Below are 922,746 nucleotides of genomic sequence, written 5' to 3' on the forward strand. Positions count from 1 at the left end.
GTCAGCAGTTTGGGCAATGGGGGCAGCGGTGCGTTCAATCCGGCGGGTGCGGGTGATTGTCTCCACCCCGTCAGGACCAACCGTCGTCACGGCGTCGGGCGCTGCATAGTAGCTGGTGCTTGCCCGCTGGGGCAGGGCAGGTGCTGTGCGCAGATCAGAGGGAAGTGCGCGCACGTCCTGGCTGCCCATCGGTTGGATTTCCGGCAGGGCAGGCAGAGCGTCTTGCGCGCTTGCAGTTGTTGGAAGCGCAAGGCTGGCCGCGATAAGGCCAAGGCTGGTGAGTTGGGTGCGTGTCATCGGTGTTCCCTTCCTGCACCGCCTTCAGCTTCGTTGCGCCCGGACGTTCCGGGCACGACTCGCGGTGTGGCGGCTTGCAAATATGCTTAGCAAATTATTACCACCGCGCAGCGCGTCCCTCCAAACTGGCAGATGCCCCATGTCTCGAAACGGGGCGACTTTGGACGCGTTTGTAAGCCTAGTGCCTCAAATGCGGGAAGAAAGCAGCTTTGCCAGCGCCTCAATTCCAGCGGCATCCTCATCATCAAAACGCGCCGTGCGCGGGCTATCGAGGTCAATTACGGCAATAACCGCGCCATTGCGGACGATCGGCACGACCAGCTCGGATTGGCTGGCTGCGTCGCAGGCGATGTGGCCGGGAAAACTGTGCACGTCTTCGATACACTGCGTTTCACCCGATTGGACTGCCACGCCGCACACGCCTTTGCCCAGAGGAATGCGGATACAGGCCGGGCGGCCATGAAAAGGGCCAAGCACCAGCTCATCTGCGCCAGAAACGCCCGTGCCCATGCGGTAAAAGCCCGCCCAATTGAGGTCCGGCAGGAATTCCCACATGAGGCTTGCAACATTGGCCATATTGGCGATCCCATCGGGCTCGCCAGTGGTGAGAGCATCGGCGGCTTCAAGCAATTGTTGATACACTTCTGCTTTTGAAGCCGTCGCATCGGGTTTGAAATCGAACATCACTTTTCCTCGTGCGGTGCGCTTTGAGCCCTCTTGCACTCAATGGTTGCGGGGGGCTGCGCCCTGCCTTATCTCGCCCGATATGAGCATCTTTCGAAAAGTCGCAATCGCTTTGGTCGTTTTTCTCCTGATTGCAGGAGCAGGCCTGTTCTTTCTCACGCGCGGTGACACCGCCGATGTGGATTTCGCCTCAGTCACGGGCCCCGATCCTGTGCTGCAAGAACCCAATGAAGAGAGTTTTCCAACGGTCCAGATTGCCAAGCCTGTAGGCTGGGACGAAGGCGAAGCGCCTGAAGCGCCAGAGGGTTTCACCGTTGGGCGTTTTGCTGAGGGGCTCGATCATCCGCGTGTTCTTTACACTCTGCCCAATGGTGATGTGCTGGTAACCCTGACCCGTGCGCCAGAGCGGCCTTCTGATGCAGAAGATGAAGGGCTCTTCGACAGCATTTACAACTGGATTGCGGACAAGCTTTTTGCCGCTGCTGGTGCGGCTGGTGCATCGGCGAACGAAGTGGTGCTTCTGCGCGACCGCGACGGTGATGGAGTGGCCGATATTCAGGAGGTGCTGCTCGACGCAGAGGCGGGTATGGATTCGCCATCAGGCATCGCTTGGCATGACGGCACGCTTTATATTGCCAATCACAATGCGGTGCTGGCTTTCGATTATGAGCTTGGTTCTGCCACAGTCAGCAGCGAGGCGCGCAAGCTGATGGACTTGCCGCCCGGCGGCGGCCACTGGATGCGCAATATCGAAGTCCATCCCGATGGTGACCGGATGTACATTGCTGTGGGCTCTGTCTCCAATATTGGCGAACAAGGCATGGAGATTGAAGAAGGCCGCGCGATGATCCACGAGCTTTCGCTCACCAGCCTTGAGGCGCGTCCCTATGGCGTAGGACTCAGAAACCCGAACGGCCTTGATTTCAGTCCATGGTCAGGCGAGCTTTGGACCACAGTCAACGAGCGCGATATGCTGGGTTCTGACCTTGTGCCTGATTACCTCACCAATGTGCCGGTTGGTGTGAATTATGGCTGGCCCTGGGTGTATTACAAAGACACCGTCGACCGCCGCGTGACTGCGCCGCGCCCGCGTTTCCTGATCGAGTACACACGTTATCCCGAATTCGCGCTGGGCCCGCACGTTGCAGCTTTGGGGCTTGTGTTCACCAAAGAAGGCCATCGCATGGGTGATGCGTTCGCAAGCGGGGCGTTTGTTGCACAGCATGGATCGTGGAATCGCAAGCCGCCTTCTGGCTATAACGTTGTCTATGTCGACTTTGACGAATTCGGAAATCCGGTGGGCAAGCCTGTGCCACTGCTGACTGGCTTCCTCAATGAAGATGGCACCACCAAAGGCCGCCCGACATGGGTTGAATGGGCAAATGACGGTGCGCTTCTGGTTTCGGACGATACGGCAGGCATAATCTGGCGCGTGATCAATCCGGCAAGCGAACCGGGCGCTGGCATCGATGAGATTGAAGGCGAGCCCCTCCCGCCGAGCCGCGAACTGGTCGACCCACGAAGAGCGCTTGAGGAAGACTATCTGCGGACCCAAGCGGCCCAATAATCCTCTATTAAAGCGCGAGGCCAGCAGCCCCGGCAACCTCGCAGGCGTATTGATAGGCGGTGCGCCCCGACCTGTTGCCGCGCGCGATTGCAAATGCGTTCGCTTCCTCTGCGACAATTTCCAGCCCTAGCGGCTCTATATAGCTGCGAACTATCTCCAGATAGGTAGCCTGATCGCATGGATGGAACGCGAGCGTCAGGCCGAAACGGTCTGCAAGCGCAAGAGCGTTGTCGCGTTCATCGCGTTCGTGAAGATCTGATGGACGGACCGCTGCGCTTTGCACGATAGCGCGTCGGTTGGATGTGACCGCGACCCGGATATTCGCAGGGCGCCCCAACGCGCCGCCATCAAGCAGACTGCGCAATGCCAGATTGCCCTGCAAATCCCCCTCGTCAAAGCCAAGATCATCAATGAACAGGACAAAGGCGCGAGGGCGTTTTGCCAGCGCTTCAATCAATTGGGAAATGCGCGCAAAACCGCTGGCATTAACTTGCACAAGTGCGATTTCGCCTCCGTTTTGCTGAAGGTTGCCGGTGCAGGCGCGTATGAGGGCGGACTTGCCCATGCCGCGTGCGCCCCATAGCAACATATCGTGTGAGGCCGCGCCCGAGCTTAGCCGCTCAAGGTTGCGATGGACCGCTTGTTTTTGCGCGTCGATCCCGCAAAGGCGCTCAACCGGAAGGGCGTCCAGCTCCTCTAAAGCGTGAGCGCCTTCATCTGACCAGACATAGGCGGGGTGATCGAGCCAGTTGACAGGGGGCGCAGGCTCAGGGGCGAGCCGTTCCAGCGCCGCTGCAATGCGCACCAAGACCTCGCCGTAATCGCTCATCCCGGCTTTCCTTAGCCGACAAGGGCTTCGGGTGACAGCGCGTAAAGCCCTTCAGAGCCAGCGGTCGCGCTTGCTTTAAGGCCTGCGGCTTCTGGCACGATACGGTCGAGGAAAAAGCGAGCGGTTACGGGTTTTGTCTCAGCCAAAGCCGGGCTTGCGCCGCCCGCCACCGCCTGCGCCTGCTTCATCAACTGCCATCCAGCAACAGCGACGGCGAACATGGTGGTGAAGGGGACGCTCCCTGCAAGCCTGTCATCAAGGCTTGCCTCGTCACGCATCCACTGCGCAATCGCGGTGCAATCTTTTGCAAGGCTCGCGAGCGCAGGCTCATCAGAGGCATCGCGGGCAATATCAGCAAGAAGGCCAAGCAGCGCCTCACCCCCTTCAAGGCCAAGCTTGCGTGTGACAAGGTCAGCGGCCTGAATACCGTTGGTTCCCTCGTAAATCGGGGCAATCCGCGAATCGCGCCAGTGCTGCGCTGCCCCCGTTTCTTCGACGAAGCCCATCCCGCCGTGGATTTGAACGCCAAGGCCAGCGACTTCGACGCCGACATCGGTGCCCCACGCTTTCAAAAGCGGCACAAGCACTTCGGCCCTCGCAGCCGCGCCTTTATCGCCCAAGGTGCCGCGGTCGACTTGACCAGAGCAGTAATAAAGCAGCGCCCGTGCGCCTTCGGTGAGGGCTTTCATGCGAAGGATCATGCGGCGCACATCGGGGTGTTCGACAATTGCAACAGGGCTCTTGTCGGGCGACCCTGCGCGCGCCGATTGCACCCGCTCCATCGCGTAAGCAATTGCTTGCTGCGTAGCGCGCTCACCGATCTGCACGCCCTGATTGCCGACATTGATCCGCGCATTGTTCATCATCGTGAACATACAGGCGAGGCCTTTATTCTCCGCGCCGACCAGTTCACCGATACACTCATCATTGTCGCCATAGGACATGACGCAAGTGGGTGAGGCGTTGATGCCAAGCTTGTGTTCAAGGCTCACCGGGCGAAGGTCGTTGTGGGGGCCAAGCGACCCGTCCGCGTTCACATGATACTTCGGCACTACAAAAAGCGAGATCCCGCGCGATCCTTCGGGCGCGCCAGGGAGCCGGGCGAGCACGAGGTGGATGATGTTTTCTGCGAGGCTGTGATCGCCCCAGGTGATGTAGATCTTCTGGCCCTTGATCTTGTATTTGCCCGCGTGCTCCCCTTCGGTGATCGGTTCAGCGGTCGAACGCAGCGCGCCGACATCGCTGCCCGCAGCAGGTTCGGTGAGGTTCATCGTGCCTGACCATTTCCCGCTCACAAGGTCGGGCAGGTAGAGCGCTTTTTGCGCATCGGTCCCATGGTGTTCGAGCGCTTCAATCGCGCCCACTGACAGCATCGGCAGGAGGCTGAAAGCCATATTGGCCGCACCAAGATTTTCGAGCACATTGCACGACAGAGTAAAGGGAAGGCCCTGTCCGCCAAAATCGGTTGAGCTGCTGATCGAGTTCCATCCTTGCTCAACATATCCTTGGTACGCTTCCTTGAACCCATCGGGCAGGCGCACCACGCCGTTCTCAAGTTTTGCACCTTCAAGATCGCCAATGCGATTGAGCGGCGCGAATTCGCCTGCTGCAAACTGACCCACGCCTTCAACGATTGCTTCAACCAGATCGCTTTCGGCAGCTGCGAATGTCTCAGTCTTAGCGAGGTCTTCGATGCCTGCGTTCACACGAATGGCGAGCAATTGGTCCTGAGTGGGCGGGGTGTATGGGGTCACGCGAAATCGTCCTGATTATGAAAGTGTGCTTGGCAAGGTTGCGCATCAGATATAGCGCGATTGCATGGCTCGCAAGAACGTTACGCAACAGCTAGCGCCCACGGATGAAGGGTTCGCCCACGCGGTTGCGATTCTGACCGAGGGCGGCCTTGTCGCTGTGCCAACCGAAACGGTTTATGGGCTTGCCGCGCGTGCCGATAGCGCAGAGGCGGTAGCGGCTATCTATGCCGCCAAAGGCCGACCAAGCTTCAATCCACTGATTGTTCATGTGAAGGATCTTGAGCAGGCGGAGCGCTTTGCCCACTTCGACAATCGGGCACGCGATGTGGCGAGGCGATTTTGGCCGGGGCCTTTGACGCTTGTTCTGCCGATGCGAGAGGAGGCGGGACTTGCAAAGGCGGTGAGCGCTGGCCTTGCGACCATCGCATTAAGAGCCCCTGCGCATCCGGTGATGCAGCACCTTCTGGAGCGCCTTCCATTCCCACTCGCCGCCCCATCCGCCAATCGCAGCGAAGAGGTGAGCCCTACGCGGCCCGAACACGTGATCGCCTCGCTTGAAGGGCGGTGCCCAGCGGTGATTGACGGCGGCCCAACGCATGATGGGCTTGAATCGACCATCATTGCGCTACGAGAGGGGGGCAGATGGAATCTGCTGCGCCCCGGCCCGATCACCACCAAAGCGCTTGAAGAGGTGCTCGGCCCCCAAACCGTGCAAGAAAAAGCCAAAATCGAAGCCCCAGGGCAAACCGCGCGTCATTATTCGCCCGGCAAACCCCTGAGGCGAAATGCCCAAGAAGTTGCGCCAGACGAGTTTTTCATCGGCTTTGGCGCGGTTCGTGGGGACTGCAATTTGTCGGACAAGGGCGATTTGGCGAGGGCGGCAGCCAATCTGTACGAATGTCTTCATCAGGCCGCCGCATCGGACAAGCCGCGCATTGCCATTGCTCCGATTCCCGACGATGGCATCGGTCTGGCGATCAATGACCGATTGCGGCGCGCAGCTACTGCATCCTAACGCGGTTCATAAGGGACTTGCGGCAAAAGCTCGTCGATTTCCTCAGCGGTTTTGCGCGCTTCGTCACAGGCGCGTCGATCACCGTCGTAGCAATCCTCGCGCTGCTGTTCATATTCACGCTCCAACCTGCCCAGGCGTTCTTCGCGGCGACGGATCTCGCGCCCGCGCTTTTCATCGGCCTCCGACTGGCTGGTGGTTGCAAGGTCCACCGCTTTCGCACCCACCCGCACGGGCGCAGTGACCACATTGGCAGCCGTTCGGGCAAGACAGCCAGAGAGGGTGAGCGAGATACCGGCAAGGGCCAGGGCCAGGAATGGAGTCATGCGCATGGGCCAAAGTGTCTCGCAAGACGAGCGATCATGCAAGCAGGACTATTCCTGACTGCGGGCGTACGAGCTTCTTCAAGAGGAGGTTTTCGTACCATCGGGACAGTTGAGCGAACCCGATCCCATCGCGCTTTCGGTGCAGGTTGCGCTGCCTTCGACATTGACGCTGCCCGAACCCATGATCGAGGCTTCCACTGCGCCATCGGATTGCACGTTCACGCTGCCTGATCCGGCAATTGCGACTTCGACATCGTTCGCTTTGAGTTGATCAAGCCGCGCGCCGCCCGAACCGCCGAGGTTAATATCGAGCCTTTCAGCCGTGCCTGATGCCGTAACCGAGCCAGAGCCGCCGATGCTGATTTCAAGAGAGGAAGCGGTGAGCGTGCCCAAAGCCGCGCTTCCTGACCCGGCCAGGTTTACATCAAGCGCGTCCAGCGTCGCCTCGCCGCCTGTAAACTCACCCGAACCAAGGACCGAAACCTGTGCGGTTTTGGCAAGGCTTTGTGTCTCAATGCTTCCACTGCCGGTGATCACAAGCTCTTCAGGAGCAGCTGGCAAGGTCACGCGAATGGTCGCCTGATCGCTTTGATCCCAAAGGCTTTCATCGCGCGAAATGCCCAAGAGATCACCATCAAGCACAAATCGCAGCGCCGCTTTTGCATCTTCGCTGCCTTCAACGGTGATCGCGAAAGCATCACCTTGCGAAATGATGACCTTGTCGGACCCTGCCAAAACCACTTCAACCGGGGCGGCGGCGCTCTGGTCGATTTCGCTCAAGGGCACACCTTCCTCACCATTGATCGTGACATCAGCGCCAAAACAGGCGGTAAGGCCAAGGGTCAGAGGGAGCGAGGCAAGAAGAGCAAGGGGTTTACGGGGCGAGAAAGGCATCAAATAACTCCACCAGTGGCATTGCGTATTACTCAGGTAATACACCATTCATTCTCTGGCAAGAGGGCTTGTGGACGCGCACATGAAAAGGGCCGCTCCATCGGAACGGCCCTTTCAAAGGATTATAAATCTGCGCGAGATCAGCTCTCTTCAGTGTTCTCGTAATATTGCGGCGCGTGTTCGCGCAACACGTCGAGGATCTTTTCAAGCGCAGTTGCCTCGTCGGTTTCTTCCATCGCAGCGAGTTCGCGCGCGAGGCGGCTGGAGGCCGCTTCGAAGATTTGACGTTCGGAATAGCTTTGCTCAGGCTGATCGTCCGGGCGGAAAAGGTCGCGGGTAACTTCCGCGATCAGGACGATTTCGCCTGAATTGATTTTCGCTTCGTACTCTTGCGCCCGGCGTGACCACATGGTGCGCTTGACCTTGGGTTTGCCTTTGAGCGTTTCCATCGCTTCCTTGAGAGTCTTGTCGCTGGAAAGCTTGCGCATACCGATCGATTCAACCTTATTGGTCGGCACACGAAGCGTCATGCGCTCTTTTTCAAAGCGCAGGACATACAGCTCAAGCTGCATTCCGGCGATTTCCTGATTTTCAAGTTCGATGACACGGCCAACGCCGTGCTTTGGGTAAACAACATAATCGCCAACAGTGAAGGCGGGCGCATTGCTTGCCATGCGTATTCCTTTCTTGTGGCCGCCAGCGGTTACCTAACCCGAGCTGATTGAGAGCCGTGCTTCGCCCCACGTATTTCCCTTCGATTGAAGCGAAATCCGCCAGAGAAAGCTGTCTCAAACTGTCGTTGCTGGTGTGTGGCCTTTCTAATTCGCACAAGCCGACGCCGGGCTCATCGGGGGACAAGTCAGCGCGGTTGATTGATTATATAGCACACTCGTAACAAAATTGCGAATCAAGAACCATTCGGTCCCGATTGCGCACTTAAGTCACGCGCCCAATGCGTATTGTCTGGAAGCGAATCACCCTTCGGCAACGCTGACTGGCGCTTAATCACCTTCTCCGGGCGCTTCGCTGAAGTACTTCTCGAACTTGCCTTCTTGACCCTTGAACTCGTCCGCATCGGCAGGCGGCTCTTTCTGGCTCGTGATATTGGGCCATTCAGCGGAGAATTTGGTGTTGAGCTCCAGCCATTTTTCAAGCCCATCCTCGGTGTCAGGCAGGATCGCTTCAGCGGGGCATTCGGGCTCGCACACGCCACAATCGATGCATTCAGCCGGGTTGATGACCAGCATATTTTCACCCTCGTAGAAGCAGTCCACCGGGCACACTTCCACACAATCGGTGTATTTGCATCGAATGCAGTCATCGGTGACGACGTAAGTCATGTTCCAAAAGGTCTTTCTCTATGTCGAGCTCGCAAAAAGGCGAAACTTGACAGGAATCACAAGTTCCGCGCTGCTAGTGGCAAGAGGGGTGAATGGTCAAGGTCGCGATGTGTTCCCGGCGCTGGCTAATGCATCGCTGCCGCGTCCATATTCGCTGTAACAGCTTTTGGCTAGGGTTGCCGACAATCGCTTTGCTGGAAGCGTGGTAATCTCGACGATCCTTACCTCACCCCCCACCACCAAAGTGAGCACATCGCCAACAGCAACACATTCGCTCGCGCGGCTCACGTGTTTCCTGTTGCGGCGTAAGGATCGCCCTTCGATCATGGCGCGTGCCGCAGAGCGCGTCCGGGCAAAACGCAGGTAAACGAGCAGACGGTCGAGCCTAAGGGTTTCCCTTGCCTCACTCGCGCCAGCGCCCGCCTCCACCATCAGCGCCTCATGGTTTCAGAAGGTCCGCGAGCTTGTCAAAAGCGCCGCCTGCGCGTGCTGGCCCAAAATCGGGCTTTTTGGGCCGTTGGTTGCGGTTGTTTGCGCCACGCTTGGGACCAGAGCCGTGGCCTTTGCCTTTGGGCTTGCCGCCTTTCGCGCCTTTGCCGTGCTGTGGCTTGCCGCCTTTGCCCGGACCCTTTCCTTTGCCGTGGGGCCTGCGGCGGTTGTCCCGGCGATCATCCGCGCGCTTGGGACGCCAGCTCCAGCTGTCTGGTTGAAGTGGGCCTTGTTCGCCCTCGGCCAGCGGCTTGGGGCGCTGAACCCGGAAACCCGCACTCCCAAGGAGCCGCCGCGCATTTTCTTCCTCAAGCCCGATGGAAACCGGAAGCGCAAGATCAAGCGCGAACTTTGCGTTTCTGGGATTGGGGCGCTGTTTCGCTGTCTGTTTGGTGGCTTGGGACTCCGGCGCTTTTCCGGGCGCTTTCTCAGGCGCAGCCTCCGCCGCTGCTTCTTTAGGAGCCTCAGCCTCGCACGGTTCTTCCTTCGCAGTCTCTGGTCCTGGCGCAGGTTCCGAAGCCGCAGCTTGCACCTCGCCCGCCTTGGCGCGGGTGTCGAAGGCCGCGCGCAGGATTTTCTCGGCCAGATCGACGCGGATCACCTGAGTGCCCGCCATACGATAACCGGCTGGCACCTGTTTGGTATCGCTCAAAACCGGGAGCATCGCCTCTTGCAAGGGGCGCTCGTCAAGGCCGAGCGCGTGAAGCAGCTGGCGCGGCGCAGGTTTCAGCAAATCGCGCGCAAAAATATCGAGCGCGCCAAAAGTGACGCCAAGCTTGCGCAGGAACGGGCGCATTTCCTTAGGGAGGTGCTCAAGACCCGCTTTTTCACGCGCCACAACACCGCGCGCGTCGATCAAGGTGACAAGAAGAGCGCGCGCCTGACTGCCTGCATTGGGATCACTCGCCGCTTCAGAGAGCTTACGCAAGGGTTCAAGAGGGACGAGCTTCTCTTGCAGCCAGCTCAAAAGCCCTGCTTCCAATTTCTCACGTGCCTGATCCGGCACAGCGGAAATTTCGCGCGGGAAAGTGAGGCGCGGCGTCCCGAGATCATCGGGAATTTCGATCTCGGCAAGCACCATGCCCTGCCACTGGATCTTGCCCGCCTTGATCTCAAGGTCGTCGAGGCCAGCTGCCAGCAATTGCTCGGCGCGCTGCGACAAAATGCCGGGAAGCGCCTTTTCGCCTGCCGACAAAAGCATTTTCCGGTCCGCAAGCGCTGCCTGCGGGTCCACGGTGAAGCGAAAACCGTCGAGCCTGCCGATGGTTTCGCCCTCGACACTTACCCGGCCATCGGGTTCGAGCGTTACGGGTAGCGATGCGCCATCTTGCCCCAGAGATTTCATCAAAATTGCAGTCCTTCGGTTCACAAATCGTTCAGTGAGGCGCGCGTGTAGCGCATCCGATAGCCTTGCTTCCACCCCCCTTGCGCGCGCGGCCATTTCATCGCGGGCCAGCACCCAGTCAGGACGCTGGCAAATATAGGCCCAGGACCGGATCGCGGCGATGCGCCCTTGCAGCGTGTCGATGTCGCCGCCCGTGCGGTCGAGTTCGGCGATGCGCGCGGCGACAAAATCAGCTCCCAGATAGCCCTCGCGCAAATCCTGCCAAAGCCTCGCGACAAAGCGAGAGTGCGGGTCGACGCCCAGTTGGCGGAAATCCGGGAGAGAACACGCCTCCCAAAAACGCCGCACGCTACCGTGGCCTTTGACGGTGTCAGCAATGGGCTCGCTTGCAAGGCGCTTGAGCACAGCGAGGTCAATCGCCTCTGGGGCTGCTTTCAAGACATCATCTTGAGGCTTTGCTTCAAGATCGCCGATCAGCACATCAAGCGTTGCAAAACGCGGCTCGGCCTCGCGCCAGAAGAGCTTGGTGAGAGGCGCAAATTTGTGCTCCTCAATCGCGTAGATCTCTTCCTCGGTAAACTCGAGCGGCGCGCCTGAGCGGCTGCCTCCACCCGTCAGCACGCCGAATGTGCCATCAGTCTGGTGGCGGCCTGCGCGCCCGGCGATCTGCGCCATTTCAGACGGGGTCAGACGACGTTTTCTTTGCCCGTCAAACTTGGTGAGCGCGGCAAAAGCCACATGGTGAAGATCGAGGTTGAGCCCCATGCCGATTGCGTCTGTCGCAACGATGTAATCAACCTCGCCGTTCTGGAAGAGCTCAACCTGTTTGTTGCGCGTTTCAGGCGACAGAGCGCCCATGACGACCGCCGCACCCCCACGAAAGCGCCTCAATGCCTCGGCCATGGCGTAAACCTGCTCGGTCGAGAAGGCGACCACCGCACTTCGAGGGGGCAGGCGCGAGAGCTTACATTCGCCTGCGTGGCTCAAGGTGGAAAAACGCGGGCGTTCGACCATTTCTGCGCCGGGGATCAGCCTTTTGACGATCGGTTCGAGCGTGGCTGAACCCAGGATCATCGTCTCCTCGCGCCCGCGTGCGTGCATCAGCCGGTCGGTGAAGATGTGGCCGCGTTCCGGGTCTGCGCCGATCTGCGCTTCGTCGATGGCGACAAAGGCGTGGGGGCCATCCTTGCCCATGCCCAAGCGCTCCATAGCCTCCATCGTACAGCAGAAATAGCGCGCGCCCGCAGGCTCGATCCGCTGCTCGCCGGTGATAAGCGCCACTGCATCGTCACCCTTGATCGCGCGCACCCGGTCATAGACTTCGCGCGCAAGCAAGCGCAGCGGAAAGCCCATCATGCCGGAGGAATGCGCGCACATCCGCTCAATTGCGAGATGCGTCTTGCCCGTATTGGTGGGGCCCAGAACGGCGCGCACGCGGCTGTCGGTGACGGGTCTTGAGGGGATTTGCGAGGTCACAAGGTGAATCTGTGTCAAACGATAGGCCAAGGGGCAATGCCTGATAGTGGATTCACACCCAACAAAGTCTGGCGAGCCTAAGGGAAACGCCTTAACGCAGCCGCACAACCTTTGGCCGCGTGTTAAGTTTACATTTACCATGTTTCGCCATGGAAGAAGAGCACCGGTCCAATGTGTTGATGGGGATGGGTGCAAAGGAAGAGTTGATTTGGATCACACAAGCGACATTCCTTCAGGTGCGCCAGACGATGGCTCGCCCGACGACGAGCGCGGCGTTGACGATTCCAGCGCTGGCTCTGGCGCGCGCAGGCACGCCTCTTTTCCCAAGCAAATAGACGAACAAACCGCCCGCGAGTTTGCCCCTTATCTTGTCAATTCCATGAAGGCCGCGCCGCCCAAGGGTACGCGCAAGGTCAAACGACAGGTGCTTTCGCGCGTGCACGGCTGGGGTGCGCGCTACGACGAATGGAAGCTGAGTGTCAGCAATCGTCTTGCCGATTATGACCTCGTGCCCGATCTGGCCGAGGATATCGGTTCGCGCCGGTGGCTTCGGGGCTTTGCGACAATGGTGGTTCTTGGTGCCCTTGCGCTTGCCTTTTGGCCCAGTTTTACGCCGCTGCAAGCCCGTTCAGCCATCCCAGAGGGTGAGGAAATCCGCGACGAGTTTCGCAGCCAGATGATCCTGCCCCTGGCGCTTGGCGCAGACAGCGGTCGGCGCATGGGGCCAACATCTGCTGTCATCCCGCTCGAAAGCGCGCCTGAACGCCCGCAAATCGAGCTGGTCGCAACTTTGGCCACAGGCGACAGTTTCGACTCCATGCTGCGCCGTGCCGGAGTTTCAGCCACCGACATCGGCAGGGTCAGCGCTCTGATCGGTGATGCCATGCCTTTGTCCGAGATAGAGCCGGGCACAAAGATGGACATTGTTCTGGGAAGGCGTCCGGCAGAAGGTGCAGCTCGCCCGCTTGATGCACTTTCTTTTCGCGCGCGCTTTGATCTGGAGCTTGCGATCAAGCGCGCAGGGTCCGATCTGGAAACCGCACAGCCGGGCGATCTGACGCTGGTGCGCAATTTTATTCGGGTCGACGACACCCCCTTGCGCGTACGCGGCAAGGTCGGCTCAAGCCTTTACCGCTCAATGCGCTCGGCCGGCGTTCCAGCGAGCGCTGCGCAGGACTATCTCAAGGCACTTGGCGATCATGTCGAACTTGAACGCGAAGTGCGTTCTTCAGACGAATTCGACATCATCATAGCCTATCGCCGCGCTGCCACGGGCGAACGTCAAGCGGGCAAACTGCTCTATGCCGGGATTGACCGGGGCGGCGAGCCCAAGACGCAGCTTATGCGTTGGGGCAGCGAGGGGCGCTTTTACGAAGCATCAGGCGTTGGTGAACAGCGCCGCGGGCTTGTCTCGCCTGTGCCGGGTGCCGTTTCCTCGCGGTTTGGAATGCGCCGCCACCCGATTTTGGGCATCAGACGCCTTCACGCAGGACAGGATTATCGCGCAAGCTACGGCACACCGATTGTTGCCGTGACCGACGGCACAGTCGTTTCGGCCGGGCGCGCTGGCGGCTGTGGCAACACGGTGAAGCTGCGCCATGGTGGCGGGCTTGAGACGCGCTATTGTCATATGAGCCGCATGGCCGTGCGCCGGGGTCAACAGGTGCGGCGGGGTCAGGTGATCGGCTATGTCGGATCAACCGGCCTGTCGACTGGCCCGCACCTTCACTATGAAATGTATCGCAATGGCCGCGTAATTAACCCGGCCAGCGTCAATTATGTGACGCGAGCGGTTTTGGAGGGCACAGAGCTTCTCGATTTCAAACGGCAATTGATCGAGCTTAAGAACATCGAACCCGGTGCGGCTTTGGCTGATCTTGAACCCTTGCCCAGCGAGATTGAAGAGCCCACCCGCGAAATTGAGAAGATCGCCGCGCCCATGACCGCCGACTAGCCGCAGCTTGACACAAGCTATTGTCAGTCTGCGTTGATTGCTCTGGCGATTTGGGGCACACCCGCTTCATGACAGCCAGCTATCCCAACACTCGCCTTCGTCGCACTCGTGCAAGCGGATGGAGCCGCGCGCTTCATCGCGAAACATTGATCACGCCCGCTGATCTGATCTGGCCGATGTTTGTGACTGAGGGAGAGGGGGTTGAAGATCCGATCCAATCACTTCCCGGCGTGTCGCGCTGGTCGGTCGATGGCATCGTCAAACAGGCGAAAGAGGCAGTGTCGCTGGGCATTCCGGTGGTCGCGCTGTTTCCCAATACGCAGGCCGACCGCCGGTCGGATGACGGGGCCGAAGCGCACAATCCCGACAACCTCATGTGCCGCGCTATCCGCGCGATCAAGGATGCGTGCGGGGAGGACATCGGCGTTCTCACCGACGTCGCTCTCGACCCCTACACCAGCCACGGACAGGATGGGCTGCTCGATGACAAGGGCTATGTCACCAATGATGACACTGTGGCCGCTCTGGTCGATCAGGCATTGAATCAGGCGGCAGCAGGCGCAGACATCATCGCGCCATCGGATATGATGGACGGACGCGTCCACGCGATCCGCATGGCGCTTGAAATGAACGGCCATCCCAATATCCAGATCATGAGCTATGCCGCCAAATATGCGAGCGCCTTTTACGGACCTTTCCGCGATGCGGTGGGGTCAAGCGGCGTGCTGAAAGGCGACAAGAAAACCTATCAGATGGACCCGGCCAACGGTGATGAGGCCTTGCGCGAAGTCGAATTGGACATTGCCGAAGGCGCAGACAGCGTGATGGTGAAGCCCGGCCTTGCCTATCTCGACATCATCTACCGCGTGCGTCAGGCATTCGGTGTGCCCGTATTCGCCTATCAGGTGAGCGGCGAATACGCGATGCTTGAGGCTGCGCAGAGCGTGGGCGCGGGCGACCGCGATGCCTTGTTGATGGAAAAGCTGATGGCTTTCAAACGCGCCGGGGTGAGCGGGGTTTTGACCTATCACGCGCCAGTGGCTGCGCGCATCCTCAATGGCTGAGCCTTTCTCTCACGAAACCGACCGTCTGATCCTTCGCGATTGGCGCGAAGAGGATTGGGCGCCTTTCTGGGAGGCCACCAACACGCCTGCGGTCATGCGTTGGCTTGGCGGGGTATTGGATGAGGAAGGGATGAAGGGTGCACGCTCGCGCCTCGAAACTTACGCGCGAGAGCACGGCCACACCTTTTGGGTGGTGGAGCGCAAGGAAGTTGGCGAAATCCTCGGTTTTTGCGGCCTTAAACGTTCCAATCAAGCCGGCGGACCCATGGGCGAATATGAAGTCGGCTGGCGACTTCGCGAAAGCGCATGGGGCAAAGGCTTTGCAAAAGAGGCAGCCATCGCGAGCCTCAGTATCGGGTTCGAACAGTTCGACGCGCCTCAAATCCTTGCCTTCACGGTTGAGCCAAACACGGCAAGCTGGGGTTTGATGAAACGCTTGGGGATGCAGCGGCGTGAATCCCTCGATTTTGAAAACAGCGATTTTGGTGCCGATAGGATTATCGTTTATGGCATAACCCGCGAGCAATGGGCGGCTTCGCTTGCCTGATATCGTTCTGGAAACTGACCGCCTTATCCTTCGCACCATTGATGAAGGTGATGTGAGGCTTCAGCACGAAACGCTGAACACCCCTGCGGTGATGGAGCATTTGGGCGGCGTCAAAGAACTGCACGAGATCGAAGCCAAACACGCCAAGAACATGGCGCTTTATGCGCAAGAAGGCTTTTCCTTCCTTTTCGGCATCGAAAAAGCCACTGGTGAACTTGTCGCGCATACTGGCATCAAACGAGTTGACCTCGAAGGTGCGCCTAATACTGGCGACCATGAGATCGGCTGGCTTATTCGCGAGGACCGCTGGCGCCGCGGCTATGCGATGGAGGCGGTGAGTGCGGTGATCGATTGGGCCTTTGGTGGCCGCGTTGGCGCTCCCCATGTGGTTGCAATCACTAGCCCGTCTAATGTCGGCAGTTGGAAACTGATGGAGAAGCTGGCTATGGAGCGGCGCGAGGACCTCGACTTTGTCGGGCCGAATGCCGAGATTGATGGCGGCAAAATCATCCAATATTCGCTTACAAAAACACAGTGGGAGCGATCACAATGAGCAGTTATCCGGGCGTGAACATCATTCCGATGCACGGCAAGACACCCAAGATCCACGAAACCGCCTTTATCGCGCCCGGTTGCACGATCATCGGCGATGTTGAAATCGGGGCAGAAAGCTCAATCTGGTACAACTGCGTCCTTCGCGCCGATGTTTTCAAAATCCGCATTGGAGAGCGCACCAATGTGCAGGACGGCTCTGTTCTCCATTGTGACCCACCGCGACCCGGAGATGATGAAGGCTCACCGCTAATTATCGGCAATGACGTGCTGATCGGTCATATGGCGATGGTTCATGGCTGCATCATCCATGACCGCGGCTTCGTTGGCCTCGGCGCGATTGCGATGAACAAATCGGTGATCGGCTCAGACGCCATGCTGGGCGCAGGAGCCATGCTGACCGAGCGCAAGGTCATGGGCGAGCGCGAGCTTTGGGCAGGGCGTCCTGCGAAAAAGCTCAAAGACCTCGACGACGCGGCGATTGCCGGGATGCGCATGGGCGTTGCGCATTACGCAGAAAATGCAAAACACCATGCGGAGGCGGTCGATAAGGCGCTCGGCTAAGCCAGCTTAATCGCGGATCAGCGATTGCAGCGTTTCCAATCGGTCGGCCTCATGCACCGGCTTGTCCCAGCGGATGCGGTGGATGCGCGGGAAACGCATGGCGAGGCCGGACTTATGGCGCTTGCTTGAGTGCACGCTGTCGAAGGCAACTTCGAAAACCAGAGTGCGCTCAACTTCGCGCACGGGGCCAAAGCGGTTGAGGGTCGTTTGTCGCACGAGTTTATCGAGTTTCTTCAATTCTGCATCGGTGAAGCCGGAATAGGCCTTTCCTACGGGCAAAAGCTCTGCGCCTGCATCGGGATCACCATTCCAGCATCCGAAAGTGTAGTCCGAATAGAAGCTTGACCGTTTACCGCTGCCGCGCTGCGCATACATCAGAACACAATCGATCAGCAGCGGATCGCGCTTCCATTTGTACCAAAGGCCGACCTTGCGGCCTGCGATGTACGCGCTGTCGCGGCGTTTGAGCATCAATCCCTCAATCGCATCTTCTCGTGCGCCTTCGCGGATTTCAGCAAGGTGATCGAAATCGCGCGCCTCAACGATGCTTGAGAGGTCAAAATGGGAAGAGGGCAGACGCTCCATCAGCGATTCCAAGGATTGGCGGCGCTGTTCCCATGGATTTTCGCGCAGATCTTCGCCTTCAACGATCAAAGCGTCGTAGAGGCGGACAAAAGCAGGCGCTTGGCTGAGCATTTTCTTGGAGACTGTTTTACGACCCAAACGCTGTTGCAGCGCGTTGAAACTTGCAGCGCCCCCTTCTTCGCCGCCCTGAACCGAGCCGCGAACCATCAATTCGCCGTCCAGCACCGCATCCATTGGCAAAACGTCGAGCAATTCGGGGAAAGAGGCCGAAATATCATCGCCAGAGCGTGAATAGAGCCGCGTTTCATCCGCAACGCGCACCAATTGCACGCGGATACCGTCCCACTTCCATTCGGCTGCGTAATCTTTGAGATCGACGCGAAGCTCCTCAAGCGGGTGAGCGAGCATAAAGGGTCTGAACATCGGGCGATTGGAAACGTCGGGCGGGTCCGCGCCCTGGGCTGCCCATTGGAACAGCTCGGTATAGGGCGGTGCAAGCGCGTGCCAATATTCTTCGACCTCTTCCACATTGACGTCAAACGCCAGCGCGAAGGCGGTCTTCGCAAGCCTCGCCGATACGCCAACGCGCATCCCGCCCGTCGCCAATTTGATGAGGGCAAACCGCCCGTTGGCGTCAAGACGGTCCAATAGTTTTGGTAGTTCTTTGGGCGCAGTATTGCGATTGAAGCTGGACAGAAGCCCGACCACTTCATCAACGCTCGGCGGGTTCTCATCCGGTTCGACACCTTGAGGCCAAAGCAGGCTCGCTGTCTCTGCGGTGTCTCCTACAAAATCGCGGCTAAGGGTCCACAAAACCGGGTCCACGCGGTCTTTCATCAAATTGCGAATGGTCGACGCTTTGACGCCAGAAAAATCCAGTTCGCCCGTGAGTGCGCCCAACGCCCAGCCGCGATCCGGATCAGGTGTCTCACGCAGATAATCCGCGATGAGCGCCAGCTTGCGGTTGCGGCTGGTCGTGTAAACGAGACGGTCGAGGAGAGTGGAGAAAGCCTTCATCCCTCGTCCTCTTCCTCGCGCCCCACCATGGCCAGCGCGCGTGCGCGGCGTTGGTTGAGTTCGCACCACCTCAGCAGCGCTTCCTCGCGCCCGTGGGTGATCCAGGTTTCATAGGGGTTCACCTGCTGGATCGTATCGGTCAGTTCATTCCAGTCGGCGTGATCTGAAATGATAAGAGGGAGTTCGACCCCGCGCTGCCGCGCACGTCCGCGCACACGCATCCAGCCGCTTGCCATCGCCGTGATCGGATTGGGGAGCCGCCGAGACCAACGGTCGTTCAGAGCGCTAGGCGGGGCGATGATGATAGAGCCGGCCATGTCGTCCTTGGTGTGGTCGCTCACAAGCCTCAATTCGCCCAGATCGACGCCGTGTTCTTCGTAAAGGCGGCACATCTTCTCCATCGCGCCGTGGAGAAAGATGGGGGCATCATGCCCTGCCGCGCGCAGTTCGGCGATTACGCGCTGCGCTTTTCCCAGAGCATAGGCACCGACCAGAACGCTGCCATCGTGATTGCCTTCAAGCGCCGAAAGCAGTTTTCCCATTTCCTCCGCAATCGGCGGGTGGGTGAAGAGCGGCAGGCCAAAGGTCGCCTCGGTGATGAAAATATCGCATGGAGTGACTTCAAACGGGGCGCAGGTCGGGTCGGCGCGGCGTTTGTAATCGCCAGTGATCACCACCCGTTCGCCCGCGTGCTCCAAAAGGATTTGCGCCGAGCCCAGCACATGGCCCGCTGGAATGTAGGTTGCGTCAACACCGCCGGGGAGTTTGATCGTTTCGCCATATTCCACTGGCACAGCCTTGTGCGGGATTTCTCCCGCATCATCTGCCGCGCCCGTGCGATAGCGCAGCTCCATTATGGCGAGCGTTTCCGGGGTGGCGAAAGTTTCGCCGTGCCCGCCGCGCGCGTGATCGGCATGGCCGTGGGTGACGAGCGCCTTATCGACGGGACGGGCAGGGTCGATAAAAGCGCCCGCAGGCACAACTTCGACCCCCCAGGGGTGCGGCTTGATCCAGGAAAAGGGCGCGCTCATAGTAGCTTATACCAGTGAGCGCGCCGCAAGGTTCCGCTTATTCCGCCTCTTTGTCTGTCCGGTACTTATCAAACCACGCTATGACACTGTTGGTGCGAGCGACCTGTTGGCTTGGGCTTTGCGAGAGGTTGTTGTGGCTTGAATCGGGGGTGACGACCAGCGCGGTGTCCACGCCCACGAGCTTCAATGCTGCGTAGAATTGTTCGGCCTCGCTGCGCGGCGTGCGGTAATCCTCCGCTCCCACAAGAACGAGAGTTGGCGTCACCACATTTGCCATGTTCGAAAGCGGTCCACGCTCCCAATATTCCTCGGGCTTTTCCCATGGAAGGCCGCCCATCCAATAGCGCGGGATAAGGGTGGGGAGGTCCGACATCAGCCCCTGGCTCACCCAGTTGATAACCGGCTTGTGCGCCGCAGCCGCCTTAAAGCGGTCGGTTTTGCCCACGAGGTATGCTGTGAGGATACCCCCGCCAGAGCCGCCGGTGACAAACAGGTTTTCAGGATCGGCAAAGCCTTGCGCAACGGCGGCATCGACGACTTTCATTAGCTCGGGGAAATTGCTGATAGGATAATTGTCCTCGATCCGGTCGGCAAATTCCTCACCATAGCCGGTTGAGCCTCCCGGGTTGGAGAAGATCACGGCATAGCCTGCTGCGCCGTAAAGCTGATAATCAACCGAGAATTCAGGGCCATAGGCGGCATAGGGTCCGCCGTGCATTTCGAGAATGGCAGGCACCCTGTCGCCAGCCTCATAGCCGGGGGGCAGCATGATCCACGCAGGGATCACTGTGCCATCGTCCATGGTGACGGAAAGCTCGCGCGTTTCGCCCATTTCCTTGCCAGCAAGGCTGACACCATTAAGTGAAGTGAGTGTGCGGACACCGCGCCGGGTTTCGACGCCCACATCGGGCGGGGCGACCGCGCTTCTGGTGGTGAAGGCAAGCGCGCCGTTGTCCGACACCGACCACTCGCCGCCTGTGTAGGGTAGCGCGTAATAGGTGCTGCCGATACGAGCGTTGAGGGGTGAGGGCGCGGCTGCATTAAGGCCAATACGCGCAACGCGGTGTTCGCCATCGTCCTCATAACTTGCGAAGAGGCCAGCGTCGGTCCATTCGATTCCGTCAAAGCCCCGGTCAAATCCGGGCACCAATTCCCGCGAGCCCGACCCGTCGGCGTTCATTACATACAGTTTCGTCTGGTCGAAAGCATTGCCGTTATCGTCGCGGCCCAGATAAGCAATTTTTGAGCCATCGGGTGAAACCTGCGGCGCTCCATCCGGCCCATTGCGGGTCGTGAGCGCGGTAATATCGCCGCTTGCGATGTCGAGCGCGTAAATTTCGCTGCCGTAAATCTCAAGCTCCCAATCCTCGCGCCGGTTGGCGGAGAAATAGAGCTTTGCGCCATCGGGCGACCATTCAACGCTGCCGCCGTTGGAATATTCACCAAAGGTCAGCTGGCGCGGTGCGCCTCCGGTGGCGCTGACCACGAAAAGTTGCGCCGTGCCCGGTTTCACATAGGAGCCACCGTCGCGGCGATAGACGAGGCGGTCGATCACTTGCAGCGACTTGCCCCATTCAGCGCCCTCAGGCTTGGCGGGAGGCGTGCCCAGCGTCAGCCCCTTGCCCGGAACGCGCGCGGTGTAGGCGATTTGAGTGCCATCGGGCGACCACGCGATCCCGCGCGGGCCCTCAGCAAGGGCCGTGATGTTGGCGCTTTCGCCCGTGTCCATCCAGCGCACGTGCAGCTCTGGTCCGCCGCCGCTTTCGGTTGAGATATAGGCGAGGCGATCCCCATCAGGCGACCAGCGCGGGGAGACGTGTGTGCCAGCGCCCGTCACCAGTGGCGTTTCGTCGCCGGTGCTCACATCGATCAGCCAGATCGAGGATACGGCCCGGTCAGTCATAATATCATTGGTGCGCCGGACATAGGCTATTTGCGAACCATCGGGGCTGATCTGCGGATCTGCGGCGACCGAGAGGCCGAAGATGTCCTCTGCGGTGAAGTGCTTTTCCGGGCCGGCCATTTCCTCGCCCGTGTCCATTTCATGATCATCGGCGGCAAGCGGCGCTGCAAGAGCAAAAGCGCTGGCGGTGAAAAGGGCTTTGAGGGCAAAGCTGCGTGCAAACATAAACGGCTCCAGACCTGTAAAATCTGGAGCCGATCAATGCCTATATCTCGCCGCTTGTCCAGCGGTGCGAGTTAGCTTTCTTTGTCAGAGCCCGACTCTTCGGGCTTTTGATCATCGGTTTTGGGCGGGGCTTTCTTCGCCGCGGGCTTTCGCTTGGGCTTGGGCTTCGACTTCGGAGCTGCCGGAGTGAGTTCGAAGGAGGGTTTGCCATCCTTCATCGTCACCGACACCTCGCCGCCATCGGCCAGCTTGCCAAACAACAGCTCTTCAGCAAGCGGCTGCTTGATCTTGTCCTGAATGAGACGGCCCATCGGGCGTGCACCGTAAAGCTTGTCATAGCCCTTGTCCGCCAGCCACGCGCGCGCATCGCTGTCGAATTGGATGTGCACGTTTTGCTCTGCCAGTTGCAGTTCAAGCTGGAGGATGAATTTGTCCACGACGCGCGCCACCGTGCTTTTGCCGAGATAGGCAAACGGCACGATCGCATCCAAACGGTTGCGGAATTCAGGGGTGAACATCTTGTTCACGGCCTCTGTCCCTGCATCCGCTTTTGACACATCGCCAAAGCCTATGCCGCTTTTCGCCATGTCGGACGCGCCGGCATTGGTGGTCATAATCAGCACCACATTGCGGAAATCGACCGTTTTGCCGTGGTGATCGGTGAGGCGCCCATTGTCCATGACTTGAAGCAAGATGTTGAAGAGGTCCGGGTGAGCCTTTTCAATCTCGTCGAGCAGCAGAACGCAATGCGGGTTCTGATCCACGGCATCGGTCAAGAGGCCGCCTTGATCATAGCCAACATAGCCCGGAGGCGCACCGATCAGGCGGCTGACCGAATGACGCTCCATATATTCGGACATATCGAAGCGCTTGAGTTCAATACCCATGATCGAGGAAAGCTGGCGCGCAACCTCTGTTTTACCGACACCCGTGGGGCCGGAGAAGAGGAAGGAGCCGATGGGCTTGTCCGGATCGCGAAGACCAGCGCGCGACAACTTCATCGCGGTGGCAAGGCGCGTGATCGCCTCGTCCTGACCAAAGACCACGTGTTTCAAATCGCGGTCGAGGTTTTCGAGCGCCTTCTTGTCGTCTTTCGACACAGATTTCGGCGGGATGCGCGCCATTGTCGCAATGACTTGCTCAATCTCGCGCGCAGTGATTTTTTTCTTACGGCGGCTGGGCGGCACCAGCATTTGCATCGCGCCCACTTCGTCGATCACGTCGATCGCCTTGTCGGGCAATTTGCGGTCATTGATATAACGCGACGACAACTCCACCGCCGTTTTCAAAGCATCGGGTGTGTATTTGACGCCGTGGTGATCTTCGAATGCTGATCGCAGGCCTTTGAGGATCTTTACAGTGTCCTCAATCGTCGGCTCATTCACGTCGATCTTCTGGAAACGGCGCAGAAGTGCGCGGTCTTTTTCGAAGTGATTGCGGAATTCTTTGTAAGTGGTCGAACCGATGCAGCGGATCGTCCCGCCGGAAAGCGCAGGCTTCAAAAGGTTCGAGGCATCCATCGCCCCGCCGCTTGTCGCACCAGCACCGATAACGGTGTGGATTTCATCGATGAAGAGGATCGCATCAGGCATCCCTTCAAGCTCTGTCACGACCTGTTTCAAGCGCTCTTCAAAGTCGCCGCGATAGCGTGTGCCAGCCAGAAGCGCGCCCATGTCGAGCGAGTAGATCACCGCAGGTTCAAGCACCTCAGGAACGTCACCTTCGACGATCTTGCGCGCCAAACCTTCTGCGATGGCGGTCTTACCAACGCCGGGGTCGCCGACGTAGAGCGGGTTGTTTTTCGACCGGCGACAAAGGATTTGCACCGTGCGATCAACCTCCGGCCCGCGTCCGATCAGCGGGTCGACCTTGCCATCCTCAGCCTTCTTGTTGAGGTTGACGGTGAACTGGTCGAGCGCGGTTTCTTTCTTGCTTCCGCCATCCTTGGCCGCATCGGCTTCATTGGGGGCCGCATCTTCATTTGCGCCGCTCGCATTGTTCGCCTCAATCTGGCGGCCGCCTTTGCCGATGCCGTGGCTGATATAGCTCACCGCATCGAGGCGGCTCATGTCCTGTTGTTGCAGGAAATAGACCGCATAAGAATCGCGCTCAGAGAACAGGGCCACGAGCACATTTGCGCCCGTCACCGTGTCTTTGCCCGATGATTGCACGTGCAAAATCGCGCGCTGGATCACCCGCTGGAAGCCGGCGGTGGGCTGAGGGTCGGCATTGTCTTCTGTCTTGAGAGACTGGTACTCCTGATCGAGATATTGCTTCACCACCTCGCCCAGTTCGGCAAGGTCCACCCCGCAAGCACCCATCACCGCTGCGCCATCCTCATCGTCGATAAGCGCGAGCAGCAGGTGCTCCAGCGTTGCATATTCATGGCGACGCTCTGAGGCGTGAGCCAAAGCGTTGTGAAGGGTGCGTTCCAGGTTCTGGGCAAAACTAGGCATGGGCGATCTCGATCAGGGGGACAAAAGAGGAGGAGGCGAGAGTGTAAGCTTAATATGGGAGGCCTTTTGATAAATACGACTCTGAATTGTGATTGGCCGTCTTAACCATCATGCGCCCGAACTCTTAAAGAGTGCATCGGCGGCCGCACGGTGTTTTGCGGCACGGCTGCTATGAGCCTCAACCCGTTCGATTTCAGCCTTGAGCAAAGCCACGCGATTTTCCAGCTCGTCCTGGCTATAGGGTGAGAGGTCTTCTCCGGCCAATTGGCTGGCGGCATCACCTCTGGGGCGAGGGAGGGCATCGTCTTCCATTGTTTACATTCATCGCGCGGCTGCCCGCTTGCTGTCAATGCGTATGGAGACTATTTGCGCCAATAGACGAGATGTGGCGCTTTTGTGCCATACATGGACGCAAAATGCTGTTAAGGGGCCGCGGGTCAAACAGCTTGGGGACTAGCGACGGGAAATGTCTGAATTACCAGAAAATATGCGGGCAATCGGATTTGATGCGCCGGGCGCGCCCGATGTTTTGCGAGTGGAAGATGTTGCTTTGCCTCAAGTGGGCGCGGGCGATGTTCTGATTAAGGTCGCCTATGCCGGGGTTAATCGCCCTGATTGCATTCAACGCGCCGGCAATTACCCCGCACCTCCGGGAGCCTCGCCCATTCTTGGCCTCGAAGTGTCTGGCGAAATTGTTGCGGCGGGCGATGATGTTCCCCAAGAAATGGTGGGCTCCCTGGTCGCGGCGCTGACGCCGGGCGGGGGCTATGCCGAATACTGCACCGCGCCCTGGCAGCACTGTCTCCCGGTGCCCGAAGGCATGGATTTAAAACACGCAGCCGCTCTTCCCGAGACACTTTTTACCGTGTGGCACAATGTGTTTGAGCGCGGAATGGCAAGGGAGGGGGAAACGCTTCTCGTCCACGGCGGCACCAGCGGGATTGGCACGATGGCGATCATGCTGGCCAAGGCATTCGATATGAAGGTCATCACCACTTGCGGTGACGAAGCCAAATGCGAGGCTGCGCGCACACTTGGCGCTGATCTGGCGATCAATTACCGCGAGGCGGACTTTGTTGATGCGGTCAAGGAATACACTGAGGGCAAAGGGGTCGACGTCGTGCTCGACATGGTGTCGGGCGATTATGTGCCGCGCAACTTGCAATGTTTGGCCGAGGACGGTCGCCATGTGACCATCGCCGTGCTTGGCGGGGCCAAGGCGGACCTGTTCATGCCTATGGTGATGATGCGCCGTCTGACGCTCACCGGTTCAACCCTGCGCCCGCGCTCCGACGCGTTCAAAGCCGCGCTCGCTGATGAGATTGCGAAGAACGCTTGGCCCCTGTTTACCGGCGGCGATTTGTCGCCTGTGATGGACCAGACGTTCCCTCTGCACGAAGCAGCAGCGGCGCACGCCCGGATGGAATCGAGCGTGCATATCGGGAAGATCATGCTTGAGGTTGCGGGCGGCTGAGCCCTCTCCACAAGACTTCAGCCTTCGATCCGTGTGGGCAAAGCGAACCCAAGGGTTTATCCCTATGTCTTGAGGCGGGTTCGCAACAAATCCGTCACAACCACTCTCAAATTTCTCTGAACCGTCACGCCAATGTGAATCAGGCGTAACAATCAGCGTCCATGACAAAGGCCAGTCACAAAGGAATGCGTGAGGCCTTTTATGACCGATCTTTCGTCCGTTGCGCTGCCCAAGAGCATCGCTAACGTCGCCAACTTTCCTATCACAGAGCCCAAAACGCCGGAGCCTTCGGGCGAGGCTGGGCGCACCAAATATCGCACCATCTGGATCAGCGACATTCACTTGGGCACCAGAGGCTGCAACGCCGAGATGTTGATCGATTTTCTCGATTCCACCGATTCGCAGACGATGTATCTGGTCGGTGACATCATCGACGGCTGGCGGTTGAAGAAGAAGTTCTACTGGCCCTCTGCACACAACGACATCGTCTGGCGGCTGTTGAAGCGTGCCAAGCGCGGGACGCGGATCGTCTATATCCCGGGCAATCACGATGAGATGTTTCGCCAGTTCACCGGCCTCAATTTTGGCGGGATCGAAATCCGCCGTGCCGCTTTTCACGACACCGCTGATGGCAGACGCTTGATGGTGCTGCATGGCGATGAATTTGATGCAGTCATGCTTTCCCAGCGCTGGCTCGCCTTTGTGGGGGACTGGGCCTATCACGCGGCCATGCGGCTGAATGTTGCGGTCAACGCTGTGCGAAGGGCGCTGGGCAAGCCGTATTGGTCGCTGTCCAAGGCGGCAAAGCACCGGGTTAAGAACGCGGTCGAGTTTATCGGCAAATACGAAGAAATCGTCGCGCGTGCGGCTGGAGAGCGCGGGGTCGACGGGGTTGTGTGCGGGCACATCCATACCGCAGAAGCGCGCGAGTTCACCTTTGATGGCGAGCGCATCGAGTATTGGAACGATGGTGACTGGGTTGAGGGCTGCAATGCCTTGGTCGAGCATCACGATGGCCGGATGGAAATCCTCAACTGGGCCGAAGTCATGGCTGCGCGCGAGGTTGAGGAGCCAGACGCAGCCGAGACACAAATCGAAGGCGAAGGGCGGCAAGCTGCATGAACGCCCCCGTCCCCATTGAGGCCGAGCAGGCACAGGTGTTTTTGCCCGCCACCTCTCGCACAATCGTCATCGTAACCGACGCATGGCACCCACAGGTCAATGGCGTGGTGCGCACACTGTCCAAAACCTGCGAAGTCCTGCGCGGCTGGGGTCATGAGGTGTCAGTCATTTCGCCTGATCAATATCGCAATTTCCCCGCGCCCTCTTATCCGGAAATTCGCCTCGCTCTGACGGCTCCGGGAGCGGTGGGCAGACGGCTCAAAGAGTTGAACCCTGACGCCGTGCATATCGCAACAGAAGGTCCGCTGGGATTTGCGGCGAGGCGGTACTGCGTCAATCAGGATGTGCCCTTCACCACTGCCTATCACACGCAATTTCCCGATTATCTCGCGCGGCGCACGCACCTGCCAGCTGATCTGTTCTGGCCTTACATCCGCTGGTTCCACCGGCCTTCGCAAAACATCATGGTGGCAACCGAGACAATTCGCGCTCAGCTGCGTGCGCAAAAGCTGACGCATCTCGTCCATTGGAGTCGCGGGGTCGATTTATCGTGCTTTTCGCCCAAGGCCCCGCGTCCTGTTGAATATGATGGGCTGGAAGGTCCGATCCTGCTTTATGTCGGGCGCGTTGCGGTCGAGAAGAACATCGAGGCCTTCCTCACCTGCGATTATCCCGGAACCAAGGTGGTGGTTGGCGATGGCCCGGCGCGCGCGAGCCTTGAGGCGCGGTTTCCCGATGCAAAATTCATGGGAAAACACATGGGCGAGGAGCTTGCAGGCTTTTACGCTCATGCTGATGTCTTTGTGTTTCCCAGCAAAACCGACACTTTCGGTCTTGTTATGATCGAGGCGCTTGCCTGTGGTACTCCGGTCGCAGCGTACCCCGTACCCGGCCCGCTTGACATTATTGAAGAGAGCGTGGGCGCATTAAGCGACAATCTTGCCCGGGCCATCGATGCGGCGCGGTATTGCGAGCGTGGTGAATGTGCCAGATTTGGTGCGCGATACTCCTGGGAAGCGGCGAGCGAGCAGTTCCTGAACGGTCTGGCCGAGCTCGATTCTCCCTCAAATCGCACTTGATTCCCCCTAGGGCGCAAGCAATTCCTTGCCCCGCAGCGTTCAATCGCCTATCTACAGACGCGCAATGGCCGCTCCGGGAAGGGGCGGCCCTTATTATTTCTGATGGAGTTTTTCCCAAATGGCACAAAAGGAACAGCCAAAGCCGCTGATGCCTCACGCCACTGCCACCTGGCTGGTGGATCACACCGGCCTTGCGTTTGAGCAGATTGCCGAATTTTGCGGGCTGCACATCCTTGAAGTGCAGGCCATGGCCGATGACCTGGCAGGCAGCAAATACACAGGCCGCGATCCGGTGCACGCTGGCGAGCTGACATTGGAAGAGATCAAAAAGGGTGAAGAAAACCCCGAATACGCTCTGAAAATGCACAAGGCGCCGGTTGAGGTGACCCGCACCAAGGGCCCTCGTTATACTCCTGTGTCCAAGCGTCAGGACAAACCCGATGGCATCGCCTGGATCCTGCGCAATCACCCTGAGATTTCCGATGCCCAAATCGGCAAGCTCATCGGCACAACGCGCAACACCATTGGCGCTATTCGTGAGCGTTCGCACTGGAACATTCAGAACATCCAACCCAAGGATCCCGTGACTTTGGGCCTGTGTTCGCAGCGCGAGCTTGATGCGGTCGTCGCTAAAGCTGCCAAGCGTGTTGGTACGAGTGAAGACGGCGAAGAGGTCGCGGTTGAAGAGGGTGTTGTTGATACCCGCTCTGACAAGGACAGGCTGATCGAAGAGCTGCGCGCTGAACGCGCGGCCAACGCCAAGGCTGCTGCAGAAGCTGCGCAAGAGGCCGAAGCTGAAGCGTGGCTTGCCGACAAGCGCGCCGCAGAAGAGGCCAGCGCTCAAGAGACGGTCGATGCCGAAGCTGCATTCGCATCGCCTGTTGATGAGAAGGAAGAAGTCGCTGCTGACGACGACGGCGAGGAACCGCAAGCCAGCTCCGGCAACTGACCCCCGGCATAAGACATTCTAAAGGGCGGCCCGCTAGACCAGCGCGGCCGCCCTTTTTGTTTGGCACTTGCCGAACGCCGGTTTTGCGACCAACCGAGCCCCTTACAGCGGCATTATCCCTTGCGCTTGCGGGCGCGATCTCTAAGGCTGCTTACATGAATGTTAATAGCGCCAAATATCACCACCCCACCCCCTGGGATGCGGAGTTGGAACCGCTGACGCTTCCCGCCATGCTCGAACGCACGGTGACCTATAACCCACAGGCACCTTTCCTGCATTTCATGGGGCGCACATTTTCCTATCGTGCGATCCATTCCGAGGCGTTGAAGTTTGCTTGCGGCTTGATTGAAATGGGCGTCAAACCGGGCGAGCGCGTGGGGCTCTTCCTTCCCAATGTCCCGATTTACGCAAGCGCCTATTACGGCGCGATGATGGCAGGCGCGGTGGTGGTGAATTTCTCGCCGCTCTATTCGGTCGAGGAACTCAGCTGGCAGGTCGCCGACAGTGGCACGCGCGTTCTGGTGACGGCAGATGTGCCGGAGCTCTATGACACTGCGGCTGAGGTGCTTGCAGCCTCTGAGCTTGAGACGTTGGTTGTAGGATCACTTGGCTCCATGCTCCCGCTTGGCAAAAGCATCGCCTTCAACATTTTCAAGCGCAGTCAGATTGCCGCGGTGAAATGGGGCGAGAACACTCTTCGATGGTCCGACGTGCTCAGCGATGCGGCCGTCAATCTGCCTGAGATCACGCCCGATACACTCGCACTCTTGCAATATACAGGCGGGACGACCGGACGGCCCAAGGGCGCAATGCTGGGCCACAGCCAGTTGTCGCAAAACGCACAGCAAGTTGCTGCGATCAATCCGTGGGACAATCCGCGCGACGAGATCTTGATGGGAGCGCTCCCATTCTTCCATGTTTTCGCCAACACCTCGCTTTTGAACCATGCAATGGTGGCAGGCGCTTCGATTGCCATGGTGCCGCGCTTTGAGGCGGGGCAGGTGCTTGAGACGATCGAGACGCTCGGCTGCACCGGCTTTCCCGGCGTGCCCACCATGTTTCAGGCTTTGCTTGACCATCCCAATCTCACCAAGACCGATCTTTCCAGCCTCAAAGTGTGCATCTCCGGCGGCGCGCCTATGCCCGCTCAGGTGCATGAGCGGTTCGAGGAGGTAACCGGCGTGCGCTTGGTCGAAGGCTATGGCCTGACCGAAAGCTCCGGCGTTGTCTCTGCCAACCCGTATGAAGGCACGCGCAAAAAGGGCACCATTGGCCAGCCCGTTGCGCGCACCGAGATCATATTTCTGGATAAGGAAGACCCCACCAAGCTTGCCAAAGAGGGTGAGCCGGGAGAGCTTGCCTTTCACGGGCCGCAAATGATGCGCGGCTATTGGAACCGCCCGGAAACCGATGCCGATGTCTTTGTTGAGCGTGACGGTAAGCGCTATCTTCGCACTGGCGATGTAGCGGTGATGGATGAAGATGGCTTTCTTTCCATCGTTGACCGCATCAAGGACATGATTGCGGTTGCCGGGTTCAAGGTTTTCCCAAGCGTCGTCGAAGATGCCATTCGCAAGCATGAGGCCGTCAAGGAAGTGCTCGTGATCGGTGTGCCTGATGATTACAAAGGCGAAGTGCCACGCGCTTTCGTGGTGCTCGAAAAGGGCTCCGATGCAAGCGGTGAGGCGATCAAAGAGTGGCTAAACGACCATATCGGCAAGCATGAACGCGTCGATCAGGTGGTGATCCGCGATGAATTGCCCAAGACGATCATTGGCAAGCTAGACCGCAAAGCCCTTCGCGCAGAAGTGCTCTGAGCGAACAGCCATATATTTGACGCGCGAAAGGCGCGCCTTAGCTCGCGATCAGCGGCTCGGCGCCTTTTTTGACGGGCTCTGCCGGCACTGCTGCTGGCTTGGCTACAGGCTTGCTCGCATTGGGGGCAAAGCGGCCATCAACCTGTGCGCCTTGTTCGATGGTGAGCGCATCGTAATGCACATCGCCGTCGACCCGCGCACTCTTTAAGACCACGAGTTCTTTGGCAGTGATCGAACCATTGACCTTGCCTGCCATGCGCGCGCTCTCTGCGACCACCGCGCCTTTGATGACAGAGCTTTCACCCTGCACCAGCGACGCGCATTTGATGTCGCCTTCGATCGTGCCGTCGACGTGAAGATCGGCTGAGGCGGAAATGTCGCCTTTGATCGTCACATCCGAACCGATGACCGAGAAGGTGGAGTTGGAACCTGCCATACCGCGTCCTTTGGATTTAGTGTCGGGGGTGGGCGGCAGCGAGGGCGCTTGACCCGCGGGCTTCTTTGAGAACATCGGGGGCTGTCTCCAGGAAGGGGCGCGGGTTGACCGCACGCCCGTTGATACGAACTTCGAAATGCAGGTGCGGGCCGGTCGAGCGACCCGAGCTGCCAAGGCCACCCAGCGTTGCCCCGGCATCAACCGCTTCACCCACGTTCACACTGATCCGGGCAAGGTGTGCGTAGCGGGTCATTATGCCATTGGGATGGGTGATTTCCACGGTGCGGCCATATCCGCCTTTCCAACCAGCGAAAGTCACCTGACCGCCAGCTGCTGCGTAGATGTCGGAATTGTAAGGGCCTTTGAAATCGATGCCATTGTGCATCGCGCCGCTGCGGTTGAACGGGTCGCGGCGATAGCCAAAACCCGATGTCACACGCGTAACAGCGGCAGGCACAACGCGCGGCACACCTTCAAGCGCAAGTTCGAGCGCCGACATCCGCGCAAGGCTCAAACCAAGGCGTTCAAAGCGCGGATCAAGCGAGCCATCAGCAGCAGACGAAAGCACTTGAAGCGGACCACCCATAGCCACTTGCGCTTCGGCGCGCGCCGCTTTTTCCATCGCGCGCGGATCAAGATTGAGCTTGCGCAGCGCCTCTTCGGCTTTCTTCGCACGCCAATCGGCAAAGCGGGTCATGTTCTCGACATATGCAAGCTGACGCGCTTCGATTTCGGCGAGGCCGCGAGCCTGCGGGAAGAAGGCGCCGACCTGTTCAACCGTCTTTGCCGTTTCATCCGAGCTGTCTGTGACGTTGGAATCGACGGCTTTGATGTCGTCGGGCAACATTTGCGACATCGCTTCAAGCGCTTCCTGACGCGCTTCGAGGTCGGCGACGACGTTTTCGATGTCACCACCATAAGCCTCAAGCCGTTGCTGCGCGCTTGCCACTTGCGCCTTCTCGTGTTGGAAAGATGCAAGCGTCGCTTCGGCGGAATATTTGTTCCACGCCATCACTCCCATCGAACCCGCCCATCCCAGCGCGAGAACGATAGCAGCCGTTGCTGCACCTTTTTGCAGTCCCGATGAGACTTTGATGAAACGCACCTGTCCTTGTGAGCGCATGAAAAACTCGCGGTCGGGGAACCAGCCCTCGAGCCTTTCTGCGAACGTGCGCTTTGGAGTGTTGTTTGACAAAAGCCTGACCCGTCCGATTTTGTTTTTTTGACCCACGAAAACGCTAGCGCCGGATGTGCAAATAAGCGAATCCTCAACCCTACTGAAAAGTTGAATCGAAGGCTTAGCGCGGTGAAGCGTTCATCCTACAGCAATCCCCTTAGAACGCTGGTTATGACACGGTAATCGATACTGCGGGCAGGCCCCTAGTGGTTGTCCCATAGGGGCACAGTTTGGCGTACCGATTCGCATAGCGATTCGCTCAAAAAATCGTGGCAAAAAGCCGGTTTGGTGCCGGTTTTTCTGGTGCTTGGGGTGCGCTTGATACGCCCTTTTTTCCAAGGTCGCTGACAGTTGGGCGCGCGGCTGCTAATGGCGGCGTTATGAATAAAATCTCGACCCTATCCCATCCCGAAGTGGAATCTCCTCAGGCTGTGATTGACGAGCTCGCCAAAGCAGGCCGGCTTGCGCAAAGCACGCTGGCCCAAATGCCAGGCGAAAGGCGCGCTGATGCCCTTAAGCTCGCAGCCAGGCACATCCGATCAGCAGGCAGCGACATTCTCGCCGCCAATGCAAAGGACGTGGAAGCTGGCAAGGCAAGCGGCCTTTCGGGCGCGATGTTGGACCGGCTCACCCTTGATGATGCGCGGCTCGAAGGGATTGCTGCCGGCCTCGAAGCGGTTGCCAATTTGCCCGATCCCGTGGGTGAGATCATCGACGAAACGCAGCCGCCCAACGGCCTCAATTTATCGCGCGTTCGCGTGCCGATTGGACTGATCGGGGTGATTTACGAAAGTCGCCCCAATGTGACCGCTGATACAGCGGCTCTGTGCGTTCGCTCCGGAAACGCAGTGCTCCTTCGCGGTGGCAGCGAGGCGGTGCATTCCAATCGCGCCATTCATAAAGCGCTTGTCGCAGGGCTGATCGAGGGCGGTGTGCCCGAAGCTTCAGCGCAATTGGTGCCGACCCAAGACCGCGCAGCTGTGGGCGCTATGCTGACGGCAAGCGGGCTCATTGACATGATCATCCCGCGCGGTGGGCGCAGCCTTGTCGAGCGGGTCCAAAACGATGCGCGCGTCCCAGTGCTCGCGCATCTGGACGGCATTTGCCACACTTACGTACATAGCGCTGCCGACCCTCAAATGGCGCAGACCATCGTCGTCAATGCAAAGATGCGCCGCACCGGAATTTGCGGGGCGATGGAAACGCTTCTTATCGACAGTGAGTTTAGCGACGCTGCATCACTTGTCGGGGCATTGATAGATGCAGGCTGCGAAGTGCGCGGGTGTGAGCGTATTCAAGCTCTCGATGCGCGCGTCGTTCCCGCCAGCGATAGCGATTGGGGCACGGAATTTCTCGATAGCATTGCTGCGGTTGCGATGGTCGATGGATTGGATGAAGCGGCCGCGCATATCGCCACCCATTCCTCAGGCCACACCGATGCAATCATCACTGATGATAAGGCCGTGGCGGAACAATTTTTAACCCGCGTGGATAGCGCGATTGTCATGCACAATGCTTCCTCGCAATTTGCCGATGGCGGCGAATTTGGCCTTGGCGCAGAAATCGGGATCGCCACTGGGCGCCTTCATGCACGCGGGCCGGTCGCATTAGAGGGGCTCACCACTTACAAATGGTTGGTGCGCGGGGCTGGGCAGGCCAGACCCTAAGCGATGCTCACCGGACTTCTTGGGGGCAGTTTCAATCCCGCCCATGGCGGCCATCGGCGCATTACGCGCTTTACCATTGATGCGCTGAGCCTTGATGAAGCGTGGTGGCTGGTATCCCCTGGCAACCCGTTGAAACCCAAGGCCGGAATGGCGCCGTTAACGGCGAGACTGCGCTCTGCACATGAGCAGGCGAAACGCGCGCCTATCATTCCCACAACAATCGAAAGCGAGCTGCGCACGCGCTACACTGTGGATACGCTGCGTGCGCTTCAAAACCGCTATAAAAAGCGGCAATTTGTGTGGCTTATGGGCTCTGACAATCTGGCGCAATTTCACCGTTGGAAAGATTGGCGCACCATCGCGAGGATGATGCCGATTGCAGTTATCGCAAGGCCGGGTTATACAAATGAGGCTATGACGAGCCCCGCCATGGCCTGGCTCAGGCGCTATACGGTGCCTGTGGCAGCTTTCCGAAAACAGGGGCGAAACCGCTTGGGGAGAGCGCCGGCACTGGTGTTACTCACGTTTGATCCGGACCATCGCAGCGCGACGGCAATACGCCGAGGCAATGCCGATTGGGCAAACCGTTTCAGTGATACATCAAGCGCAGCTATCCGCGACAGGCTAACCTTCCGACATATTGAGGAAGCGCGTATATGAAGGCGCTTGATAGCTCCTTCGCAATGCTCCTCACTTGCCATTCGCGCAAAGCCACCCCACATTTCGGCCCTTATAAAGGAGACTTACCGTAGCCTATGACACAGGCACATACTGCCCCGCGTTCGGGGGACACATCGCCCAAGCTTCAGGCGGTATCCGCTATGACTAAATCTCACGCGGTTGACGAACTCTATGCTCTGATCATGGCCCAATTGGACGATGATCAGGCGCAGGAAATCGTCTCCATCCCGCTTGAAGGCAAAAGCTCGGTTGCCGATCACATGGTGGTCGCAAGCGGTCGCTCGACCCGGCAAGTGGCGGCGATGGCGCAAAAACTCGGCGAAAAGGTCAAGCAAGCCGGCTTTGGTCCGGTGCGGATCGAAGGCCTGCCTCAGGCTGACTGGGTGCTGATCGATTGCGGCGACGTTGTCGTGCACCTGTTCCGCCCCGAAGTGCGCAGCTTTTACAACCTTGAGCGGATGTGGTCCTTCGAGGGCGGCGAAGCGCAACAGGGCCGGGCGTAACGCTTTTGTTGGCGCACCCGCATCCGCGGGCGCGTCCTCGCTAGACGTCCTCCGCTCCGCTGCGGACCCGCTGCGGGCGGGCGGTCGCCCTTGCGGTCCCTTCGGGACCGTTTGTCTGACCGTTCTGTAAGGTCTCTTGTATGCTCCTCCATATCATAGCTCGCGGGAAGATCGCACGCTCGCCTGAGGCGGAGCTTGTTACGCGTTATGAAAAGCGGCTGAAATGGCCGGTAAAGCTCACCGAATTGCCGGAAACTGGGGGAAAAGTGCCGCTCCCCCAAAGCCCCCACAAAACCGTTCTTCTGGATGAGCGCGGCAAGGCGCTTGCTTCTGAAAAACTCGCCTCCACGCTTGAAAACTGGCGCGATACAGGGACGCGCGAGGTCCGTTTTGTGCTGGGGGCCGCCGATGGTCACTCGGATGAGGAGCGTGCAGAGGCGGACCTCCTCTACGCCTTTGGTCCCGCCACCTGGCCGCATTTAATGGCGCGCGCGATGTTGATGGAGCAGCTCTACCGGGCAACAAGCATCCTTGCAGGCCATCCCTATCATCGTGCAGGGTAACGCTCGTGAAAAAAACGCTCGCCTTGACCGCCATAGCCGCAGCGACCGCCATTATGGTGGCGGTGCCGCAAGGGCTGGCGCAGCGCGATGTACAATTGCTTGAACCCGAAGAAGCTCAAGCCGAACTCACAAGAGCAACCCGCGAAAGCCAACGAGCCGAAGCGCGCGCTGAACGATTTGCGGCTGCATCGCAAGCGGCTGAGGAGGCTGCTGAAAAAACAGCGCGCGAAGCCGCCGCGCTGGCCGCGCAAATTCAGGCCGCTGAAGCCAGAATTGCCGTAGCCCGCGCCCGCTATTCCTTGGCGCAAAATGATAGAGCGAAGCTGGATAAACGCCTTGCCGACCGAAGGGAACCTTTGGTGCGTTTGACCGGAGCTTTGCAGACCACCGCCCGTCGCCCTTTGACCTTATCTGCGCTTCAGCCGGGCTCGCTCAAAGACCTCGTTTATGTGCGCGCCGTCCTTGCCTCTGCGGTCCCCGAAATCCGCACGCGCACGGCTGCTTTGCGCGGAGAACTTGAAAAAGGCCGCGCGCTTGAACGCCGAGCCGCACGCGCCTTGGAGAATTTGCGCATTTCCGAACAGGAATTGCAATCGCGCCGGACGCAGCTCGCCGCGCTCGAAGCCGAGCAACGCCTCGCCTCGCGCGAGGCGCGCAGCAATGCGGTGCGCGAAAGCGAGCGGGCGCTTGCTCTGGCCGAAGAAGCGCGCGATCTTGATGGGCTGGTCGAAACACTTGGCGAAGCAGCGAAATTGCGCGCGGAATTGGCGGCGTTGCCAGGGCCCATCGCTCGGCCCGATGACCTGTCCGCAAGCATCGTTGACGCATCGCCCGTAGCTGACGCTGCTCCGACCAAGGCTGTGCGCCCTCCCGGTTTTCAGCTTCCCGTGCAAGGCCGCACGCTTGCAGGCTTTGGTGAAATGCGCGCCAGTGGCCTTCGCTCTAAAGGCATCAGTCTGGCGCCCGCTCCCAATGCACAAGTCGTCGCGCCCAGCGCGGGCCGCGTCGCATTTGCAGGACCGTACCGGGGCTTTGGGCGAATCATCATAATCGAGCACCCCGGCGGCTGGACATCGCTGGTCACCGGCCTCGCGCGGACCGAGGTGGAAGTGGGCGATGAGATCATCGGCGGTGCACCTTTGGGTGTTGCCAGCGGCGGTGATGAGCCTATTGCGCTTGAGTTGAGACGCGATGGAGAGCCCGTTAACCCGCTCAATTACCTTGGATAATCTTGTAGCAGCGTTTACATCTCCAACGCCTAGATGCCCCGCTAAGGGACGGTACTAGTGCCCCTTAGGCTATCATCTGGCGTTCACCTCCCTAATTCTATACACATACAGGCACATAACAGGAGCCAATCGCCGATATGAAATTCGCCTCCCTCCTTCGCAGCGCTGCACTCGTTACGGCTGTCGCGCTCATCCCTGCCACCACCGCCACCATGGCGCAGGTCGACGGGAGAGCGGGCCCCGAACTCGCCAAGATTTTCGCAATCATGCAGCGGGTTCAGGCGAATTATGTCGAAGAAGTCGATGACGAAGTGCTTGTGCGCGGCGCGATTGACGGGATGATGAGCGCGCTCGACCCGCACAGCGCCTATCTTGATGGCGGCGATCTGGAGCGGCTCAACCAGTTGATCGATGGCAATTATTCAGGCCTTGGCCTGTCCGTTATTCAGGAAGAGGGCGCGGTTAAAGTGATCTCGCCTTTCAAGGGCAGCCCGGCTGACAAGATGGGCATCAAGGCGGGCGACTTTATCACTCACCTTGAAGGCGAACTGATCGTGGGCGGTGAGCTGGACGATGCGGTTGCACGGATGCGCGGGCCTGCTGGCACGTCGATCAACCTTACCATTTTCCGTCCGGGACGTGATGAGCCGCTTGAGCTGAATGTGACGCGCGGTGTGATCGAGCTGGAGCCGGTTACGCATGAGCTGATGCCAGGCAATATCGGCCATATCTCAGTAAACGAATTTTCCGCTGATGTTGGCAAGGATGTGTACGATGCGTGGAGCGCGCTCCAGACCGAGGCGACGGGCCGTATGGCTGGCCTTGTGCTCGATCTTCGCTCCAACCCCGGCGGCAGCCTGGATGAGGCAGTGGCGCTTACCGATCTGTTTCTTGATAAAGGCGAAATCGTCTCGCAGCGTGGGCGTTCATGGGGCGAAACCTTTGAGTTTCAGGCTGATGACCTCGACTATTACCTGCGCCGACGGATGAGCCGTTCACAGGCGCAGATTTTCATGGGTGAAATCGCGCGCGATGTACCGATGATCGTGCTGATTGATGCAGGCTCTGCTTCGGCTTCCGAGATTGTGGCGGGCGCGCTGCAAGATCATGGCCGTGCGCTTATCATGGGGCAGAGGAGCTTTGGTAAAGGCTCGGTCCAGTCGCTTCTGCCGCTGGGACCGGATTCGGCGCTGAAGCTCACCACGGCGCGCTATTACACGCCTAAGGGCAAATCGGTGCAGGAAGGCGGGATTGCGCCAGACATTCGCGTGCCGCAACTGTCCGATCCTGACTTTGCGCTGCGTGAAAAATACCGCACGCGTGAAAGCGATCTTCGCGGGCACCTTCGCAATGAAATTGGCCTTAAAGACGAGGAAATGGTCGAGGATTCGATTGCCGATCCGCGTTTCCAGCTGACTTCGGAGGAACTTGAGGAACAAGGCATTGAGGATTTCCAATTGCATTATGCATTGGAAACCCTGCGCCGCACTACGGCCAGTTCGGTAGCGCTCAACTCGCGCGGCTGACTTTAAGGGTGGGCAAGCCGCATAAGGCTCCCTAGATCGACGCCATGGATGGTCTTTCAAAAGCGCGCCTGCTCGCAGTTCTGATCCCGGCTGGATTGCTGGGGGGCGCGTATATTTCGCAATATGTTTTTGGCCTTTATCCTTGCGAGATGTGCTGGTGGCAGCGCTATCCGCATTTTGCCGCGATTCCCCTGGCGCTTGCCTCTTACGCCATCCAGCCTGCCCGCGTTTGGGTGGCGCTTGCGGGCCTTGCGATCATCACATCGGGGCTTATTGGCGGCTTTCACGCAGGGGTCGAATATGGCTGGTGGGAAGGGATCACTGGCTGTTCCAAACTGCCAGCGGACATAGATGTTATGGATGTGAGTGCCGCCCCGCTGGTGCGTTGTGATGTGGCGCCATGGGATTTGTTCGGCATCTCGCTTGCGGGTTGGAATTTCCTGATTTCTTGCGCGGGCGGTGCGGCTGTTGTGGCGCTCGCTTCGTATAAGAAGTAGAACCTGCATTCAGTTTCCTTTGGAAGGCTTTGAGAATGGACCGTAGTGAACTCCACCGTATGATCCGCGTCGATCAGGCCGGCGAATTTGGCGCAACGCGCATTTACGAAGGCCAGCTTGCCGTCATGGGTGAGCGTGGGCCCCATTCTGCCGAAATCCGCCACATGGCTGATCAGGAAAAGGTCCACCGCGAGAAATTCGATGCGCTTATGGCTAAGCGCGGCGTTCGCCCGACCGCTTTGCAACCGTTCTGGTCGATGGCCGGTTACGCTCTTGGCGCGGGCACGGCGCTGCTTGGGCCAGAGGCGGCTATGGCCTGCACCGCAGCGGTCGAAACCGAAATCGACAAACACTATTCCGACCAATTGGACCGCCTGGCTGAAACGAATGACGAGCCTGAGCTGGCCGAAATGATCGAGCAATTTCGCGAGGAGGAGCGCGAGCATCGCGATGCGGCATTGGAACATGGCGCTGAAAAAGCGCCCGCTTATCCGCTTTTGTCAGGCGCCATCCGTCTGGGCTGCAAAATCGCGATTAAGGTCAGCGAGCGAGTGTGATACACCGCTTCAGTCGCCATTCAGCGGCTCCGCTTTACTGCACACGCAATATTCGCTCCTGAATTAGGAACCACCATGTCAAAGCTCACCCGTTTAGCCCTTCTCGCACCCTTTGCAGCCCTCACCGCTGTTCCAGCTGCCGCGCAGGATCAGGCGGGCGACCGGGTCAACATGGTCATCGCCTATAGCGAGGATGAATGCCCTGAGCAGACAGCGTCAAACGAGATTGTGGTGTGCCAGATCGTGGTCGAAGCCGAGCGGTTTCGTATTCCGTCAACCCTGCGTCAGAGCGTGACTGCAAGCAATCAGACTCAAGCTCAGCAGTTTGAGAAGGTGCGCTATATCGGCGAATTCGGTGCTTTTTCGTGCAGCCCGGCGGGCGCGGGCGGTTTTACCGGATGCACTCAGCAGTTCATTGATGCCGCTTACGCCGAAAAAGACGCAGCTGAAGGCGTTCGCTTTGCGCAACTGATCGAGCAGGCGCGCCAAGAGCGTTTGTCGACCATCGACGGCGATGCAGCGGCAGAGCAGGAGCGCGTCGAGCAGATCGAGCGCGAATATATGGAGCGGTTGGAGCGTGAACGCGACGCACCGCTGCCCGGCGAGAGAGACGCATCGCTCACCCCACCTCCCCTCAATATGGAAGAGCGTCAAATCCCGGCAGAGCCGCGCGGCCCGGAGCAGTTTGACGATGGCGATGAAGAGCAGGTTGATCTCGATGCGATTCCACCTGCCGAAGCTGGCAGCGGCCTGCGCTAATTACACCCGGTAATAGTCGCGATACCACGCGACGAAGGCTCTGATCCCGTCGCGAACGCTGGTTTGCGGGGCGTATCCGGTGAGCTCTTTCAATAGCGTCGCATCGGCCCATGTTGCGGGTACATCGCCCTTTTGCATCGGCATAAGGTTGCGCACCGCCTCGCGCCCGCATTCTGCCTCAATCGCATCGACAAAATCGGTCAATTTCACCGTCTCGCTATTGCCGATATTGACCACGCGGTAAGGCGCGGCGGGCGAGAGCGAGTCCCATTCAGGAATGTCTTCGGGGCTTTCGGGGCGCTGCGGCACTGCATCAATCAACAGGCGGATCGCGCGCACCAGATCGGTGACATAGGTGAAGTCGCGGTGCATCTCGCCGTGATTGTAAATGTCGATCGGCTCACCGTTCAAAATCCCGCGCGTAAACTTGAACAATGCCATGTCGGGCCGCCCCCACGGGCCATAGACCGTGAAGAAGCGGAACATGGTCGTGGGCAGGTTCCACAAATGCGCATAGGAGTGCCCCATCGCCTCATTCGCCTTTTTCGTGGCGGCGTAGAGGGTGAGTTGGTGATCGCTTTTCTGCTGTTCGTGGAACGGCATATCGGTGTTCGCGCCATAGGCCGAACTCGTCGAAGCCATCAGCAGGTGATCCACTGCCAGCTCGCGCGCACATTCCATGACGTTGAATGTGCCCACAAGATTCGCATCAACATAAGCGCGAGGGTTCTCGAGGCTGTACCGCACCCCCGCCTGCCCAGCGAGGTGAACGATCACATCGGGCTTTTCCTCCATGGCGAGCGCATGGAGCGTATCGAAATCTTCGAGCATTCCCACCTGGCAGGAGAAGTTCGCATTTTGAAGCAGCATTTGATGCCGCCGCTCTTTTAGTGCGACCTCGTAATAATCGGTCATCCCGTCATAGCCGACCACCCGAAACCCCTCATCGAGCAGCAGCTGGGACAGGTGGTAGCCGATGAATCCGGCTGAGCCTGTGACGAGGACCGTTTTCATCAGCTGACCGAAATGTCGGGCGCGTCCACCTGTTTCATACCGACGGTGTGATAGCCGCTATCGACATGGTGAATTTCGCCGGTAACCCCGCTCGACAGGTTGGAGAGGAGATAAAGCCCAGAGCCGCCAACATCTTCCAAAGTGGTCGTGCGGCGCAGAGGCGAATTCACCTCATTCCATTTGAGGATATAGCGGAAATCGCCAATGCCGGACGCAGCCAGCGTCTTTACCGGCCCTGCGCTGATCGCATTCACCCGGATATTGCGCGGACCCAGATCATTGGCGAGATATTTGACGCTGGTTTCCAGAGCCGCCTTTGCGACGCCCATCACATTATAATGCGGCATATATTTCTCAGCGCCATAATAGGTCAGCGTCAGGATCGAGCCACCTTCTTCGGGCATCAATTCCGCCGCCCGCTTAGTCACCGCGACCAGCGAATAGGCCGAGATGTTCATTGTTGTGAGGAAGTTATCAAGGCTGGTGTCGACATATTTGCCGCGAAGCTCGTTCTTGTCGGAAAAGCCGATTGCGTGGACCACAAAATCAAGGCTGCCCCAACGCTCCTTGATCGCATCAAACCCTGCATCAAGCGAGGCCATATCCGACACATCGCACTCAAAGGTAAAATCACTGCCAAGCTTTTCAGCCAGAGGCTTCACCCGCTTGGCCAAAGCATCCCCCTGATAGGAAAACGCAAGCTCAGCGCCCTGCTCTGCCAGCATTTGGGCAATGCCCCAAGCGAGCGACTTGTCATTGGCAAGGCCCATAATAAGGCCGCGTTTGCCTTCCATGAGTTTGGTCATTTTGCGTTATTCCTCTTCGCTTTGTGCAAAGCCTTGCGGATCATTTTCCGGTTCGGCCAGCGCTGCGTTCAATTCTGCTCCGATAACGAGGCCAAGCCCCACTAGCCAGAAAAAGAACAGGGCAATGATAATTCCGGCCATGCTGCCATAGATGAGGTCATAGGTGATAGCACTGCGCATGACCGGCGGCATGATGGTGGTGACGCCGATCCACCACGCGGCGGTGAACAATGGCCCTGGCCATTTTGGGAAGCGCGCGCGGCGATAGCGTGGCGGGGTGAGTGAATAGAACAAAAGATAAAGCGCGACCGTCAGGCCAATTGCCGGAACGATGCGCGAGATCCGCAAATCGGCGACCATCTCTGACAATTGCGGCAGACCGCTCAAAATGACTTGCTGAATGGTCCCGATCATTACGCTTGCAAACAGCGACACCATCAAAAGCACGACCGCGCCGATTATGAGGGCAGCCGAAAAAAGCCGTGCTTTCCAGAATGCGAGAAGCGGCTTTGTGCCATAAGCGCGGCGCAAGATGTCGCGGATCGTCTCGATCAGGTTGGAGGCCGTCCACAGCGCGACGCCAACCCCCAGCCACAAGACCCACCCTTGCGGCACATCGACAATTTCAAGCGCGACAGGGGCAATCGCTCGGCTTACCGTTGGCGGGGTTGCCACGAGCACCGCATTGACCAGTTCAAGGGCAAGCTCGCGCCCGCCGATCAGGTCGAATAATGCTGCGCCGATGATGAAGAAGGGAAAGATTGCCAGCATCGAGAGATAGGCAAGATTGCCTGCATGGATGAAGCCGTCCTGCCATGTTCCCAAAAGCGTGCGGCGCAGGGTTTCAAACACGCGCGTTCCGGGCCCTGTGTAATGGGCGATGCGCGCAAGCAGACCTGCCTGCGGACTGACCTGATGCGTGATGAGGCCCTCACGAGCGGCAAAGCGAACCGGGTTGTTTTGCGCTCTCAATCGCCGCGCTTCGGGCGAAAGCGAGCGAACCTGCAGGCTGAATGAAGGCGTTTCGTGCTCGGTTGCTGCGGGGGCTGAATGTTTCAAAACCAGCTCGCTTTAACAGGCCCTTCTCAAAAAGCCCAATGCCTAAAGCCCGAACTTGGCGCGCGGTTTGGCCGGATCTTTCCAATCACCAAGCTTTTGCGCCAGCGCGTCGAGATCTTCGGGCATTTGAATTTCCAGCGTCACCAGCTGGTCGCCGCGCGCCGGTTTATCGCCAGATGCGCCTTTCTTGGTCCAGCCTTTGCCGCTCAAACGCATGACCGTGCCGCCATTGGCGCCCGGTTTCAGCGTCAGCATCACTGGCCCATCGACCGTCGGGCATTTGACCTTGCCCCCGTGCACCGCTTCATCGAGTGTGATCGGCAAATCCATGCGGATGTTGTCGCCATCGCGTTTGAAGAAAGGGTGAGGGGCCACTTCGACCATGACAATCCCATCGCCAAAGCCGCCGGGGCCCTTATGCCCCTTACCTTTGAGGCGCATTTGCGTGCCATCTTCGACCCCTGCGGGCAGCTTGAGGCTGATCGCCTTGCCATCGGCGAGCGTTATGCGCTGATCCTTGCCCGACGCTGCATCGACGAACGGCACCGCGAGGCGATACTGAATGTCTGCGCCTTTGCGAGGGGGAGGAGCGCCGCGTGCGCCAAAGCCCCCGCCGCCAAAGCCCCCTCTGGGTGGTTCGCTTGCGCGCCTGCGCCCACCGCCGAACAGCCCTTCGAACAAATCGCCCAAATCCATGTCTTCATTGCCAAAGCCCTGAAACTCGGCGTCGCGAAAGCCGCCAGAGCGCGAGGCGCCCGGCCCATAGCCACGTGCCCCAGCGCCCGGTCCGCCTGCTCCCATGCCTGCAAAGGGGTTCGCGGGATTGCCATCGGCGTCGATCTCTCCCCGGTCAAACTGCGCGCGCTTGTTCTTGTCGGAGAGCAGGTCATAGGCCTTGGTCGCATCCGAGAACTTCTCGGCGGCCTTGGGGTTGTCCTTATTGCGGTCAGGGTGAAGCTCTTTGGCGAGCTTACGATACGCGCTCTTGATCTCCTTTTCGGAGGCCGTGCGGGCAATGCCAAGGGTTTTATACGGATCACGCATGGTGTCTTAGCTAGGTGATACGGCTAACAGGTTCAAGCACCCAGTGTGTGTTGGCTGTGCGTTGGCTGGCTAGGGAACATCTTTCCTACCTTGCGGGTTGAGCTTACTCCTACGCCGATGACCGCACCAAACCGCTCAAAATTGCCCGATTTGATGTCTCTCAATGCGGGCTTGGATTTATTGCGCCTTGGACAGTGTCTCAAGTGTCTCAAACTGCACGCTAAGCCGATGATAAGGAATGGAATTGATGATTAATAACTCCAACACGCTCGATGAGGCGCAATTGGCCGATAGCGTCATCCCGTCTGGCAGCGATCCTTACGCGCTGTTCGATGAATGGTTTGCGTTAGCCAAAGAGGCAGAGCTGAACGATCCCAACGCGATGGCGCTGGCGACAGCGACCCCTGATGCGATGCCTTCGGTGCGCATGGTGCTTTTGAAGGGGCACGGTGCCCATGAAAGCGGGAGGGGCGGTTTCACCTTCTTCACCAATGCCGACAGCCGCAAAGGGGGCGAAATCCGTTCCAATATGAAGGCGAGCCTGCTGTTCCATTGGAAGTCCTTGCGCCGTCAAATCCGGATCGAGGGGCCTTTGGAAGAGGTGTCGCCGGAGCGCGCTGACGAATATTTTCACTCGCGCCCCTACAAAAGCCAGGTCGGATCAGCGGCAAGCGATCAATCACGCCCGATGGAAAACCGGCAGGATTACATCGACAAGGTGACGCAAATCTGGGCTAAATATGAGCAGGACGGCAAAGTTCCGCGCCCGCCGCATTGGACGGGCTTTACTCTGCGCCCTGAGCGGATTGAGTTCTGGATTGACCGCGACAATCGCCTCCACGACCGGCGGCAGTTCACCCTTTCGGGCGCGGGCGATGCGCTCAAATGGAGCGATACGCTGCTTTATCCCTAGCGCTCGTATCTATGGATAGAGCGCGAGCACATCCGCGGCTTCTTGCAGCATCGCTCGCCGCTCCTCGCTGGTCGAATGGCCCAGTCGCACCAGCGTTACCTTTTGATCGGGAGAGACAAGCACATACTGACCCATATGGCCGATGAGTGAGAAAAGGCTTTGCGGCGCTCTGTCCGGGAACAGCGGGTGCGGCCATTCGAGGTTCGCATTGGGGCGGTTGAGCCAGATTTGATAGCCATAGTGGGCGCTTGCCGGGCTTGGCCTCAGCATCTTTTCAACCCAGCCGCTTGGCACCAATTGCTCACCCGATGGCGCTTTACCGCCGGCGCGCAGGAATTCGCCAAACTTGGCATAATCGGCAGCGCTGGCGTGCATCAGGCTGCCCCCGATGAGCGTTCCCGAAGCGTCGAATTCGGGCACCATAGAGGTCATGCCAAGGGGAGCGAACAGGCGCTCTTCAAGGTAGTTCGCCACCGCGCGGCGGCGGGTGTCGGGGTTCTTGCTATCGGTCAAAGCATTGGCGGCAATATCGGCAAGGATTACGGTAGTGTTCGAGGAATACTCAAACTTTTCGCCCGGCTCTGCCTCAAGCGGCTGCTCCTTGGCCCATTTGGCCATATCGTCGCGCCCATCGAGGAAAAGCATCCGCACCTCGGAGCTCTCATAAGGCGGATCGCCCGCTTCGGTATGGCGAAGCCCGCTGCGCATTTGCAGGAGATGTTCCAGTGTAATCTCAGCGCGTGGGTCGCCGCTCCTCTGCCAATCGGGAATGGGGGCAGGGCTGTCTTCGTCGAGCAAACCATCTGCAACCAGCATCCCGATCAGGACCGCCGTGACCGTCTTGGCCATCGACCAGCTGATGTGCCGGGTGTCAGCATCATACCCTTCCGCGTATCGCTCGGCTGCGATTTTGCCATCAACCATGAGGAAAACGGCGCGCGTTTCGCCAAGCCCTTCTTTCGTAAACAGCTCGTCGATCTGGCGCGCAAGCTGATCCATCGGCGCGCCCGCGTCATCGGTAACCGCGTCGAGTGCTTCTTGCGGAAGTGGCGGCGGGGCAGGCGGCGGAGCCTCTCCACAAGAGATGAGGGCTGGAAGGATGGCGGCAGCAAGGATAGAGGAACGGCAAATACGCATCATGATGCGCTCAATCGGACAAGGATAAGAGCAAAGCAATGGCAAATACGAGTGGACGCCAAAACGGTTCGATGGGCAAACGGCTCGCAGTGATCGGGCTGCTCATCCTCGTGGCTCTGATTGCGGCTGTGCTCTGGCTCAACCGGGCTCCGATTGCAGGCTATTCAGGCGTTGCAACAAGCTATGCCGCGCGTGTGGCTTGCTCATGCCGCTTTGTCGCGGGCCGTGATCTGGACGATTGCAGCAAGGACAAACTTGGCGGGATGGAAATGGTTTCCCTGAGCGAGGATGCAGAGGCGCAAAGCGTGACCGCAACCATCCCCTTCGTCGAAAGTGTCACCGCAACCAAACGCGAAGGCTATGGTTGCGTGCTGGAGAAGTGGGAGGGGTAGGCCGAAACCGCTTAAGACGCGACCGCTTCGGTCGAATCGATCCATCCGCCGCCAATCACCCGCTCACCCGCATAGATCACCGCAGCCTGCCCCGGAGCAACGCCGAATTCAGGCTCCCCAAAACGGATGCGGGTCGTTGCATCGTCGCCGAGCGGCCCTTCAAGCGTGATCGGTACAGGCTTTGCAAGACTGCGAACCTTTGCGGTGAGCTGCGCACCTTCGGGGATGGCGCCGATACGGTTTGTTTCGATCACCTCGGCGCTTTCCACCGCCAGCATCCGCTTGGGCCCTACGCGAACCTCGCGCGTTTCGGCGTCAAGCTTGATCACATAAAGAGGCTCTGGCTGTCCGCCTATATCAAGCCCTTTGCGCTGGCCCACGGTGTAGTGGACGATGCCCTTGTGCTCGCCCAGAACCTCGCCAGTCGCCGCGTGAACGATATTGCCCGGCACACCGCCTTCGGGACGCAGCTTGGTCACGATCTTGGCGTAGTTCCCGTCGGGCACAAAGCAGATGTCCTGACTATCGGGCTTCATCGCATTGCGCAGGCCAGCCGCCTCGGCAAGCTCGCGCACCTTGGTCTTGGGAAGTCCGCCAAGGGGAAAGCGGATGTAGTCGAGTTGCTCGCGCGTGGTTGCATAGAGGAAGTAGGACTGATCGCGCGTTGCATCATGGGCGCGGTAGAGATGTGGTCCGTCTTCTGCCTCAACGCGGCGAACATAATGCCCAGTCGCCAGGCAATCCGCGCCAAGCTCGCGCGCCATGCGGAACAGGTCAGTAAACTTGGGCCCCATATTACAGCGGATGCACGGCACCGGCGTGCGGCCTGCAAGATATTCGTCAGCGAACTGGTCGACGACTTCTTCTTTAAAGGCGCTTTCATGATCGAAGACATAGTGCGCAATGCCAAGCCGATCGCACACCGCACGCGCATCAGCGATGTCATCGCCCGCACAACACGCGCCCTTGCGGCCTGTGGCAGCGCCATAATCATAAAGCTGCAGCGTGATGCCGATAACCTCTGCGCCTGTATCAGCGGCGAGCGCTGCGACAACGGACGAATCGACCCCGCCGCTCATCGCGACGACGATTCGGCATTCAGACGCAGGGCGCGAAAGGTCGAACAAAGCGGCCGTATCGAGCCCAAAAGTGGGACTAATGGTGGAGGCAAGGGTGCTATTCATACTCGCCGCGCCATATAAGTATGCCCGGGGCAATTGGCCAGCGCAGCTTGGTTTTACATCTCACGAAGCTGATTTTACAGGTGTTTTTGGCGCGTTAACTTGCGCCAACATCGCCTTGCTAAGGATTTGGGCACTATTCCTAAGCGTTGGTAAAGCCCGGTTTTACCACATTTTGACAACCGCGCCTTATACCTTGGGTCATGTTCGAAAAAGCCGACCCATCTGCGTTCGCATCCGCCCATCGCGTTGCTTCTTCCAAAAGCAATGACGAGGCGCTGCACATTTATGCTGCGGATGCCAGCGGTGATGACGCTGACCCTCAGGCTTTGCGCGCCATTGGTTGGGGTGAGCTTACCGCCAGATTCAATGCCGCGCGAGACTTCAGAATGCTCCTTTCAAAGGACAGAAACGCCAAGCTTGGCCTTGCTGAATGTGCCGGTGAGAGCGGGTGTGACGTTCATTTTGCCGAAGCCGCTGCACGTTTTTTTCGAGCGAATGATGAAGACCAACGCGGTGTTAACCATAAGGGTTTAGAGCACCGCAAAACATCGTCTGTCATGTATTCAAATGTAACAGACACACCAAAGACACAAATTCCCCAAGCAGAGCCGACCCCTACGGCTCATTGCGCTCCGGGCGTTGCGAGAGAGAAGTAATGATTGAGAATCAGGATATCCGTCCAGCACAAGTGATCGGCCCGCTCGGCGAGCCGTTGACCTTGGACGATCTTCCTTCGCCATCCACCAAACGGTGGGTCGTGCGTCGCAAGGCCGAAGTGGTTGCCGCTGTAAACGGTGGCCTGCTCACGATTGACGAAGTGCTTGAACGCTATTCGCTCACGCTCGAAGAGTTCGCCTCATGGCAGCGCGCGGTTGATCGTTCTGGTATGCAGGGCCTTCGCGTGACCCGCATTCAGCACTATCGCGACCTTTATGAACGCCAATTGAAATACTGACGCGAGCGAGGTCGCACCGGCATACTCTCTCTTACAAAGACCCATATTTCACTCCCACTCAAAGTGCGCTAATTGAGCGCACGGCCCGTTGTTTGGAACTCTTTTCCAAGCGAAGGGTAACAAGGGTGGAAGGAGAATAAATATGGGTTGGATTGTTGCACTTATCGTAGGCGGTGTCGCCGGCTGGCTGGCCAGCATGGTTATGAACCGCGATGCCTCCATGGGCATTTTCTGGAACATCGTTGTGGGCTGTATCGGCTCGGTTATCGGCAATATGATTGTCGGGCCGCTGCTTGGTATCAGCGGAAGCGTTCAGGAATTTTCACTTATCGGGCTTGGTGTCGCAGTGGTCGGCGCGGTCGTCCTGCTCGGAATTCTGAACCTGATCCAGCGTGGACGCGTTCAAGGCTGAGCTTTGACTGAGGCGAAGCTGCCTTAAAAACATGATAGATTCAAATATTTAAGGGCGATGCTGGCACGACCAGTATCGCCCTTTACTTGCGTGAAAACCCTGATTGACGGGAACCTTGCGGGGATGTCCCTCGTCTAGGCTCAAAGTCACCCGTCGAGGGGCGCATTGCCCTTTCACAGTGCTCAGCTATGAGGGATTGCGAAGGGTGACTTATACCTGTAATACACTGAGCGCGCTTTGCAGCGTGTTTGGCACCGGAGTGCATGAGGGCTCCGTTTAGAAGGCAAATAGCATGAATTACGCGTCCACGATCACAGCCGAAGCGCAGGATGACATCCCTGCCGACGCGCTTGCGCGGTATCAGGAAAAACAGGGTTCTAATCTCATGCGCAACCTTTTGATTGCGGGCGGTATTGTGCTCGCTTTGTTTTTGGCCCTGGGCGCCTATTTCGCGCTTGCCGGCGGAGAGCCGGTCGGGGCTGGCGATGACAATGCTCAGGCGCCTGTCGTCACGGTGATCGCGCCTGGTCAGACTACGGTGAACGGAACCATTACTGCTCCTGGCACGATTGCAGCGCGTCGTCCGATGCCGGTGGGCGTAGTGGGCGAGGGAGGCCAGGTTCTCTCGGTGCGCGTCGATGCTGGTGATTGGGTGCGCCAAGGCGAGGTGCTGGCTGTGATCGACCGTTCGGTTCAAACGCAGCAGGCCGCCGCTCAGGAAGCGCAGATTGCCGTGGCGCAGGCCGATGCCGATCTGGCGCAATCCAATCTCGACCGGGCCCTGCAACTGGTTGAGCGAGGCTTTATCTCCAAGGCGGAAATCGACCGCCTCACCGCAACGCGCGATTCGGCGGTTGCCCGGATCAAGGTCGCGCGGGCCCAGCTTTCAGAGCTTCGTGCACGCAACGCGCGGCTCAACATCGTCGCACCCGCCTCTGGTTATGTGCTTGAGCGCAACGTTGAACCCGGCCAAACGGTGAGCGCGGGATCGGGCGCATTGTTCACCATTGCGCGCGGCGGCGAATTTGAAATGATGGCGCAGGTCAGTGAAAGCCAGCTCGCCTCGCTTTCCACCGGAGTTCAGGCCAGCGTTACGCCAACCGGATCTGAGAAAAGCTTCACTGGACAGGTTTGGCAGCTTTCACCGACCATTGATGCGCAAACCCGTCAGGGCACGGCGCGGATTGCCTTGTCGTACGCGCCAGAGCTTCGTCCCGGAGGTTTTGCCACCGCAACCATCAACAGCGGCAGTGTGACCGCGACTGTCCTTCCTGAAAGCGCGGTTCTTGCCGATGAAGAAGGCAGCTATGTCTATGTGATCGATGCTGAGAACAAGGCAGTGCGCACGCCAGTGGAAACGGGCATGGTGACCCCCCAAGGCATTGCCATCGTCGGCGGGCTTACCGGTAATGAAAGCATCGTTGAAAAAGCGGGCGGGTTCCTCAATCCGGGTGAAACCGTCAATCCCAAGCGCGCTGAACAATAGGCCAACGCCATGAATTTTCGTAATCTTTCCGCTTGGTCGATCCGCAATCCGGTTATCCCGCTGGTGCTTTTCACCGCGCTGTTGTTTGCAGGGCTGGTCAGCTTTTTACGCATGGATGTGACCAACAATCCGGATGTTGAGTTTCCGGGCGTTCAGGTAAACATCTCACAGCCCGGTGCCTCGCCGACAGAGATCGAAAACCAGATTACTCAACGCGTGGAAAGCGCGCTGCGCTCAATCAGCGGGGTCAATTCAATCCAATCCACCGCAAGCGAAGGCAGCTCTTCGACATTTGTCGAATTTGAAGTCGGCACTGACATTATCGAGGCGGTCAATGAGGTCGAAACCGCGGTTGCGTCTGTAAGGGCTAGCCTTCCCGACGGCATTCTTGAGCCGCGCATCAACAAGGTAGATATTGCTGGCGATCCGATTGGCTATATCGCGGTCGAAGCCGACGATATGACCATCGAAGAGCTCAGCTGGTTCATCGACGATACGGTGGCAAAGCGTCTCCTTCAAATCAACGGCATGGCAGAAGTGGGCCGTTTCGGCGGTGTTGACCGCGAGATCGAAGTGATCCTTGACCCTGCGAAAATGCAGGCTTTTGGCGTCACCGCCACGCAGATCAACAATGTGTTGCGCTCATCCAATCTTGATGCGGCAGGCGGTCTTGCCGAGGTTGGTGGCACGCGCCAATCCCTGCGCGTTCTGGGCAATGATGACAGTGCTTACGAACTCTCACAGCGCCAGATTCAGCTGGGTGACGGGCGCACCATTCGCGTGGCTGATGTGGCCACTGTCCGCGACGGTATTGGTGAGCGGACATCGGTCAGCGAAGTGATCGACCGCGAGGTGGTCAATTTCTACATGAACCGGGCGCGCGGTGCGTCTGATTTGGCGGTCTATGATGCCGCGATGGAAGAGCTCGACAAGATTGAGGCGGAAACCGAAGGCGTGCGCTTCATTCGGATGTTCACCTCCACCACATACACTGAAAGCCAGTACAAAAGTTCGATTTCAGCATTGATCGAAGGCGCTGTTCTGGCGGTGATCGTGGTGTTCTTCTTCCTGCGCGATTGGCGAGCGACCTTGATCAGTGCGGTGGCGATCCCGCTCTCAGCCATACCGACCTTCTTCTTCATGGATTTGCTCGGGTTCAACCTCAACTTCCTCTCGCTTCTTGCGCTTGCCCTTGTCGCAGGCGTTCTGGTCGATGACGCGATCGTGGAGATTGAGAATATCGTGCGCCATATGCGCATGGGCAAAACCGCTTATCAGGCGAGTATCGATGCCGCCGACGAAATCGGTCTTCCGGTGGTAGCCACGAGCTTTTGTATCGTTGCGGTGTTCCTGCCCGTTGGCCTCATGCCGGGTGTTACGGGGCAATTCTTCAAGAACTTCGGCCTGACCGTTGTGGTCGCCGTTTTGATGTCGCTCGCCGTTGCGCGGATGGTCACGCCGCTTATGGCCGCCTATTTCCTATCCGCCAAAGGTGCTGGCTCCCACGGCGAAGGGCCATGGATGGACCGCTATATGGCGGTGCTTCGCTGGACACTTGATCGAAACGGCCTGCGGGCCCGGCGTGAAGGGGTCGAGCCACCGCGCAAACGCTGGTTGTATATTCCCGCGCTGCTTCTTGTGACGATCCTGCTCTTGGCGGTAACGGCTGTTGCATTGTTCATGGGCTTTAACGCGATCAGCGGCATTGGCATCCCGGACGCGCTTGCGTCGGCTGTGACCGATGACAAGTTTTCAATGTTGCACTTCCTCATCTCCAAGGCCTTCGAGATCGTGCAATTGCTGCTTGCCTCCTTGCTTGCATTGCTGGCTGGATTGGGCGTGTTCAAGCTGATTGAATTTCTCGGCAATATCGGGCGCAGCAAACCGGGCGCGACCACCTATCTCACGGCTCGTTTTTACGATCATCGGATCTGGATGCTCGCCATCGGTTGGTTCTCGTTCCTCGTGACGATGCTGCTGTTCGGGCAAATCCCGCCGCAGTTCCAGCCAACGATTGACGATGAAAACTCTGCGGTCGAAATCGAGATGGTGCCCGGCACAACGCTCGCCTCGACCAAGGTTGTCTCCGATAAGGTCGACGCCATCTTGCGCGAGCAGCCCGAGGTGGAGCGCACCATGCAGCGCATTCGCATCGGCAATTCGACCATTTTCGTGAAGCTCAAGGAGGACCGCGAACGCACCTCAATCGAGTTTGAGCGTGAGCTCGCGCCGGAACTCGCCAAGATACCCGATGCGCGGGTGCGTTTCCGCTCGCAAAGCGGCGGCTTTGGTTCGGGCCGCGATATGACCATCATGCTCGCAGGGTCCAACCCTGACCTGCTTGAAGAGACGGCTGCGACTTTGGTCGAGCAAATGCGCGGGATCGACAGTCTGGTTGCGCCGCGTGTGGCCGCAGACCTCAATCGTCCAGAGATCATCATTACCCCGCGCGAACAAATCGCCGCTGAGCTGGGCGTGAGCACTATCGCTTTGTCATCTACGATCCGCATCGCCACATTGGGTGAGATTGAACAGAACGCTGCGCGCTTCTCGCTCTCGGACCGTCAAATTCCGATCCGCGTCAAACTCTCTGAAGAATCGCGGAGCAGTCTTACCACGATTGAGAACCTGCCCGTTCCCACCAATCGCGGCGGGACCGTACCACTCAGCCGCGTTGCCGATATTGAGTTTGGTTCTGGCCCGACAGCCATCCAGCGCTATAATCAGAACCGCCGCGTTCTGGTCGGTGCTGATCTTGCAAGTGGTGTCTTGAAAGGCGAGGCGCAGGCCGAGATTGATGCGCTGCCCATTCTTCAAAATCTGCCTACAGGCGTTATCCGCGATGTGGTCGGCGAAGAGGAGTGGCAGCAAGAATTGCAGGCGAACCTCGTCATTGCGATTATCGCAGGCGTCCTGCTGGTGTTTGCTTGCCTGGTCCTCCTCTACAAGCGTTTGATGAGCCCGCTGGTCAATATGACCTCTCTGGCGCTCGCGCCTTTGGGCGGCATTTTGCTGGTCTGGCTGCTTGGTATGCCGCAATCCATGCCGGTTTATATCGGCATCCTCCTGTTGCTTGGCATCGTCTCCAAAAACTCGATCCTGCTTATCGATTTCGCGATTGAGGAGATGGAGAGGGGCACGTCCAAGCTTGAGGCAATCCTCGAAGCGGGCCACAAACGCGCACAGCCGATCGTCATGACTACGGTTGCAATGACCGCTGGCATGGTTCCGGTCGCAATCTCGCTAAGCGGTGATGGTGCGTGGCGTCAGCCTATGGGCGTGGTGGTGATTGGCGGCCTTATCCTCTCTACGCTGCTGACGCTTGTGATCGTCCCCGCAGGGTTCAGCCTTGCCGACGGGTTTGAACGCCGCGTTGGCCCGTGGCTGCGCGAGACATTGCTGACCTACAAACCCGGCGATGACACAAAGCCGATTGAGCCCGAAGGCGGCAGCGCTGGCGCTGAACCGATCCCTGCGCGTCGCCTCCCTCCGGGAGCCGAGCCTGCGGAGTAAGCCGATCAAAAAGCCTCACAAAGACGATGCCTTGGGACTTCCCCAAGGACCGTCTTTGCGGCAGATAGCGCGGCACAATGGCTAGCAGCATTCAAACAGAACCCTCAATGTTCGGCGGAGAACCGCTGAGCGCGGACCGCGCCCGGCGTATGCGCTGGACCGCCACAGGGCTGCTCATTGCCATGGGGGCCTTGTTCTTCACGACCCACGGTCTTGTTCCTGCGCATCCTGCATGGGGCTATGTCAACGCCTTTGCCGAAGCTGCCATGGTTGGCGGGCTTGCCGACTGGTTTGCCGTCACCGCGCTTTTCCGCCATCCTTTGGGCCTGCCCATCCCCCACACCGCGATCATCCCTTCCAACAAAGACCGCATCGCGGACACTATGGCGCAGTTCCTGCAGGAGAACTTCCTCACCCCCACCGTCGTCGCGCGGCGGATGTCGGGCATGAATGTCGCGCGCGCTATCGGTGATTTCCTCGCCGTCAGTCCCGAAGACGACGGCGCCGACAACCGGTCGCGCATCACAGGGGGCGCCGCTGAACTGCTTGCCGAAGTGCTCGAATCGCTTGATCCTGACCGCCTCGGCAATCAGGTGCGCGCAGGGCTGGGCCGGCAATTGAGCAAGCTCGACATTTCGCCTCTGGCGGGACGAATGCTTGAAAACACCATGGCGGATCAACGTCATCTGCCTCTTATCAATGGCTTTGTCCGCTGGGCCGGGCTCACATTGGAAGACAATGAGGAAACCGTGCGCGCTATCATCCATGAAAGGGTGAATGGCGTTTTGCGTTGGGCGGGGCTTGATAAGACTATCTCGTCCAATGTTCTTGATGGCCTTTATAAGCTCCTTGCCGAAGTACTTGTCGATCCCGATCACCCATTGCGAGAGAAAATCGAGGAGGGTCTGCAAAAACTCGCTCACGATCTTCAGCACGATCCTGAAACCCGCAAACGGGTTGAGGAAATGAAGAACGATCTTCTTGAAAATCCGGCCGTGGCGGAATGGTGGATGGGCGTGTGGGAGCGTATTCGCCAATCGCTTATCCGCCGCGCGCGCGATCCCAATAGCGAGCTTGGCAATGATATGCGGGTCGGCCTTGCTGATTTGGGTGAGGCGTTGAAACAGGATGACCGCCTGCAAACGCAGATCAACCGTTTTGCACGGCGCACAGCGGTCGGGATTGCCACCCGTTATGGCAGCGAGATTGTGACGCTGGTGTCGGAAACGGTGAAGCGCTGGGATGCGACCACCATTACCGGCCGGATTGAGAGCGCGGTGGGCCGCGATCTTCAGTTCATTCGCATCAACGGCACGCTGGTGGGCGGGTTGGTCGGTATGACACTGCACTTCATCACGAGCTTCCTTTAGCTCTTTGAGTATACCAACTCCGCGCTCTTCCCTAGCAAAGTGACCGCCCAATGGCCGTCTTAAGCTTTGCCATGAATAACCACGTCCCCGACCCAGTGCCCATGCTGCACACTCTAGCGCTCAAAGCGGGTGAGCAGGCTGTTATCAACGGCGCTCTTGTCACCGCAAAGAGCGATTGCGGCTTCGAAATCTGCCACAGTGCCGCTGTCTTCACAGGCCGAAGGATATCAGCGACGCGGGCGCGCGAGCCGCATATTGAGCTTTATCTGTCGCTCTCGCAGGTAGCGCATAGTGAACTGCGCTTTGCTGATGCGCGCCTGCGTTTATTCGGCTTGCTCTCGCAGATCATCCTTGAGGATGACGCGCCCGAGATAGCGGAAGAAATCCGCAAATGCACGCTCGCCCTGATCGGCGGAAAGCGTGCAGAGGCTAAGCGCAGCGCCGGAGCCATCGCAGCGTCCCAGATCACACAAGTGCTAAACCCACGCGCGAAAACAGCTTGCGCTGCCGATCGCACAGCACCGATGAGCGCTCAGGTACCAGGCCATGGATGGAAAGAGGCATCCTAAGAAAAAGGCCCCGGTGCGAGTACACCGAGGCCTTTCTTTTGGACTCTCTATTTCGCTTAAAGAGCGCTGGTCATTTCCGGCACGGCGTTAAACAGGTCAGCGACAAGACCGATGTCTGCCACTTGGAAGATGGGGGCATCTTCATCCTTGTTGATCGCGATGATGACTTTGGAGTCTTTCATCCCGGCAAGGTGCTGAATAGCGCCAGAGATGCCGATAGCGATGTAAACTTCAGGAGCCACGATCTTACCGGTTTGACCGACTTGATAATCATTGGGCACATAACCAGCGTCAACCGCCGCGCGCGATGCGCCGATAGCGGCACCAAGCTTGTCGGCAAGCGGATTGATGATCTGCTCGAAGGTTTCGCCGTCTTTCAGAGCGCGGCCACCTGAGACGATGACCTTGGCGCTGGTGAGTTCAGGACGGTCGCCGCCATCGGCGACTTCGCGGCTGACAAAGCTGGAGATGCCGGCATCGCCTGCGCCAGATGCGTCTTCGATGGAAGCCGATCCACCTTCAGCAGCCGCCTTTTCAAAGGCCGTGCCGCGAACGGTGATGACGAGCTTAGCATCCGAGCTTTCGACCGTTGCGATAGCGTTGCCTGCGTAGATCGGACGGGTGAAAGTCTTTGGACCTTCGACCGAAAGAATGTCCGAAATTTGCATGACGTCGAGCATGGCGGCAACGCGCGGCGCAATATTCTTGCCCGAGGTGGTCGCAGGGGCGAGCAGCGCGTCATAGTCAGCCATAATGCCAGCCACGAGCGGCGCTACGTTCTCAGCCAGACCCTCGCCATATGCGGCATCGTCGGCTTTCAATACTTTTGAAACGCCAGCGATTTTCGCCGCCGCTTCAGCAGCGCCGCCGCAGTTTGAGCCAGCAACCAGAGCGGTTACGTCGCCAAGTTTGCTAGCCGCAGTGACCACTGCGAGAGTCGCGTCGTTGACCGATGCATTGTCATGTTCGACCAGAACCAGAGTGTTCATATCTGTTTGTCCTTTTCCTTAGCCGGGCCGCTTAAGCGATCCCCAGCTCCTTGATCTTCGCAACGAGAGCGTCGACGTCCTCGACCTTTTCACCCGCCTGGCGAACCGGAGGTTCGGAAACGTTGGTGGTGGTCAGACGCGGTGCGATATCGACGCCAAAGTCCGCAGGGGTCTTGGTGTCGAGTGGCTTCTTCTTCGCTTTCATGATGTTGGGAAGCGAAGCGTAGCGAGGCTCGTTCAGGCGAAGGTCGGTGGTGACAATCGCTGGCATGGTGAGCTTGACCGTTTCAAGACCGCCGTCGATTTCGCGCTTCACAACAACTGCATCGCCGTCGACTTCGACAGTGTTGGCGAAGGTGCCTTGCGGGCGGTTCATAAGCGCGGCGAGCATTTGGCCGGTCTGGTTGCTGTCGTCAGAGATCGACTGCTTGCCCAAAACAACGAGGCCGGGTTGCTCTTCGTCGGCGATGGCTTTGAGGATTTTTGCAACCGCGAGTGGCTCAACTTCTTCATCGGTTTCAACGAGGATCGCGCGGTCTGCACCCATGGCAAGTGCCGTGCGCAGCGTTTCCTGAGCCTTTGCAGGGCCTACAGAAACCGCGATGATTTCTTCTGCCTTGCCCGCTTCCTTGATGCGGATCGCTTCTTCGACAGCGATTTCGTCAAAGGGGTTCATGCTCATTTTCACATTGGCAAGATCAACACCAGTGCCATCGGCTTTGACCCGTGGCTTGACGTTGTAATCAATCACCCGCTTGACGGGGACGAGGATTTTCATGGCTCTACCTTTCCCATTGCGCGGGCCCGATATGGGAATCGGGCGCCCGCGTGAAACCTGTGTGACCGCGCCCTAGCTCGCGTTTACGTAAACGTCAACCTTGGGACGCAATTGGATCCAGCCCCTTGGAGAAGCCGTTTCGCACCACGCCTTGCCAAGTTCATAGCCGTACGTCCATCATCTTTAATGCGAGGGAGGTTGAGTACGGCTCAATATCGGCCAGGCTTTGGCTCCGCTTCGTTTCGCGAAGGTGTCATGCTAACGCGTTTATCAGGAACGCCTTTGATCGATCAGTCAAAGCGAAAAGACATGAGGCAGCGAAATGGACACCCCTTCTTTTGGCTAAGAAATCCCAATCCAGTCAGGAACAATCGGCTGAGGCCGTGGTCGACAAGTTGGGAGAGCTCGGCGCCGAAGATGGAGAGGTCTGCGTTGACCAGGTTGTCGAGACATTCGGCGCGCGTGGCTATGGGCCGATGCTTTTGGTGCCTGCTCTTTTAGGGGCATCGCCCTTGGGAGGCATCCCGACCGTACCGAGTATTCTGGCGCTGATCATCGCACTGATCGCGGGCCAGATGGTAGTGGGACGAACCCATTTCTGGCTGCCGGAATTTTTAAGCCAGCGTTCGGTTTCTGGAGAAAAGCTGCAAAATGCGCGCGATGCGCTGTCAAAGCCGGCGCAGGTCATGGACAAGCTGTTTCACGGACGGCTGGAGTGGGCGACGAGCGATCCGATGCCGCGCATTGCCTCTGCTATTGTGATGGTGCTGTGCGCGGTGATCGTGCCGCTGGAGCTGGTGCCGCTCGCCGCTTTGCTTCCGTTTTCGGCGATTGCCGCCTTTGGCCTTGCTCTGACGGTCCGCGATGGCGCGCTTATGTTGCTCGCCATCGCGATATCCATCGTCAGCCTTTACACAGCCGCCAACTCGCTGCTGTTTTAAAGGGCTGGCTTAAGCCGCCTTCTTCACCTCTGCGACGATTTTCTTGGCGGCATCGCCAAGGTCATCGGCAGGCACGATTGCAAGGCCTGAGTTCGACAGGATTTCCTTACCAGCCTCTACATTGGTGCCCTCAAGGCGGACCACCAATGGCACAGACAGGTCCACTTCCTTAGCGGCCTCGACCACGCCTTGCGCGATGATGTCGCATTTCATGATGCCGCCAAAGATGTTGACGAGGATGCCTTCGACCGCAGGGTCTTTAAGAATGATCTTGAACGCCGCGGTCACTTTTTCAGTGGTCGCGCCGCCGCCAACGTCAAGGAAGTTGGCTGGGAACGCGCCGTTCAATTTGATGATGTCCATCGTCGCCATGGCAAGGCCAGCGCCGTTCACCATGCAGCCGATGTTTCCATCAAGCTTGATGTACGCAAGGTCATATTCCGACGCTTCGACTTCGGCAGGATCTTCCTCTGTCTCGTCGCGCATCTCTTCGATCGCCGGGTGGCGATAGAGCGCATTGCCGTCAAAGCTCATCTTGGTATCGAGCACGAGCAGCGATGCGTTGCCGTCTGCGTCAGGCTTGGTTTCCACCAGCGGGTTGATTTCAAGCATATCGCAATCGCTTGCGGTGAACGCATTGTAGAGCTTCTTGGCAAGCTTTTGACACTGCTTGTTGAGATCGCCTTCAAGGCCAAGCGCAAAAGCTACCGAGCGCGCGTGGTGCGGCATGAAGCCTTGTGCTGGATCAATGGTGATCGTGGTGATTTTTTCAGGCGTTTCGTGGGCAACATCTTCAATGTCCATCCCGCCTTCGGTCGATGCGACCATGGCGACGCGACCAGTTGCGCGGTCCACGAGCATGGCGAGGTAATACTCGCTCTCGATGTCGACGCCGTCGGTGACATAGAGGCGGTTCACCTGCTTGCCTGCTTCGCCAGTCTGGATCGTCACCAGAGTGTTGCCGAGCATTTCCTTGGCGTGTGATTCGACCTCATCAAGGGAAAACGCAAGGCGCACGCCGCCCTTTGCATCTTCGGGAAGCTCTTTGAATTTGCCTTTGCCGCGCCCGCCTGCGTGAATTTGCGCTTTCACAACATAAAGCGGGCCGGGCAGCTTTTTCGCGCCTTCGACGGCTTCTTCGACTGTGAGTGCTGCGTGGCCAGCAGGAATTGCAATGCCGTGTTCCTTGAGGAGTTCCTTGGCCTGATATTCGTGGACATTCATGAGAGGATGATCCCTTCGGTGTTGATCCCGTAACTAAAGCTGTTCGTGAGGCGCCTAAGCATGGATTGGCCCACTTGAAAAGTGTTCAAAGTGTGAGCAGGAGGGCTGAACGCAAGAAAGCCACTCCATGATCGACCAAAACCAGTTTCAAGAGATCGTCCGCGAGGCGGGGCGCATGGCCTATGCGCGCTGGCCGGGCGCGGGGCACGATCTTGATTCGTGGGAGAAAACGCCCGGCGATCCGGTGAGCGAGGCGGACCTCGCAGTCGATAATTTCCTGCGCCGCGAATTAAGCCGCCTTTTGCCTGCGGCTGCATGGCTTTCTGAAGAATCGACCGATGATCCGGTGCGGCTGGGGCAAGACCTTATCTGGCTGGTCGATCCGATTGATGGGACACGCGACTTTGTGAAGGGCAAGGCGGGCTGGTCGGTGTCGGTGGCGCTGGTCAGCGCAGGCAAGCCGCTGATTGGAATGCTTTCAGCGCCAGCGCGCGGCGAAGAATGGTTCTCTGTCGCAGGTCGCGGGGCAACGCTCAATGGCGAGGTGCTTAAAGCGAGTACACGCAGCGATTTTGTCGGTGCGCGGGTGCCGGTTGACCAATTGCCGAGCGCTGATTCGGATCTTGTTGCGGTTGAGAAACCCAATTCCATCGCGCTCAGAATTGCGATGGTCGCGCATGACAAGGCAGACCTTGTGGCGACGCTGCGTTGGGGTTTTGAGTGGGATATTGCGGCCGCTGCGCTGATTGCGCGTGAGGCCGGGGCGCGGGTGACCGACGCTTTCGGTATGCCGCTCGCTTATAACAAGCGCGATCCGCGTGATTTTGGGGTATTGGTAAGCGCGCCTGCCATCCACGCCGAAGCGGTGGGCAGAATTGCCGAAAGGGCGCATGAGCTTCAGAAAATCAAATAAAAAGGCGGCCCGCTGCGCCTGAAATGCGGGCCGCCCTTAGATTTGCGTCAGTTATTGAGCGCGCGCGGCGTTCACATCGTCCTGACTGATTGGAATAATCTTGATCTCAACGCGGCGGTTGAGCGGCTGGTCGACCCCGTCGCCCGTTTTTACGCGCAGGTAATCGTAGCTTTCGCCATAACCGCGCGTCGCGATCCGGCTGCGCGCAACTCCGCGTGCTGCCAGGTAGTTGGCGACCGCATCAGCGCGCTGTTCAGACAAGCGCTGGTTCGTCGCATCCGAGCCGGTCGTATCGGTAAAACCGTAAACGTCGATCAGGCTGTTTGGATATTGGATGAGGCTATCTGCGATCGAATTGAGCGAATCGTAAAAGCCTGGGTTGATGCTGGCTGAGCCGGTTGCGAAGGTCACTCCATCAGGCAAACGCACCAGAATGGCGTCCTGATCGCCGATTTCCTCGACATCAACGCCGGTGCCTTCGAGCGTTTCATCAAGCTCGCGGATCTGGTCATCGAATTGTTTGCCGATGACAGCACCTGCCGAACCGCCGATGCCAGCGCCGATGATGCGCGCCGTATCGCCACCGATCACACCACCCAACAGCGTGCCCAGAACGCCGCCAGCAACCGCGCCGATCGCTGTGCGCGATGCTTTCTGCTCGCCAGTGTTGGGATCAGTCACACAAGCCGTTGTACCCAGCAGTGCGACTGCCGCTGTGCTTGAGACTAAAAGTTTAGAAAATTTCATACCGTCCTCCATTTGTGACTGCACCTGACCTTGCATACTCTCATGCCGGGGATGCGCCAATGTTCTGTTTCGTCTATTTACAACCATCTATACAGAGCCCCGCGACCATCGTTCCAAAAGACTTGCACGAAACTGAACAAAGGCAGCTGTGGCCTTCGCAAAACCATTTGCCCGCTAGCAAAGCGCTTAAATTGTGCTAGCGACGCAAACGTGACACCTTTTCCCTGGACCGAACTTCTCATCATCTTTGGGCTGATTGTGCTCAATGGCGTTTTTGCCATGTCCGAGCTTGCAATCGTGTCAGCCAAGACCAGCAAGCTCAAAGCCAAGGCGGAAGCAGGTTCCACCTCGGCGCAAACAGCAATCAAGCTGGCGGCGGAACCGGGCAAGTTTCTTTCTACCGTCCAGATTGGCATTACGCTCATCGCGATCATCACCGGCGCTTATTCAGGCGCAAGCCTTGAAGCGCCGGTGGGAGAGCGTTTGGCGGCGCTTGGTGTTCCAGAGGAGCTTTCCGGTGAGGCCGCGTTTGTCAGTGTGATCGCTCTCACCACCTATTTGAGCGTGGTTGTGGGTGAGCTTGTGCCAAAGCAATTGGCCCTTCGCGCAGCGGTGCCAGTCGCGACCATCATGGCGCGGCCCATGGCGATCCTTGCGCGCATAGCGGCCCCGCTTGTGTGGCTGCTCGACACCTCTTCTGCGGGCATCATCCGCCTGTTTGGCGTGCGCTCGAAAGGGGGGTCTTCGGTTACAGCCGAAGAACTGCAGATGATCTTTGCCGATGCGACCCGCTCAGGGGTGATTGAGCACGATCAGCACCAAATCCTGACCGGCGTTGTGCGGCTTGCTGAGCGTCCGGTGCGCGAGCTGATGACCCCGCGCACCGAACTTGACTGGATTGATGTGGACGCGGACCCCATGCAAATCCACAAGACTATCCGCGAAAGCCCCCATTCGCTTTTGCCTGTCGCGCAAGGGTCGCCTGACAGTATTCTGGGCGTTGTGAAGGTGCGCGATATTCTTGGTCGCATGGTCGCCGACCGCGGCTTTTCGGTGCGCGAGATGATGCACCGGGCCGAGGTTGTTCCCGATCAGCTTGACGCGATGGACGCGCTGCGCGTGCTGCAATCGGCTGAGATTGCGATGGCGCTGGTCCACGATGAATATGGCCATTTTGAAGGGGTTGTGACACCGGTTGACCTTCTCACTGCGATTGCTGGCAATTTCGCGAGCGATCAGGATGAAGGCGACACCCCCGAGCTTATCGAATGTTCCGACGGCTCCATTCTCGTCGCAGGCGCTTTGTCGGCCAATGGGTTGGCTGACCGGCTTGGCCTCACCTATGGCGAGGATCGAGAATTCGGGACGGCGGCGGGTTATGCGTTGTATGTGCTCAAGCGCTTGCCGGCACCGGGCGACAAATTCACCGACCAAGGGTGGGAGTTCACCATCACCGAGATGGACAATCGCCGGATCGACAAAATTTTGGTGCGGCGGATTGAGGCGGCGGACTGAATTATTTCTGGGCTTAAACGTAACCAAATCCTTTTGGATTACGTAGATTCTTCCTGAGCGCCCCATTCATTCCGGATCAAGCGTGGGGTCGCTATGCGAACAATCCCTTAGGCAACGCCCCCGATGAGACGACAATGACCCTGTTCACCCCTGACCTGTTTCGCAATTTTGCTTTCGGCTTCATCGCCGGAGGGCTGCTGGTTGGCGCAGCGAATGCCGAGCAGTGGACCGGCGTGATTGAAACCCCCGCCAAGGCCGCAGCTCCTCTCGAAGCGCCGATCAGCGACAATGCTTTCGTAATTGCGCCATTGGAGGGCATCCAATGAAGCGGCTTGGTCTTTGGGCTGCCGCAGCGCTAGCGGCTGGAGGTGTTTATGTCGCAGTGCCAAACTCCCCGGCTCATGCGCTTGAAGAGCCGGTCAATGCGCCCGCCGCAAAACGCATAGCGCGTGAAGGTGCAGGGCTTAAAACCGCGATCTTTGCAGGCGGCTGTTTCTGGGGCGTTGAGGGCGTCTTCAGCCATGTCAAAGGCGTGAAAAGCGCCGTTGCAGGCTATCACGGCGGCTCGGCAGCAACAGCTAAATACAGCCGCATTGTTCAGGGCGGCACCGCTCATGCCGAAGCGGTCAAGATCACATACGACCCCTATGTCGTGCGCTATGATGAGCTTTTGCGCATCTTCTTTTCGGTCGTTGCCGATCCCACTTTGAAAAACCGACAGGGCCCCGATGTGGGCGCGCATTACCGCTCTGCTCTTGTTCCCACAAGCGATGAACAGCGCGCGGTTGCCGAGGCGTATCTTGCGCAAATGGAAGCGTCCAACGTGTGGAGCCGCCCCATTGTCACCAAGATAGAAAGCCAGCGCACCTTTTACCGCGCGGAAGGCTATCATCAGGATTTCATGGCGAAAAATCCGAACCACCGCTATATCGTGCGGTGGGATAAGCCCAAGGTGCAAGCGCTCAAAGTGATGTTCCCGCGCGATTTCAAAGCCGAATTCTTGCGCGACAACTAAGCTCAACTTTCAAGAGTGATGGCGCTTGCGTTCAAAGACGCTTATATATGTGTCATGGCTCACGATCATTCCCATTCTCACGCCAATTGCGGGCGCGATGTCGAAGCCTTGAAAGCCAAGGCGCGCGATGCATTGATTGCCGCAGGCGAACAATGGACTGCGATGCGCGAGGCGGTTTTTGTCGAGCTTGCCCGGTATGACAGCCCGGTTTCAGCCTATCAGATTGCTGATGACCTGTCGCAAACGCGCGGGAAACGCGTTGCCCCCAACAGCGTTTATCGCATCCTTGATGTGTTCGTGGCCAAAAACCTCACGGTGAAGATTGAAAGCGCGAATGCTTTCCTTGCCAACTCTCATCCGGGTGAGGAGCACGATTGTGTGTTTCTGGTCTGCGATACCTGCGGCACAGCCTCGCACGTTGATAGTGAGACGGTTGGGCAAAATTTGCGCGATATAGCCAGCTCACAGAATTTTCGCGCTGATCGGCCGATCCTCGAAATTCGGGGCAAGTGTTCAGACTGTCGTTAAAAGAGCGATCCCAAGAAGCATCGGCTTGCACTGCGGCTGATCCTTCCTCGCAAAGAGACAAGTGCCTCCCCCTGCGGTTTGAGCAATAAAGCGTTTATCGACAGACTTAATCTTTCAGTGTAGTGGTTAGCGTTATGAGTCCAACGCTGAACACACCTTTGCTCGACACGGTTCCAACGCCTGACGAGCTCCGCCAGCTCAAGCCTGAGCAATTGCGCCAACTTTCCGATGAACTTCGCGCTGAAATGATCGACGCCGTCAGTGTTTCTGGCGGGCATCTGGGCTCCGGGCTTGGCGTGGTCGAACTGACCGTTGCAATCCACTATGTCTTCAACACGCCCGACGACAAGCTGATCTGGGATGTGGGTCACCAATGCTACCCGCACAAAATCTTGACCGGCAGGCGCGACCGCATTCGCACCATCCGTCAAGGCGGTGGGCTTTCCGGCTTCACCAAGCGCGCTGAGAGCGAATACGATCCGTTTGGCGCGGCGCACTCTTCGACCTCGATTTCGGCAGCTTTGGGCTTTGCGGTGGCGAACAAGCTCAACAACAAGCCGGGCCGCGGGATTGCGGTGATCGGCGATGGCGCGATGAGCGCTGGCATGGCCTATGAGGCGATGAACAACGCAGCGCAGGCGGGCAATCGCCTGGTGGTGATCCTCAACGACAACGATATGTCTATCGCGCCTCCGGTCGGCGGGCTCTCGGCTTATCTTGCGCGCATGGTGTCATCGTCAGAATACCTCGGCCTGCGCAGCCTTGCCTCTAAAGCAGTCAAGAAAATGAGCCGCCGCGTCCACGAAGGGCTTCGCAAGGCAGAGGAATATTCGCGCGGCATGGTGACGGGCGGCACTCTGTTTGAAGAGCTTGGTTTTTATTATGTCGGCCCGATTGACGGCCACAATCTCGATCATCTGATCCCGGTTCTTGAAAATGTGCGCGACACCTCGGAAGGCCCGGTGCTGATCCATGTCGTCACCGAAAAGGGTAAGGGCTACAAACCCGCCGAAGAAAGCGCCGACAAATATCACGGCGTGCCCAAGTTCAACGTGATCACGGGCGAAAAGCAAAAGGGCGCTGGCGGGCCTCCGGCCTATCAGAATGTCTTTGGCGATACGCTGGCTGATCTGGCGGATAAGGATGATCGCATCTGCGCAATCACTGCCGCAATGCCATCGGGCACAGGGGTTGACCGCTTTGCACAGCGTCACCCTGACCGCAGCTTTGATGTGGGCATTGCCGAACAGCACGGCGTGACTTTTGCAGCAGGGCTCGCCGCACAAGGGATGCGTCCCTTTGCCGCGATTTACTCAACCTTCCTGCAACGCGCCTATGACCAGGTGGTCCACGATGTCGCGATCCAGAATTTGCCGGTGCGCTTTGCGATTGACCGGGCTGGTCTTGTGGGCGCGGACGGTTGTACTCACGCAGGCTCGTTCGACATCACCTATCTTGCAACGCTTCCCAACATGGTCGTGATGGCCGCCGCCGATGAGGCAGAGCTTGCGCACATGACCTACACCGCAGCGGAGTATGACGATGGCCCGATTGCCTTCCGCTATCCGCGCGGAAGTGGCGTTGGCGTGCCTTTGCCCGATGTGCCCGAAAAGCTTGAAATCGGAAAAGGCCGTGTCGTTCGCGAAGGCTCCAAGGTCGCAATTCTGTCTCTGGGTGCGCGGCTGGAAGAGGCCAAGAAGGCGGCCGATCAACTGGAAGCAAAGGGGCTGTCGACGACCGTTGCCGATATGCGCTTTGCCAAACCATTGGATGAAGACCTGATCGCCCGCCTCGTGCGCGAACATGAGGTGGTGATTACGTTGGAAGAAGGCGCAATTGGTGGCCTTGGCGCTCATGTCTTGACCTATGCCTCAGACAAGGGGCTCATGGACAATGGCCTCAAGATCCGCACCATGCGTTTGCCCGACATTTATCAGGATCAGGATTCGCCTGAAAAACAATATGATGAGGCAGGGCTCAACGCCCCGCATATTGTTGAGACGGCTTTGAAGGCACTCAAGCACAATTCTTCCGTAGTTGAGGAAGCGAGCGCTTAAGAGTAGTGTTGCCCCTCGAAACCTGTGGGGGGTGTCATGGAAATTATGCAAAACTGGGTGCTGATCGTTTGCGTGCTCGCTTTTACGCTATGCGTTGTGGGCGGCCTTCTTATCCTGTTTGAGCGTTGGACACCCAGCAATCCGCACACGGCCAAATTTCTTGTGACCGGAGTGGTGGCTTCCGCAGTTGCCGCCGTGACACCGGGCGCAGGAAATCTGTTCGCCGCTGAAAAGCCGCCGGTTGCGCCCGGGCCGCTCAATGGCGGCAATTATGATGGCATTGGTAACGGGGGCGCTGGTGGCGGAGATATTACGGCTCCGCTAGAAGCTGAGCCCACATCAACGCCCTCTCCCACGCCGGCCGCTACACCCACGCCGACGCCTTCCCCTTCGCCAACTCCGACGCCCCCGGCCGCTGAGGCAGAGCCGCAATTTTCAGCAGAGGTGCGCAAATGGGCGGAAACCACCCTCCCGCCGCGCCCTTTTCTGGATAAGCCTTTGGGGAGCGCCTATCCCCCCTGCGCCGCGCGGCTGAGAGCGGCGGGGGAGCCCGATGGCCCATCAAGCGAGGCAGACACCTGCTTCAACCAGCTTCAGGCCTACAACTCGCAGGTTTTGATCCCGCATCGGGACCGCCGAGCCAAATATATTCCGCAGCTCCAGCAGCGTTCACGTGATGAACGCAATGAAGAGCGCTGGCGCTATTTGACGGCAGAGCACGCCTCCTTCACCTTTGGCGATGATGCACAAGGTTTTGAAAGGGTCAGCGCAGTGTTCAAATGCGACGAACATTTGATGATCAACTTGCGCAAATATGGTCTTTTAAAAGAGGCCGAGGATTGCCCCCGCAGCCTTAGCGAGGCCGGGTGATTGCTACCGCGCCGGGATTGACCTGCGATGCACCCATGATCGCTGGCGCGTCGCTGGGTTTAACCTTGGGCTCGCCGGGCATTTCGTCCACGGCCTCATCGGTGCCAAGTTCATCAGTGCCAGCCTCATCCAGCTCTTCATCGCCATAGTCGATTTCGCCATCAAGCACTTCGCGAACGATATTGGGCTTGGGCGGAACAGGCTCGCCTTTCAAAAGCGCAATATCGCGCTCGCGCGTCCACAAATAGCTTTCACGGCGCGCGACATAGGGGTCGATGGTGGCATCAATGCGCTGTAATTCCTCGTCCACTTCAAGCCGTTCATCCAGCGAGCTGATGACGAAGAAGGGGATTGTGTATTCAGGCGTATTGAAAGGCTTGCCCACAATGAGGGGCAACGGCAATTGGTTGAAACCATTGCCGATAAGATCGCGCACTGTCGTTGCGCCTGTCACTGGCAGATAGAGATAAGCCCCCGGTTCAGCGCCATAAAATGCAAGAGTGTTGGCAAAGCCATTGCGGCGATGTGGCAGGCCGATGTTCTTCTTGCCAGCAATATCAATCAACCCGCCAAGGCCGATCGAGGAATTGATCGCAAAACGGCCCAGCGTCTCAAACGCCTTGCCAATCTTGCCTTGAAGCAGAAAGTTGATGAAGTTCGTGGGCTCACCCAGATTCTTCACAACATTGCCAAGCCCGTCGCGCAAAGGATCGGGCAGGCCGTCGCGATAAGCGTAGGCAACAGGTTCAAGGAATACGTTATCAAGATCCTGAGTGATGCGGTAGCTGGTCGCGTTGAATTCAGCCGCCGGATCGCGTTCCGAGGGGCCGATTTCACCCTCGACGATGATCACGTCCGGATTTTCCTGCGTCGGGTCGTCGCCAATCCCTTCGTCAGCGCCTTCTTCCGGCGGCCCTTCGCCCTGTTCTTGCGATGCAAGTGACCAGCTGAGCGCCAGCACGGTTTGCGGCGGCTGCTCATAGGGAATTTGTTGCGCGGTCAGACCCGCAATCTCAACCGGGGTGAGCGCTGCTGCTTCCAATGCCGCATTAACCGGCGCCTGCCCCATCAAAAGCGGGCTGGCCAACATCATCATCGAGGCGCTAGGCAATAGGGGTACTCCTGTTTAGGCGGCACGTATCTTGGGCACACTATGTACCACAATTGCGGGGTATACCCCTGTGTACCATGAACTTGCTATGACTTAAGAACACAAAGCAAATCAAAAAGGTTCAAATTACATTATGTCTCTTTTGCAGATCGAACGCGACGGCGCTGTCACGAAACTCACAATTGACCGCGCTGACAGTATGAACCCGCTGGGTGCGCCCGGTGATGGCGATGAATTTGCTCGCGTCTGCTCTGAGATCAACGCCGATATGTCTGTCTCTTGCGTTGTTCTGACCGGGGCAGGGCGTGCATTTTCGGCTGGTGGCGATGTGAAGGCGATGCGTGATAAGACAGGCACTTTCGGGGGCAGTACGCCCGCGATCTCAGACGGCTATCGCAACAACATCCACATGATGCTGCGCGCTTTATATTCGATCCGCGTGCCGGTGATCGCGGCGGTCAATGGTCCTGCCATCGGACTTGGCTGTGATGTCGCGTGTCTGGCTGACATTCGCCTTGCGAGCGACAAGGCCAAGTTTGGGGTGACGTTCTTGAAGCTTGGCATCATTCCGGGCGATGGCGGCACATGGATTTTGCCGCGCGTGATCGGGATGAGCCGGGCGGCTGATCTTTTTTACACCGGCGATGTGATTGATGCAGCCACAGCGAAGGATTGGGGTTTGGTCAGTGAAGTTATCGCGCATGACAGCCTGCTCGATACAGCGATGGAAAAGGCGCGAAAAATCGCAGCCATGCCGCCGCATTCCCTGCGCCAGACCAAGATGCTGCTGCGTCAGGGCCAGCAGGTGAATTACGACACCGCGCTTGAAATGGCGGCAAACACTCAAGCCATGATGCATACGACGAAGGACCACGCAGAAGGCGTTGCCGCCCTGCTCGAAAAGCGCGCAGGCGAATTCACAGGGGAGTAGCCAAGCTGCGGTGATGGTCGAACCTGACAGCACGCACACCTCTCCCGATGGTCGTATTGTCATTCAATACGCCTCGGAAGAGATGCGTATGTCGCTTTGGGTGGACAATCCGCGTGTGATCGAAGCGGCGACCGGTCGCACTATCTTCAAACCCCATTCCAGCCTCGTCAGCGGCGAGCATGAGTGGGGCGAGGACGGGCAGTTTTCGCTTCTCATGCGCGAATATCCCGACGGCACGTTCTGGGTTCGATTGCACTTCGATATTGATGCAGGGACGGTGCGGGTCGATGGGGAAGAGGACGCTCATCCCATAGCCTCGGCTCAGCGTTTGGCGGCTGCCCGGTTCCGGCGCCACAAGATGTCCAACGCCTTGGCAACGCCCAAGGCGATCTTCATGCCTGATGCGGGATCACCTCCGCCACTCTATCACCTCTGGGGGACATTCTGGGGCCGGGTCAATCTTGCCTTTATTGCCGTGCTGATCGCCGTAATGATCGGGATGTATATGGACTGGCTACCGCTTGATATGTGGGTTTCGCGCTGGCTGGACAGTCTAGAGCACTAAAACCAACGCCAGATGCCTGCCGGAATCCCGCCCAATGGCATATGCAGCCAGGTCAGGAATACGAAGAAGATCAGCCCCACCGCCCAAGGCAATGGTCCTGCCTTGGCAAAGCCTGCAAGGCGCGGCCAATAGCTTGTCTTGGCCTCCCATTCTTTCCACGCGTCGCCCATCAGCGCCTCTTTCTTGCGATCCTGCATCCTCGCACCGACCAGCGCGAGAAAGCCCATCGCGGTCGCGGTGATGGTGGTGCGAAGGCTCCAGTGCAGGATGATGTGAGAGGCCGCCCATAGCGCAAATCCCCACATCATCGGGTGACGGGTGATGAGGAAAACGCCCTTGGGCTCAGCGCGCGCTTGAGCGCCGGCCATGGGGGTTGGGAGCGCCGGATTGCCGATGAACGAGCCTGCAAGCAGGATCATAGCCGGCAGTGTGATGAGCGTCGCAATTGCCCAGCCAATCTCGCCCGTGCCCGGCAAATCGGCGGGTGGCGATGCGATAAAGGCGAAATAGACACCAGCAAATGTCGCGAGGCTGATGAGCGAATAGACAATCTGGAAACCCATCGCCCCAAGCGCGCTCACCATCGGCGCGCGCAAGGGATGCGACATCAAGAAATGTGTGCCGACAAAGGCGACATTGGCCGCGATCAGCAAGAGAAGCGCCGTGTCCATGGGGCTAAATGTAACATCGAGAGCGCTCAAAACCTAAGCCGGGTTTGCGCTTATTCCCCCGAAAGCTGCGCGATGGCCGGGAAAGAGCGCTTTAATGCCCTTCTATTCCGAGGAGCTCAACCTTGAAGATGAGTGTCGCCCCGCCCGGAATAGGGCCACGACCGCGCGGGCCATAGGCAAGCGTTGCCGGTGCTGCGAGTTCGATGATCTCACCCACGCGCATTTGCGGGATCGCCATGCCCCAAGCCGGGATCAGCCCTTTCAAGGGGAAGGTCGCCGGGCGGCCTCGCTCATAAGAGCTGTCAAACCCTTCGCCGTCGATAAAAGTGCCAGCATAATGCACCGTCACCGTGTCGCTCGGCTCAGGGCTTTCGCCCGTGCCGCGATATTCAAGGTAGCGCCACTTCAAACCGCCTTCCATCGTGTACCAGCCATCGGCCGCCTGAAGGCCGGAGAGATAGGAGCTTTGCGCGTTGTGATAGGCGCGCTCGGTCATTTCCTCGCTGGAGGACGGGCCTTTGACAGCGCTTGTTTCCGGAGCGTCCTGAGCCTGCGCTGTGCTGGCCAGAACCAGTGCGCCAGCGCCAAGTGCCATCCGCCCCAAATCACCCAATGCGGTCATATCCATTCCCATCGCTGAAGGGGCGCGCCAACAAGCCGTGCGCGCCCCCACTCGTTTTTGTTTAGGCGTTTGTCGCGGTCACCACGGACTCTTCTTCCATGGAACCGTCGTCGACATCGTCGGCGAGCGTGTCGAGGTGCATCAATTTCTTGACCAGCGGGCTGACGATGCAAACCACGATGCCCACGCCTGTCGCCACAAGGCCCATGGCCCAGTAAATCTCAAGCGCAGCATCACGCGTCATCTCGCCGCCTTCGCCTTGGCCCATCAGCGCGCCCATCGCACCTGCGACAAAGTTGCCGCCTGCGGTGCCGAAGAAGAAGGCTGCCATCATAAGGCTCGCCATATGCTTCACCGACAAACGGTTGATCGCTGAGAGGCCCACAGGGCTAAGACACAGCTCACCCGTGGTGGACAGCAGATAGAAGATGAAGATGAACAGGACAGGCGTCAGGAGGACGCCCGCGTCACTGGCATTGCTGAAGTTTTCAGCGCCCCAAACGGTGACGATGAACGCCAAACCCATCTGCGCGATACCAAGGCCCATTTTCGCAGGGGTCGAAGGCTCAATCCCGGTACGCGCCATCCACTGCCACAAGATCGCGAACACCGGACCCAATAGCACGATGTAAATCGCATTTACCGATTGGAAGAAGGTGGTCGGAACCCCGCCGCGATCAACATAGCGGTCGGTGAAGAGGTTCATCGAACCACCAGCCTGTTCAAACAGACCCCAGAACAGCGGCATGAGCAGGATGAAAAAGATCATCGCATAGACCCGCTCGCGTGCCTCTTTATCGAGCTTGAAGCTTTCATAAAGAACATAGCCAAGCAGCGCGATGCCGGAGACGAGCAGAATGCCGCCGACCGCTTCCTGATACTGGATCAGCACCCAGATCAGCGCGACACCGGCAAAACCAACGCCGTAAAGCAGCCATTCGAGATTGAGGCCAGCGACCTTCTGTTTGAGCTTTGCGGGCACTGGCGGTTCGCCATTTCCACGAAGCAAGCTCTTGCCAAGGACAAACACCACAAGGCCAAGCAGCATACCAAATCCGGCAAGCCCGAAGCCAAGCGCCCAGCTCACCGTCTCACCAAGATAGGCGGCGATCAGAACACCGGTGGCAGCGCCAAGGTTAATCCCGACGTAGAAAATTGTGTAAGCCCCGTCGCGGCGCGTATCGGTGCGGCTGTACAATTGGCCCACGAGCACGGAAATGTTGGCCTTGAGGAAGCCCGACCCGACGATGATGAGCGCCAGAGCAAGCCAGAAAACATTGAGCGTTGGATCGTTCGAATATCCCGAACCATCGCCTTCAAACGCCATGAAGAAGTGGCCGAGCGTGAGCAAAATCGCGCCAAAGGCAACCGCTTTGCGCTGACCCAGATATTTGTCCGCGAGCCAGCCGCCAAGCACGGGCGTGATGTAAACAAGGCTGGTATAAGCGCCATAGATCAAATTCGCGCTGCCATCGGAATAGAGCCAGTGCTTGACCAGATAGAGGATCAGAAGAGCGCGCATCCCGTAATAGGAAAAACGCTCCCACATCTCGGCAAAGAAGAGCATATACAGGCCCTTGGGATGGCCCATGACCTCTTCTTGCGGGCGCGTCAGCGCAAATGCGCCCGCAACCAGAAATCCTGCCAGCGTGACAGACGCAATCAATGCCGCCCAGTCGGCATAATTCCACAATGCAATGTCTTTGAGCTCGCCCATGTGCGTACCCGATCCCTCATATCTGTTTTGCTCGCCTCTTTCGCGAGCCCCATTGACCGGGCACACTAGCGCGCATTTACCTTATGTGAAGCTTTTGTTTCGCGCTTGCCAAATAATATTGCGCTCCGGCAGGCAAGCCCCGTCTTGGCGCGAGCTCGGCTTGACGCGCATCGCTGTATTATGGCACTGCTACGCTCAACGAGGCACTTATGACCCAAGAAACATCATGACGCAGGCTAGACCTGTATATCTCAAGCTGCGCGACCAAATCGCGGCGGCCATCATCCAAGGCGATTATGCCGAAGGCGCGATGCTGCCTTCCGTGCGCGCGCTCGCGGCGGAAGAAGGTGCCAATCCGCTGACCGTGGCCAAGGCCTATCAGCAGTTCCAAAATGATGGTCTGGTCGAAGTCCAGCGCGGCGTTGGAATGTATGTCGTGAAAGGCGCCGCCGATGCCCTGCGCAAGCGCGAGCGCGAGCAATTTCTGGCCGATGAATGGCCCGAAATTCGTCAACGTATGAGAAGGCTGGGCATCGACCTTGCTGACCTGGTGGCGCAAAGCTGAACCGGGCTCGTTATGCCCCTATCGCATGGGTCCGTTTTGGTTAAAACTTCGCTGAAGTTTGACTTGCATAAACCTTGCAAATGCTTGGTTTTTCTGACACTGATTTGGGTATCGACCGGTCTTCGGGTGCGGGCCGTTATGCAATCGTGGTGCTATGCGCGCCGCTCTTATCTGGTGTACGCGCAGGTGCTCCATCCAATGCTCGGAGGGCAAAATGATACGATCCGAACTCCTCGCTGAACTTCACAAGGACAATCCCGACCTTCGCGCCGACGAGATTGAGCAGGTCGTCGATATCTTCTTCGATGAAATAACTCAGCGCCTTGCCGAAGGTGGTCGGGTCGAATTGCGCGGTTTTGGGGCTTTTTCCACCCGCGAACGTGAAGCGCGCGTGGGTCGCAACCCTCGCACCGGCGAACAGGTAAACGTGCCCGCAAAGCGCGTGCCTTATTTCAAGGCGGGTAAAGAGATCAAAGCGCGCCTCAACAACGAGTGATGCTTCGCCATCTGTAAGCTGGCCTTGCAAAACGCTTTGCTTTCACAAGCCCGTTGCTCTCGTAAATTTGTCTGCTATTTCGCCCTGACTTGATGCGCTGTGCTTTTCGCAGTGCAAAAGCGGGTGTGGCGGAATGGTAGACGCCGGGGACTTAAAATCCCCTGATCCTATAGATCGTGTGGGTTCGAGTCCCACCACCCGCACCATTCTCTACAAAGGATAAAAACCCCTACGCACAACTGCGGCAGGGGTGCTTAGCACCCTTCTAAACCGAACTCACCTAAATCGCACGTTCGACAAATACCGTCATTGGTGCCTCTTTTCAGGCGCTGTTTTTTGAGGTGAGCGCAATGGAGCATCCAGCCACGAACGCGAATACGGGCAGGAATTTGGCCCACAAGCCAGACCCTGCGCTTCCGGCGAGTTTGGCTTGCGAGCGTGCCTCAATGCTTCGGGTGATCAAACCCCGGGCCGCTCGCCAGAACCTTCTCACGCGCCCGGCGAAGCTAGTGACCGCCACAGGCGAATTTGTCTGCGTCATTCGCAACATCTCAAAAAGCGGGGTCAAGCTTCACCTGTTCCATGATGAGCCCATCGGCAAGATAGACGAATTGCACACCGGATCAGGCCAGATCGCCAGGATGCGGCGCGTGCGGCAAGAGGGCAGCGATGTCGCTTATGAATTTGTCGAGAAGATCGATCTTGATGCATTTGTAAGCGCCGTTTCGCCCTTTCCCAAAAGAGCGCTTCGCCTCGCGCTATCCTTTCCCGTTATCGTCGCATCCAGAGGCAGGAGGTTTGAGGCGACCATTTGCGATCTGTCACAACACGGGGCGCGGATCTGCTGCGAGGGTGATTTTGCGATTGATCAGACGCTTGGCATCGAGGGCGACTGGCCGGGGATTGGCTTTGGTCCGGTGCAGGGCAAAGTGCGCTGGAGGCGCGATAGCTCCTTTGGATTGCGCTTGGAAAAGCCGATGCAGCTTGCTGAATTTGCGAAGCTTGCCGCCCGGCTGCAATGCCCTGCTTTGTTGTCCTGTGACGAATCCTAAACAGATTGGCCCACTCCAATTTCTCCGAAAAGCGGTGTTTTTACGCATTTCGCCCCATTTGTTTACGCCTCGCTAACCAATTTCCTTCACTCCCGGTTTTGAAGCGACCGCAAGGGCGCATGGCCAAAGGTGCAAGCCGCCTTTACTCAAACGGGGACCAAACATGGCGCAAGCGCGCGATCAAAAACCGGGCACGTTCAACTGCGACGTGGCCATTATCGGAGCAGGGCCCGCAGGGCTCACCGCTGGCTATTTGCTGACCAAGCAAGGCAAGTCGGTCGTCATCATCGAGAAAGATGAAACCTATGTTGGCGGCATCAGCCGCACGGTTGAGCACGAAGGTTACCGTTTTGACATTGGTGGGCACCGGTTCTTTTCCAAGAGCCAGGAGGTCGTTGACCTTTGGAATGAGATCCTGCCCGACGACTTTATCCAGCGCCCCCGCATGAGCCGGATTTATTACGAGGGGAAGTTCTACTCCTACCCCTTGCGCGCGTTTGAGGCGCTGTGGAACCTTGGCATTTTGCGCTCCACCGTCTGCATGGCGAGCTATCTCAAATATAAGCTGTTCCCGATCAAGGATGTGAAGAGCTTTGAGGATTGGACGACCAATCAGTTCGGCAAGAAACTCTATTCGATCTTCTTCAAAACCTACACGGAGAAGGTGTGGGGGATGCCGTGTGATGAGATGAGCGCCGATTGGGCAGCGCAGCGCATCAAGGGCTTGTCGCTTTGGGGCGCGGTGATGGACGGGCTCAAGCGCTCGCTTGGCCTCAACAAGAAACCAAACGATGGGCAGGAGGTTAAAACCCTGCTCGAAACCTTCCGCTATCCGCGGCTGGGGCCCGGCATGATGTGGGACGCGGCACGCGATCACATTCTCGCCACCGGTAAAGGTGAAGTCCTCATGGGCCACGCGCTTGAGCGAGTGTCGGACGATGGCAATGGCTGGACCATGACCGCGAAAAGCGAGAATGGCACAGCGCAGATTAACGCCAAACAGGTCATCAGTTCTGCGCCCATGCGCGAGCTTTCCAAGCGCATTCACCCGCTGCCGCAATCAACGCTTCAGGCGGATAATCTGCGCTATCGCGACTTTTTGACCGTTGCCCTGATGGTGAAGAGCGAAGACCTCTTCCCTGACAATTGGATCTATATCCATGATGAGCGCGTGCAGGTGGGCCGCGTCCAAAACTTCCGCAGCTGGTCGCCGGAAATGATTCCGGATGAAAATATGGCCTGTGTTGGACTTGAATATTTCTGTTTCGAAGGGGACGGCCTGTGGTCCTCCTCTGATGAAGACCTGATCGCTCAAGCGACGCGTGAAATGGAAATTCTGGGCCTTTGTGACCCCGCTAGGGTCGTCTCTGGTGCGGTTGTGCGTCAGGAAAAAGCCTACCCCGTCTATGACGACGATTACGAAGCGAATGTCGATGCGATGCGCCGCGAATTGGAAGAAAAGCACCCGAGCCTGCACCTTGTCGGGCGCAACGGGATGCACCGTTACAACAATCAGGACCATGCAATGATGACCGCAATGCTGACGGTGGAGAACATCCTTGCTGGCAAGCGCATTTACGACACGTGGTGCGTCAATGAGGACGCCGAATATCACGAGGCAGGTGACGAGGGTGCGGAAAAGGCGCTGCCCTTGGAAGACACGATGCCTCTCACCGAAGATCAGATCGCCGCGCTCACTTCGATGCGCGCCGTGCCAGAGCGGATTGCAACTCATGAGCCTCAAGAAGAGGTTCGCAAGAGAGCCTGATGCGATACCGTCGCCCCCTGATCTTCAAAATCACGGACATTCGCTTCGTGCGATATCTAGCGGTGAGCGTGGGTGCGCTAGCCGTTGATTTCGGGAGCTTTTTGACGCTTCTGGCGCTTGGGGTTTTGGCAACGCCTGCCGCGGCGCTCGGATATTCATTTGGCATCCTTGCGCATTGGTTCATGTCGAGCAGAGCCGTCTTTCATGATCGGGTGGCGGAGCGCGGCGGAGCCCGTTCACGGCAAAAGGCGCTGTTCGTCATTTCCGCACTTGTCGGCCTTGGCCTTACCACTTTGATCGTGGGTGCGGGCGAATGGAGCGGCATCGATCCGCGCGCTGGCAAGCTTGCCGCGATCGTGATCAGCTTTGGCGTTACCTGGATGATCCGTGCCAAAGTCGTTTTCCGCGAAGAGCCCGCGCCAAGTGTGAGCGCATAGTGCCATGCTCGAAGAGCGCCGCCGAACTGCCTTTCCGCTGAACTTCCTCATCAAAGCAGGCATTGTCTGGGCCTTCGTCAGCGTGCTGATGATTGTGGCCAATTGGAGCGCAATCACCACGCTTCACATGGGCGATCCCGACGACGTGCTGCGGCTTATCCAGGTGCGCGATTTGTTGGCCGGGCAAAGCTGGTTTGATGTGACGCAGTATCGCGTTGATGCACCCGGTGGCGGCGTCGCAATGCATTGGTCCCGGCTGGTCGATGTGCCCCTTGCGATTATCATTCTGGCGCTAAGCCCGATTTTCGGCACGGCTATGGCGGAGACGATCGCGCTGGTCGCAGTGCCGCTTATCACGATGGGCTGTGTAATGCTGCTCGCCTCGCGTATCGCGTGGCGGCTTTGGGGCGATGAGGAAGCAATATTCACGGCGCTTATCATCGTTGTTTCGATCCCCGTCCTGTTTCAATTGTCGCCTTTGCGCATAGATCATCACGGATGGCAGCTGGTCTGTGCGTTGGCGGCAATGAATGGCCTTCTTGCCCGTTCGCCATCACGCGGCGGCTGGATCATCGGTGGCGCCCTTGCTTTCTGGCTGGCGATCTCAATCGAAGGCTTACCGCTCGCCGCGATCACTTTTGCGGTGCTGGGCTTACGGTGGCTTCGCGACCCGGCCTCAAAGGACTGGGCCATCAACGCTATCCAATCTTTGGCAGTCGTCAGCGCATTGCTATTCCTCGCAACGCGCGGGATCGGTGATTTGGCGAGCTATTGCGATGCCATAAGCCCCATGCATCTTGCGATGTTCGCTTGGGGAGTGGTGGTGCTGACACTGCTGGGCCGGGCTTCGAAACCAAGCCTGGGTTTGACCTTGACCGGGTTCGCGGTTGCAGGGGGTGGGGCTCTCACTATCCTGTTCGCCCAAGCGCCTGTTTGCGTCACCGGCGGCGGCTTTGCGCAAGTTGATCCGTTGGTTGCAGAAACTTGGCTCACCAATGTGAAAGAAGGTCGGCCCTTGTGGGAGCAAGCCCTTGCCATCGCGCTCCAATATCTCGCTGCGCCTCTTATCGGAATTTACGCCGCTATTCAGCTTGCCCGCCGCTTCCATGACGGGTTGAAGCCGTTCTGGACCGATTACGCGCTTATCCTGGGCGGGGCTCTTTTGGTTTCGATTTTCGTTTCGCGCACGGGCGCGGTCGCCTGCGTTCTCGCAAGCCCGCTGATCGGGTGGCAGGTGCGCCGTTGGCTCAAAGCGATCCGGAAGATGAACAGTCCCTTGCCGCGCATGGCGGCAATGATCGGTGTCGCTTTCGCGCTTCTGCCAGCGATCCCCGCGCTAATCCTGACCAGCGCCATGCCGCTTCGAGCATCGGTTGGCGGGGCGGAAGATGAACCCGTTCGTGTTGCCGATTGCCGGGTTCAGGATACGCGTGAGGCGTTGGCGAAGCTTCCCAAGGGTGAGATTTACGCGATGATGGATATTGCGCCCGAACTGCTCTTGGTGAGCGATCACACTGTGCTTGCCACCGGGCACCACAGGGGCGATGCTGCGATGAAGGTGCTGATTGAAACGGCGCTTGGAACGCCCGATCAGGCGCGTGAAACGCTGAACGAGCGGGGGACGGGCTATGTGGCCGTATGCCCTGCTCTCAATGAACCGCGTACCTATGCGCAGATGGCGCCCGATGGTTTTGTGGCGCAATTGGCGAGTGGCGACGCGCCGCAGTGGCTAGAGCCCGTTGCGATGCCAGAAGACGCCGGCCTCAAGCTCTGGCGCGTTATGCCGGAATGAAGTCTCCCCGGCTCATGCCGGAATAAAGTCTCCCCGGCTCATGCCGGAATAAAGTCTAACGCAACGCCGTTGATGCAGTGGCGTTTGCCGGTTGGGCGCGGGCCATCGCCAAAAATGTGTCCCAGGTGCCCGCCGCAATCCGCGCAATGCACTTCGGTGCGAGGATAACCGATCTTGTAATCGGTCGACGTGCCCACCGCGCCCTTGTCGATTGCCTGCCAGAAGCTTGGCCAGCCTGTGCCGCTGTCATATTTGTGCGCGCTTGAATAAAGGCGGTTGCCGCATCCAGCGCAAGCGAATGTGCCGCGACGCTTTTCATCGTTGAGGGGCGAGGAATAGGCGCGCTCTGTCCCTTCATCGCGCAGAACGTAATACTCCGAGCGAGTGAGCGCACGCCGCCACTGTGCCTCGGTTTTTGTAACGCGGAAGTTGCCCTTGGCGGTGCGCGCCTGAACTTGCGATCCGCACGCGCCCAGTAACGGGATCGCAGCGGCAAGCGCGCTGGTCCCGAGGAATGTACGGCGGTTGGTCATTGTCTTTGGCATTTGAGCGTCTTTTCCCATCACTGGTTTCACACAGTGAGATACGGATCGAGGGCCCAAATGGTTACATTATCGCGCATGAACAGGGTCAAAACTCGGTGATTTCGACCTCAAGCTTGCGGAAGCCGTGAACGAAATTTGCGCGCACACGCTCAACATCGCCTGCCACATGAACGCGCATCCGGCGCTTATGCATTTCTTCCAAGAGGATGCGCAATTGCAGTTCAGCCAAACGCGCGCCGACGCAGCGGTGGATGCCATAGCCAAAGGCAATATGCCGCTTGGCGTTTTCACGGCGCAGGTCGAGTGTGTGGGGATCAGGAAAGATTTCTTCCTCGTGATTGGCGGCGATGTACCACAGGACGACCTTTTCACCCGCCTTGATGGTCTTGCCAAACACTTCGGTATCCTCGGTGCAGGTGCGGCGCATATGCGCAAGCGGTGTCTGCATCCGCAGCATTTCCTGAACCGCGTTTGGAATGACGCTGGGGTCTTGTTCAAACACTTTGCGCTGATCGGGGAATTTGTCGAGCGCATGAACAAATCCGCTCATCGAATTGCGCGTTGTGTCATTGCCGCCAACGATCAGCAGGACGAGATTGCCCATGAATTCCTCTGGGCGCATCTGGTTCATCGCCTCTGAATGGATCATCATGCTGATCAGATCATCGCCGGGCTCTTTGTCATTTGTGCGCTCAATCCAGAGCGTTTGGAAATAGGCGGCCATTTCATGGAGGAAACTCCAGCGCATTTCATCAAGCTCACGGATCGAGGCAAGCTCTGTGTCGCCCGACCAATCCGACCAGAAGGTGAGCAGGCGCCGGTCATCCCATGGGAAACCAAACAGAATGGCGAGCATCCCGGTGGTGAGCTCGATTGAGACTTTATCGACCCAATCGAAGACTTCGCCGCGCGGCAGAGAATCGAGCAATTCGCCGGTGCGCTGACGGATTTCCGGCTCCATGGCGCTCATGCCCGATGGCGTGAATTTGGGAGCCACAGTGCGGCGTTGTCCGGTGTGCTGAGGGCGATCCATGGCGATGAACATCGGCAATTCGCGCCGCTCGGTTCCCGCTTCTTCAAGCTCTTTATCAGTGGGATTATCAAGAATGGTGATCCCGCCATGCTCCCAGCTTGAGGAGAAAACTTCGGGCAGAGCTTCGATGTGCTGTATCGCCTTGTGCCCGACGACTGCCCAGTGCGGGCCATAGGGGCTGTCATCAATCCAATGGAGAGGCCCTGCGGCCTGCATCTCGGCTACAATCGGCTGCCACTTGTCTTCAAAATAGATGTCGGAGCGGCTTAGATCCCACTTGTGAGGGTGGTGCAGACGGTTTTCCGGATGCTCGGCAAGGTGCTTCGTGATCGCTTCGTAAGCGGTCGGCGAAGTGCGCACTTCTGGCCGGGCCGTGGGATTTTCGGGTGCTACAGTAGCCATGTCTCTCTCCTCTCAGGAGGCGCGACTCTTCCCATTCGCACTCTCCCCTCACGCCGCATCCTGCCCTAACTGACAGCAATGTCAATTGAGTTTTAATTGGCCACTTAAACGCCGCGCAAAGTTTCACGACGCGCGCGAAGCGCGGCGGCGAAAGAGAGCGCGGCGCTTGTTCCTGCCCGCGCCGCCCGATTTCATCACTCGTTTGCGGAACAGAAGCGATCCGCCTTTAACCAGCAACACCACCCAGACCGCTTGCCAGGCAAGCGCTGCGATGTGGGTCCATAATGTCTCTTCCAAAGCTGCGCGTGCGAGCATGGCAAAGGGTGAGGAAAGCGGGAAGGCAATCGCTCCCATTTCCAGCGCCGAGCCGGGTTGAGTGATGGTGTAAGCAGCGACGAAGAACACCATAAGCTGCATCATGGTAACCGGCATGGAGAGGGTCTGCACCTCGCGCACCGTGCTTGCCATCGCCCCGATGGTGAGAAACAGCGCGCCGAGCAGAAGGTAGGCCATCGAGAAATAAAGGACGCCTAGCGTCAGAAACGCGCCCCATCCCACCGCAGGGCCGGGAAGGTTACGATAGTCGGTTTGCGTGACAGTGACGATTGCGTCTTCGGCAATTGCCCAAAAGCCCCATCCAATCGAACCCCACACGGCAATTCCGACAAAGGATACGCCGAGCATCGCGAAAAGCTTGCCCATGAAAACAGCATCCATCGGTATCGCGGCCGCGAGAATTTCGATGACCTTATTGCCCTTCTCCTCTGCTAGATTGGAAAGCACCATTCCAGCGAGCAGCATGGTCAAAAGAAACATCACCATCTGCGCGGCTTGCGCGGTGCGAATGCGGTTGGTGCGTTCCGATGCCGCGCTCGAAGCAACAGTGGTTTTGGTCGAGCTGGGGAAGTTGAGCGGGTTTGCAGCGAGCGCATCTGCCGCCATCAATTTGACCGGGCCGTTCCAACGTTCGACTTGGCTTTCGGTCCCGACGACTTCCGGCGCTTCAAGCGATCCGGTGACGATTGCCGCGTAATTGCCGCGACGTTCTTCCATGAATGCCTTGGCATCAAAGGCAGGATCGTCCTTGGCCTCGCTCACTTCGCGAAGGATCGGTATCGCCCCGCGTAATTCGGGACCGATGCGCTGGCTTGCCGCTATCATGGCAGCATTGTCCTCACCACTCATGGCAAGACCGACTTCAAGCGCGACTGCCTCGCGTGACACTTGCCCGCCAATACTTCCGGCAAGCCCCCCCACGAGGACCGGGAATAGCGGGCCGACGAGGAAGAATAGGAAAGCGCGGCTGAACAGAACGGCGATGAAATCGCGGCGTGCAATGACCCATGCGGCCTCAAGGCGCGAGAGGCGGGAGATATCGTGGCTCATTTTCCCTCTCCTTGACTGTCGGCCTCAAGCTGGCGCGCTGCCGCCTCGCCTGCAATCGCGACAAAGGCATCATGCAGACCGGCGCGCTCAATCGAGAGCGAGAGAATACCAGCATCCCCTTCAATCAGTGTCTTGAGCAGCGGCTCAACGCCTGTTTCGGGAAGCGGGAAGTAGAAAAAATCCCCTTCACGCCGGGTTTCTGCTGGAAGCGCCGAAGTCCACCCGCCTTCGCGTGCGCGCGTCTCAAGACGCACCTGCGCCGGGATGCGATCACGCGCGGTTTCAACGCTTCCCGCATATGGCACTTTGCCGCCTGCGATAATGGCAACACCTTCGCACAATCGCTCTGCATGGTGGATGACGTGGGTTGAGAAGATCACGGTAACGCCATCTTCTGCAAGCGCGCGGATCATGCCCTCAAGCTTGCCCTGATTGATCGCATCGAGGCCAGAGAAAGGTTCATCCAGCACAACCAGACGCGGCCGGTGAACCAGCGTGCCGAGCAGTTGCACGGTCTGAGCCATGCCTTTGGAAAGCTGGCGAATGGTGCGATTTGCGGCGTGGGCGAGATCGTGCCGCTCAAGCAGTTCCATACCGCGCTTGCGCCCTTCTTTCAAAGGCAGTCCGCGAAGCGCGCCCATAAAAGCAATCGCCTCAATCGCTTTCATCGCAGGGTAAAGCCCGCGCTCTTCAGGCAAGTAGCCGATCAACCGGCCAATATCGTGCGGGCGGTCATGGCCAAAGATCATGCGCACGCCTTCGTCGGGGTCAATGATGCCAAGTAGCATCCGCAAGGTCGTCGTCTTGCCAGCACCATTAGGGCCCAGCACGCCGTAAATCGCGCCTTCGGGAACGGAAATGTCGACCCCGTCCACTGCTTTCGTGCCGTCAAAACTTTTGACAAGGCCACGCGCTTCGATGGCGAGCGGGCGGGCGTCAGTGTTGACGTCAGTGTAGCTGCCTGCGGCATTGTCTGGCGTCATTCGATCATCTACCTGCATATACATGAAAGCGGCAGTTAACGAGCGAAACTGAACGGGAGCAACCTCAAGCATGGTTAACGCGCGCGCAACCTCTACCATCACCCACGCTATTGAAGAAAAAGCGCGCGAAATCGGTTTTGCGAGCGTCGGCTTCACTACAGCTGCCGAAGATCCTGTGCGCGCAAGGCGGCTTGAAGAATGGTTGGGTGAGGGACGTCATGGCACGATGGAGTGGATGGAGGCGCGCCTTCACCACCGCCGCTCACCCCAAGGGCTTTGGCCAGATGCGCGTTCTGTCATTGCGCTTGGCATGAGCTATGCGCCTGCGCTTGATCCATTGGCGTTGGAGACGCACGGCGAGCGGGCTCGCATCTCTGTTTATGCGCAAGGGCGCGACTATCATGACGTCGTGAAGAAGCGGCTGAAAGCACTTGCACGCTGGCTGGTGGAGCAAGAGCCTGAGAGCGAGCTTAAGGTCTTCGTCGATACAGCGCCCGTTATGGAAAAGCCTTTGGGCGAGGCGTCGGGGATTGGTTGGCAGGGCAAGCACACCAATTTGGTGAGCGCTCAGCACGGCAGCTGGCTTTTTCTGGGAGCGATTTACACGACGCTGGAGCTTGAGCCATCCGAGCCGCACCGCGATCAATGCGGATCGTGCCGCGCGTGTTTGGACAGCTGCCCTACCAATGCCTTTCCAAGCCCCTACACGCTCGATGCGCGGCGCTGCATTTCTTACCTCACAATTGAGCACAAGGGTCCGATTGCGGAGGAATTTCGAGAGGCCCTTGGAAACCGCATATACGGTTGTGACGACTGTCTGGCAGTGTGCCCTTGGAACAAGTTTGCATCCGAAGCCTATAGGGCGAGCGAGTTTTTACCGCGCGCCGAACTCACCGCTCCGCGATTGGCTGAATTGCTTTCCCTCGATGATGCAGGGTTCAGGCGGCTGTTCTCGGGCTCCCCGATCAAGCGGATCGGGCGGGATCGTTTTGTGCGAAACTGTCTTTATGCGGCTGGAAATAGCGGGGATGCGGCGCTGCTTTCGCAAGTCGAGATGCTGACACAGGACCCTGATCCGGTGGTGGCCGATGCTGCACGTTGGGCCAAGGCGAAGCTGGCTTAACTTTCGTCGTTGTGTTCGCCGAGGCGCGGCGCATGGCCGAGGTCGCCTTGCTGCCAATCACTGAACCGGTTGGGGTCGCGCATCTGGTAAAGCGCGCCTTCGCTGGGATGCTCGCAGCGTTCGAAGAAGCCGGTTTCATTGAGGTGTGGATCGTGGATCACATCGTTCAAATCGACCGCTGGCATACATGGGATATTGGCGGCGCGCAGGATTTCGACGCATTCATCTGTCGTCTTGGTCAGCGTCAATTCGCCGATGCGCGCGTATAACTCGGGCGCAGCGGCGACGATGTTTGCTGGGTCACGCCAGCGTTCGTCCTCGGCCATTGTCTTGTCGCCCAAGAGGCCAACCACCAACGGGAAGTGCGGGAGGATATAAGGCACGATGCTGATCCAACCATCCTTGGTTTCAAACGGCTGACGATTGGGGTCAACCTGTCGCCCGTAAGCGGCATCGCCATTGGGTGGATCAAAGGTTTTGCCGTCCAAATGCTCCTTCATCATGAAGCTTGTAAACGCTTCGAGCATGGGGACTTCGATACGCTGGCCGCGGCCAGTGCGAAGGCGGTGCGTGATCGCAGCCATCACCGCATAGGCGGCATGAAGCCCTGCGACCTTGTCCGCGATAAGCGAGGGGAGATAGCGCGGGCGTGTGTTGCCATCGACGCGCGGCAGAAGTGACGTCGTGCCGCTCGCGGCCTGAATGACGTCATCGTAGGCTTGAAGGCCAGCATAGGGCCCGCCCGAACCAAAGCCGACGCAGTGGACGTAAATGATTTCGGGGTTAAGCGCGCGCACCGCATTATAATCAAAACCGAGCCGCCCAATCGCGTCTTCGCGCACATTGTGAATGAACACATCGGCATCTTGCAGGAGTGTCTGGAGCCGCTCCACATCGCCTGATCGTTTAAGGTCCAGCATCACGGACTTTTTACCGCGATTGAGCGCGATAAATCCGGGGCCCATGCCGGGGGTCTTGGCGGGCTTTGCCCCGTAGCGATAGACATCACCGCCCGGTGCCTCGATCTTGGTGACCTGTGCGCCATAGTCGGCGAGGATCTGGGTCGCATAGGGGCCGAAAACAACACTGGTCAGGTCAATGACCTTGAGCCCTGAAAGCATGGGCTGACCGTCGTTTGGCTCCACTCCCATGCTTTGTCCTTTTTACATCATCTCTTTGATTGGAACGTCTGTGTCTGCGAGAAGCTCTGGATCAATCTTGCCCGGCTCGCTTTCGAGAAGTTTGCGCGCCTGAACGTAGTCCTTCATCGTGCCGACACAGTCAAAGGCGATGGGCCGCCCTTCTTTCATGTAAACCACGGTGAATTTGCGCGTTGCAGGGTCGCCGCGCAGCACGGTTGCATCGTACCCGGTGTTAAGGCCAGCGGTTTGAAGCTTCAGGTCATACTGGTTCGACCAGAACCACGGCAGAGCCTTGTAGGGTTGTTTCTCTCCCGCAATAGCTTTGGCCACGGTGTTCGCCATGTCATTGGCGTTCTGCACGGACTCCAGCCTGATAACAGCGCTATCGGCGTAAGGGTTGGCGTGGGCTGCGCAGTCGCCAATCGCAAACACATCGTCCAGCGTCGTGCGGCAGAACACATCGACATCGACACCGTTTGATCCCGCTGCGCCCGCTGCAATCAATGGAGCGACTGCCGGGATAATGCCAATCCCGACGATCACCATGTCCGCTGGCAAGGTTTCGCCATTGTCGAGGAGCACGCCGGTCACGGCTCCATCCTCGCCAACAATCTCGCTCACCCCTTGGGACAGGCGAATATCGACCCCCTGACGCCGATGTTCCTCGGCGTAAAATTCTGAGACGGGAAGGCCGGCCACGCGTGCGAGCAGGCGGTCCTGCATTTCAACCACAGTGACTTCGCAACCCATTTTGCGAAGCACGGCCGCGGCTTCCAGTCCGATATAGCCGCCACCGATCACGACTGCGCGTTTAGCGCCAGCCTCTAGCGCGGCCATCATGCCATCGGCATCGGCCTTGTCGCGCACGTAGAAAATGCCTTTGAGGTTTGCGCCGGGAATGCTGAGACGCCGAGGGTCCGCACCGCCTGACCAGATAAGCTTGCGATAGCCCACTTTCGCGCCGTCTGAGAGCGTCAACTCATGCCGCATCCAGTCGATTTCAGTGACCCCGGCACCGAGGCGAAGTTCAACCCCTTTATCGGCCCAGAATTTTTCCGGGCGGATCATGATCCGCTCAAACGTCTTGTCGCCTGCAAGGTATTCCTTGGACAAGGGCGGGCGTTCATAAGGGGCAAGCTTCTCGCGCCCGATCATCATGATCGGACCCTCATGCCCTTGTTGCCGCAGGGCAATAGCGGCCTGTGCCGCGCCGTGCCCGGTGCCTACGATTACGACATCGGCTGAGCCGGAAGAAGCTGTTGCATCACTCATGCCGAGGCGCATCACCCAAAAATTGACCTTGCGTCAAGTCACAAGCGCCTAGACAAATAGGCAGCCCAAGGCGCGTTACCGTTCCAAAAGGTTGCGCGCTTGTGCTGCTATCTGGGCAAGCGCGGCGGGTGCGACCGGGGGTGAATTTTGCGCCCGAGCGAGCATTTGGCGGAATTGCGCAATCGCTGGCGCATTGGCCTCAGCCCACTTCGCAATCGCGCTTTGAAGGTCTTTCTTGCCCGCTTTTTTTGCCGTCAAACGGCGCAGGAACTCAATCCGCATATGCTGAAAATCGCGTGCAAGCCCATCGACGAGCAGGCGCTCCCACACGTCTGAAGGCGACATATGCGCCGCCACCCCTTGCGCCCAATCGATGCCAATGCGCTTGCCAATATCGGCAAAGGCATGGGTGAGGGTCGCAGGGTCAAGCTTGGTCTGGAGCGCCAGGTTCGCAATGCCAACCGAACCGTCGAAGTCGAACAGGTCAGCGACCCGTCCGGCCAGATCAATGGGCGCGCCGCTCTCTGCAAATTCAGCGCGAAGCTCGTTCGAACGGTCCAGCGTATTGCCTTGCAAAAGCTCGGCGCGTTGTTCGCGAAGGATAAGCACGCCTGGTTTCAAGGCTTCGACCATTGCGGCCACTTCAACCCGGCCACCCGTCGTGCGCAGCACATCGGACATGAGATTGCCCACTGCTGCTGCGAGCCGTTCAAGTAAGCTCACCCGCGCGGTTTCCGGCATGGGTGTTGCATCGATATCTGCCCACAAGGCTTTCAGATCAAAAAGCCGCTCGACCACCACAAATGCAGCCGCGACATCGCTTAGTGAAACGCCCTCTTCCTCTGGCAATTCAAACGCATGGATAAGCCCCAGGCGGTTGACGATGCGATTGGCAAGGTCGGTTGCGACAAGCTCACGCCGCAATTGGTGATCGCGGATATAAGAGGTGAATTTATCCTGCATGGGTGCAGGGAACATCGCGACGAGATTGCTTTCCAGCACCGGATCATCGGGCAGTCCGCTGGCTTCAATCGCATCTTGGAGCGCGAGCTTGCATGAGGATAACAGCACTGCAAGTTCGGGCCGCGTCAGCCCCTTGCCATCGGCAGCGCGCCGCACATAGGTTTCGCTCGTCCCAAGCCCTTCGGTGCGCCGGTCAAGTGCACCCATGCCTTCCAATTGCTCGATCAAGCGGATGTAGGAGGCGTTGGATGCCGCACCCCCAGCTTCGGCAATCGAAAGGGCCAATGCCTGAAGCCGGTTGTCCTCAAGCACAATCTCGCCCACCTCATCGGTCATCTTGGCGAGCAGCGCATTGCGCGCCTTGGTGGTGATAGCGCCGTCACGTGTTGCTGCAGCAAGAGCGATCTTGATGTTTACCTCATTGTCAGAGCAATCGACTCCTGCCGAATTGTCGATGAAATCGGTGTTGATGCGCCCTTCGTTAAGTGCAAACGCAATCCGCCCGGCCTGCGTAATGCCAAGGTTCGCGCCCTCGCCAATAACTTTGGCGCGCACTTCATCGGCGTTCACGCGAATTGAATCGTTACCGGGATCGCCGACCTCGACATGGTTTTCAGTCGGCGCCTTGATGTAGGTGCCGATTCCTCCAAACCACAAAAGATCAATTTCAGCCTTGAGGATCGCGGAGATTAGCGCATCGGGCCCAATCTCGCGCGCGTCCAGCCCCAGCATATCCGCCGCCTTTTTCGACAGCTTGATGCTTTTCGAACTGCGTGAATAAACCCCGCCGCCTTTCGAAATAAGCTCGGCGTCATAATCTTCCCAGCTCGACCGGGGCAGCTCGAAAAGGCGCTTGCGCTCTTTCCAGCTTGCTGCGGGATCGGGATTGGGGTCGATAAAGATATTGCGGTGGTCAAAGGCCGCAACGAGTTGAATGGCTTTCGACAAAAGCATCCCGTTACCAAACACATCGCCCGACATATCGCCGCAGCCAGCGACGCGGATGGTGTCTTTTTGAACGTCTACGCCTTGTTCAAGGAAATGCCGCTGAACGCTTACCCATGCGCCCCGCGCGGTGATCCCCATCGCCTTGTGATCGTATCCGTTTGAACCACCGCTGGCGAACGCATCATCCAGCCAGAAGCCGGCCTCTTCTGCGAGTGCGTTGGCAGTGTCAGAGAAGGTGGCCGTACCCTTGTCGGCGGCAACCACGAAATAAGGGTCTTCGCCATCGTGCACGCGCACGGCTTTGGGGTGTACCACTTTGCCATCGACGATGTTGTCGGTGACCGACAGGAGCGTGCGGATGAAGACCTTATAGCTTTCGCGGCCCTCATTGAACCACGCATCGCGGTCTATAGCGGGCGAGGGCAGTTCCTTGGGATAAAAGCCGCCTTTTGCGCCCGAGGGCACGATCACCGCGTTTTTGACCTTCTGAGCCTTCATCAGACCCAGAACCTCGGTGCGGTAATCATCGCGCCTGTCCGACCAGCGCAGTCCGCCGCGCGCCACCGCGCCAGAGCGCAAGTGAATGCCCTCCACCCGCCGTGAATAGACGAAAATCTCGCGCCAAGGCACGGGCTTGGGAAGGCCCGGAACGGCGTCCGATTTGATTTTGAGCGCAAGCGCCTCTTCGGCGGCAGGGGCAAAGGCATTGGTGCGCAGCACTGCGTCAATCACCGCGCGGTAAAGCCGCAGCAAGCGGTCGTCATTGATCGCGGAGACTTTAGACAGACCACGCTGATAGTGGCTGCGTGCAGTTTCAATTGCCGCTTCGCGGTTTTCACCAAAGTCGGGATCGTGTTTTGCCTTGAACAAGGCGATCATCGCCGCCGTCACATCGCCAGCACGCTCAAGTGTATCGACCACTGGATAGATGGTGAAATTGATCCCCGTCTGGCGCAAATAACGATAAATCGCACGCATCCATACGGTTTCAGCCGCAGCAAGGCCGTTGGTGACGACAAGACGGTTGAACGGGTCGTTTTCCGAATGGCCATTGAGCACTTCGGCAATCGCAGTTTCAATCGCTTCGGCGCGTTCCAAAAGGCCGTCCGCACTCGTGCCTTGCGGCGCGATCAGCGTGTATTCGTGGATCGTGCCAAGCCGCGCTTCATCGAGCCGCGTTGGAACTTCGGAAAGAACGCGAAAGCCGAAATTCTCCAGCACCGGCACCGCATCTGAGAGCGCGACGCGCCCGCTCACGTGATAAATCTTGAGCCGCAAATCGCCGCGCGTATCATTATCGAGCTTATAAAGACGGCACCGTCTCGCCTCAGGCGCATCGCTGCTGGCGATGGCGTGAATTTGCGCGATGTCGAGCGCGGCCTCTGCCGGGCCGTAACGCAGGCGGTATCCGGGCGGAAAACCCTCCGCGTAACGCTGTGCAATCGCTGAGATGCGCGTGCTTTCGAGCGTTTTGGCAAGTTCGTTTTCGACCGCCTCGCCCCAGCCTTTGAGAAGGTCAACCAATTGCGCTTCGATAGCGCTGGCGTCCGGCATTTTGGCAATCGAACGCGAATCGAGCAGGAATTGCAGCCGCGCAACGGGGCTCCCGTCCATGTCGATCGACCAGCTGAGCATATCGAGGCCGGTTGAGCCGGTCAGAAGCTCTTGTATCTGCAAGCGCACTTGAGTCGACAAATTGTCGCGCGGCAACCAGACGAAAGCAAAGACGTGCCGAGCAAGCGGGGATTTGACTAAGACGACACGTGGGCGCGGGCGGTCGCTAAGGCTCATCATGGATGTTGCAAGACGGGTAATATCGTCACGCTCAAACGACACCAGCAAATCGCTTGGAAGCGCGGTTAGCGCGTGCGTGAGAGCTTTCCCGGCATGGCCTTGCGGGTCAAAGCCCATCACCTGAGTCATCGCACCAAGAGTGTCGCGAAGGACCGGCACCGAGGAAGGCGGCGCGGCAAGCGCGGCGCTGGTCCAGACACCTGCATGGACGTTGAGGGCTGTGACCTTTTTTTCGTCCCGAACAGGCACAAGAAACACATCAAGCGGCACGCGGCGGTGAACATTGGAATGTTGATTGGCTTTCACCACCAACATATCGCGTGCGGCCGTTTGCTTGTCGAAATACTCAAACGCGCGGTCGTAGGACGCATCGGCAAGGATGGCGCCTGCGCTCTTGCGGCAAATGCCAAGCGCATCCTTCACTTCACCAGAACGGCTGCGCGTGATGGAGCCAAGCTGAGTCAACATTCCTTTGTTGAGCCATTCAAGCAGCTCGGCGCTGTCACTGGTGCCAAGGCTCTTGGCGCTCTTGTCCATTGCATCCAAAAGCTTTGGCCAATCGGTAACGCTTGCGCGCACATCGCCCAGAGTTTCGCGAAGTGCGCTCAGCAATTCTTGTCGCTGACGGGCATCGACGCGCTCTGTTTCGATGTAGATGAAGGATTCTTTTTGCGCCTTTTCAGAGGCATCGCCAATCGCTGTCAGGAGGCCATTATCGTCGCGTACCACCCGCACAATCGGGTGGAGCAATTGCTCAATGCCAAGCCCGTGTGCGGTGACGGTCGATGTGACCGAATCGACCAGAAACGGCATATCGTCATTGATGATCGCAATGCGAAGCCGCCGCTCGCCCGTATTGGATTGCTGCTTGATAACGGCGCGAGACGGTTTGCGCGTTTGGCCTGCTTCAAGAAGGAATGACGCAACGCTTTCGACCGCCTCTTTGGCCAGCCCGGTTTCTCCCGGCAGGGTGGATGCGGTCAGCTGGTCGGCCAAGGCTTTGTGTAATGCCTTGGCTTTGGCTGGCGACAGATCACTGCTTGAACTCATTGCCGAGCGACTCCTCTCTCAGGCCCGATCAAAGCGGCAGCGAATCCCTTGAAATTATGTTTCGCCGCGCTTTTGCGATAATGCTCACTCATACAGGGTGAGTAGTTTCGCTTGCAAGCAGATTTCAGGTCTTAAGCTGGAACCTTCTGGCAGGCATCAAGCGTCAATTCGAGGCTGCGCAGCCGCGCGTCGGGGTCATAGGTTGCCCCGCACAATATGATTTCATCGGCGCTGGTGCGCTGGACGAAAGCGTCGATCTTTTCGCGGACTTGCTCAGGGGTGCCGACGGCTGCGGCCTGCTCCAGATGGGTGAGCATGGCGCGATATTGCGCAGGCAGGCTTTCCTTATAGTCCTCGACCGGCGGTTTGAGCTTGCCGGGCGTGCCGGAACGAAGCGCGACAAAACTTTGCTGCTGACTCGAAGCAAGGGTCTGCGCTTCTTCTTCGGCCTCGGCGGCAAAGACATTCATCGCGACCATGACGTGAGGCTTTTCAAGCGTTTCTGAGGGCTGAAAGTCGCGGCGATACACTGCAAGCGCGCTATCGAGGTGATCGGGGGCAAAATGCGCGGCGAAGGCGTAAGGCATACCAAGCTTTGCCGCGAGTTGCGCGCCGAACAGGCTGGAGCCGAGCATCCAGAACTCGACATTCGAACCAAAGCCCGGAGTCGCCCTGATCGGCAAATCCATATCGCTTGTCAGAAGCGCGCGCAGTTCGACCACGTCTTGCGGAAAGTATTCGGATGCCTTGTGCAAATCCTTGCGAAGCGCGCGTTGAAGCTGCGGCCCTGCTCCCGGAGCACGGCCAAGCCCAAGGTCGATGCGTCCCGGAAAGAGCGCGTCCAGCGTGCCAAACTGTTCGGCAATCTGAAACGGGGTGTGATTGGGCAGCATAATGCCGCCTGACCCGATGCGGATGGTGCTTGTCGCATTGCCGATATGGGCGAGCACAACCGAAGTCGCGCCCCCGGCGATCCCCTCCATCGTGTGATGTTCGGCAACCCAAAAGCGTTTGCACCCGATGGCTTCCGCATGGGCGGCAAGCCTGGTCGCATTGCCGAGCGCTTCAGCAACGCTCCCTCCTTCGCGCACGGGGACAAGGTCGAGTACCGAAAAATCAGTCATTAAGCCTCCTTTAAGAGGGTTCAAGCTGCGCCAGATAGTCTTGCGCGGTCAAGGCTTCGGGCGCGCTTGGCGCCGTGTCTATCACCGACTGCCAGCTTTGCCGCGCAGCATCATCGCGCCCGGAAAGCACGGCGATTACGCCCGCTTCAAGTCCGATGGCGGCATCTTGTGGCGCAATCGCGCTTGCCCTTTCAATCGCGGCTTGCGCCTCATCTAGTCGCTCAAGCCGCCGCAAAAGTGTTGCTTTCAAGAGCCAATTGTTCGGGTCTTCGGGCATAAGCTGTGTTGCAAGGTCTAGCTCGCTCAAAGCCTCTTCAGGGCGCTCTAACGTGACCAGAACCCGCGCAAGATCGCTTGCAACGATCGCCTGCATAGGAGCAGAGGCTGACGCCTCAGCGTGCAGCTTGGCAGTGGTGAGGATGTGCAAGGCGCTTTCGTAGTCTGAATCAGCAACCGCAGCATTTCCCGCCATCGCGCCGAAGCGTGCTTTCGCGCTTGGCTCATCGTCGGGCGTTTCATCGCGCGCGGCGGCAAAGGCTTCTCTTGCATCGCCCCACATTCCCAATTCGGTTGAGGCAAGCCCCAAACAGTGATTGGCAAGGATACGCTGGCGCCCGCTGGTTTCATTGCGGCGAACCTGCGACAAAGTATGCGCGCGCGCAGCCTGTTCAGGAAGGAACGCCAAACATTTCGCAAGCCAGACCGTGTCGGGATTATCCTCAATCCCGCGCTCAAGCGGATTGTCGCGCGGGTTTCGCTCTGGCCGGTTTACAAGCTCATCCGGGGGGCCAAGATCATTCCCGATATGCGGGTTGGGGCCGACCTGAAGGGCAAGCGAAAGCAGGATGGGGGAGATCAAATCCAAGGGGGGTTCATTCCATCAATAAAAGCTGTCCACCACCGCCAAAAGCTGAGCAATGTCAGCTTCGCGCGAGAGGCGGTGATCGCCGTCTTTAATAAGTGTCACCTGTACATCGTCCGAACGAAGCGCTGCGGCGAGTTTTATGCTGATCGCCCACGGCACATCGTCATCGCGCTGTCCGTGGAGGAGGCGCACGGGTGCATCCACTTTGACCTCTTCATAAAGCCGCAAATTATCCTGGGCATCGGCGTAAAAACCGGGATGCGTTGGTGTGGGCTCAGGGCCGTATGGGTTGTCTTCCAGAACCACTTCGCCAGCCAGCAAGCGGTCGCGCTTGTCCTCGCTAAAGCCCCAAACGGTGAAGTCGGGGGCCGAGGCGATCCCGATGATGCCGGCGAGGCGCTTATGCAATGCCTCCCCCACCAAAAGCATCAGCCAACCGCCCATCGACGATCCAACAAGCAGCACTGGCCCTTCGACGTAAGCGTCGATCAACGCCATCACCTCTTCGCGCCAGCGCGACAAAGTGCCATCGGCAAAGTCGCCCGAACTTTCTCCGCAGCCTGTATAATCCAGCAGCAGGCACGACCGCCCCTTGGCCACTGCCGCGTCAAAGATTGCGCTCGCCTTGCCGCCCGCCATGTCGGACATATAGCCGGGAAGGAAGACGAGGGTGGGGCCATTGCCGGACGTATGGCGGAAAGCGACCTTCCTGCCATCGCCCATTTCGTGAAATCGTATATCGCTCATGGTGCGCTTATTGCCCGCTCACGCCTGCGATGCGCAAGTGTTGTCATGGTTCCGCCACGGATTGGCGGTACGCAGCGTGGCTATGATCAAAACCGACTCGCTTGCGCAGCCCAAATCATCGTCCACAAATGTCACCCGCAGAGGCGTTTTCGCCCTCGCCGGGGCGTCAGCCGCCGTGGTGGCAACACCCTCTACAGCCAAGTCCTTTGGCACAGGCTTCACCCATAGCGTCGCCAGCGGCGAACCCAGCGCCAGCAGCGTGCTATTATGGACCCGCTATGTTGGTGATGAGGCAACCACGCTCCAATGGCAGGTGAGCGAAAGCGCCAATTTTGCCGACATCGTGGCACAGGGCGAGGTAACTGCCACCCCATCGCGCGATTACTGCGCCAAAGCGATTGCCACAGGCCTTTGGCCTGACCGCTGGTATTTCTATCGCTTTGTGGCACCGTCTGGCGCAACCTCGCCCGTCGGCCGCACGCGCACTTTGCCGCAAGGGCCCACGTCCAAATTCCGCATGGCGGTGTTTTCCTGCGCGAACTTCGGCTTTGGTTATTTCAACGCCTATGCCCACGCAGCCGAGGTCAACGATGTCGATCTCGCGGTGCACCTTGGCGACTACATTTATGAATATGGCGGGGACACCTATCCTAGCGAAGACCAGCGTCACCCTGACCGCAGTGTTGCTCCCGGCAATGAGATCGTCGCTTTGGCCGATTATCGCCAGCGTTACGCCTCCTATCGCGCTGACCCGGATTTGCAGCGCCTTCATCAAGTCCTCCCTATGATTGCGGTGTGGGACGACCACGAAAGCACTAACGATTCATGGAAAGACGGCGCACAAAACCACCAGCCAGAGACAGAAGGCAGTTGGGAAGTGCGCAAGGCTATCGCCAAGCGAGTGTACCGCGAATGGATGCCGGTGTCGGACGAACCCTACGCCGCATATGACGTGGGCGATCTTGCCACCTTGATGCGGATCGACACACGGCTTGAGGGCCGCGATGAACAATTCAGCCTCACAGGAATTTTGGCCGGCAAGGATAGCCCGGAGGCGATGGTCGAAGCGCTCATAAAATTTCGTGACGGTGAGTATGTCAATCCGGACCGCCAATTACTGGGCGCAGCGCAAGAGGCGTGGCTGGCAAATGAGTTGCAAAAGTCCACCGCACGCGGCGCGACTTGGCAAGTGTTGGTCCAACAAGTGCTGATCGGCAAGCTTTCGTCACCCAAAGGGATTGCGAGCCTGCTCGGTGATAACGTGCCCGAATTTGCCCGTGCGCGCCTGACCGCCGCGGCGATGGCAGCAGAAGCGGGCGTTCCCCTCAACATGGATGCCTGGGACGGCTATCCCGCCGCGCGGACCAGAGTGTTTGAAGCGGCGCGCAAAGTTGACGCAAATCTCGTCGTGCTTGCCGGTGACACGCACAATGCCTGGGCGTTTGATTTGGCGCATGAAGGCGAGGCCGTTGGCGTTGAATTTGGTACTTCCTCGGTCAGCTCGCCCGGTTTTGAAAGCTATCTTGCGAGCCTTCCGCCCGCCGTTCTCGAAGGGGCATTGGTAAGCAGCAATGATGAATTGAAATGGGCCGATACCTCGCAGCGCGGCTATATGATGGTGGAAATGACGCCAGAGGCCGCGACTTGCGAATGGCGTTTCACCGCCAGCATCAAAAGCCGCTCAGCCAAGCTTGCCGGAACCAAGTCACTCACCACCCTTAAAGATAAGCGGCATCTTGAACTTTGATGGAACGATTGGCCCTCTTCTCCTGTAGCCATGGTGAAGGAGACTTGAAATGCTTAACAAGATTATCGGAGCCAAACTCGGCGGCACCATTGCGAAGAAAGTGACCGGATCGAACAGCACGACCGGTGCCATGATCGGGGCCGCTGTCCCGTTTGTGATCAGCCGGGTGAGCATCCCTGCCATGATCGTTCTTGGCGCAGGCGGATATATGGCGAAACGTTTCTACGACAAACGCGAAGCGGGAAAAGCTGAAGAAGCGAAAAAGGCTTCCAAGAAAACCGCTGCTGAAAAGAATACGGCCGACATCGAAACGCCGAAAACCCGGCCCAATGGCGCAGCACTGATCGCTGCCCAACCTCCCGCAGTTCCGATGGCATCAGGGACAGCGTAAACGCGCGCTCGAATTAAAGAAAAGGGGCGGCACGAGAGTGCTGCCCCTTTTTTGTTGCAGCAAGGACGATTAGGCGTCCCTTTCGAAAATCTCTTCAATCGCTAGCCCAAAAACGTCCGCAATCGCGAAAGCGAGCGGCAAAGACGGATCATAGCGCCCCTTTTCAATCGCATTGACGCTTTGACGCGAAACGCCGAGGCGGTCAGCCAGATCCGCCTGGCTCCAATCTCGCTCTGCGCGCAGCACTTTAAGCCGGTTCTTCACCAGAGGTTCCCCCAGTCGCCAAGCGTGAGCTTGTTATAAAGCGCGCCAAACCCAAGGCCGATAAACCAGAAGAACGCTGCGCCGAACCCGCCATTGCCTGGATGTACGAGGTCGAAGTTTTGGAGCCATTGCCAGATGGTAACGATGGTCAGGCAAAATCCAGTTGCAAACAGGCATTGGCGAACGACCAGCATCCGAAGATATTCGTCACTCTCCTCAGTGATATAGCGCATCACCGCCCAGAACACCCCGATCAACGGAAGCGCCGGCGCAATGGCAAGCGCATAGGCAAGCGGACCCTCGACCGCACCATTGTTGAAGATCCATTTGGCCGTGAACAAGGCGACCAGATAGAGAGTCATCAGCGTCGCCACCCGCACGATGTATCGTTTAACCGCAGGATTTTTGGGGGTGCCCATCAGTTGCAAGCCTTTTTGCAAGAGCGGCGGCGACCTGCCTCAATCGACGCCCAGGCAGCGCCAACGAGCCCCATAGTAATTCCAAAGCTCGCCCCGGTGGTGAGGCCCATTTCGCTGGCGCAATAGGCTGCAACAAGGATCGCGGCGGCCCACAGCATGGCTTTTTGAACGTGTGTCATGGTCAAGTTTCCTTTCAACTATGGAAAGGGCGTTTGACATTGATCCGGCCATTTGTCAAGCGTGCTTTCCATTATGGAAACTCACATTGCCTTTTGCGGGAGTGTTTCATCAACTAAAGGGGTGACTTGTTAACGTAAGCGCCCTATCTGGACTGGCATGGCACTTCTGCTCACAACGACCACAACCACTACCACCTCGGATAACCGGGGGCGGTTGCTGTTGGTCTGAGCCAGCGATACCGCCGCCCGATTTGAGGGCGGAGCGGTGTCTTCCCTCAAATCGGTAAGAACCCAAACACCGCTCTTCCGGTGCGCGCCTTCATGTCCTAAGGCGCTGCGTCAAACGTGATTTGGAAATGAGACGATGACCGACCTCTTTAAGATCAGCCTCCCCGATGGCTCCGTGCGCGAGATGGAGCCGGGGGCGACGCCTTATGATGTGGCGGCTGCAATTGGCCCGGGCCTTGCGAAGGCTGCTCTGGCAGCACGCGTGGATGGCGAAGTGCGAGATATAAATCGTCCCTTCGACGGCGATGCAGAGCTTGCCCTGATCACCGCAAAGGACGAGGAAGACGCGCTCGAACTGGTGCGCCACGACTTTGCCCACGTGCTGGCAGAGGCGGTGCAGGCTTTATGGCCGGGCACGCAGATCACCTTTGGCCCTGCAACCGATGATGGCTTTTACTACGACGTAATGGCACCCGAAAGCCGCGAGCCGTTCGGTCTTGAGGACCTGCCCGTTATCGAAGAGAAGATGCGCGAAATCATCAAGGCGGACAAGCCGCTCGTGCGCGAAGTCTGGTCGCGCGATGACCTTATCGCCAAGTGGGAAGCCGAGGGTGAAACCTTCAAGGCCGAATGGGCGAAAGAACTACCCGAAGGCGAGGATCTGACCGTCTATTGGTCGGGCGAACCCGGCAGCGAAGGCGCGTGGCTTGATATGTGCCGTGGCCCGCATTTGGCATCGACCGGAAAGCTCGATCCGCAAGCCTTCAAGCTGATGCGCACCGCCGGCGCATATTGGCGCGGCGACCAGAAGAATGCGCAATTGACGCGGATTTACGGCACTGCATGGCTGAACAAGAAGCAGCTAAAGGCGCACCTCCACCGCCTCGAAGAAGCGCAGCTTCGCGATCACCGCAAGCTGGGCCGCGAGATGGACCTCTTCCACCTTCAGGAAGAGGCGCACGGCAGCGTGTTCTGGCACCCCAAAGGCTATCGCATCTGGCGCGAACTTGAGGCCTATATGCGCCGCAAGATGGACGGCGCCGGCTACCGCGAGATCAAGACCCCGCAGGTGATGGATGCGCGCCAATGGGAGCAGTCGGGCCACTGGGGTAAGTACCGCGAAAATATGTTCGTAATCCCTGACGAGGTGCCCAACACCGAGGATGAGGGCGATATCGTCTCCAAGGATGCGGATTGGATGGCGCTGAAACCGATGAACTGTCCTGCGCACGTTCTGGTGTTCAAGCAGGGGATTACCTCCTACCGCGACCTGCCGATCCGCCTTGGCGAAATGGGCTGTTGCCATCGCAATGAACCGCATGGTGCACTGCATGGTCTTATGCGCGTTCGCCAGTTTACTCAGGACGATGCGCATATCTTCTGCACCGAAGAACAGGTGGTCGAGGAGGTGCAAGCCTTCATCAACTTGGCCGACAGCGTGTACCGCGATTTTGGCTTTGATTATAAGATCAAGCTCGCGCTGCGCCCTGAACAACGCTTTGGATCGGATGCGGATTGGGACAAGGCCGAGCAGGAACTGCGCGACGCGCTTTCTGCCAATGGCCTCGATTGGGAAGAGTTGCCGGGCGAAGGTGCATTCTATGCGCCAAAGCTTGAGTGGCACCTCACCGATGCGATTGGGCGGACCTGGCAGGTGGGCACGATCCAGTCCGACCGCGTGCTGCCCGAACGCCTTGATGCTACATACATCGGCGAGGATGGCGAGAAGCACCGCCCCGTCATGCTCCACCGCGCGATCTTCGGGTCATACGAGCGCTTTATCGGCATTCTGATCGAGCACTTTGCAGGCCGCCTGCCCGTGTGGCTCGCGCCAACGCAGGCGGTGGTTGCGCCGATTGTCTCGGACGTCGATGGCTATGCCAGCGATGTGCTTGCGAAGCTCGAAGCCGCTGGCATTCGCGCCTCTAGCGATCTGCGCAATGAGAAGATCAACTACAAGATCCGCGAACACTCTCTTGCGAAAGTTCCGCACCTTTTGATCGTTGGTAAGCGCGAGGAAGAGGAAGGCACGGTTGCGATCCGAACTTTGGGCGAGAAGGATCAGAAGGTCCTGCCGCTGGACGAGGCGATTGCGATGCTGAAAGGGGCTGCGACCCCGCCCGATCTCAAGGCGTAAACACTTGGACTTTAGCGCTGGAGAATTCCTTGCAGGCTTCACCGCTGCGCAAATCGCGGTTGCGGTGGCGGCCACATTGGGCGCGGCGTTTATTCGAGGGCTCACAGGGTTCGGCTTTGGCATCCTGCTGGTGCCGATCCTCGCGCTTGCGCTCACCCCGGTTGAGGCGGTGTTGGCGATCAATATCATGGCCGGGCTTTTGGCTCTCACTGAGATCCGCATGATCCTGCGCGAGGCTGAGCGCAGCGCCTTCGTGATCGGCGGACTGGTGGTCTTGGCGACCACGCCGGGGTTGATCTTGCTCGATGCAACGCCGCAGAACCTCGCGCGGCTGCTCATAGCTTTGATCGCGCTGTCCGCGTTCTTCGCCATTCTTTTGCCTAAGCGAAGCGCCGCTCAGCCCGGACCTGTGACCACGGGCGCGGTGGGCATCTCAGCAGGCGTGCTCACGGGCTTTGCCGCCATGCCGGGGCCGCCCGTGGTACCCTACTACGTGGGGCGCGACATACCGCGTGTTACTGCCAAGGCCTCAATGATCGGTATCTTTGGCCTCGCCGCAGCAGCCGGAATTGGCTCAGGCGCAGCCATCGGCGTGCTCGAATGGCGCATTGTGGTCCTTGGTCTGGCGCTCTTCCCGCTGGTGCTTTTTGGCAATTGGGTGGGCAGCCTCGCCTTTGGCAAGGTTAGTGATCCCGTCTGGCGCGCCTGTGTTGGCGTGGTCCTTGGAGCCGCGGCCATCGCGGCGCTTGTGAAGCTGATCTAGAAGACAACCTCTGATGTTCGGCTTTGCACCAGAGGCGATTGCAATCGCAGCCATCACGGCCTTTGCCGCTGGCTTCGTGCGAGGTCTAGCAGGCTTTGGCTTGTCAGTGGTTCTCGTCCCCGTGCTTCAACTCGCCATTGCGCCAACCGCCGCCGTTCTTGTCGGGATTGTGTCGCTGTTCCTGATTGGTCTGACCGACATTGGCCGGATCAAACGCGATGCAGATAAATCAGCGATCCCGCTCATCATGATTGCGCTTGCCGCAATGCCCGCAGGGCTTTGGTGCCTCACCACTTTGCCCGCTGATTGGGCGCGGCTGCTGATTGCCTGCGTCTCACTTTGCGCTTTCGTATTGGTCGTCGTGCCTTTGGGTAATGCCGCCGTGCCGCGAAGGCCCGCTTTGGCGTTTTCTGGACTTGCGACAGGGTTCTTTGGCGGTTTTGCTGGGATGCCGGGTCCGGGCATGGCACCATTTTATTTGCGAGGAAGCTTTGCGCCAGACGCAGCGCGTGCTTCGATGATGGCGATTTTCCTCGTGGTCACGCCGCTTTCCGCTGTGTTTTTTATTGCGCTAGACGCGGGCACTTGGCGCGAGGCGGCATTGGCGCTGGCGCTTTTCCCATGTGTTCTGGTGGGCGATTGGTTCGGGCACCGCGCTTATGGCCGGGTGACAGATCGGCAATGGCAAGTGAGCACGGCATTGGTTCTGGGCGCTGCGGCCACCGGTGCCCTTTGGAAGCTTTTTTAGAGCGGCAGGGGTTGGCCTGCAAAGATCAGCGCAGCCGCGCTAGCGAGTACGACGACACTGCTGAACGCGTTGTCGCGACGAGCGCGCATTAAGGAGTATGTGCTGCGAGAAAGGGCAAATGCTTGAGCCATAGCCTCGCATAATCGCGGCAAATTCCTAACGCCGGGTTAAACTGGTGGTTTGAACGCTGGCATTTGCTGGCTCGCACAGTGAAATCCGCCTCCGCCAGCCAGCACTGCACCAGCAGGAAGACCGATGGTTTCGCGGTCGGGGAACAGCGCGGCGATAGCTTCCACCCCTGCCTCATCATGGGTCGAGCCAAATGTCGGCACGACCACCAGATGAGTGGTAATGGCGAAGTTCACATAGCTTGCCGGTTCAATCGTGCCATCGCGGGTGATGAGGCCGGGGGAGGGGATCGTGACAACGTCGACACCAAACTCCTCAGCGCGCGCTTTTGCGTCGGCGTATATCCTTGCGTTGGGATCATCGCTGCCAGTAGCTTCAGGCACGACCAAACGGTTGGGTGCCACAAAGCGCGCCAGATTGTCGACATGACCATCGGTATGATCGTTGATCAGCCCATCGCCGAGCCACAAGATCCGATCAAAGCCCAGCATTTCGGCAAGCTCAGCTTCGATCTCCTCACGGCTCATCTGAGGATTGCGATTGGGATTGAGAAGGCATTGTTCGGTTGTCGCTGCAAGCCCGGTCCCATCCCCGTCCACTGCACCCCCTTCAAGGACCATACTGGATTTGATGACGCACATTCCAGCACCACGGCCAAGCTCATTCCCGATGGTTTGGTCGCCTTCCATCAGATATTTGCCGCCCCAGCCATTAAAGCCGAAACGTACAGCCGTCGCTCGGCCACAGAGCATGACGACCAAAGGTCCAGTATCGCGCAGCCACACATCGCCATATGCGCGCCGTTCGAGGGTGACTGCTCCGCCGACAAGGGAGCGGGCGCGGGCTTCATTGGCCTCATCTCGCACCAGAAGCCGCACATTCTGTCCGCTGTCCGCGACTGCACTGGCGAAGGCTGCGATTTGCTCCTGCGCCACTTCAAGATAGTCGGGCCATTCTTCGGCCAGATGCGGAAAGCCAATCCACAACCATTCTTGCGGCGCCCACTCAGGCGGCATTATCGCATTGCTCACACGTCACTCCCGGTCGGAAACTGGACCAAATTCCCGAAGGCCTCTTACAGATGGCCTTGCGCCCTGCAAGCCGCTTCGCCAAGTGGAAGGCATGGGCACGAGCGGCGAACATGATTGGGCAGATGCTATTGCGCGGGCGCGCAGGTTCGCGCCCTTCCTTATGCGCGCTCTGGAGCGTCAGCCCGATCTAGGGGCGTTTTTGGCAGCGGGAGATGGCGAAGGCGCGCTTGAATGGTCACGTGCGCACGCAGAGCATGAAGACACCGCAGTTGCGCTTCGTCGCCATCGTTTGGCACTCGCCACCACTCTTGCGATTGGCGATTTGGCAGGTGCCTTCACGCTTGATCGGGTAATGGACGAACTCAGCCGCTTTGCCGATCATGCCCTGGATAAAGCCATTCGCAGCGCGATTTTTGACCGGACGGGCGAAGATCGCAGCGATGGCATGATCGCTCTGGCGCTTGGCAAGCAGGGCGCGCACGAACTCAACTATTCCTCCGACATTGACCCTATATTACTCTATGATCCCAAGACCTTGCCCTGCCGGGAAAAAGATGATCCGGGCGAAGCCGCGCAGCGATACGCTCGGCGCGTAGTCAATCTGCTTTCGGACAATACGGCCGAAAGATATGTGTTGCGGGTCGACCTTCGTTTGCGGCCCGCGAGTGAGATCAGCCCACCGGCGGTGCCAGTGTCCACGGCGCTCACCCATTATCAAGGCCAAGCGCTTGCATGGGAGCGAGCTGCCTTCATCCGTGCGCGCGCAGCCGCCGGAGATATTCAGGCAGGCGAAGCATTTCTTTCAGAAATCGCTCCCTTTATCTGGCGCCCGAAACTCGATTTTGGAGCGGTCAAAGAAATTCGCACGCTTACCCAGCGGATTCGCGCTGACAATGAGGGTGCCGATAGTCCCGGGCCCGGATTTGATGTCAAAAAGGGACGCGGCGGTATTCGCGAAATTGAGTTTTTCGCTCAGACCCATCAGCTAATCCACGCAGGCCGCGATCCGTCTTTGCGGGTTCGCGGGACGAGAGCCGCATTGAACGCGCTCGCCGCTGCTGGATGGATAGACGCGGATCATGCGCGGGTTCTGGGCGAAGGGTATGATCGGCTTCGCGTGATTGAACACCGCTTGCAAATGGTCGATGATCGCCAGACGCATAGCCTGCCTTCGGGTGAGGCGCTCGACCGCGTGGCGCAGCTTGACGGCATGGCCGATGGCGACGCGCTTGTTGCAGAGCTGACCGAACTGACCGCGAAAACGGGCGCGATTTATGATGAGCTTATCGGGCAGGAAGCGCCCGCGCCTTATCCTCAGCCCAAGCCTGAAAGCCGTGCGACGACGCTTGCGCAGATGGGTTTTGCCGATGCAGACGCGCTCGCACAGCGGATCGAAGATTGGCGCGATGGCCGCTATGCCTCGATCCGCAGTCCGCAGGCGCTCGAAGCGTTCGACCGTCTTTTGCCCCGGCTTCTCGATGCGATTGCACGAAGCGATGATCCAGAACGCGCCATCACTCGCTTTCAGGCCATTATTGAACGCACACAAAGCGCGATTGAATTGTTCCGATTGCTTACAGCCGAGCCTCGATTGATTGAGCGATTGGTCAATGCGCTCACCCTTTCACCAAGGATTGCCAGCACTCTTGCCCGCCGTCCCGAAACGCTCGACGTGCTGCTCGATCGTCAACCGATTGATTTTGAGCACACTTACGAACGCACGCTCGCACGGCTTCGTGATGGGCCTGGACGGTCGGATTATGAGGCGAAGCTTGATTGTATTCGTCAGGTGGTAAGCGAAGCGCGCTTCACTCTTGAGATCAGCCTGCTTGAGGCTGAGCACAAACCATCACGCATCGCCGCTGCCTTATCGCACGTAGCAGAGGCCGCAATAACGGCAGCTGTCGAGGCGGCGCATGAGGAATTTGCCCAAGCTCACGGCCGGATCAAGGACAGCGAGCTTCTGGTACTGGGCCTTGGAAGGCTTGGGGGAGGGGCGCTTTCGCCCGCTTCGGACCTTGATATGATTTACCTGTTCAAAGGTGAATATGGTGCAGAATCCGATGGCGAGCGCCCACTTGGCGCAACGCTTTACTACAATCGATTAGCAACCCGCGTGAATGCAGCGCTGAGCGTGCCAACCGCGCAAGGTGCGCTTTATGAGGTGGACACAAGGCTAAGGCCGCAGGGCAATCAGGGGCCGCTTGCCGTATCGATTGAGGCTTTTGCAAAATATCAGGAAAGCAGCGCTTGGACGTGGGAGCATATGGCGCTCAATCGCGCGCGGGTGCTGGCGGGGTCTGACGATGCGCGGGCGAAGGTTGAACAGATCATTGCGCGAACACAGTGTCAGGTACGCAACCCGCTGGACCTGCAAAAAGACGTGCTCAAAATGCGCGGCGATATGGCCGAGCATAAGCCACCTAAGGGTGAGCTTGATGTAAAGTTGATGCGCGGCGGGCTGATTGATGTGGAGTTCCTCGTCCACTTCATTCAGCTGCGCGATGCGTCGAAACTGGGCAGCGACAACCCTGCCATGCTCTCGCCCGATTTTGCTCTCGCTATTCCTGCGCTCATTGATTTGGGTCTGCTCGAACGGGAACTTTGGCCCGCTTACGACCTTTTGACCGATGTGCTGGTTGCCAGCCGGTTGCTCGCGCCAGAGCGTAAGGAGCCGCCACCTGCGGCTGCCAACGCCTTGGCGCGCACTTGTGGGTGCTCTAGTTACGCCGAGCTTTTGGCCAGCGTAGCTGACGCGCGCAAATGCGTGATCCGCCAATGGGCGATAAATTTTGATGAGACTTTGGAGATTTGAACCGATGACTGATTTTGCAGGACCCGGCGATGCGCTGCCCGATATTGCGATGGAAACGCCCGATGGCGGAACGGTGAAGCCATCCGATTTTGTGGGCAAGAAGCTCGTCCTCTTCTTTTATCCCAAGGATAACACGCCCGGCTGCACCACCGAGGCGAAGGACTTCACCGGGCTTAAGGGCGAATTTGACGCAGCCGGTGTGGAGCTTCTCGGCGTTTCAAAGGATTCTGCGAAAAAGCACCAGAACTTTATCGCAAAACATGATCTTAAAACGCCTCTCGCAACTGATGCTGAAGAAGGCGGGCTTTCCGACGCCTTGGGCATTTGGACTGAGAAGAAGATGTACGGCAAAACCTTTATGGGAATGGTGCGCACAACCTATCTTGTGGATGCCGATGGCAAGATCGCGCAAGTTTGGAACAAGGTGAAGGTGAAAGGCCACGCGGAAGAAGTGCTGGCCGCTGCCAAGGCCCTCTAAATTCCCATGCAATCGGTATCTTCTGCCATTCGCGCCGCGCTTCTTACAGGTGATCCGCGCGCCAAGTGCTTTGCCACGCGCGACGTGGCGCGGCGTTGGCGAAAAGGCGAGCTTGCGTTTACATTTGATGAGGCGATGCCGGATCAGCCCGCGTGGCCTGACCAGCCCGAACTCTTGCCGCCCAACAAAATGCCAAAGCGCGGCAAGTTCGGGTCAGAACGTGCGCGCATCGCCTTGTGGCATTCGCTTGCTCATATCGAGTTCGTCGCAATTGACCTGGCGCTGGATATGGCAGGGCGATTTGGGGCGGAGATGGGCGAAGAGTTTGTTTCCGACTTTCTTTATGTCGCAGCCGACGAAGCGATGCACCATGCTCTTCTTGCGCGCAAATTGGAAAGCCTTGGCAGCCATTATGGCGCGCTGCCAGCGCATGGCGGATTGTGGGAAGCAGCGCACGAAACGCGCCATGATGTCGCAGCGCGCCTGGCGATTGTTCCCATGGTGCTCGAGGCGCGCGGGCTTGATGTGACGCCGGCCACTCTTGAACGAGTCAAAGCCGCGGGAGATGAACACGGCGCGAAGATATTGGCACGCATTCTTGACGATGAAATCCGTCACGTCGGATTTGGCACCAAATACTTTTTAAAAATCGCTAAAGAATCGGGCGAAGACCCCGCCGAGGCTTGGAAATCCCTCGTTCGCAGGCATTTCAGAGGCCCCGTTAAGCCGCCATTCAACGACTCAGCGCGTCTTGCAGCCGGTTTATCGCGGGACTTCTACGAAGATATTGCGGTTTAACGAATCGGCCCGATAACTGTTTTTTACGAATTGGCTGTGCAGAAGTGTTCGCCGAATCGTTAACCACGCAAACGAAGGCATTTTCGCCTTTTTTGAGCCAGCCATGGGCGTGGGGGTAAACTATAGTGGTCGCGCACGGCCAAGTTAGGACCGGGTCAAAATGTACGCCTCTTTGCGCAGCATTTCAAAAACAGTCACCGCGATTTTCGGTGCAGCAACCTTGTTTGTGGCACCGAGTGCCCACGCCAATTCTTCCGCTAACAGCGCTGCCGATGTGACCGCTCCAATCCGGGAAACGCAGGCCGAAACCCTCGCAAACGGGGATGAGCGTTTTCGCGAATTGTTTGCCAGCTGGACCTCACTCGACAGCCTGAGCTCGACAATCGACACACCGCCAGTTGTCGTTGAGCGTCCGACGGTGTCTGTCCCGTCGCTTACTCCGGTCAATGGCGCGCGGATGAGCAGCGGATTTGGTCATCGCACTCACCCAACACGCGGTGGTCGCCGGATGCATAAGGGCGTCGATCTGGCCGCACCAACAGGAACGCCGGTTTACGCGACTGCAGACGGCATTGTGGATCTTGCACGTTGGGGCCGGGGCTATGGCCTATATATTAAAGTTGATCACGGCGCTGAGCTTGAAACGCGTTATGCGCACCTCTCGCGGCTCGCGGTTGCTGCGGGCGACCGCGTCGAAAAAGGTGAAGTCATCGGTTATGTCGGATCCACTGGTTGGTCGACCGGCCCCCACCTTCATTATGAGGTACGCGTAAATGGGGTTGCAGTTGATCCGATTCACTATATGGTAGCGGAAAGAGAAGAGGTGGACGCCCCTCAAGATCGCATCGCAATGATCGAAGGGCGTCGCCGTGTCGGTGCTGGCGGGGAGTAAGCCTCGCATTTGAGTTTTCGCCGTTATTTGACGGCTCACAAAATGCCCGCCTGGAAGCGGGTCGGACATTGGAGAGGGTGTCCGATATAGGCGGCGGGTTTTCCCGCCGCCTTTTTTGTGCGCATCCCTGAGTCGGAAACGCTTGAAGTGCAGGCGCATCACGATTTCTCCCACAAATCGCTTGAGCAGCGCGAGTAGCTCGTTAGGTTGCACTAAGAGACTGTTCGAAGATCTGATGGCTTTCGAGCAGCGAGGGAGAGAAAATCAATGAGCTTGCATCCGATCGCCCATGCGGCGACGCGCCCGGACCACCCCGCCGTCATCATGGCTGGCAGCGGTGCGCAAATGACCTTCAAGGAAATGGACGAGGCCTCCAATCGCTTTGCGCATCTGTTGCGCGCGCGCGGATTTGGCGAGGCTGATGCTTTCGGGGTCCTTCTTGAAAACCGCATGGAGTATTTCACTCTCATCTGGGGCTCGCAGCGCTGCGGGGCGATGCTGGTGCCTATCTCAACACGCCTGACCGCGCCTGAAATCTCCTATATTCTGCGCGATTCGCAGGCGAAGTTGCTGATCACGTCGCCAGCCTATGCCGATGTGGTCGAGGGTATACGCGCCGAGCTTCCCGAGCTTGAAATCCTCGTGACGCGAAGCGGGGGCGCGGACGATTTCGAGGCGGCCTTGAGTGAGCATTCGCCAGAAGCGGTCGCTGATCCGACACCGGGCCGCGTGATGCTCTATTCTTCGGGCACCACGGGGCGGCCCAAAGGCGTGCGCCCGCCGCCACCTGCTGATCCCGATGTGCAAGCGCCTGTCCCACTGATGGGGCTGGCGACGATGGGGGCTGGGATGCCGGCCGATGGTTCGATGGTCTATCTGTGTCCCGCCCCGCTTTATCACGCAGCGCCTATCGGATGGGCCTCGACCGTCCAGCGCCTTGGCGGGACGGTTGTGGTGATGGAGAAGTTCGATCCCGAAGATGCTCTGGCCGCGATTGAGAAATACAAGATCACCGACAGCCAGTGGGTGCCCACCCATTTCGTGCGCTTCCTGAAACTCGATGAGGAGGCGCGGGGTCGCTACGATCTCTCCAGCCACCAGCGCGCGCTTCATGCAGCAGCTCCCTGCCCTGTTCCCATCAAGCACGAGATGATCGAATGGTGGGGACCGATCATCAACGAATATTACGCAGGGTCTGAAGGCATCGGCATGACGCTGGTGAAGTCGGAAGAATGGCTCCAGCATCCCGGCACCGTGGGCGTTCCGATCTATGGCAAGCTCCACATTTGCGGCCCAGATGGCGAGGAAGTGCCAGCGGGCACAGACGGGCTCATCTATTTCGAGAACGACATCTTGCCGACCTATCACAACGATCCTGAGAAAACGAAGGAATCGATGCACCCCAAAGGCTGGATGACGCTTGGCGACATTGGCCATGTGAACGAGGCAGGCTACCTCTTTCTTACCGATCGCAAGAGCCACATGATCATCTCTGGCGGGGTCAATATCTATCCGCAGGAGATCGAGAACCTCCTCGTCACGCACGACAAGATCATGGATGCAGCCGTCATCGGCGCGCCGTGCCCTGAGCTTGGCGAGAAGGTAGTCGCAGTGGTCCAGCCCATGGATATGGCCGATGCGGGCGAAGCGTTTGAGGCGGAGCTGCGAGACTTCCTTGCGCCTAACTTGGCCCGCATAAAGATGCCGAAGCAATTCGACTTTCGCCCCGATCTGCCCCGCGAGGCCAATGGCAAGCTCTACAAGCGCGAGCTGCGCGATGAGTACGCCGCCAAGGCGCAAGGGTAAGCCATGGCCGCTCCTGCTATCCTGCCAGAGGACATCGCCCGCGAGGTCATCGCTCCCACCAGCTACGGTGAGTGGAACGGCATTCTCGATACCTTCGATACCTTGCGCGAAACTACGCCGGTCGCCAAGGTGGTGGCGGAGGACGACAGCTTTGAACCCTTCTGGCTCATCACCCGCTATGACGACGTGATGCGCATCTCGAAGGACAACAAGACCTTCCTCAACAACCCCAAGCCCGTCGTCTTCGCAACCAGAGAGGCGACCGCTTTCTCGCAAGCTGCGACCGGCTCCAATATGCTTGTCGACAGCCTCGTGGTCTTCGATGCGCCGGTCCATCCCAAGTATCGCAAGCTTACCATGGACTGGTTCATGCCGCGCAACCTTGCAAAGATCGAAGCCGAGATCCGCGCGCTTGCACACCGCACCATCGACAAGATGATCGAAGCCGGACCCGAGGTCGACTTTGTCAAGCTCGTCTCCGGCCCCTATCCCTTGCACGTTGTCATGCAGATCCTCGGCGTTCCCGAAGAGGACGAGCCGCGTATGCTGATGCTTACCCAGCAGATGTTCGGTGGTCAGGATGCAGACCTCTCAGGCACAGGGATGGAGAATATGTCGCCAGAGCAGGTGCTCCAACTGGTCGCAGGCGCGGTGAAGAGCTTTGAGGACTACTTCGCTGCCCTCGCCGAAGACCGCCGCGCCAACCCCACCGATGATGTCGCCAGCGTTATCGCCAATGCGCTTGTCGATGGGGAACCGCTGCCGCCGCGTGACCTTGCAGGCTATTATATCATCGTTGCGACAGCAGGGCATGACACCACCAGCGCGTCCACCGCAGGCGCGATGATGGCTCTGGCCAATGATCCGGAGCAATGGGCGCGGGTCAAGGCCGACCGCTCGCTGCTTCCCGGCATTGTTGAAGAGGCGATCCGCTGGACCAGCCCCGTGCAGCACTTCATGCGCACCGCTGCTGAAGACGTTGAGATCGGCGGGCAAGAGATCAAGGCGGGCGACTGGATGATGATCAACTATGTCGCGGCCAATCATGACCCGGCCCAGTTCGACAATCCGCGCAAGTTTGATGCGGCCCGCTCGCCCAATCGTCACCTCGCCTTTGGAGCAGGAGCGCATCAATGCCTGGGCCTGCACTTGGCGCGGCTTGAGATGCGGCTCTTGTTCGAAGCACTGCTCGACCGGATCGAGGCGGTCGAGCCAGCGGGTGAGGCCAAGCGGTCGAACTCAACCTTTGTCGGCGGATTGAAGACGCTGCCCTTGAGAATAACACCGGCTTAGAATGGGCGGCGGCCCAAGGGTTAGTTGATAAAACACTTCCCTGAGCGGGGAGTGGTCAAAACCATCAACCAAGCGCTCTGCTTACGCCGTGTAGGAAATATCGGCACTATTCGCTGAAATTAAGAGTCTTATATGGCGACACATTCGCAATAATTCAAGGTTGCGCGCGAAATATATTTTCACCTCGCGAATTATTGAAACAACATATCCGATTTTGCTGTCCTTTTCGGGCAGTATCTGTTAATACAGCATTCATGGGATCAAGTTGGAAACGTGCCACTTTTTGTGAAGGTGGAGGCGTTTTGGGAGAGCTGGACTTCACCAAAACAACCTCCCTTTATGAAAGGAGGTGAGTTCATGACACTACTTGAAGCCCACAATTTGCCTTTTGCAGGCGCGGCCATACTTCTGGTGTTTATCGCTCTTGCTCAAGTCATTGGGATGGGTGATATTTTTGACGGTGCAGATGCAGATATCAATCTGGATGGCGACATTCAGGCCGACACCGCTGCGCCCAGCGGGTTCTTCACCGCTTTGATGAGCCTTCTTGGGGTAGGCCGTGTGCCTTTTCTTATCTGGCTTGCGGTGCTGCTGTTCGCTTTCGCCGCGATCGGTGTTGCGGGTCAGCAAGCGCTGATCGGCACCGTGGGCGCGCCGCTTCCAGGCTGGCTTGCAGCGATTGCCGCCATGGCTGCTGCGCTTCCCGTGACGGGCGCGCTCTCCCGGCCATTGGCGCGGATCCTTCCGCAGGATGAAACCAGCGCGGTGGGTCTGGGCAGCCTTGTGCGCCGCGATGCCGAGATTCAGCTTGGGACCGCGAAAGCCGGCTCGCCTGCGCGCGCCAAGGTGATCGACGCCCATGGCCAGCCTCACTTTGTGATGGTCGAGCCAAACGATCCGGAGGCGACGCTCAAACAGGGCGAAACCGTCATGCTCGTGCGCCGCGAGGGGGAGACTTTCTTCGGCGTGCAATATGAAAATCCGATGTTGGCGCTGAACTAACGCAGCCAACAAAACCAATCACGCGCGCAGCGGCAGCGACCCCCGCAATGCCGGCCGCGAGCGCAAAGAACACATGCAATGGAGGGAATATGGAAAGCCTGATTGAACTCGCGATATGGATCGGCCTCGCCTTCGTGGTGCTGCTCGTCATCTTTATCGTGCTCACTTCGCTTTATAAGCGCGCGTCGAAGGAAATCGCGTTCGTGCGTACAGGTGTCGGCGGCGAAAAAGTCGTTATGAACGGAGGCGCGCTCGTGCTCCCCGTTTTCCACGAAACCATGCCGGTCAACATGAACACGCTGGTGCTATCCGTGGTGCGCCGCGATGGCGAAGCGCTTATCACGCTCGACCGTCTGCGGATCGATGTGAAAGCCGAGTTCTACGTCCGCGTTCGTCCCGATGCAGGCGCAATTGCGATGGCGGCGCAAACGCTTGGCCAACGCACGATGCAGCCGGAAATGCTCAAGGATTTGGTCGAAGGCAAGTTCGTCGACGCGCTGCGGTCTGTGGCTGCCGGTATGAGCATGAACGAGCTGCACGAGCAACGCGCAGACTTCGTGCAAAAGGTGCAGCAAGTGTCGTCCAATGACCTCGCCATGAACGGTCTGGAGCTCGAATCCGTCTCGCTCACGGGTCTTGATCAGACATCGATTGAACACTTCAACGCCAACAATGCGTTTGACGCTGAGGGTCTGACTAAGCTCACCGAACAGATCGAGGCGCGCAAGAAACTGCGCAACGACATCGAGCAGGACACCCGCGTTCAGATGGAGACGAAGAACCTTGAAGCCGACCAGCGCTCCTTCGAGATCGGGCGTGACAAGGAATACGCAAGGCTCCAGCAAGAGCGCGAGGTTGAGGTGCGCCGTGCCTCGCAAGCCTCCGAAATCGCCCGCGAACAGGCAGAGCGTAGCCGCGAAGCTGATGCCGCCCGAATTGAGGCGAAAAAGCAGGTCGATGCGCAGCAGATTGAAGCCGACCGCCTTGTTGAAGAGGCCCGGATTGACCAGCAACGCGCGCTTGAGATTGCGCGGCAGGAACAGCAGATCGCTGTCCAGAACAAATCTCGCGAGGAAAGTCAGGCGAAAGCCGAAGCAGACCACGCGAGGGCTCTGGCGGTGGCAGCAGAAGAGCAGGTTGTGACCTCGCGGGAGAGCGAAGTCGCAGAGCGTCAAAAGAAGATCGAGCTGATCGAAGCGGCAAAGCAAGCCGAGCGCGATGCAATTTCGATCAAGGTGGAAGCGGAAGCAGAGAAAGACGCCGCCACCAACCGCGCCGAAGCCTCACGTCTTGAGGCCAAGGGTGAAGCGGATGCCGAAATCCTTCGCGCCGAAGCAGACCGTGTGCGCTTTGAAGTCGAAGCGGCTGGTCAACGCGCGGTCAACGAGGCGGCCAACATCCTCTCGATGGATCAGATCAGCCTGCAAACCAAAATGGCGCTGCTTAAGGTTCTGCCAGAGGTTATTCGCGAAAGCGCCAAGCCGATGGAAGCCATCGATTCGATCAAGATCGTTCAGGTCGACGGGCTTACGCAGAAAGGTGGCGGGTCTTCGGGTGCGTCGGCTGGTTCCGGTGCCAATGGATCAGGGGGCTCTGGCAACCTCGCGAACGACGCGGTTTCAGCAGCATTGGCCTATCGCGCTCAGGCACCCGTGCTTGATGGATTGATGAAAGAGCTTGGCCTTGATGGCTCATCGCTGGGGAGCCTTGCACAAGGTGCGGCGGCGGAAGTCGCTCCTGCCAATGATGGCGATGAAGGGAAGTCTTTGGCCGAAATCATGACCGATGTCGCAGAGCAGGTCGAAGATGCCGAAGAACGCCTCGGCGGCGCAGAAGGCGAAGCGGCCGAGTAAGCCACAACCGTCACCCCGGCCCACGAGCCGGGGTGGGGGTCACTTGACTGTCGTTACTTGAATATTCGTGTATAGAACACTCGTATTATTCATCTTTTTGGCAGCTTTTCTATTTTCGCAGTGGGCAGGAAAGTCCCAGAAACGTACAGAAAGTATGAATAACGAAAACATTATCGAACTTAACATCGATGAAATTGAAAATGTTGCAGGCGGCCCTCTTCCCGTGGCCGCGTACTATGCGATCATCGCTGCCAGTGGCTTCGTAACTGGTGGAGCCGTTGGCTACGGGATGCTGATGATCGCTGAAAACATGGCACATCCTTAAGGGATAAACCGGAGACAAGGGCTGATCATGTCCACAAATCCAGAATTGAAAATCTTCGCCCTATTTTTCACTTTGGGGCTCTTTTCTGTCATAGCCGCTTACGGTTTGGCGAACAGCTTCTAGCGCAACAACCGCTCAGCCATTGCGCGCACCTCGGCGCCCATGTCCTCACGCTCCAGCGCCAGCGCTAAAGTCGCCTCGACAAAGCCAAGCTTGCTGCCACAATCGTAGCGATTGCCGTCAAAGGTCACTGCGTGGAAGGGCTGATCGCCGATCATCTTGGCCATCGCGTCGGTGAGCTGAATTTCGCCGCCTGCGCCTTTGCCTTGCGTCTCCAAAGTGCGCATGACTTCGGGCTGAAGGATGTAGCGGCCTGAGATGATCTTGTTCGAGGGAGCCTCGGCAACCGAGGGCTTCTCGACAAGGCCTGTGACCTCGGTCAAAGCGCCGTTCTCAGCGCCCGGTTTGATAACGCCGTAGCTGGAAACCTCCTCCATCGGCACTTCGAGAACGCTGATCAGATTGCCGCCCACCTCTTCATAGGCATCGACCATCTGCTTCATGCAGCCGGTCCCGCCTTGTTTGCCGATCATCAGCTCATCGGGGAGGAAGATTGCAAACGGCTCATCCCCCACAATCGCGCGCGCGCACCAGATTGCGTGGCCAAGGCCCATGGGCACTTGCTGGCGTACGGTGATGATGTCGCCCGGCGTTGCTCTGGTCGGCTCTAAAACGCCCATATCCTTGCCACGCGCGCTCATCGTGTCTTCGAGCTCGTATGCGACATCAAAGTGCTCAACGATAGCGGTCTTGCCTCTGCCAGTGACAAAGATCATCTGCTCGATCCCCGCCTCGCGCGCTTCGTCGACGGCATATTGGATCAGCGGGCGGTCAACGATGGGGAGCAGTTCCTTGGGGATCGCCTTGGTCGCAGGCAAAAAGCGCGTGCCCAGTCCCGCCACGGGAAAGACGGCTTTCTTGATCGGTTTCTGGCTCATTTGGCGTGTCCCTCAGTCGATTTTATCGTTGGCAATGCCGTGCCCCCTGCGCTGCCTTACGTCAATGCTGCGGATGGCGAGCGCTTGTTCAGTTGCGCGCTAGCTGAGTTTTGTTAAGGCATTTGTGCATGGACAAATTGATTATCAAAGGCGGCAATCGCCTCTCAGGCACTATTCCGGTTTCAGGCGCGAAGAACGCGGCGCTGACGCTTATTCCTTGTGCGCTTTTGACCGAAGAGCCGCTAACCCTGCGCAATTTGCCGCGCCTTGCCGACATTGACGGGTTCCAGCATTTGATGGGCCAGTTCGGCGTGACTGTGAGCATTCAGGGCAATAACCGCCCCGAAGATTTCGGCCGCGTGGTGACATATCAGGCAGCGCGCGTGACTTCGACCGTTGCGCCTTACGATCTCGTGCGAAAAATGCGCGCCTCGATCCTTGTGCTTGGCCCAATGCTGGCGCGCATGGGAGAGGCGACGGTATCGATGCCGGGTGGTTGCGCAATCGGGAACCGTCCGATTGACTTGCACCTGAAAGCCTTGGAAGCGTTTGGGGCGGAAATTGAGCTTGCCGCAGGTTATGTAAAAGCCACCGCGCCTGACAGCGGGCTTCCGGGCGGCGATTTTGACTTCCCCGTCGTCTCGGTTGGCGCGACTGAGAACGCGTTGATGGCAGCAGTTCTCGCCAATGGCACCTGCCGCCTGTTCAATGCCGCGCGCGAACCTGAGATTGTCGACCTGTGCAATCTGCTCGTCGCCATGGGCGCAGAGATTGAAGGGATCGGCACGAGCGACCTCACCATCCACGGGGTCAGGCGCTTGCACGGCGCGACTTACCGCGTGATGCCTGACCGGATTGAAGCGGGCTCCTATGCTTGTGCTGCCGCAATCACTTGCGGCGACGTGCGTTTGGAGGGGGCGAGCGCGCACGACATGGCCTCAACCCTGCACGCGCTTAAAGCCATTGGTTTGCACGTTGAAGAGGACGCAAAAGGCGTCACCGTCAAATCCAATGGCGCATTAAAGCCCGTCGATCTCACCACCGCGCCTTTCCCCGGCCTTGCCACTGATATGCAGGCGCAGTTGATGAGCCTTTTGTGCAAGGCGGAGGGGACAAGCGTGCTGAAGGAGACGATTTTCGAAAACCGCTTCATGCACGTTCCCGAACTTGCGCGCATGGGCGCCAACATCGCCACCGAAGGTCGCACTGCGATTGTGAAGGGCCCTGCGGATTTGACTGGCGCGGAGGTGATGGCAACGGATCTGCGCGCCTCGATGAGCCTTATCATCGCGGCTCTTGCGGCTGAAGGTGAGACGACGGTACGCCGCATTTATCACCTCGACCGCGGGTATGAGCGGCTTGAGGAGAAGCTCCAGTTGCTCGGCGCCGATATTCAGCGCGTAGACGACTAGGCTGAAACTCCGCGCTTGTTTGCCACCAACCACACCCTGATCGCACTTGCTAGCCCCGGCGGTGTGTCGGACTGAATGCGCTCTGCGTCTATTTGGGCGACGAGCGCGCTTACTGGCATTTCTGCCTTTTCGGCTGCATCTTTTAGCATATCCCAGAACACCGGCTCCAGGCTGATGCTTGTCCTGTGCCCCTCAATCGCAATCGAGCGCTTCACCGGCGGGTGATAGGGAACGGGCCATTGGTGTTGTGGGCTCACTTATAATGCTCGCGCCGGTCGGAAAACTCGCGCACCCGTTTGCGCCAGGCGCGATAGCTGCCGGGTTTAAGATTGTCGCGCATCAACTCCTTCACCTCGCTTTCCTTAAGGCCAAATTCGGCCTCGATCACAGCAAAAGGCGTATGATCGCTCAAGGCCATTTCGATAATGGCGCTTTTGTGGGCAGGGGAGAGGGTGTGGGGCATTGCTTTGTCAGTCCGTTTGTAATCAAACGTCTTACAACGCCGCTGGTTTCAGGAAACCCGCAATCAGCCAGAGTACGCTTATGCCGCCCGCGCTTTCGCCAAGAGTTTGGCAAAGCGGCTTTTCTTCATGTCACCAAAGGGCTGCAATTGCATCGCGCAATGCGCCAATTCCTCGCTTTCGAGCGGGTGCTGGAATTGCAGGCCGTAAAATTCACCTTCACTCCAGCGCACTTGCGCCAAGCGCGGCGACATTCCGGGAAGCTCAAAACTGATAAGGCCGCGCGTTCGAATATCCTCAAAGCTTGCGATCTTTGCTCCTTCGCAAGACAGATCGACCAGCTTTGCATCAATCACCTTTCGCGCATCCTGAATCCGCGCCGTGCCTTCGATATTGAGCCGCAAGGGGCGGATGGGGTGCGGGGTTTCCTCGCGCAGGAATTCATCCAGAGTGATCGTGCAGCCAAAGCGGTATCCCGCCTGACGCGATTGTGCCCACATCCGCTCCACCGGGTAAGTCATGCCATTGGCAAGCTGAAGGATGGTGCGCGTCTCAGGCGGTACATCGTGCAGGAAACCAAGGCCGATGCCGTTTTCCGACACATCGCGAATAAGGGTGAGATATTCGCCGCTCTGGCACACCAGCTTGGCGCGGCGCAGCATCAGGCTCGCACGGTGCGACTGCCGCTTGTTTGCGCCTTGTGCCTTCGTGCTTTTTGAGCTCGACTGTTCCACCTTGCTTGCTCCTTCGAGGCTCTTTGCCAACAGGGCCAAAGCCTGAGATGCAAGCGGTCTGCGCCGTCCGAGCCATTCAAACTTTCGTAACCTGTGTTAAGAGAAGCTAGGCCAAGAGGGTTAATAAAGCCCTAAAATTGTGTGCCATATACCGCGTAAGGCGGACACATCATCGCAACAGCATTAGGGGTTAGTACATATGCTGGCCGCCATTTATGCTCATGGTCGAGCCGGTCATGAACGCGCCATTGTCCGATGTGAGGAAAGCGACGCCGCGTGCAATCTCTTCGGCGTGACCAAGGCGACCAACCGGGATTTTGGCAACGATCTTCTCCAGCACAGGCTCCGGGACTGCTGCGACCATGTCGGTGTCGATATAGCCCGGTGCAATGGCATTGACCGTGACACCAAATTTCGCGCCCTCTTGCGCCAATGCTTTGGTAAATCCGTGAATGCCCGATTTGGCGGCGGCATAGTTTACCTGTCCATATTGGCCCGCCTGTCCGTTGATCGAGCCGATATTGACGATCCGGCCCCATCCACGTTCGCGCATTCCGGGAAACGTCGCTTTGGCCATGTTGAAACACCCGCCAAGATTGACGCGCATCACATCGTTCCAATCATCAAAGCTCATCCTGTGGAGCGTTCCGTCGCGGGTGATGCCAGCGTTGTTGACGACAATATCAACGGGGCCGTGTTCCTCGGCGACCTTGGCGCAGCCTTCAAGGCAGGCCTCGTGATCGCCCACGTCCCATTTGTAAGAGGGGATACCGGTTTCTTTGGTAAAGGCGGCGGCGGCTTCGTCATTCCCGCCATAATTGGCGATGACTTTGTGGCCCTGGCGTTTGAGGCGCTGGCAGATTGCCTCGCCAATTCCCCGCGTTCCGCCTGTGACGATGGCGACTCTGCTCATTGGTAATCCCCTCCATTCGTTATGAGAAAGGAGAGTAGCCGCGACGCTACGTCACGCAACATAAATCGCAAGGCTTTATGGGCCGTGCATACCAATGTCTAATCCGCGCGGCGGCGTTAGAATTTGATTTGGGTTCCGACGTAAACCGCCTGGCTGTCCTTCACCGAATTGGTGAGCGGGTCGAGGCGGTCGAGACGGTCGCGCTCTTGCGACAGGCGAACGCCGGCAGTCACGTCAATTTTGCGCGAGAGGCTAAAGCTGCCGCCAAGGTCAACGGTTTGTGCGGCTACCGCGTCAAGCGTATTGGCAGACCGGCCAGCAACGCGCTCGCCTTCAATCTCGATCCGGGGTTGAAGCCGGCTTGGCTTATCAACGGCGGTTGGCCCTGCAGGGGCGAAATCGGCAAGGTCAGGCATTCCCATCGTGCGCAGCTCATTCACAGGAGCTGCACGGCCCGAAGGTGATGTGGTAGCCTGTGTGCGGGCAAAGGTTTGGTAGCCGCGCGCAGTCCCAAGGTTGAAGCGGCTGGTCTGTACGCCAGCGATCTGTTTGCCAGTGCCGGGCGCGCTTTGAATCGCGGAGCGAACCGAAATAGCCTTGGCAACGTCATCATCAACGCGAACAGCAACGGTTACCGTGCGTTCGCTTGCGCGGGTGATGTCTGTCCCAAGCGGTGTGAAGCTAAGGCCGCGTGCGCGCGCTTTTTCAGCAACGCGCGCAGCAAGCGCAGGATCAACCGAGGTTGGCGTGAAAAGTTCAAATGTCGCAGCAGCGCCCGGCTCAGCTGTATCGGCAAGACCAACGACAGCCAGACCAGCGGAAGGGAGCGCCAAAGACAGAGCCGCAGCGACACCAAGAGCAGGGACACCAAGAGTAGGGCCAAACGCGCGTTTTACGCCGCCTTTCGCCTTAGCCAAGATGATCCGCCTGATTGCCATTGCTCTTACTTCAACTGTATCCCTTTTCGCTTTTCAGCGCGTTCTCTAAACATATCTTGGCTGAACCTATGCTGAGCAACCGTTGCAGGCCGATTAGCACGGGCGACTCCACGAGTCGTTAGATTGATGACAAAAAGTGATAAATCCCCAAACGCGCCCTACGCAATCATTTCGTCCATTGTGGAGCACGTTAAGCCTGAACCTGTTGCGCTCAGCACACAGGGCGTATGATCTAGGCCATGTTGCCTACAGGCATTCTGGCAACGCCTAAGGCACCAATTCAGGCGCGGTAAAGGCCCGCATGAATAGCCGCAGTCTTATCGGATCAGTACCGATAAGCTGGGCGCAGATGCGAAAGTGCGCTTGCCGCGCACGGCTCGCCCGTTATAGAGCTAGGCGCATTAAGGATTAGAGGGACAAAGTAACGCTGTGACACGCGCACCCATTTCAACCGCCACGAAATTTGCCATCAGCGCAGCCGCTTTGGCGACCCTTGCCGCCTGCGGAGGGTCTGAACGTCCTCGCACCGAGCTGGCGGCGGCTCAAATCAACACGATTGGCGTGAACGCCTATCTGTGGCGCGGCGCGCTTGAGACGTTGTCCTTTGCGCCGATGGCGTCGGCGGATAGTGATGGCGGCGTGATCGTGACCGATTGGTACGCCAACCCTGCCAACCCCAATGAGCGGGTGAAGGTAACGGTGACGATCCTTGACCAGGACCTTCGCGCCGATGCTCTTCGCGTCTCGGCAAGCCGTCAGGTATCGCAAGGCGGTGGCTGGGTCGATGCGCCGGTTCAGGCTGCGACCGTGCAAAAGCTTGAGGATATCATCCTCACCAAAGCGCGCGATCTTCGTCGCAAGGCTCTCGCGGGCAGCTAAGCTCTTCTGGTCCCCCGTGACCAGCTCATCACCGAGGTAGAAACAGGGGGCTGCACCACGCGGCCCTCTTGCGCTTGTTCTGAACAGCGTTAGCGAGACTTCATGACCGATACACGATTCGATCCATCAACGGCGGATGCCCGCTGGCAGGCGGCCTGGGACAAGGCAGGCACATTCACCGCCGATTCCGATAGCGACAAGCCCAAGTCTTACGTGCTTGAGATGTTCCCCTATCCATCGGGCCGCATCCACATGGGGCACGTGCGCAATTACACCATGGGCGATGTCCTTGCGCGCTATAAGAAGATGCGCGGGTTCGAAGTGCTCCACCCGATGGGTTGGGACGCGTTCGGGATGCCTGCGGAAAATGCGGCGATGGAAAAGAAGGTCCATCCCGGCAAGTGGACTTACGCCAATATCGAGGCGATGAAAGCGCAATTGAAGCGCATCGGCTTTGCGCTCGACTGGACCCGCGAATTTGCGACCTGCGACCCTGAATATTATGGGCACGAACAGGCGCTCTTCATCGATATGTATGAGGCGGGCCTCGTCTATCGCAAATCGTCTGAGGTGAACTGGGACCCGGTCGACATGACCGTACTCGCCAATGAGCAGGTGATCGACGGCAAGGGCTGGCGTTCAGGCGCAGAGGTTGAAAAGCGCAAGCTTGACCAGTGGTTTTTGAAGATCACCGATTTTGCCGAAGACCTGCTTGAGGGCCTGGGCGAACTTGAAGACTGGCCTGAGAAGGTCAAGGTCATGCAGGAAAACTGGATCGGCAAGTCGAGCGGGCTGGAGTTTTCTTTCGATCTGTCGAATGGCGAAAAGCTCCCCGTTTATACCACCCGTCCGGACACGATCTTTGGCGCAAGTTTCGTCGCAGTCGCAGCCGATCATCCGATTGCGCAGGGGCTTGCTGGTGATGAGGCGGTCGCTGCGTTTATTGACGAATGCAAGAAGGGCGGCACGACGGCGGCTGCGTTGGAGACGGCGGAAAAGCTGGGTTATCGCACCGACATCACGGCCAAGCACCCGTTCACGGGCGAAGCGATGCCGGTCTTCATCGCGAACTTCGTTCTGATGGATTACGGCACGGGCGCGGTCATGGGCGTTCCCGGCCACGACCAGCGCGACTTCGAATTCGCGACCAAGTACGAGCTTGCGATCACCCGCGTTGTGGCGAAGGACCTCGACAGCGCAGACGCTCCGATGGGCGATGAAGCCGAGCCAGGCGATGGCGTGATCGTCAATTCCGACTTCTTGAATGGCCTCAGCGTCGAACACGCGAAGGCCGAGGTTATCAGCCGTGCCGAGGACGGCGGTTGGGGCGAGGGCACGACCGTCTGGCGGCTTCGCGACTGGGGTATTTCGCGCCAGCGTTATTGGGGTACGCCCATTCCCTTCATCCATTGTGATGCGTGCGGCATTGTTCCCGTTCCAAAGGACCAGCTTCCGGTGAAATTGCCCGAAGATGTGGACTTTGAAACGCCGGGCAACCCGCTTGAGCGTCACGCCACATGGAAGCACACCTCATGCCCCAAATGCGGGGGCGAGGCACGGCGCGAAACCGATACGCTCGACACCTTCACCAACTCCTCATGGTACTTCCTGCGCTTTGCATCGCAACCTGCCGACAAGCCGTTTGACGCAGAGGAAATCGCCAGGTGGATGCCGGTGGAGCATTATATCGGCGGCATTGAGCACGCGATTTTGCACCTGCTCTACGCACGCTTCTGGACGCGGGCACTCGCGCATATCGGCAAGTTTGACGTAAAAGAACCCTTCGCCTCGCTCTTTACGCAAGGCATGGTGACGCATGAGACGTACCGCCTGGGTGATCGGGGGTGGCTCTCACCTGATGAAGTTCGCATCGAAGGTGAAAAAGCCTTCGCGCTTGAAGGCGGCGAAGAAGTCGAGCGTGGCCGCGTCATCAAGATGTCGAAGTCGAAGAAGAACGTCGTCGACCCTGACAACATCATCCGCGACTACGGCGCGGACGCGGTGCGCTGGTTCATGCTTTCCGATAGTCCGCCAGAGCGCGATCTGCCGTGGTCCGAGGCTGGCATTGAGGGATGCTATCGCTTTGTCCAACGTCTGTGGCGTTTGTTCGAGCAGTTGGACGAAAGCGCGACAGGCGAAGATAAGGGCCTTGCCCGCCGCGCGCACCAGACCATTGTGGCCGTTGCCGAGGACATTGAGGCGCTCTCCTTCAACAAAGCGGTTGCGCGCATTTACGAACTCACCGGCGCAACCGAAAAGGCCAAGCCCAGTGAGAGCCGCAACTTTGCCATCCGCGCGCTGCTCCATATGGTTAGCCCGATGATGCCGCACCTTGCCGAAGAGGCACACGCTAAAATGGGCGGCGAGGCGCTTATCGCAGAGAGCCCTTGGCCCGAGCATGACGAAGCGATGTTGGTCGAGGACGAAGTCACCATTGCGGTTCAGCACAAAGGCAAACTGCGCGATACGCTGACCGCTCCCAAGGGCGCATCCAAAGAGGATTTGGAAGCGATGGCGCTCGCATCCGAAAAGGTGCAGCGGTCGTTGGACGGTGCACAAATTCGCAAAGTCATTGTCGTACCCGACCGGCTGGTTAATATCGTCACCTGATGACGTATCGCGCACCTTCTTTGGCCGCCATTTTGGTCCTCGCCCTTGGGCTTCCCCTGACGGGTTGTGGCCTTCAGCCTATGTACGCAGGAGGCGCGTCTTCGCCCGTGGCACAGGGCCTCGCAGCGATCGAAGTGCCTGCGATTCCGGGGCGAGACGGCTGGCTGGTGCGAAACGCATTGCGCGACCGTTTGGGGGCTGCGGGCGATCAAGGCGGCTATCGCTATCGCCTTGATGTGCGATTGGATGACGCTCTTGAGGCATTGGGCGTCCTAAACGATGATACTATCAGCCGCGAATTGCGCATCCTTCGCTCACGCTACCAGCTGGTAGATATCTCGACGGGCGAAATTTTGCTCGATGCAACCGCTGGTTCGGATGCAGGGATCGACGTTGTCTCCAGCGAATACGCCACCATCGCGGCTGAACAACGCGCGCTTGAAAACCTCGCTGAAGAAGTTGCAAGCCGGATGGTGACGCGCGTTGCGCTCACTTTGCGGGAGCGCGAGCGCGACGCGGCGCAATGAGGGCCGCCGGATGAAGGCGAAACACAGCGAATTTGCAAGGGGGCTTCCGCGTTCCGCCTCTCAGGCTTCGATCTTCTTCTTTTGCGGCCCCGACGAAGCGGGCGCGTCGGCAGCAGCGGACAAGATAATCGCAGCGCTTCCCGATGCAGGTGAACGGATCGAATTGTCAGGCGGCGACCTTAAGCGCGATCCCGCCCTGCTCGGTGATGAGGCGCGCTCAGGATCGCTGTTCGGAGATAAGCGCCACATCCTTGCCCGGGTGACCGGCGAAGAGGCGCATGACGCTTTAAAGGCATTAATCGAGACAAGTGATTCCGGCGCAGGGGATGCTGCGCCCATATTGGTGATCGCAACCTCGGCCACCGACAAATCGCGCACCGCCAAATTGCTCGAAAAACGCCCCGACGCCCTCGTCACCATGTTTCACCCGCCCGACCTTGGCAGTGTCGCAGGCGCGGTGCGGTCGATGGCCGATGCAGCAGGATTGCGACTCGGCGGCGACTTGGCAGAGCGAATCGCGCGCTCCGCCGGGCTCGACGTTCGGCTTGCCCAGTCCGAAGTGGACAAATTGGCGCTTTATCTCGACGCCTCCAGCCAGACGCCCAAATCCGCCACTCCTGAAGATCTGGCAGCAATCGGCGCGCCAACCGAAGATGACGGCTTTGCACCTTTGGTTAATGCGGTGCTTGGCGGAGAGCTTGGCAAATTGCCAAGCGAACTCAGGCGGATGAAGGAGCTGGGGATCAATCCTGTTGGCCTCCTCCTCGCGCTTGAACGGCGCGCAGGCCAATTGACCCAGATCACTGCAAAGCTTGGGCCCCGCGGCAATTTTGATAATCTGGGCAAGGGCGAAAAGGCACAGCTTGGCGTTTTCTGGAAGGAAGAACGCGAGATTCGTCAGCAACTTGGCCGCTGGCCCGCGCGCAAGCTCGGCCGCCTGATCCCGCGCCTTGCCGCCCTGCATCAGAGCTTGCTTGCCAATTCTCAGGCCGCCGAGCTTTTGCTCGCCCAGGACCTCACCCAGATCGCCCGATTTGCCGCCAAACGGTAGCATTTTCGGACAGATGTGATTTTTCGCACCTGCAAAAAATTCACTTTTACGTAAAATCCCGTAAAGGTTCTTTAGTAACGGCGTACTAAGGGTATCTACGGGGTTAGGCGTTAGATATGAATAAACAGACCGGGTTGCTGCTGGACGCAGCGCATACCGAGAAAATAGCACGGCCAATCGCGCCATCGCTCGAAAGGCGCCGTTTGCGCGCCTTCGCAGTGATGATGGTGATTGACGCAGCGCTTCTGCATATCGCCTTTGCTGCCGCCAGCCTTATTTATCACGGCGACTGGGCTTCGCCTAACAATATGCTGGCAGCCCAAACCTTGCTGCCAGTGTTCTTCACCATCGCTCTTTACAATGGCAGCTATGGCGGACAGGCGCTGGGCGATTGGGTGTTCGCCGCAAAACGCGCTTTGACCGCGCTTCTGGTGTCGACGGCGCTGGTGAACTTCCTCGCCTTCTATACCAAGTCGAACGCTGAATTTTCCCGTGGGTCAGTGACGCTGGGCCTCATCTTGTCGGCGATTGCGATCGTTTCCTTCCGGCGCGTAGTGGAAATGTTCATTGCGCGCTTCTGGCAGGGTCGCACCACCAATGAATTGGTGATTGACGATGGCGGCCCCAGCTTTGCGAGCACGCGCGGGGAAAGTATTCTGGCGAGCGATTACGCGCTTGATCCCACCAGCCACGATCCCTTCATGTTCGATCGCCTCGGCAAGCTTCTGCAAAATCAGGACAAGGTTGTCGTCAGCACCCCGCGTGAGCGGCGCGAGCAATGGGCATTCCTGTTGAAATCGGCTGGCGTCCACGGTGAGATCGTCAGCCAGCCAGCGCATGATCTGGGCGCGCTGGGTGTGCAGCATTACGAAGCGCAGGATCGCACGACTCTGATTGTCTCAAATGGTCCGTTGAAGCTGCGTTCGCGTATCTCGAAACGCCTTTTTGATACAGTGATAGCGGGCGCTGCACTGCTTGCGCTCTCGCCTTTGCTGCTTGTTGTTGCGCTAATGATCAAGCTGGAGGACGGCGGCCCCATCTTCTTCGTCCAACGCCGCATGGGGCGGGGCAACACCTTCTTCAATATGTTCAAATTCCGCTCGATGAAGGTGGACAAGAACGATGCAGAGGGCGCGCGTTCGACGGGGCGCGAGGATGATCGGATCACGCGCATCGGTGCCTTTATCCGAAGGACAAGCATTGATGAACTGCCGCAGCTGATCAATGTGCTGAAAGGCGATATGTCGATCGTCGGCCCGCGGCCGCACGCATTGGGGAGCCGGGCAAACAACAAGTTTTTCTGGGAAGTCGATGCCCAATACTGGCGCCGCCACTGCCTGAAGCCGGGGCTGACAGGCCTTGCACAGGTGCGCGGGCACAGAGGGGCAACCGAGAAGGAAAGCGATCTCACCGATCGGTTGCAATCCGACCTTGAGTATATCTCAGGCTGGTCGCTGCGGCGCGATATTGAAATCGTGTTCAAGACGATCCTCGTGCTGCGGCACGAGAATGCTTACTGAGTTTTGCGAAGGCGTATCCGCGCCTTTGTCCTCGCTAGACGGGCAGGCAAGCTGCCCCCGCGAAGTTTATCCTGAGCGGCTGGCTTGCCAGCCAGTCGAAGGGGCGGCCTTGCAGGTGACCTACTTAATCACCACTCACATTAAACGTGCCGGTCACCCGGCCATTGTCACCAGGGGTGGTCGAATTGGCACCGCTTGCGCGGCCATCGACGCTGGAAAGACCGGTTGCAAGGTTGATCACAAGCCGCTCACCGCGCAGCACATCGCCGCCTCGGCTGAGCGAAACATTGCCCGCCATGGTGATGATGCGCTTGCCAAAGTCATAGACCGCAACATCGCCGCTGGCGCGTTCATTGGCCCGCGTCACCACCACGCCGCCATTGGCTGTGATGCGTTGAACATCCAGAGAGCCATCGTCGGTGTAGCTTGCCAGCATCCGGTTTGAACGCACACTCAATGGCCCCTGATTGACCACCACATTGCCGCTCAAAACGACGCGGTTCGCACGGTCGTCAAAATCAATGCTGCCCGCGTCGAAGGACACTGGCGCATTGGTGTCATGCGAGGCGATGGTTTGCGCGTGTGCGCTCATACCAAGGGCAATACACCCGCCTATCAAAGCTCCGCCCGCGGCCCAGCTAAGGCCAATTTTCGCAAGATTTGAGGAAGAAATGCGGGCCATTTACGGCATCCTTTGTCCGATTGTGTTCATGCCGCTGAGTTTGCCCGGAACCATAGTCAGCCGGGCATTGCCATCAAGCGAGATCGTGCGCGCGTCGAGATCGCCGCGCATGGAATTGGCGGAAAATGTGCCGACGGGCAGTGCGCCTTCGACCCCGCCTGTGCCGGTCATCGTGCGTGTCTCAAGGTTGAACTCAACCCCGCTTGCCTCGATCGCATAGCCATCGGCGGTGCGAACACGCATCGTGCCTTCGACGTCGACCACTTCGCTGTCGATGTCATAGACCCCGCCTGCTGCTGACAGTTGGGCAGGGCCTTCTTCCAGCAAAAGCTGGGCGAGAAGATCATCCATGCGCACTTTGCCTTCCGCGCTTGAGCGCTGCACCGCTTCGCCTGCGGTGATCGAGAAAGGGCGGCCCATATCATCGCGGCCCCGGTACATGGCATTATCGACGCTTAAGCGTTCATTGATCACTGCAACGCTGTTGCGGTCGAGCAGAAAGCTGATTTCGCCGCGCGGCGACAGTGGCGTGATAATCATCAGTGCAGCCATCACCCCGACACCCATAGGCAGTGCGCGCGCCAGAAAGGCCACGAGCTTGTCGTGGCTGCCGCCAGGAGCTGCAAAATCCTGACGCTTGCTGCGTAGTTCCTTGGCGCGGTTGGTTTCGATGCGGCGTTTGATGACCATTGTTAGGCGGCCTCTGTCCTACCTGTAGTAACCTTCATTGTGGCTGAATATGTCGCGCCCGTCCCAGCCTGCAATGTCGAGCGCGGCGCGCGTTGGCAGGAAGTCAAAGCACGCTTGTGCGATTTCCATGCGCCCCTCGCGTTCGAGGCGCACCACCAGCTCATCGCGCAGGCGGTGGAGGAAACGCACGTCAGAGGCCGCGTAATCGCGCTGCGCCTCGTTCAATTCCGGCCCGCCCCAATCGGAGGATTGTTGCTGCTTGGAGATATTTTCGCCGAGCAGTTCATCGGTCAGGTTTTTGAGCCCGTGGCGATCGGTGTAGGTGCGCACCAGCTTGCTTGCGATCTTGGTGCAGAACACAGGGCCTGCCTCAACGCCAAGATAATACTGGATCGCCGCCAGATCGAAGCGGCCAAAATGGTAAAGCTTCACCCGGTTCGGATCAGCAAGGATGCGCGTCAAATTGGGCGCTTCATAATCGCTACCCGGCGAAAAGCGCACCAGATGCTCATCGCCTGAACCATCGGAGATTTGCACCACGCACAAACGGTCGCGGTGGGTGATAAGCCCCATCGTCTCGGTATCGACAGCCAAGTCGCTTGTGCCCTCAAGCACGCCATCGGGGAGGTCTTCTTCGTGAAAATATACAGCCATATGGGCAACGCCATTACGCCACATTGGGTGAGAGGGGAAGAGGGCGCTTTAAGAGGGGGAAACCCGCGTGGTTCGCCTCGCCTCAGATGTGCGCTGGGTGTAACCTGCCTGCCTAATGGCAAGCGAAGACATCCCTGAAACTTGGCGCGCGGCGCTGGAGCCTGCATTGCGCACGGCGCAAGCGCGCAAGCTTGGCGGCTGGCTGGTGGCTGAGGAGCAGGCGGGCAAGGTGATCTATCCGCCGCGTGGGGCAAGGCTTGCAGCGCTCAAGGCGACGCCCTTGGACAAGGTGCGCGTCGTTATCCTTGGCCAAGACCCCTATCACGGGCCGGGCCAAGCTCATGGGCTGAGCTTTTCGGTGCAGGACGGGGTCAAACAGCCCCCATCGCTGGTCAATATCTTCAAGGAACTGGAAAATGACCTTGGAATCCCTCGGCCTGAGAGCGGCAATCTCACGCCGTGGGCGCGCCAAGGCGTGCTGCTTTTGAATAACACGCTCACGGTTCAAGAGGGGCAGGCGGGAAGCCATGCCGGGCGCGGTTGGGATGCGATCACCGATGCCTGTGTGCAAGCGGTGGTGGATCAGGGGCTTCCGTGTGTTTTCATACTGTGGGGCAGCCATGCCGCAAAGAAAGCGAGCCGGGTAAAGGGCCTTGGCGCTGGCCAGCACCATCGCGTGATCAAATCCCCGCATCCCTCACCATTGTCGGCACACCGGGGCTTTTTCGGCTCTAGCCCCTTCAGTCAGACCAACGCTTTTCTTGAGAGCCAAGGCTGCGAGCCAATAGATTGGAAATTATGATCAGAGGCGTTGCAATATCGAGTGATATTCTAAAGACTGGAATGCAGCTTTTATGAAAAGGGCGTTAGACAGGGGGTCTAATCGTGAAGAAGACAGCAGCTTTTCTCATTTTTGCCAGTGTCCTGCTTCAAGGGTGCGGGTGGGATTCAAAGACGAGGCTTGTGCCGACCTATGAGCGCGAGGTTATCGCTTTGTCCGGCACTTATGATGTGGGTGAGGACAGCGTTTCATTTTCACCTTTCTCCAACGAGGGCCTGCAAACTGTAATCATTGAGACAGGCAGTGGCAGTCGATACACCAACCGCGTTGCTTATGATCTGGTGCAGGTGAAGGGTGCGATTGAAGAGGGTGTGGACCGCCGGGAGTTCACATATCTGGCCGAACGTCGCCAAATTCCGCAAGAAGAGCCCAAGCTCACTTACGAATTGATCACCGTGCGCAAGGTGCATGGGGAAAATGCTGTTTTCACAGGCGACTACGAGTTCAAGCAATATTCGCTGAAATGCGCTGATGCGACAATGCGGATCAACACCAACACCGAAGGGTCTGGCTGCACCTTCAATCGCTATAGTGAATTGATGGCCGCCACCACCGACGTGTTGCAATGGATGAGCGATCCCCGAATTGCGATAGAATATGACACTGGATACAAGCGTTAACCCGCCCATGACACAAACAAATCAAGCAGACACCGTCCTTTATGAAGTGCGCGACAAGGTCGCTCTTGTCACGCTCAACCGACCGGAGGCGATGAACGCGATCAACAAGGCGCTGCGCCGCCGTCTTTACGAAGTTATGCGCGCAGCTGACCGCGACGACACGGTTCATGCGGTTGTCCTGACGGGCGCAGGAACGCGCGCCTTTACCGCTGGCCTCGATTTGAAAGAGCTGGGCAGCCAGGAGGGCGCGCTTGGCGCTGCCAATGATAAAGACCCTGCGAACAACCCGGTCAAAGCGATCGAAGTGTGCCGCAAGCCGGTGATTGGTGCGGTCAACGGGGTTGCGATCACTGGCGGGTTCGAAGTGGCGCTTGCCTGCGATTTTCTCATCGCTGCGACCAATGCGCGCTTTGCCGACACCCATGCGCGCGTTGGTATCACCCCGGGCTGGGGCCTGTCGCAGAAATTGTCGCGCATGATCGGGATCGGTCGGGCCAAGGAGCTTGCTTTCACTGGCAACTTCCTTGGCGCAGAGACGGCGCTGCAATGGGGGCTGGTCAATCATGTGGTCGAGCCTGACGATTTGCTGCCAACCGCGCTCAAACTGGCCGAGGATGTGGCCAGCATCGATACCGCTTTCGTGCAAAGCTATAAGCGGCTGATCGACGATGGCTTTGCGGTGAGTTTTGGCGAAGGCATGGCAATCGAGGCCAAGCGCTCGTCCGCTGCCAATTCAAAGGTCGCGCCTGAGCAGGTCGAATCGGTGCGCAAAGACGTGCAGGAACGCGGGCGGGGCCAGTAAGGGTTGAACCAATAGGGCGGCAATGACGATTGAGGCGGCGAGCGCAGCCTATTCAGCGGGCACTTCGACCTTGCGAAAAGTCATCGAGCCCAATGGCCCATTGACTTCGAGTATCCCGTCAACAAACCGCCCCGTCGCTTCGTCAAAATCGACGACGCCAAGGTCATTGCGGTGAAATTCAAAGTGCATCGTGCCGCGCGCATTGGCGGTGCTGTGCGCGCTTACATCGAAGGCCTCTGACTGTATGTCATAGCTTCGCATATGAAAGGCGACCTTTTCAAGCCGATCACATTCCTCGCCAGGCGTCCAATCGCCTTCACTTACATAATCGTAAACCGTCTCTCCATTGGCGCACAGGCCGTAAACCCTTGCATATTGGAAAGGTCTGTCCGTGCCTGCCCAGACAATGCGGAAGGCCGGGCCATCCTTGGTGGGTTCCACCCGCGCAAGGGTGAATTGCGGCGGGACCGGCTTGGGGTCACTGGTGAAGGTGATCACGCCATCTTTTTCAGCCCAATGGCCAGTTGCGCGCGCGTCAAGCGAGCCAACGGAAAGCCCCCATCGAAAGCTTCCATCCGCCTCAATCACCATGCCCATGGCGGTTTCAAAGCTGCCGCCATCATAGCGGCCCACAAAACTTGATTCATCCCTCGATGCTTCCTGCGCCCAGGCAGTCGTGCAAAGCGTGAGTGCTGCGACAGTGATCAGCGTTTTGAACTTCATTCCCGCAAGTCTAGCAGCGATAAGGTGGCATGGCTAAAAGTCATCAAAACTGGGCGGTCAGCCGCGCGCCTACTGTCACACCGGTTGACCGTGCGGCGACTGCGCTGTCGACCACCTGAACATTGCCGCTGATCGCGAACTGTTTGTGGAATTGATAGGTGTAGAACGCTTCCATGCCGACCTCATCCTCAATCCCCAGACGAAAGGCGATGTCATCGACAAGCTCGTTGGTGAGCGAATAGCTGAAGGCGGCAATGCCAAAGCGGTCTTGCGGGCGGAAACGCGGGTTTCCTGACATGCCCAAATAGCCTGAGTAGTCAAGGAAGGTTGGATCGCCCGCCGAGGCCTGGAACCGTGCCATGATGCCCCAGCCTTTGCCGGGCGCTTCGGGGTAGGTTTCGATGAATTGATAGCCGGACAATTGCACCGCAAGCTCGCCGCTTTCATCGCCGAACGACCCGCCTGCAGGCGGGGTAAGTGCGGCGGGCAGGATGTCGCGGGCAAAGTCATCGCGGTTCGAACCCAGAAGTACGGCGGTGTAAAACCCCGGCTTGCCGCCGACTTTGGGCATGAAGGTCGCACCCGCCAGAAACATGACGCCATTGTCAAACGGGTCTTCCAGCCCGCTGCGTTGATATTGGGAATCGACGTCGAACACCCACAATCGGTAAATCACCTTATTGGTCGGCACATTCAGCATCGCACCTGTCACCGTATTGGGCGCAATGCCTGACGGCGGAAGGACAAAGCCAAGGTTTTGAAAACCAATGTGGCCGTTGCTTTGGATGATCGGGATTTTGCGGGTCTGTTCGAGCAGGTTGAGCTTGCCCACCTCAAGCGCTGCGCCGCTGTCCCATTTGTATTCAAGGCTTGCGCTTACATCGAACCTGCCCCGGTCACCGGGCTGAAACATCAGGGCGTTGTTGGGGATGAGGCCGATCTCGCCAATCGTATCCTCGCCCCAGCGATATTCTGGGCGCAGTTTCAAAGACAGGTTTGACGGGCCACCAAACGCAGAGGAACGCAGCCTGAAATAGCCATCCACCCGTCCCCCATATTGCGCGACCGTGCGGGCATCGCCGGCAATGGGCGCTTCGAGGAATTGCGAGGCGAGAACTTCGAGCTCGAAGTCTTTCGGGCCGTTTTGTTTTGTGCCGGGAGTGTGAGCGACAACCGTTGCCGGTGGATATGAGGGGGCAGCCGGTACAGCAAGAGCCGGGTCACCCTCGCTCATTGGCGGGGCCTCTATCTGTGAACTTTGACTTTGTGCAAGAGCGCCGCTCGCCGCAAGACCGACGCACATACCGAAAATGCCGCGCGCTGCACCCGCGCATTGACGGCCAATCTTCATCTGAATTTTCTTCCTGTCCCCGAAAGACGCATCTTACGTGCGCCTTTATTTCACCGTGAATTGAAGGAGATGCAGTAATATTACAGATGAAATCAAGCAGGGTGACGCAATTGTGCCCTGTTTGAATTCTTAAGTGTCTTTTGGGTACTAGGGCAAAAGCACTAGTACCGCGATCATCGCGGAAGTTCGCTGACGCCCATAAGCGCTTCGTCAACAGCGCGAGCGCACTGGCGACCTTCGCGGATGGCCCAGACCACAAGGCTCTGACCACGGCGCATATCCCCGCAGGCAAAGACATTTTCGACGCTGGTGGCGTAGCTTTGCGTATCCGCTGCAACATTGCCGCGCTGATCCAGATCCACACCTGACTGGTCGAGAAGGCCAGCCTTGACCGGCCCGACAAAACCCATGGCAAGGAAGATAAGGTCGGCTTTAAGCGTAAACTCGCTGCCAACGATCTCGCGCATCTGTTGCTGGCCGTTTTCGTCCTTCACCCACTCAACGCGCGCACACTCAAGCCCAGTGACTTTCTCGCCATCGCCCACCACGCGTTTGGTCAGTACGGCCCAGTCACGCTCCACACCTTCTTCATGGCTCGACGAAGTGCGCAGCTTCAATGGCCAATGCGGCCAGGTCATCGCCTTGTCCTCTTTTTCAGGAGGCTTGGGCATGATCTCAAGCTGAGTGACCGAGGCAGCGCCCTGACGATTGGAGGTGCCAACACAATCAGAACCCGTGTCACCGCCGCCAATGACGATGACGTGCTTGCCTGTGGCCTTTAAGCTTCCGCGAGGGGCCGCACGGCTTTCCTCATCGCCCGCATTGCGCTTGTTCTGCTGAGTCAGGAATTCCATCGCGAGGCGAACGCCGTTCAATTCCGCGCCCGGAATTTCCAATTGGCGCGCGTTTTCTGCGCCGCCCGAAAGCACCACCGCGTCAAAGTTTTCCTGCAAGGACTGGAACGAGATATCGACGCCAACTTCCTTGCTGGTTTTGAACGTCACCCCTTCGGCTTCCATCTGCTGACAGCGCCGGTTGATGAGGTGTTTTTCCATCTTGAAGTCGGGAATGCCGTAGCGAAGCAGCCCGCCGATACGGTCGTTCTTCTCGAACAGGGTCACCGAATGGCCAGCGCGCGCCAATTGCTGTGCGCACGCCATGCCAGCAGGGCCAGAGCCCACGACGGCAACCGATTTGCCAGTCTTTTTCTCTGGAATTTGAGGCGTGACCCAGCCTTCTTTCCAACCCCGGTCGATGATTGCACATTCGATCGATTTGATCGTCACCGGCTGGTCAATGATGTTGAGCGTGCACGATGCCTCGCAAGGCGCGGGGCAGATGCGGCCTGTGAACTCCGGGAAATTGTTGGTGGAATGCAGAACGTCCAATGCGTTCTTCCAGTCGTTTTCATAAACGAGATGGTTCCAGTCGGGGATCATATTGTTCACCGGACAGCCGTTGTGACAATATGGAATGCCGCAATCCATGCAGCGTGAGGCTTGCGCGCTCAGCGTCTCGTCATCGGGCTGCACCACGAATTCGCGGTAGTTTTCAAGCCGCTTTGCCGGCTCGATATAATCCCGCTCGCGGCGTTCGATTTCGAGGAAGCCTGTATCTTTACCCATGATTGGTATTCCTATTCCGCTGCCACGCTCTCAGCCTCAAGGCGTTCGGCCTCAAGCGCTTCGAGGGCGCGTTTGTAATCGGTTGGCATGACCTTCACGAATTTGGTGAGCGCATTGTCCCAATCGGCGAGAAGGTCAGAGGCGACCTTGCTGCCGGTGTGAAGCTGGTGACGCTCAACCAGAATACGAAGACGCTCTGCGTCGTGACGCAGCATATCGCCCATGCCAAGATCATTGACCGAGCGCGTGCGCTGGCTTGGACGGCCTGTCCCCTCGTCAGCATCAGGCTCAGCAGAGATTGGCTCAAGCTTGACCTGTGCGTGATTGACGAGATCGGAGAAATTGCCGTCCGCATCATAAACATAGGCGACACCGCCGCTCATGCCCGCAGCAAAGTTGCGGCCCGTCTTGCCCAGCACGACGACAACGCCGCCGGTCATATATTCGCAAGTGTGATCGCCTGTCCCTTCGACAACGGCAATCGCGCCTGAGTTGCGAACGGCGAAACGCTCCCCGCCAACGCCAGCGAAATACGCTTCGCCGGAGATTGCACCGTAAAGGACAGTGTTGCCAACGATGATGTTTTCATTCGCTGCGCGCGGGGCGTTTTCGGGAGGCCGCACGATGATGCGCCCGCCTGAAATGCCTTTGCCCACATAGTCATTGGCATCGCCGACAAGATCAAGCGTGACCCCGTGCGCAAGCCATGCGCCAAAGCTTTGACCTGCAACGCCGGTCAGATTGATACGGATTGTATCGACCGGGAGCCCTTCGTGACCGTGCTCTTTGGCAATGGTGCCTGAAAGCATCGCGCCAGCGGTACGGTTGACGTTGCGGATCTCGTAATTGAGTTCCACCGGCGTCTTATTGCTGATGGCCTCGCTTGCGTCTGCGATAAACTGATTGTCGAGGGCGGCTGCAAGCCCGTGGTCCTGCGTCTCAGTGTGGTTGAGAGGCGTGCCCCATTCAAGCGCAGGTGCAAACAACAGACGATCAAGATTGATCCCTTGTGCTTTCCAGTGGCGGTGCATTCGCGTCATGTCGAGACGGTCGACCCGGCCAACCATCTCGGCAACCGTGCGGAAGCCCATTTCAGCCATGATCTGACGCAGTTCCTCGGCGACGAAGAACATATAGTTGACCACGTGCTCTGGCTGTCCGGTGAAGCGTGCGCGCAGCACTGGATCCTGTGTCGCAACGCCCACGGGGCAGGTGTTGAGGTGGCATTTGCGCATCATAATGCAGCCCGCCGCGATCAGCGGGGCGGTGGCAAAGCCAAACTCGTCAGCGCCCAAAAGCGCGCCGATAGCCACATCGCGTCCTGTGCGAAGGCCGCCATCAACCTGCACCGCAATGCGACTGCGCAAATCGTTGAGAAGCAGCGTTTGCTGTGTCTCGGCAAGGCCGATTTCCCATGGGGAACCTGCATGGGTGAGCGACGTCAGAGGCGATGCGCCCGTACCCCCATCATAGCCTGAAATCGTCAGGTGATCGGCTTTCGACTTCGACACACCAGCGGCAACCGTGCCCACACCCACTTCGGAGACAAGCTTCACCGAAATGCGTGCTGATGGCTGAACGTTCTTAAGATCGTGGATCAGCTGAGCCAGATCCTCAATCGAGTAGATGTCGTGGTGCGGCGGAGGTGAGATAAGGCCCACGCCCGGTGTTGAGTGACGCACCGCGCCAATGCGTTTATCGACCTTGTGGCCCGGCAGCTGACCGCCTTCGCCCGGCTTTGCGCCTTGGGCCATCTTGATCTGAATATCGTCGGAATTGGCGAGATATTCGGTCGTCACACCAAAGCGGCCCGAAGCCACCTGCTTGATGCGGCTGCGCATGGTGTCGCCGTTTTCCATCGGCTTGAAGCGGAACGGTTCCTCGCCCCCTTCGCCTGTGTTTGATCGCCCGCCTATGCGGTTCATCGCAATCGCCAAAGTCGAGTGCGCTTCGTGGCTGATCGAGCCAAAGCTCATCGCGCCGGTGGAGAAGCGTTTGACGATCTCGCTTGCCGGTTCAACTTCGTCGAGCGGGATCGGATGCTCGGCTTTCTTGAACTCCATCAGGCCGCGGATCGAAAGCAGACGTTCGTTCTGATCGTTGACCGACTTGGCGAACTCTTCGTAATTCGCCCAGTTGTTGCCACGAACCGCGTGCTGCAATTGCGCGACGTTTTCCGGCGTCCAGGCGTGCTCTTCACCGCGCAGACGGTATTGGTAGATACCGCCGACATCGAGCATCCCTTTGTAAAGCGGATTATCGCCATAGGCGGCTGCGTGACGGCGGATGCTTTCCTCTGCGATCTGTTTGAGGCCTACACCTTCGATGGTGGTCGCAGTGCCAGTGAAGTAATTGGCGATAAACTCGCTTGAGAGGCCCACCGCGTCAAAAATCTGCGCACCGCAATAGGACTGATAGGTCGAGATGCCCATCTTGGACATGACCTTGCGGATGCCTTTGCCGACCGCCTTGATGTAATTTTGCTGGACCTGTTCAGGGGTAAGCTCGGAGTGCTTCTTCTGGCGAATGTCTTCCAGCGTTTCGAAGGCGACATAAGGGTTGATCGCCTCTGCGCCATAGCCAGCAAGCACGCAGAAATGGTGCACTTCGCGCGCTTCGCCGGTTTCAACGACAAGGCCCGTTTGCATCCGAAGGCCTTGACGGACCAGATGATGGTGAACCGCAGCCGTCGCCAGAAGCGCTGGCATGGGAATACGATCTTCGCTTTGCGCCCGGTCAGAGATGACGAGGATATTCTGGTCCTGAAGCACCGCTTCGGTTGCGGCCCAGCACATTTCCTTGATCGCCATTTCAAGGCCATCAGCTCCAGTGCTCGCATCCCAGGTCATGTCGATGGTGGTGCAACGGAAAGCGCCGTCCAAAACCGCCTCGACCGAACGGATTTTGGCAAGATCATCGTTGGAGAGGATCGGTTGCTCGACTTCCAGACGCTTGTGCGTCCCCGCATCGCGGCCAAGGAGGTTCGGGCGCGGGCCGATCATCGACAAAAGGCTCATCACCAATTCTTCGCGGATCGGATCAATCGGCGGGTTGGTGACCTGCGCAAAGTTCTGCTTGAAGTAATCGTAGAGCAGCCGCGCCTTGTTCGACAGCACCGCGATCGGCGTGTCAGTGCCCATAGAACCGATGGGATCATCGGCATTAACCGCCATGGGCTCAAGGAATTTGCTTATATCTTCCTGAGTGTAGCCGAACGCTTGCTGGCGTTGCAGCAAGGTCGATTCAGCGACAGGAACTTCGGAAAGCTCTGGCTCAATCTCTTTGATATCGGCCAGCTTGTACTGTGCTTGCTTCAACCAGTCGGCATAAGGTTCAGCCGTCGCAAGCTCAGCTTTCAGCTCTTCATCTTCAACAATCCGCCCCTCTTCAAGGTCGATGAGGAGCATCTTGCCGGGCTGCAGGCGCCATTTGCGAGTGATGTCTTCTTCAGCAAACGGCAGAACGCCGCTTTCGGAAGCCAGACACACGATGTCGTCCTTGGTGACGCAGAAGCGAGCCGGGCGAAGGCCGTTGCGGTCCAATGTCGCACCGATTTGGCGGCCATCGGTAAAGCACACGGCAGCCGGACCATCCCACGGCTCCATCAGTGCGGCGTGATATTCATAAAACGCCCGGCGGTCGGGATCCATCAACGTGTTGCCCGCCCATGCTTCCGGGATCAGCATCATCATCGCGTGGGCAAGCGAGTATCCGCCAGCGAGCAGCAATTCCAGAGCGTTATCAAGGCACGCGGTGTCCGATTGCCCGTGCGGGATGATCGGCCACATCTTGTCCAAATCTGGCCCCAGAAGATCGCTCTCCATCGTGCGGCGGCGCGCATTCATCCAGTTCACATTGCCCCGATTGGTGTTGATTTCACCATTGTGAGCAATCAGGCGGAACGGGTGGGCAAGGCGCCAGCTGGGGAAAGTGTTGGTCGAGAAGCGCTGGTGCACAAGACCCAGAGCCGAGACGCAATCAGGATCGCGCAAATCATCGTAAAAGCTGCGCACCTGCTCACAAAGGAGCAGACCCTTGTAGACGATGGTGCGGCTTGAAAAGCTCGGCACATACAGGTCGGTCAGGCCGGGGAGATCATGCTTCTCCGCCAGTTTCGCGAGTGGGTTTTGCACCTGCTTGCGGATCACGATGAGCTTGCGCTCAAACGCGTCCTGATCCTCGCAATTTGGGCCTTTGGCGATGATCGCTTGGCTGATCACAGGCATGGAATCGATCACCGCCTTGCCAAGTCCATCAAGCGTGGTTGGCACGTCGCGCCAGCCAAGGAAGACCTGCCCCTCTTTGGCGGTAAATTTCTCGAATTGCTCAGTGACAAAGGCGCGCGCCGCTTCGTCCTGCGGCATGAAGCACATGGCAACGCCATATTCGCCAGGCGCAGGCAGGTTTACATCGTGCTCGCCTGCCCATTTGCGGAAGATCGGATCGGGGATCTGCAAAAGCAGTCCGGCACCATCGCCGAGCAACGGGTCAGCGCCCACTGCGCCCCGGTGGTCAATACGCTCCAGAATCTGAAGCGCTTGCTCGATAATGGCATGACTTTTCTCGCCCTTGATATGGGCGACCATGCCTACTCCGCAGGCGTCATGTTCATTTACCGGATCATAAAGACCCTGGGAATCGGGGTATCCCATAGCGAGTTCCAATCTGTCAGATGCCACCGCTCTGGCGTTGTGCGCGGTGTGCGCGAGGCGGTGGCGAGGTCAAGCAGATACGCACGCCCAAAGGCGATGTATCCGTTTCGCACCCTATTGCAGATGGAATGTCGATATTGCAACCGCGAAGCGTGAAATTTTATTTCGCTAAGATGCAAATCCTGATATTTTTACGCAAGTGAGCTTGCAAAAAATGCGCCTTCTCAAGCTTTTTTGCGTTTTCAGGCAGCTCCGCGAAGCCCTTGCAGACGGCTAAGCGCGCTGCGCAGTTCTTCTTCGGTCTCATCCAGATTGCTTGGTGTTGGAGCTGCGGGCTGAGCCTGATGGCGCGCTGTATCAAAACCGTTCTCGGTGAACAGCGTCAGCGCTTTCAGCGCCTCGGCAAGCGCTGCATCGCGGCTTTTCTGAGTGTTTTCAAATTGCGCGCGTTCCTTTGCCTGACGCTCGTGCAGGGCAGCGGCAAAGCGCTCGACCATCTCGACCAGGCTGAGCTCGTCTGTGGGTTTCTGGCGCAAGGCCTCAAGTGCGGTTGCCGGTTTGAACTCTGGTGAGGGCGCTGGCGCATCGTGCGCTGTCTCGTCTGGCACCACCGAGAAGCCGCCCAGATCAAGCGCGCCGGGTTTTTCGCCCAAAGGTTTGCGCTGTGGGGTGATTTGTTCTGCGCTGAGCGATGCGAACCCGCTCTCAGAGCCGCGTTTGGCAGCACCGTCCTTTGCAGCACCAGTTTCAGCAGCACCAGATTCAGTAGCGCCCGCCTGAGGCTTGCGCGGTGCAAAGGCACGCACTCCATCCGGCCCCTGACCAGCCGCTTCACAGGTCGCGCCTTCGCACGATTCGATCAGCGCATCCTTGAAATGTTTGCGGGTAAAGGCCCAATTGCCGCTGTCATCACCTTGCGCACCGCTGTCCGAATCGCTGTGAATGTCGTCAGGCGCATCCATTTCAAAGCCGCGCTGAGCCAGTTCGCCCAGCGTAGGGCCAGGAGTGGAGGCTGATGGCTTGGAAGGTGCCTCTTCAAAAGGTGTTTGCTTGAAAGGTTGAGGCTCTTCAGTGTCACTTTGGTCAATTGGGGCATCAAGGCTCACGCTGCCAAGGTCTGAAGCCGGATTGATCGGTTCAAATTCACGCGATTTGAACGCTTTGGAAACAAGCGCATCATCGCCTTTTCGCGCCTTGGTGTAGTTTGCAATGGCGCTTGCCACGATAAAGCCAAGGAGCGCGCCGGCACAGCCAACGCCAAGCGCGAGGATCAGCCGCGCTGCGATCAACGGCAGGTACACGCCGCTTAGCGAAGAGGCGCGGGCAATCGCATAATCCGGCATCACCGCCATGATGAGCGCCATCAAGAGCCCGCCCCAGATCGTTACCATGGGCACAAAGGCCCGGTGCTTTGGCACGGTGGCGAAGGATGAACCTGATGCTTTCGCCTTACGCTTGCGCGCCGAACTCTTGCCGTTTTCGACCGCGTCTGCGTGGTTCCTCACGATAGTCCCGATATGCTTGCTCGATTGCATTGCGCGTTTTTGCCTTCATTTGGCCAGTCGGCGCATTCCATCCACGCCTCAGGCACCTAACCCCTGTACGCGCTGCTCGCCATTACGCGAGCCCGCGTCCAAGGCCTGAGCTAAGAGGATATGGTAAACACTAAGATAACGCCGCGCATTTTCATGCCAATTATGGTGTGATTTCACATGGCTAAGGCCGCGTGCGCGGATTGCGTCCCATTCATCGCGCCGGGCAAAAAGCTCATCCAAGGCGCTTGCACAGGCGGCTGGATTGTCGGGCTCGAACAAAAAGCCGGTTTCGCCATTAGTGATAAGCTCGCGGTGCCCGCCAACATCTGACGCGGCGACAAGGCGTTGCTGCGCCATGGCTTCCAAGGGTTTCAACGGTGTCACAAGATCAGTGAGGCGCGAGTGTTTGCGCGGGTAAGCGAGCACGTCGATGAGCGAGTAATAACGCTCAACCTCAGTATGAGGGACGCGGCCTGTGAAGGTGACAGCATCGGGTTCGGGAAGCGATGATGCAAGGTGGCGCCATTTTTCGTCCATCGGGCCTGCGCCTACGAGAAGCAGGCGGGCTCCTGCTTGTTTTTTACGCAGCATTGGCATCGCGGCAATCAGGTCATCGACACCTTCATAATCATAAAAGCTGCCGATATAGCCGATGACGGGCGTGCCCGGCTCGAAACCAAGCTCTGCGGCGAGTGTCTCATCGCGCGGCGCGGGCTCACCAAACAAGGTCAAGTCGACGCCATTAGGCATCACCCCGATTTTGCCCCCCGGTATGCCGCGCGCGATCAGATCATCGCGAAGCCCGTTGCATATGGTAAAGACCCCGTCCGCAGCTTTTGCGATTTGCGTCTCAAGACTGCGGGTAAGGCGGTATTTCAATGACCCTTCAGTCCCCGTCAGATTACCCACGGCGGCATCTTCCCAAAAGGCGCGGATTTCATAAACGAAGGGCACGCCAAGCTTGCGCGCTGCCCGCATCGCGCCGCCACCACAAAGCGCGGGCGAGTGCGCGTGGATCACATCTGGGCGCCATTCTTCGGCAAGCTCTAGGATCGCTTCCATCAACGCCGCCATCTCGCGAAACTCGCTCACCCCGACGGGCCCATTGGGCGTGCCGGGCGTGCGGTGGAAGGTGAGGCCGTCGAAGGCTTCCATTGTCTCGGACCATTCCGCCTCATTATTGTGTCGCTGCGAGGTAATCCCGCGCACTTCGACACCAGCGGCTTCCTGAGCCTTTAAAATCGCGCGCGTGCGGAAGGTGTAGCCGCTGTGAAGCGGAAGCGAATGGTCGAGAACGTGCAGAATCCGTGTCATGGATGAAACGTTTAACCCAATGTGCTTAACGCGCCGTCAACTGCTCTGCTGTAAAGCGCCAGCCAAGATGATCGACTATTTCGCTCTTGCTTTGGGCCACGGCCTGCTTGTGCTCGTGTTTGTGCGGCTGGTTGTGCGCGACAGCCTCGATGTCGATCCGGCGATCACTGCGCTTCGTGAACAAGCCAGGACCAAACGCCCCAACTCAGCCCAGCGGCGCGCATCTCGCAAGGCCGCAGCGCGCGAGCCGGACGACGCGGACCAATGATCGATTTCGTCTTTCTCGGCTTTATCGGCTTCATTCTGGCGCTGGGGCTCAAGCGGCCGTATTTCTGGGTGCTGCTTTATGTCTATATCGACATTCTGGCCCCTCAGAACATCGGTTATGGCATTATTCAAAGCGTGCCAGTGTCGCTCATCGCCTTTGGCGCGGCTTTTGTGGGGTGGGTGTTGTTCGACAAGAAAGAAGGTGCCCGCTTTTCGCTGCGCCAGGGATTGATCCTGCTCCTTTTATGCTGGTGTTTTTTCACGCTTCAGATTGCGGATTACCCCCAAGAGGCTGCGACCAAATGGGACTGGGTGTGGAAGGCGATGGTGTTTGCCATCTTCCTGCCCTTTACCGTCACCACCCGCGAGAGGATCGAAGCGCTTGCGCTCACCATGGTTCTGACCGTCGGGATGATTGTCATCTCAACCGGCATGAAGACGGTGCTGGGCGGGGGCGGCTATGGGTCGCTCAAATTCTTCGTGAAGGACAATAGCGGGATTTACGAAAGCTCGACGCTCGCAACTGTTGCGATCGGCCTCATCCCGATGATCATATGGTTCACCCGCTTTGGCACGATCATCAAGCCGCACTGGACTGTCACCGTATTCGCAGTGGCGCTGTGTTTTGCCTGTTTGATGATCCCCATCGGGACAGAGGCACGCACTGGGCTTTTGTGTATCGCAGCGCTGGGTGTTTGCCTGCTGCGTTATACCGAAAAGCGGCTTTTGTTTATCGCCGCTGCACCCGTGCTCGCCCTGATGGCGCTGCCGTTTTTGCCGCAAAGCTATTACGACCGCATGGCCACCATCGCTCAGCCTGGCGGGGACGAAAGCGCTTCCACCCGGATGCAGGTGTGGGCGTGGACGATTGACTATGCGTCATCGAAACCGCTCGGCGGCGGGTTTGACGCCTATCGTTCAAACTCTTTTACCTACACCATGCCGGTGCGCACTACGAATGAGGACGGCAACACCACCACCACCGAATACCGTGAAGTGACCGACGAAGCGCGCGCCTTTCACTCCTCTTTCTTCGAGCTATTGGGAGAGCAGGGGTATCCGGGGCTGTTCATATGGTTGCTGCTTCACGGGCTTGGCGTGTGGCAGATGGAAAAGACCTATCGGCGCTGGAAGGGCAAGACGCAAGAAAACGAGGCGTGGATTTCGCCCATGGCCGCCGCCTTGCAGATGGCGAGCCTTATCTATCTGGTCGGCGCAACCTTTCAAGGAATTGGCTATCAACCGGTGATGTTGATGATCGTGGGGCTGCAAATCGGGCTTTATTCCTACGTCCATCGGCTCGACTCAGCGAAGCGGTTTCTGGTCACTGATCGGGCATCACAGCGCCTCCAAAGGCGCGCGGTTCGTAGTAAGCGGGCACGCAAGGCTCATTCCGCCCAAGGCCCGCAGCCAGCATTGCCGTAACGGCATCGGCTAACGCCTTTCTCACCTGCTGATCACTCTAACGCTTTATCGTTGCGTTTGGCGTTCGCCCCTGCCATTACGGCCCCAACTTAACGTAAACGTAAACCGCGCGGGCGCGCCATGATGCGTGCCGCGCCAAGGGAAGGGAGCCCAGCACATGACCACACCTCAAGATCTGGCCGCCAAGGTTGGCGAAAACATCGGCACTTCTGAATGGGTCGAGATGACTCAGGAGAAAGTGAATATGTTCGCCGATGCGACCGGCGATCATCAGTTCATCCATATCGATGAAGAAAAAGCCAAGATGACCCCGTTCGGCGGCACCATCGTCCATGGCTTTATGACCTTGTCGATGATCCCCTATCTTGGCGCGAACAGCGATACGCCAAAGATTGATGGCGTGAAGATGGGCGTGAATTATGGCGGCAACAAAACCCGCTTCATCGCGCCTGTGCGCGTGGGCAAGCGTATCCGCGGCCACTGGAAGCTGCTCGAAATGGTCGAAAAGCGCCCCGGTCAATGGCAGCAAACCGCCGAGATCACGATTGAGATCGAGGGCGAGGAAAAGCCTGCCCTGATCTGTGAATGGATCACCATGCTCTTCGTATAAACCCTTCCTCGTCACCCCAGTGAAAACTGGGGTCTAGAGCTACGAATACCCCACTTTGCCGCTTGAGATCCCAGCTTTCGCCGGGATGACGAAATTTGCGGCGATAATAAAAAGGACACCCTCAATATGTCACGTGACGCAGTCATCGTCTCTACCGCTCGCACGCCCATCGGGCGCGCTTACAAAGGCGGCTTTAATGCAACTCCGGGCGCAACGCTCGGCTCGTTCTCTTACAAGGCCGCGGTTGAGCGTGCCGGCATCGACGGCGGTGAAGTTGACGATGTCGTGTGGGGCGCAGTGCTTACGCAAGGAACGCAATCGGGCAATATCGGCCGTCAGGTCGCCCTTCGCGGCGGCGCACCTGTCACTGTCGCAGCGCAAACCATCGACCGCCAGTGCTCCTCAGGCCTGATGGCAATCGCAACGGCTGCCAAGCAAATCATCGTCGACAATATGGACGTTGTCGTTGGCGGTGGTCAGGATTCGATCTCCATGGTGCAGACCCCAGAGATGCGCGTTGCTCCCGACCCCTCGCTGATCGCGATGCACAAGGATGTGTATATGCCGATGCTCGCCACCGCTGAGACAGTGGCCGCGCGCTACAACATCAGCCGCGATGCGATGGATGAATACGCGCTTCAATCGCAGCAACGCACTGCTGCCGCACAGGAAGCTGGCAAGTTCGATGATGAGATCGTGCCTGCCACCACCACCATGATGGTGAAAGACAAGGAAACCGGTGAAATCTCGCAAAAAGAAGTCACCATCACCAAAGATGAAGGCAACCGTCCTTCGACCACTTTGGAAGGGCTGCAAGCGCTCCAGCCTGTGATGGGCCCGGACAAGACGATCACTGCGGGTAACGCCTCGCAGCTTTCCGATGGTTCGTCTGCAAGCGTCCTGATGGAAGCCAAGCTCGCTGAGCAAAAAGGTCTTGAGCCGCTTGGCCGTTATGTCGGTATGGCAGTTGCTGGCACCGAGCCTGACGAAATGGGCATTGGCCCTGTTTTCGCAATTCCGAAGCTGCTTAAGCAAACCGGCCTCAAGATGGATGACATCGGTCTTTGGGAATTGAACGAAGCGTTTGCTGTGCAGGTTCTTTACTGCCGCGATCAGCTCGGTATCGACAACGACATTCTCAACGTCAACGGCGGCTCGATTTCGATCGGTCACCCATACGGCATGACGGGCGCGCGTTGCACCGGCCACGCTTTGATCGAAGGCAAGCGTCGCGGTGCAAAATATGTTGTCGTCACCATGTGTGTCGGCGGCGGCATGGGCGCAGCGGGCCTGTTCGAAGTTTTCTAAGCTTCCTCAGCTCGAAACAATGACAAGGGCGCGCGGAAGGGTCATCCCACCGCGCGCCTTTTTCTTTGAGGCCCTGATAAATCAATTGTTCTGGAAAAAATCGACCAGGTCCGAGGCAAGCCGGTCGGTAACGGTCGCGAACACTGCGTGCGGTTCGTTCTCATATTCGATCAGCGTCGCGCTCTCGACTTTCTCTGCCACTTGGCGACCCGTGACCTCAATCGGGACCGTCTTATCCGCGGTCCCGTGAATGACGAGCGTTGGCACGGTGATGTGCTCAAGGTCTGGCCTGAAATCGGTGTAGGCAAAAGCGGCAGCGGACTTGAGGGTCGCATATTGCGCGCTCTTCATTGTGGTCAGCCATGCCCAGTGTCGTTCTTCGTCGCTCACCTGCGTACCGGGGCCCCCGACACCGTAAAAATCCTTGAAGAAATCAGTGAAGAATGCGCGAAAATCGCTCTTCATGCCCTTGGTCATCTCCTGAAATGTCTCATCCGGGACACCGTCGGGATTATCGTCGGTTTTCAACATATAAGGCACAACCGAGCTGATGAGAGCCGCAGCGTTGACGCCTTTTCCGCCGTGCCGGCTCATGTAGCGCGCGATTTCACCACCACCCATCGAAAATCCGGCGAGGCCGATATTCTCGGTCAGTCCGAGGTGGTTGATCAGATCCGCCAGATCATCGCTGAAAGTATCGTAGTCATACCCCCCCGAAGCATGGTCGGACCGACCGAAACCGCGACGGTCATAGGCAATCGCGCGCATACCTTTGTCGGCAAGCTCCATCATCACCGGATCCCAGCTATCGCCCGATAGAGGCCAGCCGTGGATCAAGATGATAGGACGACCTTCGCCCAGTTCCTTATAGCGAATGTGTGTTCCGTCGCGGGTTGCAAATTTTGGCATGGGGGCGTTTCCTTTGATTATTCATTCGATTCCCCTGACGAACAAGAAGTCAGCGCCATCGTTCCATGACGATTGGGGGCGAGCCGGGACCGTTGCGGCGTGGGGCTTGCCACTGAAGACGCACTGGCGCATCCTGCCTGCCCATGGGCATTTTGGAAATCATCGGGATCGCAGGGTCAGTGAGCCTCTTAAGCGGTTGGCGGCTTTATCTGTGCATTTTTGCAACCGGCCTTGCGATGCGGTTGGAGGCGCTGCCTGTGCCAGAGCATCTGGCCAGTCTCGGCGTGCTTGAAAACCCGTGGGTTATGGGGATCGCAGCTGTTGGCGCGCTGGCGGAATTTTTCGCCGATAAGGTAATGTGGCTCGATAGCGCTTGGGACACGGTGCACACGCTCGTTCGCCCGGTTGGCGGGGCGTTGCTCGCGCTCGCGATTGTCGATCCGTCCGACCCTGCGACCCAAGTGATTGCCTTCTTGCTAGGCGGCGGGGCCAGTTTCCTCGCGCATGGCGGCAAAGCCTCGGCGCGCGCCGTGGTCAACACATCGCCTGAACCTGTCAGCAATGTCGCTGTCTCCACCGCAGAGGATGTCGCGACCGTTGGCCTCTTATGGTTCGCCTATGAATACCCGCTTGCCGCTGCCGGGGTGGCGGCGGTCCTGCTGGTTGTTGTGATCGGTCTTTTGTGGATGGCCAAGCGGGTGATCAGCCGCCTGTTCTTCCGCACTCCTAAGGAAATTTCCGAGGGTTAAGCCACACCCCCTGTGGTCGTTCTCCTGTATGGACGGGAGGCCCTATGGCGCGTTTTGACTTTATTGTATTGGGAGCTGGCCCTGCCGGACGGCGCGCTGCCATCCAGGCGGCTAAACTTGGCAAGTCAGTGGTGGTGGTGGATGACCGCGCAAAGGTCGGCGGAGTGTCAGTGCACACTGGCACAATCCCCTCAAAGACTCTGCGCGAGACGGCGCTTAACCTGTCGGGTTGGCGCGAGCGCGCATTTTATGGCCAAGGGTACAGGACCAGAGCGACAATCTGCTCTGATGATCTTGATCAACGTATCGGTAAAACCTTCGACTATGAAGTGGCCGTCCTCGAACACCAGTTTGCGCGCAACGGTGTGCAGACAATCGCCGGACGCGGATACTTCAAAAGCGCCCACGAGATAGCGATCAAGCGCGAGCTCGGTGGCTCTGAAATCGAAGAGATAATCGAGGGCGAGAAAATCCTCATTTCGGTTGGTACGCGCCCCTATCGGCCCGCACATATCCCGTTCAACCAGACCAATGTCTTCGATAGCGACAGCTTCATCCTCCAACCGCAAATGCCCTCTAGTCTGACGGTGGTGGGCGGGGGCGTGATCGGCCTTGAATATGCGACGATCTTTAGCGCGCTCGACATTCCGGTGACATTGATCGAGCCCAATGAGCAGCTCTTGCCCTTCATGGACCGGGAGATCGTTGATCACCTCGTTCAATCCATGCGTGAGCGGGGGATGTGCCTGAGGCTGGGATGCTCGCTTTCCTATGTCTATTTCAGCGAAAAGGGCGACCCCATTTGCCAATTGGCCGACGGGCGTTTGATCGGGTCGCAAATGGTCCTGTTTGCGGCCGGGCGTGAGGGATCGACGTCTGGCCTCAATCTGGAAGCGTGCGGGCTTGAGGCGGACGGGCGTGGACGGCTCGAAGTCGATCGCACCACGTTTCAGACTTCTGTCCCCCATATCTATGCCGCAGGCGATGTAATCGGCTTTCCCAGCCTCGCCTCCACCTCAATGGAGCAGGGCCGCGCGGTTGCCTGCCATGCGTTTGGCGAACCGATTTGCGCTGACGATCAAGCACCGCCTTACGGGGTCTACGCGGTTCCCGAACTTTCCAGTGTCGGCATGACAGAGGACGATGCGCGCAAAGCGGGCGTTCCTTACGAATGCGGCATTGCGCGGTTCAGAGAAACATCGCGCGGGCACATCATGGGGCTTGAGGCGGGTATCCTCAAGCTCATCTGCCACCGCGACACGCGCAAGCTTATAGGGGTTCACGTCGTTGGCGAAGGAGCCTCGGAGCTGGTCCATATCGGACAGGCCGTGCTTAACCTTGGCGGGACAATCGACTATTTCGTCGAGAACAGCTTCAACTATCCAACGCTTGCCGAAGGCTACAAAGTCGCAGCGCTGGACCTTTGGAACCGTTTGCAAATCGCGCCGGCTAAATCGAGCCCTGAAAAGCCGCGCCGGCGCAAGAAGAAAGCTGCCTAACCGCCGTCGCTTGGGTTGGAGCCGCTTTCGCTCGCGGTGTTTTGCTCGGCCATCATATTGCCGCCGAGCCCTTTTACCACAGATGCCTGCATCGGGCGCCTGAGCCGCGTTTTGTCCTCGCTGGGGGCAAGAAGGCCGCTCACAAATTCGACCATTTGCCCGACCATGCCCTGATCCTGCGGCGGTTTAATCCGCACGGCTTTGTCTGGCTCCACGACCACAAATTTGTCGCCACGCACCAGAACCGCATTGGCCGCTCCGCTTGTCTTGACGACATCGCCCACCTGCAATTCAGTTCCGCGTGCGCCATAGAGTGATTTGTCGCCGCGAATGACGGATACCTGCCCGTCTGCTTCGGAAATGCTCCAACCAGAGCTCTGCGCAAGCGCGGCGCTGCCCATGCACAAGGCTGCTGCAACGCAAATGGTTTTGGTCGTCTGGATCATATTCGCCCCATTGCTTCGATCAGATCGAGCATATGGGATACTACTTAGGCTTTACCGCCAGATTGGGCCTTGTGGTTAAGGGCGGGTAACCATCATTGAAGGAGCACGCGCGCCTCAGCGTCGATTGCGGCAATGATTTCGCCTGCGCTGGGCGCGTCCTTGATAAGCCCCGTCCCTTCACCAACGGTCACGTGTGCGCGGGAGTAATCGCGCGCTTCAACACCCGCCTTATAGTTGGCAATTGCCCCGGCTGGGTCAGCGCCGAGTTCGTCCAAGCGGCCTTCCCATTCGCGGTGAATACCATTTCGAAGCGCTCGAAAATCAAAGTGGGCTGGCCAGTTTTTCTCGCGCAATATGTCAAACACTTTGGAACGCGCGGTGCTGTCACCATCAGCGGCCACGGCTTGAGCAATCGCGGCTTCTGGCGCCAGGCTTTCAGCGCTCGCCCAAAGACGTGAGCCCACCAATGCGCCGTCCGCGCCAAGCATAAGAGCAGCAGCAAGTCCGCGCCCATCGGCAATCCCGCCTGCTGCGAGCAATTGAACGTGGGGCGCCTTGGCGGCGAGATAATCGGCAATTTCGGGCACCAGCGTAAAGGTACTGCGCCCGTCGAGTGCGTTCATCCCATGACCGCCTGCTTCTGCGCCTTGCGCAACGATAACGCTTGCGCCCGCCTCCACCGCCTCGCGCGCCATGGCGAGCGTTTGCACCTGACAGATCAGCGCAATATCAGCGGCGATGATGCGTTTGGCGAGCGCTGTGGGATCGCCAAAGGAAAGCATGATTGCAGCAGGTTTTGCTTCGCGATCCAGCAGCCAATCGAGCGCCGATGAATCCTCCTCCAGTCGCCAGGTGATGAAACCACAGCCCAGCCGCGCAAGAGCCTCTGGCGTATCACAAAGCGCTTCTTCAGCGGCTGAATATTGGGTGCTGGTAAACTCTAGATCGCCGTAAGCCCCGCCGATCAGCGCCAGTGCCCCCGCCTTGGCGCAGGTCGTTGCCAAAGCGCCGCCAGTGCCAAACGCCATAGGGGCAAGCGCAATCGGCGTGGAAAGGCCAAACCGCCGCGCAAAACGGCTATCGCTGAGCCTGTCGGCCATCAATGCCTCTTAAGAATGAGCGGCGATAAACTCTTCGACCACCGGCGCGACTTTCGTGCGCCAGCGGCTCCCGTTGAAGATGCCATAGTGGCCTGCGCCCTCAGCCAGAAGATATTTCTTCTTATCTTCGGCCAAATTGGGCGTGAGTTTGAGAGCCGCCTTGGTTTGGCCGATGCCTGAAATATCATCGCGCTCACCTTCGACCGCGAGAAGGGCGGTGTGAGTAATGCCAGCAAGGTCAACGATCTCGCCTTTATGGCGGAACTCGCCATTGGGGATGGAGTGTTTCTGGAACACTTCTTCGACGGTCTGGAGGTAAAATTCCGCGGTCATATCGCAAACGGCGCGATATTCGTCGTAGAAATCCTTGGTCGCCTGCGCGCTTTCTTCATCGCCCAGTGTGAGGTGTTTGAACATCTCATAATGGCTCATCATATGGCTTTGCAGGTTCATGCTCATAAAGGCGGAAAGCTGCATGAAGCCTGGATAAACCTTACGTCCCGCGCCGCGATATTGCATCGGGACGGTGGCGATTACGCTTTGACGGAACCATTCGATTGGACGGTTCATCGCATGATCATTGACCGTGGTCGGGCTTTCGCGCGTGTCAATCGGCCCGCCCATCATGGTGAGGGTGTCGGGACTTGCGGGCGAGTCGTGCTGGTTAAGCAGCGCGGTTGCGGCGAAGGCAGGAACCGAAGGCTGGCACACTGCCATCATATGCGGGCGCGCAGGCTTGGTCCGTTCTGTCCCCGATTGCGCGGCGATATATTCGAGAAATTCGATCAGATAGTCGATGTAATCATCAAGGTCGAATGACCCTTCGTGCACGGGCACGGTCTTCGCATCGGCCCAGTCAGTGATGTACACTTCGCACGACTCCAGCATCCGTTCGACCGTCCCGCGAAGCAGCGTTGCAAAGTGCCCGCTCATCGGCGCTGCGATCAGCAATTTGGGCCGGCGCGCAGTAGCCTCGCCATCGACAATGTCCACGCCTTCAACGCGGAAGCGTTTGAGATCACCAAACGGGCGATTGAGCACGGTTGATTCGATGACCGAATGGGTCTTTCCATCAATCGCAACTTCGGTGATGCCAAAGGCGGGCTTTCCGTATGCAGCGGTTGAATGGGCAAGCACGTCAAAAGCATTGGCGCTCATCGCGCCGATGGTGGTCTTGCTCCACGGATTGGAGGGGCTGCTTAAGAGCTCGGAACTGAGTGAGGCGACCGTGCTGACTGAATTGAGCCAGCTGCGCTGGAGTTCATAGGCTTTGTAAAGCATTGTTGACCCGTCCAAAGTTTGGGCGCGTGGCTCGACTTATCGGCCCCTTGATCGGGCCTATCACGCGGCGTTTGTGTCTCGTCTTACATGGGGTGTGACAGATAATTGTGCAATGCACAATCGCCTTCGTCGCGCCCGTCTGTCGATTTTGTGGCTTTTGCAGGTGTAATTTTTAGCATTCGCGACTAGGTGAAAGTCGATATGAATGCGCAAGCTGACAAAATCCAGACAGGTGATGGCGACGAAAGTGGGTCGGTGGAGGACACTGCTGAGGTAAGCGAGGCCGCGCCAAAGTCGCGTTCGCTCGCGCCTTTGAGGATGGTTTTTGGTGAGGCGGGGAAATACCCGGCTCAGATCGGCTATGCGCTTGCCGCTTTGATGGTGTCGGCGCTGGCTACTCTCGCGATCCCGTGGCGCTTCAAGGTCATTATCGACGAAGCATTCAGCGGCTCTGCCGGACCCGAAGAGATCGGCCATGCTTTCCAATATCTGCTGATGATTGTTTTAATTCTGGGCATCGGGACAGCGGCCAGGTTTTATTTCGTCAGCTGGATCGGGGAGCGGGTCGTGGCCGACATACGGCTAAAGGTACAGCGCAACCTGCTGCGTTTGTCGCCCAGCTTTTACGAGGAAAACAGCCCTAAGGAAATTTCCAGCCGAATGACTTCGGACACCGCGATTATTGAGACGGTGGTGGGCACAACCGTATCGGTCGCGCTTCGCAACACGCTTACGGGCATTGGCGGGATAATCCTGCTGTTCTATCTTGCGCCGACGCTCACCATATCTCTTTTGATCGGGATACCTCTCGTGATCCTCCCGATTGTCTTTTTCGGACGCAAGATTCGCGCTGTTTCGCGATCAAGCCAGGACCGCGTGGCAGATGTGGGCGCCTATGTGACCGAAGTCCTTTCCGCGATGAAGGTCGTTCAAAGCTTCGGGCAGGAAGCGCGCGAAGGCGATCGGTTTGCCGGCGTTGTGGAGCGGACCTTCGACACTGCGCGGCGGCGGATCGCGCTTCGTGCGGGTATGACATCCATCGTCATCCTGCTCGTTTTTGGCGGTATTACGCTGGTGATGTGGCGCGGCGCGCTTGCGGTTTCGCAAGGTGAAATCAGCGGCGGGACCATCGCTGCATTTGTTCTGACCGGCGGCCTTGTCGCGGGCGCTTTGGGCTCGCTCACCGAAGTTTACGGCGATCTTTTGCGCGGCGCAGGTGCGGCTAGCCGGTTGGCGGAATTGCTTGAGACGCGCTCTGAAATCGCCGCACCGCAGAGGCCAGAAGCGCTGCCGTCGCCGCCTCGTGGATCGCTTTCCTTTCGCAATGTCACTTTTCGCTATCCCGCGCGGCCTGACACGCCTGCGCTCAAAAACTTCAGCCTTGAAATCGAGCCGGGAGAGACGGTTGCTATCGTTGGCCCGTCGGGCGCTGGTAAATCCACGCTGTTCCAACTGGTTGAGCGTTTTTACGACCCGCAAGAGGGCACTATCCGCCTCGACGGCGTGCCTCTGCCAAAGGCGGATCCTGCCGATATTCGCGAGAGGCTGGCTTTCGTCCCGCAAGAGGGTGTTTTGTTCAGCGCCAATGCGCGAGACAACCTTCGCTATGGCCGCTGGGATGCGTCCGATGAAGAAATCTGGGAAGCTGCGCGCGCGGCCAATGCTGAAGAGTTCTTGAAAGCGCTTCCCCAAGGGCTCGACACTTATCTTGGCGAAGGCGGTACGCAGCTTTCCGGTGGTCAGCGGCAACGCGTGGCGATTGCCCGCGCGCTCCTGCGCGATGCACCGATCCTGTTGCTGGACGAGGCGACCAGCGCATTGGATGCGCAAAGCGAACAATTGGTGCAAGCTGCGCTCGATGAGTTGATGAAAGACCGCACGACCCTTGTGATTGCGCACCGCCTTGCGACCGTGCGCGCAGCCGACCGCATTATCGTGCTGAGCAATGGCGAAGCGGTCGAACAGGGAACGCACGCCGAATTGACAGAAAATGGCGGGCTTTACGCGCGCCTTGCCAAGTTGCAGTTTGCAGCAACCGAGGCGGCATAACCGGGCACGACTGAACGGCACTTCTTTCGACGAACAACGCTGCACGTGCGACCAAGGGCAACCTTGTCGATGCGCTTGCGCTAAACCACATTTACGAGAGTAACGTCTCAAGCAATTTTCAATCGGGGACCAATTGAACATGATCCGAACCACCAAATTCCTTCTTGCAGGAACCGCAGCCCTCGCGCTTTCGACGGGCGCGATTGCGCAGGACAATCACCAAGACCACAGCCAGCACCAACCCCACGGCCTCACCGACCATCTTGACGATCACGCCGATACCGGCAGCGAAACCACCGCGCCGACGATGGATTTCGGCAGCTGGGGCGTTGGGCTTGAGACTATTGATAGCTCCATTCAACCGGGCGACGATTTCAACGCTTATGTCAACGGCAAGTGGATTGCCGCCAATGAAATTCCTGCTGACCGTCAACGTTATGGCGCGTTTGATATGCTTCGCGAAGGCGCGACGCAGGATGTGAAAACGCTGGTCGAAGAGCTGGTCGCCTCTGACCCTGCTCCCGGAACGCAAGCGCGCCGCATTGTTGATGCCTACACCTCTTACATGGATGTGGACGCGATTGATGCAAACGGCCTTGCACCTGTGCAGCCCTATCTTGCTCAAATCTATGGCGCATCTGACCTTGATGCGCTGATGCGCGTCTCGGCACAGCCGGGGTTCCCATCGCTTGTCGGCGCACGCGTCACCATCGATGCGCGCAACCCAACCGATTACGCAGTTGGCATTGGTTTTGACGGCATGGGGCTGCCGGACCGTGATTATTACCTTGTCGATTCTGAGAGCAATCTTGAAATTCGCGAGAAATACAAAGCCTTCCTCACGACCATGTTTGAAGCAGCCGGCTATGCGGATGCAGCGGGCGCAGCGGAAGCTGTTTATGCGTTCGAGGCAAAGGTTGCAGCCCTTGAATGGGCACGTCCGGTCCTTCGTATGCCGCAGCTCACTTACAATGTGCTCAGCGAGCAAGAGCTGAGCGAGCTGGCAGGCGATTTCCCGATCGAAGGCGTGCTCGAAGCTTCACAGCTCAATGGGCAGACACGCTTCCTTGCGCGCCAGCTTCCTCCCACAGAGGAAGAAATCGAGGCGATGGGCCTGACTGAGGCGCAGCTCGACATGATTGGTGGTGGTTTGCCAGCCATGATGCAGCTTATCAACGAAACGCCGCTCGCAACGATCAAAGCCTATATGGCAAAAACCATGCTCAACGATTACGCCGCTGTGCTGTCGAGCGATCTGGATGAAGCGAGCTTTGATTTCTACGGTCGCACGATCAATGGCCGCGAAGAGCAGCAGGACCGCTGGAAGCGCGCGATCAGTGCAGTGGAACAGGCTTTGGGTGAGCAACTTGGTGCGCTTTATGTCGAGAAGCATTTCCCGCCTGAAAGCAAGGCGCGCATGGATGAGCTTGTTGCCAACCTCACGACCGCGATGAACGAGGCGCTTGATCGCAACGAGTGGATGACCGAGGCGACCATTGAAGAGGCACGCGACAAGCTTAATGGCTTCGTGCCGATGATCGGCTATCCGGACGAGTTCAAGACTTATGACGGCATGGAAATCACCGCCGACAACCCGCTTGCCAATGCGTTTTCGGTTGCCTCGTGGTGGGATGCGGAAATGCGTTCGCGCCTCGATGAAAAGGTTGATCCGACCGAATGGGGCATGACGCCGCAAACGGTGAACGCCTATTATTCGCCGCTGACCAATCGCATCGTCTTCCCCGCTGCGATCCTGCAACCGCCGTTCTTTAACGCCAGCGCTGATCCGGCGGTCAATTATGGCGGCATTGGCGCTGTCATCGGGCACGAGATTGGCCATGGCTATGATGACCAAGGCTCGCAATTCGACGCGACAGGCACGCTGCGCAATTGGTGGCAACCCGAAGACCGCGAAGGCTTCGTCGAGTTTACCAAGCAAATGGGCGAATTCATCGAAGCGTATTGTCCGGTTGAAGGGTCAAACGGGCCAGAATGCCTTCGCGCAGGTCAATCCATGGGAGAGACGCTTGGCGATGTGGTCGGGCTGCAAATGGCCTACCGCGCATACAAACTTTCGCTCAACGGTGAAGAGGCTCCGGTGATTGACGGCCTTACTGGCGATCAACGCTTCTTCCTTGGTTTTGCTCAGATCTGGCGCGGGATGGAGCGCGAGGAGAGCCTTCGTAACCGGGTCATGACGGCCAACCACCCTCCCGGCGAATTCCGCCTGAACAATGCCGTGCGTCATAATGATGCGTGGTACGAGGCGTTTAACGTCACTGAAGAGCACGAATTGTATCTCCCGCCAGAGAAGCGCGTGAAGATCTGGTAAAAAACGCAGGCGTTTCGCCTCTTTGAAATTGACATGGGCCCGGCTTCATTCATGGAGTTGGGCCTATGTCGTTTTTGCAGCTTCTTATTATCGCCGTGGTGCAAGGCATCACCGAGTTCCTGCCGATTTCATCGTCGGGGCACCTCATTTTGATCTCGGTCTTTACCGACTTTCAGGATCAGGGCCCGCTGATCGATGTGGCGGTGCACGTGGGCTCGCTGCTGGCGATCATCGTCTATTTTTTCAAAGATGTGCTGGTGCTTGCACGCGGCGGCTTTGCGTCCATTGGGGTGGGGGCGAAAGCTCCCAATGCGCCTGCTGAACGCAAATTGTTCTGGTGGATTGTGCTTGGCACCATTCCGGCGGTGGCGTTTGGTCTTTCGATCAAGCTTGGCCTCTTCAACGGGCTTGCGACCGGCCTGTTCGGGATTGAGATTGTTAATGATGATCTGATGAGCTCAATCCGTTTCACCGATCTCATCGCCTTTAATCTCATCTTCTATGGCGTGCTGCTCGGCCTTGCGGACAAGGTCGGGAGCGAAGTCAAAGAGTTCGAAGACATGAGCTGGCGCGATGGCTTGATCGTCGGGATGGCTCAGGCGCTCGCGATTATTCCGGGTACTTCGCGTTCAGGCGTCACCATGACCGCAGCGCGCTTCCTTGGCTACAAGCGGGTGGAGGCGGCGCGTTTCTCCTTCCTCCTGTCGATTCCCGCTGTGGCGGGCGCAGGTGTGCTGATCGTGCCGGAGATTTTCGAGGCGGGCATGGCATTGGCCGTGGATGCGCTCATCGCAGGGGTACTGACCTTTATCTCGGCCTTTGCCACCATGTATTTTCTGATGAATTTCCTTAAAAAAGCCTCGATGATGGTTTTTGTTCTCTACCGGGTGGCTATGGGCGTCGGGCTCTTGTACTTCTTCTAACCATGGCTTTAATCATCCTCATCAACCTTGGCGCACTGCTAGGCTGGCTTGGCTCTATCGTCTTGCGTCTTGAGATCCCCGGCGCGGTTCTTCGCATGATTGCCGTTGGTATTGTCGCCAGCCTCACCGCAGGGCTTATCGCTAATGGCGGCACGTTTCTGGGCTCGCTCAGCTGGCTGGGTTTTGGCGCAGCGGTGGGCGCAACCCTTCCCGCAATCGTCGGCTATTACGCCTTCGCTACACGCGAGGTCTGAACCGGGCCCTAAACTGGTTCGGCACCAGAGCCATTGCCCCCGCGCAGGTGGTATTCCTGTGTGCCCCGGTTCACCACATTATCGACGTCGATCACAGCTGAATTGGCGTAGGTGAAGCCGGGTGCAAGATTGCGATAGAGCCGGTCAAAATCGCGCTCCACTGTCTGGCGGTAGAGGTCTTCAAAGCTTTCGATCACAAAATATGTGGGCTGCAGATCGCTGATGACATAGTCGGTGCGCATGACGCGGTCGACGTTGAGCATAATGCGATTGGGGCTTTTGGCTTCAACGGCGAACTTGGCCTCGGTTGGGCCTGACAGGATACCGGCGCCATAGGCACGGATGCCTTCAGCCTCTTCGATCAGGCCGAATTCGACCGTGTACCAATAAAGCGCGCCCAGCGACTTCAATCGGTTGTAGCGCATCGCTTTCCACCCGGCGCGGCCATATTCCTGCATATAATCGGCAAACACCGGATCGGTCAGCATGGGCACATGGCCGAAGACATCGTGGAATACGTCAGGCTCCTGAATGTAATCGAATGTCTCGCGCGAGCGGATGAAATTGCCCGCCGGGAAACGGCGATTGGCCAAGTGCCAGAAGAAGACGTGATCGGGGATCAACATGGGTACGGGAATAACGCTCCACCCCGTCAGCTTGCCCAATTCCTCTGACAGCTCACCAAATTCAGGGATACCGCCGCGCGACAGATCGAGTTTGTCTAGGCCAGCCATAAAGGCGCTGGCGGCGCGTCCGGGGAGCACCTCCATCTGGCGCGCGAAGAGATCGTTCCACACCTGATGATCTTCGGTGGAATAATCGGTCTGCGCAGGTTCGACCCAATCCTCGCCCACGTGCTCAGGCTTGGCGAGCGGCGCGGTGAACACATCTGCCCCCAGCTCTGGAAGTGCAGTGTAATCGGTGTCAGGATGTGCCTTGGTAGCCATGTAGTATCATATGATACTATTGGGCCGCATCTGCAAGTACAATAGGGGGCACGTGATGGCGCTGAAAGGCAAGGAATACCGCGAACTGTTAGAGCCACTGACCGAGGAACTGGTCGGCATGGCGCGCTGGGCAAAGGCGACGGGCGCGCGGATCGTGGTGATCTTTGAAGGGCGCGATACGGCGGGCAAAGGCGGCGCGATCAGAGCGGTGCGCGACAAGCTGAACCCGCGTCAATGCCGCACCGTTGCCCTGTCGAAGCCCAGCGAAGAAGAGCAAATCCAATGGTATTTCCAGCGTTACGTGTGCCACCTGCCGCACGCGGGCGAAATCGTGCTGTTCGACCGCTCCTGGTACAACCGCGCCGGGGTCGAGCGGGTGATGGGATATTGTTCTGAAGAGGAGGCGGAGGCGTTCCTCAAAGTCGCGCCTATCTTTGAAAAGATGCTCACCGATGATGGCATTTTGCTGTTCAAATATTGGCTCACCACCGATCAGGACCGTCAGGAAGAGCGGCTGAAAGAACGCGGTGAAGACCCATTGAAGCGCTGGAAATTGTCGCCCGTCGATCTGGCTGCGCGTGAAAAGTATCAGGCCTACACCGATGCGCGCGAGGCCATGCTGAAAGCCACGCACACGGCACACGCACCATGGACGTTGGTCGATTTCAACGATCAGAAACGCGGGCGTTTGACGCTAATCCGCGACCTGCTCGACCGCCTGCCTGATATGCATATCGAGCCGCCTTCAATCGATTTTCCCGATCTTGGGCATAAGCCACACAAAGAGACTTACGGGGTACTGAAACCGCTTGAGCCTTACCCGACTTGATTAAAGGCTGACAGAAGCCTTGGTCACTTGTCGCCCGTCGCTGGCAAAGGCACCGAGCTCAAAACCATCCTCGCTTTTGCGCATGACGAGGTTGAGCGGATCGCCTGCAATGGCTGGCGAGACACCTCTAAAGGCAAAGTGGCGCAGACGATTGTCGCCAAGCTCACTTGCCGCCATTTGCAATAGCAGCGATGCGGTGAGCGGCCCGTGCACCACGAGCCCTCGATAGCGCTCCACATTTTGCGCATAGGGCGCGTCATAGTGGATGCGGTGGGTGTTGAAGGTGAGCGCAGAGTAGCGGAAGAGCAGTCGCTCGTCGGGCACGATAAGGCGGTGTGCGTCCCATGCGCTTGCATCGAACACCCCTTCGCTGGCTCCAAGCGGACTGAGCGGCGCATCAGCCGGAGCAGCCTCGCGGTAGACGAGTGTCTGCGTCTCCTTCACCGACAGCGTGCCGTTTGCGAGCGTTTCATGCTCGACGTTCACAAAGGCGAGCTTGCCGGACGCGCCGTCCTTCTCGCTGATGGAGGCAATACGGCTGGTGCGCTTGATGACCGCGCCCACAGCGATGGGTGCGATAAAGCGAATATCGCTTGAGGCCCACATCCGGCGCGGGAGGGGAAAGGGCGGAAAAAAGCTGTCAGGACTCTCATCACGGGCAGGGTGGCCGTCTTCGCCAAGTGCCGAGGTAGGGGCATCGGGCGTGCACAGGACGAAATGGACACCCTGCGGCATGATCCAGCGCTCGGGCATGGGAATGTCGAGGGTCGCGCACCACTGTGCGGCGTGCTGCGGGGTGAGCGTGTCGTGGCTTTCTTGCGTGCGCCCGATCCAGTCCTCAAAATTCATGAGGCGCGCTCAAACACAGCCGCGATACCCTGACCCCCGCCAATGCACATGGTTTCAAGGCCATAGCGCGCGCCCCTACGATGCATTTCTGCCGCCATATCGGCCAAGATGCGCCCGCCGGTCGCGCCAATCGGGTGACCAAGGCTGATACCGGAGCCATTGACGTTGAGGATCTCGCGGCGCGAATCATCATCGCTCCAGCCCCAGCCTTTCAGGACGGCGAGCACTTGCGGCGCGAAAGCTTCGTTCAATTCAACAAGGTCGATGTCGTCCCAGCTGTAGCCGCGCCGTTCGAAAAGCCTTTCGGTCGCGGGCACAGGCCCGATCCCCATGCGCGAAGGGTCACAGCCCGCCGCTGCCCAGCCTCCGAACCAGAGCGATGGGGTAAGGCCGAGCTCTTCGAGTTTGTCTTCTGCCACCACCAGGCAAGCTGCTGCCGCGTCGTTCTGCTGGCTGGCATTACCGGCGGTGACGATGGCTTGCGGGTCACGCTTGCTATCGATGGCACGAAGCTTCCCAAGCGTTTCCATCGTCGCGTCGGTGCGGAAGCCTTCGTCCTTGGCAAAGGTCACAGGATCACCGCGCCGTTGAGGAACATCGACCGTCACAAGATGATCATCGAACTTACCCGCTTCCCACGCGGCAGCCGCATTTTGGTGCGAGCGCACCGCGTAAGCGTCCGCCTCTTCGCGGGTGATCTTATAATCTTTCGCCAGATTGTCGGCGGTTTCGATCATACCGGTGATAACGCCAAAGCGCTCGATCGGCTGGCTCATCAGACGGCCGCGCGACAGGCGATCGTAGAGCGTGATGTCCCCCATGCGCGCACCCCCGCGACCCTGAAGCGTGTAGTGCTCGACATTGGACATACTCTCGCATCCGCCAGCGACGACGACATCCGCCATCCCGGTTTCGACCATCATCGCAGCATTAGCGACCGCTTGCAGGCCAGAGCCACAGCGACGGTCGAGCTGGTATCCGGGCACTTCCAAGGGAAGGCCGGCAGCAAGCCATGACCAGTGGCCAATCGCAGGCGCCTCTCCATTGCCGTATCCTTGTGAGAAAACCACGTCGTCGACACGCTCGGGGTCGATGCCGGAGCGCTCCACCAGCGCCTTCAAAATCACCGCGCCAAGCTCGCCTGCGTTAAGGCTGGAAAGCCCGCCGAGGAATTTGCCAACGGGGGTGCGTAAGGGTGAAACAATAGCGGCGCGTCTGGACATGAGCGATCTTTCTTAGCGGTGTGAGTAGTCTGCGTCTTTATCGGAAACGGCAACGGTGCCAGCGTCAATCAGCTTGGCAATTGCGCCCGATGAGAGGCCAAGCTTGTCGGCAAGCACCTCTTCGGAATGTTGCCCAAGGAAAGGCGCTGGCGCAGGATTTCCGGCTTCGCGTTCCGGCATATTGGCGAAAGAACGCGTGGCTGGATATTCAAAGCCCGAAGGGTTCGCAGGCGATGGCCCGAAAAGGGGATTGTCCGTCACAAGCACCGGATCGGTCGATGCCTCGTGGTGCGAGCGGTATTTTTCAAAGGTGCAGCCATGATCCGCCATGCGGGTCGAGAGCGTTTCGTAGTCGAAGCTTTCGGCAGCCTTCTGGAAAAGATCAAACAGGCGGTGGCGGTTTTCAAAACGCGGACGGTCGCCTGCGTTAAAATCAACGCCAAGCTCTTTCTCAAGCGCAGCGATTTCTTCGGCCACATCGAAAGCGGCGACAAGGCCGCTCCATTGCTTGGGAGTGAGCGCTGCGACCATAAAGCGGGCGCCGCATTTGCTCTGAAAATCGCGCCCGAATGCGCCCCAGATGGCATTGCCCAAGCGCTCACGGTCAGAGCCGCGATAGAGCATTTCAGCCATGGTGCCCGAATTGGCGAGTGTCCCGATAGCGACATCGCCCAAAGGCACACGCATTTGCGAACCTTCTCCCGTGGCGGCGCGGTGGTGCAGCGCCGACATCAGGGCAAAGGCGCTGTATGCGCCAGTGATGAAATCCCATGCGGGCAGCGGCTGGCTGACCGGGGGCGCGGTCTTCGCGTCCCACTCCTCCGGCCCGGTCATGAGCGGATAGCCCGCCGCGGCATTGACGGTGAAATCCATCGCCTGACGCCCATCATGCCAACCCATGATGCGCACGCTTACCATGTCATCACGTTTCGCTTGCATCGCTGCGTGAGACAGAAAGCTTTTCTCCGGCAGATTGGTGATGCACTGCCCCGTCTTTGCCGCAAGTTCGACACACAATTCGCGTCCCTCGCCGCTTCGCAGGTCGAGGGCGACCGATTTCTTCGCGCGGTTCAAATTCTCCCAGGAAAGCGAGCGACCCTCTTTGGTCAGCATATAGCGGTCGTAGTCGAGCCCGCCGCCCGTGTGATCAACGCGAATGACCTCTGCGCCCATTTGCGCGCAGTAAAGGCCCGCTGTGGGCGAGGCGACGAAGCTTGAGACTTCGATGATCGAGAGGTCGTTTAGAAGGTTATACATGTGTTCCTTGGCCCACCCCCAACCCCTCCCGCAGGCGGGAGGGGAGCAAGACTTGCCATCCTGAACTTGTTTCAGGATGGCTTGGCCGCAGCCGGGTGGGCGCTGCTCTCCCTTATCCGTTCAACGCCTGCCATTCGCGCAGCATATGCTTTGCGATTTGAAGCTGGAGAATCTGTGTAGTGCCTTCGTAAATGCGGTAGATGCGCGCATCGCGGTAGAAGCGTTCGGCGTCATATTCAGCCAAGTACCCCGCCCCGCCGTAAACCTGCACCACGCGGTCAACGACGCGTCCGCACATTTCCGATGAGAAGACTTTGAAAGCAGCCGCCTTGATAAGGATGTTCTCACCTCTGTCGGCGCGCTCTGTCACATCGCGCATCATCGCTTCGGCAGCGTAGATTTCAATCTCGCTGTCAGCCAGCATTTGCTGGATCAGCTGGAAATTGGCGATGGGTTCGCCAAAGGCCTTGCGCTCATTGGCATACCGGATTGCTGAATCAAGCGCGCGGCGCGCATATCCAGCTGCCGTTGCACCAACGGAAATGCGCCCGTTATCGAGGCTTTGCATTGCAAAGCGAAAGCCCTTGCCAGTCTCCCCGCCAAGCAGCGCTTCGCCCGGCACCTCAACATCGTCGAGCATAATGTCCGAGACATGGCTGCCCGATTGGCCCATTTTCTTATCCGGCGAACCGGTTGAAACACCCGGCGTATCCATCGGCACCAGAAAGGCGCTGACGTGCGCATTTTTCGGAAGGTTTTCCTTCTCGGTGCGCGCCATGATGAGAGCCACATCGGCGTGGGGCGCGTTGGTGATGTAACGCTTGGAGCCATTCAAGACCCAGCCATTGCCGTCCGCGCTTGGCCGCGCTGTGGTTTGCAGGCCGGCGCTGTCAGAGCCCGATCCCGGTTCGGTGAGGCCGAAACAGGCGATCTTGCCTTCGGCGAGCTTTGGAAACCATTCCGCGCGCTGCGCTTCGGTCGCGCCGTTCTTAAGCGCGCTGGCGAACATTCCGACGTTGATCGAGAAAATCGAACGGTATGCGGGCGCGGCATAAGCCATGATGTTCACGATGCGCGCGTATTGGGTCATATTGAGGCCGGCGCCGCCATATTCTTCGGGCACAGTCAGGCCGAACAGGCCCATTTCGCGCATTTCATCGACGATCTCAGGAGGGATGGCGTCGTTTTCGATCACCTCTTTTTCGGCCGGGATCAGTCGCTCGCGCACATAACGTGTCAACTGCTCTGCGAATTGTTCAAATACATCGCTGTCCATGCCGGGGTTTAGCGTCCCGATCGCTTGGGGTGCATTCATTGGCTCGAAGCCCTTTCTCTCTCTTCGCCTTTGATTGTCTCGCTCGCCGGAGCCTCACCACGTTCAGGGCCGCGTTCAGGGCCGCGTTCAGGACCGCGTGGGTCATCCAGCATTTCAGCCGCTTTGTTCAAAGCCTGCGTTTCATCCTCGCTTGGCGGGCCGGCGATTTCAGCCTCCGAACCACCGCAGGCGGCAAGGCTCAAACATACCGCAATAAGCAAAACGGCTGAGCGCATGATTTATTGCGGCGGGTCTTGGGGGATGTCTTCACCGCCAAAGCTGCTGACATCAATCGCATCGGCTGCTTCTGCCGCTTCTGCAGCAGCAGCAGCGTCCGCGGCCACCTGCGCAGCGGCGTCGGCTGCCGCTTCGGTAGTCTCAAGGTTTGGCGCTGTCTCGGCAGGATCCGCAGGTTCCATCGCAGCCGGGTCTTCGACAGGCTCTTCTGCAATCGGTTCAAGCGCTTCGTCAGCGGGCATTTCGACCGTGTCGGGCATCGCCTCGGTTGAGGCGTCATCTGTGCTGCCACAAGCGGCCAGACCAAGGCTGCCAAGGGCCGCTACCATTGCAAGTTTCTTCATAGTGGGTTTCCTCCTCGTGGTCCCATACCTGTTTGCCGAATTCGTGTAGCGGGCTCACGCACGTTAAGCCAAGCCCCAATTGATGGCTCGAAACGGTACAGCGTGAATTAGTGCAGTCCTCGCAAGGGCTCGCATAGGGTATATCGCGCGATATGACACAGCTCACAACCCTGCCCGCCGCTTCCCTTTGGCAACGAATCGCTGCCCGCCTTGACCATCTGTTTGCCTTTGGTTTGATGGTGCTTTGTGCAGTGGCTCTAGGCGCTTCCCCCGCCAGCGCACAAAGCTCTGCGCCATTTGTGATCAAGGAAAACGGGCGCGGCTTTGATAGTCTTCAGGATGCGGTCAACGCCATCGGCGACCGGCGCGGCACGATTGAGATTGCGCCTGGCACCTATCGCCAATGCGCTGTGCAGACAGCTGGCGTGGTGATCTACGCCGCGCGCGAATATGGCACGGTCACTTTCGACCGCCGTTCTTGCGAGGGAAAAGCCGCGCTGGTCCTGCGTGGGCTTGGTGCAGAAGTGCGCGGGCTCACTTTCACCAACATGGCTGTGGGCGATGGCAATGGCGCTGGCATCCGGTTGGAGAACGGCGTTTTGAACGTCGCTTATTCGCGCTTTCTCAATTCGCAGCAGGGCATTTTGACCGCCGATAATCCGCAAGGGCGCATCTACATCCTGCGCTCGACCTTTTCTGGGCTGGGTACGTGCGAGCATTCGGCAGGCTGTGCCCATTCGATCTATATTGGCAATTATGGCTCTTTGACCGTGAAAGAGAGCCGTTTTGAAAAGGGGCGGGGTGGCCATTATGTCAAATCGCGCACCGCCAATGTCGTGCTTGAAAACAACAGCTTCGATGATGCCAATGGTACGGGCACCAACTACATGATCGACCTGCCAGCAGGCAGCACAGGCACGATTGCCAACAACTGGTTCGTGCAAGGCCGCGATAAAGAGAATTACTCCGCCTTTATCGCTTTGGGCGCAGAGACGCTGCTCCACGATCCCGATGGTCTGGTAGTGAAGGACAACACCGCACGCTTTGTGCCGGGGCTCAACCGGGCCAGCGTCTTTCTCGCTGACTGGACCAATTCTCGTATCGTAATGAGCGGCAACAAACTGGCGCGAGGCCTGACGAAATACGAGCTGCGCTAGTCCGGCTCATCGCTGGCTAGTCGGTAAGAAGGCCAAGCGCATCGGCGATTGCTATTGCGCGATCTCGAATTGCGTTCACTTCGCTTTGGCTCATGTCTGCGACAGCTTGTTCGTATCGGCTGCGCCCGCTTTCATTGCCACCCACCGCTGCAACCATGAACCACGCAGCCCCTTCCGCTGTGTCCTTTGCAACACCCTGTCCCAAAGTGTGCAAGATGCCAACGCCTTGAACGCCGTGCATATTTCCGGCTCTGGCCGCTTTCATGTAATTGTCAAAAGCGCCTTGAAAGTCCTCCGGCGTGCCGCGCCCGGTTGCCTGCATCACCGCAAGGCTGACCATGGCATTGGTATAGCCCCTTGCCGCCGCGCGCTCGAAAAGGGCGACCGCCTCTTCCAACATTCCTTTGGTTTTGCCCTCATCAATAAGAACCCCGATACGCCATTCGGGATAGCTGTGTTCACCATTGGCAATCGCAACGCGGTAATGGTGCACTGCCTTTTCCATGTCCTGAGGAACGCCGTTGCCGTTTTCGTAGAATGAACCGAGCCAGGCATGAGCGAAGGAATCGCCAGCGCGCGCTTCAGCCTCGGCCTTTTGGAAAGCGGCGGCGTAGTCCTCTTTCTCGACCAGAGCTTCAATTGAATCCTGAGCGCTGAGCCCGGTTGAAAAAGCGAAACTGAGAGTGAGGGCAAGACCCAAAAATACGGTGCGCAGCATAGTTTTCCTTCTCTATCAGCAGGCAAACTAGCGCAAGGCGCTGCAATTGGCCACCGCGCCTGTGTGTACACCGGGCAGGCTGCTTGGCTATGTGGCCGCAGGGTCGAACGCGCGAACATAGCGTTGTTCGCAAGCGGGGATCTCTGCACCCAAACTCTTGACCTGAAACGCCCATCCCAGCTCGCCTTCGAGCCACATGGGAGTATTTTGTTCAAAGCCAAAGCGGCTGTAGATTTGAGGATCGCCCAGAACGGTAATGCCCTTGACGCCGCGGCTTTTCATAATGGCTTCGCCCTCTTTGATAAGAGCGCGCCCGATCCCTTGGCCCTGATGCGAAGGCTCGACCGCAACCGGGCCAAGCACGACCCAGCCCAATTCGCCGTTCATCAATATGGCTGGCGAATAGGTGATCTGGCCAAGGATCGCCTCGCTATCCATTGCCACCAAAGACAGCAGCAAATCCCCATCTTCGCGCAGGCGGTCGATCACGTCCTGCTCATCACCATCAGAATAAGGGTGCCCCTCAAATGCGCGCGTGACAAGGGCGCGGATCGCCTGTTCATCGCCGGCTTGTTCCGGACGGATGGTGATCGCTATGTCGGGGCCCATCATTTGAGCAAATGTCCTGATTTATCGCGCTTGGTGGCGAGGTATTTCGCATTGTGGGGATTGTCGGGCAATTGGTGCTGCACGCGCTCAATGACGCGGATGCCGGTGGCCTCAAGGCTTTTGACCTTGGCCGGATTGTTGGTGAGCAGACGAATGGATTTCGCGCCAATCAGTTCGAGCATCCGTGCCGCCACGGGAAAATCGCGCGCTTCATCTGGGAGGCCGAGGCGCTCGTTTGCCTCAACGGTATCAAATCCCTGATCCTGCAAGCGGTAGGCGCGAAGTTTGTTTATGAGGCCAATCCCGCGCCCTTCCTGCCGCATATACAAAAGCACGCCCCAGCCACCGTCTTCGCGCGCATGACGAGACATTGCCTCAAGGCTTGCATCCAGCTGCGGCCCGCAATCACATTTAAGGCTGCCCAGAACATCGCCGGTGAGACATTCAGAATGGAGGCGCACCAATGGCTCGCGGTCGCCCGATTGCTCACCGATAATAAGCGCGACGTGCTCGCGGGTATCGGCGGTTGAGCGAAAGGCGATGATTTCGGCCTCCTCATTCGCTTTCACCGGAAGGCGCGCGCGCGTGATAATGTCGAGCCGCCCCGCATCGGTGTAGGCGGCCAAGTCACTTGCGATCAGGGGATGCGGCTCGCCCCCTTCGACCGGGTCCACCATGAAAGCGGGCAGGATACCCGCAATGCGCGCATATTCCATCGCCGCCACCGCCTCATCCGCCCACTCAATTGCCTCGGCTTTGAACGGGCCCTTGAGCGGATTATTCAGGTCAAGCGACGGATCGGCAATCGGGCGGGCGGTATCAAGCGTGATCGCCTCGCCTGAACGGATGAGGATGGGCGTATGCGGCAGGTCATTGCGGGCTGCCTCAAGCTGATTGATGAGCTTTAAGGTCGCCGCGCGCGCCGCTGAAATCAGGAGATGGCCGCTGGTCGCTCCGCTTGCAATCGCCGTCTCCACAGGCAGCAAAACAGGCCCGCCCGCAAAATCCAATGCCCAGCCATGACGCAGCGCATCGACCGCTTGGGCCGCGCGCCGCTCTGGCGAGGGAGAGGAAAGGCGCTGCGCTTCGTTCACAAATCGAACTCAGTCACCAGCGGAATGTGATCGGAAGGCTTTTCCCAATCGCGCGCGTCTTCGAGCAGATGGTGCCGTGTCGCCTTAGCCGCCAGAGCAGGGGAGGCCCACATATGGTCCAATCTGCGCCCGCGATCATTCACGCGCCAATCTTTGCTGCGGTATGACCACCAGGAATAATAGCGTTCGGGATCGCGTATGAATTCGCGCCCCAAATCGACCCAGCCGTGTGCGTCTTTGAAGCCTTGCAGCGTTTCAACCTCAATCGGCGTGTGGCTGACGACCTTGAGCAATTGCTTGTGGTTCCAGACATCACTCTCCATCGGAGCGATGTTGAAATCGCCAACGATCAATGTGGGCGCATCAATGGCTTTGGCCCAATCGGTCATACGGGCCAAAAAATCGAGCTTTTGGCCGAATTTTGGATTGATCTCACGGTCGGGTTCATCGCCGCCTGCCGGGACATAAACATTGTCGACCCGCATCGGTTTGCCATCGATTTCGGCCCCCACAACCTCGACCCCGACATGGCGCGCTTCGCCATTGGCTTGCCAGTCGTGGCGGGCATATTCCCGGATCGGAACGCGGCTAACGGTGGCAACACCGTGATACCCCTTTTGCCCGCAGACCGCCTGATGTTCATACCCCAGCTTTGCCAAGGCATCCGCCGGGAATTGATGTTCCTGGCATTTGATTTCCTGAAGGCATAAAATATCGGGCGCATGATCGCCCAGATATTTTTCAATGATAGGCAAGCGCAAACGCGCAGAATTGATGTTCCATGTGGCGACACTAAGCATGGGAGGGGACTTAGGATGTGGATTGAAAAAACGCCACCTTTCACTTTCCCGTCACGAGCCAAAGCGATAGCACGGGCCATCCCGGTTTAGGAGCCACTATGAAACTCGTCTCGACACTTTGTCTTGCCATCTGCGCCGTCGCGACCTCGGCGTGCACCCACACCGTCATCAATTACGGCGCGCCGTCCGAGCCTTCGGCTGTGAGTGAGGCCAATACTCCGCGCGCAAAGAATGTTATTCTGTTTATCGGCGATGGGATGGGCATTTCCACCATCACCGCTGCGCGCATTTATGCAGGGCAAAAACGCGGGGCAAGCGGGGAGGAAAACGTCCTGCCCTTCGAAACATTCGACAATGTTGCTCTGGTCAAGACATACAACACCAATGCGCAGGTGCCCGACAGCGCTGGCACGGCCACGGCCATGCACTCAGGGTCCAAGACACGCATTGGCGTGGTCGGCATCGGCCCTGATGCGACGCGCGGATCATGCGCCGACGCGCTGGCGAACCCACTCCCATTGCTTGGCGAAGAGGTGAAAGCCCGCGGCCTTGCGCTTGGCATTGTCTCCACCGCGCGCATCACTCACGCCACCCCTGCGAGCGTCTATGCAAGGAGCGCCGATCGCAATTGGGAATCGGATGCAGCCATCCCGGCGGATGAGGCGGCTTTGGGATGCAAGGACATTGCGACGCAGCTGCTCGAAACAGAATGGGACGTGGCGCTTGGCGGCGGGTTGGGTGCGTTTTATGGCGCAGACTTGGGTGGCAGGCGAACCGAGGCGGATGCCAATCTCCCCGCCGCATGGGCGAGCCGCACCGGCGGCAGCTATGTCACCAATGCACAAGAATTGAACGCCGCCCCGATGAGCGCACCCGTTCTGGGTCTCTTCTCGCCCAGCCACATGACCTACACCGCAGAGCGCGAGGCGGACAGCGGCGAACCCACGCTCACCGATATGACGGCGCAGGCGATTGCCCGGCTCAAGAGCGATGCGGACGGCTTTTATCTCATGGTCGAATCGGGCCGGATTGATCACGCGCACCACGATGGGCGCGCAGGCGTCGCGCTCGAAGAGGCGGTCGAATTTGCCCGCGCCATTCAATATGCGATCGATAACACCGATCCCGCTGACACGCTGATCATGGTCACCGCTGACCACAGCCACGTTTTCACCATCGCGGGATACCCGCGGCGGGGGAATGATATTCTGGGGCTGGTGGTCCCGCCAGAAGGCGATATCAGCAACACCGAAGAGCCGCTGGCCGCCAATGATGGCAAGCCCTACACGACGCTGGGTTATGGCAATGGTCCCGGCTCAATCGCAGGGATGGACCCGCGCCCTCATCCAGAAACGGGCGTTACCGCGCGCCAGCAAGCGACCATCCCGCTGTCTAGCGAAACACACGCAGGCGAGGATGTGGCGCTTTACGCTCAAGGGCCCGGCGCACAAAGAGCGCGCGGTGTGATCGAACAGAACGTCATTTACGACATCATTCGCGCTGCGTTTGGTTGGGAGTAGTTCGGCAAATAGCCCGCCAAGAAAAAAGCCCCAGTGCCGGGGGCGATGGCACTGAGGCTTTCCATGTCAGCGTTCGTCACGCTTAGCCAAGGCTGGCCGGTCATTAGGAGAGACAACAGGGGGGAAACCTCATCCTCTGGCCGCCTTGGATTTCGTATTTACGCCTGCCCAGCTTTCACTTGAATGAACGCCGGGATAGGTTTGTCGTAAAATTACAACTTTTTGAGGGCGAGCCGTTCACCTTGGTCGACGAGATGAGCGACGCGGATCGTCGAAGCTGAACGTCGAATCAGGAACCGCAACGCCATAGCGATGGCCCTTGAGTCGCACGGTGGTGCGATGATTCTGTGCGTCGAGGGCAACCCAATGGGTCAATTGCAATCCTCCGGGCGCATTTCCGTTGCGCACAAAGATAAGATTGATGCGTCCGAATTCCGGGCGTTCGGGATCGCGCACATCGATGCTGATCACATCGGGGCTGCCGGTGGGAACGAGCGTGCCGTATTTGGCGACATCACGCTCAGGGTCGAGCAGCGCACCCAATGGGGAGTTCTTGATTGGCCAGCGTTCGACCTGACGCACTTCGTAATCGACCATGTAAAGCGACTTGCCGTTGGAGACGACCAGAAGGTCGGCATCCTTGCCGTAGTCAAAGCGGATTTTGCCGGGACGCTTTAGCGTCATCGTGCCGCGCGCAACATTGCCAGCGCGGTCAATCTGCTCAAAATTTGCCTTCATCGTGCCAATGGACCGCAGCGCAGTCACAGCGCGGTTCAGATCGGCGCTGCGCGTTTGTGCGCTTGCCGAGGAAGGGGTGAACGGCCCGGTTGGGGCACCAAGCCCTGTTCCAAGCATGACTGCGCCCGCAAGCGCTGCAATGGCAACGCGCGGGCGAAGAAGTGTGAGTGTTTTCATGGACGCACAGTTACGCGTGCAGCGTTGAACTGTCGATGAATTTGAAGCGGCCAATTGGTTCAGATCCAACGGCCCAAGACCTTACTTGATCTTGGCTTCCTTGAATTCAACGTGCTTGCGAACAACCGGATCGTACTTACGGAAAGTCATCTTTTCGGTGATGTTGCGCGGGTTCTTTTTGGTCACGTAGAAAAAGCCGGTGTCAGCGGTCGACACGAGACGGATTTTCACGGTTGCTGGCTTCGCCATGGCGGTTTCCTAAACGGTGTGATGATGGCCCAAGGACGAACCCTGGCGGCCGTAAAAACAAACAGCGGCGCAGGACCCTTTCGGATCACGCCGCCTAACAGACGCGCGCCTCTGAGCGATTCACGGGGAAAAGTCAAGAAGAGTCGCTGGCATTGGCTCACCAATCAGAGCGCGACACCTTGCCGCGCTTGGCCTTTACATCAGCGCGCACCTTCTTCGCCTTAAGCCGCTGCGTCTTGCCCACACGGTTCACGCGGGTTTTGGCGCGCTTTTTTGGAGCGCGGTGTGCGGCTTTGAGCATTTCTTCAAGCCGCGCCCGCGCGAGCTGGCGATTCGCTTCTTGAGTGCGGTGCTGGCGCGCAGTGATGAGAAGGTCGCCCGCCGCAGTAAGCTTGGACCCCGCCGCCTCGCGCAGCCGCGCAAAGACAGGCGGGGGCAGACGCAGGGCATAGATATTAACGCGCAGCTGCACCTCGGTCGCGACCTTATTGGCGTTTTGTCCCCCCGGCCCGGAGCCCGCTAGGAAGCTTTCTTCCGCCAATGCGTGGGCGCGATCGAGAAGGGTGTTATCCATCATCCTTCTCGGATGCGGGAGGAGGGGGCGGGGCGGTAAGCCCTGCGCGCACAAAATCTTCGGGAAAGGGCGAATGAGCGGTGATAGTGCCTTTTCCGGGACGCTCTACGCCAAGGGTTTCAGCATGAAGCATGGTGCGCGGCGCGCCCTTGTTCTGGCCTCTCACCGGACCATAGATCGGATCACCCAGCAGCGGTGCGCCAAGCCCTTGCAGAGCGTGAACGCGCAATTGGTGGGTGCGCCCTGTTTCCGGGCGGAACCGGATAAGTGACCGTACCCGGTCCCCTTCGCCAATCGTCTCCAAAAGCTCCCAATGCGACACTGCTGGTTTGCCCTTCTTCGCCGCAATCATGCGCCAGCCTTTTTCGGCTGAGCTGATCTTGGACAAGGAAAGCGCAATCGTCCCCGCCGTTTCCGCTGGCTTGAAGTCAATCACAGCGAGATAGGTTTTCGCGACAAGCCGGTCTTCAAACGCCTTGTTAAAGCGTTTCAATGCCTTGGGATTGCGGGCAAGCAGGAGACAGCCCGATGTGTCCGTATCAAGCCTATGCACAGCGACCGGGCGGCGTTGAAAGCCTAGCTTCAATTCGTCGAGATGATCTTCAAGACATGGCCCCCCACGTTTGGGACGATCAACGGGCAGCCCTGCGGGCTTGTCGATCACCAGCGCTTCGCCGTCTTCATAAAGTATGGGGATTGTCGTCATTAAGCGCCCCTATCGCCAAGAGGCCCGCTTGTCGAAGGGTCTTTGTCTTGTCCCGCGACTAGATCAGCTTGGCAGCGAACAGGCCGCGCACCGCATTGCCAAGCTTGAAACCTTGCGCAAGGTCATCGAGCGTCAATTCCGCCTCGCGCGCCTGACCTTTTTCGATAAGGTATTCGCGAAGGACGCCCGGCAATAGCCCAAGCGCGGCAGGCGGGGTGAGTAGCTCGCCGTCTCGTTCGACAAAGATATTGGTAAAGCTTCCTTCGGTTACCAAGCCATCGTCGCGCACCAAAATCGCCTCTTCTGCGTCAAAACTCTTCGCGGCGCGCAATGCGTCCTCGTAAAAACCGCGGTCGGTGGTTTTATGCGCCAGTCGCCAGTCGGAAGGGTCAACAGGGCAGGGTAGGGCCACCACTTTGGCAGTATCGGCAAAGCTTTGAGGCATGGGGCCGGTTTCAATCACGCTCGCGCCGCTTTTTGAAACCACAAGCCGCACTTTTGCGGGCTCTGACAATTCAAACACCATGCCGTGGATTTGATTGCGAAGCGCATGGCGATCAAATTCAAAGCCAAATGCCTCTGCGCTTTTCTTCATGCGGGCGAGGTGCAATTCAAGAAGCGCTATCCCCGTTTCCGGGTCGAATGCCATCGTTTCAATCAGGTCAAAGCCGCCTGCGCCTGGCCCCCTTGCAAAGCCCGCCTTCACCTCGCACTCGCGCCGCTCGGCAAGCGGGTCGCTGTCTGCAACGATGGCAGAGCCTACGCCGAGAATTGCGCTTCCCTGACCGTTTTCAATTGGAGTTAGGTGCAGCGTTCGGATGGCGACGTTGAACGCTGCGGTCCCATCTGAACCAATGCGTCCAATGCTCCCGCAATAGGCGCCTCGCGCGTCGCGTTCGACTTCGTTGATAAGCTCCATCGCGCGAATCTTGGGCGCGCCGGTGATCGAACCGCAGGGAAACATTGCGCGCACCAGATCGCTTGCCGTCTTGCCCGCTGCAAGGGTCGCGCGCACGCTCGATACCATTTGATGCACCGTGGGATAGCTCTCCACCGCGAAAGGCGCATCGACCCTGACGCTGCCCGCTTCAGCGACGCGCGAGAGGTCATTGCGGATAAGATCAACGATCATCAGGTTTTCAGCGCGGTCTTTGACCGAGGTGCTGAGTTCTTTTGCAAGAGCCCTGTCGCTCGCCTCATCGCTGCCGCGTGGCCGTGTGCCTTTCATGGGCTTTGCTTTGGCGTTGCCTTCACCGTCGAGCGCCACGAACAATTCTGGCGAAAAGCTCAACAGCCAATGCGAGCCGTCATGGATCACCCCGCCATATCCGGCATTCGCGCTTGAGCGAAGCTGCGCATAAAGCGCGAGCGGGTCGCCGCGATAAGAACCCGTCAGCGGATAGGTGAGGTTCGCCTGATAGATGTCGCCGTCGTGGATCGCCTCGCGAAGCTGGCCAAAGGCGCTCGCATAACCCGCAGGCGAGAGCGCAGGCTCCAGCGGGCCAAGCTTGGCATCGCCCGCTGAGTGCGCATTAAGCCATGCGGGCACATCTTTCGCTGCAATCTTTTCAGGCGTATCGAACAGGCCAAGCCACACCAGCGGGCCAGCCGCGCCGCTTCTGGCTTGGCCCAGCGGCTCAAGCTTGCCTTCCAGTGCGAGGCCCGCTTCATATGCGATCAACCCGGCCAGCTCTCCACCCCGTTGGCGCGCGGCCTCTGCCGCTTCGAGTGCTGGCACAACTTCGTCTGGGCGATAGGCTACAAACACCTCGCGCGGTGCCTTGTATAAAAGCGCATCAGCAGGTCCGCCGCCGCCACCTTCACCCGGAGCGCGGGCATCATCCAAAAGGACGAAGCTTTCATTTTGCAGCGATTGACCCATCGCCTTTTGCGTTAGAACCCTTCTTGCCCCAAGTCGAGTAAAGCTTAGACCAGAATAGCGCCAAGGTTGACCATCCGCGCGCACCCCGTCAAACCTTTGCCGAACACGAGATTTGATGAGGGTTTGTAAGGGACGATGAGCGAAATTTTTCTAGGGCTCGGGGGAAATGGTGAAAATCAAAGCCTGGCTTTATCGCGGGCGAACCGTCACGGGCTGATCGCAGGGGCCACCGGCACGGGTAAGACGGTGACGCTTCAAGGCCTCGCTGAAAGCTTTTCCGCTGATGGCGTCCCAGTGTTCGTGGCAGATGTGAAGGGCGATTTGTCGGGCATCGCCATGCCGGGAAGCCCCACCTTCAAACACGCTGACAAGCTTGAAGGCCGGGCCAAAGAGCTTGGCATGGATGATTACGGCTATTCCGATAATCCGGTGATCTTCTGGGATTTGTACGGCAAGCAAGGTCACCCCATTCGCACCACCATCACCGAGATGGGGCCGCTTCTTCTGGCGCGGCTGCTCGACCTCAACGACACGCAGGAAGGCGTGCTTCAGATCGTCTTCCGCTACGCCGATGACAATGGACTTTTGCTGCTCGATTTTGGCGACCTGCAATCGCTCCTCCAATGGGCGAATGAGAACGCAAAAGAGCTGTCGGGCGCGGGATATGGCAACGTATCGAAGCAATCGGTGGGCGCGATCCAGCGGCAGCTTTTAAGCTTTGAAAGCCAGGGCGCGGACTATTTCTTTGGCGAACCCGCGCTTGAAATCGACGATTTCCTGAAGGTTGATGAGAATGGCCGCGGCTATGTCAACGTTCTCGCCGCCGACCAGTTGATGCGTTCGCCCAAGCTTTACGCGACCTTCCTTTTGTGGCTTTTGGCCGAGCTGTTCGAGAGCCTTCCCGAAGTGGGCGATCCTGAGAAACCCACGCTCGTCTTCTTCTTCGATGAAGCGCACCTTCTTTTCGATGATGCGCCCAAAGCGTTGCAGGAAAAGATCGAACAGGTCGTGCGCCTGATCCGTTCAAAGGGTGTTGGCGTTTATTTCGTCACCCAAAACCCGATCGATATTCCTGAAGAAGTCGCCGGCCAATTGGGCAACCGCGTGCAACACGCCCTTCGCGCATTCACCAAACGCGATCAACGCGCGATCAAGGCGGCGGCGGAAACCTTTCGCATCAACCCTGATCTGGATGTCGAGGCGGCTATTACTGAACTCAAAGTGGGCGAGGCGCTTGTCTCGACTTTGGACGAAGAAGGCGCACCCACCATTGTTCAACGCACACTCATCAAACCGCCCCGCTCGCGGCTTGGCCCCGTGACAGCCAAAGAGCGCGCGATCATCCAGTCGGTGAGCCCGTTTGACGGCAAATATGACAACGTGGTCGACCGCGAGAGCGCCGAAGAAGTGCTCGCGCAAAAAGCGGCAGATGCGGTTGAGACTGCCCAAGAGGTTGAGGAAAAAGGCGAGGAAGAAGTCGGCAAACGCTCGCGCAAGAGCACATCGATCTGGGAAAAGGCCATATCGCGCGGCGCGAAGGTTGCAGCGGGCGGTGTTGCAGGTGTTGCAGCCTCCACCATCCTCGGCAAGAAATCGCGCGCCAATCCGGTGGCTTCGGGAATTACCTCGGCAGCTGGTTCTATTGCAACCGATCTTGCAGGGCCGATTGCGGGGCGTTTCGTGCGCAATCTGATCGGCGGTCTGATGCGGTGAGAAGGGCGTTTGCCAGCCTTAAGTTTCTTCGCCTTGCGATGCTTGGCCTTGCCCTGCCCCTTGCAGCGTGTGCGGCAGGGGCAAAAGGGGACACGGTACAAGCTGCACCGCCCGCAACGGTGGTGGTTGCCTTTGACCGGGAAAACATCACTCCGCTGATCGTCGAGGGTGTGGCGGATCGTTCAACCGGCCGCGTGGTGGGCGCCAATGACCCGGTGCGCATCGCCAGTATTTCCAAACTTATCATGGCACTTGCGACCATGCGTTTGGCCCAAGAGGGGGCGGTCGATCTGGACGCGGATGTGTCACAATATCTTGGATGGGAGCTTCGCCATCCATCATACCCCGACACGCCTGTCACGCTGCGGCAATTGCTCTCGCACCGCTCCGGCCTTCGAGACAGCGGCGGCTATGTCATCCCCTTGGGCGAGAGCTTGGAAGACAAGCTCAAGAACCCGGCAAGCTGGTATGCTGAGGCTCCTGCGGGCGATGCTCCTTTCGCTTATGCCAATATCGGCTCGCCAGTGGTCGCGACTGTGCTCGAAGCGGCAACGGGCGAGCGTTTTGATGCGCTGATCAATCGCCTTGTGTTTGATCCCCTCAAGATTGAGGCCTGCGCGAACTGGATTGGCTGCTCACCTGAAGTGGCAGCGCGCGCGGTCACGCTGTATCGCGACACAGGCGAGGTCGCGCGCGATGACGCAGCCGACCTGCCGCCCAATTGCACGATCCCCGTGGCCGATGGCGTGGAATGCTCCCTTGAAGCCTATGTGCCCGGCTCCAACGCCAGTGTTTTTAGCCCGCAAGGTGGCGTGCGTATTGGCATGATGGACCTGGCCCGCATCGGTCAGGCGCTTGCGAAAGAGGGCGACCCGCTGCTGTCGAAAGAAAGCCTTGCCGCCATGCTCGCATCCGCAGCCCCTCGCATTGAGGGGCAGGAATTTTTCTGCGGTTATGGCCTTCACGTGCAAGCGTTGGAGACACCGGGCCGCGCTTGCGTGGATGCGCTGTTTCAGGATGGCATCACCCGCTATGGCCATGCAGGCGAGGCGTATGGCCTTCGCTCCGGCCTGTGGTTTGACCCTCAAAGCGGGACGGGCATCGCTTACTTCACCACCGCTGTTCCGCCGCGTCAAAGCGCTGAGGATGAGGGGGGATTTGACGAGCGCGAAATTGCCCTGATCGCGCGCGCTCAAAAATTAATAGCCCAAAATTATTTGCGCAGCGGTAAGCGGATTTCCGCGCACAAGCCAGTGCTTTGAGGGTCGCTGTTCTGGCGGTTGCGCAAGGCAAGTTCACCGCCATGCGCCTTGGCAATTGCGCGCGCCAGAGTAAGGCCCAGCCCTGCGCCCCCGGTCGCCCGATTGCGCGAGGCCTCACCGCGCGCAAAGGGTTCCAGCATCGCATCAATCTCACCATCAGGAATGCCGGGACCATCATCTTCGACCCGCAAAATCGCATGGGTTTCGCCGCGTACAACCGACACCCTCGCCGGGCCTGCATAGCGCAGACTATTGCTCACAAGATTGCGCAGTGCGCGCTTGATCCAGGTGATCTGCACTTTGGCGACAAGGCGCTCTTGTGCGATCATGGTAACGCTCTCGCCCATGTCCTCAAACTCTTCGACAACCCCGCTTGCCAAAGCGCCAAGGTCGACCGCCTCTGTCTCAAGCGCGTTTTTGCGGCCCAGCCTTGCAAGGGTCAAAATGTCATCAAGGGTTGCGGTGATGTCCTCAATCGAGGCTGCCATCTTGGCGCGCTGCGCGTCGTCCGAAACGCTTTCAATCCGCACGCGAAGCGCTGCCAGCGGGGTTTTAAGGTCGTGCCCAATTGCGCCCAGCATCACGTCCTTTTCGTCAAGCAGCGCGGCAATGCGCGCTTCCATTGCGTTGTGAGCGGCGATCAGTTGGCGCGTATCCTTGGGGCCTTTTTCAGGCAATTGGACGACATTTTCAGGGTCGTGCGCAAACGCCTCAACCCGCCCGCGCAACATGGCAAGAGGGCCGGTGATGCGCCTCAGCACAAAAAACAAAACGATAAGGAGCAGCGCAAAGGTGATGAGCGCGGGCACTGCGACAACGCCAAGCGCCCCTTGCGCGCGCGGTGGTACGAGCAGCCGCGCGCTTTCCCAGGCGCCCCCCTCTTCGCGTTGAATGCTGGCGATGAGCAATTTGCGCTCGCGCCATTCCTGATTGGCGGCAAGGCGCGGACGGCGCTCAGCGATGCGCGCAAGCAACGGGTCATCACCTGCATCAATCATGATGAGAAACAGCGCAGTCGGTTCTATGCCTTCAGTGGCAAGAACATCGCCCAATCGCCGGGTGAGATCACGGCGGGCCTTACCCTCGACACCGGCGAGCGGGCGCTCTTGCGTCACATCATAACGCAAGTTTCGCGGCAGACGGTCGCGCGCAAATTGCTCCGCCTCTGGCCCTGCCACTTCGCGCAAAGTCCGGCGTTGGTCGCGAAATCGCTCGCGTCCTTCACGCCGATCACGAAACCGATCAGGGCGGGGATCGAAGCTGCGATCAAAGTTGCGATCAAAGCTGCGATCAAAGTTTTCTGGGCCCCTCTCGGCACGCTCCGCGCCGTTGATCAGGCGAAAGGCGAGCGTGGTGACCGCCGCCGCCTCGCGCCGGTCTTCGCTGGCGCGCACCAGAAGTGCGACCGAAATCGCCTGCGCCACCAAGAGCGCAAGCGCGACGCTCAGCATCACCTGGCCAAACAGGCTGGAGGGGAAAAGCCGCTTCACTATGCGCCGCTGGGCTGAGATGGCGGCGAGCGTTTGACGTTTGCGGCAAATTGATAGCCACCGCCGCGCACGGTCAGGACAAGCTGCGGATTACTCGTGTCCGCTTCGATTTTGCGACGCAAACGGCTCACCTGATTATCGACCGCGCGATCAAACAATTGCGCCTCGCGGCCCTGAACCAGATCAAGCAACAGGTCGCGATCGAGCACTTTGCGCGGCGCGTCGAGAAAGGCGCGCAACAGCCGAAATTCCGCCGTCGAAATCGGCACGGTAACACCGGCCGGGTCGGTCAGTTTGCGCTTCAATGGGTCGAGCAGCCAGCCTTCGAATTCATAAGGCCAGTCTTCCATCTGTTCTTGCGGCGTGGCGGCCTTGCCAACACGCCTTAGGACAGTGCGAATACGCGCCACAAGTTCGCGCGGTTCGAAAGGCTTGAGGACATAATCATCCGCTCCCAGTTCAAGCCCGATGATCCGGTCCATCGCCTCGGTCTTGGCGGTCAGGAAAATGACGGGGAGGCCGCGCGCTTCGACCAGATGGCGGCACAGCGAGAGGCCGTCTTCGCCCGGCATCATGATGTCGAGAAGAACAATATCGGGGTGGATCTGGGTAAGCTCAGAGCGCGCCGCTGCCGCGCTATCCGCTTCGGTTACGGCGAACCCCTGGCCTGCGAGATACTCGGCCAGCGGTTCTCGCAATGTGGCTTCGTCGTCAATCAGAAGGATATGGGTTTCTGGTTCGCTCATAATGCCCTTAACCCCATGAAAGCACAGGGCCCAATGTTCAAGCCCGGTGCGCAAGCCCAATAGGCGGGTGCGTCACCGGGCCGATAGTGTGGTCTGGCAGATTGGGTCAGGGAAGGGGGAACCCGCTAGGCCAGACCACGGGGGGCTTGGATCAGCTTAGCGTGAGCGCCCTTGCGAGCGACGCTCTTCGCGGCGTTGTTTACGCTTTTCTTTCGCAGCTTCGCGTTCAGCTTGGCTGATTGTGCCATTGCCGTCAGTGTCGATCCGGGCAAAGCGTTGTTCAACGCCTGCGTCGAATTCAGCCTTGCTGATGGCCTGATCACCATTGGTGTCGGCGCGCTGCAGCATCCGTTCCATGCGGTCACCGCGTTTGCCACCACCGCGCCGTCCTTTATGGCCCCGCTCACCGCGGCGGTCTTCGCGTGCTTCGCGGGCGGCAAGCATTTCAGCTTGCGAAAGGCCGCCGCTGCCATCGATGTCGAGACGTTCGAACATACGCGCCTGACGCTCTTGAGCGCGCACTTTGCGCTCAGCAGCGCGAGCTTCGCGTGCCGCGGTCATTTCAGCCATGGTGATTTCGCCATCACCATTGGTGTCGGTTTCAGCGAAGCGGGCTTCGCCGCGTGCCTTGCGATCGTCCTTTGTCAATTGACCATCGCCATTGGCATCCATGCGGGCAAATCGTTCGCTGGCTTGCGCTTTTGCTTCTGCCAAAGTGATTTCGCCATCGCCATTGGCATCGGCATTGCCAAATCCGCGCTCACCCGAAGAGGCACCCGATTGGGCATAGGCGAGGCCGGCGCCGCCAAGGGCAAGAGCGGTGGCGGCAGCGGTGAGAGAGAGTGTGAGCTTACGCATCGTGAGGGGTCCTTTCAGGTGGTCTAATCTCATAGCGTGAATTGCAGCACGGACGCTTAAACCAGCTTGGCATTCGCGGGGCTTAGGGGGGCGAAGACCGAGCCAGAGCGTCAAAAGCCGTGCCGCAACTCACGAGAACCCTTCTAGGCCTTGCGTGTCGCAGCATTATCCCGGATCGCGGCTTTTGTGTCGCGGTTTGTATCAGCTTCGCGCCTGCGTTCACCAAGGCGCAAGATTAGCGCGCCGGGAAAAGCGTGAACTCAGCTTGTCCCAGCGGTTTATCAACCCGAATGGCCCTTATGAACTGGGCGCAGTCATGCAGAAGACGTTGAGCTTGTTTCCATCAAGATCGCGGAAGTAGCCTGCGTAAAAGCCATCCTCGCCGCGTGGGCCCGGTTCGCCCTCGTCGCTCGCGCCATTGGCCATGGCAACATCATAGACCGCCTTCACCTTGTCAGGGCCATCGACCTGCAAAGCGACCATTGTGCCATTACCGACACTTGCCGCCTCGCCATCAAAAGGCTTGGTCGCGGCAAGACCGGCGGTGCCGTCTTCGAAATTGCCCCAGGCGATGAACTGGTCTTCTTCCATCATGCGATCATAGCCCATGGCTCCTGCCACCTTGTCATAGAAGGCGGCTGCTCGAGGCAGGTCGTTGGTGCCCAGTGTTACATAGCCGATCATGTGAGTTCTCCCTTAACCGTGAGCCGCGAGTTGCGACTCGGAACGGTAAGAACATTAGTAGAACATTTGTGTCGGCGCAATCAGCTTCAAAGCGGCTGCGTCTCGCGCTCGACCCACGCCAGATCCTCGCCCTCAAGCTGAGGCGCAAGCAGCGCGCGGGTTTTCGCATGATAGTCATCGACCCATGCAATCTCGCTTTTCGTAAGCAGGCTCTTGTCGATCAAGCGTCGATCGAGTGGCACCCATGTCAGGCAATCAAAGCCAAGGTAACGCCCTTCCGCGCCTTCAATCTCGCGCTCGACCGTGAGCACGAGGTTTTCGATCCGGATGCCGAATGCGTCCTGCTTGTAATAGCCCGGCTCGTTCGAAAAGATCATCCCTGCATGGATTTCCTGAGACGTGCCCGCTTGGCCCCCAGAGGGCTTGGCGATGCGCTGCGGCCCTTCGTGGACTGAGAGGAAACTGCCAACGCCGTGGCCTGTGCCGTGGCCATAATCCACGCCCGCTTCCCAAAGATATTGCCGCGCAAGCACGTCAATCTGCCCGCCATTGGTGCCTTGCGGGAAGACCGCGCGGTCGATCTGGATGTGGCCCTTGAGAACGCGGGTGAAGCGGTCGCGCATTTCTGCAGTTGGTGCGCTCCCTTCCGGCGTATCAATCCAGATGGTGCGGGTGATGTCGGTGGTGCCGTCTTCATACTGACCGCCTGAATCAACCAGATAGATCGAGCCGGGGGGGACAGGGATATTGCTGTCTTCGTCCACCTTGTAGTGGGGAAGCGCCGCGTGACCTGCGGCAGCAGAGATCGAGGGGAAGGACAAATCGCGCAATGGGCCAGCTTCGCGCCGGAAAGCTTCGAGCTTGGCGGCAGCCGAAAGCTCATCGACCGTGCCCTTAGGCGCGTTGACTTCCATCCATCGAAGAAAACGCGCAACCGCTGCGCCATCGCGCGCCTGTGCATCGCGGTGGCCTTTGATCTCAACCGGGTTCTTGATCGCTTTGGGGAGAATGGTGGGGTCTTGTTTGAAGGCGAATTTCGCGCCTCCTGCACGAAGCCCCTGCGCAATGCCGACCACGCCGTAATTGGGGTCGATGCTCACCCGTTTGCCCGAATATTCGCCGAGCGCGCTCGTGAATTCGTCTCGGTTGCGGATGGTCACCGCATTGCCCAGATGCTGGGTGAGTTCGCTTGTCACCTTTTCAGGCGCAATGAAGAGCTCTGCCGTGCCGTCCCTTTTCGCGATCACATAGGAAAGCGCGACGGGCGTGTTGCTGACATCGGACCCACGAATATTGAGCAGCCATGCAATCGAATCGAGCGCGGTAATGACGGTGGCATCCAGCCCCTCATCGCACAACCAATCTGCGACTTCAGCCCGCTTATCCGCCGAAGCGCGCCCGGTCAGTTCATCGGGTTGAACCACCGCGACAGCATCGGATGGCGCAGGCTGATCGGACCACACCGCGTCCAACGGATTGCTGTCAGCGGGCACCATCTCAACGCCTTTGCCTTCGAGCGCCTTTTCCAGGGCCTCGACCCAGCTCCACGTATGCAGCCACGGGTCATAGGCAATCTTCGCCCCTTCCTCGCACACATCGACAAGCCAATCGCTCAACGAATCGCCCGGAATAGAGCGGTATTCGAAGAGCTTGCCATCGACCTGATCGCGCACCTGCACGGTGTAGCGACCGTCGACGAAAATCGCGGCGTGCGTCAGCGTAACACAGGCAAAACCTGCCGAGCCCCCAAATCCGGTGAGCCATTTGAGACGCTGGGCATAGTCGCCCACATATTCGCTCATATGCTCATCGGAAATCGGAATCACGAAGCCATCCAGCTTGCGCCGCTTCAATTCCTCACGCAGAGCTTTGAGGCGCGCTTCGTGGGTTTGCATCAGCATTGGATTGGCTCCTGAATAATCGGCGAAGGTCTTGCTCCGCACTGGTGTCTCTTTACAAGCGCTCTACATAGGCTTGAGGTCCGCCGCTTTCCAGCGCAGCCTTTATTCTCACGAGGAGATCCCCATGTCGCAATTCTTGCGATCAGTCCTTACCTGTGCTGCGGCCTGCGCCCTTTTGGCAAGCAGTCCAGCCACCGCCAACACTCACAAGGATGAGCGCTCAGTGCCCGAAAACACCGCTGCCACTCCCCCCATCGCCGAAAAACGCGAGCACAGCTACACCCACCACGGGATTACGATTTCCGATCCGTATGACTGGCTTTACGACAAGTCCTATCCCACCATCGATGATGAGGACGTGCTTGATTATGTGAAAGCTGAAAACGCCTATTTCGAGGCGAAGATGGCGGGTCAGGAAGAGCTCACTGAGGCGTTGTTCAAAGAGATGCGCGCGCGGATCAAGGAAGACGATTCGACCGTCCCACAGCGCAATGGCGACTATCTTTACTGGTCCGAGTTTGAAGAGGGCGCGCAATATCGCAAGCACTATCGCAAACCTGTAGCAGGCGGTGAGCCGCAGCTGATCCTCGACCAGAACGAACTTGCCGAGGGGCTTGAATATTTCCGCCTGGGCGCTTTGAGCGTGAGCAAAAACGGGCGCTATCTCGCCTATTCCACCGACACCAATGGATCGGAACGTTACACGGCTAGAATCAAGGATCTGGAGACAGGCGAGCTTCTTTCCGACGAACTCACCGGGCTTCGCGGCGGGATCACCTGGGTCGCTAATGACACGGGCCTGGTTTACACGCCTTCAACCGAGGAATGGCGCAGTCTTGAGATCAAGCTGCACACCATTGGCGAGCCTAACGACAGCGATGTCACACTCTACCTTGAGGGTGACCAAAGCTTCAGCGTTGGCGCGGGGCTATCGGCGCAAGAAGATTATCTCATCATTGCGACCGGCGACAATGAGACGAGCGAAGTGCGCTTTGTTTCGGCTGACAACCCGACCGGCGAGCTCACTCTGGTGAAACCGCGACAAAAGGGTGTCGAATACAACATCGACATTCGTGAAGGTGAGCTTTGGGTGTGGTCCAATGACGAGCACATCAACTTCCGCCTTGCGAAAGCGGACTTGGCAACGCCGGGTGAGTGGGAAACGGTGATCGCTGGCTCCAACGATTTCTACCTCACCGATTTCGATCTGTTTGAGACGTTCTTTGTCACCGAAGGGCGTTTGAACGGCCTCGATCAGGTGCAAATCCGTCGCTACGACGCGCCGCTCGAAATCGAGCCGATCAGCTTTCCGGAGGCAAGCTATGACGCAGGCCTCACCTACAACCCCGAATACGATCAAACCGTGCTGCGCCTTTCCTATGAAAGCATGGTCACGCCCGACACGGTCTATGACTATGACGTGACGGCAAAGACGCTGACCACGCTGAAGACACAGGAAATCCCGAGCGGCTACGACGCATCGCAATATGTGACCGAACGCGTTGAGATCGAAGCGCGCGATGGGACGATGGTTCCGGTCAGCATTGTGATGCGCAAGGACCGCGAGGAAATCTTGAAGAAAGCCGGGATCGAGGGTCCGGGTCCGCTGCACCTCTATGCTTACGGCGCTTACGGCTATGCCGTGCCGCCGGGTTTCTCGACCACGCGGCTTAGCCTTGTTGATCGCGGTTTCGCCTATGCGATTGCGCATATCAGGGGCGGCGATGACTTGGGGCGGCGCTGGTATCTTCAAGGCAAGATGTTCGAGCGCACCAACACCTTCAACGACTTCGTCGATGCAGGGCGTGGGCTCATAAAGCGTGGCTACACCGCCGAGGGCATGGTGACAGCCTCGGGCGGTTCGGCAGGCGGCGAGTTGATGGGGGCGATCATTAACCAAGACCCCAAGCAATATGGCGCAATCGTTGCCCATGTACCCTTTGTTGACGTACTCAACACCATGCTCAACGAGGACCTGCCGCTGACGCCGGGCGAATGGCAGGAATGGGGTAATCCGATCACGAGCAAAGAGAGCTTTGCCTATATCCTTTCCTACAGCCCCTATGATCAGGTGAAGGCACAGGATTATCCGCCCATGCTGGTCACCGCCGGCCTGAACGACCCGCGCGTTACCTACTGGGAGCCCGCCAAATGGGTCGCAAAGCTGCGCGACACCAAAACGGACGACAATCTGCTGCTTCTCAAGACCAACATGGGCGCAGGGCATGGCGGTCAGTCGGGTCGCTGGAACAGCTTGAAGGAGACGGCGGAAGAATACGCCTTTATCCTGTGGCAAATGGGAATGGCCGGTGAGTAGCACGCATCCCCTCCCGCCCGCGGGAGGGGCAGCGAGACTTGCAAGCGTGCTTGCTAGTCGCAGCGGGGTGGGCCTGTTCGAGAGCCCGGTTTTTTCCTCGCCCACCCCTAACCCCTCCCGCAAGCGGGAGGGGAACACGTGAACAAGTTCACCAAGACCTTCACAGCCGAGCCTCATCATATCGATGAGCTCGGCCATGTGAACAATTCGGTCTGGGTCCAGTGGATTCAAGACATGGCCACCGCGCATTGGTCTGCGGTGGCTGATCCGCTGCATCAAGAGCAGTTCTTCTGGGTCGTGATCCGCCACGAGATCGACTATCGCGGCAATATAGCTGAAGGCGAGAACGCGACTGGCACGACCTACATCCCCGGCGATGCCAAGGGCGCAAAATCGGTGCGCGTGGTCGAATTCACCGATGCCAATGGAAAACCGCTGGTCACCGCCAAAACCACTTGGGCAATGCTCGACAAGGAAAGCGGAAGGTTAGCGCGCGTGCGGCCAGAAGTGCTCGCACCCTTCCGCCAAAGCGAATAGGCGAGCCTCTCACTCGAATTGCTTGACGCTCGTGCCGAATTACGCGGCTTTCTGGCTCTCACATTCGGACGCAATTTTTTGCGCAGATCCACGGCTGGGCGGAGCATTGTTGAACACCGTCAAACGCTCAAAACAGGTGCGGTTGCGGCCCGATGCTTTCGCATTGTACAAAAGCTGATCCGCGCGCCGATAAAGCTCTTTGAAGCTGAAGACACCGTGGCCGGTGCGTGGCAATTCGATCAGCCCCATGCTTGCGGTGACAGGTTCTTCCAATACAGGCACAGCACGCGCGATTTTCAGCGGCAGTGTCTCGCGCAAGGCTTCGGCGCGAAAATACGCATCTTGACCGCGCAAAAGAACGACAAATTCCTCCCCGCCAAGGCGCATCGCAAGATAGTCCCGCTGCTCGCTCCCGCGAAGCGCATCGCCGCAAGCGACAAGCACATCATCGCCGACCTGATGGCCGTAACGATCATTGACACCCTTGAACTGGTCAAGATCGATAAGCGCAAAAGTATCAAAGCCCTGGCTGCGCAATGTCTCGAAGCGTTCCTCAACCACGCGGCGGTTCAACAGCCCGGTCAGCGGGTCGCGCTCGGTCAAAGCTTGCAGCGAGGCGACTTCTTCCCAGGCCGCGTCTCTTTCACAGTGCACGACCCAAAGCCGCCGCGCGATAAACAGGCATAGCCCGATAGCAAGCACGGTTGTGATAATGAAGAATGCGCTTGGCGAGGCAGCAGGGGCAGCAGGTGCGGCAGAGCCCGCCGCTGACCCGGTGCTGGCCAGAAGCTGGACTTGTGCCAGAATCTGAGCCTGAGCTGGAAAAGCGAGAATTGCACCCGCCAGGGCGGCAGAGCCCAAGGCAGCTGGTTTGAAGATTTGTTCCCATTGCATGAGCTGCTTATAGCAACCGACTGGTTACTAGGCTCTTAAGTGAAAACACTCCAAATCGGAGCAAAACAGCGTAGAAATAAAGTCTTGTAACAATCGCAGGCCGCTGTTCGTAAGTCGCTTCAAGTAAAAGTGACTTACAGCCAGATCTAAGCCGCGCCGCGCCGCTTTTTGAGGATCGCCTCGGTCCGGGCAAAGTCGCCCGGATTATCGACATCAATCGGCGCATCGGCAAAGGGCATCCGCACCACTTTCACTTCCACGCCCCAGCGCTTGGCGAGGTGGGCAGCCATGCCGTCGATTGTTGCGAGGGCAAATTTGTACATCAGCATAAAGCGAAGCCCGAACGCTTTAAGAATGCGGCGGGGTTGCTTGCCGAACTGGCCGCCGGTTTCAAACACCTTCGCGGCTGCGACGGCATCGGCGGACGTGGCAGCATACAGATTGCAGCTTGACCAGCCGCCGTCTTTCAATTCGTGAAACGCGCGTTTGCCATCGGGATAAGCTTCGAGAATGGTCGCAGCAGACGTCATTGCCACCGAAACCTGCGCGCCGGAACTCAGCGTCTCTGCGCAGAAATGGTCGAACATTTCCGAGGTGTGCAGCGCGTTGTCACCGGTCGAAACCACCAGCGGATAGGCGTTGGGGATGGTGTTCGCGGCGTGTTCGATGCTGGCAAAGAGATTTTCGCCAGCGGCCACGAAGTGCAACCGGCCTGCTTCCATCATCTCGTTGAGGTAGGGAACGCCTCGCATCAGCTCTTCGCTCTCAATCGAGACGTAGATGTCGCCTGCATGACGACTTTCAGCGATTTCGCGCACCACCCGCTGGAGCATGACTTCGCCGTCGAGCTCGACGAGGCATTTGTGGCTCACATTCTGGAGCTTGGCGACCGCATCTTGAGGCCCTGCACGACTTGCGGCGAGGACCAGAGCGGTCACTTTTGTTTGTGCTGAGTTAGTGTTTTGAGAAGTGGCGGCCATGACTACCCTAAAGCGCGCGTTTACATTTGCGTTGAGGCCATCAATTGGCGGCAAGGCTTGTCCGGGTCAAGGTTTGCAAGTTCTTCGAGCAAACTGTCCGGGGTAAAGCCGCGAGCGCTCGCAAGGCAGGTTTCGAGCTTTTGCCACAATTGTTCATCAGACATCGGGTGCGCTTTACTACCCACAGGCATTGCGTGATGGCTTTCAAAGTTGCGCCCATCTTTAAGAGTGAGATGGACCTGCGTCGGAAAATCGCTTTCGAGCTTCTCGACATAGTCCTTGGTGATGAGCGGCATCAGCGCGCGCACCTGTGGCCGGTGGATCGCCTCAGGCTCATAATCGTCAAGTCCCACATCGCCAGAATAAAGCGCGGCAGCAAGGCTGTATTCGAGGCTGAACTTTGCTTGTGCAGGCGTTTGCGGGTTTTCGTGCATCAGATTGCGCAAGTGAGCGGCAGGCGCAGCGATATGGACGTTCTCGACCATGTCGGCGCTGAAATCGTGGCTCTGCATCAACGCGATAAGTCCGTCGAGCGCTCGGTGAAGGCTACCACAATTGGGGAAGCGTTTAATCTTGAGGCCATGCTCCAAGATGTGGAGCGGTTCGCCCACCTCGTCTGCATCAAAACGCATGGTCTGGCCGTGCTCCGCCTTGCCTTCCATTGAGGCAGCAAGCTCCTCCACATCGGGTCCAACCATAAGCGTGCGAAGGCCTGTTGGCCCCTCAAGTGTCCCGGTACCAGCGGTGATCCCGCCCCGCGCCATCAGTGCCGCTTGCACACCGCCGCTCGCCGCGAGCCCTGCGTGAATGGGCTTGGTGTCAGAGCCGAACTGACTCATAAATCCGCCCGCGAGGCTGGTTGAAAGCGAGATTGCATGGGCGGCCTTTTCGGCATCGAGGCGCAGCAATCGCGCACAGCCAGCGGCCGCGCCAATTGCGCCCATCGTGCCCGTTGCGTGCCAGCCACGGCTGCGGTGAAACGGGTTCACCCCCTGACCGACACGCCCCATGATCTGAAGGCCGACGATGTAGCCATCGAAGACATCGCCAATTGGTGCATCCTCGGCCTCTGCAAGTGCGAGGAGGGCTGGGATCAATACCGCCGAGGAGTGCGCCTTAGCCGGATCAAAGTTGTCATCGAAATCGAGCGCGTGGGCACAGGTGCCGTTGAACAAGGCTGCACCCGGCGCAGACAAGCTTTCGCTGCGGGCGACCGCTGTCGAAGGCCCGCTGCCCCACGTCTTGACCACTGGCCAAAGCTTGCTCGGCGCACTGTCGGCGGCTCCCGGCACCATACACGCGAGCGTGTCGATCAGCGACCGTTTGGCGATATGGAGCGCATCTTGCGGCCAATCCCTCGCAGTTTGGGCTACCCAGCAGGCGTAGGCGTTGAGAGCGTTTGAAGTGTGCGTTTCGGACATATCCGGCCCGATCTAGATCGGATTGCCATCCTGGTCGCGGAAAATCTCACGCCGGCCCACATGGTTCGCAGGGCCAACCAACCCCTCGCTCTCCATCCGTTCAATCCACTTGGCAGCAGTGTTGTAGCCCACGCCCATCTGACGCTGGAGCCATGAGCCTGACGCTTTCTGGTTTTCGATCACGATCTGACACGCTTGGCGATATTTGCGCTCGTCCGGATTATCGGACGCGGTAAAGTCGTCCTCGAAATTGAGGCCGCCACCGTCTTCTGGTTCCTCGGTCACGGCATCGACATATTCAGGTGCGCCTTGCGCCCTCCAGAAATCGGCGACCGCCTCAACCTCGTCATCGCTGACAAATGGCCCGTGAACGCGCACAGTTGCCCCGGTGTTGGGCTTGTAAAGCATATCACCCTTGCCAAGCAGCTGTTCAGAGCCTTGCTCACCCAAAATGGTGCGACTGTCGATGCGGCTCGTGACTTTAAAGCTGATGCGGGTGGGCAGGTTCGCCTTAATCACGCCGGTGATCACATCGACCGATGGGCGCTGCGTCGCCATGATCAAGTGGATGCCAGCCGCGCGTGATTTTTGCGAAAGTCGCTGGATCAGGATTTCAATTTCCTTGCCCACGGTGACCATAAGGTCGGCAAGCTCATCGACGATCAGAACGATCTGCGGCAGGGGTTCGTAATCGAGCTGTTCTTCTTCATAAAGCTGCTCGCCCGTATCAGGATCAAACCCGGTCTGCACGCGCCTTCCCAAAGGCTTGCCCTTGGCGATCGCATTACGCACTTTTTCGTTGAAGCCGGACAGGTTGCGCGAATTGATCGAGCTCATCATCCGATAGCGACGCTCCATCTCCTCAACCGCCCATTTCAGCGCGCGCACCGATTTGTGGGGCTCTGTCACCACCGGGGAGAGAAGGTGGGGGATGTCGTCGTATGTCTTTAGCTCAAGCACCTTGGGATCAATCAGGATCAGGCGGCATTCCTCAGGCGTAAAGCGGTAGAGCAGCGACATGAGGATACAGTTGAGCCCCACCGATTTACCCGAACCCGTGGTGCCTGCGACAAGCAGGTGAGGCATGGCGGCAAGGTCCGCGACAATTGGCTCGCCCGCAATGTCTTTACCCAGAATGATCGGAAGTGCGCCCTTGTGATCGACAAAGTCCGCGCACTCAGCAAGCTCTTTCAGGGCCACCATCTGGCGGTCTTTATTGGGCAGTTCGATGCCCATGACTGTCTTGCCAGGGATGGGAGAGACACGCGCAGAAATCGCGCTCATATTGCGGGCAATGTCTTCGGCCAAACCCACAACGCGGCTCGCCTTGATGCCGGGCGCAGGCTCCAGCTCATACATGGTGACAACCGGGCCGGTTCGCACGGCGGTGATCTCGCCCTTGACGTTAAAATCATCGAGCACATTTTCAAGCAGACGCGCGTTGCGTTCGAGAGCCAGCTTGTCGAGCTTTGGCGCGTTATCCTCCGGCGGGTCGGCAAGCAGATCAAGGCTTGGCAATTCGAAGGTCGCGAACATATCGCGCTGGTTCTTTTTCGTTGCCGGATTGGCGCGCTTGGGCGGTGCGGACGGGTCGGTGATCTCAGGCGAACGGCGCGGGGCGGGTTCTTCCTTGGGCTCCGCCTTTGCCTGACGGCGCGCTTTGCTTGCCGGGGCGGCAATGGCGTCTTCTTCTTCTTCATCGAAGGACTGCGCTGGCTCCTTCGGCGCGAGGAACGGCAGGCGCGCGGCCAGAGTGCTGCCGATTGAGGAATTGGTGACGAAATTCGGCAGCGTGAGAAGCGCGCGCCAATCAATCGCGAAGATGCGGGTGAGTAGGACTGTACCGCCAGCAAGGCACAGAAGCGCGGCGCCAAGGGTGATCCATCCGGAAAGCCCTTCGCCAAAGCGCGAGGCCACGGCCTCAATTCCGCTCGCGCCCAATAGCCCCGATACACCGCCCAATTGCGCTGGCAGCGATCCAGCTGAAGTGTCGAAAGCAAGCGCCAGAACCGTGCCTAAAAGCACCATTGCGATGAGGAGAAGTCCGGCTGGCAGCCACCAGCGCGTGCGCTCGCCTTCCTCGGTGTCAAGCTCCACCGCGCGCCACAATTTTCGCGCCGAAATGTAAAGCAGCGGCAGGAGCAACACGCCTGGCAATCCAAAGGCGAACAGCACCCGGTCTGCTGCCCATGCGCCCCAGCTGCCCATCCAATTGCTGACCTGAGAAGGATCGGCTGCGGTCGATGGGCTTGGGTCGGTTTGAGTATAGCTGGCCAGCGCGAGGCCTAAGAACATCATCGCAAGCAATAGCCCACCAGCGCCCGTCATCTGGGCGGCGCGGCGAATGCTGCGGCGAAGGCCGATGCGCCAGTCTGCTGGAGTGGGTTTACGGGTGCTCACTGCGCGGGTCGCCATGGGGCGCTCCATAATCTGCGGGTGGATAAGAACACACCATGAATCCTCGTGGGACTCCGGTCAAGCCAAGAGAGGTGAGCTGAGCCCATCAATTGCGGCCCATCGCGGCCATTGTAGGGTCCGGGCGCGCTGCGCGGTCATACCACCAAGAGCAATCACCGGAACACGTGATTGCGATGCGAGAAGGCGAAAACGCGATGGTCCAAGCACTCTGCCACCGGGATGAGAACGCGTGGCAAATATGGGGGAAAGCAACACTGCGTCCGCTCCCAATCGGTTAGCCAAGCCCAATTCATTCAGATCATGTGCGGTGGCCAAGTGCAGCAATCCAGCGCGCCGGGGCCAGAGCGAGCGCGGGCTTGCGTAAATCCCATCCGCGCCCCACTCCTTTGCCGTGATTGCACTGTCGGAGAGGATCACGGTGTGGCCATAAGCCTTGGCAACCCGGCGCAGCTCGCGGAACCGTTCCCACCGTTCAGGATCAGGCAGGTGATAGTGGCGGTAGATAAAGCCGCTTTTTCGCGGCAGGCGTTTTAAGGTCGCCTCAAGTTCCGCATCATTGCGCTCGTCAGAGATCAGCCAGATCAAGGGAAGAGTTGAGTTTCGCACGCGCCCGCTATAGCGGCACTCCCATGGAAAGTGCAGCCGACAAACTCGCCGAAGTGCGCGAAAACATCGCCCGTATGTGCAAACCTGCGCGGCGCAAGCCCGAAGAGGTGACTTTGATCGCGGTCAGCAAGACGCATCCTGCCGAACGCATCACCCCACTGCTTGAGGCAGGGCACCGCGTCTTCGGCGAAAACCGCGTGCAGGAGGCAGCTGACAAATGGCCTGACCTTCGCGAGCAGTATGCTGGTGTAGAGCTCCACCTCATCGGCCAGCTGCAATCGAACAAGGCCGAGGAAGCGGTGGAATTGTTTGATGTGATCCACTCACTCGACCGGCCAAGTCTGCTGAAAGCTCTCGCCAAGGCGATGGACAAGGCGGGCCGCCGAGTGCCTTGCTTCGTTCAGGTCAATATCGGTGATGAAGAGCAAAAGGGCGGCTGTTCAATCGCCGATTTGCCCGCCTTCCTTGAGCAAGTGCGCGCCGCCGACATTCCCGTCGCGGGCCTTATGTGCCTGCCGCCTTCCGGCATCGAGCCAGCGCCCTTCTTCGCCTTTCTCGCAAAGCTTGCGAAAGACAATGGGGTAGAGGGCCTCTCGATGGGGATGAGCGGCGATTATGAAACCGCGGTGCAAATGGGCGCGACCCATGTGCGGGTGGGCACGGCTCTGTTCGGCGCGCGCGGGTAGTGGAAGGCCCTCAAGCCTTCATTGAACGCTGGCGTCCTGTGCTCGAAAGCGGGGCGCTGGTGAAATTCGCTTATGGCCCGCGAGGGAGCCAAGGCGGCAATCATTGCGAGGTCGCTGACCAGCTTGTCGCTACGCTTGGCCTTAAACAGATCGGCTTCAATTGGGAGCTCCTCGATGCGAGCGCCCCGGAAGACGCGCCACGTTCGGGTAAGAGCGAGCTTGTGAAAGCGCTCACCCAAAACCTCGCCAATCCCAGCCAGCCTTGGCTGAGCGAGGTGAACGCGCGCGAGTGCGCCGACGAATTTCTCAGCCTCTTCGACCCAGCTAGCTTCACGCTTGTCTCCAACCGCTACGATGGCCTGTGGAACCCTATCGCTGGCGGATCGACCGAGTGGGGGTTTGTCGGATTTGACAACAGCTTGAGCGTCCTGCTGCTTTTGGCGGAATAGCTTTCGAGCTTTCGAGCTTTCTCAAAACACAACAAAAAAGGGGCGCCGCCGTTTCCGACGAGCGCCCCTTTCGCGTTTGAGTTATCGAGTGAGACTTAGAACTCGAACAGAGCCTCAACCCCCACGTTGCGACCACGCTGCAGCGGCGAGAACGTGCCCGCAGTTGGGTTGTTTGCAAACGGTACGCGTTGGCCAGAGCTCAACGGCCCGCCGAACGGCAGTTGGGTGTCGCCGCCCACTTGCACTTCGTCGAACAGGTTGCGGCCATAGAGCGAGAAGCTCAGGCCATCGACTGGCGTGTTCCACGTGATGTTGGCTTCAAGATTGACGATATCCTGAACAAAACCAAGGTTGTCATCGGTGTAAGCGAACTCGTCGCGAGCCTGAAGGTTCACGCGGGTGACGATGTCGCTGTTCCCGAGAAACAGTTCGTGGATGAAGCCAACGCCCCATGTGAATTTGGGTACACGTGGCAGGCGGAGATCCAGATCGTCGTCATTGATGACGCCATCGCCAGAAATGTCGAAGACGACCTCGTCATAGCTTGCATCGATGATGCCGACGTTGGCTGTAACAATCAGATTGTCATCAAGCCGCATTCGTGCCTCGCCCTCGATCCCGGCGATGGTTGCATCGGCGGTGTTGAGGATGTTTTGAACAACACCAGAGCCAGGGTCAGCGAGGTTCACTTCGCGCTGCATATCCTGAATCTTGGTAATGTAAGCGGCAACGTTCAACGTGAACGCGCGATCGACTGACTGGAATTTACCGCCGATTTCAAAGTTATCGACCTGCTCTTCGTCGAAGAACAAAGTTCCGGTCGCAGCCACCGCGCGGTCAAAAACCGGCACGTTGGTGATGCGGAAGTTGTAACCGCCTGAACGGAAACCGCGGGTCCAGTGGCCATAGACCTGGCTGTCGTTGAACTCATACTGAAGGCCAAGTTTCGGTGACAGGTTGCGGAAGCGAACAGTGTCCGTGAAGCCATTGCCTTCAGTCGGAATGAACGGGTTGGTGCCCGTGGTTGGGCAAGTTTCTTCAACTACTGAACATTCAGGACGCGGACGAATATACGTGACATCTGCGTCTTTCGTCTCCTGGCTCCAACGAAGGCCAGCGATGATCGAAAGCGCATCGGTTACGAAGAACTGGCCGTTTGCAAAAACGCCGAGCACTTCGTGATCCTGACGGCCACCGCCAAAGAAACGAGGCGCGTTGATGATGCGGCGCGATTCGTCATAGGCAAGCGATTGGTCGAAGTAGAAACCACCCACGGTCAGGTCGAAAGCACTGGTCGAAACCGCATAGCGCAGTTCGTTCGAAATCTGGTCCTGATCGGTGATCGTGTCCGAATGGAAGAGCGGCAGGGTCGTTGCGTCAATATCCGCATCGGTTGCCGCGCTGTAATCGCGATAGCCGAAGATATTGGTGAGCGTGCCCGGGCCGATGTCCCACTCAGCGGTCAGCGAGGTGGTGACGATCTCGGTGTCGTAAAAACCGCGGTTGTCGATCGCGAAATCGAAGCTGTTGCGATCAAAAATGCCGCGGTTCTGACCGTTTGGACCATCGCCATTGGAATCGAAATAGTCGACCTTACCCGTCAGCGTCAGGTCACCAAGACGCGCTTCAAGAGCGCCGCGCAGGATGTAGGTTTCAGCCTGGCTGAAGTTTGAATCATCAAACAGGTTTTTGAAATAGCCACGGTCATTGTTGTAATAACCGGCGACTTTGAACAGCAGTTTGTCTTCGATGATCGGGCCGGACAGAACGCCTGATACGGTGTAGTTTTCACCACCGCGACCACCATCAACAGGGCCATCAACAGCTGCGCGGAATTTGCCACGGAAGTCTTCGGTCGGGTTGCTGGTGTTGAGGACAACCGCGCCGCCTGTCACGTTGCGGCCGAACAGAACGCCTTGGGGTCCGCGCAGGATTTCAACGCTTTCAAGGTCGAAGATGTCGAATACGACGCCGCCATTGATGCCGAGGTAAACGCCATCCACAAACACGCCAACGGTGGGGTCGATTGAGGGGATCGACGAGTTGATACCAAGGCCACGGATCGAGAAGTTCGCGGTGCCGCGGCTTGTGCCCACTTGGTCAAGCGACACGTTTGGCGCTTGGAAAGTCAGGCCTTGAACATCGCGCACCTTGAACGCTTCGAGCGTGTCGGTGTTGAAAGCGGTGACTGCGAGAGGCACGTCCTGAACGTTTTCGGGGTCTTGTGTCTTCGTGCCGGTGACAACGATGTTACCGATCGCATCAAGGGAGCTTGCGCGCTCTTGCTCTTCCTGGTCGGGGGTTGTGGTGTCTTGAGCAAAAGCAGCGGTAGGGGCCAGCATCATGCCGGCACCCAAAAATGCCAAAGCACGAAGCGAGGTGAGGGAATGCATAAATCTATCTCTCCGTATTTAGGTTCTATTTGTGAAACCCATTTAGGGGCGGCGGGCCCATTACAACCCCTGCACGACGAAGACCACCCCAGAAGCGACGAAAGTTCAGATTTTCTGCGGTTCTCAGGCCGATTTTTTAGGCCTGCTCCAGCTCCAGCTGGCGTTCATCGCTCGCTGCGTCCAACAACGCAGTCTCGATTTCGGACAAACGCTGAGGCGTTGTCACCTTAGAGCCGGTGAGGTCGGTGACATAGAACGTATCCGCTGCGCTCTCGCCATATGCTGTGATGTGCGCCGATTGGACGATCAGATTGCAGCGGAAAAGCGTATGGGCGAGGCGATTGAGAAGCGCCGGGCGATCCCTTGCGGTGACCTCGATGACGGTGAAGTGGTTGGACGCCTCATTGTCGAAATTGACCGTGGGCGAAACTGTAAAGGTCTTGGCGCGAGAATGGGGCAATGGCCGCGCGGCGAGCTTGGGGACAAGCTCAATCTTGTCCAAAAGAGCATCGCGGATGGCATTCTTGAGACGTTCGATCTGATTGGCCTCGCGAAATGGCGCGGCCTTGATGTCCTGAACAAGGAAATTGTCAAACGCATAGCCATTCATCGCGGTGTGGATCCGGGCATCAATGATGTTGGCCCCTGCCAGATGAATACCGCCAGCGACCCTGTAAAACAGGCCAGGGTGATCGGCTGCGATGACACTTACCAAAGTGGCGCCGCGTTCTTCATCGACTTCGCAATGGATTGAAAGGTGATCGCCGATCTCGCGTGCGACAGAATATTGCACGAGGTTTTTTGCGATGATGTCTTCAGGTTCGGCTATCCAATAGGCATCCGCCAGAAGATCACCGACCTCATCGGTAAGATGGCTTCTATCGCCCAAAATCTCACGAACAGCATCTTTGCGCGCAGCCACCCGTTGAGCGCGCCCTGTGCGCTTGTGACCAAGCCGCAGCCGTTCTTGCGCTGCGTCATAAAGCTCACCGATCAGCTGACCCTTCCAGCTGTTCCACGTGCCGGGGCCAACCGCGCGGATGTCGACGCAGGTGAGGATAGCAAGATTGCGCAACCGCTCGACCGATTTCACCTCGGCGACGAAATCCTCGATCGTCTTGGGGTCAGTGAGATCGCGCTTTTGCGCGGTGGAACTCATCAAAAGATGTTGCAGGATCAACCACGCGACAAGCTCTGTTTCTTTCGCATCCAGCCCAAAACGCGGGCATAGATTGTGGGCAATATCAGCGCCGATAACCGAGTGATCGCCGCCGCGCCCCTTGCCAATATCGTGCAGCAGCACAGCCACAAACAGCGCGCGCCGCGAGGTAATTTTATGGATTTGCCTGGTTGCGCGAGGGTGATCCTTTTCAAGCTGGCCGCGCTCGATCTGGCTCAGGAGGCCGATGGCGCGGATTGTATGCTCATCAACGGTGTAGTGATGATACATATCGAACTGCATCTGCGCATTGACCCTGCCAAAATCGGGCACGAAGCGACCAAAGACACCCGCCTCGTTCATCCACCTCAGAGCGCTTTCAGGGTCTTTGCGTCCGCACAAAAGATCAAGAAACAGCGCATTGGCGCGGGCATCTTCGCGAATATCCTTGTCGATCAGCTTTGCATCGCGATCCGCCTGACGCATGGTGTCGGGGTGAACCTCAACGCCTTCGGCTTCGGCGATCTGGAACACTTCGATCAGGCGCACAGGGTCCTCAGCAAACCAATCGTCGCCCGGCGCTCTGATCCGTCCGCCTTCGATGCGGTAACCTTTGAGGGTGCGCGGCTTGGCTTTCCATCCGGCGAAGAAACCGCTAGCCACACTCTTTTTGGCGAAAGTGGCCTCAAGCTGAGACAAGAATATCCCTGTGAGGTGGCCCACCCGTTTTGCCTGCATGAAATAATATTGCATGAAGCGCTCAACCGCGCTTTTGCCGGGACGATCGGCAAAATTCATCGCCTCTGCCACCTGGCGTTGCAAATCGAAGGTCAGCCGGTCTTCGGCGCGTCCCGTGATCGTGTGCATATGACAGCGCACCGCGAGCAGGAACCCTTCGGCGCGGCGGAAACTGCGATATTCTGATTTCGTGAAAAGGCCCATTTCGACCAATTCCTGCGCGCTTTCGACGCGGTGCATGAATTTGCCGATCCAGTATAAGGTCTGAAGATCGCGCAAGCCGCCTTTGCCCTCTTTCACATTAGGCTCCACCACATAGCGGCTGTCGCCCATGCGCTTGTGGCGTGCGTCGCGTTCTTCAAGCTTTTCGGCGTGGAACTCACGTTCTTTGCCGCGTACGATCTCTGACCAGAACCGCTGGCGCAGCTCTTCGTAAAGGGCCTGATCTCCCCATATCAGCCGCGCTTCCAAAAGGGCGGTGCGGATCGTCAGATCCTCTTTCGCCATGCGCATCGTGTCGCTGATGGTGCGGCTGGAATGGCCGACCTTAAGGCCCAGATCCCAGAACAGATACAGCATCGCCTCAATCACCTGCTCGCACCAAGGCGAGCGTTTCATCGGGGTGATAAAGGCGATGTCCACATCGGAATGGGGCGCCATTTCGGCGCGGCCATATCCGCCCACTGCAAGGACGGAAAGCCGCTCTGCCGTCGTGCGATTGGCGAGCGGAAAGACATGGGTGACGACATAGTCATAGATCACCCGGACCAGCTGGTCAGTGAGAAACGCATAGCCAAGCGTGATCTCATGGCCAGCCGATGGCTTGTCCTTGAGGCGCTGTTCAAGTTCTGCGTGCCCGGCCTCCAAAGCGCGCTTTAACTCAGCAAGTACATACGTGCGCGACTTCTCGCCAAATTCATCAACAAGCCCATCGACTACAGCTGTAATCGATCGCCTGTCGAAAATCGCCCGCTGGCGCGGCACGCGGCGACTGGATGATGACCAGTAGCTCATGCGCCGCGCCCCATTGGGCAAGATGGGCGGGGATCAAGCAGCAGTGAGCTGCTCAGTGTATTGCGCGCGCAAAAGCTTCTTGTCGATCTTTTGCGTTCCAAGGCGGGGAAGAGCTTCATCAACAACCCAGATATGCTCTTCCAGCGGAACCTTGAAGGGGGCAATGCGAGAAAGCAGGAATTCACGCAGTTCACCCGCCGTTACCGGACCGCGTCCTTCTTTCACGTTGAAGACGCACGCGGGCACTTCGCCCATGCGTTCATCGGGCAGGCCAAAGACCGAACATTCAGCGATGTCATTGTGCGCGTAAATCGCGTCTTCGACCTCGATGCAGGTGATGTTTTCACCGCCACGGATGATGATGTCCTTCTTGCGATCGACGATGTAGAGATATTCGTCCTCGTCGAGATAGCCCAAGTCGCCGGTGCGGAAGAACTGGTCATCGGTAAAGGCGGCTTTGGTCGCTTCTTCATTGCGCCAATACCCACGGAAATTGGCAACCGAGCGGATGCAAACCTCGCCCACATCGCCTTGGGGGACAGGCTTGCCGTCATCATCAAGAATCCCGATTTCCACAAGCGGCCGGGACGCGCGCCCGGTTGAACCTGGCTTTGCGAGGTAGTTTTCGTTGAAATTGCCGCAACCAACCGCGTTTGTTTCAGTCAGGCCATAGCCCAATAGAGGGAAGCCTTCAGGGAAGGCCTCTTTGATGCGAGTCACGTGCTCAACCGGGCGCGGTGCACCGCCAGCGGCAAAGCTTTTGCACGCTGACAAGTCATATTGCTCGCGATCAGGGTGGGTTGCGATTTCATAGCTCATCAGCGGCACGCCGACGAAATATGTCACCTTCTCCTGAGCCATCAGCTGGATTGCGTGCAGCGCATCCCATTTGGGCATCAGAACCAGCTTGCGCCCGATTGCGAAGGATTGAAGGAACAAAGGAATTGCGCCCGTCACGTGGAACAGCGGCACTGCCACGAGAGCGCATGGTTGTGCGCTGACATCTTCGCCCTTCTGTTCCATCAACGCTTTGGCCATGGCGCTTTGCGCGACATAGTTCATAATGCCGGAAACAACGCCGCGATGGTCGGAATAGGCGCCTTTCGAATTGCCGGTGGAGCCGGAGGTGTAGAGGATGGTCGCCAGATCATCAGGGCCAAGCGAGCCGAGCATTTTCATCGCCGCTGAGGCTTCGAAGCTTTCCGGCACCTTCCAGACATTGGCAAGGCCTTGTGCCGGGGCGGTGTGCTCAATCATCACGATTTTTGCCGAGTGATCGGTGCCCTCAAGCCGCGCGGCGCGCCCATCATCGGCCAACACGATTTTGCATTCTGCCAAGCGGATGCCGTAAGCAAGCTCGTCACCGTTCCAAAAACCGTTAAGCAGCGTGGCACAACCGCCTGCCATGGTGATGCCCATAAAAGCGATCATCCAATTGGCTGAATTGCGCGCAGCGATCCCGATGCGGTCGCCGGTTTCAATGCCGTGATCTTCGACCAAACCCTCGGCAACGCACACAGCCGCCTGATAGGCCTCACCAAAAGTCAGCCGAATATCGCCATCGACGATGAACGGCACTTCCTTATGCTCATTACAGAAGTGGGCGAAGAAATGCGCCAGAGTGGGCGGTGCGGCCGTGAAGGCCGGCATTGATACGCCGCCGCGTTCAAACGGGCTTGTGTGGAATGGTTGCCCTTCCTGCGTCAGCGCGGTGATGATCGTCTCAAGTGCATTGTCCAGCTCGGTGGCCATGCGTCTCTCTCTCCTTATCTGCCTCGCGCTTTACGCGAGTGTCCCATATCGCGTGCCCCTGTGCCCACATTGCGCGCATTTCACAAGTACGTCAGATGGCAGAGCGTTCACACCGCTCTACCAATGACTTTCTCGCAAAGCCCTTTGCGCAGGAGGGCGCGGTGTGCCAAAAGCTGCGAAAATATCCCATGCCACTTTGGTATTCCGAGGTGGCTTATGAGTATCTCTAAGAGGTTCCCTTCGTGCTGTCACTACTTGCTGCGGGCGCTGGCTCGGTTGATCCGCTCTATTGGTCAGACCTGGGTATGCGGCCCTATCTGTTCGAGATCGGATCGTTCCAGCTGCGCTTTTATTCGCTCGCCTATTTGCTCGGCGTGATCTTTGCCTATTGGCACACGTCAAAGGCGATCAAGTCGCCCGGCGCACCGATGGCGCAGCGCCATGTCGATGACCTGTTCTTCTATTGCACGCTTGGCGTGATTTTGGGCGGGCGGCTTGGTTACGCAGCGTTTTACACCGGCGGCGATACCGGCATCCCTTCTGCCTTCACCGATTTTTCAGGCGACGGGCTGGTCAGCTGGAAGCTGCTCCGGATGTGGGATGGCGGCATGAGCTTTCACGGCGGTCTGATCGGCGTTGCGCTTGCGATGTTGTGGGTGTCGTGGCGCGGCAATCTCAATTTCCTGCGCGTGTGCGATTATGTTTCCGTAAGCGTGCCTATGGGCATGATGCTTGGGCGGCTTGCCAACTTTAACAACGGTGAGCTGTGGGGCCGCGTGACGGATGTGCCTTGGGCAATGGTGTTCCCCGACCCGCGCGCGGGTGAACTCGCCCGCCACCCAAGCCAGCTTTATCAAGCCGGGCTTGAAGGGTTGCTTTTGCTCATCATCATGATGCTGTTGTTCTGGAAAACCAATGCGCGTTTTCGCCCCGGTCTTTTGGTAGGCGTTTTCACCATGGGAATTGGTGCAGCGCGCTTCTTCAACGAATTTTTCCGCGAACCGGACACACAATTGGCTGACTTGGTGGTGCAAACTGGGCTATCCATGGGCCAATGGCTCAGCATTCCCTTGATAGTGACCGGATTGATTGTCGTAATTTACGCTGTGACCCGCAGGCCAGCGGGGACAGGGGCGGCCTCAGCAACCTAGGAAACCCGGGGCGCATCACGCTCACGGTTGAAAGGTGCACGACCCTCAAGCTGATTGAGCCTGATGGCGCTGAGACTATTGTGCCAGTGAATGATGATGCTGCTGCGCTTGCCGCAGCCGCGCAGGCGCAGGCGGAGGCTGAGGCAGAACTCAAAGCAAAACAGGAAGCTGAAGCACGGGCTAAAGCTGTTGCTGCTGAAGCAAAGGCGAAGCAGGAGGCTGAACGCAAAGAAGCTGAGCGGCAAGAAGCCGAGCGCAGGGCTAAAGCACAAGCCGAGGCGAAAGCTAAATTAGAAGCGCAAGCCAAAGCGAAACGCGAAGCAGAAGAGAAGGCGCAGCGCGAGGCTGAGGCAAAAGCCAAAGCGGAAGCTGAAGCCAAAGCGAAAGCCAAGGCAGAGGCGGAGAAAAAGGCCGCTGCCGAGGCAGAGCGCAAGGCAAGAGAAAGAGCCGAGGCAGAGCGCAAGGCAAGAGAAAAAGCCGAGGCGGAGCGCAAGGCGAAAGCAAAGGCCGAAGCGGACGCCAAGGCAAAGCGTGAGGCCGAAGCGAAGGCGAAGAAGGAAGCCGAAGCGAGAGCTAAGGCGGAGGCCGAGAAGAAGGCGAAGGAAGAAGCCAAGGCCAGGGATCTGGCGAGAAAGAAGGCTGAAGCAGAAGCCAAAAAGAAAGCGCTGGCTGAACAAAAAGCGAAGGAACGCGCTGAAGCCAAAGCCGCAAAAGAGGCCAAAGAAGCCGAGGCCAGGGCGGCTGCCGAAGCCGCCGAGAAAGCGGCCAATCTTGGCGACACCTTCCGCCGCCTTATCCGCGAAACCGGCCCGATCAGCCTCGCGCACTATATGGCAGAGAGCAACGCGCGCTATTACACCAGCCGCGATCCTTTAGGCGAAGAAGGCGACTTCATCACCGCACCCGAAGTCAGCCAGATGTTCGGGGAACTCATCGGCCTTTGGTTTGCCGATCTCTGGGTCAAAATGGGAGCGCGCAAACACATCCATTTTGTCGAGCTTGGACCCGGGCGCGGGACTTTATCGAAAGATGCACTGAGGGTCGCTGCGCGCTATGACTTCGCGCCAAAGCTTCACATGGTTGAAACCTCGCCCGCCTTGCGCAAACTTCAGCGTGAAGCTTTCCCTGATGTGATCCATCACGACGACCTTTCTACTCTTCCCGATGATGCGCCGCTTCTGATCGTCGGTAATGAATTTTTCGACGCGCTTCCCGTGCATCAGCTGATCCGTTCCGCCAATGGCTGGCATGAGCGGATGGTTGGGCTTGGCGAGAACGACGAATTCATCTTTGTGGCTGGCGATAAGCCGATGGATGCAATCGTCCCCAAAAGCTGGAAGAGCGCGAGTCAGGGTACGATGATTGAAACCAGCGCGGCGGCATCTGCTTTGATGCAAGAGGTTGCGACACGGCTCAAAAATCAGGGCGGAGCTGCGCTTTTCATCGATTATGGCCCGTTTGAACTGCGTTCAGGCTCCACTCTGCAGGCGTTAAAAGACCATAAGAAGGTCGATGTCTTCGCCCATCCGGGTCAGGCGGACCTCACCGCGCACGTCGATTTTGAAATGCTGAGCCAAGTGGCCAAGGCCAATGGCGCAGATGTCATGGGTGTCGAAATGCAGGGCGATTGGCTGCGCGCCATGGGCATTGATGTGCGTTTGGAGGCGCTGCAGATGAAGAACCCGAACGATGCGGCCAAGCTCAAGCGTCAATACGACCGCCTAGTCGATGATGCGCAAATGGGTACCTTGTTCAAGGTCATGGGACTGTGCGGCCGCCGCTGGCCCGATGGTGTTGGGTTTAGTTAAAGCGAGATTTATTTTGTGCACGCCCATCCGGGCGCGCTCCTCGCTAGACGTCCTTCCCCTGAAACAAGTTCAAAGTCCGGACCCGCTGCGGACGGGCGGTCGCCCTTGCGATTGCTTTGGCAATCGGGGCCTACAGCCCGATCTTGTCGGCCAACCGTTCAGCCGCGACCTCTGGCGTGACTTTCTCTTCATCTTCGCGATCGACCGAATAATTTGCCTCGCGCATCCACTCCACCGGGATAGCGCCCAGCAGTGGGGTAAGCGCTTCAAGAAGTACCTCGTCTTCGCTCACGCGCGGGGAGAGCATCACCATCGCATCGTAGCTGGGTAATGCCTCACGCGGGTCTTCGAGGATGACGAAGCGATCCACTGCCAACCGCCCGTCGGAGGTATAGGCGCTGATCGCGTCGGCCTCGCCAGATTTCAGCGCATTATACATGAAGGTGGGCGAGAAATTGCGCGTCTCCCCGACCCGCAAACCATAGGCATCGCGCACCGCTTTCCATTCAGGTCGCTCAAAAAATTCAGGATCGCCCCCGAATGTCAGCTGCGGCGCGATGGGGACGATGTCCTCAAGCGTCTTCGCGCCCAATTCCTCCGCCCGGTCAGCGCGCATCGCAAAGGCATAGGCGTTCTCAAATCCCAGGCGGCCCAGCACATGGATACCGGTGTTCGCGCGCTCCCATTGAACGATGGTTTCATACATCGCCTCGCGACCCGGATTGTCGGCGCGCTTCATCTCATTGGTCCAGATCGTGCCGGTATAGTCGACCGATATATCGACGCTGGAGGAGGCCACCGCGCTGTGCACCACAGCAGAGCCCAATCCGTCTCGATAGGCGACAGTAAAGCCCGCCTCTTCGAGCTGTGAGCCGATCAGGCGGGAAAGGATTAGATTTTCCGAAAACTGTTTTGAAGCGATGATGATCGTGTCCTCATCCTCGCCCCCGCCTTGCGCATAAAGCGCCGCGCCAAGGCCAAGTGCAACGCCTATCAGCCCTGCACCCCATTGCCATTTTCGTCGTTTGGCAAGGCCCCGCTCGACCGTTCCGAGAAGTGCATCGGCGGCCAAAGCAAGTCCGGCACTGGCAAGGCAACCTGCCACCACCAATGCCCAGTTTTGCGTTTGCAGCCCCGCAAAGATCGGGTCGCCCAATCCCGGCTGTCCGATAGTGGTCGAAAGCGTGGCTGCACCGATGGTCCAAACGCTCGCGGTGCGAATGCCCGCCATGATAAAAGGCGCGGACAAGGGCGCTTCGACAAGGCGCAATTTTTGCCAGCCGGTCATGCCCACACCGTCCGCCGCTTCCAGCAATTGCGGGTCGAGATTGGCCTGCGCGGTGACTGCGTTGCGCAAGATTGGAAGCAGCGCGTAGAGCGCCAAGGCAAGGAGCGCGGGCAAAAAGCCCAGCGTCGGCAAATCTTCTCCGAACACGGCGCGAAGGCTGAGCAAGATGGGAAAAAAGAGCGCCAGCAGAGCGAGCGCGGGAATGGTTTGCACAAGGCTGGCAAAGCCCAATGTGATGCGCGCAACGGTTGGTGAACGGCTGGCCCAGATCGCAAGCGGCAAGGCTACCAGAATGCCAAGCCCGATCGCGCTTGCTGACAGCACAATATGCGCTGCAAACTTGTCGCCAAGGCCCAGCATAATGTCGAAAATCTCGCTCATGGAGCATCACCCTCCATTCGCGCCAATCGCTCCGCCTGCGCGCGCGGGACCGCGACGAGGCTTTGCGCAATTTCGCCGCCTGCCCCGGCAAGGAGCGCTTGCGGGCTTTCGTCTGCGACAACCTCGCCTGCGCTCATCACCAACACGCGGTCTGCGAGAAGCAGCGCCTCGGCCATATCGTGCGTCACCATCACTGTCGTAAGGCCAAGTTTTACGTGAAGCTCGCGCACCTTTTCACCCAGCGCATCGCGGGTAATCGGGTCCAATGCGCCAAAGGGTTCATCCATGATGAGAATTTCCGGGTCGCCCGCCAGCGCCCGCGCGACGCCAACCCGCTGGCGCTGGCCTCCCGATAGCTCATCGGGCATACGGCTTGCCATATCGCGCTCAAGTTCGACCAGTTCGAGGAGTTCCTCGATCCGGGTACGGGCCAGCTTTTCGCCCGCCAGCCGCGGCCCCATCGCGATGTTTTCAGCCACGGTGTAATGCGGGAACAGACCGATCCCCTGAAAAACATACCCCACCCGGCGGCGCAATTGCGCTTGCGGGAGCGTGGTCACATCATCGCCCGCAAACAGCACGCGGCCCCCGGTGGGCTCCACCAGCGTATTGACCATTTTGAGAAGCGTCGATTTGCCCGATCCCGACGAGCCCACAAGCGCGACAAAACTGCCAGCCGTAATATCCAGCGTCACCCCGCCCACGGCCACAACCTCGCCGTAGCGGCGCTCAGCATTTTCAAACCGGATCAGCGCGCCGCTAGCGCTTTCATCGTGTGCAGACATGATTGGTAATTGCCGCCCCTTGTGCATTTCCAACGCTGTAGTGCCTACATTGAGGTGCTATAGCAACATTGGCGTGACCCAAGATAATTGCTAAGCAGCGCAATAATTGAACACGAGTTTGTGAGAGAGCACCGATGCGAGCCACCCCTGATTTCGATTTCCAGCTGGGCGAATCTGCTGAAATGATCCGCGAAAGTGTGGGCCGTTTTGTCGATGAACAGCTCATGCCATTGGGCGATAAAATCGACCGTGAGGATTATTTCCCGCGCGAGGAAGTGTGGCGCGCAATGGGCGATCTGGGGATGCACGGAATCACCGTCGATGAAGAAGATGGCGGGCTTGGCCTTGGATATATCGAACACGTGATCGCGGTCGAAGAGGTCGCGCGGGCAAGCGCGTCGCTCTCCTTATCCTACGGCGCGCACTCCAACCTTTGCATCAATCAAATCCGCCGCTGGGCTACGCCTGAACAAAAAGCAAAGTATCTGCCCAAACTGATCAGCGGGGAGCACGTCGGCTCGCTCGCCATGTCGGAAGCGGGCGCGGGTTCTGACGTTGTGTCGATGAAACTGAAGGCCGACGCGATTGAGGGCGGTTATGTGCTGAATGGCACCAAGTTTTGGATCACCAATGCAAGCGAGGCGGACACGCTGGTGGTCTACGCCAAGACCGACGGTGCCGCTGGTTCGCGCGGGATTACGGCATTCCTCATCGAAAAAGGTATGCCCGGCTTTTCCATCGGTCAGAAGATCGAGAAGGTTGGTATGCGTGGCTCTCCCACCGCAGAGCTGGTCTTCGACAATTGCGAAGTGCCCGAAGAAAACGTAATGGGCCCGGTCAATGGCGGCGTCGGCGTTTTGATGAGCGGTCTTGATTATGAACGCGTGGTGCTCGCCGGGCTTTCGATCGGTATCATGCAGGCGTGTCTCGACACGGTCATCCCTTACGTTCGCGAGCGTAAGCAATTCGGCAAACCCATCGGCTCGTTCCAGCTCATGCAGGGCAAGATCGCGGATATGTATGTCGCTCTGCAAACCGCGCGCGCCTATGTTTATGCGGTGGCCAAAGCGTGTGATGCGAACCAGACAACCCGCTTCGATGCGGCGGGCGCGATCCTTTATGCGAGCGAGAACTCGTTCAAAGTCGCAGCCGAAAGCGTCCAAGCGCTGGGCGGCGCAGGCTACACCACCGACTGGCCGGTCGAGCGTTATATGCGCGATGCGAAGCTTCTGGATATTGGCGCTGGCACCAATGAGATCCGCCGGATGCTGATCGGGCGCGAATTGATTGGGGCTGGCGGGTGATCCTTCACTATGTCGCCTTGGCGTTGGTCTTCATCGCCTCAGCCCACTACGTCTTCGCAGGTGACTTAACTCGCTGGCTCCTAAAGGCTGCTCGTTCGGACGAGGCAGGTCATCAGCTTCATAATGCCGTAATCGCGATATTTTTCGTTGCTCTTTTTTGGCTGGGAGGCACCGTGACGTTACTGCTTCTCCCCGGTATACCTCCAGAGCTTGAAACAGTTTTCGGTTCTATTGTCATCGTCGGAGTTTCGGTGAGTGCGATAAAAAGGCGCTCCCTGAACCCTCGGCCATTTCTCATGGTCGCTAGCGGCGCGCTCGTTATTATTGGGAATCAAATATGACTGCACCCGTTCTCACCACCAAGCTCGACATCGAAGCGCCTGAGGCGAAGGCGCGCGCGGAGCATAACAGAGCGCTTGCGAGCGACCTTCGCAAAGCGGTCGCAAAGGCCTCGCTCGGCGGGCCGGAGCGTAGCCGCGAGCGGCATGTGTCGCGCGGGAAACTCTTGCCCCGTGAGCGGGTGGAGCGGCTGCTCGATCCGGGTTCACCTTTCCTCGAAATCGGCCAGCTTGCCGCCAATGGGATGTATGAGGGTGATGTGAACGCTGCCTCCATCATCTGCGGCATCGGGCGCGTCTCGGGGCGTCAGGTAATGATCGTTTGCAACGATGCGACGGTGAAGGGCGGCACCTACTATCCGATGACGGTGAAGAAGCACCTTCGCGCGCAGGAAATCGCGCAGGAAAACCGCCTGCCGTGCATCTACCTCGTCGATAGCGGCGGGGCGAACCTCCCGCATCAGGCGGAGGTTTTTCCCGACCGCGATCACTTTGGGCGCATCTTCTTTAATCAGGCGAATATGTCGGCGCTTGGCATCCCGCAGATTGCCTGTGTGATGGGCTCTTGCACGGCGGGCGGCGCGTACGTTCCCGCTATGTCCGATGAGACGGTGATTGTGAGGAACCAAGGCACGATTTTCCTCGCTGGCCCTCCGCTGGTGAAGGCGGCGACGGGTGAGGAAATCAGCGCCGAGGATCTTGGCGGCGGTGACCTTCACGCGAGAAAATCGGGCGTGGTCGATCACTTGGCCGAGAATGACGAGCACGCGCTCACCATCGTGCGTGATATTGTCAGCCAGCTGGGCGCGAACACGGGGGCTGCCAAGGACATAGCATTGAAAGACCCGCGCCCGCCAAAGTTCGACGCTGACGACCTCTATTCCATTGTGCCCGACGATGTGCGCGCGCCTTATGATGTGAAAGAGGTGATTGCGCGGCTGGTGGACGGGTCCGAGTTCCACGAGTTCAAAGCGCATTACGGCTCAACGCTCGTTTGCGGGTTTGCGCATATCTGGGGGATGCCGGTCGGGATTATCGCCAATAACGGCGTGCTGTTCTCCGAAAGCGCTCAAAAGGGCGCGCACTTTATCGAGCTTGCCTGCCAGCGGCGCATCCCACTTCTTTTCCTGCAAAACATCAGCGGCTTTATGGTCGGCGGCAAATATGAGGCGGAAGGGATCGCCAAGCATGGCGCAAAGCTCGTGACCGCCGTTGCCACCGCCAGTGTGCCCAAGATCACCGTGGTCATCGGCGGCAGCTTTGGCGCAGGCAATTACGGCATGGCGGGCAGGGCCTACTCCCCGCGCTTCCTCTTCACCTGGCCCAATGCGCGGATCTCGGTGATGGGCGGAGAGCAAGCCGCATCCGTGCTAGCCACCGTGCACCGCGACGCGGACAAATGGAGCGAGGAAGAGGCCGAGGCCTTCAAAGCCCCGATACGGCAGAAGTATGAGGACGAAGGCAACCCCTACTACGCCACCGCAAGGCTGTGGGATGACGGGGTGATCGATCCGGTGCAGACTAGGGATGTGCTGGGGCTGGCGTTTGCGGCGACGCTGGAGGCACCGATTGCGGAGCGGCCTCAGTTCGGTGTGTTTAGAATGTAGTTGTTCCTATTACGTTCCGCTGTTACTTGTAGGCTATGGCTTATGAATCAGATTTAGATCCCGACCAATTGGCTATCATGACATGGTTCAAGCCGGAGGGTGCAAAGCGTTCCAAGAAGCTTGCTATTACCGCGGAGTTAGAGCGCGACTTCCGACACTGGTTAGACTCTGAATGTCGAGATCACGATCTAAAGGTTCATAAGTTTGTCTTTTCAAACGGCCAACCGAACTATCGATTGCAATGCACGAAATGTGGCTTTCATGAAGGTGCATGGATCGCCAAGACCAAAATCAGAGATTTAGACAGCGTTCCTGAAGGTTCCTCAAACGCTTACGACGACTACTATGATGGCCGGCGCAGAGCTTGGTCGGTCGTGCAGTCAGACCACTTTGCTCAACAAGATTCTCAAAATGCGCTTGAATATCAAGAGTATCTCAATTCGTCTGAATGGCGAGATAAGCGTGAAAAGGTGCTCAAAAGAGCAAACGGAACATGCGAAGGGTGCTTGGATCGGGCGGCCACTGAAGTGCATCACATCACTTACGAGCACATTGGCGAAGAATTTCTTTGGGAGCTTAGAGCCGTTTGCCAACAATGTCATGATCGCATTCATCAAAGCGAGGAAGAGCAGTAAACTTGGGGCCGGCGCAATAGACGCAATGAAGCCCCTAGCTTGATCGTGAAATGGATCCTGAAACAAGTTCAGGATGACGGTTGTGGGACGGTGGTGCTCACCCTCACGCATCAAATCCCTCTCGCTTTCCGCAACGTAACTGCTAAGCCGTTGGCCGAGAGAGAAGAGGGATCATCGCTTGAAACATAACGAAACCCGCAATGTCACGTTGCTGTCGCGGCTCGTGAACCGGATCATTTTGTTCTTCTATCACTGGATGGGATGGCAGATCGAAGAGCGCTTTCCGCAAGGCGTGAAGAAATGCGTGATCGCGGGCGCGCCGCATACCTCCAACTGGGATTTCGTCTTCTTCGCAGGCGCGACCAAGAAGCTCGGCATCCAACCCAACTTCATGGGAAAGCACACGCTGTTCCAAGGGGTAATGCGCAATTTCATGCTCGATATGGGCGGAATTTCCGTTGACCGGACCCGCCGCGCCAACACGGTCGAGCAGATGAAAGAAGAATTCGCGCGCCGCACCGAGCTCAATCTGGTGATCGCCGTGGAAGGCACGCGAAGCTCGGACGGCAAGTGGAAATCGGGCTTTTACAACATCGCCAAGGCAGCGGGTGTACCCATCGTTTTGGCCTATGCTGACAATGACAAACGCACCATCGGCTTTAGTCCGCCCATGATGCCAACGGGCAATTACGGTGAAGACTTGCTCAAGATCGCTGAGTGGTTCCGCTCCAAAATACCCGATCTTGAACGCTACAAAGTGCTGGAACAGCAGGCCAAAGACATTATCGCGGGCAAAAACGAGTTCTAGGCGCCAGATGAGCAGGGCATGGCTACCTAAGGGCCTTTCATCGAATTTTATGTCGCGCTGCACCAATTTTGTGACATTATGCCTTTAACCCTTCGCACAGCATCCCTATCTACGTCGCCAGTCAGGAGACGTCCCCAAGTCATGCCCATGACCGAAGAAACCCGCCAGAAAGAGCGCAATCGCATCGCGACCATGGTCGTTGACCTTGTGAAACAGCGCGGGACGGAGATTTCCTATGCAACCGCGCAAACCGAAAGCGGCCTGTCGCGCAGCCGGTTTGAATGGGTGTTTCCCGATTATGACGATCTGTTTGATGCGGTCGCGGCGATCTGGCTTGCCCCGCATATGAAAGCGATGGAGGAGGTGCTCGAAACCGACCTTCCTCCGACGCGCAAAATGTATGAATTTTTCCGTCAACGCTTCGTGATCTCGCGTCAGCGCTGGCGTGATGATCCAGAAAACTTCACCATGATCTGCGAAATGGGCGCGGCCAATTTTGAGCGCGTGCGTTCCTATGTCGATCTGGCGGACCACTATCTGTGCGAGCTTATCGTTCAGGCTCAGGCCGAGGGGTATTTCGCCGGGCTTTCGATTGATGAAACCTTGTCTTTGATCAATCAGATGGTGTCCAATTACACCATTCCGGATTCGCTCATTTACCTCGGCGAAAAACTGACCGAGGAAAAGCTGGCGCGCATCGTTGATACGATCTTCATCGGTCTGTCAGGCGAAGCTGGTGAGGAGTCCAAGGGCGTAAACACCATCCGCGTCGCCACACACTGAGGCATTTAGCGGTCGCGGTCTGTCAATCGCCGGAATTGCAGGACATTGGCAGGACGTTTGGGCTGAAGCGCAAGGCGACGTTTTTCCGATAAGGCATATTTGAGGCTCGCCCCCACCATGATTGCCGATGTCAGCAGGATGAGGATTGCCCAGACCCAGTGCGGGAGGAGAAGTGCGGCTTCGATCTGGCCCGTGTCAGAGAGCATTGAGCGCCCGCCAATCACAACCTCTTCGGTGAAGAAATATCTGCAATCGTTCAGCATACTCATCGCACCCAGCACGCCCAGAAACTGCAGGGCAAAGCGGTTGAAGCCGGGCGCGGCTTTCCATGCGATGAGAGCAAGGGTGAGGGCAATCAGCGGCAGAACCGCAAAGCCTGTGCTTGAGCGTACATAGAGGATAACCGAGGCAAACAGGGCCGCTGACAAACCCCAAAGGGCCGGACGCCACAGTTTTGGGTGCGCGCTTGCGAGGATCAGGGCTGAGCCAACGAAAATCGGGCCAAGGGGCCCTCCCGCTGCGATCCCTGCGCGCAGAAGGCGCGATGCGTCGCTGGCGATCCGGCTTTCCGCGACACCGGAGCCATCGGCAAATATCTGCAAGCGGACAAAGTCCTGCCCCAACAATTGCGCAGCCAGTCCGTGGCCCATTTCATGAAACCATGTGGTCACAATGGTGAAGGGGTAGACGAGGTAATTGCCAAAGGGGAGCGCAGGCAGCGCCATCACGATAAAGCCTGCAAGGATAAGACGGCCAACTTCCTCCGCCTGACTTCCCGGTGTGACCATAGAGCGCATCGTTTTGGGCCTATCCGTCCTGTGTCTGCAAGGCTTTTGCGGCCTCGCTGTCGGAAAGGCGTTCAAGCTGTTCCAGCTCCTCATCGCTGCGCGCGCGCCCATCAACGCCCACTCTCATGCGATAGCGCTCCAGCGATTCTTCGTCCTCGGCGCGCAGCTCTTGCAGGATCGACCAGCTTGCAAGGAACATCCCGGCGACCAGAGGGCCAAGCACAATGCCGGAAAAACCAGCGAGCGAAATGCCGCCCAGCGTGGTCACCAAGATGATCCAGTCGGGAATACCCGTGTCGCGGCCCACGAGGATGGGGCGAAGGACATTGTCGACGCTTGAGATAATGATAGCGCCTGCGCCAAGAACGAAAACGCCCTGCCATACCTCGCCGATAACGATCAGCCATATACCCGCAGGCACCCAAACAAGCGCTGTGCCGACTGCCGGAATAAGCGCAAGGATTGCCATCATCACGCCCAGCAGCAAGGATGAGGGCACGCCCGCAATGGCGAGCACAATGCCGCCAATCGTGCCTTGTACTACACCAACCACGCCCGATCCCTTGATGACGGCGCGGACAATTCCAAGAAAACGCTCAGCCAGTCTTTCGGCAATTTCGCGGTCGAGCGGAGCGGAGTGCACCAGTGTCTCGCCGATGCGCGAGCCGTCGCGCAGGAGAAAGAACAGGACATAAAGTCCGATCGCAAAGCTTAAGAAGAAACCGAGCGCACCGCTGCCGATAGAGATCGCCTCGCTTGCGATAATGCCTGCGCTTTCGCCCAATATTTCCTGCAAGCGGTCCTGAATGGTGGCGAAATTGGAAAACCCATTGTCGGCGGCAAAGCGTTGAACGGGTTCAGGAAGCATAGCGTAGACGTCATCGATGACCGCTCTGACATCGATGGGGTTGGCTTGCAGCTCATTGATAAGCTTGATCGCTTCATTGACAACCACAGAACCCAGCCAGAGCGCTGGCAAGAGCACTGCGACAAAGATAATCACCAGCGAAAGCGCGGCTGCCGGATTACGCCGTCCGCGCGTCTTTATCAGCGACCATTTGTATAAAGGCTGGAACATGATCGCTGCCAGTGTCGCCCACATAAGCGGTCCGACAAAGGGCCATGTAACCCAAACGAGCAACACGGAAACTGTCGCCAGAATAAGGAGAAAGCTCCAATGTTCGAGCGCGGTTGTATCGTTGGGTTCAGCTTCTGACATTGCTTATGATGTCGGGCTTTAAGGGGCTAAGATCAAGAGCCTGCACGCATGAAGAATTGCGTCCTGGCAATAATTGGTCGCTCAGGCCTTAGCGTTGCAGGACAAGAAGTTGATCGACATCTCCCGGCTTTGCGAGGATTTCGCTTTTGCTTGTGGCGACTATGCCGCGCCATCGGTGAATATAGCTGAGCGAAAAGCCCTGATGCTCGAATGTGTCGATAAAGGCGCCTGCGTCGCCATAGCGACCCGGAGTGAATTCCAAGATTACAGTAAGTGGGCGAGGGTTCGCAATGCGTTTGTCCATTCCGGCCCATACAGCTTCCTCAGCCCCTTCGACGTCGATCTTTACAAAGTCGCAGTCTTCCAGATCAGCGATCTCATCGAACCGCGCGGTTGGCACCTTGACCTCTTCGTGGCCGGGCCTGGGATGGACGGTTGCATTCATTGGCCGCGAGGGGTCGATGAAAAAATCAATTTCGCCATTGGCGTTACTCAATGCGATTTCATGCACCACAGTGCGCCGCGCGAAGCTGTTGATTTCGACCGTATCGCGCAGGAGTTTTGCAATATGAGGGTTGGGCTCAAATGCGTGCACAGCGCCCGAAGCACCGACACGTTCAGCCATTATCAGGGTGAAGTACCCAAGGTTGGCGCCAAGATCGACCGCTTTCATGCCTTTCTTGACGAGCCGTGCCATCACTTCGGTGTGCGCCATTTCCCAATAGCCATCGGTGAGCATATGGGGTGCAAAGGCCACATCGCGTGTGTCGAGGAACATCTTGTAACGGCCAAGAACGCGGGCAAGGGCAATATGATCGCCAAGATAGGCGTTCTGGCACGCATCGCGGATGAAGTTCTGATTGCTCAGCCTTCTCAGCAGCCCGAGCTTGCGCAGCTGGAACCGGGCTTTCATAGGCCTTCGCCTGAAGCCAAGACCATGAGCTTAAACGTCGAGATTTGCGACACTCAACGCGTTGTCCTGAATAAACTCGCGGCGCGGCTCGACCACATCACCCATGAGCCTTGTGAAAATCTCATCGGTCACATCTGCGTCTTCGACCTTTACCTGCAGAAGGATGCGGTTTTCCGGGTCGAGCGTGGTTTCCCAAAGCTGTTCGGGGTTCATCTCGCCAAGACCTTTATAACGGCTGATCGAGAGGCCCTTGCGCCCGGCGGCGAGCACCGCTTCGAGCAACTGGCTCGGGCGCGTGATCGCGTCTTCGGCGAGGACGGCAGTGTCGTCGCCTGTATCCTCATCGCTTTCGGTGTCTGCTTCCGCCTCGCTTTCCTCGCCTGCCTTCACGAAGCGCACTGGCGCGCCATAGGCGTCAGCCTGATCGGCGGCGATGGAGTGGAGCTTTTGCGCCTCGGTTGAGGTGAGGAAGCGCCCTTCGATTTCGTGCACGTCGGTAACGCCGCGCCACAAACGCGAGAACTGAACGGTGCCGCTTTCGAGCACGCGCACGCTCCATTTCGCGTCCTGATCGCCCGCCTCAAGCCTTTCGGCGGTTTCTTCGAGCGCTCTGAGCTGTTCGGCATCGGACAATCCCGGCTGAAGTGCGCCGGAAAGGGCCATCTGCTCGATAATACCGGTGTTGTAACGGCGCGGCACGAAGGCGATCATGTTTTTAAGGCGCAATGCCCCATCGACGAGGGCGCGCAAATCTTCGCCCGAACGCGCACCGCCGGAGGTTTCAAGGATCCGTCCCTGTAGCCCTGCATCCACCAGATAGCGGTCAAGTGCGCCCTCGTCCTTGAGGTACACCTCGCTTTTGCCCTTCGCGACTTTGAACAAAGGCGGCTGAGCGATGTAGAGGTGCCCTGCCTTGATGATTTCGGGCATCTGGCGGTGAAAGAAGGTCAGCAGCAGTGTGCGGATGTGCGCCCCGTCGACGTCAGCGTCGGTCATGATCACAATCTTGTGATAGCGCAGCTTCTCAAGGTCAAATTCGTCGCGGATACCGGTGCCCATCGCCTGGATGAGAGTGCCGACCTCTTTGGACGAAATGATCCGGTCAAAGCGCGCGCGCTCGACGTTCAAAATCTTACCCTTAAGCGGAAGGATCGCCTGATACTGGCTGTCACGCCCGCCTTTGGCTGAGCCACCTGCGGAATCACCCTCGACCAGGAAGATTTCGGCCTTGGTCGCATCGCGCTCGCGGCAATCGGAGAGTTTTCCGGGAAGCGAAGCCACGCTCATCGCGCCCTTGCGGCTCATTTCGCGGGCGCGTTTTGCCGCTTCACGCGCGGCGGCGGCATCGATGATCTTTTGGATGATGGCCTTGGCATCGGCCGGATTTTCCTCCAGCCACTCGGTCATCTTCTCACCCATCAGCGATTCCAGCGGCTGGCGCACCTCGGAGGAGACGAGCTTGTCTTTGGTTTGCGAAGAGAATTTGGGATCGGGCAGTTTCACGCTGACAATCGCGGTCAAACCTTCGCGCATATCTTCGCCGGACAGCGAGACTTTCTCTTTCTTCAGAAGCCCCTCGCGGTCGGCATAGCCATTCAGCGTCCGTGTGAGCGCAGCACGGAAGGCCGCCAAGTGTGTGCCCCCGTCGCGTTGAGGGATATTGTTGGTGAAACACAGCACGTTTTCATAATAGCTGTCGTTCCATTCGAGAGCGACGTCGATGCCAATCCCGTCCTTCTCCGCCGAGACGGAAATGGGATCGGAAATGAGCGCTTCCTTGTTGCGATCGAGCCAACGCACGAAGGCAGCAATCCCGCCTTCGTAGAACAGGTCGTGTTCGACCACCTCCTCATGGCGCTTATCGCGGATGAGAATGCGCACGCCTGAATTAAGGAAGGCCAGCTCACGATAACGATGCTCAAGCTTTTCAAAATCGAACTCGGTGACGTTTTTGAACGTATCGGTCGATGCTTTGAAGGTGACGCGTGTGCCTTTTTTGAAGCCATCATCGTCCGGGTTTTGATCAACCTTGGGCGCGTCGCCTTTGACTTCGAGGCTGTTCACCGCATCGCCGTGCTCAAAGCGCATCCAGTGCTCTTTACCCTCGCGCCAGATGGTAAGCTCAAGCCATTCGGACAGCGCGTTCACCACCGAGACGCCCACGCCGTGCAGGCCGCCAGAAACCTTGTAAGCGTTGTCGTCTGATGTGTTTTCAAACTTACCGCCAGCGTGCAGCTGCGTCATGATGACTTCTGCGGCTGAGACGCCTTCCTCCTTGTGCATCCCCACCGGAATGCCGCGCCCGTTGTCCTCGACAGAGACGCTGCCATCGGGATTGAGTTCGATCAAAACAAGGTCGCAGTGCCCTGCCAACGCTTCATCGATGGCGTTATCGGACACTTCGAACACCATGTGATGCAGGCCAGAGCCATCATCAGTGTCACCGATATACATCCCAGGGCGCTTGCGGACCGCGTCAAGACCCTTCAAAACCTTAATGGAATCAGCGCCATATTCGCCTTGACGTTTTTCAGGGGCACTGCTGCCAGTGGGGGCGTTTTGCGGTTCGTTATTCGAAGTGTTGTCCATCCCCAATATATAGGCGCTGAGAGAGCGAAGCTAAAGGTTTTCATGCGCCAATCCCGTGCTTTTCCACCGCCTAAAGCATCATCAAAGTGGAACGCTCTAAAGGCCTCGCGCATTGTCGCCTTATGGCCATGATGTTTGTCGTGATTGCAGTAGTCAGCGGGGCGCTGATTATCGGGGCTTTGTGGGGTGCCTATGGGCATTTGGGCAAGCAGCTTGAGGGCTTCCTTGTCGCTATTGCCGGCGGTGCGCTGCTGCTCTCGGTAACGACAGAGCTGATCCAGCCCGCTATCGAACAAAGCTCTGTGTTACACGCCATGGCAGGTGTTGGCGCGGGCGCATTGGTGTTCGTGTTTGTCGATCGTCTGATCGCCAACAAGATGGGCGAGGATTCAGGCGGAGGATTGCTTGCTGCGATCACGCTTGACGGTATTCCTGAAAACCTTGCCCTTGGCGTCGCCTTGATTGCTGCTGGACCGATGGAGGTTGCCGCACTGGCAGGTTCGATCCTTCTGTCCAACTTGCCCGAGGCGGCGGGCGGTGCGCGCGATATGCGCGACAGCGGGTGGAGCAAGGCGCGCATTGTTGCAATATGGGCGGTAACAGCCGCTATCCTGTCGCTAGCGGCGATTGCTGGTAATATGCTGCTCGATACCGTTAGTGAGAGCACGCTTGCAATTATACGATCCTTTGCTGCCGGGGCAGTGGTGGCGAGCCTTGCGACCGAAGTCTTCCCCAAAGCCTATGACGAGGATTGCCAATGGGCCGGGATTGCGACCGCCATTGGCGTGATCCTCGCCTTTACGCTCGGTTCGCTTGGCGCAGGTTAGGCTTTAGCGAGGCTTTGCAAAGGCGAGGCGGAACGCCACTTTCCCGCGCCACACCTGTTGGTGCAGCGTTCCGGCAAGCGCTTGGCGGGCAGCTCCATCGAACTGGCTTTCATAACAATTGACCGCTGCCATTGCGGCATCAAGGTCAAAGGGCTCATAGGCGATCCGATCGGTGATGAGCGATGGATGCGTGCGCGCCCAGCCTTCAAAGCCGGGAGGTGCATCGCTGTCATCCTCTCCGCCCTCGCTGAGGGGAAAGGCAGCGTAGAGCAGGTCAGGCCGATCTGGCCCCATGGCTTGCACAATCTGTGTGACCGCGCTTGATGTGATGCGGTGGTCAGCGTGGCCATAACCGCCATCAGGCCCCCAGGTCATAATGACGCTTGGGTCGTGCAGCGCGATAAGCCCGGCAATCCTCTCGCCCATATCGCGCATCGCCGTTTGCGTATTGCGCGCTTGCGTCGCCAGCGTACCATCGCCCAAACGCCAGTAAATCGGCTCTTCCAGTCCCAGCGCAAAGGCTGAGCAGCGCGCTTCGTCTTCGCGCAAATCGGCAAGCGCATCGCCTGGCTCAAGCCCGCTTACGCCAGGCCCCTGATCCCCGCTGGTTGCAAAAACGAGCGTCACCTCGCCCCCTTCGCGCGCAATGCGGGCGAGCGCAGGGGCGAATACGAGTTCGTCATCAGGGTGCGCGACAATTGCAAGCACGGAAGGTGCGCCGGTGCCCGCTCGCGGTTGACCGCGCGTTGATTGGTCGGCGGGCTGTTCGGTTGGCTGCCCGGTTGGCTGTTCATCTTGCGCTTCGCTCGGCGGCGCCTCACCGGGCATAAGCCGGGTTACAACCTGTCCGTCGTCAAGCGTCTCTTCCTTGCCGATAATCGAAGGCTTGGCGATGTCTTGTGCTGATAATGCGCTTGATGAGGCGAGCACTAAGGCTGCGCTGGCGCAGGCGAGTACGCATTTGATCGGTTTCCTCAACTCATCACCTCGCAGCATTGCTATTACTCCTTGCGCCGCCAATCTGCGGCAAAGGGGTAAAGAATTCCGCACCATCTCCCCGTAAAATCTGCAAAACACTTGCGAAGGCGCGTTCATCAACGCATTCATTCGTGCCATGAATGACAACACAATCAGCGCCGTTATGGGAGAGCGCCTCGCACAGAGCTTCGGCTCTTTTCCGCAAATCTTGCAGATGTGGTCGCAGGCACAGCCTGATGCGATCGCGATTGTCGATGACACACGTGATGTCGCCTGGGCCGAGCTTATCGGAGAGGTCGAGCGGCTCGCCGCGCGCCTTGTCGAAACGGGCCTTGAGCGGGGTCAATCGGTTGCGATCCTCGGTACAAGCAGCGTCAATTACGCCCTCGTTTTCCTGGCGGCCATACGTGCAGGCGGGGTTGCAGCGCCGCTGACCACAAGCGCCTCGCCGCAGCAGCTTGCCGGGATGGCCAAGGATTCGGGCGCGCGCCACCTCTTCATTGACGCAGCAAAGGCCAGTGAACTTGGCCCCGATTTCATGGCGGAGATGATCCGCGTGCCCTTGGAGGAGATCGGCACATGGATGGCGGCTCCCGGCACTCGCGCGCCCGATTTTGTGCCTGAGCCAAGCGATGCATTCAATATCATTTATTCCAGCGGCACCACTGGCATTCCCAAGGGAATTGTCCATTCGCACAAAATGCGCTGGCTGCAATTTGCATCGACCGCCGTCTCCTATCTCGAAGCCGGTTTTGCGGTGCGCAGCCTTGCCTCAACGCCGCTTTATTCGAACACCACAATGGTCGGCTTTTTGCCTGTCCTTCTCGCGGGCGGCACCGTTCGGGTGATGGGCAAATTTGATTGCGCGCGCTGGCTGGGACACGCATCAAAAGACCGCACGACGATCACCATGCTGGTGCCCGTCCAGTATCAACGCCTGATGGATTTTGACGGCTTTGACGATTTCGATTTGAGCTCGCTCACTCTCAAATACTGCACTTCAGCGCCTTTTTCCGCTGAGCTTAAGCGCGAGGTTTTGGCGCGGATGCCGGGCGGGTTGGTCGAGATATATTCGATGACTGAAGGGGGCGTTGTGTGCCTTTTGCAAGCGCACGAATTTCCCGACAAACTCCACACCGTCGGCAGGCCTGCTCCGGGGAGCGAATTGAAGGTGCTCGACGATGACGACAACGAAGTGGCACCGGGCACTCCGGGCAATCTGATTGGTCGATCAGCCACTATGATGAGCGGCTATAAAAACCAGCCCGACAAAACGTCCGAGGCGCAATATGTCGATGAAAATGGCGATGTCTGGATGCGCATGGGCGACATAGCCCGCGTCGATGAAGATGGCTTCGTCGAGCTTGTCGGGCGGTCTAAAGACATGATTATTTCAGGCGGCTTCAACATCTATCCCATCGACCTTGAAAACGAGCTTTTGAAAGAAGGCGACGTTGTTGAGGCGGCTGTCATCGGTGTGCCATCAAAGGCATGGGGAGAAACGCCGGTGGGTTTCGTGGTGCTGGGTGAAAGCGCGCGTGTGACCAGCGACATTCTGGCAAGCGTGAACGCGCGCCTAGGCAAAACGCAGCGCCTCTCTCAACTTTTCGCAATTGAGGAAATGCCGCGCAGCCACATCGGCAAGCTTCTGAAAACCGAGCTTCGCGATGAGGCGGCGGCCCGCATGAGCGATAACGCATGAGCGATACCGCTTGAGCGCCTTGACCGAAAAGGTTTGAGACGCGGCCACCATTGGGAGAGGGAGAGAGAGTGGTGGCCGCGTCTCGCTCGCTGCTTATCGCAGCAAAGCGCCTTGCACGTCAGCGTCGCGTTTGCAGATCCCAGCGCTCACTATTGCAGCACCACACAAACGCTCAACGCCGACTATCAAGACAAACAACCACAGCGAGGGGGCGCTGCTCTAGCGCAAAGCCTTTGGGGTGGAAGGCCCGGATGCTGGAAGACATCGAGGCTGCCCAAAGGCGCGCTATGATTTGGCTGCTGGCCTTGCGGCAAGCGGTCCGACGACGCGAAAAGTCGGGGAAAGCTTCAACGTCGCCTGACGCGCGGCCGCCAGTTTGGAGAAGAGAAGAGGCTGGCGGTGACGCGCTGGGGCTCTAATGATGTTCGATGGCGTGAAACTCAAATGACAAAATGCGCAGATAGATTGCAAAATATGCAACAAAAGATTTCGCGAATTTGCACTCTCACACAGCGCGGTGCTGGACAGTGAGCACGGCGCTGCATTAACGGCGCTATCATGCAAGCAGATCATCTTCCAGATTCGATCCTGATTGTCGATTTCGGCAGCCAGGTAACGCAACTAATCGCGCGCCGCGTGCGCGAAGCGGGTGTCTATTCCGAAATTGCGCCTTTCACCATGGCCGAAGAGGCGTTCAAGCGGCTTAATCCCAAGGGGATTATCCTTTCAGGCTCGCCCGCGAGCGTCCCTGACGAAGGTAGCCCCCGTTGCCCGCAAAGCTTTTTTGAAGCGGGCGTTCCTATCCTTGGCATCTGCTATGGCCAGCAAGTGATGAGCCAGCAATTGGGCGGTGAAGTGCGCCCGGGGCATGAAACCGGAGAAGGCGGCGAATTTGGCCGCGCTTATCTCACTGTGACCAAGGATTGCGCCTTGTTCGATGGCCTTTGGGCCGAGGGAGAGCGCCATCAGGTCTGGATGAGCCACGGCGACAAGGTCACCCAATTTGCGCCCGGCTTTGAAATCGTTGCAACCTCCGACGGCGCGCCTTTCGCGGTGATCGCTGACGAAAAACGCAAGTTCTACGGCACCCAGTTCCACCCCGAAGTCGTCCATACGCCCGACGGAGGCAAGCTGCTGGCCAATTTCGTGCGCCATGTCTGCGGTCTTGCAGGCGATTGGACCATGGCCGAATTTCGCAAAACCAAGATTGAGGAAATTCGCGAGCAAGTAGGCGATGGCCGCGTCATTTGCGGTCTGTCGGGCGGGGTCGATTCGGCTGTGGCAGCGGTCCTCATCCACGAGGCAATCGGCGACCAGTTGACCTGCGTTTATGTTGATCACGGCCTTATGCGCCTCAATGAAACCGAGCAGGTCGTCACCCTTTTCCGCGACCATTATAATATCCCGCTCGTCGCGGTGGATGCTGAGGAGACATTCTTGGCTGGCCTCAAAGGCGTCACCGATCCTGAGAAAAAGCGCAAATTTATCGGCGCTGCCTTCATCGATCTGTTCGAAGCAGAGGCCAAAAAAGTCGGCGGGGCGGATTTCTTGGCACAGGGCACGCTTTACCCCGATGTGATCGAAAGCGTCAGCTTCACCGGCGGGCCATCGGTCACGATCAAGAGCCACCACAATGTCGGCGGCCTTCCAGAGCGTATGAACATGGAACTGGTCGAGCCTTTGCGCGAACTTTTCAAAGACGAGGTGCGCGATCTGGGCCGCGAGCTTGGTTTGCCAGAAGCTTTCGTAGGGCGTCATCCGTTCCCCGGCCCCGGCCTTGCGATCCGCATCCCCGGCGAAGTCACCAAGGAACGCTGTGACATCTTGCGCAAAGCCGATGCGATTTACCTTGAAGAGATTCGCAACGCCGGGCTTTATGATGCAATCTGGCAGGCCTTTGCTGTGCTGCTCCCGGTCAAAACCGTAGGCGTGATGGGCGACGGGCGCACCTATGACAGCGTGTGCGGCCTTCGCGCGGTGACCTCAACCGACGGCATGACCGCCGATGTGTACCCCTTCGACGCGGGCTTCCTGACCCAAGTCGCAACCCGCATCGTGAACGAAGTGCAGGGCATCAACCGCGTGGTCTATGACTACACGTCGAAGCCTCCGGGCACGATTGAGTGGGAATAGGTCGAAACCTTTGCCCAGCATCTTCGTTCTGATAGCAAGACATTAAATCAATTCTTGAACGGATTACGACCATGACAGCCTTGCGTATTGCAGCCGCCTCAACGCTCCTGACCCTCGCAGCTTGCGGGCAAACCGCGAGCGAACCTGCTCCCGTGATCGAGGGCGCATGGGAGGTCGACAGCGCCGCGTCCGAGCTTTCCTATGTTTCGATCAAGGCTGGCGAGATCGCTGAAACCAACAGCTTTGAAACGCTTACCGGAACGGTTCAGGGCAATGGCGAAGCGACCGTCGAAATCGACCTCGCGAGTGTTTCCACCGGCGTTGACATCCGCAACGAGCGGATGCGCGAGATTTTCTTTAACGTGGCCGACAATCCCAAGGCGACAGTCACAGCCAAGATTGATCCCGCCGCGTTTGAGGCGCTGGGTGTGGGCGAAAGCCTTGATACTACCCTTGATGGCACGCTCTCACTGGTGGGGGTCGAGGCCCCGTTTCAGGCCGAGGTGAGCGTCACGCGCGCCGGACCTGACCGCGTGATTGCTGTCACTGACAAACCGGTAATCGTAAACGCGGCCCAGTTCGAACTCGTCGATGAGTTGGCTGAGCTTCAAGAACTCGCAGGGCTCCCATCCATAACGCCGGTTGTGCCAGTTACCTTCTCGATTGCGTTCCAGCGGTAAACTCGCGGCCTTTTCATTTGAGCCAGATCAATGCTTTGCGCTCAGCCGCGCGGCAGGGTTCTTTTCACGCTTTTGATGGAAAGGGCCGATCATGTTGAAGATCGCAGCGATCTTGTTTCCGGTAATCGCAACCAGCTTGATGGGAGCGGCCGTTGTCGCTGTTCTCACCATGAATATGCAGTCAACTTTCGAGCCGATCCTTTGGGCTGCGCTTGGCGCTCTGGTCTTATCGGTCCCGATCAGCTGGTTCATCGCCAAACAAATTCCGGGTGCAAAGAATATTTGAGCCTCGTGCGTAGGGTTTGAGGAATTTGGGCAGCTTGCCTCATGCCTAGCCAGCCTTCACAAGGCTGTTCATGCAATTCGACCTTGGACCGGATAATCGCACAGACATTTTGCGCCGAAGCCAATCTGCGTTGATCGAGTGTTTCGGGCGGATCGTTCGGCCCCCGGACAAGCGGCGAAGCCCGGAGTGGGTGCTGGTGCACGGGGTGATTGGTGCGCAGACCAAGACCGCGGCCTCCAATGCCTCCACCGATGGGCTTTTGGCCGAGTTCGGATCGTGGGAGAGGGTGGCTGAGCGTTCCGAAGATGAGCTTGAAGAGCGCCTTCAGCGCCAGAGCTTTCCCTCGGTGGCGGCAAAGCGCCTCAAGGCGTGTCTTCAAGCCATTATCGAGGAGCGGGGCAGTGTCAGCCTTGCCGACCTCTCTAACCTGCCTTTAGAGCAAGCGATGGCGTGGCTGGAAACGCTGCCCGGTGTCGCGCGCAAGAATTCAGCCGGAGTGATGAATGCGAGCACCTTTGACCGCAAGGCCATGGTGATTGACGGCCACCACCGGCGCATAATGCAGCGTATGGGGCTGGTGCCGCCTAAGGCAGACACGGCAAGAACTTATGACGCGCTCATGCCCATTGTGCCGCCAGAATGGTCGGCAGCCGATATGGACGAGCACCATTTGCTGTTGAAGAAATTGGGCCAAACCTTCTGCCGCCCGCGCGCGCCCCAGTGCGAAGGATGTCCGGTGCGCAATGATTGTCGGACGGGCTCTTAAAGTCCCGCCATCATTTGAGCGCTCAAGATTTCAACCCAGTAACCATCGGGGTCCTTGATAAAGGCGATATGCCGCATCGCGCCGTCTTCGGGGCGCTTTTGATAGGTGACACCTTGCTCGTCAAAATGGGCAATCGCCGCTTCAAAGTCAGGCACATCAAGCGCGATATGGCCAAAGCCGCGCGGCTCTGAATTGCCGTCGTGATAGACGGCCCCTTCTTCGTCCTCCGTGCCCCAATTGTGAGTCAATTCAAGCACGCCTTGGCGCGAGAAGACATATTCCATGGCCTCTTTTGCGTCTTCGGGCACTTCGTCTTCGCTTTGCGTAAAGCCAAGGAAATAAAGCGAAAATTCGCCTGCCTCCACATCCACTTTGCGCAGCAGCGTCATACCCAGAACCCCGCAATAAAATGCAAGGCTAGCATCAGGATCCTTGATCCGCAGCATGGTGTGATTGAGAGTGAAACCGTGAGGGTTGGCGGACATGAATGTGTCTCCTGATGAGCGGGCGTCGAGAACGAAATCGGGCGCGGTGCGTTTCGTTTATCATGTTGTCAGAAAAAGAGGTCGATCAAGTTTACCGCAGTCTTTCCAAGGCTATGCCGGGGCGCACCAAGAATGCCAAGGGGCCAAAGGGACAGCCTGACGCGTTTCGCTCGTGCATCTCGTGTATGCTGTCTGCGCAATCATTGGACCGGAACACGGCGACGGCGACCAGGGCGTTGTTCAAGCTTGCTAAAACACCTGAGGCGATGCTGGCTCTCGATGACGATGCGATCCGCGAGGCGATCCGCCCATGCGGGCTTTACAACAACAAGACGAAGAGCATTCGCAAGTTTTGCACCAGCCTTATCGAAGAGCATGGCGGCGTTGTGCCCGACACGCGCGAGGGGTTGATGAGCTTGCCCGGCATTGGCCGCAAATGCGCCGACATCGTGATGAGCTTTACCTTTGGTCACGACACCATCGCGGTCGATACGCACGTTCATCGGGTGTGCAATCGTATTGGTCTGACGGATGCAAAAACCGCCGAGAAAACCGCGCAGCAATTGGAAGAACGCTCACCCCAATGGGCGATGCGCGATGGGCATTTCTGGCTCATCCAGTTTGGCAAGAAAGTGTGCCGTGCGCGCATTCCCAAATGCGATATCTGTGTGGTGAGCGACTTCTGCGAAACTGGCCCGATTGTTCGCGGTGAAGCGAAGACCAGGGGCTGACGTTACGGCGCGCTGCGTCAGCGAGTTCGGCTGGCTATCGTGCACAAAAACCACCCTTGCAAGCAGACCGTTTATCGGCTTGGTTCGCGCGCAAACAATCATTCAAGGGAAGGATCACCACATGAAAACCGCAATAACCGAAATGTTCGGTATTCAGCATCCGATTATCCAGGGCGGGATGCACTATGTCGGCTTTGCTGAAATGGCGGCGGCTGTGTCCAATGCGGGCGGCCTCGGCATTATCACCGGCCTTACCCAAGGAACGCCCGAAAAGCTCGCCAATGAAATCGCGCGCTGCAAGGATATGACTGACAAACCGTTTGGCGTGAACCTGACGTTCCTCCCCTCGCTGACGCCGCCCGATTACCCCGGCCTTGTCAAAGTCATCATCGAGGGCGGTGTGAAAGTCGTCGAAACCGCCGGCCGCAATCCGCAAGAAGTGCTGCCAGCGCTCAAAGATGCAGGCATCAAGGTGATCCACAAATGCACCAGCGTTCGCCACTCTTTGAAAGCGCAAGAGATTGGCTGTGATGCGGTGTCGGTCGATGGTTTTGAATGTGGCGGACACCCGGGCGAAGACGATGTGCCAAACTTTATCCTTCTCCCGCGAGCAGCCGACGAGCTTGAAATCCCCTTCGTCTCCTCAGGCGGCATGGCCGATGGTCGCAGCTTGGTGGCAAGCCTTGCCATGGGCGCGCAGGGGATGAACATGGGCACGCGCTTTATCGCCACCAAAGAAGCCCCGGTTCATGAGAATGTGAAGAAAGCGATTGTGGCCGCTTCCGAGCTCGACACGCGCCTCGTCATGCGCCCGCTTCGCAACACCGAGCGGGTGATGACCAATGAAGCGGTCGAGCGGCTTTTGCAGAAGGAAAAGGAGCTTGGCGATGACCTTAAATTTGAGGACATCCTGCCAGAGGTCGCAGGCGTTTACCCCTCGATCATGATGGAAGGCGAGATGGACAAGGGCGCGTGGTCTTGCGGCATGGTTGCAGGCCTCATCAACGATATTCCAACGTGCAAAGAGCTGATCGATGGGATCATGGCCGAGGCCGAAGAGATCATCACCAAACGCATGGGCGCAATGCTTGCTGCGTAAAGCTGCGGCTTTAACGCGCACGCACAAAAGCGGGCCGGGGCAAAGCGCCCAAGGCCCGCTTTTGATTGTTGCGCCCGCTACGCCGGATTAGCGCGCGTCCTCGGACGCCTTTTCGATGCGTGTGTAAGGCACAAAATCTTCAAACCGCACAACGCCGGTGAGGAAACCGGAGTAGCGTTCGAGTGTGTTGGCGGTGTCCTGACGGCAGATTTGTGACCCGTTGAAACGTCGAAGAACAAGAACATCGTCCTGATCAATGTCCTGTGGCCTTGTGGTCCGCTGCACATAGATCGTGTTGCCACGGCCATAGACATAAGCTGTCCCGTCAATCGTGGTGATGCGTTGGTGACCAAGGCTATTGATGCAATTCACCGGCTCGCCCGCCTCGCGCCCTTCAAGCATTTTGGCAAGGCGCGCCTCACCCTTGGAAAGCTCAGCGCCAGGCTCCTCGCCTGACGCATCATCAGCCATCACAGGCGAGGCGGCGAGAAAGGTGAGGGCGGCGGCTCGTGTAAGAGCGGCGCGCGCAGTGGTGGCGGTAAAACGAATCATGGCGCACTCCTTCAATGAAGCGCCCATATATCACATGAGGCCGCTGAACCGGTGCTGACCAAGGGTTTGCGCGCTGATCAGACAGGATCAGCCGGGATCAGCCGGGAGAGGGCCCGCGCCCTTCACTCATATTCGAGTGTGAGAGCAAACTGGCCTTCGTAAACGCCCGGTAGAGTGTCTGCTGGAACCTGGAGCCGGCCCGCGATGGTGAAGGAGAAATAGCCGTCCGGGTTCACAATACGAAAGCGGCGAGGGTTGGTGTTGATGATGATCGGGGGCTGCGAACCGATCAGCATGGCGTCCATCAACAATGTTTCGGTGCCGCCCGAACGCGTGAGGATGTGTTGATTGGCATCCACATTGATCAAAACGGTCTGTAAATACTGTCCATAGCCCCAAAACCGCGCCGGTTGCTGAGTGCCGTCGATCTGAATGATGCCGCCGGTGGTGCTGACCAGCCCGGCTGAATCCATCACTAGTTCGCCGTCGGTATTGCCCGGAATGATGTCGCCAAAATCAAGATCATACTGCTTAACGAAACTAAGCGGCGTCACCAGAAAGGCGCGCGCCTCGGCTGGTTCTGTTTCTTGAGCAAGCGCTGCTGAGGGCAGCGCCCACAGGCACAATATGGCTGAAAGCAGCCTTGTGAGGTTTTTTAAGCAGTGCATTTAATATCGACCCAACCTTTGTAGGTGGAAACCCCTAGGCCGAAAAAATTAACTATCCTTGAAAATGCAGGGGCAGCCTTGTGAATTTTTCAAAAATTCAGCGATTTAGACGCCGTTGATGTCCGCCGGGCCGCCGCGCAGGATAAAACGCCGGTCGCAATATCCGCAATCGACATATCCGCTCTCATCGATCTGCATATAAACGCGCGGATGGCCCAAAGCCGCCGGGCGATAATTCTTGCCGCCGCGAATGGAGCTTGCCCCGTCGCACGAAACGCGGCGGGTATCGACTGTGATTGTCTCTGGTACGAGTGCTGGTGTGTCCATAGGCTCACCGATTAATGCCAGTGAGCACCAAATTCAACTCAGATCGTCGCGTATAAAAAGGCCAACTTTGCCTTCACCACCTATTGGTAATCAATCCGGATATCGAAAGTGCCGGTGTAAAGGCCCGGGGCCTGATTCGCGTTGACATTGAGCGTGCCCCCAACGCGGAAGATGAAGCTTCCATCAAGAGTGTTGATCAAGAAGCGTTCCCAATTGGGGTTCGAATTAACCGGCGTCAGAGTTGCTCCGCCATTGATGGTCAAATCGGTAACGATCATATCTGTGCCTGGCCCGGTAAGAGTGATCGTGTTTCCGACGGGTCGACGCACACGCACCCTTTGGCCAGAGGCGCCAAGGCCAATGAAAGTCGCCGCCTGACATTCCTGTGTGTGGACAACCCCACCGGTCGCGATACAGGTGGTCACCACATCCGGGTTGAGCACAACTGTACCCCCGGTTGTCACAATAAGGTCGCCAAAATCCATGTCCGACAGCTTCGCCAGCGACAAAGGCGCGATAAGAGTTGTGCGCGCGTCGACGTTGGTATCGGATTGGGCAAGCGCTGCCTGAGGCGCAAGGAACAGCCCAGCGCTCGCCGCTATCACAGCGGACAAGACGCGCGCAGCGCGGGCGCTCTTGCGCAAGCAAAATGTGCCAATCTTTTCCATTCCACTTTCATCAATACTCCGGGTTTATGCGTAGAGGCTGATTAAACGCGGTTACCGGCCCATTTACTTTTTGCGCCCTCTTGCGTCCCTCACCGCCCGCTTTATTGGCTATAGGCATGAGTGCTCCAGCCATCCGCATCGACAACCTCGTCAAACGCTATGCCGCGCCCAAGGGTGCAAAAGGGGCTGAGGCGGAAGGGAAATTGGCATTGAAGGGCGTCAGCTTCGATGTGCCCGAAGGGTCAATCTTTGGGCTGCTTGGCCCCAATGGCGCAGGCAAGTCGACGCTGATCAATATCCTTGCCGGCCTCGTTAACAAGACCGGGGGCTCGGCAGAGATCTGGGGCTTTGACATTGACGAACAGCGCCGCAATGCAAGCCGCGCGATTGGCATCGTGCCGCAGGAAATCGTGTTCGACCCTTTCTTTACACCCTATGAGGTTCTGGAAAATCAGGGCGGCTTTTATGGCATAGGCAAGAAAGACCGCCGCAGCATGGAATTGCTCGAAGCGGTGCGATTGGCAGACAAGCGCAACGCGTATGCCAGAACGCTTTCAGGCGGGATGAAACGGCGGCTTTTGGTGGCAAAGGCCATGGTCCATTCTCCGCCCATTCTCGTGCTTGATGAACCAACGGCAGGGGTCGATGTCGAATTGCGCCGCCAATTGTGGGATCTGGTGCAAGAGCTCAATGACGAGGGTGTCACCATCGTCCTCACCACGCACTATCTCGAAGAGGCTGAGGAGCTGTGCGATGAGATTGCCATCATCAACCACGGCGAACTCATCGCGAAAAAACCTACGCGCGACCTCATCAACATGGCGCGCGAAAAGATCGTGGCGGTAACGCTTGCCAATGATGTGAGCCAAGCGCCTTCGCACGAGGCGTTTCACAAGGTCGAGGTGACGGGGGAACGCGGCGTCGAGATCACCTATGACAAGGACGAGATGAGCGCAGGCCAGGTGCTCGCCATCCTTCAGGCCCAAGGGCTCACAATTGAGGATGTGACCACCAGAGAGGCCGACCTTGAAGACGTTTTTGTCCAATTGACGAGCTCCAGCTAGTCACGCTGCACGCCAAGTAAACGCAATTTTCATGAGGGTGAGGGTAACGCCTAACCCCATGACAGCAGCGGCACCCAATCCGGCTCATTTCCTGTCGATCCATTACCTGCGCGCGATCGCTGCGGTGATGGTCGTTGCCGTGCACATCTTCAATTATGGGCTGGTTGCGATTGACGATGAAAGCCTCGTCCATTGGCTGAAGCAAGGCGTTGCGATCTTCTTCGTTATTTCGGGCTTTGTGATGGTAACGTCGACGAGCGGACGCGCGACGCGCCCGGGTGAATTCCTGCGCAAACGCTTTATCCGCATCGCACCGCTTTATTGGGTGCTGACAATCGCCTGGCTCGCCTTTGTGCCCGGATGGGATTTCGGCCATCTTGCAAGCTCGCTGCTCTTCCTGCCGAGCCCCGATCCGGTCACAGGAGCCATGCGCTCACCGTTGCTTGAGCCGGGCTGGTCACTCAATTTCGAAATGTTCTTCTATTTCGTCTTTGCCGCGATCCTGCTGGTTCCTGAAAAATGGCGGGTGTGGGTCGCCGCTGTGGCTCTGGGGTTGTTTTCACTCTCTTCACATCTGGTCGATTGGCCGCCTGTCATCGCCTATTTTGCAAGCCAGCTTCTGCTCCTGTTTGTGGCCGGTATGGCGCTTGCCCGGTTTGATCTGAGGCTCCCAGTTTGGGTCTGCGTCGCTGGTTTTGCAGGCCTTGCCACCCTACCCCAGTTCACCGACAGCTTCGCCGCCTCGGTCTTTGTGCCCACCCTCGCCATCGTTGCGGGCGCTCGCTCAATGGACGGATATTTGCGCAAATGGAAGCTTCCAAGCCTTCTCGCCGATGCGTCCTATGCGATTTATCTCTCGCACCTCTTTACGCTTCAGATCTGTTCGATTTTCGTCGCTCCTCTCCTGCCCGGACCGCTCGCGTTCGTGGTTGTCATGGCGCTTGCGTGCTGGGTCGGTGTGCTCGTGCACCGTCGGATCGAAAATCCGCTTACTGCCGCTTGTAAAAAGGGCCTGAACTCGATTGCGCCCCGGCAAAGCCACAGCGTTGCATAAAGCCTGAGGCTTGCCAGCAGCCTTCGGGCGCGCCATGGCTCGCGGCATGGCACAATCAAGCGACACCTTTGACGTCATCATCATCGGTTCCGGAGCCGCAGGGCTTACCGCTGCGTTAGGGCTTGCGACCAAGCTCAAAGTGCTGGTGCTTGCCAAAGGCTCGCTTACCGGAGGCTCGACTGCATGGGCGCAAGGGGGCATCGCGGCTGTTCTGGACGCAGGCGACACTTTCGAAAACCACGTGCGCGATACGATGGTCGCAGGCGCCGGCCTTAACGACCGTGAAGCGGTGGAATTCGTGATCGAGCGCGCGCCTGAAAGCATCGACCGGCTGGTTGAGCTGGGCGTGCCTTTCAACAAAGATTCGGGCGATCTGCATTTGACGCGCGAGGGCGGGCACTCGCACCGCCGCATTGTCCATGTCGATGATGCTACCGGCTGGGCGGTGCAATCCGCTTTGCTTAAAGCAGCCGAGGCCAATCCCAACATCACCATGCTGGGCGGGCGCACTGCGATTGATCTTATCACCGACCGCAATCGCGAGCGTTATTCAGGCGGCGGCCATGTTTGGGGTGTTTATGCGCTCAACGAGGAAACCGGCTGGGTAGAAGCCCATGTGGCGCGCGCAACTATTCTGGCAGCGGGCGGGGCAGGGCGCGTTTACCAGTTCTCCACCGCTCCAAGGGGTGCGACCGGAGACGGCATTGCGATGGCATGGCGGGCAGGCGCGCGCGTCTCCAACATGGAGATGATGCAATTCCACCCGACCTGTCTTTACAATCTGGAAGTCAAAAACTTCCTCATCACAGAGGCCGTTCGCGGTGAAGGCGGGCATTTGAAGCACCCGGAGACGGGCGCGCGCTTTATGACCGAATATGACGCTGATCGCATGGAGCTTGCGCCGCGCGACGTGGTGGCGCGCGCGATTGACGATCAGATCAAGCGCTATGGCCTCGACTATGTGCATCTCGACATCAGCCACCAACCGCCTGAATTCGTGAAAGAGCATTTCCCGACGATTTACGACAAGCTGATCGGGCTTGGCATTGATATGACTAAGGAGCCGATCCCTGTCGTGCCAGCGCAGCATTATACCTGCGGCGGGATTGTGGTGGACTTGCAGGCGCGCACTGACCTGCCCGGCCTATGGGCAGCGGGCGAATGCACCGAAAGCGGGCTGCACGGCGCGAACCGCCTCGCGTCCAACAGTCTGCTTGAATGCTTCGTGTTCGGCGAAGCGGCGGCCTCGGACATACTCACCATGTGGGACGATCTGCCTGAACCGCCCGCGATTCTCCCATGGGATGAAAGCCGCGTTTCGGATTCCGACGAGCAGGTCGTGATCAAGCAGAATTGGACCGAGATCCGCCGCTTTATGTGGAACTATGTCGGCATTGTGCGCACCACCAAGCGGCTGGAGCGCGCCGCCAACCGCATCGCGCTGCTGCGCCAGGAGGTCGAGGACTATTACGGCAGCTTCGTTGTTACGACTGACCTGATCGAACTGCGCAACCTGCTGCAATCAGCGGATCTTATTGTGCAGTCGGCACTGACCCGCAAGGAAAGCCGGGGCTTGCACTATACGCTCGACTATCCCGAGCTGAGTGCCGAAGTTCGTGATACGGTGCTGGTGCCGTAAAAGATTGAGCGGCCGCAAGGCCCGCTTGGACCCGCGACCACTCTCCCATTGCCCGTCCGTCTCAGGTGTTAGCCGAGGATGTTTTTGAGGCTTGTGCCGATGTCGATGGGATCGGGATCGATCATGCCAGCGGTGGTGCCGCCACCACCTACACCGCCGATCCCGCCCGTATCGGTTGGGAAGCCGCCTGCGACAGCATCAAGGTTTTCTGCGTCCAGCTTGGCAATGCGTGCCTTTGCGCTTTTAGAGGCAGCGCTAAGGCTTGCGTTCAAATCGCCTGCGGAAAGGCGAGCGGCTTTCTTTTTCATGCTCATAATGTGTGTCCTTCTGTGATGGCCCGGATGAGTTAGATGCGAACCGTTTCTCCACTCACCGGACCTTGAGTGAATGACGGAAGGTGGGATGCGGGCCTTTCGGGGCCAACGGGGGTGCGGGGCACGCGGATCACTTGCGAAGGGTGACGCCGAGTGGTGACCTGCGGGCAGCGCAGGCAGCTTTGCGTGCCGTTTTCGGCAAACCAGCGGCAGGTGGCGCGCAATGTGCAAGCAGGAGCTACATCCACCACGGGCTGCAATTGTTCGAGGATCGCCTTGCCAAGGCCGCAGCCCCCTTCGCGCCACTGGCCACAGCCACTGTTCGCGCACGGAGCGGAAAACCGGAGCGCATGGCCGGGGTCAATGCCAAGCTTCTCTGCATCAAAATCATCAGGAAGCGCTGCGCCCTTGTCGGCATAGGCGACCTGCGCCTCGCCATCTTCTTCGAGCACTACGCCAAGGAGCTTTGCCTCCGGATGATCGAACGGCGCGCTGGGGCAATCGAGCTGTGGTTGCTTGGCCATTTGCGTGTCTCCTTCCCCTTCAAAACGGATGCGTTTGGGGCGAAGTCAGACATTATCGCGCAGCATGGACGCGGCGTATCGGCTGGGTGTGCTAGTGCGTTTGTATAGGGGGAAGGGGGCACGGGTTTTGCGCCGCTTTTTGCAAAAGCAAAGAACGGCCGCAGGTCGCAATCAGACCCACGGCCGCTCTCTTGCGACCCTTTAGGGGGAAGGGGGCAGGCCGCTTTCCTTGGAAACAGTGATAGAAGGCTTGGGCAGAGCGCAAAATCCTCACTGTGTGCTAGTGCTCTTGTCATACAGGACACAGAAAGGGAGCGCGGCGTAATGATGCACGATATGTGGAAACCTCTCGCTATCGCGCTCGCTTCGACCAGCCTCCTCGCTTCCCCGCTCGCAGCTGAGGATGAGCCGCTCACCGACAGCCAGATCGTCGTCGAGGCGCAGGCCGCTGGCGCGCCGATGTGGACGATTGAAACCGATGCGGGCGCTGTGATCCTTGTCGGCGAAATTCGCGCAGTGCCCAAATCGACGCCGTGGTATCCAGACCGGCTTGAAATCGCCACGAGAGAGGCGGACCGCGTGATCCTGCGCTCTGCCCCCAAATTCTCTCCCGGCGATGTGTTCCGCCTGATTTTCAGTGGGGGCAAGATTACCAAGCTGCCCAAGAAAAGCGTCGCTGCCGATTATCTGTCTCAAGAGCAGCGCGCACGGCTCGCCGCGCTCGAAGCGGAATATGACATCGACTATGACCGCCGCTCTTTCCTGATGACCAGCTTTGATCTTCTGGCCCGCCGTCTCGATTTTGATGATGATACGGTGAAAGATGCGACCGACATAGTGAAGAAGGCCGCCAACAAGGCCGACGTGCCGATCATCCGGCCAGAACGCTTTCGCGGTGAAGACCTGCTCGATAATCTCGCCGAGGCCCCGCCGACAGACCATATCCCCTGTCTCGAAGCGGCGATGAGCGCGACTGAGGCGGGTCAGCCGATCATCGAAAAGCGCGGCGATGATTGGCGCAGCTTTGATATTCCCGCTGTCATGAATAACCCGCTCGAAGTGGCGCTTGGCACGTGCTGGCCGTGGGCGGATGATGAGTTGGGCGAAGAGATCCGCGAAAGCTGGGTGAGCATGATTGCCGATGCTTCCACAAAACCGGGCGTGACTCTGGCTGTGGTGCCCTTGCGGGTGCTCGCCGAACCCGAAGGCGTGCTAGACCAGTTGGAGGCGCAGAATTTTCTGATCGGCGGCCCCGACTGGCGTGGTAAGCCTTCAGGCAATTCAGGCGGCTAAGCCCCTTGCTCTTGGCGCACTTGTCTGCATTGTAGGTGGTCGCAAGAAACCGAAGGAAACGCTTCTCCCATGCCCACAATCACAACGCCAAACACCGGTATTGAGCTTTTCTACGAGGATCATGGCGATCCCGCACATGAGCCGATCCTTCTGGTCATGGGGCTCGGCGCGCAACTGACCTTGTGGCCCGATGAGTTGGTCGAAGCGCTCGTGGGCCATGGCTTTCGCGTCATCCGCTATGACAATCGTGACATTGGCTTGTCGCAGAAATTTGATGGGGCAAAGCCGCCCAAGCTTGCCTGGCAGGTCATTCGCCAGAAAATCGGCTGGCCTGCCAAAGTGCCTTACACATTGGCGGCGATGGCCGATGATGCGGTTGGTTTGCTCAGTGCGCTTGAGATTGATCGGGCTCATGTCGTTGGCGCCAGCATGGGCGGGATGATTGCGCAACTGACCGCGATCAATCACCCAGAGCGGCTGCTTTCGCTTACCTCGATCATGTCAACCACGGGCAATGGCTCGCTTCCGGCAGCGGATAAAGCTGCGATGGACGCGCTGGTCACTCAACCAAAGTCGCTTGCCGAGGAGGACTTGGTCGAACACGGTCTTCACATCGGGCGCAGCATCGGTTCACCCGGCTATCCTGCGGATGAAGCGCGCGCACGCGAGCGGGTTTTGATGAGCGTACGTCGCAGTGTCTATCCCGCTGGCCTTCCGCGCCAATTGGCGGCGATCATTGATGATGGCTGCCGCCGCTCTCGCCTTGCGAAGGTGAAAGCGCCGACGCTTGTGCTGCACGGCGAGGATGACCCATTGGTCAAACTTGAGGGCGGTCAGGATACCGCCGCGCACATTCCTGGCGCAAAGCTCGTCACGATACCGGGATGGGGCCATGATCTGCCGATGGAGCTGGTCGAGCCTTTGGCAGGCCATATCGCGACCCACGCAAAGTCGGCTGCGCAAAAAGCGCCAGAGCCCGCGTAAGCGCTCAGCACACACGGGCCATAGGCAAGAATATTGCAAGCCCTTGTGCGAAAGATTCAAGGATTGATTCACACCTAACAATCACCAAATTTTTCTTCACAGATTCACTTTGGGGCTTGCGCAATGCGCGACTCAAGCTTTTCCGGCGCGTCGCTGCACTGCAACATAAATGTCTGATCGGGTCTGGCGCAGTTTTATGGTTAATTGCCCGTTGACCGCCTCACCCGTCTGATTCAGTATCTGGTGGCTTGGTTCGCAACGGACCCCCAAATTGTAGTGCATTCCCTTCTGGTGAGGCTCGCTCCCACGCTTTTGGCACATGGAGCGATGCGGGGAAGGAGTCGCTGCAAAAGGGGTTCAAGAGAGCCATGGTGGACGGATTGAGAACAGGCTGTTTGTGGGCGCGCCCGGAGAAAACACGGGCAAAAAACGGGCAAACACTGTCGATAACACGTCCATAAAACGGTGCGGAACAGAATCGGAACAAATGCGGTTTTACGCTATAGTGGCAAAAGCGCTCGGATTCGAAGGATACAGGACGGGGCAGTGATGGAATTCAAAGCGGGTGATGAAGTTTTGAGCGATGCGGAAACCGGCGCAGATGTCGCCGCACAGGAAAAGGCAAACGCAAATGCAAATGCAGGTAAGGCTGTGACGATGGAAAAGGCTGACATGGGCAGCGATGCTCTGGTTGCGGAGAAAAGCGCTGAAGCGCTTGGCAATGCTGTGGCGAGCGCTGCTAAAGCGGCCGCGCAGGATAAGGCTGCAGACGACAGCAAGAAGGTCAATGATCGCCGTTTTAACGTGCAAATCGACGAGACGCGCGACGCCAATCTCACCGAATTCGGCAAGGAAACGCTCGAAGACCGCTATCTCCTTCCCGGTGAGAAATATCAGGATCTGTTCGCCCGCGTCGCTGATGCTTATGCTGATGACGCAGAGCACGCACAGCGCCTTTATGACTACATCTCGAACCTGTGGTTCATGCCTGCAACCCCTGTGCTTTCCAATGGCGGGACCAATCGCGGCCTTCCGATCTCGTGCTATCTGAATTCGGTTTCAGACAGCCTTGATGGTATTGTGAATACCTGGAATGAAAACGTGTGGCTTGCCTCAAAAGGCGGCGGCATTGGCACCTATTGGGGCAATGTTCGCGGCATTGGTGAGCCGGTTGGCCTCAACGGCAAGACATCGGGCATTATTCCGTTTGTGCGCGTGATGGATTCGCTCACTCTGGCGATTTCGCAAGGATCGCTGCGTCGTGGGTCGGCTGCGTGTTATCTCGATGTCTCGCACCCTGAGATTGAGGAATTCCTCGAAATCCGCAAACCTTCAGGCGACTTCAACCGCAAGGCATTGAACCTGCACCACGGTGTTTTGCTCACCGATGATTTCATGGAAGCGGTGCGCGACGGGGCTGAATTTGAGCTTAAATCGCCCAAGACCGGCGAAGTGCGCGGCACAGTCGATGCGCGTTCGCTGTTCCAGAAACTGGTCGAGACACGCCTTGCAACAGGCGAGCCTTACATCGTGTTTGCCGATACGGTGAACCGCATGATGCCAAAGCACCACCGCGAGCTTGGCCTTAAGGTGTCGACTTCGAACCTGTGTTCCGAAATCACGCTTCCCACCGGCATTGACCACCTTGGCAATGACCGCACCGCCGTGTGCTGTCTGTCGTCATTGAACCTTGAAAAATGGGACGAGTGGAACGGCAACAAGCAATTCATCGAAGACGTGATGCGTTTCCTTGATAATGTGCTGCAGGACTATATCGACCGCGCACCCGATGAGATGGCCCGAGCGAAATACTCCGCTGAGCGCGAGCGCAGCGTTGGTCTTGGGGTGATGGGCTTCCACTCCTATCTGCAATCGAAAGGGCTTGGTTTTGAGAGCGCGATGGCGAAAGCCATGAACCTCAAAATGTTCAAGCATATTCAGGCCAAGGCTTCGGAAGCTTCCATGCTGCTCGCGCAAGAGCGCGGCCCTTGCCCTGATGCAGCGGACATGGGCGCGATGGAGCGTTTTTCCTGCAAGATGGCAATCGCGCCAACCGCGTCGATTTCGATCATTTGCGGCGGCACAAGCGCGTGTATCGAACCGATCCCCGCCAACATCTACACGCACAAGACGCTGTCAGGCAGCTTCATCGTCAAGAACCCTTATCTTGAAAAGCTGCTCGACAAGAAGAGCAAGAACTCCACCAACGTCTGGAACTCGATCCTCGAAAAAGGCGGCAGCGTTCAGCACCTCGATTTCCTCAGCGAAGAGGAAAAGGCGAGCTTCAAAACCAGCTTCGAGATTGATCAACGCTGGCTGCTTGAATTCGCCGCAGACCGCAGCCCCTATATCGATCAGGCGCAGTCGCTGAACCTCTTCATCCCGGCTGACGTTGATAAGTGGGATCTTATGATGCTCCACTTCCAAGCGTGGGAGAAAGGGATCAAGTCGCTCTATTACCTGCGCTCCAAATCGGTCCAGCGCGCAGGCTTTGCCGGCGGTGTCGAGGCGGACAATACAGCTGACGCAGCGAAATATGAGCTCAGCGCCGAGCAGACCGATTATGAGGAATGCCTCAGCTGTCAGTGATTTGCTGCCAGTGATGTGTTGCCAGTGATGCGCTGGCAATAGGCTCGCTATTGCTACCCATTTTAAGACCCCCGCAAAGCACAGCGCTTCGCGGGGGTTTTTGCACGGCTAAGGCATTGCCCTAGGGTCCATGGCAAGGCCGGACTAATCGGCGCGCTTTATCCGTTTCCATTGGTCGCAACCCCGAACGGAGCCTCCCAGCGCGCCCATGTATACCAGCAGAGCCTCAGCCGCTCGAGAATACGAGCGTAGCCAGACCCACGCGATTGGTATCTGCCAAACCGAAAGCGGCAAGGAAATCGCGGTGCGATACCGCGAACTGTCGCAAGGCGGATGCAGCCTCGATGATCCGAAAGGCGAACTGACCTTCGGGGCAAGGGTCAGCCTTTTTATCGAAGGGACTGGGCCAATCCGCGCCGAAGTTGCATGGCGCCAGGGGAAAAGCGCCGGCCTCGAATTTGCACAGCTTTTGCCTGATCAGCTTTACCGCCATTTGTTCGCTGGCGAATGGGAGCTTGCCCGCAAAGCCCCGCTTACCAAGGAGCGCGTGTACCCTGTGCGGCGGATGATCTAGCGCGCCCCCTCGCACTTGCGATTAAAATGTGTCACTCTCCTGATTATTGCAGGAGGAGGGATTTTCATGGCACCGGAAATTTGGGTCGGAATTGCAGGTACGCTTTTCCTTTTAGCGTTCATAATCAACGGCCTGCGCCTGTCTCGCGGACCCGAAGGGCACAGCGCCAATGCCGGGCGCCTGCACATGGTTATGGGCGGGGCTGCTCTGCCGTTCATGTGGCTCGCAGTGGTGGCATCGGCCAATATGTGAGCGCGTGGAAGGCGCGGGCACGGGGCCACAGCGCTCAAAATGACAAGTTTTACGATCACAGAAAACAATGTGAGGGGGGAGCGAGGCGGTGCTCGGGATTCTTGGGTTGCTTGCAGGGATTTCCCTGCTGATTTGGCTTGCGCTTCGAGACGTCAATATCATCTTTGCCTCGGTCCTTGGCGCAATCCTCGTGATCGTGACCAACGGCCTGCCTTTTGCTGAAAGCCTAACGCAAAGCTTCCTTCTTTCTGACCTTGGCGCATTCACCTTTGCCGGGCGGTTTTTCTTGCTGTTTGCTGCCGGAGCGGTGTTTGGCAAAGTCATGGGCGATAGCCACGCGGCAACATCGGTGGCTATGGCACTGGTGCGATTGCTCGGCGCGCACCGCGCGCTTTGGATCATTGTCCTTGCCTGCGCGCTGCTCACCTATGGCGGGGTGGTGGTTTTCGTGGTGATCTTTGCCTCCTATCCGCTTGGTTTGAGGCTGATGAAAGAGGCCAATATTCCCAAACGCCTGTTTTGCGGAGCGCTGGCTTTGGGGGCTGGCACATTCACACTCACCGCGCTTCCCGGCACGCCTTCGATCCAGAATGTCATTCCCACTCTGGCGCTTGGCACCGACCTGTTTGCAGCGCCTCTGCTGGGCTTGTTTGGCGGCGCAATCATGTTCGTGGTCGGCATGATTTATCTGGAACGCGAACGGGTGAAAGCGGCGGCCAATGGGGAAGGGTTTGAGGCAGGGCCACGCGATGTGATCCCTGATTTTGCCGAGATCGAAAAGGACGTGCCGCATCCGCTGCTTGCCGCATTTCCGCTGGTGCTGGTGATTGCGACCATCCTTGCCCCGCGCCTCGCGCAAAGCGCCGGGGTAGAGGCGGCATGGGTCACTTTTGCCAGTTCACAGCCGATCTTGTGGCCCTCGATGGCGCTGATCTTTGCAAGTGTTGCCGCCGTCGTGCTCTTCCCGCTGGTACGCAAGAACCCGCTTCAGACCATGGGCCTCGGCACACAGGACGCAATCCTCCCGCTGATGGCGACTGCTGCGGTGATCGGCTTTGGCGGCGTGGTTGCGCAGACGCAAGGGTTTGCCCTGTTTACCAAGGCCGTGGTCGGGTCCGGCCTGCCGCCGCATCTCTCGGTCTTTGCCGCCTCCAGCACGGTGGCGGGGATCACCGGCTCTTCTTCTGGCGGGTTGCAGATATTCATGACGACGCTGGCTGAGCCGTTTCTGGCGTTAGGGCTCCATCCCGAAGAGCTTCACCGCCTCGCCGCAATGGCGAGCGGCGGGCTGGATTCGCTTCCCCATTGCGGCGCGGTGATCGCCATGCTCACCATCACCCAGCTGACCCATCGTCAGGCTTATAAGGATGTGTTTGTCGTGACTGTACTCGTGCCTATCCTCGCGACATTGGCGGCGACGGGGCTCGCCATGGGGATGAGTTAGGGGTTCTCTACACAGCCAATCTCCAGCGCGCCCACTACCACGAAAAGCGAGGCGCACACGCCATATGAAAAAGCCGCCCGACACGGCATAGTGCGGGCGGCCTTTCAATGGTTTGAGAGAGGTTTACCTATCGCGACAGGTCATCGCTGTTACGCTCTGCCGGGTTCCAGTCTTTTTGCAGCACGGGCTCCACCCTGCCGCCACCCTTGGGGCCGAACGCATAGTCAGAGGCGCTGGGCTCTGGCTCCTGCTGCAAGGTGTAAGGCTTTGCGCTGGTGCCGGTGCTGACCTGTGTCTTCACCTGCGTGTTCGTGTCGCCAGATGTGTCGTCGCCTTGGTCCAGACCGAAAACATCGCGGACCTTGTCGACAATATCGCTCATCACGCCCGAATTGGGGGTGAGCGATGCGATCAGCTCGCCCGGTGTCTGCTCGCCCAGGCGCTTTGAATTTGATCCATCACTGGCATTTGCCGCATCACCATCGCGATAGGTCGTCTCCATCGGTCCGGTGCGATCGGGCTCCAGCGCATTGCTGCCTTTGGTCAGCGTGATGTTGCGGCTGTCGCCTGTCGGGAAATGGCCTTTGATCGGATTGTCGTCCAGTGCCATGGAATGTCTCCTCGGGTTCGTGTTTGCTCAGGCGCCACTTCAAAAAGCGGGGGGAGCGGCGCGGGTTCACTTAACTAATGGGCGAAGGCTGCTGATCGTTCCAAATTGGCGAGAGTTGCGCTCAATGCGCGTTAAGTTGATGCAAAGGCTGCAAGAGGTGATCGCAAGGACTCAATTCGACTCAGTTTCTGCACGGTTTATCCCCACCGAATCATCTCCCCTTGCCTTCGAATTCGAACCTTGTTCACCTATATAGGTCAGCCACACCAGAAACAGGGATACACAAGATGTCGTTGCTCGAAGCCCGTAACACCTACAAGCCGTTCGAATATCCCTGGGCGTACGATTTCTGGAAGCGTCAGCAGCAGATCCACTGGATGCCTGAGGAAGTGCCACTGGGCGAAGACTGCCGCGACTGGGCGCAAAAAATCACCGAGCATGAGCGCAACCTGCTCACGCAAATCTTCCGTTTCTTCACTCAGGCCGATGTTGAGGTGCAGGATTGCTACCACGACAAATATGGCCGCGTGTTCAAACCGACTGAGGTGAAGATGATGCTCACCGCCTTCTCCAACATGGAGACGGTGCACATCGCCGCTTATTCGCACCTTCTGGACACCATCGGTATGCCCGAAAGCGAATATGCCGCCTTCCTCGAATATGAGGAAATGGCCGACAAGCACAATTATATGCACCAATTCGGCGTCGACACGGACGAAGACATCGCCCGCACGCTCGCCATGTTTGGCGGCTTTACCGAAGGGCTTCAGCTGTTCGCATCCTTCGCCATGCTGATGAACTTCCCGCGCTTCAACAAGATGAAAGGCATGGGTCAAATCGTGTCGTGGTCGGTGCGCGATGAAAGCCTGCACTGCGAAGGCATCATCAAGATGTTCCACACCTTCTGCGAAGAGCGTCAGTGCCTGACCAAAGCGGTGAAAGAAGATATCATCGACATCTGTCAGAAAACCGTGCGCCTCGAAGATGCGTTCATCGATCTGGCGTTCGAGATGGGCCCGGTTGAAGGCATGACCGCCAAGGATATCAAGAAATACATCCGCTACATCGCCGACTGGCGTTTGGGTCAGCTAGGCCTGCAGCCGATCTACATGATCGAAGATCACCCGCTGCCATGGCTCAGCCCGCTGTTGAACGGTGTCGAGCACGCCAACTTCTTCGAAACCCGCGCGACCGAATATTCCAAAGGCGCAACCAAAGGCGACTGGAACGACGTATGGTCAAGCTTTGACAAGCGTCAAAAGGCAAAAGCCGCGAATGAAGAAGCGCCTGAGGATGCCGGCCCGGATATGTTTGAAGCGGCGGAGTAGGGGCTGCCTAGTCCTGTAGCAAATTGGTTGATCCAAAGTTCTCAATTTTACTTGGAGCCGGTGCCTCAAAGGATGCGGGTCTTCCAGATGCCTTTGAGCTAACGAACGAAGTTTATAAAGACCTCCTAAAACGAAAATCGGAGCAGGCTAAACTATTTGCGATTGTCGTATCCAAATTGATACTTCGAAACGCGCGCAAGGGTGGATCGCCGTTTGCTAGAGTAAACATCGAAGATGTTTATGACGCCCTGAAAAGACTCGTGAATCGGGATCAAGATCCATTAGCAGAATTCGTGGCGGGCTGGGATGCCTCACTTTTGGGCGTCACTGGACGCATAGATGCGGAGAAGATTATTCGCTCCGTCCTCTCGTCTGCTACAATAGCAAACGACCGCCGCTTGGATCGTGGCTCCAGTCTTAAAATCGACAATTGGAAATTGGGTCGGGCTGCTGAGGAACTTGAGGCAGCGTTCAACTCAGGAACCGACGAGTTGAGAGGTGCGTCGTTAGAGCCTTTTTTGGAGACCCTTATTCGGCTCCTCGATGTCGAAGAAGCTCCCACTAACTATCTCGAAGAATTCCTCATTCGGCACGCCGATAAAGCGCAGTGTCTCGCAACCTTGAACTACGACTTGCTAGTGGAGGCGGCACTCACCAAATCGGGCAGGAAATATGACTTGGGTCTCACTAAATGGAATGATTTCAGATATGTGAGATTCCATGGTCGAGCGTTAAAGCTAATGAAGCTGCACGGATCGACAAATTGGGTCTTACGTAACGACGACGAAATAGTTTTCTCCGAAGACGTCAAAGGGCGTTTCATGCGAAAAGGTATGATATTTGGAGGGCAATCTGACAAACTTGTACCTCATGGACCATTCTTGCACCTAAGACATGAGTTTTACAAAGCCATGAGGCAGTCTTCTTACTTGTTGGTTATTGGGTATTCATATGGAGATATCCATCTCAATGCCTTGATCAGGTCTTGGGTGTCGACAAGAAAAAATGGCAAGCTGATAAACGTTGATCCGGGAGGATTTAGGGGCAGTCACGACATTTATCGTGGGATGCTAGAATTTGACAAGGATGGGAATTTAAAAAAGCGTCGCATAGAAATTAAAGAGATAAAAAAAGGCTTTGCAGAGGCGCTCGATGACATTTCGGAAGCCCTATCAACTCCGCCGGAATTTGCTCCCACCTAAAATTCCCCCTCAACACCAAACATTCCGCCTTCCGCCACGCCGATCTGCCAGTTCTTCGGCGAGCATCACCTCGCCCACATTCGCACCGATTGTGAATCCAGTTTGTTAACAGGGCCTAAGTCATGTGCTGACAGCTAATTTCCCCTCCCGCTTGCGGGAGGGGTTAGGGGTGGGCTTGGCTTGGTCGGAGACCTTGGGAAAATGCCGAAGGGTCGAGGGTGCCCACCCCGTTGCGACTAGCAAGCAAGCTTGCAAGTCTCACTGCCCCTCCCGCAAGCGAGAGGGGTGAGGGGAAAGTGCCCACCCTGCTGCGACTAAACTCACCCTGAAACGAGTTCAGGGCTCGCTAAGTCTTGCTATCCCTCCCGCGGGCGGGAGGGATGAAGGGAAGCGACCGCCCCGTGCGACAGAAATAGCCCACCCCGTGCGACTAGGCAGCAAGCTGCCAAGTCTTCCGACCCTCCCGCTTGCGGGAGGGTTCTTTATGAGCCGCGCATCTCTTCGATCTTCAAGCGGATTGTTTTGATGACCCCTTCGATGTTCTCATGCACATCTGCGTTGGTGAAACGCAGGACGATGTAGCCCTCGGCTTTCATCCACTGATCGCGAACCACATCCCGCTCAGGCGCGACATCGTGGCTGTACCCGTCGAGTTCGATCACCAGCTTTAGCTCACGGCAGAGGAAATCGGCGTAATATGGGCCAACTGGCATTTGGCGGCTGAATTTTGCGCCTTGCTGGCTGCGGGAGAGGTGTTCCCATAGGATGCGCTCGGCGGGTGTTGCTTCGCGACGTAAAGTGCGCGCGCGGTTTGTGTTTCGGGGGCGCCATTCAGGCATTTATGGATGATGGCTCATAGGTTAGGCTCACCCCCCTACCGATATTCGCCCTTCTCATAGGCCGTCACAACGCCGGGGCTTGGGACGCGGCAGGTGCTGGGGGCGTCGAAGAAATAGAGGCAGGCGGGGCGACCGTCGCGATATTCCACTCTCACCGATCCGTTGGAGGGATTGCCCATCTGGTTGAAGCGGTAGCGCGCGTTGATCGAGAGGGGGCGGCCGGCGGCGTCTTTGCGGGTCACCGACACGTTCGACACGCTGCCGCGCATATAGCGATTGAACATCCACCCGCGCGAATTTTCCGCGATCAGTGCGTCAACCAGCTTGCCATAATTGGACGGGACATACGCGCCCCCGCCGCCTCTGGTCGAGGCGAGCGTCGCACCGTTGGATAGGCGCAAGGGTGCGCTGCCTGACCCGAACCTTTGCAGGTTCGCCTGAAACCGTTTGAGCGCGGCGCTGGTGCACGAATTCTGGCTGAGCAGTAGGTCCATATCGCCTCGCGCGGCGAGCGCGACATCGGTCATTCGCCGCGTTTGCGCGCCCGGATCGCCGCCCTGCGGGATGATGGAGCCAAGGATTTCGCGCGATTGTTTGGCCTCCAGTCGGCTTGAAATCGCCATGAGCGCAGGATCAGCATAGCGGCCCGTGCCATAGGTTTGATATTGCCCGCAGGTGCGGCTGACTTCGACGCCGAAGCCGTTACGCGTCACCCGATCCGCGACGCATCGCTGCGCGGTGATTTCAACCTTGTTGGCTGGCAAAGAGCGCGGGCATTTGCGCGAAAAGGCGTCGATGTAATTTTGCAAAAGGAAGGCATAGGAGTTTCCCTCCGGCTCCATCCGCGCATTGGCAAAATCGCCAAGATAAATCGCCTGAACTTCGCTTTCGTAATTGAGCCCGCCGACATTCAGGCTGCCCGAACCAAGCCCTGATTGCGCAGAAAGACTGCCAAGGCCAATGCTCGCGGCAAGACCAATGGCAATAGTTGCTGAAAAACGCATTTGATTATCCCCCCACATTGCCCGATGATGGATACCGCATCATTGCACCAAGCAAAAGGTTTGAATTGCGGGCGTGAAATTTGAGGGATTTATTATTCGGACAGTTTTGCAGTCTATTTGTCGCAAATGGACGATTTTCATTGGCTGCTGACCCCGGCAAACATCATCACCGCGCTGGTCGCGATCAACTTTGCAAGCTTTGCAGCGTTCGGGATAGACAAGGCGCTGGCTGAAAATCGGGCGCGGCGGATTTCTGAGGCGACATTGCTCAATCTCGCCTTCTTTGGCGGCATTGGCGGCGCCTATGCCGCGCGCGCGCTTTTTCGGCACAAGACCCGCAAACAACCCTTCAACCGCCACTTGCACACCATTGCATTCTTACAGCTTTTGGCAGCGGTGTTTGCGCTTGTATTCTCCTGGTAGGGACGCCTTTCCTACAACGGCCCGCGCAAGCTAATTCCGCCGGCATGACGCAGCCTCTCATCCTCAGTCTTTTTGCCCGCAGATCAGGCCCCCTGCGCCCCAACAGATTTTCCGCCTCTGGACACTGTCTCAAGTGTCTCAAAATGTGGTTTTTCGCGTGAGTTTTCATGGGATTGATCCAGATCAATTTCCTGCACATCGCGCGGGCGTAGCCTCGTGACACACTACGAAAAGGAAGCACCATCCATGTCACAGCACACACCCAATGAGCTCACCGAAATCTTCAAACGCGACCGCGAGCTAATGACCAAACTTAAAGCTTCAGACGCGCACTTTGCCCGGCTTGCCGATAAGTATCATGAGGTGAATCGCGAAGTGCACCGGATTGAAGCGGAAACCGAGGCGGCGAGCGATGAACGCTTTGAAACGCTCAAGAAAGAACGTCTTGCGCTGCTCGATCAGATCACCGCAATTGTGACCAAGGCGCGCGAGGCGGCGTAGTCGCTAGCGGTGGCTCACGAGCCCCTTTGGCAAGGGCTCTTGCAGATTTTCGGGAACGCTTTGCCCTCTTCGCCCATTGATACGGCAAATTACGAGGAAAAAGGGCCCGCCCAATGAACCGTTCGCTAACCAATGCGCCGCTTGCCGCTTTGATCGCTGCACCGCTTTTGCTCGGTCTGGCCGCGTGCAACACTGAACCCGAAGTCGTCGAAGAGGCGCCTGTCGATGAAAGCACCATTGTCGATGCAACCGCACCGGGCGTGGGCGCTGGCAATCCGGAAGGGGATGCAGAGCCCTCGACCGCGGTGCCGGGTGAAGATGTCTATGGCGACAAACAGATGGAAGAGCCCGAGCCACCCTCCGGTGCAGAGGCCACCAATGACATTGAAGCGGGGTAACGTCCCAAAGGCAGCCCGGTAAATACCCCCGGATACCGTGCTCCATCAACGAAGGAATTGATCATGAACGTCCCATTTCGCAAATCCGACCTCGCCCTTGCCACTGTGATGGCCGCTGGTCTGGCGGTTGGCCTTGGCGGATGCACCAGCGAATCCGAAAGCGCGAACGCAGGGCCCGATGATCGTCCGGAAAGCCCATATGATGCGGCGCAAGGCGGCGACCTTTCTGGCGATGAAATCGCTGAGGCGGCTCCCGGCGTTGAAGATGCCGATCCCGAAAGCCAAAGCCCAAGCGAGGCGGATCTTAACGATGATGAAAATCTCGAAGTCGCAGAGCCGGACGAGATTGACGAAATGCGAGAAGGCGAGGGCTGAACCTCGCGACACGACCCGTCATCAGTGCATTTCCCTCCCGTGCACTGATTCAAGGCGCCGCTTCTTCCGGTCTTGCTTTATGCATGACTGAAGAGGCGGCGTAATGTGTTAAGGTAGGGGTCCGAGCGAGAGCGACCCCGTTCTTTATCAAGGAGAAAATTGATGTCCTTTCTGAAAACAGCCTTGCCATCCCTTGCTATCTGTTCGCTGGCGCTGTCCGCCTGCGCAGGTGAGAGCGAGGAGACGACTTATGAAGTCGATGCCGAAGATGTGGGTGGCGGTGAATTGCAGATTTCCGAAGCGCAAGACGATGCGGTTCCTGTGGATCTGCCCGAAACCCCGATGAAGAATGTGCCTGCCGAAGGTGAGGGCGACATGAGCGAAACGGGCGAGGCTGACGAGTAATAGCCGAGGCGGCGCAAGTCTGGCTTTGCGCAGCTGGTTATGGGCTGGGCGTCGTTGACCAGGGTTGACGCATATCAATGTCGAACGGCTTGAGGGCGCTAGAAGAGGCAGAGCCACTTTAACAAGGGTCTGCCCGCCTCAATGTCTTCTCTCACTGCGCAGGAAATCTATGAGCTTCTTGGCCGCAGACGCGGGAACAGCGGGGGAATGCCCTCACTGGCCGAGGCGTTTCCCCTCGATGCGCAGCTGCTTTCGCGCCTCAAATGCACCAATGCGCATTTGCAAAAGCTGGCTGAGCGTTACCGGGTTCTGACCCGATCCATCAGCCGGATCGAGGCGAGCGGGGACAGGGAAGCCTATGCCTATTTGAAGCGGCTTAAACGGCAGCGGCTCCTCCTGCTCGATGAAATCGCATGGATGATCGAGAGCGCGCCCGAACCTGTCGCTGAAACGCAGGACGCAGCGCTTGCCGGCGCGGGAGCGGCATAGCTGATCTTGTCGCGGCACTTATGAGAGTGACGTCACAGGCGAGACGTCACTCTCACCAAGTCAAAGGCTCAAAAAAGCAAGGTTTGCGGGTCTGGCATCGGTTCTTGTTTCTGCGCCTTGATAAGGCTGAGAACACTGCGCACGCCGACCCAAATGGCGATGACTGGCATCAAAAGGATACCGATGAAGACGATCGACAAGACACCTGCGACAACAAATCCGGCAAAGCCGAACCAGAAGGTGCGGATGAGATAGGTGAAGTGTGATGCAGCCCAGGCGGGTTGGTTGTCGTTCTGCCACACGTGAGCAAGCACGATGCCAACAAGGCCGGTAATACCAGTGATGAAGCTTGCCAGATAGCACAAGGAGATGATCGTTGGCTGGTTCAAATCGAACCCTGCATTGGGCGCAACTTGGCGGTTGTCGTCTGATTTAATTGGTTCGGTCATGGCTGATCCCCCATTGATGGCCGTGTCTGATGAGGAGGCAGTCTAAGCAAAGCTACGCAGGGATGGAAGCGGTTTTGCGCAATTCTTGGTCAGACTTATGGCCCAAATGAAAAGGGCCGCTCAGCCTTCGCTTGAGCAGCCCTTGTATCAAATCTTGTGCTGATGGCGTTTAGCCGATGTTGTCTGTCTCTTCGAGCGAGCCGAATGTGCCGTCAGGCCGTTCAATGCTTTCGCACGTGCCTGCATCGACATATGTCCAGGCATTGCCTTGGTAGTCGATAACCGAAGTGCCAGCACAGCTTGTGCCCGGACCCGCTGCACAGCCGTTTTGACCAGCGAGTGAGATGCCATAGCATTTCTCTTTCTCGCCTTCGCCCGCTGCTGCCAAAGCCTCTGCCTCGGTGTTTGCTGCGCCTTCTTCGCTTGTTGCTGCCGGTGCCTCTGCCCCGCCACCACAAGCCGCGGCCAAGCCTGCGGCCGCTGCCAATGCGATAGACCCTTTGATACGCGACGTATTCATAGTGTGTCCTCCGTCCATTTTGCGAAGACCCCCTTATGCAAAACCTGATCGGGGTCTTGCCAGTGAGTTCGCGTCGGCAAGCTATACGGTTACAGTCCGCTTGGCAAAAGTTGATAGCCTCTCGTCACAGACGCTTTCCTAGTTCGATGCAAACAGCTAAGCGCCAGTGCGAAATCAAGGCAGCACAGCGCTGCACGGCAAAGTGAGACAATTCCATGGCTCCATCCAAGGGCAATGACGCAAGGCTGGACCTTGCAAAAACCGAGGTGCTGATTGAGGCTCTGCCGTATTTTCAGCGCTATGCCGGGCGCACTTTCGTCGTGAAATATGGCGGCCACGCAATGGGCGATCCCAAGGCCGCGCGCGACTTTGCTGAAGATATTGTGCTTTTGAAAGCGGTGGGTATCAATCCGGTCGTCGTTCATGGCGGCGGTCCGCAAATCGGCGATATGCTTAAACGGTTGGGGGTCGAGACGACCTTTGTCGATGGCCTTCGCGTGACCGATGAAGCGACCGCGAAGGTCGCCGAAATGGTGCTTTCAGGCGCAATCAACAAAGAACTCGTCGGCTGGCTCTCGAGTGCAGGCGGCAAGGCGTTAGGCTTGTCGGGCAAGGATGGCGGCCTTGTCACTGCGCGCAAGGTCAGCCGCACTACGAAAGATCCTGAAAGTCTGATCGAGCGTGCGGTCGATCTGGGCTTTGTGGGCGAACCTGCCCATGTCGATACCTCAGTCATCGATACGGCAGTGAAAGCAGGCATGATCCCCGTGATCGCGCCAATTGCCGGGGGCGATGATGGCGCGACCTATAATATTAACGCGGACACGATGGCGGGCGCTATTGCAGCGGCCCTTGGCGCAGCGCGGCTATTCTTGCTGACCGATGTAGCAGGGGTGCTGGATAGCGACGGGAATCTTATGAGCGACCTTGGGCCGGGCGATGTTGCACGGCTCATCCGTCAGGGCGTTGTCCATGGCGGCATGGTGCCCAAGCTTGAAACTTGTGTCACGGCAGTGAATTCGGGCTGCGAGGCGGCGGTTGTGCTCGACGGGCGGGTGCCTCACGCCATGCTGCTTGAATTCTTCACCGCGAGCGGGGCGGGAACACTGGTGCGGGCTTGAGAGTTTCATATTGAAAGCTTCGAGCGGCACGAAAGATGCCGCACTGGAAAAAGGCGTGTTAGTCGGCTAATACGCTCGTCAAGGGACTCAAACGCTCGCAGCGGGCAAGCTTGTTGCGAGTAAATTCGACAAGGTACAAGAAACCCAATGCCAACGCTTATCGACACACTCATTCAGATCATTTCACTGTTAGTGAATGTCTTCGTCATGTTGGTGATCGTGCAATTCGTGATCGGATTGCTGTTCGCCTTTAACGTGGTGAACCAATCGAACCAATTCCTCGCGCAAGTGTACGAATCGATCAATCGCTTGATGGAGCCGGTTTTGCGCCCGGTGCGCAATGTCATGCCGCAAACCGGCGCGCTTGATCTGTCGCCATTGGTGATAATTGTTGTTGCGCAAATTGTGCTGATCGTCCTTGGTTCGGTTCGAGGTTCACTATGACCGCTAGCCGGATTGACGGTAAAGCCTTTGCCGCCCGCCTTCGCGAGCGCGTGGGCGAACACGCAGCCAGGTTCGCACAAGAGGCCGGGCGCAAACCTGGCCTTGCAGTCGTGCTGGTCGGCGAAGACCCTGCAAGCCAGGTTTACGTCGGCTCCAAAGGTAAAGCGACCGTGGCTGCCAATATGGAAAGCTTTGAGCATCGCTTGCCCGCCGACACCAGCGAAGAGACGCTTCTTGCGCTGATTGAAAAGCTCAATGGCGATGAGGCGGTCGATGGCATTCTGGTCCAGCTCCCGCTGCCCGATCACCTTGATGAACAATCCATCATCGCCTCGATTAGCCCGGATAAGGACGTCGACGGCTTTCACGTGATCAACGCAGGCCGTCTCAGCGTCGGGCAGTCAGGGTTCGTCCCTTGCACCCCGCTTGGCTGCATGATGCTTTTGACGGACCAATTGGGCGATCTTTCGGGGCTGGAAGCGGTCGTGATTGGCCGTTCGAACATCGTCGGTAAGCCGATGGCGCAACTGCTGCTTGATGCTAACGCCACTGTCACCATCGCGCACAGCCGGACAAAGGATCTGGCCAGCGTGGTTGCGCGCGCAGACATCGTGGTCGCAGCCGTGGGACGCGCCAATATGGTTCGTAAAGAGTGGCTCAAGCCCGGTGCAACGGTGATTGATGTAGGCATTAACCGCCTGCCGCCTGAACCCGGCAAGGAAAAGGGCAAGTTAGTGGGCGATGTCGCCTTTGACGAGGCGAGCGAAGTCGCAGGAGCGATCACGCCAGTCCCCGGAGGCGTTGGCCCGATGACGATTGCGGTTCTTTTGCGCAACACGCTGGTCGCTGCGCACCGTAATGCTGGGTTAAGCGTGCCGGAGGGTATTTAGGCCCCTCGTTACTGAGGAGACTTACCATGAGCCATCCGTGTAGCCTTCGCCATTTTAGCAGCCTAGGCATCACCACAGCCCTTGCAGTGACGCTTGGCGCGTGCGCTTCCTCGGGCCCGCGCGGCCCTTCTGAGAAGGTGATTGATCGCGTTCTTGCAAGTGCTCCGGGCGAAGCACAGCCAAGCACCATAGTCTCCACCGAAATCGCTTATGCCAAGGCTGCCAGACAGGACGGCCTTGGGGCTGCCATGGCCGAATACGCCGCGCCCGGCGCTCAGATACATACCGGCGATGGCTTGGTGCCCGCACAAGCTGGCGCGATCACAAAGGAGCAATGGGCCCCGCGCGTGGTGGTCAAAAGCTGCGATGGCTCGCTCGCACTGTCGCAGGGGCGCTTTGCTGACGCGACGGGCAAAGTCGGCAATTACATCACGACTTGGCAGCGCCAGCCTGAGGGTGATTTCAAATGGTCCTATGAGGTAAGCGGCCTCGACGACCCACAGCCGCCACCGCGCAAACAATTCGAGGATGGCGACATAGTTGTAACCGCGCTTGACGTGGTGAAAGGTCTTATCGCGACCTGCCCACGGGAGGGCGAACCAACCCCGCCGCCCCCTCCGATCCCTGTGGGTGAGGGCGGCGCATCGGCTGCACAGACTTCGCGCGATGGCACCTTGCGCTGGCGATGGGAGCAGCGGGAGGGCGGCACGAAATACGTGACGGCTGAATATTATTTCCAAGGCAAATGGGTGACAGCAATCGAAGAAAGTCTTGCATCCCCAAGCGAATGATGAGCAAGGGCACTCGATGTTTCCTGAACTGTTTATCTCTGCTTTTGTGACCTTGTTCGTTGTGATTGACCCGCCCGGCTGTGCGCCGATCTATGCGGGGCTCACCAAAACTGCACCGCCTGCGCAAGCCCGCAATATGGCCCTGCGCGCGGTGATGATTGCGGCGATCATTCTGCTGATCTTTGCCTTCTTCGGCGAAAGCTTGCTGGCCGCGCTGCATATCGAACTCGACAGCTTCCGCATCGCAGGAGGGCTCATGCTGTTTTTCATCGCATTCGAAATGGTGTTTGAAAAACGCACTCAGCGCCGCACCGACCGCGCGGACAAGGTGAACGCTGATCCTGAGGTTGAGGACGTGTCGGTCTTCCCCATGGCCATGCCCATGCTCGCAGGACCCGGCGCCATTGCGGCGGTGATGCTGCTGATGAATGAGGCGGACACGACGGCAGAAACGATTGAAGTGTTCGCAGCATTGGGTTCTGTTCTGGTGCTCACCGCGATTGCTCTCGTTGCCGCAGGACCGCTCATCCGCTTGCTGGGCGATAAGGTTGAGGCCGTTGTGACCCGTCTCCTCGGCGTGCTTCTCGCAGCGTTAGCGGCGCAATATGTGATCGACGGGATAAAGGGCAATTTCGGGATTGTTTGACCGCCCCCGATGCGAAAATCACTGCAGCGTCGTGATCTCTTCACCACCGTCGCGCCGACCAAAGAATTGCATCAACTGAACCAGCAATTCACACCGTTCGGTCAGCGAATCAGCTTCGAGCAGCGCCTGCTTTGAAGCAGGGTCAAACGGCGCGATTTGCGAGACACCGTTGATCAAGGACCGATCGTCAAGGTTCGTGACCGAATCCCAGTCAACGCTATACCCTTGCGCGTCGGCAAACTCGCGCGCTTCCTGTTCAAACCCGCCGCGCTGAGCGATGCTGAGGGTTTCGTTCTCGTCCTCTTCGATCAGCTCGGCCTCGACCTGACGAAAGGCGGTCGCAACGTCCATTTCACGCAAGATGCGAAAGCGCGATTGCCCTTCCAGAATGAGGTTGTAGCGCCCATCATCCATCGCCTCGATCTCGCTGATGTATCCCACACAGCCGATTGAATAGAGCGGGGCACCATCAACCGCGCGCTGAGGCTGGATCATCGCGATTTTACGGTCGCGCACCAGCGCATCGCCCACCAGAGCCCGGTAACGCGGCTCAAAGATATGCAGCGGCAATTGCAGCCCCGGAAACAGGACCGCGCCAGTGAGGGGGAAGATGGAGAGGCGTGTGGACATTCTGGCGTGCGCTTACCCGAAGAGGATTTTCGACAGTTTGCGACGGGTGGCCACCACCCACTCATCCTGAAGGCCGGTCGCCTCGAACATCTTGAGAAGCTGCGCACGCGCGGCTCCATCGTTCCATTCGCGGTCCTTTTGAACCATGGCAAGGAGCGTGTCAGCGGCCTCATCGCGCGCGCCTGCTGCAAAGGCGGCTTCGGCAAAGGCGAATTGCGCGTCCATATCGTCCGGGTTCGCGCCCGCTGCATCGCGAAGGCCGGCAAGCTCGCTGTCATCGACGCTGTTGGCGGAAAGTTCGAGCGCCGCTTTTGCAGCCTCGATTGCCGGGTCATTTGCGAGCTTTTCATCGGCTTCGACACTCGCAAGCACCTGCGCTGCTTCATCGGTCTGACCCAGCGCGATCAAGGCTTTGACAAGACCAGCGTGAGCCGGGGCATTGTCGCTCGCAAATTCGACCACTTGGCCAAAAATGCCCGCTGCACGCTGCGCATCACCTTCGCCAAGTGCAGCCTCGCCCATGGCGACAAACTGCGCGATTTCCTCAGCCGATGGACCTTGCGGCGCACCGCCACCTGCGCCTGCCTCGATCGGCAATTGTGCAAGGATCTGGTCGAGCATTTGCGAAAGCTGGCTTTCGGTGCGCGCCTGAGTGAGGTCGGCGACGGGCTGCCCTTGAAACAGGGCATAGACCGTCGGGATCGACTTCACTTGGAACTGGCCGGCGATGAATTGTTCTTCATCAACATTGATCTTGGCAAGGACAACGCCTTTGTCGGCATAGTCAGCCGCGACCTTTTCAAGCACCGGAGTGAGCGCCTTGCACGGCCCGCACCACTCGGCCCAAAAGTCGACGATCACAAGTTTGGTCATGCTTGGCTCAACCACCTCCTTGCGGAAACGGTCGACGGCCTTTTGCTCTTCGATGTTCAGACCCATGCTTGCCACGAAAAGGGCTCCTGTTGGTTGGCTGGGGCGGGGTTCAGCCCGATATGATTCGTCCCCAACGTGATTCTTCTGCGCACCCCATTTGGGGTGTTTGGCGGCCTTTTGAAGGGTGTGAAGCTCGCTGGCTAGTCGCGCATCTCACAAAGAGCGCAAAAAGAGAGCATTTTTCTGTCTTTTTGGGGTTGCAGCAATTCAAACCCGCTGTTAATTGCGCCGCCTCCCCGGCAGAGAGTTGCGGTATCCACCCACTCTCTTTTGGCGTCAGTGAGCGGGCGTAGCTCAGGGGTAGAGCACAACCTTGCCAAGGTTGGGGTCGGGCGTTCGAATCGCCTCGCCCGCTCCATTTTCTTCAGATCACCCGAGCGATAATTGAGTGCGCGGTCAAGCGCGCGCCGAGCCCCGTAATCGTGGCTTTCGCGCTGGTCTGGACGATTCAGCAAAAAATGTGAGCTCGAAGGTCCGTTGACTGTGGACTTTTGCACGCCTGTGCGCCATTGGACCTGCAAATGATATGTTATCACATATAAAATGGGAATTCGCTGTCCGATGAAGAACCTGACCTCGCATTTGGCCGTTGCCACCGCTCTCAGCTTTGCTGTGACCGCCTCGCCTCTGTTTGCTGAGGAAGCGCCCGCCAATGAGACGCTCGTTGAAGCGGCCGAACAAGCGCTGCAGAATTCTCGCAGCTTGCGCGCCATCGCCCCTGCCACAGGTGAAGCGGTGAGCAGTGAAATCATCGTTTCTGCTGAAGGGCTCAAGGAACTCGATTTCATCACGGGCCAGGACTCGCTTGATGAAGAGGACATTCAGGAAAACCTCGACGGACAGATCGGCGAGCTCCTTGAAAAGCTGCCCGGTGTGTCCGCGACCAGCTTTACGCCGGGCGCATCGCGTCCAATCCTGCGCGGGCAGGATGGCGAGCGCGTGCGGGTGCTGATTGACGGTCTTGGTACAGCCGATGTGGCTAACACCTCTGCGGACCATGCGACGACGATTGATCCGCTTACGGTCAAGCGGGTCGAGGTCCTGCGCGGCCCTGCGGCGCTTCTTTACGGGAGTCAGGCGCTTGGCGGTGTGGTCAATGTGATCGACCGGCGCATCCCTACCGAGGTGCCAGAGAACGGGATCGCGGTCGATGCGCTTTTCGCCGCCGATACAGCCAGCGATTTGCTGAGCGGCGGTGTGTCGCTTGATGCTGCGCTAGGTGAGATGTTTGTTGTGCACCTCGATGGTTCCTACCGCGATACAAATGATCTTGAGATCCCGGGCTTTCAGTTGACCGATGACCTTCGTGCAGATTTACTCGCGGATGCCGATGAAGAGGAAGAAGAGGGCGAGCTTGAAGAGGCAGAAGAGCTTCGCGAAGCAGCCAATCAACAGGATTTCCTGCCTAACAGCTCAACCGAGACATACACGCTGAACGGCGGTTTTGGCGTCATCTTGGGCGAGAGCACCTTCGGTGCATCGATTGGCTATTACGACACGTTCTACGGCATTGTCGGCAATCCCGAGGGCGGCCACCATCACGGCGAAGAGGAAGGCGAAGAGGAAGAGGGCGAGGAAGAAGAAAACGTCTCCATCGGCCTTGAACAATGGCGCTTTGACGTGCGCGGTGACATCGCGCTGGGTGATGGCTTCATCGAGCGATTGAAAATCCGCGCAGGCTATTCCGATTACACCCACACCGAGTTTGAAGGCACCGAAGTCGGCACTGTCTTTGACACCGAAACTGTCGAAGCACGCGCTGAACTCATCCAGTCGACCGGTGGTGTTATCGGTGCGCAGATCACCACACGCGATTTCACAGCCGTGGGCGAAGAGGCGTTTGTTCCGTCGAATGACACCACACAGCTCGCCCTTTTCACCGTTCAGGAAATCGACCTTGACGGTTTCCAGATCGAGGTGGCTGGCCGGTATGAGCGGGTCGATGTCGAAGCCGATACTCTGGGTCTTGAACGCGATTTTGACCTCTTTTCCGGCGCATTGTCCGGGATTGTCGAAGCAGGCGAGGGCGTTCGCCTTGGCGCGACGCTTTCGCGTACCGAACGCGCCCCTGCTGGAGAAGAGCTGTTCGCCAATGGTCCGCATATCGCAACGCAGGTCTTCGAAATCGGCGATCCCAATCTCGACATCGAAGCGGCGTGGGGCATCGAAGGCTTCGTACGTGGCGATCTGGGGCCGCTTGATTTTGGGGCTTCGGTCTACTTCCAGTCATTCGACAACTTCATCTATCTGAACGACACCGGGCTTGAGGAAGATGATCTGCCGGTCTTTAACTTCCTTCAACAAGACGCCGATTTCAGCGGTTTTGAAGCGGACGTCACCTTCCCGATTGTCGAAGGCGATGGCTTTGCCCTTTCAGGCGATGTGCGCGCCTCATACGTCGTGGCAGAGCTTGACGATGGCACCAATCTGCCGCGCATTCCCCCTTTCACAGTTCTCGCCGCGCTCGAAGCGGATGTGGATGCGTTCAACCTGCGCGCTGAAGTGCAGCGCTTTGGCGCTCAAAAAGACACCGCGCCCAACGAAACCGACACCGATGGCTTTACGCTTGCCAATCTGTACCTTTCGTGGCGCCCGCTTGAGGGCAATCGCAATGTGACGTTTCAACTGGCGGGCGAGAACCTGTTCGACAATACAGGGCGCCGCCACGCAAGCTTTAGCAAAGACTTCGTGACCTTGCCGGGCCGCAATATCCGGGTTTCCGCGCGGCTTAGCTTTTAAGCGCGGCGTAGGACAACGCAGGCGTTCTAAAAAAAACGGGCCCCGCGCATCTTTTTGCCGGGGCCCTTTTTTAAGCTTATTTCTCAACCGCAAATGTAAGCTCGGCGTGCTCTTCGAGGCGCTTGACCAAAGCTTCGCCCAAGAAGGAGCCGGGCGTACCCACGCCGCCCGCCGCGTCAGAGTGCAAAAGGCCAATAGCGGTTTCAGCTATCATGCGGCTGGTTGAGCCATAGCCAGGGTCATACTTGCCTTTGACGCAGTAGTGCAGGTTTTCGCCATCGGGGCCCTCGGCTACGAAAAGGACATCATAAAAGCCGTTCTCGCGCTCTTCTTTTGATGGGCCTTCACCTGGCTTGGGCGGCTTTGCCCCAAACGGGTTCTTCATCATTTCAGCGGCCGCTTCTGCCATTTTCTTGCCCGCTTCACCCGGGCTCGTCAGGACCATTTCATCATACTGGAAATCCTCACCATACGGATGGCCCAGCAGGAAATTGGTGCGGTGCACGTTCTTGGTGTTGATCGGGGCCATGACGAAAGGCGCAGCCCATTTGTCGAGATCCGCCTCGTAAGTCGGGATCATGCCAGAAGGCTGGCTTGGCCCTTCAAACCCTTCGGCCAGAGCAAAGGGATTGCGCAGCACATTGATCACGCTGGGGTTCTTGGCAGCGGCTTTCATCGTCGCGCCAAGGCTCGCCGCTGTGCCGCCAGAGAATGTGCCCTGCATCGCCCGAACACGGCCCCGTACTCGTTTTGCAGGCGCGCCAAAGCGTGCCGTTGCCGCTTTCTGCGTCATCATCACGCCAAGATCGAAGGGAATGGAATCAAAGCCGCTGGAAAAGCAGATGCGCGCGCCCGAAGCTTTCGCTTCTGCCCCGTGCTTTTCGATCATTTCCGCCATCCAAGCAGGCTCACCGCAAAGGTCGGTGTAATCAGTGCCCGTCTTAGCGCAGGCTGCGACCAGATTGTCGCCATAAAGCTGATAAGGGCCAACGGTGGTGAGTACGACTTTGGTGCGCTTGCACATGGCCTCGACATCGCTCATGTCATCGGCGTTCGCCACCACCAGCGGCGTGTCGGCTGGAAGGCCCATTTCATCGCGCACGCTTGCAAGCTTTTCCTCAGATCGGCCCGCCATCGCCCATTTGGGTGCGCCCGCTTTGCCACCATATTCATTATTGAGATATTCCGCGACGAGCCTCCCGGTGTAGCCGGTTGCGCCATAGACCACGATGTCAAATTCGGTGTCGCTCATGGGAATGTCTCTCCTGTTAAAGTGGCGCGAACGGTGCGCCTTTGCCTTGCTCAGTTAGGCGCTGCAGCGAATTTTTCCAGCCTTGCGACCTTAATTCCGGTAGGGTGGGTAGGGGATCTTTTCTACGCATCGCTCCAAAGTTGCGAGGGCGGACGTAGAAAGTGGTTGATTGTGCCCAATCTTGATTTTGACGGTGTCCTCTACAGGTGTCACCGAGAGGCGCATTTGCCTGTCGGCTGACACATACGTCATCCCAGGTTGGCAATAGCGGGACCCTGTTTCGTTGCATGAACTGATCTGTTCGAGATCACTCTTGATCTGCTCACTCTTGATCTGCTCACTCTTGCCGGAAATGCACGTCATTACATTGCTCAAAGACCGCTCACTCACATAGAGCGTTGTCGAAGAATATTCATCACCCCGCACGTAATTCCATACCGAGATTGCTCCGATAAGAATTACGAAGGCAGCGAAGAAGTTTCTAAACACCCAAGTCCATTGACGAAATAATCCGGAGGCTCGATTGTTGCGCCAGAAAACTATACTGTCAACGCAGCTATCAGGAACAAAAATTCCCTCTAAAGCCGGGGCAGCGTTACCCCGCGCTGGCCCATATATTTGCCTGCCCTGTCGGCATAGGTGACTTCGGGACGTTCGTTGCCCTTAAGGAACAGAAACTGGCACGCGCCTTCATTGGCGTAGATGCGCGCAGGCAGAGGGGTGGTGTTCGAAAATTCGAGCGTCACATGACCTTCCCAGCCCGGCTCGAGCGGCGTCACATTCACGATGATGCCGCAGCGCGCATAGGTGCTCTTTCCAAGGCAGATGACCAGCACATCTTCGGGGATGCGGAAATATTCAACCGTGCGCGCCAGAGCAAAAGAGTTGGGCGGGATCACGCAGACATCGGTGTCACGGTCGACAAAGGAGTTTGAGGCAAAATCCTTGGGGTCCACTACCGCGCTATCGACATTGGTGAAAATCTTGAACTCAGGCGCGACCCGCGCGTCATAGCCAAAGGAGGACAGCCCGTAAGAGATCACCCCGTCGCGGCGCTGCGCCTCGACGAAAGGTTCGATCATGCCGTTTGATTGCGCCTGCTCGCGAATCCATTTGTCTGATAAAATTGCCATGTGTGAAGTGATTCCGCAAAGATCGGCATTTGGGCAAGGGTGGCCCGCGCACTTATCCGGATGAGTCTATTCCCGTGCATGAGTTGCGGGGAAGTGCGCGCCTTGCCCTTCACACGCGCGCCCCGAAGGTTCATCTTACCAATTCGGTAACAGAAAGTTTTGGATATCAATGTCAGGCAATATCAGTGCAAAGCCATTTATTAGCGTAAAAACACGGCTCAAACGTATCAGTATGGACCTGGGCGCGAGGGCTCTTGGCCCTTATGGTGTGTTCCTGAAAGGTGCGCTTGAAAACCCGGGGATGGTGGGCGCACTCTTTCCCTCGTCCAGGGCGACGATCACGGGAATGCTGAAGAATGTCGATTGGGCCAAAGCGAAGCTGGTGGTTGAATACGGGCCGGGCGTTGGCACATTCACGCGCCCAATTCTGTCGCGCCTGCCAGCTGATGCCAAACTCATCGCGATTGATACCAATGCGCATTTCATCGACTATCTCAATCAAGAGATTTGCGACCCCCGGCTGCAGGCGGTGTTGGGTTCTGCTGCTGATGTGGAGCGGATCGTCAAGAAGGCTGGCTTCGACAAGGCTGACGTCATCATATCGGGCCTCCCGTTTTCGAGCCTGCCGGGCTCGCTTGGCAAGCAAATTGTCGAAGCGAGTTACCGCGTCATGGCACCGGGCGGGGCGTTTCTCACCTATCAATACCGCCTGAGTGCAAGGCGCTTGACTGAGCAAGTGTTTGACCGGGTGGACACGAAAGTGACCTGGGCGAATATCCCGCCAAACAATCTCACGTGGGGCTGGAAAGCAGCCTAGGGCTGCGGGGTTGGAAAGCAGCCTAAGACGGCGGGGTTGCAAGGCGGCTTAGACGCGCGTCACTTTATGATACTCGCGCCCAGCTGAGGATTGAGCGCGGTGATATGGTTGAGCCACTTTTTCGGGCGGCGCAGCATATTTTCAGGAAACTCCACCCGAAGCCCCAATATGCTCGCCATGCGCCCGACAAAATGGATGCAATTGCGCTCATCAAGGCTGTAGCGTTTGCCCGGCTCATCGCGCCAGGCGCGCATTTCTGCAACGATCCGGTGATATTGCTCATCGCTGAGCGTGATCGAGAAATGGCGGTTGGTCTTGCGAATGTATTTGTCCTTTTCGACATAGACCATATGGGAAGCCCACCCGTTCAGGATCGCGGCGGTCGAGCTTTTGGCGGAAAAGCCATAATTTTCCTTGATCACGCGCCCGTCTGCCTCAAGCGTGCCGTCGAGCACGATAAACGTGTGTGGATAGCGCCCGAAAACAGAGCCGTTGAACGAATGGAAGTGTATCTCCACCGCCGCCATCGACGCAGTGCTCCATGCGAGCGCGATCAGGGTCAGGAGAGGGGCGAAAACGCGGGCAACAAGTGATCTCATAGCGCTGCGTTTTATTGCGTCATTTCTAGAGGCTTGCAAGAAGCGTTGCGTTGCCGCCCGCCGCAGTCGTGTCGATCGAGGTAACCCGCTCTGTCGCAAAGCGCGCAAGGTAGTGCGGCCCGCCCGCCTTTGGCCCTGTGCCCGAGAGGCCCTCACCACCAAATGGCTGGCTCTCGACAATCGCGCCGATCTGATTGCGGTTGATGTAGAGATTGCCAACTTTCGCTTTGGCCTGAACGAAGCGGTGGACCTGCTCAATCCGGCTGTGAAGGCCAAGCGTGAGGCCATAGCCGGTCGCATTGATCTCCTCGATCACGCGCGGCAAATCCTTCGCCTTGTATCGCACGATGTGAAGCACTGGCCCAAAGTTTTCACGCTTCAGGTCAAGGATCGATCCGATCTCCATGATCGTTGGCGCAACAAAGCATCCCTTCTCGGTAAATTCGCTTAAGCGACGCCGCCACACGGTATGTCCCGAAGCCTCCCGGCGTGCGATATGGCGTTCAAGCGCGGCCTGTGCATCGGGGTCGATCACGGGGCCAACGTCGGTAGACAAGTTCGCGGGGTCGCCAATATGCAGCGCTTCAAATCCGCCGCGGATCATCTCGATCATGGTGTCGGCGATGTCCTCTTGCAGGTAAAGCACCCGCAAGGCGGAACATCGCTGGCCTGCGCTTTGGAAAGCAGAGGAAAGCACATCGCGCACGACCTGTTCTGGCAGAGCGGATGAATCGACAATCATCGCGTTCTGCCCGCCGGTTTCTGCAATCAGTGTCGCAATCGGACCATCGCGCCCGGCAAGCGCCAAATTGATCGCGCGCGCTGTTTCTGTTGATCCGGTAAAGGCAACCCCTGCAAGGCGCGGGTCGCTGGTAATCATTTGCCCGACATCGCCTGCGCCGGGAAGGATTTGCAGCACTTCTGGCGGGATGCCCGCCTCATGGCACAGCTTGACCGCAAGCGCGGCAATCAGCGGTGTCTGCTCAGCCGGCTTGGCGATCACCGCATTGCCAGCCGCAATCGCGGCCGCAGCCATGCCGGTAAAAATCGCCAGCGGGAAATTCCACGGTGAGATGGTGGCAAAAACGCCGCGCCCGTGCATGGACAAGGTGTTCGCCTCGCCCGTGGGTCCGGGAAGGACAAGCGGCTCTGCAAATTGCCGCCGCGCCTCGCCCGCGTAATAGCGCAGGAAATCCACCGCTTCGCGCAGTTCGGCGACCCCATCGAGAAGCGTCTTGCCCGCCTCGCGCTGACACAGGGAGAGGAATTCAGGCGTGTGCGCCTCAAATAGATCCGCCGCTTCATCGAGCAATGCGGCGCGTTTGTCGCCGCCAAGCGCATCCCAGCCCGCTTGGATGGCCACGGCTTTGGTAAAGGCCATGTCGACTTCTTCGGCTGTCGTATCACGCCTCGTGCCGACTTCGACCGATAAGTCATGCGGCATGGTGATCGGCGCGATTTCGCCTGCTTCCTCAGCCGTGAAAGTGGGTTCAGCGTGCCAGTGGAGGGCGCTCAGCTCATCGAGCTTGGCCTGAAGCGGTTCGAGCACCAATGGATCAGACAAATCAATCCCGGCGCTGTTCAGACGCTCGCCCAGAATATCGCGTGGCAGAGGGATCGCCTCATTGCGCAAAGGCGTGCGGCTCTCAAGCTCTGCGATCTGGTCGCGCACCAGGTCTTCGGCGGCAAATTCTGCATCGCCCATGCGATTGACAAAGCTGGTGTTCGCCCCGTTTTCAAGCAAGCGCCGCACGAGGTAAGCGAGCAATTCCTTGTGCCCGCCAACAGGCGCGTAAATGCGAACCGGGGTGCGGTCATTGCCTTCCAGCTTGGCGAGCGCATCGTAGAGCTCTTCGCCCATGCCGTGAAGGCGCTGAAACTCGAACGGACGGCCTTTGGCAAGCTGCTTTACCATCGCGACTGAGTTGGCGTTATGGGTCGCAAAGGCGGGGTAGATCACGTCCTCATGCTCGAACAGGCGCACCGCGCAGGCGAGATAGGAGACATCGGTTGCAACCTTATGGGTGAAGACTGGATAATCCTCAAAACCACCCACTTGGCTAAGCTTGATCTCCGCATCCCAATAGGCGCCTTTGACGAGGCGCACGAAAATCTTGCGCCCATGGCGACGTGCGCATTTCGCGATCCAGTCGCATAAGGGTGCGCCGCGTTTCTGATAGGCCTGGATGGCAAGGCCAAACCCTTCCCAAAGCGTGCCGTCTGCACGGGTGAAAAGGCCATCATCTGCCATCAGCTCTTCAATGATGTCGAGGCTGAGTTCGAGCCGGTCGGCTTCTTCGGCATCAATGGTAAAATGGATATTCGCATCGCGCGCTTTCACCGCGAGATCGCGCACCATGGGCACAATATCGCGCCTTGCTTCTTCGGCGTGGGTGAAGGCGTAATTGGGGTGAAGCGCGGAAAGCTTGACCGAAATGCCAGGCGATGTCCCAATGCTGCCCGATGCTTCGCGCGAGAGGCGCTCAATCGCGCCTTCGTAGGCTGCGCGATATTTTTCCGCATCATCAAAGGTCATCGCCGCTTCGCCCAGCATATCAAAGCTGTGCGTGACGCCTTTGGCCCGGTCAGGGGCGGCGCGTTTCAATGCCTCTTCGATTGTGCGGCCAAAAACAAATTGCCCGCCTAAAATGCGCATCGCCTGCAAGGTCGCCGTGCGGATGACAGGTTCGCCCAGCCGGTTCATCGTGCGCTTGAGAGTTCCGGTCATCCCGCGCTGATGCTCTTGCGGCGGATCGAGAACCTCGCCTGTCAGCATCAGTGAAAAGGTGGCGGCATTGACAAAGGTCGAGGGGCTTTCGCCCAGATGTTCGGCCCAATCGACATCGCCGATCTTGTCGCGAATAAGCGCGTCAGCGGTCGCATTGTCAGGCACACGAAGCAGCGCTTCGGCCAGACACATCAGCGCAATGCCTTCCTCGGTATCAAGCCCGTATTGTTGTAGAAACGCGTCGATGCCGCTTGCCTTGCGCTCGCGCGCTCCTTCGATTAGCTGAACCGCCATTGCTTGCGCATCATTTGTGACTTTGCGAGCAGGCGCAGCTTGCCGAAGCCTTTGTTTGATGCACGCCTCTTCTTCCATGCGATAAGCCTGGCGTAACTCAGTGCGATCAAGGGTGAGGGGGGCAATGGGTCTCGTCACGTGTGGTTTCGTCCTTTCACTAACGACTCAGCGTAATTTATGCATGAGGTGGACCCCATGTCGCTCCCAATCAAGGGAAGTCGGGCTTTGCGAAATTTTCCTGCGCTTGAAGGGGAGCGATGCTATTATATATGCGCTGTGATATGTGCGCTGATAGCCGCACAGATTCTCAGGAGACGCATCCCCATGGCCTTGTTCTGTTTTTACTGCCGTGATGGTGAGGACAGCGAGACTTTGCGCGCGCTGCACCTGAAAGAACAGCGCAAGCATATGGCTGAGCACGATCAGAATTATCTGACCGCCGGGCCACTCACCAACCGTAAGGGTGAATTTGTCGGCTCGCTGTTGATTATCGAGGCGGACAGCGAGGAAGAAGCGCGCGCGGCAGTCAACGAAGACCCCTATGTCACTGGCGGCGTGTGGCAATCGATCCGGGTCGACAAGTTTGAACCTGTCAAAGGGCGCTGGAAAGACCGCTAGAAACGAAAAAGGGAGGATGCGAGCCTGTGTGTCGCATCCTCCCTCCATTTGAGGTGACGTGAAGCGCGCCCTAACCTGTCGAGGACTTATTCGCCTCGATGGCCGCTTCGATTTTTGCGGTCTCAAGCTCCATGAGAGTTTCCATGTAGTTTTCAAGGATGGTCGGCGGCGGAGCCGGAGCCATTTTGACCCGCAGGAGACTGGAGCCTTCCTGACTGTAATTATACTTTGATTTGTAAGAGGCGTTGACGGACGCAGAGAACGGTCCCCAACCGGCTTTGGCTCCCACATCAAGTCCAAACTCGCGCGATTTTGCCATGGTGATCGACATACGCACTTCGATTTCGGCTTCCTGAAACTGATAGAATGTGGGGTACAATCCCATCGCCAGAAGCGAGTATTTGTTGGGGGTATCAGAGCCATCGAGCGCAGGCAGCTCGATCTCCTGCTCCGCCATGAATTTGGCGACCCTCGTTGAATTCATATCAAGCTTGGTCTGCCCTTCTGCAATCGCGAAGGCGAGCTTTTCAGTCATCTCCGCAAAGGGTGTATTGAGTAACTCTTGTCCGACACTCATCGTGATTTCCTTCCGTTAGCGTAACTCAACCCGCAGCTTTTATTGTGTTATTGGCACCTTTTTCTGGTTCAAATATTGGGGCCGCAATCGGCCTATTCTTCTTCGATGATGCGCGATTGGACCCGGCGTTTCAGACTGAACTTGATCCGCGTCGCAGCCTCCGGGCTGGCCTGACGTTTGGCATCAAAGCCCATCACCATCTTGCCGCTTTCCTGTCCCAGCGCGCCGCGCACATCGACTTCGACATCGTCAATCTCAAAATCGGAATCGTCCATGCGATTGGCGGCCGTAATCTCCTCTGAGAACTTCTGGATGATCTCGTCAGTCGAAAGCGTTTTTACCGCATCGTTTTCCTGCGCTTTGTCTGCCTGAAGTTTTTCGACGAGCTGATTGGCTGCGCTCAACTGGGCGATGAGGCTCACCTTTTCGGCTTCAAGCGCTTCAAGCCGCGTTTTGACCATGGGTTCGAGCTTGATTTCGAAGGCCGCCTCGGTTTGCGCGCCCGGCTTGGTCATGCTCTGCAAGCGGTCGCCCAGCGTTTTTACCTCGCCTTTGAGCTTGGCATTCTCGCTCTGCAATTCCTTCAGCTTTTTGTTTTCAGCGTTGAGCGCCTGAGTGAGGTTGGTGATTTGTTTCTTCTGCTGCTGGGTGGCTGCATCCTTGAGCTGAATTTCCTTAGCGAAATTCTCGCGCGCCTTGGAAAGCTCATTGCGCAGCCGCGTGGTTGGCAGAGTTTCAACCTTCAGTTTGGCGAGACGATTGACTTCTTTTGACGGCATGGGCTCAGCCTCACTCTTGCTCAAGCGCCAGAGGCGGCGGGCCAGGCGCAAATCGAATTTTCAAAGATGAAGACCCCTCGGTTTCATATTTGAGGGCGTTTTTGTATTTCGCGTTCATTGGCGTTGCAAAAAGCGCCCATTTTTTCTTGCCCGACTGTTGTTTTGTCTCTTCGATCTGGACCGTCATTTTGAGCTCTACATCGACGTCCTGCATGTGGTAAAAGCTCGGCATGATGCCTGCCTCAACCAGCTCTTTGGGGCGGTTCTGGATCATCTCGGCTTGTGCTTTTGACAAGGCAATGCTCGCTTCAGCCACACTGATGCCGACCTCGCGCACCATGCTTGAGACGGGCGAAACCAGTATCTCTTCGAGTTTATCGCTCATTGTGCCCCCTCTTTGATTGGTCTGAAAAAGACTCAAGGACCAAAGTGTCGGCAACAAGAGTATGACTTATTTTACTTATCTCTGTGCACAACTACACTGGACAAAGAAAAATAAAGCTTTGGGCATTTTGTGCAATCCGGACTTGCTATCCCATAGGATTGTCAATTGATGGAGCAAGCGGGCTGAACAGGCGTGGCCCCTGATCCGTCATGTAAACACAGTCTTCTTGGCGCACGCCGAACTTGCCGGGAAGATAGATACCCGGCTCATTCGAGAAGCACATCCCCGCCGCAATCGGAGTTTCATTGCCGCGCACGACGAATTGGTCTTCGTGAATGTCCATGCCGATACCGTGGCCGGTGCGGTGGGAGAGGCCTGGGGTTTTGTAGTCCGGACCAAAGCCCTGACCTTCATAATAGGCCCTGACCGCATCATCAATCGCGCCAAATGTGCCGCCGACCTGCGCCATCTCCATCACGATGTTCTGCCCTTTGCGCACCGTGTTCCAAACGCGCGTTTGCTCAGCATTCGCGCCGCCGTGGACCCATGTTCTGGAGATGTCGGATTTGTACCCATGCACATCGCAGCCGCAGTCCATCAGAATGACTTGGCCATCCGCCACTTCAAAGACTTTTTTCGAGCCGTGGGGGTAAGCGCTTGCCTCTCCCACTTGCGCCGAAGAGAAAGTGGGCCGTGCGCCGCGTTTAATCGTCTCTTCCTGCATGATCGCGCTGATGTCGTGGCCTGTCATGCCTGCGCTCACTTGCGGATAAAGCGCGCGGTAAGCGGCCATGGTGATGTCATTGGCCGCTTGCATCAGGGCGATTTCATGCGGGCTTTTGATTTGCCTCAGCGCAGTGACGATAGGGCTCGCTGACACGATGGCTCGCCCGCCGCCATCGCGTTTCAGACCTTCAGTGACGAAGTGTCGCACCGTGCGTTCGAGGCCAATCGCGCCAGTGGTGCCGCGATCATCGAACACGCTGGCAATCAGCGCGGTGGGGCTTTCATGTTCATCCCACGTGCGCACCTCCATCGGCATGATCATAAGCTCAGCCAATTTGCTTGCTTCAAAGGCGGGCGTGATGACGACCGGCTCACCTTCAGCCGGGATGACAAGCGCAGTCAGCCTGCTCCCGCGTCCCCAGCCGAGCCCGGAGAAATAGAGCATGGACGAGCCCGCTTCGACGACAATCCCGGCGACACCCTGGGCTTGCATCATGCCTTGCGCGGCTTGGATGCGGGTTTGCCGCTCCTCGTTAGAAATGGGATCAGGGATAGCGATTATGCCATCACCAGAAGCCGCCAGAACCGGGTTCAAGCCGCTTGCGCTGATCAAACCGCTCAAGACCCCCGTCTTCAAAACATTGCGTCGTGAGGTCATAGACATAAGTGTCCTTATTTCGTGTTCAGCACGCGGCCTGCCACCGCATCGAGCCGCGCCAGAAGCTCAGGGTCGCGCTCTTCAGGAGCGGTGATGATCGCGGTGTCGAGACAGGTGTCTATGGGAGAGGCTTTGCGCGTCTTGGGAAGACCAGTGATGAAATTCAGCACCGCTTGTCTGGCAAGCTTGCCATTGGCTTTCATCTGCTTGAGCACGCCCGCGACATCGACCGCCTCTTCGCCTTCTCGCCAGCAATCGTAATCCGTCACCATTCCAATCAGCGCGTAAGGCAGCTCCGCCTCGCGCGCCAGTTTCGCCTCCGGCATAGCGGTCATGCCGATGATGTCCGCGCCCCAGGCTTTGTACATATGGCTTTCGGCTCGCGTGGAAAACTGCGGCCCCTCCATCGCCAGATAGGTAGCGCCAGTGGCGAGCTTGCCTTTGGCAGCGGTCACAGCTTTTGCCGCCATGTCGGAAAGACGCGGGCACACCGGGTCAGCCATGGAGACGTGCGCGGCGCATCCGCTGGTGAAGAAGGTCGAAGCTCTCCCTCGCGTGTTGTCGATGAACTGCTCGGCAATGGCAAAGCGGCCCGGCTCGATTTCTTCGCGTAAGGAACCAACCGCGCTTATGCTGAGAATGTCGGTGCAGCCTGCGCGCTTCAAGGCGTCGATATTGGCGCGCGCGTTCAAATCGCCCGGCGAGATCGGATGGCCTCTCCCATGGCGCGGAAGAAAGCGCACTTGGATCTCGCCAATCCGGCCAAACAGGATTTCATCGGATGCCTCGCCCCAAGGGGTTTCGATGGAGAGCCACTGCTCATCCTCAATCCCCTCGATGTCGTAAAGACCCGAGCCTCCGATGATCCCGATACACCAGTTTTTGGCCATGATTGTCTGGGCGTCTTCCCTTGCCGTGTTTGAGCGCCGACCCTTAGGTCAGTTGCACATGGTCGGGCAATACCTTGCGGATAAAGCGATCAGCCTTCGCAAAAGGTTCTGCGATGGAGGGGCGCGCCTTCATATGGTCATTATGCTTGGCCAGCGCTGGATAGTCGTCCAAAGGCATTTGGGCGACGAGTTCGACCTGCATCAAGCTTGTTACAACCGCGATGTCAGCGATGGAAAGCGTGTCATCGACAAAGAATTCGCGGCCCTCAAGCAGCGTGTTCAGATAGGCGAGAACTGAAGGCATTTCGTTCGCCCATGTGTCGCGCGCTTTTTCGATGTCGGGCTCTTTTCCTTGGAGAAGCGAGAAGAATATGGGCCGGAAAATGCCGCCACCGCCCGCTGGCGCCAGCACGGTGTCGGCGTATTCTTCGATCATCAGAGCGCGGCCGTGGCCATAAGCGGTTGTACCATAAAGCGCAGGCTCAGGATGTTTGCGTTCAATATAACCGCACATGGCCGAACTGTCGGCGATGGTGCCCGCCTCGCCCTCAGCCGATATGGACCGGTCGCGCAACACCGGGATGCGCCGCATGGGGGAGATGTCCTTGAACCAGTCGGGCATCGGCATAATGTTCACTGTTTCAAAGTCGAACTCCACACCCTTTTCGATGCACAACGCCATCGCTTTTCGCGCGAATGGCGATACGGGGCTGCCATAGATTACAAGATCGTTTGCGGCTTCATTCATCGGTCATCTCTCCCTTAATTCGCGTCAGTCATAGGCCCACTGTGGCCAAGCGCAATGCAAGACTGCCGGACGCTTTGTCGTCTATCAGCCACCGTCCATTGCAATTCGCAATTGATTTTTGCGGGCAATGCTCCAACGTGGCTCCAAAGTGAAATTTGAGTCTTTGACGGAGAGAGAAATGGTCACCCAATACAAAAACCTCATCAATGGTGAGATGGTCGAAACTGGCCAATGGCTGGATGTTGTGAACCCTGCCAATGAAGAGGTGATCGGTCAGGTCCCGGCTTGCGGCAAAGACGAACTCGACCGCGCAGTCGCTGCAGCGCGTGCAGCGTTCAAGACCTGGAAAAACACGAGCTTTGAAGAACGCCAGGCCGCTTGCCTCGCGATTTCGGCAGCGATCAAGGAAAACTCCGACGAGCTTTTCCGACTGCTGACCGCTGAACAGGGCAAGCCCCATGCGCAAGCTCAAGGCGAGATTGCGGGCGCTGCTGGCATTTCCAAAGCGCAATCGACATTGAAACTTGAAGATGTGGTCAATGAAGACAGCGACCAGCGCCTCTCGCGCACCCGCCGCGTGCCGGTCGGCGTTGTCGGCGGCATTGTGCCTTGGAACTTCCCTGTGATGATGGCGATCCAGAAAATTGTGCCAGCGCTAATGAGCGGTTGCACGATTGTGCTGAAGCCTTCGCCCTTCACGCCGCTCACGACTCTTCGCGTGGCAGAGCTCATCGCGGACAAGGTGCCTGCGGGAACGGTTAATATCATCACTGGTGAAGACGCTCTTGGTCCGATGATCACCAGCCACCCTGACATCGATAAGATTACCTTCACTGGATCGACCGCGACGGGTAAGAAGATCATGGAAGGCGCATCGTCCGATCTTAAGCGCATTACGCTTGAGCTTGGCGGGAACGATGCCTCCATCGTGCTTCCCGATGCCGATCCCAAGAAGGTTGCCGAACAGCTCTTCTGGTCCTCGTTCCAGAACGCAGGGCAAGTCTGCATCGCGGCAAAGCGCGTTTATATCCACGAAGACATCTATGACGAGCTTTCGCAGGCAATCGCGGACTATGCTGCGCAAGTGAAAGTGGGCGACGGTTCTGAGCAAGGGACCGGCGTTGGCCCGATCCAGAACAAGAAGCAGTATGAGCGCGTGCTTGAACTCATTCAGGACGCCAAGGACAATGGCTACAAATTCCTCACCGGCGGGGACAAAGACCCATCGGGCACAGGCTATTATGTGCCGATCACCATCCTCGACAATCCACCAGAAGATGCGCGCATTGTTGCCGAAGAACAATTCGGCCCGGTGATGCCGCTGATGAAGTTTTCAAGCGAAGACGAAGTGATCGAGCGCGCGAATAACTCAGAATACGGGCTTGCGGGCGCAGTCTGGACAGCGGACACCGACAAAGGCGTGGAGATCGCTGAAAAGCTGGAAACAGGCACGGTTTGGATTAATGAATTCATGCACTTATCGCCCTTCGCGCCGTTTGGGGGTCACAAGCAATCGGGCTTTGGCGCCGAATATGGCCTCGATGGACTGAAGGAATTTACCTATCCGCAGGTGATAACCGTCAAAAAAGACAATGTTGTTGCTTAATTTGCAACTCAAGATGAGCTACAGATAAGCATATGGGGACGAGGCCTAGCGCGACATAGGCTTCGTCCCTTTTTTGATTCTGAATGAGCAATGGGGAGAGCAAAATGGATCATTCGAACAATACAGTATCGCGCCGTGATTTTACCGCGATGGCGGCGCTTCTTGGCGGGGTGAGCATTGCGGCTCCTGCCAGCGCGCAGAGCCTTGGCAATATACTTGGCTCGGCCAAGAAGGTCTTGGATGCGGTCAGCTATTCTGATGCGGAGATGAAAGTCTTCTTCGATCAGATGAGCGAGGACATGGATGAGAAAAACCCCCTCGCGCCTGCCGACAGCCCCTATGCGCAGCGCCTCGCCGCGCTCTCGCAAGGGCTCGATAGCTATGACGGGCTTGACCTCGATATTCAGGCCTATCTGGTGAAAGACGTAAACGCTTTTGCCATGGCGAACGGCACGATCCGCGTCTTCGCGGGGCTGATGGATGAATTTACCGATGACGAGGTGCGCTATGTCATCGGGCACGAAATCGGCCACGTTCAGCGTGAGCATACCAAGAAACGGATGCAAGGCGCGCTGCAACGTGACGCAGCTTTGAGCGTGGCTGGCACGGCGAGTGGCGGCGTGAAACGCATTGCGTCTTCCGATCTTGGCAAGTTCTTTGGCAATGTCATCACCGCTGAGCACAGCAAAAAACACGAACGCGAGGCGGATGATTATGCGCTGCAATTCATGCTCGACAATGAGTATGATGCGCAGGCCTGCGTGACCGCACTTGAGAAGCTCGACGCGATGAGCGGTGGGAGCGGCCCCAGCGGAATTGCGGCATGGACCTCAACCCACCCAAGCCCCAAATCGCGCGCAAAGCGCCTGCGCAAACAGCTCGACTGACGCGGGCTGATTGCGAGTGGGAGATGCATCTAAGGACACATTGATCGAAGGCTTGGCGCGGGTTTGTTCGCGCGCTGGCCTCACCGAACCATCGGACCTCACCCGCTTGACGGGCGGGGCAACGATGGAAAGCTGGCGCTTTATGTGCGGTGACAGGGCATTCATCCTGCGCCGCGCGCCTACCCTCGAATTCATGGCAAATCGCCCGTTCGGCCACGATGTTGAGGCCGAGGTGATCCGCAAGGCTGTGGCAGCCGGCGTGACTGCACCGCGCGTTGTGGCTGAGCTTGAGCCTGAGGATGGCATTGGCTCTGGCTTCGTAATGGAGGCGCTTCCCGGAACGCCGAACCCAAAGGAGATTTTGGAGTTTGAAGATACCGATGCGCTGCTGAAGGACGTTGCAAGGGATTTGGCGCGTATTCACAGCGTCAAACCCGGCGATTTGCCAGACGCGGTCCCGGTGATGGATTACCGCCAAGCCATCGCCGACCTCAAAGCGCAATTCGAGGAAGCAGGCGGTGATCGCCCGATCATTGCGCTTGGCCTCAAGTGGATGGAGGACAATTGCCCTGATCCATGCGAGCCGGTGCTGATCCACGGTGACTATCGCATGGGCAATCTGCTGTGCGAGGCCGGCGAGCTGACGGGCGTGCTCGATTGGGAGCTTGCGCATTTTGGCGATCCTCATGAGGATCTCGCCTTCGGCTGCATGGCGGTGTGGCGCTTCCATCGATATGATCGGCCCGCTTTGGGGCTTGGATCGTTGGAAGATTACTTCGCCACCTATGAGGCAGAAAGCGGGCGCACAGTGGACCTTGGGCGTTTCCGCTACTGGTTGATCCACCGCACCGTATGGTGGGCATTGGGTTGTCTTGGCATGGCGCGCATCTGGCGCTCTGGTGAGGACCGGATGCTCGAACGCGTGGTGATCTCGCGCCGGACGAGTGAGCAGGAATTGGACCTCTTGATGCTGCTTGAGGAGGACGCGCCGGAGGAGTGCAAGGCCAAGCAGAAATGGTGGCCGATTTCTTCGCCTGACCGGACAAACGGCGATGCAACCGTGTCCGAGATCCTGACGGCGATCTCGGAATGGCTGGGCACGATTAAGGATCAGGTCAAAGGCCATGACCGCTTCCAGCTTGCCGTAGCACGCAACGCGTTGGGCATTGCGATGCGCGATGAAGAATTCCTTCCCGACCTCCACGTGGACAAGCGGCGCGCAGATGCAATCATGGCGGGAGAATTGACCGTGGCAGAGCGCGGCCTGGTGGGGCATTTGCGCCGGGCTGCGCTTGAGAAACTGAGTGTCGATTCTCCCAAATATCCCGCTCTTGCTGTCGCGCTCGAAAAATGGGTGATACCCGAAGAGGAAGCTGAATAATGGACTTCGCAATTCCCGCCGATCTTCAGGCGTATCTTGACGAGCTCGACGCCTTCATCGCGGCTGAGATCAAACCACTTGAGAACCAGGACGACAATATCCGCTTCTTCGACCACCGCCGCGAATATGCGCGCACCAATTTCGAGGCCGGAGGCTTGCCGCGCGAGGACTGGGAAGAGCTCCTGCGCGAAGCCAGACGCCGCGCTGATAGAGCGGGGCATTTCCGCTTCTCCGCGCCCAAGAAATACGGCGGCAAGGACGGCTCGAACCTCTGGATGGCGGTGATCCGCGAGCACTTCGCGAGGGCAGGACTTGGCCTCCACAACGACCTCCAGAACGAGCACAGCATCGTCGGCAATTTCCCCTTCGTCGAAATGTTCGAGCAATGGGGCACCGAGGAGCAGAAGCAGGAATTCATCCTCGGCGGCTTTGATGGAACGCGCCGGGTTGCTTTTGGCCTGACCGAGCCAGACCATGGGTCTGACGCAACACATATGGAAACCCGAGCGGTTCGCGAGACCCGAGATGGGGTTGATGGCTGGCTCATCAATGGCGAGAAGATGTGGATCACCGGCATGCACGTCGCCACCCACTGCGCGATGTTCGCTCGCACGTCTGGCGAGGATGGCAAGGCATCTGGCATCACCTGCTTCCTTGTTCCCAATCCCACGCCGGGCTTGGAGATTGAGGAGTGGATGTGGACCTTCAATATGCCCACCGACCACCCACGCTTGTCCGTCACCGATGTCTGGGTGCCCGATAGCGCGATCCTCGGCGTTGAGGGTCGGGGGCTCGCGCTTGCGCAAAGTTTCGTGCACCAGAACCGTATCCGTCAGGCGGCAAGTTCCTGTGGTGCTGCGATGTATTGCATTGATGAGAGCGTCAAATACGCCCGCCAACGCAAACCCTTTGGCGAGCCGCTTTCCAAGAACCAAGGCATCCAGTTTCCTCTGGTCGAGCTTGCGACGCAGGCCGAGATGCTGCGCCTCCTCATCTTCAAGACCGCGTGGGAGATGGACAATATGCCCCACGAAGAGATTGAGCGCACGATCAGCGACAAGGTCTCCATGTGCAATTACTGGGCGAACCGTCTGGTGTGCGAGGCCGCCGACCGCGCGATGCAAGTGCACGGCGGCATCGGCTATTCGCGCCACAAGCCGTTCGAGCACATCTACCGCCACCACCGCCGCTATCGCATCACCGAGGGCGCGGAAGAGATCCAGATGAGGAAGGTTGGGGCCTATCTATTCGGTTATCTGGGGCCGAAGCGGGGGCAGTTTTCCTAGTTCGCGAGTCCCCGCGAAGGCGGGGACCTCTTTCGGGGTAGCGCCAAGCTGAGGGAGGTCCCCGCCTTCGCGAGGACTCGCATCGGTCTTTATCCTTTCCTCCTCCAATAGCTCGCCAAGATCGACCCGATGAGCACGTGCCAAACCGCCGAAATCGCGGCGGGCACGGGGGCGAGGGCGGCTTGGGTGGCGCTCGCAAATTGCGCCTGAAAAGCAGGCGTTTTGGCAAGCCCTGAGCCAAGCCCTGAGTTCTGCATCCCCACTTCGATCGAGATGGTGCGCGCCTCTTGCAAGCCCAGCCCAAGCATCCGCGCCAAGGCATAGCCGAGCGCAAAGCCAATCGCGTGGAGCAGCAGAGTCGCCAGCAAGAGCACGCCCGCGTGCTCAGCAATCTGCGCCTTTGCCCCGCCGACAATCCCGCCCACGATAAGGATCACCAACACAACTGCGATCAGCGGCAAGAATGTGCTCACCCGCTCCGCCGCGCGCGGGAACAGGCGGTTGAGGAGGCTCCCCAAAAGGACCGGCACCAGCACAATCGCCACCATGTTCCTCAGCAAGTTCCAGCGATCAATCTCGACATAGGTGCCAGCCAGCTCTCCGGTGAGCAGCGGGGTCAGCGCCACCGCTGCCAAGGTCGAGGCCATCGTCATCGCCACCGACAAGGCGACATTGCCGCGCGCAAGGTAAGCGACGATGTTCGATGCCGTCCCGCCAGGACAACAGGCGACAAGGATCAGACCCACCGCCAGCCCTTCTTGCAAGCCCAGCGCCCATGCAATGCCAAAGCCGGCCAGCGGCATCACCGCAAATTGCAAGCCCACCCCGGCAACCAACGCCTTGGGAAGCTGCGTCAACCGCCGGTAGTCCTCGAATGACAGTGTCAGCCCCATGGCGAGCATGATGAGCCCCAGCGCAACTGACAAAAGCGGTTGTCCTGCCACGCGGATCGAGCCATCGGTCATCCACGTCATGCTGGGCGGATAGACCCAAGCCAGCGCCACGCCGAGAAGGGTGAGCAGGGCAAAGTTGTTGGTCAAGCGGGCTAGCATGCCAGCCACCTAACCCAACTTCCCGCGTCACCCCAGCGAAAGCTGGGGTCTAGAGCGGCGAAGGGCTGCGCGTGTGGCCCTAGATCCCAGCTTCCGCTGGGATGACGGATGTGGGTGGGCGAGGATTGTAGGAATAAGATTTGCTCCAAAACGCTGAAAACGCGCCGTTTATCGCAAAAAGTGAGACACTTGAGACACTGTCCAGAAGTAGAAAAGATTTCGCGGTCAGAATTGACCGTCTGAAGGGGCAAAAAGCATGGGGGAAGGGCTCGCGTCATGCCCTCAGGCTTAGCTCTCAAGGCGCGCTGTAGGAAAGCAAGGCGGCGTCAAGGGTGGGGGCGACAAATTCGTCACCAGTGCCGTTTACCCCACCCCGCTGCGACTAGACCTCACCTACGGTTCGGCAAGTCTCGCTCCCCTCCCGCTTGCGGGAGGGGTTGGGGGGTGGGCAAGGGTTTGCACAGCCTTAAGGTCTTGGCGCTAAGGCCCACCAAAAGGCGTGCAAAGGGATGAAGACAATGCTGCATCAGATTTGGCTCAAGATGACGGCGCTGCTAGCGGGCCCTTTGCTGCTTTCCACCGGATGCAGCGCAGAAGACCAAGCGCCTGACTATCGCTATCGGCTGACCGTCGAGGTCGAGACGCCCGAGGGGCTTAAGACCGGTTCCAGCGTCATTGAGGTGCAGCAAACGGTGATGCGACCGGGGTCCGCGCCCGGCAACCTTGGCGTGTCGCGCAAGGTGCGCGGCGAAGCGGTGGCGGTTGATCTCCCTAGAAATCAGACCCTTTTCACCTTGCTGCGTTCTGAAAGCAATGTGGATTGGGCGAGCTATCTTTACGTCTATCTCAAGCCGCCGAGCACAGACAAAGAGTTTGTCGATAGGCTCGATGATGTTCTTGAAGTCACTGGCGAGCGGGAGCTGCCGCGCATGTGGCCGCCGGTGGGGCATATTGGTGAGCGCCCGGCATACCCGATGCTGGTGACTTTCAGCGACATTGATGATCCAACAAAAGTGGTGCGGGTTGATCCTGATGATCTGTCGGCGAGTTTTGGCGAGGGGGTAAGCCTTAAGCGCATAACGGTGGCTTTGACTGATGACCCGGTAACCACTGGAATCGAGGAGCGGTTGAGTTGGCTTCGTGAAATTTGGCCGAATAAGCTGAATGGCGACCGTTTCGAAGATATGACAACGACTGAGCCGTCAGCCAAGCTCTCCGCAAACTCCTTTTCTACGGAGATTGGGGGCTAAACTTGAGCGGCGTTTCACTACCCCTCCAAAATCGCCCTTAAATCTTTCAGCGCCTTTGCCCTCAACTGATGCACCCTAGGCACGCTGACCTCCAGCACCTCGGCGATCTCTGTCAGGTTCAATTCCTCGACAAAGAACAATTGCAGCACCAGCATCAACCGCTCGGGCAATTGCCCCATCGCCGCTACCAAACGCTCGCGGTCTTCTTGGCCGGAGAGGATGTCGAAAGGGTCGGGTTCTTCGCTGGCGAAGGCGGAATTGCTTTCGTCATATGTATCGCTGATCGAGGTGAGCGTGACGGCGCTTGCCTCAATCTCCAGCAGTTCAGCATCGCTAATGCCCAAAGCCTTGGCGATTTGATCGCGGCTGGGCTCAGTGCCGGTGAGCGTCTTATATTCTTCGATCACCTGAACCACGCGCGCGCGTTTCTTGCGCGCTGTGCGGGTGTCGTGCATCTGTTTGCGAATGAGGTCGAACATCGCGCCGCGCACGCGGATTTTGGCGTAGGCGGCAAAGCCGTCTTCGGTGGGGCCATCGTGGCGCTGGGCACATTCGGTGAGCGCGAGGATGCCGGATTGCACGAGGTCTTCGACTTCTAAGCCGTCGCGACCGCTGCCATAGATATGCCAGGCCGCGCGGTGGACAAGCGGCAGGAAGCGGCGAACACGGTCCTCGACCTCTTCGCGCGACGCGGCGGCGTATTGCACCGCGCCGTAAGCCGCCTTCCCATACGCTTGGGGGCCAAATCCAGAAACATCATGCTTCATGTCATCGCCATGTCTGGCACATCGCCGTGAGCATCGGTTTCAGCGGCAGGTGAGGGAAGTCCCGTAGGTGGGGCTGGCTCACTGCCAATGACTGCGACAACTTCAACCGGCTGGGTGGGTGGCAATTCGGTGATGGACAGGACCAGCGCGCGGGCGGCGCGTTGTTTCAGCAGCCCGGCGAGCGCACGGCGCGCGGGCGGTTGAACGATCAAGGCGACGGGGCCTCTTGCCTCTTCGATGGCGGCGTTGACCCGCTCGACGATAAGGCCGGCAAGATCGGGTTCGATCATCGGTTGCCCGGTTGATGGGTCGATCATCGAACCAAGGATCGCGCTTTCAAGATTGGCTTCAAGCGTGACGACCTTGAGCCGTTCACTGGGTAGAGCGACACGCGCAACCAGCCTTGCGCCAAGGTCGGCGCGAACCGCATCGATCAGCGCGTCGAAGCCTTCGGTCGATTGAAGCGCAAGGGCAAGCGATGTGAAAACGGGTTGCGGATGGGCCAGACCAATGCCGTCCGCGATCAGCGCGCGAAGAACGCGGGTGAGCGCGGCCAGTGACAATGGGTCGGGGTGAACCGCATCGATCAGGGCCGGCGCGCGCGCTTTCAGGTCTTCGACCATAGCGCTGACTTCCGATGGGCCGAGCAGCTGATGGCTTTGCGTGAGAAGTTCCTGATTGGCGTGGGTGGCGATAACCGTGCTCGCATCCACACAAAGGAACCCTTCGGCAACCGCCATGTCGCGCGCCGATGGGTCAATCCAAAGCGCCGGGCAATCAAAGCTGGGATCGCGGGTCAGCTGTCCCTGGATACCAAGTTCTGTATAGGGCGGCTGCGAGCGGACATCGCCCGTGTCGATGGCGAGCAGCTTGCCCGGCCTTACTGTCCCGCGCGCAATCGCGAGGCCGCCCAGCATGATGGCGTAATCATTGGCCCCCGCTTCAAGGGAATCGCGGATGCGAAACTGCGGCAGGACAAAGCCAAGCTCGCGCGAGAGTTGTTTGCGGATGCCCGTGATCCGGGTGAGAAGCGGGGCATCCTTCGCCGCATCGACCAGCGGCACAAGGCCATAGCCAAGCTCAATCGTGACGAGCGTTTGATCGGATACTTCGGTGATGTCGATCTTGTCGGGATCGGGCTTTTCCTCCGGCTCTTCGACCACTTCGGGCACGGCGGCTTTCTTGCGCAAGGCCCACCAGAGCCCGCCTGCGATGGCGGCAGCGGGGAGGAAGATCAGTTGCGGCATGGCGGGGACGGTGCCGATGGCAGCGAGAATCCCTGCTACGGGAAGCCAACCGCGCGGGTCTGAAAACTGCCCGCCGATCTGGCCTGAAAGGTCGCGCTTATCGGCTACGCGGGTGACGATGGCGGCAGCGGCGATGGAAAGGAGGAGGGCGGGAACTTGGGCGACCAAGGCATCGCCAACGGCCAGCGTGATATAAAGCTCGCCTGCTTCTGCAGCAGACAGCCCGTGGGTGATCATGCCAAGCGCAAAGCCTGCGATAATGTTTACCCCAAGGATCAAAAGCGCGGCAATCGCATCGCCTTTCACGAACTTTGAGGCACCATCCATTGAGCCGTAAAAATCGGCCTCAATCGTCACATCGCGGCGGCGCTCGCGCGCTTCATCGGCGGTGATGAGGCCAGCGGCAATATCGGCATCAATCGCCATCTGCTTGCCCGGAAGCGCGTCGAGCACAAAGCGGGCCGAAACCTCCGAGACGCGGCCAGCGCCTTTGGTGATGACGATCATATTGATGATCAGCAAGATGATGAAAACAAACAGGCCGACCGCGAAATTGCCAGCGACAAGGAATTGCCCGAAGCTTTCGATGATCTCGCCCGCGGCCGCTCCCCCTTCATGGCCATTGACCAGTACAATGCGCGTTGAGGCCACATTCAGCGCAAGGCGCAGGAGCGTTGCGAACAGGAGGACAGTTGGGAAAGATGAAAAGTCGAGCGGCGCGCGTGCATTGAGCGCCACCATCAACACCGCGACCGCAATCGCGATGTTGAGCACGAAAAACATATCGAGGAGCAGCGGCGGTATCGGCAGCACCAGCAGCACGAACAGCCCGAAAATACCGACCGGCAGGGCTGCGGCGGCAGGGACGGTGCGCAGGCGCTCAACCCACGAGACGTTGGAGCCGGGTTCTATAATCAAAATCCAAGCGCTTTCAGGCGGTCATAGGCCCGCTCAATCTGGTCACGTGTTGCCTTGCTGGCGCGTTCGCCGCCCGCTTCTTCGAAAGTTGATCTCAGCATGGTGGAAACCGGCTGGCGTTCTCCCGGCTGAGCGAGGGCGAGGGCAGGGCCCGATGAGAGGCGCGGGCGGTCCTGCCCGGTGATGACGGGCGGTGATTGAGGCGCAAACACCTCTTCGTCAGCGATGAGATAGGGTGGGCGGTCAGGCGCGGCTGCGGAAATCGCAGGCGGGGCAAGAGCAGCGATCTGGTAGCTATCGGACATGGAAACTGGCGCATTGGCGCGTGCACGCTCAAGCTTGCCCGAAAGATAATCCATCACCCCTTGCAAGGAACGCGGCGCACCATTGGGTTCATAGAAGACCGGGCGATTGGCAGCTGCCGGACGGCGGAACAGGCTGGCTGCGCTCTGGTCCGGATTGCGGCCCATGGCTTCAAGAAAACGCCCGGCACCGCCTGCGCCCAGAAAATGCGCCAGGTAAAGCTCGGAGTGATCAGGCTGACGGCCAAGAATGGGTGCCAGATGCGCGCGGTTGTCTTCGGCAAGGCCGGCCGCCATCAGTGAGGCGATTTGCGGATCATTCCTCAAATCAAGGATCGCTTGGCGAGTGCCCGGATCAGCCACGTAAGCCGCCCCGCCCGGCTCCTTTCGGATGGCAGCGGATACATTGCCAAGGCCAAAGCGGTCACCGTGGCGGTGCATCGTCTCAAGCCATGTGCTTTCAATGAATTGATAGAGCCCGGTTGCCGATGATGTGCGCGCGCGGGCCGTCGGGTCCATTGCGCTTTCGACCTGAGCCTGCGCAATCAGGAAGTCGAAGTCGATCCCTGTCTGCTGCGCGGCGCTGGCGATGGCGCGCTCGACCGTGACAGGACCGCCTGACGAGGAGGCGGCCTGCGCGATCTGGCGTTTCGCACCAGTGGGAGCACTATTGCGCGCACCACTATCAAGCGGCTCGCGCTCATAGCGTGCGCGCGCGGCTTCAAAAGCGGCGCGCACACCAGAATGCGGAACAAAGGAGGGGGATACGGGCTGAGACACGTTGCGCTGCTCTTCGCTCTTTCTGGTATGGTTAACGACCAGAAGGGAGCAGCAAGCACCGTGCCAGAATGCCCGCTTTTTCAGCGGCTAAGGGGTTTTACGCAGGAGCGGGGCCGGGCAGGCTGGTGGCGCTATAGGCGTGGCGCTGTCCGCCAAGCGCTTCGAGCCGGCCAGCGACATTGGCTGCCAGAAGGTTGCGCACCCGGCGATTGACATCGTTCAGCGACTTTGCCGTCTGAGCAAGCGCGCGTGTCTCATCATCCATGCTCAGTGCGCTGAACTGAGCGAGCTGTTCGCACAGCCCCTCTTTCTCGCGAGTCACATCAAACAGGGTTTGAGCTTTCAAGGTGGCAAGAGCTTGCCGCTCATCCTGCAACACGGCAATCATTTGCCGCAAAGTGCCTGACAGCTCTTGCCGCCCGTTTGCCTGTGAATTCTCACCCGTAATCGGGGCAAGCGTTTGGTTCACAGTGTTAGTCATTGTGCGCTTTCAAATTTGTATTGCGCCGCAATCATGGCGTCGGCGATTTTGGTTGGCACAAGCGGATAGGTTCCGTCGCGCAGAGCGTCGCGGATTTCTGCCACGCGGTCGGTATCGACCGGCGGGCCGCTTTGTGCAGGCGTTGCAACTTCAACGCTCACGCCTGCCGCCTTTGTCGATCCCGCTGCCGACCCGCCAGAGCTGGACACGCCGCTTTCAGCAGCAGTTTTCGCTTTGGCGCGGTCGCTGTTCTGGACCGGGCTTACACCCGTGATCGACTGCAATCTGTTCATTTCGAAAGAGGGCATAGTGCGTCTCCCGGTGGTTCTACGCTGCTTAAGACGGCTCGCAGTGAGTGGATTTAAGCGTGCGGGTGCAAAAAAATGCTAACCCACTGGAATAACGGCAAGGCCCGGACGCTCAATGCGCGCTCTGATGGCATCGCCGCGCTCTACAGTGCGCACTGCGATCCAGTCGCCGATCGCGCCGCCCTCTATTGCTTCTGCGTTTTGTTGAACGCTAAAACCGCGGCCTCGTACAAGTACGGTGATCGGATCGCCGCGCACCACAACCTTGGCCGCTTGTGCTTCTGGCTCGGCTGGTTTGGTCGCGATGAAGATACGCCAGCTTTCCGGCCCCTGGCATTCCACCTTGACGATGGATTTTGCCCGCCCGTGCCAATCGGTCGTCAACGGGCTGGCGCAAGCGGTGAGGCGAAGCCGCTTGTCAGCTGGCATACGAGCCCCGCCCAATTCGCCGATGCCAGCGCCGGTAAATTCGGCCACGGCCCGGTCAATTGCAGCAGGGTCAGTGTACGCGCGGCTGCGGTTTTCCTGCGCCGATGCCAATGCGGCAAAAAGCGGCAGGCTGACAACGACCAGCGCGGTCATAAGCAGCCGCACTTCGAGGCGTTGGGGTGAGATGTTCGATTTCATGGCATTTCCTTTCCTTGTAGCAAGGAGTGGGGGCAAGCGGGAGCGTGGGGCACCCGGCGAAGGTGGCAGCAAGCTCCGTGCCAAATCGGTGAGGGCGTGGTCGCGTGATACCTTGAAAGGGGCGAAGCGATGCTCTCGCCATATCAATAAGGGAAAGCCTCAAGGTCGGGTTCAGTCTGGCCTTAAAAAGGATGCCGTAAGACTTTGCCTCGCCAACAGTTTTAGCGAAGGAAGCTTTTAATGGCTGCATCAGTGCCAGCAAGACAAGAACCTCAATCACCAGCTGGCGGCAGCGGTTCGGACGTTCTCCAAAGCAGGGATCGCGCGCGCGAAGGGCGCAGCGAACTTATGCAGCGCGTGACCGAGTTTGTGCTCAAACACGATGTGGCCTTGACCGGATCAAACCTGTCCCTTTTGGTCGCAGCGCTTTCGGGTTCCGATAGCGCGCTCGCCCGCGCTTTCACCGCGCGAGAGATTTCCCAGGAGCCATTCTCGCAAAAATGGCTCGATGAGATGGCCCGCTCGCGATCGCGCGAAGAGGAGCGCAAAGGTTCGATCGAGCAATTGATCGACCGGGTCGAGGCCTCGCTCACCAAATTTGCGCAAACCGCACAAACCGCCGAAGCGGAAACCAGCGAGCATCGCGGCGCGATTGACGCGCATATTGCAACGCTGGCGCAAAATGCGGTTCAAGACGGATCGCAACTGGGCATTGAGCGGCTGGTCGATCTGTCCCGCGTGATGCTGGAGCGGATCGTGCAGATTGAAGAGGCGATGAAAAAGAGCCAGGCTGAAACAGCCGATCTTAAAGAAAGCCTTGCCGAAGCGCGCGCCGAGGCGAATGTCGATCACCTGACAAACCTGCCCAATCGCCGCGCCTTTGAAACCCAGCTTGAGAAACTGTCTGAGCGCGCCGCTGAAAGAGGCGAACCGCTTTCAGTGGGTTTTTGCGATGTCGATCACTTCAAATCGATCAACGACACTCACGGCCATGACGCAGGCGACCGCGTGCTGGTTGCGATTGCGCGCACGCTGCAATCCTACGCTGGCAGAAACTGCTTTGCCGCGCGCCATGGAGGTGAAGAGTTCGCGCTGTTGTTCCCCGGCGCAGACATTGCAAAGGCCAAAGTGCGACTGGACAAGATACGCATGGATTTGAGCTCGCGGCAGATGGTCAACCGCGACAACGGTCAATCCTTCGGCAAGATCACTTTCTCAGGCGGGGTGAGCCAGATTGAGGGCCCCGAAGATGCCCGCAACGCGCTCGCCCGGGCGGACGCTGCGCTTTACAAGGCCAAAGAAAGCGGCCGCGATCAGGTTATCGCCGGGTGAGTTGATGAACCACCCAATGTGAGGCGAGCAAGAAGAAAGCGCGCAAGACAGGTTCGACCCTCTCTTGCGCGCTTTGCTTTTTCCAGCGTGGCCTTACCGCTCTAGCTCCGGCGCGTCATAGGCAAGGCTTGCGTAAATCTCGCTGTTGTCCGCCTCATTGATCACCACCCGCACTGGCACCTTTTCCTGTTGCGCAAGCTCTGCCCAGGTCAACGCTTTTTCCCAGACAGCGTCGCGCTCGCCGCTCGAATGGTGAGCGATAATCGTCAAAGCTGCGCGCGGGTCATCGACCTGTTCACTCAACCATTCATCAAGATCAGGGCCGCCCTCAACCTTCCGATAGAGCGCTTGTGCTGGTGCGACATAGGGACCACTTGCCGAGCCTTGCGCTTCATCGGCTCCGCCCATTGACGAGCTGACCAGGGCACTAAGCGTCACCAGAAACAGGATCAGCGACAGGTCCGCAAGGATCAGCTGCCATCCATGAGCCGAACGCACAATCATGCGACATCCTTGACCGGGGTGACGCTGCTTCTTCGTGCGCGCGAGGGGAAGGAGCGGCCATCGGTCAGCTCGCTTTCAAACCAGTCGAGCAACATGGTGCGTTCTGTTTCCTCGCGGTCGCCCTTGCGTTCAATCGCGCGGGCAAGCGGATAGAAAATGAGATGCGCGCTCAGCACGCCGTAAAGCGTCGACAGCACCGCGCCCGCGACTGAGCCCATCACGGTTTCCGCTGCGCTCGCGCTCACATCGGGCACAAGCTGGGTGATCGCAAACAGCGTGCCGACAAGACCGAAAACAGGCGCAAGCTCGCCTGCGTTCTCAAAGACGCGGGTGGCGGCAACCGAGTTGATTTCGCGCTGCAACCGCTGGGATCGGGCAAGTTTGAGCATCGCCTCGATTGAGCCTGTGCGGATGTAGGCGTTAAGAAGCTCGGTGGTGGCTTTGTCCGGCGGGTCGACCGGCTCTGCGCCCAGATGACCAAGTCGATTGATCTCTCCCACGGTGCGCGCAAGGGCAGCGCGGGTTGCATCAACGTCAAACCCCTTGCTCAAAAGTCCAAAGGCGGCTGGCACTGCTATAGTGAAATCGTGCCACCCCTGGCGCGCCAATGTTGCGAGCACAGTTCCCACAAGCACGATGACAAGCGCATTGGCATCCAACAGTTTGGTGAAGGGCTCTAGCACCGTGAAACTCTCCCGCGTGGTTTGCCTGCCACCCACACAGTCACGGCATGATCATCGCACGATCATTGCACGAGGTCGTGCGGGCAAGGAATGGCACGCGTTAGAACGGCCGCGCCTACGCGACTTTAAGCGGGCACACCCTTGCCGCCCTTTTGCCGCTCCGCTTGCCGCCCCCTGCAAGCGATTGCCGATGCGGTATATCCCGCACGCTCTTAGCCTTTGAAAAATCGGTCCTTTCTACAGTTTGGCACGCTTGCTGCAAACTCACTCGCACACGATCCACCGGCCAAGAGGTGCGCTTCACCATGAGCGAGAAAATCTTTGGAATTCACGCAGCCGCGCTGGAACTGCGCTCTGAGCGGATGCGGGTGATTGCCTCCAATATCGCGAATGCGGCAACGCCGGGATACAAGGCGCGCGACGTTGATTTCGACAAGGCTCTCGACGCAAAGCTGGCGATGCGCGCTGGCAATCCGCCTGAGTTTGGCGAGCCTGATCTCTTGTACCGCAAAAGCGTCATGCCCTCGCTCGATGGCAATACGGTCGAGCTTGGCCGCGAACAGGTCGCCTTTGCTGAAAACGCGCTGAAATACTCCGCCTCGCTCGCCTTTGTACAAGGCAAGGTCAACACCATCACTCGCGCGCTTAAGGGAGAATAAGCGATGTCTGATGGCCGGCCCAACACCCTTTTCAGCCTCGCCGAGGGCGCAATGTCCGCTCAGCTTGTGCGCATGAACGCTGCGACCTCGAACCTTGCCAATGCAGGGTCGGTTTCGGGCACCGTGGAAGGCGCATACCGCCCGATCCGCGCCGTGTTTCAAACCGCCCTTGATGAAGCAAGCGGCATTGCCAGCGTGTCCTCAACCCAGCTTGTGCGCAGCAATGCCAACCCCATCGAACGATATGATCCGGCAAACAGGCTCGCAAATGAAGAGGGCAATGTTTTCGAAGCCCCGATCGATGAGAGCGCCGAAATGCTCGAGATCATGGAAAGCGCGCGCCAGTACCAGAACATGGTGCAAGCCCTCCAGACCGCCCGCCAACTGATGCTCGATACTTTGAGGAGCAATTCGTAATGACTACCATAAACACAACTTTGCCTGGCGGCGTTGCTCAAACGCTTGACCGTTTGAATGCACCGGGCACGCCTCAGAAAAGCGCGGCCGCGCAATTGGGGTCGGCAGATTTCCTGCGGCTGATGACTGCGCAATTGTCCAATCAAGACCCTCTAGAGCCGCAAAGCAATGAGCAGATGCTGGCCCAATTGGCGCAGTTTTCGTCGCTGGAATCGAGCATCGAGGGCAATTCCACGCTCGATGACATCGCTGCCAAGCTCGATGCCCTCATCACTGCGCAAAACGCAGCCGCCGAGGCGGCGATGCAAGCGGCAGAGGCGGCAAGCGCAGCGGCTGAAGCTGCGACCAATGCAGCAGCAAATGCGGCCTCTTAATCAATCTAATTCCAACCCCATCACCACCAAAGGAAACCCCCAATGTCCTTCTTCACCTCGCTTAGCGGCATGAAAAATGCGCAGACCGATCTTGCGGTTATCTCTCACAATATCGCCAACGCGGAGACGACCGGCTTTAAGAAAAGCAACGCAGCCTTTGCTGACCTTGTGGCAACCGGCGGCAGCACTGACCCGCGCCTAACGCCGGGCATTGGTTCGCGCGTGCAGGCGATCACTCAGGATTTCTCGCTCGGCGCTTTGACGCAAACGGGCCGCGGGCTTGATGTCGCGATCAGCGGCGACGGCTTCCTTGCAACCGCCAACCCGACGACTGGCGATCTCACCTTCACCCGCAATGGCGCGCTTGAAGTGGTGGCGAGCGGGGCGTTGCAGGATCCAAGCGGGGATCTTGTCCAGGGCTTTCCCGTCGATGCAACCGGTACGCCGACCTCTGCGGTGCCCGGCAACATCACTTTGCCTCTGACCAATGGCGCAGGCTCAGCGCTGACCAATGTGTCGATTAACCAGCAAGGCCTTGTGAGCGGCTCTTTTGCTGATGGGACGAGCCAGCCGGTCGCCCAAATCGCGCTTGCTGCCTTCCCTGCGACCGGAGGCCTGCGCGCAATCGGAGAGACGAAATATGAAGCGTCTGCGGATTCAGGTGCAGCCATTTACGGCAATCCGGGTGAGGGCAATTACGGCGCTATCCGTACAGGCACTCTGGAGCGTTCGAACGTTGATCTTGCCGATGAGATGGTGTCGCTCCTGACAGCGCAGCGCAACTTCCAAGCGAACGCACGGGCCCTCGATACTGCGACTTCGATCTCGCAGGTCGTCCTCAACCTCCAGAGCTAACGGGTAAGCGACGGAGCTAAGCCATGGACCGCCTGATCTACATTGCGCTTACCGGCATGGACGCGGCGATGAACCGCCAGCGCATGACCGCAAACAATCTTGCGAACGCCAACACTCCCGGCTTTCGGCAAGAGGTGTTTTCGGTAACGCCTTCGACGATCAAGGATCCGGCAACAGATATGCGGTCTTTGGAAGCAAGGGCGCCTGCACGCGGATGGGTCCGCAACACCGATATGAGCACAGGCAGCGTCAATCCGACCGGGCAGCCGCTCGATATTGCGGTCAAGGGAGAGGCATTGATTGCCTTTCAGGGGCCCGATGGCGGCGAGGTTTATTCGCGCCGTGGCGATTTGCGGGTCGCGCCTTCGGGGGTTCTGGAAAATGGCGAGGGGCTGCCTGTGATGGGCGAAACCGGCGTGCCGATCACTGTGCCTGCCGGCTTTGCCATCAACATCGCGCAGGATGGCACCGTGCTTGGCCGCGACCCTGCGGCCCCCGATCTGCCAGCCGCCCCGATTGACCGGATCAAGCTTGCCTCGGCTGAAGGGAGCCCTTTGGCAAAAGGCATCGACAGCTTTCTGAAAGTGCCGGGCGGCGGGGTGTTGCCCAACGATCCCACCGCCACGGTAACGCCGGGTGCGCTTGAACAATCCAACGTCAACACTTCTGCCACTCTGGTTGAAATGATCGAAGCCCAGCGCGCCTTCGAGATGCGCGCGCGGATCATTCAAACCGCTGGCGAACTCGATGAATCCAGCTCCAGCCTGCTTTCTCTGCGCTAAGCCTTAAGGACTATTAGACAATGCCAACATCAGCCCTCCACGTCGCCCGCACCGGACTTGAAGCGCAAGACAAGCGGATGCGCGTTATCGCTAACAACCTTGCCAATATTGGCACTGCCGGGTTCAAGCGCGACCGGGTGGATTTTGCAACGCTTGCCTATCAGGAAAACCGGATCGCGGGTCAGCAATCGACCAATCAGACTGCCTTTGCCACCGGGCTTAACCTTGGCACCGGGGTTCAGGTCATGGGCACCACCAGCATCCAGAGCCAGGGCACGCTGAACCAGACTGGCAACACGCTTGATGTGGCGCTTGATGGCCCCGGCTTTTTTCAGGTCGAGATCCCGCCCAATGGCCAGATCGGCTATACCAGAGCGGGCAATTTCACTTTGTCGGCGCAGGGCAATCTGGTGACCAGCCAGGGGTTTCAGCTCAATCCTCCCATTCAGGTGCCGCAAGGCGCGCGCTCGATCCAGATCGCGCCTGATGGCACGGTGAGCGCGCAGCAGGACGGGCAGGCCGCCCCGATCCAGCTGGGCCAGCTTCAGGTCGCTAATTTCATCAACCCGGCCGGGCTTCAGGCGATTGGCGATAACTTCCTGATTGAAACAGCGGCCAGCGGTCCTGCCGATGTGGGGCTGGCGGGCACTTTCGGGCGCGGCAATATCCGTCAGGGGATGCTCGAAGGCTCGAACGTCAATGTCGTTGAGGAACTCGTCGAGATGATCGAGGCCCAGCGCGCTTATGAAATCAACTCCCGCATGGTGAGCGCCGTCGACGAGATGCTGCGCAACGCCAACCAGACCCTCTAACGCGCAAGGCTATACACCATGCAGATTATCAAATCTCTTGTCATTGGCGCTGCCGCGCTTTCGCTTTCGGCCTGTATGTCAGGCGGGTTCAAGCGCGAGGCTGGCTTTTATGCCCCGCCCCCGCCGCCCATGGCCGCCACTCCAATGGCTGGCGCGCAAATGGGATCAAAGGGCGCGATTTTTCAGGCTTCCCAAGGGTATGCGCCGCTGATCGTTGGCAATCGCGCACGCTCGCTTGGCGATATGTTGACGATTGCTCTGGTGGAAAGCACTAGCACATCCAAGAGCACCACGAGTTCGACCGACCGCGACGGCAGCATCGGGCTGATCCCGCCAACGGCTGGCCCGCTGTCTTTCCTCAACCCCAATTCAATCGCCAGCAACGGGCAAAGCTCTTTTGCAGGCAGCGGCAGCGCGGCCCAGCAAAGCCAGCTTAACGGCATGGTGTCGGTGACTATCTCTGCGATCTATCCCAATGGCACCGCCGAAGTGGTCGGCGAGAAGCAGATGGTGCTGAGCCAAGGGGATGAGTGGATCCAGTTCGCTGGCCGCATCCGCTTGGTCGATATCGATGCCGACAACACCATTCCATCTTCGCGCGTTGCCAATGCGCGCGTCATCTACACCGGCAAGGGCGCGGTCCAACAGGCAAGCCGCCCCGGCTGGCTCCAGCGTTTCTTCAGCGCGATCACCCCGTTCTAAATCCGAGGCTATTCCCATGCTGCTTTTCCGAATCTGCATCACCTTTATGGCCGCTTTGCTTACGCTTTTCCCGAATGATGCGCACGCTGAACGGATCCGCGATCTGGGTCAGTTTGAAGGGCTGAGAGCCAACCAATTGACCGGCTATGGCATTGTCGTGGGCCTGCAAGGGACAGGCGATGACAACCTTGAATATGTGCGCGAGGCGATGCTGGGTGTGTCGGGCCGGCTGGGGCTGCAATTGCCTCCCGGCGTCAGCCCGAATTTGCGCAATGCGGCGGCGGTTATCATCACCGCTGAACTGCCCCCTTTTGCAAAGCCGGGCCAACGCATCGACATCACTGTCTCTACCCTGGGCCAGGCGCGCTCCCTTCGCGGGGGCGCGCTTGTGCTGGCCCCGCTTTATGGGGCCGATGGACAGATTTACGCCATGGCACAGGGCAATGTCGCCGTGGGCGGGCTGGGCGTGTCGGGCCGTGACGGGTCGCAAGTGTCGGTCAACGTCAACACCGTTGGCCGGATTGCCGATGGGGCAACGGTTGAACAGGCGGTAGCGACCGGATTTGACCGCGAAGGCACGCTTCGCTTCAACCTTCACCAGGCCGATTTCCTGACCGCGGCGCGGGTGCGCGATGCGGTGAACTCAATGTATCCGGGCATGGCCAAGGTCGCAGACGGGGTGAGCATCGAACTTGCGCTCCCCTTTGGCAATGACGAGCGCGCAGCAGCATTGGCCGCGATTGAGATGCTTCCCGTAACCCCTGCACCTGTCGCTGCCAAAGTCATCGTCAATTCGCGCACCGGGACGGTCGTAATCAACGAAGCGGTCCGGCTTAGCCCTGCAGCGATCAGCCACGGCAAGCTGGTGATCCGGATTGAGGAGAACCCGATGGTGGTCCAGCCTGAACCATTTGCCAATGGCGAAACCGCGATTGAGGAAGACACACAGATCACCATCGAAGAAGCTGACAGCCGTGTGGCTTTGTTCCCCGGCGCTGCCAATCTCAATGAGATTGTCGATGCACTCAACCTGCTGGGCGTTCAGGCATCCGACCTTGTCGTCATCCTTGAAAGCATGAAGCAGGCAGGCGCATTGCAAGCCGAAATGGTGGTCATATGATCACGCCTGCCAACCCCCTCGCCGCCCCGGCAACCGCGGCTGCGCCGGAAAAGCTCAGCCCTGAACGGCTTGAACTGCGCGAGGCTGCGCAAGGGTTTGAAGCGATCATGGTGCGCAAGATGCTGGAGGTCGCGCGTGAGAGCGTGTGGGCCGAGGATGCGCCGCTCACCGGCAATGGCATGAAGCAATACAAGACCATGCGCGATGAACATTTTGCGGATATTGCCGCGCAAAGCGGCACCCTAGGGTTTGCCCGGAGTATCGAGGAACAGCTTGCTCAATTCGTCGTCCCTAAAGACGGATAGGCTATGACCATTGATCTCATCAACATCGGACAAAGCGGGGCACGAGCAGCGCGCGCCAGCATTGAAATCACGGCGCAGAATATCGCCAATGCCTCGAACCCTGATTATGTCCGACGCTCGCTCCAGCTGGAGGAGTTTGTTTCCTCTGCGGTGATTGACTACACCACCAGCGACAGCCTTGGGGGGGTGGCGATTGGCGGGATCGTGCGCCCTAACAACCAGCTTATTCAAGCACGCGCACGCGACAGCGCCTCTGATGTACAGCGCGCTGACACTGATATTGCTGCGCTCAAAGACGCAGAGCTTGGCCTAGAACAATCGGGATTGTTTCGCGGGCTTGTTGATTTTGAAGCTTCGCTGACCCTGCTGGAGAGCGACCCCACCGACCCCGCGCTTCGCACTGGCGCGGTGGAAACGGCGCGGCAATTGGCGGTGACGTTCCAGTCTGCGCAAACGGGCCTTTCCAATGCGCGCGAGCTTGCTCAGGATGCGGTCGGTGTCGGGACCGAGCAGGCCAATGGCGCAGCGACAGAACTGGCGCGGATCAATCGCGAGCTTGTCAATGTGCGCCCCGGTACGGCCTCACAGGCCAATCTGTTTGATGCGCGCGATGCCGCCTTGCGCGATATTTCGGAGGAATTCAGCCTCTCAGTCAGTTTTGATGAAAGAGGCGCTGCCACCGTGCGGCTTATCACTACGCCTGCGCCTGCGGGCGAGGTGGGGCCGGTGCTGGTCGATGGCGGGGCGGCGAACACCATCTCTTCGACAATTGCAGCGGACGGCACTGCATCGTTCGAACTCGACGGGCTCACTTTCGCGCCGGTCAGCGGCGCGCAGGCGGGCCGGGTATCCGCGCTTGCCGATCTTCGCGACCGCGCTGACACTCTCGATGCGATTGCGCTTTCCACCATCACGAGAGCCAATGATGCACAGGCCAATGGCGCCGCGCTTGACGGAACGCCGGGACAGCCGCTTTTTTCTGGCACCAATGCAAGTGACATTGCCCTCGCGCTCACCGATGGGGACCAATTGGCGCTTGCCCCGCTTGGATCACCTGCCGGAAGCCGCGACACCACCAACCTCAGCACTCTGATTGCCGCGATTGGCGCAGACGATGGTCCGATTGCCGAAATGGACCGCACGCTGCTTTCGCTCTCCAGTCGTATCGCAGGGCTTGAGACGACGCGCGAGGGGTTGTCGATCATCGCCGGAAGCGCTGCGGCTGAATTGCTGACCGAGACGGGTGTGGACCTCGATGAAGAGGCGGCCAACCTTATCCGCCTGCAACAAGCCTTTGAAGCAAACAGCCGCGTCATTCAGGTCGCAGGCGACATCTTTGACACTATTCTGGGGCTGAACTGATGAGCTTTGTGAGCAATTCGACGGGCGCTTTTTATGAACGCTCCCTTGGCCAGTTGGCTGTGTTGCGCGAAAGTGCCGAAGAGTTTCAGACGCAGATCGCAACCGGCGTTCGTATCCAGCGCGGGTCAGAAGACCCGGTTGCCGCCTCGCGCCTGCGCCAGCTTACGCGGCTCGAAGTGCGCGGCGAAACCGAACAGGAAAACGCCGCGCGCCTGCGTCAGGATCTGGAAGAAACTTCCAACCAGATTGGCGGCGTCGTCGAACTGATCCAGCGCGCCCGCGAACTCGCCATTCAGGCCGCCAACGATACGCAAGGCGAAAATGGCCGCGCGGCGATTGCCGATGAGCTTGAACAGATGGCTGATGAGCTGTTCACCCGCTCCAATGCGATCTCGATCACAGGCGCGCCGCTCTTTGCAGGAACCGCTGGTGCGCCCGCTTTCACCCGCGCACCCGATGGTACGGTCACTTATGCTGGCAACGGTCAGGTGGGTACGGTTCCGGTTGCGCCGGGCACCGATATTGAGCGCGGAATTACCGGCGATGCCTTGTTCGAATTTGATGTCGCGGGAACCCCCACCAGCAGCTTTGAAGTGTTCAGCACTTTGGCGGATGAATTGCGCACAGGCACTGACCCTCAAGCCGCAGCGCAAACCGCGCTCAGCGGGCTTGATGAAGCCTTGAACGCTGCCAATCGCAATCAGACCATCGTCGGCACCAGAGCAGCCTGGGTTGAGGCGATTGAGGGTGATCAGGCCATCCGCTCGATCAATATCGCTGAAAAACGCTCAGAGATTGGCGATACCAATCTCGCCGATGTGATCGTGCGTTTGCAGCAGACGCTGACCGCTCTGGAAGCCAGCCAAACCACTTTCACACGGGTCAGCAATCTTACGCTCTTCAACGCCCTTTAAACCGGTCGTCCTCAACGGCGCACGTTCTTAATCACGGAAAGGCCCCTAAGTGTTTGCAGGCATTGGCATCGTTGTTCTCCTCGCCATGGTGTTCGGCGGCTACATTCTGGCTGGCGGCGCAATGGGTCCGATTATCAAGGCGCTTCCGCTTGAATTCATGATGATCGGCGGTGCGGCGCTTGGTGCGACATTGATCGGCAATTCGATGCACGAGATCAAGCTGATGGGCGCAGGGCTTGGCAAGGTTTTTAAAGGCCCGCAATATTCCGATCAGGACCATATCGACGCAATCGCGCTTACATCCAAGCTGATGAAATTGCTGCGTTCAGAAGGTGCAGTGGCTTTGGAAGCGCACGTCACCGATCCTTCGACCTCTGCGATTTTCAGCGAATATCCAAAGCTGCAAAACGATCCGGTTGTCTCCAGCCTGATTTGCGACCCTCTCACGCTTATGGTGGTGTCGTCGGGCACGCTTGATACCGGCGCGGTCGAAGATGTGATCGACAATGCCATCAAAACCCAGGCCCACGAGCTGGAAGAGCCCCAGCACGCCATTCAAGGGCTTGCGGATGCGTTCCCCGCGCTGGGCATTGTTGCGGCGGTTCTGGGCGTGATCAAGACCATGGGTTCGATCAACGAGCCGCCAGAGGTTCTGGGCGGTATGATCGGCGGCGCGCTTGTGGGGACGTTCCTTGGCATTTTCCTTGCCTACGGTCTTGCAGGACCGATGGCAGGACGGGTCAAACAGGTGATCACCCATGATATGCAGATTTATCACTCGATCAAACAGGTGATCATAGCCAGCCTCCACGGCTATCCGCAGCCGCTCGTGCTCGAAGCGGCGCGCTCCGGCCTGCCGCCTGCGCACCGGCCCAAGCTCACCGACCTGCTCGACATGATGCGCGGTAAATAAGGGGGACAAGAACCATGGCTGAAGAAGCCGCTCCTGCTCCAGAGCCCCTTGCGCCGATCATCGTCAAGAAGATCACCATCGAAGAAGGCGGTCACCACGGCGGCGCGTGGAAGGTCGCCTATGCGGACTTTGTGACCGCGATGATGGCGTTCTTTCTTTTGTTGTGGTTGCTTGGCGCTACGGAAGAAAACCAGCGTAAAGGGATCGCGGATTATTTCTCGCCCACCCTTGTCAAAACGCGCCAGCAATCGGCGGGTTCTGCCGAAGGGATGCTGGGAGGAAGCTCGCTCACCGATGTCGACAATTACCCCAACGCCATGGGTCAGACCGGCACGCGCACCATCACTGTGCCGCGCGGCAAGTCAGGTGGCCCAAAGGAAGGCGGCTTTGAAGGCGAACTGAGTGAAAAGCAGCTGGAAGAGCTCAAGGAAGAGATCCGCAAGGAAATTATGGAGGAAATCCTCGGCGAAGAAGGCATCGCCAAATACGCCAAGCAAGTGCGCGTGATGCGCGCGCCCGAAGGGATTCGCATTGATCTTGTTGATGATGCCGATTTCTCCATGTTCGCGCTTGGTACGACGATCCTCACACCTGAGGCGCGCAAGATCATTGAGGTGATCAGTAAAATTGTCGAGGAACGCTCGCAGCCGCTCATCCTTCGCGGTCACACTGACAGTTTGCCCTATCGCGAGGGAGTTCAGGCCAACAACTGGTCCTTGTCCGCAGGCCGGGCCGAGGCAACGCGCCAGCAACTCATCCGCAGCGGGATTCCTCCAGGGCGTTTTGCCCGGATCGAAGGGGTTGCCGAAACAGAGCCGTTGATCGCTGACAATCCCGCTGACCCGCGCAACCGGCGTATATCTTTGCTCTTGCTTGAAGAGCAGGGCGGTCGCCAGCGCCCTCGCGGCGCGATGGGTCCGCAAAACGCCTTAAGGGAGAGCACGGAAGAGGCCAGTCCCTCCGCGTAAACCACGTGCCTTTACCTCTCGTCCCAGCCGCACACGGAACCCTGGCTGGAGGAAGACGAAGAGATGAGCGCCGAGACAATCCGCCCGCATGAAATGCCGCTTGCTTTGCAGCGCGCAGGTGAGGGGGTGAAAGTCCTTTCGCTCGACTGTTTCGACACGCTTTTATGGCGCGATTGCTACGAGCCAAGCGACGTTTTCGCAGCGCTTCCCGACCTCAGCGTCGCTCAGCGTTTGGTTGCCGAGAAACACGCGCGCAAGGCTGAGCTGGCGCTGAGAAAACGCAATGAAGTGAGCATTGAGGCGATTTACGCCCAAGGTTTGCCTAATGCTGGCCGGGTAACGCGCGAAGATGCGGTTGCGGCCGAATTGCAGGCGGAAATGGACAGCTGTTTCGCCTTTGCCCCAACGGTTGAATTGATGAAAGAGGCCAAGGCGCGCGGTCTTACGACCATCATTGTTTCCGACACTTATTTGAGCGCGCGCCAATTGCGCAGCTTGATCGAACAGGCCGCTGGCGAGGAGGTCGCAGGGCTCATCGACAAGATTTTCGTATCCTCCGAAGCGGGCATCTCCAAATCCGAAGGGCTGCTGGCAAAGGCGCTGCAGGCGATCAAGGCAAAGCCTACCGATGTGCTTCATATCGGGGACAATAAGGTCGCCGATTATGAGGCATCGCGCGCGCTTGGCGTTCCGGCGCTGCACCTTCTCCAGTTTAGCGAAACCGCAAAGCAGCGCCTCAGGTTTGAGAGGAGCTGCCAGCAGATGATCGGTGATGCGGGTGCAGGCGTACGCGCTCTGATGCCGCACCGGGCGACCTTGGCGAATGAAGAGCCGCAGGTGAGCGAGTCAGCGCAAAGACTGGGGCTGACGGTGCTGGGTCCAGTGTTTTACGCTTTCGATCAATGGCTTCGCGCCGAAGCGAAAGCGCTGCAAAAAGAACGCGGGGGCCGGGTGCATTGGCTGTTCATGCTGCGCGATGGGCATTTGCCCCACGCTGTGCATGAAATTGCAGGCGAGGAGCAAAGCACCGCGCGCGTGGAGATCAGCCGCTTTGTCGCAACTTCAGCCGCGCTCACCTCAAGCGATGCCTACACCCGCAAATTCGCGCTGGAACTGGGGCTCAAACCCTCCACGCTTGCGCGCCAGATGCTCTTTACCGAGGATGAGATAGCGAGCCTGGTCGGGCCTGACGACAATCAGCAGGAAATGATCGAGGGCTCGTTCAAGCTGCTTGCCGAACTGCGCAAGGGCAAGCGCGAAAAAATCATCCGCAAACGCGCGCGCGAGCGCGCTGAGCGACTGATTGCTCATGTCCGATCGAGGGTGAACCCGCAAAAAGGCGACACGCTGATGCTGGTTGACCTTGGCTACAATGGCACAGCGCAAAGCCAGATCGATGCGCTTTTGTCGGAAAGTTTCGATTGCCATGTCGCCGGGCGCTATCTCCTCTTGCGAGAACTCACCGCCGCCGGGCTTGATAAAAAGGGCCTGCTTGATGAGCGGCACTTTGATGGCGAATTGCTCGATGCGCTGTGCGGCAATGTTTCCGTAATTGAGCAGCTGGCGACCTGTGAGATGGGTTCGGTGGTGGATTTCACTCCTGAAGGTGAGCCGATCCGCGAAGAACCCTCGGTCAAAGGCGCGCAAAGCGAGGTGCGAACTCGCGTGCAGGAAGGGGCGCTACAATATGTGCGCGCGGCCAGCGAAGGGTGCACCATCCGCCAGCGATCCGAGCATGAAGCGCGCGGGTTTAGAGAGTGCGCCAGCGGCGTGCTCACCCGGTTCATGTTCCTGCCCCATGCCGATGAACTGGCCATCCTCAAAAGCTTTGAACACGACATCAATATGGGTTCCGAGCGTAAAGTGCCGCTGTTCGATGCAGGCCATGCGCATGAAGGGTTACGGCGGCGCGGCCTGTTTTACATGGTCGGCTCTGAGCGGATGTTCCTGCCCGCCGAGATTGAGGGCGAGGATTTTCACACCAGGCTCTCGCATTTTGCGCAAAAGCGCTTTGGCCTTGGCCTTACCTATCACGATACCAGCGCCGCCGGCTTTACCCTCCCTGCCTTTTTCATGAGCGCTGCCGACAGCGCGCAAGGCATGATTGAGGCGCGCTCAACCCACGAGGGATATTACAGCGTGCGCGTGCCTGTCCCTGATGGGGTGCAGAGCATTGGCCTTCAAGTCGGCTCGGTTTTCGAGTGGTTTGAGCTTGCCTCAATCTCAATGGCGAGCGTTGGCGCGCTTAAAGGTGGGCGCGAAAACGACAAGCAAATTGAGGAGCTTGGCGTTCAATATGATGGGGTCAAACTCCACGCGCCGGGCATTCATGAATGCACCGGGGCGGCGGCATTTGTGCTGGTCAATATTCCGCAAGGACAAGATGAAGATGACCCAAAGATGATAGAAGTCGTGATCCGCCCACTCATCTCCCGCAAGGCCGTGACAGCTGCGGCACCTGTCCCCTCGCCACACAAGGAGCAAGCCGCATGAGCGATTTGATGATCCATTCCATGGCTGAATTTTCGAGCCTGATCATCCCGTGTCTTGAACAGGCAAAGGTGAAAGACATCGCCGAAATTGGTAGCGAGTTTGGCGGTATGTCCAAGCTGCTTGCCGAGCAAAGCGGCACAGCGGGCGGAACGCTCACCTGCATTGATCCCGAACCCGCCGATGGCTTTGCCGATTGGGCGGCCACGCAAAGCAATGTGCACCATATTGCAAAGCCGTCGCTCGATGCGCTTGGGGACGGTGTGGAGGCAGTCGATGCCTGGTTTGTCGATGGCGATCACAATTATTACACCGTTTATCACGAGCTTATCGCCATTGATGCCGCACAGCGCGCGAGCGGCAAACCTTTGCTTGCCTTTATGCACGATGTTTCATGGCCGTGTGCGCGGCGCGATTTTTACTACGCGCCAGACCGCGTGCCGCCCGGTTGGCGCCACCCGCACAGCTTCGATCATGGGGTTCGCCTTGGCGAAGATGGCGTGCTGGCTGGAAGAGGCCTTCGCGGTATGGGCGCCTTTGCCGTCGCGCTTCAGGCAGGCGGTGAGCGTAACGGCGTGCTTACTGCTGTCGAGGATTTCCTGAAAGAAGCTGACACCGAAGACCGCCCGCTCTTCTACGTCCATGTGCCAGCCGTGCTTGGCCTTGGGATCATCTTTGATGCGGAAGCGCAATGGTCCGGCGCATTGGCCGAGTTTTTGCTGCCCTTCCATGCCAATCCATTGATTGCCAGACTGGAGGAAAACCGCCTTCGCAACTGGCTTGAAGTGGTCGATTGGCAGGATCGCAGCGCGTCGTAATTGCGTGCGTGCCGGGCATCCGCCCGGTCCTTTGCGGCACCAGCCCACTCCCCCGCCCTTCCACCCGGAACACTATTCTCAAGGGCGGAAGGGCGGGGGAGTGGGCCGGCTTGGCACCAAGCTCAGGACGGATGTCATGAGCGCCCCATCAACAATGATAAAAACCCGGAGCCCTTGTCGGACCCCGGGTTTCCTTGCCACCCCGGAGGGGAGCTGGTTAGTCAGAGCGATCTTATCGCAGGAGCGACAGAACGTTCTGCTGAGACTGGTTCGCCTGGGCGAGCATTGCGGTCGAGGCCTGTCCAAGGATCTGTGCCTTGGCCAATTCGGTCGTCTCTTTGCTGAAGTCAGTGTCTTCAATCCGCGAGCGTGCATCGGTCAGGTTCGTTGCAGTCGTGGTCAAATTGTTGATCGCAGCTTCCAGACGGTTTTGACCCGCACCCAGCGATGAACGCGTGGTGTTCACAGCCTGAAGGCCAGCGTCCACGTTGGTTACTGCGGTCGCAGCGTTTGTGGCAGAGCTCACGTCAAGGCCGGCTGCGTCAAGGTTGGAGTTGTCAATCGCCGTGCTGGTCAGCGTGATCGAACGGCCTGCGTCGATTTGAATGTTGACCGACACGTCACTGCCGCTGGTCGTGCTGAAGACAGCCACGCCGTTGAATTCGGTGTTCGTGAGAATGTCGTCAATCTGCGAAGCAAGCTCTGTCACCTCAGTGTCGAGAAAGCCCCGGTCGACAGCATCGAGCGTGCCGTTTTGTGACTGGATTGCAAGCTCGCGGACACGCTGGAGCATATTGGAAACTTCTTCCAGAGCGCCTTCTGCGGTTTGCGCAAGTGCGATACCGTCTGATGCGTTGCGAACGCCTTGGTTGAGAGCGCGGATGTCGGCGGTCATGCCGGTTGCAATCGAAAGGCCTGCGGCATCGTCAGCTGCGCTGTTGATCCGGTTACCGGTCGACAGGCGCTCCATCGAAGTGCCGAGCATATTGTTTGCATTCATGCTGGCGTTCTGGGCGCGAAGGGCAGAGATATTGGTGTTAATTACGGACATGGGTCTTTCTCCCGTTTTCCAAGTGCAAGTGGTCTGAACAGAGCAGCCAATTGCCGCACCTGTCGAACCCTAGACCGGACGTTGCCGAAAAAGTTTAAGCCAAAAAATCTTGGGACGCTGGAAAAGGCGCTGAAAGTGGGGCGGGCGGTAAAGGGGAATGCGTGCATTATTCCCGCGAAGCGCAAGAGCGCTCTTACATAAGGCTTCGCTTTGCGGCAGGCGGATGCCCTGACGAATACCCTGAAAATCCTAACCCTGAGAATTTTTGCCGCCCCCTTGGTATGGCGAACTATTAAGCAATTGCAGGCTTGATTTTGCCGCACGGCTTGCCGATTGAGCGTGTGTGCGGCTCTGTTTTTCAACAACTTGCGGGCAAATCCGGAACATTCCCTAAGGGGTCCTACAGTGGCTTAAATTTGCTCTATTTTGTCCGCCCACCCGGCAAATCCTTTCCACCACAACGAACCGGGTAGAGCAATGAACGCGCAAGCAAGCCGTCTTTTTGAAAATTGTCGCGAGGGTATATCTTCAAGTCAAGCAAGCGAGCTTGATGGGCACGCTGGCTTGACCGGGCCTACCCTGCCTCTGCTTGCGCAAAGCTGGCTACAGGACCGCCTTGTCCTTGGCGACCGGGGCGATTTTCCCAAGTCGCAGCCCGGTGGCAACGCTGCGCGCGGCCGCGACACACGGATCGCAATTGATCTTCACAAACTTGGTTCAACAGGCTCGCAAACACCATCGCTCACCCGGATCAGCGATGGCAAAATTGCGCTGCGTTATACAGCTGACTGTCTGGATGAGGCGCGCGCGGCCCTGATTGCGGGGGCATCGCATGGCGGATGGCCGATTGCGCGCGATACCGAGAGCCTCGCGCTTCTCACACTGGCTGAACGCATTGCGGCAAGCGAAATTCCCGTCCTTCTCGAAGGGCCCACGGGCACTGGCAAAGAAGTGTTTGCGCAATTCGTGCACCGTATGAGCGCGCGCGGTGATGGACCGTTTGTCCCTGTAAACTGCGCGGCCATGCCCGAAGCGATGCTCGAAGGCCTGCTGTTCGGTCACCGCAAAGGTGCCTTTACAGGAGCAGGCGAAGCGCGAGAGGGGCTTTTTCGCGCAGCCGATGGTGGCACACTGCTGCTCGATGAAATTGGCGAAATGCCTCTGGCGCTTCAGGCCAAGCTTTTGCGCACTTTGCAGGAAGGCGAAGTCTTGCCCCTTGGCGCAACCAAGCCGGTCAAGATCAATGTGCGTATCGTTGCCGCGACCAATCGAACGCTTGCCGACGAAGTGGCGCAGGGGCGTTTTCGCGAAGACCTTTATTACAGGCTCAACGTCTTTCCCCTTGTCCTGCCCGCGCTTGGCGCGCGCCGCGCCGACATTGCGCCGCTCGCCTTCGGAATGCTGCTTCGCCACGGCGCGCAGCGCGCTTTGCCAAGCTGGATTGCGCCTGAGGCGATTGCATCGCTTGAAGCGCACCATTGGCCGGGCAATGTGCGCGAGCTTGAAAATGTTATTCGCCGGGCGATCCTTCTGGCAGGCGATGCGAACACGATTGAGGCGCAGCACATCGTCTTCAATCAGCCGCTACAGGCTCCTCAAATTGGACAACCTCTGGTCGCCAGCGTGTCCAGCGATGCAGGGGCGGATCTTATTCGGCCCCCTGCTCAAACGGCCCCTTCGGCAACAGCGTCCAGCGCGCCCGCATCGCTTTCCGATGTTGCGTTTCAGTCCGAAGCGCAGGCGATCTTGCGCGCGCTTGATGCCCACGGCGGGCACCGGGGCAAAACCGCTGCCAGTCTTGGCATTTCGGAGCGCACGCTGCGTTATCGCCTTGCGTCCATGCGCGAGAACGGTCTGCTTGAGACAGGGAGCGCGGCATGAGGGTCGGCGGTACAGCAGGGGGCATCAATCAGGTGATGGCTCTGCGTCAGGAAATCCTGCAGCGCTCTCAGGCGCTTCAGCAAGTGCGTACTGGCTCCGCGAGCGAGGCGTCGGGAACGGACGCGGCGCAAGCGGGCACGCCAACAGGTGCGCCGGGACAGGTCGCAGGCTTTGCCGATACGCTGCAAAACGCGATGCAGGATGTGAGTGCAGTGCAAAAGCGATCCTCCGATATGCAGGCGGCTTACGAGCGCGGGGAGGTGACCGATGTCGCCAAAGTCATGCTCGCTAGGCAGGAAGCAGGCGTTGCTTTTGAAGCGACGCTCCAGGTCAGAAACAAGCTTTTGTCCGCCTATCAGGACATCTTGCGGATGGGGGGCTGATCTAAGTGGCTGAGCTAAGTGTTCCTAACGGTGGCTCCTTTAAGGGGGGTGTTCCGGCTGCGCCGCCCGGCGCGGTGCCAATGGGTGATTTTGCTGGTGGTCAGCCAGGTGCTGGCGGTTGGCAGGACACGATCCGCGCCTTCACCCAGCAACCTGCCTTCAAGCGCGCGGTTCCGGGCCTCATCGGGCTTGGCGTGGTCGCGGCGGCAGCGGCAGTCTATCTCGCGATCTCCACCCCGCCTCAGCGCATTTTGTATTCAAGCCTCACCGATGCCGAGCGCGCAAGCGTTGTGCAAACGCTCGAAGCGGGCGGGATTGATTACAATATCGACACCTCATCAGGCATTTTGACCGTGTCAGAAGCCGACATTTACCGCGCGCGTATGCTGGTTGCGAGCGATGCCGGACTGGCCGCGCCTCAAGGGGCGAGCGAAATGCTCGATTCTATCCCCCTTGGCTCCAGCCGCACTCTGGAAGGCGAGCGTTTGCGCCTTGCACGCGAGCGTGAGTTGATGCTCACAATTCGCGAGATCGACGGGATTGAGGCTGTACGCGTGCACCTTGCAACGCCTGAACGCTCTGTCTTTGTGCGCGAGAACAATCCACCCAGCGCGAGCGTGATGCTGCGTCTTGCCAATGGTCGCTCGCTGAGCCAGCCGCAGGTCGAAGCGATCGTGAACCTTGTTTCAGGCTCAGTTCCGGGCATGACGCCTGATAATGTGCGCGTCGTCGATCAGAACGGTCGACTGCTTTCAGCCCCGCGTGAAGATCAATTGGACGGCTTGCTGCTCCAGCGCGAATTTGAAGCCAAGCTGCAGGAACAGGTCGCAAGCCTTCTCACCCCGATTTTGGGTGAGGGCAATTTTTCGAGCCAGGTGCAGGCCGAACTGGTGCGCGAGGAGGTGACTTCGGCGCGCGAGACATACGATCAGGAAGGCGCGGTGCGTTCTGAAAGCGAGCGCAATTCCTCGCGCGTGGCGCGCGCTGGGCCGGGCGGTGTTCCGGGCGCTGCGGCTAATGTGCCGCCGCCTGATCCCGAGCTTGAAGATGTGCCCCCCGATCCCGAAGCACAAGCAGCTGAAGCAGAGCTTGCGCGTGATACCGAAAGCGCGGTGCAGCGCAATTATGAACTGGGCCGCGAAGTTGCAGTGACATCGAGCCGTCCGGGCGGGCTGGTCAAGCTGTCAGTTGCCATCGCGGTAAGCGAGGCCGCGCTTGAAGCTGCAGCACCCATGACCGCTGAACAATTGCAAACGCTGGTAAGCGCAGCTGTTGGCGCAGACGAAGCGCGCGGTGATCAGGTCGAGATCGCAGTGGGCGCGTTTGACGATAGTGAAGTCGAACCCATGGCCTTTTATGAGCAAGGCTGGTTTGCCCAGATCCTGCGCATTGTTGCCGCATTGCTTGCTGTTCTTATGGTCCTGCTTCTTGCGGTTCGCCCGCTTATTAAAGCGGTCAAGGGCCCTGAGGACGAAGACAAGAAGAAGGACAAGAAAGGCAAGAAGGGCAAGAAAGACGACGAGGACGACGACAAAGAGAACGCGGATCAGGACAAGCTCGAAGATCAATCCGAGGATGATGAGGCAGGTGATAATGACAAGTCCGAGGGTGACGATGGCGAAGGGGCAGATGGCGAGGGTGAAGCCTCGGCTGACAATTCGGGCGAGAGCGCTGACACCGGCGTTCCTTTGACCCCGCAACAGCTGTTCGAAGAGAAAATCGGCAGAGCCCGCGAGCTTGCTGTGACCCAACCTGAAAAGGCTGTCGAAGTGCTGCAACGCATGATTGATGAACCTGAAGAGCTTGCCGAAGAAGCTCAAGAGGAGGAGGTCTGATGGAAGAAGATCAGATCGCCGAGGGCGCTGAGGGAGACGTCAAGGAAGCGCCGCGCAAGAAGCTGCTTTCGCGGATACAGCGGGTCGCGATTTTCCTGATGCTTTTGGAAGATGACGAGGCCGCCGCGCTTATGGCGCGTATGGAACCCGATGAGCTCGAAGTCATCGGTGCAACCATGCTCGAAGTGGGCGAAATCAGCCGCGAAATGATGATCGAGGCATTGGAAGATTTCGTCGCCGAAAGCGAAGCGGACCGCACCCCGGTGCCTGATCGCAATGCGCAGGTGCGCGCCATGATGGAACGCTCTTTGGGTCCGACAAAAGCGGAAAGCATGATGCTCAAGCTTGACCCTGATCCCAAGCCGCGAAGCCTTGAAATGGCGCGCTGGCTTGCGCCTTCTGTGCTGCTCAAATTGATTGAGGAAGAACACCCGCAGGTGATCGCCGCCCTTCTTCTTATGCTCGAAGCTGAGCCTGCCGCAGAAGTGCTCTCCAATCTGCCTGCGAACATTCAGTCAATCGTCGTTGAGAAGGTCGCCACCATGGGCCCGATTTCTCAGCAAGCGATTGATATGATTGATAAGCTTTTGTCGCAGAAAATCGGTTCGAACTTTGGTCCAGCAGCCCTTACGATTGGCGGGGCGAAAGATGCAGCCGCGCTTATCAATGCTGGCGCTGCCGATCTTAAAGGCGTCGTCCTGCCTGCCATTGCGCAGCGCAATGCACCATTGGCTGAACGCATCGAAGAAGAGCTCTTCACCTTTGAGATGCTGCTTGAACTTGATGCGAAAACCATGGGCCGCATCCTTCGCGATGTCGACAATGAGGCGCTTATTGATGCGCTCAAAGGCATCGAAGAGGAAAGCCGCGATGTGTTCTTCCGTTGTATGTCCTCGCGCGCTGCGGATGGTATCAAGGACGAGATCGAAATGCGCCAACGCCTGTCCAAGAAGGACGTGGAAGACGCGCAGCGCAAGATTGTGAATCTGGCGCGTCAGCTTGCCGATCAAGGTGAGATTGACCTTGGAGGCGGCGATGGCGACTTCGTCTAGCGATTGGCTCACCGCGCTGCTTGAGCGGCCACACGATGATAGTACCGGCGATGGCGCAAAAGGTCACAGCGCAGGGGTAAAGACACTCGACTGGCTGCCCGATTTTTCCAAACCTTTGGAAGGGTTCGTCGAAGGATTGCCGCAAGAGTGCGCAGCCCAACCACCCGAACCGCTTGAAGAGCCATCGGATATTCCAGAAGGCTCAGAGGAAGACCCGCTGGTCAATCTGTTAAGAGAGGCTCTGGGCGAAGAAGCGGCAGAGGAAGAGGCAGATAGCGCTGAGCCTGAACCTGAACCCGAGCCCGAACCAGAACCCGAACCCGAACCAGAACCAGAAATCGACCCGATTGCCGAAGCTTTCGAGCAGGGCAAGCTGGCAGGGCGCGAGGAGGCGCTCGCTGAACACGAGGAAGAGGCCAAGCGCAAACTGCAATTGCGCCAGACATTTCGCGCGCTTGATCAGGCTGCAATGGATGCACTTGCCGACGAACTGGCGGAGACGGTGGTTGCGCTTTGCAAACAAAGCCTCGCTGATTTCATCCCTGCGCCCGATGCTCTCAAACGCCGCTGTCTTGAGGCAGCGCTGCGTCTTGGGGCGGGGGCGGTAGAGGCGACGCTTTACCTGCATCCCCATGATCTCACCTTGATTGACAAAGGCGGATTGGAAGGCTGGCGATTGGTCGGTGATCCCACCGCTGAGCGTGGGGGGCTCAAGCTTGAGACGCAAGACGGCATGGTCAGCGATCGCCCCGAAGACTGGCGCCGCGCCATAGCCGACGCGATCAAAGGGTAGGGGGGCCATGCTTGCCGAACTCCAGATCGAACTTGCCCGCCACCGCGCTGCGCGCATTGAGGCAGGCCCGGTGCTTTCAGGCAAAGTTGTCGCGTGCGACGGAGGTTTGATCGAGGTGTCGGGCCTTCCGCTTCCCATCGGCTCCCTCGGCGTCATCGGCGAGGGCCAAGAGGACAGCGCGCTTGCCGAAGTGATCGGGTTTCGCAGCGGTCATTCCTTGATGATGTTGCTGGGCGATACGCAGCTGCTTCGCCCGCAATCTGCGGTTCGCGCTGTGGGAACGCCGGGTATGGTCGAAGTGGGCGATGCCCTGCTGGGCCGCGCGGTTGATGGCCTGGGTAAGCCGATTGATGGCGGCCCTTCGCTTGATCTTGCGATCCATTGGCCGCTTGGTGGGCGGCGCGAGGGCGCGCTTGAACGTGCGCCAGTGCGCGAGCCATTCGATTGCGGCGTGCGGGCGATCAATGCGCTCGCCACAATGGGCAAGGGGCAACGCGTGGGCGTAGTCGCCGGTTCGGGCGTAGGCAAATCGGTCTTGCTCGACACGATTGCGGGGCAAGCCAAGGCGGATGTCACCGTAGTCGCCATGATCGGTGAGCGCGCGCGCGAAGTTTCCGATTTCGTCTCGCGCCATATGACCGATGCGCGGCGCGGGCGGATGGTGCTTGTGGCGGTGCCTGCTGACCACGCGGCCAATCTGCGGCTGCGTGCGGCGCAATATGCCTGCTCGATCGCTGAGTATTTCAGAGCACAGGGAAAAAGCGTTGCTCTGATCGTCGACAGCCTTACCCGCGTTGCTCATGCAGCGCGCGAACTGGCTCTGCTTTTGGGCGAGCCGGGAGCAGCGCGCGGTTATCCGCCAAGCGCTCTGGCCGCGATCACACGGCTGGTCGAGCGGGCGGGCAATTCGGCAAGTTCAGGCGGGGCGATCACTGGCGTTTACACGGTGCTCGCCGACGGTGATGACATGAACGATCCGGTGGTCGATACCGCGCGCGCGATCCTCGACGGGCATATCCTCTTAAGCCGCGATCTCGCCAAGCGCGGGCATTACCCGGCGATTGATGTGCCCGCATCGCTCAGCCGGGTGATGGACGGTGTGGTGAGCGATGATGTGATCGAGGCCGCGCGGCTGGTGCGCTCGCTCATTTCTGCACGCGAGGAAAACCGCGATCTTGTGATGATGGGGGCCTATCGTGCGGGGTCGGATGAGACGCTTGACCGCGCGCTTGGCCATTCCAATGCGATTGATGCCTTTTTGACGCAGCCGCGCGGGCAAGCGGTCAGTCTTGATGAAAGCCTAGAGGCACTCGCGGCGCTCAGCGCACAGGTGCAAGCTCCGGGCGCTGCGATAAATGGCTGAGGAACGCCGCCTTAAGATTGCCAAGCGGCAATTGCTGCTGGCGCAAATCGCCCGGCGCGAGGCGCGCTTTGCGCTTGCCAATGCCATCGCAGAGGAAGAGCGCAGCGCCGATATCAAGGCGCGCGCCAATGAGCTTTTGAGCGAATATTCACGGCGCAGCGGCGAGCCCACCAATGTGCGGCTTGGCCAATCCTTGTCGCGCGATCTTGCCTTCATCCATTCGCTTCAGAAGATGTCAGATACCGCAGCCCAGGCACATGAGGACGCGCGCGAGCAGGCCGCGTTCCAGATGCGGACGCTGGCAGCGGCGGAGACGAAAATGAGCGCTCACGAAGAGCGCGTGGCGGGCGAGAAGCGGGCTCTGGCCGACTTGAAGGCAAAGCGCGAGTTGCCGAGCGAACTGACCACGCCTGCAAAGGTGGCACGCAAGTTGCACAAGGGTTCCGCAACACCGGACTAGCCTTACGCCTGCCATGGCAGCTGGCCCGAAACCCTAAGCAACCGCTCGCTCTTAATCGGGGCGCGCAAGTCATCGAAGGAAGCCCGCCTTGATCCCTACGCTTTCCAATTTCGCCGCTTCTCCTGTTGCTCCAAAATCCGCGATTGCTCCGCAAGAGCTTGTAGGAACGGTCAATTTTGGCCTTGCGCTTGGGAGTTTCGAGGCCGGAACGGCTCAGGCCATTGCTCCTTCGATCGAACAGAACGCAGGTCCATTGGCCTCTGGCACAAGTGGCGATGAACTCGCGGGCGATGTCAATGCAAGCGCGCCTGCTGCTCTGGTGCTTCCGCTTGCACACGGCAATGCGCTGCCAGAGGGGCTGCAACAAGGCGGCATGGGCTTGCCGCCCGGTTTGCACGGTGATGGGCACGGTGAGGGTCAGGAGCGATCATTGGAACCCGCGCGCAATGGCTTGATCCTGCGGGCAGGGCAGGCTGTGACAGGGCAGGCGGGCCGATCAAATTCGCCCGGTGAAGCGCTTGTGAAAACGCCTCTCGCGCCCTTACGCCAAGGCTTTGATACCGCGCCCAATGCAGTCAGCGTTCAAAGCCCGGTTTTAACACCCACTCCTGTAAATCCGCAAACGCCAACGGCGACGCTGAGGCAAGCGTCTGAGGCTCGCCCCCCATCGCCTCCCGGCCTTCCGCTGCAAAGCAATGGGAGCACGCTCACCCCAACCGACATGAAAGCGCCAAGCGATGAGCCAGTAGCAACTGTGCGCGCTCATGACCGCGTGCCTGCAAAAGCAGATGGCGCTGAGCCTGCTGATCTGGTGACGCCTACCGCTGGTCCGCGAAGCAACGGCCTGACCATCGGGAAGGGCGAAGAGGTCGCAATCGCTCGCAGCAGGCCACCTGTGGAAATGATGGCGCGTGCTGCACCTCAGACCACGCCTGAACCTTTAGAGCCTGCTCCATCGCAGTCTGTCCCTGTGCCGTCTGCCTCCGTGCTGTCTGCCTCCCCCAACCCCGCGCGGCCTAAATCCTCCGGCACGGATGCGCCGCTCGAACAAAGCCGCGTGGCATCAGCGAATGTGCGGGCAGGGACAGAAGCGGGCACGCAATCTCAGCCTGCAACCCTTGAGGCGACGAGGGCAAAAGAGCTGGCCCGCCCTGTCCAGCCTGCTCCTGCAGCTGAACCACCGCTCGCGTCCCAGTCCCCTGTCACAGCTGCGATGGCAGCGAGCGCTCGGCCCCAGCTCGTGGGCGCAGTCCTTCCACCGCACACTGCCACCGGGGTGGCGGGAAAGCCGGTTGATCTCACGCTTGAAAAAGCACTAAGCCCATCACCTGAGCGCGCCTCTGTCATTCAGAATGGATCTCTACCCCTGCCGTTTGTCGCGGTGGAAGAAGGCGCGGGGCTTGACGATGCGCCCACTTCACAATCGCGCTCATCCTCGCAAAGCGTTCCGACAAGCCCGCTCGCTGCTCAAAACACTCAGCCAGCAAGCGCCGATCTGGTGCAATCCCAGCCCGCTAACGCTTCCGCGCTCGTCTCTCAGCCTTCGTCCCAACCAAGCGCCCCTGTTGCAGCTCCCGATGCAGGGAATGCAGGGCGCCTTGCCGCACAGCTTGAAAGCACAATTGAGCAACTCACCGAAACGCGCAGCAATGCCGCTGCAAGCAAGCCTGAGCTGACAGTGCGCCACCAGGAATTTGGCGCGATCACTATGCGGCTGGAAGCGCTTGGCAATGATCTTCGCGCGACGCTTTCGGCGCGCGATCCCGGGTTTGTGCCCGCGATCCAGAATGCGCTTGCCGAAAGAGCGGTTGCTGCGAGCAGTGAAACATCCAGCAGCGCAGGGCAGCGCGGTTCGGATCAGAGCGGCGCTCAATCAAACTCTCACAACCACAATTCCACCGGTTCACACGGCCACGGCTGGCAGTCTGACCCGCGCTACGGGTCTTCCACAGGGTCAGGTCAAGGAACGTCTCAACCATACAGGGGGCAAACCGAGAACCGAGACGATGAATTGAGGTCGAATCCGGGCGAACAACGCGCTTCTGGGGGCAAACAGGCCAGTGATGGCGAGCGGTTTGCCTGATCGACGAGACAGCGAGATATGGAGCAGATAAACAATGTCGGACGCAAAGGCTGAAGACGAAGACGGCGGCAAAAAAGGCGGCGGCGGGATGAAGATGATCATCGGGATCGTCGGTGCGCTCGTCGTGGGTGCAGGCGGTGCCTATGGTGCGTTTGCAGCGGGTCTGATTGGCGATGGCGGTGCAAGCGGTCCCAACCATCCTGAACTGGTGCGCAAAGGCGAATCGGAACCCTATCCTGTGCCGGGCGCAGAAAAGGACGAAGGGCCTGTTGTATATGGCGAAGGCGGCAATGAATTTCGTACTGCCTATTACACTTTTGAAGATAGCTTCACCTCGAACCTCGCAGATTCCGCCGGGCTGATTCAGGTCGAGCTGGCTGCTTCGACGCAGCGTGACGGGCGCGTTTTACAATGGATTCACAATCATCAACTGGCGATCCGTTCCGCCATCCTCGTACAACTTGCAGCAACGCCCGAAGCCGACCTTTATTCGGTTGAAGGTAAGGAGAAACTTGCCAAGCGGCTGACCGGTGCCATCAATAAGGTTCTGGAAGAGAAAGAGGGCTTTGGCGGGGTGGATGACGTCCACTTTAAGGGGCTTCTTGTCCAATGAACATGGCCGGCGCCTTTGCGGCTGATTTTGCCGGTGCGCGCGCTTATGCGCAGCATTGCTCCGAGCTCACCTGGCGCGGGCCGCGTCCAGAGGAGCGCGAAGGCGCAATCGCTGCATGGAAGCGCGATCTGGCCAGCGAATTGGCGCAGGAGCTTGGTCAAATCCTCACAGGCGAAAAGCTTGAGGTGACCATCGGCGAGCTTGAGGTAATGACCGGAGCGCAGGTGTTTGCCAAAATCGGCGAGAGCGCGGTGAACACGCTTTTGCGGATCGGTACGGGCGATCAGACCGTGCTGCTGAGCCTCGATTTTTCGACCGCGATTGCGCTTACCGACTGTTCGTTCGGCGGAGAGGGCGCGGCGCCTGAAAGTGTGCCTGCCCAATTGCCGCGTTCAGCAGGGCTCTTGGTTGAGCAGTTCGGCGCTAGTGTTGCGCAGGTCATTGCCATGGCGCGCGCCACCAGTGAGCCAGCGCGCGGCGAGGTTCTGGTGCGTTCTGAAAGCGTTGTGCGTTTGAAGCCATTCAGCGCCGAGGCGCAGATCACTGTTCTTAACGTCACCATCGCCAAGGGGGCCTTTATCGAATGGCAAATGCTGATCGCCCTTCCAAGCGAGCAGCTCGACGACCTTTTGCCTAAAGCCAATTCAACCCGATCTGCTCTTGCCGCACAGAAAAATGCAGATGCCGACGCCGATCCTTTCGCAGAGGTGCCACTGGTTCTTGAAGCGGTTCTGACCGAGTTTGAACTGCCACTCGCCAGAATTGAACGGCTGCAACCGGGCGATGAGATTGCGCTCAATATCCCGCGCGAATTGCCATTGCGCATTGGCGGTGATGTGTTCGCGCGCGGCGTGCCGGGCACTTTTGAGGACCATATGGCTCTGCGCCTTACCAATGTGCCGCACCGTTCAGAAGGGGCTGCATTATGAATGCGTTTACCCCTGGTCTTTCGCCTGCGCTCCAACGTTTGGGCGAAGTGTCAGTGCGTTTGTCGGTTGAACTTGGCCGCACCAATATGGCCTTGCGCGATGTGCTTGCGCTTGCTGAGGGAAGCGTTGTTTCGCTTGATCGGCTGACCGATGAATTGCTGGAAATCACAGCCAATGGGCAAGTGATCGCGTACGGAGAGGTGATTGCGCAAGATGGGAAGTTTGCGCTTCGCATTGTGAGCCTTGCAAATGGCGATGCGCCAGCACCCTCACCCCCACCGCCTCGGCCTCAGCCAAGCGCGCCGCCGCGGCCTGATGCGCCAGTTTCCGGCGCGGCAATGCCCGGTGCGCCCGCAACTCCAGAGGCGCAGGCACAGCCAACGCCAGAGCCAGCACCAGAGCCGGCGGTGGGTGAACAGGCAGCAGAAGCACCACCGCAAGAGGCCGCTGAGGCTTCGGCTGATGCGGCGGACATTGATGAGCTTGCAGCAGCACTCGATGAAACACTGGGCGATGCGGCGCCTGACACCGATGCCCCTGTTGAGGAAGCGGCTAGCGACCCTCTCGCTGATGCGCTGGCCGATCTGCCCGAGCCGCCCGCTGAGGCGCAAGGCGAAGACACACCACCAAATGAGGCAGGCGAATGATGGTCGAATATCTCTTGCGCCTGGCGCTGCTTTTGCCGCTTTTGGGGCTGATGATCTGGGGCAGCTTGAAGCTCACCCGCTATCTCCAGACGCGGCTGGTCGGCCTGCAAGGCGGATCAGGCTCGCTTGAGCTGGTTGAAACCAATCTGCTTGCACCGGGCTTGAAACTGGCCGTCGTGCGGTTTCATGACCGCGAAATTCTGCTCGGCTGTTCGCGCAATGGCATCGTGCGGCTGGGCGAGGCGGAGACGCACCATCGCCCCAAGACCGCCATTCTTCCCTCACAACCAGAGCTTTAGTCATGGCCTTGCCCGCACATTTCACGAAGGTTTTGGGCCTTGTCTTGTTAACCATGTTTTTAGCCCTGTTCGCAGGGGCCGAGCCTGCGTTCGCTGCACCTGTGGCAGATGATGCCGCTGGCATTGGCTCTGCGATTGAGCGCGCTTTGGGCGCAGATGGCGCGGGCGAGGACACGCCTTTAAGCTTCTCGATCCAGCTTTTGCTGATCATGACGCTTTTGTCGCTGTTGCCGTCAATCGTGTTGATGATGACCAGTTTCCTGCGCATCCTGATCGTGCTTTCAATCCTGCGTCAGGCATTGGGCCTTCAAGGATCGCCTCCGACACAGGTTCTCGTCGGCCTCTCGCTTTTCCTCTCCCTGTTCGTCATGGCCCCCACGCTCGATATGGTAAACACCGTGGCGATTGAGCCCTATGCAAGCGGCGCATTGGAAGCGGATGCCGCGATTTCAGCGGCAGGCGATGCGTTCCACCAATTCATGCTGCGCCAGACGCGCGAGGCGAACCTGATCATGTTTGCCGATATCGCCGGGGTTGGCGCATTCGAGGATGGGAACGACATCCCCTTTTCCATCCTCATGCCTGCCTTTGTTACAAGCGAGCTTGAGACAGCATTCCAGATCGGCTTCATGATTTTTCTGCCGTTTCTCGTGATCGACCTTGTGGTGGCAAGCGTGCTCATGAGCCTTGGCATGATGATGCTCTCGCCCACGATCATTTCGCTTCCCTTCAAATTGCTTCTGTTCGTCCTTGTCGATGGCTGGTCGCTTCTGATGGGCAGCCTTGCGATGAGTTTTGGGTAGGCGGCGATGCAGGAAGACGCTCAACTCCTGGCCCTTGCGGACCGCACCTTGTGGGTGACCGCCTTGATTGTAGGGCCGGTCCTGCTGTGCGCGCTTGCGACAGGGCTTATCGTCGGGATCATTCAGGCGGCGACATCTGTGAACGAACAAACGCTCACCTTCGTGCCAAAGCTCGCGATTACGGCGGTTGTTTTCGTGATCCTTGGCGGCACGATGATGGCGCTGCTAGGCGACTTTATGCGGGAGATTTTCGCGCAGGTCGCGATGATGTCCGGATAGCGGGAAGGCATAGGCGATGACCTTCCTCGATTTTGGCTTTGACACCATGCTTGAACAGCTTTGGCAGCTTTTGTTTCTCTCCATCCGCTGCGGCGCAGCTTTGGTCGCTGCGCCCATGGTCGGCGGCATGGTTCTGCCTGCCACGGCGCGGGTGATGGCCGCGTTCGTGATGGCGGTGTTTGTCGGCGTGTGGATACCCATCCCCGTTCTTCCCGATATGATGAGCTTTGCCGCGGTCCTCGCCGTGCTTCAGGAAGTCGTGGTCGGTGTTGCGCTGGGCTTTGTCCTGCAAATCGCCTTTGCCGTGCCGTTGATTGCTGCCGAGCAGATTTCGGGCACGATGGGCCTTGCTATCGCGACCTCGATTGACCCGGCAAGCGGCACACAATCGGGCGCTTTGGGAAGCTTTTTCGGGCTCATTTTGACGCTGCTATTCTACACCATCGGCGGGCATCTTTTGTGGTTTGAGCTTTTGATCGAAAGCTACCGATTGCTGCCCGCGGGCTCGGCCTCATTCGGGGGTGAGCAGGCGCGCGATGTGGTTCTTTTTGCCGGCTATTGTATCGCCACAGCGGCTGCGATTGCGCTGCCGGTTGTGCTGGTGCTTTTGTGCGTACAGCTGATCACCGGCACAATCTCGCGTTCAGCCCCGGCGCTCAATCTGTTCGCGCTTGGCCTTCCCGCTGGCACGCTCGCCGGGATAGCCGCGATGATCGTTGCTATGCCGATCCTCGTCGAGCAGCTCTCCATGGTTATCGAAGCTGCGATTGAGCAAACCGCAGCCCTTTTTGCGCCCGGCTTCTACGATCAGCTAGGGTGGGCGCGCTAATGGCTGATGAGACGTCAGGCGAAAAGCGGTTTGATCCAACTCCGAAGCGCAAACGCGATGCGGCGCTAAAAGGCGATGTCCTTCGCTCCAAGGAAGTTGCGACCGCCGTTGCCACTGCGACCGGCATTTTCATGCTTGTCGCTATCGGCCCTTGGCTCTTGGATGGGGTGAAAGGCGTTGCACTTGCCAGTTTCCAGTTCGAGCTTGATCGCACCCATGATTTTGACCCCTCCATCCTTGCATGGCGTGCGGGCGCTGCGGTCTTGCCGCCGATCCTTGTGATCGGTGTCAGTGTGATGATCATCACTGTTGCCACCCAATTGCTGCTTGGCGAAGGGCGCTTTGTCCCGCAAAATCTCAAGCCCAAGGGCACGCGCATCAATCCCTTGAATGGCCTTAAACGGATGTTTGGCCCGCAAGGATTGATCGAGCTGGGCAAGTCGATCCTCAAGCTGATCCTGATGGGAAGTTTCGCCGCTTATTGGGTGGCAACGCATTTGGAGACGCTCCTTGGATTGGGGCGCGGATCGTATGAGGCGCAGGTCGCCTTTGCGCTTGATGCGATTGGCTCGCTGGTGTTGCTGCTTTTGGCGGGCCTGCTGATTATCGCGGCAATCGACTATCCCATCCAGGCGTTTCAGCGAAACAAGCGCCTCAAGATGAGCTTTCAGGAATTGAAGGACGAGAACAAACAATCCGAAGGCTCGCCCGAAGTGAAAGCCCAGCGCCGTCAGCGCCAGCGTGATCTGGCGCGAGGAAGCGTGGGCAAGGCGATGAAAGATGCGCAATTTGTGGTGGTGAACCCGATGCACTTTGCGGTCGCGTTGACCTATGACCCTGATCTCGCACCTGCACCTGTTGTGCTGGCGAAGGGAAGGGGCGAAACCGCACTTGCGATGCGCGAAATGGCGGCAGAGATGGGCTTGCCCGTGTTGCGTTACCCTGAACTTGCAAGGGCGATTTACTTCACCACCAGAGCCAATCAGATGGTGCGCGAGGAACTGTACATCGCGATTGCAGCGCTGGTCGCCTTTGTGCTCAGCCTCAAGCGCGGCGACCGGGTGCCAATGCCTCAGGTTGACGTGCCCAAAGACCTTCGCTTCGATGCGGATGGAAACCGCAAATCTACGCCTTAAGCATTTGCGAGCACGCCCGTCCTTGGAGGCATGGAAAATCAAGGCTCCTCCATCATTCAGGCACTGGGCGCAGGCTCAGGCATCAATTTCACTCAGCTCGCAAGCGATTTGTCGCAGGCGACCTTTGACCCTCAGCGGGCCAATATCAATTCGCGCAACGAAACGCTGACCGCGCGGATTTCAGCAGCTTCTGTGCTTCGTTCCACCTTGAATGATCTGGCAAGCGCGCTTGGCGACCGGGTGCGCAATGGCGATCTTTCGCCGTCGCCAAGCCTGACGAACCCATCGATTGCCGATATAACCACAACCAGCGGGGTTGCCCCGCAAGGCACATACAGCCTTGAAGTCTCACAGCTTGCAAGCGGCCAGACCCTTGCCTCTCAAAGCTTTGCCAGCGGCAGCGATCTTGTGGGTGCAGGCACGCTCAATATCCGCTTCGGCACGGTGAGCGGCTCGAGCTTTGCCGAAGATACAGAGCAAACCGCTTTAGCGATTGATGTGACCGATACCGACACGCTCGCCTCGCTTGCATCCAAGATTACAGGGCAAAGCGATGGCAAATTGTTTGCCTATGTTGCTGAGGGGTCAAATGGCGCGCAGCTCGTCATCAAAGGCGATGACGGGGCAACCAATGGCTTTGTGCTTGAACCCACAGGCGGTTCGGGTGCGGGCGGGCCGGGTGATCTTGGCTATCTCACCTGGGATCCGGCCAGCGATGCGGGCGAACTGCGCCAGTCAGCGCAAGATGCGATTTTTGAGCTTGATACGGTTGAGATCACCAGCTCCTCGAACACGGTAACAGGTCTTCCTGAGGGGCTTACGCTTGAGCTTCGCGAAACCAATGTGGGCGAGCCTGCAACCTTAACTTTTGAAACGAATACCGGCGCGATCAGCGCGGTGATGGGCGATCTTGTGGCAGCGCTCAATGATGTGGTGGGCCTTCTTGCCGAAGCGTCCTCCGGGGTTGGCGCGGCGCTCACCAACGATCAGGGCGCGCGTGAACTTCGCCGTGATTTGTCTGGTCTTGCCAGTCGCACCGTCATGCCTTCGGCGAGCGGCGATGAACCCGCAACGCTTGGGGATCTGGGCCTCAAGATCACGCGTGAGGGCAGGTTTGAATTTGACAGCGCGCGCCTTGACGCAACGCTTACCCGTTCGCCCGAAGGCGCAGCAGCCATGTTTACCGCCGGGGCCTTTGGCGTATTTGCGACGATTGATAAGCTGGCCCGCGACAATACGCTCAGCACCGACTCCGGCTCGCTTGGCGGTTCGGTCGCCCGCTATCAGGCGCAGATCGAGCGCAATGACGAACGCCTTGCCGATATTGCCGAAGATCAAGAGCGGCTTCGCAATCGTTTGACGCGCAGCTTCGTCTCAGCTCAATCGAGGGTCGCCAGCTCGCAATCGACTTTGAGCTTCCTGCAACAGCAGATCGATGCCTTTAGCCAGTCGAACTAATGAGGACGGTTGAGACATGAAGCCATTGGGACAGGATGCCGCAAGCGCCTATCGCCGGGTTGAACTCGACGCGCGGATTGAGGCAACGGCGAATGAAGATCTGACCCGGATTTGCCTTGAAGAGGCGATTGGGTCGCTGGGCGTTGCGGTCAAATCAATCGAGGCACGTCCCGGCACCATTCCGCATGATGCGGTGGGGCGGGCGCATTCGATTGTTCTGTGGCTTGCGCGCGGGGTTTCCCCTGACAATCCTCTAAGCGGCGCCTTGACGCAGTTTTATGGCGGGATCGCTGCGACCCTATCGCGCAATCTGGTCAAGGCCTCGCTGCTTGAATTGGTGCGCGCGCGCAATGATTTGAACGATGTGTTAAAGGCTGCGCGCGAGGCCGCTTAAGGCTTTATCCTTCCATCGCCTCTGCGATAATCCGCGCCGCATCGTGCGGGTCTTCAAATGGATGGAAATGCGTGCGATCAAGGCGGTGCATATCAATCCCGTGTGGCATATGGGCTGCAAGGGCCGGCCAGGTGGGAGAGCCTTTGAAATCGCCTTTCTCGCCTTTCATCGCGCGCACGATAGTAGCAGGGACCGACACACGGGCCGCGTCCGCAATCGACGGCGCGCCGGCAAGGCTCGACATATACATACTCGCCTCCATTTCAGGCGAGCAAGCAAGCTCGTAACCGCCTTGCGCACAAGGCGTGAGGCCATATCGGCAGTAATTTTCGAACACGTCGCGGCGAAACAGGCTGTAAGGCTCACGGGTGGCGAAGCGCTCGATCATTTCCTGTGGCGAGGCAAAATCGCGCTTGCGCCGCGCAGTGGGGTGCATTTCGCCTTCGGGCACCATTGGCACGCCGGCTTCATAGAATTCAGGGGCTAGAATAACCGGATCGAACAGCACCAGTTGCGAGAAAGCATCGGGTCGCGCCGCGCTCACTCGCAGCATCGCATGGCCGCCCATCGAATGGCCCACGCCTGTTGCACTCTTGATCCCAAGCGCATCTACCAGGTCGCAAAGCTCATCGACCACGCATTGCCAGTCGTCAATCGGCTCACCCGTTGACTGGCCGTGGCCATGCAGATCAACCGCGATTACGCGGTGCTCTGGAAAACTCTCGGCAATCGGATCGTAGCAACGCCCATGAAAGCCTGTTGCATGGGCGATCAGCACAGTGTTTGACGAGGAAGGCGCTACCCATTCGTGATAAGCAAGGGTGATGTCGCCCGCCTTAATGTGGCGGGTCTTGGGCTGCGTGCGGGTCATACAGTCAGGCGCTTTGCCCTGCCGCACCCTCCTCTGGCAAGCCCTGAGCGTCTTTCTCTGGCAAAGCAGAGCGCAAGAGCAGGAACCCTGCAACAGCGGCCACGACAGATCCCGACAACACGCCCAGCTTCACCGCGTCAATCAGCGCAGGCCCCGTCTCAGGATCGGTGAAGGCGAGGTTGCCGATGAAAAGGCTCATGGTGAAACCGATTGCTGCGAGCAAGGAAAGCCCGTGGACCTTGCGCCAACTCACGCCTTCGGGAAGCTTGGCGATGCCTGCCTTTACCGCGAGCCAGGCAAAGCCGACAATGCCCAGCTGCTTGCCGATGAGCAGGCCCAGCGCGATGCCAAGTGGTAGCGGCTGTATCAGATCGGCAGGGGACAGGCCGACAAGGCTGACACCTGCATTGGCGAAACCGAAAATCGGGATGATGACGAAGGCGACCCATTTGTGCAGGCCATGCTCCATGTGTTCGAGCATATGCGACCCGTCGCGCGCAACCATAGGCACCATCATCGCCGCCGTCACGCCTGCAAGCGTCGCATGGACGCCCGATTTGAGTACGAACACCCACATGATGACGGTCAAAATGACGTAAGGGATGCCTGATGCAATCCGCAGTCGTCCAAGCGCAAACAACAGCCCTAACATCGCAGCGCCCCAAGCGAGCATATCGAGCTTGATCTCGCCGGTGTAGAAGAGCGCAATCACCGTAATCGCGCCAATGTCGTCAATAACCGCAATGGCGAGCAAAAGCGCTTTCATTGCAACGGGTACTCTGGGCCCCAAAAGCGACAGGATACCCAGCGCAAAAGCGATGTCGGTCGCCGCGGGAATGGCCCAGCCATTGATGCTTTCAGGCGAGTTCCAGTTGAGGCCAACGAACACAAGCGCAGGCAGCGCCATGCCACCAATGGCTGCTGCCAGAGGGAGCGAGGCCTTGTCCCAGCTTGACAGCTGGCCACCCAAAATCTCGCGCTTCACTTCCAAACCGATGAGGAAGAAGAAAATCGCCATTAGCCCATCGTTGATCCACAAAAGCAGCGATTTGTTGATCGCAAACTCGCCGAAAGACACATTGAGCTTAGTGGACAGCGTCCCGAAATACGCGTCGCCAAGCGGGCTGTTCGCGATCAGCAAAGCGAGAGCAGCAGCGGCGATGAGGACAATTCCCCCTGCGCTTTCCTGTTTGAGGAAGTCTTTAAGAGCTGCGCTCACCCGGTCGATCATCGTGCCATTTCCCCAAACGCTGCTGGAAGGTGTGTGGAAGGTTCAATCCTTGAAATTCATCTGAGTTCCGGGGTGCTGTTTGCAATAGGCCGCCCGGCCTAGGCTCCATGCATTCGTAATGAAGCGAGAAGGCGGGAACGCTCGAGGGGCTTCTTGCATTGACAAGTGAGCGCGCTTTGTCGATTCCGCGCCTTCACCTTTTCTGGACACAGCTTTTTTGCCCGACACTCAACCTTCCTCTTCGCCGGACCCGGCCACCTTCCGCTCGCTTATGGGGCATTTCCCCACGGGCGTTTGCGTTGTGGCATTGGATGCGCCTGATGGCAGTGTTGCTGCGATGACAATCAATTCGTTTGTGTCAGTGTCGCTGGAGCCGCTCCTTGTGTGCTGGAGCCTGCACAATTCATCGGGCCGCTTCGACCTATTTTCAAAGGCGCAGAGGTTTTCGATCAGCGTTCTGGCCCAAGGTCAGCATGAAAAGGCGATAACCTATGCTTCACGGGCTGATTACGCCGTGCGCGATGGCGACTTTGCGCGCAGCGCATCCGGGCTACCGGTCATTCAGGGCGCGATTGCCCATTTCGAATGCAGCGCCCATGCGCAGCATCCGGCTGGCGATCATACGATGCTTGTAGGAGAGGTTACAGGGCTGAGCGAATTGCCTGCCGAAGACGATCAAGCGCTCGCCTTTTACAAAGGTATATTTTCAAGCGCGCCCAAAGCGTAAGCTCTTTAGTACAAGATCATCTGAGTGCAGCGGAAGATCGCGCATTTGCGCCCTGTTTCCTTGTGTGTGACGGTCGAGCTCCAAACTTGCGTTGTGCGTCCCAAATGCTCTGCGTCAGCCCGTCCGATTAATGTCCCTTCACTAGCGGTGCCAAGGAAGTTCGATTTTAGTTCGATCGTGGTGTAGCCCTTCGCGCCTTCACGAAGAACATTGCCCGCTGCAAAGCCACAAACGCTATCCGCCAAAGCGATCATTGAGGCGGCGTGCAGGGCCTTCGCGCCAGAGCGCAAATGCTGAGGGCCAATAACCATCTGCGCTTCAAGCCAGCCTTCGCCTTCGCCGATAAGGGTGATCCCCATATGTGGGACCAAGCCGCCAGCTGGAGGATGAAAACGCGGGTCGCCCATTTCATTCACCAATTGGCTTTGTCCCATCGCCAAGGACGATAAACGCGGCCCAATAGAACGGGTGAGAGGTGTTGGCATCGGCCATGAGTTCGCGCTGTGATGCGCCAAGGGACACTGAAAGCCCCTTATCCTGATCGGTAATCAGCCCCTGGATAAGACGCTGAGTTGCATCGAAGTCATCTGGCACCGGCCAGTGGCTCGCGACCACGGCGCGGGCCCCTGCGCCGACAAAGGCGCGCACCAGACCATCGAGCGCGTAATTGCCCCCGCCAATAACGCCCGCCTCACGCGATGCTGCGGCGGTAGCAACACCTGCCGTGTCGCAAGCAGAAAGGATGACAACATCAGCATCCAGCCGGAGGTCGAAAATCTCCTTGAAGCTTAAGAGCCCGTCTGATCCTTCGCCACCAAAGCTTGTGACAAGGGCGGGGCGCGCAGGACAATTGGGTTTGGGGGCTGTGACAAGGCCGTGGGTTGCAAAGTGCACCACGCGGTATTCAGAGAGCTCATCATTGGCCAGCAGCGCTGTATCGGTAAACGCATCGCCCACTGCAACATCGCTGTTCGCCTCACCATAGCGGCCCGCTGCAAAGAACAGCTCGCCCGGGTCAATCGGGTCGCGCCAGGTGTCGAGGCCCCACGCACATGGGTCGTCGGACGGCGTGCGGCCGGTAGGAAGCGCATTGGAGCCGATGCCCAGATACGCTTTTTCCGCTTTCGACGGGGCGATCCGGCGAATGTTAAGAAAGCCGCGCGGGCTCACCGCGATTGAGACATCGCGCGATTTGCCCAGCCAATCGACCTCGCGATAATCGTAAAGCTCATCGTCATCGAAAGTATTGGCGGTGCGATCAAGGTAAGCATCCACCCCTTCCTGACTGGCGACCAGCACTTGAGGCGGCAATTGCAGCATCGGTCCGTCGGGTTCGAAAATGATGTGCTTGGCGCTTTTCATCTCGTCCTCGATGGGGCTGAACAAGCGCAGGTACAGATCGCGCGCGCGCTCCACATCAAAGGGGTAAGTGACTGTCTCGCCCCCTTCGTAAACAACGATGGAATCGCGGATGAAGGCGACCGCATCATCCAGCTCTCGCAAGCCCCCTTCCATGCGGAAGCTCTTGGCATCCTTTGCCGTAATCCAGAGCGAATAGACCTCATCGCCAAGGATCACCATTTTGTAATAGGCCTCGTCCGCTTTAAGTTCCGATTGCAGCTCTGCAAGCTCAAGCCTGGTCGGGGAAAGCGCCTTGAAGCGCGGAAAATCGGCCAGCTTTGAAAGGAGCCCGGTCTGCTCTGCGCGCAGATATTCCAAGGTTTCGCGCGCTGCGGCCAAGCCTTCGATCTGAAGCTGGGTCGGTTTTTTGAGTGCGGCCAGTCGATCAGCGCGCGCCTGTGTCCGGGCGATTTCGCGGCTGCGATTAAGTGAAAGGCGGAAGAGTGCAGATGCCTCGTCATCACCTTCCGACATTTGCCGCGCAAGGATCGCCTGCGTTTGCGCAACGCCGGGGCGTTGCAACAATTGCGAGGCGGCGAAAAATTCCGCTGTCGCATCGGCTGTCCCCTGATCGGCAAGCAGCGAGAAATACGGCTCCAGCAAATTGCGCAAGGATGCGCCGCTGTCGGTTGTGTCCGAGGCGCGTTTGACCACTGTCGCATAAAGCGCGCGCGCCTCTTGCTCGCGGTCAATGCGAAGCAGGAACCCGGCTTTGCGCGCAATCGCCGCAAGCAGAACAGGCGATTGCGGATAGTCGCGGCCAATCGCATTGGCGGCAACATCATAAGCGCGCAAGGCCACTTCATTGCGCCCTTGACCTTCAGCGACCAAAGCACGTTCAATCGCTATTTCAGAGCGCAGCCAGCGGGCAGAAGCGACGCGGCCTTCGCGTACAGCAGCAATGCGGGCGTCGGCCTTTACAAGCAGTCGGCTTGCCTCATCGAGATTGCCTTGCTGGCGCGCGATGGAACCTGAAATGGCATCAGCCTGAGCATCCAGAAGTTCGGCGCGCTCAGCCTGGCTAAGGCCCAGTTCAACACCGCCAAGGCGCTGCAATGCGATGTTCTCGCGGTTGATTTGCGCGGACAGGGGATTGTCGATGAAGCCTTCGCGGATCGAAAGTTCTGCTGCGTCCTGCGACACTTCGCGCATCGGCTGGGCCAGCGCTTCCAATGCGGCTTCGGGAAAGCGGCGGTTGAGAAAATTGATCGCACGATAATTGCGGATGAGGCGCTGGGGCACACCGTCGCTGCGTGTGAGGCTTTCATCAGCGCGCGCAAACAAGGCTTCGGCTGCCTGAAAATTGCCAAGGTTGCTTTGTTGCAGCCCTTGATTGGCGAGCACTTCGGCATAGACGGAGCTGCGCGCCTGTGTGCGACCCAGAAGGTTTTCAAAAAACTGCCCGCTTTCGGCAAATCGCCCGGAATTGTTGCGCACATAGGCTTCGTTAAGAGCGTCAAATTCGTTCAACGCGCCTGCCTGAACCCTCGCAAAGGCCGCGGCATCGCTGACCTCGGTTTGAGCGACTTCGATTTTGCCGGGCAAGGGCCTGTCATTGATAACAGAAGCCAAAGCAAGGCGCAGCACAGGATCATATCCGGCAAGCCCTTCGACCAGATAAGTGCGCCCGTCGCGTTCAAGCGTGTAACTGCGATAAGCAACGCCGAATTTCGCCTCGTTGCAGGTGTGTTTTGTCACCTCACCGACTTGCTCGATGATTGCTTCTTCTGGGGCTGCGCACTGCGCCCCTTCGCCTGCGCTTTCGGGAGTCGCTTTGACACCTTTCGCATCACGCAGGACAAGCAATTTGCCCACATCGCCCGCTGCATCACGGCAGGTGAGGCGATAAGCCCTGTCAAACATCCCCACAAGACGCTTTTCGGTCGGAGAATTCTGCGCGCTGCAACGCACGCCTTCATCGCCCACCCTGAAACTGGTGAGGATTGAAAGAGGCTGATCTTGTGACGCAGCAGGTGTAACCATAGCAGCGCCAGAGAGGGCCAGAACAGCGCCAGAAGCGGCCAGAACGAGGTTTCTAAGCGTCATTATTGGCCTCCATCTGTGTCGATGCCCTGAAGCGTCACTTCAGGATCCAGCAGCGCCGGATTGCCAGAGCCGCTGATCGGATCATTGATCGCACCGCGCTGTTCAAGCGTGCCGGTATTGATGATCGAAGGGGGAGGATTGATAGGCCCTGTGGTTGGTCCTTCAACCTCATCTTCTTCCTCAGTGGTTTCTTCTTCCGCCTCTTCTTCGGCGTCTTCAATTTCGTCAGGCTCTTCGCTTTCTTCAGAAGCGCTCTCATCAGAGCTATCTTCAGGCACTGCCTCCTCGTCTTCGATGGCAAACTCATCCGCATCACTGCCATCATCGACCTCATCAACTGACACGTTGCTGTCCTCTGCTGAGCCGGTAGTGCTGACGCCTGCGCTGGGCCCGTCGCCTGAGCTTTCGCCGTCATTGCCGCCTTCCGATGCGCCCTCAGACGTCGATGACGACGGGGTCGAGGAGGTCGAGCCTGTCCCTGATGTGGTTGCAGCCGTTGCCCCGCTCACCGATGCTGACACCGATGAGGTGAGCTCGCCTGTACTTTCGCCCAATTCTCCCAAGACACAGCTTGAAAAACTGCACGCATTCAATTGGCTGCCCGCAGCAACTGTTGCATTCCCGCTTAGCGCTTCAAAAAAGGCCGTTGCCGCATCATCGCCTGTGGTGGCGGTTTCGCTTTCGTCAAGGATTTGGCCGTTGAGTACCACGAGAGCGCCTGCCCCCTGATTACCATCGCCAATAACGAGGTCCTCAGCGCTTCCGACGACGAATCCAGCCGGGACCTCTTCGCTTCCGGTGTTCTGGATGATGGCCTGATCCGCGACATTGAGAATGAGAGTGCCTGCACTGATCACGCCTTGCTCAACCGGGACGGCAGCTGGCGCGTTGACAAGGGCCTGTAGCTCGCCGGGCGTTGGCTCATCCAAAAGGGCGCTCAACACGCTTTCATCACCGGCGGCAAAGCTGCCTGCACTGATCGTGAGAGCCGTGCCAATCGTACCAAGGTTGATCCGTCCGCCCGCGTCAATATCGACAGTGATCTGATCCGCCTGAAGAGTGATGTCGCTTTGCCCGACAAGCGCGCCGACCACATCAAGCCCTTGCGCTGCGGCAAAAGTGAAGTTGCCCACATTCGTCGCATCACTCAGATCAAGATCGCCGATAGTCGCAAAACCAGGACCGCCGCTGCCGATGGAGCCGATGAAAAGGTCACCAGCCGAAATTTGGCCAAGATCCTCTGCGCCAAGGACAAGCCCCTGGAACGCCGGATCAGCGCCATCGCCAAGGAACAGATTGAAGGCATTGGTTGAGCTGATAGTGACCGAACCACTTGCACCAGCGTCAAGTGCGGCTTGCGCGGCGAAGGTGAAATCAGGCGCGCTAAGAGTGATCTGCTGTGCGGACCACATTCCATTGATCGCCACGCCTGTGCCGGCATTGGCCGCGATCGAACTTGCACTGACATCACCCAAGGCCACTGTGCCGCTCGCCTGCGCTTCGAGTGTGCCGGTTGCATCAATCGGGCCAGAGGCGCTCACATTGCCCATCAAGGAGCGCAAATCCATCGAACTTGCCGCAGCCATCGTGATGGCAATGTCTGAGCCTGCCTGCGCGTCAAGCGTGCCGCTTGCATCAATCCCGCCAGTGTCAGTGATCGCGCCGCCAGCGTTCAACGTGGCGTTCTGTGCGTTCACTCCGTCAGTGGTGATTGATCCACCTGCATCGGCAGTGAAATCGCCGGAAAGGGTCAGCGGACCTGTGACGGTCACATCGCCGTTAAGCGAGAGCAGGGACAGCGATGCAGCGTTCACATCACCGGGTGCGGAAAGGCTGTCGATTGCCTCCACTGAGATAAGGCCGCCGGGCGCATTGATTGCGGCAGGGTCAAGCACTCCGCCTGCGCCAAGCGTGAGGAACACCGAGCTTCCCGTCAGATCGCGCGTGATGATGCTGCCGGCGGAATTGAGAACGAGATCAACCGCCGAGACAAGATTGGCTTCAGCGATAATATCGCCGCTTGTGGCGGTAAGCTCTAACGAGGTCGCAGCCTCTATTGTGCCCGGGACATAAGCGGGGTCAGAAATATCATTCGCTGTGGGGACGAAATTGCCTGCGACAATCTCAAACACATTGCCAACCCCCGTGGCTGCATCGCCCGCGAAGAGCTCAACATCGCCGGGCGTGTTGACCGCAATGCTGCCAAAATCGAGGGTTGCCCCGTCGCGCAGGGATACAAAGAACGGTGACGGTGTAACGGGCACCTGATTGCCCTGACCATCATCGAAAGTGTAATCGGGCACATTATCGCCGATGATGTTGGCGGTGAACGAGCCAAGGATCACATCGGATTGCTCAATTTCCAGCGCGCTGAAGGCGGTGTATTCGCTTGCCCCGGCGGTGGCTCCTGCTCCGCCTTGTCCGGTCGCATTGAGCACGAAGCTGCCGATGTTGGAGCTGCCGCGTCCGGGGTTTTCAAACGCTTCGGTCGCAAGCAGATTGCCACCGCCGGCAACGCCGTCACCGCCATTGCCTTGGGTTGCCCCTGCGCCGCCAATGCCGCCTGTCCCGTTCATGGTGAAGGTTACATTGCCAACATTGACAGGTGCACCCCGGCTCAGGATGGAAGCGCGGCCACCCACCGCCTCGCCGCCGTCGCCGCCAACACCATTGGACGCTGTCCCGCCGGCACCACCGACATGGTTTCGCACCACGTCAACACTTGAGAAGGTCGCAGAGCCACCAGTTGTTCCCGGAACCGAGCCGCCGCTGGCCGTGCCGATCTGGTAGAAGCCGAAAAGCGCCCTTCCGCCGTCGCCGCCATTCACACCATTGCCGCCAACGCCGCCGGTCACGCTTGAATTGATCGTGGTAGCCCCGCTGACGTTCAGAACCCCGTTGATCGCCTGGCCAAGGATCGTTCCCCCGGGACCAAAACCGTCGCCGCCGGTTCCACCATCCGCGCCGCTCAGACCAGCGCCGCCCGCGCCGCCAGTGATGGTCGAATTAAGAACGATGCCGCCAAGGGTCAGCGTTGATGTAGGGATAGTGTCAAGATTGCTTGCGATTATCGAAACCGAACCACCTGTGGCGTTGCCGCCAGTGCCGGGCATAATGTTTGCCAGCGCATTGCCGCCGGTCAAAACTTCATCGGATGCGACTATCCCGTCGATGACGATGGTGCCTCTTGCAACGACCTGTTGCAGACCGCCCGTCACATCGCCGCCGGTTTGGCCATCGCCGCCCGTTCCCACCGCATTGATATTCATGCCTCCATCAACCAGGAGAGAGCTGCCTTCAAAAGAGAGCACCTGCACAGCGCCAATAATCGCGCTCCCGCCTGGCCCTTGAGGGGCGTTGCCGCCGGTAGCGTTAAAATCAAAATTGGTATCGCCGCTGACCTGAATGGTTCCAGTGGTGAAGTTGTAAATCTCTCCATTGCGCGCCTCGGCATTGCCGCCGCCGCCGCCCGCTGCCGCTGCATTGCCGCCAGACGCATTGGTCGAAAACAGCACGTCGGCATTGATGCTTGCCACATTGCTTGCACCATCAAATGCGTAGTTGAGCCTTGCGTGATCGGCGATAGCATTGCCGCCCGAATGTGCGCCCATGCCAAGCGCATCGCCGCCCGTCGCGACGCCTTCAAATCTCAATTCAAGAGCGCCCAGCGTTGAACCGCCAGAGATATTGATGTCCCTGCGGTTGGTCGTTCCATCTCCGCCAGCGCCGTCAAGAGCATCCCCGCCTGCTGCCGATGAGATGAGCGACACATTGCCGCCCACGGAAACAGACGCGTTTTCGATATTCATACCGAGCGCTTCGTTGAGTGCGTTTCCGCCAGCCTGACCAGCGCCAGAACTCAGTCCGCCAAAGGCCAGCGTCTCAACGACAAAATCGCCAAGGATCTTAACGGTGGAATCGGACAGGAAGGGATTGGCAAATGGGGAATTGGCAAATCCGCCTGCCGCGCCGTCACCACCGCTCGCAATGGCTGTCGCGATCAGATTGCCATCAATATCAACGGTTGAACCACTAAAGCTGACGGCAAGACTGCCAAATTGAGCACTGCCCCCAATTCCCGAACTGCCCGCACCCCCGCTCGTGGTGCTGATCAGGGTTGCATCACCTGCAATTGCGAAACTGGACGACTGAAACGCATCAATTGTCGTGTTCCCACCTTCGGCATTGCCGCCATTGACGCCAGAGCCGCCTTCGCTTGTTGCGGTTACATTGGCATTGCCGCCGATGGTGAGCGCGCCGCCGCTGGTCGCAATGGAGGCCCCGCTGCCTCCGGCAAATCCGCCATCGCCATCGCTTGAATTGCCTGCGCGCGCGATTGAAGCAAGAGCCACATCGCCGCCCAGATCAACCGTGCTGGCATTGCCAGAGAAAATTCCAACGAAGCCGCCCAGTGCCTCGCCACCGACCCCGATGTTTGCATCTCCGCCTTGTGCAAGGCTTGAGAAATCGACTGCCCCGCCAAGCTGCACATTGCCGTTAAAGGTGTTGAGATTGACTGAGGCACCGCTCGCTTGCCCGCCGGCAAATCCGGCGCCGCCAGTGACTTGCGTTGCAAATGTTGCATCGCCAAGAATGGAAACATCGGCATTGTCAGCGGTGATAGTGTTTCCGCTGCCCGACGCATTTCCGCCTGTGCCATTGGTGGAATTGCCGGCGGTGATCACGGAATTGACACTCAGGTTCTGGCCAAGAGTGATGGTGGAGCCATCGAAGGCAAAAATTTCGCTGAAGCTTCCATCGGCATTTGCGCCAAGGCCATTGACCGAATTGCCGCCAAGGATGGTAAGGCTCACCGAAACATTTCCGGCAAGATTAATCGAGCCAGAGTTTTGCGCCTGAAACTGGATCGCACCGCTTGAGGCCTGACCCCCTTGGCCAATGGTGGCATCCCCGCCCAACACGTCAATGGTGGTGGTGGTGGCGCCAAGAATATCAACCGCAGAATTGTTCGCGGTTATCCTTTGTACCACCCCGGTCGCAGAACCGCCGCTCGCACCGTCTCCTGATTGCGAAAGGCCGGTAAAGGACAACGCGCCGCCAAGCAAAAGCGTGCCGCCAAACGTCTCGACCTCGAAACCTCCACTAAAAGCGTTGCCACCAAAATCGCTCACCGCATCGCCAGCAACGCTGTCGATAAATGCGGTCACGTCGCCAGTAATAGACGATGTATCAGCGCTGAAATTGGAAATGCGTACGACCGAAGTTGAGCCTTCGCCGCCTACACCGTTTAATTGCCCCGCATTGCCCCCAAAGGCCGCGCTCGACAATTCGACCGGGGCATCGATAGTATTGGCGCCGCCGTTAAAGCTTATGCTCGCACTGCCTGCAGATGTGTTGCCACCTGCGCCAAAACTGTCCGGGTTGGACACCGAGATGATTGATCCGCCAAACGCTGTTGTTTCAAGAATGACATCATTCGCGCTCAGCACGCTCGCCGGGGCGCCGGGTATCTGCGGGTCTTGGAAAAGGTCGATAAAGGCACCGCCTGTGTTTGCGCCGCCGCCCTGATTGACGAATGCATCGCCGCCGGTCGCCTGACTTAACAGGTCGACCTCGCCTGCGACAGTAAACTGGCTCGAATTGATAGCCAGGCTGGCCGAGGCGCTTGATGCAAAGCCGCCCTGTTCGTTGTAGGCAAAGCCGGGGTCGAACGCCTGGTCGCCGAGGGAATCGCCGCCTACACTTTCAAGGAAGACAACCAGATCGCCTGCAACATTGACAACAGAGCGATCCGAGATGATCGATACAGAGCTTGTCGTGCCAAACCCGCCAACCTCTTGCGAGGTGCCACCAATGCCCTGAAGGGCAATGTCGAGGCCGGACAAAATGTCCACTTGGCTATCGCGCATCTGCACATCGACGTTTGATGCGCTGCCCGCCCCTCCAAACGCGGCACCCACGCTAGATCCATTGCCGCCAAACGCCTTAAGTTCAATCTGCTCAAGCGCAATCGTTGCGGTGGTGTTGTCGAATTCGAGGAAGAAAGAGCCTGCATCGGCATTGCCGCCGCTGGTGCGCTCTGCGTCAGGCAGGGCCGAACCGCCGCTTGCCTCGCTCAAGACCGAAATTCGCCCAAGATCCTGAACGCCATCGAGAATGCGGATTTGCGATGAAGCGGTGATGGCATCGCCGCCGCGCCCATCATCTTCACTTGTGTCACCGCCAATTGCGCGGGTTACCAGTTTAAGCGGGTTCAAAGAGTCATCAGGCAGAGTGATAACCCCGCCATTCTCGACAAGGATATTGATGTCGCCTGCATTGGCATTGCCGCCATTGCCATCAATACCCGTTCCGCCAATCGCTTCGCTCGACGCGAAGCTCAGGTCATTTGTTCCGGGCACGCCTGTGCTGTTTGCGGATTGAACAGTGACAGCTGAGCCCAGGCCATCAACCGTAAGCCCCGCACTGCCTGTAAACGCCTGACCCGCCTGAAGCCCCAGCCCATCTCCATCGCCCCCCATCGCAAATGAGGCGATGTTAAGCTCGTTGGTGGTGAATTGCCCGCCTGCAACAGCAAAAAGCGCGGCAGGGCCCGCTTGCGCGTCTGCTGCAAGACCAGCGATCCCGGTGCTTTTGATCCGTGTCACCGCGCCGACGGTGATGGAGCCGTTGTTGTCTGCGATCACTTGTGCAACCGAGGATTCGGCAATGAGCCCCGTCCCAAGGCCGTCCAGACCTGCGCTCGATTCTGCGATGAGGTCACCGCCAACATTCAAAACGGAGCCCGTGCCATTGACCAGCACCTCGCCAAGGGACGCGGCGACGACGGAGTTGCCGTCGCCATCCGCTGAGGCGATCGAGCCCACTCGCAAATTTCCGGCAATGTTTGCAGACGTACCATTGAACATCTGCAGCTGAGCGATGCCAACATCTATTCCTGGCCGGGTGTAATCAGCCAGCAGGCTTAAATCGCCGCCAACGATCAGATTGCCAACGCTGCCTGCCCCCATATCGGTATCAACAGTGGCGAATAGCTGACTTCCGGAGAACGCAGCATCGCCCTGAAATTCCAGGGTGTCGCGCACGAACAGGTTCGCATCACCGGACGCTTTGCCAGCGACATTGGAGGTAAAGGTTATACCGGGGCCAAAGCCTGTGTCTCCTGCATCAAGCTGTAAGAAACCGTCGCTGGCCTGGACCGCGTCTATCTCACCTGCGGTGACGTTAAAACCGGCGGAGAGCACGACCGTATCGCCGTCCATGAAGGCGCTGTTGGCAACATCAAAGCCAAGCGAGCTTCCCCCAGTGATCGCAATGGTCGCCGCGCTGTTTTTTGAGATAGCGACCATATACACCCGGCCAGCGCCATCTGCGGTCGCGTTTCCGCCGATCAGACCTGAGTTCTCAATGGGTTGGCCAAATTCGCTGCCAATGCTCACCTGAATATCAAACAGACCATCCGGGCTGAAAGTGATAGTGCCCGCCTCGGCCCCGACCAGCGCTGCTTGCCCGCCTGTCGAGATCAGCCCGTGATTGATAATCTGCGGTGCAAACACGGCAACATAGCTTCCCGGCGCGTCAGCAAAGATGCCTGCGGTGGGATCGATCGTGATCGAGGCATTGGGATCGGATTGCTGGAAGGTGACCTGATTGTTGACGATAAAATCGCCATTCCCATCGACCAGAGGATCAGCCGTAGTGAGCCCCAGATTGCCAACGTCAAACACAGCACTATTGCCAACCAGAATACCGCCGGGGCTGTAAAAGAAAACGGTGCCGCCCACTTGCCCCTGAATTTCGGAGACGACAGTTCCGTCAAACACGATCCGGCGCGACAAATCGGTTGGCAAAATCCGGTTGAGGACCGCAAAATCGGTAACGATGCCATCGTCTTGAAAGGTGGCGATTGTGCCAAAGGGCTGGAACAGCAAGTCTCCGCCCGTGCCCGTATCATCAGGCGTCCAGTCGATCACCACGCTTGGAGTTTCGACGATGATATCGGTGAAATCAGGGTCGCGGAAAATCTGCGCGCTGCCTTCAACCACGACACCGTCTGCCTGAAACGAGCCGTTGTTCTGCGCGCTCGCAGGAGCCGTTCCCAAAGCAAGGCCTGTCGTCAGCGCAAGAAAGGAGATTTGAGTAAGAGCGGCTTTGCGTGTGGTCATCATCTTAGCTCTTCCTCAAGATCAAAAGCTGGCAGTCAGGGTAAAAAGCACCCGCGTGCTTCCCCGCTTGGTCTGTAACCCGGCGCGTTTGAGCGGCTGGGCCACCATGGCATCGATTGAAAACCTGTTATCAATCGACACGCGCGCACCTGCTCCTACCGAATAGAGATCATCGTCGAGGTCGGGTGCTTCATTATAGATTTTGGCAAGGTCAAAGAATGCGTAAGGCTGCATAGCGATGGTATCGGACACCGGCATTGTGGCAGTACGCGCCTCAGTCGTCATGGCAAAGCCGCTATCCCCGATGATCGTGCCCGGATCATATCCGCGCCCGACCGAGAAATTGCCTGCTGCAAATTCCTCAAAGCCAAACAGCCCTCCGCCAAGCGACCATTGCGCGCGCGGTTTGAATGCAAGGGCGAGCGTTCGTGTGAGGGCAAGCTCGACATTGGCGCTTGCGCGGATCACGCTTGATGTGGGTTCACCGTCCAGCCGCCCCGGATTAATCTGGCCTGCCGGACACGCAGCGCCGATGCACACCGAATTGGCGCCGAAAATGTCGAGCCCCTGGCGATATTCTATCGTACCCGATGCCTGATAACGCGGTGCGCGCCGTTCAAGGTCGATCGTGTCATAGGCAAGCTTAACCCACCCCACTCTGATCCGGTCACGCGAAAGGGGCGCGATGAAATCGACATCCTGATCAATGTAATCAAACCCGCCCGCTAGCGAGAGGTTTTCCCCTTGCGTCCGCTTGATCGGATAGCTTGCCGAAAGGCTTGCAAAAAAGGTCGTCGCCTCAAGGTCTTGCACTGGCACGCCAAGATTTGCAGCAAGCCCTACATCGGGTTTGGTGATTGCGTAAGTCGCGCCTGCACTCACTGCGAGCCCGCTTCCACCGGGCCTAAATTCGTGAGACGCCTGAAACACCTGCTGCTCGTCAAAATCGCTGCTGGTGAAATAGGAGAGCGTTGTCACATCGCCCATTCCGGTAAGGCCAAAGAATTGCGCGCGCAGCTGTCCGCCCACTGGTCCGGTTGCATCCGCGCCGTAATTCTGGACCGCGAAGTCAAAGGCGTATTTCTCGCGCTCGACGGTCACTTCGCCGATGAGATCGCCCGGAGCACCGCCTGCCGGACGCAGAGTCAGATTGACGGTATATCCCGGCAAATCGCGCGCCAGCAAAAGCGCGCGTTCCGCCTGATTGCGATCAAAGATTTCATCCTCGGCTAGCCGCCCCAGATATTGTTGAAGCTTGACCTCAGCGCCGCGTGTTTCACCGCGTGCGCGCACCGCGCTGATACGGCCATAGAGCACCTCAAAGGTGACAACGCCGTCCTCGATGCGCTGTGTGGGAACCTGTGTTGCGGCAAGATAGCCTTTATTGCGAAGGATCGTCGCGGCCGCATCGCGAATTTCGCAAAGGACTGCGACAGGATGCTCCTTGCCTTGGAAAGGCATCCATGCCGGTTCAAGCTCGGCAAGGCTTGCCCCTTTAAGTCCGTTGAACTCAACCTGGCGGATGGTCACTGTCACATCGCGATATTGCGGATCAGCGAGCGAGCAGGGCGAACGTTCAACCCCGCCTTCAATCGTCAGACGCGGGGCGGGAAGCTCATCGGTGCGCGAAATGCCTTCCAACTCTTCCCGCGTCGGAACAACACCGGGAGCGACCTGCGCGGTTGCTTGAGCAGCGACGACAAAGCTAAGTCCGCCCATGACAAAGGGCAGGCCACCCGCAGCGCGGACCTTTAGTGATGACATTATTCCCCCTCGGCGACCTGAAACGGCAAACCACCCCGGTACGGCGAAGTTTACAACCACACGGTCTGCAAACTTGGTAAGCGCATTGTAAACGCGCTGCAAGGCTTCATTAACCATGAAAACACATTGGAATCCGCGCCTTGCGCAAGGGCCCTGTTTGCCCACAGCTTTACAAGAATGGGTTTTCGCACTCACCTGATCATGCTCTCATCACTCGTCGCCCCAGCCCATCAAGCGGCAATCAGGCGCGGAAGACGCGTCGATTGACTTCGCTCTTCACAAGCGCGCTAACGGCAAGATGTGAGCACAAGGAGGAGGGCGATAGGCGGACCAATACCTATGGGCTCATGTGAGCGTGGTGGGCGGGCGAGCCAAAGGTGGCGGCGGATTGGTGCAAGGCCTGCAGAAAAAATTCACATTCACAATTGAAATGAAAATTGGGAAAGATATAAATTTCGAAGAATTAGTGTTAGAAAAACGGGGTTGTTGCAGTGCCGATGAATTGGGTGCGCCTTAAAAAGGCGAGGGGTTTTGCGTTAAAATTTGTGATTTCTCTTGGATTCCTGGTTTCGTTTCAAACTCCAGTATTCGCTCAACCCGCTCCATTCATTTCAACAGAACTCTTCGCTGCTGAAGGCGCTATGTCCAGCCCGCGAATATCCCCTGATGGCGAAAGGCTGGTTTTCAGCCAACTGGCCGAGGGCAAAACTTATCTGACTGTCAGGAATTTGGCGGACGATACGGCCTTCAGCAAAGCTTTGCCCAAAGATAGCGAGCTCAACTGGCTTCGCTGGGCTGGCAGTGGCAAAGTGCTGCTCAGCGTCTCTTCGCTCAAACAGTATCGGGGCCAGCGCCGCGGGCTTGGCGACGAATTTCAGCAAACCGAACTCTATTTGCTGGATACAGCCACTCAATCGGTGCGCTACATCGGTCCCGAAAGGGTCGGTCCTGATGGTGACAACGTTCTCCATCTTGACGATGATGGAAAATTTCTCGTGATGACGGCGCGCGAGAGTATCTACAAATATCCCTCTGTTTTTCGCATCGACCTTGAAACCGGCGAATCTGAAAAGCTTATTGATGAACACAAGCGGGTGTGGCGCTGGGTCACTGACACCGAAGGCGTGGTGCGCATGGGCTACAGCTTCCGGCGCTCGAGCACTCTGGTTTACTATCGCAGCTCTGAAGATGAAGACTTCAAGCGGATTGAAAAGATTAAAGACAAAGATGTGATCGATGACGAGGTGGCAGAGCCGCTTTTCGATGGCTTCATCATCGTCGCAGGATCAGATGACGGTTACGTGCTCACCAATGCCGATAATAACCACTTTTCCCTGCACCATTTTAATTTGCTTACCAGCGAAATCGGTGAAGAGGTTTTTTCCGTCCCAGGCCACGACCTCTCGCGCTTCAGAGTTGATGCCGAGGGGGCGCTCTCAGCTGCAATCTACACCGATTCGCGCGACCGCATTAAGTGGTTTGATCCTGTCATGGAAAAACATCAGGCAGCGCTCGAACGCGCGATGAAGGGGCAAGAGGTCTGGATCACCTCACATTCTGATGACTATTCGAGGATGGTTGTGTTTACAACCTCACCGCAAGACCCCGGCAGCTTCTATCTGTTTGAACCTAATGCGCGGCGGCTCGATCGTTTCGGCGGGGTCAACGACCAAATCGACCCCAACCTCATGGCCACAACCACCTATGAGACATACACAGCGCGCGATGGGACCAAAATCCCTGCCTATCTGACTCTGCCGTCCGGCGTGGAACCGGCGAATTTGCCGCTCATCATCAACCCGCACGGTGGCCCTTATGGCGTTCGAAACACCATGGATTTCGATGCCAGAGTGCAATTTCTCGCCAATCGCGGATATGCCGTGTTGCAGCCCAATTATCGCGGCTCTGGCGGGTACGGCAAAGACTTCGTGACCTTGGGCGAGGGCGAGATTGGCCGCGCGATGCAAGATGATCTTGACGATGGCATGGATTGGTTGGTTTCGCGCGGTATCATCGATCCTGCACGCGTTTGCATCATGGGTTCGTCATACGGCGGGTATGCTGCGCTTTGGGGCGTCACTCGCAACCCGGAACGCTATCGGTGCGCCGCCTCTTTTGCTGGTGTCACAGATTTTGATCGCCAGCTGCGCTTTGACAGAGATTATTTCAAACACCGCTATGCGAGTGATTTTCGCGAACGTGTGCGCGGCGAGGATGATTTCAATATGGACGATGTGTCACCCAAGACGATGGTCCACCAGCTCCAACGCCCCGTACTCCTAGCGCATGGCAAGCTCGACAGCCGCGTTCCGTACACGCAGTTTACGGTCTACAAGGACAGTCTTGAGGATGTGGGGGCAGACGCGGTCTTTGTGACATACGAAGAGGAAGGCCACGGCTTTACTGATAAGGACAACCGCAAAGACTGGCTTGATCAGCTTGAGGCGTTTTTGAAAAAGCATAATCCGAGTGACCGGATGTTGGCAGCAGGAGATACTGCCAGCCATCAAAAGTGAGAGCTGATCGCTCGTCTCAGTTTCAAGAAAATGGTGCGGTCGAGAAGACTCGAACTTCCACGGGCGTTAGCCCACAACGACCTCAACGTTGCGCGTCTACCAGTTCCGCCACGACCGCACTCTTGGGTAAGCAGGGCGGCGAAACTTGGCTTCGCTGCCCTCGGTAGGAGCGCGCCACTAGCAACACCGTGCGCCCCGCGCAAGAGCTTTGATGCCTTGCCAGCGACAATGTTTGACGATTGATCGCGTGGTTAACCTTTTACCCTCCTTCGTCCCGCTGCGGGATAGGGGCTCTGACGGAATTGCGAAAAGGGTGATTGGCGCAGAAATCATGGGGTATGAGCCTCACTGCGGCCCTCCTGATCCTTGCGCAAAGCGCCGCGCCCCAAGCGGCTCCTCAGGCTGCGGACACATCAGCGCGCGCATCGCGAGGCGTGTCGGTTCAGGTGCAGGCAAGCGCGCGGATCATCCGCCCGGCACAGGTAACCTTCGATGCAAGCGGCGAAGGCTCCCTCAAGGTGAGCGCCACGCACACCGCCCGCGTCCAGCAAAACCGCGATAGCAATGGCACCGTATGGGCCGATTTCGAATGAGCCGCTAACGCGCGGTGCCGTTAATTCGGTGACCAGCCAATCTCAGCGGCCTGCGCTGCGGGCGGAATATCGGTGATGGCTTCGGTAACATTGAGGCTTTCACCCGGCGCAAGCTCGCGCTTGGACGGCACGATCACCCAGGAATACACGTTCTTCTCACGCTCATCACGGAACACGACCAGCAGGCTCGGCACATCGACGCTTTCCTGGCCCACATTGTTGATGGTGCCTCGCACCTGAAAGATTTCCTCGCCGCTCGCAAGCACCTCTGTGCGCTGTTCGTGCTCAGGAAAATCAAGCTCGATGCCCGGCTGTTCCATGCCCCAGGTCGGGCGTTCAACCGGGACCCAGTCGGGCAGGCCATAGTAATTGACCGCGACCACCGTGCCCGTTGCAAGCGCGGCAAATACGAAACCGGCAATCGTCCACATCTTGAGGCTGTTGCGTCGCCGGGTGAAGGGCGGGCGGTATTCAAAGCTGGAGGCGTTCTCGTCATAGCCCCCTTTGTATTGTTCCGCATCACCTTCATCCGCGTCATCGAAAGCTGAGTCGATGTCATCGAAATAGGGATCGTCATCCTCAGCGCCAGCAAGTGGGTCGGTGAGCGCTGGCTCGCTCTCATCTGCTGGCGCATCCTTGTTAGGTGCGCGAGGCTCTGGCTGTGCTGTCTGAGGGGGTTTTTGAGCTGCTTCTTCAGGAGCCCCTTCAAAAGCCTCCTGCTTGTTGAGATCGCCTGACCGCCAGAAGTCCACCGATGGTCCGGGTGCGTCCCCGCTCTGCTTCGCTGTTGGTGCAGGTGCAGGTGCTGGTGCTGGTGCAGGTGTTGGTGCAGGTGTTGGTGCTGGGGGCGGTGGAGCCGGTTCAACCGCATCGCTCACATCAATCGGCTTTGGATCCTGAAACCATGAATGCTTGCACTTGGCGCAGCGCACCGTGCGCCCTTCCGGCCCGATGGCCGTCTCAGGCACAACATAGCGTGTTTCGCAGGCAGGGCACGAGATGATCATTGCGAGAATTTGCATGAATCACCGATGGCAGCGGCACAAGGGGTAACAGGCACGCAGAGAGGCGATTTAGTCCGTTTTTCCACACTGGCGGGGGATTTCGGCTGCAAAGCACCTCAATTGCGGTGGGTTGCCGTCCCTCTTGGGGTTCCCCCCTGCCTCTGGCGCTGATAAATCGCCTGTCATGAACGACAAGCCCGCTGCAATCGTGAAATTCGACAACGTAGGGCTTCGCTATGGCACCGATGCCGAGGTGCTGTCCGATGTCTCTTTCACGCTTTTTCCGGGCAGCTTTTACTTTCTTACCGGAGCAAGCGGTGCGGGAAAGACGAGCCTGTTAAAGCTCCTCTACCTTGCCCAGCGCCCCTCGCGCGGAAGCATCCGAATGTTCGGCAAGGACATGATCACCAGCCCGCGCTCCAGCCTGCCCGAATTTCGCAGGCGGCTGGGCGTGGTGTTTCAGAACTTCCGTCTGGTTCAGCACCTTTCCGCCTTTGATAATGTCGCTTTGCCGCTGCGGCTGGCGGGTACGGATGAAGCCAAGGTGCTGCGCTCGGTCACTGATATGATGGAGTGGGTGGGGCTTTCGCACCGGATGCAGGCATTGCCTCAGACAATGTCAGGCGGAGAACAACAGCGTGTGGCAATCGCGCGCGCGGTTATTGCCCGGCCTCAGGTTCTGATCGCGGATGAGCCAACGGGCAATGTTGACCCGGAAATGGCGCTTAAACTTCTGCGTTTGTTCGAAGCGCTGAACAATCGGGTCGGGACGACGGTGATTGTTGCGACCCACGATGTGCACTTGCTCAAGAAAGTGCCGGAATCGCTGATCATGCGCCTTCATAAAGGGCGGCTGTCCGACCCCACAGGCGCGTTGCGTTATCCGCCTGCGCCAAAGCCCAAACCGCGCGCGCAAACGCGAGGGACGGCCAAGTGAGCGACCCTTCCGTTCTTGAAGAGGCAGATCAGGATTCTGCATCGGTCGAGGCCGCGCCGAGCAGAGCGCGCAGCGCTGAGGCGAATTTGTCGCCCCCGACCAAGCTTACAGGGCCCATTCCATGGGTGATTGCCATTTTGATCGCGCTTGTCGTGATTGCCGCGGCAGGAGGGCTTTCGCTGCGCAACCTTGCTCAGAATGCGCGTGCGGACCTTGCCGATGCTGTCACAGTGCAGATCATCGAAGCTGACCCGCAAGAGCGCGCGGCTCAGGCCGAGGCGGCGACATCGGCTCTTGCCACTCACCCGCTCGTCACATCGGTTCGCCAAGTGCCGCAAGACGAGCTTGAGGAATTGCTTAAACCCTGGCTTGGAGAGGGCGCGGCCTCTGACAATGTGCCGATCCCTGCGTTGATTGATGTCGAGTTGTCGCGCCGCGCGTCAGTTGATGAGCTCAGTGAATTGCAGTCGGTGCTTGATAGCGCGCTGGAACCATTGGGCGGAGCGGCGCGGGTTGATGCACAGTCACAGTGGCTTCGTCCGGTTTACGAGGCGCTCTCGGCGCTGCAATATCTGGCGCTTGGCCTTATCATTCTCGTTTCAATCGCCACCGCTGCCGCCGTATGGCTCGCCTCGCGCAGCGCCTTTGCCAATCACCGCGAAACGGTGGAGATAATTCACCTGCTTGGCGGCACGGATGCTCAGGTCACCCGCGTGTTTGAGCGTCCCGTTATTCGCGAAGCGGCCTTTGGTGCCTTTGTCGGATTTCTACTGGGCCTTGTCGCGGTGTGGCTTTTGGGGCGACAATTCGCCGCGCTCGATAGCGGCATGGTGGCAGGCGGCGGGCTTTCGCTCACCGATTGGCTAATTGTAGCGACCATCCCCCTATGCGGCGTTCTGCTTGCAGTCATCACCGGGCGCATAACGATTGGCTATGCGTTAAAGTCTATGCTTTAGGCTGATCGCTGAGACTGATCTTATGAAGACCTTTCGTTATCTTGCCTCTTTTGTGCTGCTCGTTTGGGCGCTTGGCTTTTTGTGGTTTGCTGCCGCATTGCCTCAGCCTGCGGGCGCTGAGCGCACCGATGCGGTGATTGTCGCAACCGGAGGAGCAGGCCGGATCCCACAAGGCCTTGCCGTGCTTGACGCAGGGCTTGCTCAAAAGATGCTTGTGACAGGTGTCGACCGCGAAGTCACACCGGGCGAATTTGCCGCCGAGTTTGAAGTGAGCGAGGCACGCATGGAGTGCTGCGTGTCGCTTGGCTTTCAGGCGGTGGATACGCGCGGTAACGCTGCTGAGGCCGCTGAATGGGTGATGGAAAACGAGATTGGATCGGTCAGGCTGGTTACAACCGATTGGCATATGCGGCGTGCAGGGTACGAGCTTGCTCAGAAGCTGCCCGATGATATGACCCTTGTGCGCGATGCGGTGCCATCAACGCCAAGCCTTGCAAGTCTATTCCTTGAATACCACAAGCTGATTGCCAGCTATGGTGCTGGTCTTTTCGGTTATTAAGGCGCGAACTTTTTGGCGTTACTTCGCAATCTTCTTTTTTATCCCCTTTTTTACGGGGTGAGCGCGATTTTGGTGATCGCCTCAGTGCTTGCTGTGCCGATGGGGCAGGTGGCCTTGAAGGGAGTCGTGGCTCGCTGGGGGGATTGGCATCACTGGTGTGTTCAAAACATCCTTGGCATCAAAGTGGTGCAAGATGGTGTGATACCGGACGAACCCGTTCTGATCGCGGTCAAGCATGAGAGCTTTTTCGAAGCGATTGATATGCCGCGCCTGTTCAGCTTCCCCACCGTCTTTGCCAAGCGCGAACTTTTCTGGATCCCGGGTTGGGGGTTGTCGGCGCGGGTGTATGGGCTTGTGCCGGTTGCGCGCGACAAGGGCGCCAGGGCTCTGCGGGAAATGATCGCTTTTGCGAAACTCAGGATTGCTGAAGGGCGACCGCTGGTGATTTTTCCCGAAGGCACGCGCGTGCCCCACGGCAAGGAGCCGCCTTTGCAATCGGGCTTTGCCGGGATTTACAAATTGCTCGGCCTTCCAGTCGTGCCAGTCGCGGTCGACAGCGGTCCAACCTATCACCGCATCATAAAACAGCCCGGCACGATCACGTATCGCGTAGGCGAGACGATCCCCGCAGGGCTTCCCCGTGACGAGATGGAGCGGCGCGTCCATCGCGCGATCAATGCGCTGAACAATGGTGAAGATGTAGCGGCGAGAGGCGCGGTCGCTAAAGCCTAGCTGTGATCTTTGCGCCCAAAGTCGGGGCGACCATCATCCTGACCTTGCTCAATCACTTCGCGGCGGATTTTGCGGGTGCGGCTGAAAAGGTCGTGCAGTGTTTCGCCGTCGCCTGAACGGATGGCGCGCTGAAGGGCGGAAAGGTCTTCGCTAAACCGGCCCAGAACTTCGAGAACGGCGTCCTTATTGTTCAGGAAGACATCGCGCCACATGACCGGATCGGAGGCTGCGATGCGGGTGAAATCGCGAAAACCCCCGGCGGAATATTTGATGACTTCCGAGCGCGTGACCTCTTCCAGATCGCTCGCCGTGCCCACAATCGTATAGGCGATTAGGTGCGGGATATGGCTAGTGACCGCGAGCACGACATCGTGGTGCTTTGCGTCCATGATCTCGATTTTTGCGCCCAGCTTCGTCCAATAGTCAGACAAAGCGCTAACCGCCTCCTCATCCGCGTTTTCGGGTGGGGTGAGGATGCACCAGCGATTGGTGAAAAGCGAAGCAAAACCTGCCTCCGGCCCGCTTTGTTCGGTGCCAGCCACCGGGTGCGCAGGGATCACCGTGTGACCGGGAAGCGTTTTTGCCAAAGCTTTGGCTACGCTTTCTTTCGACGAGCCAACGTCTGAGATAATCGCGCCTTGTTTAAGGTGTGGCGCTAGCTCGCTCGCCGCTGCTTCCATCGCGCCGACGGGCACACATAAAATAACAAGATCCGCATCGGCGACTGCGTCCGCTGCGCTGTCGCAAACCGAACCCACGATCCCGCGCGCAGCCGCTTTGGCGCGCACGTCGGGGTTGTGGTCATAACCCTTGGTCACGATACCCGGCGCGTGTTCCATCGTGGCAAGGCCAACAGAACCGCCAAGCAGGCCAAGGCCAATGATTGCGACGGTTTCGATTGTCATGCGCTTTCCCCGCAAAGCTCTCTTAAACAAGCGGCCACGCGCTCCATATCCTCGGCCTTGCCGATAGTGATGCGCAGCGCATTGGGCAGGCCTTGTGAGGGCAAGTGGCGCACCGCATAGCCAGCCTTGGCAAGCGCGCTCAGCGCCTCTTCAGCTTTAACTTCGCCGTCAAAATGGACGAGGACAAAATTGGCCTCGCTTGGTGTCGCGGTGAGGCCATGGTTGCCAAGGCTCTCGATCACCTCGACGAATTTGCCGCGTTCGAGCGCGTTGTGCTCCCGGCTCGCGCGGACGAAATCCTGGTCGCCCACTGCCGCAAGAGCTGCCTTCTGGCCGCTGGTGGTCACGTTAAACGGGCCGCGCAAGCGATTGATCATATCGATCAGATGCGCACTTCCGGTCGCCCAGCCGATGCGTTCAGCGGCAAGGCCATATGCTTTGGCGAAGGTTCGCGTCACCAAGACATTCTCTTTTTCCTGCGCAAGTTCAAGCCCGCCATCATCAACCCCTTGCGGAAGATATTCGGCATAGGCCTGGTCAAGGACAAGCAACACATCCGCCGGTAGCTTTTCGTGCAGGCGCTCTATTTCAGATGCGTCTAGCCAAGAGCCAATAGGGTTGTTGGGATTATCAAGAAGTACAACTTTCGTCCGCTCTGTGACGCTATCCAGAATGAAGTCCACTGATGCGGCCAGATTGTTGTCCGGTGCCATTACCGGGGTTGCCCCCACCTTATGCGCAAGAAGCGGGTAAAGTGAGAATGAGTATTTGGAAAAGAGCACTTCATCGCCGGCGCCAGCAAATGCTTGCACCGCGCAGTTGAGAATTTCGCCTGACCCCGTCCCGCACACAATGCGCGCCGGATCAAGACCGTGCAGTTCGCCAATCGCTGCGCGCAACTCCTTGCAATCGGGATCGGGATAGGCCGCTGCCCCATTGGCAAACCCGCGCGGCGCCTCAAGCTCTTCAAGAGCGGCAAGCGATGAACCTAGCGGATTTTCATTCGCCGACAGCTTGATAAGCGGGCGGCCATCGGAAGCTGCCGATTTGCCCGGCACATAGGCATGGATGCCAAGAATATAGGATTTGGGTTCAGGCTTACTGGTCATTACGGATCGGCGCAGACTTGAAAAAAGAGGGTGCTGCGACAAGCTCAGCACGGTTCGACAATTGAATTAGCCCTCTAACCGCTGCCCTCACGCTTGTCGAAGGGCTCTTTTTCCTCTTTAGGCAAATAATGACCAAAGCCCGCGTCTCAAAGGTGTTTTTGCTGCCAGAAGCCTTACCGCTCGATAGCGGCCAAGTGCTTGAGGGTGCTCAGATCGCGTATGAGACTTATGGGGAGTTGAATTCAGATAAGTCGAATGCGGTCCTTATCTGTCATGCGCTGACGGGCGACCAATATGTGGCGAGCACGCACCCCATCACTGGAAAGCCGGGGTGGTGGGAGCGGATGGTGGGTCCGGGCAAACCCATCGATACAAACCGCTTTCATGTCATTTGCGCCAATGTCATTGGCTCGTGCCTTGGTTCAACGGGCCCTGCTTCGATTGCACCTGATGGTAAGCCCTATGCCATGCGTTTCCCCGTGATCACCATTCGCGATATGGTGAGAGGGCTTGTGGCGCTGCTTGACGGGTTGGAGATTGAGGCGCTTCACGCTGTTGTCGGCGGTTCGATGGGCGGGATGCAAACGCTAAGCCTTGCGGCCAACTGGCCGACGCGTGCAAACCGTGTTTTGGTACTCGCCTCTACCGCACGTCATTCGGCGCAAAACATCGCTTTTCACGAGCTTGGGCGGCAGGCGATTATGGCCGATCCCAATTGGCGCCATGGCGATTATTATGGTTCGGATGCACGGCCCGATAACGGCTTGGCGGTGGCCCGCATGGCTGCGCATATCACCTATCTTTCCGAAGAAGGGCTGACCCAGAAATTCGGACGTCGTTTGCAGGATCGCGAGGCCAAGAGCTTCGGTTTTGAGGCCGATTTTCAGGTGGAGAGTTACCTGCGCTATCAAGGCAGCGGATTTACGCAGCGATTTGATGCGAACTCTTACCTCTACATCACGCGGGCGATGGATTATTTCGATCTGGCCGAAGAACACGGCGGCAAGCTTGCCGATGCTTTTGCAGGATCAACCGCGCGATTTTGTCTGGTGAGCTTTGACAGCGACTGGCTTTATCCCACGGCTGAAAGCCGGCACGTGGTTCATGCGCTTAACGCGACAAGCGCGAAGGTCAGCTTCGTCGAGCTTTCAGCAAGCGCAGGGCACGACAGCTTCCTTCTCCCGCACGATCAATTGGACCGCGTGGTGAGGGGGTTTGTCGAATGACCGCGCCCAATTCTCGACTGCGCTTTGACCTTGATGCGATTGCCCAAAGAATCGGGGGGCAGATCGGCAAGGCGGCTGGGCCATCGCGAGTGCTCGATATCGGGTGCGGTGACGGTGCCCTCATGGCTGCGTTGGAACGTGATTATGGCGCTGATGTGCGCGGGGTTGAGCTGGACCCGGTGAAGGTTGAACGCGCCGTTGCCAAGGGGCTTTCGGTTATTCAGGGCGATGCCAATACCGACCTTTGCAACTATCCTGATCGTAGCTTCGATTTCGCGGTCCTTGCCCGCACGCTTCAAACCACCAATCGCCCCGATCAGGTGCTCGATCAGCTTTTGCGGGTGGCCGATGTCGCTTTTGTGAGCTTTCCGAACTTTGCGCATTGGCGCACGCGGGCTGCTCTTATGTTCGGTGGGCGGATGCCGGTTACCAACGCCATCCCGATAAGCTGGTATGAAACCGAGAATATTCACCACGTTACCGTGGAAGATTTCCGCGCACTGGCTGCCGAAAAAGGCGCAAAGATCACGCGCGAATGGAACTTCGCGAACGAGCGCGCCATCAGCCCATTGGGAGCCAACTGGCGCGCTGAATTTGCTTTGTTTGAATTAAGCCGCTGAGCTTTTTTCCGGGCTCGCTAACGCGAGACGCAGCCGCCACCCACCTCCCCGCCCGGCCACTATAGCCTAATGGTACCAATGGTGGCCGGGCGGGGAGGTGGGCGGCGGCTGCCCTCAATCAGGACGGCCGATGGATGCCGCAGATCTTGTGGCCATCAGGATCACGGAAATAGCACAGATACATCGGGCCCATGGAGCCTTCGCGAAGGCCGGGAGGGTCTTCACAAGTGGTGCCGCCATTGGCGACCGCAACATCATGGAATTCCTGAATTTGCTCTGGCGAATCGCACACAAAGCCAAGCGTGAACCCGTTGGATGGCTCAACAGGCTCGCCATTGATTGGCTGCGAGATTGAAACCGTGCTGCCGTTATGGATGTAGAACAGGCGCGTTTGGCCGGTGTCGTTGACGTGCTCCATCGGCTCGCCTGCTCCCAGCACGCCGAGCGCGGCATTGTAGAATTTCTTCGATCTTTCGATGTCGTTAGAGCCGATCATCACGTGATTGAGCATCTGTTTCTCTCCTCTTGAAGGGTTTAACCGCGCTTGGCGTAAGGCGGGGACGACGCGCGAGCAAGGCCAATTTTTCTCATCTTGTCGTCGCAGGTTCACGTGAGCGCAGCTAAAGTGCATTGCCATGACAATTTCTCTCCTTTCAGCGCTTGTCCTTCCCTTCGCTCTTCAGTCCGCTGTGCCAGATAACGGGCCGGAAAAACCGGCGAGCTTGGATGACCTTTCGATCGAGGAAGCCACCGGCCCACGCTGCGGCATTGCCTTTGCGATCATGCAAGGTTGGCAAGAGGCGGGCGATGCGCGCGGGCAAAGCGCGCCCGACCTGAAACAGGCCAATGCACGTGAGTTTTTCCTGACCGCTATGGTGCGCTTGATCGACCGCTACAGCCTTGAGCGATCCGATGTCGTTCGCATTGTCGAGAATGAAAAGACGCGACACCGCGCCGATGATTTTGCTGACGTTGGCGTGATGATGCCCGCGTGCCTCGCTCTGCTTGAGGCATCCAAAGCGCAAGGTGGTTGATAGTGACGCGTCAACCCATGAGAGCCAGTGGATTTGCCCGCGAAACTGCGGCATAAAGCGACCTGCAATGTGGCAGCTTTATCAATTCCCCCTTTGTCCGTTCTCCCGCAAAATCCGCTTGCTGATGGCGGAGAAGGGCATTGGCTATGATCTGGTGCGCGAAGACCCTTGGGCCCCGTCTGAGATGTTTCACAATCTGAACGCGGCGGGCACCACGCCTGTCGTCGTGGATGAGCAAAAGGGCATCACGCTTGCCGACAGCCGTGCGATTGCGGAATATCTTGAGGAGACGGTCGATACAAAACCCATGATCAATGGGACTGCGGCCAACCGCGCCGAAATCCGCCGCCTTGTCGCTTTGTTCGATGAAAATTTCTACCGGGATGTGACCGCGCCTCTACTGCTCGAGCGGATGAAAAAGCGCATCATCTATAAACAACCCCCTGACAGCCGGGCTTTGCGCGAGGCCATGCGCAACGCACACGGCCACCTCGATTATATGGATTGGCTCATTGATAATCGCCCGTGGTTGGCAGGCTCCACGATGAGCCTTGCTGACCTTGCCGCAGCGGCTCAGATCAGTGTGGCTGATTACCTTGGCGGGATTGATTGGAACGGGCATGAGCAAACGCGCGGCTGGTATTCGGTGTTCAAAAGCCGCCCCAGTTTCCGTCCGCTCCTGTCCGAGCGCATGGATGTGATCAAACCGCCTGAGCACTACGCACTAGTTGATGGGTAGATCACCCTTGCACCTTTGGCATGGGCTTCCGATATGGTTGTCACAAGAGAAGAGGCCCCCATGTCCCACGATCCCAAAACCATCACCGAAGACGAGTGGCGTGAACGCCTGAGTGCTGAGCAGTTCCATATCCTGCGCGAAGCAGGAACGGAACGCGCTTTTACTGGCAAATACGACAAGTTTTACGAGAAAGGCGAATATATGTGCGCCGCGTGCGGCACGCGCCTGTTCATCTCGGCTGCCAAATACAATTCAGGTTGCGGCTGGCCCGCTTTCACAAAGCCCGCCGATGAAGAGGTTATCGACGAGCACCGCGATGTTTCATTCGGGATGATCCGCACCGAAGTGCGCTGTGGCAATTGCAACAGCCATCTGGGCCATGTCTTCCCCGACGGTCCGCCAGAAGAAGGCGGCCTTCGTTATTGCATCAACTCCGCCGCACTCGAATTCGCGCCAGAAGACTAATAGCCCGGCGCTTGTTCAGGCGAATAAACGCTCAGCTAGGCGCGAATAAGACTCGTTTCATGGGGATGACGCTCAGCTTTGTGTTCACCCCACGTTACAACTTGCTTAGACATATTATGTCATAAATTGGGCAAGTGGCCCCCACGCAAAAGGTTTGATCGAGTTGAATGTCGAAGCGGGGTGACAGCCTTTCAAACAAGAACAAGCGCGGTGCACGCCGCGGGGCGAGCGAGCGCGCTGGCTCGGCTGGTAAGAAATCAGCCAAGAAGAAGACCACTCTGAACAGAGACGCACCTTCGCCATTTTGGAAATGGACTAAGCGCCTCATCGGTTTTGGCGCATTGGCGGGGGTCCTGGGCGCAGTATTCCTTGCCGTTGCCGTGGGCATGGCCGCGCGTTCGCTGCCTAGTTTTTATCAACTGCAATCAAGTCAGGCGGGGCAAACCATCCGTGTCCTGTCGCGAGATGGCAGTGAGATTGTCGAAATCGGCCCAAGTTTCGGCGAATGGCTCGATTACGAAGAGATCCCGCAAAATATGCGCAACGCCATGATCGCGGTGGAGGACAAGCGTTTCCACTCGCACTACGGCATTGATCCAATCCGTTTGACCGGCGCCATCGTTGAAGGGGTCACGGGCGCCCGCTCTCGCTTGGGCGGAACGTCAACCATCACGCAGCAATTGGCGCGCAATTTGTTTTTGTCCTCGAACCGCACGGTTGACCGAAAGGTGCGCGAGGCGGTGTTGGCGATGGCGCTCGAATGGAAATTCTCCAAAGAGCAAATTTTAGAGCTTTACCTGAACAAAGTGTATTTCGGCGGCGGGGCCTATGGGGTGGACTCAGCGTCTCGCAAATTCTTCAGCCACCCTGGCCGCGAGCTTAGCGTGGCCGAAGCTTCAATCATCGCAGGCCTCGTAAAAGCGCCAAGCCGTTACTCTCCTACAGCCGATGTGCAGGCTGCTGTCGACCGCGCTAGCGTCGTGCTGCGCCTCATGCGCGAGCAAGGCTATATCACCGCCGATCAGGCTTCGGTCGATGTCGATGCGGTGCAGTTGAAACAGCAAGCGGGGCAAAACTCGGTGCGTTATTTCACCGATTATGTGTTGCCGCAGCTGGATCTCATCCTGCCGGAAACCAATGCGCCATTGGAGGTCTGGACGACGCTCGATGTTGGAATGCAGCGCGCCGCGACCGCTGCGGTTGCATCAAATGCGCCAGAGGGTGCGCAAGGGGCATTGGTGAGCCTTGACCGCGACGGGGCGATCTTGGCGCTGGTAGGCGGCACCGATTATGTCGAAAGCAACTTCAACCGCGCAACCAATGCAATGCGTCAGCCGGGCTCTTCGTGGAAGCTGTTCGTTTATCTTGCCGCTTTGGAAAAAGGTTACACGCCAGATGATCGGGTGGTCGATACCCCTGTAACGATCGACGGATGGAGCCCGCGCAATTCCAATGGCCGCAATGTGGGCGAGACGAATTTGCGCACCGCCTTTGCCTATTCGATCAACACCGTGGCGGCTCAATTGGGCAATGAAGTGGGCTTTGGCACCGTTGCTTCGATGGCGCGGCGCTTTGGCGTGAGTTCGCCCATTTCGACATTCCCTTCGATGGTGCTGGGTTCTTCCGAAGTGCGGCTCATTGAAATGACGCAGGCCTTCGCCGGGATTTCAGCGCGGGGCATGAAGGTGATGCCTTATGGTATAACCAAAGTCGTCACCGCCGATGGGGAAACGATTTACGAGCACGAAAGCCCGCGCGAAAACAAGGTTGTACCTGACTATGTCGCCGCTGGCATTACCGATCTCCTGCAAGCTGCGGTGCAAACAGGCACAGGCCGCGCAGCGCAGATCGGGAGGCCTGTTGCAGGCAAGACCGGGACGACCAGTTCGAACAAGGATGGGTGGTTCGTGGGCTTTTCAAGCGGGATAACGACCGGGGTCTGGATGGGCCGCGACGATGCAAAGGCGGTCCCCGGTCTTCAAGGAGGCCGCGCGCCTGCAAGAGCTTTTGCTGCTTATATGCGCTATGCGGTGAAAGACCGCCCTGAAGAGGAGTTCGACACTGAATTGAACCTGCCGGAATGGGCGCTTGAGCCTGATGAAGAGGCGTTGTTTGGCGACCCGGATGACTATTACTTCATCGATGAACAAGGCAATCTGATTGAGCCGGGTCGGCGCGATCCGGAAAGCCCTGCGTTCGATATTGAAGGGGAGCGCAGCCCCGGCGCTGTTGTTGAGCCGCCTGCTGCGGTGAGCGATGATTTCCTCGATGAAGCACTTGGGCGCAATCCGTCCCCGCCTCAGCCGCAGCGTCCGCGTCCAAACCCGACCCCGCGACAACCCGCCCCGCCTCCACAATCGGTGAGCGACCCCAATTTTCTGGACGATGGATAAAGCGGCGCTGCAGCAATCAAGAGCACGCAAAACAAAGAAAAACCCCCGGTAGCCTGATGGCCGCCGGGGGTTTTTCATTTGTTAGCTTGCCTTGGCGATCAGTTGCGCAGGCGGATGGGCAGGAAGCGTGGCGGTTGACCACGGCGCTGGATCCGCAGCAACACCGCGTCGCGGCCCTCTGCTTCGGCCGCTGCAATCTGTTCGCGCAGATCGTCCACCGATGCAACTTCCTGATAATTCGCCGACAAGATCACATCACCGCGGCGAAGACCTTTACGGCCCGAGTCAGAGTTTGGATCAACCGCGCCGATCACAAGGCCGGTGGTATCCTCAGGCACACCCAGGCTGCGGGCGATGCGCGCGGTCATTTCGAGCACTTGCAGGCCCAGCTTTTCAGCGACTTCGTCATCGGTTTGATCCGGATCCATCGGCTCGTCCGAATCCGGGTCAAATGCTTGCGCCTGCTGAGCGAGCTCTTCTTCGCTAGGGCGACGGGCGAGCGTCGTGTTGAGCGTCACGCGGCGACCTTCACGGATCACGGTCACTGGTACCGTCTCACCCGGTGAGATGTTTGCAACGAGGAACGAAACCGTCTGATCGGACGAAACTTCATTGCCGTTGACTTCCACGATGATGTCGCCAGCCTTCATCCCGGCTTTTTCGGCCGGGCTGTCGTCGGTGACGATCTGAACAATCTCGCCGCGATTGCGTGTAAGGCCAAGCGAATCAGCCAGATCATCGCTCATCGGCTGGAGATTGACACCGAGATAGCCGCGCTCAATCTCTTGTCCCGCCTTAAGCTGGTTGACGATAGGCTCGGCGATTTCACTGGGGATGGCAAAGCCGATGCCGACGCTTCCGCCAGACGGTGAGAAGATCGCATTGTTAATACCAATCACATTGCCGCGCATATCGAACAGCGGGCCGCCCGAATTGCCCCGGTTGATCGAGGCGTCGGTCTGAATGAAGCGGTCATATGCGCCGCCTTGGCCGGTGTTACGATAAACGGCCGAAATAATGCCCGACGTCACCGTTCCGCCAAGGCCAAACGGGTTGCCGATTGCGACCACCCATTCGCCTACACGCGCTTGCGACGAATCGCCGAAAGTCACGAAGGGGAAGGTCTTGTCCGATTTGATCTTGAGCACGGCGAGGTCAGATGCAGCATCTGCACCAACCAGATCGGCTTCATATTCGGTTCCGTCCGGGAAAGTCACCGTGATCTCTTCCAGCCGCGCCCGGTTATCAGGGGCAACCACGTGATTGTTGGTGACGACAAAACCATCGGCGCTGATGATGAAGCCAGAGCCCAGCGATTGCGCTTCGCGGCGCTGGGGTTGATTGCCGCCCCTCCGGTTGAACAATTCTGCGAAAGGTGTGCCAGCAAACGGGTTGCGATTGACCTCAACCGATTGACGCGTGGCGATATTCACCACGGCGGGCTGCAATTGCTGGGTCAAATCTGCAAAGCTTGCCGGAGCGCCAGCCTGGGGCACCACACGGTTCATCACACTTGTGTCGTTTTGCGCGACTTGGGCACCTGCTGGCATCCCGGTCATCAGCGAGACCGCTGCACCGCCCACTAGAAGCGCGCTCGTCAGTCCATAAACATACCGCACGTTGCTCACGTCCTCTCATTCCTTCCTGTAGTGACGCCAGCAAAAGCGGCGTCTGAGTTACTTTAAGTTACGCCTGCCCTTAAGCCTTAGGCGCACTTAACCGCGATTGAACACGGATGTAGTCGGTAGTTCGAAATCAGCCGTTGGTCGGTGAGCCCAATTTTTGGAGCCCACATGGAAAAGAGCGTCATTGACCATTGAACTGATTGAAATACTCATTGTCCGAATCCAGCACCATCGAGCTGTCCCCTTCGCCATTGATGAAGGTCTGGCGATAGCTTTCCATGGCGCGGTAGAAATCGTAGAAATCCGGATCCTTGCCATAGGCTGCTGCATAGGTGGCAGCGGCCTCAGCATCGGCTTCGGCGCGGATGATCTGCGCGTTCTTACGCCCTTGTGCACGAATGGTTTCGGCTTGTTCTTGCCGCTCGGAAATCATTCGGGTGAAGGCAGCTTGCAGAGGCGTTCCTTCCGGCAAATCGGCTGCCTTGATCCGCACATCGATGATCTGTGCTCCGTATTCGCGCGCTTGTTGGTCAAGGCTGTCGCGAATATTGGTCATGGCATTGCCACGCTCTGCGGTCAGAAGGCTGGCGAAAGTGCGCCGCCCCAATTCCTGACGCAAGGCCGAACGAAGGATCCGTGCCAACTGCACGTTCAGACGCGATTCGTCGCCTGCCCGCTCAATCATCGTCACCGGCTGGATGATGCGATAGCGCGCATATGCATTCACCTGAAGGCGTTGCTGGTCGCTGGTGAGTACCTGTTCGTTGTCCATGTCCAGATCAAGCACACGGCGCTCAACCATCTGCACGCGGTCAACAAAAGGAATGCGCCACCAGATCCCGGCTCCGGTCTGGCCAAAAGGCTCATCGGGATCGAAAAGATTGACGATAGCCTTGGGTTCACCAGTGCGGATGATGACGGCCTGTTTCGTCTCAGGCGTCACGAACAGGGTTGCTGCAAGCGCCATTAGAAAAACACCGGCAGCGATGATCGGCAGTTTGAAGTTAGTCCAGATGTCTTGCATCTTACTGGCCTCCTGCTGGTGCGGGTGCGGCTGCTGGAGCGGCTGGTTGAGCGGAACGCCGCTCTATTTCGCGTAAGGGAAGATAGGGGGTTACCCCATCGGCATCGATGATTGTCTTGTCCGTGCGGCTCAGAACCGATTCCATTGTCTCATAATACAGTCTGCGACGCGTCACCTCAGGGGCAAGACGATATTGGCTGTAGATCTGATTAAACTGTTCAGCGTCACCTTCTGCGCGGGCCAGAAGGCGCTGCGAATACCGGCGCGCTCCGTTCAATTCGCGCTCAGCATCCTGCTGTGCTGCAAGCACGTCGTTAAATGCTTCAACCACGCTTTCAGGCGGGTCAGTCTGATCGACTTCGATCCCCAGAACCGTGATACCTGCGCCATAGCTGTCGAGAATATTCTGCATTCGCGTTTGCACATTGGCCTGAATATCAGCGCGCCCTTCACCTGAAATGACGGTGTCGAGAGTTTTTTCGGCGACCGAGGAACGCATCGCCGCTTCTGCCGCTTCGCGCACGGTTTCTACAGGATCGGCCAGCTGAAACTGGAACAAGGACAAATCATTGATATTCCAGCGCACCGAATAGCTGAGATCGACAAGGTTCTGATCCCCGGTAAGGATCAGCTTGCTTGGCACTTCCTCAATCCGGGCCGCTTCGACGTTTTCAACCTCGACGATGCTGATCGGATAAGGCCACGAGATATTCGTACCCTGATCGAAAGTGCCAACAAAGCTCCCGCCGAACCGGGTCACGGTTGCGCGCTCACCGGGCTGGATGAAGTGGAAGCTGGTGAAAATTATCCAGATGCCTGCCAAAACGGCCAGAATGATTGGCAGCCAGCTTCCTCCACCGGGACGAGAGGGCATTTGAAACGAAGGGCCGCCTCCACCACCGCCTGCGCGGCGTGGACCTTCGGGGCCTTTGTTCTTGAAGATGTCTTCGATGCTGGCCGAACGACGTTTGCCATCATCAGAGCCCCCGCCGGGAAGCCAGGGGTTGCGTGGGCCATCATTACCGGAGCCATCTGATTTGTCGCCAGAAGGCGTGTCGCCTGACCCACCGCCAGTGGGTTTGCCCCAGGGATTTTTCTTACCGGCCATGGCAAGGCCCCATTGTTTTCTAAAGCCGTCAAAAATCTGCATGACCCATGTATAGGAACACCTTTGTAGGAAAAACAGGGGTTCGATGTCACAAAATAGTGCTAGAGGCGCATTGCTATGGTTAGTGATAACAATTCCCCTCCAAACCTTGAGGCTGCTGAGGCTTTGATACGCAAAAGCCTGCCGGTTGAAATTCAAGGCCGGATCCGTTCTGCGCGGCTGAAAGAAGAGCGCGCCATCGTGGTCGCCGAAGCGGGCGATTTAGGGGCGAAAGCGCGCGAAGAGCTTGAGAAGCTGATCGAAAATGCACTTTTGCCGCTTGAGGAAGTGGCTGAAGTGCGCGTCGCGCTAATCGCGGATCGCAGACAGCGCATGATTATCGCGGTTGGCTCTGGCAAAGGCGGCGTTGGCAAGTCCACGCTTACCACCAATCTGGCGGTGGCTCTGGCGAAAATGGGTCGGAAAGTCGGCGTGATTGACGGTGACATATACGGGCCAAGTCAGGCGCGGCTTCTTGCTACCGAAAGATCGAAGGCTGAGGCGCGTGATGAAAAGCTCGTCCCCATTGAAAGTCCTCACGGCGTCAAAATGCTTTCAATGGGCAATCTGGTTGCACAAGGCAAAGCGCTTGCATGGCGCGGCCCTATGGCGGGTAAGGCGCTCACACAGATCGTGGATGCGCATTGGGATGACACCGAGGTGCTCCTGATCGACCTGCCGCCGGGCACAGGCGATGTACAGATTTCGATGCTGGCCGATAATAAGCCCGATGGCGCTATCCTTGTCTCGACGCCGCAGGATCTGGCGCTGCTCGATGCGGCGCGCGCTGGCCAGCTTTTCGAAGACGGGGATGTGCCGATCATTGGGCTTGTCGAGAATATGTCGGGTTATGCCTGCCCTGAATGCGGGGCTATCTCCAACCCCTTTGGCGAAGGCGGGGTGGAGAAATTCGCGAGCGCTCTTGAAATCCCCTTCCTCGGCAAAATCCCGCTGACGATGGAGACGCGGCTGGCGGGTGACGCGGGAAAGCCGCCCGCTGCATCGGATGGTGAAGGCGCGAAGCCGTTTATAGTTATAGCTCAGGCGCTTGATCGCTGGATGACAAACGGCAAAGTGTAAGGCCCCTTCACGGGAGATAGGGCGGCAATGCAAATTACACGGCGAGGGGTAATGACGGGGGCGGCCATTGGCGGCGGCTTGGTCGTGGCCTGGTGGTTTTTGCCGCGCCAATATCCCAATCCCCTCACCCCTGCGCGCGGTGAACACGTGCTGGGCGCATGGCTTAAGATTGCCGAAGACGGTGTTGTCTCTGTCGCAGTTCCCCAGCTTGAAATGGGGCAGGGGATCACCACGCTGATCCCGCAAATTGTGGCTGAGGAATTGGGCGCGGACTGGCGACAGATCGCTGTCGAGCCCGCTGCGGCCGCGCCTGCCTATCCCAACACGCCCTTGGCCAAGCGCTGGATAAGCTTGTGGGATCCGGCGACCGCTGGTCTAGCGGAGGGTGTCGATGATATGCTGGCTGAACGGTTTGCCCGCTCCAATGCCTTCACCGCGACCGCCGATGGCACTTCGCTCGCCGCTTATGAGCAACCTGCCCGCGAAGCAGCTGCGGCTGCGCGCGCAATGCTGGCGATGGAGGCGGCTGATAGATGGGGCGCGTCCTGGGAAGAATGTGAAGTTTACCAAGGGCTCGTGCGGCTTGGTGACAAGTCCGCCACCTTTGGAGAGCTTGCCGCTGGCGCTGCTGAGCAATCGCCGCCTGACCCGCCGCCGCTGCGCCCGGAGCTTGCCGATGAAACGCCGCGAGCAGGCGCAAGCGATGCCGATGCGGGCCCTTCTGCTTCTTTTCCCCGCATTGACCTGCCTTCAAAAGTCGATGGCTCATACCGTTTTGCAGGCGACGTGCGGCTTCCCGGCATGGTTTTCGCCGCGATCCGTCATGGCCCCAACAATGGGAGCGAGTTGACCGGCTTTAACGTCGATGGCGCAAAAGGCATTGGCGGGGTTGTCGGAGCTGTCAAAACCAAGCGCTGGCTTGCTGTTGCGGCGACGACATGGTGGAGCGCTGAGCGTGCTCTGACCGCGATGGAGCCGCAGTTCAAAACGCAGTTTCCCGTGTCGAGCGAGGACATCGCGGCAAGGCTCGATACGCTTTTGACTGCAGGCGACAGCTTCAAAACCCACGAGACAGGCTTTGGCGAAGAGGCGATGGCGCGCGTCGATATGGCGCGTCGATATGAGATCGAGCCGTTTCACGCTAGCCCAGTTGAAACCGCAAGCGCTGCGGCCAGGATTGCCGACGGGCGGCTGGAGCTTTGGATCGCAACGCAAGCGCCTGAACAAACCCGCGCCGCTGCGGCAAAAGCCGTGGGGCTCGGCATTGAGGATGTCGCGCTATATCCCATGGCGGCAGGTGGCAGTTTTGATGCGCGCCTTGAGCATGAGCACGCGGTCGAAGTCGCGCATATCGCCAAGGAATTGGATCGGCCCGTAAATCTCACATGGTCACGGCGTGAGGAGATGCTCCGCTCGCGGCCCTATGCGCCTGTCTATACCCTTTTCGGAGCGCAGCTTGCAGCCGAAGGTCAGCCTGAAGGCGCAGGCGCGATTGACGCGCTCAAAATTCGGGCGGCAACCCCGCCATCCACTCACGAATTTGGCCGCCGACTGTTCGGCAATCTAACCCCTTGGGCTGCCATTCGCGAGACAAGCGGCATGAAGGATGAGCTGGCGATGGAAGGCATGGTGCCGCCTTACGCGTTGCCCAGCGTGACCGTGCGCCATATCCCGGTGGAAACCGGCTATCCTGCAGGGCGCGTTCGCGGCAACGCCTATGTCGCGGGCACTTTCGCGATTGAAAGCTTCATCGACGAGGTGGCTGCCCAATCGGGGCGTGAGCCTTTGTCTTACCGGATGTCGATGCTGGGTTCTGACGTGCGCCTCGCGGCGTGTTTGCAGCGCGCGGCCAGCCTTGCCGAATGGGACGGCGGGCGCGATCAAAGCGGGCAGGGTCTTGCCTGCCTTCGCATTGGCGATGGGCAAACAGGCGGGCGCATTGCCTGTGTTGCCACCGCGCGTCCGGGTGAAGGTGGTCTTCGCGTCTCGCGCCTCACTGCGGTGGTCGATATTGGCCGCATCATCAACCTCGATATTGCCCGCCAGCAGATCGAAGGCGGCCTTTTGTTCGGCCTTGGCATTGCACTGGGAAGCCCGCTGGCCATGCGTGGTGGGCTTCCGGAAAGTTTCGAATATGCCGACCTGAACCTGCCAAAGATTGGCGATTGCCCGGAAATTGTCGTCGACTTCATACCCAGCGCCAATGGCACAGGCGAAGCGGGTGCGGACCCGGGCGAATTGGGCGTCGGCGTGGTTTCCCCTGCGATTGCCAATGCGCTGTTCTCTGCTACAGGCTTGCGACTCAGGCGGTTGCCCCTACTTTCCGGGGGTCTTTAGCAAGAGAGGTACACGATCTTTTTGTGTGACTTTCTGGCATAGGCTCGGACCCGAAATCATTTTTCAAGCGTTACCCCAAGCGAAATGACCTGGCAAAACCAACTTCTTCCTAATGATCACCCACCTGTGTCCAGCGGGGGCGTGGGCGTTTTGCTGGTCAATCTGGGAACGCCCGACGCGCCTGACCCATCGTCGGTCAAGCGGTATTTGAAGCAGTTTTTGTCCGACAAACGCGTTATCGAAATCCCGGCGATTGCCTGGCAGCCGATCCTGCGCGGTATTATCCTGAACACCCGGCCCGCGAAAAGCGCAGAGGCCTATTCCAAGGTTTGGACTGATCGCGGCTCGCCTTTGGCTGATATTACATCGCGCCAGGCCGAGGCCATCGAAGGCCAGTTTGGCGAGAATGTCGTGATTGATTACGCCATGCGCTATGGCAATCCCTCAATCGAGGACAAGCTCAAGGCGCTTACTGAAAAGGGCTGTGACCGCATTTTGGTGGCGCCCCTTTATCCGCAATATTCGGCGGCCACGACCGCGACCGTGTTCGACGAAGTGGCGCGCGTTTTGAAAGAGATGCGCTGGCAGCCAGCGCTGCGCTTCCTGCCGCCCTATCACGATGCGGACATCTATCTGACCGCTCTCGCCGATGATTTGACGCGCCAACTCAAAGGGCTTTCGTTCAAGCCTGAAACGATGCTTTTAAGCTTCCACGGGATGCCACAGCGCACGCTTGAAAAGGGTGATCCCTATCATTGCCACTGCCAGAAAACCTCGCGGCTTTTGCGTGAAAAGCTGGAAGTGCGCCCCGAATGGCAAGGCGTGAAATTCGTCACCACCTTCCAATCGCGCTTCGGCCCAGCTCAATGGCTCGAACCAGCCACCGATGACACATTGGTTGCAGAAGGCGAGAAGGGTACAAAACGCCTCGTCGTCGCCGCCCCCGGTTTTTCGGCGGATTGCGTTGAGACGCTCGAAGAACTCGCACTAGAAGGGCGCGATGAGTTTCTCGAAGCAGGGGGCGAAGAATTTGCCGTTATGGAGTGCCTCAACACTTCTGGCTCAGGGATTGAGATGCTGAAATCCTTGATCGGACGAGAGCTTTCTGGCTGGATTTGATGCCTTTCGTTCGGGCATTGTTGCAGGCTCACATCTTGGCATAGACACTTACTAACAATGTGGTAAGTTGCATTTGCAATACGGATATTTCGCATTTGCCGAGAGAGAGATTGAGACATGGCCACCCTCGCCCAAAAAAGACCGTCTACCGCTGATCACCAAGCCCCCAAGCATTGGAGCGAAGACGTTCCCGATGTGTCAGCGCTGGATCACATTCCGGGCGAGGCGGGTTATCCGCTGGTGGGGCACACGTTCACGCAGCTGGCCGACCCCCATGCCTTCACCCGGCGCATGGTCGAAACCTATGGCAAAGTGTACAAAGTAAGAGCCTTTGGCGGCTGGAATGTCGCACTGATCGGTGCAGAGGCGAATGAGCTGGTCTTGTTTAACAAGGACAAGATTTTCTCATCCGAGCAGGGCTGGGGCCCGATCCTTGATCAACTGTTTCCGCGCGGCCTCATGCTGCTTGATTTCGATCATCACCGGATTGACCGGCGCGCGCTTTCAATCGCGTTCAAGCCAGAGCCGATGCGCCATTACTGCGGAGCCTTGAATTCCGGCATCGCGCGCGAAGTCGCGGGGTGGGAAGGGGACAGGACGTTTTACCCTGCGATCAAGAAACTGACGCTTGATCTTGCCGCCGACAGTTTTCTCGGCATCCCTTGGGGGCCAGAGGCCGACGCAATCAACACCGCCTTTGTCGACATGGTTCAGGCAAGCGTTGCCCCCATCCGCAAACCGCTTCCCTTTACCAAGATGAAAAAGGGCGTCGATGGCCGCGCCTATATGGTCGACTATCTGACCAAGGAGACGATCCGCCGGCGCGCTGAGGGCGGTGGGCAGGATATGTTCAGCCAATTTGCCACCGCAACGCGCGAAGACGCATCGCTTCTGCCAGTCGATGAAGTGGTCGATCACATGAGCTTCCTGATGATGGCCGCGCATGACACCATCACCTCCTCGGCGACCTCGTTCATGTATTATCTCGCGGTCAATCCTGAATGGCAGGAGAAGCTGCGCGAGGAAATCTGGGCGGTTACCGGAGGCCCTGATGCAAGCGGCAACCCGCGCGCGCTGTCTTATGAGGATTTGGCAAGCCTTGAGCTTACTGAAATGGCATTCAAAGAAACGATGCGCATGATGCCGCCGGTCCCATCAATGCCGCGCCGCGCATTGAAAGAGTTTGAGTTTGGCGGATACCGCATTCCCGCTGGCCAGCACGTGGGCATCAATATCTATTGGACCCACCATTCAGAGGAATATTGGGACAACCCTTACACCTTTGATCCGATGCGCTTCACGGCTGACAAGGTGCGCGCGCGGCACAAATACGCGTGGGTTCCGTTTGGTGGCGGTGCGCATATGTGTTTGGGGCTGCACTTTGCCTATATGCAGGTGAAAATCCTGCTTGCGCAATTGCTCCAACGCTACCGGATCGAAGCGCCAGAGGGTTATGCGCCCGCTTGGCAAGCGTGGCCAATCCCGCAGCCTAAGGATGGGCTGAAGATTGAATTTAAGAAGCTCTAGGGCTCTTGCGCATCCCCGCGAAGGCGGGGATCCAGAAAGGTTGTGCTCGACGCTCCTAGATCCCCGCCTTCGCGGGGATGCGCCTTTCTAGAAATCCCAGGCGATCCCGTCCTTCTCCCAATCGCCATAGCGGGTAGGAGAAAGCTCGCGCGGTTCGTCCTTATTGGGATCAACCGCCTTTGGCTTTGGCGCTGGATCATTGGTCCAGTGCTTTGGCTTTTGGAAGTTCTTCGCAGCCCGGTCTCTTGGGTCGGATTTTTTCTGGGTCATGATATTTATCAAATGCGCAAGCTGGCACTTGGTTTCAAGAGCGCCTAGAGCCGCATTCGATTATGGCTCAACCTTCCGGAATCCACGCGCGTAAAGCCGCGCTCAAAATGCTCGACGCGGTCCTTCGCCGTGGGGAGACGTTGGAGCAGGCCGCGCCCCCCGCCTTGCGCGATGTGAGGAAAGCGCCCGACCAGGCGTTTGCGCGCGCGATTGCGGGGGAGGCCTTGCGCTGGCTGACCGATCTTGATGCTCTGATCGACAGCGCAACCAAGAACCCGCTGCCTGAAGACGCAAAGCCGCGCACGGTGCTGCGCTTGATGCTTGCTCAAGCCTTGCGGCTGGAGACACCGCCCCACGCGGTGATCGCGACAGGGCTTCCGTTGCTCGCAGGCGGACCAAGGCGGCTGGCGCATGGAGTTTTCTCCACGCTGATGAAGCGCGAGGTAACGCTGCCCGATGCGCCGACCTTGCCGGATCGTTTTGCCGATCTCTACACCGGAATGGCCGAGGGACTGGTCCAGCCGCCTGAGGTTGATCTGCATATTCGCGACGCAGACGAGACGGCGCAGTGGCAGGCGAAGCTGGGCGGGGTGAGCCTTGCGCCCAGTCACATCCGCATCCCCCGCGGCACGCCGATTGAGAAGCTTGAAGGCTATAAAGAGGGCGCGTGGTGGGTGCAGGATTTGGCGGCGCAATTGCCGACGCATTTGCTGGGTGCAGGCGAGGGCAAATACGCGCTAGACCTATGCGCAGCGCCCGGTGGCAAGACCATGGCACTCGCGACCAATGGCTGGAATGTGACCGCGCTCGACATATCGAAGCGGCGCTTGAGCGTGCTTAAGGAAAACCTCAAGCGCACCGGCCTGAAAGCCTCCACCTTGCGCGCAGATGCTCTAGCTTGGGAACCAAAGCACCAGTTCGACGCGATCCTCCTGGACGCGCCGTGCACCGCCACAGGCACCTGCCGCCGCCACCCGGATGTGTTCCACCGCATAGGACCAAGACAGATTGCCGAGATGGTCGAAATCCAGCGTGCTTTGATCGAGCGCGCGGTGGCTTGGCTCAAACCCGGTGGGACGCTGATCTATGCGGTGTGCTCGCTCGAACCCGAAGAGGGCGAGGAACAGGCTGCCTGGATTAGCGATACCTTTGATCTCACGCCCGCTCCAGTTGCCGCCGAAGAACTGCCCGCAAGCCTTAGCCCCACCAGCGAAGGCTGGCTGCGTACCCATCCGGGAATGCTGCGCGAAGAAGGCGGGCTCGACGGGTTTTTCGTGGGGCGGTGGGTGAAGGACTAACCCTTCACATATTTCTGAAAGCTTTTGCGCAGCTTCATGATCTTGGGCGGAATGACCGCGAGGCAATAGGGATTGCGCTGGCCTTCGCCGTCCCAATATTCCTGGTGGTAATCCTCTGCCACATACCATTCAGCGGTCTGCGTATCGCCTTCAAGGCCCTCGATCGTGGTGACAGCGCGGGCCCCACTTTTGGCACCATTATCCGCATTCCAGCGTTCGATTGCCGCTTTGGCCTCTTCGCCCTGTTCAGCGTTCAGAGGAAAAATGGCGCTGCGGTACTGTGTGCCAACGTCATTGCCCTGACGGTTCAACTGGGTCGGATCATGCGTGCCGAGGAAAACGTCATAGATTTCGCCCAAGCTGATCGTATCAGGATCGAAGGTTACACGGATCCCTTCGGCATGGCCGGTCTGCCCTGTGCACACTTGTTTATAGGTTGGGTTCGGCACCGTCCCGCCGATATAGCCGCTCTCGACCTCGGTTACGCCGATCACATCCTTGAAGACGGCTTCGGTGCACCAAAAGCACCCGCCAGCAATGATTGCCTGTTCCATAGTGTCTCCGATCTTTCTTTGTCGGGATACATAAGAAGCGCGGGCCGTTTTCAAAGGGCTCACCCCGGCGCGACCTTGTTATGTCGGGCCAAGGCCCTAAACAATGCCGACAGAGAGTTCATATTGAGAGGACGAAAGATCCATGAAATTCACAATTCTTGCCCCGCTTAGCCTGCTGGCTGCGTCTGCCTCGTTTGGAGTGATGGCTGTGCCTGTTGCTGCTGACGATCATATGGAAGCCTCAGCGCCTGCCCTCGAAGACGTGCTCGCGCACGAACGCCGCGACGATGACCGCGCGCGCGATCAATATCGCAATCCAGCCGAAACGCTCGCCTTTTTCGGTATTGAGCCGACGATGACCGTTGCCGAATTCAGCCCCGGTGGCGGTTGGTACACCCGCGTTCTCGCTCCCTATCTGGCACCCGCCGGCACTTATATCGCCTTCCAGACCGACAGCGATGCAGCCACCTATCGAAGCCGCGCTCAGGAAGCGAACGCCAAAGGTTGGACCGAACGCTTCAAGGAAAGCACCGCTGAAATGACAGGCATGAGCGCTGAAGATGTCATGGCGTTCGAAATCGACGAAATGCCCGAGGAGGCCGCTGGCACGGTGGACCGAGTGGTGATCTTCCGCTCAATGCACGGGCTTAACATTGGCAACAATGCCGATACCGTGCTGAAAGCGGCGCGCATGATGCTAAAAGACGATGGCATGGTCGGCGTGGTCCAGCACCGCGCCCCTGAAGGTGCAAGCTATGACGATTATGGCGCGCGCCAACGTGGCTATATGCGCGTGGAAGACGTGGTGGCGATCTTTGAGGCCAATGGCTTTGAACTGGCCGCCGAGAGCGAAGTCAACGCCAACGACAAAGACCCCGCCAATTGGGAAGGCGGCGTGTGGACGCTTCCGCCGGTGCTTCGTTACGGCGATCAGGACCGCGCCAAATATGAAGCGATCGGTGAAAGCGACCGGATGACGCTCCTTTTCAAAAAGGCTGACTAAGATTAGAGGGCGGCGGTATGAGCACACTTACTCTCGCCGCCCTCCAATTGCCTCTCGCCCGCGAAGACGAGGCGGATAATATCGCGGCTGTTGCCGCTTTGGTCGAGGAGGCCGCAAGCAAGGGCGCGAAGCTGATCCTGCCGCCGGAGCTGTTTTCAGGCCCCTATTTCTGCCGCACGGAGGAAGAGGCGCTGTTCGCGCTCGCTCGCCCGACGGCTGAGCATCCCAGTGTTATCGCGATGCAGGCGCTCGCCGCGAAACTTCGCATCACTATTCCGACCAGCTTTTTCGAGCGCGATGGTCACCACTATTACAACACGCTCGCGATGATCGGCCCGGATGGCGAGGTCATGGGCACTTACCGCAAAAGCCATATTCCCGATGGGCCGGGCTATGAGGAAAAGTTCTATTTCCGCCCCGGTAACGACGGGTTCAAGGTGTGGGACGTGGCCGCAGACGATGGCGCAAAGGTGCGTGTGGGCGTCGGCATTTGCTGGGACCAGTGGTATCCCGAATGTGCGCGGGTGATGGCATTGAAGGGGGCAGAAGTGCTGCTTTACCCGACTGCCATCGGATCAGAGCCCTATGACGCTGACCTCGACACCAGCCGTATGTGGCGCCGCGCGATGGTGGGCCATGCTGTGTCCAACTGTATGCCGGTCGTTGCAGCCAATCGCATCGGTTCTGAGGGGCCAAAAGCCGCCGCGCAAAGTTTCTACGGGCACTCCTTCATTACCGATGAATGGGGCGATTTGGTCGAGGAATTTGGTGCGGCCGACGAAGGCGTGCTGATCGCTACGCTTGATCTCGCGCGCGCGGCACAGCACCGCGCTGGCATGGGTTTCTTCCGCGACCGCCGCCCGCAATTGTATGGCCGGATTGCAGAAGATATTTGAGTTTTTAAGGTGAGCAGTTCTTATCTGGTCGCTCTGGGTTCTAACCAGCGGCATCACCGTTTTGGCCGCCCGCGCGATGTCGTAGGCGCTGCACTGGAAGAGCTTGCCGCTCTTGGCACTGTCACTGCCCGCTCGCGCATCATCACCACCGATCCCATCGGCCCTGCACAAAGGCGTTTTGCCAACGCCGCTTGCATCCTGACAAGCGACTATGACCCGCCGAGCCTGTTGGCGGGCCTTAAAATGATGGAGCGCGAGTTTGGCAGGCGTTCTGGTCAGCGTTGGGGTGACCGTGTGCTTGACCTTGATATCATCATGTGGAGCGGCGGGCGTTTTGTGACCGGCAACCTTGCAATTCCCCATAAGGAGTTTCGCGCTCGCTCTTTCGTGCTAGAGCCTGCGCTCAATATCGCTGGTGATTGGCGTGACCCGGTCTGTGGTTTGAGCATCGCCCACCACTTTGCCCGCCTGCAAAAAGCGCAGCGCAAGACCAGTTGCAAAGATTGATGCAAATGCCTGCTTGACCCGAGCCGCCTGCATCCCTAGTGGAGCGCCTTCCGAAGCGCATCGCAGGCCATGTTCCTCACGCGAATCAGCGCTGACCTCTTCGGGGGCCCTTAGCTCAGTCGGTAGAGCAACTGACTTTTAATCAGTAGGTCGCTGGTTCGAACCCAGCAGGGCTCACCATTAATCCCATGAAATTCGCTGGTTTTTATGGGAGTGCCGCAAAAGCGGCGCGCGGTGCAAATTCTCCTGATACGATACTGTTCCCAAAATCAGGCCCGCTCTTGCATCCCATCCCCACCGTGCAAAAGAACACATCAGGAACGCGTCACCTTCTAGGCCTACCGTTTCCTGCTTAGTGCCAGCGCAGCCACGCTTGCACATCAATCAGCCCCGCCCGCTCTGGCTTTTGCGATTGCGGGCGGGGCAATCTCTCATAGCATAATAAATTCGCCCCTAGCCTCGGTGATCATCCCGGCAACCTCTAACCGCCCGTCATCGCCATTTGGCGCGCGACCAGATGGAAACATTGGTAAACGTAAAATCCTGTATAATCCGTGGTACTTAGTTGTAAAATTAGGAAGTTGATAACCACACCGATTTAGCTCGCTCACTCGAAATTAACCACGAGGGAGGCGGCCGGTGGCCCGTTCTAGCGAGACTAAAAAACACAAAAGCTCGATTGCATTTCGTACGAAAATGCTTCTCGCAGCAACCGCATTAGGGTCAACTTCAGCCGCGATTGCAGCTCCGCCTTTGGTGATCAACGATGTGGCTGCGCCAACGACGGTTGGTTCTGGCCAGGGCGAGCGCGCAATTTGGACCAACGGGGGTACGGTCGGCGGCGTTTCGGTTGATATTGTTGCGGTGGTTACCGAAGCAACGGTTGATCACTCTCTGACAACGACATCCAACCGGCCTTCGATCACCTCCAGCCAGCAAGATAACGTTTTCATCGAATGGCGCCTTTATGAAGCGGGCACATACGACATCGCAACCGATAGCGGCGGTGTGCCGGTGGTTGCGGACATCCACGTCCAGATCAACGATATCGACGGCCCCAATAACGAGCAGGTCTTTCTGCCGGTGTGTCAGGGCGACATCGAGTTTGTGCGGATCGACCGCAATGCCACCACCGGTAGAGCGTTCGGGACCGTCGCAGGCCGCCCTGATATTTTCTCGCTGATTGGCGATCAAAACTACAATCAGGAACCGATTTCCGGGCTTGAAGTCATTTTGCCTGACCTGCCCGCATTTGAAATGGGCCGCACGGCCGATAACGGCTTTTTGATCCGGCTCGACAATCCGACTTATTCTGAGTTTGATACGCTCGATTTTGCCTGCGCCGACTTTACTCCTCCCATCGCGGTTGATGACAGTCAGGAAGGGACACCCGGTGTCAGCGCGACTGTCTCGATCTTGCGCAATGATTCAGCGGCAACTGACAACAACAATGCGCCTAACAATAACTCGCTTGTTGAAAGTGAGTTTGCCCGCGCTTCGATCAGCCTTGTCGCCCCTGTTGGTGCCACCAACATCACCAACGATATTGATGGCGACATCGCCAGCTTCACCGTCCCGGGCGAAGGCGACTGGTCCTATGACGAGATTTCCGGTGATCTGACCTTCACCCCCGACCCAAGCTTTGTCGGGGAAGCGACGCAGATTGATTATGTGTTCGATAACGCGCTTGGCATTACCTCGAACACTGCGACCGTCACGATTTGGTATCCGGGGCTTGGCCTTGTCAAAAGCGCTGTTTTCAATGACGAAAATGCCGATGGTTATGGCCAGGTGGGTGAGACGATCACCTACACCTATCAAGCGCGCGCTTATGGCCGCGAAGCTTTGGGCAATATCACCCTCGCTGAAACCGGTTTTACCGGCAACGGCACTACCCCGACCCCGGCTTTCCAAAGCGGTGATACCAATGGCGACAACCTGCTCGATCTGTCCGAGGTGTGGACCTACACCGCCACTTATGCGCTGGTCGCAGATGACCTTGGTTCGCCGGTCGCAAACTCTGCAACGCTAAGCGGACAGACCGCTGGCGGCACGCTGGTTCAGGACGTTTCAGATTCCACCGGAGGCGCTGATGGTGACGGGAGCGGCACCTCTGCGCCTGGCCCCAACAACGATGACCCCACCACCAGCAATCCGGCGAACAAGCCGATTGCGGCGTCTGATGACAGCCAGCCGGCCACGATTTTCGAAAGTAATGCTGCGCCTAACGCGTTCAACGTTTTGGGCAATGACACCCTCGACGGTGCGGCAACGAACCTTGGCGAAGTGACGTTGAACGTGACAAGCCCGGCCTCTGATCCGGGCGTCACTCTGGATCCGGCATCAGGCGAAGTTTCTGTCGCCGCTGGAACGCCTGCTGGCACCTATACAATCGGCTATGAGATTTGCGAGATTGGCAACCCCAATAACTGTGCAAGTGCAACCGCCACAGTAGTTGTATCCGCTGCGACCGGGATTGCGGCAACCGATGATACGCCCGCGCCCGTTCAAGTTGTTGGCGGTGGCACGAATATCATCAATGTTCTTGCCAATGATGATCTGGGCGGAAGCCCACCTGATATTGCGGATATTGACCTGACCGTGACCAGCCCTGCGGCTGATCCGGGGGTTTCGCTTGATACGGCGAGCGGCAATGTGTCGGTCGCGCCCGGAACCCCTGCGGGCACTTACACCATCGGCTATCAATTCTGCGAGAGCGCCAACCCCACCAACTGCGCGTCAGCCAGTGTGACCGTGGTGGTCGAATCCGCTCCGATTGATGCGCAAGATGATACGCCAGCGCCCGTGAACGGCGCGAATGGCGGCAGCAGCGTGGTCGATGCCTTTGCCAATGACACGCTGAACGGTGCGCCCGTTGACCCTGCATCGGTTAATGCAACCATCACTTCACCTGCCACTCCCGCAAGTCCGGGGAGCCCGGTTCCGGTGATGAACCCGGCCACAGGGCTTGTTGATGTACCTGCCAGTACGCCAGCTGGCACATACACAATCGGTTATCAGATTTGTGAAGCCGCCGATCCGACCAATTGCGCAACCGCAAACGTCACCATCGTCGTTCAAGCGGCGCCGATCACCGCTGATGCGGATGCCGCGCCTGATGTGACGGCGGGGGCCGGCAATGCAAACGCAATCAACGCCTATGCCAATGACACGCTCAACGGCGCAGCGGTCAATGTCGCAGACATCACCGGCAGGGTGACCGCGCCGGCCACTCCGGCAAGTCCGGGGGCCAGTGTTCCCGTACTCGACCCTGCAACCGGCATTGTTTCGGTTGCCAATGATGTGCCCGCTGGCAGCTACACCATCGGGTATGAAATCTGCGAGAATTTGAACCCGTCCAATTGCGCGTCGAACACGATCAGCATCAATGTCGTCAATGCGCCGATTGTTGCAGGCGCAGACAATCCGGGGCCCGTTAATGGCACGGATGGCGGCGACGATATCATCAACGCCTTTGACAATGACACGCTGAACGGCAGCCCGGTTGATCTGGCCGATATCACAGCCAGCGTTCTCACCCCGGCAACGCCTGCTACTCCCGGTGCGCCAGTGCCTGAACTTGATCCGGCAACGGGCCTTGTTGACGTGCCTCCCGGCACGCCCGCTGGCACGTACACGATTACTTACGAGATTTGCGAGAACGCAAACCCCACCAATTGCGCAAGCTCTTCGGTGACGGTGATCGTTGAAGCAGGCGCGATTACGGCTGTTCCGGACACCACGCCGACGGTGATCGTTGGTGTCGGTGATCCATCGGCAGTGAATGCCTATGACAATGATACATTCAACAGCGCGCCTGTTGACCCGGCGGACATCACCGGACGCGTCACTACCCCGGCGACCCCTGCAAGCCCTGGCGCGCCTGTTCCAGTGCTTGATCCGGCAACCGGCGTTGTCGCGGTCGCAAGCGATGTGCCTGCAGGCACTTATGTCATCGGTTACGAGATTTGCGAGGACCTCAACCCCACCAATTGTGCCTCCAGCACGATTACGGTGGTGGTTGAGGATAACCCCATCCTCGCAAGCGATGACGCCATTACCGACATCAATGGTCGCGATGGTTTTGCCAATGTTCTGAACGCTTTTGACGGGGACACGCTTGGCGGTGCTCCAGCCACTTCGACCACCGCAACGATCTCGGTTGCGCCGGGCTCTTCTGTTCCCGCTGAGCTGGACTTTGATCCAGCCACCGGCTTCGTCAGCGTTCCCGCTGCCACACCGGAAGGCACGTACAGCTTTGATTATCAACTGTGCGAGACGATCAACCCCAGCAACTGCAGCATTGCGACCATTTCGGTCGGGGTTGCAGCAGCTCCGATTGTGGTGGGCGCGGATACCCCTCCTGCAGTGATCGGTGCGACCGGCGGGGGCGGTGTCATCAATGTCTTTGACAACGATACCCTTGGCGGTGAGCCAGTGGATCCAGCCGACATCATCGGCAGGATTCTGATCCCGGCAACCCCTGCAACTCCCGGCTCGCCTGTCCCTGTGGTTGATCCGTCAACCGGGCTTCTCGACATCCCGCCCGGCACGCCATCGGGCACCTACACAATCACTTACGAGATTTGCGAGGTTCTGAACCCGACCAATTGCGGCCAAAGCACGGTTACGGTCGAGGTGATTTCATCACCAATCGTGGTCGTTGGCGATGCGCCTGACCCTGTAAACGGTGCAGACGGCGCGCAAGACATCGTCAACGTATTCGACAATGACCTGGTGAATGGTCAGCCGGTTGATCTTGATGAAGTGACCGCAACTGTCATCTCGCCAGCTCAACCCGTCACACCGGGTGCGCCTGTGCCGGTACTCGATCCGGCCACTGGGTTGATCGACGTCCCGTCAGGAACACCTGCGGGCACGTATGAAATAGAATATGAACTGTGTGAGGATTTGAACCCGGACAATTGCGCCACCGGCACGGCAACCGTCGTGGTGGAGCCTCCCGTACTGATCGCGGAAGACGATACCCTTGCCCCGGTACGCAATGGTGTCGGCAGCCCCAACGCAGGCAATGTCTTCGACAATGACACACTCAATGATGATCCGATTGATCCATCGCTTGTCACGCTGACGCTGCTTACTCCGCCAGCTGATCCGGGCATTACCCTTGATCCGGCGACCGGCGTGATTGCCATTGGCGCTGATGTGCCACCGGGCACTTACGAGCTCACCTATCAGCTGTGTGAGAATTTGAACCCGAGCAATTGCGACACCGCGACAATCGGTATTCTGGTCGAAGAACCGCGCGGCAATATCGCTGGCACGGTCTTTACCGACGACAATGTCAACGACGTTCAGGATGCGAGCGATGAGCCACGCGCTGGTTTTATCGTTGAGGTGGTGCGCGATGGCGAAGTGGTGGCATCGACCACGACTAATCCCGACGGCAGCTATGTCGTAACCGATGTGCTGTCTGGTGAAGGCTATGAAGTTGTCTTCAGACGTCCTGACACACAGACCGTCTACAGCGTGATCCCCGATGTCACCGTTCTCGTCGCAGCGACGCAGGACGACGTAGATCTTCCCATCGATCCCTCGGGCGTTCTTTACGATGCCGTCTCGCGCACCCCTGTTGCAGGGGCAAGCGTCACGCTGGTCGGTGAGAATGGCAACACGCTTCCCGATGTGTGCTTTATCGATCCATCACAGGCGGTACAAACCACGGGCTCGGATGGTGAATACCAATTTGATGTCGTGCCAGGCGCCGCATCGCAATGCCCCAATTCGGAGACGGTCTACACCATCGTCATAACTCCGCCGACGGGTTTTGCAGTGCCGTCAACCGTCATCGCACCGCTCGAAGGGCCGTTTGACCCGTCAGGGCTTTCAAGCCCGGTCATGATCAATCCAAGCGTTGATGTGCCAACCGATGCAACGCCGCCTTATTACTTCAGCTTTGCGCTGCAATCAGGCGATCCGGATATCGTGTTCAACCACATCCCGCTTGATCCGTTCCTGACGCGCAACCCGCTGGTTGTGACCAAGACATCGACCAAACGCACGGCCAATGTCGGTGACATCGTTCCATATCAAATCACCGTGCAAAACGCAGAAAACGTGCAGCGCGCCGATGTGGACGTGATCGACATTCTGCCATCGGGTCTTCGTTACATCGAAGGTTCCGGCTTTGTGAACGGGGTCGCTCAGGAACCCGAAACCGACAATGCCGGCCGAGAGCTCGTGTGGCGCGATCAGGTTATTCCGGGCAATGGCGCGGTCACCTATTCGCTCTCCATGGTGATCGGCGCGGGTGTCTCAACCGGCGAGAAGGTCAACACTGGCGTTGCTGAAAACGGGGCCACGGGTGAACCTGTCTCCAACCGGGGTACAGCAGTTATTCAGATCACGCCAAGCTCGGTCTTCGACTGCTCTGAACTGATCGGCAAGGTCTTCGAGGATGCCAATTACAATGGCTATCAGGACGAAGGCGAACCCGGTGTTCCGGCGGCACGCCTGGCAACGGTCAACGGCCAGCTTGTCACCACCGACGAACACGGACGCTACCACATCGCCTGCGCTGCGGTTCCCAACGCCCGGATCGGTTCAAACTACGTGCTCAAACTCGACACTCGCAGCCTGCCTTTGGGTTGGGATGTGACGACCGACAACCCGCGCTCCATCCGCCTCACAAGAGGTAAATTTGGCGAGCTGAACTTCGGTGTCGCTCCGGCGAATGAACGAACCAGTGGAAGGGGCTCCCCTGTCAAACCGACCGAGGGAGGGGAGTAAAGATCATGGAAAACAATAACAAAAAAATGTCACCGGTATCCAACAACAACGCAACCACTAACGCAACTACTAACGCGTGGGCTCTTCGTTGCTCGCTCATGGCAGTTGCCGCGGTTTCCAGCCCGGCAATGGCAAAGGATGGCAATGGCTCTGTCGGGGCATCGCTCCCGGCCGGGGTTGCAGTATCAGCCCATATGCCAGTGGCAAGCCAGCCCTTGACGCAGACCGGATCGGACATCGTTTATGTCTCTGTTCCGGTTGTTCAGGGGGAATATAACGCCACCTCGTCGCGCAATGCGATTGCGGCGGCGGCCCTTGCGGCAAAGCCGAAGATTGAGGCACCGATAAAAGCCACTGTGCCGCCGGTAACGCCTGCGTCAGCGGGGCGCGTCAAAATGGCTCCGCCGCGCATCGAGGCCACACCGTCTCAACCCACAGCCAGCCAGCGGCTTGCCCCCGGTCGACAGTCGCGGTCAACAAGCGGCAAGCTTCAACCGATGGATCAGCTGTCGAAACCTGTCCGCGTGCCCGCCTCGCCTGAGCAGACCCGCAAGGCTGAGCGCAATGTTCAAGCGCAGGCAGCGGCCTATACTTCGCAGGATCAGGCATCAGCCAGCGCGCCGGCATATAATGGCGATGACCCGCACCAGATCCGCTTTCGCGCAGACACTCTGGTGGTTACGCCGGTCCTGAACGTTGGCCTTGTAGAATCTGCCCGCACCGCTGCGGCTGGTGAAACGGTCAGCTTTATGACCTACAACAACTATCCCGCCTTCGTAACACGCGGCGAGGTGCGCATTTTCCGCGCGTCGCAAAGTCCCGATAGCGAGCCGCTTGCCGTGATCGAAACCGATCGCAATGGCGCAGCGCGCTGGCAGGTTCCGGCAAGCGGAGCGTCGGCATTGTTCTACACCCACCGCGTTTACGGGAAGAGCGGACAATTCGATGAAACCGCGCCGCAAGAGCTGACAATTGTTGACCCGGTTGTGTCGCAAGCTCGCCGCGAAGAGGTGGTTGATCGGCCTAACTTCGGCTCGATTGACGAGGCTTCGCGCCGCAACATCGATCTTGGCGGCATGATGGCGAGCGTCACGGGCCGTGCCAATCCGCAAACGGACCGCGTCTTTGTCGCTGGCCAGGCTGTGCCAGTTGATGTGGACGGGCGTTTCGCTGCGCAGCAAATTGTTGCCCGGCGAGGCTCCGCATCAAAGCTGGATGTGGTGATCGAACGGGGCGGACGCATTATTCGCGAGGTCGAGCAAAGCTTTGCCGCGCCCAAGGACGACTGGTTCGTCGTTGGCCAGGGAGAGGTGACCATCGGCGAAAGCTTTGGTTCTGGCCCTGCTGCCGAAGTTTCTGGCGACCCAACCGCCGAGGGCTCCTATGCCATTGGCCGGGGTGCGTTCTACGCCAGCGGCGTGATCGGCGATGAAGACGGCGATGACACCAAGGACGTGCGCATTACCGCCTCTCTCGACACAGGCGAAGCCTTGATCGAAGACCTGTTTTCGAACCTTGACCGCAAGGATCCAAACCAGCTTCTTCGGCGTCTCAACCGAGAGCAATTCTATCCGACCTATGGTGATGATTCCACGCTGGTTGAGGACGCGCCAACCCAAGGGCGTTTTTATCTGAGAGTGGCGCGTGATGATGATCAACTCGTCGTTGGTAACTTCACCACCAGCGTCAACGGAGCCGAACTTGCTCAGCTTGATCGCGGGCTTTTCGGTATTCTTGCTGACGTAAACTCGAACGCCACGACAGATTTTGGCGAGAAGAAGTTTCAGGTTACCGCCTTCGCCTCTGATCCCGGCACTATTCCGGGGCGCGAGGAGTTTCGCGGGACGGGCGGTTCGCTCTACTTCCTTAAACGTCAGGATATTTCAGTGGGTTCAGAGCGTCTGCGGATTGAAACCCGCGATGTGACCACCGGGCTCGTGGTGGAATCGATCGAACTGCATCCGCAGCAAGACTATGATTTCGACCCGTTTCAGGGCCGTATCACCCTGCTTCGTCCACTCGCGTCTATCGCTTCGACCGGGGCGACGGTTCGCGAAGGTCCGAATTCGGGCAATATCCCTGTGCTTGTCGTCCGCTATGAATTTTCGCCAACCGTGGGCGATCTTGATGGCTATACCGTTGGCGGCCGTGCAACCGGCTGGCTCGGCGATAAAGTACGCCTTGGCGCCACTGCACAGCGCGACACAGTCGAGGATGCTGGCCAAACCTTGATCGGCGCAGATGCTATGCTGCGTTTGACCGCTGGCACTTATCTTAAGGCTGAAGTTGCGCAGACCGACGGACCCGGCTTTGGCCAGTCCAATTCGGTCGACGGCGGTCTTACCTTCACCGATATCGTCAATCCGGGGGCAGGGGTGAAAGCACAGGCCTATCGCACTGAAATTGCGGTCAATCTAGCCGAGCTTCAAGGTGCAGCAGGCGACCGAGGCCAGTTCGCGGCTTATTTCGAGAACTACGATGAAGGATTTGCTTCGGCTGGCCGTCTGGCACCGTCCGAGACACAGCGTTGGGGCGTCAGCGCCAGCGTGCCCTTCACCGACACAAGCGGCATCGAAGCGCAATATGACGAAATCACCACTGGCACGGTTGGTGACAGCCGGACGGGCCGCGTTGATTTGACCAGCGAATTTGGCCGTGTGACGGCCAAGGCCGGGGTCAGATATGAAGATCGCACTCCGGGCGTTCTCAACAACACGTTCCAGAACGGCAGCCGCGTCGATGGTGCAGTCGAGCTTGGGTATGAAATCGCCAAAGACATCAACCTTCACACTTTTGGCCAGCTGACCCTTGACCGGGATGGCACGCGTGAACGCAACAACCGCTTTGGCGGGGGCGTGAATGCACAAGTCAGTGAGCGCATCGGCATCGCTGGTGAAGTGTCGGGCGGTGATGGCGGTCTTGGCGCCGATACTCAGCTCAACTATCGCCTTGGCGATGGGTCAGAGGCCTATGTCGGATATTCGCTGTTCGCGGATCGCACGGACACAGGACTTGATACGCAAAACATCTTCACCCGTTCAAACAGGGGTACCCTGACCATTGGTGCGCGGCATCGCTTTACTGACAGCCTGTCTGTCTATGGCGAGAATCGCACCGGCATTGGCGGGACCGCCCCATCGCTCACCCGCAGTTTTGGTCTTCAGTTTGAACCCACTGAACACCTGTCGTTCGACGGTTCGTTCGAACGCGGTCAGATTGACGATCTGAGCACCGGCCTTTTCCGTCGCACGGCGGGCAGCGTTGGCGTTGGTTATGTCAATGACGGTGTGCGCGTGGGCTCTTCGATTGAGCTGCGCAAGGAAGAAGGGAACGGCATCGACCAGACGGTATGGCTGCTTCGCAATGACCTGTCCTATTCGGTGAATCCCGACTGGACCTTCCTCGCCCGCTTCAACATGGCCGAGGCGGACAATGACACCGCCTCTATCAGAGCGGCTGAATTTACCGAGGCGATGGCCGGTTTTGCCTTCCGTCCGGTGAACAATGAACGCCTGAACGTGCTGGCCCGGTTCCAGTATTTTGAGGATTTGGGACCAGCGGGCCAATTCACCGGCTCGGGTCAGGTGGAAAGCCCCAAGCAGGAGAGCGTCATTGGTTCTATCGACGTCAACTACGACCTCACCAAGAGCCTGACAGTCGGTGCCAAATATGGCTATCGTTCGGGTAAGGTTTCGCTTGGCCGGGACAGCGATGAATTCATCAGCTCTGATGCGCATCTCGCCGTCATTCGGGCAGATTATAACGTCCACAAGGATTGGGACGTTCTGGTCGAAGGCCGTGCGCTTTGGGTCGAGCTTTCGGATGACGTTCGCTACGGCGCGATGGGTGCGATCTATCGCCACCTTGGCAATAATGTGAAAGTCGGCGTTGGCTATTCGCTGTCGGATTTCTCAACCGATCTCACCGATCAAAGCTTTACCAGCCACGGACCATTCCTGAACCTGCTGAGCAAGTTCTAACGAGCCCCCAAGCGGTGCATCTGCCGTGCGAATTTGCCGCACGGCAGATGCACTCCGCGTCGCTCTTGTAAGTGGTGCCAAGGAGATGGGATATTGGCGCCTTCTCAATTCCCTGTCCGAATTCAGTTTGATTTCAGGGCGTGAGCGGGGAAGAACGGGGCGCCCACTCCCTCACCCGGAGTTAATCCGCGCCCAACGACCCCGTTGTCATTCCAGCCTTCTGTTCTTTTGCGATCATCGGCGTGGCCGTGGAGGGCCTTCGCGCATTTGCTAACGATCCGGCACGCATGAGCGTTAATTTATCACGAAAACTTTATTGCGTCATATAGATGTCGCGATCCGTCCCTAGTAATCTTCCTTAAGACTCGCTTAATATTCGAAACAGCGTCAACAAGGGGGCACAGTTATGGTTGCAGGGGCCAATTCATCCGTTTTCATCAATGAATTCCACTATGACAACGCCGGCGGCGACCAAGGGGAATTTATCGAAATCGCTAACACCATGGGGATCGATCTCACTGGGTGGAGCGTGGTTCTCTATAACGGGTCAAATGGCACGCCTTACCGAACCGAAGCGCTTTCTGGCACTGATGCCTTCTTCACGATCAATCTGCCAACCAATGGCATTCAAAACGGCGCACCTGATGGCATCGCTCTGATTGATGCAGATGGGAATGTCGTGCAATTCCTGTCATACGAAGGCAGCTTAACCGCAATCGGGGGGCCTGCTGACGGGCTCATCAGCACTGACATCGGCGTTGCGGAAGATGGAGCGACGCAAATCGGGCAATCGCTGCAGCTCACTGGCACTGGTACGGTCGCTGGCGACTTTACCTGGGCCGCACCGGCGGCTGAAACGCCTGGTGCTGCGAACAACGGCCAGACCATTCAAGCGGCGGCTCCTGTTCTGTTCATCAATGAATTTCACTACGACAATGATGGCGGCGATGTCGGCGAGTTTATCGAGGTGGCGGGCACTGCGGGGCTTGATCTCACTGGCTACAGCCTCGTGCTCTACAACGGCAACAATGGCACCGCCTACAACACCGTCAATCTCTCTGGCACCATCGATGATGAAGGGTCAGGTTTTGGCGCGCTCGACTTTGCCATTGCAGGCATCCAAAATGGGGCACCCGATGGCTTTGCTCTGGTCGATCCAGACGGCAATGTCCTGCAATTCTTGTCCTACGAAGGCAGCTTCACTGCCGTTGGAGGCCCTGCTGATGGTATGACCAGCGTCGATGTCGGCGTATCTGAGACGAGCAGCACGTCGATCGGCGAGTCGCTGCAATTGACCGGCACGGGCACTGAGGCCGACGACTTCATGTGGACCGGACCGCTTGCTCAAAGCGCCGGCTCGCTTAATGCAGGCCAGACCTTTGGTTCGGTCATTGTCCCGCAGCCCGGTGCGCTCAGCATTGCGGATGCAGAAGTTGTTGAGGGCGACGAGGGTACCAGCGATCTTGTCTTCACAGTCTCGCGCGATGGCGGCTCTGACGGAGCGGTGAGCGCGGATTTCTCTGTCGTGTTCGATGGCGATGCGGACGCAAGCGATGTTACCGGATCTTTAAGCGGAACTGTCTCGTTCGCAGATGGCGAGACGCAGGCAACAGTCACGATCTCAGTGGTCGGCGACACCATGATCGAGAGCAATGAAACATTCTCGGTCGAACTCGCTAACCCGCAAGGCGGCGTGACGCTGGACGATGCCCGCGCAACCGGCACCATCTTTGACGACGACACGCCCGCTGGTCCCGCTCAGGTCTTTGTGAACGAGGTTCACTATGACAATGCTGGCGGCGATGTGGGCGAAGGGGTTGAGATTGCTGGGCCTGCGGGCACTGATCTCGCCGGCTGGCAGCTGGTGCTCTACAATGGCAATGGCGGCAACCCTTACAACACCGTCGATCTGTCAGGCATCATCCCTGATCAAGACGATGGGTTCGGCACCGCTTCCTTCGCGATCAGCGGTATCCAGAACGGTTCGCCTGACGGCTTTGCCCTCGTCGATCCTTCGGGCAATGTTGTGCAGTTCCTTTCGTACGAAGGCACGATTGAGGCGCAAAGCGGTCCTGCACTTGGTATGACCAGCACCGATATCGGCGTGTCGGAAAACGGTGGGACACCTGCCGGTTTCTCCGTCCAACTGGTTGGCACTGGCAATGTCGCGGATGATTTCGTGTGGCAGGCCCCTGCTGATGACAGCTTTGGCGCGGTGAACGCGGGACAAGACTTTGTTGCAGCAAATCCCAATGGCACATTGTCAATCGGTGATGCGAGCGTTGTCGAAGGCGATGCGGGTACCACCACGATCACTTTCCCTGTCTTCCGCATTGGCGGCACGGACGGTGCGGTTTCCGCCGATTTTGTAGTCGAGTTTGGCGATGGCGCACAAAGCGCTGATGCAAATGATTTGGCAGGCCCGCTAACGGGGACGGTCAACTTTGCTGATGGCGAAAGCTTTGCAACCATCACGCTTGAGGTGGCAGGTGATGAACTGCCTGAGCCGACCGAATTCTTTAATGTGGCGCTTTCCAACCCAACTGGCGGGGCGGACATCGGCGGTGCGCCGGGTGAGGGCACGATCGTCAATGACGATCCGCTCAACCTTGAAATCGGCGAAATTCAAGGTGCCGGACACACGTCGCCATTCGTCGGCAATGAAGTGACAACCATTGGCATTGTCACCGCGGTCGCGAGCAATGGCTTTTATATGCAGGACGCCGACGGAGACGGCGACAGCGCAACTTCTGATGCTATTTTCGTCTTTACCGGCTCCGCGCCAACGGTCGTGGCAGGCGACGGGATCACCGTCACCGGCACCGTTGGCGAATTCCAGCCCGGCGGCGACCCTGCAAACCTCACTATCACGCAGATCACCAGCCCTTCGATCACAGTCGACAGCGTTGGCAACGACCTGCCCGAAGCGGTGGTGATTGGTCCCGATGGCCTTACCCCGCCAACCGAAGTTATCGAGGATGATAACTTCACCAGCTTCGATCCACAAACCGATGGCATCGACTTCTGGGAAAGCCTTGAGGGCACTCTCGTCACAATCCAGAACCCGGTCGCGGTCGACAGCACCAATAACTTTGGCGAGCTTTGGACTGCGGCCAGCGATGGCGCTGGCAATCTTGTTGGCACCAATATCTCTGATGAAGGTTTGCTCGTAATCGAAGGCGGCGCGGGCGGTCTTGGCGAGTTTGACGCTGGTGCGGGCTCGGACTTCAATCCGGAGCGTATCCAGATTGACAGCGCCGGTGAACTGAACGGTCAGACCAATGACATTCCTGATGTGACGCCGGGCACAGTTCTGAATGATGTGACGGGCGTTGTTGATTACTCGTTCCAGAATTACGAAGTGCGCCCAACCGAGACGGTGAGCATTGCTCAAGCGAGCATGAATATCGCTGAGCAAACCACGCTTGTAGGCGGCGCCGCGCAGCTTTCGGTGGCGACCTACAACGTCCTTAACCTCGACATCAACGATGCCGATGGGGATGACGATGTGGCTTCTGGCCGATTTGACGCGGTCGCATTCGACATTGGTGTGAACCTGGCCGCACCTGATATTGTTGCGCTGCAAGAGGTGCAGGATGACAGCGGGTCAATCAACGACGGGACAATCTCGGCGCAATTGACGCTTGAGGCACTGGCACAGTCGATTTTCGATCAGACCGGTATTCAATATTCGGTGTTCGACAATCCCTTCGCTGTTGACGGAGAAACTGGCGGACAGCCGGGCGGCAATATTCGCGTCGCATTCCTCTATCGCGAAGACCGGGTTGATCTTGATGAAGCGTCAGTCTTCACAATCACTAATCCGGAGAACGGGGCACTCAACGCAGCCTTCGCAAATTCGCGCGCGCCATTGGGGGCTGACTTTACCTTCAACGGTGAAAAAGTGACGGTGATTGCCAACCACTTCACATCGAAGATTGGTTCGAACAATGCCTTTAGCGCGATCCAGCCGCCCGCCAATGCCAACGCCTTGGCACGCGCGGCGCAAGCGGCTGCGGTCAATGAGTTCGTCGATGGACTGCTTGAAGTGGATGCTGATGCAAAAATTGCGGTGGTGGGCGACTTTAATGAATTCCAGTTCGAAGAACCGCTTGAAGTGCTCGAAGGCGTGCTTGAGTTTGCAGGCGGCGCAGTCACCGAGGGCGGTGAGAAAGTGCTCAACAATCTCACGGACCGGCTTGATGCTGACGACCAGTTCAGCGTTCTGTTCCAAGGCAATGCCCAGGCATTGGACCATATCTTTGCCACTGACGCCCTCGCATCTGGCGCACAGATTGATGCCGTCCACACCAATACGCCGCTGGGCAATCCAGCCTCGGATCACGATCCGATGGTGGCCTTGTTCAATATTGGCACTCAAGAGGTGGAAGGCACCCGCGGTGATGATGTCATCGAAGGCGGCAGCGCCAATGAAGACATCTCTGGCGGTAATGGCGATGATGAAATCAACGGCAATGGCGGCGATGACGTGATCGACGGCGGCAATGGCGATGATGTGATCACTGGCGGCGATGGCGAGGACACCCTTTTTGGTGGCAATGGCCGCGACGTTCTTGACGGCGGAGCCGATGATGACGTGTTGAGCGGTGGCAACAGCAATGACGAACTGCGCGGCGGCGATGGCGATGACAATCTTATCGGTGGTAATGGCCGTGACCTGCTGATCGGTGGGGACGGGCAGGACACCTTGCGCGGCGGCACAGGCAGCGACATCTTCGTCCTTGATGCCGGTGGTACACCTGATGATGCCGATATTGTCATCGACTTCTCGGCGCGTCGCCGGGACGATATCGAGATCGAGAACGCGGGCGGCACGCAGATCCAGTTCATCGAAGACGGGCGCAACACCCAGGTCTTTGCCGATGGCACGCTGATTGCGACGATCAACCGCGCCGATGCCGCAGATGTCGCAGCGCGTACGACCTTTGACGCTGCACCTGCCTCGGTCGAAGTGGTTGAAAGCGATGTGCGCGGTGGTCGCGGCGCTTCAAGGAGTTCGCTGGTGGAAATGGTCCTTACCGATGACAGCTTCGACTTTGCCGCAATGCAGGAGCACAGCGCACCCCTGCCTGTACAAAGCACAGCCCCTGTACAAAGCACAGCCCCTGTACAAAGCACAGCTGAAGCCAGCGTTGTGCGCAGCCAGTTGGAAGAGGTCATCGAGGCGGTGCGCGCCCCGGTCGCTTTTGAGGACGAGGCTGAAGTGCTCAGCTGGAATGGCCCGGATGCAAATCTGCTGAGTGATCACGCTCTGCTTTAAGCGGTTGATTTGCTTGAACACAAAACGGTGCGTGCCGATAGAGGTGCGCACCGTTTTGCGTGTGCCCGATCAATCGTGAACTCAGTTGCGAAACGCGCGCGAGAATTGATCGACGAGCGGCTTGGTCACAAAAGAAATGAGCGAGCGGCTCCCTGTCTCGATAAACAGCTCGGCTGGCATTCCTGAGACGGCGTTGAGCTTTGCAAGCTTTTCGCTTTCACCAGGTTCAAGTGCAACACGAACCCGGAAGAAGCGTGCGCCGGTGGTGTCATCGGTGATCGGATCAGCGGAGACGAAAACGACTTCTCCGGTGAGTTCCGGCGTTGTAGCCTGATTGAAAGCGGAAAGCCGGATGCGAGCAGGCTGTCCCATTGCCACACGATCTATATCGCTTGGCAGGACCAAACCGTTGAACACCAGACGGTCTTCTTGTGGGACGATCTCAAGCATGATTTCGGCAGGGCGAACGACTTCGCCAACCGCGCTAAAGGCGAGCTTGTCGATGGTGCCTGTGTCACTGGCGCGAATTTCGGAGCGGTCAAACTCATCGCCTGCGCTCGCGCTTGCAACGCGCTGTGCATTAATGGCTGCTTCAACCTGAGCAAGTTCATCACCTGCATCAGCGCGCGCGGTTTGGCCAAGCTGGATACGTTGCTGCTCAGCCTGCGAGATGGCAGCACTTGATTGCGCGATACTGGCGCGAAGCGATCCGATTGATCCTTCCAACTCAATCGCATTGCGCTCCAGCTCATTGAGCCGCCGAATGGTGACATAGCCATCGTTAAACGCCTCACGAACGCTTTTGAGTTCGGGCTCAATCAACTTCTGCTGCGCTTCGAGTGCAGCGATCTGCGCGCGAAAGCCGTCAATCTGGCGATTGAGTTGATTGACCCTTTCGCTAAGCTGCGATGCGAGGCTCGCGCGTTCCTGACGGCCGATGGCAAAGCGGCGCTGTTCAGCTGCAACAGCCTCGCGTGCCTCGGCGCTTTGATCTGTGCGAAGTTCAGGCGGGAAGGGGATCCCTTTTCGACCTTCGATCTCGGCAATCAACCGCGCCCGGCGTGCGAGCAACTGGACCAGCGAACGTTCTGAAAACTCCGCATCCACTGAGCTCACTTCGTTTTCGAACCGGATGAGAACATCGCCCTTTTCGACCGTGTCCCCATCGGCAACGAGGATTTCGGAGATGATCCCACCTGTTGGGTGAGCGATGCGCTTGACGCGGCTTTCAGGTGCAATTTCGGCGCTTGCGATCACCGCGCCGCCGATCGGTATCAAAAGGCCGCCAAAGACAAAAAGAACGCCCAGAATTGCCGCCGCAATCGCCGCATAACGCCGATAGAGGCGCGCTTGGGCCTCATGCGTTTGAGGAGATGGCACTGGCACTGCGCCTTCGCGTTCAATCGGATTGAGCGCATTCATGGCTGCCGCTCCAAACGGTCGGATGGGGTATCAAGTTCGCGCGCTGCGTTGATCGTATTTGCGCTTGAGGCTTTGGCAAGTCGCGCCAGAATTTCATCCCTCTCGCCAAATCCTGCAACGCGGCCATTTTGCAGCACGAGCACCTTGTTGACTTGACGCAAAGCAGAGGGGCGATGCGCGACCAGCACCACAATTGCTCCGCGCTTGCGGGTCGCGGCAATTGCGCTGTCGAGCGCGGCCTCGCCTTCGGCATCGAGGTTGGAATTGGGCTCATCCAGAACGATGAGAAAGGGCCCGCGATACAAAGATCTGGCAAGGCCGATGCGCTGGCTTTGTCCAGCAGAAAGCGTGATCCCTTGCGCGCCTATCGGTGTGTCATAGCCTTGTGGCAATTGCAGGATCATGGTGTGAACGCCTGCCGCCTTTGCCGCTGCAATCACCTCTTCAGAAGGAGGATCAGGCTCGAAGCGAGCGATGTTTTGCGCAATTGTCCCATCAAACAGAGTAACCTGCTGGGGAAGGAAGCCCAGATGCTGGCCAAGTGTATCGGCATCCCACTGCGACAAACTTGCCCCATCGAGGCGCACAGACCCTCGCGCAGGCTCGTAAAGCGCGACCAAAGCTTTACACAAAGTGGTCTTGCCCGCTGCACTGGGTCCAATCACGCCCAGCGCATCGCCTGCCTCAAGGCGAAAGCTCACCGCATCGATAATTCTCTCGCGAGCGCCCGGAGCGATAATCGCAAGGTCATCGACCGCAAGGCTTTCGGCTGGCGGTGGCAATTGCGTTGAGCGGCCTTCATCGGGCGGAATTGCGCCGAGCAATTTTTCCAACCGCTCCCACCCCTGGCGTGCTTCGGTAAATTTGGGCCAATGCGCCATCGCCTGATCAATCGGTGCCAAAGCGCGCGCGGCAAGGATAGAGGCTGCAAAGACAATCCCACCGCTTGCCTCGCCTGCCAGATACAACAGCGCGCCTACTGTCAGAACAAGGCTTTGCAGGAACAGGCGGAAAATGCGGCTTACTCCGCTTAAAAGGCTTGCGGTGCGGGTGACCTGATCTTGCGCAGCATTAAGCTCAGCATTGGAGCTTGCCCAACGGCCCCTCATGCGCTGACCCATGCCAAGCGCCTGTATGACTTCGATATGCTTGGAGGTGTCCTGCGCGACCTTGGATCGGTAGGCGCGTGCCTCGCTCACAGTCTGGCTGGGCTCAATGGTCTTGCGATCTTGCAGCACGGTGAGCGCGACCAGCACAAGCGCGCCTAAGAAGGTCGTCACGCCTAACCAGAAGTGCAGCAAGGTCAAAAGCGCAAGAAACAAGATCAGCCAGGGCAAGTCCATCAGCGCGTTCGGGCCAGGCGAGCTGAGAAAGCCGCGAATGCTATCAAGGTCGCGCATCGGGGTCAGGCCGTCCTCGCGCTCGCTTTTGCTGTGCATTGCGATGGACGCGATAAGTTGATGCACACGCCCCGTCATTTGCGCGTTAAGGCTCGCTGCGACTTCACTCAGAACCCGGCTGCGCAGAAAATCGAAAATGCCCTGAAAAAGGTAAACGATCACGATCAATGCCAGCAGGCCAAACAGGGTTGGCGTGCTGCCGCTTGGCATGACCGAATCGTAAATCAACAGCATATAGAGAGGCCCGCCCAGAAAAAGGACGTTGATGATCGCGCTTATCCAGGCGACCGAAACGAATGCCGATTTCGATTGCCTGACCGCGTTGGAAAGTTCGGATGCCCCGCTGTGTGTCACAGGCGCGATACTGGCAATCTATTGCGACAAGAATACGACAAGAGCCTGCTCCAGATGGCGGCTTGTCTCGCAAACCGCGTGAACACATTACGGCCTTATCTTTGAAACACAGCTGCGCGGCAAGGCAACACACCTTTCGATAACCCTGTAATTTCGGCACAAAGGCGTTAAAGTCATAGCCCTTGAATGTATGAACCAGGGACTTTCGTGTTGTTATGAAGCGCGTTACCGCAAATGTGTCGCTCCTTTCTGCCGTCTTTGTCGTGGCTCTGGCCGCGTGCTCTCCACAAGGCTCAGACAGCACCCAAGCACAAGAGCCAAACTTGGAGGCGATGCCTGCTCAATCGAGTGGCTTGCGCGATGTCAGTGTAAGTGAGGCGAAAGCCCTGCTTGAAGGTGAAAGCGCTCCGCAAGTCATCGATGTGCGCACGCCGGAAGAGTTCGCAGCCGGGCACATTGAGGGGGCGACAAACATCAACTTTATGTCTGGCGATTTTGCAGCCGAGATCGCCAAGCTCGACAAAAGCCAGCCTTATCTCCTGCATTGCAAATCCGGCAACCGCAGCGCCAAGGCTCTGGCCGAGATGGAAAGCCAAGGCTTTGAGAACATTGCCCATATGACCGGCGGTTATGACGCGTGGGAAGCCGAGAGCGCTGAGAGTTCTGCGAAGTAACTTCGGACAGGACTGTGGAGCCAATCCGCCCGACCTCTGACTTGCGCAAGCTTGTTCTTGTTCTGGCTGGGGTCGCCGCGCTGCTTTTGAGCGTTTGGATGGCCACAGGCGCAAAGCTGCTCGGCGCAACCGCGATCGGCCTTGTCGCTGGCTTTGCGCTCTATCATGCGGCCTTCGGGTTCACATCGCATTGGCGCGTGTTCCTGACCGAAGGCCTTGGGCAGGGCCTCAGGATGCAGTTGGTGCTGATCGGGCTGGTCGCGTCTATCGCCTTCCCACTGATCGGATATGGCGAGGCATGGGGGCTTGTCGTGCGCGGCTCGGTCGCACCGCTTAGCTTTGGTGTGGTGGCTGGTGCCTTTGTCTTCGGCTTTGGGATGATGTTTGCAGGGGGGTGCGGTTCGGGCACTCTTTTTACCGTGGGCGGAGGCAGCACTCGGATGCTGTTCACGCTTGGCGCATTTGTCGCAGGGTCGATTTTCGCAACGCTTCACGTGCCATGGTGGCGCAGCCTTCCTTCCGCGCCCAGCTTTGGGCTTGTGCAGGAGTTTGGCGCTCCTTTGGGGCTGATCGTGCTCTTTGCGCTTCTCGCTGCGATATGGATTTATGCGCAGCGGCGCGAGATGCGCCTTCATGGAAAGCTGCAAAGTTCGCGGCAAACGGGATCAATCCTGATGGGGCCTTGGTCCTTGTGGCTGGGGGTGGCCGCTATCGCTTTGGTAAGCGTTGCCACGCTGGTGCTTTTGGGCAGGCCTTGGGGGATTACATCGGCTTTCACGCTGTGGGGCGCGAAGATCGCGAGCTTTGCGGGAGTTGACGTTGCAAGCTGGCCCTATTGGCAAAACCGCCAAGGCTGGCTTGCGCGGCCTGTGCTTACCGATGCGACTTCGGTGATGAATTTTGGGATCATCGCAGGCGCAATGATGGCGGCAAGTTTTGCAGGCCGCCTCCAGCCCCGATTGCGCCTCACGCCAAGCGACATGGGCACTGCCATTTTGGGCGGCCTGTGCATGGGATATGGGGCGAGGATCGCCTATGGCTGCAATATCGGCGCTTACCTTGGCGGGTCCATATCCGGGAGCGCACATGGCCTTTTATGGATGATCGCAGCGCTTATCGGTAGCGCGGTTGCTCTCAAATTGCGCACAGGCAAGGGCTTCGTGGTGTGAGCCTGCCCCTTGCGCATAAGTCCGCAAGCTGCCAACCGAGATAGTGACGGTTTATTTGGTTAGATGAGGGGCGTGAAGCGCGGCGCACAGCCGGCAGGTCAGCCCTTCCGACATGAGGGATCTTTTGAGCGCAACCGCAAGCTCGATGCTGATGAGCGTCTTTGGCATCATCGCTATTCTCACAATCGCTTTTCTATTGTCTTCGGGCAAACGTCGCATCAATTTGCGCGTTGTCGGAGCCGCTTTCGCGCTGCAGGCGCTTATGGCGCTGCTCGTCCTCCGCACCGATTTTGGCGTGGTGACGATCCAGTTTCTTTCCAATGGTGTGATTGCTCTGCTTGGCTATTCGGTAAGCGGGATTGAAACCTTGTTCGGGCCAATGGGCGACAATCCATTTGCCAACACCTTCTTGATTGCGGCGCTTCCGGTGATCGTGTTCTTCGCAGCGCTTGTCTCGATCCTCTATTACCTCGGCGTGATGCAGCGCTTGGTTCGCTGGCTCGGCGGCGCGATCGGCTGGGTCACAGGGATCAGCAAGGTTGAGGCTTTGGGAAGCGCGGCGAACATCTTTGTCGGCCAATCGGAAAGCCCGCTGGTGGTGCGCCCCTATCTCGCAGCGCTCCCGCCCTCGCGCCTGTTCACTTTGATGTGTGTCGGTATGGCTGGCGTCGCGGGGACGATCCTTGCCGCTTACGCCTCCTTCCTTGGCGATGAGGCCGTGCCTTACCTGCTCGCCGCCGCTTTCATGTCGGCGCCCGGCGGTATTTTGATGGCAAAGATCATCATGCCCGATGACCCCGAAGAAGCGGCCGAACACGACAAGCTGATGGAGACGGTCACCGTCTCTGAAACTTTTGAAGAAGGCGAAGCGCCTGCCAATATCATTGAGGCAGCGGCGCAAGGGACAACCACCGGCGTGAAGCTCGCCGTGGCGGTCGGCGCGATGGTGATGGTGTTTGTGGCGTTGGTTGCGCTTGCCAATGGCATTCTGGGCGGCATTGGCGGCTGGTTCGGCTATCCCGAAGTGACGTTCCAGCAATTGCTTGGATACATCTTTGCACCCGTCATGTTCCTCATCGGCATTTCGGATTGGGATCAGGCGCAGATCGCAGGCGGATTGTTCGGGACCAAGATCGTACTCAATGAATTTGTCGCCTTCATTGAACTTGGCGCAGTTGAAGGGCTGACCGAACGCAGCCGTTCTATCGTTACCTTTGCGCTGTGCGGCTTTGCCAACTTTTCCTCCATCGCGATCCAAATGGCGGTGACAGGTGGGCTTGCCCCCAATCAACGCCCTGTAATCGCGCGTCTTGGCCTCAAAGCGCTTGCCGCTGGGAGCCTTGCCAATTTGATGAGTGCGGCGCTCGCGAGCCTGTTTTTGCCGTTCTGAGGCGCAAGCCTCTGGCACAAGCGCGCCAGCCACATTAGATGGTCCCCATGACCGACACAGATACACGCACCGACATTGCTTCCGTTTCCCTTGCAAAGCCCTTGGCTGACATCGCTGATGAGCTTGGCCGCAGCTTTGCCGAATACGGCTTTGCCGTGGTGCGCGATCACGGCATTCCTCAAGAGCTGATCGACAAGGCGGAAGCGACATCGAAAGCGTTCTTTGCGCTGCCTGACGAAGTCAAAAAGAGTTATAAGATCGAAGGCGGTGGCGGTGCGCGTGGCTATACGCCGTTCGGCACAGAAAAAGCCAAGGATGCCGAAATCTTTGACCTGAAGGAGTTCTGGCACGTGGGCCGCGAATTGCCGCAGACCCACGCTTTGGCTGAATATATGGCGCCCAATGTCTGGCCTGAGGAAATTCCTGAGTTCAAGGAGACTTTCAGCGCGCTTTATTCAGCCTTCGAGGCAACGGGTCTGCGCGTGCTCGAAGCGATTGCATTGCATCTGGGGCTCGAACAGGATTTCTTTGCCAAAACGGTTGAGGACGGCAATTCGGTGATGCGCCTTCTCCATTACCCGCCGCTTGGCCCCGATGCCCCCGAAGGTGCGATCCGGGCAGCCGCTCATGGCGATATCAATACGATCACTCTGCTGCTCGGCGCAGAAGAGGCGGGACTTGAGCTCCTCACCAAGTCGGGCGAATGGCACCCGGTTTACGCCGAAGAGGGTTCGCTCGTCATCAATGTGGGTGATATGCTCGAAAGGCTGACCGCAGGCACGCTGGTATCGACAACGCACCGGGTGGTGAACCCCAAAGGCGATGGCGCAAGGCGCTCGCGCTATTCAATGCCGTTTTTCCTGCATTTCCGGCCTGATTATATGATCGAGCCACTCGAAGAGTGCGCGGCAAAAGAAGGCGCCAAGGTCGAACCCGCGATCAGCAGCCATGACTTCCTGTTGCAGCGTCTGCGCGAGATCAATCTCGCGTAACATTTGCGCCCGATTCAACGCATGATTCGCTTGATTGGAGCGAATTTCGCACGGGCCAAAACCAAAATGCAAAAACCTTGGCTTAGTGGCATCGGCGCAACACAGGCCGAAACTGCCCGGATTTCTGCGGTTTTTGCGCTGTTTCATGCTGCGCTGCGGCATAGTTATCCCGGCGACCATAACCCTTCGTCATAGACCTGTCACAAAAACGTCCCCATTGCGCCACGCAGTGGCCCCATAGGCCGCCTCCAGTATCCGTTCCCAGGAAGTGATAAGGGGCATCCTCTCATGAAGTTAAAGTATCTATTGGCAGCCAGCGTCGTTAGTCTGAGTGCTGCTGCAACCATCGCAGCGCCAGCACACGCGCAGCAAATTACATCAGGTGTCGAAGGCACCGTCTCTGACGAAGCTGGCAACGCTGTTGCCGGTGCAACCGTCACCGTAACCGACACGCGGACCAACCAGTCCAGCACTCTGATGACCGGCTCGCAAGGTAACTTCCGCGTCCAGTCGCTTCAGCCAGGCGGCCCATACACTGTAACCGTCACCGCTCCCGGTTTCGAAGGCCAGACCGTTGAAGATGTGCAGCTCGGCATTTCGGGTAACATCGGTTTTGACTTTGCACTGAGCTCGGAAAATGCAGGTAACACTATCGTTGTGACCGGCGCACGCGCTCAAGTAACCCAGGTTGCTGTTGGTCCGGGTCTCGCTTTCGACACGCAAACGCTCGAAGCGTTCCCATCGATCACCCGCGACATTCGCGACATCATCCGCATCGACCCACGCGTCAGCCTTGAGCAGAACAACGACGTTGATCGTATCTCCTGCCTTGGCGGTAACGACCGTACCAACACCTTCACCGTTGACGGCATCGTTCAATCGGACACCTTTGGTCTGAACGGTACGCCTTTTGCAGCGCGTAACTCGCTCCCGCTTCCGTTCGACATCGTCGATCAGCTGTCGGTTGAATTTGCACCGTTCGACGTTGAATATTCCGAGTTCACCGGCTGTCTTATCAACGTTGTAACCAAAGCCGGTTCCAACGAATTCCACGGCTCTGCCTTCTACACCTACTTCGATGGCGGTCTGTTTGCAGACAGCATTGATGGCCGTCCGCTTACCGCGAACGAAGAAAAGCGCTACGGCGCGACGCTTTCCGGTCCAATCATCAAAGACCGCCTGTTCTTCTCGGTCGGTTACGAAGAAGCTGACCTGACCGGCGGCAACAACTTTGGTCCGAACGGCGGCGGTTTCACCAACGAAGCCAACTTCGTCACCCAAGAGCAGTTCGACGAATTCGCTCGCATCGCGCGCGACGTATATGGTCAGGACATTGGCGGTTACCCAACCGCTCTTCCAGAAGGCAACAAGCGTTACTTTGCCCGTCTCGATGCGATCATCAACGATGATCACCGTCTTGAAGCGACGTATCAGCGTCTTGAAGAAACCAACATCGAAAGCGACTTTGGCGGCCAGAACATCACCGGCTTCAACTCGTTTGAAGATGAAGGCACGATCTCTGACTACTACTCGGTTCGTCTCTACTCTGACTGGACTGACACGATCTCGACCGAGCTTCGTGTGAGCCGTTCGGAAGTGGGCGATGTTCAGGGTCCAGTGGGCTTTGGCGAAGCACAATCCGACAATCCGACCCCGCGTCTGGTCGTTGGTGTTCTTCCGGTTGATGGTCGCACCACTCAGCCAGGTATCCTCAGCACGGGCCCAGGCATCTTCCGTTCTGCTAACCAGCTCGATCAGACGATCAACCAGGCACGTTTCCAGATGAACATCGATGCTGGCGACGGTCACTTCTTCAAGCTGGGTGCAGAGGTCAACGATCTGGAAGTGTTCAACCTGTTCGCGATCAACGCGACCGGCTCGCTCTACTTCCAGAACTTCGCTGATTTCGAAGCTGGTCTGCTGTCACCAGGCACAGAGCTGTTCCCGGACGCAGACGAAGTTGCCGATGGCTCTGCGCTTGGCGGTGACATCAACGCAGCCGTGGATGGCGACATCAACAATGCAGCAGCATCGTTCAGCCGTCGTATCTACTCGTTCTACGCTCAGGACGACTGGCAAGCGACCGATCAGCTCTCGATCAACGCTGGTCTGCGTGTTCAGCTCTATGACGGTGATGCACCACGTTATAACCAGAACTTCTTCAACCGCTACGGGTTCAGCAACTCTGTTCCTTTCAGCTCGCTTGACCCTGTTCTGCTTCCCCGTCTGTCGGCGACTTATGAATTCTTCAACGAAGGGTTCTTCTCTGACAGCCGCGTAACCGGCGGTGTCGGCATCTTCTCGGGCGGTGACCCGGTTGTGTATTACTCCAACGCCTTCTCGAATAACGGTTTCTCAAGCGCGCTTGGTACAACCCGTTTCGATTGTGGTCCGGGCGACATTCCGGTTGATGGCGCAACGGGCCAGTTCGACGTGGTCGGCGCCAATGGCTTCATTGGCTTCCCGCAATGTGCGATCAATGGCGGTGCAGCCGATGCAGAAGCTGGTCTTGCTGATGTTCAGTCAACCGACCCGGACTTCGATGTCCCAACGGTGACACGTGCGAGCATTGCGTTCCAAACCACGTTTGGAGCCGAAACCGGCTTTTTCAGCGATTGGAACCTGCAACTCGACTACATCTATTCGAAGTTCAACAACTCGCTGAACTTCGTTGATCTGTCGCAGACCCCGGACATCCGTACCGGTGTCAATGGCTTCACCACTGATGGTCGTCCAATTCTGGCTGCGATCGACTCAACGAACGCTGGTTGTGATGCAGTGCTTCAGGGCACAGGCGGAACGCCTCCGGTCTACACTGGTGTGACGCCGGAGTGTTTCAACACACGCCGTGATGACAACATCCAGCTCACCAACGGTCGTGATGGCGACTCGCACTCGATCTCTGCCTTGATCAGCAAGCAGTTCGATGGGGGTGTCTTCACCTCAGGCGGTTCGACCCGCGTTCAGTTCGGTTACGCATTCACCGACAGCAACAACGCACGTAACAACCAATCTTCGACGGCAACGTCGTCCTTCGACGTTACCGCTGCGTTTGATCGTCAGGATCCAGCCGTATCGACCGCTACCACGGAAACCCGTCATAACTTCACAGCGGCCATCAACTTCCGCGAAGAGTTCATCGACGGTTACGACACCAACTTTGGTATCTTCTTCCGTGCTCGTGAAGGTCGTCCTTACAGCTTGACCTTCGATGGCGGCGGCGTTTTCGCCGATAGCGCTTCGGGTAGCGACAACGCGCTGCTTTACGTGCCAACCGGCATCACTGATCCAAACGTCTCACCTGACTCAGATGCAGACGCGGTTCAGGCCGTGATTGACTATGTCAACGCATCGGGCTGTGACTTCACTCCTGGTGAAACGATCCGTCGCAACACCTGCCGCAATGACTGGCACTATGACATGGACCTGCGCATCAGCCAGGAAATCCCGTTCATCGGCAGCCTGACCGGCATCAAGGAAGACCGCATCGAAATCTTTGCTGACTTTGCAAACTTCCTCAACCTGCTCGACAGCAGCGCGAACATCCTGCGTTCACGCGGCGGGTTCAACGGTCTTGTATCGGTTGTTGACGGTGCGCTGGACGATGATGGTCGTTACGACTTCCAGTTCGATCGGAACCAAGATCAACTGACCCCAGACGATCAGAACTTCATCGCCATCAACCCATCGGCATGGCGTATTCAAATCGGTGCCCGCTACGAATTCTAATTCGTAGTCCTCGCACCAAGCGAACAAGTGCGGCGGGAGGTCCTCGGGATCTCCCGCCGTTTTCTTTGGTTGCGTTTCTTTGGGGCCGCCATTTCTTTGGTCGCGTTTTTTGGGGGCTACTGTCTTCCCATAGCCCCGCTTTATGCGTTGGTGATGTCGCTTAACGCCCTCTGGCGCTGCTCAATCTTCGAGTTGCGCCAGGCTGTCCGCTGGATCATCAGCTACGCTCAAAAGTTCAAAGGCGAGCGTTTCTCGAACGTCTGCCGGAAGCTTCATACGAAGCGCATTTTCAAGCGCTGCGGCCTGATCGCCCAATTCTGCCTCACCAAAGATCGCTGCGGTTCCAGCAAGCTTATGGATGATTGTTGCAAGCTCCTCGCACGCCTGCGAGGAGGCATCGTCTTTGCCCAGCGTCCCATCTTCGAGCGCCTTGCGAACAGCTTCAACCGCTTCTCTGCGCCGCTTTTCCCAGCGGCGGATGAGGGCAGGGGAATGGCCTTGCGCCGCGCTTCTGCCTGATGCGTTGTACGCTCTTCCAGCGCTCACTTGCGGCGGACATTCACCGATCTTGACCGGGCGGGTTTTGGGATCGCGCGATATATCGACAATCTCAGTTGTAATGTGATCATCCGGCCCGTCACAGGCGCTATTCTGATCCTGAATAGCACGGCTTTCCACCGTTTCTTCCAAAGCGCGTCGATCACCCCGCTCGTCATTGTCGACGATACGGGTTGGAAGCCATCGCTGAAGCGCGCGGGCAAGATCAGCGAACACAAGAGGTTTCGCCAGAAGCGTCTGCATCCCTGCATCACGCGCGGTTGCCAAATCCTCCGGGAAAGCGTTTGCAGTGAGCGCGATGATCGGCAACTCTTCAGGGGTAATGCCTTCCGCGCGGATGGCGCGTGTCGCCGCATACCCATCACAGCCCGGCATCTGAATATCCATCAGCACCAGATCATAGGGTTTGCCGCGCATGATCGAATCGATCACCATCGCAATCGCCTCATTCCCATCATGCGCGCTCGCAACGCTCTGGCCGCAGCGTTCAAGCATTTCTGTGACCAGCAGCCGGTTCACGTCATGATCTTCGACCAACAGAATTTTCGCCTGTTGCGGCAGCATGGAGGGCTCAAAAGCGTCCTCATCCGTCACTTCGGGCAATTGCGCCTCGGTGTATGTCGCAGGCAGGGTCAGCGTAAAACGCGAGCCCACACCCGCCTCGCTTTCAACCTCGATTGTGCCTCCCAAAAGCTCTGCGAGTTGCCTGCTTATAGTAAGGCCAAGCCCGGTTCCGCCATAATGGCGCGTGGTGTCGCCTTCGCCTTGGGTGAAGGGTGCGAAAATGGTTTGGAGGCGGGCCTTGCTGATGCCGATCCCGGTGTCGGCAACCGTGATTGATATTTCCTCTTCATCCCCGGTTACACCGATCTTGACGGTCCCATGTTCGGTGAACTTGACTGCATTGCCAAGCAGGTTGAGCACAATTTGCCGCAGCCTCAGACCATCCGTTTTGATCCAGGGGTTTGACCCGCATGAAAGACCCGCTTTGGTCAGCGAGGCGGCGGATTCGGTAATGGAAAAATCGAGCTTCAACCCCTTTTTCTCCGCTGTCGGGCGGAAAAGTGCGGCACATTCAGAAATGGTCGCAAACACATCAACCGGCTCGTTGGCAATGCCGACCTGGCCTGATTCGATCTTTGACAGGTCAAGGATGTCGTTCAGAAGCATCATCATCGAGCGGCCTGATTGGACGATCATATCCGCATGGCGCCGGTGCTCTTTGCTCAGGTCACCTTCGCGCAAAAGCTCTGCAAACCCCAGCACCCCATTCATCGGCGTGCGGATTTCATGGCTCATATTGGCTAAGAACTCGCTTTTTGCCTTTGCCGCTTTTTCGGCGGACTTGCGCGCTCTGGTCAAAAGAAGTTCAAGCTCAACCCGCTCGGTCACATCACGCGCGGACACAACGATCCCGGTTCGCTGGCCGCTGACCGGGTCTTTGACCACAGCGCATTCCGCCTCGATGAAGACGGGGTTGCCGTTGTCATCATCCAAAAGGCGGCGATAGGTGAGGCGTTCCTGCTCGCTTCTTCCGGTAAGCAACAGTTCGAGCGCGTTCGCAATGCGGTCACGCGCGTCATCATGGGTGCGATGATCGACGGGCTTGCCTATGAAATCGGCAGGCGGGCGGCTTAAGACATCGACCACCGAAGGGGAGGCATATGTGCACACCCCGCGCAAATTGATAAGCAAGATCGCATCGGTGATCCCTTCGGTGAGAAGGGCAAGTTCCTGCCGTCCCTTACGCAATTCTTCGGTCAGGCGTTCGCGTCCTGCGAGAATGGCTGCGACCGGCAAACCGGTAAGGAAATTGGCTGCGATGAAAGCCTGTATGAGGTGCAGCTTGAGCCCCTCATCAAGAGCCGCAGTTGCAGTTGGACCCACCCCTGCATAACTCACGATCCCTGTCACGACCGCTATACCCGGCACGAACAGCGCCGTACCCAATGCACCCAGCCTGATAGCGAGCATCAAGGTGATGGGAGGAACGAGGAACATCAAAGAATAGCCGTCATTGCTCAGATCAATCGCGATTGCGACAAGCCCGGCCGTGGAAAGGGCCACACCCTCCAACAGCTTTTTGGGCATGATGCCTGCAGGCGCGCTCCATGCTCTGGCGACAAGCAGGACAGCAGGCACGACAAGAATTGCGCCCAGCGTTTCGGCGACAAACCAGCCGGTCATCCCTTTCAAGATGGAATCAAGATCAGAACCCAGCACGGGAGCGGCAATTGCAGTGCTCGCGATCGGCCCGACAAGTCCGGCGTACTGAAGGAAATAGCCCAGATGCGAGAGGTCAGTAAGGTCAGGCACGGCGCCGCAGACCCGCCGGGTCAGCCAGGTCGCGACCAGAATATTGGTGAGGTTTGCGATCGTGAAGACCGCCGCTGTCCCCAATGGCGTGCCGGACAACGTATTGGCAGTCACGCTCCCAAGTACAACGGCGACAATCAGCGGCAGCTCATTACGAAGGCGTGCGCAAAACAGACCCGAGACTGCAATGGCGTTGGGAAGCCATACACTCGCCAAGGTCGCGTCAAAACGTGCAAGCTGCAAACACAAGAACCCGGCAAGGAAATAGGCAAAGCCCCCAAGTATGCCGTAAACCAAACTGCGCTGATCAGCTTTTTGGCCAAAAAGCGATTGCACATTCATTTGTGTGAACGGATGAGCAAAACTGTCCGAATCTGATTCCGGATCCATAGCTGAAGGCAAGGGCGCCTCAGCGCTGTTGTCAGAGTCAACCGACGCAGCGTCATCAGCGGGAAATGCAGCCGCACCGAATTCCTCAAGGACATCAAAATCCTCTGGATCAAGGGCATATGCTTTGCCAGTTAGGTTTCCTGCGCTATCTATGCTGCGCTCCATCGCTTTCGTCTAAAGAGGGACCAGAACCCTACGTGTTGTACCGCCAGAACCCGCGTTCCTTTCATGGCCCTTCCACAAGAGCCCAGATTCCACTTCGCAGAATATAAATGACCAAGGGCAAATCGCGCTATCAGGGAAAACCGCGAAAGCTGCGTTGGCAGTGGCTCTTTGCGATTGCGGTGTTTCACGTGGCTGCGCTTTATGGTCTGGCCAGTTTGCTCGCGCCCGATTTTACTGCCAGCGTTCAGGAAGAAGTGGGGCGTGTGCTGACGGTTACTGTCACCACCCCTGCCGATGAACCCGACCCCGAAACCCCGCCTGAGCCCGATGAAGGAGCAAGCGGTAACGCCGGGAAAGAGGCGGTGCCGGAGCCCGTTACAGCGCCTCCATCGCGCATTGAAACACGTCCCGAACCGCGTCCCAAAGCCTCGTCAACCGGGGCTGCGAAAAGCTCAGGCGCGACCGATGCAGGCGATGGCACCGGGCGCGAGGGCGAGGGGCTCGGCACAGGCAGCGGCAATCAAGGCGGGGGGCAAGGCAATGGTGTTGCGATTAAGCCCAGCGTGCGTTCAGGCTCGCTTGACCCGCGCCGCGATTTTCCGGTGCCAGAGGGCGGGCGCTCGGTGCGCTATGGCACATCGGTAACAGTGGTATTCACCGTTCAACCTGATGGGCGCGCGACCAATTGCTCAGTTGCCCGCACCAGCGCAGATGCGGCTACGACGGCGCAGGTATGCGGGCTTGTAATGGAAAAAATTCGGTTCAACCCGGCAAAGCGTCAGAACGGCGAACCGGTGGCTGCGCGCTATGGTTACCGGGTTGATTTCCGGGAGCGCTAAGCCCAGTTTGCCTAGCGTTACTACGTAGTTAGTTGTTCCGCTTCGCGATCGGGTGCATAGCTTTTGCGAGGGGGCGGTAAGTCAGGCATCAGTGCCAGAAGAAGGACCAGTGCACTCGTGATTTATCCCGTAATTTTGTGTGGCGGTAGCGGCACACGCCTGTGGCCTGTCAGCCTCAAGGCAAAGCCAAAACCGTTTCTGCCTCTCGTGGGGCAAACGAGCCTGTTTGAGCAGGCGTGCGCGCGCGTTGCGGATGATGCGCGGTTTGGCGAACCTGTTATTGTCGCAGGGGCGGCGCATGAGGCGCTCATCACAGAGCAAATGGATGGAAAGCCCCACCGTTTGATCATTGAGCCGGCAGCCAGAAACACAGCGCCCGCGATTGCTCTTGCCGCTGAGGTTCTGGACCCTGATGCGATCATGCTGGTGTGCCCAAGCGATCATTACATCGCCAAGCCTGAGGCTTTGCGTGAAGCTGCGGTGGCCGCTGCCGCTTTGGCGGCAAAAGATTATCTCACCACCTTTGGCATCACCGCTGATCGGCCTGAAACAGGCTATGGCTACATTCGCCACGGACGAGCGCTGGACGGCGGTTTTGCGGTGGCTGAGTTTGTCGAAAAGCCCGATCTGGAGCGTGCGAAAAGCTATCTGGCAAGCGGGGAATACAGCTGGAATGGCGGCATCTTTGCCTTTCGCGCAGGAGCCTATCTCGATGCGTTGGCGCAGTATCGCCCGGCGATGGCTAAGGCGGTGAAAGCGTCTGTCGCAGGGGCGAGAAGCGATGGATCGGTGATCCACCCAGCGCCAGAGGAATTTGCCGGTATCGAAGGGGATTCGGTCGATTATGCGGTGATGGAAAACACGCCCAATGCCGCCATGGTGCCTGCTGATATGGGCTGGTCAGACATCGGCAATTGGGCCGCGTTGCAGGACGCCTTGATCGAGCAGGAAGGCAATGCCGATGATCAGAACGTGGTGAGGGGCCGCGCTGATCTTGCCGATTGTACCCGTGTTCTTGCCATGAGCGATGGTCCGCGCGTGTCAGCGGTGGGCCTTGAAGATGTGTGCATCGTGGTTGCCAATGGAGAGGTTCTGGTGACCACGCGTGATGGTGCGCAAAAAGTCGGAAAGCTGCCCGGCGCGAAGGATCAGTGATGTTTCCTGTCCGCAAACTGGAAAAGCGCATGGTCGAAAAGGTTTGGGGCCGCGACCAGCTGCCTGCACCCTTCGAAGCACCGGATGGCAAGCGTATCGGCGAAATCTGGTTCGAGCCTCCGCCTGAGCAAAGCGAGCTTCTCGTCAAATATCTCTTCACCAGCGAAAAGCTTTCAGTGCAGGTCCATCCGGGCGAAGACGCTGCGCGCGATGGCGAAGACAGCAAGGAGGAATGCTGGCTTGTCCTTGACGCACAGCCCGGCGCGCGGCTTGCAGCAGGCTTTAACGAGCCCATCACCCCGGAGGCAATGGGACGCGCTGCTGAGGATGGCACAATCGAAGAGCTTCTTACCTGGCACGAGGTGAGCGCGGGCGACATCTTTCACCTCACACCGGGTACTGTACACGCAATTGGGCCGGGGCTTTCACTGGTTGAAGTCCAACAGAATAGCGACACGACTTTTCGCCTGTATGATTATGGCCGCCCGCGCGAGCTTCATCTTGAGCGGGCGCTTGATGTTGCGGTGGGCGCGCCTTTCCCGGATTCTTGCAAAGGTACGGTGAAAAGCCGCGAGCCCACTCTTATCAACGGAACGAGGTTTCGCCTCGACCGCATCAAGGGCGAGCCGGACGCTGCGGTCAAAGCGGCCTATCCGGGCGCGGCATTGGTGCTGCCGCTCGAAGGCACGGTTACAGCGAAGGATAGCGATGTTTGCGCGCGCGAGGGTGAATGCCTTGTCGCACCGAGCCTTGAGGCACTCGATTTCAGCGCTGCAAAGCTCACCTTGCTGACGCGCTCAGTGTAAAATCTAGGCCGTTAGCTGCGCGCCGTCATTGCCTAACTCGCCCAGCAAAGCCGCTTTAAGCTCCGCTGATCCGTATGGCTTTCGGATAAGGCCCGATGCGCCCATCGTATCAAGATCGCTCGACAATTCGGAATAGCCGGTCGCGAGCACAAAGCGCACGCCTCTTGTGACCAGTTCGCGTGCAACCGGGCCGCTCGATTCAACGCCAAGGTTAAAATCCACGACCGCGAAATCAGGTTCACGCTCTTTGATTGCTGAAAGCGCGGCTGCAACAGAGCTTTCGACCTGAACGGATTCCACACCGAGCTCAAGAAGGCTGTCCTCAGCGTCAAGCGCGATGATCATATTGTCTTCAACCACCAGAACATGGCGGGGTAATGCGCGTGCATCATCAGCCTCACCAAGGGCGATATTGTCCGCATCGCCAATGTCATTGGCCGCCAGCGCGAGTTCTGGTGCAGCGACATAGCGTGCAGGTATCCGGAAACTCGCCTCAACCCCTGAAAGCTTGAAGTTGAGCTCGGCTTCGCCGCGCAGATCATAGGGGATGGCGCGTTGAATGATGGTTGAGCCAAAGCCTTTGCGTGTGGGTGGTTGAACCGGTGGTCCGCCGACCTCAGTCCAATTGATCAGCAAATCGCCGTTCGAAGCCTTGGAAATATCGACATTGATTGTCCCAGTGCTGTCGCAAAGGCTGCCATACTTGGCGGAATTGGTGACCAGTTCGTGCACCACAAGTGCAAGCACGGTGTAAGCCTCTGGCTGGACCAGCGCGGCCTCTCCCGTCAGGCGCAGGCGGTCATTCTTGTCTGCGACATAGGCTTCAAGCTCTGTTTCGAACAGGTCGGCGATGGGCGCAGGGGCCCATTGCTGGCGCGTTATATTGTCATGCGCGCTCGCCAAGGCGGCGATGCGACCGCCGATGATTGAGGCAAAATCGCTGACGCTCGCCGCATCCTTGCTCGATTGTGAAACAAGCGCGCGGATAAGATTGAGGATATTGCGCACCCGGTGGTTGAGCTCTGCTATCAGCAAGTCCTGCTTTTCCTGAGCACGCTGGCGCTCCTGCGCAACCTCGTCGGTCATGCGCAAAATAACCTCGAGCAAGGTCGAACGCAGGCTTTCAGCGATAGTGAGCTCGTCATCGCTCCACTCATCGCTCAAACCCTCAACCGTCTCAGCCCAGGCTTTAAAGCTGCTGCGCGGTTCCAACCGGTCTTTGCCCGGAGTGACGGCCTTTGCCGGATTGCCGCCCCACAGGACGGTTTGCGTCAACGGTTTGCGCCACAGGACGAGGTAATCACGCGGGCTTCTGGAAATGGGCAGGACAAGCGCACCCGCCGCGACATCGGCAAATTCCCGCGCCTCGTCTACGCGTGCAGACAGGCGATTGGTAGTGAGCACACTGCTTTCGTGCATGGCGCTCAGCCTTGGTAAAAGTCGTTTGAACTGCGCTTCATCAGGAGCAGAGCCGCGCCTGCGATATTGATCGTGGATCAGAACCGATGTCCCGTCATGCGGGATCATTTCTGCAATCACCTGCTCGAACATATCGAGGTCTTCGACGAAGGACACGCCATCGGCAAAGCGGCGCATCAGTTTCTCGTGCAGCGCTAGGGAACGGACCCGCAATTGCTCAGAGCGCTCAACCAGAAGCCGGTCGAGCATGAGTGAGAACACCTGGCTTATGACTTCGGCAACGGTGCGCTGGGTGAAAGGGATCATCTTTGGCGTGTTGTGATGGCACGAGATCAGTCCCCACAAACGCCCGGCGCGCACGATCGCTATCGTGAGAGAGGCGGCAACTCCCATGTTCCTGAGGTATTGAAGGTGAATTTCAGAGGATGCGCGAAGCACGCTGAGCGACAAATCGAGCGGCTGGTTGCCTGCTCCGGGCGAAGGTTCAATCGCGGCGCTCGGAGCGTTGACATCGGCAATAATGCGAAAGCGGTTGCGTTTGAACAATTCGCGCGCCTGCATCGGAATATCGGTGTGCGGGTATCTGAGGCCGACAAAGCTGTCGAGTTCGTCAATCCTGTCTTCTGCCACCACTTCGCCGCTATGATCGCGGTGAAAGCGATAGATCATCACCCGGTCATATCCGAGCGCGGAGCGCACGAGGCTGGCGGTTGACTGGCACAGGCCATCGACATCGCTTGCGCTTGCAATCGCATCTGTCATCGGAGCTATCGCGGCCAGATGGTCCCGGAAACTGGCCGATTGATGGGGCTCAAATTCGATAATGATGCGATCACCCGAGGGGTGAATCGCGCAATCATAAAGCGCATCGCCATCGGTGAGTTTAAGCCCAAACACGCGCTCGTTAGCGTCATCTTCGGCAATCTTGTGGAGGGCCTCGCGCAGTGTTTCTACGGCTTTGCCGGTCAAGTGATCACTTAAAGGATCGCCGACACCAACCGCGCGTTCGCTTTTCAGGATGTCACTCGCATTTTCGCTGTAATGCGTAATCTGCCAATCTTTATCGACCGCGATCAGCGCGCCAAAACTTTGAACAAAGCCGATTTGATGAATGGCCTCGCGGTCGCATTCGGTCAGCGCTTGTGGGTGGGCATGGATATTCATTGTGTTTGTTCCACCCTGTCTTGTGGCCGCATCGCATCGGCAACGGCGAGAAAATGGTCAAAAATCTGGCGCGCGGCCTGCTCGGCGAGCTCTTCATCGTGAACTGATGCCGGCGCTTCGAGGGCAGGGCGTAACCCTTGCCAAAATTCGGTCATGGCTGTGCTGCTCAAAAAGGCGGCGGGCCATTGGTTCTGATCGGGAAGGACGCGGCGCATATCGTGCAGCATCGCGCGGTTTCCAAGCGAGGAGCCAGCCAGCACCCAAGCGGCGCCTAACATGGATGCATCGCCCTTATCCTTGAGAGCAAATTCAACCCGCCTTGCGGGGAGTTGCGCACCCAAGGCCGCGATATCGTGGGCCAGAAGCGGCGATTGTTCAGGAGGTGTAAGCTCCTCAGGTGCGTTTTCAAAAAGCCATTTTTCAATCGGGACGCGGGCCTCATATTGCGTCGTGAGAAAGCGCACATATTCGCCGCGCGCGCGCCAGTCTTCGGGCGGTCTCATCGCGGTGTCGAGCCGGTCGTGCAAAGCAGCGGTCGCCCCGCGCAAATGCAGGCGCAAGGTTTGCCGCCTGCGCTCTTTGCTGCGGTCCGGTTCCAAGGATTCACTCATTTTGCTATTCACGTCCGTTATTCAAGATAGACACAAATAGCGTCAATGCAACGTTACATAAGTTATGTGAGGCGCACAGGTGGCCAGCTTTGCCGCGTATTGTATGAAAGCGCCCCTGCCGGTTTTTTGCGATTTGAGAGGCATTTGGAAAAGCTTGCCTCCGCGTGCGGATGATGCGCGTTCACTTTTTCTCGAGCAATCGACCTCCATGCTTTCTCACCGCCCGCTCCAAAGTGCCGCGCAGGAAGCCAAGCATGGCGGGCAAGTCCATTTCGATGGTGACTGTGTCATCACCAACTTCAATCCCGCCCTCGATCAGCTGGCCAGCTGCAGTGATATAAAGGTCCATCCGGTCCTCATGCGGCCATTCGGTTTCAACCGTGGCCATGCCGGGCGGGAAATAGCTGCCGATTTCGTGCGCGTGTTCGTGCATCCGGCGGCGCACTTCTTCGCGGCCAAGTGTGTGGGGAAGCGAGACGCGCATCCTTAGCGCTCCGCCTTAGTGGCGGGTGTCATGTCGGGGAGGGGCACACCCGTATCCGGCATACCGCTTGCATCTTCAAGCAGGTCATCGCTGCCAAAACGGTAGTCGAGATAGCGCGATTTGACCGCCAGATCATCCATCGCCCCTTCGGCCAAACGCCGCGTCACCCGGTCCAGTTCGCCCGAAAGCTTGGTCAGGCTTTCGACAAGCCGCGCATCAGCCGTGCCGCCAGCGTGTTCTTCTGAACGCAAATGCTCCGGGATTTTGCGGTAATTGTCGATTGTCTCAGGGATATAGTCGCCCACAAGCTCGCGCACTTCAGACATGGCGGGATGGGCATCGTCCATGCTCTCAAGCTGCGCGCCGAGCGCGTCCAATTGCCCGCCCATCTTCTCTACCAGAGCAGCAGCCATCGGGGGAAGGCCAGCGCGCTGGTTCTCAAGCCAGAGTTCAACACGCGCGACCATCTGCTTGGGATTACCCTGCTTCAATTCAGAGCGCTTGGGGATTTTGACTTTCGGAAATTGCGAGAAGAATACCGCTGCGCACATGATCGCCATCGCGACGGCCATCACGCCGACAAAACCGATGCCATTAAGGATAACCCCGATGATCGAGGCGGCCGTCATGATCGCAAACACCGCGAGCGCGAAATAGCCGCCGCGTTTGATCCATGTCTTCAACTTGGCATTGGCCGAACCCTTGCCAATCGAGGCCGCGCGCCGATGCACGCCGCCATTGCGATTGGCGTCAAGCGACTGGCTCGCCGCTCGCATGATCCGGTCAGATTCGCTAGTTGTGTCTGCCATCAGCTATCCAGCGAAAGGAGCGAGGGCTCGCTTGCCACTTTGGCCTGCGCCTGCGCCTGACCCTCAGCGCGCGCGATGTAGCCTTTGGATTTCTCAACCTCATCGGTGAGGACATTGACCGTCTGCTTCATGCTATCGAGCGCACGGACTTTGAAATCGTCAACCTCATCCATGGTGTCATAGATATTCTGGAAGGCGCGTTGCAGAGTTTCGAGCGGGATGGTGCTGGATGCGGCTTGCTCATGGATTTGCGCGGTCTGTTCGCGCAGCAGCGTGCTGGTGGAATCGATGATGTCGGATGTCGTCTGGTTGAGCGAGGTGATCTGCCCAAGAACGAGCTTCTGATTGGTCATGGCCTGCGCCACCGTCACAGCGGTGCGAAGCGCGCCAACGGTTGTGGTGCTTGCCCGGTCGACGCCTTTGACAAGTTCGACATTGTTCTTTTTCACAAGGTCAAGCGCGAGATAGCCTTGCACGCTCACCGCCATTTGCGTCAGCAAATCCTGCGTGCGTTGGCGCACATAAAACAGTGCGCTTTCACGCAAAGCTTTCGCTTTTTCAGGATCGCTCGCATCCAGTTCGAGCGCTTTTGCCTCAAGCTTGGCATCAAGCGTTTTGGCGATGTGGATCATCTGCTCCAATTCGCCCATCGCCTCCCACAATTTCGCGCGCTCTGTGTCGATCGCGGCATTGTCCATGTGGAGTTCTTTTTTGCCGGACTCCAGACGTTCAAGGATCGCCTGAATGTGCCCTTGCGAGCTGGTGTAGCTGTCGAAGTAGTTCTTGAGCTTGTTGCCAAACGGGATGATCCCGAACAGGCGGCGCGGTTCCAGAAGCTTGTTTTTCTTGCCCGGATCAAGGTCTTCGACCGTGCGGCGCAGTTCGGCGAGGTCACTGCCCACACCGCTGTCGGCGTCCATCGCGCGCACCGGGCGGTCAAGAAAACGGTTGGAGTGTGCAGCAGCTGCGCGGATTTGCTCCTGGCCCATGCGGGTGATCTGGTCGACTTTCGCGCCAAATTCGGGCGAATTGGCATCGACCGAAATCAGGTCTTGCACAAATGCATCGGCTTTCACCTCAAGCTTCGATTTCTGCTCGCTTGTGACCGGGACAAGCCCTGCGGCCTTTTCAGGTGCCACCTGAGGCACGGGATCGGGCGGGGTAAGCTCAAAATCCGTCGCAGTCTTGGTCGGCGCGGAAAGGTTGATGTCAGGCGTTGTGTCAGTGCTCATGGCAGGAAATCGATGCTCCCTAGGCGAAAATAGGCGAGGCGCGGATGCCTCTTTCCTACTGTATTAGTGATCTAAAACACGTTGTTCAAGCGTCGCTTCAAGCGTGCGCGTGAGATCAAGGGAGAAGTCTGCCTTTTTCTGCCCTCAACGTCTACGTCTTTGAAGGGCGCTCTATCCTTTTGCAGCTTTTGTTTGCTCAAGATTGCCCGTAAAAGCGGTTTTCGAAGGAATAACGCTTTGTCACCAACCGATAACTACCCTGAACAAACACCCAAACCTGCACCCGCCCCGCAGGAGCGCGAGCCTTCTGCCGTCTTTGGCAAAGTCGATAGCGCCGGTGAAGCGGTGCGCGCGGCAACGCAGAGCCGCTATGGCCTCATGCGTGTGCTCGCAACTTTCAGGGGATGGTGGCGTGATGATGTGATCGGCGCGGTTGATCACGAAGATGTCATCGCCAAACGCCGCGATGACTGCGCCATGTCAGAACACTATCTTTTCATGACAGCGATGAGTGCTGGGATTGCCGTTATCGGCCTTTTGCAATCATCAACCGCCGTGGTGATCGGCGCGATGCTTCTCTCGCCTTTGATGGGGCCGATTATGGGCCTTGGATTTGCGCTGGGCATTACCGATTACCAATGGCTCAAACAGTCGACCATGTCGCTGTTCTGGGGCAGCTTTGGTGCGGTGCTGCTGTGCTCGATCATCGTGTTTTTGTCGCCCATCACCACGATCACGCCGGAGATCGCCGCGCGCACACAGCCCAATTTGTTTGACCTGCTCGTCGCGCTCTTCTCTGGGCTCGCGGGCGCATATGCAATGATCAGAGGGCGCGCGAACGCGATTGTCGGCGTGGCGATTGCGACCGCTTTGATGCCGCCACTGGCCGTGGTCGGTTTCGGCTTTGCGACGATGAACTGGACAGTTTTTTCCGGCGCGCTCTTGCTGTTTGTCACTAACCTTGTGACGATTGCGCTCACCGCCTGGGGCCTGTCAAAACTCTACGGTTTTCGCGGCAGTTTGAGCCAGCGCCAGTCACAGTTCCAGAACACCATGATCATCGTCGTCTTTTTGGGACTTGCCATCCCGCTCGGCCTCTCGCTTCGAACGATTGCCTGGGAAGCGAATGCCCAGCGGATTGTGCGTGAAGAGATCACCGAGGAATTTCAGGGATCTGGCCGTCTTGCAGAGCTTGACATCACATTTAGTGAAGAATTGATCGGGGTCACGGGCACCATGTTCAGCCCGGAATTTCGCGAAGATGCGCAATCTGACATCACCAAAGCGCTCGAAGCGCGGCTTGGGCGCGAGGTCAATCTTACGCTGGCACAGGTGGAAACAGGTTCGAGCGCGCGCGATACCGATCAGGCCGCGCTTGCCGCTGCCCGCGCACAGGAAGAGCAAGCCGCCGCCTCTGCTCGTGCGAACGCTTTGGCGGGCCGCTTGGCGCTGGTCGCTGGCGTGCCTGAAAACGAGGTTACAATCGACACGGGCCGCAAGCGGGCCACGGTGCGCGCGCAGGAATTGGAAGGGGCAAGCCTTGCCTCCTACCGCGCGCTTGAAATGCGCATTGCCGCAACCGAACCTGACTGGGTGATCGAGGTGTTGCCACCGGTCGGCGATTTGCCTGGCACCATCTCCTTTGGCGAAGAAGGCCCCGACGAAGCCGGGCAAGAGGCGCTCGCTATCGTCGAATGGGCGGCTAAGCGCACCGGGCTCCCCGTGGTGCTGGAGGGCCGCGAGGTCGAAGCAACGCAAGCCGCAGAGGCGCTCCGCGAAAACGGTGTCGAGGTCAGTGTGACCCCGCGCTTTGGCCCGCTGAAAGCCGATTGGGCCGCGCGTTAAGCCGTTTATTAATCGACAGGGGGCTGATTGAGCTCAATCTCCTGATCACCTTCCAATTCAACATTAACTGGAGCGCCTTCTGGAGTAACTTTACGAGCACGGAAATCTCCATCATCAATAGATTGCCTGACAAGGTCCAGAATATTCCCAGGCAAACAGATCGACTGATGGTCTATCAACCGTCTTACACCGACATTGAAAGAAGGTATTTCCGAGGAAAGGATTGCCTGTTCATGAGCAGCCAACGCACGCATCGTCATCTGCTCGACAGATGTCACGTTCTCAGCCCCAAAAAGGAATTGATCTTCATAAATATCCAATCCTGCTGTTGCTAAGGCGTTGCCTGCTGCAAGCAGCGCAAGAGCGTCGCTCTGCTTTTGCTCACCATTTTCACCGCCGAAATTGATCACAGCAAACGTACTCGTAACTGCCACAGTGAGTGGCTGGAGAAGACTACGAGTAAGTCGAGCCTTTGTCTGATTGCCACGTTTAGCTGCAAAAAAATCGGAGCAACGCGTCTTCACCAAAGTGATCCCGCTATCAACCATATCTTTGGCGGCAACTTTTTCATCGATAAGATCGGATTCTTTGGCTCTTAGAGATCGACAAACGGAAGAAGAAAAACTGTATCCCTGGTTGTTTCGTTCAACGGTCGCACTTGAGTTTCTTGTAGGCTTGAAATTGCCTATTTCATCACAAATGAACTCATTCGCATTTACAGAGCCGTCAATGTGGGCAAGCCGTACAGGCCGAGGTGGCCCATAAAATGCGGGTCCGCAGCTGGTAACTAAAAAAGCCAGTGATGCGGCATAAAAAACCTTTGTATATTTCATCATACCCCCCTTTTTGCGAAATCAGAAGTAGATTGTTCGCATAGGGGTGCAAGAAGTTTTACAAACTGTTAACCTTTAAGCCGCCAGATCAATCGGTACGATTTCGCCTGCGAGATAGAGCTTCTTCGCCTTTGCGCGGCTCAATTTGCCTGAGCTGGTGCGGGGCAATGTGCGCGGGGGGACAAGTTCCACGACGCAGCTCATGCCAGTGACAGAGCGCACCTTGTCAGCGATTTCCTCGCGCAGTTTGACGCGCTCAACCGGATCAGAGACACGGCAGTGGACGAGTACGGCGGGCGCTTCCTCGCCATTCTCCTGTTCAAGCGAGAAGGCAGCGATGTCGCCATGGTTGAAGCCGGGCAGCTGTTCCACCGCCCATTCAATATCCTGTGGCCAATGGTTCTTGCCATTGATGATGATCATGTCCTTGGCGCGGCCAACGATGAAGAGGTATCCATCCGCGGTGTAGCCCATGTCGCCTGTGTCGAGCCAGCCATCGACGAGGCAATCATCGGTCGCCTCCTTGTTGCGGAAATAGGAGTGCATGACCGACGGGCCGCGGCACCAAACCTTGCCGATCTGGTGGTCTTCGCGCGACTTTCCGCTCTCGCCGGTGATGCGCACTTCCATATCGGGCAATGGCTTGCCGCAATTCACAATCGCGCGGTATCGGGCAGGGCGCGAGATGTCGCGGGGCGTTCCTGAAAGACGCTCTTCCTCGACCAGCTCAACCTTGATCCCTTCACCCGGAGGCATGACGGTGACCGCCAGAACCGCCTCGGCAAGGCCATAGGACGGGGTGAAGGCACTCGCCTTGAACCCTGCGGATGCAAAGGCGTTCACAAAGCTTTGCATGACGTCCGGGCGGATCATGTCCGCGCCATTACCCGCCACACGCCAGCGCGAGAGATCGAAACGTTCCTCTACATTGGACTGGCTGGAAATGCGGCGCGCGCAAATGTCATAGCCAAAGGTCGGCGAATAGGAGAGCGTGTTGCCTTTATTCGCGCTGATCATGTCGAGCCATGCGAGCGGACGGCGCGCAAAGGCATCGGGTTTGAGATAATCGCCTGACACCTGGTTGGCGATGAGTGACAGGAAACAGCCGACCAGCCCCATATCGTGATACCACGGAAGCCAGCTGACACAGCGATCGTTCTCGCCCAAATTCATGCTGGTCGAGTGACCATAAAGGTTATGCAGCAGCGCCTCGTGCGTCACCGCAACGCCCGTTGGAAAACGCGTCGAGCCCGACGAATATTGCAGATAGCAAATGTCGTCTGGCGATGCTGTAGGCAGCTCTGCCTCAGGCGCATCAAGCTTTGCAAAATCCTGCCAGCTGGTGCCTTTGCATCCCTGCCGCTCAGCTGCGGCGCCTGCCATCTCGCTGATTTCCTCAGGGTAAATCAAAACAACCGGATCAGAGCTTTGTAATTGCACCGCGAGTTGGTCGATATAGCTTTCCTTGCCGCCAAAAGTGGTGGGCAGGGGCAGGGGCACAGGCCATGCACCGACATAAACGCAGGCACAAAACAGCGCGGCAAAATCAGGACCAGTCTCTGCGATCAAGGCGACGCGATCCTCACGCCTGATGCCAGAGGCGATCAGACGATAGGCCATTTGCAGCGCATCCTCGCGCATCTCGGCAAAAGGATAAACCCGTTCCAGCTTCCCGCGCATATCGTGAAAATTCAGGCCCTTTTCGCTTTTCGCGGCGTAGTCGATCGCCTCGTTGAAGGTCGCGAACTGGGCGCGGATTCGCGGCAATTCACAGTCATTCGGCGTCGGTGTCAGAGCAGCCCCGGTGTCAGCCTCAATCATAGTGCTTGCAAATCCGTCCATCTGTAGCGCGTGTCCAAGCGCGCGTGATTTAATCCTGCGGCCCCTACGCACAAATGCGCAGGCAATGAGCCATTTCTCTTTTCCATTTCTAAAGGACTGTGGCACGAATAAGGCGAAATGAGCGCAGAGGGAAGCAAAACGTCATCAAACTGTCGCGAAAATGCGTCGGTTCCGGGCGAAGAAACACCCGGCATCGCGCGTGAGCGGCGCGGGCGTACCGGCGCAAGGAAACGCAAGAAAGCAAAGCCGCTGGACGATACGTCATTGCGCGATCTGGCGCTTTCCTATGCCGCGCGCTTTGCCACCACGGGGGCGAAGCTCGAAGGCTATCTCCTTAGAAAAATTCGGGAAAGAGGGGTTGCTGAGGATGGCGATGGCCGCATTCAGACGCTTGACGTGAGCGCGCTTGTCGCGCGTCTTGTTGAGCTGGGATATGTTGATGATGAAGCTTATGCCCGCTCCAAAACGCGCGACCTTACTGCGCGCGGGTACGGGGCGCGGCGGGTGTCTCAGGCGCTATGGGCCGCAGGTGTGGATGAAATGACGCAGCAGGACACAGCGCCATCACAAGCGACGCTAAGGCGTGCGGCAATCCTTCTGGCAAAGAAACGGCGCTTTGGCCCATTCGGCATCGAAGCTGATGAAGAGGAGCCTTCGGAAATCGTCCACAAACGGCGCGAGAAACAGGTTGCCGCCATGCTTCGCGCAGGCCACAGCTATGAACACGCAGCGTTCATACTCGATGCGGCAAACGAAGAAATTGTCGACGAATGGCTGATCGAAGCCGAAGACGAAGAAGGTGAAGGACCGGGCGAATGGTAAGACTGGCAACAGCATTGGCGGCTATGGCTTTGGTGGCCTGCTCGCCGGGCGGCACTTCGGCGCAGGAAAGCACGCCTGCTCCTGCACCTGTCGCAGAAAACTCCGGCTATTCCGAGGCGGGTCTGCGCCTGATGGAGGTGACCATTGTCAGCGGCGATACGCGCCACACCTTCAAAACCGAGCTTGCCGCGAGCCAGCAAGAGCAAGCCAGGGGTATGATGTTCCGCAACGAAATGGGTGATGATGAGGGGATGCTGTTCCCCTCCTACTCGCCTCAGTTTCGCAGTTTCTGGATGAAGAACACGCCGCTGCCGCTAGACATCATCTTTATCGGCCCCAACAAGCGCATCACCAATATCGAAGCGGGCGTCCCCTATTCGCTGGAAAGCGTGACCTCGCGCGGGATGTCGATTGCTGTGTTTGAAATTCGCGGGGGTCTGTCCGAAGAGCTCGGCATTGCGCCGGGTGACATTGTCGAATTCGAATTACCGGAAGATGCGACTCTTTGATTTGCGAAGCCGCATCCGCGGCTTCGTCCTCGCTTGACGGGCAGGCAAGCTGCCGCCGCTGCGGGCGGGCGGTCGCCCTTGCGGTTTCGGTCGAAACCGTTTTGGGCTCACCTTTATCTTGGCCTCACCACTCTAATCCGCTAACGGCCTTGCTCATGGGAATCTTAGGCAAAATTTTCACCTGGTGGGACGGTGCGACCTTGGGTACGCATCTGTGGTCCTCGCGCGTTGGCGGCGAACACGTTGGCACTGATGCGCAAGGGAACAAATATTACCGTTCCAAAGGCAAGGATGGGCCCAACACTGGCTCTTACACGCAAAAAGAGCGCCGTTGGGTAATCTATGATGGCCCCAATGACGCAAGCCGCGTGCCGTCCGAATGGCACGGCTGGCTCCACGGGGCGTTTGACGATGTGCCTGAAAGCCACCTGCCCCCTGCTAAGGTGTGGGAAGCCGATTACACGCCCAACGCGACCGGCACACCGAACGCTTACCTGCCGCAAGGCATGATTGAGCGCGGCGGCAAACGCGCCAAGGCTGATGGCGATTATGAAGCGTGGGCGCCGGAAGGCTAAGCTCAAGGCATCATTGGTGAGCCTTTCCCGCGCCTTTTTCATCGCACCTCTCGCAGCGCTCGCGCTTAGCGGATGCGAGGATGTGAGTTCGCTCTTCGATAGCACCGAGGAGCAAGAGCAGTCTCAGAAACAGCAGGAGACCGCGCCCAGCTCAGCTGAGACAGCTTCGGACCCTCTCTTGGTGGCCGAGGATGCCGATGGTGTCACCCCGATGGCAGAGCGCATCGCAACCATCGGCCTTCTCAACAAACGCAATAATGTTAGCAAAGACTTGCTCATGCGGCCGGGCGAGACGGTGGAAGAAGGACAGGTGATCGTGCGGCTTGAAGCGTGCGAGCGCACCGCGCCTTACGAATTTCCCGAAGAAACCGGTGCCTTTGTTCAACTCGACGTTCTTGAGCGCGGTCAGGATGAGCACAGCCGCGTATTTTCAGGCTGGCTGTTTAAGGAAAACCCCAGCCTCAACGTGGTTGAACACCCGGTCTACGATGTCTGGGTCAAGGATTGCGCGATGCGCTTTCCCGGTGAGCCGCCGCTCGAAGCTCCTTCTGTGCCCTCTGATGAAGAGGCTGGCGAAGAATAGTCGACGCCAGCACTAGCCGGATTGACAAAGCTTTCAAACGCTTGAGCTAACGTAGCCTGCGGCATCCCTTGCGCGCCATCAACCAGTTTGAGATAGGCCTTTTGCGGCATCTCGACCGCACCCATGCTCGCCAGATGATCGGTCATAAACTGGCAATCGAGTACCTTGTAACCAGCCCGGTTGAGGCAAGCGACGAGCCAGCACAGCGCGACCTTGCTCGCATTATCTGCGCGGCTGAACATACTTTCCCCGCAGAACACCCGATTAAAGGATACGCCATAAAGCCCGCCGACAAGGCGCGGGGGGGCATCGTCCTGTGTATCCCAACATTCGATCGAATGGGCATAGCCTGCCCGGTGAAGCCCGGTGTAGCTGTCGACAATGCGCCCGCTGATCCAGCTTTCAGGATGGCCCGGACGCGGAGCCGCACAGGCGTGCATCACGCCTTCAAAATCGCGGTCCATCGTCACATGATAGCGATCTGAGCGCAGAACTTTGCGCAAGGATTTCGAAACGTGCAGCCCTTCCAGAGGAATAATCGCCCGCTCGCGCGGTTCGACCCAGAAAATCTCATCGTCCTCGCGGTTGTCGGCCATCGGGAAAATGCCGCTGCGATAGGCCAGCAGCAAGGTTTCAACCGGGATGGGAGCCTTCTGGTCCGGGTGGTGGGGCGAGTGCATGACGAGGGGGCGCTTACCAGCGAGAGTGATCTGCGTCAGCCAAGATTCGACCAAACGGGTAAATGCAGCGCTTGCCTAACGCGGCTCCTCGCTCTAAAGGCCCTTCTTCCACGTAGGGGTGTAGCTCAGTTGGTAGAGCATCGGTCTCCAAAACCGAGGGCCACGGGTTCGAATCCTGTCACCCCTGCCATTTCCTTTCAACGGCGATATTTTGAGGTTTAAGACCCCTAGGTCTTGAGCCCGTTTTGCCGTGCCCTGCGCGCCTGACGCTAACGCAGGTAATTTTCCGGATGTGCCAATTTGCACAGAGCCGCTCGCTCCACCTCGTCATTATGCCGCATGAGCCTAGCGATTCGAGGCAATGGGGGCTTCAACTGAGGCAAGGGCCGAGACACTCTCTCGCTTGACCCCGTGATGAAAGCTTCGAACTGGGGGGTAAGAACTTTCACCCCATTGTCTTGATCCGCTGGCTCGCTGCCTTCGGCTTGGCGTCAAGTCCGGTCAGTGGTTCAGCGTGCGGCCCGGTCATAGGTGCAATGGATATGGCAGGGTCCGCAACCGCTTGAAGGCTGCTTAAACATTGGGGGCAGGAGGCGCTTTTCTGCGAGTAAAGCGCCTCCATTCCCCTTTCATCTATCAACCGATCAATATTCTTCCGGCTCTTCGGGTGTTTCCACATGGTGGTTTTCACCGGCGGTCTTGTCGCCCTGAGCAAGCTTGAACACCACGCCTGAAAGCAGCAGCAGGGCGAGCAGGTTCGGCAGCGCCATCGCTGCGTTGGAAATATCGCCGAGACGCCAGACAAGCTCTGATGGTTGGGCGGCGGCAAGGAAGATCACCACGCACCACAATACGCGCCAACCGATGTGCAGGATTTTCTCGCCACCACGACTTGACCCGGGGATGCGATCATAAAGATAGGTGATCGCGCGCTCGCCGTAATAGCTCCAGGTCAGGAGCGTGGTGAAGACGAAGAGGATCAGCGCGGTCGATGCGACCAGTGTGCCAATAGCTATCCCTGCGATCTCGAACGGGAAAGCTGCGGCAAAAGCGCCGCTGGTCATTTCGAAACCAACCCGGTCGGATTGCCACGCATGGGCCACCGCTTCGCCGCCCGCGGTAAAGTCGCCGCGAACAGTAAGGATGACCAGCGCTGTCATGGTGCAGATCACGATGGTGTCGATGAACGTGCCGAGCATCGCCATGCGGCCTTGTTGCTCGGGATCGTTGGTTTGCGCGACCGCGTGTGCAATCGCGGTTGAACCCTGACCCGCCTCATTCGAGAACAGTCCGCGCGCCACACCAGCCCGCAGCGCCATGATCATCGCCGCGCCCGCGAACCCGCCTACGGCAGCCGATGGATTGAAGGCGCTGTAGAAGATCAGGTAAAACGTCTCTGGAATATCGGCGATGTTAATGATCAGAGCGATGATCGCCATGATGATGTAGGCAACCATCATGAAAGGAATGACCTTTTCGGCCACGCTGCCGATCGATTTGATGCCGCCGATGATAACGACAAATACCAGCCCGGCGACAATCGCTCCGCCGAGCCACTCTTCAATTCCGAAAAGCTCCTGCAAACCATCTGCCACTGCGTTCGCTTGAATAGAATTGCCGGTCACGAGTGCAGAGAACAGCGTACCAAGGCAGAAAACCACCGCCAGCCATGTCCACTTCGTGCCAAGGCCCATGGTAATATAGGTCATTGGACCACCACGCTTCACGCCATCGCTGGTCGTCTCGCGATATCGGATCGACAAAGAGCCTTCAGCAAAAGCCAATGCCATTCCGACAAGGGCGGTGATCCACATCCAGAAAATTGCACCTGGACCACCAAGCGCAATTGCCGTTGCGACACCGGCCAGGTTACCTGTGCCAACTTGTCCAGAAAGCGCGGTTGAGAGCGCTGCGAATGGCGAAATCTCGCCATCACCTTCGCCCTTGCGGCTCGTCAGCAAGCCTTTGAACGCTGCGCCAAGGTTTCTCAGCGGATAGAATTTGAGGCCAACCATGATCCACAGCCCGATGCCGAGCAGGATGATTGTCATAGGCGGGAACGGGATGATCGTGTCCCCGTTCCATGTGCCGCCCCAGATGAAATCCGAAACATTGGTAATTGGCGCGATCCAAGCTTCCGCGCCTGATACGTCTGCAGCCATGTGTGGCTATCCCCTTAAATTTGCGTCCCTGAAGACGGATTGCTTCCATCAACCCGTATTGGAAAGCGAGCACGCTAGAGCGGCGGGGGAGCTTATGCCAGCGTAAATGACACTTTGGTTGCATTTGCAGGCCAAGTGACTTGCCAAGTGCGGCTTTTCGCCGTAATTCGCGACTCAATTCCGACATTGGTAGTACTTAGAGCCAGCCCAAGACCTTGTTCCTGGCGGCGATGAGCCCTACCTGAAAGCCGGAAAAAACGAACGACACCCAAGTGTAGCGGAAAGATCAGGCACATGGCCCAAACGCCCAAGGCTCACGACAAAAAGCGCAAGACCTCGATTCCTGAATTTGTGAATCAGGTCCGCACCGAAACCAGCAAGGTCGTATGGCCGACGCGCGAAGAGACGGTTCGCACCGCGATCTTCGTCTTCATCTTCATGGTCGTGCTCGCGCTGTTCTTCTTCGGTGTCGACAGCCTGTTCAACGCTGTTGTGAACTTCCTTCTGACGCTTGCCTAAGCCAAACGCATAAGCGCGATATTTCAAGGACAAATTTCCATGTCTCGTTGGTACATCATCCACGCCTATTCCGGTTTTGAAAACAAGGTCAAAGAAGCGATCATCGCCGAAGCGGAGCGCCTTGGCCTGTCTGAAGGCGTCGAAGAAATCGAAGTGCCCACCGAAACCGTGACCGAAGTAAAGCGCGGCAAAAAGGTTCAGGTCGAGCGTAAATTTATGCCGGGATATGTTCTGGCCAAACTGCGCATGAACGATGACATTTATCACCTTGTGAAGAACACGCCCAAGGTGACGGGCTTCCTTGGCAACAACAACAAGCCACAGCCGATTTCCGAGCGCGAAGCTGCGCGTTACTTTGGCGGCGTGGAGGAAGCGAAAGCTGCACCCAAGCAAGACATCAGCGTCGACTATGAAATCGGCGACAGCGTCAAAGTGCTCGATGGACCGTTTGCCAGCTTCAACGGCGTGGTCGAAGAGCTCGACTTCGACAAGGCGAAGGTCAAAGTTTCGGTTTCGATCTTTGGCCGTGCAACGCCGGTTGAACTCGACTTTGAACAGGTCGAACTGGTCAAGTAAGGTCTTCGCTTAGGCGACGCTTAATCTAAAACTGCTCCACATTCGCGGTGCAGGTCGCCGGGTTTCCTGCGCGCTGGATACACAGCGCGATGGCTGCCTGGCCCGCTTCCATAATGTCATATGAGGCAGCGCCACCTGCCTGCGCGCACATCTGCGGCCCCATTGGACAGCACGTGCTGCAATAGGTGCGTGCCCTGACAAGGCCCGGGGCCATCGAATAGGTGTCGTTATACGGATTGTTGAGATAGCCGGGCCCGGGAACATAGGTGGCAGCGGCAGGCGGCGCTGTATCAAGCGGTATCGCAGCCTCCGGCTCGCTCCAGTCTTCGGTAAACTCTTCCTCTTCAAATGGTTCGTCGGCATCGCTGATTTCTGCGGCAAGCGCTCCATCTTCTGAACCGACACTCGTCTCGGTCTGCTCTGCAGCGACAGTCTCGCCGCCGTTTGAGGCATTTTTGGCCGCCTCGATGGATTGCCCATTGCTGAGATAGATAAAGCCCAAAGCGATCAGGAAAACAGCAGCGCCGCCGCTTGCTTTGACATCCACGCCAAGCGGCTGGATTTTTTCACCGTTCACTTCGATTGTGTGCGGCAGAAGCACAGAGGCGACAAGACCTGCGCCAAGGGCTGCAAGCAATGCGCCGATGGCAAGCATCGAACTGTTTGTGCCTGCCTCATCCGGGATCACGGCAACCAGACCAAACAACAATAGGCCAAGCCCGATTATTGTCGTCAGGATCGCTTTGAGCGCGCCGCCAAACGAGCTTTCATTTGCGCTGCCTGCAGAGTTACCGGTGTTTTCTGACATGAAGCCCCCCTTGCTTGCGTTTGACTTCATATCACGCAAGGCAATTGCGCGAAAGGAGCGCCAGTGAAAACAAGTCCCCGAATCTGCAATCGCAAGAAGCGTTTTGCCACGCGCGAAGCGGCCGAGGATGTGGCGGAGCGCGCTAATGACCCTTTGCGCGCATACAAGTGCGAGCTGTGCCACCAATACCACCTCACCTCGCGGACCAAGGGGATGCGGCTACCGAGTTTTGAGGTTGAACGTCGGAAAAAGGCTAAGAAAGGCGCCAAGCAGACGCCCCGATAGCCACATTTTCCTACTGGTTTCAGGCCGCCTAAATGGGGCAAATGAAACGCGAATTTCCTCTTTATCGCTGCCATTTGGGGCCGCCTTGCAGGAGGGAGCAGATTTTCCGCCCCTGAACAGTGTCTCAAGTGTCTCAAACGCATGGAGCGCACGAGGTGTTTTGCCTTGCATCGCGCACACAAAACGCTATGTGCACGCCTTCGCGTTTTATGGCGCGATTCCCGTGCGGGAGGTTGGCGACAAGTCAGCCGTTTGACCGCTTAACATGACTTCGGATCGACACGAACCGGAGAATAGTGAGAAAAGGAGGCCTTTTCATGGCCAAGAAGATTGAGGGCTACATCAAGCTCCAGGTGCCTGCTGGCACCGCAAACCCGTCACCGCCAATCGGCCCTGCTCTGGGTCAACGCGGTGTGAACATCATGGAATTCTGTAAGGCGTTTAACGCTGCCACACAGGACCTTGAGAAGAACGCGCCGATCCCCACCACGATCACGGTTTACGCAGACCGCTCGTTCACCTTCACCACCAAAACCCCACCTGCATCTTACCTGCTTAAGAAAGCGGCGAAGATCAAATCGGGTTCAGGTGAGCCGAACAAGAACAAGGTTGGCAAAATCACCCGCGCACAGCTCGCTGAAATCGCTGAGACGAAAATGAAAGATCTCAACGCGAACGACATCGACGCTGCTGTCAAAATCATCGAAGGCTCCGCACGCGCGATGGGCCTCGAAGTGGTGGAGGGCTAAACCCATGGCGAAACTGACGAAAAAGCAAAAAGTCCGTGCAGAGATGGACTCTGAGAAGCTCTACACCGTGGACGAAGCCATCGCGACGCTGCGTGAGCACAAAGCGAAATTCGACGAAACCGTTGAGCTTGCAATGAACCTCGGCGTTGACCCACGTCACGCTGACCAGATGGTTCGCGGCATGGTCTCGCTGCCATCGGGCACGGGTAAAGACGTGAAGGTTGCTGTATTCGCACGCGGCGAAAACGCTGAAAAAGCGACTGCCGCCGGTGCTGACAAGGTAGGCGCTGAAGATCTCATGGAAGATATGCAGAACGGCAACCTCGACTATGACCGCGTGATCGCAACCCCTGACATGATGGGTGTTGTGGGCCGTTTGGGTAAAGTGCTTGGTCCAAAAGGCCTTATGCCAAACCCCAAGCTTGGCACGGTTACCCCGAACGTTGAGCAAGCCGTCAAGGACGCCAAGGGCGGCCAGGTTGAGTTCCGTGTTGAGAAGCAGGGCATCATCCACTCTGGCATCGGAAAGCTCTCGTTTGACGACGCTGCGCTCAAAGCAAACTTCAAAGCGCTGACCGACGCTGTTGTGAAAGCCAAGCCATCGGGTGCCAAAGGCAAATATGTGCGCAAGGTTTCGCTGACTTCGACCATGGGCCCGGGCCTTAAGGTTGACCTGAGCGAGGTTGAAGGAGCGTAAGGCGCTCAAGGTGCGGAAGCGGTATCGCAACTAAAGACACCGCTTTCCTACTTCGACACAATTTGAAAAGGGGCCGGAAGCAGATTGCTTTCGGCCCCTTTTTCATAATCTTCCCGCTTGGTCCTAACCGCCGGAGCGCTCTGTCCAGATCAAGAGAACCAGCCCTGTGATAATGAAAATCGCAGCGCCTGATAGCAGCCACGGATTGATGAACCACATCTCGCCCCACTCAAATTCGCCCTTGTTCATCCGGGCATAGCCTCCAAAGTGCTGAGTGGTTGCAACGCCAAGCCCAAATACGGCGAACACGGCCGAGAGATAGCGCACCAGCCAGTGCCGCAAATTCGGGGCGAGGAGAAGCAGGCCAAGTAGGCCGATCACCGAACGCTGCGCCCGGCAATAGGGGCAATTATAAACGAGATCGAGCAAATCCACGGTCCATGTGCCTGCACAAATGAGGATCGCGAGGAGCCCAACCCAAATGCGGTAGTTAAGCAGAATGCTCGGCAAGTTATTGAATGCTGTCATATTGTCCCTCCAACTGAAGGAGGGTTTACCACAGCCAACTTGGCGAACAAGCAGGCCTGCATTTCATCCGTTGATGCATCGAAACATCCGCTAGGATTGAAGAAAGGGAAAGGGCAGTCCCTAGGTTACCAAGTGCCAGGCGGTAATGAAAATTGCGGCAAGGCCCATAGCGTATCCCGCCGAACGCAAGCCGAAAGTTCCAGTAAGATAGAACAACGTGAAGACCAACCGTCCTGCGATCATCAGCCAAGCGGCAATCTGTGTGAACGAGTTCGTCTTATCCAAGGCAATAACCAGCCCCATCAGCGGGACATAGATCAGCATGGCTTCGGCATGGTTTTGAACGGTCCGGGCAAAACGGCCTTGCATGACGCTTTTCTCAAGCGGTTCATCGCGACTGCCCAACCCCCACCGCAATCCTTGAGTCGCGGGGACCAAGCCGCCTTGAACCATTGTGATGGCCAGCAGAATGAACGACAACACTGCGATCGACCACATTTCTATCGACATAGATACCTCCCTCGAAATCAGATGAAGTAACTACAGAAAATGTAGTTAGTAGTCAATTTGCGAACGAACGATTATGGAGCCTCTATGGACAGACATGACATCCCACTTTGTCCGATTTCGCGTACGGCGGTCTTCTTGGGTTCCAAGTGGACTGCACAGATTATGCGCGAAATGCTTCGCCATAAGCGCAGGCGCTTTCAGGACTTGCAAGATGCGCTGGTTGGGATCGCGCCCAATACGCTATCGCACAGGCTCAAGCTTCTGGAACAATCTGCTATTCTCGAACGTGAGTTCTATGAGAACAACCCGCCTCGGGCAGAATATGTGCTGACCGAAAAGGGAGCAGCCATGGGCAAAATACTCGCCGCGATGCACGAATGGGGCGAGAAATACGAATAATCTTTAGGGATGCGACGAGGTTGTTAGTCCCTCGCTTAAATACCGCCGGGCGTAAAATCCAAGCCATTGGTTGCGAGGCCATCGGTGAGGCTATCGACCGCGCTCTTCACCGTTTCCGCATCGGTTGAACGGATCACGAAATTCGCGCCCACTCGGCCTTCGCGGAAGAACGGATAAGAACCAATCTGGCAATTCTCATGCGCCTCTTCGACTTCGCGAAGCAGGGCTGCGACCTCGCTTTCAGCCGTCCAGCAACCCACTGTTTCCGAGATCAGCGGCGCGCCGCCTTCAAGCTGGCCGGTGAGCGCATCGAGCATCCCTGCTGCGATGTGCGGGACGCCAGCCATAACGAAAATATTGCCGTGACGAATACCGGGTGCGCCTGATTTCTCATTGCGGATAAGCTCAGCCCCATCAGGCACACGCGCCATGCGAAGGCGGCCTTCATTCAGTCCTCCGCGGCCCGAATAATATCCTTCGAGGATAGAGCGCGCCTCCGGGTGGATCACCACCTCCACGCCCAAGGCTTTGGCAATGGCATCGACTGTGATGTCATCATGGGTTGGGCCAATGCCGCCGGTGGTGAACAGGTAATCGTTTTCTGCGCGAAGAGCGTTCACGGCCGCGACGATTCTTTCCTCGTCATCGGCCACCACGCGCACTTCGGCCAAGCGAATGCCCTGCACCTGAAGCCAGGTCGCGATTTGCCCGATGTTCTTGTCATGGGTGCGGCCCGACAGGATCTCGTCACCGATAATGACGAGCCCTGCGGTCCAGATTTTTTCAGCAGAAGTCATAGGCGTGAGGTAAGCGAAACTGTCCCTAACGCAAAGCCTCTTTCGTCACTCTGCTGCCTCAAGTTGCTCGTCCGCCTGCCTTGCGTTGGCACCAGCTTTCGAAAACACCAGAATCCCGTCATCGACCGGATCATTCATCATGCGTTTCTTGTCGACCACATATTCCTGATTCAGTCGCCAGGGGTACTCGGTCGCATTCTTGGGATTGATGTCCTTGGCCCGCTCAAGATAGCCGCTGGAATAATCGCCGAATATGTCTTCATCGACGATATTGGCCTTTATCTCTGGGGTCATGACCGGGTTGACCACATCGGCCCCGCGGCGGCGCATTTCGTTGAGAACGCGGCACACATAATCGGAATTGATGTCGGCCCGCAGCGTCCAGCTGGCGTTGATGTAACCGAACACGACAGCAAGGTTGGGAAGGTCGGAATACATACAGCCTTTGTAGTAATAGCGCTTCGAGAAATCGACAGGTTCGTCATTGACGCTGACCGCGATCTTACCCGCGATGGCGAGCTTGAGGCCGGTGGCGGTCACAATGATGTCTGCTTCAAGGAACTTGCCCGATTTCAAGCGGATCCCGTTCTTTTCGAACGCCTCAATGTGATCGGTCACGATGTCGGCTTTGCCCGATTTCATCGCTTTGAACAGATCGTCGTCCGGCACGAGGCAAAGGCGCTGCTCCCACGGGTTGTAAGGCGGGGTAAAGGTCGCTTTGTCATAGCCCGGGCCAAGCGCCTTCTCGATACCTTTGTAAAGCGCCTTTTTAACTCTCTCAGGCTTGTTGCGGGCGGCTTTGAAGGAAAGATCCTGCAGCTTGATGTTCTTGAACCGCGTGATCGCATAGGCGACGCGGTCAGGCAGGATCTTGCGCAGGAAGTTGGCGATGCCATCCTTGGCCGAACGCGCAAACATCCAAGTGGGCGTGCGCTGAAGCATGGTGACCTTTGCTGCCTTGTCCGCCATGGATGGAACGATCGTTACAGCGGTTGCACCAGAGCCGATCACGACCACCTTTTTGCCGGTGTAATCGAGGTCGTCCGGCCAAAATTGCGGGTGGACAACTTCGCCTTCGAATGCGCCCAACTCAAAACCTGCATCATGCGGATTGTCGTAGTCGTAATAGCCCGAACCCAGATAGAGGAAGTTGGCGGTCATATGCTTGCGCGAACCGTCATCCAATTCCATCTCGACGTGCCAGCGCGCTTCGTCTTCGCGGAAATTGGCGCTGATGACCTTGTGGCCAAAGCGGATGTGCTTGCGAATATCGCGATCATCGACAATTTTGTTGAGATATTCGAGAATGGCAGGTGCATCAGCGATGCTTTTTTCATGCCGCCAAGGCTCAAACTCAAAGCCAAGTGTGTGCATATCGCTGTCAGAACGGATGCCGGGATAGCGGAACAAATCCCACGTCCCGCCCAGATTTTCGCGTCGCTCCACGATGGCATAGCTATGATTGGGCGACTTCATTTGCATATGCGCAGCCATGCCGATGCCGGAAATGCCCGCGCCAACGATAAGGACGTCAAAGTCAGCTGGTGTTGCTAGCATAGGTTTTCTCTCTCTCCAGTTGGCGCAATCTAACCACACACCATAATCAAAAGCGAGTCATCATTGCAAAAAGCAACTGACTTTGGGTTGCGTGCAGTCTGGCGAAAGCGCTAGGCGCTGGGCTCATGAAAACCCTGTTACGGCTCAGCGCCTGTTCCATCCTTGCTCTGTCACTCCCCGCCACCGCTTTGGCGCAGGAGGATGAAAAAAGTGGCGAGATCATCGTCACAGGCGAAGGGCTGCAGCCTGCTCTTTCAACGATTGTCTATTCCTCGACCACCATTGAGCGCGAGGCGATTGTCTCGACCGGATCGGGGCGGTTGGAAGACGTTTTGTCCAATGTCGCAGGGTTCCAGCAATTCCGCCGTTCGGACAGCCGTTCGTCCAATCCGACCGCGCAAGGGGTAACGCTGCGCGCGCTGGGCGGCAATGCGACGAGCCGGGCGCTCGTGCTTTTGGACGGAGTGCCGATTGCCGATCCGTTCTTTGGCTATATCCCCCTGTCAGCGATTGCGCCTGAGACGCTGTCGAGCATTCGGGTCACGCGCGGGGGCGGTTCGGGTCCGTTTGGCGCGGGCGCTTTGGCGGGCACGATCGAGCTTGAGAGCGCAGGGCCACAGGTGCTTGGGCGCGCGGCGGCGAGCCTTTTGATCAATGACCGCGAGGAGACAGAGGCAAGCGCAGCCATAACGCAAGACCTTGGCGCAGGCTTTGCGGTGGTAAGCGGACGATGGGACCGGGGGCAGGGGTTCTTTACCGCTCCGCAAGAGCAGCGCGTGCCCGCAAGCGCGCGCGCCGCTTTCGACAGCTGGCAAGTCGGGCTTCGCGCAGTCGCACCGATTACACCCGATATCGAACTGCACGCCCGGGCGAGCGCCTTTAGCGATGACCGCACGCTTCGTTTTGAAGGCGCGGATTCGAACCATCAGGGGCAGGATGCGAGCCTGAGGGTCGTTGGCCGGGGCGATTGGGCGTTTGACGCGCTCGCCTATGTTCAGGCGCGCAATTTCAACAATATCATCATCAGCTCGACCCGCTTTGTGCCTGTGCTCGATCAGCGCGACACACCCTCAACCGGGCTTGGCGCAAAGTTCGAGCTGCGCCCGCCGGTTGCAGAGGGGCATGAGCTCAGGATCGGGGCCGATTACCGCCGCGCGGACGGCGAGCTTCAGGAAGATGCGTTCAGCGCCTTTACCGGAAGTTTGCGCGAGAGCCGGCGCGCAGGCGGAGTGAACACCAACCTAGGCCTGTTTGTCGAGGACGATTGGTCGATTGGCCCGCTGGTGCTCAATGGCGGTCTTCGCGCAGACTACACGCAAATCGAGGATGGTTTTTTCCGTGCTTTCAATCCTGCGGGCGCTGTGGTGAGCGAGAGCCTTGCTCCTGATCGCAGCGATTGGGCGGTGAGCTGGCGCTTTGGCGGTTCGATTGCAGCAGCGCGCGGGCTCGATGTAAGAGCGGCGGCCTACACCGGGATGCGCCTGCCGACACTGAACGAGCTTTACCGCCCCTTCGTGGTCTTCCCCGTTGTGACACAGGCCAATGCCGCGCTTGAAAACGAGCGGCTGGAGGGCTTTGAGCTGGGCTTCGATTGGAGCCTGTCGCGCGATGTATTCGTTTCGCTGACCGCGTTTGACAACCGGGTGAAAAACGCAATTGCCAATGTGACGCTGGAGCCAAACCTGCGCCAGCGGCAGAACCTGCCAGCGATTGATGCGAAAGGGATTGAGGCAGGGCTCGCCGCCAAGTTCGGCAGTGTCAGCTTTGATGCCTCGCTTGCCTACACCGATGCAACAATCGACGGGGAAGGGGCCTCGATTGCGCTTGATGGCAATCGACCGCCGCAAACGCCCAAATTCTCAGCCTCGGCAACGCTTGGCTGGGAACCTGCGGAAGGCGTGCGCCTGTCTGGCACGCTGCGCCATGTGAGTGCGCAGTTCGAGGATGATCAGGAGACAGACGTCCTGCCCGCTGCCACCACGCTCAACCTGTTTGTGCAAGCGCGCGTGACGGATGAAATCTCGCTCGTCGCGCGGGCCGAAAACCTGTTTGATGAAACGATCGTCACCCGTAATTCAGGCGGCGCGATTGATCTTGGTGTGCCGAGAACCATGTGGCTGGGGGTGCGGCTGGACCTTTAGCACCATCTTGGCCCGGCAAGGCCGTCTGAAACAAAATTAGGCCTTTTTGCGCAAAACCGCATTAATGCTGCGTTGCAGCGTAAAATGTGGCATATTTGCATCACACTTACGTTAACTTGCTCAAGTCTCTTGGCAGGGGAAAAAGCGCTGATAGTCTCCATCCTCAGGGAACCGTACTGACAAAAAAGTCAGGCGGAAGTGGAGAGAGAGAATATGACACGTAAGCTTGCGGCTTATGCCGCCGGCCTGATGGCCTGCAGTTCATTTACAGTTCCAGCATTTGCTCAAGACAATGAGCCGCTCGCCGCGCCAGAGGCGGATGATGGCGTCATCATCGTGACCGCGACACGGCGGGCGCAAGACGTTCAGGACATTCCTATCGCTGTGACGGCGATCTCGCCACAAGCGCTCGACAACCAGGGCGTTGACAACATTCAGGAAGTGACTTCGCTGGCGCCGAGCTTCACCTCATCGCAGGCGCAGCTTGCATCGGGTTCTGTCGTGCTGCGTGTTCGCGGTGTTGGTACAACCTCCAACAACATCGGTTTTGAAAGCGCGGTCGGGATCTTCATCGACGGCGCATATCAATCGCGTCCCGGCGTCGCATTGAGCGAATTTGTTGATATTGAACGGGTCGAAGTTCTGCGCGGTCCCCAAGGCACTCTGTTTGGCCGCAACACCTCTGCTGGTGCGCTTAACATCGTAACCAAGCGTCCTGAGCTCGATACCTTCGGTGGCTTCGTCAACGCAGGCTATGGCAATTTTGACGAGATCAGCCTTCAAGGCGCGATCAACGTGCCTCTCGTTGAGGATACGCTCGCGCTGCGGGTCACAGGTGCTTATCGCGAACGTGATGGCTTTATCACGCTGGTCGATGGCGATGGTGTTGCGTTCGACGATTCCAACGACGTTGACCAATATATGGTCCGTGCCCAGCTCGGCTTCGAAACCGAAAGCGGACTGCGTGGGCGATTGATCGGTGACTTTTCCAACAGCCAGTCGAGCTGCTGTAGCCCGATCCAACTGTATGAGGCGCCGATCGTAACCGGCGGCGCATTCGCTGCAATTGGTCGCGATCCGGCAGGCGGGAACGGCCAGCCTGTTACTTCAACCAATCCGTTTGGTCAGAGCGAGTTTGAAGATGCTCTCGACAACCGTATCGCGGCTGCCAATTTCGCGCCGGTCGCCGATATCGATAACTATGGCTTCACTGGCGAGATTGAATTTCCGATCTCGGACAATGCCGACCTGATCTTCATCGGTTCCTATCGTAAATATGAAAGCTTCGAGAATTACGATACCGATTTTACCGCGCTTGATATCTTCAATGTTGATGCGCTTGAACTCGATCTTGAAACCTGGACTGCGGAACTGCGGCTGCAGGGCGAGGCGTTTGATGGGAAACTGAATTACATTTTCGGTGCCTATTATTCCGATGAAACCATCGACCAATCATCGAGCTTTTCGCTGGGTGACGATTACGAAGCGAACTTCGCTGCCGCTTTCCTTGGCGGTGCCTTTGGCCCGACCCCGTTCCAGCTCCTCACTGGCGCTACGCCAGGTGTCGGCCCGGTCAGCCCTGCCGGCACGTCCAACACCAACCGGTTCCAGCAGGACGCGAAAAGCTATTCGCTATTCACAAATAACACCTTTGAAATCACCGACGGGCTCAACCTGACACTTGGCGCGCGGTATTCGTGGGAGGATAAGTCGGGTGGCTTCACGCAAACGGCTGTGAATAACGACATTTGTCCAGCGACACTTGCGTCGCTGGGCACATTGCCTGCTCTTTTCCCGGCGGGCACTCCGGCTGAAACGATCACGGCAACAAGCAATGCGTTCTTCGGGCTCGGCTGCTTTGGTTTTACAGCACCAGCAGACCTTCCGGCATCAGCCGTTTTGCCGCTGGTTCGCACTTTCCAGACTGACTTTAACGATGAAGAGCTCATCTACACTGTCAATCTGGGCTACGAATTCGCTGCTCCGGTGAATGTGTATGCAAGCTTTACGCATGGTTATAAATCGGGCGGGATCAACCTTGATACGACCGCTGCTGTTGGTGGGGCTGACCCCAGCTTCCTTTCGGAAGAAGTCGATGCCTATGAAGTGGGCTTGAAGAGCCGCCTGATCGACAATGCGGTAACCCTTAACATCGCTGCCTTCTATGAGGAGTTTTCAAACTTCCAGGTTCTCGAATTCACGGGAACGGCGTTCCAGACCTTCAATGTGCCGAAAGCTGAATCTCGCGGCGTCGAGCTTGAGTCGCTAATCAAGCCTCACCCTGAGTTGACTTTCAACCTGTCGGGCACCGTGCTCAAAGCGAGCTATCCTGATGATTGTGCCGGCACCCAAACGGCGCCGCAGGTTGTGTCGCTGTGCGGCTATGACCTGACCAACGCACCGCAATTCGTTGCGATCATGGGCGGGCTTTGGGAAAAACCGATCAATGATACGACCGAGTTTTTCCTTTCGGGTCAAATTCGCATGGAAGGTGACCAGCGCACCTCGACACAGGCAATCGTGCCACCCAGCGCGGCACAGATTGCTGCGGTGGGTGCAGATGCGGCCGTCGCAGCGCAGCCACTCATCATCGGTGACGTTCAGGACGGCAAAGCCTTCGTGAACCTGCGTGCTGGTCTGCGGTTTGCAGACGGCGCCTATTCGATTGAGGGCTTCGTCAACAACCTCACTGACGAGGTGGTCCGCGGGGTCACGTTTAACACCACCCTTCGCAACACTGGCGCAACGAATGCTCGTTCAGCCTTCTCGCTTCAGCCGCGCACCTATGGTGTGGTGGTTCGCGCCAAGTTCTAAGCGCGATTACAAGCAAACAAAAAAGGGCCGCCCGGACAAACCGGGCGGCCTTTTTTGTTACGCAACGCCCAGTCTGAGAAGTCCTTGGCAGCGTTCGAGCGCAAAGAAAAAGGCGCCGCAAATCAATGCGACGCCTTTCTTAAGTTTGGAATTGAGTGCGATCTCACATCGACCTTGCGATCAGCATCTTCATCACCTCATTCGAACCGCCAAAGATCCGCGTGATGCGGCTGTCGCGGTACATTTTGGCGATGGGGTATTCATTGATGTAGCCAGCGCCGCCATGCAACTGGAGGCATTTGTCGACGACTTCGCCTTGCAGCTCAGTGCACCAGTATTTCGCCATGCTCGCGGTTGCGACATCAAGCTCGCCTTTGAGAAGCTTTGCAATGCAATCATTGACGAACACCCGCGCCGCTGTGCCGCGCGCTTTGAGATCGGCGAGCACGAATTGGGTGTTCTGGAAGTCCCAGATGGTCTGACCGAAAGCCTTGCGGCTCTTCACATAATCGACCGTGGTATCAAGCGCTTTCTCGATCCCCGTGCACGCGCCCATGGCAATGACGAGGCGCTCCTGAGGAAGCTCACCCATCAGCTGGTAAAAGCCTTTGCCTTCAACGCCGCCAAGCACGTTTTCGGCTGGCACAAAGACATTGTCGAAGAAAAGCTCCGATGTGTCGGCTGCATCAAGCCCGATCTTGTCGAGTTTCTTGCCGCGCTCAAACCCTTCAGCGCCTTCGGTTTCGAGCAGCATCAAGGAGATGCCCTTGGCGCGCTCATTCGGGTCGGTCTTGGCGACGACGACGATGAAGTCAGCCGTTTGGCCGTTTGAAATATAGGTCTTGGCCCCGTTGATGCGGTAGCCATTGCCGTCTTTAAGCGCGGTCGTGGTGATCGACTGAAGGTCGGAGCCGACGCCCGGCTCAGTCATGGCAATCGCGCTGACGAGTTCGCCGGTGACGAGCTTGGGAAGATATTTCTGCTTTTGCTCCTCGGTACCGTGACGCACGAGGTAGGGCAGGATGATGGTGTTGTGCAAGCTCGCTGCAAAGCCATCGACATCGTGCTTCGATTGCTGGTCGATGACGACCATATCGTGGCGAAAATCGCCGCCGTGGCCGCCATATTCGACCGGGACCGAAACGCCAAGAAGGCCCGCCTGGCCTGCTTCGTTCCAAAACTCGCGCTCCACCTGACCCTCATCGCGCCATTTCTGGACGCGTTTTTGGGGGGCGTGTTGCTGATAGAATTTGCCCACGGCATCAGCGAAGATTGCGATCTCTTCGTCTTCCATGAATTCGGGCTGTGGCACGTCAATGACGGGCATATCTCTCTCTCCTAAAATCCCGCTAAGTTACGAAGGAGCGCGTGCGAAAGACGCGCTCCCCAAGATCACTTGCCCTTCCAATTGGGCGCGCGTTTTTCTGCAAAGGCGGCTGCGCCCTCGCGCGCGTCTTCGGAGACGAACACAGGTGCAATCAGCTTGCCCTGACGGTCGTAACGCTCATCCATGGGCCAGCCGCGCGATTCCTTGATGATCTGCTTGGATACGCGAACCGCAAGCGGGCCGTTGGCCACGATCTTGGCAGCGAGTTCCTTCGCGCCCTCAAGCGCGGAGCCTTCGGTCACCGTGTTGATAAGGCCGAGCTCATAGGCGCGGGCAGCGTCGATGAAATCACCGGTCAAAGCAAGCTCCATCGCGATCCGCTCAGGGATCTGGTCAGGCAGCATCATCACCCCGCCAGCCGCCGCCACAAGGCCGCGCTTTGCCTCAGGGATGCCGAATTTCGCGCCCGCATTGGCCACCACAAGGTCGCACGCGATCATCAGCTCAAGACCGCCAGCAAGCGCGTATCCCTCGACCGCTGCGATCAAAGGCTTTGCAGGAGGGGCTTGCACAACGCCGCCAAAGCCGCGTCCCTCAACGCTGGGACTTTCGCCGCGAAGGAAGCCTTTCAAATCCATGCCTGAGCAGAATGTGCCGCCGGCCCCTGTCAGAATGCCGACGCGCAGATCATCTTCTGCGTCAAGGCGATCCATCGCCGCCGCAATCGCTTCGGAGGCGGCCTTGGTCATGGCGTTTTTGGCTTCGGGACGGTTGATCGTGACGATCAGCACGCCATTGTCGACTTCGGTAAGAACTTCTTCGCTCACAGGTACTCTCTCCCTTTGGACACCTCGTGGTGCCATAATTGGCATTTCAAATTGAAACTCAATTCTTGTGTAAGGAGTGCAGACGCTTTACGCACCCGTCAACCGCATTTTTTGCAAAAGACAAAACCAAGGGAAGAGAGAGAATGGCACAGGCATATATCATCGACGCAGTGCGCACACCGCGCGGGATCGGCAAACAGGGCAAAGGCGCGCTTGCTGCATCCCACCCGCAGCATCTGGCGGCAACGGTTCTGAAAGCCATCGCCGAGCGAAACAGCCTAGACACCTCGACAGTCGATGATGTGATCTGGTCGGTGTCGACCCAGGACGGAATGCAGGCAGGCGACCTTGGCCGGATGGCTGCACTTGATGCGGGCTATGACATCACCTCGTCCGGCACCACGCTCGACCGTTTCTGCGGCGGCGGTATCACCTCGGTCAGCCTTGCAGCCGCGCAGGTGATGAGCGGGATGGAAGATTGCGTGGTTGCCGGCGGCACAGAGATGATGAGCCTTACCTCGGCCATGAGCCAGGAAAAGATGAAAGCAGGGCTCAAACCGCCGATGATGGGCAGCTATAACGAGCGCCTTCAGGCCAAGCATCCGCAAAGCCATCAGGGCATTTGCGGCGATGCGATTGCGACCATCGAGGGCTTCACCCGCGAGGAGTTGGACGAGGTGGGCGTGCGCTCTCAGGAACGCGCAGCGGTCGCGATTGCCGAAGGGCGCTTTGACAAATCCGTCGTTCCGGTCCTCGATGATGATGGCAATGTCATCCTCGATCGTGAAGAATATCCGCGCCCCGGCACAACCAAGGAATCGCTGGCAGAGCTCCAGCCTGCTTTCACCAAGATCGCCGATGTTCCGCTCGATGCAAAAGGCACGACGTTCCGTGGCCTCATCAACCAGAAGTATCCGGACGTCGAAATCCAGCACTTCCACCACGCGGGCAACTCTTCGGGCGTTGTCGATGGCGCGGCTGCTGTGCTCATCGCGTCTAAGGACTATGCGCAAAAGCATGGCCTCAAACCGCGCGCGCGCATCGTGCAGACCGCCAACATGGGCGATGATCCCACGCTGATGCTCAACGCGCCTGTGCCAGCGGCGAAGAAAGTGCTTGAGAAGGCAGGGCTTACCAAGGACGATATCGACCTTTGGGAAATCAACGAAGCCTTCGCAGTGGTCGCGGCCAAGTTTGTCAAAGACCTCGAGCTTGATTGGGACAAGGTCAACGTCAACGGCGGCTCGATTGCTCTTGGCCACCCCATCGGCGCAACCGGCTCGATCCTCATCGGCACCATGGTCGATGAGCTTGAGCGTCAGGGCAAGAAACGCGGCCTTGTCACCATGTGTGCAGCCGGCGGCATGGCCCCTGCGATCATCATCGAGCGCGTCGACGATTTCGTCGACTAAGGGCGCGGTTCGATGATTGCTGACGACACCCCCGTCATCATCGGGGTTGGCCAGTTTTCGCACAAGGTCACTGACCCGGACTATACGCCCCTTTCCTATGCGGATCTGGGCGGCCGGGCTTTGGCCGAGGCGATTTCTGACACCTCGGCTTCAGGCGGCACTCAGGCGGTCGCAGACGCGATCAACGCGCTCGCTGTGATCCGCGCCTTCGAAATGTCGCGTGCTGATCGCAAACCCCCTTTTGGCGCGCCTGACAACGTCCCTGCCGCCTTTGCAGCGCGCGTGGCAGCAAACCCTGAGCGCCTCATCCTCTCGCCCACCGGCGGGCAGACCAACCAGCAGATGCTGGGCGAATTTGCCGCCGATATTGCCGAGGGAAGGATCGAATGTGCCGCGATTGTCGGGGCAGAGGCGATTTCGACAGTCCTTGCCTTAAGCGCCAAGGGTGAGGCACCCGACTGGTCCGAGCAGCGCGGGGGCGAATGCGAAGACCGGGGGCTTGGGGTGGAAGGCCTGATGGAGATGGAGCTGTTTGCGCATGGCGCAACCGGCGCGATCCCGCTTTATGCGCTTGCCGAAAACGCGCGGCGGGCAAAGCTTGGGCTCAGCCTTGAGGAATATCGCCTTAGGATCGGCGAATTGTTCGAGCCCTTCACGCGCGTGGCGGCAGAAAACCCTCACGCTGCCGCTCCGCAAGAGCGCAGCGCCGAGGAACTTGCTACGATCACCGCGCGTAACCGCATTGTCGCAGAACCCTACACCCGCATGACCGTGGCGCGCGATCAGGTGAACCAGGCCGCCGCCATCATCATCGCCAGTGCCAGCAAAGCGCGCGCGCTGGGTGTGCCGGAAAGCCAGTGGGTGCACATCCATTCGGTCACCTCTGCAAGCGAGCTCAAGCTGATCGAACGCCCCGCGCTCGAAGCCAATCCGGCCTCTATCGCCAGCGTCGAAGCGGCGCTTGAAATGGCGCACACGGGCCTTGGCGAGATCGACTTTCTCGATTTCTATTCGTGCTTTGCGATCCCGGTGTTCAATCAGTGCGACCACTTTGGCCTTGCGATTGACGATCCGCGCGGGCTCACGCTCACCGGCGGGCTGCCGTTCTTTGGCGGGGCGGGCAACAATTACTCGGCCCATGCCATTTGCGAAGCGGTGGCGCGGGTGCGGGCCAATCCGGGCAAGACGGCCCTGGTGGGCGCGAATGGCGGTTGGATGAGCAAATATTCGACCGGCATCTATTCCACCACGCCTGCCGACTGGTCCGATCCAGCCACGCGCGTGAGGGCGCTTGCCAAAGCGAGCAACGGCGTGCCGGTGTGCAAGGGCGATTTCAGCGAGGCATTGGTCGAAACCTACACCATCAACCGCAACAAGGGCGGTGATGTGGCGGTCTTTATCGGGCGCACACCCGAAGGCGAGCGGGTGGCGGGCAATGCCGATCTGAGCGATGAGCCAACGCGCGCGCTGTTTGAAGGCGGGGAGCCTTTTGGCGAGCGCCTGACCGTGACCCGCGATGGGCAGGGCCGCAATATCGGGCGGCTCGCCTAAACCAGCCACTTTCCCAGCCGGGGGCCTGTTGTGATCTTGAACCGTTCCAACGAGCGGGCGAGGGGCGCTGCCCTTTGACAAATCGTGCCTCTGTCGCTAGATAGTTTCAAACGAAACTAAATTTCGTTGATTCCTGCGCTACGGCAGTGTTTCATCAACTAAAGGTATTGGCACATGACCCTTCAAGAGCCCCTCCACCCCGGTGACTTGTTCGCAAACCCCGCTGGCCTCGACGGCTTTGAATTCGTCGAATTCTCCGCGCCTGAGAAAGGTATGCTGGAGCCTGTGTTTGAGAGCATGGGCTTTACCCACATCGCCAACCACCGTTCGAAAGACGTGGCATTGTGGCGTCAGGGCGGGATCAACTTGATCGTGAATTATGAGCCAAAGTCCGCCGCATGGTACTTCGCACGCGAACACGGCCCGGGCGCGTGTGGCATGGCCTTCCGCGTGCGCAATGCAGCCAAAGCCTATACCCATGTGCTTGAACAAGGCGCAGAGCCGGTCGCTAATGCGCCTGGCCCGATGGAACTCAGCATCCCCGCAATCCGCGGCATCGGCGGCTCGATCCTCTACTTCGTTGATCGCTATGCGGATGAGGCGGGCGAGGGCCTGTCGATCTACGACATCGATTTTGAATATCTCCCCGGCGTCGACAAGCACCCGGAAGGCTGCGGCTTCAAGTTGATCGATCACCTCACTCACAACGTCTATGGCGGACGCATGGCCTATTGGGCCGACTTCTACGAAAAGCTCTTCAACTTCCAGGAAATCCGCTATTTCGACATCAAGGGCGAGTACACCGGCCTCACTTCCAAAGCGTTGACCGCGCCCGATGGCAAGATCCGCATCCCGCTCAATGAAGAGGGCGAAAATGGCAAGGGCCAGATCGAGGAGTACCTGCGCGAATACAATGGCGAAGGCATCCAGCACATCGCGCTGATCTGTGACGATATTGTGGCCGCATGGGACAAGCTCAAGGAGCACGGCGTGCCCTTCATGACCGCGCCGCCAGAGACATATTACGAGATGCTGTCCGCGCGTCTTCCCGGCCACGGTCAGGACGAGAGCGCGCTCAAATCACGCGGCATTCTGCTCGACGGCACGACCGAAGGTGGAAGCCCGCGCCTCCTCCTCCAGATCTTCGCAGAGCCGCGCATTGGCCCTGTGTTCTTCGAATTCATTCAGCGCGTGGGCGATTACAAGGATGGCTTTGGCGAAGGCAATTTCAAGGCGTTGTTTGAAAGCATCGAGCGCGACCAGATTGCGCGCGGCGTGCTGAACGCTGAGGAGCCTGCCCAATGACGCACGGAGCGAGCCATCCTGTGAAACTGGGCGGGGTTCACCACACGGCATTGCGCTGCAAGGATGCCAAGGAAACCGTCGAGTGGTACGCCCGCGTGCTCGGCATGGAGTACACCACTGCGTTCGCCGAGGATCATGTGCCCTCAACCGGTGAGTATGACCCTTATATGCACGTCTTCCTCGATGCAGGGAACGGCAACATCCTCGCCTTCTTCGAGCTGCCTAATCAGCCCGACATGGGCCGCGATGAAAACACGCCGGCATGGGTCCAGCATTTTGCGTTCAAAGTGGGCTCGGAAGAGGAATTGCTCGCTGCCAAAGCCCATATCGAAGGCGAGGGCGTGGATGTGCTTGGCCCGACCCACCACGGTATCTTCAAGTCGATCTATTTCTTCGACCCCAACGGGCACCGCGTGGAACTTGCCGCCGATATTGGCACCGAGGAGCAATACGCAGAATTGAAGCGGGTGGCGCCGGTCATGCTCGAAGAATGGAGCAAGACGAAAACCGCCCCGCGCCATGCCGACTGGCTACACGAGATCGCGCGCAAGGAACACGGCAACGCCTAAAGCGGGCATCACCAAGACAAGGAAAAAGGGGCGCGAAGGTCAAACCTGCGCGCCCCTTTTTTGTGTGTTCTGAGTGGGACTTAGAACGAGCCCGAGACACCCACGAAGAAGAAGCGACCACGCGGACCAACCGGACGGATCAGACTGCCAAGGAATGGCTTGCGATCTGTAAGGTTGTTCACGCCGCCGAAAACCTGAATGTCGTCAGTGACATCGTAGCTCACGTTGATGTTGTGCTCCAACGCGCTGCCCGTCTTGAACTGAGATGCGTCAAGGAGGCCCTCGTTCTGGTTCACAACCACAGCGCCATTCTCGATAGAAGCGACAAAGCTTGCCGAGTTCGGCCGTTGGAAGGACGAGTCAACGTAACGCCCGGTCCAACCGATGTTCAGGCGGTCGAGGTCCCAATTGATGCCAAAATTGATGATAACATCTGGAACACCGATCACATTGAGAAGGTCGCTAACGAGCGCTTGGTCTGCAATTTGCAGCTCTTGCTCTAATGGATCCTCAATTCCGGCGATGATCTCCCCAATGACAGGATCGCTTTCAGTAGAACGCTCAAGGAAGTACGTCCCCGTGGCGCTCAAGCGGAAGGTCCCCCAATCGCCGTTCCCGAACGGAGCGTCGAAGGTGTAACGTGCTTCAAAGTCGACACCGCGCGCGCGCAGAACGGCGAGGTTGATATTGCCGGACGTAAACCCGGAAATCGCACCGCCGTTGTTCGGATCACGTTGAATGTTGTCACAGAACTGGTTGTCCGTTGAAGGAAGGTCAACACACGCAGCTGCGATTTGCGCACCAGTAAGTGTGCCCACAGCGTCTGTGATCTCGATGTCGTAATAGTCGGCAATGACGACCAAGTTATCGAGAGCGCCGCCGAGGATGCCCCGAGGCTCGAAGATACCACCGATAGTGAAACTGTCGGAGGTTTCCTCGATCAGGTTGGGGTTACCACCTGTCGTCCCTGTCACAAAAGCTGTCAGGAAGTCGGATGAATCGAACCCGTCGATAGGATTGTTTGCGTCAACAGCAACGAATTCTGCGCAGTTTTGAAGGCGGTTGTTCGACCCTTCATTGCCGGCCAGTGCGTTGTTATCACAAGGGTCAGCGTCCACGCCGATGAAGGCTGGGCCTTGCGGTGCGAACAGTTCACCAATGTTTGGCGCCCGGATAGCACGCGAATATGTGCCGCGAAGTGTAAACCAGTCCACCGGCTTGTACGTGCCGCCGAAAGAATAGGTCTTTGTCGTGCCGATGGTATTGTAATCGGAATAGCGGCCAGACGCCGTTACCTCGAGATACTCAATGCCGGGAAGTCCTTCGAGGAGCGGGAAGCGAAGCTCGCCAAACCCTTCTTTGACAGAGATGCCTTGCCCGTCGGTGGGCGAGATGTTGATAATCGCCGATGTGTTACCCACCACATTGCCTTCGATGCGCTTGAAGGAATCAGGCACGAAGTTCGAAGTGTCGCGGCGATATTCAAAACCGGTTGCAAAACCAATTGGACCACCTGGCAACTCAAAGAGATTGCCCGTGTCGCCTGATACGACGGCCAGGAATTGCTGCTGCTCGATCACCGTGCGGTCCGTGAGGTCAACGAACGCAAAGTCGCGGCCTGCGCCCTGGATCGCTTGCGAACCAAGGATGTTGATAGGCGCACAGCGACCATCGCCGATTTGGAAGGTCACCGGACGGGTCAGATCGTTTTCATCGAGGGGCGGGCCACCAACGAACAGGGCCGCCGGTGAACGCTCACCGGTAAGCTCGGCGCGGCAGACGATGTCGCCCACTTGTGCAGAGCTGCCAGTGATCTGAATGTCCTGACCGTTGCGGATTGCATTGAGGTTAGGGACACCAGCGTCGATATCAGCCTGCGTCAGGGCAACAGCGTCGATAGCGGTGAAATACCGGTCATTGATACGCGCGCCAACATCGATGCTGTCAACTTCCGTGCGGCCCCACGCATAGGACACCTCGAACTTGACATTATCGGTGATGTCGCCGCGGAAGCCACCGGTGGCCCGGATGGTTGACCGCTCAACTGCAGAACCAGAACCGGTTTCCGAACCAAGGTTATCGCGCGCAACAAAAATACTAGGCGTGGAGTTGGGATCGAGGGCATCCACAATCGCGATCTGATCGACCAGCGCCTGCGGCAGGAACGGGTTGTCGAGAGCGATTGGAATATCGTCCGAGAATGGAATGCCGTTGATGCTGTTCGATTCGGTGTAGGCGAATTTCGCATCTGCGAAGAATTCGATTCCTTCAGTGATCTCATAGTCAACACCAGCAGCAGCGACCACACGGGTGATCTCTGGAATCAGCGTTTGGCCCAAAGCCGTCTCACCAATCGGGATGCCATCGCCGCCAATAGCGTTAAATGCGCCGGTCGAAATGCCAGGATTGAACGCACGCAATTCACCCGTCACCGGGTCGATGACTTGGAGCACTGGAATGTCGGTACCGTCAATTGTTGGGATCGTGCCAGTGCGCCCGTCAAAATCGGTCACGAACGAAAGCAGAGCACCGAAGGGAAACGCAAACGGTGTCGGGTCAAGAGCAATGGTAGAGCCGGGGCTCGAAACCGGAAGCGTGCGGTTCGGGAAGAACGCATTTCGCGTGCCAGGAGCGAGGCCAAGGATTTCGTTGGCAAATTCGCTAGAGCCGTTGAACGAAGAAAAGCCAGGTCCCGCAATATCAGGGCGATCACTGTTAAGGACTGCGGTTGAGTGGGAATATTCAAGCGCAAAGACTGCGCTGCCGCGACCTTCGGCAAATTCACCGCCGCCTGCGACTGACAGGAAGTATTCCTCAGCATCGCCTTCATCGCTAATCCCTGTTTGAGCGCGATATTCGATGCCATCAAAATCGCGACCGTCGCGCGTGATGAAGTTCACAACGCCCGAAACAGCGTCTGCACCGTAAACCGCCGATGCACCGCCGGTCAGCACTTCAACGCTGCCGATCAAGGCTTGTGGGATCGTGGCTACGTCGACTGTAGCCGTGCCTGCGAAACCTGGAACATGACGACGGCCATCCTGTAGCACCAGCGTCCGGGCCGTGCCCAGTTGGCGAAGGTTAAGCGTACTTGCGCCGGTAACATCACCACCATCAGCGCTGTCGAGCGTTGCTGGCAATGCGCCCTGCAGTGCAGGAATGTCGCGAAGTGTTTCGGTTATATCGATTTGACCGGAATCCCGGAATTCTTCAGCGGTCACAACCTGAACCGGGCTGGCAAGAGCGGTGGTTGAATCGGTAGCAATACGCGAGCCGGTTACGACGATTTGGTTGTCGGTATTTTCCTCACCGGAATTGCCTGTCACTTCCTGAGCAGAAGCAGCGAAAGGCATCGCGCTTGCCGCTGCGAGCAGCAGGGCCTGGGAGGATATTTTGAGAGGTTTCATAGCGGGTCCCTTGTTGTTGTGGGCAAAGTTGGACAATGCTCAGGCCGCTTGTGTCAAGAATGCACCAGATGAAACCGACCAATTTCCGTCATAATTTGCAGTATTGTTGCAGCAAAGGCACATATTGCTCATGCAGTCGACAGGTCACAACAATTAAGCAGCCGCCATGTGCCTCTTTTGCGGGCTCTCTTGCGCTCGGCGATGTTCTGGCTAAGACCAGCGTCATGAAACATCATCTGGTTCGGCGGATCGCCGCATTTGTCGCCTTTGGATTTGCTTCGATTTCTCTTGCAGGAGCCGCGCTCGCGCAGTCTTTTGTCGAGGCCGAATTTGATCCCTCGATACCGACTTTGACCCAGCTTATCGGCCACCAGCCTGGTGAGCGGATAACCAGTCCTGAAGAGACGGTGCGTTATCTTGAGGCTCTCGTTGCTGCCGCTCCTGACCGCGCCCGCATGATGGAATATGCAACAAGTTGGCAGGGCAGGCCGCTGCACTATGTGGTTCTGACGGCCCCTGAAAACATGGCTCGCATTGATGCGATCAGGGCAGATATGGCCAATATTGCGGCAGGTCGTCCAAGCAATGGTGATGCTCTTCCGGTGACATGGCTTGCCTATTCGGTGCATGGCAACGAAATCGCCTCGACCGATGCAGCGATCATGATGGCCTATCACCTGCTGGCGGCGACCAATGATCCGCGTGTGCAGGAAATCATGTCCAAGACCATCGTCGTGCTTGATCCTGTCCAAAACCCCGACGGGCGCGCGCGCTTTGTCAGTCATTTCCGCAATGCACTTGGCCTTGAGCCTATCGGCGACCGTCAGGCGGCTGAACATGACGAAACCTGGCCCAGCGGGCGGGTCAATCATTATATGTTCGACCTCAACCGCGACTGGTTCACGCTCAGCCAGCCAGAGACGCGCGGCAAAGTGAAAGCGATGCTTGAGTGGAACCCAGTCGTGGTCGCTGATGTGCACGAAATGGGCGGCGATGAGACGTACTTTTTTGCGCCAGCGGCAGATCCGGTGAACCCCAATATTACGTCTGCACAACTTAGCCTATACGAGCTGATTGGCCGCAACAATGCGCGCAATTTTGATCAAATCGGCGAACCTTACTTCACCCGCGAAGTCTTCGACCTCTTCTACCCCGGCTATGGTGACACCTGGAACGCGCACCAGGGGGCGATTGGGATGACCTATGAACAAGGCTCGTCGCGCGGCCTCGTTTGGGAACGGCGGGACGGGACTGTGCTTCCCTATGCAGCCGGTGTGCGCAACCACTTCGTCGCGAGCCTGTCGACAGCAGAAGCGGTCGCGATGAATGCCGAGCGTTTCCTTAGCGATTACGCCCAATATCGCCGCGCCAATGCAAACGGCTCAACGGGAAGTGGTGCCTATGTCATCGACTTGTCGCAGCGCCGTTGGAACGCAGAGCATTTGGGCCGAAGACTGGCTTTGCAAGGCGTTGAGGTTTTGCGTCAATCCGGTCCAGCGAGCGTGTGTGGGCGATCCTATCCGCAAGGCTATATCGCGGTCCCGCAAGCCCAACCTTCGGGAAAACTGGTACGCAGCCTGCTTGATAAAAACACGCAGCTTCCGCGTGAGTTTGTTGTCGAACAGGAAAAGCGTCGGTCGGTTGATTTGGACCACGAACTCTATGATGTGACAGCATGGTCGGTGGGGGCGATGTCGGGCGTGAAAATCGACGTTTGCAATGGCGCCCTTGGGGGCACTCCTCTTACCGGCGCGGAGCCTATTGCTTCAGTTGGTGACGCATCGGCGGCCTATGCTGTAGCCGTTCCGTGGACGGATAGCGGTCAGGCGCGTCTTGTCGCTTTGGCGCTGCGCGAAGGGATCGAGGCAAGCTCAACCGATGAGGCTTTCACAAAGAACGGACGCACCTTCCCTCGTGGAACCGTGTTGTTCCCGGTCGCTAGGAACACTCCAGAAAAGATGGCCCGTTTGCGTGAACTTGCCGCCGAAATCGGCGCAGAGACGGTTGCACTCGGCGATAGCTGGGTGGAAGATGGCCCTAACCTTGGCAGCTCAGCGTTCAAACGCCTGGCAGTGCCCAAGATCGCTATCGCGTGGGATGAGGGCGTGTCTCAATTGAGCGCCGGGGCCTTGCGCTATGTGATTGAGCAACGCCTTGGCTTGCCTGTTGTCCCGATCCGCACCAATCGCTTTGGCCGCGCTGATCTATCCGACTACGATGTCGTAATCGTCCCCGATGGATCCCCGCGCGGCGCGATGGGTTCGGGCGGTATCAGTAATTTGCGAAGCTTCGTCGCTGGCGGCGGCGTGCTGGTGGCGGTCGGCAATTCTCTTCGCACCTTTGCCTCAGGTGAGGACGCGCTTCTCTCGGTCGAGCGCGAGGCAGCTCTGGGACGGTCGGCCAAAGATGAAAGCGCAGAAGCAGGCTCGCTCACTAAGGCGGAAGAGATCAAAAGCGAGGAAGAATATCGTGAGCTTATCGCGGATCAGCAGGCATTGCCCGATACGCTGCCCGGTGCACTGCTCAACACCGTAGCCGACACAGAGCACTTCCTGTCGGCTGGCTACGATGGCGGGGCAGTCGTGCTTGCCAGCGGGTCGCAAATTTTCACCCCGCTTGATCGCTCCAATGGTAGCAATGTCATGCGTTTTGCAGCCGCAGATGCGCTGGTGGAAAGTGGTTACGTGTGGGACGAGAACCGTCGTCAGTTGGCTTTCAAACCCTATATGATGGCGCAAGGTACGGGCCGGGGCATGACCATCGGTTTTGCGCACGACCCCTCGACCAGGGCTTTCCTTGACGGGCTCGATCTTCTGATCGCAAACGCGGTTTTGGTCGCACCATCGCGTGTGCGCTGATCTTGAGGGTTTTCCCCTAGCGATTGTTCCGAGGGATTAAGGTTAACCAATCGTCACCATCGTGACCTAGCACCTTTGTGAAGCACAAAGGCCAGCAATCCTGCAGGCTTTTCACGAAGCACGCGGGGGCGATGATGCGGGTTCTTTTCTATTTACCGGGAGTAACCCCGTGGTGGTTTGAGCACATCATCGTACCGCTTCTGGAAAAGCTGGTGGTCGATCATGAAGTTCACATCCTTGCGCCTGTTTTTTGGAAAGGGACCGGCGTTGGGCAGTCCCAATATGACCTGTGTCAGCATATGCCGCAGATATGCTGGCACGTTGTCACCGATCAGGACCACCCATCAATGCGCACGAAGGCCAAACAGGCCGACGCAATCATCGACTTTGTGCAAAGCTTAAATCCCGATTTCGTCCTGTGCCGTTCAGCGGACTTTGACACCGTACGGCAATTTCCCGGCATTGTGAGGCATATCACCGAAGGCGGTGCAGAGCCCCTCTTGCTCCCGGTGGGCGCAGTGCACTTTGCCCAAGAGCCGTTTGCGCACGGGCTTTTGCCCGATTTGAGCGATGAGCATATCGCGCAGCTTGATGCTCTGATTGAACCATACTGGCAGCCGTTGGTCGATGCGCCGTATGCGAAGGTGGCGGCGCAAAACAGCTTTCGCGAATGGGCGAAGCTTGCGTGCGACCGCCCCGTTCTCTTTGTGCCGCTTGAATATGAGCACGACGAAAACTTCTATACCATTCATCGCAATGGCCCGGTTCCCAATGCACACCTTGTCGAAGAGCTGCTTGAGCGGCTCGATCCGCGGGTTTTTGTTGCTCTTACGAACCACCCATTGAATGAACTTTACGTCGATAATAGCGCGGTAGAGATCCTGGCGGCGACTTATCCCGAAAGGCTCACGCTCTTGCCCGGAGAAATGCCCGATGGCGCGCGCACATCGCCATCGCTGATGCGCGCGGCCGATGGTGTTTTGCTTGGCGATTCCAAAGCGTTTTCTCTAGCAGCCTTCAGCGGCACACCGATCCTGCGCCAGTCACGCTTTGCAACCGGTGGCTGGCTTTGCGCGAGCGATAATCTGGACGAGTTCACCGATGCGATGATCAAGGGGAGTGCGCAGCCGCCCAATCTCGCCAAAGCGCGCACTTGGTTCGCCTACCACGCGGCCAACAATCTTGTCTGGCCCAAGGATCCCTGCCTTTCCGGAAACGGGATTTTAGAGCGCCTTTCCAATCCTTTTGAGCCTGACCGCTGGGAGCGGAACCTTGGCGTTTTCGCAGTTGGTTGGGAGCGCGGCGAAAAGGTGGCTGTATGAACGCTCTTACCGCGATAAAGGGGCAGAACGCTTCGATTTGCGATGCTTTTTACGCAGCGATTGCCAGTGAGAAAGCGGCCCTGCAGACCTTTTTGCAAGCTCCACCGCAAGCGTCAATTCAACGTGTCATTGCGCTGTTGGCAGCGCAAACCAAGCCAGTGATCGTGACGGGCATTGGCAAGTCCGGGCACATCGCCGCGAAAATCGCTGCCACCATGTCCAGTCTGGGCACTCCAGCATTGTTTCTCAATGCCGCTGAGGCAGCGCATGGCGATCTGGGCGCTGTGCAAGAGGGAAGCGTGGTCATCATGCTTTCAAATAGTGGCACCACTCAAGAAATCACACGCCTTGTTCCCATGTTCCGCGCACGCGGTTGTGTTCTCGTTGCGATTGTCGGGCGCAAGGGCTCTCCGATAGCCCGTGCGGCTGAACATCTCATCCTTGCCGAAGTGGAGAACGAGGCAGACCATATCGGTATGGCGCCAACATCCAGCACGACGCTACACCTTGCAATCGGTGATGCATTAGCGGTTGCCGCGAGCCAGTTGCGCGGGTTCACCCGTGATGACTTTCTGCGCCACCACCCCGCAGGTCTTTTGGGAAGGCAGATGATCCCCGTCGCCAATCTTATGCGGCAAGGAGACGATCTGCCGACGGTGCAGACCAAGACCAAGTTGATCGATCTTCTCACCGTTATGTCAGCCAAGCGCATGGGGGCAGCCTGCGTAGTTGGAGAAGACGGTCATCTTCTGGGTCTGGTGGTTGATGGCGATGTGCGAAGGCACCTCCAATGGAGCATGGACCTGTCGAGGGTGACGGCTGGCGACATCATGCAGACCGATCCGCAAACGGTGTGCGATGGAGCGCTTTTGGGCGACGTTCTTTCCGCGCGTGCCCAGGCGAAGCGCGCGTGGCTGGTCCTGCCTGTGATCGACAATGCCGGACGGCTCAACGGCATGATCCATGCGCAGGATATTTTGGACTAAGACATGAAAATCGTTGCCTTTATCCCTGCCAAAGGTGAGAGCACCCGCGTGCCGGGGAAAAACCGCGCGATTTTGGACGGTGAGCATCTCTTCAAACGCAAGCTGCGACAGGCTCTGGACTGCCCGCTCATCTCTGAAGTGTGTCTTGATAGCGAGGATGAAACGCTCGCTTCTTTGGCCGATGATTTGCCTGTGACATGGCTGAAACGCCCCGTAGAGCTGGCAAGCAATGCAACCGATGGACACGCGATGTTTGCATGGGAGTGCCGCCAGAGGCCTGACGCCGACATTTACGTCCAATTGCTGTGCACCGCGCCTTTTGTAACCGCTGACACCATTAGCCGCGCTCTCACGGCTCTGATCGAAAACCCTGACGCCGACAGCCTTGTGGGAATTGCACGCGACAAACAATATTGCTGGGCGGGTGGAAAGCCTCAGTATCTCGATGCCGAGGGCCGCGTCCCGAACAGTATCGATCTGCCCGATACGCAGACGGAGGCGATGAGCCTTTATATGGTGCGCAGGGGCAAGAATAGCGCGCCGCCGACCAAGCGGTTTGGCACCTCGCCCATTCTTTTTGAGCTTGATAGAATCGAGCAGGTCGACATCGACACTCCTGCCGATTTCGCTTTTGCTGAAACCATCGCCGCTGGACAGCGCGCGGGCGAAGTTGCGCGCTTTCGGTCGATGATGGGTGTGCTCTCTTCGAGCGTTCTTGCCGATATCACAAAGGAATTGGGCATAGCGGCGGTGCTGCCTGCTCATATTCGTCCAACGACCGGCGGTAGGATGATGGGGCGCGCCAAAACCTTGCAACTGGGCGAGGTCGCCCCTGATGCGCCAAAGGATGCGTGGAAGGGTATTTACGACGCGCTCCAGTCCTATGATTTTGTTCGTCAGGGCGATGTGATCATGGTCGCCAATGAAGTGCCAACACGCGCGTATTTCGGTGATCTCAATGCATCGCTTGCGATCAGGTCCGGCGCGGCGGGGGCCGTAATCGATGGCGTCACCCGCGATACCGAGGACGTGCGCCGCCTCGGCCTGCCGGTCTATGCGCGCGCAAGCCATTGCAACGATATCAAGTTTGAAGGCACGCTGAAGTCGATGAACACGCCCATTCAAATCGGCGATGTTTCTATCGCCAACGGAGACGTGGTCTTTGCCGATGAAGACGGGGTGGTGGTCGTCCCGCAAGGGCGTTGGAGCGAAGTTGAAGAACGAGCTTGGCAAGTGCTCGAAACAGAGGCCCGCATCCGTCTAAGCGCGGCGCGCGGCGATGATGTGCAGCGCATCCTTTCCACTCATGGCGCTTTTTAGGAAGGCTCGATGAAGCACGTCTGCATCGACAATCTCACCATTGGCAATGATTTGCCGTTTACCCTGATCGCTGGACCGTGCGCGATGGAGAGCCGCGCTCACGCGCTCGAAATGGCTTCGGGTCTTCACGAAATATGTGAGGTGCTTGGCCTTGGTTTGATCTACAAATCGTCCTTCGACAAAGGCAATCGAACAGATGTCAATGCGCCGCGCGGCATTGGCCTTGCTAAGGCTCTGGAAGTGTTTGCAGAGGTGCGCGAGACGTTTGGCTGCCCGGTGATAACCGACGTGCATGAACCAACTCAATGCAAAGCCGTGGCGGAAGTGGTCGATGTTTTGCAAATTCCCGCATTTCTTTGCCGTCAAACCGACCTTCTTCTCGCAGCAGGCAAAACCGGGCGTACCATCAATGTCAAAAAGGGGCAGTTTTTGGCGCCATGGGATATGACCAATGTTGCCGCCAAAATCGCCAGTACGGGAAATGAGAATATCCTCCTTTGTGAGCGGGGGACCAGTTTCGGATACAATACACTCGTCAACGATATGCGCAGCCTGCCGATCATGGCCGAAACCGGCTATCCGGTGGTGTTCGATGCGACCCATTCGGTCCAACAACCCGGAGGCCAAGGCACGTCCTCGGGTGGTCAGCGCGAATTTGTCGCGCCCCTTGCACGCGCTGCTTTGGCAGTCGGAGTAGCAGCTGTTTTTATTGAAACGCATCAGGATCCGGATCATGCGCCAAGCGATGGGCCAAACATGGTTCCCTTGGCGAAGATGCGCACTTTGCTGGAAAATCTGATGCCTTTTGACGCCGTTGCAAAATCGCTTTCTTGAACGCACGCGAGGCGAATTTTCTGCGACCGAACGTGAATACACTGCAAACGTCGTAATTGACGCTCGATTGCGCGATGAGACAGTGTATGGCTTGTGGAAGGGAAAGTTGCACGGGGCATTCAAGTGAAGCGAGTATTGGCTTGGGTTAAAAGACATCCGATCATCACGGGGGTGCTCGCGCTCATCGTTCTGGCGATCTTTGTCGCGATCTTTTCGTCGGGCGAGCGCGACTATGAATATGTTGAGGAAGAGGCGAGCCTTGGCGAAGTATCGCGTGTAGTCTCTGCCAGCGGCACTTTGCGCGCGCTCAATACAATCAACGTCGGCGCAGAAGTTTCCGGACAGATCACGCAAGTATACGTCGATTTCAATTCGCCTGTGACCGCCGGCCAATTGCTTGCCGAAATTGATGCAACCCGTCCGCGTGCCCGCGTGACACAGGCGCGCGCTCAGGTCGATCTCGCCCGCGCAAGTCTCGCACAGGCACAGGCCTCGATCGCTCGCTCTCGAACCGATGTCGATGTGCAGACTCGCGAATTTGAACGGCGCAAGGACCTGGCTCAGAAAGGCTTTGTATCGACTGCCGGGCTTGATCAGGCGGAAAATGCACTAGTTGCGGCCAAAGCCAATTTGAGCAGCGCGCAAGCTCAGGCACAAAGCGCACGGGCACAGATTGCGCAAAGCATGGCGGAATTGGAATCCGCGCGCCTTGATCTCTCGCGCACCCGCATCATCGCGCCTACCAGCGGGGTGGTGATTGATAAGCTGGTGGAGCCGGGAACCACGGTTGCTGCCAATTTCCAGACACCCAACCTTTTCACCATCGCTGCCGACACAAGCCGGATGCAGGTAGAAGCATCGGTTGACGAAGCCGACATTGGCCAGGTGCGCGAAGGACAAACCGTGCGCTTCACCGTGGACAGCTATCCCGACGCAGATTTCGAAGCATCGGTCCAACAAATCCGCCAGTCCGCGACGCAAAGCGGCAATGCGGTGAGCTATCTCGTTATCCTTGATGTCGACAATTCCGACGGGCGTTTGCTCACCGGCATGACCGCCAACGTTGAGATCATAACCGGGACGAAGGCAAACGTCCTTCGCGTGCCAGTCGCCGCGACCCGCTTCTTGCCGCGCGAAGAAGATCGCGGCGAGCAGCCTGAGGATGAGGCCGAGGAGAAGCCGGGTGAAGGCAAGCAGACTTATGTTTGGGTGCCGGGTGACGATCCTTACACGCCAAGGCGGATTGCCGTTGAAACGGGCCTTGAGGGCGAGGATTATATCGAGATCACTGGAGGCCTTGAGCCGGGGCAAAATGTTCTTGTGCGCTCCAGATCCCTGCGCGGTGATGGTTCGGGCGAGGGCTCTTGAGAGACGGCTATGGCTATTCCTGCAATGCCTCTTAATACGACGCCTTTTACTGGCACCGATCAGCCGCTTATTCAGACCCGTAGCCTCGTGAAAAGCTACAATCTGGGCGGTGAGACGATCCATGCGGTGAACGGTGTTTCGCTGTCCATCGCCAAAGGCGAATATGTCGCGATCATGGGGACGAGTGGCTCTGGCAAATCGACTTTTATGAATATGATCGGGTGCCTTGATGTCCCGACGTCGGGTCAGGTGTTGATCGATGGAACCCCGACCGCATCCATGTCGAGCGATGACCTTGCGACCTTGCGCAATGAGAAGATCGGTTTTGTGTTTCAGCAGTTCAACCTGCTCGCTCGCACCTCTTCCATCGACAATGTCGCCGTTCCGCTCATCTATGCGGGTGTGGACAAGGCAGAGCGCCGCGAAAGGGCGACGGCCAAGCTCATCGACATGGGGTTGGGGGAACGCCTCCTTAACACACCTGCCAAGCTTTCCGGTGGTCAGCAACAACGCGTCGCCATCGCAAGAGCGCTTGTCACAGAGCCTTTGGTACTGCTCGCGGATGAGCCGACTGGCGCACTCGACACCCGCACAAGCGAAGAGATCATGGAAATCTTCGAGACGCTTAACGCAGATGGCATCACTGTGATCATCGTTACCCACGAGGACGAAATCGCAGACCACGCCAAACGCCGGATCGAGTTTCGCGATGGCAAGGTGGTCGAAGACCGTGCGGTTGAGGGTCGCACAATTGCTCGCGCGACAACTCAGGCGGAGAGCGCGTGATGGACAAATGGATCGCCAGCTGGAGCGTCAATATCGCCATCGCCTTCACAGCGCTGCGCACCAATCTGATGCGTTCGATCCTTACCATGTTGGGCGTTTTGATTGGCGTCTTTGCCGTCACTCTTGCGGTCGCTGTGGGCAATGGCGCGCAAGTTTCCGTGATGCAGTCGATCAACAGTTTTGGCTCAAACATGGCGATCATCGTGCCCGAGCCAGACAACGAGGGCGGGCGGCGTTCATTCGACCGTGGCCGTCTGACGAGCCGCGATCTGCGCGCGATTGAACGCGAGGTGCCCGGTGTCATCGCGACCGCCCCGCAACTTCGCTCCACGCTCGATCTGGTCACATCGGGCGCAAACGCTTCGACCAGTGCGACCGGCAGCACGCCAGGCTTTGGTTCGATCACCAATCACCCCGCCGATCAGGGGCGATACATCACTGAGGCCGACGTGCGCTCTGCGGCAAGGGTGCTGGTGCTTGGTCGCACCACGGCGGAGACATTGTTCGGCGAATTTGATCCCGTGGGCGAAACCGTTCGGGTCGATGGAGTCCCGTTTCAGGTGATTGGCCTTCTTGAAGAGAAGGGCTCCACCTTTGGAACGGATAACGACGACACTGTGGTCATGCCAATTTCGACCATGCGCCAGCGCTTTGTCGGGGACACTCTGCCGGGGCCCGATGATCTGCAACTTGCTTTTGTTGGGTTCGAGGAAGGCGCATCACTGGTCCAGGGCAAAATCGACATCACCAATGTTCTGAAAGACCGCTACCGCGTGCGCGACGGGGACATAAACCCATTCCGCGTTCGCACCACGCAGGAATTTATGGAGGAAAGCCAGTTCATCACCGGCATCCTCCAAGCCGTTCTGGTCGCGATTGCTTCTATTTCTCTGCTTGTTGGCGGGATCGGCATCATGAACATCATGCTCGTTTCCGTGACTGAACGCACCCGCGAGATTGGCCTTCGCATGGCATTGGGCGCCAAGCGTTCTGACATTCGCAATCAATTTCTGGTCGAAGCGGCCGTGTTGTGCGTGCTCGGCGGAGCAGTTGGCTTGGCGCTGGCATGGCTCGCAGGGACCGCGCTTACCGCATATGCTGATTTCCCCGTACCCATCGGTCTTGGCGTTGCGATTGGCTCGCTCATATTTTCCGCCGTCATCGGCCTTGTGTTTGGCGGTTATCCGGCCGTACGCGCCTCGCGATTGTCTCCGATTGAAGCGCTTAGGACGGAATAAGTGCTGACCAAGGCCCATAAGGACAAGTTCGCCGCCCAAGGATATTGCGCGCTTGAAGGGTTCAAGCAGGCCAGCGAGTTGGAGGAGCTTCGCGAAGCGGCTGCGCGCATCGTCATGAATTTCGACGCCGAGGGCGAGCGGGCGATTTTCACCACCAAGGATCACGCCAAAACGCGTGACGAGTATTTCTTGAGTTCGGCCAATACGATCCGGTGTTTCTTTGAAGAAGAAGCCTTCGATGAAAGCGGCAAGCTGCGCCAAGAAAAGGCGCTGTCGATCAACAAGATCGGGCACGCGATGCACGACCTTGACCCGGTGTTCGAGCGTTTTGCGCGCGATCCCAATTGCGAGGCTGTAGCCAAAGGCTTGGGCCAGCAAGATCCGCGCATTTACCAGTCGATGTACATATTCAAGCAGCCGCGCATTGGGGGCGAGGTCAATTGGCATCAGGATGCGACCTTCTTTTACACCGCACCCATTTCGGTTCTGACCTTCTGGTTTGCGATTGATGATGCGACGATTGACAACGGCTGCCTGTGGGTGAGCGATGAGGGGATCGATACGCCCCTGCGACAGCGCTTTTGTCTGCGCGATGGCGCGGTTGAGATGGACACTCTGTCCGATGCGCCCTGGCCCACTCAGGACGCCGCAAAACCGCTGGAAGTTGAAGCGGGTACGCTGGTGATGCTGCACGGCCTCCTGCCGCATTACAGCCCGCCTAACCGCTCGGACAAGGCGCGCCATGCCTTCACGCTTCACGTGTGCGACGGTGCGGCGGACTATTCGCCGCAAAACTGGATCCAGCGGCCTGATGATTTCCCGGCGCGCGGGTTTTAGCTCGTGTCGCTGCGCGTATACTTCCCCAATGTTGGAAAAGTGAGACACTTGAGACACTGTCCAAGAGCAGAAAACGGATTGATCAATAAGAGGTGATTTGATCGAAAAAATCGATTGAAAGGACGTTGGAACACAGCGCAGCATCGCCGCCGGATTTACCAAGCAGGTGGGCTGTAGGAAAACGTTTGGGATCAGCGTCTTCCCGAAGTTCTTGGCTGGCTGCTGGCCTAGCTCACTTCTCGATAAAGCGAACAGCCACCCCGCCCGAAGACGCAAGTTTCACGGGCAGAGTGCCGCCACTCATCACCTCAATCTCTTCGATCACATAGTCGTAAGGGTTGGTGTCCCAATGCGCGTCATCGCCATCACGGTAGACTTGCGCTGTGTAGGTCTTGCCATCTTCAAGGAAGGTGAGCGGCAGGTCGAGCGCGCGGCTTTCCTCGTCGGTCACTGCGCCAAGGAACCACTCGCCACCAGCGCGGCCCTTACGCGCAATCGCGACATATTCGCCAACCTCGCCGGCAATCGCGACGCTCTCTTCCCAATCGGCTTCGACGTCCTTGATAAACTGGAAGGCGTCCATGCGCGCTTCGTAATTCTCTGGAAGGTCCGCTGCCATCTGGAGCGGAGAATAGAGCACCACATAGAGCGCCAATTGCTTGGCGAGCGTCGTTTGCGGACGGTTCGAGGGATCGCCGCGCTGCATATCTTCGCGAAGCGGCGGCTTTTCATTGGGGCGAAGGTCGAAGATGCCGGGTGTGAAGTCCATCGGCCCTGACAGCATACGCGTGTAAGCGAGGATCGAGATGTGATCGGTTGGATTGGGCGGCGTGCCCCAGGCGTTGAATTCCATCCCGCGCGCGCCCTCTCTGGTCATCCAGTTGGGATAGGTCCGCCTCAGCCCTGTGTCCTTCACGGGCTCGTGAGCATTGATCGAAATGCGGCGTTTGGCCGCCTCTTCCAGAACGCGCAGGTGATGGCCGACCATGAATTGACTGTCATGCCATTCGTATTGCTTTATGCCGTTCTCGTCATAGCGAACGATATCGCCCGCATCGGCGACATAGCCGGTTTTGACCTCGCGGATGCCATGGCTTTGATAGAGGTCGAAGGCTTCCTCCATCTGCGCTTCGTAATTGGCGACATTGCCGCTCGTCTCGTGATGGCCGATGAGGCGCACGCCCTTGTCGGCGGCATATTGGCTCAGCATCGGCAGGTCGAAATCGGGATAGGTTTCGGTGAAGCTGAAAAGCTCGCCATTGTTGAACCAATCGCCGTCCCATCCGGTGTTCCAGCCCTCGACGAGGACGCCGTTGAAGCCATGCTTGGCCGCAAAGTCGATGTGGCGGATCACATCGGCATTGTTCGCGCCGTGGATGCCGTCATTGCCCCAAGTGCGGTCGCGGATGTGCATCTCCCACCAGACACCCACATATTTGCCCGGCTCCACCCATGAGACATCGCCAAGCTTGTTGGGCTCGTTGAGGTTGAGGATGATGTCGGAATTGATGAGTCCGACCGCATCGGGGGCGATCTGGATCGTGCGCCAAGGGCTCTTGAAAGGAGCGGAGGTGTGCACCTTGATGCCATCAGAGCCCGCGCGCAGCTGTGCCTCGAAATCGCCGGGACGAAGCGCGAGGAGCGACATCGCTGAGTAATCCACCAGCGCCGCTTCGTGGATGGAAATGTGCACGCCGTTTTGCCGGCGGAAGGTAACGGGCGTGTGCGCATCATCGACTGTGCCAGCTTGGCCCTTGCGATAGATGTATTCGTAGCGGTTGAACTGGCGGCTTGGCGTCCACCATGCGTCAGCGTCATTGGCGATTGCGAATTGGGTCAACTCGTCGGTGATGGCGATGTGGCCTTGGAAAGCCTCTTGTTCTTCAAGCTCGTAGCGCAAACCAACACCCGTATCGAAGACGCGAAAGCGCACAGTGATCTCGCGCGCTGGCCCCTTTTGCGCGGCGAAGGTGACGGCGAGCTCATTGTGATGATCGCGTACCAAGCGGCGCTCACCCCAAGGCTGCTCCCATGTCGCATCGTGGCTTGCGGTGGCGTGGTCGCTGATCGCGAGGTCGCCTTCAAAGCCATGGTGGTCCCTGAACAAGATGCCGAGGCGTGATGGCCGGATCGCTTCGTTCCCATCGTGGGAGATTTCGTAGGTCGCGTGCCCGCCATCATCCTTGACCGTAAGGACAATCGCGCCATCAGGCGAGGTGATCGCAAGCTCGGCAGCCTTTAGCGGCAGCGTGGCCATGATGCCAAGCGCTACAAAAACAACGCATTTGATCCAGTAGGCTGGCATCTCTCTCTCCCAATTTCGTGTCATCATTTCGCTGTGAATATCCGGTAGCCCCACGGCTCCATTGCAAGGCTTGTCATTCCCACAAATGTCACATCCTCGCCGCTCATCGCGTCCGCAAACGCGCCGTGGTGACGTGCAAGCTCAAAAGTCACGTCCTGACCGCGTGGCGATAGGTTGAAGACTGCGAAAACGCGTGCCTCGCCCTCGCCGCGCACAAAGCTCAGCACGTTGGATGAAGCGGAATTAGGCACCTCGACAAGCGGTGCGCCATGCGGACCATTGTGCAGTGCCGTCTCAGCGGTCTTTAAAGCAATCAGTCGCTTGAACAGGGGCGCGTACTCACCCTCTTTCCACTCAATCTCATCCTTCTCGAAGAATGCGAGCTGGCGGTCCAAATCCGCTTCTTGACCGTTGTAGATGAGCGGGATGCCTGGAGCCACAAAGCTCAGCGCAATCGCACCTTCATAGGCAGGGCCGTAAATTTCGCTTGCCACACCGTCCCAGGAATTTTGGTCATGATTGTCTGTGTACATCATGCGCATCGCACCATCGGGCCAGGAAACCTTTTGCGTGGTAAAGTAATTGCGCATGGCATTGGCATTGGCATCACCGCGCGCAATCTCTTGCATGACATCTTTCCAGCTCCACGCATAAGTCGCTTCAAACGCGCCATAGTGCATATCGCGGCTGTCCCATTCAGCGAGCATGAATACAGGTTTGATCGCATCAAGCTCAGCGCGCGCGTTCTGCCAAAAATCGAGCGGTACATAGCCAGCCACATCCGCGCGGTAACCGTCAATGTCGAACTCGCGCACCCAGTAGGTGAGGCTGCCGGTCATATATTCGCGCAAATCCGGGTTGGAAAAATCGAAGTCGGCAACATCGGACCAATCGGTGCCCTCAGGCGGCATCATCTCGCCTTCTGGTGTCTTTGTGTACCACTCTGGATGCTTTGTAACGAGCGCGTTATCCCACGCCGAATGGTTTGCCACCCAATCGAGAATGACCTTGAGGCCTAGTCGATGCGCCTCATCCACAAAGGCGCGGAACTCATCCTCTGTGCCCAAATCGGGGTTCACCGCGCGGTAGTCTTTCACCGCATAGGGGCTGCCCAATGTGCCTTTGCGCTTCTCCTCGCCAATCGGATGGATCGGCATCAGCCAGATGATATCGACGCCCATTTCGGCAAGGCGCGGCAATTGCGCTTGCGCGGCCTTGAACGTTCCCTCGCTTGTAAACTGGCGCGTGTTCATCTGGTAGATGACGGCATCGGCGACCCAGTCAGGCGACTGCACCTGCGCCAAGTCACTCGGTTCATAGGAGGAAGTTGAAGCGGTGTCGCAGCTCGCCAAAGCCAGAGCAGCGGCAGCGGTTAAAAGCAGATTACGCATAGGTTGTTCCCCCGGTGGTTTCGCCCGGCACTTGCACGCGCAGCATCGCAAGGGCAGCAATCGTCCAACTGGCGGCGGCAAAAAGCATGGTCCAGATGGGTTCGCCCGGGAAGAACGCGAGCATGACGCTGCCCATCACCGTCGCCACGAGCAATTGCGGTACCACAATGAAGACGTTGAAAAGGCCCATGTAAATGCCGAGCTTTCTCTGTGGCAGGCTGCTTGCAAGAATGGCGTAGGGCATGGCGAGGATCGAGGCCCAGGCGATGCCTTTGAGCACCTCGCAGATAATCAGAAGGTTCGGATCGCGCAGCACGAAATAGCCGAAGAAACCGAGCGCCCCCAGTAAGAGGCACGTCATATGCGTTTTCGCCTTGCCAATTTTTCCCGAAAGCCACGGCAGCACGAGTAGAGCTGCGATAGCGGCGACACCGTTCTGGACGGTGTAGATGACGTTCCACCAATTCGCGCCTGCGTTATACGCCTCGCTTGTTGGGTCGGTGCTGCCGTAGAAATATTGCGAGACAATCGGCCCTGAATATATCCACATGATGAAAAGCGCTGACCAGCTGAAAAACTGCACCAGAGCAAGGCGCTTCATCGTTTCAGGCATTCCGGAAAAATCGCCAACGATGCTGGAGAGCATATTGGCGGCCTTCCCTTGCTTGGCCATTGAAATGCCGATGGCAGAGAGCACGCCATAGGTCGCAAGGAGGCCGCCAAGGAGAAAGATTTCCTTCTCAAGGCCGAGCGGGGCGACCGACAATGTGACAAGGGCACCTGCTGCAAGCCACAGGGCAGGGCTGATAAAGCCTTTCGCTGCCAATCCTTCGATCCCTGCGCTGTCTTCGACATCGCGCTCCTCTTCGAAGGCGGCCATTTCTTCGGGCGAGTATTCTTTGACCGTTATCACGGTCCACGCGATCGCGCTGAACAAAGCAAAGCTGCCTGCCCAGAAGCTCCATCTGACAGTATCGGGGATCTGGCCGTCGGCGGCCGTGTTGCTAACCCCGAACTGTGCGAGCAGCCAGGGGAAGATCGCCGCCACCACTGCGCCTGCTCCGATGAACGCGGTCTGCACGGCATAGCCGGTTGCGTGCTGCGACTTGCTGAGCATATCGCCGACAAAGGCGCGAAAGGGCTCCATCGCGATATTGAGGCTCGCATCGAGGATCCAGAGCAGCATAGCGGCAAACAAGAGCGGGGCAGCAAAGGCTGGCGCGATAGGCATCAGGAAAAGCGAGATCGCCGAGAATAAGGCGCCCGTCATAAAGTAAGGCCGGCGGCGTCCGAAGCGGTTCCAGGTCTTGTCCGAGAGGTGCCCGATAATCGGCTGCACAATAAGCCCGGTCAGCGGCGCTGCCACCCAAAGGGCGGGAAGGTCGTCCATGCTCGCGCCGAGCGTCTGAAAGATGCGGCTCATATTGCCGTTTTGCAACACAAAGCCGATCTGGATGCCGAAAAAGCCGAAGCTCATATTGGCAAGGCTCATCCAGCCCAGTTGTGGCTTTTGCCTCGTGCTGGTAACACCGCCAGCGCTTCTGGCTATCGCCATGATTGCTCTCCCGTTCGGGGCTTGACGCGCCCTTAGCGCACGCACCCCCATCCCTTTCGCGTTTTGTCACGCGCGACTAGGGCGTGAAACACAGCTTGTTCTCATCGCGCAATTTGCCGAGATTGCAAATTTTTGCAAGTTATTGTGAAGAATTTCAGTTTCCTGGGCCATGTGCGTGCGGCATTATAACGAATATATTTCTGAAATTCAGAGGCATAGACTCGTGCTGTCGTCCTCTCGTGCGGACCATCAAGGATTTGCAAATATTCTCAACTAATGCCAATCAGGCATCAGGAGAGGATGGGATGAAACGAATCTTTTTAGCTTGCCTTCTGGGGCTCGGAGTCGTTGGTGGCGCCGCTTTTGCGATGAATGAAGCTCCGGCGCAGGCGCCTTCTTTCAGAGAGCGCCCCGCTGAGGATGAAGTTGTCTACTTTGTGCTACCGGACCGCTTCAGCAATGGCGATGCGTCCAATGACACAGGTGGCATTGAGGGTGGCCGGCTGGATCACGGGTTCGACCCCGCTCACAAGGGCTTTTACCACGGCGGCGACCTTGCAGGGCTGACGGGGAAGCTAGATTACCTGGAAGGGATGGGCGTGACCGCGATCTGGTTCGCGCCGATCTTTGAAAACAAGCCCGTTCAAGGGCCAGAGGGCGATGAGAGCGCGGGCTATCACGGCTATTGGGTCACTGACTTTACCAGCATCGACCCGCATTTTGGCACCAATGAAGAGTTCAAGGCTTTCGTCGATGCGGCGCACGCGCGCGGGATGAAGGTCTATATGGACATAATCACCAACCACACCGCCGACGTGATCCAGTATGAAGAGGGCTACGATTATCGCAGCCTTGCAGACTTCCCCTATTCGCGCCGTGGCGGCTCTGAAGGTGAGCTTATTAACGAGGGCTTTGCAGGCGACAGCGACCAGTCGGTTGAAAACTTCGCTAAGCTGACCTCGCCCGATTTCGCTTACACGCCCTATATTCCCCAAGGCGAAACGGGCGTGAAAGTCCCCGCCTGGCTCAACGACCCGATCTACTACCACAATCGGGGCAGCACGACCTTTAGCGGCGAAAGCAGCCGCTATGGCGATTTTGCCGGGCTCGATGACCTTTACACAGAGCACCCGCGCGTCGTCGAAGGCATGATCGACATCTACGCCAGTTGGATCACGAGGTTTGGTATCGACGGCTTTCGCATCGACACCGCCAAGCACGTGAACTCTGAATTCTGGCAGGCTTTTGTGCCTGCGATGCAAGAGACGGCCGAAGCGAAGGGGATTCCCAACTTCCTCATCTTTGGCGAGGTCTATTCCGACAGTCCTAACAGCGGTTTTCTAGCGCAGTTCACACGCCGCGATGGTTTTCCAGCGGTTCTCGATTTCGCCTTCCAATCCGCCATCCGCGCGAGCCTCGGCAAAAACGCACCGCCAAGCGTCATCGTCGATATGTTCGATGGCGATGTGAACTATGAAGGCGGCGAGGCTGCTGCGCGAAAAATGCCAACCTTCCTTGGCAATCACGATATGGGGCGTTTTTCAACGCTGGTGAAAGCGGACAATCCAGGTATTTCGCGGGACGAGCTTCTGGCCCGCGTCAAGCTTGGCCATGCTATGTTGATGTCGCTGCGTGGCAATCCGGTGATCTATTACGGCGACGAGCAAGGGTTTGTCGGTGATGGCTGGGACCAGGCGGCGCGCGAAGATATGTTTCCGAGCCTGACCGAAAGCTACAATGACAATGACCTTATCGGGACTGATGCGACCACGGCGCAAGATAACTTTGACCGTTCTCATCCATTGTACGTTCTGATTAGTGAGCTTGCAGCTATCCGCGCCAAGCATCCCGCGCTTCGTCGCGGCACGCAAGCGGTGCGCAGCTATAATGATGAAGCGCCCGGCCTTGTCAGCTTCTCGCGCTTCGATCCTGAAACCGGCGCGGAATATCTTCTGGCCTTTAATACGAGCGATACAGCCATCGAAGTCAATTCGGCCATCGGGTACAAGACAAATGCCCTCAAAACCCTCAGTGGTAATTGCCCTGCGACGGTTGTGGCCCCTGGCTCTGTCCGTCTCAGCCTTCCTGCCTTTGGGTGGTGCATAGCCAAAGCGAGATCCAATTAAGTGAACCGACAAACCGAAATACTTGCAGCCTCGCTCGATCCACAGGCCAAAGAATGGTGGCGCGGCGCGGTGATCTATCAGATATACCCGCGCAGCTTCCGCGACAGCAATGGCGACGGGATTGGCGACCTTAAAGGCATCGCTGACAACCTAGATTATGTCGCCTCGCTTGGCGTGGATGGCATCTGGATTTCGCCTTTCTTCACCTCGCCGATGAAGGACTTTGGCTATGACGTGGCGGATTATTGCGGCATTGATCCAAGTTTTGGCACCTTCGACGATTTTGACCAGCTGATCGAGCGGGCCCATGCGCTTGGGCTTAAGGTGATTATCGATCAGGTCTATTCGCACACCTCGGATGAGCACGCGTGGTTTCAGGAAAGCCGCCAGGATCGCACCAACCCCAAAGCGGATTGGTATGTCTGGGCCGACCCCAAGCCCGATGGCTCGCCACCGTCCAATTGGCAGTCGGTCTTTGGCGGCTCGGCATGGGCGTGGGATGGGCCGCGCAAGCAGTATTATCTGCACAATTTCCTCGAAGAACAGCCCGACCTCAACGTGCACAACCGCGACGTGCAAGACGCGCTGCTGGACGTTGCTCGTTTCTGGCTCGATCGGGGAGTGGACGGGTTCAGGCTTGATGCTTTGAATTTCTCAATGCACGACCCAGAGTTTCGCGACAATCCGCCCTCGGGCGCGTCGATGGAGCAGGTCACGCGGCCGTTCGATATGCAGATCAAAATCTTCAATCAGAGCCACGCTGATATCCCGGCATTCATTGAGCGCATTCGCGAGACTATCGATGAATACCCCGACCGCTTTACCGTTGCAGAGGTTGGTGGGCCTGAGCCGCTTGAGGAAATGAAGGCCTTCACCGCAGACGGCAAACGCCTCGATTCTGCCTACAATTTCGATTTTCTGTATGCGCCCGACTTTACCGCTGAGCGGATCAAGGCATCGCTTGGCAATTGGGATGGCACACCGGGCGAGGGGTGGCCTTCGTGGGCCTTCTCGAACCACGACGCGCCGCGTTCGACCACGCGCTGGATGGGCGATGCGGACTATGGTCAGATGGCGCGGCTTGCGATGATGGTGCTCCTGTCGCTGCGCGGCAATCCGATCATCTATCAGGGCGAGGAACTGGCGCTGCCACAAGGAGAGGTGGCGTTTGAAGACTTGCAAGACCCGGAAGCAATTGCCAACTGGCCGCACACTCTGGGACGCGATGGATCGCGAACGCCGCTCCCGTGGGTCAAGAATGCACCGCAAGCAGGTTTCTCTGATGCAAATCAGACGTGGCTCAAGGTTGACCCGGTTCAGGCCGAGCGGGCCGTGGATCAGCAGACCGACGATGATGGTTCAGCGCTGAACCACACCCGCCGTCTTCTCGCGCTGCGTCGGTCTTTGCCGCCTCTGATTAGTGGGTCCAGTGAGCTCCTGAAGACGCCGTGCGACATCATCGCCTTTATCCGCCGTACCGAAAATCAAGCAGTGTTGTGTGCCTACAACCTTGGCTCGGCTGCGTACCAGTGGACACCGCCTGCTGAGTTTGCGCACAGCAACATCGTGGTGAGCGAGGCCGTCGGGGATGGTAGCGCGAAGCTTACTGAGCTAATGCCCCCTCACAGCGGGTATTGGGCGGTGAAGAAGGGCGCATAACACGATGGCTTCAGCCGGGGGTAAGGCGGGAAAAAATGCAAGGCTGGAGGATATTGCCCGCCAGGCAGGGGTTTCGATCTCGACCGTCAGCCGTGCGCTCAACGACAGTCCGGCAGTTAACCGGCGCACCAAACAAGAAGTCTGGCGCATTGCGCGCGAGCATGATTATGATTTTCGCAGCACAATGCCGAGCGGTCCCGTCGGAGCGGACGCGACCATCGCGGTGATCGTTCCCGCTCCGCAAGCCCGCGAAACGCGGGTGGCCGACCCCTTCTTCCTAGAGCTTCTGGCCGGTATCGCTGAGGCGGCGCGTGATCGTAAGGTTGATCTTGTGATCAGCCATATGTTCCCGCGCTCTGTCGAAGACCTTGAGTTTGCGATGACGACGAGCCGCGCGAAAGGCATGATCTTCATCGGGCAAAGTTCGCTTCACAACGGTTTCAATGAACTTGCCAAGCGTGATCACAGCTTTGTTGTCTGGGGCGCGGACTTTCCCGATGCGCGTTATTGTACGGTTGGCTCTGACAATATGGCGGGCGGGCGGCGTGCTACGTCGCACCTCTTGAGGCTCGGGAGAGAACGGATATTGTTCCTAGGGGACACCGAGGCACCGGAGGCCGAACAGCGCTATCGCGGGTATCGCAACGCATTGGAGCAGGCCGGACGCGACGTTGACGACAGTCTGGTTCTGCCAGCGCATTTCGATGTGCAATCCGGAGAATCCTCAGTGCGCTCGGCTATCGAAAGCGGCCTCAAATTCGACGCCGTCTTTGCGGCGAGTGATCTTATCGCCATTGGCGCAATCCGCGCGCTTGCCCTCACGGGTCGCTGTGTCCCCGGCGATGTCGCCGTGGTCGGCTATGACAATATTCCGGCCGCGCGCCTCGTCACCCCGCGCCTCACAACAATTGATCAAGACACCAACCTTGCAGGGCGGATGCTCGTATCTAAACTGATCGATACACAAGGCGGACAGGCTATTTCGGAAAGGCTGGAGACAAGCCTTCTTATTCGTGAGAGCTGCGGAGCTTAGCGATGAGTGACGCAGGCGGACCCTTGCGCAAAATCGTCATAGTCGGCGGTGGGAGCGCCGGCTGGATGACGGCCGCCGCCCTTTCCGATGCCCTGGACACGTTCTGCGACATTACCCTAATCGAATCCGAAGCAATCGGCACGGTGGGTGTGGGCGAGGCAACAATCCCGCCCATCCGCAATTTCAACAGCCGCATCGGGATTGACGAAGCCACTTTCGTCAAGGAGACCGCAGGCTCCTACAAGCTGGGTATCCAGTTCGTTGATTGGTCGCGGCTGGGGCACGCCTACTTCCACCCCTTCGGCCAATATGGCGCAGAATTCGATAAGGTCCCGTTCTACCACTATTGGATGCGCGAGAGCCTTGCGGGGCGGATTGATGGCCCAATTGATGACTTTTCCATGTGCTGGGCAATGGCAAAGGCGGGCAAGTTCGCGCATCCCGAGGCAGACCGGCGCAAGATCCAGTCGACATTCGATTATGCCTATCACTTCGATGCAGGGCTCTATGCTGCATTCCTGAGACGCCTTTCCGAAGCGCGAGGGGTCACCCGGATCGAGGGCCGTGTCACTGACGTAGCCCAGCGCGCCGAAGATGGCTTTATCGAGAGCGTTACGCTCGACAATGGCCAGACGGTAGCAGGCGAGCTCTTTATCGACTGCAGCGGCTTTCGCGGGCTCCTGATCGAGGGCACACTCGAAGCGGGCTATGAGAATTGGCAGCGCTGGCTTCCGTGCGACCGGGCGGTCGCTGTACCTTGCGCCAAGCAAGCCGAGATCACGCCCTACACCCGCTCGACCGCCAAGACCGCAGGCTGGCAATGGCGCATCCCTCTGCAGCACCGCACCGGCAATGGCTATGTCCATTGCAGCGAGTTTATCAGCGAAGATGAGGCAACCGAAACCCTGATGTCCTCGCTCGATGGAGAGGCGCAGGCCGATCCGCGAACACTACGATTTGTGACTGGCAAGCGCCGCAAGTTCTGGGATAAAAACTGCGTTGCGATTGGGCTGTCCGCTGGGTTCATGGAGCCGCTCGAATCGACCAGCCTCCACCTTATCCAATACGGTATCCTGCGGCTCATTGCGCTCTTGCCCGACCGTTCGATGTCGCCGCTTTTGGCGCGCGAGTACAATAGGCAGACCACAGGGGAATACGAGCGCATCCGCGATTTCCTGATCCTGCATTACAAAGCGACATCCCGCGATGACGCAGAGCTTTGGCGTTATTGCAGCGCCATGGAAGTGCCAGAGACACTGCAATACAAGATGGATCATTTCCGCGAGTACGGGATGCTGGTGTCTGATGAGCGCGAGCTATTCGCCAACCCAAGCTGGATCGCGGTTTATCTGGGGCAGGACATCGTGCCCGCTAAAGCCCCCGCCATCACGCAGATGCGCGAAGGCGTACCAGTGGCTGAGCGGATGCAGATGGTTGCAAGCGCAATGGACAGCGCCGTCGCCGAAATGCCGGCCCACGCAGACTTCCTCGCGAAATTCTGCCCCTCACCCATCGCGGCCTGACACAAGCCCCGCCGATAGGCACAACCAAATCACCTGCATGGTAAATGCAAAAGGGCCCGCTGTTGCCAGCGAGCCCTCTCTCAGTGGAAGTGCGACCCGGATCGCGTTTGTTTTTAGAAGTTCTTCCGAAGTGTGACGTTGAACGTGCGTCCGTAGATCTCGTGACGGCTTGGGAAGGCCCCCCCCGTCGCGGTGCCGTTCGAGAACAGGTCGTTCTGTGTCACGAACGGCTCGTTGGTAAGGTTGAACACTTCAAACAGAACGCCCAGACCTTTCAACGCACCGCTTTCTTCCTGGAATGTGTAGCCGATCTGCGCATCGATGATCGTCTCGTTTTGTGCATCTGCACCACTGAGAGAACCGTCGAAATTCTGCACTTCAGACAAGAAACCACTGCGGTAACGAGCCGCCAGTTTTGCCCGGAAACCATCTTTCTCGTAAAAGATGTCGCCTGACCACGTCGTCTCTGAGTAACCAGGAATGTCGAGCGGGGTCATCGTTTCATCTTCGATCTCAGCGTCGGCATAGGTGTAGCTGAAGAAGCCGCCAAAGCCGTCGAGCGCAGGTGTCAGATCGCCGAAGTCGATCCGCACCGTACCCTCGATGCCCGTGATAGAGCCATCGGCAAAGTTGACCGGACCGCTGAACGAACCAGTTGCCAACTGAGGCTCGGCTGCAAGAATATCGCCAAACCCGGCGTTGTTGATCGGTTGCGTAAGGTCGATCACCTCGTTGAAGTCGATGATCCAGTCGGAAAGGTCCTTATGAAAGGCAGCGACAATGATTGCAGAACCTGGCGAGAAGTACTTCTCGACTGAAAGGTCGAATGACTTCGATTCATAAGGCTGCAGGAACGGGTTGCCACCACCAAGGTTGAAGCAAACCAACGACGGCGGGTTAAACCCAATTACCGTGTCAGGGAATTGATCACCGTCTGTGTCAGTACAACTGAGCGGGTTGAAATTGATATTCTGATTTGCTGCCATCTGGTCAAGGCGTGCACGGGTCACGGTCTTTGCCGCTGCGAGGCGAACAAATGTATCGGTTCCAACTTCAAAGCTCAGGTTCAAACTGGGAAGCCAGTCATCGTAGCTTTCGCTGACGGTGTTCGTCAGGCCACCTCCGATGGTGCCAGTCGAGCTTTGCTTTGTATCTGCATAGCGCAGGCCGATGTTACCGCGTACCGGGATGGAACCCAGATCGCCATTGATGTTGGCTTGAACATAGAAGTTGTGAACTTCCTCATTCACCACCCACTCGGTGTCGAAGGTTCCGGGCTCAACGTCATAAGTGCCGTCAGTCAGGAAGCTTGATGGGTCATAAGCCAGGATGTTCTGCCCCAGATTGCCGGTATCAGTTGACCCGATGATTGAGCTTTGCGGCACTGCCAGAGAACCGCCAACAAAGGCGGGAGACGCGCGCAGGAATGCTTCGTTGGAATCGAAGTCTTTCTCACGGTCGGTGTACAGCCAGCCAAAGTTGATGCTCTCGATCAGGCCGCCACCAGATTCCCAAGTCGCTTGGGTGCGCAACTGGTGCAGTTCGTCATTGATGATCGGGCGCTTGATAAAGCCGACCTGGCCCCAGCCTCCCGGATCGGTGAGCAGGACGTTCGAAGGATCGGTGTAGTCGAGCAGGCCGTCGATTGAATACTCACCATTCTCAGGGAAGGTGAAGTTCAGAATGTCTTGCGCACCCGAACGGCCAGCGCCCGTGCCAGCATAGCTCTCATAATCGATGTCGTCGCGGTCAAGCTTGGAATAACCATAGTCGACCATGAAGCTCAGGCTATCGGTGATGCCGAAATCGGCATTGGCACCGATCGCAAAGATCTGTGCCTCATTGCCTTCGGTATCGGTGCGCAGAATAGGCACAACAGCCGAATAGGTCGCGCTGTCGGCAAATTCGCCGCTCTGGCCTGTTGCACTATCGAACGATGCACCGCTCCATGAGGCAATCGGAGTTTCTGTACCGCGGAATATACCAGAGTCCTTGGTGTCGGTATAGAAACTGTCGATCATGATGGCGACGCTGTCGCTAGGCTCGAACTGAAGCGAGCCAGCAATCGATGTGCGCTCAAACTCGCGGCTCACCGCCCCTTGGCGCGGATTGTCCGAAGGATAGATAACGCCATTGGCATCAGTCGAAGTTTGGAATTGGTTGGTTTTCAACTCGCGCGAGATGAAATGCGTCGGGTTCGATTGGACTGTCACACCTAACGACCAGCCAAGGGTACCTGCATCATTCTGGTCGATATACGAACCAAAGAAGCGATAGCCATTATCGGAGAAGTCAGGGTTGCGTGAGCCGCTGTCATTGTGGACGAATGTACCCGACACAGTCAATTGGCGGTCGGTATAGTCAAGCGGACGAACGGTGCGAAGATCAACTGCACCGGCGATGCCGATGGCAGCAAGACTTGCATCTGCTGTCTTGTAAACAACACCTTGCGAGATCAGTTCTGACGGGAACTGGTCAAACTCAATGCCGCGGTTGTTGCCAGCCGATACGACTTCGCGTCCGTTCAAAAGCGCGAGCGAGAAGTCCGGGCCAAGGCCGCGGATCGAGATCTGTTGCGAACGGCCGCGAACACGCTGCGCGGTAACGCCGGGGAGACGTGCAAGCGAGTCCGCGATCGACAGGTCAGGAAGCTGACCCAGATCTTCCGCAGAAATCACTTCAACAATTGAGGTCGCATCGCGCTTTGTTTCGAGCGAGCTCTCGATTGCGCTGCGGATCCCCGTCACCAGAATTTCGTTATCGGCACTTTCAACTTCCTGCGCAAAGGCAGGTGTTGCGGTCGCCATAAGCGCAAGCCCAGTTGCTGCCCCTGACAGCAAGCGGGCACTAACGTTCAAACGCTTCAGTCCCATAATCATGTCCTCTCCATATGCATCACGGCTTCCCACGTGATTTGCACTTTTTTTCATAGCGCAGAGTTGTCGGAAGGCAAATCAGGAATCGAGGTGACGTGTCGTCCCAACTCATTTCTATTTTTTTATCCTATATTCAGATATTTAAGGGAAATTTGGACCAATTCTCACCTTGTAAGGTACAAGTTGATACTTTTGTGTGGCGAGCGGGCCACACTTTGGCGGTCGCTTTTTCATCGCGCTGAGTTTCTTTCCGTCTGCTATCTGGCTGAGTTCGTCCGCCGATTCAAATTACCTTTTTTATACAGTGCATTGTTGCACTCGATTGGCAATCAGTGACGTGGCTGATACGGTGTATCGCTGCGTAATTGCATGGAGAAGGGGGTGCCAGTCATGCGAAATTGGAAGATGTCCCTTGAGGAGTGGGAGATGAAGAGTTTCTCTGAGGGGAATCATGAATTTGTGTCCATTTCGAACTTTTTGCAAAGCCCTCAAGAAGCAGTTGAGGATGCCTGTTTGCAAAAATTTGCAAACATCACTCCGGCATATCCTGGCGTGCGTGCAGCAATCCCAAGCGCCTTTGCGATGGAGTTGCTCGCGGCTTTATCCCCTTTGCTCGATACCCACTTTGGAAAGAGTGAGCGGGGTTGGGAGCTACAAGCCTGGTATTCTCTGGTTACAGCCCGCCCGGACGATTTGGTTCCGATGCAATGCCTGCCCCACGTGGATGGAACTGATCCTGATCAGATCGCGATGATGCTGTATCTTCATCACACTGCGCATGGTGGAACGAGCTTTTTCAGACATCGCTCCACTGGGCTTTCAGCTCTTACGGAGGAAACTTTTCCGAAATATCGCGAGGCACTAAAACGAGATGTTGAGCAATCTGGCTTGCCCAATCGTGCATATGTGACCGATGGTGCGCCGTATTTTGAAAAAATCCATGAAACTGATGGCGCGTTCAATCAGGCCATTCTCTACAGGGGAAATGTGCTTCACTCCGGCATGATTGATAACAATGAACCACTGCCACCTGGCCCGCGTGAAGGGCGTTTGACGATCAATGCTTTTTTCCGTCCGACTGACACAAGATGAGAAATTCGAATGAGTGATAAGAGCGTACAAAAGCTGGTCATTGTGGGTGGAGGGACCGCCGGATGGATTTGTGCAGCCGCTTTTGCTCGCCTGATGGGGAAAGCCCTTTCGATTGAGCTGGTTGAATCGGATGCAATCGGCACGGTAGGCGTGGGCGAGGCGACAATCCCTCAGATCATTCGGCTCAACACGATCCTTGGTCTTGATGAACGTGAGTTTGTGAAGGCGACCAATGGAACCTTTAAGCTGGGTATTGAGTTTGTCGATTGGGGCAAGGTTGGCTCCAAATATCTGCACACTTTCGGAGATCCCGGCCTCAGCTTGGCGGGCGTGCCGTTCCACCAATATTGGTCTAGGGCCGCAGCCGAAGGGCACGAACACGACCTGTGGCATTATTCTCTGCACCAATACGCCGCCGACACAGCCAAATTTGGGAAGCTAGACCGGGTGGGCGACACGGCCATGACCGGGCTCGCCTATGCCTATCACTTCGATGCAAGCCTCTACGCCGACTATCTGCGCGCCTACTCAAAACAACGCGGGGTCACCCGCACTGAAGGCATTGTTAGCGAAGTTGCGCGCGATGCCGAAAGCGGTGACATCACCTCGATCACCTTAGGTGACGGGCGCAAAGTGGCGGGCGACTTTTTCATCGATTGCACGGGCTTCCGGGCGCTTCTTCTCGGCAAAGAACTTGGCGTTGGCTATAAGGACTGGTCGCATTGGCTGCCGTGCAACAGCGCGCAAGCCGTGCCAAGTGAACGGCTCAAGACGGTTGTCCCCTATACCCGCGCGACCGCCAAGAGCGCAGGATGGCAATGGCGCATTCCATTGCAGCACCGCACCGGCAATGGTCATGTCTATTCAAGCAATTTCATCTCGGACGATGAAGCGGGCCAAGTCCTGCTCGAAGGGCTCGATACAAAGCCGCTTACTGAACCCCGCCCTATCCGCTTTACCACCGGGCGGCGCGAGGCGTTCTGGTCGCACAATTGTGCCGCCATCGGGCTTGCGAGCGGTTTTCTCGAACCATTGGAATCGACCAGCATTCACCTTATCCAATCTCATGTGAGCCGCTTGATCCAATTGTTCCCCGGCAACAATAATGCGAGGGCCGAACGTAACGAATACAATCGCCGCTGTGCTGCGGAGTTCGAGCAAATCCGCGATTTTCTCATCCTGCATTACCACTGCACGACGCGAGAAGATTCGGAGTTCTGGTGCTATTGTAAGAATATGAACGTGCCTGACAGCGTCACAAACAAGATGGAGCTATTTGGCTCAAGCGGGCGGGTGGGACGCGATGCCGATGACCTTTTCCGCGTTGCGAGTTGGGTGCAGGTGATGCTGGGGCAGGGCATAATGCCGCAAAGCTATGATCCAATGGCAAACCAGCTAAGCGATGCCGAACTTGCTGAGTTCCTTGGCAATGTGCGTAGACTGATTGAGCGTGCAACTGATCCTTTGCCAACGCATGAGCAATTCCTCGCGCAATAGCGCAGGATCAGGTGACCGCTGCTTTGGTCCGATATTCCTCGCGGTCCCATTCGGCGTTCACACAAATGGCGCGTAAACGCTCCACTGCCTCAGCAATATCGGCGAAAGCGAGATAAAGCGGGGTTACACCAAAGCGCATGATGTTTGGCGCGCGGAAATCGCCGACTACATCTCGTGCTTTTAGTGCCTGCATCATTTCATATGCGTGTGGGTGGGCGAAAGCGACCTGACTGCCGCGCTGTGCTGGATCGCGCGGGCAGATGAACTCAAAGCCGAACTCGCCGCATCGCTCTTCCATCAAAGTGACGAACAGCTCAGTCAATTGAACTGATTTGGCGCGCACCTTTGCCATGTCAGCTTCAAGCATGATGTCGACACCCTCTTCCAACGCTGCAAGGCCGAGCACCGGAGGCGTGCCGCATTGAAAGCGGTCGATGCCGCTGGCAGGTTTGAACTCTCCATCAAAATCGAAAGGCGCTGCGTGTCCGAACCATCCTGAAAGGACGGGCTGTGCGTCATGGTGGCGCTTTGCCGCAAAAAGGAAGCCAGGGGCTCCGGGGCCACCGTTCAGGAACTTATATCCGCAACCCACAGCGAAGTCTGCTTCCGCGCCATTGAGATCGACCTCAATCGCGCCGCTTGAATGGCTAAGATCCCAGACGGTGAGCACGCCTTTTGCGTGGGCCTTTGCGGTGACCTCAGCCATATCGCGGATGCGCGATGTCTTGTAATGTACTTGAGTGAGGAGCAGCACCGCGACATCCTCATCAAGCGCGTCTAGCACATCCTCTGGCGCAACCTCCCGGCATTCGAGCGAGCCGCCAGAGAAGCGCGCAAGGCCTTGCATCATGTAATTGTCGGTGGGGAAATTACCCGTCTCGGTGAGCAGAACCTTGCGACCTTCCTGCAAGGATAGCGCAGCGGTGAGCGCCTTGAAGATATTGATCGACGTGCTTTCGCCAGCGATAATCTCGCCCGGTTCCGCGCCCAGCAGCCGTGCAATCTTGTCGCCAATGCGCGTCGGAGCGTTCACCCAGTCGGCGCCGACCCAAGAGGTGATCAGGCCTTGGGCCCACTCCTCATTGATGGTTGTGTTCATGCGGGCAATTGTCCGCTTTGGCAGCACGCCGAGCGAATTACCGTCGAGGTAGATGAGGCCATCGCGGATTACGAATTCGTCGCGAAATTTCGCCAGGGGATCGGCGGCATCCATCGCGGCAATATCAGCAGCAGTTATCGTCATTTGGGAAGCTCTCTCAGCACCGCGCGAACCGGGCTCGCATCAGCCCCTTCAAGCGGCAAGGGCAGGGCAATCAGCTCATATTCTCCGGGCGGAACATCGTCGAGAACCAGCCCTTCAAGGATGCGCATATCGCCTTTAAGCACTTCGTGATGGGCATCCATGGTTTTACTGGTCTGCGGGTCAAGTGAAGGGGTATCGACCCCAATCAAATTTGTTCCGCCTTCTTTTAACCGGGCAATTACGCCGGGCGAGATTGCTTTGAAATGTTCGTCCCAGACATCGTGTGGGAAGGCATTGTAAGTGCGAAAAAGCACACGCTCTGCCCCTTCGAGAACCTCCCAATCACAGTCACTTACCTCGACACGGGTGCCTGCATGGCGCACGTCGGCAACCACGCAGGGACCAATATATGGGGTGAGTGAAGAGCCCGCGCTATCCACCCCTTCGTTCGAATAATGCACTGGCGCATCGGCATGGGTGCCCGCGTGCAAGGGCATTGAAACCTCGCCGATATTAACCGGACAATCTGGCCCTATTTCGACATTGCGCTTGACCACAAGGTCGGGTTCTCCCGGCCAGAGCGGTGTCTTGGTGCCGAGTGGCTGCGTGATGTCCCAAATCTTAGTGGCCATAGGGGCACTCGCCTCCATCGTCCGCGTAGTTTCCGCCCTCTTTGGGAGCCGTCATTCGCGTGCGCATCGCCCAGAGTTCTGGGAAGAAGGGAAGGTCCAGAGCCTTGACCAGATAATCCACTCCCGAAGAACCGCCCGTGCCGACCTTCTGGCCGATGACACGCGCGACGGTCTTCATGTGCTTGAAGCGCCATTCCTGAAAATAGTACTCCACCGCTGTCACCTTTTCAGCGAGCGTGTAAAGGTCCCAGTGGTCGCCCGGATTGGTGTAAATCTGAAGCCATGCGTCCTCAACGGCCTCTGATGGCTCGTAAGCTCTTGAGAAATCGCGCTCAAGCTTGCCGGCAGGAATCTCAAACCCTCGCCGGGCGAGAAGCCTCAAAAGCTCATCATAAAGAGATGGTGCGTGGAGCACTTCCTCCAATGCCGCGCGGCGTTCCTCATCGTCGTTGTGAACAAGCACAAGGTCCGCGCGTTTCAGGCCAAGGCAGAATTCCAGCGTGCGATATTGGTGCGATTGGAAGCCGGAGGCTTTTCTCAAGAACCCGCGGAAGGTGAGGAAATCATGGGGGCTAAGCGTTGCCAGCACTTCCCACGAATGGATCATATGGCGCAGCACCGTCGCTATCCGGTCAAGGGTTTTCTCCGCCTTGCCAAGCTCATCCTTGCGCAAATGCTCCATCGCTATGCCCGCTTCGTGGATCGCCAGCTTGATCCAAAGCTCCATCGACTGATGCATGATGATGAAAAGCATTTCGTCGGGTTTGTCCGACACGGGCACTTGGCTTTTCAAGAGGGCATCAGTCTGGATGTGGCGCGCGTATGAGAGGCCGCGATCCCATTGGATTGTCTCGCCATCAATCTCGGCCTCGAAGGTTTCTACTCCGTCTTCTATGGTTGTCTTGATGCTCATCCGGCTTCTCCAGAAGGGCTCGCCGCTTCGTATGTCACATCGCTTGGTTCCGCCTCGCCAATCGGGATAAGCGGCAAATCGCGAACCTCGTCATACACATGGGCGAGGCTGGTGGTTTCCATCTCTTCAAGCAACGCCTCAAAGCTTTCGATCACGAAGTACGTAGGCTGAAATGTATCAAACGGCCAATCGGTCCGCATCAGGCGCGGCAGATCGAACCGCAGGCGGCGCGGGACATCACTGGTAAGCGCATGGACCGCCTCGGCATAGCTCGACATCAGGCCAGCGCCATAGGCGCGAAGCTGTCCGCCTTCCTTGATAAGACCAAACTCGACCGTGTGAAGGTAAAGGCGGCCCAGATAATCGGACATTCCAAGCTTCTCGGCGCGAATGCCTGCACGGCCGTATGCAGACATGAATTCGCCAAAGGTTGGATCGATGAACATCGGCATATGTCCAAAGACATCGTGAAACATATCGGGCTCGTCGCTGTAATCGAAGGATGGGCCTTGGCGCAGGAAATTGGCTACGGGAAATTGGCGTTTGGCCAGCATTTCAAAAAAGGGCGCATTGGGAATGACACCCGGCACAGCGACCACTTCCCATCCGGTAAGCGCTCGCAGTTTCTCGTTCCAAACGTCAAACTGCGGCACGCCCATGCGATCAAGCTCAAGCGCGCGCACCCCATCAAGAAAAGTGTCGCAGGCCAACCCTTCCAATGCTTTGGTCTGCTTGGCGGCAAAGTCGCTCCAACGCTGGTGATCTGAGGCGGAAAATTGCTCCCAGTTCTGAGGCACGGACCAATCGGCATTGGCTCCGTGGGGAGGGGCGGTGAGGGAAGTGGATTTGTTCATAGCAAACATCCTGAAAGGAGGGTGCTTGGATAAGCCATGATAGACTGCTTTGCGAAGGGTGGTGTTGCGCAATGGACGAATATCGACTTCTTTAACGGGCAAAAGTCGGTTTCAGAAGGTTGATGCGGGTCGATAGCCTTTTCATCGGATACGTCAGGAGCCACGCTCGCTCAACATTCCAACGGGCGTTGATTGGGCGCTTTTACAACCAGCGCCTTACGCGCGATTTATAGCTCTCATAATCAGCGCCAAACACTTGCGCCAATCGCGCTTCTTCCGGCACAATCTGAAACCCGGTGATATAGGCCACAAAGGCGATCAGCATGATCACATTCACAGGTGAGCCCAACCAGATTGCAATTCCTATAAGGATGAACAGCATCCCCAGATACATCGGATTGCGGGTGTAGCGATACAGGCCTGTTACAACGAGGCTCGACGCTTTTTCAGGGGCAAGGGGCGTAACGGTCGTCTTTGCTTTGCGAAAGGCCCCGACTGAAACAAGGTCGATGGCAAGCCCGACCGCAATAAAGACGCCGGCAAGAAAGCGCTGGAAGGCAAAGGCAAGCTTCGTTTCAGGGAGAAAATGCGCAAGCCCCCACATTGCAAGGCCGCAAAGCGCAGCGACAATTGGGGGTGGTATCAGCAGTTTCATCTCGGACCCCTACCTAGCGATTGACTTACCCCGGACGGCGCGCAATCAGATCGATCAGCGCTGACATCCCTTCATGCCCATTCCCTTCGCTGATTTCGGCATCATAGCTTTCCAGATGCTCGATTTCGAGCGCATCGAATGCTTCGCGCAAAACAGCTTCGGTGTACATATTTTCCGCTGTCGGTGGACCGCCAGTGCCATAGTCCAGCTGTTCAGGGCGATACCCTTCGAGCAGCAGCAGGCCACCGGGCTTCAAAGCTTTTGCCATCTGCTCAAACAATTGATCGCGTAAAGGCGGGGCGGCGAATTGGATGAAAATGCCGACCACAGCGTCAAAGGCATTTTCGGGCCAGTCCCAGCTTGCCAGATCCGCCTGAATAAAATGCACCTCAACGCCGCTCTTGGCAGCCAGCTTTTCGGCCTTTTCAATCGCGCGCGGCGAAATGTCGGTTGCTGTCACCTTGTGCCCGTGCCGCGCAAGAAAGACGCTGTTGCGCCCCTCTCCATCGGCAATCGCGAGTACGCGAGAGCCTTCTTTTAGACGGTGGGCTTCTCTTGTGAGAAAGGCATTGGGCTGAGTGCCAAAGACATACTCGTCGCTTGCAAAACGTTCGTCCCAAAACGCTTGCCCATCAATCGCATCAGCCATTCGCTGCCTTCCATGCGCCCATTGATCCAAGATAGACATCAATATTGCGAAATCCGCGACTTGCAAGCCATCCCGCCGCAACGGTCGCTCGCATACCGCTTGCGCACATGAGGGTGTAGGATTTGTCCTTGTCGAGCTCGCTCCAGCGTTCATTGAGTTCGCCCACATAAATGTGCTCAGAACCCTCGATTGCAGCAGCTTCACGCTCGTCCGCATCGCGCACGTCGAGCAGGGTCCAGTCGCCGTCCGCACCATCAAGCCGCGATTTGACCGTATCGGTGTCGACCATGGGGATCGCGTTCATCGTCGCGCCATTGGCCGCCGCTGGAACAACGCCGTTGTAGCCGCCCATGACATTGTCGAGCCCAATGCGGGTGAGGTGCGACATGGCGCTGGAAAGCTGTTCCTCGTCCGACCCGACCAGAAGCATTGTCTCGCCTTCGCGGACAAACCATCCGGCAAAGGCGGAAATCATGCCGACGGGAAGACACATGGAGCCGGGGAAATGACCGGACGCATAGGCAAGCGGTTCGCGCAGGTCGATCACATGATCCGCCTGGGCTTGGCGCATTTCCGGCAGAGTCAACCGCTTGGGGCGAAGAACGCGAGGAGCCGCCTCAGCACCTTCGATGTTCAAGCGCTCCATCAGGCGGAAATAGGGCGGCTGGTAATGGTTTTCTGCGATCTTGGCCTCGATAAACGCCTCGCGCTCGCCAAGCTGCAAACGCGGATTGTTGCGGCGTTCGTGGCCAATGGTCGAAAACTCACGCTCGGCCATGCCAGAGCCGCACACCGAACCTGCCCCGTGCGCAGGGTAGAGGATCGCCTGATCGCCGAGCGCGAGCAGCTTTTGCAGAGAATCGTAAAGCAGCCCTGCGACTTCGCGCTTGCGGTCAGGGTAAAAGTCGGTGCGTCCGACATCGCCCACAAACAGCGCATCGCCCGTGAAAACGCCCACCGGACCATCGGCATATTCGCGGTCATGGATGACAAAGGCGAGGTGATCGTCGGTGTGTCCCGGCGTTTCAAGCACTTCGATGGTAAGCTGCCCGATTTCGAACGTGTCACCTTCGCGCGCTGTTTGCGCAAAAGCAATTTCGCCTGCTGCATTGGGGCCGTGCAGCACCTTTGCCCCTGTCATTTCAGCGAGAATGGGCGAGCCTGTGATAAGGTCTTCGTTGCGGTGCGTTTCGAAGATATGGGTGATCTCCAACCCCTCAGCGCGCGCTTTTTCGAGGTAAATCTCGCAATCCCGGCGCGGATCAATCACCGCTGCTTTGCCGCCAGAACCGATGAGATAGGACAGGTGCGAGAGGCCGGGCGTCTTGATCTTTTCGAGCAACATGGCGGTTCTCCTTTCAAAATTGTCTTTATTGTCGAACACCTAAGGGCACTGGCGCGTTCCATCTGGGCACAGGCCCTTAGTGTTCAGGGCTGTGTCCGCTCCTGCACCAGAAAAGCGCCGCGAAGTTCGCCCGGCGCAAATCCGGTGGCAAGGTCAGCGGGATAGGCTTCGGTGATGGCATCGCTGATCGCTGGGGCGATGTTGGTACCATGGCAGGCAGAACACGGCTGTTCCTTCATCGGGATCGCTTGCAGATAGACCATGCGGTCCTCCACCGATCCGTGAACCTTGCGCGGGGCGCCATTGTCCATCGGCGCCGCTTCAAGCTGAGCGTAAAGCGGCTCAAGCTCGGATGGAAGGCCACCGTTTGCATTGCGATTGCGCCGCGCGATGCGGCTGACGGCAAGGCCGCTTTCTTCAGAGAGGGCTTGCGCAATGGCGGGCGCTGCCGATTGGCACACGCCGATTGCTCCCACCGCGCCCACTTCGCCAATTGCGGTAGCAAGCGTGGTTTGCAGTTCGGATTGAAACCGCTCAGTCACGGCTTGTGACTGGCTCAGAAATTCGGCCCTTTGTTCCTCGCTTGGCTCACCGGGAGCGTTCGTCGAACATCCGCCAAGAGAAAGGCTTCCTGCGATTGCCGCGAGCATCACAGCCCGGGGGTATCCATTCTGGGTCATCATCGCCTCCCTTGTTTCACGCCTTGAGCCAGAGGCGGATGATCATTGCCACCACGCCCAGCGCTGTCACACTTGCCAGCCAAATCCCTGCCATCCACGCAAGGCGCTTCCAAAGCGGCGGCTCATTGTCTGGTGGCGCGAGCATTAATGATACCCCTCATCGCCGACTTTGCCGCGAAACACCCAATAGGCCCAGGCGGTGTAGCCGATGATCAGCGGCATGGTGAGCGCAACGCCGACCAGCATGAAAATCTGGCTCTTTTCAGGCGCGGCCGCATCCCAGATCGTGATGCCAGGGGGGACGACAAAGGGCCACATGGTCACGCCAAGTCCCACCGTGCCAGCGAAGAACAGTGCAATCGCAAGCCAGAAGGGTTTGCTGTTGCGTTCTTTCCTGATCGCCTGAATCATTGAGAGCGCGATGATGCCAGTGATGATTGGCACGGGCGCTGCGAAATAGATTTCAGGCGCGGTAAGCCAGCGCTCGGCATATTCGGCGTTGAGGAAGATGTTATAAAGGCTGACCGCGCCCATGAGCACAATGGTCGCAATCGCTGCGCGAAGCGCGAGGTAGCGCGCGTGTTTTTGCGCCCCGCCGTCCAGCTTCCAGATGAGCCACGTGCTGCCCAAAAGCGCATAGCCAGCCACAACCCCAAGGCCGCACAGCAAGGTGTAGGGTGTGAGCCAGTCAAACCAGCTTCCGGCATAGCTGCGATCAACCACCTCGATGCCTTGCAACAGCGCGCCCAATGTCATCCCTTGCGCCATGGCCGCGACAAGCGAGCCGCCGAAGAAAGCGGCGTCCCAAAAGGCGCGGTGATTGGGGTCGCGCCAGCGGTATTCGAATGCCACCCCGCGAAACACCAGACCCAAAAGCATGGCGATGATAAGCGGATAGGTGGCTGGCAAGATGACTGCATAAGCGAGCGGGAAAGCAGCAAACAGACCGCCTCCGCCCAGGACCAGCCACGTCTCATTCCCGTCCCATACAGGCGCGATGGAATTCATCGCCCTATCGCGGCCCTGTCCGACGCGAACGGTGGGGAATAAGATGCCGATGCCAAGATCAAACCCGTCCATGACGACATAGGCAAAGACAGCGAAGGCGATGATAAACGCCCAGATGACAGTGAGGTCCATCACACGTCCTCCTTGTGCGCGGGAAGGGGGTCGTCATGCCCCGGATTTTGCGTGGGTCCAGGCGTAATGCCCGCTGTGCGGATCGGTCCGGTATCGCCCTCCATCGCATCAACTTCACCTGTATGCGGTGTCTTGCTCATCAGGCGCAGGATATACCAAACGCCGACGCCGAAGACGGTGAAATAGACGATGATGAAGGCAAGCAGCGAAGCGGCGACCGCAGGCGCGTCAAGCGGGCTTGCCGCATCGGCTGTGCGCAAGAGGCCATAGATTACGTAAGGCTGGCGGCCCACTTCTGTCGTGATCCAGCCTGCCAGCACCGCTGCAAAGCCGCTGGGCGCCATCAGGACCGCAGCACGGTGGAGCCAGGGCATATCGTACAGCTGCTTTCGCGCGCGGCCATACAGGCTCCACAAACCGATGCCCAACATCGCGAAACCGATCCCCACCATCACGCGGAACGACCAGAAAACCATGCCAACAGGGGGCTCTTCATCGTCCGGGATCGTGTCGAGCCCGTCCATCGGCGCGTCCCATTCGTGTTTGAGAATAAGTGAGGAGGCCTTTGGGATTTCAATCGCGTATTTGACGGTCTTCTCCTCGCTATCAGGGATACCGAAAAGGATCAGAGGCGCGCCTTCCGGATGGCTGTCAAAATGCCCCTCCATTGCCATCACTTTGGCCGGTTGATGCTCAAGCGTGTTGAGGCCGTGAAGGTCGCCGGCAAAGATTTGTGCAGGCGTGACGATCGCTGCCATCCACATTGCCATTGAAAACATCTTGCGCGCGTGCGGGTTGGTAGAGCCCGTCTTACGCTCTTTCAAAAGGTGCCATGCGCCCACACCCCCGACCACAAACGCAGTCGTGAGATAGGCCGCCATAACCGTGTGCACGAGGCGATAGGGAAAGCTTGGGTTGAAAACGATGTCCCACCAGCTGTCACCGGGGAGGAATTGACCGTTCTCACCTAAGATATGACCCACCGGCGTTTGCATCCAGCTGTTGACCGAAAGGATCCAGAAAGCAGACACAAAGGTACCGAGCGCGACCATAAGCGTTGCGGTAAAGTGCAGTTTCTTGCCCACCTTGTTCATGCCGAACAGCATGACGCCAAGAAAACCTGCCTCAAGAAAGAATGCAGTCAGAACCTCATAAGCCATAAGCGGGCCGATCACCGGGCCGGCGACGTCGGAAAACACCGACCAGTTGGTGCCAAACTGATAGCTCATCACAATGCCAGAGACGACGCCCATCGCAAAGGCGACGGCAAATATCTTGAGCCAGTATTTGAACAGGTCGAGATAGACCTGTTTGCCTGTCTTCAACCACAGCCCTTCGAGCACGGCGAGATAGCTTGCCAGCCCGATGGAAAAGGCGGGAAAGAAGAAATGGAAGCTGACCGTGAAAGCGAACTGGATACGCGCCAGCAAAAGAGCGTCGAACTGATCAAACATGGTGGAAACCGTGATTCCTCACTTTGCGAAACTTGTGATGCGAAAAGGCGCGCCCGCAGTTCTATCTGCGAACGCGCCCCCTTGCGACCCTCAGTCGACCTTTGTCGTCCTCAGATATGGTTTGATGGTGGTAAATCCTTGCGGGAACATCGCGCTTGCCTTTTCATCGTCGATCGAAGGCGGGATGATCACCTCATCCCCGGGCCGCCAATCAGCAGGCGTTGCAATGGTGCAGCGGTCAGAGAGTTGCAGGCTGTCGATCACCCGCAAGATCTCGTCAAAATTGCGCCCGACACTCATCGGATAGGTCATGGTAAGGCGGATTTTGTTCGATGGATCAATGATAAACACCGAACGCACCGCCGCCGTCTCGCTCTGATCGGGGTGGATCATGTCATAGAGTTTCGCGATCTCAAGATCGGGATCGGCGACGATGGGAAAATCGAGGGTCACGCCTTGCGTTTCGTCAACGTCCTTGACCCACTCAAGGTGCTCTTCGACTGTATCGGTTGAAAGGCCAAGCGGCTTGACCCCGCGCGCCTCAAACTGCGCAGCGAGCTTGGCCGTCATGCCCATTTCTGTGGTGCACACGGGGGTGAAGTCAGCCGGGTGGCTGAAGAAAAAGACCCAGTTGTCGCCGGACCAATCATGGAGGGTGATCTCACCCTTAGTGGTGGCAATCGTGAAGTTTGGGGCGGTGTCGCCGATGTGGAGGGACATGGAGAATTTCCTTTTTTCAAGATGTGAGGGGAGGGATTAATTGTGGGGCCCGTGCCCTTGTCCATTGCCGTGGCCTTTACCGCGGCCCTGGCCACGCCCTTGACCGTGACCTCTACCGCGACCCATCTCGCCGCCTCGTGCGACGCATCGTTCGAAGGCAGGGAGGTGTCGCTCGCGCGAGGCCCATTGCAACCGGCCAAGGGTTTCGCGCAGCTGCTCATCTTCAACCGTTGGAATAATCCGGTCGTAAAGCTCAATGTTTTCAATCTCGGCGGTGATGCCTTGTTCGCACGCCTCCAGCAAGCTGGCAGGGGCAGTGATTGATCCGAGATAGGGGTTGGTGTCCGGGTAAGCGATGCCGAGGCGATCCAACTCGGATCTGGCAAGGGTGGCATGACGACGCTCGGCCTCGATGATGTTCACGAAGGGACGCACATCACCAAAGGCATTGAGGATCGCGGCATATGTCGCCTCTGCGCGGTATTCATCGTCCAGCGCCATCAACAATGCGTCACCATCAGTCGTTGGCTGATCCGCCGCAATCGCGTTTACGCATCCACCGCCGAGCAGGAGTGCACCCAATGCAAGAAGAGTTTTTTGGCCAGCCATTGCGACCTCCTTTCATGCAGGATGGTCTAACAGCCCTTGCGCGAGTCTGCAATTACAATTTATCACTTAATGTAATCGAAATTCATAATTGGGACGGAATGGGCCATGAAGAGGAGGAATGTGCCCGAATTTAGCCCATTTCCGGCGATTCAATATAGAAAAATCTGTAATTAAAATAGCAAAGGCGCGGCGCAGGCCTGATCCTGGCAAGCCGCACGCCGCGCCTTTTGATCGTGTCTTTCGGCCTAGTTCGCGGTTGCCCGCAGCATCCACGCGGTTTTCTCGTGCAAGGTGAGCCTTGGGGCAACCACGTCCAGCGTCGCCTCATCGCCGATTTCTTCGGCCACCCGCAAAACCTCGCGCGCGGTTTTGGCTACCTGTTCGTGGCCTTTGGCAAGGTTGGTCACCATCTCGTGCCAATCCGGATTGCCCGTCTCTTCCTTGATCGAGGAAAGACCACTCATCTCGGAATAGGATGATGGCGCATAGTGGCCAAGGGCACGGATGCGCTCTGCAAGCTCATCAACCGCGGTCCACATTTCGGTGTATTGCTCCATGAATTGCAGGTGCAATTGCTGAAAATGCGGCCCTTCGACGTTCCAGTGATAGCCATGGGTTTTGAGGTACAGCGTGTAAGTGTCTGCAAGCAGTTTCTTCAGCGCTGTTGAAGATTTCTCGCGTCCTGCATCATCAATTCCGATGTTGATTTCCATAGCCAAATCCTTTTCTTCGATGCGTGTTTAGCCTCGGTTGGGGGAGCTTAACTCACCGACTGCGCCTTGCGCCAGCGGTAAAAGGTTTTTTCCGAAACACCGACCTCGCGGCAACTTTCGCACACGCCGCGACCTTCTTCGATGAGGGCGAGGATTTGACGACATTTGGCGTCTTTGTCGGCAATCGCTGGCATCAGATAAGGCCCCGCGCTTCATAGTGATCGACAGGTTCCGGCGGCGCGCCATCATCGTTTATGAGTTTGTCGAAAGCTCTGGACTGCGAGAGGAAAACTTCTCCGTTCAGTTCTTCGATGAAGTGAGAGCGTTTAAGCCGGTCCATCACCGGTCCTTTAACCTCGGACAGATGCAGGCCGATCTTGCCATCGCCAAGTCGGTGATTGATCGCCTCAAGGCTCTCTAAACCAGATGCGTCGATCTCATTAACCGCACTGCACATCAAAATGACGTGGCGCACAGCCGGACGGTCTGCCACTTCTTCGAGCACATATTCCTCAAGCCAGCGCGCATTGAGGTAAGTTAGCGCCTCGTCGATGCGGATGGAAAGGATGTGGGGCACGGTGAACACCTTGTGCCGATCAACATTGCGAAAGTGCTCCGTCTCTGGAACGCGGCCAACGATGGCGGCGTGCGGGCGGCTGGCGCGCCACAGGTAAAGGAGCAGGCCCACGCCAACCCCTGCGATCACGCCCATCTCTACCCCTGCGAGCAGAGTGATCGCGATTGTCGCGATATGCGCTGCGAAATCGGCCTTTGAATAATGCCACAGCCGCGACGGCGTTTTGAGGTCCACGAGGCTAAGCACAGCAACAATAATTGTGGCGGCCAATGTCGCGATGGGCAGGCTGAACAAAAGCGGGGTCAGGAACAGCGTCGCAAGCGCAATTCCGACGGCAGTATAGGCACCAGCGGCAGGAGTTTGTGCGCCAGCATCAAAATTCACCGCCGAACGGGCAAAGCCGCCTGTCACCGGATAGCCGCCCGAAAACGCGCTCGCGATATTGGCCGCACCAAGGCCGATAAGCTCCTGATCAGGCGCAATGCGCTGGCGGCGCTTGGCGGCGAGGGTCTGCGCAACCGAGACGCTTTCAACAAATCCGATGATGGAGATAAGAAGGGCAGGCACCCATAATTTTTCAATCAGGGACAGGTCGGTGCTCGGCAGGGCAAAGGGCGGGAGGCCTTGCGGTATCGCTCCGACCAGATTGACGTTCCTTTCGCCAAGATCGAACGCAATGACGGCAAGAATGGTCAGCGCCACGGCCACCACTGGCCCTGCCTTCGCGGTCATATCGGCAGCGCGGGGGGCAAGGCCGACGCGCTGAAGCGCGGGCTTTGCTCCCTTACGCACCCAGAACAGGAAGAGCGTTGCGGGAATGCCGATCGCCAGCGTCCAGACATTCGTCTCGCCAATCGAGGCGGCGAGCGAACCAAGCATATCGGGCCAGTTATCGCCGCCTGCTGTAATGCCGAGTATATGTTTCAACTGGCTGGTCGCGATAAGAATGCCCGATGCGGTGATAAAGCCGCTGATCACCGGGTGGGAGAGGAGGTTTGCAAGAAAGCCAGCGCGCAGGAAACCAAGTATGGCGAGCATCACGCCCGACAGCATGGCGAGCGTGATTGCCGCTTCGAGATATTCAGCTGTCCCCTGCGCCGCGACCGCGCCAGCTGCCGAAGCTGTCATCAAGGAGACAACCGCCACAGGGCCCACCGCCAAAGTGCGGCTGGTCCCGAAAATGGCATAAAGCACAAGCGGAAGGATCGAGGCGTAGAGGCCCACGACCGGAGGCAGTCCCGCGAGCAACGCATAGGCGAGGCTTTGCGGGATAAGCATGATGGTGACGATCACCGCCGCCATCAGATCATCGGTCAAAATGTTCCGATTGTAAGTCCGACCCCATTCAAGGATCGGAAGATAGCGCGAAAGCATGGTTAAAAGGCCCTTCGTCCCGGCGCTTTATTGCGCGATCAATCCGCCTGGACCTGCCAGCCATTCACGCCCCTTGAGCATTCCGTTCCAGTAAATCCACGGCAAGGCATCCGCCTTCAGCATCCATGAAAGACGCGCAGGCTTCGTGCCGTCGACAATCCATTCTGGAAAGCTTGGCATGAGCTTACCGCCATAGCCGAATTCCGCGAGCACAATCTTGCCGCGTTCTACCGTAAGGGGGCACGAGCCATAGCCGTCATAGCCTGCCTTTGGACCATGACCGCACAGCTGTTGCAGCACATTGACGGCGACAACCGGCGCTTGTTTGCGCGCTGCTGCTGCGGTTTTTGCATTGGGCATAGCGCCTGCATCACCAAGGCCGAAGACATTGTCATAACGAACATGGCGCAAGGTGTGCTGATCGACATCGGTAAATCCGCTTTCTGCGGCGAGCGGGCTGTCCGCAAGGAATTGCGGCGCGACCTGCGGCGGCACGACATGAAGCATATCGAACTCGCGCGTGACCTCGCCTTTTTCTGTTTTGAACACCGCTTTTTGCGCGGGGCCATCGACAGAGACGAGCGTGTGCCCAAGATCGAGCTGAACGTCGTATTTCTCGATATAGCTCATCAGCGCCGGGACATAATCGGCCACACCAAAGAGCGCGCCGCCAGCATTGCAGAACTCGACATCAATGTTGTCGAGAACGCCGGCGCGCAGCCAGTGATCGCACGACAGATACATCGCCTTTTGCGGCGCGCCTGCGCATTTGATCGGCATGGGCGGCTGCGTGAAAATGGCGCGGCCTTTTTTGAGCTTTTGGACCATTTCCCATGTGTAGGGCGCAAGGTCGTAGCGGTAGTTTGACGTGACGCCATTTTTGCCGAGCGTCTCTTCAAGCCCCTCGATCTTTTCCCATGCAAGGCGGATGCCGGGGGCAACGACAAGCGCTTCGTACCGGACGGTTGATCCGTCCGCGAGCGTTACCTCGTTATTATCAGGCTGAAAGGATTTGGCCGCCTGTTTGATCCAGGTGACACCCTTGGGCATAACGCTTGCCATGGATCGGCGGGTCACTTCCGGTTCAAACACGCCGCCGCCGACCATGGTCCATCCGGGTTGATAGGCATGGGTATCGGCAGGATCGATGACCGCAATGTCGAGGTTCTTGCGGCGTTTGAGCAGCGAGGAGGCCGTGGCAAGGCCAGCGGCACCGCCACCAACGATCACCACCGTATGTGATGCAGACATGATTATTCTCCCGGAGGCTTTTTATGCGAGCTTGTTGCTTAGATTTGTGAGGTCGTACCCCGCATCGCTCGCGCGTTGGAGGCGCTCTGCAGGGGCAATGTCGTCAGGGTTGGCGAGAGTATCGAGCGTGATCGAACGCGTGCCGGTGCGGCAATAGGCGAGCACCGGGCCATCCGTGCCGCGACGAACCGCGCGGAAGGCAGCGATGGCGGCATCGGGAAATTGCCCGCCCGCTACGGGGATGTGATGAAACGCAATGCCATTGGCCTCAGCAGCGTCGCGCATTTCCTCGACGCTCGGTTGGCCGTCTTCTTCACCATCAGGCCTGTTGCACATGACGGCAACAAAGCCTTGCGCAGCGATGGCAGAGAAGTCCGTCGGCTGGATCTGCGGCGCGACGGCAAATTCGGGGGTGACTTGGCGAATATCCATCACGCTTTCCCTTCAAAAAGGCGCACCAGAACCATTCCGGCAAGCATGGCGACCACAAAAATCGCAGCGGAAACAGGCTCAATTACCAGCGCTGCAATACCGGGACCGGGGCACAGGCCAGCGATGCCCCATCCAATGCCGAACAAAGCCGAGCCGCCGATCAATCGCGGCGTCAGATCCTGCGTGCCGGGAAGAGCGAAGTCGCCGCCGAACACGGGGCGGATCAACTTGGGCTGAATTTGCCATGCGATGACCATCACCAGAACCGCTCCGCCCATGACGAAAGCAAGCGTGGGATCCCAGTCGCCCAGAATGTCGAGAAAGCCGCGAACCCGTGCAGGATCAGTCATCCCGCCAAGCGCAAGGCCAGCACCGAAGATGGAACCTGAAAGGGCTGGAATAACGAGGCGGCGCATCATGGCAGCACCTCCAGTCCGAGCGCATTCATTGCGGCAACAGTGGCAAAGCCGGTGATCATAAAAGTGACGGTTGCGACGATGGAACGCTGTGAGAAGCGGCTCATCCCGCAAACGCCGTGCCCGCTGGTACAGCCGCTACCAAGGCGGGTGCCAACGCCAACGACCAGGCCCGCAATCACCAGATATACAGGCGAGGCGAAGTTGGCGGGAAGCCCCCCTTGCGCAAGCATCACGATGAAAGCACCCAGTGGCAGGCCGATGACAAAAGCCCAGGCCGACACACGCGGCAGGCCGCTATCGGAAATTCCCGCCGCGCGAGCGGTGATGCCCGAAATGCCCGCAATGCGCCCAATGCCAAGCAGCATCAACGCAGCCGCAAGCCCGATGAGAACACCGCCAGCAAGCCCTGTCATTGGTGCGGCCTCTGGAAATACGGGGAGCATCATACCGCGTTCACCGGAATCTTGATGTAGCTAACGCCATTTTCTTCGGGCTCGGGCAGACGTCCGCCGCGAATGTTCACCTGCACCGAAGGCATGATGAGATTGGGCATAGCCAGTGTCGCATCGCGCGTGGTGCGCATTTGGACGAAATCATCTTCGCTCACGCCGTCCTTCACATGGACGTTCTCGCGCCGCTGCTGACCCACGGTTGTTTCCCAAGCGTATTCATCGCGGCCCGGTGCCTTGTAATCGTGACACAGGAACAGGCGCGTTTCATCTGGCAGCGAAAGCAGACGGCGGATCGACTGGAACAACTGGCGCGCATCGCCTCCGGGGAAGTCGGCCCGCGCTGTGCCAAAGTCAGGCATGAAGATCGTATCGCCGACAAAGGCAGCATCGCCGATGATGAAAGCCATATCTGCGGGAGTGTGACCGGGTACGTGCAGTGCGATACCTTCGATCTTGCCGAGGTTGAATGTCTCGCCATCGGTAAACAGATGGTCGAATTGCGAACCGTCGCGCTCAAAATCAGTGCCAGCGTTGAAAAGCTTGCCGAACACATCCTGCACGCGGATGATTTCCTTGCCGATGGCAAGCTTCCCGCCGAGCTTTTCCTGCAAATAAGGCGCGGCTGAAATGTGATCGGCATGGGCGTGGGTTTCGATCAGCCATGTCACTTTCAAATTATTCGAATTGACATATTCGATTATGCGATCTGCGGAAGCCTGCGAGGTGCGCCCCGCGGCCGCTTCATAGTCGAGGACCGAATCAATGATCGCCGCCTCGCAGGTTTCAGGGTCGTGGACGACATAACTTACAGTATATGTCGCCTCGTCGAAAAAGCCCGCAATTGAAGGGCGCAGCGTTTTTTGATCGATTGCCCGGTTGATCTGGTCGGTTGCCGCCTGAAGGGCTGAATCTGATTTAGACATCCCAAACTCCTTTGATTACATAAAGTATGTATATGTGTTGCTTTATGGGAGTCAAGTGCTAAGAGGATGGTCATGGATACTCAGGAAAACGAAAGCCGCGGCACACGCGTGCTTCGCATTGGCGATCTGGCACCCGACTTTGAGGCGCGCAGCACAATTGGCCCGGTGAAGCTTTCAGCGTTCAGAGAGCGTTGGCTCATCCTTTTTTCGCACCCGGCGGATTTTACCCCCGTGTGCACCACCGAATTTGTCGAACTTGCGCGGCAGGCGGACGAATTTGAGAAACGTGAGTGCAATCTCATGGCGCTCTCGGTTGACAGCCTGTTTTCGCATTTCGCCTGGCTGCGAATGATCCGCGACCGCTTTGATATTGAAGTGCGCTTTCCCATTGTCGAAGACCCGACATTGGTGATTGGCCGGGCTTTTGGAATGGTCGCGCCAAAGGACAATGACAGCGCGACGGTGCGCACCACCTTCTTTATCGACCCGACGGGCGTGATCCGCGCCATGACGTGTTATCCCGCCAATATGGGCCGTTCGATCCCCGAAATGCTGCGTATGCTCGACGCGCTTCAGGCGATTGATGCGAAAGACGCGCTTGCCCCTGCCAATTGGGAGCCCGGAATGCCTTTGCTCAAATCGCCTACGCAAGACCTTGATGAAGTGTTCAGCGCGGGCGATCAAACCGCATGGTTCCTTCGCGAAGCTGGCAAAGGGAGCCGCAAATGAGTGTGGATGCCCCGATTGAGGAATTGAAAGCTATCGCCCACCCGTTGCGCTTTCAGATCGTGCAATTGCTGCGCGGTGGTGAGATGAATGTGGGCGAGATCGAGCAAGCCTCTGGCATTGGTCAGCCTGCCTTGTCACAGCAACTTGGCGTTTTGAGAAAGGCGGAGCTGGTTGCGACGCGCAAGGAGGCAAAGCTTGTGTTTTACACCCTCAACGAGGATCGCCTGCGCGAAGTGGGCGCGCTGATTGGCGGGCTTGATGCAGGCGCTGCTCCTAAAACTGCGCCAGTCCGAACCCCTGCGCCCGGCGTTGCCAATTTTGCGCGCTTGTCCTGAGCATGAAAGGTTCGAATATTCAGGGATAGTCCGCTATTGCTGGACCTCCCCGATACGATAATCTGCGTTGCACCGACTGCTAATCTGCCTATAGGCGAGCGCGACATGATTGCCCCGCGCCACTCCTTATTGTCCCGGACACGCGCGCTCTTGACGCTTGTGTTGATGGCGCTTGGCGTGAATGCACTTGTTCCCGCCGGCTATATGGTCGCGCCGACCGCGTCGCAGGGCATCGCGGTAACGCTGTGCCCTGAAACGCATCCCCTCGCTCGTGCTGTGGCGGTGGCTGAGGGCTATGCACAACCAGACGATGCGGCGTCACACGCACACCATGCGGCGATGGGCCATGATACAGCGCCCGCGCATGATGGCGAACCGGCGACGGCTGCAACGGGCACTGATTGCGCGTTTTCGGCGCTCGCCTTTGCTGGCGATATTCCTGCTCAGCCCGAAACTTCTGCGGCCCCTCTTGAACGCGCTGAAGCGGCCTTAATACCGCTCAAAGCCTTTGCGGTTGCCCCCAGCCGCCATTTGCGTCCCCCGTTGCGCGGGCCGCCAGTACATAGCTGATGCTGAGATAATCCGGACCAATAGGCGCGCCGCCAAGGCCAGCGCCTTTGGCTGTGTACCCACTGAAATTACGAGAAAACACATGAACTCCAAAGCTCTTCGCAGGGCCGCCCTTTTGGCGTCCTGCCCTCTGTGCATGGCGCATCCCGCCTTGGCAGATCACCCCAATCCTGAGGCCGATACCGAAGCGGTGCTGACCGATACGATCGTCGTGACCGCGACGCGCACCCACACCATTTCGCGCGATGGCATTGCGCCGCCTGAACAAATCGCGCTTCCTGCCGATGCTGCCGGGATTGCCGCGCGCACACCGGGTGGCGCGCTTGTCGGCAATGGCGCGCTTTCGGGGCAATTATCCTATCGCGGGCTCGCCGGACAGCGTGTGCTGGGCCGCGTCAATGGACAGCGGTTCGCCTCTGGCGGTCCCAATGCGATGGACCCACCACTGCATTACGCGCCTTCCATCCTTGTCGAGCGCATCGACATCGCGCGCGGAGTGGCTCCGGTGTCGCAGGGGCCCTCGCTTGCCGGAGCGGTCAATGCGCAATTGGTTGAAACCCAATTCACCGAGACATCGACTCTCACGCCGCAACTTCGCTTCACCAGCCAGTATCGCAGTGTCGATGACAGCTATGCCGTTGGCGGGTTTGCAGGGCTCGCCAACGAAACCATGCGTTTTGGCGTAATCGCCAGCCGCGAGGAGGGCAGCGATTATGACTTTCCCGGCGGCACAGCCGTTGGCACATCGTTTGAGCGCAATCTGTACGGCGTCCATGCCGGCTTTCACGCAGGACCGGGCGAGATATTCGTCGAATATCGCCGCAGCGAAACCGATCCGACCGGCAATCCGCCCTTCGCGCTCGACATCGTCTATTTCAACACGGACTTTATCCAAGGCGGCTTTCGCGGAGAGATTGCACCCGATGTCTTTCTGAACCTGAAAGCCGGCCATGTCGCCGTCCGGCACCTGATGGACAATCAGACCACGCGCCAGCCCGCTGCTCCTCCCATGCGGGCAAGGGCGACTTTCGCCGATGCTGATACGAGCACGGTCGAAGGATCGCTGCGGTTCGGGACCAGCAACGCCTATTTCGAAGTGGGCGCGGATGCTGAACTGACCGACAAATTTGTGCAGATCACCAATCCGTTCAATTCAGGCTTCTTCATCGATGCACAGCCCAACGTGCAATCCGAAAGGGTCGGAGCCTTTGCCCAGTGGCGAGGCGCGCTTGACGCAGTTCAATTTGAACTGGGCGCGCGGATTGATCGCACCGATCAGTCAGCGGGCATCCCGCAATTGGGAGCAGCCGTGCCGATGGGGCCACGCGGGCTTGCCGCCGCTTTTACCGCGGCTGACCGTGACCATGCGGAAACGACAGTGGACACAGTGTTGCGCGCATGGCTACCGCGAGGTGATTTTACCCCTCGCGTAACACTGGCACGAAAAGAGCGAGTACCAAGCTTGCTTGAACGTTTTGGCTGGCTCCCGACGGAGGCGAGCTTTGGCCTTGCTGATGGCAACATCTATGTTGGCAATCTTGATCTTGACCCGGAGACGGCCTGGATTGCGGAAATCGGTTTCGACCTTGAAAGCGATGTGTTTTCGCTGCGCCCGACGCTATTCTATCGCCGGGTCGATGATTTCATCCAAGGCGTGCCCTTTGATGCCACCATTGGCATTGTCGATAGCCCGGTGGAGATGATCGCCGCGATGAATGGCGACACCACGCCATTGCGCTTTGGCAATGTCGATGCCGAGCTTTACGGCGCGGACCTCGACTTCAGCCTTCGCCCGATGGCACGGATCGAAGTGTCCGGCACGGCAAGCTATGTGCGAGGCAAGCGGCGAGACATTGACGATGATCTCTACCGCGTCGCGCCTGCAAACCTTCGATTGTCAGCCGCTTACCTTGGCGATCGGTTTTCAGCAGGCGCAGAGCTTGTCGCGGCGGCGGATCAAACCCGCGTCTCGATTTCGAACGGCGAATCGCCCAGTGATGGATATGCAATCGTCGGATTGTTCGGGCGCTACGCGCTGACAGATGCTCTTGCGATTGAGGCGGGGGTCGAGAACCTGTTCGACACGCAATATCAGCCGCATCTTGCAGGGCGAAACCGCGCGGGCGCATCCGATGTGCCGGTTGGTGAGCGTCTGCCTGGCGCTGGCCGTGGCGGTTGGGTTCGGATGACAGCCCGGTTCTGACTTAAAAGTGATTGGGCCAGCCTGTTAGAGCAATAGCGCTGATAGGCTGGTCCGCTCACATTCAGGCGACTTGCGCCCAGATTTCGTCCCACGCCTCTTTGGCTTTGCCGATCTGGCGCACGCTCTTTGCAGCTTCAAGGTTTGCATCGCGCCCTTCGCCCTCAACAATCACAAGGCCGACCATGCCCATGCTTTTGTGGGGAAGGCAGTGATAGCCGTAATATCCCGGCTTGGTGAAAGTGACCGACACGCTTTTCCCGATTTGCCCACGCCAGCCACTAGCGCCTTCAGGGATCATGCCGGGAGTGGACATGGAATTGTGCGTTGGCTGTGACGGCTTGAAAGTCACCGTGTCGCCCGATGCCACGCGCAAGATGCGGGGGGTGAACACCATGCGCTTACCCGTCTTGGGGTCCTGCGTCATCATCTCCACCACGTGCGTACGCGGTTTTGCGGCCACACCTGAGCTTAGCAGAAGAGCGGTGGCACCTGCGCAAAGAATGGCTGTGCGGCGGTCGAACATGAAGGGCTCCTTTTGAGAGAAAAAGAAGGGCGCAAGGCGGCAGGCTAACCCTGCGCACACCTTGCGCCCCCTTTTTGTGATCGGCTTACTTTACGTCGAAGCGGTCGAGCATCATCACCTTCGACCATGCTTTCGCAAAGTCGTTGACGAAACGCTCTTCCCCGTCGGAATAGGCGTACACTTCGGCCACTGCGCGCAGTTCGGAGTTGGAGCCGAACACGAGGTCAACCTCGGTTGCGGTCCACTTCACCTCACCGCTTTCACGGTCGCGGCCCTCATAGACATATTCCTCGCCTTCAACCGGAGCCCATTGGGTCCCCATGTCGAGAAGGTTGACGAAGAAGTCATTGGTAAGCGTACCCGGCGTATCGGTGAAAACGCCGTGCTTTGCGCCATCGGTGTTGGCATCAAGCGCGCGCATCCCGGCGACAAGAACAGTCATTTCCGGCACGCTCAGCGTCAGAAGGTCTGCACGGTCGACCAGCATTTCTGTTGGAGAGAGGCGGGCACGCTCTGAATAGAAGTTGCGGAAGCCATCGGCTGCCGGGCGCAAATATTCAAAGCCTTCGACATCGGTCATCTCCTGGGTCGCATCGACGCGGCCCGGAGTGAACGGCACATCGACCGAATAACCCGCATCTTTGGCCGCATCTTCAATCGCGACGCTGCCGCCAAGGACGATCAAGTCGGCAATCGACACCTTGCGGCCTGTGCCACGCGCGTTGAAGTCCCCCTGGATACCTTCCATCGCACTGACGACTTTGGCCACCACTTCAGGATCATTCACCGCCCAGTCTTTTTGCGGGGCAAGGCGGATACGCGAACCATTGGCACCGCCGCGCATATCGGTGTCGCGATAGGTTACGGCAGCTGCCCAAGCGGTGCGAACAAGCTCCGAGGTCGACAAACCGCTTGCCCGGATTTTGTCCTCAAGCATGGCTATGTCGGCCTGGTTGATTGTGCTGCCGCTCACTTCGGGGAGTGGGTCTTGCCAAGTGAACTGCTCATTTGGCACTTCGCTGCCGACATAGCGCGCTCCCGGGCCCATGTCGCGGTGGGTCAGCTTGAACCAGGCCTTGGCAAAGGCTGCATCCATTTCTTCCGGATTTTCGGCCCAGCGCTTAGTGATGGCCCCGTATTTGGGGTCATAGCGCATTGCCAAGTCAGTGGTGAGCATGACCGGCGGATGGAATTTTTCAGGGTCGAATGCATCGGGCACGAATTCGAGCTGATCCGCATTCACCGGAATCCACTGGCCGGCGCCTGCAGGGCTGCGGGTTTCGCGCCATTCGAAGCTGTAAAGGTTTTCAAGGTAATTGTTGCTCCACGTGATCGGCGTTGCCGTCCACGCGCCTTCAAGTCCGCTGGTCGTCGCATCAGGGCCAGCGCCCGTACCGCACGAGTTTTTCCAGCCAAATCCTTGTGCAGCCACGCTTTCAGCGGCCGGTTCTTTCCCGATGCAGTCCTTGGGGCTTGCACCGTGGTTTTTGCCCAGAGTGTGACCGCCGATGATAAGCGCAGCTGTCTCTTCATCGTTCATGCCCATCCGGCCAAAGGTCGTGCGAATACGCTCAGCGCTTTCGAGGATGTTCATGTTGCCCTCAGGGCCTTCGGGGTTGACGTAGATCAGACCCATTTCCGATGCGCCAAGAGTGTCCTCAAGCTCTTGCGGTGTGCCTTCCGCTTCGCTGCCCGGACGTTCGCCACCGTGGCTGAAACGCGAGGCGGTGAGAAATTTGCTTTCCGGGCCCCAGTAGACAAGCTCAGGCTGCCAATCGTCGGTGCGACCGCCCGCAAAGCCGAAGGTTTCAAAACCCGCTTGTTCCAGCGCGACGTTGCCTGAGAGGATGATAAGGTCCGACCACGAAAGCGCGCGGCCATATTTCTGCTTTACCGGCCACAGCAAGCGGCGTGCTTTGTCGAGGTTGCCGTTGTCAGGCCAGCTGTTGAGCGGCTCAAAACGGATTTGCCCGCCATCAGACCCACCACGGCCATCGCCTGAGCGATATGTGCCAGCGCTGTGCCATGCGAGGCGGATGAAAAGCCCGGTGTAGCTGCCATAGTCAGCTGGCCACCAATCCTTCGAATCGGTGAGGGTTGCCGCCACATCAGCTTTGACTTCATTAAGGTCGAGTTTTGCAAATTCAGCGGCGTAATCGAAATCTTCGCCCATCGGGTCCGCGTCCATTTCATTTTGGCGAAGACGCGAGAGGTCAACCACCTGAGGCCACCAATCCTGCACCGTGCGCGCTTTCATGTCGCCTGCTTCGCGCACAGGCATCTGACCCATGCCCGGCTGATTAAAGCCCGGAGGCGTTGCGCTAACCGAGGTTGCTAGAAGTGCACTTGCTGAAAGGAAAAGCGCGCTTTTCAATGGAAGCTTGAACATATTTTTGCCCTTTATCGTTGCTTGCCCGCTCATGGTTGAGACGAGCAATCTCCTATCCCTTAGACTTCCTGTACCTCGCGAATTGGCGTTCAATACGCAGGTCAAATGCGCTCCGTTCGGCGACAGGAAATCGATAAGTGGCAAGGGTGGTAATCGCAGTTGACGATCAAGCAAAATTGCAATTCCCGATCACCGATATTGAATTTTGTGATTGGAACTGTGCGCCGATATGCTCGTTAAACGCACAGTGTGGTCTTTACCCCCCAAGGGCTGCGCACAGGTAATTTAGCGTCAGGATCCCTCTTTTTCATGCGATCGTTTTTTTGCGCCATCATTCTTCTGGCAGTTTCAGCTTGCGCATCTGAAGAGGGCGGGCGGACAAACAGCCCGGTCACGGTGGTCGCTGAGCCTGTCGAATTTCTCGAAGAAGAACAGGTGGTCGAGGCCATCGGCACTGCGCGCGCAGCCCGCTCTGCGCAGCTTTTTTCCGAAGTCTCAGGGCGAGTGACAGCGGTGCGTTTCAAGCCGGGGCAATATGTGCGCCAAGGTCAGGTGCTCGTCCAACTCGACAATCGTCAGGAGCGCCTTGCTCTTCAATTGGCACAGGTGCGGGTGAGAGAAGCGGAGCAATTGCTCGCGCGCTATCGCCGGATTGAAGACACTGGCGCTCTCTCCGATAGCCAGATCGAAGCGGGCGAGACGGCCCTGTCTGCCGCAAAAATCGAGCGTGATCAGGCCGCAGTGGCTCTGGCTCAACGGCGGATCAGAGCGCCTTTTTCGGGCCATATCAGCTTTTCGGAAATTGACCCGGGCGATACGGTGACCCCGCAAACCCTGATCGCGCAACTCGATCAGCGCGGGCGGCTGTTCGTCGATTTCGCAGCGCCAGAGGCGGTGTTCAATCGGCTTGGCACAGGCAGGACTGTCGATGTCTCTGCGTTTTCAGACCCTGATACAATCATTTCAGCGCGCGTCGATGCGGTCGACAGCGCGATCGAACAGGAACAGCGCAGCTATCAGGTGCGCACCGTTATCGATAATTCCGGTGATCGTTTCCGCCCCGGTATGAGCTTTTCAGTGCGCTTCGTAGATAGCGGACAAAAGCGTCCGTCCGTGCCGGAAGCGGCGGTGGTTTGGGATGGCGATGGCTCTGCGATTTTCACTGTGCAGGATGGCAAGGCCGAGCGCACACCTGTGACAATTTCATCGCGGCGCGAAGGCATGGTGCTGCTTGATGCGGCGATTGACGAGCAAACGCTGGTCATCACCGAAGGCGTGCAGAAAGTGCGCACCGGCCAGGAGGTGGCAATTGTCGATGCACCACAGCGCGATCCGGCCAAGGTGCAGGTTGCCGATAAAGAGAAAACAGTGACCGCCCGATGACCGATTTTCCCATGCTCGCGGTCAAACGGCCGCTGATGATTTTCGTGTTCAACCTGCTGATTGTGATTGCAGGGATCGCCGCGTTTCTGGGCACGGAAGTGCGCGAGCTTCCCAATGTTGACCGCCCCGTCGTCACTGTCAGCGCAAACCTGCCCGGCGCAGCGCCCGAAACGATGGACGCAGAAGTCACATCAGTGCTCGAAAACGCCGCCGCGCGAGTGAACGGAGTGCGCCAGATCCGTTCTTCGAGCGAAGAAAACAATACCCGCATCCGGGTGCAGTTTGAACCCGGTACAGACCTTGATGCAGCCGCATCCGACATACGCGAGGCGGTAAGCCGGGTCACGCGCGAGCTGCCTGACAGGGTGGAACAAGTGCGCGTGGTCAAAGCGGATGAAGACGCTCAGTCGATCATGACCATCGCCGTTCTCAGCCGCGACTATGACATAACGGAACTCACCCGCATCGTTGAAAACGACATTATTCCTGAACTTCTCGCTGCCGACGGTGTTGCCAGCATTGACCCGTTTGGAACTCGCGAGAGGCAATTGCGCATCGCAGTCGATCCCAGTCGCCTTGCCCGCTTTGGCCTTACGATCAGCGATGTTGCCTCAGCCCTTGAGCAAGCGCCTTTCGATACGCCTGTGGGCTCGCTCCAATCATCGGCGCAAAATCTGATTGTGCGCGCAGAAGCCAATGCCGCCACCCCTGAACTTGTCTCTGCCGTAGTAATCCGCGACGAGGTCCGCATTGGCGATGTCGCCGAGGCCTATTTCGCGCCGGCTGATGCGACAAGTTATGTGCGCCTTGATGGCGAACCTGTGATCGGCCTTGGCGTCATCCGTCAGGCGAACTCAAACACGATTGCGATTTCAGATGCGACCCGCGCAGCGGTCGAGCGCCTCAATGCGCGGTTTGACGATATCGACATCCGGGTTATTTCCGATGATGCGGCCTTTATTCGTGTCTCGGTGCGCGAAGTGCTGACCACGCTGCTGATTACGGTCGCAGTCGTGATGGCGACGATTTATCTGTTCTTCGGCCATTTAAGGCCGACCCTCATTCCGAGCGCCAGCATCCCTATCGCGCTGATTGGCGTTGTCGCCGGGATCTGGATGCTGGGCTTCTCGATCAACTTGTTAACGCTGCTCGCCCTTGTGCTGGCCACCGGATTGGTAGTCGATGATGCCATTGTGGTTCTCGAAAACGCGCAGCGGCTTCAGAAAGAAGAGGGACTGGGTAAAAAATCTTCTGCCGTGCTTGGCACAAGGCAGGTCTATTTTGCAGTCATCGCGACCACCGCTGTGCTGGTTTCAGTCTTCGTGCCTATCAGCTTTCTGCCGTCGGAAACCGGGCGATTGTTCCGCGAGTTCGGATTTGTACTGGCGATTGCGGTTATTCTCTCGACATTCGTGGCAGTTTCGCTCGTGCCTGCGCTTGCTGCCAAGATCGATCTGGCAGGTGACAATGCACAGCCCAATGCGCGGCTTGCCGGATGGGCAAAACGGGTAGCTGAGAGCTATCGCCATTGGGTCGCGCGCGTTGTTGCAAGGCCATTCCTCGCGCTTGGCGCATCGCTGGTCGCCTTGGCGCTTGCCGGAATGGCGTATACGCAAATTCCGCAGGAGCTGACGCCTGATGAAGACCGCTCGACTTTTTATGTCTGGGCAAGCGGGCCGGACGGTGTGGGGCTTAATTTTATGGACCGCGAAATGGACGAGGTCGAGGAAGTACTCGAACCGCTCTTGGACAGCGGCGAGGTGCAATCAACCTTGTTCATTGTCGGGCGCTATGACCCCAATCGCATTTTCGTTACCGCTACTCTAGCTGATTGGGATGAGCGCGAACGCAGCCAGACCGAGATCGTCGATGAGGTCAGCGAACCGCTTGATGAATTGCCCGGCTCGCGGATGCGCGCCTTTGGCAGAGGCACGTTGAGCGGCTGTTCGGGCGGGCGCGGCGGCGGGATTGAAGTTGCGCTGCTTGGCAATGATTACGAAGGGATATACGCCTCGGCAAAGGCGCTTTCCGATGCGATTGCGACCGGGTCCGATATTTTGTCCGATCCGGAAATCTCATATCAACCAACGCAGCCCCAGCTTTCCATCGCAATTGACCGCAGCCGCGCTTCTGACCTTGGCGTGGATTACGGCGACCTTGCGCTTACCTTGCGCGCAATGGTGAACGGGACCGAGGTGGTTGACCTCAATGTCGATGATCAGGCGATCCCGATCTTTCTCACCGCACAGGCGGTTGCAATCAATCGCCCGAGCGATCTTGGCAATCTCTTCGTGCGCAGCGATAGCGGCACTCTGGTGCCGATTTCCTCTCTTACTACCTTTCGCGAAGAGGGCGTTGCAGCCGAGCTTGACCGCACCGAACAACGCCGCGCTATTGAGGTGGAGGCCGCCATCGCACCGGGCGTGCCGCTGGCTGATGCTGTGGCTGAGATGGAGCGTCTGGCCGATCAGGCGCTGGCTGATGATATTGATATGCTGCTTCGCGGAGAGGCAGAGCAGCTTGATGAAAGCGGCAATGAATTGCTTCTCACCTATGGCTTTGCGCTTCTGATTGTCTTCCTGGTGCTGGTTGCCCAGTTTGAAAGCCTTGCAAGCCCGTTCGTGATCCTGTGTTCGATCCCTTTTGCGCTTGCAGCGGCCCTTTTCGCGCTGTTCCTGTCAGGCACCTCGCTCAACATTTATTCCCAGATCGGGCTCGTCATGTTGATCGGTTTGATGGCGAAGAACGGCATTTTGATGGTCGAATTTGCTGACCAGCGCCGGGAGGAAGGCGCTGAGGTCAAAGACGCGATCATTGATGCTGCCTCCATTCGCCTGCGCCCGATTGCGATGACGCTTATTTCGACCATTCTGGGCGCGGTGCCACTTGTCATTGCAAGCGGTGCCGGGGCCGAAGCGCGCGAGGCGATTGGCTGGGTGATCTTTGGCGGGCTGGGTATTGCCGCGATCTTTACGCTGTTCCTTGTGCCTGCACTCTACACGCTGATTGCGCCTTTCGGGAAACCACGCAGTGTCGATCTTGCGCGCCTGACGCGCGAGCTTGACGAATATGAGGAAAGCGGCGGGACTTTGGGCGGAGCGCCAGCATGAGAATGGTCATTGCCGCAATAGGCGCGGCTGCGCTCACCGGCTGTGTAGCCCCGTCGATCCCGGAGGTGGCACCTGCCGCCTCAGTGCCGCTTGCGCCCGAATATTTTGCTCAATCAAGGCCTCCCAGCGGTCTGGACGATGTTTGGTGGCGCGGCTTCCAAAGCGAGGAGCTCGATGCGCTCGTCGATCAGGCGCTGGAACGCAATCAGTCGCTCGAAGCGGCAAGGCAACGCCTTCTTGCAGCGCGCGCGATTGTCGCTGCACAAAGGTCCGATTTCCTTCCCGACGTAAGCGCGTCGGCGAGCCTTGATGGCAGTATCGATGATGCAGGAACCACATCCGATGCCGCAAGCGCCGGACTTTTCGGTATATGGCAGTTGGACCTGAACGGGCGCCTGTCGGCTGAACGCGCGGCAGCCGTGGCAGGTCTGGATGCCGCTTCCTATTTCGTCGCCGATCAGAGGCGGGTGATCGCCGCTGGCGTCGTCAGCCAATATGTCGAGCTTAAACGCACCAGCGCACGGCTTGTGCTGCTCGATCAGTCAGCTGAGCTTCAGCGCCAGACCCTTGATATTGTGACTTTGCGCTTTGAGGCAGGGCTGTCCTCCAACCTCGACGTGCGGCGCGCGGCTGCTGACCTTGCGCGGACACAGGCGCAGCGCGGGCCGCTTATCCTTGCGCGGACACGGGCCGCCAATGCGCTGTCGGTGCTTGCAGGCGAGCCGCCTGCGCCTCTTGGTAGCGCTATCGGTGAGGCATCGGTACCGACTTTCGCGCGCGGTCCCGACACCGGCGTTCCCGCCGATCTGGTACGTCGACGCCCCGACCTCTTGATCGCCGAGGCCGATGTCATGCGCGCTGCTGCAAATGTCGGCATTGAGCGTGCAGATATGGCGCCTTCTTTCGTGCTTCAGGGCGCGATCACCGCAGGCGATGGCGGCGTATCGAGGCTCTTGTCCAGCGCGCTTGCGACCCTTGGCGGGATCTTGGACCTGCCGATTATCGATGGCGGGCGGCGCAGGGCCGAAGTTGAAGCCGCAGAACGCGAACTTGACGCCTCTGTCGCGGATTACCGACAGGTTTTGCTGCAATCACTGTCCGAGGCTGAAAGCGCCTTTGTTGCGATTGAGGCAGCGCAAGACCGGCTGGTCGAACTCAACAAGGCGGTGACGCAAAGCGAGGCTGCCTTCGAACAGTCCAACGCGCTTTACCGCGAGGGGCTGGCGACCTTGTTCGATGTTCTCGACGTGCAGCGCCAGCTTATCTCCAGCCGCGAAGCTGTGCTCGATGCGCGTTCTGATCTGGCGCAGGCTTATGTCGGGTTGTTTGTCGCCGTCGGCGCGCCCACGACTGCTGCAGAAACTTAGCCCGCCGCGCGTTTTCCGGCAGGGCGCAAAGAGCGGTCCTGCTGTCTGATGACATGATGCAGTTTCGTGAGCGCCATGGGCCTTCCGAAATAATACCCTTGCAAGCACTGACAGCCGACGTGTTCAAGAATGTCGGCCTGCTGCGCGTTCTCGACCCCTTCTGCCGTCACATCAATATCAAGCGCAGATGCCATTATGATGGCCCCCTCGACCAGCCTTCTCGCCTTGTGCTGCTGCGCCAGATCACTTGTAAGCGACTTGTCGATCTTGATGTGATTGAAGCCATAGGATTGCAGGTAATGGATGCTGGTGAAGCCAGTGCCAAAGTCATCAAGGGCAAGAGCAATGCCTTGCGCTTTCAAAGCCGCGACCGCCTGAAACGCACGTTCGGGGTTTGAAAGGAGATAACTCTCGGTGATTTCAAGCTGCAAACGTTCAGGCGGAAATCCGGTTTGCTCAAGGATCTTGAGAACCTGCTGCTCGAAATTCGGATGGCGGAACTGTGCAGGCGAGACATTGACGCTGAGAGTAACGCCTTCAATGCCTTTAAGGTCGCAGCACGCTTTAGTCAGCACATAAAGACCTATCGGGTGGATTTGACCTGTGCTCTCAGCAATTTCGATGAATTGGTCAGGGGGAAGGGGGCCCTCTGGCCGCTGCGGCCACCTCAGCAACGCCTCGACCCCGGTTATGTGCCTGCTGGTCGCCCCTACGATGGGTTGATATTCGATTTCAAATTCTTCCCGGGCAAGGCCGTTTACAATCTGCGCTTCGATCTCCAGGCGGTGAAGGCGGCCCTCGTCCAAGCCTTCGCTGTAGAGTGCAACCTGGCCTTTTCCTGACGTTTTCGCATGATACATGGCCATGTCGGCCCGGCGCAGCAATTCGCGCGGGGCGATGGCATCGCTGTTGTTTGCTGCCACCCCAATCGATGCGCCCACCTGTAGGACGTGGCGATCAATTGTAATGGGCAAAGAGGCTTCTTTAAGGAGCACCGAGGCAAGCGTGATGGCCTGCGCATTAGCGCTCTTGCCCGGATCATCCACTTCGATCAGAACCGCAAGCTCGTCTCCGCCAACGCGCGCAATCCGGGCGCCTTTTGGGCATTGCTGGCGAAGCCTTTGCGCGACGCTTGAGATCAGCTGGTCGCCTGACTGGTGGCCGTGCTCATCATTGATTTCTTTAAACCCATCAAGGTCGATAAAGACCACGGCGAGGCTGTCGTCGGCCACATCCTGCTTGTGTTCAAGAAGGTCGAGGCGTTCAAGCAATTCGCGCCGATTGGGCAAGCCCGTCAACGCGTCGGTGAAAGCGATCCGACGGTTTTCATGGCTCAGCTTTTCCGTTTCGATCTGCCGCTGATGCAAAGACCGGCGTGAGCTCACAAGCTCTGTGAATGAGTGGTTATAGCCTTGAATGATCACGGTCATGCCAAGGCATACACAGCACAAGACGATAGCTTGTGGGAGCAACTGGGCATCGTCAATCCATGAAAAATACAGCGCAAAGGAAACCGTGCTGACTAAGGCGACGAGATTGGCCGCGACACGCAAGGTCATCAGGCAGAACACGGTGCTGACCTGGCTCAGCGCCAGAAAGAAGGTCACATTGCTGCGTCCGAACGCATCCAGACCTTGATAAACCCAGATCGCCCAAAGCGTGAACGTCAACGACTGGACCGCCGCCAGAACGCAGGTGCGCCGCAGATAGGCTGATATTTGTTCATCGCTCAGGTGGTCGGCGTTCTTCTGGCGCGACCACCACACCGCCCGCGCAAGCGCAAATGACGATATTATGGCCGGAACGATCAGTGTCTTCTCATAATGCTCCAACCGAAAGGAAGTTATAACAATCGCTGCGGTATTGATGACGAGGATGATGTAAAGAAGCGGGATATGCTTGCTGAACGACCGAAACTGCGCGCGCATGAGCTCACGATCGGAGGTGTCTATGACAAACATTCTCCGCAAAGTGGCCAAACCGCTTAGCGGGTCGGATGGTCGCTCGGCACGCATACCGGACAACTATCGGCTTTTTCAGTATTAACTGGCAAACGCGCCCTCAGCATGACTACATAGAGCGCGGGTCACAAAGGCAAGATTTCCGCAAGGCTCACTTCGTTGCCGCCTTTATGGCATCTTGAAGGGGACTAGTGATCGAACAGTTCCTTCAAATTCCGCTTCAAGATTTTGCCATTCGCATTGCGCGGCAGGGTTTCACCAAGGAACACAATGCGCGTCGGCACCTTGAATTTCGCCAGCCGTGCAGCGACCCAATCGCGCAATTCGTGTTCTGACGCGCTGTGGCCGGGCGCAAGATGCACAACCGCAGCAGGTTCTTCGCCCAGAGTCCGGTGCGGAAGGCCGATAAGAGCTGCATCGGTCACAGCCGGGTGATCGTAGAGGACGTTTTCAATCTCGGACGAATAGATGTTTTCCCCGCCTCTGATGATGATGTCTTTTGCACGGTCCACGATATAGCAGAACCCTTCATCATCGAGCCGCGCAAGATCACCTGTGCGCACCCAACCGTTGACGAAAGTCTCTGCGGTGGCCTCTGGCCGATCCCAATATCCGATCACGATTTGCGGACCTCTTGCCCACAATTCACCAACTTCGCCTGTTGCCAGTTCGCGGCCTTCTTCATCGGTCACTTTCAGGTCACTGACTGGCACGGCCGGGCCGCAGCTTTCAGGCCGGTTGAGGTAATCCTCGCCAGCGTGGCTGGTCACTGTGGCCATGGTTTCGGTCATGCCATAACCATTGCCCGGCATCGCTCCGAACGTATCATAGATCGCGCGGACAAGTTCCGGCGCTGCAGGTGCGCCGCCGTAAGCTATCGATTCTATGCTGGAGAGATCGTAGTTTTCGCGCTCCGGATGCTCGATCATCTGCCACGCGATAGTGGGCACGCCCCCGGCGATATTGACCTTCTCGCGCTCAATAATCTCAAACGCTTTCACTGGTTCCCAGCGATGCATATAAATGATGGTATGTCCTGCAAAAAGCTGTCCCATCAGGCCTGCTGAACACGCGGTCACATGAAACAGCGGAATAACCGTCAGGCCAACCTTGGGTTGGGGTGCAGGGATAGCCTCACCCCGGCGCAGAACCGAGCGCGCGGCGGCATAGGCGCTGGAGAATATATTTGTGGTCAGATTGCGGTGACTGCCAAGCGCCCCCTTGGGTTCGCCCGTCGTGCCGCTGGTGTAGAAAATCGTTGCAGGATCGTCGGGATCGATAGCCACATCAACGATCATTTCATCGGCAAGCGCACCCCATTCGCCAGGCAGGCCGATGATGTTATCAAGCCGCTCGGCATCTGCAACCCTGCCCTCGGCCCGCGATACCAGAACGGTTTCAAGGTCAGGCAATTCTTGGCGCTGTGGGCCGATCCGTTCCCAGCGTTCCGCATCGCAGATCAGAACTTTGGCGCCTGAATTGGCAAGGCCAAAGCAAAGCTCAGCCCCCGTCCACCACGCATTGAGCGGCACGCAAATCGCGCCGATTGTTGTCGCTGCAAAGAAAGCCACGGGCCATTCAGGCAGATTGCGCATGGCAAGCGCGACCCGGTCACCTTTTCTAACGCCTTTTGACTGCAATTCGCGAGCGAGCCGTGCGACCGCGCGATACCAATCGCTGTAACTCACGCGCTCGTCATTATAGATGGTGATGAGGCGGTCCCCATGGCTGCGCGCGTGATCCGCAAGAGCCCTCAGCGAAGAGGGCGCATTTTTCCAAACCTTGGTCGGCACGCCTCTGATTTGGGTGGTTTCGATTTCAAACCGCTCACCGGGTTTGCACAGCTTGGCCTCGATCTCTTCCAGCGACATCGCGGGCCAGCCTTGTGGTTTCTTCCAAAACGCAGTGCTTGCCGTCTTATTGGTGTTGCTCAATTGGGCACCCTCTCAATTCCCTGTGTTCTTTTGTAAGCGCAACGCTAGATAAGTCGCTATCCGCTCACAAGCGCCACAATCGGGGAAAAGCTCTATGACACGCCCATTTCAATGCGAAAATCCTGCGTCGCATGGTTTTAACGCTCAGCGATTGGAGGCGATTGGCCCTTTCCTTCAGGAAAACTATGTCGAACCTCAGCGATTGCCGATGACGCAAGTTGTCGTCGCAAGAGACGGTGTGCCGATTTATTACGATGCGCGCGGCACGATGGGCGAGGGGCGCGACAATTTGCGCGACGATGCGGTCTTCCGCATCGCTTCGATGACCAAACCTGTGACTTCGATTGCCTTCATGCAATTGGTGGAACAGTGCAAGGTCGCCCTCGAAGAGCCGGTTACAAAAATATTGCCCGAATTCGCTGAGCTGAAAGTGTATAACGGAGGCGGGGGAGGCATCCCTTTTGCGCCCGGTACGCCTGCACCCCCGATGCGCTTTATCGACCTTATTACTCATATGTCGGGCCTGACTTACGGCCTGCAAAATCGCACTAACATTGATGCAGTGTACCGCGAGCATAATCTCGATTTTGCAAGAGCCCGCCATAACTCCGATGAATTCATCCGTATTCTGGCCGATCTCCCGCTCGAATTCGCGCCGGGACAGGGGTGGAATTACTCGGTGGCGACCGACGTGCTGGGTGTATGCGTTGAACGGATCAGCGGGATGCGTCTGGGCGATTACTTTGCGCAATACATCTTTCAACCATTGGGCATGAACGATACCGGCTTTGGCATTGCCCCTGACGCGAATGATCGCCTGGTTGATGCCTATCAATATGTGCCCGGCCGCCCTGCCAAAATGATTGATGCAGGACTCTTAAGCAAGCTGGCGCAGCCGGGCCGTTTTGACAGTGGCGGTGGTGGTTTGTGCAGCACCATTGCCGATTATCACAAATTCACGACCATGTTGCTGCGCGGCGGTGAATTGGATGGCAACCGCATTGTCAGCCCCAAGACCTTGCGCATGATGCGCACCAATCACCTGCCGGGCGGCGCTGATCTGACTGAGCTATCGAGCAGCCTGTTCTCAGAAAGCAACAATGCAGGAGTTGGCTTTGGCCTTGGCTTTGCGATGGTGATTGATCCAGCCAAAACGCTGGTGCCTTCGAGCCTTGGCGAATTTTACTGGGGCGGGGCTTACTCCACCGCCTTCTTCGTCGATCCGGTGGAAGGGGTGACCTGCACCTTCATGACGCAGGTTTACCCGTCGAGCACCTATCCCATCCGCCGCCAGCTTCGCACCCTTATCTACGCAGCTCTTGAGGACAGCCGCGCCTAGTCCTCATTTCCGATTTCGCGGATCGCTTTTTCCGGGTCGGAGACGAGCTGTGCGTTGATATTGAGCTCCATGACCTTGCGCATTGATACATCATAAGGCTCCCACTTTGGCAAAAGCGCGCTGGATGGGACGCCTGTCTTGGCAAAAGTGATCCACGCATCACTCATCATTTCGGCCATGTAGTGCGCATCTTCATCTTCTCCTACCAGAGCGGATGACATTTGAGCATTGTTGAACATCAATGGGATGTCGAGCGTGTGCGGTGATTTGAGGATGCCATCGGCGACCGGTGTCTCCCACGTCAGTCGGTAAACAAAAACCGGAGCCGTGGCCGTGCGCGATTGTTGGTCTGCGAGAAGATATGTGCCCTTCACAAATCGCGCGCCCATCGCAGCGCTGGCGATGTGGGTTGGCGAATAGTCCGGGAACATCTCGCGATAGGCTGCAACTGTCGCAACCGCGTCTTCGCCCATCGAAGCAACCATGGCATCAAGCGCGGCATCATTGATCATCCCAAACCACGGCTGAGCTGCAAGAAAGAGCGTCATTTCGTCCTTGTTATAACCGATCAGCAGCGGGATGTTTGACGATTGCTCTGGCGCGGTGGGCAAGAACGGGTCGCGCGGTAGGACCGTTCCATCCGCAATCGGGCCAAGCCTTGGCCCTGAGCCAAACCCGCTGCCCTTAGGAGTAGCTGCGCGTACAGCAGCGATAAGGTCTTCAGCGGCAATGGTGCGCAATTGTTCGGTTGTCTCAACGCCAGCTTTTTCAAGGATCGCATCTGCGAATTGAGCCGCCTCGTCCGGATTACCGCTGGTAACACCAGGGCCGGATTGGACGATCGCCTTATGAAACAGGCCTTGCGCACTTGGCATGGCCATGAGGTGGCTTACCTTCGATCCGCCACCGGATTCGCCCATGATCGTCACATTGTCCGGATCACCGCCAAATTTCGCGATATTGTCCCTGACCCATTCGAGCGATCTCACAAGATCAAGATTGCCCAGATTACCGCTTTCAGCATAATCCCCACCAAACTTTTGCGCGAGATTGAGATAGCCAAAGGCGTTGAGCCTGTGGTTGACGGTTACAACAACCACATCGCCTTTTTCCGCCAGATTGCGACCGTTGTAGGCAGGCCAGCCGCCTGAGCCATAGGCGTAGCCGCCACCGTGGAACCAGACCATAACCGGCCGCTTGCCGCTCGTTGCATCTGGTGTCCACACGTTGAGGAAGAGACAATCCTCATTGTCGGTCTTGCTCTCGGTGGAGGTTGGGAAAATCGCCTGCATCTGCCGGGTGAGGTCGCTCGTGCGCGGACCGCTTGGCGTGTAAAGCTGCATACACGGCGCGCCATACCCAGTTGCATCGGCGATCCCCTGCCATGCCTGCTCCGCCATGGGTGGGCGAAAGCGCAGGTCACCCACAGGCGGCGAGGCATAGCGTAGGCCCAAAAAGGCATCGACGCCGCCTTCTTCAAGGCCCTGCACTTTGCCCTTGTCTGTCTGGACGACGGGAGTAACCTCCTGAGCGGCGATTGGAGCAAGTGGCAGAAATGCTGCCAGAAATGGCAGAGCAGATCGACTAAAGTTCATGGGTCCCCCTCCGTTTCATAATCTTGGTATGGCACGGGTTGGAGGGGGAGGTAAAGCGTCAGGGTAATTGCAAAGATCACCGTGAAGAATAGCGAGGGTGTTGCAACCCGCCTCAATCGGTCGCACAATCTAGCGATGTTGAAACCAAGAACCGCGCGTTGGGAGGAGAAGCGGGAGGCGATTCTTGCGTCCGGCGCGCGCGTGCTCAACCGCACAGGGCTTTCCGGCTTTCGCCTCGCCGATGTGGCCTCCGAGATCGGGCTCAAACGGCCCAGCATCGTTTATTACTTTGCCAATGTCGAAGAACTCGCCGAGGCTTTGTACGAGCGGGCTTTGTCGCAGCTGGAGGAGCGGATTGCGCAGGCCGAAAAGCGTGAAACACCGCTCGAACGGCTCGATACGCTGCTTGAGTTGGAACTTGCCCATCATGCTGAGGAGAGGGTAGGTCGCGCCATCCGCAGGCCCCAACTTGGCGAAATCAGGGCCCTTTCATGGGAAAGGCGGCGCAAGCTTGGTCAACGCTACCACCAACTGCTTGAGCGGGTTTCGGCAATGCTTGGGCGCGAGGCGCAACGGCCCAGATTAATCGAGCAACTGGGCCCTGCGCATATCGTGATGGAAACGCTCTTCTGGCTGCCTGCCTGGATTGATGAATACGAACCCTGGTATTTCGCGCGCGTTCGGGCTGCTTTGCTCGACACGCTGGTAAGCGGCGTCATGATTCCCGGAGTATCGCCCGGGGACCACCGGATCGCTGAGGGCGCGCGATTGGAGCGCGAGACGATCGATCAGAATGACTATTTACAAGCAGCAACGCGCCTTATCAGCGACAGGGGATTTCGCGGCGCGGCGATTGACAGGATCTCTTCAGAGCTAGGTGTGACAAAGGGCAGTTTTTACCACCACATCACGCAAAAGGCCGAGCTGATAGAGGCGTGCTTTGCCCATAGTCAGGGCCGGCTTAGCGAAATTCAGAAACGCGCGAGCGAACGTGGTTTTCGCTCTGACGAGCGCATCGCTGCGGTGGTCAAAAGTGTCATCGGGATTCAGCTTGGAGGTGGTTTTCCCTTGCTGCGCAACTCCGCGCTCCCCGCTCTTTCTGAAGATGCACGAGCGAAGATTATTGCTCAATCAAAGCGCAATTTTCGCTGGTTTTCCTCGGAAATTTCTGCCGGCATCGCCGAAGGGACGATGCAAAGCCGCGACCCATATATTGCCGCACAGGTGTTCGGAGTGGCGATTAATGCCGTTTACGACCTTTCGCGCGTTTATCGTGATGAAATTACAGTCGAAGATGACGAGGCATATGCTGGCTTATTGATGCATGGAATCCTCACTTCTCAATAATGATGCCGGTATTGGCACAAAGACGACTTGCAATCCTTTTTTCATAAGCGCAGTATGGCCAGTGGTCAGGGAGAGGCCAAGAGAGAATTAAATCGCACTGCGCGTTCAATAAACGTGTGTGGATCATCGCCCCCTCCCCGACGAGAGAGAAGATTTCTGGGAGGGAATATGAAATATCGATTTAATACCACCATTGGGCGCAGCGCTCTGGCTGCTGCTCTTTTGTGTGCGCCTGTCACAGCCATTGCTCAGGATGGCGTGGATGCCGAAGAGCAGGCGGATTCTGATGAGGGCCGCACCATTGTGGTTACCGGCACCCTGATCCGGGGAACGCCAGAAGATTCCGCGCTTCCGGTCGATATTTTCACCAATGAAGATCTTGCCGCAGAAGGTGTGACCTCGCCGCTTGACTTCATTAAAGATATTCCGGCTGTTGGCGGCGTTGTCGGCGATTCCAACCAGTTTCAGGTTCAAGGTCTTGGGCCAGTAGGTACCATCAACCTTCGCGGTCTTGGTCCGCAGCGCACACTGGTGCTTCTGAACGGCCGCCGCACGATTGTTTCGCCAGGCGATGGTCTGGTCGATACCAATGCAATGCCGATTTTCGCGCTTGAGCGTGTCGAACTTCTCAAAGACGGCGCGGCTGTGACTTACGGCTCCGATGCGGTTGCCGGTGTTGCCAACTTTATCACTCGCAAGAACTTCGAAGGCGTCGAAATTCAGGGCGATTACCGCTTCATCGATGATAGCGACGGCGACTACACCGCCAGCATCCTTGGCGGGATCAATCTGGGTTCGGATGTGAACATCATGGCTGGCTTTGGCTATCGCCACCGTTCGCCGCTTGCCGCTTTTGACCGCGATTTTTCGAACCTCACACCAGACATCAACCCATCGCCTTATTCCGGCATCGTAAACCCGGCGCAATATTTCCCGGCATTCCGGGCAACTGGTCCAATCCGTGACGGCGATCCTGGAACCAAGCCGAATTCAACCTTGCTTGGCGGCGGCGTTCAGGACGTTGGTTGTACAGAGCTCGGTGGCTTCATTCAGGCGGCAAATGGTCGCTGCCTTTACCAGTACACCGATTACAACAACCTGGTTGAAAAGCAGAATTATTATCAAGCATATGCTGCTTTGAATGCGGACCTTGATGACACAACCCGGTTCAACGTCGATGTGCTTTATTCGTTCGGTGAACTTTTCACGCGCCTTTCGCCATCCTATCCAGCAACGCAAGGTCCACAAGGTCCGGGCCTGACGTTTAACTTCTTCGTTCCTGAAACGAACCCCGGCTATCAAACCTTTGTCGATCAGGCGGCGGCCGCTGGTACACCGTTCCCGACAGACGCTTTTGGTCTTCAAAATGGTGCAGCCATCGTTCTTTACCGTCCGTTCGCGCTTGGCGGCTTCCCGCTCAGTGACGAATATCCGTTTGGCAACCAGGCGTTGAACGAAAATGAAAGCTTCCGGATTTCGGCTGGCTTTGAAAAGGATCTGGGTGAAAACTTCACCGCAAGCCTGCAAGGAACTTATATCGACTCCAACAGCACGGCGATTGTCCAAGACACAATCGGCGTCCGGCTTCAAAACGCCCTTGATGGGCTTGGCGGTCCTGATTGCGATGTCGCAAACGGTACTCCGGGGCAGGGCGGTTGCCTTTATTTCAACCCGTTCTCGAATGCGATTGGCGGCAACCCTGTAACAGGTCAGGTCAACCCATTCTATGTTGGTCCTGACGCTGGCAATCCGCAGGTCAATAACAACCCCGCATCGGTGATCGACTACTTCACTGAACCTGCTGCCTCCAACAAGCAGAAAGAACGGCAGGTTGTCGTCGACTTCCTGCTCAGTGGGACGCTAGACAGTCTGGACTTTGGTGCTGGCCCTGTTGGTGTTGGTTTCGGCGCGCAATATCGCCGTTCCGAATTTGAACTGCGCCCGACATTCTTCAGCAGTTCGGTCGATTTCCCATGTCAGCAGCTTAACACGACAGATTGTCCGTTCCCGCTTGGGCCGTTCATCTTCCAAGGGCAGCTCAATCCGGCTGACAACACACAGGATGTCGTTGCACTCTTCACCGAGGTTCAGGTGCCTGTCACCGACCAACTCGAAGTGAACCTTGCGCTTCGTTATGAAGATTACGGCAACCCCATCGGCTCGACCATCGATCCCAAGGCATCGTTCCGTTTCGAGGCGAATGACTGGCTGGTCCTGCGCGGGTCAATCGGGACCACCTTCCGTGCACCGCTTGCCGGGCAGGTTGTGCCGGGCACGCAGTTCACTAACCTCACCGGCATCAACGCAGCCGGCGGGTTCTTCTTCCCGGTTGATCGTCTCGGCAATCCTCAGCTTGGGCCGGAAAGTGCGCTCACCTATAATTTGGGCTTCGTCGTCAATACGGGCGATTTCAACCTTCAAGTCGATTACTTCAACTACGACTTCGATGGGCCGCTTACGACTACGCCAGAGAACCCGATTGCAAGCGCAGTCTTTAGCGGGCCAGGTGGAACCGCAGATTGCGACAGTCCGCTTGCTGGCTTGATCGGATACAATTCGGTCACCTGTGATCCGACGCTCACCGCATCAACCAACCTTGCACGTGTCACCACGCAGTTCGTCAACGGTCCTGATACAAAGACCAACGGGTTCGACGTAGAGGCAAGCTACACCTTTGATGCAGGCGATCTTGCCCTCACGCTCGGGACAGCGTTCACTTACATTATGAACTTTGATGTTGATCCGTTTGTGGTCAACGGCGTGACGGTAATCGATGCATTTGACGCAGTTGGCTTCCTCAACGCCGACCGTGCTCAGAACTCACTGTCGGAAATCAAGGCGAATACGTATTTGAACGCCAATTACGGCAATCTCAACGCACGCTACACCTTCCGCTATGCCAGCGGGCTTGATGATGATCGGTATGATACCAATCCGAACTTTGGTGCAGCGACGCGCTTCGGCGAGGAAATCCCGGCCTTCACACAGCATGACTTTACCGTGCTGTATGATCTGCCGTTCGATTTTGCTGACGTCCAACTGCAAGGTTCGGTCGAAAACATCTTCGACGAAGATCCACCTGCAGCGCGCCTTGTGCTGGGCTACGACCCATTCGTGGGCAACCCGCTTGGCCGCGTCTTCCGAGTGGGCCTCAAGGCAGGTTTTTAATTAAACCAAACACTCCACTGGGCCGGGGCGAAAGCTCCGGCCCATCCCTTTTCACCCCCATCGAAAAGTTCATATGACCACTGACGCTGCAGCCCTCACACATGATGGCAAGGCCGTTTCCGCGCGCGCGCGCAATGTGACGCTGGCCTTGCTGACCATCACTTATTTCTTCAGCTATATGGACCGGCAAATCCTCGCGATCCTGCTTGAGGATATCAAAGCCGACCTGCTGCTGAATGACACGCAATTGGGATTGCTTTCGGGCTTTGCCTTCGCGCTGTTTTACGCGACGCTCGGTATTCCGGTGGCCGCGCTCGCTGATCGGATGAACCGGGTCAATATCATCTCCATCGCCCTTGCCTTATGGAGCGGGATGACCGCTGTGTGTGGCCTTGCCCAAAATTTCACGCACCTTCTGCTTGCGCGAATTGGCGTTGGCATTGGCGAGGCAGGCTCCAGCCCTCCTAGCCATTCGATCATCGCTGACCTTTACCCTGCGAACAAACGTGCGCTTGCGCTTTCCATCTACTCGCTTGGCGTGACATTAGGCGCGGCAGCAGGCCAGATGTTTGGCGGCAACCTTACCTATTACTTCGACTGGCGCGTTGCCTTTATCGCAATAGGCCTTCCCGGAGTTGCGCTTGCCATCGTAGTCAAGGTTTTCGCGACAGAGCCTATGCGCAAGGCTGAACCGGGCGCGGTTGAGGATGCGCAAACCCCTTCAATCAAAGAAGGCTTTCGCACCATATTTGCGAACCGTGCGGCGATCTGGCTTATTGCTGGCGTAACGCTCACATCGATGATCGGTTATGCGCTCACCGGTTGGACGCCTGCCTATCTGATCCGCTCATTCAACCTTAACACACTCCAGGTCGGCAACATCGTTGCTCCTCTGCTGGCGATTGCAGGCGTCGCAAGTGGCCTTGGCAGCGGCTGGCTTGCCAACCGTTTGTCGGATCGTTTTGGCCTTTCTGCTCAGCCTTTGATGATAGCAGGCCTTAAGACTCTCGCGCTCCCGTTCCTCATTTGGTTTTATCTTGAGCAAGATGCAGTTTGGGCGGTTGGTGCCTATTTCATCGCGGTGCTTTTCCAGTCCTGCTATCTTGGCCCGACCTTTTCGCTTATACAAACCCTCGCGCCTCTGCGGATGCGAGCCGTTTGGGCGGCGGTCACGCTGCTCATCATCAACCTTATCGGCTTGGGGTTAGGCCCCACGCTGGTCGGCGTAATCTCGGATCTGTTCGCCCAGCAATATGGTGATGAAAGCCTTAGATATTCACTTCTGGTGATCGCCTCGGCAACGCCGCTTGCGATATTCGCTTATTGGCGCGCATCGGTCGCCATGCGCGCTATCAAGGCAAAACCGGATTGAGAAAGGTCGGCAAGCGGGCGTTTGATGTAAGATGCAGCGTCAAGTGTCCGCTCCAGCCGCTCAAGAAACTTGTCGCCCTCGTAGATTGTCTTCCTCTATGCGATGTGGAACGCCAGATCAGAGCGCTCGTCGAAAACCACAAACATCGGCGCTGTCACGAGGGCCACAGCAAGGTCTCGGCCGCTGGCCCCTGCTTTGCTAGCGCCGTAGCCATCATTAGACCAAAAAAGCATCAACCGACAAGCACTTGCCAAGTCAAAGGCCAAGAGTGTCTCAATCTTGCTGGCGATGGAAAAGTAAAATGGCGGAGACGGAGGGATTCGAACCCTCGATACCCGATATGGGTATGGTTCCTTAGCAGGGAACTGGTTTCAGCCACTCACCCACGTCTCCGCACGACGCATTGTTTTTGCGTTCTGGCTGTGAGCGAGGGGCTATAGTCAACGCATCCATGGGCGGCAAGAGGCGTTTGCATGAGAATTTGCACTGAATTCAAGAGAGGGCTCAGCGCGCGTTCATGCTCTCTTTGCCATCGCTGACCCCCGACCGCCGATTTTGAGGTGCCCCCCTGCCTCGCTTCGTCGCGTTTTCGATTCGCTTGACCGACGCTCGATTGCTGCGGCGAGTAAATGCGACTCTGCTCGGCGGTGGCTTATCTTCGGGGGGGTTAAGGGACGGGCTTAGGTCCGCATAAGCGGGACGCTGGCACAAACCGGTGTTCGCATCATGCAAGAGGTATTTCAAATGCTTAAATCTGCTGCCAACCAGAGCTTCAAGCATAAGTTGCCTGATCTTAGAGGCCTGCTCGCCGCTTTCGCCATGATCCTTGTAGGGCTCGCTTTGCCGGCTCAGGCGCAAGAGGTCGAAACCTTTGACCCTGATGACGCTTTTGGTCCATCACAATCGCACGATGCCGCACCTGATGTGGCTCAAGGCGACGCATCGCAAAGCGCCTCTCAGATGGACCCTGATTTTGGCGCGTTCGGTACGCCGCCCGTTTCGCCAGTGGAAGCGGCTCCGGCGATGGCACCGGAAACGGGCGGGGCCGAGACAATCATTCGTCAGCCCGGCTATCGCATAGCGCCTTCGCTTGATCCTGTGACAGGCCAAACCGCGCCCGACGACAGCCCAAGCGTTGCCGAGGGGACTGTTTCCGAATTTGAAAATGGCTATTCAACTTATGACGGCACCGCTGCGACCGGGTCTGCGCCTTCTCAGACGGCAGCAGTACAAGACAATACAACCTACGGGGAAGACGATCTGATTGGCGCTGCTGAAGGGGTCTTTGGCAAAGGTGCCCAAGGTCTGGCCAAAATGATCGAGAACCTGCTTCGTGATCAGGGTGAACCCAATGGTTACATCGTGGGGCGGGAGGCTGGCGGCGCATTCGTCGTCGGGGCACGCTATGGTTCAGGGACGCTCCATCACAAGGTCGAGGGGCAGCGCAAAGTTTATTGGACAGGCCCATCAGTTGGCCTTGATGCAGGCGCCAACGCAGGCAACACCTTTGTCCTTGTCTACAACCTTTATGACAGCGAAGAGCTCTTCCGCCGCTATCCCGCCGGCGAGGGGCAGGCCTATCTCATCGGTGGTCTGCACGCGAGTTATATGCGCCGCGGTGATGTTGTGCTGATCCCCATTCGCATGGGGGCAGGGCTCAGGCTTGGGGTGAATGCGGGCTATATGCGCTTTTCCAAAAAGCAACGCTGGCTGCCGTTTTGAAGCGTGAATTTGCCTGCGCATAGCTAATCCTAGTTGCAGCGCGCGCTTGCATGGGTAAGAGGTTTGCCCATGCTTAAAAGACTCGACGAACAAGCCCCTGACGCGCTTCTTGCACTGATCAAACTCTACGCTGCTGATACGCGTCCCGATAAGATTGATCTGGGTGTCGGCGTTTATCGCACCGGTCAGGGGGCAACACCTGTATTTGGCGCGATCAAAGGCGCTGAAAAGTGGCTGGTCGAAAATCAGGACAGCAAGTCTTACCTTGGGCCAGAAGGCGATATGGGCTTTGTCCATGCGCTGATGCCTTATATTTTTGGGTCAGATGCCACTATGGGCGGGCGGCTTGAAGGGATGCAGACGCCGGGCGGAACGGGCGCGGTGCGGCTTGCGATTGCATTGGCCAAGCAGATGGGGATCACCAAACTGCACATGGGCACGCCCAGCTGGCCCAATCACGCACAGATCATCAAAGATGTCGATCTTGACTGGCAAGCGTTTGACCACGCTAATCCCGACGGCACCGCCAATCTCGATGCGGTGCTCGCCGCGATCAACGGCGCAGGCGAGGGTGAAGCGGTTCTGCTCCATGGTTGTTGTCACAATCCAACCGGGATCGACTATACAGCTGAACAGTGGGAGGCGATTGGCGACGCGCTCGCAGCTTCAGGCACTTTCCCGATCATTGACACCGCCTACCAAGGACTGGGTGAGGGCATGGAAGAAGACGCGAGCGGGATGCGCAGCGTGCTTGCCAAGGTGCCCGAGGCGTTCATTTGCTATTCTTGCGACAAGAACTTTGGGATGTATCGCGACCGCGTGGGCGCATTCTACATCATGGCGGACAAGGGGGTGGATGGCGCGCAGACGCTTGCCAAGGCCTTTTCCAACGCCAATGCTCTGGCCCGGGCCAGCTGGTCGATGCCGCCTGACCATGGTGCTGCAGCGGTCCGAGTAATCCTGCGCGACCCGCAGCTTACGCAAGAGTGGCTCGACGAGGTGGCTCAGATGCGCGCGCGAATGCGCCAGGTGCGCGAATATCTGGGCAATGCTGGCATGGCGGGCTCGGTCGATATGGCGCCCTTGGCGACGCAGAACGGGCTTTTCTCCATGCTTCCCGTGAGCAAAGAGCAGGTGGTCCAGTTGCGCGAAGATCACGGCGTTTACATGGCGGGCTCAGGCCGCATCAATATCGCCGGTCTGACGATGGACAATATCGACAAATTCATCGCTGCCGTGGCTGATGTGACGGGCTGACAAAGCTCGAAACGATTGCGCGTTGCACCGCTCGAAGGCGAGCGGCGCGTCGTTTGCTATCAGGCCGCAACCGCTCGATTGAAACCGCCAAAGATATCAAGCCGCTGCGCAAGCGCAAAGTTACCTTCATAATGGAGGTAATGTGGTAAATACTGAGGGAGACACCTGAGGCGAATTAACCGAACTGGTGCCATTTTCGGAAAGGAACTCAACGAAAGGCTCCTTTCTCATGAAGCGTATCACCTTGGCTGCTGTCTCGCTCACGGCTCTTATCACCCCCGCCTCTGTCCTTGCTCAAGCTGATGTAACGATCAACCAGACTGGCCTTGATCACAGTGTTTCAATTGGTCAGGTCGAAGATGTTCTGAATTCGATCACGGTTACCCAAGCGCAAAATGAACAGAGTGCACAAATTCGCCAGACCGCACCGGGCGGCAGCAACACCGCTGTCACTAGTCAGGGGGAAGTCGGCGGCATCGGTCAAAACGCCATTGAGCTGCGTCAGACCGGCTCGAACAACAATGGCTCGATCACGCAGAATTCGTCAACCAACATTATGCTGGCAACGCAAGATGGTTCGGGCAACACGCTCACCACCAACCAAGGCTTTGTCGATGGCACAGGCGCAGATGGTGTTGGCAACAATATCCTCGCGCGCCAGAACGGCGACGACAATATTATCACCGTGCGCCAGAACTTTGATGTGCTGGGCAGCGGCAATGATGTCGATATCTTTCAGGATAGCAACAATAACGAGGTGACGATCGACCAGGAAGGCTCGACCAATACCGCATTTGTTGTTCAGGGCGACATCGCTGGCGTTGGTATGAACCAGGCGACTATCACGCAAATTGGCTCAGGCAATCTCACCGCAATCGGACAGAACAGCACCGGCAATGTCGCTGTTGGCACTCAAACGGGTAACAACAACCAGCTGTTTATTGACCAGGGGTTTAACAACGGCACTGGGGTTGGCGGTGATGGAAACTATGCGGAAGGCATCCAGAACGGGAACAACAACACGCTTGAGATCACTCAAAACGTGACGACCAGCGGTTCAGGCAACAGCGCCATCATCCGCCAGATTGGTGACGGGTTTGACCTCATCATCAATCAGGAGGGCAGCGGCATGACAGTCGATATGACCCAGATGTAACCGCCTAAGGGCGGTAGGGTATCCGGATAGCAGCGCTAGGGGCGTAAGGAGGAAGTGGTCCGCCTTACGCCCCTTTTCGCGTGCGCGGCCGGTTGCAGCGCGCGATGGCATCAACGCGATAGGACGCCTCATCGCATAAGCGCCACTGGATAACCGGGCTTTGCACCGCAAACGGGGAGCGGTTCATCTACGAGCAAGGCTTGGCGCAGCACGAGAGGGCCCTCGCTATGTTGCGCCGTGCTTCGTTTCGGGCTTTGGTCATAGCGAATTAACCATTTCTTGAATGGGGGGAGGGCAGTCTTGCCTTTGCAAAGGAACGGGGCGTGGAAGGCTGATGACAGACCTTGTGCGTGCCGGGAATTGGGCATTGTTGCATGGCGTATTGCCCGTGATTGAAGGACTACTCAGTATGACATTGAACCGGATCATCCCACCGACACACCACTCTTTCATAGTCGCTACAGCGGCCGCCCTGTCCCTTACGGCTGCATCTTTTGCGGGCGCTGCATCGGCGCAAGAAGTGCGCCCTGTGCCTCAATCGAACGGTCAGGCAGAAGTGCTCACGACAGTGACCGCGCCTTCTCCGGGCGCGTTTGAAGAGATGGCCGTTGGCCCCGATGTCGAAGGCTTTATCTCTCATCGTCGAGGCGACCGGATCGAAGTGACCATGGAAACTGGTCAAGTGGTGAACCTTGTGCTGACACCTCAAACCAGCGTTCAGGCGCGCGGCGGATTTTTGGGCCTTGGTTCTAAAAAGCTTGGCTTTGAATCGCTGCTCAATGGCCTTCCTGTGAAAGTCGATACGCGCGAGTGGACGGGCGGACTGGTGGCTGAACGCGTACGCTTTTCCGGCAGCGATTTCGAAACTGCTCAGATGATCGCTCAAGGTACGAACCAGCGCTTTGTTCGCAACGAGGCGATGATTGGTCAGAACGCTGAAGAAATCGAAGCGAACGCGCGCGCAACGGAGGCTTTGCGTGGACGCTTTGGCGATATTGACCAGTACAATGTGAAATCCACTACCAGCGTTTATTTCGGCTCAGGCCGCTCCAGCCTCGATGCACAGGCCCGCGGCGTTTTATGCGAGGCGGCGGCTGAAGCAAACCAGATCGACAACGCGCTTCTTCTGGTGGTTGGCTACACCGATTCCACGGGGAGCCAGGAGGTAAACCAGCGCCTATCTGAAAAGCGCGCGGGCGCGGTTGTGAACTATCTCCAGCAGCAATGCGGATGGGCACCTTACAGGATGTTGACGCCCACGGGCTTTTCCGAATCCAATCCGGTCGCCGACAATTCAACCGCACGCGGCAAAGCGCAGAACCGCCGGGTTGAGGTCAATGTGCTCGTCTCCAAAAGCGTGGATGGCTTTGGCGATAGCACTGGGCGTACAGCGCGCCGCTAAGGTTTGAATGATTGGCTGATTGAATGTGGGGCGGCTCGCAGTTTTGCGGGCCGCCCGCTCGTTTTTCGCTAAACACGTGAATCTTTCCACGCGCAGATAAGTAGTATTGCGTATGGTTGATCTTGTGTTAATCCCCCGACCCAGAGAGCGCCGGATCAAGCGCTGAAGTGTTAGGGGGAATTTTCCAGATGAAGAAATCCGCGTTGCTCGGTGTGAGCATCCTTGCCTTGTCGGCTGCCGTTCCCGCTGTGGCGCAAAACCAAAGCACAATCACGCAAACTGGAACGAACAGCACCGTTGGTGTGACGCAAACAGGCCCCGATGGTGGCAATGATTCGACCGTTGATCAGAGCGCTGACAATTCCAACGTGACGGTAAGCCAAGAGGGTTTCGACATTGGTGTGGCGGATGGCCTCACTAACACCAGCATTGTGATACAAGCCGGTGATACGCAGGATGTGCAATCCACACAGATCGGTGATGACAATGTTTCTTCTGTCACACAGAGCGGTGTCGAGATGGAAGTTCTGCTGGTCCAGGGCGGGATCAACAACTCCTCGACCATCGACCAGTCCGACACCGATAACTTCGCCGATGTTCTTCAAGATGGCGATGACAACATTTCGAACATTATCCAGTCGGATGAAGACGGCACGGTTGATGTTGACCAATTGGGGGATCGCAACACCAGCGCAATCACGCAGGAAAGCCGCATCGACAATGATGCTGTGCTGCTCCAGACTGGCAGCGACAACAGCTCAACCATCACCCAGCGCGCCTCCGATGGCATCGCCAATGTGACGCAATCCGGTGATTTCAATAGCTCAATCCTGCTTCAGGGCGATGCATCCGACGCCCAAACTGCAACGATCGTACAAAGCGGCGACGGCAACTCCTCTGATGTTCAACAAGGCATCGACGGCGGCAGCGTTCTCGACAATGACAACGTGGTTGATGTGAACCAGTCGGGCGATGACAACATTGCTTTCATTCGCCAGTCGAGTGAGCTGAATACGGCAAACATCGTTCAATCGGGCGACCGCAATGAAGCGCGGATCGAAGATCAGGGCGATGGCACAGCGAGCACGTCTAACCAGAACAACACGGCAACGATCACGCAAAGCGGTTTTGACAGCTTTGCCAGCGTCAATCAGCCTGGTTTTGACAACGTGTCGACGACCACTCAGCTTGGCGAATTCGACAGCTTGACTGTTACCCAAGAAGACGGTCCCAATACCGCTACTGTCATCCAAGAAGGCTTTGATCTCGACGGTAGCTTGCTCGCGAACAGCAGCACTGTTCTGCAATCTGGTGCGGATAATCAGGCGACCGTCAACCAAGTGGGCGACAATAACGGCTCGTTCGTCGCCCAATCCGGCTCGCTTAGCATCGCATCAGTCACGACCGGCGGCGTGGGTAACTCGTCGGGTATCACTCAGTCGGGCACCGATGTGACCGCAACCGTCTCGCAAGACGGCGATGCGAACTCATCGACTGTCACTCAAGCAGACAGCCTCAGTGACGTGACCGTCACGCAAAACGGCGACGAAGATACCTCAATTGTCGCGCAAAGCGGCACTGACCAACAGGCGATTGTTCTGCAAACGGGGCTTAATAACCTCAGCGAAGTGACGCAAAGCAACGACAGCAACACCGCAAATGTGCTGCAAAGCGGTGCGGATAGCACCTCCTTCATCACGCAAACGGGCAATGACAATCTGGCTGATCTTGATCAGACGGGCGAGAACAACAATTCGACCATTGTGCAGACCAATGCCAACGCCTTTGCACCTGTCCTTCAGTCAGGCGACAACAACACATCGATCGTTTCGCAGCAGGGTCCGAGCGATTTTGCCGACATTGATCAGACAGGCGACGGCAACCTTTCAAATGTCACTCAGCTGGATAGCGGCTCTGCGAATATCCTTCAGAGTGGGTCAACGAACACATCATTCGTAACTCAGACCGCAAGCAGCACTTTTGCCGACGTCGACCAAACCGGCGAGAGCTCCAGTTCCATTGTTACTCAAGGTGGTACTGGTTCGGTGGCCTTTGTGACTCAGGAAGGTTTCGACCTCGACGGTTCTGGCACCACCAACACCAGCACGATTTCCCAACCGGGCAGCAGCTTTGCCGATGTTGATCAGATCGGTGACGAAAACGCCTCAATCGTCTCGCAGTCGGGATCAGGTTACACCACGTTTGTGACCACTGGCGGTGTGGGCAACAGCTCGAACGTCACACAGACCGGAGCGAGTGGTTTTGTCGATGTCGATCAGGATGGTGACGACAATACCTCCCTCGTCATTCAGGCAGGCTCGAACGGCAATGCGACAGTTGCGCAATTGTCAGATGAAAGCTTCTCCGAAGTTGCGCAGTTCGGCAACAGCAACAATGCGGATGTCGATCAGGCAGCTGCTGGTAATGAATCGCGTGTAACCCAATTTGGTACGAACGACTTCTCGCAGGTCAATCAGCTTGGCCCTGATGGCTTCAACAATTCGACCATCACCCAGAACGGAAGCGGCAGCACGATTCTCCTCAGCCAGGAAGGTTTTGACCTTGGCGATCCGGCAGCCTTCACCAATGAAAGCACCATCACGCAAAACGGCACCGGCCTGTTTACGGGCTCTACCCAAGTGGGCGATGCGAACACGTCAAGCGTGGCGCAAACGGGCACCGGTAACGGGTTCATCTTCACGCAGGCTGGCCTTGGAAACAGCTCAACCATTACGCAGGGCGATGTGAGCAACACTACGACGCTCCTGCAAGATGGCGATAACCACAGCTCAACCGTCAACCAATTTGGTACAAGCGGCGTCGCATTCATCGATCAGATTGGTGAAGGCAACACTTCCACTGTGACGATGGCTGCCGGTGGCCTTGGCAATGAGGTCGACATCAATCAGGAAGGCAATGACGGCACGTCAACAGTGACACAAAGTGGCGGTTCGCAATTCGCTGAGCTTTTCCAGACGGGCGATCTCAACGCCAGCACCATCACGCAAAGCGGCTCGAACAACTCCGCAACTGTGACGCAGGCCAGCGATGGCAACGTGTCTGGCGTTACCATGGCGGGTACTGGGAACACGATCACAGTTACCCAGTAAGCGCCGATTATGAATGCATAAAAGGGCGGGGGAGCCAATCGCTCTCCCGCCCCTTTTGTATGTTTCATGGTTGCTCAGTTTTGAGCGGCGAGCCCTTGCATCCGCTTGAGATAGCGTGCGAGCACATCAATCTCTAAGTTTACCTGATCGCCTGCTTTGAGATCGCCTAGTGTGGTAACCTCGGCGGTGTGAGGAATAATATTAAGCATGAAATCACACGCGCCATCGGCCTGATCATGCACTTCATTGACGGTAAGCGATACGCCGTTGACCGTGATTGAACCCTTGCCCGCGATATAGGGTGCCATTTCCTGCGGCGCGCGGATGATGAGCTTCCAGCTGTCGCCGATTGTTTCCCCTGAGACGACTTCGCCCACGCAATCAACGTGGCCTGTGACGATATGCCCGCCAAGTTCATCACCGAGGCGAAGAGAGGGTTCGAGATTGAGCTTCGCCCCTTCTTCCCACATTCCTTTGAAAGTACGGCTGACCGTTTCGCCAGAGACATCGACATCAAACCACGCATCGCCCGGCTCGCCGCCTTTCGCCACCACAGTCAGACACACGCCAGAACACGCAATCGATGCACCTATATCGATGCGCGCGGGATCGAAAGGCGCGGTGATCCGCAAGCGCAAATCGCCTCTCTGATCAACTTGCGACACAGTGCCGATGGCGGTGACGATACCTGTAAACATGGGTTCTCCTAGCTGCGGATACGCACATAAGAGGTGAAGCTGTCGCTGCCAAGCTGGCGTGTCTCGGTCAGCTTCCAGCGGCCATGCGCCTCGCTGAGGGCCTCAAGCCCGATGTCGCCGAGCGCGCTGCGCCCTTCGCCAATGATGATTGGCGCACGGTAGAGGTGGATTTCATCAATGAGATCCTCGGCCAGAAAGCTTGCGGCCGCCGCTGCGCCGCCTTCAACATAGAGGGTTTGTGCGCCCTCCAGGCTGCTGATCTGCGAAGGCTTATTGATGATCCGCACTCCGTCTGGTGCAATCCCTCGTGTCAAAAGCACCCGCTCAGGTGAGCGATCTTCAAGTCCAGGCAGGCGCACATCGAGCCGTGGCTTATCTTCGCGCCAGGTGGCGCCGCCGACAAGGATACAGTCGTGGCGTGCGCGATGAGCGTGGACATGAGCGCGCGCTTTCTCGCCTGTGATCCATTGGCTCGTCCCGTCGGTCATCGCGATCTGGCCATCCATACTGGTTGCGAGTTTGAGCGTGACAAAAGGCCGACCAAGCCTGTGCCGGGTCAAAAAACCAGCAAGGCTTGCCCGCGATGCTTCATCGTCGAGCACAAGGACTTCGATTCCCGCCTTGCGCAAACGCTGGGCCCCAGCGCCATTGGTGCGCGGATCGGGATCGAGCTGTCCGATGACGATCCTATCAGGCTTTGCTGCGACGAGAAGATCGCTGCACGCTGGCCCGCGTGGCGATGCGTGCGCACACGGTTCAAGCGTGACGTACATCGTCATGCCCTCAGCCGAGGCGTTCCCAAGCGTTTGAAGCGCGATGGCTTCGGCGTGCGGGCGCCCGCCAACTTGCGTAATCCCGCGAGAGATCACACGGCCGTTTTTGACAAGGATTGCGCCAACACCGGGGTTGGGCCGGCACAATGGATAGGCGCGTGATGCCAGACGCGCGGTCGCTGCCATCCATTCGGCATCGCTGATGGCCGTTTGCGTTATGGCGTTTTGCTCTCTTGGAGGTTGGGCTGTGTTTCCCCTTCGCCCACGTTAGCCTCACCAGCCTCACCAGCCTCACCAGCCTCACCGCCCGTGCGCCCCATCAATTCGTCGAGCCGCGCTTGACGCTCGGCTTCTTCGGCGGCCCGCGCCTCACGAGCGCGCTGGTCGATCTCTTCAACATCCATGCCCGCTGCCGCGCCAAGCGCCTTGTAAAGCTCGCGCTTGCGCTCTTCCACTTCCTCAATCGCTTCCTCGCGAAGGTCTTTCACCTCTTGGTTCGCCTCATTCGAGGCAATGATCTCTGCATCCGAGCGGGCGGGATCAAAGGTCGTTATATAAGTGATCGAAGGACGCTCTGGATCCTTATAAGCCGTCTCACCCGACAGCCACCAGAAAATAAGCGCAAACGGTCCCATCGACACCAGCAGAATTGGAATTCGAAAGGGATTGGGTTTGCGAAATTCGTTCCAGAAATCGGCGACACCTGGCACTGGGTTGAATCGGGATTTGGCAAGCCTGCTACGCATGATGCGCTCGATATAGGCGTAGGGCAGGCGCTATGCCAGAGAGGATGCGAATTTCAGCCCGCTAAGGATATTCAACGCTGATCGGGATACGCCCGCGCAATTTGCCTGCGCCCGTCTGTTCGCTCCCCAGCACGAGGGTGGCCGAAAAATTGAATTCAAGCCGCCCATCGCTGTCGAGGGTCGAGAAGGGGTCTGTATCCATTACGAAGTCCTGGATTATCGCATTGCCGCCATTGGGGTCGCGCATATCAACCTGAGCGGGCAAAAAAATGGATACTTGCTGATAGGGCGCGCCAGTAACGACTGCTCGGCCCGTGAACGGCATCCCGCCAAGATCGTCAGCATCACCAATGATGGTCTTCGCGCCTGATGTCAGGTCCAGAACCACCCGGCTTTCGCCATCACCAAGCAGCACAAGGCGGCCAAAATCCAGATCGCTCTCAATGATAAGTTCAAGCCGCTCGCAATCAGGCCGACCGCGTCCGTTGCCGTTGTTGCCTTTGTCCTTATTGTTGCCATTGCCACGGCAACCGGGTGGCAGGTCGCAATTGGGGCAATTGCCTTGTGCAAATGCGGGGGGGGAAAGCCACGAGGCGGGGATGGGCGCAGGTGCGAATGCCAGTACAAACACACCTGCGCCTAACCAAAGACCTGTGCGCCAAGCGCGAAAAGGCCAGGTACCAAACGGCGGAAACTTCGAGGCGAATGCCTGAAACATGACCCATATGTAACCAGGCAAGGTTAATGAAAACCTACGCAAATGCCGAAATGTAAAATTTTTCGGAGCCCCTGCGAGGCTCACCCAAAGTTTGCGTATAATCGGCGGCCATTCGCCTTAAGCCAATGGTCCGCTTCCTTGATGTCACCTTCATAAATACGGGCCAAGAGCGCGTGGAAAGCGGGGCTGTGGTCGAAATGGACAAGATGCGCGACTTCATGCGCGACGACTGAGCGTCTAATGGGGTCAGGCGCCTGGACCAGACGCCAATTGATGCGGATGCGCTTGGAACCCAACGCACCGCCCGCTGAACAACTTCCCCAACGCCTTTGCGCGCGCGACAACCCAACCGGAACCGGGTCGAGGCTCGCGGCGGCTGTGTAATCGGCAATGTCACCTTCAAACAGCGAGAGCGCTTGCGCCTCAAGCCAGCGTTGGAGCCGCTGCTCCACACCTTCTCTGGGGCCGCCCAAGGTAAGCGTGTCACCATCAAGCACTGGCTTTCGCGGGGCCTTGTCATCCCATGCGATTTGTAGCGTGCGCCCGCGATAACGAAATGTGCCGCCCGGTCTTGGAGCTTGGCGTTCTGGTGTTTTGGCGAGTTGCTCTGCCAGCCAATCGGCGCGCCCTTTGGCAAAGGCGATGGCCTCCTGCCCTCGTGCCCAGCGCGGCATGGTGATGCGCACCTCGCTTCCATCCGGCGCCAGTCGCATTGTCAATCGCTTGGCGGTGGCGTGCCGCTTCAACACGATCGGCACGCTTATCCCGTTCAACTCAATTTCGGGCTCAATATGCGAGCGCTTGAGCCAGTCGATCATGCCTCTTCCCAATCCGTATCGGGTGCGGACCATTCAACGATATGATGTTCGAGAGGCCCTGCGTCGACCTCGCTGATCACGCGTCCTGCCACCGAAACGCCGGCCCGAATGACATCTTCGCGATCACCGCTGATCAGATAATGCCAGCCGGGAAGGGGGCGGTTCTCGGCTCTGATGCGATAGGCGCAAGTTGACGGGAGCCAGGGGACGTCCTCGACGATCTTGAGCGTCAGCCGCAGGCAATCGGGCACAAAGGCGCGCCGGTTGCGATAATCGGCGCATTGCGCGGTTGTGCAATCCAGTAGCTTGCACGCGACATTGGTGTCTTCAATCTCGCCGGTGTCCGCGTCCTCGATCTTATGCAGGCAGCACTTTCCGCAGCCGTCACATAACGCCTCCCATTCAGCACGAGAAAGATCGGCGAGGGGAAGCTCCCAAAATCGCTCTCTCAGATCGGCAGGTGGCGCTTTCAGAGACGCTACTTCACCCATTTTGCCAGTTCCCGCGCGACCGCCTCCGCCCCTTCGTCAGCGGGAAGCGTCGCTAAAGGCTCACCATCGGGCCCAAAGAGATAAACGATGCGGCTGTGATCCATCAGGTATCCACCGCCCGCGCTCTCTGCGCCCTTGGCATAGAAGACGCGGAATTTGGAGGCAGCATCGGCAATCTGTTCCGGCGTTCCGGTGAGCCCGATAAGGTCTTCGGAAAAAGCATTTGCGAACTCACCCACCACCTTGGGCGTATCACGTTCCGGGTCGATGGTGATGAACATCGCTGCAATTTTTGCGCCTAGTTCTGGCTCAGCTTCGGTGAAGGCCTCAAGCCCCTGAATGGTCCGCTGCATATCGGTGGGGCAAATATCGGGGCAATAGGCAAAGCCGAAATAGACGATACGATATTGGCCCGCGAAATCGCTCCACGAAACGCTCTCGCCGTCTTTGTTGATGAGCGTAAAGTCGCCGCCAATATCTGCGCCTGCCAGTGGGGGCTCAATAGGAGCAGGCCCACCGCTGCACGCGCTCGTTGCCAGAGCTGCGGCGGCGATCAGGCCAGCGAGAAAGCGGGAGAGATTGGCGTGAATATTCATGGTCTGCTAATTACCGGAACGCGATTGAAGGGACGAGGCTTTGTATTATGGGCTCGCGGGCCCTATATCTCAATCCTCACAGCAAAAGCGAAAGGTTTAAAAGCGTGGGTTCACCAGTTTTGCGCAACATCGGTTCGAAATGGCGAGTGGCTCTTGCGGCTCTTGCAGGCGTTTTTGCGCTCGCTGCGCTTCAACCGGCTGCGGCTCAAATCGGCGGGTCTGACGGCTATCAATTCCTGAAAGCTGTCAAAGAGCGCGACGGCGATACGGCGACCAAGATGCTGGACGAACCGGGCACGCAAATTGTGAATACGCGCGACATTACGACCGGTGAAAACGGGCTGCATATTGTCGCCCAGCGCCGCGATACGCTGTGGATGCGCTTTTTGCTGCAACGCGGCGCTAATCCCAATGTGCGCGATCGCAATGGCACAACTCCGCTTCAAATCGCTGTGAGGCTGGGCCATATTGAAGGAGTGGAGGCGTTGATCAAAGGCGGCGCTCAGGTCGATATCTCAGATAGCGCGGGCGAGACGCCGCTGATGACCGCCGTGCATCAACGCAATGTTGAACTGGTTCGCACCCTTCTTGCCGAGGGCGCGGACCCGGATATCAACGATAACACCGGCCGCTCTGCGCGCGATCATATGGAGCGGATGAATTCCAACACGCTGCTGCTGCGCGAATTTGAAGAAGCGGACAAAAAGCGCGAAGAGAACCCCGCGCCGGTGCAATATGGACCGTCTTTCTAAAAATCACCCTTGAGGAAATTTTGATGACTGCCTCTCTCGATTACGCCGATATGACACTGGACGAGCTGCGACTGGCGCTCGCGCCTGAAATCGCGGCCTCGGCGGTCTTTGATGGCTGGAATGAAACAGCGCTTGTGGCGGCGGCTGAAATGGCGGGGGCTGATGTCGATGTGGCAAAGCTTGCTTTCCCAACTGGTCCTGCGCAAGCGATGGACATGATCGATGCCTGGATTGCACACGTCGATGCCGCGATGGAGGAAGAGTGGCCGGCCGAGCGTTTGGCTGAGCTCAAAATCCGTGAGCGCATCCGCACGCTAGTGGCCTTCCGACTTGAGGCGGTCGAGCATATCGACGAGGCGGTGCGCCGCGCGATGTCGGTCATGGCCATGCCGCAAAATGCGCCGCGCGCAATGAAGCTGGGCTGGCGTTCAGCGGACATTATGTGGCGGCTCGCGGGCGATACTGCGACTGATTACAACCACTACACCAAGCGCGCGATCCTTGCCGGGATTTACTCGGCAACGCTCGCGGTCTTCGTCAACGATGACAGTGAAGGCAAGGCCAAAACTCACGAGTTTCTTGATCGCCGCATCGACGGGGTAATGAAATTTGAAAAGGTGAAGGCGCAGTTCCTGGACGGGGACCGCGAATTGCCGAGCCTGACGCGCTTTTTGGGCCGTCTGCGTTACCCCAGCCGTTAGAATTGACGCGCAAGTGATTGCCAGCCTACAATTCTCATTGGGATAACGCGCCCGTTCAATAGCCTAGCGCGCGCTGCTTCCCTATTAATGGTGCAACAGATTCGCGGGCGCTCCTTTGCGCCACACGCACACTTATAGGGAAGGACACGCGCCATGGCAGGCTCGCTCAACAAAGTAATGCTGATCGGCAATCTGGGGGCAGACCCGGAAATTCGGTCGTTCCAGAACGGCGGGCGCGTTGCGAACCTGCGCATTGCAACCTCCGAAAACTGGAAAGACAAAAACACTGGCGAGCGCCGCGAGAAAACCGAATGGCACACGGTTGCCATTTTCTCCGACGGGCTTGTCAATGTGGTTGAGCGTTACCTGAAAAAAGGCTCGAAAGTCTTTGTCGAGGGTAAGCTGCAAACCCGCAAATGGCAGGACCAAAACGGCAATGATCGCTACTCAACCGAGGTCGTCATCCAAGGCATGGGCGGCACGCTCACTATGCTTGATGGCGGTGGCTATGGCGGTGGCCAAGGTGGCGGCGGTCAGGGCGGTGGCTACGGTGGCGGCGGCCAAGGAGGTGGTGGCGGCTGGAACCAAGGTGGCGGCGGCCAGAGCGGCGGTTCTGCTGGCGGCAGCTCGGGCGGCGGCTACGACGACCTCGACGACGACATCCCGTTCTAGGTTCGGTCGCGAACGTTCGACGGGTGCTTAGCAGGGTGTGCGTTTCAATCCTTCGTCAAATTTCTCAACATATCGGCAAGCGGGCCTTCTTGTTCCCCTTCTTTGACGATCCCGGCTTTCGCGCGGGCTTCGTCTGCGTTTGGTCCTTCGGCGTAAGGGTCAATCACAAGGCCAAGTGTTTGCGCCACCGCTTCGCCGAGGTCGAAAGCATCGCCTGAATAGTCGATTTCATCACAATCTTCAGACGTGAGTTCGATCTCCGTATCTTCGGCGGTCAGGCGGTTGCCAGCTTCCGCCTCAACAAAGCGCAGGTACAATGGCTCTTCGACCTCTACGCTGAAGTCCTCGCCAGAAACGGCGCAAGGTTGGAGGAAGGACGCTTTCATCGTTCCGCTCGCGCGAATTGCGCCGGGGCGTTGTTCCAGCTCTACCACTGCGCGCAAGTAATCGATCTGGCTGAGGCCAAAGCGGGTCGCGAGGGCCGCGCGTTCGTGCTCATTGGCCTCAACCACTACGGGTTCAGCCGGCAGACCCTTGACCTTGATCAGGCGCGTTAATTCGCTCGCTGCGTCTTCTCTCATCTGATTGCATCCGCATGAAGGATTGCCTTGTCATCAAGCTTGCTCAGACGCTCTGACAATTCAAGCAGGTCGGCTGCGATGGCTTTGCTGCACGCCTGCTCATCAACGCCTTCGCTAAAGGTTGTGTTGCGGGCAATCGCTTGGGCGAGCTTTGGCTCATCCTTATTGACGAAGGCAGAGCGATAGGCGCCAAGCCGTCCGCCAAGCACGCTCATCAATCGGCCCACCCGCTTGCCAATGACAACGTCGTTCACGCCAAACTGGCGCAATTGCCCGTCCATGTCCTCGACAAATAGTTCAGCCAAAAGCGCGCTTTCGGCGCGCATATCGCTGGCTTCCACCCGAACCATCACTGCGGACAGGATTGCGGTGATCATATCAAAGCGGCCCGCGACGGTGTCTGCGACCATGTGATCAGCGTAATATTCAGGCTTTCGGGCCAATTCGACGACCTTGTGCCACAATGGGCGCACGGCCTCGCGTGGGTCAGGACCAGTGCCAAGCAGGCGGGAGAGAAACGACATGATTACCTTTCAAACCGGTATGAACTGTTCTGCAAACTACGAATTATGGCCGGGTTCAGCCGCAATTCACCCCGCTTGCCACAGGGCCTCCCCAGCGCTTTAGCGCACAGTTTAACACACGCGCATTGCCAGCGAGTGCGACAGTGCTTAAGGCATGACGAAGGATATAGGCGGCTTGTCTGGGACGACAAGGTGACGCGGCTACAAGTGGCGCGGCGAGCCAGAGAAACGGACGGGATTGAACAGGATTTATGCGGGACGTGATCTCATCAAAAGGTCTTTTCAAGGCGGCACTGTTGGGCGGCGCTGTGCTCGCGTTGGCGGGCTGTTCTTCGATCCGCGAGTCGCGCGGTTTTGTGAACGACCCAATTCTGGTCAGCACGGTTCAGCCTAAGATCGACAATCGCCGTTCGGTTGAGGCGACTTTGGGTCGTCCGACTTATGAAAGCCAATATGGCGAGAACACCTGGTACTACATCTCCAGCGTGACTGCGCGTAAGCCGTTTGTGCGTCCGCGCATCAACACCCATGCGGTTTTGGTGGTGCGCTTTGATGACGATGGCAATGTGGAAACGGTCGAATCGCGCGGGATCGAAGAGGTCGTCTATCTCCAACCCGACGGCGACAAAACGCCGACTCTGGGCCGTGAACGCGGCTTCCTTGAAGATTTGTTCGGTAATATCGGACAGGTTGGGGGCGTGGGCCCATCCGGTCCCGCTGGCGGTATTTAACGCCCTCGATACTTGATGCTTTGGCCTGTGCCCCCATATCCGGGGCATGAACGATAAATCATCACAACACGGCCTCACACAATGGCACGGCACTACGATTATCGGCGTAAAGCGCGGCAACCAAGTGGTCATCGCGGGCGATGGTCAGGTTTCGATGGGCAATACAGTGATGAAGCCCAATGCGCGCAAAGTGCGCCGGATTGGGGAGGGCGGTAAGGTCATCGCTGGCTTTGCGGGCGCAACCGCCGATGCCTTCACCCTGTTTGAACGGCTTGAGAAGAAACTTGAGCAATACTCAGGGCAACTTTTGCGCGCCGCTGTTGAGCTTGCGAAAGACTGGCGCACCGACAAATATCTGCGCAATCTCGAAGCACTTATGATCGTCGCCGATGAAGAAAGCCTGCTGGTGCTTACCGGAAATGGCGATGTGCTCGAACCTGAAGGCGGTATCGCGGCGATTGGGTCTGGCGGGAATTACGCACTCGCTGCTGCCCGCGCCCTTTCAGATTATGAACAAGATGCAGAGCAAATCGCGCGCAAGGCCATGGCTGTCGCCGCAGACATCTGTGTCTTTACCAATGGCAATTTGACCGTCGAAACGGTTTAGGCTCAACGGTTAAGGAACTCTTCCAAATGGATAATCTCACCCCAAAGGCGATTGTCGCCGCTTTGGACGAACACATTATTGGCCAGAAAGAGGCCAAGCGGGCGGTCGCTGTGGCGCTGCGCAATCGCTGGCGACGGCAACGGCTTGGCCCTGAGCTCAAGAATGAAGTGACGCCCAAGAACATCCTGATGATAGGGCCGACGGGCTGCGGCAAGACCGAAATCAGCCGCCGTTTGGCGAAACTTGCTGAAGCTCCATTTGTGAAGGTCGAGGCAACCAAGTTCACCGAAGTTGGTTATGTCGGGCGCGACGTTGAGCAAATCGCGCGTGACCTCGTAGAGGAATCAATCCGCCTTGAAAAAGAACGCCGCCGCGAAAGCGTGCGCGAAGCTGCGAGCGAGGCTGCGATGGAGCGGCTTTTGAACGCCCTTGTCGGTGACAGCGCTTCCGAAGCAACCCGCGAAAGTTTCCGCGAGCGTATCGTTCAAAACGCTATGAACGATGTAGAGGTTGAAATCGACATTGCCGATACTGGTAACGGTATGCCTTTCGATATGGGCAATATGGGCGGCAATATGCAGATGATCGACCTGTCAGACATGATGGGTAAGGCATTCGGTCGGGGGAAGACCAAAAAACAGAAAATGCGTGTGCCGGAAGCTTGGGACAAGCTCGTTGACGAGGAAGCGGATAAGCGCCTCGACGATGAAGATGTCAGCCGAGCCGCGCTACAGAATGCAGAAACCAATGGCATCGTGTTCCTCGATGAAATTGACAAGATCGCTGTTTCCGATGTGCGTGGTGGTTCGGTCAGCCGCGAGGGTGTCCAGCGCGACCTGTTGCCGCTGATCGAAGGGACGACCGTGGCGACCAAATACGGGCCGATGAAGACCGACCACGTCCTCTTCATCGCGTCAGGAGCTTTCCATGTGGCCAAGCCATCCGATATGCTGCCAGAGCTTCAGGGGCGCCTGCCGATCCGGGTCAATTTGCGCGCGCTCACACAAGAGGACTTTGTTCGCATCCTTTCCGAAACCCGCGCAAACCTTGTGGAGCAATATTCGGCACTTCTGGGCACCGAAAAGGTCGAACTTGATATCACTGAGGACGCGGTCCAAGCAGTTGCGACTATCGCAGCGCAAGTGAATGAAAGCGTCGAAAATATCGGGGCAAGGCGCCTGCAAACGGTGATGGAAAAGCTGCTCGAAGAGATCAGCTTTGAGGCCGAAGAGCACGAAGGCGAGACCGTCACGATTGATGCGGCCTATGTTCAAGAACGCCTCAGCGAGCTGGCAGGTAACAGCGATTTGTCGAAGTATATCCTGTGAGTGCAGGACCGATCTCGGCGCTTGGCGATATGCTGGCCGGGATGCAACCTGAGCTTGATGATCGGTCCTTTATTTTTGTGTGTGCCAGTGAGACGCCAGAAGGTCTTCCGGCAAACGCCTTTGCGCTTATTCAAGAAGAAGAGGGAAAAACTCTTGTCTTACCCGCTCAGAGCAAGGGTGAGGAAGGTGAGTTTGCCCGCATCACTTTGCAGGTCCACTCAGACCTTGAAGGTATTGGCTTAACCGCTGCGGTATCCACCGCTCTTGCTAAGGCGGGGATCGCCTGCAACGTCATCGCCGCCTTCCATCACGACCACCTTTTCGTGCCATGGAAAAGGCGCAAAGAGGCGCTCCATGTGCTTCAGAAATTGAGCCGGGAGGCGAGGGATTAAGCGGGTTGCAACCCGTTAAGCGTCAGGCTCTAAGGTTGAGCGCAAGTCATGACTAAAAACTGCTTCATCCGCGCGTGTTTCGCTCAATTTGTTTTCACCGCCTTCGTCTTCGTATTGATGATGGGTACAGGCGTACGTGCAGAAAATTCGCCCGCACCCTTGAATGTGCCTCCCATTGAATACACGCAGTGGCAGCTCGACAATGGGCTTCGCGTCGTGGCACTGCCGGATGAAAAGAGCAGTACGGTGACCACTTCGATCTGGTACGAAGTGGGATCGAAACACGACCCTGACGGGCGCGCTGGGCTTTCGCATTTGGTCGAACACATCGCCAGCCGCAAAACCGAAAACATGACCTATAACGCAATCTACGGCCTCACCGCAGACGTAGGGGGCGCGCGCAATGCGTCGAGTTGGGTTGATCGCACCAATTACTGGGAGCAGGTGCCAGCCGAATATCTGGAGACAATGCTATGGACCCAAGCCGAGCGCATGGGACGGCTGGTTCTTGACGAACAGGTTTTTGAAACTGAGCGCAATGTCGTCAAGGAAGAGATCCGACAGCGTGTGCTTGGACCGCCTTACGCCCGTTTGCAGCGCAACATCCTGCCCGAAAACGCGTTCGACGTTTTGCCTCATCGCAGGCCTGGGATCGGCACGCTCAACGGTCTTCATCTGGTGAGCCTTGATGATGTGCGCAGTTTTTATGAAGCCTATTATGGACCCGATACCGCGACCCTGATTGTCGCTGGAAATTTTGAAATCGCGACATTGCGCACCCTGGTGGATGAACATTTTGCGCCGCTTTTGCCGCGCGTGAACCCTGCGCCCATATCGATCCCGGCTTCCGAGCCTGAGCTAATGGCTCCGCGCGTTTTTCACGCCCGCGCGCCCAATGTTCCGGTTCCGGCCATCGGCGCGCTTTGGAAAGCGCCCCTTGCAACGCACAAAGATGCGCCCGCGATCCGCGTTGCGATGGCTATACTTGGTGGCGGCGAGAACAATCGGTTGGCGAGCGCATTGCTGCGCACCGGGCTCGCAACTGACGTGACAGCAACCGCGCCGCTATACCGCGAGGGCGGCTATGTTGCCATTTACGCCCTCGCGCGCCCTCAATTGCTGGCTGCCACTGGCGAAGAGCTGGCATCGGCAATTGCGCGGCTTCGTGAAACTTTGGTGAGCGATAACGAACTGCGCGAAGCAAAGGCCGAGATTGTCGCTGAAGCTTTAGAGCGGCGCGAGACATCGCGGGGTCGCGCCTTTGAGATTGGCGAGGGATTGGCCGCGAGCGGTGATCCGGCCTTTGCTGACCGTTTGTTGGCCGAAATTGCCAAAGTGAGTGCGCGCGATGTGCGCCGGGCGGCGCGCCGATATTTTGATCCGAGGCGGCAGATAGGCTTTACCTATTCGATTGGGCCTGATGACCCAGCACTTTACGCAAACCCCGCAAAGACGCCCGATTTCGGTGAACTACCAGAACCGCAACTCGCGCTGCGCACAGTTAAACCAGAGACGACCCGCGAAACACCGCCTGAGCCGCTCAACCGCTCCACAACAACGATGCCGCAAATGGTCGAGGCTCAGCTTTCGAACGGCATTCGCGTAGTCGCCGCCAAAACAGGCGATGTGCCTTTGGTGACGCTTTCCATGGTGATGCCGGGAGGATCAAAGACCGATCCGGCGGGGCGTGAGGGCGTGGCTGATTTAGCAGCGGCACTCGCCTCCAGCGGGATATATGACATGGATGCAGCCGCGATTGCGGCCCGCTTTGAAAGCCTTGGCGCGCGCTTTGATGGAAGCGCCGATGCCGATGGTACAACTTTTACTTTGAAAGTGCCCACAGCGTACCTTAACGAGGCCAGTAACCTTGCTGCGCGCATCATAAAGGGCGCAATTTACCCCAGCGAAGAGCTTGACCGTGAACGCGCGCGCCGGTCCCAACGTTTAGCGGTGCGCGATAGCAATCCTTCACAGCTTGCACAGGATGCCGCTGTGCGCGCGATCTACGGCCTTGCCCCATATGGCAGTGGTCGTGTCGGAACTCTGGATAGCCTGAGTGCCATCAACCGCAACGACTTGCTCCTCCACCGTCAGCGCTTCTTCCATCCTCGTCGGATGCAATTGGTTGTGTCCGGCGGGATCGACATCTCTGAAGCCATGCCAATCCTTGAGGCCGCCTTTGGCGATTGGCGCGTTGAATTGGGGCGCGGGGCGATTGTTGAGGATGCAGCAGGGGAGCCTGCTATGGCTCGTACAATAGTGATTGATATTGCGGGCGCAGATCAGGCGAGCGTTGTTGTTGCTCTGCCTGCACCTGCGCGCGGCGCGGCAGATTTCGACGCGCTTCAGCTCGTCAATGCGGCGCTTGGTGGCGGGTCGAGCGGGCGACTGTTTCAGGAAGTGCGAACCAAACGCTCGCTTTCCTATGGCGCCTATTCACGCATTGATGCGCGCAAAGATGGCTCGATTTTGATGGCTCAGTCGCAGACCCGCAATGAAACCGCAGGCGAAACCGCGCGGATTATGCTTGAGCAGATCGAACAGCTTAGTGCAGCCGGATTGGATGAGGACAGCCTCGCGCGGAGGCGTGCGTATCTCGAGGGCACTTACGCTCGTGTGATCGAGCGAAGCTCCGGTTTTAACGCAGTGGTAGCGGGCCTTCTTCTGCATGGACTTCCGGCATCACACGCAGCGCTTTTCCCGCAAAAGCTTGCCCGCGAAAACAGTGCCCGCGTGAACGAGGCCGCGCGCGAATACCTTAGCGCCGAGAAAACGACCCTCGTTCTTGTGGGAGACGCGGATGTGTTCCTGGACCAAGTGCGCGCCCTTCGCGGTGAAGTCGAGGTGATCCCGGTTGAAGCTCTGGATTTGTCCTCATCGACCTTGCGTGAAGCAGATCAGGCCCCGGTTGCCACTTCGCTCTAATCGACCGTTTCACTTTCGCGTTTCTCTTGCGCTTGCTGCGCCCACATTTCGGCATAAAGCCCGCCTTTCGCGAGCAATTCCTTATGCGTCCCGCTTTCATGCAAGGTGCCGTGATCGAGAACGATGATCCTGTCGGCATCTGCAATCGTTGAAAGACGGTGCGCAATGGCAATCGTGGTGCGCCCTTGAGCAAGTCGCCTGAGCGTCCCCAAGATCTCCTGCTCGGTGCGGGTGTCCAATGCGCTGGTTGCTTCATCCAGCAGCAGGATCGGCGGATTTTTGACCAATGTTCGCGCAATCGCAACGCGCTGTTTCTCGCCACCTGAAAGTTTCAGGCCCCGCTCGCCCACCATCGTTTCAAACCGGTCGCCGAGCCGGTCGATCAGCGGCATCAGGCTTGCGTCTCTGGCCGCCTGCTCGACCATTGCTTCGTCTGCATCTTCTGCGCCATATGCGATATTATAGCGAAGCGTGTCGTTGAAGAGCACGCTGTCCTGCGGGACAATGCCAATCGCCGCGCGCACGCTGTCTTGCGTGACCTCAGCAATGTCTTGCCCGTCGATAAGGATGCGTCCGCCTTGCGGGTCGTAAAACCGGAACAGCAGCCGCCCGATGGTGCTTTTGCCTGCGCCTGAAGGACCAACGACCGCAAGGGTGGAGCCTGCTGGCACTTCGAAAGACAGGCCGTGGAGGATTGTGCGCTCATCCTCATATCCAAAGGTTACATTGTCGAAAGTGACGCTGGGCTGTGACACATGGAGGGCAGGGGCACCCGGCTTATCTTCGACCTCAACCTCTGTATCAATCAGGCTGAACATTTGCGCCATATCGACAAGGCCCTGTCGAATTGTGCGATAGACCCAGCCAAGCAGATCAAGCGGGCGGAAAAGCTGCATCAAATAAGTGTTCACGAAGACAAGATCGCCCACGGTAAGATCGCCCTTGGACCAACCCCACACCGTGTAAATCATCGCGCCAGCCATAAGGGCATTGGTGATGCCCGATTGGACGACGTTCAAAAGCGCAAGCGAGTTTTCCGACTTTGTTGCTGCTGCCGCATAAGCTCTGGCGGCTTGTGAATAGCGCGCTTCCTCACGCGCTTCTGCGCCGAAATATTTGACCGTCTCAAAGTTCAGAAGCGAATCCACCGCGCGGTGCAATGCCTGTCCATCAAGATCATTCATCTCGCGTCTGAGTTTGGTGCGCCATTCGGTGATCATGCGTGTCGCAACAATGTAAGCGACAACGGCCAGAGCGGTGGCTGCAACCAGCTCCCACCCGAAATTGAGATAGAAGATAACGCCCACCGCGATCAGTTCGACAGCCGTGGGGGCAATATTGAAGAGCAGGAAATAAAGCATCATGTCGATGCTTTTTGTCCCGCGCTCGATAATCTTGGTGACTTCGCCCGTGCGCCGCGTCAGGTGAAAGCGCAAGGACAGACGGTGGAGGCGGTGAAACACATCTTCGGCAAGGCTCAACGTCGCCATCTGTCCCACGCGCTCAAAAGAGACATTGCGCAAATTGTCGAACAGAAGCGAAGAAAACCGGCCAAGCACATAGGCCGCGACCAACGCCATCGCGACCTGCGCTGCGTCTGATAAGTCGGTGAGCGTGCCCGATGTCTCCATCGCATCGACCGCGCCCTTATAAGCAAAGGGCATCGCCAGAATTACCGCTTTTGCCATAAGCACGAAAGCCATGGCGATCACAATCCGCCAGCGCAGGCCGGGATTATCCTTGGGCCAGAGATAAGGCAGGAAACGTTTTAGCGTTGCCCAACCTTCGGCATCGGCAAGTTTGGACGGGCGATCAGAGGATGCGGTATCGGGCGGCATATGCGGCCCCATGTGGCGCGCGCATCACCTTACTGCAAGCGCTCGGGCCTCAAAAGCCGAAGCTTTTGGTTCCCCGCCGGTTGCGCCTGATGGCGCGAGCAACGTCGCGCGGCACATCGAAGAGCACCCGCTTTTCGCTAAAATCAATCGCCACCCGGTCAAAGAAGCGCAAATGCTGCATCCCAAGGGCAAGCACAGGTTTGTCGCCAAGGCCGAGTGCTTCGAATGCTGGTGTATCGGCAAAGGTCAAAGCGACATTGGCAAGTTCAAGCCCGCCGATCTTGAGTGAGCGCAAAGCCTGCATCTGGCCGGTCATGCTCACGCCGTTAACGTCGGTAGTGACAACCTCTTGCGCGCGTTTACGACGGATCTTTTCGCGCAAGGCCGTGCTGCCGATGCTCGCCTGAGCGCCGGTGTCGATAATTACCGTGGCGCGCACCCCTTCGACCACGGCATCAGTTATCAGCAATTGTCCAAACTGCGGATTGGCGCGCACGATAATCTCAAAGCCTTTGCGATAATTGCTCTGCGAAGAGACATCTTGCACCGCGATTGTCTCCTCTCGAAAATCGAGAAGCACGCGGTAATCCTGCAAACTATCAAGGCCCAGAATGCCATGCGCGCCAACATTATTGGCATCAAGCACGGGAGATATGAGGTCATAGACCGTCTGCTGGCCAAAACTCATCTCGTCCACTTCCACAAGCTCTACCGGGCGACGGCTGGCCATGCCCACCAATGTCGCGGTTCCCGATGGCTTCAGACCAAGTTGGCGATTGATCTGGCTGGTGACAGCAGTCGCCTGGCTGCCTGTGTCTATCATGAAATTGAAAGGGCCCTGACCCTCGATCATCACAGGCACAGTGTATCGACGCGCGCGATCTTGATTGAGGTCGAGAATTTCGGTGTTCGGATCGGCCAGGTCTGGCGCGATAGCTCCTGTTTCCAGGCCTTGTGTGTCGTTTGGCGGTTCAACCGCCACAGCGGCGGGGCTCGATGCGATCAGGCTCGCGGCGATTGCGGGTAATGCGCTAAGCAGGCTCATCTCTTTATCCTCTCAACAGCAGCCTTGAGCTCATGGGGGGCGCGAGCTCGGCTCTTTATAGAGCGAGATTACCAGACAAAGACGTTCGGCCCAAATGCGACCTTTGCAACATTCAGAGATTCAGATGAGGGTGGTCTGACTCTCGTGCGGTCCGCGATTACGGATCAGGGCCCATGTCTCGCGCACGATGCTGCGGTATCCAAACCAGAACGTGGCTGCATATACACCTGCACCGATAAGGCTGCTGCGAACCAAAGCGAAGAACGGGCTATCAATCGGCACGAACCGCTCCACCCCAAGAACGGCAACCGTCATCGCGCCGCAAGCGATTATGATCGGAGTAAGCGCGCGGCCCAGTTCAAAAGGTGTCACCCCGATGCGCGGCAAAGTGACGGTCAGTGTGATCAGGCAAAGCAGAGGCGCAGCATATCCCCACGCATCGACAAGACCCATTGCACCGTGTGAACCCTCGCCCCCGATCTGCCAAAGGAACATTGCCGGAAAGATTACCGCGCCAGCGATCGAGGTGAAGAGGTAGACTTTAGGGCGCCCCATCGCATTGGTCACTGGCGAACATATAAGGTGCAGCGCAAATGCTGGCATTGCGACGGTGAGCCCTGCGAAGATTGGAATGAGGCTGAGCCACTTTTCCCCCATCAAGACAGGGATCACCTGCTCGGCTGTAAGCGCAAGGCCTATATATATAGGCGCGCACACCATCATCACGAGGCGGGCAGTCTTCAGGAAGTAAGGACCAAGAGGCTTCTTTGCCCGGTGAAGCTCGGAATAGGCGGCAAGCGCCACCTCATTAATGGGGGGAATAAATCGGCCTGTGACTACCAGCGCCAGGAAGAGCGCCTGAGTATAAAGCCCAAGATCATATGTTTCGAGCAAGCGCCCTGCGATCACCACATCGGATTGCGACTGGATGATCCAGAACAATTGGCACAAGGTGAGCACGCCGCCATAGCTGAACAGATCCCATGCGCCTTTAGGGGTGAAAACAGGCGTTATCCAGAACCGAGCGGCAATCATCAGGAAGCAGGCGCGGCTCACGAAAATCGACAGGCCTGCATATATAAGGGCCCACACGCCCCATCCTGCCCATGCAAGTATAAGCGCGGTGAAAGCGCCGACCAGAGCGCTTCCCATATTGGCCTTGGCCTGTTTCCTGAACTCAAGGCCCCGCGCGAGCCATTCAGACGGCATCGCTATAAAAGGAATGGTGAGGAAGATAGCCGCCTGCACGCGCAAAAGGTCGGCAACCACGGGTTCTTTAAAATAGGCGGCTGCATATGGGGCGAAAACGAACTGGATCGCTGCAAGAAGCACATTCGCTATAATAAGCATCCCGAACACTTGCCCCACACGCCTGTCATCAATGCGGTCTGTCTGGACGATTGACGTCGCGAAGCTTTGCCCATTGAGGAAGGCGAGGGTGGTCACCACCACCTGGCTCATGGCGAAAAGGCCATAGTCTGCCGGATCTAGGAGACGCACCACCAGAAAGGTTGATGTCCAGGTGATGATCTGCGCCGCAACCTGTGCACCCCAACGCCATACAAAGGCGCTGCGCACGCGCGCGGCAAAGCCAGCGTCATGCGTATCGCCTGTATGAGGCATACCATCTGCGGGGGTGCGGGCAGTCATATATGGGAGCCTTAGAGGGCAAAGGTGAAAAAAGGGTCCACATCCCTCACGCCGAACAAAGATGGCGGGAAAGCCGGCCAGAATAACATCTGCGCTGTCACAACGATCTAATGCGACTGCGGCGCGACCGATTCTTACGCTTGCTCGTTATTTGATTCGCCTGAGCGGTAAAGATTCGCCTGTCTGACGCGACAGATCGGTCCGATTCACCGATTCAGGTGCTCCGATTCTAGCGTTTTTAGGGGTGATTCAGCCGATTTTGCCCCTGAGCCGGTTTTTGAGCATCCGGGGAGCGATTTTGAAGCCGACAAATAATCTCGTTTTTTCAGTGGCTTGCAAATTTTTTGAAACAAAACCGCAAAAAGCCCTTGCCCGAATCCCGAACCACGCATAGATGGGCTCCACCGACGCGGCGCTGACGGCTTCCACCGCCCGCCACGATCGGTCGCCAAGATAAACGGACAGCCGGCTCCCCCGGTGTAAATCGGGGAACCAATCGCTGTCCGCTATTACTGTCTCGGCGGCTCTTTGACATTGTTGGTTTTTGATGAAGGGACATGTGGGCGACGGCGCCTGGTCTGCGAGCTTCAAGGTCGCAGTAACCAGTACAGTCAAGCCGGTGCCACATCCTGATCGCCTCCACAGGCGGTTTGTGATGATACATGTTCATTCGTATCCATTACGTTTGACAGTGCAGGTATCGGCTCCTTGATATTCTGGCTAGTCAGATTTGCGGGTTTTCCCGTGTCTGGTTGGTTAGTCTCACAAACTTGAGAGTTTGATCCTGGCTCAGAACGAACGCTGGCGGCATGCCTAACACATGCAAGTCGAACGAACCCTTCGGGGTTAGTGGCGCACGGGTGCGTAACGCGTGGGAACCTGCCTTTAGGTTCGGAATAACTCAGAGAAATTTGAGCTAATACCGGATAATGTCTTCGGACCAAAGATTTATCGCCTTTAGATGGGCCCGCGTTAGATTAGATAGTTGGTGGGGTAATGGCCTACCAAGTCGACGATCTATAGCTGGTCTGAGAGGATGATCAGCCACACTGGGACTGAGACACGGCCCAGACTCCTACGGGAGGCAGCAGTGGGGAATATTGGACAATGGGCGAAAGCCTGATCCAGCAATGCCGCGTGAGTGATGAAGGCCTTAGGGTTGTAAAGCTCTTTTACCAGGGATGATAATGACAGTACCTGGAGAATAAGCTCCGGCTAACTCCGTGCCAGCAGCCGCGGTAATACGGAGGGAGCTAGCGTTGTTCGGAATTACTGGGCGTAAAGCGCGCGTAGGCGGCGATCCAAGTCAGGGGTGAAATCCCGGGGCTCAACCCCGGAACTGCCCTTGAAACTAGATTGCTAGAATATTGGAGAGGTAAGTGGAATTCCGAGTGTAGAGGTGAAATTCGTAGATATTCGGAAGAACACCAGTGGCGAAGGCGACTTACTGGACAATTATTGACGCTGAGGTGCGAAAGCGTGGGGAGCAAACAGGATTAGATACCCTGGTAGTCCACGCCGTAAACGATGATAACTAGCTGTCCGGGCTCATAGAGCTTGGGTGGCGCAGCTAACGCATTAAGTTATCCGCCTGGGGAGTACGGTCGCAAGATTAAAACTCAAAGGAATTGACGGGGGCCTGCACAAGCGGTGGAGCATGTGGTTTAATTCGAAGCAACGCGCAGAACCTTACCAGCCTTTGACATCCTAGGACGGTTTCTGGAGACAGACTCCTTCCCTTCGGGGACCTAGTGACAGGTGCTGCATGGCTGTCGTCAGCTCGTGTCGTGAGATGTTGGGTTAAGTCCCGCAACGAGCGCAACCCTCGTCCTTAGTTGCCATCATTTAGTTGGGCACTTTAAGGAAACTGCCGGTGATAAGCCGGAGGAAGGTGGGGATGACGTCAAGTCCTCATGGCCCTTACAGGCTGGGCTACACACGTGCTACAATGGCATCTACAGTGAGCAGCGATCCCGCGAGGGTTAGCTAATCTCCAAAAGATGTCTCAGTTCGGATTGTTCTCTGCAACTCGAGAGCATGAAGGCGGAATCGCTAGTAATCGCGGATCAGCATGCCGCGGTGAATACGTTCCCAGGCCTTGTACACACCGCCCGTCACACCATGGGAGTTGGATTCACCCGAAGGTGGTGCGCTAACCTTTTAGGAGGCAGCCAACCACGGTGGGTTCAGCGACTGGGGTGAAGTCGTAACAAGGTAGCCGTAGGGGAACCTGCGGCTGGATCACCTCCTTTCTAAGGATACAAGCGAAAGCGCCGAGGCTAGACTTCGGAAGAGCTTCGCGAGTTCCAAAGAACATTGCCGTCGTCCTCATGTCCTTTCATCAATCGGAAACAGCACTTTCAGGGTGTTGTTATCCTGAGCTGGCTTTACACGCCCCTCGCGGCCTTTGGGTCAGTGAAGGACAGGTGTGGGCCTGTAGCTCAGTTGGTTAGAGCGCACCCCTGATAAGGGTGAGGTCAGAAGTTCAAATCTTCTCAGGCCCACCATTTTACCTAAGGGGCCTTAGCTCAGCTGGGAGAGCACCTGCTTTGCAAGCAGGGGGTCATCGGTTCGATCCCGATAGGCTCCACCAGGTAATTTTCCGATAGATGAAACGAAAGAGATTCTGCTTTCGAGCAGATAGGCGCATTGGCGCCGAGCATTTGACATTGTGAATGGGTTTTTAAATCGATGCCGTGGAGCATGGATTGTTGAACGCGAAGGGTCTAGCCGGCCTGTTTAGCAAACATCTATGCACCACATATCAATCAAATTGATTATCTGGCTGAGATAATTTCTCCGCATTATCGCGCTGACTTCGGTCGGTGCAGCGAGCGAACAAGCTTTTATGCAGGCTTGTCGTTGATAGTGTGGATTCTCAAGCGTGAGGTAAGAGCATTTGGTGGATGCCTTGGCATGTACAGGCGATGAAGGACGTGGCACGCTGCGATAAGCGTCGGGGAGTTGTGAGCAAACTTTGATCCGGCGATTTCCGAATGGGGAAACCCACCTTCACCATTTCTTTCATTCTTCGTTCGCGGAGATTGAGAGAGGTGGATAAGGTATCACCTTAGTGAATATATAGCTTTGGTGAAGCAAACCCGGGGAACTGAAACATCTCAGTACCCGGAGGAAAAGACATCAACCGAGATTCCCGTAGTAGTGGCGAGCGAACCGGGACCAGGCCAGTGCCTTTTCTATTATTAGCAGAACTCTCTGGAAAGTGAGACCATAGTGGGTGACAGTCCCGTATGCGAAAAGATTAGAAAAGGACTTGAGTAGGGCGGGACACGTGAAATCCTGTCTGAACATGGGGGGACCACCCTCCAAGCCTAAATACTCGTACATGACCGATAGCGAACACAGTACCGTGAGGGAAAGGTGAAAAGCACCCCGATTAGGGGAGTGAAACAGTACCTGAAACCGGATGCTTACAAGCAGTTGGAGCCCCATAGGGGGTGACAGCGTACCTCTTGCATAATGGGTCAGTGACTTAATCTAGCATGCAAGCTTAAGCCGTTAGGTGTAGGCGAAGCGAAAGCGAGTCTGAATAGGGCGACTGAGTATGTTGGATTAGACCCGAACCCCGGCGATCTAGGCATGAGCAGGTTGAAGGTGCGGTAACACGCACTGGAGGACCGAACCGTTGCATGTTGAAAAATGCTCGGATGACTTGTGTTTAGGGGTGAAAGGCCAATCAAGCCGGGAAATAGCTGGTTCTCCGCGAAATCTATTGAGGTAGAGCGTCAGATTTTTGCCATTGGGGGTAGAGCACTGGATGGACGCGGGCTGCGCGAGCGGTACCAATTCTAACCAAACTCCGAATACCAATGAGTCTAGTCTGGCAGACAGACGGCGGGTGCTAAGGTCCGTCGTCAAAAGGGAAACAGCCCTAACCTACAGCTAAGGTCCCCAAGTAATACCTAAGTGCGAAAGCATGTGGGAATCCCAAAACAACCAGGAGGTTGGCTTAGAAGCAGCCATCCTTTAAAGAAAGCGTAACAGCTCACTGGTCTAAATAAGGGTTCCTGCGGCGAAGATGTAACGGGACTAAAGGTATTCACCGAAGCTTAGGGTTGCAGTTTACTGCAGCGGTAGCGGAGCGTTCTGTAAGTTGATGAAGCGGAAGGGTAACCGACCGTGGAGATATCAGAAGTGCGAATGCTGACATGAGTAGCGATAAAGAGGGTGAGATGCCCTCTCGCCGAAAGACCAAGGGTTCCTGCTCAACGCTAATCGGAGCAGGGTTAGCCGGCCCCTAAGACGAGCCCGAAGGGGGTAGTCGATGGGAACCACGTAAATATTCGTGGGCTTGGAGGTGTGTGACGGTTTGCGGAAGTAGTTCAACCTTATTGGATTGGTTGGGCTGCCAAGTAGATCCAGGAAATAGCCCCTCCGTATAAACCGTACCCGAAACCGACACAGGTGGTCAGGTAGAGTATACCAAGGCGCTTGAGAGAAGTATCCTGAAGGAACTCGGCAAATTGCCTCCGTACCTTCGGAAGAAGGAGGCCCTGAATCGAGGCAACTCTTTTCAGGGGGCACAGGCCAGGGGGTAGCGACTGTTTAGCAAAAACACAGGACTCTGCTAAGTCGGCTTCAAGACGACGTATAGGGTCTGACGCCTGCCCGGTGCTTGAAGGTTAAGAGGAGGAGTGCGAGCTCCGAATTGAAGCCCAAGTAAACGGCGGCCGTAACTATAACGGTCCTAAGGTAGCGAAATTCCTTGTCGGGTAAGTTCCGACCTGCACGAATGGCGTAACGACTTCCCCACTGTCTCCAGGATATGCTCAGCGAAATTGAATTCTCCGTGAAGATGCGGAGTACCCGCGGTTAGACGGAAAGACCCCGTGCACCTTTACTGCAGCTTCAGAGTGGCATTAGGAAAGAACTGTGTAGCATAGGTGGGAGGCTTTGAAACTTGGGCGCCAGTCCGAGTGGAGCCATAGGTGAAATACCACCCTGTTGTTTTCTGATGTCTAACCTAGAACCGTTATCCGGTTCAGGGACCCTCTGTGGCGGGTAGTTTGACTGGGGCGGTCGCCTCCTAAAGAGTAACGGAGGCGCGCGATGGTAGGCTCAGGCCGGTTGGAAACCGGCTGCGAGAGTGCAATGGCATAAGCCTGCCTGACTGCGAGACCGACAGGTCGAGCAGAGACGAAAGTCGGTCATAGTGATCCGGTGGTCCCTCGTGGAAGGGCCATCGCTCAACGGATAAAAGGTACGCCGGGGATAACAGGCTGATACTGCCCAAGAGCTCATATCGACGGCAGTGTTTGGCACCTCGATGTCGGCTCATCACATCCTGGGGCTGGAGCAGGTCCCAAGGGTTTGGCTGTTCGCCAATTAAAGTGGTACGTGAGCTGGGTTCAGAACGTCGCGAGACAGTTTGGTCCCTATCTGCCGTGGGCGTCGATACTTGAAAGGAGTTGCCCCTAGTACGAGAGGACCGGGGTGAACATACCTCTGGTGTATCTGTCATTCCGCCAGGAGTGCCGCAGAGTAGCTATGTATGGACGGGATAACCGCTGAAAGCATCTAAGCGGGAAGCCTCCCTTAAGATTAGGTATTTTAGATCCGTCAGAGACCATGACGTTGATAGGCCAGGTGTGGAAGCGCAGTAATGTGTGGAGCTAACTGGTACTAATGATTTATTCGTGCTTGAGAATTCGCACTGTCAATGACAGGCCTGCCATTCGGCAGCGTCCGTCTTGCGGTGGAGAAAATCTCCAGCCAGACGTTCACATTTAGCCAAGACTTGATCATCGATTTATAACCCGCACATCCACAGGCTTCATTGCTTGGTGGTCCTAGCGACTGTGACCCACCCGATCCCATCTCGAACTCGGCCGTGAAACCAGTTAGCGCCGATGGTACTGTGTCCTAAGGCACGGAAGAGTAGGTCGCCGCCAGGCATTGCAGCTTGTGGAAGTGCAGGAAATAACCCATTCACTTGTCAAAGGGCTCTCCTTCACAGGATAGCCCTTTTGGCGTCTCTGAGGGCTTTGTCCTTTCGACGCCGCCCAAGGGAGTTATGATCCTTGGGGATGGCCAAACGAAACCGCAGGTTTCGCAAGGCCGACTGGCCGCCGCGCGGTGAGCGCGAAAGCCAAGCCGACGGATGTCGGCGCCCGGCGTCTGAGGGCGCTCGGTATGCTATCGCGGGATGGAGCAGTCCGGTAGCTCGTCAGGCTCATAACCTGAAGGTCGTTGGTTCAAATCCAACTCCCGCAACCAGCATCAAATTGAAAACCCACTAAAAAAAGGGCCTCGCTGTTCGCAGCTGAGGCCTTTTGTCGTTTGACTTTGCACAAACACGATCAGCACAAATTGATCTATTCAATCACAAGCGAGCGCGTGGCGGTCGTTCGCAACTCCTATTCCGAGGCTATGCGTCAGCCTTTCCAAGCTTTATCCCAATACCATGTTGGAGCGGATGCAGTTCTCAGGTGTTTGGCGCGATTATCAGGCCCGCGTACTTGCGCAGATGGAAGACCATCTCGGTGATGACCGCCTCCATGTGGTCGCAGCGCCCGGGGCAGGGAAGACGGTCCTTGGCCTGGAGATCGTGCGCAGGCTCGCCCGGCCCGCACTGGTCTTTGCCCCAAGTCTTGCCATCCGCGATCAGTGGCGCGAGCGGCTGAGCCCGCTGTTTATGAACGATTTGCCGGGGTCGGAGGAAATATCTTGCGATTTGAGAGAGGCAAAGGTGCTCACCTTGTCCACCTATCAATCCCTCGACAGTTTTCGGCGAAGCGATCAACTTTCTGCGCTGATTGAAGGGCTCAACGCCTCCGGACCTTTTACCCTCGTTTTGGATGAAGCGCATCACTTGCGCAAAGCTTGGTGGGATTGCCTCAACCGTCTTGCGAATGAACTTGAAGACCTGAAGATCGTCGCGCTCACGGCGACCCCGCCCTATGATGCGAGCTTTGCCGAATGGAACCGGTATGAACGCCTTTGCGGGCCTATCGACCTCGAAATCGGTATCCCCGAATTGGTGCGCGCTGGCGATCTGTGTCCACATCAGGATCATTTGACGCTTTCTCGGCCAACGGCCGATGCGCTTGAGCTTCTCAATCGGCGAGCAAAGGCCATTTATGCCCTGCAACGCGACTTGCGGGAAGATACTGAGCTTCTTCAATGGCTTGAAAGCCACCCATGGCTAACGGACCCGGAAAGTCATGTCGAGCAGGTGCTTGAAGCTCCAGAAATGCTTTCATCGGTGCTGGTCTTGCTCGGATCTGCGGGACACGCACTCCCGCCCCTGCCATTGAAGCTTTTGGGCGTAAAAGCCGCTCAACTGCCGCGTCCGTCACAATTCTGGCTGGAACAGTTGCTCGACGGTTTAGTGTTCATCCACCGCGAGGCTTTCCCGTTATCAGCGGAGCGATACAAATCGCTCGAAAGGCGGCTCCATCGGGAAGGTTTAATTGAGGGCAAGCGCGTGCGCTTGTCGCACACACGATCGATCTTCCGCTTGCTTGCTTCATCGCTCGGCAAGATGGAAAGCATTTGCGAAATCGCGTCGCGCGAAGAGGCTTGTCTTGGCAAAGAACTGCGTATGGTCGTTTTGTCCGATCATATTCGTGCAAGCGAATTGCCACGCCGCGCAAGCGACCCTTTTGAACCAGCAAAGCTGGGCGTGATCCCGATCTTTGAAACACTGCGGCGCAAAGGGATTTGTGTCGATCATCTGGCGGTCCTGACTGGCAGCCTTGTAATCGTTCCCGCCCCTGTACAGGCGGCATTGGCACCCGTCTGTGAACAGCTTGGGCTCGAACTCGATACCGTCCGCACCAAACCGATGCCAGCTTGCCCGGCGCACCTTGAACTCACTTGCGCACATTCAGCGGATGCAACACGCCTTGTGACTGCACTGTTCCAACGCGGCGACATCCGCATTCTTGTGGGCACGCAATCACTGCTGGGCCAAGGGTGGGATGCGCCGGCGCTCAATTCGCTTGTCCTTGCAAGCAACACCGCTTCTTTCGTGCTCTCCAACCAGATGCGCGGTCGAGCCATTCGTATCGACCCACACAACCCCGACAAGGTGTCCAACATCTGGCACCTCGCGACAATTGAACCTCGCATGGAAGGCCTTCACGAAGCCATCGCCGCTTCGCTCAATTGGGGCGCACTTAACGATGACGGTGCCGCAGGCCCCAGTGATATTGCCACCATTGCGCGGCGCTTTCGCGCGTTCGAATGTATTTCCAATGGTCCCTCGGACCTCATTGAAAGCGGCCTTGGCAGATTGGGACTGGACGCAAGGCTCGGCGTCGAGGGCCAAAACGCGGTAACTTTTGAAAACGCCAGTGACCGGCCTGGAATTGCTGCGAAATGGGTAAGGTCGCTAGGGGCGGGTGAGGCGCGTTCACAAGTTCGCGAGACTGCGGCTCCGAATTATGCGCCACGCACACTCGCATGGAAAGATACGCTGCACGCGCTTGCATGGACCACCAGTGGCACTGCTGGCATGGCCTTTGCCGAAGGGATACGCAGTGCGACCTCGTTTACAGGGCTTGGACTTTTGGCACTTGGCGCTGCCGGGGTGGCTACAGCTGCAAGCTTTCCCAGCGTGTTCAAAGCGGCAAGGCTCTTGTGGCGCAATGGTTCGCTCGAAGGGAGCCTCGAACAAGTCGGGCGCGCCATCCTTGAATGTCTGTCCACCTTCGGCCTCATAAGCGCCGAAGACCTGAAAGGCGCTGAATTTGAAATCCGGTCGACCATGGATGGGCGCAAGGACGTAATCGTCAAGGGCGTCAGCCGTGCCGCCGAACGGCAGATCTTGCAGGCATTCGCCGAAGTCTTGGGCCCGGTCCAAAATCCGCGCTATCTACTGTCGCGCAAGTCATGGCTGGGCTCAATCGGACGCGAGGATTACCACGCTGTCCCGGCAAGCCTTGGCGCACGCAAGGAAATCGCCGAAATGTTTGCCAAGCTCTGGAACGCGAAAGTCGGCTCTTCGAAACTCATCTTCACGCGCAGCGCGGATGGGCGACGCTTTTTGCTTCGGGCAAGAATGCGCTCTTTTGCTGCTGGGTTTCAAAGGTCAGTTGATCGCCGTTCGGCTTGGTTGTGAGCGGGTGCAGTGCACGCTTTATTTGCGACCATTGCGCCGCAGCCAGAGAAGCCGCTTGGTTTAGAAGTGTTTGAGCGCTATCCCAATGGCTAAGGCGACTTCAGCTTCCGGCTTTAGGTTCGCGACAATTTCATTACCGCGCGCAGGTGCGATGCAAAGGAACGATGCTTCGTGGATCCTGAAAATTTCCTTCGCTCCGGCGAGAATTGTTGGAAAGCAACCCGCGCTGAAAGAGCCACCCTTCTGGTCGATGGCGAGGATTATTTCCGTGCCGTGCGCAGTGCGATGATGAAAGCGCGCTCGCGTATTGTGATGCTTAGCTGGGACATTGATACGCGGGTGGAAATGTACGACACGCAAGGGCCCGTGGAGGGGCCACTTGCTCTGGGACCGTTCATCGAATGGCTGGTCAAGCGCAATCCCGAATTGCAGATTTACATCTTGCGCTGGGATATTGGTTCGCTGAAAACTCTGGCTCGCGGGTTGACTTTGTGGACGCTGCTGCGCTGGATTTTTCATCCGCGCATCCACCTCCTGCTCGACCGGCATCACCCGCCTTTGGCATCAGTCCATCGCAAGATCATCAGCATCGATGAATGCACTGCCTTTTGCGGCGGAATTGATGTCACCGAGAGCCGGTGGGACACGCGCGAACACCTTGAGCACAATCCTCTTCGCGCCTCGCCCGGAGGGACTGATGATGGACCCTGGCATGATGCCTCAATGATCGTTCAAGGGCCTGCCGCGCGTGAGCTGGCCGTTTATACGCAAAGCCGATGGGCAAGCGCCGGAGGCCGCCCAATGGCACCAGCCCACCCCACCGCGCACTGCTGGCCGGAATATCTTGAGCCGCAATTTCGCGATGTCGAAGTTGCGATTGTGCGCACTGAACCGGAGATGGAAGACCAAGAGGAGGTGCGCGAAGGTGAGCGCTTATTCCTCGACATGATCGCAAAGGCAAAGCGATGGATTTATGCCGAAAGCCAATACTTTGCCTCCACCGCGATTGCCGAGGCAATCGAAGCGCGTTTGTCGAGTGATGATTGTCCGGAAATTATCCTGCTGAACCCCGTCACAGCAGACGGCCCCATCGAAAGCGCGATCATGCAGCCGCAGCGCGCGGTCTTGCTTGAAGGCTTGATGGAACACCCTAATGCAGACCGCCTGCGCGTTTATCACCCGGTGACGGCGACGAACAAAGAGATTTACTGCCACGCCAAGATCATGATCGCCGACAATGATGTGCTCAGGATCGGGTCTGCCAATCTCAACAACCGTTCAATGGGGTTCGACAGCGAGTGCGACCTTGCTCTGTGCTCTGAAGGCAAGAGCGAGGTGCAAGACCGTATCGCTCACGTGCGCGCTGATCTGTTGGCTGAGCATTTGTCGCAACCGGTTGAGGCCGTTGCCCAGCGGCTTGAGGCCACTGGCTCATTGATTGAAGTTGTCGAGCATTTTTCGAAAGCTGCCCGCGATGCGGGAAAACGGACATTGCGCCCTTATGACTTTCCCGACCACGGACCAATGCAGCGTGCCATTGGCGAATCCAATCTGATGGACCCGGAAAGCAATGGCGACTGACCCTTAATCTCAAATGCGCGGGACATGGCTTGGCGCAGGAACGCATTGTGCTGCCAGTCATTTATCTTACCAAACGCCGCGCGCCGAGGCAGTGCGTTCCTGGCGAAATCAAAGGTAAGATCACCCTATGACGAACTCAAAAGACTGGCTCGAACCTGCTTTTGAAGCCATCGCCATTGACGATGATGGACGCGCGTGTGCCGACATTCCGGAGAGCGCTTGCAAAGATGAAGCCGGAAATTTCTTTGCCCATGTTTCGGCTCTCACCCTCTCCAAGAGCGGGGATGCGCTGGTCGACCCCAAGCTTGTCCTTAGCTGGCTGATGACATCGCTGGGAGCCCCTTCTGCGCTCGTTGGTCTGTTGGTGCCCATCCGCGAAGCGGGCGCTTTGTTGCCTCAGATGTTCACGGCCGAAAAACTGCGTGAATTGCCTCAGCGCAAATGGGCATGGTCGGCAGGCGCATCGGTTCAAGGGCTAGCCGCTTTGGCCATCGCCTTTGCGGCGCTGTTTCTAACCGGACTGCAAGCCGGGATCGCCATTCTGGCAGCGCTCACCGTGTTATCCCTTGCGCGGAGCGTGTGCTCGGTTTGCTATAAGGATGTGCTTGGAAAAACGGTCGATAAATCGCGCCGGGGCCGCGCCACCGGCCTTGCCAGCAGCCTGTCTGCAATCGCCGCGATCATCTTTGCTCTCGTGTTGTATTTCGGCAATTTCGAACGCTTTACCGTCGTAGTCGTAGCGCTTTTTGTAGCAGGTGTTGCGTGGATCGCCGGAAGCCTTGTCTTCACCTCGCTTTCCGAGGAGAAAGGCGCGACCGAAGGCGGGGCAAACGCATTCAAGTCGGCGATGGAAAACCTTCAGTATTTCAAAACCGAACCGCAGCTTCGCACCTTCATCATGACACGCGGCTTGCTCACTGCGACTGCCTTTGCTCCCCCGTTCATGGTCGCGTTGGGAACGCAAGGCCAAGAGGGTTCAAGCAGCTTGGGACTGCTTGTTTTCTCGTCGGCCCTGTCCGCGCTCTTGAGCAGTTTTATCTGGGGCACTTTGTCCGACCGATCGAGCCGCAAAGTGCTGATCATCGCATCAATTATCGGCGCCTCGGCCTTGGCGGCGACGGTTGCTGCATCGGCCCTCGGATGGATGCAGGGCGATTTTGTCCTTCCTGTGCTGCTCTTTGTCCTTATGGTCAGCTATCAGGGGGTGCGGCTGGGGCGCTCAACCCATCTGGTTGATATGGCAACAAGCGAAACGAGAGCGGCATTCACCGCGCTTTCGAACACCGCCATTGGTATCGTGCTTTTGGCAGGTGGAGTTTTCAGCCTGATTGCGAACTTTGCAGGGCTCGAAGTCACGCTGACGATCCTTGCGGTGATGTGCGCTCTGGCTATTTGGCCTGCGCTGGGCCTGGACGAGGTTCAAAGCTAGCCAATGATGAGTTTGAATTGCGCTATACCCAACTGGCGATCCGGTTCGTAAGTATGCGTTCGGTGCCTTAGCGCAGCCCCTATAAGATGAGATTGCAATATGTCTGATAAAAAGCCAGACCAGCAGGCATCCGAGCCCGGTGCGGATCACGCTGGCGATGCGCCCACCTCTCCAGAGATTTACATCGAAATCTCTCAAGAGGGCATCGAGGAAATGGAGCGGCCTTCGGCTTCGCTGTTCTGGTCGGCTATCGCAGCGGGACTACTGGTCAGCTTCTCGCTCATCGTAAAAGCTGCGCTTTATGCTGAGACGAGCGGGCTTTCCTTTGGACACGCGATTGACAGCCTTGGGTATACCATCGGCTTTATCCTTGTGATTTTCTGCCGTTTGCAGCTGTTTACCGAAAACACGATCACGCCAGTCTTGCCCACCATCGCAAAACCGACTCCTAAAAACTGCTGGAATACAAGCCGGGTTTGGGGGATCAGCCTTGTCGGCAATTTCATCGGCACTGCGATTATGGCCGCGCTGTTTGTTTTCACCCCTATTGTCTCTGAGGCGACCTTTGATGCCATGATGTCGATCAGCACGAAAGTCGCAGAGCTGGGTTTTCTGGAATCGTTGGTGAAGGGGATGCCATCGGGGCTGTTGATTGCGGCATTGGTGTGGATGCGGCCAAGTTCAGGCAACAGTTTTCTGGGGCTGGTTTTCCTCATTATCTATGTCATTGCCCTTGGCGACTTCACCCACGTTATCGTGGGATCGTGCGAGATTTTCCTGCTCGCATGGGAAGGCGAACGTGCGATTGCGCCGATGATGGTGAACAACATTTTGCCGACGCTGATTGGCAATGTCATCGGCGGAACAGCGCTGTTTGCGCTTCTCGCCTGGGCGCAGGTCAAAGACGAATTGTAGCGGGTTGCGCTTGCCTAAATCGCAGAGCTGAACTGGCGCGTTGTTGCTTTGCGATATGGGTCAAACAGGCTCGCGATTGTCCTAGCGTAAGGCAATCCCTCTGGCGTAATTGTCAGGGTCAAGCCATCAAGCCGGGCGAGTTCGCGTTCCAGAAACACGCTGAGTGCTTCACGCTGATCAGCCAGTAGACACGGGGTCAATTGAGCGACATTCTGGCACAGAAGGCCTTTAATGACGTCGCCTATCATCTGGTCCTTGGCGCTGCGCACGATACCATCAGCGCCGCATAAAAGCCCTTGCGAGGACAGCATCCGATAGCGGCCTGAGTTCTTTTCATTTTGTACGATCAGGTCGGGAAAGACGTTGATCGCTGACGAGCCAAGACCAATGAGAACTGGCGCGGTGTCATCGGTAAACCCCTGAAAATTGCGATTCAACGTGCCCCGCCGCGCCGCCACAGCCAAAGGATCGGAGCTCTTCGCGAAGTGGTCAAAGCCAACCGGCTCATACCCATGGGACGTGAGATAGCCGAAGCCTTGGCGTGCCATTGCGAAACGGGTGTCCTTGCCCGGAAGGGCGCTTGCATCAATCACCCTTTGGCGCGGGATAATATGCGGCACATGGGCATAGCCGAACAGTGCAATCCGGTCCGCGCCCAAGAGCTGCGCGCAATCAAGGCTCTCTTCCACATCTTCAAGTGTCTGATGAGGCAGGCCATACATCAGATCGAAATTGAGCGAAGTAACGCCCGCATCGCGCAGCCATTGCACGGTTTGACAAATCAGGCCGTCGCCTTGCTCGCGCCCGATGGCTTTCTGGCAGTGTGCGGCGAAAGTCTGCACGCCAAGGCTTGCCCTTGTGATGCCCGCCTCGCCAATGACCTCGGACCAGTCGCCTGACATTGTGCGCGGGTCAATTTCGATCGACCATTGCGTGTCATGCAGCCAGAAATGCCGATTGAGGGCGTCGACAAGGTCAAGAAATTCTGAGGGTAGGATCGCATTCGGACTTCCCCCGCCAAAGGCAATCCGGCGCACGCCAGCTTCGCGTGGCAACAGCTTTGCAACCGTCTCTATCTGAGCGTGGAGAGCGCTCAGATAGCTTTCAACCCGTTGCCGCCTGCCGCTCGCGGCGGTGTTACAGCCGCAGTAAAAGCAAATCTTCTCACAAAACGGGATGTGCACATAAAGCGAGATGTCGCCTGTCGTTTGCTCGATCTGTGTTTCAAGCGCGCGCGGCGACAACTCGCCAAAATCGGCAGCTGTTGGATAGCTGGTGTAGCGCGGAACAGGAGTTTCGAGCAGTTCAGGGTAATAAGGCCACATTTGTTTATGCTCGCTCCATAGTATTAGGGTCCGGCATCCGACGCAGGGGGGGGCAGCGCGGATGCCGGAGTGCTGCTATGGAGAAACGGAACTGGAGCGTCTTTGCGCTAGATCAAATTGCCCTTTTTGGGCTTCTCGCGGCACGTGCCTGCATGACAGGCTTGCGGGTCGCATGGGTGATCGTCTGCCGGTGTTTCATTACCAAGCGGGATGCTGATCTGCCCCCCGCTGCATAATTCAATCAGCAGCGATTTCTCATCGTTTGGCAGCGGGCCTGTCATTATGGGCACGAGTGCTGCGAAGGCGAGACACGCTTTGATCACTGATCGTCTCCCTCATCGTCGATAAGGATGCGTGTGGCGGCGCCGTCCATGTCTTCATATTGTCCGGTCTTCATCGCCCAAAAGAAAGCGAGAAGGCCAAGCGCGCCCATGCCAAGAGCAATCGGGATGAGAAACATGAGGATGCTCATTTGGCAGCTCCGTTGAGGCGCAAAGAATTGGCGACCACCACAAGGCTGCTCACCGACATGGCGATGGCAGCGATCAGCGGGGTAACATACCCAAACAGCGCAAGCGGCACGGCGAGCGCGTTGTAGAGAATCGAAAAGCCGAAGTTTTGCCGCACGATGCGCATGGTGGCGCGCGCCGCTTTGACCGCGAGGGCCACTGGCATCAGCTTTTCGCCAAGGAACACCGCATCTGCCGCTTGTTTGCTCGCATCGCTTGCGGTGCCCGGCGCGATAGAGGCGTGGGCTGCGGCAAGGGCAGGGCCGTCGTTCAGGCCATCACCCACCATCAAAGGTTTGTGGCCAGCGCCTTTCAACTGGTCGAGCATCTCCAGCTTTTCCTTGGGGCTCGCATCTCCAAAGCCTTTGATGCCAAGGGTGTTTGCAACCGCATCGACCGCTGCGCTGCGATCGCCTGAGACGATGGCGGCCTCCATGCCAAGTGCGCGCATCGCGTCCAGCGTTGCGGCTGCATCGCAGCGCAAAGGATCGTTAAAGGCGATGGTTTGCCCAAATTCTCCAATAGTCAGCTGTGTTGAAAGGCCAGCGGGCTGAAGCTCGTCTGTGCTGTTTTTGGGCCGCCCTAGGGTCGCGTTCTGTCCACGCCAGATACCGCGCATCCCTTCGCCGGAAACTTCTGTCACATCGATGAGTATGGCTGGCTCCACGCCTGCGGCTCGCAATGTCTTTGCCAGTCCCTTGCTCAAGGGGTGCGAACTAGACTGTGCGAGGGCTAAGGCCACGGATTTCTGAGCTTTGCTAAGATCATCAATTTGGGGAACAGGTTCGCCGACGGTCAAAGTGCCGGTTTTGTCCATCAGGGCGCTGTCGCACTCGGCGAGCCGTTCTAAAGCACTGCCATCCTTGACCAAAAGTCCACGTTTTAGAAGCGCGCCAGAGGCTACCACCTGCGCGGTCGGCACGGCTAATCCCATGGCGCAAGGGCAAGTGATTATCAGAACCGCAATCGCGATAACGAGCGATTGGTACCATCCAGCGCCCGCCACCATCCAGCCAACAAAGGCAAGCGCTGCAAGGCTGTGCACGGCAGGCGCATAAGCGCGGCTGGCACGGTCAGCGATGCGCACATATGAGCTGCGCGATTGACCCGCTTCGTCCATCAACCGCGCGATGTCGGCAATAGCTGTGTCTTGAGCCGTGGCGGTCAAACGCACGCGAATGGGCGCGCTAAGATTGATCGCGCCGGCCAGCACTGCGCTTCCAGTGGCGACGGGCTCAGGCCGACTTTCTCCGGTCAGCATGGAATTGTCGATGGCGCTGGCGCCTTCGATAACCTCGCCATCTGCGGCCAGTGCTTCACCAGCGGCGACAAGAGCAATCATGCCGGGCTCAAGGTCAGCAGCGGCAACGCTGCGGGTTGAACCATCCTCGTCCACGATTTGCGCCGATTTTCCCATTCGGCCAAGCAGCGCGCCGATCCCGGCCCGCGTCTTGTCGCGCATCACCGCATCAAGCGCGCGCCCTGCGAGCAGGAAGAACAAAAGCATCACCGCGCTTTCGAAATAGGCGTGCTCCCCGCCGGTTGCCGTTTCATACAGGCTCAGCGCGGTTGCCAGAATAACGCCGATGGAGATGGGAACGTCCATATTGGTGCGCCCGTGCTTCAAAGCCATAAGCGCTGAGGCGAAAAACGGCCGCCCGGAATATGCGATCACGGGAAGAGCGATCAGGGCGGAAAGCCAATGGAAAAGCTCGCGCGTAGCTCCTTCAGCCCCCGACCAGATGCTGACCGAAAGGAGCATGATGTTCATCATGCCAAAACCCGCAACACCCAGCGCGCGGACCAGCTGCGTGCGCTCCTTATCATCGGCGCCAAGGGGGTTTTCTTCGACCGCCTGCGCCTCAAAGCCGAGCTGTTCAAGCGCGCGGGTCAGGGACGCTTCGTCCATGTTTGGTTCGTGTTCGATGGCAACACGCTTGGCAGAGAAATTGACGCGCGCGCTGGCAATCCCGTCCACTTTCACAAGCTCGCGTTCAATCTTTGCGATACAGCCAGCGCATTTGATACCCGGGACAGTGAAGCGTGTCGCGGTCAGCTCTGCTGCGGTTTGCTGGGGAAGAGGGACGGGAGCGTTCACTTAAAGTTCGCTCTCGCTTATCCAGACATCATCGCCAGAGGTGATGGTAAGGCGCATGGTCCAGCGGCCTGCGTCAACCGGCTGGGTGGAAGCGAAAGTGCCGCCACCTTTGGGGGCAAAATCAAGGCTGGCAAAAGCGTGCTCTCCAATCGGGCGGCGAAGTTCGGCGCTAACGACTGCTCCTTCGGGCACATATTGCGTGGTGATGGTGACGTGGCCGCTCTCACCGCGCTCGGCCGACGCCTTCCACCCAAGCGCCTTGGATGCTTCGGCCGCTTCCAGCCAGCGATTGAAGTTCTGGCTCGCGACATAGGAGTTGTTCACAACCACCCCGTGAAATCCGCCCACAGCAAGGCTCGCCATGGTGAAGTTGACCGCCGCGACAATGCCAAAGCCTGCGACAAAGATCAGCGCGACGCGGCGCCCTGTCAGTCGTTGCTTGTTTGAAGTGCTTGCCACTATTCGCCTCCTGGCAGGGTGAACACTGTTTCTTCGACGTCGCGTTCGCGTTGTTCATCGAGAGAAGTCAGTTCAAAAGAAAAGGTGTCGGTCGTGGTCCCTTGAGGCACGCTTACGTAGGTGCGCACGATCCGCGTTTGGTCAGCAGGAACGGTGATGGTCTGAGTGGGAGCGGCAGCATCGCGCCCGATCCGGTCAGTCCACATGACTGAGCCTTCGGGCAGGCCTTTAAGCGCAACTTCCATTTCACGCGGGCGCGCTTCCATATTGCGCAGGCGAAGCGTGAAGGCGTTACGCACAGAGCCATCTTTCATCAGCATGAATGGCGGATTGCGTTCCGGCGATACGGTCAAATCGGTGTGTGTGCGGGTGCCAAGCGAGAAGAGCAGAGCTGCGCCAATCGCCGCCCATACGCCGAAATAGATAAAGGTGCGCGGACGCAGCAGAGCCTTGTAAGCAGGTTGAGCGGGAGCGCCTGCCGCCTCCGCTTCGCACTGGTCAAGGGTGGCATAATCGATAAGGCCGCGCGGGCGGTCGATCCCTTTCATAATGCGATCACACGCATCAATGCACAATCCGCAGGTGATACAGCCGATCTGCTGGCCTTCGCGAATATCAATGCCCGTGGGGCACACCGCAACACATTCGCGGCAATCAATGCAATCGCCGTATTTTTCCGGCTCTTTCTTCGCTTTTTTAAGGCTTCCGCGCTGTTCGCCGCGCCAGTCTTTGTAAGTAACAATGAGCGATTTCTCGTCGAGCATCGCGCCCTGAATACGCGGCCACGGGCACATATAAATGCACACTTGTTCGCGCATAAAACCGCCAAGCCAGAAAGTGGTGCCGGTCAGAACCGCTACAGTCATGTAAGCAACCGGATCGGCATTCAGCGTGAAGAAATCGCGCGCTAGCGTCGGCGCATCGGCGAAGTAGAGAATCCATGCCCCGCCAGTCACCATCGCAATGAGCAGGTAAACCGCCCACTTGCTGGTGCGCCGCGCGATTTTCGATGCGGTCCAAGGTGCCTTGTCCAATTTCATCCGGGCATTGCGGTCGCCATCAAAGAAGCGGTCGACGTGCTGAAACAGGTCGGTCCAGACCGTTTGCGGACAGGCATATCCGCACCACGCCCGGCCCACCGCACTGGTGACAAGGAACAGGCCAATCCCTGCCATGATGAGAAGGCCTGCGACAAAGTAAAATTCGTGCGGCCAAATCTCGATGTCGAACATATAGAAACGGCGATTGGCAAGATCGATCAACACCGCTTGATCGGGCGCATATGGCCCACGATCCCAACGGATCCATGGGGTCACATAGTAGATCGTCAGGGTGACGAGCATGATGAGCCATTTGAAGCGGCGAAACGGGCCATCGATCCGCTTGTTATGGACGTTTTCACGCTTGGCATAAAGCGAAGGAGATCCGCCGGGTACCGGGGGCGATGGGGGACGCGAGGCGGCGCCTGTTTTATCGAGCGCAGTGCTCCACCGGCTGGCCCCTTTTTTGGGATCAGCCAGTGGAGTTTCGAGTTGGTCAGAGTTGGCCATTGCCTTCTGCTCCTTCAGCCATCGCCACTTGAGCCTCATCTTCGGCTGCGTCTGTGGCGGGCTCCGCCTTGGTTTCTTCACCGCCACCGCGTGAGTGGACATAGGCTGCAAGCATCTTGATGGTGACAGGGTCCAGCTTGTCGCTCCATCCCGGCATCACACCGTGACGAGGGTTGGAGATTTGCTGGCGAATGCTCGCCTCGCTACCGCCATAAAGCCAGATCGCATCATTCAATGCAGGCGCGCCCTGAATACGGTCGCCCGATCCGCTTGAGTTGTGGCACGCGGCGCAATTGGTTTCGAACAATTCAGCGCCCGCCGCGCTTCCCGGCCCGTCGCCGCTCAGCGACTTTACGTGCGCAACCAGTGCACTAATCTGACTTTGATCGAAGATGTCGCCAAAGGCTGGCATCAGTGAGAAGCGCGTTTGATCTGACCCTTCCCAGCGGATGCCGTGGGTGAGCGTGTATTGAATGGCTTCAAGATCGCCGCCCCAAATCCAGTCATCGTCATTAAGGTTGGGATAGCCATACTGCTCATACCCCGCAGCGCCCGCGCCGTGGCATTGGACGCAGTGTTGCTTAAACGCTGATGCACCGCCAGAGATCGCTTGCCCTAAAAGTTCAGGGTCAGCCGACAGCTTAGTGATGTCGGTAGCCGCTATCCTCTCAAAGGTGGTTTGGCGTGCCAAATCGGCAGCACTCATTTCCTTGGCCAATTCGCCGCGCGAGGACCATCCGAGCACACCATCCGTCGCTTTTTCAACCATCGGCCATGCCGGATAAAGCACGACGTAAACGAGCGCCCAGGCAATCGTTGCATAGAAGGTCCAAAGCCACCAGCGCGGCAGCGGGGTGTTCAGTTCTTCGATGCCGTCCCACTCATGGCCGACAAATTCGGTGCCTGTGGCTTCATCAATCCGGGACTTATCAGACATTTTCGTCCTCCTCGAAGATCGAGTTTTTGGCCTCTTCAACGCGGGCCTTTGAATGGGGGAGGAAGCTCCACCCGCACAGCAAAACATAAAGTGCGAATATCATCACAAGGCCGTAGCTGTCGGCGAGGTGACGAAGGGTTTCGTAAAAGCTCATCGACCCGTCTCCTGTGCAAGTTCCGCTTGGGCTGCGGCGCTGTCGACATCGACCAGCGTGCCGAGCATCTGAAGGTAAGCTATCAGAGCATCCATCTCTGTCACGCGGGTGGGATCGCCGTCGTAATCGCGGATTTGCGACTTGGGATAGCGTTCCTGAAGATCGCCAGCGTCCAATTCAGGATTGGCCTGTGCGTACAGGTCATTTTCCGCCATCTCGATATCAATCGCGCTGTAAGGCACGCCGACGCGCTGCAATGCGGTTAGATTGGCAGAGATGTCAGCGATGTGCAGCTTAGTGTCCGCAAGGAAGCTGTAGCTTGGCATGATACTCTGCGGGACCACGCTTTGCGGGTTTTTCAAGTGCTGAACGTGCCACTCATCCGAATAGCGACCGCCAACGCGTGCAAGGTCAGGCCCGGTGCGTTTTGATCCCCATTGGAAGGGGTGGTCGTACATACTTTCAGCCGCCAGCGAATAGTGGCCATAACGTTCCACCTCGTCGCGAAACGGACGGATCATCTGGCTGTGACAGGTGTAGCACCCTTCACGAATGTAGATGTCCCGGCCTGCTTGCTCGAGCGGGGTGTAAGGCCGCATCCCTTCGACTTCCTCGATCGTATTGTCGATCCAGAACAGCGGCGCGATTTCGACAAGTCCGCCAATTGCGACGGTCACGAGTGTGGCAGCTGCCAGCAGGGTGACGTTTTTCTCCAGCCTTTTATGGCCTTCGAAGGCGCCCTGATCGGGAGCGTTATTTTGAGAGGTCGTGCTCATTGGTAAAGCTCCTTATTCTGCTGGTTCAGCTTGGGGTTGGGCGGCGGAAGGTGCGGGCAGCGGACGGTCCGCGTCCTCGTCAAATTCCATGTCGCTCATCGGGGCCTCTTGGCGCTGGTGTCCAGCAATCGTCATCCAGATGTTATAGGCCATGATGACCGCGCCAGAGAGGTAGAGAAGGCCACCAGCTGCGCGCATCAGATACATCGGGTGAAGCGCTGCAACACTGTCGACGAAGCTGTTCACGAGGTATCCGTCAGCGCCATATTCACGCCACATCAGGCCTTGGGTAATCCCGGCAACCCACATACTGGCCGCGTAAAGAACGATGCCGAGCGTTGCGAGCCAGAAGTGCCAGTTGATCATGCGAAGCGAATAGAGACGCTCTTTCTTCCAAAGTTTGGGCACGAGGAAATAGACACAGGCAAAGGTGATCATGCCGTTCCATCCAAGCGCGCCAGAGTGCACGTGGCCAATCGTCCAGTCGGTGTAGTGCGAAAGCGAGTTCACCGCTTTGATCGAGAGCATCGGCCCTTCAAAGGTGCTCATTCCATAGAATGCGAGCGCCATGACCATCATGCGGATGATCGGGTCGGTGCGGATCTTGTCCCATGCGCCATTGAGCGTCATCAGACCGTTGATCATACCGCCCCAGCTTGGCATCCACAGCATGATCGAGAACACCATGCCCAGCGTCTGTGCCCAGTCGGGAAGCGCTGTGTAGTGAAGGTGGTGTGGACCTGCCCAGATGTAGAGGAAGATCAGCGACCAAAAGTGGATGATCGACAGACGGTACGAATAAACCGGACGGTTCGCTTGCTTGGGGACGAAGTAATACATCATCGCGAGGAACCCTGCGGTCAGGAAGAAACCCACCGCATTGTGGCCATACCACCACTGCGTCAAAGCATCCTGAACGCCTGCAAAAGCCGAGTAGCTGCGCGATCCCAAAAGGCTTACTGGCATTGCCAGATTGTTGACCACGTGCAGCATCGCGATGGTCACGATGAATGCGAGGTAAAACCAGTTGGCGACATAGATATGCGGTTCGCGGCGCTTCAGAAGCGTGCCGACGAAGACGGCAAGATAGGCAACCCAAACCACGGTCAGCCACAGATCAACATACCATTCAGGCTCGGCATACTCTTTGGACTGCGTAACGCCCAAAAGGTATCCGGTCGCCGCCAAAACGATGAAAAGCTGGTAGCCCCAGAACACAAACCGCGCGAGGCCCGGCAGGGCAAGCGTTGTGCGGCAAGTGCGCTGAACGACATAGAAGCTGGTTGCCAGAAGCGCGTTGCCACCAAAGGCAAAAATCACCGCTGAAGTGTGAAGCGGGCGAACGCGGCCAAAGTTGAGATAAGGCTCAAAATTCAACCAGGGGAACGCCAGCTGCGCTGCGATGAACACACCTGCCAGCAAACCCGCAAGCCCCCAGAACATCGTTGCGATCACGCCCCAGCGCACGACATCATCGTCGTATTTCGCTGGGCCTGACGGCATCTTGAAGATGCTCGATGCCTTAGCGAGCGGATTAAACGTGCCCAATGTTGCCACCATCATGATGACAAGCACGAGGCCGATAATTCCCATGTGAACGGCAAATCCGGTGTCCTGTGCACCAGCGATAGCCGCAATGACAGCGAGTAAGGCGAGGGCATAGAACCCCAGCCGACCGAGTACAGCTTCCATAATGTCGATCCCTTTTTGATCTGATGCCCTGTTGGAGAACCAGATCGATCCCGTATTTGACTCAAATCAAAGTGCCGCGAAATTTGCGTCACTTTCTCCCAATCGGCCCAAGGTCAAACTGTCATTTCCCTCAGACAAATCGGTCATACAGCGCCTCAAATTCCCGTCCATACGGCGCAATACTGTCCAGATAAGTTGACACACCTTGCCATGCCGCTCAATCGAGTGCATTGATCTGCATCAAATTTGCGAAATTTTATCAGGCCGCTTCCAGCAAGTGTCCTGCTCTGGCCTTCAAGGCTTCCATGTCTGTCAGAACGACCCGTGATCGGCCCGGCGTCTGAATGATCCCGGCACTTCTAAGGTCGGTTAGCTGGCGGCTTACAGTTTCAATGGTAAGGCCAAGGCTGTCGGCGATATCGCGCCGGGACATGGGCAGTTCCATTGTTATGCCATCGGGCGCACCATCGCCGATTCGCTCGGCCATGCTGATAAGAAAGCTTGCGATGCGCTCCCCTGCTGTTTTGCGGCCAAGCGCAATCGTTTTTTCCCGACACCGGGCGAGCGCTTTGAGCGCCCGGTCCAGCATATCGGAGATCATAACTGCCTCTTCTTGGGCCAGTCGAAAAAACTCTTGTGCAGGAAAATAAATGAGCTCGCAGTCTTCGAGCGCAATTAGCGAATAAACGTGCGCGGCTTTAGCCGGCACTGAAACCATGTCGCCTTCAAAGTTGAAGGCAACGATTTGTTCGCGCCCTTGTGACGCTTGTGCCACCAGCTTGGTGCTGCCGCGTGCGATAAAGATGATTTGATCTGAGCCATTTCCTTTGAATGGTGCATCACCTTCGCGCGCGCTTGCATAACGGGCGACCGCTTGAAACTTGAGGTGCGTCGCATCGCTCACATTCAAGGGTAAAGCCTTGGTGGCAAAGCGTTCAAACAATTCCGGAAAAGTCATGCCAAGATGCCTTCGTATAGATTTAGTCTGGGCGAGTACCGCCAGAAAAGCTTGACCTGACTGGTGCAAAATAGGTGGAATTACATTGATCTGAATCAATGTTTACTCGTTTCCTCGCGGTTATCTGCCCTTTCAACAGCAAAGTCCTGGGCCGCATCGGGTGGCCACTGCTGTTTGGACGAACGAAGCGACGAAGAGATGAATGGGTAGGGCGCCGGCCTAAGCCAATCGGCTCTCCAACCGGCTGACGACGAGCGTATCAATTACCGTAGTCTGATCCGCCAAGCCTTTCGGAAAATCGAAGCTTAATCAGGGATTTGAAGTAATGAAAAAGACACTGTTTTGCGCCGCAACTGCTGCAATGGCGTTCGTGAGCACACCTGCTCTGGCACAAGAGGCCGGTGACATTCAGGTCAAAGTTGTCGGGACGCTGGTTGCGCCTGATGGCGAGATTGAAACTGTTGTAAGCGATGCTGTGGGTCTGCCAGCTGGCACTGATACTGCCTCTAATGACAATTTCGTGCCTACTGTTGCGATTGAGTATTTCGTTTCCGAAAACTTCTCGATTGAAACCATCGCTGGCACCACACAGCACGACGTTGATGCCGTCTCTGGTTTGCCCGCTGGCACCGAAGTTGTCTCTGACGCTCTGCTTCTGCCTGCCACCTTCACCGCAAAAGCGCACTTCGATCTTGGCGGCGTGAAACCATATGTTGGCGCAGGCGGTGCTTACTTCATCTGGCTTCGCGATAAACCCGGCGCAGGTGTCGTACCGCTGGGTGCAACCGATGCGGACCTCTCAAACGAGTTCGGCTTCGTGCTTCAAGCTGGTGTTGACGTACCCGTCGGCGAAAGCGGTTTTGGCGTCACCTTCGATGCCAAGCGCTATTTCATCGACACCACTCTTCAGGTGAGTGCGGGCAACACCGTGGTTCTTGAAACCGATCACAAACTTGACCCATGGGTGGTCAGCGCAGGGGTTTCATACCGCTTTTGACGTAAGACTATGAAATGATAGTCTTGCAGCTTGGATAAGGGGAGAGCTGCAGATGACAGGGGTTAGTCAACCGGACGATACATCGCTCAAACGCGTGCATGATCGGAAACCTGGCCAAGCCAGTACCGATTTGACCGTGGCGCATTTATGGGCGGCGCTTCGTCTTGGGTTGGCTGACTTTCTGGCAAAGCCGCAATATGGGCTGTTCTTCGGCAGCCTGTTTGCGGCCTCTGGCCTGGCTCTCACCTACCTCCTGCTAGCGCGCGGAGAGGTTTCCTGGCTTATCCCGGCAGCAGCAGGCTTTCCGCTGCTTGCCCCTTTTACCGCTGTTGGCCTTTATGAAGTCAGCCGCCGAAGCGAGCTTGGCCTGCCAATTGGATGGACAGCGGTCCTGACTGCGATCCGAACCCGCAATGACGATCAGATCCTGAGCATGGGCGTGCTCATCTTCGTAGGGTTTGGCTTCTGGGTCATCATCGCCCACCTCATCTTTTCGATTTTTCTGGTCGAAGCGGGCGCCGGTTCTGAATCGCTGGCGTTTCTGCTTACCCCCTCAGGTTTGACCATGCTGGCTGTGGGAAGCGCATTTGGTGCGGTGATCGCTTTCGTGTTCTTTGCGACAACCGTCTTTAGCCTTCCGATGCTGGTAGAGCGGGACGTGGATGTTTTGACCGCCATTTTCACAAGCCTTGCCGTGGTCAGGGACAATTTGGCCGTCCTGCTGTTGTGGGCTTTTGTGATCGGCGCTTTGCTGTTTGTGGCGATGGTCCCAGCGTTCTTGGGCTTGCTCGTGATTTTGCCCGTGCTAGGCCATGCGACATGGCATCTTTACCGGGCAGCGGTGCCACCTGCTGCGCATTGACGCGGCGGGCGACACCATGAGTATCGAAATCACCGAAATTGCGAAGTTTCTCAAAGGCACAACGGCCTTTCAGATGCTTACTGATGACGAACGCGCGCAGACTTCGCGTGAAATTACGATCCGATACGTTCGCGCTGGCGAGACTATCTTGCAGGCAGGCAAACATAACCAATACCTTTTTATGGTGCGTTCGGGCGCGGTGGAATTGCGGCTGGCAGGCGAGGAATTGACCGCGCGGCTCGGCCCGGGCTCCGCCTTTGCTTACCCCTCTCTTTTGCGCGGGGGAGAGGTGCATAACACGACAAGCGCGCTCGAAGACACGCTGCTCTATGCCATCCCGGCCAGCCGGTTTCATGCGCTCAGAGAAGTGAACCAAGCCTTCAAGCAGTTTTTTGCTGAGGATGAAACGCAGCGCCTTCGCTACGCCTTGAAGCAGCGGCGGGACACGTCCGGGTTCCAACTCGACGCCAAAGAAGTCGGTGCGCTCGTAGGAGGGGCAACTCCCGTCACTTGCGAAACCACTGTGACTATCGCCGAGGCTGTGCAACTCATGCACAGCCATGATGTCAGCACGCTTGCGATTTGTGATGGTTCAGCCTTGCGCGGAATTTTCACTGACAAAGACCTTCGCAATCGTGTCGTTGCAAAAGGGCAGTCGCTTGACCAGCCAATTGCCTCGGTAATGACTGAGGGGCCAAAGACGCTGTCGGTTCATGCAAGCGCTGCCGAAGCGATGGCGATGATGGCGGGGGGAGGTTTCAGACACATCCCTCTGGTTGATCAAGCGGGCGCATTGACCGCCATTTTGAGTGCGACCGACATCCTTTCGGCAATTGGCAATAATGCGATTGATACAGGCATGATGATCGCCAAGTCGCGCAGCCGCGCCGAACTGGTCGAAGCCGCATCGCATATCGTCGAAAGCTTTGCCGCCATGGTTGCCTCAGGGCTCCATGCAGCGCAGGCGATGCGCTTTACCTCGGCGCTGGGCGAAGCGACACACAGGCGCGCAATTGAGCTCGCAGAAGAGGAATTGGGCCCGGCTCCTTGCCCTTACGCTTTCGTTGTTTTTGGTTCGCTCGCGCGCGAAGAACAGCTTGTGGGCTCTGATCAGGACAATGGCTTCATTATTTCCGATGAGGCGAGTGAGGCGGATTTTGCCTATTTCGAGGCACTTGGCGCTCTTGCGAGTGATACCCTCAACGAGTGCGGTTTCGTTTACTGCAAAGGCGGAATCATGGTGAAAAATGCAGAGCAACGCCGCACTTTGTCCCAATGGCGTCAGCGCTATGAAGACTGGATCGCCCGTCCCAATGAAGACCGCATTTTGAGGGCCACGATCTTTTTCGATATGCGCCATGTTTATGGCGATGCAGATCTCACAAGGACGCTTCACGATTACACTCTGGCACAGTTCAAGGATAGCCCGCTGTTTGTAAGCTATCTTGCGCGTGACGCTTTGCGAACTCAGGTGCCCTTGGGTTTTTTCCGAAATCTCGTACTTGAAACCACGCAAGACGGTGAGAAAGTTTTCGACGCCAAGCGGCAGGCGATTATCCCCATCGTTGATATTGCGCGCACTCATGCGCTTGCAGCAGGGGTGGGCGAGGTTGGCACAATTGAGCGGCTGCACGCGCTCGCCAAGGCTGGCAAAATGCACCATGGCGATGCGCAAAGTCTTGAAGATGCGTTGATCCTTGTCAACGAAATGCGAATTCAGCATCAGGCCCGCCAGGTGCAGGCGGGTAGGGCGCCCGACAATCTGATCGCGGCAAGCGACCTCTCCTCTCTTGAGAGGGATTACTTGAAAGACGCTTTTGCGGTCGTGCGACAGGCGCTTGATGCGCTCAGGCGCAATTTTGCAGGCGGGATTGCCTAGCGTGTTTGCCTCGTGGCGGTTCGATCGGGCGTTAAGCGCGCTCTCGCACAGCGAACATTCGGTGATCCGGGACTACGCGCGCAAAAGCTGGCCGACGCGCGATACACCAGTTTACGATGCGCCCTTGCTGGCGCTTGATTTTGAGCTTGATGGACTCTCAAAGGATGCACATTTGTTGCAAGCGGGATGGGTGCCATTTGCGGGACGCGCGGTCACCCTTTGCGAAGCGCGCAGCATCGATATCCGCAGCGACGCCGTGCTCGATGATGGCGCGGTTGTGATCCACGGAATCGGCGAACAGCGCGCAGCCAGAGGCGAGAAGATTTCTGTGGTTCTTGCCGATCTGATTGAGGTGCTTGCAGGACGGGTGCTGGTCGCTCACGCAGCACGCATCGAAGTGAGCGCCATCAAAAGAGCTGCGCGTGCGGTGTTCGACGTGGATTTGCCCATCCGCTCGATCTGCACCCTGCATTTGGAACAGCGATTAAACCCGAACTCTCCTGCGCGAGAGGCCTACAGGCTCGCCAATGCGCGCGGGCGGTATGGATTGCCAGATTACACCGCACACGACGCGTTGACTGATGCAATAGCGGCAGCTGAGTTGTTTCAGGCGCAGATGTCGCGAATGGGTGAAGAGACGAAGTTGTCGCAGGTTGAGCGTTAGACCATAATTTTCACCCGTTCACGCAACCACGAACTGGTCAATCACCTTGTCGCCTTGAGTGGATTTGAAGACTACCACAAGTCTGGGTGCATCGGCCTCAAAGATGAAATTGAGCATCTGCAAGAAAGTGAGCGTTCGCCCCGCTATCCCGTCTGTGAAGCGAGTGATATTGTCGATGTCGGCGAGGCTGTCAGCCCTTCCGCCGCCAAGACGGATAATCTTCATTATCGCCTCATCCTTTGCCATGACGTGGCGGCGAACAGCGTTGCGGTCGAATTCGCCGTTGGCACCAACAGGTGCGTTGAAGATCTTGCGCGAGGCATCCAGAAATTCAGGCAGGGCCTTTGCGCGCCGGACCATTTGACGAACCCTCTCGTGAGCAAAGGCGCGAACTGCGGGACGGCTGTTTCTGCGCGGGCCGGGTCGTTTTACACCGTGGCGACGCGTGATCTTCTTCTCAAAGAGGATTTTATAGTCGCGCGTTTGTGCAGGGCTTGCCAGTTGATCCTTTTCCTCACGATTGAAATCGCGGCCCGCATCATCAAGAAATTCCGCCCACTCACTGGCGGTGAAGGCGCCGTTGCGCTCAAACTGGCGCATCATCATGTCGAACAGGTCAACATCCTCGTGCTGCTTTTGGGAAAGCTGTTTCACAATTGCATCGGTGCCAAACATCAAGCGAAGCTCCATTTCGCCTGAAAGTTTCGCTCGACCGCCCGGATTGGCGATCCAGTCGTCGACGCGGGCCAGGGCAAGAACCTGCGCTTGCGGATCAAGCAGCGTGGGGATCGACGCATCATCGGTTGGAAGGAATGGCGTTCGTGAAAGATCGTGCAAGAAAGCGGTCACCTCATCGCGCTCCAAATGATCTTCGTCATAGATCATTTGAAAGCTGAGCATTTCCTCAAACAGCCTTTGTGCATCGCGCTGAGCGGTCTTTCTTGCGTGCAACAGTGAGACATCGCTTAAGAAGTTGAAACTGCGTTTGTCGCCCCTTTTTGTGAGCGTGCGAGATGCAAGCCCTTGTGCGTCAAGTTCCAGCCTCCCATCAGCAAATGTGACAGTTTCGACAGAAGCTTTGAGTGTCTCGCGCCCGCCGATTGATACGCCAGCAAAGCTGACCTTGAAGCCCCACTCACGCTCGCGCCGGGTAAAGCGGCCAAGCTTCGTTCTGGCACCATCAAGCGAAAAGCCATCAACACGTGCGCCAGCAAATATCTGGCGCTCCACCTCCTGATAACCGCCCGCCATAAGCGAGTGGTAAAGCGCCGCTGCCTCGGCTGTGCGTTTGGTAAATTCGCCTGCGAACTCGAAATTGACACCGCTTTCGAGCACATCCTCAATATCGATCTCAGCGGTGAGGGTGGTCTTCGTCGCATCCTCGAGCTTTGCGACAAGCGCACGAAAGCGTTTGAAGTGGCTTTCGATGACTTCGCTCACACCCTTGGTGAGATTGTCGAGGCTTGCCACCGCATCATTGGTGCTCGCCCCAATGCGGCCAAGTTCATCACCAAGCTCAACCAGAGCCTGCGCGTCATCCTTGGCATCGTTATAAATACTTCTGACTTTGCCGCGCAGTTTGTTGAGCACCTTGTCGAGCAGACCTTTGACTGCATCTTCAAGCTTGGCGTTTGCGTCCTCTCCTAAAATGCTGACGACCGGCAGTTCATTCAAAACCTGATCGAGGATGTTAGACACCGCCTCTTCACGGCCTGAAAGATAGTCGCCAGCAAAGCTGTCAATTTTGTCGGTGAGAAGGGTGCCAAGCCATTTGGAGACTTCGCTTTTTTCGCCCGCCTTCAAGCCCAGCGCAATGCTCGCATCGCTCTCCAGCGCCTTGGCAAGAGATTGATCCCCAACCAGCTCGCCGATCACGTTTTTGACCTCGTCGCTCAGCTGATCTCGCAAGAATGTGCCGGGTGAGAGATAGGGTTTGATCTCCTCAAAACCCTTTTCCCATTTATCGAGGCGCTGGGTCAGGACCGCGTGGAGTTTGCTTGCCGACTTGCTGAGATCAATCGTCAGTCCGCCCGTGGCAGCAAAGCGACGAACGGTCGATTTCTTGCGGCTGAGCGTAAACAAAACCGAATGTCCATCAGCAATCGGTCGCCCACGCCTCAGCGACAGGGACGCGCTCACCGGACGCTTTACGCTGGCCTCTAACTTTAAAGTTGGAGCTGCATCCAGCGCTGCGTCCTCGAAAACGGTCGCAATCGCAAGTTCAATCCCAATCTGGACGCTGCCTTCATAATCAAACGTTGCACCGAAGGCTCTGCTGTTTGCCGAACTTAGGTGACTCCACACTGAATTGAATTCGAACGGATTGATCAGGTCGTCGAGCGCGCCCGCGGTAGCTGCCACAAAAGGCAAATGGAAGGACGAGTAATCGTAATAACAAGCCAGTTTGAAGCTTTGCTCAGTGCTGGCGCCTGCCGAAATGCTGGCAAATTGCGCTGGAAGTTTCGCTTTGGCATCGGCGCTGCCGTCAAGGGACAGGCGAAGGGTGAGAAGGTCTTGATCGATCTCTTCGCTCTCATAGGGCCAATTACTGACCGCTTCGACTTCAAGGCTTGAATTCGCTTTGAGCGACAAGGACCATGGGGAATCCGGGCCGTTGCTGACACTCTCGTCAAGAGCGAACAGCGGCAGTTGGAGTGTGTCGTTGCCGTCTGGAAATTCGCCGTTGATCGGGCGAAGAAGCAGGTAGAGCGTATCGCGTTCCTCCTGTTCGACCTGGCCAAGCCAGCCGGAGAGCTTTGAATGAACATCCTCAAGGCCGACGTTGCCAAGCACGTCCGCGACTTGAGATGATTCCACCCCTTCAAAGACTTTGCGCGCCCACTCTTCGTAAGTCATGGGCTGCTGAAGCTGCTCAAGCTCATCCCTGATGTCAGCCCAACGCGCCTTCATCGCCTCAAACTGCTCCAGCGCGTCGCGAAGCTGAGTGAGATCAACGATTTTTTCTGCCTTAGAGAGAATGCCTTGAAGATCTGACATCAAGTGTGCCCTTTCCTATTCGCGTGTGTCTTGAAGCGCCAGCCGCATGGCAGGCGGCGTGCGGCTGGAACAGCCGAGCTAGAGACAGATCGAATTGGGAAGGGTTCTGGTGGCTAACGCGCGCATGAGGACACGCGAGCGCGTTTTCAGTCGACAAATTTGCACCCATAATACAGCCCCCCCCGAGCCGGCTCTTGAGCTACCATTGCCTGTAAAACGTGTCACATGACGCGGAATAAGTCCATTGCCTTGTGCCGCGCGACACAAGTGGGCAACACCGCCATGAGAAAGGCAGCCGAAACCGACTGCTCAATCTGTTGATTGACCCAAGGGTCAATTGTTGAGTGCAAGTCTGAGCTAACAGAATGTCTCGCGCTTATGCTCTTACGCGGCGCGATTATGAGAAGAGGGTGAGCCCTGTTCGAGATTGAGAACGTCCTCAATGTTTCCGCCCTGTTCGACCTCTTTGACAGCAGCCACGAAAGTTTCGGCGATTTCCGTCGCGTCTTCGGTTTGGTCGATCGGCATTTTGACGCGGCCACCCTCGACAATATCGCCAAGCGCCGATCGGGCCCTGGAAACACGGCTTTTCACAGTGCCGGGCGCGCAGCCAAGGATTTGTGCTGCGTCATCATAGGTAAGGTCACCGGGGCCAACCAGCAAAACGGCCTCCAACTGATCATTGGGCAACTCGGACATTGCTCGTTGCAAGTCAGCAAGATTGAAGGTGGTTGTTTGCGACGGCGGCGCGGAGAGAATGTTCTCCGCTGCGCGTTCATCATAGTCAGATGCGAACTTTTTGCGTCTGCGCAAATGGTTGATCCAGGTGTTGCGCATGATGGTGAAGGCCCAGCTTAGAAAGTTGCTGCCCGGTTTGAACTGAGCCCGTGCGTTCCATGCTTTGAGCAGTGTTTCTTGCACAAGGTCGTCCGCCATGTCTTCGCGGCCGCACAGGCGTAAGGCAAACTTTCTCAAAGGTTCCTGAGAGGCGACAAATTGGCGTTTGAACGAGCGGCTGGATACTGACTTACGCCGCTTTGTTTTGGGGGCTTTCTCTGGCCATGGATGCCGCTGATTGGCACTAGCTTCGGTGCCTTCGACACCCAATGCGCCAGCAGTAGGAGCGGCGACAGAGCCGATTTGCGATGAAACGGCTTCTGAGTTTGGTTTGGGGCTGGGCGTCATTAAAAGCTCGCTGTTTGAATGTTGAGAGAACTGCAAGCTTAAGCGTTTGAGAGCAGCGTTTGTTCCGAACCACACAAATGTTAATCTTGGTGGGCTGCCGCTCAATCTTTCGGGTGATCGCCTTGATCTGGCCAGTTTGTGTCCATTGAGGTTACGTTCAGACACATGGGTGAAGAAGAGAAAAAGCCCGGCACCAGCGAGGCGGCACAGGGCTTTTCTTCGAGGAGCAACGAACGCCCCATCATAAGCGCGGATGCTAAAGCGCAAATAGACGTTCGAGCAGACTTGGCTCTTCCATGGGTCTAATCCGCCCATATTTCCGAAAGCGCAATGAGGCATCCGTGTGTGGGCGCGGCAGAGTCCATGGGTCAGGCTTGCTGCTGGTAATGGGAGCATTGGTCATAAGAGCCTCGAATAATTGAAGTTGTGAGGGATTTTCGCCGCATCGCCCGGACTTGACTGTGCGATGCGACAAAGAGGGTGCCACGATTACGCGGCGGCTGCTTGGTTGACTGCGCCTTTGGCAATTTGCGTCATGCGAAGATCGCCTTCATAGGTTTCATCAAGACATTCCTGCAGACGCTTTGCCTCTTCATCGAGGCCAAGACGGCTTGCAAAAGCAACCAGACAGCCCCAGCCCGCAATCGCATAGTGCGTCATGCGCTGATATTGAGTGATGATCATGGCATCGCGCGCGTCATTCTCTTCAAACTGGGCGTCAAGCGCATGGGCCTGAGCTTCTTTGACGAGCCCTTCCATCCCTTTGCAGAATTCGTCCGTCGGGTCGGCATCGTGCGAGCGCACGAGGTCTGTCGCCACGCCCATGCCCGACACAATGCCATTCGCGCCTGCCTTGAGCGCGTCTTTCAAATCCGCATTAGTCGCTGCCCCTGCGAGCTTTTCTGTCATGCTTTTGCTTTGCGAACAGGCGCTGTACAGGTCTTGGAGTTGGTCGATATATACGTCTTTCAATGTGGCGATTGCCATATTATTTTCCTTTCGATGATGGGGAGATGTCGCGGTTAAATGCGACCGCTTGATGCCCTTGATTGTGCGCAGGTGGCAGCATGATTAAGCGGGGCGTCGCAGGAAGCTGACGACTGCGAGGATAAGAAACACCGCGAGGCAGATGTATGCGATGTTGGCTGCCGCACCTGCGAGGCCACTAAAGCCCAGAACGCCTGCCATGAGTGCCAAAATAGCGAAGGTGATTGCCCAGCCTAGCATGATACATCTCCTGTGTTGTCGATACTCAACTTAGAAATCGGCAGAGGAGATCGTTCCAAAATTTTGAAAGTCTGAACGTTGGAAAACGGTTTCGGTATTGCTGGACAGAGCGTGAAACCCAAACAGCAAGCCAGTACTGTGACCGTCGCGACAAGCCCGATCAAATCGTGCAAGCCACGGCAAAATCGCATCAATTGCTTTGAGTATTCCGCTAAGCATCTTGAGGTGGATTGAAATCACACATCCCCAAGATGCGAAACCGCCCCATCGCGACTCTGACGGCAGAGATGAAAAAGACCAGTGGAGATTGGAAACAGAGAAATGGTGCCCAGAAGAGGACTCGATTAATCGATTTTTCCGATTATTAATCAGTAGCTTAAAAAATCGGGTTTTCATGAAAAGCCCCCAAAAGGCCCCCAGATTCGAAATAAGGTGTTGGTTCGAGTACTTTTTAGGGACTCGAACATATAAATTCTTCAATGATTTCAATGCTCCTTGGTTAGTGAAATTGCGATTTTTTGAGTCAGTTTATGCGATTTCTAACATAAAGAAGTTTTATGTGCTTTTCAGCATAAGTTTGCTTTATGCGGAAAATAGCATATTGCCATTTTATGTGATTTCTGACATATCCCTTGAGGAGCTCTACTATGCATCAAATTGTCAGATCGCCCAAACAGCTGGGAACACTCATTAGGCGCGAGCGTCGCCAACGTTCGTGGACGCAATCACATTTGGCGTCGCTCACTGGCCTAAGGCAAGAGTTCATCTCGAAGATCGAAGCAGGGCAAGAGGGGACCAAACTCGCAACAATCTATGCGATCTTCGCCGCTTTGGAACTCGAGCTGGTCGTGGAACAGCGCAACCCTGACCAAGCTCCAAGTATTGAGGATGTCTTTTGATGGGTCGGCGTAAGAGCCATGACCCACTGGACGTCTTGATCAACGGGAGGCTTGTGGGCCAACTGTCGAAAGCCAGTAATGGGGCGACGGCATTCCAATACGATCAGTCATGGCTGGATTGGGAGCCTGCGTTTGCCGTCTCACTCTCGCTACCCAAACGCGAGACACCCTATAAGGGGCAGGAGGTTGCCGCAGTCTTCGACAACTTGCTACCCGACAATCTCGATATCAGAAGGCGGATCGCCGAGCGGACCGGAGCAGCTGGCGCGGATCCCTACAGCCTCTTGGCAGAAATTGGTCGTGATTGTGTTGGCGCTATGCAGTTTCTTCATCCTGATGAAGATCATGAATTGACGGCAAGGCTGGAGGGCGAGGAGCAGTCTGAAGAGGACATCGAGCAAACTCTTGCAAGCCTCGCTCAAAAACCCCTCGGCATGGACAGAGAAGAAGGGTTCAGGATTTCCGTAGCAGGTGCGCAAGAAAAGACGGCTCTTCTTCTCCAAGATGGTAAATGGCTGAAGCCCAGAGGCATTATCCCAACCACTCACCTACTCAAACCACAACTTGGACAAATGCCGACACCCTCAGGCATTATCGACATGAGCTCAAGCGTCGACAATGAACACTACTGCCTAACGTTACTCGAAGAATTCGGGATCAAAGTTGCCAAGACCTGGATTGAGACCTTTGGCAAACGCCGAGTACTCGTGGTTGAGCGCTTCGACCGGCTTCAACGAGGCCTAACCGACATCCTTCGACTGCCACAGGAAGACACGTGCCAAGCACTCGGAATACCACCCAGTCTCAAATATCAAAGTAATGGCGGGCCAAGCGCCGACCAAATCCTCAAACTGCTCCAACGCGCAGATAGCCCGCTAGCAGACCAACAATCGTTCCTTTCCGCTCTCATCCTGTTTTGGCTGATCGGTGCGACTGACGGCCACGGAAAGAACTTCTCGATCTTCCTTCGCCCTTTCGATCGGTACGGCCTAACCCCAATCTATGATGTGCTCACAGCGCAGCCCGCTTTTGAGCAAAGGCAAATCCCAAAGAACAAATTCAAGCTCGCAATGTCAGCGGGCAAGAAGCCGCATTATGTGGTCTCAGAGGTCGCTGGCCGGCACTTTGTTCAAACAGCCCAGAAAGCTGGAATGGGGCCAACGATTATTCATCAATGTTTCGAAAGGATATTCGAGAACATTGAAACCGCTCCAGCTCGCGCGCTCGAGCGCATGCCAGATGATTTCGATATAAGCGTTCACGAAAGCGTCGACCGCGCAATCAGAAGCCGCATCGCAGTCTTTGAAGCAGGGCTAAGAGAGCTTTTGTGAGAAGCGGTGATGGCACACCTAATTGGACCCATAAGTGCTGCTCCCGACAATCGGGCAGGTCAATGGAATCAGAGGGCAATGCTTGGCGTTGGCTACCATCAATAAAATCGCAAAAAAGCTGAAGTGGTCTCGTTAATCCATCGTGATCGCAGCACGCTTAGCAACGTGTGAAAGGTATGCGAACTTAACAAAAGGCCCACATGAAGGCCCCTCGTTATCTTCTCAATTGGAAAGAACTAGGAGACAAAAATGGGCGCATCGGGTGGCCACAAGCCGCGTATTTTTGATCTCCACTGACACTAAATCACTCGGTAGGAAGAAACGCAAATGCCATATTGGGGATTTGAGCATACAAATTCCTCAACAATTTCCATGGCCGTCGTTTTCGAATTTTGCTGCAAATTGGGTCGCAAGCTGTCCAGCTGATTCCGGTGCCCCCGCATAGGGTTGTCAGTCCGTTCTCAGGACCGCGCCTGATGTCGCTTTCAGGCCGCTTCTGGGTGTGGAAGCGGACATTCAAGACTCGTACCTGAAAGACCCAGTCTTGGGCCGTAAATAGCCGAAATCCAAACTCTAAATACACACCACTTTCCGGGGGGCAGGTCAGCTGAACAACCTTGACGAAAATGATTATAACATGGAGTGAATGACGCTAACTTGGCCACTGCAATGGGGGATTTGAGGCGACATGTTTTTGAGCGAGTTTTTAGTTGCAGTCTTTATCGCAGGCCAACCAGGCCATAACCTCATCTTTACCCAGGGCAGTGTCGAAGAAGAGTTCGGAGCTGCCGGTTCTGTGATCCAGGCAGAAAGCGGGGCTCCGACACGCCTCATCGGCGACCCTGCTGAGGCAGAGGCAATCATTGAAGAAGAGGTGACCAGCTTTCTCATCGAAGCACTTAACTCTCGAGAGGCGCTGAAGCCGCAAAGTGACGAGCATAAGTTAGTCGCCGAGCAGTTATGGACTGCTTCTAGTGCATTGGTTGACGCTATTCGCTCAGCTGACCCAAAGACGCAGGCTGGTTTTATTCCCGTAATAGAAAACCTACGTTTTGCGACTGTGAACTTGCAGTCGAACAAAGATGTGAATGAGGCGGCAGCAATCGCAAGGTCAATAAACGAACTCACTACAATTCAGAATTCGCCGGGCATCTTTGATGATGGCAGCAAGCTCGTTGAAGTCGAGGTAAACGCTCTCGAGGGCGAGGCCGCTGCTAATGGCTATTATGTCTGGCTGGACCTTGCGTGTTGTGTGTCTGGCGAAAGATCATTCAATCCCTTACCAAATACCACCAGCCCCGCGTCAGGCGCCGTGGTCCCCGGCCTTTACCTGATACGCCTCCGGAAGGGCGGTAAAACGGTTAGCAGCCGTGAGGTGCTTATTGGACGTACTGGTAGCTCCGAACGAATTGATATGGTCATTGTGGAATGACGAATATGGAGAACGAGCTTCGCTCAGTTCGCTCCGGATGGTCAATCGCGGCTGGTCTGATCGCGTGGCTAATCGGTATACTGACCCCCGCAATTGCTTTCGATGTCGAGCTTTCGATCAAGAGTGATGCTGGTACGCAATATCGAGCCTACTTCCAGATTATGGCGACAGTGCTATTCATCTTTACTTGGCGTTGGGCGCAGCGTTCTTCGAACTGGCTCTTGGGATTAATCCTAGCCATCTCAGCAGCCTTATTTGTGATCTACGGAGTGATCAAAGATGAATGGACCTGCACCTATCTAGATTCAGCAAACTATATCATCGGCTCAGAACTGCGACCGAATGCCGCAGCCATATTCGAGACGCGTGACTTGGTTAGCAGGCCATGCATTGATCAACTCGCTCCATTTGGAGGCGATGCGGCATTGGTTTGGGTGGAACAGGAGCTGTTCGTCAGATTTTTATCCTTGTTTGGTCTTTATTCTGCAGCGTGGTTTTCATTGGCTCTCGTTGTCATTTGCGCAGCGAAAAGAGCTGGCGAAGGCATGATACAAGACGGGCAAAAGAAATGATTGCAACCTTCATACATTGGAGGAGACCTCCCAGTTTCTTTAGCGCTTTAACGGTCGTCGTTGCATTGGCCCTTCTAGTCCCCGGCCACCTCTGGGCTCAAAATAGTAGCACTGATTCACTGTTGGACTACGACAAGGTAACAGAGATCCGTTCGACCTTTTTGGATGAATGGGTCAGCATGCCAGAATTGCGCATCACATCCGGCGACAGAATCGAATTCAAGGATGGGACTGTATCTCTTGGCCAATTGAAACTCGACGAGATCAATGAGTTGGTGGGACGCGATGCCATTATCGCTTTTGTTCTATCTCATGAGGCTTGGCATTGGGTGCAAAGCCAAGGCTACACGCCTAATCAAATTTCGCAGCTGCAAGAAGCTCGCATGCTTGAGTGCGAGGCTGACTTTATGGGGGGGTTCGCTTCTTACCGAGCGCTTAAGTCTGTTGACATGAACCGATCAGAACTGGAAGCTGCAAAACTGGCTATTGAAGCTTTCATTGCGGTCAACCAGCCACAGAATGACGAACTCAGGCATTATCCACCTCAAAATAGACGCAGATCCGTTTTCGGGCTGGGATGGTCCCAGGCAAGGTCTGGTCAAGCGCTCTCTTTGAGCGGCAATCTGTCCGAACAAGTACCAAATGAAATCGAAGTCTTAAGTCAGATATGTCTTCGGATCACAGAAGCATCCGATGGCTCCTTAGGACAGATATGGACGCGATCTAGGACAAAATCCGTCGATGGTGGCTTCGAAATCCTTGTCGAGATTGAGAACCAATCTAATCGCCCGATTTCAGTAGGCACTCTAGCGCTTGGTACCGTGAATATCGCTCAACGAGGACGAAGAACTATCAGCGGAACCCCACGCGTTGGTTTTATAGAGCCTGATGGACCTAGTCGGATTGCTACAGCGTATCATGCCGTTATCGATCAGATCACTGTTGGTGGAGGCGCTCAGGCAACGCGAAGTCTCTATATTCCACATGATCGAACGCTCGAGGAAGGTGACGAGGCAGACTATCGGCGACGATATTTTGGGACTGAGTATCCGTTCGCCTTTTTGGGGACTGGCAACCTTGTGACTTCGAGGTACGCAGATTTGGCTCCATCGTCACAACCAATCGGGATTCGAACTGATCAAAGACATTGCATCACCAGGCAGCAGAGACCGCCCCGCAGATCCGACCGGGCGCTCTTCAATCGGATCACCCTAGCTGCTAAGACGGCAAACGAGAATTTCCGCCCCCTTGCTGGCACGCGCGTCCGCGACAACCCCTATTTGGGGCGGTCCATCGCCCTTCGCGATGGGGTTCGACAGTCAGAGTGGGACGTTATCAACTTGAACGGAATACTCCCCCCGAACGTTCAATTGAGCGCGTTTGAGAGCGAAGACGTCGATGCCCTAGAATCCGAATTTCAAAGGCTAAAGGGGCTTTTTTCGGAGCTCTGCGGCGAGAGCGCGATGTCAGTCACGGCCCCCTTCATCGGCGCAAAGTCGGACATGGATACGTTTTACGTTCGAGAGTTCGCCGACGGAGTCGAACTGAGCGTACGTAAGTCCTTATTTGCGAGCGTTCGCGCTCAATACCAAGAATACTTACGGAACAACCTTGCCGAGGAAGGTTTCGATTTACCACCACGAAGAGAAGGTGGGCGTATCGTGGTCACTATATTTAGAGACCTTGGTCTTTGAGATATAGCTGACTACCGACTTTAGCGCTATCACGCCCTCTCTTAGAGCGTTTTCCGTTCATTCCGGCTCATATTGACGTGCCCCCCAGCTTTTCGCGAGCTTCTGTAGTGGCCAAGACGTCTGACATTGGCGCGCAAATCGGACAGCAGCGTTTATGTCCGCAATTGGGGCGTGAGCTGAATGGCAGCTTTCGAGTACCTACTGACTACGAGCCGACGTTCCGCTCTCGGCCCATTTGCAGTCCATCTGCTTTGCGCTCTAATCTCGGTCATCGGAGGGTCACAGCCAGTATCCCGAAAGCTGACATCTGATCGGGTAGTTCGTACTGACTCTTTTAGTCCGCCAGCCACAGTTCATGGCTGTCGATGCGCAGCTTCGTGATGGCGCGCATGGCTTCGGCGCGGGCTTCGGCCTCAATGCGAAAGGCATCGTGGACCATGCGTTCGCCCAGCAGAAGGTCTGCCAGATCGATTGCCCCTAGTTGGTGGCCCCGGCGAAGCTTGGCGAGAGCGGTCATCTGCGCTTCCACCGTCTCGCGCGAGCGTTTCCATGCAGCGATGCGATACCGTGCCTCGGCCACATCCGCGCTTGCCGTTTCCTGAACATTGAAGCGCGCAAGCTGTTCCTCGGCGCGTGCCGCTGATGCACTCGCGCTTGCCTCATTGGCCAAGGCTTTGCGATGGCCACCGCCAAGCGGGATAGAAACCACCACACCGGCTCCGCGCTCGAGACCGCCAAATTCGGAGAAAAGCCTGAGGCCGACGGTCGGATCGGCAATCCGGTCAGCAGCGGCCCTGTCAGCTGAGGCTGCCATGCGTGCGCTTTGCGCTTCGGCAGCATCGATCAAATGGCTATTGACCACGACAAGGTCTCCGAGCTGGGACAAGCGCGCATCCGCGATATCCGGCAGCGGAACTTCCGGAACTTTGTTTGGCAGTAGAAGCCCGGCAAACTGCACTTCGAGCCGTGAGCGAGCGAGCTTGGCAAGGCCCTGTGACTGTTCGAGCATACGCCGCGCTTCGGAAAGGGCGGCCTGCGCTTGGTCGACTTCCAGCTGCGAGGCATCGCGCAAGTCGCGGCGGCGTTCAACAGCGGCCAGCGCCTTTTCATAATTTTTGACCGCAGCGCGATCGGCCTTTTCCTGTGCTCCGGCGGACAGCCAGTCAAACCAGTGCGAGGCCAGCAAAAGCGTGACTTCGTGCCGGGCGTCTTCCGCCAGATTTTCCGCAACGTCGATGCCATGTCTGCCGATCTGCCGGTCGAGCCGCGCTTTACCCGGCAAGCGAAACGCGCGGCTCAGTTGCGCATCATATTCGTCAAACTCTTCACCGCCACCGACGCTGCGGCGTTGGTAAGTGCCTTGCACACTGAATTCATATGGCCCCTTTTTCAGCCCCTCCGCCTGCGCCCGCGCCGCTTCGAGCCGGGCATACGCGGCTACGACGCTGGGATGGTCGTCAAGAGCCTTCAAAACCAACGCTTCTTCAGGCAGACCCTGTTCAGCGGCGAGGGGGCTTGCAAGACCCAACAGGGGCAGCAGGATTGTGAAAAGCCGCATATCAGTTCTCCACCGGGTGCAGCATGTCGCCGGCCTCGCGCTCGGTCGTGCTTTCGCCGAACCGTTCGTAAAGGATCGGTAGAAGGATGAGCGTGAGCAGCGTTGCAGAGACAAGTCCGCCAATAACAACGATGGCCAGCGGCTTCTGTATCTCAGAGCCGGGACCTGTCGCAAACAACAGAGGGACAAGGCCAAAGGCAGCGATGCTCGCGGTCATCAAAACAGGGCGCAGCCTGCGTTCGGCTCCCCGTCTGACTGCTTCGGGCAGCGGCATGCCTTCCTCGCGCAATTGGCGGAAATAGGTCACCATGACGAGGCCGTTCAGGACGGCGATGCCAAGTAACGCAATGAAGCCAACAGAGGCGGGGACCGAGAGATACTCGCCCGAAATCGCCAGCGCGACCATCCCGCCAACCACCGCGAATGGAATATTGGTGAGGATCAATAAGGAGGCGCGTACCGAGCCGAGGGTGAAATACAGAATCGCAAAAATTAGCAGGATCGAAACCGGCAGGACGACCATCAACCTTGCCGAGGCGCGCTGCTGGTTTTCAAATTGGCCACCCCATTCGAGCCGATACCCTTGCGGCAAAGCGACATTGGCCGCGATATCGGCCTTGGCGTCTTCGACGTAGCCGACAAGGTCGCGGCCTGAGACGAAGGCCTGAACCATGGCATAGCGCGAGCCGTTCTCATGCTCGAGCTTGACCGGCCCTTCGACCTGGCTGACCTGCGCAACATCGCTAGCGCGGACCAGCTGGCCCGAGGGCGCGCGATAGACCAGGTCTGCAAACCCCTGCGCCGTTAGCTCCTGCGAACCTTCGCCGCGAAGCACGATGGGCACCCGTCGCACCCCTTCGGCGACAATGCCGCTGTGCACGCCTTCAACCTGTGCCCGCATCATGTCCTGCAAGTCGGACACCGGCATGCCCACCCGTCCGGCCGCGACGCGGTCAATATCGATCAGCAGGTAATCAACCTGATCATTGGCAACAGTCATCGCTTCGCTCGTGCCCTCGATGGTCTCCAGCCGGTCCTGGATTTCCCCTGCCAGCCGCGAGAGTTCGTCGAGGTCGGGGCCGAACAGTTTGATCGCCAGATCACCGCGTGCGCCGGTGAGCATTTCGGAGGTGCGCATGTCGATCGGTTGCGTGAAGGTCGGCTCGATGCCGGGGAACTGCTCCATCACCTTGCGGAGCTCGTCCAGCAGCCATTCCTTGTCCTGCACCCGCCATTCTTCACGCGGCTTGAGCTTGAGGAAACTGTCGGTCTCATTGGGGCTCATCGGGTCGAGTCCGAGCTCGTCAGAACCGACGCGGGCGATGACGGCCTCGACTTCAGGCACTTGCTCAAGGATAGCGCGCTGCACCTTCATGTCGCCTTCGACGCTGTGGTCGAGCGAGATCGACGGCAGCTTGGTCAACTGAACGATGATCGAGCCTTCATCCATGACCGGCAGGAACGTCTTGCCAGTGATGCTGTAAGCACCGACGGTGAGCGCCAGGCCGATCCCCGCTACGGTGAACACGCGCTTCTTGTGCGCGAAAGCTCCCGCAAGCAGCGAAGAATAGCGCGGGGCGATCTTGCGCATCAGCCACGGCTCGTGGTGGCCGTGTTTGACCTTGAGCAGGTAGAACGCCAGCACCGGGATCAATGTCAGCGACAGCACCAGCGCCGATGCGAGCGCGAGGACGATGGTCAATGCCACGGGCGAAAACAGCTTGCCTTCCAGCCCTTCGAGCGTGAGCAGCGGCAGGAACACCAGCGCGATAATGGCGAGGCCCGAGGCAACGGGCTTGGCAACTTCGGCGGCAGCGATGAAAACATTGTGCAGCTTGCTACTCTTGGCATGTCCGGGGTCGGACAGGCGCTCGACGACATTCTCCACCACCACCACCGCGCCATCGACCAATATGCCCACGGCGATGGCGAGCCCGCCAAGGCTCATGAGATTTGCGCTGAGGCCGATCGAGCGCATGAAGATGAATGTGAGCAGCGCCGCCATCGGCAGGGCCAGCGCGACAATGATCGAAGCGCGAATGTCACCGAGGAACAGCAGTAGCAGGATCACCACCAGCACAGTCGCTTCCAGCAGCGCGGATTCCACTGTGCCGACCGCACGGGTGATGAGGTCCGAACGGTCGTAGAACACATCGACGCTCATGCCTTCCGGCAGACTCGGTTGGATATCTTCCAGCCGCTGCTTCACACCGGCGACCACCTGGCTGGCATCCGCGCCGCGCAGCCCAATAACGAGGCCTTGCACGGCTTCGCCGGTGCCGTTCTTGCTCACTGCGCCATAGCGGGTGAGGCTTCCGCTGCGCACATCGGCGACATCGCCCACGCGCACCACTGCCCCATTGCCGGATTTGACAACCACTGCGGCGAGGTCTTCAAGCGTTTTGATCGCCCCGGTGGATCGGACAATCAGCGATTCCTCGCCACTGGTCAGACGCCCGGCACCATCGTTGCGATTGCTCATCTCGATGGCATCGGCGAGGTCAGCGGTGGACAGGCCCGCCGCTGCCAGCGCCAAGGCATTGGGCGTGACTTCAAAAGTCTCGACATAGCCGCCCAGCGCATTGACATCGGCCACGCCCGGCACAGTGCGCAAAGCCGGGCGAATGGTCCAGTCGAGGACTGTGCGCTTTTCCGCCAGCGATTGCGGGCCTTCGAGCGTGAACATGAACATTTCGGAGAGCGGAGTCGAAATCGGCGCGAGCCCGCCTTCAACGGTCGCGGGCATATCGCCCATGACCGCATTGAGCCGCTCGGCCACCTGCTGGCGCGCCCAGTAGATGTCGGTGCGGTCCTGGAAATCGATGGTGATATCTGCGATGGCATATTTGGCGACCGAGCGCAGCACGGTCTGCTCAGGGATCCCGAGCATCTCCATCTCGATCGGGGTGACGACTCGGCTCTCTACCTCCTCCGGGGTCATGCCGGGTGCCTTGAGGATGATCTTCACCTGCGTGGTGCTGATGTCAGGAAAGGCATCGATGGGGAGCTTGGCAAAGGACCAAGCGCCAATACCTGCGAGCACCAGCGCGAGGGCAATAACGGCGAGGCGCAGGTTGAGCGCCTTCTCGACGAGGTTGCGCAGCATCCGAGCCTACTCCGCGTTCATGGCCTTGAGTTCCGCGATGCTGTTGGCGGCGACCACTTCGCCAGCTTTCAACCCCGCGGAAATCACCGCCTGATCGCTGGTGGTGGCGACCACCGTGACCTTGCGCGGTTCATAGCTCTTGCCCTTGCGCACGAAGACATGGTCCTCGCCGCCGATCTTGGTCACCGCATTGGCAGGAATGGCAATGCCGCCTTGCGCTGCGCTGCCCTTGATCGTGACGCTGACATTACGACCGGCAACGATCCCTGGGGCAGCGCTGACGCTCGCGCGGGCGAGAACAGAGCGCGTAGTCGGATCGATAGATGGCGAAACAGCAAGTATCTGTCCGCCGACCGGGATCGCCTCGCCTGCTTCGCTCGCCAGCATTATCTCGACCGGCATGCCGGGACGAACTTGCTTGGCCAGCCGTTCAGGCAGTTGCAGTTCGATCTGGTAGGAGCCTTCAGCCTCGATCACGAAGGGGGCTTCCATACCGTCGACCGGGCCGCCGGTTTCCGTGCCGACATGCGCGACACGGCCACCGATGGGCGCGCTCAGCGTCATCATGCCATCGGGCCCAACGCCGCCGAGCGAAGCCAGCCGTCGCTGTTCAGCAACGCTGGCGCGGGCTTGCTCCAGTGCGGCGCTGGCTTCGTCGGCACGCGCCTGCGCGATGATACCTTCATCAGCAAGTTGGGTAAGACGTCTGGCGCGGGCTTCAGCTAGTCCGACTTCGGTTCGGGCGCGAGAGAGATCACCGCGGATCTGCACCGGCTCGGCCGAGCGCACCAGCGCCAGCGGCTGGCCGCGCCGCACTGCCTGGCCTTCGATGACATAGACCCGAACTGCCGCGCCGGGGAAAGGGGCCGTCACCGCAACCCGCGCTTCGGGCGGCAGAGTTATGGTGCCGGGCACAGTACCGAGCGGCACATTGGCAACTTCGCCCGCTTTCACCGCCTTGATGGCGAGTCCCTCCAGCGGATCAGCGGCAGCAGGACTCTCAGCCTCAGGCTCGGCGGTGTCGGAACAAGCCGGGAGCGCTACAAGCGCAGCGATCAGGGCAAGCGGGGCAATGGCGCGGTGAGTCATGCCGCTTCAATGCTCCGCGAAGCTGACAATAACTTGTCAGTTTGGCAGCTTGTTGTCAGTTTCGCGCTCCATACTGACCTTTACCGTTGAGGAGTGCCCCCGGCTATGCGCCTGCTACTTGTTGAAGACGATCCCGAACTTGGCCGCCGGCTGAGTGATCGCTTGCGCGGGACCGATTTTGCCGTTGAACTGGCAACCAGTCGCAGCGAAGCAGAGGATTGGCCGGATGTCGAAAAAATGGCGGCAATCATCCTCGATCTTGGCCTGCCCGATGGCGACGGGCTGGACCTGTTGCGGCACTGGCGCAATGCACGGGTCGATACGCCGATCCTGATCCTGACTGCGCGCGGCAGCTGGCAGGACAAGGTCGAAGGCCTCAATGCCGGGGCCGATGATTTCGTGGTCAAGCCCGTCCGCTTCGAAGAATTGCAGGCACGTCTCAACGCGCTGTTTCGCCGCCAGCAGGGCTCGCGCAGCACACTGCTGGAAGCGGGTGACCTGGCTCTCGATCCCTTGGCCCGCACGGTTGCGCACGATGGTGTGCCGCTTTCGGTCAGCAAGCAGGAGTTTCGCTTGCTTCACTTGTTTATGCGCCGTGCTGGGCAGGTTATGTCACAGGGCGATATCCTTGATGACCTCTATGAACTGGATGCCGAGCGTGAGCGCAATACGGTGGAGGTGCTGGTGGGGCGTTTGCGTCGGAAGATCGGGCGCGAGCGCATCGTCACCCTGCGCGGCATGGGTTATCGGTTCGAGAAATGAGCAAACTTCCTGTTCCCGGCAGCCTCAGACTTCGTTTCCTGCTGGCGATCACCGTCTGGGTCCTGCTTTGTGTAGGGGCGATCTGGTTCTCCGCTGCGGGCATTTTCAGCCGCCATGTCGAAGCGTCTTATCATGAAGAACTGGAAGTTCATGTCCGCGAGCTTGGCCGTTTGACAGAAATCGGCGATACCGGCGAATTGCTGCTGAGCCGCCCCTTGTCAGACCCGCGCTATGAAGAGCCTTTGTCGGGGTTTTACTGGCAGATCACAGCGGATGGTCGCGCCCCCTTGCGCTCGAAATCGATGACTCGCGGCACGCTGGACGAGCATATCGCCCACTCACCAGAAATCCTGCACACGCTGGAGAGTGGCCCGACCGGGCCGGCAATTACCTATGGCTTTACCCGCAAGGGACCAGCGGGAGAGGACATCCATTTCGTCATCGCCACAGACCAAAGCGAGCTCGACAGGCTGATCGGCAGCTTTACCCGCGACCTGACATTGTGGTTGGCCGGGTTGGGCGCTTTGCTGCTCGCCACCGGCCTTGCCATCATCAGCTTCGGCCTGCACCCGCTGGACCGATTGTCACAGGCGATCGGAAGGCTGCGGCGTGGCGAAGCGCAGCGTTTGCAGGGCTATTATCCGGCAGAGATCACGCCGCTGGTGGCTGAATTCAATGCCTATATTCACCAAAATGCAGAGATGGTTGCCAAGGCCCGCGTGCAGGCGGGCAACCTTGCCCATTCGCTGCGCACTCCGCTGGCCATCATCACCGACGAAGCTGAACGGATGGGCGAAACGGCTGCGGGTACTAGGTCGTCAATGGTCCTGCTGGATCAGGCGCAGACAATCGAACAGCAGATCGAGTATCAGCTTGCCCGCGCCCGCTCATCAATCGGGCAACCATACATTGCGCGTTGGGTGATCCTGCCGGACTTTGTAGAACCGATCTTGCGCGCGATGAAGCGCCTCCATCTAGGCAAGACGTTCTTGCTGGATACCGCTCGCTGCAAGGTCAGGGAGTTGCCACTTGATGCGGTCGACTATGCTGAACTGCTGTCAATTTTGCTCGATAACGCGGGAAAGTGGGCCAACGCTGAAGTAAGGCTTGAGTTTGTCAGCGATGCCGACGGATCTGTCACAGCGAGTGTAATTGATGATGGCCCCGGCATGCCGGAACAGGACTTGGGAAAAGCCTTCGAAATCGGTGCGCGTTTCGATCCAGAGAAGAGTGGCACAGGACTAGGACTTGCCATTGCCCGTGATCTTGCTGAAACCATGGGGCTGGCACTCAAAATAGAGAATACTAGGAACGGGCTACGTGCCACCGTTCACTATAAAGTAGCTTGAATTTGGCAAGCGAGCAGCCCAGTCGGTCCTCCATAAGAACGCTGGCTTATTGCACTCGGTTTCCGGAACCTGACATTCCGTTGTCGGCCCAAGCAGAGCCATCGGTTTATGGGTGAAACTATGCGGGACGACGCACAAGGCCGCGCAAGTGCTAAGGTTGCGTTTAAGGGATGACGCAGGCATTTCTTCCGTTTAATTATAGCAGACTGGGGTTGAAACTTAGACGATGATCCTTCGTAAATGCGTTATTGTTTGCGCTGCTATCGGCCTTTCCGCGAGCCTTGAAATCCAAGCGAGTGCGCAGACTGAAACTTCCGGCCAGTCCACGGTCGACCGTACGCAGAATGAAGATACTTCAAACCCTTCAAGGGTCGCGATCCAGCGGCTCATGAAACTCAATGCCCGCGCCATCGAATTGCTAGAAATCGGCGCGACAAGTGATGGTCTCGAGGTGTTCGGCTACGCGCTTTCGGGCGCGCAAAACGCCTTTGGTGCTGACAGTGCTATCGTCCATGTGATTGCTGCCAATTATTACCAGAGCCTCGAAGAAGAAGCGCGCGAACTGCTCGAAAGGGTAGAATACGGTGCATTCTTGAACGAGAGCGAAATCCGCCCGTTGATTGATCAGATGGAACGGCTGGAGCAAGACTATCCGGGGCGACGCCATGTCGATGCAATTGACTTCCTCTACAAACGAGCCGCCAATATAGCCGAGAGCGGAGGCCTTCGCGAAGCCAGGCGCCTGTTTCGCGAGGCCCACCGGCTGAATGTGGAAGTGCGCGGCGAGAAGCATCCTGAAACGCTGGCCGCACGCGCGGAATATGCTTTCACGCTGAGCCGTCTTGGACGGGCCGAGGAAGCGATGGAGATCACACAGGAAGTTCTTCGCCAGCGGCAGGCCATGCTGGGCGATCGCCATCCCGACACGCTACGCAGTCTCAGCCATTACGCCCATTCGCTGCGCGGATTGCGGCGCTTCGCGGCGGCGGCAGAGGTTGACCAACAGGTTCTTGACGCGCGCCGCGAGATACTGGGCTCGGACGCCGAAGAGACCCTTGAAAGCCTTACCCATCTCGCCGCTGACCTACGTGCGCTGGGCCGATATGAGGGAGCGCTCGCATTGATCGAAGAAGCCCTGAGCGTGCAGGCTGGCAAGCTTGGCAATTACCATTCCGACACGCTCCGGAGCCTTTCGGACAAAGGCAGCATCCTTGCCGACCTGAAACGCTATGAAGAGAGCGCGATAATCTTCGACGCTCTCTATCCGTATCTTCAAGAGGCCAAGGGCGAAGAGAACGAGCTAACCCGGCAGGTCCAAGGCGATTATGGCTCTGTCCTTTTCAGGCTAGGTCGCTTGGAAGAGGCTAAAGACCTTCTGTATAAAGCGCGCGAAGCGACGCTCTCCGCGCTCGGCGGCAAGCATCCCGAAACGCTCGCGAGGCACCTCGAATATACCGAATTGCTGCTCGAAATGGACAACTCGACGCTGGATCAGGCTTTGGCAACACAGCGGGCCGCGATAGGGACGGTGCAGGCCTATCGAAGCCGTCTCGCGCTTCAATTTGGCAGCGCTCTGTCGCAAGCAGGTCAGAAAGAAGCAGAAAAAGGAACTCTCCAGGACGCCGAGAAAGCTTATGCTGACAGTTTCTGGGCTACTAAAATAACAGAGCGCCCCGGCACTTTAGGTCTTTCTTCTAACGAAATGAGCGCGGCCGGCATGCGCCTGACTTTCGCTGCGCTTCAGGCCGCGAACACGGGCTCGGCGTCGAAGGCGCTGGCGCGCGCGGCCGCCTCGCGCTTCGCAGCCACAGCTGGCCTGCAAGAGTTGGTTGAAGAGCGCCAGGCTTTGATCGAGGAGTGGGCGCAGCTGACTGGTGCAATGGCATCGAGCATCAGCGGAACAGGCGCTTCTCTTTCGGGCCGCAAGGCGCTCGATGATCGTATTGAGGCAGTTGAACGGCGGGTGAGCCGGCTCGATGAGCGGCTCAAAAACGAAGCGCCGCAATATTTTTCGATCATTGATGAAGATCGCAAAAGTCTCTCCGAGATGCGCGAGATCCTCGGGCCTGACGAGGCGATCCTTCTGCTGACCCCAACCCGGCGCGGTACGCACTCGATGGTTGTAGCGCGCGATCGTTTCGGATGGTGGCGCTCGGACCGGTCCGAGACGGAAATAAATGATACAGTCGCGGAGTTTCGCTTGGGCCTCGAAGTTCAGGCGGGCAGTGATTTTCTGCCAGCTTTCGATGTTGAACTTGCTCACGCGTTATACGCTGATCTTGTCGAACCCGTGAAACAGGCGCTGCAAGGCAAGACGCGGGTTTATGTGGTCGCTGGCGGCGCTCTCTCGCGGCTTCCCCTCGGCACACTGCTGACGGAACCCGTCGCGCCTGATCTCGATCCGTTCGATCCCGAAACGTTGCGCAACGCCAGCTGGCTTGCGGACAGCTATGCGCTCGTGCAACTTCCATCGGTGCAGTCCCTTTTTTACATCCGTTCTTTCGGGATCACCGGTGACGATAGAGCAGGAGCTGGCTTTACAGGATTTGGGGATCCCGAACTTCGGGGCAGCGCGCGGGTGCGCGGCGCGCGCTCCGCCACGATCGAGGCGATCGACGCAGCGAGGCTGGTGAGCGAACTGCGCGGTGAAACCGGTGTGCCTTTGATGAACCCCGAAGCGCTCAAGTCCCTTGCTTCATTACCGGGTACAAAGACCGAGCTCGAACGGGTCAGAGAAGCTCTCGGAGAACCCGAGAATACGTTGTTTTTGGGCGATCGCATGACGGAAACCGCCATTCGCAAGCTCGATCTTTCAACAACGCGCATCCTGCATTTTGCGACACATGGATTTACCAGCGAGGAAAGTGGCGAGACAGCCGAACCTGGACTTGTATTTACGCCGCCAGACGAGGCAACTGCTTTTGATGATGGCTATCTCGCCGCGTCTGAAGTGATCGAACTCGACCTCAGCAGTGCTCGGTGGATAGTCATGTCAGCCTGCAATACCGCATCGCCTTCGGGAAAGCCCGGCGAGACTGGGCTCTCTGGGCTCGCGCAATCGTTTTTCTATGCCGGGGCGCAAAGCCTTCTTGTTAGTCACTGGCCGGTGTTTGACGACATTGCTCCGCTCCTCACAGTAGAGACGCTCAAGCGCTCCCAAGCTGGTCAGGGGCGTGCAGAAGCCCTGCAAGCTGCCATGCGGCAAATCCGCGAGGATCCAAAACTCGATGCTGCACACCCTGCGGTGTGGGCGCCATTCACGCTGGTGGGTGAAGGTCGGTAAGCAAGCAATGCCTTTTGCGCATTAGCAGGCTCTTCAATGTTTATCAGGTTTATACATCGAATAGTTGAACTGACTTCCCCTGTTCCATGAACTGATTTGATGATTGGGATTGGCAAATTTAGAGGATAAGGGTGTGGGTCTCGGCCGCGCCAGGCGTATCATCTCGTCGCTGCGTGCGTTTGGTGAGACTCTATCCTGACGCCTTCAGACTATTGCGTCTTATTGGCCGGCCGCAACAAGTGCCGATTATAACCAAAGCAAAAGCAGTCCAGCGCAGTGGACATTCTCTATGCTCCTCGCCATTCTACCGCAAAAGTTTAAAATGCGAAGGGCCCATTCTATGGACGATATTGGTATTCTGGTGTTCGCGACGCGCTGGGGACGGAGCCGGTTGGGTTCAATTTCACGGGGCGTGGCAAGCGTCTTTGCACTCGCCGCCTTGGCCGCCAGTGGACCGGCTATCGCCGATGACAAGAAACGGGATAACAGGGCAGCCGAGTTCGTTGCCATGACCGAAGCGGAAGGCCCGTATCCTTCGACTTACAAGCCATATCCGGGTGTCCCGACAGCTTTGGTGGGCGCTACCGTTTTTGATGGCGCGGGCAACCGGATCGACAACGGCACAGTCCTTTTCAGGGACACCAAGATCGTCGCCGTGGGGGATTCTTCGCTTTCCACCGATGGCTATGTGGTCATGGATGGCACGGGCAAATTCGTGACGCCTGGCATCATCGATATCCACTCTCACCTTGGCGATGGGGCATCGCCGTCGGTTGCGGCGCATAGCGATGTCAACGAAGCGACGGCTCCAACCACAGCCGATGTCTGGGCCGAACATTCCGTCTGGCCTCAGGATCCCGGGTTTTCGCGCGCCATGGTCAATGGCGGCGTCACCAGTCTTCAAATCCTGCCCGGCTCGGCCAATTTGATGGGCGGACGAACAGCCACACTTAAAAATGTACCCGCGCGAACAGTGCAGGGCATGAAATTTCCAGGTGCGCCTTACGGGTTTAAAATGGCTTGCGGCGAAAATCCAAAGCGGGTTTATGGCAGCCGCAACCGCAAGCCTTCGACCCGCATGGGCAACCTCGCAATTAATCGCCAGACATGGTTGGACGCGATCAATTATGCCAACGATCCGAAAGCCAAGCGCGACCTGGCGATGGAAACGCTGGTAGGCGTGCTGCGGGGAGATATTTTGGTCCACAATCATTGTTATCGGGCCGACGAGATGGCGATCGTCATGGATATGGCGAAGGAGGCTGGATACCAGGTGAGTGCCTTTCACCATGCGGTCGAAAGCTACAAAATCGGCGATTTGCTTCGCGAAAACGATGTTTGCAGTGCAATTTGGGCCGATTGGTACGGGTTCAAAATGGAAGCCTATGACGCGATCCTCGAAAACGCGGCACTTCTGCACAAGGCGGGCGCCTGCGTCGTGATCCACTCCGACGACGAAAATGACATCCAGCGCCTCAATCAGGAGGCAGCCAAAGCGCAAGCTGCAGGCCACCGTTTGGGTATAGAAATAACGGATGCAACAGCCATTAGCTGGATTACGCTCAATGCGGCCAAGGCCATGGGTATCGACACAATGACCGGCAGTCTCGAAAGTGGTAAGATGGCGGATGTGGTGCTCTGGAATGGCGATCCACTCAGCGTTTATTCCCGGCCTGAGAAAGTCTGGATTGATGGCGCTTTGATGTATGACATGATGGATCGAAAGCTCCGGCCAGTAAGCGATTTCGAGCTTGGCCAGCCTGGTGAAGGGGACGTGAAATGAAGCGCTCTCTTGCTCTGGCTAGCTCGATCCTTGCTCTGGCCTTCAGCCCGGCGGCTGCTCAAGATATTGTGATCACAAACGCGACTGTCGTCGTAGGTGATGGGAGTGATCCGGTTGAAAATGGAACTGTGGTGGTGCGCGGTGGCCTTGTTGTCGCCGCCGGCACGAATGTGATGGAACCCGTTGATGTGCCTTCTCTTGATGCTGAAGGGAAATGGGTCACGCCGGGCCTCTTTGCCACGGTCACGACGTTGGGGCTCTGGGATGTTGGCGCGGTAAGCCAATCGAACGATCAGCGAGCTAGCAGGGCTCCATTTAGCGCTGCGCTCAAAGCTGCGCCTGTGATCAATCCAAATTCGCAGCATATCCTTGTGCACCGCGCCGCCGGGATCACCCGTGCGGCAATCTCGACGCTGCCGTCGGCCTCGATCTTTTCAGGCCAGGGTGCGATTATCGATCTGGACGGCGATGCATTCCCAGTGATGCAGGAGAATGCGTTTCAGATGGTGGCGATGGGTGAGCGCGGAGCGAGTATCGCCGGTGGTAGCCGTGCGGCCTCGCACATGCTTTTGCGCGCCGCCCTGCAAGAGGCATCGATCGCGCGCAGCAGCACACCGCGCGAGCACGAAATCGAAGCTGAAAACGGTGTGCTTCTCGGCCCCTATGACGTTGATGCTTTACGTCACGTCGTGAACGGCACGCAGCCACTCTACGTTCATGTCGAACGCGCTTCGGACATTCGGCAGGCGTTAGCGTTGAAGGATGAATTTGCGAAGCTTGATCTGGTGCTCGTTGGCGCAAGCGAGGGCTGGCTTGTGGCGGAGGAAATCGCAGCTGCTGGCGTTCCCGTTATCGCGGACGCACTGGATGACTTGCCCAGTGATTTTGAGCAATTGGCTGCAACGCAAAGCAATGTGGGTCGCATGAAGCGGGCCGGTGTGAAGGTTGCAATCAGTGCATCGGGCCTAAATCATGCGGGGCGGTTGCCACAGGCTGCGGGCAATCTGGTGGCGCTTACGAGAGTGCCTGGTGCGACAGGTCTTACGTGGGGCGAAGCCTTTGCAGCCATCAGCTCAGTGCCAGCGGATATTAGTGGGTTTGGCGGGAAGGCGGGCATTCTCAAAGCTGGCGCCGTAGGTGATGTGGTTATTTGGGACGGTGACCCCCTCGAAGTCGGCTCTGTCCCCACGCGGGTTTATATCGGTGGAGTTGAACAATCGCTCGATAGTCACCAGAGTCGTCTGAGGGATCGGTATTCAAGCGAAGATCAAGGCGACTTGCCTAGAGCGTATTCATGGTAGTCACGCCAAATCCTGCTTCGGGCAAATCGATCGCATAGTGAGTGCATGTCGAAGCGGTTTGGATGCAAAGGAAAAAGCGTAGGCAATCATCGTGAGGATTGGCCGGCGGCGATGCCAACTCGCTTGCATATGGGGCGACCATCGGCGTGTTGGCCAATTTTAGCTGGTTGCGCTTGGCCACATTCCCCGACCGTATAGTTTTCTTGGATCGATGGCTCGCTCAGGCGCTGGAAAACCATAGAGCTTTCGCTGGACTGCCCAATCGGTTGGAACATTGGAATTGAGCAAGACTTTCCTGTTGAGGCCGGGAGGCTGTGTCCCATCGAAAACCGCCGTTACAATGTCGGGAGCCAAATAGTTCAGCCGGATCAAACGGGCGAATTGGGCTGTACGGCAACCTTGGAGCCTGGCTAAGGCATCGAGATCAAGCTCGCGGTTTTCCTCCACAAGCCGCTGCGCCTTGCGTGCGCTTCGGAGGAGATCGACAAGCTTCTTGTCGGGCTTGCCTTTACATGAGCTGTTTCGTGGATTGATATGAAGCGACGGCCAACGCTCAGCTGTTACGGCTCGCACCGCAACGACATGCTCGTAGCGGGCATCGCTGCATGACCAGATCGATGGGCGCCCACGAAACTGCATCTCGCTGGTCCATTCGAGATAACGGCGTATTTCTAACATACGAAACCCGATCGAAATCTGATTTTCGCCAAGCTCGATCCGGTGCACGATTGCGTTGAAGAGTTCATGCAGGTGCCGCTTGCTTGTCGCCATCAGACGATCGGATGCAGCGGGCCCCTTGGCGGCCAAAGTTTCCAAATTTGGGCCGAATAGGCCAAGGCTTTTTATGGCTGTTCGAAGCTTTGCACGATCGCACAAAAATGCTGCAACTGCCGCTAAGACAACCTCATCGAGCTGGTCAGCGCTTGAACGATACTGGCGAAGGAACACCTTTTGCGACCAGATTGCATTGCTCGAGATATAGGTCTTGTAATATTTTCCATGCTGCCATTTCAGATCGAGCCGCATATGGCGACCCAAATCGTCCCAAAGCAGGCCCGCCAGGAAATGGTCGGTGTCCCGATTATGTGGCTTGCGCTTCTTGCGCTCCTCGCAAATTCTTTGCGCCTCGTTCCACACCTCTTTGCTCACTAGAGCCTCGTGTTCGCCGACATAGTTGGAGCCATGACCGCGGATTTCTCCGATATACATCGGGTTCTGGACGATAGCGTAAACTGTGCTCGGGCTGATTGGTTTGCCTCCGCGCGGGACACCGCGCGGTGAGTGTTTGACCGAGCTGCAATAACCTCGATCGCGAACCGCAGCCATGACCTTCGAATACCGCCGTGTCTTCAAAAACTCGTCAAAAATAAATTGGACGATCCTGGCTTCGGGTTTGTCGATCGCGAGGCCGTCTGGTGTTGCAACGTAGCCGAATGGTGGCAGTCCACCGTGCATCTTGCCGTGCCGCTTGCGTGTGTGGATGCTGTCGCGCACCCTTTCAGCGATAAGCTCGCGCTCGAACTGGGAAAAAGTCAGCAATATGTTGAGGATCATTCGGCCCATGCTGTCGGATGTGTCGAACGCCTGTGAGATCGAGACCAGCGCGATGTTACGTCGATCAAAGACCTCAATCATTCGCACGAAATCAGCAAGGCTGCGTGTCAGTCGATCAATTTTGTAAACGACAACAACGTCTATCTCTCCAGCTTCAATATCCCTCATGAGCTTCGAGAGGGCAGGTCGATCCATGCCGCTTCCTGAGTGACCGCCGTCGTCATAACGGTTCGGTAGCTCGATCCAGCCTTTATATTGTTGGCTGGTCACGTAGGCGCTGCTGATTTCGCGCTGTGTAGTTAAGGAATTGACGTCGTGTTCGAGGCGCTGGTTAGTGCTTTTGCGCGTGTAGATTGCGCATCGCTTGAGCGGCGCGACAGCTTCGATATTCATGAGGAGCCTCCAACAATTTCTCGAAGCGTTGCCCTTTTGACATCGAGCGAAAAGCACCAAGCGCCAGGTGCTGGCATTTGCGCGGCTGTGCGAGCCCACTGCTCAAAGAACCTGTATTCTGGCTTGCGCAACTTTTGCCGAGCTCAGGCTGGAAAATGCTGTTGAGAGAGACTGCTAAGCTTTTCCAGACAGGCTGTTGGCTTGGTGCCTTTTTGAGAACCCGAAATTTAATCTCGTGCTCCGTGCTAGTGCGTTCGGTTTATCATCGTGAGAGCGTTTCATGGAGTTCGAACGATGCCCAGTACCGCATCTTAAGCGGGAAAGCTTACATAACTTGGTGATTGACATTTAGGCCAATCTGGTCGGCTTTATCCCGCGAATGCGGATAATCGGAAAATGTGGGATAAATCGCTTTGCCCTGGAGCGATAAAGCACGGTGGCCGGGCAATCAGCGGCGAAACCGATTGATGGATGATAATGAGCATGAGCTTCGCGCGCCCCGAGTTCTGGAGCCTCGCTCGGTTGAAATCCGCGATCCATCTCGCCCATGACAAGATCTGCCGAAAGCACATTATCTCAGACTTTGCGCTAGACTAATGGGCTAGGAAGGCGGCGGAAAGGGCCGCTGAGCAGCTTCCTTTGCTCTGGACAAGATCCTGAGTGCAGCAAGACTAGCCTTGTCCCGGACTTGGGTGCGAAACTATCATTCAGCTGTCACCTCAATTGAAATGACATGCCTGGTGAACAGGTGTCGTCCGCGAAGTCGCAGCGTGAACAATGCCGTGTGACTAAACTGGTCCTCTCTGGCTCAGCCTTGGCTCAGGTTGGGTTCGCAGGCCTGGAGAAGTATCGACCTACGGTGCACATTCAATTGGTTCTATCCTAGCGATAGCCTGCACTCTACCACTTTCGCACGCTCGACTGTACATTTAGCGATCTTATCTAAGCTGTCTTTGTGTGTACATCCTGGGACTGCCACCCCTTTTTCAGTCTCGTGAATGATGGTTTGAGCCAGCTCTGCAATCCTTCGTCGAATGTAGGGCATACCCAGTCCCGCCTCTTGCGCGAAACGCGCCACATTCCCCTCGTTGAAGTCCTCCAAATTTGCCGCACGGCCAAATCGCATTGCGAGCTTTGGCGAGAGTTCCTTCCACATGTGCGTAGCGACAAGATCGTAGAGCGGTGCAAGGATCACCTCACTGTTCTCAAGGCTAAGCAGGCTGTAGTTCTTGGCGTGTGCATCGGCATTGCCGATGATGAGATTGAAGATCGCAGCATCAGCTAGCTTCAGCACTTCACGCGCGGGGCGAGTGGCCGCGCTGCGTAGAAGCGCGAAGCTATCATGAAAAGTCGGCCCGCCCTCCGCCGCGTATTTGCGGTTTGAGGGGACGCCAAGTGCCTGAGCGAAGTCTTCCTGATGCAGGCGGTGCGTCTTTCCGTCGAGCATGATCCGGTCATAGCGTTCGACCAGAAGCAACGGCTTGCCGGCCACCTCGCGCCACTCTGCATAGGCGGCATCAATGCCTACCTTGCGGGCCAAGGCGAGGCAAAAGGCCTCATTTGCCGCCAATCCAACAAAGCGATCCGGTTCGGGCTTGATAAGATGGGTGGATGGTTCGCCGGGACGAGGGATCGCGATGCCTCCTTCGACGGTAAGCACGACGGGCAGTTTGCTCTGAGCCCCTGCAAGACTGAGCCTCGCGCCGCCCTCGCCTGCCAGCATGGGCACAGAAGGCAATCGACTAAGCAGTTCCGCTAATTCGCCCTCCTGGAGCGATTGTGGAGCAGTTTTGGAGTAGGCTTGGAGCGGTTTTTCTCCTTGCGCCAGTAATGAAAGAGCACCGGCAACATCTCCACCCAAGGCCTCTAACAGACGAAATGGATTGTCGGGTGAAATTCCAAGGGCACGAGCGATCGCCGTACGCTGGCTTTCCTCAGGCAGCAGACCGCCAAAAACAGCTTTGCAGGTCTGGTCGCCGAATGGCTCTTCCCGCTTTGGCATTGCTTGGGAAAGCGCGGGGGCCTTTTCGTCAACCAGCCAGCCTGACGAATAAGCGAAATGCATCGCGCCACCTTTGTCGATGGAGAGCTCGCCCGCCTGACGCTCGCCCCACCAGACAGCCAGCGTATCCGGGATTGGCAGCGTCACTCTGCTTTGTCCTTCTTGGGTTTATCCACTTGACCCGCGATCGCCATTGCGCCGGGCCGCTTGATCTGTATTTGGCATCCAAGGGCCGCAAGAACGTCGAGCACCTTGCCCATCTGGACAGTGGGTTTTCCTCGCTCCAGCTCGACAAGGAAGCGCAGGCCCACTCCGCTTGCTGCCGCCAGTTCGTCTTGGCGCAGACCAAGCTCCTTGCGTTCTTCGCGAATGATCTGGCCGATTGCGGCAACATCAAGCATATGCCCTGCCTTTCCCGAGCGGAAAAAGTAGACTGGTTGCTGATCAATTGCAAGAAAATTTACCCGATCGGGACATTTCAATATTTAACTTAACCACACAATCACTAATTTCCCGAACGGGAAATCCGGGCGTCTCGTTGACACATCCTATGTGCGCTTAAGACCGTCTGCTGCTTAAGGGCCAGCTGATAGGAGAAATTGACCGTGGGCCATGGCGCTTTGCTACCAATGTTTGTTAAGTCACACGGTAAGCTTTTCAAGACGCTCTGAAGATCCGGATTTCAGAACAGACGATATCGCACGACAAAAAAACTTCGTGTTTCGCCATTATTGCCAGTTGTGCATTCTGGAAAAATTGAACGGTGCGGGGCGGGCAAGAATCTCGTTTCTCAATAGTTGTGCGCGAACTTCGGAAATGCCTTCAGGCAAGCTACGATGAAATTTTGGCCCTCACTGGTCAGCTCTACGAAGCGTCTTCGTTTGTCTGAGGGGTCCGGCACTATTTGTGCCAAACCTGAATCGCAAATGACGTGAACCCAGCGAAGGCCTGTGGTGGCGGGGCAACTCGATGCAATCACAGCGCTCGAGACAGACACGCTTCGCTGCATTTGCGACTGGTAATACAGGTCAAGCATGATGTCGAAGCCTGGAGTATTGGGCATCGGTGCATAATCGGACAGGTTGTCGCATTTTCGCCGAGCCGTGTACAAAGCCGCTGCCTTTTGCGCTAGATCCTCCTGACCGCGTTGTTCGCCAATATCTGCATCTAGAGACACCAGCTGTTTCGATATTTGCTCCAGCTGATCAGCGAGTGCCGCGGTTGAAACCAAGCTACTGTCTCCAGAAAAACTGGTCTCCTCAGGCGGACTATCTGCCTTCTGCAAGGCTAGTTGAAAAATAGGGTTCACTCAGGGACCTCCTGTCCGAACGCAAGTCAATCTTGCTTTGATCAACAGTTCCCCCACTGCTGTGTTGCGCTCTGTTATTCGGAAGAGCTCCGTTAAAGGCGGGCTTTGGAATAGAGCTGCCAACTCTTTCCAAGTCGCGTTAAAGCTTGTTAATCCAAAAAATCTTTGCGTTTGCAGCCTGCGTTACTGCTCCTTGGATGGAAATGCAGGTTTGGAAAGAAGGCAGCGCGTGTGGGAGCACAGTCTTCCTGCTCCATGCTCTTGTGAGGTCGCGGACACTTTTTTGGTGCGGAACCTTTTTCTGATCAGAAAAGTTGTAGGCTAGAAGTTGCAAATCCTTGCCAAACGAAAGGAGCGCTATTGTCGGCACTCTTGTGTGGAGCTGAACCGTTCACAATCGGGCTGGCTTCGGGCCTGAAAGCATTAATGGACAGGGCGCGATTACTTTTCGTTAGTAGGATCAATGACACCCTTTTCGCCACAACCTTCTTGCGCAAAAGGCCAAGCCTCTTTACCGCTGAGGGTGTGTGAGGGACCCGGAGCTTTGAAGTAGTGATGGCGCACAATCCTTGGCGCTTTGCTAATTAAGGACAGCGAGAATGCCCCTCAGTCAGCCGAGCTATGGAGCCAAAATATCATTGGTTTCCTTCTTCCGGCAATTCCTGGACATACTGAAGCCGGAAGCCAATTTTTACTGGCTGGCCATTGTGTATGGTATCGGCATAAGCCTGCTTTCGTTGGCGACGCCGATCTCGGTTCAAATGCTGGTCAATACAGTTGCCAACACCGCGCTTGCTGCGCCCCTTGTTGTCTTGTCGCTGAGCCTGTTTGGCCTTTTGGTGCTCTTCGGCCTGCTCTATGCCCTGCGCATCCATCTGATGGAGATCTTCGCCAGGCGGTTTTATGCCCGCATGGTGGCTGAGATCTCGCTCATTTCGGTCTATGCGCAAGATCCATTCTTTGCAGACCGCAAATCGTCAGCGCTCTTCAATCGCTACTTCGATGTCATAAACGTGCAAAAAGCCCTGCCCGTGCTATTTGTCGGCGGGTTTAGCGTGGTCTTGCAAGTGGCCGTCGGTTTCGTTCTCGTCTCGCTTTATCACCCTCTTTTTCTTGTTTTCACATTGGTCATGTCGGCCCTTATCTGGGTCATCTGGCTGGTATGGGGTGCAAGTGCGATCCGCACTGGTATCGATCTCAGCCATGCAAAGCATAACACAGCAAATTGGCTTGAGACTGTAGGCGGTTCCAACGGTTTCTTTAAGTCGCAGCGCCGGATCGATTTTGCGATCAAGCGCACGGATGAGATGACACATGAGTATCTGACTCAGCGCAAGCGCCATTTCCGCAGGCATTTCTCCCAAACCATCGCATTTCTCTTACTCTATGCCGCTGCGAGCGCTGCCTTGTTGGGGCTGGGCGGATGGCTGGTGATCCAGGGGCAACTGACTCTTGGTCAATTGGTCGCCGCAGAGCTCGTTTTGTCCGTCGCCTTCTTCGGCGTCGCGCAGCTTGGGACTTATCTCACCTACTTTTACGACCTATGTGCAGCGGTGGAGGAAATCTCGCTCTTTCATCAGGTTGAGCAAGAAACCAGCGGGTCAGGCAGGAAGTTGGAAGGGCCTGACCATACCATTGTTTTTCAAGGTGTAGAGGGTCAGGCGCGTCATGAGAAAGCACGCTTTGATTTAACTATCCCGACCGGCGCGATCATGATGGCGCAGGCCAGCCACCACGGTGTGCAGCGCCTTTTTACAGACCTTCTGAAAATGCACGAACGCCCAAAGGCAGGCATTTTAACTTTGGGGGGCGCCGATTTTCAGGATATCGAGGCCTATAACCTTCGCAAGGATGTCCATGTGCTTGCACGGCCCACTTTCGTTGGCATGACAATCCGTGAATATCTAACCTTGTCATGCCCCGAAACTGCCAGCAACCGCATGGTAAAAGCACTCGAAACGGTGGGTCTGGATCGCACTATCGCAAGTTTCGAAAACGGCCTCGACACGCAAATCGCTTACACAGGTTGGCCTTTGTCAGCCGTCGAGTTGCAACAGCTTAAATTGGCCAATGCGCTCCTCGAACAACCGCGCGTTCTGGTCCTGAGCGCGCTGTTTGATCTTATCGATGAAGATCATCTTATGCGGGCAATTGCTGAACTGCGCGAGCAAGCGTATACGACTGTCATCTATTTCTCCTCGCGCAGAAGCGATCTGGGTTTTAGCAACTTTCTCTATCTTGAAGCTGACAGACAACGCATTTTCACCGAATTTGCCGACTTTCAACGTGCGACCCTTGCCAATGGGACACCAGCGCCTTCGCCTCCGGCAAATGGGGGAGCAAGTTGATGCAGAAGAGCCCTGACGACATCAAGGAGTTTACGGCCTACCATGGGGTCAATACGCCGCGCGTTTTTCGAACTGTAAGAGTGGTCGTTCTTGTCGCAATATCAATTGCGGTCGGGTTTCTCGTTTTTGTACCCTGGGTGCAGACAACGGGCGGGCGCGGGGTGGTGACGACCATCAACCCGAATGAGCGCCAGCAGGAGATTAATGCGCTTGTCTCTGGCCGGATCGACGAGTGGTATGTCGGTGACGGAAGCCGGGTTGAGGAAGGCGATCCAATTGCGCGTATCGTTGACCTGGATCCGATGCTGATCAGCAGGCTGGAGGCTGAACGCACCCAAATCGGCATTCAACTGAGCGCAGCGCAAAACGCACTTGCTACAGCGCGGCTTGACCTTGACCGAACGCGCGAACTGTTCGAGGCTGGCCTTGCGGCGCGCCGCGATTATGAACAGGCTCAAATCAGAGTTGAGCAATTGCGCGGTGATGTAGCCGGGGCGCAAGCAAACCTCACACAAGCCGAAACACGCATCGCTCGGCAATCCGAGCAGGTTGTCACAGCGCCGCGCGATGGCTTCATTCAATCGATCAACGCAGGTGATGCAGCCACTTTGGTCAGTGCCGGGCAAGTTCTCGCCACCTTCGTTCCCGAACAACAAGAGCGCGTAATCGAGGTTTTTGTGTCCGGCCGTGACGTTGCGCTTGTCCAGCCAGGAGCCAAAGCGAGAATTGAGTTTGAAGGCTGGCCCGCGGTCCAGTTTAGTGGCTGGCCTTCGGTCGCTATCGGCACCTTTGCCGGTGAGGTGACCACCGTCGATCAAGTCGCTCAACCTGATGGTCGTTTCCGGGTTCTCATAAGAGAAGATGCGAGCTCTGACACTCCATGGCCAGGCGAACGCTTTGCCAGATTTGGCACCAATGTGCGCGCATGGATTTTGCTGGAAACGGTGCCAGTAGGGTACGAAATCTGGCGCCAGCTCAACACATTTCCGCCTGAGCTGCCACAGCAAACTTCAGGTTCCGGACAGGGGCAATAAATGAAGGCGCGGGCTTTCTTGGTTCTTGGTGCAGCCTGCCTTGGCATTGCAGGCCCTCTGACTGCGCAGAATATAGAGCCTGTCGTACCGCCGATCTCGGAAGTCTTGGAGGATGGAGCGCTTTTACCTGAAGCACTCTTGCGGTCTTCAGCGCGCACGTTCCCGTCAATCCTTGCAGCGTTCGAAAAAGAGGCTGCTGTACGTTCAGATCAATTGGCAGCTGAAGGCGCCTTCGATTTGATGCTCGATGCCAAAGCCTATTCCCGCATCACCGGGTTTTACTCAACGATCTACCTCGACACGAAAGCAACACAGCCCTTGGAGCAAATGGGCGCTGAGATTTTTGCCTCTTATCGCTTGTCGAACGGAAGTTTTCCAACTTACGAAAATTACTTCAACACCAATGAGTTTGGTGAGATCAAAATCGGCGGCGTTCTGCCCCTGCTTCGAGATACAAATATCGACAGCCGCCGCTTTGCCAGGCGCGATGCTGAACTTGCCGCCTCGCAAGCGCAACTCGACGTGCTGTTGGTAAAGCTTAAAGTGCAGGCGGAGGCCCTTGGTGCATACTGGCGCTGGGTTGCGGCAGGTCGCGAAGTCGGCGTGTATGAAGAGTTGCTCGAAATTGCGCAGGCGCGCGCGATTGGCCTCAACCGGGAGTTTCAAGAGGGCGCAGCGCCGCGGATCGCTTTGGTTGAAAATGAGCAAAATGTCTTGAGACGAAAAACGCTTCTTGCAGAAGCACAGCGAAAATTTGCAACGGCCTCCAATTCTCTTGGCTTTTACCTGCGAACAGGCAGCGGCGAAATGATCGTCCCTGATCGTGCGCATTTGCCAGATGTCGAAGACCTTGAAGGCTTATCTCCCGTCGAAAAGCTGGTTGAAGCTGAACTTTCTCAAGCGGTGGCAAATCGACCGGAGCTGGCGGATCTCGCGCTTTCTATCGAGCGCGCTCAAGCGAAGATTGCTTTGCGCCGAAACGAACTTTTGCCAAGGCTTGATGCGAGCGCAGAAATCAGCCGCGATTTCGGGCCAATAGGCGCAGGCGGGTCTTCTTTCGATTCGACTGATACGGTCGTGGGCGTCACATTCTCTGTACCACTGCAGCGGCGAAGCGCGCAGGGGCGGCTGGACCGGGCAGAAGCAGAACTGCGCGCACTTGAACTCGATCGACAGCGTGTCAGCGATGAGCTCACAGTTGAGCTTGAGAACATCGTGACCAATCTCGAAGCGGCTTTGGAGCTTTCGAACCTGGCTGAAGCTGAGCTTGCACAGGCACGCCAGATGGTGACCGCTGAGCGTCGGCGTTTATCTCTGGGAGCTGGCGATTTCTTCCTCGTCAATGTGAGAGAGGAAACTGCGGCATCGGCGCAAATCAGTCAGATCAGGGCAGAGCTGAACGGGCGACTATCGGCGACAAATTACGACACTGCAGTCATGAACCTTGAAGCTCTCGGCCTCGAATAGCCGCAATTGTCAAAGCTTTTTCGGTGGTCCAACATTTGATACCGATGCGTATATGCGCAAGCTGCGATTAGAGTTCGTTTGAGGATTTGCTAAAAGTAGTGCTTGAGTTTGATTACATCTTCGCGCTTGGTGAAGCCCAATTTTCGAAAAATGCTGCGTGTATGTGTCTCCACGGTCCTGCCTGATATGCCAAGTTTCAGGCTGATTTCGTTGGATTTCAATCCTGACGCCAACCAGTTTGCGACTTCAAGTTCCCGGCTGCTGAGGTTCTGTAATTTGATAATCTCACCCTCAGGCGTACGGTTCGACAGCATGGCGCTCGGCAACGCTGGTTTCTCGCTTGCTGCTAGCAGAAGACTTTCGTTGAAATTCTTGTCTAACGGCAAGGAATAATAATCGACCAGTCCCGAGCGGATGCACTTTACCACCCTGCGCACGTCAAATTTTTCGGCATAGGCGCAAAAAACCGCTCGCGATCTTCGTTCACGGGCTATCCCCATCAGTCTTTCAGGGGTTGCGATATTGTCGTACACCAGAACGAGAGCGATGTCGGCAATTCTATCGGTAAAGTCGGCTAAGTGAGCTGATGCGAAAGGTGAGAAGCAGGACTTGTTCATCTGCGAAATCAGTTGGTTAGCGCGCTTTTCCTTTTCATCGAAGACGCAAACACGCAAGCGTTCGAAGCCGTTGGAAGTATCTGGGTTGTGCATTCAGATGAACCGGTCCTTTGAGGTCTGATCCAAGCGTAGTGAACTGTTCTTTCGATCAGTCATAACAAGAGGGCGATGTTATGCAAAGCGGTTCGAGCAGCAGGGTTAGCCTTGAACAGAGGCGGATCAGAGCCAAAACAGGTTTCGGGCAATGGGTAACAGGTGAGCGTCGCTCTGCACCATTGCGGCAAAAGATGCTTTTTTCGCAGACTGGAACCGAAAATCCCACAACATTTTAATGGTTATTCCAGCAAAAGCAATGGTTTTCGCGGTGGCACGACGTCTTCAGCAAAACGATGCCACTACTCGTTCACAGACCAAAACCGCCTATTGTTGGTTCTGGTTTGCTTCATATTGCGCGGCGGATCGCTTCGTGCATAGCAAGCAGCGAGATTTGCGAATGGTCATCAGCGCGTCACTAAGAGGGACTATAGATCACTCTTAAAGTATCTATGGTTGACAAAGTCGCATCGTTTTTCTAACCCACCTCTTGAAAGGATTTGCCATGAAAAAATTGATTCTCGGATTGGGCGCCGCATCACTTGCTTTCGCTCCTGTGGCAGCGTCGGCTGTAGAAGCCAGCGCACTTGATCGCGCCGTTGCACCGGTAGAAGGTGAAAATGCAGCTGGTGCGCCCACGCTGCTCATCGCCGTTCTCGCAGGTGTTGCTGTGATCGGTGGCGTCATCATCGCTGCTGATGAAGATGACGACGACAGCGATTTGCCTGTAAGCGGCTAAGCCGTTTACCTTTCGTTGAGTTCAAAAAGGTCGCCTCGGTTCCGGGGCGATTTTTTTGTGTCTGGTACCAGGCTGGTCGAGCGCAATCAGTTTTTCCGGCACCAATTCAGGATGCGCTTTGATTGACTTGGTAAAGCGCCAACGACTTCTTCAACGAAACAGGAACTCTATCTAGTCTTTTTGCCACGTGAGTTCTTCCCGATACAAAAAACGCGCCCGAACTGGGTGCACAGTCCGAGCGCGGGGCAGTACTAGATACCCAATAAAAACATACGCACTTAAAAGCATGAATCAAGTAATCACCCATGCTGCGAATGAGTAATGCGTCCGATTTGGATGTTAGAGCCGGCAAAAGTCCGTTCATAAGAAAGCACGGTCTTCAAAGATTTGCATCGCCCGGCCTGGCGCAACCGGTTCCAGCTCAGGCTGTATGCGGTCTTTCCCAAACTCATCCTTTGCAAGCAGAACGAGGCTCCGTTTGCGCCGCGAAGAATGCCTGACTCTTCAGACTTGCGCATTTTTGATAGGAAAGTGTCTGTGTCAATGTGTGAGCCACTGATCCGCAGACTGTGACCCATGGATATCTCGACTATCCGGCCACTTCCTATGGCCACCATATTCCCGGTTTTGCGGGCACCAGTCTTCAATTGTTCAGTTCGACCTTTCCAGACGAAATTGCCTGTCTGAGGCATCTTTTTTTGTTTCGGACGGGTGGGCGGCATATTTGCTCTAGATGTTCGATGCCAACAACGAACTGGCGCAAGCATGACTTGCAAAAGCACTATTTCCATTCATGCGGCGGGATTTATTCGCCGCTGGTCGGAACAATCTTCGAGCGATCAAAAATCAGCGTCCATGTCTGGTTTTATTTGATGCTTTATTTTTCCAATACCTCGCGAGGCCTCAATCTCAGCTTCATATCCAATCACATGGGAGTGAGTATACCCACGGCTCTTAGAATGGCGAACAAAATCCGGCTTCATATGGCGATGATCCAAGGCTGTGAGCCCAGGCTTGGATCGATTGGAAATGTAGTGGTTGTGCGGTTGCATATGCTGCGAAGGGTGACAAATCCGAAAAAAGGAACCCGTAACCGCTGCGCTGTTTTGCTTCTTAGTGACGGGAGAAAAGTCAGGACAGTCGTCATGCCCTATGCCGACCGCTCGACAATCAACAAGGCCCTTGATCTGCACATAGCGGCAGGGTCATCTATGGTGACTGACTGCCACTTCACGATGAATGTCGCGACAAATTATGGTGTCTGCACCACCGATCTTACATGGGACTTGCTCGATGAAGGCGACGGTCTTCTCGGCAAGCAGGCAATTCATGGTTTTTTAAGACCGGTCTATGAGGCTTTGAGAGACCAGTTTCGCAATGTTTTTGTGAATAATCTTTGGCTCTATCTCAAAGAGTTCGAGTTCCGTTACAACCGGCGCGTAAACTCGAAAATGCGCTTCTGGGACCTAGTGTGCACTTGGCCGACCCTGTCTCATTCCAGCACCACCAAGGTCAAAAACCAGGCGTTCATTCCAGCAGACACTGGGTTTTGAGGCTGTGGCGGAAAAAGCTGTCAGCGCTGCAGAGTTCTTTGCCCGGTTTCCTGATGAATTGGCTTGCCTGCATCATATTCAGCAAACGAAATACGGTTCTCACACGCCGTGCCCTCGCTGTGGTCAATTTGGGCGCTGGACGTACATTCGAGGCACCAAGAAATTCCGGCATACCTGCCGCAAACAGATTTCCACATTGGCCGGTACGCCATTTTATCGCTCAAATATTTCCCTGCATGCTGTTTTTTATGCGATCCTACTCTTTGTGAACTCATCGCATGGTGTGCATTCCTCTTTGTTGCGCAAACATCTGGGACTGGGAACAAAGACAGCGCATCGGCTGGGCAATCTCATCCGTATGCATATGGCCTCGCTTCAGCCCCTCAGGAAGCTTGGTAACCCAAGCGATCCAGTTGCGATCGATGAAGTCTATCTGCGATATTTCAGAGACAACAAGTTTGATGCGCTTCAGCCCAAAATCCTTCTAGGCCTCGCTCACTGCGGGCAAGTCCAATGCGGATTTATTGAGAACCGGACACAAAGCGAATTGGAGCGCGCGGTGTCACATTTCGTACATCCTGGTTCCAGGGTCATGACTGATCAGTGGGTAGGTTATGCGAATCTTCGTGCGCTCGGATTTCGACATAGCTGGGTCAATCACAGCGAAGGCACCTTTTACCGCAACGGTGTCTCCACGGTCGAGATCGACACCTGCTGGGCTGTTTTCAGGCGATCATTGCGTCTTTACGGACAGATCGGGGCAGGGAATGCGTGGTTGTATCTTGCCGAGATGCAGTTGCGATACAATTTCCGCGGCCGGCCAAGAGAAGCTTTCGAGTTTTTGATTTCAAACTGGCCTGCCGTGGACGGCAAGGCAGGAAATGCTCTGCGAGCACGCTTTGAGTGGAATGCTCAAAATCTAGCGCTTGGTTGATAAACGAATCCGGTGCCAGCCGGGCCAAACAAAAGGCCCGGTCAACTATTCAAAGCAGTGACTCATGCCCACCAGGTCATATCGGCGAATGCCTCCCATCGACTGGTAAATGCTACTGGCATGAACTTCGACGGTGCGGGGCGAGAGCTCAAGGTCTTGTGCGATCTCTTTGTAGGTTTGGCCATCAGCAATTCTGCGTGCAACGGCCCTTTGACGCCTGGACAGATTGGTCAATCCGACCCGTATCTTGTGGTCTTTCACCCAGTTTGCGTACTCTTCCTTGCCGCGCGTGCACGCGACAACAACTCTCGTCACGAAAGTGTCATCGCAAGGAAGAATGAAATAATCTGACGCGCCTCTTTTGGTTGCGGTTACGATTTTCTTCAAACTCGCTTTGGAAGAAAAGCCGCAAATGGCCGCTTGCAGATCTTTATTCAATCTCGTTTTGAATGCTGTCGCAAGTAGGCTGCCGACATCTTCCACCAGTACGAGATCAGGCCGGTGAGGCTGCTCGGGCAAAGAGATAAGGTTGCTATCAAAATAGCACTCAAACAATTCTTCCGGCAGGAGTGCGGCGATACTTTTTGATGTCTCGTCGTCGCGAGTAACTATGATTACCTTCCATAAGGCTTGCCTCTGGTGGCCGGGCACTTGGGTAATCGGGATCGTTGATGCCATTTAGGACGTCTTTTGTCTTTTGCTGGGGTGATTAAGCCTGTGAGTCCTGCTGCGTTTTTGTGACATGATGCAATCCCGAAATTCAAGGCTTATCGCACGAAAGTTAAACCAGCAGTGATAAAAGGACCAGAAAAAGCTTTAAGTGATCTGGTGGCACAGGCGAATGCTTGAGGCTGCGCACAGCCATGGTGCGCAAATGTTGGACGAAGCTCGTGTGTCCAACACTCGCTTGACGATCAAACAGCGCACACCGGGCTCTATCTCTTCCCGGGGGCCAGAGAGTGGTCTGGTTCCGCAATTCCGGGTCGCCCCTTTGATTGCGGTGTTTTTGCCAGATCGGATTGCTCAAGTGAACCCACAGCTTTGGGGAAAGGGGCAGCTATCAATTCGCATTGGAATTGATCCTCTCATCGATCCACTGGTCGATTGTTTCTTGTGACCAGGCGACTGTGCGTCCCCCCAATTGCACAGGCTTGGGAAACTGGCCTTCGTGCATCCAGCGGTAGATCGTTGAGCGTCCAAGCCCTACTTGCCTCATCACTTCTGGCAAGCGAATGAGACGGCGTATCCGACGTGGATTGTCGCATTTTCTGTCTGTTTGCTCAGCCATGATGACCTCCAGCGGCAGTTGCATAGAGATCATCGAGCAGCACGTCCCTGCGTTCAAGTTCGTCGATGTGATCGGCTAGCAGCCGTGCCACGCGGTGAGCGGTCCCTTTTGCCCAGCGTGGTCGAACGTCCTCTAGCCGATCTGCAAGCTCGCTTGACAAAGCTGCGGGAAGCTCGGTCAGGAAGTCCTCAAGGAACCTTCCGACTTTCGTATCCTGCCATTCAGCGGCAAGGCTGGCGTCAGTGAGGATAAACAGGGAGAGTGTTTGCTTTGCCCGCACACCGCTGGCGGAAAGAATCCGCGATGCTTCACCTAGGGATGTTGATCGCTTGCCAGTAAGAATTCTGCGCAAGGCGTCTTTATGAATGTGAGCATCGCGCGCGATGTCGCAGCGCAGACGTCCGCTCGCTTCAACAGCCGCGTTCAACAATCGCGCCAAATCAGCACGACTTTCTTGTTCTGACAGGGACACTGCATGGGGCATAGCCGCTTCCTTTCTCCTTGGGCTTTAAATTCAAGGACGGGGCTACAAGCGTAGGAAGGGTGTAGGAAACAAAAAAGAACAAAAACAGAACACATAGGATGCTGCGAATCACGATCGCTCCTTGAACTAACGCAAATTTGAGCGTCAGCGCGCGCTACACGGGATGGAAAGCGCGCGATCCGGTAAACATTGCTCATCGAGGGCATGAGCCAGCGCACTTTCCAGCTTTTTACAGCGATAGTGCCGTTTTCCCTTGGTTCGGGCTGGCCGATTACAGTTTCGCTTTTCCTACACCTATCCTTTCATTCGAGGAAAGAACACACAGCGAACGCATCGCTGCTTTGTATTTCCAATGGAGATCCTCGATGACCAAGACCCTCACTCTTGCCCAAACCGCCAAAAGCAACATTCGGGCCCGCGATTATATCGTGCCTGCGGCTGTCGCTCTGGCTTGCGCCGGCGCTGCCTATGCGGGTGCTGACACCACTTTCGATCCTGCGCTTCAGAAGTTCACTGATTTTCTTGAAGGTTCGGGCGGCAAGATCATCACTGTCTTGAGCCTTGCTGGCGGGTTGATCGCTCTGGCTTCGGGCCGCTTCGCGCTTGGTCAAGTGGCTGTGCCTGTGGGCGTTGGCATTGGCGTCGGCACGGGCGTACCGATCGTCACCTCAGTCGTCACCGCGACCATCTGATCGCGGACTCGACGACAGGAGGGCGGCATGGCCGACAAATACCTCGTGCCTCAGCGGCTCGATGATCCGGAGCTGATTGGCTTTTGGACGATTGATGAGTTTGCGGGACTTTTGATCCCGTTCGCCTGGGGCATTCTAGCGCAGCACATTCTCATCGGGACTGGCCTATCGGCCTTGACCTGGTTCGCCTTGCGGAAGGCGAAACGGTCCGGTGCAAGCTCGAAACTGGTGCACGCTGCCTATTGGTATTTGCCGGGGAGTTTCCTCGGTTTGAAAGCCACGCCGCCCTCCCATTGTCGCCTGCTGGCCGGCTGAGGGAGGAACCCTATGAAATCCGAATTCGCCTATGAGGAAGCGCAGCGCCATTTGAAGCAGCGCAACCGCTTTGCTGCGCTCGCTGGCGTCCTGGGTATCACCACCATGCTCGCGGTCGGCGCGGCAGCCACCCGCGATGAAGCCATAGTCCTCGTGCCGATCACAACGGAACGGGTCGAGCTCTCGAGCGGCGGGATCGATGCGCCTTATCTCGAGCTTGTCACCCGCGACACCGCGCTGATGCTGCTCAATCGCGCGCCGGAAAGCCTCGACTATTGGATGGAAAGCATACTCAAACTCGCTGATCCTTCATCGCGCGGACACCTTAAGGCTGAGCTAATCAAGATCGTCGATGAGCAACGCGGTTCTGACATCAGCCAGGCCTTTGTGATTGCGCAGATCCATGTCGATCCGGACGCGCTCACCTCAACGGTCAGTGGCACGCTCAAGACCTTTGTCGGCGCGCAAGTGATCGCCAGCCAGACCCGGAGCTTTGAATTCATCTGGCAGCGTCGCGGCCTCAGCCTTGGCCTTTCAGGCTTCCGCCAACTTCCAAGCAAAGAGGAGGAAAGCCAATGAGCTTTGCCACCCGATCCCTGCCAACAGGGCTTACGAGCGTGCTGCTCGCCACCGCGTCACTCATCCCAGCCTCACCTGCTCATGCTGACCAAATTGTCGAAGCCGCTGATGGCGCAAGCATTGACTGTGTGCTTGCACGCGGCGCGCTCACGCGGATTGCGCTTATCCAAGACGGCTTTGCCAATGTCTCCAAGATGGCGAGCGGATATCCCTATAATGATTTTGAAGTGACCCATGAGCCGGTGCGCGGTGACATCTATGTCTCGGTCCCGCTGCAATATGCGAGCGCCAAAGTCAGCTTCTTTGCGACCAGTTCCAAAGGCCATGTCTACAAGTTTGCCTGCACAGTCGACGGCGATGAGGCAAGCCAGCTTTTCGTGACCAATCCAGCGCTGGCGAACCCCGATACTAGCGAAGGCCCAAACCCGCCTTCATCCGAAGGCGAAGCCGCGATCCGCCTGATCGAAGCGATGGCAAGCGATGCGGTGCTGCCCGGTTTCCAGGCGCGCACGGCGCTCTCCCGTCCGCGCCGCACAGGCGGTCTCGAAGTGCAGCAGGTCGCGGAATATGAAGGCGCGGAGCTAACCGGTCAGGCCTTCACTCTGCGCAATCTTGGACCTGAGACACTTGACCTTACCAGCGAGCGCGACGCGCCTGCAGGCGCGCTCGCCTTTGCCTATGCTAGCGAAACGCTTGCTCCCGGCGAAAGCACACAGGCCTTCCTCGTCTTTGCCAAGGGAGGGCTCAAGTGATGGCACAGAGCAAAGCCAAATCGCCTGACAGCAAAAGATCAGGCCTCAACTCTGCGATCGCCAAACGGCAAAAACTGCTCCTTGCAGGGATCGGAGCGGCGGCGCTGATCGGCGGATCGATGTTCATCTTTAGCGGTGATGATGCCGGTGATGGTGCGAAAGGCGGCGCAACCACGATCGATACGGGCGGGCTGGTTAATCGCAATCTCTCCCAGCGTGAGTTTGTGGCGACCTATGGCAATCGGCTCGATGCGCAGGGCCGCGCGATCAAGGATCTGCAAGAAAGCCAGCTTCCCAAAAGCTCGATTGAGCAGGAACTTGAGACACTGCGCAGCGAAAACGCGCGTATGCTCAGCGATGGCCAGGCCGCGATCGATGCGATCTCGGCTGAGAACGCTGTGCTGCGTTCTGAACTCGAAAGCGCAACAGCCAATCCACCGATTGTGCCCGTTCAACCGATCACACCGGCTCAACCCATAAATGGTTCAAGCGCCTTGGAACCCGCACCGCTCACCGAGCCCAAACCCAGCCTGCTGAGCTTTGAAAGCGAGGCTGCCCACAAAGCTCCCACCAATGCTGGCGATGGGTCTCCACCCCTGCTTTTGGAAGCAAGCCGCGATTATCTACCGCCCAATAGCTATGCGCCTGCAACAGTTATCGTCGGCGTCGATGCTTCAACCGGAGTCACCAGCCAAAGCGATCCGCTTCCTGTTGTGCTGCGTATCACGGGTCCGGCGCGCTCGGTCCTCAAAGGTGATCGCCTGCTCACCACCGATTTGACCGGCTGCCTCGTCAATGGCGCGGCGCGCGGCGATCTCTCGGCTGAGAAAGTCTACGTCAAATTGGTGCGCATGACCTGCGCACAGCCTGGCGGTCGCTATGCTGTGAGCGAAGTGAAAGGCTTCATCGCCTTTGCGGGTAAATCAGGCGTGCGTGGCCGCGTTGTCAGCCGCGAAGGCAGTCTTGTCAGCCAAGCGCTGGTCGCTGGCATCGTCGGCGGGTTTGGAAGAGGCTTTTCTGCAAACGCCAATGGCATTTTTGCAGGCCGTGTCGGCGAGGATAGCCGGCGCAGCGCGCTTTCGCCCACCGACATTCTGGCAGGTGGATTGGGCCAAGGCGCTGGCGATGCCGCCGACACTGTCAGCCAATATCTCATCGAACGCGCCGAACAATATCAACCCGTCGTCGAGATGCCGACCGGTATCGAAGTCGAAATCGTCTTTCTCGACGGCGTCCATGTCAGGAGCCCCTCTCAATGAATTTTCATGATTTTCGTGCCCGTTGGATGACACGGGCCATCCATATCTCGATTGCAGCAGCAAGCGCTGCCGCCGTGCTCACCAGCGGTGTTGCGATGATGACTGCCATCCCGGCTCATGCCGCGATTGCGCGCGATGTCAGCCAGGCGCTCAAGCTGCGCTTGCCCAAGACACCGATCGATGCGCTCGATTGCAGGAGCTTTGCGCCCTGGTGCGAAGTCGTTTCGGGTGACACGCTGTTTTATATCGACGAGGCCGCGCGCTATCTCTTTGTCGGGCGGCTCTATGATCTGGAAGAACGCCGCGATGTGACGGCCACACGGCTGATCGAACTCAATCCTGATCTGCTGGCGGCAGGAGCGGCGCGCGCTGCTGGGCGCGCTGAAAGTGCAGCGCCAAACCGCTCTGCGAAAACCGCCAAAGCCAAGGTCGATACATCCAGCCTCCCCAAAGAGGGCGCCATTCATTGGGGCAATCCCAAAGGCGAAAAGCTGATCGTCTTTTCCGACTTTCAATGCGGCTATTGCCGCCAGCTGACCCAAGCGCTTGAAGGCACTGGCCTCGCCATCGAAGAGCGCCCGATCTCGATCTTCGGCGCTTCAAGCCGCCGCATGGCGCAAAGCGTGCTCTGCGCGCAAGATCCGGTCAAGGCGATGCATGCAGCCTATGCTGGCGAGACGAGCCCTGTCCCATCGACTTGCAATGTCAGCGATGCGCTTGATGCCAACGAGGCCTTTGCCAAAGCCAATGGCTTTTCCGGAACGCCGGTGATCGTGCGCGCCAGGGATGGCGCGGTGATCCATGGCTACCGCGATGCGCAGACGCTGATCCGCTTTGCCAATGGCGGAGCAGACCAATGAAGGCGCGGATCAAAAAACTAGCACCGTTAGCCATCCTGGGTCTCGCAGTAAGCGGCTGCGCAACCTTGGGTAGCAATGTGAGCGGCGATTTTGCCTGCCGCGCGCCAAGCGGAAGCTGCGCTCCTACCTCGGCGATTGATGATGCAGCAACAAAGGCAAGCCTGCCTCAAGAACCTGCCACAGTCATCAAAGCACAAAGGAGTGAGCGCAAGCTTCGCATTGTGATTGCTGCACGGCGCGATGCCAGCGGACGCGAGCATGAAGCGCGCATTGTCTTCGTGCCACTGCCCGAGCCATCGTATTCTGAATGGCGGGCGCCTCTGTCGACGGGGCAAGTGCTTCGTGCGCTTGGCCATGCCAGCCAAAACCAACCGCTAGAGGAGCCTGTCGCTCCCTCTTCCAATTTCACCCCGCAGCAGCTACCGGACCTTCTGGTTATCCCCTCCCAGAACTCTCCGGTGCTGTCCGGCGCGAAAGCGTCGGCCGCAGGGACACCCGGCCTTTCCCCCCCCCCAGGCCGGGTGTCCCAATCAACCACAGATGATGGAGAGATGCGATGACCTTCTCACTGGTTTCAGCGCGCGATGCGCTGCTCTCGGGCCTGTTCGGCGATGCCAAACAGGCCGATCACAAGGCAGCCCATTTCTCGCTCGATATGCTCTCGGACTGGCTACCCTACCGCGTATTTGATGAAAGCGCGGGGCTCTATCGCAACGCCCATTCCAAAGGCTTTGTGCTTGAAGTAACGCCGCTCATTGGTGCGGATGAACGCACAGGCGAGATCCTGGGACAGTTCTTCTCCGAAAGCCTTCCTCAAGGCGCCTGCCTGCAAGTTCTGAACTTTGCGAGCCCGCGTATTGGGTCAATTGTCGCGCCCTGGTTTGCTCCGCGCTATGAGCAAGGCGGGATCTATGAAGCGATCGCCAGAGCGCGCACGAACCGGCTCTACGATCTTGTCTGGCAATCGGGCTCTGAGCATGCACCTTTCCATGCCCGGCATACGCGCTTGGTTATCTCGCTTGGTGTGCCGGTCCCCAGCAATGTAAGCGATGCGGAGCTGAGCGAATGCCGCAAGGGCCTTATGGGGATGCTCAATTCTCTGGGCCTTTCTTCCAACCCGTTAGAGCCCGCAGGTCTTCTGGCGCTGATTGATGAGCTGACCTCACCCACGACAGCGCGCGAGCCAGAGGGCACGCATTGGAACCGCGAAGACACGCTCGATGCGCAAGCCATACGGCGCGACATCGAACTGGAAGTCGAAGACGACCGGCTGATCCTTCGTACCGAACGCTTCCGCGAGACGGGGCGCAATCGCGATGGCGTGCCGCAGATGGGTGAATGCTATCCCGACCGCTTTGATGTGCGCCATTATGGTGTGCGCTCGATGCCGGAACGCTGGGCGCCTTGGGAATGCGCGCGCCTTATCGGTGATATGTTTACCGATAAGCTGCGCTTTCCCTGTCCTGCCGCGACCATGATGTGCCTGCATTATCCCGATCAGGAAGCTGCTAGCGCCCGCGCAGGCTACAAGTTCATGCGCACGACCAGCCTTTCGGAAACCAAAAGCGCGCGCTTTCTTCCCAATCTTTCACAGCAATCTGCCGAATGGAAACATGTCCAGGCCGAGCTTCAAGCGGGCAAGAAACTGGTCAAACTCTTTTACGGCGTGACCACGATCTCGCCGCTTGGCGAAGGCGATGCGCATGAGCGCACGATCAAGGCGATCTACAAAGCCGCCGGATGGGATTTGGCCGATGAACGCTTCCTGCAATTGCAAGGATTGGTCGCGGCGTTCCCGCTGAGTCTTGCTGATGGCCTCGTGCACGACATGGCGCGCCTCAAGCGTTTTCGCACTATGCTGTCGACGACGGCTGCGAACATCGCACCGATGCAAGGCGAATATTTAGGAGGCGCAATCCCGCATCTGCTGCTGCTTGGACGGCGTGGGCAACCCTTCTTCTGGTCGCCTTTCGAGAACAGTGCAGGCAATCACAATATCGCGATTTGCGGCAAATCGGGGTCAGGCAAATCAGTGCTCCTTCAAGAGCTGTGCACCGCCTTACGCGGCGCGGGTGCCAAGGTTGTGGTAATCGATGATGGTCGCAGCTTTGAGCATTCGGTGAAGCTTCAAGGTGGGCGCTTTGTCGAGTTCACGCTGGCTTCGGGTTTCTCGCTCAATCCTTTCTCGATGGTCGATGATGCCCGCGCCGAGATCGACGAGGATTACAGGCTTGATTGCTTTGCGATGATCAAAGCGATCATTGGCCAAATGGCGCGGCCGAGCGCAGCCCCTTCGGATACCGAGCGCGGCCTCATCGACCGCGCGGTGACGCAGGTCTGGGAAGCGCTTGGCAGCGGCGGCGCGGTCGACGATATCGCGCATGCGCTTTATTCAAGTGAAAACGAGGCGGGCAAGGAACTCGCTACCGCGATCGCTCCCTTCTGCCGCGGTGGCAGCTATGCCGGGTTCTTTTCAGGCAAAGCGAGCTTTGCGCTGGAAGATGATTTCACCGTCTTCGAAATGAGCGATTTGGCTAGCCGAGAGGAGCTGAGAAGCGTCGTTCTCTCAGCCATTATGTTCATGACCGGTCAGGCGATGACGCGCAGCTCAAGGGCGACAAAGAAGTTGCTTCTCATCGATGAAGCCTGGGCCATGCTCAAAGGCGGCTCGATGGGCGAGTTTGTTGAGACCTATGCGCGCACGGCGCGCAAATATGGCGGCGCGCTCGCCACCGCAACCCAGTCCTTGAACGACTATTACAAGTCCGATGGCGCGCGCGCCGCGCTTGAAAACAGCGACTGGATGCTGGTTCTCCAACAGAAGCCGGAGACCATTGCGGATTTCCGCAAGGAAGCCCGGCTCGACATGGATGATCGCACCGAGACACTGATCCGAAGCCTCAAGCGCTCGGGGACCGAATATAGCGAGATCTATGTGAAGGGCCCGGAGACCGAGGCTGTCGGAAGATTGGTGCTCGACCCGCTTTCAGCGACCATCTTCTCCTCTGATCCCGACACATATGCTGCGATCCAGGCCCATGTCGAAAGCGGCATGCCGCTTGAACGCGCAGTGGCGCTGGTCGCAGGCTTGGAAGGAAAAAGCCAATGACCATCGAGACCCAGATGCTCGTCGATCGCTCACCTTCAGTCTTGATGAAGCGGGCAGGGCGCATTCGCCGATCGTTCCACTGGCAAGCGCTTTTTCAAGGCGGTTGCTTTGTCCTCATTGAATGCATGATCTTCGCGGCCAGCACCTTGCTGCTAGTGCTCGGACTGCCGCTCTTCCTTTTTCTGCTTCTTGCGGGCTGGGATCTGACCGCGCTGTTTGCGCAGCTCGGCAATCTGGCGGACCATTACCGAACCGCTGAGCCGATAGCGCGGTATCTCTTTGCATCGGATTTGCAGATGGCCTTCCTCATCTGCGTGGGCACGCTCGCTTTCATCCGGATGCCAACTTTCCTGCATCGCCTCGAACGCGGCCTCAAGAAAAGCGAGGTGTCCCATGGTTGAGGCGAACCCTACGCGCGCGCTGCTTTTCAAGGCGCTCGTAGTGACGGTTTTGATCGGCGCTTTGCTATGGGGCGCATGGATCACACGCGAGGTCGCACAGGCCCCGCCGAGCCAGCGCATTGTCACGGTCCGGCTTGCGGAGACAATCGGGAGCTTTGTCGAAGAGGCTGCGCACGCCGATGCAGAGCCCGCCGCAGTCCAAGCGGCAAGCCTTGCCTATCTCAAGGCCGCTGAAAGCGCGGTTGAAGATATGGGCCGCGATGGCCGCGTCATTCTGGTTGCCGAAGCCGTGCTCGCAGGCGCGGCTGAAGACGCGACGCCCGAACTTGAAGCGCGCATCGCAGAAAAACTCCAAACGGGAGAGCAGCCATGAGCCTGTCTCTTCGCTTCAAGCGCCCGCTGCTACTGACCGGCCTCATCCTCTTGCCGCTTGCCTGGGCACCGCTCGATGCTTTTGGCAAGAGCCACGCCTTTTTCATCAATGCGAGCCCCAGTCTTCCCAATTGGGCCTTCTGGCTCGACAAAAAGACACCGATTAAGCGCGGCAACCTGATCTTCTTCGAGCCGCCGAAGAGCGAGCTCGTCGAAAGCCACTTTGGCAAAGAACCGCAAATCTTCGGCAAGCGCGTGCTCGGCATGCCCGGTGATGTGGTGCGCCATGAGGGCAATCAAGTCTTCATCAACGACAAGCTGGTCGCATCGAGGCTGAAGAAAACACGCCTGGGCATTGCGCTCTCCCAAGGGCCGCAAGGCGTCGTCCCGGAAGGGTGTTTCTACGCCGGAACCGATCATCCGCGCGGGCTCGATAGTCGGTATGCCGAGATAGGCTTTGTCTGCTCCACGCAGATTATGGGCAGCGGGAGGGCGATCCTGTGACGCGCGCCGCACTCCCACTCATCGCGCTTTCCCTTGCCCTCCTGCCCGCACAGGCGCTGGCGCGCGACTATGGCCAACGCGGCGCGCTCTTTCCGATTGTCGAGCGAGACCTCCTCGAACAGATCCATTCGCGGCTTATCCATATGGAAAAGTCTGGTGAGACCACGCGCCTCAATCAGGAATTGAAACGCCGCACAGTCGCACGGGTCAACCGGCCCGATCCGGTTTCCGGCCTTGTCCGCGCGCACGAAAACCGCAGCTGGGCATTCGATCCGACCATTACGCTTGCTGCGGATATCCGCGGCGCCAAAGGTGAACTGATCCATGCCGCCGGAACGCGGGTCAATCCGCTCGACAGCGTCAAGCTGCGCGGCGACCTCCTGTTTATCGACGGCGACGATCCCTCGCAGATCGCCTGGGCGCTGAGACAGGACCCGCAGGCCAAGCTGATCCTCGTGAAAGGCGCCCCTCTCGAGCTGATGAAGGCCCGTCAGCGCCGCTTCTTTTTCGACCAGGGCGGCAAGCTCACGCATCAGTTCGGAATTCGGGCAACGCCCGCGCGGGTGCGCCAGAACGGGCGCGTCCTCGAAGTAAGCGAGATCGCGCTGCCGCTCCGAAAGGCCCGGCCATGAGCAGCATCCGTGCCTTCCTCATCCTCGTCACAGCGACACTCTCGCTCGCTCTCGCTTCCCCGGCATCAGCCGATGCCGGGCCGGGCAAATGCACCGGGCAGTTCGTCAACCCGATCACCGACATCTGCTGGTCGTGCCTGTTCCCGATCTCTGTCGGAGGGCTCGAAATCTGGCCGAGCAACCGGCCCGATCCCGACAATCCGGACCTACCGGTGTGCCTGTGCGGGCTTCGGCCCGGCATCGCGATGGGGTTCTGGGAGCCGGTCCGGCTCGCCGATGTCAGTATGAAGCCTTGGTGCTTCGTCAACCTCGGCGGGATGAAACTCGATCCCGGCTTCGATATCGGTTTCCGCTCGATCTCGGGACCCTCGGCAATTGGCGGCGCCAGCCAGTATTACTCAAGCTGGCATGTCCATTGGTACGCCTATCCGCTGATCTATTGGATGGAGATCGTCGCAGATTTTCTCTGCCTTGAGCCCGGTTCAATTGATATTCTCTACATCTCCGAGATCGATCCGCTGTGGCAGGACAGTGAACTCACCGCGATCATTAATCCTGAAGCGGTGCTCTTTGCCAATCCGTTGGCGCTCGCTGCTTGCGCTGCGGATTGCGCGGCATCGAGCGCCAATTTACCGCTCGATGAGATGTTCTGGTGCGCGGGCTGTCAGGGCTCGATGTATCCGATGAACGGTAATGTCTCGGCTTCGATCGGCCATGTTCAGGCGTCGCGGCTCGTGCTCTCGCGCTTTGCCTATAAGCTTCACCGCGAGCTCGTCTCTTGGGGCACGATGGGCTCCAAGGGGCTTTGCGGCAAATATCTGATGCCGGTGATGCGCAAGCAGCAATACCGCTTTCAGTCCACCAACCCCAATCCGGCGACCAAGGGCCGCTACGCCTGCCCGCCTATCGGGGCCTCGACCACCTTTCAATCTCCCGGACAGATGATCCCCGCCATCGGCGAAGACATGGGATATCTCGTCTGGCGCAAAAGGAATTGCTGCGCGCTATGAGAAACGCCTTTCCCCTTTTTGCCATCACCAGCCTTGCAATCGCGGCGAGCGTCGCTGTCGCTTCAGCCCAAGATGCCTCGCCACAGCTTGATCTTGCCGAAATCCGGGCACGCGCAAATGAGCATTCACAAGACGCCGAAGCGCTCGCCAATTCGGTAAGGACAAAAGCCGATGCTTTGGCGCACAATGCCAAGAAAACGCAGCAGGAGGCGATGGACAATCGCGCAGGCTATGCAGCCACCACGCAGGCAGCGATGGACGAAGGCCCGCTCGACTTCGATCGCATGATCCGCGCGCAAGCCGATGCGGAGGCGGCGAGCCTCACCGAGACACCTAAGTTCATCGCCTTTGCCTCGTTCGGCATGCCCGAAGCGTCGTTAAAGGCCTTGGTGCGCGACGTCACAAAGGCTGGCGGAGTCACGGTGCTGCGCGGCTTTCCGCAAGGCGACAGCAGGGCCTTTAAGCGGCGCCTAGCCGCGATTTGGAGCGATGGTGATGAAGCGGGCGCGCTCGGAATCGATCCGCGCCTTTTCCGCGCATTCCAGATCAAGGCTGCGCCCAGTTTCGTGATGGTCGCAAGCGATTTTGCGCCCTGCGATGGCTTTGATTGCACTGACACACTGCCACCTCATGACCGCGTTGCTGGCAATATCACTGTTGCAGAAGCGCTTGATATCTTTGCCAGAGGAGGCGGTCCCGGCGCTCGCCTCGCGCAGCTTCATCTTCACCGCTTGCAAGGAGAGCGCATGTGATCCGCCAACCATATATCAAGGATGTGCTCTTTGCACTGTGTTTACTGGCTGCGCCTGCCTCGGCCCAGCAGCAGGATGCAAGAAGCGATGGCAAAGCCTTTGGCGAGAGCCTGCGCGGTGAAGCACAAGCAGCAAGCCAAGCGGAGCCCAGCGACTCCAACTTGCCCAATTTTGATCGCCAAGCTGTGCGATCTCTTGAACGGCTCGCGGGGGTTCCCAAGCGGATTGAAGGTGCTGCCAGAGCTGCAGCGCGCAATCACCAGGGCCATCGCCTGGTGCGCGACAGCATGGCCAATCGTGCACGTTTTGAGAGTGATGATATTGAAGCGATTGTCGCCCGCAGCCTGGTGATCAATCAAGCTCCGCTTGATTACACCAGCGGGATGTCGATCTCCGGAAGTCAGGGGGAATGTATCCCGCTGCCGCCTGGCTCTGGGTCCGCTGGCACCTACACCGCGACCTGCAACACCGGCACGCGGATCGAGCAGTCTCAAGGGCAATGCTCTGTCCCACTTATCGCCAGCGTAATCCAGCATCAGCAATGGCACTATTTGTGCAATCAGACGGGGTTTGTTCCCAGCCTGCCTCTTTGTGCCGATTTTGATCAGACGAAGTGCCGGGTGACCGGCTATCGTCCCGGACCCTGCCTGCAATGGAGCGGGACGGGATATGGGCGCTTTTGCACCGAACCGGGCGAGCCGATTGCCGAGATATCCTGCGATGCGCCTGACTTGCGGTATTCGCCTTTTTCAATCACCACTCACAATTCGGTAGAGACGGCAATCGACGAAAGCCAATGCCGCCCCTTTGCCAAAGATTATGATTGCACGCTCGACGCGGAAGTCTGCACAGATGACAGTCCGCAAACCCGTATTATCGACGGGGTCGCTGTCACGCAGAGTTGCTGGGAATGGGAGCGCCAGTACAGCTGCACTTCGCGCGAAGAGACAAGCGATTGCTCGGACATTGAGAGCCAGGGTACCTGCCATTTCCAGCGCGAAGAATGCCTTACCGAAGAGTTTCCCTGCGCAACGTGGGAGCGGATATACGAATGCCCGCTGCCCGATACAGAGAACACCACGCAGTATGTCTGTGATGGCGATGTCTATTGCATCGACGGGAGCTGCGAGACGATTGAGCGTACACCCAATGATGAGTTCAAGGATGCAGTCACAGCGCTTAACGCGATGGATGAAGCGCGAGGGCAATTTGATCCCGATACGCTGACGCTTTTTCGCGGCACCAGAAACACCTGCTCATCCAAAGTCTTCGGCGTGCTGAAATGCTGCAAGGGTAAAGGCTTTCCGCTTATTCCGGGCATCAGCCTGCTGGTTGCGCTCGGCTGTGACCGCGAAGAAGTTCTGCTCCATGAACGCCGATGCACAGGGGCTTTGCGCTTATGTCGGGACCTATTGCTCAAAGAAGGTGCTTGGCGTGTGCGTTACAAAGCGCAAGGCCTATTGCTGTTTTGAAAGCAAGCTCTCGCGCATCTTGCAGGAACAGGGGCGTAAACAGCTCCCCAAACCCTGGGATGAGCCCAAGCAGGGAGAAGTGCGAAGGCTTCACCTTGGACGAGTTCGCGCTGCTTGATTTGAGCCAGATGGATTTCAGCGAAGTCTATGCCGAGTTTACCCAAGCGGCGCGCCTCCCCGATGAGCTTGAAACGAGCCTGCTCATCCAGCAAAAGATCGAAGACTATTATGCAAGGGGCGCCCAATGATGTGCAGAAAATCCGGGCTCGCTCTAATCCTTGTATCAGCAGTCCTCGGCGCGGCGCCAGCAAGCGCGCAGCGAGTTGAGAGCACCGAGAAAAAGACGGCTGCAGAAACGCTCTACTGTGAGGAGCGCAAGCTCGGCTATTGGTTCTATTGTTCCAGGCCGGCTTCCAAAAATGAGGCACGCCAAGGAGCCGCCGGAGAGCCTGAGAGCCTCCCTGCGACCCGGGAACTGGAAGCGATAACGAGCGAGCTGCGCGAGTTGAAGGCGCGCGCAATTCTCTATCCGACAAAAAGCAATGTCGCTGCCTATGTTCGTTTCCAGCGCGCGCAGCTCGATCGCGCCTCGCTCTTTTCTGATGTCTGGCAGCGCGCGATCTGGCAGGATCCGGACCTTGATTACACGCTGCAGCGCCCGGTTGGTGCACTCGCCAAGAAGCAATGGCAGGATGTACGGGCAGCTGAGCGCGACAGCGTGATGGCGCGCCTCTCTCAGCGCTATGGGCTGTTCTATTTCTTCAGCGCGACATGCGGCCCCTGCGAAGTCATGAGCCCGATTGTCAAAGGCGTGGCGGGCCGCTGGGGCATTACCGTGCGCGCGATTTCAACTGACGGCGGGCCTTCGCACCATTTCCCGGACTTTAAGATCGAGACCAATCAGCGCGCCAGGCTCGGTCTTGAAGGTAAGGCCACGCCGGCGCTCGTGCTGTGGGACAGCGTGACCAAGCGACCCATTCCGATCGGTTACGGCGTGCTGTCCGCCGACGAACTTCAGAACCGCATATACCTCCTCACCTCGAAGGAAGCCGGACATGATTACTAGCATCCGCAATGCAGCGCTCACCATTGCTGCAGCCAGCATGGTCGCAGCGCCTGTTGCCGCAAATGTCGGCGATAGCATGGACCGCTTTATGGATGATATGGGCGCGGCAGCAAACGTCACCGGCCCGACGGCCTTTGAAGGCCAGTCGGCGGGCTATTACAGTCTCGGCAATGTCTGGACGCGTTTTCCGCAAAAGACGACCAATATCGCCAATTTGCAATTGCCAAGAGCGCGCGCCGGATGCGGCGGGATCGACATCTTTGCTGGCTCCTTTTCCTTCATCAATGCAAGCGAGATGGTCGCGCTGATGAAGGCGGTTGCCAACAACGCAGTTGGCTTCGCTTTCAGCCTGGCGATCGACACCGTCTGCCCTGAATGCAACAAGATCATGCAGGAGTTTAGCCAGAAGGCTCAGCTCATGAACAATCTCTCGATCAATTCCTGCGAAATGGCGCAAGGGTTGGTCGGCGGTCTATGGCCCAAAGGCGATCTCGCCGACAAAGCAATCTGCGAAGCGATCGGCAATTCTGAAGGCATCTTCACCGATTATGCCGCAGCCAAACACGGCTGCGGCACGCGCGGCCAGCGCGCTTCAACCAATGAAAACGCTGGCACTGTCTATGCCGACGTCAATCCTGGCATCCCGCGAAACTACACCTGGCATATCTTGAAGAAGAGCGCCTTCTTCAACCCCGGTGGAACCTTCGACCGCGAGCTTGCCGAATACGCCATGACGCTCATTGGCACGGTGATTTATGTCCCGCCCAAGGACAATGAGGCAGGCAAGTTTGTGCCTTTTGCGGGCGATGCGTCTTCAACTCTGGTGAGCGCGCTGCTCGACGGGACACAGGGCCAGACCGTGCGCGTGTTCCGCTGCGACGAGACCGATCTCTGTCTCAATCCGAATTTCCAGCAGATGAGTCTGTCCAACGCCAAAGCGATCCGGCCACGTGTTGCCGGGCTCATCAGCAATATGGTTGATGCGATTAGGACTGACACAGCGATCGGCAATGCCGAGAAGGAGTTGCTGCAGGTCGCCTCGGTCCCCTTGTACAAAATCCTCACCGTCCAGGCCGCTTACGGGCGCGGCATGCCGACCGATGATCGCGATACGCTTGCCGAGATTGCAAGTGTTGATCTGCTCTATGCGATCCTTGACCGGATCGTGTCGGAAGCCGGGCGCTCAATGGCGAGCTTCATCGCCGCTGACGAAGCCAAGCTCGCGATCTGGCGAGGCCAAGTGGCCGAAGTGCGCAGCAGTCTCATTCAACGGCAAGCCACAGGCCAAGCCAAGGTCTCTGCGATCATGCAAATCATCGAGAAGACCGCGATGATCGAGAACGCGCTCGCCGCTTCGATGTCACCGTCCATGTCCGCCGCGCTCGACTGGTCGCGCGGTCTGCAATCGCGCTCGATCGTCCCTTGAGGCAAAGATAATGGTCGAGATCTTCACCACTGGCGGCGGCGAGTACATCGTCAATGTCTTGAACGCTGTAGCCGCATGGACCGGGGCAGGCGGCTATAAGAGCCTCATTCAGGTCGCGCTGGTGATGGGGTTTGCGCTCGCGGTGATCGTCGTCGCCTTCAATCAGAACTGGCGCGCTTGGCTCAATTGGTTCTTGGGCGCGACGCTTATCTACATGTGCCTGATGGTACCGCGGATGGACGTTCAGGTCACCGACCGCGTCAATCCGAGCCTTGCTCCGGCGACCGTTGCCAATGTCCCGCTTGGCCTTGCACTGATGGCGAGTTTCACCAGCCAGGCGGGAGACTACCTCACGCGCTCAGCGGAGACCGCGTTCGGGCTTCCCGATGATCTCAATTACTCGAAGAACGGCATGATCTACGGCGCGCGCCTATTGGAAGCGACGCGGTCCCTAAGGATCGCTGACCCTGAATTCGCTGCCAATTTCGATGAGCATGTACGACAATGTGTGTTCTACGACCTGCTGCTCGGTCGCTATTCGATGAAGCAGCTTTCAGAAAGCGACGACATCTGGACAACGATTGCGCCCGGCAGCCCGGCTCGCGCGCAGAAGTTCCTCATTCGCGAAGCCGATGACAGTGTAACTGCATCCATCGTAACCTGTCGCGAAGCCTACACAAGCCTGTCCGGCCAATGGGCGGGGATGATCGACGAAATGACGTTGATCGCCGGACGCCAGCTCTATCCAAGACAAACCGAAGCGCTCGCCAAGGCCAAGCTGATTGCTGACCTGCCAGTCGCCTATCAATATCTCACAGGCATTTCGAAGGATGCGAGCAGCATCTTTCGCCAGGTACTGACTATCAACGCGATGAACCAGGCGATGCACGGCTTTGCGGGAGCAAGCGGCGCGTCGAGCGTCGATGTATTTGCGCAGACCCGTGCCGACATCCAGACTGAGCGGACTTATTCCTCGATCGCCCACAATGCGATGAAATGGGTGCCTATCCTCAACGTGGTTCTGACAGTCGTTTTCTACGCGCTTTTCCCAGTGCTCTTTCCTCTGTTCCTCATGCCAAGGACCGGTCCGATCGCGCTTAGGGGCTATGCCACTGGCTTTTTCTATCTCGCCGCCTGGGGGCCGCTCTTCGTTATCCTCCATATGATCCTTATGTTTAAAGGAGCAGGCGATGTCGCCGCCGCGGCCGGCACGACCGGGCTAAGCCTTGCAACCTTCTCAGGCATGACCGACGTCAACAACGATATCGGGATCCTGGCCGGCTACCTTGCCGCCTCGATCCCGTTCCTTGCAGGAGGCGTCGCCAGAGGCGCGATGGCAATTTCGGGCCAGGCGACCAGCTACCTCAATCCGAGCCAAAATGCGGCCGAGGAAGCGGCGCGCGAAGCGAGCACGGGCAATGTCTCGCTCGGCAACACCAATCTCGACAATTCGAGCGTCTTCTCGAGGCAGTTTGCGCAAGGCAGCCTTGCGCCGAATATTGCCTATGGGGCGGCACAAACCCGCGGTCTTGGCGAAAGCGGCACGCAGACCACCAGCTTCCCGCAGGCCGAGTTCGCCAATGTCCCGACGTCGAGCTATCCTTTTACACCAACGCTCGGGCAGGATTTCTCAAGCCGACTGTCGACCATGGCGAGCGAAAGTCGCAGCCAAAGCGAGACCTTCTCCAATCTCGCACAGCAATCGACCAGCTCGGCGGTCACTCGTTTCAGCGAGCTGCGCGATGCCTATACCCGGTCCCGCTCGAACGAGACCGTCAGCGGAACATCAACCAATGATAGCATTGGCCGGACCTTCAGCGAACTCGACAGTGCCTCCAACACACTCCAGCAGCAGTTTGGCCTGTCGCGTCGGGCATCGGATGACATCACCGTCTCATGGTTTTTGAATGGAGATGGCGGTTTGGGCGTCAGAGGAGAGCGCGGTTCAGTCGCTGGGAGCCTAGGTCTCAAGGGTGGAAGGAACCAAACTTGGACAGACAGCGATATCGGGATCGCCTCAGAGGATCGTTCGCGCATTGAAAGTGCGCTTAGTCAGATCTCCGAAAGTCAAAATTGGTCCAGCTCAAAAGAGGGATTCTTCCGTGAGACCAGTTCAAGCTCGGAAGCACTGGTCTCTAGCAGCGCTGCTGGCGTCACCAGTTCGCTAACTGAAGCGCAAAGCTACACAGTGGAAGCCCGGCGTGCAGAAGAGATCGCCAATCGGCTCGAAAATCAGGCCAGCTGGTATGAAAGCGCAAATGCTGCTGGAACTCTAAACCTCAGCCAATCCTACCGCGAATGGGGCATGGCCGAGATCGATGCCAACCGCGACTATTATGGCCAGGCGCGCTTTGATGACATCGGCTTCCAGATGAGCGTAAGGGGACAGCAGCTCCAAGCTCGCTTTGTTGAAAGCTACGCTGATGGTCTCAATGACGAAATCGCGAGCGACCTGGTTTTGCCTGATGCAACACCGGTAGCTCGGCCCAATGTCGGAAGCGCTAGCGGCGTTCGCGGTTCAGTTCGTCTTGGCAGCGTGCCGAGCTCGCTCGAAAATCCGTTAGATGCTAGAGATGAGATCGCGGATGATGTCAGCCGTAGACAGAGTGAGGGCTCTCGAAACATGGAGCAAAGGAGGGGCAGGCTCGATCGCACTACACGGGACGCAAAAGGCGCGTCCGCTGAGGCAGCCGACGACGTGAAGGAATGGTAGCTAGATCAACCCGTCATAGATGATCACGAAAACGACAAACGCAGTGAATAGAAGACCGAAAAGGACCATTCCCGCCTTTCCCCAAGGATCAGCCCAAGTTTTCTTCCAAGTGTAAGATGTCAGGCGGTTCTCAGCGATAGCGCGATCAATTTCACGAAAGCCTTCCCAATCGCTATTACTCTCTGGCGGAGTTTTGTCGGAATTGCTCATCGGTCAGTGTCCTTTCGCCAGAAGCCAAAGCCTCCTCTGCTCTCAATGAAGAACATAGACGAAGTTGTGCAAAGCTCAAAATTTGACCGAGGGTCAACTGCGGTCAGATTGATCATGCGGATACCCCGGATTTTCTTCGCAATGTTTGTGGCCAATCGAAGGCTGCTTGCTATCCGACATATTCAAGTAAGCGTTGAGCCGCTCAATGGTGCGGCGGCGTGGTCTGCGCCCCATTCTCAAGTCGAGTACGAACCGGGGATCGCCCACTGCACGCCTGCCAAATCGGGTGGCTGAGATATGATTGTCTTTCAGGTGTTTTTCGATCCTGTCCAGCAGCTTCATCTGTCCTCGCTCCGACTCGCAAATCACTTGTGTTCTTTGTTTGTTCCTACTAGGGTCATGCCTATTGGTCTAGGATAAATCCTACGATCAATTTCGAAGGGCTAAAGAAATGGAACATGTCAGAGAGGAACTCGAGCGGCTGATCACCCGTGGTGGTTACGGCTATGCAGCGATATCAAGGCTGCTGGGGCGAAATCCAAGTTACATTCAGCAGTTCATCAAACGCGGGTCGCCTCGCAATCTTGATGAGAAAGATCGCAAGACCCTTGCCAGCTTCTTTGGTGTCGATGAGCAAAGGCTGGGCGGCCCTGCTCAAACGCCAATGGACGGAATGATAGAAGTTCCTGTCCTGAATATTGATGCGTCAGCTGGCTTTGGTGCGCTTGCTTCCAATGAGACAAGCTACACTCGCTTTGGATTTGACGAAAAATGGCTTCGACGATTGACTGGAGCCAAGAGCGCAAGCCTCTCAATCGTGAGTGTATTGGGAGACTCAATGGAACCCACGCTTAGCGATGGAGATGAGGTGCTCGTGGATGCTTCTGATCATGGCGCAAGGCTACGGGACGGCATCTATGTGCTGCGCTCTGATGATGCGCTCGTCGTGAAGCGGATTGCCCTCAAACCAGGGGCAAGACAGATCACGATTTCAAGCGACAATCCTGCCTATCCGAGTTGGAACGATGTGGATCGGGGCGAGGTCGATGTGATTGGCCGAGTGATCTGGTTTGGACGGGCGTTGTAGAACCAGGGGATCCAAAGGGGCAGATAGCTTTGGGCTATCCAACTACTCGCGACTGCAAGTCAATTCTTGATCACAATGATCTTTTGGAAAGCCTTGCGAGGTTTGTGGGCGGATGCATCGCCTCGTGCTTCCAGAGATTTGTAGTTTACATGGATGAAGTTACGACAAGAATCAGGCTGGCATCATCTTGATCTTTGCAAGCTGGTGAATGCCTCGAAGTATTCGCCGTAAAATGAGTCATCGAATTTCAAAGCGAAACGAGCCGGGCGGTGCGCCAACAGTCGCCCGGCTCTAAGCGTGATAGCTTCATGGAAGAGTACATCAGTAAGTGCGCGTCATCAACATGAGACATTTTTGCGAAAACTGCGCACATCACCCTTGCCGCTGAAAGAATTCATTGGCGTCAGCCAACCACAAAAAGCGCACGATAAGAAAGTGTCTATTTGAACCAGGCCAGGCCCAAGTGCAGTTTTGAACCTTCGACTGAGCGAAGGCCAAGGCCTTGTGACCCCTGCGCTATTGCAAACTTCAGATAGAGAAATACCAGCTTAGACATCGGAAGAGGCTTTGGGCGCAACCTCGTAGAACACACGCAGCATTTCTTTCAGCAAGGTAACAAGGGCGACACCATCTTCTGAAAGCACAAAAGACTGACCTCGCTTCGAGAATATTTTGATACCGCTAAGATCTTCGAGCCTGGTGATGGTTAGGCTTACAGATGGGACAGTTCGTCCGAACGCTTCTGCTGTTTGAGTGAGGGACTTCAATTCGGCAAGAGTGACGATCATCTCCATTTTTCGGATCGTGAGTGTCTCTTTCAATCGATTGAGGTTTTGGATGTCCATATTGTCCGCACTGAGTTGAAGATTGCCAGACTTGGCAAAGGTTGCCGGTTATCATGAATAAAAACCCTTTGCCAAGGATCGACAGATCACAAGGGCTTGTATGAGCATGCGTTTTTGGAGGTGCGGCGATTAAACTGGATTGGTCAAGACTGCCTGAAGCATAATCTACCATATGCGCCGCATGGTATGCTCAATGTTTCAATAAGGCCTTTGGTGCCGCCAGGATGCAGATTTTGGCGCTTAGGGGGAGAAAAACGGGTGCGCAATGATGATCTTGGCTACCATCTCCAGGAGCAAAGGAGTGTTCTGTCGCGCTTAATATTGGGGGCTAGAGAAAGTTTGGCTTCACCATGTCAATGCGAACCGATGCCAAGCTGATTGGTAGCGCCAACAAGATTAGTATCGCAGGCGCAAAGCAATGAGAAAGCGGTGTCGAGCGCCTTGGTTATTAAGCCACCTCCTCGTCCCTTGTCCTATTCACAAGCTCTGCCATCACCGTCGCGATCAAGGTGAGAGCCGTATCCCGGCTGGCCGCGCAATAGAGGAGTGCGGCCTGCCTGGCGCGCTGCAGCACAATTGGGATAGTATACGTTTCCGCTAGGGGTCTGGCTTACTGCTCGACTTGGATGTGACCCTCGGTGACAATGACGACCACCGTTTTTTCGATCATTGTGGCATCCGTCTGCGGCAAGCCCTCCGGGATGGGCTTGCGCCGGGCTGGAGCTGCCATCGGGCACAAAGCAGATGCTCGTCACCGCAAACACAATGACTGGAGACAACCAAACCCGGCGCGGTATCAGCATCGGTGATCGGTCCAATACTTTTCCCATCGAAGCGCCCAGCCACCAGCCACCATGGCACAATTGATGTCTCCGCCTTTGGGTGACGTACACCACGCCGCTGTCCTATTGCCGCCCGCTGATCCATCAGAAAGGCACCGCATTGCGGGGCCGGAGACTGTAATGTGGCCATGCGGGCCCACGCCAGTGGGCGAGCCGATCAGCCGTACGAGAGCATCGCGAGCGTCAAGGGCAGATGCTGCGGGACATGGATGACCATCGCTGCAGGTTCCGTCCATTTCTCGGGCGGCAATGCCGGACAGGCGCACCCTTGGGCCCTCCTCGCACCAGATTGGTCCATCGCCATCCCAAACTGCTACCGGCGTACAGTTGAAAGTTTGACCCGCCGGGATGACGCTGGCTGCAAGCAATAGGAGAAAGGACATGGGGTTAATTCACCTTCGACGAGCCGATGCGCTCATTTGTAATCTGATCAAATTTCTCGCCGACTTGAGCCCAGAGTTTCGCCCCTTGATCTTCGCCTTGCGCAAGCAACTGGTCCTGCCTCTGGGCTATGTAAAACCAACCCTCATGACCGAAATTCTTTTCCACCCCTAAGGCCATCGCCCAAATTTCCTTTTGTCGGTTCATCCCAGTCATGCAGACAACCAGGAAATGATGAACATCAGAATGGCAATGAGAGGCAATATATAAAGGATCAATGCCCAAAACGAGAATTCGACAATAATGCCATCGTCCGTTTCGTCTTTCTTACTGGGCCATAACTTCATGAAACTGCGTCCTTGTACGACGAGTATCACTTTACCCGTAGACCCGCAATCCAGGTGATGATGGCTTGGCGAGGCCAATGAGGCTTGGCTCGTATGGCGACTACTCAATGCCCCCTGTGGGTACGTCCCAAGCTAAACCATCAAAGTCAATGGCCTCGCCGCGAGGAATCAGACTGCCTCACATTGCCTCTCGTGTTCAGTGATGAAAGCCTCCCTTGGAGCTGAACAAGCAGTTGAACAAGCAATTCTCAAGTATGCGTATGGAGCGGTTCAATCCCAAAATGTGAACGAAAAAACTTATCTCTATGGGGTGCAATAGGCGCGCGAGCATGACGCTCTTAAAGCCAATATGTAGTTTTGCCTAAGAGCGGTTTGTGGCATTCTTGACGCCATGCCAGACGCTAGATCACAAACTCACTCATCACCCAAAGAAGCGCTCGAAGCGCTCAAGCGCGACCTTACCCGTTCAAAAGCGCAAGAGCTTCTCGATCGCCTAACTGTCCGCGAGACCGAAGCGATGGTCGCTCTTGCGCATTTTCGTTCCCACAAGGAGGTGGCTCGAGAAATGGGGGTGGGGCCTTCGCGCATTGGTCAATATCTGACTTCGGTCAAAAACAAGATGAAGGTCCCAAAGCCAAAAGATGCAATTACCATCTTCATAATCGCACGTTCCTTGTGCGAAATGCCGGTCTATAAAAACCACTACCTTCAGGATGCTGCGTTTCTGATCGATAGAACGGTTGCGGACCACTCAGTCCAAAAGGTTTTTACGACCTTCCAGAAGCCAGAGTTCAAGCAATGGCTGAAAGATTTGGATTCGAGGGGGCCGTGGGCTCTCAGTGCAAGGTTTGGCCCATGGTGGATGATACTGGCAGGTGTTGTCCTTGCTATTCTGATTGCGGCAACAGTTGCGATCGGGTTTATGGCAAAAAACCAGATGGACTTAGCTTACGCTGTTGAGCCTCCTGCAACCTATGGAGATCAAAGCAATGACAAATCCTTCAACCGCAATGATAGCGGATTTCAGCAGCGCCCTGCACGAGCGTCTTGACGATCATGATCGCTCGATCCTTGCCGACCTTGAGCTGATGAAATCGGCGCTCACTATCAGAGTGGCAACCGGCCTTAAAGGCGCACAAAGTCAGCTCATGCTCAAACGCCTGGAACAGCAGATCGCGTCAGGCATCGAGGCGCGCGAGAAGCACATTCGCACGCACGATATGCTGCACAAGCTCGCAGAAACAATGGACTGGCCAATGGGATGTCCAGACGACGCACGCGCTAAGATCGACGCGATGCCCGAGCCGAAAGTGTCCGCTGACGCATGAGTGAGGCAGACTTACTGGACGCTAGGATCTGGCCCGTTTTTGCAATTGCGCTGGGCCTGCTCGGCATGTCATTTACCCTTGGCGGTAAGCCTGAACGATGGGGCATTTGTGTCTTGATATTCATGCTTATCGCCCAAGGAATGATAGTGTCCTTTTTCACGGGCGGGATTTATTTCTCGGATATTGATCCCGCTTCCTTGACCGCAGATGTGGTCGGCCTAGCTGGCTTCACTGTTATCCTATGTAATGCTCGCCGTCTCTGGCCGATCGCTGCCTTTGCTCTCCAACTCTTGGCTGTCCTAGGCCATTTTCTGCAGAGTATCTCTGAAATGGTCGCTTACACATATGTGACCTTCAAGAGCTATCCGACAATGTCGATAGTTATCATCGTCGCCATCGCCGCGCTCGCCCACCAATGGCGATTGAGAGCGAAAGGCGAAGATCCTGACTGGGTGCCGTATACAGAATACGCAAAGTTCAGGAGAATAGCGCGCGACCTTCAAGAACTTTGACACTTCGAGCTTCAATCAAAGGCGCTTACCCATTTCTGTAGCGACAATTCTATAAGCCTATGATTTCATTTTTGTATTGACAATTTTTATAGGCCTATAAATCGCCTTTTGTTCTCTACTGAAATTGGAAAGTTGTAACTCCTCGTAGCATCGAGATCATGACCCATAGCAATCATCTATTGGGTCATTGTCATGCGATTTATTGTTCACAAGGTAAGCGTAGATCCCGTTTCTGGAAAAGATGTGCTGGTCCCGCTGAATGAGGGGGGCACTCCATTTGACTTGGAGCAACTTAAGTCCGCGCTAGGTCGATTGTATCTTGAGAATTGGAAAACGGCCTCGCCTGACGAAGGCGTGATCATTTCTCCCGTTGATTCGGCAGATGCTCAGGATGGGAAGGAAACTAGCGTGGCATTGAGCTACAGCGAGATTGCCGAGAAGTTTCAGTTTCTCGAAGAGCACGGGCTGAGAAAAATGATCTAAAACTCGAGAATTCCATCAGACGAAAATTTTAGTCGTCAGTGGCTACGGCTTCAGGCGAAGTGAATATTGGGACGAGCTGTGCGCGCGGGAGCCGGTTTCAAAGAAACTGTTGCAGGTTAAAGCGCGTAAGAGGAGACGGAATCCAAGACGCCGCTATTCATCGGTTTGCGCATCGCTTGACGTCGAGACCCATCTTTTAAGGCCGGGCTTGATGTCTCAATGCGAGGATCGCTCTTTAGGTCTCGGAGTAGGGGTAAGCGGGCAACTTCTGCTCTTTGCAATTCCCTGATACAATAATATGATTTGCATCAGGATACGATACGTTACGCTCTTTTTGCGAGGCGCCTTCGTGCATCTTGATCATAACCAATATCGTCAATTGGCAACGGGGTTCTATGCCGCACTTCGCGCTCTGAAACTGCGATACAGTCCAAACAACATGAGAGTGCTGCCTGCGCCAATGATGTCCGCGAGCCAGTCCATAAAGCTTGGTTTCCGCCCCAGGCTTGGGATTGATTGCACGAGCTCAATGAGCCCCCCGAAAACGGCAAGGCCAACAAATACTCTTGTCAGACTAAGTTGAGGAAATGCTAAAGCTGCAAGAGTCGCGAGCACGACAAAGGCTAGAGCATGTAATTGTTTGTCATTCAGAGCGTCGCTTAACGGTGCTGGGTTAGGCAAGCTCGCTGCTAGAAAAGCGAGCGCAAGCGCAAACCAAAAGGCGATTTGAAACAATTTGGTGAGCATCTAAGATGGGAAGTCCGCTATCTGACGCGACCACGTTTCGAGCCGACACCGTAGATTTTTAGCAAATCTACATCGAGCGATCTATCAGGTTCAACTAGCCAAGCAACCTCTCAGATTGAGTTGACAGCTTTTGTGCTGAGAGCTGCCATCATGCCATAACACAGGTTAGGGTTGCCCCTCAATCATAAGCCAATTGGATGAGAAGCTAGGACCTCTATACTGCGTCAATGCATGTGTTGTGTTGCTGCCTTAACCGCTTTGATTTCTGGCGATGAGCTTGTGGCTAAGGGCTCGTCAAGCTTGGGCTGTCCCTCTCGACAGCGCGGGAACTTGTCCTTTAGATAACGCAGAGAAGTTGAGGTTGAAACGATCGATGCGGCGCGTAGTGATCAAAGCCAAGGAACTACATGGTTTTGAAATCTTCAGTCCGCTTTGCACGTGTAATCGCTTCCATTAAACCGATCATGCCCATGGCTTGCTCACACTTGAAAGTTGTCAAATTGAGGATGATTCATTCTTGGCACTAGGCTTCTACCAAGTCACTTTTAGCAACCAGTGTGCGGTTTCTATGACCTAGGATGTCGAGCAACACCCATACGCGGTCGTTAGATGCCAATTGCTCGACCTTCCCAAGATGGTCATAAAATGGCCCTCCGGCAACACGAACCTTATCACCAACCTGCGTATTAGATTGAAGCTGCAGAAAGCCATTCTCGTCGCACCTACTTTTGAGTTCATCAATTAATCGCTCAGATATTTTCGCTATGCTGCCGCCAAATTCGACCAATCGGGAAACCCCACAAGTTGATCGTATTTGCGAAACTGGTGCCTCGCTGTTTCGCAGAGAAACAAAGAGATAATTGCCAAAATAGGGCTTCGTCATCTCTTGCAACCTATTTTGTCGTCTCTGCATCCTGCGTTCGAGAGGCAGGAAGGTTGTAAAGCCTTGCCTGTGCAGATTATTGACAGCCAACATCGTTGCATGCGGCTTTGTCTGCGCTACGAGCCAGTTTGACATTATTCCCCTAACGCGCTCCACATTACGAACGCTTTGCACCAATCTGAAACTGCGGCATCAAAATGCCCGATGATCGCTCCAGAATGGTTGCATTTATCCGCAAATCATCTAGCGTTCAATGTTGAACATGATCTTCAGGTTGTTTTCAAGTTCGCCTCTATCCACCTTCTCGTTCGCTTTTCGAGGAGTGCGGTAGCCATGGCGGGCACAATTCCCGAACTCGAGCCCAGTCGCCTTTCTCCGAGGGATGAGGCGTCTTTTCGGTTGCTGCGCTTGATTGAGCAAAATCCGAATTCGACGCAGCGAGAATTGGCGCGGGCGGCGGGCATCAGTCTTGGCAAAACGCACTACGTTCTCGAGGCTCTCATTGAGCGAGGCTTTGTTAAACTCGAGCGATTTGGTTCCTCGAGAAATAAGCTTGCTTACGCCTATGTTCTTACGCCAAGTGGATTGGCAAATAAAGCTGCCATTGCTGGTCGCTTTCTTGCGCGAAAGCGTGAGGAATATGATGCTCTGCGCAAAGAGATTGAGCAGCTGGCCAGTGAAATTGAAGCAGGCAACTCAGCTGAGGGTTAGCGGTTGCGCAAACCTCTCGGAGTTTGCGTTATCGGGGGTTTGGGACGCGAGGCGCGCGACGAGAGAGAGATATCTAAAGTTCAATGAAGCGAGTTTTGATCGCAGCGACGCAATGCAGATTTGAGGATTGCGATCGTCTGGCGTAGGCTAACCGTGAGCTTGGGCTTGATGTGATTGTTTACCTGGCGGCGCAAGCGGGGGTCGCCATTTGCTGGAAAATCCCTGCGCCTAACTCTCACCAAGCAGGAGCACTTGATGAAACTGAGACATTTTCGAGAAGCGTGGGCATCGCTTTCCTCCTCGTGGCTGTTTCTCTCGGGTCGATTTTTTTCGAAACAGGAGCTGGCTTCTAAAGCTTTCAATCTGGATCCTAACAACCTACAGGCTCTGGAGTTCTCGTTAAAGTCTCCGGAGAAAAGACGTTTCGTGCGGGATTTTCGTCGCGCTCCACTGATCGCAGCAGAGATTGAAGATGACCGCATGGCCGAGCTTCGCCACCTGCTGACGATATCCGAATCCCAATTCCTGCAAGACGTATTTGCCGCGCTAACCCATGGTGGAAAGCGCAACGGCTATTTCGTTGAAGTGGGCGTGGGATCGGGGCGCGATATTTCAAACACTTACATGCTCGAAAAGCATTTCGACTGGGACGGATTGTTGGTCGAGCCCAATCGCGCTTCGCACGAGACGATCCGGCAGCAGCGTTCCGCACAACTTGATCTAAGAGCTGCCGCGAAGACTTCGGGCAATGTCGTGACTTTCGAAGAATATGTCGGGCATGGCGTCCATTCCCGTGTTGTCGGTGCCGGTGTCGGGCACGAGCTGAACGAGGTAGAGAAACGCACATACGACGTTGAGACGATTTCTCTGACAGACCTGTTTGTCGAGAAGGGCGTTCCGGAAGTGGTCGACTTCATGTCGCTCGATACCGAGGGTGGCGAGGCTGACATCCTGCGAGGGCTCGACATGAACAAGTACACCGTCGGAGTGATCGCGGTCGAGCACAATCTGGACGCAGCAACACAGGCTGATCTTGACTTGGTCCTGATGCCTCAGGGCTTCCGCAAAGTGCTGCCCCATGTTTCGGCCGTCGATGCATGGTACGTCCACGATTCGGTCAAAGCCGATGGATGTTCGTGGGGGGTATGAATTTTATGGGTTCGAGGTTTCCATAATTCAGGCCCTTTGACTGTGCTTGCATCGACGATTAGCCCCGAGTACGTGCCCTTTTGGAGTTGCCGTTTGGTAGCTGATGACGGCGACAACTACTGGCTGGCTTGGTTCATCCGAGATCGGATGTAAACCCATGCAAGCCAAGATCCAAGATATGCGAGGCCCAATTAGATGCGAACACACAAGCTGAAGTCGTTTTTTGAAGCGACTTTAGGTAACAAGTTCTGGCTCGAGCCTTCTTCCGACCTGGATATGGTTCGTGGATTTGTAAGATCGCTGACACCTGTCGACATCGGCATCGACCTTATCCGGATCGGTTCTGACACAGACGGCGGTTACTTGGTGCCCGATGATCTTGATGGGATCGAGGCATGTCTCTCTCCGGGCGTTTCGACTGAAGTGGGTTTTGACCTTGTAATGGCTGAGGCGGGCCTTCACGTGGTGATGGCTGATGCATCAGTGAGCGGCCCCCCTGTGTCCCATGAACGATTTCACTTCTTTCAGAAGTTCCTTGCCGTTCATGAAGATGAGCGCAACATGCGCTTTGATAGCCTTGTCACCGAAGCGTCTAAACACACCGCTGGCGATCTCTTGCTGCAGATGGATATTGAGGGTGCCGAATATGCCGTGCTCCTCGATGCAAGCGATGAAGCTCTGCAGAGATGTCGAATTATCCTACTAGAGTGCCATAACCTGACTTGCCTCTTTGGACGCCAGAACTCGCAAATCATCACCGCAACTTTTCAAAAATTATTACGCCACTTCAATATAGTCCACCTACACCCCAACAACGTTTGCCCGCCAACCGTAAGGGATGATGTTGCGATCCCGCCAGTCATGGAATTTTCTCTCGTCCGAAAGGATCGTGGAAAGGCGCCTCAACCGAACGGTGGTGTCTTCCCTCACCCGTTAGACCGGGACAACGTCCCTTCGTTGCCGCCGTTGGTACTTCCGGAAAGCTGGCAATGAAGCAATTCATCTATGCCACTCTTGTCGCATTTTGGTGTTTCGAGCGAGGCATGCTGAGTGCACGCGCGCGGATTTGGATCGCAGTTAGCTTCAGGCGGGCCTTCTGGACGTCGAGGCTTAAATCGTTAGGTCCAAGAACCCGTATTGGGTTACCCGTCATCATGCATCATCCGGACCTGATAGCAGTTGGAGATGAGTGCTCTATCGGTGAGTTTGTGCACATGTGGGGCGGCGGTGGTGTGACCATAGGCAACAGGGTGTTCATCGCTAGCCACGTAGCGCTCACCTTGTTGACCCATGATGCTGATGCAGATGATTTAGCAAGCACTTCTATTGGGCGCACGATCGTTATCGGAGATAATGTCTGGATTAGGGCTGGCGCAAAAATCCTACCCGGCGTCCGCTTGGGAGAAGGGCGCATCATAGGGGCAGGTGCCGTAGTTACAGCGGATGTGGCATCTCGGACTGTAGTTACTGGTGTCCCTTGCTAGGCCGATGAGGTCGTTCTCCGTTGCCAAGAAACAAGGTGCCCTATGCGTCCCGAAATAGGAAAGGTCATCCAGTCCTGGTCGCTTCTAGTCAGACGCATTCGCAAAGGGGGCGACCTAGTCGCGCTGACGGCGGTGACGGGAATGGTCTTGCAAATGACCCGCCCACTCGCTTCGCTGCTTACGATCCCGTTCCTTTTGGATAAGCTTGGTTCGGCCGGCCTGGGTGTGTGGATGATCGCACTGTCCCTGATGGGATTGATGTCAACGTTGAATAGCGGCCTGTCGATCACACTGGTCACTCGGGCAAGTCGGGCAAATGATGACACTTCTGTCGAGGCAACAGAAAGCTTGTCTGTTACCGCGACCATCATCGCATTAATTACGGCTGCTGTATTGTTAACGGTGTGTTTGCCGCCGGTTCTTTTGATCGACTGGACGACGCTTCTGGCGCTGGAAAGTGCAGCGCAAGGCCGGGAAGTCAAAGAGTTGTTGGTAGCTTTGACCGCTATCATGGCTTTGGGGTTTGTCGCGGCTGTTCCCAAACAGATCATGTTAGGGCGCCTGCACGGCTTTGTTTCGCATGCAATCGATATCGTTGCATTGGTAACGGGGGCTATCGCACTTATAGTCTGCTTGCTCCAAGATTTCCCCCTCTGGGCCTTGGCGGTTGTCTTTATGGGACCCGCTGCAGTGATGGGGATTTTGGGTGGCATCGCATATTTGCGGCACCAGAGAATTCGCTATTTCGTGCCGAGCAGGTTCCAGCGCGATGTCTTTCGTTCCCTTGGTGAAGACAGCTACAAGATGGTCGGCTATCACGCGGCCTATTCAGTTTCCTCTCAAACAGATATCTTTCTAATCGGCGCGCTAGCCGGCGCTCAAGCGAGTGCGATCTATGGGGTGGCCCAAAGGGTTTTTTCGCTTCCAATCATGTTTGCTCTCGCAGTGACAAATGCTCAGTGGCCGGCGCTGGCGAAAGCGGATGCTGCGGGCGATTATGCAAGTTTTGACCGCATCCTACGGTCTACCTTAAAAGCTTTGGCTGCATTCGGGTTCGTAATTGCGCTGGCGATTGCTCTTGCTTATCCGAATATTCTGCTGCTGTGGCTGGGCCGCGATCTGAATACGGACACAATGTTGATCGTCGGACAAGCGATTTGGATTCCTTTGGCCATCATTGTGACGCTTTATGACATCAGCTTCCGCGCCCGCGACGAGACTGGCTTTCTTGCGAAACATATGATCATGATGGCTGTCGTAAACATCGTTTGCAGCTTGGCGCTGGTTCAGACAATCGGGTATGCTGGCGCCATCTGGGGAACGATCATCGGATACGCTGTGGTCTTGTTTATTCCTTATCTGTACCGCCACAAGCAACTTTGCGCTGCGCGTCACTTCCCGAAGGAGTCTTTGTGATGGCGAGCTCGGCGGCAACCCATATCGGTGCACCCGTGCGAAGCCGACCTAAGGGTCGGCCTGCTGCAATGATAAGCGCACCCATGGCGCTTATGTTTCTCTATGGCGTAGGGTGGTCGCTCTCATTTGACTTAGGTGTTCGTGTCTATGTCGCCGAATTGGTGGCTCTGCTTGGATTGGTGATCCTCAATCTGAGTGCCGCATGGCGCGAACACAAAATCTTGCGCAGCGTGCTCGCGGCTTATGCAATCTGGGTGATGGCGATCATCCTGTCAGATTACGTCAACGATATCCCATTCATAGATTTTGCGCGGAATGCGGCTACACCGATAATCGGGGGAATATCCCTCGTTTTCGTTGTCGCATCACTCACAAAGAAACCGGCTGCTGCCTTTGCATTCTTGATTGGCACCGTGCTGGCAAAAGCCATCTTCGGAGACGCTGCATATGGCGACACATTTGCAGATGTGGCAGTCAGTTTCGAAACAATTCAGCAAGATACGAATATTTTCAAGGTCCGGATTGATCCGTTTCTCACTCCGGCCTTACTCTTGGTATCCTGTTTTTTGATAAGGTTCGGGAAGCTTCGCTCGGCTGCCTTTCTTGCTTTTTGTTCAATCTTTTACTTTGCCTTGGACGCACGCTCTTCGGCGCTGATATTGGCTTTGACATCGTTGCTTATTGCGGCTGCCGGAGTGGGCTACCGTCCGAACATGCGGCAAGTCATCGTAGCCGTGGCTCTGTCTCTACCGCTGCTGTATGCTGCGTATGTCGGCTACGTCGAATATACCATGGAGTTCAATCCGAACGGCCATAACGGCAAGCAGCTACAACGGTTGGATAATCCGCATAATCCGTTTGCCTTGCTATTGCAGGCGCGTTCAGAGTGGCTGGTTTGGCCGGTGGCATTTGCCGAAAAACCGATATTCGGTTGGGGCTCTTGGGCAATCGATGTCGATGGGCGTTTCCAAGCTTTGCGCGCCCTCATGACAGACCAAGGCCAAGGCATCTTTTCTTACAATCGATGGGATCAGGGGTACATACCGGTCCACTCTCTTGTTGGGACTGCGCTTGTGTGGTCAGGAATAGTGGGGCTTGTGGCTGCTTTGATGTTGGTCAGGATAATTTTCAGGCTGATGTACTATGCTCCTTCCGTCCGGCCTGCCTACCTACCAATAGTCAGCTTTTTCGGATTTATGCTGTTGTTCCATTTTCTTTTCAGCCCGCCTCAGCACGTCCGCATAACCTTTCCGTTTGCCTTGGGACTTCTAATCGTAGCCACCGCAAGTACGCGCCAGCTTATGCGTGGAAAAGTGGGACGGAAGTACGTGATCTTTAAGAAACTAGGAGCAACCAATTGAAGGTTTCAGTCATTATGCCTTCGTTCAATCAGGGCGAGTTCGTTGAACGAGCTATTGAATCGGTGCTTGCACAAGAAGGTGTCGATGCTGAAATCATCTTCGTCGATGGCGGCAGCACAGACGATACGATGACCAAAGTTGAGCAGTATCGTGGTCAACTCGCTCGCATAATTTCGGAGCCTGACGAGGGACAGAGTGACGCACTTGGCAAAGGCTTTGCTCTTGCTACCGGTGATTTTCTCACCTGGCTGAATACAGACGATCTTTTGCTGCCCGGCGCTCTGTCCGACCTTGCACAATGCTCTACACTGAATCCCGATTGTCAGTGGTTTCTGGGAAATTCTTTGTGGGTCGATGTCGATGATCGCATCCTCGATGCACGAAGAGGGGAGCCTTATCGGAGCATTGGCCCACGCACTGGACTACTGACTGCTGCGGGACCTTCGGCGTTTTTCTCCAAAGCTGCTTACGACGCGGTTGGCGGAATAAACAAATCGCTTCATTACAAGATGGACACCGAATTGTGGTGGAGGTTTATTTTGGCTGGGCTGCCCTTCGGCAGGCTTCAACACTACACTTGGGCGCTACGCCTTCATGCCGGCGCGAAAGTGTCGGGCAGCCTGTTCTTGGATCGAAATGATCCAAAGGCAATTGCGGCTGCGCGCGCTCAAGCCAACGAGGCTATGCACATCAAGAGGCTTATCGCTTGTGCCCAAATCGGTATTGGCGACACTGGACGCTGGACTGCATCGAAAGCTCAGCGAGTGCTTTCTGCAGGGTTTTGGCGAAGTTTAGTGGAGGCCCGTCGTTGGAGGGGGAAAACAGTAGTTAGCGTTTTCGGAAGCACCTCACTTAGTTAGTACCATGGCTCGTCTCCTCGGCTTGGTCTACCTCACTCATGCCGTCAACCCAAAGCCTTGTGGCCAGCTTTGGTTTCAACCGACGCGCCAATGCGAATGCCAGCGAAGGGAAGTTTAATGAAAGGCGTGCAATTCTGGGCGCACAGCTTCTGCCGGTCGACGCTTGCGCTGTACGATGAGCTGGGCAAACGATTTGGCGTGCCTTACAGGATTTGTCTTGGTCGTTCCGGCCTAGGCTTGCGTGAGGAAATCGGGTTTGATCCCGATGAATTCGCCCGGCTCGAATTGGTGGAACTTGATGGTTCATCCGAAGTCGCACTGAACGCGCTGGATGAACGTAAGGAATGGCATCAGTTCTTTGGGACTTATCAGGATGTCCCGCATGTTCAGGCTGCGTTGGCGCAAGCGATCAAGGAGGAGTGCATCGTCGGCATCGGTTCCGAGGCACCGTGCAACCTGTTCGAGCCGGGGGGCAAGCGGATTGCGAAAGCTCTCTATACCCCGACGCTCGCAAGACAACGTGTTGCGCATGTGGTCAAATATGCCGATTTTATTCTGAACTGGTCGGGCGATGGGGCCGAGCCGCTGCGCCAACTGGGCTGGGATTCAGACAAGATTATCCCGTTCGGATATTTCCCTCCGCCCCTGCAGGGATCGACATTCACGCCGCGCGATGAAAAGCATCACAAGGATTTTCATATCCTTTGTTCGGGCAACATGACCTGGCACCGCGGTCAGGACGTTCTGATGGATGCGTTGGTGCTTCTGAAGCGTTGGGGCGTGCCGGTGCGCGCGACCTTTACGTCGAAAGGTCCTCTTGCCGAGGGATTGCAGGCCATCGCCAAAAAGCACGATCTCGCCTGCGATTTTCCGGGATTCGTGTCGATGCCAGAGCTCATCGAGCTGTATCAGTCATGTTCGGTTTTCGCCGCCCTGGGACGCGCAGAGCCGTGGGGTATGCGGGTGAATGACGCCTTGCTCTGCGGTGCACCCCTTTTGATCAGCACGGGCATGGGTGCGGTCAAGCTTGCAAACGATTACGGCTACGGACTCAGTTTCCGCTCGGACGACGCATATGACCTCGCATGGCGAATCCGCGAACTGGCAGCCGACGGAACCATGTATCGCAGGATCAACCAGAACCTGGCCGAAAATCACACGGCCATTTTGCCCGAGGAAGCTGCCGATCGAGCGGTCAGCACCTTGTTGACGCATTGTCCTAACTGGCAGCCGGCTGGATCGCGATGAAGATCGCTCACACTGTTGCCAATATCGATGAAGAGGCCTCGGGCCCGTATTACTCGGTCCCAAGTCTTGTCGCCGCGCTCAACCGCCGCGGGCATGATGCCGAGGTGGTGACGGTATCAAGCAAAGAACTGACATTCGCATTGGGCGCGCCGGTGCAATCGTTCGAGGCTGATGAGGTCTTCCCATCGGTGCTCAAGCGGCTGGGCCGGTCGCGCCAGATGGATCGATACATCAAGGCCTCTGATGCCGATATATTCCACGCCCACGGGCTTTGGATGATGTCGAACATCTATCCTGCCAGAAAGGTGGCGGGTTCGGAAACGCCGCTGGTGCTCGCTCCGCGGGGAATGTTGGGGCGCGATGCGCTGAAATTCTCGAAACCGGTCAAGAACCTGTTCGGTTTGCTTTATCAGAACCGCGCTTTGCAGGCTGTGTCCTGCTTCCATGCGACGGCGCAAAGCGAGCTGGAGGATATCCGCGCCTTCGGGCTGAAACAGCCGGTTGCCATCGTGCCCAACGGCATTGATCTGCCGACGCTCGATAACCGACCGGCGAAGCCGGATGGCCAGCTCCCGTACATTCTCTCGCTCGGTCGCGTGCACCCGAAGAAGGCTCTGGATCGACTGATCTCGGCTTTCGCCAGTGTCGCTGACGAATTCGCACACTGGCGTTTGCGGATCATCGGGCCGAGCGAAGGCGGCTACGCCCAAAGGCTTGAGGCACAGGCGAAAGAGCTTGGCCTGTCTGACCGCGTGTCCATTGAGAAGCCCGTCTTTGGCGCAGCCAAAATCGCCCTGATGCAACAAGCTGAGATATTCGCCTTGTCCACGCTCCATGAAAATTTCGCGATGACGGTTGCGGAAAGCCTGGCAGTCGAAACGCCGGTAATCTCAACCAAAGGGGCACCTTGGTCCGGGCTTGAGTCACATGGCTGCGGCTGGTGGACTGATCACGGGATTGAGCCGATGGCCAGCGCTTTGCGAAAGGCAATGGCCTTGTCTAATGACCAGCGCCAAGCCATGGGGGCCAAAGGCAGAGAATGGATGAACCGCGAATTCGGCTGGGCCGGGATCGCGGCAAAGATGGAACAGGTTTACCAATGGCTCCTGAAGGATGGGCAAAAGCCTGACTTCGTGCACTTGGGCTAAATGGTCATTCGGTGTTCGTGACCTATCAGACAGAATGTGAGACATGACTGACGTCGCTTCAAATCGCGCAGCCACCAAATGGAGCACCGAGGCCAAGATCGGCCGGCTGCTCTGGGCAATGTGCAACCCGCTCTTCCGGCTCAGCCCGCGCCCGTTTTGGGGATGGCGACGTATGTTGCTGCGCGCATTCGGGGCCAAGGTCGGTGCGGATGCCCACATCTACCCCACAGTGCGGATCACGATCCCGTGGAACCTCGATATCGCGGATGGCTGCGCCATTGGCGATCATGCAATTCTCTATGCGCTGGGCCCAATTCGTATTGGGCCGCGGGCCACCGTCTCGCAATACGCGCATCTGTGTGCGGGAACGCATGATTGGCGGGATCCTTTGATGCCGCTGATCAAGGCGCAAATTGTCGTGGGCGCCGATGCCTGGGTGTGCGCCGATGCGTTTGTCGGCCCCGGTGTAACCATTGGCAACGGGGCTATCGTGGGTGCGAGAGCGGTTGCGGTACGAGACGTCGCAGCCAATGTTGTTTCTGCTGGGAACCCCGCGAAGAAGATTGGAAATCGACCGATATGCTGAAAAATGCGATACGGCAGCTCACTATCGGGGCGGCAAGGCGTTTGCCAATCGATGCCGGTCTGACAATCACATGTGGTAAGGGCCGGTTTCTTCGGTGAGCTTTTCACGTCTCTCAACGGCTTGCGCGCGGCAGAGAAGGCGGGCCTGCCAGCAAGGATATGTTGGGGTGAATTATCTCCGTATTTTGATCGGGTTAGCAACGATAATGTGTGGGCAAACTATTTCGCCAAAAGTACCTTCGATTTTTCCGGCACTGGCCGCGAAGTTCGGCTCTTCATTCCATTCAAGCCGGGAGCGCATGAATTCGCTCCCTACGACGCCTCAATATCAGAGAATCGCTTCGCGTTGCCATTGCGCGTTGGTGCCAGCCGAAGGGCGAGATCTTGGCAGCTGTCGACGAAATCGTAGAATCAAAGTTCAGGAAGGGGAAAGTCCTAGGCGTGCATGTTCGACTCACCGATGCAGCTGCTGGACAAGAAAATCGTAAATCGGTAGGACTGCGAGACGTCTTCGAAGCGGTTGGTCGCTGGCTTAAGACCAATGCCGATGGCCAAATTTTCTTGGCTACAGATGATCAGCGGGCGATTGCGTTATTTCAGGAGCATTACTCAGACCGTGTGATCTTTCAAGATTGTTTGCGCTCAACAGATGGGACTTCCATTCACGGTCACTACGACACCGGTGTAGAAGGAAGCCCATACTTGAAGGGCCTTGAAGTTATGATCGACGCGCTTCTTCTGGCCCGATGCGACCATCTGATCCGCACACACTCGAGGGTGACCTGCTTCACTCTTTGTTGGAATACAGCACTGTCTTACACCGACTTAGAACTAGAGCTGTTTGGCGAAAACCGGACACCGTGGTTGTACGAGCCATCGATAAAGAGCCCAGTTTAGGATTGCTGGCATAGCCGTTAGCGAGTTTTGGGGGTGGGCAATTGTAAAGACTTCCTTTAAGAGGGCTGGCGTCATGGTGCAGCGCAGCAAATCCACTCTACCGGTGACTGTAGCGGTTCCGGTGAAGAACGAAGAGGCGAATCTTGCTCGATGCCTTGAGAGATTAGGCCGTTTCGCGGAAATCGTTGTGATCGATAGCAGCTCCACCGACCGCACTTGCGAAATCGCCGTCGAACACGGCGCGCGCGTCGTCGACTTCAAATGGGATGGTAAATATCCCAAGAAACGCAACTGGTTCCTGATGAACGATTCACCCAAACAGGGCTGGGTGCTGTTTCTCGATGCTGACGAATTCCTCGACGATGTATTCTGCGATGAAGTCGCCGAAGCCATCGCCAAGGATGACAAGGACGCCTACTGGCTCGCCTACAACAATTACTTCCTCGACAAGCCGCTGCGCCACGGCCTTGCCCAGCGCAAGTTGGCGCTGTTCCGGGTGGGCAAGGCGCTCTACGAGCGGATAGACGAGAACGGCTGGAGCCAGCTCGACATGGAAATCCATGAGCACCCGATCGTCGAGGGCGAAATCGGCGAGATTGCCGCGCCGATCGACCACCGCGATTACAAGGCGCTCGGCCATTTCATCCAGAAGCACCGCGATTATGCGCTGTGGGAAGCGGCGCGTTACGCCAAGCTCAAGGATGCCAGTGAGGCATGGGCCAGTCTAACCTCACGCCAGCAGTTCAAATACCGCTACATCACCAAATGGTGGTTCGCGTGGTTCTATTTCGCGCTGACCTATTTCGCGAAGCTCGGCATCCTAGATGGATCCGCTGGCTTTCATTATGCCAGTTACAAGTTATGGTACTTCCAGACGATCCGGCTGATGATCCGCGAACAGGCAGCGTCGCCCGACAGAAAATGACAAACAGGAGCGTTCCTTGGCTCGAATTTATGAATCCCGGAAACGGATATTGGTGACGGGCGGGGCGGGTTTTCTCGGCTCGCACCTGATCGACCGCTTGATCGCGCAAGGCCACGAAGTGCTGTGCATCGACAACCTGTTCACCGGCACGAAGCGCAATATCGATCACCTGCATGACGAGCCGCGCTTCGAATTCATGCGCCATGACGTGACGCTGCCGCTCTATGTCGAGGTCGACGAGATCTACAACCTCGCCTGCCCAGCCTCGCCAATCCATTACCAGCACGATCCGGTCGCAACGACCAAGACGAGCGTGCACGGCGCGATCAACATGCTCGGCCTTGCGAAGCGGTTGAAGTGCAAGATTTTCCAAGCCTCGACCAGCGAGGTTTATGGTGATCCGCACGTCCATCCCCAGACCGAGGATTACTGGGGCAACGTCAACCCGATTGGCGAGCGGTCCTGTTATGACGAGGGTAAGCGTTGCGCCGAGACGTTGTTCTTCGATTATCACCGCCAGCACGGTCTCGAGATCAAGGTCGCGCGCATCTTCAACACCTACGGCCCGCGCATGCACCATGCTGATGGCCGCGTGGTGTCGAACTTTATCGTGCAGGCTCTACAGGGTGAGGACATCACCGTCTATGGCGACGGCTCGCAGAGCCGCTCGTTCTGCTATTGCGACGATCTGGTCGAAGGCTTCCTGCGGCTGATGGAGACCGGCGCGGATGTGACCGGTCCAATCAACCTCGGCAATCCGGGCGAGTTTACGATCAAGGAACTAGCCGAGAAAGTCATCGAGATGACCGGATCGACGTCGAAACTGACTTTCCTCGATCTGCCTTCGGACGATCCCAAGCAGCGCAAGCCGGACATCAGCAAGGCGCAGGAAGGGCTCGATTGGGAGCCGAAAGTCCAGCTTGAAGAAGGGCTCGCCAAGACGATTGCCTATTTCGAAAAGCGTTTGTCGGAAATCACTGGTCGCTGATCCAAGCGACCCAAGAACAGGAATTGAGCCCTTGAGGATCGCGATGGTTGGTTCGGGCTATGTTGGTCTGGTGTCTGGAGCGTATTTTGCGGATTTTGGGTGCGAGGTTGTGTGCATTGACAAGGATCAGTCGAAGATTGACCGTCTGCACGAGAACGCCATGCCGATCTACGAGCCGGGGCTGGATGCGCTGGTCGAGAGCATTGGCCCTCGCCAACGCCCCAGTCCTCGTCGACCTGCACAATATCTACAACCCGCAAGACATGCGCGACAAAGGGTTCCAGTACTCGTCCTTGGGGCGGGTGTAAGAACAGCCGCGCCATGAAAATCTCTGTCGTCACCGCTGTCTTTAACCGCGCCGAGACGATCGGCGCGGCGATCGAGAGCGTACAGGCGCAGACCTATGGCGATGTGGAGCATGTCGTGCAGGATGGCGGATCGAATGACGGCACCCTCGATGTCGTGCGCAAGGCCGCCAATGGCTCGACCAAGCTGGTCAGCGAGCCCGATCACGGAATTTATGATGCCATCAATCGGGGCATCGGCCATGCGACCGGCGACGTGATCGGCTTGATGCATTCGGACGATTTCTTCGCCTCGCCAGATGCGCTTGCCAAGGTGGCAGACGCTTTCGCCGATCCATCGGTCCAAGGCGCCTATGGCGATCTCCAATATGTCGCCGCTGACAATCCGGCCAAAGTCGTGCGCCATTGGCGTTCGGGAGAATTTACGCCTGCAAAGCTCAAACAAGGCTGGATGCCGCCGCATCCGACACTGTATCTGAAGCGCGAAGTGTTCCAGGCGCATGGTGTTTACGACACCTCTTTCAGCATCGCTGCAGATTACGATGCGATGCTGCGGTATCTCGCCATCGGCAAAATCAAGCTCGCCTATGTTCCGCAAGTGCTGGTGAAGATGCGCGTAGGTGGAGAGAGCAACCGCTCGCTCGAGCGGATTATCAAGAAAAGCCGCGAGGACTACCGCGCCATTCGCAAGAACAAGGTCGGCGGTATCGGCACACTTGCCGCAAAAAATCTCAGCAAGATCAATCAATTCTGTGTAAAGGACATAGCAGCGTAATGACCAAGCGTGCCCTTATAACTGGCGTCACCGGACAAGACGGTTCCTATCTCGCGGAATTCCTGCTCGCGAAAGGATACGAGGTTCACGGCATCAAGCGCCGCGCGTCGAGCTTCAATACCCAGCGCATTGACCACATTTACCAGGATCCGCATCACCCCGATCCCAAGTTGACGCTGCATTACGGTGACTTGAGCGACACGTCGAACCTGACGCGCATTATCAAGGATGTCGAACCTGACGAGGTCTATAACCTCGCTGCGCAAAGCCACGTGGCGGTCAGCTTTGAATCGCCGGAATACACCGCCGATGTTGACGCGCTGGGCACGCTTCGGCTGCTTGAATCGATCCGCTTTCTCGGGCTCGAGAAGAAAACCCGCTTCTATCAGGCATCAACCTCGGAATTGTACGGCTTGGTGCAGGAAATTCCGCAACGCGAGACGACGCCGTTCTATCCGCGCTCGCCCTATGCGGTAGCCAAACTCTATTCCTACTGGATCACGGTCAATTACCGCGAAGCCTATGGCATGTATGCCTGCAACGGTATCCTGTTTAATCACGAGAGTCCGCGCCGGGGTGAGACATTTGTGACGCGCAAGATCACGCGCGGCCTCGCAAACATCGCACAGGGCCTCGAAAGCTGCCTCTACATGGGCAACATAGATGCGCTACGCGATTGGGGCCATGCGCATGATTATGTCCGGATGCAGTGGATGATGCTGCAGCAGGATGTGCCCGACGATTTCGTGATCGCCACCGGCGTCCAGTACTCCGTCCGCGAATTCATCACCTGGTCGGCGGCAGAATTGGGCATCACTCTGGAATTCAACGGCGAGGGTGTCGAAGAAATCGGCACGATTGCCGCAATCGAGGGTGACAAGGCTCCCGCGCTGGATGTTGGCGATGTGATCGTGCGAATTGACCCGCGCTATTTCCGCCCCGCAGAGGTCGAAACGCTGCTTGGCGATCCGGCCAAGGCGAAGGAGAAGCTGGGCTGGGAGCCCGAAATCACCACACAAGAGATGTGCGCTGAAATGGTCGCGGCCGATCTCAAACAGGCGCAGCGTCATGCGCTTATGAAAGAGCACGGGCTCGAGCTGCCCGTCAGCATCGAGAACTAAGGGCCGCGCTATGAGAGTTTACGTCGCAGGCCATCGCGGCATGGTGGGCGGTGCTATTGTGCGCCAACTCGAGAAATCGGGTGAGCCGGTCGAAATTGTCACATGTACCCATGCCGAACTCGACCTGACCGACCAGAGCGCGGTGCGGGACTTCTTTGCCGGCGAAAAGTTGGATGCCGTTGTGCTTGCGGCGGCGAAGGTGGGCGGTATTCACGCCAACAACACATATCCGGCGGACTTCATTTACGACAACTTGATGATCCAAGCGAATGTGATCCATCAGGCCTTTGCCGCCGGGATCACCAGACTGCTGTTCCTCGGCTCATCGTGCATTTATCCGAAAGAGGCGCCGCAGCCGATGGCGGAGGATGCGCTGCTGACGGGCGGCCTTGAATCCACCAACGAACCCTACGCCATCGCCAAGATTGCCGGAATCAAGCTGTGCGAGAGCTATAACCGCCAGCACGGCACCGATTACCGCTCGGTCATGCCGACCAATCTTTATGGCCCCGGCGACAATTTCCATCCTGAAAATAGCCATGTGCTTCCCGCCCTGATCCGTCGGTTCCATGAAGCCGCGCAGGAAGGGAGCGATGAAGTGGTCATCTGGGGCACCGGAACACCAAGACGCGAGTTCCTCCATGTTGATGACATGGCGGCAGCCTCGCTGTTCGTCCTCGATCTTCCGCGCGAGCAGTACGAGGCAAAGACGCAGCCTATGCTTAGCCATATTAATGTCGGATGCGGTGAAGACATTTCAATCCTCGAACTGGCGCAGCTCGTTGCGCGGGTCACTGGGTTCGAAGGCAAGGTTGTGACCGATCCATCAAGACCTGACGGTACAATGCGTAAGTTGATGGATGTCAGTCGGCTGAAGGACATGGGCTGGGCGCCCGCGATCGGTCTCGAGCAGGGCGTTGATGAGACCTATCGCTGGTTTCTTGAGAACGTCGAGACGGCACGCCTCTAGATCGGATTGCTCGTCTTTGGCTTGAGGCCAGACCCAGACGCTATGCTCGGCCTTCTCAAGATAGCGGGCTCGTACATTGACTGACTTCCAGCTGCCCGTGCGCATGATCGCGGCTGTATCAAACACCCGCTTCAAGAGGTCCTGCACAGCACCTACTCGCATTGAGTGGCCGCTGAACGACGCGACCTGATCTGCGCGCAGACCGTAGCGCTGTGCTGCCTCCTTGATCACGCGCCTCACTGTTTTTGTTTCAAGGCGGCGATCGATCACCATGCCGTGGTAGATCGGGCAGAACAGCCACTCGATTACGGGACCTCGAAAGTCGAGCCATTCCCTCAGCAGGTCGGCCGTGCGCTGCGACGTGAGCGCGATCCGCCCTTGCGCATGGCGAGATTGATATCCTCGTCATAGGTTGGGTTGGGCAGCCGCAGCAGGCGGTGCACCTTGCGGATCGCGTAAAGTCGCCGCTGTACGGTTGATGGAGCTTTGGCCTGACCCTTGTCTTCGAGAAATTGGCAGACAGTTTCAACTTGGGCTGGGAAGGGCTTCTCTATCCGGTTCTCCACGCACCAGTGCTCGAAAGCCTCGACATCCGCATAGTAACTGCGCTTTGTTGCTAACGCATAGGCCACTTGAGGCGCTGGAATTCGGAGCGCCAATCACAGTTGATATGTTGAAGTTTTACGCAACCCTTCTGATGGAAAATAAATGATAATGCAAGAGCCGGGATTGACCGCGCAGCAGATAAAGGCTGCTCGCGGAGCACTTGGATGGTCGGTGCAAGATTTGGCCGATAGAACCGGCGTAGGAACAGCTACGATCTCAAGGTATGAACTAGCGAACGCTGTTCCCCGAGCCAACCTAGTAAGATTTGGACAGCGATTGAAGCCGCCGGTATCGAATTCATCGGCTCGCCCGATGATCGACCTGGCATCCGTATTGGCAAGCCGCCGGCCCCCTATGTCACTGGTACAAGCTTTCAGAAATCGTCGAGCATTTCCTTGCCGCTCTAGAGCAGTCCTAGAACACGCTTGCGGAATGCCTTCGCTTCGCGAGTAAATTCGCAATGCTTTAGCACATTCTGATTGCCGAGGGGCGCGCCCGATCCCTTGGCGCCGCCATGCATACGGCAACACTTCTTACCGCTAACTGCTGGAGATCGGCATGGCGTGCCCTCGCGAGTCTTGACGTTGCAGCGCGGGCTTTCCCGCATAGGGCCCAAATTGCGCGGATGGGTTCCGGTCACTTGCGATTCCTAGACCGGGTCTTTGCCTTTTGGGGACTCTCCAACGGCGCCGTCTCGTCCGGTTTGTGCTCGAGTTCGAGTGGCTTGGCGGTATCGGCCTCGCGCCCGCCGCTGGTCTCGACATTGCCGACGATTGCCTGACTACCCTTCTCGACTTTGACATGCTCGACAGTGACCTTCTGCTGTCCCTTGCCACGGTGCTTGTTGAGGGTCCCAAGCTGGCGCGCATAGAGCGTCATCATCTTATGCGCATGCTTGTGGTAAAGATTGCGCGCCTCGAATGCCTAGCTAGGCAAGGCTGCGCGCCGCAGACAATCGATTGCGGCAAAATGGGTGCCGCCCCTTTACTGCACCAACATCCCCTCCATGCCATCCGCAGGCTTCAAGCTGTTGGAGTGCTCTCTCGCACGAACAATCCGAACATGGAGGGATTCGTCGCTTATGCCCTCGTGGTGCCAAAGGAACTTGGCCAACTCATTTGCCCGCGCACTGACAATGGCGGCATTATTGACCTCAAGCTTCTCGCGTGCCTGCTAGTCCGACACCATCTCGTGAACTGGCGTCGCCTTCTGCTTCTCGGCTTCCTTGTGGGATCGCTTGGTTTTCTTCGTGCTCATGTTGGAGAGTGGGCATAGCTTAGCCCGCACGTGCAATAGCCCTCCGGCGTTTTTCCAATGGGAAACATTTAGAAATGCTACCGTGCCAAAGGTTGTTTCGCAATTTCGTGTTGTATACCCCCCCCCACCTTGGCTTCTTATGGGATGAGTTCTTTGAATCGGGGCAGCTAGGTGAGTAACGTCAAATGCCCGATAACGCGCAATCCTAACAATTCTCGCAAAGCTTCCGCTCCCACCTGAGCGCGTGCCTCACAATTGTCTCCAAGTTATCAAACTGGGGTCTCCAATTGAGAGTTTCGCGTATCTTTGTAGGATCAGCGATAAGGGTCGCAGGATCGCCGGCCCGCCGGTCATCAGCTATCCTGACGAGCTTGTTGTTGGTTACCCGATCGACCGCATCCAAAACTTCCAGAACCGAAAAGCCGCGTCCATAGCCGCAGTTCATTGTGAGCGATTGTTCGGGCTGTTCAATTAGCGCTTCGAGCGCCAATACATGAGCGACTGCCAAATCAGTCACGTGAATATAGTCGCGCACCCCTGATCCATCAGAAGTGTCGTAATCAGTACCGAATATTGCCACACTATCGCGCTTGCCAAGGGCTGCTTCGATCGCGACCTTGATAAGGTGAGTTGCTCCAACGGTAGACTGACCTGCGCGGCCATCTGGATCCGCACCAGCGACGTTAAAATATCGAAGGGCGCAGTGGTTCATCTCCCCGGCGAAAGATACATCTTTGAGCATCTGTTCGGTCATAAGCTTTGACCAGCCGTATGGGTTTATTGGCGCACAGGGCGTTTCTTCACTAACCCTGTCAACGAGTGGTGAGCCATAAACCGCTGCGGTAGAAGAGAAGATGAAATGCGGTATCCCCGCTCGTGCAGCTGTTTCTATCAAGATGTGGGCATTCACGGTGTTATTGTGATAATACGCCAGCGGGTTTGCTACACTGTGAGGCACAACGACCGAGCCTGCAAAATGCATGATTGCGCCAATCATTTGCTCCTCGAAGATGCGCAAGAGCAGATCCTTATCGCCCACATTGCCATTGTAGAACGGAACATCGTCAGCGACTGCAGAGCGAAACCCGGCGGAAAGATTGTCAAGCACCGCGACTGGCCAGCCAGAATCTTTCAAAGCCAAGACTGCGTGACTGCCAATATAACCTGCACCACCAGTTACAAGTACACTGGGCTTGGGATTTTTACGAATGAGTGTTCTCATAATCGATATCCGATGGAGCCGTTCACACTATTTCTCACAAGCAAGGCAGTTGTGATCTATTCGCGAACTAAGCGTTTCCCCATGAATGGCAAGGGCTTGGCGTTCCCTCTCGAAAAGGGGCTTTCTCTTCTCGTCAAGCTTGTTCGCTAAGTGTGTCTTTTGTGCGCTTGAAGCAACATGAACTGAAGTTCCTGAGACAAATGGTCTTGGCATAGCTCCCAAACCCGCTAATGCGTTGGGCATGAGGGACGCATTTGTTGCTAGGTTCAAGCTGGGTATTCTTGCTTGTGGTATCGTATTGGGACTTTCCGCTTGCGCCGTGGATCGCACCTATGGTGCGGCACCTCAAATAGAGGTGACGCAGCTCGAGACTCTACCTGCTCCGCAAGCAGATATTTCATATGTTATAGGCCCGCAGGAAAAACTTGAAATCACCGTGGTTGGAGCTGAGGAGCTGGGCGGTGAATTTCTCACAGATGGTGTGGGAGATATACAGTACCCCTACCTTGGAAATGTGCCGATTGGCGGAAAGTCGCCAAGCGAGGCAGCTCAGATTATCGCTGATGGGCTACGGGGACGTGTCGTGCTTGATCCGCAGGTGCGTGTGCTTCCTGCAGAGCTACCTCCATTGGCGATTTCCGTCGGCGGTGAGGTGAAGAGGCCGGGCTCATACCCAGCCATAGGTAAACCAACTCTTCTTACCGTCATCAACCAGGCTGAAGGTCTCGACCAATACGCCAAATTGGATGATGTTCTCATCATGCGTAGTGTCAATGGGCAGAGCTACATTGGTCTTTACAATGTCGGCGCAATACAGCGTGGCAATTACGATGATCCAAGGCTTTATCCTGGAGACATTGTGATGGTGGGGGATTCGCCTGGAAGGCGCCGCATTGATGGAATTTTGCCCTTCATTCCGCTTGTGACCTCGGCCGTAATTCTGCTGGATCGGGTCGGGCAATGAATATTCCAAGTGCAGGAAGAAGCGGGCAGTTGGCATCCGAATTGGTTTCTCGTGATCGCATTGAGCGCGATGATGCGGGTTATATTCAAGAAGATGATGCCTTCTTCGCGTTGGACCTGGAGCGCTACTGGCTCGAAGTTCGCGTTTTAAAGTTTTGGCTTCTGGGGATTTTTGTCCTCTGCCTTCTTGGGGCTGTGGTCGCAACGCTGCTTGCGACCCCTCAGTATGCGGCGAGCTCAAGGATTGAGGTGTCTCAGATTTCAGCAAATATTACAGATATCGACCCGCTTGAAGCGGTCGGCAATGTGTCCGAATTGCAATATCTCAACACACAATATGAGCTGCTTGAATCGCGCTTTATGGCCGAGCGCGTCACCAGTGCAGGAAACCTTGCGCGCGATGACGAGTTTCGCTCGGCTTTTGATATTGGTGAAGGCGAGGAGTTTGATGAGGGCGACGTAGAGCAGATCTTGCAGGATAGCCTCACTATCGAGGGGATCACGCAGTCTAGTCTCGTAGATATTCAATTCACCACTCCGTCCGCTAATCTCTCTGCGCGCCTTGCAAATCTCTGGGCCGATGAATTCATTGCGGCGAACTACGAAAAGCGTTTTGGGGCAAATATTGAAGCGCGCGAATTTTTGAGCGACCAAATAGAAGAGCTGCGCGAAGTTCTTGCTCGCTCGGAGGCGGAGCTTGTCGAATATGCCAATGCCAATGAGATCTTGATTATCGAGCCGCGCGGGGGCGATGACGGTCAGCCCGCTACCCAATCGCTTGCTGCCACTGATCTTGAAGCTCTCAATGCAGCTTTGGCACAAGCGGTTACCGACCGGATTGAGGCACAGGCGATCGTTGCCGCAGGCGATCTATCTCAAAAGCAGAAGAACCTTCAGATTACCGCCGAGTTGGCGAAGGCCAAATCTGAACTTTCCAATCTCCAAGAGACTTTCGGCGACGAGTTCTCTGCCATCCGGGAAAAGAAGGCAGAAATCGCTGCCTTACAGGCAGCTCTTGATAGCGAGACCTCTTCGCTGCGGGGTGAGGCACAAGCCGCGCTGCGTTCTGCAAGCTTGAGGGAGCGTGAGCTCAGGGCAGAACTTCAAAGGTCAAAATCCCAGTTTCTCGGGCAACAGACCCAGGGTATTCAATATGGGATCCTCTCACGAGAAGTTGAGACCAACAGGGCGCTTTATGATGCGCTGCTTCAGCGTTTCAAGGAGTTGGAAGCATCAGGTGCTGGCCAGAACAATATCAAACTTATTGATGCCGCCAGCCCAGACAATCGTCCGGTTTCCCCATCGCTCGTTCAAAATATAGCGATTGGCATAGTGCTGGCGGCAGTCCTGGCTGCCGCATTAGTCTATCTGCGCGTATTGCTTAGCCAAACGCTTCGTTCACCTGAGGATGTGCAAAGCCGGATTGGTCTTCCTTTGCTCGGATCAATTCCATCGGCGAGCAATGAAGAAGTTCTGGAGGAGCTCGGACAGGAAAGTTCAGAAGTCAGCGAAGCATATCGCTCGCTTCGCTCAAACCTTGCCTTCCTTACAACTGATGGCGCGCCCAAAGTTCTTATGGTAACCTCGACCGCGCCAGCAGAAGGCAAATCAATTTCTGCTATCGCGCTTGCAGGCAGTTTTGCCAAGTTTGGGAAAAAGACCCTGCTGATCGATGCCGATTTACGCAATTCAAAGGTCACTCAAACCTTGTCGCTTGGGACAAATGTCGGCGATGGACTTGCTGGATTGCTTACTTCTCCCGGCCGCGCGACTAAAGACGGCATTGTGGAGGTATCTGAGTTTGGCTTTGACCTTCTGCCGATTGGCCGGAAGATCCCAAATCCTGTTGATCTGCTTGCCAGCGGCAGGCTTTCAGAAATCGTCAGGGAAGCAGGCGAAATCTATGATCAGATCGTTATAGACAGCGCTCCTGTTCTAGCGCTCGCCGACGCGATCGAAACAAGCAGAGCTGCTGATGGCGTTCTCTATGTGATAGAATATGACCGGATCAAGGCTAAGGCTGTTAAGGCCTCGATCGACAGACTGCTCGGCTCTCAAGCGACAGTATTCGGGGCTATCCTGACCAAACTCGATCAACGCGCAGCAGAATATGGCTATGGATACGGCTATGGTTATGGCTATGGATATGGCTACGGCGAAGGGCGCGAAAAATCAGGAAATTGACGGCGGTTGGCCTGATAATGAGAGCTCGGCTCCCTTAAGCATTAGGCGGCATGATAGTCCAATTTGAATGGACTTAGTGGTGTTTCGCTTTTTGTAAACTCGCTATGTAATGGTGCAAAGATGCACATTGTATCCATGGCCGGCTGCGTAAATCACCCTTGCATTAAGGGACAATACTGATAGCTCTTATTGCGGTGCAGCATGATCGGGGTTAGGCGCAATGCATGGTAGTTTCAGCACATTTGATGCCTCAAAAGCGATGAATCTGACTTCAACAACAACGCTTCAGAGATATCGAACCCAAGCTCCGCTTATCTTGCTCTCCGCTGCCGGCTTGCAGGTTTGCATGGCCTATGCTGTTCGTCAAAGTCTGGCTCCAGGCGACTATGCATCGATCTTGCTTGCTCTTCTGGCTAACACGGCGTGCCTGCTCATTTTCCGCAGGATGCGGCATTATCCCGGAAACGCGAATGCGGCGAGCCTGGCTCCCAGCTTTGTTATTGGGTGGGGCCTTGTTTTTGCTGCAATTACCTTTTTCCGCTTGCCATATAGTGCACTCATTCTTGGGGTCGGGGCCGTTTCTGCGTATGCCCTCACCCTTGCATTCAGTGTGTTGATCAGGCGTCCAGCAAGCGATCCATTTTTGGTCGTCCCAAGTGCTGCTGTCAGCTCTACCCTCAAAGAACTTGGTCCCTTCGGATACAAGGTTTGCCACGATGCAGACCAATTGCTGAATGGACGAGGACCAATCATAGCGGACTTACGAGCTGACATCTCCCCTGACATTGAAAAAGCGCTTGTTCAAGCAACGCTTGATGGGCGGCGTGTCTTCCATATCAAGCAGATCATCGAATCTTTGACGGGGCGCGTCCAGATTGATCACCTCAGCGAGAATGCCCTTGGCACACTTGCTCCTAATGAGTCCTACGCGTTTGTGAAATCTGTCGCAGAGCGTGTGATCGCTGCCATACTCCTCATTGTGACATTACCCATATTGGCGGCCGCGTGCCTGGCTATCAAACTGGACTCGCCAGGCCCAGCCCTGTTCCGACAAACGCGCGTTGGTTATCGCGGGAAGCCCTTCACAATTTTAAAATTGCGCACCATGCGCACGGCTGAAGGCCCTGCCAGCAGACAGAGCGATGTCACTCAAGAGAATGATCCGCGCATAACACGTATCGGGAGCTTTTTGAGAGGCAGCCGGATCGATGAGTTGCCCCAGCTCATCAATATTATTCGCGGAGAAATGAGCTTTATCGGCCCACGTCCGGAGACCGAGGCCCTCTCAAAGTGGTACGAAGAGCAACTCGATTTTTATCCCTACCGCCATGTCATTCTTCCCGGCATCACGGGCTGGGCTCAGGTCCGGCAGGGCCACGTTGCCTCGCCTGCAGAGGTCTATAAGAAGCTCCAATACGACTTCTATTACATCAAGAATTATTCGTTCTGGCTCGACATCTTCGTGGCCCTTGAGACTGTAAAGGTTATCCTCCTTCGTCTGGGTGCCAAATAGTCTGCTTACGCGATGCCGCAGGCCGTAAGTTGACGGACCCCTTGGGTTGTCCTTGGGTGATCGCTTACAACGACAAAGACGCGGAACGTGTGCTCGCGGCTTGCGCAGCCTTGCTCGACCCAGCCCTCGTTTGATAAGCGGCTCCCGGCAATACCCTGATCCGGTTCGGGACCACCAAACTGAATAGTCGGGCTCTGGGCTTGCCGACTACCTCAGTGCCAAAAACAATAAGTCAGGTTTTCCAGGCTAGAGCCTTTTTAAGCCTGCGCCTCGAATAGAGTGAGTTGGATCTCAGGCTAGAAGACCATACAACCCCCAGACCACGCTTCCAGCCAAGAGCACCAGAATAAAGTCGATTTCCCACCAACTGCCATCCTTGGCTTCTTCTTTGCGAAGACCAAGGCGGCTAGCAAGCCAGCTGCGAGCCCTTTTGATCATTTGTAAGGGGCCTTTCGACTTCCTGAATTGTCCGGCTGCCGGACTGCCTTTGTCTATCAGAGACAGAAATGACGCATACTATTTTTCGCGGCTAGTGAAAACATGACGAATAGCGGGCATGCTGCGCTGGTATCAGCGGTGAGTACGTCTTATTGCGCTGGGTCATGGCACAAACAACAACACACTCGTGGAACCTGCCCCGCTTGGCTGTCTCTTGCATCCTTTGCTTGGCGATAGCAACGATCCTTGGATATCAATCTTTTACTGCAATCCTTTTGCGCGTCCAACCAGAAAATGTTGTCAATGCGAGCGTCCGTAAAGGACATGCCATGGAGCGGGTTGCCTATGCTCAGTTGCGCGAAAACATTCAGGATCCAGCTGAAACGCAGGGCGCTGCCCAATCAGTGCGTGAGCTGGCGTTATCATCCTTTCGCAGCGAGCCGCTCGTGCCCAAGTCATGGGCTATTCTTGCGCTTTCGGCTGATGAAGGCAGAGAACGCAATGCTGTTCTCGAACCTGCTCTAAAGCTCAATCAGCGGGAGATGAGCCTTCAGACAGCAGCGCTTTCTCAAGCGATCGAAGACGAGAGTTTGTCGGGCGCTGCATCGGCAATTGATGCGATTTTGCGCGTCAGGCCGCAGCGATCTCAGGAACTTTTTCCTCTTTTGCTTCAAGCGATGGCACAGCCTGAGGCAGCAGGCGAATTCCTTCAGATCCTGGATTTGACCGCGCCATGGCAGGAGCGTTTCCTGCTGCTTGCCGCAGGCAATGCTGAAGCTCGCCCGACACTGGCACTCATGCATAAAAGGCTGGGATTTGATAATGTTGATTTCAATCGCCGGCTTATCGGGGGGCTAGCAGGGCAAGGGGAGCTGACCGCCGCGCGAGAGATCTATCAAAGAGTTTCAGCAAAGGAGGAGCGTGTCTCGACCGCGGGCAGCGCTATGAGTTGGACGGATACATTTCCGCCCTTTGACTGGTATCTGGCATCATCTTCAGACATGCGCGCCGAGCCATCCTCGTCTTTCAATAGCGTTGATGTTTATGTGCGCTCAGGCCACGGAGGCGATGTAGCGCGAAAGACGCTTGATCGAAGAGACTTGTCCAATTCTGGCCGCGTGAGCGTACGATCGTCACGCTCGCTCAGAGCTGGCAATCTGGTTCTTAATCTCACCTGTCCGGGAACACAGGCTCCGGTTCTTTCTCAAGACTTGGAAGAAGGGTTGAACCAGCTGGCGATTGAACCTCAGCTTATCGATTGTTCAGATCCTACAATAGTGTTTCGCGCAAGGGCATTTCGCGGAGAACCTGACTTGCGCCTTACCCTTTCCGACTTCTCCATAGCGACGTCGCGCAGCAGATAGTGAATAGGTTTGGGTGCAAAACTTGCGCCCACTGGCTGTGCCATACGCCAAATTTTTCCTCACGTTATAGGTCAATAAATGTCATCCAAACCGCAAGAATTGAGGCAGCGAAAGAAAGTGACTCCTGTGCCTATCGCTGCCTATGCATGGCTTGCTGCTTTTTGCTTTCCGCTTATCCTCCTTGGTGGCAGCTCCCAGATCGCGATGGTTCAAACGACCATAATGTGGCCAATGGCGGCTCTGTTCCTAGGACCAGTATTCTATCTCGGATCGAGAGAGGCCTTCGTGCCTGGACGCACTTTGTTGTTGCTCCTCGCAGGGTTAGCGCTTTTGCTGGCTGTGCAGGCGGTTCCTTTACCTTCAGGTTTGTGGCAAGCCTTGCCGGGCCGTGCGGACCTTATCGAACTTGAGAATGCAGTCGGGCTTCAGGGCGTGTGGCGCCCTATATCGTGGGTGCCGTCACGCACGCTTGATGCTCTGTTTAGCCTCATCGTTCCGGCTACAGCCTTGTTACTGGCTCTCTCGCTCAAGATATCGGCAAAAAGGCTTTTCAATGTCATCATTTTTGTGGCGCTCGCCGATGTTGCTCTGACGATCGTGCAGGTGTTGTCTGGCTATCAATCAGAATTTTATCTCTACTCCGTTAGTTCGGGGAGGGCTGATGGAATTTTCGGAAATGAGAACCACTCGGGTGTCTTTTCGTCTTTGGCCATGCTCATATGTGGCTATCGAAGTTCCCAGTTGATGGGAAAACACAAAGACCGTTCCCGGGCCATTTTCTTTGCCGCTTGCTTTTTCATATTTCTGGTGAGTGCGATTATTGGAGGTTCGCGCGCTGCTCTTGCCAGCAGCTTGCTTGCGACGCTCATTGTGAGCGCCATGTTCGTCAGTCATTTTTTCCTCGATCCAACTGCAAACCTCAAGCGTAGTGGCCGCAGCACGAAGCGGGAGGTGGTCGCCAGCCAACTTCAAGCAAGAGCGGCAGCGGCAATTGCTTTGGTCTCGGTATTGGTCACGGTTGGTCTGTTTATCTGGTTGGATCGCAGCCCCAGTTTTGATGGCATCCTATCGCAAGACAGCTTTGAGGACCTGCGCTGGGAGCTCGGACCAATTCTCTGGGAGATGATCAAGGAAAACTGGCTTTTGGGAATTGGTGTCGGCGCATTTGCCGAGTTTTACCATATTTATGAGCCCACAGCTTTGCTGATGCCAGCCTTTGTTAATCAGGCGCACAATGATTGGGCGCAATTTGTCCTGGAGGCAGGCGTAGGCGGCATCGCACTTTTGCTCGCGCTTCTCGTTTGGATCGCAAAGAGGATCGCTCTTCTTTGGCAACATGGAAAGAACGATAGAGCTGCGATCTTTTTCTGGCTCGGCGTCTTTGCAATCGTGGGTCTCGCATCCATCGTGGACTATCCTCTTCGCACCGCGATCTATCAGGTCACAATGGTCTGGCTTTTGCTCTGTCTGGCGCTGGAAACCCATGCACTGGCGCGAGATGCAGCGCGCTGATCTTGGTGAAGGAAGATGCAGATGTCCCAAGGCTTCTCGATCCCGGATTTTTCACACCAACCCGTGATTGTCATCGATTGATTCATTTGTGCTTAACTTCTCGCAGCTATTCAACGCCTTGAGAGTGGACCTCTCGATTGCGTGGTGAGCCGGTCATTGGTCTTGAATGGCTCACCACACTTCCTCCAATTCACTTTGCCGGGATGCTCTTGCGTGTACAATTTACCGCAAGCACGCTTGGCCCTGTTTTTGGAAACTGCCTTTGAAAACGGGCGAAGGCTGGATCAGGTTTGTCAAAGACCGATGTCTATCGAGCGAATTTTTTCTGCCTTTCTGTCTTGATTTTGTAGCCCGGCGTTTTGTTCGTTCCCTGGGAGCCGAGCGCCTGTCTTTACTGCGGTTCTGAGGCGGGACGTCACCTCAAGCGCAGACGCCTTTTCGCCTTTGTTGGATGCAACAGCTGCTGTCAGCCTCTGCTTATTGTCCAACACCAAGGTCAGATGGTCGCGAAGCCGTGTCACAGTGACCAAGAAGGTTTTCTGGTTCGCAAGATTGCGCTCTTTGCTATCCATCACGGCAATCCCGCGATCCGAGGTGAGGCCCTGCGCCATATGAGCATTGAGCGCATAGGCGAGATCAAGGCGCTTGAGCATAGGATCATCTTTGCCAAGCCTAACCTCGTCACCCCTAGAGGTCTCAACAGTCACCTTGCCTTTATCGATCGCGATGACTTTTGCCCGGTCAGCGTTGAACAGCCCACGCTTGTGGTCATTGCGCGTCCAGCGGATCCTATCGCCCGTGTGGAGTTGGAGTTTTCGGTCTTTGAAAAGGGCCAGGCTGTGATTGAACTTGTTTGCTCTTAGCCGCGCAGGATCAAAGCTGAATGTCTTTCCGCGCGCATTTTGGAGCGTGACCTTCTTGTGCTTCGGATCGCTGCCTAAGACGCGATAATGTCCGGGCATAAGGCCGAGCGCCTTTTGTCTTCTGGAAACCTCAACAATGCGCCCCTTCTGATAGGCGCTAAGATGGCGCAGCTCTTCATGAGTGGCGTTTACGCGGTCGAGCACCGTCAACTGAGCATTCTCCGGGCCGATCTGGCCGCTTTCAAGAAGACCTGTCTGCACCGCGTCATTGACGGCGGAACGAAGGCGACGTCCCGAAGCATAGATTGATGTGCGCTCCCGGTCCTCTGGCCTTAGCGAAAGCCACAGCTCGGCCGCCACAATCGCGCCATCGCCCTTCGCCTCAATCGTATGGCCCTCAAGCCTAGCAAGCGCTGCTTTCACATCGCCTTTTTGCGCAGCGGCCTGGGCCTCGCGAACAACGGGATCGCGCGCACGTAAATTGGTGGTCATATTGGCCTGTGCGATACCGGCCTTTTGCAGGAGCGCGAACGGTTTGCCGGCATCAACGGCCCCTAGCTGTTTGCGGTCTCCCATTAGCACTAGCCGATGGACACCCGCCAGATTGGCGAGCTTTACGAGTTTCTCCTTGTCACTGTTCGCAACCATGGAAGCCTCGTCGAGGATCAGAACGCTGCCTGCGAGCGCCTGCCTGGCCTCAGCCTTGAGAGTGTGACTGGTGGGTTCATCAAGCAGAGGCTTCCAGCCTCCGAGGAACCGGGCAAGCGTTTGCGACTTAATCCCCGTATCACGCTCCAGCATCTGCACGAGCGTGTTCTGGATCGCGAGGCCGATGACGGGCCGTCCTTCTTCACCAAGCACTTTGGCAACCGGCCCCAGAACACTGCTCTTGCCAGCGCCTGCGCCCCCTTGGACTGCGATCGTTCGATCCGAAGATGTCAGGATAAGGCGAGCCGCGGAGAGCTGTCCTGCATTCAGTCTAAACCCGTGCCCAATCTCGGCTGAAGCCTGCACGCGGGTCTCAGCCTCCTCACCGCCCAGATCGGGCTTAACTTCTCCTTTTCCTGTTCCAACCGAAGCGATGATCCGCTGCTCGGTTTCAATCGCTTCGCGTGAAGCGAGCCAGCCCTGATGCTCGCCGCGTCCGACTAGAAGATGCCCGGAATTGATGAGCGCGCGGGTTCGCGTCTCGATTGCTCCGATCGTTGTTGGCAGGCCAAAATCGAGAGCCGCCTTGTAGAGCGCTTCGCGTTCAAATGCGGCTTCGCGCTGCGACAAATGACGCACGGCTGAGGCAACGGCTTGCGCGGCGGCAATTGTCTGCTTGTCCTGTTTAAGCACCGAAGCGGGCACCAAGGGATCTTCTATTTCTCCTCGAACATGGCTCGCAAATTTGGCAAGCCAGGCGCGGCCCCGTTCCACCAGAGTGGTAAATCCTGAGTGTGGCTTCTCAGGCATCAAAGAGCGCAATCGCGCGCGCTCGACCATAGGTGCTAGATCGAGTCCAATAGACTGCGCTGTCTCTTGCCACATGCCGCCAAGCGTATCGCGATCCTCGATCGGCGCTTTCGCTGAACGGGTGTCGAGCGCAGCGATCCGCCCGGCTTCAAGCCCTGGGCCTTGCCTCGCTGCGAGCACTTCTTTGCGTCTCGAAGAGAAGGCCATGACATCTTCGCGCGAAATCCCGCGCGCTTCAAAATTGCCATGTTTGAGGGTTGGGCCGGTTTCATAGCCTAGCTTTTCAACCTCCACGCGAAAGCGCGCCATCGCGATGGAATTGAGCGTGGTGTTAAGCTGCCAAAGCTGGTCGTTCTTCAGCGTTCGCCATTTGCCATCCTTGCCTTGCGTCACATTGGCAATGACCGCGTGAAAATGCAGATTGGGTTCCTGGTTTCGATTGGTGTCGTGCTGGAAAAGCCCAATCGTCAGGTTGCCTGTCTTTTGGGTCTGCACCTTGCCCTTGGCCATGATGCGGGTTTCAGAGACGTTTTTCTCGGCCCATTGAAGCGCTTCAAGGACCGCCTCACGATAGGCTGCGATGATGCGCTCATCCTTGCCAACGAGCGCAAGAAGCGACCAGCTCTTGGGGACGGAAAAGGTCAGATCGGTACCGGGCCTATGGGTCTGGCCTTGGTTGCCAACTTGTGTTCCATCCGGAAGCTCACCGCGCAGCAGGGCGTCAAAGGCCTTGGCTTCCACCTTGCCATCGAGACCCAGTCGCTTCGCGCCTTCACCAAGCCATTCGCCCGAGCGATCCGCATCGGCTTTGGCGTAGTAATTGTCGGACGCGAAGTAGTTGGCCGCCGCTGACGAAGAACGAACATTGGCAACAGAGAGCATGGATAAACCTCACTCAATTGGAGCCCCTCAATCCTCCCCAAATGCCGCGTTTCACATCTCTGCGTCGAAATCGCCGAGATCGTGATCGAATTCTTCACGCGCAGCGCCCCCTAGAAGCGCGCGCTGCTGCTCTTCTTGAAGCGCCTTGTCTGTTTTAGCTCGTTCATCGCCTTCGCGCTGCGCAGCGTCAGGATCAGGCCGATCGCTGCGAGGGGAGGCCTCTTTGAAAGCGTCTGCCTCACGCTTCTCGTCCTCTTGATCTTGCAAGGGGAGCTCGCCTTGCGGTCTTCCTTGAGCGGCTGCTTCCTTGCTCTGCAGCGGAGCCTCGGCGGCTTCTTTCAGCTTTGCTTTGTTGCGAGACGTAGAGCGCTTTCCCTTGCCATTCTTTGCTCTCTTACCGCGCACTCGAAGCTTGGCTTTGCGCTGCTTGGCTGGTTCATTCTTCTGATCTTTAGCTTCCTTCATCTTGCGCGGATCGCCCTCATCACTGCGGTCTGCAGCGCTTCCTTCAGAAGTCTCTTCATCGCGGTTCGAAGGGGCCGTCTTGGGCTTTGCTTTTGATCCTTCAGCGTCCTCGCGCGGAATGAATCCTTCGACCAGGCGCGGCCAATCTTGAGGCTGCAAAGAAACAGGTGCAGCCGGAAATCCATCCGGAAACTTGATAAAGCCCTCAAGGCTGGGAAGGCCCATAAACTCGTCAGGCAAGAGCAGCGGGACAACCTGTCGACGCGGGGTCAGGCTGACCGCATCGCGAGCATTGTTGTAGCCATAGCTATAGCCTTCTTCCATCTCGCGAACCTCACGGTGACCGATGATGTCTGAACACCATGTCGCGGTCTCGCGATCAGCGGTGGCAAGGATCAGCTTGGTCCTGGCAAGCGAGGACAAGGTCATCGCCATGTTCTCTCCATAAACCTCTTTGAGTTTGGCGAAAGTATGAACACCCGTGACGATTGCGCCGCCGAAGTTTCGCGCGGTCTGAAGACCCTTCTCAAGCGAAGGCAGACGATGAAGCGCGCCTAGCTCGTCGATCAAGAACCAGAGTTTGAGATCGCGCGTACGGCGTCCCGTCATCAGCGTGTTGATTGCTGTGTCGAGCCAAAGCGTCAGCAATTGCGAGAGCACGCTCATATCCACATAGCGCGCTGACAAGAACAAAAAGGAGCCTGGTTCACTATCGCCCTTGACCCATTGTCGAACCGAAAAGGCGTCGCCTGACTGCGGCAACATTTGCATCGCTTTGGCATTCACATTGAAGACCGCGCGCACCGATTCCGCCATACGAGCGGCAGCCGGCGTGCTGATCGGTCCGGCCATTGTATCTTCAACCAAGCGGTGCAGATCGGACAAATCTGCGTTCATCAATTCATCGGCAAGCGCGGTGTTGGTGCCGCGCCCGGCTTCCTTTAGCTTAATACAAGTTTCGACAAAGAGCGTGCGAGCGGCGAGAACCCAGAACTGTTCTGAGCCGCCGCCATCATGGGGCACAAGCGACTCTGCAGCTGCATGAAACTCCGCGCGCGATGTGCAATCGTCAAAGACGCTCCAGCTGGGGCAGCGCGCGTCCAATGGATTCAAAATGATATCGCGTTCAGGATCAAAGAAGCTCTCGATAAACGCACCGGTCAGATCAAAAATGACGGCGCGTTCACCCCTTTGCCTGACCTCGGAGAGAAGCTCGAAGAGGGCCACGGTCTTACCTGTACCCGTGGTGCCCACCAGCATGGTGTGGCTTTGCTCTTTGCGCCAGGGCCAGCTTACGCCTGCGAGATGCGCAGGAGTGTAAAATCCTGCCGAAGCGAGCGCGCTGCTACCTGCAAGCCGCCATTTCCAACCAATGTTATAACCGTATTCGCGTGCGCGCTCGCTCCGATTGTAATCGTCGATTTCGCTTTCCAGTTCCGCCAGACTGGCAAGCGATGCGCCGCGCACATGCTTCCTTTGTTTCGAGCGCCAACCGAAGTGCTCAGCCACCCACCAGAAGGCGATGAAGGCGGGAACTAGCACCCAAGAGGATGTGAAAAACGCAGCCTTCACAGCTCCCTCAAAAGCAGTCATCGCCTCCTTCATCGGCGGGTAGTGTGTGACGACGCCCATCGGGAACGCGACCAGGCTTCCATCGGCCAAAGTAAGGTTCACAAGTTTGCCGGGATCGAACTCCATAAAGGCATAGAAGGAGGAGTAGACATGCATCCAAACGAGGTAGGTTTGATGTTCGGTAAGGCTGCTTGTTACCTCCCAATAGACCAGCCCTAGAATGACCAGCACGGTGATGATGAGCGGGCCTTTGAGCCCGGCTGCAAACATAAAGCCGAAGTGCCCAAGCAGCTGGCTTCCGCGAGTGAAGTTGACGAGATTATGCTTCATCGCTGCCCCCTTTGCGGGCGCGGCGCAACGAGCCCCAAACGCTCCAAGCGACGCTGGTAGGCGGCGACCGTCTGCTCACGTAAATCGGGCACAGCATGGTGCGTGAGCAGCGCATCCAACGCGACGGTAATGAAGATATTCTGGCGCACCGGATCACTCGCCGGGGTCTTTAGATCAGTCTCGGTATCGCGCTGCCACGCATCGAAGATGCAATCGCCAATGACGATGCTTGTACTGACCCGACGTTTCTCAGCCTGCGACCTAATCCACTCGGCGATGAGAGGTGTAACGTAGGTTTGAAGACGAATGTCTCTATGCATGAATCCAAGTTCCTTTTTTCAAAAGGACCTGGTTCACCCTGCGGAAGGCGAGAGCCACTCTAAGTCGGGACCAAGGGTGTAGGAAAGCGCAATTTTTCCGAAGCTTTTCAGCTATCTATCGAAATTCAACACGAATCAACTCACCAAAACCTTCGACCGAGTTGCTCCTCACTCAAAAGTTCCGCTTTGAGGATTGAGAGCATAACCCACTGCAATTTCGATGCTTTCAAGATCTTTTCATGCAGCACCCGCTGCGTACGGTGTGCCGATCAGTTTCCAGTTGCGGGTCAGGTTCCAGACATCAAAGAGTAATGTTCAAGGCATCGAATTGGAGAGCCAACTTTCTGAGCGCGAGCAACAACCAAACCTGCAGGTAAACTCGCGATTAGTACCAGTTTGCTTGTCGCTGCCAAGGGGCTTGCTGCCGAGCGAAAAGGCTCTGGATAAGTGTGCAATCGCTGCTCCAAAGAGGACAGAACGCGCAGAGGAATTCAACCGATGTTGTGCGATGTCAAACGATGCGTCCTCGCACCTGGCCAGACATCAGTTTCGTTCCGGGCTTACATTCAAGCGGCAACAAAGGGAGCGGGCGCTCAACAACATATCGCGACTTTCTGAGCTGCAAAACAAAGCTTGAAGCTCGCTCTTTCGGAGGCATTCGTTGTGATGATTGTACCCCTTCGGTTTCGGATAACCGATCTGCGCTTTCGAGTGTGATTGAGAGGCACAGATCACGCCAACAACGCAAGGATGCCGGGCTGTGATTTATGCTGCTTCAGTCGCGTTACACAGATGTGCCAAAAGCAAATCCTCCGGCTGCGATTTAAAACGTAGCTATCGAGCATCTCCTATGTACAATAACCTCATGACGACAGCTTCTCGACGTACCGTTCTCATCAGGGCCGAAGAGCTACGCGCTCTTGGACCGGAGCAAACAAAGATAGGCGAGACTGATCTTGATGAGCTCGCTCGCATCGCTTTGCTCGTATTCCTTAGCGCAAAGACCAGCCTGGAAGAGATGAGTGAAAGCGAGCTCGACATCATCTTTGACGAACTTCTTAGCGAAGAAGACCGGGCCGTCGTCGAGAGAGTTGCGATAGCCATTCCTGACTGATTGCAAGCAGGGATAGAGGGTTTGCGACCGCCTGATATTTAAGGCTGTGGTCGCGCTCCTTGCGGACCCAGCTTCGGCTCGGTCCTGATCGTGTGGCGATGTTCATCAGCCCGCTTTGCTTATGCTATTTTTGGGACAGTAGCTGCCTTTATGTGGGCTTCACGAGACCTCGTGTCACTCCCGCTACAGCAGCGGTGACTCGGTCGTTGACCCCCATCTTTTCATAAATGCGACGCGCATAAGTATCGACCGACGCTGCGCTGATACTGAGGATGGTGGATATCTCGCTTTTGGTTTTGCCCCTCGCAATCCAGGTTAGAACTTCGTTTTCCCGCGCAGATAATTCGACATCAGCTTCGTGTTTGCCAAAATGGCGCACGATACGGTTATGGTATGCTGCCGCGGCGGCCTCGAGAGCCCTCATTGTGTCTCTATTTTCGCGAGAGAACTTTTTCTCGAACCCGAAAGCGATGACCCCGTCGATATCGTATGGACCAAAGACTGGGATCATATACTGGTCATAGACACCCAGCTTATTGGCCTTGGTCATTATTTCGTCTGTGAGCTCTGGCTCGGCTCTGGCAAAAATGGGCAAGACTTCTGAGAGAATTATCGGCTTTCCCATATCGATTATGTAGTCATGACAACGGGCCATGACTTCTGCGTGGTGCGCAGGGACTTCCTGACGCGCTGTCACTTTGCCGGTTTCGAAATGAAGATAGGGAAGGGTGGAACCAAAATCCGAGAACCTATGCGCATAATAGTAGATGATGGAAACAGCGCCGTTTGATCGCGCTTCGGTCAGAAGCCTGCGCGTGAGTGAGATTGCTCCTTCTTTCCGTTTTGGCTGTGAACGCGCCGCAGAAGGATCAGACAAATGACTTTTACTTGCCTTCGGCAAAGTGAGTTCCTTCTGATAGCAATCAATGGATGATGCCCAACCAATGATGAACGTGCGCGTGGCTAGGTAGTTCCACTGGTCACGCAGTCGCGGGACATGACATAGCTGCCGCGCTTTAAGTAATACCTCCTAAGGACCGTTAGGAGTAACTTAATGCGCCAGTTCAAACATTCGCAAACTGCCGAAACGCGTTTTCGAAACGATCCGGTTGTCGACGATCTTCGCACGTTCAGACAGTCTGCCGGTGCCATTGCATTCGCTCTCGAAATGCCTGGCTCGCTCAAACCGGAAGTTTCGCTTTTGCTTGAATTGTTCGAAGCCGAAAAAATGGGAAAACGGCTCACTGTTTCGATGCTCGGTCTCATTGATGGCATTCCTCCGACAACGACATTGAGATATATAGATCTCCTTGAGAATTGCGGTGCACTTGCCCGGATACCTCATGAAACAGACAATCGAATGCGCTATGTTGAGCTCTTACCAGAAGCCCGTAAAGCGATAGAAGAGGCCATTGCCTCTTTGCGCCCAAACAGGCCGACATCTGATAAACAAACCAAATGATCTGATGTGCTTAAATCATACCAGACTGTTTCTTGTCACGCATTCGATAGGAAGGTTCTGACGAGTGTGTGCACCACCAAGCGCGAAGGATCCGGACGCCCTCAATACGGGTGATAGCCTCTATCCCAAAGCGCGCTGGCAAGGTCCATCAGGGAAGCGACGGTAAGGGCAAGGTCATATATCTCTTGCGAGTGTGAATGCCTGTCTTTCGCCAAATCCCACGAACCAAAACGCACCTCTGATAAGCTGACAGCAAAGAAGCGCGTGGGAGGCAAGGAAGCGGGGGCTGTCGCTTCCGCAGCCTCGCGCCGCTTCGACCTGTTGGCGTGCAGAAGTGCCTGCGGCGCCCAGGCTGGAGATACCGCGCCCGCAGGAGCATCGCGAAAAGCGATGCGGGACCGAGCGCGTCCTCGAGAGCCGCTCTTCTTTCCTCGCCAAGTCAGGCAATACGATTATAAGAATGGGCAGGAGCCGATAATGGCTCCTGCCCCAGGCAGGGCCTAAAACTCATCAAGCATAGCCCCGTGAATAGTGTGCACCACGCGTGCCATTACGTGATCTGGGAGCGCGTTGTAGTCGCCTTCATCCAAAGCAATATATCCAAGCTCGTCATCAGCGATAATATGCTGATCGAAAAAGCTATGAAGCGCGCGCTGCTCGGCGAGTTTCAACGCTTCAAAGTAGCTGTTCGAGTTCGTCTGAGCAAATGCAAATCCAGTCATGATAACCTCCTGATGTTGTGTCTGTGAAACGACAGGAGGAAGGCGGATGGGTGTTTGGCTTGCGGGTCACAGGATCGCTCGACGAGCGACCGCTTGGCGGCGGTAGGGGTAACGATTTTGTAAGAACGAAGCGAAAGCGAAGGGAGTACAAAATGGTGGGTCCCTGCCGTCCTTGAGCAGCAAGCGAGGCACCCATCACCCTCAAGAGTTTCGTGAGCCATCCTTTACCAATTTTAGCCAAAGTGTCCCTTTTCGCGGCTCGATTGCGCTTTCCTACAGGCACCTTCTGAGTGCAGTAGGTCTAATGGGAGGTGCAGATGAGGGGGTGAAGGAAAAACTCCAATGCCATCCAAACGAAACGCTATTGCTGCTTTGAAGAAGCTCGAAACCGAGCGGCTTGCTTTGGACAAACGCAAGCGAGAACTTGAAGAAAAAGCGTCTCTTGAACTGGGCCGTGCCATCCTTGGGACAGGGATTGAGACGTTCTCGAAAAAGGGGCTCGTCAAAATCGCAACCGAGCTTGGCAAGCTGGGTGAAGAGGACGCGATAGCGCGCCTGGTTGATAAATCAGGCTCCGCATCTCTCAGCCCTCAACGCCCATAGAACCAGAGAACAAAAAAGGGGCCCTGTCCAGCTTGGACAGGGCCCTCCTGATGGGGCTGATAATCGAGGTCAGTCGATTTCTGGCGCATCCGTGTTGTCGTCGTTTTCGCTTGAACCGCTGCCAGCGGAAAGAAAGTCAACCTTGTCTGCGAGGATCTCGGTGCCGTAGCGCGTGACCCCATCTTTATCGTCCCATTGGGTGTAATGGATGCGGCCCTGAACGCTGACCATTTGGCCTTTGGAGCAATATTGCTCGACCGTTTTGGCAAGTCCGTTGAAGCAGGTCACGCGGTGGAATTCGCTTTCCTTTGCGGTGTAGCCATTTTCATCTTTGTAGGTCTTGCCGTCCCTGTCGCGTGCAGGGCGATCGGTGACGAGAGTAATGCCGGTGACATTGGTGCCACCTTTGGTTTCACGAGCCTCAGGATTGCGGGCGAGACGGCCGGTGAGGATTGCGATATTGGTCATAATGAAATTTCCTTTGGGTTGCTTGAGCCGAAGACCATCTTGCGGCTTGCGAACCAACCAAAGAAGCAGGGCATGGGAGGACTGCACCGCAGGAGCGAAGCTCCAAGGGAAACCTGTTCATGACGGGTGGAGCGGGCAGGCGTGCCCCAGTGATTGCAGCAAACACGGGAACCGGTTTTGCGTTAAGCAATCGCAAAGGGGGGTGCGCCAACACGGCCGTCGCAGGAACGGGTTGCTGTACTCAGCTGACCTGATTTAAGGGATGTTCGCGCAAGAAAGCCGCTGTGGTTTTGGCCATCGCACCAAAGGTAGTCTGACCTGACTGATCGCTACTCACTGTTTTCGCCAGATGGCGCGGCAAGAAGGACCATAAAGTTGCGCGCTGCTTCCCGATCTTCTTCGTCCTCGAACGCCACATCAAGCTCAGGCGCTGAACCCAGCATATGCAGAAGCGCCCAGAGGGCAAAGCGTTTGCCGCGATCCTTTGTCAGGCCAAAATCGACACGACAATGCTCGATGCCAGCTGTCAAAGCATCAGCAGATATTGATGAGATGTCCGAAGTGGCAAAATAGCGCTCAAGAAGATCATCAAGCAGCATAGAGACAAGTCTTTAGACCAGTGAATAGGGCGAAGCACTTTATATCAAGACAAGCGCATCGTGTGTCTGAGCAAAAGGCCCACAAGCAAAGTGCAGGGCGTATCCCCAGATAAGCTGGCGGTTTTGCAAGGAGTTCCTCGACTTCAGCGTCATTGTTTAGCGCTTGATTGGTCTTGTTGTTTAGTGCGTGAAGTAAAAATAGGCAAGCATCATTCGCTTTGCCGTCTGAGGCAAGTGCCCAAGGGGCCGCGGCGGTCGACTATCGTGATACGCTGCCTCCTGGCTTCGACGACGAGCCGTTCGGTTACACCATTGCCAGGAAATGCAACGACATAACGAGGCTGAAGCGCAAGCATCTGTTCATTGCGTTTAAATCCTGCGCGCGCTCCCAACCGGCGATCGAGCGAGAAGGTAAGTTGCTGAACCTCGTGGCGCTCGGCCCATGAGGCGGCCAGGCGATCAGCGCCTTTGGTATCTCCGCCGTGGACAAGATAAAGGTCAGGAACGACGTTTCTCACTTTGTCGAGGGTTGCCCAGATATTGGCTGCATAGGTTTTGGCCTCAGTGTCGCTGGCAAAGCGATTGCGTCCACCTGCAAACACCACAGGCGTGCCTTCTGGTGAATGCGCTGACATCCTGCGCTCTCGGCGCGCTCGCAAGAAATCCCGCCCATCAATAACGGCCGATGTAAGTGTTCTGGAATGCATCGCTCGCGATCCTGCGACAGGCTTCCATGATGACCCGGTTTCATCGCGGTAGAGGCATGCGGCGATTTCACGCATTTGCTCAAACGCCTGCATGCTTGCATCAGCCGATTGCGCACGAAGCACCTGTTCTTCGAGCTTGGAAGAGTGAACCTCCGATCCATCTGCGCAAGTAATCAGCGCCCGGATTTCATCAGTTGCGCGGTCTAGCTGTGATGACTTGCGGCTGGCCGCGCGATGAAACAAATTCACAAAGCCCCAGGCCAAATCTTCCGCATCAGCTTCAAGCGCCGTATCTGCAAACAGAGCAAATAGATCGGACCAAACGGCTTCGAGGACCTGCTGCAAAGCAGTCTCAGCTGGAAAATCGGTATCGTTGAAGGGGGCGGGCGCTATGCTGAAACCTGATGGGTCCAGTCCGGCCAGTTGAGATGCAAGATTGTCGTACATGGGATTGTTCTCCTGAGATGAGGCGCCAAGCCTCACAGAAGATTTTTCCGCGAAAGGCCTGTTCGCCGTGCCCCAGGAGGATCCGGGATAGGGCATCATCGCACCGCGTCAGCGGGAAACCTCGCAAGGCAAGGCTGGAGCGGGCCACACGGGCCGCAGCCTTGCGCAGGTTGCGATGATGCCTGACCGGTCCAAGGGCACGAAGGACCAGCGAACAGGCCTTAGGCGTGAAGAAGCATGAGGGTGCAAACAGGTCAGGAGGCGTGCAGCAAGACGATCAGGTCAGTCTCGATAGGCCGAACTGATCAGGTGTAAAACTGAGCACTTCGCCATGAGGAAAGGCAGCAATAGCGGTTAGCCGGTCACCTTCATGCCGCAAATGCCAATTTCTGCCGTGATCAGGCTCAGCCTTGGTAAAGCAGGACGGGTCAAGAAGAGCGAGATTGATGCCTTCCGGATCACGCGCTGAGCGTGCGCGGATAGCCTGACCTTTTGCCTGACGGACAGAGGCAGCAAGCTCCTGACAGTGTGAGTAATTGTTCGGTTCGAGCCAGAGTTCGGCGTCCCGAACGAGCGGTGGTCTGGTCGTGTCGGCCAGTCGCGTCAAAGAAACGGGGATAGAGAAACTGAGATGCTCGCTTGTTCGATTGCCCGGCACAAAACCGGGCGACCGACTAAAGAAGCATAGCCGCCAATAGGCAGTTTCGGCGATGGCAGTGCCTTCCGCTTCGCTGGCATAGAAGATCCCAGGACGCTCATTGGCGCGGCGGAACCGACTGGCGACTTTGTGCCCATACCGAAAGGGCGAAGCGAGCAGATAGTGAAGACCATGTGCTAACTTAGGCAAGTCAGGCTTGACATCATCGGCCAATTCTTCGAGCCGCTGCTGCTCGGCAAGATCAGAGGTCAGGCGATTGGTGGATATGCGATGCTGCGCTTCGACGACCCGCCAGACAGTGCGACGATAACGCCGAAACTCAGACGCGAGCTCTGTGGGCGTCCACATAGTCGCAAACTGTCATGAGACCTTTGAAGCTGTCGACCATATCGATCGGGCGCGCATCAAGATCGAGATTGGCAGTGCTTAGCCAAGCGCGGGCTGACATATCATCGCTTCCCAGCAGAGCATCAAGCGAGCGGAACAGACGCAAAAGGAACTGAGCAGCTTCAAAAGACTTACTCGCAGGATCAAGCTGGGCCTTGCCAGAGCGAAGGCGGGACGCGGTGGATTCCGAAACACCAAGGATTGCGCCAAGCTTGGGGTTGGTAAGCGCCCAAAACTCGGCAATCCGCGCAACCGCAGAGGTCAGCACCTTGCCGTCGTCAGCTTGCAGTTGGAGAGGCTTGGTCGCCATCAGCTTATCCTTTCAATTGCAAGATATACACAAATTCCTGTCAAATGCAAGATGAGGTGCGTTCGTAGATCGCTTCTCCATTCGAGAAACGCCCTACCAATTTGAGCTCGCCGAACAGCTTTTCGAACCTTGGCCCGACCTGTGTGATCCACCGTTCAGCCAGCGAGACTTGCGGCTGGTCGCAGTCTGCTTCCCAAAACCGGCTGTCATCCCTTCTGGCCAGCCAGATGGCTGCAAGGCCGCAATAGGTCGAGATACCGCAATCGGCGAAGGCATTGCGCAGTAGGATGCGATCTTCCCGTCCACGCCATCCGTCATACGGCTCCAGTGAGGGAAAGGCATCTCGTGCAGAATGAAGAATGTCCTCAACCAAACACTCATAGGTCCATTGCAGATCATCCTCACCGTCACGATCGAGCATGCGAAAGGCTACCACAGCGCCGGCTGGATGGCTTACAGAGCGTCCCATAATGACCTCCTTTAGGCCGCGTCGGCTAGATCGGCATTGGATGCTTCGGCATCAGCCTCATAGCCGCCCAACGAGAGCAGGAGACTGGCTGCTTCTTCGGCTTTGGCGGCTGCTGTCAGGATGGCGCGCTCATCTTCCTTGAGGATTTTGAGCCAGGACGCGATGTAGCTCGCGTGATGGTCAAGGTGGGTCACCGGCAAGCCAAGCTCAGCGCCCAGGATGGCGGAAGACAATTCGGCGATCAGTTCTTCAGCGGCATAGGCATGGCTCCCAAACCGGTTCTTGAGATCGCGATCGAGTCTCGAGAAATGCCCAGTCCAATGTGAAAGCTCATGCGCAAGCGTCGCGTAGTAGTGATGATAGGCATCAAAGAGCTCGGTCGACGGCATGGTCACGCGATCAAGCGATGGCTCATAGTAAGCCTGTGCCCCCTGATGTCTGAGATTGGCGCCTACACCGGCGAAGAAACGATCAAGGCGTTCCTCTCTGCCTTCCGGTTCCGCTGCTGTGACAGGTGGTTGCGGGTGATAGAGTTCGGGAAGTCCGTCGCATTGATCGGCATTGAAAATTGAATAGGATTTGAGCACCCGCCTGTTCTCGGATGTTTCTTCGCCATCGGCGGTTTCGACCTCCTTGGTGTAGCTCTTGTAGAAGATGGCGATGGTCGATTTCTCGCCTTTGCGCACCTGACCGCCAAGCTTCTGACATTGGCGATAGGTCATCCAATAGGGCGATGCGAAACCAGCGCTGTCTGCCACCATCCAAAGCCAAAATGTGTTCATGCCTCGATATGGTGTGCCACAAAAACGCAAAGGGCGCGAAATAGGCAAGCCGTACCAGGGTTGAACCCAAGGCTTTGTACCTTCTTCGAGTTTTTCGATGATTGCAGCGGTGATGCGCTGAGCGGGCGACACAGATGTCGCCTTGCGTGCTTTGGTCATGGGAGGTCTCCTGATGACCGAGACGACACTGTCCCGGTTCAATCAGAGAAAGTCCTCTCTCCTCTGCGCCGTGCGATTGAGGACTTGATGCAGAGGATGAATTGCGATCAGATCTGGGGAGCGAAATGTTTGCGCTTTGAATTTGCCTCTAGCATTTGCACCACTCTTTCGTTACAAAACCTCCAACTAAATGAATTTTAGTTATAGGTTTTTGAACGAAATGGTCGAGGCGATCAACCAACGAGAAAAGCTAAGAACTCTCGTTAAAGCGGGCACAATTCTGCGAGCACAGGATCTCCGCGAGCAAGGTATTGCAGGGACGACAATCCGGCGCGCGCTCAACGATGGGGAGCTGCTCCGTATCGGTCGGGGTCTCTATCAAAATCCAGATGCGGATATCGATAGTGATCTCACTATCGCAGAGATCTCTACGCGTATCCCGAAAGGCGTGATTGCTATGGTTTCAGCGCTCGCTTGGCATGGTCTGACCGATCAGATGCCGCGTAAGACTTGGGTAGCAATCGGCACAAATGACTGGAAACCGGTAGAAGGCTCTCCGCCGGTGCGCATTGTGCGCTTCGCTGACAAATACCTCACCCAAGGCATTGAGCATCACACTATCTGCGGTATAGATGTGCCTATCTATTCAGTACCAAAGACCCTTGCCGACCTTTTTCGCAACGGCAAACTGGTTGATCGTTCAGTCGCGGTTGAAGGGCTGCGCGCAGCAGTCGAACAGCGAAAGGCAACGCCCTCTGCGATTGCAGAAGCTGCACGCAAGGGTGGAGCTTGGCGCATCATGAGACCATATCTTGAGGCGCTGACATTCAATGGCTGATGGCCCGAGAAACATGGCCGCCTCGGTCAAAGCTCGACTTCTCGCAATGTCGGGCGAAGAAGGGCGCGCATTCGACCTGCTTCTGGTTCGTTACGCTCTGGAGCGCTTGCTCTTTCGTTTGTCGGTTTCTCCGCATCGCGGAAACTACATGCTGAAAGGCGGGATGCTCGTGACCCAATGGCTTGAGCATGGCAACCGCGAAACACGCGACATCGACTTTCTCGGCTTTGGCGCTAATGACGAAGAAGCGATCAAAGCGATCTTTGCAGAAATTATGACTACAGAGACTGGTGATGGCCTTGTCTTTGACATCGAAACCTGGTGGCAAGCACGATCCGCGATGAAATGGAGTATGGCGGCATCCGCCTGAAAACCTCTGCTTATCTAGAACGCACTCGCGTTCCGGTGACGCTTGATATTGGGTTTGGAGATGCACTCGCCGATGCCACACAGACAATTGATTATCCCTCACTGCTTGCAATGGAGCAGCCAAAAATCCGGAGCTATCCACCCGAAACGGTGATCGCAGAGAAGTTCCAAGCAATCGTCGCTTTGGGTTTGGCAAATGGCCGGATGAAAGACTTTTACGATTTGTGGTCCATACCGAAATCTCTCAAGATAGAGCGGCAAGCGCTTGATGCCGCGATCGCCGCAACATTTGAGCGCCGAGACACTCCAGTACCAATCGAGCGTCCGGTCGGCCTTTCAGCAGAGATGGCGGAAGATGATGCGGCCAAGCAGCGATGGAAGGCATTTATCGCCTCGCTTGATCTGCCGCTCATTGAACTAAAACAGGTGATTGATGAGATATGGACAACGCTTCAACCGAGTTGCACAAAACTATGACAGGTTGACCCGTAACTCAGGAAGGTTCGCTCTCAATGGAACGGACCTCCCTGGTGATTAAGCTCCAAGATGTTCAGGCGTTTTAGGTAGCCTGCTCGGATACCTGCTCAAAACCGCCATTATTTTCAGGCTGTTCATTCACGTACTCAGACTCGCAAGTGTTTTTGGGAAAGCGCATGATTTCTGGCACCCATGATTCAGCTTTCGCTTTCACTTTTGCCTCACCAATGAAACTGCCATTGAAGATACGCTCAGCAGCACTCGACAATTCCGTCTTCGGCTATGAATGAGTCTGGATCCTAACTGCTTGCCGCAAGAATGGGATACTCTTGCTCGAATGGCGCGATGTCAAAGGTAATCGCCTGCTTCTTCGTGACAGCAAGACAGGTCTCCGAACAGTTTGGCTTGTGTCGGCAGCAAGGACTGTGATTGCAGCTTTGACGCGCACAAACAAGATACCCCAGCTGTTTTGGAACTATAATCTCAGAACGCCCTTGAGCGATGTCACATTTTATTGGAATGCGGTCGACGAGAAAATAGGTCTCACTGATGCGCGACTACACGATTTGCGTTACACGTTCGCAAGCCACGCGGCGATAAACAAAGAAACTCTGCCGATGAACGGTAAGCTGCTTGTCCGTGCAGATGTTCGCACGACCCCTCGTTATGCTCATCTTGACGACGGACGTGTCATCGAGGCAGCGCAGCGGGTAGGCGATCTTATCGAACAGAGCATGAGTGGCTGATATCCATTTATCGGTAACACTAAGTATGATAGTGGGCCGTTGCTGCAAGACAGAAATCGCGCATTCGCATTTACGCCAACCGCTGGTTGGTTAAGTTTGCGGCAAAGGAAAAGAGCAGCGATGCCACGCTTGCTGATGCCGTGCATCGGGCCGAAACCGGCCTGATCGATGCCGACCTTGGCAACGGCCTTATCAAGCAGCGCATCGCACGCCAGGGTGGAGGCAGGTCGGGCGGTTATCGCTCGATCCTGATTTTCCGCTCAGGCGAGCGGGCCATATTCGTGTTTGCCTTCGCCAAGAACGACAAGCCTGTCCTGAGCTTGTCGAAGGGGCGAACCTGAGTGCGGCGGAACTGAAGGTCTATCGCAAGGCTGCCAGCATCATGCTGGAGCCGGGCGATGACCAGATCAAACCGGAAGTTGAAGCAGGCCGATTGGTCGAGGTGAAAGACGATGAGCGAGGCTAAGGCAAAGACCTACAAAAGCGAGGCAATGGCTGCCGTCCACGAAATGATGGAAGGCTTGTCCGACGCGGGGAACATCGACAAGCGCACCATGCGCGAGTTCGATGAAGCCTGCCTTGCGCCTGCGCCAGTTCTGACCCCGGATGAGATCAAGGCTATACGCGAGGCAGAGCATGTCTCGCAGCCGGTGTTCGCGCGCTATCTCAATGTGTCGAAGAACCTCGTTTCCGACTGGGAACGCGGAGCGAAGAAGCCGGGAGGTCCAGCCTTGCGACTCCTTTCGATCATCCAGCGCAACGGACTCGATGCAGTGGCGTAGCGTTGGCTCAATAGGGCAAAGTCTGCTTATTCCAATTCAAGTCGAGAAGCGGACATTCCGCTTCCGACCCAATTTCGGACTTCTCATAGTGTCGGCCGCCGGAAAATTTTTTGCCAACCTATCGATTAGTCGTCCAGCCGCCCCAAACGCCCAGATCGATAGGCCGCTTCGACTTCTGCAATCTCGGCCTGAGTGCTCATCACGAATGGCCCGCGCTGAACGAAGCTTTCCGCGTTGGGTTCGCCCGTCACGATGACGACATGGCTATCGACAGACGCTCGGACAGTCAGTTCCTCGGCCTTTCGCGACGCCTTGATCGCCAAAGCATGTCCCTCAGTGATCGTGACACGATCATTCTCAACAACAGTTTCACAGCGTCCACGCACTGTGTAGATCCATTGCGAGTGACCTTGGGCAACATTGTGCTCAATGTGACTGCCCGCATCGATCTTCACGTCGAGGATCGTCATCGGCAACGCCGGGGAGCTGGCACCTCGGATCCCCTTGCTTTCGCCGAGGACAAGACGGACCTTTGCCCCCTGGCTTTCGATCACTGGCATATCGCTAGCTTTGACATGCAGTGCCTGCGGTGCGTCATGCTTCATGCGAGTGGGTAGATTTACAAACATTTGCAGGCCGTGAGCGGTAGCACCAGAAACCGGCTTTTCGTCATGGACGGCTCCGCTGCCAGCCTTAAGCCAGTAAAGATCGCCTGGCATGAGATCGATGTCGTTGCCAAGCGAATCCCGGTTATTGAAGGCGCCTTTGCTGTCCTCGAACAGGACGGTGACCGCTGACATTCCCGCATGGGGATGCACGCCGAATGTTGGCTCGGTCATGGTGTAGTGATCGACCATCACCAGCGGGTCCATCAGACCTCCAAACATGGCGTGCTTGAAACTGAGCGCTTTAAAACCGGACCGGATTGAAAGGGGCTTGCCTGCAATTGGGGCGAGAGTGGAATCCGGCACGTGCTGGTTATGATCGACAGTTGGCTTAATTGCGGTTGTTGCTTGGCGTTGCATTCTCAGTTCTCCGTTCGACTTAGTGCCTAAAGAGTAGGCTCGCCGAGAGCGGGGCGCTTGCCGGACCCCGCCAGACTTTTGGCATCTCGCGCCAATTGAGCGTTTGAAGAGCGCAGCGGAACCCTTGGGGTTCTCGGAGCGAACAGCGCGTTTAGTCCTCTATGCCGAGATACCTGAACGTCTGGCCCAAGGTATTGAACGTGCCATGTGCCAAGATCAGCGGCATGATATTACGCTTTCCAAACCACAGATAGAACACGCCAAAGGCAAACCCTCCTGCACCGGTGACAAGTGCGCCATGCCAACCTTGATAATAGGCGTGACGGTAGCCGAAGAAGGCAGACGAAATAAGCAGGGCGATAATGTCCCCACGCAGACCGCCACCCAGACTTTCACTTGCGTTGCTTATGATAAAAGCTCGAAACAAAAGCTCTTCGAAGAATGATCCATGCGTCCACACCAAGAACATGATCAGAGCGTAGGCGACCAAATCGCCCTTAATGTGAGAGAAGCGATCGCTTGTTCCGATGTCTTCAAAGAACTGGTCAGCCAACAGGACCATAAGCTGTGTGCAGACTATGAAGAAGGCCATGGTCAATACGGTTAGGCCAAGCGTCTTGCTCCAGCTTTCGGGCCAGCGAAAGCCAAGATCGCCCCAGCTACGCCCTCGACGCCGAAGCAGTATTGTGGCCAAAATCATGGCGCTGAGCGTTGACGCAGGCCCCGCGTAGAGTTGGGTGATGGGAAGCAATGATTGTTTGACGGCAACCATCATCGCCACGACCAGTGCCAAGTCGCGAAAGGCGATGAGTCGCTCTTTGGTCTGCCGTCGATACACGTTTTCATCGGGACCTTCTTGACTCTGTGACACGGGGGCTACCCTTCCTTTTGGCGCGGTGAGACACGGCGTTTACGAAGCCACAGGCTCAAGCCCGCGCCAGTCAGGATGATGAGCACTCCACCAGCAAACGCCGCAAGCGCTGTCGGCAGCCGCGACGCGAATGTCAGGCTATCTACGTTACCGGTTTTCCAGAACACCCATTCGCCAGCCAATTCGGTCGCAAGCATCGGATTGCCGGTCGAGAGAACGACAATTCCATCTCCCCTAGCCGGGTCCAGCCGCGCGGCTGTGTTGATGGCAGGTTCGTTGCTGCCGTCATGGCCAATGATATGTCCACCCGCATTGTTGGACGCGTAGAGCATCGTGCCAAGTCCCCATATTTCTGCACCCATTTCAGAGGCGTGAGGCTGATTCAGGAGGTTCATGGTCGAGGATGAGAGAACCGGGTTCGCCCCGTCCGAAGCCTGCGCCATCAGAAACTTGCCGAGGTCTTCAGATGTGGTGAACAAGGACGTGGCGGCCAATGCTGTATACCAACGGAATGGCTCGGCTGTGCCGTCGGGTCTGAAATTCTCTGCCAGCCCAAGCTCCAGCGCTCTGGCATGATCAAACGTCGTTCTCTCCATACCCAGAGGGACAAAGACCTTGTCATCCATGTATTCAGCGAACGACTTACCAGAGACCTCTTCGATCAGGAGTTGAAGCAAGGTGTAGCCGCCTCCCGAGTAAGCGAAGCCTGAGCCAGGCTCGCTACCAAGAAGAGTTCTCCCATCATTGCCGGGAGATGCATCCACAGCCTTAGTCAGCGAAGCCTCTAGAGATTGGCGATCCTGCGCTGCATCGAACCCGTCATAACCAAGACCGTCGCTAAGACCGGCTGTGTGGCTCAGCAAACGCCTCACTGTAACGCCTGATGCATCAAAATCCGAAGCCGGGAGTGTCCAGCGCGAGAGATAGTCCGAGACCGGCGCATCGAGGTCAAGCTGTCCCTCTTCGAACAGGGCCATGACACCCCAAGCCGTCAGCCATTTGCCGAGCGAGGCTACCTGGAAGACTGACTGAGCGTCGACCGCATCACCGTTGGACAGGTGAAATTTGGAGGCGGTCTCGCCACCCTCAATCAAGACAAAGCTTACATTGCCGATGTTTTTGTCCTCGGCGATGGATTGCGCGGCCCGTGCAAATTCGATGGCATCTCCACTTTCGGCGAGCGCAGAATCTCCCCAGCCTTGATCGAGGCCTGCGAAGACGGCAGCGCCCCACAACGTGCAACAACCAATGGCTGCGCCAATATGCATTAGAGTGGTCCGCATCTCACTGCCCTCCAAATTCGTTAGGGTCCGATAGGCCGGAGGCTTGCAGAACAGTCATTGGATCAATTCCTTGGACAAGTTCCTCGATGGCCTTTCGTTTGTCCGGCGCGTGATCGACATATGCCAAGGCCATCTGGCGGCCGATCCAGTATCCAAGATCGCTGCGCCAATCCTCTGCGACCCGGTTGTGGTTGAAGAACCAGCGGCCAAGGGCTGAGCGCGCTTCGGGAGAGAAAGTGGCCAATGTTTCGCCGCGCGCGACGCTTGCACGAAGCACTTGCCGGTCCGCATGAAACTGCCGGAAAAGCGCATCCTTACGAGCCATGGCCCAAGCATCACGTTCGACATCGGGAACGCGTCCCAAGACCAAGGCCGCGATCATGTCTGCAACGCCTTCATGCAATGACAGGATAAGCAGAGGTTCGTTCCCCAACGTGGTCTCGTCTAACGGCGGCTGGAGGGAATGAACCGGTTCATGCGCGAAGAAATATCTGAGTGCACTTCTAAACTCTGCCTCCGTTGGGCTTGCAGCGCACAAAGTTTCAAGCCCGATCACTTGAACGTTTGGCGAAGCGATTCCGGCAGAAGTTCCAGCCCCGATGACGACCTCGACACGAGGCAAGGTTTCATCGGGAAATAGTCCCGATAGTGCCAGATATGTCGCCCTTAAGTCAGGCTCCATACTCTTCGCGATGGGCAGACACCTTTGAATGGCGTCACGATAAGTGGCCGGAGACCTTGTGATAGCATCGGAGAGAGCCTCAGCTGTTCCAGAGCGAGTGGTCTGCATGAGGGCAAGACCCTCTCCTGCTTGAGACAGGTAATTGGCTTCGATCTGCTCTCGGTTGGGCTGCTCCTCAGTCTCGAGAAACAAGGCCGCAAACCGGTCTGCATCGCTGGTGTCGATGACTGCTTCCAATGGGTCTTGTGCGGCGAGCGGAGAAGCCAATGCCACAACCGCGGCAGCGGCAAGAAGGGGGAGCTTGATCTGCATAATGTCCTCCAGCGCCTTGGATGGCGTCAAACCTGGCTGCTGGTGATCAGGGTGATCGCAGCGATGATATAGAGCCCGGAAGTCAGAATGCTGCCGAAGGACCGTGCATGATTGAGCAGTGTCCATGTCCGGGTGTACTTCTCCCAGTAGATTCGGGCATCGAGACTGTCGTGATCGAGGCGAGCAAGCGCGTCGTTCATCGGAACATTGCCCAACATCGTCACCAGAAAGACGCTGGCCAGAAAAACCAGGGACGCCAGGATAAGCGTCACGAGCGCCGCACCTTCGAACACAAACAGACTGTAGACCGCAAAGATGGCCGAGAAGGCGGCGATCGAGAGGATGCCGGCGACAAACTGAGTTTTGATCACGTCACGATTGATATTCTGCATCGCCTCGATGCCGCCAGCTGGCTCAGTCTTTTTGAGGGCCGACATGATGAATTCCGAGAATGCCGAGAAATTGCCTCCGACAATCGCGCTCCAAAGCGCTAGGAAGAGGGTGAAATATAGGGGCCAGTCATAGGTCAAGGTTTGGGTGTCCTTTCATTGGTTTTTTCGGAAGGTCTCGTCCGGCAGTTCGACCGGGTTGCCTCCGAACAGCCAGATCAGGCCGCTGTTGCCCACACTCCGGTTGCGGCAACGTCGCGGGCGTAATCGGCAAAGTCTTTGGGTGAGCGGCCAAGCGCACGCTCAACCCCGTCTGTCAGGTGCGCATTGCGACCATCGAGGACCGTCGAGAACAGATAGTCGAGCATCCAGATAACGTCTTTGGGGGCGCCAGATTTGGTGAGCTCTTCGACAAAAGCGTCATGCGGCACATCGACGAAGGTAATTTCCCGCCCCGTCGCAGCAGAGAGGTCTGCTGCTATATCAGCCATGGTCATCAGCCTTGGGCCTGTGACTTCGTAAATCTCGCCATCGTGTCCGTCTTCGCTGAGCGCAGCGACCGCGACATCGGCGATGTCATCGACATCTACAAATGGTTCTGGCGTGTGGCCAGCCGGAAGAGTGATCGCTCCGCCAAGCACCATGTCGATAAAGGCACCTTCGGAGAAATTCTGGCTGAACCAGCTCGCGCGGACAACGGTCCACTCAAGGCCGCCTTGCGCCACAATCTGCTCGCAGTCCTGAGCTTCCTGTTCGCCACGGCCCGATAACAGAACGAGGCGCTTGACGCCGTTCAACTTGGCGCGCCGGACCAAAGCGCTGATCGCATCTTTTGCCCCTGGCATGGCCAGGTCTGGCGAGTAGGTGATGTAGATGTTCGAGACGCCATCAATCGCTGCATCCCAGCTCGCTTCGTTGTCCCAGTCGAACGAGGTAATGGAAGAACGAGAGCCAATGCGGACTTCGTGGCCCTTTTTGATCAGGCGGTCTGCAACTCTCTTTCCGGTCTTGCCGGTCCCACCAATTACCAAAGTGATCGGTGCATTGTCGGTTTGAGTAGCCATGTGCTTGTTCCTTTTGGTTGGAGACAAGCATTGGGTAGGTGAGAGGCTTCAGCGTCTCTTGCCCAAGGGCGACAAGGTTTGTGCAAATGACGTCAGCCGTCTTTTGGCGACGCCAAACGATAAGAGCGGGGCGTTTCGCCCGCCCAACGCTTGAAAGCTCGAGTAAAGCCGCTTTGTTCGGCAAAACCGGTGAGAAAGGCTATCTCTGCAAGGCTATAATTTGTCTCACGAAGCAGTTGTTGGGAGAGCTCTCTGCGCGCCTGATCCACGAGGCTTTGAAAGGACTTTTCCTGATCTGAGAGCCTTCGTTGCAAGGTGCGCGCGCTCATTCCAAGCGATCCTGCGACGGTTGAAAGGGTTGGCACACCTTCGCTCAGCATTTTAGCGACCACCATGCGCACTCGCTTATCAAGGCTTTCTGGCTCTGCATGCTTTGCAAGCTCTGCTTCGAGATGTTGGTCAAAGAACTGGGCAATGGTCTCATCACCAAGCTTGTTGGGCACAACAAGGCTTTCATCGCTAACAAGCAATGCGTCGCGTCCAGAGTTAAAATGAACTGGGCAGTTAAAGTGCTTCTCATAGACGGCGGGGTCACCGCGCGCGCCATGCTTGAAGAAGACACCGAGCTGCTGAAAGGGCTGAGAAGCAACTTCTTGGCATATGGTCATTACCGAGGACATGCTGGCCTCGTTTGAAAGAAGCATACCTGGCCCAGCATTGCCTGCCTTATCCAGGCTGAAGAACCAGCCATCCTTGCCTTGCTCAAGGCTATAGGTTTCTGCGTTGCCGAGCACGTGGCCGTAGCGCGCCGATCTCACAAACGATCCGCGCAAGTTCGGTGCAGATTTCCATGCAAGGCCAAAAGCACCGTACTCATCACTCTTCATCGTGGCGCCAATGCGAAGAGGCAAAGTCAATCCGTCAGGATCGCGCTGCGCCAAGGTTGCAAAGAAATCATAGAACTGATCGGCTGCAACCATCAGCTTGGGGTCTATTGTTCCATCGGTCGGGACGCCCATGCTCTCCAGCAGGTCTCGTGTCTCAACGCCTCCACCAACATGGGAGAGAACCTTGTGAACGTAGAGAGATGTGATCTCGCTCATTGCATGCCCCACTGATTGGGGGCAACCTACCAACTGCGCCAGTGACCGCAAGTTAGGCTTCCAGCTGAAGGTAGACCACCGTGAAAGTAAGAGTGTTGGCGGCTCCATGAGCAATCATGAGAGGCCAGATATTGCGCTTATACAGGATATAGAGAACGCCCAGAGTCACCGCTATGCCGCCGGTAGTGACGAGCCCGCGCAGCCCCAAATAGTAGACATGGCCAAGGCCGAAGATCAGGGCGGGTATCAGCACACTGAGCGCGCTCGCCCAGGTCGAGTTACCCAATGCCTCGCGCAGCTTCCCGATCATGAAACCTCGAAAGTACAATTCTTCAGCGGGACCGGCGAACCAAACTATCGACAACCAGAAAATGTAGAGCCGCGTATTGCCTGCAACATCACCAAAGCGATCTTGAGCTCTGGAATTGTCGGGCTTCATGAAGTCCAATCCAAGCGCTTCACCAGCGAGGCTAAGAGCGGAGGCGGTCGCCAGGATCGCAAAGAGCGCAAGTAATGTCTGGAACGGCAGCAGGACAAAGCCTCTTCTCGACTTGATCTTGACAAGGCCAATCCATGCCCAGCTTTCTCCCATCGATCTCAGATAGAAGAGGATAACTGACAACATAATCCCGAGCGAGACCGGTCCGCTGTAACGCCAGATGAACTGGTCGAGAACAATCTTCAGCAGATAACCAAGCGCAACAATCGCGCAGAAATCGATGAGGGGCCGAAAGCGTGATTGGGTGTTGAATAGAGCAGTCATTCAACTGAGCTAGGCTCAATTTGCCCTAGGCTCTTGCCGCACTCCGCCAGAGTTTTGCCCATCCACGCCAAGCGGGCGCGAGCAGGGACTTATTTGTGGAGCGCGAACTGGTTTCAACCGAAGTCGAGCATCTTGATCGGAAAGTCCGCTTTCACCCCAACTTTTAGTCATTGAGCAATGGCTTAACCTGGGCCGATTGCTGAACGTCTCTCTCAGCTGGCTAGCTCAGAGAAGCGGTCATTCCGCATCCGACCCCATTGCCGTCCTTAGCAAGCCGGGAGCGTCCTTCTCGCAGGCCGGATCGAGTGGGTGAAACGAACCTCACTTCACCCAATACCTCGCCATCCTAAAAGTCGTAAGTCACGGATGCCTTGAAGGTGCGCGGTGCGCCCAACTGGAGGTCCGGGCGGAAACTGTCGAAGGCAGATGCCCAGTAATCCGCGTCCGCCACGTTATCGAGATTTACGCGGAAGGTGAGAGGCGCGCCGCCCACCACCGCGACATAGCGTGCGCCCAGATCGAAGCGCGTCCAGTCTTCAAGGAACAGCGTGTTGCCGATGTTCGCGGCCTGCTCCCCGGTATGCACCACGCGCCCCGTCAAGGTCAGCGCCGGGATGAAGGGCACATCCCATTCGACATTGGCGTTGAGCAGGTATTCGGGCACGCCCACCGCCTGATTGCCTTCGTTTACGCCATTCTGGGTGCGGCGCAGCTTGGCATCGATCACCGATCCGCCCGCGATCAGCCGCAGCCCCTCGGTCAGTTCACCGGCGATGGTGAACTCCACTCCGCGGTTGCGCTGGATGCCGAAGGGGCCGAATTGGAGCGAACCGGCCTGATCGGGATCGGGCCGCAGGATCGCCGTTTCACGGTCAATCTGGAACAGCGCGAGCGACAGGTCGATCCCGCCCAGCGCCAGCTTGCCGCCGATCTCGTATTGCTCCGACACGAACGGCGGCAGAACTTCGCCTGCATTGGTCACCGGAACCACATTGCCATTGGCATCCGTGCCGCTGACCGGGGCTGTGGCGCCCGGGGCCAACGCCTCGATCCGGTTGGCATAGAGCGAGAGCCCTTCCGCAGGCTTGATGACCAGGCCGATCACCGGGGTGGTGGCGCTTTCCTCATACCCGCCGGTCTGATCCCCGGTGGTGACGTTGAAGGTCTCGGACTGGATTTCCTGCACCCGGAGGCCAGCGGTAAGCAGGATACGGTCATCCCAGAACCCCAGCGTATCGGACACGAACAGGCTTGAGAGCCGACTGGAGGAAGCCTTCATCGGATCATCAAGATCACCGGCCGCGAAGGTCACCGTCGTCGAAGGTGTCACTTCGACAGGCGCGTAGAGATTGTTAGGCTCCGCTGACAAGGCAAAAAACTCAAAGGCATTGCGGCTGATCAGCCAATTGATCGAACCCCCGGCATTGACCTCGTGCGTGATCCCGCCGGTGTTGAATTTTGCGCGAAGACCAGCTGTCGCAGCCTCATTGTTGTCGGTCCGCGGAATGAATGAGCTGCTGACCGTCATCTCCCCGGTGGCGGCATCGACCAGCGTGGGCGTGCTGTAGATGCCCTCTTCCGACCCGTCCCGCGCACCAAAGGCGGCATAAACCATCACGTCCTTGGCGATGTCATATTCGACCCGCGCCTGTCCGAAGATGTCGCGCAGCGTGGTGAACTGCCAGGGCTGGCCGTAATTGGCAGCCGCATCGGGTTCTTCAGGGATGACGCTCAGCGAGTTGACCCGCAGCTTGGGCCGGAAGTGCGACACCTTGACCCGCTGATAAGCCAGATCGAGCGAGGCGCGCAGCGGCCCCGAATCGTAATCGATCCCCGCGCCCAGCACATAGGTGCTGCGAAATTCGTCATCGATGGCGACATCGCCTTCGCGCGCCGTGCCGTTGATGCGGATACCCCATTCGCCATTGCTGCCCAGCCGGCGCCCGAAATCGAAGCTGCCGCCGATATGCTCCGGCCCGGTGTAGCCGAGCGTGGCGCGGTTGATCGGATCGTCGCTCGCGCGCTTGGGGATCAGGTTGACGCTGCCGCCGATCCCGGTCCCGCCCGGCGCGGCCCCGTTGAGGAAGGCGGTGGAGCCATTGAGGACCTGCACCGATTGGTAGAGTTCGGGCGCGACCAACTGGCGCGGGGTGATGCCGTAAAGACCGCCATAGCCAATATCGTCGCCCGCAAGCGAGAAGCCGCGGATCACGAACAGCTCTCCGGCGATGCCGAACCCGGTTGTGGTGCGGATCGTTGGGTCATTCTCCAGCACCTGCCCCAGCGTCTGCGGCTGCTGGTTGAGGATCAGCGCGGCATTGTAGCTGCGGATGCTGAACGGCACGTCGGCGGCATCCTTGTCGCCCAGCACGCCGACGCTGCCTTCCTGCTCCACGCCGGACTGGTTCTCGCGCTGGGCGGTGACGATGATGCCGTTGTCATCATCGGCGGCGTCCTGCGCAGCGGCCGGGGAAGCAAAAGTGGTTATGGTCAGCGCAGTGGCGAGCAGTAGGCGATGACGGATGGCAAGATTGGTCACGATTGTTTGTCCTTGTGGATGAGAATACTGGAATGTCAGGCTTTGCGATTGCGCATCGCCCAGATTACCGCGGCGATCGGGGCGCTGAGCGCGGCCCACGCCGCCGCATCGCGCCAGCCATCGCCGGTCAGTGCGATAACAAGCCCTATGACGCCGAGGATGAAGATCGCCAGCGGCCAGACAAAGATCGCGTTGGCTGGGCGGGAGCGTTTCATTCGGCTGGCTCTGCACTACGATCATGGTCGAGCTCAGGGGCGAGAGTGGTTGTGCTCGCGCGACGCTTGGCCAGCCACAAATAGAGGCCCGTGCCCAGCACATGGATCGTGAACAGCGTCAACGCCGCCCAAAGCAGCTTCAAAGGCAACCCGCCATAGTCGCCGAAGTGTAGCGGGCGAGAGAGCGACAGCGCCTGATAATACCAAGGCATCGGCCGGGCTGCCGTGAATTCCCCGGTCTCGGCATCGATCAGCGCCGGGGTCAGAAGGCGTTCGGTCAGCGGCGTGTTACCCTGGAAGAACACTGCGTAGTGGTGGTTGGAACTGAAGGTGCCACCTGGAAAGGCGATGAATTGCGGGTTGTTGCCGGGCAGTCGAGCGCGCGCGGCAGCCATCGCTTTGTCGAGCGATCCATAACGTGCCGGATCGAGTGCTTCGCGCCCGGCATAGTCTCGCGTCATCGCCGCCAGTTCGTTGGCCTTCCAAGCATCCTCGATCGGCACAGCAAGTGCGTTGATGACACCGGTCAGACCAACCACGAGCATCCACGCAAGCGCCACGATGCCAAGGAGGTTGTGATAATCGAGCCATTTAGTGCGCGCGCTGCGCGAGGTCCTCAGTGTGCCAAAATCCAGCTTGCGCATAAACGGGGCGTAAAGGACCACGCCGGATACCAGCGCGACGACGAAGGTCGCTCCCATTGCTCCCAGAAACAGCATCCCTGGCAAGCCGAGAAACATGTCAGTGTGCAGCTCTAGGAGGAAATGCATTACCGCGCCCACACCGCTGACGCTGTCGTCAGACACCGCTCCGATCAGATCCCCGGTCGATCGGTCGAATGACTGAATTGTCATTTCAGACCCCTGCGAGTCAGGTCGCGGCCCGGTGGTGATGGTCATTGATGGCTGATCGTTATCAAACGCCATATACAGCGGCACTTCGCCTGGCCGATTGGCCAGCGCGGTTTCGAGCATGGTATCAAGCGATAGCAGTCCATCGGCAGTGCTTGACGAACCAACTCCGGGCATCCCGAAGGCGGGCTGCTCCTCGGTCAGCCAGTCAATCTCGTCATGGAAGATTAGCGGCAGGCCAGTGACGCACAGCATCAGCAGGAATGCCGTGCACACCAAGCTCGTCCACTTATGGACCCACACCCATGTCTTGATGGTGGAACGCCTCACGCGGTCGTCGCGATCGGATTCTCTGGAACTGAAACGCCGACGGCCACATAAATGGCCGGTGCGCCTACCGAAAACTGAGTGTGCATCATTTACCTCACGTCGCTCACGCCTTGCCATTAGCTAAGTAAGAGATGAATGTAAATGCTAATCAATCGCATTATTATCTAGGTGATCTGAAGCTGCTTCGCGCCAAAGAGCGCCGTTCAGCAAGCCACCCCAGATCCCCTCAGAAAGTGACGACTCGAGCTGGGCCGAAAGCTGAACGTCCGCTTTGCGGGTTACGCAAGGAGTATTCGGACTAAAATGCCGGAGTGATAGGCCCCGCTGGGAACCGCTTCGCCGAACTCGAATTTCTCAAGCGGTTTCGCGAACGATCAGATGAGGGGGCATGACAAGACTTTCTGTATCATCCCCTGCAAGGCGACGCAGCAAAAGGTCTACGAGGCCCTTAGCGCCAGCAGCTATATCTTGCTTTACTGTTGTGAGAGGTGGCGCAGTTTGACTTGAGATTGGAAGATCATCGAAGCCGATTACCTTTAGTTGGCGCGGCACATCGATGCCGCGCTCCCGAAGTTCTTTGAGGGCAGCTACCGCGATTGTATCGGTTGCGGCAAAGATGCCGTCGACCTTGCCTTCTATCTTGTGCAAATGCTCTGCGATTTCCTGTCCTGTTCGCTCGGGCGACAGGTGCGTTGGGAGGGCGCGGATCGTCACGCCCATCTTTTCGGCAACTTCCTTAGCGCCAGCGAAGCGTGCAGCAAACTCGATCGGTTGAGTGTCGCCCAAGAATGCGAGTTTTTTAGCGCCCGACGCGATGAGTCTCTCGACAGCAAGCTTTCCGCCCAAGCGGTTGTCTGTGCCGACCACACAGTGTCTTTGGCCTTCCTGGTGATTGCCCCAAACAACCATCGGTAGATAGCCATCGGCAACCTCCTCGATCCGCTCGAACTGGTCTGACTGGCCGATCACAATCACGCCATCGACCATGCCTGATCCGATGAACCGATCAAGCCAGTCCTCATCCTGAGCGGGAATGACGCGCCTCAGCATGAGGTCGTAACCTTTCTCCGTCAGTTCGTCGGCGAGGTGGCCGAGCAGGGTCATGAAGAAGGTGTCCGATATCTGCTGGCGCACAGCATGACCGAGCGGAATCGCGACGCCAATGACTCCCGTCTTTTGACGGCGTAGCTTGCTCGCCATCTGGTTCGGCCGGAAGCCATGCTCGCGTGCAATCGCTTCGATCTTCTCGCGTGTCTTCGTGTTGACGAGACTGTTGCCTGCAAGCGCGCGCGAGACTGTACCAGGCGAGACGCCCGCGATCTTGGCGAGGTCCGCAAGAGTACGAACTCTTACCGAGCGTCCTGAATGTTCTTGAGCGTCTATATCAGCCATCAATGCTCCTTAGCCTGCCAGCGCTTTTTGTTCACGCGGAACTCGGTGGCCCGCATCGACAAAGAGGGTTGCGATCGCCCCCGCAATCATAAGTGCGCCGCCTAGCATCAAGACATTGCGCGGGTCGCCCCCCAGAACCGGATTGTAAATCAGCGGCATGGTTAGCGTCTGAAACAGCATGGGAATAACGATGAACATATTGAAGATGCCCATGTAGATTCCGTTGCGCTCTGCCGGGATGGAGTCCGCGAGCATCACATAGGTGTTACCCATCATCCCAGCCCAACCAATACCGATCCCAAGCATGAGAGCAAAGAGGGCCAGCGTGGTCTCCACTTCGGGGATGAGCAACATCGCAATACCTGAGGCTGTCAAGCACACCGCATGGACAAATCGCGCGCCAAGCCGCGCCACAATAGGGATCAGCAACAATGCTCCGACGAAAGCGATGAAATTGTAGAGCGCGCCCGCCTGTTGCGTGGTCAAAGTCGCTTCCCGAAACGCCGCGCTTGAGGGGTCAGAGGTATCGTAAATCGCCCGGCCCACAGCGAAGGTGATGTACTGCCAATAAGCAAACATCGCATACCACTGACATAGCATGGCAAGGGCGAGCTGGCGCATCGGCTTTGGCATATCGCGGATCGCATCGACGATTTCAGCGAGTGTGTCCCTTACCGTCAGCGGTTTCTTCTCCAAAACGGCCTTCTCATCCTCGGTCATAGGCAATTCGGGCACGCGCCAGATCGACCAAACAATGGTCGATATCGAAAGGATCGCTCCGATTATAAAAGCGATACGGACGATGACTGGAATGCCATTGTCGTCGAGCACATCTTGCGCAACAAACGCCGTCAGAAGTGTCGGAGCGAGATAGGAGAGGGTTTGGGCCAGACCTGTGAAGGCACTCTGGGTGAGGAAGCCGATTGACCGCTGGTCTGGCACGAGCCTGTCAGCGACGTAGGCGCGATAGGGCTCCATGGTAATGTTGTTGCCAGCATCAAGGATCCAAAGGAGCGATGCTGCCATCCAGAGTGTTGATGAGTACGGCATCAGAAAAAGACTGATCGTGCATATTATAGCGCCAATCAGGAAGTAAGGTGTGCGGCGTCCAAAGCGGCTATTGGTTCGGTCGCTCATCGCACCGACGATGGGTTGGATAATCAGACCAGTCATGGGACCCGCAAGCCACAGAAGCGGCATCGTCGCTTCGTCTGCTCCGAGGAAACCGTAGATTGGTCCCATATTGGCTTGCTGTAGGCCGAAACTGAACTGCAACCCGAAGAAGCCGATGTTCATTTCTATGATTCGCAACAGCGAAAGCCGTGGTTTTACGGCAGCTTGCATGGTCAACTCCCTCTCACTCGCCGTTATGCGATCGGCGATGTGGTATTTTCGTGACATAGATTGGACACGATTGCAATCGTTTGCAATTTTGTTGTTGCAAACGATTGCAATCAAATTATGCCTTACTGCGAATCGCGCAAAATGGTGCGAGCACAAAGGAGAGAATTTCTATGAAGTTTCGTCACGCTTTGGCCTTTGGCGTTGCGCTGAGTGCCTTTTCCACCCCTGTGTTTGCACAGAACGCTGCTGAGACTGCAGAAGATGACAATGAGATTATCGTTACGGCAGTTGCTCGCGGCCAAAACCGGCTTGAAAGCTCGGTTTCAGTAAGTTCGGTTGGCGCTGAGCAGATCGCAGATCTCGCACCGCCGTCTTCTGCCGATCTTATCCGCCAAATTCCAGGTATTCGCTCAGAGGCATCTGGTGGTGAGGGCAACGCCAACATCGCCGTTCGCGGTCTGCCAGTTTCTACTGGCGGTGCACGCTACATTCAGCTTCAGGAAGACGGCCTGCCTGTTCTCGAATTCGGTGACATCATCTTTGGTAACGCCGACAACTTCCTTCGCGCAGACCGCAATGTGGCTCGCGTGGAGGCCGTTCGTGGTGGTTCGGCCTCTACTTTCGCGTCGAACGCACCGGGCGGCGTGATCAACTTCATCTCGAAAACCGGACAGCGCGAAGGCGGCGCAATTCAAGGTACTGTAGGCGTCGATTTTGAAACCTACCGCGTTGATTTTGACTATGGTGCCCCACTCGCTGATGACCTGTATTTCCACGTTGGCGGCTTTTACCGCACTGGCGAAGGACCGCGCGATATCGGCTACAACGGCTATGACGGTGGCCAGGTAAAAGCGAACCTTACCAAAGAGTTTGACGTTGGCTATGTGCGTTTCCACGCCAAGTTCCTTGATGACAGCACCCCCACCATCCTGCCCCAGCCTGTTTTTGTAACTGGCACGGACGGAAATCCGGATTACAATGCAATTGCTGGGTTTGATCCGCGTTCAGACTCGCTTTACAGCCCGTTCATTACGACCATCACCACCCTTGATGGCGGCAACAACCCGACAACTTACAACTTCCAAGACGGCCTTTCTGTCGAATCTCAGGCGTTCGGTGTCGAGGCCGAAATTGACGTCGGTTCAGGCTGGACGCTGACCAACCGCTTCCGTTACGCCAACAACTCGGGCAGCTTCGTCTCGCCTTTCCCGGCAAGCGCGGGCGCGGCTCAGGATATCGCTGATGGGATCGGGGGCGCTGGCTCAAGCATTGTTTTTGCGTCTGGCCCTAACTCAGGCAGCGTTGCCAATGCCGCTGACATTGGCGGCAATGGGTTGCTCGCCAATATCGTGAATTTCAATGTCCGTCTGAACAGCCTCGACAACGTCACAAACGATTTCCGCATCTCCAAGGACTTCGACTTCGGTGGCGGTTCGGCAACATTCACTTCGGGCTTCTATCTGTCGCGCCAGGACGTAGACACCGACTGGCTTTGGACCGCCCATGTTCAGACTGTTCAGGGCGATGGCCAGTCTGTGCTCGTCGATATTGTCGATGCAGCTGGCAACACAGTTACCGATAACGGCGTCGTCGGCTATGGTGCGAACTTCTTTGGCAACTGCTGCCGCCGAAACTATGATGTGGCATACAGCACTTATGCGCCGTTCGCCTCGCTTGCTCTCGATTTCGATCGGCTGACTATCGATATGAGTGTGCGCTACGACTATGGCGATGCCAATGGTACGGTCACAGGCGATGGCCCGGTCACAGACTTTGACTTCAACAATGACGGCAACATCAGCCCGGCAGAAGCGCAAACCAGCGTTCTGCCACTTACCACCCCTGCTCCGGTCAATTACGACTTTGGCTATTTCTCATGGTCACTCGGCGCAAACTACCTGTTGACTGATGATCTGGGCATTTTTGCGCGCTACAGCCAAGGTGGGCGGCACACTGCCGACCGCAGCCTCCTCTCACCTGCTGTCAGCACCCTCGACGGCGGGCTCCCCGGCGGAGATGACGGCGTGATTGCCGATGTCGATCAGCTTGAGCTTGGCTTGAAATATCAAGGCGGTGGCTTCTCAGTCTACGCGACCGGCTTCTTTGCTGAAACCAGTGAAACCAACGTTGAGATTGCGCCGCTGCTTCTGACAGATACCGATTACGAAGCCTATGGTGTCGAACTTGAAGGGTCATACTCGATTGGCAATTTCTCGCTTTCGGCGGGTGCCACCTGGACTGATGCCGAGATCAAGGACTCACTCAACGCAGCGCTCATTGGCAACACGCCGCGCCGTCAAGCAGACCTCGTCTATCAAGCCACTGCGCAATATGACGACGGTTTCTTCAAGGCTGGTGCCAATCTGATCGGGACTACGGACAGCTTTACGCAAGATAGCAACCAGCTCGAACTGCCCGGCTATAATCAGGTCAATGCGTTTTTCGCAGTGCGTCCGGTAGACCGGGTTGAGGTGGCGCTGAACGCAACCAACCTCTTCAACAACTTCGGCTACACCGAGGCAGAAGAGGGCTCGATTCCCGGCAACGGGATTGTACGCGCTCGTTCGATCGCTGGTCGCACGGTCGCAGCCTCGGTTCGTTTCGACTTCTAAGCCTCGCGGGTCGCGAGTAGAAGAAGCTGGCCGGATGGCCCCCTCATCTGGTCAGCTTCCTTTTTTGTGCCGGTTTAAGTTAGGTAAGCCAATGACTTCGTTTTGGAAGCCAGAACACGTGCACAATGCGCGCCGAAGCATTTCGGTGCAAATCCCTGTCATTGAGAGTGTTAATCGCGAATACCTTCAACCCGGGCGGATTTATTGGGATATGTGGCCCATTCAGACCCGGTCCGGCCATATCGCTGATATCATGGGTCGCGAGCTTTGGATGGCACTCGGGGCCCCTGATCGGGGAGATCCTTCGATCAGGCATTTCGAGGCCAAAATCTATTTGCTGGAGCGCCAAGGTACTCGCTGGGTTGATCTTGGCCCGGTACTTCCAGAATTTGACGTCGATTATGAACGCGAATGGTCGGGCTCTGCGGTCCTCGAAGGGGACAACTTTTCGCTCTATATTACCGGCGCTGGCGTAGCGCATAAGGCCGGCGGCTATCAGCAACGTCTGTTTGAGACATATGCTACTATCGGCAAGGATGGCCTGCCGATGGATTGGTCCAAGCCGGCCCTTTCAGTTGAAGACTATGGCGCACACTATATGCCCGCCGATACGCATGAAGGTGAAGCGGGCAAGATCAAGGCATTCCGCGATCCCGCTTTTTTCAAGGATCCCCTCGATGGCGCCGAATATCTCGTCTTCAGCGGTTCGCTTGCGGGAAGTTCCAGCGACTTTAACGGCGTGATCGGCATCGCCAAGCGCGATGGGAAACGCTGGGACTTGCTTCCCCCGCTCGTCTCCGCCGAGGGCGTGAACAATGAATTGGAGCGGGCCCACGTAGTCTTTTATGAAGGCCGTTATTACGCCTTTTGGGTAACGCAGAGCCACACATTCGCCCCTGACCTTCGCGAAGCGCCCACCGGCCTTTACGGAATGGTCGCAGACAGTCTTTTTGGAGAATACCGCCCGCTTAACGGAAGTGGTCTTGTGCTCGCCAATCCTCAAAGCGAACCGTTGCAAAGCTATAGCTGGTTTGTGTCAAGCGAGCTGCTGGTTTCAAGTTTCGTCGATTTTTACGGACTCAAAGGCAAAGCGCTGCCAAGCGATACCGCCTCGGCCAATCAGTTCTTTGGCGGGGTTCCCGCACCTCTCCTCGAACTTAGTATTGATTCAGACCGCTGTGAGCTTGCCGAAATGGTCAAGGCATGAGTTCGACTGGTGAACCTTTGCTGGGTGCAATCGAGGCGGGCGGCACGAAATTTGTGCTTGCTGTCGGACACTCTCCTACCAAGATCATTGCGCGACACGAAATCCCTACCCGCGATCCTGTCACGACACTGGTTCAGGCAGGCGATTGGTTTGTCGCTCAAGGAGTAATAAACTCGCTAGGAATTGGGAGCTTCGGCCCTGTTGATCTCAATCGGTCATCGCCGCTTTGGGGGCACATCACGCACACGCCCAAGCCGGGTTGGGCAAAGTGCGATGTGGCTGGATACTTTGCCGATCGCCTCGGAGTGCCGATCGGCTTCGATACCGACGTGAACGCTGCGGCGCTCGCTGAGTATCAATACGGCGCAGGCAAAGGGGCATCATCGCTTGCCTATGTCACCGTGGGCACCGGGATAGGTGGAGGTCTCGTGCTTGACGGACGGGCCGTCCATGGAGCCGCGCATCCAGAGTTGGGTCACATCTTCCTGCGCCGCCACGTTGAGGATCACGAGTTTGCAGGCATATGCCCTTACCATAGCGACTGTCTCGAAGGGTTGGCGAGCGGCCCAGCCATCAAAGCGCGTTGGGGAGCGTCACTTTCCGAGCTACCGACAGATCACATCGCGCATGAAATCATCGCCGATTATCTCGCTCAGCTAGCACACTCGCTGATCGCCATGACGGCAGTGGAGATTATTGTTTTTGGCGGGGGCGTCATGAAGACAGAGGGTTTGCTTGAGCGTGTAGACCAAAGAGCAGCGGAATTGGGTGCAGGATATTTTCCAGGCGGGTCGAAGCACAAGATCGTCTCACCAGGCCTTGGCCAGAATGCTGGCCTAGCAGGGGCGCTAATGCTCGCTCCCTTGGTTTGATGTCCGCTTTCAGGACCTAAGATCTCGGTTGGCAACGACTTGGATTGGGGGGCTTTGCTGACCGGCAAATTCTGGGCCGGTTCCGGTCTGTCGGGTTTTGGTTGCCTCAGCTACGGAACCGGACGTTCGGCTTCCGACCCATTGCAGACGTTCGAATTCTTCTGCAACTCCGCCTGATGAATGGACGGGTTCTCTCTCTTCTCGGTGGTATCCTTTCGCTTTCAGGGTGCGTTGACCCCAATGCGCCCATTGAAACGGAAGCAGGCAACCTCACGCAAACAAAGGTTGACGAGATAATAGCGCAATGCGGTGGCACTCCCGGGATGGGCCGCATCGAAGATGGTCTGCTGACTATCAAAAAGTCGAATGACTTGGCGGTTACAGGCTGCGTGATAGACGCTCTTCATGCCACTGGGGAAACCTCTCTAACAACGGTCGGCAACCAGCGTTACGAAACCCCCGAACGTTGACGAGGCGTGTCTTCCAAGCACCCAGCAGCGGACATTCCTCGCTTCAAACTATGAAGCTGAAATCTGCCGATCGCAGTCCATCGGGTTGCGGCAGAAACTGGGCCGGTAGCGGTCCGTCCAGTCTAAGGAACCGGACTCGGGAAAGCAGACATTCGGGCGATCCCTCTCTGACGACTGCCGTTTGTTCACGCGATTTACGAATGCGGCTTTCGGCAGATGAGAAGGCGTAGATCAGAACTCGGATTGCGGCGATCGATAAACCGGCGCCTGCCATTCGGGCGGGTCATAGATCTTTGATCGCTTAATGGCGCCCCTGAAACCTGTTGCTTCAGCAATAGCCTTCTTGTCGGCTGTCCATTCGCGGCGATCTCGGTTGGGATCAGCCATGATTTGGGTAACCATGGCGTGGGGATCAACCTGAAAACGATATAGTCCGCCCTTGTCCTGCTCCTTCACATCGCCGAAATAGAGCAGGCGAACTTCGCGTTCGTGGCGAAAGGCACGGCGCTTCATCAGCAGCGATCGCGCGAACTCCACGCCCAACAATGGCAGATGCCCATCTCGATGGAGCCATGCTTCGAGTTTCGCCTCCGATCGGTATTCGACCCTGCCTATGAAACAGCGATCTTGGGCCGCTTGGGGATGCGCATTGACCAGCGCGCAGAGCAGCTTCCTCGGCGTCGAGCGGATGCGTAGATAACGCTTGGCGGGGTCGTTGGCATAGATGCCCCACATCGCTTCCGAATAGGCATCGCGCGTCCAGCATTGACCCACAAAATCCTCGGCGAAAGCATAGTTGAACGCTTCACCATCCAACACGCCGCCGAGCTTCAGCTGGAAATTTTCGAACTTGTCCTTCCAGTTGTGAATCCGGCTTAAGACGTTGCGCCGGCTTGCAAACAGGTCGAGCACATAGTCCTCCGGCATGATCCGATAGATATGTTGGTCCGGATTTGAATTCTCGAAGTTGAGGAAGTTCATCGCAGCGCCCTCGATCTGCAAGGCTCAGCAACCGTCCTTCGCACAGACATCGCCAAGCTTCCAACCAAAGATTATCGCTTCCAATTTTCATGAAAATATGGTTTTATGTTTTCATGAAAAAACTGGACAGTTCGGATGATTGCGGGGATGAACATCTCCAGGTTCAGGTGCCGACTGCTACCAAGCGCGACTTGGGGCAGCGTGCGCTCGATAGTCGCGAACCGATCCGAATGGTCGTGCTGAGAGCCTTGGCTGCTTATGGTGTGGTGGTGCCTGAGGGCGCGATTGCAGACCGGCGGAAGCGCACCTGATGGTGGACGACTTTCAGGCGCTGACGGTCGACCAATATGCCCGCGAAGCAGCTCGGACCGATCAACGTAAGGGTTCCGGTACAGTCGGGTTCACGATGCTCGGCCTCTTCGGCGAAACAGGCAGCCTGCTCGCCGAAGCCAAGAAGAAGCAGCGGGATGCCGCTTCCTATCTCGGCTATGCCGAAGCAGTCGCCGAGGAGATCGGTGACGTGTTGTGGTATTTGGCAGCTATCGCACAGCGTCACCGCCTGGCATTGAGTGACATTGCGGCCGCCGCGCTCAAGGCCGATGCTTGTTACGCAGAGGGCAAGAACGAAGCACTCAGTCTCCACGCCCTACAGCCTGCGCATATGCCGCTCGCAAAAGCGCCCATGCCCGAGTTCGAACACAGCCTGCTTGCCCTGGCCAGCGAAGTCGGGCTTCTGGCGCGCGAAATCGAAGGCGGCAACTCGACGCGGCACCGCGCGGATGTCGCCGAAAGACTTGTTGCGATTACGCGTTGCCTCATTCGCGCTTCGACCGACTCAGGCATCACCATTGAGGCCGCGGCAATCAAGAACCTGCAGAAGATTTTCGATCGATGGCCACGTGAACGCATCTACCCGCCCGCATTTGATGCCGACAAAGACGCCGAAGAGCAGCTGCCCCGCTCGATGCAGATCGACATTTACGAGCGCAAGGTGCGTGGCCAGGACTATGTCTTCCAGCGTTCGCGCGGCGTCTATGTCGGCGACCGACTGACCGACAACGCCATCGAACCCGACGACTATCGGTTCCACGACGTATTCCACTACGCCTATGTCGCGGTGCTGGGCTGGTCACCGGTGATCCGCGCCTTGCTGCGCCTCAAGCGCAAGAGCGACCCGAAGCTGGACGAAGCCGAGGATGGCGCGCGCGCGATCCTGATTGAAGAAGGTGTCACGTCATGGCTATTCGGCCAGGCGCAGCAGCTCAATTTCTTCGAAGACGTCAAACGAGGCGGACTTCCGCTGGACATGCTCAAACATGTCCGCCAATTCGTCGCTGGTCACGAGGCTGATCGCTGTCCGCTGTGGCTCTGGGAGGAAGCAATTCTCCAGGGATACGCGGCCTTTCGCTTCCTCCAGAAGAACCGACGGGCGCGAATCACCATCGATTTCGCCCGCCGTCGCTTGCGTATCAAGGAGTTGCCGCAATGACCCCCAAGACCTTCGTATCGGCATTGGCGGCCGCGAAATTACCCTCGGTGTTCAACCCCTGGCGCGACCGCTGTTCTATCCATGACCGGCGTGATGCCGCGGCGCGGCGCCGCTCCAACCTCCAGGGCATGCTGGAAGCAGCTCTCGATGCCCATGTCGAAACGATCTGGATTGCCCGCGATCTTGGCTATCGCGGCGGACGCCGCACTGGGGTCCCGTTGACCGATGAGGTACATCTTACCCATGCATCGGCGCTGATGGGTGGCATCGCGTTGGAGCGTGCCACGCAGGGGCCAGAAATTGCCGAACGCACCGCAGCAATCGTCTGGCAGGTGCTTGGCAGGATCGGACAGCCTGTCATGCTTTGGAACGTCTTTCCCTTCCATCCGCACGATGCGGATGATCCCATGTCCAACCGCTGCCATAGCCGCGCCGAGCGCGAGGAAACCTGGCCGCTCCTCCAGGCGCTGGTATCGATGGTGCAGCCCAAGCGCATCGTAGCGATCGGTCGCGATGCACATCTGGCGCTCGCTGGGCTGGAGACGGAAGTTACCGCGATCCGCCATCCAAGTTATGGCGGGCAGCGCGATTTCATCAACGGAATGTACGGCCTCTACGGGATCGCGGGCGACCCGGTCGATTCACCAGAACTGCCACTCGGACCTCGCTACGTAGAGACTGCCAGGGCCTTGGCTTGATCGCAAGCCGTGAGCAGATCTGCAATATCTCCGCGATTCCATTTTCCGTTCTTCACATCGATCGTGGCATGCGTCGAAAGGATCGTGAGCGGCCCCATCGCAATGCCTGATTCCTCTGCCACAAACTGCTGCAGGCGGCCAAGGCCGATCAGATTGCCGAGCAGCTTTTCGATATAATAGTGATTGCGATACATCGCGGTGAGTGCCAGCCGACGGTCATCGCCATCGCCAATCAGCTTGAAGCTCGCGAAACTAAGGCATTGTCCGCCATAAGGCGACCCATCGACGTCGCGCAGCGGATCAAACACGCTGAGTTCAAACTTGTTGAGGGCCCGCACAGCCGGGTCTTTCAGCCGCCCGATGATCTCGGTCAATTGGTTTAGCGGATCGCCTTCCGGCTGTGGAATTTGCATCATCCGCTCGAAATAATAACCGGACCAGCTCTTCTTTCCCGGCGAGCGGACCTTGGGCAGAACATTGTCCGTAAATCGCGTAAAGAACGCCGGAGAACCATAGCGCCGATAAAGCGCCGCCGGAAAGATCGTGTTTGCGACCGTCTCGATGCGCTTGGTATCGCGTTCTTTGAAGAAGGCGTCGACCAGCGCGACCACTGGATCGGACAGATCCGCCCGAGCCAGCGGGTCGGCAACATCGATCAGCACATTGTGCTCGTGATGGCCAGGTTTTTCATTCACCAGGCGGACGGCTTCACGCCAAGCCGAGACGCAATCAGGCTGCGGCGGCACGGGTAGATACATCGATATCCTCCGTTAGAATTGCTGTCGCGAACAGGCGCGGTTTCAGGAATTTCTCAGTCAGCCAGGCATGGCCGTCCACACCCCAGCCGGCGCCCCAGCTGTTGCGGATCAGGATTGCGTTCTGGCCGGCGGCCTGGCCGTGGCCCACCGCCACGATTGCATGGCGCAGGCTTGGATCGGGTTTCTCGTCATTGGCCGGATCGACCACGCCTTCATTGGCCGGTGCGAAGAACGACTGCGACAGGGTCGAAAGCAGCATCACCGGCTTCCTGCTATCAAGGGCCTCGACAATCGGGCCGAGATCGACTGCGGCGGGCCCTCCCTTCCTGCCGAAACGTGGGCCCACGTCAGACGGCGGCGTCCAGAGGACGGGATTGTCCGGCACGGTATCGAGATAGGGCCATCCGCTTTCCGCAGGTTGGCCGTCGAGCCGCAGGGTCTCCAGCATAGCTGAAAGCGTGGCACCCTGGTCATGTCGCCGCCCGCTGCGCTGCTGCGCTCGGAAGAAGGCATATTCGCAAGACAACGGGGTCCATCCCTCGCGTAAACCGGCATGGGTGTCGCTCGCCGCGAAGGCAAGACAGGTCGGTCGCGCACCTTGATCGCGCACAGGCCCTAGGAGTGGCCGCAGGTCGGTCTTTATGTCGATCATGGGAAGTCAGGCGGCCTCGAGCAAATGGCGCCGTTCGGCTCTGGAAAGGCCTTCCTGTTCCGGCCCGGTGAAATCAAAATCTATCGTCAGGCTCGCATTGGCCGTGGCTGGTTGCCACGGGCGCCTCTCGTTGAGCGACATCCGTCCTCGTTGAGCGGCTTCTGGCGCTGCGGTCACCCGCCGGACCACTGGCCCACCTACCGCTTCGGTGTCGAATGCCTCGCGCTCATCGCGCACTACTGCAAACCCACTCGCCATCAACTGGTCGAGGTCCCACAGAAATCCGCCGCCAGAATGTTCCTTCAGGCGTAGGACGAAGAGGTCATTGCGGCTGCCATCGATCCGCGCGCCCTCATCGCGCTCGGTCAGCAGCCAGACATCGCCCCGATAGTCGGCAGGTCGGTAGTCATGCAGCAGATCGACCTTCAGGCTGCGCGGCTTAGTCTCGAGCAACTCGCGCATGTCAACATCCGAAATGAGTTTGTAGCGGGAGAGCGTTCTGCAGGTCGCTTCGTAGCTGCCCCCAATCCGCAGAGAGAGCTGATAGGCGATGTTGGGCCGACGCAGTTCATCGACCGTCCAGCCCTGCCGTGCGCAATGAAGCGCGATCAGCCATTTGGGCATCATGAATGCGATGGCGAATGCGTCGGCTTCCGTTTCTTGGAACTGATTGCCTGGTTCGGGGCTCATCGGCATGCGCCGCAAAATGCTTTCATCATCCAGGCTGGGTTCGTGCCGCATGAAGAAATGACCGAGCTCATGCGCGGCGGTGAAGCGCTGGATGCTCATCGGCCGTTCGGTGGTAACGAGCACGCCCGGGGCCGGCGAACTGAGATAGGCTCCCAACAGGCCCTTGAGCGGCCGTAACAGCAGCGGAAGATCGAGCGCATGGATCGCGCCGAAGACATCGACGTTGCCGCCATGCCTCCCGATCAGCGCCTGCGTGTCGAGACGGCGATGCAGTCTGCCGGCAGCCATCGCGCCCGCGCGAACCGCACTGTCATAGTCGCTTGCCATGGATCAGGCCTGCTCCCCCGCCGAACGCGAGCGTAGATACTCGGCGAAGCGGCCAAGCTCCGCGCGGTCCTCGCTCGAAAGATCCGCCACACGCCGCGCCAGATGCGCAACGTCGGGCGGCAGACTTGCCGAAGCTTCGTCCTCGCCAGTGAAATAGGCGACCGACTGCCGGTAGAGCTTGGCAAGGCGCGTTAGCTCGATCGCCTCGACGCGGCGCTGGCCACTCTCGATATCGGTTAATGCCGTGCGCGGAATCTTGAGATAGCTCGCAACTTCGTCCTGCTTGAGGCCGAGATATTTTCGCGCATCGCGCAGACGATTGCCCAGGCGTTGACGTTCCATCGCGTCAACGCCTTCCTGACTGATAGCCACATTGCTCATGGCTTGGCTCCCTTCTTTTTGACCCAGACCTTCTCGATCCGAGGCACGACATGAGCGAGCGCCTCTTCGATCGAATCATATCCCCCGGTCCGCACGATGTTGTCGCGCAACTCGAAGCCCACGACGGTCTCTACGGCGCACAGCGTATCAACGACCGATAGCGAATCGAGCGGCACCGCAGCCTTCATGGTTCCCGCCTGATCCTTGGGCAGGGAGATACCGCGCAGCTGCGCTTCGATCTGCGCTACGGAGAGCAGCTCGTCGGTCAGCGCCTTGATCACAGCGGCCTTTGGAAAGGCCGTCGTTGCAGGAGTGGGAGGGGCAATGGTCGCCATAGAAGCCTCGCATGATTAAGCTACATTCTATTTCTATAATGTCTGAATATCCGACATGCAATCCAATTTTTCGATGCGCTACGCTGTCAGCGTGTGCGGAGGCTGAAAGGCAGATAATCGCGTTCGCCGCTTCCGTAGGAGATTGCCCGGTCAGTCGATCATTGGTGACGACCGGCGCTCATCGATTCGATGTCCGCTCTTGGGATATCGGCGAGAGAGGACCAACGACTGAGTTTGGGGCGCAAAGCAGACTTGGTTTAGGCGCGAGGCGCCCCACACACTAGCCCCTTCATCGGCGCTATCGGCGGGCGGAACAAAGCCCCAGTAGATGCCGGGCAAGTGCTGTTTGATCGGCCATTCTCCCCCCGGATTGGACAGAAGGAAGCTTCATGTCGAGGGCAATTTGATCTTGTCAAAAGTAGTCGCCTGACTTGATCGAGACATTACCCGAAGCGAAGCTATGGGGATAGCGACAGTGCTTTCCGTAGCCGGTCAGAGGCCGCAATTCTGTTCGCTGTTCGCCAAATTTCCGCTTACGAAGAATTTCATTTTCATCATCGTTTCACTCAAAACTAAGGCCAGTCAGTAGCCCAGAGCCGATCTCGCCTAAGTTCCCAGTTTGTCCCCAGAATGCCCACCGGCTCTCGCTCCATAAAAAGTTGCGAAAATTCAATGCATTGAACGATACTCTCAATTGACTGGAACCGTGCCCGCACATTGGAACTTGACAGCACACCGTACGCAGCTGATCGCATCCATCAACATGGGCTCGTGCTGCATAGGTGGTCGATGGGGAATAGGGACCTACTCACTAAGGCGGCCCGTCCCGACAGGGACGGACCGCCCGCCGAGTGACCTGGACCTGTCAGGAGGGGTCAGGCAGCCTGCTCGGCAATTCCGTCCGCGTTTTCGTCTTCGGTCGGGCCCGCAGCTTCATCCTCGACCGGTTCCTCAGGTGAACCGAAGCGCATGATCTCGGGCACCCACGCTCCCGCTCGCGTTTTCACATCCGCCTCCCCGATAAAATTGCCGGAGAAGATGCGCTCGGCTGCGCTCGCCAGTTCTGCCTTCTTTGAACCTGCATAGCGGCTGACGAGTTCGGGGCCGCCTGCTGCATCGAGCGCTTCGAGCGTGCGTGCCTTCGCCACGCGATCGAAATAATTCGCCGCCGTTGGCCGCCACCAATGCGCCGTCTCGATCTCGAGCAGCGAACCGAGGATCTCGTGCAGCGGTGCCGAGCGATCGCCTTCACACGCAAGGCTAGCGACCAGCGTGCGGGATACGACATGGCCGAGCCAGGCTGAACGTGCTTCATCGCTCAATGCGCGGAAGCGTTCGAACCGCTCGACATCCGTCTCACCGGAGCGCCAGCTTTCGTCGAGCGAAGCGGCAAATTCGGCAAGCGCAGCGCTCGCTGGGGCGTCCTTCGCCTCGAAGCCGGCAACCGGCCCCGATGCTACCGAGCCGACCAGCGTCGATGCCTTCTTCGCGCGCCAGTCATGCCCATCGGCATCCGCGAGCGTGAAGACCATGAAGTCGAGCGCAAGTGCGGGATCGTTGGCGAGATGTATCGCCAGGATGTCTCGGCGCTGGATAGCGAGCTCGTCGAGCAGACGCTGGGAGAGGGCGCCGCTCTTGCGCTTGGTATCAGCGCCAGTATCAACCGGTTCGACTGCTCCGTCATCAGCGTTGACGACTTCAACTTCGGTGTAGAATTGCGGCACCAATGCCGGTTCGCCATTGCGAGAGAGCACGAGGAACGCTCCAGCCTCCGACTTGAGCTCATCGGCAAACACCGGCGGTCGGTCGTTGAGATCGCGCATCGCGCGATTGATCGAGACCAGTTCTTCTTCCGCCTTGGCGATCTCGCTTTCGTCGCTGTCCTCATCCTCGAGGATGGCGGCGACGCGGTCGTAGTCGGCTTCAAGGTCGCTGAGCTCGCGAGCTTCGTCTTCGGTTAGCGGAGCCGGTTCGCATGGGAGCCGATTGAGGCCCTCGATGAGATCGTGGCTGACATAGTTGCCAAGCGTTGGTCGCACCCAGGCAAGTCCGTGTTCTTGCGCGACCTTCTTCGCAGCGTCATCCATCGCTTTCTGGGCAAGGTCTTCGAGTAGCGCGACATCGATCCAGCTCTCGCTGGCTTCGTCGTCGAACAGTTCGCGTTCGATGCGGCCACCCGCAGCAAGGTACGCATCGCGCCCGACGAGAACCGCGCGCGGATCGGAGCCACGAACAGTGGCATCAAGCACCATGCGCCGGATTGTGTCAGGCGTGACCTGGTACCAGGCATCCTGCAGCTCGGCATAGACGTGCGCCTGACGGTCGATGTCTGAAATCGCGCCATAGGCCTTGGCCATATCGAGCGTGATTGCGCCTTCGGCAAGCGCTTGGAAGACACAAGGTGCGAGGCCTGCCAGACGCAGACGACCCTCGACAAAGCGCACTGTAAGACCGAACCGGCGGGCCACGTCTTCGGTGCTAGCGCCCGCCTCGATGATGGCGGCGAAAGCCTGCGCCTCGTCGGCCGGGTTCATGGCGAGGCGCTGGAAGTTCTCAGCGAGGCTCGCTTCGCGAACCTCGCTTTCCTCGCCTTCGATGACAAGGCAGGTGACCTCGTGACCCTTGGGAAGCGTGCCTTCCTCGGCCAGCGCTTGAAGCTGAGCCAGACGGCGACCACCGGCCTCGACCTCGAACTTGCCGCGCTTGGCCTTTCGCACGACGAGGTTCTGCAAGAGACCGCGCGCGGCGATGTCCGCCCGGAGTTGCAGGTCGGCAAGGACGTCGCTCGTCTTGCGCACATTGCGCGGACTTGGAACGAGCTTCTTTAAGGGAATAGACTGGATCATGGATTGTCTCCTGATGGATTGGAGAGCCACGCGAAGGTGCATGGCCCGGCAAGCCACAGGCTCCCTCCCCTCTCATCTGTCTGAGGTGGCAACGAATATTGCGGTTGCGAAACGTGATGCTGCGCTGCATCATCGGAGCATGTCTCAGGCAGAAGACCCAGAAGAGAATAATCTCGTTCGCGCCATCACCCACAGGCGACGGATCAGTACCACGTATAATCGCGAACGATTGTGGTTGGACCCGCACCTCTAGTTCTTCAGAGGCGAACATGCCTTTATGCTGGCATTCAATGCCGGAAAACCGGTCACTCGCGATCAAGGTCCAAAGCTGGGCCAATTCAAAGTGGCCGGGCTGAGCAATGTTGTACTGGAGCAGTCGAGGTTCGTTCCACTGGCAGGCTTTGACGGGCTGGCGCCCCGACCAGATGATTCGGTCATCATCACAGCTATCGACGCGGTACCGTCAGCTTGACGCGAGAATCGAAAGCCCGCGAGCTTCTTTCCGTAACTGGGACTAACAGTGGGGTCCGGGAGCGGATGATCGCGGTGAAACAGCGCTTGTTCGTGTACCACTAGAGTCGCTCAGGCGTATAGCCTGTGTGTTCGAGGCGTTGCTTGCCGCCCGCAAATGTACGTGGCTAAGATGCTCGACCGGTCGAAAGCAACAGCCAGCCTCAGTCAGCCAAAGAGGCCTTTCTGCGGGCCAGCCCTATCCCCGCCGGTCACCAAGCAGTCGCTCTTCGAGAAGAGTACGAAAATCCCGGCGCGCATCAGCGACGACAAATACGGTCGCACAGCCCGGCGTTGGCTTGTCTCGATACCGATAGATGATAAGAAAAGGAGAACGCGACAATTGGCGGAAGTCGTTGATCCCAAGCGCCTCTAGTTCCTGCGGAACCGGGCCCTTTTCGGGATGGTCGGCCAGCGACTCGATATCGGAGATCAATTTGTCGAGCAGTGCATCCGCACCATCATCACTATCGATTCCGCGCTGGTCGCGGCGCCGACGCCAGATACCGGCCAGATCTCGCTCCGCGCCAAAAGTAAGTTCCACCCTTGCAAGCGGTTTCGCCATCTAGTTGGACGTGCCCCGAACCCGACTTGCAAGCCCCTTAACCGGACGGGTTCGGCCTGTGTCGACATCGGCCTGACCAAGCGCAAGAAGTTTGAGGAGTGCGAGTGTTTCCTGTGCCTGTTCATAGCTGGCAACATCCTGCAATACCGCCTTGGCTTCGCCGTTCTGGGTGATCACCAAAGGCCCGGCCCCTTCTCCGATCTCACGGATGATTTCGGCACTGTGGGCCTTGAGATAGCTGATCGGCTTTATTCGCTGATCAAGTTTCATAGATCGCTCCGAGACTGAATTTGGTTCTAATATAGTCCATTGTGAGGTTTCAGGAAAGAGCCGGTGCGATTGCCAGACTCTCAAAGACCGTACTTGCCTTCGACACGGGAACGAAAAGGCGCGTACGGTAGCGAATGATCTCGGTGAAACAGCCCTTGGTCTTGTACCACTTGAGGCGCTCATGTGCATACCCGGTGAGTTCAAGGCGTTGCTCGCCGCCGACCAGAGAGCGCTTGATGGTCAGTGCGTCTTGACTGGCAAGCGGCTGGGGCGTTCCGCTTGTCAGGACCAGTCTTCCGAGTTCAGCTGGCGCCGGAGCGGACACACCCTTCAGGCCGAACGTCTCGGCAATCTTGGCCAAGTCGATATCGAGAACTTCGCGCCCGATGATCGAGCTCCCGTCCTCGGCGGCAAGGCGGGTGACGCGGACATGGTCGCCAGGCAGTCGCTTCCAGACCGGGAGCAGAAGTCCTGTGGCCAGATGCACTCGTTCGGTCACTGGCGAAGCCGCTGCAGCGCTTTCTTCCTGTGCCCAGAGCTTGGAGAACTCGGTCACGCCGACCTCTTCCCACACGCTTTCACCGAGCGCATCGAGCGTCCAGTTGGCGGATTTAAGCGGGCGAAGAAGGCGACGGCGTTCGATCACCGCGCCATCATCGGCAACGAGGCGGCGGGCTGGAACTGACAGGGCCACCTTGCCCGAGCGCGCATTGCGCAGGGGAATAGCCTGGGGTGATCCGATCTCGTGCATCCTCACGAGACGTTTGAAGCGCAGCGGACGCAATTGGCGTTTCACTTCGAGCGAAACCAGGCGGGTTTCGGCGCCCGAAACAGGATCTGTGCGGAGAACTTCATCAGACAGCACCGTAAAGCTGTCGGCGCGGACCGTCTCCAAACCCAGATCGAGCGTGCCAGCCTCGCGTGCGGCCTCGATGCGCGCTTCCACAAGTCCGAGATATTCCTCGAAGATGGCGTTCTGCAGTGCGATCGGGAGCGCAAGTATGCGATTGAGCCAGCGTTGGATCGTGGGAAGGTTATCGCTCAGGCCGCCATCGGGGTTCTCGAGCTTGAGGCCTGTTAGCTCGACGAAGTCCCCGAAACCAACCGCCTCGAGTTTTCCATCGTAAAGCAGGTGGAACCAGCGCGAGAGCGCGTCCTTCGCATAATCGCTTTCGAGATTGTCGGCAGGGTCGAACAGGTTCTGTCCCCCTGTCTGACGCTGGCCGCGTGTGAGAGCGCCCAATGCGTCGAGCCTTCGCGCGATTGTCGAGATGAAGCGGCGTTCGCCCTTCACATCGGTCGTGACCGGGCGGAACAGCGGCGCAGAAGCCTGGTTAGTACGGTTTGTCCGGCCAAGACCCTGGATTGCATTGTCCGCGCGCCAGCCCGGTTCGAGGAGAAAATGGACGCGGCGCTGCTGGTTCTGCGCATCGAGATCGGCGTGATAGGATCGGCCCGTACCCCCCGCGTCCGAGAAAATCAGAATACGCTTCGTCCCGTCCATGAAGCACTGTGCTTCAGCGACGTTGGCGCTTGCGCTTCGACGTTCAAGCCGCTGCTGACCGTCGCGTCCCAAGACCAACCTGCGCGTGCGGCCTGTGACCTCGGCCACAGCCTCGGTCCCGAAGTGCTCGATGATGGCATCGAGTGCAGTGGCGATTGGCGGAAGGGCGCAAAGCTGTTCGATCAGCGCGTCGCGCGCAGCGATGGCACGCGAGCAGAGAACGGGATTGCCGTGATCGTCGCTCATCGCTTCGGATCGCAAATTGCCTTCCTCGTCAGTGAAGACCTGCATCAGGCGCACCGGGAAGCTCTTCGCGAGATAGTCGATGACATATTCGCGCGGAGAGAGATCGATATCGAGCGCTTCTCGCTCCTCGTCCGAGAGATCGGCCAGGCGTCGGTCAAGCATGGCCTCAGCGGTCGAGACCAGCTGCACCACCACCGAATGATCATCGCCGAGCGCCTCTTCCATTGCCGGGATCAGGCTCGGCAGTTTCATCGAGAGCAGAAGCTGCCCAAAGAAGCGCTGCTTGGTGCCTTCGAATATCGAGAGCGCCGCTGCCTTGGCGTTGCGATTGAGCGTATCGCCGCTGTCCTCATCGACCACCCTTGTGGCTTCGAGTGCTTGGTCGAGATTGCGGTGGATGATCGCCCAGGCATCGGCGTAGGCATCGTAGATCCGCACCTGCGCCTGCGTGAGCTGATGTTCGAGGATCTCGTATTCGACCCCGGCAAAGGACAACGCACGGGCAAGGTAGAGCCCCTGTGCCTTGAGATCGCGGGCGACGAGTTCCATCGCCGCGACGCCGCCGGCGCGGATCTCGGTCATGAATGCCTCATGCGTTGGAAACGCGGTTTCCGGCCCCCACAGTCCAAGCCGTGCTGTGTAGCCCAAATTGGCAATGTCCGATGCACCGGTAGCGGAGGCATACAAAACACGTGCTCGCGGCAGGTGGTTTTGCAGCCTAAGCCCTGCCATCCCTTGCTCTGACCCTTTGACTTTGCCGCGGGTGGAGGCAGAGCCGAGCGCATTGGCCATGGCATGCGCTTCGTCGAAGGCGATCACGCCCTCGAAATCTTCGGCGGCCCAGGCGAGGATCTGATCGAGCCTTGTATCCTCGGCGCGACCCGAACAAAGCGTTGGATAAGTTACGAACAGAATACCCTCGGCTATCGTCACCGGACTTCCGAGCGTCCATCGGGAGAGAGGCTGGATGTCGAGCGGGAGCCCGCCAAGAGCTTCCCAGTCGCGGCGCGCATCTTCGAGCAGGGCCTCGTTTTTGGTGATCCAGATATGACGGCGTTCGCCCGAGAGCCAGCGGTCCATCATGACGCTTGCGATCTGGCGGCCCTTGCCTGCGCCCGTACCGTCACCGAGGAAAAAGCCCTGGCGATAGGAGTGGCCGTCCTCCGCGAGTTCGACCGTCGTTCCTTCTTGGCTCGGCTGGAATTGCCCGGGAAGATCGCGCGCGAATGCCTCGCAAGCGTAGACCAGTGTTTCGCATTGCGCGGCCGAGAGCAGTTTGCCCTCTTGCCAGTTCGCGGGAAGCAATGGGCGCGCTTTCGGCACCGGTGCCGCGACCGAGCCCATCGCAACCGATTCTACGAGCGGTGTCGGGTGAACGGCAGCATCATGCATGATGGCGCGGCTCGGTCGGTAAGGCAGGTAGATACCCGCCTGCGCGGGAACGGGCGCGGGCTCGTCAAGGGCCTGATAGTCAAGCGCGACCGCCGCGCTTGTCTGGGCGGCTTTGGTCTCGAAAGGAGCGACGGGCTTGCGCGCGGCGGCCCCGCTCACCGATGTCGCAATCGAGCGTACCGGAAGGCGATGGATATTGGCGTGCATCGGCGAGCGAACGGGCAAATGCGCCAGGCAGGAATTCAGTACGGCGAGATCGGCGAACTCTCCCGAAATCGTGGAATTGTCCTGAATATCCGCCTTCTCGATCACGACCATTTTGACAGCGATCCCGGTTCCGCTGCGTGAAAATGCGCCCGACAGCCGGACGTTGAGCAGCAGCGAAGTCTGTTCCTGGTCCTCGACAAAAGCCGTAGCATCAAAGCCGTCCGGGAGGATTGCAACTAGGCGACCTCCCACAGCGCAAATCCGCAGCGCACTGCGCAAGTGGCGCATTGCCGTGCGGCCATCGACGCCCCGCTCGCGGCTTCGAGCGAACGGAGGGTTCATCATGATGATGCTGGGGTTTGAGCCATCGACGAGTTCGGCGATCAACTCGCCATCATGAGCGGATAGTCTGGCTCTAGGGAAGATATGTGCCAGCGCATGCCGGCGTGCGGGATCGATTTCGTTGAGGCTCAGCGAGCACCCTCGAACGTCACCCCAGAGCGCAAGAGCGCCATTCCCGGCTGACGGTTCGAGAATGTGATCGCGCGTGCCAAGCGACGCGGCCTTGGCCATGAGCCAAGCAAGGATCGGCGGGGTGGAGAATTGCTGCAGTTCGACCTGGCTCTGGCTGCGCACGTGGCGAGGCGGTAAGGCTGCATCGAGCCAATCGAAACGTGCTGCAGCCTCGTGGAAACCTGTATCGAGGTCGATGCGTGAGAACTCGCGGAGCCAGAGCAAGGCGCCAATCTCGACCGCGTTGTTGTAGTCGTCGATGGTCCACGCACTGCCCCAGTCCTGCACGTCGGTTTGAGCGGCGAAAAACTCGGAAATGTCAGGTCGGGTGAGATGGCATCCATCCGCAAGTCGCCGGGAAATTCGTTCACCGATTGCGAAAGCGAGCGGAATTGTGCTCGATGTCTCGCGGTCTGGAAAAAAGTCTGACTGAAACATGGCTTGTCGTCCTCCTGGTTGAGGCATCGGGACATGCGCCCTCTGCCGGGTCAGGAATTCGAGAAGCTCTCTCTCCTCTTAGCGACACGCCTTTCGGCGCAGCCATGACTGGAGCTCGTCGTTCCAGTCGGTACCGCGCAACTTAGGCCGTCGAACTTGGATTTGCCGCCCTTCACGGAGATAGGCACCTAGCCCGCGCTCGGCTGCAAGGTCGCCGCCAGAATCGTGATCCACGAAGAGATGAAGGTCGCTCACGCTCTCCGGAATGGCAACCAGCCCGAAGCGTCCATTGCCCAGCGTTGCCCACGTCGGGATACCAGTGAGCGCATAGGCCGACATCGCGCTTTCAATGCCTTCGGCGAGACCGAGCCTTCCCTCGGCAGGTTCGAACAGACGTACCGCCGCCTCGCCGAGAGACCCCAGTGCGCGTTTCGGCTTCGCAAACAATGCCTGCGTATTGCCGCATTGCGACAGGAAAGTCCGGTGAACGGCAATCGGCCCCTCGTCGAGGCTGACCGCAGCGATCATCGCTGGCAGGAAGCGTGCGCGACCCTTCGGTCCAAGCGGCGTGCGCGGATGAAATTTCAGCGCATGGGACGTGGCGAGGATGCCGCGCCCTTCGAGGTAGGCCTTGGCAGGACTTCGGTGCAACGGTCGAGCATCGCGCCAGATGCGGAGTGCTGCAGCCGATGGCTGGCTGGAATAGCGCGGCTGGATCGGAAACTCGTCGGAGGAGCCTGAGAATAGCGCAGAGGTCTCGATCCCTTCTCGAGCGAGGGCAGCGAGCACGCTCGCCTGATCGCATCCGGCGAAACAATGCAGGAGAATAGCCTTTCGGCCAAGCGTGACACCGAGTGAAGGCGTGTGGTCATCGTGCGCTGGACACCGGGCCATGCCCTTGGAGCCAGACCACTTCCCGCCGCGGCTCTCGCAGAGCTTGCGAGCGGTGTCCTCAAGCGAAGCTCGGGAAAGGGTTGAGTTCGAAACGGACATACTGGCTCCATCGCCGCACAATTGCCCCTGCAGACTGCCCCCTTTCCTCTTGCCGGACGCGTTTGGCGCTTTCCTACACCCCAATGTTCTATTTATGTTCTATTGCACATTCAGGCAAGTTAGGAGTGAGCGTGATGAGACGAAAATGGGTGGCTAACGTATATTGCGGGCTTGCAATTGCATTCCCCGCGATCGCTCAGGCGCAGGAGTTCCAGGTCTTTGATCACCGGCTGAGCAAAGTCGAAAAAGCGGCAGACCAAGAAGTTACCTACGATCCGGCATCGGCGGTCATTGGGACCGAAAGGGAGACCTCATCCCCGGCTCATCGAAGTTTCAAAGAGACTCTCTACGAACCCCTCATCCGCCAAGCTGAAGCAAGGTATCGATTGCCGCCTCGCTTGCTCCAGGCATTGGTCTGGCAGGAATCCCGGTTCAATCCAATGGCGATCAGCCCGGCTGGTGCAGCTGGTCTTGCGCAACTCATGCCTGCAACCGCACGAGAACTCGGCGTAACCAATCGGCACGATCCAGCTCAGAATATCGACGGTGGCGCGCGATATCTAAGGCAGATGCTCGACCGGTTTGGTGAAATCCATCTCGCACTGGCAGCCTACAATGCGGGGCCCGGCGCGGTATCGCGTGCAGGCGGAATTCCAAGAAATCGGGAAACGCCGCGATATGTGAGGAGCGTTGTCCAAAGATGGATTGAAATAGGGAAATTCGATTGATTGGATTGTCGAAACTTGAACCTCTGTTTGGGTTAGTCTCTCGTAGTGGGCTCAGGCTAAGCGATGTGTCAGGAATGATGTCACCTTTGCCAAGTGCGGGACACTATTTCGACACGACTACCAGCAAGAGACCCGATCAGCTTTTGCGGGACGTGAGATTATGATGGGTAATTGCGAGGATTGGGGTTGTCTCTCCAAACGCTATGATTGCGTGTGGCGTCATATAAACCCAGCTGTTCGGGCGTAGGAGCAACAAGGTATCTGTTGGAGAGCGGCAAATTTGGTAAGAGCCCGCATTGTTGTTGCATATAATTCGCTATCGCCCCAGGGCCCTCTTATCGGGAATCGCCCTGCTTATCCTTGGGGCTTAAGGCTGCAATTGAAGGTCAATATCTTCACGGCCGTCCTATCAGGTGCGGCATTGGACAGCTGTTATCTAGGACCCGTAGGTCTTGCAAAACGGTCTGTTGGCGAATGTATCAGTGTCGCTGGTTTTTGAGCCGGTCAACACGGTATTTGGACCATGAGCGTCCGTTTTGAGACCCGTTGGATTAAGATTGGGACAGGCTTCATCTGTATGGGCGACGCGGCGAACCCGTGAAGTTCGCACGCGATTTCCAAGTCGAGCGCGAGCACGCGCGATACGTTCTTCTGTTGTTTCGTTTCTGCGATCTGCATCCTCTCCAGATCTATGCAGCGCGTGTGCGGCATCAGTGAATTCTTGGCCTCCAGCAACTGGGTTTCCAGAGGCTAAAGTGGTCACTAGGAGAACAAGAGCTTTGAACATCACTGAAGAACTATGGAAATTTCTTTAAAAGGGTCTTCGTGGTTATCCCTAAGCCACCTTAACCATAGATGCCTCCTTATCGCGCTGTTTTTTGCAAACGGCCCGCGTCTCGCGTCGCACTCTCCATTTTTTCTTGCTCTGGTTTGGTGCTAAATCCTGCATTTTGACGTTCCCGCGTTGAGGAGGGCTCCATCAACAGCTTTTGCGAAGCACTTCGGGGCTTATTTGCCCGTAGGGTCCGTGAGCGGGCAGCATCGCGCTTTTTTTGCGATATGCATTTGGAGCAGTCGGAAACTTTGTGAGGGGCCTAGGTCAGGATTTGGAGGACGAAACTGCCGTTCATTAGCGGGGACACAATCGGGACGCGAGACTGTAGGGCCGTAGGATTTCGAGAGAATTAGTCTTGTCTCTGATGCTTTTGCTGCCATCCCCTGCATAGTTACGAGATGTCACTATCGTCGGCTCATATTGTTTGCTGAGCCGGAGCTGTACCCAACTTAATCCAATGCACTCGAACGTTGGGTGAAGGCGTTTGTGATCTGATTATTAAAAGCAGTAGAGCGAGATCGTTGTGATGGAGATTTCGTCCAGTCATAGGAAATAGAAATGTATTGGCCGAACTCACAGCGCGGCCAAATGGGCCAATCCCCCCGAGTCATAGGTCGATCCAGATCCAGCTTGCGAAGTCTGAGTTTTATCCTCCGGGCTTTATCCGGTCTAAACATCTACACATCGGATGCTCGAGAGACGCAGGAATTGTCAGGAAACTGCTTTGCAAAGCGCATTCAGTGTGTATTAACTATCGCATTCAACTTGAAGACTCAGGGGGAAATCATGAAAAATCGTATTCTAATGTCTGGTGTGGGCTCGATTGCTCTTGCCGGAGCTCTTGCTGCGTCTCCCGCGTATGCAAATGACGGGGTCGATGCCGATCTCGTAGGTCCAGTGGCCGAAGACACCGAAACCGCAGATGGTTATGACGCGCGCGCCGCCGTGGCTCCGCTCAACACCTTCTCTGGCCTTGATACTGGCGCACTCAGCGTCACTATGACCGACGTTCACGACTTCCGTGTCTCGCGCACCAGCGATGACTACATCGGCAGCATCAACGGCCCTGACCAGCAGCTGATTGTACGTGACGATGTTGGTGTGGACTTCGGCGATCCGGATGACACAGCGCCTTATGCGGTGCACATCTTCATTCAGGACAATATTAGCGGCGGCGTGTTCTTCAACTGCTCGGGCAGTGTGATCAACCCACGCACCGTTCTGTTTGCAGCGCACTGTGTGAACCAAAGCAGCGGCGGCCTCGCGACGTTCTCGTCTGAGGAATATGGTCTGCCCGAATCCGGCGCATCGACCACGATGCTCGTCTCCACCGGGCAAGACAGCTTTCCGCGCTTGATCAACACCATCCAAACCGGTGCTGGTTATGCTGATGGCGGCGCTGCGCTCTCGACCGACGTCATCATTCACCCAACCGGAAACCTCGACAATACGGGTCTTGGATTCCCATGGGCGGACGTTGCAATGATTGCGCTTGATGCGCCCATCACTGACGTGCCTTCGCTGCCAATCCTGCTGACCCCGCTGACCGAGCTCACGCACGTTCTGCAAGTTGGTTATGGCACGAACGGTACCGGCCTCACTGGCGGCACCAATGCGGGCGATCGTTTCCTTCGCCGTGTGGGTGAAAATATGCTTGGCATGGTCGGGAGTCTTGGCGATTACATCGATCCGATCTTCCCGGACTTTGCGCCATCGACGGTATCCCTCGGCTTTGAAAGCCAGGCCTACTACTGGACCGATTTCGACGATCCGAACCGTACTCCGGAAGCAAGCGCTGGATGCGTATTTCCGGGCGACACGATTTCGTGTGAGAGCCTCGAAGCAGTGTACGCAATCGACTATTTCGATGGCGATGCGCTTGCTGGCGAAGCAGGCACGGCTCCTGGCGACTCCGGATCGCCACTGGTCGCTGACCAGCTTGCGGACTTCCCGCTCGCAATCGGCGTTCTGTCTGGCGGTTTTGACTTCTTTGGTCTGGGCTCTGCCTATTCGGATGTGAGCTTTTACAATCCGCTCTATCCATTCTTCGAGTTCATCACCGAAAATACGCCATACAAGTATGTTTCGGCGAAAAAGGGTAATGGAAACTGGTCAGACCCAACCCACTGGACCCAAGACCTTGATCCAGGCTTCTTCATTCAAGATGAAACCGGAGCCATTGTGAATGGTATTCCAACTGGCAATGAGCCGGGCATCTTTGAAAGCGGCCCGAAACTTGGCACCGTGCTTGGCGTCGACATTTCGGGTAACGATGGGACCATCACCCCGGGCTTTGAAGGCATCGATACAACGCTACCAGAAAGCTCCGCTCTGCTTGGCCCAGGTTCGACCGGCTTCGTGCCACAGAACACCGACGGAACGCCCGGTGTCGCCTTTGCTAATCCAGCACAGTATTTCGAAGTCCATCTCAACAATAAAGGCCGCACCACGGTCGACATGGATGTTGAGATCGACAAGCTGGTCGTGAACAGCTCTCGCGCAAAACTGCACGTTGATTCTCCCTATAGCTTCACCACTATTCAGGACATCGAGCAGTTTGGCGGGCTGGTTGTGAACGATGGTGTCATCAACACCCCGTTCTATTACCTCGTCGGCGGTGAGCTTGCTGGCGATGGCGGCACGATCAACACCAATGCTCTTTTGAACATCGAAGGTGTTCTGAGCGCTGGTGGTATCGGCCACATCGGTTCGATGACGATCAACGGCGACTATCTTCAAACTTCGGGCGGCGCACTGTGGAGTGACTACGCTCGCGGTAGTCGTCGCTCGGTTGTCAGCGACACGTACGACATCACCGGCACTGCCTTCTTGGATGGCACGTTGGTTGTGGCTGCAGATGGTCGTCGTCCGCGCTTCGGCACTGAGTACACTGTGCTTACCGCTGGCGCGATCGATGGCGCGTTCGATGACACCGTGTTTATCGGCCGTTCGGCCATTCTCACTGCTGAATCGCGGGTCGAGGGCAACGAAGTTGTCGTTAAGTTCGTTGCACGCAGTCTGCGCGGAATACTTGGCTTTGGCCACCGGTTGGAAGAGTTGGGCACCGTGCTCGACGTCTTGCGCCAGTCGCGTTTCGCCGAGTTTGCTGGTCTGTTCGACTATATCGATGCGGCTAGCATTGACACGCTGGGTGCGACACTGTCGTCGATCACTCCGGTGAACGCCTTCAACCAGACGTTTGCAGCCAATGCCATGTCGCAGCGCTTCACCGGCCAGATCGCTCAGCGTAACCTTACGCTGCGTGATGGTTCGCGTGCATCGGGTGCGTTCAGCGCTGCTGGCAATGCTAGCTTCGCTATCGCTGGCGGCGCTCCTGCCGAAATCGGCAAGATCGGCGTGTTCGGCACCGCTTCTGGCATCTACCGCAATGGCGGCCAGATCCAGCAGGGTGTGACCGGCAACGGCTTTGGCGGCTTTGGTGCCTTTGGCGTCAATGGCGTGAGCACTGGCACAATCGGCGCGAATGCGTTCGAGCAAGCCGCTCTCACCCAAGCCGGCGAAATCACTGTCGGCGCTGATATGCGTTTGTCGGAAGGCTTCAGCTTCGGTGTAGCCGTCTCCAACATCCGCAACAGCCAGGACGTGCTGACCGGCGGTCAAACCCAGGGCGATCTTGCTCAGTCGGTTGCGATCTACGCCAGCTATAACGACGGCGGCCTGTTCGCCGATGGTTATGCCGGTTCCGCTGACCTTCGTCTTGGTGCCAACCGCGAAGCGCAAGGTGAGTTCGCTCTTGCCTATGACAACGCTATTGGCCAATCCGACAGCAGCCAGGTGTTTGGCGGGGTCCGCATGGGCTATGCCTTCGACCTTGCTGACGGCATCGAGATGGGCCCAGTGGCAAGCGTCGACTATCTCAACAACCGCATTGGCGGCTATGACGAGACAGGCGCAGGTGCATTTGGCCTCAGCATCGATGATCGCACCTTCACCTCGGTGGGCGCGAAACTCGGCGCAATGGCAAGCTTCGACATCAAGACCAGCGAGAAGAGCGCGCTTCGTGCGTTCGGTTCGGTGGCCTATGCTCGTGAGCTTGGCGATACTGAGGACGTAGTATCCGCGCACTTCTTCGGTGCAGCTGATACGCCGTTCAGCATCTCCAACTCGCTCGATCCAGAGTGGGTGAGCGTCAACGCTGGCGCGGAAATGTTGCTTGGCAACAACTTCTCAGCATCGCTGTCTGTCACCTCGGACATGGGCCGCGGCGTTCTTTCGAACGACCAGGCTCAAGCCTCGCTGAGCTGGCGCTTCTAAGCTCCAACCTTCAGCCCCGGCTGTAATCAAGCGCCGGGCCTTTCCAACAGGGAAGGCCCGGCGTTTTGTGTTTGGGGCGCACCGCTCCGCTCGCCTCAGCGGCGTTGGAGGTGCTTGCGGTTCTTTCTCCGAGGGCCGAAAACTCTGCGTTGCTACTTGGCTACTGATTGGAAATCATTGGCGGCATAGGAAAAATAAGTTCGTGCTTCAGGTGAGTTGGAGCCTTCGGCTCTAAGCCTGCAATTCACCATAGATTGAAAGAGCTGGGGTCCTCGCCTTCGCAGCAATAATGTCTTGCGACCAATCAAAACGATGACTGGCGAACGCGAGCGCTGTAGCTTTCGGAAAAAATCTGGACTCTTTATCTAGCTTTGCTAACCGTATTTGCGGTCCGGAAGCCTCTATCTCGAGTTCAGTTTCCCCTGAAGGCAGCCCAAACGGGATGCCACTTTCGGACCACCCCATATCCGTTAGTAGGGCGATGACGATCCAGTCGCTTTAAGTTGGGACCAACTGCTGTTCCGACGATCGAAGAAAGCCATTCTCTGGGAACCTGGCCTCTGGTCGATTGAGTAGACTTACCACTTTCGCAGCATAGCCGATTGGATTTTGACTCGTTCACTCTAAGGGGGCAATCAGGATTGGGAGTAGTTCCTGTTGGCAATCTCAATGAAGGCCCAAAGGCACCACCGTCCGGCCAAACTCTAACTCAGTGCCGAAAACCCTTCGACTGGGCTCCTTCATTGATCGCGCATTCGCAAAAGGTGTCGTCGGGACAGCGTTGGTAGGCATAGTACCCTCAGATCCGAAGCATCTTTTATCCGCAACAAACAAGCAAATCGGTAATACTATTGCCTAGCTGTTCAACATCGGAAGGTCCGGTCAGGGGATCGCCATGAACCGGAAAGCGTAGTCTGTTGCGAGCTCAGATTACGATTTGCTCAAGTCGAGCACCCTTTGCATGCAGAGCATGGTCAGAGGCTATTGCGAAAAACTTGCTGCTTCTGGCCCATTGACGGAACCGTGGTGCGGCCACCCTCGATTGTTTCATACTGGTTTCATACGTCAGTCAACCAGTCTACCTAAGTCATTGAAAATATGGTGGGCACGGCAAGGATTGAACTTGCGACCCCACCCGTGTGAAGGGTGTGCTCTACCACTGAGCTACGCGCCCGCCCGTTTTGCGTTTGAGGAGCCTGAAAATCCCTCAAGGACAGGGCCGTGCATCTACTGCGCGATAGGCTGCATTGCAAGCGGGCTTTCAGGCGAAAACCGATCGGTTTAGCGCGCAAGCCAGCTGGCGATGAGTTTTGCAAAACCATCGCTGTTATGGGCGGCGGAAGGGCGCACATTATTGGGGCACTCAAGGCAATAAGCCTGCACGCCCTGCGCGCTGGTGAGCAATTGTGCATCGCTGGCAATCTGGCTCAACAGCACCTCGCGTTGGCGCGCGGTCATTGCGAATAGATCGCTCCCGCGAGTTTGTTCCGCCGGAGCTGCTGAATTGGTCAGAAGCTGGCGGATGAGTGAATCGTAACCCGATGGCGATTTACCAAGGAAGCGCGTGCTCCAGTCATCGTCTTCAAGCCCGGCTTGCGCCGCGACCCATTGCAGCGCATCGCCAAGCCCGCCGAACTGATCGACAAGGCCAAGCTGGCGCGCAGTGCCGCCATCCCACACGCGCCCTTGTGCGATTTCATCGACGCGCGCTGTGGTCATATTGCGCGCTTGGGCAACGCGAGTGAGAAATTCTGAATAGGTGTTTTCGACAGAGGCCTGAAGGATGGCGTCAATCTCTGGTGTAAAACCATCAATCAGGTCCGGTTGGCCCGACAGAGGCGTTGTGCGATAGCCGGCTGCATTGACGCCGATTTCAGCGGCGGTGTTTTCAAATGTCGGAATAAAAGCAAAGACGCCGATGGAACCTGTGATCGTCTCTGGCTGAGCAAAAATGCGATCAGCTTTGGTTGCCACCCAATAACCGCCGCTAGCTGCGACATTGGCAAAGGACACCGCAACCGGCACGTCTTTTTCAGCGCGGAAGCGTTCAACCGCAAGGCGAATGTCTTCCGATGCCATGGCAGAGCCGCCGGGGGAATCGACCCGCACCACAAGCCCTTTCACATTATCGTCGATCAAGGCTTCGTCGAGCAGCTTTACGATACGCTCGCCGCCCGCTGCACCCGGACCTGCCTCGCCATCAACGATGGTGCCTGCGATGGTGACAACCGCGATTTCATTGCTGGATGAGCCAGTGCCAGGACCAATATCGGCAAGGTAGGGGGCAAATTCGCTTTTGGCGTAAGCACCCGGTTTCTTGTCGTAAGGATCCTCTCCAGCGACAGTGGCAATGTGTTCGCCAAATTCGACCCGCGTGCCGATTTTATCGACGAGCCCTGCATCAAGCGCTGCTTTGGCAAGGTCGCCCGATGAGCCTTCCACCCAAGCGACGGGATCGCTGATAACCCGGTCGAGCTCCAGTGATGGGCGCGCCTTTTTAACATTAGCCTGCCATTCCTCCCAAAGCGCGCCGTAAAGGCTGGCCTGATTTTCAAGCGCTGCCTCGGAAGGGGCGCTGAGAATATAGGGCTCAACCGCCGATTTGAACGTGCCCACGCGGTAGACGCGCATATTGACCTTGAGCTTGTCGAGGAGGCCAGCGTAATAGAGCCGCGCGCCGCCGGGCCCTGCGATCACTGCGCCGCCCATGGGATCAACCCAAACCTCACTTGCGTGAGAGGCAAGGTGCATATGGTCATCACCATAGCCCAGTGCATAGGTCAAAACCGGCTTTTCGGCTTTGCGCACGCGGTCCATCGCATCGGCGATTTCCTGCATATGAACCTGTCCCCCGCCGATAAATCCGGTGAGGTCAAGAACGACAGCTTTCACCCGGTTATCGCTCGCCGCATGATCAAGCGCGCGCACCATGTCTCGCGCCAGGATTTCAACCGGAGGGGCAGAACCGCTGAGCAGCGTATCGAGCGGGTCGACTTCGCTTTTCTCTTCCACGACAAAGCCGGTCATATCGATGTACAAAGCGCCATCGCGCACCTGACCGGGGTTGGGGGTGGCAGAAAGGATGCTGAACAGCATGACGAAGAACAAAAGCATGAACACAAGGACAAGCCCGTCCTTGATGCCGACGATAATCTTCCACGCTTTGCCCAAAAAGCTCATTTGAATTCCTTGAAAATCTCGACCCTGAACGCGCAAACGAAGGGCATGGTTCCTTGAACCATAAGCACGCAATCGCCAAACTTCTAGGGGAAGCGGTCAAGCTTTGGGTTGAGCGTCGTTCAGAGCTCGACTAAAGGCGTGGCTTTAATGGACAACACGCAAGACCAATGCGCGAGCGACGTTTTGAACTCGGGTCGATTTCCCGATGGACGAAACGCGTTTCCCCACACCAGCCTTACTGGCATAAGCCAGTTGGAACGGCACGAGATCCTCTATCTCCTGGCATCTGCTGAAGAGTGGGTGGAATTGAACCGGGGCAGCAACAAGCGCTCTGAATTGTTGAGCGGGCTCACCATCATCAATGCCTTCTTCGAAAACTCGACCCGCACGCTTTTGTCTTTTGAAATTGCGGGCAAGCGCTTGGGCGCTGATGTCGTCAATATGCACGCCGCGCAATCGAGCGTTAAAAAAGGCGAGACGCTGATTGATACCGCGATCACCCTTAACGCGATGCGCGCCGATGCGATTGTTATTCGCCACGGCTCAAGCGGGGCGACGCAGCTCATTGCGGATAAGGTCGATTGCCCGGTTCTCAACGCAGGCGATGGGCAGCACGAACACCCGACGCAGGCGCTTCTCGATGCGCTGGCGTTGCGCAAAGCATTGGCTGAGCGCGGCGAGGGGAGCGAAGACTTCACCGGGCGAACCATTTTGATCTGTGGTGACATCCTTCACAGCCGCGTCGCGCGCTCAAACATCCTGTGCCTTCAAGCAATGGGTGCCAGCGTTCGCTTATGCTCGCCCCCTGCGCTTATGCCGCAAGGGGTGGAGATGATGGGCGCGCAAGTATTCCATGACTTCGATGCGGCTCTTGAAGGGGTGGATGTTGTCATGATGCTGCGCCTTCAGTCGGAACGTATGTCAGGCCAATTCATCCCCTCGGCGCGCGAATATCATCACCTTTATGGCCTGACGAAAGCGCGGCTTGAGCGGGCGGCGCCTGACGCACTGGTGATGCATCCCGGGCCGATGAACAGGGGCGTAGAGATCGATAGTGAGGTCGCGGACATGATCGGGCGCTCGATCATCACCAGTCAGGTTGAGATGGGCGTCGCGATCCGCATGGCCTGTCTCGATGTGCTGACCCGGAAAACGCGCGGCGTTGAGGGGGGGTCGGCATGAAGCAAACAAACCCCCTCACGATCATCAATGGGCAAATCGTTACGCTGCAAGGCCTTGTTAAAGGCGCGGTGCGATGCGTTGAGGGCTTGATCGAAGCGGTCGGTTCGGATGTCGCGCCGCAAGAAGGTGACGATATTATCGACGCGCGCGGCAAGCTGATTGCACCGGGCATCGTCGATTTTGGTGTCTTTGCGATTGATAAGCCTGCGTTTCATTTTGGCGGGATTACGCGCGCGGCTTTGATGCCCGACCAATCCCCGCCGCTCGATTATCCCAGCCGCGTCAATTACATCGCGAAAAGTGGCAAGCCCGACCTTTGGGTTCACCCACTCGCAGCGGCGACACGCGGGCTTGAGGGGCGCGAGCTTGCCGAGATTGCCTTGATGCGAGAAGCAGGCGCGCGCGGGGTCGCAACCGGTCGCCAATGGATAGCCGATAGCGGCGTGATGCTGCGGCTTTGCCAATATGCCGCGATGCTTGACCTTGTAGTGGTCACCCACGCCGAGGATGCAGCCCTTGTGGGCAATGCGAGCGCCACGGCAGGAGAGATTGCGACACGGTTGGGCCTGCCAAGCGCCCCTGCCGAAGCAGAAGCGCTTGCGATCGCGCGCGACATTGCTCTGGCAGAGCTAAGCGGCGCTCGGCTTCATTTCCGCCAAGTCACGACGGCTGCGGGCTTTGATCTGGTACGAAGCGCCAAGGCCAAAGGCGTTCGCGTCACTTGCGGGATAACGCCCGCGCATTTCATGCTATCCGACCTTGCCACAGTTGATTTCCGCACTTTCACAAGGCTTTCACCGCCTTTGCGCAGCGAAGCTGATCGCAAAGCCGCACTTGCCGCGATTGCGGACGGAACCGTCGATGTGATCGCTAGCGGCCACGACCCACGCGGGCCAGAGGATAAGCGGCTGCCATTTGCGGATGCTGAACCCGGCATGGCAGGAGCAGAGACGTTGCTCGCCATGGTGATGGGGCTGGTGCGTGATGAACACATCGATATGCCGCGCGCATTTGCTCTTTTGAGCGGTAATCCAGCAAATCTTCTAGGTGTGCCTGCGGGGGCGCTTGAAGCCGGGCTGGAGGCCGATATTGCGGTTGTCGATCCCGATGCGCCCTGGGTGGTGAACCGGGCAAAGATGGCCGCGACCGCCGATAATACCCCGTTTGATATGCAAGGGGTCGAGGGCCGGGTGCGCGCGCTGGTCAAAGGCGGCGTTTCTATCACTGACCGGGCATAAAAATGGCCCCCGAAGAGCGGTGGGCTCATCCGGGGGCAGTTTCGCTGAAGCGTCGTAAATTGCTTAAGCGGGGGAAAGTCTCTTAGCGAGCGGCCACACGAACACCGCTTTTCACCGCGCCTGCCGGTGGGCTGGATTTTGCATAAGCAAAGCAGCCGCCGCCCGAACGTTTGACCGAGCCGCAAACTGAACGGGCATCGCGCGCGCCAAAGCCAGCAGCGGCGACACGGAAGAAAGTGCGTCCATTGACTTCGGCTTCGGTGAAGACCGCGTCATGACCGCGCAGGGCCGGATAACGGCGCTGAAATTCTTTCCATTTGGCCTCAGCCACTTCGCGGCTGTTGAACGCGCCAAGCTGAATGAGGTGGGTGTCGGCAGCGCCCGTTTTAGGAGCGCTGGCCTGAGCAGTGCGAGTTGGCGCCGTGCGGGTTGGCGCGGGCTTTGGCGCAGCAGCGCGCGGTGCGGGTGCTGCAGCGGGCTTGGGCGTTGCTTGCACAACTTCGTTTGACACAAACCGGCGTGCGGCAGGTTTCGGTGCGACCGCTGCAACCGACGGGGCGGGAGCAGGAGCCGCAGCCCTCGCCGGAGTTGGCGCGCGATCGCCACCGGTTACACCGTCATAATCTGCAAGGCCCATAGCCATCGCTTCGCTTTCACGCGGTGCCGGGGCGGATGCTTTGACCGGAGCGGGATTTGCGGCAGCCTTGGGCGCTGCAACAGGTGCAGGCTCAGCGCTGGCGAGTTGTTCCACCTCGGCAACCGTGTCCGCAAAGGCTGGGAAGTTGGCAAGCGCAAGGTGTTGCGGTTGGCCTGCATCGTTCACAGGCTTAAGGCCAAGCAGGGTTGAAACGCGCAGCATATGATCTTCTGGACGCGCGCTTGCAGCCCAATCGGAAAGGCGCGCATCAAGCTGATCGGCGGGCACATCTTCTGCGGCCATCACGCGCGCTGCACGCCAATTGCCAGCAAGCGCATAGGCATAGGCAAGGTTTTGACGCGACTTTGGCGAAGTGCTGCCTTCGCGAATGCTCTCGATGAGGATTTGAACGCCTCGCTCGGCTTCACCTGCAAGCGCAAGTGCAAGGCCAAGGTCAGCGCGCGGGACACTGTTCTGGCGCGCTTGAAGTTCGCGTACGGCCGCCGCGTTGTCGCCGATCGCCGTTTTGGCAAGCGCATAGCTTAAGACAGTGCGACCGCGACTGTCGCCAAGTTCCATCGCATCGCCAAATGCGGTTGCTGCCGATGCAAAGCGACCAGCTTCAAGATAGGCGCTGCCGAGGATGGCGCGGTATTCAGGGTCACGTGGGGAGGCGAGCACGGCGGCTTCTGCGTGCGATACGGCCTTGTCCACATTGCCTTTCGCCAAAGCGTTTTCGGCCTTGGTGAACGAAACCTGCGCAGGCGGTGCGGAAGACGCACAGCTGGCAAGCGCAAGGCTCGCAAGCGCAGAGCCCATGATCAGCCCCAATTTGGGACCGCTGGTGCGTGATGAATGACGAGCCATTTTCGTTTCCCCTAGTGGTTTGATTTTCTTCAGTGTCTTCGTCGGTTGAATGAATGTCATGGTCAGCCCTTCCTGACCGCTTTGGGCCTCATGCGCCGGGCAAGGGCATCGAGATCGGCAATTTCGCCGAGCATCTGGTCAAGCGCCTCAGTCACCAGCACTTGCGCGCTTTTGCCCTTCATCGTGGCAGCAAGGCGCAGTTTGAGGTGACGGTCCGGGTCAAGGCGCAAGGTGAAAGCGGCGCGGCGTTCAGGCTTGCTGGCTTTGGCGGCTGCTTTCCTTTGACCTTTGGATTTTTTCTTGGCGCTGCGCTTCGGCTTGCTCGCGCTCGCCTCATCTGCATCGCTTCCCTCTCCCATGTCGTTCCAGCCCAGATCTTCAAGCTGGTCTTCATTGGCGGACATCATACCGGGATAGGGCACAACTTGCGGGCGCATGGCAGGCTTTGCCCCGCCCTTGCGAGCGAGCAGAGTGGGTCCAAGCGAGGCGAAGCTGGCGTCGGACATAGCGCTCGCGGCCGCCTTTACTGCGCCACGCGGCGGCCAAAGCCACCAGCTGGACGTTGGACGCCATTGGGCTGGACCTGTGGACCAGCACCGGGTGAGGCAAAGACCGTGCGGCGGAAGTTCTTTTCCAGACGGTCCGAAATGTATTTCCAAAGCGCAGTGATCTCAGCAGAGCTGCGACCATCAGGCTCGACTTCCATCACCGTGCGGCCATCAATCATGGAGGCGGCAAAATCGGTGCGGTGGTGAAGGGTGATCGGAGCAACGGTGCCGTGCTGTGACAGGGCAACAGCAGCTTCGGATGTGATCTTCGCCTTAGGCGTTGCGGCATTGACGACAAACACCAGCGGCTTGCCAGCGCGCTCGCACAGGTCGACCGTCGCGCCCACAGCGCGCAGATCGTGCGGGCTGGGCCGGGTAGGTACAACGATCAGTTCTGCGACAGAGATCACCGACTGGATCGCCATGGTGATAGCGGGCGGTGTATCGATGACCGCGAGTTTGAACCCTTGCTGGCGCAAAATGGCCAGATCGTTGGCGAGACGCGAAACGGTGGTTTGGGCAAAGGCGGGATATTCCGCCTCGCGTTCATTCCACCAGTCGGCAAGCGAGCCTTGTGGGTCAATATCGATCAGCACGACCGGACCTGCGCCTGCGCGCTGAGCCTGGACGGCCAGATGCCCGGACAAGGTTGTCTTGCCTGATCCGCCTTTCTGCGATGCCAATGCGAGTACGCGCAAAACCGGTCCCCCTGGAATTTCGTGACCATGTGTGAGCCGCACAATTGCGGCCTTTCCAAAGAGGGAAATCGCAGACTACCCCTAATTTTGGGTTAATGCGTTATGCTCTCGTTTTGGCGGTGTTCACCATCGCGCGCTGCTGCTGTGCCTTTCCGGGTGCGAGCGGCAGGGGTTTACTCGGCTCATATCAACGAAATGCTAACCATTATAAGGCTAGGGATTGCACCATATCTCGCGCGCGAAACCAGTTATTTGCGCGGCTAACCAATTGGTGAAACTGTCAAAGGGCATAAGGCACAATGGCTCATTTTAATCACACAGGACCGACCCGGCTTCGCATTTTTGCAGGCGCGAGCGCTCTTGCAGCTGCTGTCATCGCAGTGCCTGCTGCTGCCGATGTCAAACAAGGGGTCGATGCGTGGTCGGCTGGCAATTACACTCAGGCGGTGAGCGAATGGCAATTGCCCGCCGAAAATGGTGATGCCGATGCTTTGTTTAACCTTGCGCAGGCCTATCGCCTTGGCCGCGGTGTTCCTGCCGACATCAACCGTGCTCGTGCCCTGTATGAGCAAGCCGCACAGCGCGGCCATGTGAAGGCAGCGGATAATTTCGGCCTTTTGCTGTTTCAGCAAGGCGAGCAGGCAAAGGCCATGCCCTTGATCAAGGACGCATCAGATCGCGGCGACCCGCGCGCGCAATATGTACTGGGCCTGGCGCATTTCAACGCAGACTATGCGGACAAGGACTGGGTGCGCGCTTATGCGCTTTTGACTCTGGCGAATGGCAAAGGTTTGCCTCAGGCCGCCACCGCGCTTCAACAAATGGACCAATATGTGCCCATGGCGCAGCGCCAGCAGGCGCAATCGCTTGCGCGCCAGCTCGAACAAGAAGCAGCCCAGCGTCGCAGCGCGGAACTGGCAGCGATTGATCTGGGGCAACCAGCGCCAGCCACGCCATCTTCCATTCCGGCGGTGGCATCCGCACGAGCATCCGCACCAGCACCCACACCGCAACCCGTCTTTGTTGAGCAAGCCCCTCAACGCGCTGCGCCTGCTCAAGCCTCCTACACTCCGGCTCCCGCTCCGCTTCCTGCACCCGCATCGTCAACGCCTTCAGCGACGCGCACGGGGAAATGGCGCGTGCAATTGGGGGCCTTTGGCGTATCGAGCAACGCAGACCGCCTGTGGGCTAAGCTGCAATCGAACCCGGCGCTTTCCGGTACTAGCAAAGCGCTTGTCCCCGGCGGCAATGTGACCCGTCTGCAAGCGGTGGGTTTCTACAGCCGCGCCGAGGCACAGCGCGCCTGTGACGCTCTCAAGCGCCAAGGCCAAGGATGCCTCGTAAAGCAGCCGTAACCCTTTTCACCCTCTCTCCCCCTTCCCCTGAGCCGCAGCGCTGCTAGTTTCGCGCTGCATTAAAGGCTCAGGGGAATTTTATGTCATCGGCGCAAGGGCCATCAGCGGGACCAGTAACCGCCAAAGACCGGATCGAAACGCTCGATTTTGTGCGCGGGATTGCCGTGATGGGCATTCTTGTGGCGAATATCGTCGCCTTTGGTCAGCCGTTTAGCGCCTATACCTATCCCAGCGCATGGATTGGCGGATCCGGTGATCCGGACGGCTGGTTATGGATTGCGCAATTCGTTCTCATTGATGGCAAGATGCGCGTGCTCTTCACTCTCTTGTTCGGTGCGGGCGTCTATCTGTTTATGGAGCGCGCTTGGGGGCGAGGGCAGACGCGCTGGCTTCAGGCGTGGCGATTGCTTATCCTGCTTGCCATTGGCCTTATTCATTTCTTCTTCCTGTGGCAGGGCGATATTCTGGCTCTTTATGGGATGTGCGGGCTGGGAGTGCTTCCTTTGCTCAAATTGTCACTCAAACGCATGATGGGCATTGGCGTGACCGCCTATGTTGTCGGCGCGCTTATTCTGGGCGCGATCATGGCGCCGCTTGGCTTTATGGCGGATAGCCCGGCGAGAGGCGAGGCCGGCATGGTGGAGTTCCAAGACGCGCTGGCCACGGGTAAGGCGCAAACGCTTGAAAAAGATGCAGCGCTAAGCAAGCTCAAGCTTGAGGGAAGCTATGGCGAAATCGTCGCGCACAAGCTTTCTGAAAACACCTTTGATCCCTTCATCAATGCGTGGCTCATCGTCTTTGAGTGCATTCCGATGATGCTGATCGGGATGGCGCTGTATCGGATGGGATTTTTCAGCGGCGGCGTGCCACCAAGCGACCTTAAGAAATGGGGCTGGATTGGATTGCTCATTGGCGCCTTGGGTAATCTCGCCATCGCTTTATATGTGCAAGGCGCAGGCTTTAGCTATTACAGCACGATTTCGGCGTTCTTTGGCCTCTCACCATTTCCGCGCGCGATCATGGCGCTTGGCATTGCCGCGCTTTTGGTTGCCTATTCACCAGCATGGAGCGGCTGGCTTGCTGTCCGGATAAGGGCAGCGGGGCGCGCGGCTTTTACCAATTACCTTGGCACATCGGTGGTAATGGTATTCCTGATGCACGGCTGGGCACTTGGTCTTTATGGCGAGCTTTCTAGGCCTGAGCTTTATCTTGTCGTGCTGGCCTGCTGGGCGGTGATGCTCGCCTGGTCAAAGCCTTGGCTCGAACGCTATCGTTATGGCCCGCTGGAGTGGCTGTGGCGATGCCTGACCTATCGGCAGGTTTTCCCGCTCAAGCGATAAACCAAGGTGATTCGTCTTGGGATTGCGGGAGCGCCTTTGGAAAAAGCCCCCGTCCACGCACAAATAAGCTTGCTATTGCGATTAATTCGCATATCTAGGTGTTGCAAACGCTTCGCAGGAGTGATTCTTGCGCGGCAGAGAGGGCCTTATGTACACTTGCATCTGCAACGCCATTCGCGAAACCGACCTTCGGGCCGCCGCCGTTCAATCGGGTGGCGATGCGGAAACGGTCTATGCGACGCTTGGAAAGCGCCCGAATTGCGGACAGTGCCTTGAGAAGGCTCAAAAATTGATCGAGGAAGAGCGCGCGCTTATCGCCAGTCTCGATCCGCAAGCCAAGCGCTGCAAAGAAGTCGCATTATAAGGCGCGCAGCCGCAATTGCGAGCCGCTCTCAAGCAACTGATTCCAAATGCAATTTTTCACCCTTCCCCTTGCTAGAGGGCAGGGCGAGCCTCTATATATGGTCCTATAAAGGGTCAGGCATTGATCTGGCTCAAACCCCGTAGGCCAACGCATAATAGAGGATACAATCCTATGAAGGGCGATCCCAAAGTCATCGAATTCCTGAACAAGGCGCTCACCAATGAGCTGACCGCGATCAATCAATACTGGCTGCACTACCGCGTGCTTGCCGATTGGGGCGTCACCAAACTGGCTGAATATGAACGGCACGAGAGCATCGAAGAGATGCAGCACGCCGACCGCCTCGCCGAACGCATCCTGTTTCTCAACGGCCTTCCCAACTTTCAGGCGATCCACAATCTGAAGGTTGGCGAGGATGTGAAGGAAATTCTCGAAGCTGACCTTGCGCTCGAGATGGAGGCCATCCCGCTCCTTCGCGACGCGGCGGAATATGCCAAGAGCGTGCGTGACTACACCTCGGAGCAGATATTCGAAGACATTCTTGCCAACGAAGAAGAACACGTCGATTTTCTGGAAACCCAATTCGATATGATCGAGAAAATGGGCATCCAGAATTACGTCCAGTTGCAAAGCCACCCCGCGGGAGAGGGCGAAACAAAAGCCGGGACGAATTAAAGGCGTTCAAGTTTACCAGAAGGGCGGGGCGGCAATGTCCCCGCCTTTTTTGCGCCCACAGGGGTCGTTAGGGTCGCGCGTCTATCTTCGGCCCGTCTGCTGCAAGCAGCGTTTCGCGGAAGAAATAGATCAACCCTGTGATCAAAAGCGCCACCGTCACTACCCATAAAACCGCGACAACCGTCCCGATCCTGGGCTCGATATAGGCCGAGACAAACAGGATCGCGATGACGAAGCTGATGACCACGGCTGCAGCGGTCGAGAATTTGATCGCCACGCGCACCAGACGGCGGCGTTTGCGCAGCCATTCGACTTCGCTCGCGTGAGCGATGTCATCGTTGTCCTTGTCGCTATCGGCAAGGCGTTCAATCCGCCCCGCGATCCAGATGATGCGCGCCATCATCACATTCATAATGCTGCCAATGCCAACCAGAAGGAAAGCGGGCGCCAAGCTAAGCTCGACGGCGCGAAGGACGCGCGGTGTGTCCGCTGTCCGGGCGAGGATTTCGCTGGCAACGCTGGCGGTGAGAAGCTCGAACATCATGATTTCTTATTGCCGCTGGAGTAGTTTCCGCCTCCACCGCGATTGGCATTGTAGGGGTTCTTAGGGCTTTTGAGCGTCACACGCACCGGTACGGCTTCAAAGCCCAGCTTAGAGCGGATGCCGTTGATCAAATAACGCTCATAACTCTTGGGAAGGTCATCAAGGCGGCTCCCGAAGACCACAAAGCGGGGAGGGCGGGTGCCAGCCTGCGTGATGTAGCGCAGTTTGATCCGGCGGCCACCGGGCGCAGGCGGCGGATTGGCGGCGAGCGCATCGTCGAACCAACGGTTGAGCGCCGCAGTGGGCACGCGCTTCGACCAGCTATCGCGCAAGGTAAACGCCGCACCAAGCATCGTATCGAGCCCTTTGCCGGTCTTGGCGCTCACTGAGAACACCGGAAGGCCGCGAACCTGTGCCAGACCATCGTGCAGCGCGGCTTTGATCCCGTTAAAGAGCGATGAGGCGTTTTCGGCCACATCCCATTTGTTGATCGCAACCATAAGCGCGCGGCCCTCTTCCAGAGCAAGCGCCGCGATTTTGAGGTCTTGGTGTTCAAGCCCCTGTGTCGCATCAAGCAGCAGCACGACCACCTCGGCAAAGTCCACCGCGCGCCGGGCGTCTGCGACAGATAGCTTTTCCAGCTTTTCCGTCACATTGCGTTTTTTACGCATCCCTGCGGTGTCTATGAGGCGAATTTCGCGCGTGTCGCCTGTTTTCGGGTCAGTCCATTCCCAATCGATGGCGATGGAATCGCGGGTGATCCCGGCTTCTGGCCCTGTCAAAAGCCGATCTTCGCCCAGTAGGCGGTTGATCAGTGTCGATTTGCCAGCATTGGGGCGACCTACGATGGCGAGCTTCAATGGCCCAAGCGGCGCATTTTCTTCGTCCTCGTATTCTTCATCGCGCGGCGCATTGGCTGCGGCTTCTGCTGCGTCGGCCTTCTCGCCAATGATAGGCCAGAGCCCGCCGAAAAGATCGGCAATCCCTTCGCCATGTTCAGCTGAGACGGCGACAGGCTCGCCAAAGCCGAGTTCATAGCTTTCCAAAACGCCCGCTTCGCCCGATTTGCCTTCGGCCTTATTGGCGACCAGTACGATCGGCACGTCATGTTCGCGAAGGTAGCGCGCAATTTCATTGTCGAGTGGGGTCAGGCCTGCGCGCGCGTCCACTACGAACATCGCCGCATCTGCACCCTCAAGGCTCGCCTCGGTTTGTTTGCGCATCCGGCCGGGCAGCGAAAGCTCGTCCTCATCCTCCCATCCGGCGGTATCGACCACGGTAAACTGCAAGCCCGCAATCTCCGCATCGCCCATCCGCCGGTCGCGGGTCACGCCGGGTTGGTCATCGACCAGCGCAAGTTTCTTGCCCACTAGCCGATTGAACAGCGTGCTCTTCCCCACATTGGGGCGTCCGATAATGATGACAGTGGGTTTTTCGACGGGTTTCATTGGCTCAGCTTGCATGGATGTATCGCCGCCAAGTGGGCCTTTGCGGGCGAATTGGCAAGGTTTGTCACTATACCGCCCGAAACTGTCACGATCCGTAAAATCCGCAAACAGCGTAAACCCGGCATTAACCCTTCTCTAAAGGCACATATCAAGATTACCGGGTCATTAGGGGTAATTATGAATTGCCACCTTAAACCTTTTGTCGCTGCCGGAATTGCTCTGGCGAGTGTTTCACTTGTGTCGGCCCCCGCCCCATTGGCGGCGCAGAGTTCCTCTTATCTGCAATGTGTGCCTTATGCCCGCGAGCTTTCGGGCGTGGACATCTATGGCGATGCGCGCACATGGTGGGATCAGGCCGATGGCAAATATGCGCGCGGTCGCCGCCCTCAGGAGGGCGCTGTGATGGTGTTCAAACCGCATCGCAATATGCGCCTTGGCCATGTCGCCTATGTCAGCAAAATCGTCGATTCGCGCAAAGTGCTGCTCACCCATGCCAATTGGTCAGAGATCAACGGACGGCGCGGGCAGATTGAACGAAGCGTTCCGGCAATCGACGTATCGCCCAACAATGACTGGAGCGAAGTGCGCGTCTGGTATCACCCGATCCAAGGGTTGGGCCGCACGCATTGGCCGCTGCACGGCTTCATCTATGCAGACGAGATGTCCCAGCCACAGCCCGCCATGCCGCGCGTTCGCGGACCTGTCCGTGTACAGCCGAGCCGTGAGTTCGTGAATGCCTTTGCCCGGTTCAGCCGTTAGGGCTGCAAAGGCAAAAGCCGGGGCTAGCCCTTCTTGGCAACCGGCGGATTGTCACCGAGGTCTTCGAACCATGCTTCGACCGGGCCGTTCAGCTTCAAGGTAAGCGGTTGGCCACGACGGTCCACCGTCTTGCCGGCCTGTACCCGAACCCAGCCTTCTGAGATCGAGTATTCCTCAATATCGGTGCGCACGCGGTCTTTGAACCGAATGCCAACGCCGCGTTGAAGCACCTCGGCGTCGAAGGCGGGGTTGCTTGGATTTACCGACAAATGGTCGGGCGGAACGTCCGCTGGATTTGTTTGGTCACTCATGGGCCAGAGCCCATAATCGCCTCTTCATCGCGAAACAAGCGTGCTTAGTCGCAGCCAAGGCGCTTGCCCTTTTGTGTGGAGGGCTCTAGGGGGCCTGTTCTGACGCGCGCGGGAGGCCCTTTGGTTTTCCCGCGCGGCTTCGTTCGGATATGCGGGCGTGGCGAAATTGGTAGACGCGCCAGATTTAGGTTCTGGTATCGCAAGATGTGGGGGTTCGAGTCCCTTCGCCCGCACCAACTTCGCCCTTCGGCAGGTCCGGCGTTGAGATGAATTTTTCTGTTTTACAAAGGCATAAAGTACCACCTCATGGCAATTAAGCAGACCACTAACGAAGGCCTCAAGCGCGGTTACGAGATCACGCTCACCGCCGCTGAAATCGCCGCGAAGATCGAAGCTGAGATCAAAAAGATCGCGCCGCAGGTGAAGATGCCAGGCTTCCGCCCCGGCAAAGTGCCAGCGAATCTCGTCAAGAAAATGCACGGTGAGCAAATCCACGGCCAAACGGTCAATGATATGATTCGCGAATCGGTCGATGGCCTCATTGCTGATGAAAACCTGCGTCCAGCCATGCAGCCAGCGGTTTCGCTTGGCGAGGGCTATGAAGAAGGCAAGGATGCCGTCATCACGGTTGAGCTTGAAGTGCTTCCAGAGGTTGAAGCACCAAGCACTGAAGGCCTCAAGCTTGAAAAGCTGACCGTTCCAGTCAGCGACGAAGCGCTTGAAGAGGCGATTGCCAACATTGCGGGCTCGAACAAGAGTTATAAGGATGCCGCCAAGACCAAAAAGGCGGCTGAAGGCAACCAGCTGATCATCGACTTTGTCGGTAAGCTTGATGGTGAAGAGTTTGAAGGCGGCAAAGCTGAAGATGCACCACTGGTGATCGGTTCCGGCGCATTCATTCCCGGTTTTGAAGAGCAGCTTGTTGGCGTGAAGACAGGTGATGAGAAAACCATCACTGTGACCTTCCCCGAAGATTATCAGGCCGAACATCTCGCCGGTAAAGAGGCGACTTTTGACGTGACGGTTAAGGCTGTGAAGGTCGAAACCGAAACCAAGATCGACGACGAGTTCGCCAAGAACCTCGGCCTCGACAGCCTCGATAAGCTCAAAGAAATCATGACGGGTCAGCTTGAACAGCAGACCGCAGGGCTCACCCGCACTCAAATGAAGCGCCAGTTGCTCGATCAACTTGCCGCTGGTCACGACTTTGAAGTGCCAAGCCAGATGGTAGAGGCCGAGTTCGAACAAATCTGGGCTCAGCTGCAACAAGAAGCGGCCAAGGAAGAAGATCCCGAAGCAGCGATCAAAGAGATCGAAGCTGAAAAGGACGATTACAAGGCGATCGCAGAGCGCCGCGTGCGTTTGGGCCTTCTCCTTTCCGAAATCGGTCAGGCGAACAATGTCGAAGTGACCGCGCAGGAAATGCAAATGCTGATCCAGCAGGCGGCACAGCAATATCGCCAGGAAGATCGTGAGCGTTTCGTTCAGTACATTCAGCAAGACCCAATGGCCGCCGCTCAACTGCGTGCACCGCTTTATGAAGACAAGGTCGTCGACTTCCTCTTCGACAAGGCCGAAGTGACCGAGCGCGAAGTGACGCTTGAAGAGCTTCAGGCTGCGATTGAAGCGGACGAAGAGGCTGAGGCTGAAAAGGCTAAGAAAGCCCCTGCCAAGAAGAAGGCTCCGGCCAAGAAAGCGGCTGCGAAAAAGGCTCCTGCCAAGAAGACAGCAGCCAAGTCTGACGAGAAGGAAGAGGCGAAGAAAGCCCCCGCCAAGAAGCCAGCTGCTAAGAAAGCACCCGCAAAGAAGGCACCGGCCAAAAAGCCAGCGGCTAAAAAGGCTCCTGCTAAGAAAGCCGCTGATAAGAAGTAAGCTTTCAGCCTAGAGTTATAGAATTGCTAGAAGCCCCGCCCGGGAATTCCTTGGGCGGGGCTTTTTCTTATCAGTCTTCGGCTGACCAACGCTTGAAGCTTGGGGTAGGCAGCTCAGCGCTGCGCGCCCGCTCGTAAGCCGCGCCCACCTTCAACACCTCATGATCAGCCCATTTCGCGCCGAAAAAGCTGATCCCGACTGGCAGACGCTCAACCTCACCCATTGGCACGGTCAAATGCGGATAGCCCGCGACCGCTGCGGGCGTTCCAAAGCCGATTGAGCCGTTGAATTGATCGCCCAGCACGAGGTCGCTCATCCACGCAGGGCCTCTTGTAGGAGCGGTGAGGAACTGCACATTGTGCGTCGCCAATAAGTGATCAAGCGTCTCTTCCCCTGCAATTCGTAGGGCCTTGGCGCGCGCTTCCTCGTAAGCTTTGCGGTCGGTGGTTGTTTCAGCAAGCTCGAACAGGCCTTGATCAAACCAGCGCATTTCCGCCTCGCTGCTTCTGTTAAAGGCGATGAGGTCAGCGAGGCTTCGTGGTGTGTCTGCCCCGTCAATCTCCGGGATGGAGGCCAAGTATTTGCCCATCTCTTTGCGCAGTTCGTACATCAGCACGGTAAAGCTCGCGTCCCAAATTTCCTCGTTCATCTCGAACTCAATATCGACCAGCTCCGCGCCCGCTGCCTCAAGGTCGGCCAGCGCCGTTTCAAACACGCGTGCGACCCGCGCATCATTGCCGATCTGACTGCGCATCACTCCGATCCGCACGCCTTTAAGCGAAAAATCGGCAAGCCCTGCGGTGTAGTCGCTGACCCGAACCGCCTCCAAAGTGGCGGCATCGGCCTCGTCCTCTCCTGCAATCGCGGTTAGCAGAAGGGCAGCGTCGTGCACTGTCTTGGCCATGGGGCCGGCGGTATCCTGCGTCGAAGAAATCGGCACCACATGGGTTCTGCTGACGATGCCAACGCTGGGCTTGAAACCGACCACTCCATTTATGCTCGCAGGGCAGGTGATTGAGCCATTTGTCTCCGTCCCAATCGCGGCCCAGGCAAAGCCGGCCGCAACTGCCGCGCCGCTTCCTGACGAAGAACCGCAAGAATTGCGGTCGATAGCGTGAGGATTGCGAGTGAGGCCGCCAATCGCGCTCCACCCGCTGGTGGAATCATCGGAGCGGATGTTGGCCCATTCGCTAAGGTTCGTCTTGCCCAGCACAACACCGCCTGCAGCGCGCAGATTTGCGATCAAAGGTGCATCGCGGCCGGTCATATTGTCCTTTAGCGCAAGGCTGCCGGCGGTGGTGGGCAATTCGCGCGTTTCGATATTGTCCTTCACCAAAACCGTGCGTGCATCGAGTGGCAATCCGCGCCGCTGCAATTGGCGGACCTGTCTTGTGATATCGGGTGCCAGCGCGATGACCGAATTGATACCGTCCGGCCCGCCGTCAAGCGTGACAATACGGTAGATTTGTCCGACCGCGCGCCCTTCCGCCATAGTGGTCGCGGGCTCCACCCCCGGTGGCAAGTCAATGCGCTGCGGCGTGATCTCTATCGTTGGCGCAGGCTTGCGTAATGGTTCTGATTTCGCGGTCAGCGGTGTCGACGGTAGAGCGATGGCCGCAATGCTTGCAGCGAGTAGCAGGGAACTGCGTGATTTCATGGCTCAATTGTTTGCACTTTTGCCTCTTTTTCCCAAGAGGAAAGTTAATGCCCTTGAACAATGCGCCCGCGCGTCCGACATAGGCGGCCTGGCCTTCTGGCAACATTTTGGATGAGGATTAAATTCGATGATCGACCTGTTTGGCAATTCTGGCGAAACTTTTGGCGCACAAGGTCAGTTTGGGCATGACCCGATCACTGGCGCATTGGTGCCGACGGTCGTCGAACAATCCAGCCGGGGTGAGCGCGCGTTTGACATCTTCTCACGCCTTCTGCGTGAGCGCATCGTCTTTGTAACAGGACAGGTTGAGGACAATATGGCCTCGCTCATCGTTGCGCAGCTGCTTTTCCTTGAGAGCGAAAACCCATCCAAGCCGATCAGTATGTACATCAATTCGCCCGGCGGTGTTGTGACCGCTGGGATGGCGATCCATGACACGATGCAATACATCAAGCCTAAGGTGTCGACCGTGTGCATCGGTCAGGCGGCCTCAATGGGCAGCTTCCTTTTGGCAGCTGGCGAACCCGGTATGCGCGTTGCTCTTCCCAATGCGCGGATCATGGTCCACCAGCCATCAGGCGGCGCGCGCGGCATGGCCTCGGACATCGAAATTCAGGCGCGCGAGATCTTGCGCATTCGCACCCGCTTGAATGACCTTTATGTGAAATACACCGGCCAATCGCTCGACGATATCGAAGCGGCTATGGACCGCGACACCTTCCTTGAGGCAGCAGAGGCCAAGAAGTTCGGTCTGGTCGATAAAGTTTTCGAAACGCGTCCTGAGGCTGGTGATGAAACCGGCGAGGGAAGCGTTGGGACCGATGAAAAGGGTTCAGGCGGCGCCCCTGAATAAGGTTTAAGCATGGCAGAGATTGTCGCCCCATTGCGGGACGATGACTGATTGCGTTTAATGCCCTGTGCACTTTTTGGCCGCTATTATCGGCATTGCGGACCAAAAATGCTGTCGTCATGTGTTGATTCATGTGGGCAGCTAGATACACTCACCGAATCCGTCCGGCCTTGTATCGTCAAGTCCGGCCCGGATTCGAGGAATAGTAGGAATGACCAAATTGAGCGGTACTGACAGCAAAAGCACCTTGTATTGCAGCTTCTGCGGCAAGTCTCAGCATGAGGTGCGCAAGCTTATTGCCGGCCCCACCGTATTCATCTGCGATGAATGCGTTGAGCTGTGCAATGATATCATTCGCGAAGAAACCAAGGCTGGCATCGCTGGCAAGAAAGAGGGCGAGGTTCCGACCCCGTCTGAAATCTTTGCAACGCTCAATGATTATGTGATCGGCCAGACAAGCGCTAAGCGCAATCTCTCGGTTGCGGTCCACAACCACTACAAGCGCTTGAAGCACTCGGGCAAAGCGGGCGAGGTTGAGCTGGCGAAGTCCAACATCCTGCTCGTCGGGCCGACGGGTACGGGTAAGACGCTGCTCGCCCAAACCCTCGCGCGTACGTTCGATGTGCCCTTCACGATGGCTGATGCAACCACACTGACCGAGGCAGGTTATGTGGGTGAGGACGTTGAGAACATCATTCTCAAGCTGCTTCAAGCATCCGACTACAATGTCGAAAAAGCCCAGCACGGCATCGTATACATCGACGAAATCGACAAGATTACCCGCAAGGCCGAAAACCCCTCGATCACCCGCGACGTGTCGGGCGAAGGCGTGCAGCAGGCTTTGCTGAAGCTGATGGAAGGCACCACCGCTAGCGTGCCGCCACAAGGTGGCCGTAAGCACCCGCAGCAGGAATTCCTGCAAGTGGACACGACCAACATCCTGTTCATCTGCGGCGGTGCTTTTGCTGGCCTTGATAAGATTATCGCTGATCGTTTGCAGAAGCGCTCCATCGGCTTTGGCGCACACGTCGCCGATCCTGACAAGCGCCGGATTGGTGAACTTCTTGAGAAGAGTGAGCCTGAGGATCTCCTCAAGTTTGGCTTGATCCCTGAATTTGTTGGCCGTTTGCCGGTGATCGCCACGCTGCACGACCTTGATGTCGATGCGCTGGTGACGATCCTTCAGGAGCCGAAGAACGCTCTGGTGAAACAGTATAAGAAGCTCTTCGAACTCGAAGATGTCGAACTGACTTTCACCGATGAGGCATTGAAAGCCATCGCAGAACGCGCAATCAAGCGCAAAACGGGCGCTCGTGGTCTTCGCTCAATCGTTGAAGGCATCCTGCTCGACACGATGTTCGACTTGCCCGACATGGAAGGCGTGACTGAGATCGTGATCGACGAGGACGTGGTCGCGGGTAAGAAAGACCCTGTGCGCGTCCACGGCGGCGACGCGAAGGAAGAGGCGGCTTAAGCCATGCCGGGCACCATCGAATTGGTGCTTATTATTGCGACCATCGCTGCCTTGCTAGCCTCAGGGCTATGGACCGAACGAAGGTTTGCTTGCTTCAAAGAGCTTCCCGCGCATTATGACTTTCGCGGGGAACCAACCCGCTATTCATCCCGAAGCGTCATGGCCTGGCTTTTGCCTAGTGTTTTCTCGATCATGTTGGTCGTGGTGACTGTCGCTATGTCAGCTATCCCGGAAGAGGTGCGCAATGGAGATCCTCTGGGTGGGGTAATCGTGTGCTGTGCGACCTTTCTCGTGGCGCAGGCTTTGATCCTGTGGCTACATACCCGCTGGGCACAGCGGCAGGGTTAGATCATACACATGAAAACAATCGGCATCCTCGGCGGAATGAGCTGGGAAAGCTCGGCGCAGTATTACGCGCTGATCAACCGCGAAGTCCGCGCGCGCAAAGGCGGGATCGTCTCTGCGCCGCTGGTGATGCACTCCTTCGATTTCGACCACATCGCCGCGCTTCAGCGGGCTGATGAGTGGGAGCAGTTGGGCGACATCCTTGGGCAAGCGGCGGCGGGTCTGGAGAAGGCAGGGGCCGATTGCATCCTGATTGCAACCAACACCATGCACCTCGTCGCGCCGCAGGTTGAGGCGCATATTTCATGCCCATTGCTCCATATCGCCGACCCGCTCGCAGCAGGGTTCAAGGCGGCTGGACACGATACGGTCGGCCTCATGGCCACTCGCTTCACCATGGAACAGCCATTTTACGCAGAGCGCCTCGCGCAGCATGGACTGAAGGTGGTGGTCCCTGATGAAAGCCACCGCGCAGAGATTCACCGGATCATTTTTGACGAGCTATGTGCAGGAAAAGTCTGTCCCAAATCGCGCGCATTCTACTGTGATGTGATCGCCGATCTGCAATCGCGGGGCGCGCAAGGGATTGCGCTCGCGTGCACTGAAATCATGCTTTTGATCGAGCAGTGCCACAGCCCGCTGCCGCTGTTTGATACGACCGCGCTGCATTGTAAGGCAGCCGTCGACTTCGCGCTCGGTTAATGACCGAAACGGCTGCTCAGCAGCCGCAAGGCCGACTGGCCGTCCGCAGCAGGCGCAGCTTCGCTGCGCGTCAAGCGAGGATGCTCGCCCGGATGGGCGAGCGTAACCACCAAGACTCAAAACCCCGCCCAGCTTCACGAACGAAAAGCTGAGCGGGGCAAGGTCAGGCGTCTTTCCATGAGGGAGGGGGAACGGAAGGAGAAGACGCCCGGGGTTGGTCAGGAAACGTATTTACGCAGGCAAAAATACACCGTCAGTCACGTGAATAATGCCGTTGGCCGTCTCGACATTGGCCGTGGTCACAGCGGTCGCGCGGCCTTTGGCATCGGTGATGACAATGGTGTCACCCGAAAGGCGTGCAGTGAGCTTCTGACCTGCGAGCGTCTCGATTGTCGCTTCGCCACCGTGCTTGTTGATCAGGCGAACAAGATCGTCCGAAGTCACTGACCCCGACACAGCATGATAGACGAGCACATTGGTAAGCGTGCCCTTGTTTTCAGGACGAAGCAGCGTTGCAACTGTGCCATCGGGCAATTTGGCAAAGGCGGTGTCGGTTGGCGCGAACACGGTGAAAGGGCCGGGGTTGGAGAGCGTGCCTGCAAGACCTGCTGCGGTGACGGCTGCGACAAGTGTGTTGTGCACGCCAGTGCTTTGCGCGGTTTCAACGATATTGGGGGTCTGTTCCTGCGATGCGGCTTTGTGACCGTGTGCAGCAAGCGGCACTGTGGTCACAGTGGCAAAGCCAGTGGCAGCTGCAATCGCAGCGAGAGCAACGGCGCGGAAGGTCTTGGACTTGTTGGACATTAGGGATCTCCAGTTTGCGCAAGCCCTCCCAGTCTTGCATTGGAAATTACGTCCGACCTTGCAATTCGGATGCATTAGCGGAGCCAATATCTGCAATTATTTTGTGAACTGCTTGGAATTGCGACGAAATTTCCCGCACGCGTACTCGTGTGCGCTCAGGGATTACACCTGAGAAAAACTTCCTTGCGCCACCACAGGCCCTGCGTCCTGACCCTCTGGTTTGCCGCCTATGGGCTCGCGCGTGAGCACAAGCTCGGCCCCGTCGCCGATATTGGCGATGATCTCGGCCTCAAGATCATGGCCCAGTACTTCGCCCGGTTTCACAACGCCAAGCGACTGAAGAGCGCTGCCATCAGAGGGCACCAGCCACAATTCATGATCGTGGACCCCATCGGCGGTAAGCCCGATGGCCCCTACCAGAAGTTGCTCACTTTCAGGGATATAGGTCACATCAAGGCGAAGGCCCGTGTCGCCAATGGGCACTTGGGCCACCAACGGATCGTTCGAGGCGACAATAGTTTCATTGCCGGATGGAGCGATGGAGCCCGGTTCACTGCCCGGCGCGAAGATCAAAATCGCGAGCAGAACCGCAGCGGCCGCTGAAGTGATCGCGGCGGTCCACTGCCAGCGCTTAAGCCGAGCTTCGAGCGATACAACGTTTCGCATCGCGCCCATTGCGGTGTCAGTTGCGTTCTCTGCTTGCGATGCGGCTACTGCCTCGGAAATCCGTGCCCAAACCGCATCGCTCGGCTCTGCGCCTGCCATTTCATCGGTCCATGGCGCAAACCAATTGTTCCACCAATCCTTGCGCCAGCGATATTCGGGATCGCTTAAAAGCTTGGCGCGCGATTGTGCGAGCTCTTCGCCTTCGAGAAGCCCAAGCGCGTGCTCTGCGGCAAGCATTGGGTTGTCGCGTTCAGCATCGTCGAACGGCGCGTCGTTGAAAGGCGTCTTGTCGCTGCTCATGCCGCCTCACTCGCCTCAAGACAGGCGCGCAGCTTTTTGAGGCCACGGCGGATCCAGCTTTTCATCGTACCAAGCGGCACATCAGCCCTCTCGGCCAGTTCGGCATAGGTGAAGCCATCGAAAAAAGCGCTGCGGATGTGGGTGCGGGTACGCTCATCAAGGCCTTCGATACACTTGTGAATTTGTGCTGTATTTTCAGCGTCCACCAACAAATCATCGGCCATGGGGCGATCATCGGGCAGGGGCAGGGCCTCTTCCACGGGCACCGCGCCTTGGCGCACTTTCCCTGTGCGCAGGCGGTCAATCGCACGGTTGCGCGCGAATGTGGCGAGCCACGAAATCGGGCTCGCCCGCTCAGGGTCGTACCGGTCGGCTTTCTGCCAAAGATTGATGTACACGTCTTGCAAGGCGTCTTCTGCTTCTTTCCTGTCGCCCAAGATACGCAGACAAATTCCGAAAAGCTTCACCCGTGTCGCTTCGTATATTTCCTCAAGCGCAGCGCTGTCGCCTTCGGCAAGGCGCACCATCGCCGCGCGCAGTTTTTCGCGGGCAAGATCCGCTGCCTTCTTGTCCAGTCCTTCAGCCATCAGAACAGCTGCACCCGTTCGGACCGCTCACGCGGTGCGAGATGCAGTGTCAGGCAGGCGGGTGTGTGCGTTTGCACGGGAATGTGTCATCCTCTCGTAAGGATTTGCGATGTGCGCAAGAGCGCATCCAAGGTCAATCCTTGCATCTATTGCAAAGGGGACGAGCGGGAGGGCAAAAAGTTCCTATTCATAGACACATGATGCGCGACCGCCGAGCTTGACATCGCCAATCGCGCGTTCAATCCGGTTGCCGTGGCGCAGCAGCCATCCGCCGGGGTTTTTGACCGAACGTTTCTTTGGCTGAGGCAGGGCAACCGCCATGCGGGAGGCCTCGTCAGGGGAAAGCCGCGCGGCGGAATGTCCGAAATAGCGCTGTGCACCCGCTTCAGCGCCATATGTGCCAATGCCGGTTTCCGCGACGTTGAGGTACACCTCCATAATGCGTTCCTTGCCCCAGACCGCTTCGATCCAGAAGGTGAACCAGGCCTCGAACGCTTTGCGCACATAGCCGCCGCCTTGCCATAAAAAGACGTTCTTGGCGGTTTGCTGGCTGATGGTGGAGCCGCCTCTTATCCGGCCACCTTGCGCGTTTTCGCGGGCGGCTTGCTCAATGGCTTCGGTATCGAAACCCCAATGTTCGCAAAATTTCGCATCTTCCGCTGCGATCACTGCATAAACGAGATTGGGGTCGATATTTTCAAGCGATTCCCAATCCTTCGTGATCGAATTTTCGTCCATCACCATGGTTGCAGTGATAGGCACCGGCACGAATTTGAACACGATCACCAAGAGGAGCGATAGCCCCACGAACCACAGGATGATCTTGGCGAGTGTTCGGGCCAGAAAGCGGGGGATGGCTTGCATAAGAACCAGTTTACGAGACGCACGGCCAAGGCGCAATTGCAATGCGTATCTTGCGCAAGGCTGCGCGGCGTGCTTGATATTGCGAACCATATTTCGGGGACCAGATTATGAAGCTTTTCCGCACCGCATCCGCCGCCATCGCTCTGGCGCTTGCCAGCACTCCGGTGCTTGCCTCCGCAGATGATCACACCGTCGATCACTCGGCAATCAAAGCGGCGGTTGAAGCGGAATATGACAGCTATCTCGCCCCACTGTTTGTGCATTTTCACAAGAACCCGGAGCTCTCCTTCCTCGAAAACCAGACCGCTGCGCGCATGGCTCAGGAATTGCGCGATGCGGGCGTGGAGGTAACCGAAGGTGTTGGCGGCACCGGCGTTGTCGGGATGCTGGAAAACGGGGATGGTCCGCTGATCCTCATGCGCGCTGACATGGATGGTCTTCCGGTATCTGAGAAGTCTGGGCTCGATTACGCCTCCACGGCGACGCAAGTGGGTCAGGACGGCAAAGAATATCCGGTGATGCACGCGTGCGGGCATGATGTGCACATAACATCGCTTGTCGGCACCGCGCGCCAGCTTGTTGCGATGAAGGATCATTGGAAAGGTACGGTCATGTTCATCGTCCAGCCCGCCGAAGAGCGTGTGGGCGGGGCAAAGGCGATGCTGGAGGATGGCCTATACGAGCGTTTTGGAAAGCCTGACTATGCACTTGCTTTCCACGTGGCATCGGTCCTGCCCACCGGCAAGGTTTCGGCGGCAGAAGGCATCCAGTATTCAAGTGCCGACAGCGTGGACATCAAAGTGCCCGGCATTGGCGCACACGGGGCCAGCCCTCATGCAGGGCGCGATCCGGTCTACATCGCCAGCCAGATCGTGACCGCGCTGCAATCCATCGTCAGCCGTGAGGTCCAGCCGCTTCAACCAGCGGTGATTACCGTCGGCTCGTTCCACTCCGGCTCCAAGCACAACATCATCTCTGACCTTGCCGAATTACAGCTGACCGTTCGCGCCAATGATGAAAAAGTGCGCGCGCAATTGCTTGAGAGCATCGAACGGATCGCTGTGAATACGGGCAAGGCACATGGCCTGCCCGACGATATGCCGGTCGAAGTGGTGGTGAGTGAGGGCACGCCTGTCACCTATAACGATGTCGCGCTTGCCAAGCGTCTCAACGCGGTGATGAAGCGCGATCTTGGCGAAGACGCTTTTCTGGAATTCCGCCAGCAAGGGATGGGCGCAGAAGATTTCAGCTATTTTGTCGCCGAGGATATGGGCGTGCCGGGCTATTACTTTGCGGTGGGCGGCACCCCGCAGGAAGCCTTCGACGCGGCTGAGAACGGCGGCCCTGCGGTGCCGAGCCACCACTCGCCTTTGTTCAAAATCGAGCCGCGCCCGAGCGTAACGCTAGGCACCCGCGCAATGGTTGCAGCGGTGCTGGACTTGGCGCCGGCTGAATAAGGCCGCGCGCCGGAGCCTTCTAGCGGCTCGACAGCGTACCCCAGTCGATCCCGGCGAACAGCTTTTGTTCGATGCCAATATTTTTGGCCGCATCTGCGCTTGGGTAAGAACCCCGGTATTTGACCATATAGGCGCTGCTCGCTGGGCAGGCGACGTAGAGGAATGAGACAAGTTCATCGTGCTCGAAGCCATATCCGCTTGGCTCAACAATATAACTGCGTGAAATTTGCGTTGCCCCGGTGAATTCCTTCATCGAGAAGACATCCTCGCTGGTAAGGACGCTGGCACCGCGTCGCATGACAGCAGCGTCTGCTCCGGCAAAACTTTCCTCGCAGCTTTCGCCGCGGCGGGGGTAAACGTAGAGGGTGATTTCCCCCCTGCGGTCAGTCGGGCGGTAGACAATCCCCGTGTCGCGTCCGTCGGCATCAAATTCGACGACGCGATGGCGCCTAAACCCGGGAATGTTCTCTGGCAAAGCGACATTGGTGGCTTTGTGGACGTAAGGGTCAGGCGCGTTTTCTACATCGGTTCGTGCACTGGCCGGCGAGGCGATGCCAAGGCTGGTGAGAAGAAGGGCAAACCAAACTGCCAGGCCAAATCGATCAAAAACTCTACGCATAAAAAACCCTCCGTGTGGCCATTCTAAGCCTGCACGGAGGGTATTTCAAATCAGATTAATAGCGGCTTGATTTATGCCATGCCGGGAAGCAGGCGCTCACCAGCAATCCGCTGCATCGCCTTTTGCAGCTTTTCAAAGGCGCGTACTTCGATCTGGCGAATCCGCTCACGGCTTACGTCGTAGACCTGCGAAAGCTCTTCCAATGTCTGCGGGTTTTCCGTCAAGCGGCGCTCGGTCAGGATATGCTGTTCACGCTCATTGAGCGATTCCATCGCCTCGGTAAGCATTTCGTGCCGCACATTGGCTTCTTCAGCATCAGCAACCGTTTCGTCCTGAAGCGGGCGATCATCGGTCAGCCAATCCTGCCATTCGCCAGCCCCCTCTTCGCCATTGCGCATCGGGGTGTTCAAAGAGCCATCGCCGCCCATCATCATCCGGCGGTTCATGTTGACGACTTCCTGTTCTGGCACGCCGAGGTCGGTCGCGATTTTCGCAACGTCATCGGGCGACAGGTCAGTGTCGTCATACGCCTCCAGCTGCTTCTTCATCCGGCGAAGGTTGAAGAACAATTTTTTCTGAGCCGCAGTTGTGCCCATTTTAACAAGGCTCCACGAGCGCAGGATGTATTCCTGAATACTCGCCTTGATCCACCACATCGCGTAAGTCGCGAGGCGGAAACCGCGGTCGGCTTCGAATTTCTTGACGCCCTGCATCAGGCCCACGTTCCCTTCCGAAATCAGGTCCGAAACGGGCAGGCCATAGCCGCGATAACCCATCGCGATCTTCGCCACGAGACGCAGGTGCGATGACACCAGTTGCGCGGCTGCTTCCGGGTCTTCGTGCTCTTCATACCGTTTGGCGAGCATATATTCCTGCTCAGCCGTCAACACGGGGTATTTCTTGATTTCCGACAGATAGCGATTGAGGCTTTGTTCACCGCTGAGAGCCGGAACTGAGGATGCTTTACTCACGTTTTTTCCAACCTTTCTTTCGTCGACCCCGTCTTGTCGAACCCCTGATGGGCATCCGAAGGTACGGGCCACTTGGTTACATATATTCGATTTTTGTGCGTTTTGCAGCGCATTTCATCGATAACTACAGCCGAGTTCGTCGATTAGTTCCATCATATCCGCTGGTAAATCCGCGCGAAACCGTACCTCTTGGCTGAGAATCGGGTGTAGGAAACCCAATTCGGCCGCATGAAGCGCTTGGCGGGTAAATTTGAGCTTACCAAGCAGCGGTTTGAGGGACTTTGGCGCTCTGCCGTAGAGTGGATCTCCTAATAGCGAATGACCGATTGACGCACAGTGAACGCGGACCTGATGGGTGCGCCCTGTTTCGAGGCGACATTCGATGAGGGAGGACGAATCCAGCCGCTCAAGCACCTTGTAATGGGTGATCGCGTGTTTCCCGCGTGAGGAATTCTTGGGCAGGACCGCCATTTTCTTTCGGTTCGCATCAGATCGGCCCAATTTCTCGTCGATCGTCCCCTCAGATGGGCTGGGATGCCCGCCACACACTGCCAGGTAACGGCGATGAACGCTGTGCTCGGCAAACTGAGCGGCCAGGCCTTCATGCGCGGCATCGGATTTAGCCACCACGAGCAGGCCCGATGTGTCCTTGTCGATGCGATGGACGATGCCGGGGCGCGCGACGCCGCCGATCCCTGACAACTGGCCCCTCCCGTTTTTGGCGCAGTGGTGGAGGAGGGCGTTCACCAAGGTACCATCGGGATTGCCAGCAGCGGGGTGCACCACCATGCCAGCGGGCTTGTTGACGACGATCAGGTGCTCGTCCTCAAACGCCACGTCGAGCGGAATGTCCTGCGGCTTTGCCTCTGCTTCGACAGCAGCGGGGACATCTATGCGGAACTGAGCGCCCTCAGCCACCTTGGCGCTTGGCGAGGTGGCGGGTTTACCGTCTATCTCCACCCGCCCATCGGCAATGAGAGCCTGGACCCGCGCGCGCGACAACTCAATCGCCTCCGCCAAAGCCTTGTCGAGCCTTGCGGAGATAGGAATTTTGCCCGTGATGACTTGGGGGTCAGACATGGCTAAACCCATGCGCGATGGAAACACGGGTGACAAGAGAGGTGATGGGAGCGCTGGAAGAGGCTGCGCGGCGAGCATTCCCAGAAGAAGCCTGCGGTATCTTGCTGGGCGAGGCCAGCAGCGTCACACACTTTCAAGAAACGCGCAACGTTCATCCCTCGCCGGAAACGCACTTCGAAATCGATCCGCAAGCCTTGATTGCCGCCCACCGGGCAGCGCGCGAAGGGGGCGCGCAAATTCTCGGCTATTTTCACTCGCACCCCAACGGTCCCGCAAAGCCATCCAAAACCGATCAGGAAAGCGCCGCCGGTGACGGGATGCTTTGGGCGATCTGGGGTGAGGGGGAGCTGACTTTATGGCGCGATGAGCCACAGGGTTTTCGCCAAGTTTCCTACTCTTCAAACGACCGCTAAATCGCATCGAATGCAGCGCAAATATGCCCCAACTTGCCTCCCATTTGATCGAATTTTGACCGCTTACTGTGGCCCCAAGGAACTTTTGCGCTTAGACAGTGTCTCAAGTGTCTCAAACTTTCACGGACTAAGGCATACATGACCTCCCAAACCGATCTCGCTGCGCTTTTGTGTTCGCGTCTTTGCCATGATCTTCTGTCGCCAGTGGGCGCGCTCTCCAACGGGATTGAGCTGCTTGCTGATGAAACCGATCCGGAGATGCAGAAACGCTGCGTCGAACTGCTTGAACAAAGCGCCAAGACCAGCACCGATAAACTCAAATTCTTTCGCCTTGCCTTTGGCGCGGCAGGCGGGTTTGGTGAATACGTACTGGTTGAAGAAGCGCATGAGGTGATCGCCTCGCTTGCCGGCGATGCGAAGCGGGTGGAGCTTAATTGGCAAGTGCCCGACGCCAAACTGCCCAAGTCAGCGGTCAAGGTCATGCTAAACCTTGCGCAAATCGCGCTGGACGCTCTGGTGCGCGGCGGCACTCTCGACATCGGGGCAGAGCGCACCGGCGGCAATGTCGAAATTGTTGCGCGGGCAACCGCGGAAAAGCTCGCCTTCGACGAAACCATTGGACAGGCGCTTCAAGGCGATTTGCCAGCGTCCGAAATTTCGAGCCGGACGGCAGCTGCGCATATGATCTCTCTCCTCGCAGCCGAAGCGGGTGGGGGACTGCAATGGGCGCTCAGTGATGGCGCATTGGTCCTTGGCGCGGTTCTGCCCGAGCCAGAGGGCATGATTGGGTGAGCGGTTCGCCCGCACCCGATTGGCGCGATATGGAGGTGGGCGAACTCGTCCACCGCGTCGTGCCATCGCCCAATTATAATGATCGCCAATTGCCGATCAGCATGGTCGTCATCCACTACACCGAGATGAAGCCGGTCGAGACGGCGCTTGATCGCCTGACTGACGCCGACGCCGGGGTTAGCGCGCATTATCTCATCACTGAAGACGGTGAAGTGATCCAACTGGTCAGCGAAGAAAAACGCGCATGGCACGCGGGCGCATCCTATTGGCGCGGGGTCAAGGATGTGAACTCGGCCAGTATCGGGATTGAGTTAGACCACCCCGGTCACGACCCGGCCAATGGCGGCTATCGCGGCTTTGAAGAAGCGCAGTTTGAAGCGCTCGTCCCGCTCGTTGCCCGCATCGTCAAAGATTATGACATCGCGCGCGCCAATGTGGTGGGACATTCGGATGTTGCCCCTATGCGCAAAGTTGACCCCGGCGAGCTCTTCCCGTGGGAGCGGCTGTCTGAATATGGCCTTTGCCTGCCAACGCCAGCGAAATTCGATCAGGCCGATCCGTTCGACAATGACGGCGCGTTCCTCCTCGCTTTGGAGAGGTTTGGTTACGACATCACCGAGGGGATTAAGGCGATCGAGGCGTTCGAGCGCCGCTGGCGGCCTGAGAGGATCGAAGGCAAGCCCGATGCGCAATTGGGCGCGATCCTGTGGCAGCTTTTGCTTGAGCGCGATCAGGGGCTTGCGCGTTAACGCGCGCTAGGCTTTCCTGCCGAGCGCAAGTGGTATAATGGGCTTTCCATCAGGGGGCTGAGGCAGCCGCGTGTACTTATGTATGCGAGGAAAGTCCGGGCTCCACGAAACAAGGGTGGCGGGTAACGCCCGCCGGGTGTTGGCGCCCGCGTCAGCATTCAGGGAAAGTGCCACAGAGAGCAAACCGCCGATGGGTCTTCGGACCACAGGCAAGGGTGAAAGGGTGTGGTAAAAGCGCACCGGGGGTCTGGTAACAGGCACCGTCATGGCAAACCCCACCCGGAGCAAGGCCAAATAGGGGTCTCGTGCTTGTTCACACAGGCGAGGGTGTTTCGCCCTTTGAAGACCCGGGTTGGCTGCTAGAGCGCGCTTGGCAACAGGCCGCCCAGATGAATGGCTGCCGCCCCTTATGGGGAGACAGAACCCGGCTTATGACGCCCCCTGATGTTCAACTCTGATTGCTTTTGACTGGTATAGCTTCATGCGCGCTTGGCAGTGGGGACCTTCGGCTTGCGACCCAATTTTGAATGTTTGCCACTTATTTGATAACCAAGCATGGGTAAATGAAATGGAAGAGGTAAAATTGCGAGCCATTTTCATTGGAATTTGCAGTTTTCTCCTAAGCGCATGTCATATCCTAAGCGCTCCCTTTCCACCCGTGGATAAAGATAAGCTTGTAATCAGTCTCCAAAGGACTGCCTGCTTTGGGTCCTGTCCGGATTACAAAGTCACAATTTATGGAAGTGGCCGTGTTCTATTCCAGAGCACACCACATCTTGAGCCCGATGATGTAGCGAATGTGCATCGCGCGTTCTCGACACAAAGTGGCGTGCGAGTCCCAGGCACTCACGAGACGACCATAGAGCCACAGGTGATCGACCAACTTGTGGCGCAGTTTGAGGCAACTCGGTTTTTCTCCCTACGTGATGAATATCGAGCGGAAATAACCGACAATCCAACCTATGTGGTCACGATTGACACGGGCAATGGGAAGAAATCAGTCGTCGACTATGTCGGTCGGGAAGCTGGTATGCCTGAGGCGGTAAAAGCACTTCAAGATGCAATTGATGCGGCAGCTGGAACTGATCGCTGGATCGAGGGAACGCCTCCTGTAGTGCCGTTACTCCAAAAAAAGGGCGCCGATTTCGCTGGCATTTTGGGACTCGAACTCATGGATGCCGCAGCGGAGCGCGATGACGTGAGAACAATGCGGACCTTAAAGGAATTGGGTGCTCCCTTATTTCAGACAAAAGGGCCTAGCCCGCTGAGAACAGCGATCTACCAAGGGCATAGAGATGCGATGAAATGGCTAATTGCCAATGGAGGCATCGCGAACGAAGATCAGTGGAAGAGAGCGCTGGACACAGCCGTTGCATCCGATAACCACGCTGCATTTGAAGAGTTGCGTCTACCATCCAATTTGCGACCAATTGATAGTTCCTTTGCTACCAAACTTCTGTCGAGTGCTGCTTCGAACGCTGACCCCCAAATCGTATCCGAAATGCTCGATTTGGGGGCGAACCCAAACGGAGAAAGTAGCCGCTTTCCAAGCGATCCACCGCTCTTTGAGGCGGCCAACGGTTTGCTTAGCAATGACGAAAACCATCCAGCCAGCGACCGCAGGGCAGTTGTCGAACAACTATTGGCGGCAGGAGCAAACATCACACATTGCCAAAACGGTTATTGCGATAGCGTCTTGTGGCAGGTCAGTGATGCTGGCGTCGCAAGGCTCCTTTTGGACGCTGGAGCCAACCCTGACTTCAAAGACGATGAAGGGGAGCATATCCTCTTCAACATTTCAGATGAAGACGTGGCACTCTTGCTTATTTCTCGTGGCGCTGACCTGAGGGCGGTTAGACCAGCAGATGGGAAAACCCTCCGCGATTGGAGCGAAGACCAGAAATGGCCGAAGGTATTGGAGCTTCTCAATCAATCTGAGCGTTGATTGAAGGAAGTCCTGGCCACAAAGGCGATGTCCGCTTTCCGCGCCAATCGCTGTCGCTGCTTATTTGTCTAAGGGAGGCAAAACCGGACCTATCGCCGGTCGTGTGGAGACAGCCCTTGAGCCCCTCGTTTTCCTACATCCCTTGCCGCTGCTAATCAGCGGCTATGACCGCGCAAATTTCCCTTAATTTATCAGCCAGTTTCCGCGCATCGGCTGCGCGCGTTGGGGCTAAAGATTTTCCTCCCTTGAACACTGTCTCAAACGTCAGGAAAGGGGGCGCTTATCTGAACAAAACCCGCTGACGCAATCTGCGGTGAGGGCTCCACATACAAAACGCCGGGCCTTCCCTGTTGGAAAGGCCCGGCGCTTGATTACAGCCGGGGCTGAAGGTTGGAGCTTAGAAGCGCCAGCTCAGCGAGGCTTGAGCCTGGTCGTTCGAAAGAACGCCGCGGCCCATGTCCGAGGTGACAGACAGCGATGCTGAGAAGTTGTTGCCAAGCAACATTTCCGCGCCAGCGTTGACGCTCACCCACTCTGGATCGAGCGAGTTGGAGATGCTGAACGGCGTATCAGCTGCACCGAAGAAGTGAGCCGAAACCACGTCTTCTGTGTCGCCAAGCTCACGAGCATAGGCCACCGAACCGAAGGCACGAAGCGCGCTTCTTTCGCTGGTTTTGATGTCGAAGCTTGCCATTGCGCCCAGTTTCGCGCCCACCGAAGTGAAGGTGCGATCTGCGATGCTGAGGCCAAATGCGCCTGCGCCTGTCTCGTCATAGCCGCCGATGCGGTTGTTGAGATAATCGACGCTGGCCACAGGGCCCATCTCGATGCCGTCAGCAAGGTCGAAGGCATAGCCCATGCGGACCCCGCCGAACACCTGGCTGCTGTCCGATTGACCAAGAGCGTTGTCGTAAGCGAGCGTGAACTCACCTTGCGATTCGCGATTGGCACCAAGACGAAGGTTTGCAGAACCAGCATAACCATCGGCGAACAGGCCGCCTTCGCTATAGCTGGCGTAGATCGCAACCGACTGAGCGAGATCGCTCTGGGTTTGGCCCCCGGTCAGAATGTCTTGGCTGTTACGGATGTTGGAGACGGCCACGCCGAAGCTGAAGCCTTCCGACAAACGCATATCAGCGCCAACAGTGATTTCACCGGCTTGAGTGAGAGAGGCTTGCTCGAACGCGTTTGCGCCAATGTTGCCAGTGCTCACGCCGTTGACGCCAAAGGCACCAAAGCCGCCAAAACCGTTGCCGATCACACCTTGCTGGATCTGGCCGCCATTGCGGTAGATGCCGGATGCGGTGCCAAAGACGCCGATCTTGCCGATTTCAGCAGGGGCACCGCCAGCGATGGCGAAGCTAGCATTGCCAGCAGCGCTGAACGCACCCGATGCACGCGAACCGTCACGCAGCGTAAGGTTACGCTGAGCGATCTGGCCGGTGAAGCGTTGCGACATCGCATTGGCTGTAAACGTCTGGTTGAAGGCATTGAGCGGAGTGATCGACGACAGTGTCGCACCCAGCGTGTCAATGCTAGCCGCATCGATATAGTCGAACAGACCGACAAAATCGGCAAAGCGTGTTGCACGCATCTGGTCGAGCGCGCCGCCAAGCGACTCCATCCGGCTGCCACGGCCAAGCATTGTGCGCAGGCTGCGGGCAACGAACGTTACGATAACTTCATTGCCTTCGACCCGCGATTCAGCGGTCAGAACTGCCGACCGGCCGAGGAACACTGTGTCATCGAAAGTGCCGTCGATGGCACCAGCGGTGAGAGCGGTGTACTCGGTGCCAAAGCGTGGACGACGATCGTCACTAGCGACGATCAAGGTCCCACCCAAGAAGGCAGTGCCAGTGACGTCGTAAGTGTCCGCCGATACCGTGCGGCGACGGCCACGGCTGAAGTCAGACCACAGACCACCACCTGATGTTTGCAGGTAGTCGCCATTGATCGTCATCGAACCAAAGCCGCCAACGCCGCCAGCATTGAGCAGGCCGTTCACGTTCAGCAAAGCTGTCGTGTTGATGGTACCGCCATCACCGCCAAGCTCACCTCCAACGAGGAAGTAGAATGGGGTGTTGATGGTGCCATCGTTCTCAACCAGACCACCGAATTGCTCGATGTCCTGGATCGCAGTGAAGCTCCAGGGAGCGCCAATGCCAACCTCTGCGCTGGAATCGTTGACGACCAGCTTGTCGATCTCAACATCCATGTCGACCGTGGTGCGGCCAGAATTGTTGAGGTGGACTTCGAAGTACTGTGCCGGGTTCGCAAATGCGACGCCGGGTGTACCGTCAGTGTTCTGAGGAACAAAACCGGTCGAACCCGGGCCAAGCAGAGCCGAGCTTTCCGGCAAGGTAGTGTCGATGCCTTCGAAGCCGGGTGTGATGGTCCCGTCGTTGCCCGAAATATCAACGCCAAGCACGGTGCCGAGTTTCGGACCGCTTTCAAAGATGCCCGGCTCGTTACCGGTCGGGATACCGTTTACGATTTCACCAGTGTCAGTCTGGATAAAGAAGCCCGGATCAAGGTCTTGAGTCCAGTGCGTTGGATCGGACCAATTGCCGTCCCCTGCGTTCGCCGAGACATACTTGTATGGTGTGTTTTCGGTGATGAACTCGAAGAATGGATAGAGCGGATTGTAAAAGCTCACATCCGAATAGGCAGAGCCCAGACCAAAGAAGTCAAAACCGCCAGACAGAACGCCGATTGCGAGCGGGAAGTCCGCAAGCTGGTCAGCGACCAGTGGCGATCCGGAGTCGCCAGGAGCCGTGCCTGCTTCGCCAGCAAGCGCATCGCCATCGAAATAGTCGATTGCATAAACTGCTTCGAGGCTCTCACACGAAATCGTGTCGCCCGGAAATACGCATCCAGCGCTTGCTTCCGGAGTACGGTTCGGATCGTCGAAATCGGTCCAGTAGTAGGCCTGGCTTTCAAAGCCGAGGGATACCGTCGATGGCGCAAAGTCCGGGAAGATCGGATCGATGTAATCGCCAAGACTCCCGACCATGCCAAGCATATTTTCACCCACACGGCGAAGGAAACGATCGCCCGCATTGGTGCCGCCAGTGAGGCCGGTACCGTTCGTGCCATAACCAACTTGCAGAACGTGCGTGAGCTCGGTCAGCGGGGTCAGCAGGATTGGCAGCGAAGGCACGTCAGTGATGGGCGCATCAAGCGCAATCATTGCAACGTCCGCCCATGGGAATCCAAGACCCGTATTGTCGAGGTTTCCGGTTGGGTGAATGATGACGTCGGTCGAGAGCGCAGCGCCGCCTTCAGCATAACCAGCACCGGTTTGGATGGTGTTGATCAAGCGCGGAAAGCTGTCTTGCCCGGTGGAGACGAGCATCGTGGTCGATGCGCCGGATTCGGGCAGACCATATTCCTCAGACGAGAACGTCGCGAGGCCGCCGCTGCTTTGGTTCACACAGTGCGCTGCAAACAGAACGGTGCGTGGGTTGATCACACTGCCCGAGCAGTTGAAGAACACGCCGCCGCTAATATTGTCCTGAATGAAGATGTGCACCGCATAAGGCGCTGTGTCATCCGGATCGCCGAAGTCCACACCAACATCGTCACGTACAATCAGCTGCTGGTCAGGGCCGTTGATGCTGCCGATGTAGTCATCGCTGGTGCGCGAGACACGGAAGTCGTGAACGTCGGTCATAGTGACGCTGAGTGCGCCAGTATCAAGACCAGAGAAGGTGTTGAGCGGAGCCACGGCGGCGCGCGCGTCATTACCATCTGCGGTTTCGGTGTCTTCGGCCACTGGGCCTACGAGATCGGCATCGACCCCGTCATTTGCATACGCGGGAGACGCAGCAAGAGCTCCGGCGAGAGCAATCGAGCCCACACCAGACATTAGAATACGATTATTCATGAAAATGCCCCTATCTAAAAGTTTCCCCTGTCGAGGAAGCTACATAGGCAAGGGGGGATTCCCAAGTCATATTTTTTACATACTGTTAACTTTTTGCAGTTTCCGAGGGGAAAGCTGACAAAATGCGCATCAAATGTGCATTAAAGCACCGAGTGAATGTCAGAATTTGCAACTTTGCAGCGCACAAACTTACGGCAGATTGAGCGAATCGCAGCGACTCCAATCCGTAGATTCAGACGCGCCCGATACTCTCGTAAGTGAAACCGCGGGCCCGCACATCGTCGGGCGTGTAAATGTTGCGCAGGTCGACCAGAACAGGAGCATTGGCAAGCGTTTTGACCCGCTCCAGATCAAGCGCCCGGAACGCGTCCCACTCGGTCACGATCACGGTTGCATCTGCACCCTCAATCGCGGCGTAGGGATCATCGCACATTGTGACCTCAGGCATCAGCGGCTGGGCCTGCTCCATGCCTTCAGGATCGTATGCCGCAACTTCTACTCCTGCATCGGTAAGCGTCTGCGCCACCGCAATCGCTGGCGAATCGCGCATATCATCGGTGTTGGGCTTGAAGGTAAGGCCAAGAAGCGCTGCCTTTTTGCCGCGCGCAGCATCTGCTCCGCCCAGCGCTTCGAGCACCTTGCGGCCCATTGCGCGCTTGCGGCTGTCGTTGACGGCAACTACGGCCTCAACAATGCGCGTGGGGCTGTCATAATCTTCGGCGGTTTTCAAAAGGGCAAGCGTGTCTTTGGGGAAGCACGATCCGCCATAGCCCGGGCCAGCGTGAAGGAATTTGGAGCCAATGCGGTTGTCCATCCCGATACCGCGGCTCACATCCTGAACGTTTGCGCCCACTTTCTCGCACAGATCAGCCATCTCATTGATAAAAGTGATCTTGGTCGCAAGGAAAGCGTTAGCGGCGTATTTGATCAGCTCGCTGGTGCGGCGCGAGGTGAAAAGAATGGGCGATTCGTTGAGGAATAGCGGGCGATAAACCTCGCTCATCACATCGCGCCCAAAGTCATCTTCGGCACCAATCACAATGCGGTCAGGGCGTTTGAAGTCGCCAATTGCTGCGCCTTCGCGAAGGAATTCGGGATTGGAGACTACGGCGAAGCGATGAGCAGCGCCGCTGTCTTTGATGATGCGTTCGACTTCGTCGCCAGTGCCCACCGGGACGGTTGATTTGGTGACGATCACCGCGTCATTGGAAAGGCTCTCACCTACTTCTTTGGCAACGGCGTAAACAAAGGACAGATCCGCATGACCGTCTCCGCGGCGGCTCGGCGTGCCGACCGCAATGAAAATGGCCGATGCCCCCTTGATCCCTTCGGCGAGCGAGGTGGTGAAGGAGAGGCGGCCTGCTTTGACATTGCTTTCGACAAGAGCATCAAGGCCCGGCTCATAGATCGGCATAATGCCATCGTGCAGGCGGTCGATCTTGCTCTGGTCCTTGTCGATGCACACGACATCGTGACCAAAGTCGGCAAAGCACGCCCCCGAAACGAGCCCTACATAGCCCGATCCCACCATTGCAATTTTCATCGTCTTAAGTCCCTCAGGGCCGTTGTCTGCTGTGTCGTTGTCGCCATGCCAATAGGCAGCGGGGCTCTAAAGCATGATTAAGAAAGCGCGGTTACCCTCTTTCGCCGTGGAAAATTTCAATCGACCCATCATGGTTCTGGATCGTTTGGATAATCCGGCGTTGATCGCCTTCGAGCACGAGCGCGCTAAGCACACCTGAGCGAAAAGCGCCAGTGTCAATGCCAATCCGATTGCCGCAATCCATCACCTTGTTAAAGATCGTGTGGCCGTGGACCACCACCTTGTCGAGCGGGCCCTCGTGGCTGAGGAAGCGGTCCCTGATCCACAAAAGGTCGCTGCGCTTCTGATCTTCGATCGGCACTTGTGGATCTATCCCTGCGTGCACAAACATATAGTCGCCTGCAACGATATACTCTTCAAAGGAGGCAACATAGTCGCGCTCTTTTTTTGAGATCAGCTGGGGGAGCGCCTCGAACAACTCTTCGAGTGTCATTGCGTTGAACTGCTTTTTGGTGAGGCCATAGGACATCACCGTCTCTCGCCCGCCGTGTTTGAGAAAGTGGCGCAGGATTTCGGGCTTTTTGAAGGCGTCGAGCATCATTTGCTCGTGATTGCCTGCAAGGATTCGCACGGTGCGCTGTTGCTGCCATGATCGTGCCAGTGCAATGACCCCGGCGCTATCAGGGCCGCGATCCACCAGATCCCCTAAAAGAACGACCTGTGTCTTTGCTTCAGGCCGCGAGCCATCATCATCTTCAATCGCAGCGACCATCGCCTCGAACAGATCAAGGCGGCCATGAATATCACCGATCAAATAATAGCGCTCACCCTCCGGCACGCTGGGAAGCGGCAATTGGGGGGGAGGCTTAAAAAGAGAGCGAAGGGCGTTGAGCATGGGCTGTTGTAACGTTGAGAGGTGCCAATTGTGCAAAATGAGCGCATTTCGAACGGAAGCGTTCAATCAGGGTGGGCCTCTGCTTAGTCTGCGATGCCCTTAACAGCAACCAAGGCGCAAGCTGTGCTGATCTGTGGTCCCCTCTGTGCGCAGGCTGGTGATGCACAAACTCCACAGTTTCTGATCATTCTGGTCACAAATGCCAGTTTCTTGAGCAATATGTCTTGTGCAACGCACCAATAATGTGCACGATTATGTCGCGTTCGGACGAGACTGCCTCATAAATAAGCAGCCGCCGGATGTGCAGGTGGGACGAAGCGACAACAAAAAACAAGGAAGTTGTAATGCTCACGTCCATTCGCGGTCTTTCGGCCGCTACTCTCTCCGCTGGTCTGCTTTTTGCAGCCGCTCCCGCTTTTGCTGAAGAAGCAAAAGCCGAATCGACCGCTGAAACAGCTGTTGTGCTCGACACCTCTTCTCTGCGCGCCGCGCAGCCGGTTGATGAGGCGCGTTCCAGCAATATGGCTGAAGACAGCGATATCTCATTTTCGGCAAACGTTGCCCTGACCACTGAATACCGTTTCCGCGGTGTTGACCTGTCTGGCGGCGAAATCGCAATTCAAGGCGGTTTTGACCTCGGCCACTCTTCTGGCCTTTATGTCGGCACATGGGCATCGAGCCTTGACGAGCAAACCGTAGGCTACGGCTCTACCGAGCTTGACCTTTACGCTGGTTGGAGCGGTGACCTCACCGAAGGCCTGTCAGCAGACGTTGGCGCGATTGTGTACATCTACCCAGACGCAGGTCCAGGCGACTTCGACTATTACGAGTTCTACGGCTCGCTTTCAGCATCGATTGGTCCGGCATCGGTCACGGGCGGTTTTGCCTATGCACCTGATCAGGATTCGCTGGGCAGCACTGACAACCTCTACTTCTACACAGACGTAGGCGTTGCCATCCCTGATACGCCAATCACCATCAACGGCCATGTTGGTTACACCGACGGCTTCCTGACCTTCACCAACAACAGCAAGGCTTGGGACTACTCAATCGGCGCTGATTTCGCAGTTGGTCCAGCAACCCTCACCGCGGCTTATGTCGGCGTTGAAGGGGATGCAGCGGTCGATCCGCTTGGCACCTTCACCGACGATGCGTTTGTATTGACCCTTTCAGCAAGCTTCTAAGATCTAGCTGCAGGCACTACCCGCACTAAAGCGGGAGGAACGGGGCGCGGGACCGACAAGGTTCTGCGCCCTTTTGTGTGCCAGTATTCGGGCGGGCTCTTGCGACGGCGAGGGGCCGTGATTAGGTCATCACTTCGAAAAAGAGAATACACCTCGAAGGGCAGGCCAATGGTCAAATATCTCCATTCCATGATCCGAGTGAGCGACCCGGATGCGACAATCGATTTTTTCAAACTTATCGGATTGGAGGAGGTGCGCCGATTCGATGTGGAAGCGGGGCGTTTTACGCTGATCTTTTTGGCGGCACCCGGGCAAGAAGGCGTGGCCGAGGTGGAGCTGACCTATAACTGGCCGCCCGAAGACGGAAGCGCGCCGGAAAATTATGACGGTGGGCGCAATTTTGGTCACCTCGCCTACCGCGTCGATGACATTTACGAGACGTGCCAAAGGCTCGCTGATGCAGGCCACACCATCCACCGCCCGCCGCGCGATGGGCACATGGCCTTTGTCAAATCACCCGACGGGATTTCGGTTGAGCTTCTGCAAGAGGGCTATCTTGAGCCTCAAGAACCCTGGGCGAGCATGGAAAACACCGGCAGTTGGTGATGCGCTGTGGCAATAGGCCGGGTCGCTGACCCAGCCCGCCGGCCACTTACCCCTTGCTTTCCAGATTGGCGACAATGTCCGGGTGCTCTGTTGAAAGGCGCAGCACCACAAAGCCAAGCACAGCAGAAATTGCAGAGCCGGTCAGAATACCGATCTTGGCCTCATCAATCAGCAATTGATTGCCGGGGAAGGCAAGCAGACCGATAAACAGGCTCATCGTAAATCCGATGCCGCACAGGATCGTAATCCCCCAAATTTCCTGCCAGCTGGCGTGATCGGGACGCGGCGCAAAGCCGGTTTTGTCGCAAATGAAGATGGCGGAGAAAATCCCCACCTGTTTGCCCACCACAAGACCGGCGGCAATCGCGATCGGAAGCGGATCAAGCAGATTGTTGAGCCCAATGCCATCAAGCGAGACACCTGCATTGGCAAAACCGAAGATCGGCACGACGAGATAGGCGCTCCATGGGGCAAGGCCGTGCTCCAGCTTCTCCAGCATTGAGTTACCATCGCTGCGATGAAGCGGAATGGTGAGGGCGGCCAGAACCCCGGCAATGGTTGCGTGAATGCCTGTATTAAGGACGCAGAACCACAACACGATAGCGAGCAGGATATAAGGCCAGAAAACCGACACACGGCGCCAATTGAGCACCATCATCAGCGCCAGCACAGCGGCTGATGCGCCCATCCACATCAGGAACGAGCTGAGGCTATCAATCTCGGTGTAGAAGAAGGCGATCACCAGAACCGCGCCAATGTCATCGACGATGGCCACCGTGAGCAGGAAAATGCGCAAGGAGCCCGGCACCCGGTTCCCAAGCAATCCCAAAACCCCCATGGCGAAGGCAATATCGGTTGCCGCTGGAATGGCCCAGCCACGCGAATAATCACCGCCGCCCGATACTGCCATGAAGACGATTGCCGGAGCGACCATACCCGCAGCCGCTGCGATCATCGGCAAGCGCCGCGCCGAAGCGCTCGCGAGCTGCCCCTGGATCATCTCGCGTTTTACTTCGAGCCCGACGACGAAGAAAAAGACCGCCATCAGCCCGTCATTCACGACGTAATGCAGCGACTTGAGCTTTTCGTGCGGATACCAGGCAAACTTGCCATTGATCAGCGTATCGTACTCTTGGGCAAAAGCAGAGTTGGCCGCGAGCATCGCCGCAGCCGCCACCAGAATAAGCAGAACCCCCGCTGACGCATCGCCGATAAATAATGCGCGCACAGGTGCAAAGAGACGCTTCAAGGGATTGGCAGTAATACTCTTGATATCAGACATTAATTTAGGTCCGTTTTGGATATAATTGATTTAGTTGCCAATGTGTTCGGCCAATGGTACTTTTGTTGAATATCGAGGCAAGTCGGAGGCCTTGGATCAAATGGGTTCAGATTTTTGGCAAATTCTTGCGATAGTACAGTATGAACTGCTTCTATTTGCGGGGATTTTCTTTCTTATCGGGGCCCTCGATGATTTCGCCGTAGATGTTTCGTGGCTATGGCTCAAACTGACCGGACGGGCAAGGACCGCGAAGGTCAATCGCCGCGAACTCCAACATAGAAAACTCGCTGGCCCGGTCGCGGTCTTTGTGCCCGCTTGGCAAGAGGCCGACGTCATCTTTGAGACGATCCGGCACTTACTCACTGTCTGGCCGCAGCAAAACCTTCGTCTATATGTCGGCATCTATCGCAACGACCCTGAAACATTAGAGGCCGCGACAAGTGCGGCGATGGGGGATGATAGGCTGCGCCTTGTTATCCATGACCGCGATGGCCCCAGCACAAAGGCGGACTGTTTGAACCGCCTTTATGAAGCAATGAGCGACGATGAAAACCGTTCCCGCGTGCGCTTTGGCGCTGTGCTATTCCATGATGCTGAGGACATGGTTGACCCTGCCGGGCTTGGTCTTTTGGAATTGGCGATCTGTGAAGGCGCTGATTTTGCGCAATTGCCAGTGGAGCCGCTTCCACAAGCCTCGCGTGATTGGCTGGGCAGTCATTACTGTGAGGAATTTGCCGAAGCGCACGGTAAGGCAATGGTTGTGCGCGGTGCGGTTGGCGCAGGCTTACCCTCAGCGGGAGTCGGCTGCGGCGTGTCACGCGCGGCACTGTTCAAGCTGGCGGATGCAAAACTCGATGGGCTGCCGTTTGAGCCTGATTCCCTGACGGAGGATTATGAATTGGGCCTCGCGATTTCAAAACACGGCGGCACGTGCCGCTTTGTCCGAGCACGAGGAGAGGACGATCAACTTATTGCAACACGGGCATTTTTCCCTTCGAAGCTGAGCGAGATTGTCCGCCAAAAAACCCGCTGGGTTCACGGCATTTCGCTTCAGGGTTGGGACAGAACCGGCTGGACACACGGTGTTGCTGATACATGGATGCGCGCGCGTGACAGGCGCGGCCCATTGACCGCGCTGGTGATGGCGCTTGGCTATCTTCTCTTGGTGCTGACGTTGATCATCTCGGTCGCAGGCCACTTTGGTGAACTTCAACCGCTTGAACTTTCACCCTTTGTGGTCGCCTTGCTCAGCGCCAATCTCGCCTTTTTTGCATGGCGTGTGGCGTGGCGCTTTGCCTTCACTGCGCGCAATTATGGCGTTGCCGAAGGGGTGTTCGCAATCGTTCGCCTGCCGATCACAAACATCATCGCGATTATGGCGGGACGCCGCGCGGTACAGGCCTATTGGCGCACATTGTTTGGCGCTGCTCCCACGTGGGACAAGACCCGGCACACGGCCCATCCGGTCAAGCCAATCGCGCAGCAAGCCGTCTCAATGCCGCCACATCCGGCACCCTTTCCACATCACCTTAGAGAGAGGGTTAGCAAGACCGGATAATGTCACGGGGGGCAAACACGAGGGGCGCGCAAGCGAAGGGCAAGGGGGTGCCACTGGCATTGCTTGGGCTGATGATCGCCCTCTGGATCGCAGGGCGCGCGGTGCTTTGGGACAACCCTATTGCTCACGCCGCGCCCGCGTTATCGGCGGGTGAAGAACGCCCCGGCCTCAGCTCCCCCACGTCACGGCACGCCTCTGCGTCTCGCCCATCGTATCCCGCGCGGCAATCCATGGCTTACCCGCCTTACTATGACGCGCGCTATTATCCGCCGCCCGCCGCATATTATGGCTATCCATCGCCCTATGCCCTTGGCACCATTCAGGAAAGGGCACTTGGTGAGGGGCAAGCGATTGGGCAGATCGTATATTATCCCGTCTATGCCGCCCCAGCCTATGCACCGCGAGCGGCTTCCACCTATCCTGAGGCCCCGGCGCTTCCAAGAAACGGCTTTGCCCGTGCGCCGGAATTGGCGCGGGCCGGTGGCGGATATCTCTCTCAAACCTATGGCTTGGATGACATTTCCCGCTTTGCCCGGCAGGATGTGCGAAGGACCGGTCAGGTGTCGCGGCCCGGCACTGGCAGCGGGCTGCCCCCTGCTACCCTTGCACGCACTGATCGGTGGATGCTCGATGCGTTTGGGTTCTATCGCCAGGGCTCAAGTGCGCTTTCCATCCCGCAAGGGCGCTCCCCTGTCTATGGGGCCAGCCAACTCGCCGCCAATCTCCAATGGCGCGCCCGGCCATCTTCGAGCCACGATCCTCGCATCTTCCTGCGCGCGTATCAGGCGCAGGTTGATGGCGGCGAGAGCGAGATTGCCGCAGGTGTTTCGGGCCGTCCTATCGGCACGGTCCCAGTGCGACTGTTCGCAGAGCTTCGCGCAACGCAAAGCCCTTCGATCTCTGATTTTGGTGTGGGTGCACAAACGAGAGTGCGTCCGGCGGCCTATGCTGCGACAGAACTGGGGCCAAAGCCTCTCCCGATGGGCTTCTCTCTCGAAACCTACGCAGCAGCGGGTTATGTCGCGGGCAGTCCAAGCACCTATTTCCTCGATGGACAGGCTGTCGCAACCCGCGAGCTTTTGCGCATCGGTAAACCGGGCGCGGGCGGCGCGGTGAGTGTAGGCGGGGGCGTGTGGGGCGGCGCGCAAAGGGATGCCAAACGTCTTGATGTGGGGCCCACCTTGCGCTTCGATGTCGACATTGGAAAAATGCCCGCGCGCGTGTCGGTTGATTACCGCGAACAGGTGGCGGGCGATGCTGAACCCGATTCAGGTTTGGCTGCGACGGTTTCGACACGGTTTTGAGACAACATAGGGGGTTGACGCGAAACCCTTCTTCCAAGACCTGCCGCGCTGCGGTAGTCGAAGATTATGGATGTCTACCTTCCCATCGCGAATCTCTCAGTGAACGGCCTGTTCATTGTGTTTCTTGGCGTGGGGACGGGTATTTTGTCGGGGCTGTTCGGTGTTGGCGGCGGATTTTTGACGACGCCCTTGCTGATTTTCTACGGTATCCCGCCCACGGTTGCCGCAGCCTCAGCCGCAACGCAGGTTACCGGTGCCAGCGTTTCCGGCGTCATCGCACATGGAAGGCGCAAAGGTGTCGATTATCGCATGGGGAGTGTGATGGTTGCTGGCGGCGTGATCGGCGCTTTGTTCGGCGCCGCGCTCTTCCGCCTTCTCCAGGCTTTGGGTCAAATCGATGTGGTCATCAACATTCTCTATGTCGTGATGCTGGGCTCTATCGGCACGCTTATGATGCGAGAGGCGTTTGAGGCAATATCGGCGACAAAGGGACAAAAGGATGCAAGCCCGCGCAAAAGACGGCATCACCCGCTGGTGGCTGGCCTACCATTTCGCACAAGGTTTTATGCCTCAGGGCTTTATATCTCTCCTCTCGCGCCCCTTTTGCTTGGGGTGATCGTGGGGGTTTTGACTATGCTTATGGGCGTTGGCGGCGGCTTTATCTTAGTGCCAGCCATGCTTTACATCCTGGGGATGAGCGGCAATGTGGTAGTGGGCACATCCCTCTTCCAGATACTGTTCGTGACAATGGTGACCACCATGACTCACGCTCTTACCACCAAAGCGGTTGATATTATTCTGGCGGGACTTTTGCTGCTCGGCTCGGTGATGGGTGCCCAATTTGGGACGCAAATCGCGATGAAGGCAAGGCCTGAAATCTTGCGTTTTGTGCTTGCTGCGATTGTGATCCTTGTTGCCTTGCGGATGCTGTACGGCCTAGGGGTCCAGCCCGATGAAATTTACACGGTGAGCCCGCTGTGATGGCTCGCGCCCGCTCTTTGCTACCCGCATTCGCCGCGCTGTTGATGGCACCGTTCCTGATGGGACAAGCAGAGCCTATTCTCATACCCGAAGTCAGCCAGTCGCGCATCGAAGTGCGTCAGGGTTTTACCGGTGCAGACTTGCTTTTGTACGGCGCGGTTATCGACCCACGGGGCGCAAACAGCGGGCGCGAATTCGACATTGCGGTCGTATTGAAGGGGCCGGCTGAGCCCATCCGGCTGCGCGAAAAGGAACGTATCGCGGGGGTCTGGATGAACGCAGGCGCCAACGATTTCCGCTCAGCGCCATCTTTCTTCGCCATCGCATCATCGCGCCCCATCGAGGAGATCGTCGATCCGCTCACGGCGGCAATTTATGAGCTGGGCACAGAATTCATACAGCTTAGTCCCACGGGACAGATTGAACCCGAAGAGCAGGCGCGTTTCTCAAAGGGGCTTGTCGAAATGCGCGAGCGGCTCGGCCTTTACAAGCAAAACCCGCAAGGCGTGCGCATCAGCGAGGGCGTGCTTTATCAAGCCCGTATCGCCCTGCCGTCCAATGTCACCACCGGGCAGTACACTGCCGAAACCTTCGCGATTGCCGATGGCCGCGTGCTGGCAAGTGCGACCGCCGAGATCGAAGTGGTGAAGGTGGGACTTGAGGGCAGTGTGGTTTATGCTTCGCAGGAATGGTCGCTTTTCTACGGGCTTGGCGCGATTGCCTTGTCGCTTGGTATGGGCTGGATTGCGGGACAGGCGTTCTCCAAGCTCTAGATATTTGATGCGCTTACGCATCCTGCGCGCACTGGTGGCATACCTGCAGTTGGAAAAAAGTCCTGCGTTGACGCGATCTTAACTCTGATTGCGCATTGCTGAGTGTCGCGGTTGACGCCGCACGGAAGACCGCGTCCGGGATCATTCGGCGCGCTCACAAAACGACAGGACAAAGCCGCATGAATGCGATTGCTAATCAGGGTTTTGAGACGCAGGGAAAAGCTGCCAACGAAAATGCACGATTGCCCATCGGCGTCGTCCTTGAGATTTCGGGCGCCGGTTCGCAAATCGCGCTCGACCTGCAACGTCTGAATGAGTGCATGGAAGACCCCGACCGCTCGGTCGCTCTGGCGGGACAAGTCGGCAGTCAGATCAAGATCCGTGTTGGCGATGCCTGGCTGCTTGCAAACGTGCGCGACCAACGCAAGGATCGCCGCGCGGAAAACGGCATTGTTGCTCATATCGACTTTCTTGGCGAGGGCGCTGAAGAAAAGCTCACCGGCCGAATTCACGGTTTCAAGCGCGGCGTGACGCGGTATCCTGTTCCAGGCGCGATGGTTTATCCTGCAACCACCAAAGACCTTGAACAAATCTACGCCTCCGACGGGCGCGCAAACATCACCATCGGCACTGTATTCCCGACCAAGGACATTCGCGCTGGCCTTTATATCGATGCGATGCTGGGCAAGCACTTTGCGCTGCTTGGTTCGACCGGCACCGGTAAATCCACCAGCGCTGCGCTCATCCTCCACCGTATTTGCGAGCACGCGCCGGAGGGTCACATCGTGATGATCGATCCGCACGGCGAATATTCCGCAGCCTTCCGTCAGACTGGCAAGATCCTCGACGTATCGAACCTGCAAATGCCGTACTGGCTGATGAATTTTGAAGAGCATTGCGAAGTGCTCCTCACCAGTGACGGCAATGAACGCCAGGTCGATATGGATATTCTCGCCAAGTGTTTGCTGCACGCCCGCTCCAAGAATCGCTTGGCTGAGACGATGGGCAAGATCACCGTGGATTCGCCTATCCCCTATCTCCTCTCCGACCTCTCGACCAAGCTTCAGGACGAGATGGGTAAGCTCGACAAGGCGACCTCGTCAGCGCCTTATATGCGCATCAAAGGCAAGCTTGAGGAACTCAAAGCCGACCCGCGATACCAGTTCATGTTCTCAGGAATGCTGGTGGGCGATACGATGACCGACTTCATCTCCAAAGTGTTCCGTATGCCGGGCGAGGGCAAGCCGATTTCGATCATCGACGTCTCTGGCGTTCCCTCCGATATTACCTCCACTGTTGTCGCCGTTCTGTCGCGCCTCGTGTTCGACTTTGCGATCTGGGGCCGGGAAGAGAACACGCGTCCCATCCTCCTCGTTTGCGAAGAGGCCCACCGCTACGTCCCGAACGAGAAGAACTCCGATGGCTCCTCGGTTGGCTCCATTCTCAGCCGGATCGCCAAGGAAGGCCGGAAATACGGTATCAGCCTCGGCCTCATCACCCAACGTCCGTCGGACCTTGCCGAAGGCGTGCTTTCCCAGTGCGGCACAATCATCTCGATGCGTCTCAACAACGACCGCGACCAGGCTTTTGTGCGCTCTGCCATGCCAGAAGGCTCGCGCGGCTTCCTCGATTCGATTCCTGCTCTGCGCAACCGTGAGTGCATTATCTGCGGCGAGGGCGTCGCCATCCCGATCCGCGTCAACTTCGACAATCTCGAAGAGCACAAGCGCCCTGCCTCCGAAGACCCCAGCTTCTCAGAACTGTGGAACCGGGGCGGAGGCGAGGAAGAAATCGTCGAGCGCGTGGTCCTTCGCTGGCGCAGCCAGGGCTAGCTATAGCCCGTCAGACCACCGCTTTAGCGCTTGAGCGACGCCAGATTATTCACCTCTCGCCAGCCATTGTTGGCGGGATCGTAGCTGACGTTATAGAACCGTTGCAGTCCGCCGGCATCGCCTGTGTTCTGGCCGGTCGAGTTAAAGAAGATGCGGCCTGTGACGCCATTAAAACTGCGCGAGCGAAGCGTTGCGACCAGCGCGTCTGCTGTAATCTCACCCTCGATTTCGGCAGCCGCTTGCTTGACGATCACGCCCGAATCAAACGCCACCGCCTCAAGCCGCCAGCGCGGTGAAATCGGCCCGAACAGGCTTTCAAACTGGGCGATTTCTTCAGGTTGCTCGCCGGAATAGCTCGCAGCAGCGAACACGTCGGTGATGTCGATCAAACGGTCTGTTTGCAGCGGTGACAGCTCATTCAACGCATAGGTGTGGTGGCTGTTGTTCCAGCTTGCCAGCATGGCTTTGCGTTGCGGTTTGTCAGCGCCGAATTGTCCGCGGGCCAGATCTTTGAAGTCATTGCTGAGGCCCATGATGACGATCAATCGCGTCTCACCAAGGATCGCCTGGCCCTCTGGCGTTGCGAAAGCATCATTGATCGAGCCGCGCTCATATTCGCGCACTTCAACGCGCCCGTCTTCCTGCCAACCGTTGAGCGTATCCTCGCCCAATTCTTCGGTGATGCGGTTGAAGAACAGCTCGCCATAGGTTTTCGTATCATCCCCGCCGCCTTCAACGGTTTCGAGCATGAAGGTGATGTCGATCCCTTGCGCAATCGCGCGCTCTGCCAGCACTTTGAACTGGCTTGCGCGTTCATCCACGCCCGAACCCACACGGAAAATCGGCAGATCGCTGTCTTTCCAGCCAAGGTCAGCGCGGCTGCCCGCCGTGGTCAGGATAATAGCCGGACGTTTGCCGCTTTCCTCGATCACGTCGAGCACTTGCGGCGTGAACTCGGTGATCGAGGGGCCGATCACGGCGACCACATTGCGCTCTTCAAGGAAGGCGCGCAAATTTTCGATGACATCTGGCGCCTCGCGCGTTTTCATCGCATCCAATGGCGCATCAAGATCCTGCACCATCAATTGAGGAAACCCTTCGAGCGATGCCTTCAGGCCGTTGCTTTGCTGAATACCGAAACTTTCATTGGGATAGATGCCAAGGACGATCGCCTTGTCTTCGGGAACGCCGGCAAGACGCCCGTTGCTGCTTCCCCCGCCAAAGCCAGTCAATTGCAGTGCGAGCATCCCGACGATGAGCAGTGCGAGCGCTGCGGCAACCATGCCGATGGGGCGTTTCCAGAACGGGGTGTCAGCGGTGTTTGCGGTTTCGGGCAAGCCTGCGCCCTGATCTTCGGTCGCAAGGCCGAACTGTGCCATTTGCGCCGCACCTGCCTCGGTTCCTTCCCCTTCGCCCGCAATCGTGCGGATGCTTTCAAGGAAGACGCGCCAGTTCTTGCTTTTGGTTGGATCAGCGCTTGAATCCTGCAATTCGGCGGCCTGAATCCGGCGAAAGCCCCGCGGGATCACCACATCATCGATCAGCACGGGCACAAGCTTGTTGTCGATGACGCCGTCCTCGGCCTCTTCCTTCACCCAATTGCTTTTGATCGAGGTGTTGGACCACACCACCACAATCGCTTTCGACTGCTTGATGTGTTTGTCGATGACATTGTCGAACTCTTCACCAGCGCGAAGATCGCGGTCCCACCAGACCGAATACCCTTCCGCTTCCAGAGCCTTGGCCATGAAGTTGACGCGTTCACGGTCCCGCCGTGAATATGAAATGAAAATATCCAAGTTTCTAACCCCCGAGAACCCGCACCTTAGGTGCCTCGTTCATCGCCGTAAAGATGGATGTGCATCCGGTCTGACATACGGTATCCCTTTTTGAGACACAGCGGGGACAGCCACACCTGCCGCTCTCTTAAGGTATTGGAATCAGTACCTTCTGCCATCAGGAACAGGCGGTCCTTGGGGATGCGATATTCGCGTTGCAGGGCGTCCACTTCATCCACATCTTCAGGTTTTGCCACGACAAATTTGAAGAAGGCGCGCGGGTCGCTTGCGTAAAAGTCGAGTCGCTCAGGGATAAGCGCCAGATCAGCCGCGTTACCCGAATGGGAAAGCTTGGGGCTGACATTGTATTGATCGACCCGGATGTCGATGTGGGCCGAGGGGCGGGTGGTGCCGTTGGTTTCGATCTCGACCTCGATCGTGTCGAGAATGGCGAGCATGTCGGCCAATGGCCCGCACTGCATAAGCGGCTCACCCCCTGTAATAACCAAACGCTTTTGTCCGAGCGCGGCGATCTTCGCGGCGGCTTTTTCGGGGGACACCTTCACCTGATTGACAGCGCGGTCATAGGTGATTTCATCGCGATGGGGACGGTTATCGCCCTCGAACCGCCAGGTGTAGGCGGTGTCGCACCACGTACAGGCAAGGTTGCAGCGTGACAGGCGGATAAAGGCAACCGGCATACCGGCGCTTGGCCCTTCGCCCTGCAGGGATGCAAAAATTTCGGGTGCGCCATCATCGTCGGTTGCAAGAACAAGATCAGCCATCAGCCCGCACCTCCCGCAACGGAGGGGTTGTAGGAAGTTTGAGACACTTGAGACACTGTACAAGAGTCAAAATCCAAACGATCAATAGGCGGGCTTTTGATCGGTTTTTCCGATTGAAAACGGAGGGTGTTGGCGCAAGTCATTGTCCCCCTATGCCACGCCTTTTGCCGGTAGGAAATTATCTGGCTCAGTTCCATTCTGCCGGATTGAGCGCGAGAAGCTTTGAAAATTCGGCGTAGAGCGCGGGTTCATGCGCTTTTAGCGCTTGGGGCTTTTCGAAGAAGGTGACGATCCCTTCTGCGAAGAATTCTTCGTGGTTTGTTGCGCCATATGGGTCGATCAAGGCGGGTTCGCCCGCCTCAACCTTTGCGACATGGGCATGGTAAGCATCCAGCATCGCCTGTTCCCACTTGGCATAGGCCTGGCCTTTGCGAAGGATGGGAATGCCGTTGGTGTGTCCCGTCAGGCTGTCCAATTGGTGGGCGAATTCGTGGATGACGACGTTCTCGCCATCGTCTGCGCGAAGGCCGCCGTGAAGCGCATCATTCCATGAGAGCACCACGGGTCCCCTTTGCCAGCTTTCGCCAAGCGTTCCGTGACGATGCTCGTGGACGAGGGTTCCATCATGCCGCCCGCGCCCGGTATCGAACACGGCGGGGTAGAGCAGGACATTGCGGATCGTATCGTACCACTGCGGGCTGTTGACGATAAGAAGGCAAGCCTGCGCTGCGATGGAAAGACGCATGGCCTCCGTCACTTCGACCCCGTTTTTGCCCCGGAAAGTGACTTGATCAAGGAACAGGTTGATCTTGCCCTCATGGGCTGCGCGCAAGGTATTGGGGAGGCGCGTGACGAGGGGCACGAGCTGCTCGACGATATGGCGCTGCTGAGGCGTCAACGGGGTGGCGAGCAAGGCTGCGCGCCGCTTGCGTTTGGCCATATGGCGATAGACGAGCAGCGCTACGATCAGCAGCGGGACGAGCAGGATGAGCCAAGGCGACATATCCGTGATTTAGGATCGCCGCCCCGGCATTGTTAGGGGTTGCCCTTAGCCGAGCCGCTCCAACGCTGCAGTCAATCGCTCAACCTCGCCCTGATGGTGGGCGAAATCGGCCTTGGCTTTCTCCACCGCTTCGGGCTTGGCGCGTTCGACGAAATTAGCATTGGAAAGCCTGCCTTCGAGCGACTTTGCTTCCTTCTGCGACGCTTCGAGAGCTTTGGTCAGGCGCGCTTTTTCAGCATCAATGTCGATGATGCCTTCAAGCGGGATCACAAACACATCGCCAAGCGCCGTCACCTGCATGGCTGGACCATCGGGTGCCTCGCCCTGGATCACCGGGGTGAGCCGCGCGAGGCGTTCGATTGCCGCGCTTGAGCGGTCGATAGTGCTCGATGCGACGGCGGAGGGTTCGGGCACATAGGCGGCAAGTTTTGCGCCCGGTGAAATGCCGAGCTCGTTCTTGGCCGAGCGAACATTGGTGGTGAGATCGATCACCCAATCGATCGCATCGGTTGCTTCTTTTGTGACCTCGGCGCGCGGGGAAGGCCACTTTGCGGTGATAAGGTCGTAGGACCGCTCACCTTGCGCGTGCCATAGCTCTTCGGTGATGAAGGGCATGAACGGGTGCAGCATGACGAGAATCTGATCAAGCGCCCATCCGGCAACCTCGCGTGTTTCTTTCGCAGGCAAGCCTTCGGGGTCCGCATCGTCGGCAAACACTGGCTTAATCAGTTCAAGATACCAGTCGCAGAACTTCGACCATGTGAATTGATAAATCGCATTGGCTGCCGCATCGAAGCGCAGGTCTGTCATCGCGGCTTCAATTTCGGCGCACACCGATTGCACTTCGCCGATAATCCATTGGTTGGCGGCAAGGCGTGCTTGCGGAGCCTTCACCGTGGTTGATTTGCCGATGCCGTTCGATTGGCAAAAACGCGTTGCGTTCCAAAGCTTTGTTGCAAAGTTGCGGTATCCTTCGACCCGCTTTTCGTCCATTTTGATGTCGCGGCCCTGGCTTTCCATCGCTGCCATGAAGAACCGCAGCGCATCGGCGCCATATTGATCGATAAGGCCCAGCGGATCGACAACATTGCCCTTGGATTTGGACATCTTCGCGCCGTCGGCAGCGCGCACAAGGCCGTGGAGATACAGGCGCGGCCACGGGGCCTCACCCATATTGTAATTCCCCATCATCATCATCCGCGCATCCCAGAAGAACAGGATGTCGAAGCCGGAGATGAGGAGAGAGTTCGGGAAGTGCTTTTCGAGCAGCGGCTGGCCGTCCTCTGGCCACCCGAGCGTGGCAAACGGCCACAGCGCGGAAGAGAACCATGTGTCGAGCACGTCTTCATCGCGGGTGAGGGCAACGCCTTCGCCGGCTTGGGCTTGCGCTTCTTCCTCGGTCATGGCGACATAAACGCCGCCGTCTGCGTCGAACCAAGCCGGGATACGGTGCCCCCACCAAAGCTGTCGCGAAACACACCATGGCTGGATGTTCTCCATCCAGTTGAAGAATGTTTTTTCCCAGCTTTTGGGCACGATTTCGACTTCGCCCGAACGCACCTGCTCAATGGGCTTTTCCGCCAGTTTCGCGGCATCGACATACCATTGATCGGTCAGCCAAGGCTCGATCACCACACCGCCGCGGTCGCCGAAAGGCGTTGCGATCTGGCGCGGTTCCGCGTCGGAGACGACTTCCTCGCCCTTTTTGTTCTTGGAAACGTGCGGAATGAGGTGGCCGCTCTCTTTAAGGCGCTCAACCACAAGCTCGCGCGCGCCGTCCACCTTGTCGCGGCGGAAGCGATGGAGGCCGATAAATTCATCCGGCACGAGCCCGTCAGCCGTCTGGCAAACATCGCCATTCCCATCGAGCATATTGAGCATTTGCGCAGGCTCGATACCGGCGCGCTTGCCCACTTCAAAGTCGTTAAAGTCATGCCCCGGCGTGATTTTCACCGCGCCCGAACCAAGCTCTGGATCAGCGTGTTCATCCGCGACGATGGGAATGCGGCGACCCGTGATTGGGAGCACAACGTGCTTGCCAACGACGCTTTTATACCGTTCGTCCGATGGGTGTACCGCCACGGCCATATCGGCGAGCATCGTCTCAGGGCGCGTGGTCGCAACCTCGATATAATCGCGCCCGTCTGAAAGGGTCACACCGGCCTCTAAGGGGTACTTAAAGTGCCAGAAGTGGCCCGCAATTGTCTGCTGCTCCACCTCAAGGTCGCTGATCGCTGTCTTGAGCTTGGGGTCCCAGTTTACCAGCCGCTTGTCGCGATAAATCAGGCCATCGTTGTAAAGATCGACAAAGGTCTTGAGCACTGCTTTCGTAAAGTGCTCGTCCATCGTGAATTGTTCGCGCGACCAGTCCATCGAACAGCCAAGGCGGCGCAATTGCGTGGTGATGGTCCCGCCGCTTTCCGCTTTCCATTCCCACACCTTATCGACGAATTCTTCGCGGCTGTAATTGGTGCGCTTGTCCTGTTTCGCTTCCATCTGCCGCTCGACCACCATCTGCGTGGCAATCCCTGCGTGGTCGGTGCCCACCACCCATAAAGAGTCTTTGCCGCGTAGCCGCTCATAACGGATCACGATGTCTTGCAGCGTGTTGTCCAGCGCGTGACCAATGTGAAGCGAGCCAGTGACGTTTGGCGGCGGGTTCACAATGGTAAAGGCTTCGGCGTCGGGACGTTCAGGGCGGAAACCGCCGGTCGTTTCCCAATGCTGGTACCAGCGCTGCTCAATGTCCGCTGGGTTGAAGGTTGTTGGTAGGCTCATTGTATTATCGGCTCACTTACGTTTGCGGGGCCACGCCGCCCGCACCAAAATTTTCATCCCCATGCCAATCCATTGGGTGCAGTGCAACAACTCTCACCCAATAGACGCACAGCGCCGTCGTTCTAACAACACTGTCACGCTTCAACTGTGCACCCGTGCAAGACTTTGCTTGTTAAGCGGCGGATTTCGCCGCATATCCTCAATCACAATGTTAGGGGATCTCAGCTACACCTTTGAAGACGCTGCCGAAGGAGAGGGCGCGGGCGCTTCCAAGCTTGTATTGGAAGGGCAATTGCTGGTGTCGACTGTCGGCCCGTTTGAGGCCGAAATCGGCGACAACTGCCCAGATATTTCCGCAATTGATATTTCCAGAGTCGATGAGATCGACACGATTGGCGCATGGGTCATTTCGCGGCTTGCCAGACAGCATGACTGCCAAATCACCGGGGCAAACGATAAGGCAAAATATCTGCTGGAAGCGGTGGCGGACACGGTTTGTGATGATGCGCTGACAGCAGAGGAAGTGCCCGTGTGGGAGCGCGTGCCGCTCTTGCTTGGCGGCAAAGTCTATCAGGCGCGCAGCGGATTTTTCGGGGTGGTGAGCTTTTTGGGCGCGATTATCGTCGGATTTGGCAGTCTCATCCGCCGCCCCTCGCGCATTCCCATTCGCGCCGTGGTGCGCCAAATGGAAATGGTGGGCGTCTCTGCCCTTCCGATCATCGGATTGATGAGCTTCCTCATCGGCATCGTTATCGCGCAGCAGGGCGCGGTGCAGCTTGAACAATTTGGCGCAGAGGCGCTGACGGTGAACCTTGTGGGCCGGATCACCTTGCGTGAACTGGGTGTGCTTATGACCGCGATCATGGTGGCGGGCCGTTCGGGCAGCGCCTTTGCCGCGCAAATCGGGACGATGCGTCTGACCGAAGAAGTGGATGCAATGCGCACCATCGGTATCTCGCCCATCGAACGGCTGGTGATCCCGCGCATCATCGCCTGCACTTTTATGATGGTCATTCTCGGCTTTTACTCAAGCATCGTCGGTATCATCGGCGGCGCAGTCATCGGCCAATTCGCGCTCGGCATTCCGTTCTTCAACTTCCTTGAACGTATTCAGGAGGTTGTGCCTCTGCACGATGTTTGGGTCGGTCTTGTGAAAGCGCCCGTTTTCGGCCTCATCGTTGCGCTGGCTGGCTGTTATCACGGGATGCAGGTCAAAGGAAATTCAGAAGAGGTTGGCGTTCGAACAACCATGGCAGTTGTCTCGGCGATCTTTGCCGTCATCGTGCTTGATGCGTTTTTCGCGGTGTTCTTTACCGAAGTGGGCTGGGGCTAGAAACGGATGCTGACTTACGAAGAACCCGAAGCGCCCCACGGCCGTTTCAGCAATGAGCCGCCGATTGTTGTGCGCGGCCTCGTCAACCGCTTTGGCAATTTCACCGTGCACGACGGGCTCGATCTGACAGTCAATCGCGGAGAGATCCTTGGCGTTGTCGGGGGCTCTGGCACAGGCAAATCAGTGATGATGCGGTCCATCATTGGCCTGCAAAAGCCGACGGCGGGCGATATTGATGTGCTGGGACGGCGGATCACCGGGGTTGACCTTGATAAACGCATTGGCGTGCGGCGGCGCTGGGGCGTTTTGTTCCAGGGTGGCGCGCTGTTTTCAACGCTCACCGTGGGCGAAAATGTCGAAGTGCCTTTGAAAGAATTCTACCCGGAAATCAGCCCGGAATTGCGACGCGAAATTGCACGTTTCAAAGTGCTTTTATCAGGACTTCCCGAAGAGGCGGCGCTCAAATACCCAAGCGAACTATCCGGCGGGATGAAAAAGCGCGCAGGGCTTGCAAGAGCGCTCGCGCTTGATCCGGAATTGCTGTTTCTGGACGAACCGACTGCCGGCCTCGATCCGATTGGCGCGGCGGCTTTTGATCAGCAGACCAAGGAATTGAAAGAGACGCTTGGCCTTACCGTTTTCCTTATCACGCACGACCTCGACACGCTGTATGAGATTTGTGACCGGGTGGCGGTGCTGGCCGATAAAAAGGTGATCGCGGTGGGCACCATCCCTGAGCTTTTGGAAACAGGCCATCCGTGGATCGAGGAATATTTCAATGGACCGCGCGGGCGAACGGCTCAAGCCGCACAAGCACGAGGGGGCTGAGACGTGAGCAAGCAGATGAGAGCTATGGACAGGCGCGGGCGAAAGCGCCCATAGGAACAGGCACATGGAAACAAGAGCAAATCATCTTTGGGTCGGCTTCATCACATTGGGGCTCTTGATCGCTTTGGCCGCCTTTATCGTGTGGATTGCGCGCCTGAACCAGGGCGCATCGAACGAATACGACATCTTTTACAAGCAATCGGTCGCAGGGCTCGCGAATGGGTCACAGGTGTCTTACGCGGGCGTTCCGGTGGGCCAAGTGCGCGAGATTGCGCTGTCGAAAGAAGACCCCGAATTCGTCCGCGTTCGCATCAGAGTGCGCGATGAAGTGCCCATTCTGGTGGGGACAGAGGCAACCATTCAGGCAAGCTTTACCGGCGTTTCCACCATTCTTCTGGACGGCGCGCGTAAACAGGCGCCCGCAATCAGTTGCGAGACAACCGCCTGTCCCGAAGGGCGCCCGGTCATCCCGCCTGGACGCGGCGGCTTTGGTGAAATCGTCGCAAACGCCCCGCTTCTGCTCGAACGGCTCGCGACATTGACTGAGCAGTTGAACGTCATTCTTGGCCCTGAAAATCAGGAGCAATTGTCCGGCATTCTCGAAAACTCCAATCGCCTCACCCGCGAGCTTGCTGACACTGCGCCCGCTTTGCAGGGCACTCTGGCTGAGCTGGAAGTCGCGGTGAAAGAGGCGGGCGAGGCGTTGGATGCGTTTGAGAAAGTGACGCTGACGACAGACGAACTTCTCAATCAGGAAGGCCCGCGGATGGCCGATGAACTCAGCAAGACGCTCGCCTCTGCCAATGAAGCGGCAAGCTCGCTTTCAGCCATGCTCGAAGATGCGCGGCCTGCGACGCGCGCTTTGTCGGAAACCACGCTGCCAACGGTTGAGGCGACCTTGAAAGACTTGCGCACCACCAGCCGATCCTTGCGCGCGATCACCGATCGGCTTGAGGCCGAAGGGGCGGGCTCGATCGTCGGCGGGCGTGCATTACCGGAGTACGAACCATGAAGACCTGCCGCATTTGGAGCGGGCCGCTTGCCCTTGTCGCCGCGAGCCTTGCGCTTGGCGGATGTGTGAGCATCGGCGGCGCGGGCGAACCCCCTGCGAGCCTTTTGACCCTTACTTCCAGCGCGAGCGCGCCGGTGGGCTCTGGCACTATGGCGGGGGCAGAGGGAAGCGAGGGCACGATTGCGGTCCTGACCCCCGAAGTGCCCGCCAAGCTCGACGTGATCCGGGTGCCTGTGACCGTGTCGCCCACTGAGATCGCATATCTGCAAGAGGCGGTGTGGATTGAAAAGCCCGCGCGCCTGTTCCGGCGCTTGCTGGGTGAGACGCTGCGCACAGCTTCTGGCGAGGCGCAAACCTTGCTGGTGCTCGACACTGATGACACGCCGCTTCGCCCAAACCAGTCTTTGCGCGGGACATTGATCGACATGGGCTATGAGCCCGCTACTTCGTCGGTGGTGGTGCGTTATGAGGCGGTGCACACGCTTGATGATGGCCGGGTGATGTCACGCCGTTTTGAAGCGCGTGAGGAGGGGATCCCGCCCGTCGCAGCAAACGTTGCGCCCGCGCTCAATCGCGCGGCCAATACGGTTGCGAAGGATGTTGCGGCCTGGGTGTTGAGCGCGGAATAGCTTGTCGCGCCCTAGGCGTTCGCCAGCGTCCAGAATTCATGGGCTTTCAGGAAATCGGCGGTGCGTTTTTCGCGGCGCTCTTCGGCTTCTTCATCGCGGCCCCATTGCTCGGCCTGCCATTCTTCCTCAAGGCTCGCTGCATTCCACAGGGCAAGCGCGTCCGCGTCCTTTTGCGCAGCGCTCAGCCCGGTGATGAGCGAGGCGGCGAGGTGGGTCATCATTTCAATCGCAGCCAATGAAAAGGGCGATTGCCCAGTCAATTCATCGCGCAAGGCAGCAAGCGTGCTCTCGCTTTGCGGGCGGTGGATGATCCCTGAAATGCGCGTGAATTTGGCGCTCAGCCGGTTCTCAAACCCGGTCACAATCGGCTCCCACACCTTGTGTTGGCGGGCATAGAGCGGTTCATCCGGGTCAGCGCGGTAAAGCAGCGTGTCGGTGTCGCCATATTGCACCGCTTTATCGATCAAAGTGGCGGGATCGGGCGCGACAATATCAATCGCATAATCGGCCATATCGCGCATTGGCATGGTGGCAGGATCGACCTTTTCGCCCTGCGCATCCCATTCCGCGGCCAGCGCCTCGGCCAGAGCCATGGACGGCACCACCTGAGGCGAACCCTTCACCGTTTTGAGCGCGCGCGTATCCAGCATGACCTGCCATCCGCCATCTGCCTCATTCACGGACACTTGTTTATAGAACCGCTTCACCGCTCGCCCCGATCGCTGGCTTTCCAACGCTTTGCCAAAAGCGCAGGCACAAAGAAAAACGCCAAGAGCCCCGCAATCGCGAGCACCACGCCCAGCGCATAGGGAAGCTCAATCGCCCCTTGCGCGATCGCGATGCCAAGGAGGACGGCAGGGATAGAGGCGAGGCGCACGATATTCATCACCGTGTACCGCTTGGCAGCCATTGCCTCTTCATCTGAGGGAAGATCACTCACAGCGCATCCTCCAGCGCGAGGCGCAATTCGTCCATCGTATTCGCTACTGTATCAGCGCCCGTTGCGATCAGGTCTTGCGGGCTGTGATAGCCCCACGCAACCCCCACCGCGCGCACGCGAGCGGCAACCGCCATTTGCATATCGAAGCTGGTGTCACCGATGACAACCGATTGATTTGGCTGCGCTCCCGCCTCGAAAAGCGCCGCTTCCAGCATGGCGGGATGCGGCTTTGAAGGATGGCGATCAGCGGTCTGTAAGGAGACGAAAAGGTCGATTAGCCCGTGTCCTGTGAGACAAGCGTTCAATCCCCGGTCTGATTTCCCCGTGGCAACCGCAAGGCTCCACCCATCGGCATGGAGCCTGCGCAAAAGCTGTTCCATCCCGTCATAGAGCGGTTCTTGCAAAAGCCCCTCTTCGCGCCGTTGGCGAAAGGCGGTTTTGTAGTGCTCGACGATCTGCTGTTGCTGGCGATGCTCTGCGCTGGGGGCGAGTTCGCGCAAGGCGACGGGCAGGCTGAGGCCAACCACGCGGCGGACCTGATTGGGATCGGGCGAGGGCAGGCCAGCAAGCTCAAAGGCGCGCGCCATCGACCAGATGATGTCCGCCTGGCTATCGACCAGCGTCCCGTCGCAATCGAAAACTGCAAGCCGCGTCATGCGCCAACTAGCCCATGCTCGTCATTGCGAGGAGCCGCAGGCGACGCGGCAATCCATGGACCGACGGTGCTGTCCGCGGGTCGTCCATCATGGATTGCGTCGCTTCGCTCGCAATGACGAAAGTTGGGGGTCACGGGCGCCTACCTTTCGGTTTCCCGCCTCTTTTGACCGCCTTGCCTTTTGATTTCGCGCCCGCTTTCGCGGCTTTCTTTGCAGTGGTCGCCGATGTCGTTCGACCCCGGCGCTCGCCCCGGCGCTCTTTGCGATATTGCTTCGCATGGCGGCGTGCGGCCTGTTTCTTTTCAGCCGGCGTGCGCTCTGGCGCTTCATCGCGCACAGGCGAGGCATCCGATTGGCTTTCCTCGAACCCAAGTGCTTCCATGCTGGCGGCGAAGTGTTCGGGAAGGGGCGCGGTTACATCAAGCTTGCCGCCGCCCGTTGCGCTATCTGCACCTTTGCGTTCAGGCGTCCCGATGATGAGACGGCGCGCGTGAAGGTGCATCTTGCGGCTGATCGTGCCGGTCAGAAACGCATCCTGCCCGCCATATTTGCCATCGCCCACAATCGGGTGGCCAATCGCTGCCATGTGGACGCGCAATTGGTGGGTGCGGCCAGTCAGCGGCTCCAATTCCACCCAGGCGGCGCGTGTGCCAGCGCGCTCAACCACGCGGTAGCGGGTCTTGGCAGCTTGGCCGTTTTCTTCATCCACGTGCATCTTTTCGCCGCCCGTGCCCGGCTGCTTGGCGAGCGGCGCGTCAATCGTGCCCTCACGCACGTCGGGAACGCCAACGACCAGCGCCCAATAAACCTTGCGCGCCGAGCGACCGGAGAACCGCTTGGAATAAGCCGCTGCACTGCCCGGAGTGCGGGCGATCAAAAGGACGCCCGATGTGTCTTTATCGAGCCGGTGCACAAGGCGTGGGCGCGGCTGGTCGTCTTCGGTCACAAAGGCATCGAGCAGGCCATCGACGTGCTTCGTCGTCTTGCTGCCCCCTTGGGTGGCAAGGCCGGGAGGCTTGTTGAGCACGATAGCAGACGGCGTCTCGCGGATCACCATATCGCGTGCGGTTTGCACTTCGTCTTCGGTGAGCGGTCGGCGCGCCTTTTTTGCCTTATGTTTGGCCTCGCCCCCCGGTGGCACGCGCAAGACTTGGCCTGCCTCCAACCGGTCTTCAGGCTTAGCCCGCCCACCATCCACCCGGATTTGGCCCGTGCGCGCCCAGCGCGAAATCGTGGCAAAGCCGATGGCCGGCAGATTGCGTTTGAACCAGCGATCGAGGCGAATCCCGTCATCATCTTCGCCAATGGTAAAGGTGCGAACTTGCGTCTTTGTATCGTCGGAAGGATGGGTCATGGTGCAGCCTGAACTCCGACAAGCCCGATCAGAAACGCAGCCATCCCAGCGATCACCGACACAGACACATAAATGAGCGCCGAGGTTATTTCGCCCCGATGCAGCATGGTGACCATTTCGGCGCTAAAGGCGCTGAATGTGGTGAACCCGCCCATAAGGCCAGCAACAAGAAACAAGCGCAGGTTCTCGCTGTCTGTGCCGCCTTTTGCAAACCAGCCCAACAAAAGTCCCATAATAAGGCTGCCGATAATATTGACGCTAAGCGTGCCCCAAGGAAAGTCTGTGTGCGGCCCGGCCAGCCGCGAAGCGAGGCCGCCGACCTGGTAACGCGCAGCCGCACCAATCGCGCCGCCAAGCGCAACAGCAAGGGTCGGCATAAGGGATGTGAGTATTTGAGAAGACATTTCGAAGCGCTCCTTAGCCGCCGCTATCGCGATGCGCCACTGTTAAAGCCACGCGCCGCCTTAGAAGGGTTGCCAATATGCCCGCTCGGCGTTATGTGCCCCCGTGTTGAAGCGCGTTTCCAAAGGATTCGCGCCGCTTTTAGCGTCATAGTTTAAGCGCACTCCCGCAATCAGAACCTGCGGGCTCAGGCGTATTTTGAAATGAGGTAGTTGCCGTTTATGCAAATCATGGTTCGCGATAACAATGTCGATCAAGCCCTTCGTGCGCTTAAGAAAAAGCTGCAACGTGAAGGTGTGTATCGCGAAATGAAACTGCGCCGGCACTACGAAAAGCCAAGCGAAAAGCGTGCCCGTGAAAAGGCGGCGGCCGTGCGCCGTGCACGCAAGCTTGAGCGTAAGCGCATGGAGCGCGACGGCATCAAGTAAGCGGGCTTGGGCTTTTTCGGGCGGGGCAAACCTTGCTCGAATCGCTTGAAACCCTTCACGCAATACGCCATCAGGGCGCGGGAAAATCCTGCGCCCTTTTTGCTGCCTGTGTCGCAGCGCCCGGGACAGTGCACAACAATTGGGATCACACATGACCGAAGTCACCCGCGTACCAATCCGCCCCATTGCCAAGGGCTCGCTCACCAAAATCTGGCTTGGCGTTCTTGTCGCTGTTCTGATCGGCGCTGGCCTTGCCTTTGCCGCAGTGCCTAAAGGGTTTAGCCTCGATACGCTGGTTGCTGGTGAGGGACCAACCCCGCAAGAGGGTGATATGGTGTTCGTGAAGTACAAGGGCTCGCTGGCCAGCACGGGCGAGGTTTTCGACGAATCACAAGACATCCCGCTTCCGGTCGAAGGCATCTTCCCCGAAGGCAGCCCGTTCCCGATTGAACCGGGCGCCACGATTGATGGCTTTTACGAAGGCCTCCAGCAGATGCAAAAGGGCGGCAAGTACGAACTGTATATCCCGGCAGAGCAAGCTTACGGTGCAGAGCCGCCTCCCGGCTCGCCGATCCCTGCGAATGCTGATCTGGTGTTTGAGATCGAAGTGATCGATTTCATGGACCGCGAAACATTCGACCGGAACCTTTCGATCCTGCAACGAGCAATGCAATCGCAAATGGGCGGCGGCGAGGGTGCGCCACAAGGTGCGCCACAGGGGCCACCTCAAGGTCCACAATAAGGCGCACCGCAGCCCTGACGGGCTTCGCATCTTTCATCATCGGTTCAACTGAGTTAGCGCATCTCTCCTTAAGAGGGAGGGATGCGATGGCTATTGGTGATGGCGTAGAACACGCTGCAGCGCAGGGCGGCGCGGCAATTGAGGATTGGCGCGAGCGGCCTTGGGTGCTTGCCGCGCTCCTTGGTGTTGCGGGCCTGTTTGTCCATATTTTCACCGATGGCGCGCACGATGAACCCTGGCGCGCTGCCTTGGCCGCCTTCGTGGTGTTCGGCCCGCTCGCTGCTGCTTTCACCTTAAGCAAGGAGAGCTGGCAGCCGTCTGTCATCTTCTCCGCGATTGTCGGCCTTGTGATGGCAGGGATAGCTTGGCGGGCGACGGCTGCGGGGGATCGGTATTCCGACGAGGAATTCTGGGTCGCAGCGGGCGTATTGGCGACAACTCTGTCCGTGCCATTGTTCCAATCCAGCTTTCACAAACTGCGTTGGCGAACCAGCTATAAAGAAACCCATTTTCACGTCTGGACCGATGCGATCACAGGAGCAGGCGCGCTTGCCTTCGTTGGGCTTTCCTGGGCACTCATCGCTATTCTCGCAGAGCTTTTCTCCGCGATCCAGATCGACCTTCTCAAAGACCTGATCGATGAAGAGGCGTTTGGCTGGATGTTTTCAGGCGTCACCTTCGGTGCTGCGCTTGGCGTCCTGCGCAATCAGTTGAAGATCATCGGCACGCTGCAAAACGTGGTCTTATTGGTGCTTTCGATCCTTGCCGTGCCGCTTGCCGTGGCGCTGGTGCTTTTCCTGATCGCCGTTCTGGTGTCGGGGATCGATGTCCTTTGGGAAGCAACCAAAAGCGCGACCCCGCTGCTGTTGTCAGTGGCGGTGGGGTGCTTTGTCCTCGCCAATGCGGTTGTGCGCGACGATGATGCCGACATGGGCCAATCGCGCGTACTTCGCGTGGCGGGTTTTGTGCTGGCGCTCGGCATTTTGCCATTATCGGTCATGGCAGCGATTTCGATGGGAACCCGCATTGCTCAGCACGGCCTTAGCCCTGAGCGCATCTGGTCGCTCATCGCCATTGCGGTAGCGGTGACTTACGGCGCTGCCTATTTCACCTCTGCCATCCGTGGCCGGCTTGAGGGGTGGCGAGATTACTTGCGTCAATCAAACCTGCATCTGGCGGTGATTGTTACCGGAGTGGCGCTTTTGCTCGCCATGCCGGTTTTCAACTTTGGCGCGCTCTCCGCCTCCAACCAACTCGCGCGGCTGCAATCGGGCGCGGTGAGCGTGGAGGAGTTCGACTATGCAGCGCTGCGCTGGGACTTTGGCGAGGCAGGGCGGGAGGCTCTGGATACTTTGGTCAAGAGCGATGATCCTAAAATCGCAGAGCTGGCGCTGGCCGTGAAAAATGCGGAAAACCGATACGCCTATCGCCAGCGCAACCGACCCGAAACAACCGCGGTAAACTCGGCCTTGATCGAAGTTGAAAGCGATGCGGTGCGTTTGGCTGTCAGGACTTTCCTGCAATCACGGCCCTATCATTGCGCTGATCAGTGCCGTGTCGTGCAATTGGCAGTTGAGAATGATCGCCCGATTATGGCGCTACTTTCATCGGGCCGCGATCCTGAAATGCTGGTCTATAATGAGGCGGATAACGACATATCCATCGCCACCATTCGCCATGCGCAATTGGACAATCGTAAGCCCTATGAAGTGCCCGAATTTGATGCGGATTCGGTAGTGGAACTGCGTCCCTTTACAGGTCAGCAGCTTTACATCGATGGAAAGCCTGCAAGCGGCGCGTTTAGGTAAGCGATTAAAACTACCGATTTGCAGTCAACTCATGCTTGAAGCGCCCCCCGGTGGGCGCTAAGCGAAATTCATGTCTGTAGATAAACAAACCGTGGCGAAAATCGCTGGCCTTGCGCGCATCAAAATGGGCGATGAAGAGCTTGAGCGAATGGTGCCGGAGCTGAACAATATCCTCAATTGGGTCGAGCAATTGGGCGAAGTCGATGTGACCGGTGTTGAGCCGATGACTGCGGTGATCGCCAACACGCTTCGCCTGCGCGAAGATGTGGTCGATGCTGACCCGCTGACCGCTGGTGGCAAGCGCGATGATGTGCTCGCCAATGCGCCTGCTGCGGAACATGGCTTTTTCGGCGTGCCTAAGGTGATTGAGTGATCTTTATCGACCCAGAGCGAGTCCCCGCGAAGGCGGGGACCTCCATCAACTTAGCAAGGCGCGCGCGGCACCAGGTCCCCGCCTTCGCGGGGACTCACTAGAGATATGACTGAACTTACAAATCTTGGCGTAAAAGAAATCCGCGACGGCGTGAAGGCGGGCGATTTTACCGCGCGCGAAGTGGCAGAGGCGTTTAACACGGCTGTCGCTGAAGCGGCGGAGCTGAACGCCTTTATCGTCACCACTCCTGACGCAGCGCTGGACGCAGCGGACAAGGTCGACGCTAAGCGCGCGGCGGGTGAGGATCTGGGCGCAATGGGCGGCGTGCCGATTGGCATGAAAGACCTGTTCGCAACCCACGATGTGCAGACCACTGCGGCGAGCCATATCCTCGAAGGGTTCAAACCCCAGTACGAGAGCACCGTTTCGCAAAATCTGTGGAACGCGGGCGCGGGGATGCTCGGCAAGCTCAACCTCGACCAGTTTGCGATGGGGTCGTCCAACGAGACATCCTATTTCGGCAATGTGAACAGCCCATGGCGCAAGGAAGGCAGCAATGCCGCAATGTCGCCCGGTGGTTCTTCGGGTGGTTCGTCCTCCGCCGTCGCCGCGCGCATTGCGCCAGCGGCAACCGGCACCGACACCGGCGGCTCGATCCGCCAACCCGCCGCCTTCACCGGCATTTGCGGGATCAAGCCAACCTATGGCCGTTGCTCGCGCTGGGGCGTGGTGGCGTTTGCCAGCTCGCTTGATCAAGCAGGGCCGATGGCGCGCTCGGTCGAAGATTGCGCGATCATGCTGGGCGCAATGGCAGGGTTCGATCCAAAGGATGCGACCTCACTCCAAATGGACGTGCCCGATTGGGAAGCGGCTTTGTCGTCTGACCTTAGCGGCAAGAAGGTTGGCATCCCGACCGAATACCGCATGGAAGGCACCGACCAGGCGATCCTCGATTCATGGGAGCAGGGCAAGGCGTGGCTGAAGGATGCGGGCGCTCAGATCGTCGACATCTCGCTGCCGCATACGAAATACGCGCTTCCCGCCTACTACATCATCGCGCCTGCCGAGGCCTCGTCGAACCTCGCGCGCTATGACGGCGTGCGCTATGGCCTGCGCGATCTGCCCGATGGGGCAGGCCTGCAAGATATGTACGCCGAGACTCGTGCTGCTGGCTTTGGCGATGAAGTCAAACGCCGTATCCTAATCGGCACCTATGTGCTGTCGGCTGGCTTCTACGATGCGTACTACAATCAGGCGCAGAAGGTCCGCGCCCTCGTCGCGCGCGATTACGAAGAGGCGTTTGCGAAGTGCGACCTTATCCTTGCGCCCACAACGCCGACCGCCAGCTTCCCATTGGGCTCGCTCAATGAAGACCCGCTGACGATGTATTTGAACGACGTCTTCGCAGTGCCCGCTTCGCTTGCGGGTCTACCAGCGATGAGCGTGCCCGCGGGCCTCAACCCCGACGGTCTTCCGCTGGGTCTGCAACTCGTGGGCAAAGCGTTTGATGAGCAGATGGTGCTGAACGCAGGCCTCGCCATCCAAGAGCGCGCAGGCTTCACCCACGCGCCGGAGCGGTGGTGGTGAGAGAACGACTCTCTCAAATCGCATTTGTCGTTTGGGGGTGCTGGTGCGCCTTCCAACTTTGGGAGTCGTACACTCGAGATCCGCGAGTTTTTTACATAAACACGTCAGCCTTCGTCTTCATCGCTGGGGTAATCATCGCTCTGCCCATATTCGCAAATCTTGTGGGTAAGGTCTTTGGAGCTTCGGACCCCCTGTTTGAAGGATTCTGGCCTAAAGCGGGCGCTCGCAAAACGGACGCGAAGCCCAGTCCCGCGCAGGAGGGTGTCGATGACCCCATTTGAAATCGCTCTTATCGCAATCCTAGCGCTGGGCTTTGTGATCCCGGCATGGGTTTTCGCTTTCGCCTTCCGCGACCGGGCGAGGGCTGTGCGCACTGAGGAGCCCAACAAGCGCTTCTTCGCCTACGCCGCGCTGCTTCAGGGGCTCCACAACCAGCTCGACCCCAAGACGCAGACCGTGCGCAATGGTCCGCTGTTTGCCGCGACCGTGCGTGAGCTTGCGAATTATCCCGAATACCGCAGCTTCAGCGTGCTATTCCTCGAAGAAATCAACATCACAGGTACGCGCAAATTCGACAATGTCGTGCGCGCCGAATTGAAGGCGGTGGAGGCGAAGCTGCTGGAGGCGAAAGAGCCTGCATGAGCTTTACCGCGACCTTCGTGATGATCTTCCTCATCGCCTTTGCCGTGATCGGCGGGGTGGTGATGTTCCTTTCCAAGACCATCGACCATGGCGAAGCGCGCTTTGGCCCCGATGGGAAGGCCATTGAGGATAAGCTAGAGGGTAAGCAACCCAACCCCGTCATCCCGGCGAAGGCCGGGATCCAGAGTGACACAGAGCGAGACCCGGAACTGGATTCCGGCCTTCGCCGGAATGACGAGTTAGAGATATGAGTACATACCGCATCCAGGGCGCAACCGGCGAATGGGAGGTCGTGATCGGCCTTGAAGTCCACGCGCAGGTGACCTCCAACGCCAAGCTTTTTTCCGGTGCCTCCACCGCCTTTGGCGCAGAGCCCAATAGCCAGGTGAGCCTCGTCGATGCGGCGATGCCCGGAATGCTGCCTGTGCCCAATAGAGAGTGCATCCGCCAAGCGGTGCGCACTGGCATGGCGATCGAGGCTGAGATCAACAAATACTCGCGCTTCGACCGCAAGAACTACTTCTACGCTGACTTGCCGCAAGGTTATCAGATTAGCCAGCTTTACCACCCCATCGTGGGTGAGGGGCAGCTCCTGATCGAGGCCGATGAGAAGCACGGCATCCCCGAAGACAAGGTGATCGGGATCGAGCGTATCCACGTCGAGCAGGATGCGGGCAAGCTGATGCACGATCAGCACCCGACCATGTCCTATGTCGACCTCAATCGCTCAGGTGTTGCCCTGATGGAGATCGTCTCGCGGCCCGATATGCGCTCGCCCGCCGAGGCTGGGGCCTATGTCCGCAAACTGCGTTCGATCCTGCGGTATGTCGGCTCATGCGATGGCAATATGGAAGAAGGCTCGATGCGCGCGGATGTCAATGTCTCGGTGCGCAAACCCGGCGAAGAGTTCGGCACCCGCACCGAAACGAAGAACGTGAACTCGGTCCGCTTCGTCATGCAGGTGATTGAATATGAAGCGAACCGTCAGGTCGATGTGCTCGAAAGCGGCGGCACGGTCGATCAGGAAACGCGCCTGTTCGATGTCGCAACCGGCACCACGCGCACCATGCGCTCAAAAGAAGACGCGCATGATTACCGCTACTTCCCCGACCCCGATCTGCTGCCGCTGGTGCTTGAGGATGATTTCCTCGAAGAGTGCCGCGCGAGCCTGCCGGAATTGCCCGATGCCAAGCGCGTGCGCTATGAAACCGAGCTTGGCCTCACGCCCTACAATGCGCGCGAGTTGACCCACGAGGTTGAGACATTCGCGCGATTTGAAAACTTGCTTGAGGCAACCACCAAGGCCACCGGCAAAAGCGATGCTGAGGTCGCCACGCAGGTTGCCAACTGGGCGCTTTCGGTGGCTCCCGGTGTGATCAAGTCCATCGGTGAGGAGGCCAATGTCGCCAACGCCACCGCAGAGCGTCAGGCGGCCATCCTCGCGATGCAGGACAAGTCGGAAATCAGCGGTTCACAGGCCAAGGAAATCTTCGAAATCGTCCTGAAAGAAGGTCGAGAGCCCGATGAAATCGCTGACACTGAAGGCCTAAAGCAAGTGTCAGACACCGGCGCGATTGAGGCGGCGATCGACGACATCCTTGCCAACAATCAGGATAAGGTCGAGCAGTACAAAGGCGGTAAAGACAAGCTCTTCGGCTTCTTTGTGGGCCAGACCATGAAAGCGATGCAGGGCAAGGCGAACCCGCAAGTGGTGAATCAGATCCTGAAGGATAAACTTGCCTGATGAGGGTGATGCGGATCGCTCTATGGGGTCCGTTCTTTGTCGCAGCGCTTCTGGTGGGCGCCTACATCTACCTCCACGATCCCTTCGCGCGCGACGGGACTGAGCTCATACAGGTGCCGCTGTCTGAGGAAGACCCGTCGCTCGATAGGGTGGGGGATCTTAAGTACCTCGGCGGCCTCGACATCCCGCGCATGGATAGCAACATCGGCGGCCTTTCCGGGCTTCGCTGGGATGCCGAAAACGGGCGGTTGATTGCGCTTACCGACGACGCGCGCAGGATTGAAATCACGCCAGCTGAAGAGAGCGGTACACTCACTGGGCTTGAGAAAGTTGCCAGCGGGATGCTGTTTGATCGCGATGGTGAGTGGCTGACGGGTAAGGCGCGCGGCGACAGCGAAAGCCTTACGCGCAGGGCCGATGGCGGTTGGTTTGTCAGCTTTGAACGCGATCACCGGATATGGACCTATCCAAGCCATTTCCTGAACAGGCCTGAGCCCACCGGGATTGACCCGGCCGCGATTTTGGGGCCACTCGAAGATAACGCTGGCATTGAAGCGATGGCTGGTGATGAACGCGATCTCGTGATGTGCGCCGAGCGAGCTGCAACAATCGAGGAGCCCAATTGTGTTCGCTTGGTACAAGGGAAAGAACCTCAACCCTTTGGCGTTTCGCCCCCGGCGCAAATTGCCCGCCGAGGCGCTGTACCCACGGATGCTGATGTCTCATCTGATGGAACGTTGTTCATCCTCTTCCGCAGCTACTCCCCCGCGCAAGGCAACACCGCTGCCGTGGTCGCCTACGCGCCCGATGGCACGCGCCGCGAAATCGCGACCTTCCTGCCCCCGCTGACCCTCGACAATTTCGAAGGCCTTGCGGTGCGCGAAGAGGGGGAGGGCGAACAGGCGCGAACCTTCCTCTACATCGTCAGCGACGACAATTTTTCAGGCTCGCAAGCCACGCTTTTGATGAAGTTTGAACTGATAAAGCCGGGTCAGCCCTAAGAAATTCGACCGTTCCCAAGTCTCCAATCTCCAAACTGTTAGAAAACTAACAAAACCTGTTGTGATCGGAAGAAAGCCGATTAAGGTCGCAGCCATAACGGAGGGGACGCATCTATGAAAAAACCACCTTTTAAGAAGGGGCTACTTGCCCTTGTGAGCGCTAGCGCGGTTGCCTTGTCGACGCCGGCTGCGGCGGATGACATTACGCGGGCAGACTTCACATTCCCGGACGATGGCACGATGAAAATCGTCGTATTTCGCCCGGATGTGTCTGTTGGCTCCCAGAAGGTGAGCGGGCTGGTAGAGCCCAATGCCGAGTGGACCGAAACCGCGCGCGCCAACATTCAAGCAAAGATGGTCGAGCGCGCCTCTGCGCTTAACGCTGACCTCACCTTCATCGATGAACTCGAAGGCGAGGACGCGGAACTGCTCACCGAATACCGGGGCCTTTTTGAAGCGGTGTCGAGCTCTATCTTTACTCACGTGACCGTCGGCGACAAGCTTGCGACGAAAACCGAGCGTGTGCCCGTCACCCGCAATGGCCGGACCAGAAACCGCGAAGTGCAGAAGCTCGATTGGACACTTGGCCCGGGCACGGCTCAGTTGAAGGAAGCAACTGGCGCTGATTATGCCATGTTTGTCTTTTCCAACGATGCCTATGGCGACAGCGGGCGGAAAGCCGCGCAGGTTGCCGGGATGCTCGGCTGTATTATTGGCGTTTGCGTGACAATCGCTTCGGGTGTTCATGTGGGCTATGCCGGGCTTGTTGAGCTTGAGACGGGCAATATCGTGTGGTTCAACACCGACCTTTCGATCGGCGGCGACCCGCGCGAGGTTGACGGCGCAGAAAAGCGTGTTCGTCAATTAATGGAAGGTTTCCCGCTTCGCGACGGGTTTGCTGAGGTCGATTGAGTGCTTTGGCCCTCAGCCTGAATAGCAACAAGTCAATGCGTCCCAATTCCATGCGACTTAATCACGCCTTATCGCCGCTAGCGCTTGGCGCTGCGCTTGCGTTTGCAGGTCACGCTTTTTCATCACCGGTGTTGGCGCAAGATACCGAGCGTGATCAGGCGGTGTCTGGCGAAGCTGCGGTGGCAAATATTGGTGGTAGCCTGAATGCAGGGGCGACCCTTGCCACACCCCAAGCCACCTTGCCTGCGTTTGAGCCTCAAGACGATCTTGAGCGCAGTTTGTGGCAGCGCATGGATGAGTATGAGCGCGAGCTGAAAAAATCCAATCAGGTGATTGATGATCCAGAGCTCAATCAATACGTGCGCGACGTATTGTGTCGCACGGTTGGACCCGAATGCGCTCACGTTCGCCTCTACATCCTGCGTTCACCGCAATTCAATGCGACGATGGCTCCCAACGGTGTGATGACCGTTTGGTCGGGCCTGATGCTGCGCGCTCAGAACGAGGCGCAATTGGCAACGGTTCTGGGGCACGAATTTTCACACTTCAAACGCCGCCATTCGGTGCAATTGTTTGTCGAAGCAAAGAACAAGAGCAGCACTGCGGCCTGGCTTGCGCTGACGGGTGTGGGCTTGCTCTTTGCAATCGGCGTTGAGGCATCGATCTACCAATTCTCGCGCGAGATGGAGGAGGAGGCCGATCTCGACGGGCTCTATTACATCAGGAATGCAGGATATGATCCACGGCAATCCCCGCTGATATGGGAACAGATTCTGAGCGAGGATGACGCAACGCGCGAGGCGCGCGGGCGCAAGAAAAAACGGCGTTCGACCAGAGCCACCATGGGCGCAACTCACCCCAAAAGTCAGGCGCGGGTCAACTATCTCAACGAAGCCATTGCTGAACTGGGCACCGAACTACCAGACCATACGGGGGCGGCAGAATACCGCAAAGCGATGGCTGAGTGGTGGCCCAGGTTTCTCGACGACCAATTGAAACGCAACGATCACGGAGGCAGCGAATTCCTGATCGAGCGTATGGGCGCGACCAATGGCTGGACCCCGTGGCTGACGTATGCCCGCGCAGAGCTTCATCGCAAGCGTGGCGAGGCGGGCGATTTTGAACAGGCCGTCACCTATTACACCGACGCGATTGAGCGCGGCGGTGAGCTACCGGAAATCTGGCGCGGGCGGGGCTACGCTTTGCGTAAATTGGATCGTAACCAAGAGGCTAGGGACGATTTTCGCGAATACCTAACCCGCGTCCCCGATGCACCTGATCGTGGGATGATATTGATGTTAGCAGGAGGGAATTGATGAAAAAACCAGTGGTCGCACTACTGGCAGCAATGCTGGTGGTTATGCCGAGTTCGCCAGCTTTGGCGGGCTGGAAACTGATCGAACAGACTGAAGCCGTGACGGTTGCAAAAAGCAATCTGGAGGTCACTCCACCATCGAATTGGAACCGTTGGACCAGCCGCCCTGTCAAAGAAAGTGAGACATGGACCAAGGACGGGGTGAACCTGAACGAGCTGTACTTCATCGGGGGACTGCCAGCGGGTAAGACGCTTTATAAGGACAGCCAGAAGAAAGATCGTCCTCTGCCCCAGTTGTCGAAGGATCTCGACCTCACTGAGATTCCAGAGTTTTATGAAAGCTCAACCCGGCTTGTCTTGAACACTTCGGTGTTTGAGATGACTTCGGTCGAGCCGGGCAAGCTTGCAGGCTACGATGCGGTGAAGTTTGAGTTTCAGTATTCGGTCGAGGGCAGCCCGCTTTTACGCAAAGGTTTGGGTGTTGGTACAATGGTTGGCGGGGAGCTCTTCCTCGTCGCGTTTACCGCGCCATCGACCTATTTCTTTGAGCGTGATCGTGCAGAAGTGGAAGCGATCATGGCGAGCGCAACGCTTTAAAAGGCACTTAGCCGGACAAACAAAAGCCCGCCGGAGCAATCTCGCTCCGGCGGGTTTTTTGTGCCGTTTGTGGCCGCTACGCTTAAACGCGCACGCCTGACAGTGGCATTGCGCCAAATGCGCCAGCGTTCACAGTGCCGGTGATCGCATCGCCGTCCACGGTTGCTTCGCAATCGAGTGTCATGGGCATTGGCACGGTCATGTTCATCGACCATTTGACGGTGTTGCCATCAACGGTGCCGTTATCGATGTCCATTGAGCCAAGGCCGCCTGACATCTGGCCTTTGAAGGTGCCATCGCCATTGTCTTCGATGGTGAGTTTGCCGGACTGGTCGCCCATCGGGCTTTTCACTGTGGTGTCGAAAGTACCTGAAACAGACATGATCGTCTCTCCTGTTATACGCCCGTGGGTCGTTATTCAAATCGTCGGCCAAGACCGTCCCGGCCATTTGGCTTGGGTCCAAGTTGTACACGTCAATTCGCCGCTTTCAACCGCAATCCTGCGCGCGGTTGAAAGCGAACGCGCGCCCTCAAGGCCTGCCGTTACGGCGACGTAACGTCACGTGAACGCGAGGCTTATTCGGAAAGGTCGGCCCCTTCCATTTCGCGCGTTTCAATCGGCAGGCCGAGCTCTTCCAATTGCGGCGTTACCTGCTCAGCATCGCCCACAACGACCCAAACGAAGTCCTCAATTTTGAGCGCGGCCCTTGCGGCTGCATCAAGGCTCTCAGTGGTCTGCGCCTCGTATTTGGCGACCAGCTCTTCATAATAGTTATCTGGCCGATCAAAAAGCGCGAGTTGCTGCATCGCGCCCAATACTGAGCGCGACGTTTCAAACTGGCCGGGAAGAAGGCCGATTTCATTGGCGACATTGCGTTTCAGTTCTTCGTCCGTGACGCCATTAGTGGTCAAAAACTCGCTCGTCTCGCGGATCATTTCAGCGACCGCAGGGCCGGTCTTGTCCGCCTGCACTCCGCCGCCGATGGCGTAAACAACCGCGTTCTCGCGCGCCGAGGGGCCGCCGCGCACGCCATAGCTCCACCCCTTTGTCTCGCGCAGGTTCATATTGAGCCGTGCAAGGAAATTGCCGCCAAGTGAATTGTTGGCGTTTTCAAAATCGACGAAGGCCGGATCGCTTGCATCAAGCGGGGTCACTTGCGCGCCGTAGATGAAGCTTTGCGGCGAATTGGGGCGGTTGATGAGGACGATGCGCCCGCCATCTCTTTCGGTTGGCAGGGTGCTGAAGTCCTTCACGCCCTTGGCGCTTTCTGGCGCTTGCCAATCGCCAAAGGCTGCGTTGAGCTCAGCGACGATGGTTTCCAAAGGCAGGCTGGAGACGACGAACACTTCGCCATTGTCCGGCCTGATCCAGCGGTCCTTGAACCCGGTCAGATCCGCGCGTGTTATCGCCTCGACGCTTTCGATGGTTTCAACGCCGCCGTAAGGCGAGGTTTCGCCGAACAGCTCAATCCCGGCGGCGCGCTGTGCGATCCCTCCGGGCGAGCGCATTTGCTGGCGAATGCTGGTGGTGGTCTGCGCCTTGACGCGGGCAATATCGCCATCATTGAACGCAGGGTTCTTGATGATGTCAGCAAGAAGATCGAGCGAGGGCGCAAGATTGTCAGACAGGGCCGAAAGCGTGAAGCTTGATCGGTCCGATCCGCCGCCAACCGATATGGAGAGGCCAAGCCGCTCGCTTTCTTCGGCGATTTGCTGCGCGGTGAGCGTCTCAGTGCCTTGGTCAAACAGGTTCAATGCCAGCCCTTCGAGCCCACGCATATCCGCAGGGTCCGATGCGCTGCCAGCGTTGAACGACATGGTTACATAGGTCGCAGGGACTGCATCACGCTTGGCGTAGGTGACCTGCATCCCGTTGGCGAGCGTGGCGCGTTCGAAGTCAGGGAAATCGAGCGTCGGCACCGAGGTAATTTCGGGCGCCGGACGTTCGAGCGATACGGTGATCTCTTCGCTCGCCCGGTCACGCTCGGTCGACGCGCCGCCGCCGGTGACGCTTGATGCCTCCTGATAATCTGCATCGCGTTCGCCCGGTTCAAGGATGAGAGTGAAGGCAGGCTTGGTCATCCATTCCTGCATCGCGGCTGTGATCGTCTCAGGGGTGATTGATGCCAGCACTTCCAATTGATTGACCGCAAAGCCGGGGTCGCCTGCAAGCACTTCGCCGCGCGCAAGAGCCACCGCCTTGCCGCCAAAACCGCCGACTTGCTCAAGCCCACGGATGGTTTCAGCAAGCTCGCTGGTGGCGGCACGTTGGACCTCTGCTTGCGTTGGACCGGTTTCCACGAACCAGTCGACAAGCTGTTTAAGCCGTGCTTCGAGAACAAGCGGGTCCACCCCGTCCTTCAGCGTTGCGCTTACATTGATAAGGCCCACGCGCTGGAAGTCATAATTGCCAGCAGACACGCTCACCGCAAGCTCTTCATCGCGCACGAGGATCTGATCGAGGCGGCTTGAGAGAAGCCCGCCTAGGATCTGCGTGCCCATGTTGAGCGCGGCGAGATCTTCAGAGGTGATGCCGGGGGCTGGCCAATACATACTGATCGAGGTCGCTGCGACCTGGTCACGCATAACGGTGCGCACGGGCTCTTCGAGTGTGGGGACATCGGCGGCGGCGGGCGTATTTACAGGGCCGCGATCAATCGGACCGAAGTATTTCTCCACCAGAGGGCGCGCTTCGTCTGCCGAAATATCGCCGGCAAGGACGAGGGTGGCATTATTGGGGCCGTATTTGTCGCGGAACCATGCCTTCACATCATCGAGAGTGGCCGCCTCGATGTCTTCCATCGAGCCGATGACTGAGTGTTGGTAGGGGTGGCCATCGGGAAAGATGGTTTCGAGAATTTTGTAGAAGACAAGCCCGCCGGGACGGTTGTCGCCCTGACGTTTTTCATTCTGGACAACGCCGATCTGGTTATCGAGCTTGCCTTGCGTGACCGCTCCCAAAAGATAGCCCATGCGGTCGCTTTCGAGCCACAGCGCGCGCTCCAAGGCAGGGCGAGGGACGGTCTGGAAATAGTTGGTACGGTCGAAATTGGTGGTGCCGTTGTAATCGGTCGCGCCCATTTCCTGAAGGTACTGGAAATAATCATTAGGCGCGTTTTCCGATCCGTTGAACATCAAGTGTTCAAACAGGTGAGCAAAGCCGGTGAGGCCTTTGGGCTCGTCCTTGGAGCCGACATTGTACCACACGGCGACGCCCACAATCGGGGCCTTGCGGTCTTCGTGAACGATGACGGTAAGGCCGTTGTCGAGCTGGAATTCTTCGTATGGGATCTGCACCTGCGCAACCAAAGCTTCAAGGTCGCCGGGGCTTTCAGCCGCTTCAACATGATCGTCAGCGATGGCTGGCGTTACAGGGGCGGCGATTGCGATGGAAAGCGCTGCAAGGCTGGTTGCAGTTTGACGCAGTTTCATAGGTTCAAATCCCTTTCGAGGGTAGAGAGTTGCGGCAGCGAGATGGGGCCAGTCGTCTGAACCGTGGCCAAATGGCTTTTGGTCCGTTTAACCCCGCTTATTGGTTACGACTTTTGAACTCGCCGCGTGTTCCCGAACGTCGTCCTCATAAAAACGCACAGGCTTCAATTTGTGATCGACATACAGCTGCATTTGATCGGTGTAATGCGGGCTCTCGGGCCGTGTGGTCGCAGCGCCGAAGGGCTGGATTGAGCGCGACACCACCTTGCCACCGTCCGCTGGCCATTCGACCCATTGGATAAAGCTGTCGCCGTGCACGAGGCTAAGCCGTCCATCTTCGTCTTCGCGCCAGGTTGTCGAGGCGCGCAAAGTGTCAGAGCCACCGTCAAGAGGCAGGTCCACATCCCCTTGGCGAAGGCGCAGCAATTGCGACATCGCCGGGTCGAGCCGGCCAAAGTGCTCCATCAGATGATCGACCGCTTCTTGAAGATGCTCTTCGATGTCGGGAACGGGCGTATTGTTGTATTCTGCGCCCATGTAGGACCGGATCATCAGAAGCGCGAGCGCATCGGCCGGGCCTTGGTTATCGGCAGTGAAATCCCACCCAAGCAGAAGCTCGCGCGCCTCGGCCAGCTTGCCGTTCGCGTCCTCGTCAATTTGCAGGGCTTCCAACGCGGTGAACATCGTATCGACATAATCGCGACGTTCGTAAGCGGTGTCGTATTTGATCCGCTCCAGCGTTTCGCGATCAAGACGGGTCGCCTCGCTCATCAAGCGGAAAGCACGGTGGGAGCGATTGGTTTGCTTCCTCTCAATGCCAAGCACGGGCGAGAAATCTTCCGGGCTCAAATCGCTGCCTTCGCCAGCGGCGGTGAAGGGTTCGTTGTTCGAATTATAGAGCCAGCCTGAAGCAGGATTGATGAGTTTGGGGATGCGATCAAAGGCAACCGTCCCCTCCCAGATGAGATCGGAGCGTGAACCATCGAGGATGCCCCGCCAATTGGCCTCAACATCCTCCGGCCTGTTGGGGATGCTTGCGTTGTAAACATAGGCGATATTGCCCTGCTTATCGGCGTAAATGAAGTTTGTGGAAGGGATTGCCATGCGTGCAATCTGCTCCTGCCATTCTTCGAGAGTGGTGGTCTTGTTAAGACGGTAATAGGCATCCAATTGCTCAGCCTTCTCCATGCCGCCGTAACGGATCGCGAAAAAGCCATCATCGTTCTTGATAACGGGCCCGTGATGGGGGCTGCGGTAAACCGTCTGCGTGATCGGCAGGGTTATCGGGCCCATCTTGACAGGCAGGATCACATCCTTGGCTTCGAGCGGATGCCACTTATCATCGAGTTTGTAACTGTCGCCCGCTTCATTCATTTCAAGACGATAGACATCGGCCATATCGGGACGATTGACCGTATTGGTCCAGCCAAGATGTTTGTTATGGCCAAGGAAAGGGAAGGGGGAGCCTGGGAAGTTTGCGCCGGTAAAGTGCCACCCTTCGCCCGACTGCACGCCAAGTTCATACCATGCGACGCCGCCGCGAAGGGGTTGATGCGAATTGGAAATCAGAGTCGTGGGCCCACCCGTTTTGTCAGGTGCCACCGCCCATGCGTTTGAGCCCAGGTGGTCGCCAGCGTCTCCCAATGGAAGAACAAGGTTGGGATGCGCATTGGCCGCCACATCCTGTCCCGCCAATTCCTTGCGCAATTGTTCGGCAGGCGAATTGTCGCGCGGGAAACCGGGGATGTCGGGGCCGAATTCTTTGCGCAAGGGTTCGCCCGCGACCAGAGGGCCGATGACATTGCCAAGGCCATAGAAAAACGGCTGGCGAAGGACGAAGCCTGCGGCAATGTCCTCTCCATTGACCGGGAATAAATTGGCGAGCTTAAGTTCCTGCGGGTTCGCTTGCGCATAATGGTTGAGCCCGCTTGCATAAGCATCAAACAATGCGCGCGTGTCAGCGGGAAGCTTTGGATATTCGCGTGTTGCCGTCTCGCGCGCGCCGATCAGGTGATAGACATAATCAACCTGCGCACCCTCTTGCCCGGCAATCGCGCCATAACGCCCCTTTGCCATGGCAACGACATCCTGCAGCGTGAAGAAATCATCCTCAGCATGGGCAATCGCGACCCCGAAAGCGACATCGGCATCAGTTTCGCCATAGATCATCGGCACGCCGTATTCGCTCCGCACGATTTCAGCGGAATATTCGCGGTATTCAGGTGGCTCGCTCTTGAGCGCTGTGAATGGCTCCCAACTGGCCAGAAAGACAAAAGTCACCAGTAACAGGCCAACTAGACCCAACGCACCGCGCTTAATCCAAATCATTTCTCTCGCTCTTTGACCTCTCAATTTGATTTGGGACAATTGCTGGCCCGTGTCGTTTGGTCAAGGATAGTCGGTAAGACAGGGGGCTTGTAATGCGCCAGATTGTGACCCACCTACTCAAGTAACACACCTGCGAGACAAAAATTGCCCTTGAGGCCTTGTGTTGCAAAAATGCAACACTATCTAGGGTGGGCAATTCACATGAGGGAACAGGCATGAATCTCGACAAGTTTACAGACCGCGCAAAAGGCTTTCTCCAGGCCGCGCAGACCGTTGCAATTCGAATGAACCATCAGCGGATCACTCCGCTGCACCTTTTGAAGGCGCTGCTTGAAGACAGCGAAGGCATGGCAGCCGGCCTCATCCAGCGCGCTGGCGGGGAAGCGGGCCTTGCGGTGAGCGCGGTTGATATTGGTCTTTCCAAAATCCCGGCGGTGACCGGCTCTGGCGCGCAATCGACGCCGGGCATGGACAATGACCTCGTGCGTGTCCTCGACAGCGCAGAACAGCTCGCTGATAAGGCAGGCGATAGCTACGTGACGGTCGAGCGCTTGCTCACCGCGCTTGCCCTTGCGCCCGACGCGACGCGCGATGCAATGAAAGCGGCCAGCGTCACCCCGCAAAGCCTCAATTCCGCTATCGAAGACCTTCGTGGCGGCAAGAAAGCCGACAGCGCCAACGCCGAGGCGAATTATGATGCGATGGAGAAATTCGCCCGCGACCTCACCCAAGCCGCGCGTGATGGCAAGCTTGATCCGGTGATCGGGCGCGATGAGGAAATCCGCCGCACGGTGCAAATCCTCGCGCGCCGGACCAAGAACAACCCCGCACTGATCGGGGAGCCGGGCACGGGTAAGACCGCGATTGCCGAAGGGCTCGCGCTGCGCATTGCCAATGGCGATGTGCCCGACAGCCTCAAGGGGCGCACGTTGATGAGTCTTGATATGGGCGCGCTCATTGCAGGCGCGAAATATCGCGGCGAATTTGAAGAGCGCCTGAAATCCGTCCTCGATGAAGTGAAGAACGCCGATGGCCAGATCATCCTGTTCATCGACGAAATGCACACACTGATCGGGGCAGGGGCCTCTGAGGGCTCGATGGATGCCTCGAACCTCCTGAAACCGGCTCTCTCACGCGGCGAGCTGCACTGCATCGGTGCAACCACGCTCGATGAATATCAGAAATATGTCGAAAAAGACCCTGCGCTCCAACGCCGGTTCCAGCCCGTATTTATCGAAGAGCCCACCGTTGAAGACACGGTTTCGATTCTGCGCGGGATCAAGGACAAGTACGAGCTTCACCACGGGGTGCGCATCACCGATACGGCGATTGTCGCTGCGGCGAAGCTTTCGGACCGTTATATCCAAAACCGCTTCCTGCCCGACAAAGCCATCGATCTGATGGATGAGGCGGCCTCGCGCATTCGCATGGAAGTGGAATCGAAGCCCGAAGAAATCGAGGCATTGGACCGCCGCATCATTCAGTTGAAGATCGAGGAATCGGCGCTTGCCAAGGAGGATGACACGGCCTCCAAGGACCGGCTTGAGAACTTGCGCAAGGAGCTTGCCGAGCTTGAGCAGGAATCAGCCGAACTCACCACCCGCTGGCAGAATGAGCGCGACAAGATCGAGGCCGAGGGCAAGATCAAGGAAGAACTGGACGCGGCGCGTCTGGAACTTGAACAGGCCCAGCGTTCAGGCGATCTCGCGAAAGCGGGTGAGCTTTCCTATGGCACGATCCCCACGCTGGAGAAGAAGCTGGCTGAGGCCGAAGACCTCACCGAAAACGCGCTTCTTCGCGAGGAAGTGACTGAGGAAGACATCGCGAGCGTCGTCAGCCGTTGGACCGGTATTCCCATCGACAAGATGATGGAGGGCGAGCGCGAGAAGCTGCTTGAAATGGAAGAAATCCTTGGCAAGCGCGTAATCGGACAGGTGCAGGCAATCGAAGCTGTCTCCAAAGCTGTCCGCCGCGCGCGCGCTGGTTTGCAGGATCCCAATCGTCCACTTGGCTCCTTCCTGTTCCTGGGCCCAACGGGCGTGGGTAAGACTGAGCTGACCAAGGCATTGGCCGAATTCCTGTTCGACGATGATCAGGCGATGGTCCGCATCGATATGTCGGAATTCATGGAGAAGCATTCGGTCGCCCGCCTGATCGGTGCGCCTCCGGGCTATGTCGGCTATGACGAGGGCGGCGTGCTGACTGAAGCGGTGCGCAGGCGCCCCTATCAGGTGGTGTTGTTTGACGAAGTCGAAAAGGCCCACACCGATGTCTTCAACGTCCTCCTGCAAGTGCTCGACGATGGGCAATTGACCGACGGGCAAGGGCGCAAGGTTGATTTCTCGAACACGCTGATCATTCTGACCTCAAACCTTGGGTCGCAGCACCTTGCGAACCTTCCCGATGACGGCAAGGTTGCTGATGTTGAGGAGAAGGTGATGGATGTGGTGCGCGGGCATTTCCGCCCTGAATTCATCAACCGGCTGGATGAGATCATCCTGTTCCACCGCCTAGCGATGGAACACATGGCGCCAATCGTCGAAATCCAGGTCAGCCGCGTCCAGAAACTGCTCAATGATCGCAAGATCACGCTCGATCTGACCGATGCAGCGCTGCGCTGGCTTGGCCGGGTGGGGTATGACCCTGTCTACGGCGCGCGTCCGTTGAAGCGTGCGGTGCAGAAATATCTGCAAGACCCGCTCGCGGAAATGCTGATCGAAGGCAAAGTCCTCGACGGTTCGACGCTTAAGATCGACGAGGGCGACGGCGAACTTAAGATCGAAGTGGCGTAGGAGCTGTCTTGCGTGAGCAAGCCAATTGGCGCATGATTATCCCATGAGGGAACATCATAGCTATTGGTTCGCTGGCACCGCGCTCATCGCTTGCCTTACTGTCACCCCCGCTTTGGCGAAGGATGAGGGGCCAAGCCCTTATGCACCGTGCGCCGAGATTGCTGATGATAGCGAGCGGCTTGCCTGTTTCGATGCGACTTACGCGCGGGAAGGCGAATTGCTCGCCCAGCGCGCAGCGGCTGCGCGTCAGGAGAGCGTTGAGAACTTCGGCCTTTCGGATTTTCAAATCCGTGAGCGCGAAGAGGCTGAGCGTGGCCCTGACGCCGTCACTGAACTTGACGAAGAAGGGCAGATTGCTGCCACAGTGGTCGGCGTCTTTGCCAATGATCGCAGCGGCAAGCGGATCTTCACGCTCGATAATGGGCAAATCTGGGCCGAGGCGCAGGTCAGTCGGATGAAGCGAAACCCGCGCGAAGGGCAGAGCGTGACGATCAGCAAGGCGAGCCTTGGGCGGTACCAACTTCGCGTTGATGGCCGAAGCGGCGTGGTCGATGTAACCCGGATGCGCTGATCACCCTCGCACAAGGCCATTGCGAGCAAAAACAAAAAGCGCCCCCTTGCACATAGGCAAGGGGGCGCTTTTGTTATGCTAAATGCAAATGCGGGCGATCAGTTGCCGACCATGCCAGCCTGACCAGATTCGACAATCTCGCGTGTGCCCTCGTTACCGCGCTGCGCGATCTGCTCCCATTCGCGGTTGGTATAACAGCGCTTTGTGAAGCGCGCGCGTGAGCCGATGACGGGTTCGCGGCGGCAGCGTACGTAGTCGGGGTGGTTGCGGTCGGTGATTTTCTTGGGCTCAGCGGTTTCTTTAGTGGCGTCGCCTGCTTGAGCGGCGGCAGCATCCTGCGCCGGGGTGGCGATCATCAAAAGAGCGGTGAGGGTGCTCAAAAGTGAAGTCATTGGTTCCTCCGAAGTGGGAAATGCGCCCTGCCTAACACGGATAGCGCAAGAACAAAACCGCTTGTTCTAGAGGCGGGCGCTAACCGCCAGCGTCAAGCTCACGGTGCACAAAAAAACAGGGCGGCCATTTCTGACCGCCCTGCTTTGATTTGGTTGATCTTTTAAGAGATCAGAAGCGCAGTTTCACGCTCGCACCGTAACGACGACCCAGAGAGTCGTAGGTCGATGGGAAGATGTTGCCGCTGTTGAACGCTGTCGTACCGATGTCCGAACCAACAACCGTTGGCTGGTTGTCGAACAGGTTCTGGACGGTGAACGTGAACAGAATGTTCTCGGTTGCATCGAACTGAGCTGAAAGGTCGAAGTAGTGCTCCGCGGGGATTTCCGTGAAGTCTACGTCACCGAACAGTGGTGAATTGCCGATGAAGGCTTCACCGTTGTCGATGATGTCCTGAGGCTCTTGTTCCATCGAGCTCAAGTAACGGTGACGCAGCGAAACACTGACGATGTCGTCGAACGACGCCGTCAGACGGCTGTCGACAACCCACTCAGGCTGCAGCGAGCCGCAGTTGACGCTGAAGAAACCGATACAACCACGGTTGAGGCTGTTTGGCGTCGCTTGGAAGTTGTTCTCGTTGGTCCAAGTAGCGTTGGACGAGAACGTCAGGCCAACCATGTCAGACAGATCGGTGCTGTAACGAACAGCGATGTCGACACCGTTGGTTTCGATTGCGCCAAGGTTCGATGCGTTGAGGAAGAGACCTGGGGTTTCATCCGGTGCACCGTCAAGGCCACCCGTGGTCGGGTTACGCGAAATAGCAGTGATTTGACATCCTGGGTTCGTTGCCGATGGATTGTCAAAGCAAAGCGAGATCACGTCACCAATGGTTGGCGAAGACACAGCGCCGTCAACTTCGATGTTGAAGTAGTCGACAGAGATCGAAAGACCTGGGACTGCGTCTGGTTGGAAGATCGCACCGACCGTCCAGGTGGTTGCTTCTTCCGTACCAAGGTTCGGGTTACCACCACCGGTCACGTTGATCTGACCAGCCGCTGGTGGAAGAACCGTACCGTTTTGGATGGCATCCGCACCGGGCGAACCGGCAGGAACCTGAGCCAAACACGCTGCGAGCAGGTTGCCGGTTGGAGCAACTGGACCCTGACATGGGTCGTTCGCGAGGTTGTCAAGGCCAGTGGTGACCGGAGCAAACAGCTCACCGATGTTCGGTGCACGTGCTGCGCGCTGGTAGTTACCACGGATGCTGAAGCCAGGTACTGGCTCCCAAGTACCGCCTGCTTTCCAGGTGAACTCGGTTCCTGCAGTCGAATAGTCCGAGTAACGAGCGCCAAGCTCGATCGTCAGGTTTTCAGCGCCAGGGACGCCTTCGAGAACAGGAATGATGAGTTCGCCGAAGACGTCATAAACGTCGTACGAACCGTTAATGTCAGGAGCGGCACCGCCACCACCAACAACTGCGCCCGGAGTTTGCGAAGCTTCGTCCGAGAGACGCGTTGCGGTGAATTCACGATACTCAACACCGGTCGCAAAGCTGATCGGCGTATCGGCAAGGCCCCAACCAAAGTCACCGGTGATGCTACCGTTGACGGTTTTGATCGAAGTTGCGGTGAGCACTTGCTGGGTCAGGCTGAAGACATAGTCGATGGCTTCTTGTGAACCAAGGTTGCCGAGCGTGCCGAACAGGTTGATCGGAACACAGCCGCCCGAAGGATCGGAGCAGGTGCCGTCTGGAAGCGCGAGCAGCGACTGCTGCAGGCGGTCAAAACGAGCAAAGCCCGACTGGCGTTGGATACGCTCTGATTCGCCGTAGGTCGCCGACACATCCCAGAAGATGTTGTCAGTGATACCACCGCGTGCACCAGCAACGATGTTGAACAGCGTTGAGGTGAAGTCAGAGTTACGTGTACCGGCTTCGACCGAACGACGACGAACCTGAGTGCCGAACTGAACGTAGTCGGGGTTAGCCGAACCGTCAGCAAGCGTTTCACCGAACGGCGTATTACGGCCAGCGGCACATTCAGCGTCAGACAGACCAAGGCCTTCACAGAACTGAAGCGCAACCGCGTCAGGAATGGTCGGGTTGTTCAGGTTCAGCTGATAGGTGTTGAAGAACGAACCGCCAGGAGCGATGATCGTCGAAACCGTTTGCTTCGAGAACACGGCTTGCGTGTACACTTCGACAGCGTCGGAAACTTCGTAGTTTGCCGAACCGTAGATGTTGTAACGCTCAAACGGCGTTTGGAAGATGTTGAACGGGTTGAAGTTGAACGGACGATCAAACACGCCTTCAAGAACTTCAGTACCAGCTTCGTTGAGCTGACCAAAGCCGCCTGGGATTGGGCCAACGATCACAGCTGGAACAGCGTTCGAAGAACCCGAAGCAGCACCGCTGAACGAACCAACGTTGAACTCGGAGAAGTCACGGTCGCCCTGGAATACGGCGGCAGTGTCCTGGTAACCGATGCTCAGAACCGCGTTACCGCGGCCATCGTCGAAGTTTGCACCCAAAGTAAGGTCAACGCGGTAGGTTTCACCGTCGCCACGCTCGGTGACTTGCGAGCTTGCGTTGGCTTCAAGACCAGCGAAGTCTTTCTTGGTGATGAAGTTGACAACACCCGAAACAGCGTCAGCACCGTAAGTGGTGGTAGCACCGCCGGTCAGAACGTCGGTGCGCTCAATGACAGCAAGTGGGATCGAGTTAAGGTCAACACGGCCAGTGGTGTCAGCTGGAACGAAGCGACGACCGTCGAGAAGGACGAGGTTACGCTGCGAGCCGATGCCGCGAAGGTTAACGAAGGACGAACCGCCGTTACCGTTGTTCACTGCAGAACCGGTGCTTGGCACGGCGCTTGGCAGTTCGCGAAGGAACTGTTCAGCAGTGTTGGTTTGACGCAGTTCGAGTTCTTCCGAACCAACGAACGTGACTGGGCTTGAAAGCTCAAGGTTAGGGTTCTGAATCCGCGAACCCGTCACGACGATTGCATCGCCTTCGACTTCAGCGGCTTCTTCCCCGTCTTGGGCGAGAGCTGGCGATGAAACCAGCGCAAGACCCAAAGCCAACGGCGCAGCGCTAGCTTTCAGAGTAAAAGTTTTCTTCATGGTGTCTAAGTCCCCTTAGCTGCCGACCCGGAGCCGGCAAAACGTACTAGGTTCACAAAACGGCACGCAGAAACGCCCCGTTTGCTGGGTGGGGATTGCAACAAGGTGGCCCTGCACCGCAAACGAAATGCCACGCGCTCCCGAACTTGCTCAGCCCATGTATCATTATTGCAACATTGTTACGCCACGCTTGCCAGTTGCAACTTTGAAGCCGTTTGCAGCCGCTTGGCGAGACAATCTTGCTGCAATGCAGCATCAAGAACTCACATTTATGCCTGCTTGATTCCTTCAAGCGGCTGCAATAGGCGAGTGGCAAATTGCAACGTTTACGTAAACGGGAAGGGACCCAAGACTATGCCAACCGCCTATATCGTCGAAGCCGTTCGTACCGCTGGGGGCCGCCGTGGGGGCCGCCTTGCTGGCGTTCATCCGGTCGATCTGCTCGCCAAATCGCTCGATGCCGTGGTTGAGCGCAGCGGCGTTGACCCCAAGGCCATCGACGATGTCGTGACCGGCTGCGTCAGCCAGGCGGGGGAACAGGCAGGGCAGGTGGGCCGCATGGGCGTGCTTGCATCAAAGCTGCTCCCCGAATCCACCCCTGCTGTTTCGATCGACCGCCAGTGCGGTTCCTCACAGCAAGCCATCCAGTTTGCAGCGCAGGCCGTTATGTCAGGCACGCAGGACATCGTGATTGCGAGTGGGGTTGAGAGCATGACCCGCGTGCCGATGGGCTCGAACATGACGCTCCACATGAAAGAAGGCCTTGGCAATTATATGTCGGACGGCGTCAAGGAGAAGTACCCCGGCGTCCAGTTCAGCCAGTTCATGGGCGCTGAAATGATCGCCAAGAAACACGGCATGACCAAGGAAGAGCTCGATCAATTCGCCTTGAACAGCCATCTCAAGGCTAAGGCGGCTGTTGAAGCGGGCGCTTTCGATGCGGAGATTGTGCCGGTCGAGATTGAAACGCCCGAAGGCACTGAAATGCACACGGTTGACGAGGGCATCCGCTTTGATGCAACGCTTGAAGGGATTGCAGGGGTTAAGCTGATCGACCCCAACGGCATGGTTACCGCGGCAAGCGCCAGCCAGATTTGCGATGGTTCTTCAGCTGTTCTCGTAGTGAGCGAAGAGGCGCTCAAGGCGCACAACCTCACTCCGATTGCGCGTATTCACAATCTGACTGTGACCGCTGGCGATCCGGTGATCATGCTCGAAGAACCGCTGTTTGCGACTGATAAGGCGCTTGAGCGTGCAGGTATGAAAATCGGCGACATCGACCTTTATGAAGTGAACGAGGCGTTTGCCCCTGTGCCGATGGCGTGGCTTAAGCACACGGGTGCAGACCCGGAAAAGCTCAACGTTCACGGCGGCGCGATTGCGCTTGGCCACCCGCTTGGTGCATCAGGCACAAAGCTGATGGCGACGCTCGTCCACGCTCTTAAACGCCACGGCAAGAAATACGGCCTTCAAACCATGTGCGAAGGCGGCGGCGTTGCTAATGTGACGATTGTCGAAAGCGTTTAACGAATTGCGAGTCCCCGCGCCTAGAGATTTTGGGGCGGGGACCTCCGACCAAACCGAACGAGAACCCCGCCTGCGCGGGGATACACATCTGAGAGGATAGAAAGAATGGAAGTTTCAGCTAACACCCCTGCCGTCGTAACAGGCGGTGCATCCGGCCTTGGTGCCGCCACCGCGCGCGCTCTTGCTGCAAAAGGCGCCAAAGTCGCCATTTTCGACATGAACGAAGAAAAGGGCGAGGCCATGGCCGCCGAAATCGGCGGCGTGTTCTGCAAGGTCAATGTGACCAGCGACGAAGACGTGGACGCTGGCTTTGCCAAGGCGCGCGAGGCCCACGGTCAGGAGCGCATCCTCGTTAACTGCGCAGGCATCGGCAATGCGATCAAAACCGCCAGCCGCTCCAAGGAAGACGGTTCGATCAAGCACTTTCCGATCAGCGCGTTTGATTTCGTGATTCAGGTGAACCTTATCGGCACCTTCCGTTGTATCGCAAAGTCGGCTGCCGGTATGCTTACGCTTGATCCTCTGAGCGAAGACGGCGACCGCGGCGCGATCGTCAACACCGCCTCTGTCGCTGGCGAAGACGGCCAGATCGGTCAGGCGGCCTATTCGGCATCGAAAGCAGGCGTGATCGGCATGACCTTGCCCATCGCACGCGACCTGATGAATGAAGGCGTGCGTGTGAACACGATCCTTCCCGGCATTTTCGACACGCCCCTCCTCGCAGCGGCTCCGCAAAATGTGCGCGATGCTCTGGCGGCATCTGTACCGTTTCCCAAGCGTCTTGGCGTTCCGGAAGAATATGCAAAGCTTGCCATGTGCATGATCGAAACCGGATACTTCAACGGCGAAGACGTACGCCTCGACGGCGGTATCCGCATGGCACCGCGTTAATACCTCTTAGCTAGTTGCAAAATAAAAGGTCCGGTGACACCATGTCGCCGGGCCTTTTTTCTTTTAAGGAGAGGTATTCATGCGCCTTGCTGTTCTTACCGCCGTCACTGCTTGCGCTTTTGCAATAGCACCATCATCCGCGCAGGCGGGTAAAGAGCCCTATGTAATTCCCGCTGGATCGAAGTGGAATGTGGACTACGGCGCTGCCAAATGCCGCCTGTCGCGCACCTTTGGCTCTGGTCCCAACACGCACGTCCTTTTGCTTGATCAATCCGGTGCAGGCAGCACTGCGGCGCTGACGGTGGCAGGCCCATCGTTTGAACGCTTCCGGTTGAAGAAAGACACGTCGATTGATTTGGGCGGCTCGACGACAATCGAGGCCGAGCCCCGAAGAGCGCAGCTTGGTACGATGCGCTACGGGATCGTTTTCTCCGGCCTTGATTTTGGAGGGGAAGACGAAGATAGTGAGGCAAGCAAGCTTGATGTGACAATCGGCAATTCCATCGACCACCTTACCTTTACCCAAGGCCGCCGCGCGGTTCGCCTTGAAACCGGGCCTTTGGGCGAAGCGTTTGACGTGCTCAACGATTGCACCAGGCGCCTTGCTCGCGGGTAAGACTACAAAGCTCAAATATCAGGACTAAAACACAGATGCGTATGTTCGTAACCGCCCTTGCTTCAGGGCTTGTTCTGGCTGGTCTTTCGTCGCCTGCCGAAGCCGCGAAAGAGCCGGTGGTGCTAAAAGCGCGCACACCGTGGAATGTGGATTTCGGGGAAACGAAATGCCGCTTGGCGCGCGCCTTTGGCGAGGGCGAGGATAAGCACGTCCTGCTGGTCGATCAGCATTCTCCTAGCAGCGGCGCGAGCGTCACTGTTGCCGGACCATCGTTCAGGCGGTTTACCAGTCGCAAGGAGACGCTCGTCGCGCTGGGCGATGCCACCGAGCCTTTTGAAGCGCCGGGGATGAAAGCAGAGCTTGGCCCGATTGGTTATGGCCTGGTGTTTTCAAACATCTATTTCCTCAAGGATCAGCCCGCCGTCCTGATTGAAGCGCGCAAGGCGGGCTCAGATAATGAGGGCACGGATAATGACCCAGTGCGCATATCAGGGCAGCTCGATTCCGAATTTGGCGCAGACATCGAATATCTGTCCTTCAAACAAGGCAGCCGCGAAGTGCGCCTTGAAACAGGACCCCTGGGCGAGGCTTTCGAGGTGCTCAACACCTGCACCAGCGATATGCTCAAAGACTGGGGCTTTGACGTTGAAACGCAGCGGCTTGTGGCGAAAGGCCCGGTGTGGACCAACCGCGATGCAGTTACGCGGCGAATCGTTGACAGCTACCCGCGAGCGGCGCTGCGCAGGGGGGAAAGCGCCATTTTGCGGATGCGTGTGACGATTGATGAACAAGGCGGGGTCGAAGACTGCGTTATCAACGAGGTGACGCGGACAGAAACGCTCGAATCGCCTGCGTGTGAGCAAATGCAAAAGGCCGAGTTTGAACCCGCGGTCAATGTGGTAGGCCAGCCCGTGCGGTCGTTCTTTACGACTTCGATTACCTATCGGATCAATTGACGACGCGATCGACGTTCGTCGAGCCCACACGTCGTCCATCTGGCATTCAAGTTGCGCGTGGTATCCAATCGGCTTACCACACAATCCATTACGCCTGCGCTTGCTGCGCGCGCCGAAAGGCCTCGCGCGCTTGTCCTTCGGCAACACACATATAAGAGGGTTTGCACAATCCATGACTTTCAAACTGGCTCCATTAGCCTTTTCCGTTTCCGCCCTTGCGCTAACCACGGCTTGCACAACCATGCCGCAGTCCGCTGAACCCCAATCCGTCAGCGAGAGCGCTGTCACCGCAATCCCAGAAGGGACCGGCTATTTCGCAAGCGATAGCACGCTGCCGTTCCACGCGCCTGACTTCACCAAGATCAGCGAAGACGATTACCTGCCAGCATTCGAGCAAGGTATGGCAATCCAGAAGGCCGAAGTGCAGGCGATCCTCGACAATCCAGAGGCGCCCACCTTCGAAAACACCATCGTAGCGCTTGAGAAATCGGGCCGGATGTTGGGGCGGGTGAGCCGGGTTTTCTTCCAGCTCACGGGCACGCACACCAACGACAATCTTGATGCGATCCGCAAAGAGGTGAGCCCCAAGCTCACCGCCCACGGCGACAGCATCACTTTGAACCCGGAACTGTTTGCGCGGGTAAAAGCGGTTTATGACAACCGCGCTGCGATGACGATGACGCGCGAAGATGCAAAGCTGCTTGAAGGCACGTATGACGCGATGGTGCAAGCAGGCGCGCTTTTGAGCGAAGCCGAGGTCGAGCAGGTCAAGGCGATCAACTCGCAGCTGTCCGAACTTACAACCGAATTTGGCCAATTGGCGCGCAATGCGATGGCGGAACAACCCGTAATCTTTGACAGTGTCGACGAACTCGAAGGCCTTTCGGATGGCGACATTCGCGCAGCCGCCGATTTCGCGGCAAGCCTTGGTCATGAAGGCAAATATGCCATTGCCCTGCAAAATACGACGCAGCAGCCATTGATCCCGGCGATGGATAAGCGCGAAAGCCGTCAAAAGCTGTTCGAGGCAAGCTATCACCGCGCCGATGGCACAACCGACATCGACACCCGCCTGCTGATCGCGCGCATCGCTGAATTGCGCGCAGAAAAAGCGGCGATTTTCGGCAAGCCTGATTGGGCAAGCTATACCATGTGGGACCGCATGGCAGAAACGCCTGAAACCGCGCTTGGCTTTATGGAGCAAATGGTTCCAGCTCTTGCCGCGACGCAGCGTCGTGAGGCGGAAATGCTGAACGAAGCCATCGCCGAAGATGGCGGCGATTATGAGGTGAAGCCATGGGATTGGTATCGCTATGCCAATGCAATCAAGGCCGAGAAATACGACCTCGATGAAGACGCGGTGATGGAATATTTCGTTCTCGACAAAGTGCTTGAGGACGGCGTGTTCTACATGGCTGAAAAGCTTTACGGCCTCACCTTTGAACGTCGCTATGACCTGCCTGTCTATCACGAAGATGTGTGGGTCTATACCGTGTTCGAGGAAGACGGTTCTGAACTTGGCCTGTTCTATTTCGATCCATTCCAGCGCCCATCAAAGCGCGGCGGTGCGTGGATGAGCAACTTCGTCGATCAAAGCTATCTGTGGGACACCAAGCCGGTGATCTACAACGTGCTCAACATCCCCAAAGCGCCAGAGGGCGAGCCGCAGCTCGTCAGTTTCGATTGGGTCAACACCACCTTCCACGAATTCGGCCACGCGCTGCACGGCTTTTTCGCGGATCAGAAGTACGAAAGCCTCTCTGGCACAGCGACCGCGCGCGATTTTGTCGAGTACCCAAGCCAGGTTCACGAAATGTGGATGACATGGCCAGAAGTGCTGCAGAACTACGCTTTCCATTACGAGACAGGCGAACCGATCCCGGCTGAAATGATCGAGAAGATCGAAGCGGCTTCCAAATTCAACCAGGGTTATGACTTTGGCGAAACGGTTGAGGCGGCGCTGCTTGATATGAAGTGGTCTGCGCTCACCAAGGAAGAGGCAGCGGCGCTTGATACGCCTGAGAAAGTGTCGGCTTTCGAGCGCAATTCTCTTGAAGAGCTTGGCCTTGAAATTGATCTGGTGCCACCGCGTTATCGCAGCACCTATTTCAACCACGTCTTCTCCTCGCCCACGGGTTATTCGGCTGGTTATTACAGCTATTTGTGGACGCAAATGCTCGACCATGACAGCCGCAACTGGTTTGCCGAAAATGGCGGTTTGTCGCGTGAAGCGGGTCAGCATTACCGAGAAACAGTGCTGAGCCGCGGTGGAACGATGGACTATTTCGAGATGTATCAGAATTTCGCCGGGCGTAAGCCGGATGTGAAATATATGCTGGAATATCTTGGCCTGACCTCTGAAGACGAGGGCGCGGCTGAATAAGCTTGGTTCGACCTATTAAAAAAGCCCCGCCGCGCGCTCTGAGCCCGGCGGGGTTTTTTCATGCCAATCAGTCAGCGGGTCTGGCAATCCCGGCGCGCAGGATCTGGTTGACCCGCGCAGCCACATCATCGGGGGAGGGGCGGGGCCCGGCCGTGTCCCAGATCGCATAGCGAAGGCCGATGAAAACGTTCATCCCCATGACCGCCCACGCCTCAAGCTCGCCAAGATCGTCGCGCAATTCCCCATCTTTGACGCCCGCCGCAAGCCGCCCTTCGATGCGCTTGGCGATTGTTTCATAGTGCTGGCGGTAGCTGGCCGGATCGACGAACTCGGCCTCGTCGATGATGCGATAGACTTCCTTATGCTCACGCGCGAAGCCGAGAAAGGCGGAAAGAGCAGCCGCTTCGGTTTCGAGCGCGCTCATGCCATCATCAATCGCGCCGCGCGCGCTCGACATAACGTTTGCGCTCATATCGTTGACGAGCGCGCGGAAGAGTGCGTCCTTGCTGTCGAAATAGGTGTAGAACGTGCCCAGCGCGACGCCAGCGCGCCGCGTGATCGAGCTCACCGATGCCTCGTGAAAACCCTTTTCGCCAAACTCGGTCGCTGAAGCATCGAGCAGCTTGCGCAGCGTCTTTCGCCCGCGCTCTGTGCGCGGTGTTTTCGCCTCATTGGGGATAGATGCCGCACTTTCAAATGCAGCCGCACTCTCGCTCATCCGTCTCTCCTCCGCCTCTCGCCTAGGGATAAAAAATGCGCGGCACAAGTTCTAACTTGAAAGTTGGTTCAACTTTCAATACTGGGAGGAGTAACGAGACAATTGGGAGAGAGTTCATGTTGAAATTCGTGGCCAAAAGCCGTGCCTTGCTTATGGTGAGCGGCGCTTTTGTTGCGGGGCTCGCTAGCCCGGCGATGGCGCAAAATTCGGTTGCTGAGCAAGCGAGTGAAGATGAAGGCAACAACACCATCATCGTGACCGCACGCCGGCGTGAAGAGCGTTTGATTGACGTTCCGATCTCCATTTCCGCAGTCACCGGCGAACAGCTTGAGCAACAAGGCGTACTTGAGCTTACCCAAGTCGCTCAACAAGTTCCCAACATCACTCTTGAAGTAAGCCGCGGCACTAACACCACGCTCACCGCCTTTATCCGCGGCGTTGGTCAGCAAGACCCGGTCGCAGGGTTCGAAGCAGGCGTTGGCGTGTACGTTGACGACGTATACCTCAACCGCCCACAGGCCGCCGTTCTTGATGTCTATGATGTTGAACGCATCGAAGTGCTGCGCGGTCCACAAGGCACACTTTACGGCCGCAACACCATCGGCGGCGCGATCAAATATGTGACCGCGCGCCTGCCCGATGAAACAAGTGTCAGCGTGCGCGGCACCGTTGGCAATTACGATCAGGCCGACCTTATCGTCACCGCCTCCACGCCCATCACCGATGAACTGCGCATCGGGGCAAGCGGTGCGCGTCTCTCACGCGGCGGATTTGGTGACAATCTGACGCTGGGCACCGAAAACTACAATAAAGACGTTTGGGCAGGTCGCGGCACAATCGAATATGACAGCGGCCCTGTCTTCGTTCGCCTGTCGGGTGACTATGTCAAAGACGATAGCGAAGCGCGTCAGGGCTCGCGCCTTATTCCCGGCCTTTTGACAGGCGCACCCGTGCTTGACGACGTGTTCGACACGCGCGCAGGACTTAATGTCGTTGATCAGGAGGTTGAGGCTTATGGCGGCGCGCTTAACGTTGCGATTGAGCTTTCCGATACGATTACTCTGAAGTCGATCACTGGCTATCGCGAAGACAAATCAACGACGCCAATCGACTTCGATTCGCTGCCATCGGGCGACCTCGATGTGCCTGCGATCTATGAAAACGATCAATTCAGCCAGGAGCTGCAGATCCTTTATGAAGGTGACAGGCTTTCTGGTGTGGTCGGTGCGTATTATCTTGATGCAAGCGCCTTCACCGCCTTTGACGTGCTGCTTGAAAACACCGGCGCGCTCATCAGCCTGCCGGGTTTGAATGCTCAGACCTTGGGCGATGTGGACACCGAAACGTGGAGCGTTTTTGGCGATTTCACCTATGACCTGACCGATACCGTCAGCATCAGCGTGGGTGGCCGTTACACCAATGACAAACGCACCAGCCGGGTCTTGCGCACGACCTTCATCGGTGGTTTCTCCGATCTGTTCATTCCGAACAGTCCGGCAATTGCGATTGCTACGACCAGTGATTTTCTGGGCAGCGAAACCTTTACCGATTTCAACCCGCGCGCCTCAATCAGCTGGCAGCCAAACGCCGATCACAACGTCTATTTCACCTATTCACAAGGCTTTAAAGGCGGCGGCTTTGACCCGCGCGGGCAAACCACGGCGGCCCCTGACCTTGATGGCGATGGCGACATTGATTTTGATGATCAGTTCCAGTTCCTGCGCTTTGCGCCAGAGACGGTGGACAGCTTCGAGCTTGGTTATAAAGCCTCGCTTCTCGACAACCGTTTGAACATCTCCATCGCTGGTTTTGTAAGCCAGTATGACGATGTGCAAATTCCCGGATCCGTCGGTGTTGACAGCAATAATGACGGCATCAACGACAGCTTTATCGGCATCACATCAAACGCCGCGTCCGCTGACATCAACGGGATCGAGTTTGAAGGTAATGCGCTTGTTGGCGAAGACTTTGCAGGCGACGGTTCGCGCTTCAGCGTCAATTGGTCGCTGGGCGTGATCGATGCGAGCTTCAACGAGTTCATCGACGCATTTGGCAATGACGTGGCCGATCAACGCGTGTTCCAGAACACGCCGGACATCACCGCCCACATGGGCTTTAACCTTGGCATTCCAGCAGCAAGCGGCATGGTCGATTTCTTCGGCGTATTGTCCCTTCGTTCGGATGCGAGCCAGTTTGAAACGCCTAATCCCTTCCTTGATCAGGATGGCTTTGTGCTGGCCGATGCAAGCATCGTTTACTCCGATGACGATGACCGTTTCTCCATCGGCGCGCACGTGAAGAACATCTTCGACAAGGAATATATCGTCGCAGGTTATAACTTCGTCGCGGGCGGCACGCCTCCGGGCACTCCGTTCGTGCCGACATTGGGCCTCGAAGGCACGCTCACCGGATTTTACGGCGACCCACGCCGGTTCTACATCACGGGTGAGTTCAACTTCTAAGCTGCTTTCCTACTCAGAACCCACCTCTCTAAATATAGGGGATGGTCAAAGCCCGCCTTTTGCGTTCAATTGGGTCCCAGAACACCACTGGGATGCCAGGTTCGCGAAGGGCGGGTTTTTTGTCGCCTTGAACAGTGTCTCAAGTGTCTCAAACGAGAGAGGGAACCCAATGAGCAACTACACGCAAATTCTCGTCGATAAGACCGATGGCATCGCAACGATTACATTGAACCGCCCGGAGAAAATGAACGCCTACACCCGCATCATGGGTGAGGAAATCATGGCGGCGATGGATGATATTGACGCCGATGACGATGTGCGTGCAGTGATTTTTACCGGTAGCGGAGAGCGCGCGTTTTGTGCAGGTGCGGACCTGACGCCGGAAGGGGGAGGGCACGTATTTTCCGATCCCACGCAGGTTGATGATCTTTCTGATGAACGCGTGCGCGATGGCGGCGGGCTTTTGACGCTGCGCCTGTTTGAAAGCAAGAAGCCGCTGATTTCTGCGTGCAATGGTGTGGCGGTGGGCGTTGGCTCGACAATGCAGCTGGCGATGGACATCCGGCTTGCAGCGTCTCATGCGCGCTATGGCTTTGTCTTTGCGCGGCGCGGCATCGTGCCAGAGGCGTGCTCAAGCTGGTTTCTGCCGCGCCTTGTCGGCATCTCTCAGGCATTGGAGTGGTGTTATTCGGGCCGCGTTTTCGATGCTGAGGAAGCGAAAGCGGGCGGGCTTGTGCGATCCATCCACGCGCCCGATGATCTTATGCTTGAGGCGCGCAGCATCGCGCGTGAAATCGCTGAAAACACCTCTGCCGTCTCTGTCTCTATGACGCGGGCGATGATGTGGCGCTTGATGAATACCGATCACCCGATGGAAGCGCATAAGATTGACAGCCGCGCGATCTATCGCCTGTCGCGCGGGGCTGATGCGAAAGAGGGGATTGCAAGCTTCCTTGAAAAGCGCGCCCCTGAATATCCGGGCAAGGTGAGCGAGGATATGCCTGATTTCTATCCCTGGTGGGAGACACGGGCCTACGAATAGGGCGCAAACAGAGCTGATCGCGTGCTGTCTTGTCTGAAGACTGGTTTCATGGGAAACCGCATCCGATGACACAGGACACTTCTTTCAAAAGCGGTGACAATCAACTCGCCAGCTTTCTGCCTTATCAGCTTTCCATTACCTCGAACGCGGTGAGCGGTCTGATCGCGCAGCGCTATCGTTCGCGATTTGGTTTGAAGGTCACTGAATGGCGGGTGATTGCGGTTCTGGGCGATGCACACACTCAGGACGGCGGCATGACTCAGCGCGACCTCACTGAGGCGACTTTGATGGATAAGGTTGCGGTCAACCGGGCGTGCAAAGTGCTTGAAGAACGCGGGCTTATCGCGCGGGTCGAGAATGAGGCGGATGGCCGCTCGCATCTCCTGGCTTTGACTGATGAGGGGCAGGGCATCCACCGCGAAGTCATGCCGCTTGCCAAAGCGACTGAGCGCGACTTGCTGGATGGCCTTGATGACGCAGAGGAAGCTGCGCTTCGATCAATGCTTGCCAAATTAAGGGCGCGGGCAGGGGCCTTGGCGAGCTTCCCCAAAGAGTGAACCAAAAAGGGCCAGCGCGTCGGGTAACGCACTGGCCCTCTTCGTTTGTCGGTGTCTGGTGCTACTCTTGCGGTGCCACCAGAGCATCGGAGATCGAACAGGCCGCCGGGCCCAGGATCACGATGAAGAGCACGGGCAGAATGAACATGATCAGCGGAATGGTCATGATCGCTGGCAGACGTGCAGCTTTCTCTTCGGCGCGCATCATGCGCTCGTTGCGGAATTCAGCAGAGAGCACGCGCAAGGCCGAGGCAAGCGGCGTACCATAGCGTTCTGTTTGAACCATGGTGGTGACAACGCCTTTCACCGCTTCGAGGTCGACGCGGTAAGCAAGGTTGTCGAACGCCATTTTGCGTTCGGTGAGGAACGAGAGTTCAATCGCGGTGAGCGCAAATTCATCGCCAAGCTCAGGATAGGCGCGGCCCAGTTCCTTTGCCACGCGGTTAAAGGCGGCGTCCACGGTCAGACCCGCTTCGGCGCAGATCACCAGAAGGTCGAGCGCATCAGGCAGGCCTTTCTGGATTTCGGCGGTGCGCTTGCTGGCAAGATTGGAGAGGTAAAGCTCAGGCCCTTTGTAGCCAAGCCCGACGAGAGCGGCGAAACCGAACAGCTTCTTGATCGAGCCCTCGCCAAAATCGAGCACGTCGAGCCAGTAGAACAGGACAAAACCCAGCGCGCCAAAGATGATCGGCAGAACCGCGCGCAGACCAATGATGATCACGGCGAGTTCCTTGTTGCGGATCCCGGCGTGGGCGAGCTTTTGCTGCACCTCTTCGATCTGGCTCTTTTCGAGCACGTTCATTTTGCCCAGGCTGTCTTTCACCTTGTCGGTGGTGTCAGACCTGCGCACGAGGCTGGCGCGCTTGCGCGTGCCTCCGGTGACGATCCCGGCTTTCAATTCGTCGCGGCGCTCTTCCAGAGATTTGACGCGTTTGGCCATCGGATCCTTGATCGTCACCGCAGCATAGATCGCCATGATGACGGCAAAGGCGGCCAATCCTGCAAGGATGCTCCCGACAAGGATGACGTCAAAGCCAAGGAGCGTTGGTCCGGTTGGTTGATCAAGCATTTTGAATTCCCTCCCGGATCAGATTTCGAAACTGACCATCTTGGCCATGATAAAGGCCCCGATGCTCATCCACACAAGGCCACCAAGGCCAGCGACAATCAGGCGATCATCGACGAAGAACTGGCCCAGATAATCAGGGCTGATCCAGTAGATGAGGCCAAAGACGATGAAGGGGAGCGAGCCCACGATATAGGCCGATGCCTTCGATTCAGAGCTCATTGCCTTGATCTTGAGCTTCATCTGCGAACGCTTGCGCAAAACGTCGGCAAGGTTGGACAAGGTCTCAGCAAGGTTACCACCGGTCTCGCGTTGAATGGCGAGGGTGATGGTGAAGAAGTTGAACTCAGGAATACCCAGCTTGTCGCCGGTTTCCTGAAGCGAATCTTCCATCGTCTTACCGATTTTGATCCGCTCAACGATGCCTTTGAATTCAAGGCCGACAGGGCCCGGAATTTCTTCCGCCACCACTTGCAGTGTCTCTGCCACGGGAAGACCTGAGCGAAGGCCGCGCACGAGCAACTCAATGCCGTCTGGGAATTTAGAGACAAACTCATTCGTACGTCGCTTGATGAAATAACCGACCACCATATGTGGCAGGCCAAGTCCGATTACGAGGCCCACACCAAGCGACATGGGCAGCGAACGGCTTTGCAGAAAGACAACGACACCAATGGCAAGAACGAGCCCGAGTGATGCGTAGATATAGCTGGAAAGCGACCAGCCTTTGCCGGTGCGGTCCAGCCGCATTTCGAGCGCTTCCACCCGCGATCCGGCACCTGCGACCTTGTGCGCTTTGGGTTTGCGCGCGGCAATCGCTTTTTTGAGCTGCGATTCCATCTTCGCATCAGCGCTGTCCGAATAGCGGAAACGCACCGCTTCAAGCCGCCGCTTTTGTGCCTTGCCCATGCTGGGGCCCGACAAAAGCGTGTAGCCACCGACAATCACGAGGAAGATCACCACCGTGATCAGCAGGGTTTGCACTATGTCCATCTCGATCTCGTCCTGCTCGTGTCTCTTGCGCTTGCGCTATTCATGCGGTGTGCGATGATCCGGCGGCCCCCGATGACACTCTATGAAGAGCGTGGGAGGGGCCGCTGGAACACTGTTTACTCAGCGGCCTCAGCAGGCGCCTTTTTCTTATCCTTCTTCGCAAGCAGCGATTTGAGGTCGAAGCCGCCAAGGAGCGACTTTTTCTCTTCGGTGATTGCGGCCAGATCTTCTTCGCTCGCGCCCATGATGCGTTCTGCGATCTGTTTGATGGTCGCTGTGGATTTTGCGTTTTTGTTGGCCTCGGTAAACACCTGACCAAGCTTGGCCGCATTCGATGCTGCCTTGATGTCGTAAGGAATGGCAAAGTCGATCTTGCGCTCGATTGAGGCTTCGAAATCGGACTTGCTGATCTCTGCAACACTTGGCTGGAATTTGTTGACTACAACCATAGGATGCGCGTGCGCGGCATGGGTCTTGAGCCATGAAAGAACACGGATCGTGTCGCGCGCAGAAGCGAGAGTGAGCTCACAGGTGAGCAGCACCAGGTTCACATCCGCCAGCAAATGCGGGAAGTTGATCAGCATATTGCGCGGCAGATCGATCACCGTCATTTCGAAAGCCTGACGGAATTCTTCCTCAAGCTGAACGAAAGCGGCGCCGTCGGTCATAAGCGGCTGGCTGATCGGTGCTTCGGCAGACAGGATCGAGAGATTGTCATTGGCGCGGATCATCGCACGTTCAATGAACAGGCCGTCAATCCGGCTGGGGTTGTCGATTGCATCGGTAAGGCCGCGACCCGGCTCCAGATCAAGCGCGAGAGCGCCCGTGCCAAAGTGCACATCCAGATCAAGCAGAGCGGTTGGCGATTTGTGCTCATCGCTGAACAGCCAAGCGAGCGAGGTCGCGATTGTGGAGGCACCGACACCGCCGCGCGTGCCAACGACAGCGGTCGAGATGTGACGCTTTACAGCATCGCTTTCGCCACCCTTGGGAGCAGTGAACACCGCCAATGCGCCGTTCAGCGCATCGTGAACGGCCTGTGCATTCAATGGTTTGAGGAGGTAATCCTGAATACCACTGGCAAGAAGGTCGCGGTAAAGGCGCACGTCATTGACCTGACCAATGGCGATCACGACCGTCCCCGGCTCGCACACTTCAGCCAGAGCGTTGATGTCATTCAACGGGTCGCCGCTTTCCGACAAGTCTACGACGAGGATCGCGGGGCTTGCGCTTACCGAAAGCGATTGAACGGCATTGCGAAGCCCGCCCTTGTTGCACTTCTCCGGTGGCCAGCCCATTTCGATGACGACCGGACGCAGCACATCAAGCGCTGCATCGTCGCAGATATAGGCGGCAAACGGGTCGCGGTTGCCAGGCAGTCCTGATTTCCATGGAGCGTTCATTGATCAGTTACCTCCGCCTTGGTTCTGGTTGGCTTCCAAAAGACCAGCTGCGCCGGTTGGCGGGGCCTCACGGAAGGTTTCGATGGCTTTCGTGCTGGTGAGAATGGTGGTTTCGCCCGAACCTGATTGCCCTTCGAGAAGGTCTTCAGGATTGGCGACCATGGCCGCAATGTTGCTGTTCACAGCGCAGCCATAGTTCGCGCTCGTCTCGTTTTTGAAATTGCGGTCGGACTGGTTGGACCAGTTCGGGCAATCCGGCACAGAGGCGCTGGAACGGGTGATGACAACGCGGGCCTGTCCTGCGCCAAGAGCGCCGGGCGTTGCCGGGGCAACACCGGAGACGATCAGGCCATAGCGGCCAGCAAGCTCATTCACCGCATCAGCGACCGCCGGGTTTGCCGACGGGTCTTCGACGGTGACGCGGTCGCCATACCGAAGGTCCATTGTCTCAAACCAGCCATTGAGGCGTTGTTGTTCGGTGATCGACAGACCTGAGCGGGTGGTGTCAACATCAAGGGTGAAGTTGCTGCGCGAGACCACCGGCTGATGGACCGAGTTGAGCGACGGGTTCGAATCGCTCAGCGATGAACCTGCGCAGCCTGCAAGACCAACGCTAAGAGCCAGAGCAATCGCGCCCGTCAGCTTGTTTGTGTTGAGAATTTTCATCACGATAATCCTTTGTTCGCTGAGGGCTTAGAGGCTGAAACCGGGGGCAGGTGCATCACCATCCCGCTTGCGGTTGTTGCGGTCATTGTCGGCGCGGCGATCTTTCTTGCTGGGACGTGCAGGCACGATGGCAGCAGGATCGATATTGCCGACCGAAGGCTCTGGAGCATCAGGCTCGGCAGCCGATGGCATTGGGCGGGTTTCGCCCTCTTTGCCCGATGTCTCTTTATAGAGGAGCAACTGCTCAAGCTCGGATGCTGCGCGGAAACCGTCGGTTGGATAAACGATGTCGCGCTCGTTCACTGGCTTCACCAGATATGGCGTGACGACGATCACAAGTTCGGTTTCGCCGCGGCGGAAAGAGCGTGAGCGGAACAGGTTGCCAAGGATCGGCACATCGCCGAGGCCCGGTGCCTTGTCGAGGGCGTTTTGCGCATTGTTGCTCAAAAGGCCTGCGATCATGAAGCTTTCGCCAGAGCCCAGCTCAACCGTCGTTTCAGTGCGGCGGATGGTGAGGGCGGGCACCTGGAAACCGTTCAGTGTCACTGCGCCTTGCGATGAAAGCTCAGACACTTCCGGACGCACGCGGATCGAGATGCGGCCATTGGCAAGCACGGTCGGGGTGTAAGACAAGCTCACCCCGAAATCGCGATATTCAATCGCCACATTGCCCAGACCTTGTGAAATCGGGATCGGGAATTCGCCGCCAGCCAAGAAGGTTGCGGTTTCACCCGACAAAGCGGTGAGGTTTGGCTGAGAGATCGTGGTGATAAGGCCAAGACGCTCGGACAAGTCCATTGCGCCCAGCACGTTTGTACCAAACAGACGCGCGAGGCCGCCGATGGTGGTCGCAGCACCGGCAACCGAGCCGATGGCTGTGCCTTCTACGATTTCGATTTTAGGAACGCCGTCTTCGTCGACAACGATGTTACCATTGATGTCTCTTACAAAACGCTGACCATTGACGGCATTAGCGCCGGGGCCAACGCTTAAGGGGCCGCCAGTGTTAAAGCCAGAATCTCCGACAAAGTCGCGGCCTGTGCCAACACCGCCGCGAAAACCGCCTTGCGCGCCGTCGATAGTGGTGACGTTACCGCCAATCTCGCGAACGAGGCTGCGGGAGACTTCGGCGAATTTGACTTGCAGGTTCACCTGAAGCGGGGTCGCCGTTTTAAGGCGGGTGATGACATTGGCATCATCGCCAAGGAACGCTTGCACAAGACGCTGCGCTTCGGCGGCATCTTCGGGGGCGCTTACCGTGCCGGTCAACAGCACAGTATTGGTGCCCATTGTAGCGACATTAACCTTAGCCTGAGGCATCGCGAGAGCGAGCATCTGGTCGATGCTGCCGATGTTATTGCCAACGCGAATGTTGGCAGAGAAGATCACATCACCGCGAGCGTTGCTGGCGTAAATGGTTGTCTCACCGCCTGCTCTGCCAAAAACGTACAGCTGGCGCTGCGATTTGATCTGCACATCGGCAATCTGATCGTTGGCGATAAAGACATCGGCCATCGCGCCCGGTACAGCGATAAGCTCGCCGCGTCCGATCGAAAGCACGATCTCTTTGGTGGGGCTGACCACCTGTTGCGCCGTTGCGGTCGCACTCGGCATCGCTGCCAGTGGCAGTGCTGCAATCCCGGCGAGCAAGGCTCGGCTAAGAAACTTGGCTTTCATCGTATAGCCCCCTTTGGACTTCCCTGAATTCCCTTTGGTCAGTTTGACCGCTTGGGATTTGATGTTTTTGACGGCTGACATCTCTCGTGTTCCTTACCGCAGTGTGCTCAGGCCAACCGGAGCGGTTTTGCCAGCTTGGCCGACACCGTTCGCAAGGTTGTTGTTGAGTTGGCCAGTTGCAGAGGCGACCCCATTGCCTACTGGCACTTCGGAAGTGCTCTTGCCGCGGATCACACGGACGGTGGGGCCTCGGCGCATCGCAGGTGCAGCGGGTTTGGCGGACCTGTATTCGAAAGTTCCGTCGCGCTTTGGAGCGGTATTGCCACCACCGCCACGCTTTCCATCGTTTTGCGGTGGGATGGATTTGCGCTGGAAGCGCGAGACATCGCCGCCGGTTTGATAGGTGGACTTGCCCTGTGTTGGCTTGGTCATTGCCGCGCGAAGGATGCGTTCTTCCTCTTCAGGAGTCGCATTTTCGGGCACTTTGATGTCGCCAGAAGCAATCGCACGCTCAAGCTCGGCCTGATTGTCAGAGATAGAGCGCAAGACGAGAGTGATTTCGCCAATGGTCTGCGCAACCGCCACTTTTTCAGCAAGCTGCGGGGTCACTTCGAGAGTGACCGTGCGGAAAGCACGAACGACAGTCTGGCCGGTTTCATCAGTGACGCTTTCGGTTGCCTGGTCGGTTGCCAGAACGCGAAGGTTGCGAAGAACAGTTTCAGCAGCGGCGAGCGGGCGACCTTCGCCTTCAACCTCTTGAGTCAAGACCATGTCCACACGGTCGCCGGGGAAGATAAAGCCAGCAACAGCGCTTTGAGCCGAAGAAACCGCCACGGTAACAGCGCGCATACCAGGGCCAAGCGCTGCTGCGAGGAAGCCTCGGTCACCAGGGCTCACAAGCGAGCCATGGGTCACAGGTTCCCCTGCGGTGATAGGAAAGCGAACAACCGTGCCAAGAAGCTGGCTCATGTCCGAATTGCCTTCGATAAAATAGGCATCCTGAACGAGCTCTTCTGGCCATTGCTGATAGCCCATCGCATCGGCGGTGATGATGGTGCCAACGGGCAATGCGCGGTTTGCAACCAGAACTTTTGGTCCGGTCGGCTCTTCTTGAGCCGCTGCAATCGGCGCTGGCTCGCTTGAAAACATACTGCGTGCAAGGAACGCGCTGCCGATCGCGACAACGAGTGCACCAAGCAACAGAACCAGTTTCTTCCTATCCATGGCTGATAAGCCCCCTTCGTGGGCCCGTGACATTACGGGCAGGTATGCTTGCAGTGGTTATTACTGAAGTAGTTAAAATCGGGTTCACGCCGCATCTTGATTGCAAGATTTAGGCAAGAACCGGCATTTCGCTGAGGCGCGGGCCGAGGATCGAAAAGGCGCCAATGGCAATCGCAACGCCGTATGGAATGGCGAGCTTGTCCTTGCGTCGGCGCATGAGGTGCACCATCGCCATCAACAGCGTCAGAATGCCGCCGGCGACGGCCATTACGATGAGGAGCTGCAAGAAGCTCGACGGCTCAATCCAGAGCGCGAGAACGGTCAGAAGTTTCACGTCTCCGCCGCCCATCATGCCCACGGCAAAGAGCCCCGCGAAAACGGCAAAGGCTGCCAGCGCTACGCCAAATTGCATGATGATGTCGGGCCAGAACGACAGACCGCTAGCCCACCAGAATACCGGAGCACCCACTGCAATCGCGATGTTGAGGCCATTGGAAATGGTGCGCGAGCGGATGTCAGTGAATGCGGCGTAAAGGAGCGCAATTGCCAAGGCAACCAGCAGTCCGTATTGGATGGTCATCATCATTTTCGTGCCCTTTGAGAAGGTCTTTCGCCTGTGCCTGTTGGCCCGGCGTGTCTTGTCTCTTTCCCAAGGGTGCTACAGGTGAGTGCTTACCAAATAGTAACCAAACTTTCGAAGGCTGGGGATCGGCTGCTTTCAATGACTAAAGAGACGACTACGAACGCTCCCCAAGCTGAGCCAACGCATAGTCAGATCGACCGCCGATCAATTCCGCCCATGGCACGGGAAAGTACGTGGAAGCTGGCTGACGGCCCCGCTGTTCGCCGGATTGATTGGCCGGGTGTCGCAGAGCAGGGCAAGCCCCCTCGTGGGTCTATTCTGTTCCTGCCGGGACGCGGCGACGCCTACGAGAAATATCTCGAAAGCCTTGAAGAATGGCACCGCGATGGCTGGCGTGTGACCGCGTCGGACTGGCGCGGGCAGGCAGGCTCAGGCCGTCTGGGTAAAGACCCATTTACCGGCCACATCGAGGATTTTTCGATATGGACCGATGATCTGGCCCATCTTTGGAAGGCGTGGGTCAAACAGGTTCCGGGGCCGCATATTATCGCAGGCCACTCGATGGGCGGGCACCTTATCATGCGCGCGCTGGTTGATGGGAAGCTGGATGGCGATACGCCGCCTGATGCCTGTTTCCTGAGCGCGCCCATGCTTGGAATGCAGGGACCGCCAGTGCCTTTGATAGTGCAGCACCTCGTGGCAAAACTTATGACGTGGATAGGGGATCCCACGCGTCAGGCATGGAAATGGAGCGAAAAGCCCGGAGAGCTTCCTCCAAATCGCGCAAATCTGCTCACCCATGACCCGGTGCGTTATGCCGATGAACAATATTGGCGCGACACTAGGCCAGAGCTCGTGATGGGCCCTGCCAGTTGGCGCTGGGTTGAGCGCGGCTTTGCCTCCTCGCGCGTGCTGGAGCGTGCAGGCGCATTGGAACGGGTCACTTTGCCCGTTCTGATCGTATCGACCACTGACGATAAACTTGTCAGCCATGAGGCAAATGTGCGCGCGGCAAAGCGGCTTCCCAACGGGCGATTGTTTGAACTGGGCGAGGAGGCCCATCACGAGGTCTTGCGCGAAACCGACACCGTTCGTCGGCGTGTAATGGATGCGATTGCTGCTTTCCTTGACGAAGTTGCACCGCGTCGGGCACCTGCTGCTCCATGAACGACACTCTCTACGATTTTGCTATCGTCGGTGCGGGCATGGCGGGCGCGAGCCTAGCTGCAGAACTGGCCCCTCACGCCAAGGTTCTCGTGCTCGAAGGCGAAGATGCGCCCGGATACCATTCGACCGGGCGTTCAGCGGCCTTTTGGGAAGAGTGCTATGGCGGCCCGCAGATTGTGCCCCTGACGCTTCCTTCGGGTCGCTACCTTCGCGAGAACGGTTTTTTGCGCAAACGCGGCGCGCTTTACATCGGGCAGGGGCAAGACACGCGCGCTCTGGATGATTTCGAGCAGCGCTTTGCCGGTACAGGTGTCACGATTGAACGTATCAGCGGCGAGACTTTGCGCACACACGCGCCTATGCTGCGCTCTGACTGGTGCGATGGCATTTACGAAGAGGCGTGCGCGGATATTGATGTCGCAGGGCTTCACCAACACTATTTGAAGACCCTCAGAGCGGCCGGCGCGCGCCTTGCTTGCCGCGCGCGCGTCGTCGGGCTTTCGCAAAGTGCCGGCGGGTGGGAGATCACTACGCAAAGCGGCGAGACATTTCGGGCACAGCGCGTGGTCAATGCCGCGGGCGCATGGGCCGATCCGCTGGCTAAGCTTGCCGGAGCGCGGCCCCTCGGCATTCAACCCTATCGCCGCACGGTTGCGCAATTGCGTGTTGGACCAGGGGCGCCCGCCGATATGCCGCTGGTCCTCGATATTTCGGGCAATTTCTATTTCAAATCGGACAATGGCCGCATTTGGCTCAGCCCGCATGATGAAACGCCATCGCTCCCATGCGACGCAGCGCCCGAAGAAATCGACGTCGCCCGCGCCATCGACGCCTTTCAATGCGCCACCAATTTGCGGATCGAAGCTGTCGAGCGGCGCTGGGCCGGGCTTCGCAGCTTTGCCCCCGATCGCACGCCCATCTATGGCCCCGATCCTGAGGTGACTGGCTTCGTGTGGTTTGCAGGGCAGGGCGGCTTTGGCATTCAGACAGCGCCCGCCGCAGCGCGCCTCGCCTCGCAAATCATATTGGGGCTGGAGCGCGATGAATTGACCCGCGATATTGATGCAAGTGTTTACGCGCCAATGCGTTTTTATAGCGGGAAAGCCGTTAAGACGGGCTAGCCATCAGCGCTTTGATCTGTATGGTGCGGCTCCGGGTACAACCGTCTAAAAAAGGTTCTCAAAACAATGGCTCACAAATTTGAAATCTACAAAGACAATGCGGGCGAGTTTCGCGTGCGCTTTAGCTATAACAGCGAAGTGATGTTCTCGACCCAAGGCTATTCGAGCAAGTCGTCGGCTGAAAACGCGATCGCCTCGATCAAGAAAAACGGCCCGGACGCTCCGATTGAAGACAACAGCTAAACGCTGATTTCCAAGCGAATTTTCAAAGCGGGCGTATCGGGTAACGGTGCGCCCGTTTTCGCGTTTTGGTCTAAACCTCTTCGCCTGCCGCAATTGCCTCGGCGGCATTGCTGGCGAGTTGATCGACGCGCTCGTTTTCTGCGTGCCCTGCGTGCCCTTTGACCCAGTGCCATGAGACATCGTGCCGCGCCGAGGCTTCGATCAGATCGTGCCATAAATCGGCGTTGCGAACAGGCTTTTTGCTGGCATTGACCCAGCCGCGCTTTTTCCAGCCGTGGACCCACTTGGTGATCCCGTCGATCACATATTTGCTGTCTGAATAAAGCTCCACCTCGCAAGCCTGAGTAAGAGCGTTGAGCCCCTTGATAACGGCCAGCATTTCCATGCGATTGTTGGTGGTGTCTACCTCGCCTCCGGAAAGCTCTTTTTCATGGCGTCCCATCCGCAATAATGCGCCCCAGCCGCCCGGGCCCGGGTTTCCTTTGCACGCACCATCGGTGAAGATTTGCACCTGTTTTTTGGGCTTCACTGGCATTGCATCCATGTGCCTTATCGCATGAGATCACGCAAACACATCCGCGCCATTCTCGTTATAGAAGCGCCAGCGTGCGACAAACTGCATCGGATCCTTGCGCGTCACCAGCGCATCGTCTGGCGTGTCGAGCCAATCTTCCGCACGGCTTGCGACAAACCGGATGGCCGCGCCCTTGGCGATTTGGGGGAGGAGCGCTTGCTCGTCCTGCTCCAGCGCGCGAACGCTTTTATACCCCTTGACCAGCGCCTCTCCCAATGCAGGCACATATTTGCCCTCGCCATCGAAGCACCATGCAGCATGGGTCACCGCAAGGTCGAGCGCCATTGCTCCAGTGCACGCGAAATAAAAGTCAATAAGTCCGGTGACTTTGTCGCCAAGCATCAGGACGTTGTCAGGAAACAGGTCTGCGTGAATTTGCGCTTGGGGAAGGGCGCTAAGGTCCAGCGCCGCCGCCTCGCGTGCTGGCTCCAGCATTGCTGGCAGATCGGGGTGGATCGAGCCAAGCGCATCGCCGCCGCACTTTTCCAGACACGCCAGATTGTCGGCAAAACTCATCGTATTGGTGCGCGACAGCCCGAAGTCCGCGCTTGCGGCGTGAATGCGGGCCAGTGTTTCACCCACCGCACAGGCTTGCGCGGGCTCTGGCTCTGTGGGTGAGACGCCGGGCAAAAATTCAATCAGCGCAACCGCTTTGCCATCGAGCATCCGAAAGCTTGCCCCGTCACGATCATGAATTGTGCGCGGCACCGGACAGCCCTTGGCTGAAAGATGGTCGAGCAGGCCCAGAAAATAGGGCAGATCCTCAAGCTCAATGCGCCGCTCATACATGGTAAGGATGAAGCGCGTTGCAGAGCCATCTTTGCCCGCGGTATCAATCAGCCAATTGGAGTTGGACACGCCCTCGGCAATGCCTTTTGCCGACACCAGATCGCCAACTGGATAGTGCGCGATCAGCGCGGCGAGTTCTTCTGCGCCAAGGTGGGTGTAAACCGCCATTGAGCTTGGCTCATTCTGTCAATTGACGGGGAAGTTTGAACACCATTTTCTCTTCGGTGTGCTTGATTTCGCGTTCGCTGATCGGGCGCAGCTTGGCCAACGCCTCCACCACTTCTCGCACCAGTATTTCCGGGGCAGAAGCCCCTGCGGTAAGACCGACCGTGTTGACACCATCGAGCCAGCATGGGTCAATCTCATCAGCCCGCTGGATCAGCTTGCCCGGCGTGCCCAGCCTCTCGGCAACCTCGACAAGGCGCAGCGAGTTGGACGAATTGGGCGCACCCACAACCAGCACCAGATCGCAATCCTGCGCCAATTCCTTGACCGCTGCCTGACGGTTGGAGGTGGCGTAACAAATGTCCTCTGCCTTAGGGCCCCTGATATTGGGATAGCGCCATTCGAGCGCCTGGATCACTTCGCGCGTGTCATCCACCGAAAGCGTCGTTTGCGTGAGATAAGCCAGCGGCTCGTCGGCATCGAATGGCAGTTTGTCCACGTCCTCGATGTTTTCAACCAGCGTCATTTGACCCGGTTCAACCTGGCCCATGGTGCCGATGACCTCTGGGTGGCCTTCGTGACCGACAAAGATGATGTGCCGCCCTTTTTCAAGCTGGCGTTCGGCCTGACGGTGCACCTTTGACACCAGCGGGCAGGTCGCATCGACGTAGATCATATTGCGCCGTTCCGCCTCGGCGGGCACGGATTTTGGAACGCCATGCGCGCTGAAAACAACGGGCGCATCGGTGGGCACTTCGTCCAATTCCTTGACGAAAATCGCGCCTTTGGCCTTCAGCCCCTCGACCACATATTTGTTGTGGACTATTTCGTGGCGGACATAAACGGGCGCGCCATAGCGTTCGAGCGCCTTCTCCACGATCTCAATCGCACGATCAACGCCTGCGCAAAAACCGCGCGGGGCCGCGATCAAAAGGTTCAATGGCTCCGTTGAAGCCGGGATGGTTTGATCCGTTACATTCTGAGTTACTGGCGCGTTCATATAACGCCCTCTAGCGCTTTGCTGCGCGGCTCGCTAGGGCGTAAGCCACACATTGGACAGATTACGCCGCGTCGACGGCAATTGAATTTTACGAGGGATCAAGCATTCTCATGACGCATTTCCGCATGAAACGGGGCAAATCCGCTTTTACTCCAGCGTTTGCCGGACTCCTCCTCGCCGGAGCGCTCGCCGGATGTGCGGGCGAAGGTGATCTTGTGGTCAATCAAGGCGTGGGGGTTACCGCCGTGCTCTCGACCTGCCCTGATGTGGGGATTCCGGATTACACGGGCGATGTCACCACATTTCGCAGCGCGAATGATCAGACGCTGAGCAATCTCGACGTAACCGCTGCGATCACCAATTTGCGCGCAAGCTGCAACGACACGGGCGAGCAGGTTTATTCCGAGGCGACCTTCGACGTTCGCGCCCGCCGCACCGATGTGCGCGGCGCTCGCACGGTAACCTTGCCTTATTTCGTGACCGTGCTGCGCGGTTCAAGCGCGGTAGTGACCAAGCGTGTCGGCGAGGTGACATTGACCTTTGCAGATGGTCAGGAGCGCGCCTCTACCACTGCGAAGGCTGGCGCTTACGTTGATCGCTCGGCTGCGACGCTGCCTGAAGATATTCGCGAGAAAATCACCCGCAAAAGGCGACCTGGCGATGCCGATGCTGCGCTTGATCCGCTTGCTGATCCGGAAGTGAAAGCCGCCATCCAACGCACCCGGTTCGAGATGCTGGTGGGCTTTCAACTGACTGAGCAGCAACTGGCGTATAACGCCACGCGTTAGGGCTTGTGTTCGCTCATCCGGGCGAACTCCTCGCCAGATGGGCAGGCAAGCTGCCCCCCCGCGTGCGAAGTTTGTCCTGAGCGGCTGGCGTGCCAGCCAGTCGAAGGGGGCGAGCGCTTAGGAATCTTTTTGGCGCGCTTGCGACGCTTGGTGCGTCATTCTGGCTCGTTCAGCCTGTTGCGCCGCCTTTCCCTTTTCCCTTATCGCCCTTTGCGCTAACGGCGCTGTTGAGATGACTGATATGCAAACCCTTTACACCGCCTTTGGAGCCACGATCGAAACCGCGCTTAACGCGATGGTGATTGATGGCGCTCTGCCACAAGGCACCTCGTTCAAGAACGTCACGCTTGAGCCGCCGCGCGATCCCTCGCATGGCGATCTTGCGACCAATGCCGCGATGGTTCTGGCAAAGCCTGCCAAGACGAACCCGCGCGCTCTGGCCGAAATCCTCGCTGCAAAGCTTGAGGCTGCGCCCGGTATCGCCAGCGCCGAGATTGCAGGCCCCGGTTTCATCAACCTGCGCCTTGATCCAAAGGTGTGGCTCGATGAGCTTCAAGCGATCACCACGCTTGGTGACGAATATGGCCGCTCAAAAATGGGGGCAGGCACGCGCGTCAACGTTGAATATGTCAGCGCCAACCCCACCGGCCCCATGCACATGGGCCACTGCCGGGGAGCGGTTGTGGGCGATGCGCTTGCCAGCCTGCTTGAATTTGCCGGCCACGATGTGACGCGCGAATATTATATCAACGATGCGGGCGGTCAGGTCGATACGCTCGCCCGTTCCGCACACCTTCGCTATCGCGAGGCGCTGGGCGAGGACATCGGCGAGATTCCCGAAGGCTACTACCCTGGCGAGTACCTCAAGCCCATTGGCGAATATCTCGCGAAGGAACTCGGCGACAAATACAAAAATGCGCCCGAGGATGAGTGGCTGCAATACTTCCGCGCTGAAGCGGTCGACAAGATGATGGACCTCATCAAGGCGGACTTGGCGCTGCTTGGCATCCACCACGATGTCTTTGCTTCCGAAGCCGCTCTCCATGCAGCGGGCAAACCTGATGCGGCAGAGGCGTGGCTGCGCGAGCATGACCTCGTCTATGACGGCGTCCTCGAAGCGCCCAAGGGCAAGGCCCCGCCCGAAGATTGGGAACCGGTGGAGCTTCCGCTCTTCCGCTCGACCAGATTTGGCGATGATCAGGACCGCCCGATCAAGAAATCGGACGGCAAATGGACCTATTTCGGGGCCGACCTTGCCTACCATATGCAGAAGGCAGAAAGCGCCGACGAGCTCATCGACATCTGGGGCGCGGACCATGCCGGAACCGTTAAACGGATCAAGGCGGCTGTCGCAGCGCTTTCCGAAGGGAAGGGCACACCCACCCCGTTTGACGTAAAACTCGTCCAGATGGTCCAGCTTATGCGCGGCGGCGAACCTGTGAAAATGTCCAAGCGTTCGGGCAATTTCATCACGATTGCGGACATGATCGAAGAGGTCGGGCGCGACGTCGTGCGCTTCACCATGCTGACGCGCAAGCCCGAAGCGCAGATGGAATTCGACTTCGCCAAAGTGGTCGAGGCGTCGAAGGACAATCCCGTCTGGTACGTCCAATACGCCCACGCGCGCATCCAATCGACTTTGCGTAAAGCGTTGGAAGATGAAGGGTTTACGCCGTCCGCTGACGCCATCGCAGAGCTGGGCGAAGAGGAACACACGCTCATCAAGCGCGCCGCGCAATTCCCGCGCGAGGTGGAGGCCGCTGCCAAGGCGCGTGAACCGCACCGGATCGCTTTCTACCTCTACGACCTCGCAACCGACCTTAACGCCTTCTATTCCTTGGGTAACACTGACACGCAAAAGCGCTTCATTGTGAAACAAGCACCCGGAATATCGCAGGCGCGGCTTTTCCTTGGAGAAGCAATCGGGCAGGTTATTCGCAATGGTCTTCGCGTGCTTGGCGTGGAGGCAGTGGACAAAATGTAGCCGCCGCATCTTTGGTGGGGGGGCTTTGTTGAAGGGTGATGGGCCTTGATTATCGATGCTGAATATGAAGAGGTCGAGGGCGCTGACGGCGAACTGGACTTATCAGCGGAGGATAGCCTTCCGTGGCTTGAGGCTGAGGAAGAAGACGAGGATCGCGGCAGCGACCACACCCACATCATCCTTCTTGGCCTGATCCTGTTCGGGATATTGATCGCTGGTGTCGGGACCGTCTGGTTCTTCGGCAGCAAAGCCGACGAAGCGACGCTCGCCGCCGACGGCAGCGTGATCGAAGCGCCTGAAGGCCCGATAAAGGAACGTCCAGAAGACCCCGGAGGCAAGGAGTTTGCCGGTACTGGCGCGGTTGCGCCTAAGGTGGCCGAAGGCGGCACACCCGAAGGCGTGATGAACACCGATGGCAATGCCAATGCAGGGGGCCAGGGTTCGGGCAAGGGCGCGGGCGCGTTTTCTGGCGCAGCATCCGGCGCCTCTGCTTCAAGTTCATCGGCCTCAGGGGTGGGCGTCCAACTCGCCGCTTACTCCAGCCGCGCGCGCGCTGAACAGGGCTGGAATGAAATCAGCCGCCGCACCGATGCGCTGTCGGGCCTGCGTTATCGCATCGAAGAGGGTGTGGTGGACATCGGCACAGTCTATCGCTTGCAAGCGGTGGCTGGCGACCGGGCATCGGCAAATTCCTTGTGCGCAAAGCTCAAATCCGATGGCATTGATTGTCAGGTGAAGGGCTGAGCAGGCCGCTATTTCGAGGGAAAGCGCGCGCTTCTGGCGCATTTTCCCCGTAAAATAGCCACAACGGATGGTTACTGCGCTTGCGCATTTCCATTCTCGCCGCCAATTTCTTCCCTATGGTCCCGGCAATATTCGGATGTTCTGGCACAAAGCTGACGGCGGAAGAGCGCGCGTTTTTTCGCGACGCTGATCCGGCGGGCTACATCCTGTTCGGTCGCAATTGCGAAAATGCAGAGCAGCTGCGCGCACTGACCGATGAATTGCGCGCGCTTCACGGGCGCGAACATCTGCTGATTTCGATTGACCAGGAGGGCGGTCGTGTCGCTCGGCTAAGGCCACCCCATTGGGCGGCTTACCCTAGTGGCGAGGCGTTTGACCGGCTTTACCAAGTGGCGCCCGCAAGCGCGATTGAGGCGGCACGCGTGGGAGCAAAGGCGATGGGATTGGAGCTGTCCGCGATGGGGATCACCGTTGACTACCACCCGCCTTTGGACCTTCGCCAAGAGGGCGCGCATGATGTGATTGGTGACCGTTCGCTTGGGGCTGATCCGATGCAGGTCGCCGCGATTGGGCGAGCGATACTCGACGGGCTCGCTGATGGTGGTGTGACCGGTTGTATCAAGCATATGCCGGGGCATGGCCGCGCATTGTGCGACAGCCACAAGGAAATGCCCACGGTCCAAGCGAGCGCCGAGGAATTGGCGAGCGATCTGGAGCCTTTCCATAAGCTCAACGGCGCACTGATCGGCATGACCGGGCACCTCAAATTTCCCATATGGGACGAGGCGCTTCCCGCGACGCTCTCCAAGGCAATAATCAGCGACATCATCCGCGGCGACATTGGTTTTGACGGCCTTTTGCTCACTGACGACATCGACATGGAAGCGCTTGATGGCAGCGTGCCGGAACGCTCGAGCCAAGCAATTGCGGCGGGCTGCGACATAGTGCTCAATTGCTGGGCGAAGATGGGCGATATGGTCGGCATTTGTGAGCGCGTGCCCACAATCTCTGACCGCGCTGCTGAGCGGCTGGCCAAGGCGCTTGAGGGGACGCGCGTGGCGGACACACTTGCTGAAGATGCGAGCGAGCTTTTGGCCAAGCGCGATGCGCTTTTGGCCAAGCGCGATGCGCTTTTGGCCATCGCGGGGGAGGCTGCATGAGCCCTCCCATGACCTCCCGCCAGGAAGAGGGCTTCATGCTGACGGGCGGCGCGATGAATGCGCCTGAACCCGGCGCGATCATGCCCGATGGCTGGGACGATGATCCTGCCAAACAGGGCGCTAAGCCAGGCGAAGAGGCGCTCTACTTAGAGCTTGATGGTTGGGAGGGGCCGTTAGACCTTCTCCTCGACCTCGCGCGCCGCCAAAAGGTTGATCTTAAACAGATTTCCATCCTTGCATTGGTCGACCAATATCTCGACTATATCGAGAAGGCACAGGATTTGCGGCTGGAATTGGCGGCCGATTACCTCGTGATGGCGGCATGGCTCGCCTTCCTCAAATCCGCCATGCTCCTGCCTAAGGATGAGCAGGAAGACCCTAGCCCCGAAGAACTCGCGCTGCGTCTGCAATTGCGGCTCCAGCGCCTCGGCGCGATGCGTGAGGCGGGCGCGCGATTGATGGGACGCGACAGGATCGGGCGGGACATCTTTCTGCGAGGGTCGCCAGAAGGGCTGCGCACTGATCGCAAGACCATGTGGAAATGCGACGCCTTCTCGCTGATCCAGGCCTACGGTCAGGTTAAGGCTCGCACCGCGCCGCGCATTTATCATGTGTCTGATCGCCCAGTGATGACGTTGGACAGCGCGCTCGACCGCGTGTCAGCAATGATTGGCGTCACGCTCGACTGGATGGATTTGCGCGACTTCCTCCCCAAACACGCAGAGCCCGCGCTGCGCCGCTCGGCGCTTGCCTCAAGCTTTGTCGCAGCGCTCGAACTGGCACGCCTTGGCAAGGCGGAAATTGACCAGGAAGGCGCGTTTGAGCCGCTTCGCATTCGCCGCGTGAGAGAAAAGGCGCAGAGCTGATGTCAGACGACGACCGAGCGACCGATGAGATCACACGTGGGCTTGAAGCCACGCTATTCGCGGCTGAAGAGCCACTGAATGTCGATCAACTGTCCGCCCACCTTGGTGACTGCGACAAGGCCGTTATTCGTGATGCGCTTAAGTCACTCGAAGCACACTACTCCGATCGAGGCGTGCATCTGGTCGAACGCGGCAAGCGCTGGCATTTCGAAACCGCGCCCGACATGGCGCATCTGCTTCGCCGCGAAAAAGAGCAGGTCCGCCGCCTCAGCCGCGCGGCCACCGAAGTGCTTGCCATCATCGCCTATCACGAACCTGTCAGCCGCGCCGAAATCGAATCGATCAGGGGCGTTCAGACCAGTTCGGGCACATTGGACGTTCTGATGGAGGCAGGCTGGATCAAACTCGCCGGCCGCCGCGAAGTGCCAGGCCGCCCGGTGATTTACGCGACGACGCCCGAATTCCTCGACCACTTCGGCCTCTCCTCGCGCCGCGACCTGCCCGGCATTGACGAATTGCGCGCCTCTGGCCTGCTTGATCCGGTCGACGATGCCTTTGAACAGGCGATGGGCGCAGACGATGATGAGGACGAGGAAACCGCCCAAAATGATGCGCAATCCTGCGAGCCTGCGCCCTCATCAGAGTGAATTGCGCGCACCAAGCCTCGTGTCACTGGCATGATTGCGTTGAAGCGCCTATACTGAGCACGCAACCACCCCCTTCCAAGGGCAATTAAGAGAGAAATCCTATGTTCGGCCAAATTGGTATCTGGCAAGTCCTCATCCTTGCGATTGTCATCCTCGTGCTGTTCGGTCGCGGCAAAATTTCGGAGATGATGGGCGATTTCGGCAAAGGTATCAGCAGCTTCAAAAAAGGCATGAGTGAAGAGGCGAACAGCAAAGACGAGCCCAAAGGCCAGATCGAAGCCCCTGCCAAAGAAGCTGGTGAGGCCAAGACCGCTGAAAAGAGCGAGCCTTCAAGCTGAATGCCGCTTTCGTCTCACCCTCACTGAAAGCTTTGACGCCCCATGTTTGACCTTGGAGCTGCAGAAATACTGGTGATTATCATCGTCGCGGTCCTTGTGATCGGGCCGAAGGATATGCCTTTGGCGATGCGCCATGCGGGCCGCTGGATCGGCAAGGTGCGGCGTGTATCCTCGCATTTTCGCACCGGGATTGATGCCATGGTGCGCGAGGCCGAGCTTGAGGATATGGAGGCAAAGTGGAAGGCCCAGAACGAGGCCATCATGAAAAAGTCGGCAGAGGCCGTTGAAGCGGAAAAGGGTGAGCCCGTGATGACTGGCCCGCCGCCTGTGGCGGATGCTGAAAGCGCTGCTAAGAAAGCCAAATCGGTTGAGCCAGCGCCTACGCCTTCCAAACCGCCAGCGCCGGACACCCCGGCCAAGCCGCAGGACTAGGCGGCGCATATGCCATTTGAAATCAAGGACATCGACGAAACCAGAGCCCCGCTGCTCGACCATTTGATCGAGCTTCGCAGCCGGTTGATGCGCTCGATCTTCGCGCTGCTCGTCGGCTTTGGCATCTGCTTTTACTTCGCCGATTATATCCTCGGATTTCTGGTCCAGCCTTTGAAAGACGCCTTTCCCGAAGGCGAGGGCCAGCTCATCTTCACCAAGCTTCCCGAAATCTTCTTTGTTGAATTGAAAGTAGGCCTGTTCGGCGGCTTCATGCTGAGCTTCCCCATCATCGCGAACCAGCTTTGGGCCTTTGTGGCTCCCGGCCTTTACGCCAATGAAAAACGCGCATTTCTGCCCTTCCTCATTATGACCCCGGTGCTTTTCATCGGGGGGGCGGCGCTTGCCTATTTCGTGGTGATGCCGCTCGCGTTCCTGTTCTTTCTGGGGTTTGGCGGTGAGACTGGCGGACTTGCGGTGCAGGCGCTGCCTTCGGCGGGTGAATATCTTAGCCTCGTGATGCAGTTCATCATGGCATTTGGGCTGACGTTCCTGCTCCCCGTGCTGCTCCTGCTGCTCCACCGCGCAGGGATTGTGACGCGCGATCAACTGGTGGCCGCGCGCCGTTACGTGATTGTCGGGATCGTGGCTCTGGCCGCGATTGTCACCCCGCCTGATCCGGGCACGCAGGTAATCCTCGCCATCCCGCTTTTGCTGCTGTTCGAAGGCTCGCTTCTCATCATGCGCTTTCAGGAAAAAGCGATGAAGAAAAGCAAGGTGGAGGTTGAAGACGACACTTCGGAAGAACCGCCGAAGACAACAAAGCCAAGCGATCAACCCGCCGAATAGTCGCTATTCGCGGGCAAATACGCGCGTGCCTGCCAGATAGACCTCATTGACCTTTGTCTCTCGAATTTCGCTCGGTGAGGCGAGCAGAGGGTCGCGGTCCACCAGAATGAAATCGGCGCGTTCGCCCGGCACAAGGCGGCCAAATTTTCCATCGGCAAAGCCCGCAAAAGCAGCATCGGCGGTAAAGGCTGCCAAGGCCTGCTCGCGGCTCACTGCCTCATGCGCGCGCCAGCCGCCAAAGGGCCTGCCTTGTGCGTCGGTGCGGGTGATGGCAACCGCCATGCCTGCAAACACATCGGCAGGTTCCACCGGCGCGTCCGAACCAAAGGCGATGCGCCCGCCCACCTCGATGATGCTCTTCCACGCATAGGCCCCGCCAAGGCGCTCTTCGCCAAGGCGCGCTTCGGCCATGAACATATCGCTGGTCTGGTGGAGCGGCTGCATCGAGGCGATGGTGCCATGTTCGCCAAAGCGCGGAAGGTCAGCCGGGTCGACGATCTGAGCGTGCTCGATGCGCCAGCGCCGGTCGCCTGTGTAGGTGTCGGAAAGCTCCGCAATCGCGCTTAGCACATCGGCATTGGCGGCATCGCCAATCGCGTGGATCGCGGTCTGGAAATTGTCCATCGCAGCGCGGCTCATGCGGTTGCGCAGTTGAGCCGGGCTGGTGATCGCAATGCCGCGCGTTGTGGGCTCGTCGTGATAGGGCTCTTTCAAGGTCGCGCCGCGCGAACCCAGCGCTCCATCGACGTAAAGCTTGATCCCGTTGAGGCGCAATTTGTCCTCGTAAAGCCAAGGCGTTGGGCCGGGGCCACCGATGAGGTCCATCGCCTCCGGGCTGTCGGCATAGGCCATGATGCGGATGCGCAAATCGCCCCGGTCAGCGGACCTGCGAAACGTCATCCAGTCGACCACGGGCGTGCCCATATCGGCAACCGCTGTAATCCCGTTCGCGAGCAGTTTTTGCTGCGCCATGGCAAAGGCGGCATCGCGGTCTTCGGGGCGGGGCGGGGGGACGCTGCCTGCGACAAGGCTGCTTGCTGCGTCGATAAAGACGCCGGTCGGATTGCCGTTTTCATCGCGAATGATGCGGCCCCCATCGGGGCTTTTCGTGTTCGCCGTGATTCCGGCCCGCTCCATCGCCAGGCTGTTGGCCCAATTGGCATGGTTGTCGGCGCGTTCGAGCCACACCGGGCGGTCGGACACCACTGCATCAAGCTCGGCGGCGGTGGGAAAGCGGCCAAGGCCCCATTTCTCCTGATTCCAGCCGCGCCCAAGGATCCACGGGCGACCCGGATTGTCTTCGGCAAACTGTGCGATCTTGGCGAGCGCTTCTTCGAGGCTGCCCGTGTCGGACAAGTCGAGTGTGAGCGCTGCAAAGCCGATGTCCATGACGTGGACGTGGGCGTCGATCATGCCGGGAAGGAGCACCTGACCCTCGCCGTCCATGGCAAAGTCAATGTCTTGCGGGCGTTCTTCTGCGCGCTCCAGAACATGGGTGATGATGCCTTCATCGTCAAAGACAAGTTCAGCAAAGCGTATCACCTTACCTTCTTCGTCAATGGTGATACCATTAACGTTGTAAATCAATGTGTTAGCATGGGCATGGGTGGTGCTAAAGGCAGCGCTCGCGGCCAAAAGGGCCAAAGTTGACAGCCTTGCAAGAGGGAGGTGTTTCATGAACTAACTGCCTTTGGGAAGACGGGTGATGAGGGCGCTTGTGTCATAGCGATTGCCGCCTGCCGCTTGCACCTCGGCGTAGAATTGGTCGACCAGAGCGGTGATGGGGGAGGAGAGTCCGAGACGCCCCGCTTCTTCGAGCGCATAGCCCAAATCCTTACGCATCCAGTCGATGGCAAAGCCGAACTCGAACTCGTCTCTCGTCATGGTCGCCCAGCGGTTGTCCATCTGCCAGCTTTGCGCGGCTCCCCCCGAGATGGCTTCGTAGGTTTTATCAAGGTCCAGCCCTGCGCCCTGCGCCAGCCGGATCGCTTCGGAAAGGCCGCCGAGCACGCCCGCAATGCACATCTGGTTCGCCATCTTCGCGGTCTGCCCGGCGCCTATTGGGCCGACGTGAACGATAGCCTTGGCGTAAGGCTCCATCACGGGCCGCGCGCGCTCCATCGCTTCATCCAAACCGCCGCACATGATCGCAAGCTGGCCGTTCTCAGCGCCCGCTTGCCCTCCGCTGACGGGCGCATCGACAAAGGCGATGCCCTTGTCCGCGCACGCCTTGCCAAGGGTGCGGGCCATGTCGGCGGACGTAGTGGTGTGGTCGATCAAAAGCGCGCCTTCGCCCATTGCTTCAAGCACGCCATTCGCCTGAGTGGTGACGCTCGCCAAATCCTCGTCATTGCCAACGCAGGTGCACACGACATCGGCGCCCCTTGCTGCCTCAGCGAGTGTGTCGGCAAAGGCTATGGCGAGCCCTTCGGCCTCCCACATTTCGCGCCATTTTGCCGCGCGCTGCGGTGATCGGTTGTAGGCGGTAACATCGAAGCCTGCCTGCGCCAGATGCCCGGTCATCGGACCGCCCATAACGCCAAGCCCGATGAAGGCGACTTTGAATTGAGTGCTCATGGTAAGGGTGCCTAATAGCTTTCCTACCCATTTGCCAAGGTGTTCGCGGTTGCTCTTGCAAAGCGCAAGGCTTATCGCCGCGCTCACTATGAATGCACCAAACGCCAAACTCGCCTCCGGGTTCACCCCAGCTGACCTTGCAATCGACGATGTGCGGGCCGCTGCGCAGCGTATTGAAGGCTCGGTGGTCAAGACGCCGATGATGCATTCGATTACCCTGTCCGAGATTACGGGCGCTGAAGTCTGGCTGAAGTTTGAAAACCAGCAATTTACCGCCGCCTATAAGGAGCGCGGGGCACTGAACGCTTTGTTGCAACTGACCGAAGAACAACGCCAGCGCGGCGTGATCGCAGCGTCGGCTGGCAATCACTCTCAGGGGCTTTCCTATCATGGCACGCGTTTGGGCGTTCCTGTCACCATCGTAATGCCTAAGACCACGCCGACGGTGAAGGTGATGCAGACCGAGAGTGTGGGCGGCAATGTCGTGCTGCATGGCGAGACGTTTGACGATGCCAACGCCCATGCGCGCGAGCTTGAGGCGGAGCGTGGGCTGACCTTTGTCCACCCGTTTGACCATCCCCACGTGGCCGCTGGCCAAGGAACGGTGGCGCTGGAGATGCTTGAGGTGAAGCCTGATCTTGACTGTCTGGTCGTGCCGATTGGCGGGGGCGGGCTTATTTCAGGGATGGCGACTGTTGCGCGCGAACTGGCTCCTGACATCGAAATGGTGGGCGTGCAGGCGGGGCTTTTCCCGAGTATGTTTGCCAAGATCAAAGGCGAGACACGCGATTGCGGCGGGGACACTCTGGCGGAAGGGATCGCGGTCAAGCACCCCGGCGTCTTCACTGCCCAGGTGATCGAAGAGCGCGTCGATGACATCCTGCTTGTGGATGAGCCTGTTCTCGAAAAGGCGGTGGCTTTGCTTCTGCAAATCGAGAAGACCGTCGTTGAAGGCGCTGGCGCTGCGGGCTTGGCTGCGGTTCTGGACAATCCAGAGCGTTTTGCGGGCAAGAAGGTTGGCCTTGTTTTGTGCGGCGGCAATATTGATACGCGCTTGCTTGCCAACGTGCTGCTGCGTGATCTGGCGCGGCAGGGGCGTCTTGCGCGCCTGCGTGTCACCTTGCAGGATCGCCCCGGCGCGTTGTTCAAAGTGATGCGGCTCTTCGATGCGCACAATGTGAACATCATCGAGATTTATCACCAGCGCATCTTCACGACGCTTCCCGCCAAGGGGCTTATCACCGATATCGAATGTGAAGCGCGCGATGCCGAACAGGTGGAGCAATTGGTCAAGGCCCTGCGCGAGGCGCGGTATCACGTCGATGTCGTCGAACTGAACTGACGGCGAAGCGAGGCGCTTTATCGTCCTCGGGCAAGAGTGTCCCGATACGCGACGCTCCCCGAAGCAAAGCTGAAACATTGCTCCGAAGCGGTTCAATCATGCGCCCGCTGGTGTGCAAACTCAGACAAAATTAACTCTGATTTGTGGTTAAGGGTCTTTTACCGAGGGGCGCAAAAAGGCATAAGATTGTCTTAACGCAGCAATCGCTGATTCCACTCTCTCGCAAAGAGGACGACGCAAGACCCGTGACGGCTCCGATTCGCTTCCCCCGCTTTTTCGTGACCAGCCCTGCGCCATGCCCCTATCTTCCGGGTCGGACTGAACGCAAGGTGTTCACCGAATTGAAGGGCGGGCACGCGGATCAACTGAACGAGGCGCTTGGCCGGATCGGTTTTCGGCGCAGTCAGACGGTGGCCTATCGCCCAAGCTGTCTCGATTGTCAGGCGTGTGTTTCTGTGCGCGTTGTTGCGCAGGAGTTCAAACCGTCCTCAACGCAAAAGCGCGACATCAAACGCAACCGCGATCTGGTTGTGACCGAATGTCGTCCTTGGGCAACCGAAGAACAGTTTGAATTGCTCAGCAAGTATTTAAGCGTGCGCCATCCCGACGGCGGAATGTCGACGATGGATGAAATGGATTATGCTGACATGGTCGAGCATACGCCTGTTACCAGCCATGTTGTCGAATATCGCGAACCAACCGAAAATGGTGAACCCGGAAAGCTTGTCGGCGCGTGCCTGACCGACCGTCAAGGCGATGGCTTGTCGATGATCTATTCCTTCTATGACCCCGATCATGAGGGGCGTGCAGGTTTGGGCAATTACATCATCCTCGATCACATCCAGCGCGCAGTGCAAAGCGGGCTTCCTTATGTATACCTTGGTTATTGGGTCGATGGTTCGCCCCGTATGCAGTACAAGGTGCGCTATCGTCCGCTTGAACAGCTTACCCGCGAAGGCTGGCGTCAAATGAGCGATGAGGAACAAACCAGACTAATTGCCGCTGCCACTGCACCGCGCAGCGAAAAAGCTGGTGAAATGAAGGGCGCTAGGGGTAAAGACGGACAGCCTGTTAAATTCGCTGCGAGCTGATCGTTTTTGTTACATCACGGACTGAAACTGGCCACCAGACCATTGGTTCTGGCGGCACTTATTGCCAACAGCTCTATGGCTGCCGGGCAACAGACTGCGTCCGGCGCGCAGCCACCGGCCACGCTTGATGCGCTTATTCCTGAAAGCGCTCTTGAAAACCCGGAGGACTGGGCGGCTCAGGGCACCGCGTCATCAGATGAAGTCGAAGCACCTGAACTGCAGGAACCTGTGCTCGATCCTGTTTTTGAGGAAAATGGTCCGTTCGATATAGATGAAGCTCTCGACGAGGGCGATGTGGATGTGCCTGAAGAGCTTGCCGTGGATCCGGATCGGCCTTCTTTTGCAGATTTCGACGCGCCCACTTTGATCGACCTGCCTGATCTCATTGAGGTGGAGGTCAGCGATGAACTCATTCTTGCCTTCCCGGCCGATAATGCGCTGTTTCCCGAACAAGACCAATTTATCACCCGCTTTAGCGCGCTTTCCGCGATCGAAAATCTCGATTCCGGCGACATCACTGTCCCTCAGCTTGCCGCGAGGGCGCGTTCGGATGAAGAATTGCTGGACGATGTCTTGCGCACTTACGGGTATTATGACGGCGAGGTCATCCGCCAATTGTCGGGCGGGCGCAGGGGGCTGGCCGATGAAACCGGGCAAGGCGCGGAGGGTTCGGTCGATCAGGATCCAAAGGTACGTTTTGATGTTTTGCCGGGTGAACGTTACAGTTTTGGCGCAATAAATCTGGGCGAGTTCGATGAGCTTCCCCAAGAGGAGCGGGCGCCGCTGCTAGAGGCATTCGGGATCCAGCCGGGCGACCCACTTTACGCCGATGATATCGTGTCTGGCGCGCGAACATTGCGTGTGGCGCTTGGTGAAAATGGCTATCCGTTCGGCGAGTTGTCCGAACCTCAATTGCTGATCGACCATAGCCGCGAAGAAGGCGACCTTAGCTTGGATGTGGAGCCGGGGGGCAAATTTACCTTCGGCGCAGTGACAAGCGATGATCCACGCTTCCTGTCTGGCCGGCACCTCAGCCGCATAGCACGATTTGAACCCGGCGACCTTTACAAGACCAGTCTTCAAGCCGATCTGCGGCGCGCAATTCTGGCAACAGGCCTTGTCTCTTCGGTCGTTATCACGCCTCGCGAAGTCACTCCGCCTGAGGGTGATGACCTCGGGGAGGTCGCGCTTGATGTCGACATTGAAAGGGCGCCCTTGCGCACGATCTCTGGCGCGGTCGGCTACGGCACAGAGGATGGGATCAAGGTCGAAGCCGCGTGGGAGCATCGCAACCTCTTCCCACCTGAAGGCGCGCTCAGGCTGCGGGGTATTCTGGGCACGCGCGAACAACTGGCCAGTGTCACTTTCCGGCGCAACAATTTTCGCGGGCGCGATCAAGTTTTAACGCTCGATGCCTTTGCCAGCGACATTGAAACCGAAGCCGTGGATGCGCGAACCATCGCCTTTCGCGGGGCGTATGAGCGGGTGTCCAACCTCTTGTTTCAAAAGCCGTTGAGCTGGCAGCTTGGGGGAGAAGTCCTCTATACCGATGAACGCACGCGCACGGGTAACCGCGATGTGTTTTCACCGCGCCAGGAATATTTGATCGGCTCGGTTTTCGGCAGCGCTACGATTGATGCGAGCGATGATTTGCTCGATCCTTCATCCGGTTTCCGCGTGACCGGCTTTGCAGCGCCCGAAGTCTCCCGCTCGCTTGGACAGGAAGCCTATTACCTGCGCGCGCGGGTCGATGGCAGCTATTATCAATCGGTCGGCAATACTGTGCTTGCAGGGCGCGTTGCGGTGGCTAGCATCGTTGGAGCCGATGCGTTTGAAATTGCGCCATCAAGGCGGCTCTATTCCGGCGGCGGTGGCTCTGTTCGTGGTTACGGCTTTCAGGCGATTGGCCCGCGCAATGAATTTGGCGAAGCGTTGGGCGGCGGTTCTTTGGCCGAGTTCGCGCTTGAAGCTCGTATCCAGACGGGCTTACTCAATGGCGCGGTGGAGGTCGTCCCGTTCGTCGATGCGGGCACGATTTCGCGAAGGGCGCGGCCTGACTTTGAGGTCTTCCGCATAGGAGCGGGCATCGGCGCGCGCTATAAAACCAGTTTTGGCCCGATCCGGGTCGATGTTGGCGTTCCGGTCAATCCGGGCGAATTTGACGCGCCTGTGGTCGTTTATGTCAGCCTGGGACAGGCGTTCTGATGGCTGACACCGATACCAACACCGCATCTCCTTCAACGCGCCGCATATGGGCCAAGCGTTTGGGCTGGGCGCTTGCGATTGTGCTCACCCCTCTGGCGCTCGCCGCGTTGTTTTTGTCGACACCCATTGGCAAACGCTTTGTCGCCGATCAGATCGCAAGCATCGCCCCTGCCTCTGGGCTCAGGTTCGAGGTGGGGCGGATTGAAGGCGACATCTATTCCGATGCGGTCTTGCGCGATGTGGTGCTCAAAGATCCCAAAGGCGTATTTCTGACGGTTCCTGAAGTGGAGCTCAACTGGCGGCCTCTCGCATGGATTTGGTCGGGGTTGGACATCCGCGAGCTGACCGCTCGCCGTGGTCGATTGGAGCGTTTGCCAGAACTGCTCCCCGGCGATCCCGATGCGCCGATCCTTCCCGATTTTGACATTCGCATCGACAAGCTGGCGCTTGAGAACTTCAAGCTTTCCGAAGGGGTCGCCGGAGACATCGAGCAGCGTGTCGATTTTACGGCTGCGGTTGATATTCGCAAAGGCCGCGCGCTGATTGAGGCTGATGGCAAATTTGGGACCAGCGATACGCTTGCGCTTCTACTGGACGCAGAGCCCGACGGGGATCGCTTTGATCTGAACCTTGATTACAAGGCGGCTGCTGACGGGCCCATTGCACGGCTGACAGGCCTGTCTGCTGCTTATCGTGCGCGCGTTCTGGGCGAGGGCACATGGGGCAGTTGGACGGGGCATGGCCTTGTCACGCGGCAAAAGGGCGAAGATGCGGCCGCGCGCGTTGCCGCTTTCAGGCTCACCAATGAAAGCGGGCGTTATGGCCTCCTGGGGATGGTCACGCCGCGCTTGGAAAGCGGCTCGCTCCTTGATCGCAGCTTTGCAGGCGGCCTCGCGGTCAATATTGCAGGCACACTCGAAGAAAGCCTGTTTGATGGGACGATTATCGGTGTCAGCGACGCTTTGGATGTGCGCGGACAAGGGGAAATCGACCTTGCGCGCAACCGGGTTGATGGCTTCGACCTCAACGCAACTTTGCGTAATCCCGACTTGCTCGCACCCGCCGCCCGGTTCGAGGATGCGCGTCTAGCAGCCACGTTCGATGGGCGATTTAGCGACCTTACAATTGACCACGAATTGACCCTTGCGCGGCTTGTCGCAGGCGGCGGGGTGAGTGCCACCCAACTTGCGAACAGCGGCGAGGCGAGCTTCAACGGCTCGACTTTGCGAGTCCCGATCAATGTGACGGCGCGAGCGGTCGAGACGGGCAATGCAGCAATTGATCCGCGTCTTGTAGACGGCCGGCTCGACGGGATGCTGACCATTTCTGGAAACGAGCTTGCCGCCGACAACACGCGCATCACCTTTCCCGATTTGACCGGCGATCTTTCCTTGCGGGGCAACCTTGCGCAAGGAGCCTTCGCATTGGCTGGACCTGTGAGGGCGCGCAGCCTCTCGCTTGATGGTGTGGGCGAAGTGACAGCCGAAGCCAAACTGCTCGCCAAATTCGGCAGCAATGTGCCGTGGTCGGTTCGGGCCAATTTTGCTGGCGTCGCAGGACAATTCACGAACGGCTCCATCCGCACGATAGCGGGCAAGCGGCTGCGCTTTGCAGGAGCGCTCGGTGTGGGGGCTCAAAGCCCGCTTGTCGTGCGCGACGTCGTGTTGACAAGCGATCTGCTTGAGGCGCGCCTTGATACCAGGATTGCTGGCGGGCGGACGACGATTTCGGGTGCCGGGTCGCAGGCGCGCTATGGCGATTTCGCCTTTGATGCAGAGCTTGCACCGGGCGGACCGCGCGCGGATGTGACGCTCGCTAATCCCTATCCGCCCGCCGGTGTCGAAGATGTACGGCTCACCATTGCGCCCGAAGACCAAGGCTTTGCAATTGATGTCGCGGGTCAGTCCATGCTCGGCCCGTTTGAGGGTGCGCTTGCCCTGCAATTGCCGCAAGATAGCGCTGCACGCATCGATATAGACGCGCTTCGCATTTATCGGACCAACGTGACCGGTTCTATTGCGCTGGGCGAAGAGGCGGTTTCTGGTGATCTGGCCGTCGCTGGAGGCGGGCTTGATGGCACCATTTCTCTTTCCGCAGCCCCCGGCGGCGGGCAAGCCTTCGACGTCGATCTTGCGGCGCGATCCTTGCGCTTTGGCGGAGATGTGACGGCGGCGGTCGCTTACGCTGACATCACAGCCAATGGCAGCTTTAGCGGCAATACCAGCCGGGTTCAGGGCAGCGTTGCAGGACGCGATCTGGAATTTGGCGCGCTTAAACTTCATGCTTTTGATGCTCGCTCACAGATCGTTGACGGGACGGGTACTCTTCAGGCTTCGATTGCCGGACGGCGCGCTGATCGTTTCCAATTGAAGCTCGACGGGAACTTTGCGCCAAGCCGCATCGCTCTTATCGCCAGCGGTGAATATGGCGGACGCCCCATCACCATGCCGCGCCGCGCTGTCCTGACCGCTTTGGATGAAGGCGGATATGCACTTGCGCCAACGCAGATCGGTTTTGCCCGCGGCTTCACCCTGCTCGAAGGGCGGCTGGGCGGCGATGAAACGGTTATCAATGCCAGTTTTGCGCAGATGCCCTTGCGACTTGCCGATCTGGTGGGCGCGAACCTTGGGCTTGGCGGGCGCTTGTCTGGCAAGATAAACGTGTCGCAAAACGGGAATGGGCCTCTCACTGGTAACGCAAAGTTCAAAGTGGATGGCTTCACGCGGTCCGGACTTGTCCTTTCCTCGCGCCCCGTCGATATTTTCGCCGTCGCCAATCTGTCGCCCGGCGAGCTTGCAGTGGGCGCACGACTGACCGAGGATGACAAGACCCTTGGCCGTCTTGATGCGCGCATCAACGGCATTGGGCGAGGCCGTGCGTCTGGCCAGTCTTTGACTGAGCGCATCATGCAAGGCCGCCTTGATGCAAGCCTTGGTTACGACGGCGCTGCCGAAGCGCTCTGGCGGCTGCTCGCAATTGAGACATTTGACCTTACCGGACCGGCACAAGTTGAAGCCAGAGCCACTGGCACGCTCGCATCGCCGCGCATCACTGGCGATCTTGCAGGCGATGGCCTGAGGTTGCAAAGCGCGGTGTCAGGCACCGATGTTCGCGATCTGTCAGCGCGCGGACGGTTTGTCGATTCGCGCCTCAACCTCACCCGCTTTTCAGGCACCACAGACGGTGGCGGCACAATCAGCGGAAGTGGCAGCGTCAATCTTGCCAATGTCTCCTCTGAGCGCGGGCCACAGATTGATCTGCGCCTTGCAGCCAATGATGCCCGACTGCTCAATGCTACCGGGCTTGAGGCGACCATTACCGGACCATTGCGCATCGTCTCCTCAGGCGTGGGCGGGACCATCGCGGGACGCGTAACCGTCGACCGCGCCAGCTGGGCGCTCGGCACATCTGCCGAAGACATGAGCCTGCCCAATATCGCCACCAGAGAAATCGGCGGGGACGTGGGGCAAGCCTTCACCAGCACCGCGTCGAACAGCGATTGGCGGTATCTTATCGATGCCAAGGCGCCTTCGCGCGTGGCGGTCGATGGCCTTGGGCTCGACAGCGAATGGGGCATCGACATCAGATTGCGCGGCACTGTCTCTGACCCGCGCATTGGTGGTGAGGCAAGGCTGGTGCGCGGCGACTATCGTTTTGCCAACACAAGGTTCGAGCTTACCGACGGATTGATCGAATTCGACGCGAATGTGCCCATCGACCCCCGGCTCGACATCGAAGCAAGGGCAAGCGCCGATGGCACCAATGTCACCATCGACATCACCGGCAATGCGCAAAGGCCGGAAATTGCCTTTTCATCGACACCCGCTCTGCCTGAGGAAGAGATCCTCGCACGGCTCCTTTACGGCGGCTCTGTCACCTCGCTTTCAGCAACCGATGCAATCCAGTTGGGGGCGGCGCTCGCCGCGCTTCAGGGCGGTGGCGGCGGGCCTGACCCGATTGGCGCATTGCGGCGCTCAATCGGGCTGGACCAGCTGCGCATCGTCAGCGCAGACCCCGCGCTTGGCAGAGGCACAGGCGTTGCCCTTGGTAAAAATCTCGGGCGGCGCGCTTATGTCGAACTGGTCACAGATGGGCAGGGGTATTCCGCAACGCAGGTCGAATATCGCATCACCAGCTGGCTTGCGCTTTTGGGGAGTGTGACCACCATCGGGCGTGACAGCGTTTTGGCCGAGATCAGCCGCGACTATTGATCCTGCTTACGCATCACGCGCGTAGAGCATCGCCTCTTCGCGCCTGCGATTGACAAGCCCCTTAAGCACGCGCCCGCCCGCCTTGTTCCAGCGTTTGAACTCAGCCGCTGCGCCTTCGTAGTCTTGCGCCTTGTGTTTGCGCGTCAGCGTCGCGCGGGCAATCGCGCCAGTGTTATAGTGAAAGCTGACCATGGCATCGAACTGGCTTTGGGTGGTGGGCGTGTCGCCAATCGCGCGGGCGACATCAGCGGCATAGCGTTCTAGATCGTTTGCTAGGCGTGCGTTGCACTGATCCTGCGTCCAAACCGTTCGCGGACCGATGCGCTCACCTTGCTTAAGGCCCGCTCCGGTTGCGCCCCAGCCAATGGTCCATGGCTCGCCCCCGGTGCCGGGATCAGGATAGGCCTCAACCAATCCGTCACGCCGCAATCGGGCGCACCCCTCAAAGCGTTTGATCAGCGCGATCCCATCAGGGCCAATGGTGTGCCTCGAACCGGCTTTTGCGCGCTTCTTGGCGATGTTGGTGACTGCGTTTGAGACACTTGAGACACTGTTCAGAGGCGAAAAATTCTCGCCCTCGTTTGGCGGGCCATCAAGCGCATCATCAAGCGCATCAACTTCCGACTGGCGAAAGCGTCGCCCCATTAGCTTTCTGACAAGGTCAAAGATGGGTTTTCGCGCGCGCGCTGCTGGGCCGACTTTGGGAGTGCTGGTGGAAGAAGAGTGGTCTGACATTTTGGAAACCTCGTGAGCGATTCGAGAAAGTAAACGAGGTCAAGGGATTAGGCACAAAAAGGCGGTGTAGGAAAATAGTCGCAAAGCCACACCTGATAGGATCGTCTGTGCTGTGCAGCGTATGAACTTACCACCTCGTCTCCCGATTTTTCGTTGGGCGAGAGGCTTCAAAAGAGAAGACACTCTTAATTAACAGCTACAACCTATCGCGCATACGCATGGCATCAGTGCGATCATCCTCGACTGCAAATGTTCAGGCCGATCTTACCCAATCAAGCGTGGGTGAGATTTATCGGCCTATCCTGCGCGGATATTTCGTTGTTTACGCGCTTTATTACTCGCTCATGGTCGTGCTGAACTGGCTCAGCATGGAGATCAATCGCGATTTCCTGATGCTTGAAACAGCCACAGTGTTGGCAACGCTCTATGCGCTTGCCGGCTCCTGGATGATGCGCAAGTCACAGCCGGACATTGCCACACAGGCGCTGCTCTTGGGGATGAATCTTCTGGTGATTTGCAATGTATGGATTGCGCTCACCATAGATTTTCGGCCGGAAAAGCTCACTTATTTCATCATAATGTCGATGCTGTTTGCGCTCGCGAGCCCCAGTTTCAGGCAATCCATCGTTGCCATTGCATTATCGCTTGGGGCGATGGTGAGCTTTGCGGACAGGCTCGACAGTGCGACCTTATCCGCATTTGGCTTTCTCAGCTTCGCGGCGGCCATGTCTTCGCTTGCCATCGCTTTTTACCTCAGGAAAGCCATCACGCGTATCGCCCTTGCCAACAACCAAGCGCGTGCGGAATTGTCAGAGGCAATGGCTCTTAGTGCTGAAATGCGCGACCAATCCTTGTCCGACAGCCTCACCAAACTGCCCAATCGCCGTGCCTTTTTCGAAGCGCTTGGCCGTGTGGTAAGTGCATATGACGAGCAGTTGCCCGAAAATTCAGCGCGAGAAGATCAGACATGGCTGGTCCTGCTTGATCTCGACGGCTTCAAGGCGGTCAATGATGTGCACGGTCACAAGGCAGGCGATCTGCTTCTCCAGGCCATCTCAGAGCGTCTGAGTGAATTTGCGAAGGAGGGCGCACACATCAGCCGGATGGGGGGCGATGAGTTCAATATGATTCTCACCGGGATTGCCGATGAGGAAGAGCTCTATGACCGGTGCAGCGCGCTTCTTCTGGAACTTGCTGCGCCCTATTACATCGAAGGGCGCCAGGTGCGGGTGTCGTGCTCGGCAGGATGCGTGCAGTTTGATCCTGCACAACCATCCGAAGCGCAGATCAGCAATGCTGATTATGCGCTGATGGTGGCAAAGAAGCAGGGCAAGAACCAGACCGTCATTTTTGACCGCGAGCACGAAAACGAGGCGAAAGTGCGCCTTGAGATCGAAACAGCGCTGCGCGGAGCCAATCTTGCAGATGAGCTTTCGATTGTTTTCCAACCTCAGGTGAGGCTGGGCGATAATGCAGTGGTGGGCGCAGAAGTGCTCGCTCGCTGGACCAGTCCGGCAGTCGGGACCATTGCGCCTGATCGGTTCATTCGGATTGCTGAGGAAAGCGGTCTTGTGACCAACATCACTCTTGTGGTGGTTGAGAAGGCTTTGGCAGAGGTGAAAGACTGGAGTGCAAAACTCCCCATCTCAATCAATCTGTCTGCGCATGATTTGATGTCTGACCCTGTGATCGAGCAGATCATTGGCTTGATTGATGAGTCAGGTGTCGGTTCTTCGATGTTTGAATTTGAAGTCACCGAAACAGCCATGATGGGCGATATTCAAAAGGCGACGGCCAACCTTGTGCGTTTGGCGCAGGCAGGTTTTTCGATTGCTCTTGATGATTTTGGATCGGGTTACTCAAACTTCAGCTATCTGCGTTCCCTGCCCATCGCCCGGCTTAAGGTTGACCGGTCTTTCATCGATGACCCCACCGATCCGATGGCGGAAAAGGTGCTGTCATCGCTTGTCGGCATGGCCCGCGTCTTGGGCGTCAAGTGCCTGGTTGAGGGGGTGGAAGACGAATTTTCGCTGCTTATGGCCAAACGCGCAGGGGCCGAGCACGTCCAAGGCTATCTCTTTTCAAGACCCGTCAGCGGAAGCGATATGCGCAAGGCGCTCGAAATGGGCGCTTCCATGGCTGAAAATGCAACGGGGCCTGCTTTGCGCGCATAGGATGTAGGATGCAGCAGCAAAAAAGCCGCCCGGACCAATCGTCCAAGCGGCTTTTTCATTGACCTGGCGTCTCGTCTTACGAGCTGTAATACATATCGTATTCGACTGGGCACGGTGTTGTTTCCGTGCGCATAACTTCTTCCCACTTCAGTTCGGTGTAGGCTTCGATCTGGTCTTTCGAGAACACATCGCCTTTCAGAAGGAAGTCGTGGTCAGCTTCAAGAGCTTCAAGCGCTTCACGAAGCGAGCCGCACACGGTTGGAACCTGTGCAAGTTCGCTTGGTGGCAGGTCGTACAGGTTCTTGTCCATGGCTTCGCCCGGATGGATCTTGTTCTCGATCCCGTCGAGGCCAGCCATCAGCAGAGCTGAGAAGGCAAGGTATGGGTTTGCAAGCGGATCGGGGAAGCGGAACTCAACGCGCTTCGCCTTTTCGCCTGCACCGTAAGGAATACGGCAAGAGGCTGAACGGTTGCGCGCCGAGTAAGCGAGAAGCACTGGCGCTTCGAAACCTGGCACCAGACGCTTGTAGCTGTTGGTGGTCGGGTTGGTGAAAGCGTTCAGAGCTTTCGCGTGCTTGATCACCCCGCCGATGTAAAACAGGCAATTTTCCGAAAGGCCTGCATATTCATCGCCTGCAAAGGTTGGCTTGCCGTCTTTCCAGATCGACATATGGCTGTGCATACCCGAACCGTTATCGTCCTTGATCGGTTTCGGCATAAAGGTCGCGGTCTTGCCGTAAGCGTGAGCGACCTGCTGAACGACGTATTTGTAAATCTGCACGTGGTCAGCCGATTTAGTCAGCGTCGCAAAGGTAATGCCAAGCTCATGCTGAGCGGCGGCAACTTCGTGGTGGTGCTTGTCCATCGGAAGGCCGATTTCGAGCATGGTCGAAACCATTTCAGCGCGGATGTCCATTGCGCTGTCGACAGGGGCCACAGGGAAGTAACCGCCGGTCGCACGTGGGCGGTGGCCCATATTGCCCATCTCATAGTCTTTACCGGTATTGGTCGGCAGCTCGATATCGTCGATGGAGAAGCCTGAGCCTGCATAGCCATCTTCAAAGCGCACATCGTCGAACATGAAGAACTCAGGCTCTGGCCCGACATAGACCGTGTCACCGATACCGGTTGATTTAAGATAAGCTTCTGCCCGGGTCGCGGTTGAGCGCGGGTCACGGTTGTAAAGCTGGCCATCGTTAGGCTCAACAATGTTGCAGAAGATGCTGAGCATTGGAGTTGCGCTGAATGGATCGGCGTAGACTGCGTCCAGATCAGGCTTGAGGATCATGTCGGATTCGTTGATTTCCTTCCAGCCTGCGATCGATGACCCATCGAACATGAGGCCATCTTCAAGCGCATCTTCGTCCATGACGCCGGCCGACATGGAGAGGTGCTGCCACTTGCCTTTAGGATCGGTGAAACGAAGGTCGACCCACTCGATCTCTTCATCCTTGATACGTTTAACGATGTCTTTTGCGCTCGCCATAGTCGGTTACTCCAGCTTGGTTTTTGTTATTCGGTTTGGTGCGCCCTGCCGCGATTTGCGAGCGGGGCGCAGGTGATTAGTTCGGCTTAGATTGCGTCATCATTGGTTTCGCCAGTGCGGATACGAAGCGCGCTGGCAATGTCGCTGACGAAAATCTTGCCATCGCCGATCCGGCCCGTTTGCGCAGCTGCTGCAATGGCCTCGACCACACGCTCTGCCTGATCGTCAGGGACGACAACTTCGAGTTTCACCTTAGGCAGGAAATCAACGACGTATTCAGCCCCGCGATAAAGCTCTGTGTGACCTTTTTGCCGGCCAAAGCCGCGCGCCTCAGTGACGGTGATCCCGGAGACGCCAATTTCATGGAGCGCCTCTTTCACTTCGTCGAGTTTGAAGGGTTTGATGATCGCTTCGATCTTTTTCACTTGAAATGAGGCCCCGCCGTTTTGTGTTCTTGCGCACAATCAAATCAAGAATCGTGCCAATGTGTGCAATCCTTGAGTAGCCGATCCTGAGCCTCGCGCAAGGATCATTCCTAGGACGGGCATTAACGCTGCGCTATGGCGCGTTGCCGAGGTGACTGCCTAAGCGGCGGGCGGATGTGCCTATATTATAGGCACGCTGGCTGCGGGTTATCCCTCAGATCAGAGCCGCAGGCCTGTGGTTTCCGGCAGACCGCACATGATGTTGAGGTTCTGGATCGCAGCGCCGCTCGCACCTTTCCCAAGGTTGTCCAGCCGTGCGATCAGGCGCGCCTGATAATCGCCTTCGAACACAAACAGTTCCATCCCGTCCCAAGGATCAGCATCGGTGCGCAGCAACAGTTCGGGTGTTTCGGCACTGTCGGTTTTGACTTTGACAATCTCGCTTTCGCCATAGTGTTCTTGCAGAGCGTTCAGCAGGATCGGCAGAGCGGGCTCTTCGAACTTCTCGTCCAGCATCACGTCGAGCGAAAGGGGAACGTCCACAATCATCCCGCGGTGGGCAGGGACAACAGCGGGAGAGAAAACAGGCGCCAATCCAAGCTGGGCATAGGTCTGCATCTCGGGCAGGTGCTTGTGGTCAAGCCCCAACCCATAGGCGCGATAGGCGATGGTCTGATCGTCCGCGAACCTGTCGATCAAGGCATTGCCGCCGCCTGAATATCCGCTCACCGCGTTAACGGTGTAAGGCCAATCGGGCTCGATGATCTCGGCCTTCACCAGCGGAGCGACGAGTGCCAGAAAACCGGTTGGATAGCATCCCGGATTGCTGACGAATTGAGCCTCGGCAATCTGGTCGCGACCGATCAGCTCAGGAAAGCCATAGGTCCATCCCTCGGCCACCCGGTGCGCGGAGGACGCATCAATGATCCGTGTGGTCGACCCTTCTGCCAGTTTCACCGCCTCACGCGCTGCATCATCGGGCAGGCACAAGATCGCCACATCTGCTTCGTGCAGAGCCTCGCGGCGCGCTGACACGTCCTTGCGTTGAGTATCGTCGAGGACGATCAACTCAAACTCTCCGCGATCCTGCAAGCGGTCGCGAATTTCAAGGCCGGTGGTGCCGGCGGCTCCATCGATGAAAATGCGGTGTGTCATAGCGAAAGCGCGCCTAGGCTTAATGGGCGCTCTAGGCAATGGGCAGCTTTGTTAGCCCGCGCTGAGAGCGCTTGCTTTCATATAGCCGCTTGGCCCCTCTGGCCCAAGGCATCCCCAGATCCAGTCGCCAGATACGTCGATCACCTCAACCTTGGTACCGGCTTCGAAATGAGCCACAACCGGGCTGTCATCGCGGATGGTTTCCATCACATCGACACCCTTTTCACCAACTGTCCAGACTTGCGGGATAACGTAGTGCGCGGCCAGATGCGTGCCAGCAAGCGCAATGTGCGCAAGGTCGCCGCGCAAGGGCAGGGTGCCGGGCGCAGGCTTTGCCACCGGACCTTTAAGGCCCAGATCACCCGAAGGCACTGTGTATTCATGGTCTTGGCGGGTTTGGCCGCTCATTCCAGATTGTTCTTTCTCGAAACCCTGTTGCTTGTCTCGCGCTTAGCCACACTGGCGCCATCGAGCAAGTTAGCGAAAGGCGCCTGCCCCCAACCAACTGCAATGGATTAACTACCAAAGCGCTCCTTAAGCATATGCCAAGAGGCTCTTAGGCCATAGGCCGTGCCGCCTTTTGAACGCCCCGGTTTGGGGAAGGGACGCCATGCGAATGTATCGAAATGGACCCAGTCCACGCCTTCACCGACAAAGCGATCAAGGAAGAGCCCGGCAACGCTTGCGCCTGCGTATGGATTGGAATGCGCATTGACGAGATCGGCGATGTCGGACTTCAGATATTCGCGGTAGCTGTCCGGCAGTGGAAGTCGCCACGGTTCATCATCGACCTTGCGCCCAGCAGCGATAAGCGCATCAGCCGTCTCATCGCGCCGCGCCATCATCGCGGCATAATCCGGGCCAAGCGCCACTCGCGCAGCGCCGGTCAGCGTTGCAAAATCAAGCACCAGTTCCGGCTTTTCTTCCGAAGCGCGCGTCAAGGCATCGCCAAGGATCAGCCGTCCTTCGGCGTCAGTGTTATGGATTTCGACAGTAAGCCCTTGCCGGGTGGACAGCACATCACCGGGCCGAAACGCATCGCCAGCAATCGCGTTTTCGACCGCTGGAACCAAGAGGTGCAGCCGCACTTTCAACCCTGCGCCCATGATAAGGCCTGCAAGCGCGATTGCGTGTGCAGCGCCGCCCATGTCTTTCTTCATCAGGCGCATTCCGGCCCCAGGCTTTATATCGAGCCCGCCTGAATCGAAGCAAACGCCTTTACCAACGATGGCAAGGACTGGCGCATCCTTATCGCCCCATTGAAGGTGCATGATGCGCGGTGCGTGCTTGCGCGTTGCCGCGCGGCCAACTGCGTGCACCATGGGATAACCCTGCTCAAGCTCATCCCCGCGCGTTACTTTAAGTTCAGCGCCGTGCTCTTTCACGAGCCGATTGAATTCAGCCTCAAGCGCTGCTGGGCCCATGTCTTCAGCTGGCGTATTGACCAAGTCGCGCACCAGCATTTCAGCCTTGGCCTCAGCCACATACCCCGGCAGGCGGCCCACTTGCCCGGTCAAAAGCACGCGGGGGCCCTGATCGCCTTCTGGTTTTTTATACCGGGTGAACTGGTAATGCGCTGTCAGCCAGCCAAAAGCCGCCGCGCCGGGTTCTTTATCGACCAGGCGATACGTCCCTTCAGGCAGCCTTTCCGCCAAAGCAGCAAGGCAATAGCTGCCAAGGTTTTCCGGATCGAGAACCCCGCCGATCGCGAAGAAACCGTCGCCATCGGGCACAATCCCGACAGAACCGGGAGAGCCATCGAATTTCTGCCCCTTAAGGCTTGCCCGCTGGCCTGCGCTAAGCGTTTTTGCGAGGGCGTCATAACCCGCTTGAGTGGTAAGGTGGATCGCAACCGCGTCCTGTCCACGGTCGGCCTGGATGAGATCATTGATGTCAGTCATGCAAGGGTCATTAATGTCCCGCTACGGCTTGTCACGCGCGAAATGAAGCCAAAGACTGATTGAAGGGGAACTGATGATGAAGGTTTTGCCACTGGGATGGGGGTTGGGAGTGGCTTTGACTTTCGCCTGTGCGCCCATTTTTTCGCCCGTTTTTGCGTCTGAGCCTTCGGGTCAGGAATTTGAGGACAACGAAACAAGAGGGGTCGCTGAACGCAGCTTTGCTTATTCCTACGGGCCGGAAGTGGCTGCTATCCCTGCGTTTGCCGATCTGATCCGCAAGCAAGAGGAAACGGCGCTCGACAAGCAAAAGGCGCAGTGGAATGAAGCGGTCGAAGAGTTCGCCGAACTCGGATGCGTTACCTGCGTGGCGCGGCTTTACACCAACACCTGGGAAGTCGCCGCACAGACTGATCGTTTCCTCATTCTGGTATCAGAAAAGTGGACTTACACGGGCGGCGCGCATGGCAATTCCTTCTTCACCGCGCTTGGCTGGGATCGCGAAGCGGGGGCGGCAGGGGACGGCGCATCGTTTCGCCCGATCGATATGTTTGTAAGTGAAACCGCGCTCGAAAACACGGCCTTTGGCGAATATTGCGCGGCGTTGCTCGAACAAAAGCAAGAGCGGTTGAAGATCGACACTGCGAAGATGAACCCTTTCGAGGGGTGCCCCAGCGTTGGCGAATTGGTGGTCACGCCTTTGTCGAGCGATGGGGTGCATTTTGACCGGATCCAGTTGCTGGCCGCACCGTACATCGCTGGCTCCTTTGCCGAGGGGCCCTATGCGTTTGACATACCGTTGAGCGCGGCCATTCTTGCAGCGGTCAAGCCGGAGTTTGCCGACCACTTTATCGTCCCCAATGCGCCTGTGAATTAGGCCATCCGGCGTACTGGCTTCGAAGGCCTCTCGCATTTTACACTGCGCATCGCTATGTATCGTCGCATGACCGAATACCAGATTATAGACGGGCGCGAGAGCGTTACCCGCGACGGCACGATCAAGCTTCACACCGAGGAAGGCTTTGAAGGGATGCGCAAGGCAGGGCGCCTTGCCGCCACCATCCTCGACGAAGTGGCCACCATGGTCGAACCCGGCATCACCACGCAGAGCATCGACGACCGCGTGCGCGAGATGACTTTGGATGCAGGCGCGGTTCCCGCAACGCTTGGTTATCGCGGCTACACACACTCGTGCTGTATTTCGATCAACCATGTGATCTGCCACGGTATTCCGGGGTCCAAGGTTCTGAAAGAAGGCGATATTCTCAACGTCGATGTAACTCCGCTGCTCGACGGCTGGCATGGCGACACCAGCCGGATGTTCTTTGCAGGCGAACCCAATGTGAAGGCCAAGCGTCTTGTCGATGTGACATATGAATGTCTCATGCTCGGCATCGAAGCGGCACAGCCCGGCGCGCGGCTGGGCGATATTGGCGCAGCGATCGAGGCGCACGCAAAACAGTTCCGCTACGGCGTGGTGCGCGAGTTTTGCGGCCACGGACTTGGCCGCCTGTTCCACGATGCGCCCGAAGTGATTCACGCGGCTAAAGCGGGCACGGGGCCGGAGCTGAAGCCGGGTATGTTCTTCACCATTGAGCCAATGATCAACCTCGGTAAACCCTGGGCGAAGGTGCTGGGCGATGGCTGGACTGCTGTGACCCGCGACCGTTCCCTCTCCGCGCAATTCGAGCACTCGATTGCGATCACCGAAGACGGCAACGAGATCTTCACGAAGAGCCCGACCGGCAAGGACAAGCCGCCTTATTGATTTGCGCAGCCCCATCCGGGGCTACTTCCTCGCTAGACATCCTTACCCCGAACCAAGTCCGGGGTGCGGACCCGCTGCGGGCGGGCGGTCGCCCTTGCGGCGCTGCGCACCGAACTTTTCCTCTTCGTCATCCCGGACTTGATCCGGGATCCAGCTTCTAAACGTCGTAGTTGGTGCGAATGTCGGTCGATGGATTGCCGCGTCGCTGCGAACACGCTCGCAGCTCCTCGCAATGACGATCGCGGTTAGACTTCTCTTGCGGCCTTAATCGCGGCCCCTGCAGCAAACGGGGCCATTGCGACCAATCCCAGACTAATTGCCGCGACAAAGCCGAGGCTTGCGCTGTCCTGCCTTGCGAGCGCGCCTGCGCCGAAGATCAGTATCGGTAGCGCCAGCGGCACCAGCAACAGTCCCGACAACGCTGCACCGGCGCGCAGGCTTGCGGTGAGGGCGGCGATCATCAGGCCGATAGCGGCGAGGCCCGGTGTGCCTGCTAGCAATCCAAGCAGAAGCAAATGCAAGGTCGGTCCGTCGATGGCAAGCAGCGCTGCGGCTGGGAAGGTGGCCAATATCAACGGCGGGCCAAAGCTCAACCAGTGCGCGACCAAACGCACCGCCATCATCATCTCTTCAGTGAGCCCGCGAAGGCGCAGTTGGTCGAAGAAGCCAAGCTCAATGTCCTGCGCAACCAGTTTTTCAAGCGGCAGGATCGCGGCGAGCAGGGCAGCAATCCACACCACGCCGCCACCGGTGCGCGAAAGGATGTTGATGTCCGGCCCCACCGCGAAGGGATAAAGCATGGCGACCGCGATGAAAAACATAACCGGCAGGCTCGCCCCGCCGCCCGCGAAGGGGAAGAACTTGGCGAGGTCGCGCTTTAGCAGGGCGGAGATCACAGCGCTTCTTCCTCTTGGGCTGCCGGGGCGTAATCACCCAGTTCCAGATTGCGAAGCCCCTCAATATCGAGCCGCTGGTGCGAAGCGATAAGCGCTAAGCCGCCGCCTTTCACGTGGGTGTCAATAAGGCGCGTCACAGTCTCGATTGCGCCCGTATCAAGCCCCGACAAAGGCTCATCCAGAAGCCAGATCGGCACGTTCCGGCTGATCAAAGCGGCAAGACCAGCGCGCTTTTTTTGGCCCGTCGACAAATATCGCACGGGCACTTCGAGAAGGCTGGCAAGCCCAAGCGCGCCCAAAGCCTGCGACGCATCAGCGCACCCATCAATGCCTGCCCAAAACGCCAGAGCGTTGCCAAGCGGCTGGTCGAGGTCGAGGGCAGGGCGCTCATCCAGAAGGCCAAGCTCTCCGACCCGCTCGACCGTTCCCGCATAAGGCGTGGTGAGGCCCGCCAGCGCGCGCATCAGCGTCGTTTTGCCCGTCCCGTTCGCGCCCGTGATATGCAACGCCTCGCCAGTGCCAAGTTCAAAGCTGAGCTTTCGAAACAAGAGCCTATCACCGCGGCGACAGGCCAGAGAAATGGAGGAGAGTTGCGCTTGCATCGGAACATTCGTTAGGCAAAAGCGCTTTGAGTAACAACACCACTTAAAAGCATCACTCACAAGGTTGGACCACCATGGCGCAAGTCCCCGAACTCAGCGAAGACGATATCAAGCAGCTTTTGACCGATCACCCCGAATGGGAATTGGCGCGCGAGGGCAAGGCAATTCAGCGCACCTTCCAGTTTGACGATTTCAGCGAGACGTGGGGCTTTATGAGCCGCGTCGCGTTGCTTGCTGACAGCCACGATCACCATCCCGAATGGTTCAACGTCTATGCCAAGGTTGAGATTACGCTGACCACGCATGATGCCGGAAGCAATGGCGGTGCAATTTCGATCCGCGATGCAAAAATGGCGCGCGCGATTGATGCGCTTTTGTAAGCGGCTCGCAGCGCTTTAATTCCGGCCCATCAAGCCGCTCGCCTTGCGCTGTTGTTTGCGCACAAGGCCCGGCATCCAGCGTTTCACGAAATTGATGCGCTTGGCGGTTTTGCCGACCAGATAATGCACATCGTCGCCGTGTACTGCGTCCCAAACGGCCTTGGCGACTTCGACGACTGGCGTAATCTCCAATCCTGCCTCAAGCACGCGAGCGCGGATCTGTTCGTTCTCGCCCCTGTGGCCCGTGCCATCCAATAATGGCGTTTCGATAAAGCTGGGGCAGATGGAGGACACCTTGATCCCATCTGAGGCCCATTCTGCATCAAGGCTTTCTGCAATACTGCGCACGGCGAATTTCGTCGCGGAATAGACGCTCATGCCAGAGCCGCCGGTAATGCCTGCAGCGCTCGCCGTGTTGACAAGGGCAGAGCCGGGGGCTGCGGCTTTGAGATAGGGATAGGCCGCCTGCGCCCCATAAAGAACACCGCGCAGATTGATGTCGAGGCACGCGTCAATTTCATCTTTCTCAAGATCGGCGAGCGCGCCGCCCGTTCCGATCCCGGCATTGTTGAACATGACATCAATCTTGCCACCAGCAGCGGTCGCCGCCGATTGCAGCGCCACGTCCCACGCTTCGCGGTCGCGCACATCGAGCCTATGGGAGTATTTAAAGCCGCCTTCGATCAGGCCGAGCGTATCCTCCATCCCCTGAACATCGACGTCGGCGATGGAGACGAACCATCCGCGATCACCGAAATATTGCGCCACCGCGCGGCCAATGCCCGATGCGCCGCCGGTGATGAAAATGTGGCGGCGTGGCTGTGATCCCGAACTCATGGCAGTTCCCTCTCCCAAAGAAAATCGCCCGAGGAGTAGCCCCGGGCGATTGATTTGTCATGTCTTGGTTTCGTCATTGCGAGCCGAAGGCGAAGCAATCCATGACCTGAGGTTTCAATCAGTTGGAACGGTGGTCCATGGATTGCCGCGTCGCCCGGACACATCCGGGCTCCTCGCAATGACGAGGTTAAAAAGCTACCCTCCAATCGCCTCTTCAAGACCGTTGACGTGCTCAGCACCTTCAACAATCTCGGCGGTCGATGGGGCGAGTACATCGCCCAGTTCTTCTGAGCGTCCGCCGATGCATTCGGAGAGGAAATTCTCGGCAATACCGACAAAGGCGATGGAGTTGGTGGGCTTGGCGAAGCCGTGGCCTTCATCGGGATAAAGGACGTAGGTCACCGGGATCCCTGCCTCTTTCATCGCGCCCACGATCTGATCGCTCTCGGCTTGCTTGACGCGCGGGTCGTTCGCACCTTGCGCAATCAGCAGCGGCTTGACGATTTGGTCCGCCTTGTAAAGCGGGCTCGCGGCCTTGAGCAGCGCGAGGCCTTCTTCGGTGTTCGGATCGCCCATACGGGTGTGGAACAGCTTCACCACTGGCGCCCAGTAAGGCGGGATCGTTTCAAGCAGGGTTTCAAGGTTCGATGGGCCAACAATATCGACACCGCAAGCAAACTTGTCCGGCGTAAAGGTCAGACCCGCAAGCGTCGCATAGCCGCCATAAGATCCGCCCATGATCGCCGTCTTGTCTTCCAAGGCGATGCCTTCGCCAATCGCCCAATCGACCGCGTCGATGAGGTCGTCGTGCATTTTGAGGCCCCACTCAAGATTGCCTGCGTTGAGGAAGTCTTTGCCAAAGCCGGTTGAGCCGCGGAAGTTCACAGACAGCACCGCATAGCCGCGGTTGGCGAGCATCTGATGGTAGGAGTTAAAGCCGTAATCGTCGCGCGCCCATGGACCGCCGTGGACGAGCAGAACCATCGGCACAGCCTCATCAGGACGCCCGTCGCCATCGCTGTCTGAACCCGGTGGAAGCGTCAGATAGGAGGGCAGGGTAAGCCCGTCGCGGCTGGTAATCTCAACCGGGTGCATGGGCTGCAAAGGCATCCCCTCAAGCTCTGGCCGCGTGGTGTAGAACGGGGTGAGCGTCTCAGTATCGCGGTCGTAGATGTATGTCGCGGTGGGCGCAGTCATGGGGTCATTCCACACGATCCAGGTGCGGTCATCATCGGTGCGGCTGTTGATGCCAAAGTCGCCTTCGAGCTTCTCACCAAGCCAATCGAGCGATGCGCCCAATTCCTCGTCAAGCGCGGTCCATTCATTGCGCAGATAGTTGACCGAATAGGCCTCAACCACACCCGTCTTGGGATCGCGGATGGTGCCGCCAATATCGGCCTTGTCGTCCTCTGCGATGAGGGTTTTCTCGCCGGTCGCGGTGTCTTGAGCATAGAGGGCAGCGGTGTTGCGGCCACGGCTGTCGAGCCAATAAAGGATCGACCCGTCAGTGGTGTAGCCTGCTGGATTGGTCGTCAGCGAATCTTCCATTGCCGTCGTCTCAAACGGCTCATCGGCAACCACATTGTCGGTGATTGTGAAATAGTCCGTGCCGCCTGCCGCATTCTGGCGCATCGCCATGCGAAGCGTCAGCGTGTCATCGGCCATAAAACCTGCATAGCCATTGTTCTCATAGACCAGGGACAGCTCCCCAGTGGTGAGATCAAGCAAATGAACGTCGTGGAATTGAGGATTGCGGTTGTTGACGCCGACCAGCACCTTGTCCTTAATCGTTTCGGATGCGCCTACGATCTGGATACGGGTGTTCTCAAACGGGGTGAGGGTTTTCTCTTCGAGCGTGTCGAGGTCAATCTGATAAAGCAGGAAATTCTCATCCCCGCCTTTATCCTGAACATACATGATGCTCTCACCATCGGGCGCCCAGAAATACTGGCGGATGGGCCGGTCGGTGGAATTCGTGATCACTTTGCCCTCATCGGGATTGTCGCGCGGGGCGACCCAGATGTTGAGCACGCCGTCCTTTGGGGCAAGCCAGCTGAGCATGGAGCCATCAGGACTGATCTGGCCCCCGGCGCGGGTGGGATTGCCGAACAGGGCATCGCGCGGGATCAAAGGAGTGGCTTCGGCAGTCGTTGTCATGTGGGCTCCGTGTGAGGCGTGATTATCGGCGCTTGCAAGCGCCGGAATGGTGAGCAGGGCCGCTGCCGCCGTAGTGGCGAGCAGTTTTGCGTGAGATTTGAGTGTAGACATGGTTGGCACTCCTCTTCGTTTCAAGCGGATAGGACAATAGGTGTATTGTGCTATTACTACACGTGAGAGGCTGGTCGGCAATGCCAATTGATCGGATTTGGAGCGCTGTTGGTCGGTAGTCGCGGAGTGCCTAGAGGGCTGGGTTGGCATAATAATGCCAAGTGAACAGCGCGAGGCTTGACCGCTGTGGGGACCACCCCTCACCAAGCTCCCGGCATTCCTTTTCCTTGGGGCGTTCGGTGAGGTCCAAGAGCCGCTTCACGCCCTCTTGCACGGCCAGATCGCCCGCAGGCCAGATGTCGCGCCTACCTTCTGCGAACATCAGGTAAATCTCCGCCGACCAGCGACCGATGCCCTTGATCTGGGTGAGTTCGGCGATGGCTTCTTCGTCGTCATCGGGAAGGGCATCGAAGTCGACCGCGCCTGCCTCGACCAGTTCGCACAGACTGCGCGCATAGCCCTGTTTCTGGCGCGACAAACCACAGGCACGCAATGTGTCGAAATCGCGCTTGAGCAAGCAGGAAGTCGTGAAGTTCTCTCCAAGCTCACCTTCGAGCTTCGCCCACATAGAAGCGGCTGCTGCGACCGACACCTGCTGGCCAACGATGGTGCGCAGCATAGTTTTGTAGCCACGCTCACGAATACGCGGCTGAGGATAGCCGATGCGCGCCAATTCTTCGCTCACGCGGGCATCGCGCGCCGCCACCGCATCCAGATCCTCGCGTAAAATTTGCGCCGTTAATCCCACGAGGGGCCACCTCCGTCTTGCCATCCTTGGCTGAAACACCTAGCTGATTGCGCGCAAAACCCAAGAGCGCTGTCTTGCGCTCAAAGTCATTACGAGGACAACCAACCCATGCCCAAGCTCATCGTCACCAACCGCGACGGCGAAACCAGCGAAATCACTGTCGACGAAGGCATCACCGTCATGGAAGCGGTGCGCGACAATGGCTTTGATGAACTCCTCGCGCTTTGCGGCGGGTGCTGTTCGTGTGCGACTTGCCACTGCTACATCGAAGGCGGCGACTTGCCAGAGATGAGCGAAGACGAAGACGACCTTCTGGAAAGCTCAGACCACCGCAAGGAAAATTCGCGCCTTTCGTGCCAGATCCCGGTCACGGCCGAAACTGACGGGCTTAAAGTTACTATCGCGCCTGAAGATTAAGTTTGGTTGAGGCCGAAGGGCCAAGCGGCTATTTCAGGCGCCATGAATATAACCAAACCTTTCGGTGACACGCTCGCCCTGATCGGCAACACGCCTCTCGTTCGCCTTGAAGGCGCAAGCGAAGAGGCAGGGTGCGATATTTGGGGCAAGTGCGAATTTGCCAACCCAGGCTCTTCGGTCAAAGACCGCGCCGCCCTATTCATGATCCGCGATGCAGAGACGCGCGGAGAGTTGAAGCCGGGCGGCACAGTGATCGAAGGGACCGCTGGTAATACGGGCATCGGCATTGCACTGGTCGCCAATGCGCTGGGCTATAAGACGATTATCGTCATGCCCGATAACCAGTCGAAGGAGAAAATGGACACGCTGCGGGCATTGGGTGCGCAACTTGTCCTAGTTCCCCCGACAAAGTACGCCGACCAAAACCACTTCCAGCACGTCTCGCGCCGCATGGCCGAGGAAACAGACGGTGCGATCTGGGCAGGGCAGTTCGACAATGTCGCAAACCGCCGCGCTCATATCGAAGGCACCGCACCTGAGCTTTGGGAGCAGACGGCCGGTAAGATCACCGGCTTTACCTGCGCGGCGGGAACGGGCGGCACGATCGCTGGTGTTGGCATGGGGCTGAAAGAGGAAAACCCCGACATCCGCATCGCGCTTACCGATCCGCATGGCGCGGCGCTTTACAGCTATTTTGCTACAGGCGAGCTTAAGTCAGAAGGCTCAAGCGTTGCAGAGGGTATCGGGCAAGGCCGCATTACCGCCAATCTCGAAGGTGCGCCGATCGACACGCAATTCCGCATCTCTGATGAAGAAGGCCTCAAATGGGTCGAACAGCTCCTTCGCGAAGAGGGGCTTTGCCTTGGGCTTTCTTCAGGCATTAATGTTGCGGGCGCGGTCGCGCTGGGCAAGCAATTGGTCGCCGAGGGGCAGGAAAACCCGCAGGTCGCAACGATCCTTTGTGATACAGGCTTTCGCTATCTTTCCACGCTTTACAATCCGGAGTGGCTTCGCGAAAAGGGCTTGCCCGTTTTCGATTGGCTGGATCAAGCCTGACCCGGCTCGGATAGGGTGAGCCTTGCCCGCGTTTGAGTGCATAGAACAGCAATCGACAAGAGCGGACCTGCGCGCTAAAAGTTCACGCCATGGCTAGCGGACGATTTCAGCAAAGCGTTGAAAAGGCATCTCGCAGTGCGGGCGGGATAACCCAGCGCCTGGGCCTCACCCATGGCGGAGGGTCCAAAGCTGAATCCACGCAGCGTTTGCAGATCGGCCTGTTCGGGCTTGGCTCGATGGTGCTTTTAATCGGGCTTGCCACGATTATCGGAAATCAGGCCAATTTAACGCAGGAAAGCGCGGTTCCTCAGGCTGCTCCCACAACAGAGCCAAGCGAGGCCACACAGCAGCGCGATCCTTTGGCTGATGCAGGGATTGTGCCCTTGCCGGTCGAAACGCCCACCGGGACTGCGGAAGGCAGTGTGGTGGAGGATTTGCCTGACACCGCAGTCGAGGACACTGCCCCCCTCGAAGAGGCAGGCGCGCCCTAGTTTGCGCTGCGCATACAGGGTGAGGCGTAAGGGCCAACCCCTTGAGATAATTTACATTTGACGATTTGGCTGGCGCTTTTTCTCTGTTTGGGGATAATGCGGGAAATCGCGCTGGTTTGCCTTAGCACAATCGGAATCGCTTGGGGATTTGGCGGGAATCGGCGCGAAATTGCTGGGTTTTTCTGGGGATACCGCGGGAAATCCCCCCATTTGGAGCGGTGTTTGGACGAATTTGGTCACATAAAAGTCATTGTTAATCAATATTTTACCACATAATCCCGTGAAATCCCTATAAAACCCTAGAAACTTCGGGGCATCCCCGATATGTCTAGGCTCCATCAAACAGGTCGAATTGCCCCGTGTCGCTGATCTCAGTCGGCACGCTGCTCTCGCTTGGCTGCGAGGGTGGTGGCGGGCAAGTCGTGACTGATCGACCTGTTTGAGTGGCGCAAGCGTGACAGCAAGCGTGACGAAATGTGTGACGGGGGGCTGGGTGGCCCTCCCTTCATGCGAACGGGAGTGATTGAGGGCGTGTCAGGGGTGCACAGATATAATGGCCAAGCCTATTCGCCCGCGGGCGATAAGGGTCGTTATGTGCTGCCGCCTGCCTTTCGCAAGGTGGTGAAGGATAGCTCTGGCGGCTCGAAGACTTTGTGTCTCGCTGTCCATGACCGCTACAACTGCCTGATTGGCTTTGGCTTGTCCCACGCAGACGGTTTCGACGAGCAGATCGAGAAAGAAGAAGAACGCGCCATTCGCCGGGGCGAGGATTTCGACCCTGACGCGCGCGCAGCCCAGCTTTACGGTTTTGAGCAAGTGCCGTTTGATGATTCGGGCCGCTTTGTCATGCCCGAAACCTTTCGCGATCTCGATCTTGCAGGCGATGGCCTGTATTTTCACGGCAGCGGCAAATTCTTCATGGTGTGGAAGCCTGAAGAGCTTGAGGAAATGGGCAATGATTTCCGCGCCGCGAAAGCGTCTTGCAAATCGCAAATGGCCAAAGCTCAAGCGAAAGCAGCGGGCAAAGAGGGTAAGGGCAAATGAACGCCCCGCATATCCCTGTCCTCCTTGATGAGGTGGTCGCCAGCCTGAGCCCTCAGCCCGGCATGACCATCATCGATGCAACCTTTGGCGCAGGCGGCTATTCGCGCGCGATGCTGGAGCGGGGTGCTCGCGTTTACGGTTTCGACCGCGATCCCAATGCGATCCGCGACGGTCAGGCGATGGTTGCTGAATACCTTGCTGGCCAGAATGGGGGCGAGCTTTCGCTTCATCAGGAACGCTTTTCGCAAATGCGCGAAGAGATGGAGCGGATCGGCGTGCCTCAGGTGGATGCCGTCGTGATGGACATCGGCGTATCGTCCATGCAGCTCGATCAGGAAGAGCGCGGCTTTTCTTTTCAATCCGATGGCCCGCTTGATATGCGCATGAGCCAGGCGGGCGAGAGCGCAGCGGACTTTCTCAACACCGCTGATGAAGCGGCGATTGCCGATGTGCTTTATCATTACGGCGAAGAGCGCCAGTCGCGCCGCGTCGCCCGCGCAATCGTTGCGGCGCGTCCGCTGGAGACGACGGGTGATTTTGCCCGCGTGGTGCGCCGCGCTCTGGGGCACAAGCCGCATGACAAAAAAGATCCCGCGACCCGTTCCTTTCAGGCGGTGCGCATCCATGTGAACGATGAGCTGGGAGAGCTTCGTGCAGGGCTGAAAGCTGCTGAACTGCTTTTGAAGGAGGGCGGGGTGCTTGCCGTCGTCAGCTTCCACAGCCTCGAAGACCGCGTGGTCAAACGCTTTTTCAAAGAGGCGAGCGGAGCAGGCAAAGCTGTCTCGCGCCATCTCCCCGGCGAAATTCCCGGCCCTGCGCCAACCTTCACAAAAGTGTCCAAAGCCATCCGCCCCAGCGAGGCAGAGATCGAGCGCAACCCCCGCGCCCGGTCTTCCACCCTCCGCCACGCCGTCCGTACCTCAGCCCCCTCAATCGAAGGAGCAGCCCTATGATCCCTAACGGTTCCCGTATTCGTCAGATCGGCTGGGCGGCGGTGCTTTTGGCGTGTGTCGCGCTTTTCGCGATTTTGAGCTTTCAGGTGCAGACCGTGAAAAGCGAAGTGCTGCTTGCAGAGCGCGAGATCGTCTCGCTTGAGCGCGAAGTTCTGATGCTCGAAACGGAGTTCCAAACCCGCGCGAGCCAGCGGCAGCTTGCCGAATGGAACGCGATTGAGCTTGGCTATAAAGCGCCGCGCGCTGACCAATATCTTGAAAACAATCGCCAGCTTGCCTCGCTTGGGCAGGATGCGCGGCCTGATGCGCCAAGCCCCATCCGCGTGGCACGCGCCCAATTGTCGGCAGCCGACATGAGTGCTGATGACATGGTGTCGCCCATTAGTGGTGCGCCGGTCACTCTGGCATCGGTTAATGTGGGTGAGGATGCAGGCGCGGTGTTTGCCGATGCCTTTGGCGAATTTCTGACTGAGGCATCGCCCGTCCGGCCTGCGAATGCGCAGAACCTCCAAAGCTCAGGCGAATATGAGGCTGCGACGATGTTGGCAGAGGCTGGTCAATGAACACTTTCGCCCTTCGAGGTGGCCTTGGCGGCCTTTCGGGCACCGGAGTTGAGACGCAGCCGCTCACCGAGCCGCAAGCGGGCCAAACAATGGCACGCACAGTTGCTCGTCCGGCAGGGCGCGTTCAATCCGCCCGGCAAAGGGCCGAGTATCTGACCACCGCGCGGCAACGTCTGCTGCTTTTGCTTGGATGTTTTGCGCTTGTCGCGGTGATTGCGCTTTTGCGGGTGGGTTATCTTGGCCTTGTGGGGTCTGCGCCGACGCAGCCCAGTCTTTCCGAGGCATTGCTGCCTCCGCGCGGTGAGATCACTGACCGCAATGGCACGCCGCTGGCGCGCAATTTTCCAGCCTATGCTCTTTGGTTTAATCCAAAGGCGATGGGCGATGATGGCGCGCCGCTGGTGCAAGACCCTGCCGCTGTCACCGCGCAACTGAAGACCATATTTCCTGAACTCGACACCGCGCGCACCATGCGCATCCTCAAATCGAAGCGCGGTGGATATGTCATTCGCCGCATTCTTCCTGAAGATGCGAACAAGGTGCTTGGCCTTGGCGAGATCGCGCTTGAAGTGCCGCGCGAGTTTGATCGCCATTATCCTCAAGGCGCGCTGGGTGCACATATTCTGGGCTTTGTCCGTGAGAATGTTGAAGGCGTGAATGAGGGCGTTTTCGGGATGGAGCAGGTGCTCGACAATCAACTTGCAAGCCGCGAGCTTCGCGGTGAGCCTGTGCCACTGTCGATTGATCTGCGCGTTCAGGGTGCGCTTGAAGATGAGCTTGGCAAGGGGATGCTCGCAACCGATGCGAAAGGCGCTGCGGGCATCGTTCTGGATGTTGATACAGGCGAAGTTCTGGCGATGGCCTCGCTCCCTGCTTTTGACCCGAACCTTTCCAATGCGCACGCCTCGGCTAACATCGCAAACCGCGTGACCAACCGCGTTTATGAGCTTGGTTCGACCTTCAAACCGATCACCGTTGCCGCAGCAATCGACGCAGGGGTGGTGCGCAACATGGGCAAGGAGTGGGACGCGACCGATGTTGAAATCGCAGGGCGCAAAATCCGCGATTTGAAGCCTTACGGCCAGACCCTCAACGTGCCTGAAACCCTTGTTGTTTCCTCCAACACGGTGACAGCGCGCGTTGCTGATGAACTGGGCGCTGAAAGGCTGCGTCAGGTGATGGTCGATCTGCAGATGAACGGGCGGCCTACGATTGATCTGGAAGAGCGTTCGATGCCGCTGTGGCCGCAGGAATTGCCAAATGGCAAATGGTCGCGCATCACCAATATGACGGTGAGTTACGGCCATGGCATCGCGGTTACACCGCTGCACCTCGCCAATGCTTATGCTGCGATGGTCAATGGCGGGATTTGGCGGCCAGCGACATTGCGCAAGATTGAGCCGGGCAAAGCGCCAAAGGGTAAGCGCGTGTTCAAGGCTTCGACCTCTTCGCGGATGCGTCAGCTTTTGCGCATGATTGCATTGTACGGAACAGGTCGCAGCGCTGATGCGCCGGGATACAGGGTGGGCGGCAAGACGGGCTCTGCGGAAAAAGCGGGCCGCGGTGGCTATCGTCAAACCTCTCTTATCACGACCTTCGCCGCCGCCTTTCCGATGGACCGTCCGCGTTATGTCGTGGTGACGCTGCTCGATGAACCACGCGGCACGATTGCAGCGAGCGCACAGCGCACCGCCGCCTTTAACGCAGCGCCTATAGTCAAGGAGCTGGTCCCTCGGATTGGCCCAATGCTGGGCGTGAAACCCGATGCCAATCGCGACGTTGATATTTCGGACCTGCGCTATCTGGTGAGGAGCGGCAAGTGAAGCTGAAGGCGCTCTTTGAACAATTGGGTCACGAGGCAGGCGGCATCGCAGATGTCGCCATCACTGGTTTTGCAATTGACCACCGCAAAGTCGCGCCCGGCACCGTGTTCGGCGCGTTCCGCGGGGCAAAGTTCAATGCGGAAGATTTCATCCCCGCCGCAATCGAGGCGGGTGCAGTGGCGGTGATTGCATCACCTGAAGCAAAGGTCGAGGGCGCTGTTCATATTGCAAGCGATGAGCCGCGCCAGACTTTCGCCCATGCCGCCGCCACATTCTTTACGCCCGTGCCTGGCACTGTCGTTGCGGTCACTGGCACCAACGGCAAGACAAGCGTTTCGGAAATGACGCGCCAAATCTGGCGTATGTGTGGGGAGCGCGCAGCGAGCATCGGAACGCTTGGTGTGACGACACCCGATGGCAGCGTCTCAACCGGGTTTACTACGCCCGACATCGTCACATTCTTAAGCAATATGAGCGGATTGGCGCGTGAAGGCGTCACCCATGTCGCCTATGAAGCGTCCAGCCATGGCCTCTCGCAATATCGCAATGAAGGTTTGCGCGTGCGTGCAGGGGCTTTCACCAACTTAAGCCGCGATCACCTCGATTATCATGGCACGATGGATGAGTATTTCGGCTGCAAGATGCGTCTGTTTGCTGAAGTCGTGGAATCAGGCGGGCACGCGGTTATCTGGCACGGCGATGATGAAAACGAATGGACGAAAAGCGCGATTGCCAGCGCCAAAGCGGGCGGCCTCAACGCATTCACGGTCGGGGAAAAGGGTGAGCACTTACGGCTCATAAGCCGCGAAGCGACGCAGCTTGGCCAAGTCCTTGAGGTTGAGCACGCTGGCGAGGTTCGCACGATAAAGCTGCCGCTGATCGGCGCGTATCAGGTTGCCAATGCGCTTGTGGCGGCAGGTCTTGCTCTGGTCACTGGTTCGCAGGCTAGCCAGGTTTTCGATGCCGTCTCACGGCTTCAACCTGTGCGTGGCCGGTTGGAGCGCGCGTGCATCACTGGATCAGGCGCGCCAGCTTACGTCGATTACGCGCATACGCCTGATGCTCTTGAAGCAGCGATTGCGGCGCTGCGGCCTCATGTTGGGGATGGCGGACGCTTGATCGTGGTCTTTGGCGCTGGCGGGGACCGTGACACGGGCAAGCGCGCGCCCATGGGTGCGGTTGCTGCGAAGGCAGCGGACGTGGTGATTGTTACCGACGACAACCCGCGCGGCGAAACGCCTGCGGATATCCGGCGCGCGGTGCTTGAGGGGGCAGGTGAACAAGCCCATGTGCAAGAGGTAGCAGATCGGCGCGAAGCCATTCTCGCTGCCATTCGCGAAGCAGGGGCAAACGACATCATACTCATCGCCGGAAAAGGGCATGAGCAAGGGCAGATTATCGGGTCTGGAGACAAAATGCAGGTTTTGCCGTTTGACGATGTAGAAGTGGCGCGTGAATGCGCGGCTGAGGCGGTTGCCCCATGAGCCAGTCACACGCACTGCTTCGCCAATGGCCTGCTGACCCGCGCGATGCTCTGCCGCTCGCCTTATGGGATGCGGCTGCAATTGAGGCAGCAACAGGCGGGAAGGCATCGAATCAATTTCAGGCATCGGGCATCGAAATGGACAGCCGCGATGTTCGCCCTGGTGATGTGTTTGTCGCGCTCAAAGGTGAGGCAATGGACGGGCACAAGTTCATCGCTGCCGCTTTCACTAAAGGCGCGGCGGCCGCGATTGTCGATCGCCCGGTCGATTTTCCTCACGTGCTGGTCAAAGATACCACAGAGGCGCTCCACGCCCTTGCTCACGCCGCGCGTGATCGTAGCAGCGCCGTGCGCATTGGCGTTACGGGCTCGGTCGGGAAAACGGGCGTAAAAGAGGCGATTTTTGCCTCATTGGACCGTTCAAGCAGAGGCGCAGCCCATCGCAGCGTTCGCAGCTATAACAACCACGTCGGCGTACCGCTCAGCCTCGCACGCCTTCCAGCGCGCGCGAAATATGGCGTGTTTGAAATGGGTATGAACCACGAGGGCGAAATTGCGCCTTTGTCTGCCCATGTGCGCCCGCACGTTGCGCTTATCACGACGATTGCGCCTGCTCACATCGAGAATTTAGGCTCCCTTGAAGCCATCGCGGACGAAAAGAGCCAGATTTTTACAGGGCTGATGCCCGGCGGTACCGCGATTATTCCCGCAGACAGCGAGCTTTCTGCGCGCATGATCGCCAATGCAAAGGCGCTTGGGGTCAAGATTGTGACCTTCGGACGCAGCGAAGACGCGGACGTTCGCCTGCTTGATGCTATCCCAAGCGAGAATGGCGGCTCAATGGTTACAGCGCAGCTCGGTTCAGGTGAGGGCCTTGCGCGGGTTTGCTATACGGTCGCAGAACCGGGCGAGCATTGGATTGCAAACTCGCTTGGCGTGATCGCCGCAGTGCGCGCGGCAGGCGGTGATTTGGGCGCAGCGGGACTGGCGCTGGCTGAGATGGGCGGCCTCAAAGGACGCGGTGCGCGGCATAGTGTGGATGTGCCCGGCGGCACTGCGCTGCTGATCGATGAAAGCTACAACGCCAATCCAGCGTCGATGCGTGCGACCTTGAAAGCGCTGGGCGCAACCCCTGCGCTAAGGCGCGTTGCGGTGCTGGGTTCGATGAAGGAACTCGGCGATTTTGGTCCTGATTTCCACCGCCAGCTTGCAGCGCCGCTTGCCAAGGAGGGGATCGACCATGCGATCCTGGTGGGTGAAGAGATGCAGGCGCTTGCCAGCGAACTCACACGGGCGGCTTCAAATTCGCTTGGCTTTAAGCCCACTTTCGATCAATGCGACACGCCTGCCGAGGCGATCGACGCTTTGGACGCATTTGGCCTGACGCATGGTGACACTGTGCTGGTCAAAGGCTCCAACTCCGTCGGGCTTGGCAAGCTTGTTTCACATTACACGAGTTCGCCCGGCTAAAGGCGGCAAGAGGGATCTGGATGCTCTATTGGATCGCAGACTTTTTAGGCTTTGAGGGCGCGCTGAATTTGGTGCGGTATCAAACGTTCCGCTTTGGCGCGGCGTTGATGACGGCGCTTTTCCTTGGTCTGATCATTGGCCCGCGCCTGATCGATATACTGCGCGTGCGTCAGGGCAAGGGGCAGCCGATCCGCGAAGACGGTCCGCAAAGCCACCTTGCGAAACGCGGCACGCCGACAATGGGCGGCCTTTTGATCCTCGTCTCAATGGTGGTTTCACTCTTGATCTGGATGGACCTATCCAACCCGTTCGTCTGGGCGTGTCTTGCGGTCACATTAGGCTTTGGCATCATTGGTTTTGTTGATGACTACGACAAGGTCACAAAGAACAGCCATGCAGGCCTTTCTGGTCGTATCCGCTTGCTCTTGGAATTCGGTGTGGCGGGCCTTGCAAGTTACATCATCGTCGGTGAGATCAGCACCAATCTCTACATCCCGTTCTTTTCCGACGTAGAGATACCTCTAGGGCCGTTTTATTATGTCTTTGCCGCCTTTGTGATGGTGGGCGCGGGTAATGCCGTCAACCTGACCGATGGTCTTGATGGGCTTGCTATCATGCCGGTCATTATCGCCAGCGGCACCTTTGCCATTATCGCTTATCTCGTGGGGCGCGCTGATTTCAGCGAATATCTTGGCATCCCGCACGTTCCGGGCGCGGGCGAGCTCGTAGTTTTTTGCGCAGCGATCATGGGCGGGGGGCTCGCCTTTCTGTGGTTCAACGCGCCGCCTGCGGCAGTGTTTATGGGCGATACCGGAAGCCTTGCATTGGGCGGGGCGTTGGGCGCGATCGCGGTTGCCTCTCACCACGAAGTTGTGCTGGCGATTGTTGGCGGGCTGTTCGTGCTCGAAGCGGTTTCAGTTATCGTTCAAGTTTTCTGGTTCAAGCGCACCGGCAAGCGGGTTTTCCGCATGGCGCCCATTCACCACCATTTTGAACAATTGGGCTGGTCGGAAAGCAAGGTCGTGATCCGGTTCTGGATCATCGCCATCGTGCTCGCTCTGATCGGACTTTCGACCCTCAAACTGAGGTAACCCTGCAACCCTTTAGTTGATGAAACACCTGCGTAAGTGATCATTTCGAAAAACGCCTTTTCCAACAAATCCTACAGCGTGCTCGGCCTCGCGCGCTCGGGCGCGGCTGCGGCGGAAGCCTTGTTGGAAAGCGGCGCGAAAGTGACCGTTTGGGACCGCCAGGATGTGGCGCGCGCTCGGTTTGAGGGGCGCTGCGATATTGCCGATCCGCTGGAAATGGACCTCACTGGTTTTGACGGTCTGGTGGTTTCTCCCGGCGTGCCACTCAACACCCATCCCATCACACAGCACGCGGCGAAATTCGGCGTGCCGATCATCGGCGATATTGAGCTTTTCGCGCTAGCCCGGCCCAATCTTCCTCCCCACCGGGTTGTGGGCGTCACAGGCACGAATGGCAAATCAACCACCGTGGCGCTGATCCACCATATCCTGACGATGGCGGGGCTACCGTCTTTGCTGGGCGGCAATATTGGCGAGCCAATCATGGCGCAGACCCCGCTTGAACCCAATGATGTGGGAGAAGGCGTTTATGTGCTTGAGCTTTCAAGTTATCAAATCGACCTGACGCTGAGCCTCGATCCGGAGGCAGCAGCGCTTACCAACATCACGCCCGATCACCTTGATCGTTATGATGGCTTTGCTGCTTACGCTGCGTCGAAAGAGCGCCTGTTCGAGATGCAATCGGCGCACAATCTTGCGGTGTTCGGCACGCTCGATGAGCCAGCGGGCGCAATTCATGAACGCCAAAAGGCGCGCCGCGAAGAAGGGCGCGTGATCGCAGCGGATTTGGAGGCTTTGAAAGCGCTTCAGCCGCAGTGGCCATCGCTTCAAGGTCCGCACAATCTTGAAAATGCTGCCGTGGCGGTTGCTATCGTCGAAGAGCTTGGCGTTACCCCTGCGCAGTGGCAGCACGCGCTCCCGCGCTTTCGCAGTCTTCCTCACCGCATGGAACTGGTGTGCGAGGAACGCGGTGTTGTCTTTATCAACGACAGCAAAGCGACCAATACCGCTTCCACTGCGCCTGCGCTCGCCGCCTATCCGCCAAGCGCGGACATCCGTTCAGGTGCGCCGCGTGTGCATTGGATCGTGGGCGGGCTTGCGAAGGAAGACGGGCTGGGTGAATGCGAAGCCATGCTCAGCAATGTCGCGGCTGCCTATACTATTGGCGAGGCTGGCCCACGTTTCGGCGAACTCCTGACTGGCCGAGTGCCGCAGGTCCATAATTGCGAGCTTGCTTGCGAAGCGGTGCGCCGTGCGCGTGAGGCGGCTGAGCCTGGCGATGTGATCCTCTTCTCGCCCGCCTGCGCAAGCTTTGACCAGTTTCGCGATTACGAGAACCGGGGCGACCATTTCCGCAAGCTTGTGGGCGTGATCGCCGAGGAAGGCGATTGCGAACCCGCCGCGTGCGCCAACACCGACGAAGATTACATCAAGGGGGACATCGCATGAGCCTGTCAGGACGACCGCCGGGTTTGAATTCCGTGCGCGGCGATGCGCGCTTCCATGCTCCCGTTGCTGTGCGGCGCGGCTTTGGTGACCGTGTGCTTATCTGGTGGCGCGAAGTGGACAAATGGCTGCTTGGCATGGTGCTGTGCCTGATGGCCATTGGCACGATTGCAGTGGCCGCTGCCTCGCCTGCGGGTGGTAAGCAATATGGCATTGATGACTTTGCCTTTTTCCAGCGCCACCTCGTGTTTCAGATGATGGGACTTGCGATCATGCTGGGCGTTTCTTTCGTCAGTCGCGAAGACGCGCGAAGGCTTGGCATTGTGCTTGCCGTGGTGATGCTGTTCCTGCTGCTGCTCGTCCCGGTCTTCGGGTTTGAGCGCAACGGGGCAAAGCGCTGGCTTAATGTGGGGATGTCCTTGCAGCCTTCGGAATTTCTCAAGCCCGGCTTTGCCATTTTGCTTGCTTGGATGCTGTCATGGCGGATGCGCGACGAGAGTTTGCCGGTGCTTGGTTATGCAACGCTTGCGATGGTGCTGGTTGCGGCGCTTTTGATGCTGCAACCCAATTTGGGCGCTGCCATCCTGTTTGCAGGCGTCTGGTTTGTGCTGGTGCTTTTGTCAGGCGTTTCGCTCTTGCGCATGGGCGCTCTTGTCGCAGGCGGCATCGGTCTGATGACGGCGGCCTATTTCCTTTATGACAATGCGCGCCACCGCATCGACAGCTTCCTTGGCGGAGGCACGGCTTACGATCAGGTGTATCTCGCTGAGCGCACATTGACCGCTGGCGGTTGGACGGGCAGCGGTTTGTGGCTTGGCACGCGCAAGATGACCCTGCCCGAAGCGCACACGGATTATATTTTTTCGGTCATCGGTGAAGAATTTGGCCTGCTTGCCTGCGGCGTTATTCTCATCCTTTATCTTGCCATTGTCGGACGCGCGCTGGTGCGACTTGTGAATGAAGAAAACCTCTTCGCATTGCTCGCTGGCGCAGGGCTTGCGGCGCTGATCGGGGGGCAGGCGTTCATCAATATGGCGGTGAACCTGCAACTCTTCCCATCCAAGGGGATGACACTGCCGCTGGTAAGTTATGGGGGATCATCGACGCTCGCGATTTGCCTTACCTGCGGGCTGCTCTTAGCGATTACCCGTCGTAATCCATTCCTGGAGCGTGACCGGCCGGGCCTTACGGACCTCATCGGGCGCTCAGGCAAAAGAGCAAGGCCGAAAGCTTTCCTATGAGCAATCAGACCACACCGACAGGAGCGAGCCGCCATTTTATCCTCGCAGCTGGAGGAACCGGCGGGCATTTGATCCCGGCTTTCGCTTTGGCCGAGGAACTGCACGCGCGCGGGCATCATGTGGCTCTTATCACCGATGAGCGCGGCGCAAATATTCCGGGCAAGCCTGACTTTCTCACCGCCCATGTTCTGCCAGCAGGGCGCTTCGGCAAAAATCCGCTCAAATGGTTTGCCGGGCTCAAAGCGGTGCGCGAGGGGCGCAATATGGCGCTTCGCCTGTTTGATGCGGTGAACCCCACGGCGATTATCGGTTTTGGCGGCTATCCCGCTTTCCCGGCCTTGCTCGCTGCGCGCTCGTCAAACCTCATCAGTGTTGTGCACGAACAAAACGCGGTGCTGGGCCGGGTCAACCGTTTGCTTGCAGGCGGTGTCGCAGCGATTGCGACATCCTATCCCAACGTCCAGCGGTTGAAGCCCAAATATGCCGACAAGGTGCATCTGGTTGGCAATCCGGTGCGCGAAGAGGTGCTTGCGCTGAGGGATGAAGAGTTCCCCGTGCTCACCGAAGAAGGGCTCTTGCGGGTACTCATTACCGGCGGCTCTCAGGGCGCGAGCATTCTTTCAGATGTGGTGCCCGATGGACTTGCGATGTTGCCTCCAGTGCTGCGCTCGCGTCTTCAGGTGACACAGCAATGCCGGCCAGAGGATCTGGAGAAGGTGCGAGAGCGCTACGCCAATCACGACATTCCGGCAGAGCTTGGCACCTATTTTGAAGATATGCACGAACGGCTCGCTGGCACACATCTGTTCATCGGGCGCGCAGGCGCTTCGACAATTGCTGAGCTGACCGCCGTGGGCCGGCCTGCCATCCTTATCCCGCTGCCGATTGCGACCGACGACCATCAGGCGGCAAATACCGCCGAAATCGTCAAAGCGGGCGGGGCGCGCATGATCCGGCAGGACAAATTCACGCCCAAGGAGCTTGCCAAGCAGATACAGGCTCTCGCGCAAAATCCGGGCAGCCTCGCCAATGCAGCGCACGGCGCATGGAATTGCGGGCGACCCAATGCGGCGAAGGATTTGGCTGACCTTGTCGAGAGCCTTGGCGGGATTGACCTGATGGACGTGATCCGCGTGGGCGAGGGTGCGCCTAAGGCATCGGCAGAGGTTGCTAAAGCGCAGCCGGCCAATTGCGATAATTCTCAGGATGCCGCCGCATGAAGGGTGTTGGCACTGACATAGGCACGATCCATTTCGTCGGCATTGGCGGGATCGGTATGTCCGGCATCGCAGAGGTGATGCACAACCTTGGTTACTCGGTCCAAGGCAGCGATCTGGCCGAAGGGCCAAGCGTCGAGCGCCTTAGAAAACGTGGGATCACCGTGCACATCGGCCACGCCAAGGAGAATGTCGAAGGCGCTGCGGTGGTTGTCACCTCAACCGCCGTTCGCCGCACTAATCCCGAGGTCGCTCACGCTTTGGAACACCGCATTCCAGTGGTGCGCCGCGCGGAAATGCTGGCTGAGCTTATGCGGCTTAAGTCCACCGTTGCGGTTGCGGGAACGCATGGCAAGACGACAACGACCAGCATGATTGCGAGCCTGCTCGACAAAGGCGGCATCGATCCCACCGTGATCAATGGCGGCATTATCGAGCAATATGGCTCGAACGCGCGGCTTGGCGATAGCGATTGGATGGTGGTCGAAGCCGATGAGAGCGACGGGAGCTTCCTGCGCCTTGACGGCACGATCGCGGTTGTCACCAATATCGATCCCGAGCACCTCGACCACTACGGCGATTTCGCCGGGGTGAAGCGCGCTTTCGTTGAGTTCATTCACAATGTGCCGTTTTACGGCGCTGCGATCCTTTGCGTCGATCATCCAGAGGTTCAGGCGGTCATCGGAGAAGTGCGCGACCGCAAGGTTGTGACCTATGGGTTCTCGCTTCAGGCCGATATTTGCGGGGTCAACGTCCATCCCCATGAAGGCGGCAACACGTTCGATGTGATCGTGCGTCAGCGGGGAGAGGAAGATCGCCGCATCGAAGGTGTCCACCTGCCCATGCCGGGCCGTCACAATGTTCAGAATGCTCTGGCTGCGATTGCTGTTGCGGTTGAAATGGGCTGCCCCGATGATGTGATCCGGGATGGCTTTGCCAGCTTTGGCGGTGTGCGCCGCCGCTTTACCCGCGTTGGCACTGTGGAAATGGAGGGCGGTCTTGTCCGCGTGATCGACGATTACGCTCACCATCCGGTCGAGATCAAAGCCGTGCTTGGTGCTGCGCGTGAAGCGGTTCCAGAAGGGCGCGTTATCGCCGTGGCTCAACCGCACCGCTACACGCGTTTGCGCGACCTCATGGATGATTTCCAAAGCTGCTTTAACGATGCCGACATGGTGTTCGTCACGCCTGTTTACGAGGCGGGCGAAGACCCGATTGAGGGGGTCGATGCGGCCGCACTTGCCGCCGGCCTTGCCGCGCGTGGTCATCGCTCAGCGCAGACAACTCCAAGCCAAAGCGAGCTTGCCAAAGCGCTTGCCGAAAAAATCGCACCCGGAGACATCATTGTATGTCTTGGCGCGGGGGATATCACCAAGTGGGCCGCTACCCTTAGCGAAGCAATTTCGGCGATAAGGGAGGCATGAGCGCTCAAATGAATATGAACCAGCCCTCCACACAAGCCGGCGACTGGGTCGATAGGGACGATGGCCGCGCACCGACCTGCACGGTCGAAGGAAGCGTGGACGCTGGCGTCCCGGTCGAAAATGTGCGCGGCAAGCTGACAAAGGACGCACCGCTTGCCAAACACGTGTGGTTCAAAAGCGGCGGCAATGCCGATTGGCTGTTTGAACCGGCGGATCTGGACGATCTTAAAAACTTCCTCGAAGCGCTCGATCCTGGCATCCCCGTGATGGCTCTGGGGGTTGGCTCCAACATGATCATCCGCGATGGCGGCGTTCCTGGAGTGGTGATCAAGCTTGGCGCACCTTTTGCCGAGGTCAACGTCACTGGCGATACGACGATTAAAGCGGGTGCCTTTGCTCCCGTCAGCGTCCTTGCAAGACGCGCAGCGAAGGCTGGCATTGATGGCCTTCGCTTCTTCATCGGCATCCCCGGTTCGGTCGGCGGCGTCACCAAGATGAACGGTGGCTGCTACGGACGCGAGACGTGCGACGTGCTGGTCGATTGCGATGTGATCCTGCCAGGCGGCGAGTTTGTCACGCTCACCAACGCCGACCTGCAGTATTCCTATCGCCATTCAGCTTTGCCAGAGGGCGCAGTGGTGGTCGCGGTCCGGTTTGAAGGCTTTCCCGGCGACCCGGAAGAGATCAAGGCAGACATGGCGCGCATTTCCAATCAGCGTAAGGACAGTCAGCCCATCGGTTCGATGACCGGCGGCTCGACCTTTAAGAACCCGGAAGGCCATTCGAGCTGGAAGTTGATCGATGATGCAGGGCTTCGCGGGTTTACCCACGGCGGCGCACAGGTCAGCGATAAACACTGCAATTTCCTGATCAACACCGGCAATGCAACCTCAACCGAGATTGAGGAATTGGGCGAGTTGGTGCGCGAAAAAGTTTACGCCAATTGCGGCATCATGCTGGAATGGGAAATCCGCCGGGTGGGACGGCCATGAGCGTGTCTGGCAAACATCCCCACAACCCTCTCCACGTCGTCGTCCTCATGGGCGGCTGGGCGAATGAGCGTGAGGTTAGCCTCATGTCGGGCGCGGGCGTTGCCGATGCGCTGGAGATGAACGGGCACCGCGTCACGCAAATCGATATGGACCGCGATGTGGCGGCGAAAATCGCCGCGGCAAAGCCCGATGTCGTGTTCAACGCGCTTCACGGAGTTCCGGGCGAAGACGGTAGCGTGCAAGGGATGCTCGATCTGATGGGTATCGCTTATACCCACTCCGGCCTTGCGACCTCGGTTATCGCGATTGATAAACAACTGACCAAGCAGGCGCTCACTCCCCACGGTATTCCAATGCCCGGTGGGCGGATCGTGCCTTGCGAAGAGCTTTACGAGCGCGACCCGCTGCCGCGTCCTTATGTACTGAAACCTGTCAACGAAGGCTCTTCGGTTGGCGTCGCAATCGTTACCGAGGACTCAAACGTCGGCAACCCTATTTCGCGCGATGCCAAGGGCCCGTGGCAGGAGTTTGACGAGCTTCTCGCCGAACCCTTCATCAAGGGCCGCGAACTCACAACGGCGGTGATCGACGGAGCCTCTGGCCCGCGCGCGCTTGGCGTCACCGAACTGATCGTTGACAACGGTTTCTACGATTACGAAAACAAATACACCGAAGGGCGAACCCAGCACGTTTGCCCCGCGCAAATTCCGCCGGAAATCGCTGCGCTTTGCGAAGATTACGCCGTTCGTGCGCACAAAATCCTTGGCTGTCACGGAACAAGCCGCACTGATTTTCGCTGGGACGAAGAACTGGGTGAAGAAGGCCTTTTTGTGCTGGAAACCAACACACAGCCGGGAATGACACCTTTAAGCCTCGTTCCCGAACAGGCGCGTGCGTGCGATATTGGATATGCCGAACTCGTCGAATTGATCGTGATGGAAGCGCTGCGAGTGCATGAGGGCAAGGTGAACCAGGCGGAGAAGGCCGATGGCTAAGATCACGCGTTCATCGAGCAAGGGCGTGCGCCGTGCTGCCAAATCGCAAAGCCGCGCGGCGACTGCGCGCCGGGCCAAGGCGAAGACCGGCGGCGTGCTCGATACCATCATGGGCTGGCTGCCGTTCACTGAAGAGCAGTGGAGCACGATCTGGCTCACGCTGATTATCGGCGGCGCTGTTGGTATTGCCTTTGTGATTGCCAATCTTGCCGGCGTTCCTGCCATGGCGGAGCGCCAAGTCGCGCTGATCGCGTCGGACGCAGGGTTTGAGGTCAAACACGTGCGCGTGACCGGCACCACTCGCATGGATGAACGCGAAGTCTATGCCCGCGCTCTCGCGCAGCAAAACCGCCCCATGCCAACAGTCGAGCTTGAGGCTTTGCGCGAAGAATTGCGTGAACTTCCCTGGGTCAAGGATGCGCGCGTCTCGATCCAGCTTCCCTCAACTCTGGCCATCGACATCGTTGAACGCGAACCCCATGCCGTGCTGGAAATGCCCGATCGCTTGGTGCTGATTGATGCAGAAGGGGTAGAGCTTGCCCCGGTGGCCGAGGATAAAGCTGCTGGAAAGCTACGCATCAAGGGGCCGGGCGCTGCCAAACAGGTGGCGCCGCTTGAAACTCTGCTTGCCGCAGCGCCTGCGCTCGGTCCTCAGATTGAATCGGCCGAATGGGTCGGCAATCGCCGCTGGAACCTTGAGTTTAAGAGCGGTCAGAAGCTTGCTTTGCCAGAAGGGGCTGAAGCATCAGCAACGGCGCTGGTTAAGTTCGCTCGCATGGATGGTCAGAACCGTCTGATCGGCGGGCAGGTCGCGACATTCGATATGCGAAGCCCTCCGCGTGTTTATATGCGTGTGCCCGGCCGTGCGGATGCGGTTGAGATGGGGAACCCATAATGGCCAAGGCCAAGCCTGCACCAAAATACACCGCCAATAAGGCGCGCCTGACCAAAGTGTTTGGCGCGGTCAATGTCGGATCGTTTCGCATTTCGGCCATGATTATGGGTGAAACCGAAACGGGTGAGCTTGTGGTGCTTGGCTCTGGCCACAGGGCCAGCAATGGGGTGAAGCGCGGTTATATCACCGATATGAAGGCGGCAACCTACGCCATTCGTGATGCGGTGGAGCGCGCGGAAAAGAACGCGGGGACGAGCGTGCAAAGCGTTTGGATCGCCTGCGCAGGCGCTGGGCTTAAAAGCGACATTACTACGGTCGAAATCGAGATCGGCGGCAGGCGCATCGAAGAGGAAGACATCGAACAACTCTTGTTCGATGCGCAAGGGATGATCGACCCCAACGGGCACAGCGTTCTGCACGCAATCCCGGCGCACTACACCCTTGATGGCGCGCATGGCGTTGCAAACCCACGCGGTCTTCACGCAGAGCGACTAGGCGTTGATATTCACGTGATGCTCGCTGACGGTGCGCCTGTGCGAAACCTGATGGAAGCGGTGCAAAGCGCGCATCTCGATGTCGAAGCCGTGGTCGCTGCGCCGCTTGCGTCAGGCTATGCCTGCCTCACCGAAGAAGAGCGCGATCTGGGCGTGGCATTGGTTGAGATCGGGTCGGATGTGACCAATGTCTCGGTCTTTGCTGGCGGTATGCTGCTAGGCCTTCGCTCAATCCCGCTTGGTTCAGGCGATATTACCGATGCCGTTGCCAGCGCCTTTGGTATTCGCCGTTTTCAGGCAGAGCGTCTGAAATGCGTGTCGGGCTCCGCCATCGCATCGCCCAGCGATCACCGCGAAATGATCCCCGTCCACGGCCCCAATGAAGCAGAGCCCGGAGCGCCAAGCACCACCAATGCACGCGGAGCCGATGACAAAAACCGCATTGCGCGCGCAGAGCTTATCTCGGTCATCACGCAAAGCCAGTCGCAATTGATGGGCGAAATTGGCAAGGCCCTGAAAGAGCTTGGCTTTGCAGGCGTACGCGGCGGACAAGTCGTGCTTACCGGGGGCGGCGCAGAGCTTGCAGGACTGGCCGAATTTGCGCAAAGCGCGCTTGCCATGCCAGTGCGCATTGGTCAGGCATCGGCGCTAACCGGACTTCCCGAAGCACACGCCACACCGGGTTTTTCAGGACTTGCGGGGCTTTGTCTTTATGCGGCTGCTGATCCGGTGGACATTCGCGCGGTCGGCGCGCGCTACAGCGAGGTCCATGATTTTGGCGGTTCTGTAAACCTGTTTGCAGGGCTCGCGCGCCTATGGCGTGCGCTCAAAGAGAATTTCTAGCTATTGGTATTTGAATTCAACGTTTTGATTGCCAATTGAAAAGGATTGAAACCCCGTCTTGCACCACATCCCACTGTGGATAAGGACGCGTTAAGTATAACGGACACATCACGAATGTGTCACAGAAGTCTAACCTTGCGCCATAAGTGCACTAAATGGGCGGCAAGGTCTGGAGGATTAAAGCCATGAGCATCAACATCGGACCAGCAGCAACAGACGATCTTCGTCCGCGGATTACCGTCATCGGGATTGGCGGTGCTGGCGGTAACGCGATCACCAATATGATCGAGTCCGAGATCGAAGGTGTCGACTTTATCGTCGCGAACACTGACGCGCAGGCTTTGGCCTCCTCGCCAGCGGAAACGCGTATTCAGCTTGGCCCGGACATTACCGGCGGCCTTGGTGCAGGCGCACGGCCAGAAGTTGGCAAAGCTGCTGCTGAGGAAACCGTATCCCAGATCGAAGAGGCGCTTGAAGGCGTCAACATGGTCTTTATCGCTGCTGGTATGGGCGGCGGCACGGGTACGGGCGCGGCTCCTGTTATCGCTGAGGCTGCTCGCCGCAAAGGTGTCCTGACCGTCGGCGTTGTGACAAAACCCTTCCTGTTCGAAGGCACGCGCCGGATGCGTGCAGCCGAGGCTGGCATTGCTGAGCTGCAAGAGCACGTCGACACTCTGATCGTTATTCCGAACCAGAACCTGTTTCTGGTGGCCAAGCCCGAAACGACCTTCAAACAGGCGTTCCAACTGGCTGATGAAGTGCTTCAGCAAGGTGTGCGCTCGATCACTGACCTGATTGTCAATCCGGGCCTCATCAACCTCGACTTTGCCGATATTCGCGCAGTGATGAGCGAAATGGGTAAAGCGATGATGGGCACGGGCGAGGGCGAGGGTGAAAACCGCGCTCTAAATGCTGCAGAACAAGCCATCGCTAACCCGCTGCTCGACGGTGTTTCGATGCAGGGCGCGCGCGGTGTCATTATCTCGATCATCGGCGGCGAAGACATGACGCTGATGGAGCTGGACGAGGCGGCGAATTACATCCGCGATCTGGTGGACGAAGATGCCAATATCATCTGGGGAAGCGCGTTTAACCCTGATCTGGAAAACCGCATCCGGATCTCGGTTGTAGCAACCGGTATCGAAGCAGCTGCCGGAGCCGAAGCTCCACGCGCAGCACCTCAGGCGTTCGCGGCAGCACGGCCGCCCAAGCGTCCCGTGCTCGATCTTTCCGGGGAGAGCGAAGCGAATACGGACGATGCACCATCGCTTGATGCTGAACCGGAGGAGGCACCGCGCGCTCCTGCTATCCCGACTGTCCCAAGCTCATTCAGCGATGAGGGGGCAGATTCGAAAGACAACGGCGGTGATAAAGAGCCCTTCGATTTGTCCGGTATGCAAGCGGGCGACGATATGGGCGATGAAGATGATGATGTCGACGAGATCATCGATCCGCTCGCCGGGCTTCGCGGCGCTGAGGAAGACGATCCAGACCTTCTGGAGACATCGGAGGAAGACGCACTCGACCTTGATGCACAATATCAAGAGCGTCCTGCCAAAGAAGGCACCTCCGTCGATTGGGCCGCATCTCAGGATAGCGGACAAAGCGGCGGCGATGACCTTTTGGGTGATGCCGATCGCCTCGTAGAGCGCAATGAGCCTGTCTCACCAAGCGCCAGTGCTGGAGGCTCCGCTGGAGGCTCTGCTGGAGGCTCTGGCGGAGCGCCTTCCGGTGGTGCTGCTGGTGGCGGCGCTGTGGGTGGTGGCACCTTGTTTGAGCGTATGGCGAACCTCTCACGCTCCTCTGGCTCGGCCGAGGACGAGGATGATGAAGAGGACGGCGATGATGATGCACCAGCGCTTTCCATCCCGCGCTTCCTTGGTAGGCAGAACAACCAGTAAGCGGCTCAAAACCGCCGCTTCTTACATTCAGCCTATCGGTTGAGGGGTGCCATTGGTCTTGATTGAAGTGGGAAGGCTTTGGGTTAGCCTCCAATCCCTGCTAATCATCGAGGGATGATCTTGCGTCTCTTCACCCTTCCGCGCACCATTTTCGCAGCGGCTATTGTCACTACGCTGGCGACATCCAGCGCTTATGCGCAGCAATCCACTTCACGCGCGGTGGTGCAGCCTCTGCCCTCGACTGAGACGCAGCGTCTGAACCGCGCTCTGCTTGAGCTGGCGCGAAGCCCAACCAGTGTCCCTGCCATGCTGGAAGCAGGGGACGCATCGCTTGAAGTGGGCGATCTGGATGCAGCGATTGGCTTTTACAGCCGGGCCGCAGAAGCCGATCCCTCTGATGCACGAACAAAGCTTGGTCTTGCGCGGGTGTATCTGCGATCAGGCAGGCCAGTGGAGGCTATCCCCCTGTTGGAAGAGGCGCAGGCTGCGGGCGCTCCCACCAGCGATTTACTGGTGGAACGCGCCTTGGCCTTTGACCTGATCGGTGATCAGAAATCCGCGCAAGAGGCCTATGCAAGAGCGATCCGGCTCACCCCGCAAGATGATGAAGCACGCCGGCGTCTGGGCATCAGTCAGGCGATTTCCGGCGATGCGGATGCTTTTCAGGCGACTTTGAGCCCGCTTATCGAAGGGCGCGATATTGCCGCTTTCAGAGCGCGTGCATTTGGCCTTGCGATATTAGGAGAGCAGACCCGCGCCGAGGGTATCGTGAACTCTGTCATGCCGCCTGATATTGCCGCGCGGATCAACCCCTACCTTGCCTATATGCCGCGCCTTACCCCGGCTCAGCAGGCGGCGGCGGCCAATCTTGGCATTTTCCCGCGCGCTGCTGACATTGGCCGCGAAGACCCGCGCATTGCTCGCTTTGCGAATGCGGCGTCGTCCGATGCGAAGTTGGAGCCGTCTGGCGAACCGCTGGGCAAACCTGCTGCTGGCAAAGCCTTTCGTGAAGCAACCCCGCTGGCCCCGCAAGCTGTAACCACAGCGCCAGCGCAGGGGGAACCAAATCTACCCCAAGTCGCAACGCGCGAGATTGGGCCACCTGCTCAGCCGCAGGACCGTGTGGCAACTCCCCAGCCTCCGGTCGCAGCGGCTGCAACGCCTGAGCCACAGGTCGTAACGCCTCCGGCAAGCGTCGCTGACGCTTTTGCCGATCTGGGCGCAGCTGATGTCTCGGCGGTAAGGGCATCGGGTGATGGGGTGGATATTTCTGCGATCAAACCCCCGCGCGAGGTCGCGCCCAACCCTGAACCCGCCCCTGAACCCTCAAAACCTGTACATCCCAGCCGCATCTGGGTTCAGCTGGCAACAGGCCGCGATGTGGATGCGCTCAAGTTTGATTGGCGGCGTTTTAATCGCCGCGCGCCAGAGCTTTTGAAGGATTTCAAACCGCACGTAACACCGTGGGGACAGGCCAATCGCTTGCTTGCCGGACCGCTGGAAAATGCGGCCGCGGCACGCAAATTGGTCAATGAACTGGCCGAAGCCGGGATTGAAACCTTCACTTATACAAGTTCCGAAGGCACTGAAATAAAAGAGTTAAAATAGGCCGCCAGCGTCAATTTTACATTCTTCCCCGGCTTTCTGTGCACAGGGTTTGAACAAGCCAGACGACTTCTCAACAAGAGTTGGATGGGGGGCGGATTGCCAAATGGGGCCACGTCCATGCAATTGTCGCATCAATGCAAAGCGAACCCTCTTCTCCCTCCGCACACGCACTCTTCAGCCGTAAAGGTGTCCAATGAGAGCGCGCGAAACCGAATTTACGGCCGACGATGATGCAGCGCCCATCGAAATGCTCGCAGCGCTGTTCGAAGCGCGAGGCTGGGACAGCGAAGTTGTCTCTGATGATGAATTGGTGGGAGAGGTGCAGGGCAGCTGGACCAAGTACCAATTGCGAGCGATCTGGCGCGCGGCGGACAATGTGCTGCAATTCCTGTGCTTGCCCGACATCCGTGTGACGACCGAGAAAAAGCACAGCGCCTATGAGTTGTTGAGCCTCGTCAATGAACAGGTGTGGCTGGGGCATTTCGACATCTGGTCGCAAGGCGACGTGCTGATCTATCGCCACGGCGCGCTTTTGGGTGATGATGGGATGCTCTCTATTTCTCAGGCGCAAGCTTTGGTCGAAAATGCGATTGATGAGTGCGACCGTTTCTACCCCGCATTCCAATTTGTCCTGTGGGGCGACAAATCGCCGCGCGATGCGCTTGATGCGGCTATGGTTGACGCGGCGGGCGAGGCTTAATAGCTGACGGGCCTAACCAACCCGTTCGCCCTGAGCCAGTGGCCTTTGGCCGTCTTCGACTCCGAAGGGCGAACTGCCGCGAGGTTCATGCTTCGACAGGCTCAGCACGAACGGTGATTTTTGCATGAAACATCTCTTGATTATTGGCTGCGGGAATATGGGCGGGGCGATGCTCGCTGGCTGGCTTGCAGCCGGTGTAGAGCCTTCGCGGTTCTCAATCCTCGACCCCGGTATGGAAAGCGCGCCCGACGGCGTGGCTTTGTATCGCGAAGCGAGCGAGGCCGAGGCGGCGGCGTTGCATGATACGGTGATGCTTGGCTTCAAGCCTCAGCAATTGGGAGCGCTTGCACCCGGTTTGCAAGCGCTCACAGGCGAGGGCGTGACACTCGCTTCGCTGCTTGCAGGGATTACCATCGCGCAATTGAAAGCCACTTTTCCAGCGTCGGATGCTCATATTCGCGTAATGCCCAATCTGGCGGCACGGATTAACAAATCGCCGATAATTCTTCTCGAAGACGGCCTTACCGCTGGCGCGCGCGAGGACATATTCGCCTTTTTCGACCATCTCGGCATGGCCACATGGCTCGAAGATGAGGCGAAATTCGATCTTGTCACCGCGCTTGCAGGCTCTGGCCCTGGTTTCGTCTATCGCTTTATTGATGCGCTCGCTGAGGCAGCTCAAGAGCTTGGCATCGACAAGGAGCAGGCAACCGCCCTTGCGATTGCAACGGTTGATGGCGCGTCATCATTGGCGGCTGGGGCAGACGTTTCGCCCGCCACGCTCGCCGACCGTGTGGCAAGTCCCGGCGGTATGACGCGCGAGGGAATGAACGTGCTTGATGCGGACAAGGCCTTGGTGAAGCTGCTTACAAAGACGCTGAAAGAGACGGCTGAGCGCGGCGCGGCGCTTTCTGCCGGAGCTGGCTGAAGTCTTTCGTTAAGATTAACTTAGAAATTTCTGAACAAAATTCGTCGAACAGCATCCGGTTTCGCTTGAAAATTGCGGACGAAATGACGATATTGCTGACCATAAGGCGCGTATTCCCGCGTCATCATTGGAGACAAAGGGATCCAAAATGTCTGATTTTAGAGACACAAGGCAATTCAACTCTGTGCCCCGCGCAGGGGCTGACGTTGCTTCGCGTGAGACATATGACGAAGGTCTGCGCGGCTATATGCTCAAGATTTACAACTACATGGCCTCCGCTGTGTTGTTGACCGGTATTGTTGCCGCAGGCGCGGCGGCAACGGGTCTTGCTTACGCATTTGCAAGCGGACCGCTGATGTGGATCGTATCGCTTGCACCGCTTGGCTTCATCCTCGCGATGAGCTTTGGCCTGCACAAAATGAGCTATGGCACGCTGCAAGTGGTTTTCTGGGCATTTGCGACCGTCATGGGTTTGTCGATGTCGACGATTTTCCTCGTATTTACGGGTGAATCGATTGCAGTGACCTTCTTCGCAACGGCTGCGGCATTCGCAGGGCTCTCGCTCTTCGGCTACACCACTAAGAAAGACCTGTCGGGCTTCGGCACATTCCTTATCATGGGTGTGGTTGGCCTGATCGTGGCCAGCATTGCCAATATGTTCATCGGCTCAAGCACTCTGACCTTCGTAATCAGTGCGCTCGGCGTTCTCATCTTCGCAGGCCTCACCGCCTACGATACGCAGCGCCTCAAGAACGATTACCAGTATCTTCGCGGGACCGAGTTCATGGGCAAAGCGGTGATCATGGGCGCGGTAAGCCTCTATCTCGACTTCGTGAATATGTTCATGTTCCTGCTCAACTTCCTGGGCAGCCGCGAATAGGCAAAACGCCTCAACGAAAGTGTTGAAACATGATTATGCCCGGATGCCTGACCATAGGCTCCGGGCATTTTCTTTGGCATAGGCTGGCGGCGAAGCGAGGCCATTATCCGGATGAGTGGCTCAAACCTTCATTGCGCAGCAAGCTTACAATCGCCATGGTGCGCAGCACTGCCCAAAGGGGCACCGGGGAGACAAATGTGAGAGACGCAATGCCCACCAACGCTCACGCGCAAACGAAGTGCGCGCCGATCAAGATTACGACGCTGGCGATTGCGACATCACTTGTCGCGGCCTGTGCAGCGCCTGCGCCGCCGCCGCCACCTCCCCCACCGCCGCCGCCAGCGGTTGAGCGTATTCCGTACCGTCCACTGCCCCCCGGCGGTGCATCCTATGTGATGGTCATTCCGGGCCGGGATGCAAATGGCGTGCGCCAGACAATCAATCGCGGCGTTTCGGCTGATGAAAGCGTGTGGCATTTCCGTTCAGCGTGGAACGTGGCGGCATTGAATTGCACCGCGCCTCAGTATCAGCCGATCCTCGATGCCTATTCCGCCTATATCAGCGACCACGCCCGTGGTCTTAAGCGGGTCAATGACCGGATCGAGGCAGATTATCGCCGCAAGAATGGCGGCAGGCGCCCCGGTATCTTGGCACGCGAAGCGCATATGACCTCGGTCTATAACTTCTTTGCCCTCCCACCGGCGCGCGCTGGTTTTTGTCGGGCGGCTCTGGATGTTTCCAACCGCTATCTGTCCAGCCCGCCAAGCGATCCGGTTGTTTTCGCCAATGCCAACTTCGCCGCGCTTGAGACACCCTTCGATGCTTTCTTCAACGAATATGAAAGCTACCAGCAGCTTTCCGCGCGCTGGGATGCGGATTATGGCGATCGCTATGGCGCATCGCAGCCCGGCTGGGTCGCGGTTCAGGAAGCGCGCCGCAATGGTGTGAGTGTGCCAAGTGTCGGCGATGATCCAACGACCACCCTTGCACAGCCCGCTTACGTGACGGCCGAAATGCCCGATGCACAGACAGGTGCCGAGGTGCCTGTGATCCCGGTGCAGGAGAATTTTGTCTCCCAACCTGTCACGCAGCCGGTGACAAGCGACGGGGGTTGAAGGGCACTGAGAGGCACTGAACTGGTGCTGAGGGTGCTTGCGGTTGCGCAATGGGCGCTCTAGGGCTCGCAAAACCGCGCTGTCCGTGATGGATTGGACTGCGCGTCCGAGGCACCACTAGCAATGCACTTTTTAGATCAGGCGAAAATTTATTTGAAATCGGGCGCGGGGGGACCGGGCGCGGTTTCCTTTCGCCGCGAAAAATACATCGAATATGGCGGACCTGACGGCGGCAATGGCGGCAAGGGCGGCGACATCGTTTTTGAAGCGGTCGCCGGGCTCAATACGCTGATCGATTTTCGTTATTCGCAACACTTTAAGGCAAAGCGCGGCAACCACGGGCAGGGCAAGGACAAGACGGGCGCAAGCGCGCCTGATCTCGTGATTAAAGTGCCGGTCGGAACTCAGGTTCTTTCAGAGGATAAGGAAGAAGTGCTCGCCGACTTTACCGAAGTGGGACAGCGCGTAGTCTTCCTTGAAGGGGGTATGGGCGGGCGCGGCAATGCCTCTTACAAAAGCTCAACCAATCGCGCACCGCGACAACATCAGCCGGGCGAACCGTCTGAGGAGATGTGGGTGTGGTTGCGGTTGAAGCTGCTGGCTGATGTGGGTCTGGTGGGCCTGCCCAATGCGGGCAAATCAACCTTCATCAACGCGGTGTCCAATGCGCGTGCAAAGGTTGGACACTATGCCTTCACCACGCTGATCCCAAAGCTTGGCGTCGTGCGTCACAAGGGCCGCGAATTTGTGTTGGCGGACATTCCCGGCCTTATCGAAGGCGCGGCTGACGGTGCGGGCATTGGCGACAGGTTCCTGGGCCATATTGAACGGTGCCGCGTCCTCATCCACCTGATCGATATTGCTGGCGAAGATCCCGCCGCGGCCATGCGCATCGTTCGCGAAGAGCTTGAAGCCTATGGCGCAGGGCTTGAGGATAAGCCTCAGCTAGTCGCGCTTAACAAGCTGGATCTGGCGGACGCGGAGCTGGGTGAGGCGTTCTCAGACGAACTCATCAAGGCGGGCGCTGATAAGGTGTTCACAGTGTCGGGTGCAACCGGTGAGGGGATCGAGGAACTGCTTGATGCCGTGCTGACCTATCTTCCCGATAGGACCGCGACCGAAACCAATGCGGTTGAGGTGGAGGACACTGAAGAAAACGACGACGAGTGGTCGCCCATTTAACGCCATGGCGCTGACGTCGATCACAGATTTGGCCACAGCAAAGCGCATTGTCGTCAAAGTCGGCAGCGCGCTTTTGGTGCGCGATGGCGCCCCCAATGCGCCCCTGATCCAGACGCTTGCTCAGGATTTGGCAGGACTTCGGGCCAAGGGTGCTCAAATCATTGTCGTCAGTTCTGGCGCGATTGCCTTGGGTGCTGCTCGTCTTGGCCTTGCCAAAGGGGGACGCGCGAGCCTTGCCGATGCGCAGGCCTCGGCAAGTGTAGGGCAGGTCGCCTTGGCACAGCTTTGGGCGAATGCTTTGGGCGAACATGATATGATAGCCGCGCAAATGCTGGTTACCTTGGACGATCTTGAGGACCGTCGGCGTTATCTCAACGCGTCTGCGACCCTTGATCGGTTGCTGGAAACGGGCGCGGTTCCGGTGGTCAATGAAAATGACAGCGTGGCGACCGAGGAAATCCGCTTTGGCGACAATGACCGCCTCGCCGCCCGCGTTGCACAGGCGGGCAATGCTGAGGCGGTGTTACTGTTGTCCGATGTCGATGGCCTGTATGACCGCCCACCGTCTGAGGATGGCGCGACGCTCATCGACCGGGTCGAAGGCGTGAGCCCGGAGATCATCGCCATGGCAAGCGGCGAAAGCTCGTCTGGCATGGGTTCAGGCGGGATGCTTTCAAAGCTTCAGGCGGCGCGCATTGCGGAACGCGCCGGGATTGCGCTTGCGATTATCAATGGCACGAAATCGCACCCGATCAAAACGGCGGCTGAGGCTGGCCGAGGAACGGTGTTCCTGCCTGTGCGCAGTGACAGCGCGCGCAAAAGCTGGCTCGGCGGGCGGCTTGCGCCAGAAGGCGTGCTGACGGTTGATGCGGGCTGTGTGACCGCGCTTAAAGGCGGCGCGAGCCTATTGGCCGCAGGCCTCACCGAAATTGAAGGCGAGTTCGGGCGCGGCGCTCTTGTGTCCTTACACGGCCCCAAGGGTGAACGGCTGGGGCAGGGATTGGTCGAATATTCGAGCGATGAATGTCGCGCGATCCTTGGGCTTCAGGGGTCTGAGCAGGAAGCAAAGCTTGGCTATGCCCCGCGCGCCGCTGTCGTCCACCGCGATCATATGGTGCATGAATGACGAAAATTGCGATCACGGGTGCAACGGGATTTGTGGGTCAGGCGACACTTGATGTGGCTTTGCACAAAGCATTCAAGGTCCGCGCGCTCACCCGGCGTCCCGCCGCACCCCGTGATGGGGTTGAATGGGTTTCGGGCGCGCTGGATGATCAGGCTTCTTTGAATGAGCTTGTTCAGGGATGCGATGCGGTCATTCATATCGCTGGGCTAACCAATACGCCCAATGTTGGCCGGTTCGAGGCGGCGAATGTCACTGGCACTGCCAATTTGATTGAGGCAGCCAAGAAAGCAGGCGTGGCGCGGTTTGTGTTCGTCTCATCGCTAGCCGCGCGTGAGCCGAGCCTTTCGCAATATGGCGCATCAAAAGCGCGTGCAGAGGCATTGGTCGAGGCGAGCGGGCTTCATTGGACAATCGTGCGCCCTCCCGGTGTGTATGGGCCGGGAGACAAGGATTATCTTGACCTCTTCAAAGCGGCAAAATTGGGCGTTGTTCCCGTTCCGCCAGAAGGGGCGAGTTCACTGATCCATGTCGAGGATTTGGCGCGGCTTTTGGTGGCTTTGGTGCCTGTTGATCCAAAGACAAAGGGTCAGACTTATGAGCCGTGGGACGACAATGCCTATGGTTACACGCATAAGGATTTGGCCAAGCTGATCGGCGAGGCGGTGGGCAATCCTAATGCGGTCGCGGCCCCTCTGCCCCCGGCGGTGATGCAATTAGGCGCGAAGCTCGACGGATTCTTGCGCGGAGGGAAGGCCAAGCTGACCGAGGACCGTGTCGGCTATATGCTCCACAAAGATTGGGTATGCGACTTACGCCGCGCGCCGCCGATCTCAATTTGGCAGGCGGTTTGGGACGGCGAAGCGGGCATGAAAATGACTGCCCAGTGGTACAAGGAAAAGGGCTGGCTTTAGGCCTCTCGTGATCTCCTGCGAACGCAGGAGCCCATCTCCAAAGTCCGATGATGGATTCCTGCTTTCGCAGGAAATCACATACTTAAAGGAACGGTTCCTCGCCCGGCTTGTGGATGCCGCATTCGGTTTTGTCCCAGCCTTTCCAGCGGCCCGAACGCGGATCTTCGCCTGGCGCCACCTTGTGCGTGCATGGCTCGCAGCCGATGCTCGGAAAACCGCGGGCGACAAGAGGGTGACGTGGCAGGTCATGCTCTTCCATGTATGCCGCGATGTCTTCAGCGCTCCAATCAATCAGCGGATTGATCTTAAGGCGGCCCGCAGCATCCGAGGTATCAATCTCAAAACGCGGCAGGTTCGCGCGTGTCGATGACTGAAAGGCTTTGCGCCCCGTGAAACTTGCATCGAACCGATCAAGCGCCTTTTCCAGCGGTTTCACCTTGCGGATCTCGCAGCAGCCATCCGGGTCATAGGACCAGCGTAAGCCGCTTTCATCCTTGGCTTGGACGTCTGCTTCTTCAGGAGCGAGAATTTGTAAGTTTGTCAGCCCTAGGTGCTCCACCACTTCATCGCGGTAAGCGATCGTTTCGGCAAAGTGCTTGCCCGTGTCGAGGAAGAGCACCGGCACATTGGGATCAACCTCTGCGAGCAGGTGCAAAAGCACCACGCTCTCTGCACCAAAACTGGAAACGGTGGCCACATCGCCCGCAAGCGAACCTTCAAACACGGCCTTCAGCATTTCCTGCGTCGAAGAACCGCGAAACATATTGTTGAGGCGAAGCGCCTCATGTTCGGTAAAGCGCGGCGACACGTCGAGCCGGTCGATGGCGCGGTTCTGCGCCTCATCGGTGGTGAGGGGGGCTTGCGGCTTGTTCATAGTTAGCCTCCATGCCGGATTTGGGGGATCGTCCGCCGGCCATCGACGCTTGCCTGATAAACGTTATCCCATGTCGCAAAGGCGCGGGCCGCGTCCTCTTCGTTCAGCGGCTTATCGGGCGCAAAAGCATCAAACCCGCAGCGGCGCATATGGGAAAGCTGGTCAATACCAACATCACCCACCGCACGCAGTTCGCCGGTATAGCCCGCCTCGCGCAGGATACGCGCCGATGAATAACCGCGACCGTCGCCAAAGCTTGGGAAGTTGACTTCGATCAGAGCAAGGCGTTCAAGAAACGGGAGCAGCACGCGTGCATCATCACCCGGTTCAATGCGAACGGCGGTTGCGTTGGTTTGATCACAGCAGGAATCGACGGTGACGGCGGCATGATCAACCACTTCGTCATCGCGGAAACGGAATTGCACGTCGTCGGGGCTAGTTCCCCAGTCCGTTTTGGGATCTTCAGCCATGAAGCGCCTCCTTAAACGGTGCCATGCCAATGCGGCGGTAGGTGTCGAGGAAACGCTCGCCCTCTTCGCGTTGGTCGAGATAAACGTCGGTCACTTTATCGACCGCGTCGATTACGCCATCTTCGGTGAAGCCGGGCCCGGTGATCTTGGCGAGCGACGTGTCCTCCGCCTCCGAACCGCCGAGCGAGAGTTGGTAGTTCTCAAGGCCTTTCTTATCGACGCCAAGGATACCGATGTGCCCTGCGTGGTGGTGGCCACAGGCATTGATGCAGCCCGAAATCTTGAGCTTAAGCTCGCCCAGCTTTTCGGTCTTGCCGGAGGCGTCGAACCGTTCAGAAATCCGCTGTGCAAGAGGGATCGAACGAGCGTTTGCCAACGCGCAGTAGTCGAGGCCGGGGCACGCAATAATGTCCTCGATTGAGTCCATATTGGGCGCGCCAAGGCCAGCTGCCTCAAGCTCGGTCCAAAGCGCATGGAGATCGGCAATCTTCACGTGGGGCAAAACCACGTTTTGCGTGTGCATGATGCGCAATTCGTCAAAGCTGTACTGTTTGGCGAGGCGGGCCATCAGGCGCATTTGCTCACCGGTCGCATCGCCTGGAATGCCACCGACAGGCTTCAAAGAAATCACTGCGCTGACGTAAGCGTCGTGCTTGTGCCGATTGGTATTGCGGTCGACCCAAAGCGCAAAGTCGGGGTCAGAGCGATCAACCTGCTTGGGTCCATCCTCAAACGCTGGATCGGCAAAGAACGGCTTGATCCGCTCCAACTCTTCACGAGGCGGTTCAACGCCTTGATCCAGCATATGGGCAAATTCTTCCTCGACCTGACGAACATATTCGTCACGGCCAAGCTCATGCACTAGGATCTTGATGCGCGCCTTGTACTTGTTATCGCGCCGGCCATAGCGGTTGTAGACGCGAAGGCAGGCTTCTGCATAAGTGATCAGCTGATCCAGCGGCACAAAGTCGCGGATCATCGGCGCGATCATCGGTGTGCGGCCCATACCGCCACCAGCATAAAAGCGCGCGCCAAGCTCGCCCGCATCGTTCTTCACGATTTGCACGCCAATGTCGTGCAAGCGCATCGCCGCGCGGTCTTTTTCCGACGCGATCACGCAAATCTTGAACTTGCGCGGCAGGTAGGTGAACTCGGGATGGAAGCTCGACCATTGGCGCATCAATTCGGCATAGGGGCGCGGGTCGACAAGCTCGTCATGGGCTGCGCCAGCGAAGTGGTCGCTTGAGATATTGCGGATGCAGTTGCCGGACGTCTGGATTGCGTGCATCTCGACCTTGGAAAGGTCTGCAAGGATGTCGGCTGCATCCTCAAGCTTGATCCAATTGTATTGCAGATTTTGCCGCGTGGTGAAGTGGCCATAGCCGCGGTCATATTTGTCCGCGATATCGCCCAGTGCGTGCATCTGCTCACTATTCAGCGTGCCATAGGGAATGGCAACGCGCAGCATATAAGCGTGGAGTTGAAGGTAGAGCCCGTTCATCAGCCGCAGCGGCTTGAACTGATCCTCTGAAAGCGAACCTTCAAGGCGGCGGCGGGCCTGGTCGCGGAATTCCTCGACGCGCGCGTCTACCATCGCCTGATCATATTTGTCGTATTGATACATCAGCTTTAACTCTTGCGCGTCCCCGCGCAGGCGGGGATCCAGGGTTTTGAGCCCAGTTGGTGGTGGCTCTGGACCCCCGCTTGCGCGGGGGAGCGGAAAGTGAATGCGAACTCCATCAGATTACCCAGTCAATCGCTTCGGGGTCTTTGGGTTTGAGCGTCAGGTCAGGGCGCACCGTGGGGCCAAGGGCGCGGATACGGTCCTTGATATGGGCAGGGCGCACGCTGCCATCTTCTTCGCGGGTCGCATCGATCACATAAGGCACATTGACGCGCAGCGCCGCTTCTTCGGTGGCAAGGATTTGCTCTGCCTGCTCGCCCGCATCAGCGGCATCATCCACATGGCGCGACCAGCCGGTGCCGGTCCACCAAATCACATCGCCGGTTTTCAGGTCGTTTCCGGTGAGAACTCTCATTGGTGCGCCTCCAGCGCTATATGTTCAAGGTGAGCGTCTTCGCGCGCCGTCACATCGCCAATAACGATGAGCGCCGGGCTCTTGATCTTGTGGGATTCCACGAGGTCGGGAAGACCCGCCAGCGGCCCGCGCACGACCCGCATATCGGCGCGCGCAGCGTTTTCGACGACGGCAACTGGCACATCGGGGGTCAGACCATCCGCCATCAGTTTCTCAGCGATCTGCGGTGCGGTTTTCACGCCCATATAGATCACCAAAGTGCGCCCTTTTCCTGCAAGGCCCGACCAATCCTGATCCGACAATCCTTTGCACTGGCCAGCGACAAAGCTGACGATACTGGCCGCATCGCGGTGGGTGAGGGCAATATGGGTGGCAGCAGCCATACCATTCGCAGCCGATATGCCGGGCACAATCTCGACCTTCACGCCGTGCGCTTTGGCAAGTTCGGCTTCCTCACCACCGCGCCCAAAGATCAGCGGATCGCCGCCTTTAAGGCGCACGACATCGTGACCCTTCTTCGCCTCGCGCACGAGCAGAAGATTGATGTCGTCTTGAGGCAAAGTGTGCCGCGCACGTTTCTTCGCGACTGAGATAAGCCGCGCATCAGGCCGTGCCATCGCCATGATTTCCGGGCTGACAAGGCCATCGTGCACAATCACTTGCGCCCGTTCGATCAACCGCGCTGCGCGCAGCGTCAAAAGATCGGGATCACCGGGCCCTGCGCCCACTAGAAAGATGGTGCCGTATTCCATGGCTGACCAAATGGCCGCGCAATCGCGAAGGTGCCAGCGAGAATGGGTTGGGCGAGGGCAAGGAAAGCTTTCGCGCCTTCATCGCTGCGCAAACAAAGCCTTTAGTCGGTTGAGACTTTGCCGCTGCTGACAAGTTCGACAAGGTGATCGAGTTGTTTCGATGAACGCAGATGCAAATCGCGCTGTGGGAAGGGGATTTCGATGTTGTTTTCTTTGAACAATTGCCACAGGCGCATATACACATCGCTGCGGATATTTGCGAGGCCGCTTTCGGGGTCTTTGATCCAGAAACGGATTTCGAAATCGACCGAACTATCGCCAAAGCCCATCAGGTTTACACGCGGCCTTGGCGTTGCAAGGATGCGGTCGGTTTCGTCGACCGCCTGATAAAGCAGATCGGTGACAAGGTCCAAATCGCTGTCATAGGACACGCCCACGGGCGCTCTTACCCGCACATCGCGGCTGGAGTAGGACCAGTTAACGACCTGATTGGTCATCAAAAGTTCGTTGGGAATGAGATATTCGGTCTGGTCGCGGGTGATGACAGAGATTGCGCGGATGCCAATCTTGCGGATTTGCCCGACCGCCTCTTGTCCGGCCTGATCGGTAACGGAGATGACATCACCGGGTTTGATCGACTTATCAAGCAGCAAGAGAATGCCCGAAATGAGGTTGCCGAAGGTCTTTTGCAGACCAAAACCAATCGCCAGACCAAAGGCACCGCCAAAAACGGCAAGCGCGGTTAAATCGATGCCAATAAGGTCGATCGTGACGAAGAATGCGACCGTCCAAATGGCGATGGTCGCAAGCTTTTCAGCAAGCAATTGCTGACTTCCGTCAAACGCCTTAACCCGTCCGATAAGGTTGCGCGCCAGCTTTGTGACGAACCACGCAGCGGTGATGACGAGGCCGATTGTGGCGAGCAGGAACACCACGTCGAAAACCGATATACGCACATCGCCAAGCACAAAGGCCCAGCTGTCGAGAGTGTCGATGAGCGAGCCCAGAGTGTCGCTTGTCGCGGACAATTCTTCCTTGGCCCCTTCGGCGACTTTTACCACTTCTTCCTGTGCCGCTTCGGAGGCCTCGGTGGTAGAAGATGCGCCTTCTTCACCAGTCGCGTCAGCGCTTTCAGCATCGGCGTTTGCTGGTTCTTCTCCAGAACCCGCTTCCTGAACAGCGTCGGTTACTTCGGTAATATCAGGCGCGTTTGCAGTCATTAGTCATCCACTTTGGCAAAGGCATTGGCGAGATCCGCGATCAAGTCCTCTGCATCTTCAAGTCCGATGGATAGGCGAATGGCGGGCTTTTCGCCAGCCTTGTCAGCCGTTTGCATAATCGACCTGTGCGTATTGGGATAGATCGGCAGGGCAAGGCTTTCAAATCCGCCCCAGCTATAGCCGATGCCGAAATGGTGCAGCGCGTCGACCACTTTACCGCTTGCCTCCGGATCATCACTGGCAAGGACAAAGCTGAACAGACCACATCCGCCGGTAAAATCACGCTTCCAAATTTCGTGTCCGGGGCTGCCGGGCAGCATCGGGCAAAGCACACTTTCGACCTGTGGTTGCGCAGACAGCCAATCGGCAATTTTGAGGGCGCTGGCGCAGGATTGTTCGAGCCTGACCTTCATCGTGCGCAGGCCGCGCGAGGCGAGCGCTGCATCATCAGGGGAGACAACTTGACCCAACTCATGGCTCGTCCGGCGCAGCGCCTTGTACCAGCGTTCACCAGCACTTGCTGAACCCATCATAAGGTCGCTGTGCCCGCCAACGTGCTTGGAAAGGCTCTGCATGGTGATGTCGCAGCCATGTTCGAGCGCCGCAAAGCCAAGAGCGCTTGCCCATGTGTTGTCGATCATGGTGATAGCGCCCGCATCTTTTGCGATTTTTCCAAGAGCGGGTACGTCGCAAACCTCCATGGTGAGGCTGCCGGGGCTTTCCAGCCAAACGGCGCGGGGGGCTTTCTCTGTTACCAAAGCCTCAAACGCTGTGAGGTCGAGCGGATCGAAGAAGCTGTGCGTGACGCCCAATCGCTTCAAAAGCCCGGTGGCCATGCTGCGTGAGGGATCGTAGGCGTTATCAGTGATCAGCAAATGGTCACCGGGTCGCAGCACCGCCAGCATACACCCCGCAATCGCGGCAACGCCGCTGGGGTAAAGGACGGTGCCGTGCGCGCCCGGCTCAATCTGGGTGAGCGCTTCGGCAAGCGACCACTGCGTTGGTGCGCCGCGCCTGCCGTAGAAGAATTCGCCGTCCTTTTGTGCGCCGCCTGCTGCCTTGCGATCAGCCTCGCTTGCGTAAAGATGGGTGGAGGCGCGCCATACAGGCGTATTCACCACGCGGCCGGTCCACTCGCTACGCCGTCCGGCATGGGCAAGGCGTGTGGCTTTGCCGACGTCTTTGTCAGATGCGCTCATTGTGGTCCTTGTTCCTTGGGGGTTGCGGGATCAGCCTCCCACTCCTGCCAGCTTCCATCGTAAAGACGCACGTCGTCTTTCCCGGCGAGATGTGCCGCGAAGAGCAGCACACTTGCAGTTACGCCGCTGCCACAGGTGGTGATGAGAGGGCGAGAAAGATCAACGCCAGCGTCTTCAAACGCGTCCTTAAGATCATCGGGTGATTTGAAAGTTCCATCGGCGTTGAAAACTTCACCGAATGGCAAGTTTAGCGAACCCGGAATACGACCGTTCTGCCCGCCGTGCACAGGATCAATGCTGCTGCCGAAAACGCGGTCGGGGCCCCGTGCGTCGAGAATTTGGGCATCGCCGCTTTCGAGATTTTCGAGCATTTGTGCCTTCGTTGCTGCAGCGACACCTGCGCTAAGGAGAGCCGGCTCGGCAGGCTTAATCTGTGTCTCACCGCTTTCCATCGCACGGCCTTCTGTTCGCCACTTGCCAAGTCCACCATCGAGCAGGGCAACATTGGCCACCCCGCAGCGCCGAAGGGCAAACCAGCCCCGCGCTGCGGTTTTGACCGCGCTGTCATCGTAAAGGACAATCCGAGCGCCTTGAGGGACACCCAATTGTGCAAGGGTTTGCGACACTTGATCAGGCCGGGGCAGGGCCGACGGTACGCTCGAAGTGGTGTCGGTGAACGCGGCCAGATCGAGGAAATGCGCGCCCGGTACGTGCGCGGCCTGAAATTCAGCCCTCGCATCACGCCCCGCCGCTGGCAAGTGGCGCGAGGCGTCTAAAACCACCAGATCTGCTGCGCCAAGGTTTTCGGCCAGCCACTGGGTCGAAACAAGGCTTGGGAAAGGATTGCTCATCGCCAAAGGTGCTAGGCCGCGCGCATCGCGCGATCAAGCCCCCGGTCGCCTCCCGCTGCTTCGCGCTTAACCGGGCTGCTTGATAAGTTGCGCGCGAAGCAGCGGCAAGCGACCGGGCGGCGCATCGAGCGGCAAAGGATGAACCCGCGTTGCGCTGGAGGCGCTGGGCATCCCCAGAACGAAGGTGCGTTTGATAGCGGGCTGATTGTGCTCTGCTATGCGAAAATGGACGAGCGGGATGTAGAGCGGGCGCTCGCCTTGTTGAATGGCGCTCAGCTGTTCAGCTGGCAGTTCGAGATAGCCTTTGATGCGCCGGTTTTGCTGCGGGGCGAGGCGCTCTATCACGCCGATCGGCTGTGTTTTGTCGACCGGTGCAGGAGCAGCTGCCCCCTCGTTCACACAGGCAAGTTCGGCAGCGACGGTAAGGCGGTGGATTGGGGTATGCGACCGGTTGAAAACCTCAAGGCTGAATTCCACCATCAACTGCATGACGCTGCGCGAGGCGGTAATGATGTCGAGCGATAGATCGATATCGAGCGGCTTGCTGGTAATGGTGCGCGCAGGCGCTGTGCGAGGGGTCAGGGCTTGATTGGCTTGCGGCGGCAATGCCTCTGCTTTGGGCTCTGGAGCGGGTTCAGAATCGGGCTCAGCTTCAGGTTCGGCTGCCTCTTCTAATTGCTCATCCCCCCCGCTTTCGGGCTCATCTTCACCCGTTTGCCCCTCTGCTTCGTCGAGCACATTGGCTCCCATGGATGCGCGAATTCCGGTGGTGAGGACAGGGGTGGTCCATTCGTTGATTTCGCGGGTCTGGCGCCTTTTATGGATCAGCCGCCACACAATCAGCGCCACCAGAAGCGCGAGCAAAAGAAAGAGCGCAATCGCTGCCTCTTTTTCCTCTTGAAGCCGATCAAGAAACGCCCAATCAGAGCGCGGCGGCGCGATGGCCTCACCGGTGTTTGTAGCAAGACCGGGCTGGCGTGCGCCAGTTGCTGCCGCATCGTCCACATCATACCAGCCCTCTGGCGATTTTTCCGGAAGGTTCTGACTTTCCTCCAGCAACGCATCGAAGCCGGGCCTTGCCTCCTCTTCGCTCGCTGGCGATGCGGAAGCTTGATTCTCCGCCCGCTGCGCAGTCGCAGGTTCGCCGGGAGCAATCACGCAAAACACAAAAAGGAAAGACGCAAAGCACCTGCGCCAAGCCGCGCATCCAGCCGCAAGAAAACCAATCTGGAACAATTGGCCGCGCTTCACCCCAAACCCCCGTTTTCCTGTCTTGCAGCGACGACGCCCGCTCTTTGTGAATTGGGCGAGGCCCGGCAAGACAGACACAATTGTAACACAAAGCGCAAATCTGCAAGGCTCCGCTTGACGCTTGCAACACCGCTTCAATCGCGGCAAGGGCGCAGCATGGAACGCGAAAACGATCAGCAAGCCCCCGCATTTCTGGGAAAGCAAACCAGCCTGCCGCAATCACCTGATGAGGCGGTGCTCGATTACGTGCCCAATCCGCGCAAGGGCACGCTATATTGCATCCGCTTCGTATCGCCTGAATTTACGTCTCTGTGTCCGGTGACGGATCAGCCCGATTTTGCCCATCTCGTGATCGATTATGCGCCCGGCGAAACGATCGTGGAATCGAAGAGCCTGAAACTTTTCCTTGGCTCGTTCCGCAATCACAACGGCTTTCACGAGGATGTGACGGTGGGCATTGGCCAGCGGCTCGCTGACGAAATGAAGCCCAAATGGCTGCGTATTGGCGGATATTGGTATCCGCGCGGCGGCATTCCCATTGATGTGTTTTGGCAGACAGCTACGCCGCCAGAAGGGCTTTGGCTGCCCGATCAAGGTGTCGCCCCCTATCGCGGGCGCGGCTAACCGGCTTTAAGCTCTTCGGCAAGCAGTCTGAAATCTGCCTCACGCGGAGAGTTCTTGCGCCAGACAAGCGCAATCTCGCGCTTTGCCGTGCCGCTTTCCATGGGCCGGGCGACAACATCGGTCCCTGACAAAATCCCTGCATCCAGTGCCATTTCCGGCAGCAGGGTGAGCCCCAAGTCATTGTCCACCATCTGAACCAGTGTGTGCAGGCTCGTGCCGATCATCCCCGCACTTGCGCGAAGCTCAGAGCGGTTGCACGCAGCCAGCGCATGATCGCGCAGGCAATGTCCATCTTCAAGGAGGAGCAGGCTGCCGTAATCCAGCAGGTCCGGGTCAACGGTTTCCGGCGGCATCCGCGGATCGTCCTTGGGAAAGGCCACGAACAGGCGATCATCGGAAATCTTCGCTGTCTCAACTTCGCCCGTGTCAAAGGGAAGGGCGAGCAGCACGCAATCAACGCGCCCGTGCTGGAGCGATTCAATCGCATCCTGGCTCACCTCTTCGCGCAGCATGAGCTTTAAATCAGGGCGCTCTTTTCTAAGACGCGGCAATATGCGCGGGATCATAAATGGGGCGATGGTCGGGATCACGGCCATGCGCAGTTGTCCCGAAAGCGGCTGGCCCGCCGCCTGAACCAGATCGGCCAGTTCCTCGGCCTGACGCAGCACTTCTCTTGCCTTTTCAACCACCTGCTCACCCAGAGAGGTGAAGCGCACCACTCGGCGCGAACGCTCCACCAGCGTCACACCCAGCAGCGATTCCAGTTCGCGAATGCCAGCTGAAAGCGTTGATTGGGACACAAAGCTTGCATCGGCCGCGCGGCCAAAATGCCCGTGCTCATGCAGAGAGACGAGATATTGCAGTTGCTTGATCGTGGGAAGATAGGTGCTCATGAAGCGGTTTCCTCTGCCTCCTGGCCCTCTTCCATGCTGGCCTGCATATCGTCGATATGGGTCATCACCAGCTTGCCGCTTTTGACAGCAAAGGCGAGGCGACCTTCGACCAGTTCAAGCGCGTCCTTGCCAAAGACGTCATAGCGCCAGCCTTCGAGCACTTTGAGGTCGCGCACACCAGCGGCCAACGCCTCCATCTCGTCAGCGCGGGTGAGGAGGCGGGCGGCCACATCAATTTCGCGCGCGCGGATTTTGAGGAGCAATTTGAGAAGGTCAGCGACCAGTGCGCCCTCTCTACCAAGCGGTGCGCCGCGCTTCATCTTCTCCGGCATTTCGGATTTGGGCAAAGGCTCTGCATCTGCGATCACCTTCATCAATCGCTTGCCAATATCATTGTCGCGCCACGCGCCTGAAAGCCCGCGCACCTTGGCAAGGTCGGCCTGTTTTTTGGGCGGATGCGAGGCGATGTCAGCAAGGGTTTCATCGCGCATGATACGCCCGCGCGGAATATCCTTGTGCTGCGCCTCACCCTCACGCCAAGCCGCCAGATCTTTCAGCCGGCCAAGGACCAAGGGATTGCGCCCCGGCTGGCGAATTTTCTTCCACGATTGGCTGGGGTCTGTGATGTAATTGGAGGCATCGGCAAGGCGCTCCATTTCTGCATCCAGCCAATTGCCACGATCGGTTTTGATAAGTTTTTTGAGGATCTTAGGGAAAATCTTCGACAAATGCGTCACATCGCCAATCGCATATTCGATCTGACGATCAGTCAGCGGGCGCCTGCTCCAATCGGTGAAGCGCGCGCCCTTGTCGATTTGAATACCCAGCCAATGATCAACAAGGTTGGCATAGCCGATTTGCTCGGACTGGCTGATCGCCATCATCGCGATTTGCGTGTCAAACACCGGCTGAGGCGTTTTGCCGGTCATATTGACGATGATCTCAACGTCCTGTCCGCCAGCGTGGAAGACTTTGAGCACTTCGTCATTGTCGGTCAAAAGATCGAGCAGAGGCTTTAAATCGATGCCCTCGGCCATCGGGTCAATCGCTGCGGCCTCTTCAGTATTGGCGATCTGTACAAGGCACAGCTCAGGCCAATAAGTGTTTTCCCGCATGAATTCGGTGTCAACTGCGACGAATTCCGATTTCGAGAGGCGTTCACACAGGTCCGCCAAAGCGTCTGATGTGGTGATAAGATCGTGTATCTTCATATACCGTCATTTCTTGTCTTTTGGGCGGAGTGCCGCCCTCGGCTCCTCACGGAGCCAAACCTCATTGTGCCACACGACTTGACAAAGCTATGTCCATGCCCTGTTAGCGCGCCAATATCCCAGCGGCTTTGATGCGCTGAATTATTTGGATGCGCCCTTAGCGCCATACATACAAACAGGACAAGAATTTAGATGCACGCCTATCGTACCCACAATTGCGCACAGCTTTCTGCTGAAAATGTTGGCGAAACCGTCCGTTTGTCGGGCTGGGTCCACCGCAAACGCGACTTTGGCGGGGTTCTGTTCGTCGATTTGCGCGATCACTTTGGCATTACGCAGATTGTCGCTGACGAAGATTCGCCAGCGCTCGCGGTCTTGGACAAGCTTCGCGCTGAATCGGTGGTGACGATTGATGGCGAGGTAAAGGCGCGCTCGGCTGACACGGTGAACCCCAAGCTTACGACTGGCGAGATCGAAGTGTTTGCCCGCGCGATTACGGTTCAATCTGCTGCCGAAGAGCTTCCGCTGCCGGTTGCTGATGAGCTGGAATATCCAGAGCACATTCGCCTGAAGTATCGCTTTCTCGACCTGCGGCGCGAGACGATGCACCGCAACATCATGCTGCGCAGCCAGGTTATCACATCGCTGCGTAAGCGCATGACCGAGCAAGGTTTCACCGAATTCCAGACGCCGATCCTGACGGCTTCCTCGCCAGAGGGCGCTCGCGACTTCTTGGTGCCAAGCCGGATGCACCCCAATAACTTCTATGCGCTCCCCCAAGCGCCGCAGATGTTCAAGCAAATGCTGATGGTGTCGGGCTTTGACCGTTATTTCCAGATCGCGCCGTGTTTCCGCGACGAAGACCTTCGCGCTGATCGCAGCCTTGAGTTCTACCAGCTCGACTTTGAAATGAGCTTCGTGACGCAGGAAGACGTGTTTCAGGCGTTGGAGCCGGTGCTTGCGGGCACGTTCGAGGAATTCTCAGGCGGCTTTGACGTGACGCCGTCGGGCGAATTCCCGCGCATCCCCTATGCCGAAGCGATGATGAAATACGGCACCGACAAGCCTGACCTTCGCAACCCGCTGATCATTTCAGATGTCACCAGCCACTTTGAAAAATCGGGCTTTGGCCTGTTTGAAAAGATCGTTGGCGGTGGCGGCGTGGTTCGCGTGGTCCCGGCTCCAAACACAGCCGACAAGAGCCGCAAGTTCTTCGATGATATGAACAATTGGGCGCGCAGCGAAGGTTTTGCTGGCCTTGGCTATGTCACGCGCAAAGGCGGTGAGTTTGGCGGACCCATCGCCAAGAACCACGGGCCAGAGCGCATGGAAGAGCTTTACAACGAGCTTGGCCTTGGCCCGGACGATGGCCTGTTCTTTGCTGCGGGCAAAGAGAAGGACGCGGCCAAACTCGCCGGCGCTGCACGCACGCAAGTTGGCGAGCAATTGGAGCTTATCGAGCAGAACTGCTTCAAATTCTGCTGGATCGTCGACTTCCCGATGTTCGAATATGACGAAGAGGCGAAGAAAATCGACTTTTCGCACAACCCGTTCTCCATGCCGCAAGGCGAGATGGAAGCCTTGGAAACGATGGACCCGCTCGACATCAAGGCGTGGCAATACGACATTGTCTGCAACGGCTATGAGCTGTCCTCAGGTGCAATCCGGAACCACAAGCCGGAAATCATGTACAAAGCCTTCGAAATCGCAGGCTATGACAATGCGACCGTCGATGCCGAGTTCGGCGGCATGATCGAAGCGTTCAAGCTCGGCGCACCTCCGCACGGTGGCTCGGCTCCGGGTATTGACCGGATCGTGATGCTGCTCGCCGGTGAAGAGGCGATCCGTGAGGTTATCGCTTTCCCGATGAACCAGAAGGGCGAGGATCTGATGATGGGCGCACCATCCAAAGCAACGCCTGCGCAGCTTCGCGAGTTGGCATTGCGCCTTGTGGAGCAGCCCCAGAAACAGAAGACGCAGGAAGGCTGACCCCCATTCACTTGACGTAAATTGCCCCCTATTCAGACCGAGCGTGGTTTTTGAATAGGGGGCATTTTTGTTTAAGCGGAGTGGTTTTGGACAAGCAGTGGCGGCCTTGGTTGCCCTTGGCGCAGCGCATGGAGCATCGGCGGAAACCATCACGGTCGAAGGCGTGTATTCTGCACGAGCCGATCTGCCGCCTGACCTTGAGCTGATCGTGATTGATCAACTCCAAGGCGATCTTGGACAGGATCTCGAACTCGCGCTTACCGATAGGCTCGGCAATGTCATTATCCGGGGTGAACCCTATTTCAACATCATTACCCCGAGCGCTCTTCGCGATGCGAAGGTACAGGTTGAGGGGGAGGATGGCACCATCACCAGCCACCCACTGGCCGCCGATGCGGAGCTTCGTGGCAGCGTGCGCAGCGAGGTGATCGAGCGCGAGGTGGAGCCTAAGAAAAAGCGCGAATGTGTCCGCCGTGACAATGATGACAAATGTGTGGAGCGGCGCGAGGTCAGGATTGAGTGCCGGGAGCTGTCCGTTCGCGTGGACCCGCGCCTCTTGCTCACTGGCGCGTTTGGAGAGCAGCTCTACTCTCACAGCGAGCCCCGCGTCGCGATAGAGCGGTTTTGTGCCGATAGCGATTATGTGCCGTCCATTCTCGACATGGAGAATTCACTGATTGATGCGATGGCGGATGATATTCGCCGCGACCTTGCTCCGATTGAGCGGCGCGAAGGTATTCGAGTGATGGAGAGCCGCAAGAATTTGCGCAAAGAAGACCGCAAGCCCTTTCGCAACGCTGTGAAACTGACAGACGATAACGAGGAACTGGCGTGCGACGGGTTTGAATCGTTTGAGGCGACGAACCCGACCCATGTTTCGGTTCTCTTCAACATCGGCCTGTGCCGTGAAAGTGCAGGGCGTTTGGAAGACGCGCTCGAATATTACGATCGCGCTCTCATGGCTGATCCGGGGCGCGATTATCCCACCGATGGCATTCGCAGCGTCCGCAGCCGGATGAGGGCCGAAGAGCAGTTGGCGCTGCGCGACGCACTTTAGCTCGAAAACCGCCTTTCCATTGCCCATGAAAAAGGCGCGCGATCCCAGGCAGGGGACCACACGCCAAGGTTGGCTGGGGATTTTAGTTGAAGATATGAGCGGAGCGCCGCTCAACCCGACGTGACCGTGCCCCATCGGGGAGCGCGCTCTACGCTCTTACCGCAAGTCCCCACTTGCGATTGCTCGCAGCGTTAGACGTATTGCTCTTCAAGCATCGTGCTAAATCTGTCGCCTGCAAGGACATCCTGCGATGCCTTTTCGATGACCATGCGCGCCGACGCATCCAAGTCATCACGCTCCATAGCTTCGCGGAATTTCCCGGCAAGATACTCCTCACCTTCATCCACACGCTTGATCGCCGCGTCGTCACCATCAGTCAGGCTGTCGACAATTGTCAGGAAAGTCTGATGCGTATCACCGGCGACACTGGTTGTCGTAATCGGTGTTTCGCCATTCTTCGCGAGTGCATTGTTCAGCATCTCAAGCGTTTGTCGGCGTTGGTCCATGCGGCGCTCAAACGCATTGCGGAGCGCGCGGTTATCGGTCTTTTCATGTGCGAGGCGATAGCCTTCGACCGAGTCATAAGTGGTTTGTGTAAGCGATTTCAAAAGTTCGATATTGTTCATGGTTCTCCTTATTCGGGGTTGGTATTCAACCAGCATCGACAACCGAATGTGCCGATCTTTCAATAGGATAACGGGTGAGCCTGGCCATTCGTTCCATGCGTTCGCCGAGCCGTTCATGAGCTGCGATGGCTCGTGTATTCGACCGTTTTAGGGCCCCAAAGCCGAGATGAGCGGTCGCAAAGGCCCGCTCGATCCCCACGGGATTTCACATCCTTTCGCGCATCTTGACTTGCACTTGATGAAACCCGCCTCTAGGGGCAAGAAACAAGTTTCACACCCCACAGTTCAAGAGGGATAAACATGAGCGATACTGCAACCCGCGTGCAGAAAATTGTCGTCGAACATCTCGGCGTCGAAGCAGACAAAGTTACGCAAGAAGCAAGCTTTATCGATGATCTGGGCGCAGACAGCCTTGATATCGTCGAGCTGGTGATGGCTTTCGAAGAAGAGTTTGGCGTGGAAATCCCCGACGATGCGGCTGAAAAGATCGCAACTGTCGGCGATGCGACCAAATTCATCGAAGAAACTCAAGGCTAAGCCCGCACGGGCTTTTCGCTTTCAGCCTGCCTGTTAATCAGGCGGCTGACCGACAGGCCCGGGCCCTTTTGATAGGGGCCGCCGGGCCTGTATTGTATTTGGATCAAATCGAAACAGCGCCCGCCAATGGGCATGGAGTGTTGAATGCGCCGTGTTGTCGTAACCGGTCTTGGTCTTGTCACCCCCTTGGGAGGGGATGTTGAGACATCTTGGGCGAATCTTCTGGCAGGTGAAAGCGGCGCAGGGCCGATCACTCGATTCGATACCGAGGGTCAAAAATGCACCATCGCTTGCGAGGTAAAAGACAAGGACCACCCTTGGGGCTTTGACCCGGACAAGCGCGTCGACGGCAAGATCCAGCGTCAGGTTGATCCGTTCATCGTGCTCGGCATCGACGCAGCGGGCCAAGCGCTCGAAGATGCTGGCCTCACCGACCTTTCTGATGAACAAAAAGAGCGCGTCGGCTGCTCCATCGGCTCTGGCATTGGCGGGCTTCCCGGCATTGAGAAAGAGAGCGTCAATCTGCACGAGCGCGGACCTGGACGGGTTTCGCCGCACTTCGTGCACGGACGTCTGATCAACCTCATCACAGGCCAGGTTCAGATCAAATACGGCTTTATGGGCCCTAATCACTCGGTCGTCACCGCCTGTTCAACAGGTGCGCACTCTATCGGCGATGCGGCGCGCATGATCGCGATGGACGATGCGGATATCATGATCGCGGGCGGGGCGGAAAGCACTATCAACCCACTTGGTATCGCTGGCTTTGCGCAAGCTCGTGCGTTGAACACCAGCTATAACGACCGCCCGAAAGAGGCGAGCCGCCCCTACGACAAAGACCGCGAAGGCTTTGTCATGGGTGAGGGCGCAGGCATGGTCGTGCTTGAAGAGTACGAACACGCCAAGGCGCGCGGCGCAAAAATCTACGCCGAAGTCACCGGCTATGGCCTTTCCGGCGATGCCTATCACGTGACTGCCCCGCATCCAGAGGGCAAGGGTGCTGAGCTTGCGATGAAGATGGCGCTTAGGAAAGCGGGCCTTGGTCCGGGCGACATCGACTATGTCAACGCCCACGGCACATCGACCATGGCCGATACGATAGAACTGGCGGCGGTTAAGCGCGTGCTGGGCGAAGGGCTTTCTGGCGCTTCGATGAGCTCGACCAAGAGCGCAATCGGGCACCTTCTCGGTGGTGCAGGCGCTGTCGAAGCGGTGTTCTGCGTTCTCGCTCTGCGCGATCAGATCGTACCACCAACCTTGAACCTTGATACGCCGGACGAAGGGACCGAGGGCATCGACCTTGTGCCGCATAAGGCCAAGAAACGCGAAGTGCGCGCGGTGCTCAACAACAGCTTCGGTTTTGGCGGCACCAACGCATCGCTCGTCATGCAGAAGGTGGACTAAACTGATGCGAAAGCTCGGCATTGTCGTCGGGCTGGGCCTTGTGGCGATAGTCGCAGGGGCAGCGCTGATTATGTCGATGATGGGCCGGGCTGAGGTCGAGGCAAAGACGCCTTTCCTCATCCCTGCTGGTTCTTCGCTCACCACGGTTGCGCGCGATCTGGAGACGGCAGGCCATATCAGCTCAGCCGACGGCTTTCTCATCTACGCGCGCGTGTTTGGCTCCTCTGATCCGATCCAGGCGGGCGAGTTTGAGCTTGAGCCCGGTATGAGCCAGGGCGACATCCTTGCAATGTTCCAATCGGGCGACGTCATCCGCCGCTTCATCACGATACCCGAGGGGATGCCGAGCGTGCTTGTGTGGGAGCGGCTGATGGCCGAGGAATTGCTGACCGGAGAGGCCGACGTGCCGCTCGAAGGGTCTGTTCTGCCCGACACCTATTCATACGAACGCGGGCAATCGCGCCAGAGCCTGATTAACCAGATGCAGGAGGCGATGGACCTTTACCTCGCCAAAGCCTGGGCTGAGCGCAGCGACCGCGCTGTTGTCTCGACCATGCGCGAGGCTGTGATCTTGGCGAGCATCGTCGAAAAAGAAACTGGTACGCCTGAAGAGCGCGGCACTGTCGCGGGGCTTTATTCCAATCGCCTACGCACAGGCATGATGCTGCAAGCTGACCCCACGATCATCTATCCCATCACCAAGGGTAAACCGCTGGGCCGCCGTATCCGGCAGTCAGAGATCGCGGCGGTCAATGGCTACAACACCTATACCAAGCTCGGCCTCCCCGACGGTCCGATCACCAACCCGGGGCGCGAAAGCATTGCTGCAGTGCTGAACCCAGAGGATCACGATTACCTGTTCATGGTCGCCGATGGCACTGGCGGGCACGAGTTCAACGAGACGCTAGAGGGTCATAATGAGGCGGTGGGACGCTGGTTTCAATTGCGCCGTGAACGCGGGGAAATGGACTGAGGGTGACCTGCGCCGGAAAAGCTCACATTGCCAAGCTGTGCGATGAAAGTGAAGAAGGTCTTCAATGACCATGCTGTCCAACGGTCCTCGGCGCGAAATCCATAATGGCTAAGCCGTTCATCGTGACGGCGGCCCTCCCGCCCGATATTCAAAGGTGGGCTGATAAGCTTCGCTGTGAACATTATCCGGCTGAGCGCAACTATCTTCACGCTCATGTCACCATGTTCCACTCCTTTGCCCCGTCGCTATTTGACGAGCTCAAGGATTTTCTGCCTCAGGTAACGCGCGAATTTGCGCCTCCCAAAGCGTTTGTGACCGGCATTATGGACCTGGGGAAGGGCACGGCAATCGCGCTGCAAAGCGAGCCTCTCCTCGCTCTTCGTGCGCTTATCGCAGAGCATTTCCACGGCAGCCTCACCGCGCAAGATCTTTACGAGCCGCGCCCGCATATCACCATTCAAAATAAGGTCACGAAAAACGAAGCGCGCGCTCTTCAAGCAAAGCTTGCCCCCACCCTTGAGCAGCGCCAATTCACCTTTCCTGCCCTCGAACTGCATCTTTATCGCGATGGACCGTGGGAGAAGATCAAATCAAGTGTCTTTCGCGGAAAAGAAGAGCTAGTATAAGGCCCGCACGAATGAGCATCTGCATGGGGGCATGATGCGAGGGGGTATATGTCCGATTTAAGCACGGCTTCGGGTTGGATCGCGGGGATTGCGCTTCTGGCAGCGATGGCACCGCATCAGGTGCGTTTGATGCGGCTGTTGTTGCTCGTCGGCGGTATATTTGGTGTTTTGTACTTCGCCTTTTCGGGCAATGTTGGACTTGAACTGGTTCTTGCGGTCCTTTTCACCTTGCTGAATGCAGCGCGCCTGTACCAGCTTTGGAACCGTGCAAGATCGGGCTCCATGACCAGCGAAGAGCGCGAACTTTTCGATCATGTCATGCAGATTGAAGACCCATCCAAACAAAACCGGCTGCGCGACCTTATGCAATGGCGCGATGGCAAGCTGGGTGAGGTTCTCATAGAGCAGCACCAGATTGATCCGCCATTGATTTATATCGCTGCCGGACGTGTCTCGATCAAACGCGATGGCCAATTCGTCAGCGAATGTGGGCACGGCGAATTTGTCGGCGAGATCAGCCACATCTCTGGCAATGGCGCCAGTGCGACGGTGACTGTGGTACACCCTTTGCGCTATGCCAAAATCGACCGGGATGCGCTTGCACAATTGTCGCAAAGCCTGCCGGAAATTGGCCGCGCGGTCGACAATGCCTTTAACCGTTCGCTCGCTGTTAAAGTGGTGCGAATGAACGAGGCAATCGAAGAAGCGCAAAACTAGGTTGACCAGCCCTCAGCAGCGCCCTAAAGCGCGCCCTCGCTTGAGGCATTTGGCCTCGCGAATCTGGCGATGCTTGGTTGTGGTCAGATGCCCTTGGGGCGGAGTAGCTCAGGTGGTTAGAGCAGCGGAATCATAATCCGCGTGTCGGGGGTTCAAGTCCCTCCTCCGCTACCATTCTCGAATCCGCATGGGTTCGCATTCTTCCGTATAAATCCGAAAAAAACAATGAAATCAAAACCATGTCGCTGATTCGCGTCCGCTTGCGTTCGCTTGCATGCGCTTGAAGCCGGATTTGGAGTGGGGGTATTTTGGGGGTACTTTCGGGGGGTACCGAAAAGGAGCGATACCCCCAATGGCTTTGAGTGAGATTCAGATCAAGAATGCGAAGGCGGCAGAACGACCCTACAAGCTTGCCGACGGTGAAGGGCTATTCCTCCTCGTAAAAGCGAACGGTTCGAAGCTCTGGCGCATGAAATACCGCTATCGCGGAAAGGAGAAGCTGCTTTCCTTTGGTGCTTATCCTGACGTCGGAATAGCGGCTGCGCGTGAGTTGAAGACGCTTGCAAGGGCTGCCTTGGCCGAAGGCAAGGATCCGATGGTCCACAAGCCTGGTCGAGATTTCGAGCCAGAGAAAACCTTCAAGGCTGTTGCTGAGATGTGGCACAAGAATCGAAAGAGCAGCCTTGATCCAGCTCATGCGAAGCGTGTCTGGTCTCGGATGGAACGGGACGTGTTTCCGGTATTGGGCGAAAGGATGATGCACGAGATCACCCCCCCTGAAGTTTTAGGCGTGATCCGCAATATTGAAGAACGGGGGGCTCTGGATATCAGTCGGCGTGCGAAGCAGAGCATTGGCCAAGTTTTCCAGTTCGCCATCGCGAGTGGGCTTTGCGATGCGGACCCCACGGCTCATCTTCGCGGCGCTCTGAAGCCGCGACCTCGCGTAAAGCATATGGCCAAACTGCCGCTCGCTCTGTTGCCAGAGCTCATAAACAAGCTGGATCAATACAATGAAGAAGGGGAGCGACGCTCCGAGATTACTCGCGCAGCGCTCACCTTCGCGCTTCTGACATGGGTCAGAACGAAGGAACTTCGTTTTGCCAAGAAGCACGAGTTCGAGGATCTAGAAGGAAACTCTCCGCTTTGGCGCATCGGGCCTGATCGAATGAAGATGCACCGTGAGCATATCGTACCATTGTCAATGCAAGCCGCTTCGCTCGCCAAGGACATGATCGCATGTTCTCAAAGTGACTATGTCTTTCCCGGCCAGAAGCGTGGAGTGCCGCTATCCGAAAACACCATGATCTATGGTTTGTATCGTCTGGGCTATCACGGTCGGCAGACTGTTCATGGCTTCAGAGGTCTTGCGAGCACATGGGCCAATGAACAGCTTGTCGAAGTCGGCCAACCGCCAATGTGGATCCGAAAGTACCATGAAGACTGGGTCGAGCTTCAACTGGCTCATAGCGAGGAGAACGAAGTTCGCGGGGCCTATAATGCCGCAGAGTATCTGGCGCCCCGTCGCGCGATGCTTCAAGATTGGGCGAACTTCCTCGATGCGATGCGCGGAAAAACAGGCAATGTTGCGATCTTGAGAGCTGCGTGATTTAGCGTGCTATGCCGGGACTTGGCCCAGCCACTCAACTCGAAGGCGGTCAAAGCCCACAACGACACCCTCGGCGGTGACCTCGAAACCGAAGTCATCGTTCGATGGTTCGTAGCCTTCCAGAACCCAGTGGTCGCCTGCATCTGTCACGATAGCTGCCCCACGCGGGAGATGCTCGAGCCGTCCGCTGATCCTTTTCCGATTCGTGTTCATAGTGCTCCGTATGCCATCCATCTTTGGATAACGCTCCTCACATATCCCGGCGTTTCCCGATTTCTTGGAATTCCACCAGCACGGGATACCGCGCCGGGTCCCGCATTGTAGGCCGCCAATGCGAGATGGATCGCACCAAACCGGTCGAGCATCTGCCTTAGATATCGCGCGCCACCGTCGATATTCTGAGCTGGGTCGTGCCGATTGGTTACGCCGAGTTCTCGTGCGGTTGCAGGCATAAGTTGCGCAAGTCCGGCAGCACCAGCCGGACTGATCGCCATTGGATTAAACCGGGATTCTTGCCAGACCAATGCTTGGAGCAAGCGAGGCGGCAATCGATACCTTGCTTCAGCTTGGCGGATGAGGGGTTCGTAGAGCGTCTCCTTGAAACTTCGGTTGGCGGCCGATGGGTACCCTCCTTCGGTCCCAATGACCGCCAATGAAGGGCCATACGTGACTTCTTGGTCTGCCGGTTTTTCAACCTTGCTCAGTCGATGATCAAAGACCCGGAACTCCTGCGCCTGAGCAATAGCGGGGATCGCAATTGCAAGCCCGCAACACACGCCAGTTAACCATTTTCGTCTCATCACGCTCTCTCCTAGCTTGCCTGGATGTGCGATAGAACATAAATAGAACATTGGGGTGTAGGAAAGCGCCGTGCGCGTCCGGGAAGAGGAGAGGGGACAGTCGGCAGGGGCAGTTGTGAGGCGATGGAGCCAGTATGTCCGTTTCAAACTCAACCCTTTCCCGACCTTCGCTTGAGGAAACCGCTCGCAAGCTCTGCGAAAGCCGCGGCGGCAAGTGGTCAGGCACCAAAGGCATGGCCCGTTGTCCTGCGCATGACGATCGCACGCCTTCGCTCGGTGTCACGCTTGGCCGGAAAGCCATTCTCCTGCATTGCTTCGCCGGCTGTGATCAGGACAGCGTGCTCGCTGCCCTCGCTCGAGAAGGGATCGAGACCTCTGCGCTATTCTCAGGGTCCTCCGACGAGTTTCCGATCCAGCCGCGCTATTCTACAAAGCCATCGGCTGCAGCACTCCGCATCTGGCGCGATGCTCGACCGTTGCACCGAAGTCCTGCCAAGGCCTACCTCGAAGGGCGCGGCATCCTCGCCACGTCCCATGCGCTGAAATTTCATCCGCGCACGCCGCTTGGACCGAAGGGTCGCGCACGCTTCCTGCCAGCGATGATCGCTGCGGTCAGCCTCGACGAGGGGCCGATTGCCGTTCACCGGACTTTCCTCTCGCATTCCGGCCGTACCCAGGCATCGTTTGCCAAGCCGAAACGCGCACTGGGGTCACTTGGCGAGGCGGCAGTACGTCTGTTCGCACCCGCCGAGGGAAGGCTCGGTCTCGCCGAAGGCATAGAGAGCGCTATGTCGGCCTATGCGCTCACCGGTATCCCGACATGGGCAACGCTGGGCAATGAACGCTTCGGCCTGGTTGCCATCCCAGAGAGCGTGAGCGAGCTCCATCTCTTCGTCGATCACGATGCGGGCGGCGAGCTTGCGGCCGAGCGAGGGCGCGATGCCTATCTCCGTGAAGGGCGAGACATCCAGATCCGACGGCCCAATTCACGCGGGACCGACTGGAACGACGAACTCCAGTCATGGCTTCACCGCAAGGCGTGTCGATAAGAGGAGAGAGAGCTTCTCGAATTCCTGACCCGGCAGAGGGCGCATGTCCCGATGCCTCAATCAGGAGGACGACAAGCCATGTTTCAGTCAGACTTTTTCCCAGACCGCGAGACATCGAGCACAATTCCGCTCGCTTTCGCAATCGGTGAACACATTGCCCGGCGACTTGCGGATGGATGCCACCTTACGCGATCCAACATTGCCGGGTTATTCGCCGCTCAAACCGGCGTGCAGGACTGGGGCAGTGCGTGGACCATCGACGATTACAACAACGCGGTCGAGATTGGAGCCTTGCTATGGCTTCGCGAGTTCTCACGGACCGACCTCGAGACAGGTTTCCACGAGGCTGCAGCACGGTTCGATTGGCTCGATGCAGCCTTACCTCCTCGCCACGTGCGCAGCGAGAGCCAGGTCGAATTACAGCAATTCTCGACGCCGCCGATCCTTGGATGGCTGATGGCCAAGGCCGCGTCCCTTGGCACGCGCGATCACATTCTCGAACCGTCAGCCGGGAATGGCGCGCTTGCGCTTTGGGGCGACGTTCGAGGGTGCTCGCTGACGCTCAACGAAATCGATCCCGCGCGCCGCGATGCGCTGGCGCATATCTTCCCTCGTGCCAGACTATCCGCTCATGATGGCGAATTAATCGCCGAACTCGCCAATAGCCCCAGTCCCAGCCTCAACCCCAGCGTCATCTTGATGAACCCTCCGTTCGCCCGAAGCCGCGAGCGGGGCGGCGATGGCCGTACGGCAATGCGCCATTTGCGCAGTGCGCTTCGGATTTGCGCGGTAGGAGGTCGCCTCGTAGCCATTCTCCCGGACAGCTTTGATGCCGTGGCTTTTGTCGAAGACCAGGAACAGGCTTCGCTGCTGCTCAACGTCCGGTTGTCGGGCGCATTCTCACGAAGCGGAACCGGGATCGCGGTCAGAATGGTCGTCATCGACAAGGAGCCTCTTCAGGACGCTTCCACGATCACGGGGGAGTTCGCAGACCTCACTGAACTGAATTCCTGCCTGGCGCATTTGCCCAATCGTGCGCCCTTGCAGGCCAAGATCCATCGCCTTCCGGTACGTTCGGTTGCGACATCGGTGAAGGGCGGCGCCGCGCGCAAGCCGGTCGCTCCTTTCGAGACCAAAGCCGCCCACGAAAGCGCTAAAGTCGCGCTCGACTATCAAGCCCTGGAAGAGCCTGCACCCGTTCCAGAGCAGGCGGGTATCTACCTGCCTTACCGACCGAGCCGCGTCATCATGCAGGATGCTGCCGTTCACCCGACACCGCTCGTAGAATCGGTTGCGATGGGCTCGGTCGCGGCACCGGTGCCGAAAGCGCGCCCCTTGCTTCCCGCAAACTGGCAGGAGGGCAAACTGCTCTCTGCCGCTCAGTGCGAAACATTGATCTACGCTTGCGAGGCATTCGCCCGCGACCTTCCGGGGCAATTCCGTCCCACTCAACATGGGACGACGGTCGAACTTGCAGGAGACGGTTATTCCTATCGCCAGGGGTTCTTCCTCGGCGACGGTACGGGTGCGGGCAAGGGTCGCCAAATTGCAGCCGTCATGATGGACCGCTGGCTCTCGGGCGAACGCCGTCACATCTGGATCACCAAAAACGAGGCACTGCTCGAAGATGCGCGCCGCGACTGGGAAGCGCTTGGCGGGCTTCCGCTCGATATCCAGCCGCTCTCCCGTTGGAAGCTCGGAAGTCCGGTGACGATGGCCGAGGGTATCCTGTTCGTAACCTATCCAACGCTTCGCTCGGGACGCGCCGAGGACACGAGGCTTGCTCAGATCCTCGCCTGGGCCGCCGAACAATTCGAGGGCGTGATTGCCTTCGACGAAGCGCATGCCATGGCGAACGCACTCGGCTCTTCCTCCACCCGCGGCAAAGTCAAAGGCTCAGAGCAAGGGATGGCGGGGCTCAGGCTGCAAAACCACCTGCCGCGAGCACGTGTTTTGTACGCGTCCGCTACCGGCGCATCGGACATTGCCAATCTCGGCTACACAGCCCGCCTTGGGCTGTGGGGGCCAGAAACTGCGTTTCCAACGCATGAGGCATTCATGACCGAAATCCGCGCCGGCGGCGTGGCAGCGATGGAACTTGTCGCCCGCGATCTCAAGGCACAGGGGCTCTACCTTGCACGCGCACTGTCCTTTGCCGGGGTCGAATACGAGATCCTCGAACATCAGCTCACAGAAGCGCAGGTGCGGATCTACGATGCATACGCCGATGCCTGGGCGATCATCCACCACAACCTCGACGAAGCGCTCGAAGCGACCCGCGTAGTCGACGAAGACAGCGGCGATACACTCAATCGCAACGCAAAGGCTGCGGCGCTCTCGATGTTCGAAGGCACCAAGCAGCGCTTCTTTGCGCAGCTTCTGCTCTCGATGAAACTGCCGAGCCTGATCCCCGCCATGGAAGCGTCGCTTGGCGAGGACAATTCGGTTGTCGTGCAGTTGGTTTCGACCGCTGAGGCCATGCTCGACCGGCGCCTGGCCGATCTCTCGAACGAGGAGCGAGAAGCGCTCGATATCGATCTCTCTCCGCGCGAGTACGTCATCGACTATCTGGCGAAGAGCTTTCCGGTTCGACTGATGCAGGTCTTCACTGACGAGGAGGGCAATCTGCGTTCTGAAACGATGAGCGACGAGCACGGCAATCCCGTTCTTTGCTCGCGTGCCATCGCCGCGCGCGACGCGCTGATCGAACAGCTTTGCGCCCTCCCGCCAATCGCCACTGCACTCGATGCAATCATCGAGCACTTCGGGACCGAGGCTGTGGCCGAGGTCACGGGCCGCACGCGCAGGTTGGTTTTGGGTCGCGACGGTCAGCAGCGGCTTGAACGTCGAAGCGCAAGCGCCAACGTCGCTGAAGCACAATGCTTCATGGACGGAACCAAACGGATTCTGGTTTTCTCGGACGCTGGGGGTACGGGACGTTCCTACCATGCCGACCTTGATGCCCAGAACCAGCAGCGCCGCGTCCATTTCCTCCTCGAACCGGGCTGGCGCGCGGACAATGCGATCCAGGGTCTTGGCCGGACCAACCGCACCAACCAGGCTTCTGCGCCGCTGTTCCGCCCGGTCACGACCGATGTGAAGGGCGAACGCCGCTTCATCTCGACCATCGCGCGAAGGCTCGACGCATTGGGCGCTCTTACACGCGGCCAGCGTCAGACAGGGGGACAGAACCTGTTCGACCCTGCCGACAATCTCGAGAGCGATTATGCGAAAGACGCGCTCTCGCGCTGGTTCCACCTGCTTTACGATGGAAAACTCGAGGCGGCCCGTTTCGGGGACTTCGTCGAGCGAACAGGCCTAAAGCTCGAGAACCCCGATGGCGGCCTGAGCGATAACCTTCCCTCCATCCAACGCTGGCTCAACCGCATACTTGCGCTTCCGATCGCACTGCAGAACGGCATCTTCGAGGAATATCTCGGACTTGTTGAAGCGCGGATCGAGGCCGCACGCGAGGCTGGCACGCTCGACCTGGGGCTGGAAACGGTCCGGGTCGATAGTTTTGCGGTGCTGTCTGATGAAGTTCTTCGCACCGATCCTGTTTCGGGGGCCCAAACCCGCCTCCTCTCGCTCGAAGTGAAACGCCGATTGCGTCCGCTGCGCTTCAAACGTCTCGTGAGGATGCACGAGATCGGATCACTCCAGGCTATTCCCCTGCGCAATGCGCGCTCGGGCAAGGTGGCCCTGTCAGTTCCGGCGCGCCGCCTCATTGCCGATGATGGCGCGGTGATCGAACGCCGTTGCCTTCTTCGCCCGCTTAAATCCGCCAACTGGACGCTCGATGCGCTCGGTGAAAGCTTGTGGGAAGAGGTCGGCGTAACCGAGTTCTCCAAGCTCTGGACACAAGAAGAAAGCGCCGCAGCTGCCTCGCCGGTGACCGAAAGAGTGCATCTGGCCGCGGGGCTATTGCTCCCGGTTTGGAAGCGGCTGCCTGGAGACCATGTTCGCGTCACCCGCCTTGCCGCCGAGGACGGGAGCTCGATTATCGGGCGCGAAGCGCTCGATATCGACCTTGCCAAGATTGCCGAGACGTTCGGCTTGAGGGGTATGTCCGGCCCCGATCCGGCTGAGCTCGGAAGACTGGTCCTGGCAAGCGGGACGCCCCAGCCGCTTACCAGTCATGACGCGCTGACCATCAAGCGCTCACTGGTCGGCGGCGAGCAACGCCTCGAACTCACCGGGTATGCGCCTGAGCGGCTCGACTGGTACAAGGCCAAGGGCTGCTTCACTGAGATCATTCGTTACCGCACACGCCTTTTCGTCCCCGTGTCGAAGGCATCCTCTATTCTCCCGGCCATTGCAGCCTGACGGGCAAATCCACGACCAAGCCTGAGAGAGGGGAGGGAGCCGGTGGCTTGTCGGGCCATGCATCTTCGCGTGGCTTTCCAATCCATCAGGAGACAATCCATGATCCAGTCTATTCCTTTGAAAAAGCTCGTCCCAAGCCCGCGGAATGTTCGCAAGTCGAGCGACGTACTTGCCGACCTGCAGCTGCGGGCGGACATTGCCGCCCGCGGACTCTTGCAGAACCTCGTCGTGCGAAAAGCAAAGCGCGGCAAGTTCGAAGTCGAGGCCGGTGGTCGCCGTCTGGCTCAGCTCCAGGCGCTGGCCGAGGAGGGCTCTCTTCCCAAGAATCACGAAGTCACTTGTCTCGTCATCGAAGGCGAGGAAAGCGAAGTACGCGAAGCAAGCCTCGCCGAGAACTTCCAGCGCCTCGCAATGAACCCGGCCGACGAGGCACAGGCTTTTGCTGCGATCATCGAGGCGGGAGCCAGTACCGAAGACGTTGCCCGCCGGTTCGGTCTCACGGCCCGCTTTGTCGAGGGTCGTCTGCGTCTGGCAGGCCTCGCACCTTGTGTCTTTGAAGCGCTCGCCGAAGGCGCAATCACGCTCGACATGGCCAAGGCCTATGGGGCAATCTCAGACATCGATCGTCAGGCGCACGTCTTTGCCGAACTGAAGGATGCCTGGTACCAGGTCACGCCAGACACAATCCGGCGCATGGTGCTTGATGCCACTGTTCGTGGCTCCGATCCGCGCGCGGTTCTGGTCGGGCGCGATGCCTACCTTGCTGCAGGCGGCCGGATCGAACGCGAACTGTTCGACGACGAAGCCAGCGAGAGCTGGATCGATGTCGCGCTTCTCGAAGACCTTGCCCAGAAAGCGATGGATGATGCTGCGAAGAAGGTCGCGGAAGAACACGGTCTTGCCTGGGTGCGACCCACGCTTGGCAACTATGTCAGCCACGATCTCATCGAGGGCCTCAATCGGCTCCCATGCGAACCGGCTCCGCTAACCGAAGACGAGGCTCGTGAGCTCAGCGACCTTGAAGCCGACTACGATCGGACGGCCGCCATCCTTGAGGATGAGGACAGCGACGAAAGCGAGATCGCCAAGGCGGAAGAGGAACTGGTCTCGATCGACCGCGCGATGCGCGATCTCAACGATCGTCCGCCGGTGCTTGCCGACGAGCTGAAGTCGGAGGCTGGAGCGTTCCTCGTGCTCTCTCGCAATGGCGAACCGGCATTGGTGCCGCAATTCTACACCGAAGTTGAAGTCGTCAACGCTGACGACGGAGCAGTCGAACCGGTGGATGCTGGCGCTGATACCAAGCGCAAGAGCGGTGCGCTTTCGCAGCGACTGCTCGACGAGCTCGCGATGCAGCGCCGCGATATCCTGGCGATCCACTTGGCCAATGATCCTGCGCTTGCGCTCGACTTCATGGTCTTCACGCTCGCCGATGCCGATGGGCATGACTGGCGCGCGAAGAAGGCATCGACGCTGGTCGGCTCGGTAGCATCGGGACCGGTGGTCGGCTTCGAGGCGAAGGACGCCCCAGCAAGCGCTGCGCTCGCCGAATTTGTCGCTTCGCTCGACGAAAGCTGGCGCGCCGGCGAGACCGATGTCGAACGGTTCGAACGCTTCCGCGCATTGAGCGATGAAGCACGTTCGGCCTGGCTCGGTCATGTCGTATCCCGCACGCTGGTCGCGAGCCTTGCGTGTGAAGGCGATCGCTCGGCGCCGCTGCATGAAATCCTCGGGTCGCTGCTCGAGATCGAGACCGCGCACTGGTGGCGGCCGACGGCGGCGAACTTATTCGATCGTGTGGCCAAGGCGCGTACACTCGAAGCGCTCGATGCAGCAGGCGGCCCCGAACTCGTCAGTCGCTATGCAGGTTCGAAGAAAGCAGAGTTGGCGAGCGCAGCCGAGCGCATCTTCTCCGGCAATTTCATCGGCGAGGCGGATGTGAAAACGCGAGCGGGAGCGTGGGTGCCCGAGATCATGCGCTTCGGTCCGCCTGAGGAGCCGGTCGAGGATGAAACAGTGGACCCGGCCGAGGACGAGACCGCGAACGAAATTGCCGAGCCGGCTGCCTGACCCCTCCTGACAGGTCCAGGTTACTCGGCGGGCGGTCCGTCCCTCTCGGGACGGGCCGCCTTTTTCATGTCCAGGTCTGGGCCGATTGCAGAATGTCTGCTCATCAGCATTTGAATGTGTGAAGCAGACGTTCTGCTTACGACCCAATACCGGACCTGATGCGCGATTGAGAAACGCTTCGTCTTGGCTCAGCCTTTGACGTAAGCCCCCGAATGCTGCGAACAGACGCTCCCGCGCCTATTCCTGCACTTCCGGGCTGGTTGCCACCTTTCTGGATCGTAGGTTTGCGATCATATTCGCAAAACTCTGGCGCGCGCGGCGAATGTCAGACGTTGCTGAATACGCAGCCGGGATTACCAACAAGGTGAGGAGCGTGGATGTCGTCAGACCACCGATGATGATGTAGCCCATTGCGTTACGCCATTCGGCCGCGTCGGATTGCGCGAGCGCGACCGGCATCATTCCGAAAACAGCCGCGAGCGCTGTCATCAAAACCGGTCGGAGTCGCTCCGGCGCTGCTTTGCGCATGGCACTAGCCGCGTCCATCCCCGCCTCACGATACTGGTTGGCCAAGTCAACCAGCAGGATGCCGTTTTTCATGACGATCCCCATCAGGGCGATAAGTCCGATCTGGGCAAACAGGCTCATTTCCTGTCCCGCCGCCCACATCAGGAAGTAGGCGCCGGAGAAAGACAGGGGCGCAGTCAACATGATGATGATCGGCTGGCCAAAGCTGTTGAATTGGCTCGCGAGCACAATATAGAGCGCGACGATTGCGAGTAGAAAGGCGAACGCAATTGCCTCTCCGGTCTCTGCCAGACGGCGTGCGGTCCCCTCCATTTGGGTTGAAAGCTCGGTCGGGGGTGGGTTCGCCGCGATCAGCTCTTCAACCTCGGCCACCGCCACACTAAGTGCGACACCGGGCGCAGTATCCGCGAGGACAGAAACCTGTCTTGAGCGATTGATACGCTCGATCTCGGCGGCGCTGAATGCGACGTCAACTTCAGCGATCGCCGCAAGGTCCACAAGTGTCCCTTGCCCTGTCCTGAGCGGAAGCGTCTCTATATCGGCGAGACTTTGTCTTGAACCCTCGTCGAGCCGTACGCGGACATCATATCGCCTGCCATCGGACTCGAAAGTGCCCGCCTCACTTCCGCCAATTAGCGTTCGGCTCGATGCTGCCAAGCTCTGTGCCGTAATGCCGAGGTCGGCTGCGCGATCACGGTCGAGCTTAACCTGTAGCTCGGGGCGTCCCCCTTGGTAGGTTGTGCGAACGTCGACAAAATCCGGACGCGCTGCCAATTCGCCCTCAAGCCATTGAGCGTAATCGTTGATCGCATTCGTATCTGACCCGGTGACGATCAGTTCGATGGCGGTTTGTCCGACACCGGCCCCCGATACCCAGGGCACCTCAGAGACCGAGGAGTCTTGGACCTGAGCGTCACTTTCGGCGAGAACTTCGCGCGCGAATGACATTACATCGTCTTGAGAATCCTCTCGCGATCGTTTCGGTGTCAGGCCAACATAGACGTCCAATTCGTTGATCTTCGGGTTGGTCCCGCCTCCTGCGCTTATGAACACAAGTTCGACTTCGGGATTTGTCCGCAAGGCTGCATCGACGCGCTGAGCGGCATCCTTGGCCCCGGCGATGCCCGTTCCGAGCTCAAGTTCCACAGTGGCCAGAAATTCTGAACGGTCCGTCGTCGACATGAAGGTGCTGGGAACGAGCGCTGCAAAGAACCCGCCCACGAAGACGCTGGCCAGCGCCCCTCCAAGAACAAGATATCGATGCCGTATGGCCCAAGCCACCAGCCCGACATAACGTTCGCGCATGCCAACATGAAATCGTTCAACGCGAGAAAGCCACCCGTCCTCGGGTTGCTCCGGTCGAAGCAGCCGGGCGGAAAGCGCAGGTGTAAGGGTGAATGCAACCAGCATTGATACGCTCACCGAGAAGACGATGGCGAGACCATACTGAAAGAAGAACCGGCCAACGATCCCCTCCATGAAGGCAATCGGAACAAAGACCGCCAATGTAGCGAAGGTTCCAGCCAATACGGCGAGCGCAACGCGCTTGGTCGCAGCATGGGCAGCTTCGGTCCTGTCGGCCCCTTCGTCGACGTCGTTCTGGACAGCCTCAACCACGACAATGGCATCATCGACCAGCAACCCAATAGCGACCGTCAGGGCAAGCAAGGTAACCATGTTGATGGTGAAGTCGAATGCAGCGAAGGCGGCAAACGTCGCGACGATCGAGGTCGGTATGGCGAGCAGCACGATAATTGTCGCTCGCCAGCTCAGCAGGAATAAAAAGGTCACAGCGACGACGAGCAGCACGGCGATGAAGAGATCAAATAGGACGTCACCGATCGCCTGTTCGATAAAACGCGATGTATCCCGTGAGATGACGAAGTTTACGCGCTCAGGCGCTGATGCCTGAACAGTTTCGATCTCTGCCCGGATTTGCTCAGCGACCGCGACCGTGTTTTCACCGCTTTGCTTGCGCACTTCGAGCACTACGCCTGGAACACCGTCCAGCTGGGCATAAGTCGTCTCGTCCTCGACCGAATCTTCCACCCGCCCAACATCTCCGATGCGCACCGTCTGGCCATTTGGCCGATAGACGATGGGAATAGCGGTGAACTCCGACGCCGTAGCTGCTTCAGCCATTGTGCGAATACCGAACTGGCGGGTCCGACCGTCTGTCACCAACTGCCCGCCGGGTAATTCGGCGTTTTCGCGCTGTAGGGCGGCCAGGACGTCATCGGCCGTCACACCGCGGGCGCGCATTGCGGATGGGTCGAGCCAGATGCGCATCTCTCGCTCGCGCCCTCCTACCAGCTCAACCGAGCCGACGCCCGGGACGCGCTGTAGCCGCTCCGTCACCACTTCGTCGGCAAACGCCGTAAGTTCGCTAATCGGCATGTCGCCAGAGAGCAGGATCGAGAGGATCGGAGCTGCATCCGGATCCACCTTTTCGATCACCGGGGGTTCGGCATCCACAGGCAGGTCGGCACCCAATCGGGACATTTTGTCCCGCACCTCTTGCGCCTTGAGATCGGCATCCTCTTCAAGCTCGAACTCGAGATTGACGATGCTGACGCCTTCAGCACTGATCGAACGCATTTGGCGAAGCCCGGCGATCGTATTGAGCTGCTCCTCAATGATGTCGGTGACCTCGGTCTCGACCGTTCCAGGGGAAGCGCCGGGCAGTGCGGTCGTGACCGAAACATATGGAAATTCGACTTCAGGAAAGAGGTCCACTCCAAGCCGGTTGAACGAGACGATACCCAGGACAACCAGCGATGCGATGAGCATAGCAGCAAAGACCGGCCTGCGGATCGATACGTCAGCAAGCCACATGCTAGTCTCGCCGCGGCTGTGATTGCACGGCCACTGTTTCGCCGTCAAGCAGAGTGGCGGGCGGATCGAGAACAACCTGCTCGCCATCACTCAGTCCAGAACGGATAAGAACGCGGTCTAGATCGATGCTCTCGAATGTGACGTCGCGACGCCGGACTTTGCCATCTTCAACCACAAACACGTTGGCAGTGGCGCTGTCTCCCACGACCGCCGTTCTTGGCAGAACAATGGCAAGAGCGGGTGGCACCGAAATTTCGGCTCGCACTCCCAGGCCGGAGCTAATTCTGTAGTTCGGATTGGCAATAGGCAGACGCAGCTCGACCATTCGTGTCTGCGGATCGACACGATCGTTGATAATATAGACGGTGCTATCGAAGGGCTCATCAAAGCCCTCGATAAAGACGCGTGCAGGCATATTGCGACGGAATGCGTCGACGTGCTCCTGGGGCGCGTTCACGATCGCCGCAACGATGCCGAGCTCCTGAAGCTGAAGCGCAGCAGACTGCCCACCCATCGAGAATCGGTTATTGAGATAGACCCCTTCGTCCACCAAACGGGCGGTAACGACGCCATCATAAGGCGCGCGCGTAATCGTATCCTCCAATGCCTGCCTTGCGGTGCCTAGCGCAGCTTGCGCTTGCGACCTTTGAGCCCGCGCAACCGCCAGCTCGGTCTCGACGGCATCGACCTGCGCCTTCGAAACGAAACCTTTGGGCGCCAGAGCCATAACCCGTTCGTAGCGTCGTTCAGCCTCGATGGTCCGCGCATTGGCAAGATCGACAGCTGCCTGTGCCTCAGCGACGCGACGCTGATAGTCGGCTTGCCGCACGCGGAAAAGCGGGTCTCCTCGTGAGACGCGGTCTCCGACCTTCACGAATATGCGTTCCACCGGGCCTTCTACCAGGGCTCCGATGGCACTGCTTTGTTTCGCAGCGATCGTGCCGAATGCTTTCACCGGCTCGGCGATCGGCTCATAGCTGACGCTGATCGTTTGGACCGTTCGCGGACCTTCTTGGTTCGCCTGGGCTGCGTCAGCGTCAGGTTTTTCGGTTGAGCACGCGTGCAGGGCGATCGGTATAACGACTAGAAAGAAAAGAGAGAGCCTTCTCAGCATGCATAGGCACCCCTGCCGCTGGCGACCAACTTATCGTCGGGTCCCGTAATTTGGGTGTCCGCAACCGAGATCTGCCGCCCGATCTTGACGACCGTTGCGCTGGCGAGAAGGGGACCCTGCGTCGCAGGGCGGTGATAGTCCACCCTCAGATCTACGGTCGCCTTGGCCTTGTGCCCCATAGCAAGCAGCACATAAAGGCCACTCAGATCGATCAAAGAAGCGAGCACGCCGCCGTGAGCGGAGCCGATCACCGGATTGGAAACGATCTCATCACGCCACGGCATTTCGAGTTGGAGTTTCCCCGGCTCAAAGTGTTTGACAGTCAAGCCGAGCCATTGATGAAACGGCGCAATAGCGAGCATGTGTTCCGGTCGATCTCGATCGATCATTGATGTCGCGTCGTTCACGATCCGGCCTCCGTGCTCTGATGGTGGCGCTTGAGGAACTTTAGGATTGTTGCGGAAAATACATCGTTCGAATCTCCGACGACCATATGTGTCGCGTCCGCAATGTCGGTGTATTCGGCATGCGGCGCCAGTCCACGCAGATGGGCAACCGCCTCTTCAGAAACGAGATCGCTCGCCCCCCCGCGAATGAGGTGCAGCGGAAGCCTTAGGCTGGCAGCGGCCTGGCTCAGCTTCTCGAACTGCTGTTCGTGCCGCTCAGGATCGAGCCGGTTCGATCCCATTATATTGCGGATGAAGCGCGGGTCCCAATGCCAGTAGAAGCGTCCATCGTCTGATTTGCGCAGATAATGACGCAGATTTCCTCCCGCGCTCCGCTTGCGCCGGTGTGGCACATAGCGTGCAATCACATCGGCCGCTTCCTGGGGTGACGCAAAGCCAGTCTCGACATGCTGATCCATGAAGCCGACCACGCGCATGACGCCGCTCTGCTCCATGCGAGGGGCAATATCTACCAAGGTCAGGGAAGCGAAACTGCCGGGCGCAAGCTCACCTTCAGCGATCATCCCGGCGAGCCCGCCCAGCGAGGCACCGACCACTGCTGGCTTGCTATCCAAACATGCTGCAATCGCAACGAGGTCTGAGGCGAAATCTGCCAGTTCG

811 protein-coding genes, 12 tRNA genes, 3 rRNA genes, 1 other RNA gene and 4 pseudogenes (2 of these 831 cut by a window edge) are annotated in these 922,746 nt (G+C 57.7%); 465 read left to right on the forward strand and 366 right to left on the reverse strand.

Annotated features, from left to right (window positions below; translation table 11 throughout):
• Positions 1-297, reverse strand: partial view of a hypothetical protein gene (locus tag INR77_RS01720; protein ID WP_223072236.1) — the start only. Its footprint begins 672 nt before the window's first position; 297 of the gene's 969 nt are visible here — the first part of the coding sequence; it begins with the start codon at positions 295-297; its stop codon lies off the left edge, out of view.
• Positions 298-483: 186 nt separating this feature from the next.
• The gene (locus tag INR77_RS01725) at positions 484-981 is read right to left on the reverse strand and encodes a GAF domain-containing protein (protein WP_223072237.1); all 498 of its coding nucleotides are present in this window, start codon (positions 979-981) and stop codon (positions 484-486) included.
• Between the two features lie 82 nt (positions 982-1,063).
• Between INR77_RS01725 and INR77_RS01730 the strand changes: the two genes are divergently transcribed.
• A complete protein-coding gene (locus INR77_RS01730; protein WP_223072238.1) occupies positions 1,064-2,548 on the forward strand; it encodes a sorbosone dehydrogenase family protein in 1,485 nt (494 codons plus the stop codon).
• Between the two features lie 7 nt (positions 2,549-2,555).
• Here INR77_RS01730 and INR77_RS01735 read toward each other — a convergent pair whose 3' ends face one another.
• Positions 2,556-3,377: a DUF815 domain-containing protein gene (locus tag INR77_RS01735; RefSeq protein ID WP_223072239.1), complete on the reverse strand. Its 822-nt coding sequence runs from the start codon at positions 3,375-3,377 to the stop codon at positions 2,556-2,558.
• An 11-nt stretch (positions 3,378-3,388) separates the two neighbouring features.
• On the reverse strand, positions 3,389-5,131 hold the full coding sequence (locus INR77_RS01740) for an acyl-CoA dehydrogenase (protein ID WP_223072240.1): 1,743 nt from the start codon (positions 5,129-5,131) through the stop codon (positions 3,389-3,391).
• A gap of 64 nt (positions 5,132-5,195) precedes the next feature.
• Between INR77_RS01740 and INR77_RS01745 the strand changes: the two genes are divergently transcribed.
• Positions 5,196-6,146 (forward strand): L-threonylcarbamoyladenylate synthase, encoded by a 951-nt coding sequence (locus INR77_RS01745; protein WP_223072241.1) that lies wholly within the window; start codon positions 5,196-5,198, stop codon positions 6,144-6,146.
• On the opposite strand, the gene INR77_RS01750 is transcribed toward INR77_RS01745, so the two are convergent.
• The 6 genes from INR77_RS01750 to INR77_RS01775 form a co-directional block, all read right to left on the reverse strand.
• Positions 6,143-6,469 carry a hypothetical protein gene (locus tag INR77_RS01750; protein WP_370632266.1) on the reverse strand — a complete coding sequence of 109 codons (327 nt, stop codon included), beginning with the start codon at positions 6,467-6,469 and terminating at the stop codon, positions 6,143-6,145. The two genes, INR77_RS01745 and INR77_RS01750, sit on opposite strands and share 4 nt — an antisense overlap.
• A gap of 78 nt (positions 6,470-6,547) precedes the next feature.
• Positions 6,548-7,363 carry a head GIN domain-containing protein gene (locus INR77_RS01755; RefSeq protein WP_223072243.1) on the reverse strand — a complete coding sequence of 272 codons (816 nt, stop codon included), beginning with the start codon at positions 7,361-7,363 and terminating at the stop codon, positions 6,548-6,550.
• 140 nt (positions 7,364-7,503) lie between these two features.
• The gene (locus INR77_RS01760; RefSeq protein WP_223072244.1) at positions 7,504-8,037 is read right to left on the reverse strand and encodes a CarD family transcriptional regulator; all 534 of its coding nucleotides are present in this window, start codon (positions 8,035-8,037) and stop codon (positions 7,504-7,506) included.
• A gap of 327 nt (positions 8,038-8,364) precedes the next feature.
• Entirely contained in the window at positions 8,365-8,703 is a 339-nt protein-coding gene (fdxA, locus tag INR77_RS01765; RefSeq protein ID WP_223072245.1) for a ferredoxin FdxA, read from the reverse strand.
• 96 nt (positions 8,704-8,799) lie between these two features.
• Positions 8,800-9,135 carry a S4 domain-containing protein gene (locus INR77_RS01770; RefSeq protein ID WP_223072246.1) on the reverse strand — a complete coding sequence of 112 codons (336 nt, stop codon included), beginning with the start codon at positions 9,133-9,135 and terminating at the stop codon, positions 8,800-8,802.
• A gap of 7 nt (positions 9,136-9,142) precedes the next feature.
• The gene (locus INR77_RS01775; protein ID WP_223073357.1) at positions 9,143-11,914 is read right to left on the reverse strand and encodes a helicase-related protein; all 2,772 of its coding nucleotides are present in this window, start codon (positions 11,912-11,914) and stop codon (positions 9,143-9,145) included.
• A 307-nt stretch (positions 11,915-12,221) separates the two neighbouring features.
• On the opposite strand from INR77_RS01775, the gene INR77_RS01780 reads away from it, so the two are divergent.
• From INR77_RS01780 to INR77_RS01800, 5 genes are all read left to right on the forward strand, one after another.
• On the forward strand, positions 12,222-13,967 hold the full coding sequence (locus tag INR77_RS01780) for a M23 family metallopeptidase (RefSeq protein WP_255573865.1): 1,746 nt from the start codon (positions 12,222-12,224) through the stop codon (positions 13,965-13,967).
• 68 nt (positions 13,968-14,035) lie between these two features.
• Complete coding sequence (gene hemB, locus INR77_RS01785; protein ID WP_223072248.1) at positions 14,036-15,031, forward strand: porphobilinogen synthase; 996 nt, start codon at positions 14,036-14,038, stop codon at positions 15,029-15,031.
• Positions 15,024-15,578, forward strand: a complete 555-nt coding sequence (locus INR77_RS01790) for a GNAT family N-acetyltransferase (RefSeq protein ID WP_223072249.1) — start codon at positions 15,024-15,026, stop codon at positions 15,576-15,578. Before hemB ends, INR77_RS01790 begins: the two co-directional genes overlap by 8 nt.
• Complete coding sequence (locus INR77_RS01795; protein ID WP_223072250.1) at positions 15,571-16,131, forward strand: GNAT family N-acetyltransferase; 561 nt, start codon at positions 15,571-15,573, stop codon at positions 16,129-16,131. The genes INR77_RS01790 and INR77_RS01795 overlap by 8 nt, the downstream gene beginning before the upstream one ends.
• A complete protein-coding gene (locus tag INR77_RS01800; RefSeq protein WP_223072251.1) occupies positions 16,128-16,694 on the forward strand; it encodes a gamma carbonic anhydrase family protein in 567 nt (188 codons plus the stop codon). Before INR77_RS01795 ends, INR77_RS01800 begins: the two co-directional genes overlap by 4 nt.
• A 6-nt stretch (positions 16,695-16,700) precedes the next feature.
• On the opposite strand, the gene INR77_RS01805 is transcribed toward INR77_RS01800, so the two are convergent.
• The 5 genes from INR77_RS01805 to INR77_RS01825 all read right to left on the reverse strand — a co-directional run bounded on the left by INR77_RS01805 (position 16,701) and on the right by INR77_RS01825 (position 24,223).
• Positions 16,701-18,296 (reverse strand): cisplatin damage response ATP-dependent DNA ligase, encoded by a 1,596-nt coding sequence (locus INR77_RS01805; protein WP_223072252.1) that lies wholly within the window; start codon positions 18,294-18,296, stop codon positions 16,701-16,703.
• Complete coding sequence (locus INR77_RS01810; protein WP_223072253.1) at positions 18,293-19,327, reverse strand: ligase-associated DNA damage response exonuclease; 1,035 nt, start codon at positions 19,325-19,327, stop codon at positions 18,293-18,295. Before INR77_RS01810 ends, INR77_RS01805 begins: the two co-directional genes overlap by 4 nt.
• 37 nt (positions 19,328-19,364) lie before the next feature.
• A complete protein-coding gene (locus INR77_RS01815) occupies positions 19,365-21,455 on the reverse strand; it encodes a S9 family peptidase (protein ID WP_223072254.1) in 2,091 nt (696 codons plus the stop codon).
• A 71-nt stretch (positions 21,456-21,526) separates the two neighbouring features.
• The gene (gene clpA, locus INR77_RS01820) at positions 21,527-23,911 is read right to left on the reverse strand and encodes an ATP-dependent Clp protease ATP-binding subunit ClpA (protein ID WP_223072255.1); all 2,385 of its coding nucleotides are present in this window, start codon (positions 23,909-23,911) and stop codon (positions 21,527-21,529) included.
• A 108-nt stretch (positions 23,912-24,019) separates the two neighbouring features.
• Entirely contained in the window at positions 24,020-24,223 is a 204-nt protein-coding gene (locus tag INR77_RS01825; protein WP_223072256.1) for a DUF1192 domain-containing protein, read from the reverse strand.
• Between the two features lie 154 nt (positions 24,224-24,377).
• On the opposite strand from INR77_RS01825, the gene INR77_RS01830 reads away from it, so the two are divergent.
• The 5 genes from INR77_RS01830 (at position 24,378) to INR77_RS01850 (ending at position 30,352) form a co-directional block, all read left to right on the forward strand.
• Entirely contained in the window at positions 24,378-25,385 is a 1,008-nt protein-coding gene (locus INR77_RS01830) for an NAD(P)H-quinone oxidoreductase (RefSeq protein ID WP_255573866.1), read from the forward strand.
• 201 nt (positions 25,386-25,586) lie between these two features.
• Entirely contained in the window at positions 25,587-26,507 is a 921-nt protein-coding gene (locus INR77_RS01835; RefSeq protein WP_223072257.1) for a UDP-2,3-diacylglucosamine diphosphatase, read from the forward strand.
• A complete protein-coding gene (locus INR77_RS01840; RefSeq protein ID WP_223072258.1) occupies positions 26,504-27,586 on the forward strand; it encodes a glycosyltransferase family 1 protein in 1,083 nt (360 codons plus the stop codon). Before INR77_RS01835 ends, INR77_RS01840 begins: the two co-directional genes overlap by 4 nt.
• A gap of 118 nt (positions 27,587-27,704) precedes the next feature.
• Entirely contained in the window at positions 27,705-28,535 is an 831-nt protein-coding gene (locus INR77_RS01845; RefSeq protein WP_255573867.1) for a DUF1013 domain-containing protein, read from the forward strand.
• A gap of 155 nt (positions 28,536-28,690) precedes the next feature.
• The gene (locus tag INR77_RS01850) at positions 28,691-30,352 is read left to right on the forward strand and encodes a long-chain fatty acid--CoA ligase (RefSeq protein ID WP_223072259.1); all 1,662 of its coding nucleotides are present in this window, start codon (positions 28,691-28,693) and stop codon (positions 30,350-30,352) included.
• 37 nt (positions 30,353-30,389) lie between these two features.
• Here INR77_RS01850 and INR77_RS01855 read toward each other — a convergent pair whose 3' ends face one another.
• Together INR77_RS01855 and INR77_RS01860 are read right to left on the reverse strand one after the other, a co-directional pair.
• The gene (locus INR77_RS01855) at positions 30,390-30,788 is read right to left on the reverse strand and encodes a polymer-forming cytoskeletal protein (RefSeq protein ID WP_223072260.1); all 399 of its coding nucleotides are present in this window, start codon (positions 30,786-30,788) and stop codon (positions 30,390-30,392) included.
• 16 nt (positions 30,789-30,804) lie between these two features.
• Positions 30,805-31,983, reverse strand: a complete 1,179-nt coding sequence (locus INR77_RS01860; RefSeq protein WP_370632267.1) for a peptidoglycan DD-metalloendopeptidase family protein — start codon at positions 31,981-31,983, stop codon at positions 30,805-30,807.
• Between the two features lie 362 nt (positions 31,984-32,345).
• Here INR77_RS01860 and INR77_RS01865 point away from each other — a divergent pair, with 362 nt between their 5' ends.
• The 9 genes from INR77_RS01865 (at position 32,346) to INR77_RS01905 (ending at position 39,947) form a co-directional block, all read left to right on the forward strand.
• Positions 32,346-33,632, forward strand: coding sequence for a glutamate-5-semialdehyde dehydrogenase (locus tag INR77_RS01865; RefSeq protein ID WP_223072261.1), 1,287 nt, complete (start codon positions 32,346-32,348; stop codon positions 33,630-33,632).
• 3 nt (positions 33,633-33,635) lie between these two features.
• A complete protein-coding gene (locus INR77_RS01870) occupies positions 33,636-34,292 on the forward strand; it encodes a nicotinate-nucleotide adenylyltransferase (protein WP_223072262.1) in 657 nt (218 codons plus the stop codon).
• 161 nt (positions 34,293-34,453) lie between these two features.
• Complete coding sequence (rsfS, locus tag INR77_RS01875) at positions 34,454-34,816, forward strand: ribosome silencing factor (protein WP_255574039.1); 363 nt, start codon at positions 34,454-34,456, stop codon at positions 34,814-34,816.
• Between the two features lie 140 nt (positions 34,817-34,956).
• A complete protein-coding gene (locus INR77_RS01880) occupies positions 34,957-35,379 on the forward strand; it encodes a 23S rRNA (pseudouridine(1915)-N(3))-methyltransferase RlmH (protein ID WP_223072264.1) in 423 nt (140 codons plus the stop codon).
• A 5-nt stretch (positions 35,380-35,384) separates the two neighbouring features.
• On the forward strand, positions 35,385-36,608 hold the full coding sequence (locus INR77_RS01885; protein WP_255573868.1) for a murein hydrolase activator EnvC: 1,224 nt from the start codon (positions 35,385-35,387) through the stop codon (positions 36,606-36,608).
• Between the two features lie 137 nt (positions 36,609-36,745).
• A complete protein-coding gene (locus tag INR77_RS01890; RefSeq protein WP_223072265.1) occupies positions 36,746-38,134 on the forward strand; it encodes a S41 family peptidase in 1,389 nt (462 codons plus the stop codon).
• 44 nt (positions 38,135-38,178) lie between these two features.
• A complete protein-coding gene (locus INR77_RS01895) occupies positions 38,179-38,631 on the forward strand; it encodes a disulfide bond formation protein B (RefSeq protein WP_223072266.1) in 453 nt (150 codons plus the stop codon).
• Between the two features lie 35 nt (positions 38,632-38,666).
• A complete protein-coding gene (locus INR77_RS01900) occupies positions 38,667-39,188 on the forward strand; it encodes a demethoxyubiquinone hydroxylase family protein (RefSeq protein ID WP_223072267.1) in 522 nt (173 codons plus the stop codon).
• Between the two features lie 75 nt (positions 39,189-39,263).
• Entirely contained in the window at positions 39,264-39,947 is a 684-nt protein-coding gene (locus INR77_RS01905) for a hypothetical protein (RefSeq protein WP_223072268.1), read from the forward strand.
• Here INR77_RS01905 and INR77_RS01910 read toward each other — a convergent pair whose 3' ends face one another.
• Genes INR77_RS01910 through INR77_RS01925 form a run of 4 tightly spaced genes read right to left on the reverse strand, consistent with a single transcriptional unit; the run spans position 39,948 to position 43,870 of the window.
• Positions 39,948-40,961, reverse strand: a complete 1,014-nt coding sequence (locus INR77_RS01910; RefSeq protein ID WP_223072269.1) for an SDR family NAD(P)-dependent oxidoreductase — start codon at positions 40,959-40,961, stop codon at positions 39,948-39,950.
• Positions 40,961-41,767, reverse strand: coding sequence for an enoyl-ACP reductase FabI (fabI, locus tag INR77_RS01915; RefSeq protein ID WP_223072270.1), 807 nt, complete (start codon positions 41,765-41,767; stop codon positions 40,961-40,963). The genes INR77_RS01910 and fabI overlap by 1 nt, the downstream gene beginning before the upstream one ends.
• A gap of 6 nt (positions 41,768-41,773) precedes the next feature.
• Complete coding sequence (locus INR77_RS01920) at positions 41,774-42,826, reverse strand: YihY/virulence factor BrkB family protein (protein ID WP_255573869.1); 1,053 nt, start codon at positions 42,824-42,826, stop codon at positions 41,774-41,776.
• Between the two features lie 42 nt (positions 42,827-42,868).
• Entirely contained in the window at positions 42,869-43,870 is a 1,002-nt protein-coding gene (locus tag INR77_RS01925) for a DnaJ C-terminal domain-containing protein (protein ID WP_223072271.1), read from the reverse strand.
• A 247-nt stretch (positions 43,871-44,117) separates the two neighbouring features.
• Here INR77_RS01925 and pdxH point away from each other — a divergent pair, with 247 nt between their 5' ends.
• A complete protein-coding gene (pdxH, locus tag INR77_RS01930) occupies positions 44,118-44,783 on the forward strand; it encodes a pyridoxamine 5'-phosphate oxidase (protein WP_223072272.1) in 666 nt (221 codons plus the stop codon).
• A 9-nt stretch (positions 44,784-44,792) separates the two neighbouring features.
• Here the strand turns inward: pdxH and INR77_RS01935 are convergent, their stop codons facing one another.
• A complete protein-coding gene (locus INR77_RS01935) occupies positions 44,793-45,923 on the reverse strand; it encodes a serine hydrolase (protein WP_223072273.1) in 1,131 nt (376 codons plus the stop codon).
• Positions 45,924-45,958: 35 nt separating this feature from the next.
• On the opposite strand from INR77_RS01935, the gene INR77_RS01940 reads away from it, so the two are divergent.
• A complete protein-coding gene (locus INR77_RS01940; RefSeq protein ID WP_223072274.1) occupies positions 45,959-46,312 on the forward strand; it encodes a hypothetical protein in 354 nt (117 codons plus the stop codon).
• Positions 46,313-46,323: 11 nt separating this feature from the next.
• On the opposite strand, the gene mnmA is transcribed toward INR77_RS01940, so the two are convergent.
• Complete coding sequence (gene mnmA / locus INR77_RS01945) at positions 46,324-47,496, reverse strand: tRNA 2-thiouridine(34) synthase MnmA (RefSeq protein ID WP_223072275.1); 1,173 nt, start codon at positions 47,494-47,496, stop codon at positions 46,324-46,326.
• Positions 47,497-48,151: 655 nt separating this feature from the next.
• On the opposite strand from mnmA, the gene INR77_RS01950 reads away from it, so the two are divergent.
• The 6 genes from INR77_RS01950 to INR77_RS01975 all read left to right on the forward strand — a co-directional run bounded on the left by INR77_RS01950 (position 48,152) and on the right by INR77_RS01975 (position 55,801).
• Positions 48,152-48,451, forward strand: coding sequence for a DUF1153 domain-containing protein (locus tag INR77_RS01950; protein ID WP_061927118.1), 300 nt, complete (start codon positions 48,152-48,154; stop codon positions 48,449-48,451).
• 142 nt (positions 48,452-48,593) lie between these two features.
• Entirely contained in the window at positions 48,594-48,863 is a 270-nt protein-coding gene (locus INR77_RS01955) for a GlsB/YeaQ/YmgE family stress response membrane protein (protein WP_223072276.1), read from the forward strand.
• Between the two features lie 292 nt (positions 48,864-49,155).
• The gene (locus INR77_RS01960; RefSeq protein ID WP_223072277.1) at positions 49,156-50,349 is read left to right on the forward strand and encodes an efflux RND transporter periplasmic adaptor subunit; all 1,194 of its coding nucleotides are present in this window, start codon (positions 49,156-49,158) and stop codon (positions 50,347-50,349) included.
• A 9-nt stretch (positions 50,350-50,358) separates the two neighbouring features.
• Complete coding sequence (locus INR77_RS01965) at positions 50,359-53,862, forward strand: efflux RND transporter permease subunit (RefSeq protein WP_223072278.1); 3,504 nt, start codon at positions 50,359-50,361, stop codon at positions 53,860-53,862.
• Positions 53,863-53,969: 107 nt separating this feature from the next.
• Complete coding sequence (locus INR77_RS01970) at positions 53,970-55,232, forward strand: DUF445 domain-containing protein (RefSeq protein WP_255574040.1); 1,263 nt, start codon at positions 53,970-53,972, stop codon at positions 55,230-55,232.
• 71 nt (positions 55,233-55,303) lie between these two features.
• Positions 55,304-55,801, forward strand: a complete 498-nt coding sequence (locus tag INR77_RS01975; RefSeq protein ID WP_223072279.1) for a flagellar biosynthesis repressor FlbT — start codon at positions 55,304-55,306, stop codon at positions 55,799-55,801.
• Positions 55,802-55,857: 56 nt separating this feature from the next.
• On the opposite strand, the gene INR77_RS01980 is transcribed toward INR77_RS01975, so the two are convergent.
• A complete protein-coding gene (locus INR77_RS01980; RefSeq protein WP_223072280.1) occupies positions 55,858-56,790 on the reverse strand; it encodes an electron transfer flavoprotein subunit alpha/FixB family protein in 933 nt (310 codons plus the stop codon).
• 31 nt (positions 56,791-56,821) lie between these two features.
• A complete protein-coding gene (locus INR77_RS01985; RefSeq protein ID WP_223072281.1) occupies positions 56,822-57,568 on the reverse strand; it encodes an electron transfer flavoprotein subunit beta/FixA family protein in 747 nt (248 codons plus the stop codon).
• A 338-nt stretch (positions 57,569-57,906) separates the two neighbouring features.
• On the opposite strand from INR77_RS01985, the gene INR77_RS01990 reads away from it, so the two are divergent.
• Positions 57,907-58,509, forward strand: a complete 603-nt coding sequence (locus INR77_RS01990) for an exopolysaccharide biosynthesis protein (protein WP_223072282.1) — start codon at positions 57,907-57,909, stop codon at positions 58,507-58,509.
• A 9-nt stretch (positions 58,510-58,518) separates the two neighbouring features.
• Here the strand turns inward: INR77_RS01990 and sucC are convergent, their stop codons facing one another.
• Positions 58,519-59,733, reverse strand: coding sequence for an ADP-forming succinate--CoA ligase subunit beta (sucC, locus tag INR77_RS01995; RefSeq protein ID WP_223072283.1), 1,215 nt, complete (start codon positions 59,731-59,733; stop codon positions 58,519-58,521).
• 127 nt (positions 59,734-59,860) lie between these two features.
• Here sucC and INR77_RS02000 point away from each other — a divergent pair, with 127 nt between their 5' ends.
• On the forward strand, positions 59,861-60,646 hold the full coding sequence (locus INR77_RS02000) for a 3'(2'),5'-bisphosphate nucleotidase CysQ (RefSeq protein ID WP_223072284.1): 786 nt from the start codon (positions 59,861-59,863) through the stop codon (positions 60,644-60,646).
• A gap of 51 nt (positions 60,647-60,697) precedes the next feature.
• Here the strand turns inward: INR77_RS02000 and INR77_RS02005 are convergent, their stop codons facing one another.
• Positions 60,698-61,393 carry an OmpA family protein gene (locus INR77_RS02005; RefSeq protein WP_223072285.1) on the reverse strand — a complete coding sequence of 232 codons (696 nt, stop codon included), beginning with the start codon at positions 61,391-61,393 and terminating at the stop codon, positions 60,698-60,700.
• Positions 61,394-61,603: 210 nt separating this feature from the next.
• Here INR77_RS02005 and INR77_RS02010 point away from each other — a divergent pair, with 210 nt between their 5' ends.
• The 6 genes from INR77_RS02010 to INR77_RS02035 all read left to right on the forward strand — a co-directional run bounded on the left by INR77_RS02010 (position 61,604) and on the right by INR77_RS02035 (position 67,378).
• A complete protein-coding gene (locus tag INR77_RS02010; protein ID WP_223072286.1) occupies positions 61,604-62,908 on the forward strand; it encodes a hemolysin family protein in 1,305 nt (434 codons plus the stop codon).
• 134 nt (positions 62,909-63,042) lie between these two features.
• On the forward strand, positions 63,043-63,234 hold the full coding sequence (locus INR77_RS02015; protein ID WP_223072287.1) for a hypothetical protein: 192 nt from the start codon (positions 63,043-63,045) through the stop codon (positions 63,232-63,234).
• Positions 63,231-63,923, forward strand: a complete 693-nt coding sequence (gene msrA, locus INR77_RS02020) for a peptide-methionine (S)-S-oxide reductase MsrA (protein ID WP_223072288.1) — start codon at positions 63,231-63,233, stop codon at positions 63,921-63,923. Before INR77_RS02015 ends, msrA (INR77_RS02020) begins: the two co-directional genes overlap by 4 nt.
• A 54-nt stretch (positions 63,924-63,977) precedes the next feature.
• A complete protein-coding gene (locus INR77_RS02025) occupies positions 63,978-64,451 on the forward strand; it encodes a Fur family transcriptional regulator (protein WP_223072289.1) in 474 nt (157 codons plus the stop codon).
• Between the two features lie 134 nt (positions 64,452-64,585).
• On the forward strand, positions 64,586-66,508 hold the full coding sequence (dxs, locus tag INR77_RS02030; protein WP_223072290.1) for a 1-deoxy-D-xylulose-5-phosphate synthase: 1,923 nt from the start codon (positions 64,586-64,588) through the stop codon (positions 66,506-66,508).
• A 36-nt stretch (positions 66,509-66,544) separates the two neighbouring features.
• Entirely contained in the window at positions 66,545-67,378 is an 834-nt protein-coding gene (locus INR77_RS02035) for a hypothetical protein (protein ID WP_223072291.1), read from the forward strand.
• On the opposite strand, the gene INR77_RS02040 is transcribed toward INR77_RS02035, so the two are convergent.
• Positions 67,362-68,474 carry a VacJ family lipoprotein gene (locus INR77_RS02040; protein WP_223072292.1) on the reverse strand — a complete coding sequence of 371 codons (1,113 nt, stop codon included), beginning with the start codon at positions 68,472-68,474 and terminating at the stop codon, positions 67,362-67,364. The two genes, INR77_RS02035 and INR77_RS02040, sit on opposite strands and share 17 nt — an antisense overlap.
• Before the next feature lie 148 nt (positions 68,475-68,622).
• Between INR77_RS02040 and INR77_RS02045 the strand changes: the two genes are divergently transcribed.
• Together INR77_RS02045 and INR77_RS02050 are read left to right on the forward strand one after the other, a co-directional pair.
• Positions 68,623-69,420 carry a crotonase/enoyl-CoA hydratase family protein gene (locus INR77_RS02045; protein WP_223072293.1) on the forward strand — a complete coding sequence of 266 codons (798 nt, stop codon included), beginning with the start codon at positions 68,623-68,625 and terminating at the stop codon, positions 69,418-69,420.
• A gap of 13 nt (positions 69,421-69,433) precedes the next feature.
• Positions 69,434-69,985: a DUF3619 family protein gene (locus tag INR77_RS02050; protein WP_223072294.1), complete on the forward strand. Its 552-nt coding sequence runs from the start codon at positions 69,434-69,436 to the stop codon at positions 69,983-69,985.
• Here the strand turns inward: INR77_RS02050 and INR77_RS02055 are convergent.
• From INR77_RS02055 to INR77_RS02065, 3 genes are all read right to left on the reverse strand, one after another.
• A complete protein-coding gene (locus tag INR77_RS02055; RefSeq protein WP_223072295.1) occupies positions 69,982-70,656 on the reverse strand; it encodes an NnrU family protein in 675 nt (224 codons plus the stop codon). The genes INR77_RS02050 and INR77_RS02055 overlap by 4 nt on opposite strands.
• A 91-nt stretch (positions 70,657-70,747) precedes the next feature.
• Complete coding sequence (locus INR77_RS02060; protein WP_255573871.1) at positions 70,748-71,278, reverse strand: FKBP-type peptidyl-prolyl cis-trans isomerase; 531 nt, start codon at positions 71,276-71,278, stop codon at positions 70,748-70,750.
• 61 nt (positions 71,279-71,339) lie between these two features.
• Complete coding sequence (locus INR77_RS02065) at positions 71,340-72,995, reverse strand: peptide MFS transporter (protein ID WP_223072296.1); 1,656 nt, start codon at positions 72,993-72,995, stop codon at positions 71,340-71,342.
• Between the two features lie 226 nt (positions 72,996-73,221).
• Here INR77_RS02065 and INR77_RS02070 point away from each other — a divergent pair, with 226 nt between their 5' ends.
• The 7 genes from INR77_RS02070 (at position 73,222) to INR77_RS02100 (ending at position 79,105) form a co-directional block, all read left to right on the forward strand.
• Positions 73,222-73,560 (forward strand): GntR family transcriptional regulator, encoded by a 339-nt coding sequence (locus INR77_RS02070; RefSeq protein ID WP_223072297.1) that lies wholly within the window; start codon positions 73,222-73,224, stop codon positions 73,558-73,560.
• 214 nt (positions 73,561-73,774) lie between these two features.
• On the forward strand, positions 73,775-74,056 hold the full coding sequence (locus tag INR77_RS02075) for an integration host factor subunit beta (protein WP_223072298.1): 282 nt from the start codon (positions 73,775-73,777) through the stop codon (positions 74,054-74,056).
• A gap of 119 nt (positions 74,057-74,175) precedes the next feature.
• Positions 74,176-74,262 (forward strand) — tRNA-Leu (locus INR77_RS02080).
• Positions 74,263-74,445: 183 nt separating this feature from the next.
• The gene (locus INR77_RS02085) at positions 74,446-75,108 is read left to right on the forward strand and encodes a PilZ domain-containing protein (RefSeq protein ID WP_223072299.1); all 663 of its coding nucleotides are present in this window, start codon (positions 74,446-74,448) and stop codon (positions 75,106-75,108) included.
• 163 nt (positions 75,109-75,271) lie between these two features.
• A complete protein-coding gene (locus INR77_RS02090; RefSeq protein WP_223072300.1) occupies positions 75,272-76,876 on the forward strand; it encodes an NAD(P)/FAD-dependent oxidoreductase in 1,605 nt (534 codons plus the stop codon).
• On the forward strand, positions 76,876-77,313 hold the full coding sequence (locus INR77_RS02095) for a GtrA family protein (RefSeq protein WP_223072301.1): 438 nt from the start codon (positions 76,876-76,878) through the stop codon (positions 77,311-77,313). The genes INR77_RS02090 and INR77_RS02095 overlap by 1 nt, the downstream gene beginning before the upstream one ends.
• A gap of 4 nt (positions 77,314-77,317) precedes the next feature.
• Complete coding sequence (locus INR77_RS02100; protein ID WP_223072302.1) at positions 77,318-79,105, forward strand: hypothetical protein; 1,788 nt, start codon at positions 77,318-77,320, stop codon at positions 79,103-79,105.
• A 38-nt stretch (positions 79,106-79,143) separates the two neighbouring features.
• On the opposite strand, the gene msrB (INR77_RS02105) is transcribed toward INR77_RS02100, so the two are convergent.
• The 4 genes from msrB (INR77_RS02105) to INR77_RS02120 form a co-directional block, all read right to left on the reverse strand.
• Entirely contained in the window at positions 79,144-79,650 is a 507-nt protein-coding gene (gene msrB / locus INR77_RS02105) for a peptide-methionine (R)-S-oxide reductase MsrB (protein WP_223072303.1), read from the reverse strand.
• Positions 79,651-79,735: 85 nt separating this feature from the next.
• Complete coding sequence (locus INR77_RS02110) at positions 79,736-81,085, reverse strand: cytochrome P450 (RefSeq protein ID WP_223072304.1); 1,350 nt, start codon at positions 81,083-81,085, stop codon at positions 79,736-79,738.
• Positions 81,086-81,208: 123 nt separating this feature from the next.
• Positions 81,209-82,471, reverse strand: coding sequence for an ABC transporter permease (locus tag INR77_RS02115; protein ID WP_223072305.1), 1,263 nt, complete (start codon positions 82,469-82,471; stop codon positions 81,209-81,211).
• Positions 82,468-83,454 carry an ABC transporter ATP-binding protein gene (locus tag INR77_RS02120; RefSeq protein ID WP_223072306.1) on the reverse strand — a complete coding sequence of 329 codons (987 nt, stop codon included), beginning with the start codon at positions 83,452-83,454 and terminating at the stop codon, positions 82,468-82,470. The genes INR77_RS02115 and INR77_RS02120 overlap by 4 nt, the downstream gene beginning before the upstream one ends.
• A gap of 70 nt (positions 83,455-83,524) precedes the next feature.
• Between INR77_RS02120 and queG the strand changes: the two genes are divergently transcribed.
• Positions 83,525-84,577 (forward strand): tRNA epoxyqueuosine(34) reductase QueG, encoded by a 1,053-nt coding sequence (gene queG / locus INR77_RS02125; RefSeq protein WP_223072307.1) that lies wholly within the window; start codon positions 83,525-83,527, stop codon positions 84,575-84,577.
• Here queG and INR77_RS02130 read toward each other — a convergent pair.
• From INR77_RS02130 to INR77_RS02155, 6 genes are all read right to left on the reverse strand, one after another.
• Entirely contained in the window at positions 84,574-85,728 is a 1,155-nt protein-coding gene (locus INR77_RS02130; RefSeq protein WP_223072308.1) for a CaiB/BaiF CoA-transferase family protein, read from the reverse strand. The two genes, queG and INR77_RS02130, sit on opposite strands and share 4 nt — an antisense overlap.
• Before the next feature lie 12 nt (positions 85,729-85,740).
• Positions 85,741-86,991 (reverse strand): NAD(P)/FAD-dependent oxidoreductase, encoded by a 1,251-nt coding sequence (locus INR77_RS02135; protein ID WP_223072309.1) that lies wholly within the window; start codon positions 86,989-86,991, stop codon positions 85,741-85,743.
• Positions 86,992-87,066: 75 nt separating this feature from the next.
• Positions 87,067-91,746: an NAD-glutamate dehydrogenase domain-containing protein gene (locus tag INR77_RS02140; RefSeq protein ID WP_223072310.1), complete on the reverse strand. Its 4,680-nt coding sequence runs from the start codon at positions 91,744-91,746 to the stop codon at positions 87,067-87,069.
• Between the two features lie 131 nt (positions 91,747-91,877).
• Positions 91,878-92,870 (reverse strand): LLM class flavin-dependent oxidoreductase, encoded by a 993-nt coding sequence (locus INR77_RS02145; protein WP_223072311.1) that lies wholly within the window; start codon positions 92,868-92,870, stop codon positions 91,878-91,880.
• A gap of 10 nt (positions 92,871-92,880) precedes the next feature.
• A complete protein-coding gene (locus INR77_RS02150) occupies positions 92,881-93,735 on the reverse strand; it encodes a lipopolysaccharide assembly protein LapB (protein ID WP_223072312.1) in 855 nt (284 codons plus the stop codon).
• Positions 93,736-93,750: 15 nt separating this feature from the next.
• Positions 93,751-94,482, reverse strand: coding sequence for an alpha/beta fold hydrolase (locus INR77_RS02155; RefSeq protein WP_223072313.1), 732 nt, complete (start codon positions 94,480-94,482; stop codon positions 93,751-93,753).
• Positions 94,483-94,564: 82 nt separating this feature from the next.
• On the opposite strand from INR77_RS02155, the gene INR77_RS02160 reads away from it, so the two are divergent.
• Both INR77_RS02160 and INR77_RS02165 read left to right on the forward strand, forming a co-directional pair.
• Positions 94,565-96,229, forward strand: a complete 1,665-nt coding sequence (locus INR77_RS02160; RefSeq protein WP_223072314.1) for an alkaline phosphatase — start codon at positions 94,565-94,567, stop codon at positions 96,227-96,229.
• A 49-nt stretch (positions 96,230-96,278) separates the two neighbouring features.
• Positions 96,279-96,620: a hypothetical protein gene (locus INR77_RS02165; protein WP_223072315.1), complete on the forward strand. Its 342-nt coding sequence runs from the start codon at positions 96,279-96,281 to the stop codon at positions 96,618-96,620.
• Positions 96,621-96,689: 69 nt separating this feature from the next.
• On the opposite strand, the gene INR77_RS02170 is transcribed toward INR77_RS02165, so the two are convergent.
• The 3 genes from INR77_RS02170 to INR77_RS02180 are packed head-to-tail and all read right to left on the reverse strand — an operon-like array spanning position 96,690 to position 97,482.
• Complete coding sequence (locus tag INR77_RS02170; protein ID WP_223072316.1) at positions 96,690-96,884, reverse strand: helix-turn-helix transcriptional regulator; 195 nt, start codon at positions 96,882-96,884, stop codon at positions 96,690-96,692.
• Entirely contained in the window at positions 96,881-97,303 is a 423-nt protein-coding gene (locus INR77_RS02175) for a hypothetical protein (RefSeq protein WP_223072317.1), read from the reverse strand. Before INR77_RS02175 ends, INR77_RS02170 begins: the two co-directional genes overlap by 4 nt.
• The gene (locus tag INR77_RS02180; protein WP_223072318.1) at positions 97,303-97,482 is read right to left on the reverse strand and encodes a hypothetical protein; all 180 of its coding nucleotides are present in this window, start codon (positions 97,480-97,482) and stop codon (positions 97,303-97,305) included. Before INR77_RS02180 ends, INR77_RS02175 begins: the two co-directional genes overlap by 1 nt.
• 364 nt (positions 97,483-97,846) lie before the next feature.
• On the opposite strand from INR77_RS02180, the gene thrS reads away from it, so the two are divergent.
• Genes thrS through INR77_RS02195 form a run of 3 tightly spaced genes read left to right on the forward strand, consistent with a single transcriptional unit; the run spans position 97,847 to position 101,358 of the window.
• A complete protein-coding gene (gene thrS, locus INR77_RS02185; RefSeq protein WP_223072319.1) occupies positions 97,847-99,847 on the forward strand; it encodes a threonine--tRNA ligase in 2,001 nt (666 codons plus the stop codon).
• Positions 99,848-99,851: 4 nt separating this feature from the next.
• Positions 99,852-100,610 carry a sulfite exporter TauE/SafE family protein gene (locus tag INR77_RS02190; RefSeq protein ID WP_223072320.1) on the forward strand — a complete coding sequence of 253 codons (759 nt, stop codon included), beginning with the start codon at positions 99,852-99,854 and terminating at the stop codon, positions 100,608-100,610.
• Positions 100,611-100,623: 13 nt separating this feature from the next.
• Positions 100,624-101,358 carry a sulfite exporter TauE/SafE family protein gene (locus INR77_RS02195; protein WP_223072321.1) on the forward strand — a complete coding sequence of 245 codons (735 nt, stop codon included), beginning with the start codon at positions 100,624-100,626 and terminating at the stop codon, positions 101,356-101,358.
• Between the two features lie 167 nt (positions 101,359-101,525).
• Here INR77_RS02195 and INR77_RS02200 read toward each other — a convergent pair whose 3' ends face one another.
• Entirely contained in the window at positions 101,526-102,503 is a 978-nt protein-coding gene (locus tag INR77_RS02200; RefSeq protein ID WP_223073364.1) for an agmatine deiminase family protein, read from the reverse strand.
• Positions 102,504-102,609: 106 nt separating this feature from the next.
• Here INR77_RS02200 and glnE point away from each other — a divergent pair, with 106 nt between their 5' ends.
• The 9 genes from glnE (at position 102,610) to INR77_RS02245 (ending at position 113,780) form a co-directional block, all read left to right on the forward strand.
• Positions 102,610-105,333 carry a bifunctional [glutamate--ammonia ligase]-adenylyl-L-tyrosine phosphorylase/[glutamate--ammonia-ligase] adenylyltransferase gene (gene glnE / locus INR77_RS02205; RefSeq protein ID WP_223072322.1) on the forward strand — a complete coding sequence of 908 codons (2,724 nt, stop codon included), beginning with the start codon at positions 102,610-102,612 and terminating at the stop codon, positions 105,331-105,333.
• A gap of 4 nt (positions 105,334-105,337) precedes the next feature.
• Positions 105,338-105,811: a peroxiredoxin gene (locus INR77_RS02210; protein ID WP_223072323.1), complete on the forward strand. Its 474-nt coding sequence runs from the start codon at positions 105,338-105,340 to the stop codon at positions 105,809-105,811.
• A gap of 6 nt (positions 105,812-105,817) precedes the next feature.
• Positions 105,818-106,609, forward strand: a complete 792-nt coding sequence (locus INR77_RS02215; RefSeq protein WP_223072324.1) for a ferritin-like domain-containing protein — start codon at positions 105,818-105,820, stop codon at positions 106,607-106,609.
• Between the two features lie 160 nt (positions 106,610-106,769).
• Complete coding sequence (locus INR77_RS02220; protein ID WP_223072325.1) at positions 106,770-107,501, forward strand: M23 family metallopeptidase; 732 nt, start codon at positions 106,770-106,772, stop codon at positions 107,499-107,501.
• A gap of 267 nt (positions 107,502-107,768) precedes the next feature.
• Positions 107,769-109,307: an acyl-CoA synthetase gene (locus tag INR77_RS02225; RefSeq protein WP_223072326.1), complete on the forward strand. Its 1,539-nt coding sequence runs from the start codon at positions 107,769-107,771 to the stop codon at positions 109,305-109,307.
• Positions 109,308-109,310: 3 nt separating this feature from the next.
• Positions 109,311-110,600 carry a cytochrome P450 gene (locus INR77_RS02230; protein ID WP_223072327.1) on the forward strand — a complete coding sequence of 430 codons (1,290 nt, stop codon included), beginning with the start codon at positions 109,311-109,313 and terminating at the stop codon, positions 110,598-110,600.
• 357 nt (positions 110,601-110,957) lie between these two features.
• Positions 110,958-111,602: a YqiJ family protein gene (locus INR77_RS02235; protein WP_223072328.1), complete on the forward strand. Its 645-nt coding sequence runs from the start codon at positions 110,958-110,960 to the stop codon at positions 111,600-111,602.
• 89 nt (positions 111,603-111,691) lie between these two features.
• A complete protein-coding gene (locus tag INR77_RS02240) occupies positions 111,692-113,455 on the forward strand; it encodes a flotillin family protein (RefSeq protein WP_223072329.1) in 1,764 nt (587 codons plus the stop codon).
• A 154-nt stretch (positions 113,456-113,609) separates the two neighbouring features.
• Positions 113,610-113,780: a hypothetical protein gene (locus tag INR77_RS02245; RefSeq protein WP_223072330.1), complete on the forward strand. Its 171-nt coding sequence runs from the start codon at positions 113,610-113,612 to the stop codon at positions 113,778-113,780.
• Between the two features lie 119 nt (positions 113,781-113,899).
• Here INR77_RS02245 and INR77_RS02250 read toward each other — a convergent pair whose 3' ends face one another.
• Positions 113,900-114,778, reverse strand: coding sequence for a UTP--glucose-1-phosphate uridylyltransferase (locus tag INR77_RS02250; protein ID WP_223072331.1), 879 nt, complete (start codon positions 114,776-114,778; stop codon positions 113,900-113,902).
• 128 nt (positions 114,779-114,906) lie between these two features.
• Here INR77_RS02250 and murA point away from each other — a divergent pair, with 128 nt between their 5' ends.
• Positions 114,907-116,190 (forward strand): UDP-N-acetylglucosamine 1-carboxyvinyltransferase, encoded by a 1,284-nt coding sequence (murA, locus tag INR77_RS02255; protein WP_223072332.1) that lies wholly within the window; start codon positions 114,907-114,909, stop codon positions 116,188-116,190.
• Here the strand turns inward: murA and INR77_RS02260 are convergent.
• The 5 genes from INR77_RS02260 to INR77_RS02280 form a co-directional block, all read right to left on the reverse strand.
• Positions 116,187-116,447, reverse strand: coding sequence for a ribbon-helix-helix domain-containing protein (locus tag INR77_RS02260; RefSeq protein ID WP_223072333.1), 261 nt, complete (start codon positions 116,445-116,447; stop codon positions 116,187-116,189). The genes murA and INR77_RS02260 overlap by 4 nt on opposite strands.
• Positions 116,444-116,653, reverse strand: a complete 210-nt coding sequence (locus INR77_RS02265) for a TIGR03643 family protein (RefSeq protein ID WP_223072334.1) — start codon at positions 116,651-116,653, stop codon at positions 116,444-116,446. Before INR77_RS02265 ends, INR77_RS02260 begins: the two co-directional genes overlap by 4 nt.
• Before the next feature lie 78 nt (positions 116,654-116,731).
• Complete coding sequence (locus tag INR77_RS02270) at positions 116,732-117,385, reverse strand: PilZ domain-containing protein (RefSeq protein ID WP_223072335.1); 654 nt, start codon at positions 117,383-117,385, stop codon at positions 116,732-116,734.
• Positions 117,386-117,575: 190 nt separating this feature from the next.
• On the reverse strand, positions 117,576-118,298 hold the full coding sequence (gene phbB / locus INR77_RS02275) for an acetoacetyl-CoA reductase (protein ID WP_223072336.1): 723 nt from the start codon (positions 118,296-118,298) through the stop codon (positions 117,576-117,578).
• Positions 118,299-118,414: 116 nt separating this feature from the next.
• On the reverse strand, positions 118,415-119,215 hold the full coding sequence (locus INR77_RS02280) for a hypothetical protein (RefSeq protein ID WP_223072337.1): 801 nt from the start codon (positions 119,213-119,215) through the stop codon (positions 118,415-118,417).
• A 450-nt stretch (positions 119,216-119,665) separates the two neighbouring features.
• On the opposite strand from INR77_RS02280, the gene INR77_RS02285 reads away from it, so the two are divergent.
• The 5 genes from INR77_RS02285 to INR77_RS02305 all read left to right on the forward strand — a co-directional run bounded on the left by INR77_RS02285 (position 119,666) and on the right by INR77_RS02305 (position 125,823).
• On the forward strand, positions 119,666-120,115 hold the full coding sequence (locus tag INR77_RS02285; protein ID WP_255573875.1) for a DUF3576 domain-containing protein: 450 nt from the start codon (positions 119,666-119,668) through the stop codon (positions 120,113-120,115).
• Between the two features lie 102 nt (positions 120,116-120,217).
• On the forward strand, positions 120,218-122,725 hold the full coding sequence (gene leuS / locus INR77_RS02290) for a leucine--tRNA ligase (RefSeq protein ID WP_223072338.1): 2,508 nt from the start codon (positions 120,218-120,220) through the stop codon (positions 122,723-122,725).
• The gene (lptE, locus tag INR77_RS02295) at positions 122,725-123,252 is read left to right on the forward strand and encodes an LPS assembly lipoprotein LptE (RefSeq protein WP_223072339.1); all 528 of its coding nucleotides are present in this window, start codon (positions 122,725-122,727) and stop codon (positions 123,250-123,252) included. The genes leuS and lptE overlap by 1 nt, the downstream gene beginning before the upstream one ends.
• 10 nt (positions 123,253-123,262) lie before the next feature.
• Complete coding sequence (holA, locus tag INR77_RS02300) at positions 123,263-124,303, forward strand: DNA polymerase III subunit delta (RefSeq protein WP_223072340.1); 1,041 nt, start codon at positions 123,263-123,265, stop codon at positions 124,301-124,303.
• A gap of 116 nt (positions 124,304-124,419) precedes the next feature.
• Positions 124,420-125,823: an exopolysaccharide biosynthesis polyprenyl glycosylphosphotransferase gene (locus INR77_RS02305; protein WP_223072341.1), complete on the forward strand. Its 1,404-nt coding sequence runs from the start codon at positions 124,420-124,422 to the stop codon at positions 125,821-125,823.
• A gap of 124 nt (positions 125,824-125,947) precedes the next feature.
• Here the strand turns inward: INR77_RS02305 and INR77_RS02310 are convergent, their stop codons facing one another.
• Genes INR77_RS02310 through INR77_RS02320 form a run of 3 tightly spaced genes read right to left on the reverse strand, consistent with a single transcriptional unit; the run spans position 125,948 to position 127,849 of the window.
• Entirely contained in the window at positions 125,948-126,505 is a 558-nt protein-coding gene (locus tag INR77_RS02310; protein ID WP_223072342.1) for an LptA/OstA family protein, read from the reverse strand.
• Positions 126,506-127,195 (reverse strand): LPS export ABC transporter periplasmic protein LptC, encoded by a 690-nt coding sequence (locus INR77_RS02315; RefSeq protein WP_223072343.1) that lies wholly within the window; start codon positions 127,193-127,195, stop codon positions 126,506-126,508.
• An 18-nt stretch (positions 127,196-127,213) separates the two neighbouring features.
• Positions 127,214-127,849 (reverse strand): ribonuclease D, encoded by a 636-nt coding sequence (locus tag INR77_RS02320; protein WP_223072344.1) that lies wholly within the window; start codon positions 127,847-127,849, stop codon positions 127,214-127,216.
• A 115-nt stretch (positions 127,850-127,964) separates the two neighbouring features.
• On the opposite strand from INR77_RS02320, the gene ung reads away from it, so the two are divergent.
• From ung to INR77_RS02335, 3 genes are all read left to right on the forward strand, one after another.
• Complete coding sequence (gene ung, locus INR77_RS02325) at positions 127,965-128,651, forward strand: uracil-DNA glycosylase (RefSeq protein WP_223072345.1); 687 nt, start codon at positions 127,965-127,967, stop codon at positions 128,649-128,651.
• Positions 128,652-128,734: 83 nt separating this feature from the next.
• A complete protein-coding gene (locus INR77_RS02330) occupies positions 128,735-129,310 on the forward strand; it encodes a hypothetical protein (protein ID WP_223072346.1) in 576 nt (191 codons plus the stop codon).
• A 7-nt stretch (positions 129,311-129,317) separates the two neighbouring features.
• Positions 129,318-130,112: an enoyl-CoA hydratase gene (locus INR77_RS02335; protein WP_223072347.1), complete on the forward strand. Its 795-nt coding sequence runs from the start codon at positions 129,318-129,320 to the stop codon at positions 130,110-130,112.
• A 48-nt stretch (positions 130,113-130,160) separates the two neighbouring features.
• Here the strand turns inward: INR77_RS02335 and INR77_RS02340 are convergent, their stop codons facing one another.
• The 6 genes from INR77_RS02340 to INR77_RS02365 form a co-directional block, all read right to left on the reverse strand.
• Entirely contained in the window at positions 130,161-130,835 is a 675-nt protein-coding gene (locus tag INR77_RS02340; protein ID WP_223072348.1) for a hypothetical protein, read from the reverse strand.
• A gap of 43 nt (positions 130,836-130,878) precedes the next feature.
• Positions 130,879-132,186 carry a carbohydrate porin gene (locus tag INR77_RS02345; RefSeq protein ID WP_223072349.1) on the reverse strand — a complete coding sequence of 436 codons (1,308 nt, stop codon included), beginning with the start codon at positions 132,184-132,186 and terminating at the stop codon, positions 130,879-130,881.
• 173 nt (positions 132,187-132,359) lie between these two features.
• Positions 132,360-133,811 (reverse strand): glutamate synthase subunit beta, encoded by a 1,452-nt coding sequence (locus INR77_RS02350; RefSeq protein WP_223072350.1) that lies wholly within the window; start codon positions 133,809-133,811, stop codon positions 132,360-132,362.
• Positions 133,812-133,822: 11 nt separating this feature from the next.
• Entirely contained in the window at positions 133,823-138,463 is a 4,641-nt protein-coding gene (gene gltB / locus INR77_RS02355) for a glutamate synthase large subunit (protein WP_223072351.1), read from the reverse strand.
• Between the two features lie 242 nt (positions 138,464-138,705).
• Positions 138,706-139,998: a hypothetical protein gene (locus INR77_RS02360; RefSeq protein WP_223072352.1), complete on the reverse strand. Its 1,293-nt coding sequence runs from the start codon at positions 139,996-139,998 to the stop codon at positions 138,706-138,708.
• A 48-nt stretch (positions 139,999-140,046) separates the two neighbouring features.
• Positions 140,047-141,312 carry a TIGR04063 family PEP-CTERM/XrtA system glycosyltransferase gene (locus INR77_RS02365; protein WP_223072353.1) on the reverse strand — a complete coding sequence of 422 codons (1,266 nt, stop codon included), beginning with the start codon at positions 141,310-141,312 and terminating at the stop codon, positions 140,047-140,049.
• A gap of 67 nt (positions 141,313-141,379) precedes the next feature.
• Between INR77_RS02365 and INR77_RS02370 the strand changes: the two genes are divergently transcribed.
• From INR77_RS02370 to INR77_RS02385, 4 genes are all read left to right on the forward strand, one after another.
• On the forward strand, positions 141,380-141,580 hold the full coding sequence (locus INR77_RS02370; RefSeq protein ID WP_223072354.1) for a hypothetical protein: 201 nt from the start codon (positions 141,380-141,382) through the stop codon (positions 141,578-141,580).
• On the forward strand, positions 141,577-143,004 hold the full coding sequence (locus tag INR77_RS02375; protein ID WP_223072355.1) for a putative O-glycosylation ligase, exosortase A system-associated: 1,428 nt from the start codon (positions 141,577-141,579) through the stop codon (positions 143,002-143,004). Before INR77_RS02370 ends, INR77_RS02375 begins: the two co-directional genes overlap by 4 nt.
• Positions 143,005-143,161: 157 nt before the next feature.
• On the forward strand, positions 143,162-143,614 hold the full coding sequence (locus INR77_RS02380) for a MaoC family dehydratase (protein WP_223072356.1): 453 nt from the start codon (positions 143,162-143,164) through the stop codon (positions 143,612-143,614).
• Positions 143,615-143,740: 126 nt separating this feature from the next.
• On the forward strand, positions 143,741-144,922 hold the full coding sequence (locus INR77_RS02385; RefSeq protein ID WP_223072357.1) for an acetyl-CoA C-acyltransferase: 1,182 nt from the start codon (positions 143,741-143,743) through the stop codon (positions 144,920-144,922).
• An 81-nt stretch (positions 144,923-145,003) separates the two neighbouring features.
• On the opposite strand, the gene INR77_RS02390 is transcribed toward INR77_RS02385, so the two are convergent.
• Entirely contained in the window at positions 145,004-145,831 is an 828-nt protein-coding gene (locus INR77_RS02390; RefSeq protein ID WP_223072358.1) for an alpha/beta fold hydrolase, read from the reverse strand.
• A gap of 143 nt (positions 145,832-145,974) precedes the next feature.
• Between INR77_RS02390 and INR77_RS02395 the strand changes: the two genes are divergently transcribed.
• Together INR77_RS02395 and sthA are read left to right on the forward strand one after the other, a co-directional pair.
• Positions 145,975-146,580, forward strand: coding sequence for a DUF4126 domain-containing protein (locus INR77_RS02395; protein ID WP_223072359.1), 606 nt, complete (start codon positions 145,975-145,977; stop codon positions 146,578-146,580).
• 44 nt (positions 146,581-146,624) lie between these two features.
• Positions 146,625-148,079 (forward strand): Si-specific NAD(P)(+) transhydrogenase, encoded by a 1,455-nt coding sequence (gene sthA / locus INR77_RS02400; protein WP_223072360.1) that lies wholly within the window; start codon positions 146,625-146,627, stop codon positions 148,077-148,079.
• Here the strand turns inward: sthA and INR77_RS02405 are convergent.
• From INR77_RS02405 to INR77_RS02415, 3 genes are all read right to left on the reverse strand, one after another.
• Positions 148,076-148,525, reverse strand: a complete 450-nt coding sequence (locus tag INR77_RS02405; protein ID WP_223072361.1) for a hypothetical protein — start codon at positions 148,523-148,525, stop codon at positions 148,076-148,078. The genes sthA and INR77_RS02405 overlap by 4 nt on opposite strands.
• Positions 148,526-148,617: 92 nt before the next feature.
• Positions 148,618-149,625, reverse strand: a complete 1,008-nt coding sequence (locus tag INR77_RS02410) for a nitronate monooxygenase family protein (protein ID WP_223072362.1) — start codon at positions 149,623-149,625, stop codon at positions 148,618-148,620.
• A 9-nt stretch (positions 149,626-149,634) separates the two neighbouring features.
• Positions 149,635-150,906 carry a polyhydroxyalkanoate depolymerase gene (locus tag INR77_RS02415; RefSeq protein WP_223072363.1) on the reverse strand — a complete coding sequence of 424 codons (1,272 nt, stop codon included), beginning with the start codon at positions 150,904-150,906 and terminating at the stop codon, positions 149,635-149,637.
• A gap of 201 nt (positions 150,907-151,107) precedes the next feature.
• On the opposite strand from INR77_RS02415, the gene INR77_RS02420 reads away from it, so the two are divergent.
• From INR77_RS02420 to INR77_RS02435, 4 genes are all read left to right on the forward strand, one after another.
• A complete protein-coding gene (locus tag INR77_RS02420; RefSeq protein WP_255573876.1) occupies positions 151,108-152,955 on the forward strand; it encodes an ABC transporter transmembrane domain-containing protein in 1,848 nt (615 codons plus the stop codon).
• Between the two features lie 139 nt (positions 152,956-153,094).
• The gene (locus tag INR77_RS02425) at positions 153,095-155,287 is read left to right on the forward strand and encodes a M13 family metallopeptidase (RefSeq protein WP_223072364.1); all 2,193 of its coding nucleotides are present in this window, start codon (positions 153,095-153,097) and stop codon (positions 155,285-155,287) included.
• A gap of 65 nt (positions 155,288-155,352) precedes the next feature.
• A complete protein-coding gene (locus tag INR77_RS02430) occupies positions 155,353-156,210 on the forward strand; it encodes an undecaprenyl-diphosphate phosphatase (protein ID WP_223072365.1) in 858 nt (285 codons plus the stop codon).
• Between the two features lie 2 nt (positions 156,211-156,212).
• Complete coding sequence (locus INR77_RS02435; protein ID WP_223072366.1) at positions 156,213-156,464, forward strand: hypothetical protein; 252 nt, start codon at positions 156,213-156,215, stop codon at positions 156,462-156,464.
• An 8-nt stretch (positions 156,465-156,472) separates the two neighbouring features.
• Here the strand turns inward: INR77_RS02435 and phhA (INR77_RS02440) are convergent, their stop codons facing one another.
• Positions 156,473-157,411, reverse strand: a complete 939-nt coding sequence (gene phhA / locus INR77_RS02440; protein ID WP_223072367.1) for a phenylalanine 4-monooxygenase — start codon at positions 157,409-157,411, stop codon at positions 156,473-156,475.
• 55 nt (positions 157,412-157,466) lie between these two features.
• On the opposite strand from phhA (INR77_RS02440), the gene ppk2 reads away from it, so the two are divergent.
• Positions 157,467-158,240 (forward strand): polyphosphate kinase 2, encoded by a 774-nt coding sequence (gene ppk2, locus INR77_RS02445; protein ID WP_223072368.1) that lies wholly within the window; start codon positions 157,467-157,469, stop codon positions 158,238-158,240.
• Here ppk2 and INR77_RS02450 read toward each other — a convergent pair whose 3' ends face one another.
• From INR77_RS02450 to INR77_RS02475, 6 genes are all read right to left on the reverse strand, one after another.
• The gene (locus INR77_RS02450; RefSeq protein ID WP_223072369.1) at positions 158,241-159,089 is read right to left on the reverse strand and encodes a MaoC family dehydratase N-terminal domain-containing protein; all 849 of its coding nucleotides are present in this window, start codon (positions 159,087-159,089) and stop codon (positions 158,241-158,243) included.
• The gene (locus INR77_RS02455; protein WP_223072370.1) at positions 159,086-160,312 is read right to left on the reverse strand and encodes an acetyl-CoA C-acetyltransferase; all 1,227 of its coding nucleotides are present in this window, start codon (positions 160,310-160,312) and stop codon (positions 159,086-159,088) included. Before INR77_RS02455 ends, INR77_RS02450 begins: the two co-directional genes overlap by 4 nt.
• Before the next feature lie 12 nt (positions 160,313-160,324).
• Positions 160,325-161,569: a CoA transferase gene (locus tag INR77_RS02460; protein ID WP_223072371.1), complete on the reverse strand. Its 1,245-nt coding sequence runs from the start codon at positions 161,567-161,569 to the stop codon at positions 160,325-160,327.
• A gap of 112 nt (positions 161,570-161,681) precedes the next feature.
• Positions 161,682-162,884, reverse strand: coding sequence for an acyl-CoA dehydrogenase family protein (locus INR77_RS02465; RefSeq protein WP_255573877.1), 1,203 nt, complete (start codon positions 162,882-162,884; stop codon positions 161,682-161,684).
• Positions 162,881-163,120, reverse strand: coding sequence for a hypothetical protein (locus tag INR77_RS02470; RefSeq protein ID WP_223072372.1), 240 nt, complete (start codon positions 163,118-163,120; stop codon positions 162,881-162,883). The genes INR77_RS02465 and INR77_RS02470 overlap by 4 nt, the downstream gene beginning before the upstream one ends.
• 3 nt (positions 163,121-163,123) lie before the next feature.
• Positions 163,124-163,465 (reverse strand): hypothetical protein, encoded by a 342-nt coding sequence (locus tag INR77_RS02475; RefSeq protein ID WP_223072373.1) that lies wholly within the window; start codon positions 163,463-163,465, stop codon positions 163,124-163,126.
• Between the two features lie 152 nt (positions 163,466-163,617).
• On the opposite strand from INR77_RS02475, the gene INR77_RS02480 reads away from it, so the two are divergent.
• Positions 163,618-164,622 carry a right-handed parallel beta-helix repeat-containing protein gene (locus INR77_RS02480; RefSeq protein ID WP_223072374.1) on the forward strand — a complete coding sequence of 335 codons (1,005 nt, stop codon included), beginning with the start codon at positions 163,618-163,620 and terminating at the stop codon, positions 164,620-164,622.
• Positions 164,623-164,638: 16 nt separating this feature from the next.
• Here the strand turns inward: INR77_RS02480 and INR77_RS02485 are convergent, their stop codons facing one another.
• The 4 genes from INR77_RS02485 to INR77_RS02500 form a co-directional block, all read right to left on the reverse strand.
• Positions 164,639-165,340, reverse strand: a complete 702-nt coding sequence (locus INR77_RS02485) for a tetratricopeptide repeat protein (RefSeq protein WP_223072375.1) — start codon at positions 165,338-165,340, stop codon at positions 164,639-164,641.
• A gap of 87 nt (positions 165,341-165,427) precedes the next feature.
• Positions 165,428-165,952 (reverse strand): GNAT family N-acetyltransferase, encoded by a 525-nt coding sequence (locus INR77_RS02490; RefSeq protein WP_223072376.1) that lies wholly within the window; start codon positions 165,950-165,952, stop codon positions 165,428-165,430.
• Positions 165,949-167,043, reverse strand: a complete 1,095-nt coding sequence (gene ribA, locus INR77_RS02495; RefSeq protein ID WP_223072377.1) for a GTP cyclohydrolase II — start codon at positions 167,041-167,043, stop codon at positions 165,949-165,951. The genes INR77_RS02490 and ribA overlap by 4 nt, the downstream gene beginning before the upstream one ends.
• Positions 167,040-167,843, reverse strand: a complete 804-nt coding sequence (locus INR77_RS02500) for an exodeoxyribonuclease III (protein ID WP_223072378.1) — start codon at positions 167,841-167,843, stop codon at positions 167,040-167,042. The genes ribA and INR77_RS02500 overlap by 4 nt, the downstream gene beginning before the upstream one ends.
• 98 nt (positions 167,844-167,941) lie before the next feature.
• Between INR77_RS02500 and INR77_RS02505 the strand changes: the two genes are divergently transcribed.
• Positions 167,942-169,363, forward strand: a complete 1,422-nt coding sequence (locus INR77_RS02505; protein ID WP_223072379.1) for an alkaline phosphatase — start codon at positions 167,942-167,944, stop codon at positions 169,361-169,363.
• Between the two features lie 237 nt (positions 169,364-169,600).
• Here the strand turns inward: INR77_RS02505 and INR77_RS02510 are convergent, their stop codons facing one another.
• The 5 genes from INR77_RS02510 to pabB form a co-directional block, all read right to left on the reverse strand.
• Entirely contained in the window at positions 169,601-170,278 is a 678-nt protein-coding gene (locus INR77_RS02510) for an outer membrane lipoprotein carrier protein LolA (RefSeq protein ID WP_223072380.1), read from the reverse strand.
• 81 nt (positions 170,279-170,359) lie between these two features.
• Positions 170,360-170,527 carry a 50S ribosomal protein L33 gene (gene rpmG, locus INR77_RS02515; RefSeq protein ID WP_034961594.1) on the reverse strand — a complete coding sequence of 56 codons (168 nt, stop codon included), beginning with the start codon at positions 170,525-170,527 and terminating at the stop codon, positions 170,360-170,362.
• Positions 170,528-170,684: 157 nt separating this feature from the next.
• Complete coding sequence (gene arfB, locus INR77_RS02520; protein ID WP_223073368.1) at positions 170,685-171,101, reverse strand: alternative ribosome rescue aminoacyl-tRNA hydrolase ArfB; 417 nt, start codon at positions 171,099-171,101, stop codon at positions 170,685-170,687.
• A complete protein-coding gene (locus INR77_RS02525) occupies positions 171,094-171,807 on the reverse strand; it encodes an RluA family pseudouridine synthase (RefSeq protein ID WP_223072381.1) in 714 nt (237 codons plus the stop codon). Before INR77_RS02525 ends, arfB begins: the two co-directional genes overlap by 8 nt.
• A 58-nt stretch (positions 171,808-171,865) precedes the next feature.
• A complete protein-coding gene (gene pabB, locus INR77_RS02530) occupies positions 171,866-173,689 on the reverse strand; it encodes an aminodeoxychorismate synthase component I (RefSeq protein WP_223072382.1) in 1,824 nt (607 codons plus the stop codon).
• A gap of 135 nt (positions 173,690-173,824) precedes the next feature.
• Between pabB and INR77_RS02535 the strand changes: the two genes are divergently transcribed.
• Together INR77_RS02535 and INR77_RS02540 are read left to right on the forward strand one after the other, a co-directional pair.
• Positions 173,825-175,402, forward strand: coding sequence for a helicase HerA-like domain-containing protein (locus tag INR77_RS02535; RefSeq protein WP_223072383.1), 1,578 nt, complete (start codon positions 173,825-173,827; stop codon positions 175,400-175,402).
• A complete protein-coding gene (locus tag INR77_RS02540) occupies positions 175,399-176,664 on the forward strand; it encodes a serine hydrolase (protein ID WP_223072384.1) in 1,266 nt (421 codons plus the stop codon). The genes INR77_RS02535 and INR77_RS02540 overlap by 4 nt, the downstream gene beginning before the upstream one ends.
• Here INR77_RS02540 and INR77_RS02545 read toward each other — a convergent pair.
• The 5 genes from INR77_RS02545 to INR77_RS02565 all read right to left on the reverse strand — a co-directional run bounded on the left by INR77_RS02545 (position 176,616) and on the right by INR77_RS02565 (position 182,343).
• Positions 176,616-178,154, reverse strand: coding sequence for an ATP-binding protein (locus tag INR77_RS02545; protein WP_255573880.1), 1,539 nt, complete (start codon positions 178,152-178,154; stop codon positions 176,616-176,618). The genes INR77_RS02540 and INR77_RS02545 overlap by 49 nt on opposite strands.
• On the reverse strand, positions 178,154-178,900 hold the full coding sequence (locus INR77_RS02550; protein ID WP_223072385.1) for a response regulator: 747 nt from the start codon (positions 178,898-178,900) through the stop codon (positions 178,154-178,156). Before INR77_RS02550 ends, INR77_RS02545 begins: the two co-directional genes overlap by 1 nt.
• 156 nt (positions 178,901-179,056) lie before the next feature.
• Positions 179,057-179,758: an EF-hand domain-containing protein gene (locus INR77_RS02555; RefSeq protein WP_223072386.1), complete on the reverse strand. Its 702-nt coding sequence runs from the start codon at positions 179,756-179,758 to the stop codon at positions 179,057-179,059.
• A gap of 297 nt (positions 179,759-180,055) precedes the next feature.
• Positions 180,056-180,442 carry a VOC family protein gene (locus tag INR77_RS02560; protein WP_223072387.1) on the reverse strand — a complete coding sequence of 129 codons (387 nt, stop codon included), beginning with the start codon at positions 180,440-180,442 and terminating at the stop codon, positions 180,056-180,058.
• 86 nt (positions 180,443-180,528) lie between these two features.
• Complete coding sequence (locus INR77_RS02565; protein ID WP_223073370.1) at positions 180,529-182,343, reverse strand: aminopeptidase P family protein; 1,815 nt, start codon at positions 182,341-182,343, stop codon at positions 180,529-180,531.
• 124 nt (positions 182,344-182,467) lie between these two features.
• On the opposite strand from INR77_RS02565, the gene INR77_RS02570 reads away from it, so the two are divergent.
• Positions 182,468-184,660: a S9 family peptidase gene (locus INR77_RS02570; RefSeq protein ID WP_223072388.1), complete on the forward strand. Its 2,193-nt coding sequence runs from the start codon at positions 182,468-182,470 to the stop codon at positions 184,658-184,660.
• Positions 184,661-184,798: 138 nt separating this feature from the next.
• On the forward strand, positions 184,799-185,197 hold the full coding sequence (locus INR77_RS02575) for a thioesterase family protein (RefSeq protein ID WP_223072389.1): 399 nt from the start codon (positions 184,799-184,801) through the stop codon (positions 185,195-185,197).
• A gap of 39 nt (positions 185,198-185,236) precedes the next feature.
• On the opposite strand, the gene INR77_RS02580 is transcribed toward INR77_RS02575, so the two are convergent.
• The 5 genes from INR77_RS02580 to INR77_RS02600 form a co-directional block, all read right to left on the reverse strand.
• Complete coding sequence (locus INR77_RS02580; protein WP_223072390.1) at positions 185,237-186,091, reverse strand: GGDEF domain-containing protein; 855 nt, start codon at positions 186,089-186,091, stop codon at positions 185,237-185,239.
• A gap of 146 nt (positions 186,092-186,237) precedes the next feature.
• Positions 186,238-187,029, reverse strand: coding sequence for a nucleotidyltransferase family protein (locus tag INR77_RS02585; RefSeq protein ID WP_223072391.1), 792 nt, complete (start codon positions 187,027-187,029; stop codon positions 186,238-186,240).
• Between the two features lie 62 nt (positions 187,030-187,091).
• On the reverse strand, positions 187,092-188,492 hold the full coding sequence (locus INR77_RS02590) for an MmgE/PrpD family protein (protein WP_223072392.1): 1,401 nt from the start codon (positions 188,490-188,492) through the stop codon (positions 187,092-187,094).
• 12 nt (positions 188,493-188,504) lie between these two features.
• Positions 188,505-190,907: a DNA translocase FtsK 4TM domain-containing protein gene (locus INR77_RS02595; RefSeq protein WP_223072393.1), complete on the reverse strand. Its 2,403-nt coding sequence runs from the start codon at positions 190,905-190,907 to the stop codon at positions 188,505-188,507.
• A gap of 60 nt (positions 190,908-190,967) precedes the next feature.
• The gene (locus tag INR77_RS02600) at positions 190,968-191,516 is read right to left on the reverse strand and encodes a thiamine phosphate synthase (RefSeq protein ID WP_255573881.1); all 549 of its coding nucleotides are present in this window, start codon (positions 191,514-191,516) and stop codon (positions 190,968-190,970) included.
• Positions 191,517-191,539: 23 nt separating this feature from the next.
• On the opposite strand from INR77_RS02600, the gene INR77_RS02605 reads away from it, so the two are divergent.
• Positions 191,540-192,202, forward strand: coding sequence for a YggS family pyridoxal phosphate-dependent enzyme (locus INR77_RS02605; RefSeq protein WP_223072394.1), 663 nt, complete (start codon positions 191,540-191,542; stop codon positions 192,200-192,202).
• Complete coding sequence (locus INR77_RS02610) at positions 192,202-192,651, forward strand: hypothetical protein (protein WP_223072395.1); 450 nt, start codon at positions 192,202-192,204, stop codon at positions 192,649-192,651. Before INR77_RS02605 ends, INR77_RS02610 begins: the two co-directional genes overlap by 1 nt.
• A gap of 95 nt (positions 192,652-192,746) precedes the next feature.
• Here the strand turns inward: INR77_RS02610 and INR77_RS02615 are convergent, their stop codons facing one another.
• The 3 genes from INR77_RS02615 to INR77_RS02625 all read right to left on the reverse strand — a co-directional run bounded on the left by INR77_RS02615 (position 192,747) and on the right by INR77_RS02625 (position 199,707).
• The gene (locus INR77_RS02615) at positions 192,747-195,044 is read right to left on the reverse strand and encodes a TonB-dependent receptor (RefSeq protein ID WP_223072396.1); all 2,298 of its coding nucleotides are present in this window, start codon (positions 195,042-195,044) and stop codon (positions 192,747-192,749) included.
• 136 nt (positions 195,045-195,180) lie between these two features.
• A complete protein-coding gene (locus tag INR77_RS02620) occupies positions 195,181-197,955 on the reverse strand; it encodes a [protein-PII] uridylyltransferase (protein ID WP_223072397.1) in 2,775 nt (924 codons plus the stop codon).
• A 33-nt stretch (positions 197,956-197,988) separates the two neighbouring features.
• The gene (locus INR77_RS02625; RefSeq protein WP_223072398.1) at positions 197,989-199,707 is read right to left on the reverse strand and encodes a class I adenylate-forming enzyme family protein; all 1,719 of its coding nucleotides are present in this window, start codon (positions 199,705-199,707) and stop codon (positions 197,989-197,991) included.
• 242 nt (positions 199,708-199,949) lie between these two features.
• Here INR77_RS02625 and lgt point away from each other — a divergent pair, with 242 nt between their 5' ends.
• Positions 199,950-200,858, forward strand: a complete 909-nt coding sequence (gene lgt / locus INR77_RS02630; protein WP_255573882.1) for a prolipoprotein diacylglyceryl transferase — start codon at positions 199,950-199,952, stop codon at positions 200,856-200,858.
• Entirely contained in the window at positions 200,762-202,666 is a 1,905-nt protein-coding gene (locus tag INR77_RS16000; protein ID WP_370632270.1) for a class I SAM-dependent methyltransferase, read from the forward strand. Before lgt ends, INR77_RS16000 begins: the two co-directional genes overlap by 97 nt.
• 130 nt (positions 202,667-202,796) lie before the next feature.
• Here INR77_RS16000 and INR77_RS02640 read toward each other — a convergent pair whose 3' ends face one another.
• A complete protein-coding gene (locus INR77_RS02640; RefSeq protein ID WP_223072399.1) occupies positions 202,797-204,335 on the reverse strand; it encodes an ABC transporter permease/substrate-binding protein in 1,539 nt (512 codons plus the stop codon).
• A complete protein-coding gene (locus tag INR77_RS02645) occupies positions 204,332-205,120 on the reverse strand; it encodes an ATP-binding cassette domain-containing protein (RefSeq protein WP_223072400.1) in 789 nt (262 codons plus the stop codon). The genes INR77_RS02640 and INR77_RS02645 overlap by 4 nt, the downstream gene beginning before the upstream one ends.
• A 134-nt stretch (positions 205,121-205,254) precedes the next feature.
• On the opposite strand from INR77_RS02645, the gene INR77_RS02650 reads away from it, so the two are divergent.
• The 5 genes from INR77_RS02650 (at position 205,255) to INR77_RS02670 (ending at position 210,595) form a co-directional block, all read left to right on the forward strand.
• On the forward strand, positions 205,255-206,424 hold the full coding sequence (locus INR77_RS02650; protein WP_223072401.1) for an isovaleryl-CoA dehydrogenase: 1,170 nt from the start codon (positions 205,255-205,257) through the stop codon (positions 206,422-206,424).
• Positions 206,425-206,761: 337 nt separating this feature from the next.
• Positions 206,762-208,369, forward strand: coding sequence for a carboxyl transferase domain-containing protein (locus tag INR77_RS02655; RefSeq protein WP_223072402.1), 1,608 nt, complete (start codon positions 206,762-206,764; stop codon positions 208,367-208,369).
• 35 nt (positions 208,370-208,404) lie between these two features.
• Positions 208,405-209,004, forward strand: a complete 600-nt coding sequence (locus tag INR77_RS02660; protein ID WP_223072403.1) for an HNH endonuclease — start codon at positions 208,405-208,407, stop codon at positions 209,002-209,004.
• Between the two features lie 178 nt (positions 209,005-209,182).
• The gene (locus INR77_RS02665) at positions 209,183-209,812 is read left to right on the forward strand and encodes a lysophospholipid acyltransferase family protein (RefSeq protein WP_223072404.1); all 630 of its coding nucleotides are present in this window, start codon (positions 209,183-209,185) and stop codon (positions 209,810-209,812) included.
• Positions 209,813-209,959: 147 nt separating this feature from the next.
• Entirely contained in the window at positions 209,960-210,595 is a 636-nt protein-coding gene (locus INR77_RS02670) for a hypothetical protein (RefSeq protein ID WP_255573883.1), read from the forward strand.
• 5 nt (positions 210,596-210,600) lie between these two features.
• Here the strand turns inward: INR77_RS02670 and INR77_RS02675 are convergent, their stop codons facing one another.
• The 4 genes from INR77_RS02675 to gyrB all read right to left on the reverse strand — a co-directional run bounded on the left by INR77_RS02675 (position 210,601) and on the right by gyrB (position 216,104).
• Complete coding sequence (locus INR77_RS02675; protein WP_255573884.1) at positions 210,601-211,383, reverse strand: M50 family metallopeptidase; 783 nt, start codon at positions 211,381-211,383, stop codon at positions 210,601-210,603.
• A 19-nt stretch (positions 211,384-211,402) separates the two neighbouring features.
• Complete coding sequence (locus INR77_RS02680; protein WP_223072407.1) at positions 211,403-212,602, reverse strand: AI-2E family transporter; 1,200 nt, start codon at positions 212,600-212,602, stop codon at positions 211,403-211,405.
• Positions 212,603-212,690: 88 nt separating this feature from the next.
• Positions 212,691-213,515 (reverse strand): FkbM family methyltransferase, encoded by an 825-nt coding sequence (locus tag INR77_RS02685; RefSeq protein WP_223072408.1) that lies wholly within the window; start codon positions 213,513-213,515, stop codon positions 212,691-212,693.
• A 30-nt stretch (positions 213,516-213,545) separates the two neighbouring features.
• Positions 213,546-216,104, reverse strand: a complete 2,559-nt coding sequence (gene gyrB, locus INR77_RS02690; protein WP_223072409.1) for a DNA topoisomerase (ATP-hydrolyzing) subunit B — start codon at positions 216,102-216,104, stop codon at positions 213,546-213,548.
• A gap of 86 nt (positions 216,105-216,190) precedes the next feature.
• Here gyrB and INR77_RS02695 point away from each other — a divergent pair, with 86 nt between their 5' ends.
• Positions 216,191-216,931 (forward strand): ZIP family metal transporter, encoded by a 741-nt coding sequence (locus INR77_RS02695; RefSeq protein WP_255573885.1) that lies wholly within the window; start codon positions 216,191-216,193, stop codon positions 216,929-216,931.
• A 3-nt stretch (positions 216,932-216,934) separates the two neighbouring features.
• Here the strand turns inward: INR77_RS02695 and INR77_RS02700 are convergent, their stop codons facing one another.
• Positions 216,935-217,927 (reverse strand): PIG-L family deacetylase, encoded by a 993-nt coding sequence (locus INR77_RS02700; RefSeq protein WP_223072410.1) that lies wholly within the window; start codon positions 217,925-217,927, stop codon positions 216,935-216,937.
• A 118-nt stretch (positions 217,928-218,045) separates the two neighbouring features.
• Here INR77_RS02700 and INR77_RS02705 point away from each other — a divergent pair, with 118 nt between their 5' ends.
• The 5 genes from INR77_RS02705 (at position 218,046) to nth (INR77_RS02725) (ending at position 223,476) form a co-directional block, all read left to right on the forward strand.
• The gene (locus tag INR77_RS02705) at positions 218,046-219,611 is read left to right on the forward strand and encodes a class I adenylate-forming enzyme family protein (RefSeq protein WP_255573886.1); all 1,566 of its coding nucleotides are present in this window, start codon (positions 218,046-218,048) and stop codon (positions 219,609-219,611) included.
• 558 nt (positions 219,612-220,169) lie between these two features.
• Positions 220,170-221,744, forward strand: coding sequence for a glutamine-hydrolyzing GMP synthase (gene guaA / locus INR77_RS02710; protein ID WP_223072411.1), 1,575 nt, complete (start codon positions 220,170-220,172; stop codon positions 221,742-221,744).
• A gap of 71 nt (positions 221,745-221,815) precedes the next feature.
• Positions 221,816-222,424: a YceI family protein gene (locus tag INR77_RS02715; RefSeq protein WP_223072412.1), complete on the forward strand. Its 609-nt coding sequence runs from the start codon at positions 221,816-221,818 to the stop codon at positions 222,422-222,424.
• A 91-nt stretch (positions 222,425-222,515) separates the two neighbouring features.
• Entirely contained in the window at positions 222,516-222,710 is a 195-nt protein-coding gene (locus INR77_RS02720) for a hypothetical protein (RefSeq protein WP_223072413.1), read from the forward strand.
• Between the two features lie 70 nt (positions 222,711-222,780).
• Complete coding sequence (nth, locus tag INR77_RS02725) at positions 222,781-223,476, forward strand: endonuclease III (protein WP_223072414.1); 696 nt, start codon at positions 222,781-222,783, stop codon at positions 223,474-223,476.
• Here nth (INR77_RS02725) and gloA read toward each other — a convergent pair.
• Entirely contained in the window at positions 223,473-223,961 is a 489-nt protein-coding gene (gloA, locus tag INR77_RS02730) for a lactoylglutathione lyase (RefSeq protein WP_223072415.1), read from the reverse strand. The genes nth (INR77_RS02725) and gloA overlap by 4 nt on opposite strands.
• A gap of 62 nt (positions 223,962-224,023) precedes the next feature.
• On the opposite strand from gloA, the gene nth (INR77_RS02735) reads away from it, so the two are divergent.
• Together nth (INR77_RS02735) and INR77_RS02740 are read left to right on the forward strand one after the other, a co-directional pair.
• Positions 224,024-224,692 (forward strand): endonuclease III, encoded by a 669-nt coding sequence (nth, locus tag INR77_RS02735; protein ID WP_223072416.1) that lies wholly within the window; start codon positions 224,024-224,026, stop codon positions 224,690-224,692.
• 79 nt (positions 224,693-224,771) lie between these two features.
• Positions 224,772-225,791: a nitronate monooxygenase family protein gene (locus tag INR77_RS02740; protein ID WP_255573887.1), complete on the forward strand. Its 1,020-nt coding sequence runs from the start codon at positions 224,772-224,774 to the stop codon at positions 225,789-225,791.
• An 87-nt stretch (positions 225,792-225,878) separates the two neighbouring features.
• Here the strand turns inward: INR77_RS02740 and INR77_RS02745 are convergent, their stop codons facing one another.
• From INR77_RS02745 to INR77_RS02760, 4 genes are all read right to left on the reverse strand, one after another.
• Entirely contained in the window at positions 225,879-226,343 is a 465-nt protein-coding gene (locus INR77_RS02745) for a hypothetical protein (protein ID WP_223072418.1), read from the reverse strand.
• A gap of 122 nt (positions 226,344-226,465) precedes the next feature.
• Entirely contained in the window at positions 226,466-227,011 is a 546-nt protein-coding gene (locus INR77_RS02750) for a DUF4402 domain-containing protein (protein ID WP_223072419.1), read from the reverse strand.
• 105 nt (positions 227,012-227,116) lie between these two features.
• A complete protein-coding gene (locus INR77_RS02755) occupies positions 227,117-227,338 on the reverse strand; it encodes a zinc-finger domain-containing protein (protein WP_223072420.1) in 222 nt (73 codons plus the stop codon).
• Between the two features lie 80 nt (positions 227,339-227,418).
• Positions 227,419-228,006: a DUF4402 domain-containing protein gene (locus INR77_RS02760; RefSeq protein WP_223072421.1), complete on the reverse strand. Its 588-nt coding sequence runs from the start codon at positions 228,004-228,006 to the stop codon at positions 227,419-227,421.
• Between the two features lie 116 nt (positions 228,007-228,122).
• On the opposite strand from INR77_RS02760, the gene INR77_RS02765 reads away from it, so the two are divergent.
• From INR77_RS02765 to nadB, 3 genes are read left to right on the forward strand one after another with little or no spacing between them, the layout of a single operon-like run.
• Positions 228,123-229,070, forward strand: coding sequence for an ABC transporter ATP-binding protein (locus INR77_RS02765; RefSeq protein ID WP_223072422.1), 948 nt, complete (start codon positions 228,123-228,125; stop codon positions 229,068-229,070).
• Between the two features lie 58 nt (positions 229,071-229,128).
• A complete protein-coding gene (locus INR77_RS02770) occupies positions 229,129-230,124 on the forward strand; it encodes an acyltransferase (RefSeq protein WP_223072423.1) in 996 nt (331 codons plus the stop codon).
• Between the two features lie 46 nt (positions 230,125-230,170).
• Positions 230,171-231,763: an L-aspartate oxidase gene (nadB, locus tag INR77_RS02775; RefSeq protein ID WP_223072424.1), complete on the forward strand. Its 1,593-nt coding sequence runs from the start codon at positions 230,171-230,173 to the stop codon at positions 231,761-231,763.
• 68 nt (positions 231,764-231,831) lie between these two features.
• Here the strand turns inward: nadB and INR77_RS02780 are convergent, their stop codons facing one another.
• Both INR77_RS02780 and INR77_RS02785 read right to left on the reverse strand, forming a co-directional pair.
• Complete coding sequence (locus INR77_RS02780) at positions 231,832-232,077, reverse strand: hypothetical protein (protein ID WP_223072425.1); 246 nt, start codon at positions 232,075-232,077, stop codon at positions 231,832-231,834.
• A 32-nt stretch (positions 232,078-232,109) separates the two neighbouring features.
• Complete coding sequence (locus INR77_RS02785; protein ID WP_223072426.1) at positions 232,110-232,601, reverse strand: hypothetical protein; 492 nt, start codon at positions 232,599-232,601, stop codon at positions 232,110-232,112.
• Between the two features lie 324 nt (positions 232,602-232,925).
• Here INR77_RS02785 and INR77_RS02790 point away from each other — a divergent pair, with 324 nt between their 5' ends.
• From INR77_RS02790 to INR77_RS02815, 6 genes are all read left to right on the forward strand, one after another.
• Entirely contained in the window at positions 232,926-233,894 is a 969-nt protein-coding gene (locus INR77_RS02790; protein ID WP_255573888.1) for a TraB/GumN family protein, read from the forward strand.
• A 69-nt stretch (positions 233,895-233,963) separates the two neighbouring features.
• Positions 233,964-234,878, forward strand: a complete 915-nt coding sequence (locus tag INR77_RS02795; RefSeq protein WP_223072427.1) for an alpha/beta fold hydrolase — start codon at positions 233,964-233,966, stop codon at positions 234,876-234,878.
• Between the two features lie 549 nt (positions 234,879-235,427).
• Positions 235,428-237,467 carry a ribonucleoside-diphosphate reductase subunit alpha gene (locus tag INR77_RS02800; protein ID WP_223072428.1) on the forward strand — a complete coding sequence of 680 codons (2,040 nt, stop codon included), beginning with the start codon at positions 235,428-235,430 and terminating at the stop codon, positions 237,465-237,467.
• Between the two features lie 208 nt (positions 237,468-237,675).
• The gene (locus INR77_RS02805; RefSeq protein WP_223072429.1) at positions 237,676-238,041 is read left to right on the forward strand and encodes a PilZ domain-containing protein; all 366 of its coding nucleotides are present in this window, start codon (positions 237,676-237,678) and stop codon (positions 238,039-238,041) included.
• A gap of 66 nt (positions 238,042-238,107) precedes the next feature.
• The gene (locus INR77_RS02810; RefSeq protein WP_223072430.1) at positions 238,108-238,293 is read left to right on the forward strand and encodes a hypothetical protein; all 186 of its coding nucleotides are present in this window, start codon (positions 238,108-238,110) and stop codon (positions 238,291-238,293) included.
• Between the two features lie 88 nt (positions 238,294-238,381).
• Positions 238,382-239,737, forward strand: coding sequence for a GntP family permease (locus INR77_RS02815; protein ID WP_223072431.1), 1,356 nt, complete (start codon positions 238,382-238,384; stop codon positions 239,735-239,737).
• A 127-nt stretch (positions 239,738-239,864) separates the two neighbouring features.
• Here the strand turns inward: INR77_RS02815 and INR77_RS02820 are convergent, their stop codons facing one another.
• Entirely contained in the window at positions 239,865-240,347 is a 483-nt protein-coding gene (locus INR77_RS02820; protein ID WP_223072432.1) for a hypothetical protein, read from the reverse strand.
• Between the two features lie 287 nt (positions 240,348-240,634).
• Here INR77_RS02820 and INR77_RS02825 point away from each other — a divergent pair, with 287 nt between their 5' ends.
• Positions 240,635-241,675 carry a ribonucleotide-diphosphate reductase subunit beta gene (locus tag INR77_RS02825; RefSeq protein WP_223072433.1) on the forward strand — a complete coding sequence of 347 codons (1,041 nt, stop codon included), beginning with the start codon at positions 240,635-240,637 and terminating at the stop codon, positions 241,673-241,675.
• A gap of 23 nt (positions 241,676-241,698) precedes the next feature.
• A complete protein-coding gene (locus tag INR77_RS02830; RefSeq protein ID WP_223072434.1) occupies positions 241,699-242,877 on the forward strand; it encodes an SIR2 family protein in 1,179 nt (392 codons plus the stop codon).
• Between the two features lie 482 nt (positions 242,878-243,359).
• On the opposite strand, the gene INR77_RS02835 is transcribed toward INR77_RS02830, so the two are convergent.
• On the reverse strand, positions 243,360-243,716 hold the full coding sequence (locus tag INR77_RS02835; RefSeq protein ID WP_223072435.1) for an endonuclease domain-containing protein: 357 nt from the start codon (positions 243,714-243,716) through the stop codon (positions 243,360-243,362).
• 35 nt (positions 243,717-243,751) lie between these two features.
• Positions 243,752-244,720, reverse strand: a complete 969-nt coding sequence (locus INR77_RS02840; protein ID WP_223072436.1) for a hypothetical protein — start codon at positions 244,718-244,720, stop codon at positions 243,752-243,754.
• 126 nt (positions 244,721-244,846) lie between these two features.
• Here INR77_RS02840 and INR77_RS02845 point away from each other — a divergent pair, with 126 nt between their 5' ends.
• From INR77_RS02845 to INR77_RS02870, 6 genes are all read left to right on the forward strand, one after another.
• Positions 244,847-245,143 carry a DUF1294 domain-containing protein gene (locus tag INR77_RS02845; protein WP_223072437.1) on the forward strand — a complete coding sequence of 99 codons (297 nt, stop codon included), beginning with the start codon at positions 244,847-244,849 and terminating at the stop codon, positions 245,141-245,143.
• A 246-nt stretch (positions 245,144-245,389) separates the two neighbouring features.
• Positions 245,390-245,644, forward strand: coding sequence for a YdcH family protein (locus tag INR77_RS02850; protein ID WP_223072438.1), 255 nt, complete (start codon positions 245,390-245,392; stop codon positions 245,642-245,644).
• A 113-nt stretch (positions 245,645-245,757) separates the two neighbouring features.
• Complete coding sequence (locus INR77_RS02855) at positions 245,758-246,042, forward strand: hypothetical protein (protein WP_223072439.1); 285 nt, start codon at positions 245,758-245,760, stop codon at positions 246,040-246,042.
• A gap of 63 nt (positions 246,043-246,105) precedes the next feature.
• The gene (locus INR77_RS02860) at positions 246,106-246,417 is read left to right on the forward strand and encodes a hypothetical protein (RefSeq protein ID WP_223072440.1); all 312 of its coding nucleotides are present in this window, start codon (positions 246,106-246,108) and stop codon (positions 246,415-246,417) included.
• A 162-nt stretch (positions 246,418-246,579) separates the two neighbouring features.
• Complete coding sequence (locus INR77_RS02865) at positions 246,580-246,822, forward strand: hypothetical protein (RefSeq protein ID WP_223072441.1); 243 nt, start codon at positions 246,580-246,582, stop codon at positions 246,820-246,822.
• A 141-nt stretch (positions 246,823-246,963) separates the two neighbouring features.
• A complete protein-coding gene (locus tag INR77_RS02870) occupies positions 246,964-247,311 on the forward strand; it encodes a DUF465 domain-containing protein (protein ID WP_255573890.1) in 348 nt (115 codons plus the stop codon).
• Positions 247,312-247,379: 68 nt separating this feature from the next.
• Here INR77_RS02870 and INR77_RS02875 read toward each other — a convergent pair whose 3' ends face one another.
• Together INR77_RS02875 and INR77_RS02880 are read right to left on the reverse strand one after the other, a co-directional pair.
• Complete coding sequence (locus INR77_RS02875) at positions 247,380-247,760, reverse strand: hypothetical protein (RefSeq protein ID WP_223072442.1); 381 nt, start codon at positions 247,758-247,760, stop codon at positions 247,380-247,382.
• Positions 247,761-247,929: 169 nt separating this feature from the next.
• Positions 247,930-248,280, reverse strand: coding sequence for a DUF2282 domain-containing protein (locus INR77_RS02880; RefSeq protein WP_223072443.1), 351 nt, complete (start codon positions 248,278-248,280; stop codon positions 247,930-247,932).
• Positions 248,281-248,495: 215 nt separating this feature from the next.
• Here INR77_RS02880 and argB point away from each other — a divergent pair, with 215 nt between their 5' ends.
• From argB to INR77_RS02905, 5 genes are all read left to right on the forward strand, one after another.
• Entirely contained in the window at positions 248,496-249,401 is a 906-nt protein-coding gene (argB, locus tag INR77_RS02885; protein WP_223072444.1) for an acetylglutamate kinase, read from the forward strand.
• 147 nt (positions 249,402-249,548) lie between these two features.
• Complete coding sequence (locus INR77_RS02890) at positions 249,549-249,845, forward strand: YggT family protein (protein WP_223072445.1); 297 nt, start codon at positions 249,549-249,551, stop codon at positions 249,843-249,845.
• Positions 249,842-250,735: a bifunctional methylenetetrahydrofolate dehydrogenase/methenyltetrahydrofolate cyclohydrolase FolD gene (gene folD, locus INR77_RS02895; RefSeq protein ID WP_223072446.1), complete on the forward strand. Its 894-nt coding sequence runs from the start codon at positions 249,842-249,844 to the stop codon at positions 250,733-250,735. The genes INR77_RS02890 and folD overlap by 4 nt, the downstream gene beginning before the upstream one ends.
• A 26-nt stretch (positions 250,736-250,761) precedes the next feature.
• Complete coding sequence (locus INR77_RS02900) at positions 250,762-251,526, forward strand: hypothetical protein (protein WP_223072447.1); 765 nt, start codon at positions 250,762-250,764, stop codon at positions 251,524-251,526.
• A 16-nt stretch (positions 251,527-251,542) separates the two neighbouring features.
• Positions 251,543-252,172, forward strand: coding sequence for a MarC family protein (locus INR77_RS02905; protein ID WP_223072448.1), 630 nt, complete (start codon positions 251,543-251,545; stop codon positions 252,170-252,172).
• A gap of 18 nt (positions 252,173-252,190) precedes the next feature.
• On the opposite strand, the gene INR77_RS02910 is transcribed toward INR77_RS02905, so the two are convergent.
• Positions 252,191-252,802, reverse strand: a complete 612-nt coding sequence (locus tag INR77_RS02910) for an LON peptidase substrate-binding domain-containing protein (RefSeq protein WP_223072449.1) — start codon at positions 252,800-252,802, stop codon at positions 252,191-252,193.
• A gap of 12 nt (positions 252,803-252,814) precedes the next feature.
• Entirely contained in the window at positions 252,815-253,741 is a 927-nt protein-coding gene (locus INR77_RS02915; protein ID WP_223073378.1) for a tetratricopeptide repeat protein, read from the reverse strand.
• Positions 253,742-254,018: 277 nt separating this feature from the next.
• Between INR77_RS02915 and INR77_RS02920 the strand changes: the two genes are divergently transcribed.
• Together INR77_RS02920 and INR77_RS02925 are read left to right on the forward strand one after the other, a co-directional pair.
• A tRNA-Gly gene (locus INR77_RS02920) sits at positions 254,019-254,093 on the forward strand.
• A 203-nt stretch (positions 254,094-254,296) separates the two neighbouring features.
• Complete coding sequence (locus INR77_RS02925; RefSeq protein WP_223072450.1) at positions 254,297-256,474, forward strand: TonB-dependent receptor; 2,178 nt, start codon at positions 254,297-254,299, stop codon at positions 256,472-256,474.
• A gap of 76 nt (positions 256,475-256,550) precedes the next feature.
• On the opposite strand, the gene INR77_RS02930 is transcribed toward INR77_RS02925, so the two are convergent.
• The gene (locus INR77_RS02930) at positions 256,551-257,726 is read right to left on the reverse strand and encodes a trans-acting enoyl reductase family protein (RefSeq protein ID WP_223072451.1); all 1,176 of its coding nucleotides are present in this window, start codon (positions 257,724-257,726) and stop codon (positions 256,551-256,553) included.
• Between the two features lie 578 nt (positions 257,727-258,304).
• A complete protein-coding gene (gene dcd / locus INR77_RS02935) occupies positions 258,305-258,859 on the reverse strand; it encodes a dCTP deaminase (protein ID WP_223072452.1) in 555 nt (184 codons plus the stop codon).
• Between the two features lie 169 nt (positions 258,860-259,028).
• Here dcd and INR77_RS02940 point away from each other — a divergent pair, with 169 nt between their 5' ends.
• On the forward strand, positions 259,029-259,676 hold the full coding sequence (locus tag INR77_RS02940; RefSeq protein ID WP_255573891.1) for a class I SAM-dependent methyltransferase: 648 nt from the start codon (positions 259,029-259,031) through the stop codon (positions 259,674-259,676).
• Between the two features lie 59 nt (positions 259,677-259,735).
• On the opposite strand, the gene INR77_RS02945 is transcribed toward INR77_RS02940, so the two are convergent.
• Positions 259,736-260,275, reverse strand: coding sequence for a hypothetical protein (locus INR77_RS02945; protein WP_223072453.1), 540 nt, complete (start codon positions 260,273-260,275; stop codon positions 259,736-259,738).
• A 25-nt stretch (positions 260,276-260,300) separates the two neighbouring features.
• Positions 260,301-263,435 carry a bifunctional proline dehydrogenase/L-glutamate gamma-semialdehyde dehydrogenase PutA gene (gene putA / locus INR77_RS02950; RefSeq protein WP_255573892.1) on the reverse strand — a complete coding sequence of 1,045 codons (3,135 nt, stop codon included), beginning with the start codon at positions 263,433-263,435 and terminating at the stop codon, positions 260,301-260,303.
• Between the two features lie 186 nt (positions 263,436-263,621).
• Between putA and INR77_RS02955 the strand changes: the two genes are divergently transcribed.
• The gene (locus INR77_RS02955; RefSeq protein WP_223072454.1) at positions 263,622-263,915 is read left to right on the forward strand and encodes a YciI family protein; all 294 of its coding nucleotides are present in this window, start codon (positions 263,622-263,624) and stop codon (positions 263,913-263,915) included.
• Between the two features lie 70 nt (positions 263,916-263,985).
• On the opposite strand, the gene INR77_RS02960 is transcribed toward INR77_RS02955, so the two are convergent.
• The 6 genes from INR77_RS02960 to INR77_RS02985 form a co-directional block, all read right to left on the reverse strand.
• Entirely contained in the window at positions 263,986-264,492 is a 507-nt protein-coding gene (locus tag INR77_RS02960) for a hypothetical protein (protein ID WP_223072455.1), read from the reverse strand.
• A gap of 92 nt (positions 264,493-264,584) precedes the next feature.
• Complete coding sequence (locus INR77_RS02965; RefSeq protein WP_223072456.1) at positions 264,585-265,271, reverse strand: hypothetical protein; 687 nt, start codon at positions 265,269-265,271, stop codon at positions 264,585-264,587.
• A 10-nt stretch (positions 265,272-265,281) separates the two neighbouring features.
• Entirely contained in the window at positions 265,282-265,656 is a 375-nt protein-coding gene (locus INR77_RS02970) for a hypothetical protein (protein WP_223072457.1), read from the reverse strand.
• A 145-nt stretch (positions 265,657-265,801) separates the two neighbouring features.
• On the reverse strand, positions 265,802-267,040 hold the full coding sequence (locus tag INR77_RS02975; protein WP_255573893.1) for a Xaa-Pro peptidase family protein: 1,239 nt from the start codon (positions 267,038-267,040) through the stop codon (positions 265,802-265,804).
• A gap of 14 nt (positions 267,041-267,054) precedes the next feature.
• Positions 267,055-267,930: an S-methyl-5'-thioadenosine phosphorylase gene (gene mtnP / locus INR77_RS02980; protein WP_223072459.1), complete on the reverse strand. Its 876-nt coding sequence runs from the start codon at positions 267,928-267,930 to the stop codon at positions 267,055-267,057.
• Between the two features lie 43 nt (positions 267,931-267,973).
• A complete protein-coding gene (locus INR77_RS02985; protein WP_223072460.1) occupies positions 267,974-268,678 on the reverse strand; it encodes a glutathione S-transferase family protein in 705 nt (234 codons plus the stop codon).
• Between the two features lie 178 nt (positions 268,679-268,856).
• On the opposite strand from INR77_RS02985, the gene INR77_RS02990 reads away from it, so the two are divergent.
• The 4 genes from INR77_RS02990 to INR77_RS03005 all read left to right on the forward strand — a co-directional run bounded on the left by INR77_RS02990 (position 268,857) and on the right by INR77_RS03005 (position 273,838).
• The gene (locus INR77_RS02990; protein ID WP_223072461.1) at positions 268,857-270,284 is read left to right on the forward strand and encodes an aldehyde dehydrogenase family protein; all 1,428 of its coding nucleotides are present in this window, start codon (positions 268,857-268,859) and stop codon (positions 270,282-270,284) included.
• A 104-nt stretch (positions 270,285-270,388) separates the two neighbouring features.
• On the forward strand, positions 270,389-271,171 hold the full coding sequence (locus INR77_RS02995) for a M48 family metalloprotease (RefSeq protein ID WP_223072462.1): 783 nt from the start codon (positions 270,389-270,391) through the stop codon (positions 271,169-271,171).
• Between the two features lie 16 nt (positions 271,172-271,187).
• Complete coding sequence (locus tag INR77_RS03000) at positions 271,188-272,552, forward strand: phosphotransferase family protein (protein WP_223072463.1); 1,365 nt, start codon at positions 271,188-271,190, stop codon at positions 272,550-272,552.
• The gene (locus INR77_RS03005) at positions 272,552-273,838 is read left to right on the forward strand and encodes an acyl-CoA dehydrogenase family protein (RefSeq protein ID WP_223072464.1); all 1,287 of its coding nucleotides are present in this window, start codon (positions 272,552-272,554) and stop codon (positions 273,836-273,838) included. The genes INR77_RS03000 and INR77_RS03005 overlap by 1 nt, the downstream gene beginning before the upstream one ends.
• Before the next feature lie 89 nt (positions 273,839-273,927).
• On the opposite strand, the gene INR77_RS03010 is transcribed toward INR77_RS03005, so the two are convergent.
• Entirely contained in the window at positions 273,928-274,890 is a 963-nt protein-coding gene (locus tag INR77_RS03010; protein WP_223072465.1) for a bile acid:sodium symporter family protein, read from the reverse strand.
• Positions 274,891-275,408: 518 nt separating this feature from the next.
• Between INR77_RS03010 and INR77_RS03015 the strand changes: the two genes are divergently transcribed.
• Entirely contained in the window at positions 275,409-276,140 is a 732-nt protein-coding gene (locus tag INR77_RS03015; protein WP_223072466.1) for a hypothetical protein, read from the forward strand.
• A 17-nt stretch (positions 276,141-276,157) separates the two neighbouring features.
• Here the strand turns inward: INR77_RS03015 and INR77_RS03020 are convergent, their stop codons facing one another.
• The 6 genes from INR77_RS03020 to INR77_RS03045 form a co-directional block, all read right to left on the reverse strand.
• Positions 276,158-276,907, reverse strand: coding sequence for a sigma-70 family RNA polymerase sigma factor (locus INR77_RS03020; RefSeq protein ID WP_223072467.1), 750 nt, complete (start codon positions 276,905-276,907; stop codon positions 276,158-276,160).
• Positions 276,904-279,066 (reverse strand): flagellar biosynthesis protein FlhA, encoded by a 2,163-nt coding sequence (locus tag INR77_RS03025; RefSeq protein ID WP_223073381.1) that lies wholly within the window; start codon positions 279,064-279,066, stop codon positions 276,904-276,906. Before INR77_RS03025 ends, INR77_RS03020 begins: the two co-directional genes overlap by 4 nt.
• Positions 279,067-279,068: 2 nt before the next feature.
• Positions 279,069-280,154, reverse strand: a complete 1,086-nt coding sequence (locus INR77_RS03030) for a transglycosylase SLT domain-containing protein (RefSeq protein WP_223072468.1) — start codon at positions 280,152-280,154, stop codon at positions 279,069-279,071.
• Positions 280,155-280,251: 97 nt separating this feature from the next.
• Positions 280,252-280,635 carry a flagellar protein FlgN gene (locus INR77_RS03035; protein WP_255573894.1) on the reverse strand — a complete coding sequence of 128 codons (384 nt, stop codon included), beginning with the start codon at positions 280,633-280,635 and terminating at the stop codon, positions 280,252-280,254.
• Entirely contained in the window at positions 280,632-280,928 is a 297-nt protein-coding gene (flgM, locus tag INR77_RS03040) for a flagellar biosynthesis anti-sigma factor FlgM (protein ID WP_223072469.1), read from the reverse strand. The genes INR77_RS03035 and flgM overlap by 4 nt, the downstream gene beginning before the upstream one ends.
• Positions 280,929-281,021: 93 nt before the next feature.
• Entirely contained in the window at positions 281,022-281,570 is a 549-nt protein-coding gene (locus INR77_RS03045) for a flagella basal body P-ring formation protein FlgA (protein WP_223072470.1), read from the reverse strand.
• A gap of 240 nt (positions 281,571-281,810) precedes the next feature.
• On the opposite strand from INR77_RS03045, the gene INR77_RS03050 reads away from it, so the two are divergent.
• The gene (locus INR77_RS03050) at positions 281,811-282,902 is read left to right on the forward strand and encodes a diguanylate cyclase (protein ID WP_223072471.1); all 1,092 of its coding nucleotides are present in this window, start codon (positions 281,811-281,813) and stop codon (positions 282,900-282,902) included.
• A gap of 93 nt (positions 282,903-282,995) precedes the next feature.
• Here INR77_RS03050 and INR77_RS03055 read toward each other — a convergent pair whose 3' ends face one another.
• Together INR77_RS03055 and INR77_RS03060 are read right to left on the reverse strand one after the other, a co-directional pair.
• A complete protein-coding gene (locus INR77_RS03055) occupies positions 282,996-283,406 on the reverse strand; it encodes a hypothetical protein (RefSeq protein ID WP_223072472.1) in 411 nt (136 codons plus the stop codon).
• On the reverse strand, positions 283,403-284,089 hold the full coding sequence (locus INR77_RS03060; protein WP_223072473.1) for a MotA/TolQ/ExbB proton channel family protein: 687 nt from the start codon (positions 284,087-284,089) through the stop codon (positions 283,403-283,405). The genes INR77_RS03055 and INR77_RS03060 overlap by 4 nt, the downstream gene beginning before the upstream one ends.
• A gap of 305 nt (positions 284,090-284,394) precedes the next feature.
• On the opposite strand from INR77_RS03060, the gene flgB reads away from it, so the two are divergent.
• The 15 genes from flgB (at position 284,395) to INR77_RS03135 (ending at position 297,580) form a co-directional block, all read left to right on the forward strand.
• Entirely contained in the window at positions 284,395-284,748 is a 354-nt protein-coding gene (gene flgB / locus INR77_RS03065; RefSeq protein WP_223072474.1) for a flagellar basal body rod protein FlgB, read from the forward strand.
• 3 nt (positions 284,749-284,751) lie between these two features.
• Entirely contained in the window at positions 284,752-285,165 is a 414-nt protein-coding gene (locus INR77_RS03070) for a flagellar basal body rod protein FlgC (protein WP_223072475.1), read from the forward strand.
• Positions 285,165-285,539: a flagellar hook assembly protein FlgD gene (locus tag INR77_RS03075; RefSeq protein ID WP_223072476.1), complete on the forward strand. Its 375-nt coding sequence runs from the start codon at positions 285,165-285,167 to the stop codon at positions 285,537-285,539. Before INR77_RS03070 ends, INR77_RS03075 begins: the two co-directional genes overlap by 1 nt.
• Positions 285,540-285,581: 42 nt before the next feature.
• Positions 285,582-286,394 (forward strand): flagellar hook-basal body protein, encoded by an 813-nt coding sequence (locus tag INR77_RS03080; protein WP_223072477.1) that lies wholly within the window; start codon positions 285,582-285,584, stop codon positions 286,392-286,394.
• A gap of 23 nt (positions 286,395-286,417) precedes the next feature.
• Entirely contained in the window at positions 286,418-287,176 is a 759-nt protein-coding gene (locus INR77_RS03085) for a flagellar basal body rod protein FlgF (RefSeq protein ID WP_223072478.1), read from the forward strand.
• Positions 287,177-287,196: 20 nt separating this feature from the next.
• Positions 287,197-287,988, forward strand: coding sequence for a flagellar basal-body rod protein FlgG (gene flgG / locus INR77_RS03090; RefSeq protein ID WP_223072479.1), 792 nt, complete (start codon positions 287,197-287,199; stop codon positions 287,986-287,988).
• A gap of 18 nt (positions 287,989-288,006) precedes the next feature.
• Positions 288,007-288,690, forward strand: coding sequence for a flagellar basal body L-ring protein FlgH (locus INR77_RS03095; RefSeq protein ID WP_223072480.1), 684 nt, complete (start codon positions 288,007-288,009; stop codon positions 288,688-288,690).
• 16 nt (positions 288,691-288,706) lie between these two features.
• Positions 288,707-289,810: a flagellar basal body P-ring protein FlgI gene (locus INR77_RS03100; RefSeq protein WP_223072481.1), complete on the forward strand. Its 1,104-nt coding sequence runs from the start codon at positions 288,707-288,709 to the stop codon at positions 289,808-289,810.
• Positions 289,807-290,115, forward strand: coding sequence for a rod-binding protein (locus INR77_RS03105; RefSeq protein WP_223072482.1), 309 nt, complete (start codon positions 289,807-289,809; stop codon positions 290,113-290,115). The genes INR77_RS03100 and INR77_RS03105 overlap by 4 nt, the downstream gene beginning before the upstream one ends.
• A 3-nt stretch (positions 290,116-290,118) precedes the next feature.
• Complete coding sequence (gene flgK, locus INR77_RS03110; RefSeq protein ID WP_223072483.1) at positions 290,119-291,477, forward strand: flagellar hook-associated protein FlgK; 1,359 nt, start codon at positions 290,119-290,121, stop codon at positions 291,475-291,477.
• Positions 291,477-292,391: a flagellar biosynthesis protein FlgL gene (locus INR77_RS03115; RefSeq protein WP_223072484.1), complete on the forward strand. Its 915-nt coding sequence runs from the start codon at positions 291,477-291,479 to the stop codon at positions 292,389-292,391. The genes flgK and INR77_RS03115 overlap by 1 nt, the downstream gene beginning before the upstream one ends.
• A 49-nt stretch (positions 292,392-292,440) precedes the next feature.
• Positions 292,441-293,304, forward strand: a complete 864-nt coding sequence (gene motA / locus INR77_RS03120) for a flagellar motor stator protein MotA (RefSeq protein WP_223072485.1) — start codon at positions 292,441-292,443, stop codon at positions 293,302-293,304.
• A 14-nt stretch (positions 293,305-293,318) separates the two neighbouring features.
• Entirely contained in the window at positions 293,319-294,272 is a 954-nt protein-coding gene (locus tag INR77_RS03125; protein ID WP_223072486.1) for a flagellar motor protein MotB, read from the forward strand.
• 63 nt (positions 294,273-294,335) lie between these two features.
• Complete coding sequence (locus INR77_RS03130; protein ID WP_223072487.1) at positions 294,336-296,765, forward strand: HAD family hydrolase; 2,430 nt, start codon at positions 294,336-294,338, stop codon at positions 296,763-296,765.
• Positions 296,762-297,580 carry a class I SAM-dependent methyltransferase gene (locus INR77_RS03135; protein ID WP_223072488.1) on the forward strand — a complete coding sequence of 273 codons (819 nt, stop codon included), beginning with the start codon at positions 296,762-296,764 and terminating at the stop codon, positions 297,578-297,580. Before INR77_RS03130 ends, INR77_RS03135 begins: the two co-directional genes overlap by 4 nt.
• Positions 297,581-297,812: 232 nt before the next feature.
• Here INR77_RS03135 and INR77_RS03140 read toward each other — a convergent pair whose 3' ends face one another.
• Entirely contained in the window at positions 297,813-298,631 is an 819-nt protein-coding gene (locus tag INR77_RS03140; protein ID WP_223072489.1) for a flagellin, read from the reverse strand.
• A gap of 564 nt (positions 298,632-299,195) precedes the next feature.
• Here INR77_RS03140 and INR77_RS03145 point away from each other — a divergent pair.
• The 18 genes from INR77_RS03145 to INR77_RS03230 all read left to right on the forward strand — a co-directional run bounded on the left by INR77_RS03145 (position 299,196) and on the right by INR77_RS03230 (position 315,868).
• Complete coding sequence (locus INR77_RS03145; protein WP_255573895.1) at positions 299,196-300,512, forward strand: sigma-54-dependent Fis family transcriptional regulator; 1,317 nt, start codon at positions 299,196-299,198, stop codon at positions 300,510-300,512.
• A complete protein-coding gene (gene fliE, locus INR77_RS03150) occupies positions 300,509-300,895 on the forward strand; it encodes a flagellar hook-basal body complex protein FliE (RefSeq protein ID WP_223072491.1) in 387 nt (128 codons plus the stop codon). The genes INR77_RS03145 and fliE overlap by 4 nt, the downstream gene beginning before the upstream one ends.
• Before the next feature lie 5 nt (positions 300,896-300,900).
• Positions 300,901-302,730, forward strand: coding sequence for a flagellar basal-body MS-ring/collar protein FliF (gene fliF, locus INR77_RS03155; RefSeq protein ID WP_223072492.1), 1,830 nt, complete (start codon positions 300,901-300,903; stop codon positions 302,728-302,730).
• Positions 302,730-303,782, forward strand: a complete 1,053-nt coding sequence (locus tag INR77_RS03160; RefSeq protein WP_223072493.1) for a flagellar motor switch protein FliG — start codon at positions 302,730-302,732, stop codon at positions 303,780-303,782. The genes fliF and INR77_RS03160 overlap by 1 nt, the downstream gene beginning before the upstream one ends.
• Positions 303,766-304,575, forward strand: a complete 810-nt coding sequence (locus tag INR77_RS03165) for a FliH/SctL family protein (protein WP_223072494.1) — start codon at positions 303,766-303,768, stop codon at positions 304,573-304,575. The genes INR77_RS03160 and INR77_RS03165 overlap by 17 nt, the downstream gene beginning before the upstream one ends.
• Before the next feature lie 7 nt (positions 304,576-304,582).
• The gene (locus INR77_RS03170; protein ID WP_223072495.1) at positions 304,583-305,938 is read left to right on the forward strand and encodes a FliI/YscN family ATPase; all 1,356 of its coding nucleotides are present in this window, start codon (positions 304,583-304,585) and stop codon (positions 305,936-305,938) included.
• Positions 305,931-306,398 (forward strand): hypothetical protein, encoded by a 468-nt coding sequence (locus INR77_RS03175; RefSeq protein ID WP_223072496.1) that lies wholly within the window; start codon positions 305,931-305,933, stop codon positions 306,396-306,398. Before INR77_RS03170 ends, INR77_RS03175 begins: the two co-directional genes overlap by 8 nt.
• Positions 306,399-306,486: 88 nt before the next feature.
• Positions 306,487-308,481 (forward strand): hypothetical protein, encoded by a 1,995-nt coding sequence (locus tag INR77_RS03180; protein WP_223072497.1) that lies wholly within the window; start codon positions 306,487-306,489, stop codon positions 308,479-308,481.
• 34 nt (positions 308,482-308,515) lie between these two features.
• Complete coding sequence (locus INR77_RS03185; protein ID WP_223072498.1) at positions 308,516-309,094, forward strand: flagellar basal body-associated FliL family protein; 579 nt, start codon at positions 308,516-308,518, stop codon at positions 309,092-309,094.
• A complete protein-coding gene (locus tag INR77_RS03190) occupies positions 309,091-310,023 on the forward strand; it encodes a FliM/FliN family flagellar motor switch protein (RefSeq protein ID WP_223072499.1) in 933 nt (310 codons plus the stop codon). The genes INR77_RS03185 and INR77_RS03190 overlap by 4 nt, the downstream gene beginning before the upstream one ends.
• Positions 310,020-310,670, forward strand: coding sequence for a FliM/FliN family flagellar motor switch protein (locus INR77_RS03195; protein ID WP_223072500.1), 651 nt, complete (start codon positions 310,020-310,022; stop codon positions 310,668-310,670). Before INR77_RS03190 ends, INR77_RS03195 begins: the two co-directional genes overlap by 4 nt.
• Positions 310,667-310,969, forward strand: a complete 303-nt coding sequence (locus INR77_RS03200; protein WP_223072501.1) for a flagellar biosynthetic protein FliO — start codon at positions 310,667-310,669, stop codon at positions 310,967-310,969. Before INR77_RS03195 ends, INR77_RS03200 begins: the two co-directional genes overlap by 4 nt.
• Positions 310,970-310,971: 2 nt before the next feature.
• Positions 310,972-311,772 carry a flagellar type III secretion system pore protein FliP gene (fliP, locus tag INR77_RS03205; protein ID WP_255573896.1) on the forward strand — a complete coding sequence of 267 codons (801 nt, stop codon included), beginning with the start codon at positions 310,972-310,974 and terminating at the stop codon, positions 311,770-311,772.
• A 6-nt stretch (positions 311,773-311,778) separates the two neighbouring features.
• Positions 311,779-312,051: a flagellar biosynthetic protein FliQ gene (locus INR77_RS03210; RefSeq protein ID WP_223072502.1), complete on the forward strand. Its 273-nt coding sequence runs from the start codon at positions 311,779-311,781 to the stop codon at positions 312,049-312,051.
• A 16-nt stretch (positions 312,052-312,067) separates the two neighbouring features.
• A complete protein-coding gene (locus tag INR77_RS03215) occupies positions 312,068-312,880 on the forward strand; it encodes a flagellar biosynthetic protein FliR (RefSeq protein WP_223072503.1) in 813 nt (270 codons plus the stop codon).
• Entirely contained in the window at positions 312,880-314,016 is a 1,137-nt protein-coding gene (locus INR77_RS03220) for a flagellar biosynthesis protein FlhB (RefSeq protein ID WP_223072504.1), read from the forward strand. The genes INR77_RS03215 and INR77_RS03220 overlap by 1 nt, the downstream gene beginning before the upstream one ends.
• Before the next feature lie 30 nt (positions 314,017-314,046).
• Positions 314,047-315,474, forward strand: a complete 1,428-nt coding sequence (fliD, locus tag INR77_RS03225) for a flagellar filament capping protein FliD (RefSeq protein WP_223072505.1) — start codon at positions 314,047-314,049, stop codon at positions 315,472-315,474.
• A 16-nt stretch (positions 315,475-315,490) separates the two neighbouring features.
• Positions 315,491-315,868, forward strand: a complete 378-nt coding sequence (locus INR77_RS03230; protein WP_223072506.1) for a hypothetical protein — start codon at positions 315,491-315,493, stop codon at positions 315,866-315,868.
• Positions 315,869-315,872: 4 nt separating this feature from the next.
• Here the strand turns inward: INR77_RS03230 and INR77_RS03235 are convergent, their stop codons facing one another.
• Positions 315,873-316,739 carry an alpha/beta fold hydrolase gene (locus INR77_RS03235; RefSeq protein ID WP_223072507.1) on the reverse strand — a complete coding sequence of 289 codons (867 nt, stop codon included), beginning with the start codon at positions 316,737-316,739 and terminating at the stop codon, positions 315,873-315,875.
• A 4-nt stretch (positions 316,740-316,743) separates the two neighbouring features.
• Positions 316,744-317,970, reverse strand: coding sequence for a Na+/H+ antiporter NhaA (gene nhaA / locus INR77_RS03240; protein WP_223072508.1), 1,227 nt, complete (start codon positions 317,968-317,970; stop codon positions 316,744-316,746).
• A gap of 217 nt (positions 317,971-318,187) precedes the next feature.
• Between nhaA (INR77_RS03240) and INR77_RS03245 the strand changes: the two genes are divergently transcribed.
• Positions 318,188-318,697, forward strand: coding sequence for a flavin reductase family protein (locus INR77_RS03245; RefSeq protein ID WP_223072509.1), 510 nt, complete (start codon positions 318,188-318,190; stop codon positions 318,695-318,697).
• 5 nt (positions 318,698-318,702) lie between these two features.
• On the opposite strand, the gene INR77_RS03250 is transcribed toward INR77_RS03245, so the two are convergent.
• From INR77_RS03250 to INR77_RS03265, 4 genes are read right to left on the reverse strand one after another with little or no spacing between them, the layout of a single operon-like run.
• A complete protein-coding gene (locus tag INR77_RS03250) occupies positions 318,703-319,104 on the reverse strand; it encodes a PaaI family thioesterase (RefSeq protein ID WP_255574045.1) in 402 nt (133 codons plus the stop codon).
• Position 319,105: 1 nt separating this feature from the next.
• On the reverse strand, positions 319,106-322,144 hold the full coding sequence (locus INR77_RS03255) for a CHAT domain-containing protein (RefSeq protein ID WP_223072511.1): 3,039 nt from the start codon (positions 322,142-322,144) through the stop codon (positions 319,106-319,108).
• Positions 322,144-330,273 carry a hypothetical protein gene (locus INR77_RS03260; protein WP_223072512.1) on the reverse strand — a complete coding sequence of 2,710 codons (8,130 nt, stop codon included), beginning with the start codon at positions 330,271-330,273 and terminating at the stop codon, positions 322,144-322,146. Before INR77_RS03260 ends, INR77_RS03255 begins: the two co-directional genes overlap by 1 nt.
• Before the next feature lie 18 nt (positions 330,274-330,291).
• A complete protein-coding gene (locus INR77_RS03265) occupies positions 330,292-332,034 on the reverse strand; it encodes a ShlB/FhaC/HecB family hemolysin secretion/activation protein (protein WP_223072513.1) in 1,743 nt (580 codons plus the stop codon).
• A gap of 349 nt (positions 332,035-332,383) precedes the next feature.
• Here INR77_RS03265 and INR77_RS03270 point away from each other — a divergent pair, with 349 nt between their 5' ends.
• Together INR77_RS03270 and INR77_RS03275 are read left to right on the forward strand one after the other, a co-directional pair.
• Entirely contained in the window at positions 332,384-332,551 is a 168-nt protein-coding gene (locus tag INR77_RS03270) for a hypothetical protein (RefSeq protein ID WP_223072514.1), read from the forward strand.
• A gap of 124 nt (positions 332,552-332,675) precedes the next feature.
• Complete coding sequence (locus INR77_RS03275; RefSeq protein ID WP_223072515.1) at positions 332,676-334,550, forward strand: prolyl oligopeptidase family serine peptidase; 1,875 nt, start codon at positions 332,676-332,678, stop codon at positions 334,548-334,550.
• Between the two features lie 31 nt (positions 334,551-334,581).
• On the opposite strand, the gene INR77_RS03280 is transcribed toward INR77_RS03275, so the two are convergent.
• A tRNA-Leu gene (locus INR77_RS03280) sits at positions 334,582-334,668 on the reverse strand.
• 220 nt (positions 334,669-334,888) lie between these two features.
• Between INR77_RS03280 and INR77_RS03285 the strand changes: the two genes are divergently transcribed.
• A complete protein-coding gene (locus INR77_RS03285) occupies positions 334,889-335,143 on the forward strand; it encodes a hypothetical protein (protein WP_223072516.1) in 255 nt (84 codons plus the stop codon).
• Positions 335,144-335,163: 20 nt separating this feature from the next.
• Here INR77_RS03285 and INR77_RS03290 read toward each other — a convergent pair whose 3' ends face one another.
• Positions 335,164-336,165: a zinc-ribbon domain-containing protein gene (locus INR77_RS03290; RefSeq protein ID WP_255573897.1), complete on the reverse strand. Its 1,002-nt coding sequence runs from the start codon at positions 336,163-336,165 to the stop codon at positions 335,164-335,166.
• A gap of 166 nt (positions 336,166-336,331) precedes the next feature.
• On the opposite strand from INR77_RS03290, the gene ftsE reads away from it, so the two are divergent.
• The 4 genes from ftsE to INR77_RS03310 are packed head-to-tail and all read left to right on the forward strand — an operon-like array spanning position 336,332 to position 339,331.
• The gene (ftsE, locus tag INR77_RS03295) at positions 336,332-337,084 is read left to right on the forward strand and encodes a cell division ATP-binding protein FtsE (RefSeq protein WP_223072517.1); all 753 of its coding nucleotides are present in this window, start codon (positions 336,332-336,334) and stop codon (positions 337,082-337,084) included.
• Positions 337,081-338,040, forward strand: a complete 960-nt coding sequence (locus INR77_RS03300; protein ID WP_255573899.1) for an ABC transporter permease — start codon at positions 337,081-337,083, stop codon at positions 338,038-338,040. Before ftsE ends, INR77_RS03300 begins: the two co-directional genes overlap by 4 nt.
• Positions 338,041-338,062: 22 nt before the next feature.
• Positions 338,063-338,599 (forward strand): YdcF family protein, encoded by a 537-nt coding sequence (locus INR77_RS03305; RefSeq protein WP_223072518.1) that lies wholly within the window; start codon positions 338,063-338,065, stop codon positions 338,597-338,599.
• A gap of 12 nt (positions 338,600-338,611) precedes the next feature.
• Entirely contained in the window at positions 338,612-339,331 is a 720-nt protein-coding gene (locus INR77_RS03310; protein ID WP_223072519.1) for a 1-acyl-sn-glycerol-3-phosphate acyltransferase, read from the forward strand.
• Here the strand turns inward: INR77_RS03310 and INR77_RS03315 are convergent.
• Together INR77_RS03315 and INR77_RS03320 are read right to left on the reverse strand one after the other, a co-directional pair.
• Positions 339,328-340,236 (reverse strand): prephenate/arogenate dehydrogenase family protein, encoded by a 909-nt coding sequence (locus INR77_RS03315; RefSeq protein WP_223072520.1) that lies wholly within the window; start codon positions 340,234-340,236, stop codon positions 339,328-339,330. The genes INR77_RS03310 and INR77_RS03315 overlap by 4 nt on opposite strands.
• Positions 340,233-341,345, reverse strand: coding sequence for a histidinol-phosphate transaminase (locus INR77_RS03320; protein WP_223072521.1), 1,113 nt, complete (start codon positions 341,343-341,345; stop codon positions 340,233-340,235). The genes INR77_RS03315 and INR77_RS03320 overlap by 4 nt, the downstream gene beginning before the upstream one ends.
• A 128-nt stretch (positions 341,346-341,473) precedes the next feature.
• Between INR77_RS03320 and INR77_RS03325 the strand changes: the two genes are divergently transcribed.
• On the forward strand, positions 341,474-342,571 hold the full coding sequence (locus INR77_RS03325) for a homoserine O-acetyltransferase (protein WP_223072522.1): 1,098 nt from the start codon (positions 341,474-341,476) through the stop codon (positions 342,569-342,571).
• A complete protein-coding gene (gene metW / locus INR77_RS03330; RefSeq protein WP_223072523.1) occupies positions 342,568-343,191 on the forward strand; it encodes a methionine biosynthesis protein MetW in 624 nt (207 codons plus the stop codon). Before INR77_RS03325 ends, metW begins: the two co-directional genes overlap by 4 nt.
• 118 nt (positions 343,192-343,309) lie before the next feature.
• On the opposite strand, the gene INR77_RS03335 is transcribed toward metW, so the two are convergent.
• Positions 343,310-343,702 carry a VOC family protein gene (locus INR77_RS03335; protein WP_223072524.1) on the reverse strand — a complete coding sequence of 131 codons (393 nt, stop codon included), beginning with the start codon at positions 343,700-343,702 and terminating at the stop codon, positions 343,310-343,312.
• A 124-nt stretch (positions 343,703-343,826) separates the two neighbouring features.
• Here INR77_RS03335 and INR77_RS03340 point away from each other — a divergent pair, with 124 nt between their 5' ends.
• The 4 genes from INR77_RS03340 (at position 343,827) to INR77_RS03355 (ending at position 347,822) form a co-directional block, all read left to right on the forward strand.
• The gene (locus INR77_RS03340; RefSeq protein ID WP_223072525.1) at positions 343,827-344,225 is read left to right on the forward strand and encodes a hypothetical protein; all 399 of its coding nucleotides are present in this window, start codon (positions 343,827-343,829) and stop codon (positions 344,223-344,225) included.
• A gap of 67 nt (positions 344,226-344,292) precedes the next feature.
• Positions 344,293-344,964, forward strand: a complete 672-nt coding sequence (locus INR77_RS03345; protein ID WP_223072526.1) for a glutathione S-transferase family protein — start codon at positions 344,293-344,295, stop codon at positions 344,962-344,964.
• Positions 344,965-345,024: 60 nt separating this feature from the next.
• Positions 345,025-345,429, forward strand: coding sequence for a peptide-methionine (R)-S-oxide reductase MsrB (gene msrB, locus INR77_RS03350; protein WP_223072527.1), 405 nt, complete (start codon positions 345,025-345,027; stop codon positions 345,427-345,429).
• A gap of 167 nt (positions 345,430-345,596) precedes the next feature.
• Complete coding sequence (locus tag INR77_RS03355; RefSeq protein WP_255573900.1) at positions 345,597-347,822, forward strand: transglycosylase domain-containing protein; 2,226 nt, start codon at positions 345,597-345,599, stop codon at positions 347,820-347,822.
• A gap of 98 nt (positions 347,823-347,920) precedes the next feature.
• Here the strand turns inward: INR77_RS03355 and INR77_RS03360 are convergent, their stop codons facing one another.
• The 3 genes from INR77_RS03360 to hflK all read right to left on the reverse strand — a co-directional run bounded on the left by INR77_RS03360 (position 347,921) and on the right by hflK (position 351,579).
• Positions 347,921-349,450, reverse strand: a complete 1,530-nt coding sequence (locus INR77_RS03360; RefSeq protein ID WP_255573901.1) for a Do family serine endopeptidase — start codon at positions 349,448-349,450, stop codon at positions 347,921-347,923.
• Positions 349,451-349,628: 178 nt separating this feature from the next.
• Positions 349,629-350,471, reverse strand: a complete 843-nt coding sequence (hflC, locus tag INR77_RS03365; RefSeq protein ID WP_223072528.1) for a protease modulator HflC — start codon at positions 350,469-350,471, stop codon at positions 349,629-349,631.
• A 1-nt stretch (position 350,472) separates the two neighbouring features.
• A complete protein-coding gene (gene hflK, locus INR77_RS03370) occupies positions 350,473-351,579 on the reverse strand; it encodes a protease modulator HflK (protein ID WP_223072529.1) in 1,107 nt (368 codons plus the stop codon).
• A gap of 117 nt (positions 351,580-351,696) precedes the next feature.
• On the opposite strand from hflK, the gene INR77_RS03375 reads away from it, so the two are divergent.
• The 4 genes from INR77_RS03375 to INR77_RS03390 all read left to right on the forward strand — a co-directional run bounded on the left by INR77_RS03375 (position 351,697) and on the right by INR77_RS03390 (position 357,681).
• Positions 351,697-352,698: an Mrp/NBP35 family ATP-binding protein gene (locus INR77_RS03375; protein ID WP_223072530.1), complete on the forward strand. Its 1,002-nt coding sequence runs from the start codon at positions 351,697-351,699 to the stop codon at positions 352,696-352,698.
• 51 nt (positions 352,699-352,749) lie between these two features.
• On the forward strand, positions 352,750-355,035 hold the full coding sequence (locus INR77_RS03380; protein ID WP_370632273.1) for a molybdopterin cofactor-binding domain-containing protein: 2,286 nt from the start codon (positions 352,750-352,752) through the stop codon (positions 355,033-355,035).
• 84 nt (positions 355,036-355,119) lie between these two features.
• The gene (gene hemH / locus INR77_RS03385; RefSeq protein WP_223072532.1) at positions 355,120-356,154 is read left to right on the forward strand and encodes a ferrochelatase; all 1,035 of its coding nucleotides are present in this window, start codon (positions 355,120-355,122) and stop codon (positions 356,152-356,154) included.
• A gap of 117 nt (positions 356,155-356,271) precedes the next feature.
• Positions 356,272-357,681, forward strand: coding sequence for a cytochrome P450 (locus INR77_RS03390; protein WP_223072533.1), 1,410 nt, complete (start codon positions 356,272-356,274; stop codon positions 357,679-357,681).
• Between the two features lie 87 nt (positions 357,682-357,768).
• Here the strand turns inward: INR77_RS03390 and INR77_RS03395 are convergent, their stop codons facing one another.
• Entirely contained in the window at positions 357,769-357,951 is a 183-nt protein-coding gene (locus INR77_RS03395) for a DUF1674 domain-containing protein (protein WP_223072534.1), read from the reverse strand.
• Positions 357,952-358,013: 62 nt separating this feature from the next.
• On the opposite strand from INR77_RS03395, the gene INR77_RS03400 reads away from it, so the two are divergent.
• Positions 358,014-359,249, forward strand: coding sequence for an RsmB/NOP family class I SAM-dependent RNA methyltransferase (locus INR77_RS03400; RefSeq protein ID WP_223072535.1), 1,236 nt, complete (start codon positions 358,014-358,016; stop codon positions 359,247-359,249).
• Here the strand turns inward: INR77_RS03400 and msrA (INR77_RS03405) are convergent.
• Positions 359,246-359,803: a peptide-methionine (S)-S-oxide reductase MsrA gene (gene msrA / locus INR77_RS03405; RefSeq protein WP_223072536.1), complete on the reverse strand. Its 558-nt coding sequence runs from the start codon at positions 359,801-359,803 to the stop codon at positions 359,246-359,248. The genes INR77_RS03400 and msrA (INR77_RS03405) overlap by 4 nt on opposite strands.
• A 142-nt stretch (positions 359,804-359,945) precedes the next feature.
• Here msrA (INR77_RS03405) and INR77_RS03410 point away from each other — a divergent pair, with 142 nt between their 5' ends.
• The 7 genes from INR77_RS03410 to INR77_RS03440 all read left to right on the forward strand — a co-directional run bounded on the left by INR77_RS03410 (position 359,946) and on the right by INR77_RS03440 (position 378,220).
• Positions 359,946-360,806, forward strand: a complete 861-nt coding sequence (locus INR77_RS03410) for a class I SAM-dependent methyltransferase (RefSeq protein WP_223072537.1) — start codon at positions 359,946-359,948, stop codon at positions 360,804-360,806.
• Positions 360,807-360,823: 17 nt separating this feature from the next.
• Positions 360,824-361,702, forward strand: coding sequence for an N-carbamoylputrescine amidase (gene aguB, locus INR77_RS03415; protein WP_223072538.1), 879 nt, complete (start codon positions 360,824-360,826; stop codon positions 361,700-361,702).
• A 9-nt stretch (positions 361,703-361,711) separates the two neighbouring features.
• Positions 361,712-362,209 (forward strand): 2-amino-4-hydroxy-6-hydroxymethyldihydropteridine diphosphokinase, encoded by a 498-nt coding sequence (gene folK / locus INR77_RS03420; RefSeq protein ID WP_223072539.1) that lies wholly within the window; start codon positions 361,712-361,714, stop codon positions 362,207-362,209.
• A gap of 104 nt (positions 362,210-362,313) precedes the next feature.
• Positions 362,314-362,389, forward strand: a tRNA-Lys gene (locus INR77_RS03425).
• 459 nt (positions 362,390-362,848) lie between these two features.
• On the forward strand, positions 362,849-368,959 hold the full coding sequence (locus tag INR77_RS03430) for an SdrD B-like domain-containing protein (protein ID WP_223072540.1): 6,111 nt from the start codon (positions 362,849-362,851) through the stop codon (positions 368,957-368,959).
• 98 nt (positions 368,960-369,057) lie between these two features.
• Positions 369,058-372,939, forward strand: a complete 3,882-nt coding sequence (locus INR77_RS03435) for a TonB-dependent receptor (RefSeq protein ID WP_223072541.1) — start codon at positions 369,058-369,060, stop codon at positions 372,937-372,939.
• Positions 372,940-373,345: 406 nt separating this feature from the next.
• Positions 373,346-378,220: a lamin tail domain-containing protein gene (locus INR77_RS03440; protein WP_223072542.1), complete on the forward strand. Its 4,875-nt coding sequence runs from the start codon at positions 373,346-373,348 to the stop codon at positions 378,218-378,220.
• 81 nt (positions 378,221-378,301) lie between these two features.
• On the opposite strand, the gene INR77_RS03445 is transcribed toward INR77_RS03440, so the two are convergent.
• Positions 378,302-379,642 (reverse strand): HlyD family type I secretion periplasmic adaptor subunit, encoded by a 1,341-nt coding sequence (locus INR77_RS03445; protein ID WP_223072543.1) that lies wholly within the window; start codon positions 379,640-379,642, stop codon positions 378,302-378,304.
• Entirely contained in the window at positions 379,639-381,321 is a 1,683-nt protein-coding gene (locus tag INR77_RS03450; RefSeq protein ID WP_255574046.1) for a type I secretion system permease/ATPase, read from the reverse strand. The genes INR77_RS03445 and INR77_RS03450 overlap by 4 nt, the downstream gene beginning before the upstream one ends.
• Between INR77_RS03450 and INR77_RS15825 the strand changes: the two genes are divergently transcribed.
• The 6 genes from INR77_RS15825 (at position 381,308) to INR77_RS03475 (ending at position 389,350) form a co-directional block, all read left to right on the forward strand.
• On the forward strand, positions 381,308-381,478 hold the full coding sequence (locus INR77_RS15825; RefSeq protein ID WP_255574051.1) for a hypothetical protein: 171 nt from the start codon (positions 381,308-381,310) through the stop codon (positions 381,476-381,478). The genes INR77_RS03450 and INR77_RS15825 overlap by 14 nt on opposite strands.
• A 133-nt stretch (positions 381,479-381,611) precedes the next feature.
• Positions 381,612-382,070: a rhodanese-like domain-containing protein gene (locus tag INR77_RS03455; protein WP_223072545.1), complete on the forward strand. Its 459-nt coding sequence runs from the start codon at positions 381,612-381,614 to the stop codon at positions 382,068-382,070.
• A gap of 14 nt (positions 382,071-382,084) precedes the next feature.
• The gene (locus INR77_RS03460) at positions 382,085-383,239 is read left to right on the forward strand and encodes a YeeE/YedE family protein (RefSeq protein ID WP_223072546.1); all 1,155 of its coding nucleotides are present in this window, start codon (positions 382,085-382,087) and stop codon (positions 383,237-383,239) included.
• 145 nt (positions 383,240-383,384) lie between these two features.
• Positions 383,385-384,629, forward strand: coding sequence for a NupC/NupG family nucleoside CNT transporter (locus INR77_RS03465; RefSeq protein ID WP_223073388.1), 1,245 nt, complete (start codon positions 383,385-383,387; stop codon positions 384,627-384,629).
• A gap of 38 nt (positions 384,630-384,667) precedes the next feature.
• Positions 384,668-385,621: an isopenicillin N synthase family oxygenase gene (locus INR77_RS03470; protein WP_223072547.1), complete on the forward strand. Its 954-nt coding sequence runs from the start codon at positions 384,668-384,670 to the stop codon at positions 385,619-385,621.
• 288 nt (positions 385,622-385,909) lie between these two features.
• A complete protein-coding gene (locus INR77_RS03475; protein WP_223072548.1) occupies positions 385,910-389,350 on the forward strand; it encodes a TonB-dependent receptor in 3,441 nt (1,146 codons plus the stop codon).
• A gap of 180 nt (positions 389,351-389,530) precedes the next feature.
• Here the strand turns inward: INR77_RS03475 and INR77_RS03480 are convergent, their stop codons facing one another.
• A complete protein-coding gene (locus INR77_RS03480) occupies positions 389,531-392,779 on the reverse strand; it encodes an ATP-binding protein (RefSeq protein ID WP_223072549.1) in 3,249 nt (1,082 codons plus the stop codon).
• A 107-nt stretch (positions 392,780-392,886) separates the two neighbouring features.
• Between INR77_RS03480 and INR77_RS03485 the strand changes: the two genes are divergently transcribed.
• The 3 genes from INR77_RS03485 to INR77_RS03495 all read left to right on the forward strand — a co-directional run bounded on the left by INR77_RS03485 (position 392,887) and on the right by INR77_RS03495 (position 395,579).
• Complete coding sequence (locus INR77_RS03485) at positions 392,887-393,618, forward strand: TonB family protein (protein WP_223072550.1); 732 nt, start codon at positions 392,887-392,889, stop codon at positions 393,616-393,618.
• Positions 393,619-393,735: 117 nt separating this feature from the next.
• A complete protein-coding gene (locus INR77_RS03490) occupies positions 393,736-394,773 on the forward strand; it encodes a mannose-1-phosphate guanylyltransferase (RefSeq protein WP_255573903.1) in 1,038 nt (345 codons plus the stop codon).
• The gene (locus INR77_RS03495) at positions 394,773-395,579 is read left to right on the forward strand and encodes a class I mannose-6-phosphate isomerase (RefSeq protein ID WP_255573904.1); all 807 of its coding nucleotides are present in this window, start codon (positions 394,773-394,775) and stop codon (positions 395,577-395,579) included. The genes INR77_RS03490 and INR77_RS03495 overlap by 1 nt, the downstream gene beginning before the upstream one ends.
• Before the next feature lie 3 nt (positions 395,580-395,582).
• On the opposite strand, the gene INR77_RS03500 is transcribed toward INR77_RS03495, so the two are convergent.
• The 5 genes from INR77_RS03500 to INR77_RS03520 all read right to left on the reverse strand — a co-directional run bounded on the left by INR77_RS03500 (position 395,583) and on the right by INR77_RS03520 (position 401,298).
• The gene (locus tag INR77_RS03500; RefSeq protein ID WP_223072551.1) at positions 395,583-398,162 is read right to left on the reverse strand and encodes an HWE histidine kinase domain-containing protein; all 2,580 of its coding nucleotides are present in this window, start codon (positions 398,160-398,162) and stop codon (positions 395,583-395,585) included.
• Positions 398,159-398,773 carry a biliverdin-producing heme oxygenase gene (locus INR77_RS03505; RefSeq protein WP_223072552.1) on the reverse strand — a complete coding sequence of 205 codons (615 nt, stop codon included), beginning with the start codon at positions 398,771-398,773 and terminating at the stop codon, positions 398,159-398,161. Before INR77_RS03505 ends, INR77_RS03500 begins: the two co-directional genes overlap by 4 nt.
• A gap of 181 nt (positions 398,774-398,954) precedes the next feature.
• The gene (locus tag INR77_RS03510) at positions 398,955-399,257 is read right to left on the reverse strand and encodes a polyhydroxyalkanoic acid system family protein (protein WP_223072553.1); all 303 of its coding nucleotides are present in this window, start codon (positions 399,255-399,257) and stop codon (positions 398,955-398,957) included.
• A gap of 2 nt (positions 399,258-399,259) precedes the next feature.
• Positions 399,260-400,066: a hypothetical protein gene (locus INR77_RS03515; RefSeq protein WP_223072554.1), complete on the reverse strand. Its 807-nt coding sequence runs from the start codon at positions 400,064-400,066 to the stop codon at positions 399,260-399,262.
• Positions 400,066-401,298 carry a toxic anion resistance protein gene (locus INR77_RS03520; RefSeq protein WP_255573905.1) on the reverse strand — a complete coding sequence of 411 codons (1,233 nt, stop codon included), beginning with the start codon at positions 401,296-401,298 and terminating at the stop codon, positions 400,066-400,068. Before INR77_RS03520 ends, INR77_RS03515 begins: the two co-directional genes overlap by 1 nt.
• Before the next feature lie 237 nt (positions 401,299-401,535).
• Here INR77_RS03520 and INR77_RS03525 point away from each other — a divergent pair, with 237 nt between their 5' ends.
• Positions 401,536-403,143 (forward strand): TIGR00341 family protein, encoded by a 1,608-nt coding sequence (locus INR77_RS03525; protein ID WP_255573906.1) that lies wholly within the window; start codon positions 401,536-401,538, stop codon positions 403,141-403,143.
• A gap of 8 nt (positions 403,144-403,151) precedes the next feature.
• Here the strand turns inward: INR77_RS03525 and INR77_RS03530 are convergent, their stop codons facing one another.
• Both INR77_RS03530 and INR77_RS03535 read right to left on the reverse strand, forming a co-directional pair.
• Positions 403,152-403,979 (reverse strand): hypothetical protein, encoded by an 828-nt coding sequence (locus INR77_RS03530; protein ID WP_223072555.1) that lies wholly within the window; start codon positions 403,977-403,979, stop codon positions 403,152-403,154.
• 72 nt (positions 403,980-404,051) lie between these two features.
• Complete coding sequence (locus INR77_RS03535; protein WP_255573907.1) at positions 404,052-405,818, reverse strand: fatty acyl-AMP ligase; 1,767 nt, start codon at positions 405,816-405,818, stop codon at positions 404,052-404,054.
• A gap of 117 nt (positions 405,819-405,935) precedes the next feature.
• Here INR77_RS03535 and INR77_RS03540 point away from each other — a divergent pair, with 117 nt between their 5' ends.
• From INR77_RS03540 to INR77_RS03555, 4 genes are all read left to right on the forward strand, one after another.
• The gene (locus INR77_RS03540) at positions 405,936-406,640 is read left to right on the forward strand and encodes a regulatory protein RecX (RefSeq protein WP_223072556.1); all 705 of its coding nucleotides are present in this window, start codon (positions 405,936-405,938) and stop codon (positions 406,638-406,640) included.
• Positions 406,634-407,149 carry a DUF192 domain-containing protein gene (locus INR77_RS03545; RefSeq protein ID WP_255573908.1) on the forward strand — a complete coding sequence of 172 codons (516 nt, stop codon included), beginning with the start codon at positions 406,634-406,636 and terminating at the stop codon, positions 407,147-407,149. Before INR77_RS03540 ends, INR77_RS03545 begins: the two co-directional genes overlap by 7 nt.
• A 155-nt stretch (positions 407,150-407,304) precedes the next feature.
• Entirely contained in the window at positions 407,305-407,724 is a 420-nt protein-coding gene (locus INR77_RS03550) for an NADH:ubiquinone oxidoreductase subunit NDUFA12 (RefSeq protein WP_223072557.1), read from the forward strand.
• A gap of 16 nt (positions 407,725-407,740) precedes the next feature.
• Entirely contained in the window at positions 407,741-408,307 is a 567-nt protein-coding gene (locus tag INR77_RS03555) for a DUF2155 domain-containing protein (RefSeq protein WP_255573909.1), read from the forward strand.
• Here the strand turns inward: INR77_RS03555 and aat are convergent.
• The gene (aat, locus tag INR77_RS03560; protein ID WP_223073395.1) at positions 408,208-408,987 is read right to left on the reverse strand and encodes a leucyl/phenylalanyl-tRNA--protein transferase; all 780 of its coding nucleotides are present in this window, start codon (positions 408,985-408,987) and stop codon (positions 408,208-408,210) included. The genes INR77_RS03555 and aat overlap by 100 nt on opposite strands.
• Before the next feature lie 114 nt (positions 408,988-409,101).
• On the opposite strand from aat, the gene INR77_RS03565 reads away from it, so the two are divergent.
• Positions 409,102-409,177 (forward strand) — tRNA-Trp (locus INR77_RS03565).
• A 454-nt stretch (positions 409,178-409,631) separates the two neighbouring features.
• Here INR77_RS03565 and INR77_RS03570 read toward each other — a convergent pair.
• Positions 409,632-411,149: a sodium:alanine symporter family protein gene (locus INR77_RS03570; RefSeq protein ID WP_223072558.1), complete on the reverse strand. Its 1,518-nt coding sequence runs from the start codon at positions 411,147-411,149 to the stop codon at positions 409,632-409,634.
• 294 nt (positions 411,150-411,443) lie between these two features.
• On the opposite strand from INR77_RS03570, the gene secE reads away from it, so the two are divergent.
• On the forward strand, positions 411,444-411,668 hold the full coding sequence (gene secE, locus INR77_RS03575) for a preprotein translocase subunit SecE (RefSeq protein ID WP_223072559.1): 225 nt from the start codon (positions 411,444-411,446) through the stop codon (positions 411,666-411,668).
• A 39-nt stretch (positions 411,669-411,707) separates the two neighbouring features.
• A complete protein-coding gene (gene nusG / locus INR77_RS03580) occupies positions 411,708-412,244 on the forward strand; it encodes a transcription termination/antitermination protein NusG (RefSeq protein ID WP_223072560.1) in 537 nt (178 codons plus the stop codon).
• A 25-nt stretch (positions 412,245-412,269) separates the two neighbouring features.
• On the opposite strand, the gene INR77_RS03585 is transcribed toward nusG, so the two are convergent.
• Complete coding sequence (locus INR77_RS03585; RefSeq protein WP_223072561.1) at positions 412,270-413,052, reverse strand: hypothetical protein; 783 nt, start codon at positions 413,050-413,052, stop codon at positions 412,270-412,272.
• A gap of 602 nt (positions 413,053-413,654) precedes the next feature.
• On the opposite strand from INR77_RS03585, the gene rplK reads away from it, so the two are divergent.
• Positions 413,655-414,086, forward strand: a complete 432-nt coding sequence (gene rplK / locus INR77_RS03590; RefSeq protein WP_223072562.1) for a 50S ribosomal protein L11 — start codon at positions 413,655-413,657, stop codon at positions 414,084-414,086.
• Positions 414,087-414,090: 4 nt separating this feature from the next.
• Entirely contained in the window at positions 414,091-414,783 is a 693-nt protein-coding gene (rplA, locus tag INR77_RS03595; protein ID WP_223072563.1) for a 50S ribosomal protein L1, read from the forward strand.
• Between the two features lie 123 nt (positions 414,784-414,906).
• Here the strand turns inward: rplA and INR77_RS03600 are convergent, their stop codons facing one another.
• Positions 414,907-415,311, reverse strand: coding sequence for a hypothetical protein (locus INR77_RS03600; RefSeq protein ID WP_223072564.1), 405 nt, complete (start codon positions 415,309-415,311; stop codon positions 414,907-414,909).
• 120 nt (positions 415,312-415,431) lie between these two features.
• Complete coding sequence (locus INR77_RS03605; protein ID WP_223072565.1) at positions 415,432-415,821, reverse strand: MAPEG family protein; 390 nt, start codon at positions 415,819-415,821, stop codon at positions 415,432-415,434.
• Positions 415,822-415,905: 84 nt separating this feature from the next.
• Between INR77_RS03605 and INR77_RS03610 the strand changes: the two genes are divergently transcribed.
• Positions 415,906-416,220, forward strand: coding sequence for a helix-turn-helix domain-containing protein (locus INR77_RS03610; protein ID WP_223072566.1), 315 nt, complete (start codon positions 415,906-415,908; stop codon positions 416,218-416,220).
• Between the two features lie 35 nt (positions 416,221-416,255).
• Here INR77_RS03610 and INR77_RS03615 read toward each other — a convergent pair whose 3' ends face one another.
• Together INR77_RS03615 and INR77_RS03620 are read right to left on the reverse strand one after the other, a co-directional pair.
• Complete coding sequence (locus INR77_RS03615) at positions 416,256-417,017, reverse strand: molybdopterin-binding protein (protein WP_223072567.1); 762 nt, start codon at positions 417,015-417,017, stop codon at positions 416,256-416,258.
• A 45-nt stretch (positions 417,018-417,062) separates the two neighbouring features.
• The gene (locus INR77_RS03620) at positions 417,063-418,574 is read right to left on the reverse strand and encodes an NAD(P)/FAD-dependent oxidoreductase (RefSeq protein ID WP_223072568.1); all 1,512 of its coding nucleotides are present in this window, start codon (positions 418,572-418,574) and stop codon (positions 417,063-417,065) included.
• 125 nt (positions 418,575-418,699) lie between these two features.
• Here INR77_RS03620 and INR77_RS03625 point away from each other — a divergent pair, with 125 nt between their 5' ends.
• Entirely contained in the window at positions 418,700-420,715 is a 2,016-nt protein-coding gene (locus tag INR77_RS03625; protein ID WP_223072569.1) for a TonB-dependent receptor, read from the forward strand.
• 213 nt (positions 420,716-420,928) lie between these two features.
• Entirely contained in the window at positions 420,929-423,529 is a 2,601-nt protein-coding gene (locus INR77_RS03630; protein WP_255573911.1) for a TonB-dependent receptor, read from the forward strand.
• Positions 423,530-423,692: 163 nt separating this feature from the next.
• Here INR77_RS03630 and INR77_RS03635 read toward each other — a convergent pair whose 3' ends face one another.
• Together INR77_RS03635 and INR77_RS03640 are read right to left on the reverse strand one after the other, a co-directional pair.
• Complete coding sequence (locus tag INR77_RS03635) at positions 423,693-424,856, reverse strand: acyl-CoA dehydrogenase family protein (RefSeq protein WP_223072570.1); 1,164 nt, start codon at positions 424,854-424,856, stop codon at positions 423,693-423,695.
• A gap of 65 nt (positions 424,857-424,921) precedes the next feature.
• Positions 424,922-425,683 carry a crotonase/enoyl-CoA hydratase family protein gene (locus INR77_RS03640; protein WP_255573912.1) on the reverse strand — a complete coding sequence of 254 codons (762 nt, stop codon included), beginning with the start codon at positions 425,681-425,683 and terminating at the stop codon, positions 424,922-424,924.
• A 143-nt stretch (positions 425,684-425,826) separates the two neighbouring features.
• Between INR77_RS03640 and INR77_RS03645 the strand changes: the two genes are divergently transcribed.
• The 4 genes from INR77_RS03645 (at position 425,827) to INR77_RS03660 (ending at position 430,520) form a co-directional block, all read left to right on the forward strand.
• On the forward strand, positions 425,827-427,095 hold the full coding sequence (locus INR77_RS03645; protein WP_223072572.1) for an acetyl-CoA C-acetyltransferase: 1,269 nt from the start codon (positions 425,827-425,829) through the stop codon (positions 427,093-427,095).
• Between the two features lie 12 nt (positions 427,096-427,107).
• Positions 427,108-428,646 carry an acetyl-CoA acetyltransferase gene (locus INR77_RS03650; protein ID WP_223072573.1) on the forward strand — a complete coding sequence of 513 codons (1,539 nt, stop codon included), beginning with the start codon at positions 427,108-427,110 and terminating at the stop codon, positions 428,644-428,646.
• Between the two features lie 174 nt (positions 428,647-428,820).
• Complete coding sequence (gene hppD, locus INR77_RS03655) at positions 428,821-429,951, forward strand: 4-hydroxyphenylpyruvate dioxygenase (protein ID WP_223072574.1); 1,131 nt, start codon at positions 428,821-428,823, stop codon at positions 429,949-429,951.
• A complete protein-coding gene (locus INR77_RS03660; RefSeq protein WP_223072575.1) occupies positions 429,948-430,520 on the forward strand; it encodes a VOC family protein in 573 nt (190 codons plus the stop codon). Before hppD ends, INR77_RS03660 begins: the two co-directional genes overlap by 4 nt.
• Positions 430,521-430,600: 80 nt before the next feature.
• On the opposite strand, the gene INR77_RS03665 is transcribed toward INR77_RS03660, so the two are convergent.
• Positions 430,601-433,927 (reverse strand): TonB-dependent receptor domain-containing protein, encoded by a 3,327-nt coding sequence (locus INR77_RS03665; protein WP_223072576.1) that lies wholly within the window; start codon positions 433,925-433,927, stop codon positions 430,601-430,603.
• Between the two features lie 224 nt (positions 433,928-434,151).
• Here INR77_RS03665 and INR77_RS03670 point away from each other — a divergent pair, with 224 nt between their 5' ends.
• The 9 genes from INR77_RS03670 (at position 434,152) to INR77_RS03710 (ending at position 445,476) form a co-directional block, all read left to right on the forward strand.
• On the forward strand, positions 434,152-436,785 hold the full coding sequence (locus INR77_RS03670) for a M14 family metallopeptidase (protein WP_223072577.1): 2,634 nt from the start codon (positions 434,152-434,154) through the stop codon (positions 436,783-436,785).
• Between the two features lie 131 nt (positions 436,786-436,916).
• Positions 436,917-438,107, forward strand: coding sequence for a hypothetical protein (locus INR77_RS03675; protein WP_223072578.1), 1,191 nt, complete (start codon positions 436,917-436,919; stop codon positions 438,105-438,107).
• Complete coding sequence (locus INR77_RS03680; protein WP_223072579.1) at positions 438,104-439,093, forward strand: SIS domain-containing protein; 990 nt, start codon at positions 438,104-438,106, stop codon at positions 439,091-439,093. The genes INR77_RS03675 and INR77_RS03680 overlap by 4 nt, the downstream gene beginning before the upstream one ends.
• A 3-nt stretch (positions 439,094-439,096) precedes the next feature.
• Entirely contained in the window at positions 439,097-440,413 is a 1,317-nt protein-coding gene (locus tag INR77_RS03685; protein ID WP_223072580.1) for a cytidylyltransferase domain-containing protein, read from the forward strand.
• 9 nt (positions 440,414-440,422) lie between these two features.
• Complete coding sequence (gene kdsA / locus INR77_RS03690) at positions 440,423-441,247, forward strand: 3-deoxy-8-phosphooctulonate synthase (RefSeq protein WP_223072581.1); 825 nt, start codon at positions 440,423-440,425, stop codon at positions 441,245-441,247.
• Positions 441,248-441,382: 135 nt separating this feature from the next.
• Positions 441,383-442,615, forward strand: coding sequence for an efflux RND transporter periplasmic adaptor subunit (locus tag INR77_RS03695; RefSeq protein WP_223072582.1), 1,233 nt, complete (start codon positions 441,383-441,385; stop codon positions 442,613-442,615).
• Between the two features lie 9 nt (positions 442,616-442,624).
• Positions 442,625-443,401 carry an ABC transporter ATP-binding protein gene (locus tag INR77_RS03700; RefSeq protein ID WP_255573913.1) on the forward strand — a complete coding sequence of 259 codons (777 nt, stop codon included), beginning with the start codon at positions 442,625-442,627 and terminating at the stop codon, positions 443,399-443,401.
• Positions 443,401-444,639 (forward strand): ABC transporter permease, encoded by a 1,239-nt coding sequence (locus INR77_RS03705; RefSeq protein ID WP_223072583.1) that lies wholly within the window; start codon positions 443,401-443,403, stop codon positions 444,637-444,639. Before INR77_RS03700 ends, INR77_RS03705 begins: the two co-directional genes overlap by 1 nt.
• On the forward strand, positions 444,640-445,476 hold the full coding sequence (locus INR77_RS03710) for a phytanoyl-CoA dioxygenase family protein (RefSeq protein WP_223072584.1): 837 nt from the start codon (positions 444,640-444,642) through the stop codon (positions 445,474-445,476).
• Positions 445,477-445,708: 232 nt separating this feature from the next.
• Here INR77_RS03710 and INR77_RS03715 read toward each other — a convergent pair whose 3' ends face one another.
• The 3 genes from INR77_RS03715 to INR77_RS03725 are packed head-to-tail and all read right to left on the reverse strand — an operon-like array spanning position 445,709 to position 450,727.
• Positions 445,709-447,781, reverse strand: a complete 2,073-nt coding sequence (locus tag INR77_RS03715) for a glycoside hydrolase family 97 protein (protein ID WP_223072585.1) — start codon at positions 447,779-447,781, stop codon at positions 445,709-445,711.
• 23 nt (positions 447,782-447,804) lie between these two features.
• A complete protein-coding gene (locus tag INR77_RS03720) occupies positions 447,805-449,172 on the reverse strand; it encodes an alpha-amylase family glycosyl hydrolase (RefSeq protein WP_223072586.1) in 1,368 nt (455 codons plus the stop codon).
• Entirely contained in the window at positions 449,165-450,727 is a 1,563-nt protein-coding gene (locus INR77_RS03725; RefSeq protein ID WP_223072587.1) for an MFS transporter, read from the reverse strand. Before INR77_RS03725 ends, INR77_RS03720 begins: the two co-directional genes overlap by 8 nt.
• A 368-nt stretch (positions 450,728-451,095) precedes the next feature.
• Between INR77_RS03725 and INR77_RS03730 the strand changes: the two genes are divergently transcribed.
• The 4 genes from INR77_RS03730 to INR77_RS03745 are packed head-to-tail and all read left to right on the forward strand — an operon-like array spanning position 451,096 to position 457,068.
• Positions 451,096-452,853 (forward strand): alpha-amylase family glycosyl hydrolase, encoded by a 1,758-nt coding sequence (locus tag INR77_RS03730; RefSeq protein WP_223072588.1) that lies wholly within the window; start codon positions 451,096-451,098, stop codon positions 452,851-452,853.
• Positions 452,854-454,512, forward strand: coding sequence for an alpha-glucosidase (locus INR77_RS03735; RefSeq protein ID WP_255573914.1), 1,659 nt, complete (start codon positions 452,854-452,856; stop codon positions 454,510-454,512).
• A gap of 4 nt (positions 454,513-454,516) precedes the next feature.
• Positions 454,517-455,545 carry a substrate-binding domain-containing protein gene (locus INR77_RS03740; RefSeq protein WP_223072589.1) on the forward strand — a complete coding sequence of 343 codons (1,029 nt, stop codon included), beginning with the start codon at positions 454,517-454,519 and terminating at the stop codon, positions 455,543-455,545.
• 2 nt (positions 455,546-455,547) lie between these two features.
• A complete protein-coding gene (locus tag INR77_RS03745; protein ID WP_223072590.1) occupies positions 455,548-457,068 on the forward strand; it encodes a tryptophan halogenase family protein in 1,521 nt (506 codons plus the stop codon).
• Positions 457,069-457,181: 113 nt separating this feature from the next.
• Here INR77_RS03745 and INR77_RS03750 read toward each other — a convergent pair whose 3' ends face one another.
• On the reverse strand, positions 457,182-459,947 hold the full coding sequence (locus INR77_RS03750) for a TonB-dependent receptor (protein WP_255573915.1): 2,766 nt from the start codon (positions 459,945-459,947) through the stop codon (positions 457,182-457,184).
• A 423-nt stretch (positions 459,948-460,370) separates the two neighbouring features.
• Here INR77_RS03750 and INR77_RS03755 point away from each other — a divergent pair, with 423 nt between their 5' ends.
• Both INR77_RS03755 and INR77_RS03760 read left to right on the forward strand, forming a co-directional pair.
• Positions 460,371-461,036 (forward strand): DUF6445 family protein, encoded by a 666-nt coding sequence (locus INR77_RS03755; protein WP_223072591.1) that lies wholly within the window; start codon positions 460,371-460,373, stop codon positions 461,034-461,036.
• Between the two features lie 9 nt (positions 461,037-461,045).
• Positions 461,046-462,533: a tryptophan halogenase family protein gene (locus INR77_RS03760; RefSeq protein ID WP_223072592.1), complete on the forward strand. Its 1,488-nt coding sequence runs from the start codon at positions 461,046-461,048 to the stop codon at positions 462,531-462,533.
• Positions 462,534-462,540: 7 nt separating this feature from the next.
• Here the strand turns inward: INR77_RS03760 and kynU are convergent, their stop codons facing one another.
• The 21 genes from kynU to INR77_RS03860 all read right to left on the reverse strand — a co-directional run bounded on the left by kynU (position 462,541) and on the right by INR77_RS03860 (position 479,568).
• Complete coding sequence (gene kynU, locus INR77_RS03765) at positions 462,541-463,776, reverse strand: kynureninase (RefSeq protein ID WP_223072593.1); 1,236 nt, start codon at positions 463,774-463,776, stop codon at positions 462,541-462,543.
• Positions 463,773-464,408, reverse strand: coding sequence for an arylformamidase (gene kynB, locus INR77_RS03770; protein ID WP_223072594.1), 636 nt, complete (start codon positions 464,406-464,408; stop codon positions 463,773-463,775). Before kynB ends, kynU begins: the two co-directional genes overlap by 4 nt.
• Positions 464,398-465,321: a tryptophan 2,3-dioxygenase gene (locus INR77_RS03775; protein ID WP_223072595.1), complete on the reverse strand. Its 924-nt coding sequence runs from the start codon at positions 465,319-465,321 to the stop codon at positions 464,398-464,400. Before INR77_RS03775 ends, kynB begins: the two co-directional genes overlap by 11 nt.
• Positions 465,318-466,175, reverse strand: a complete 858-nt coding sequence (gene phhA / locus INR77_RS03780) for a phenylalanine 4-monooxygenase (RefSeq protein ID WP_223072596.1) — start codon at positions 466,173-466,175, stop codon at positions 465,318-465,320. The genes INR77_RS03775 and phhA (INR77_RS03780) overlap by 4 nt, the downstream gene beginning before the upstream one ends.
• A gap of 202 nt (positions 466,176-466,377) precedes the next feature.
• A complete protein-coding gene (locus INR77_RS03785) occupies positions 466,378-466,830 on the reverse strand; it encodes an isoprenylcysteine carboxylmethyltransferase family protein (RefSeq protein WP_223072597.1) in 453 nt (150 codons plus the stop codon).
• Positions 466,831-466,855: 25 nt separating this feature from the next.
• On the reverse strand, positions 466,856-467,479 hold the full coding sequence (locus INR77_RS03790; protein WP_223072598.1) for a cyclopropane-fatty-acyl-phospholipid synthase family protein: 624 nt from the start codon (positions 467,477-467,479) through the stop codon (positions 466,856-466,858).
• Positions 467,472-468,824 (reverse strand): rhodanese-like domain-containing protein, encoded by a 1,353-nt coding sequence (locus tag INR77_RS03795; protein WP_223072599.1) that lies wholly within the window; start codon positions 468,822-468,824, stop codon positions 467,472-467,474. The genes INR77_RS03790 and INR77_RS03795 overlap by 8 nt, the downstream gene beginning before the upstream one ends.
• Before the next feature lie 83 nt (positions 468,825-468,907).
• Positions 468,908-469,507: a DUF3365 domain-containing protein gene (locus INR77_RS03800; RefSeq protein WP_223072600.1), complete on the reverse strand. Its 600-nt coding sequence runs from the start codon at positions 469,505-469,507 to the stop codon at positions 468,908-468,910.
• A 13-nt stretch (positions 469,508-469,520) separates the two neighbouring features.
• Positions 469,521-469,649 (reverse strand): DUF2474 domain-containing protein, encoded by a 129-nt coding sequence (locus tag INR77_RS03805; protein WP_223072601.1) that lies wholly within the window; start codon positions 469,647-469,649, stop codon positions 469,521-469,523.
• Positions 469,649-470,644, reverse strand: coding sequence for a cytochrome d ubiquinol oxidase subunit II (gene cydB, locus INR77_RS03810; RefSeq protein WP_223072602.1), 996 nt, complete (start codon positions 470,642-470,644; stop codon positions 469,649-469,651). The genes INR77_RS03805 and cydB overlap by 1 nt, the downstream gene beginning before the upstream one ends.
• Positions 470,644-472,098, reverse strand: a complete 1,455-nt coding sequence (locus INR77_RS03815; RefSeq protein WP_223072603.1) for a cytochrome ubiquinol oxidase subunit I — start codon at positions 472,096-472,098, stop codon at positions 470,644-470,646. Before INR77_RS03815 ends, cydB begins: the two co-directional genes overlap by 1 nt.
• A gap of 90 nt (positions 472,099-472,188) precedes the next feature.
• Positions 472,189-472,818: a peroxiredoxin gene (locus INR77_RS03820; protein WP_223072604.1), complete on the reverse strand. Its 630-nt coding sequence runs from the start codon at positions 472,816-472,818 to the stop codon at positions 472,189-472,191.
• Between the two features lie 36 nt (positions 472,819-472,854).
• The gene (locus tag INR77_RS03825) at positions 472,855-473,427 is read right to left on the reverse strand and encodes a DUF2202 domain-containing protein (RefSeq protein ID WP_223072605.1); all 573 of its coding nucleotides are present in this window, start codon (positions 473,425-473,427) and stop codon (positions 472,855-472,857) included.
• 245 nt (positions 473,428-473,672) lie between these two features.
• Positions 473,673-474,140, reverse strand: coding sequence for a Dps family protein (locus tag INR77_RS03830; protein ID WP_305040810.1), 468 nt, complete (start codon positions 474,138-474,140; stop codon positions 473,673-473,675).
• A gap of 47 nt (positions 474,141-474,187) precedes the next feature.
• Positions 474,188-474,334 (reverse strand): helix-turn-helix domain-containing protein, encoded by a 147-nt coding sequence (locus tag INR77_RS03835; RefSeq protein ID WP_223072606.1) that lies wholly within the window; start codon positions 474,332-474,334, stop codon positions 474,188-474,190.
• Positions 474,334-476,091: a SulP family inorganic anion transporter gene (locus INR77_RS03840; RefSeq protein WP_223072607.1), complete on the reverse strand. Its 1,758-nt coding sequence runs from the start codon at positions 476,089-476,091 to the stop codon at positions 474,334-474,336. The genes INR77_RS03835 and INR77_RS03840 overlap by 1 nt, the downstream gene beginning before the upstream one ends.
• 27 nt (positions 476,092-476,118) lie before the next feature.
• Complete coding sequence (locus INR77_RS03845; protein WP_255573916.1) at positions 476,119-477,342, reverse strand: FAD/NAD(P)-binding oxidoreductase; 1,224 nt, start codon at positions 477,340-477,342, stop codon at positions 476,119-476,121.
• 21 nt (positions 477,343-477,363) lie between these two features.
• A complete protein-coding gene (locus tag INR77_RS15835; protein WP_255573917.1) occupies positions 477,364-477,774 on the reverse strand; it encodes a TIGR01244 family sulfur transferase in 411 nt (136 codons plus the stop codon).
• Positions 477,774-478,193 carry a DUF6691 family protein gene (locus tag INR77_RS03850; RefSeq protein WP_223072608.1) on the reverse strand — a complete coding sequence of 140 codons (420 nt, stop codon included), beginning with the start codon at positions 478,191-478,193 and terminating at the stop codon, positions 477,774-477,776. Before INR77_RS03850 ends, INR77_RS15835 begins: the two co-directional genes overlap by 1 nt.
• Complete coding sequence (locus INR77_RS03855) at positions 478,190-478,639, reverse strand: YeeE/YedE family protein (protein WP_223072609.1); 450 nt, start codon at positions 478,637-478,639, stop codon at positions 478,190-478,192. Before INR77_RS03855 ends, INR77_RS03850 begins: the two co-directional genes overlap by 4 nt.
• A complete protein-coding gene (locus tag INR77_RS03860; protein WP_223072610.1) occupies positions 478,636-479,568 on the reverse strand; it encodes an MBL fold metallo-hydrolase in 933 nt (310 codons plus the stop codon). The genes INR77_RS03855 and INR77_RS03860 overlap by 4 nt, the downstream gene beginning before the upstream one ends.
• A gap of 72 nt (positions 479,569-479,640) precedes the next feature.
• On the opposite strand from INR77_RS03860, the gene INR77_RS03865 reads away from it, so the two are divergent.
• The 4 genes from INR77_RS03865 to INR77_RS03880 all read left to right on the forward strand — a co-directional run bounded on the left by INR77_RS03865 (position 479,641) and on the right by INR77_RS03880 (position 483,405).
• The gene (locus INR77_RS03865) at positions 479,641-480,297 is read left to right on the forward strand and encodes a peroxiredoxin (RefSeq protein ID WP_223072611.1); all 657 of its coding nucleotides are present in this window, start codon (positions 479,641-479,643) and stop codon (positions 480,295-480,297) included.
• Entirely contained in the window at positions 480,294-480,632 is a 339-nt protein-coding gene (locus tag INR77_RS03870; protein WP_223072612.1) for a helix-turn-helix transcriptional regulator, read from the forward strand. The genes INR77_RS03865 and INR77_RS03870 overlap by 4 nt, the downstream gene beginning before the upstream one ends.
• A 36-nt stretch (positions 480,633-480,668) precedes the next feature.
• A complete protein-coding gene (locus tag INR77_RS03875; protein ID WP_223072613.1) occupies positions 480,669-481,202 on the forward strand; it encodes a DUF2946 family protein in 534 nt (177 codons plus the stop codon).
• 82 nt (positions 481,203-481,284) lie between these two features.
• Positions 481,285-483,405 (forward strand): TonB-dependent siderophore receptor, encoded by a 2,121-nt coding sequence (locus INR77_RS03880; protein WP_223072614.1) that lies wholly within the window; start codon positions 481,285-481,287, stop codon positions 483,403-483,405.
• A 61-nt stretch (positions 483,406-483,466) separates the two neighbouring features.
• Here the strand turns inward: INR77_RS03880 and INR77_RS03885 are convergent, their stop codons facing one another.
• Both INR77_RS03885 and katG read right to left on the reverse strand, forming a co-directional pair.
• Positions 483,467-483,928, reverse strand: a complete 462-nt coding sequence (locus INR77_RS03885) for a pseudoazurin (protein ID WP_223072615.1) — start codon at positions 483,926-483,928, stop codon at positions 483,467-483,469.
• An 85-nt stretch (positions 483,929-484,013) separates the two neighbouring features.
• Entirely contained in the window at positions 484,014-486,317 is a 2,304-nt protein-coding gene (katG, locus tag INR77_RS03890) for a catalase/peroxidase HPI (RefSeq protein ID WP_370632277.1), read from the reverse strand.
• 309 nt (positions 486,318-486,626) lie between these two features.
• Between katG and INR77_RS03895 the strand changes: the two genes are divergently transcribed.
• The 3 genes from INR77_RS03895 to INR77_RS03905 are packed head-to-tail and all read left to right on the forward strand — an operon-like array spanning position 486,627 to position 492,177.
• Positions 486,627-487,700 carry an efflux RND transporter periplasmic adaptor subunit gene (locus INR77_RS03895; protein ID WP_223072616.1) on the forward strand — a complete coding sequence of 358 codons (1,074 nt, stop codon included), beginning with the start codon at positions 486,627-486,629 and terminating at the stop codon, positions 487,698-487,700.
• Entirely contained in the window at positions 487,697-490,810 is a 3,114-nt protein-coding gene (locus INR77_RS03900) for an efflux RND transporter permease subunit (RefSeq protein ID WP_255573918.1), read from the forward strand. The genes INR77_RS03895 and INR77_RS03900 overlap by 4 nt, the downstream gene beginning before the upstream one ends.
• Positions 490,807-492,177, forward strand: a complete 1,371-nt coding sequence (locus INR77_RS03905; protein ID WP_223072617.1) for an efflux transporter outer membrane subunit — start codon at positions 490,807-490,809, stop codon at positions 492,175-492,177. The genes INR77_RS03900 and INR77_RS03905 overlap by 4 nt, the downstream gene beginning before the upstream one ends.
• On the opposite strand, the gene INR77_RS03910 is transcribed toward INR77_RS03905, so the two are convergent.
• The gene (locus tag INR77_RS03910; protein WP_255573919.1) at positions 492,174-494,105 is read right to left on the reverse strand and encodes a bifunctional diguanylate cyclase/phosphodiesterase; all 1,932 of its coding nucleotides are present in this window, start codon (positions 494,103-494,105) and stop codon (positions 492,174-492,176) included. The two genes, INR77_RS03905 and INR77_RS03910, sit on opposite strands and share 4 nt — an antisense overlap.
• A gap of 221 nt (positions 494,106-494,326) precedes the next feature.
• Complete coding sequence (locus tag INR77_RS03915) at positions 494,327-496,009, reverse strand: class I adenylate-forming enzyme family protein (protein WP_223073404.1); 1,683 nt, start codon at positions 496,007-496,009, stop codon at positions 494,327-494,329.
• A gap of 157 nt (positions 496,010-496,166) precedes the next feature.
• Here INR77_RS03915 and INR77_RS03920 point away from each other — a divergent pair, with 157 nt between their 5' ends.
• Positions 496,167-497,411 (forward strand): serine hydrolase, encoded by a 1,245-nt coding sequence (locus INR77_RS03920; RefSeq protein WP_223072619.1) that lies wholly within the window; start codon positions 496,167-496,169, stop codon positions 497,409-497,411.
• On the opposite strand, the gene INR77_RS03925 is transcribed toward INR77_RS03920, so the two are convergent.
• Complete coding sequence (locus INR77_RS03925) at positions 497,408-499,006, reverse strand: carboxylesterase/lipase family protein (RefSeq protein WP_223072620.1); 1,599 nt, start codon at positions 499,004-499,006, stop codon at positions 497,408-497,410. The genes INR77_RS03920 and INR77_RS03925 overlap by 4 nt on opposite strands.
• A gap of 81 nt (positions 499,007-499,087) precedes the next feature.
• Here INR77_RS03925 and INR77_RS03930 point away from each other — a divergent pair, with 81 nt between their 5' ends.
• From INR77_RS03930 to INR77_RS03940, 3 genes are all read left to right on the forward strand, one after another.
• Positions 499,088-500,353: a TetR/AcrR family transcriptional regulator gene (locus tag INR77_RS03930; protein WP_223072621.1), complete on the forward strand. Its 1,266-nt coding sequence runs from the start codon at positions 499,088-499,090 to the stop codon at positions 500,351-500,353.
• A 168-nt stretch (positions 500,354-500,521) separates the two neighbouring features.
• Positions 500,522-503,521 carry a TonB-dependent receptor domain-containing protein gene (locus INR77_RS03935; RefSeq protein WP_223072622.1) on the forward strand — a complete coding sequence of 1,000 codons (3,000 nt, stop codon included), beginning with the start codon at positions 500,522-500,524 and terminating at the stop codon, positions 503,519-503,521.
• A 73-nt stretch (positions 503,522-503,594) separates the two neighbouring features.
• Positions 503,595-504,893 (forward strand): MFS transporter, encoded by a 1,299-nt coding sequence (locus tag INR77_RS03940; protein WP_223072623.1) that lies wholly within the window; start codon positions 503,595-503,597, stop codon positions 504,891-504,893.
• Positions 504,894-505,195: 302 nt separating this feature from the next.
• Here the strand turns inward: INR77_RS03940 and INR77_RS03945 are convergent.
• Positions 505,196-505,286: transfer RNA gene (locus INR77_RS03945), tRNA-Ser, on the reverse strand.
• Positions 505,287-505,637: 351 nt separating this feature from the next.
• On the opposite strand from INR77_RS03945, the gene INR77_RS03950 reads away from it, so the two are divergent.
• From INR77_RS03950 to INR77_RS03970, 5 genes are all read left to right on the forward strand, one after another.
• Positions 505,638-506,615, forward strand: a complete 978-nt coding sequence (locus INR77_RS03950; protein WP_255573922.1) for a DUF1134 domain-containing protein — start codon at positions 505,638-505,640, stop codon at positions 506,613-506,615.
• A gap of 69 nt (positions 506,616-506,684) precedes the next feature.
• Positions 506,685-507,872, forward strand: coding sequence for an aromatic amino acid transaminase (locus INR77_RS03955; RefSeq protein ID WP_223072624.1), 1,188 nt, complete (start codon positions 506,685-506,687; stop codon positions 507,870-507,872).
• Positions 507,873-508,101: 229 nt separating this feature from the next.
• Positions 508,102-509,028, forward strand: coding sequence for a hypothetical protein (locus INR77_RS03960; RefSeq protein ID WP_223072625.1), 927 nt, complete (start codon positions 508,102-508,104; stop codon positions 509,026-509,028).
• Between the two features lie 334 nt (positions 509,029-509,362).
• A complete protein-coding gene (locus tag INR77_RS03965; RefSeq protein WP_255573925.1) occupies positions 509,363-510,430 on the forward strand; it encodes an OmpA family protein in 1,068 nt (355 codons plus the stop codon).
• Between the two features lie 188 nt (positions 510,431-510,618).
• Entirely contained in the window at positions 510,619-513,540 is a 2,922-nt protein-coding gene (locus INR77_RS03970) for a hypothetical protein (RefSeq protein WP_223072626.1), read from the forward strand.
• Positions 513,541-513,614: 74 nt separating this feature from the next.
• Here INR77_RS03970 and INR77_RS03975 read toward each other — a convergent pair whose 3' ends face one another.
• The 7 genes from INR77_RS03975 to INR77_RS04005 all read right to left on the reverse strand — a co-directional run bounded on the left by INR77_RS03975 (position 513,615) and on the right by INR77_RS04005 (position 518,380).
• Positions 513,615-514,238: a riboflavin synthase gene (locus tag INR77_RS03975; RefSeq protein ID WP_223072627.1), complete on the reverse strand. Its 624-nt coding sequence runs from the start codon at positions 514,236-514,238 to the stop codon at positions 513,615-513,617.
• An 8-nt stretch (positions 514,239-514,246) separates the two neighbouring features.
• On the reverse strand, positions 514,247-515,230 hold the full coding sequence (gene ribD / locus INR77_RS03980) for a bifunctional diaminohydroxyphosphoribosylaminopyrimidine deaminase/5-amino-6-(5-phosphoribosylamino)uracil reductase RibD (RefSeq protein ID WP_255574049.1): 984 nt from the start codon (positions 515,228-515,230) through the stop codon (positions 514,247-514,249).
• Positions 515,227-515,757, reverse strand: coding sequence for a hypothetical protein (locus INR77_RS03985; protein WP_223072629.1), 531 nt, complete (start codon positions 515,755-515,757; stop codon positions 515,227-515,229). Before INR77_RS03985 ends, ribD begins: the two co-directional genes overlap by 4 nt.
• Positions 515,758-515,818: 61 nt before the next feature.
• A complete protein-coding gene (locus INR77_RS03990; RefSeq protein WP_223072630.1) occupies positions 515,819-516,388 on the reverse strand; it encodes a DUF4402 domain-containing protein in 570 nt (189 codons plus the stop codon).
• A gap of 167 nt (positions 516,389-516,555) precedes the next feature.
• Positions 516,556-517,293 carry a M48 family metallopeptidase gene (locus INR77_RS03995; RefSeq protein WP_223072631.1) on the reverse strand — a complete coding sequence of 246 codons (738 nt, stop codon included), beginning with the start codon at positions 517,291-517,293 and terminating at the stop codon, positions 516,556-516,558.
• Positions 517,290-517,784, reverse strand: coding sequence for a YcgN family cysteine cluster protein (locus INR77_RS04000; RefSeq protein ID WP_223072632.1), 495 nt, complete (start codon positions 517,782-517,784; stop codon positions 517,290-517,292). The genes INR77_RS03995 and INR77_RS04000 overlap by 4 nt, the downstream gene beginning before the upstream one ends.
• Positions 517,772-518,380: an SCO family protein gene (locus tag INR77_RS04005; RefSeq protein ID WP_223072633.1), complete on the reverse strand. Its 609-nt coding sequence runs from the start codon at positions 518,378-518,380 to the stop codon at positions 517,772-517,774. Before INR77_RS04005 ends, INR77_RS04000 begins: the two co-directional genes overlap by 13 nt.
• Positions 518,381-518,484: 104 nt before the next feature.
• Between INR77_RS04005 and INR77_RS04010 the strand changes: the two genes are divergently transcribed.
• The 3 genes from INR77_RS04010 (at position 518,485) to ssb (ending at position 520,505) form a co-directional block, all read left to right on the forward strand.
• Positions 518,485-519,132, forward strand: a complete 648-nt coding sequence (locus INR77_RS04010; protein WP_255573926.1) for an ankyrin repeat domain-containing protein — start codon at positions 518,485-518,487, stop codon at positions 519,130-519,132.
• 23 nt (positions 519,133-519,155) lie between these two features.
• Positions 519,156-519,833, forward strand: a complete 678-nt coding sequence (locus tag INR77_RS04015) for a COQ9 family protein (protein WP_223072635.1) — start codon at positions 519,156-519,158, stop codon at positions 519,831-519,833.
• A gap of 153 nt (positions 519,834-519,986) precedes the next feature.
• A complete protein-coding gene (gene ssb / locus INR77_RS04020) occupies positions 519,987-520,505 on the forward strand; it encodes a single-stranded DNA-binding protein (protein ID WP_223072636.1) in 519 nt (172 codons plus the stop codon).
• Positions 520,506-520,549: 44 nt separating this feature from the next.
• Here the strand turns inward: ssb and INR77_RS04025 are convergent, their stop codons facing one another.
• Both INR77_RS04025 and INR77_RS04030 read right to left on the reverse strand, forming a co-directional pair.
• The gene (locus INR77_RS04025) at positions 520,550-521,086 is read right to left on the reverse strand and encodes a DUF177 domain-containing protein (RefSeq protein WP_223072637.1); all 537 of its coding nucleotides are present in this window, start codon (positions 521,084-521,086) and stop codon (positions 520,550-520,552) included.
• A complete protein-coding gene (locus INR77_RS04030; protein WP_223072638.1) occupies positions 521,083-521,610 on the reverse strand; it encodes a ubiquinol-cytochrome C chaperone family protein in 528 nt (175 codons plus the stop codon). Before INR77_RS04030 ends, INR77_RS04025 begins: the two co-directional genes overlap by 4 nt.
• A 251-nt stretch (positions 521,611-521,861) precedes the next feature.
• Between INR77_RS04030 and INR77_RS04035 the strand changes: the two genes are divergently transcribed.
• The 5 genes from INR77_RS04035 to INR77_RS04055 are packed head-to-tail and all read left to right on the forward strand — an operon-like array spanning position 521,862 to position 527,593.
• Positions 521,862-522,341, forward strand: a complete 480-nt coding sequence (locus INR77_RS04035) for an outer membrane protein assembly factor BamE (protein WP_223072639.1) — start codon at positions 521,862-521,864, stop codon at positions 522,339-522,341.
• Positions 522,342-522,387: 46 nt separating this feature from the next.
• Positions 522,388-522,948, forward strand: coding sequence for an ATP-dependent protease subunit HslV (hslV, locus tag INR77_RS04040; protein WP_223072640.1), 561 nt, complete (start codon positions 522,388-522,390; stop codon positions 522,946-522,948).
• Positions 522,949-522,974: 26 nt separating this feature from the next.
• Positions 522,975-524,276: an ATP-dependent protease ATPase subunit HslU gene (gene hslU, locus INR77_RS04045; protein WP_223072641.1), complete on the forward strand. Its 1,302-nt coding sequence runs from the start codon at positions 522,975-522,977 to the stop codon at positions 524,274-524,276.
• Positions 524,273-524,668, forward strand: a complete 396-nt coding sequence (locus INR77_RS04050) for an ACT domain-containing protein (RefSeq protein WP_255573927.1) — start codon at positions 524,273-524,275, stop codon at positions 524,666-524,668. Before hslU ends, INR77_RS04050 begins: the two co-directional genes overlap by 4 nt.
• A 48-nt stretch (positions 524,669-524,716) precedes the next feature.
• Positions 524,717-527,593, forward strand: coding sequence for a pitrilysin family protein (locus INR77_RS04055; RefSeq protein WP_255573928.1), 2,877 nt, complete (start codon positions 524,717-524,719; stop codon positions 527,591-527,593).
• Here the strand turns inward: INR77_RS04055 and INR77_RS04060 are convergent.
• From INR77_RS04060 to INR77_RS04075, 4 genes are all read right to left on the reverse strand, one after another.
• A complete protein-coding gene (locus INR77_RS04060) occupies positions 527,590-529,431 on the reverse strand; it encodes an ABC transporter ATP-binding protein/permease (protein WP_223072642.1) in 1,842 nt (613 codons plus the stop codon). The genes INR77_RS04055 and INR77_RS04060 overlap by 4 nt on opposite strands.
• 49 nt (positions 529,432-529,480) lie before the next feature.
• The gene (locus tag INR77_RS04065; RefSeq protein ID WP_223072643.1) at positions 529,481-530,476 is read right to left on the reverse strand and encodes a retroviral-like aspartic protease family protein; all 996 of its coding nucleotides are present in this window, start codon (positions 530,474-530,476) and stop codon (positions 529,481-529,483) included.
• A gap of 120 nt (positions 530,477-530,596) precedes the next feature.
• Positions 530,597-532,126: a lipopolysaccharide biosynthesis protein gene (locus tag INR77_RS04070; RefSeq protein WP_223072644.1), complete on the reverse strand. Its 1,530-nt coding sequence runs from the start codon at positions 532,124-532,126 to the stop codon at positions 530,597-530,599.
• Positions 532,127-532,375: 249 nt separating this feature from the next.
• Entirely contained in the window at positions 532,376-532,741 is a 366-nt protein-coding gene (locus INR77_RS04075) for a hypothetical protein (RefSeq protein WP_223072645.1), read from the reverse strand.
• A gap of 151 nt (positions 532,742-532,892) precedes the next feature.
• Here INR77_RS04075 and INR77_RS04080 point away from each other — a divergent pair.
• The 10 genes from INR77_RS04080 (at position 532,893) to INR77_RS04125 (ending at position 545,136) form a co-directional block, all read left to right on the forward strand.
• A 16S ribosomal RNA gene (locus INR77_RS04080) occupies positions 532,893-534,378 on the forward strand.
• A gap of 178 nt (positions 534,379-534,556) precedes the next feature.
• Positions 534,557-534,633, forward strand: a tRNA-Ile gene (locus tag INR77_RS04085).
• A 10-nt stretch (positions 534,634-534,643) separates the two neighbouring features.
• Positions 534,644-534,719 (forward strand) — tRNA-Ala (locus INR77_RS04090).
• A 283-nt stretch (positions 534,720-535,002) separates the two neighbouring features.
• A 23S ribosomal RNA gene (locus tag INR77_RS04095) occupies positions 535,003-537,795 on the forward strand.
• Positions 537,796-537,926: 131 nt separating this feature from the next.
• A 5S ribosomal RNA gene (rrf, locus tag INR77_RS04100) occupies positions 537,927-538,041 on the forward strand.
• The 16S, 23S and 5S rRNA genes sit together here with 3 tRNA genes alongside, the layout of an rRNA operon.
• Before the next feature lie 245 nt (positions 538,042-538,286).
• Positions 538,287-538,363 (forward strand) — tRNA-Met (locus tag INR77_RS04105).
• A gap of 199 nt (positions 538,364-538,562) precedes the next feature.
• A complete protein-coding gene (locus INR77_RS04110) occupies positions 538,563-541,211 on the forward strand; it encodes a DEAD/DEAH box helicase family protein (RefSeq protein ID WP_223072646.1) in 2,649 nt (882 codons plus the stop codon).
• A 171-nt stretch (positions 541,212-541,382) separates the two neighbouring features.
• On the forward strand, positions 541,383-542,792 hold the full coding sequence (locus tag INR77_RS04115) for a phospholipase D-like domain-containing protein (protein ID WP_223072657.1): 1,410 nt from the start codon (positions 541,383-541,385) through the stop codon (positions 542,790-542,792).
• 127 nt (positions 542,793-542,919) lie between these two features.
• A complete protein-coding gene (locus INR77_RS04120; RefSeq protein ID WP_223072658.1) occupies positions 542,920-544,221 on the forward strand; it encodes a hypothetical protein in 1,302 nt (433 codons plus the stop codon).
• A gap of 99 nt (positions 544,222-544,320) precedes the next feature.
• A complete protein-coding gene (locus tag INR77_RS04125; RefSeq protein ID WP_223072659.1) occupies positions 544,321-545,136 on the forward strand; it encodes a formate/nitrite transporter family protein in 816 nt (271 codons plus the stop codon).
• 14 nt (positions 545,137-545,150) lie between these two features.
• On the opposite strand, the gene hemN is transcribed toward INR77_RS04125, so the two are convergent.
• The 11 genes from hemN to INR77_RS04180 all read right to left on the reverse strand — a co-directional run bounded on the left by hemN (position 545,151) and on the right by INR77_RS04180 (position 555,594).
• Complete coding sequence (gene hemN / locus INR77_RS04130) at positions 545,151-546,461, reverse strand: oxygen-independent coproporphyrinogen III oxidase (protein WP_223072660.1); 1,311 nt, start codon at positions 546,459-546,461, stop codon at positions 545,151-545,153.
• Positions 546,462-546,568: 107 nt separating this feature from the next.
• Positions 546,569-546,784, reverse strand: a complete 216-nt coding sequence (locus tag INR77_RS04135) for a hypothetical protein (protein WP_223073619.1) — start codon at positions 546,782-546,784, stop codon at positions 546,569-546,571.
• Positions 546,781-546,933: a cbb3-type cytochrome oxidase assembly protein CcoS gene (gene ccoS / locus INR77_RS04140; RefSeq protein ID WP_223072661.1), complete on the reverse strand. Its 153-nt coding sequence runs from the start codon at positions 546,931-546,933 to the stop codon at positions 546,781-546,783. The genes INR77_RS04135 and ccoS overlap by 4 nt, the downstream gene beginning before the upstream one ends.
• On the reverse strand, positions 546,930-549,068 hold the full coding sequence (locus INR77_RS04145; protein ID WP_223072662.1) for a heavy metal translocating P-type ATPase: 2,139 nt from the start codon (positions 549,066-549,068) through the stop codon (positions 546,930-546,932). Before INR77_RS04145 ends, ccoS begins: the two co-directional genes overlap by 4 nt.
• Positions 549,069-549,527: a FixH family protein gene (locus tag INR77_RS04150; RefSeq protein ID WP_223072663.1), complete on the reverse strand. Its 459-nt coding sequence runs from the start codon at positions 549,525-549,527 to the stop codon at positions 549,069-549,071.
• Positions 549,527-551,077, reverse strand: a complete 1,551-nt coding sequence (gene ccoG, locus INR77_RS04155; RefSeq protein ID WP_223072664.1) for a cytochrome c oxidase accessory protein CcoG — start codon at positions 551,075-551,077, stop codon at positions 549,527-549,529. The genes INR77_RS04150 and ccoG overlap by 1 nt, the downstream gene beginning before the upstream one ends.
• Positions 551,064-552,014 carry a cytochrome-c oxidase, cbb3-type subunit III gene (gene ccoP / locus INR77_RS04160; RefSeq protein WP_223072665.1) on the reverse strand — a complete coding sequence of 317 codons (951 nt, stop codon included), beginning with the start codon at positions 552,012-552,014 and terminating at the stop codon, positions 551,064-551,066. The genes ccoG and ccoP overlap by 14 nt, the downstream gene beginning before the upstream one ends.
• On the reverse strand, positions 552,007-552,168 hold the full coding sequence (locus tag INR77_RS04165; protein WP_223072666.1) for a cbb3-type cytochrome c oxidase subunit 3: 162 nt from the start codon (positions 552,166-552,168) through the stop codon (positions 552,007-552,009). Before INR77_RS04165 ends, ccoP begins: the two co-directional genes overlap by 8 nt.
• Positions 552,165-552,944 (reverse strand): cytochrome-c oxidase, cbb3-type subunit II, encoded by a 780-nt coding sequence (gene ccoO, locus INR77_RS04170; protein ID WP_223072667.1) that lies wholly within the window; start codon positions 552,942-552,944, stop codon positions 552,165-552,167. The genes INR77_RS04165 and ccoO overlap by 4 nt, the downstream gene beginning before the upstream one ends.
• A 12-nt stretch (positions 552,945-552,956) precedes the next feature.
• Complete coding sequence (ccoN, locus tag INR77_RS04175) at positions 552,957-554,636, reverse strand: cytochrome-c oxidase, cbb3-type subunit I (protein ID WP_223072668.1); 1,680 nt, start codon at positions 554,634-554,636, stop codon at positions 552,957-552,959.
• Between the two features lie 259 nt (positions 554,637-554,895).
• Positions 554,896-555,594: a helix-turn-helix domain-containing protein gene (locus tag INR77_RS04180; RefSeq protein WP_223072669.1), complete on the reverse strand. Its 699-nt coding sequence runs from the start codon at positions 555,592-555,594 to the stop codon at positions 554,896-554,898.
• 325 nt (positions 555,595-555,919) lie between these two features.
• On the opposite strand from INR77_RS04180, the gene INR77_RS04185 reads away from it, so the two are divergent.
• The 4 genes from INR77_RS04185 (at position 555,920) to INR77_RS04200 (ending at position 559,996) form a co-directional block, all read left to right on the forward strand.
• Positions 555,920-556,591: an OmpW family protein gene (locus INR77_RS04185; protein ID WP_223072670.1), complete on the forward strand. Its 672-nt coding sequence runs from the start codon at positions 555,920-555,922 to the stop codon at positions 556,589-556,591.
• A gap of 52 nt (positions 556,592-556,643) precedes the next feature.
• Positions 556,644-557,453, forward strand: a complete 810-nt coding sequence (locus INR77_RS04190; protein WP_223072671.1) for a DUF2189 domain-containing protein — start codon at positions 556,644-556,646, stop codon at positions 557,451-557,453.
• 16 nt (positions 557,454-557,469) lie between these two features.
• Positions 557,470-559,332: a putative nucleotidyltransferase substrate binding domain-containing protein gene (locus tag INR77_RS04195; protein WP_223072673.1), complete on the forward strand. Its 1,863-nt coding sequence runs from the start codon at positions 557,470-557,472 to the stop codon at positions 559,330-559,332.
• A gap of 61 nt (positions 559,333-559,393) precedes the next feature.
• Positions 559,394-559,996 (forward strand): exonuclease domain-containing protein, encoded by a 603-nt coding sequence (locus INR77_RS04200; RefSeq protein ID WP_223072674.1) that lies wholly within the window; start codon positions 559,394-559,396, stop codon positions 559,994-559,996.
• 18 nt (positions 559,997-560,014) lie between these two features.
• Here INR77_RS04200 and INR77_RS04205 read toward each other — a convergent pair whose 3' ends face one another.
• From INR77_RS04205 to INR77_RS04220, 4 genes are all read right to left on the reverse strand, one after another.
• Positions 560,015-562,993, reverse strand: coding sequence for a hypothetical protein (locus INR77_RS04205; RefSeq protein WP_223072676.1), 2,979 nt, complete (start codon positions 562,991-562,993; stop codon positions 560,015-560,017).
• A 384-nt stretch (positions 562,994-563,377) separates the two neighbouring features.
• Entirely contained in the window at positions 563,378-564,178 is an 801-nt protein-coding gene (locus INR77_RS04210; RefSeq protein WP_223072678.1) for a sigma-70 family RNA polymerase sigma factor, read from the reverse strand.
• 489 nt (positions 564,179-564,667) lie between these two features.
• Positions 564,668-565,165: a DUF892 family protein gene (locus INR77_RS04215; protein WP_223072679.1), complete on the reverse strand. Its 498-nt coding sequence runs from the start codon at positions 565,163-565,165 to the stop codon at positions 564,668-564,670.
• Positions 565,166-565,249: 84 nt separating this feature from the next.
• The gene (locus INR77_RS04220; protein WP_223072680.1) at positions 565,250-565,405 is read right to left on the reverse strand and encodes a DUF1328 domain-containing protein; all 156 of its coding nucleotides are present in this window, start codon (positions 565,403-565,405) and stop codon (positions 565,250-565,252) included.
• Between the two features lie 647 nt (positions 565,406-566,052).
• On the opposite strand from INR77_RS04220, the gene INR77_RS16005 reads away from it, so the two are divergent.
• The 5 genes from INR77_RS16005 to INR77_RS04245 all read left to right on the forward strand — a co-directional run bounded on the left by INR77_RS16005 (position 566,053) and on the right by INR77_RS04245 (position 571,333).
• On the forward strand, positions 566,053-566,304 hold the full coding sequence (locus INR77_RS16005) for a helix-turn-helix domain-containing protein (protein ID WP_223072681.1): 252 nt from the start codon (positions 566,053-566,055) through the stop codon (positions 566,302-566,304).
• Positions 566,304-567,635 (forward strand): type II toxin-antitoxin system HipA family toxin, encoded by a 1,332-nt coding sequence (locus INR77_RS04230; RefSeq protein WP_223072682.1) that lies wholly within the window; start codon positions 566,304-566,306, stop codon positions 567,633-567,635. Before INR77_RS16005 ends, INR77_RS04230 begins: the two co-directional genes overlap by 1 nt.
• Before the next feature lie 694 nt (positions 567,636-568,329).
• Positions 568,330-569,067 (forward strand): hypothetical protein, encoded by a 738-nt coding sequence (locus INR77_RS04235; RefSeq protein ID WP_223072683.1) that lies wholly within the window; start codon positions 568,330-568,332, stop codon positions 569,065-569,067.
• A gap of 5 nt (positions 569,068-569,072) precedes the next feature.
• Positions 569,073-569,639, forward strand: a complete 567-nt coding sequence (locus tag INR77_RS04240; RefSeq protein WP_223072684.1) for a hypothetical protein — start codon at positions 569,073-569,075, stop codon at positions 569,637-569,639.
• A 122-nt stretch (positions 569,640-569,761) separates the two neighbouring features.
• Positions 569,762-571,333 carry a hypothetical protein gene (locus tag INR77_RS04245; RefSeq protein ID WP_223072685.1) on the forward strand — a complete coding sequence of 524 codons (1,572 nt, stop codon included), beginning with the start codon at positions 569,762-569,764 and terminating at the stop codon, positions 571,331-571,333.
• A 334-nt stretch (positions 571,334-571,667) separates the two neighbouring features.
• Here the strand turns inward: INR77_RS04245 and INR77_RS04250 are convergent, their stop codons facing one another.
• The 3 genes from INR77_RS04250 to INR77_RS04260 are packed head-to-tail and all read right to left on the reverse strand — an operon-like array spanning position 571,668 to position 577,086.
• Positions 571,668-572,891, reverse strand: coding sequence for a TolC family protein (locus INR77_RS04250; RefSeq protein WP_223072686.1), 1,224 nt, complete (start codon positions 572,889-572,891; stop codon positions 571,668-571,670).
• A 1-nt stretch (position 572,892) separates the two neighbouring features.
• Complete coding sequence (locus tag INR77_RS04255; RefSeq protein WP_223072687.1) at positions 572,893-575,997, reverse strand: efflux RND transporter permease subunit; 3,105 nt, start codon at positions 575,995-575,997, stop codon at positions 572,893-572,895.
• 6 nt (positions 575,998-576,003) lie between these two features.
• Complete coding sequence (locus INR77_RS04260) at positions 576,004-577,086, reverse strand: efflux RND transporter periplasmic adaptor subunit (RefSeq protein WP_223072688.1); 1,083 nt, start codon at positions 577,084-577,086, stop codon at positions 576,004-576,006.
• Positions 577,087-577,191: 105 nt separating this feature from the next.
• Here INR77_RS04260 and INR77_RS04265 point away from each other — a divergent pair, with 105 nt between their 5' ends.
• From INR77_RS04265 to INR77_RS04285, 5 genes are all read left to right on the forward strand, one after another.
• On the forward strand, positions 577,192-577,848 hold the full coding sequence (locus INR77_RS04265) for a response regulator transcription factor (protein ID WP_223072689.1): 657 nt from the start codon (positions 577,192-577,194) through the stop codon (positions 577,846-577,848).
• The gene (locus tag INR77_RS04270) at positions 577,845-579,197 is read left to right on the forward strand and encodes a HAMP domain-containing sensor histidine kinase (protein ID WP_223072690.1); all 1,353 of its coding nucleotides are present in this window, start codon (positions 577,845-577,847) and stop codon (positions 579,195-579,197) included. Before INR77_RS04265 ends, INR77_RS04270 begins: the two co-directional genes overlap by 4 nt.
• A 226-nt stretch (positions 579,198-579,423) precedes the next feature.
• Positions 579,424-582,480 carry a CHAT domain-containing tetratricopeptide repeat protein gene (locus INR77_RS04275; RefSeq protein WP_223072692.1) on the forward strand — a complete coding sequence of 1,019 codons (3,057 nt, stop codon included), beginning with the start codon at positions 579,424-579,426 and terminating at the stop codon, positions 582,478-582,480.
• A gap of 340 nt (positions 582,481-582,820) precedes the next feature.
• The gene (locus tag INR77_RS04280) at positions 582,821-584,263 is read left to right on the forward strand and encodes an amidohydrolase (RefSeq protein WP_370632281.1); all 1,443 of its coding nucleotides are present in this window, start codon (positions 582,821-582,823) and stop codon (positions 584,261-584,263) included.
• The gene (locus tag INR77_RS04285; RefSeq protein ID WP_223072693.1) at positions 584,260-585,564 is read left to right on the forward strand and encodes an amidohydrolase family protein; all 1,305 of its coding nucleotides are present in this window, start codon (positions 584,260-584,262) and stop codon (positions 585,562-585,564) included. The genes INR77_RS04280 and INR77_RS04285 overlap by 4 nt, the downstream gene beginning before the upstream one ends.
• A 159-nt stretch (positions 585,565-585,723) precedes the next feature.
• Here the strand turns inward: INR77_RS04285 and INR77_RS04290 are convergent, their stop codons facing one another.
• The 4 genes from INR77_RS04290 to INR77_RS04305 form a co-directional block, all read right to left on the reverse strand.
• The gene (locus tag INR77_RS04290) at positions 585,724-587,511 is read right to left on the reverse strand and encodes a recombinase family protein (RefSeq protein WP_223072694.1); all 1,788 of its coding nucleotides are present in this window, start codon (positions 587,509-587,511) and stop codon (positions 585,724-585,726) included.
• Between the two features lie 877 nt (positions 587,512-588,388).
• Positions 588,389-589,660, reverse strand: coding sequence for a type II toxin-antitoxin system HipA family toxin (locus INR77_RS04295; protein WP_255573931.1), 1,272 nt, complete (start codon positions 589,658-589,660; stop codon positions 588,389-588,391).
• On the reverse strand, positions 589,657-589,914 hold the full coding sequence (locus tag INR77_RS04300) for a type II toxin-antitoxin system Y4mF family antitoxin (RefSeq protein WP_223072696.1): 258 nt from the start codon (positions 589,912-589,914) through the stop codon (positions 589,657-589,659). The genes INR77_RS04295 and INR77_RS04300 overlap by 4 nt, the downstream gene beginning before the upstream one ends.
• Before the next feature lie 389 nt (positions 589,915-590,303).
• Positions 590,304-590,822, reverse strand: a complete 519-nt coding sequence (locus INR77_RS04305) for a MarR family winged helix-turn-helix transcriptional regulator (RefSeq protein ID WP_223072697.1) — start codon at positions 590,820-590,822, stop codon at positions 590,304-590,306.
• A 599-nt stretch (positions 590,823-591,421) separates the two neighbouring features.
• Between INR77_RS04305 and INR77_RS04310 the strand changes: the two genes are divergently transcribed.
• The 3 genes from INR77_RS04310 to INR77_RS04320 are packed head-to-tail and all read left to right on the forward strand — an operon-like array spanning position 591,422 to position 595,671.
• On the forward strand, positions 591,422-593,170 hold the full coding sequence (locus INR77_RS04310; protein WP_223072698.1) for an ABC transporter ATP-binding protein: 1,749 nt from the start codon (positions 591,422-591,424) through the stop codon (positions 593,168-593,170).
• Positions 593,170-594,204, forward strand: a complete 1,035-nt coding sequence (locus tag INR77_RS04315; protein WP_223072699.1) for an HlyD family secretion protein — start codon at positions 593,170-593,172, stop codon at positions 594,202-594,204. The genes INR77_RS04310 and INR77_RS04315 overlap by 1 nt, the downstream gene beginning before the upstream one ends.
• Complete coding sequence (locus tag INR77_RS04320) at positions 594,205-595,671, forward strand: TolC family protein (RefSeq protein ID WP_223072700.1); 1,467 nt, start codon at positions 594,205-594,207, stop codon at positions 595,669-595,671.
• A gap of 89 nt (positions 595,672-595,760) precedes the next feature.
• On the opposite strand, the gene INR77_RS04325 is transcribed toward INR77_RS04320, so the two are convergent.
• Positions 595,761-596,381, reverse strand: a complete 621-nt coding sequence (locus tag INR77_RS04325; RefSeq protein WP_223072701.1) for a LuxR C-terminal-related transcriptional regulator — start codon at positions 596,379-596,381, stop codon at positions 595,761-595,763.
• Positions 596,382-596,886: 505 nt separating this feature from the next.
• On the opposite strand from INR77_RS04325, the gene INR77_RS04330 reads away from it, so the two are divergent.
• The 3 genes from INR77_RS04330 (at position 596,887) to INR77_RS04340 (ending at position 599,607) form a co-directional block, all read left to right on the forward strand.
• Positions 596,887-597,120 carry a hypothetical protein gene (locus INR77_RS04330; RefSeq protein ID WP_223072702.1) on the forward strand — a complete coding sequence of 78 codons (234 nt, stop codon included), beginning with the start codon at positions 596,887-596,889 and terminating at the stop codon, positions 597,118-597,120.
• 740 nt (positions 597,121-597,860) lie between these two features.
• On the forward strand, positions 597,861-598,673 hold the full coding sequence (locus INR77_RS04335) for a hypothetical protein (protein ID WP_223072703.1): 813 nt from the start codon (positions 597,861-597,863) through the stop codon (positions 598,671-598,673).
• Positions 598,674-598,677: 4 nt separating this feature from the next.
• A complete protein-coding gene (locus tag INR77_RS04340) occupies positions 598,678-599,607 on the forward strand; it encodes an IS1595 family transposase (RefSeq protein ID WP_223072704.1) in 930 nt (309 codons plus the stop codon).
• A gap of 45 nt (positions 599,608-599,652) precedes the next feature.
• Here the strand turns inward: INR77_RS04340 and INR77_RS04345 are convergent, their stop codons facing one another.
• The 3 genes from INR77_RS04345 to INR77_RS04355 form a co-directional block, all read right to left on the reverse strand.
• Positions 599,653-600,285 carry a LuxR C-terminal-related transcriptional regulator gene (locus INR77_RS04345; RefSeq protein WP_223072705.1) on the reverse strand — a complete coding sequence of 211 codons (633 nt, stop codon included), beginning with the start codon at positions 600,283-600,285 and terminating at the stop codon, positions 599,653-599,655.
• A 382-nt stretch (positions 600,286-600,667) separates the two neighbouring features.
• Complete coding sequence (locus INR77_RS04350) at positions 600,668-600,895, reverse strand: AlpA family transcriptional regulator (RefSeq protein WP_223072706.1); 228 nt, start codon at positions 600,893-600,895, stop codon at positions 600,668-600,670.
• Positions 600,888-601,379, reverse strand: coding sequence for a hypothetical protein (locus INR77_RS04355; RefSeq protein ID WP_223072707.1), 492 nt, complete (start codon positions 601,377-601,379; stop codon positions 600,888-600,890). Before INR77_RS04355 ends, INR77_RS04350 begins: the two co-directional genes overlap by 8 nt.
• A 365-nt stretch (positions 601,380-601,744) precedes the next feature.
• On the opposite strand from INR77_RS04355, the gene INR77_RS04360 reads away from it, so the two are divergent.
• The 18 genes and pseudogenes from INR77_RS04360 to INR77_RS04445 all read left to right on the forward strand — a co-directional run bounded on the left by INR77_RS04360 (position 601,745) and on the right by INR77_RS04445 (position 619,293).
• Entirely contained in the window at positions 601,745-602,071 is a 327-nt protein-coding gene (locus INR77_RS04360; protein WP_223072709.1) for a hypothetical protein, read from the forward strand.
• Positions 602,072-602,098: 27 nt separating this feature from the next.
• Positions 602,099-602,386: a type IV conjugative transfer system protein TraL gene (gene traL, locus INR77_RS04365; RefSeq protein ID WP_223072710.1), complete on the forward strand. Its 288-nt coding sequence runs from the start codon at positions 602,099-602,101 to the stop codon at positions 602,384-602,386.
• A gap of 12 nt (positions 602,387-602,398) precedes the next feature.
• Positions 602,399-602,965, forward strand: coding sequence for a type IV conjugative transfer system protein TraE (locus INR77_RS04370; RefSeq protein WP_223072711.1), 567 nt, complete (start codon positions 602,399-602,401; stop codon positions 602,963-602,965).
• Positions 602,962-603,717, forward strand: coding sequence for a type-F conjugative transfer system secretin TraK (locus INR77_RS04375; protein ID WP_223072712.1), 756 nt, complete (start codon positions 602,962-602,964; stop codon positions 603,715-603,717). The genes INR77_RS04370 and INR77_RS04375 overlap by 4 nt, the downstream gene beginning before the upstream one ends.
• Positions 603,717-604,976, forward strand: a complete 1,260-nt coding sequence (locus INR77_RS04380; RefSeq protein ID WP_223072713.1) for a TraB/VirB10 family protein — start codon at positions 603,717-603,719, stop codon at positions 604,974-604,976. The genes INR77_RS04375 and INR77_RS04380 overlap by 1 nt, the downstream gene beginning before the upstream one ends.
• Complete coding sequence (locus INR77_RS04385) at positions 604,973-605,836, forward strand: DsbC family protein (protein WP_223072714.1); 864 nt, start codon at positions 604,973-604,975, stop codon at positions 605,834-605,836. The genes INR77_RS04380 and INR77_RS04385 overlap by 4 nt, the downstream gene beginning before the upstream one ends.
• Before the next feature lie 77 nt (positions 605,837-605,913).
• Positions 605,914-606,396, forward strand: coding sequence for a hypothetical protein (locus tag INR77_RS04390; RefSeq protein ID WP_255573932.1), 483 nt, complete (start codon positions 605,914-605,916; stop codon positions 606,394-606,396).
• Entirely contained in the window at positions 606,393-608,945 is a 2,553-nt protein-coding gene (traC, locus tag INR77_RS04395) for a type IV secretion system protein TraC (protein WP_223072716.1), read from the forward strand. Before INR77_RS04390 ends, traC begins: the two co-directional genes overlap by 4 nt.
• Positions 608,942-609,346: a hypothetical protein gene (locus tag INR77_RS04400; RefSeq protein WP_223072718.1), complete on the forward strand. Its 405-nt coding sequence runs from the start codon at positions 608,942-608,944 to the stop codon at positions 609,344-609,346. Before traC ends, INR77_RS04400 begins: the two co-directional genes overlap by 4 nt.
• Complete coding sequence (locus INR77_RS04405; RefSeq protein WP_223072719.1) at positions 609,339-609,719, forward strand: TrbI F-type domain-containing protein; 381 nt, start codon at positions 609,339-609,341, stop codon at positions 609,717-609,719. The genes INR77_RS04400 and INR77_RS04405 overlap by 8 nt, the downstream gene beginning before the upstream one ends.
• Positions 609,716-610,222 (forward strand): S26 family signal peptidase, encoded by a 507-nt coding sequence (locus INR77_RS04410; RefSeq protein WP_223072720.1) that lies wholly within the window; start codon positions 609,716-609,718, stop codon positions 610,220-610,222. The genes INR77_RS04405 and INR77_RS04410 overlap by 4 nt, the downstream gene beginning before the upstream one ends.
• Positions 610,219-610,854, forward strand: a complete 636-nt coding sequence (gene traW / locus INR77_RS04415; RefSeq protein WP_223072722.1) for a type-F conjugative transfer system protein TraW — start codon at positions 610,219-610,221, stop codon at positions 610,852-610,854. Before INR77_RS04410 ends, traW begins: the two co-directional genes overlap by 4 nt.
• Positions 610,851-611,864 carry a conjugal transfer pilus assembly protein TraU gene (gene traU / locus INR77_RS04420; protein WP_223072723.1) on the forward strand — a complete coding sequence of 338 codons (1,014 nt, stop codon included), beginning with the start codon at positions 610,851-610,853 and terminating at the stop codon, positions 611,862-611,864. The genes traW and traU overlap by 4 nt, the downstream gene beginning before the upstream one ends.
• A complete protein-coding gene (gene trbC / locus INR77_RS04425) occupies positions 611,861-612,616 on the forward strand; it encodes a type-F conjugative transfer system pilin assembly protein TrbC (RefSeq protein WP_223072724.1) in 756 nt (251 codons plus the stop codon). Before traU ends, trbC begins: the two co-directional genes overlap by 4 nt.
• Positions 612,613-614,336, forward strand: a pseudogene (locus INR77_RS04430) (conjugal transfer protein TraN). Before trbC ends, INR77_RS04430 begins: the two are co-directional and overlap by 4 nt.
• Positions 614,336-615,154 carry a conjugal transfer protein TraF gene (locus tag INR77_RS04435; protein ID WP_223073410.1) on the forward strand — a complete coding sequence of 273 codons (819 nt, stop codon included), beginning with the start codon at positions 614,336-614,338 and terminating at the stop codon, positions 615,152-615,154. Before INR77_RS04430 ends, INR77_RS04435 begins: the two are co-directional and overlap by 1 nt.
• On the forward strand, positions 615,144-616,580 hold the full coding sequence (locus tag INR77_RS04440) for a conjugal transfer protein TraH (protein WP_223072725.1): 1,437 nt from the start codon (positions 615,144-615,146) through the stop codon (positions 616,578-616,580). The genes INR77_RS04435 and INR77_RS04440 overlap by 11 nt, the downstream gene beginning before the upstream one ends.
• 10 nt (positions 616,581-616,590) lie before the next feature.
• Entirely contained in the window at positions 616,591-619,293 is a 2,703-nt protein-coding gene (locus tag INR77_RS04445; protein WP_223072727.1) for a conjugal transfer protein TraG N-terminal domain-containing protein, read from the forward strand.
• Here the strand turns inward: INR77_RS04445 and INR77_RS04450 are convergent, their stop codons facing one another.
• Positions 619,294-619,503, reverse strand: coding sequence for a hypothetical protein (locus INR77_RS04450; protein WP_223072728.1), 210 nt, complete (start codon positions 619,501-619,503; stop codon positions 619,294-619,296).
• Between the two features lie 93 nt (positions 619,504-619,596).
• Positions 619,597-619,845, reverse strand: coding sequence for a hypothetical protein (locus INR77_RS04455; RefSeq protein WP_223073620.1), 249 nt, complete (start codon positions 619,843-619,845; stop codon positions 619,597-619,599).
• 109 nt (positions 619,846-619,954) lie between these two features.
• On the opposite strand from INR77_RS04455, the gene INR77_RS04460 reads away from it, so the two are divergent.
• Positions 619,955-620,590: a S24 family peptidase gene (locus INR77_RS04460; RefSeq protein ID WP_223072729.1), complete on the forward strand. Its 636-nt coding sequence runs from the start codon at positions 619,955-619,957 to the stop codon at positions 620,588-620,590.
• 548 nt (positions 620,591-621,138) lie between these two features.
• On the opposite strand, the gene INR77_RS04465 is transcribed toward INR77_RS04460, so the two are convergent.
• From INR77_RS04465 to INR77_RS04480, 4 genes are all read right to left on the reverse strand, one after another.
• A complete protein-coding gene (locus INR77_RS04465; RefSeq protein WP_223072731.1) occupies positions 621,139-621,435 on the reverse strand; it encodes a LysR family transcriptional regulator in 297 nt (98 codons plus the stop codon).
• A 473-nt stretch (positions 621,436-621,908) separates the two neighbouring features.
• Positions 621,909-622,265 (reverse strand): excalibur calcium-binding domain-containing protein, encoded by a 357-nt coding sequence (locus tag INR77_RS16010; protein WP_370632285.1) that lies wholly within the window; start codon positions 622,263-622,265, stop codon positions 621,909-621,911.
• The gene (locus INR77_RS04475; RefSeq protein ID WP_223072732.1) at positions 622,232-622,660 is read right to left on the reverse strand and encodes a thermonuclease family protein; all 429 of its coding nucleotides are present in this window, start codon (positions 622,658-622,660) and stop codon (positions 622,232-622,234) included. The genes INR77_RS16010 and INR77_RS04475 overlap by 34 nt, the downstream gene beginning before the upstream one ends.
• Before the next feature lie 4 nt (positions 622,661-622,664).
• Positions 622,665-622,943 carry a hypothetical protein gene (locus tag INR77_RS04480; RefSeq protein WP_223072734.1) on the reverse strand — a complete coding sequence of 93 codons (279 nt, stop codon included), beginning with the start codon at positions 622,941-622,943 and terminating at the stop codon, positions 622,665-622,667.
• Between the two features lie 579 nt (positions 622,944-623,522).
• Between INR77_RS04480 and INR77_RS04485 the strand changes: the two genes are divergently transcribed.
• The 4 genes from INR77_RS04485 to INR77_RS04500 all read left to right on the forward strand — a co-directional run bounded on the left by INR77_RS04485 (position 623,523) and on the right by INR77_RS04500 (position 625,328).
• Positions 623,523-624,056 (forward strand): hypothetical protein, encoded by a 534-nt coding sequence (locus INR77_RS04485; protein ID WP_223072735.1) that lies wholly within the window; start codon positions 623,523-623,525, stop codon positions 624,054-624,056.
• Positions 623,995-624,333 (forward strand): hypothetical protein, encoded by a 339-nt coding sequence (locus INR77_RS04490; RefSeq protein ID WP_223072736.1) that lies wholly within the window; start codon positions 623,995-623,997, stop codon positions 624,331-624,333. Before INR77_RS04485 ends, INR77_RS04490 begins: the two co-directional genes overlap by 62 nt.
• Positions 624,330-624,845, forward strand: a complete 516-nt coding sequence (locus INR77_RS04495; RefSeq protein ID WP_223072737.1) for a hypothetical protein — start codon at positions 624,330-624,332, stop codon at positions 624,843-624,845. The genes INR77_RS04490 and INR77_RS04495 overlap by 4 nt, the downstream gene beginning before the upstream one ends.
• 192 nt (positions 624,846-625,037) lie before the next feature.
• Positions 625,038-625,328 (forward strand): hypothetical protein, encoded by a 291-nt coding sequence (locus INR77_RS04500; protein WP_223072738.1) that lies wholly within the window; start codon positions 625,038-625,040, stop codon positions 625,326-625,328.
• 393 nt (positions 625,329-625,721) lie between these two features.
• On the opposite strand, the gene INR77_RS16015 is transcribed toward INR77_RS04500, so the two are convergent.
• Both INR77_RS16015 and INR77_RS04510 read right to left on the reverse strand, forming a co-directional pair.
• The gene (locus INR77_RS16015) at positions 625,722-626,075 is read right to left on the reverse strand and encodes a VanZ family protein (RefSeq protein WP_223072739.1); all 354 of its coding nucleotides are present in this window, start codon (positions 626,073-626,075) and stop codon (positions 625,722-625,724) included.
• A 523-nt stretch (positions 626,076-626,598) separates the two neighbouring features.
• Positions 626,599-627,093 (reverse strand): transcription termination/antitermination protein NusG, encoded by a 495-nt coding sequence (locus INR77_RS04510; RefSeq protein ID WP_223072740.1) that lies wholly within the window; start codon positions 627,091-627,093, stop codon positions 626,599-626,601.
• 69 nt (positions 627,094-627,162) lie between these two features.
• Between INR77_RS04510 and INR77_RS04515 the strand changes: the two genes are divergently transcribed.
• From INR77_RS04515 to INR77_RS04595, 17 genes and pseudogenes are all read left to right on the forward strand, one after another.
• The gene (locus tag INR77_RS04515) at positions 627,163-627,669 is read left to right on the forward strand and encodes a MarR family EPS-associated transcriptional regulator (RefSeq protein WP_255573936.1); all 507 of its coding nucleotides are present in this window, start codon (positions 627,163-627,165) and stop codon (positions 627,667-627,669) included.
• Positions 627,670-628,095: 426 nt separating this feature from the next.
• Positions 628,096-628,818 (forward strand): FkbM family methyltransferase, encoded by a 723-nt coding sequence (locus INR77_RS04520; RefSeq protein WP_223072741.1) that lies wholly within the window; start codon positions 628,096-628,098, stop codon positions 628,816-628,818.
• A gap of 195 nt (positions 628,819-629,013) precedes the next feature.
• Positions 629,014-629,811, forward strand: a complete 798-nt coding sequence (locus tag INR77_RS04525; protein WP_223072742.1) for an FkbM family methyltransferase — start codon at positions 629,014-629,016, stop codon at positions 629,809-629,811.
• Between the two features lie 221 nt (positions 629,812-630,032).
• Complete coding sequence (locus tag INR77_RS15855; protein WP_255573998.1) at positions 630,033-630,302, forward strand: DapH/DapD/GlmU-related protein; 270 nt, start codon at positions 630,033-630,035, stop codon at positions 630,300-630,302.
• Positions 630,303-630,455: 153 nt separating this feature from the next.
• Positions 630,456-631,718 (forward strand): lipopolysaccharide biosynthesis protein, encoded by a 1,263-nt coding sequence (locus INR77_RS04535; RefSeq protein ID WP_223072744.1) that lies wholly within the window; start codon positions 630,456-630,458, stop codon positions 631,716-631,718.
• Positions 631,719-631,801: 83 nt separating this feature from the next.
• Positions 631,802-633,079 (forward strand): hypothetical protein, encoded by a 1,278-nt coding sequence (locus INR77_RS04540; protein ID WP_223072745.1) that lies wholly within the window; start codon positions 631,802-631,804, stop codon positions 633,077-633,079.
• On the forward strand, positions 633,076-633,939 hold the full coding sequence (locus tag INR77_RS04545) for a glycosyltransferase family 2 protein (protein WP_223072746.1): 864 nt from the start codon (positions 633,076-633,078) through the stop codon (positions 633,937-633,939). Before INR77_RS04540 ends, INR77_RS04545 begins: the two co-directional genes overlap by 4 nt.
• Before the next feature lie 117 nt (positions 633,940-634,056).
• Positions 634,057-635,187 (forward strand): glycosyltransferase family 4 protein, encoded by a 1,131-nt coding sequence (locus INR77_RS04550; protein ID WP_223072748.1) that lies wholly within the window; start codon positions 634,057-634,059, stop codon positions 635,185-635,187.
• Positions 635,184-636,335 (forward strand): glycosyltransferase, encoded by a 1,152-nt coding sequence (locus INR77_RS04555; RefSeq protein ID WP_223072749.1) that lies wholly within the window; start codon positions 635,184-635,186, stop codon positions 636,333-636,335. Before INR77_RS04550 ends, INR77_RS04555 begins: the two co-directional genes overlap by 4 nt.
• Positions 636,336-636,378: 43 nt before the next feature.
• Positions 636,379-636,921, forward strand: a complete 543-nt coding sequence (locus INR77_RS04560) for a putative colanic acid biosynthesis acetyltransferase (protein ID WP_223072750.1) — start codon at positions 636,379-636,381, stop codon at positions 636,919-636,921.
• Between the two features lie 350 nt (positions 636,922-637,271).
• The gene (locus tag INR77_RS04565; RefSeq protein ID WP_255573999.1) at positions 637,272-637,817 is read left to right on the forward strand and encodes a hypothetical protein; all 546 of its coding nucleotides are present in this window, start codon (positions 637,272-637,274) and stop codon (positions 637,815-637,817) included.
• Positions 637,818-637,890: 73 nt separating this feature from the next.
• Positions 637,891-638,742, forward strand: coding sequence for a glycosyltransferase family 2 protein (locus INR77_RS04570; protein WP_223072752.1), 852 nt, complete (start codon positions 637,891-637,893; stop codon positions 638,740-638,742).
• A 52-nt stretch (positions 638,743-638,794) separates the two neighbouring features.
• Entirely contained in the window at positions 638,795-639,730 is a 936-nt protein-coding gene (locus tag INR77_RS04575; protein WP_255573937.1) for a UDP-glucuronic acid decarboxylase family protein, read from the forward strand.
• 31 nt (positions 639,731-639,761) lie between these two features.
• Positions 639,762-639,932 (forward strand): annotated as a pseudogene (locus INR77_RS04580) (NAD-binding protein); the annotation flags it as partial.
• A 119-nt stretch (positions 639,933-640,051) separates the two neighbouring features.
• Positions 640,052-640,810, forward strand: a complete 759-nt coding sequence (locus tag INR77_RS04585; RefSeq protein ID WP_223072754.1) for a glycosyltransferase family 2 protein — start codon at positions 640,052-640,054, stop codon at positions 640,808-640,810.
• Entirely contained in the window at positions 640,810-641,931 is a 1,122-nt protein-coding gene (gmd, locus tag INR77_RS04590) for a GDP-mannose 4,6-dehydratase (RefSeq protein ID WP_223072755.1), read from the forward strand. Before INR77_RS04585 ends, gmd begins: the two co-directional genes overlap by 1 nt.
• Before the next feature lie 10 nt (positions 641,932-641,941).
• On the forward strand, positions 641,942-642,901 hold the full coding sequence (locus INR77_RS04595) for a GDP-L-fucose synthase (RefSeq protein ID WP_223072756.1): 960 nt from the start codon (positions 641,942-641,944) through the stop codon (positions 642,899-642,901).
• 108 nt (positions 642,902-643,009) lie between these two features.
• Here the strand turns inward: INR77_RS04595 and INR77_RS16020 are convergent.
• Together INR77_RS16020 and INR77_RS04605 are read right to left on the reverse strand one after the other, a co-directional pair.
• Positions 643,010-643,273 (reverse strand): annotated as a pseudogene (locus INR77_RS16020) (hypothetical protein); the annotation flags it as partial.
• Positions 643,237-643,533 (reverse strand): site-specific integrase, encoded by a 297-nt coding sequence (locus INR77_RS04605; RefSeq protein WP_223072757.1) that lies wholly within the window; start codon positions 643,531-643,533, stop codon positions 643,237-643,239. The pseudogene INR77_RS16020 and the gene INR77_RS04605, both read right to left, overlap by 37 nt.
• An 82-nt stretch (positions 643,534-643,615) precedes the next feature.
• Between INR77_RS04605 and INR77_RS16025 the strand changes: the two genes are divergently transcribed.
• Positions 643,616-643,960 (forward strand): helix-turn-helix transcriptional regulator, encoded by a 345-nt coding sequence (locus INR77_RS16025; RefSeq protein WP_223072758.1) that lies wholly within the window; start codon positions 643,616-643,618, stop codon positions 643,958-643,960.
• Here INR77_RS16025 and INR77_RS16030 read toward each other — a convergent pair.
• The 3 genes from INR77_RS16030 to galE form a co-directional block, all read right to left on the reverse strand.
• Entirely contained in the window at positions 643,911-644,114 is a 204-nt protein-coding gene (locus INR77_RS16030; RefSeq protein ID WP_370632315.1) for an HGGxSTG domain-containing protein, read from the reverse strand. The two genes, INR77_RS16025 and INR77_RS16030, sit on opposite strands and share 50 nt — an antisense overlap.
• Positions 644,115-644,143: 29 nt before the next feature.
• Positions 644,144-644,389 carry a hypothetical protein gene (locus tag INR77_RS04615; protein ID WP_223072760.1) on the reverse strand — a complete coding sequence of 82 codons (246 nt, stop codon included), beginning with the start codon at positions 644,387-644,389 and terminating at the stop codon, positions 644,144-644,146.
• A gap of 580 nt (positions 644,390-644,969) precedes the next feature.
• Positions 644,970-645,986, reverse strand: coding sequence for a UDP-glucose 4-epimerase GalE (gene galE / locus INR77_RS04620; RefSeq protein WP_223072762.1), 1,017 nt, complete (start codon positions 645,984-645,986; stop codon positions 644,970-644,972).
• A gap of 241 nt (positions 645,987-646,227) precedes the next feature.
• On the opposite strand from galE, the gene INR77_RS04625 reads away from it, so the two are divergent.
• The 3 genes from INR77_RS04625 (at position 646,228) to INR77_RS04635 (ending at position 650,646) form a co-directional block, all read left to right on the forward strand.
• Positions 646,228-646,950, forward strand: coding sequence for a polysaccharide biosynthesis/export family protein (locus INR77_RS04625; RefSeq protein WP_223072763.1), 723 nt, complete (start codon positions 646,228-646,230; stop codon positions 646,948-646,950).
• Positions 646,947-649,133, forward strand: a complete 2,187-nt coding sequence (locus tag INR77_RS04630; protein ID WP_223072764.1) for a polysaccharide biosynthesis tyrosine autokinase — start codon at positions 646,947-646,949, stop codon at positions 649,131-649,133. The genes INR77_RS04625 and INR77_RS04630 overlap by 4 nt, the downstream gene beginning before the upstream one ends.
• Positions 649,134-649,479: 346 nt before the next feature.
• Positions 649,480-650,646: a sugar transferase gene (locus INR77_RS04635; protein ID WP_223072765.1), complete on the forward strand. Its 1,167-nt coding sequence runs from the start codon at positions 649,480-649,482 to the stop codon at positions 650,644-650,646.
• Positions 650,647-650,937: 291 nt separating this feature from the next.
• On the opposite strand, the gene INR77_RS04640 is transcribed toward INR77_RS04635, so the two are convergent.
• Positions 650,938-651,084 (reverse strand): hypothetical protein, encoded by a 147-nt coding sequence (locus INR77_RS04640; RefSeq protein WP_223072766.1) that lies wholly within the window; start codon positions 651,082-651,084, stop codon positions 650,938-650,940.
• Between the two features lie 329 nt (positions 651,085-651,413).
• Between INR77_RS04640 and INR77_RS04645 the strand changes: the two genes are divergently transcribed.
• Both INR77_RS04645 and INR77_RS04650 read left to right on the forward strand, forming a co-directional pair.
• Positions 651,414-652,448: a hypothetical protein gene (locus tag INR77_RS04645; RefSeq protein WP_223072767.1), complete on the forward strand. Its 1,035-nt coding sequence runs from the start codon at positions 651,414-651,416 to the stop codon at positions 652,446-652,448.
• A 78-nt stretch (positions 652,449-652,526) separates the two neighbouring features.
• Positions 652,527-653,960 carry an O-antigen ligase gene (locus INR77_RS04650; protein ID WP_223072768.1) on the forward strand — a complete coding sequence of 478 codons (1,434 nt, stop codon included), beginning with the start codon at positions 652,527-652,529 and terminating at the stop codon, positions 653,958-653,960.
• A gap of 293 nt (positions 653,961-654,253) precedes the next feature.
• Here INR77_RS04650 and mobF read toward each other — a convergent pair whose 3' ends face one another.
• Genes mobF through INR77_RS04665 form a run of 3 tightly spaced genes read right to left on the reverse strand, consistent with a single transcriptional unit; the run spans position 654,254 to position 659,850 of the window.
• Entirely contained in the window at positions 654,254-657,163 is a 2,910-nt protein-coding gene (gene mobF / locus INR77_RS04655) for a MobF family relaxase (protein WP_223072769.1), read from the reverse strand.
• 51 nt (positions 657,164-657,214) lie between these two features.
• Positions 657,215-659,530 (reverse strand): type IV secretion system DNA-binding domain-containing protein, encoded by a 2,316-nt coding sequence (locus INR77_RS04660; protein ID WP_223072770.1) that lies wholly within the window; start codon positions 659,528-659,530, stop codon positions 657,215-657,217.
• Positions 659,527-659,850 (reverse strand): hypothetical protein, encoded by a 324-nt coding sequence (locus tag INR77_RS04665; protein ID WP_223072771.1) that lies wholly within the window; start codon positions 659,848-659,850, stop codon positions 659,527-659,529. The genes INR77_RS04660 and INR77_RS04665 overlap by 4 nt, the downstream gene beginning before the upstream one ends.
• Positions 659,851-660,700: 850 nt before the next feature.
• Here INR77_RS04665 and INR77_RS04670 point away from each other — a divergent pair.
• A complete protein-coding gene (locus INR77_RS04670) occupies positions 660,701-660,964 on the forward strand; it encodes a hypothetical protein (protein ID WP_223072772.1) in 264 nt (87 codons plus the stop codon).
• Positions 660,965-661,112: 148 nt separating this feature from the next.
• On the opposite strand, the gene INR77_RS04675 is transcribed toward INR77_RS04670, so the two are convergent.
• A complete protein-coding gene (locus tag INR77_RS04675; RefSeq protein WP_223072773.1) occupies positions 661,113-661,841 on the reverse strand; it encodes a helix-turn-helix transcriptional regulator in 729 nt (242 codons plus the stop codon).
• Positions 661,842-662,018: 177 nt separating this feature from the next.
• Here INR77_RS04675 and INR77_RS04680 point away from each other — a divergent pair, with 177 nt between their 5' ends.
• Entirely contained in the window at positions 662,019-662,426 is a 408-nt protein-coding gene (locus tag INR77_RS04680; RefSeq protein WP_223072774.1) for a hypothetical protein, read from the forward strand.
• 500 nt (positions 662,427-662,926) lie between these two features.
• Here INR77_RS04680 and INR77_RS04685 read toward each other — a convergent pair whose 3' ends face one another.
• Positions 662,927-663,148: a hypothetical protein gene (locus INR77_RS04685; protein WP_223072775.1), complete on the reverse strand. Its 222-nt coding sequence runs from the start codon at positions 663,146-663,148 to the stop codon at positions 662,927-662,929.
• Between the two features lie 342 nt (positions 663,149-663,490).
• Between INR77_RS04685 and INR77_RS04690 the strand changes: the two genes are divergently transcribed.
• On the forward strand, positions 663,491-663,751 hold the full coding sequence (locus INR77_RS04690; protein WP_223072777.1) for a DUF6437 family protein: 261 nt from the start codon (positions 663,491-663,493) through the stop codon (positions 663,749-663,751).
• A gap of 69 nt (positions 663,752-663,820) precedes the next feature.
• On the opposite strand, the gene INR77_RS04695 is transcribed toward INR77_RS04690, so the two are convergent.
• From INR77_RS04695 to INR77_RS04725, 7 genes are all read right to left on the reverse strand, one after another.
• The gene (locus INR77_RS04695; RefSeq protein ID WP_223072778.1) at positions 663,821-664,219 is read right to left on the reverse strand and encodes a single-stranded DNA-binding protein; all 399 of its coding nucleotides are present in this window, start codon (positions 664,217-664,219) and stop codon (positions 663,821-663,823) included.
• A 329-nt stretch (positions 664,220-664,548) separates the two neighbouring features.
• Positions 664,549-664,818, reverse strand: coding sequence for a hypothetical protein (locus tag INR77_RS04700; protein WP_223072780.1), 270 nt, complete (start codon positions 664,816-664,818; stop codon positions 664,549-664,551).
• A 209-nt stretch (positions 664,819-665,027) separates the two neighbouring features.
• Positions 665,028-665,972, reverse strand: a complete 945-nt coding sequence (locus INR77_RS04705) for a DUF2493 domain-containing protein (RefSeq protein WP_223072781.1) — start codon at positions 665,970-665,972, stop codon at positions 665,028-665,030.
• A gap of 277 nt (positions 665,973-666,249) precedes the next feature.
• The gene (locus tag INR77_RS04710; RefSeq protein WP_223072782.1) at positions 666,250-666,978 is read right to left on the reverse strand and encodes an RES family NAD+ phosphorylase; all 729 of its coding nucleotides are present in this window, start codon (positions 666,976-666,978) and stop codon (positions 666,250-666,252) included.
• On the reverse strand, positions 666,950-667,327 hold the full coding sequence (locus tag INR77_RS04715) for an MbcA/ParS/Xre antitoxin family protein (protein ID WP_223072784.1): 378 nt from the start codon (positions 667,325-667,327) through the stop codon (positions 666,950-666,952). The genes INR77_RS04710 and INR77_RS04715 overlap by 29 nt, the downstream gene beginning before the upstream one ends.
• A 40-nt stretch (positions 667,328-667,367) precedes the next feature.
• Complete coding sequence (locus INR77_RS04720) at positions 667,368-667,796, reverse strand: hypothetical protein (protein ID WP_223072785.1); 429 nt, start codon at positions 667,794-667,796, stop codon at positions 667,368-667,370.
• An 11-nt stretch (positions 667,797-667,807) separates the two neighbouring features.
• Complete coding sequence (locus tag INR77_RS04725) at positions 667,808-668,737, reverse strand: ArdC family protein (RefSeq protein ID WP_223072787.1); 930 nt, start codon at positions 668,735-668,737, stop codon at positions 667,808-667,810.
• Between the two features lie 190 nt (positions 668,738-668,927).
• Here INR77_RS04725 and INR77_RS04730 point away from each other — a divergent pair, with 190 nt between their 5' ends.
• From INR77_RS04730 to INR77_RS04750, 6 genes are all read left to right on the forward strand, one after another.
• A complete protein-coding gene (locus INR77_RS04730) occupies positions 668,928-669,575 on the forward strand; it encodes an AbiEi antitoxin N-terminal domain-containing protein (protein ID WP_223072788.1) in 648 nt (215 codons plus the stop codon).
• On the forward strand, positions 669,568-669,945 hold the full coding sequence (locus INR77_RS04735; protein ID WP_223072790.1) for a nucleotidyl transferase AbiEii/AbiGii toxin family protein: 378 nt from the start codon (positions 669,568-669,570) through the stop codon (positions 669,943-669,945). The genes INR77_RS04730 and INR77_RS04735 overlap by 8 nt, the downstream gene beginning before the upstream one ends.
• Positions 669,921-670,421: a nucleotidyl transferase AbiEii/AbiGii toxin family protein gene (locus tag INR77_RS04740; protein ID WP_223072792.1), complete on the forward strand. Its 501-nt coding sequence runs from the start codon at positions 669,921-669,923 to the stop codon at positions 670,419-670,421. Before INR77_RS04735 ends, INR77_RS04740 begins: the two co-directional genes overlap by 25 nt.
• 617 nt (positions 670,422-671,038) lie before the next feature.
• Positions 671,039-671,167 (forward strand): hypothetical protein, encoded by a 129-nt coding sequence (locus INR77_RS15860; protein ID WP_255573939.1) that lies wholly within the window; start codon positions 671,039-671,041, stop codon positions 671,165-671,167.
• 86 nt (positions 671,168-671,253) lie between these two features.
• Positions 671,254-671,508: a type II toxin-antitoxin system RelE/ParE family toxin gene (locus tag INR77_RS15865; RefSeq protein WP_255573940.1), complete on the forward strand. Its 255-nt coding sequence runs from the start codon at positions 671,254-671,256 to the stop codon at positions 671,506-671,508.
• A gap of 111 nt (positions 671,509-671,619) precedes the next feature.
• Complete coding sequence (locus INR77_RS04750) at positions 671,620-671,949, forward strand: DNA-binding transcriptional regulator (RefSeq protein WP_223072793.1); 330 nt, start codon at positions 671,620-671,622, stop codon at positions 671,947-671,949.
• A gap of 125 nt (positions 671,950-672,074) precedes the next feature.
• Here the strand turns inward: INR77_RS04750 and INR77_RS04755 are convergent, their stop codons facing one another.
• The 13 genes from INR77_RS04755 to INR77_RS04815 form a co-directional block, all read right to left on the reverse strand.
• Positions 672,075-672,974, reverse strand: coding sequence for a pirin family protein (locus tag INR77_RS04755; protein WP_223072794.1), 900 nt, complete (start codon positions 672,972-672,974; stop codon positions 672,075-672,077).
• Between the two features lie 151 nt (positions 672,975-673,125).
• Positions 673,126-673,845, reverse strand: coding sequence for a CPBP family intramembrane glutamic endopeptidase (locus INR77_RS04760; protein ID WP_223072795.1), 720 nt, complete (start codon positions 673,843-673,845; stop codon positions 673,126-673,128).
• Between the two features lie 5 nt (positions 673,846-673,850).
• Positions 673,851-675,128, reverse strand: coding sequence for a serine hydrolase (locus INR77_RS04765; RefSeq protein WP_223072796.1), 1,278 nt, complete (start codon positions 675,126-675,128; stop codon positions 673,851-673,853).
• Between the two features lies 1 nt (position 675,129).
• A complete protein-coding gene (locus INR77_RS04770) occupies positions 675,130-676,122 on the reverse strand; it encodes a hypothetical protein (RefSeq protein WP_223072797.1) in 993 nt (330 codons plus the stop codon).
• 26 nt (positions 676,123-676,148) lie between these two features.
• Positions 676,149-676,652 carry a DUF1772 domain-containing protein gene (locus INR77_RS04775; protein WP_223072798.1) on the reverse strand — a complete coding sequence of 168 codons (504 nt, stop codon included), beginning with the start codon at positions 676,650-676,652 and terminating at the stop codon, positions 676,149-676,151.
• Positions 676,653-676,729: 77 nt separating this feature from the next.
• Positions 676,730-677,575, reverse strand: coding sequence for an NAD(P)H-binding protein (locus INR77_RS04780; RefSeq protein ID WP_223072799.1), 846 nt, complete (start codon positions 677,573-677,575; stop codon positions 676,730-676,732).
• A gap of 92 nt (positions 677,576-677,667) precedes the next feature.
• A complete protein-coding gene (locus INR77_RS04785) occupies positions 677,668-678,786 on the reverse strand; it encodes an AraC family transcriptional regulator (protein WP_223072800.1) in 1,119 nt (372 codons plus the stop codon).
• Positions 678,731-679,441: a CPBP family intramembrane glutamic endopeptidase gene (locus tag INR77_RS04790; RefSeq protein ID WP_223072801.1), complete on the reverse strand. Its 711-nt coding sequence runs from the start codon at positions 679,439-679,441 to the stop codon at positions 678,731-678,733. The genes INR77_RS04785 and INR77_RS04790 overlap by 56 nt, the downstream gene beginning before the upstream one ends.
• Before the next feature lie 346 nt (positions 679,442-679,787).
• Positions 679,788-681,980 carry a TonB-dependent siderophore receptor gene (locus INR77_RS04795; RefSeq protein ID WP_255573941.1) on the reverse strand — a complete coding sequence of 731 codons (2,193 nt, stop codon included), beginning with the start codon at positions 681,978-681,980 and terminating at the stop codon, positions 679,788-679,790.
• 35 nt (positions 681,981-682,015) lie between these two features.
• On the reverse strand, positions 682,016-682,195 hold the full coding sequence (locus tag INR77_RS04800; RefSeq protein WP_223072802.1) for a hypothetical protein: 180 nt from the start codon (positions 682,193-682,195) through the stop codon (positions 682,016-682,018).
• Positions 682,192-683,376 carry a PepSY domain-containing protein gene (locus INR77_RS04805; RefSeq protein ID WP_223072803.1) on the reverse strand — a complete coding sequence of 395 codons (1,185 nt, stop codon included), beginning with the start codon at positions 683,374-683,376 and terminating at the stop codon, positions 682,192-682,194. The genes INR77_RS04800 and INR77_RS04805 overlap by 4 nt, the downstream gene beginning before the upstream one ends.
• 354 nt (positions 683,377-683,730) lie before the next feature.
• Entirely contained in the window at positions 683,731-684,768 is a 1,038-nt protein-coding gene (locus INR77_RS04810; RefSeq protein WP_223072804.1) for a LacI family DNA-binding transcriptional regulator, read from the reverse strand.
• 9 nt (positions 684,769-684,777) lie between these two features.
• The gene (locus INR77_RS04815) at positions 684,778-686,112 is read right to left on the reverse strand and encodes an MFS transporter (protein WP_223073414.1); all 1,335 of its coding nucleotides are present in this window, start codon (positions 686,110-686,112) and stop codon (positions 684,778-684,780) included.
• A 170-nt stretch (positions 686,113-686,282) separates the two neighbouring features.
• Between INR77_RS04815 and INR77_RS04820 the strand changes: the two genes are divergently transcribed.
• The 3 genes from INR77_RS04820 to INR77_RS04830 all read left to right on the forward strand — a co-directional run bounded on the left by INR77_RS04820 (position 686,283) and on the right by INR77_RS04830 (position 690,803).
• Positions 686,283-688,724: a TonB-dependent receptor domain-containing protein gene (locus INR77_RS04820; protein WP_223072805.1), complete on the forward strand. Its 2,442-nt coding sequence runs from the start codon at positions 686,283-686,285 to the stop codon at positions 688,722-688,724.
• 91 nt (positions 688,725-688,815) lie between these two features.
• On the forward strand, positions 688,816-689,931 hold the full coding sequence (locus tag INR77_RS04825) for a glycoside hydrolase family 68 protein (protein ID WP_223072806.1): 1,116 nt from the start codon (positions 688,816-688,818) through the stop codon (positions 689,929-689,931).
• The gene (locus INR77_RS04830) at positions 689,928-690,803 is read left to right on the forward strand and encodes an ROK family protein (protein ID WP_223072807.1); all 876 of its coding nucleotides are present in this window, start codon (positions 689,928-689,930) and stop codon (positions 690,801-690,803) included. Before INR77_RS04825 ends, INR77_RS04830 begins: the two co-directional genes overlap by 4 nt.
• A gap of 701 nt (positions 690,804-691,504) precedes the next feature.
• Here the strand turns inward: INR77_RS04830 and INR77_RS04835 are convergent.
• The gene (locus INR77_RS04835; protein ID WP_223072808.1) at positions 691,505-692,275 is read right to left on the reverse strand and encodes a hypothetical protein; all 771 of its coding nucleotides are present in this window, start codon (positions 692,273-692,275) and stop codon (positions 691,505-691,507) included.
• A gap of 92 nt (positions 692,276-692,367) precedes the next feature.
• Between INR77_RS04835 and INR77_RS04840 the strand changes: the two genes are divergently transcribed.
• The 3 genes from INR77_RS04840 to INR77_RS04850 are packed head-to-tail and all read left to right on the forward strand — an operon-like array spanning position 692,368 to position 694,441.
• Positions 692,368-692,565: a hypothetical protein gene (locus tag INR77_RS04840; RefSeq protein WP_160676860.1), complete on the forward strand. Its 198-nt coding sequence runs from the start codon at positions 692,368-692,370 to the stop codon at positions 692,563-692,565.
• Positions 692,565-693,743: a nucleoside triphosphate pyrophosphohydrolase family protein gene (locus INR77_RS04845; RefSeq protein ID WP_223072809.1), complete on the forward strand. Its 1,179-nt coding sequence runs from the start codon at positions 692,565-692,567 to the stop codon at positions 693,741-693,743. Before INR77_RS04840 ends, INR77_RS04845 begins: the two co-directional genes overlap by 1 nt.
• Entirely contained in the window at positions 693,740-694,441 is a 702-nt protein-coding gene (locus INR77_RS04850; RefSeq protein ID WP_223072810.1) for a uracil-DNA glycosylase, read from the forward strand. The genes INR77_RS04845 and INR77_RS04850 overlap by 4 nt, the downstream gene beginning before the upstream one ends.
• Here the strand turns inward: INR77_RS04850 and INR77_RS04855 are convergent.
• The 10 genes from INR77_RS04855 to INR77_RS04900 all read right to left on the reverse strand — a co-directional run bounded on the left by INR77_RS04855 (position 694,411) and on the right by INR77_RS04900 (position 707,068).
• Positions 694,411-695,136: a hypothetical protein gene (locus INR77_RS04855; RefSeq protein WP_370632286.1), complete on the reverse strand. Its 726-nt coding sequence runs from the start codon at positions 695,134-695,136 to the stop codon at positions 694,411-694,413. The genes INR77_RS04850 and INR77_RS04855 overlap by 31 nt on opposite strands.
• 34 nt (positions 695,137-695,170) lie before the next feature.
• Positions 695,171-695,851, reverse strand: coding sequence for a C1 family peptidase (locus tag INR77_RS04860; protein ID WP_223072812.1), 681 nt, complete (start codon positions 695,849-695,851; stop codon positions 695,171-695,173).
• A gap of 6 nt (positions 695,852-695,857) precedes the next feature.
• The gene (locus INR77_RS04865; protein WP_223072813.1) at positions 695,858-696,868 is read right to left on the reverse strand and encodes an ImmA/IrrE family metallo-endopeptidase; all 1,011 of its coding nucleotides are present in this window, start codon (positions 696,866-696,868) and stop codon (positions 695,858-695,860) included.
• 3 nt (positions 696,869-696,871) lie between these two features.
• Positions 696,872-697,249, reverse strand: coding sequence for a helix-turn-helix domain-containing protein (locus tag INR77_RS04870; protein ID WP_223072814.1), 378 nt, complete (start codon positions 697,247-697,249; stop codon positions 696,872-696,874).
• Complete coding sequence (locus INR77_RS04875; protein ID WP_223072815.1) at positions 697,246-697,584, reverse strand: hypothetical protein; 339 nt, start codon at positions 697,582-697,584, stop codon at positions 697,246-697,248. The genes INR77_RS04870 and INR77_RS04875 overlap by 4 nt, the downstream gene beginning before the upstream one ends.
• 875 nt (positions 697,585-698,459) lie before the next feature.
• Complete coding sequence (locus INR77_RS04880; protein WP_223072816.1) at positions 698,460-700,430, reverse strand: ParB/RepB/Spo0J family partition protein; 1,971 nt, start codon at positions 700,428-700,430, stop codon at positions 698,460-698,462.
• 709 nt (positions 700,431-701,139) lie between these two features.
• On the reverse strand, positions 701,140-701,505 hold the full coding sequence (locus INR77_RS04885; protein ID WP_223072817.1) for a type II toxin-antitoxin system RelE/ParE family toxin: 366 nt from the start codon (positions 701,503-701,505) through the stop codon (positions 701,140-701,142).
• Positions 701,506-701,775: a type II toxin-antitoxin system Phd/YefM family antitoxin gene (locus tag INR77_RS04890; protein WP_223072818.1), complete on the reverse strand. Its 270-nt coding sequence runs from the start codon at positions 701,773-701,775 to the stop codon at positions 701,506-701,508.
• A gap of 49 nt (positions 701,776-701,824) precedes the next feature.
• Positions 701,825-706,075 (reverse strand): strawberry notch family protein, encoded by a 4,251-nt coding sequence (locus INR77_RS04895; RefSeq protein WP_223072819.1) that lies wholly within the window; start codon positions 706,073-706,075, stop codon positions 701,825-701,827.
• Positions 706,076-706,153: 78 nt separating this feature from the next.
• Positions 706,154-707,068 (reverse strand): toprim domain-containing protein, encoded by a 915-nt coding sequence (locus INR77_RS04900; protein ID WP_223072820.1) that lies wholly within the window; start codon positions 707,066-707,068, stop codon positions 706,154-706,156.
• A gap of 149 nt (positions 707,069-707,217) precedes the next feature.
• Here INR77_RS04900 and INR77_RS04905 point away from each other — a divergent pair, with 149 nt between their 5' ends.
• Positions 707,218-707,796, forward strand: coding sequence for a lytic transglycosylase domain-containing protein (locus INR77_RS04905; RefSeq protein WP_255573942.1), 579 nt, complete (start codon positions 707,218-707,220; stop codon positions 707,794-707,796).
• 1,621 nt (positions 707,797-709,417) lie between these two features.
• Positions 709,418-712,906: an autotransporter domain-containing protein gene (locus INR77_RS04910; protein WP_223072823.1), complete on the forward strand. Its 3,489-nt coding sequence runs from the start codon at positions 709,418-709,420 to the stop codon at positions 712,904-712,906.
• A gap of 1,099 nt (positions 712,907-714,005) precedes the next feature.
• Here the strand turns inward: INR77_RS04910 and INR77_RS04915 are convergent.
• Together INR77_RS04915 and sppA are read right to left on the reverse strand one after the other, a co-directional pair.
• A tRNA-Val gene (locus INR77_RS04915) sits at positions 714,006-714,080 on the reverse strand.
• Positions 714,081-714,187: 107 nt separating this feature from the next.
• Complete coding sequence (gene sppA / locus INR77_RS04920; protein ID WP_223072825.1) at positions 714,188-716,086, reverse strand: signal peptide peptidase SppA; 1,899 nt, start codon at positions 716,084-716,086, stop codon at positions 714,188-714,190.
• Positions 716,087-716,233: 147 nt separating this feature from the next.
• On the opposite strand from sppA, the gene INR77_RS04925 reads away from it, so the two are divergent.
• Together INR77_RS04925 and INR77_RS04930 are read left to right on the forward strand one after the other, a co-directional pair.
• Entirely contained in the window at positions 716,234-717,268 is a 1,035-nt protein-coding gene (locus tag INR77_RS04925) for an aspartate carbamoyltransferase catalytic subunit (RefSeq protein WP_223072826.1), read from the forward strand.
• Positions 717,265-718,506, forward strand: coding sequence for a dihydroorotase family protein (locus INR77_RS04930; protein WP_223072827.1), 1,242 nt, complete (start codon positions 717,265-717,267; stop codon positions 718,504-718,506). Before INR77_RS04925 ends, INR77_RS04930 begins: the two co-directional genes overlap by 4 nt.
• An 82-nt stretch (positions 718,507-718,588) precedes the next feature.
• On the opposite strand, the gene INR77_RS04935 is transcribed toward INR77_RS04930, so the two are convergent.
• The 3 genes from INR77_RS04935 to INR77_RS04945 form a co-directional block, all read right to left on the reverse strand.
• The gene (locus tag INR77_RS04935; protein ID WP_223072829.1) at positions 718,589-720,010 is read right to left on the reverse strand and encodes an SPOR domain-containing protein; all 1,422 of its coding nucleotides are present in this window, start codon (positions 720,008-720,010) and stop codon (positions 718,589-718,591) included.
• Between the two features lie 62 nt (positions 720,011-720,072).
• Positions 720,073-720,516: a type II toxin-antitoxin system HicB family antitoxin gene (locus INR77_RS04940; protein WP_223072830.1), complete on the reverse strand. Its 444-nt coding sequence runs from the start codon at positions 720,514-720,516 to the stop codon at positions 720,073-720,075.
• A gap of 17 nt (positions 720,517-720,533) precedes the next feature.
• The gene (locus INR77_RS04945; RefSeq protein ID WP_223072832.1) at positions 720,534-721,256 is read right to left on the reverse strand and encodes a ParA family protein; all 723 of its coding nucleotides are present in this window, start codon (positions 721,254-721,256) and stop codon (positions 720,534-720,536) included.
• 299 nt (positions 721,257-721,555) lie between these two features.
• Here INR77_RS04945 and INR77_RS04950 point away from each other — a divergent pair, with 299 nt between their 5' ends.
• The 4 genes from INR77_RS04950 to bfr all read left to right on the forward strand — a co-directional run bounded on the left by INR77_RS04950 (position 721,556) and on the right by bfr (position 724,990).
• Positions 721,556-722,611: an SPOR domain-containing protein gene (locus INR77_RS04950; protein WP_223072833.1), complete on the forward strand. Its 1,056-nt coding sequence runs from the start codon at positions 721,556-721,558 to the stop codon at positions 722,609-722,611.
• Between the two features lie 80 nt (positions 722,612-722,691).
• The gene (locus INR77_RS04955) at positions 722,692-723,951 is read left to right on the forward strand and encodes a DUF418 domain-containing protein (RefSeq protein ID WP_255573943.1); all 1,260 of its coding nucleotides are present in this window, start codon (positions 722,692-722,694) and stop codon (positions 723,949-723,951) included.
• 148 nt (positions 723,952-724,099) lie between these two features.
• Positions 724,100-724,315, forward strand: a complete 216-nt coding sequence (locus tag INR77_RS04960; protein WP_223072835.1) for a bacterioferritin-associated ferredoxin — start codon at positions 724,100-724,102, stop codon at positions 724,313-724,315.
• A gap of 171 nt (positions 724,316-724,486) precedes the next feature.
• A complete protein-coding gene (bfr, locus tag INR77_RS04965; protein WP_223072836.1) occupies positions 724,487-724,990 on the forward strand; it encodes a bacterioferritin in 504 nt (167 codons plus the stop codon).
• 67 nt (positions 724,991-725,057) lie between these two features.
• Here the strand turns inward: bfr and INR77_RS04970 are convergent, their stop codons facing one another.
• Together INR77_RS04970 and der are read right to left on the reverse strand one after the other, a co-directional pair.
• Entirely contained in the window at positions 725,058-725,534 is a 477-nt protein-coding gene (locus INR77_RS04970; protein WP_223072838.1) for a DUF2721 domain-containing protein, read from the reverse strand.
• Positions 725,531-726,982: a ribosome biogenesis GTPase Der gene (gene der / locus INR77_RS04975; RefSeq protein WP_223072840.1), complete on the reverse strand. Its 1,452-nt coding sequence runs from the start codon at positions 726,980-726,982 to the stop codon at positions 725,531-725,533. Before der ends, INR77_RS04970 begins: the two co-directional genes overlap by 4 nt.
• 177 nt (positions 726,983-727,159) lie before the next feature.
• Here der and INR77_RS04980 point away from each other — a divergent pair, with 177 nt between their 5' ends.
• Positions 727,160-727,741: a CHAP domain-containing protein gene (locus INR77_RS04980; RefSeq protein ID WP_223072841.1), complete on the forward strand. Its 582-nt coding sequence runs from the start codon at positions 727,160-727,162 to the stop codon at positions 727,739-727,741.
• Positions 727,742-727,764: 23 nt separating this feature from the next.
• Here INR77_RS04980 and INR77_RS04985 read toward each other — a convergent pair whose 3' ends face one another.
• Positions 727,765-728,052, reverse strand: coding sequence for a DUF3297 family protein (locus INR77_RS04985; protein WP_223072842.1), 288 nt, complete (start codon positions 728,050-728,052; stop codon positions 727,765-727,767).
• Positions 728,053-728,203: 151 nt separating this feature from the next.
• Between INR77_RS04985 and INR77_RS04990 the strand changes: the two genes are divergently transcribed.
• Positions 728,204-728,288, forward strand: a tRNA-Leu gene (locus tag INR77_RS04990).
• Positions 728,289-728,358: 70 nt separating this feature from the next.
• Positions 728,359-729,924 (forward strand): trigger factor, encoded by a 1,566-nt coding sequence (gene tig, locus INR77_RS04995; protein WP_223072843.1) that lies wholly within the window; start codon positions 728,359-728,361, stop codon positions 729,922-729,924.
• A gap of 70 nt (positions 729,925-729,994) precedes the next feature.
• On the opposite strand, the gene INR77_RS05000 is transcribed toward tig, so the two are convergent.
• Positions 729,995-731,581: an amidase gene (locus INR77_RS05000; protein WP_255573944.1), complete on the reverse strand. Its 1,587-nt coding sequence runs from the start codon at positions 731,579-731,581 to the stop codon at positions 729,995-729,997.
• A gap of 127 nt (positions 731,582-731,708) precedes the next feature.
• On the opposite strand from INR77_RS05000, the gene INR77_RS05005 reads away from it, so the two are divergent.
• The 4 genes from INR77_RS05005 to INR77_RS05020 all read left to right on the forward strand — a co-directional run bounded on the left by INR77_RS05005 (position 731,709) and on the right by INR77_RS05020 (position 734,952).
• Positions 731,709-732,434, forward strand: a complete 726-nt coding sequence (locus INR77_RS05005) for an ATP-dependent Clp protease proteolytic subunit (protein ID WP_223072844.1) — start codon at positions 731,709-731,711, stop codon at positions 732,432-732,434.
• Between the two features lie 208 nt (positions 732,435-732,642).
• The gene (gene clpX, locus INR77_RS05010) at positions 732,643-733,905 is read left to right on the forward strand and encodes an ATP-dependent Clp protease ATP-binding subunit ClpX (protein ID WP_223072845.1); all 1,263 of its coding nucleotides are present in this window, start codon (positions 732,643-732,645) and stop codon (positions 733,903-733,905) included.
• 3 nt (positions 733,906-733,908) lie between these two features.
• Entirely contained in the window at positions 733,909-734,253 is a 345-nt protein-coding gene (locus tag INR77_RS05015; RefSeq protein ID WP_223072846.1) for a DUF1648 domain-containing protein, read from the forward strand.
• A gap of 9 nt (positions 734,254-734,262) precedes the next feature.
• The gene (locus INR77_RS05020) at positions 734,263-734,952 is read left to right on the forward strand and encodes an aspartate/glutamate racemase family protein (protein WP_223072847.1); all 690 of its coding nucleotides are present in this window, start codon (positions 734,263-734,265) and stop codon (positions 734,950-734,952) included.
• A 231-nt stretch (positions 734,953-735,183) separates the two neighbouring features.
• On the opposite strand, the gene INR77_RS05025 is transcribed toward INR77_RS05020, so the two are convergent.
• From INR77_RS05025 to mtgA, 4 genes are all read right to left on the reverse strand, one after another.
• Positions 735,184-735,756 (reverse strand): fasciclin domain-containing protein, encoded by a 573-nt coding sequence (locus INR77_RS05025; protein WP_223072848.1) that lies wholly within the window; start codon positions 735,754-735,756, stop codon positions 735,184-735,186.
• 162 nt (positions 735,757-735,918) lie between these two features.
• Complete coding sequence (locus tag INR77_RS05030) at positions 735,919-736,722, reverse strand: anti-sigma factor domain-containing protein (protein ID WP_223072849.1); 804 nt, start codon at positions 736,720-736,722, stop codon at positions 735,919-735,921.
• Complete coding sequence (locus INR77_RS05035; protein ID WP_223072851.1) at positions 736,719-737,309, reverse strand: sigma-70 family RNA polymerase sigma factor; 591 nt, start codon at positions 737,307-737,309, stop codon at positions 736,719-736,721. The genes INR77_RS05030 and INR77_RS05035 overlap by 4 nt, the downstream gene beginning before the upstream one ends.
• Before the next feature lie 183 nt (positions 737,310-737,492).
• Entirely contained in the window at positions 737,493-738,173 is a 681-nt protein-coding gene (gene mtgA / locus INR77_RS05040) for a monofunctional biosynthetic peptidoglycan transglycosylase (protein ID WP_223072852.1), read from the reverse strand.
• A 107-nt stretch (positions 738,174-738,280) separates the two neighbouring features.
• Here mtgA and INR77_RS05045 point away from each other — a divergent pair, with 107 nt between their 5' ends.
• Entirely contained in the window at positions 738,281-739,630 is a 1,350-nt protein-coding gene (locus tag INR77_RS05045; RefSeq protein ID WP_223072853.1) for an amidohydrolase, read from the forward strand.
• Positions 739,631-739,649: 19 nt separating this feature from the next.
• On the opposite strand, the gene INR77_RS05050 is transcribed toward INR77_RS05045, so the two are convergent.
• From INR77_RS05050 to INR77_RS05060, 3 genes are all read right to left on the reverse strand, one after another.
• Positions 739,650-740,249 carry a hypothetical protein gene (locus tag INR77_RS05050; RefSeq protein ID WP_223072855.1) on the reverse strand — a complete coding sequence of 200 codons (600 nt, stop codon included), beginning with the start codon at positions 740,247-740,249 and terminating at the stop codon, positions 739,650-739,652.
• A 71-nt stretch (positions 740,250-740,320) separates the two neighbouring features.
• On the reverse strand, positions 740,321-741,220 hold the full coding sequence (gene rpoH / locus INR77_RS05055; protein WP_223072857.1) for an RNA polymerase sigma factor RpoH: 900 nt from the start codon (positions 741,218-741,220) through the stop codon (positions 740,321-740,323).
• 114 nt (positions 741,221-741,334) lie between these two features.
• Positions 741,335-742,300 (reverse strand): RluA family pseudouridine synthase, encoded by a 966-nt coding sequence (locus INR77_RS05060; protein WP_223072858.1) that lies wholly within the window; start codon positions 742,298-742,300, stop codon positions 741,335-741,337.
• A 17-nt stretch (positions 742,301-742,317) separates the two neighbouring features.
• Here INR77_RS05060 and INR77_RS05065 point away from each other — a divergent pair, with 17 nt between their 5' ends.
• From INR77_RS05065 to INR77_RS05085, 5 genes are all read left to right on the forward strand, one after another.
• On the forward strand, positions 742,318-742,713 hold the full coding sequence (locus INR77_RS05065) for a Mov34/MPN/PAD-1 family protein (protein WP_223072860.1): 396 nt from the start codon (positions 742,318-742,320) through the stop codon (positions 742,711-742,713).
• A gap of 138 nt (positions 742,714-742,851) precedes the next feature.
• Positions 742,852-743,505, forward strand: a complete 654-nt coding sequence (locus tag INR77_RS05070; protein WP_223072861.1) for a histidine phosphotransferase family protein — start codon at positions 742,852-742,854, stop codon at positions 743,503-743,505.
• A gap of 29 nt (positions 743,506-743,534) precedes the next feature.
• Positions 743,535-744,254 (forward strand): N-acetylmuramoyl-L-alanine amidase, encoded by a 720-nt coding sequence (locus tag INR77_RS05075; protein ID WP_223073417.1) that lies wholly within the window; start codon positions 743,535-743,537, stop codon positions 744,252-744,254.
• A gap of 50 nt (positions 744,255-744,304) precedes the next feature.
• An RNA gene (gene rnpB / locus INR77_RS05080) (RNase P RNA component class A) lies at positions 744,305-744,702 on the forward strand.
• Between the two features lie 120 nt (positions 744,703-744,822).
• Positions 744,823-746,199, forward strand: a complete 1,377-nt coding sequence (locus tag INR77_RS05085; protein ID WP_223072863.1) for a DUF6438 domain-containing protein — start codon at positions 744,823-744,825, stop codon at positions 746,197-746,199.
• 397 nt (positions 746,200-746,596) lie between these two features.
• Here the strand turns inward: INR77_RS05085 and INR77_RS05090 are convergent, their stop codons facing one another.
• The 3 genes from INR77_RS05090 to INR77_RS05100 form a co-directional block, all read right to left on the reverse strand.
• Positions 746,597-750,085: an autotransporter domain-containing protein gene (locus INR77_RS05090; protein WP_223072864.1), complete on the reverse strand. Its 3,489-nt coding sequence runs from the start codon at positions 750,083-750,085 to the stop codon at positions 746,597-746,599.
• 232 nt (positions 750,086-750,317) lie between these two features.
• Positions 750,318-751,628: a UDP-glucose/GDP-mannose dehydrogenase family protein gene (locus INR77_RS05095; RefSeq protein WP_223072865.1), complete on the reverse strand. Its 1,311-nt coding sequence runs from the start codon at positions 751,626-751,628 to the stop codon at positions 750,318-750,320.
• Positions 751,629-751,719: 91 nt separating this feature from the next.
• Positions 751,720-752,481, reverse strand: a complete 762-nt coding sequence (locus tag INR77_RS05100) for a metallophosphoesterase family protein (protein ID WP_370632288.1) — start codon at positions 752,479-752,481, stop codon at positions 751,720-751,722.
• Between the two features lie 386 nt (positions 752,482-752,867).
• On the opposite strand from INR77_RS05100, the gene INR77_RS05105 reads away from it, so the two are divergent.
• Entirely contained in the window at positions 752,868-753,707 is an 840-nt protein-coding gene (locus INR77_RS05105) for a TorF family putative porin (RefSeq protein WP_223072867.1), read from the forward strand.
• Positions 753,708-753,875: 168 nt separating this feature from the next.
• Positions 753,876-754,313 carry a VOC family protein gene (locus INR77_RS05110; protein WP_223072868.1) on the forward strand — a complete coding sequence of 146 codons (438 nt, stop codon included), beginning with the start codon at positions 753,876-753,878 and terminating at the stop codon, positions 754,311-754,313.
• 46 nt (positions 754,314-754,359) lie between these two features.
• Here INR77_RS05110 and nhaA (INR77_RS05115) read toward each other — a convergent pair whose 3' ends face one another.
• Entirely contained in the window at positions 754,360-755,595 is a 1,236-nt protein-coding gene (gene nhaA, locus INR77_RS05115; protein WP_223072869.1) for a Na+/H+ antiporter NhaA, read from the reverse strand.
• A 100-nt stretch (positions 755,596-755,695) separates the two neighbouring features.
• Between nhaA (INR77_RS05115) and INR77_RS05120 the strand changes: the two genes are divergently transcribed.
• The 5 genes from INR77_RS05120 (at position 755,696) to INR77_RS05140 (ending at position 762,043) form a co-directional block, all read left to right on the forward strand.
• A complete protein-coding gene (locus INR77_RS05120) occupies positions 755,696-757,153 on the forward strand; it encodes a glycosyl transferase family protein (RefSeq protein ID WP_223072870.1) in 1,458 nt (485 codons plus the stop codon).
• A 47-nt stretch (positions 757,154-757,200) separates the two neighbouring features.
• Positions 757,201-758,457 (forward strand): hypothetical protein, encoded by a 1,257-nt coding sequence (locus INR77_RS05125; RefSeq protein WP_223072871.1) that lies wholly within the window; start codon positions 757,201-757,203, stop codon positions 758,455-758,457.
• A 66-nt stretch (positions 758,458-758,523) separates the two neighbouring features.
• Positions 758,524-759,438 carry a sulfite exporter TauE/SafE family protein gene (locus INR77_RS05130; RefSeq protein ID WP_223072872.1) on the forward strand — a complete coding sequence of 305 codons (915 nt, stop codon included), beginning with the start codon at positions 758,524-758,526 and terminating at the stop codon, positions 759,436-759,438.
• Positions 759,438-760,211 carry a TIGR02186 family protein gene (locus INR77_RS05135; RefSeq protein ID WP_223072873.1) on the forward strand — a complete coding sequence of 258 codons (774 nt, stop codon included), beginning with the start codon at positions 759,438-759,440 and terminating at the stop codon, positions 760,209-760,211. Before INR77_RS05130 ends, INR77_RS05135 begins: the two co-directional genes overlap by 1 nt.
• Positions 760,212-760,390: 179 nt before the next feature.
• On the forward strand, positions 760,391-762,043 hold the full coding sequence (locus INR77_RS05140; protein WP_223072874.1) for an ATP-binding protein: 1,653 nt from the start codon (positions 760,391-760,393) through the stop codon (positions 762,041-762,043).
• Positions 762,044-762,066: 23 nt separating this feature from the next.
• Here the strand turns inward: INR77_RS05140 and INR77_RS05145 are convergent, their stop codons facing one another.
• From INR77_RS05145 to INR77_RS05160, 4 genes are all read right to left on the reverse strand, one after another.
• The gene (locus tag INR77_RS05145) at positions 762,067-763,842 is read right to left on the reverse strand and encodes a TIR domain-containing protein (protein ID WP_223072875.1); all 1,776 of its coding nucleotides are present in this window, start codon (positions 763,840-763,842) and stop codon (positions 762,067-762,069) included.
• 26 nt (positions 763,843-763,868) lie between these two features.
• Positions 763,869-764,606, reverse strand: coding sequence for a 7-carboxy-7-deazaguanine synthase QueE (locus tag INR77_RS05150; RefSeq protein WP_223072876.1), 738 nt, complete (start codon positions 764,604-764,606; stop codon positions 763,869-763,871).
• 187 nt (positions 764,607-764,793) lie between these two features.
• A complete protein-coding gene (locus INR77_RS05155; protein WP_223072877.1) occupies positions 764,794-765,609 on the reverse strand; it encodes a zinc-dependent peptidase in 816 nt (271 codons plus the stop codon).
• Positions 765,610-765,654: 45 nt separating this feature from the next.
• Positions 765,655-768,387 (reverse strand): valine--tRNA ligase, encoded by a 2,733-nt coding sequence (locus INR77_RS05160; RefSeq protein WP_223072878.1) that lies wholly within the window; start codon positions 768,385-768,387, stop codon positions 765,655-765,657.
• Positions 768,388-768,595: 208 nt separating this feature from the next.
• Here INR77_RS05160 and INR77_RS05165 point away from each other — a divergent pair, with 208 nt between their 5' ends.
• From INR77_RS05165 to INR77_RS05180, 4 genes are all read left to right on the forward strand, one after another.
• Positions 768,596-769,720, forward strand: coding sequence for an ABC transporter permease (locus INR77_RS05165; protein ID WP_223072879.1), 1,125 nt, complete (start codon positions 768,596-768,598; stop codon positions 769,718-769,720).
• Between the two features lie 6 nt (positions 769,721-769,726).
• Positions 769,727-770,548, forward strand: a complete 822-nt coding sequence (locus INR77_RS05170) for an ABC transporter ATP-binding protein (RefSeq protein WP_223072880.1) — start codon at positions 769,727-769,729, stop codon at positions 770,546-770,548.
• Between the two features lie 64 nt (positions 770,549-770,612).
• Positions 770,613-771,560, forward strand: coding sequence for an MlaD family protein (locus tag INR77_RS05175; protein WP_223072881.1), 948 nt, complete (start codon positions 770,613-770,615; stop codon positions 771,558-771,560).
• Positions 771,557-772,189: an ABC-type transport auxiliary lipoprotein family protein gene (locus INR77_RS05180; RefSeq protein ID WP_223072882.1), complete on the forward strand. Its 633-nt coding sequence runs from the start codon at positions 771,557-771,559 to the stop codon at positions 772,187-772,189. Before INR77_RS05175 ends, INR77_RS05180 begins: the two co-directional genes overlap by 4 nt.
• Positions 772,190-772,200: 11 nt before the next feature.
• On the opposite strand, the gene INR77_RS05185 is transcribed toward INR77_RS05180, so the two are convergent.
• From INR77_RS05185 to crcB, 5 genes are all read right to left on the reverse strand, one after another.
• Positions 772,201-772,896 carry an ATP12 family chaperone protein gene (locus INR77_RS05185; RefSeq protein ID WP_223072883.1) on the reverse strand — a complete coding sequence of 232 codons (696 nt, stop codon included), beginning with the start codon at positions 772,894-772,896 and terminating at the stop codon, positions 772,201-772,203.
• Complete coding sequence (locus INR77_RS05190; protein ID WP_223072884.1) at positions 772,893-773,129, reverse strand: hypothetical protein; 237 nt, start codon at positions 773,127-773,129, stop codon at positions 772,893-772,895. Before INR77_RS05190 ends, INR77_RS05185 begins: the two co-directional genes overlap by 4 nt.
• On the reverse strand, positions 773,126-773,785 hold the full coding sequence (locus INR77_RS05195) for an HAD-IA family hydrolase (protein WP_223072885.1): 660 nt from the start codon (positions 773,783-773,785) through the stop codon (positions 773,126-773,128). Before INR77_RS05195 ends, INR77_RS05190 begins: the two co-directional genes overlap by 4 nt.
• Positions 773,786-773,915: 130 nt before the next feature.
• Positions 773,916-775,139: an RluA family pseudouridine synthase gene (locus tag INR77_RS05200; RefSeq protein ID WP_223072886.1), complete on the reverse strand. Its 1,224-nt coding sequence runs from the start codon at positions 775,137-775,139 to the stop codon at positions 773,916-773,918.
• The gene (gene crcB, locus INR77_RS05205; protein WP_223072887.1) at positions 775,136-775,543 is read right to left on the reverse strand and encodes a fluoride efflux transporter CrcB; all 408 of its coding nucleotides are present in this window, start codon (positions 775,541-775,543) and stop codon (positions 775,136-775,138) included. The genes INR77_RS05200 and crcB overlap by 4 nt, the downstream gene beginning before the upstream one ends.
• A 219-nt stretch (positions 775,544-775,762) precedes the next feature.
• Between crcB and rpsU the strand changes: the two genes are divergently transcribed.
• The 12 genes from rpsU to INR77_RS05265 all read left to right on the forward strand — a co-directional run bounded on the left by rpsU (position 775,763) and on the right by INR77_RS05265 (position 786,690).
• On the forward strand, positions 775,763-775,969 hold the full coding sequence (gene rpsU, locus INR77_RS05210) for a 30S ribosomal protein S21 (RefSeq protein ID WP_006834591.1): 207 nt from the start codon (positions 775,763-775,765) through the stop codon (positions 775,967-775,969).
• Positions 775,970-776,120: 151 nt separating this feature from the next.
• Positions 776,121-776,711: an FKBP-type peptidyl-prolyl cis-trans isomerase gene (locus tag INR77_RS05215; RefSeq protein ID WP_223072888.1), complete on the forward strand. Its 591-nt coding sequence runs from the start codon at positions 776,121-776,123 to the stop codon at positions 776,709-776,711.
• An 86-nt stretch (positions 776,712-776,797) separates the two neighbouring features.
• Positions 776,798-778,519, forward strand: coding sequence for a DUF4153 domain-containing protein (locus tag INR77_RS05220; RefSeq protein ID WP_223072889.1), 1,722 nt, complete (start codon positions 776,798-776,800; stop codon positions 778,517-778,519).
• Between the two features lie 70 nt (positions 778,520-778,589).
• Positions 778,590-778,892, forward strand: a complete 303-nt coding sequence (gene gatC, locus INR77_RS05225; RefSeq protein ID WP_223072890.1) for an Asp-tRNA(Asn)/Glu-tRNA(Gln) amidotransferase subunit GatC — start codon at positions 778,590-778,592, stop codon at positions 778,890-778,892.
• Positions 778,893-778,997: 105 nt separating this feature from the next.
• A complete protein-coding gene (gene gatA / locus INR77_RS05230; RefSeq protein WP_223072891.1) occupies positions 778,998-780,479 on the forward strand; it encodes an Asp-tRNA(Asn)/Glu-tRNA(Gln) amidotransferase subunit GatA in 1,482 nt (493 codons plus the stop codon).
• Positions 780,480-780,746: 267 nt separating this feature from the next.
• Entirely contained in the window at positions 780,747-781,121 is a 375-nt protein-coding gene (locus tag INR77_RS05235; protein ID WP_223072892.1) for a hypothetical protein, read from the forward strand.
• The gene (locus tag INR77_RS05240) at positions 781,118-781,372 is read left to right on the forward strand and encodes a hypothetical protein (protein ID WP_223072893.1); all 255 of its coding nucleotides are present in this window, start codon (positions 781,118-781,120) and stop codon (positions 781,370-781,372) included. The genes INR77_RS05235 and INR77_RS05240 overlap by 4 nt, the downstream gene beginning before the upstream one ends.
• The gene (gatB, locus tag INR77_RS05245) at positions 781,369-782,865 is read left to right on the forward strand and encodes an Asp-tRNA(Asn)/Glu-tRNA(Gln) amidotransferase subunit GatB (RefSeq protein WP_223072894.1); all 1,497 of its coding nucleotides are present in this window, start codon (positions 781,369-781,371) and stop codon (positions 782,863-782,865) included. The genes INR77_RS05240 and gatB overlap by 4 nt, the downstream gene beginning before the upstream one ends.
• Positions 782,865-783,866, forward strand: a complete 1,002-nt coding sequence (locus tag INR77_RS05250; RefSeq protein ID WP_223072895.1) for an esterase-like activity of phytase family protein — start codon at positions 782,865-782,867, stop codon at positions 783,864-783,866. The genes gatB and INR77_RS05250 overlap by 1 nt, the downstream gene beginning before the upstream one ends.
• Positions 783,867-783,980: 114 nt before the next feature.
• On the forward strand, positions 783,981-784,778 hold the full coding sequence (locus INR77_RS05255; RefSeq protein ID WP_223072896.1) for a hypothetical protein: 798 nt from the start codon (positions 783,981-783,983) through the stop codon (positions 784,776-784,778).
• Between the two features lie 50 nt (positions 784,779-784,828).
• Positions 784,829-786,094, forward strand: coding sequence for a M48 family metallopeptidase (locus tag INR77_RS05260; RefSeq protein ID WP_223072897.1), 1,266 nt, complete (start codon positions 784,829-784,831; stop codon positions 786,092-786,094).
• Positions 786,094-786,690 carry a hypothetical protein gene (locus tag INR77_RS05265; protein WP_223072898.1) on the forward strand — a complete coding sequence of 199 codons (597 nt, stop codon included), beginning with the start codon at positions 786,094-786,096 and terminating at the stop codon, positions 786,688-786,690. Before INR77_RS05260 ends, INR77_RS05265 begins: the two co-directional genes overlap by 1 nt.
• 82 nt (positions 786,691-786,772) lie before the next feature.
• Here the strand turns inward: INR77_RS05265 and INR77_RS05270 are convergent, their stop codons facing one another.
• From INR77_RS05270 to INR77_RS05280, 3 genes are all read right to left on the reverse strand, one after another.
• Positions 786,773-787,072 carry a hypothetical protein gene (locus tag INR77_RS05270; protein ID WP_223072899.1) on the reverse strand — a complete coding sequence of 100 codons (300 nt, stop codon included), beginning with the start codon at positions 787,070-787,072 and terminating at the stop codon, positions 786,773-786,775.
• 194 nt (positions 787,073-787,266) lie between these two features.
• Entirely contained in the window at positions 787,267-790,122 is a 2,856-nt protein-coding gene (locus INR77_RS05275) for a pitrilysin family protein (RefSeq protein WP_223072900.1), read from the reverse strand.
• A gap of 87 nt (positions 790,123-790,209) precedes the next feature.
• Positions 790,210-792,450 carry an acylase gene (locus INR77_RS05280; RefSeq protein ID WP_223072901.1) on the reverse strand — a complete coding sequence of 747 codons (2,241 nt, stop codon included), beginning with the start codon at positions 792,448-792,450 and terminating at the stop codon, positions 790,210-790,212.
• Positions 792,451-792,665: 215 nt separating this feature from the next.
• On the opposite strand from INR77_RS05280, the gene clpB reads away from it, so the two are divergent.
• Both clpB and INR77_RS05290 read left to right on the forward strand, forming a co-directional pair.
• A complete protein-coding gene (gene clpB, locus INR77_RS05285) occupies positions 792,666-795,242 on the forward strand; it encodes an ATP-dependent chaperone ClpB (protein WP_223072902.1) in 2,577 nt (858 codons plus the stop codon).
• A 43-nt stretch (positions 795,243-795,285) separates the two neighbouring features.
• Positions 795,286-795,813, forward strand: coding sequence for a hypothetical protein (locus INR77_RS05290; protein ID WP_223072903.1), 528 nt, complete (start codon positions 795,286-795,288; stop codon positions 795,811-795,813).
• A gap of 98 nt (positions 795,814-795,911) precedes the next feature.
• Here the strand turns inward: INR77_RS05290 and INR77_RS05295 are convergent, their stop codons facing one another.
• Positions 795,912-796,205, reverse strand: coding sequence for a hypothetical protein (locus tag INR77_RS05295; RefSeq protein ID WP_223072904.1), 294 nt, complete (start codon positions 796,203-796,205; stop codon positions 795,912-795,914).
• Positions 796,206-796,374: 169 nt separating this feature from the next.
• On the reverse strand, positions 796,375-799,323 hold the full coding sequence (locus INR77_RS05300; RefSeq protein WP_223072905.1) for a TonB-dependent receptor domain-containing protein: 2,949 nt from the start codon (positions 799,321-799,323) through the stop codon (positions 796,375-796,377).
• A 354-nt stretch (positions 799,324-799,677) separates the two neighbouring features.
• Here INR77_RS05300 and INR77_RS05305 point away from each other — a divergent pair, with 354 nt between their 5' ends.
• The 5 genes from INR77_RS05305 to INR77_RS05325 all read left to right on the forward strand — a co-directional run bounded on the left by INR77_RS05305 (position 799,678) and on the right by INR77_RS05325 (position 805,696).
• A complete protein-coding gene (locus INR77_RS05305; protein WP_223072906.1) occupies positions 799,678-800,850 on the forward strand; it encodes an acetyl-CoA C-acetyltransferase in 1,173 nt (390 codons plus the stop codon).
• Positions 800,851-800,955: 105 nt separating this feature from the next.
• Entirely contained in the window at positions 800,956-801,741 is a 786-nt protein-coding gene (locus INR77_RS05310) for an SDR family NAD(P)-dependent oxidoreductase (RefSeq protein ID WP_223072907.1), read from the forward strand.
• Positions 801,742-801,820: 79 nt separating this feature from the next.
• Positions 801,821-802,357, forward strand: a complete 537-nt coding sequence (locus INR77_RS05315) for a hypothetical protein (RefSeq protein WP_223072908.1) — start codon at positions 801,821-801,823, stop codon at positions 802,355-802,357.
• A gap of 35 nt (positions 802,358-802,392) precedes the next feature.
• Entirely contained in the window at positions 802,393-803,313 is a 921-nt protein-coding gene (locus INR77_RS05320; RefSeq protein ID WP_223072909.1) for a TonB family protein, read from the forward strand.
• Between the two features lie 172 nt (positions 803,314-803,485).
• On the forward strand, positions 803,486-805,696 hold the full coding sequence (locus INR77_RS05325) for a M3 family metallopeptidase (RefSeq protein ID WP_255573951.1): 2,211 nt from the start codon (positions 803,486-803,488) through the stop codon (positions 805,694-805,696).
• 67 nt (positions 805,697-805,763) lie between these two features.
• On the opposite strand, the gene INR77_RS05330 is transcribed toward INR77_RS05325, so the two are convergent.
• Entirely contained in the window at positions 805,764-806,414 is a 651-nt protein-coding gene (locus tag INR77_RS05330) for a TetR/AcrR family transcriptional regulator (protein WP_223072910.1), read from the reverse strand.
• A gap of 152 nt (positions 806,415-806,566) precedes the next feature.
• On the opposite strand from INR77_RS05330, the gene INR77_RS05335 reads away from it, so the two are divergent.
• From INR77_RS05335 to INR77_RS05345, 3 genes are all read left to right on the forward strand, one after another.
• Positions 806,567-808,876, forward strand: coding sequence for a TonB-dependent receptor (locus tag INR77_RS05335; RefSeq protein ID WP_370632316.1), 2,310 nt, complete (start codon positions 806,567-806,569; stop codon positions 808,874-808,876).
• A gap of 169 nt (positions 808,877-809,045) precedes the next feature.
• The gene (locus tag INR77_RS05340; protein ID WP_223072912.1) at positions 809,046-809,918 is read left to right on the forward strand and encodes a crotonase/enoyl-CoA hydratase family protein; all 873 of its coding nucleotides are present in this window, start codon (positions 809,046-809,048) and stop codon (positions 809,916-809,918) included.
• A 65-nt stretch (positions 809,919-809,983) separates the two neighbouring features.
• Complete coding sequence (locus tag INR77_RS05345) at positions 809,984-810,475, forward strand: MarR family winged helix-turn-helix transcriptional regulator (protein WP_223072913.1); 492 nt, start codon at positions 809,984-809,986, stop codon at positions 810,473-810,475.
• A 61-nt stretch (positions 810,476-810,536) separates the two neighbouring features.
• Here the strand turns inward: INR77_RS05345 and INR77_RS05350 are convergent, their stop codons facing one another.
• The 7 genes from INR77_RS05350 to INR77_RS05380 form a co-directional block, all read right to left on the reverse strand.
• A complete protein-coding gene (locus INR77_RS05350) occupies positions 810,537-811,544 on the reverse strand; it encodes a type II secretion system F family protein (RefSeq protein ID WP_223072914.1) in 1,008 nt (335 codons plus the stop codon).
• Positions 811,545-811,562: 18 nt separating this feature from the next.
• Complete coding sequence (locus INR77_RS05355; protein WP_223072915.1) at positions 811,563-812,534, reverse strand: type II secretion system F family protein; 972 nt, start codon at positions 812,532-812,534, stop codon at positions 811,563-811,565.
• A 116-nt stretch (positions 812,535-812,650) separates the two neighbouring features.
• Positions 812,651-813,937, reverse strand: coding sequence for a pilus assembly protein CpaE (locus INR77_RS05360; RefSeq protein WP_223072916.1), 1,287 nt, complete (start codon positions 813,935-813,937; stop codon positions 812,651-812,653).
• Positions 813,938-813,940: 3 nt separating this feature from the next.
• The gene (locus tag INR77_RS05365; RefSeq protein ID WP_223072917.1) at positions 813,941-814,603 is read right to left on the reverse strand and encodes a CpaD family pilus assembly protein; all 663 of its coding nucleotides are present in this window, start codon (positions 814,601-814,603) and stop codon (positions 813,941-813,943) included.
• Positions 814,604-814,630: 27 nt separating this feature from the next.
• On the reverse strand, positions 814,631-816,280 hold the full coding sequence (locus tag INR77_RS05370; RefSeq protein ID WP_223073419.1) for a type II and III secretion system protein family protein: 1,650 nt from the start codon (positions 816,278-816,280) through the stop codon (positions 814,631-814,633).
• 93 nt (positions 816,281-816,373) lie between these two features.
• Entirely contained in the window at positions 816,374-817,504 is a 1,131-nt protein-coding gene (cpaB, locus tag INR77_RS05375; protein WP_223072918.1) for a Flp pilus assembly protein CpaB, read from the reverse strand.
• Positions 817,505-817,613: 109 nt separating this feature from the next.
• Entirely contained in the window at positions 817,614-818,090 is a 477-nt protein-coding gene (locus INR77_RS05380; RefSeq protein WP_223072919.1) for a prepilin peptidase, read from the reverse strand.
• Between the two features lie 135 nt (positions 818,091-818,225).
• Here INR77_RS05380 and INR77_RS05385 point away from each other — a divergent pair, with 135 nt between their 5' ends.
• The 3 genes from INR77_RS05385 to INR77_RS05395 all read left to right on the forward strand — a co-directional run bounded on the left by INR77_RS05385 (position 818,226) and on the right by INR77_RS05395 (position 820,618).
• Positions 818,226-819,254 (forward strand): alpha/beta fold hydrolase, encoded by a 1,029-nt coding sequence (locus tag INR77_RS05385; RefSeq protein WP_223072920.1) that lies wholly within the window; start codon positions 818,226-818,228, stop codon positions 819,252-819,254.
• Complete coding sequence (locus tag INR77_RS05390; RefSeq protein ID WP_223072921.1) at positions 819,251-820,375, forward strand: FAD-binding oxidoreductase; 1,125 nt, start codon at positions 819,251-819,253, stop codon at positions 820,373-820,375. Before INR77_RS05385 ends, INR77_RS05390 begins: the two co-directional genes overlap by 4 nt.
• Before the next feature lie 66 nt (positions 820,376-820,441).
• The gene (locus INR77_RS05395; RefSeq protein ID WP_223072922.1) at positions 820,442-820,618 is read left to right on the forward strand and encodes a YegP family protein; all 177 of its coding nucleotides are present in this window, start codon (positions 820,442-820,444) and stop codon (positions 820,616-820,618) included.
• Positions 820,619-820,688: 70 nt separating this feature from the next.
• Here the strand turns inward: INR77_RS05395 and rnhA are convergent, their stop codons facing one another.
• From rnhA to ispH, 3 genes are read right to left on the reverse strand one after another with little or no spacing between them, the layout of a single operon-like run.
• Positions 820,689-821,153 (reverse strand): ribonuclease HI, encoded by a 465-nt coding sequence (gene rnhA, locus INR77_RS05400; RefSeq protein WP_223072923.1) that lies wholly within the window; start codon positions 821,151-821,153, stop codon positions 820,689-820,691.
• 27 nt (positions 821,154-821,180) lie between these two features.
• Positions 821,181-822,149: a homoserine kinase gene (locus tag INR77_RS05405; RefSeq protein ID WP_223072924.1), complete on the reverse strand. Its 969-nt coding sequence runs from the start codon at positions 822,147-822,149 to the stop codon at positions 821,181-821,183.
• 10 nt (positions 822,150-822,159) lie between these two features.
• Complete coding sequence (ispH, locus tag INR77_RS05410; protein WP_223072925.1) at positions 822,160-823,146, reverse strand: 4-hydroxy-3-methylbut-2-enyl diphosphate reductase; 987 nt, start codon at positions 823,144-823,146, stop codon at positions 822,160-822,162.
• Positions 823,147-823,271: 125 nt separating this feature from the next.
• On the opposite strand from ispH, the gene INR77_RS05415 reads away from it, so the two are divergent.
• The 9 genes from INR77_RS05415 to tatC all read left to right on the forward strand — a co-directional run bounded on the left by INR77_RS05415 (position 823,272) and on the right by tatC (position 830,951).
• Positions 823,272-823,934, forward strand: a complete 663-nt coding sequence (locus tag INR77_RS05415; protein WP_223073420.1) for a hypothetical protein — start codon at positions 823,272-823,274, stop codon at positions 823,932-823,934.
• 232 nt (positions 823,935-824,166) lie between these two features.
• The gene (gene argS, locus INR77_RS05420; RefSeq protein ID WP_223072926.1) at positions 824,167-825,918 is read left to right on the forward strand and encodes an arginine--tRNA ligase; all 1,752 of its coding nucleotides are present in this window, start codon (positions 824,167-824,169) and stop codon (positions 825,916-825,918) included.
• A 45-nt stretch (positions 825,919-825,963) separates the two neighbouring features.
• The gene (locus INR77_RS05425) at positions 825,964-826,662 is read left to right on the forward strand and encodes an SPOR domain-containing protein (protein ID WP_255573954.1); all 699 of its coding nucleotides are present in this window, start codon (positions 825,964-825,966) and stop codon (positions 826,660-826,662) included.
• A 116-nt stretch (positions 826,663-826,778) separates the two neighbouring features.
• Positions 826,779-827,822: a beta-N-acetylhexosaminidase gene (nagZ, locus tag INR77_RS05430; RefSeq protein WP_223073422.1), complete on the forward strand. Its 1,044-nt coding sequence runs from the start codon at positions 826,779-826,781 to the stop codon at positions 827,820-827,822.
• Positions 827,823-827,902: 80 nt separating this feature from the next.
• Positions 827,903-828,688 (forward strand): ScpA family protein, encoded by a 786-nt coding sequence (locus tag INR77_RS05435; RefSeq protein WP_255574000.1) that lies wholly within the window; start codon positions 827,903-827,905, stop codon positions 828,686-828,688.
• Positions 828,688-829,335, forward strand: coding sequence for an SMC-Scp complex subunit ScpB (gene scpB, locus INR77_RS05440; protein WP_223072927.1), 648 nt, complete (start codon positions 828,688-828,690; stop codon positions 829,333-829,335). The genes INR77_RS05435 and scpB overlap by 1 nt, the downstream gene beginning before the upstream one ends.
• Positions 829,336-829,436: 101 nt before the next feature.
• On the forward strand, positions 829,437-829,673 hold the full coding sequence (gene tatA, locus INR77_RS05445; protein WP_223072928.1) for a twin-arginine translocase TatA/TatE family subunit: 237 nt from the start codon (positions 829,437-829,439) through the stop codon (positions 829,671-829,673).
• Between the two features lie 42 nt (positions 829,674-829,715).
• Complete coding sequence (gene tatB / locus INR77_RS05450; protein ID WP_223072929.1) at positions 829,716-830,105, forward strand: Sec-independent protein translocase protein TatB; 390 nt, start codon at positions 829,716-829,718, stop codon at positions 830,103-830,105.
• A 9-nt stretch (positions 830,106-830,114) separates the two neighbouring features.
• Positions 830,115-830,951, forward strand: coding sequence for a twin-arginine translocase subunit TatC (gene tatC, locus INR77_RS05455; RefSeq protein WP_223072930.1), 837 nt, complete (start codon positions 830,115-830,117; stop codon positions 830,949-830,951).
• Between the two features lie 3 nt (positions 830,952-830,954).
• On the opposite strand, the gene INR77_RS05460 is transcribed toward tatC, so the two are convergent.
• Together INR77_RS05460 and INR77_RS05465 are read right to left on the reverse strand one after the other, a co-directional pair.
• The gene (locus tag INR77_RS05460; protein WP_223072931.1) at positions 830,955-832,628 is read right to left on the reverse strand and encodes an amidohydrolase; all 1,674 of its coding nucleotides are present in this window, start codon (positions 832,626-832,628) and stop codon (positions 830,955-830,957) included.
• A gap of 3 nt (positions 832,629-832,631) precedes the next feature.
• Positions 832,632-833,528 (reverse strand): NAD(P)-dependent oxidoreductase, encoded by an 897-nt coding sequence (locus tag INR77_RS05465; RefSeq protein WP_223072932.1) that lies wholly within the window; start codon positions 833,526-833,528, stop codon positions 832,632-832,634.
• Between the two features lie 88 nt (positions 833,529-833,616).
• Between INR77_RS05465 and INR77_RS05470 the strand changes: the two genes are divergently transcribed.
• The 4 genes from INR77_RS05470 to INR77_RS05485 all read left to right on the forward strand — a co-directional run bounded on the left by INR77_RS05470 (position 833,617) and on the right by INR77_RS05485 (position 842,377).
• Entirely contained in the window at positions 833,617-834,870 is a 1,254-nt protein-coding gene (locus INR77_RS05470; RefSeq protein WP_223072933.1) for a threonine ammonia-lyase, read from the forward strand.
• Positions 834,871-835,115: 245 nt separating this feature from the next.
• Positions 835,116-835,961, forward strand: coding sequence for an arginyltransferase (locus tag INR77_RS05475; protein WP_223072934.1), 846 nt, complete (start codon positions 835,116-835,118; stop codon positions 835,959-835,961).
• A 75-nt stretch (positions 835,962-836,036) separates the two neighbouring features.
• Positions 836,037-838,166 (forward strand): autotransporter assembly complex family protein, encoded by a 2,130-nt coding sequence (locus INR77_RS05480; protein ID WP_223072935.1) that lies wholly within the window; start codon positions 836,037-836,039, stop codon positions 838,164-838,166.
• Positions 838,166-842,377 carry a translocation/assembly module TamB domain-containing protein gene (locus INR77_RS05485; protein WP_223072936.1) on the forward strand — a complete coding sequence of 1,404 codons (4,212 nt, stop codon included), beginning with the start codon at positions 838,166-838,168 and terminating at the stop codon, positions 842,375-842,377. Before INR77_RS05480 ends, INR77_RS05485 begins: the two co-directional genes overlap by 1 nt.
• Positions 842,378-842,383: 6 nt before the next feature.
• Here the strand turns inward: INR77_RS05485 and INR77_RS05490 are convergent, their stop codons facing one another.
• On the reverse strand, positions 842,384-843,112 hold the full coding sequence (locus INR77_RS05490) for a lysozyme (protein ID WP_255573958.1): 729 nt from the start codon (positions 843,110-843,112) through the stop codon (positions 842,384-842,386).
• Between the two features lie 218 nt (positions 843,113-843,330).
• Between INR77_RS05490 and INR77_RS05495 the strand changes: the two genes are divergently transcribed.
• Positions 843,331-845,286 carry a bifunctional diguanylate cyclase/phosphodiesterase gene (locus tag INR77_RS05495; RefSeq protein ID WP_223072937.1) on the forward strand — a complete coding sequence of 652 codons (1,956 nt, stop codon included), beginning with the start codon at positions 843,331-843,333 and terminating at the stop codon, positions 845,284-845,286.
• 76 nt (positions 845,287-845,362) lie between these two features.
• On the opposite strand, the gene glnA is transcribed toward INR77_RS05495, so the two are convergent.
• The 5 genes from glnA to INR77_RS05520 all read right to left on the reverse strand — a co-directional run bounded on the left by glnA (position 845,363) and on the right by INR77_RS05520 (position 850,253).
• A complete protein-coding gene (glnA, locus tag INR77_RS05500) occupies positions 845,363-846,772 on the reverse strand; it encodes a type I glutamate--ammonia ligase (RefSeq protein WP_223072938.1) in 1,410 nt (469 codons plus the stop codon).
• An 86-nt stretch (positions 846,773-846,858) separates the two neighbouring features.
• Positions 846,859-847,197 carry a P-II family nitrogen regulator gene (locus tag INR77_RS05505; protein ID WP_223072939.1) on the reverse strand — a complete coding sequence of 113 codons (339 nt, stop codon included), beginning with the start codon at positions 847,195-847,197 and terminating at the stop codon, positions 846,859-846,861.
• Positions 847,198-847,416: 219 nt separating this feature from the next.
• On the reverse strand, positions 847,417-848,352 hold the full coding sequence (argC, locus tag INR77_RS05510) for an N-acetyl-gamma-glutamyl-phosphate reductase (RefSeq protein ID WP_223072940.1): 936 nt from the start codon (positions 848,350-848,352) through the stop codon (positions 847,417-847,419).
• Between the two features lie 51 nt (positions 848,353-848,403).
• Positions 848,404-848,760, reverse strand: a complete 357-nt coding sequence (locus tag INR77_RS05515; RefSeq protein WP_223072941.1) for a hypothetical protein — start codon at positions 848,758-848,760, stop codon at positions 848,404-848,406.
• A gap of 107 nt (positions 848,761-848,867) precedes the next feature.
• Complete coding sequence (locus tag INR77_RS05520) at positions 848,868-850,253, reverse strand: M17 family metallopeptidase (protein WP_223072942.1); 1,386 nt, start codon at positions 850,251-850,253, stop codon at positions 848,868-848,870.
• Between the two features lie 73 nt (positions 850,254-850,326).
• Between INR77_RS05520 and INR77_RS05525 the strand changes: the two genes are divergently transcribed.
• Both INR77_RS05525 and map read left to right on the forward strand, forming a co-directional pair.
• Complete coding sequence (locus INR77_RS05525) at positions 850,327-851,127, forward strand: DUF4163 domain-containing protein (protein ID WP_223072943.1); 801 nt, start codon at positions 850,327-850,329, stop codon at positions 851,125-851,127.
• Positions 851,128-851,193: 66 nt separating this feature from the next.
• Positions 851,194-852,018 carry a type I methionyl aminopeptidase gene (map, locus tag INR77_RS05530; RefSeq protein ID WP_223072944.1) on the forward strand — a complete coding sequence of 275 codons (825 nt, stop codon included), beginning with the start codon at positions 851,194-851,196 and terminating at the stop codon, positions 852,016-852,018.
• A gap of 245 nt (positions 852,019-852,263) precedes the next feature.
• Here map and INR77_RS05535 read toward each other — a convergent pair whose 3' ends face one another.
• Both INR77_RS05535 and ccmA read right to left on the reverse strand, forming a co-directional pair.
• Positions 852,264-852,914 carry a heme exporter protein CcmB gene (locus INR77_RS05535; protein WP_223072945.1) on the reverse strand — a complete coding sequence of 217 codons (651 nt, stop codon included), beginning with the start codon at positions 852,912-852,914 and terminating at the stop codon, positions 852,264-852,266.
• Positions 852,911-853,516 carry a heme ABC exporter ATP-binding protein CcmA gene (gene ccmA / locus INR77_RS05540; RefSeq protein WP_223072946.1) on the reverse strand — a complete coding sequence of 202 codons (606 nt, stop codon included), beginning with the start codon at positions 853,514-853,516 and terminating at the stop codon, positions 852,911-852,913. The genes INR77_RS05535 and ccmA overlap by 4 nt, the downstream gene beginning before the upstream one ends.
• Before the next feature lie 74 nt (positions 853,517-853,590).
• Between ccmA and INR77_RS05545 the strand changes: the two genes are divergently transcribed.
• Positions 853,591-853,896: a 4a-hydroxytetrahydrobiopterin dehydratase gene (locus INR77_RS05545; protein ID WP_223072947.1), complete on the forward strand. Its 306-nt coding sequence runs from the start codon at positions 853,591-853,593 to the stop codon at positions 853,894-853,896.
• A gap of 15 nt (positions 853,897-853,911) precedes the next feature.
• On the opposite strand, the gene INR77_RS05550 is transcribed toward INR77_RS05545, so the two are convergent.
• The 3 genes from INR77_RS05550 to INR77_RS05560 form a co-directional block, all read right to left on the reverse strand.
• Complete coding sequence (locus INR77_RS05550; protein WP_223072948.1) at positions 853,912-854,733, reverse strand: SDR family oxidoreductase; 822 nt, start codon at positions 854,731-854,733, stop codon at positions 853,912-853,914.
• Positions 854,734-854,928: 195 nt separating this feature from the next.
• Entirely contained in the window at positions 854,929-857,001 is a 2,073-nt protein-coding gene (locus tag INR77_RS05555; RefSeq protein ID WP_370632292.1) for an alpha/beta fold hydrolase, read from the reverse strand.
• Positions 857,002-857,131: 130 nt separating this feature from the next.
• Positions 857,132-857,749 (reverse strand): DNA-3-methyladenine glycosylase, encoded by a 618-nt coding sequence (locus tag INR77_RS05560; protein WP_223072949.1) that lies wholly within the window; start codon positions 857,747-857,749, stop codon positions 857,132-857,134.
• Positions 857,750-857,857: 108 nt separating this feature from the next.
• On the opposite strand from INR77_RS05560, the gene INR77_RS05565 reads away from it, so the two are divergent.
• The 27 genes from INR77_RS05565 to INR77_RS05695 all read left to right on the forward strand — a co-directional run bounded on the left by INR77_RS05565 (position 857,858) and on the right by INR77_RS05695 (position 888,038).
• Positions 857,858-858,166 (forward strand): 2Fe-2S iron-sulfur cluster-binding protein, encoded by a 309-nt coding sequence (locus INR77_RS05565; protein ID WP_223072950.1) that lies wholly within the window; start codon positions 857,858-857,860, stop codon positions 858,164-858,166.
• A 42-nt stretch (positions 858,167-858,208) separates the two neighbouring features.
• On the forward strand, positions 858,209-859,222 hold the full coding sequence (locus INR77_RS05570; RefSeq protein WP_223072951.1) for a cysteine synthase A: 1,014 nt from the start codon (positions 858,209-858,211) through the stop codon (positions 859,220-859,222).
• A gap of 89 nt (positions 859,223-859,311) precedes the next feature.
• Positions 859,312-859,713, forward strand: coding sequence for a hypothetical protein (locus INR77_RS05575; protein WP_223072952.1), 402 nt, complete (start codon positions 859,312-859,314; stop codon positions 859,711-859,713).
• Between the two features lie 540 nt (positions 859,714-860,253).
• Complete coding sequence (locus INR77_RS05580; protein ID WP_255573959.1) at positions 860,254-860,757, forward strand: division/cell wall cluster transcriptional repressor MraZ; 504 nt, start codon at positions 860,254-860,256, stop codon at positions 860,755-860,757.
• Positions 860,754-861,710, forward strand: coding sequence for a 16S rRNA (cytosine(1402)-N(4))-methyltransferase RsmH (rsmH, locus tag INR77_RS05585; RefSeq protein ID WP_223072954.1), 957 nt, complete (start codon positions 860,754-860,756; stop codon positions 861,708-861,710). Before INR77_RS05580 ends, rsmH begins: the two co-directional genes overlap by 4 nt.
• The gene (locus INR77_RS05590; RefSeq protein ID WP_223072955.1) at positions 861,707-862,273 is read left to right on the forward strand and encodes a hypothetical protein; all 567 of its coding nucleotides are present in this window, start codon (positions 861,707-861,709) and stop codon (positions 862,271-862,273) included. The genes rsmH and INR77_RS05590 overlap by 4 nt, the downstream gene beginning before the upstream one ends.
• An 89-nt stretch (positions 862,274-862,362) precedes the next feature.
• Positions 862,363-864,096 (forward strand): penicillin-binding protein 2, encoded by a 1,734-nt coding sequence (locus INR77_RS05595; RefSeq protein ID WP_255574001.1) that lies wholly within the window; start codon positions 862,363-862,365, stop codon positions 864,094-864,096.
• Positions 864,093-865,580: a UDP-N-acetylmuramoyl-L-alanyl-D-glutamate--2,6-diaminopimelate ligase gene (locus INR77_RS05600; protein ID WP_370632293.1), complete on the forward strand. Its 1,488-nt coding sequence runs from the start codon at positions 864,093-864,095 to the stop codon at positions 865,578-865,580. Before INR77_RS05595 ends, INR77_RS05600 begins: the two co-directional genes overlap by 4 nt.
• Positions 865,577-867,049 carry a UDP-N-acetylmuramoyl-tripeptide--D-alanyl-D-alanine ligase gene (murF, locus tag INR77_RS05605; RefSeq protein WP_223072957.1) on the forward strand — a complete coding sequence of 491 codons (1,473 nt, stop codon included), beginning with the start codon at positions 865,577-865,579 and terminating at the stop codon, positions 867,047-867,049. The genes INR77_RS05600 and murF overlap by 4 nt, the downstream gene beginning before the upstream one ends.
• 20 nt (positions 867,050-867,069) lie before the next feature.
• Positions 867,070-868,140, forward strand: coding sequence for a phospho-N-acetylmuramoyl-pentapeptide-transferase (gene mraY, locus INR77_RS05610; RefSeq protein ID WP_223072958.1), 1,071 nt, complete (start codon positions 867,070-867,072; stop codon positions 868,138-868,140).
• A gap of 39 nt (positions 868,141-868,179) precedes the next feature.
• Positions 868,180-869,589 carry a UDP-N-acetylmuramoyl-L-alanine--D-glutamate ligase gene (gene murD, locus INR77_RS05615; protein WP_223073427.1) on the forward strand — a complete coding sequence of 470 codons (1,410 nt, stop codon included), beginning with the start codon at positions 868,180-868,182 and terminating at the stop codon, positions 869,587-869,589.
• Positions 869,586-870,827 carry an FtsW/RodA/SpoVE family cell cycle protein gene (locus tag INR77_RS05620; protein WP_223072959.1) on the forward strand — a complete coding sequence of 414 codons (1,242 nt, stop codon included), beginning with the start codon at positions 869,586-869,588 and terminating at the stop codon, positions 870,825-870,827. The genes murD and INR77_RS05620 overlap by 4 nt, the downstream gene beginning before the upstream one ends.
• Positions 870,824-872,047 carry an undecaprenyldiphospho-muramoylpentapeptide beta-N-acetylglucosaminyltransferase gene (murG, locus tag INR77_RS05625; protein WP_223072960.1) on the forward strand — a complete coding sequence of 408 codons (1,224 nt, stop codon included), beginning with the start codon at positions 870,824-870,826 and terminating at the stop codon, positions 872,045-872,047. Before INR77_RS05620 ends, murG begins: the two co-directional genes overlap by 4 nt.
• Positions 872,044-873,468 carry a UDP-N-acetylmuramate--L-alanine ligase gene (gene murC, locus INR77_RS05630; protein WP_223072961.1) on the forward strand — a complete coding sequence of 475 codons (1,425 nt, stop codon included), beginning with the start codon at positions 872,044-872,046 and terminating at the stop codon, positions 873,466-873,468. The genes murG and murC overlap by 4 nt, the downstream gene beginning before the upstream one ends.
• Positions 873,465-874,460, forward strand: a complete 996-nt coding sequence (gene murB / locus INR77_RS05635) for a UDP-N-acetylmuramate dehydrogenase (protein ID WP_255573960.1) — start codon at positions 873,465-873,467, stop codon at positions 874,458-874,460. Before murC ends, murB begins: the two co-directional genes overlap by 4 nt.
• Positions 874,457-875,455: a D-alanine--D-alanine ligase gene (locus INR77_RS05640; protein WP_223072962.1), complete on the forward strand. Its 999-nt coding sequence runs from the start codon at positions 874,457-874,459 to the stop codon at positions 875,453-875,455. Before murB ends, INR77_RS05640 begins: the two co-directional genes overlap by 4 nt.
• A complete protein-coding gene (locus tag INR77_RS05645; RefSeq protein ID WP_223072963.1) occupies positions 875,448-876,350 on the forward strand; it encodes a cell division protein FtsQ/DivIB in 903 nt (300 codons plus the stop codon). The genes INR77_RS05640 and INR77_RS05645 overlap by 8 nt, the downstream gene beginning before the upstream one ends.
• Complete coding sequence (gene ftsA / locus INR77_RS05650; RefSeq protein ID WP_223072964.1) at positions 876,350-877,687, forward strand: cell division protein FtsA; 1,338 nt, start codon at positions 876,350-876,352, stop codon at positions 877,685-877,687. Before INR77_RS05645 ends, ftsA begins: the two co-directional genes overlap by 1 nt.
• Positions 877,688-877,872: 185 nt before the next feature.
• Positions 877,873-879,588 carry a cell division protein FtsZ gene (ftsZ, locus tag INR77_RS05655; RefSeq protein ID WP_223072966.1) on the forward strand — a complete coding sequence of 572 codons (1,716 nt, stop codon included), beginning with the start codon at positions 877,873-877,875 and terminating at the stop codon, positions 879,586-879,588.
• 120 nt (positions 879,589-879,708) lie between these two features.
• Entirely contained in the window at positions 879,709-881,196 is a 1,488-nt protein-coding gene (locus tag INR77_RS05660; RefSeq protein ID WP_255573961.1) for a tetratricopeptide repeat protein, read from the forward strand.
• Positions 881,197-881,389: 193 nt separating this feature from the next.
• A complete protein-coding gene (locus INR77_RS05665) occupies positions 881,390-881,896 on the forward strand; it encodes a YbjN domain-containing protein (protein WP_223072970.1) in 507 nt (168 codons plus the stop codon).
• 124 nt (positions 881,897-882,020) lie between these two features.
• The gene (locus tag INR77_RS05670) at positions 882,021-882,824 is read left to right on the forward strand and encodes a pyrroline-5-carboxylate reductase (protein ID WP_223072972.1); all 804 of its coding nucleotides are present in this window, start codon (positions 882,021-882,023) and stop codon (positions 882,822-882,824) included.
• Positions 882,825-882,972: 148 nt separating this feature from the next.
• A complete protein-coding gene (locus INR77_RS05675) occupies positions 882,973-883,704 on the forward strand; it encodes a Bax inhibitor-1/YccA family protein (RefSeq protein ID WP_223072974.1) in 732 nt (243 codons plus the stop codon).
• A gap of 209 nt (positions 883,705-883,913) precedes the next feature.
• The gene (locus INR77_RS05680; protein ID WP_255573962.1) at positions 883,914-884,819 is read left to right on the forward strand and encodes a hypothetical protein; all 906 of its coding nucleotides are present in this window, start codon (positions 883,914-883,916) and stop codon (positions 884,817-884,819) included.
• A 123-nt stretch (positions 884,820-884,942) separates the two neighbouring features.
• Positions 884,943-886,001, forward strand: a complete 1,059-nt coding sequence (obgE, locus tag INR77_RS05685) for a GTPase ObgE (RefSeq protein WP_223072976.1) — start codon at positions 884,943-884,945, stop codon at positions 885,999-886,001.
• A gap of 4 nt (positions 886,002-886,005) precedes the next feature.
• Positions 886,006-887,127, forward strand: coding sequence for a glutamate 5-kinase (gene proB / locus INR77_RS05690; protein ID WP_223072979.1), 1,122 nt, complete (start codon positions 886,006-886,008; stop codon positions 887,125-887,127).
• Entirely contained in the window at positions 887,124-888,038 is a 915-nt protein-coding gene (locus INR77_RS05695; protein ID WP_223072981.1) for an NAD(P)-dependent oxidoreductase, read from the forward strand. Before proB ends, INR77_RS05695 begins: the two co-directional genes overlap by 4 nt.
• A gap of 82 nt (positions 888,039-888,120) precedes the next feature.
• Here the strand turns inward: INR77_RS05695 and INR77_RS05700 are convergent, their stop codons facing one another.
• The 9 genes from INR77_RS05700 to INR77_RS05740 form a co-directional block, all read right to left on the reverse strand.
• The gene (locus tag INR77_RS05700; protein WP_223072982.1) at positions 888,121-888,912 is read right to left on the reverse strand and encodes a phosphoadenylyl-sulfate reductase; all 792 of its coding nucleotides are present in this window, start codon (positions 888,910-888,912) and stop codon (positions 888,121-888,123) included.
• A 2-nt stretch (positions 888,913-888,914) separates the two neighbouring features.
• Entirely contained in the window at positions 888,915-889,382 is a 468-nt protein-coding gene (locus tag INR77_RS05705) for a DUF934 domain-containing protein (protein ID WP_223072983.1), read from the reverse strand.
• Entirely contained in the window at positions 889,375-891,006 is a 1,632-nt protein-coding gene (locus tag INR77_RS05710) for a nitrite/sulfite reductase (protein WP_223072984.1), read from the reverse strand. Before INR77_RS05710 ends, INR77_RS05705 begins: the two co-directional genes overlap by 8 nt.
• A 115-nt stretch (positions 891,007-891,121) precedes the next feature.
• Positions 891,122-891,421, reverse strand: coding sequence for a DUF2849 domain-containing protein (locus INR77_RS05715; protein ID WP_223072986.1), 300 nt, complete (start codon positions 891,419-891,421; stop codon positions 891,122-891,124).
• A complete protein-coding gene (cobA, locus tag INR77_RS05720) occupies positions 891,418-892,173 on the reverse strand; it encodes a uroporphyrinogen-III C-methyltransferase (protein WP_223072988.1) in 756 nt (251 codons plus the stop codon). The genes INR77_RS05715 and cobA overlap by 4 nt, the downstream gene beginning before the upstream one ends.
• 101 nt (positions 892,174-892,274) lie before the next feature.
• Positions 892,275-893,393, reverse strand: coding sequence for a mechanosensitive ion channel family protein (locus INR77_RS05725; RefSeq protein ID WP_223072990.1), 1,119 nt, complete (start codon positions 893,391-893,393; stop codon positions 892,275-892,277).
• The gene (metC, locus tag INR77_RS05730; RefSeq protein ID WP_223072992.1) at positions 893,393-894,592 is read right to left on the reverse strand and encodes a cystathionine beta-lyase; all 1,200 of its coding nucleotides are present in this window, start codon (positions 894,590-894,592) and stop codon (positions 893,393-893,395) included. The genes INR77_RS05725 and metC overlap by 1 nt, the downstream gene beginning before the upstream one ends.
• Entirely contained in the window at positions 894,589-895,443 is an 855-nt protein-coding gene (locus INR77_RS05735; protein ID WP_223072993.1) for a sulfurtransferase, read from the reverse strand. The genes metC and INR77_RS05735 overlap by 4 nt, the downstream gene beginning before the upstream one ends.
• A 66-nt stretch (positions 895,444-895,509) precedes the next feature.
• Entirely contained in the window at positions 895,510-896,694 is a 1,185-nt protein-coding gene (locus INR77_RS05740) for a hypothetical protein (RefSeq protein WP_223072994.1), read from the reverse strand.
• 156 nt (positions 896,695-896,850) lie between these two features.
• Between INR77_RS05740 and queF the strand changes: the two genes are divergently transcribed.
• A complete protein-coding gene (queF, locus tag INR77_RS05745; RefSeq protein ID WP_223072995.1) occupies positions 896,851-897,318 on the forward strand; it encodes a preQ(1) synthase in 468 nt (155 codons plus the stop codon).
• Here queF and INR77_RS05750 read toward each other — a convergent pair.
• Both INR77_RS05750 and rnd read right to left on the reverse strand, forming a co-directional pair.
• A complete protein-coding gene (locus tag INR77_RS05750; RefSeq protein WP_223072996.1) occupies positions 897,315-898,211 on the reverse strand; it encodes a hydrogen peroxide-inducible genes activator in 897 nt (298 codons plus the stop codon). The genes queF and INR77_RS05750 overlap by 4 nt on opposite strands.
• Positions 898,208-899,422, reverse strand: a complete 1,215-nt coding sequence (rnd, locus tag INR77_RS05755; RefSeq protein WP_223072997.1) for a ribonuclease D — start codon at positions 899,420-899,422, stop codon at positions 898,208-898,210. The genes INR77_RS05750 and rnd overlap by 4 nt, the downstream gene beginning before the upstream one ends.
• A gap of 192 nt (positions 899,423-899,614) precedes the next feature.
• On the opposite strand from rnd, the gene aspS reads away from it, so the two are divergent.
• Together aspS and INR77_RS05765 are read left to right on the forward strand one after the other, a co-directional pair.
• Positions 899,615-901,411 carry an aspartate--tRNA ligase gene (aspS, locus tag INR77_RS05760; RefSeq protein WP_223072998.1) on the forward strand — a complete coding sequence of 599 codons (1,797 nt, stop codon included), beginning with the start codon at positions 899,615-899,617 and terminating at the stop codon, positions 901,409-901,411.
• Between the two features lie 67 nt (positions 901,412-901,478).
• Positions 901,479-902,468, forward strand: a complete 990-nt coding sequence (locus tag INR77_RS05765) for a tetratricopeptide repeat protein (RefSeq protein WP_223072999.1) — start codon at positions 901,479-901,481, stop codon at positions 902,466-902,468.
• Between the two features lie 191 nt (positions 902,469-902,659).
• Here the strand turns inward: INR77_RS05765 and INR77_RS05770 are convergent, their stop codons facing one another.
• The gene (locus INR77_RS05770) at positions 902,660-903,094 is read right to left on the reverse strand and encodes a PA2169 family four-helix-bundle protein (protein WP_223073000.1); all 435 of its coding nucleotides are present in this window, start codon (positions 903,092-903,094) and stop codon (positions 902,660-902,662) included.
• 300 nt (positions 903,095-903,394) lie between these two features.
• Here INR77_RS05770 and INR77_RS05775 point away from each other — a divergent pair, with 300 nt between their 5' ends.
• The 7 genes from INR77_RS05775 to INR77_RS05805 all read left to right on the forward strand — a co-directional run bounded on the left by INR77_RS05775 (position 903,395) and on the right by INR77_RS05805 (position 908,957).
• Positions 903,395-903,631 (forward strand): acyl carrier protein, encoded by a 237-nt coding sequence (locus INR77_RS05775; protein ID WP_223073001.1) that lies wholly within the window; start codon positions 903,395-903,397, stop codon positions 903,629-903,631.
• Positions 903,632-903,775: 144 nt separating this feature from the next.
• On the forward strand, positions 903,776-905,035 hold the full coding sequence (gene fabF, locus INR77_RS05780) for a beta-ketoacyl-ACP synthase II (protein WP_223073002.1): 1,260 nt from the start codon (positions 903,776-903,778) through the stop codon (positions 905,033-905,035).
• Positions 905,036-905,039: 4 nt separating this feature from the next.
• On the forward strand, positions 905,040-906,008 hold the full coding sequence (gene mltG, locus INR77_RS05785; protein WP_223073003.1) for an endolytic transglycosylase MltG: 969 nt from the start codon (positions 905,040-905,042) through the stop codon (positions 906,006-906,008).
• A 104-nt stretch (positions 906,009-906,112) separates the two neighbouring features.
• Positions 906,113-906,634: a 2'-5' RNA ligase family protein gene (locus INR77_RS05790; protein WP_223073004.1), complete on the forward strand. Its 522-nt coding sequence runs from the start codon at positions 906,113-906,115 to the stop codon at positions 906,632-906,634.
• A 48-nt stretch (positions 906,635-906,682) separates the two neighbouring features.
• Positions 906,683-907,351 carry a cyclic nucleotide-binding domain-containing protein gene (locus INR77_RS05795; RefSeq protein ID WP_223073005.1) on the forward strand — a complete coding sequence of 223 codons (669 nt, stop codon included), beginning with the start codon at positions 906,683-906,685 and terminating at the stop codon, positions 907,349-907,351.
• Between the two features lie 97 nt (positions 907,352-907,448).
• Positions 907,449-907,525 (forward strand) — tRNA-Met (locus tag INR77_RS05800).
• A gap of 178 nt (positions 907,526-907,703) precedes the next feature.
• Complete coding sequence (locus INR77_RS05805) at positions 907,704-908,957, forward strand: integrase arm-type DNA-binding domain-containing protein (RefSeq protein ID WP_007163739.1); 1,254 nt, start codon at positions 907,704-907,706, stop codon at positions 908,955-908,957.
• A 9-nt stretch (positions 908,958-908,966) separates the two neighbouring features.
• On the opposite strand, the gene INR77_RS05810 is transcribed toward INR77_RS05805, so the two are convergent.
• The gene (locus INR77_RS05810) at positions 908,967-909,170 is read right to left on the reverse strand and encodes a DUF5818 domain-containing protein (protein ID WP_007163740.1); all 204 of its coding nucleotides are present in this window, start codon (positions 909,168-909,170) and stop codon (positions 908,967-908,969) included.
• A complete protein-coding gene (locus INR77_RS05815; protein ID WP_084155715.1) occupies positions 909,167-909,757 on the reverse strand; it encodes a lytic transglycosylase domain-containing protein in 591 nt (196 codons plus the stop codon). Before INR77_RS05815 ends, INR77_RS05810 begins: the two co-directional genes overlap by 4 nt.
• 134 nt (positions 909,758-909,891) lie before the next feature.
• Here INR77_RS05815 and INR77_RS05820 point away from each other — a divergent pair, with 134 nt between their 5' ends.
• The 3 genes and pseudogenes from INR77_RS05820 to INR77_RS16035 form a co-directional block, all read left to right on the forward strand.
• On the forward strand, positions 909,892-910,806 hold the full coding sequence (locus INR77_RS05820) for a toprim domain-containing protein (RefSeq protein WP_051699711.1): 915 nt from the start codon (positions 909,892-909,894) through the stop codon (positions 910,804-910,806).
• Between the two features lie 78 nt (positions 910,807-910,884).
• Positions 910,885-915,132, forward strand: a complete 4,248-nt coding sequence (locus INR77_RS05825) for a strawberry notch family protein (protein ID WP_034953434.1) — start codon at positions 910,885-910,887, stop codon at positions 915,130-915,132.
• A gap of 99 nt (positions 915,133-915,231) precedes the next feature.
• A pseudogene (locus INR77_RS16035) lies at positions 915,232-915,516 on the forward strand (ParB/Srx family N-terminal domain-containing protein); the annotation flags it as partial.
• A gap of 1,923 nt (positions 915,517-917,439) precedes the next feature.
• Here the strand turns inward: INR77_RS16035 and INR77_RS05835 are convergent.
• The 4 genes in view from INR77_RS05835 to INR77_RS05850 are tightly spaced (at most 1 nt apart) and all read right to left on the reverse strand, a layout consistent with a single transcriptional unit that may run on beyond the window.
• Complete coding sequence (locus INR77_RS05835; protein ID WP_051699713.1) at positions 917,440-920,565, reverse strand: efflux RND transporter permease subunit; 3,126 nt, start codon at positions 920,563-920,565, stop codon at positions 917,440-917,442.
• Position 920,566: 1 nt separating this feature from the next.
• The gene (locus INR77_RS05840) at positions 920,567-921,679 is read right to left on the reverse strand and encodes an efflux RND transporter periplasmic adaptor subunit (RefSeq protein WP_034953437.1); all 1,113 of its coding nucleotides are present in this window, start codon (positions 921,677-921,679) and stop codon (positions 920,567-920,569) included.
• Entirely contained in the window at positions 921,673-922,086 is a 414-nt protein-coding gene (locus INR77_RS05845) for a PaaI family thioesterase (RefSeq protein ID WP_051699715.1), read from the reverse strand. Before INR77_RS05845 ends, INR77_RS05840 begins: the two co-directional genes overlap by 7 nt.
• Positions 922,083-922,746, reverse strand: the 3' portion of a protein-coding gene (locus tag INR77_RS05850; protein ID WP_034953442.1) for an alpha/beta fold hydrolase. The gene runs 224 nt beyond the window's last position; the window shows 664 of its 888 coding nt (coding positions 225-888); its start codon lies off the right edge, out of view; its stop codon occupies positions 922,083-922,085. The genes INR77_RS05845 and INR77_RS05850 overlap by 4 nt, the downstream gene beginning before the upstream one ends.

It is taken from the genome of Erythrobacter sp. SCSIO 43205, from assembly GCF_019904235.1.
GTDB lineage: Bacteria > Pseudomonadota > Alphaproteobacteria > Sphingomonadales > Sphingomonadaceae > Erythrobacter.

Excerpts from the sequence above, each read along its gene's own strand:
- INR77_RS01725 (WP_223072237.1), bottom strand. The coding sequence starts at position 981 with ATGTTCGATTTCAAACCCGATGCGACGGCTTCAAAAGCAGAAGTGTAT.
- INR77_RS01730 (WP_223072238.1), top strand. The coding sequence starts at position 1,064 with ATGAGCATCTTTCGAAAAGTCGCAATCGCTTTGGTCGTTTTTCTCCTG.
- INR77_RS01735 (WP_223072239.1), bottom strand. The coding sequence starts at position 3,377 with ATGAGCGATTACGGCGAGGTCTTGGTGCGCATTGCAGCGGCGCTGGAA.
- INR77_RS01745 (WP_223072241.1), top strand. The coding sequence starts at position 5,196 with ATGGCTCGCAAGAACGTTACGCAACAGCTAGCGCCCACGGATGAAGGG.
- INR77_RS01750 (WP_370632266.1), bottom strand. The coding sequence starts at position 6,469 with ATGACTCCATTCCTGGCCCTGGCCCTTGCCGGTATCTCGCTCACCCTC.
- INR77_RS01755 (WP_223072243.1), bottom strand. The coding sequence starts at position 7,363 with ATGCCTTTCTCGCCCCGTAAACCCCTTGCTCTTCTTGCCTCGCTCCCT.
- INR77_RS01760 (WP_223072244.1), bottom strand. The coding sequence starts at position 8,037 with ATGGCAAGCAATGCGCCCGCCTTCACTGTTGGCGATTATGTTGTTTAC.
- fdxA (WP_223072245.1), bottom strand. The coding sequence starts at position 8,703 with ATGACTTACGTCGTCACCGATGACTGCATTCGATGCAAATACACCGAT.
- INR77_RS01770 (WP_223072246.1), bottom strand. The coding sequence starts at position 9,135 with ATGGTGGAGGCGGGCGCTGGCGCGAGTGAGGCAAGGGAAACCCTTAGG.
- INR77_RS01775 (WP_223073357.1), bottom strand. The coding sequence starts at position 11,914 with ATGTGCGCGCATTCCTCCGGCATGATGGGCTTTCCGCTGCGCTTGCTT.
- hemB (WP_223072248.1), top strand. The coding sequence starts at position 14,036 with ATGACAGCCAGCTATCCCAACACTCGCCTTCGTCGCACTCGTGCAAGC.
- INR77_RS01790 (WP_223072249.1), top strand. The coding sequence starts at position 15,024 with ATGGCTGAGCCTTTCTCTCACGAAACCGACCGTCTGATCCTTCGCGAT.
- INR77_RS01800 (WP_223072251.1), top strand. The coding sequence starts at position 16,128 with ATGAGCAGTTATCCGGGCGTGAACATCATTCCGATGCACGGCAAGACA.
- INR77_RS01805 (WP_223072252.1), bottom strand. The coding sequence starts at position 18,296 with ATGAAGGCTTTCTCCACTCTCCTCGACCGTCTCGTTTACACGACCAGC.
- INR77_RS01810 (WP_223072253.1), bottom strand. The coding sequence starts at position 19,327 with ATGAGCGCGCCCTTTTCCTGGATCAAGCCGCACCCCTGGGGGGTCGAA.
- INR77_RS01815 (WP_223072254.1), bottom strand. The coding sequence starts at position 21,455 with ATGTTTGCACGCAGCTTTGCCCTCAAAGCCCTTTTCACCGCCAGCGCT.
- clpA (WP_223072255.1), bottom strand. The coding sequence starts at position 23,911 with ATGCCTAGTTTTGCCCAGAACCTGGAACGCACCCTTCACAACGCTTTG.
- INR77_RS01825 (WP_223072256.1), bottom strand. The coding sequence starts at position 24,223 with ATGGAAGACGATGCCCTCCCTCGCCCCAGAGGTGATGCCGCCAGCCAA.
- INR77_RS01830 (WP_255573866.1), top strand. The coding sequence starts at position 24,378 with ATGTCTGAATTACCAGAAAATATGCGGGCAATCGGATTTGATGCGCCG.
- INR77_RS01835 (WP_223072257.1), top strand. The coding sequence starts at position 25,587 with ATGACCGATCTTTCGTCCGTTGCGCTGCCCAAGAGCATCGCTAACGTC.
- INR77_RS01840 (WP_223072258.1), top strand. The coding sequence starts at position 26,504 with ATGAACGCCCCCGTCCCCATTGAGGCCGAGCAGGCACAGGTGTTTTTG.
- INR77_RS01845 (WP_255573867.1), top strand. The coding sequence starts at position 27,705 with ATGGCACAAAAGGAACAGCCAAAGCCGCTGATGCCTCACGCCACTGCC.
- INR77_RS01850 (WP_223072259.1), top strand. The coding sequence starts at position 28,691 with ATGAATGTTAATAGCGCCAAATATCACCACCCCACCCCCTGGGATGCG.
- INR77_RS01855 (WP_223072260.1), bottom strand. The coding sequence starts at position 30,788 with ATGGCAGGTTCCAACTCCACCTTCTCGGTCATCGGTTCGGATGTGACG.
- INR77_RS01865 (WP_223072261.1), top strand. The coding sequence starts at position 32,346 with ATGAATAAAATCTCGACCCTATCCCATCCCGAAGTGGAATCTCCTCAG.
- INR77_RS01870 (WP_223072262.1), top strand. The coding sequence starts at position 33,636 with ATGCTCACCGGACTTCTTGGGGGCAGTTTCAATCCCGCCCATGGCGGC.
- rsfS (WP_255574039.1), top strand. The coding sequence starts at position 34,454 with ATGACTAAATCTCACGCGGTTGACGAACTCTATGCTCTGATCATGGCC.
- INR77_RS01880 (WP_223072264.1), top strand. The coding sequence starts at position 34,957 with ATGCTCCTCCATATCATAGCTCGCGGGAAGATCGCACGCTCGCCTGAG.
- INR77_RS01890 (WP_223072265.1), top strand. The coding sequence starts at position 36,746 with ATGAAATTCGCCTCCCTCCTTCGCAGCGCTGCACTCGTTACGGCTGTC.
- INR77_RS01895 (WP_223072266.1), top strand. The coding sequence starts at position 38,179 with ATGGATGGTCTTTCAAAAGCGCGCCTGCTCGCAGTTCTGATCCCGGCT.
- INR77_RS01900 (WP_223072267.1), top strand. The coding sequence starts at position 38,667 with ATGGACCGTAGTGAACTCCACCGTATGATCCGCGTCGATCAGGCCGGC.
- INR77_RS01905 (WP_223072268.1), top strand. The coding sequence starts at position 39,264 with ATGTCAAAGCTCACCCGTTTAGCCCTTCTCGCACCCTTTGCAGCCCTC.
- INR77_RS01910 (WP_223072269.1), bottom strand. The coding sequence starts at position 40,961 with ATGAAAACGGTCCTCGTCACAGGCTCAGCCGGATTCATCGGCTACCAC.
- fabI (WP_223072270.1), bottom strand. The coding sequence starts at position 41,767 with ATGACCAAACTCATGGAAGGCAAACGCGGCCTTATTATGGGCCTTGCC.
- INR77_RS01925 (WP_223072271.1), bottom strand. The coding sequence starts at position 43,870 with ATGCGTGATCCGTATAAAACCCTTGGCATTGCCCGCACGGCCTCCGAA.
- pdxH (WP_223072272.1), top strand. The coding sequence starts at position 44,118 with ATGATTAATAACTCCAACACGCTCGATGAGGCGCAATTGGCCGATAGC.
- INR77_RS01935 (WP_223072273.1), bottom strand. The coding sequence starts at position 45,923 with ATGATGCGTATTTGCCGTTCCTCTATCCTTGCTGCCGCCATCCTTCCA.
- INR77_RS01940 (WP_223072274.1), top strand. The coding sequence starts at position 45,959 with ATGGCAAATACGAGTGGACGCCAAAACGGTTCGATGGGCAAACGGCTC.
- mnmA (WP_223072275.1), bottom strand. The coding sequence starts at position 47,496 with ATGAATAGCACCCTTGCCTCCACCATTAGTCCCACTTTTGGGCTCGAT.
- INR77_RS01950 (WP_061927118.1), top strand. The coding sequence starts at position 48,152 with ATGATTGAGAATCAGGATATCCGTCCAGCACAAGTGATCGGCCCGCTC.
- INR77_RS01955 (WP_223072276.1), top strand. The coding sequence starts at position 48,594 with ATGGGTTGGATTGTTGCACTTATCGTAGGCGGTGTCGCCGGCTGGCTG.
- INR77_RS01960 (WP_223072277.1), top strand. The coding sequence starts at position 49,156 with ATGAATTACGCGTCCACGATCACAGCCGAAGCGCAGGATGACATCCCT.
- INR77_RS01965 (WP_223072278.1), top strand. The coding sequence starts at position 50,359 with ATGAATTTTCGTAATCTTTCCGCTTGGTCGATCCGCAATCCGGTTATC.
- INR77_RS01970 (WP_255574040.1), top strand. The coding sequence starts at position 53,970 with ATGTTCGGCGGAGAACCGCTGAGCGCGGACCGCGCCCGGCGTATGCGC.
- INR77_RS01975 (WP_223072279.1), top strand. The coding sequence starts at position 55,304 with ATGAATAACCACGTCCCCGACCCAGTGCCCATGCTGCACACTCTAGCG.
- INR77_RS01980 (WP_223072280.1), bottom strand. The coding sequence starts at position 56,790 with ATGAACACTCTGGTTCTGGTCGAACATGACAATGCATCGGTCAACGAC.
- INR77_RS01985 (WP_223072281.1), bottom strand. The coding sequence starts at position 57,568 with ATGAAAATCCTCGTCCCCGTCAAGCGGGTGATTGATTACAACGTCAAG.
- sucC (WP_223072283.1), bottom strand. The coding sequence starts at position 59,733 with ATGAATGTCCACGAATATCAGGCCAAGGAACTCCTCAAGGAACACGGC.
- INR77_RS02000 (WP_223072284.1), top strand. The coding sequence starts at position 59,861 with ATGATCGACCAAAACCAGTTTCAAGAGATCGTCCGCGAGGCGGGGCGC.
- INR77_RS02005 (WP_223072285.1), bottom strand. The coding sequence starts at position 61,393 with ATGAAATTTTCTAAACTTTTAGTCTCAAGCACAGCGGCAGTCGCACTG.
- INR77_RS02015 (WP_223072287.1), top strand. The coding sequence starts at position 63,043 with ATGACCCTGTTCACCCCTGACCTGTTTCGCAATTTTGCTTTCGGCTTC.
- msrA (WP_223072288.1), top strand. The coding sequence starts at position 63,231 with ATGAAGCGGCTTGGTCTTTGGGCTGCCGCAGCGCTAGCGGCTGGAGGT.
- INR77_RS02025 (WP_223072289.1), top strand. The coding sequence starts at position 63,978 with ATGGCTCACGATCATTCCCATTCTCACGCCAATTGCGGGCGCGATGTC.
- dxs (WP_223072290.1), top strand. The coding sequence starts at position 64,586 with ATGAGTCCAACGCTGAACACACCTTTGCTCGACACGGTTCCAACGCCT.
- INR77_RS02035 (WP_223072291.1), top strand. The coding sequence starts at position 66,545 with ATGGAAATTATGCAAAACTGGGTGCTGATCGTTTGCGTGCTCGCTTTT.
- INR77_RS02040 (WP_223072292.1), bottom strand. The coding sequence starts at position 68,474 with ATGATGATGTTGGCCAGCCCGCTTTTGATGGGGCAGGCGCCGGTTAAT.
- INR77_RS02045 (WP_223072293.1), top strand. The coding sequence starts at position 68,623 with ATGTCTCTTTTGCAGATCGAACGCGACGGCGCTGTCACGAAACTCACA.
- INR77_RS02050 (WP_223072294.1), top strand. The coding sequence starts at position 69,434 with ATGGTCGAACCTGACAGCACGCACACCTCTCCCGATGGTCGTATTGTC.
- INR77_RS02055 (WP_223072295.1), bottom strand. The coding sequence starts at position 70,656 with ATGGACACGGCGCTTCTCTTGCTGATCGCGGCCAATGTCGCCTTTGTC.
- INR77_RS02060 (WP_255573871.1), bottom strand. The coding sequence starts at position 71,278 with ATGACCGCATTGGGTGATTTGGGGCGGATGGCACTTGGCGCTGGCGCA.
- INR77_RS02065 (WP_223072296.1), bottom strand. The coding sequence starts at position 72,995 with ATGGGCGAGCTCAAAGACATTGCATTGTGGAATTATGCCGACTGGGCG.
- INR77_RS02070 (WP_223072297.1), top strand. The coding sequence starts at position 73,222 with ATGACGCAGGCTAGACCTGTATATCTCAAGCTGCGCGACCAAATCGCG.
- INR77_RS02075 (WP_223072298.1), top strand. The coding sequence starts at position 73,775 with ATGATACGATCCGAACTCCTCGCTGAACTTCACAAGGACAATCCCGAC.
- INR77_RS02090 (WP_223072300.1), top strand. The coding sequence starts at position 75,272 with ATGGCGCAAGCGCGCGATCAAAAACCGGGCACGTTCAACTGCGACGTG.
- INR77_RS02095 (WP_223072301.1), top strand. The coding sequence starts at position 76,876 with ATGCGATACCGTCGCCCCCTGATCTTCAAAATCACGGACATTCGCTTC.
- INR77_RS02100 (WP_223072302.1), top strand. The coding sequence starts at position 77,318 with ATGCTCGAAGAGCGCCGCCGAACTGCCTTTCCGCTGAACTTCCTCATC.
- msrB (WP_223072303.1), bottom strand. The coding sequence starts at position 79,650 with ATGCCAAAGACAATGACCAACCGCCGTACATTCCTCGGGACCAGCGCG.
- INR77_RS02110 (WP_223072304.1), bottom strand. The coding sequence starts at position 81,085 with ATGGCTACTGTAGCACCCGAAAATCCCACGGCCCGGCCAGAAGTGCGC.
- INR77_RS02115 (WP_223072305.1), bottom strand. The coding sequence starts at position 82,471 with ATGAGCCACGATATCTCCCGCCTCTCGCGCCTTGAGGCCGCATGGGTC.
- INR77_RS02120 (WP_223072306.1), bottom strand. The coding sequence starts at position 83,454 with ATGACGCCAGACAATGCCGCAGGCAGCTACACTGACGTCAACACTGAC.
- queG (WP_223072307.1), top strand. The coding sequence starts at position 83,525 with ATGGTTAACGCGCGCGCAACCTCTACCATCACCCACGCTATTGAAGAA.
- INR77_RS02130 (WP_223072308.1), bottom strand. The coding sequence starts at position 85,728 with ATGGGAGTGGAGCCAAACGACGGTCAGCCCATGCTTTCAGGGCTCAAG.
- INR77_RS02135 (WP_223072309.1), bottom strand. The coding sequence starts at position 86,991 with ATGAGTGATGCAACAGCTTCTTCCGGCTCAGCCGATGTCGTAATCGTA.
- INR77_RS02140 (WP_223072310.1), bottom strand. The coding sequence starts at position 91,746 with ATGAGTTCAAGCAGTGATCTGTCGCCAGCCAAAGCCAAGGCATTACAC.
- INR77_RS02145 (WP_223072311.1), bottom strand. The coding sequence starts at position 92,870 with ATGACTGATTTTTCGGTACTCGACCTTGTCCCCGTGCGCGAAGGAGGG.
- INR77_RS02155 (WP_223072313.1), bottom strand. The coding sequence starts at position 94,482 with ATGAGCGATATACGATTTCACGAAATGGGCGATGGCAGGAAGGTCGCT.
- INR77_RS02160 (WP_223072314.1), top strand. The coding sequence starts at position 94,565 with ATGATCAAAACCGACTCGCTTGCGCAGCCCAAATCATCGTCCACAAAT.
- INR77_RS02165 (WP_223072315.1), top strand. The coding sequence starts at position 96,279 with ATGCTTAACAAGATTATCGGAGCCAAACTCGGCGGCACCATTGCGAAG.
- INR77_RS02175 (WP_223072317.1), bottom strand. The coding sequence starts at position 97,303 with ATGGGCACCCCCAAAAATCCTGCGGTTAAACGATACATCGTGCGGGTG.
- INR77_RS02180 (WP_223072318.1), bottom strand. The coding sequence starts at position 97,482 with ATGACACACGTTCAAAAAGCCATGCTGTGGGCCGCCGCGATCCTTGTT.
- thrS (WP_223072319.1), top strand. The coding sequence starts at position 97,847 with ATGACCGACCTCTTTAAGATCAGCCTCCCCGATGGCTCCGTGCGCGAG.
- INR77_RS02195 (WP_223072321.1), top strand. The coding sequence starts at position 100,624 with ATGTTCGGCTTTGCACCAGAGGCGATTGCAATCGCAGCCATCACGGCC.
- INR77_RS02200 (WP_223073364.1), bottom strand. The coding sequence starts at position 102,503 with ATGCCGCCTGAGTGGGCGCCGCAAGAATGGTTGTGGATTGGCTTTCCG.
- glnE (WP_223072322.1), top strand. The coding sequence starts at position 102,610 with ATGGGCACGAGCGGCGAACATGATTGGGCAGATGCTATTGCGCGGGCG.
- INR77_RS02210 (WP_223072323.1), top strand. The coding sequence starts at position 105,338 with ATGACTGATTTTGCAGGACCCGGCGATGCGCTGCCCGATATTGCGATG.
- INR77_RS02215 (WP_223072324.1), top strand. The coding sequence starts at position 105,818 with ATGCAATCGGTATCTTCTGCCATTCGCGCCGCGCTTCTTACAGGTGAT.
- INR77_RS02220 (WP_223072325.1), top strand. The coding sequence starts at position 106,770 with ATGTACGCCTCTTTGCGCAGCATTTCAAAAACAGTCACCGCGATTTTC.
- INR77_RS02225 (WP_223072326.1), top strand. The coding sequence starts at position 107,769 with ATGAGCTTGCATCCGATCGCCCATGCGGCGACGCGCCCGGACCACCCC.
- INR77_RS02230 (WP_223072327.1), top strand. The coding sequence starts at position 109,311 with ATGGCCGCTCCTGCTATCCTGCCAGAGGACATCGCCCGCGAGGTCATC.
- INR77_RS02235 (WP_223072328.1), top strand. The coding sequence starts at position 110,958 with ATGACACTACTTGAAGCCCACAATTTGCCTTTTGCAGGCGCGGCCATA.
- INR77_RS02240 (WP_223072329.1), top strand. The coding sequence starts at position 111,692 with ATGGAAAGCCTGATTGAACTCGCGATATGGATCGGCCTCGCCTTCGTG.
- INR77_RS02245 (WP_223072330.1), top strand. The coding sequence starts at position 113,610 with ATGAATAACGAAAACATTATCGAACTTAACATCGATGAAATTGAAAAT.
- INR77_RS02250 (WP_223072331.1), bottom strand. The coding sequence starts at position 114,778 with ATGAGCCAGAAACCGATCAAGAAAGCCGTCTTTCCCGTGGCGGGACTG.
- murA (WP_223072332.1), top strand. The coding sequence starts at position 114,907 with ATGGACAAATTGATTATCAAAGGCGGCAATCGCCTCTCAGGCACTATT.
- INR77_RS02265 (WP_223072334.1), bottom strand. The coding sequence starts at position 116,653 with ATGCCCCACACCCTCTCCCCTGCCCACAAAAGCGCCATTATCGAAATG.
- phbB (WP_223072336.1), bottom strand. The coding sequence starts at position 118,298 with ATGAGCAGAGTCGCCATCGTCACAGGCGGAACGCGGGGAATTGGCGAG.
- leuS (WP_223072338.1), top strand. The coding sequence starts at position 120,218 with ATGACCGATACACGATTCGATCCATCAACGGCGGATGCCCGCTGGCAG.
- lptE (WP_223072339.1), top strand. The coding sequence starts at position 122,725 with ATGACGTATCGCGCACCTTCTTTGGCCGCCATTTTGGTCCTCGCCCTT.
- holA (WP_223072340.1), top strand. The coding sequence starts at position 123,263 with ATGAAGGCGAAACACAGCGAATTTGCAAGGGGGCTTCCGCGTTCCGCC.
- INR77_RS02305 (WP_223072341.1), top strand. The coding sequence starts at position 124,420 with ATGAATAAACAGACCGGGTTGCTGCTGGACGCAGCGCATACCGAGAAA.
- INR77_RS02310 (WP_223072342.1), bottom strand. The coding sequence starts at position 126,505 with ATGGCCCGCATTTCTTCCTCAAATCTTGCGAAAATTGGCCTTAGCTGG.
- INR77_RS02315 (WP_223072343.1), bottom strand. The coding sequence starts at position 127,195 with ATGGTCATCAAACGCCGCATCGAAACCAACCGCGCCAAGGAACTACGC.
- INR77_RS02320 (WP_223072344.1), bottom strand. The coding sequence starts at position 127,849 with ATGGCTGTATATTTTCACGAAGAAGACCTCCCCGATGGCGTGCTTGAG.
- ung (WP_223072345.1), top strand. The coding sequence starts at position 127,965 with ATGGCAAGCGAAGACATCCCTGAAACTTGGCGCGCGGCGCTGGAGCCT.
- INR77_RS02335 (WP_223072347.1), top strand. The coding sequence starts at position 129,318 with ATGACACAAACAAATCAAGCAGACACCGTCCTTTATGAAGTGCGCGAC.
- INR77_RS02340 (WP_223072348.1), bottom strand. The coding sequence starts at position 130,835 with ATGAAGTTCAAAACGCTGATCACTGTCGCAGCACTCACGCTTTGCACG.
- INR77_RS02345 (WP_223072349.1), bottom strand. The coding sequence starts at position 132,186 with ATGAAGATTGGCCGTCAATGCGCGGGTGCAGCGCGCGGCATTTTCGGT.
- INR77_RS02350 (WP_223072350.1), bottom strand. The coding sequence starts at position 133,811 with ATGGGTAAAGATACAGGCTTCCTCGAAATCGAACGCCGCGAGCGGGAT.
- gltB (WP_223072351.1), bottom strand. The coding sequence starts at position 138,463 with ATGGGATACCCCGATTCCCAGGGTCTTTATGATCCGGTAAATGAACAT.
- INR77_RS02360 (WP_223072352.1), bottom strand. The coding sequence starts at position 139,998 with ATGCAATCGAGCAAGCATATCGGGACTATCGTGAGGAACCACGCAGAC.
- INR77_RS02365 (WP_223072353.1), bottom strand. The coding sequence starts at position 141,312 with ATGACACGGATTCTGCACGTTCTCGACCATTCGCTTCCGCTTCACAGC.
- INR77_RS02370 (WP_223072354.1), top strand. The coding sequence starts at position 141,380 with ATGATCGACTATTTCGCTCTTGCTTTGGGCCACGGCCTGCTTGTGCTC.
- INR77_RS02375 (WP_223072355.1), top strand. The coding sequence starts at position 141,577 with ATGATCGATTTCGTCTTTCTCGGCTTTATCGGCTTCATTCTGGCGCTG.
- INR77_RS02380 (WP_223072356.1), top strand. The coding sequence starts at position 143,162 with ATGACCACACCTCAAGATCTGGCCGCCAAGGTTGGCGAAAACATCGGC.
- INR77_RS02385 (WP_223072357.1), top strand. The coding sequence starts at position 143,741 with ATGTCACGTGACGCAGTCATCGTCTCTACCGCTCGCACGCCCATCGGG.
- INR77_RS02390 (WP_223072358.1), bottom strand. The coding sequence starts at position 145,831 with ATGCCAAAATTTGCAACCCGCGACGGAACACACATTCGCTATAAGGAA.
- INR77_RS02395 (WP_223072359.1), top strand. The coding sequence starts at position 145,975 with ATGGGCATTTTGGAAATCATCGGGATCGCAGGGTCAGTGAGCCTCTTA.
- sthA (WP_223072360.1), top strand. The coding sequence starts at position 146,625 with ATGGCGCGTTTTGACTTTATTGTATTGGGAGCTGGCCCTGCCGGACGG.
- INR77_RS02405 (WP_223072361.1), bottom strand. The coding sequence starts at position 148,525 with ATGATCCAGACGACCAAAACCATTTGCGTTGCAGCAGCCTTGTGCATG.
- INR77_RS02410 (WP_223072362.1), bottom strand. The coding sequence starts at position 149,625 with ATGGCCGACAGGCTCAGCGATAGCCGTTTTGCGCGGCGGTTTGGCCTT.
- INR77_RS02415 (WP_223072363.1), bottom strand. The coding sequence starts at position 150,906 with ATGCTTTACAAAGCCTATGAACTCCAGCGCAGCTGGCTCAATTCAGTC.
- INR77_RS02420 (WP_255573876.1), top strand. The coding sequence starts at position 151,108 with ATGAATGCGCAAGCTGACAAAATCCAGACAGGTGATGGCGACGAAAGT.
- INR77_RS02425 (WP_223072364.1), top strand. The coding sequence starts at position 153,095 with ATGATCCGAACCACCAAATTCCTTCTTGCAGGAACCGCAGCCCTCGCG.
- INR77_RS02430 (WP_223072365.1), top strand. The coding sequence starts at position 155,353 with ATGTCGTTTTTGCAGCTTCTTATTATCGCCGTGGTGCAAGGCATCACC.
- INR77_RS02435 (WP_223072366.1), top strand. The coding sequence starts at position 156,213 with ATGGCTTTAATCATCCTCATCAACCTTGGCGCACTGCTAGGCTGGCTT.
- phhA (WP_223072367.1), bottom strand. The coding sequence starts at position 157,411 with ATGGCTACCAAGGCACATCCTGACACCGATTACACTGCACTTCCAGAG.
- ppk2 (WP_223072368.1), top strand. The coding sequence starts at position 157,467 with ATGGCGCTGAAAGGCAAGGAATACCGCGAACTGTTAGAGCCACTGACC.
- INR77_RS02450 (WP_223072369.1), bottom strand. The coding sequence starts at position 159,089 with ATGAATTTTGAGGACTGGATCGGGCGCACGCAAGAAAGCCACGACACG.
- INR77_RS02455 (WP_223072370.1), bottom strand. The coding sequence starts at position 160,312 with ATGTCCAGACGCGCCGCTATTGTTTCACCCTTACGCACCCCCGTTGGC.
- INR77_RS02460 (WP_223072371.1), bottom strand. The coding sequence starts at position 161,569 with ATGTATAACCTTCTAAACGACCTCTCGATCATCGAAGTCTCAAGCTTC.
- INR77_RS02465 (WP_255573877.1), bottom strand. The coding sequence starts at position 162,884 with ATGAATGCACCCCAAGCGATCGGGACGCTAAACCCCGGCATGGACAGC.
- INR77_RS02470 (WP_223072372.1), bottom strand. The coding sequence starts at position 163,120 with ATGCGCTCAGCCGTTTTGCTTATTGCGGTATGTTTGAGCCTTGCCGCC.
- INR77_RS02475 (WP_223072373.1), bottom strand. The coding sequence starts at position 163,465 with ATGAAGAAACTTGCAATGGTAGCGGCCCTTGGCAGCCTTGGTCTGGCC.
- INR77_RS02480 (WP_223072374.1), top strand. The coding sequence starts at position 163,618 with ATGACACAGCTCACAACCCTGCCCGCCGCTTCCCTTTGGCAACGAATC.
- INR77_RS02485 (WP_223072375.1), bottom strand. The coding sequence starts at position 165,340 with ATGCTGCGCACCGTATTTTTGGGTCTTGCCCTCACTCTCAGTTTCGCT.
- INR77_RS02490 (WP_223072376.1), bottom strand. The coding sequence starts at position 165,952 with ATGATGGGCCCCGACATAGCGATCACCATCCGTCCGGAACAAGCCGGC.
- INR77_RS02500 (WP_223072378.1), bottom strand. The coding sequence starts at position 167,843 with ATGCTTAGTGTCGCCACATGGAACATCAATTCTGCGCGTTTGCGCTTG.
- INR77_RS02505 (WP_223072379.1), top strand. The coding sequence starts at position 167,942 with ATGAAACTCGTCTCGACACTTTGTCTTGCCATCTGCGCCGTCGCGACC.
- INR77_RS02510 (WP_223072380.1), bottom strand. The coding sequence starts at position 170,278 with ATGAAAACACTCACACTTCTTCGCCCGCGCGTTGCCATTGCAGCGCTT.
- rpmG (WP_034961594.1), bottom strand. The coding sequence starts at position 170,527 with ATGGCGAAGCCAGCAACCGTGAAAATCCGTCTCGTGTCGACCGCTGAC.
- arfB (WP_223073368.1), bottom strand. The coding sequence starts at position 171,101 with ATGGATAACACCCTTCTCGATCGCGCCCACGCATTGGCGGAAGAAAGC.
- INR77_RS02525 (WP_223072381.1), bottom strand. The coding sequence starts at position 171,807 with ATGACGACAATCCCCATACTTTATGAAGACGGCGAAGCGCTGGTGATC.
- pabB (WP_223072382.1), bottom strand. The coding sequence starts at position 173,689 with ATGGGTCAATCGCTGCAAAATGAAAGCTTCGTCCTTTTGGATGATGCC.
- INR77_RS02535 (WP_223072383.1), top strand. The coding sequence starts at position 173,825 with ATGAGCGAAATTTTTCTAGGGCTCGGGGGAAATGGTGAAAATCAAAGC.
- INR77_RS02550 (WP_223072385.1), bottom strand. The coding sequence starts at position 178,900 with ATGAGCGAACCAGAAACCCATATCCTTCTGATTGACGACGAAGCCACA.
- INR77_RS02555 (WP_223072386.1), bottom strand. The coding sequence starts at position 179,758 with ATGCGTAAGCTCACACTCTCTCTCACCGCTGCCGCCACCGCTCTTGCC.
- INR77_RS02560 (WP_223072387.1), bottom strand. The coding sequence starts at position 180,442 with ATGATCGGCTATGTAACACTGGGCACCAACGACCTGCCTCGAGCAGCC.
- INR77_RS02565 (WP_223073370.1), bottom strand. The coding sequence starts at position 182,343 with ATGCTGATGCAAACCCACGAAGCGCGCCTCAAAGCTCTGCGTGAGGAA.
- INR77_RS02570 (WP_223072388.1), top strand. The coding sequence starts at position 182,468 with ATGTCGCAATTCTTGCGATCAGTCCTTACCTGTGCTGCGGCCTGCGCC.
- INR77_RS02580 (WP_223072390.1), bottom strand. The coding sequence starts at position 186,091 with ATGCAATGGGAACAAATCTTCAAACCAGCTGCCTTGGGCTCTGCCGCC.
- INR77_RS02590 (WP_223072392.1), bottom strand. The coding sequence starts at position 188,492 with ATGTCCGAAACGCACACTTCAAACGCTCTCAACGCCTACGCCTGCTGG.
- INR77_RS02595 (WP_223072393.1), bottom strand. The coding sequence starts at position 190,907 with ATGGCGACCCGCGCAGTGAGCACCCGTAAACCCACTCCAGCAGACTGG.
- INR77_RS02605 (WP_223072394.1), top strand. The coding sequence starts at position 191,540 with ATGGAAAGTGCAGCCGACAAACTCGCCGAAGTGCGCGAAAACATCGCC.
- INR77_RS02615 (WP_223072396.1), bottom strand. The coding sequence starts at position 195,044 with ATGCATTCCCTCACCTCGCTTCGTGCTTTGGCATTTTTGGGTGCCGGC.
- INR77_RS02620 (WP_223072397.1), bottom strand. The coding sequence starts at position 197,955 with ATGAGCTACTGGTCATCATCCAGTCGCCGCGTGCCGCGCCAGCGGGCG.
- INR77_RS02625 (WP_223072398.1), bottom strand. The coding sequence starts at position 199,707 with ATGGCCACCGAGCTGGACAATGCACTTGAGACGATCATCACCGCGCTG.
- INR77_RS16000 (WP_370632270.1), top strand. The coding sequence starts at position 200,762 with ATGGCTCAGCATTCCCTTGATAGTGACCGGATTGATTGTCGTAATTTA.
- INR77_RS02640 (WP_223072399.1), bottom strand. The coding sequence starts at position 204,335 with ATGAGCGAGATTTTCGACATTATGCTGGGCCTTGGCGACAAGTTTGCA.
- INR77_RS02645 (WP_223072400.1), bottom strand. The coding sequence starts at position 205,120 with ATGTCTGCACACGATGAAAGCGCTAGCGGCGCGCTGATCCGGTTTGAA.
- INR77_RS02650 (WP_223072401.1), top strand. The coding sequence starts at position 205,255 with ATGCGAGCCACCCCTGATTTCGATTTCCAGCTGGGCGAATCTGCTGAA.
- INR77_RS02655 (WP_223072402.1), top strand. The coding sequence starts at position 206,762 with ATGACTGCACCCGTTCTCACCACCAAGCTCGACATCGAAGCGCCTGAG.
- INR77_RS02660 (WP_223072403.1), top strand. The coding sequence starts at position 208,405 with ATGGCTTATGAATCAGATTTAGATCCCGACCAATTGGCTATCATGACA.
- INR77_RS02670 (WP_255573883.1), top strand. The coding sequence starts at position 209,960 with ATGACCGAAGAAACCCGCCAGAAAGAGCGCAATCGCATCGCGACCATG.
- INR77_RS02675 (WP_255573884.1), bottom strand. The coding sequence starts at position 211,383 with ATGGTCACACCGGGAAGTCAGGCGGAGGAAGTTGGCCGTCTTATCCTT.
- INR77_RS02680 (WP_223072407.1), bottom strand. The coding sequence starts at position 212,602 with ATGTCAGAAGCTGAACCCAACGATACAACCGCGCTCGAACATTGGAGC.
- INR77_RS02685 (WP_223072408.1), bottom strand. The coding sequence starts at position 213,515 with ATGAAAGCCCGGTTCCAGCTGCGCAAGCTCGGGCTGCTGAGAAGGCTG.
- gyrB (WP_223072409.1), bottom strand. The coding sequence starts at position 216,104 with ATGGACAACACTTCGAATAACGAACCGCAAAACGCCCCCACTGGCAGC.
- INR77_RS02700 (WP_223072410.1), bottom strand. The coding sequence starts at position 217,927 with ATGCTGCGAGGTGATGAGTTGAGGAAACCGATCAAATGCGTACTCGCC.
- INR77_RS02705 (WP_255573886.1), top strand. The coding sequence starts at position 218,046 with ATGAATGACAACACAATCAGCGCCGTTATGGGAGAGCGCCTCGCACAG.
- guaA (WP_223072411.1), top strand. The coding sequence starts at position 220,170 with ATGCAAGCAGATCATCTTCCAGATTCGATCCTGATTGTCGATTTCGGC.
- INR77_RS02715 (WP_223072412.1), top strand. The coding sequence starts at position 221,816 with ATGACAGCCTTGCGTATTGCAGCCGCCTCAACGCTCCTGACCCTCGCA.
- INR77_RS02720 (WP_223072413.1), top strand. The coding sequence starts at position 222,516 with ATGTTGAAGATCGCAGCGATCTTGTTTCCGGTAATCGCAACCAGCTTG.
- nth (WP_223072414.1), top strand. The coding sequence starts at position 222,781 with ATGCAATTCGACCTTGGACCGGATAATCGCACAGACATTTTGCGCCGA.
- gloA (WP_223072415.1), bottom strand. The coding sequence starts at position 223,961 with ATGTCCGCCAACCCTCACGGTTTCACTCTCAATCACACCATGCTGCGG.
- nth (WP_223072416.1), top strand. The coding sequence starts at position 224,024 with ATGTTGTCAGAAAAAGAGGTCGATCAAGTTTACCGCAGTCTTTCCAAG.
- INR77_RS02745 (WP_223072418.1), bottom strand. The coding sequence starts at position 226,343 with ATGATTCGTTTTACCGCCACCACTGCGCGCGCCGCTCTTACACGAGCC.
- INR77_RS02750 (WP_223072419.1), bottom strand. The coding sequence starts at position 227,011 with ATGCACTGCTTAAAAAACCTCACAAGGCTGCTTTCAGCCATATTGTGC.
- INR77_RS02755 (WP_223072420.1), bottom strand. The coding sequence starts at position 227,338 with ATGGACACACCAGCACTCGTACCAGAGACAATCACAGTCGATACCCGC.
- INR77_RS02760 (WP_223072421.1), bottom strand. The coding sequence starts at position 228,006 with ATGGAAAAGATTGGCACATTTTGCTTGCGCAAGAGCGCCCGCGCTGCG.
- INR77_RS02765 (WP_223072422.1), top strand. The coding sequence starts at position 228,123 with ATGAGTGCTCCAGCCATCCGCATCGACAACCTCGTCAAACGCTATGCC.
- INR77_RS02770 (WP_223072423.1), top strand. The coding sequence starts at position 229,129 with ATGACAGCAGCGGCACCCAATCCGGCTCATTTCCTGTCGATCCATTAC.
- nadB (WP_223072424.1), top strand. The coding sequence starts at position 230,171 with ATGGCACAATCAAGCGACACCTTTGACGTCATCATCATCGGTTCCGGA.
- INR77_RS02780 (WP_223072425.1), bottom strand. The coding sequence starts at position 232,077 with ATGAGCATGAAAAAGAAAGCCGCTCGCCTTTCCGCAGGCGATTTGAAC.
- INR77_RS02785 (WP_223072426.1), bottom strand. The coding sequence starts at position 232,601 with ATGGCCAAGCAACCACAGCTCGATTGCCCCAGCGCGCCGTTCGATCAT.
- INR77_RS02790 (WP_255573888.1), top strand. The coding sequence starts at position 232,926 with ATGATGCACGATATGTGGAAACCTCTCGCTATCGCGCTCGCTTCGACC.
- INR77_RS02795 (WP_223072427.1), top strand. The coding sequence starts at position 233,964 with ATGCCCACAATCACAACGCCAAACACCGGTATTGAGCTTTTCTACGAG.
- INR77_RS02800 (WP_223072428.1), top strand. The coding sequence starts at position 235,428 with ATGGAATTCAAAGCGGGTGATGAAGTTTTGAGCGATGCGGAAACCGGC.
- INR77_RS02805 (WP_223072429.1), top strand. The coding sequence starts at position 237,676 with ATGTATACCAGCAGAGCCTCAGCCGCTCGAGAATACGAGCGTAGCCAG.
- INR77_RS02810 (WP_223072430.1), top strand. The coding sequence starts at position 238,108 with ATGGCACCGGAAATTTGGGTCGGAATTGCAGGTACGCTTTTCCTTTTA.
- INR77_RS02820 (WP_223072432.1), bottom strand. The coding sequence starts at position 240,347 with ATGGCACTGGACGACAATCCGATCAAAGGCCATTTCCCGACAGGCGAC.
- INR77_RS02825 (WP_223072433.1), top strand. The coding sequence starts at position 240,635 with ATGTCGTTGCTCGAAGCCCGTAACACCTACAAGCCGTTCGAATATCCC.
- INR77_RS02835 (WP_223072435.1), bottom strand. The coding sequence starts at position 243,716 with ATGCCTGAATGGCGCCCCCGAAACACAAACCGCGCGCGCACTTTACGT.
- INR77_RS02840 (WP_223072436.1), bottom strand. The coding sequence starts at position 244,720 with ATGCGTTTTTCAGCAACTATTGCCATTGGTCTTGCCGCGAGCATTGGC.
- INR77_RS02845 (WP_223072437.1), top strand. The coding sequence starts at position 244,847 with ATGGACGATTTTCATTGGCTGCTGACCCCGGCAAACATCATCACCGCG.
- INR77_RS02850 (WP_223072438.1), top strand. The coding sequence starts at position 245,390 with ATGTCACAGCACACACCCAATGAGCTCACCGAAATCTTCAAACGCGAC.
- INR77_RS02855 (WP_223072439.1), top strand. The coding sequence starts at position 245,758 with ATGAACCGTTCGCTAACCAATGCGCCGCTTGCCGCTTTGATCGCTGCA.
- INR77_RS02860 (WP_223072440.1), top strand. The coding sequence starts at position 246,106 with ATGAACGTCCCATTTCGCAAATCCGACCTCGCCCTTGCCACTGTGATG.
- INR77_RS02865 (WP_223072441.1), top strand. The coding sequence starts at position 246,580 with ATGTCCTTTCTGAAAACAGCCTTGCCATCCCTTGCTATCTGTTCGCTG.
- INR77_RS02870 (WP_255573890.1), top strand. The coding sequence starts at position 246,964 with ATGTCTTCTCTCACTGCGCAGGAAATCTATGAGCTTCTTGGCCGCAGA.
- INR77_RS02875 (WP_223072442.1), bottom strand. The coding sequence starts at position 247,760 with ATGACCGAACCAATTAAATCAGACGACAACCGCCAAGTTGCGCCCAAT.
- INR77_RS02880 (WP_223072443.1), bottom strand. The coding sequence starts at position 248,280 with ATGAATACGTCGCGTATCAAAGGGTCTATCGCATTGGCAGCGGCCGCA.
- argB (WP_223072444.1), top strand. The coding sequence starts at position 248,496 with ATGGCTCCATCCAAGGGCAATGACGCAAGGCTGGACCTTGCAAAAACC.
- INR77_RS02890 (WP_223072445.1), top strand. The coding sequence starts at position 249,549 with ATGCCAACGCTTATCGACACACTCATTCAGATCATTTCACTGTTAGTG.
- folD (WP_223072446.1), top strand. The coding sequence starts at position 249,842 with ATGACCGCTAGCCGGATTGACGGTAAAGCCTTTGCCGCCCGCCTTCGC.
- INR77_RS02900 (WP_223072447.1), top strand. The coding sequence starts at position 250,762 with ATGAGCCATCCGTGTAGCCTTCGCCATTTTAGCAGCCTAGGCATCACC.
- INR77_RS02905 (WP_223072448.1), top strand. The coding sequence starts at position 251,543 with ATGTTTCCTGAACTGTTTATCTCTGCTTTTGTGACCTTGTTCGTTGTG.
- INR77_RS02910 (WP_223072449.1), bottom strand. The coding sequence starts at position 252,802 with ATGTCCACACGCCTCTCCATCTTCCCCCTCACTGGCGCGGTCCTGTTT.
- INR77_RS02915 (WP_223073378.1), bottom strand. The coding sequence starts at position 253,741 with ATGGGTCTGAACATCGAAGAGCAAAAGGCCGTCGACCGTTTCCGCAAG.
- INR77_RS02925 (WP_223072450.1), top strand. The coding sequence starts at position 254,297 with ATGAAGAACCTGACCTCGCATTTGGCCGTTGCCACCGCTCTCAGCTTT.
- INR77_RS02930 (WP_223072451.1), bottom strand. The coding sequence starts at position 257,726 with ATGAGCGACACCGAATTTGACATCGTGGTCTATGGCGCAACCGGCTAC.
- dcd (WP_223072452.1), bottom strand. The coding sequence starts at position 258,859 with ATGGCAATTTTATCAGACAAATGGATTCGCGAGCAGGCGCAATCAAAC.
- INR77_RS02940 (WP_255573891.1), top strand. The coding sequence starts at position 259,029 with ATGTCAGGCAATATCAGTGCAAAGCCATTTATTAGCGTAAAAACACGG.
- INR77_RS02945 (WP_223072453.1), bottom strand. The coding sequence starts at position 260,275 with ATGAGATCACTTGTTGCCCGCGTTTTCGCCCCTCTCCTGACCCTGATC.
- INR77_RS02955 (WP_223072454.1), top strand. The coding sequence starts at position 263,622 with ATGGCCTTGTTCTGTTTTTACTGCCGTGATGGTGAGGACAGCGAGACT.
- INR77_RS02960 (WP_223072455.1), bottom strand. The coding sequence starts at position 264,492 with ATGAGTGTCGGACAAGAGTTACTCAATACACCCTTTGCGGAGATGACT.
- INR77_RS02965 (WP_223072456.1), bottom strand. The coding sequence starts at position 265,271 with ATGCCGTCAAAAGAAGTCAATCGTCTCGCCAAACTGAAGGTTGAAACT.
- INR77_RS02970 (WP_223072457.1), bottom strand. The coding sequence starts at position 265,656 with ATGAGCGATAAACTCGAAGAGATACTGGTTTCGCCCGTCTCAAGCATG.
- INR77_RS02975 (WP_255573893.1), bottom strand. The coding sequence starts at position 267,040 with ATGACCTCACGACGCAATGTTTTGAAGACGGGGGTCTTGAGCGGTTTG.
- mtnP (WP_223072459.1), bottom strand. The coding sequence starts at position 267,930 with ATGGCCAAAAACTGGTGTATCGGGATCATCGGAGGCTCGGGTCTTTAC.
- INR77_RS02985 (WP_223072460.1), bottom strand. The coding sequence starts at position 268,678 with ATGAATGAAGCCGCAAACGATCTTGTAATCTATGGCAGCCCCGTATCG.
- INR77_RS02990 (WP_223072461.1), top strand. The coding sequence starts at position 268,857 with ATGGTCACCCAATACAAAAACCTCATCAATGGTGAGATGGTCGAAACT.
- INR77_RS02995 (WP_223072462.1), top strand. The coding sequence starts at position 270,389 with ATGGATCATTCGAACAATACAGTATCGCGCCGTGATTTTACCGCGATG.
- INR77_RS03005 (WP_223072464.1), top strand. The coding sequence starts at position 272,552 with ATGGACTTCGCAATTCCCGCCGATCTTCAGGCGTATCTTGACGAGCTC.
- INR77_RS03010 (WP_223072465.1), bottom strand. The coding sequence starts at position 274,890 with ATGCTAGCCCGCTTGACCAACAACTTTGCCCTGCTCACCCTTCTCGGC.
- INR77_RS03015 (WP_223072466.1), top strand. The coding sequence starts at position 275,409 with ATGCTGCATCAGATTTGGCTCAAGATGACGGCGCTGCTAGCGGGCCCT.
- INR77_RS03020 (WP_223072467.1), bottom strand. The coding sequence starts at position 276,907 with ATGAAGCATGATGTTTCTGGATTTGGCCCCCAAGCGTATGGGAAGGCG.
- INR77_RS03035 (WP_255573894.1), bottom strand. The coding sequence starts at position 280,635 with ATGACTAACACTGTGAACCAAACGCTTGCCCCGATTACGGGTGAGAAT.
- flgM (WP_223072469.1), bottom strand. The coding sequence starts at position 280,928 with ATGAACAGATTGCAGTCGATCACGGGTGTAAGCCCGGTCCAGAACAGC.
- INR77_RS03045 (WP_223072470.1), bottom strand. The coding sequence starts at position 281,570 with ATGAAATCGAACATCTCACCCCAACGCCTCGAAGTGCGGCTGCTTATG.
- INR77_RS03050 (WP_223072471.1), top strand. The coding sequence starts at position 281,811 with ATGGCTGCATCAGTGCCAGCAAGACAAGAACCTCAATCACCAGCTGGC.
- INR77_RS03055 (WP_223072472.1), bottom strand. The coding sequence starts at position 283,406 with ATGATTGTGCGTTCGGCTCATGGATGGCAGCTGATCCTTGCGGACCTG.
- flgB (WP_223072474.1), top strand. The coding sequence starts at position 284,395 with ATGAGCGAGAAAATCTTTGGAATTCACGCAGCCGCGCTGGAACTGCGC.
- INR77_RS03070 (WP_223072475.1), top strand. The coding sequence starts at position 284,752 with ATGTCTGATGGCCGGCCCAACACCCTTTTCAGCCTCGCCGAGGGCGCA.
- INR77_RS03075 (WP_223072476.1), top strand. The coding sequence starts at position 285,165 with ATGACTACCATAAACACAACTTTGCCTGGCGGCGTTGCTCAAACGCTT.
- INR77_RS03080 (WP_223072477.1), top strand. The coding sequence starts at position 285,582 with ATGTCCTTCTTCACCTCGCTTAGCGGCATGAAAAATGCGCAGACCGAT.
- INR77_RS03085 (WP_223072478.1), top strand. The coding sequence starts at position 286,418 with ATGGACCGCCTGATCTACATTGCGCTTACCGGCATGGACGCGGCGATG.
- flgG (WP_223072479.1), top strand. The coding sequence starts at position 287,197 with ATGCCAACATCAGCCCTCCACGTCGCCCGCACCGGACTTGAAGCGCAA.
- INR77_RS03095 (WP_223072480.1), top strand. The coding sequence starts at position 288,007 with ATGCAGATTATCAAATCTCTTGTCATTGGCGCTGCCGCGCTTTCGCTT.
- INR77_RS03100 (WP_223072481.1), top strand. The coding sequence starts at position 288,707 with ATGCTGCTTTTCCGAATCTGCATCACCTTTATGGCCGCTTTGCTTACG.
- INR77_RS03105 (WP_223072482.1), top strand. The coding sequence starts at position 289,807 with ATGATCACGCCTGCCAACCCCCTCGCCGCCCCGGCAACCGCGGCTGCG.
- flgK (WP_223072483.1), top strand. The coding sequence starts at position 290,119 with ATGACCATTGATCTCATCAACATCGGACAAAGCGGGGCACGAGCAGCG.
- INR77_RS03115 (WP_223072484.1), top strand. The coding sequence starts at position 291,477 with ATGAGCTTTGTGAGCAATTCGACGGGCGCTTTTTATGAACGCTCCCTT.
- INR77_RS03125 (WP_223072486.1), top strand. The coding sequence starts at position 293,319 with ATGGCTGAAGAAGCCGCTCCTGCTCCAGAGCCCCTTGCGCCGATCATC.
- INR77_RS03130 (WP_223072487.1), top strand. The coding sequence starts at position 294,336 with ATGAGCGCCGAGACAATCCGCCCGCATGAAATGCCGCTTGCTTTGCAG.
- INR77_RS03135 (WP_223072488.1), top strand. The coding sequence starts at position 296,762 with ATGAGCGATTTGATGATCCATTCCATGGCTGAATTTTCGAGCCTGATC.
- INR77_RS03140 (WP_223072489.1), bottom strand. The coding sequence starts at position 298,631 with ATGTCCGTAATTAACACCAATATCTCTGCCCTTCGCGCCCAGAACGCC.
- fliE (WP_223072491.1), top strand. The coding sequence starts at position 300,509 with ATGAGGGTCGGCGGTACAGCAGGGGGCATCAATCAGGTGATGGCTCTG.
- INR77_RS03160 (WP_223072493.1), top strand. The coding sequence starts at position 302,730 with ATGGAAGAAGATCAGATCGCCGAGGGCGCTGAGGGAGACGTCAAGGAA.
- INR77_RS03165 (WP_223072494.1), top strand. The coding sequence starts at position 303,766 with ATGGCGACTTCGTCTAGCGATTGGCTCACCGCGCTGCTTGAGCGGCCA.
- INR77_RS03170 (WP_223072495.1), top strand. The coding sequence starts at position 304,583 with ATGCTTGCCGAACTCCAGATCGAACTTGCCCGCCACCGCGCTGCGCGC.
- INR77_RS03175 (WP_223072496.1), top strand. The coding sequence starts at position 305,931 with ATGGCTGAGGAACGCCGCCTTAAGATTGCCAAGCGGCAATTGCTGCTG.
- INR77_RS03185 (WP_223072498.1), top strand. The coding sequence starts at position 308,516 with ATGTCGGACGCAAAGGCTGAAGACGAAGACGGCGGCAAAAAAGGCGGC.
- INR77_RS03190 (WP_223072499.1), top strand. The coding sequence starts at position 309,091 with ATGAACATGGCCGGCGCCTTTGCGGCTGATTTTGCCGGTGCGCGCGCT.
- INR77_RS03195 (WP_223072500.1), top strand. The coding sequence starts at position 310,020 with ATGAATGCGTTTACCCCTGGTCTTTCGCCTGCGCTCCAACGTTTGGGC.
- INR77_RS03200 (WP_223072501.1), top strand. The coding sequence starts at position 310,667 with ATGATGGTCGAATATCTCTTGCGCCTGGCGCTGCTTTTGCCGCTTTTG.
- fliP (WP_255573896.1), top strand. The coding sequence starts at position 310,972 with ATGGCCTTGCCCGCACATTTCACGAAGGTTTTGGGCCTTGTCTTGTTA.
- INR77_RS03210 (WP_223072502.1), top strand. The coding sequence starts at position 311,779 with ATGCAGGAAGACGCTCAACTCCTGGCCCTTGCGGACCGCACCTTGTGG.
- INR77_RS03215 (WP_223072503.1), top strand. The coding sequence starts at position 312,068 with ATGACCTTCCTCGATTTTGGCTTTGACACCATGCTTGAACAGCTTTGG.
- INR77_RS03220 (WP_223072504.1), top strand. The coding sequence starts at position 312,880 with ATGGCTGATGAGACGTCAGGCGAAAAGCGGTTTGATCCAACTCCGAAG.
- fliD (WP_223072505.1), top strand. The coding sequence starts at position 314,047 with ATGGAAAATCAAGGCTCCTCCATCATTCAGGCACTGGGCGCAGGCTCA.
- INR77_RS03230 (WP_223072506.1), top strand. The coding sequence starts at position 315,491 with ATGAAGCCATTGGGACAGGATGCCGCAAGCGCCTATCGCCGGGTTGAA.
- INR77_RS03235 (WP_223072507.1), bottom strand. The coding sequence starts at position 316,739 with ATGACCCGCACGCAGCCCAAGACCCGCCACATTAAGGCGGGCGACATC.
- nhaA (WP_223072508.1), bottom strand. The coding sequence starts at position 317,970 with ATGATCGACCGGGTGAGCGCAGCTCTTAAAGACTTCCTCAAACAGGAA.
- INR77_RS03250 (WP_255574045.1), bottom strand. The coding sequence starts at position 319,104 with ATGGGCGACCCGCGTTTTCATCCTCCAGCTGGCGGCTTGGTCCCACAT.
- INR77_RS03255 (WP_223072511.1), bottom strand. The coding sequence starts at position 322,144 with ATGACGCTTAGAAACCTCGTTCTGGCCGCTTCTGGCGCTGTTCTGGCC.
- INR77_RS03260 (WP_223072512.1), bottom strand. The coding sequence starts at position 330,273 with ATGATGACCACACGCAAAGCCGCTCTTACTCAAATCTCCTTTCTTGCG.
- INR77_RS03265 (WP_223072513.1), bottom strand. The coding sequence starts at position 332,034 with ATGTCATCACTAAAGGTCCGCGCTGCGGGTGGCCTGCCCTTTGTCATG.
- INR77_RS03275 (WP_223072515.1), top strand. The coding sequence starts at position 332,676 with ATGTCCAGCCCGCGAATATCCCCTGATGGCGAAAGGCTGGTTTTCAGC.
- INR77_RS03285 (WP_223072516.1), top strand. The coding sequence starts at position 334,889 with ATGAGCCTCACTGCGGCCCTCCTGATCCTTGCGCAAAGCGCCGCGCCC.
- INR77_RS03290 (WP_255573897.1), bottom strand. The coding sequence starts at position 336,165 with ATGCAAATTCTCGCAATGATCATCTCGTGCCCTGCCTGCGAAACACGC.
- ftsE (WP_223072517.1), top strand. The coding sequence starts at position 336,332 with ATGAACGACAAGCCCGCTGCAATCGTGAAATTCGACAACGTAGGGCTT.
- INR77_RS03305 (WP_223072518.1), top strand. The coding sequence starts at position 338,063 with ATGAAGACCTTTCGTTATCTTGCCTCTTTTGTGCTGCTCGTTTGGGCG.
- INR77_RS03315 (WP_223072520.1), bottom strand. The coding sequence starts at position 340,236 with ATGACAATCGAAACCGTCGCAATCATTGGCCTTGGCCTGCTTGGCGGT.
- INR77_RS03320 (WP_223072521.1), bottom strand. The coding sequence starts at position 341,345 with ATGACCAGTAAGCCTGAACCCAAATCCTATATTCTTGGCATCCATGCC.
- INR77_RS03325 (WP_223072522.1), top strand. The coding sequence starts at position 341,474 with ATGACCAAAGCCCGCGTCTCAAAGGTGTTTTTGCTGCCAGAAGCCTTA.
- metW (WP_223072523.1), top strand. The coding sequence starts at position 342,568 with ATGACCGCGCCCAATTCTCGACTGCGCTTTGACCTTGATGCGATTGCC.
- INR77_RS03335 (WP_223072524.1), bottom strand. The coding sequence starts at position 343,702 with ATGCTCAATCACGTGATGATCGGCTCTAACGACATCGAAAGATCGAAG.
- INR77_RS03340 (WP_223072525.1), top strand. The coding sequence starts at position 343,827 with ATGACAATTTCTCTCCTTTCAGCGCTTGTCCTTCCCTTCGCTCTTCAG.
- INR77_RS03345 (WP_223072526.1), top strand. The coding sequence starts at position 344,293 with ATGTGGCAGCTTTATCAATTCCCCCTTTGTCCGTTCTCCCGCAAAATC.
- msrB (WP_223072527.1), top strand. The coding sequence starts at position 345,025 with ATGTCCCACGATCCCAAAACCATCACCGAAGACGAGTGGCGTGAACGC.
- INR77_RS03355 (WP_255573900.1), top strand. The coding sequence starts at position 345,597 with ATGTCGAAGCGGGGTGACAGCCTTTCAAACAAGAACAAGCGCGGTGCA.
- hflC (WP_223072528.1), bottom strand. The coding sequence starts at position 350,471 with ATGCAAGACATCTGGACTAACTTCAAACTGCCGATCATCGCTGCCGGT.
- hflK (WP_223072529.1), bottom strand. The coding sequence starts at position 351,579 with ATGGCCGGTAAGAAAAATCCCTGGGGCAAACCCACTGGCGGTGGGTCA.
- INR77_RS03375 (WP_223072530.1), top strand. The coding sequence starts at position 351,697 with ATGGTTAGTGATAACAATTCCCCTCCAAACCTTGAGGCTGCTGAGGCT.
- INR77_RS03380 (WP_370632273.1), top strand. The coding sequence starts at position 352,750 with ATGACGGGGGCGGCCATTGGCGGCGGCTTGGTCGTGGCCTGGTGGTTT.
- hemH (WP_223072532.1), top strand. The coding sequence starts at position 355,120 with ATGACCTGGCAAAACCAACTTCTTCCTAATGATCACCCACCTGTGTCC.
- INR77_RS03390 (WP_223072533.1), top strand. The coding sequence starts at position 356,272 with ATGGCCACCCTCGCCCAAAAAAGACCGTCTACCGCTGATCACCAAGCC.
- INR77_RS03395 (WP_223072534.1), bottom strand. The coding sequence starts at position 357,951 with ATGACCCAGAAAAAATCCGACCCAAGAGACCGGGCTGCGAAGAACTTC.
- INR77_RS03400 (WP_223072535.1), top strand. The coding sequence starts at position 358,014 with ATGGCTCAACCTTCCGGAATCCACGCGCGTAAAGCCGCGCTCAAAATG.
- msrA (WP_223072536.1), bottom strand. The coding sequence starts at position 359,803 with ATGGAACAGGCAATCATTGCTGGCGGGTGCTTTTGGTGCACCGAAGCC.
- INR77_RS03410 (WP_223072537.1), top strand. The coding sequence starts at position 359,946 with ATGAAATTCACAATTCTTGCCCCGCTTAGCCTGCTGGCTGCGTCTGCC.
- aguB (WP_223072538.1), top strand. The coding sequence starts at position 360,824 with ATGAGCACACTTACTCTCGCCGCCCTCCAATTGCCTCTCGCCCGCGAA.
- INR77_RS03435 (WP_223072541.1), top strand. The coding sequence starts at position 369,058 with ATGGCAGTTGCCGCGGTTTCCAGCCCGGCAATGGCAAAGGATGGCAAT.
- INR77_RS03440 (WP_223072542.1), top strand. The coding sequence starts at position 373,346 with ATGGTTGCAGGGGCCAATTCATCCGTTTTCATCAATGAATTCCACTAT.
- INR77_RS03445 (WP_223072543.1), bottom strand. The coding sequence starts at position 379,642 with ATGAATGCGCTCAATCCGATTGAACGCGAAGGCGCAGTGCCAGTGCCA.
- INR77_RS15825 (WP_255574051.1), top strand. The coding sequence starts at position 381,308 with ATGATCGCGCTTATCCAGGCGACCGAAACGAATGCCGATTTCGATTGC.
- INR77_RS03455 (WP_223072545.1), top strand. The coding sequence starts at position 381,612 with ATGAAGCGCGTTACCGCAAATGTGTCGCTCCTTTCTGCCGTCTTTGTC.
- INR77_RS03465 (WP_223073388.1), top strand. The coding sequence starts at position 383,385 with ATGCTGATGAGCGTCTTTGGCATCATCGCTATTCTCACAATCGCTTTT.
- INR77_RS03470 (WP_223072547.1), top strand. The coding sequence starts at position 384,668 with ATGGTCCCCATGACCGACACAGATACACGCACCGACATTGCTTCCGTT.
- INR77_RS03475 (WP_223072548.1), top strand. The coding sequence starts at position 385,910 with ATGAAGTTAAAGTATCTATTGGCAGCCAGCGTCGTTAGTCTGAGTGCT.
- INR77_RS03480 (WP_223072549.1), bottom strand. The coding sequence starts at position 392,779 with ATGGAGCGCAGCATAGATAGCGCAGGAAACCTAACTGGCAAAGCATAT.
- INR77_RS03485 (WP_223072550.1), top strand. The coding sequence starts at position 392,887 with ATGACCAAGGGCAAATCGCGCTATCAGGGAAAACCGCGAAAGCTGCGT.
- INR77_RS03495 (WP_255573904.1), top strand. The coding sequence starts at position 394,773 with ATGTTTCCTGTCCGCAAACTGGAAAAGCGCATGGTCGAAAAGGTTTGG.
- INR77_RS03500 (WP_223072551.1), bottom strand. The coding sequence starts at position 398,162 with ATGAATATCCATGCCCACCCACAAGCGCTGACCGAATGCGACCGCGAG.
- INR77_RS03505 (WP_223072552.1), bottom strand. The coding sequence starts at position 398,773 with ATGAGTGAATCCTTGGAACCGGACCGCAGCAAAGAGCGCAGGCGGCAA.
- INR77_RS03510 (WP_223072553.1), bottom strand. The coding sequence starts at position 399,257 with ATGCGCGTCTCGCTTCCCCACACACTTGGCCGCGAAGAAGTGCGCCGC.
- INR77_RS03515 (WP_223072554.1), bottom strand. The coding sequence starts at position 400,066 with ATGGCAGACACAACTAGCGAATCTGACCGGATCATGCGAGCGGCGAGC.
- INR77_RS03520 (WP_255573905.1), bottom strand. The coding sequence starts at position 401,298 with ATGAGCACTGACACAACGCCTGACATCAACCTTTCCGCGCCGACCAAG.
- INR77_RS03530 (WP_223072555.1), bottom strand. The coding sequence starts at position 403,979 with ATGATGAAATATACAAAGGTTTTTTATGCCGCATCACTGGCTTTTTTA.
- INR77_RS03535 (WP_255573907.1), bottom strand. The coding sequence starts at position 405,818 with ATGGACGGATTTGCAAGCACTATGATTGAGGCTGACACCGGGGCTGCT.
- INR77_RS03540 (WP_223072556.1), top strand. The coding sequence starts at position 405,936 with ATGAGCGCAGAGGGAAGCAAAACGTCATCAAACTGTCGCGAAAATGCG.
- INR77_RS03545 (WP_255573908.1), top strand. The coding sequence starts at position 406,634 with ATGGTAAGACTGGCAACAGCATTGGCGGCTATGGCTTTGGTGGCCTGC.
- INR77_RS03550 (WP_223072557.1), top strand. The coding sequence starts at position 407,305 with ATGGGAATCTTAGGCAAAATTTTCACCTGGTGGGACGGTGCGACCTTG.
- aat (WP_223073395.1), bottom strand. The coding sequence starts at position 408,987 with ATGCACTCGCCCCACCACCCGGACCAGAAGGCTCCCATCCCGGTTGAA.
- INR77_RS03570 (WP_223072558.1), bottom strand. The coding sequence starts at position 411,149 with ATGGCTGCAGACGTATCAGGCGCGGAAGCTTGGATCGCGCCAATTACC.
- secE (WP_223072559.1), top strand. The coding sequence starts at position 411,444 with ATGGCCCAAACGCCCAAGGCTCACGACAAAAAGCGCAAGACCTCGATT.
- nusG (WP_223072560.1), top strand. The coding sequence starts at position 411,708 with ATGTCTCGTTGGTACATCATCCACGCCTATTCCGGTTTTGAAAACAAG.
- INR77_RS03585 (WP_223072561.1), bottom strand. The coding sequence starts at position 413,052 with ATGTCAGAAAACACCGGTAACTCTGCAGGCAGCGCAAATGAAAGCTCG.
- rplK (WP_223072562.1), top strand. The coding sequence starts at position 413,655 with ATGGCCAAGAAGATTGAGGGCTACATCAAGCTCCAGGTGCCTGCTGGC.
- rplA (WP_223072563.1), top strand. The coding sequence starts at position 414,091 with ATGGCGAAACTGACGAAAAAGCAAAAAGTCCGTGCAGAGATGGACTCT.
- INR77_RS03600 (WP_223072564.1), bottom strand. The coding sequence starts at position 415,311 with ATGACAGCATTCAATAACTTGCCGAGCATTCTGCTTAACTACCGCATT.
- INR77_RS03605 (WP_223072565.1), bottom strand. The coding sequence starts at position 415,821 with ATGTCGATAGAAATGTGGTCGATCGCAGTGTTGTCGTTCATTCTGCTG.
- INR77_RS03610 (WP_223072566.1), top strand. The coding sequence starts at position 415,906 with ATGGACAGACATGACATCCCACTTTGTCCGATTTCGCGTACGGCGGTC.
- INR77_RS03615 (WP_223072567.1), bottom strand. The coding sequence starts at position 417,017 with ATGACTTCTGCTGAAAAAATCTGGACCGCAGGGCTCGTCATTATCGGT.
- INR77_RS03620 (WP_223072568.1), bottom strand. The coding sequence starts at position 418,574 with ATGCTAGCAACACCAGCTGACTTTGACGTCCTTATCGTTGGCGCGGGC.
- INR77_RS03625 (WP_223072569.1), top strand. The coding sequence starts at position 418,700 with ATGAAAACCCTGTTACGGCTCAGCGCCTGTTCCATCCTTGCTCTGTCA.
- INR77_RS03630 (WP_255573911.1), top strand. The coding sequence starts at position 420,929 with ATGACACGTAAGCTTGCGGCTTATGCCGCCGGCCTGATGGCCTGCAGT.
- INR77_RS03635 (WP_223072570.1), bottom strand. The coding sequence starts at position 424,856 with ATGCCCGTCATTGACGTGCCACAGCCCGAATTCATGGAAGACGAAGAG.
- INR77_RS03645 (WP_223072572.1), top strand. The coding sequence starts at position 425,827 with ATGGCACAGGCATATATCATCGACGCAGTGCGCACACCGCGCGGGATC.
- INR77_RS03650 (WP_223072573.1), top strand. The coding sequence starts at position 427,108 with ATGATTGCTGACGACACCCCCGTCATCATCGGGGTTGGCCAGTTTTCG.
- hppD (WP_223072574.1), top strand. The coding sequence starts at position 428,821 with ATGACCCTTCAAGAGCCCCTCCACCCCGGTGACTTGTTCGCAAACCCC.
- INR77_RS03660 (WP_223072575.1), top strand. The coding sequence starts at position 429,948 with ATGACGCACGGAGCGAGCCATCCTGTGAAACTGGGCGGGGTTCACCAC.
- INR77_RS03665 (WP_223072576.1), bottom strand. The coding sequence starts at position 433,927 with ATGAAACCTCTCAAAATATCCTCCCAGGCCCTGCTGCTCGCAGCGGCA.
- INR77_RS03670 (WP_223072577.1), top strand. The coding sequence starts at position 434,152 with ATGAAACATCATCTGGTTCGGCGGATCGCCGCATTTGTCGCCTTTGGA.
- INR77_RS03675 (WP_223072578.1), top strand. The coding sequence starts at position 436,917 with ATGATGCGGGTTCTTTTCTATTTACCGGGAGTAACCCCGTGGTGGTTT.
- INR77_RS03680 (WP_223072579.1), top strand. The coding sequence starts at position 438,104 with ATGAACGCTCTTACCGCGATAAAGGGGCAGAACGCTTCGATTTGCGAT.
- INR77_RS03685 (WP_223072580.1), top strand. The coding sequence starts at position 439,097 with ATGAAAATCGTTGCCTTTATCCCTGCCAAAGGTGAGAGCACCCGCGTG.
- kdsA (WP_223072581.1), top strand. The coding sequence starts at position 440,423 with ATGAAGCACGTCTGCATCGACAATCTCACCATTGGCAATGATTTGCCG.
- INR77_RS03700 (WP_255573913.1), top strand. The coding sequence starts at position 442,625 with ATGGCTATTCCTGCAATGCCTCTTAATACGACGCCTTTTACTGGCACC.
- INR77_RS03705 (WP_223072583.1), top strand. The coding sequence starts at position 443,401 with ATGGACAAATGGATCGCCAGCTGGAGCGTCAATATCGCCATCGCCTTC.
- INR77_RS03715 (WP_223072585.1), bottom strand. The coding sequence starts at position 447,781 with ATGCCAGCCTACTGGATCAAATGCGTTGTTTTTGTAGCGCTTGGCATC.
- INR77_RS03720 (WP_223072586.1), bottom strand. The coding sequence starts at position 449,172 with ATGCGTAATCTGCTTTTAACCGCTGCCGCTGCTCTGGCTTTGGCGAGC.
- INR77_RS03725 (WP_223072587.1), bottom strand. The coding sequence starts at position 450,727 with ATGGCGATAGCCAGAAGCGCTGGCGGTGTTACCAGCACGAGGCAAAAG.
- INR77_RS03730 (WP_223072588.1), top strand. The coding sequence starts at position 451,096 with ATGAATGAAGCTCCGGCGCAGGCGCCTTCTTTCAGAGAGCGCCCCGCT.
- INR77_RS03740 (WP_223072589.1), top strand. The coding sequence starts at position 454,517 with ATGGCTTCAGCCGGGGGTAAGGCGGGAAAAAATGCAAGGCTGGAGGAT.
- INR77_RS03745 (WP_223072590.1), top strand. The coding sequence starts at position 455,548 with ATGAGTGACGCAGGCGGACCCTTGCGCAAAATCGTCATAGTCGGCGGT.
- INR77_RS03750 (WP_255573915.1), bottom strand. The coding sequence starts at position 459,947 with ATGATTATGGGACTGAAGCGTTTGAACGTTAGTGCCCGCTTGCTGTCA.
- INR77_RS03755 (WP_223072591.1), top strand. The coding sequence starts at position 460,371 with ATGAAGAGTTTCTCTGAGGGGAATCATGAATTTGTGTCCATTTCGAAC.
- INR77_RS03760 (WP_223072592.1), top strand. The coding sequence starts at position 461,046 with ATGAGTGATAAGAGCGTACAAAAGCTGGTCATTGTGGGTGGAGGGACC.
- kynU (WP_223072593.1), bottom strand. The coding sequence starts at position 463,776 with ATGACGATAACTGCTGCTGATATTGCCGCGATGGATGCCGCCGATCCC.
- kynB (WP_223072594.1), bottom strand. The coding sequence starts at position 464,408 with ATGGCCACTAAGATTTGGGACATCACGCAGCCACTCGGCACCAAGACA.
- INR77_RS03775 (WP_223072595.1), bottom strand. The coding sequence starts at position 465,321 with ATGAGCATCAAGACAACCATAGAAGACGGAGTAGAAACCTTCGAGGCC.
- phhA (WP_223072596.1), bottom strand. The coding sequence starts at position 466,175 with ATGAACAAATCCACTTCCCTCACCGCCCCTCCCCACGGAGCCAATGCC.
- INR77_RS03785 (WP_223072597.1), bottom strand. The coding sequence starts at position 466,830 with ATGAAACTGCTGATACCACCCCCAATTGTCGCTGCGCTTTGCGGCCTT.
- INR77_RS03790 (WP_223072598.1), bottom strand. The coding sequence starts at position 467,479 with ATGGCTGATGCGATTGATGGGCAAGCGTTTTGGGACGAACGTTTTGCA.
- INR77_RS03795 (WP_223072599.1), bottom strand. The coding sequence starts at position 468,824 with ATGTTGCTCGAAAAGATCAAGACGCCCGGCCTCTCGCACCTGTCCTAT.
- INR77_RS03800 (WP_223072600.1), bottom strand. The coding sequence starts at position 469,507 with ATGATGACCCAGAATGGATACCCCCGGGCTGTGATGCTCGCGGCAATC.
- INR77_RS03805 (WP_223072601.1), bottom strand. The coding sequence starts at position 469,649 with ATGCTCGCGCCACCAGACAATGAGCCGCCGCTTTGGAAGCGCCTTGCG.
- cydB (WP_223072602.1), bottom strand. The coding sequence starts at position 470,644 with ATGGACCTCACTGTCATCTGGGCGTTTATCATCGCCTTCGCTGTCTTT.
- INR77_RS03815 (WP_223072603.1), bottom strand. The coding sequence starts at position 472,098 with ATGTTTGATCAGTTCGACGCTCTTTTGCTGGCGCGTATCCAGTTCGCT.
- INR77_RS03820 (WP_223072604.1), bottom strand. The coding sequence starts at position 472,818 with ATGTCCCTCCACATCGGCGACACCGCCCCAAACTTCACGATTGCCACC.
- INR77_RS03825 (WP_223072605.1), bottom strand. The coding sequence starts at position 473,427 with ATGGCTGGCCAAAAAACTCTTCTTGCATTGGGTGCACTCCTGCTCGGC.
- INR77_RS03830 (WP_305040810.1), bottom strand. The coding sequence starts at position 474,140 with ATGGAAATCAACATCGGAATTGATGATGCAGGACGCGAGAAATCTTCA.
- INR77_RS03835 (WP_223072606.1), bottom strand. The coding sequence starts at position 474,334 with ATGCCAGCGATTGCCGACAAAGACGCCAAATGTCGTCAAATCCTCGCC.
- INR77_RS03840 (WP_223072607.1), bottom strand. The coding sequence starts at position 476,091 with ATGCTTTCGCGCTATCTTCCGATCCTTGAATGGGGTCGGACTTACAAT.
- INR77_RS03845 (WP_255573916.1), bottom strand. The coding sequence starts at position 477,342 with ATGTCTGCATCACATACGGTGGTGATCGTTGGTGGCGGTGCCGCTGGC.
- INR77_RS15835 (WP_255573917.1), bottom strand. The coding sequence starts at position 477,774 with ATGGATATTCGCCAAGTCACCCCCGAATTTGCCGTCGCGCCGCAGATC.
- INR77_RS03850 (WP_223072608.1), bottom strand. The coding sequence starts at position 478,193 with ATGATGCGCCGCCTCGTTATTCCAGCCCTTTCAGGTTCCATCTTCGGT.
- INR77_RS03855 (WP_223072609.1), bottom strand. The coding sequence starts at position 478,639 with ATGATGCTCCCCGTATTTCCAGAGGCCGCACCAATGACAGGGCTTGCT.
- INR77_RS03860 (WP_223072610.1), bottom strand. The coding sequence starts at position 479,568 with ATGTCTAAATCAGATTCAGCCCTTCAGGCGGCAACCGACCAGATCAAC.
- INR77_RS03865 (WP_223072611.1), top strand. The coding sequence starts at position 479,641 with ATGGATACTCAGGAAAACGAAAGCCGCGGCACACGCGTGCTTCGCATT.
- INR77_RS03870 (WP_223072612.1), top strand. The coding sequence starts at position 480,294 with ATGAGTGTGGATGCCCCGATTGAGGAATTGAAAGCTATCGCCCACCCG.
- INR77_RS03880 (WP_223072614.1), top strand. The coding sequence starts at position 481,285 with ATGAACTCCAAAGCTCTTCGCAGGGCCGCCCTTTTGGCGTCCTGCCCT.
- INR77_RS03885 (WP_223072615.1), bottom strand. The coding sequence starts at position 483,928 with ATGTTCGACCGCCGCACAGCCATTCTTTGCGCAGGTGCCACCGCTCTT.
- katG (WP_370632277.1), bottom strand. The coding sequence starts at position 486,317 with ATGTTCAAGCTTCCATTGAAAAGCGCGCTTTTCCTTTCAGCAAGTGCA.
- INR77_RS03895 (WP_223072616.1), top strand. The coding sequence starts at position 486,627 with ATGCGATCGTTTTTTTGCGCCATCATTCTTCTGGCAGTTTCAGCTTGC.
- INR77_RS03900 (WP_255573918.1), top strand. The coding sequence starts at position 487,697 with ATGACCGATTTTCCCATGCTCGCGGTCAAACGGCCGCTGATGATTTTC.
- INR77_RS03905 (WP_223072617.1), top strand. The coding sequence starts at position 490,807 with ATGAGAATGGTCATTGCCGCAATAGGCGCGGCTGCGCTCACCGGCTGT.
- INR77_RS03910 (WP_255573919.1), bottom strand. The coding sequence starts at position 494,105 with ATGCGCGCGCAGTTTCGGTCGTTCAGCAAGCATATCCCGCTTCTTTAC.
- INR77_RS03915 (WP_223073404.1), bottom strand. The coding sequence starts at position 496,009 with ATGTCGCTGGAAGAGATCGAGGCCAAGCTGTGCAAACCCGGTGAGCGG.
- INR77_RS03920 (WP_223072619.1), top strand. The coding sequence starts at position 496,167 with ATGACACGCCCATTTCAATGCGAAAATCCTGCGTCGCATGGTTTTAAC.
- INR77_RS03925 (WP_223072620.1), bottom strand. The coding sequence starts at position 499,006 with ATGAACTTTAGTCGATCTGCTCTGCCATTTCTGGCAGCATTTCTGCCA.
- INR77_RS03935 (WP_223072622.1), top strand. The coding sequence starts at position 500,522 with ATGAAATATCGATTTAATACCACCATTGGGCGCAGCGCTCTGGCTGCT.
- INR77_RS03940 (WP_223072623.1), top strand. The coding sequence starts at position 503,595 with ATGACCACTGACGCTGCAGCCCTCACACATGATGGCAAGGCCGTTTCC.
- INR77_RS03950 (WP_255573922.1), top strand. The coding sequence starts at position 505,638 with ATGCTTAAATCTGCTGCCAACCAGAGCTTCAAGCATAAGTTGCCTGAT.
- INR77_RS03955 (WP_223072624.1), top strand. The coding sequence starts at position 506,685 with ATGCTTAAAAGACTCGACGAACAAGCCCCTGACGCGCTTCTTGCACTG.
- INR77_RS03960 (WP_223072625.1), top strand. The coding sequence starts at position 508,102 with ATGAAGCGTATCACCTTGGCTGCTGTCTCGCTCACGGCTCTTATCACC.
- INR77_RS03965 (WP_255573925.1), top strand. The coding sequence starts at position 509,363 with ATGACAGACCTTGTGCGTGCCGGGAATTGGGCATTGTTGCATGGCGTA.
- INR77_RS03970 (WP_223072626.1), top strand. The coding sequence starts at position 510,619 with ATGAAGAAATCCGCGTTGCTCGGTGTGAGCATCCTTGCCTTGTCGGCT.
- INR77_RS03975 (WP_223072627.1), bottom strand. The coding sequence starts at position 514,238 with ATGTTTACAGGTATCGTCACCGCCATCGGCACTGTGTCGCAAGTTGAT.
- INR77_RS03985 (WP_223072629.1), bottom strand. The coding sequence starts at position 515,757 with ATGCGTAGCAGGCTTGCCAAATCCCGATTCAACCCAGTGCCAGGTGTC.
- INR77_RS03995 (WP_223072631.1), bottom strand. The coding sequence starts at position 517,293 with ATGATCGACTGGCTCAAGCGCTCGCATATTGAGCCCGAAATTGAGTTG.
- INR77_RS04000 (WP_223072632.1), bottom strand. The coding sequence starts at position 517,784 with ATGGGTGAAGTAGCGTCTCTGAAAGCGCCACCTGCCGATCTGAGAGAG.
- INR77_RS04005 (WP_223072633.1), bottom strand. The coding sequence starts at position 518,380 with ATGAATATTCACGCCAATCTCTCCCGCTTTCTCGCTGGCCTGATCGCC.
- INR77_RS04015 (WP_223072635.1), top strand. The coding sequence starts at position 519,156 with ATGACTGCCTCTCTCGATTACGCCGATATGACACTGGACGAGCTGCGA.
- ssb (WP_223072636.1), top strand. The coding sequence starts at position 519,987 with ATGGCAGGCTCGCTCAACAAAGTAATGCTGATCGGCAATCTGGGGGCA.
- INR77_RS04025 (WP_223072637.1), bottom strand. The coding sequence starts at position 521,086 with ATGAGAGAAGACGCAGCGAGCGAATTAACGCGCCTGATCAAGGTCAAG.
- INR77_RS04030 (WP_223072638.1), bottom strand. The coding sequence starts at position 521,610 with ATGTCGTTTCTCTCCCGCCTGCTTGGCACTGGTCCTGACCCACGCGAG.
- INR77_RS04035 (WP_223072639.1), top strand. The coding sequence starts at position 521,862 with ATGCGGGACGTGATCTCATCAAAAGGTCTTTTCAAGGCGGCACTGTTG.
- hslV (WP_223072640.1), top strand. The coding sequence starts at position 522,388 with ATGAACGATAAATCATCACAACACGGCCTCACACAATGGCACGGCACT.
- hslU (WP_223072641.1), top strand. The coding sequence starts at position 522,975 with ATGGATAATCTCACCCCAAAGGCGATTGTCGCCGCTTTGGACGAACAC.
- INR77_RS04055 (WP_255573928.1), top strand. The coding sequence starts at position 524,717 with ATGACTAAAAACTGCTTCATCCGCGCGTGTTTCGCTCAATTTGTTTTC.
- INR77_RS04060 (WP_223072642.1), bottom strand. The coding sequence starts at position 529,431 with ATGCCGCCCGATACCGCATCCTCTGATCGCCCGTCCAAACTTGCCGAT.
- INR77_RS04065 (WP_223072643.1), bottom strand. The coding sequence starts at position 530,476 with ATGAGCCTGCTTAGCGCATTACCCGCAATCGCCGCGAGCCTGATCGCA.
- INR77_RS04070 (WP_223072644.1), bottom strand. The coding sequence starts at position 532,126 with ATGACTGCCCGCACCCCCGCAGATGGTATGCCTCATACAGGCGATACG.
- INR77_RS04110 (WP_223072646.1), top strand. The coding sequence starts at position 538,563 with ATGCAGTTCTCAGGTGTTTGGCGCGATTATCAGGCCCGCGTACTTGCG.
- INR77_RS04120 (WP_223072658.1), top strand. The coding sequence starts at position 542,920 with ATGACGAACTCAAAAGACTGGCTCGAACCTGCTTTTGAAGCCATCGCC.
- INR77_RS04125 (WP_223072659.1), top strand. The coding sequence starts at position 544,321 with ATGTCTGATAAAAAGCCAGACCAGCAGGCATCCGAGCCCGGTGCGGAT.
- hemN (WP_223072660.1), bottom strand. The coding sequence starts at position 546,461 with ATGTGGCCTTATTACCCTGAACTGCTCGAAACTCCTGTTCCGCGCTAC.
- ccoS (WP_223072661.1), bottom strand. The coding sequence starts at position 546,933 with ATGAGCATCCTCATGTTTCTCATCCCGATTGCTCTTGGCATGGGCGCG.
- ccoG (WP_223072664.1), bottom strand. The coding sequence starts at position 551,077 with ATGGCCAACTCTGACCAACTCGAAACTCCACTGGCTGATCCCAAAAAA.
- ccoP (WP_223072665.1), bottom strand. The coding sequence starts at position 552,014 with ATGTCTGATAAGTCCCGGATTGATGAAGCCACAGGCACCGAATTTGTC.
- INR77_RS04165 (WP_223072666.1), bottom strand. The coding sequence starts at position 552,168 with ATGAGCTTTTACGAAACCCTTCGTCACCTCGCCGACAGCTACGGCCTT.
- ccoO (WP_223072667.1), bottom strand. The coding sequence starts at position 552,944 with ATGAGCACGACCTCTCAAAATAACGCTCCCGATCAGGGCGCCTTCGAA.
- ccoN (WP_223072668.1), bottom strand. The coding sequence starts at position 554,636 with ATGGAAGCTGTACTCGGTCGGCTGGGGTTCTATGCCCTCGCCTTACTC.
- INR77_RS04180 (WP_223072669.1), bottom strand. The coding sequence starts at position 555,594 with ATGACTTTTCCGGAATTGTTTGAACGCTTTGCCACCAAGGCTTTACCC.
- INR77_RS04185 (WP_223072670.1), top strand. The coding sequence starts at position 555,920 with ATGAAAAAGACACTGTTTTGCGCCGCAACTGCTGCAATGGCGTTCGTG.
- INR77_RS04190 (WP_223072671.1), top strand. The coding sequence starts at position 556,644 with ATGACAGGGGTTAGTCAACCGGACGATACATCGCTCAAACGCGTGCAT.
- INR77_RS04195 (WP_223072673.1), top strand. The coding sequence starts at position 557,470 with ATGAGTATCGAAATCACCGAAATTGCGAAGTTTCTCAAAGGCACAACG.
- INR77_RS04205 (WP_223072676.1), bottom strand. The coding sequence starts at position 562,993 with ATGTCAGATCTTCAAGGCATTCTCTCTAAGGCAGAAAAAATCGTTGAT.
- INR77_RS04210 (WP_223072678.1), bottom strand. The coding sequence starts at position 564,178 with ATGACGCCCAGCCCCAAACCAAACTCAGAAGCCGTTTCATCGCAAATC.
- INR77_RS04215 (WP_223072679.1), bottom strand. The coding sequence starts at position 565,165 with ATGGCAATCGCCACATTGAAAGACGTATATATCGACCAACTCCAAGAC.
- INR77_RS04220 (WP_223072680.1), bottom strand. The coding sequence starts at position 565,405 with ATGCTAGGCTGGGCAATCACCTTCGCTATTTTGGCACTCATGGCAGGC.
- INR77_RS16005 (WP_223072681.1), top strand. The coding sequence starts at position 566,053 with ATGCATCAAATTGTCAGATCGCCCAAACAGCTGGGAACACTCATTAGG.
- INR77_RS04230 (WP_223072682.1), top strand. The coding sequence starts at position 566,304 with ATGGGTCGGCGTAAGAGCCATGACCCACTGGACGTCTTGATCAACGGG.
- INR77_RS04240 (WP_223072684.1), top strand. The coding sequence starts at position 569,073 with ATGGAGAACGAGCTTCGCTCAGTTCGCTCCGGATGGTCAATCGCGGCT.
- INR77_RS04250 (WP_223072686.1), bottom strand. The coding sequence starts at position 572,891 with ATGCGGCTTTTCACAATCCTGCTGCCCCTGTTGGGTCTTGCAAGCCCC.
- INR77_RS04255 (WP_223072687.1), bottom strand. The coding sequence starts at position 575,997 with ATGCTGCGCAACCTCGTCGAGAAGGCGCTCAACCTGCGCCTCGCCGTT.
- INR77_RS04260 (WP_223072688.1), bottom strand. The coding sequence starts at position 577,086 with ATGACTCACCGCGCCATTGCCCCGCTTGCCCTGATCGCTGCGCTTGTA.
- INR77_RS04265 (WP_223072689.1), top strand. The coding sequence starts at position 577,192 with ATGCGCCTGCTACTTGTTGAAGACGATCCCGAACTTGGCCGCCGGCTG.
- INR77_RS04270 (WP_223072690.1), top strand. The coding sequence starts at position 577,845 with ATGAGCAAACTTCCTGTTCCCGGCAGCCTCAGACTTCGTTTCCTGCTG.
- INR77_RS04275 (WP_223072692.1), top strand. The coding sequence starts at position 579,424 with ATGATCCTTCGTAAATGCGTTATTGTTTGCGCTGCTATCGGCCTTTCC.
- INR77_RS04280 (WP_370632281.1), top strand. The coding sequence starts at position 582,821 with ATGGACGATATTGGTATTCTGGTGTTCGCGACGCGCTGGGGACGGAGC.
- INR77_RS04285 (WP_223072693.1), top strand. The coding sequence starts at position 584,260 with ATGAAGCGCTCTCTTGCTCTGGCTAGCTCGATCCTTGCTCTGGCCTTC.
- INR77_RS04290 (WP_223072694.1), bottom strand. The coding sequence starts at position 587,511 with ATGAATATCGAAGCTGTCGCGCCGCTCAAGCGATGCGCAATCTACACG.
- INR77_RS04300 (WP_223072696.1), bottom strand. The coding sequence starts at position 589,914 with ATGCTTGATGTTGCCGCAATCGGCCAGATCATTCGCGAAGAACGCAAG.
- INR77_RS04310 (WP_223072698.1), top strand. The coding sequence starts at position 591,422 with ATGCCCCTCAGTCAGCCGAGCTATGGAGCCAAAATATCATTGGTTTCC.
- INR77_RS04315 (WP_223072699.1), top strand. The coding sequence starts at position 593,170 with ATGCAGAAGAGCCCTGACGACATCAAGGAGTTTACGGCCTACCATGGG.
- INR77_RS04320 (WP_223072700.1), top strand. The coding sequence starts at position 594,205 with ATGAAGGCGCGGGCTTTCTTGGTTCTTGGTGCAGCCTGCCTTGGCATT.
- INR77_RS04325 (WP_223072701.1), bottom strand. The coding sequence starts at position 596,381 with ATGCACAACCCAGATACTTCCAACGGCTTCGAACGCTTGCGTGTTTGC.
- INR77_RS04330 (WP_223072702.1), top strand. The coding sequence starts at position 596,887 with ATGAAAAAATTGATTCTCGGATTGGGCGCCGCATCACTTGCTTTCGCT.
- INR77_RS04335 (WP_223072703.1), top strand. The coding sequence starts at position 597,861 with ATGCCAACAACGAACTGGCGCAAGCATGACTTGCAAAAGCACTATTTC.
- INR77_RS04345 (WP_223072705.1), bottom strand. The coding sequence starts at position 600,285 with ATGGCATCAACGATCCCGATTACCCAAGTGCCCGGCCACCAGAGGCAA.
- INR77_RS04350 (WP_223072706.1), bottom strand. The coding sequence starts at position 600,895 with ATGGCTGAGCAAACAGACAGAAAATGCGACAATCCACGTCGGATACGC.
- INR77_RS04355 (WP_223072707.1), bottom strand. The coding sequence starts at position 601,379 with ATGCCCCATGCAGTGTCCCTGTCAGAACAAGAAAGTCGTGCTGATTTG.
- INR77_RS04360 (WP_223072709.1), top strand. The coding sequence starts at position 601,745 with ATGACCAAGACCCTCACTCTTGCCCAAACCGCCAAAAGCAACATTCGG.
- traL (WP_223072710.1), top strand. The coding sequence starts at position 602,099 with ATGGCCGACAAATACCTCGTGCCTCAGCGGCTCGATGATCCGGAGCTG.
- INR77_RS04370 (WP_223072711.1), top strand. The coding sequence starts at position 602,399 with ATGAAATCCGAATTCGCCTATGAGGAAGCGCAGCGCCATTTGAAGCAG.
- INR77_RS04375 (WP_223072712.1), top strand. The coding sequence starts at position 602,962 with ATGAGCTTTGCCACCCGATCCCTGCCAACAGGGCTTACGAGCGTGCTG.
- INR77_RS04380 (WP_223072713.1), top strand. The coding sequence starts at position 603,717 with ATGGCACAGAGCAAAGCCAAATCGCCTGACAGCAAAAGATCAGGCCTC.
- INR77_RS04385 (WP_223072714.1), top strand. The coding sequence starts at position 604,973 with ATGAATTTTCATGATTTTCGTGCCCGTTGGATGACACGGGCCATCCAT.
- traC (WP_223072716.1), top strand. The coding sequence starts at position 606,393 with ATGACCTTCTCACTGGTTTCAGCGCGCGATGCGCTGCTCTCGGGCCTG.
- INR77_RS04400 (WP_223072718.1), top strand. The coding sequence starts at position 608,942 with ATGACCATCGAGACCCAGATGCTCGTCGATCGCTCACCTTCAGTCTTG.
- INR77_RS04405 (WP_223072719.1), top strand. The coding sequence starts at position 609,339 with ATGGTTGAGGCGAACCCTACGCGCGCGCTGCTTTTCAAGGCGCTCGTA.
- INR77_RS04410 (WP_223072720.1), top strand. The coding sequence starts at position 609,716 with ATGAGCCTGTCTCTTCGCTTCAAGCGCCCGCTGCTACTGACCGGCCTC.
- traU (WP_223072723.1), top strand. The coding sequence starts at position 610,851 with ATGAGCAGCATCCGTGCCTTCCTCATCCTCGTCACAGCGACACTCTCG.
- trbC (WP_223072724.1), top strand. The coding sequence starts at position 611,861 with ATGAGAAACGCCTTTCCCCTTTTTGCCATCACCAGCCTTGCAATCGCG.
- INR77_RS04435 (WP_223073410.1), top strand. The coding sequence starts at position 614,336 with ATGTGCAGAAAATCCGGGCTCGCTCTAATCCTTGTATCAGCAGTCCTC.
- INR77_RS04440 (WP_223072725.1), top strand. The coding sequence starts at position 615,144 with ATGATTACTAGCATCCGCAATGCAGCGCTCACCATTGCTGCAGCCAGC.
- INR77_RS04445 (WP_223072727.1), top strand. The coding sequence starts at position 616,591 with ATGGTCGAGATCTTCACCACTGGCGGCGGCGAGTACATCGTCAATGTC.
- INR77_RS04450 (WP_223072728.1), bottom strand. The coding sequence starts at position 619,503 with ATGAGCAATTCCGACAAAACTCCGCCAGAGAGTAATAGCGATTGGGAA.
- INR77_RS04455 (WP_223073620.1), bottom strand. The coding sequence starts at position 619,845 with ATGAAGCTGCTGGACAGGATCGAAAAACACCTGAAAGACAATCATATC.
- INR77_RS04460 (WP_223072729.1), top strand. The coding sequence starts at position 619,955 with ATGGAACATGTCAGAGAGGAACTCGAGCGGCTGATCACCCGTGGTGGT.
- INR77_RS04465 (WP_223072731.1), bottom strand. The coding sequence starts at position 621,435 with ATGGACATCCAAAACCTCAATCGATTGAAAGAGACACTCACGATCCGA.
- INR77_RS16010 (WP_370632285.1), bottom strand. The coding sequence starts at position 622,265 with ATGGGAAAAGTATTGGACCGATCACCGATGCTGATACCGCGCCGGGTT.
- INR77_RS04475 (WP_223072732.1), bottom strand. The coding sequence starts at position 622,660 with ATGTCCTTTCTCCTATTGCTTGCAGCCAGCGTCATCCCGGCGGGTCAA.
- INR77_RS04485 (WP_223072735.1), top strand. The coding sequence starts at position 623,523 with ATGGTCGCTCTTGCGCATTTTCGTTCCCACAAGGAGGTGGCTCGAGAA.
- INR77_RS04490 (WP_223072736.1), top strand. The coding sequence starts at position 623,995 with ATGACAAATCCTTCAACCGCAATGATAGCGGATTTCAGCAGCGCCCTG.
- INR77_RS04495 (WP_223072737.1), top strand. The coding sequence starts at position 624,330 with ATGAGTGAGGCAGACTTACTGGACGCTAGGATCTGGCCCGTTTTTGCA.
- INR77_RS04500 (WP_223072738.1), top strand. The coding sequence starts at position 625,038 with ATGCGATTTATTGTTCACAAGGTAAGCGTAGATCCCGTTTCTGGAAAA.
- INR77_RS16015 (WP_223072739.1), bottom strand. The coding sequence starts at position 626,075 with ATGCTCACCAAATTGTTTCAAATCGCCTTTTGGTTTGCGCTTGCGCTC.
- INR77_RS04510 (WP_223072740.1), bottom strand. The coding sequence starts at position 627,093 with ATGTCAAACTGGCTCGTAGCGCAGACAAAGCCGCATGCAACGATGTTG.
- INR77_RS04515 (WP_255573936.1), top strand. The coding sequence starts at position 627,163 with ATGATCGCTCCAGAATGGTTGCATTTATCCGCAAATCATCTAGCGTTC.
- INR77_RS04525 (WP_223072742.1), top strand. The coding sequence starts at position 629,014 with ATGCGAACACACAAGCTGAAGTCGTTTTTTGAAGCGACTTTAGGTAAC.
- INR77_RS15855 (WP_255573998.1), top strand. The coding sequence starts at position 630,033 with ATGTGGGGCGGCGGTGGTGTGACCATAGGCAACAGGGTGTTCATCGCT.
- INR77_RS04535 (WP_223072744.1), top strand. The coding sequence starts at position 630,456 with ATGACCCGCCCACTCGCTTCGCTGCTTACGATCCCGTTCCTTTTGGAT.
- INR77_RS04540 (WP_223072745.1), top strand. The coding sequence starts at position 631,802 with ATGGCGCTTATGTTTCTCTATGGCGTAGGGTGGTCGCTCTCATTTGAC.
- INR77_RS04550 (WP_223072748.1), top strand. The coding sequence starts at position 634,057 with ATGAAAGGCGTGCAATTCTGGGCGCACAGCTTCTGCCGGTCGACGCTT.
- INR77_RS04555 (WP_223072749.1), top strand. The coding sequence starts at position 635,184 with ATGAAGATCGCTCACACTGTTGCCAATATCGATGAAGAGGCCTCGGGC.
- INR77_RS04560 (WP_223072750.1), top strand. The coding sequence starts at position 636,379 with ATGACTGACGTCGCTTCAAATCGCGCAGCCACCAAATGGAGCACCGAG.
- INR77_RS04570 (WP_223072752.1), top strand. The coding sequence starts at position 637,891 with ATGGTGCAGCGCAGCAAATCCACTCTACCGGTGACTGTAGCGGTTCCG.
- INR77_RS04585 (WP_223072754.1), top strand. The coding sequence starts at position 640,052 with ATGAAAATCTCTGTCGTCACCGCTGTCTTTAACCGCGCCGAGACGATC.
- gmd (WP_223072755.1), top strand. The coding sequence starts at position 640,810 with ATGACCAAGCGTGCCCTTATAACTGGCGTCACCGGACAAGACGGTTCC.
- INR77_RS04595 (WP_223072756.1), top strand. The coding sequence starts at position 641,942 with ATGAGAGTTTACGTCGCAGGCCATCGCGGCATGGTGGGCGGTGCTATT.
- INR77_RS16025 (WP_223072758.1), top strand. The coding sequence starts at position 643,616 with ATGCAAGAGCCGGGATTGACCGCGCAGCAGATAAAGGCTGCTCGCGGA.
- INR77_RS16030 (WP_370632315.1), bottom strand. The coding sequence starts at position 644,114 with ATGCGGGAAAGCCCGCGCTGCAACGTCAAGACTCGCGAGGGCACGCCA.
- INR77_RS04615 (WP_223072760.1), bottom strand. The coding sequence starts at position 644,389 with ATGATGACGCTCTATGCGCGCCAGCTTGGGACCCTCAACAAGCACCGT.
- galE (WP_223072762.1), bottom strand. The coding sequence starts at position 645,986 with ATGAGAACACTCATTCGTAAAAATCCCAAGCCCAGTGTACTTGTAACT.
- INR77_RS04625 (WP_223072763.1), top strand. The coding sequence starts at position 646,228 with ATGAGGGACGCATTTGTTGCTAGGTTCAAGCTGGGTATTCTTGCTTGT.
- INR77_RS04630 (WP_223072764.1), top strand. The coding sequence starts at position 646,947 with ATGAATATTCCAAGTGCAGGAAGAAGCGGGCAGTTGGCATCCGAATTG.
- INR77_RS04635 (WP_223072765.1), top strand. The coding sequence starts at position 649,480 with ATGGCCTATGCTGTTCGTCAAAGTCTGGCTCCAGGCGACTATGCATCG.
- INR77_RS04640 (WP_223072766.1), bottom strand. The coding sequence starts at position 651,084 with ATGATCAAAAGGGCTCGCAGCTGGCTTGCTAGCCGCCTTGGTCTTCGC.
- INR77_RS04645 (WP_223072767.1), top strand. The coding sequence starts at position 651,414 with ATGGAGCGGGTTGCCTATGCTCAGTTGCGCGAAAACATTCAGGATCCA.
- INR77_RS04650 (WP_223072768.1), top strand. The coding sequence starts at position 652,527 with ATGTCATCCAAACCGCAAGAATTGAGGCAGCGAAAGAAAGTGACTCCT.
- mobF (WP_223072769.1), bottom strand. The coding sequence starts at position 657,163 with ATGCTCTCTGTTGCCAATGTTCGTTCTTCGTCAGCGGCGGCCAACTAC.
- INR77_RS04660 (WP_223072770.1), bottom strand. The coding sequence starts at position 659,530 with ATGAAGCATAATCTCGTCAACTTCACTCGCGGAAGCCAGCTGCTTGGG.
- INR77_RS04665 (WP_223072771.1), bottom strand. The coding sequence starts at position 659,850 with ATGCATAGAGACATTCGTCTTCAAACCTACGTTACACCTCTCATCGCC.
- INR77_RS04670 (WP_223072772.1), top strand. The coding sequence starts at position 660,701 with ATGTACAATAACCTCATGACGACAGCTTCTCGACGTACCGTTCTCATC.
- INR77_RS04680 (WP_223072774.1), top strand. The coding sequence starts at position 662,019 with ATGCGCCAGTTCAAACATTCGCAAACTGCCGAAACGCGTTTTCGAAAC.
- INR77_RS04685 (WP_223072775.1), bottom strand. The coding sequence starts at position 663,148 with ATGACTGGATTTGCATTTGCTCAGACGAACTCGAACAGCTACTTTGAA.
- INR77_RS04690 (WP_223072777.1), top strand. The coding sequence starts at position 663,491 with ATGCCATCCAAACGAAACGCTATTGCTGCTTTGAAGAAGCTCGAAACC.
- INR77_RS04695 (WP_223072778.1), bottom strand. The coding sequence starts at position 664,219 with ATGACCAATATCGCAATCCTCACCGGCCGTCTCGCCCGCAATCCTGAG.
- INR77_RS04700 (WP_223072780.1), bottom strand. The coding sequence starts at position 664,818 with ATGCTGCTTGATGATCTTCTTGAGCGCTATTTTGCCACTTCGGACATC.
- INR77_RS04705 (WP_223072781.1), bottom strand. The coding sequence starts at position 665,972 with ATGTACGACAATCTTGCATCTCAACTGGCCGGACTGGACCCATCAGGT.
- INR77_RS04710 (WP_223072782.1), bottom strand. The coding sequence starts at position 666,978 with ATGTGGACGCCCACAGAGCTCGCGTCTGAGTTTCGGCGTTATCGTCGC.
- INR77_RS04715 (WP_223072784.1), bottom strand. The coding sequence starts at position 667,327 with ATGGCGACCAAGCCTCTCCAACTGCAAGCTGACGACGGCAAGGTGCTG.
- INR77_RS04720 (WP_223072785.1), bottom strand. The coding sequence starts at position 667,796 with ATGGGACGCTCTGTAAGCCATCCAGCCGGCGCTGTGGTAGCCTTTCGC.
- INR77_RS04725 (WP_223072787.1), bottom strand. The coding sequence starts at position 668,737 with ATGACCAAAGCACGCAAGGCGACATCTGTGTCGCCCGCTCAGCGCATC.
- INR77_RS04730 (WP_223072788.1), top strand. The coding sequence starts at position 668,928 with ATGAATTTTAGTTATAGGTTTTTGAACGAAATGGTCGAGGCGATCAAC.
- INR77_RS04735 (WP_223072790.1), top strand. The coding sequence starts at position 669,568 with ATGGCTGATGGCCCGAGAAACATGGCCGCCTCGGTCAAAGCTCGACTT.
- INR77_RS04740 (WP_223072792.1), top strand. The coding sequence starts at position 669,921 with ATGGAGTATGGCGGCATCCGCCTGAAAACCTCTGCTTATCTAGAACGC.
- INR77_RS15860 (WP_255573939.1), top strand. The coding sequence starts at position 671,039 with ATGAACGGTAAGCTGCTTGTCCGTGCAGATGTTCGCACGACCCCTCGT.
- INR77_RS04750 (WP_223072793.1), top strand. The coding sequence starts at position 671,620 with ATGAGCGAGGCTAAGGCAAAGACCTACAAAAGCGAGGCAATGGCTGCC.
- INR77_RS04755 (WP_223072794.1), bottom strand. The coding sequence starts at position 672,974 with ATGCAACGCCAAGCAACAACCGCAATTAAGCCAACTGTCGATCATAAC.
- INR77_RS04765 (WP_223072796.1), bottom strand. The coding sequence starts at position 675,128 with ATGCGGACCACTCTAATGCATATTGGCGCAGCCATTGGTTGTTGCACG.
- INR77_RS04770 (WP_223072797.1), bottom strand. The coding sequence starts at position 676,122 with ATGCAGATCAAGCTCCCCCTTCTTGCCGCTGCCGCGGTTGTGGCATTG.
- INR77_RS04780 (WP_223072799.1), bottom strand. The coding sequence starts at position 677,575 with ATGGCTACTCAAACCGACAATGCACCGATCACTTTGGTAATTGGTGGG.
- INR77_RS04785 (WP_223072800.1), bottom strand. The coding sequence starts at position 678,786 with ATGGAGCCGCCAACACTCTTACTTTCACGGTGGTCTACCTTCAGCTGG.
- INR77_RS04790 (WP_223072801.1), bottom strand. The coding sequence starts at position 679,441 with ATGACTGCTCTATTCAACACCCAATCACGCTTTCGGCCCCTCATCGAT.
- INR77_RS04800 (WP_223072802.1), bottom strand. The coding sequence starts at position 682,195 with ATGAAACGCTCCCGCCCAGCCAACGCGATCTTTGTCTGGCCGCTGGCG.
- INR77_RS04810 (WP_223072804.1), bottom strand. The coding sequence starts at position 684,768 with ATGGCTGATATAGACGCTCAAGAACATTCAGGACGCTCGGTAAGAGTT.
- INR77_RS04815 (WP_223073414.1), bottom strand. The coding sequence starts at position 686,112 with ATGCAAGCTGCCGTAAAACCACGGCTTTCGCTGTTGCGAATCATAGAA.
- INR77_RS04820 (WP_223072805.1), top strand. The coding sequence starts at position 686,283 with ATGAAGTTTCGTCACGCTTTGGCCTTTGGCGTTGCGCTGAGTGCCTTT.
- INR77_RS04825 (WP_223072806.1), top strand. The coding sequence starts at position 688,816 with ATGACTTCGTTTTGGAAGCCAGAACACGTGCACAATGCGCGCCGAAGC.
- INR77_RS04830 (WP_223072807.1), top strand. The coding sequence starts at position 689,928 with ATGAGTTCGACTGGTGAACCTTTGCTGGGTGCAATCGAGGCGGGCGGC.
- INR77_RS04840 (WP_160676860.1), top strand. The coding sequence starts at position 692,368 with ATGAAAAAACTGGACAGTTCGGATGATTGCGGGGATGAACATCTCCAG.
- INR77_RS04845 (WP_223072809.1), top strand. The coding sequence starts at position 692,565 with ATGGTGGACGACTTTCAGGCGCTGACGGTCGACCAATATGCCCGCGAA.
- INR77_RS04850 (WP_223072810.1), top strand. The coding sequence starts at position 693,740 with ATGACCCCCAAGACCTTCGTATCGGCATTGGCGGCCGCGAAATTACCC.
- INR77_RS04860 (WP_223072812.1), bottom strand. The coding sequence starts at position 695,851 with ATGATCGACATAAAGACCGACCTGCGGCCACTCCTAGGGCCTGTGCGC.
- INR77_RS04865 (WP_223072813.1), bottom strand. The coding sequence starts at position 696,868 with ATGGCAAGCGACTATGACAGTGCGGTTCGCGCGGGCGCGATGGCTGCC.
- INR77_RS04870 (WP_223072814.1), bottom strand. The coding sequence starts at position 697,249 with ATGAGCAATGTGGCTATCAGTCAGGAAGGCGTTGACGCGATGGAACGT.
- INR77_RS04875 (WP_223072815.1), bottom strand. The coding sequence starts at position 697,584 with ATGGCGACCATTGCCCCTCCCACTCCTGCAACGACGGCCTTTCCAAAG.
- INR77_RS04880 (WP_223072816.1), bottom strand. The coding sequence starts at position 700,430 with ATGATCCAGTCTATTCCCTTAAAGAAGCTCGTTCCAAGTCCGCGCAAT.
- INR77_RS04885 (WP_223072817.1), bottom strand. The coding sequence starts at position 701,505 with ATGGCGAAACCGCTTGCAAGGGTGGAACTTACTTTTGGCGCGGAGCGA.
- INR77_RS04890 (WP_223072818.1), bottom strand. The coding sequence starts at position 701,775 with ATGAAACTTGATCAGCGAATAAAGCCGATCAGCTATCTCAAGGCCCAC.
- INR77_RS04895 (WP_223072819.1), bottom strand. The coding sequence starts at position 706,075 with ATGTTTCAGTCAGACTTTTTTCCAGACCGCGAGACATCGAGCACAATT.
- INR77_RS04900 (WP_223072820.1), bottom strand. The coding sequence starts at position 707,068 with ATGTCCGTTTCGAACTCAACCCTTTCCCGAGCTTCGCTTGAGGACACC.
- INR77_RS04910 (WP_223072823.1), top strand. The coding sequence starts at position 709,418 with ATGAAAAATCGTATTCTAATGTCTGGTGTGGGCTCGATTGCTCTTGCC.
- sppA (WP_223072825.1), bottom strand. The coding sequence starts at position 716,086 with ATGAGCTTTTTGGGCAAAGCGTGGAAGATTATCGTCGGCATCAAGGAC.
- INR77_RS04925 (WP_223072826.1), top strand. The coding sequence starts at position 716,234 with ATGGACAACACGCAAGACCAATGCGCGAGCGACGTTTTGAACTCGGGT.
- INR77_RS04930 (WP_223072827.1), top strand. The coding sequence starts at position 717,265 with ATGAAGCAAACAAACCCCCTCACGATCATCAATGGGCAAATCGTTACG.
- INR77_RS04935 (WP_223072829.1), bottom strand. The coding sequence starts at position 720,010 with ATGGCTCGTCATTCATCACGCACCAGCGGTCCCAAATTGGGGCTGATC.
- INR77_RS04940 (WP_223072830.1), bottom strand. The coding sequence starts at position 720,516 with ATGTCCGACGCCAGCTTCGCCTCGCTTGGACCCACTCTGCTCGCTCGC.
- INR77_RS04950 (WP_223072833.1), top strand. The coding sequence starts at position 721,556 with ATGGCTCATTTTAATCACACAGGACCGACCCGGCTTCGCATTTTTGCA.
- INR77_RS04955 (WP_255573943.1), top strand. The coding sequence starts at position 722,692 with ATGTCATCGGCGCAAGGGCCATCAGCGGGACCAGTAACCGCCAAAGAC.
- INR77_RS04960 (WP_223072835.1), top strand. The coding sequence starts at position 724,100 with ATGTACACTTGCATCTGCAACGCCATTCGCGAAACCGACCTTCGGGCC.
- bfr (WP_223072836.1), top strand. The coding sequence starts at position 724,487 with ATGAAGGGCGATCCCAAAGTCATCGAATTCCTGAACAAGGCGCTCACC.
- INR77_RS04970 (WP_223072838.1), bottom strand. The coding sequence starts at position 725,534 with ATGATGTTCGAGCTTCTCACCGCCAGCGTTGCCAGCGAAATCCTCGCC.
- der (WP_223072840.1), bottom strand. The coding sequence starts at position 726,982 with ATGAAACCCGTCGAAAAACCCACTGTCATCATTATCGGACGCCCCAAT.
- INR77_RS04980 (WP_223072841.1), top strand. The coding sequence starts at position 727,160 with ATGAATTGCCACCTTAAACCTTTTGTCGCTGCCGGAATTGCTCTGGCG.
- INR77_RS04985 (WP_223072842.1), bottom strand. The coding sequence starts at position 728,052 with ATGAGTGACCAAACAAATCCAGCGGACGTTCCGCCCGACCATTTGTCG.
- tig (WP_223072843.1), top strand. The coding sequence starts at position 728,359 with ATGGCAATTAAGCAGACCACTAACGAAGGCCTCAAGCGCGGTTACGAG.
- INR77_RS05000 (WP_255573944.1), bottom strand. The coding sequence starts at position 731,581 with ATGAAATCACGCAGTTCCCTGCTACTCGCTGCAAGCATTGCGGCCATC.
- INR77_RS05005 (WP_223072844.1), top strand. The coding sequence starts at position 731,709 with ATGATCGACCTGTTTGGCAATTCTGGCGAAACTTTTGGCGCACAAGGT.
- clpX (WP_223072845.1), top strand. The coding sequence starts at position 732,643 with ATGACCAAATTGAGCGGTACTGACAGCAAAAGCACCTTGTATTGCAGC.
- INR77_RS05015 (WP_223072846.1), top strand. The coding sequence starts at position 733,909 with ATGCCGGGCACCATCGAATTGGTGCTTATTATTGCGACCATCGCTGCC.
- INR77_RS05020 (WP_223072847.1), top strand. The coding sequence starts at position 734,263 with ATGAAAACAATCGGCATCCTCGGCGGAATGAGCTGGGAAAGCTCGGCG.
- INR77_RS05025 (WP_223072848.1), bottom strand. The coding sequence starts at position 735,756 with ATGTCCAACAAGTCCAAGACCTTCCGCGCCGTTGCTCTCGCTGCGATT.
- INR77_RS05030 (WP_223072849.1), bottom strand. The coding sequence starts at position 736,722 with ATGAGCAGCGACAAGACGCCTTTCAACGACGCGCCGTTCGACGATGCT.
- INR77_RS05035 (WP_223072851.1), bottom strand. The coding sequence starts at position 737,309 with ATGGCTGAAGGACTGGACAAGAAGGCAGCGGATCTTGCCCGCGAAAAA.
- mtgA (WP_223072852.1), bottom strand. The coding sequence starts at position 738,173 with ATGCAAGCCATCCCCCGCTTTCTGGCCCGAACACTCGCCAAGATCATC.
- INR77_RS05045 (WP_223072853.1), top strand. The coding sequence starts at position 738,281 with ATGAAGCTTTTCCGCACCGCATCCGCCGCCATCGCTCTGGCGCTTGCC.
- INR77_RS05050 (WP_223072855.1), bottom strand. The coding sequence starts at position 740,249 with ATGCGTAGAGTTTTTGATCGATTTGGCCTGGCAGTTTGGTTTGCCCTT.
- INR77_RS05060 (WP_223072858.1), bottom strand. The coding sequence starts at position 742,300 with ATGTCTGACCCCCAAGTCATCACGGGCAAAATTCCTATCTCCGCAAGG.
- INR77_RS05065 (WP_223072860.1), top strand. The coding sequence starts at position 742,318 with ATGGAAACACGGGTGACAAGAGAGGTGATGGGAGCGCTGGAAGAGGCT.
- INR77_RS05070 (WP_223072861.1), top strand. The coding sequence starts at position 742,852 with ATGACCTCCCAAACCGATCTCGCTGCGCTTTTGTGTTCGCGTCTTTGC.
- INR77_RS05075 (WP_223073417.1), top strand. The coding sequence starts at position 743,535 with ATGGAGGTGGGCGAACTCGTCCACCGCGTCGTGCCATCGCCCAATTAT.
- INR77_RS05085 (WP_223072863.1), top strand. The coding sequence starts at position 744,823 with ATGGAAGAGGTAAAATTGCGAGCCATTTTCATTGGAATTTGCAGTTTT.
- INR77_RS05090 (WP_223072864.1), bottom strand. The coding sequence starts at position 750,085 with ATGAATAATCGTATTCTAATGTCTGGTGTGGGCTCGATTGCTCTCGCC.
- INR77_RS05095 (WP_223072865.1), bottom strand. The coding sequence starts at position 751,628 with ATGAAAATTGCAATGGTGGGATCGGGCTATGTAGGGCTCGTTTCGGGG.
- INR77_RS05105 (WP_223072867.1), top strand. The coding sequence starts at position 752,868 with ATGCTCACGTCCATTCGCGGTCTTTCGGCCGCTACTCTCTCCGCTGGT.
- INR77_RS05110 (WP_223072868.1), top strand. The coding sequence starts at position 753,876 with ATGGTCAAATATCTCCATTCCATGATCCGAGTGAGCGACCCGGATGCG.
- nhaA (WP_223072869.1), bottom strand. The coding sequence starts at position 755,595 with ATGTCTGATATCAAGAGTATTACTGCCAATCCCTTGAAGCGTCTCTTT.
- INR77_RS05120 (WP_223072870.1), top strand. The coding sequence starts at position 755,696 with ATGGGTTCAGATTTTTGGCAAATTCTTGCGATAGTACAGTATGAACTG.
- INR77_RS05130 (WP_223072872.1), top strand. The coding sequence starts at position 758,524 with ATGGATGTCTACCTTCCCATCGCGAATCTCTCAGTGAACGGCCTGTTC.
- INR77_RS05135 (WP_223072873.1), top strand. The coding sequence starts at position 759,438 with ATGGCTCGCGCCCGCTCTTTGCTACCCGCATTCGCCGCGCTGTTGATG.
- INR77_RS05140 (WP_223072874.1), top strand. The coding sequence starts at position 760,391 with ATGAATGCGATTGCTAATCAGGGTTTTGAGACGCAGGGAAAAGCTGCC.
- INR77_RS05150 (WP_223072876.1), bottom strand. The coding sequence starts at position 764,606 with ATGGCTGATCTTGTTCTTGCAACCGACGATGATGGCGCACCCGAAATT.
- INR77_RS05155 (WP_223072877.1), bottom strand. The coding sequence starts at position 765,609 with ATGTCGCCTTGGCTCATCCTGCTCGTCCCGCTGCTGATCGTAGCGCTG.
- INR77_RS05160 (WP_223072878.1), bottom strand. The coding sequence starts at position 768,387 with ATGAGCCTACCAACAACCTTCAACCCAGCGGACATTGAGCAGCGCTGG.
- INR77_RS05165 (WP_223072879.1), top strand. The coding sequence starts at position 768,596 with ATGTTAGGGGATCTCAGCTACACCTTTGAAGACGCTGCCGAAGGAGAG.
- INR77_RS05170 (WP_223072880.1), top strand. The coding sequence starts at position 769,727 with ATGCTGACTTACGAAGAACCCGAAGCGCCCCACGGCCGTTTCAGCAAT.
- INR77_RS05175 (WP_223072881.1), top strand. The coding sequence starts at position 770,613 with ATGGAAACAAGAGCAAATCATCTTTGGGTCGGCTTCATCACATTGGGG.
- INR77_RS05180 (WP_223072882.1), top strand. The coding sequence starts at position 771,557 with ATGAAGACCTGCCGCATTTGGAGCGGGCCGCTTGCCCTTGTCGCCGCG.
- INR77_RS05195 (WP_223072885.1), bottom strand. The coding sequence starts at position 773,785 with ATGACGCGGCTTGCAGTTTTCGATTGCGACGGGACGCTGGTCGATAGC.
- INR77_RS05200 (WP_223072886.1), bottom strand. The coding sequence starts at position 775,139 with ATGACCCATCCTTCCGACGATACAAAGACGCAAGTTCGCACCTTTACC.
- crcB (WP_223072887.1), bottom strand. The coding sequence starts at position 775,543 with ATGTCTTCTCAAATACTCACATCCCTTATGCCGACCCTTGCTGTTGCG.
- rpsU (WP_006834591.1), top strand. The coding sequence starts at position 775,763 with ATGCAAATCATGGTTCGCGATAACAATGTCGATCAAGCCCTTCGTGCG.
- INR77_RS05215 (WP_223072888.1), top strand. The coding sequence starts at position 776,121 with ATGACCGAAGTCACCCGCGTACCAATCCGCCCCATTGCCAAGGGCTCG.
- INR77_RS05220 (WP_223072889.1), top strand. The coding sequence starts at position 776,798 with ATGGCTATTGGTGATGGCGTAGAACACGCTGCAGCGCAGGGCGGCGCG.
- gatC (WP_223072890.1), top strand. The coding sequence starts at position 778,590 with ATGTCTGTAGATAAACAAACCGTGGCGAAAATCGCTGGCCTTGCGCGC.
- gatA (WP_223072891.1), top strand. The coding sequence starts at position 778,998 with ATGACTGAACTTACAAATCTTGGCGTAAAAGAAATCCGCGACGGCGTG.
- INR77_RS05235 (WP_223072892.1), top strand. The coding sequence starts at position 780,747 with ATGACCCCATTTGAAATCGCTCTTATCGCAATCCTAGCGCTGGGCTTT.
- INR77_RS05240 (WP_223072893.1), top strand. The coding sequence starts at position 781,118 with ATGAGCTTTACCGCGACCTTCGTGATGATCTTCCTCATCGCCTTTGCC.
- gatB (WP_223072894.1), top strand. The coding sequence starts at position 781,369 with ATGAGTACATACCGCATCCAGGGCGCAACCGGCGAATGGGAGGTCGTG.
- INR77_RS05250 (WP_223072895.1), top strand. The coding sequence starts at position 782,865 with ATGAGGGTGATGCGGATCGCTCTATGGGGTCCGTTCTTTGTCGCAGCG.
- INR77_RS05255 (WP_223072896.1), top strand. The coding sequence starts at position 783,981 with ATGAAAAAACCACCTTTTAAGAAGGGGCTACTTGCCCTTGTGAGCGCT.
- INR77_RS05260 (WP_223072897.1), top strand. The coding sequence starts at position 784,829 with ATGCGACTTAATCACGCCTTATCGCCGCTAGCGCTTGGCGCTGCGCTT.
- INR77_RS05265 (WP_223072898.1), top strand. The coding sequence starts at position 786,094 with ATGAAAAAACCAGTGGTCGCACTACTGGCAGCAATGCTGGTGGTTATG.
- INR77_RS05270 (WP_223072899.1), bottom strand. The coding sequence starts at position 787,072 with ATGTCTGTTTCAGGTACTTTCGACACCACAGTGAAAAGCCCGATGGGC.
- INR77_RS05275 (WP_223072900.1), bottom strand. The coding sequence starts at position 790,122 with ATGAAACTGCGTCAAACTGCAACCAGCCTTGCAGCGCTTTCCATCGCA.
- INR77_RS05280 (WP_223072901.1), bottom strand. The coding sequence starts at position 792,450 with ATGATTTGGATTAAGCGCGGTGCGTTGGGTCTAGTTGGCCTGTTACTG.
- clpB (WP_223072902.1), top strand. The coding sequence starts at position 792,666 with ATGAATCTCGACAAGTTTACAGACCGCGCAAAAGGCTTTCTCCAGGCC.
- INR77_RS05290 (WP_223072903.1), top strand. The coding sequence starts at position 795,286 with ATGAGGGAACATCATAGCTATTGGTTCGCTGGCACCGCGCTCATCGCT.
- INR77_RS05295 (WP_223072904.1), bottom strand. The coding sequence starts at position 796,205 with ATGACTTCACTTTTGAGCACCCTCACCGCTCTTTTGATGATCGCCACC.
- INR77_RS05300 (WP_223072905.1), bottom strand. The coding sequence starts at position 799,323 with ATGAAGAAAACTTTTACTCTGAAAGCTAGCGCTGCGCCGTTGGCTTTG.
- INR77_RS05305 (WP_223072906.1), top strand. The coding sequence starts at position 799,678 with ATGCCAACCGCCTATATCGTCGAAGCCGTTCGTACCGCTGGGGGCCGC.
- INR77_RS05310 (WP_223072907.1), top strand. The coding sequence starts at position 800,956 with ATGGAAGTTTCAGCTAACACCCCTGCCGTCGTAACAGGCGGTGCATCC.
- INR77_RS05315 (WP_223072908.1), top strand. The coding sequence starts at position 801,821 with ATGCGCCTTGCTGTTCTTACCGCCGTCACTGCTTGCGCTTTTGCAATA.
- INR77_RS05320 (WP_223072909.1), top strand. The coding sequence starts at position 802,393 with ATGCGTATGTTCGTAACCGCCCTTGCTTCAGGGCTTGTTCTGGCTGGT.
- INR77_RS05325 (WP_255573951.1), top strand. The coding sequence starts at position 803,486 with ATGACTTTCAAACTGGCTCCATTAGCCTTTTCCGTTTCCGCCCTTGCG.
- INR77_RS05330 (WP_223072910.1), bottom strand. The coding sequence starts at position 806,414 with ATGAGCGAGAGTGCGGCTGCATTTGAAAGTGCGGCATCTATCCCCAAT.
- INR77_RS05335 (WP_370632316.1), top strand. The coding sequence starts at position 806,567 with ATGGTGAGCGGCGCTTTTGTTGCGGGGCTCGCTAGCCCGGCGATGGCG.
- INR77_RS05340 (WP_223072912.1), top strand. The coding sequence starts at position 809,046 with ATGAGCAACTACACGCAAATTCTCGTCGATAAGACCGATGGCATCGCA.
- INR77_RS05345 (WP_223072913.1), top strand. The coding sequence starts at position 809,984 with ATGACACAGGACACTTCTTTCAAAAGCGGTGACAATCAACTCGCCAGC.
- INR77_RS05350 (WP_223072914.1), bottom strand. The coding sequence starts at position 811,544 with ATGCTTGATCAACCAACCGGACCAACGCTCCTTGGCTTTGACGTCATC.
- INR77_RS05355 (WP_223072915.1), bottom strand. The coding sequence starts at position 812,534 with ATGGACATAGTGCAAACCCTGCTGATCACGGTGGTGATCTTCCTCGTG.
- INR77_RS05360 (WP_223072916.1), bottom strand. The coding sequence starts at position 813,937 with ATGAACGCTCCATGGAAATCAGGACTGCCTGGCAACCGCGACCCGTTT.
- INR77_RS05365 (WP_223072917.1), bottom strand. The coding sequence starts at position 814,603 with ATGAAAATTCTCAACACAAACAAGCTGACGGGCGCGATTGCTCTGGCT.
- INR77_RS05370 (WP_223073419.1), bottom strand. The coding sequence starts at position 816,280 with ATGAAAGCCAAGTTTCTTAGCCGAGCCTTGCTCGCCGGGATTGCAGCA.
- cpaB (WP_223072918.1), bottom strand. The coding sequence starts at position 817,504 with ATGGATAGGAAGAAACTGGTTCTGTTGCTTGGTGCACTCGTTGTCGCG.
- INR77_RS05380 (WP_223072919.1), bottom strand. The coding sequence starts at position 818,090 with ATGATGATGACCATCCAATACGGACTGCTGGTTGCCTTGGCAATTGCG.
- INR77_RS05385 (WP_223072920.1), top strand. The coding sequence starts at position 818,226 with ATGACTAAAGAGACGACTACGAACGCTCCCCAAGCTGAGCCAACGCAT.
- INR77_RS05390 (WP_223072921.1), top strand. The coding sequence starts at position 819,251 with ATGAACGACACTCTCTACGATTTTGCTATCGTCGGTGCGGGCATGGCG.
- INR77_RS05395 (WP_223072922.1), top strand. The coding sequence starts at position 820,442 with ATGGCTCACAAATTTGAAATCTACAAAGACAATGCGGGCGAGTTTCGC.
- rnhA (WP_223072923.1), bottom strand. The coding sequence starts at position 821,153 with ATGCCAGTGAAGCCCAAAAAACAGGTGCAAATCTTCACCGATGGTGCG.
- INR77_RS05405 (WP_223072924.1), bottom strand. The coding sequence starts at position 822,149 with ATGGCGGTTTACACCCACCTTGGCGCAGAAGAACTCGCCGCGCTGATC.
- ispH (WP_223072925.1), bottom strand. The coding sequence starts at position 823,146 with ATGAACGCGCCAGTAACTCAGAATGTAACGGATCAAACCATCCCGGCT.
- INR77_RS05415 (WP_223073420.1), top strand. The coding sequence starts at position 823,272 with ATGAAACGGGGCAAATCCGCTTTTACTCCAGCGTTTGCCGGACTCCTC.
- argS (WP_223072926.1), top strand. The coding sequence starts at position 824,167 with ATGACTGATATGCAAACCCTTTACACCGCCTTTGGAGCCACGATCGAA.
- nagZ (WP_223073422.1), top strand. The coding sequence starts at position 826,779 with ATGGTCCCGGCAATATTCGGATGTTCTGGCACAAAGCTGACGGCGGAA.
- INR77_RS05435 (WP_255574000.1), top strand. The coding sequence starts at position 827,903 with ATGCCCGATGGCTGGGACGATGATCCTGCCAAACAGGGCGCTAAGCCA.
- scpB (WP_223072927.1), top strand. The coding sequence starts at position 828,688 with ATGTCAGACGACGACCGAGCGACCGATGAGATCACACGTGGGCTTGAA.
- tatA (WP_223072928.1), top strand. The coding sequence starts at position 829,437 with ATGTTCGGCCAAATTGGTATCTGGCAAGTCCTCATCCTTGCGATTGTC.
- tatB (WP_223072929.1), top strand. The coding sequence starts at position 829,716 with ATGTTTGACCTTGGAGCTGCAGAAATACTGGTGATTATCATCGTCGCG.
- tatC (WP_223072930.1), top strand. The coding sequence starts at position 830,115 with ATGCCATTTGAAATCAAGGACATCGACGAAACCAGAGCCCCGCTGCTC.
- INR77_RS05460 (WP_223072931.1), bottom strand. The coding sequence starts at position 832,628 with ATGAAACACCTCCCTCTTGCAAGGCTGTCAACTTTGGCCCTTTTGGCC.
- INR77_RS05465 (WP_223072932.1), bottom strand. The coding sequence starts at position 833,528 with ATGAGCACTCAATTCAAAGTCGCCTTCATCGGGCTTGGCGTTATGGGC.
- INR77_RS05470 (WP_223072933.1), top strand. The coding sequence starts at position 833,617 with ATGAATGCACCAAACGCCAAACTCGCCTCCGGGTTCACCCCAGCTGAC.
- INR77_RS05480 (WP_223072935.1), top strand. The coding sequence starts at position 836,037 with ATGGCTGCCGGGCAACAGACTGCGTCCGGCGCGCAGCCACCGGCCACG.
- INR77_RS05485 (WP_223072936.1), top strand. The coding sequence starts at position 838,166 with ATGGCTGACACCGATACCAACACCGCATCTCCTTCAACGCGCCGCATA.
- INR77_RS05490 (WP_255573958.1), bottom strand. The coding sequence starts at position 843,112 with ATGTCAGACCACTCTTCTTCCACCAGCACTCCCAAAGTCGGCCCAGCA.
- INR77_RS05495 (WP_223072937.1), top strand. The coding sequence starts at position 843,331 with ATGGCATCAGTGCGATCATCCTCGACTGCAAATGTTCAGGCCGATCTT.
- glnA (WP_223072938.1), bottom strand. The coding sequence starts at position 846,772 with ATGGCGAGCGCAAAAGACATCGTTAAACGTATCAAGGATGAAGAGATC.
- argC (WP_223072940.1), bottom strand. The coding sequence starts at position 848,352 with ATGACACACCGCATTTTCATCGATGGAGCCGCCGGCACCACCGGCCTT.
- INR77_RS05515 (WP_223072941.1), bottom strand. The coding sequence starts at position 848,760 with ATGAGCGGCCAAACCCGCCAAGACCATGAATACACAGTGCCTTCGGGT.
- INR77_RS05520 (WP_223072942.1), bottom strand. The coding sequence starts at position 850,253 with ATGACTGACATCAATGATCTCATCCAGGCCGACCGTGGACAGGACGCG.
- INR77_RS05525 (WP_223072943.1), top strand. The coding sequence starts at position 850,327 with ATGATGAAGGTTTTGCCACTGGGATGGGGGTTGGGAGTGGCTTTGACT.
- map (WP_223072944.1), top strand. The coding sequence starts at position 851,194 with ATGACCGAATACCAGATTATAGACGGGCGCGAGAGCGTTACCCGCGAC.
- ccmA (WP_223072946.1), bottom strand. The coding sequence starts at position 853,516 with ATGCAAGCGCAACTCTCCTCCATTTCTCTGGCCTGTCGCCGCGGTGAT.
- INR77_RS05545 (WP_223072947.1), top strand. The coding sequence starts at position 853,591 with ATGGCGCAAGTCCCCGAACTCAGCGAAGACGATATCAAGCAGCTTTTG.
- INR77_RS05550 (WP_223072948.1), bottom strand. The coding sequence starts at position 854,733 with ATGAGTTCGGGATCACAGCCACGCCGCCACATTTTCATCACCGGCGGC.
- INR77_RS05555 (WP_370632292.1), bottom strand. The coding sequence starts at position 857,001 with ATGTCTACACTCAAATCTCACGCAAAACTGCTCGCCACTACGGCGGCA.
- INR77_RS05565 (WP_223072950.1), top strand. The coding sequence starts at position 857,858 with ATGCCCAAGCTCATCGTCACCAACCGCGACGGCGAAACCAGCGAAATC.
- INR77_RS05570 (WP_223072951.1), top strand. The coding sequence starts at position 858,209 with ATGAATATAACCAAACCTTTCGGTGACACGCTCGCCCTGATCGGCAAC.
- INR77_RS05575 (WP_223072952.1), top strand. The coding sequence starts at position 859,312 with ATGGCTAGCGGACGATTTCAGCAAAGCGTTGAAAAGGCATCTCGCAGT.
- rsmH (WP_223072954.1), top strand. The coding sequence starts at position 860,754 with ATGAACGCCCCGCATATCCCTGTCCTCCTTGATGAGGTGGTCGCCAGC.
- INR77_RS05590 (WP_223072955.1), top strand. The coding sequence starts at position 861,707 with ATGATCCCTAACGGTTCCCGTATTCGTCAGATCGGCTGGGCGGCGGTG.
- INR77_RS05595 (WP_255574001.1), top strand. The coding sequence starts at position 862,363 with ATGGCACGCACAGTTGCTCGTCCGGCAGGGCGCGTTCAATCCGCCCGG.
- murF (WP_223072957.1), top strand. The coding sequence starts at position 865,577 with ATGAGCCAGTCACACGCACTGCTTCGCCAATGGCCTGCTGACCCGCGC.
- mraY (WP_223072958.1), top strand. The coding sequence starts at position 867,070 with ATGCTCTATTGGATCGCAGACTTTTTAGGCTTTGAGGGCGCGCTGAAT.
- INR77_RS05620 (WP_223072959.1), top strand. The coding sequence starts at position 869,586 with ATGAGCCTGTCAGGACGACCGCCGGGTTTGAATTCCGTGCGCGGCGAT.
- murG (WP_223072960.1), top strand. The coding sequence starts at position 870,824 with ATGAGCAATCAGACCACACCGACAGGAGCGAGCCGCCATTTTATCCTC.
- murC (WP_223072961.1), top strand. The coding sequence starts at position 872,044 with ATGAAGGGTGTTGGCACTGACATAGGCACGATCCATTTCGTCGGCATT.
- murB (WP_255573960.1), top strand. The coding sequence starts at position 873,465 with ATGAGCGCTCAAATGAATATGAACCAGCCCTCCACACAAGCCGGCGAC.
- INR77_RS05640 (WP_223072962.1), top strand. The coding sequence starts at position 874,457 with ATGAGCGTGTCTGGCAAACATCCCCACAACCCTCTCCACGTCGTCGTC.
- INR77_RS05645 (WP_223072963.1), top strand. The coding sequence starts at position 875,448 with ATGGCTAAGATCACGCGTTCATCGAGCAAGGGCGTGCGCCGTGCTGCC.
- ftsA (WP_223072964.1), top strand. The coding sequence starts at position 876,350 with ATGGCCAAGGCCAAGCCTGCACCAAAATACACCGCCAATAAGGCGCGC.
- ftsZ (WP_223072966.1), top strand. The coding sequence starts at position 877,873 with ATGAGCATCAACATCGGACCAGCAGCAACAGACGATCTTCGTCCGCGG.
- INR77_RS05665 (WP_223072970.1), top strand. The coding sequence starts at position 881,390 with ATGAGAGCGCGCGAAACCGAATTTACGGCCGACGATGATGCAGCGCCC.
- INR77_RS05670 (WP_223072972.1), top strand. The coding sequence starts at position 882,021 with ATGAAACATCTCTTGATTATTGGCTGCGGGAATATGGGCGGGGCGATG.
- INR77_RS05675 (WP_223072974.1), top strand. The coding sequence starts at position 882,973 with ATGTCTGATTTTAGAGACACAAGGCAATTCAACTCTGTGCCCCGCGCA.
- INR77_RS05680 (WP_255573962.1), top strand. The coding sequence starts at position 883,914 with ATGCCCACCAACGCTCACGCGCAAACGAAGTGCGCGCCGATCAAGATT.
- obgE (WP_223072976.1), top strand. The coding sequence starts at position 884,943 with ATGCACTTTTTAGATCAGGCGAAAATTTATTTGAAATCGGGCGCGGGG.
- proB (WP_223072979.1), top strand. The coding sequence starts at position 886,006 with ATGGCGCTGACGTCGATCACAGATTTGGCCACAGCAAAGCGCATTGTC.
- INR77_RS05695 (WP_223072981.1), top strand. The coding sequence starts at position 887,124 with ATGACGAAAATTGCGATCACGGGTGCAACGGGATTTGTGGGTCAGGCG.
- INR77_RS05700 (WP_223072982.1), bottom strand. The coding sequence starts at position 888,912 with ATGAACAAGCCGCAAGCCCCCCTCACCACCGATGAGGCGCAGAACCGC.
- INR77_RS05705 (WP_223072983.1), bottom strand. The coding sequence starts at position 889,382 with ATGGCTGAAGATCCCAAAACGGACTGGGGAACTAGCCCCGACGACGTG.
- INR77_RS05710 (WP_223072984.1), bottom strand. The coding sequence starts at position 891,006 with ATGTATCAATACGACAAATATGATCAGGCGATGGTAGACGCGCGCGTC.
- INR77_RS05715 (WP_223072986.1), bottom strand. The coding sequence starts at position 891,421 with ATGAGAGTTCTCACCGGAAACGACCTGAAAACCGGCGATGTGATTTGG.
- cobA (WP_223072988.1), bottom strand. The coding sequence starts at position 892,173 with ATGGAATACGGCACCATCTTTCTAGTGGGCGCAGGGCCCGGTGATCCC.
- INR77_RS05725 (WP_223072990.1), bottom strand. The coding sequence starts at position 893,393 with ATGACTGCAAACGCGCCTGATATTACCGAAGTAACCGACGCTGTTCAG.
- metC (WP_223072992.1), bottom strand. The coding sequence starts at position 894,592 with ATGAGCGCATCTGACAAAGACGTCGGCAAAGCCACACGCCTTGCCCAT.
- INR77_RS05735 (WP_223072993.1), bottom strand. The coding sequence starts at position 895,443 with ATGAGCAATCCTTTCCCAAGCCTTGTTTCGACCCAGTGGCTGGCCGAA.
- queF (WP_223072995.1), top strand. The coding sequence starts at position 896,851 with ATGGAACGCGAAAACGATCAGCAAGCCCCCGCATTTCTGGGAAAGCAA.
- INR77_RS05750 (WP_223072996.1), bottom strand. The coding sequence starts at position 898,211 with ATGAGCACCTATCTTCCCACGATCAAGCAACTGCAATATCTCGTCTCT.
- rnd (WP_223072997.1), bottom strand. The coding sequence starts at position 899,422 with ATGAAGATACACGATCTTATCACCACATCAGACGCTTTGGCGGACCTG.
- aspS (WP_223072998.1), top strand. The coding sequence starts at position 899,615 with ATGCACGCCTATCGTACCCACAATTGCGCACAGCTTTCTGCTGAAAAT.
- INR77_RS05770 (WP_223073000.1), bottom strand. The coding sequence starts at position 903,094 with ATGAACAATATCGAACTTTTGAAATCGCTTACACAAACCACTTATGAC.
- INR77_RS05775 (WP_223073001.1), top strand. The coding sequence starts at position 903,395 with ATGAGCGATACTGCAACCCGCGTGCAGAAAATTGTCGTCGAACATCTC.
- fabF (WP_223073002.1), top strand. The coding sequence starts at position 903,776 with ATGCGCCGTGTTGTCGTAACCGGTCTTGGTCTTGTCACCCCCTTGGGA.
- mltG (WP_223073003.1), top strand. The coding sequence starts at position 905,040 with ATGCGAAAGCTCGGCATTGTCGTCGGGCTGGGCCTTGTGGCGATAGTC.
- INR77_RS05790 (WP_223073004.1), top strand. The coding sequence starts at position 906,113 with ATGGCTAAGCCGTTCATCGTGACGGCGGCCCTCCCGCCCGATATTCAA.
- INR77_RS05795 (WP_223073005.1), top strand. The coding sequence starts at position 906,683 with ATGTCCGATTTAAGCACGGCTTCGGGTTGGATCGCGGGGATTGCGCTT.
- INR77_RS05805 (WP_007163739.1), top strand. The coding sequence starts at position 907,704 with ATGGCTTTGAGTGAGATTCAGATCAAGAATGCGAAGGCGGCAGAACGA.
- INR77_RS05810 (WP_007163740.1), bottom strand. The coding sequence starts at position 909,170 with ATGAACACGAATCGGAAAAGGATCAGCGGACGGCTCGAGCATCTCCCG.
- INR77_RS05815 (WP_084155715.1), bottom strand. The coding sequence starts at position 909,757 with ATGAGACGAAAATGGTTAACTGGCGTGTGTTGCGGGCTTGCAATTGCG.
- INR77_RS05820 (WP_051699711.1), top strand. The coding sequence starts at position 909,892 with ATGTCCGTTTCAAACTCAACCCTTTCCCGACCTTCGCTTGAGGAAACC.
- INR77_RS05825 (WP_034953434.1), top strand. The coding sequence starts at position 910,885 with ATGTTTCAGTCAGACTTTTTCCCAGACCGCGAGACATCGAGCACAATT.
- INR77_RS05835 (WP_051699713.1), bottom strand. The coding sequence starts at position 920,565 with ATGTGGCTTGCTGACGTATCGATCCGCAGGCCGGTCTTTGCTGCTATG.
- INR77_RS05840 (WP_034953437.1), bottom strand. The coding sequence starts at position 921,679 with ATGCTGAGAAGGCTCTCTCTTTTCTTTCTAGTCGTTATACCGATCGCC.